The following is a 922,746-nucleotide window of genomic DNA, read 5'->3' as shown; positions in this document are numbered from 1 at the left end:
ATACAAAAGCAGAAGGGGCAGCAACTGGAGCGCTTACCGGAGGTACGTTAGGGAGCTTGACCGGCATATTAGCAGGTGCCGGTGCTCTTGCAATCCCGGGAATAGGCCCAATTGTAGCGGCTGGTCCGATTGTAGCTACATTAACAGGTGCAGCAGCTGGTGCGAGTGTAGGAGGTCTGTCTGGTATTTTAGTCGGTATGGGAATTCCAAAACAGCAGGCCGAGCACTATAATGATTCAGTCAAAGAAGGCAGCCTGCTTGTTTTAGTAGACAAAGAAGACTCAGATCATGATGGAAACCCGAAAGCGCCTTTAACCGGAATGATTTTATAGAACTTATTATGTATAGGAGAAAGCTGTCGCAGTGCGGCAGCTTTTTTTATGCGCTGGTTTTATTTAAGAGAACTACATGCACAATAATATTCCATAATAGTTAAAAATATCAAAGTATTTGAGGGTAACCTGAAAGATAATATGCCTTAAATTATAATGTAATATTATTGTAACAATAATGTATTTATTGTTTTATTTTGGAATTTGAGTTTCGATAAAAGCTTTAACAACGGGATTTACGCGCAAAATACATCCATAAATTAACTGTAAACTATTATACGAAGTAGAATAATTTTCTAATTATTTTTCAAGAATTAATTTTTAGCAAATTATTCATGTTTGAAAGAGGACTAAAAAGTATATTTCAAAAGTATGTTTACTAAAAAAGTTAAGCAGGTTGTTTAGTAGCATCATTCATTTAGTTAAATCTCGAAAGGAGCTGCTAAAAAATGAGTATTCAAAAAAGTACAGACAGTTCAAGTTTAGCAGAAGTAATTGATCGAATTCTAGACAAAGGAATTGTCATCGATGCTTTTGCTCGAGTATCACTCGTAGGAATTGAAATTTTAACGATTGAAGCACGAGTCGTTATTGCAAGTGTCGATACGTGGCTTCGCTACGCAGAAGCGGTCGGGTTATTAACCGACAAAGTAGAGGAAGAAGGGCTGCCTGGCCGAACAGAGGAGCGAGGAGCAGGGCTTAGTTTTTAAGTCTTTTAATCGTAAGAAAATTCATTAAATAAATAATAATAAGAGAAAAGAGGATGAAACATGTCAACAACTGATAAGAATGTACAAAGTGAAAAACAAGAAAATCAGCAGCAGGAAGAAAAAACGCAAAACTCTTTGAATCTTGCCATTTTAGGAGGCGTAGTAGGAGCGGGAATTGGACTTCTTTCAAGTCCGCAAACGAGTAAAAAAGTACTCAGTCGCTTAGGACAATCAGAAATTGTACGTGCGACGGGACAAGAGTTAAGAAAAAACGCACAGGATATTTTAACGCAGCAAGCGATGGGAGCGTTAAGACAGACAGCTACAGGCTATCTTGAAAAAGACAATTTAAGCAAGCTGCTGGCATCTAAAAAGAAAAAAGAAGAAACATCAAATGAACAGGGAGATTCGCAGGAAGAAGTCAGCGCAAGCGCAGAAATGGAAACGTCTCAGTACGAAGAGTTAAAAGAAGAAAATAAAAATATGAACGATCAGCTGCAGCGCATTGAAGAGATGCTAAACAAACTCATGGACGCGAAGAAGTAAGATATCCGTCCTGAAGGGGAATTTCATGGATAAAAAAGATGTGGAGAAAGCAGCCTTAAAAGCAGGAAAAAAAATAGTGGAGCACACGCCTGAACCTGTTAAGGAAAAAGTAGAAGAAAAGGTTAAAGAAAAAGCGAAAGAAAAGTTTGTCGAAAAAACCGAAGGGAAACTGCAGGAAAAAGCGGATGAAGCGTCAGAAAAACTGCAGGAAACGAAAGAAAAAAATGCCCAAAAGGTACACGGCAAAGGAGAAGACGCAAAAGAAAAGCTTCAAGACGTCTTATTATCAGTAAAAGATAAGCTTAGCGATGTGAAAGAAGCTGGAGAAGACTTTCAAGAAAAAGTTTCTTCTTCAGACGATAAAGATAAGTCAAAAAACAAGCGGAAAATAAAAGGCGTAAATCAGATTAAAAAAGCAACGGATATTAAAAGCTCTACTAAGATTAAAAGTTCCAATGATATTAAATCATCTACAGATTTAAAAACAATGGGATCATAAGCGAAAGGAGAAATGGGATATGTCTATTCAAAAAAGTACTAATAGTTCAAGTTTAGCAGAAGTAATTGACCGTATTTTAGATAAAGGAATTGTTATTGATGCTTTTGCAAGAGTGTCTGTTGTAGGGATTGAAATTTTAACAATTGAAGCGCGAGTGGTTATTGCCAGTGTTGATACATGGTTACGCTATGCAGAAGCAGTAGGGCTTCTTCGTGACGACGTAGAAGAAAACGGCCTTCCTGAACGTTCAAATTCAAGTGAAGGACAGCCGCGTTTTAGTATTTAATATGAAGTGGTATGGAACCTTCCTTTTTGAGGGTGGTTCCAGCTTTTAGATCTAACTATTGGAGGCTACTAAAGATGGAAATTAAAAAAATTATGCAAGCCGTGAACGACTTTTTTGCTGAAAACGTAGCTCCTCCTCATAAAATTACCTCGGTGGAAGCTACTGAAGATGAAGGCTGGAGAGTTATTGTTGAAGTCATTGAAGAACGAGAATATATGAAAAAATACGCCAAAGATGAAATGCTTGGAACATACGAGTGCTTTTTAAATAAAGAAAAAGAAGTCATTTCATTCAAACGACTCGACGTCAGATATAGAAGCGCCATTGGCATTGAAGCATAAACGATAAGATGGCAGGAGGAACGTAAAAATGACCGTCTTAACAGACAAAAGGAAAAAAGGCAGTGGCGCTTTTATACAAGATGACGAGACAAAAGAGGTTCTTTCAAGAGCGCTGAGCTATTTAAAATCCGGCTATTCCATTCATTTTACAGGCCCTGCCGGCGGAGGCAAAACCTCTTTAGCACGAGCGCTTGCTAAAAAGAGAAAGCGTCCTGTAATGCTGATGCACGGGAATCACGAGCTCAACAACAAAGATTTAATTGGCGATTTTACGGGCTATACGAGCAAAAAAGTAATCGACCAGTATGTTCGTTCTGTTTATAAAAAAGATGAACAAGTAAGTGAAAACTGGCAGGATGGACGGTTGCTTGAAGCCGTAAAAAACGGCTATACGCTGATTTACGACGAATTTACTCGGTCTAAGCCTGCGACGAATAATATCTTTCTATCAATATTAGAAGAAGGCGTGCTGCCGCTGTATGGAGTGAAAATGACCGATCCTTTTGTACGCGTGCACCCCGATTTCCGCGTCATCTTCACAAGCAACCCAGCTGAGTATGCTGGCGTGTATGATACGCAAGATGCGCTTCTTGACAGGTTAATTACTATGTTTATTGATTATAAAGACATCGACAGAGAGACAGCGATTTTAACGGAGAAAACGGACGTAGAAGAAGACGAAGCGCGCACAATTGTAACGCTCGTAGCAAACGTGCGAAACCGCTCTGGAGACGAAAACAGCAGCGGACTTAGCCTGCGGGCTTCGCTTATGATCGCTACCCTTGCTACGCAGCAAGACATTGCTATCGATGGAGATGATGAAGATTTTCAAACGTTATGTATGGATATTCTGCATCATTCGCTTACCAAATGTTTAGACGAGAAAAATGCAAAAAGCAAAGCCGAAAAAATCATTTTAGAAGAGTGTAAGAATATAGACACTGAAGAAAAGTAAAGGAGCTTGAAAACATGAGTGAAACAAACGAAACGGGCATTTATATTTTTAGCGCCATTCAAACGGATAAAGACGAAGATTTTGGATCGGTAGAAGTAGAAGGAACAAAAGCTGAAACGTTTTTGATTCGCTACAAAGACGCGGCTATGGTAGCAGCTGAAGTGCCGATGAAAATTTATCATCCTAATCGCCAAAATTTATTAATGCATCAACACGCAGTAGCAGCGATTATGGACAAGAACGATACGGTTATTCCAATCAGCTTTGGGAATGTATTCAAATCAAAAGAAGACGTAAAAGTTCTTTTAGAAAACCTTTATCCGCAGTTTGAAAAGCTGTTTCCAGCGATCAAAGGAAAAATTGAAGTCGGCTTAAAAGTAATTGGGAAAAAAGAATGGCTTGAGAAAAAAGTGAACGAAAATCCTGAACTTGAAAAAGTATCAGCATCCGTAAAAGGAAAATCAGAAGCAGCCGGTTATTATGAGCGTATTCAGCTTGGAGGAATGGCTCAAAAGATGTTTACTTCCCTGCAAAAAGAAGTCAAGACAGATGTGTTTTCTCCGCTTGAAGAAGCAGCGGAAGCAGCAAAAGCAAATGAGCCGACGGGCGAAACGATGCTTTTAAACGCTTCTTTCTTAATTAACCGAGAAGATGAAGCGAAGTTTGATGAAAAAGTGAATGAAGCGCATGAAAACTGGAAAGACAAAGCCGATTTTCATTACAGCGGTCCTTGGCCTGCTTATAACTTTGTGAACATTCGCCTAAAAGTAGAAGAGAAATAACGTGCTTCACAAATTAGTAACCGCACCTATTAACCTTGTAGTGAAAATCGGCGAGAAAGTACAGGAAGAAGCTGATAAACAGCTATATGACCTTCCGACGATTCAGCAAAAACTCATTCAGCTTCAAATGATGTTTGAGCTTGGTGAAATTCCGGAAGAAGCGTTTCAAGAAAAAGAAGATGAATTGTTAATGAGGTACGAAATCGCGAAACGCAGAGAAATTGAACAATGGGAAGAGCTGACAAAAAAAAGAAATGAGGAATCCTAGATGGGAGAATTACTGTATTTATACGGTTTAATTCCAACAAAAGAAGCAGCAGCCAGAGAGCCGTTTCCATCTTATAAAGGGTTTGACGGAGAACATTCACTGTACCCAATAACGATTGATCAGGTGACGGCTGTCGTTTCTAAGCTGGATGCTGACGCCTATTCAGAAGAAGTGATTAAAGAAAAAATGGAGCAGGATATGAGCTGGCTGCAGGAAAAAGCATTTCATCATCACGAAACGGTAGCCGCTTTGTACGAAGAATTTACGATCATTCCATTAAAATTTTGCACCATTTATAAAAGTAAAGAAAGTCTGCAAGCAGCTATTGAGCTTAACAAAGAAAAGCTAGAGAATTCACTGACGCTGCTTCAAGGAAATGAAGAGTGGAACGTGAAGATTTACTGTGATGATAAAGAGCTTAAAAAAGGAATCAGCGAAACGAATGAAAGCGTGAAAGCGAAAAAAGAAGAAATTAGTCACTTATCACCAGGAAGACAGTTTTTTGAAAAGAAAAAAATAGATCAGCTGATTGAAAGAGAATTAGAACTTCACAAAAACAAAGTGTGTGAAGAGATACATGACAAGCTCAAAGAACTGTCGCTTTATGACTCTGTTAAAAAGAATTGGAGCAAGGACGTAACGGGCGCGGCTGAACAAATGGCGTGGAACAGCGTGTTTCTTCTTCCGTCTCTGCAGATCACTAAGTTTGTAAACGAAATAGAAGAGCTTCAGCAAAAGCTTGAAAATAAAGGCTGGAAATTTGAAGTGACGGGACCATGGCCGCCCTATCATTTCTCGAGCTTTGCGTAAAGTGAGGAATTAACATTATGTCTCTTAAACAATCTATGGAGAATAAAGATATTGCTCTTATTGATATTTTAGATGTCATTTTAGATAAAGGAGTCGCCATTAAAGGAGACTTAATCATTTCCATAGCCGGCGTCGATTTAGTGTATTTGGATTTGCGGGTGCTTATTTCTTCGGTTGAAACGCTGGTGCAAGCAAAAGAAGGAAATCGCAAACCCATCACTTCTGAACAATTTGATAAACAAAAGGAGGAATTACTGGATGCAACCGGTCAGCCAAGCAAATGGACGAATCCACTTGGATCCCGATAAAGCTGAACAAGGCTTAGCGCAGCTTGTGATGACAGTTATTGAGCTATTGAGGCAAATCGTTGAACGTCATGCCATGAGGCGGGTGGAGGGTGGAACGTTGACGGACGAACAAATTGAAAACTTAGGAATTGCACTAATGAACTTGGAAGAAAAAATGGACGAGTTGAAAGAGGTGTTCGGTCTGGACGCAGAAGATTTAAATATTGATCTTGGACCGCTAGGCAGCCTGCTTTAAGCGGTCAGTGGGAGGAACAGTATGGCAGTCGAACATAATATGCAGTCAAGTACGATTGTAGATGTGCTCGAAAAGATTTTGGATAAAGGAGTCGTCATAGCGGGGGACATCACCGTAGGAATTGCAGATGTCGAGCTATTAACGATAAAGATCCGCTTGATTGTGGCTTCGGTTGATAAAGCAAAAGAAATCGGCATGGACTGGTGGGAAAATGATCCCTATCTCAGTTCAAAAGGAGCCAATAGTAAAGCGCTCGAAGAAGAAAATAAAATGCTGCATGAGCGGTTAAAAACGCTTGAAGAAAAAATAGAAACAGAACGTTAAAAACTGTACGCTACTTAAAAAATGGAGGGATTTACAATGGCAACTGAAACAAAATTAGATAACACACAGGCAGAAAACAAGGGAAATAAAAATACGGAAAACGGTTCAAAAGAAAAGAACGATTCAAAAGCAAGCAAAGCAACAAGCAGCGGGCCAATCAAACGAGCGGTCGCAGGAGGCATCATCGGTGCAACGATTGGATATGTATCGACTCCTGAAAATCGAAAAAGTCTCCTTGACCGCATTGATACAGACGAATTAAAAAGCAAAGCATCTGATTTAGGAACAAAGGTGAAAGAAAAATCAAAAAGCAGCGTGGCCAGCCTGAAAACATCTGCGGGAAGCTTGTTTAAAAAAGATAAAGATAAATCAAAAGATGATGAAGAAAACGTAAATTCTTCTAGTAGCGAAACAGAAGACGATAACGTTCAAGAGTACGACGAGTTAAAAGAAGAAAACCAAACGCTTCAAGACCGTTTATCACAGCTTGAAGAAAAAATGAACATGCTTGTTGAGCTTAGCCTCAATAAAAATCAAAATGAAGAAGCGGAAGATACAGATTCCGACGAAGAAGAGAACGATGAGAACGAGGAAAACGAGCAGGACGATGAAAACGAAGAAGAAACATCTAAGCCTCGTAAAAAGAACAAAAAAGAAGAGGAGCAAGAAGAGGAAGAAGAAAGTGAAAGTGACGAAGACAGCGAGGAAGAAGAGGAAGATTCTCGTTCAAACAAAAAAAATAAAAAAGTAAAAACAGAAGAAGAAGACGAAGAAGAGGAAAGTGAAGAAGAAAAAAAGGAAGCGAAACCAAAAAAGTCAACAGCTAAAAAATCAAAAAATACAAAAGCAAAGAAAAACACGGATGAAGAAGATGATGACGCAACATCTCTTTCTAGTGAAGACGATACAACAGCCTAAGACGTAAAGGAGGAAAGAAATACATGAGTACAGGCCCTTCTTTTTCAACTAAAGACAATACGCTTGAATACTTTGTGAAAGCTTCTAATAAACACGGCTTTTCACTTGATATTTCATTAAATGTAAACGGCGCTGTGATTTCCGGTACCATGATTTCAGCAAAAGAATACTTTGATTACTTAAGCGAAACGTTTGAAGAAGGCAGTGAAGTGGCTCAGGCGCTAAGCGAACAATTCTCTTTAGCAAGCGAAGCGAGCGAATCAAACGGAGAAGCAGAAGCCCATTTTATTCATTTGAAAAATACAAAGATCTACTGTGGAGACAGTAAGTCTACTCCTTCAAAAGGAAAGATCTTTTGGAGAGGAAAAATAGCAGAAGTAGACGGATTCTTCTTAGGGAAGATTTCTGATGCAAAATCAACGAGTAAAAAGAGTTCATAAAAAACGGCGGGGTGATTGCCCCGCCGTTTTTTAGTGATGTGATGAGATGTGCAGCTTCTTTTTTCGATACATGAGCGGAGTCATCTTCATTTCTTTTCGAAACTGATTAATAAAATAGCTTGTACTATTAAATCCTACTTGATAGGCGACGTCCGTCACATTTGCTTCTGCTTGCTGCAGCATAACTAAGCTTTGCTGAATTCGATAGTTTAATACATAGGTCAAAGGCGATTTTTTTAACATTTTCTTGAAATATCGACAGCATTCAGAACGGCTTAATTGTCCCGCTTTGGCAATATCATCGAGCGTAATCTTTTCAGCAAAGTGCAAATGAATCCAATTCAGCATTTGCTTCATCCGCTGATTTTTGATCATTTCTTTTTCGTTGTATTTTAGCTGCAACCCGTTAAGAATTACATTTTTCCAAAGTATGCTGAGTTCAGAGGCAATCTCTATTTCATAGTGGAGCGGCTGCTTATGGATCCATGTGTATATCTTATGTATAGAATCTAACACGTTATTCCCCCAGGCTTGCTTTGGACTGATGAATAAATGTGATAGATTCGTTGCATGAATGTAGGGATAAACGTAATTTGTGAAAAGTTCTTGCGGCACAAGAAAATGAGGAGAAACATTTAAGCAAATGTACACGCAGCCAGATTTGTTTATGTCTTCAGCCATATGAAGACATTCGCTGTTAATAAACAGTCCGTAGCCTTGTTTTACAGTCACTGTTTTTTCATTTATTTGAAAAGACGCATTACCTTTTATAACCAATACAAATTGAAGCTCATCATGCCAGTGAAGAGGGATGTAGCCGTTTATGTGATCACTGATTGTTGTTTGATAACATGCTACTGGCAGCTCAACGGTGCGATGGGTCGTTAGCTCTTTTAAGTTTTCATCAATTTTAAAATGGGCTGCTGGCATACATGGTCACCTCAATATATTTATATTTTTTAATGCAATATGCGTATTTCCTGCCCCGTTTTTCACTTATTATAACACTATTCTTATAATAAAAGTGAGGGATGAAAGATGAACGATCTCAGCAGAAAAAAAGGGTTCTTTTTTGTAACAACGGGAGCTATATGTTGGGGGATGGGAGGAACGGTTGCTCAAAAGCTTTTTCAAGAATTTGAAATCAGTGTAGACTGGCTTGTTTCAGTACGGCTGCTCACTGCGGGTTTTTTGCTGTTAATGATTTCATGTATAAAAAGGAATCGTTCTCACGTACTTGGAGTATGGAAGAACCGAAAGTCAGCTTTTCAGCTCGTCGTTTTTGCCATAGTTGGTATGCTTGCCGTTCAGTATACGTATATGGCTTCTATTAAGCACGGAAATGCAGCAGTAGCTACGCTGCTGCAGTATTTATCACCGGTGATGATTATCATTTATTTGCTTTTGCGCAAGCAGTCTATATTTACGCGACAAGACGTCATCACTGTTCTGCTGGCACTGGGGGGCTGCTTTTTTTTATTAACAAACGGCTCTATTTCTCAGCTGTCTGTTCCTGTATCTGCCGTTGTTTGGGGAGTGCTGTCAGGCGTAGCGGCTGCTTTTTATACGCTGTATGCAGTTCCGCTGATCAAAAAGTACAGTTCGCTTGTCATCGTTGGCTGGTCAATGGTAATTGGGGGAAGCGTAATGAGCTTTATTCATCCTCCTTGGGAAGCGTCAAGCTTATCACCAATAACCTGGGGATATATTTTATTTGTCATTATTTTTGGCACGATGCTTGCTTTTTGGTTTTATGTAGAAAGTCTGCAAAGTCTTTTACCTAAAGAAACGAGTTTGCTTGGAAGTTTAGAGCCTTTAGCCGCTGTTATCACAACCGTTGTTTGGCTGAAAGAGCCTTTTGGTTTTTATCAATGGATGGGCACAGCTTGTATTATTGGATTAGTTTTATTACTCACACGAACGAAACAAGTATCTTCTGAGACGACACTTTCAGCATAAATGGGGGCTTGCTAAAAGAAGAAGCAAACCAATGTCACTTTGCCGCCGAATCTGTAGAAACTCGTTTGACTTTTAAAATCTTTACATATTGAATAAACACTCTTTCTTTTGTAGAGACATTTAATTTAGCAAGTCTTGATGCGTCATCTCGGTTTTTAGCAGCTTCTACTACAAAAGTTCCTTTGATTTTGGCTTCATCTTTTAGAACGGAATAATGTATTTCAAATTGTTTTGTTTTCGTTTTCTCCATGGTGATAAACTCCTTTGCCTGATAAATTAATGTATTGCTATGAAATAAGCTTTGATAAAAAGGAAGAAAAGAACGTAACATATACTACTAAATCAAATGCAAAGCGGCAGTGACTTTTATCACACCACAACCTAGTATTTCATCTTTTTACCAAAAAAGATAGGGTGTTTTACCGCCGCTGCTTGCAAAATCTTTTATTCTTTCTGCTTGACCTAGAGTTAACTCTATGGTTTATCTTGTAGTAGTATCATTTCAAGGAGGGGCTTTACATGAAGTATCATACAATTGCTAATACTGACTTACACGTATCAAATTTAATTATGGGAAACATGCGTTTAACAGAGCTTTCTTTACAAGAAGCAGAGAAGCTAATCCGCACAGCGATGGAAGAAGAAATTAACTTTTTTGATCATGCTGATATTTACGGTCCTGATTATGTAGGGCAATGCGAAGAATATTTTGCAAACGCTATACAAATGAACCCAAGTCTTCGTGAAAAAATGGTGATTCAAAGCAAATGCGGCATTAACGCAGCGGAAAATTACTATGACTTTTCAAAGAAGCATATCATAGACTCTGTTAACGGCAGCTTAGAGCGTTTAAAAACAGATTACTTAGATCTTTTATTACTGCATCGTCCAGATCCACTAATGGACCCTGAAGAAGTAGCAGAAGCATTTAACGAACTGCAAAACAGCGGAAAGGTACGTCACTTTGGTGTATCGAATCACAACCCAGCGCAAATTCAGCTGCTTGAAAAATATATTAACCAAAAGCTTGTCGTAAACCAAGTGCAGTTCAGCATCGCACATACGCCAATCATTGATTCTGGTATTTCGTTAAACATGGGAATTGATCAAGCTGTTAACCGCGACAGCAGCGTGCTTGAATATTGCCGTTTGAACGATATCACGCTTCAAGCATGGTCGCCGTTCCAAAACGGATTTTTTGAAGGTCCTTTCCTAGGTGATAAAGAGAAATTTGGAAAGCTAAACGAAGTAATTGATCGCATCGCAAGTAAATATAGCGTGACGAATACAGCGATTGCCGTTGCGTGGATTACAACGCATCCTGCAAATATTCAAGTAGTACTTGGTACGACAAATATTCAGCGTATGAAAGATGCAAGCAAAGGTTCAGAAATCAAGTTAACACGCCAAGAATGGTACGATATTTATAAAGCCGCTGGCAACATGGTGCCTTAACCGCTTTAGTCTCTAAAATAAAACAGGTAACTCCGTTCGAACATAGAACGGAGTTACCTGCGTTTTACGATAAGAACTACTGGTTAAGCTAGAAAAAGATTTAGCAGCAGCTCAATTATTTTTGTGACGCCAAAACCTAATAAAAAAGGCAATAAAACCGCCGATTACAATGGTAAGCATCATGTGAGCAGTATTCATCGTATCATCCTTTCTGAGTTGAATGTATGTTGCTGCTTGTACAAAAAGTCTGCAGCATAAAAAGCGCAATGAAGAAGACTCTAAAAGAATAAATCCTCGAGATAACTAGAGGTCAAGGCAAAATCATGATGTTTTTCTGAGAAGGTTAAGATGTAGGAGGAAGCAGTATGACGTATACCATTTCACAAGTTGCGAAGAAATTGAACGTGACAATTTATACCATTCGCTATTATGATAAAGAAGGGCTTTTTCCATTTTTAGATCGTACAGCGTCAGGAAATCGTATTTTTAAAGAACAAGATATTGAATGGATTGATTTAATTTGCTGTTTAAAAAGCACGGGTATGCAAATCAAGGATATTCGAACGCTTATTGAAAACTGTACGCTTGAAAATGCCGTGCTTGATAAAAGTCTGCAAATGCTGATGGACCATAAAAAAGCGGTGCAAAAAGAAATCGAAGAAATCCATCACAAGCTTGAGACGATTGATTATAAAATTAAGCACCTGCCGGAAATGTACGAGCGAATTGTTAACAAGCCTTCAAACTAAACAAAAAAGGAAGCGTAAAAATGATCGAAAAAGTAGTACCTCTCACTGCAGAGAATATACAGCAGTGCATTGACTTGTATCTAGATGTATTTACAAAAAAGCCTTGGAATGAACCATGGACGGAAGAATCAGCTAAAGAAAGGCTGACTGATCTACTGAACACGCCTAAATTTATAGGCTATTTATTTTATGACCAAGGAGAGTTGATTGGAATGATTGCAGGTCACGCGAAAAAATCATACAGCGGTATGACCTTTTACGTGGCCGAGCTTTGCGTCAGTGCAAGCGTGCAAGGAAAAGGATATGGTTCAGCTATCTTAAGCCGGTTTGAGAACGAACTTCAAAGACACGATATCAACAGCTTGTATCTCTTAACGGCGACTGGAGGAGCTGCACAGGCTTTTTATGAAAGAAACGGCTATACTGTAAATGATCAGCGGGTCGTCTTGAAAAAATCGTTTGTATAATTTTTTACATAAAGCGGGAAGAGAGCTGCAGAGTGGCTCTCTTTTTAATTACTCTTTTTACCTATTAATATGTAGAAGAAAGGGAAGTATGAACAAGAAAAATAAGGTAATGAGAAGGCGTAAACAAGGAACGGTAGATTAAAAAGCCCGTGGTTTTTTCTCAGTGGTGAGTCTCATTGTGAGCACACCTAAAAACAGTGCCCATTATGTGGACACTGCTTTTTCATAATAAAGTGGAAAGCTAGCTTTTGGTAAAAAAATTAGTGAAAATGAAGCTGTTCATCATTATTTCTAATGATTAGCAACCGCCAAATCCTCCCCAGCAAGCACAGCCGATGATGATTAATAAAATGAATAATACGATGATTAAAGCAAAGCCACTGCCAAATCCGCAGCCGCCACCGCCGTAACCGTAACCGCCATAACCACAGCCACCATAGAAGCCCATATAGTTCACCTCCAAGTTCTGAGTACATTTTTAACATATGCCTGAAATGCAAAAGTGCTCCAAAAATATCCAATGATTTCAATGAAAATAAAAAAAGATAAGAAAATAAGATGGACACGGTACTTTTTTTCACTTTCTACATAGGATGAATCATCCCAAGATCTCATATATGAGCCCCCATGTTATAACGAAGCAGGCTAATACCACTTCCTCCTTAGCCTGCGTACATAATGAAGTAGAAGCCGAAGAATTTTTTCTTCGGCTTCTTGTTTTTTACTATGAAGTAAACATGTTAGTACTTTCCGTATACCCTTCTAAGTCAGGATCCGCTTCTTTTGTATGTATTAGGTACTAAAGAGAAATCAAGCTCATTTTCATATAAACTTAGTCATTTGCTTTTTTTTGTAATTCTTTTCCCTTATTTTCAGCATAACCAAGATATTTGCCCAAGACAGCGAATAGGTAAATGCATATTCTTGGGTGAAAGTAAAAAATAAAAAAACGGAGGTTTCTCTTATGGATTCAGAAATGCATTTTTTACCTACTATGTATGCTCAAGATCATCAACTTCAACACGCAGATGAAAGGTTTATTGGCAGGCCGTTTGGCTTTGGCAGACCGTTTGGTTTTGGACGCCCGTTTGGCTTTGGCTTTGGCTTTGGCAGACCATTCGGCTATGGCTTTGGAGGTCCATTTTTAGGAGGATTAACAGGTGGGCTAGTAGCAGGCTCACTGCTATCACCATATGGCTATGGCGGTTACGGATACGGTTACGGTGGTTATCCGTATGGCGGCTACGGCGGTTACGGCGGTTACGGCGGTTATGGCTTTGGCTGCGGCTGTTAAATATAAATAAAAGAAAAATCTCAGAAGAAGTATTTTTTATATCATTCTTTTCTATAAGGAAGTCTGTTTGGAAACGTAAGGCATTATATCCATCCACAGTGAATCAGAACGTACACCCCATCTCATATATAAAACCACCTGGTCATTTTTCCAGGTGGTTTTTGATTTTACATAGTGAAGAAATAAAAAATAGTGGCAGGAAGAGATAAAGAAAAGATGTTAGAATCGTGCTTTTGGTTCTTTACATTACAGTAAGAAACGCTTACTATGTGAGAAAATGGAAGATATTAACGAAGCATTCTTTTTACACAACTTTCTGTGAGAAGTAAAAGAGGGAGAGACATAACATGATTGAAAGCCACACTATTTATTTGTGCCCGTTGACTGCCAGCGATGCGCACGACAGCCTCCGATTGCAAAAGGACAATCGAGACTTTTTTAAGCAGTTTTCTATGAGTCGAGAGCATTCTTTTTATACATTAGAGAGCCAAGTAGAAAAAATTCAGCGTCACGAAGAGAATAGGAAAAACGATCAAGAATACTATTTTGGTCTTTTTCAAAAAGAGAATAATAAATTAATTGGCACCATTAGTCTTTTTCAAGTGATGCGGGGATCTTTACAAAGCGCAGTTATCGGCTATTTTTTAGATCACCATCATAATGGGAAAGGGTACGCAACAGAAGCCATAAAAGCACTTGTTGACTATGCGTTTGAAGAGCTGCATCTTCACCGCATTGAAGCCGGCGTCATGCCACGTAATGTGCCTTCTCAGCGCGTACTCGAAAAAGCTGGGTTTCATAGAGAAGGAATCGCTAGAAAAAATGTAAATATTAATGGCATATGGGAAGATCATCAAGTCTTAGCTATCCTTAACCCTAATGACAAAATAGAAGAAATAAACGAGTTCTTAAAATTTTGATATACGTTTGTACATTTAAAATTTATAATGAGAATAAGAGAATAGAACAGTCTATATTTAAATAGTAGGTGACTAAGGTAATGGAAGAGAGGAACATCAATGAAAAAGCCGTTTGGGATGTATTGCAGATGGCCAGCGAAGTAGTCGGAAGCAGGACGCTGTTTGTAGGGATTTTCGACGAACAATTTTCAGTTATGAAAGCCTTTAATAAAGAAGGGGGAAGCCTTGTAGAGGATGGACTGACGCTGCCGTTAGAGCTTGCGGTATGCAACTTAGTCACGTGTGATGAACCCCTTGTTATTCCCAATACAAAACGCGATGTTAGAACGTCTAATTTAGCCATCATTGATGGTGCCCGGGTAGGTTCTTATTTAGGAACACCTATTGTGCTAGAAGATGGGAGAATGTTTGGTACCTTATGTGCGGTCGATCCGGATCCTTATCCGTTTAGCGAAAGTGAAATTCAAGGGTTAAACCGGCTGGCTGGTATTTTGTCTCATATTATTTATAAAAATCAAGCGGCTGTTTTGCCGAAAATTGAAGAGAAAATTCTGCAGCTTGATAAGCTGGCACTCGTAGGGCAGCTAGCAGCAGGGTTAGCGCATGAGATTCGAAACCCGATGCAGTCGGTGCGCGGCTTTATTCAATTTTTATTTAATGAAAATGAGCAGGCAGAGCCTTTTCAAAAAATTGTTCTTGATGAACTGGATCGTATGAATGAACTTATTAACAACTTCTTGCTTGTCACGCAGCCAACAGCGCCTAAAAAAGAAATCGTATCGATTGTAGAAGTTATTCATGATACCGTTGCTTTCTTGAAAAGTGAAGCTGCGCTGTATAATGTCGAAATGAACGTAAGAATAGAAGGAGCCATTCCACTTGTATCAGTCGATCCTGCTCAAATGAGACAAGTGTTTATGAATCTTTTGAAAAATGCCATTGAAGCAATGGAGAAAAAGAAACACGGGGAAGTAAATCTTATTATCAAAGAATGGGAAGATTGGGCTCTTATTGACATTCAAGATACCGGTTCTGGGATTCCGCTATCCATTATTAATAAAGTAGGAAATCCGTTTTTCTCAACAAAAGATGGAACAGGCATGGGGTTAGGGCTTTCTATTTGTAAAACGATCATCAACGAGCATAACGGTACGCTTGCGATTGAAAGTGATGAGAACGGGACAATAGTGACGGTGAAGCTGCCTTTGACGCTTTAAGATAAAACAAAAAAGAAAGGAGAGTACGCACTCATCCTTTCTTTTTTGGCTGACTTTTTTAATATGCTGAACTGTCTTCAATCCAGTATTCATAGTCTTCCGCATCTTTTTTGTTTAACTTTTTGCCGTTGATGTAAATTTTGTCCCATTCGTAAATTTGTTTATCCAAATAAACGTTAAACACAATGCGCACATGCTCTTTTTCTGTATAATCGTAGCCGGTAAATTGTACAACGTGATGACGGCCTTCTTTTTTAATATAGGTCCATTTTGGATGATCGTTGTACGTTTCAAGCGTAATTGCTTCGTCGCCGTAGCGAACCACATCTTTAATATTTGTTTTTGTTGGTAAATATGATAATCCCGCTCCGACTCCAAACGTAATCACAAGCGCTAAGATACTTAAACCAATAGCAATTCCGATGTGAGTGCCGCCTTTTATTTGCAAATAAGCTTCTTTCCGCTGCTCCGGCTGAGCTTCGGCTCGAGCTAACACGTTTTTAACGTGCTTATAGTACCAGCGGTTGGCACATAGCCCTGTAATAAGTGAAGCACCGCCGAATACAATTGCATCGGACCACTCTGGTATGTCTACAAAGCACAAAAGGGAAAACCAAACTACTTCAATAAGCGTTAAAATAAAAAAGTGCTTATACATTTTTCGGTATGCAAACCAAGCGCTTGTCAGAAAAAAGGCTGCCCAGTTCCACGTGTTGTTTTTAGCTGGATTGGCTGTTTTTCCCCATTTCAAATCATAATACGACGTATTTGTTCGAACTACTTTATGCTCTTCTTCAAAAGACAGGAGTTCATTTACTGCTTGTTCTTCCATTTAAAACACCTTTCATTGGTTATAATCTATCATCTAAAATGACTCTATTATTATACATTATTTCTAGTATTTTTCTATTCTTCCTTAAATTATTTTTAAAGTAAGAATATTTGCGCTGTCAATTTTTTAATGAGAACTTTCATAAAAAAGAAGAATATGGTAGATTTGAAGAAAAAGGAGCTGCTTGAGCGTGAATCGTTTAAAGAAAGCCCTGTATCAATCGTGGTCAATTCATTCAAGCACGAAGTGGACGGCTGACAATCCTGCCAAAGGACAGTGCGGCGTGACAGCTCTTGTCGTTCAAGATATCAAAGGAGGAGATATTTTAAAAACTCCGTGTAAAGAAGGCTGGCATTTCTATAATCAGCTCAACGAACAGCGCTATGATTTTACACAAGAACAATTTCGTGAGCCTCTCCATTACGCAGATATTTTATCCAGTCGGGAAGAAGCGTTTATGGATACGAATGAGGAGCAATATGAGGCTTTAAAGAAAAAAGTAATGACCCATTTTGTACATAAAAATTTGCGTTAGAAAGGAACACAGGAATGAAAACTATTCAGTATTCCATTGTTGATGTATTTGCACAGAGAAAATATACGGGAAATCAGCTAGCCGTTTTTAAAGACGCAGGAAGCCTTTCAGACAAAGAGATGCAGCAAATGGCTAAAGAAATTAATTTCTCTGAAACGACGTTCATTACGTCGGCTTCTCCGCAAAAAGGAGAATATGACGTGCGGATTTTTACACCTAATGAAGAAGTACCATTTGCAGGCCATCCGACGCTCGGTACCGCTTGTGTTATCCGAGAAGAACTAGAAGAAAAAGATACAGAGGAGCTTATTCTTCATTATAAAGCAGGTCCTACGCCCGTTACATATGATGAACAAAAAGATGTACTGTGGATGATACAAGGTCAGCCGACGTTTGGGAAAGTGTTAGATAAAAAGCAGGTGGCGGACGTGTTAAACCTTGATGAAACTTATATCGATATGCGTTTTCCCGTTCAAGAAGTATCCACGGGTCTGCCGGTCATTCTTGTCCCGTTAACATCATTAGAAGCAGCTAAAGAGATAAACGTAGACAAAGAAAAATATTTCAAGCTGATAGAAAACACGGAAGCAAAAGCAATTATGGTCTTTTCACCGGAAACCTATCACCAAGATCATCACGTAAATGTGCGAGATTTTGCTGATTATTACGGCGTTCCAGAAGATGCGGCAACTGGCAGCGCCAACGGCTGTTTAGCAGCATATTTAGTCAAATACGGTTATTTTAATCAGCAAGCTATTGACATATGTGTAGAACAAGGATACGAAATAGGAAGACCTTCACTGCTGTATGTAAAAGCTAGTTATGACGGAGACACTTTTCACATTAAAGTAGGCGGAAAAGTAGAGATGATTGCGCGCGGTGAATGGATTTTGTAACAAGCTGTTCATCTGCTGTTCACAATAAGTCTCTACCCTAATAAAAACGCAATATGAACACGGCGTTTGGTTACACTAGTAAACAGATAGAAAGTGAAAGAATAAATGATGGCGGCCAAAAGGCCGCCATTTTAAATGGTTCATAAAAGGAGTGGTAGAAAAAATGATTCACATTTTACTGGCGGATGACGATGAGCATATGCGGCAATTAGTTCGTCACTATTTGCAGCTTGAAGGCTATATGGTTCATGAAGCAAAAGACGGAGAGGAAGCTTCGGGTCTGCTTGCTAAGCAGCACATTCATTTAGCGGTTGTCGATATTATGATGCCTCATAAAGATGGATATGAAGTTTGCGAAGAAATACGCAGCTACTATGATTTTCCCATTATTTTATTAACAGCAAAAGATCAGCTCGAAGACAAAGAAAAAGGCTTTTTAGCGGGAACGGATGACTATGTGACAAAGCCGTTTGAACCAAAAGAATTGATTTTCCGAATCAAAGCACTGCTTCGCCGATACGAAGTGGTAAATGAAAAGATGATCGTACTGAACAGCACCTCTATTGACCGAAAAAGCTATGAAGTGCACTGCAGCGGACGACTGTTCATTCTTCCAATGAAAGAATTTGAATTATTAGCTCAGCTCGCGAGCTATCCAGGAAGAATTTTCACAAGAGAAGAATTAATTCATCTGATATGGGGAGCGGATTTTAACGGAGATAACCGCACAATTGATGTACACGTAAAAAGGCTGCGCGAGCGGTTTGAACATACCGATGATTTTGTCATTACGACGGTTCGAGGCGTCGGCTATAAGCTTGAGGTGACGGCAAAATGAAGACGCTCTATTTGCGGATTGTCCTGACAACGATTGCTGTGATGGTATTTAGCAGTCTCCTCGCGTTTATTGTGGCGAACGTTTATTATCAGTACAGCTTAAAACCTTATAACGATCAAAAGCTTACGCGTATGGCAAAAGACATTGTGAGCTTTTACGAAAGCAATAGAGGCGTAGATCAACAGTCTTATTTACAGCATATTAGTAAACTTGGCTATCAAATATATGTAGTGGACAGCACTGGACATGAGACGTTTTACGGACGAGAGTTTAGAAACCAGCGCTTAGAAAAGAGTGCTGTCAAACAAGTGTTAGAAGGCAAAATGTATCACGGAATTGCAAACTTTCCTTCACAGGTGTTTGTGACGGGGTTTTTTGATAATGTGTTAGCTAATACCATCGGCGTGCCGTTAAAAGGAGAGGGTAACAAGCAGCAAGCGCTGTTTATTCGCCCTGATATTCAGCTGCAGTTCGGGGAAATGCGCATTTTTTTCTCGGTCATTTTACTGCTGATGATTGTATTAAGTATTTTATTTGTACTTATTAGCACGCGTTATTTAGTAAAACCAATCGTCAAGCTGACGGAAGCAACAAAGCAAGTGGCAAAAGGAAAATACAACGTTGAGCTGTACGTAAAGCGCCGAGACGAAATCGGCGCGCTTGCTTCACATTTTTCCGAAATGGCTAAAAATTTAGAACAGCTTGAAGAGATGCGCCAGGAATTTGTATCGAACGTGTCACATGAAATTCAGTCTCCGCTGGCGTCCATTCAAGGGTTTTCGAAAACGCTCCGTTCTGCTGACCTTTCAGATGAACAAAGAAATGAGTATCTGTCTATTATTGAAGAAGAAAGCCGGCGCATGTCGTCCCTCAGCAAACAGCTGCTTACGCTTGCTTCACTTGATAAAGAAAGTGAGCATATTGAAAAAAGCACGTTTGACGTTGCAACTCAAATCAAGCAAGTGCTGTTCATGACGGAGTGGAGCTGGCGTGAAAAAGAATTGGCCATTGAAATGGATCTTCCTTCAACGATGATTTCAGGCGATCAAAAACTGCTTCATCAAGTGTGGACAAATTTGATTACTAACAGCGTAAAGTTCACGGAAGAAGGAGGAACGCTGTCTCTTCGCGTTGGTATGGAAGATACGTATTGCCACGTGGAGTTTCAAGATACGGGAATCGGTATGTCAAAAGAAAGCCTCCCGCATATTTTTAATCGTTTTTATAAGGAAGATAAAGCAAGAAGCCGGACGGAAGGAAGCAGCGGTCTTGGTTTAGCGATTGTGAAGCAAATTGTCGACATGCACGGAGGTTCCATTCACGTTGAAAGCGAAAAAGGAAAAGGCAGCACTTTTCACGTCTATCTTCCGAAAATGTAATGAGCCGTTCATCTTCCATTCATTTTCTGTTTTTATACTTTAAATAGAATGAAAAAAGGAGATGAAAGAAAGATGTTTTTGGCTTTACGTGAATTAAAACATGCGAAGCTGCGCTACTTACTCATTGGCGTGATTATGGTGTTAATTGTATGGCTTGTGCTTTTTGTATCAGGCTTAGCAAAAGGGCTTTCCTCTGACAATGCTTCAGCTGTTCAAGAAATGAAAGGAAATTACGTTGCGCTTCAAAAAGAAGCGGATCAGCGCCTGACGCGCTCTGTTTTATCAACAAACAAAACAGAAGATATTCAACAACTAAGCGGAAAGAAAAAAGCTGAGCCGCTTGGTGTGATGATGACAGCCGTTATAAATGAAGGAAAAGAGAAAAAAATAGACGCCTCGTTTTTTGCCATAAGCACAAGCGGCTTTTTAGCTCCGAACATAACGGAAGGGAAGATGATTACGGACGATGCGAAACATGAAGCCGTGGCGGACTCTTCGCTAAAAGAAGAAGGAGTAAAGCTAGGTGATACGATAAAAGATACGGCTTCAGGAAAAAGCTTTACAATTGTTGGTTTTACAAAAAATCAGTCGTTTAGTCACGCGCCTGTTATTCATATTAATCTCACAGAGTGGAAGACAATTGAAAGCACAGGTGCTTTTAATGCAGTCGTATTGAATATGAACAGCCAGCAAGCACAGACTCTTCAAAAAAAAGAAGCTGAAATCGATGTAATCAGTAAGGATGAAGCGTTAAAAGGAATTCCGGGTTATCAAGAAGAACAGGGCTCACTTTTAATGATGGTCGCGTTTCTGTTTATCATTGGAGCTTTTGTCTTAGCCGTTTTCTTCTACGTGATGACGCTTCAAAAAATGAATCAGTTTGGCGTGTTAAAAGCGATAGGAGCAAAAACAAGCTATTTAGCGCGAACGATTTTATCTCAAGTGGTTGTGTTAACTTTATGCAGTCTCGCTATTAGTATTGGATTGACATACGGAGTAGCTGCTATATTGCCTGATTCAATGCCATTTCACTTGGATTTATCGCTAATCGCAGGCTGCTCCGCGCTGTTTATAGCCGTTTCTGTACTGAGTTCATTATTGTCGCTGTATCGCGTAGCAAAAGTAGATGCGGTTGAAGCGATTGGGAGGGCTGTATAATGAGTGAAGAAAAATTAGTTTTAGAGAGTGTTAGCAAGTCGTTTGGAGACGGAGAAAACGCTGTAGTCGTGTTAAATGATCTATCGCTGCGTGTGAAAGCTGGAGAGCTTGTGGCTATAGTCGGGCCTTCTGGTTCTGGGAAAAGTACCTTTTTATCCATTGCTGGCGCGCTGCTTTCACCGTCTAGCGGACGTGTAATTATTGACGGAGACGAGATTAATAAAATGTCTCCATCACAAATGAACAGCATTCGTCTCAAGAAAATCGGCTTTATCTTTCAATCAGCTAATTTAATCCCGTATTTAACGGTTCGCGATCAGCTTCTTCTTGTCACGGAACTAGAAGGAAATCGAAATCAAGAAGCAAAAAAAAGAGCGGATGATTTGCTTGAAAAGCTCGGGCTTGCCCATCGAAAACATCACTATCCTGAAAGTCTATCCGGCGGAGAGCGCCAGCGGGTAGCGATTGCAAGAGCGTGGATGAATAACCCTGAAATTATCTTCGCAGACGAGCCGACGGCAAGCTTGGATTCAGAGCGAGGAAGAGCGGTCGTTCAAATGCTTGCAGATGAAGTGAAGCTAAGGGGAAAAGCGGCTGTAATGGTTACCCATGACCAAAGAATGCTGGATTTATGCGATCGCGTTGTGTGGATGGAAGATGGGAAATTAGTAGAATCAAATAGCGTGCAAGTCTAAAAAAGTGCTGCTCTTGACAAGAGCAGCACTTTTTTGCGTTCTTCATCATGTGCATATTTGTCGTCTCGGTTTGGCGCCTTCATACGTTCACTCCTTTATTAGTAAATCAGTTAGGTATTCATATTCCATTTTATTAAAAAGCGTGTATTGAAAATAAAGCAATGCTATTTAGAAAGTAAGAAACAGGAGATAACAGAACAATGAAGAAATAGTAAAAAGGTGATGAAATGATGAAGAAATGGAAGACAGCTGCAGGTGGACTTATCATAGCAAGCTTTACAGGATGTTCAAGCAGTGGATTTCTTGAAGAATTCCCGCCAAAAGCGTATCTCGAAGCAAGCAACCATCTTTATGAAACAAAAGTTGGCACTTACTGCTGGAAAAACACGTGTGTGGATAAAGCAGGCCCTTTAGAATTGTTAAAAACAGAACAGCCGATTAAAGTAAAAGCAAATGAATCGCTATCGCTTGTTATCAAGTATAAGCGGCAGCCCAACGAAAAGCATATGGCACAAATACAAAACAGCCATGAAGTGGAAATACCACTGAAGAAAAATAAGCTGAAAGCACCTTCTGAATCAGGCACGTACTACTACTCATATTCAGTGTGGTGGATGGATGAAAGTCAAAAAAATGTATCTAATGGAGATGCATCGTACGCGTTTGTATTGGAAGTGAAATAAGGAGAGAGCCTATGCAACCCCCTATTATTCTCATTGGACCTATATGCGCGGGTAAAACGACGGTTGGTGAAAAAGTAGCGCAAAAACTAAGTATTCCTCAGTGCTCAATGGACGAAGTGCGATTTTCTTACTACGAGGAAATAGGTTTCAGCAAAGAAACACAGCAGGACATTCGAGAAAAACAAGGGTTTCAGGGTATGTACGCCTATTGGAAGCCGTTTGAAGCCTATGCCGTTAAAAGAATACTAGAAGAGTACAAACATGCGGTCATTGATTTTGGCGCCGGTCACTCGGTCTACGAAGACATGGGACTGTTTCAGCAAGTAGAAAAGATATTAAAACCTTATCAGTCTCTATTTTTATTGCTTCCCAGTGCTGATAAAGAAGAGTCCATACAACTATTACATCAAAGACTGCAGCAAATAACGGATGATGAAGATGTTTTTAAGCTTAACAAACATTTTGTAACGCATCCGTCAAATGAGCTGCTGGCAAAGCAAACAATTTACACAAAGGAAAAGTCGGCAGATACAGTAGCAAAAGAAATTATTTCATCTATATCGAAGGAGTGAAAGCAATGATTAAAAAAATCGGTCAAATTATGGTGTATGTAAACGATCAAGATCAAGCGGTAAAGTTTTGGACAGAAAAAATGGGATTTCAGGTTATGTCCGAACAAAATAATGAACAAGGCATGAAGTGGATTGAGCTAGCGCCGGTAGCGGGTGCTGAAACAACCATTATCCTTCATAACAAACAGCTAATAGCAAAAATGCAGCCGGAATTAAATGTCGGGACACCTTCGCTTCTGTTTTTTACGGAGAATGTGGATGAATTATATAGAGATTTAACTGCTAAAGGCGTAACGGTGGGAGAAATTGTATCGATGCCTTCAGGAAAAGTCTTTAATTTTTCAGACAGTGAAGGTAACTATTTTGCAGTTATGGAAAACGCGAATAATAAATAGAGCAAAAACAAAAAACACCGGGAGCATATATATTGTCTCGGTGTTTTACAGGCAAAGCAGGATAAGTTACTTTTCATTTTCATCTGCTGATTGGCAGTAGCAATACTATTCTTTATAAATTTACTCCTTTTCTTCATTATTTAACGCTATGATTGTATAAACGTGTATTAAGAGTCGCTTTAAGTTTCTAAAATTTAATAAGCCATTTCATAAATCAAGGAGTAATGCCTCTCATGATAAAATTAATAGGAGAAAAAGTGTTATTAAGAGAAGCGACACAGGAAGATGTTAATACGCTCTATTACTGGAAATACGAAGAGAAAAAACAAGAAGCGAAAAAATGGAATGCTCCGTACATACCAGATCGAAAGCTGACGAAAGAAAAGTATATGAATTCATGGGAAGAAGAGTATGAGATTTATCCATCAGTTCCCCGAATGCTTGCGGTTATTATTGATGAAATAGCTGTAGGAACGGTGAACTGTTACTGGGTGGACAAACGTACAAACTGGATGGAAACTGGAATTGTCATTTACGATTCAGACTATTGGAGCGGAGGATATGGATCAGAAGCTTATGGAATGTGGATCGACTTTTTATTTGAGTTTACACCTTTGCATAGACTCGGCATGTCTACGTGGTCAGGCAATATCAGAATGATCAAAACAGCGGCAAAAATAGGTATGAAAGAAGAAGCAAGAATCAGAGAAGCACGTATCGTAAACGGTGAATATTTTGATAGCGTCAAAATGGGAATTCTGCGAAGAGAATGGAACAAAAAGATGAAGCAGGAGCTCTAATACCCTTTGTGCTATGTTGTCATTGAACTAGGCAGTTTAGTTTGATATATCCTAATATGGGGAATAGAGGGAAAATGGGGACGTGTGAGATTTTTATATAATTTAAAACTTCTTCCTTCATGAACGGAAGAAGTTTTTCTTATGTGAAATCATGTCATATGTCAAATCTGGTATGTATAAGATAGAAAATAGGCAATATAGCTGTCCTCTCTCATACTACAAAAAAGTTATAGCCAAGCTGTGCGTATCTTTATGAAAGAATGCACTTATGGCAGAGAGAATGATAGTTGCGATGGAGGTAACTAAATGAACGTTGATGGAGAAAATAAAGTTCCTCATTTTTATTCACTGCGGTCTGTTTCGCAAAAATTATTTGAGGTTATTACCAAACAGCTGAATGTCAGCACAACGTACGTAACTAGAAGAGGAGAAACAGCGATGACGGTCCTCAGCTCATATAACGAGAAGGAAGAGATTATTCCTGAAGGATACAGCGTTGAATACGGAGGTACATACTGCCGCTTAATTATTATGAATGACGGAGACGTTATGCATACGGCAAATCTGATGAAGGATGCCGTTACAAGACAGCTAGAAGTAACGGATCAATTGCAGGTAAAAGGTTTTTTAGGTGTTACATTAAAAGATTTAAAAGGAAATGTATTTGGAACACTCTGTGTAATGGACAAGGAAGAAAAAGAATTTTCAGGAGAAGATATTGCTTTTTTACAATCAATGGCAGGTATCTTATCCCATATGATCGATCTGGATGAAACACGATATCAGATGGGATTTTTAAGCGTCCCAATTATTCCGATTACAGAGGGGGTTTCGATTCTTTCTCTTCAAGGTATTATTGATAAAGAGCGTGCGGATCAGATTATGACAGATGTGCTTCACGATGCAGCTCATAATGAAATAGATTACTTTATCATTGATTTATCGAAGCTGCTTCTGAGAGAAAAAGAGTTTCCGAATTTCTTCTTGAAAATGATTACAGCACTTCAGCTCATGGGTGCTCAAGCAGTTATAACAGGTGTAACCCCCACATTTGCGAAAGAGCAAACTAAAAATCATGATTTGAGAAACTTACAGTTAAAAGTCGTGAAAAATATTCAACAAGCTCTTCAATGTGTGGGGTATAACTTAATCAAAACATGAACCAAGCCTTGGCTCTATCAGCCAGGGCTTATTTTTGTGTATGTATATAATTCAATACGAAACGAAAAACAAGCTGGTATGCTCAGAAGCTGTGAAAGCATCAAATGCAGCATAAAGTGAATATAGATAAAGAATGTAGCTTCATTGAAGCCTTGCGTGATGATCATTACGCACCTTTTGGTGGTGTAAGAAATAGCCGGGGGAGAGACCTGTGTATGGCTGATGACCCTTTTTGCTGTATGCAAAAACATCATGGGGGGAAATACATGCGAACAAACTTTAAAAGGTCCGCACAAACGGATGTGGATATGAGAAAGAAACAGCGGAGAACACTTCAGTCCACTTTAAACACAATAGGGATACTTATGTTTATTGGAATTTTGATCAGGTGGTGGACCGTGCCGTTCGCTATTAGTAAAGATCTCCGAATTTACTATAATCCAGATTTTCAAATGAAGCCGAGTGAGTGCAAGGAATTTCTTGCATTTACGCTATGCGCAGCAGGCGTGTATTTTATGTTAGTCAACGTCTACTTTTTAGGTAAGATAGGTAAAAAACTAGTCTATATCGTTCTTGTTTTACTTGCTGTTTTTAACCTCTATATGATGCTTATGCTTCTTGTCGCAGTGACGCATTAAAGTTAAAGTGTGAGTGTAGCTCAAAAAAAGAGGTCAACTTCCGGTGACTCTTTTGGATTGAGCTACGATTTTTCTATGTGAAAAACAGATAGATCTTCAGGCATCTTGATTAGCTGAGCTTTCATATTACTTCCACCTTTTGATATTTTCCCTTGGTAAATATGCAAACATTATGTATGCTTTTACTTTCATACAATTCTATCAAATCCATTAAAGCAGATTTATTTTCTAAATTCAACTAAAAAGTATTTTCATTATTTTTCCATAAATTATCTAAGATAAGCGGCTATAGGGTTTAAAGAACAAAAGAAAATTGAAATGATTTTTTATGAGTTTTATATCTTGACGAAAAAATATTTCAGGAATAAGATAGGTTACATAAAGTAACGAATGAAAGAAAAGTTACTTTTTAAAGATTATATTTTTCCTAACAGGAGGAAGAGATATGGAAGCGATGACTTTTGTTTTATTCGGTTCAACAGGTGATTTAGCGAAACGCAAAATTTATCCTGCACTCTATAATTTATTTGTAGACGGGAAAATCCCTAAATCAATTTCTGTTGTAGGACTAGGCAGAAGGGAGATGTCCGACGCTGACTTTCAGGAAAAAGTAAAAGAGTCTATTCATACTTTTTCACGTCGCGTCGAAAAAGATTCATCTCTTATGCAGCATTTTCTTTCAGCTTTTCGCTACAGCCCATTGGATGCAACGAATGCTGAAGATTATAAAAAGTTGTTAAATCTAGTAGAAGCACGCGAAGAGGAACGAAACATTCCAAGCAACCGAATGTTTTATCTATCCGTTGCACCAGAATTTTTTGGTACGATTGCCGAGCATATTAAAGACAGTGGCTTAGGTGCTACAAAAGGTTGGAAACGGTTAATTATTGAAAAACCGTTTGGCCATGATCTACAGTCAGCTCGTCAATTAAACGAAAACTTAAGCAAAGCGTTTAAAGAAGAAGAGATTTACCGCATTGACCACTATCTTGGCAAGTCGATGGTACAAAATTTAGAAGCGCTGGAATTCGCTAATCCTATTCTTCAATCATTATGGAATAACGAACATATTGCGAATATACAAATTACAGCAAGTGAAACGGTCGGCGTAGAGGAAAGAGCAAGCTATTATGACCATTCAGGAGCCATTCGAGATATGGTTCAAAATCATATGCTGCAAATGCTGATGATGGCGGCTATGCACTTACCGGCCCGCATTAGCGCTGATGATATTCGAAACGAAAAAATAAATGTGTTAAAAGCGCTTCGTCCGCTTGTAAAAGAAGATATGGATCTAGACGTTGTTCGCGGTCAATATGAGGCTGGAAAAATAAACGGGGCTTCAGTGCCGAGCTACATAAATGAGCCCGGTGTATCACCATCTTCTCAGACGGACACGTTTTTAGCAGCCAGACTATATATCGATAATTCGCTTTGGAACGGCGTTCCTTTCTACATTCGTACAGGGAAAAGAATGGCGGAAAAAGCGACGCGAATTGTTATTGAATTCAAAGACTCGCTAAAAGAGTTGTACTTAGACAAAGGAGAAACAACATCTCCAAATCTGTTGATCATTGAAATTAACCCGCACGAAAATATTACGCTGCAGTTAAACAGCAAAAATCCATTTAATCATGGTCATATTGAGCCTGTACAAATTAATTTTTCAGGTCAGCAAGAAGGAGCACCGGAAGCATATGAACGCCTTATTGCAGATGCATGCGCCGGAGATTCTACATTTTTTGCTCATTGGAAAGAAGTAGAGCTAGCTTGGGAATGGGTTCAGCCGCTTCTTGAAGCATTTCAGGAAAATACAGTGCCGCTTCACAAATATGCTGCTGGTTCATACGGCCCTGATGCATCACATGCACTGGTAGAAAAAGACGGCTTTAAATGGTGGTTGGATGAAGAAACAGCAAGTCAATCACGCGAAGTGCAGCCAGTTTAATACAAACAAAGCGAAAGAAGGATGACACATGAGTACCAACATAGATACACTCGCAGTTAATACGATTCGCACCCTGTCAATTGACGCGGTGAACGCAGCTAATTCAGGACACCCGGGACTTCCGATGGGAGCGGCTCCGATGACCTATGCGCTGTGGGCGAATCACTTACAGCATAATCCGGCAAATTCAAGCTGGTTTAACCGAGATCGTTTTATCTTATCAGCCGGTCATGGCTCAAGCTTGCTGTATAGCATGCTGCATCTAAGCGGATACAATGTATCAGTAGAAGATTTAAAAGGCTTCCGCAAGCTAAATAGTAAAACACCGGGTCATCCTGAATTTGGCCATACGGACGGCGTAGAAGCAACAACAGGTCCTTTAGGTCAAGGAATTGCAAATGCAGTCGGAATGGCAATGGCAGAAGCTCATTTAGCGGCAAAATTTAATAAACCAAATTTCTCTGTTATTGATCACTATACGTATACGTTAGTAGGCGATGGTGACTTAATGGAAGGCATTTCTTATGAAGCGATGTCAATGGCTGGCCATATGAAGCTTGGTAAACTTATTGCTTTATATGACTCCAACGATATTTCGTTAGACGGGGAATTAAATCTTTCATTTAGCGAAAATATCCAAAAAAGAGCGGAATCTGCAAACTGGCAGTATTTACGTGTAGAAGATGGAAATGACGTGGATGAAATCACAAGCGCCATCGAAAAAGCGAAACAGAACACGGAACAGCCAACGCTCATTGAAGTGAGAACAATTATTGGCTACGGAAGTCCAAAAGTAGCGGGAACAAATAAAGCACACGGCAATCCGCTTGGAGAAGAAGAAGCAAAAGCAACAAAACAAGCCTACGGCTGGGACGCTGAAGAAAACTTCTATGTTCCAGAAGAAGTAAAAGCTCATTTTGAAAAGCTAGAAGAAAAAGGGATGAAAGCAGAAGCAGAGTGGAACGAACTGTTTGCTTCTTACCAAAAAGAATACCCTATGCTGGCAGATGAATTAGAACGTGCCATTACTGGTGAGGCACTAATTGAAGTGAATGATATTTTAACATTCTCATCGGAAAAAGCGATTTCGACGCGTGTTGCAAGCGGAGAAGCTATTAATTATTTCACTAAATCTGTGCCATCTATTTTTGGAGGCAGTGCTGATTTATCACATTCCACGATGACGGACATTAAAGAAGAAGGCCCTTACGCACCCGGATATTTCGGTAATCGAAATATTTATTTCGGCGTACGTGAACATGCAATGGGAGCGGCCGGTAATGGAATGGCCCTTCACGGCGGTGTGAAGCCGTTTGTCAGCACATTCTTTGTTTTTAATGATTACTTGCGTCCAGCGATTCGTTTAGCTGCACTGCAAAAGCTGCCGGTCACGTATGTGTTTACTCATGATTCCATAGCAGTAGGAGAAGATGGACCAACTCATGAGCCGGTTGAACACCTTGCTTCTCTTCGTGCAATTCCAGGGCTTACCGTAATCCGTCCGTCTGATGCAAACGAAACAGCAAGCGCTTGGGCTTATGCGCTTCAGCAAGCGGAAGGTCCTGTAGCCCTAGTGCTTAGCCGTCAAAACTTGCCTGTGTTTGAAGAAACAAAACAAAATATCAATGACCTAGCTAAAGGTGCTTACGTATTAACTGAAACAGACGATAACCCGGAGATGATTTTCATCGCTACAGGTTCTGAAGTAGCACTAGCTGTCAGTGCAAAAGCTCAGCTAGAGCGTGAAGGTACATCTGTTCGAGTTGTAGCAATGCCTAGCTGGGAGCTGTTTGGCAAACAGTCAAAAGAGTATCAAGAGCGCATCTTGCCTGAATCTGTTTCAAAACGAATCTCTCTAGAAATGGGAATTTCACTTGGCTGGGAACGTTTTGTAGGACAAAAAGGAAAAGTGTTAGCTATTGACACATTCGGTGCTTCAGGAACCGGAGCTGATGTGATGAAGCTGTTTGGATTTACAGAAGAAAACGTAGTGGCACAAGCAAAAGAATTGCTAAAGGCTTAAACAATTAGACAAATAGAAGGAGCTGTTCACATGAAAGTAGGATTAGTTGGTTTAGGGAAAATGGGGATTAACTTAGGACAAAACTTACTGGATCAGCGTCATGACGTTGTAGCATTTGACGTAAATTCAAACGCAGTGGAACAAATGAAAGGGTACGGTGCGTCAGGAGTATCAAGCTTACAGGAGCTTGTTCAGTCATTAGAAACGCCAAGAGTCGTATGGCTGATGGTTCCTCATACGGTTGTTGATTCTGTTATTAGTGAAATATCTCCTCTTTTAGCTGAAGGAGATATCGTAATTGAAGCCGGAAACTCTCATTACAAAGAGTCTATTCGACGCTATAACGAGTTAAAAGAAAACAAAATTCGCTTTATGGACGTTGGAACATCTGGCGGAATGGAAGGCGCTCGTAGCGGAGCTTGCTATATGATTGGCGGAGATCGTGAAGCGTGGGAAATTGTTGAACCTATCTTCCGCGATACAGCAGTAGAAAACGGATATCTATATGCTGGAGAAGCAGGGAGCGGCCACTTTTTAAAAATGGTTCATAACGGCATTGAATACGGCATGATGGCAGCAATCGGAGAAGGATTTGAAGTTCTTGAAAAAAGCCAGTTCGACTATGATTACGAAAAAGTGGCGAGAGTATGGAATAACGGGTCAGTTATTCGTTCATGGCTCATGGAATTAACGGAAAATGCATTCTCTAAAGATGCTAAGCTAGATGACATCAAAGGAGTTATGAACTCTTCTGGTGAAGGGAAGTGGACGGTCGAAACGGCTCTAGACCTTCAAACAGCTACGCCGGTTATTGCGATGTCTTTACTGATGCGCTATCGCTCGCTTGAAGATGATACCTTTACAGGAAAGGTAGTTTCCGCGCTTCGAAACGAGTTTGGCGGTCATGCTGTGGAAAAGAAATAACAAGTGAAATAGTGGGTATAGTAAAAAAAACTAATGGAGGAATGAAAAAATGAAATTTTTTATTGATACTGCAAACCTTGACGATATTAAAAAAGCATACAAAGTGGGCGTTTTATCTGGCGTCACAACAAACCCTTCTCTTGTTGCAAAAGAAGGCGTAAAGTTTGAAGATCGTATTGAAGAAATTTTAAAAACCGTTCCAGAAGTAGAATCCGTTTCAGCAGAAGTGACGCCGGATGCCGAAACAGCAGAAGACATGATTGCGCAAGCAGAAGAACTAATCAAAATTAACGGCGGGGACCAAAATATTACGATTAAGCTTCCAATGACAATCGCTGGATTAGAAGCGACTCGCTACCTTGCTAAAAAAGGTGTAAAAACAAACGTAACGCTTATTTTCACTGTAAACCAAGCGCTTTTAGCAGCTCGTGCAGGTGCAACATATGTATCTCCGTTCCTTGGTCGCCTTGATGATATTTCTGAAGACGGCGTGCAGCTTGTGGCTAAAATTGCCGAGCTGTTCCGCATTCAAAATATCGACTCTCAAATCATTGCGGCTTCTGTAAGACATCCGGATCACGTTACACGCGTAGCCCTTGCCGGAGCTCATATTGCAACTATTCCATATTCAGTAATCGAGCAGCTTGTCAAACATCCTTTAACCGAACAAGGAATTGAAAAGTTTGCGGCTGATTGGAAAAACGCTGTTCAAAACTAAGTAAAAGATAAAGAACGTGCGCATTCTAGAAAAAGAATGCACGCGTTCTCTCATAATATCCTTAAAGAGGTAAACATCATGAATACAGTAGACGCTAAAATTATTAAAACCCAATACGGTTCAGAAGTTTATGTAGATGATGCAGAGCATATTAACTTTAAAAGCCTTCATGCGCCGAAAATTAATCAGCCGCTCTATCGCATTGAATTTGAAATTGGCTACTTTTTATTAAAAGAACACAGATATTACGAATACGAAAAGAACTATTTTTGGCTTGCAGTAAGGGAAGATTTTAGTAAACTAACTATTCAAGAACCTGATATGGAGAGCTTATTTGGAGCTAAAAGCGAAGACGAAAGAAAGGCGACAAAAGCGCTTTTAAGTCAGTGGCTCATTCATACCGAGGCTTATAAAAAGCAATTAAACCAGCATATTAATGACTGTAAAAAAACTAATGAAACAAATGAGGGCATAACGGCTGTTTTAGAAAAGTTGCTGCATATTTCAGCAGCAGACATTGAACAAGCCCCAATCGAGAAATTAGCTGCTTCACGAGCAGTTTAACTTGAAAAATAGGTAACTATTCATAGCTCTAATAGGTAAAAGATGCTTCGTTTAAAACCCGAAGCATCTTTTTTTCATTCTTTATAAAGAGGGGGTTATCTTTAGAATACTCTTTCAGGAGGCGCTTTCTCAATGATTAAAGACATCTATGTTACGTTTTTGGACTTAAGACAAGCAAATTCAACTATTTAACTTTACGAAAAGAGCCTTAGGAAAATAAAGGATAGCAATAAAAATGACAATATTGTCGTTTTTATTGACGAATTAATCGGAGAAGGGTACATTATATTAAAACGACATAGTTGTCGTTTTAATATAAGGAGGCTGAAATGATGCTTATTACGATGTTAACAACAGGAACTCGAGGAGACACCCAGCCTTTTATGGCTTTAGGATTAGAGTTAAAAAAGAAAGGATACCGTGTACGAATTGCCGCTTCAGAAGCTTACCAAAACTTCATAGAATCGTACGGGTTTGAATATGCCATGCTTCGAGGAGATGTTTCTAAAATTATAGAGAGCGGAGCAGCAGACGACGCAATTAATGCAGACAATCCTCTCAAATTTTTTTCAAGCTTAAAAAATGAAAAGATGATGGGTATGATGATTAATATACAAGAAGATTTGCACAAAGCATGCAAAGGAGCCGATGCAATTGTATATCATCCAGGTGCGGCAATTGGTTACTTTGCTGCTAAAGAGATGAATATACCAAGTATCTTAGCCAGCCCTTTTCCAATGACACCAACAAAAGACTATCCAGCTTTAATTTTTTATGATCGACCACGATTTGGAAAAATATACAATAAGCTGACGCATCGCATTTTTGAATGGGGATTTTGGAAAGTAGTAAGTGGTCCTTTAAAAAAATATTGGGTTCAGCAGCATGGAGAAGGACCTGAAGATTTTTTATGTCCGTACCCAAAGCAGCGTACAGCAGCTAACCCAACTATTATTTCATCAAGTCCCGCCGTATTTTCCGTATCTAAAGATTGGCCTGAACACGTTCATTCCTACGGAAATTGGTTTATGGACAGTGACCATAGCTATGAGCCGGAAGAGAAGCTGGAAAGATTTTTAAAGAATGGAGAACCGCCGGTTTATATTGGATTTGGAAGTATTGGGGATAAAAAAAACGCAGGCGAAACGACTGCTTTAGTGATTAAAGCCTTAAAACTTGCCGGGAAACGAGGTATCATCAATATAGGAGGAAGTGGAATGAATCATACGAGGGAGATAATAGAAGACATTTTATTTGTAAGAGATATCCCTCATGAGTGGCTGTTTCCTAAAATGTCTGCCGTTGTTCATCATGGAGGAGCGGGAACAACAGCCGAAGGCCTTCGAGCTGGCGTTCCAAGTGTTATTATTCCTTATGGAAATGACCAATTCGCTTGGGGAAGAAAAATTTATGAGCTGGGAGCTGGAGCAAAAGCCATTCCTAGAAAAGAATTGACGGCTGAAAAATTATCCGCAGCTATTTCCTATACGCAAGTTAATGAAATTCAATCCAAAGCACAAGAAATCGGAAAACAAATCCGAGCTGAACAAGGAGCCGAAAAAGCAGCTCAGGTGATTATTAATACACTCGAGACATTCGGGAATAAATAAACAGTAAGCGAGCGTGAAAAAAATGCCAAAAGTAAGGGAAGGATACGCTGAAAAAAAGAAGCAAGAGATTTTAGAAGCAGCCAAAAGAGTATGCAAGAGCAAACCGGTGCATGATGTAGCCATGCGAGATATCGTTTTGGAAGCTGGAATGAGTCAAGGAGGCGTGTACAAATATTTTTCAAACCTTGATGAAGTATTTGTCGGACTTCTTAATCAAGAAAGCGTCAGCTATAAAGTAAAAGATAAAATTGAAGCCCTGCTTCAGACAAAGAAAGACTCCTTTGAAATGCTGCATGATTTCATTATGTATATTGGAGAGCATATCCAGGAATCAATGACAGCAGGAGGAGAAATTTACTTTGAACTAGTAGCATTGTATTCAAAAGACCCTCAGCGTTTTATGAAAATTGAAAATCAGCTAGTTGAAGTATCAAACCTTAAATATATTCAAAAAAAGCTTCACGACTTTATTACGGAACAAATAGAAGTAAAGAATTTCTCTCCGGCTGTACCAACAGATGATCTGCTAGCTTTTATGGCTACAACGATTAATGGAATTACACAAAATCCAGCGCCGGTTTACAACGTCGATGAACAGAAACAAGTTGCAGAAGAGGCAAACGTAGAACGTCATATCAATACGCTGTCAGTAGCTGTCCGAAAGCTGTTAGGTGAATAAGTACAGCTGCAATCTTGAAATGTTCCTTATCGTATGGCTAGCAGCGGTAAGTATAGTGAGAAAAAAGGTACTCACTTCTTCGTCTCCTTTGAATAGTTTTGCAAAAATTAAGCATAATACGACTGCAAACTATATTTAAGGAGATGGAAAAAATGAAAAAAGGGCTTATCATTGCTTCTTCAGTTCTTTTTCTTTCAGGCTTAGCTGCATGTGGAGGAAATAAAGACAACAACGCAATGGACAATACTCAAAATGACTTACGCAACACTTCTACAAACGACGGGGTTGATAACAATATTCCAATGGATAATACTGATCAGCCGACCAAGTCAGTTGAAGCAGCGCAAAATGTAGAAGATATGAAGGAAGTTGACGATGCGTATGTGCTTCGCGATAATAATAATGCCTATGTAACGGTAGACTTAGCGGGAAATGACGCAGCGGACAACAACGATAACGGCAAGGTGAACACCGTAACGTATAACGGCGATACTTATCATGAAGTTTCAACTGATTTTGAACAAAAAATTGCGGACCGCGTGAGAGAAGCAGATAGTAAAATTGACAAAGTATACGTGGCGTTTGTCAACACGGGTTTAGACAATATGAATAACAACAATAACGTACCTGGTGTAGATAAAAATGACAACATCTATAAAGATGATGAAAAAGACAACAACCGTGATCCAGAAGATATTGTAGAAGATCCAAAAGATATGATGGACCGTAACAACAAAGATCAATAACATCAAAAAGGCCTCTGAATCACCAGAGGCCTTTGGTTCATTAACTAAGTTCAAGTAAAGAAATAAAAATCGGAAGAACACAGCAAGAAACGGCTGAAATAAAATCAAGCTCGTTCTGTTTTTTTGCAGAAAGCGTGAACTCCATCAAAATAATTGTCAGGATACTCATGAAAAGCGTTGCATAAAAAAGAAAATCGCGCTGACTTTCCACTAAAAACAACACCGCATTTAAAATCAAAATAACGGCATAAAGAAACTTAAGCAGCACGTGAAGCTGCATGCTGAATTTATTCTCTTGTTTGTAGCGCAAGATATAGACAAAAAAGAAAATAAATAAAGTTAATTGCCATGAGGCAGGAAGTAACTGCTGCCATAGATTGTCCAAGAAACTCATTCCTCCTATAAAACGATGATGCATATATGTATAACATACATTTTTATTTTAAAAGTGAATAGTATCTTTAGGCAAGAACAATTCTTCCTTTTTTATTCTTTTTCTTATACAGGCTCTCAACATAAAAAAAGAACGGTCGCAATGACCATTCTTTTTACTTCACTTCAATTAAAACCTTCGTACCGTCTGGAAACTCATCTACTTGATGTGAAATCCAAGACCCGGCGCCTCGGTTGTCTGAAGGCTTTACATATTCAATATCTGCACCGCTTCCGCCTTCTTCACAAAAGGCCATCGGAAACTCATCTCGGTCATAGCCGCTTTTAGTCGGAATGCCTTTTAAAGACTCACGGCGGTTTTCTTCAGCACCGTCTCGATCGATTGTACAAACAGCCGATTTTCCTTTATCGATTGCATGTTGAATGTGCGCTGCAGTTTCAGGGTAACGATCAGCAGGGAAGGTAATGACTTCATCGTAGGAGGTATTCGTTGAAGAGTTCTGCTCTAACGGATTTCCTTCAATCATAACAATAACGGCTATTACTAAAATTAAAATACCAGAAACAATTTTTTTCAACCTGTAAAACTCCTTTATAAAACGTTTATCACTCTTATTGTAAAGTAATAAGAAAAAAATGTAAAAACATATAATGGAACTAGCTAGAATTCATAAGACAAACATAAGCTCACGTTCAGCTGATGAACGTGAGCTTATGTCTAATGATGAGAGTGGTGATGATGCGTTTCGTTTTCAGCTGGCTGCAGTGAATGTAACTCTTCTTTTGATAATTTGCCTACTGCGACTTGCTGAGTAGGCAGGATGTGCTCACCGCGGGCATTAATTTCGGTTTTAATATAGTAAATACCATCCTCTTTAAAGGACGCTTTTGCTTTATACATACTGCCGTCATAATGTGCCTTTGCTGTTTCAACTTTACCGGGAGCATCTTTTTTCCACACGTTAAACTGAACGATTTTGGCATCATCTACCGTTTTATTTTCTTGCATTACGTGCACTTTTAGTACCTGTGTGCTCTGTGGCTCTATATTTTCAGGAAGCATCACATGCGCAGACAGAGGCTTTGGCTGCTTGTAAAGCTGGTCTGCGTTACTGTTTACAGAGCACGCGGAAAGTACAAGCGTACTGAGTATGACCAATCCGGGTATTTTCCATTTGTTCATTGTTACTGCACCTCACATCGTTTCATAAATCATGCGTTTAAAAATCGCTTCAATGCTGGAATTCGTTTGATAACAAAGAAATCTAAAAGCCACACGATAACTAAGGACAGTCCGACTAAAGGAAAGAGGATACCAAACACGACGATTATACACGTCACGATTCGCATTGCACTTCCTTCAGGAACTTTAGGAGCCCCCATGTTTTTAGCTGGTTTTCGTTTCCACCACAGTAAGGCTCCGCTGATAGCGATACCAGCAATTCCGATACAAATAATAAGGCCTATAAGCTGATTGATAAATCCAAACTGTGTGCCTTTATGAAGCGTAATACCAAGCGCAATCAATTTGCCCATAAATCCATAGTTGTCGTACCGATAATCGGCTAGCACAGCTCCGGTATATTGATCAAGGTGAATGGTTGCTTCATCTTGAGCTCTTGGTGAAAAAACGGAGAGCGTATACACACCTTGAGCGTCTTGCGGAATAGAAATGGTGTAGCCGTCGTGCATATGCTGTTCTCTTGCAATCGTGACAATGTCATCAAGCGATACTTTTGTATATTGCGAAGCTGTGGAGCTTGGCACTTCTAACGTTTCAGCTCCCCAAGGCACGTCCGCAACATCTTTTGTTTGCACGGTTGAAGTAGGAGCACTGCCTACCCAAATAGACGGAGGGTACCCAACACCTGCGTTTGTGGCGACTTGCTGAAACGCATTGCCCCACAGTCCTGACCATGGAAGTCCTGTTAGTACAAGAAAAAGCATCCCCGCTGAAATCCAAAAGGCCGGTACTGCATGAAGGTCACGTATCAGTACGTTTTTACCTTTTGAAAAACGAGGAATCAGCACGCCTTTTATTTTGTCTTTTTTGCGCGGCCACCATAAAAAAGCGCCGGTTGCAATTAAGACAATTGCCCAGCAGGCCGCAAGTTCTACGATACGATCACCTGCTGTTCCCGCCATCAGCTCTCCGTGAAATTCTTCAATTTGATTCATCAAGCGACTGGAATCATCTACTTTTCCTATGATGTGACCATTGTGAGGGTTAACAAACATCGTATATGTATGGTCTTTTAATGAAATTCCTACTTCTGACGAACGAGTAGAGCGCTCACTGGGCTTATACGTCAACACATCAGCGTCTGGATACTTTTCCTTTACAGCCTGTACTTGTGTTGAAGGGGATACGGACTGTGACTGAGCTTGTACATGATAGAAGTCGTGATACAGTTTTTCTTCAATTTGAGGCTTGAATAAATACATCCCGCCAGTAACAGCTAATATAAGAAGAAACGGAGTAAACATTAAACCTGCATAAAAATGCCAGCGCCATATGGCTTTGTATAGACCTTGAGAACGCGCCGTGCTTTTTTTCGTTGTACTCGCTGATTCTTCGCGCTTTTCCTGCATCGTTTTTTCCTCCTTTTTACTAACTAACGTGCTTTTATTATAGAAGGAAAGGGAGAATTAGCCATCACCCCTGAGAGTGATTGTTGGGACTTATAAGAGAAAGGTGCTGATAAAAAAACAGCTCGTAAAAGCTGTTAGTTCATTAAGCCATTTTGAAACGCATAGCTTGTCAGCTGCACGCGGTTTTCTAAATGAAGCTTGCTTAAAATATTTTTCAAATGGCTTTTTACCGTGTGTTCAGAAATAAATAACTGCGCCGAGATATCGCGGTTTGACAGTCCTTTAGCCACTAATTGAAGCACTTCAAGCTCCCGTGCAGACAGGGGAGTGTCTGGCTTTGTAATCGATGTTTCCTGCGGAAACTCTTTTAAAATTTGAAACGCAATTTCTTTTGACATAGGAACTTCATCTAAAGCGAACGCACGCAAATAGTCGTACCACACTTCAGACTGCAGGTTTTTTAACAAATAGCCCTGGGCTCCTTTTTTCAACGCATCAAACAAATCCGTAATATCGTCTGAAACCGTGATGACCACAATTTTAACATACGGAAACTGAAGCTTAATTTGTTTTGTCGCTTCTAATCCATTCATCACGGGCATTTTAATATCCATTAGCACAATGTCAGGCATTAATTTTTCGGTTAGTTCGATTGCTTCCTGCCCGTTGGTTCCTTCGCCAACAATCATAAAATCTTCATATTCTTCTAAAATATCGCGAATGCCTTCTCTTGCGTGAGCGTGATCATCTACAATCAAAATACGAAACGGCTGCATTTACGTAACCTCCTTTTTAATACTAACAATGGTCTGGTTCTGTTTTCGTTGAATGGAAAAGTCCCAGTTCATATCTTTGGCACGATCTTTCATAATTTGCAGACCAAGACCGGCCTTAAGAGATTCAGAGGTGAAACCTATACCGAAATCTGTAATTTCACAAATCCATCCGCCTGCCGTTTCACCGGCTGTAATCCAGATTTTATTTGTTTTTGCATGTTTAATGACGTTCATAGCAGCTTCTTTCACACAGGCAAACAGCTCATTTTTTTCTTTTCTCGAAAGCGTTGTTTCTGACAGTCTCCAATCTAAATTGATATCTAGTAAATGAGTATGTGTTAAATCATCGACGTATTGATGAATGCTTTCAGTCCAGCTTTCTGAAGAGTCTGAAGGAGAGTGCTTTAAATTTGTAATCGCTTGGCGCGTATCGTCATGAACATGCTGCAGAGTTTGCTTCATTCGGATAAAATCAGGATCCTGCTCTAAGTTGTTTTTTCTTCCGAACTTGTTCATTTTAACAGATAGGAGAAACAGCGACTGCGCAATGCCGTCATGCAGTTCACGAGCTAATTTTTCACGCTCAATAAGCGCAGCTTTCTTTTCTTTTTCTTGCCTTAGTTCTTCTTGTATTTTTTCTAAAATAGAAAATAAATAGCGGACAAACACAAGCGTTACAAAAAAGACAAGCAGCGGAGAAAGAACATTTCCCATGTCCATTGAGATGTAAGGAAGCAAAAAGGCATGGCGAACATACTCCCAAAGTGCGATGGTCAGAGTTGGAAGAAGCAAAATCAGCCATTTAATTTGTCTATATTTCACGGTATCCCTTCTTTCATCCATAAAATGTGTCTATATTTTATCATTTGAGCGGAAAATTACTAGAGGAAAGAAGAGAAATCACTCTTAGGGGTGAGTGGATAAAGTTAATAAAGAAAATCTTATCTGCAATATCATACAAGAAAAATTCTCGAGTCAATGGTATGGTTAAAAAGCTTAAGATGTGACAAGGAGTGATTTATTAATGGCAAAAGAAATTCGGACAGCGCACGTTGACGCTGATTTACATATTGAAGCTTATCGTTTTAAAGGAATTATGCAAAAGTTTCCTGCTCATTTTCACGAGTATTATGTGATTGGATTTATTGAAGAAGGTCAGCGTCATTTAATTTGCCAAGGCAAAGAATACATCATTAATCCAGGCGATTTGCTGCTGTTTAATCCGTATGATGTCCATAGCTGTGAACAAATAGACGGCAAAACGCTTGATTATCGCTGTATTAACGTGACGCCAGACGCGATGAAAAAAGCTGTTTTTGACATTAACGGAAGTGAAAGTCTTCCGCGTTTTAACAGCAATGTGGTACAAAGAAGTGAGGCTGTCTCTAGTTTAAAAGAGCTTCATTTACAAATTTTAAATGGTGAACATGAGTTTAAGAAAGAAGAGTTATTTTTATGTTTGCTAGAAGAGCTCATGCACGATCATTCAAACCTTTCCTTTTTTTCGTCAGCTGCTGACACGTCTGATGAAATCAAAACAATCTGCAGCTATTTGGAAGACAACTATACAAACAAGATCACGCTGGATGAATTAAGTAAGCTAATTGGATGGAGCAAATACCGGCTGCTGCGCTCTTTTATAAAGCAAAAAGGAATCTCTCCATACAGCTACTTAGAAACAGTTCGAATCAATCAGGCTAAAAAGCTGCTAGAACAGGGACAAAAACCGATTGACGTCTCCTTTTTAACTGGATTCAGTGATCAAAGTCATTTGACTCGATTTTTTAAAAGTCAGGTGGGGCTAACACCAAAACAATACATGAAAATCTTTGAAAGTGAAAAGAAAACAGAATGCTAGTAATAGCTTAAAAAGGAGAGAAGAGCTGTGGATCATTTAGCTGCTTATATGCTGATGGCGCTGGTTATGTCAATGATACCTGGTGCTGATACGATTCTTATCATGAAAAATACGCTTCATCACGGAGCAAAAGCAGGACGTTTTACCATACTCGGCATGGCTACAGGCCTCACGTTTTGGACGTTAATTGCTGTGCTTGGCTTGTCTGTTGCTATCGCGCAGTCGGTGTATCTGTTCAACACCATTAAATATATAGGTGCCGCGTATTTATTTTACTTAGGTATCAGGGTATTTCTGACAAAAAATACGCTCTCATTGGAGCACATTTCAGAAGAAGAAAAAGCTGTTAAGCCTTCATCTAATCACGCCTATAAAGAATCATACATACAGGGAGCTCTTAGTAATTTTCTTAACCCTAAAACGGTATTGGTTTATATCACATTCATGCCACAGTTTATCAACTTGGATGCTCACACGAATCAGCAGCTGCTTATGCTTGGTTTTATTCTTACACTCATAGCGGTAGGTTGGTTTTTAATCTTAGTGTATGTAGTAGATTACGTGAAAAAATGGCTTAAAAAACCGATGTTTCAAAAAGCTTTTCAGAGATGCAGCGGAGTGCTGCTGATTGGTTTTGGAATAAGAACAATCGTGTAATAGTAGCTAGTAAGCAAAAAAGAGGCTGGGATAAAAATATGTTAGTTGAAGGAAGATCCGAATGAGTTTGATTCTTGATGGAGAATCAAACTCGTTCGGATTTTTTTATTAGTATGGTGAACATAGCCTTCATATATTTATTCAGTTATTTCTAGCTGTTGATTGGAGGGCAAGGCGAAGACTCCTGCGGGAAAAGCGGAACAGGTGAGACCCCGCAGAAGCGCAAGCGACGAGGAGGCTCACCGGCCGCCCGCGGAAAGCGAAGCCATGCACGGAAATCAACAGCAGTGTAACAAGCCACCGATACTAGTTCATGTATTCAATTTTATCGTCTTTAATTGTATTGATTTAGCTATGTCTCAATCTCTTTTCTTAACGTTTAAAAACACGTAAACGAAACAATTTGTCGTGTATCGACACCGAAAATGGTCCAAAAACGTCCGTTCCATCTAAATCCTGCAACCGATCGCGGTCCTACAAAAATAGGGAAATACCAGAAGCTAGAGCCGTTTCTAAGCCATATGAACGTATTGCGGAATAGACAAAGAGAAATGGCTCCTGGGTCAACAGCAAATGGAGTTGCCGTTTGCTGAGCTGGAATAAATGCCGGCGGAGGGGAAGTTGGAGCTTGCTGCGGGTCAGGTGTAGGTAAACCGCCTGGTGGTCTAGGTGGACCGGGCGGGAGTTGAGGTCCAGGAAATCGTGCTGGGTAAAAATAAAAATCCATGTAATTAATGTCCATTTTTTAAGCACCTCTATTTTCTTAATCACTATTTTATAAAGTATGAGAAAGCTGCCTAAAGGGATTGGGCAACTATAGCGTTTTTTACATAGGTCTTTTTTATGAAGAAAAGTTTGGTTCTTAAGTCGGGAATGAATTCCTTCATGAACACGATAAAAACTGAATAGGATAAAACAGAGTGTGTTTTTAGAGGAGGACTTTTCATGGATAACAATCCAAAAAAGATGTTTACACCGGTTAAGACCTATCAACCTTTCCACAGTATCTATGATCCGTGCCGGCCGATAGGAGTTAAATATTATTCTACGCCGCCTCAGTTATACATGGGATTTCAGCCCGCGAATCTGCAGCAGTTTTCACCGAAAGAAGCGCTAAAAAAAGGAACGCTGTGGCCGGCTTTTTGGGACTACTATGAAAATCCATACAAAGATAAGAAGAGGGATGAAGAATGAAAAAACTACCTCCGGAGTACTATCAGGATTTAGAAGAAATACAGGCGATTGATTTTGCACTTGTAGAATTAACGCTGTATTTAGATACCCATCCAAATGACCAGCAGGCTATGCAGCAGTTTAACGAATACGCGCAGCAGGCTATGCAGTTAAAAAGAAACTTTGAAACAAAGTACGGGCCGCTCCAGCAGTATGGAAACAGCTATACCGACGGGAAGTGGAGCTGGGGAACAAGCCCTTGGCCATGGCAAATATAAGAAGATAAAGGCGGGAACTATATGTGGGTGTATGAAAAGAAATTGCAGTATCCAGTGAAAGTAAGTACATGTAATCCAACGCTGGCCAAATATTTAATGGAACAGTACGGGGGAGCGGACGGAGAGCTTGCAGCAGCACTGCGTTATTTAAATCAGCGCTATACCATTCCCGATAAAGTTGTTGGACTGCTAAACGATATCGGGACAGAAGAGTTTGCTCATCTTGAAATGATTGCGACGATGATTTATAAGCTAACAAAAGATGCAACGCCGGAGCAGCTGAAGGCAGCTGGATTGACAGAACACTATGTAAACCATGATAGTGCACTTTATTACAATAATGCTGCTGGCGTTCCGTTTACCGCTACGTATATACAGGCAAAAGGAGATCCGATTGCAGATCTTTATGAAGACATAGCGGCAGAAGAAAAAGCAAGAGCTACATATCAATGGTTAATTGATATATCAGATGATCCTGATTTAAACGACAGCTTACGATTTTTACGAGAAAGAGAGATTGTTCATTCACAGCGTTTCCGTGAGGCCGTGGAGATTTTAAAAGATGACAGAGACAGGAAGAAAATCTTTTAACTAGCAAAAAACATCCCTCTTTGCGAATGCAAATGAAAGAAGGGATGTTTTTTATTATGGCAGCGTTGATTATGCGCTAGAACTGCAGTGACAAGAAACAACCTTTAATTTCCCTCCAACATCTTTCCAAATTCGCGTATAGCTGTATTCTCCTCCAACAGCTTCACCGGTTACCAGCGACCCATTTAACGCTACTTTTGTAACGGTAACGGCAAGTTCTTGAAACAGTTTAATTTCTTGTTCCAACACTTCGATGCCCGCTATATCAAGACTTTTTGAACGATGAGCATTTATATCTTGCTCTTTTGACAACCATTGCCCAAAGTGATTCACAAAAATAAGCTCATCTGAAAGTAATTCTTCTAATAACTCTACGTTATTAGAAAGCATGGCTGAGCGAAGCATTTCTTCGTATTCTATCACTCTTGCTTGGTTCATTTTTAATCCTCCTTTACGCCTTGTGTAACTCTTTTCTATTTCCACCTTACTTTTCCTTTAAACTTCTTCCTTTAATAGATTGTGTTAAATTATGTTAATCAAGGGGATAAGTGGACTAATTTTCTGTAAGCATAAAATATTCTGAAAGACTCCATTATTTACCTTTAAATGGTATAAAATTAGAGTGAAAGAACCTTTTCTTTCCACTTGTCTAGTTATCTTTTTACTATTAAGAAGCAGTTTTTTATACTTGTAATTGTAACGGAATGAACGTTCATTCCGTTTTTGGAAAGAGGTGATAAAGTGGAATCTACTCCAACAAAACAAAAAGCGATTTTTTCTGCTTCGCTTCTGCTGTTTGCAGAAAGAGGATTTGATGCAACCACGATGCCAATGATTGCAGAAAATGCCAAAGTAGGAGCAGGAACAATTTATCGCTACTTTAAAAATAAAGAAAGCCTTGTAAACGAACTGTTTCAGCAGCATGTAAACGAGTTTTTACAGTGTATTGAAAGCGGCCTGGCTAACGAAAGAGAAGGATATCGAGATGGATTTCATCATATCTTTGAAGGTATGGTGACATTCACTAAAAATCATCCTCGTGCGCTTGGCTTTATTAAAACTCATAGTCAAGGAGCTTTTTTAACAGAAGAGAGTCGCTTAGCCTATCAAAAGCTGGTGGAATTTGTTTGCACGTTCTTCAGAGAAGGACAAAAGCAAGGCATTATTAGAAACCTTCCTGAAAATGCGCTCATTGCTATTTTATTTGGAAGCTTTATGGAAGTATATGAAATGATTGAAAATGACTATTTATCTTTAACTGATGAACTTCTTGCCGGCGTAGAAGAGAGTCTGTGGGCAGCACTTAGCAGACAATCATGAAACTTAACAAGTGAAAGAGGGATAACATGACAATTAAAGAAATGCCTCAGCCAAAAACATTTGGAGAGCTTAAAAACTTACCGTTATTAAACACAGATAAACCGATTCAAACGCTGATGAAAATTGCAGATGAATTAGGGGAAATCTTTAAATTTGAAGCGCCTGGACGTGTGACGCGCTACTTATCAAGTCAGCGTCTAATTAAAGAAGCATGCGATGAATCCCGCTTTGATAAAAACTTAAGTCAAGCGCTTAAATTTGTGCGTGATTTTGCAGGAGACGGTTTATTTACAAGCTGGACGCACGAAAAAAACTGGAAAAAAGCGCATAATATCTTACTTCCAAGCTTCAGTCAGCAAGCGATGAAAGGCTATCACGCAATGATGGTCGATATCGCCGTGCAGCTTATTCAAAAGTGGGAGCGTCTAAATGCAGATGAGCATATTGAAGTACCAGAAGATATGACGCGCTTAACGCTTGATACAATCGGTCTTTGCGGCTTTAATTACCGCTTTAACAGCTTTTATCGCGATCAGCCGCACCCGTTTATTACGAGTATGGTCCGTGCACTGGACGAAGCGATGAACAAGCTGCAGCGAGCAAATCCGGATGACCCTGCCTACGATGAAAATAAGCGTCAGTTTCAAGACGACATTAAAGTGATGAACGATCTAGTAGATAAAATTATCGCAGATCGCAAGGCAAGCGGTGAACAAAGCGATGATTTATTAACGCATATGCTAAACGGAAAAGACCCAGAAACAGGTGAGCCGCTTGATGATGAGAACATTCGCTATCAAATTATTACGTTCTTAATTGCGGGACACGAAACAACAAGTGGTCTTTTATCATTTGCGCTGTATTTCTTAGTGAAAAATCCACATGTATTACAAAAAGCAGCAGCAGAAGCAGCACGAGTTTTAGTAGATCCTGTTCCAAGCTATAAACAAGTGAAACAGCTTAAATACGTCGGGATGGTCTTAAACGAAGCGCTTCGCCTATGGCCAACGGCTCCTGCATTTTCTCTATATGCAAAAGAGGATACGGTGCTTGGAGGAGAATATCCGTTAGAAAAAGGCGATGAACTGATGGTTCTGATTCCTCAGCTTCACCGTGATAAAACGATTTGGGGAGACGATGTGGAAGAGTTCCGCCCAGAGCGTTTTGAAAATCCAAGCGCGATTCCGCAGCATGCGTTTAAACCGTTTGGAAACGGTCAGCGTGCGTGTATCGGTCAGCAGTTCGCTCTTCATGAAGCAACGCTTGTACTTGGTATGATGCTAAAACATTTTGATTTTGAAGATCATACAAACTACGAGATGGATATTAAAGAAACTTTAACGTTAAAACCTGAAGGCTTTGTTGTAAAAGCAAAATCAAAAAAAATTCCGCTTGGTGGCATTCCTTCACCTAGCACGGAACAGCCTGCTAAAAAAGCACGCAAAAAGGTAGAGAACGCTCATAATACGCCGCTGCTTGTGTTATACGGTTCAAATATGGGAACAGCTGAAGGAACGGCGAGGGATTTAGCAGATATTGCGATGAGCAAAGGATTCGCACCTCAGGTTGCAACGCTGGATTCCCATGCAGGAAATCTTCCGCGTGAAGGAGCTGTTTTAATTGTAACGGCTTCTTATAACGGACATCCGCCTGATAACGCAAAGCAGTTTGTCGACTGGTTAGACCAAGCGTCTGCTGATGAAGTCAAAGGCGTTCGCTACTCCGTATTTGGATGCGGCGATAAAAACTGGGCTACTACGTATCAAAAGGTGCCTGCTTTTATCGATGAAACGCTTGCAGCTAAAGGGGCAGAAAACATAGCTGAACGCGGCGAAGCAGATGCAAGCGACGACTTTGAAGGCACATACGAAGAATGGCGTGAACATATGTGGAGTGACGTAGCAGCTTACTTTAACCTCGACATAGAAAACAGTGAAGATAATAAATCTACGCTTTCACTTCAATTTGTCGACAGCGCTGCGGACATGCCGCTTGCGAAAATGCACGGTGCTTTTTCGGCGAACGTTGTAGCAAGCAAAGAACTACAAAAACCAGGCAGTGAACGAAGCACGCGTCATCTTGAAATTGAGCTTCCAAAAGAAGTTTCTTATCAAGAAGGAGATCATTTAGGTATTATTCCTCGCAACTATGAAGGAATAGTAAATCGTGTAACGACAAGGTTCGGTCTAGATGCATCACAGCAAATCCGTTTGGAAGCTGAAGAAGAAAAATTAGCGCATTTGCCACTCGGTAAAACCGTATCAGTAGAAGAGCTTCTGCAATATGTGGAGATTCAAGATCCTGTTACGCGCACACAGCTTCGCGCAATGGCTGCTAAAACGGTCTGCCCGCCGCATAAAGTGGAGCTTGAAGCCTTGCTTGAAAAGCAAGCGTATAAAGAAAAGGTGCTGGCAAAACGCTTAACAATGCTTGAACTGCTTGAAAAATATCCGGCGTGTGAAATGGAATTCAGCGAATTTATCGCTCTTCTTCCAAGCATGCGTCCGCGCTATTACTCCATTTCTTCATCACCTCGTGTCGATGAAAAACAAGCAAGCATCACGGTTAGCGTCGTCTCAGGAGAGGCGTGGAGCGGATATGGAGAATATAAAGGAATTGCGTCGAACTATCTTGCTGAGCTGCAAGAAGGAGATACAATTACGTGCTTTGTTTCCACACCGCAGTCAGGCTTTACGCTGCCAAAAGATCCTGAAACACCGATTATCATGGTCGGACCAGGAACAGGCGTCGCGCCGTTTAGAGGCTTTGTGCAGGCTCGCAAGCAGTTAAAAGAACAAGGACAGTCGCTTGGAGAAGCGCATTTATACTTTGGCTGCCGTTCACCTCATGAAGACTATCTGTATCAAGAAGAGCTTGAAAACGCACAAAATGAAGATGTCATTACGCTTCATACCGCTTTTTCACGCGTACCAAATCAGCCGAAAACATACGTTCAGCACGTTATGGAACAAGACGGCACGAAATTGATTGAACTTCTTGATCAAGGAGCGCACTTCTATATTTGCGGAGACGGAAGCCAAATGGCACCTGACGTTGAAGCAACGCTTATTAAAAGCTATGCTGATGTTCATGAAGTAAGTGAAGCAGATGCTCGCTTATGGCTGCAGCAGCTAGAAGAAAAGGGCCGATACGCAAAAGACGTGTGGGCTGGGTAAATAAAAAATAACCTCCGCTAAATAGCGGAGGTTATTTTTTATAGCCAGATTGAGACATGACTAAACCCACCTCATTTATAGCGCCTTAGCGTTTCTTCTGCGTGACAGCAAATTTTTTCAATTAGCTCCTTAGGTTCTTCAATTAAAGCATGAGCACCTAAGGTATAGAAAAAAGAAGCCATGTAGTTTAATTCATTTCCATCAGTTATCGTACCGATATAGCCGCACCCGTCTTCCGTTACCTTCACGTGATTTTCAAGCCACGGAACGCCTTTACACTGACGAACGCCTTCGTGCGTCAAGGTTACTTTTAACGAAATCGGCTGTGAGTTTACCGGTTCTGTTTCAAGCCATTCTTTTAACGTAAGAGACATCTTTTCGTCTTTTTCTAAAACTTTTAACGAGTGAATACGATCTGCTCGAAACAATAATACTTTTTGCTTATCGCAGGAATAAGCGGGGCAGTACCACAAGCCGTTATGAGCATAAATGCCAAGGGGTTTGACTTCTTTTCTTGTTTGACCCGTCTTTGAATCATAAAGAAATTCAATATATTTTCCTGTAAGGCTTGCTTCTAGCAGCTCTTTTAAATAAGGAGTGTCTAAGTTTCTTTTAGGATTCCAAAACGCAATATGAGCACTTATTTTATCTACTTTTTTCTTCGTTTCTTCAGACAGGTACACATAAAATTTTTGAAGAGCCGCATGAATTTCTGCATCAAACGGAAGGTCATGATAATACTGCAGAGCTTGATAAGCAAAAAAGATCGAAATAGCTTCTTCTTCCGTAAACAAGATAGGAGGGAGAATACGGTTTTTTAACACTCTGTAACCACCGCTCCGTCCTTTTTCACTGTAAAGAGGCAGTCCTAATTCACTTAAGTCCAGCAAATAGCGCTGAACGGTCCGTACAGAAAGGCCAAATTCCTCCGCTAGTTCTTTTGCCGTAAACGTTCTTTTTGTATTAATAAACATAAGCATATCAACAAGCCGTCTAGACTTAGCCATTTATTTTCACCTTTTTCTTTTAATATGACAAAAAGTGTCGTATTAAGATGATATCATACAGAAACAGTAAAGTTGAAAGGAGAAAAGGGAATGAAGAAAAAAATCGTCGTATATATTGCCGCAAGCTTAGACGGGTATATCGCAAGAGAAAACGGAGAGATTGACTGGCTAGAAAGCGTAGAAGGAGAGGGGGACAACGGCTACGAAGCGTTTTATCAAACGTGTGATGCGGTCGTTATGGGAAAGGCTACGTACGATCACGTGCTGAAGCTCACACCCGAGTTTCCGTATCTCGATAAAAAGTGCTACGTGTTTAGCCGCTCAGCTCAAGGAAAAGATCAGTATGTTGAGTTTATAAACGAAAGCGTGGCGTCATTTCTCAACAATCTCAATCAAGATACGAAAAAAATATGGCTGGTGGGAGGTGCTGATATTCTCGCTGATTTCTTAAAAGCAAACAGGGTGGATGAATTTATTATATCGGTTATTCCCGTTTTGCTTGGAGCTGGTATTCCATTGTTTAAGCCAGGAATTCCAGAAATGAACTTCAAGCTCACTAATATGAAGCAGTACGGACAAATTGCTCAGCTGTATTACAAAAGAGGATAAGCCTTTTGCGGAGCATTCAATTACTGTTATTTTAGGGACAGTGACATCAAGACCGGCTTTTTTTCATAGTATATTTTTGGGGTGAAAAAATGCCAAGAGTAAATTATCGAGATTCAGACGTTGCTTTAATGGCAAGGATGATGAGAGCAGAAGCTGAAGGCGAAGGAAAACAAGGCATGCTGTATGTTGGAAATGTCATTGTAAATCGCCTTAAAGCAAACTGTTTAGATTTCAAGAATTTAAGATCTGTTCCGCAAGTTATTTATCAGGTGCAGGGAGGCAACTATTCGTTCGAGGCTGTTCAAAAAGGAAATGTATTTTATCAACGAGCAAGAGGTGTTGAAAAAAGGTTAGCCAAAAAGAATTTGGATTATTGGAGAGAACACCCGGGGAAATATGCACTGTGGTACTTTAATCCATCCGCTCCATGCCCTCCAACATGGTACGGTCAACCCGCTTCTGGTCAATACAAAAATCATTGCTACTATGAGCCAAAGCCTGGAACATGCGCTAGCGTTTATAACGGGTAGATAGCTTAGAAGATATGCTGCGCTTTGAAAGTCTGGCCTCAAATCCAAACCGTTAGCTGCAGGTGACAAGGTAATTCTTCTTCATATAATAAGAGAAAGCCCTCTTTTCATAAAGAGGGCTTTTGCTAATTGGTGCATGTCTCATTTTGCTTCAAATTTTATGTTTTTACCAGCAGCAAATTCGGATTGATCCTTCGCTTTTGTATCCTTTACCACCCAGGACGTCTTTACCTTAGCTGCTGCTAAAATATCTTTGATTTGCTTATCGGTTAAGCCTTTCGTATAAAGGACAAATTCCCTTGTATAGATGTTTTTGTTTTCTTGCTCTTCATCTGCACCGCTGCCAAACCAATATCTTGTTTGCTGATCGTCTTTCATGTTATTAAAAGCTTCTTTATAGTTAGGTAGCTTAACTTGAATATCCGACAGGTAGTTCGTACCGCGTAAAGTAAGAGTCATATGTACTTTGTGAAAATCTTTTTTAGAAGGGCCTGTTAACCCTGATGTTCCAACTTCACTAAATTCTTTTTTCGTCAGCGGTTTAACTGTAGTAGAAACAGAAACTTTTGGATCTGAATTATTTGTCACAACGTCTTCGGTACTGCAGGCACTTAAAATGAACAGCGTTAAAAGAGCATAAATTGCTCCCATCACTTTTTTCTTCATGCTCGTTCTCCTTTGTCATTAATAGATAATGGTATTCATTCGCCATGTTCATTATCTTTACCTTTATTTGTCACAACGTCATGATTAATGCAGAAAAGTATAGAAACATTAAAAAGAGAAATGCCGAGGCATTTCTCTTTTTGTTCTATGAGTCTGGATTAAGCGAAGTATGCGTATACTCCGGCATACGCTCTTCTTTTTCCGTTAGTTGAGTATCGGGGCTTTGCTGCTCTTGTGAAACAGGAGACAGCGTGGATTTTTGTTCATGATTCATGTTTGTCATTCCTCCTTCTATGAAGTGAGCTGTTAATCAAGTTTATACGTTTACTAATCTTGCTATTAATTTACGTTACATTGTAAAAAATATACAAATAAAACGTGCATAAATGTAAAAATAGTATAAAATACCATGATTATTTTTGTTTAGATACGGGTAGAGTTAAGTACATTACTTTTATCCATTGATGATTGAAAACACATACATAAAAAACAAAGGGAGTGGAGAAAGATGAGAAAAGAAGAGCAGCCTGTATTATCTGATTTTATTGAAAAGGACCAATTTGAGTTAAATTCATATTTAACCTCTTTACTTGAAACGACAAGTGAAAAGAAAGAAAATCAAAGTTGATGAGTTGAAAACATAAAGGGCTACTTTCCACGTGGGAAGTAGTTTTTTCATTTGTGAACTTGATATACTTATTGGACAAAGAGGTGAGAAAGATGAACCAAAAAGACGTGGTTTCGAAAAGTATTTTAACAAAAGCGACCGGCTTTTTGGCATCCGGTTATACTCATAGTTTAAATCCGTATGCTGGATGTACATTCTCCTGCAAATTTTGCTACGTGCGAGAACTACCAATTCAGCGTTTTAAAGAAATGGAGTGGGGAACGTGGTTAGAGCTGAAATTCAACGCAGCTGAAGTCTATCAAAAAGAAATACAAAAACTGCGAAAAAAAGAGCAGCCGGTGTGCATTTTTATGTCTTCAGCGACAGATCCCTATCAGCCGGCTGAGCGTAAAGCAGGCATCACTCGGGCTCTTTTAGAAACAATGATCAATCATCCGCCTGATTTTTTACTGATTCAAACAAGATCGCCGCTTGTGACGAGAGATATTGATTTGCTTTTACAGCTTCAAAAAGTATGTGACCTTCGCGTATCGATGACTATTGAAACAGACCGAGAAGATGTAAAACAAATTTTTTCTCCTTATGCTCCGGGGATGAAACTTCGTATGAATGCGTTAAAAAAAGTAAAAGAAAGCGGAATTTTAACGCAAGTAGCCATTGCTCCAATGCTTCCTTTCACGCCTGAATTTCCTAAGAAAATAGAAGGAATGATGGACCGGATTTGCATTGATACCTTGTACTTAGGAGACGGTTCCTTAGGGAAAACGTCTAAAAGGCTAGGGATGCCGGAACTATTTGATCAGCACGGTTTCCTAGACTGGTATGACAAAGACATTCATATCAAAGCCATTCGTTATTTTGAAAAATTTTATCCTTCTTCGATGATTTATCTTTCTCAAGAAGGGTTTGCGCCGTAAAAAAAGAAGGGCCTATATAGCCCTTCTTTTCTCCATATTAATTTTTATACGTATCAAACATGTTTGTGTCATCAGGTACGTTTTCTAAATAACTGATCTTCCCGTTTTTATCTAGCTTAGCAATATCTTTTCCTGTTTGAGTAAATACGCTGCCAGATGCACGTTTTCCGCATACTGCCCAAGGCGTTTCAAACATGTCCGTACCTTCAACTGCTTTCCAGCCTTCGAACATATGCTTAATATCAGCATTTTCTTTAAAAACCATTTTCACAAACAGCTTCCAGTTTTCAATGCCTTGCTTTTCGTGGCCGTTTAAGACAAATACGATATCGTCTGAAAAAAGGCTCACCAATTCTTCAAATGCTTGTTCGCTTGTACGTGATTGATCGAATAAATCAAAATATCTATTTAAGTTTTCCATGATAATCTCCTTTGGGTGCTACAGCACCATTTTTTCTTCTACAGTTGCTTTTAGCATGTCCAGGTTTTCTTTTGGACATTTTTTATGAATTTCATTTGTAAGCGTGGCAATGGTTTGCCGTTTTAAAATGGACTGCCATGAAGATTCGGCTTCTTCCATTAAATCGGATAATAAGCAAATATCTTTGTCTTTTAAATTAAGCATATCGTGAAAAATACCGCTTGATGAATAAAGAGACTGCTTGCCTTCAATGGCTACGTATACGTCATAGATTCGAATTTCTTCCGGCGTTTTCTTTAAGCGAAATCCACCTTTGCTACCAGGAACGGAAGCAAGTAAATCAGCGCTAACCAGCTTGCGAAGAAGCTTTTGAAAATACGTAGGCGAGCCCCCAAGCTGAGTGCTGATAACATCTCCTGGCAGCACAGCTTTTTCAGGTAAAAACGTAAGCAGCAAAATGGCATACACCGATTGCTCAACGCCTGTTTTCATGTGCAAAAACATCATCTCCTGCTATATGTGTACAACGTGGATAATATTTATCCACGTTTAGGTTATCATACCGCTTATGAAGCAAAAAGTAAAGCAGTTACTTAATATACACGCGATATTCGTGTATACTGTGAAAGAAGCAGCAACAAAATACGGAGATGAGAGAATGACAACTATTGCAGATATCGCTCGGCTTGCAGGAGTAGCAAAAAGCACTGTATCCCGCTACCTTAACGGAGGGTCTGTGAGCGATGCGACGAAACGAAAAATTGAAGGAATTATTAAAGAAACAAACTATAGCCCAAATGCTTTTGCTCAAAGCTTAAAAGCAAAAAAAACAAATATCATCGGTGTCATTGTTCCGCGCATGGGTTCTTTTGCGACTTCCCGCACATTAGATGGCATTGACCAAGAACTTAGAGACCACCACTATCAAATGATTGTTTCCAATTCTAATCAAGATTTAGAAAGAGAAATTGAAAATATTTATACGCTGGCTAAGCAGAAGGTAGCCGGTATTATTTTGCTTGCCGTTCAGATTACAAAAGCTCATTTGGAAGCGTTCCGTACGATTTCAATTCCCGTTTTGCTAATTGGACAGGAGCATAAAGAAGTTCACAGTTTAATTCACCAAGATTACGAGGCTGCATGCGACATTGGAAGGTACATAGGGGAAAAAGGGCATAAAAAAATCGCTTTTTTAGGCGTAACTGAAAAGGACATAGCTGTAGGTGTAAAGAGAAAAGAAGGGGTAAAGCAAGGTCTTAAAGACAGCGACTGCGAGATCCGCTGTTATGAAACAAGCTTTAACATGAGCGATGCAATCGGAGCAGCTACGGCAGTGATGAAAGAATTTAACCCGTCCATGATTGTATGTGCGACCGATAACATTGCGCTTGGTACGTTAAAGGCCGCTTATTTAAACGGACTGCGCGTTCCTGAAGATGTATCCATTACCGGCTTTGGAGGCTATGAAATTACAGGTGTGATTCATCCGAGCTTAACAACCGTAAAATATTACTATAAAGAAGCGGGCCAAATGGGAGCACAGCGAATTATCAAGCTAGTTAACGGCGAAGAAGTCGAAAAGCTTACACTTTCGAACTATGAATTGATTGAAAGAGAAAGCGTTGACAATCGTTTTACATAAAAAATGATTGACAGAATGTAGGAGGTGCTATAGTATAAATGGTGTAAATACAAACAAATAATTGAACGTATCTCCTAAAGGGGAGTAGCTTTAACAGCAAAGTCGTCATTACAGAGATTATCTCTCGGCTTTGTTGGCGACATTATGTTGTTAGCAAGACCTTTACCGCTTATTTGGTAAGGGTCTTTTTTGTATTCAATTATAAAAAAGGAGGAAAAGGCTCGGACATTTAGAGGAGAAACGTTACATAAAAAGAGAAGGTGGAGGTAACTATGGAGGAACTAATTGGCGTATCAGTGCAAGGTTTGCTGCAAATTATTTTTCTTGATTTAATTTTAAGCGGAGATAACGCGATTGTGATTGCAATGGCGGCTCGTAACGTACCAAAAGACTTACAAAAAAGAGCGATTTTAATTGGAACAGGCGGCGCGATTGGTCTTCGATTATTATTTGCGGCTATTATTGTCCCATTATTAAAGATTCCATTAATCGGAGCGGTCGGCGGCTTGATGCTAGTCTGGATCGCGTATAAATTATTAGCCGATAATCACGAACACGGCGATAACCCTCAAGGTGGAGCAACGGTATGGAGTGCGGTTAAAACGATTATTATCGCAGATGCGGTCATGTCATTAGATAACGTATTAGCTCTAGCTGGTGTAGCTCATGAATTTGTTCCAATTATGATTGGTGTATTAATTTCAATTCCGATTATTATTTGGGGAAGCAGCTTTATTATGAAAGCAATGGAAAAATTTCCGATTATCATTTACGCTGGAGCGGCGATGCTCGCATGGTCTGCTGGAAAAATGATTGTTGAAGATAAAATTATTGGTGGATTTGTTCCAAGTACAGCTTTACATCTTGCTGTTCAAGTTATCTTAACGATTGCAGTTGTAAGTATTGGATACATGAAAAACAAAAAAATGAAAAAAGAACAAGCCCACGCAGCTTAATAAAAAAAGAGCGTACGGATGATCCGTACGCTCTTTTTTTATGATTCGGGATAGTGCATAAGTAAAAAAAAACTTGCTTCTTCTTCAGATGAATTGATATAGCTGTGAGAGGTATTTCCTGAAAAATGCAGAGCGTCTCCTGAGACTAATTCATGTTCTTCACTTTCAAAACGAACCGTTAATTCTCCTTCTTTAATAAGTAAGTATTCATCTCCTAAGTGAGTTTTCGCTTCGTGCACGCATCCGGGCTTTAATGTGACAATGTAAATTTCAAACTTTTTTTCCGGGTGATAAGGAAAAAAAGAATACACTAAGTAATCACCTTTGTTGTCCGTGATGGGATCTAGCTGTTTTATGCTTACTTTCTGCACATCCGGAGTGTCTTCTTTTATAAATACAGAAAAAGAGACTTGAAGGCCGTTCGCAATCTTCCAAAGCGTAGTAACTGTCGGACTGGATTTACCTTTTTCAATTTGTGCAAGCATTGCTTTGCTCACACCTGTTAATTCAGAAACTTGATCAAGCGTCAAATTTCGATTTTTTCGTAGTTTAACAAGATTTTTAGCAATAATATCTTGAATCGCGTCCATTGTTGTACTCCTTTAATGATTATAAAGATAGTATAACATACCGTTGTTTAATATAACGTATAGATGTATAATATAGCAGAAAAGGAGGGAGTACGGTGATCGCAGAAAAAGCAGTACAGCAGAGAGAAAAAGTGGATCTAACGTTCAGACAAGGGGCCAAGGACTGTGTCCCTACGCTACTCGGTTACATAAGCATAGGGCTTGCCGCCGGGATTGTCGGCGTGTCCTCGCATCTTTCCGTTATGGAAGTTACTTTATTATCAGCGCTCGTGTATGCCGGGGCTGCTCAGTTTATTATTTGTGCACTGATGGTTGCGAACAGTTCGATTTCAGCTATTATTCTCACAACATTCATCGTTAACTTACGACATTTTCTTTTGAGTGCTACGGTCGCGCCTAAATTCACAAAATATTCGTTATTAAAAAACGTCGGAATTGGAGCACTTCTGACGGATGAATCATTTGGAGTGTCTTCAAATAAAATTGCAAAAGGGGAGCCAATTAATGACCGCTGGATGAACGGATTAAATATAACGGCTTACGTCAGCTGGATTATCGCCTGTACGATGGGAGCCATTTTTGGGCATTTGCTATCTGACCCGGAAGCCTTTGGATTTGATTTTGCCTTAACGGCTATGTTTTTAGCTCTGCTTGTTTTACAAATCGAAAGCGTGTTACCTTCAAAACTTAATCATTATTTACGTTTAATTCTTTATATGGCGATTATTATGATTGTGCTGTCTTTTTTGGTACCTTCACATGTAGCTGTCTTAATTTCAACGATTATTGTAGCGACGATTGGGGTGGTGACGGATAAATGAGTATCCACTATTCAACACTTATCATTATTTTAGGGTGTGCCCTTGTTACCGTAGTTCCTCGTATTGTTCCGTTTTTAGTTGTGCGTAACATTGCGCTGCCAGAACCCGTATTAAAATGGCTGTCCTATATTCCTATTTGTATTTTAACAGCACTTGTTGTACAGAACTTTATCATTCAAACAAATGACAGTGTGAAAATTAACTGGCCCGTCATCATCGTAGTTATTCCAACCTTACTGATTGCGCTGAAAACAAAAAGTTTATCCATCACCGTTATTAGCGGAGTTGGAATGATGGCGCTGCTTCGTTTGTTTTTATTTTCATAAAAGAGGCTTTTCGTTTAGTTGAAGATAAAATTGAGTCTACTCATAATATGTTCATTCATAAAAAAAGAAGCATCTTTTATAGCTCTACCATGCTTTTAAAAGGTGCTTCTTTTTTATTATACGTTTGTTGAAACAGGCAAGCTGCTTAGCGTTGTAAAACAAAAAGCCATTTTTTTCGCAAAATGTAAAGGAGGCTCTACAGATTGAATATGAAGATACATAAGGACGGGTTCTGTAAAAAGCCAATGGTTATGCAAAGCGCTTACGATAAGACCTTGCCGCGCAGCAGCTTCTGTAAAACGAGGGATTTCTTCTTGTAAAATAGCAATCTCAGCCAAGTTTAACGCGTTTCCCTGCGCGTCTATCGCCTCAAATGATACGCCAACAGGAACGACAGAGCTGCTTTTCCGCCCTTGAACAGAAGCCTGAAAGCTTCTTTTAAGCGACACTGAGCATCCTGTTGGACTAACTTTGCTTTTAGCGTTTAAAATCTGGCCAAACTGCTGACATATCTCACTTGTAGTATACATATAAGCCCCTGCCTTTCTTCTATACTCTTAGTAAGCTTTATGACATAAGAGCTTCACTTATGCAAACCGTGTTCTTATAAAAAAATCCTCTTCACGATGAAGAGGATTTTTTTATTATTCAGCATGCGATGAACGTTCGTTTAACAAATTTTCATAAAAACGAGCAAGTGAAGCAGAAAGGTATGGAATAGACCATAAAAAGCCGATTCCTACTGTAATAATACTTAATAAAAACCAGCCAAGAAAGCTTAGCAGCAGCAGGAAGTACTGTCCTTTATAACCATTCATCAACCTACGGCTTTCTGTAATCGCTTGATTCATCGAGTAAGTAGGATTGTCTTTACAAATATAGTACGTTTGTGAATATGCCAGTGCTTTAATAATTCCAGGAATCAGTAAAAGCAGTGACCACAGCATCACATAAAGAGTCATAAGTACATAAATTCCTAATGACTTTACATAAAGGCCAAAGTCTTGGAATGTTTTAAACAAGTGCCCCAATCGAACAGATTCACCTCGTGCTAGACCTAAAAATGCCCAGTAGTTCGCCATCAGAAGAGGCGAGAAGACAATAGCAAAGGCAGTTGAAATCCATGAAGCGGAATCAGATTCATCTTTCATCCAATTGTCATAGCCGCCGCTTGCCACAATTTCAAATGGAATAGGCAGAAGCGTATATACTCCGTACGTCACCACTGTCAGTAGAATCGCAAGTCCCCAGCGATTCTTTAAAGAAGCTTTAGCTTCTCTTTTAATCGTACCGATGTTCATGTTGTTCCTCCTTTAATGTTGCAAAACAGTATCTTTTTTGCTCGTATTAACATGTAAACCATGCACAATTGTTAATTTTGTATGAAATGAAAATAATAGTCAATAGGTTCTGAGATGAAAAGAGCGCTCTTACAAAAATTTTTACTAGACAGATAGAAATCTCTAAGTAGGTACAATCTGCTTTTGAAGAAGGAGGAGGTGCAAAAGCACTGTGTGCGATGTTTTATTTTAGTATGAAGTGAAACCCTCATGGAAAGACTTTCTAAGATAGGAGGGATTTCTATGTTTGAAATGATTAAAATGATGCAACAAGTCTTAAACAAAAAGGAATTTTCTTATTGGGTTCATCAAGATCTTTTTAGTTTTCAATGGTGGCTCATAGTAGTGATAAACGCTCTTTTTCTGCTGCTTTTTTACTTTTTTATTGATAGACAGCGCCTCTTTTTTATGCTTCTCGTTTTTTTTATCAGCTTTGACATAGTCGGTTTAGTAGATGAATTCGGGAAATTTTTTAACCTGTGGTGCTATCCTCACCAGATGCTGCCGTTTACAGATCGCTTCAATACGGTTGACTTTGCTATTATTCCGGTAAGTATTGCACTCGTCTACCAATTTTTCAGCAAATGGAAATTTTTCTTTATCGCACATATTATTACGTCTGCCGTTATTGCTTTTATAGGCATTCCAATATTCAAAGCGCTGTATTTGTACAAATTGCTGAACTGGTCGATGTTTTATTCATTTCTTACAGTATTCATCATGGGAATTGTCGTGAAAATGATTAGCGATTGGATGGCAGGTAAAAAGAGAGGTTATAGGGTTAGCTAAACAAATAATACTCCTGTCTATTTGAGATAGGAGTATTATTTGTTTAAAGGAAAACGGCAGTATTCCTTTATAATAAATGTAAGAAAGAATGAGAGGAGACCGTGAAAGTGGAAAAAGCGAATATCACCCGAACATTTTATGAGTTGGAATGCAGCCACTTAAAATCAGAGATATGAACCTCTGCTAAAGAGCTTTCAAACATTCTTGCAGATGGTTACGTGGAGTTTGGCAGCTCGGGCAGGGTATGGAAACGAAAAGATTACAATCACAATCATGTACTTTCGCCAGATGTATTTGAGATCTCTCATTTTCATGTAGACGTATTGTCTCCTGACTGCGTATTAACTACCTATCATCTTATGAACCATACGCCAGAAAAAAAGACGCTTCGCAGTTCTATTTGGCGAAAAAGAGAAGAAAAGTGGCGCTTGTTTTTCCATCAGGGCACAGTGACAAACGGTGAGTAATAAATAAGATTATTCGGTTATTATTATACTTTCCCTCTATTTGATGCTATGATGAAAGTATATTTTGACGTAAGGGATGTTTTGAAATGAGCAAAAATAACGTAAAAAAAGAAGTGTTTTCATGGATTAAGTCCATTGTTATTGCATTGGTTATTGTAGTGGGAGTTCGCCATTTTTTATTTGCGCCAACTACGGTTCACGGTGAATCGATGTATCCAACGTTTGAAGATTCAAACCGCGTTATTTTAAATAAAATCAGTGATGTTGATCGCTTTGATATGATTGTATTTCATGCACCGGATGCAGATGAAAATTATATTAAACGTGTAATTGGACTGCCAGGAGATACGGTAGAAATGAAAAACGACGTTCTGTATATCAACGGCAAAGCTTATAAAGAGCCGTATTTAAAAGACTCTAAAAAATCTCTTGCACCTAATGAAAAATTCACGGAAGATTTTACGCTTCAAACGCTGCCTGCAACTGATGGCAAAGTGAAGGTACCGAAAAATTCACTATTTGTCATGGGTGACAACCGTCCTGTAAGCCATGATGGACGAGCATTTGGCTTTATTTCACAAAAATCAGTGATCGGAAAAGTGCAGTTTCGCTACTATCCGTTAAATGAAGTAGGCGAACCGAAATAAAAAAGACAGAAAGACTGACGAAATTTAATTCGTCAGTCTTTTTTTGTTGGGTGAAAAGAACTGATTTTTAAAAAAACGACTTGCTTTATGCAAGTTAAACATCTTCTAAAGAATTAGTAAATTAGACCTTATGTTACTTCAAAGTAAGAGTAGGTACTGATAGGTAAGTGATTTTTATGGGTATACAGATATATGAAGATAAAGAAGCAAGGATTTTGGAAAGGAGCAGGTCAGCATGAAAAACGTATTAATCATTAACGGACACGAGTATTATAAAAAGTCAAAAGGAGAGTTAAATCAGACGATTTTTAATGAAATGCAGCATTTACTCGCTGATCAATTTGACATTAAAACAACGGTGGTTGATAAAGGCTACGAAGTAGAAGAAGAAATTGAAAAGTGGCTATGGGCTGATGTTGTGATTATGCAGACGCCTATTTACTGGTTCAGCATTCCCGGAAAGTTTAAGCAATATATTGATCGCGTGTATATGGATAACATTTTCTTTAAAGGTTCCAATCAATACGGGTGAGGCGGCTTATTAACGGGGAAACAATACATGTTTTCTCTTACATGGAATGCGCCGGAAGCGATTTTTAACAATGACGAAGCTTTCTATGAAGGAAAAAGTTTAGACGAAGCCATTATGCATTTGCATAAAATGAATCAGTACGTCGGTATGAGTCCACTTCCAACATACTCTATTCACGATGTAGTTAAACATCCAAACATTGATCACTACAAGCATAAATTAGAAAATCACGTAGCAGAAGTATTTGGAATAGGTGAGGGACATTAAAAATCAATCTCTACAAAAAAACCGACTAAACAGTCGGTTTTTTTTATTCATTATGATGCAAAAATCGTATCTCTTAATTATTGGAGCTGAGGATTCAAAGCCGATTTATATGGCAACGGTTGTAAAGAGGAACTTCCCTATATTAACGTCAAAATTGTGCGCGTAGAATGTCATGAATGCAATCGCACAATGGTATTTCAAGTTGATGTTTTGAAAGAGTTTTATAAAGAGGTTTATAAGCGTGTCTCTACGAAACCTAACCGAGTATCAAAAAAATATAAAAAAGATATAAATAAATTTTTAATTGGAGTTCCTATAAGGTTAGTGAGCAAGCCTTATCGTCTCATAAAAGATTTTAACGAATCCATGCGTACTATTCACCGATACAAAAAATGAACTGCTGCTCTTAAAATTTTTATATAAATGATTTCCTTGAAAATCATGTTTTGGATGTTTAAGGAAAGGGTATAGTAAATAGTTCTCCGATATGAAATGAATTATGAAGCAGTACTTACACGTATCTTTACTTTAAAGTCTAAGAAGGTGAAGGTATGGGATGGATGAACGACTAGAAAATAAACGTTGGGTTGCCTATTGCCCTGTGACGGATCGGCTCGTAAATCTAGAACTTTCTTCTATTAAAAAAGAAGGAAAGAAAGACATCATCACCAGTTGTACAGGCATTGAAGATATTTGTCATACTTGCTTTATAACAAATACCGGGGATGTATCAAAAACATAGCGCGATGTTTGTAAAAGAGATGTGAGTTAGCGCTGCCTGTTATTATGACTCATGCACAAACACCTGTAGTATTTATCTTTTTTTAAATGCTACAGGTGTTTTTTGTTTAACTGGAATCTTTTGAAAATAAGCTTGCTGAGCACTTACAGGATCTGCACATCAAGCAGCAATTTTAATTGTGAGAATGCTTTTTTAGATGTTATATAAATTTTATCAGGTATGGAGCTAGGAAAAGTAAAAACATAAAAAAGCTGCTTTATATAAAGCAGCTTTCTTACGTGACAGTTTCAAACTTCAGGGTGTGAGGTGGGATAGTTTTTGTTTACCCCCCTATATGTAAATAAAACAATCTAAATGATAATGAAGTAGAAGTTATTTATTCCATTTGTTTATAAATTGTTTAAATCCAACATGAAGCAGTTTAGCGTTGGAAAATAAGGGAAAAAGCATACTAACTTGCCTGTGTATATTTAGAAAAGGAGGGATAAAGATGTCGTTAGCTCATTTTGATGATATTTCAGAAATTTGCTATGCATGTGAAAAACAGCCTCTTGGGAAAAGACAAAAACGCATTGGCGTATGGACGGAAAAAGAAATGAGAAAGCCTGTTGAAGAGAGAGTAGAAAATCAGAAGGTGGTCGCACTTTCTCGTTAATGTAAAAAAGCCTTTAGCTCATCTAAAGGCTTTTTTACGTATTGGCGTTTGGACATGTGTGAAGGGTCATAGAAGCAATCGTTATAAATCTTCTAGTCTTTGAACTTTTTTGCCTTCTATTTTATGCTGTTCCATCGTTTCTTTTAACTCTTTGTTCGCCGTTGTCATCGTTGTTTCATTTGTTACGCCCATAAATGACCAGCCGTGAGATTCAAGCCAGTACTTGAATTCCCGCAAAAACTCTTCCTGCGTTCCTCCCGTATGATAAAAAGCTCCTTGAATTGTAATAGCCGGTTTTTCCGTGTTATACGTCACATACATTTTATTTGCACACATCCAAATAGACCTCCTTTATTAATAAACAAACGTAAATTGACAAAGAAGCGCTGAATCATTCCTCAATAGTTACACTATTTCTCTATTTGACTGCTGTTTTCCTTTTTATCTCTGCGATTAATCATAATTAAATCAAGTTTTTTACAGAAAGAGGAATGTAAGTAAACAGATAAAAAGCTCGTTTCGCAATGAAATCGTCATATTTCTACATATTCTTTAAGGGGCATGTAAAAGTTGTAACATAATGAATGGCACTGTAAGAAACTTAATCCAATTAGAACAAATGTTACTGTTTTTTTTAATGAAAAGGCGAATCTATGTGCTAAGGTAATAACAGGTTCAAATTTTAGGAGGTAGTTTTTGTGAGTAAAAAACGTGTAAAAAAATGGGCAGTTGCTTCTGCAGCGTCTGTAGCATTTCTAGCAAGTCAAGGAACAGCATCAGCAGCAGCTTCGCACAAAGTCGTAAAAGGAGATACCTTGTGGGGGCTTGGCCAACAAAATGGGGTTACGGTAGATGAGCTGAAAGGTGCTAATAACCGCCAAAACGACATGATTTACGTTGGAGAAACATTAACGATTCCTGACCAGGGACAAGCACAACCTGCCGCTAGTCCGGCAACATCTGTACATACAGTAGCACAAGGCGAAACGTTATATCATATTGCAACACAAAACGGCATGACTGTGGATCAGTTAAAAGCTGTTAACGGTTTACAAAGTGATATCATTACCATCGGACAAACATTAAAACTTCAAGGAGAAGCACCGGCGCCGGCACAAACTGCTCCGTCTACATCGGTTTCTGCACAAGATCAAGATTTACTAGCTAGATTAGTAGAGGCAGAAGCAAAAGGTGAGCCGTACCAAGGAAAAGTAGCGGTAGCAATTGTGGTATTAAACCGTGTAGCTTCACCGGAATTCCCAAATAACATTCACGACGTTATTTATCAGCAGCTAGGAAACGGCGTCTATCAATTTTCACCAGTAGCAAACGGAGCAATTAATCAGCCTGCATCAGAAGAATCAAAACGAGCGGTAAGTGAAGCATTATCAAACCCGCATGAAAACGATGCGCTGTTTTTCTATAATCCGAAAATCGCTGAAAGTCAATGGGTTGCAACGCAGCAAGTAACGGCAGTTATCGGAAACCATGTATTTGCAAAATAAGTAGATTTCTTTCAAATATAAACATATATTTCATATATATGTAATTGCGATACAAAGAGGCTGCGACAAAAGTATTTTGCTTAAAGTTAAATCCGAACCATTAATAATTATTAATGGTTCGGATTTTTTGTTGTTATGGTGAACGTAGATTTCATGTATGTAGTTATTTCTAGCTGGTGGTTAGAGGCGAAGACTCCTGCGAAAAAAGCGTAAGGGATGAGACCTCACGGAGCGCGAAGCCTTGCACGGAAATCAACAGCGGTGAAACAAGCAGTCCAGATCATTTATTCCTATTGTTCGTCTTTAAATGAGGGCGAGTTAGGTATGTTTTAATCTCTTATGTATGAAGAGAGAAATAGCTCTTTTTAAGTTTAATTGAACCTTAAAATGCCTTAACAGATCCATCTGTTAAGGCATTTTTTTGCTTTAATTTTAAGAAAACCATTGATTATTTAGAGAATAATGGTATTATAGGGGTAGTCAATTGATAATGATAATCATTTACATATGATATAGAGGAGGAGATAACTAGACTTCTAGATGAAAGAAAGGAGCAAGGAAAGTTGAAGTTTTATCAGTTAATTCTTGTGTTTGCTGTACTAGCGGTTTCGTCTCTTTTTGTAGGAGTACAAGACCTGTCAGCGATGGATCTGTTTCATTTAACAAAAGAAGAAAGCCAAACGCTGTTTTTTAGTCGTTTTCCTAGGCTTTTGAGTATTATTATGGCGGGAATGAGCCTTAGTATTTGCGGGTTAATTATGCAGCAAATTACGCGAAATAAGTTTGTCTCTCCAACAACTGCAGGAACGATGGACTGGGCAAGACTTGGTGTGTTGATTTCTCTACTAGTATTTGCTTCAGCAAGTCCTCTATTAAAAATGAGCATTGCTTTCATTTTCTCACTTGCGGGCAATCTATTGTTTATGAGAATACTAGACAGAATTAAATTTAACGATACGATTTATATTCCACTAGTTGGTTTAATGCTCGGCAGTATCGTAAGTTCCCTAGCTACCTTCATCGCTTACAAATACGATTTGATTCAAAACCTTTCTTCATGGCTGCAAGGCGACTTTTCGCTAGTAGTCAAAGGGCGATATGAACTTTTATACCTGAGTATACCGCTCTTAATAATTGCTTATCTTTACGCAGATAAGTTCACGGTTGCTGGTATGGGAGAAAGCTTTTCAATCAATTTAGGCGTGAAATACAAACAAATCGTAAACATTGGATTAGTCATTGTTTCGCTTATTACGTCGATTACGATTTTGACCGTTGGCATGCTGCCTTTTTTAGGATTAATCATCCCCAATATCGTATCGATTTACCGTGGAGATCATTTGCGAAAAAGCCTGCCTCATACAGCGGTGCTTGGAGCTGTATTCGTACTTGCGTGCGATATTTTAGGCAGAGTCATTATTTTCCCTTATGAAGTTTCTATTGGGTTAATGGTCGGTGTAATAGGAAGTGCGATCTTTCTTTTTATGCTGATAAGGAGAGGTCGTTATGCATAACAAATATAAAATTATTATTCTGGCCGCGCTGGCTATTTTGTCGGCTGCGCTGTTTATCAGCTATGATTTAGGCTACTGGCAGTACACGCTGCCGCGAAGAATTGAAAAAGTCGCTGCGATTGTTTTAACCGGAGGAGCAATTGCGTTTTCATCCGTTATCTTTCAAACGATTACCAATAATCGAATTCTAACTCCTAGTATTCTAGGACTGGATTCACTGTATTTATTTCTGCAAACGTTTATTGTGTACATCTTTGGCTCGACGAATATTGTCATCATGAACAAAAATCTTAACTTTCTTCTTTGCGTTTCGCTGATGATTATCTTTTCGGTCTTGCTTTACATACTGATGTTCAAAAAAGCCGGTAAGAATATTTTCTTTATTTTACTGGTTGGAATTGTGTTCGGCACGTTATTTAAAAGCATGTCTTCATTTATGGAAATGCTGATTGATCCGAATGAATTTCAAATTGTACAAGATAAATCATTTGCAAGCTTTAACAATGTCAATACTGATTTGCTATACATAGCAGCGGTTATTTTTATCCTGCTTGGCATTTACGTATGGCGTTTTACCTCCATTTTTGATGTTCTGTCGTTAGGAAGAGAACATGCGGTAAATTTAGGTATTGATTATGACAGGCTTGTCAAAAAAATGCTGATTGTGATCGCCATTTTTGTCTCAGTGGCCACAGCTTTAGTTGGGCCGATTACCTTTCTTGGACTGCTTGTTGTGAACCTTGCGAGAGAACTGTTCAAAACTTACAAGCACACCTATCTAATGATGGGATCACTGCTGCTTAGTGTTATAGCCCTCGTCGGAGGAGAATTTATTGTTGAAAAAGTGTTCACCTTCAGCACCACGCTGAGCGTCATCATTGACTTTGCCGGCGGAATTTACTTTATTTATTTGCTGCTAAAGGAGAATAGATCATGGTAGAAGTAACAAATGTCAGTAAAAAATACGGAGAAAAAACCGTTTTAGAAAAAACATCTGTGGTGATTCCAAAAGGGAAAATCACATCATTTATCGGCCCAAACGGAGCGGGGAAAAGTACGCTGCTTTCCATTATGAGCCGTCTTATTAAAGCCGACTCAGGATCAATATCAATAGAAGGAAAAAATATAGAGAATATTGACAGCTCGGATTTAGCCAAAAAAATGAGCATTTTAAAACAGTCCAATCAGCTGAATATCAGACTTAGCGTACGTGAACTCGTAAATTTTGGCCGGTTTCCTTATTCAAAAGGCCGGTTAACAAAAAGCGATGAACAAGCGGTTGATCAGGCGCTGAGTTATATGAAGCTTGAAAGTATTCAAGATAAATACTTAGATGAACTGAGCGGAGGACAGTGTCAGCGAGCTTTTATCGCTATGGTCATCGCACAGGACACGGAGTATATCTTCTTAGATGAACCGCTCAATAACTTAGATATGAAGCATTCTGTTGAAATTATGAAGCTGTTGAAACGTCTCGTAGAAGACTTAGGCAAAACCATTGTGATTGTCATTCACGATATTAATTTTGCGTCTGTCTATTCGGATTACATCGTGGCGCTTAAAAACGGTGAAGTGATCCGTGAAGGCCCAACAGAAACCATCATTCAAACATCTGTATTAAAGGATATATACGATATGGATATTCCAATCGAAACGGTTGGCGGACAGCGTATTTGCGTTTATTTTTCATAAAATTTATTCATGAGGTGACAAAAGTGAAAAAAGTGTTAGTAATGTTTGTAGCAGTCTTAACGGCGATTGTTGTGGCCGCTTGCGGTAATCAAGGAGCAAAAGAAACAACAGGTGGAGAAAGTAAGCAAAAAGAAACGGTAACGGTAACCGATCAGTTCAATAAAGACGGAATTAAAATTGAGAAAAATCCTAAAAAAGTTGTAGTATTCAGCATGGGTGCACTTGATACGCTAGATAAACTAGGCGTTGAAGTAGCGGGCTTGCCAAAACAAGCGATTCCTGAGTATTTATCAAAGTATCAAGATGATAAGTATGCGAATGTAGGTGGCTTAAAAGAACCTGATTTCGAAAAGATTGCAGAACTAAAGCCAGACTTAATTATTATTCAAGGCCGCCAAGCAGATTCATTTGATGAATTTTCAAAAATTGCGCCGACGATCTATATCGATACGGACAACCAGCACTATATGAAGTCATTTAAAGAAAACACAAAAGTACTAGGACAAATTTTTGATAAAGAAGATCAAGCGAAAAAAGATCTAGCAGCAATTGATAAGCAAATTGCAGATTTGAAAAAACAAGCGGACAAACTAGATAAAAAAGCGCTTGTAATGATGGCAAATGACAGCAAAATGACAGCATTTGGTCCAGGGTCTAAATACGGATTAATTCATGATGTATTTGGTATCAAAGCAGCAGACGACAGCCTAGATCCATCGGCTAAGCACGGTCAAAGCATTGCATATGAATATTTAGTTAAGCAAAACCCGGACTACTTATTCGTGGTTGACCGCGGCGCAGCAATTGGTGAAAAATCATCTGCTAAACAAATTGTTGAAAATGAGTATGTAAAAGAAGTCAATGCAGTGAAAAACAATCACGTTGTGTATCTTGATCCAGGTCTTTGGTATTTATCTGGAGGAGGCCTTGAGTCAATGGCAGGCATGATTAAAGAAATCAAAGCAGGGATAGAGAAATAATAGAGAAAAAGGAGCTGGTTTTAACCAGCTCCTTTTTTTGTGCATGGACTGGGGCAAGCTTTTCCCTGTACCAAATTATGATATTAATAAATACCCTGAATGAAGAAAATTTGTCGAGATGGGCTATCATAACACGCAATTTGATTTTAGGTTAGATCTGCACAGAATGGAAGAAATATTCCAAGGGCAGACGCCAAGCAGAAATGGCGGAGACTTGAGCGTAACGCCTCCACCGGAAGCTTTTCCCGTTCCTCACTTATCTGAAATGCCAAATGAGCACGCTCCAGGTTCAGGAGACATGAATGCATAAAAGTATGCCAATTAGCTTTAATGAATTAGAGCTAAAGTAAATAAAAAAACATTGACTGAGAGCTAGTAGTCAATGTTTTTTTATATTTTCTCAGCTAAATGATGTCATTCCTCTAAAGGTAAGAACACCTCGTCGTTTGCATAAGCTCCGGATGAAATGTTTGTTCTACATCTATTTGTTAATTTAATTGTTTTTTACAAGAAGAAAAGGGAATACTTTCTTTAATCGCTTGTAATAGAAAGCTAATAAGGGGCATGCTGCTATGAGTAGTCAACAAGATGAATTTTTATTTAAAAGAGAGCTCTATCGCTTAGTACAAGAATATAAACGTTGTAAAGTTGAAGAAATTAGACGGGCCATTCAAAAGGATATTCTGCTTTTGAAAAAGGTTATAAATAACTAAAATAGATAGACACAGACAAAAAAGCTCATGTCAGTTAATAAATGAACTTTTTTGTCTGTTTTAAACTTGCTCAAACGAATTAATATGTCTATTAATGGTCTTAGGAAGATTATGGATCATATTAAACAAAGCTAACGCAGCTGTTTCCAGTTCTTCATAACGATAAATGATATCGTTCTCAATGTCGCAGATTTGAAAACTGTTTAATTGTTCTGAATAACTCAGTGTAAACCTATTAGCAAGAGTATGAGTAATGTCACTATCTTTATAATTTACTAAATTTGTTATCATATGCTTAATTTCAGTGAGGTTCATTCACCAAGTCACCCTTTCATGTTATTGAGGTTATCATATCATGTACAGGTAATTTGAATGCTGTTTTTTACAATTTGTAACACCAATTTTCAAAATGAAACATAAAGGTAATAAAAAGTTAAAACGAGCAGCTTAACGCAAGCTGAACATCTCCTAAGAGGGTGTAGGATTTTCTTTAGAGTAGGTCAACTCCAACTTTTTATCCGCGATTTCTTTTAGACCAATACGGATCATACTGAATACTAAAATCCATAAGACAACCGTCAAAATCGTATGTCCTGCTGGGACAACACCTAGTATAGGTGAGTCCCAAAGAGCGTGCATAAAAACGACAAGCAAAAATACACCGAGAAATTTCAGTTTTACCAGCATGTTCCACTGAAATTTCTTATCTTCTTGTACGATGCATATGGCAGCTCCTGTCAAGGCAGCCCAAGCCACATGCCCCCCAGGAGCGAAAATACTGCGCCAGAGTAATGTGGAATAAAGCATGTGAAAGCTGCCGGAAAGAAGTGCCCGTAGAGCATAGCCAGCGGTTTCAAAAGCAGCAAAACCAGCTCCTATTGCAGCTCCTAAGAGAAGTCCGTTAAGGATATATCTATATTTAAGATTGCGTACAAAATAAATAACAGCGATAACTTTAGCCAGTTCCTCACATATTCCAATCACGATCACGTTTGTGTTATTTCCAAGAATATCATAAAACACAAGTGCTAATAAAAGTGAGAGGATTCCGCCAATAAAAACGACATAAACAATTTTGTAAATAGCAATATTCTGCGGAGCGTTCATTTCCCAAAAGAAAATGAGCGTAGTAAATGGCACTGCAAAAGCACCGACTACAATAAGACCGGGTATAAAGTTGATGTTTTCGAACAAGCTTACGCCTAGATATAGTCCTAAGTATGCGACAAGCGCAATAAGAAAGACCCTTGCAAAAAGCCAAGGCTTTGGCCATGTATTTACAACTTCTTCTATTTTAGGAGTCGTAAGCCCTGTTCCTACAATAAAAAGCCGTTCAGCTTCCATTTCACTGTGCTGTCGGAAGACTCGAGAGAATATATTTCGAAATTTAGGTTCAACCGAACGTTCATTTCTTGGAATTTTATCAACACGATGGGCAAACAAGTAGAATATGCTGTAGTTTTCATCGTGGTCCACGATTTCATGGCCGCAATTTAAGCAGAATTTTACCCCTTCCGGATTAGAATAAGCGCAATGGGGGCATTTCATTTATCTTCCTCCTCTTTCTTTTGACGCTTGTCTTACGATATCTTCTACATATATTATGTGAGTTGATGAAAAAAGCATAAGAGGGTTTGGCAGGTAATTTGCTTAAATAATGGAATGGTACAGAAGCTATTGCTGAAAGAGACCTCATGAAAGCTAAAAAAGGCTGCGTCATAAGGCGAATATTCGACTTACAGCACAGCCCTTTATATGATTAAAAATGTGGATGTTTATAATGCTACTACGCAATAAAAAAGCTTCCTGAAATAAAAATGATGACACCAATGACCATCATTAATGTTTCGCGGTCTTTTTTTCCTGTTTTTTTATTAGCAGGAAGCAGCGATTTTGAAAGAGGCTTGGCAAAAATGATGACAAGCATGCAAACAGCAGCAAAGATGCCAAGCGCCACTTGGAAATTACCTTCAATAAAGACGCATGCCATTAAAAGTACAAGACTTATTTTTAGAAAAATTTTTGATAGGTTCACTATCAACACTCCTTTAGAACACTTAATACGAAAGACTTAGTGATTTTTTTATGTGCCTGTTGTTTTCTACGGCTTGAAGGAGAAAATGAGCGACATCAGAACGGCTGATGTTGCGTCCGTTTTCTGGTATGCTAGCTTCTCCTATACGATAATACGTGGTTAACGGACCGCTCGTTAGACCCATTGGCCGAGCAACGGTCCAGTCGAGTCCGCTTACCTTCAAGAGCTTCACGGCTTCGTGATGGTCGCGAAGCACATTTTTTAAAATACGCTGAGCAAGCCAGCCCGTCATGCCTGGAATTTCTCCGTCGATTCCGGCTGAAGCCGTGTAGGCGATACGCTGAATTCCGTTTTCGTTCATACATTGAATCAGCAGATTTGTCGTTTCTACTAAAAGGGTAGAATGCCCTAGATTTTCGGTTCCCAGACAAGAAATGACTGCATCACACCCTCGCATAGCCTGACACACTTCATAATAATCAAGCACGTCGCCTTGTATGATGTGTACGTTCGCATGCGTTACCTTAAGCTTAGATGGATTTCGCACAAAAGCTTTTACATAATGTCCGTTTTTAATCGCTTGCTTGATTACTTCCTGTCCGGTCCTGCCGCTTGCGCCAATCAAAAAAATGTTCATACGATCAACCCTTTCGTTTCAATGTAGGTAGTAAAAACGAAATTTTCTTTTACCATAACACATTTTTCTCGATTTAGCTTGTCAAAACATAAAAGCTACTTACGAGATTCACCAAAGTAAGAGGTATCCTCTGTTCTTTTTTAAAACTTATGTCATAGACTGTCTAGAAAACAAAGAAATGTACGAACGGTTTATAAAGGTGTTTAATGCTAGAGAAGCGAAAGGGTATTATAAGAATAAGGGACGAACAGAAGGGGCGATGCACGATGAAAAAATCGGTAAGCCGAGCACGTGTTATCATAGTACTAATAGGTTTTCCGCTCATCTTTCTCATTATGGCGCTTGTGACCGGTGAGTGGCGATATATGACTTGGATGATCCCGCCTGCACTGATGTCATGTTGGACGGCACTCTTCGTATTAAGAAAGCAAGAAGAAAGATAACAGGAAATTTGAACTATTGCATCGAATTTATAGAAAAAGTATAAAATGATAGAAAGCTATAGTAAGAAAATTTAATGAAGGACGGTGTGAAGATGAACGGACAACAGTTATTGTATGGGTTGCTTACGTCTAAAGGCGATATCCTAAGAGCTGCTTATGTGTTATGTGACCACCGCATTTATACGGAAATGTCAGCACAGTATCAGCAAACGGAGCATACGGATTTTCAAGCATCATTGGTAGAAGAAATGAAATTGCTTGAAAAACAGCCTGAAGTAGACATGCATCTGCATATTTTGCTTGAAATGGCGAAGTTTTTTGAACTTCCCGTTTCTCATGCTACAACAAACGGCGAGCTGTACGAGTTAAGCGATAACATTGGAAATTTGCTTGTATCTAAATACAATGAGCTGTTTTCAATTGCACGCTGTCATACGCTAGAAGACGTAATGCGCCATCAAATCCGACTGTTCTTTCATCTAATTGATTCGCAATACATGATTGCTACAAATCGTCAGCAAGCTGTGTTTCAGCAGCAGCTGATGAATTGGATTGAGCAGCTTCCTCCCATGTATCAGGAAAGAATGATTGATGTATTAGGAGAATATCAGCAGGCAGCGCTTGTGAAACTGCTGCAAAAAAAAGGGACAATCGAGCTATACAAACAGCTTCCTCCGCACGCATACCCTGCTATTTCAGGCCTTATGGCAACCGTAATGAGTATCTTTATTCCCGTTAATTACCCGCCAGCACTGCTATTTAGTATGAATGCGCCGCTTTTTTTAATGGCGAGCTTTGAAAGTCATGAAATTATTGCAAAACGCAAAGAAGCTGGAACGTTTTTACCGCTGTTATTAGTAGTTGTTCAGCTGATGTGGACGTACAAGCTTGAGCATCAGGATGAGCTGTTGAATTATCAGTCTCTATTGATCAAGTGGTCATCTGTACACACAACGTATCAAGATTATGTAAAAAAGAAAGAGCAGTCACTGTTTGATCGTGAACGGTTAGACAACTTTATTTATAAAACAGAGCAGTATGTTAAGCAGCTCCGCGCTACGGAGAAAAAGACGGTGAAACAAATTGAAACGCTCAAAACAGCCATTCGCCATCAGCTTGATGAAATGGAGCTCACATCGTTAAACGGAGGGCTTGTGCTTCAAAAAATGATTGAAGAGCATGAATCATTAAAACAGGATGTAGAAGAACTGCAGCGCAAGCTTTCGATTAAAGGTGACTTCTTCTCTAAAGTAAGGCTGACGTTCCGTTCTGCAGAACGAGCTGTCAAAAGCAAAGTGAAAGAAGTAGAGCGTAAAAAAGTGCTTATGCAAATGACGGACTTTATTTTAGCAAATCGCTTGCCCGTATGCGTGGATATTCAAAATGAAATTTATGATTATCAAGACGAGCTGACGACGACTATTTTTCAAATTAATCAGCAGGTCGAGCTGCTTGAAGAAACAAAACAAAGCCGCCAGCTAGCCGATGCAAAAGTACGCCGCTATGATCAAGAAATAAAGCGATTTGAGCGGAACTATTATGGCTTAAAAGAAGGAACAGTTGAAGAAATGGCACAGTAAAACTGGGACAAACGTATTTTATCCGAACGAGTTTGATTCTTTATGAAGAATCAAACTCGTTTAGTTATGTCTCAACCTTATTCTCTGTCTGTAGGAGCGGACAGCTGATCTTTATACTCATCTACATAGAGCATGCCGTTTGTTGACACAACTGCATACAGCACTTGGTTCAACTGAAGCTGACGATTTGAAAGCTTAAGGTTGATCCATTGTTCGGTATATTGAGATGTTAAATTTTTATGAATAATTTCTCCGTCCATGATGAGTTCTACCGGTAAATTCATTTCTTTAAACGGCTTAGACAAAACGTCCTGTTTGGCAATGTTTTGATAAGCAGTTTTCTTTAATACCGACAGTTTTCCGCTTACTTCTAAAACAGCAAATTCTACTTCAGCAATGTTGAACGTTCCTAGTTCTCGTAAATGCTGATTCAAGTCGTCAATGGAATATTTGACTTTTTTCATATTTGCTTCAAGAAGCTTTCCTTTTTCCATAATAACCGTCGGGCGGCCTGTAATCCATTTTCGTAAGCGCCTGCTTTTTAGAGCTGTTGATGCTAAAAGAAAATGAATGGCCACAAGAAAAGCAAAAGAAGCGAACATCGGCAGAAATTTTAATTTTAAATCAAATCCCATATTTGCGATGAACGATCCAATAATGATGGACATTGCAAATGTAAAATGATTATTATGCGTGTTAATTTGTTTTCCAATCAGGAAAGTTGTAATGCTTAAGATAATAAAAGAAACAAAGGTTCTAAGAAGGGACAAAAGAATGTCTTCCATCGCTTGTGATGTCACCTGCTTTCTCATAAATAGAAAGAGTATTTATCTCTATAGCGTTATCCATTTAAAGGATCGTTATACAAGAAGAAAAATCAAGAAGAAGTGCGGATAATTCGTTCACATTCGGCTGCTTAAAAAGGGGTAGAAAGGCTGTAGGTAAGGGATAGAAGCGAACAAAAAGAATGTGCAAATTCCTTTGAAATTTTTTGGAGGATTTGTTACAATAAAGGTGCTTATTTTTGTTCGGTAAGGATAGTTCGAAGTGTTCGTCTTGACTTATTGTAAGAGCAGGAATAGAGTAATACACAATGTGTGGATTGTCACACAAGGAGGAAAAGAGATATGTTACAAGGTAAAGTAAAATGGTTCAACGCTGAAAAAGGTTTCGGTTTCATCGAAGTAGAAGGACAAGACGATGTATTCGTACACTTCTCTGCTATCCAAGGCGAAGGTTTCAAAACTTTAGAAGAAGGTCAAGAAGTTACATTTGAAATCGTTGAAGGCAACCGTGGACCACAAGCTGCTAACGTTCAAAAGTAATTTTTTTTATAAAGTTTAAGCCGATCAGCAGAACGTTTCTCTGGTCGTTCGTTAAACTAAACTGGGAGAAGGCCCCTTTTATAAAAGGGGTCTTTTCTTGTTCGCTTTTTACACCTTGTTGACGATTTCTTTGATTTTGCAGAAGTATTCAAATATGAAAAAAACTAGTCACGCAGTATAAAAAAAGCGTATAATGAAATGATGAAAATAGGAATTGTAGAGCAGAAAGGATTTTAAAACGTATGAGCAACCAACTTCAAGAAACGATGGTCGATTCACGTCGTACATTCGCCATTATTTCTCACCCGGATGCCGGGAAAACAACGTTAACAGAAAAAATGCTGTTACTGGGTGGAATGATTCGTTCAGCCGGAACGGTTAAAGGAAAAAAATCAGGCAAGTTTGCTACATCTGACTGGATGGAAATCGAAAAACAACGTGGAATTTCGGTTACATCAAGTGTTATGCAGTTTGAGTATAAAGATCACTTTATTAACATCTTGGATACACCAGGACACGAAGACTTCAGTGAGGATACGTATCGTACCTTAACGGCTGTAGACAGTGCGGTCATGGTTATTGACGGAACAAAAGGGATTGAAGCACAAACGCTTAAACTTTTTAAAGTTTGTCGTATGCGCGGTATTCCCATCCTAACATTTATCAATAAATTAGACCGTGAAGGAAAAGAGCCGCTTGAGCTGCTTGAAGAAATTGAAGATGTACTCGGTATTGAATCATACCCTGTAACGTGGCCAATTGGCATGGGGAAACGATTCCAAGGAACGTATGACCGTTTTTCAAAACAAATTGAAGTATACCAAGGAAACAAAGAGTCATATTTTGCAGACTTTGACGGTGAAAATATCGACGATGAAATTAAAAAGCACGTCGATGAAATGTATTTACCAGGCTTAGTGGATGATTTATCTCTATTAGACGAAGCAGGTAATGATTTTTCAATTGAAAAAGTAAAGCAAGGTCTATTAACACCTGTTTTCTTCGGAAGTGCGATTGCAAACTTTGGTGTACAGTCTTTCTTTAATTCATTTTTACAATTAACATCACCGCCGCAGCCTCGTGAATCAACGAATGGCACCGTTCAGCCTACGGATGAAAACTTCTCAGGTTTCATCTTTAAAATTCAAGCGAACATGAACCCAGCTCACCGCGACCGCATTGCGTTCGTACGCGTATGTTCAGGGAAATTCGAGCGTGGAATGAACGTGACGTTAGCAAGAACAAACCGTAAAATGAAGCTAGCGCAGTCTCATCAGTTCTTGGCATCAAGCCGTGAAACAGTAGACACAGCGTATCCTGGAGATATCATTGGTTTATATGATTCAGGCACGTATCAAATCGGGGACACAATTGTAGGAGAAGGAAAAGTATTCGAATTTGATGCTCTTCCAAAGTTCCCGCCTGAACTGTTTGTAAAAGTTCGTGCGAAAAACGCAATGAAATCCAAGCACTTTGAAAAAGGGATTAATCAGCTTGTACAAGAAGGAGCCGTACAGCTCTATCGTACGCCGTTCTTTGGAGATTATATTTTAGGAGCAGTTGGTGAACTTCAGTTCCAAGTGTTTGAACACCGCATGAAAGGTGAATACAATGTCGATCTTGAATTCACACGCATGTCTCACAACATTGCAAAATGGGTAGACAAAGCAACAATCGAAGATCGCATGCTAGATTCTCGCGTGATGCTAGTAGAAGACCGTGATAAGCATTCCGTTCTTATGTTTGAAAACGACTTTGTATGGCGTTTGTTCCAGGACAAATACCCATCTGTTAAATTCCTAGATCCGTTTAATCTATAAAAGAGTATAAAAAAAGGAAAACGATACATACTACTTTCATAAGTAGACAGTCGATTTTCCTCCTTTGCTTAAGAGTCAGTATTTACTGGCTCTTTTTTTAATGAGCCACTGATTTTAAATTTAAAAGAATGACTCCTGCAATGATTAATACGATGCCAAATACCATCGTAAGACTGCCGCTTTCTTTCCAAATGACTACGCCAATTACAGCTGTCACAGCAGTTCCTACACCAGACCAAATGGCGTATGCAACGCTGAGTGGAATGTGCTGAAGTGATGTGGAAAGCGCATAGAAAGCAAGACCAAATCCTAATAAAACACCAAGACTAGGCCAAAATTTTGTAAATCCGTTTGATGCTTTTAACATAGATGTACCAAATAATTCTGAACTAATTGCAATTGCTAAAAATAAATAGGCTTTCATCGAAAACCCTCCTCTGTTAATTTCCGAAGTTGTTGTTGAATCTGTTTTTGCATGTCTGGATCCACGGGTGCGAGCCCAAACATTTGGCTGAACCATAATCCATCGGCTGCTAAGCGCACGATGGTAGCAAGGACAGGGTCAATGCCGTCTTGTTCAATATGCTGCTGCCACTTTTCATAGTGTGTTTGAAGGTGCTGCAGAAGTTCAGGATTCGTTGCAATACCTGCAAGCAACCCTGCGCTCATCGCTTGTTCACGCTGAAGGTCATGAAGCGTCTCAGCGAGATAAGCCCGGCTCCATTTGCCAGGAGCATCATCATGTTCAATTTGCACGTGTAGCCCGTCATCATATTGCTTTGTGACTGAGTACAGCATTTGCTGAATCAATTCATCTTTTGATGAGAAGTGGTACAACAAGCCGCCTTTACTAACACCGGCTTCTTTTGCTACTTTTTCGAGCGTTAAATTTCCAACGCCGTCACGCTGTACAACCTGAGTGGCCGCAAGCAATATATCATCATATGTAGACACATGAATTTCCTCCTTTTTGATTTTCCCTAGAATACTTTACCGTCTGGACGGTTTGTTTGGCAATACTTTTATTTCGAATTTCAAAAAAAATTTTTGTGCACACTAAAATATAAAGTATAAAAACAAAAATGAACGCGTAAACAAAGGGTTAATCCCTTTACTACTTTTACTATATGAAGAAAAAGGAAAATTAAAGCCTGGGTATATTAAAGATAAAAGAAAGGTGTGAAGAAACGGATGAGGGATGTGTATCAAAGTTTTCAAGAATTATCTCAGTGTGAACGAGCGGGAATTGATTACGAAATAGAGTGTGTCATTCGCCGGAGAGAAATTGTCGTGCTTGCGATTCACGGAGGAACGATGGAAATTGGGACAGAAGAAGTAGCGGAAAAAATAGCAGAAAAGCTGAACGCAACGGTGTACGTATTTAAAACGCTGAAAACAGAAAATCCGTTTGAATTGCACGTTACGTCTGCAAACTACGATGAAGAAATGGCCCGTCATCTTGTGAAAAAATCAGAGGTCACCATTTCTCTTCACGGTGCCTATAGCGATGTCTGCACAACTTATATTGGAGGAAGAGACGAAAAGTTAGAAAAAGCGGTGCGTCATGCACTCTCAGGTTTTCCAATCAGTGAAACGCCCGTACATTTAAAAGGCGTTTCACCTCGAAATATCGCCAACGACAATCAGCGGCATAAAGGACTGCAGCTTGAAATCACCACTCCGCAGTATGAACAATTATTACAGGATGAGCAACTGTTCAACGAGTATGTGAATGCGATAGTATCGGCTGTGAACTCAGTGATGTAAAGATAAATTCAACAGCTTCCTGTATATTGGCTGCAATAAAGGCTGGTTGTACATCAGCCCATTTTCCTCGTTCATGTAACGTGTCATGCCCGGCTCCTGTTAACACTAAAATGCAGTGAGCGCCTGCTGCACTGGCCGCTACTAGGTCTTTCCACCGGTCGCCAATCACGATGCAGTTAGCCAAATTTAAGCTGTGCTCCTCCGCTGCTTTTAACAGCATGCCGGGGTTTGGTTTGCGGCACGAACAGGCGTCTGAATCTTCATGAGGACAAAGGTAAACATCATCAAATCCAAAAGCTAAAAGTTCAGAGATAAACTGTGATTTATTTACCTTTCCTTTTGCAACATCGGGCTGATTCGTAAAGGAAAACAGCGGAATGTTTTGTTTTTTTATGTCTTTAATCGCTTGCTTTGCTTGGGGGAACAGCTGAAAATCACCTGGATATTGAATGTCATTACTGCCTCCAATCGTTCCGTCTCGGTCTAAAAATATTGCTTCAATCATGTTATTCACCTCGTTTTCTATCATAATATAAAACAGGATGAATTTGGTAAAAATTTTGTTTTTTGAAAAAAATCAAAGAAATATGACTGTCTTTTTACTTCTCATCATATGGATAAGTTAAATAGAAGTGGTGAGGAGGGGGAAGACAAGTGAACGAAGAATCGTTTTATTCACCATTTATAAGCGAAGAAGGAAAGAAAAAAACAATTGGAGAAATTGAGTTTTCAGATGTGCAGCGCATGATGGAAAAACATTTAGAAGAAGGCTATCAGCTTGAGTTCAAGCGCGAAGTAAGCTCAACGGTCAAACGGAAAATCCCAAATATCATCGCTTCGTTTGCCAATGAAAAAGGAGGGTGGCTTATTTTTGGCGTAGATGAAGACGACCATTCCATTAACCTGCTCGAGCGCAAGGAATATGAGCTGTTTATTAATAATATGCTGAAAGATGTCACCAATCCCATTCCTCGTATCGTTACGCGCTTTTTATCACCTGAAGATCACCCCGGGCAAGGTGTTTTTGTTATTTGGATTCCCGAAGGTCCGAACCCTCCGTACATGTCTTACGGGAAAATTTACAGAAGAATTGGAAGCGGCACATCTCCGGTTACGGAAATCGATGATCGCTATCATTTAGATCGTCTTTATCAAAAATCGGAGGATCAAACGCAGCGAATAGAGGAATTTTGCACAAAAGAACTGTCTATCTATAACAGAAAGTGGCCGATGCACGGGAAAAGCTATATTCATTACGGGATGTGTAATATGTACGTGCTGCCACTATATGATTTGCATTTAATCGAACAAATGGAAGAAGAACGGTTAAAGCAATATATTTTAAGCAAGTCTAGCGAACCAAAACACTATCGTTTGGACGATGAGAGTACGGTGATGCTGCATACACCGTTTGTCAAAGCTTCTTATTCAGCGGAATCCATCATTTTTCGAAGCACAGATGTAATTGATGCATATGATAAAACAATTGCGTGGGAGCAGTTTTATAACGGATCAGCTAAGTTTCACATTCCTATTCCGTATATGGAAGAACCAAAACAAATTCATGACGTGCTGAAATCCAGCATTTCAAGCTACATTGATGAGACGATTTTTGAGCAGTTTCAATATATAAACGGACCCTTTTTTCTTACATCTTTAATCAGCTGCATCGGCGGATACATCGATTGTATGATGGAATTAAAAACTGAGCTTGAAGACATGATTATTGTAATTGATTTAGAGAACGTTCGAAATGATGTGCTTTACTTTCCGCATCAGCAGTTTCAAACATTTCTAGAAGAAGAAGGGCTCGTCTTTTCAGATAAAAAGCAGTATCGGTTTAATCAATCATTTAAAACAACAAAACTAGGGGGAAACGTCGAGCTTCTTGCCTACGTTGATTATATCGTAACGGCGTTTGGCCTTTCAAAAAACCAGTCCATGGACTTTCTTAAACATTCGTTAAACCGAGTATAAAATATACAATTTTTTGACAATAGCTAAAAAAATGACAAAAATGAAAAAAAGTATGATAATATCTTTCGTAAGTAATGAGCAAGTAAAGAAGAGAAAGGGGACTCTTTTTTACAGCTGCCGTTGCTAGGTAGGGTTAAACATAAGGGGAGAAAAAGTAATGAAAAAAGCGACATCCATACTTCTAATTGTCCTAGCACTTGCTGGTCTAGGAGGAGTATGCGCTGCTTATTATCATTTGGAGCAGCAAAAGCAAACGGAAGAAATGACGTATGAACAGAACTACATAACCGTAAGAAATGCATGAAAAAACCAGCCAATCGGCTGGTTTTTTTTTTGGTTTCAAGTCATAGTAAGTAAAATAAAGATTTTGCTTGTTCAGTTTTTTTAAATAACTCCAATGATGTATAGACGCAAAATAGAAAGCCAACGCTTGAAAAAATAAAAAACAAGCGGAGAAAAGGGCGTTTTTTTTGAATGCGAAAGTACGTAAAAACAACGAGTGAACATACAAGCAGTACGCTCATAGCAGCAAATCGAATCGCGAGCTCTGCTAAATCATCAACCGTGCTTTGAAACAGTTTTAGCGTTTCATCGTTCAAATCAGTCTCAGGAATGTTCGTTTTGTCTTGCTGATTTAACACCCCTACATCCCATTTTTCTCGACTATAATCATGAGAAACCGTGTAGTAAAACGGACCAAGCTTTTTTTCATCTGCACCGTCATCAGCAAGTGCTGAAGCTGGATGCATGAATGCTAGAACAAAAAATAAAAAGCTCCACTTTCTCATTACCAAAGCCTCTTTCTAACTCAGACTATCTCCCATTATAAACCAAAAATTTTTATGTTTCCATCATCCCTCTTTCCTATTTCCATTTCTATATATAAAGTGAAAGGGGGAATAAAAGATGGCAGAAAAAATTCAGCATTCAAGCCAGCTTCGCTTAGTATTAGAACAAGGAATAAAAGAGGATGGAAAACCCGATTTAAAGACAAAATCCTATATGAACATTCAGCCCGGAAGTTCTGCAGATGCGCTCATTACAGCAAGCGAAACCATCGCCAGCCTGCAGTCGCTGCCGCTTGTTGAAATCAACGAAGTTGTCACGTTTTCACTTTTAAAATAAGAAAAGAGGTAGAGTATGAAAACTTTAACGATGCAGTTTTTGAATGAGTCACAAAAAGCAGTAAGCCTATCGATTGAATCACCAAAAGATACGTTAGACGCAGCAGCCATCACAGCAGCAATGAACGCGCTGATCGCAAGCGATGTCTTTACTTCAAGCGGCGGAGCGCTCGTTGCCAGAAAAGGCGCCCAAATTGTCGAGCGAAATGTAACCGAATTTACGATTTAAAAATGAAAGTCCTTCCACTTCGGTGCGAAGGGCTTTTTTAAAAGGAGAGAGGAAGATGGCAGAGTGGTTTACGCTTGTTTCAGACGTTGGGTTTCCTATTGTGGTGACGCTTTATTTACTTCACCGAATCGAAGCCAAGCTCGATACAGTTGTGCTGTCCATTCAGCATTTAACCGATGAAGTAAAAAAGTGATTATGACAATTGTAAGGCGGTTGTCATGGAAAAGTTGACGGATTCGACACCTCACACTACAATTAGTAGTGTGAGGTGTCGAATATGAAAATTGAAAAATTCAAATTTAACGAAACCGGCCTTAATCGCTTTTTTGGCCCGCTTGAAGCAAAAATTATGACGGCTTTATGGAACGGAAGTGAAATGTCCATTAAAGACGTGCAGCACGTGCTTGAGAAAGAAAAAACAGTTAACTTCAACACCGTTATGACCGTTATGAATCGATTGGTGGAAAAAGGCGTGTTGCAAAAGCGTTTAAAAGGACGTACGTCGATGTATCAGCCGATTCTTTCTAAAGAGGAATTTATCGACGCTCAGTCGAAAGAGTTAACGCACGAATTGATCGATGAATTTGGCTCGCTTGCTGTTACTCATATGCTTGATGCGCTAGAAGAAGTCGATGATTCACTGTTAAGTATGCTCGAATCAAAAGTCAAACAGTTAAAAAAGGATGAATAATCAATGAATCAAGGAATACTAAAGCGTTCTAAGCTTATTTTTAACCTGTGCTTTTTTATTGCCGTGACGTTGCTTATGCAAATGGGGATGTATGTGCTGCATTTGCTGTTTGGATGGAATTTATCGTTTAACTTAATTTTACTTTGTAACAAAGTAGCCCACTTTTTCGGCTTGTTTTTTATTGAATACATGCTGAATGCCGTTATTTTTCACACGATGTTTGTACTGTTCATTAAAGCTGTAAAGCAAGTGATTCAAATGCGGAAAGTCCGTAAAATGATTACGAAGCTGCGAGATGAAACAACAACGGCTGACCTGCAAAAAGCGTACGGAAAGGATTTAACGGTCTTAACAACAGATCAGCCCATTGCCTTAACGATGGGGCTGTTTACACCGCATATCGTCCTGTCTACAGGGTTGCTGTCGGTGCTTGATGAAAATGAACTCGAAGCCGTTATTTATCACGAGCAGTCGCACGTTGCAAACAAAGACCCGCTCAAAACGTTTTTACTAAGTACGCTTGCTTCTGCATTATGGTATATTCCATTTATTAAATGGAGCCATAAACGCTTCAAAGTTATGCGTGAAGTGCTGGCTGATCAAGATGCCATTGTGAAAAATGGCACGCCTGCTCACATCGGCAGCGCGCTTTTAAAAATGGTGAAAACGGGACAGACAAGTCTCTCGTGTGCGCACGTATCGTTTGCTGATACGTCGGTTAATTATCGCATTCAATATATTTTAAATCCGGAAACGAAAATGCCGATGCAGCCTCCTGTTATTTTAACGCTGACGTCGCTATACGTGTTTTTTATTTTGTGTGCGCTGATTTTTACAGCTCTAACAGCTTTGTAAGTTTGTAAGAGAGAAAGAAAAGAAGGAGATGAGATTGTGTCAAAAGCAAAGAAAAAGAAAAAAGTAACGCCCAATCAGCAAACATCCTCAAGCAAGTGGATTTTTTGGGTGATTGGAATTATTGCGGTCTGTATTTTAGGGTTAATCGTCCTTTCGAATATGTCAAAGGGCGGAGGAGATGAAAAGGCCTCTCTTACATATGATAATCAGCCGTATCTTGGAAAAGAGTCAGCTCCGGTAGAAGTGGTAGAGTTTGGAGATTACAAATGCCCGGCTTGCAAAAACTTCACGGAATCCTTTTTCCCGCTGATTCAAAAAGATTATGTGGATACAGGTAAAGTGAAATTCTACTTTATGAACTATGCATTTATCAACAACGACTCCTCTCGTGCAGCAGAATTCGCCGAAACGGTATACAAAGAGCTTGGAAACGATACATTTTGGAAATTCCATGAACTTCTTTATAAAAAGCAAAACGCAGCGGACGAAAAGAAAGATGTCTTAACGGAATCTTACTTAGAAGATACGCTGAAAGAAGTGTCAAGCGATGCCGATGCGAAAAAAGTAGCGAGTGCATTTAAAGACGGAAAAGGAAAAGATGCGTTTAATCAAGATATGAAGACAGCCGATGACTTAGGCATCACAGGTACACCAACCATTTATGTAGGCGGCAAAAAATTCGAAGGAAAAACAATCGATGACTTTGATCAAATGGTCAAAGATGCGGCTAAGGAGAACAAATAATGAACAAGTCTTTAGTTTTCGGGTGGATTACAGCGCTTATCGCGATGCTTGGAAGCTTGACGTTTAGTGAAGTTCTTCACTTTATCCCGTGCGAACTTTGCTGGTATCAGCGAATTTTGATGTATCCGCTCGCGATTGTGCTAGGTGTAGCCGTGTACCGGAATGATACGTTCATCTACAAATACGTCCTGCCGTTTTCGGTGATTGGTATGGCGCTTTCAGGCTATCATTATTGCCTGCAGAAGATACCGGCTCTTAAAGCATTTGAAACGTGTACAAGCGGTGTTCCTTGCTCAGGTCAATATATTAACTGGCTTGGATTTATCACCATTCCTTTTTTAGCGTTTATTGCGTTTACCATTATTACGATTATGATGCTTGTTCTTCGCAAGCAGATGAAAAAAGCTTAACCTCCGGGTTAAGCTTTTTTTATCTGAAAACAAAAAAAGTCCCGCTTACAAGAAGCGGGTGCAAATAGGGTACATCTATGAAAAATGATGAAATTGTTTTGACAAGAACAGTATATAAAAGAAAAGTGAAAAAACGGTGAAAAGAGAAAAGCTTTTTTAAAAAATATGCTTTTCTTATAAAAAAAGCCCCGCTCACAAAAAACGGGGAATAAATAGGGGTCATTTATGAAAAATGATGAAATTGCTTTGACAAACTTAGTATACAAAAGAAAAGTGAAAAAACGGTGAAAAGATGGAAGCTTTTAGAAAAAATAAAAAAAGACCTGTTTTGGGGAAACAGGTCACTAGAAAGGGAGTAAAACTATGAAAAAATATGCTAATTGGCTTCGCAAGTACTATCTTATACCTTTATGGTGAAAAAATGATGAAAAAAGAAACTGGATATAAAAAAGACCTGCTTTGGGGAAACAGGTCATTAGAAAGGGAGTAAAACTATGAAAAAATATGCTAATTGGCTTTACATATACTATCTTACCGCCCAATAGTGAAAAAACAGTGAAAAGAAACATCAAACAAAAAAAGACCTGCTCTGGGGAAGCAGGTCTTCACAAAGGAGTAAAACTATGAAAAAAATATGCTAATTGGCTTCGCAAGTACTATCCTATACCTTTATGGTGAAAAAACGATGAAAAGAGAAGCAGGATATAAAAAAGACCTGTTTTGGGGAAACAGGTCATTAGAAAGGGAGTAAAACTATGAAAAAATATGCTAATTGGCTTCGCAAATACTATCCTATACCTTTATGGTGAAAAGATAGTGAAAACGAGATTAGGATATAGCTCCTATTTTTCCATATTATAGATTCATTTCTCTTTAATAGGGTATACGTTCATTAGAATCGATATAAACTTAAAGAACTGGCAGGGAGGGATATATATGGAAAAGAAGCACGAAGCAACTGCAAATCAGCGCGTGGTTCACCGCGCTCGAAATAGCTGGTCAGGCTTTTTGTTTGGCGTAGGGTTAGTTGCTTTTATTGATGAAGCAGTGTTTCATCAGCTGCTTCATTGGCATCATTTTTATGATAAGTCCACAACGGCCGCTGGTTTAGTGTCAGACGGTTTGTTTCACGCCTTCAGCTGGTTTGCTACAATCGCATCACTTTTTATGGTGGCAGATCTCAGGCGCCGGCACGGCTGGTGGGTGAAAAGGTGGATAGGAGGAGTATTGCTTGGAGCCGGGGCGTTTCAGCTTTATGACGGGACCGTGCAACATAAGCTTATGGGCCTTCACCAAATTCGGTACGGAGTGAAGATTGCACCTTACGACATTACGTGGAATGTACTTGCATGTTTGATGCTGCTTATTGGCATCATGTTAACATGGTTTACACGTAAACAAGGTGCACATCATGATTAAATATAAAGTAATATCTCAGCTTTTATTAGCCCTGCCTTTTGTCGCTGCCTTTTTTTTATACGTGTGGGCTGTAACGTCTTCAAATGCAACGTATAGAAAATGGTCATTATATAGGACGTCCAGCTGGACACTTGGTATTTTATGCGCCATATCTTCTGTAGCAGGACCGCTCGCAGCTCGTGCTCATATGGACTTTACCGCGCATATGACGGGGCATTTGCTTTTAGGTATGTTAGCTCCGCTTTTAATGGCGTTAGGAGCACCTTTTACACTGCTGCTTCGCACGCTTCCGGTTCATGCAGCCAGAAAGGTGTCAAAACTTTTAAAAGGACGGTTTGTTCGGTTCATCAGCAGTCCGGTGACAGCTTCTGTTCTTAACGTAGGAGGACTTTGGATTCTTTATACAACAAGTCTGTATGGCATGATGCATCACTCTTTTTTCGTGCATGTCGCTGTACATATTCACGTATTTTTAGCCGGCTATTTATTCACCGTATCGATGATTTCAATTGATCCTTCGCCGCATCAAAAAACTTTTACGTACCGAGCGTTCGTATTGGTTCTTGCTCTTGCCGCCCACGGTATTTTATCAAAATATGTGTACGCTCACCCGCCTATGCACGTCTCGGCAGAAGAGGCGCAGCAAGGGGCTATGCTGATGTATTACGGAGGCGATTTAATCGACTTATGTTTAATTGTACTTCTTTGTTATGAATGGTTTAAGCGGGTTCAAAAAGTCTCTTTTACATAAAAACGCGCAGAAAGCATCATGCTTTCTGCGCGTTTTTTTTAGTGAATGTTTCGTTTTTTAAAGCGTCCGCCGCGGACTTCGGTAATATCTGCAACGGCTAAAAAGGCAGTAGGGTCAAAATCTTCAACAATGGTTTTTAGCTTTGATTCTTCAAGGCGCGTAATGATGCAGAAAATCACTTTTTTATCATCGCCCGTATAAGCACCTTCACCGTGCAAATAGGTAACGCCTCTACCTAGACGCGCATTAATCGCATCGCCGATGTCATCAGAATGATCACTAATAATCCAAGCTGATTTTGATTCTTCCAATCCTTCTACAACTGTATCAATGGCTTTAGCCGCAATGATGTACGCAAGGATAGAATACATGGCGCGGTCCCAGGTGAACACAAATCCCGCTGCTCCTAAAATGAAGAAGTTGAAAAACATTACAATTTCTCCTACAGAAAACGGAATTTTTTTACTGATTAAAATAGCAAGTATCTCCGTACCGTCAAGCGCTCCGCCGTAGCGAATTACGAGTCCAATTCCAATTCCGAGAATAATCCCTCCAAAAACGGTAGCAAGGAGAACGTCTGCGGTAAACGCGGGGACATCATGAAACATAGAAGTTAAGATGGATACAACCAGTATGCCAAAAATAGTGGAAAGGGCAAATGTTTTTCCCATTTGCTTGTACCCGATAAATACAAACGGAAGATTTAGTACAAAAAGAAAGATTCCTAGATTTACGCCGGTAATATGCGAAAGCATGATGGAAATACCGGTAATTCCTCCGTCGACAACGTGGTTTGGAACAAGGAAGATTTCAAGTCCTGTGGCCATGAGCAGGGCACCGATCGCAATGGCGATAGCCCTACCAAATACCTGTCCCTTGGACAGCTTTCGGTGCTGAATTTTCGCTTTTTCGAGTTCTGTCATTTGCATGTCTCCTTTGATGTCTCCTATGTATTTCTCACTTTAGAAAAGTGAAACTATCTTTAATTATACCTTACTATGCACAATTAGTGGGGATAGACGGCTTAATTACTTATTTCACTCTATAAAAAAAGCCTGCTTTAGAGTCATAAGCAGGCTTTTTAAAGAGTAAAACGATGAAAAAAGATAATTGGCTTCACGGCTTTAACTATATAGAGGCTTGATGAAAAAATGATGAAAATGCCGGCATGTGCGGCAAGAAAATCGGGGATACTAGTTAAAAAAGGCCAAAAGGAGATGACGAAATGAGCGTGTGGATGATGTATAATCACTTGATGCACTCGCAAATCTTTTTAAGCAGCGTATTAATTAGCGGTATTCTTCTTGTTAGCGGAGGATTTGTGTACGGCAGAATAATGAGTAAAAAGTGAACCTAATATTGCCGCGGATAGGTTGTTAATGGAAGATGCTCAATAGTAGCTTGGTTAATGTTATACTTGCTCCATAAGCTTAGCGTGGAGGTGTCAGCATGAGCAAGCATCATGATCTAACAACATCATACGGAGAATCGCTAGTGACGTGTGAACATCAGTTTGAAGCTAGCTATTACTATCATCAAGTGCGCGAACAGTGCATGAATCATATTCATGAAATAAGCAAAGCGGTAGCTGAATTCACCGTTGATTTTACAGATGAAAGTTTGAAAATATTAGAGCTTCTTTACTATGATCTAGAAGACAGCAATTGTTTTGACTATTTTTCGATGACAAAAGAAGAATTCGAAGAGTGTATGGGCGTATACTTTGGTGAAGTGGTTACGTCTACGATTGATGAAGCGCGCTGGGTTGTGAAAGAATATCCGCTTATGGAAAACAAGTATGTAACCGGAATTGAAAAAGGGAATCTTTCACTCATGTTTCCCCATGGCTTTTTTAACCATAAAGAGCGGCATCCAGAGTGCGTTTTTACTCTTTATCATTTATATAAACAGCTGCAAAAATAGGAAAAAGGTGAACGTAAGTTCACCTTTTTTAATGTCCAAGCTTTATGGGAATATAAATATCCATTTCATATGTATCACTATATAAATTGCCGTGTATAGCTGTATTTACAATTTCAAGAGCAGGACCTTCAATCATGCTGTAAGAAGAGTTCGGCAGCCATTCATTCCAGATGCTGTTATACGTCGACCCAAGCGATGTAATGGGACCTCTGTGTTTAAACTGCAGGTATGTAAACGAAGGAAACGTATGAACGCTCATACCGTTTGGAATACAAGCCGTATCAGCCACTTCTGTCCCTGCAATATAAAAATAATTTTCTTTTTTCGGAGCCATGCAAATGCCTGTAACCATATAAGGTTCTTTTGAAGAGCTAATCATTTCTTTTTCTTTAAGTATTTGCTTCAAAAGATTCTCTTTTTGATACTCTCCGTTTTTTGCTATGCCTATCACTGAAAATCCTTCTTTATATACAACTTTACCTTGCATAATCCACCTCGAATTTTTCAAGCTCTAGCTTTTATTCTATCAATCATAAATTACTTTACCGTGATTGTAACATAATCTTAAGTAGATATCGATGCAGAAAATGGAACATTACAGTAGCCAGCTTTTGTGAATTAAGAAATAGTTTTAGCAAGCTGGTTGACGGAGGTCTTTGAACTCTTAGTCATGTAAATCAAAAGGTAAGTATATACTTTATTACCATATATTTCATATAACTAAGAGGAGGGAAAGTAATGGGAGACGTAATTCAAAGCCAGCTGAATATATTTTCATCGCAGTCTCAAAACGTGCAGTCGTTGACTTACGGTTCTGAAACGAGCATTTTAACAGTAAATGCTGAGACGAAAAAAAACAATCAGAAGATGAAAATAGATGGGTTTGCTACAATTGAAGCAAACATTCCTCTTGGATTAACTAGCTATCAATACGGGGTAACACTTAGAGTATATAGAAATTCTCAGCTTTTGTTTTCACAGAATTTACAGCAAGGAGCTGCAGCCGTTCTAACACTATCATTTACTCAGCAAAATGCTCTTTCTTTTACATGGGTAGATACAGTAGCATCAATTGGTACATACACGTACTCAGTCAGAATGGAATTTTTTGTCCGGTCTTCAACTGGGGTGACCGTTCAAACGACTACCCGTGCAATTGCGATTACTACATAAAAACAGCGCCAGAATTCTGGCGCTGTTTTTTTACTGATGCAACACTTTATTTATATAACGTTTACGAAGAGTAAATCCGGGAAACTCCTTAATATAAGTCAAAATGGTAGCTAAACCAGTAGTCGTCCTGCACATTCTTTGTGTTTGAAGCGACAATATGCTCATGACCTTGTTCATCCGTGGCAATCCAGTTATAGTTGATATCCATTTTAATCGGATACATATTGCCTTTTTTAAACAAAATAACGGGGGGAGTTACTTGAACAAACTCGTTTAGTTTTTTAACAACATTTTCTTTACAGCGAATTAGCTCCATGTCTTTTTCTCCTTCGGTGTTATTGCACAATCATATTTTTTGCGTTGTGCACAATATATAATTTAAAATAACAAAGGTAAGTTTAGCACATTTTACAAAAAACAGAGAAATAAAAAGGAGCGATATCGATGAATGAACAAATTTTATTAGTAGAACGCCCAAAGGGAATGCCAACAAAAGATACGTTTAAATACGAAAAAATTGAAATGCCTACAGCGAAAGAAGGCGAGGTACTTGTTCAAACACTTTACCTTTCTGTTGATCCGTATATGAGAGGACGCATGAACGATACAAAATCATATGTTCCTCCATTTGAGCTAAACGCACCGCTTGCAGGCGGCATTGTAGCACGCGTAACGGAATCAAAATCAGATCGCTTTAAAGAAGGCGATATCGTGACAGGTATGCTTCCTTGGAAACGCTATTCAGCCGCAGAAGCAAAAAACTTACAGAAAGTTGATCCAGAGCTAGCGCCAATTACAACGGCTATCGGCGTTCTTGGTATGCCTGGTCTCACAGCTTATTTTGGACTGCTTGAAATCGGTCAGCCAAAAGAAGGCGAAACAGTAGTCGTTTCCGGTGCAGCAGGTGCTGTTGGATCTGTTGTTGGTCAAATCGCTAAAATTAAAGGCGCACGTGTTGTCGGCATCGCAGGTTCTGAAGATAAAATTGCTTATTTAAAAGATGAGCTCGGATTTGATGAAGTGATTAATTATAAAAAAGGAAATGTGAAAGAAGCGTTAGAAGAAGCGTGTCCTAATGGTGTTGACGTTTACTTTGAAAACGTCGGCGGAGAGATTTCAGATGCAGTTGTTAGCTTATTAAATAAATTTGCGCGCATTCCACTTTGCGGCCAAATTTCACTGTATAACTTAGAAAAACAAGATGTTGGACCACGTGTTCAAACACCTTTATTAATTAACAGTGCGCTAATGAAAGGGTTTATCGTAGCCGACTATGCTGACAAATTCCCTGAAGGCATTAAGCAGTTAGGCGAATGGGTGCAGCAAGGGAAAATCAAGTACAGCGAAAACGTTGTAGAAGGTTTTGAAAATGTACCTGAAGCGTTCCTTGGGTTATTCGAAGGAGCAAACTTAGGAAAACAGCTTGTAAAAGTAGCAGAATAAGCGTAAAAAAACCGTGCGGGATCATTTCCGCACGGTTTTTTTACATAGTTGAAGCCGTTTGTTGCTTGGCTTCTTCTTCAATATGTTCACCAGTTCGTTCGATTGGCGAGCGTTTGTGATAGCGTCCAAGCAGTCCTGTCATGATAAAAATACCAATTAACGAATAAAGAACTTGAACTACGCCGAATACCACTGTTGCAGAGCCTACAATCAACACATCTGTCAAAAGCATTGTTTTACCTGGATTAATGCCAAATCGTTTATCAAGAAACACGCATAGCATGTTGATTCCGCCAAGAGAAGAGCCGTGACGAAACAAAAAGATTAGTCCAATGCCGACGATAATGCCGCCCATAACCGCGGCTACAAGCGGATGCGGAAGTGCAAATGAAAAGTTGGCAGCTAATAAATCGGACATCACTGACATCAAGCTAACGCTGATGAAGCTTTTTATCGTAAACTGCAGTCCAATTTGTGTAAGAGCCATAAAATAAAACGGTAGATTGATGATAAAGAACAATACCCCAAATGAAATACCGGTTAAATGCTGCAGCACAATGCCAAGTCCTGCCGTTCCGCCAATAACGAGGTTAGAAGCGGTTAAAAATTGAATTCCGATGGCAACGCATAAGCAGCCAAAGGTAATCCATCCCCATTGTTTTACGTGATTCATATCTCCATCCCCTTTTGTATATTTATACAATACTTTCGATAGAAAACACCGTCTTTTAATTCACAAAATCTATTTTACTATATATCTTTTCAAAAAAAAGCACTTTTGTGAGAGAATCTAACACAAGATAAAAAGTTAGATAATTCAGATTTATTGAGTTCTTCTGGAGCAAATGAGTGATAAGCCGATATGTTTCTAAAAAAAGATTAAAAAGAAAGAATGAGAAAAACGGATTTTGGAAAATGTATAAACAAATATTTGGATAATGGTCAAAAAAAGGGAAGGAATATCAGTTAAAACGAACTATTTTAATTATTAATTAAAATATTATTCGTATTTGTGTTGATTTTTTGTTTGATTGAGGTAATATATAACATTATTAACATGAAAATATGTAGAGATGGAAGTGGATGCAAAATGAATAAGAAATTATCAGCGCTGACAGGTGTGGCTGTACTTGCTTTTTCGCTTACAGCATGTGCCCCTCAGCAGGAAAAAGAGGTTTCTGCTGAGAAAAAAGAACCCGTTCAAAATCTAGCTGATCAGCAAATTATGGCGGACGCTTGGTACCAGACATCCGGCGAAATGAAAGCTTTGTATTACCAAGGCTATAATACAGGGAAGCTTCGTTTAGATGAGGCGCTTGCAAAAAGTACCGATAAAAAGCCTGCCATTATTTTGGATTTAGATGAGACCGTGCTTGATAATAGCCCATTTCAAGCTTCAGCCATCAAAACGGGTAAAGGATTCCCTTATAAGTGGGATGAATGGGTGCAAGCAGCAAAAGCGAAAGCAGTGCCAGGTGCTGTCGATTTCTTGACGTATGCAGATCAAAAAGGTGTAGATATTTACTACATTTCAGGCCGTACAACTTCTCAGCTTGAGGCAACAATTAAAAACCTAAAGAATTTACATATTCCTCAAGCAACCAAAGACCATGTGCTGTTGACGGGTCCAAAAGACGAAGGAAAAGAAACGCGCCGTCAAAAAGTAGCGACGAATCATAATGTAGTCCTGCTGTTTGGTGATAACTTATCTGATTTTAGCGGCTTTGATAAAAAGTCGATGAACGATCGAAATAAGCTTGTAGAAGAACAAAAAGAAGCATTTGGTCAAAAGCTAATTGTGTTTCCAAATCCAATGTATGGAGATTGGGAAGGAGCTATTTATAACTACGACTACTCAATTTCGGACAAACAAAAAGATAAGCTTCGCCGCGAACAGCTTCAATATTTTAATTAAAAAATAGGTTGAAACATAACGAAATCGCTCCAATCAAAAGGCGAACAAATTGGATACATGAGCTGAACCGCTTGTTACACCGCTGTTGATTTCCGTACAAGACTTCGCTTTCCGCGGGCGGCCGATGAGCCTCCTCGTCGCTTCTCTCCTGCGGGGTCTCATCTATTCCGCTTTTTCCGCAGGAGTCTTCGTCTTGCCCTCCAATCAACAGCTGGTATCACCTGCATTGAATGAAACCTGTGTTCAGCATCACAATAAAAAATCCGAACGAGGTTGATTCTTCATCAAGAATCAACCTCGTTCGGATTTCTCTTCAACTCACATATTGTTGTCCCAGCTTCTTTTAATCTTTTTACTATACCCTATTTAAACGATAGCTTGTCCAAATGATTCTACTTTTTAAGAAAGAAGCCACGGAGCATAAGGAGCTTGCTTCCACTCGTGTTTTAACATGCCATAAATTACAAGATCGTGGTAGTGATCATATAGATATTCACCTTCTCTGCAAATGCCTTCTTCCGTAAAACCTAGACGCGTAGGGATGGCTTTGCTTTTTTCATTATTAACGCCGCAGCGTATTTCGACTCGATGAAGGTTTAACGTATTAAATGCATAATTCAGGCATCCGTGTACGGCTCTTGTCATAATGCCTTTTCCTTGGAAATCATGTCCAATCCAATAGCCGAGACTTGTACTTTTATTTCCCCAATTAATTCCGTGGAAACCAATCATTCCGGCGATTTCTCCGTAGTACCGAATGATCGCCTGGAACCCTTGGTTATTATAGTATTGAGCTCTCCATTCAGGGATGAGTTCATCATAGTCAGCAATACTTTGCATGCTATCTACCCATGGGAGCCATTCTTTTAGGTAAGGTCTTGACTCGTTAATAAGAGAAAGCAAGGGGAAAGCGTCAGTTGATTCAATTAAATGCAAACTAACTTCGTCATCAATTTTGTATTCAAACATACGAAAGCCTCCTGTGATGATGGGCCTGCTGAGATAAGCGTAGCATGTAGGCAGTTCTAACATCTAGTTTTTCTTTATTCTACCACAAGTAGCAGAGCGGAGAACGAGGAAGTTTGAGCTAAACGTAAATAACGCATAAAGTCGATAGGATTTTAATGATTAAAAAAATTAATAATTGAAAGCACTTTTATCAATATTTTTACAGAAAAGAAGCATATACAGTGATACAATGGAAGAAGAGATAAGGCGTTGTATGTATACATACTTTCTAACAAACATGATATTGGATTGATAAAAGCAGGTGGTAAAAACATGGATGTACAACTATTAATAACGGTATTTGCACTCGGGTTTTTCGGGTCATTTTTAGCAGGTATGCTTGGAATTGGAGGGTCAGTTGTTTTGTACCCGCTGTTGCTATTTGTTCCGCCTCTTGTAGGAGTGGGAATATTCAGCGCGCACGAAGTAGCTGGTATAGGAGCCGTGCAGTCGCTGTTTGCCTCCGTTTCAGGAGCTCTTGCTTATAAAAAGGGCGGCTATTTGAATAAACCGTTAATTTTATATATGGGCGTCAGTGTCTTAGTTGGTAGTCTCATTGGTTCAACGCTATCAAACTCGTTTTCAGAAGGAATGATCAATTTCATTTACGGCGTGATGGCAACAATTGCTGCAGGATTAATGTTTATGCCCAAAAAAAATAATCCAGCGGCCGATTCATTCGAAGTGACGTTTTCAAAACCTTTGGCAGCAGCCCTGGCGTTTTTAGTTGGGATTTGCGGGGGAATTGTCGGAGCAGGAGGCGCATTTTTACTTGTTCCTATTATGATTACCGTGTTAAAAATTCCTGTGCGCGTAACGATTGCAAGCTCATTAGCCGTGACGTTTATTTCGTCTATGGGAACAACATTCGGTAAAGTAATGACGCATCAAGTCCTTTTGCTTCCGGCGCTTATGATTATTGGAGCAAGCTTACTAGCAGCTCCGATTGGCGCTTTTGTCGGGCAAAAGACGAAGGTAGCGTCGCTGCAAGTGATCTTAGCAGTCGTTATTACGGCGACTTCGTTGAAAATATGGTTTGATTTACTAATGAAATCTATTCATTAAAAAAAGCTGCCTCTTTAAGGGCAGCTTTTTTATTTTGTTGTTGATGCAACAAGGTGAGCGACTAAAATATAGCGTTCAGGTGCTGAACCAACGTAGTTAAATGGATAACAGGTGCTGACGGTTAAAGTGGCTCTAGGTTTTGGCACAATAACGGTCCGGTCATCCGCATCCACAATTCGTACTTTGTTTACTTTGTATGTGAAGGTGCCTGCTGCTGTACTTACCACAAGCGAATCGCCTTCACCCACGTCGCCAAGCTTACGAAAAACCGTATCGCGATGTCCTGATAGAACAGAATTGTCGTTTTGACCAGGCAGCACGCTTCCCGCAAAATGACCGACGCCTTTTTCTAATTCATCTTCGTTCGTACCGTGATAAATTGGCAGCTTCGCGTTTAATTTAGGAATATATAGTTCTCCCATTAAATCACCGATTTTTGGCTGTTTCGGATAAGACACATTTGACACTTTTGGCTTTTTTTCTGAGCTAGCAGTACGAGAGTGTACCGCTTTTTTGGGTTCAACAGAAGAAGCTTCAGCAGAAGAGTCTGCTGTTGATGAGTCCTTGCTTTTAGAGACTGAAGCTGCGGCTGGTTCTTCTGTATCCATTGTTTTAAATGCCAAATAGCCTCTTGCAAATTTATAGGCGTTTGTTGTTGTAAACCAAAGACCAAAGCAGATGACAGCGGCTAAAAGGGAAAGAACAATCAACCGCTTTTTACGATTGATTGTTCTTCTTGTTTTTCTTGGTTCCATTTTATGCGCGTCTCACTTTGCGGAAAAGAACAAAGCCAGCTGCTACAAGCACTAATCCAATTAATGTATTTGTTACATAATTAGAAGCCGTTTCCGGAAGTTTTCCGCCTTTAACGGTTTTTTGTACAGCGCTGTTCGTTTGTTGCTTCTCCGGTTCTTGTTTCTTTTCCACTGCTGGTTTTTGCGCTTGAGCTGGTTTTGCTACAGCTTCAGCAGATTTTTCTACTTCTTTTCCTGTGTCTGTGATGATATCAGAATTAAACATATCGCCTGTGATCACCATGTCTGCTAAAAATTTACCGTCTGTTGTATAAAGAGAAATTTTTAGACTTGCATTTTTTAATTCTTCTAAGTTGATTAAATCAGTAAGAGAAAGCGATCTTTCATTTCCACCTTGTACAAGTGAAAATTTAGCGTCTAAATGGAAGATTGTTAGCATTTCTTTATAAATAGACATTAATTCAGCGATTTGATCAGCAGATAATTCTGTTGCTGTATCAAAATCTTCGAATGCCGCTAAGCGCTCGCCTAATTGATCTAAGCGGTTAAGCGTTGCTTCATTTGAAAGCTCATCTTCTAACGATGTAAAATGTGCTTCAATTCGATTTAACTCTTCTGAAGTTAAGCCTAATTCAGACTGCATAAATGATAGTAAGCCGCTTAAATCTTCTTCACTTAATTCATCATCGTAAGAAGTGTCTTCTTCGTCATATGACTCATCATCTTCATACCAGTCATCGCCTTCTAGATAGAAGCCGACATCATCGTATAAATCATCTAGGTACACATAATCGTCTAAGCTTTGGCCGTTCTCTTTTAATAACGCATTTAAGCTTGTTTTGTCTAAGTCAAAATCTGCATACAAATCTTGCACGTTATGTAAGTCAGCTGCAATCGGTTCACCTAACAAATCTTCTAAATCTGCGATTGTATCGTAGTTTTCAAGACTATCGTCATACAGTGAAAGTGAATATTCAACGTCGTCTTTGGTTACTTCAAAACCTCGCGTTTGGCTTACCGATTTTAAATATTTGTTGAAGTCTGCGTCAAATGTTGACGCGGCTGCGAATGAAGACGTTGGAAATACGCCAACAAACAGCAGAAATGATAATAAAATTGTCCCCAGTTTTTTCATCAATTTTCTCCTTTTTTTTACGTTTTCTACAAGATTATATAGTAAGAGTTATAAATTTACAATATATACTTATATTATATATACCTTGAATATAGTGGTAATTTAAGGTATTTATAGAACTATATATTTTGAGAATACCATATGGAAGGGAGCGGAAAGACCTAGGTAGAAAAAAGGGGAAAATAAAGAAAAAGGTTTATAATTTTTTTGACAAAGCAGAAATATAAAGAAACATCAAAAAAGAACAGCACTTAGAAGCTGTTCTTTTTGAAATGATATGTAAGCATTAGCATAGATAGTTGAAATTCGATACCGTTCCGCTTTAGAAAAAGGTGGCTACGAGTTATGATTTTAGTAAGGATAGTGAAGAAAAGTGAGAGCGCGGTTTTGTCAGCTCTATTTTGATTCCTTTTAGTCTTAAACGTTCTACAAACTGTTTGCGTTTTTTTCGCTTTTCATGCGGGGATTGATTCATATTCGCCTCATCCTCCATATTTAGTCAAGTAGCTAACATATCATTATCATAATCAAAAGATGACGGTTACACAATAAACATTCTCAAATATTCACAAAGATTTAAAATTTGTTACATTGATAGTGTACATGTACCCCATTCTCTTTTTTTATAACATCTCAATGTGCTGTTTTTAAATTGAAGTTTTATGAATTCCGTCGCAGAATAAAAAAACATGATCAAAATGAGCACGCAGACTTTTATATTTTGATTCATGGTGCTTAAAAGCTATACTAGTAGTGCGTATAGAAAAGACGAAAACGAGATTGGATATCTAATCTATTCGTATACAAAAAAGAAAGAGGGATCTTGATGAAAACAGAACAGCAGTATTTTGAAGAAGGAAAATCAATTCAAACATATATGAACGACATGAGTACATTAAAAGAGGAAAGTTTAGCTGTTTATGAACAATTTCAGCTTCCTAAAGATGGACTGGCTGACAAATTAAAAGCTCACAAGCTTCACTTCTTAGCGATTACTGAAGATTGGTGCGGAGATGCGATGATGATTAACCCAATCATTCGTAAAGTAGCTGAAGCTGCCGGTATCGATGTGCGTGTTGCACTGCGCGATGCGGACACCGAATTAATTGATCGTCACTTAACAAACGGCGGCCGTGCTATTCCGATTATTTTAATTTTTAATAATGAAGGAAATTTACTAGGTAAATGGGGTCCTCGTGCTCCTGAAGTTCAGCAAATCGTGGATGAGCTTCGCGCCGAACTTCCTTCAAAAGAAGATCCTTCGTTTGAAGAAAAGCAAAAAGAAGTCTTTTCTGCGTTACGAACAAGATATAAAGAAGAACCGGCTCTTTGGTCGTATGTTTATAACAGCTTCAAAGAAACAGTGTTAGCTGTTGTAAAATAATTTAAAAAAGCAGGGTAAAATGAGCGCTTCATTTTACCCTGCTTTTTTTCTGGTTATTGCAGCAAAATCGTTTGTATATCACTTTAATGAAAAGGCTGTTTTTATAAATGTTAGTGTTCAAAACGCGCACTTTTAATTGGTAAAACGCACAAAATTCTAAAAATAAAAATATTTTTTATTCAAAACGCGTACTTTTTTAACTTGATGATGATATAATAGCAAATAATAAATGAAGAAGGGGGACGCGTGAATGAATGTAAAAGCTTTTGGTTAGTACTTTTAAGCAGCATTTTTAGAGATCAAAATGAATTTTATTTTTTAAATTTAATGAAAGCGCTTAATAACTCACTTCTCAGAATATATAGAAGAAAGGTGTTAGATACATGAATAACTTACATAGAAAAATGGGAACGTTTTCTCTCATGATGGTCGGCCTTGGATCTATTATTGGATCAGGATGGCTGTTTGGGGCATGGAGAGCTGCTCAAATTGCAGGCCCTGCAGCAATTGCTTCTTGGATTATTGGAATGGTTGTTATTTTATTTATAGCTCTTTCTTACAGTGAACTAGGATCGATGTTTCCAGAAGCAGGAGGTATGGTTAAGTATACGCAGTACTCACACGGCTCATTTCTTGGCTTTATTGCGGCTTGGGCAAACTGGATTGCCATTGTATCCGTTATTCCTGTTGAAGCGGTTGCCTCTGTTCAGTACATGAGTTCATGGCCGTGGGAGTGGGCGAAATGGACAGGCAGTTTAGTAGAAAACGGAATTCTTACTGGAAAAGGCTTGGCTATTGCTACAGGGCTATTAATCATTTATTTTCTTTTAAATTATTGGACGGTAGGCTTATTTTCGAAAGCTAACTCACTTATTACCGTTTTTAAAATTGTGATTCCAGGGCTTACAATTGGTGCTCTTTTATTTGCAGGATTTCACGGCGGAAACTTTTCCTCTGCAGGAGGCGTTGCTCCAAATGGATGGGCAAGCGTGTTGACAGCTGTTGCTACGTCTGGGATTGTGTTTGCTTTTAACGGTTTTCAAAGCCCTATTAACATGGCGGGAGAAGCGAAAAATCCGGGACGCTCTATTCCAATTGCCGTGGTAGGATCCATTTTGATTGCAACCGTGATCTATGTATTGCTTCAAATTGCGTTTATTGGAGCGGTAAATCCTTCAGAAATCGTAAAAGGATGGAGTCATCTGAACTTTAATTCGCCGTTTGCCGATTTAGCGATTGCACTAAATATTAACTGGCTTGTTATTGTTTTATATGCCGATGCGTTTGTATCGCCATCAGGAACAGGTATTACGTATACAGCTACCACGTCACGCATGATTTATGGTATGGAAAAAAATAAATACTTGCCGAATATACTAGGACGAGTTCATCCGCTTTACGGCGTTCCTCGTCAAGCCATGTTTTTTAATCTATTTGTCTCATTCATCTTTTTATTTTTATTTAGAGGCTGGGGAATTTTAGCCGAAATTATTTCTGTAGCTACGTTAATTTCATATCTTACTGGTCCTATCACAGCTATGACGTTAAGAAAAACGGGGACCGATCTTTATAGACCTTTACGTATAAAAGGGTTAAATGTAATAGCGCCTCTTGGCTTTATTTTTGCTTCACTTACTCTTTACTGGGCGAGATGGCCGTTAACTGGACAGGTATTATTTATTATTTTAATTGGTTTGCCAATTTATTTTTATTATCAAGCAAAATCAAAATGGAAAGGCTTTGGTCAAAACTTCCGAGCTGGCGTTTGGATGATTGTCTACTTATTATGTATGATGACAATCTCCTGGATAGGAAGTGAAAAATTCGGGGGACTCAATATTATTAAATACGGCTGGGATATGGGACTTATTGCAATTGTTGCACTTTTCTTTTATGCTTGGGCACTTAAAAGCGGGTACAAAACAGAGTATTTAAAAGAAGCAATTCATGTTAATAATGAAATGAAAGCAGCGGAAGCACAGTCTGCCTCGGCTAAAGAACAAATCATGGAAAAACAAATTAAATAAGTAGTAAAAATAAGGCTGGGACAAAAGTATTTCAGTTAAAGTCAAATGCGAACTATTAATTATTTTTTAATTGGTAGTTCGTGTTTTTTGTTGAAGATAGATTTCATGTTTTCAATTGCTTCTAGCAGTTGATTGGAGGACAAGGCGAAGACTCCTGCGGGAAAAGCGGAACAGATGAGACCCCGCAGGAGCGTAAGCGACGAGGAGGCTCAGCGGCCGCCCGCGGAAAGCGAAGCCTTGCACGGAAATCAACAGCGGTGTAACAAGCAGCTCAGCTCATGTATACAATTTATTCGTCTTTAGATTAGATTGATTTAGTTATGTCCCAGCCTTTTTTATGGATAAATTTTCTTTTTTTGAATACTAGATAGTAAAAAATGCTATAATGGTTGGCAAAATCATGCAGGGGGAGAACGACTTATGGATATCGTATCAATCACTTCTTTTTTAAGTGTCGCCGCTTTGCTTACGGTTATGCCTGGTCCTGATAACTTATTTGTTTTAGCACAAAGCATATCAAACGGTAAACACGCAGGGATTTCGACTTCATTAGGTCTTTGCACGGGCTTGCTTGGTCATATAGCAGCGGCAACGTTGGGTCTGTCGGCTATTATTTATCAATCAGCTTTAGCATTTGCTATTGTCAAATACACTGGGGCAGCTTATTTATTATATCTGGCTTATAAGACGTTTACAGCCAAAGATTCCGCTCTCGCTGTTGAAAATAAAGAAGCCATTGAGTACAAGGTGCTATATAAAAAAGGAGTGATTATGAACCTGCTAAATCCAAAAGTTTCGCTTTTTTTTCTTGCTCTTTTACCTCAGTTTGTTAATCATTCAACCGGACACACCACGCAGCAAATGCTTGTTTATGGAGCTGTGTTTTTAGTTCAAGCGCTGATTATCTTTACGTTAATTAGTCTATTTGCAGGGAAAGTAGGGGAGTTTTTGCGAAAATCTCCGGCGCTGTCTAAGCGGCTTAATCTCGTGCAAGGCTCTATCTTTACGCTTATTGGCTTAAAAATTGCTTTTAGTGAGAAATAGCAGAAGATAAGGTGGCGAACCTGCTTTTTATCTCTATTAAGAGGCGTGGACATAGGTTAGTTAAAGGGAGATCCGAACGATAAATCCAATTCGTTCGGATTTTTTATGTTTATGGTAAAATCCAGTTTTTTAAGTTATTGTTCTCTAACCTTTAAGAGGACGAACCCTTCTTGTCCACTTACATATATATATAAAATGAGAGATAAAACATCGGACAAAGCCGGTGTTAACCCCAAGTTCTTTCATATTATGGCTGAAAGGAAAGGTTCACATGAAAAAAGTATGGCTAGATGCAGGGCACGGCGGTACAGATTCAGGCGCTTTAGGAAATAATTTGCGTGAAAAAGATATTACGCTGCAGCTTGTACTACACGCGCGGGCGTATTTAGAGCATAACTATTTAGTAGATGTTCAAGTAACTCGTTCAACCGATGTGTTCGTTTCATTATCAGATCGAGCGAACCGAGCTAATGCATGGGGAGCAGATATATTTGTTTCGATGCACATTAATGCCGGCGGAGGTACTGGATTTGAAACGTATCGCTATCCATCACAAGAGGGAAGTCAATCTTCTCTTTTACAAAAAGAGCTTCATGCAGAGATTTTACCAACCATGCGCAAATTTGGAACGATTGCAGATCGCGGTTTAAAAACAGCTAATTATGCTGTCCTGCGTGAAACAAATATGCCTGCTGTTTTAACTGAAAACTTGTTTATCGATACAACAGCCGACGCTGAAAAATTAAAAAACGCGACGTTTCTTCGTGAAGTGGGAGAAGCACACGCGCGTGGAATTGCTGCGTATTTAAACTTACCTTCTACTAGCGTTACATTCTATATCATTCAATCTGGAGATACGTTTTATAGCATTGCAAAGAAGTATAATATCACCGTTCAGCAGCTGCAGGATGCAAATCCCGGCGTAGATCCTACCAAACTGCAAATTGGGCAGCAGATTGTTCTTCCTGTCACTACGTATACTGTACAAGCAGGAGATACGTTCTATAGCATTGCAAAGAAGTATAATATGACTGTTCAGCAGCTGCAGGATGCAAATCCCAGCGTAGATCCTACCAAACTGCAAATTGGGCAGCAAATCATCATTCCCGCTGTTTAATATCTGTAAATAAAAAAGATGACACGGAAGCGTGTCATCTTTTTTATTATTGAACTAATCTTACAAGCATATGGGCAAGGTGATGCTGTTGCTCTTCGTTTCCAACCTTCCACAGTTCGTGAAGCAGGTTTTCCTCTCGGTTGCGCGGCTCTTCATGCTTAGCGAGATAATCAGCTACTTTCTGAGCTGTTTTAGCAAGCTGTTCCTCATTCATCCCTAACTTTTCACCTTTTGAGACCTTGTCCCCTAGATAACTTTTAAATCCTTCGAAGCTAGAGAGAATATCCTCTTTTTTCTCCTCGCTCATAGAATTAATGGCTCCTTCAACTTTTGCTGAATGATTTGTTTCTACAGAATTACTCATAGTTTTTTTCTCCTCTCATGGTTATATTTGGGTGTTAGAAAGCATATTCCCCGAGCATTCAGTAAATAAACGTCCAAATGTGTTATTTTTACATTATGGCGTTTTACAAGGACTTGAAAAGGTGAGGTCAAACGAGATTTTACCAACAAATAATAAAATGACAAAAAGACTTTGGATGAAGAGACCAAAGTCTTTTACTAATTTTTATGCTGAAGCATCATACCTCGGGCGTAGGAGTAGGCTTGGCATAGCCTTCCTTATATTTATGATCAATTTCTTGACGAATGTCTTCGATGCTTTTGCCTTTGCTGTAGTCTACTACAGCTTGAGCCGCTATTTCTAAGCAGACACCGCATTTTGTTCCGTGATCATCCCACGTTACTGCGCCGTTTTCTTTGTTTTCAAAGATAAAACAGTCGTAGTTGTTTTGATGATTAGCTTCTTCTCCACATCCGCAGTAGCAAGGAATGTTTTCTAGTAAGGTTTGATGCTTAGCAGCGGCTGCATAAATAAGCTGCATATCTTCGGGCTTGTCACTCAGAAAGGAAGGGAGAGTTTCACTATTTTTTGTTTCTTCTCGTTTATCCCCTAATGTGTGCGGCTGATGTTCTTCATGTTGTGTTGTTTCTGTCTGTTTGTTAGCTGAACTTTCTTTACTTTCGTTTCCACAGCCGGACACCATGCCTGCTGCAAGGACAACTGGTATGACCTTTGATTTCATCATCAAAATGTTCATCCTTTCTTCAATTAAAGCTAGACAATGATATGTACATCCATCATGTTAAAGTGACATAACTAGTCTTTGAAGTCATTCATCAACTTTTTGCAAAATAATTTTCCGATACATACCTTTCAACATGACGCTTGAATTTTCCTTCAAGATAAGCTGATCCCGGCTTGCTTCAAGCATATGTTCAAAAGAGAGGCCAATATCTGTTCCTAGTAATTTTACGAAGAGGCGGAATATTTTTTTAGGAAAAGCCGCGGATTTCTTTTTGGTTTCAAATTTATCAAAAATCAGGATCGTTCCCTTAGGCTTTACTACTCTTGTCATTTCTTTTAAAGCTTGCTTTGCATCAGGCACTACGCTAAGAATCAAGCTTGCTACAACAACATCAAACGAAAAAGAGTCGAATGTTAGCTGCTGAGCGTCCATTTGGTGGAAAGTTATAGACGGGTTTTTGTATTTATCTTTTGCTTTTTGAAGCATTTCACTGGAATAGTCGATGGCTGTTACATTTACTTGATGAGGAATAAAAGCTAAATCGGCACCCGTTCCAACACCTACAAATAAAATGCGCTGCTCAGACGAAAAGGGGACATCTTGAAAGACTTTTTTTCTGGCTCGATAAAACATCCCGTTATTAAAAAAGACATCATAAAAAGGGGCCCAGCACTTATAAATAAATTGGTTCCAGCGGTTATTCACGTAAACCCTCCTAAAAAATAAGCTTTCCAACGCATGCTGGAAAGCTTATAGATTCCATTTATTTTTTCATTTTGAGTAAGCGAAGGCTGTTTAAAATAACAAGTAGCGCTGCTCCTGTATCGCTTAAGACGGCAATCCACAGAGTAAGCCACCCTGGGAAGATAAAGGCTAAGGCAATGACTTTAACAATAATAGAAAACCAAATGTTTTGTTTGATAACAGCTAACGCTTTGCGACTTAGCTTCATTGTATGAGGAAGCTTTTCTAAATTGTCTGCCATCAGGACAATATCAGCTGTTTCCATGGCTGTATCAGTACCAGCACCGCCCATTGCAATGCCAAGATCAGCAGTAGCAAGGGCAGGGGCATCGTTAATTCCATCTCCAACCATAGCCGTTTGATACCCTTCATGTTGAAGCTGCTGTATGGCCTTTACTTTGTCTTCAGGCAGCAAATCAGCGAAATAGCGGTCTACCCGAGACTGAGAAGCAATCATTTTAGCTGTTCCTTCGTTATCACCGGTTAACATCACAATTTGCTGCATTCCGTTTTGCTTAAGGCTTTCTAAAGCAGATACGGTTGTATGTCTGATGGTATCAGCTACGCTAATAATGCCTAGAACACTTTTAGCTGTTCCGACAATAATAATCGTTTTACCTTCGTTTTGAAGCTTTTCAATCTGAGACCAGCAGTGTGTTAGAGGTGTTCCTAAATCTGAGAATAATTTTGCGTTACCTGCGTAATAAACCGTGTCTTGAATTGTTGCTTGCACGCCTTTTCCTGTAAGGATTTTAAAATTTGATCCTTGTAAAGAAACAACTTTTTTCTCCGCTGTATAATCCACGATAGCGCGGGCGATGGGATGATTCGAATAATCTTCAAGCGTTTTGGTTATCGCTAAAAGCTGATTTTCTTCAGCAGCAAGGGAAACAACTTCTGAAACGGCTGGTTTGCCTTCTGTTAGCGTTCCTGTTTTATCAAAAGCAATCGCATTGATTGCACCGGCTTTTTCTAAAAACGTCCCGCCTTTAATGAGCACGCCATTTTTCGCCGCGTTTCCAATCGCAGATACAATGGCGACGGGAGTCGAAATGACTAGCGCGCATGGACAAGCGACAACTAATAATTCAAGCCCTTTGTAAAACCACTCGCTCCATGCACCATCAAACAGGGGAGGGATGACCATAATGAATAAAGCTAAAATAAAGACAATAGGTGTGTAAATGGTTGCAAATTTATCAACAAATGCTTGAGTCGGCGCTTTTTTCTCCTGTGCTTCTTCCACTAAATGAATGATTTTAGAAATGGTCGTATCTTCGACTAGCTTTGTTACTTTAATTTCTAAAGATCCGCTTTCGTTAATCGTGCCGGCATAGACAGCATCGCCCATTACTTTATCAACGGGAATAGATTCACCTGTAATAGGAGCTTGGTTGATACTGGATTCCCCGTTTATAATTTCACCATCGAGCGGAATTCGGTCTCCTGGCTTTACGACAATCGTGCTGCCAATTGAAATATCTTCCGCAGCTTTTTTAATCAGCTGCCCGTTTTCCTTTACCCATGCTTCAGAAGGAGCTAAATCCATCAAACCTCGTATCGAGTTTCTTGTTTGTTCAATTGATCTTGTTTGCAGAGCTACACCTAAAGCAAACAGCCAAACGACCGTAGCGCCTTCAAGCCATTCACCAATAACAGCTGCTCCAAGTGCTGCAACGGTCATTAAAACATTCATGTCTAAAGAACGGCTTTTGATTCCGTAATAAGCACTTTTAGCCGGCTTATATCCACTAACAATCATAGCAATAGCGTACAGTACAGTTGTCATATAAGAAGCAATTCCTGTATGAGAACCGATAAAACCTAGTGCGATGAGAATACCTGAAAAAATAATCGGACCATTTTTGCCTTTATGGTGCCGAGATTCAGCGGGCTGCCTGCTGCTGGTCACTAAAGTAGCGGTATACCCAGCTTTAGATACTTCTTTAATAATGTCATCAGCTTCATTATCATGTTCAATTTGTGCTTTTCCCGTTGAAAAGTTAACGCGTACGTCTTTGACAGCAGGAACTGTTTTTAAATGATTCACAATCGTGTTTGCACAAGCTGCACAGTCCATTCCTTCAATCAAATACGTTTTCATTTTCTTATTTGATTGAATAGGCTCAATACTAAAGCCCAGTCTTTCCACTGAGTTTGGAATGAGTGACAGAGCTGATTCACTTGCCGCCGCCACTTGAAGCTTTCCTGTATTGTAGTTGATTGCTACGTGTTGAATATCGTTTAACGTTTTTAAACTTTTTTCAATCGTAGCAGCACAAGAAGGACAATCCATTCCATACACGCGGTATTCAGCCGTTTCTTCTATGTCACTGCCTGTTGCTATATCGTGATCACTGCAGCAAGAATGCTGGCTTTTATCGGTCGTTAACGCACTTGTATCTGAACAGCAGCTGTGACTGTGTGCGTGACTCTTTGTACTACAGGAAGAAGGTTCTTCAGTAGGTGCGGCTTCTGAAGAAGAGGAGCAGCAGGGGCTGTTCTCAATTTCTGATGAAGAAGGGCCGCTGCAGCAGCTTCCGGTATGGTGATGATGTTTTTTATCTTCGTGTTTCATTGTGTCCCACTCCCTATACGGTAAGAAAAACTTAAATGGTTACATCTTCTTTTTTAGCAAACATAATATCAATTACTTGTTTAATATGTGCATCCCTTAAAGAATAAAAAGCTAACTTTCCTTCTTTGCGATAATTGGCAATTCCTATATTTCGCAGCAGTCTTAAGTGATGAGAAGCAGTAGCAACCGTAGAGCCTACAATGTTGGCTACGTCACATACACATAATTCCTCACCTTTATAAAGGGCTAATACGATTTTCAGCCGCGTTTCATCTCCCAACGCTTTGAACATCGTAGAAATATCCTGAACAGCTTCAACATCGATAGAAGGCTTAATACGATTCACCTTTTCTTCGTTAAAACAATAAATATCACAGCGGTCTTTTGGCATGATTTCCTCCTTCATTCAAACATTCAAATGATTGTTTGTTTATAATATATGTCAATTTTAAAAAATGTTCAAACATTTATTGATTATTCGGATTTTTTTTCTGAGCAAAACATAAATATAGAAAGAATAAATATGAAAAGTATGCCTATTAGTGTATGTACTGTGGACTAAATGGTGCGGACAAAAAGAGAATGACTTTACGTGTAGAACAAAACAAAAAGCCACCCCTATAGGTAGCCTTTCAATGACTTTTAAAAATGAGAGAAATAACCGAATACAGCGCAAATTATGTTCATTTGGTTATCGTTTTAATCGATTAAATAATAAATCTGCTGCATTATTTAACACCTTGTCCGATTCTTTTAATCGCTTGTCTGAGTTTTCTAAATAGGATTGAGCAGATAATACAACATCTAATGGATCCTTGACATTTTTCTTTTCGGTGCATACTAAATGACCTACATTATTTTTCCAATGAATCGTGCATTTAAAATTCACAAATGTATCATCGCTCGTTCTCAAACGCAAATGCCTGATGATGGGGTTAGATGAAGAGTGCTGTGACAGCATCCACATTGCTTGTTTCCGGTCGTCTTTATGAATAATGCTCCACAGACTGGAGACTGAAGAAAAATAAGAATGTGCTTGACTAGAAAAATGCAGGATTTTACCTTCTTGATTTAATTGAAAGTAAGGAACGGGGATCCATTTAAGTATGTTACTTTCCATCATGCACCTCTCCCAACTTAAGTAATCTCTTTTACCATATCACAATTACCTAATATTTGTATGATTTTTATCATTTTTCCCACTCTTTTCTCCATTTTAAGCTGTAAAAGCTACCGAATTATTCAGTTTACAACACTTGAAAAAGGAACGTGTGTTCGTAAATTAAAAATTAAAGGAGCGAATTCTATGGAACGGCTACTTCAAGAAAGCTACTCTTCGAAACGACCTGTTGAAATTATTTATATGGATGATAAAGGATGTTTGACACAGCGATTTATCATTGTGTATAAAATTGATCCTCAGAGCGTAAAAGCTTGGTGCTTACTAAGGAACGAGAAACGAACGTTTAAAATAGAGAATATCTTTTCATGCGGATTCAGCAATAAAAGGAAAAGCAGTTTTAGGCAGAAAGCTCACTCAATTTAAGAGGGGCTTTTTCATATCATTTCCTCTTATGGCGTGTGAGTTATTTTCATACACTATATCCACCAGAAAGGGGAATGAACATGACATTAAACCAAGGAAAGAAAACTAAACATATTGCTAAAGGGAGCAAGGACGGAGAAAATATGACAATGCAGGGTGAGAAAAAACAGCATGAAGCACAAAGTACCTCTTTGTCTCATAATAATTGTCGTGCAAACCTTGACGGAGATTAATCTAGAAAAGGAAAGCTTTCGTCTCCGAAGCTTTCCTTTTTTTGTGTATATCGCATTTCTAAGTTAACTCGTATTTTCCTGAGCCAATCACAATATAGTCTTTCGCTTCACGTGTTCATACTATCCTATCTCGCATCCTTCGTTTTTAGAATCATTTTTCTGACGTTCTTGCAACACTGGGTCTACTATATTACTCATAAGCGAACCTCAGCCTTAACGGGAAAGAAAAGGGGAAATGAAGATAAAAATTCTGCGTTTCTTCATTATAATAAGAAAAAACGATCTGTTTACTAGTATTTAAATCTTTCGAAAAATCAAAATAAATAATGATTGATTTCGTCACTTTATTGTGGTTTCATAATAAAGTGTAAAAAGACCATTTTTCTTTCAGAGAGAAATGAGATAGAGTACTTCTGTGTTGATTCTTTCTTTTGAATATAGTATACATACAGGGGTATAGAAATTAATTGGGAGGAAAACATGGCGATATTATATATGAGCATAGGTATTTTACTTTTATTAATTTGTTACAGTTTTTATAAACGCTATGTGCCGGTGCAAGGAATAAAGAAAGTGACGACCGCCGACTGTGCTTCTACAACGATTTCGTATGTAGATGTTCGTCATTTTCATGAAATGAAACAAAACCCCTGTCAAAAAGCAATCCATATTCCGCTTCCTTATTTAGAGAGACAGCATGAGGAAATTCCATATAAAGAAGTGGTCGTAATTGTTCCTGACAGCATTTCCCGAAATTTAAGCATTCGGCAGCTAAAAAAACATGGATATCAGGTCAAAGGATACATGTGTGCGGAAAGATGTGTATAATAAAAAAACGGCAAATAAGCCTTAAACGACTTTGATATAGAAGGATATAATAGATAAGCTAAGCGATACTCATTTCAAAATGGGTATCTTTTTTTGCTTTAAGGATTAAGAAGGGGAGTGGAGATCGGTTTCTTTTGGTTCAACAGCTACTGAGTCTTTTAGCGTATTTTTATGACAAAAGGTTTGAAAAATCCCTTTTGTGGTAAAAAAAAACGTAGTTCTACTAGTGCATAGACAGAGGTTTAATAGGAAGTTATAATTTAGGCAATTACATAAAAGGGGAGTAAGCTAAGGAAGGTGAATAGATGTGCGAAAGATAAAGCGGTTGCTATTTCTGTTCATTTGTATAGCGGTTGTAATTGTTGCGTATGAGATGATTCGATATCCGATTGAAAACAATGCTGCAAGTGTGCAGCAGCATTTGCGAAATTGGGAGCATAAAGAAAGTATTGATGGTTCTGCAAGGATTACGCTGCAAGATTTTAAACGGGTTGATCACTCTAATACATACATAGCCTTATTCTCCATACCTGGTGATAAAGAAGGAATGGCCGTATTGAAGCAAGGATGGAACAAACGCCTGCGTATTGAAGTCAGTACCAAAATGAGCAATTTAGTGGATTATGATGATATCCATACAAATAAAGGTACATATGCGCTGTTTACAGGAACAAATAGAAGTAAACAAATTGAGCGCGTAAAGGCGGCTTTGGTGCACGATACATATACAATTGATGCCGCGGTTCCAAAAAGTGATTATTTTGTGCTGTATGAAAAAATACCGAGTCATATTAAACATCCGTTTCCAGCAACGACAACGCTGCTAGATAAAGCAGGGGATGATATCACGGTTAAAGAATTTATGGACCAAGAGCTGCGTGAATAACACGTGGCTTTTTTCTATAATAAAAAGCTTTTTAAAAAAATTCACGTTTTGTTCATATTTTCGAAAGAAAGAATTTTAAGCAAAAAAATCAAATATTTGCTACAAAACAAAGGGGAATTAACGGGCAAAATAAGTTTCATACAGGGCGTCACATTTTCTTTGAAAATTTGTCACAAAATATTCAATTATGTCGATGTGTATTGATATATCAATGTTGAAGCAAACATGCAAAGCTAATTTTGCAGTTATTCCTAAAGAAATAGTTAAGAAATGGGAGCTGAATCCTTTTATTTACATTTATTCATACCAAATTATGTGATAGAATATCGCAAGGTTGAAGCACTCTAACCCCATTGGTACAGTCACTATATTAGAATATTTTTAATATAAAAAAATAAAGCAAAAGGGACGAAAAAAATGTCATTTTGTATTACAATAGTAGTGGCCTACAAATAAGGGGGAAGAGAGTCTGTATAAAAATGTCGTTATCTAGCGAAAGATAGCGCATTTTGAATGTTCATCAATATAGGCTTCGCATCATGTGTTGTTAGAAAGGAGAGTTTTAAGTGAAACCAAAAAAAGGATTTTGGAAGCTAGTAGGTTTACTATCTGCGCTTTCACTAGTATTTTTGAGCGGTTGTTCAAAACTTGCTGTATTGAACCCGCAAGGTCCTGTTGCAAAAACGCAATCTGATTTAATCATTTGGTCTATGTGGATGATGTTGATCGTGGTTGTTGTCGTATTTGCTATTTTTATATTTGTTCTTGTCAAATATCGTGAAAAACCTGAAAACATGGACTATGAGCCACCTGAGCAAGAAGGTAACTTAAAGATGGAGGTTATTTGGACAGCATTCCCAATCATCATCTTAATTCTATTAGCAGTGCCAACTGTTAAAGCGATCTACTCTGCAGAAGAAGTACCGGCAGAATCAAAGGATAAAGATCCAATCGTGATTCACGTTACATCTGCAAACTGGAAATGGATTTTCAGTTATCCGGAACAAAATATCGAGACGGTTAACTACGTAAACATTCCAGCAGATACGCCAGTGAAATTTGAGTTAACGGCTCAAGGACCTATGAACTCATTCTGGGTACCAGAACTTGGCGGACAAAAATATTCGATGAACAATATGTCAATGCCATTATACTTAGAAGCTGATAAGCCTGGTTCTTATATGGGACGTAGTGCTAACTTCTCGGGTGAACATTTCACTCAAATGCAGTTCGAAGTTCAAGCTCAAACGGACAAAGACTTCAAAGAGTGGGTTAGTGACGTAAAAGGTACAGCTGGTAAATTGACTGAAAAGAAATATGATCAAATCCTAAGCCCAGGCGTTGTTGGTCGTCAAACTTACAACGGTACACATTTAAAATGGATTGACCATGCAAAAGATGTATACATTCCTGGCAAAGAGCTAGAACGTGGTACAGGACATGATCACAGCAAGATGAAAGAAGACGAAAAAACGAGTAATGAAGAAATGGAAAACATGGATCACTCAAATCATGAATAACATTCATTTATTACACTAAATAACGTAATGATTGGGGGAAGACATAATGAAGCTAGATGAATTTTTCGTCACTGGCGAACCTATGATTTACGCTGCTGACGCAGCAATCGCTATGACGGTCATCGGTATCGTTTTTGTCTTAACATATTTCAAGAAATGGAAATGGTTATGGACAGAATGGTTAACAACAGTTGACCATAAAAGACTCGGTGTCATGTACATCCTTTCAGCTGTATTAATGCTTTTCCGCGGCGGAATTGATGGAATCATGATGCGTATGCAGCTTGCATTCCCGGGTATGAACATTTTAGATGAACATCACTACAACGGAGTCTTCACGGCTCACGGTGTTATCATGATCTTATTCATGGCAATGCCATTTATTATCGGACTAATGAACGTAATCGTTCCATTACAAATTGGTGCGCGTGACGTAGCATATCCGTTCTTAAACGCAATCAGTTTCTGGACATTCTTTATGGGAGCAATGCTATTTAACCTTTCTTTCGTAATCGGAGGAGCTCCTGATGCAGGTTGGACAAGTTACTTCCCGCTTGCAGGTAAAGAATTCAGTGAGGGTATCGGAAATAACTTCTATGCCGTTTCACTACAGATTGCTGGTGCTGGTACATTAATGACTGGTATCAACTTCTTTGTAACAATTTTAAAAATGCGTGCCCCTGGCATGACAATGATGAAAATGCCAATGTTTACTTGGTCAATCTTCATCACATCAATTATTATCATTTTCGCGTTCCCTGTATTAACAGTAGCGCTTGCACTTATGACACTTGACCGTGTATTCGGAACAGCCTTCTTTACAATGGCTAACGGCGGTCTTCCAATGATGTGGGCTAACTTATTCTGGATTTGGGGTCACCCTGAAGTATATATCGTTATTTTACCGGTATTCGGTGTCTTCTCAGAAGTTATCAGTACACATTCTCGTAAGAACTTATTCGGTTATAAAGCAATGGTAGTATCAATGGTCGGTATCGCATTCTTAAGTTACCTTGTATGGGTGCATCACTTCTTTACAATGGGTAACTCACCGTCAGTTAACTCGTTCTTCTCAATCACAACGATGTTAATTGCAGTACCAACCGGAGTTAAAATCTTTAACTGGCTCTTTACAATGTATAAAGGACGTATCAAATTTACGACTGCGATGCTTTGGTCATTAGCGTTTATTCCAAACTTCGTAATCGGTGGGGTAACAGGGGTTATGCTTGCGATGGCATCAGCCGATTATCAATATCATAACAGTTACTTCCTAATCGCTCACTTCCACTATGTATTAATCTCTGGTACAGTGTTTGGCTGTTTCGCAGGTTTATACTTCTGGTATCCGAAAATTTTCGGTCACACGTTGAACGAAAAATTAGGAAAAATTTCATTCTGGATTTTTGTTGTTGGATTTAACGTATGTTTCTTCCCACAATTCTTCCTAGGTTTAGACGGTATGACTCGTCGTATGCAAACTTATGCAGACAACCTTGGCTGGAACGGATTAAACTTAGTTTCAACAATCGGTGCATTCTTAATGGGTCTTGGCTTCTTCGTATTAGTAGTTAACTTATTATACAGTGCATGGAAAAACAAACGCGACACTGCAAACGATCCTTGGGATGGTCGTACACTTGAGTGGTGGACTAAATCACCAGTTCAAGCTTACAACTTTGCAGTAATTCCTCATGTGAAAGAAATGGATGCATTCTGGCACATGAAAAAACGTAATGAAACAGAAATTAAAGCAGAAGACTTAAAACCAATTCACTTACCAAGCAACTCTGGTGTGCCGTTTATCTCAGGTATTTTCTGGTTTATCGGTGGATTTGGCTTAGTATTTGAATGGATTCCAATGGCAATCGTTGGATTAGCAGGTATTTTTGCTTGTATGCTTGCTCGTTCATTTGATTATGATCCGGGCTTCTATGTAAAAGTAGATGAAATCAAGAAGGTTGAAGGAATTACAGGGGGTGACAAATAATGGCAGGACATTTAGATAAATCATTGCCGTTAGAATACCAAGAAGAACAAAGTCGCCTGAATATCCTTGGATTCTGGATTTTCTTAGGTGCCGAGATCGCGTTGTTCTCTACGCTGTTCGTAACGTACTTAACGTACCATACACGTACAGCGGGTGGCCCTACTGCAGAAGAACTGTTCGTTGTTAAAGATTTTATGATCGAAACGCTGTTACTACTATTCAGTAGTTTCACGATGGGAATTGCCATCTTTAAAATGCGTAATAATGATTTAAAAGGACTTTTAGTTTGGTTTGTTATTACACTTGTTCTTGGTGGAGGATTCCTTTTCTACGAAATTCGTGAGTTTTACATGTACGCAGTTCACGAAGGTGCAACAATGCAAACAAGTGCCTTCTTATCAGGGTTCTTTACACTACTTGGAACGCACGGTCTTCACGTAACAGTCGGTGTATTCTGGGCAATCAGTATTATTATTCAATTAGTAAGACGAGGATTAACACCAGTTACTGCTCGTAAAGTATTTATTATCGGTTTATACTGGCATTTCCTTGATGTTGTATGGATCTTCATCTTCACGCTTGTATACTTGAACGGATTGGTGGGATAAGACATGGAAAATAAACAAGGCCAAAAAGCAGGTTTTCCGCTTAGTCATGTATTTGGGCTTATCCTTTCACTAGCCTTAACATTCGCAGCGCTTGGTTTAGTAGTGCTAGCTGATCTATCAAGAAGCATTACGATGACTCTTATCATGATCCTAGCGTTATTACAAGCAGCAATGCAGCTAGTAATGTTCATGCACATGACTGAAAGTGAAAATGGTAAAGTACAGGTTGCAAATATTCTTTACAGTTTCTTTATTGCACTTTGTATCGTTGTTGGTACACTGTGGATTCTTGCAGCTCACTTTAACCATTAAAAATAAAACCACTTACTTCGGTAAGTGGTTTATTTTTTTTCATTCAGTTTATATTTCAACGTTTGATATTCTCCCGTAGCCACTTTTTTTACTACTTTTCCTTTATCATCTCTATAAACATTTACTTGTTCGTATACTTCAATTCGGTATCCGCCTCTTTTTTCTGTTTTAACATGAACTTCTTTGACCGACATATTTAATTGTTCCGCAGCGTCTTCATCAGCAGAAGTTTCAACAGCTCCTCCATCAAGTGAAAGGTGAGATAAGCTGTCAAACGACTGCTGGGAATTGTTATCAACATAGCTTGTCACGACTAAAATGCCGGCAAAAAACAATACTAAAAAAAGCGTCCGGACTTTTATCTTCATCTTAAAACACCCCCGTAAACTGACAAACAAGCACGACTGCACCTAATATCCAAACGTAAATCGCAAACGTTTTTAACGAATGATGCTTTAAATAATTGACCATCCATTTTACCGCTACATAACCGAATAAAGCAGATGAAAGGGTAGCGACGAATAAAAAGAAAACGGAGAGCTGCTCGACTTCACCTGTGACTACATCTTTTAACTGAAGTAACACTGCTCCGCAAATGGCCGGAGTCGACAATAAAAAGGAAAAATAAGCGGCTGTTTCACGGTCTAATTTTCGCATTAACGCAGCTACCATCGTTAAGCCAGACCTGGATACAGCAGGGAATATCGCAGCTGCTTGAAACGAGCCGATAAAAAAAGCATCTCCGTATGAAATATGAGCCATTTTTTTATAGCCATTTTTTACGGAATCACCAAACCATAACAGCAGTCCCGTCGCAAGAAATTCCCAGCCGATCGTTAAGCCTGATTTAGAAATGCTGTCAAAATAGTCTTTAAACAAAAGACCAATCGCAACTGCAGGGATCGTTCCTATCACTAAAAGCCCTGTAAGCTTGCTAAACGGATGCCGAATAATATGCCATAGCTCACGCTTATAAAAGACAAACACAGCAAGCAGAGTGCCCATGTGCAGCATCGTATCTAAATACAATCCTGCATCGTCTAAGCCAAATAAGTGGCGCCCTAAATACAAATGCCCCGTGCTGCTTATCGGTAAAAACTCTGTAAGCCCCTGAATGATTCCCAAAATAAATGCTTCAAACCACGACATCTTATCACCTCATACAGCGTGTCCTTATTAGTAGTGTATAGAGGAAGTTCTGAGAACATGACAAAAACATGGAAGTATAGGCATTCATTTAGTGAAATAAATACGTAAAAATAGGTCATAGTATAAGAAGAGACGACCATTCTTATCTCCATCTCATCCACTATGGAAAGAGGTGCTTAAAATGATACGAAAATGGGTTGCTGTATGCGTCGTATTCGCTGCTTTTATTTTTCCACAAGCAGTAAGTGCTGAACAGCCAAAAGTAGAGGTGTTTCAAATTGAAACGGGCAGAGTCGTTCGTTCAACGCCCAAACCTCCAAATGTTCAAAAAGAAGCCGAAAAAAGTATTGCGTCCATTACTGGTTTATATAAAAAGGCAAGTCCGCTTCCTAAAAAAGGCTATCTTGTTAAAGTACCTCTTGATCCAGCCGTGAAAATTGAAAATAGTGCGGTCAACACGCTGGCAAGTGAAGTTATTTTTGTTCTTGAACCGAACCAAAAACCAATCATGATGGTATTTGACAATGAAAATAGAACCTATTTTTTTGAATTTACTCATGATTTAACTCTTCTCAGAAAAGCATTACAGCTATAAGTCATCGAAATGATGGCTTTTTTTTACATAGACAGTTGACAGTTTATTATGATAAATGTAATATATTTAGAAAAGTCAGAAATAATAAGGGGGAGAATTATGTGATAGCTCTACGACCGTTCTCCAAAAAAGACTTTAAACAGCTAATGGATTGGATTCCCTCCGAGTCATTTATGGTGCAATGGAGCGGCTCTAGCTTTTCTTTTCCGCTTACTCCTAGACAGTTAAAACACTACATTCGATATGCAAATGAAGATGGTGCCTCTACCTATGCTTTTTCTGTAATAGATGACAATGAACAGCTTATTGGGCATATTTCCCTGGCTCATATTGATTATTATCATAAAACAGGAAGAATTGGCCGAGTGCTGCTTGGTGAAAAGTATAGAGGAAAAGGGTTTTGCGCGCACATGTTTGAAAAAGTGTTAGCTTTCGGTTTTGAAGAACTGGGCCTTCACCGAATTTCGCTCGGCGTCTTTGATTTTAACGAGCGGGCGATTCAGTCTTATGAACGAATTGGCTTTACACGCGAAGGCCTTCTTCGAGATGTCCGGCTTGTAGATGGACAGTACTGGAGCTTAATTGAAATGAGTATGCTAGAAAGTGAATGGGCACAGCGTGATGTGCATCAAAAATCAAGCTAACATCTACTAGTGAAAAGCCAGCTTCCCAACAAGCGGGCTTTTTTGACGTGTGCTTAAATTTCCTCAAGAAGGTATAAATTTTCATTCATTAAGGCATATAGAGAGTAAGTGATGTGTAAAGGAGGCCGTATGAATGAAAAAATACAAAGTAGGCGTCTTAGCGGCATGTATGTTGCTTTTAGGAACCGCTGGGTTTGGAATTGTCTATCAGCATCAAACATCTGCTAAAGAGCAGCCTCATTCGTTTAATGTACTCGTTATGGGCGTAGATGAAAGGCCAGGCGATACGGGCCGCTCAGATGTATTAATGGTGGTCAATTTAGATAAAAGCCATAATAAAGCAAAGGTTATGCCGATCCCTAGAGATACGCGCGTGCACATTGATGGAAAAGGGACGGATGAGAAAATTAACCATGCTTATCGATACGGAGGCATTCCTTTAACCGTGCGCACGGTTGAGAATTTTTTAAATATTGACGTTGACTACTATGTGAAAGTAAATATGGAGGGGTTCAAAGATGTAGTCGATGAACTTGGCGGCGTGAACGTGAATAACCCGTTTCCTTTTGTCTTTGATTCATTTATCTTTCCTGAAGGAGAAAATGCGTTGAACGGTGAAAAAGCTCTTGCCTATGTACGGATGAGACATGAAGACCCAAAAGGTGATTTAGGAAGAAACAATCGCCAGCGTCAAGTGGTGGAAGCTCTATTAGATAAAGGAATGAACATGTCAACGGTGAAAAATATCCCAAGTCTTCTCACGCTCGCAAAAAAGCATATCCAAACGAATATTGATGTCAGCGATGCATTTACGATGTATAACGTCATTAAGAATGGACGGCCTGATTTCGAAACGGTAACGGTAAAAGGAGAAGGACAAATGGTAGATGGTACATGGTATTATGTTGTAAAACCATCTGAAAAAAAGCAGCTGAGCGCTATGTTTCAACAAACCCATTAATAAAAAAGAGGGCTGAATTTTTTCAGCCCTCTTTTTATTCACCAATTTCTTCTTGACGCTGCAAGCAGGAAATTTGTTTTTTCTCTGGATGGACACCAAATGTATAGCCCCACGTTTGCAATTTATCTAGAATGATTTCGTCTTTTTTAAAGCCAAAGATCATCACTACATCTTGGTTTTCATCTAAAAGCAAATACTTTTCATCTTTGCGCCACATCGTTAAGTTTGACGCATAGAAAAGATTCCAGCCGTTATTCATGCGATGGCCGGTTGCTTGGTTTTTATAGTTGACAATCATATTTCTTCCTCCATTAGTGAATCTTTCTAAAAGTAAAACTTCAAAGAATATTATAAACGTTCTCTTCCTAGAAATCTATTATTTATCCTATTGAGGGGACCTCGCCGTGATGTTTATAAAATACATGTGATAAAAGATTTAGTATATAAGGATATATCTGTATAAAACAACAGTCAATAAGTAAGAAAACGGAGAAAAAAAGGGTCTAAAAGCGTATATAATTGAAAAAAATATAAGTTATCTAGCTTTAAAGACTTAAAAACACGCTTTTCAGACCATGGACATGCTTTTTCGAATTTCTACCTACAAGAAAGAAGGCAGAGGTGCGAAATGTGTAGGTGAATCTAAATGAGTTTACGGTAAACATGGAGCCCCAAAACGTGGTACACGCTAGAAAAGGGGGAAATTCAACGATGTCCAAAAAAGCGCTATGGATTAAAAATGCTTCGCAAGTTGTAACGGCCAAAGAAAATAAAGGTCCTTTAGCTGGAAAAGAAATGAGAAACTTGACGGTGATTGAAAATGGCTCAGTCTGGATAGAAGGAGATCAAATTGTGACCGTAGGTACAACAAAAGAGCTAGAACAAAAATATGAAAGGGAAAGGAATGACGCAACCATTATTGATGCTTCTCATAAAATTGTGACTCCGGGTCTGATTGATCCTCATACACACGCTGTGTACGCTGGCTCTCGTGAAGAAGAATTTTATAGGCGATTTGAAAGACCAACTTCTTACTTGGATTTATTAGAAGAAGGTGGAGGTATTCACTCCACTGTCGTTCAAACACAGGAAGAATATGCGTACCGGATTTATCAGCAGAGCTATGAGCGTCTTACGTCTTTTCTAGCTCACGGAGTCACGACTGTAGAAGTCAAAAGCGGGTACGGCTTAGAACTAGAAACAGAACTGAAGCAGCTGCAAATCGCTAAAATGCTGAATGATACACACCCAGTTGATGTCATAAGCACCTTCTTAGGAGCACACGTCGTACCTTTAGCATATAAAAGAGATACGCAGAAATACGTCAATTTACTTATTCACGAAATGATTCCTCAAATTTCTTCTTATAAGCTCGCAGCATTTAATGATGCTGTATGTCTTCCAAATGCTTTTTCATTCCAACAATGTCAAGAAATACTCGAAGCCGGGAAAAGCCATGGCATGCTTCCTAAAATACATGCCGACCCCTTTGAATACTGCAGAGGAGCAGAGCTCGCAGCAGAGGTAGGAGCGATATCAGCAGATTATCTTTTGTATGCTTCTGATGAAGGGTTAAAGAAACTGGCTGAAAAACGGATCGTAGCCACACTTTTACCGGGGAATTCCTTATTTGTTGGAATGAAATGGCCAGATGCTAGAAAAATGATCGATTTAGGCGTTCCGGTTACTCTTTCTACAGACTGCAATCCAGGTTCATCTCCAACGACTTCACAGCAATTTGTGATGAATCTGGCATGTATGAATATGAACATGAGTCCTGAAGAAGTGCTTGTAGCCACAACTATTAACGCAGCTCATGCTATTAATCAAGGAGATAAGATTGGGAGTATTGAAGCCGGAAAACAAGCTGACTTAGCGATTTTTAATGTCTCTAGTTATCGAACCCTTCAATATCAGTATGGCTTGAATCATATTGATAGCGTAGTGAAAAAAGGAGAAGTAGTTGTAGAAAACGGTAAAGTTTTGTAAAACAAGTTTATAGAAAAAGAGAAAAGGGTAAAGAATAGAGAATTTGTCACACATGCAAAGGCAGGGAATTTAGATATGATTACAAAACAAAATGTTATTCCATTACTAAAAGAAGCTTGCCCATCTTTTGAGCCAAGCGAAGAAATCAACTTCAACGATAAAGAAGAGCTGCAGCATGAATTAAGCCGAGTAGCGGGTCATTTGATCTCTCTTGAATATAACGGCCAGCTCGAACGTGAACCGGATGTGTTTGAAGCGATTGAACAGCTGTATATAGAAGGTGAATCTGATGTGAAAGAAGCTGTTACAACGGGACTCTTTCAAGCAATGCATGAAATGATTATAGATCAGCAAATTAGTCCAGAAGAAATTGGAATGCTATTAAAACCTCACTCACTGAAGTGGTGGAAAACGATTGACCACTTTAGCGAAAATAGTGCGGAACAGTAAGGAAAAAGAACGTCATGGAAACATGATGTCCGTGACGTTCTTTTCTTTTACTGTTCTTTTTTCAGCTGGCGCTCTAAAATAAAAGGACCAAACGGAATAACCGACATAAGAAATGCAAATAAAGAGCGGCCGATTGACCATTTATGAGCGAATTTTACATGAACGACTGCAAGAGCATACAGCACAAAAAGTGCACCGTGTGCTGCGCCTACAACTGATACAGCTTCGGGTATGCCTGCTGCATATTTTAGCGGCATAGCAATGCCCAGCAGCAGTAAAAATGAAATTCCTTCTAAAATTCCTACTAAGCGCAGGCGACCGATTGGTGATGTAAGAACCATGTTTTCTCCTCCCGTAACGACGGAATAAATTTCTGTATCGATGACAAAAATGTACCATAGCAAGCTCTTCATATACAAGCATCATTTGTATCTGTCACAAAAAAGTCGAAAACGCTTTAATTTGCGCTATAGAAGTGTTGTGTTTAAAAAACTGACATACTCTTGTGATGCAATGTATAAAGAAGCACACTACGTGTTGACAAGTTATTTTAATTATTTTATATGTATAGTATCGAAAACGTATGAGAGGATTTTTATCATGACAAACCGAAAACAGCAGCGGGAGAAAATTTTAGATGCTGCTTTTGAAGTGTTCGGATCCAAAGGTTACTATGAAGCAAAAATGATTGATATTGCTAAACTAGCGGGTGTATCTAAAGGAACGCTTTACTTGTACTTTTCGTCTAAAGAGTCGCTTTATATCGCTGTTAATAATCGTTCGTTTGATGAGTTTTTGTATCATGCAAAGCGAAGAACAGATAAATGCCAAACGTTTCACGAAAAGCTCTATTCAGTTGCGAAACATCACCTGCTCTTTTTTTACGAAACTAAAAAATATCCGGACTCTTTTTGGCAAGCCCCTCACCAAATGCCAGAAATGATGGGTCGTCTTCATCAATTTTTTGAGGATTATCACGGGCTTGTTGCTAAATTGATTGAAGAGCAAAAAATAAAAAACGCTTTTTTACACTCAAAAGCGTTTTGCAGCATGTTAAATGGGTATAGGATGGATATCGTTTCCGATGATGATATAACAGAAGAAGATATCATGAACTATGCGGAGTTCATTGTGAACTTATACATTGAAGGTTGCTATTTTGAGACCCAAAAATGACTCGTCGGTACTGGTTGATAATGGAGGGATATGATGAATAACAGCAGCACAGTAATTAATTTTTCATATTTTCAAGAACAAACCGTTACCAAGGTAAACACAGACAACACCCTGCCGTTTTCTCTTGGATTTAGTAAAGGCGGACTTGTGGCAGAATGTCCATGGAGACTAAAAAACAAACGCAGCATCTTGCTTGGTCAAGCAGACTGGAAATCGCTACATTCCGCTGAGCAGCGTCAGCAAGTCGAAGCGCTGCTGCTTGGCCAGCGCATTCTCTCTATACAGTGGTATGAAGATATCGGTATACTTCGAATTGCGTTTTCTAACGGGTATGCGCTAGATATGTTTCATGACAGCTCGTTTTTTGAAGGCTGGGATTTATATGGTCAAGACGGCTTTTCCTTTATCTCGCTTCCAGGGGGAGCGTGCGACCATCAAATTTCAGTTTGTATAGACAGTTCATCAGCACATGAAAGGAGGTGAGTTTTTTTTACGAAAAACTGACCCATGGGTACTCTAAAATTGTTTAAAAAAATAAAACGGGTCTGCAGCTATTAAAGGATGAAGGCTTCTCAAATAACTTAGTTACGTAACGGAGGAAAAAGATGAATTTTTTGACGAGATTTAGTTTAAAAAATGCGGTAGCTGTGTTTATCGTTTCATTTTTACTTATTTTAGCGGGGCTATATTCATTTTCAAAACTAAAAATTGATTTACTGCCGAATATCGAATTTCCGCAGCTGTCTATTGAAGCAACGTATCCTGGGGCTTCTCCTGATGACGTAAATGAAAGTGTCACGTCGAAAATCGAAGACCAAGTAAAAGGAATTGAAGGCGTTAAAAGCGTACAAAGCGTATCATATGAAAACGTCGGTATTATTAATTTAGAATTCCCGTTTAATACGGATTTAGATAAAGTTGAACAACAAATTAACTCGTCGATAAAAGAATTAGATTTGCCAGAGTCATCAAATGTAGACGTAAACCGTTTTTCATTTGGTTCCTTCCCTATTTTCAACATTTCACTGTTTGCAAAAGATGATGCAAATCTTGAAAAAGTATTAAACGATGAAGTGATTCCTGAATTGAATAAAATTCAAGGTATTAACTCCGTCTCAGTTGGCGGTGTGAAAGAGGACCTTTTACAAATTACGGTCGATAAAGAAAAAGCAGCTCAAGCTGGTTTAACGCTTGATGGGATGAAAGAACAAATTAATCAAAAAGCCGTTTCCTTCCCAGCAGGAACATTAAACGGAAAAGAGCTTCAAATTCCAGTGCGAGTAGAAGAAAAAGTTGCCACGATCGATGCATTAAAGAAAATCCAGCTGAAATCCACGATGAACCCTGAAGCACAGCCTGTGAAACTTGGCGATATTGCCAAAGTCGAAGCCGTAACAGAACAAGGCGAATATACACGCTATGACGGCAAAGATGCGCTGTCGATGGCCATCACAAAAAAGCAAGACGCTAATACGGTTGAAGTGGCCAACGAAACGATGAAGATTTTGAAAAAATATGACGATCAGTTAGACTACGCAATTGGCTTTGACTCAGCTGACGGCATTGAAAAGTCTGTTGAAACATTAGTACGCGAAGGATTGCTCGGGGCATTATTTGCGTCACTCGCCGTGCTGATTTTCTTGCGTAACTTCCGTGCGACAATCATTGCGATTATATCGATTCCATTATCGCTGTTAGTATCAGCTATTTTCTTAAACCAGCTTGATATTTCGCTTAATATTATGACACTAGGTGGAATGGCTGTAGCCGTTGGGCGCGTAGTAGATGACAGTATTGTTGTGATTGAGAACATTTTCAGACGCGTTCGCCGTTCAGAAGAAGGCATGAGCAATGAGCTTGTCGAATCGTCCACAAAAGAGATTTTAAAAGCGATTACCTCGTCTACGATTACAACGGTTGTCGTATTCTTGCCAATCGGCTTTGTAGGAGGAATTACAGGAGAGTTCTTCTTGCCGTTTGCCTTAACAGTTGTTTTTTCACTGTTAGCATCTCTTCTTGTAGCGATTACAATCGTGCCGATTCTCGCAAAGTTTGCATTTAAAAAAGTACCGCCTGAAGAAAAAGAAGGAAAGCTGCAGCGCGGGTATGCAAAAGCGATTGCATGGTCGCTTAATCATAAAATCAAAATTTTGATTTTATCCTTTATTTTACTGTTTGGATCATTTGCGCTTGTTCCTTCACTTGGCTTTACGTTTATTCCAAATGAAGAACAAAAAATGCTTCAAGCCAACGTTCAATTACCGGCATCTACGTCCCTTGAAAAAACAAACGATGTATCCTTAAAAATTGAAAAGATGTTTGCGGACCAAAACGAAATTTCAGACGTGACAACGGAAGTTGGATCACGTGACTTTTCAACAGGTGTAAAACGTCCGAACCAAGTTGGCTATTTCTTGAATGTAAAAGAAGGCGTGAATGTCGATACGTTTATTGATAAAGTTCAAAAGAAAATGGAAAGCATCACGAAAGAAGAATCACCGAAAGCAACAGTTAATGTGCAAGAAGCATCAACAGGAGGGCCGCCTACAAATAATAACGTGACGGTTGATTTATATTCTTCTAATTTAGATGACTTGCAAAAGGCAGCTAAGCAAGTGGAAAACCACTTAAACAAAGACAAACGTCTTAAATATGTAACAAATAACTTCTCAGATAAGCAAAAGCAGCTTGTAGTAGAAGTAGATCCTGATAAAGCCGCAGAGTACGGGGTATCTGGATTTCAGCTGCTCGGTACAATCTCTGATCAAACCAAACCGGTATCGGTTGGAGACTTAAAATTGGATAATACAAAACGAGCGGTTCAGCTTTCGTACGATAAAGACCTTGCCTCAGTAAAAGAAATTAAAGACCTGCAAGTGTTTACAGAGAGAGGGCCTGTGTTAGTAAAAGATATCGCTGACGTTCGTACAATTGATACGTTCACTTCTATTCAAAAGCTCGACGGTAAAGTATTTGCGCGAGTAGAAGCAGACATCAAAGGCGATGATGTTCAAGCTGTGACCAAAGATGTTGTAGATGGAGTGAAAAAGCTAGACTTGCCGAAAGATGTGAGCTTGGATGGAGGAGGCGGAAGCGACGAGACAGTAGAAGTCTTCCAATCTCTAGGTCTAGCCATTTTAACAGCAATCGGCCTTGTGTATTTAACAATGCTCGTTACGTTTGGAAAAGCGCGTATTCCATTTATCATTTTATCGTCACTCATTTTTGTGCCAATCGGTTCGTTAGTTGGTCTTGTCATTGCAAAAGAACCGCTGTCTGTCAGCGTCATGATTGGATTCTTAATGCTGATTGGAATCGTTACAACAAACGCGATTGTGCTTGTAGATCGAATTACCCAAAATCGTGAACAAAAAGGCATGACAATCCGCGAAGCCCTTATTGAAGCTGGGAAAACGCGATTGCGTCCAATTTTAATGACGGCGTTTGCTACCATTGCTGCTTTAATCCCGCTGGCGCTTACTACGTCAAGCGGAACGCTGATTTCAAAAGGCTTAGCCATCACGGTAATTGGAGGACTTACGTCATCTACTCTTCTTACTTTAATTATTATTCCAGTTGTATACGAACTCTTCTTCGCAAGACAAGTAAAAAGAGAAAAACAGCTGGAAAAAGAAACGACATAAGAACTATTTTCTAATAGAGGAAAATATGACCATAGACTATATGTTATAATAAAAGTACGTTTTAACCCCTTATATTATAGAAAAAGAAGCGGCGCTTTCGAGCGCCGCTTCTTTTTTATGTAAAATCATTATTTACAAAAAATGATTAAATGTCTTGTATGGAGGGAAAGAGTGTTAACAGGAAGCTTTACTATATCATCGTAGAGTTATCTAAAAACCATACAAAGTACAGGAGTGTCGTTTTCGTGAGTTCAACAAAGAAAGTTGTATTTATCAGTTCCATTATTTTAAATGTCCTTTTCATAGGTGTTTTTGCTTTTTATGCAACAAGCAGCAGCGCGATGAAAAATCCGCTGTCATCTAAGGGTTCGTCTAAGCAAAGCTATAGAGACAATCCTTATTACATTGAACGGAGTACTTTGTTCAAGCAATTAAGTATTCCTAAAGAGTCCATCGTATTTCTCGGTGATAGCATTACCCAGCGCTCTGAGTGGAGCGAACTTTTTCATAATAAGCAGATTGTCAATCGAGGCGTAGCCGATGATACAACTGAAGGGGTATTGCATCGTTTAAAAAGCATTACAGATGCTAAACCAAAAAAGATTTTCTTAATGATTGGCATTAACGATTTAAATGAGCAAAAATCTGTAAAAAAAACCAAAGCCAATTACGCTGAAATTCTTGAGCGTATTCATAAAGAATCACCGGATACAAAAGTCTATATTCAAAGTGTACTGCCCGTCAACAATAAAAAATGCGGCGACGCAGTGGACAATAAAGATGTTATCGCATTAAACAACTATGTAGAGCGTCTCGCTAAGAAACATAATGCTTCTTACATTGACCTGTATTCGAAAGTATCCAAAAACAATCAGTTAAAAAGTAGTTTCACGGTGGATGGTCTTCATTTAAAAGGCCAAGGCTATGCTGTTTGGAAACAAGAAGTTCAGTCATACGTTAATGAATAAAAAAGAGGTTGAGACGTAGCGTAACGAAACAGATGAAACTACATTCACCATAACAAAAAAACGAACCACTGATTAAACATGCTGATCAGTGGTTCGTTTTTCATTTGAGCTAAAATATTTTTGTTTCAGCTTTTTTTAGATAAGCTCTGGTAAATGTTTTTTAGCATCGTATTCGACAAGAGCATCATCGTTTTTAATGCGGTGTAAATAATCAGGATTTGAAATTAGCGGGCGGCCAATAGCAGCTACGTCGATCCAGCCGGCTTGAAGCGCTTTTTCAGCTGATTCAGGCGTTAAATCACCCACGCCGATAATCGGTCCATCCCAGTACTTACGCGTGATTTCATAAAGGTTTTGGCCGTTTTGGACATCTTCGTAAAAATCAAGCATAGACGGGTGAATAATCTCAATGCCTGTTTCTTTAAAAGCTTCTGTATACGTTTGAATGGCTTTTTCGGTATCATCCCAGCGATAGTCTGGTTTATCAAGCTTATGAGGAGAGAAGCGAATCACAACTCGTTCTTTTCCGATAGCGTCAATAACAGCAGAAATCACTTCTTTCATAAACGTTAATCGTTGTGCAAGGTCGCCTCCGTATTCATCCGTGCGTTTGTTAGACCAGTCTGAATTAAATTGATCAATTAAATAGCCGTGAGCACCGTGAATTTCAACGCCGTCAAAGCCTGCTTCAATGGCATTTTTAGCTGCTTGAGCGTACTGTCCTACAACTTCTTTAATATCTTCTTTTGACATTTCTTCAGGCTCTTCGTACGGCTTGCGGAAACGAGGCACTTGACCTTGTGCTGCAATAGCAGAAGGTGCCTGAGGTTTATGTCCATTGATTAACTCAGGATGACTCAAGCGGCCAACGTGCCAAATTTGAGCAATAATCGTGCCGCCTTCTTCATGAACAGCTTCTGTTACAGGCTTCCATGAATCAATTTGTTCCTGTGTATAGATACCGGGAACGCCAGGATTTCCTTTTGCGCGTTCGCTAATAACAATTCCTTCACTAATAATTAAGCCAATACCATCCTTTGCGCGGCGGCGGTAGTAGTCTACAACGTCTTGACCGACTACGCCTGTCTCTGGATCAGCAAAGCATCGTGTCATCGGTGCCATTGCTGTACGAGTGTGTAAATCAAATGCTTCAATGTTTGTTGGTTGGAATAATTTTTCAAATTTACTCATTTTATATTCAGCTCCTTAAGAGGAAAGTATAGCTGCGAACGTTTTTGCAGCGGGTTCAGTTTATTGTAACAGGGGATTTGTTTTATCTTCAAACATTTCGACTTCCGAAAAATGATCACAAAAAAAGCCGGCTGTTTTGACAGCCAGCTTTTACAATATTAATGCTGTTTGTTAGGAAGTTTTTTCTCCGGGTGGCCAGTAGCTTGACCCTGCTTATTTTTACGCTGCTTTTCTTGATTGTCGTTCAGCTTTTGAACAAATTGATTTGTGTTTTCCATTATCCATACCTCCTTTATGAGCTTTCCCTGTTACTATAACCCATTGCACTCAAAAACATGACGCCAATCCGCTAAAAGCAGCTCCGTATATACACCGGTATATAGAAATTAACAGGAAAATCGTGTATACTGTTGTAAAAATAACGTTAATGTTTCGTGAGTTTATAATTTCTTATTCATTCATGAACAAGAAAAGGTGTTACGCAATGAGTGATTTTTTTAGCGGGAAAGAAATGTCGTTTATTTTAATTTTGACATTCAGCGTGTACATATTTGTCTGGAATGTGCCCCTTCAGGCGACCAATGCCATGATGATTTACTTTATCCTGCTGTTTTTGTATACAGTCAGTAAGCTGCTTTTTTCTCCTCAGTTCCGACAATTTCCGCTTGTTAAGGTGCTATTGGCCATTTTGTTTGTTCTTATGCTGGCTGAAATAATCGTTGCTTACAGCACTCATAGCATAAAGATTACAGATTTACATCATATTTTCGATTATTTCAGTCATATGGATTTGTATTCATAGTATGTACAGCAAAAAAATGATTTACGACGAAATCTTCTCTGAGTTCTGGCTGTGCTTTTTTATATTTTTTACACACTGCTTGCACAAGGAAAGAGAAAGAGTACGTTCTTTGACCAAAAGATCAGGGGAATGCCAAATTTCTTTGAATAGCTCTGTTAAGATGCTTTCGCAAGCATGTGGATCTTTTACTGCTGAATAGACAAGACGATACAAAAGCGTTTCATATCGATTGTAAAGCTGATGAAGTGCTTCTTTCTTTCGGTTTTTTATCTCTTGAATGAGTAAAAGATCATTGTTCATAAACGAGCCCCTTCGAAAATCAATTATAGTTCATTGTACCCTTGTTAAGATGAGCATAAACACCTAAAAAGGAGAGGCTTATGAGCTATGTAGTATCAAAAAAACAAGCCAAAATACTCAACGAGATATCAAAGAAGAGAACTTGGGGAAGTGAGAGACAACCTGCACGCTTTGCTCGTTACGTATCCAAATGAGCTGATAAACTTATTGTAGCTGGATGTGCAATGATTTTCCTTACAGTCGTCAGTTTACTAATCATCGGCATATATACAGTTTGTACATGGCTGTTTTTATAAAGAAAAGGTGCACATCAGTGCACCTTTTCTTTATGAATGTTGCTTCACTACGTGATTGATAATTTGCTCGGCTGCTGCAACCGGTCCAGATGCCTGCTGGAAACTTACGTTGATTTCTTTAATTCCTTTTTTATAGGAATCGTCGCGGACAACTTCGTCAACGGCACTTCTTAAAAGAGAGGCATTTACCGTTTCTTTTGCTAAGCGATAACCAGCGTTTAGTTCCACGAGCCTTTGAGCAACGATCGGCTGATCTTTGCCATGAGGTAAAACGACTAACGGTACGTTAAAATGAATAGCTTCGTTTACGCTGTTCATGCCTCCGTGCGTGATAAAAACGTCCGCTTCTTTTAACACGTCAAGCTGAGGAACATAGGGCAAAATAATAAAATGCTCTGGCGCTTTTTTAATTCTTTTAAAATCGGCCCGGTCTCCTGCTGCAATCACAACTTTTCCATCAAAATCGCTAAATGCGTCGATGCAAAGGTTGAAAAAGCCTTCTACGTCATGAAGTACCGTTCCCATTGAAATATAAAGAACTTTTTCGTCTTTCAGCTTTTCTAACGGAAAATCATGAGAGCGGTGACGCTTTGGAAAGCTTGGCCCAATAAATAAACACGAGTCATCAAAATGTTCATGAAGCGGCTGGAAAAAGCGGCTTGTGTACACGACCGTTAATTCGCCTTCATTGTTCATAAATTGAAGCAGATTTTTAGGCTCTATGCCAAACTGATTTTTAAGCAGGCTGAGCCCGTACTGAGCTTGTTCATCCGGCTGAAATGGAACGTCTGAATCAGGATGAAGAGGCATCATTGCTAAGCGGTCTTTCGGCATTAAAAAAGAAGCAGATGATACAATGCCAGGGATCCGCAAATAATCACGCACTAATTCGCCTGCTCCAAACTTGTCGTAAAACACAAAATCAAATTCAATTTTTTTTGATAATATATGAACAAGCTTCAGCGTATCTAAAGACGTTTGGATGTGGATGTTTAAAAAAGCGTTGATTCCTTGAGGAGTTTCAGGCTTGATGGATACACCGCTTAATAAGTCTGGGTGAATGTGTACGATAGCCCCGGCGTTTTCAAGGCGCTCTTTAAAACGCTCGGCCGTAATGTAATGAACTGTATCACCTCGGTCTGAAAAAGCTTTTACCATTCCAAGCGTTGGGTTTACGTGACCTTCAGCGGGAAAGTTGATCATTAAAATGTTTGCCATTTTTTCACTTCACTTTCGGTAAGATTTCTTCAAGCGTAATCAAATATAAGGAAGTTGACAACTAATTTGGTTAGCGCATTTATTTTTTGAAGCCCTGCCTTTGTGTATAAAATGTGAAAAAATATAACTTTTTTCCTAAAAAATAACATAATTAAACTGAGTTTATGATAGAATTTTGAGAGCACTAGAGAGAAAGAATCATTTTTGGAGGTTGCTATTTTGAGTACGTTATCAACAAATTCAGAACCGGTTTTAAAGCCTAAAAAGAAAAAAGAGTTTACTTACTTCACATTGCTTCTATTTATCGTGTTGGGCTTTGGACTGCAAATCATAGCCGGAATTGGAGTAGCTATTTACGATGAAGTTATGGGTTCAAATATGACAGGAATTTTATTAGAAGGCCCATATGCTCTGCTTGTAGACGCGGCATTTTTTCTAGGGGTTGCGGTGCTTTATAGACCTGTGCGCAGATTTTTAAAACCTATGTGGAACGTCTCGGTATTAAAAGAAGGGAAAACGTATGTATATATTGTGGTAGGCTTTTTAATTGTAGCCGCGGTGCAGTACGTGATGCTTTCATTTTTAAACGTAGAAAGCGCAGATCAGCAGCAAAAAGATTTAAATCAAGGCAGTTTTAATCAAACGCTGCTTTCAAGCTGGATATTTTTTATAAGTGTAGCAGTTATCACGCCTATTAAAGAAGAGCTGCTTTATAGAGGTGTTTTATGTGGTTTCTTAACCAAACGCCATCACGTGCTTGTGGGCATTTTCGTTTCCGCTCTTGTATTCGGTCTTTTACATATTGGCTTTCCGATTACAGCTACCGTCATGGGACTTGTTTTCGCCATTATTTATTATCGAACAAAATCTATTTTCCCATCTATGATTTTACATATGCTGTGGAATGGATTAGTGAGTATAACCGTGTTCTTTTAAAAGAGGGTAAAACAAAGTAGTTTCGTTGAGGGAAAATCCGAACAATTCATCGTTCGGATTTTTTTATTGATAGGATGAATCTAAGTTTCATGCATGTAGCTTCCTTCTAGCTGTTGATTGGATGGATTTCGTTATGTCTCAATTTCTTTTTATTTCGATAAAGACGCCGAATGCTTTACGCGAATTTTCCCAACTATTAATAATCCAAGAGGGTAAAATAGTCCAAATAACAGACTGTATGGAATCCACGTATCTCTGTCCCACGTTTGTTCATAGGGAATGCTTGGATACACGATAAGTGAAAATGTAACGGCAATAATGCCTAGCGGAAGAGTTAAAATTCGGTAGTTTTTTAATTCAAGAATTTGAGCGAGTCCGGAAACGGTCGCATAATAGTAGAGAGACGTTTTGAAATAAAGAGATAAAAACCACATAATGGCCATGATTACTTCAATATTTTTCAGAAAATCGGCAACTTCGATACGCCTTGCAAGCTCATAGCTTGGATATAAAGCGATACGTGTATACGTATTTCCAAGTACAAGAATGCCAAGTAATAAAATAATAATCATAATGCCTCCGCCGATTAAGCTTCCTGTAAAAAAAGCGCGGTTCCGCTGATCAGGTTCCCCTACGTGAGCAGGGAAAACGGTCAGCAATACAATAAAAGTGAGAGACGTAATACTTGTAAAGACCAGAATAGATCTAATAATAGGCTTAACGCCTACCTCTAACAAAGGCTGTAAATTCTCATAATGAATTTGAGGGAAGATCGAAAAAACTAAGATTAAAAACGGAATAACAAACCAAGGAAAGAGAATTTCAGCACAGCGGGCAATCGTTTCAATGCCAAGACGAACGCCGACAATCACAATTCCCATAAACAAAATATGAACAGCAAGCATAGGCGTTTGAATAATAATGCGAGTTGTTAGAAATGAGCCCACGTAAAACAAAACTTGACTGCAAAAAAGAAGAGTAGAAGCGACAAATAAAAGAGAGACAAACTTTCCTAGCCACTTGCCTAAAATGGCTTCGTTTAGTTCTACAAGGGTTTTATTCGGATAAAGGCTAGAAAGTTTGATATACATCCATACAAGAAAAACGCCTACACCTACGCCTAAAATGGCTGGAATCCATGCCTCTTGTTTAGAATCAGCCGTTAAGCTTCCAGGTACGACTAAAATAGTGTCGCCTAAACTATAAAAAATCACGAGTATTCGAAACTGTGCTGCGGATAATTTTATCTGACTATGCACGTTGTTCACTTCCTTTTACTTCAACAGACTGAACAAAAAATCACTAAAAGGTTTTAATAAAAAAGCAATGCCGTCTCCAGGGTTAGGGATTTCCACACCGCCATATTTTAAACTAACAATTAAAATACTTACTGTGAACAAACTCCAAAAAATTCGCTTTTCTCTTTGACTGTTCACTTTTTTTAAATAAGGTATTTCTACTAAACAAACAGCTGCACAAAGTAAAAAAATCCCTAAAAATATAAGCATGTATCAACCTCAATTAGTAACCCTTCAAAAATAATGAAGGGATGTTAAAGACGCCTGTGTTTCAAAAATAGTATCACCCAAAATGGCTTCATTTATGAAAAGTAAGACTAAAGGCAGTGCAAAACCGTGTTATAATGACCAAGTTGAGCGTTATAATAGAGAAAAAACAGCATGATTACAAACAAGTAGATACATAACAAGGTAAGGGTGGGAGAGAGATAGATGGCAGACGAATTCAAAAAAATGCTAGATGACAAAGAAAAGGTACAGCTTATGATCGCCGCCGTTGTCATGCTCGGAGGCCTGGTCGTTTTGTTAAAAAGCGTTGCAACGGGTCAGGCAATGGGCCAAAAATGGCTAGAAAGTAAAGGGAATGTAGACACAGATCTGTATGTTGAAACGGTAAAAAGCTACATACACCTGTATCAAATTGTGGGTGGCGTGATGTTTGGAGGAGGCCTTCTCACGTTACTTCGTGCTAAGCTAAAGAAATAAAGCGGCAGCAAAATAAAAGATCATAGTCCAAAAGAAGTGTCATATCTTTTTAATAACTTAAAAAATAGTGAAAAGGAGTTATGTATGAATAATGAAGAAAATACACCGGCTTATCATCTGTTTATGATGATAGGAGCGCTTGCTATGCTGATTTTTGGTGTTGTCGGTTTCTTTATTCAGTATCCTGCTACGTTAAGTTTTGTGATGTGCATTGGCGGAAGCATCATATTTTTGCTGCATTTAGTTGAATATATGAAACCTAAAAATGAACTATAGCATCTTCAAACGAGGAAATCTAGAAGCAAAGGAAGATGAGAAATGCAGAAACATCGTACGTACGAAACGCTAGTTGATCTTTATCAAAAAAGCGCAAAAATTCATTATGAAATCGATTATCGAGATAAACAATCTGTAAAAAAAGGAAACCGAGCTGCAGAAGATATGAAAAAAATTGCGCAGCTCATTCATTTATACTATCCAGGCATGCTCTTTGAATTTTCAACACTGCTGACGAATCCTACTTATCGAATTGACCTATGGGCTGCACATCATATTTTAGAAATTATGAGCTATTCACCAATGCTTGAGGACAACGCGCTTTCCGTCATTGAACGCTACGCCGACGAAAATGATTTTACGGCTTTAGGGAATCGCATGTGGTTAGGTCAGTGGAGAGAAAAACAGCGCTAAAACCCATATAGGCAAACAAGAATAACTAAAAGGAAGATAGATATATGAGTTTACGTACATTAAAGAATGGTATAGGCGTCACCATTCGAGAAGCAGAATCAAAAGACGCAGAGAAAATGATTGCTTTTTACAATCGAGTGGGAGGAGAAAGTGATTTTCTTTCATTTGGAGAAGGGGAGTTTCTTAGACCAGTTTCAGAGTATGAAGTGTTTTTAGCTTCTGTAAAACAAGAGCAAAACTCTCTTATAGTCGTGACTGAAAAAGAAGAAGAAATCATTAGTATTGCATCCATCACCTCGTCTCAAAACCCGCGTAATAAGCATGTGGGTACCCTTGGTATCGTGGTAGAGAATGCTTATAGCGGGCTAGGGCTAGGAAGACAGCTAATGATTGAGCTGATTGAATGGGCACGTATGAATAAACAAACAAAAAAAATCGAACTTGTAACGCGAGAAGATAATCAAAGAGCTATTTCTTTATACAAACAGCTAGGGTTTCAAACAGAAGGATTAAAAGAAAAAGACACCTATATAAATGGCGTCTACTATAATACAATGCTTATGGGTCTTCACTTATAAAAAGAGGCTGAGACAAAAGTATGTTAAGTGAATGCAAATCCGAACGATGAATCGTTCGGATTTTTCCATTGTGGTGATGAACGTAGGCTTCATATAATTGATGTAGTTATATCTCAATCTCTTTTGATTTATTGTTTTTTAGCATCAGCAAATGTACTCATCGCCTCGTTCATGAATTTCGCTAATCCTTTTCCGTAGCGATCGATGTTGGCTGTAAACCGCTCATCTTGTACATACATCTCTCCAAGACCTTTAAAGGCTTCTAACGAATACGTTCCAAAGTTCTTATTTAAAAATTGATACCATTGGTCAATGGCTTTTTGAGCTTCTGTAGAGGATGGTGACAGATCACGCAGAGAAGCTAAGTGAGTGTAGATACTTTCCCATTCGTTTGACATGCGCTGCTGTTCTTCATGTGAAAAGCTTTGTACTTTTTCATTCGCTTCATCTACGCGCTGATTTCCCCAGCGCTTCCGGGCTTCTTCTTCGTATGGGTTATGCGAAAAATCCAGCCCTTTAAACCGCTCTTTTTCGTTCATTTCAATCGCTCCTTTTTCATATTGAATCGTTTTATTAATGGTTGCAATCATTTGATCGAGCCGACTGCGTTTTTCAATCAGCATGTTTTTTTGCAGTATCAACGCTTCTGTGCGATTAAATGTTGGGTCTGTTATAATCTCCTGAATTTGTTTTAAAGGGAAGCCAAGTTCTTTAAAAAATAATATTTGCTGAAGCATATCAAGATTAGCCGGTGAATAAAGCCGGTAGCCGGATTCACTGACAGCATCAGGTTTTAATAGCCCGATTTCATCATAGTGATGCAGCGTGCGGACGCTGATTCCTACTAAGTCAGCCACTTCTTTTACTTTTCTGTTCATTCTTTCATCTCCCTTCTGAAATCTACTATAAAATATAACGCAGCGTAAGGGTCAACACTAAAAAAGAAATAATTGACTTTTAGTTTATATGCATTTATAGTTAATTAGCATTAACTATTTATAACATGAAATAAATAAGCAAGCCTGGAGGAATAGATGTGACAAAAAGCAATCAGTATCTTGGGGAGATTCGTTCATCGCTTCAAGTGCTATTTGAAAAAATGCAGCCCGAAATGATGGAGAGCCTTAATGAGCATGAGATGACTCCTACGCAATTATTTGTTCTTTCTTATTTAAAGAAAGTAGGGAGCAGTAAGGTTTCTCAAATTGCAGAGCTAATGGATGTAAAACCGAGCGCCGTGACTCTTTTAGTGGATCGTCTTGAACAGCACAATTTTGTTGTAAGAGAACACAATAAAGAAGACAGAAGAGTTGTTGACATTACCTTAACGGAGTTTGGGCATCGCAAACTTGAAGACGTGCTAAATGGTCGAAAAGCCATTATGGACCGCTACCTTTTGCATCTAACAGAAGAAGAGCTTTCCATGATGGCTTCTATTACGAAAAAGCTTGCAACATCAGCTGCTTCTTATAAAGATAAGCAGCAGTAACAAAAAAGAGGAGAGACACACGATGGAAAATCAAAAAAATTCAAAGCGCACGCTTTTATTAATTGGGTTAATTATTGCGATGTTCTTTTCTGCACTTGATGGAACCATTGTCGGAACAGCTATGCCAAGAATCGTAGGAGATCTTGGTGGTTTAAGCATGATGACATGGCTGACAACAGCCTATTTATTAACGTCAACAACGGTTGTTCCGATTGCAGGAAAGCTCGCTGATTTAGTAGGACGCAGAGTAATTTATGTTACAGGACTTATTATTTTTATGGTGGCTTCTGCTTTATGCGGGATGGCAAATAACATGACAGAGCTTATTTTATTCCGTGCATTACAAGGAATTGGCGGCGGCGTTATGATGCCGATGGCAATGATTGTAATCGGCGATTTATTTACAGGAAAAGCACGAGCAAAGTTTCAAGGAGTATTCGGAGGAATTTACGGTCTTGCTTCTGTCATCGGTCCGCAAATTGGCGGATGGATTGTTGATTCACTGAACTGGAAATGGGTGTTTTACATTAACTTGCCGGTAGGGATACTCGCTACCGTTTTTATTGCGCTCGGACTTCAAGGAAAAAAACATACAGGACCTGTTAAATTCGATGTAGCTGGTATGTTCACAATGGTTATCGGAGTAGTAAGCTTGCTTCTTGCCCTGAGTTTTGGAGGAAAAGACTACGACTGGAACTCTTGGCAGATTATTAGTTTGTTTGCACTTGCTATTGCTGGGATTATAAGCTTTATTATTGTGGAAACGAAAGCTAAAGAACCAATTCTTCCGATGTATTTATTTAAGAACCGAACGTTTACGCTTTTAAACATCATAGGCTTTTTTATGAGCATTGGCATGTTCGGAGCTATTACATTTGTTCCGTTCTTTATGCAAGGAATCGTTGGAGTAAGCGCCTCAGAATCAGGTACCATTATGACACCGATGATGATTTCAATGATTGTAACAAGTATTATTGGAGGACAGCTTGTTTATAAAGTTGGAATCAAACCTCAAATCGTTACGGGTATGCTCATTATGGCAGGAGGGTTCTTCTTGTTAACAACATTAGACCTTCATACTAGCAAGCTTGTTGCCACTTCTTATATGGCCATAATCGGTTTAGGAATGGGGCTTGTGATGCCAATTTTAACGCTTGCTCTTCAAGAAAGCTTTTCAAAAGAAGAGCTCGGTGTTGTTACATCATCAAGTCAATTTTTCCGTTCAATTGGAGGAACGTTCGGTATTACCATTTTAGGAGCGATAATGAACGCCAAATCAGGTACGCTTCTTACTGACAAACTCGTTCCATATTTAAACTCATTGCCTGCTCAAGCAAGCGCTTTTGCCGACGGGTTCAAAAAAGCGATTGATACGAATCCTGAAAGTGTGCTGCAGATGCTGTTTAGTCCTGAGGCGCTAAAGAGTATTCCAGCTGCGCTTTCAGACAGCATTGTGCCTATTTTGAAGACCTCGCTAATGAGCGCATTGCACAGCGTCTTTTTCATGGGCTTAGCTTTTATTATTTTAGGAGCGGTATGCACATTGTTCTTAAGACAGATCAAGCTTTCAAATAAAAAAGCCGAAGAAAAACCAGAAGAAGGCATTGCTGAAGTAGAGCCATCACATTAAAAAAAGCGCACAAATTTGTGCGCTTTTTTTCTATATTAACTAGTTGTTTCATTAGGCTTGCGAAGAAAAGGGGATTGTTTAGACGTGTCATACGAAATTTGATCAAGCAAATACGATAAATATAAGTTCAGTTCAAACCGATCTTCCGTCACAAAATCTGTAAGCGCTTGCTTATTATCTTTCCACATAGTAATTCCTCCTTAATTTTACATACTAATGAATGGATTTAATATCAGAAAGCAAAAGGGAAACAACGGCTTCATTTTCGTCTTTTACGGATAGAATTTGCTGATGGAGATTTAAGTTGTGCACGCGGCCTTTGCACGTTTGCAACGTTCCATCTTTATAGTAAGAAACAGTTATCGTCCCACTTTTCGTTAATTCTCGTAAAAACATTCAAGAAGCCTCCTTAAAAAAGATTACCTGATTAAAAGCCAGTCCTTTCATTTGAGATGAGCAAAAGGGAACGGTATGTACTGCAGGCTTCCCTTTATATTCTTCAATGTGTATGAATAGATCGAATAAAAGGTTGCTAGCTCACCTATAAACTGTCCTAAATTTCAGAATATACTGTCTTTTACGTATAGTGTTTTTTAAAAGGATTAATGTTACATTTATTATGTAACATTCTGATGAGAAAGAAAACCTTTTCTACAAAACTTCTCTAAAAATTACAAAATATTCATATTCGTGTGAAGGATGTAGAATGAGCAGATATGGAAGTAACTGCATTTACAAAAAGACGTAACGACAGCTTCAATTATTAATGATCTTAATACTATCTATCAATTATATGTATTTTACTAATTTATTCTTCTCCGATAAAATGCAGGTAGACGAATTTGATAAGAATTTTCTAATGATTTATATAATTAAATTTGATATAATCTATAGGAATAATAATGTATGAAGGGAAACATCATTGATTAATTAGACACAGGTATTACATGTTGTTGAAGATGATTCGTAAAAGCATACATATTTAAATTATATATTTTTGTGAGGTGGACAGTGTTGCAACTTAAGGTAGTAAACAGCCCTTTTAATCAAGAACAAGCAGATTTGCTTAATCGCCTTCTGCCGACATTAACAGAAGCACAAAAAATGTGGTTGAGTGGTTATTTAACAGCATCTCAATCTACGTCTGCCGAAGGAACGCCAGACGTTTCTACAGCAGCGCCTGCTCAAGCGGAGCAGACGATTTCAAAAGACGTAACGATTCTTTACGGATCACAGACAGGAAATGCTCAAGGTCTTGCTGAAAATACAGGCAAAACGCTTGAAGCAAAAGGTTTTAATGTAACTGTATCTTCTATGAATGATTTCAAACCAAATACTTTAAAGAAACTTGAAAATTTATTAATTGTTGTAAGTACACATGGAGAAGGAGAGCCGCCTGATAACGCGCTATCTTTCCACGAATTTCTTCACGGCCGTCGAGCGCCAAAGCTTGAAAATTTCCGTTTTTCTGTCTTGTCGCTTGGAGACAGCTCATACGAATTTTTCTGTCAAACAGGGAAAGAATTTGATGTGCGCTTAGCAGAACTTGGCGGTGAAAGACTGTATCCGCGCGTTGACTGTGATTTAGATTTTGAAGAGCCCGCAAATAAATGGCTTAAAGGTGTTATTGACGGATTAAGCGAAGCGAAAGGACACAGCGCTTCGGCAGCTGTTCCGGCGGAAGCTCCTGCAGGAACTTCGCCGTACTCAAGAACAAATCCTTTTAAAGCAGAAGTGCTTGAGAACTTAAACTTGAACGGCCGCGGATCAAATAAAGAAACGCGACACTTAGAACTATCTCTAGAAGGTTCAGGTTTGACGTATGAACCAGGAGACAGTTTAGGTATTTATCCTGAAAATGATCCTGAGCTTGTTGATCTTCTTCTTAACGAATTCAAGTGGGATGCAAGTGAAAGTGTAACGGTTAATAAAGAAGGAGAAACGCGTCCTCTTAGAGAAGCGCTAACCTCTAATTTTGAAATTACCGTGTTAACAAAACCGCTTTTAAAGCAAGCAGCTGAGCTTACTGGAAATGATAAATTAAAAGCGCTTGTAGAAAATCGCGAGGAATTAAAAGCATACACACAAGGCCGTGATGTAATTGACTTAGTTCGTGACTTCGGCCCATGGAACGTATCAGCACAAGAGTTTGTAGCTATTTTACGCAAAATGCCAGCGCGCCTTTATTCAATTGCAAGCAGCTTGTCAGCAAATCCTGACGAAGTTCATCTAACAATTGGAGCAGTACGTTACGAAGCGCATGGACGCGAGCGTAAAGGTGTTTGTTCAGTCCTATGTTCAGAACGTTTGCAGCCAGGTGATACGATTCCTGTATACCTTCAAAGCAATAAAAACTTTAAGCTTCCTCAAAACCAAGAAACGCCGATTATTATGGTGGGACCTGGTACAGGTGTGGCTCCGTTCCGCTCATTTATGCAAGAGCGTGAAGAAACAGGAGCAAAAGGTAAGTCATGGATGTTCTTTGGAGATCAGCACTTTGTAACAGACTTCCTTTACCAAACAGAGTGGCAAAAGTGGTTAAAAGACGGCGTGCTAACGAAAATGGACGTGGCGTTTTCACGCGATACTGAAGAAAAAGTATACGTACAAAACCGTATGCTTGAACATAGTAAAGAATTATTCCAGTGGTTAGAAGAAGGCGCATTTTTTTATGTGTGCGGAGATAAAACAAATATGGCACGCGACGTGCACAACACGCTAGTTGAAATTGTTGAAACAGAAGGCAAGATGAGCCGCGAAGAGGCGGAAGCTTACCTTGCTGAAATGAAGAAACAAAAACGTTATCAGCGTGATGTATACTGAGGATTGAAAGGAGATTTTCAACATGGTAAACAAAATTTTAAAAGCGCCCGAAGGTCCTCCAAGTGACGTTGAGCGCATAAAAGATGAAAGTAATTATTTACGCGGTACATTAGGAGAAACAATGCTAGACCGCATCAGCTCAGGTATTTCTGAAGACGATAATCGTTTGATGAAGTTCCACGGAAGCTACTTACAAGATGATCGAGATCTTCGTAATGAACGTCAAAAACAAAAGCTAGAGCCAGCTTACCAATTCATGCTTCGCGTTCGTACGCCAGGCGGTGTTTCAACACCAGAACAGTGGCTAGTGATGGATGATTTAGCACAAAAATACGGAAATGGAACGTTAAAGCTGACAACTCGTCAGGCGTTCCAAATGCACGGAATTTTAAAGTGGAACATGAAGAAAACGATTCAAGAAATTCATGCTTCTTTATTAGACACAATTGCAGCTTGCGGAGATGTAAACCGTAACGTAATGTGCAATCCGAATCCATATCAGTCAGAAGTGCACGCTGAAGTATTCGAATGGTCAAAAAAATTAAGTGATTATTTATTGCCTCGTACAAGAGCGTACCACGAACTTTGGCTAGATGAAGAGAAAGTAATTAGCACACCGGAAGTGGAAGAAGAAGTGGAACCAATGTATGGTCCGCTCTATTTGCCAAGAAAGTTCAAAATTGGCGTAGCTGTGCCACCTTCTAACGATATTGACGTGTATTCACAAGACCTTGGCTTTATTGCCATTTTAGAAGACGAAAAACTTGTTGGATTTAACGTAGCAATCGGCGGCGGTATGGGTATGACGCACGGGGATAAAGCAACTTACCCTCAGCTTGCAAAAGTGATTGGCTTCTGCCGACCTGACCAAATTCTAGAAGTAGCGGAAAAAATCATTACGATTCAACGTGATTACGGAAACCGCTCTGTGCGTAAAAACGCGCGTTTTAAATACACGGTTGATCGTCTTGGATTAGAAACGGTAAAAGAAGAGCTTGAAAACCGTCTGGGCTGGAGCTTAGACGAAGCAAAATCTTATCACTTTGATCATAACGGAGACCGCTACGGCTGGGAAAAAGGTGTGAAAGGAAAATGGCACTTTACTCTTTTTGTTCAAGGTGGACGTATTGCTGACTTTGAAGACTATAAGCTTATGACGGGTCTTCGTGAAATTGCAAAAGTTCATAGCGGTGATTTCCGTTTAACGGCCAATCAAAATTTAATTATCGCGAACGTATCCACTCAAAAGAAAAAGCAAATTAGTGACTTGATTGAACAGTATGGATTAACAGACGGCAAGCATTATTCGGCTCTTCGCCGCAGCTCATTAGCTTGCGTATCGCTTCCGACTTGCGGGCTTGCGATGGCAGAAGCTGAGCGTTATCTTCCAGTTCTTCTTGAGAAAATTGAAGCAATTGTAGATGAAAACGGTCTTCGTGATAAAGAAATCACGATTCGTATGACGGGCTGTCCTAACGGCTGTGCACGTCCTGCTTTAGGTGAAATTGCTTTTATTGGTAAAGCACCGGGTAAATACAATATGTATCTTGGAGCAGCATTTGATGGCAGCCGCTTAAGCAAAATGTATCGTGAAAATATCAGTGAAGAAGAAATTTTAAATGAACTGCGCGTCTTACTTCCTCGCTATGCAAAAGAAAGAGAAGAAGGCGAGCACTTTGGTGACTTTGTCATCCGCGCTGGAGTAATTGAAGCTGTAACAGACGGCACGAATTTCCACGCATAATACGTATGACGGGACTTTTCTAACTTACAGAAAAGTCCCTTTTTCTATTTTAGTATTCTCTAATAAATACAGCTACTCCAAATACCCCTAATCTTTCAGCAGTAATTTGTTCAAAGCCGTTGTCAAGTAAACAATGAGCTGCAGTGCGGTAGCGCTGACCTTGAGCTAATGAGCCTCCGCAAGGATTTGCGCGGCCAATTACCGTTGCTTCTACGATGGTACGAGGAGCTTGTCTATCCAAAGGATTTCGCTCCCACAGAATTGTCACCACATCCGGAGGACGCGGAATAGATACATTACCCGTGTGTTCATGCATAGCCATCACCTCCTTACCCTATAGTAAATGCAAAAAATCACAGACTGCTTGTACACACGCTGATTTTTAGTAAAAAAGGCGTTTGGCCATGCCTAACTTAACCAATTTCATAGCAATGAGGTGATGAATAGAAACGGCTGGTAGAAAAAAAGAATGCTATAATGTAAAAGAAAGGAATTTTTATCAAGGAGGGAGAAACATGCAGCAAAAACGAGTAGCGGTTATTACAGGGGGAGCAAGCGGAATTGGCAAAGAAACTGCCTTAAAGTTTGCGCAAAAAGGAGACGCCGTGGTCATTGGTGATTATGATGAAGGGAAAGGCAAAGAGACTCTTCAAAAAATTGAAGAAGCGGGAGGCCACGCTTTATTTGTGCAAACGGACGTCACCAAGTTTGAAGAAGTGGAAGCACTGATTGAGAAAACGGTGAATACATTTGGACGAATTGATGTGATGTTTAACAATGCAGGGATAGGACGTCCTACATCTATTTTAGATCAAGACTTAGAAGAATATCACCGTATTATTAATGTGAATCAGCACGGCGTTACATATGGGATTATGGCAGCAGGCAGGAAAATGAGAGAGTTAGGTATTAAAGGTGTCATTATCAATACGGCCTCTATTTTTAGCTTCTTAGCCTCACCCGGAACGTATGCTTATCATGCAACAAAAGGAGCTGTTGTGATGATGACAAAATCAGCTGCGCTAGATCTCGCTAAATACGGTATTCGCGTCGTCGCCGTTGCGCCAGGATTTGTTGATACGCCTATTATTCAAGGCTATAAAGACAACGGTATGATTGAAGGAATGAAAGCGAAAACAATGAGCAGAGAGCTCACTAATCCAAAACAAATTGCAGATATGGTTTATTTGCTGTCCTTAGAAGAAGCGGGAGCTGTAAACGGCAGTGTCATAATGGCTGATGATGGGTATGCGGCGTTTAAATAAAACGAAAAAGGATTCTTTTCTTAAAAAGAATCCTTTTTTTATTATGTAGGAGGCAGGGAGCTATAAACAAGCGTATCGTAAGCTTTTCCGTTTTGATACATATAGTTTTTTAACACTCCTTCTTGTTGAAACCCGAGCTTTTCAAGCACGTGCTGAGATGCCTTGTTTTCAAGAAACACAACAGCTCCAATCCGCACTAGCTGAAGGGTATCAAATCCATAAGCCATAACAGCCGAAGCAGCTTCCGAAGCATAGCCGTGACTCCAGTGCTGAGGGTGTAGCTCATAGCCAATTTCCGCGCGCTTATGCTTTTGGTTCCACTGATTCAATCCAACTGTCCCGATTAGTTCCCCCGTATCGAGCCGTTCGATTCCCCAGCGCAAACCTTTTTGATTTCTGTAGTTTTCAGCAAAAATATCAATCAGCACCAAAGCTTCTTGGAAAGTTGTGAATTTTTCTTGCCCGTAATATTTGATAACTTCTTCCTGAGAAAAGCAGTCGAAAATAGTATCTGCATCCGCTTCTGTTATTTCACGCAGTTTAGTGCGAGGTGTAGAAAGAATAGGAAACATATTTTTCTCCTTTCTATTTTATATAGAAAGATTTCGGCAGCTTGGAAAAAATCCCTTTTATTTTATTTTTCTGTTATAAATTAAGTAGAGATATGAGCTAAATGACTAGGAAAAAGATAGGAACAGCTTCTAAATAACGCAAACATTTGTTACGTGCTAGCACTAAAAACAGTATACTAAAAAAACAAAAAGAGCTAGCTGTACGTAGAGCAGCTAGCTTTCCTGTAGCAAAGAACCTATTTCTTGGTTAACTGATTGCGATCTTCAATTTGAGGAGGCTCTTCAAGCCATCCGTTTTGAATCATAATTTTTCCGCCTTCTTTTGCAAAAAAGTAAATGTCTTTAGCCAGCTGCAGCATTTTGAGCGGCAAATCACTTCTTAAGCTAAAAGCACCCCCTAAAGCATTGCTTCCTAGGCCAAAGGTGCTTAGAAGACTGGTGTTGTACATCATTAATTTATCTGAAAAAGGAGAAACAGTTGAGCTTGTTGCTTTTCCGGCATGGGTAGCAGGAGGCTCTATATAGCTATGACGTAAAATATCTCCGAGTTCTGTTTCAATTTTTTTTGATAGCTTCATCCCGCTGACAAAATGCTGCTGTGCCTCTTTGTTGCCAGCTGCTTGAGCAAAGCCAATCATCAGCTGCATTCCGACAAGGTTTGTATCAACGGCATGTTGAATAAGCGACACTTCAATTGTATTAAGAGATCTTTTTTCACTAAGCCAACTTAGCCCGCCGATATAATTTTGTTCGTGGACAAACCGAACTTCTTTTGGCATCGAAACGTAAGGAGGCTTTGCAATGACGCCGGTTTCTAATAATATCTGAGTGGATTGATTGTATATGTTCTGCGATTCTGATGTTGCATTTACAAAAAAACTCCGTATATCTTCCCGGTAGGACATCGTTGAATGCAAAGCAAATAGGCCTGTTTCAATCTGAGACATTAAGCGTACGTACATGATTTCAAACATGGAGTCGAATAGTTTCGGCACTCCTAGGTTTACATCATGTTTAGTAAATCCTAAAGGAATAACCGCACCTTCGTTCTCTAAAATTTCTTTGATTTGCTCTGTAATATTTAATGAGCGGCTATAATACAGCTCAAAAAGCTCTTTATGATCTTCTTTACCTTCAAGACAATATTCTAAAAACCTCGAAATCATCGTTTTTTCTTGATAAGTCATCCATAAGTTAGCGAGCTCCGAGGACGTGAGCGGCGGAAGTTTTGATGTGCTCATTGTACACATTCCTCCTGAAAATAGTGATATGTAAATATGTATAGCTTCCTTAGTATTTCTTTTATTTATAGGAATATTCTTCTTTTTACTTTACTGAAAAAGATTCATTAGCTGTTATTATAGTAAGATAGTTGAAGGAAATAAAACTTACCAACAAGTCAGTTGTATGATAACTGATATGAATAAAACTAAGTTTTTCTATTACTTTAAATAATTTGACAATTGGTGTTATTCTTACTATTATGGAAACATAAGTTTTACATATATTTCTAGAGTTCAGCAACACATTCTAGCAGCACTATAAGTAAGGAGCTTACGATGAAGCACATTGTCCAAGCAACAGATCATCCTAGAACGAAAGAGACGTTAAAAGAAGATTTATGCAGGTTAGGCATCACACAAGGGATGACTATCATGGTTCATTCTTCACTATCTTCATTAGGGTGGGTAAACGGAGGTTCAGTAGCCGTTGTTCAAGCTTTAATGGAGACAGTGACAGAGGAAGGAACGATCGTTATGCCGTCACAGTCGGTCGATCTTTCGGATCCATCAGAATGGGGCAATCCGGCTGTGCCAAAAGAGTGGTGGGAAAATATTCGGGAAACGATGCCTGCATATGATCCAGCCCACACGCCAACAAGCGGGATGGGACAAATCGTGGAAACTTTTCGAACATATCCTGGCGTAAGAAGAAGCAGCCATCCAATGTATTCATTCGCCGCTTGGGGAAAGGACAGCGAAGACATCTTAAGAGATCATCCCCTTGAATTTAGTTTAGGCGAAAATTCTCCTCTTGAAAGGCTTTACAAAAAACATGCCTTTGTTTTATTATTAGGTGTCGGGTTTGGGAATAATACTTCTTTTCATCTAGCAGAATATCGGATTCCATATCGAAATGTGATTCAAAAAGGATCTCCAGTTATAGATTCAGGAAAGCGAGTATGGAAGACGTATAAAGAATTAGAGTTTCGAGAAGGGCTGTTTGAAGAGATAGGTGAAGCGTTTATTGAAGCAAAAGGAATAAAAGCTGAAAAAATTGGTTCAGCACGTGCATACTTCTTTTCAATGCCTAAAGCCGTCGATTTTGCTGAAACGTATTTGAAAGCGCTATAGTGAACGGTTGTATATTTTCTAAGTTGTCTGTATATCAGACAACTTGAAGTGAGACAAACAAGAGTTGCCGACACGTCTAGACTTTATATTAACAAAGCGCAGCAGTGGTTTAAGCAAGATAGTTTACTTTTTATGTTTCTTGTTTCATAATGGCACTTGTCTGTGAATTTATTCAGTCAGGTTGTCTTACAATTATGGAGATAAAAAGCAAGTGTTAAATAAATTCATTAAAAAATTTAAATGTATAGAAAAAAAGGAGAGAATACAATTATGTCACTACGTGATCAAGCACTACATATGCATCAAGAAAAACAAGGTAAGTTAGAAGTTAAATCAAAAGTTGAAGTTCAAAACGCTCAAGATTTAAGCTTAGCTTACTCTCCGGGAGTAGCAGAACCTTGTAAAGAAATTCATGAACATCCAGAAACGGTGTATGATTACACAATGAAAGGAAACATGGTCGGCGTTGTGACAAATGGTACTGCTGTTCTTGGTCTTGGAAACATCGGACCTGCGGCTTCACTTCCCGTTATGGAAGGAAAAGCAATTTTATTTAAAAGCTTTGCAGGCGTAGATGCATTCCCAATTGCACTTGATACAACAGATACAGATAAAATTGTTGAAACTGTGAAATTAATGGCTCATACATTCGGAGGCATTAACTTAGAAGATATCGCAGCTCCACAGTGCTTTGAAATTGAAGAGCGCCTGAAAAAAGAAGTAGATATTCCTGTGTTCCATGATGATCAGCACGGTACAGCAATCGTAACGGTAGCAGGACTTGTAAATGCATTAAAAATTGTAAACAAATCAATGGAAGACTTAAAAATCGTCTTAAACGGAGCAGGAGCTGCCGGCATTGCTATTACAAAACTTCTTTATTCTTACGGCGTACGTGACATGATCATGTGTGATACAAGAGGTGCTATTTATGAAGGCCGCCCTCAAGGTATGAACAAAGTGAAAGCTGAAGTGGCTTCTTATACAAATGTAAACAAAGAAAGCGGTACGCTAAGCGATGTAATTAAAGGCGCAGATGTATTTATCGGCGTATCTGCAGCAGATGCATTATCTCAAGAGATGGTTAAATCAATGAATGAAGATGCAATTATCTTTGCGATGGCAAATCCTAATCCCGAAATCAAGCCAGACGCTGCAAAAGAAGCAGGAGCGGCTGTTATTGGAACAGGTCGTTCAGACTTCCCTAACCAAGTAAATAACGTTCTTGCATTCCCTGGAATTTTCCGCGGTGCGTTAGACGTTCGCGCTACTCATATTAACGAAGAAATGAAAAAAGCTGCTGTTGAAGCAATTGCAGCCCTTATTACAGAAGAAGAGCTAAACGCAGATTACGTGATCCCTGGACCATTTGATCCTCGCGTAGCACCAGCTGTAGCGGAGTCTGTAGCAAAAGCAGCAATGGATTCAGGCGTTGCCCGTATTACAATTGATCCAGCACGTGTAAAAACACATACAGAACAATTAACAAAAATCGAAAACTAATAACGGATAAAAAAGCCCTTTGAAACAGCGTTTCAAAGGGCTTTTAGGTTAAAGACCTGCTGTAACCCCAGTGAAATCTAAACGTAACACCATTTCATCTCCTATATGATGTACAATAAAGAGAAAAGAACCCAGGTTTTGTATCATAAAGGGAGGAACCAAGATGTACACCGTATTTTCAACATTTAATGTACCGGATGAAAAAGCTGAAGAAGTGATTGGAATTTATAAAAATCGTTCAAAATCAGTCGACGAGGCTCCAGGATTTGTAGACTTTCTACTTCTTCAAAACGATAAGCGAGCAGGGGAGCTCACCGTTCAGCTTACATTTGATACGAAAGAGAATTATTTAAGCTGGGTACGAAGCGAAGATTTCAAGCGTATTCATGATTTAGAGAAAAAGTACCCTGATCAAGAACTGGCAGCCGTCATCCCAAAAGTTTCTCAGTACAAAGTGGTGGCACGATGAGTTCACTTCCCGTTAATAAGATCGTCGAAAGAGTAACGGAGAAAATCTACGAGTTAGAACCTTCTTTGCTCGAAAAATTCGGAGAGCGCGGCAAAGAAAGATGCCATGAAGATAATCATTATCATATGAAGTATCTCGAGACAACATATAAGTTAGACAACCTGCAAATTTTTACGGACTATGCCTTATGGTTAAACAATTTACTCACAAGCCGAGGCATGAAAACACAGCATATTATTGATAATTTTAATTTTATACAAGAAGCGCTGTTTGAACTAGATAATTACGGTGATAAACAAGTACAGGCGTATGTGACTTACTTAGAAGAAGCGAATCATATATTGAAGCAACAGCAGCTTTAAAAAGAAGCTAGGACCAAAGTGTTTTAGTTGAAAGAAAATCCGAACGCGTTTGATTCTTGATAAAGAATTCAACCCGTTCGGATTTTTTCATTGGTAGGGTGAACGTAGGTTTCCTGGATGTCGTTATGTTTCATTTTTTGTTTTACATATGTATAAAGGTGGAAATAAAAAAGAAAAAGGAGAATACATATGCAAAAACAGCTAACAAAAGGAATCCTGTCCTTAGTCACTCTCTGTATGATTGGAAGTGCGGCAGCCTGTTCAGGTGAACCGGCTAACAAGACAAAATCAGACAATCATAAAGCAGAGGAAAAACCAATTGAAGACCGTCAAGAATTGATAAAGCTACAGCAGTATTCCAATGACCCAGACATTAAAAAGGGGAAAGAAGAAGATTTTGACTTGATCGGTACGTTAAAAAAAGACGCTAAAAAAGAAATGACGCTGAGTATTGATGATCAACTTGTTAAAGTACCAAAGAGCTCTGGGATGGAAGTGGAAGGCTCACAGCTAAAAGATATGCTTAATAAAGAAGTAGAAGCTGAGATTGACGCAGCTACACAAGAAGCAATTAGTATTGAATTAACTCCAAAAGCAAAAGCAGATAAAGATGGCGTGTACGAACAAGATGGAAACGAACGTAAAGTTGTGGGTATTTTTATAGAAGAAAGTAACAAACATATAACGGTAAAAGTTCCAAACGGCAAAAAAACGTATCAAAAAAGCACTGACTTTGAAAAAGAAGAAAAAGGCAGTTTAAAAGAAAAGACAGTATACCTTGAAATCAACTCAGCTAACGAAGTAGAAAGTATAGAAAAAGAAGACCGTGAATAAATAAAGCTACAGTTCTTCTTTCCTTCCTTGCTCTCTTGACTTTTTGAACTGTGTCACTTAACGTTACAGTAGAGAAAGAAAAAAGGTGGTTTATGGAAGATGAACAGTGAATTTACCATTGCCGTGCACAGCTTAGTGTTCCTAGCAAATTTACCAGATCACCGGGCAAGCAGTGAATCGATTGCTTATAACATCTGTACCAATCCTGCACGGGTTCGGAAAACAATGAGTACACTCAGAAAAAACAACTTGGTTCGGACAAAAGAAGGGCTAGGCGGCGGTTATACTTTAGGCTGCAGCCCTGCTGAAATAAGTCTTGGGCTGATTTACCGAGTTGTATCGACAGGAACGTTGAAGCCTCACTGGTGCAGCGGCGACCCTGACGCTGACTGTATTGTGAAATCAAACATTCAAACAGTTATGGACGACATTTTCACGGAAAGTGAGCAAAGCGTAATCAGGCATCTAGATCAAATTACGATCGAAGACGTGCTGAAAAAAGTTAGAACTGCTCACTAAGAAGCACCTTGCTTATGCAAGGTGCTTTTGTTATGACTCTTTAGAAGCTGCTGTTTCATTCACTGCTGCTTTTAAGTCGTCATTTACTTTTCTTCCATTCTCTAAATACTCTGTTTTGAAGCCGCTTTTTAAAGCCCATGTGTAGAAGAGAAGAGAAACAACAACAATAATTCCCATATCCCATCCATATTTAATAACATTAAGGCCTCCAAACTTTTCGCTTCCAAGCCATGAAATAGTCATCATACAAAGTAAGTATACAACCATCCATACGCCGCCTTTGAAGTTCTGTCGAGAGCCTTTCCATTTAGCCTTTGCTTGATAATAAAAATAAATAGGAAGGCCGATTAAAATAATAAACAAAACTTGTCCAGTTAGCGGCCAGCGCGCCCAATATAGCGTTAAAGAAGCAAAAATAAAACCAAGCGGCGCAATGATGCTTAATCCTTTTAAACGAAGGGGACGATATAAATCGCTGCCAGTTCGTCTTAGCGTCATAACCGTAACAGGACCTGTAATGTAAGAGATAAGCGTAGCGACTGAAATAATTTCAGCAAGCACGCCCCAGCCCCGAAATAAAAACAAAAAGACAAGAGCAACAGCTAAGTTAAAAAACATGGCCTGACGCGGAACACCATAAATCGGATGAAGGCGTCCTAGGACACTTGGCAAATATTTATTTTGTTCCATACCATAAATCATTCGAGCAGTAGTAGCTGTATACGTAATACCTGTTCCAGATGGTGAAACAAACGCATCTGCATACAGGACAATGACAAGCCAGTTAATGTTAAGGGCAATGGCTAAATCTGCAAACGGAGAGTTAAAGTTTAAATGACTCCATCCCTTCGCAATATCAGAAGGATTTACAGCCCCGATAAAAGCAATTTGTAGAAGCAAATAAATGACTGTAGCAACTAAAATTGAGCCTACTACCGCAATCGGAATAGAGCGGCCCGGATTTTTCGCTTCTCCCGCCATATTAATAGGGCTTTGAAAACCGTTAAAAGCAAACACAATCCCAGACGTAGCAACTGCTGTAAGCACGCTAGCCCAGCCGTTTGGTGCGATGCTGCTTCCAGAAGTGAAGTTCTCGCCGTGAAAGCCTACAAATAAAAGTGCTCCGATTGTAAGTCCCGGTATAACAATTTTAAAAATAGTAATTAACGAGTTGGCTTTGGAAAATAGTCCAACTGTCCAATAATTCAGTAAAAAGTAAATAATCAATAGCACAGTAGCGATAGCTAATCCTTCGCCAGTTAACGTTCCTTTTTCTACGAGGTGGCTTGTCCACTGTGCCCACTTCCAAGGCCACGAACTCATATACTGTACAGAAGCTACTGCTTCGACTGGAATAACGGATACAATCGCAATCCAGTTTGCCCAAGCAGCAATAAAACCAATAAACGAACCGTGTGAGTACTGCGTATACTTGACCATCCCGCCGGCTTCGGGAAACATGGATCCTAATTCACTGTAAGAAAGTGCAATAAATAAAATAACGACCATTCCAATGACCCATGATAAAATAGCAGCCGGCCCTGCAATTTGAGCTGCTCGCCACGCTCCAAATAACCAGCCGGAACCAATAATTGATCCAAGTCCCGTCATGGTTAACGCGAATGTTCCCATTCTTCGATGTAAATTGTTCATCTGACTAACACCTTTCATGTAAAATAAGTCTTTCGTTTAAACGTTGTTGCTTTATTATTATTATTCTGAAATCTTTAGCTGTCAACTTTTGTCGTTACATGCAGTTCTTAATACCTATTGATTTCCAGTTATGCAGGACAGCTATCCTCAACCTTTCTGTCATAGCAATTAAAGCGCTTTACTTTCTTTTTCATCCTACAAGAAACCCTACAGAAATAGATAAAAACCGACAAAAAGTTATCAAGTTCGTATCTTATGCACTAGCAATATGAAAAAATTAGGGGATAAGTGGTAGTTATATTCCCTAAAATTGTGAAGAGAAAACACACTTCATAATAAAGCCCCTTTTGAATAGCGGAATAAATACCTTCAAAAGGGGTAAGAATTGGCTTTTTGAGCCTTTATCTTTCTTGATGTTTATACTCGAGTAATTTTACGACGTTTTCTACATCATTTTCAGCAGAAAGATCGTTGATATTCACTTTGTAAATAAGCGTATCCGTTGCAAAGAATTCATCTTCTCCCTCAGGTTTTACTTTCAAGTTTAAGATTTTTACCCGCACAATATGAGTGAACTTACCGCCTTTACCTGGCTGTATTTCACCCATTTGTATTCCGATATCATCTTTTTTAATCGGGCGAACTTTTACTTTTTTATGCTGTTTACCGTACACCTTCTCATAATGAGAAGTAATATCTTGATGTACCCAAGGTTCAAGAGATTGATAAATAAAATCTTTTACAACAGGCTGACTTACGTGTGATTCTATATTTTCTTCTGGTATATTTTCTTCTGCGGAAATGGAAAGCGTAAAACAAAAAAAGACAAATGCTGCTAAAAACAAAAATTTTCCCACGAAAAAACCCACCTTACCTGTTCGTTTATGTAGCTGATTTTCTAGATCTGCATCTTTATCTTTTGAACAAAGGCATGAAGGTATGCACAGTTTTTTGTGAAATTCACCTGATTAAAAACCAATTTCGTTTAAATAAAATATGTTCTAAATAATTGATTGAAAATTCAAACGTGGTTTACGTACAAAAATAGCCAAGTGCGCCTTTACATAGGGACACTTGGCTATTTTCATGAATATTTTATGCTGCTGTTTTCTTATTGCCTTTGAAAATAAAATAAAGAGCTAATAACATAAATGCTACACCAATCCAGCGGGATAGATCAAAGGGTACTTCTTTGCTTCCAAACCAGCCAAAATGGTCGATAATCATACTTGCAAATAACTGACCGATAACAGTTGAAATATTAGCTGCTGTTACGCCAATTTTAGGAACGGCTAAAACGGTTAGAAACAAATAAGATGCTCCGAATAAAGCGCAAGTAAGCTGCCATTTAGGGACATCAAAAACAGAGAGAATGTTTCCTTGTCCAAAGAAGACCACGACAATCGTTAAAATCATGGCACCTGTTGCAAAGGTTAAAAAAGCTGTTTCAAACGTACCTGTTTTTTTACTTAAAGTACCGTTAATAGAAGACTGAGCGCTTAGCGTTAATCCTCCTATTAAGGTAAGTATCACCATCAATAAACTCATTGTAAAACCCTCCTAGAAAATAAGTACAAGCGCAATTCCCATACATACAATAGCCATTACGCGTTCTTTGTTAATTTTAATTTTGCTGCTGCCAAGCCAACCAAAATGCTCAATGATCATGCTTGTAATCATTTGGCCCACAATAACCGCAACCATTGAAACGCCAATTCCGATAAAGGGGATACTAATCACTAGAATCGTTAAATAAACCGTACCTAATAATCCACCGGTTAAATTCCACTTAGGCGCTTTTAAGACGTAAGGTAAATCTCCCTTTCCAGCAAATAAAGTGGTCAGACCTAAAATGAGCGTTCCCATGATAAAAATATAATAACTGCTTTCAAGTTTTCCAACTGTTTTTCCGAGTTCTCCGGCAATGGCGCCTTCCATACTTAAAGCAGCGCCGCCTAAAACCGCAACTAAATAAACCAACAACTTCACGTTTATCACTCCAATATTTCTTTATATTTGTATATCTAGAAAAATAGATATAATGAGTGAAAAAAACTCGTTAAAGTTTTTTTCGTAAGAATGAAGAAAGCTCTTGAAGCGTCTCTTCGTTTCGGCGATAGTATGTCCATTGACCGTGCCGAATTGACTCTAACAAACCTGCTTTTTGCATCATGGAAAGATAGCTGGATACTGTTGACTGAGACAGCTGAGCTTTTTCTTGAATATCTCCCACGCAAACACCGCCTCTGCTGCTGACCTCCTTAGGCAAATGTGCTTGTTTGTCTTTAAAATGCTTTTCAGGTTCTTTTAACCACTCTAATATATTTAATCGAGTTTCATTAGATAATGCTTTAAAGATATCAATAGGTTTCATACTTATTATTTTATTCGTCACAGCTCAGATGTCAAATGTTCAAGTTTGCATTTTATAGCTAAATAACTAGCAATGGGTTGAATTATAACAGCTGTGAACAAAAAGTCAACTTATAATAGGGTATAAAGAAGAACGTTTTATCCAGCTGCTTTTCTATTTATATAAGTAGAAAGTATCTTATTTTTGTGAGTAGAACAGATGACATATCCCTTATTTTTTAAGGGATAGTTTAGTAAAATAGAAAAAAGTGAATAACAAAAGAAGCTAGTCTATTTACTCAGGGGGAGGGCTGCATATGCAAGGGAAAACAAAACAAGTGCGCTTTCGTAATATGGTAGCGTATGGATTTGGGGATTTATTTGGCGGAGGATCCTTTTTTATTATCGGCACATTATTTATGGTTTTTTTAACGGATGTAGTCGGGCTTTCTCCTGTAGAAGCAGGAACGATTGTAGCTCTTGGAAAAGTGTGGGATGCTTTGTTAGATCCAACCATTGGGTACATATCTGATCATCTTCAGACAAAAAAAGGACGAAGAAGAGTCTTTTTTCTTTTTGGAATCATTCCAGTTGCCATCACGTTCAGTATGCTGTGGATTCCTATTGAAGGCTCACATATGTTTAAATACTCCTATTTTATCTTAGCCTATCTTTTATTCAACACGGCGTTTGGTATGGTGATGGTTCCTTACAACACGCTAGCAGCAGAAATGACGACAGATTATAGTATTCGTTCGAAAATGACGGGAATACGCATGGTCTTTTCACAAGGGGCTTCATTTTTAGGTGCTTTTTTCCCGAAACGAATCATTGATGCGTTTCCAGGTGGACAAGGATATTTAATCATGGGCATTATCTTTGGTCTTCTTTTTGCTCTTCCATGGATTTTTGTCTACAAGGGAACATGGGATAGCGGAGAAGTAGTGGAACGAAAAAAGAAAAACGGATTTTGGTTAGAATTTAAGCAGCTGTTTATCAGTTTTGGAAGTGCATTTAAAAACAAGTCGTTTAACGTGTACCTTGCCATGTATTTAGCATCTTACATTGCAATGGATGTATTTAATGCTCTTTTCTTTTATTTTATTGCCTATTACATGCTGCGCGAAGCGATCTATGCAGATACCCTGAGCTTTGTGCAAATTACACAAGTGCTATTTATTCCTCTTGTTACGTACATAGCCATTAAGTTAGGAAATAAATTAACCTATAACTTCAGCATGGTCATTTGGGGAACGGGCATTATTTTATTCAGTTTCCTAACAACAGATAGCTCGTTAGTTCTTATTTACTTAGCGGCATTTTTTTTAGGAAGCGGTCATTCGGGAGCGATCATGATTCCATGGAATGTACTGCCATTTGTATCAGATGTAGATGAGATGATTACGACAAAAAGACGAGAAGGCGTGTATGCAGGGCTGATGTCATTTATTCGAAAATCGTCTCAGGCGCTTGCGATTTTTCTTGTTGGTATTGCCTTAAAGAATATTGGCTATGTACCAAATGCCGAGCAGTCAGCGTCTACGCTAGCCGGCTTACAAAAGCTGTTCATGATTGTACCTGCTATTTTAATTCTCATGGGAATTATAGCAACCATATGGTTTAAAATAAGTCCGAAAAATCACAAAATTTTATTAGCTGAAATTGAAAGAAGAAAAAAGGGGGGGCCGGCGACCGCCGTTACTCCTGAAGCGAAAGCGGTTTGTGAAAGTTTAACGGGCTATAAATACGAACAGCTTTGGAAAGACGTAACCATTTCAAAAGAAATTCGAGATAAAACGGTTGTTTAGCCTTTAGATTCACGAAAAAAAGTAAAATTTTTAGCGCGAGGATTCGCTAATTATATCCAATAAGAAACTTCCTCTGACGTATTGCCTTTTAACAACAATAGAAATTCTCCTGCCTATCGACTCATTTTTTAGGTGAATTTTAGAAAGGAAGAATTTCTTGCCATCAAAGATGTGCAATTTGGCACGTCTTGATAGGGTGGATTGTACAATTTATAATGAAACTATAAACTAACCACAGGCGCTTTCAAGGCGCAGGTATAAATTAGAAAAAAGGAAGGTACAGTTTATGCCAATTCGATATGTTTGTCCACAATGCCAAGGAGCCGGTAAGAAATTTGGATTGATAAAGTGCAAAGTGTGCAACGGCGAAGGAAACATCATCATGTCTTCTAATGAGCCAGATCCAACTAAAAATAAAAAATTAAAATCATCTTCTAAACAAGATAAAGCAATGTAGGCTATTGCTAATAAAGGTATGTATGAACCCCGCTTTTCTACAAAAAAGCGGGGTTTTCTGCTAGACAGACGAACGCTTTTCTTATGATACAATAAAATAATAGATAGGGAACCGAAAGAAGGGGGAAATAGATGGAATACACCGCAAAACAATTTACGCCGCAGTTAGAAAAGCATATACATAAGGTTGAAAGGTCTATGCAAGAACTTCTTAAATCCATATATGAACAATATAAAGAAGCTTTTGAAAAAAAGGGGATGGAGATCTCTGTAGATGTGATCCGTGAAGGGGAAAATCCTTTTCACCCTGGTTATCACGCCACTATTCAAGTGGGTATTTTAGAAAAAGATGAGTTTTTAGATGGTCTTTTTATTCCTATCTGGCACTGTGTACGCACATTTTTGGGCATTCGTTCTTCGAAGAAGCTCCCAGGCAGCAAGATAACCGGAGAGCTGATGGAAGAAACAGAAGAGGAAATAACAAAAGAAGTAGTAGCCTATTTAGACATGCAGCTAGAAGATTAGAAGCAACCTGCTTCTAATCTTCTTTAAATTGAAGAAGGTGCAGTTTCTTTTTCAATTTGTCTTTTAGCACGAATAAAGGCCGTCAGCTGCTGAATTTCTTCTTGAGATAGTTCCGCACCGTCGACCGTAATTCTATGAGTCTGAGGCGATGTTAATTCGATGGGTGCATCTGAAGGAGAATGAGGTTCCTTTTCCTTACCTAGCAAGTAGTCTGTTGATGTATCAAATAGTTCTGCGATTGTAACGAGTGCTTCAAGAGAAGGACGACGATAACCAGATTCGTATCCTGCGTAGGTGCTTTTAGCAATTTCAAGCTGGTCAGCTGTATATTGAAGAGACCATTTTTTTTCTTTCCTGAGTTGAGCTAATCTGCTTAACATTCATGACGCTCCTTTGTAGGTGTAGTATGTAAAAAACCGAGGCATTCAGCTCGCGCGCAGATCTTTGGAATCAAACCGTGAGCTAATTTACATTTTTATTCATTATATCATTGCCGTAGAGAAAAGTGTACGCGAAACGAATAATTTTTCTCTTGATTTATTGAATTTGGGTTACTATAATTACAGGTGAAGTACGCGAAATGAATATAATTTATTTGATAGATTGTCAGGTTTTTTTACAGAAATTAAGCAAAGGGGATGTCGGTTTTGAAAAAACTATTATTGTTATCAACTGGCGGAACGGTCGCTTCACTTGAAGGTGAAAATGGACTTGTTCCTGGAATGGAGCCAGATCAATTACTAAGCTACATACCTGATTTAAATGAACATTGTCAAATTGACAGCAAATCTCTTATGAATCTTGATAGTACAAATATGCAGCCTGAATGTTGGATAGAGATGGCAAAAGCGATTGAAGAGCATTATAATGAATACGATGGTTTTGTTATTACCCATGGAACAGATACAATGGCCTACACATCGGCAGCTCTTTCTTACATGCTTCAGCATTCTAAAAAACCAATTGCGATTACAGGATCTCAAATTCCTATTTCATTTAGTAAAACGGACGCGAAGCGCAATATTGCAGATGCGATTCGCTTTGCATGTGAGGAAACAGGCGGAGTCTATGTAGTCTTTGACGGTCGTGTGATTCAAGGCACAAGAGCAATTAAGCTTCGTACAAAAAGTTATGATGCATTTGAAAGCATTAACTATCCATACGTGGCGTCTATCCATGATAATACGGTGGAATATACAAAATCGGTTGGCTCTAGTAAAGAAGAGTTGACGGTTAATACATCTCTTTGTACGGATGTGGCAGTTGTCAAACTGTTTCCCGGAATTAAGCCTGAATTTTTCGATGGATTAAAAGATGTATATCAAGGCGTTGTTGTTGAAAGCTATGGAAGTGGAGGAATTCCATTTCAAGTTCGCAATATTTTAGCCAAGCTTGTTGAATTGACAAATCACGGTGTATCCGTTGTCATTACTACTCAGTGCCTTGAAGAAGGAGAAGACATGGGCATTTATGAAGTAGGCCGAATGATTAATCATGACAGCGTCGTTCGCTCAAAAAACATGAACACAGAAGCCATTGTTCCTAAATTAATGTGGGTGCTCGGACAAACCAAAGACCCTCACCAAGTGAAAAAGATGATGGAAACGTCGATTGCAGAAGATATTAATTAAAAAAGAAAGCAGGTACAGCTATGAAACAAGAAACAGCAGGATATCGTACAGAAGCTGATTTTCTAGGAGAAAAACAAATTCCAGCAGACGTATACTACGGTGTACAAACCGCACGTGCCGTAGAAAATTTCCCGATTACGGGTTATAAAGTACATGAAGAAATGATTAAAGCGCTTGCTATCGTAAAAAAAGCGGCAGCGCTTGCAAATATGGATACAAAGCGCTTATATGAAGGTATTGGAAATGCGATTGTGCAAGCAGCTGATGAAATCTTAGCAGGTCAGTGGCATGAATACTTTATTGTGGATCCTATTCAAGGCGGAGCAGGAACGTCAATGAATATGAATGCTAATGAAGTGATTGCAAACCGTGCCCTTGAAATTATGGGAGACAATAAAGGCGAATACGGTAAATTAAGTCCTAACAGCCATGTGAATATGTCTCAATCAACAAATGATGTATTTCCAACGGCTATCCATATTTCAACGCTGAACTTATTAAATAAACTTCTTGTTACAATGAATGATATGCATGATGTATTTAAACGAAAAGCGCAAGAATTTGATCATGTAATTAAAATGGGCCGTACGCATCTTCAAGATGCTGTACCCGTTCGTCTTGGTCAAGAGTTTGAAGCATACAGCCGCGTGTTAGCGCGCGACATTAAGCGTATTAGCGCGACGCGTGACCACTTGCATGAAGTAAATATGGGAGCGACAGCTGTTGGAACAGGCTTAAATGCAGATCCTCGCTATATTGAAAATGTAGTCAAACACTTAGCCGATATCAGCGGTCTGCCGCTTGTACATGCAGAGCATTTAGTGGACGCTACTCAAAATACAGATGCTTATACAGAAGTATCTGCAGCGCTTAAAATCTGTATGACGAATATGTCTAAAATTGCAAATGACCTGCGTTTAATGGCATCAGGTCCTCGTGCAGGTCTAGGAGAAATCAGCCTTCCTGCTCGTCAGCCTGGTTCTTCAATCATGCCAGGAAAAGTAAACCCGGTTATGGCTGAATTAATCAATCAAATTGCGTTTCAAGTAATGGGAAATGACCAAACGATCTCTCTTGCTTCAGAAGCAGGTCAGATGGAGCTTAACGTCATGGAACCTGTGCTTGTATTTAATTTACTTCAATCAATCAGCATCATGAACAACGGTTTCAGAAGCTTTACAGATCACTGTCTAGCAGGAATTGAAGCAAACGAAACGCGGATGAAAGAATATGTAGAAAAAAGCGTAGGGATTATTACAGCTGTTAACCCTCACTTAGGCTATGAAGTCGTATCGCGTATTGCGCGTGAAGCGATTTTAACAGGAAAACCAATTCGTGAGCTTTGCCTTCAATACGATGTGTTAACAGAAGAGGAATTAGATCTCATTTTAAATCCATTTGAAATGACGAACCCTGGTATTGCAGGAAGTTCATTATTTGATCGTCAATAAAGAGAACGGCTTCCATAAGGAGGCCGTTTTTTTTTATAAAGACATTTGCTGAATGACGCGGCGCATTTTCTGAGCTGTTGTAGCCAAGACGTCATCATTTTCAGCATATTCGGGAATTTGCGTATAAAAATCTCCGAAACACTCCTCTTTATATCTCGGAACGATGTGCATGTGAAAATGAGTTAACTCGTTAAACATACCCCCGTTTTGAGAGAGAGTAACTCCGTCTGGAATAAAAAGCGTCTTAACTGCTTTTGTCATTAGCTTCGCTGCATTCATCACGGCCAATATGTGTTCAGTATCGAATTCGTCGATTTCCACTATATGTGCTTTAGGAAGAATTAAGAGGTGTCCTTCGTTAAACGGCTTGTGGTCTAGCAGGCATGTCACAAACGAATCTTCAAATATCATATGCGATTTTTCTTGGTTATTTGCTAATCGACACCCTAAGCAATCTATACTTGGATTCCCCATCATATGTTCTCTCCTTTTTTAAGATAACTAAAGTGTAGCATGAGAGGTGTCAGGAGGAATAGATTGAAATATACACAGTTGTTTTTTCGCTTAGTAAAGAGAGCACTGGTATATGACCTGGGCTCTTTGGTTCGTTCTTTTTACTTATAGGCTTTGCTGCTTTATCTAAAATTTACCATGGTTTTAATTGTAAAATAAATATCTTTACAGTATAATGACAGTGTAACAGTTAACTGTAACTGAAAAGGGCGGGATTGTTTGAAAACATATACAGGCAAGCAAATTACGGAATTATTAAACAATGAAGGTACGGACTTGAACCTGCGTACGGTGCGGTATTACACGCAAATAGAAATTGTTCCTCCGCTGGAGCTAGTGGGAAATAAGCGCGTCTATACAGATCAGCATGTTCATTACTTTCGAGCCGCTTTAACATTATCAAAAGCAGGGGAGTCACTAGCTTCCATTCAAGAAACGCTGCGTTCAATGAGTGTGGAAGAAGTGAAAAGTATAGGTGCGCAGCTCCCTCTTTACCAAAGCAAACAAATTCAAAATCAAGAAATGCATCAAGTCAATGAAGATGTGTTTGTCGCTATGAATCGGAAGTTATCAGCAGACGTACGGCAAAAAGTAATTGAGTCTGTTACTCAGATTTTAAAGGAGCATTCATCGCATGATTAAATTAGCGGTGGCAAAATCAGTAATGGAAAAAGAAGAAGGAATGAACCACCTATGTATTACATTTGAACGATCGCAAATAAAAGTTAAAAACATCACGATTGATATTCAGCTGCCCCAAGGTTTGTTCAAAACAAGAAACTTAAATGGGTACTGTGAAAACCCACAAGGACAAATCGAAGTAAAACATATTGACGATGAACCTTTATTAATAGAGCTCTACACGGAAGAGACCGTTTTATATCCACAGGCAGAGATTGCAGTTGCGGTGACTTACCGCGATGAACACTTGCATATACAGCAAGAAAGACGTTCTCTAATGATTAAATTTACCGATGAAGATTTGATAGGGGATTCATTTTTAAATCAAGAAGTCAGTGCAAAAGTAAAAAAATTTGCTCGTATTAATTCAGTGGAAAGAGGCGGTCACATGAACTTAACTCCCTATGTAGTAGAACAAACAAGTAAAGGAGAGCGTGCCTATGACATTTATTCAAGGCTGTTGCTCGACCGAGTGATTATGCTCACAGGTGAAGTTACGGATGAGGTGGCTACTAGCATTATCGCTCAGCTTTTATTTTTAGATGCAGAAAACCCAGAAAAAGATATTAGCATTTATATTAATTCACCGGGAGGGTCCATTACAGCGGGCATGGCTATTTTTGATACGATGTAGCTTATACGTGCAGATGTAAGTACATTGTGTATAGGGCTAGCAGCATCTATGGGTTCAGTTTTACTAGCGGGCGGTCAAAAAGGGAAACGTTTTGCTCTTCCTAACAGCGAAGTGATGATTCATCAGCCGCTAGGAGGAGCAAAAGGACAAGCAGCTGAAATTGAAATTCGAGCGAAGCGTATTTTGCGCTTAAAAGACCACCTAAATGAACTTCTGTCTGAACGAACAGGACAATCGCTGTCAACGATTAATAAAGACACTGATCGAGATACATTCTTTACAGCGGATGAAGCAAAAGAATATGGCTTGATTGATCAAATTTTAGTTCATCAATAAGGAGGATACCATGTGGAAAAGTCAAATCGTTACTCAGTAGAATATGAATGGGGAAACGTGATTTATTACCAAGAAGTAGAAGCAATGACGATACACGAAGCAAAAGAATACGTTCAACATACAAAAGTAAACGCCGCTATTCGCGCTGTTCATGTCATAGAAGATGTCGAATCGTAACGAAAAACTGGATCCTTTCGGGGATTCAGTTTTTTTGAGCAAATGAAGCAGGGATTTATAGGAAGAAAAGAGAATGCAAAAAGAGATTTAAAAACGAGCAGCTGGTAGCATCATTCAGCAAGAACATCTCATTTCAATTACAAAAAGAAAGGTAGATGTAAATGAAAAAAGTATGGTCTGGATTAGTAGTTCTCATTGCTATTTGTTGGGTGATAACAGGATGTCAGCAAAGCAGTGCTTCAAGCGGTACTGTTGAACAAAAGCTCGTAATCGAAAAATACATAGCCGATAATCAATATGGCCATGCGGTTAAAATGAAAGACCAAAATCAAGTGCAGAAAGTGCAGCAGTGGTTAAAAGATGTATCCTGGAGAGAAGAAAAAGCTGAAATGATTCGAAAACCTAACTACATTCTTCACTTTGAACCGGTAGAAACCAAAAAGGATATAAAGGTACAATCTTATCGGATGTGGGTCAACTTAGACAACGAAACCGTTGAATTAGCTACAGATACACACTACGCACAGTTAAAGGGCAAACAAGCAAGGTCATTTATTGAACTAGTAGAACCGAAATAGAAAGCAGCTATAAAACAATGTCCAATGAAAGCTGAAATTTGTTCATATTGAAGCTATCTTCACCGATATGCTTGAGGATCTCGAAGGGACAGAGCTACTCATTACTAACGCGCTTGATATGAGGATGTAGAAATATTAAATGTCAGAGGTGACAAGCAGCAATTATTAAATGTAGCCATAAAGAATTACACTTACAGGTAGGTCCATTATTAAAACATTTTGCTATAAGAAGTAAGGGAAAAAGAGAAATCAAGACGCTGATTTCTCTTTTTTATTTAGGCGTGTCGATGATTATTATTTCCGCGCATTTTGCGTAAAACAAAACTCACAATTAAAACTAAAATAACAGCACCAATAATTGCAGGAACAATTGCGAATCCGCCGATCTCTGGACCGAAATCTCCAAAAATTAGAGAGCCTAACCATGCTCCAATGAAACCAGCGATGATGTTTCCGATAATTCCACCTGGAACATCTCGTCCTGTTAACACACCAGCAAGCCAGCCGATAAGTCCTCCAACAATAAGCGTCCAAATAAATGACATATACCTAACCTCCTTTTTATAGGGAATTCCTTTTCAGTCTTTCCTAAAACACATTTTGTCATGCGACATGCTTGCTGCAAACCCTTTTGCATTTTTTCATCTATTTATCATATATGCTAAAATAGTCTAACTTCAAATTGAAATGTTATGTATGAGAATTCACTGTGAAAGTAACGATAAAACGAAAGAGAGAAGTTCAGCTTATGTACGTTTTAGACTCAATTTAGCTCATTCTATTCGCAAAAAAGGACATCCGGTTTATTTTTAAAAGCTTTTTCCCTTAGTTTTACTTTTTTCAACAGTATTTGTGATATCATTTTAAGTAAACAAATTCTTAACGGGAGAACAATATGGAGTCATTATTATTAGATAAAAAGCTTAAACACATTACGAATTTAATTCTAGAAAAAAAAGAAGAGTTCTCAAAACAAAAACAAGATGAAGACAAAGATATTCAACAACAGTTAGAACCGTGGCGCGTTCATTTAATTAAAATATACGCTGATTCTGTATCAACAAATGATACGAAAAACTTTGAAGTGCTTGAGGAATGGGGAAGAGAAGTAGCGAATTTACTCGTTACTCTTCAGCTTCCGTTAGATGTAGCATTAGAAGAAATCAGCTATTACCGAAATATTATCGGGGAAATTATTAAAGAAGAAGCAAAAGCTGAAACGTTTACGTTTGATGCCTTCTATCAAGTTATTTCTCGTTTCAACTTAGTAGTGGACAAGGCTGTGCACTGGGTTAGTAAATCGTATATGACCGACTTTGCAAACAAAATTCAATCGGCTCGCTATGCAATTGATGAACTTTCAATTCCTGTGGTACGCATTACGAAAGAAATTGGCGTGATTCCTCTTGTTGGCGATTTAGATACAAATCGTGCTCAAATTTTAATGGAAAATGCCCTTCAGCACGGCAGCGAGTACAAGCTAAATTGGCTGATTATTGATTTATACGCAGTTCCAATTATTGATACGATGGTAGCGGACCAAATTTTCAAAGTAATCGGTGCTTTAAAATTATTAGGAATTCAAGTAGTTTTAAGCGGTATCCGTGCTGAAATTGCTCAGACGATGGTGAACTTAGGGTTAGATTTGGCTGATATTACAACTTTCAGTAGCCTTCACCAAGCAGTGGAATATGTTAATCAAGCGGACTAATATAAAACAAAAGCCCATGAGTATGTAACCATATCATGGGCTTCTATTGATAGAAGAAAATTTGAAGTTTATTTAATAAAGCATCTAATGATTGACTAACTTGAAGTGTGTTAGGACTTGTCATTCCTTCACGGACAGCCGTTTGAATCATCAACGTTCGTGTCTGTTCGATCTCTTCTATTAGTATTTGGTACATAGATTTGTCTTTTTGATGGGTTGAAAGCAGCATGTTAATTCCTCTTTTTTATAGTGATTATGGTTAAATTAACATTAATAGGTTTATTTTTCAATATTATGAAATTAAAAATAGTAAATTTTAAGAATTTTTCATATTAGAAAAAGAACCTCTTTTTCAGCAGAGGTTCTTTTTCTAATATAATAATTTATTATGCATGTTTATGACTACCACGCATTTTTCTCATAATGAAACTTACGATTAATACTAAAATGATTGATCCGATAATGGCAGGAATAATAGCAAATCCACCTACAACTGGTCCGAAGCTTCCAAAGATAGCTGAACCTAACCAAGAACCTATAAAACCAGCAATAATGTTACCAATAATACCTCCTGGAACGTCTCTTCCCGTAATTAATCCGGCAAGCCACCCAATAATACCACCTACAATAAGTGCCCATAAAAATGACATAAATATCATCCTCCTTTTTAATGATGTATTGCTTATATAGGTTAGTACCCCACTTAAAATAAAACTATTCATAGAATAACAAAAAAAATAAAAAAACTTGGAAAAGGACTTAAGAACTGGGATAGAGTCATAGAAAATAGACTAACTAGTATATAATAGAAAAAGGAACATAATTTAGAAGAGAAAGGAGACATGAAGTGAAAATAAAAAATCAAAGCGATATAGTAGAACAACACTTGATTCAGCACTGGATGTATTTTCAGCATACGAAGAAATCTGTGAAGGTGGATACACCAGAAATGAAATGGATTTCTGCATCTCCTTATAATCGCGGTATATATGCAGGAACCCGTCATATTGAGCCTGCGTTAGAGATATGTTCTTCGGAAGGGGAAGAACCTCTATGGATTGTTGGTCCATCTTCATATGATAACCTTGGGCCAGTTCTTCATAAAAATGGATTTGTTCCTTATGAAAAATGGATCGGAATGATTCAGCACATTCAAGAAAAAGAATACGTACACACAGGAGTAGAAGAGTTTCAATGTAAGCGAGTGCACACAGAAGCTGAATTGAAAGAATGGATTACGGTATACATAGATGGCTATCAAAAACCAAAAGAATATCAAGCTGACTTTCTTGAAAGGTTTAGGGAGCTTATGCAGAACACTGACCAATATCACTTATATTTGGGTCTTTATCATAACCGGCCAGCTGTAGCTGGGTCTCTCTTTTTTTATGACGGTACAGCGGGTTTGTACTGTATCACTACAGCTAGACATATGAGGAGAAAAGGCCTGGCTACCGCCTATTTGAAGGAAGTTCTTACTGAAGCAAAAAAACAGGCAGATACGTGTATTTTGCATGCTACAAGTTCAGGAAAGCCAGCCTATGAAAAACTTGGTTTTACAGCGGTTAACGAATTTGATGTATACAGATGGAGAAATAGAGATAGAAAATAATGTGCTGAAGCTTGTGAAACAAGAGACAAAATTCGACAAAATTTTAAAAAAGTGTAGCTTCCACTTCGTTTTTGGTGTATCCTAGGAAAAAGCAGCAGTATGAGCTAGTGTTGTACATAGAACACAGATAAAAGGAGTCATTATGAAACATTTTTTTAAAACGAGCACGTTTTGGATAGGTTTAGTTGTCGGAATCGCGCTCACATTTGGGGGATATTTTACTGTTACTAGTATTTATGATTATTATTTAGGACGAGAACAGCTGAAAGTATTGACTGCCTCTCAGAAAAACCTTCAAACTGCTTTTAAAGAGTATAATCAGCTTATGGCCGAAAAAAAAACTAAAAAGCAATTTATCAATGAACTCGATGATATTTCAAATACGATAAACTATGAATATAATGAATTAGCTTCCCTTGATCCTACGATGAAAACGATGTATAAGCATACGGGCGTCATCGATGATATGGAACTGATGATTGATAATATTGATAGCATTTATGAATTAACGATGAATGATCATAAAGACGCAACAAAACCGCTTCAAACCTACGTATCTGATTTAATGGAATATGTAGAAAAAGATATGAAAAAAGAAATAAGCATGCTAAGTAAATAGAAAAAAACAGCTGTCTAAACAAATAGGCAGCTGTTTTTTTGTTGATTATAAAAGGAATCTTTTGCTTGCAGGCGAAAAATTATACTATGCACCCACTCACTTACGTGCACCACGTTCACAAAAAAGGGAGGACATAGTATGAAAAAAGTGGTGATTATCCTATTTAGTTTATTTTCATTAGCCGCATGTCAGGTTCCTACAGCTGAAACGCTTGAAGATCCTTATCCACCCGCTATAAAAATAATAGCCGAAGGCAAAGAATCCATCATCAAGCCTTTATTTTTTTGCTGGACCGAATGTGAAGCTGATTTTGGCGAACGAAAAAATTTTAGACAAATTGTTATGAAAGATAGTATTCCCGTCTCTCAAGATGGCCAAGTGTCCATTGAAATAGATGGTAAAAAACCTAATGCGCTTTATTACAAACAAATTCGCAATCAGTCTATTTATGAAAACACAGTAGAAAAAAAGGACATAAAAAAAACAGCTGCTATTACAGTAGATTCTACCTCTCGCAGTGATCGGTATATACTCGTAGCGGACTGGAAAGATAACAACGGTGAAAAGTTAATCGGGCGCGTCTACTATACTCCAGTAAAATTTGAAACGCCATAGATAGGGCTCTCTATGCTGTAATAGAGAGCCATATGTTTAACTAATAGAATTAAGCGCCTGTGCAAGAGAAGAAGTAGTCTTGACCTGTTCAAATGAAAGCCCTAAGCGAATTGCAGTTTGAGAAATTTCCGGTCGAATTCCAGATAAAATGGTTTCCACCCCAATTAAACGAAGAGCTTTTACCAAATTAAAAATCTCTTGTGCCATCATCGTGTCAATCGTAGCTACACCGAGCAGGTCAATACATAAATGTTCAACGCCTTTTTCCGAGCATTGCTGAAGCGTGTTTTCTAAAATAAACTGACTTTTGACCGTTCCAATATCCCCCACAAGAGGCAGAAGGGCAACTTTGTTTTGAAGCATGATAACAGGAGAACTTAATTCATTAATTAACTCTTTCTGAGCGTTCAGCTGTTCTTGCGTATTCTTATGATATTCTTGAATAAAGATATAAATAGATAGATCAAAGGCTTTAACAATAATGTCATACCACATAAATATCTTATCCACGCTTACCTCTTCTGGGTGCAAAGAGATAAACTTCTTTAAGTAATTAACGACAATTTTTTGTGAATTAAAATATTCTCGAACGATAAAGTGAAGAGGCGTACTTAAATGCTTTGGATCACGTGCAAGTTCGACCGACCACTGCTGGAAATCGGAAAAAAAGTATTCCTCATCTTTTATAAATACGTCAAATAAATGCTGAAAATAATCTTGATTTTGCTGCTTCAGTTCTTTCACAATTACTGGATTTTTACTCGAATACACGGAGAACTCGTTTTCATCGTCGAGCTGATTGTACCAGTCTTCAGTTAATTGAAGAGAATGTTCTTTAAAAAAATGATATAGGTCCTGATTTCTATGCATGAAGACTCTCCTTACATATGTATAGTCTAATTGTTTTATAAATAAAGGCATAAAAGCATCCACTGACATAGAGTGCGGATGCTTATAAATAAATCCATTATGAAGCGCATTTATTTTCCTATACGCCTTGTTTTCCCCAACTGTAAACTCTCAAACCCAATTTATTAAAAAATAAACATTTTTTAACTAACATCTTCATGCATTTTAACTCTTTTTCATAAGGCATCACTTCTTGCGCTTATAGCTTTAGCTTCGGTAAGGCATCTTTAATGCTTTGATAGACTAAAATAAAGGACATATCATCTTCTATAGTGCTCATATGTATGGCCATGTTAGGGGAAATTCCGGTTAAAACGAGCTGAGTTCCCATTAGCTTCAGCCAATTGTAAATATTAAGAATATCACGGCCGAATGAATCGTTAAATCCAGCTAACCCTGAGACGTCTACGATTAAGTAACGATCTTTGCTGCTTGTGTTACGCGAGGTGAAGCTATTAAATAGCATTTCTATACGCCGCTCGTTTAAAGTTCCGATTAATGGAAGAACAGAGATTCCTTCTTCTATTGGCACGATAGGAGTGGATAGCCTTTCCACTTCTTCTAAAGCTTGCTGAAGCTGTTCCTGGGCTGTAATCTCTATTGTTACGTCTTTTTGAACACCAATAAAGTAGTATTTATCTTCTTCCTCTACATATGTCGGGTCAATCGTTAGCTGATTATGAAAGAAAGAGCCGTCTTTTCGATAATTCACAAGCGTAACAGAAACTGACTGATTGCGGCTGATAGCGCTGCGAATTTCATCAACGTGGTGCGGGCTTGTAAGAGGCCCTTGTAGAAAACGGCAATTTTCCCCTAATACTTCTTCTTCCTTATAGCCGGTCATAAGGGAAAACCCTTGGTTGAGGTAAATAATTGGATTATCAGGTAAAGAAGGATCCGTCACGATAATACCAGATTGCGAACTATGAAGGGCTTTATTTAAAATGGACCATTTTGAATCTTGAGCTTCAGGTGGAGTCAATGCATTCCCTCATTCCTTGGAATTTTTATAAAAATATTGTGACATAAATACGTTTAAAAAACAATTTTCGACGCGTTTGCTTCTAGAGAAAGAATGAAGATAAGGAAAAATATGTTATAATAGTTTTGGGGGGCAAAGGGAGTGTGAACAAATGTGATAACTATCAATTTATTTAACGTTAGTTTCTTTGTGATGGCGCTAGTAGGCTTTATTCTCATTTTTTGTTTGCGTATAAAGTTTAAGCGGCCACTGTCATTCTTTAAATGGTCTTTTTTGTTCGGAACGGTGCTGCTGTTGCTAAGTTTATACTTGTTTATGGCGACCAGCCAATATATTCATTTGATATGCAATACAATCGGCTCAGTTATGACAGCGCTCTATCTTATCAGTATTATGGTGGGAACAGAAGAGTCATAAATACATATGTTTGAAAGTCTATTGAAAGTGGAAGATAAGTAGAAATGCTTAAAAGAGAACGAGACGAACTTACATTCTTTGAGCCGAAATGATGACAACTGGAAAAACACCTCGGTAAAAAATGCCGAGGTGTTTTTCGCAAATAAAAGGGAAAGGAGAATATTTAAAGAAATACTAGTCATGTTTTACTGAGTGTAGTAAAATAAAAAGTTATTATTCTATTTTTATATTGTTGCTATTGGCAACATGTGTTAGTCTAAAAGTGGTATACATTTTAGGCGATCTTGAAAAAGAGAGACGAGAAGCTTTTATTCAAGTTTCTTAAAAGCTTTACGTTTACTGAGGTGAAACAATGAAATCTCAAGTACAAAAATTTGTAGGCTATTTATTAGCTGGTGATCAAGACAGCGCTTGGGAAGTTGTGCTGGAAGAAATCCAACAGGGAAAGAACAGCCTAGATATTTATGAAAATTTAATTACAACCGCAATGCGAGTAACTGGAGATATGTGGGAAGAAAATATCATTTCTGTAGCTGATGAGCATGTTGCAACTACGACGTGTGATTATGTGCTAACTCGCTATCGCTTTTATAAAAAAATTCAGGGACACGCTTCAGACACTGCTCCAAGGGCACTGCTTCTATGCTTGGAACAAGAACAGCACTTCATTGGTTTAAAGATGGTGGCTTTATTGTTTGAGGAACATGGTTGGAATACTCGCTTTTTAGGGGCCAATCTACCTCTGGAATACGCTGAGAAAATGGCTATAGAATGGAAGCCGCACATGGTAGGATTATCTGTCAGCATTCCTTATCATATTGAGAGGCTTGCTGAATATACCAAAACTTTGGACAAATTAGAATCAAGACCAACAGTAATGGTAGGAGGGCGTTTAGTTTCTCAAATTGATTTCCGTTCTTACTGTTCTGAGCATACACGCCTAATTCCGGATCTTTACCAACTAAATAACTGGTTAATCAGTTATCACAAAGGAGTGGAAGTTAATGTCGATGCTTGAATATGTTCCAATTCCTTACTTTCTAGTGGATACTGAATTTAATATTTTGGAATGGTCGCAACAATCAGGTCATTTATTTAAGCCTTCAGCTAATTTTTTAGATCTTGTAGACGTATTTAGTCAAGAAAAGGCGAGAAAGTTTTTAAGCTTGCGCCAAAAAGATTCTCGAGAATTGTCTGTAGACGAACCCCATGATGAGCAAACGCTTGTCCAAAGCCGAGGCCAGGCTATTCAGAAAGTAGAGCTTGTGATGCAAACCAATGATTCGCCGTATTCACTGTTTGAATGCTTAATTCAATGGGATAGTGATATAGGTCATTTAGTTTGTATTCGCCAAGATGAACGTATACAAGAGCTAACGAATCTTGTTCAAGACCATCGGAAACGATTAGCAGATACAGATTTTGAACTGCTTGAACAAAAAGAACGTCTCGAAAAATCATTACAAAAAATTAAGCAATTGTCCGCTTCTTTTATTAAATTATCCTCTAAAGTAGGGCTTATACCTCTTTTTGGAGACTTAGACACAGCTCTTGTAGCTGAAAATACGTCCATTTTGCAAAACTTTGCACATGAAGGAAATTACACCACGCTTCTATTTGACTTTGGCGGCCTAGATATATTAACAACCGAAGGAATTCAAGCTTTTGCAGGCTTTATGCAGTCCTTCTATCTTATGGGGATCACATGCTATATTATTGGCATGAAACCGCACCATACGGCTGCTTTGAAAAATAGAACCTTTGGTGATCAAATTATTTATATGAATAACCTAAGTGAAATTATTGCTGTGAATAAAAATGTGAGTTAAAAGGGTGGAGGAGAAGAAAGTTATTCTTCTCCTCTTTCTGTATACACTTCTTTTGTTACAATTAAACATTTATTAAATCACATACTTGAAGGGTTTAGTGAGTTTTGAAGAATTGAGTCCGTCATCTTGCATTTAATAATTGATTTATTTCCACATCACATGACAAAAAAATTGAAGAAAATAGCAAAGATGACTAAAAGCCTCTTCCTAATGAAAGAAGAGGCTTTTTTGTTAAGAGTTTGCTGACATCGTATGAGACGGCAAAATGATGTCTTGGTCTACTAGGAAGGATAAAAGTTCCCGTGTAGCATATGACATATAGCGATCTTTTTTCAAAACGATGCCGAGCTCCCACATTGGAGTAGGTGCGGCAATTGGAATACTTTTAATAAAAGGGTTATTGATCTTCGGAAACACGGACTTTGGTAAAATGGCAATACCTAATTCAGAAGCGACTAATTCAATAATTAAATCCCATTGAGAACTTTCGTACGCTATTTTTGGATGAAAACCAGCTTGAATGCACTCATGAATAATGCGATCATGAAGAGAGAAATCTTTGCTGAACAGGACAAACGGCTCTTCTCTCAGCTCGCTCAAAGCAACGATTGATTTGTCTGCCAGCGGATGCTCATGATGAATGTATAAATTAAACTCTTCTTCAATAAACGGATAGACGTGAAAAAGAGGGTTTTGAATAGGCAATACGATAATGCCAAGGTCTACTTGTTCGTTTTCTACAAGTTCGACAATTCGCTTTGCGCCAAGCTCCACAAGCTCTAATTTCACCTGAGGATGTTTTGATGTAAAGTTTTTTGCAATCATTGGGAAAACGACAGTCCCTACTAAAGGAGGAATTCCTACTTTAATATCTCCTGTAGGCAGATTTCGTAAATCATCTAACAGAGCATGCAGCTCGTGAAGAGTGGATACCAGCTTTTGGCTTTGCCCGTACACAATCTGTCCTGCATCGGTTAATGTCAGCTTTCGAGTAGAGCGATCAAAAAGGTCTACGCCGAGTTCTTCTTCTAGTTTTTTTACAATTTTACTTAATGCTGGCTGAGACAAGTGAATTGCAGCTGCTGCTTTCGTGAAACTTTTTTGATTAACTACTTCCATGAAATGTTGCAGTTCTCGAATATCCATAAATTCTCCTCACTAGTATTCTTAGTTTTCATACTATTTATTCTATTTATCTATTTTACTTATGATTCAAATAAATGTAAACTCTTACATAAGGAAGTGAATAGTGATTCATCTAAAAATAGCACATCAAATTCCTCTAAATACGTTAGAAACCCGCATATTTGTAAGCGTTAACAAAAAAGTACCCTCGAAGAAAATCCTAAAAAATATTTTTTTCTCCCGTAAAACAAAGCCGCGAGCGCAGAAATAACACGTGTTGAAATGTTCATTTTGTATACTGTTCTGACAATTAAGAAAGAGGAATAAAATGGTATAGTGCACCACTAAGGTGAGTCTATTCATTCTGCAAACGAGCCGTACATAAAAAAAAGGGCCGGTTTGTTAAAAATAATTGGGGGAGTGGTTGAGATGACATATGTTAAAGGACTAGAAGGAATCGTTGCAGCTGAAACAAAAGTAGGGCATGTTGATGGAGAGAAAGGTCAGCTGATTTATCGCGGATATTGGGCAAAAGATTTGGCCATCAATTATTCTTTTGAAGAAGTTTCTTATTTAATTTGGAACGGTACGCTGCCAAATCATGATGAGTTAAAAGCATTTAAACAAGAGATGGTGACTCATCGTACGCTTCCGGCTAATATTGTTGCGTTAATGGACTGTTTGCCAAAAGATACAGAAGTGATGAGCGCGCTTCGCACATGTATCTCGGCGTTAGGAGACCCTTCATACAGCTGGCCTCCGACAAAAGAGCAGGCGCTTGCGATTACAGCGGTAACACCTACCATTATTGCCTATTGGTATCGTAAAATGAATGATTTAGAAGTAGTAGAGCCTAACGAGCATTTGGATCATGTAGCAAACTATTTATACATGATTAACGGAGAAATTCCAGATCAAAGTTTGGTTACGGCGCTAAACGCCTATTTTGTTTTGACAATTGAGCATGGAATGAATGCCTCAACCTTCTCATCACGCGTTATTTCATCTACCGAATCTGACATGGTTTCAGCTATATGCGGAGCAATTGGCGCGATGAAAGGTCCGCTTCATGGAGGAGCTCCTTCTGGTGTTATTACCATGTTTGATGAAATTGGGAGTGAAGAGAATATTGAGCCTTGGGTTCGTAAAAAATTAGATAATAAAGAGAAAATCATGGGATTTGGTCATCGCGTTTATCGCACACATGACCCAAGAGCAGAAGCATTAAAAGAAGTATCGAAACAAATTTCAGGAGACAATGGGCTATTTGATTTAATTGTTAAAATTGAAGATAAAACCATTGAGTTACTCAATGAATACAAGCCGGGTAGAGGCATTTATACCAATGTAGAATATTTCGCTGCAGCAGTTATGAAAGCGGTTGAGCTTCCGTCTGAACTATTCACCCCAACCTTCACAGCAAGCCGTGTAGTTGGCTGGACAGCTCATGTCGTAGAGCAGTCAGAAAATAATCGTATTTACCGACCGCAGTCTGCGTATATAGGTTATACGCCAGTTGAACAAAATCAATAAATAAACTCGGTTTCACCTAAAAAACGTCGGTAGATCCGACGTTTTTTTCATATGGTTAAATATATTCTTTTTGAGAATAAAATCGCTTTAATAAATAGAATAATCCGACTGCTAAGCATAAACTTGCTGCAGCTAAGCTAGAGGTAATCATGGCGTGTTCACCTTCGGTCGGGGTATGTGAAAGTTTATAGCTGCTGTAGCATAAGAGAGCTGTGATACATAAACAGCAGGAGCTAATCAATCCATACCGCTTTTTGAACCCAATAATAGATAGTAATACAATCAAATAAATCCCGCTCACCATCATCATAATTGGAAACTGAGGGTGGAATTTAATTGTATATAACAAATAATCGATGTGAGAATAGTGATGAACCGCCGAGGACTTTGTTAGCCCTCCGGTCAAACTAGCTGATAAAGGTCCTTCAAGCATCGAAGAGCCGTTGTACCAAGTAGCGACTGAGGAAAGTAAAAAAACAAAACAACTTGCAAATAGCTGCGTCATACATTTTATTGACACGTATAGAAAGCTCCTCTCAATAACCATCTTTTGTTAATACAAGTCCGAAAATTATTATAGCAGGTTTTGAAAGTAAAAAAAGCACTATTGGAATGGTTTCATAAAACGTTCATATTTCAAAAGGTTTGTTTTTTCAAAAGAAAGGGAAAAAAGGTGAAACGGAAGATATGAATAGAGGAGAGAGAAAGATGAAGGCAGCAGTGATTTTGAATCCAAACGCAGGAAACAAAAAATTAGTAAATGAAATTGACTTTATATGTGATCGGTTAAACACAGCATTTGAGGCGGTTACTTTATATAAAACAGAGCAGCCTGGAGATGGTGCCGAGCTGGTAAGAAAATTGGAAGGCGAAGCGGATGTCATTATTGGAGCAGGAGGAGACGGGACGATTTATGAGTTGATCAACGCTCTTGCTCCGCTGAAGCAACGCCCTGTATTTGCTATTTTACCCGGAGGAACGTGCAACGACTTTTCGCGTGCAATCGGAATGAATCAAAATCCTTTAAAAGCAGTGGAGCAAATTATTGAAAAGCAGACGGAAGCAGTGGATGTTGGAAAACATGGCGAAGATTATTTTTTAAACTTTTGGGGAATCGGTCTCGTAGCTGATGTATCTGAAAATATTTTAGAAGAAAATAAAGAGAAATTTGGTAAGCTCTCTTACTACATGAGCGTAGGTAGAACGTTAAATCAAGCAGAGCCTTTTCAATTAAAAATGACGAGCGAAAAAGCTTCCTATGAAGGAGAAGCAGTTATGGTGTTAATTGGGAACGGTCCTTTTTTAGGAGGAACTCGCGCTATGCTAGGAAACAGCTCATTTCAAGACGGATTATTAGATGTATTCGTTATTAAAGAAATGGGAATCGAGCCGGTTATGGCATGGTTACAAACAACTCCTGATGAGGAACAGCTTGACCCTGAAAGCAACCTTATGCATTTTCGGACAAAAGAAGTCCATATTGAAACCACTCCTGAAAAAACGGTAGATTGTGATGGAGAAAAAGAAACGACAACACCTTCAACGATTACGGTTCTCCACAATCACATAAATATGATAGTAGGAAACAAATAAAAAAAACGCTGAAACTTCAAGCGTTTTTTTTATGAAGACAGCCATCGCGGAGAAGTGAAGAGCATAATCATTATGCTGCTCATCGTAATAACAAGCATGGAGTAGCAAAAAGCTGTAAATCCGATAATATGTAAGCCCACTATCATAATCGTACTGTCTAAGATAAAAATGGTTATTCCTATATTGATTTTCCATTTTTTTGATACAATAATAGCGATTAAATCCAGACCGTCCGAACTGATGCCGTAGCGAAGCATCAGTCCTATTCCCATTCCTACGAGTGTGCCTCCAAGCAATGAGCTAAAGATCAAAGGAAGCTCCAGCGTGCCTTCGAGAATAGACAGCCATTCTGTCATAAAAAAAGAAACAAACAAACCTATACTTCCATAAAAAAAGTTTTGGCGATGACGAAAAAAAGCATATAAATAGACAGGTACGTTCAAAAAGAAAATGGACATTCCGATAGGAGTTCCAAACACATAATATACGATAAGCCCAAATCCTATAAGTCCACCGTCTAGTAAGTGATACGGAGCAATAAACCCGTTTAGCCCTAGTCCAATTAATAAGCTGCCACAGCAAATCGAAACCACTCTCGAAAAAATATTCCTCACCCTATACGTTAAATTTTAATGGGAGTACTCGTCCATCTATGTATATGACAAGCTTAGGTTATTTAGAAGTAAAGAAGAAGAAAAAAGAAAATTATGTAAAAAGTATTGATTCTATAACTCTGATATTCTATAGTTAATCTAACTTCGTTTTCACGACAATTTCTTGATTTTTTACCATACTGTTTAACTGTTTGTATTTTTTAATATATAAAAAAGTTGTGTTCTGTAAAAAGCATACGATTGTAATAAGTCGATAAAAGCAAGCCGTTATATAAAGGGGTTGATTACGTGTAGGATTCTCTTTCTTTTCAGTCATACTAAAAAGAAAGAGGGATTGTCGTGAAAAATCGTTCCGTACTTTTTTTATGGTTTGGTCAAAGCCAAGCTAATTTAGCAGATGTATTATATATTGTTGCGTTAATAAGCATTCTTTACGCTCAAAATAGTTCTCCTGTGCTGCTTTCATGCATTCCGTTTACCATTACGGCTGCTAAGTTTTTGAGCAGTTTTACGGTGCCTTTTCTTATAGATCGCTACAGAGCTAAGCGTATTCTTGTGGTGTCTCAGCTGTTAAAAACCAGTGTTTTGTCTATGTTTTTCTTGTGGCATATGTCGCTTATCAGCATGCTGTGCTGCGTGGCGCTTATTGCTTTTTTCGATGGGTGGGCAGCTCCGGTTCAAAGCTCTATGCTTCCTCATTTAGTAGATAAAGAGAAGCTGTTAAAATGGAACAGTATGTTTAATGTCACGGATCAAACGATTCAAATTGCAGCCTATCCGCTTGGAAGCTTTCTGATTATTAGCTGGGATGCTACCGGCCTTTTATGGCTGTCATTTTCGTTATTTAGTTTGTCACTCATATTCATGCAGGCCATTCGCATGAACGTTCATTCTTCTAAAACAAAGCAAAAACAAGGGTTAAAAGAGGGATGGAAGCTAATTTGGCATTATCCGCGCCTGCGGGTTTTATTAGTCATGGAGGTTTTAGAAGGGATGGCTGCCGGCGTTTGGGCATCAGCTATTGTCTACGTGTTTGTGAAAGAAATATTAAATAAAAATGAAGCTTGGTGGGGATATATTAACAGCAGTTTTTTTGTTGGAACGGTTCTTGGTGGTTTCGTTTTGCTGAAGATTTCAGTTGAGCAAGAGAGAAGTCTTTATCATATCGTAATACTAGGCAGTCTTTTTTCAGGTTTCTTTACATTATTGTTCGGAGTGATATCTGTGCCGTTTCTTTCCCTTTTACTTAGTTTTACTATTGGCATTGCCCTTCAAATAAGCGCTACGTGTTCTTACACGCTTACACAAACGGCCGTTCCTTTAGAAAAGCTTCCTAAGGTGCTTTCCGCTACGCTGAGCGTTTCATATGTGACGTTTGGGCTTTCGGTGCTGCTGCTTGGCGCTGTTGCTTCGCTAAATGTGACGGCGGCGTTTCTAACGGCAGGAGGACTGATTGTAATCAGCGGCTGCGTAGGTTTATTCTTACGAAATTATGCGCTTGCTAACTAAAAAAGGTTGCTGTTTGCAACCTTTTTTTAAAACAGCGTATTTTCTCTCCTCAACCATAAGCCGTATAAGGTTGTTTGCTTTAAATATCCCCTTGTGTAAAAGTAGGGAGCTTTTCACGAAAACGAAAGGAAAAAAAGTATAGCTATCGAATTATGTTAAGAGCGTTGAGCTAAAAGGAGTGATTAAATGGTTGTCATTCGACAGGCGGTTGAAACTGATCGAGAGCGACTGGCTACGTTAATGCAAGAATATATAGTGAAATTCTGCGAGCAGCCTGACCCTTCCCGGAAAGCTTTAACTTTACATATTAAGCGTCTATTGAATAATCCTTCCTACGGTATCCAGTTTGTTGCTGAATTGGAAGGGAAACTAGTAGGTTTTGCGACGGTGTACGTATCGTGGAGCACCCATTATTTTAAAGAAACAGGCGTCTTAAAAGATTTGTACGTATCTCCTTTAAACAGAGGAAATAAAATTGGTGAACGTTTGTTTAAGATTTGCCTTGCCTATTCTCAAAAGTATGAGTTTGCAGGAATGACCGCTGAGTGCAGCAGTGAAAATAAAGTTGCTCAAAACCTTTATCAAAAAATGAACGGTAAAGAAAATGAAGGGGTTCAATACCGTTTTTTTTAAGAGAAGTACAGCTTTTACTTTTAAGACTTCTACTAAATGGCAAAAATATGTTATAGTATGAAAAGTGAAATTGATGAAAATGTCGGTGGGCTATATGTTAGATGATGGTATGAATAGTAGGGGGAAGTTGGACTAGCTGTTTGAAAGGCGGCCATCCTATTTTTAGTATAGCCGCAAGGAAGGAGCAGGACCTTGAAAAAAAATCCAATCTTAAACGCGTGGAAAATAGTAACTGCGACGAGCGGTTTTTTACTTGCGCTGTTTATCTTTAAAGTCCGAAAAGGAAGATAACCATATAAAAAAAGCTCCTCGATTGAGGAGCTTTTTATTATTTAGTAATAGGAAACGTCAAGGGAGTCACTGTTGATAAAGAATCTCTGTAAGAATGATAGGTGAAATAATGACGTGTTGGACTATAAATAGTCATGTAAAGTAAATAATCATATTTCGTTTCCATATAGAAAAAAACGCCGTCTGCGTGGAGTGTATAGAAAGAGTACGAAATCCCGAGCAGCGTTTGCTTTTGTACGCTTGTGCTTGGATTTTCTTTAATCCATTCATACAGTTCAAAAACACTGACTCCTGGTGATGATTGCAGCGTATGTACTTTGTCATATAACTTATCAGATACATCGGAAACCGACTGTTTTAATTGATGAAATAAGTTGGACATTTGTTCTTTCATTGTGGTGAGCTCCTTTACAGGTAGTCAGCTATTAGCATGCTCAGAGAAATCCACGCTTATGTATAGTTAGTGAATGGCTGATTTGAATTTGCCGCCCTGCGCTTCCTGGGTATCCATAATGGTTGTAAATGCATGTGGATCAATTTCAGAAATAATAGTTTTAAGCTTGGTAATTTCTAAACGCGTCACAACTACGTATATGACTTCTTTTTCTGTACCTTCAAATCCGCCTTTACCATACAGTTTCGTCACGCCGCGGCCTAGACGATGCGTAATAGCGTCTGATAGCTCTTCATAGTGATTTGAAACAATAAAAGCTGCTTTTGTTTCATCAAGCCCTTGAATAATCGCATCGATTGTTTTAGAAGCAATATAGTACGTAAGGATCGAGTACATGGCTTGTTCCCAACCTAGCACGAACCCTGCCCAAGCGAAAATAAAGATATTTAAAAACATCACAAATTCGCCTACAGAAAACGGGATTTTTTTTGTTAATAAAATACCTAAAATCTCAGTTCCGTCTAATGCTCCACCGTGACGAATGACCGTTCCTACACCTGCTCCTAACAGCAGCCCGCCAAATACAGTAGCAAGAAGCGGTTCAGATGTTACAGCTGGAACATGGTGCAATTGAGATTCTACAATGGATAAAGCAACAACTGCAAACATAGATGAAAAGCAGAAGCTACGACCAATTTGTTTGTATCCACTATATAAAAAAGGGAGATTAAAGATGATGATAAGAAGACTGAACGGCAATTTTGTTAAGTAAACTAAAATTAGAGAAATACCGATAATACCGCCGTCAATGACGGAATTTGGGACTAAAAATAATTCGATAGAAACGGCAGCCAAGGAAGCTCCAATTAACATCATAATGTAGCGATAAATGAGCCGACCTGCCTTTTCCTTTTTGTGCTGTTTCGTTGTCATAAAATCTTTCCTTTCAACATACTGCCTATACGCAACTCTTACTAGTATAACTAAGTCTTGGGAACTCTATCCAATTATCTACTTTAAAAAAGACTAGCCAGAATAAACAAAATCCTGTTAAATTAAACGGTAGACATTTGCTGAAATAAAGGAGCTGTACATATGATAAACGTTTATATTCCACCGCTTCAAACAAGCGCTGGCGAAAAAGCGGCACGCTATATTGATACATTAACCAAACCGATAGGAAGCCTTGGAAGGCTCGAAGAAATAGCAGTTGAATTAGCGGCCATGACTGGGGAAACCTTTCCGACAGTCACGCCGCCAGGAGTCCTCGTTTTTGCAGGCGATCATGGAATTGTAAAAGAAGGAGTTTCAGCTTATCCTCAAGACGTAACGGCACAAATGGCGCTGAATTTTTTGCAGGGAGGAGCAGCTATTAACGTGTTTAGCGGGCAAATAGATGCCCAGTTCAAACTGATTGACATCGGCATTGCTTCTGACCTTTCCCACAAGGACCTTGTACAACGCAAAGTGAAGCTGGGCACAGCAAGTTTTTATAAAGAAGACGCGATGACGCGCAGTGAGGCAGAATTGGCTGTTCAAGTCGGATATGAAGAAGCTGAAGAGCTTATTGCCCAAGGAATTAAATGTTTGATTGTGGGAGAAATGGGCATCGGAAACACTACGTCAAGCACGGCTATTTTAGCTGTATTGACAGGAGAAAAAGTCTCTAAGCTTGCAGGAATGGGCACAGGGATTTCTGACGAACAACTGCGCCACAAAGTGAAGGTAATTGAAGAAGCGCTGCAAAACAGGCACATCAACCCTCAGGATCCGATTGATATTATTAGTAAAATAGGGGGGCTTGAAATTGCAGGGATGACAGGTGCTATGCTGGCGGCAGCTGCTCACCGTATTCCTATTTTAGTAGATGGTTTTATTTGTACAGTTGCAGCTCTTCTGGCGACAGAAATCAATACACAAGCAAGAGACTATATGTTTGCTAGTCACGAATCTGTTGAACAAGGTCATGCGTGTGCAATGAAGCTTCTTGGCAAGAAACCGCTTCTCAACCTCAATCTTCGGTTAGGTGAAGGAAGTGGAGCTGCTGTTACATTTCCGCTGCTGCACTCGGCTTCGCTGATGATTGCTAATATGGCTACGTTTCAATCTGCGGGAGTGTCTGAGAAAGAATAAACCTAAAAAAGACATGGGAACAAAACCATGTCTTTTTTCTTTATTTTATAAAAAAATCTTATATTTTTAACATCATAAACCAATAAACGCTAAAGCTAGCACCTGTTAAAATAAATGATCCAATAATTAACAATACCAGTGCAACGCGTCGTTTAATCGCTTGAATTTCTCTATCTTTTGGCAAACGTCCCATTGGTCTTCCTCCATTATGTAAATATTTCACGTATTTTCCTATTTTACTCCGCTTTAAAAAGAGAGAACATATGTCAAAGTTACTAAAAAACAAATTATTTTACAAAAAAATTGTATCCACGTTACAGCAGGGCAAAGAATACGTATTTTTTCAGTTAGAAAAGGACTGCTCTAAAGGTTTACTTACATGGCAACAACCTTTATCATATAACTGACTATACTATGATGTTATCCAAAGTTGGAAGAAATCTCAATAAATGTGAGTGTTATAATTACATGATAAGAGTCAGAAAATTTTAAAAAAGAGTGTGAGCAAACAATGAACGGTATGTTGATTATTCGGAACGGTGCTCCTTTTGATGAAGGAGCTTCCGTGCCTATTCCAAAAGATAAAGCTTGTATTATCGGACGAAGCAGTGAAGAATGGGAGCCTTATCTGGCCTTTCAAAGTGCTTACATTTCACGCAAGCATTTTGAAGTAACGTACGAAAGCAACGCATTCTTCATTACAGACTTGTTTAGTAAACACGGGACAAAAGTAAACGGAGAAGAGTTACAGCCTGGAACCCCTCGTTTCTTGAAAGAGCAGGATGTCATTACCTTAGCAAATGAGGAGGCAGCTTTAGTATTTAGAAATGATGATATGGATGCAACCCTCGATTTAGGACCTTTGCTAAAACAAATAAATAAGCCATTTTACACATTAGATCCAATTTTGCAGAAAGTAAAAGTAAAAGAGGAAACGTATATTCTGTCAGATAAAGAATACGCGTGCTTAGCTTACCTTCTAGAATATAACAATCAATTTGTTTCAAAAGAAGCATTAAAAAAAAGCGTTTGGCCTGAACGAGTAGAGTCAAATGGAGAAATTCTGGTAGCAGCGGAAGAGCTGAATGCGCTGATTTACCGGGTTCGCAAAAAAATAGGAACATATTTAGAAATCGAAGTGATTCGAGGAAAAGGATATTGGCTGCACTTTAACGAAAATGGACGTGAATAGAATCACGTCCATTTTTTAATCTCGTTTTACAGCATGTACACGTATATGTTTAGCTTCTGCTAGCCAAGATCCGTTTTGAAATAGTTTGTCTTGCATTCGATTTTCTAAGCGCGTAATGAGGACATTTTTAGTTTCTGTCGTCACGTGAGCAAAAAGAGGGGCTGCATTTGTTTCGAGCCAATTACGCAAGCCGTTTTCCCCTTTTAACAAGAGGGGCCGGCTGTAGTGTATGGCCGTGGTGACTTGAAAATTCTGTGATTCCAAAAGAGAAGAATATTCAGCTACAGAAGGGAAGTACCATGGGAAATCTACATCGTTATAAGGGATATCAAACGTTTTAAATTGACGAATGATTTCTGTGAAAATTTCGTCCATGTTTCCTTTTCCCCAAAATTCTGCTACAAATCGGCCATTTGGTTTTAAAGCATTGTAAATGTTTTTAATGACAAGGTGAGGGGGACGGATATCGTGTAAAGTTGCATTGGAAAAAACTGCGTCAAATTGTTCGTAATAAGGAAGGTTAAGGGCGTTTAACTGTTCAAAGGATAGAGTCGGGTACTGATGACGAGCCTGTTCAATCATATTTTCAGAGCAATCGATACCCGTTGCACGGACATGAAGCTTATTGAGCTGCGAAATAAATTCGCCAGTGCCACAGCCAATATCTAAAATATGTTCGCCAGCTTGAGGAGAAAGAAGGTTCATAGCACTTCCTCCAAATGAAGAAACAAACGGAAGATGATACACTTGAGCAATTTTTTGTTGATTAACAGTTTGACTCATGAAGTGATTCCTCCTTTGTAAAAGATGATGACGATCGTTTTATAAGAAGAAACAAGCTTTGAATAGTAGATATGAAGTTATTGATAGAATTATACCATATATCTTACTTATTATGCCGAAAACTCCAAAGAAAAAGCGCACCAAACTTCTAGCTTGGGCGCTTACAAGTCGAACTATTTTATAACCATTAACCGAACTGAACAAATAGAGGAAGATCTGTATGACCCATCTCACGTACGTAGACGTATAAATTTCCTTTATGATGAATTTCATGGTCAATGGCCATTTGTAAAAGCTGTCTTCCAGGAAGCTTTCTTCCAAACGCTGCAGTTGCGTCAATGGTCTTGTTTAAGTCATCTTCGCTAAGTGAGCGTAATACGTCTACTGTTTTGTTCGTATATTCAGCTGCAAGGTCCGATAATGACTTACCGCCAAAATCAGCTTTTTGACCAAGTGGAGATAAATCACCGGATTTTACCACTGATGCAAATGCATAAAAGGATGTTAAAATATGCGTAGATAAGTCAAAAGCTGACATAGATGTCGGGGCAGGCTTGTATTCGTAGTGACCTGCTTCAATTTTGTTGATTAATTCATTAGTTACGTTTCGATGTGCTAAAAAGTGATGAGTCATTTGTTCAACTGTCATGATAAAAGGCTCCTTTATTATGTATTCGCTTCTGAGTATAGCATCTGAAAATCAGAAAGCGAAGAAAAAACTTTAATAAAAAGAAAAACAGCTGCTTACATGCAACTGTTTTTCTTTTTATTAGAAATTACGTTGTTTTAACTCTTCAAGTAATAACTCCATACCTTCGCGGCTTAAAGTTAATTTGCCATCTGCGATTGTTACGTTGTCAGAAGATACTTCACCAGTAATCGCACAAGCACCGTTCGGCTCATATTTCTTTAAAATAATTCGATCTGTTTCGACAAAAATTTCAACAGGATCTTTTACATCTATTTCAAGAACACGTCTTAACTCTTTAGGAATTACGATACGACCTAAATCATCTACTTTTCTTACAATACCAGTCGATTTCATTTTTTAATCACCTTTACTTTTATATTTTATTGAGTACACAAAATATTATTTTTGGAATTTCTAAGATGATTATATACTAGATAACCGCTAAATTTGTCGAAGTTATTAATATGTAAATGAACTGTAATATTATTGAAATATTATCTGTAAATACAAATCCTCCTACAAAATGGAATATGTAGGGCTCTTTGTATGATATAGGAGATGAAGGAATTAATTACATTTGACATACAATTTTATTTATGTTTATACAGCAGTTTAGGAGAGAGGATACATGTAAGCGTGGAAGCAAACAAGTTGAAAAAATGAAGAAAATATGATTAAATTTAAAAAGTAACTTGCTCAAAACGATTAAATCGTAATGATTACGTATTTCAAATAAAAATTGATAAAGCGAAAGGATGACAAAGAGTTTGGCTAAAAAATCAAAAGTTGTAAAAGAACAAAAGCGCCAAGAGATAGTAGCGAAATATGCGCAATTGCGCCAAGAGTTGAAGGAAAAAGGAGATTACGAAGCGTTAAAAAAATTGCCTAGAGATTCTTCACCAACGCGCTTAAATAATCGCTGCCGCGTTACCGGTCGCCCTCGAGGCTATCTTAGAAAATTTGAAATGTCACGCATTGCTTTTAGGGAATTGGCCTACAAAGGACAAATCCCAGGTGTTAAAAAAGCAAGCTGGTAGTATAAAAGCCCTCATTATGAGGGCTTTTATTATTTATTAGCTGCAAAGTATCGAGCAATTCCTTGATAAATACCTGTAGATATTTGCTGCTGATACGCATTAGAAGAAACAATTTGCTCATCGTGAGCATTTGATAAAAAGCCTAATTCAAGAAGTACAGCACGCTGGTTGTTTTCTCGAGTAACATAATAATCTCCAAAACGAACCCCCATATCCTTCATAGAAGGCGCATTTTCAGCCATGCTTTCTTGAATGTATTTTGCTAATTCTTTATCTTTAGCTTCACTGTAATAAAATGATGCGATGCCGTTTGCAGAAGATGAAGTAGAAGCGTTATAGTGAACGCTGATAAATGCATCTGCATGCTTTGCTTCACTAACGTTCACACGTCCGCTCAGTGAAATAAAAGTATCGTTTGAACGCGTCATAAATACATTTGCTCCGGCATTAGCTAAGCGGCTTGCCACAAGTTTTGCGGTTGTTAACGCTAGGTTTTTCTCAATCGATGACTTGCCTGAAGTGCCAGGGTCATATCCGCCGTGCCCAGCGTCTACCACAATAATTTTATCTTTTAAAGCAGCAGATGGGGAAGGCAAACTAGCTGAAGTTGTAGAACCAGCCGCAGCTGTTAACCCTTTTGACACCCATGCTGTTTGACTTGCAGAGTACTGAATTTGCACCCAGTCATTCGTTTCGCCTACTTTTTTGAATCGTTCGCCTGCTTTTGCTACACGGATAATGCCCGCGCTTAAGCTCGGCTGACTGCGTAAATTTGAAGCTTTTGTAATTTGAATCGACTGGGCTGTTTGTGAAGACTGTCCGGAATCAGCTTGTAAATACTGACTTGCTACCCAGCCCGTTTGACCTGATGCTGTTTTAATCTGTGACCAGGATCCGCTTTCTTTTACCACCGTTACTTTGGAACCCCGGGATAAGTTCGTCACGACCGATGCGCTTGTGCTCGCAGAAGAGCGAACGTTTAATGAGCTAGCGTTAACAACAGCTGACTTGGATGTTGTAGAACCCGAGTTACTAGTCGGTGTAGAAGAACCGGAGCCTGCTTGTAGGTACTGACTCGCTACCCAGCCCGTTTGACCTGATGCTGTTTTAATCTGTGACCAGGATCCGCTTTCTTTTACCACCGTTACTTTGGAACCCCGGGATAAGTTCGTCACGACCGATGCGCTTGTGCTCGCAGAAGAGCGAACGTTTAATGAGCTAGCGTTAACAACAGCTGACTTGGATGTTGTAGAACCCGAGTTACTAGTCGGTGTAGAAGAACCGGAGCCTGCTTGTAGGTACTGACTCGCTACCCAGCCCGTTTGACCTGATGCTGTTTTAATCTGTGACCAGGATCCGCTTTCTTTTACCACCGTTACTTTGGAACCCCGGGATAAGTTCGTCACGACCGATGCGCTTGTGCTCGCAGAAGAGCGAACGTTTAATGAGCTAGCGTTAACAACAGCTGACTTGGATGTTGTAGAACCCGAGTTACTAGTCGGTGTAGAAGAACCGGAGCCTGCTTGTAGGTACTGACTCGCTACCCAGCCCGTTTGACCTGATGCTGTTTTAATCTGTGACCAGGATCCGCTTTCTTTTACCACCGTTACTTTGGAACCCCGGGATAAGTTCGTCACGACCGATGCGCTTGTGCTCGCAGAAGAGCGAACGTTTAATGAGCTAGCGTTAACAACAGCTGACTTGGATGTTGTAGAACCCGAGTTACTAGTCGGTGTAGAAGAACCGGAGCCTGCTTGTAGGTACTGACTCGCTACCCAGCCCGTTTGACCTGATGCTGTTTTAATCTGTGACCAGGATCCGCTTTCTTTTACCACCGTTACTTTGGAACCCCGGGATAAGTTCGTCACGACCGATGCGCTTGTGCTCGCAGAAGAGCGAACGTTTAATGAGCTAGCGTTAACAACAGCTGACTTGGATGTTGTAGAACCCGAGTTACTAGTCGGTGTAGAAGAACCGGAGCCTGCTTGTAGGTACTGACTCGCTACCCAGCCCGTTTGACCTGATGCTGTTTTAATCTGTGACCAGGATCCGCTTTCTTTTACCACCGTTACTTTGGAACCTCGGGATAAGTTCGTCACGATAGACGCGCTTGTGCTCGCAGAAGAGCGAACATTTAATGAACTGGCGTTAACAACGGCTGACTTGGATGTCGAATTTGCCGTAGACGTACTGTTTGTTTGTGTTTTGTTTATGTATTGAGATGAAATCCAAGCTTCTTTACCGTTATACGTAATTTTAGCCCATCCCTTGCTTTCATCTACTATATTAACGGTGTTTCCCTTCGTTACTTTTCCAACGATAGCGCCGCTTGTACTAGGCGTTGCACGTACATTTAACGATGTAGCAGTTACTTTGGCCGATTCAGCTGCATCTGCGTCAATCGAATGCAAAAGCAATGAAGAGCTTAAAAGAACAGAAGAAACGGCTGTGTACATGACATGTTTTTTATTCATTTTTTCCTCCTTGCAAATTACAAATTTCAACATAAGTTAATTAGTATACAAAGCATATATCGGCAAATAGCCCAAAATTTTGAGTTAAATCTACTATTATCTCATAATGCCGATATTATCCATCATACTATATGTCGAATTTCAATTGTATAATGAATTTGAACTATCTGCCATCCTTAACGATAAAATTTTACATTAATGTAAAATATAATTATATCAAAGGTGAAATGTAGGGATATTAAGGGCATTTAAAGGTCTATAGTCCTTTGTTCACCGATGTTTTGAGGACATGTTTTATACTAGAAAAAATGTAAAATAGTATAAAGCAGCTGAATGTGAATATGATAGAGGAGAGATAGCACATAAAAGAGTATCTATCTTTTGGAGGAGGAAACATCCACAATTATGAAACATTCAGAATAAAAACAACAAAAACATATAAAATAATACAAAGCCTGTCTATATCGATGGAAAAGTTCATAGCATAAACAAAAAGTAAATAGTTAGAAAATTCTTTCTTTTTATTTTAAAACATGGTACAGTATAAAAAAGTGAAAGGGTGGAAACTGATATGCGAAAGATTGTTCAGTATGAAACAAAGTGGTCGCTTTTGTATCAAATGGAAAAAGAAGCGTTACTTAATACACTAAAAGATTTTTCAGTAGACATCGAACATATTGGAAGCACGTCCGTTCCAGGATTGGCAGGTTCACCAATCGTTGATATTTTAATCGGCGTCAAACGCGAAGAAGACATAAATGAAGTGCGCGCTATATTAAAAAATAAATCTCACGTATACGTAGCGGAAAAAGAGATGTTCGTCTTATTAAAAGAAGGCGTTCCAGCTGCACATTACCCTCCAATTATGACCGCTAAGAATGCTCGTAAGCTCATTCCACATGATGCTAGAAGAAGTCATGTGTACGTAACGGTCAGTGAATCACCTTACTGGAATGAACGAATTAATTTCAGGGAGCAGTTACGCTCGAGCGAACGTGCTAGAAAAAAATATGAAGGTATGAAATACGAGCTTTCAAAACGATTGTGGAACGATATTTCTACCTATGAGTACAAAAAAGAAGAATTCATTCAGCGCAGTCTATAAAAAACGTCATTTCAATTGAAATGACGTTTTTTTAATTAATTATCTTGTAAAACAATGGTCTCAAGCTTATCAGCAGTATTTACTGCGAGAACCGTATAGTTTTTACCGCTTTGAAGATTTGTTCCAGGAAGACTTAGTATTTCTTTTCCGTCTGCTGTGGAAACAGATAAATCATACGAACCCGGATTTACTACTTGATAACCTGAAATGCTTTTAAAAGACAGATCTTTAAATAAAGGAGCAGCCCCTTTAGGACCTACGTTTACCGCAGGAGCATCAGGAGATAAATGAGCAACACGTAAGCTTGCTTTTCCATCCATCCCTTGCTTATTATTCGTGAAAGCCTGCAGTTCAAGATTTTCGGCTTTATTTACAGCGGCTACTGTATACGATTTTCCACCGTCTACAACAAGGGTAGCTTCGATGATGGAATCTTTTGTTCCTTTTGTCTTCGCTTCGTATACTTCTACTTTATGAGAACCAGCTGACAAAGGCAGAGAGTTGGAGACATCTTTAAACTTTGCTCCTTCTACTAAAGCTTTGTCATCCACAAAAATGTCTACAGCTGGAGCATCCGGTGAAGCATGAACGATACGAACTTCTGCATTTTGAGCTGGTCGCTCATCTGCAGCAGGAGGTGTTTCAGCGGCAAATACTAACATGCGGCTAAGTGCCAAGAAGGCAATCACTGCTACCATTACGAATAGTCGTTTCATCAAGTATCACTCCTTTTTTAGTATACACAGCTTTATGTAAAGAGAAGGACTGTGCAGTTGTTAGCGTATACTAAATAAAATCAACTATTCGTTTGTTTGTTAACTTTTAACGTGTTTACTGAGATTTCTGACGGAAAAATCGAAGAATAGCCAAAATATTGTACAAGGTTGTTAAGAGCCACGTCAATAAAAAGCCTAGGCCAAGTCCGATATTGGCATCTATATACGTATGCGTGAAGTCATCATATACGACGTAGGCAAGAGGAGCAATTGACAGTAAAAGGAGAAGAAAAAACAAAAGTGTTTTCCATCTGCTTAAAGTGAAGGTTAGATAAAAGAAAAGGAAAGCGGAAAACAATAGAAGACCGTCTCGAATAGCCCAAGGTAAAACGCCGATATGTGGATTAGCGAGAAGAAAGGTTGGAACAATTGAAAGGAGGAAAAGGAGAGACAGCAAAGTCACGTGAAGGGTGTTCTTTTTTGTAAAAGCCGGTATCAATAAAAGCGCTGCCGTTGCACCTAAAAGAAAATTACAAATTAAAATAAACTCCATCCAAACACCTCATTTATCGAGTATTACTTTTAGTCTATTCAAGACGCTGTTAAAGTAGATAAAAAAAGCTGCGATGTTTATCGCAGCTTTTGATCATTCGAATTTAAATCCTTGTTTTTCAAGCATCGCTCGAACTTCTGGATAATAAATGGTTTTGTAAATAGCGGATACAGTTTGTGACCAGTTGCGGTCATCTGCACCGTTTGTTCTCTTTTTCATATACTCTGCCATTTCAGCATCATAGTCTTGAATCAATGACTTTAAGTCATGATTATAGCTTTCACGATGGTGCACAGCAGCTTGTGGTAATCGAGGCTTTTTCGCAGAATGATCTGCCGGATGTCCAATGACAAGACCGCTTACTGGGAATACGTATTCCGGTAAATCTAGGAGTTCAATGACTTCTAGTGGCTTTCTGCGAATTCCGCCGATTGGTACTGTACCTAAACCGAGTGACTCTGCTGCAACTGTTGCTGCTTCTAAAGAAATTCCAGCATCGGTTGCCCCCACTAAAATTGACTCAAGCCCATCGGTTACGCCAAGAGGCGCATCGTTAAGCTCAGCTGCAATCTTAGCACGATTAAAATCTGCACAAAAGATTAAAAATAGAGGAGCTTGGTCAATCCACGCTTGGTTGCCCGCAAGCTCTGAAAGCTTTTTCTTCTTTTCTTTATCTTGGACGCTAATAATAGTTACTTGCTGTCCGTTAATAGAAGAAGCGGCTGACTGAGCAGATTGAATAATTGTATCTAAATGCTCGTCGCTTACTGCTTCGTCTGTATATTGACGGATAGAACGATGATCTTGAATTGTACGAATTGCTTCATTCATGATGCGTCATCCTTTCAAAGAAGTTATTTTTAGCCTTGTAATGTTTTTACATCTAAAGGTGCTACAAGTACGCCAGTTTGAGCAAATGCTACAAAACTTTGGAAATGAGCTGATTTATTGTGTGCTTGAATTGCTTCTTCGCTTTTCCACTCTTCAATCATCATAAATGTGTTAGGTGTAAAAGCATCTTCAAATAGTTGATAGTTGCTGTTTCCTTCTTCTTGTAAAGAATGCTTAATTAGTTCTTGTACGTTTTCTAAAAATTCTTCTCTTTTTGCTGGGTTAACTTTCATTGAAGCTTGTAAATGAATCATGGATGATTCCTCCTTTAATAATGATGGTGCTTTATATTATTTGTTTTGTTTTTAATCTTTCATTCAATTTACGATTAAAATGAAGATAAGTTCGAATATCATCGAACAATGAAACTATAACACCGATTAAATAACAGTGCAAGGAATTTAGTTCGAAAGTTATCGAACATTGATACACAAAAGAAGCTGTGTTATATTTTAAGCATGAGAAAACCTTATCAACCACCGAAATCTGAAATTAAATTAACGCCTATTTTACATGCGTTGAGTGATCCTAACCGGCTGCGAATTGTACAGTGTTTAGCGACAAGAAAGGAGCAGACCTGTTCGTATTATCAAAAATTAAATGTATCAAAATCAACGCTATCACATCATATTAAAGTACTTCGCGAAGCTGGAATTATCAAACTACGTATAGAAGGTACGCAGCACTATTATTCCTTGCGTTTAGAAGAACTTGAGGAACTGTTCCCAGGTCTGCTTCCTTCCATTATCAATATAGATGAGCAATTATTTTAAAAGCTGAACGATATTTTGTTCAGCTTTTTTGTTCAAAATAAATGTGTCCATGCAGGCTGCATCCGGGATTAAAAGAAGAACGACAGTGAGGGCAAGTCGAGTTACAGGTTAAATATTCATTAATTGAGAGCTCATGTTTACATACTCCGCAAAGAATAGCTTTTTCATTAAACATAGATGTTGGCCATCTTTTAATGTCGTGATCCGCATGTGCGTTATGACATTGATAGCATGGATAATATGTATGACAGCAATAAAATTTTATTGCGATAATATCTTTATCCGTATGATAGTGCGTACAGCGCGTTTCGGAATCCACTGTGTCACCTTTTACTGCAGGTACAGATTTGTTCATTATCATCACTCCTTATGAAAAGTATAGCATGCTTTTATACGCCTTATCATACATATGTAAAAAGAAAAATGCTATAATAAAACCATCGTTTTACATGTCAGATTGCATGCTAAAAAGATTAGATAAAAATTGATGTCAAAACAGATCGATTAAGTGATGCAAAGAGAGGAAGAAAAAATGAGTAAGCAAGTTATCGTTTTTACCGGAGGCGGAACAGCGGGGCACGTAACGCCAAACATTGCCATCATGAAAGAATTAGACAGTGAAAAATGGGATATCCATTATGTCGGTTCTCACAATGGTATTGAGAAAGAATTAATTACAAAATTAAACGTTCCATATCATGCGATTTCAAGCGGGAAGCTGCGTCGATATGTAGATATGGAAAATGTAAAAGATGTATTTCGAGTAGCAAAAGGGGTTGGCGATGCACGTCGCGTGCTGAAAAAACTAAAGCCTTCTCTTGTTTTTTCAAAAGGCGGTTTCGTCACAGTTCCTGTGGTAATGGCTGCTAAATCTTTAAACATTCCCGTGTTCATTCATGAAAGTGATTTAACACCGGGACTGGCAAATAAAATTGCGCAGAAATTTGCCACTAAAATTTTTACTTCTTTTGATGAAGCCGCAAACTACTTTCCAAAAGAAAAAGTGCAGGTTGTTGGTTCACCTATTCGAAAAGAGCTATTTAGCGGAAGCGCAGCGAACGGGGAAAGCTGGCTACGCTTTTATGATAAGCGCCCCATTTTAACGATTATGGGCGGAAGTTTAGGAGCACGCCGTATTAATGAAATCGTTCGAGAGTCTTTGCCTGAACTGCAAAAGAAATTCCAAATTGTACACCTTTGCGGAAAAGGCAATATTGATACAAGCCTTGAAAAAGAGTCAGGATACCGTCAGTTAGAATACGTAAACGAACAGCTTCCTGATGTTCTAGCGGCAACTGATTATGTGATTACACGCGGTGGATCCAATGCCATTTTTGAGTTTTTAGCTCTTCATAAACCGATGATGATTATTCCTTTATCAAAAGCACAGAGTCGCGGAGATCAAATTTTAAATGCACAATCTTTTAAGAAAAAAGGCTACTGTATGGTTGTAGAAGAAGAACAGTTAACAAAAGAATTGTTTTTACGTGAAGTAAGTGAGCTTCAGCAGCAGGCAAGTACAATGAAGCGTACAATGCGTGAAGCAACAAAAACGGATGCTATTTCAATTCTTGTAAATGAAATTGAGAAAATGAGCTAAAAAAAGCGTTCTTATCTCCTCGATAAGAACGCTTTTTTTCTTCTGGAATTATTATTTTAAAATAATGAATAAATATAGAAAAATAAAGCTTTTAAAATTTCAAAAAATGTTGTTGACAGTAAATTTTAACAGGAGTAAGATTACTCTCATGAAACGTTCCACTGTGAAACGCTGAGTCTTTTCTGAAAGAGAAGGAAAGAGCGGAGGACCCAATTATCAGGGGTGAATCTCTTAATTGAGTAGGGTTACTTTCTTGACCCGAACCCGTCAGCTAACTTCGTAAGCGTTAAGAGAGAGGATGGTGTAATCGTGGTCGTTTTCTATAACAGCGGATAGTACGCTCCTTTCAAAATATAGGTGAAAGGAGCGTCAGGATGCATTTATCTAAGCAAATGATTCAAATGATTGAATATCGGGCAATGTGCGACCAGCAATCTTTTGATCTAGCAAACCGCTATTTGTCTACGTTAGCTAATCAAAGTTTTAAACGCAGCAGTAAAAGTCATCATTAAGTCTAAAAATTAAATAACAAATATACGCTTAATCAATTATGAGCGGGGGACCCAATATTTTGTACGTATGTACTAGGGGTGAATCTCTTAACTGAGTAGGGTTACTTCCATAACCCGAATCCGACAGCTAACTCCGTAAGCGTTTTGGGAGTAAAAAATTCGTGTCAATCACGGCTTATTTGTCGTGCATTAAACCGCGGAAGAGAACTCTCTTCTGCGGTTTTTTAGTGGAAAAAAATAGCATCACGTCTCGCGGTTAGCTTTTTTGGACGTGATGCTTTATGAAAAGAAACCGTCACTAAACTTAGAAGCTATCATTTTTGTCAGGAAACAGTTAGGAGGAAGCAACTTGGATATGATGATGCTTGGAACGCTTGCCTTATTAGCGACTGCTATGTACGGAATTATTCGCTGGTCGTCTCATGTAGTAGACGACAGAGAGGAGAAGTGAACATGTCGTTCATTTTGTCAGGTATTTCAGTTCTCGTTTTAATTTATTTAGTATATGTACTGTTAAATCCAGAACAATTTTAATAAGCGGAGGAATAAAAAGTGGGGATTTTTCTACTATCAGTTGCGCTGCTGCTTGTTTTTGTAGCGCTTATTGCAAAGCCCGTAGGTATTTATATAGCGAATGTGTTTTCAAACGATAAAAACACTAGCTTGATAGGAAAGATAGAAACGGTGATGTTTAAAGCAGCAGGAATTAAAGGGCTTAATCAGACGTGGAAGCAATATGCATTTGCTCTTGTTTTGGCGAATACGTTTATGATTTTTGTGGTGTACCTTATCTTCCGGTTTCAAGGGGTACTGCCGTTTAACCCAAGCCACATCAAAGGAATGGATCCGGCACTTGCTTTTAACACGGCCATTAGTTTTATGACAAATACGAACTTGCAGCACTACAGCGGCGAATCAGGATTGTCCTATTTCTCGCAGATGGCCGCCATTGTATTTATGATGTTTGCTGCACCAGCAACGGCACTTGCAGTAGCAATCGCTTTTATTCGTGGGCTGGCAGGGAAAGAAATGGGAAACTTTTTTGTTGATTTTGTAAAGTCAATTACGCGTATTTTACTTCCTATCGCTTTTATAACAGGCATTTTATTTATGTTTTTAGGTGTCCCTCAAACGTTAAGCGGAACGGTTACTGCCCATACAATAGAAGGGGCAACACAGCAAATAGCAAGGGGACCAGTTGCTTCTTTTCTTTCAATTAAAGAGCTAGGAAACAACGGAGGGGGATTTTTTGGTGTCAATTCAGCTCATCCATTTGAAAATCCTAACGCGTTGAGCAATGTATTACAAATCGTCCTTATGCTTTTATTGCCAACAGCACTTCCTTTCACATACGGAAAAATGATCGGAAAGCGTAAGCAAGGCCGCATTTTGTTTGTAGCGATGAGTATGCTGTTTATCGTTATTTTAAGCACAGCGTTCGTAACAGAGTGGGGTGGCAATCCAAGACTTGATGCTTTTCATTTGAACGAAGCGAACGGTTATATGGAAGGGAAAGAAGTCCGTTTTGGTGTCGGCATGTCGACGCTTTACGCCATCGTGACGACAGCAAGTGAAACAGGTGCAGTCAACACCATGCACGATACTCTTACGCCTCTTACCGGGTTGTTAACGCTTGGAAATATGATGTTAAATACCGTATTCGGCGGTGTCGGAGCAGGATTTATGAATGTCATGATGTACGTCATTATCGCCGTATTTTTATCAGGTTTAATGGTTGGAAGAACACCAGAATACGTAGGTAAAAAAATTGAAGGAAAAGAAATGAAGCTAATCGCCGTGACGCTTATTTTGCAACCGCTGCTAATTTTAGGAGGAACAGCTGTAGCACTTACCACTCATTTAGGAATAGAAGGTATATCAAATCCAGGCTTTCACGGGTTAAGTCAGGCACTGTATGAATTTACGTCGTCAGCAGCAAACAATGGATCCGGCTTTGAAGGACTCGGTGATGCAACGCCGTTTTGGAACATTTCAACGGGAATCGTTATGTATATTGGACGCTACTTCGGACTAATTACGATGCTGGCGGTATCGAGCTCACTAGCATCCAAACAGCTTGTTCCCGAAACACCTGGGACATTTAAAACAGATACGTCTTTATTTAGCGGCATTTTAATTGGAACTACCGTTATTGTAGGAGCACTTACGTTTTTCCCAGTGCTTGTGCTTGGGCCGGTTGCTGAGTATTTAACACTGTAATCAAGAAAGCGGAGGATCATAATGAATAAACGGAATTTTGCAAATAATATTGAATTGGATCGCAACAGTCATATTCAAGGTTCTGTGGATACACAAGCTTCATCGATTTTTATTCAATCAGTAAAGCAGGCTTTTATCAAGCTCAGCCCAAGAACGATGATAAAAAACCCTATCATGTTCGTAGTAGAAATCGGGTTTATAATTACGCTTTTTTTAGCCGTTGTTCCGGACCTTTTCGGAGAAAGTACAGTAAGCACAGGATTTAATGTTGCCGTATCTCTCGTGTTATTTTTTACCATTGTTTTTGCTAATTTTGCAGAAGCATTAGCAGAAGGTCGAGGAAAAGCACAGGCAAACTCATTAAAGAAATCTAAAGGCGATATTACAGCTAATCAGCTTCAAAACGGGCAAATGATACAAGTTTCGGCATCGCAACTAAAAAAAGGAGATATCGTCGTCGTTTCACAAGGCGAAATGATTCCTGGAGATGGAGAAATTATTAAAGGACTGGCGTCTGTTGATGAATCGGCTATTACGGGTGAATCGGCACCTGTTATGAAAGAAGCAGGCGGGGATTTTAACTCTGTAACTGGAGGTACAAGAGTTGTCAGCGATGAAATTACAATTAAAATTACGTGTGAGCAAGGTGAATCGTTTTTAGATAAAATGATTTCGCTTGTTGAAGGAGCAGAGCGTCAAAAAACGCCAAATGAAATTGCGCTAAACACGGTTTTGACAAGTTTGACGATTATTTTTTTACTAGTTGTTGTGACGCTTCCTGTCTTTACAAACTATTTACATTTTCAACTCGACACGGCTATTTTAATTTCACTGCTCGTCTGCCTTATTCCTACGACGATTGGAGGATTATTATCGGCCATTGGAATTGCTGGAATGGATCGAGTCACGCAGTTTAACGTGATTGCTATGTCAGGAAAAGCAGTAGAAGCAGCTGGTGACATCAATACAATTATTTTAGATAAAACCGGCACCATTACGTTTGGAAACCGAATGGCTCATCAGTTAACGACTGTAGAAGGCGTAGACGAACGTGAACTGTACAAATGGGCGTTTGTTTCTTCTCTTTACGACGAAACACCAGAAGGACGCTCGGTGGTTGATTTTATCCAAACTCGCATGGGAGTAGAAGACCTTAGAAAAACGCAGGGAACGTTTGTAGAATTCAAAGCTGAAACGCGAATGAGCGGCATTGACTTACAGAATGTATCTGTACGAAAAGGAGCAGTGGACGCCGTCACGGCATGGGTAGAGTCAAATGGCGGGAAGGTTCCCTCTGATTTACAGCAAAAAGCGAACGAAATTGCAGGAGCTGGTGGCACGCCGCTTGCCGTCGCCGCCGATGATAAAATTTATGGCTTGATTTATTTAAAAGACACGGTAAAACCAGGAATGAAAGAACGCTTTGATGAACTTCGTAAAATGGGCATTAAAACAGTCATGTGCACAGGAGATAATCCGCTAACCGCAGCAACTATTGCAAAAGAAGCTGGAGTAGATGAATTTATTGCGGAATGCAAGCCAGAAGACAAGATTCAAGTGATTAAATACGAACAGCAGCAAGGCAAGCTAGTTGCGATGACAGGTGACGGAACAAACGATGCCCCTGCACTTGCTCAAGCTGACGTTGGTTTAGCAATGAACAGCGGAACCTCAGCTGCTAAAGAAGCAGCAAATATGGTGGACTTGGATTCGGATCCCACTAAAATCATTGAAGTCGTTTCAATCGGAAAACAGCTATTAATGACAAGGGGTGCCTTAACTACATTCAGCATCGCAAACGATATTGCTAAGTATTTCGCGATTATTCCAGCGATGTTTACCTTGGCGATTCCGCAAATGGAGGCTCTTAACGTAATGAAGCTGAATTCACCTCTATCTGCTGTATTGTCAGCGCTTATTTTTAATGCGGTCATTATCCCGCTGTTAATTCCCTTAGCCATGAAGGGAATTGCCTATAAGCCGATGAGTTCTAACGCACTGCTGCGAAAAAATTTGTTCATTTACGGATTAGGTGGGGTATTAGTTCCATTCATTGGGATTAAAGCGATTGACTTATTACTTTCATTTGTGATGTAGAGGAGAAGAAACGATGATACAAACAGAACGAACGGGAAGCATTATTGTTCGCTTAACGATTATGATGATGATACTTTGTGGTCTTATTTATCCTGTTGTGATGACAGGTATTGCTCAAACAGCTGTTCCAAGTAAAGCAAACGGCAGCCTAATCTATTCAAACAATCATCAAGTTATCGGTTCTAAGCTGATTGGGCAGCAGTTTACAAGCAATGCATTTTTTCACGGCAGAGTTTCTAGTATTGATTATAACGGGGCAGGGTCTGGCTCGTTGAATTTAGCACCTTCAAATAAAGACCTTACGAATCGTATCGAGAAATCCGTAGCGGCGTGGAAAAAAGAAAACGAGGTACCAAAAGAAGGGATTCCGATTGATGCCGTCACGAATTCGGCTTCTGGACTCGATCCGGATATTACGCCACAAGCTGCATATGCACAAGTAGAGCGCGTGGCAAAAGCAGCCCATATTAAAACCCAGACGCTAAAAGAGTTAATCAAAGAACATACTCAGCAAGGGGCTTTTGGTGAAAAACGAGTAAATGTAGTAGAGCTAAATTTAGCTGTTCAACGAGAACGCTAATTACACGCACTCGCTTCATGCACTGAAGCGAGTGTGATAAAGGAGCACGAACAATGAAAGAAAAAGAAGCTCATCCATACTTTCGAAGAAAAACTCCGGAAGAACTATTGCGTGAACTTCATGATCAGAAGCGCGGAAAGCTTAAACTCTACATCGGTGCCGCACCGGGAGTAGGGAAGACTTATAAAATGCTTCAAGATGCGCATGACTTAGTCAAAGAAGGCGTAGATGTCGTAGTTGGATATGTAGAAACACACGGCAGGAATGAGACTAAGGCGATGATTGGAAATCTAGAAGTAATCCAAAGAGAAACCGTTTTTTATAAAGGAAAAGAATTACAAGAACTTGATTTACTGGCGATTGTAAGAAGGCGGCCAAAAGTTGTCCTTATCGATGAACTCGCTCATACAAATGTACCGACAAGCCGCCATAAAAAACGTTTTGAAGATGTTTCTTACCTGCTCAACCAAGGTATTTCAGTTATGTCAGCAATGAACATTCAGCATATGGAAAGCGTACATGACCTCGTATATGCTGTTACCCAAGTAAAAGTTCGTGAAACGGTGCCAGATTTATTTATTCAGCAAGCAGATGAAATTCAACTTGTCGACGTTACACCGGAACAGCTGCAAAAGCGTCTTCGTGAAGGCAAAATATACGAAGTCCATAAAATTGAACAAAGCCTGCAGTCTTTTTTTAAGCTCGCAAATCTCCATGCCCTTCGTGAATTAACGCTCAGAGAAATAGCGGATGAAGTGGACGGTAAGCTCATTCATTCCCATGAAATTGGTGTAACAGGTATTTGCGAACGCATTTTAGTGTGCATTCAATACAGTGAAACAGCTGAAAAATTGATTCGAAGAGGCTGGAGAATGGCGAACCGATTGAAAGCAGATTTGCTGCTGCTCCATGTTTTTAAAGGCGATCAGACTGAGAGGGAGAAAACACAAATCAAACAGTGGCAGGCATTCGCTGACCGTTTCCACGCATCGCTAATTGTTGAAGAAGCTAAAAAGCAAAAACCAGCTGCAGTGATTGTGAACGTAGCCAAGCAGTATCGCGTTACTCAAATCTTACTAGGGCAATCAGCGAGGACAAGATGGGAAGAGATTCGAAAAGGCTCTATTGTGAATACAATTATGCGACAGACTCATAACATCGATATTCATATTGTTTCAGATTCAGCAAAACAACAAAAATAAAATGCATATATAACAAAAGGAGAATATGAGTGAATATTGCGTTCTTTTTACTTCCTAAAAAAGAAGTGGTTACCCTATCGACACGGTCAACAATCCGTCAAGCATTGGAGAAAATGGAGTATCATCGCTACTCTTCTGTGCCGCTTATTAATCAAAAAGGAGAATATGTAGGGACTTTGACAGAAGGAGACTTGTTATGGAAGCTAAAAAGCTTAGAACATATAGAACTCCATGAGTTAGAACACCTACGAATTGAGGAGGTTCCAAGACATCGCGATTACGAAGCTATCACCATTAACGACGAAATGGAAAGTATTTTGTCACGCGCGTCTGAACAAAATTTTGTGCCAGTTGTAGATGATCAAAACATTTTTATTGGACTCGTGCGGCGAAGAGAGATTATAGAGTATTGTATCTCCCAACTTTTTATACATGGAGAAACGCCTTTAAATGTGAAGATTTAGTTAAGTTTGCGTAAAAAACATAATTTTTACATAAAAGGTAGTCTTTTTTTATATAATTAATGTTATAATAAGAGATGTAAAGACGAAACTTGCGTAATGTAAGCCTCTAACATTTGTTAGAGGTTCTTTTTTTACATAACATAAAACATTTGATTTCAGTTCTTTCTATGGTTAAGTTAGAATAAGTGTTAAAGTAAGAGGTTTCTTGCTTTTTTACATAAGAAAAGTGAGCTGTACAAAGGAGACAAAGCATATTGACTACGGAAAAAACAAAAAGCGATCAATTACGCAGCATATTCAAAACTATTATCTTCGCTATCGCTCTAGTATTTATGATTCGCGCATTTTTATTTTCTCCGTATATTGTAGAAGGCGCTTCAATGAACCCAACGCTGCATAACGGAGAGCGGTTGTTCGTGAATAAACTGTCGTATTCGCTCCATGATATTCGCCGCGGAGATATTGTGATTATTAAAGATGAGGCTAAGAATAAGCATTATGTAAAAAGAGTAATCGGTCTGCCAGGTGAAAAAATCGAAATGAAAAAAGATCAGCTTTATATTGATGATAAAAAAGTAAGTGAACCTTATTTAAAAACGAATCGTCAAATTGCCAACAACATGGATATGGAGCTTACGGGAGATTTTGAACCCGTACAAATACCTAAAAACGAAGTATTTGTAATGGGTGACAACCGTCTGTACAGTATGGATAGCCGCAACGGTCTAGGTCTTATTGATGAAAAACGAATTGTCGGAAAAAGCGAATTTGTATTTTATCCGGTCAAAAAAATAAGAAAAACAACGTAAAAAGAAATGCCGATAAAGGTATTTCTTTTTTTATGCCTATGTCTACTCCGCTTATAGATGGGCAAGCTAAGGGAAAAAAGGTGTGAATCAATTGAAGACGGCCTATGAAAAGTTATTTAAACATTTTAAATTTGTTGATGCTCTTGAGATGAAAAACCGATTAGCAATGGGACCTATACTCACATACGCTTCACGAGAAAACGGGGAAATATCCGATATCGATCTGACTTTTTACGAAAAACGAGTAGGGGGCGTCAGTACGGTAATTATCGGCCCCGCGTTTATCACAGAAAATGGCCAAGTAGCACATGGTCAAATCGGAATTCATCGTGATCAGGTCATACGAAAGCTTCATCAACTAACCCAAATGATTCATAGAAGAGGAGCTAAAGCGATTCTTCAACTATCGCACGGGGGAAGAAAGTGCGTAGAAATGGAAAGTAAGTGGCAAGCAATTAGCCCTAGTGAAAAGCCTCACAAACGTAAAGGAAAAAAGCCTGTTCAAATGACCGAGCGCGATATAACTTATATTGTTCAAGCGTTTGGCGAAGCTACCACAAGAGCTATGGAAGCAGGGTTTGATGGAGTGGAAATTGACGGAGGAAATGAATGTTTACTGCAGCAGTTTACGTCAAGGCAAGCCAATGAACGAAGTGATTCTTATGGAGGAAGCGCAGAAAACCGCTTCACTTTTGCACTTGAAGTTATTCGTGAAGTGACGCGTCGAGCAGCACATGCGGGCAAACCATTTATTGTGGGATATACATTAGCGCCCAAAGAAAAAGGCTATTTAGGAAATAAAGTGGAAGATACATTTGAGTGGATTGATCGTCTTGTTCATACAGAAATTGATTATTTACATATCAGTGCTTTGCATGAACCTACCTCAAAAAGGGAAGAAAATCATTCACTGCTTTCTTCGATCATTAAGCACGTCAATTACCGGGTCCCTCTTGTGGGTACAGGAGGACTTACGGCAACGGAAGTCGCAGAAGCTTTTGAGCAAGGTCTGGCTTTAATTACGATTGAACAAGCGTTAGTTGTACAGCCAGATTGGGTAGAAAAAGTGATAAATAGCGATGAGCCTACTTCTATGGATGTGACGTCATTAGATAAAGATGTGAGTTTACCACCTGAAGTGCTAGCTCACTGGCAAGACATGCATAAAAATGACCGCCCTTATTAAGTGAGCGGTCGTTTTTATGTTGTTGACTTAACAAGAAGAATTTTATTTTACTGATACTATAACCAAGCAGCATACATAGACTAAAAGAAAAACTAAAAACACAGTTGACTTCTAGGAATAGTTAGGATTACAATATAAACAACTTATTTATAAAACGGACAGCTGATCGGACATACCGAAGGCTTCTAGCAAACAACTGTTGGAGGCCTTTTTGTGCTCTCTAACAGAAGATTAAAGTGGAGGGACAACATGAAAAAGTTAATTACGTTTGCACTTATTGGCTTTTTAGCTCAGTTAATTGACGGATCACTTGGAATGGCGTACGGGGTGACATCAACTACCCTACTTTTAACGTTTGGAATTGCACCAGCTGTGGCTTCGGCATCTGTTCACTTGGCAGAAGTTGTAACAACAGCAGCGTCTGGTGTTTCACATATTAAATTTGGCAACGTAGATAAATCGATGGTTTTAAAACTGATTATTCCTGGTTCCATCGGGGCTTTTGTAGGAGCCTGCTTTCTAAGTAATTTACCTGGAGATGCAGTAAGACCTTACGTTTCAACATTCTTATTGCTCCTAGGAGTTTATGTGTTATTTCGCTTTTTATTTACGTTGAAAACAAACGAAGAAAAGAGCACCAAACCTTTATCGACGAAGCAGTCCATTCCGTTAGGATTAATTGCTGGATTTGCTGATGCTACAGGAGGAGGCGGCTGGGGGCCGATTGCAACGCCTGTATTGCTAGCTAAAAAAGGCACAACAGCACGGAAAGTCGTTGGAACCGTTGATACAAGTGAATTTGCTATTGCCGTCTCGGCTACACTTGGCTTTTTAATTTCTCTTGGCTGGGAGCAGGTAAACTGGTTCTGGGTAGGCGCTCTTATGATTGGCGGAATTATCGCGGCTCCGATTGCTGCATGGTTTGTTCGTATTATCCCGGCTCACTTGCTTGGTTCGCTTGTTGGTGGGTTTATCATTTTAACAAATGCTCGAACACTCTTAAATACATGGGTATCAAGCAGCTCAACGCAGATAGCTGTATACGCATTTATCCTTATTGTATGGGCAGCAGCAATCGTTTACTCATTTTTACAAGGGAAAAAATATAATCAAAATCGAAACGTAGAAGTTTCGTAATAAAAGGATGGAATAAAAATAGCTTAGTTAAAGAAAGATCTGAACGTGTTTGATTCTGTATAGAGAATCAAATGTGTTCAGATTTTTTTATGGTTAGAGTGAAGGCAGTTTCATGTATGTAGTGGCCTCTAGCTGTTGGCCGGAGGGCAAGGCGAGGACTTACGCGTAAAAAGCGGAACATGTGAGACACGGCAAAAGTGGTCGCCCTCGGAAAACGAAGCCTTGCACGGAAGTCAACAACGGTGTAACAAGGGAGCATACTAGCGTATTTATCTCATGCTCGTCTTTAGATTGGGATGATTTTGTTATGTCTCAATCTCTTTTAGTATCTGAATACCGTAAAATAGACGAGCGTAGATATTTTTTTTGCGTCTTATGATACAATAGACGAGTTCATTCATGAGTGGGAATACTTTCTAACACATATAAAATTCATTGAATCGTCGAGGTGTGAAGAGTAAGTGGTCTATTTTATTTTAGTATTAGTAGCAGCTATCGAAGTAATTGTCTTGTTGATTAATCGACCTGTATTTGCAAACATTCCGTATGTGCAAGTATATATTGTTCCTTTGTTAATAGTAATTGTCATAACGATGTTACTTTCGCGAAATCCAAAGAGGTTTATGCGGTGGTTTAAACAAGGGCTTATTACGATTTCAGTCGTTGTACTTGTATTCGTACCGGTTCTCTATGCCAAAAATCTCCCGCTGTATGGTTATAATGAAGCAAAAAAAATGCTTGCGCAAAGAGAACAGCTCTTGCTAAGTCAGTTCCAAAAAGGAAAATACGTATATCCAGCAAAAGACAGCCCTAAAAAATACAGGTATCTATTCAAAGTTAATCGTGGAAACGGCATGCTTGAATATGTATTCGACCCATACACAGGCGGTTATGAAGTTGTGACAGATGTGATAAAAAAATAAAGGTTTAGCTTATTTAAAGCTAAGCCTTTTAATATGAGAAAAATTGAAACTTTTTGAAAATCTGTGCGTATTTATTAAAGAACGTTCACAAAAAAGTCACAAAAGGAGTTGCACAATGGCAAAGTTAGAATACCGACTGCTAAAGCCTGACGATACGTTTGTATCTATTTATCACTATCAGTCTATTGAACTTGAACAAATTTTAGCAAGAAGAGAATGCGAATTTTTTGTTAAAGAAGGAGTAACGTATAAACAAACTTCATCTGCAGTCGAAGATGATATCCATATTGTTTATGTAAAAGAACATGAAAATGGACCGAAAGAGCAAGCAGAAGATGATCACAGAGAGATTACGTTAGAAGTCCGCGAATTAAATTCTCTTCGAGGACATCCAGTTTTATTCGTCTCTTCATTTTATACGCATTTGGACGTATTAAGCTATATCGGAACAGTTTATACATACTATAATGGATGGGAATGGGAAAGAGACTCTGCGGAAATTGATGAAGATCGCAGCGTATACAGTTTATATGTAACAAAAACAGGCGTAACGTATGAAAGGGGAAAGGCGTAATGTCCAAAACAAAAAAAATGATGGCGGGGGTTTTGACCACTGCTTTAATGACATCGCTCGTTGCCTGTGGTTCAACTGATCAGGCAAGACCGGCTAAACCGAAAGATAAATCGTGCGACAAGTGGAAATGGGATGAAGATACGAAAACGTACTACTGTTCAGATTCTTCTTCTTCGCACAGCGGTTCATATTATCACGGAGGGCGCTACTACGGGTCTAAAAAACAGCTGACCTCATCGTCGTCCTATAAGTCATTTAAATCAAGCAGCTCGTATAAATCTGGAATTGGGAGCGGCTCTAAAGGCGGTTTTGGCGGGTAATGCATAAAGAAAAGCGAGAAATGTTTTATAAAGAAATTCAAGATTTTTGGTACGACTTATATGGAACAGAGTATGCTCTTTATGACGTACATATGGAGTCTTCTCACATCATTCATTCTATTAAAGAAGCAGCAAATCAAATCGGGGAACTATTTTTTAAAACGGCACCTTTACTTCGTTCATTAGATGATCAGACGCTTCTTTCTTTAGGATTTCCAAAAGCCAGTTTACCGTACCTGCGACTGAAAACGATGGAAACAGAAAGTGTTATTTCACGCCTTGATTTTGCTGTTACGGCTGATCAAATCAAGCTTTTAGAACTAAATGCGGATACGCCTACATTCATCAAAGAATTATTTCATGTAAATGAGTTAGTCTGTCGGCATTTTCAGGTTCAAAACCCTAATAAGCTTGAAGAAAAAAAGCTTGCTTTAGCATTAAAACACGCCATTTTTGAAGCTTATAACGAGCTCGATAGAACGAACTATCCAAACGTCGTTTTTTCTTCTCATGATACACATGAAGAAGATAAGCTAACCACTCTTTATTTAATGAAGCTAGCCCGTGTAGATGCTACATACGTTCCGTTATCGCAGCTTCGAATTGTCCCTGCCTCTACAGTTGAAGAAGGTGAACATATAGAAGCGGGCGTGTATGATCAACATGGACAAAAAATAGACGTACTCTATCGCCAAACTTATCCGTTTGAACATTTAATTGAAGATGAAGATCCGAGTACGCATGAAAAAGTCGGACACATGCTTTTAACATTGGCACAGCAAAAACAAGTAGCCATAATCAATCCGCCTTCTGCATTTTTACTGCAGTCTAAAGCCGTGCAAGCACTCATTTGGGCTTTGTATGAACAACATCATCCTTTCTTCACTAAAGAAGAGCATCACATTATTGAAACATACTTTTTACCAACGTATTTAGAAGAAGATCCATTTATTGAAAGAAAACAAGCATTTGTGAAGAAACCATCGTTTGGTCGTGAGGGAGATACCGTTGAAATTTATAATGAAGACGGAATCAAAATAGACGAAGATCAGCATAAGACATATCAAGAATACACGGCTGTATATCAACAGTTTATTCCTTTGCCAACTGCAAAAATGAAGACGCAAACGAAAACAGTAGAGGCTCATATCATGTACGGGTGCTTTTTATTAAATGGAAAAGCAAGTGCAGTAGGAATTCGAGCTGGAAATCAAATTACAGATAACGAATCGTATTATTTGCCGATTGGATTAAAATGAAAAGGGGAACTAAAAATGACACAATGGATTGATTGGGCTAGTATAGGGAGTTTTTTATCTCACGTAGCGGTAGGATTAGTGCTATTATTTATCGGAGTAATCGTATTTGAATTAACAACAAAATTTAATGATCGTGAACTCATAAAAAAAGGAAATGTCGCAGTCGCTTTGAAGTTATGGGGAAAAGGAATTGGGCTTGCTATTGTCATTTTCACTGTGTGGAGCAACAGCTTAAATTTGGTAGATGCAACTCTTTGGGGAGTAGTAGGTATCATTACTCAAGTAGTGACATATTGGATTATTGAATTTATTATGACGCCTAAAACGAGCCTAGCCAAAAAAGTAGAAGAAGGAAATGTAGCGGTTGGAGTAACTCTTTTTGCAGCATCGATAGCCGTTGGCCTTATTGTCGCTGGAAGCTTAACATATTAAAAGGAGGCGATTCCTGTTTTACGGGGAATCGCTTTTTTTATGTCCAGATTGCTCGTGTTCACTTAGTAATAATATACGTGTATTTTCACGGTCGGCACGAACAATTTTTTGCTGTGTGTAAAGCGGAATGACAAAGAGCAAAATAAATAAAAAAACATAGCTCATTTTTGTTATCCTCCCATATAAATTGTAAACGCCTGCTAATAGTGTGTGACAAACAATACGTAAATATAGCATATTTGACTGGATAAACTGGGAAAAATTGAGGGGTGCAAAAAGAATATAATCTTACCTTCAACAAAAACTAAAAGCAGTATAGAGACACGTCTTTTATTAAGAAAGGAGTTGGGAAAAGTGAAAAGGTGGCTCATTTTGTTTTTATTGATCGTAATCGCATCTGGATGTGGACGTCCAGATGAAACGTCTCAACCGAGCATTTTCCTTATACCAGAAGGGTACAAAGGATGGGTTATGGTCGAATATGATAAAGATAACGGAAATCCTAGCAAGACAGAAGGAGACTACACTGTATTTAAAGTAAACGAGCAGGGAGTCGGGAAAACCAAAACGCTTTTAAGCGGCGGCGGCTGGGCAAGAAATAAATATTTCTATGTAAATAAAAATGGAGAGCGAAAGCAATTGAAGCAAGGGAAGATGATTCATGGCACGACTCAAGGTAACAAAAATCATACGGTAACCTACTTTTTCGTCGGCACCGCAAAAGAGTTCGACAAGGCCGGGGACTATCGAAGAAAACTTACCGAAGAAAGTTCTTCGTAAAAAAGAAACGCTGCCTCTTTGGCAACGTTTCTTTTCTATCTTCATTTGAATGTGCAAAAGACGGTGTCTTTTAAACGTTGAATTTCGTTTAGTGCTTCTTCCTGCTTATGAATTACCCAATCTGGCAATGAGTGTTCAACCGACAGCTCGTCGAAACAAGCCCCGCATGTTTTAACTTCAATATAAGATTCAATATATTGAAGGTGATCTAAGTTATAAGCCCAAAGTCGACGTTCAGGGCAGATTGTTTCCAAGTAAAGCGGAAGCTGAAAAAAAGGATCTACTGCTTCAGAAAGTTCTAACGGTCCTTGGCCCTCAGCGCTGATGACGTCTAGATAACCACAGTGAGGACACGTGCATGAGTGCGTTGACCCGCTCAATTTTTTATCCAGTTTTACAACTCGCGCACATAGTTCGCAGTTTGGACATTTTACTAAGATAAAGTCAAGGAACTTATCTAAAAATTGCTGCTGTATTACTTGTTGATTTGTCATTTTTTGTACCTCTAACTGTCAAACTTTTTTTAGTTACGAAAATAAATCATGAAACCTACATATTATTCATAACACATGATGGGGGTTAAAACAACAAAAACCCTTTTCGACAGCAGGGTTGTGTGATATAGTATGACAAATCAGAATAAATAAAGAAAAATGGTGAGAAAACATGAGTCAAAACGAACAATGGACATCAAAACTCGGCTTTATCTTGGCATCCGCCGGTTCAGCAATTGGAATCGGAGCCATTTGGAAACTTCCTTATGTAGCCGGAACAAGCGGAGGAGGGGCCTTTTTTTTACTGTTTATCTTGTTTACAGCAATTATTGGTTTGCCGCTTTTGCTTGCTGAATTTGTACTAGGTAGACATACACAAAAAGAAGCAATTCGTGCTTATGATGCAGTTGCTCCCGGTTCTCTTTGGAAAGGAATCGGGTATTTAGGCGTGATTACATGCTTCATTTTATTATCTTTCTATAGTGTAGTAGGAGGATGGATTTTACAATATATTTTTGCAAGCGTCACGGGTCAGCTCAATGGAGTAAGTGACTACGGGAGTTTATTTAACTCGACCATTGCTAATCCAACAAATGCTGTTATCTCTCAATTTGTTTTTCTTCTTTTAACAATTGTTGTAGTAGCAAGAGGTATTCAAAATGGTATTGAAAAAGCAAACAAAATTTTAATGCCTGCTCTCTTTATTTTATTTATTATTATTATTATTCGTTCTTTAACATTAGACGGAGCGATGGAAGGCGTATCTTTCTTTTTGTATCCAGATTTTTCAAAGCTTACCTCCCAAACCATTTTGTTTGCAATGGGACAAGCATTCTTTTCGCTTAGCGTAGGCGTTTCGGTTATGGTTACGTACAGTTCGTATCTGTCCAAACAGCAAAACTTGCCAAAATCGGCTATTTCAATTTCAGCGTTAAATATTTTGATTTCTTTACTAGCAGGTTTGGCAATTTTCCCTGCAGTCTTTTCAATGGGCGTAAAGCCGACGGAAGGACCAGGTCTTTTATTTATTGTATTGCCTTCTATTTTTGAACAGCTTCCGTTCGGAATTGTGTTTCAAACTTTCTTTTTGGCGCTGTTTTTATTTGCTACTTTAACATCTGCGTTTTCGATGTTAGAAATTATTGTTGCTTCATTAGCCAAAGGAGAGCAGCATAAGCGCATAAAGCTATCTTGGATTTCGGGCTTACTAATCTTTGTGGTAGGAATACCTTCAGCACTATCGTATGGTTTATTAAGTGACGTATCGATCTTTGGAAAAAGCATCTTTGACGCTTTTGATTTTCTTGTAAGTAATATCCTTATGCCTCTCGGTGCTCTTTTAATTGCCATCTTTGTTCCTTGGAAGATGAAAAAAGATGTGTTAATTGAAGAGTTTAAGCATGGTTCGACGAATGTGAAGCGCTGGTTCTCTTTATGGCTTCTTGCTATTCGATACATCGCACCTGTTTTAATTATCATTGTATTTATTAATATGCTAGGCTTTATCTAACGAAAAAACGCTGTTAAAACGCTTGGTTTTAACAGCGTTTTTTTTGGAGGAAAAGGAGGAGTATGATGCTGGATTTCTTGTACGATATGTTTGTAGGAGCAGGGGTATTTATTTTATTATTCGTTCTTTTGCTAGTAGCGAGAACGTCGGGGAAACGCAAGAAATAGGCGGGTATAATTCCCAGTGTAAAAACCCCAAAAAAGACTAACACCACAGAATTAAACTATGATAATATATTATCCTATGAGCATAACCAATGCTCACATATGTTGTGATGAAGCGTTTTTTAGAAAGAGGGATCATCTTGAGTGGAGAAGTTCTTGTCAAGATTTTATCTCAAGCGTATGAACAAAAAAAGACATTACCAATCGTCTCATTCTCGTCTTTTTTTGAACAAAAAAAGGTGGGCTTTCGTTTAAATAACGATGTGTCCGCTGATATCATCTACCATACGCTTACATGTATTCAGAGAAAAACGTGTGTCCAAGATGTGTTAGTGGAAGTACTAAAAGTTGATAGTCCAAACAATGACGGGGCATTTTCTGATTGTGTATATATTTTAGCAAATGGTACAAACCAGCAAGTGAAAGAATGGGTTCAACCCTTACATCCTAAAAGAGTTACACAAGGATATCAGCACGGGACACCCATTGATGCGCCACAGTTAAAAAATGACTACCACGTGTTTGCCGTTACTTGGTCATAAGCGTTTAACCCAAAAAACATCCTGCTGTCGCTGCAGGATGTTTTTTGTTAATAAGGATGGGCGTCTTTTCCTTTTTCATTAGCTTCTTCTACCGCATCAGCAGCTTTGTTGCTTCCTAACGGTGAACCGCCTTCTTTTGGCAATTTCCCATATGTAGGAGTCATTTCTGCTCCCATTTCAATTTCTAAAGAACCATCATCATGCATGAGAAGACCGATACCATTAGCTACTCGATTGCCGTAGTCAAAATCACATTGAGTTAAAAGCTCAATCATCTTTGTTTGAACGGTATGGTGACAGCACTTTAAACCGTCTACTAAGTTTTGAATAAGCTCATCACGTTCCCAGTCTTCTAATAAACGATAGCGTTCACCAGCTTGCTTAAAGTCATTTGTACGGTCAATTTTTTCTTTTTTTACATTCCCTTCAACATAAGGCTGATGAGGTTTTGGATGATCATGCGCTTCTTGAAGACCTCCAAGAGAAGATGGCTCATAATTCACATGCGGGTTCTGACCAGGAGCTGCATCTACATGATAGGCCATTTGACCATCTCGTTGATTTGTTGCTACATGTTTTTTCGGCGCGTTAATAGGCAGTTGCAAGTAGTTTGTTCCCACGCGGTGACGCTGCGTGTCGGAATAAGAAAACGTTCTTCCTTGCAGCATTTTATCATCAGAAAAATCTAGCCCATCCACAAGCACACCCGTACCAAATGCGACTTGCTCCGTTTCAGCAAATACGTTGCTTGGATTTTTATCTAGGACCATTTTACCTACTGGAAGAAATGGAAATTGGTCTTCCGGCCAAATTTTCGTGTCATCAAGCGGATCAAAATCCAGTTCAGGATGCTCTCCATCTTCCATGATTTGTATACAAAGTTCCCACTCGGGGTAGTTACCGCTCTCAATCGCTTCATACAAGTCTTGAGTGGCGTGACTGATATTTTTAGCTTGAATTTCTTCTGCTTGTTTTTGGGTCAAATTTTTAATTCCTTGTTTTGGTTCCCAATGGTATTTAACAAGAAAGGCATCGCCATCTTTGTTTACCCACTTATATGTATTAACACCGGAACCTTGCATTTGCCGATAGTTAGCAGGTATTCCCCAAGGTGAAAATAAAAAAGTAATCATATGCATAGCCTCAGGTGTATGAGAAATAAAATCAAAAATACGCTCGGTATCTTGACGGTTTGTCACAGGATCGGGCTTAAAAGCATGAATCAAATCAGGGAATTTAATAGCATCGCGAATAAAAAATATTTTAAGGTTATTTCCTACTAAGTCCCAGTTCCCGTCTTCTGTATAGAACTTTACAGCAAATCCCCTTGGGTCTCGCATCGTTTCTGGAGAGTCCTTTCCATGAGTTACGGTAGAAAATCTGACAAAAACGGGCGTCTGTTTGCCTGCTCCTGAAAAAATTTTTGCGCGGGTGTATTTTTCAACGGGCTCGTCCCCAAGTTTTCCGTACGTTTCAAAATATCCATGAGCTCCCGTTCCTCGGGCATGAACAACACGTTCCGGTATACGTTCACGATCAAAATGCGAAAGTTTTTCAATCAGCTGGTAATTTTCAAGAGTAGCAGGTCCTCTGTTGCCTACCGTTCGAGAATTTTGGTTATCACGAATGGGGTGACCTTGACGCGTCGTAAGCGTCTGCTCGTTCTCTCCGTTTGCATAGCGTTTGTCTTCCGAGTCACCTGATCCGCTAACATTTGTACCATGAATGCCTTTATGGCTCATAAAATAATCCTCCTTATTTAAAACATAACCAAGACTATTTTTTTCAGCACGCGCTTTTTTATTCATTAATATGGAAATAATATAAATTTTTAGAAGAAAAGCTGTTTTGCTGAAGAGGGGAACAAATCCACTAAACGAATAATTTTAAAAAAAGTTTCACATTTCAAAAAAAAATAAATTGTTTTTTTTGAAATATAAAGATAATGTTACGGGTGATTTTTTACCTATTATTAGTGTAGGAAAAGGAATAATATTGGAATATATTAGCTTTTTTGTCGAACTTATTAAGTGTTAAACGACAATAAACTACGACAATATACACCATACGGCTGCGCTACTGTCGTTTCCTGTAACATAAATGTAATATTAGTGATGTTATTTTGTAATAATGTGTTGTTACAATGTAAACGTCTTATAGATTAGTAGATTATGGCATTGGAGGAACCTTTTTTTATGAAAAAGTTGATATATTCGTTAGCGTTATGTGGATCTTTAACAGTAGTACCTACAATTAGTGAAGCTGCTTTAGGAGATGCTACGCTGCACCCAGGAACAAGTAATTCAGATGTGAAAGAATTACAGCAAAAATTAAAAAACAAAGGTTATTTTACATATGGTACAACAACAAACTATTACGGTTCAATCACGACTAGCGCAGTAAAATCGTTTCAGCGCGCAAATGGTTTATCAGCAGATGGTATTGCAGGTCAAGCTACATTTAATAAACTGCTAGGAAGCGGAAGCTCATCAAGTTCATCAGTTAGCTCAAGCTCATTGCTGCGCGTTGGTTCAACAGGACCAAACGTACAATCTTTACAGCAACAGCTAAAGAATAAAGGCTATTTTAAAGGAACTACAACTCAATACTTCGGTTCAATTACAAAGAATGCAGTAATGGCATTTCAACGTGCAAATGGACTGTCTGTGGATGGAATTGCGGGTCCAGCTACGTTAAGTAAATTAAAAAATGGGGGTTCTAGCGCTTCAACTGGCGGTTCTAGCTCTAGCAGCTCAACTATTTTACGTCAAGGTATGAAAGGTTCAGCAGTAAGCAGCCTTCAGCAAAAACTAAAAAATAAAGGTTACTTCTCAGCTGGTGTAACAGGATACTTTGGCTCAATTACAACAAGTGCAGTAAAATCATTTCAACGTGCAAATGGTTTATTAGTAGACGGAGAAGCGGGTCCGGATACGCTAAATAAATTAAACTCAAGCAGCTCAAGCAGCTCAAAACCTTCAACATCAACAGGAAGCAGCACAAGCTCAAGCTCAGCTTCAAAAGTTATTTCATACGGTAAACGTTTTATGGGAACACCTTATGTTTGGGGCGGAGCTGCGCCTGGAGGATTTGATTGCAGTGGTTACCTTAACTATGTATATCGCAATGCAGTAGGTGTAAGTCTTCCTCGTACAGTTGCTAGTATCTATCAAACTGGTACGCGTGTAAGTTCACCTCAGCCTGGAGATATCGTTTTCTTTGAAACGTACCAACCAGGAGCTAGCCATGCTGGAATTTATATCGGAAACGGTCAATTCATGCATGCAGGTTCTTCAACAGGCGTAACAATCACATCATTAAGCAACTCTTACTGGTCAAAACGTTACTTAGGAGCAAAGCGTTACCTATAAGAGTGTAACAAAAAGGAGTAGTTGCATAACTATTCCTTTTTTCTATGCACCGTAAACGTAAAAGTAGGAAATTTTTGTGTCGTTTGGTATGATAATTGGAGAATAAACAAAAGGAGTGTATAACATGGCTATTGTAGATGTAACCATTATTCCGGTAGGTACGGAAACGCCAAGCGTGAGTCAGTACGTAGCTGATATTCAAAAAGTGCTGGCCAAGCATGAAGATGAAATTACATATCAATTAACCCCTATGAATACATTGATTGAAGGGGAATTAAGCACGCTGCTAAAAATTGTTCAAGAGATGCATGAAGTACCTTTTGAAAATGGTATTCAGCGCGTGTGTACAAATTTACGAATTGATGATCGCCGTGATAAAGAAAATCATACGATGGCTGGGAAATTACAATCAGTACAGTCTAAATTAAAAGCGAAATAAATAATATGCACTACAATAAAAAACGCTTGAGTATCTACTCAGGCGTTTTTTATTGTAGTTATACTTAATTGGCATGCACAAGAGAAAAAATTTGAAAAGCTACGCGCAGCCGAAGGGTTTCCTCTGACGTGTGAATAGGTCTTTTTAGTAACTCTTCGCATTTTTCGATTCGATAGATTACCGTGTTCCGGTGAACGAATAACTGCTTAGCAGTCTCTGAGATTTGGCAATTGGAATTTAGATATGTTTCAAGCGTGTCAAGTAAGATGGAGCGATCTTTCTTATCGTACTGCAGCAAACCTTCTAATGTTTGAGAATAGTAATCCTGTAAATCGTTTGCTGGAAGCAACCTCAGCAGCTCTTTGAACTGTTTTGGCTGATAAAATTGAATAAGCTTTGACTGATCTTTAAAATGGATGGTTTCAAGAGCTTCAACAGCTTCTTTATATGAGTCAGCGATTGTAAGTAGGGATTGGCTTTGGTTTCCAATTCCAAATGACATTCGCTTATCATAGTGACGGTAAACAGCTTCCTGCAAGCGATGCAAGCATTCTATAATCATAGGTTGAGAATGAGGTGTAAACAAGAGAATGTAAAGATTGTCATAGAAAAACAAAACGGCCTCTGTAGGACCTGCTGATAACTCATATTGAAGGAGCTCATAGATCATATCATCATCGCTGTAAGGCGTGAATGTAGAATGAATTTTCCCAACGGCGCAAATATAGCTGTTTCCTGCTGATAAGCCCATCATCTGTGCTTGAAAGGAAGCATCCTCAGGCGTTTTATAATAATTGTTAACAAGCTGATTGAAAAAATCGTTTTTTCGTCGCCTTTCAGCTTCATACAAAGCCTGCTGTCTCATCATTTCGAAGGATAAAACGTTTGTCGCTTGTTCGATCGTTAGGAGCGCTGAATCGGATAAAGAAACTTGGTGTTCAATAAATAAATAACTGTACTTTCTCGTATGAGTAGCAATCGGAAAAAGCGTAACGGTTTTTTTTGTGTTCAAAAAGGAAAAGGTTGTATATTTTGACGTTCGTAAAAACAGCTGCTTAGCGCCCGCTACCGCTTCTTCCATTGGGAGCGAAAAAGGTTCGCGTTTGTTTGTGTAAAAGAGTTCATGGCCATGGGTATCAAAAAGGGCAACGTGAGCATTGCATAACGTTTGAATGGATTGCATAATTTTCTCAATGCCTTTTCCTTGTAAGATGTATGAGGAAAATAGCTGATGTGTGACCATCGCTTGCTGAAGCTCGGCTGTTTTTTTATCTAAAATAAAGCTGAGAGATTCATTAATAACCGCGCCTAACGTTTCGTCCGTTTGGAAATCAATGATTGGAAAGTGAAGTTCATCAGCTAGCTGACAAATAGAAACAGGCACGTGTTCGAAAAAACGCTTCGTTTTTATGGCCAATCCTGCACATTTCTTTTTAGCCATTCCTTCTACAAGTTTTGCTAAGCTTTCTTCATGTTCTTTGAAGTGATAACCCGTTGTAATTAAAAATTCTCCTTCTTTTAAAAAAGATAAAATATCGGGTGCGTCCATCATATTGACGTTATGTACTTTGCGGGTGACCCCTTTTTGTCCGGCTACTACAGATGCTTTCTCATAAATCGGAATGCGTAAAAGAGTTTGTAGTTCCATTATTCATTACTCCTTTTGTTAAAAATTCTCACATTTCCCTGCGCGTATTTTTATCTACCTTCTATTTTATAAGAAAGTTTAGTTAAAATAAATAAAATTTTCAGAAAAAAATGTATAAATTGTTAATGAAGAAGTTTATTTAATTCTGTAAGATAAAATAAATAACATATAACGTTAGAAAAAGTAACGTATATAAGACTTTGTGTATTTAGTGATAATAGCCAAAAAAACACTAAATCATTGTAGGAAGTGTTAATGAAAACAATCAGTCATTTTCTTAAAATGAAGATAGCAGGAGGGATAGCAATGGTTGCAGATATGACGGGAAAATCTAAGCTTTGTCAGCAAATCGAAGAAAACATTAGCTGGTTGTCACAGTTTGGGTTAGATGAAAAAGAAGGTGTCACGAGGCTTTTATATACGGAACAGTGGAATGCAGCTCAAAAGGCATTGGAAGAAAAAATGAAGGGACTTCACCTCAAAACGTATTACGATGATGTAGGAAATTTATTTGGACGGTTGCAAGGAACGGGTCCAGAACAACAAGTTATTTTAACAGGATCCCATATCGACACCGTGATAAACGGAGGAAAATATGACGGGGCTTTTGGTGTTGTGGCAGGTATCATTGCTCTGCAGTACCTATATGCGCATTATGGCTCCCCTACAAAAACCTTAGAGGTCGTATCACTTTGTGAAGAAGAAGGTAGCAGATTTCCTCTTACGTATTGGGGATCAGGTAATATGAATGGATTACACAGCAAAAGTGATGCAAAACATGTTATAAATAAAGAAGGGGTTAAGCTGGATGACGCAATGAAACAACTCAATTTCGGAGAAGGCCTCCACAGCGAGCCATACCGCACGGACATCGCTTCTTTTATTGAACTGCATATCGAGCAAGGAAAGCAGCTTGAAATGTCTCATTGCGATATCGGAATTGTTTCTAGTATCGTCGGGCAGAAACGATTTACAGTATCTGTTAAAGGTGAAAGTAACCATGCGGGCACAACCCCGATGAACATCCGGAAAGATGCATTTTATGTGAGCTGCAAACTCGCTAAGGCATTTATTGAATTGAGCGAAAAATATCATAACGCTTTATACGTAACGGTTGGAAAAATTACACTTTCTCCAAATGCACCGAATGTAATACCAGGATATGTAGAATTCACGGTCGATATAAGACATCATGAGTATAAGGTTTTACAAGAAGCAGAACGAGAAATGAAGGAAATTATCAAGCGAACAGCAGGGGATTTAGAAGTGAATCTCAACTGCTGGATGGATGAAAAACCTGTTGCCATGAGCGAACAATTATCTGAACTTTCCAAAATTATTTCCTCGGAAAAGAATATCTCCTCCCGAGAATTAGTAAGCGGTGCAGGACACGACTCGCAGGTATTCGGGCGAAGAGTTCCCACATGTTTGTTATTCGTCCCGAGCCAAGATGGAATCAGCCATTCCCCAAAGGAATTCACCAAAGGAGAACAGTTAGAAAAAGGAGTAAAGGTATTAATAGAACTATTATATAAACTTGCCTACTAGGAGGAATTTGACATGACTATAACAAAACAGCTTCATACACCGCCGCGTACGATTATGACACCAGGCCCCGTAGAAGCAGATCCACGCGTATTAAGAGCATTAGGAACACCTATTTTAGGTCAGTTCGACCCCGCATTTACGCGCATTATGAACGAAACGATGGAAATGCTTCGTGAGCTATTTCAAACCAAAAACAAATGGGCTTTTCCCGTTGATGGAACGTCTAGAGCTGGGATTGAAGCAGTTCTTGCAAGTGTAGTTGAACCGGGCGATAAAGTATTCGTCCCGATTTTCGGCCGCTTCGGCTATTTATTAACGGAAATTGCCGAGCGCTACGGAGCTGAGGTACACAATATTGAATGCGAATGGGGAGAAGTGTTTGACCCTGAGACCGTAATCCAGGAAATAAAAAAAGTAAACCCAAAAATCGTTGCAATGGTTCATGGCGAAACGTCTACAGGAAGAATGCAGCCTCTTAAAGAAATTGGTGCTGCATGTCGCGACCAAGATGTTTTATTTATTGTCGACGCAGTAGCTACTATCGGCGGTACGGATGTAAAAGTAGACGAGTGGAACATTGACGCATTGATTGCAGGTACACAAAAGTGTTTATCTGTTCCGTCGGGTATGGCACCTATTACGTACAATGATCGTATTGAAAAAATTATCATGGAACGTAAAAAAGTTGAAAAAGGAATTGCGACAAAAGCAGATGCTCAAACTGTTCGTCTGCGTCCAAATATTATCAGCAACTATTTTGATTTGAGTCAGCTTCAAGACTATTGGAGTGAGCGCAGGCTAAATCATCACACGGAAGCAACGTCCATGCTCTATGCTTTAAGAGAAGGACTGCGCGTTATTTTAGAAGAAGGGTTAGAAGAAAGATTTGCAAGGCATCGTCTCCACGAAAAAGCACTCGTAGCCGGAATTAAAGCAATGGGATTATCTTTATTTGGCGATGAGCACTCAAAAGTTCCAACCGTTACGTGCGTCTTAATTCCATTAGGAATTGACGGGGAAGCAGTTCGTTCTACGCTTCTTGAACAATTTGGAATTGAAATCGCAAGTTCTTTTGGGCCGATGCACGGAAAAATATGGCGTATCGGCACCATGGGATACAGCTGCCGTAAAGACAACGTTCTCTTTACATTAGCCGGTCTTGAAGCAGTGCTTATTCGAAACGGGGCAAGCGTAAATGCAGGTTCTGCTCTGCAAGCAGCTTTAGAAGTTTATGAGGAAGAAGTAGCGTTGTCTAGTCTGTAAAGATTCGTTATTCACCATATAAAGAAAAGAGGAGATTTTCTATGAGCGAATACTTTTTCACACACCCATATGCATCGCAGCGTACGTGCACGTTTGGAAAAAACGGAATGGTAGCAACTAGTCAGCCTCTTGCCGCTCAGGCGGGTCTTGAAATGTTGAAAAAAGGAGGCAATGCAGTAGATGCTGCTATTGCCTCCGCAGCTTGTTTAACGGTGGTAGAACCTACTTCAAATGGAATTGGCGGAGATGCATTTGCTCTTGTGTGGATAAATGAAGAACTATATGGACTCAACGCGAGCGGTCCTGCTCCTGCTTCTATCTCTATTGAGACTCTGCGCGCCATGGGGATAAAAGAGATGCCGGCTCGCGGTTTTGTTCCTGTTACGGTCCCAGGTGCCCCGAGTGCGTGGGTGGAGCTGTCAAAACGCTTTGGCCGGCTACCGTTAAAAGAAGTGCTGCAGCCGGCTATTTCTTATGCGCAAGAAGGGTTCCCAATCTCCCCAATTTTAGGGTACAATTGGGAACGAGCGTTTGAACGATTTACACACGCGTTAAAAGGTGACGAATATAAACACTGGTTTGAGACATTTACTAACAATGGATCTGCTCCTAAGGTAGGGGAAATGTGGCGATCACCAGACCATGCTGCTACGCTGCTTGAAATTGCCGAAACGAATGGAGAATCTTTTTACAGAGGGGATTTAGCTGATAAAATAGCAGCTTTTTCGAAAAAACACGGCGGATTTTTAGCAAAAGAGGATTTAGCAGCTTTTAAAGCAGAGTGGGTAAAGCCGATTTCAACTTCTTACCGAGGATACGATGTGTGGGAAATACCCCCTAACGGCCAAGGTCTTATTGCGCTTTTAGCTTTAAATACGCTAAAAGGTTTTTCTTTTGATGCCAAAGATTCTGTCGATACATACCACAAGCAAATTGAAGCTATGAAGCTAGCGTTTGCAGATGGACAAAAATTTATTACAGATGCTGATAAAATGACAGTAGCAGTTGAAGATTTGTTGAATGATTCTTATGCAAACAAGCGCAGAGGGCTGATTGGTGAAAAAGCGCTTATTCCCGAAGCCGGACAGCCGTCTCATAGCGGCACGATCTATTTGGCTACAGCTGATGGAGAAGGAAACATGGTATCATTCATTCAAAGTAATTACATGGATTTTGGCTCAGGACTTGTCGTACCTAATACGGGCATATGCCTGCAAAACCGCGGGCACAATTTTTCGTTAGACCCACAGCACCATAACCGGTTAGAGCCTGGAAAACGAACCTATCATACCATTATTCCTGGATTTTTAACAAAGAATAAAAGTGCTGTAGGTTCATTTGGTGTAATGGGTAAATTTATGCAGCCGCAAGGACATGTGCAAGTCATCATGAATATGATTGATTTTCATCTAAATCCTCAGGCAGCTTTAGATGCACCAAGATGGCAGTGGATTGAACATAAAAAGGTTCTTGTGGAAAAAGAAATGCCTTCACATATTGTAGAAGCATTAGAACGCAAAGGGCATGATATTCATGTGGCTACGAGCAGACATACGTTTGGAAGAGGGCAGATTATTTTAAGAGATGAACAAACCGGTGTATTATACGGCGGCACAGAAGCGCGAACAGACGGAGCCGTCGTTGCTTATTAAATCACAGAGAAAGGAGCGCGAGAAATGCGACAATTGGATATTTTTATAGCGTTTTTTCGCTCAGGTATGCTCGGCTACGGAGGAGGACCTTCAGCTATTCCACTTGTAAAAAAAGAAGTAGTCGATACGTACAAGTGGATGGATGACGATGAATTTGGCGATTTGTTAGCAATTGCCAATACGCTGCCTGGGCCTATTGCGACAAAGCTGGCTGGATACATCGGCTATCGAGTCGGCGGTATCTTAGGTCTCGGTACAGCTTTATTTGCAGCCGTTATTCCAACCGTTTTTTTAATGGTATTACTGTTGACCACTTTAACGCAATTTAAAGATCAGCCCTGGGTTATGGGGATGACCAAAGCAGTCGTTCCTGTAGTGGGAGTGATGCTCGCGGTTATGACATGGGATTTTTTTAAAAAATCAACGTCTGGTTTAGGCTGGACGCCAGCTATTATCTTACTCATTATTAGTTTAGGACTAATGGAATTTGCCCATATTCATCCAGCAGTTATTATTATTGTACTTATGGCAGCAGCTTGGATTCCGCTAAAACGAAAAGGAAAAAAAGGCGAAAGTGATGAGCACAAGCAAAAGAGGGAATCGGTATGATTTATATTCAGCTATTTATGGCGTTTTTTGTTTCAAATATTTTAGGCTATGGAGGCGGACCTGCGTCGATTCCGCTCATTCAAAAAGAAGTTGTAGACCGCTACCATTGGCTTACCGTTAAAGAGTTTAGTGAAATGCTGGCAATTGGAAATGCGCTTCCAGGTCCAATTGCGACAAAAATGGCGGGATTTATCGGATATCAGCAGGCAGGGATTTTAGGCTCGGTGATTGCTCTTTTTGCAACGATTGCTCCGTCGGTTTTGCTTTTAGTCATTTTACTTCGAATATTATTTAAGTATAAAGATTCACCAAATGTTAAGAAAATGACCAACTACATTCGTCCCGTAATCGCTATTTTACTTGGCTTAATGGCGTATGAATTTTTTATGAATTCATACGGTGATTCAGGTATATGGCAAACTCTATTTTTAGTAGCAGCCAGCTTTCTTTTATTGGAAAAATTACGTGTGCATCCAGCGTTCGTTATTGTCGGAGCACTCGTATACGGAGCTGTTTTTCTTGCTTAAATGAAGCTCTCAAATGCTGAGAGTTTTTTTTTGTAAAAGAGACGAAAATAGGGAGAACAATGGTTGAAAAAGCACTATTAGAAGACGTGCAGGACCTGGTTAACCTGCGAATGCTGCTCATGAAAGAACTGGGAGAACTAAATGGGAGTGAGAAGCTGTTTCGAAAAGCGACAGAAGAATATTTTACTGCGAATATAAATAGCCCAAATAATTATACGGCTATTTTAAAAGTCGATGGAAAAATTGTATCAGCAGGAAGCCTCGTCTTTTTTATACGTCCGCCTTCACCGGGTAACCTTCAAGGAAAAGAAGCATATGTTATGAACATGTATACAGCTTTTGATCACCGAAAGCACGGCTATTCTTCCGCTATTTTAAAGCACTTGATGCAGTACGGCCAAAAAAGTGGTGTAAATCGAATATGGTTAAATGCTTCTGCCGCTGGAAAAAGCTTGTATCAAAAACATGGATTTATTGAATATGACTCTGAAATGGAATACGTGGTTGAAAAAAATTAAAGTGACAAAACTCTTGATAGAGATAGGTTTGAAGAGGCATTGGTTTTTAAAAAATAAAAAAAATTACTAAAAAGTGTTGACGAAGATAAAAAAACCATTCATAATACAAATCAACATCACACAACATTACACACAACTTGGAAGCGACAAACAGTTTCAAACGATCGGAACTGATTATCCAAGTACGCATACATAGTCAATACTGAGCGTTGATAGGAGCACGAGTAGAAAAAATTTCCCTGTATCAGAGAGCTGACGGTTGCTGCGAGTCAGAACAAAAATTTTTTCGAAGTACATTCCTTGAGCATCTTTTCCGAGCAGGAAAAGACGGCCTGGCCGTTATTTTAATGAAGAGGCAAGCAAAATGCTTGCAACTAGGGTGGTACCGCGAATTTTCGTCCCTACTGACTCTTAAGAACAATCTTAAGGGTGAGTAGGGACTTTTTGTATTTCGGTCCATTATAATTTTATATCCATTACAAGCGATGAAAAGAGCATAGTAGCAAAATCTTCCCTGTATTCAGAGAGCTGATGGTTGGTGCGAATCAGTACAAAAGAGATTGCGAATTACATTCTTGGAGCTTTCTTTTGGCAATAGTCAAAAGCGGCAATAGCCGTTATCTTAATGAAGAGGCAAGCAATGCTTGCAATTAGGGTGGTACCGCGATCAATTCGTCCCTACTGATACAATCAGTAGGGACTTTTTGTATATCCGCATAAGCGGCTGTGTAGGTGTAAAACGGATTTTTAAATACAAACTAAACGAAAAGATCCGTTCAAGGTTGTAAAATCAAAGGAGGATTTTTAAAATGACAAAATCACTAGAACAATTACGAGGACAAATCGACGAAATAAATTTAGAAATTTTAGAATTATTAAATAAACGCGGTGAAATCGCACAAGAAATTGGAAAAGTAAAAGGTACACAAGGTGTGAATCGCTTTGATCCAGTTCGTGAACGTAAATCATTAGATCAAATCTTAGCTAACCATAATGGTCCATTCGAAGCTTCAACAATTCAGCATATTTTCAAAGAAATTTTCAAAGCAAGCTTAGAACTTCAAGAAGACGATCACCGTAAAGCACTTCTTGTATCTCGTAAAAAGAAATCAGAAGATACAATCGTTGACATCAACGGCACAAAAGTAGGACCTGGAAACTTAGAATTCGTAATGGGACCATGTGCAGTAGAAAGCTACGAACAAGTAAAAGAAGTGGGCTTAGCGCTTAAAGAACAAGGCATTACATTAATGCGCGGCGGAGCGTTCAAACCACGTACATCACCTTACGATTTCCAAGGTCTTGGAGTGGAAGGATTAAAAATCTTACGTCAAGTAGGAGATGAGCTAGGTCTATCAATTATCAGTGAAATTGTTTCTCCTCAAGATATTGAAACGGCTCTAGACTACGTAGATGTGATTCAAATTGGTGCACGTAACATGCAAAACTTCGAGCTATTAAAAGCTGCAGGTTCTGTAGACAAACCAATTCTTTTAAAACGTGGATTGGCAGCAACAATTGAAGAATTCATTAACGCTGCTGAATACATTATGTCTCGCGGAAATGGAAACATTATTCTTTGTGAACGCGGTATCCGCACATACGAGCGTGCAACACGCAACACATTAGATATCTCAGCTGTTCCAATCTTGAAAAAAGAAACGCATTTACCAGTTGTAGTAGACGTAACGCATTCGACAGGACGCAAAGACTTACTATTACCATGTGCAAAAGCAGCGATTGCTATCGGCGCAGATGCTGTAATGGCAGAAGTTCATCCAGACCCAGCAGTAGCACTATCAGATTCAGCACAGCAAATGAACATTCCTGAATTCCACAAATTCATGGAAGAATTAAAAGGTGCAGCAGTAAAATTATCTTAATTTCATAGTGATACAGTGATAAGAAACTAGTAGCAAACATTTCCCTGTCTCAGAGAGCTGACGGTTGGTGGAAGTCAGTACAAAAATGTGAGCGAATTACACTCTTTGAGTACTCTTTTACAGAGCGGTCAGCGGATCGTTAACAATTCGAGGTGGCAAGTAATGTTTGCAACTAGGGTGGTATCGCGAGAAAAACTCGTCCCTATGACGTAGGGGCGAGTTTTTTATTTTTTATAACAGAAAGGAATCGATAATATGAGATATTTAACAGCAGGAGAATCGCACGGACCTCAATTAACAGCGATTATTGAAGGAGTACCAGCAGGACTTGAGTTAACAGCCGAACATATTAATGAAGACTTAGCAAGAAGACAAAAGGGACATGGGCGCGGACGCCGCATGCAGATTGAAAAAGACCAAGTTCAGATTAAAGGCGGTGTTCGCCACGGTGAGACGCTTGGTTCACCAATTGCTTTAGTCGTTGAAAACAAAGATTTTACGCACTGGAGAAATATTATGGGTGCTGATCCAGTTGATCATGATGAAGAAGTAAAGAGACAAATTACAAAACCTCGTCCAGGTCACGCGGATTTAAATGGAGCGATTAAATACGGCCACAGAGATATGCGAAACGTATTAGAACGTTCATCTGCTCGTGAAACGACGGTACGAGTAGCCACAGGCGCAGTTGCCAAACAAGTATTAAAAGCTGTAGGTGTAAATATTGCATGTCACGTACTTGAAATCGGCGGTGTGAAAGCTGAAAAAACGGCATATGAGTCGCTAACAGAACTTCAGGAAAAAACTGAAGCGTCACCTGTTCGCTGCTTAGATGAAGAAGCGGGACAGAAAATGATGAAAGCAATCGATGATGCAAAAGAAAATGGAGACAGCATTGGTGGCGTAGTGGAAGTAGTAGTAGAAGGAATGCCTACTGCAGTAGGCAGTTACGTGCACTATGATCGTAAGTTAGATTCAAAGCTAGCTGCTGCTATTATGAGCATTAACGCGTTTAAAGGCGTTGAAATCGGCGTAGGCTTTGAAGCAGCTCGCAGACCGGGAAGTGAAGTCCATGATGAAATTCTATGGGATGAACAAAACGGCTATACGCGTAAAACGAATAATGCAGGAGGTTTAGAAGGAGGCATGACAACAGGGATGCCGATTGTGGTGCGAGGCGTCATGAAACCTATTCCTACCTTATACAAGCCGCTGCAAAGTATAGATATTGATACAAAAGAGGCGTTTGCTGCAAGTATTGAACGATCAGACAGCTGTGCAGTACCGGCGGCGGCGGTTGTAGCAGAATCAGTGATTGCTTGGGAACTAGCATCTGCTATTATCGATCAATTTGGGGCAGATCGAATTCAGTTAATTCAAGAAAATGTAAAAAAACACGAAGAATACGCAAAGCAATTTTAAAGAATAGAGGAGAATGAAAGGTGAAAACACGTGTATTACTTATTGGCGTTGGCCTTATTGGAGGATCATTAGCGCTAGCTATGAAGAAGCATCGTCACGTAACAGTCGTTGGAGCTGATATCAACACAAATGAAGTACAAGTAGCCAACCAGCTAGGTATCATTGATTATGTAGCTGAAGATATAAAAACAGAAGCAGCCCAAGCAGATTATATCGTGCTTGCTACTCCAGTAGAGTATACGACAGCATGGATACACGACCTTTCTACTTGGAAGCTTAAAGAAACGGTTATCGTAACGGATGTCGGAAGTACAAAAGGTGAAATTATGAAAGCAGCCCAAGCGCTGAATAAAAAACGTATTTCATTTATTGGGGGGCATCCGATGGCTGGTTCTCATACGAGCGGTGCAGTCAATGCACGAGCGGATTTATTTTGTTCGGCGCGCTATATTTTAACGCCGTTTGAAAATGAGCAAAAAGAAAAAATAGATGCGCTTATGCATTTGCTAGAGCCTACAAGTGCACAATTTGTACCGCTTGATGCAGCTACTCATGACCAAATCACCGGAGTTGTCAGTCATTTACCACATGTGATTGCAACCAGTCTAGTAAGACAAGTCAAAGGCTATTCAGCAAATAATCATCTTGTTACAGAAATGGCGGCAGGCGGTTTTCGAGATATTACGAGAATTGCTTCAAGCAACCCTCATATGTGGAGAGACATATTAAAGCAAAACCGTTCTATGCTTTTAACATTGCTAGATGACTGGATGAAAGAAATGGAACAAGTAAAACTATTAGTAGAAAAAGGTGACGGACACGAGTTATTTGATTACTTTTCAGATGCTAAAGAATTTCGTGATTCGCTTCACGCATAAAAGGAGAGACAGATTGTGACAGTAAAAGCTTTACGAGGAACGATTCAAATTCCAGGAGATAAATCCATTTCTCACCGTTCCGTCATGTTTGGTTCAATTGCAGAAGGAACAACAACAATTAACGGATTTTTGCCGGGAGATGATTGCCTTAGCACCATTTCCTGCTTTCAAAAACTAGGTGTAGATATTCAAATGATTGATGAACAAAGCGTCGTGGTAAAAGGAAAAGGTATACAAGCGCTAAAAGAGCCATCTGATATTTTAGATGTCGGAAATTCGGGCACCACGATTCGCCTCATGATGGGGATTTTAGCAAATACACCCTTTCATTCAACGTTAATTGGAGACGAATCTATTGCCAAACGCCCTATGAAGCGTGTGACTGGTCCGCTTCGTGATATGAATATTCATTTAGACGGCCGAAAAGACGCTAATTTTACACCGCTTGTTATTCGAGGTGGGAAAGCAAAAGGTATACACTATACATCTCCTGTTGCAAGCGCACAAGTAAAATCAGCTATTTTACTTGCTGGACTGCAGGCGGAAGGAACAACTTCTGTAACGGAACCGGCGAAATCGCGTGATCATACAGAACGTATGCTAGAGGCGTTTGGAGTTAAAGTGAAAGAAGAAGGATTAACCGTTTCAATTGAAGGCGGTCAAACGTTAAGAGGAACGCATGTAGAAGTGCCTGGTGATATTTCGTCAGCTGCATTCTTTTTAGTAGCGGGGGCTATTATTGCAAACAGTCGCATTAAAATTCAAAAAGTTGGGATGAATCCGACTCGAACGGGTATTTTAGAGGTGCTTTCAAATATGGGGGCTTCGATCGAGACAGTCAAAGAAACAAAAGAAACGGCGGAACCCTATGCAGATTTAGTTGTAGAAGCTTCTCACTTAAAAGGTACGGAAGTAGGCGGAGACTTAATTCCGCGTCTAATTGACGAAATCCCAATTATTGCACTAGCTGCCACACAGGCAGAAGGGATTACCGTTATTAAAGATGCTGCAGAGTTAAAAGTCAAAGAAACAAACCGTATTGATACGGTAGTGAATGAGTTAACCAAAATGGGAGCTAACATTGAAGCAACGGAAGATGGAATGATTATTCACGGAGGTACAAAACTTCATGGAGCAAATGTAAACAGCCACGGAGATCACCGTATCGGTATGATGCTTGCTGTTGCCTCTTGTATTGCAGAAGGGGAAACAATTATTGAAAATCGTGACGCGGTATCCGTTTCGTACCCGCAGTTTTTTGCTCACTTAGAGTCTTTACAGCAGTAAATTCCCTTATTATGTTAAAATAGCAGTTTGAAAGTTGTAAGGAATTTATAAAATTAAAACCAATGACTCTATATTTCGCCGGAGAAATCCGATATAATCATTACAACACCTCTAGTATTAAATAGAATTTGGTGAATGATTATGTTTTTGATGATTGTCTACATCGGGGCCATTTTATTTTTTATAAAAATGTTTATGGATCGAGATTTTATTTGGTTTTTGTTTCTATTGCCATTTTTGATGTTTGTTATGTTTTTTGAAACAGACTATCTTGATCATGTCCCTGAATCTGGAAGGTTAATTATCTTTACGTTTTCTTTTTTAGTCATTTATGCAATGGTTTTAGTGTATAATCGATACTTTAGAAAAGAAGGATGTAAAGAGTAAATTCAAATGTGAATCCATTGATAATGATAAAAAAAGCATGCCCTACGGCGTGCTTTTTTTATCGCTTGAATTGACATCCACTGGTGTAAGCGGCTTTTTAGCAGGGCCTTCTACCACAGATCCGTCGTAAGAAAAACGAGAACCGTGACAAGGACAGTCCCACGTGCGGTCACCGGCGTTCCAATTTACTTCACATCCTAAGTGCGTGCATGTAGTATCGACGCAGTGAAGCTTCCCTTGAGGATCTTTATACGCCCCCGTACGTTTGCTGTTTACATATACGACCGACCCTTCATCATTTTGAAGCTGATCGAGTCCTTTTTCAGGCATTGAAAACTTACCGGTAATAAAGTGTTCAGCCACATCAAGATTTTGACGAAAGAAATGCTTAAGGCTAGGGTCCGCATAAAAACGAGACGGATTATACAACTCTGCATATGGGTTGTCTTTCCCGGTTATTGCATCTCGGATAATATGTGCTGCAATGGTGCTATGAGTCATGCCCCATTTTTTAAATCCGGTAGCAATAAAGATATTTGGCTTGCTTTCTTTAAGGGGCCCGATATATGGAATTTTATCAAGCGTAAATAAATCTTGTGCAGACCATTTATAACGAAAATGTTGGACAGTAAAATTTTCTTCGGCGAACCTCTGAAGGGACTCATAGTGAAACATAGTATTAATTCCTTGTCCAGCTTTGTGGCCTTCTCCGCCAATTAAGATGAGTTCTTCTCCGTCAACTTTTGTTGAACGCAGCGAATGAGTAGGCTGATCAGCACTTAAATACATGCCTCCAGGGTAAGCTTGTTCAACTTTTGCTGCTAACACATACGAACGTTTGGCATACATACGCGTATAGTAAAAGCCCGCTCCATCATAAAATGGAAAGTGTGAACACGCCACTACATATTTGCAAGAAATGCGATGTCCGTCTCTTGTGACAACGGTGGGCGATGTGCTTTCTTCTACATCCGTTGCTACGGTGTTTTCAAAAATCAATCCGCCGCTTTCTGTGAATTTTTTTACTAAATGAAGCAGATATTTTAACGGATGAAACTGAGCTTGATCTTTCATAATAGCTGCTGCTCTAATATCAAAACTAAAAGGAAGCTCTGTTGCAAATTCACATGGAATATGTAATCGCTGATAGGCTCGAAATTCTTTACGAACTCGATGGTCAAACTCCAGCGTTTCTCCGTATAAGTAAGCATCTTGTACTGAAAAATCACAGTCAATGTTTTCCGTTTGAATTAAGTTTTTCATAAACTGCAGAGCTTGTTCGTTTGCTTTATAATACAGCAGCGTTTTTTCTTCGCCAATGTGTGAAAGCAGTTCATCGTAGATAACGTCATGCTGAGCTGTAATCTTTGCTGTTGTGTGACCGGTTGTACCATTTAAAATATTATCAGCTTCAATTAACGCCACGTTCAGTCCTTCTTTTTGTAATAAATAAGCCGTTGTAATACCGCTAATACCGCCTCCTACTACTACAACATCAACTTTTCGATTTTCTGAAAGAGATGGGTATGTTGGAAACTTTAAATGATCGCGCCAGTAGGGCTCAGTATCCTTTGGGATATTTGCCAATTTATTCACCTCCATATGATAAGTCTTATTTTTACCATAGTTTTCTAAAAAAATGTATGCAAAATAAAGGAATCTACTCTAATAGCACCTCTTGGCTATACCTATTTAAAGAAAAGGAGGGGAAAAGAGTGATTACAATCAGCCTTTGTATGAATGTTGCGAACAAAGAAGAGGTTAAACGAAAATATTTGGTCTTCAAGATTCTTCTTTTTCAACGTGGCTTCCGCACCTGCACCTTGCCGTCTGCTACGAAAGAATTGGTGAATAAAAAGCAAAGTATGAAATAGTAAAGGTTACAGATTTAAACATGAAGAGCAATAAATTCATATAAATGATAGGGAGTATCATATAATAAAAGTATAGAGGCTGAATTCGGCAAAGGGCATTGAAACATCAAGGTCCAAATAAAAGGGCAAACGGCATGTTTGTCCTTTTTTCATGATTATAGTGACAATTTTCATATATAGTAATAAAGTATATATATAGCAAAAAAATCCCAAATTTCAAGAATATAAAAAACGGCTTAAAACCAAAACAAGTTGTACTCTCAGAGTATGTAGAACGTGCAAAAAAACGAAATAATATGTAGTATTGTAATACAGGACGTAATTGGGAAGAAAAATGAAAACGTTGACAAAAAGAGGAGGGGTACCATGTTGGGTTCACTACCTAATGTTATAAATACGTCAACGCTTGTGTCTTCAAGTGAACAACAAGAAGCGTCATCTGAATCATTTAAAACATATACTCATAAAGGAAAAAAATTCAAGGTCTATTTACCTAAATCTTATCATATTTTAAAATCTTACCCACTAATGGTTATGCTGCATGGATGTACACAAAATGCAGATGATTTTGCGATAGGCACGCAAATGAATGAGCTCGCCGATGAAAAGGAATTTATTGTCGTATACCCACAGCAGTCTTCTAACTCAAATATGAATAAATGCTGGAACTGGTTTGAACCGCTCCATCAAATTAGAGGGTTTGGCGAACCAGCTATTATCGCAGGAATTGTAAAAAAAGTCCAAAACATGCACTTTATTCAGAAAAATAAAGTGTTTATTGCCGGTCTGTCGGCAGGAGGAGCAATGAGCATCGTTATGGGGGTAACGTATCCAGAACTATTTGCTGGAATAGGTGTGTCAGCAGGTATCGAATATCAGGCGGCTCTTAACGTATTTAATGCGTATTCTGTCATGGCCAGTAAAGGTCCTTCCCCCGTTAAACAAGGGAGAATTGCTTATCAACAAATGGGAAAACGGGCAAAGCCACTGCCGCTCATTGTATTTCATGGTAACGCTGATTCTACGGTAAATGTAGCCAATGCAGATCAAGTGGTTCACCAGTGGATTACAACGAATAATCTTGCTTATAACGGAAGAATAGATGGATGGATTCAAGATAGCCCGGTTAAAACGAGAGAAGAAAAAATTCTCTTTGGACGTGATTATACCACATATCGCTACGAAAGCAGTAAGGGAGAATTGGCTATTGATAAATATATTATCAATGGAATGGGGCATGCATGGTCCGGAGGGAATTCAGCGGGCAGCTATACAGACCCTAAAGGCCCCAACGCTAGCCGAATCATGTGGGACTTTTTCATGAGTCAAAAAGTATAAACAGAGCATATAATGAGGTTCAGTTGCGTTCTTATCGCAGAGAAGAAGAGCTGAAAGTAGCTCTTCCGGCCCTTATTAGTATAAAAAAGCAGCTGTAGGAACCATCATTTTAACTAGACGTGTTTTTCTAAAAATTAGGATTTGATTATTTAGAAAACGGGTACTGTAATAAAGAAAATAAGAAGCCGAAATTACATAGCTTAGGATTGACAGCTTATAGTTGTAAATGTAAGATAACTGCGAGCTGCATTTTGTATGATTAAAACATTAAAATAAGCCGAAAACTGAAAAAATAAATAGAAATCGTAAGATGAGCGGGTAAGGAAAAGGAGATTAAAAAATGAATATTGCATTTTTCTTAGTACCAAAAAGTGATGTTGTAACACTAAATATTCAATCCACATTAAGACAGGCTCTTGAAAAAATGGAGTATCATCGCTATTCTACAGTTCCGCTGGTTGACGATGATGGTAAATATGTAGGCGTTCTTACTGAAGGAGATCTTCTTTGGAAGTTAAAAAGCCTAGGAGACTATCGCTTTCAAGATACGGAAAATATTAAATTAACAGAGATTGACCGCTATCAAGATTATAACCCAGTTGCTATATATGATGAAGTTCAAAACATCCTTTCAAAAGCAATTGACCAAAATTTTGTTCCTGTAACGGATGATCAAGGTGTATTTATTGGAATTGTGAGAAGAAGAGAAATTCTGGAGTTTTATGCAGAAAGCGCAAGTAAAGTGAAAAATCAAATATAAAAAAGGCCATCTTTAGATGGCTTTTTTTCTTGTCTTAGCTGCCCCGCATATACTCCTAAAAACAGGCTTAGGTCATGGCCCACAGCAATGCACTTCCTTGTACTAGTTTACATAATCTATTTATATATAGGTATAAAATTGCCTATATAAATCTTATTTATAGATAAGGATGGTTTATGTGAGTTACAACAACAAAAAGAACTGTTGCTGGTGTTCTAATCAGTATTATTACAAAACTTCTGGTTATGATCCAAGAAGTAGCCATGAAGGAAAATGCTGTCATAACGATTATAAGCATAACGATCATTGTCCTAAACATGATGATGATCATCGTTCAGGTCATAAAAAATGTCATCATGGCGGGGGTCACGGTGGCGATCACGGCGGTCACCACGGTGGGGGTCATGGCGACAATCATGGTGGACATCACGGCGGTAACCACGATGGAGGGCATCACGATGGTAACCACAGTGGCTGTCATCACGGCGGTTGTAGAAAACGTCATTGCTGCAAAAGACGTAACTGCTGCTGGGGCTGGGTTTTTTAATACAGGAGCTTTAAAGCAACAGAAAGAACTCAAGAAATTGAGTTCTTTTTTTGTAAGTTGAAACTTATAAACGGTATACTTCGTATATATAGTAAGAGCATTTTGGAGGAGGAAAAAAATGTTTAAAAAAATGTTTGCTAAAATGGGAGTTGGAGCTGCCAAAGTAGATTTACGATTAAATGAAACAGCCTATACGCTCGGTCATGTCATTGAAGGAGCTATTTTCATCCAAGGCGGAAACGTTCAGCAACATATTAATTTAATTGATGTTGAATTTTGGCTTGAAGTTCAAATGAAAAGCGGTCAAATGCATACACATCGTGTGGAAAGCCTGCGCGCAGCTTCTGCATTTACAATTAATGAAGGTGAGAAAAAGGAAATTCCATTTACATATCATTTACCTTTGGATCTTCCAATCTCTGCGAGCAACGTTAGCTATTTCTTTAAGACACACTTAGATATTGAAGGGGGAGTTGACTCAACAGACCGGGACCCTGTGCGCATTAAAGCTCCAGAAAGCTTATATCAGCTAGTAGAGGGCTTTGAAACACTTGGGTTTAGAGAAAAACGTCATTCAGGAAAATTTAACGGATACAAACAAGAATTTGCATTTTTTCCTACAGACTTCTTAAAGGGATATGTAAATGAAGTTGAGTTTGAGGTAGCCATTGAACGAGAAGGTATCCGAATGCTATTGGAGCTAGATTTGCCTTCTTTCGGCCGGGAGAGGGAAATAAAAAACGAACTCTTTTTTACAAATGATGAACTAAGCCATCCATCCACTATCGCTCGTTTGCTGGAAGAAGCGATGGAAGAGATGATGGAAAATCCTCGAGACTATGAATACTATAAGCCTTCTCACTATGATCAGCATTCACATCATCCACGTATGAGCGGGTTAGGAGGAGCAATGGGAGGCTTTGCAGCCGGTATGTTAGGCGGGCTGCTCATTGAGAATTTGATCGATGATATGTTTGAAGACTCGGCGCTTGGTGAAATTGGAGAAGATATTGAAGAAGCCGGGGAGGATCTGTTGGATGGAGACTTTTTTGATGGAGGAGACGATTGGTAAAAGGGATTTTAAATAACTAAAAAGGATGATTAATGATGATCATCCTTTTTTTCTTTCTTCTTTCTTTTTTTTACTTCTATATACTTAATGTGAAAATCTTCTATAATCAAAACTTTAAAGTAAAATTGCTCATGCTGAATGATATCATTTTTGGTCACATCAAACTTTTCGGTTAACACCCATCCGGCAATGGTATCTACTTCTTCGTCGCTAATATCCGTACCAAGTAAATCATTTACTTGACTAATGAGCATTTTTCCGTCAAGAATGTAATGATCGTCTTTAATTTTTTGTACATAAGGAATTTCGTCCGTGTCAAACTCATCTCGAATTTCTCCCACAATTTCTTCAATAATGTCTTCTACTGTCACAAGCCCCGCCGTTCCACCATACTCATCAAAAAGAATAGCCATTTGAATGCGTTCTTTTTGCATCTTTACAAGCAAGTCATGAATAGGTACGGTTTCAATCACTTTAAAAATAGGCTTGACATATGATTCTAACGTATTAGTTCCGTCTTTTTCGTTAAATACAATATCATTATAAATTTCTTTAATATTAACGAGACCAATTATCTTATCTTTATCCCCATCTTCAACAATTGGATAGCGGGTATATTTTTCGACATTTGCAATTTGCAAAAAAACCTCTACCACGTCATCTTTAGAAGCACTTACAATTTCCGTTCGTGGGACCATTACTTCTTTAGCTAAACGGTCATCAAAATCAAAAATTTTGCTCATATATCGATATTCGGACTGATTAATTTCACCGCCTTCAAAGCTTTCAGATAACAAAATGCGAAGTTCTTCTTCACTATGAGCAGCTTCATTTTCCGAAATCATCGTTATACCAAATATCTTGGTCAACATACGAGCTGAGCCGTTTAATATTTTAATGAACGGATACATAAGTTTGTAAAACACGATAATCGGTTTTGCAAAGTTCAGCGTAATTTGTTCAGCCATTTGAATAGCAAACGTTTTAGGAGCTAATTCTCCTAAGACAACATGTAAAAAGGTAATAACAACAAATGCAATGACAAAAGATAAAATACCAGCAAGCGGCTCGTTCGTATGGAAGGTAGTAAAAAGAGGATGAAGCAACCGATCTAGCGTCGGTTCACCAAGCCAACCAAGCCCGAGAGCCGTGATGGTGATACCAAGCTGACAAGCCGATAGATATTCATCTAGATGCGTAATAACGTGTTTGGCAGATACGGCTTTTTTGTTTCCTTCTTCTAGAAGCTGGTTGATTTTTGAACTCCTTACTTTTACAATAGCGAATTCTGTCGCTACAAAAAAAGCAGTTAATGCAATCAAAACTGCGACTAATAGTAATTTTACGGCGATCATCAAAGTCACCACCTTGTACGTAAATGTATATCTTAAGTGTTAGCCAAAGTGGAGAAAACATGTATTAAATCGGGAAAAGAAAAACGCACATAAAAAAACTGCTTCTATCTTTAAAAAGAAAAAGAAGCAGTTTATTATGTTACATGTTCATTTAGGGGAATTAATCTTAACTTTACCATCATGGTCTATCACATATCGGTTCTACAGTTCAACTGACTTTTAGCAAACGTATTGCGAGCGTGTTATGACACCTCCTTTAACTGTAATCCGAGTATATATGATGCATCTCTCACTCCTCTCTATTAGTTAACTGTATTATAATACATAATTAATCAAAATACTACAAATATTCAGAAAATAATCCAAAATGCATAGTTTTTTGTCATTTTCTGAAATATATGCGCAAAAGAGATTGAGACACAACTATATCAATCGAATCTAAAGGGGAACAAATTGGATAAATGGTCGAGTATGGATCGCTTGTTCCACCGCTGTTGATTTCCGTGCATGACTTCACTTCCCGCAGAAGTCTTCGCCTTTCCCTCCAATCAACAGCTAGAATCAACTCTAAACATAACCTATATTCATCATACTAATGAAAAGATCCGAACGATGAATCGTTCGGATCTTCCTTTAATTAAAATACGTTTGCCCCAGCCTCTTTGTAATTAATGCAGCTTATGGTTATTAGGCATCTGAGGAGAGGCAGTAGCTTTTGCGAAACTTGTGATCATTTGCTGCATATCTTCTTTTGCAAGCTGCGGCACTTGATAATAATGATGTTTGTTTTGATAAAGAGAAATTTCATAAGCCATTTCAATCCAATTAGGAACACTGTCTCCGAATATTCGGCGAACAACAGGATTAGTTATTTCTAAAGCTGTCATAGTTAAAAGAGATGCTTGAGACTTGACTAGACCCAGCATATGACCTGAAATTCCTTTTTCATTAATTTCCTCAACGGACTGATTCGGCTTTTTAGGCTGCGAAGGCTTTAAGCCATAAACAAAGGTATGAGACTGCTTCATGTTATATACATGTGTAGAACCGGCCGGCTTTTGGCCAGTAGAAAAAGCTTCTACGATTAAATTATATTCATTTAAAATAAACTGATATTGCCGATCAATAATATCAAGCAGCTCTTGTTCTTTTACATATTGCCTAAACATCATAAACTGATCCATTACATTGATCGAGCCGGCAAGTGTTTCATGAACGTCAAATAGCTCATGCCCTCCATGGTTCAATTGAGGGGGGACAGCTCCAGTTTGCATGTTTGTAGGAAGTTCGTGATTATTCATACTAAGTCCTCCTTAAAATCGGTATCGACTATAGTCTTTAAACTTCTTTAAGTTTTATACTCAAACTTGATTTATTCATAAAATGTTGCTCTACATAACTTAATTTACCTCTAGTTAGTTAATTAAAGGGTAAAAGTGAAAGGGTTTTATAAAAAAAAAGCGAATATCAATAACAATTCACGATCTATAGATAGGGGAATCAAAAAACATGAATGAGCTGCTGTCATACTCAAGTGAATTAAAACATGAAGCAAATCAACTGGTGGTATCCAACCGTTTATTTAATTTGTTAAGAGAGTACGGTTGCCCGCTCTCAGGGGAGAGTTTTGAGTTAAATGTCATGACAAATCGCATCATTAATTTTTACGTAGGAAATGATGAAATGGATGAAGAATCTATTTTTCACATGGGGTATCAGCTTACAAAGCGTTTTCAACCTTATAAGATGATATTTGCTAATGAAAAAGGTAAGTATCAGTGGAGTGTGTATATGATTCAGAAGGGTGAAGAGTGGAAGCTTGATATTTCCGTGCTTCCAGAAAATATCGTGAAGGGCAAAGTTGAGAAACAAGTATTATTAAAATCACTTCTCACTGAAAAGAAGCGGGAATGTATTTTATTTTTCAAGCAGCAAAGCGGATATAATCGCTACTATACGAGTGATCATGTCTATAAGGCTGTGCTAGAAGATGACATTTACGATGATATGTCTTTTTTTATGTGGCTGCAAAAACAAAAAAAAGGAAATCAACAAACGTAAAAAAAGAGCCGATTGGGCTCTTTTTATGCATGTACGGATGTTTTTACAGGTAAAGCAGCTTTTAGCATCCAAATATGTTTTTCAATGTTGCCAATTGTTCCAATGAATAAGTCAGCTGTTACGTGATCATGTGCTGCTTCAGCTTTTTCAACTGCATTTTTTAGGTTTTTAACAAGTAGCGTATAGTCATTAATTAAGGTTTCTACCATTTCTTCACTCGTTTGCTCATTCCCATCTTCAGAAAGAGTAGCTGCTTGTAAAAATTGCTTCATCGTAGCAATTGGGCTTCCTCCAATGGCTAGTAATCGTTCTGCATATTCATCTATATAGTCCGCCGTCTCATTATAGAATTCTTCAAATTTTTCATGAAGCGTAAAAAATTGAGGCCCTTTTACATACCAGTGAAAGCGATGTAGCTTTGTATATAATACGTTAAAATCGGCAATTTGTTGGTTCAATACGTTTTCTAAATTCATAGTTAATAGCCTCCTAATGAGTTGTTGTTATCTTATGTTTATATTATATCAAATATCAAATTAAAATCAATACTTATTTATAATTATTATTAAATAATAATCAGAATGCTTTTAAATTGCAGTTATTCTCTTTAAAAACTCTAAAGATATGATAGGATAGAGCAAGAGTATTGAAAGGAAGAAGGGGTAGTCATGCATATTACACCAGAAGCAAAACAATTAATTAACAATATACTTGAAGAGCAGGAGATAACAGGAATTCGCTTGTATTTCAAAGGAATTAGCTGTGAAATCCCTAACATTGGGTTAGCTTTTGAAGAGCCTTTTGAAAATGATGAAATGTATGAAGTCGACGGAGTACAAGTAGCAATGGAAGCTTCTATTGTGCCTTATACAAATGAATTAATGTTAGATGTCCATACAACGCCGTACGGCCCAGGTTTAGCGTTAGTTGGAGCTAAAGAAGCTGAGTAAAAAATTTATGTAAGAGAAGCTAACAGGTTTGTTGTTTGTTTTGGTAAACCTTGGTTTACTTAATTCAAACGTTAGTGAAATGGAGGGGGACCTATGCTTCTTTCTCATCATGTAACGGTTGAACAAAGACAGCAAATCAAACGCTTTAAACAGCAAATACAAGACGCAAAAACGCTAGATGAGCGCCGTTTGTATCAAGCCCAGCTAAATAAATTTGTTGAGCGCCTATTTATTGAGAATCGCTTGCAGCGCAGCGGCGAACAATAAAAAACACCTAGAAAAGAAGCCTTCAAAGAAGGTTTCTTTTTTTTTTAGTAGATTATTATACTTTTACACCTTGTAATTATTCATTTTCTTATATATCGCCCTTTATCTATTTGAAATTCGGTTTTCTGTATGAATATAGCACTAAAAACGTGTAAGTGACTGTTAAATGAAAGCGCTTTCTGTTATAGTAAAGGTATAGAATTGTACTTGTTCACCTACAATGTTCATAAGGAGTGGTTTGTATGATTGAAAGAGGAAACTTCTTAATTGGTTTAGCGTGGGGAACATCTTTGAGCATACCTTTATGGATCGCCTTCTTTGGCTGGATAAAATTAGTTTGGCGCTTGCTTTAAATAAATAAAAACAAAAAAGTAAAAAACTTCAGTGGATATGCGCTGAAGTTTTTTTAAATAGTATAAATAGGTATTAAGAACTATTGAATAAATTGTATTTTCAAACGATAAGTAAATAAGACTACTAAAATATTATTTTTGGATTTTTTAGGATTCTAATGTTTTAGGTCTTATTACATAATAGAAAGCGGGAGTACAAATTGAAAAGCTATCGTTTAGTAAGTTTCTCTACCTTATGTATCTGTCTATTCGTTTTATTCATTTCACCTTTTCAAGACACATCTAGTGCATCAACTGATAAATATCAAAATTTCAAGCAGCTCTCACAGCACGAGTCTTCAGCTAGCTATAAAGTGACGACTAAAGAAGCGAAAAGCCCTGTCCTTATCTTTGCTCCACACGGTGGAGGAATTGAAGGCGGGACAAGCGAAATTGCCAAAGAGCTTAGCAAACAAAATGCTCTTTACCTATTCGAATCGTTAAAATCGAAAGGCTCGCGAGATCTGCACCTCACAAGCACTCATTTTGATGAGCCCACAGCGCGTAAGATGGTAAGCATGTATGATAATGTTTTATCTCTTCACGGATATTCCGGGAATAAAAAACATATTTTTGTGGGGGGAACTGATCGGGAACGTGCAAAAAAATTAACGCAATTATTAAATCAAAATGGATTTCCCGCGGAACTGATTACAAAAGGGCACGATGAGATTGCAGGCATTAACTCTAAAAATATTGCAAATAAAAATCGTACCGGCAAAAGTATTCAATTAGAGATTAGCCAACCGCTGCGAAGTGCTATGTTTCATTCATTCACTTCACAAGGAAGAGATTCGTCTAAAACTCAAACTTTTTATAAGTTTACAAATGTGCTTTCTACATTTGTTTCCACTTCTTACTGAATCCAAAAAAGAATGCTTTCGCAAGCATTCTTTTTTTATAAACTAGTTTTGCTATTCGTGACTTATAATAGGTTTCCAGTTAAAATCTTTTACATCTTGAACAGAAGGCTTTCTCACGTGCTGTAAGCTTTCTTTATTACATGCTCCATAAACTGTAAAATTTTGCTGAGCTTCTATTAAAGAAATAGAGTTAGCTCCTAGTTCATTGGCATTCAGCTTTTGATACGGATCGTCTTCCCAAAAACATATCTCACAAATATCATAGTCACCATCACTGTCTAACGATTGATAACCGCAGCAAGGGCACGTATACTTTTTCATTGTTCCTATCCTTTCTGTATGGGATTTTAAGCTAGAAAAAAGTCAGCCATCTTATTTAACTATTTTACTATATTCAAGGATAGTCTGAAAGAATATTCAAAAAATTACAGCAGCACCTTACCTAGGATTTGTGAACATTTTATAACGAATTGGTGATAGTTCTTGTGAGATTGAGTGAAAAAGGAGTACACTTACTAGGAAAATAGATCGTGTTCGGAAACGTCTACATAAAAACATTTTTGGATATGATGAATGAAAAAAGAAAAAAGAGATAGGGAGTCATAAATATGAAAAAAATAATAGGTTTACTTTTAGCATGCTTTTTAGCTGTCCCGACAGTTAGTTTTGCTCATACACATGTGCAAACAACAGTACCGGAAAATGGTGCAACTGTTACAGCTCCTCTAAAAGAAATTAAATTAACCTTTGAAACACCGATTGAGAAAATTAGTACAATGACCGTTGCAAAAGATGGACAAAACATTTCACTTGCATCGCAAAAAGTAGAGGGTCATGATTTAATAGCTTCTGTTGATCAGCCTCTTGAAAACGGATCTTACGCAGTAAACTGGGAAATTGTAGGGGAAGATGGGCACGTAATAAAAGATTCGATTGCTTTTAAAGTAGATGTGAAAGATGAAGCAAAAGAAGAGAATACTCAAGCAGCCGGAAAAGATAGTGAAAAAAAGCAGGGCGCCACGCAATCCGAACAGCACCAAAAAAGTGCAGCAGCAAATGATGAAAAAACGGAGAACAATGATTCTTCATCGTTTTTTGTTATCGTGATTATTGCTATTGTAGTGGTGGTTGGAGCATTACTCTTAATCTTCAGAAAGAAAAAGGCTTAAAAAGATGAGTGTTTTGTTGCCTGTTTTTGAGTGGTTCACATACGTAGCTCTTTCCTTATTATTAGGATTTGCCGTACTGCAATATGTACCCCTTACAAAAAAGCCAACAATTTTATTATCAAAGCGATGGCTACTTGCAAGTGCAGCGGCTGTCGCTCTTTTTTCGGTTGGAAATTCGCTTGAGATTATTTTATCTTTTTCAAAAATAAGAGGGTTAGGTGAAACAGTTCGTCTTGTATTATTGGAAACACGAACGGGACACGCCTGGATCTTTGTTGTACTGATTGCTATTTTATGTATGGTTGCTGTTTCAATAGAGAGCCACCCCCATATGTATACATTACTGACTGTAGCCTTAGTGGGAGGAATCGCCTACGCAAGTCACGCAGCATCCGCTTCTGTGCTTAGCGGCATGTTGTCTCATTCCCTTCATATTTTAGCAGTTGGACTGTGGGGAGGAGTGGTTCTGATTGTTGCCGCTTTTTCAAAAGAAACCTCCAATTGGAAAAGTTTCTTAAGCTGGTTTACTCCTTTTGCGATCGCTTGTTTTGTGCTTCTTTCATTAAGTGGGTTCATTTCGATGGTTATTATCATGGGGCTGTCCAACTATGTAAATTCATGGGCTACAGATTACGGGCAATCTCTTTTGTTAAAGCATATTACGATTATTCCGCTGCTTGCATTTGCCGTCATCAATGGCTTTCTTATGAAAAAAGCGATAAAACATCCAGAATATAAGCCCGTGATGTGGATTCGAGCAGAAAGCATTGTTTTGCTGATCATTTTTTTATTTACAGCTATCATGGTAACGCAATCGCCGCCAACTAATATAAGTCATATGGCAATGGATTCATCGATTCTTCCGTTTATCTATGGGAAACAAGTGACGCTGCCTCTAACGTTTCACGTAACGATTGTAGGAATCCTATTCTTATTTGTTGCACTGCTGTTTTTTGTGTATTTACTTGTTTGTTTTTACAAAAAGACAGTATGGCTCAGCGTATTAAGTGCGGGTTTGTTTGTGTTTGCTTTTTATATTGCGATGATGACAAGTATTCAAGTCTAAAAACAGTGAGAAATATCTCACTGTTTTTTTATTAGCCATTAAAAGTAGTGTTATCTCTCGGGCCATTTCTCGGAGAAGGGGGCATCGGCATTTGGGAACTAGAACCGGAGCCGGATGTAGAGCCGCTTGGAGGCGATATATTTCCTGCGTTTCCAAAAATAACGATCCCGCCAGAAATTGTGCCAATAGAAATAGATTTAATATAAACAGACATCCTTATTCAACCTCTCATCTAGTAAAAGAATTCAGTGTACCATAGTATATGACCAGCTTGTCATTTTTGTATAGACGAGTTTAAAAAATAGGTAAAAGCTTAGAAGTTCAGGTTGAGAAAGGAAATGGTGTAAAATAAGATAGAACTTTGAAGGTAAAGTGTTGATATCACCTATTAAAAGAAGTAGAAAGGAACTAAGATGAATACGCAAAAAGGAATTCATTTTTCATTTAAAAAATTATGGTTGCTAACGAACCCTCCGACAGGAAAGCTACTCATTTCGTTCATACTGGCCTTAATTAATACCGGAGCGTCGCTTTCTATTCCTCTTGTCATTAAAGAAGTGATGGAGAAAATTGCAGTAGGCGTCTCACCGCAGCTTATAGCAGGACTCCTTGGTTTATTTGCTGCTCAAATGGCAACAAGCGCAGTATCTCTTTATCTCCTTGCTCAAGTAGGCCAAGGTGTTGTAAAAGAACTCAGACATAAAGTGTGGAACAAGCTCATAAAGCTTCCGGTTTCATTTTACGACCAAAATCGTTCCGGTGAAATGGTAAGCCGCATTACAAATGATACAACCATTGTGATGAACTTATTGTCAACAGAAATGATTGACTTTGTTAAAAATATTTTATCTATTATCGTTGCCATTGTTATTTTATTTACGCTTGATGTACCCATGACGCTCATTTTATTAGCGGTTATTCCCGTTATGTTTGTACTGGTTATGCCGCTAGCGAGAAAAATACATAAAATTTCACGTGAGCAGCAGGATAAAATGTCCAAGCTTACAGCTTTTTTAGCTCAAATGCTGAGTGAAATCCGCTTGATTAAAGTATCCGGTTCAGAGAAAAAAGAAGTTGATTCCGGCTTACAATCGTTTCAGTCACTCTACCTCTTCGGTGTAAAGAGAGCTAAAATTGAAGCTATCATTACACCGATTATTAGCACGGTGATGACCGCTGTTATGATTGCCATCGTCGGGTTTGGCGCATACCGGGTGAGTGAGGGATTTATCACTGCAGGAGAGCTGGTGGCTTTTGTTCTTTACCTTTTTCAAATTATGGTTCCGGTTGGTTCACTTACCCGATTTGTTACGAGCTTTCAGCAAACTAAAGGAGCTTCAGAAAGAATCTTTGATATATTAGCTGAGAAAGAAGAGAACTATGAAAATGGAGAAGTGCTTGAACAGGTAGGGAGTTTAAGGTTCGATAAAGTTGCTTTTCAATATGAAGATAAACCCGTATTGCAGGAAGTTTCATTTTCTGCTAAAAAAGGAGAAGTTACCGCTTTTGTTGGACCTAGCGGAGCTGGAAAATCTACTGTTTTTTCTCTTATCGAACGCTTTTATGAGCCTTCATCGGGTCACATATTCTTGGATGGAACAGACAGTCAAAACGTCAACTTACGTTCGTGGCGTCACCTATTTAGCTATGTTCAGCAAGATTCTCCGATTTTAGCAGGAACAATTCGAGAAAATCTCATTTACGGATTAGAGCGGCATGTGACGGATGAAGAAATAGAAGAAGCAGCAAAGTTAGCGAATGCTCATCATTTCATTCAGTCCTTTGAAGCTCAATATGAAACAATGATTGGAGAAAGAGGTATTAATCTCTCAGGAGGACAGCGACAGCGTATTGCAATTGCCCGGGCGCTGTTACGCAATCCTCAGTTTTTATTACTGGACGAAGCGACAGCTAGCTTGGACTCCGAATCAGAAAAGCTTGTGCAAGAGTCATTGGAGACAGTAATGAAAGAACGCACATCACTCGTCATTGCCCATCGTCTATCTACGGTCATTAATGCGGACCAAATTGTTGTAATAGAAGAAGGGCAAGTTACAGGAAGCGGAACGCATAAAGAGCTGTTAGCCTCTCATTCTTTTTACCGGCGTTTGGTAGAGCAGCAGTTTCAAACATCCCTATAGAACAAACAAAAAAAGACTGCTTTCGAGCAGTCTTTTTTTAGTTTATTTATTTAGCTTTTTAACTAATTCATCACCCATTAACTCAGAAGAAAAAGGATCTCGGCTTGTGACAATTTGATCATTTGCCCAAACAGCATATGCTTTTTTATCCATCTCAGGGATGTAATTAGCCACTTCACGAAGTTCTTGTTCTAAACTGTATGGTAAAAAGGGAAGTACTTCTTCCGGTTCAATTTCATCAGGATAACCGGTTACGTCTAGTCCTTTAATTAACAGTTCATCATCGGATCCTTTCAAGAAAGCAAACACAGAAGGTCCGTGACACTCAGCTGCTAAAATACCTCCGTTGTCGTACACTTTGTTCATAAGTGCATGCAAGTCCACATTTTTTGCTAAGTCAAACATAGCGCCGTGGCCGCCTACTACTAAGATAACGTCATAGTTCTCAGCATCTACTTCTTCAAGTTTCATTGTCTGATCCGCTCTTCCTGACTCATATAATTTCTTATACGTTCCGTCTGGATCAAAGTCTTCTGAAATACTTCGAACGTCTAGTTCCGGCTTACCTCCAAAAGGTGAGGCTAAGTCAACGGTGTGTCCTGCGTTCTCAAGCTTTTGCAGCGGAGCAAATAATTCTTCTGCCCACCAACCTGTGTGATAATCTTTCTCTTCGTATCCGCTTGATAATACAGCTAACACTCTTGCCATGTTTATACCTCCTAAATGATGTAAAACGTATAGTGATACATATCATGTATTCATTGTGTATTCATTGTGAACTGTACCCTATATAAAAAAACTTTAAACAATGGCAGGTTATGAAAAGGTAGCGTGAATCATAAACAAAACCAAAAAAGAGATAGCAAATTTAAGATGCCACTTTTTATCTGTACGCTTATAGCGCTTCACGCCCATCACGAGCAGACAAGCTAGAACAGCCATTGTGATAATTCCTGAAAAGTACGTAAAATTTGCTTGAAATCCTTTTATCAAAGCCATATAACCATGTAAAATAATCAAAGCAGTTGATATAAGGGCAACGGGAACGTGCCACTGACGAACGTACTTGGCTAAAAACTGAATAAGCGGTTTTAACTCAAACTTTCCTTTTTTAATTTGCGATATCGGTTTCCATTTTAATAATAAAAAGATAGGATAAATAGCTAAAGCTGCAAAGAAACCAATTCGTGCGATAGAACCAAGCTCTTTAAAATTCCCTTCGTATATTTTAGAATCAAGCGGAAGGGAATGTTTATAAATAGGGACGTAAATAAGCCCTGCTACAACTAGTAAAAAAGATATAGTAAAGATAAAGATCACTTTTTTACGCTCACTTTTATTTTTGATTAACGTCTGTAGCCATGATTTTTTAGCTGGAGATTTAGCGGAATTCATTTTCTTCCTCCTTGGAAAAAACTAGTTAGTATCAGTATGAACTTTTTTTCTTAAAAAATCTTTAAAAATCCTTCTTTTTTAAAAAAATTCATTTTTTTCTTTGCAATACGCGTTATAGTTAAACAAAGGGTTTAAAAAGGAGATGAATACATGAAAAAAAGAATAAGTATATCTATAATCAGTCTTTGTTTACTTTTAACAGCCTGTGGTCAGGAACCTGCTCAAAGCACAAATGCTGAGCAGCCAAAACCGTTGGACGTAAACCTTCAAGGCCCAGAGGCGTTACAGAAAAATGAAAGCGGTATCTACAAAGCCGAAGTTACATATGGAGACGAAAAAGTAAAAAATGATGACGTTGAGATGATTGAATTTGAAATAGAGAAAAAAGATGGCGAAGGGAAAGGGAAGATGTTAAAGCCGAAACAAATAGGAAAAGGTGTATATGAGATACAAACATCTTTCTCTGAGCCTGGCACATATACCGTGCAGTCACATGTTTCTGCAAAAGGGACGCATAACATGCCTCTTATAACCGTTACGGTTAAATAAAAGAAGTCAAGGATGCTAATTCCTTGGCTTCTTTTCGCTTAGTATGTCCGTTAAATTCCCATTCTACAAGGGGAAAAGGTTATTTGGAATAGGATGATGTTTTCTATCATCAATTAAAGTAATACACTGAGCCAGCTGTTCAATCCCTCGTTTGATCGTATTCTTATTTACTTGTGAGATGCTTAATCGGATAAGAGTGTCTCGTTTATATTCTGGTAAAAAAAATCTAGAAGCATCATCAACATATATGTGCTGCTCGTTTAGCATGTGGACAATCTGTTTTGCTTTCACATGCTCAGGCAAACTAATGGATAAATAGAATCCTGAAGGTGGCTTAGAAAAATGTGTATGAGCGGGCAGCAGTGAATCACATGCTTCTACAAGAGTTTGCATTTTGGTATGGTATACCTCTTTTATCTTTTTAAGATGACTAGTAAACATGCCGCTTTTTAAATAAATTTCAAGAGCACCTTGGGAAAGCGCTGAACTATTAAAATCTGAACTGAATTTATAGCGTAAAAAGTTGCTATTCATTAACGAAGGAAGCACGATAGCAGCAATGCGTAACCCAGGAAGAAAAATTTTCGAAAAGCTTTTAATATAAATGACTCGTCCAGAAGGATTAAAAGAAAATAAAGGATCTGATTTTGCATCGGGATCAAGGTCGCCCAAAAAGTCATCCTCGACTATATATACATCGTATTTTTCGGCCAGCTCCACGATTTTTTTCTTCTCGAAATTTGTATAACAATGTCCAAGAGGATTATGGAATCTTGGAATAATATAGAAAAATTTTATGTCATTATTTCGAAAAATGTACTCCAAACGTTCAAGATCAATCCCTTCCATCGATAGCTCGATCCCAAAAGTAGTAGTTTGGTGCAGGGTAAGAGACTCGATAAAACCGAAATAAGTGGGCTGTTCAATCAGGATATTATTTTTTCCATTTGGAAATGGCATAGAAACTAATAAGTGAAGAGCTTGCTGAGACCCAGATACAACAACTAACCTTTCAGCTTGAGTGAACACCTGTAGGCTCTGCAAGTGTTTCACTAACTGTACCCGCAATGAGTAAGAGCCTTGTTGATCAGAGTATGTAAAAAGCTCTTCTTTGTAGTGTTCAATTGCTTGGTTTATACAATGCTGAAATTCAAGATAAGGCATAACGTTTTTATCTGGACCAGCAGACAAGAAATCAATCACTTCGTTTTCATTCGTCCTATGTTGAAATTCTGCCACAACGTAGTAGCCGCTTTTAGGAACAGAATAAATTAAATGCTCTTTTTCTAATTCGCTGTACGCTTTAATAACGGTATTCTTGCTGCACGAAAAATGGTGGGAGAGTCGGCGAACAGAAGGGAGTTTACCACCTGCAATAAGCGATCCATTTGCTAGGCCAAGCTTAATTTCTTCCATGATTTTTAGATATTTCAAACTCATAGGTCCTACTCCTTTAATTTGTACCCGTACAGTTAGGTAAAAGAATGATTTATTTTACTAGTTGTCCTGCGCTATCCTTTTAATTATATCAGAACTTTTTTTAGAAAAATGGTACAGTTCTGAAAAATAAAAAGACAGGGGTAGGGTAAGATGCAAAAAGAAACGAGAGAGAAAATCGGCTTATTGTTAGGGGTAGTAGGCGTTATCTGTTTTAGCTTAACCCTTCCTTCTACAAGTGTTGCAGTCGAGTATTTCGGAACGACAGTCGCCGGTTTAGGAAGAACAGCTATAGCTGCTATCTTAGTAGCTGTGATATTGATTGTACGAAAAGAAAAATTTCCTTCTCTTCGCCAATTTAAAAGTCTGCTGATCGTTGCTTTAGGCGCAGTTTTAGGGTTTCCTCTGCTCACTTCCTGGGCAATGAAATCATTGCCTGTTTCTCACGGAGCGGTTGAACTCGCTCTTTTACCATTAGCCACAGCCGGTTTTGCGATGTTTAGAGGAGGTGAACGTCCTTCTTTCAAATTCTGGATATCAAGCATGATTGGTTCTGCAGCTGTTATCGTGTATGCTCTTCACCTCGGATTTGGTCAACTGCAGTTTGCCGATGCCGCTCTACTAGCAGCGGTGCTGATACTTGGACTGAGCTACGCAGAAGGAGGGGTGTTAGCAAGAGAATTAGGCAGCTGGCAGGTAATTGCTTGGGCCATTATCATCGGTGCGCCATTTTTTATGATTCCAGTGGGACTAAGCATTACAGCTGAAATGCTTCATGCGCCTTTAAAAGCGTGGGTTAGTTTGATTTATCTATCAGTCGTGAGTCAATTTTTAGCATACGTTGCTTGGTACAGCGGGATGGCTATGGGGGGAATAGCCAGAGTTAGCCAGGTTCAATATTTGCAGCCGTTTTTAATGATTCTGTTTGCAGCTCTATTTCTAGGCGAATCAATTACACTTTTTACTCTTGCTATAGCAATAATTGTTGTCTTTTCGGTTGTACTAGGCAAAAACGCCTCGGTATCAAAAAAAGAAGTGCATCCCCAGAAAATGATGAATAAAGACGCTTAACTAATATGTAAATTTGTTACATTAAAACAGCATGCTCTATTTCCGTTAGTAATCGGCAGGTTCATTCAGTCTCCTGTTTTTCTATGTAAGTTTCAAGAGCCAAAAGATAAGAAATGAATGAATTTCCTATGTAAAAAAGGTATATAACGGTTTTTTTTCACATAGGTTGAACATTATACAAGAACTTGTACACCGAAAAAATACAATTAGACAAATAATTCGTATTGGGCTTGTCATATACATAGAGAGAAGAGGTAGTGATGAAAAAGGACGGGAGATAGAGGAGATAACGAGATGAACACTTTTTTAAAAGGAACGTTTATTCTAGCAGGTGCTGCCTTTGCAGGAGAGTTAATTGAATTTCTTGTAAATATGGTACTTGCTAGAGAATTAGGAAGGGAAGGCATGGGCATGTACATGACTGTTCTTCCTATCATTTTTCTTATTGCCACCGTAGCCAACTTAGAACTGCCTATTTCTATTTCTAAATTTCTTGCTGAACATCATCGCAAAGAACATCAGCATATGATGAAGCATGCCACCATTTTTGCGACTGCTGTGAGCTTGGGGATCTTTTTTATTACACTGGCCGTATTAGCAGCCTTTCCATTTTTCAGTCACTATCATCCTTACTTGAAATGGGTTGTACTATGTTTCATTCCGGTTGTTTCATTTTCAGCGGTGCTTCGTGGATATTTTACGGGTAAAAATAATATGACGACCATCGCTGTGTCTAATTTTATTCGCAAAGCCTTTCAGCTAACTATTTTATTTGTTGTTTTTCAAATGTTCGCTTTCACAGATGTTAAAATGTCTCTGTTTATTGCGATTTGTACACTGATTGGAACCGAAGCTGTTATTTTGCTTTATTTTTTTATCACGTATGTTACTCAGTTAAGTGTTTTATCAAGAGGGCACAGGCCTCTGCTTTCTCCAAGTGAGATTCGGAAAAAGCTGTTAGGCGTCTCACTTCCGACCACGGGACTGCGTTTATTTAATGCGGTATGTAATGCTATTCAGCCGTTTTTAATCAAACACGCGCTCGTTTTATCGGGCATGACGTTAACCGGGGCAACGCAGCATTTTGGTATGCTAACAGGGGTAGCGATGTCGATCGGCTTTTTTCCGGCTTTCTTTGCTCACTCTCTTTTAGTAGCACTCATACCTGCTGTATCTGAAGCTCATGCGAAAAATCAGGAAGAACAGCTTCAAAGACTTTTGACTCAAAGTATGCAAATGACATTTTTATATGGGATTCCGTCTATAGTGGCGATGTATTTCTTTGCTGAGCCGCTTACTAACTTGTTTTTTCATTCTACAGAAGCCGTGTACTATCTAAAGGCTTTATGGCCGTATTTTCTTTTTCACTTCTTTGCCGTCCCGCTTCAAGCTTATTTAATTGGACTCGGCTATGTAAAAGATGCTTTTTATCATACGATTTGGTCTCATATTGTCTCTTTTTCCCTGATGTTTTTCTTAGGATCACAAACAAATATTGGCATGCAGGGAATTATTATCGGGATGAACTGTGGCGTGGTTGTTTTGACCGTTCTGCATTATGTAACGATTTGCAAAGTCATTAACGTTTCCTTTTTTTCACTTAAGCATAAAACGCATTTATCTTAAAAAAAACCTCCAACAGTGAAGTTGGAGGTTTTTTGGTTACCAGTTATTCATAATTGAGCTAAACAGTGTAGCAGGGTCTTGTCCGCCGCCGCCTGATAAGTATTTCGTTGTTTGCGTAGAATTAGCATTATCAAAGCCAGCGTGGATAGAAACGACTGCATCATCGGTATACCCGACAAACCAAGCATCTTTGACGTCGTTGGTTGTACCGGTTTTACCTGCAGCATCTCGTGAAGAACGAGCGTTAACACCTGTTCCATAGCTTTTTTCAATTACGTCTTGCAGCATGGATGTCATTGTATCCGCATTTTCTTCACTCATTACTCGCTCTGTCTGAATGTCTGGCTTTTTCACTTCACCGTCGCGCATCTCAATTTTTCGAATTGCGTACGGCTTAGTCATGACGCCTTTGTTAGCGAAGGTTGTATATCCTTGTGCTAACTGAAGGGGAGAGAACGTTGTCGTCGTTCCTCCAAGAGCAAGCCCTAATTTTGACTTATCGTCATCTTCAAGAGGAAGTCCAGCTTTTTCCATGAATTTTGCGCTTGTATCAATACCAATTTGTTTTAAAAGCCAAACAGCTGGAACGTTAAGTGAACGAGTAAGTGCTTCACGCATTGTCACATGCTTTTGATATTCACCTTCTGCGTTTTTAGGGCTATATCCACCGCCAAAGTCTTGTCGTTCGTCACTTAAGAGTGAAGTTGGTGTATAATCTCCAGTTTCTAAGGCTGGACCATATACGGCTAAAGGCTTAATAGCTGAACCAAGCTGATAGCCGCTTGTAGCACGGTTTAAGCCGTTTCGCTCATAGCTGCGTCCTCCATACATCGCTGAAATCCCACCTGTTTTAGGGTTGACAGCTGAAATCCCAACCTCTACTTTACTGTTGATGGCATCATCTCGGAACGTATGATTTGCTACAGAGTTATTAATCGATTCCTGTAAATTAGGATCTAAATCTGTATAGATGGCATAACCACCCTTATAAAGGTCATCAGCAGATACGCCATATTGTTGAGCAGCTTCTTTAATTACATAATCAATAAATGCTTGATTTGAGTTCGGTTTTTTAACCGGAATACTAGGCTCGACTACACGTTCATTTAACGCTTGCTGATACTGAGTATCGCTAATAACGTTTTGGTCATGCATCAGTTTCAATACAACGTTTCGTCGGGCTGTTGCTTTTTCTGTACTATTGCTTGGTGAATACGTACTCGGCGCTTTTGGGAGTCCTGCTAAAAGCGCAGCTTCGCCTACGGTTAAATCTGATACAGGCTTATTAAAATAAATCTGAGAAGCTGCACCAATACCGTATACACCGCTTCCGAAATAAATTTGATTTAAATATAATTCCAAAATTTGATCTTTTGTAAATTGTCTTTCTAAGCCTAGTGATAGAAACATTTCATCTACTTTACGTTTAATGGTCTTATCACTAGATAAGTAAAGATTTCTTGCTAACTGCTGTGTAATGGTACTTGCGCCTTCAGCTTTACTCATTGTTACAATGTTCTTAAAAAGGGCGCGGCCAATACCTTGTAAATCAATCCCAAAATGCTTGTAAAAGCGACGGTCTTCCGTTGCAACAAACGCCATTTTTACATAATCGGGAATTTCATTGCTCGAAACATTTTGACGGGGAACGGTTTTATACAATTCGTCAATCTTACGGTCATTTTTGTCATAGACTACCGTACTTTGAACCGACTGCAGTTTCGAGTAAGATAAATCAGCCGTTTGCTGAAATTGCTTTAATACATAGGTAACTCCTAGCATTACAATTAAAACAACGACTAAAAAGGCTAAAATAAATTTCCTCATGTTGGTTCACTCCACTAAGTAATAATTCCATGTTCACACATAGCTACATTCTTCGTCTTTACAAGGTCGTTATGTAAAGAATGCTGAAGTTTGTTGACCCATTCAATTTTTTAACAAAGAGATGGGTGATAAAGTATTAACGTTTACAAGCTGACGCGCTAAGTTTAATAAAGGCTATTATTCAAGTGCAGGTAAGTTTTTAGGGTATAAGACGATTGACATAAATAGCTCTTTACGCAGTTATTTTTTGCTTACTCGCAGATGCTTCGTTTTTTTATTAAACTGAAACAAAGTGAAATACAATCATCTGAACTTAGTTTACCCATAAATTTGTGTTTGTCAAATAAAGTCGTATAAAGCACCATTCGGGGCTTTGTTCCCCTTTATGAAAAACCAAGGGGGTATTTTACGTTCTGTTTCTCATAGAAAAAAGTTGTTATAACACGTATAAGAAATACGATTTAGTACGCTCGGGTATAAATGCTGATATCTGTTGAAAGTAACGAAATAAAGAAAAAATTAACTAATTTATCAGACTAGGGCACTTTTTATACGAAGGAGGACGGGCGAGTTTTAATTATTATCCACCTTTTGACGGGAGCACTTAGATAAAAGTGGAATATTTCTTTACCCGCTGTAAGTCAAACGAATTAAATACCTAGCTGCATATGAGCAATGGCCATATGAAGTTATTCAGTATTATGTGATACTGCCAGCAAAACATACAGGTATTTCTTTGACAGTAGTTCCTTTACAAATGCTTCGAAAGTTCTTATAATAAAATTATCTTTAATTCGAGATATTTAAAAGGAGTGGATATACGTGAAACATATTTTTAAAAAAGGAACGGACGAGACGAAACCGACTTTATTGCTGTTGCATGGTACAGGAGGTACAGAACAAGATCTGCTCCCTGTTGCAGATATGATTGATTCCTCTTGCTCCGTATTATCTGTAAGAGGAAATGTACTAGAAAACGGAATGCCCCGTTTCTTTAGACGTTTACAAGAAGGAATATTTGATATAGAAGATTTAATTGAACGTACAAAAGAACTTCATCAATTTTTAGATGAAGCGGCTGAAACATATTCATTCGACCGACACAACATCGTAGCTGTAGGCTACTCAAATGGTGCCAATATTGCAGGAAGTTTGCTGTTTCATTATGAGAATTCTTTAAAAGGGGCGGCTCTTCTTCATCCGATGGTTCCAAGAAGAGGAATTGAAGTGCCTAAGACCGACGCCTCTATCTTTATCGGCGCAGGTACAAACGATCCTATTTGCCCAGCATCAGAAACGGAAGAACTTTCTGCTCTTTTAGAAAAAGCCGGAGCGGACGTACAGGTCCATTGGGAATCATTTGGACATCAGTTAACACGAACAGAAATTGAAGCAGCTGAAAAATGGTATCGGTCAAAATTTTAATTTCAAAACTTTCCGCACTCGTGCGGGAAGTTTTTTTATTTTCAAAAAACAAGGACAGTTATCATACAAAAGATAGATATAAATGGTAAAAAGTACTTTTTTTTACTGAATGAAGGGAAATTTTATGATATCATTTTATTTCCGGTATATCCTTGCAGAACAGCTATTTTTAGGTAAAGTATCAAATTATTTTAAAATTCCTGGCTTCTATCACAAAAAAATGAAACCAAAGTCTGAGTAAACCGTTATAATAAATGCAGGATTTAAATTCAAAAGGATGGTTAAAAGCATATGACTCGTTTTTTTATTGTTTTACTTTTCGTTCTAATGGTTATATGTGTATATACCATTACTTCGCAAACCCTTTACCGTCGCTATCATTCATCAGTCATAATAAAAGGGGCAAAAAAGCATAAAATAGCTATAACATTTGACGATGGGCCTCATCCTGTTTATACGCCAAAAATTTTGGACTTGTTCAAACTGCATGAAATGAAAGCTACTTTTTTTATTGTGGGAGAACTAGGGGAAAAACACCCGTCTATTTTAAACAGGATGATTGATGAAGGACATGAAGTAGCTATACATCATCATCGTCACGTGAGTGCATGGACGCAAACACCTTGGCAATTAAAAAGACAAATTCATCAATGTGCACAGGTTATAGAGAAAGTAACAAATCAAAAGCCGCTTTTTTATCGTCCGCCGTGGGGACATTTAAATATGAGCAGTTTATTAATGGCCAAGCCATATCACCTCGTGATCTGGACAGGAATCTTTCAGGATTGGACACTAAAAACAACGAAAACGGCATTAGTTCAAAAACTAATGAGTAAAGTAGAAGATGGAGCCATTTTTGTTTTACACGATAATGGAGATACCCCGGGAGCAGATGAAAAAGCACCTGAAATGACGATTGCGGCGTTAGAAGAATTTTTACCTTACTTAAAACAGCAAGGGTATGAAAGTATAACCATGCAGCAATTGATGAATCAATCGTAAATAGAGGAGCGAGCAGTGGACTTAACAATTATTTCTCAGTATATACATTCCTATGGTTATATTGTTATTTTACTTGTACTTTTTTGTGGGATCGTTGGAATTCCAGCGCCTGAAGAATCATTTTTAATATTATTAGGCATGTTTATTGCCAAACATCAGCTGAACTTATACGAATCATCTCTTTTTGCTTTTTTAGGTGTTATAACTGGAATGCTTACTGCTTACGGGCTAGGAAGGTATGCGGGAACCCCATTTTTTGATAAATACGGAAAATACGTAGGGTTAACCAAAGAGAAAATTGAAGCGGCAAGCGGCAGCTACCATAAATATGGGATATGGACCATTTTATTTGGTTTATATATTCCAGGCTTACGTCAAATTAGCCCATATATGGCAGGAATAAGTCGCTATCCGTTTTTGCTTTATTTGCTGTTATCGGTGGTAGGCAGTCTAGTATGGGTCCTTTCTTTTCTCGTTCTAGGTTACTATGTAGGAGACCGGATTCATATTTCGTATATCATTATGGGAGCTGTAGCTTTTTTTGTTATTTATTTACTTATAAAAAGAAAAAGAAACCGAAAACGTCTTGAGAGGAGGGATGGTCAATGAGGAAGGTTCTGTTCTTGCCGCTTTTTCAGATGCCATCTGGTCATCACCAAGTAGCAGACGCCGTTATGGATGCCATCATGGAACGTTTTTCCCACGTTATTTGTCAAAAAATTGATTGTTTAAGCTATTGGAGCAAACCGCTTGAACAAATGATTTCATCGATATACATGAAATGGATTTCTGTTTTTCCAAAGCAGTTTGAAAAATTTTATTACGGGCATGTATACAAAAAAAACGACCATACGATGGATGATTTTGTCGTGAAAAAGTGGCCGATTATCGAATATCATATGAAGAAATTAATTGATGCAGAGCAGCCCGACGTCATTGTTTGCACACACAGCTTTCCTTCCTGTGTATTAAGCGGCTTAAAAGAAAAAGGAATCATTGATCTTCCTATTATAAACGTATACACCGACTTCTTAGTAAGCGACGTATGGGGTAAAAATGGAATCGAGCTTCACTGCGTGCCTGATCAGGATACGAAAGCATTTCTACAAAACGTTCACGGTGTAAAAGAGTCTTCTATTTATGTAACGGGCATTCCCGTTCATAAAGCGTTTTTAAAAAGACGGATTGACCATCTCATGCCACAGAAGCATATCCTGATTGCCGGCGGAAATTCGGGCCTTGGGAATGTACGCAAAATGCTTCAGCAGCTTCCGCAAAACTGTACGTATATGTATTATGTGCTGTGTGGAAAAAATAAAAAGTTGTATCAAGAACTAGTGAAACTAAACCACCCGAAAGTTAAAGCGGTCCCGTATGTAAAATCAAGAGAGAAAATGAATGATTTATATGAAGGAGCAGATGCCATTGTCACAAAAGCAGGAGGCGTTACAATTAGCGAAGCCCTTCATAAGAGACTACCTATTTTTATTCATTCATCTCTTCCCGGTCAAGAACAAATTAACATTGAATATCTAAAAGAAAAAGAGCTGCTGATACCGCTTAATGATGCTGAAGCCTTTGAACAGCAGCTTAAGAACATTTTAGAAAATGATGTGAAACGAAACCGGTTGATAAAACGAATGGACGAATATGTAGACAGCTTAGAAGTAAAAGTAGATCGCGTGCTTGCAGATCACTTTAAGCTGTATCGATATGAGACAAGTCAAAATCAATTTTAAGCAGAACATTGGTTATTTCTTTTTACATTCGATAAACTAACTGTAGATATAACATCTGTAGAAGGTTAAATGAAGTAAAAGGAGATTACAATATGAACTCAGTTATTGAAACGATTTTAAATCATCGTTCTATTCGCAAATATGAAGACAAACCATTGTCGGAAGAGCAAATTCAGACGATTGTAGAAAGCGCACAGGCAGCTTCCACATCAAGCTATATTCAAGCGTACTCCATTATTGGAGTAAAAGATAAAGAAACGAAGCGAAAGCTTGCCCAATTAGCAGGAAATCAGCCTTACGTAGAAACAAATGGACACTTCTTTGTATTTTGCGCTGACTTTCATCGTCATGATGTCATTGCAGAAATGGAGAAAAAAGATTTATCGACAGCGCTCGAAAGCACAGAGCAGTTCATGGTAGCTATTATTGACGTTGCCCTTGCTGCGCAAAATGCAACGCTTGCTGCTGAATCAATGGGACTTGGAGCTTGTTATATTGGCGGTTTGCGTAACGAATTAGAAGAAGTAAGCAAATTGTTAAAACTGCCTCATCATGTAATCCCGTTATTTGGTCTAACGGTTGGACATCCAGCGGGTATGACGGATAAAAAGCCGCGCTTACCATTTAAACATGTGTATCATGAAGAAACATATGAGCCAAACCATGAGCAGACGAAAAAAGAATTAACGACGTATAACGAAGAAATTTCTGCTTATTACAACGAACGAACAAATGGCAAACGTCAAGACACATGGACTGGTCAAATGGCTGAAATGCTTTCCAATCCTAAGCGTATGTACATGAAAGAATTTGTTGAAAAGCAAGGATTTAATAAGAAATAAAAAGGCTGGGACAAAAGTAGTTTAGCCGAATTGAAAAGCGAACCGCTCATCAGAATCTTTGATGAGCGGTTCGCTTTTTTTGTTATGGTGAACATAGGTTTCATTTATGTAGTTCCTTCTAGCAGTTGACTGGATTCATTTCCAACCTCTTTTTTGTTACGAAAAAAACTTAATATACCCGTTAAATGGTCAATAAAAAAGAAGAGGCATAGCCAGCAATGATAGAGAAATTTAACTATTTTGGTTAAAACAACAATAAAAAGCAGTAAAAAGTAGAAACGTTTCATCATATAGCCAAATTATCAGAAATATTACGTTTAAACGTTCCTTTTTGTTAAGTTTTGTAATAAAAGTAGCATGGCTCTGTAACGGCTGTGAAATGTGAGGATGATATCATTCAATCATTGAGTAAATAAGGAGGTATTCGTAATGAAAAAATTTATATTTACTCTAGGAACAACAGCAATCCTTTCAGCGGGATTTGTAGGTGCAGCTTCTGCTTCTACAAGCGGAACGTATCACGTAGAAAAAGGTGATACGTTATGGAAAGTCGCTCAAAAGCACAGCGTGAGCGTAGACGAGCTAAAAGATGCAAATAACTTAACATCTAATATTATTTATCCAAATCAAGAATTAAACGTAGCTACTATAAAAGAAATGACGCACAAAGTTCAGCAAGGAAATACATTATGGTCCATCAGTCAGCAATACGGCGTGACGGTAGATCAAATTAAAGAATGGAACGGACTGAAGTCAGATTTAATTTATCCTGGCGAACAACTAAAAATTCAGTCTCCAAACGGCCAAGCTCAGCAATCAAGCCCTTCAGTAGCCCAAGCTGCTCCAGAAACTCAGCAAGCTCAAGCGCCGGCTGAACAAACTCAAGAAGAACAGCAGCAAGCTCAAGCTGAACAAGCTCAAAAAGAGCAGCAGCAAGCTCAAGCTGAACAAGCTCAAAAAGAACAGCAGCAAGCTCAAGCTGAACAAGCTCAAAAAGAGCAGCAGCAAGCTCAGGCTGAACAAGCTCAAAAAGAGCAGCAGCAAGCTCAAGCTGAACAAGCTCAAAAAGAGCAGCAGCAAGCTCAAGCTGAACAAGCTCAAAAACAACAACAACCTGCTGAATCGTCACAACAAGCCAGCGGCAAATCAATGACAGTTGAAGCAACTGCCTATACGGCTAATTGTGCTGGATGTAGCGGTACAACTGCTACAGGAGTGGATTTAAAAGCAAATCCAAACCAAAAAGTAATCGCTGTTGATCCTAGTGTTATTCCGTTAGGTTCGAAAGTTTATGTAGAAGGCTATGGTGAAGCTGTAGCTGCCGATACAGGTGGAGCAATTAAAGGCAATCGAATCGATGTATTCGTTCCTTCTGAAGGTGATGCTCAACAGTTCGGAAGAAAATCTGTTAAAATCACGGTTATGAACTAAGAAGTTCTTTATAAAATTGCTAGTCTAGTATAGAAATACATAGCTAGTAAAACAAAAGAGGTGCCTTATGGCACCTCTTTTTACTTTATAATACGCTTTGCGCCCGCATAGCTGTTTTTCCAGTACGCTGTTGAAAGTGATTGCGTTTTAACGCCTTTGCTGCTGACATAAATGAATTCTTGTTTGTCTAGGTAAATTCCTACGACTGAAACGGATTTGCCGTTTTTAAAGAAAACTAAATCTCCAGCCTGCAGACTGTTTTGCTTTACGTCCGTTCCGCTTTTATACTGATCTGCTACTGTACGGGGGATAGAAATAGTTGAACCCGCGTTTTTATATACATACTGTGTGTACCCTGATACATCAAAACCTTTTGGTGTCGTTCCTCCATATTTATATGGCTTTCCAATTAGCGTTTTGGCATACGATACGATTTGCTGCTGTTTTGCACTAACAGAAGTTTGGGGTGCTGGAGCCGGCGCAGGTGCGCTTGTACTTTTCACTTTCAGCACTTGTCCAACTTTTAGCGCATCTGTTTTTAAATTGTTTAATTTTTTTAATTCAGCTACCGTCATGCCGTACTTTTTAGCGACTGCTGTCAGCGTGTCTCCCTTTTTCACCGTGTAGGTGCCATTGTTATCAGCCGGTGTAGATGGAGCTGTTGGTGAAGGTTGAATATCTTCATCAAGCAAATAACTCATATTTGCGCTAAACGTTACTTTTCGCTTCGTTTTATAGCTCTTCGCTTTTTGCTGAAATTGCGTATTGTATGCGTTGATTTCTTTTTCAAAATTTGCAGAGATCTTATTAAATTCCGCGTCACTTACATCTCCATACGCATAGTCTTCAAGATCTACAATGTAATTGTAAAGAGCAATTAAGCTGTCATATAAATACCCTTGAAGCTGATCAGCTTCTGAATTAAGATGATTCATCGCGTAATTTTTATCAGTCTTTGTTAGAAACTGGTCAATTTGATCCGCAAGCTGATCATATGCCGCTAACGCTTTTTCGTCATCTTTTATTCCTTCAATTTCTTTTAGCTTTTTTTCTACGGTTTTATAAAATGGTGCGTAATAATCTGCTAGCGAATTAACGTCTTTTTGATAAACGCTCACAGAAGAAGCAGCATAAGCAGAGTGGCTAAAAACAGGCGTTGTCACCGATGCTCCTACTAAAACGGATGCTGCTATAAATGGTACAAGTAGTTTCTCTTTTTTCATTTGTAAAGTCCCCCAAATATCCAAATAATAGTATAGCAGATAGATTATACTATATTAGGTTATAAAAGAACTAGTACTTTTCCTTTAATTTCATATTTTTTAGCAGTTTGCGTACCTGATAGAAGATAATCTAAGGAGCAAAGGAAATATGTGATACAATGTACAAATATTCAGTTAAAAAGGAAGTGTACGATATGCAACAATTTATCAAAGAAATAGCGCGCGGAAAAAGAGGATCAACTGACTTAACGTATGAACAAGCAAAAGAAGCAGCTCGCTTAATCGCTTCTGGACAAGCTACGGATGCTCAGGTCGCTGCTTTTTTTATTGCGGAACGTATTAAAACCGAAAATGCAGATGAACTATTGGGATTCGTTCATGCTTTTCGTGAAAAAACAAAAGAGATACCGCTGTCTCAGCCGTTAAAAGATAAATCAATTGATTTTGCAAGCCCTTATGCAGGGAGAAATTCATTTTTTGCGACCATTCCTGTATCGATTTTATTAGCTGAAAGAGGTGTGCCAGCTTTTTTACACTGTACAGAAGCGCTTCCTCCAAAGTTTGGAACAACGATTGAAGATGTACTTCATTCATTACAGATCCCTCAAGCTCAAACGATTGAAGACATCGGTCATACGTTAGAAACATTAAAAATTGGCTTTGTAAATGCTGAAACAATCTCTTATCCTCTTAGTCGCATCAAACAAATTCGTCATGAAATTGGCGTAAGAACACTAATTAATACGGTTGAAAAACTATTAAATTTATCAAATGCTTCTTCTTTAATGATGGGCGCTTTTCACCGCACGGCCATTAACAAAATTGTGCCCATTTTTGCTTCGCTCCCGTTTAAACATGTATACGTGGTGCAAGGTATAGAAGGATCTGAAGATGTACCTGTACATAGAAGCAGCTTTGTTTTTACTATCTCAGAAGGAGAGATGGAGTCGTTTATTGTCAATCCAAAAGAATACGGACTGTTTGTGGAAGAAGAACACTTTGAAAAGAAAATAAGTGTTGAAAAACAAGCGGCATATGTGACGCGCATTTTGGAGGGTGAATCTTCTTCCGAACTGACTTATGTCTATAATCAAGTAGTATTAAACGCCGGCTTGCGCTATTATTTATTTGGCTATGAAACTTCTATTGAAGAAGGAGTAGACTATGCAAAACGTCAGCTAGCTGAAGGTCTAGGTTGGAAACACCTGCAGAAATGGAAAACACAAGTGATTTCAGAAGAGTAAAAGGTGAGCAAATATGCTCATCTTTTTTTATCGAAAGATATAAATCCTTTGTTTTTTATCAGAAAATTTAATATAATTAGTTGTGTATTTGTGTTAGAAAATATCACATTTGATGTTAACAAGAAAATAGATTAGCAGAAAGGAAGCTTTCATTGAAACTTACGTCGAGAGAACAAGAAAAATTAATGATTGTCGTAGCTGCAGACTTAGCAAGACGCCGTCAGACAAGAGGATTAAAACTTAACTATCCCGAGGCAGTAGCGATCATTACATATGAAATTATGGAAGGAGCTCGCGATGGCAAGACGGTAGCACAGCTAATGCGAGAAGGTACCAAGATTTTAAAACGAGAAGATGTAATGGAAGGTATTCCTGAAATGATTCATGATATTCAAGTAGAAGCTACCTTTCCAGACGGAACCAAGCTCGTCACTGTTCACGATCCAATTCGTTAAGAGGAGGGAAAAATATGATTCCAGGGGAATACGTCTTAAAAAAAGAACCCATCACATGTAATAACAGAAAGCAATCGATTAGCGTGACTGTAATCAATAGAGGCGACCGCCCCGTTCAAGTAGGTTCACATTTTCATTTTTTTGAAGTGAATGCCGCGCTCGAATTCCCCCGCGAAGCTGCGCTTGGCTATCATTTAAATATTCCAGCCGGTACAGCCGTTCGCTTTGAGCCAGGTGATGCAAAAGAAGTAGAGCTGGTTGCTTTTTCCGGAACAAGAGAAATTTACGGTCTGAACAATAAAACAAACAGATCGCTTTCTGATAGAAAGGAAGATGCATAAGATGAGTTTTCAAATGTCGCGACGTCAGTATGCAGATATGTTTGGACCAACCGTTGGAGATGCTGTTCGTTTAGCAGACACAGAGCTATTTATTGAAATTGAAAAAGATTTCACAACCTACGGAGATGAAGTAAAGTTTGGCGGAGGAAAAGTGATTCGTGACGGAATGGGGCAGCATCCTCTTGCAACGCGAAGTGAAGCAGCGGACTTAGTGTTGACAAATGCCATTATCGTTGATTATACAGGCATATATAAAGCAGATATTGGAATAAAAGATGGACTCATTCAAACTATTGGAAAAGCGGGTAATCCGCTGTTGATGGATGAAGTAGACATCATCATTGGTGCGAGTACGGAAGTAATTGCAGCTGAAGGGAAAATTGTAACCGCGGGCGGTATTGATGCGCATATTCATTTCATTTGTCCGCAGCAAATTGAAACCGCCCTTGCCTCTGGCGTGACAACGATGATTGGAGGAGGAACAGGACCTGCTACAGGAACAAAGGCTACCACTTGTACACCCGGAGCGTGGCATATCGAACGAATGCTTGAAGCCGCTGAAGCATTTCCGATGAATATTGGCTTTTTAGGAAAAGGAAATGCAAGTGCGAAAGAGCCTTTAATTGAACAAATTAAAGCAGGAGCAATTGGACTAAAGCTTCACGAAGACTGGGGAACCACGGCATCTGCCATCGACACAAGCCTGCAAGTAGCAGACGAGTACGATGTTCAAATTGCGATTCATACAGATACTTTAAATGAAGGCGGCTTTGTTGAAGATACGATTGCAGCAATTGGTGATCGAGTCATTCATACCTACCATACTGAAGGAGCTGGAGGCGGGCATGCACCTGATATTATGGAAATGGCAAGCTTTCCAAACGTGCTTCCATCATCAACTAATCCAACAAGACCCTATACGGTCAACACGCTTGAAGAGCATTTAGATATGCTCATGGTATGTCATCATCTTGATCCTGCTGTACCAGAAGACATCGCTTTTGCTGATTCCCGCATTCGCAAAGAAACGATTGCAGCTGAAGATATTTTACACGATTTAGGTGTATTCAGTATGATTTCTTCAGATTCTCAAGCAATGGGACGTGTAGGAGAAGTGATTACACGAACGTGGCAAACAGCTGATAAGATGAAAAAGCAGCGAGGAAAAATTGATGGTGACAGCGAAGTCGGCGATAACGCACGTGTCAAACGCTATGTAGCTAAATATACGATTAATCCAGCTATCGCTCATGGAATTTCCGAATACGTAGGATCGGTAGAAACAGGGAAAATAGCTGACTTAGTCCTATGGGAGCCAGCGTTTTTTGGAATAAAGCCTGACTTGATTGTAAAAGGCGGTTTAATTGCTCACAGCTTAATGGGAGACCCTAACGCTTCAATTCCAACCCCACAGCCGGTCTTATATCGTCCGATGTTTGCTTCTTATGGAAAAGCAAGAGCTAAAACCTCCGTTACGTTTGTGTCAAAAGCAGCGTATGAGAACAAAGTGGGCGAAAAACTAGGGTTACAAAAGCTGCTTAAACCAGTAAAAGATATTCGTCAGTTAAAAAAAACAGATATGAAGTTAAATGGAGAAATGCCTAAGATTGAAGTTGATCCCCAAACGTACGAAGTAAAAATAGATGGACAAATGATTACATGTGAAGCGGCAGAAGTTGTGCCTATGGCGCAGCGATACTTTTTATTTTGAGGTGAAAAAATGGTAATCGAAAAAATTATCGGAAATATAGCAACATTAGAAAAACGAGCTCCACATATAGAAAAGGTATATATCGAAAGTGATCACTTAGTAAAACGCGTTCAGCGCGTTGTAACAGATCACGGTAAGGAACTCGGAATTCGTCTGAAAGAAAACCGCGAGTTAGTTGATGGCGATGTACTATTTATGGATGAAAGCAATATGATTGTTGTGCAAGTTCTGGCAGACGATATTTTGACCATTCAGCCGATTGATATTCAGCAGATGGGAGAAATTGCTCATCAGCTTGGGAACCGCCATTTGCCGGCGCAGTTTGAAGGTGGAGACATGCTTGTACAGTACGATTATTTAGTCGAAGAATTGCTTCAGCAGCTCAACATTCCCTATAAGCGCGAAAAAAGAAAAGTAAAACAAGCTTTTAAGCATATCGGACATAGTCATGACTAATTCATTGCTTTCGCTGATTCAACTATGTGATTCAAATTTCCCATCGGGTGCATTTTCGCATTCGTTTGGTTTTGAAACGTATATTCAGCGAAATCAAATTTACGACACAGAAACCTTTCAAGAAGCGCTTCGTACATACCTTGATGTTCAGCTGACGTATACGGACGGCTTAGCATGCAGGCTGGCTTATGAGTATGCTGTTCGTGACCAGTTTAACGAAATTATGAGAATTGATCATGAACTATACGCTCTTGCTTTGTCAAAAGAAACAAGAGAAGGGACAAGACGGGTGGGCCAGCGCATGTTAAAGCTTTGCTTAGAGTTATTTCAAGGCTCTTATTTAGAAAAGTATATGAGTGAAGTAAAAGCAAAGAAGGCGTACGGACATCCTGCTGTTGTATTTGCATTAGCCAGCCTGCAGTTAAACATTACAAAAGAAGAGGCAATTTTAAGTCATTTGTACGCTAGCATCTCTTCATTAATTCAAAATGCTGTTCGCGGCATACCAATCGGCCAAACCGATGGGCAAAAAACGCTCGTTCTTTTTCAGCCGCTGCTGCAGCAAGCGCTTCAGCATATTTTGCAAGCAGATCAAGAGGAATTTGGTGCCGTGACACCAGGGTTAGAAATTGCTCAAATGCAGCATGAACAACTGCATGTTCGATTGTTCATGTCATAAAAAAGGAGGGAAGGCCTTCGAATGATGAAGGCATAAAAAATGGATGCAATTAAAATTGGAATTGGTGGACCTGTTGGTGCAGGAAAAACAATGTTAGTAGAACGATTAACGCGTGCGCTAGAAGGGCAGCTCAGTATGGCAGTCATTACAAACGATATTTATACAAAAGAAGATGCACAGTTTCTAGTAAAAAACAGTATTTTGCCAGAAAATCGTATCGTAGGAGTAGAAACAGGAGGATGTCCTCATACAGCTATTCGAGAAGATGCATCCATGAACTTTGCTGCAATTGATGAGTTAGTGGAACGTCACCCCGATGTTGAACTTATTTTTGTAGAAAGCGGAGGAGATAATTTAGCCGCAACGTTTAGCCCAGAGCTCGTTGATTTTTCAATTTATATCATCGATGTAGCACAAGGAGAAAAAATCCCGCGTAAAGGCGGTCAAGGAATGATTAAATCTGATTTATTCATTATCAACAAAACAGATTTAGCCCCATATGTAGGAGCGAGTTTAGAAGTAATGGAAAAAGATACAATCCAAGCGAGAGGGCACAAGCCTTTTGTTTTCACCAATTTAAAAGAAGATAAAGGGCTCAATCAAGTGATAGAATGGATCAAAAAAGAGGCCTTTTTAATCGGCCTTGAATCATGAGCTACACGGGTTATTTAGAGCTTCGTGCAGAAAGAAACAGTGAGCGAACGGTTATTAAAGATACTTATCATTACGGGGCTTTCAAAGTTGCCAGACCTATTTACATGACTCCTGAATCACCTTTTGTTTATATGCTTCACGTAGGCGGGGGATACGTGAGTGGAGACAAATACAAAACGATGATAACGGTCGAGAAAAATGCTCAGCTGACTGCTACTACTCAATCTGCGACAAAGGTGTACAAAACACCGAACGCAGCTGTTTTACAAGAAACGTGCATAACCCTTGAAGAACAATCCATCATGGAATATATACCAGACCCGCTTATTTTGTATGAAAATGCTGCATTTGTCCAAGAAATAACGGTTCATATGGCAGAAAACGCTGCTTTGTTTATGTGTGACAGCATCACCCCGGGGTGGTCGCCGGATGGGCAGCTGTTTCAATATACCTCTATGCGTTCCAAGCTGAAACTGTATGTAAAAAAGCAGCTGAAGGTATACGATCACTTATACTTGAAGCCAGAAAACCATCTGCGCGGCATGATGAAAATGGAAGGGTATACTCATTTTGGATCGATTATTATTGTTCATCCAAACGCCGACGACGCATTTATAGCGAAAGTACATCAGCTGTGCGAAGAGGCAGGCTGTAAAGCAGGAGCTTCCGCACTTCCGATTTCCGGATGTGCTATTCGAATACTAGCTGCTAGTACACAAGAAGTGGAAGAGATAATCGTCAAAGTATACGGATTGTTCCGGCAGGAGTTATTAAAAGCTGAAGTATCACTTTTGCGTAAGTATTAAAGTGCCTGTACAAAAGTATAGTAGTTAAAGAAAAATCCGAACGAGCTGAACTCTTGATAGAGAATCAAATTCGTTCGGATTTTTTATTGGTAGGGTGAACGTAGGTTTCCTGTATGTAGTTCGTTCTAGCCGTTGATTAGAGGACAAAGCGAAGTCTTGCACAGAAATCAACAGCTGTGGAACAAGCAGTCCAGATCATTTATCCTACTTATTCGTCTTTAGATTGAATTATTTTCATTATGTTTTATGCTCTGTTAGAACCACAGACTAAATAATCCGTCGCTTACACCTAAATTATACATATAATAGAGGCCAAATATAATGCTGACAGCACCTGTTACCTGCATCAACCAGCGGTTTAACGTCACTTGCTTTTTAGTTGTAACGAATGGAATTCCAATAACCGTCGTAAATAACAGCATGCCAAGACAAGTGCCGATTCCAAAAATGATAATGTACAGCGCACCTTGCCATACGTGAGTAACGGTGCTCATCGTTACTACAACCATCGCTGCGCTTCCGGCCAGTCCATGAACAAAGCCAATGCCTAATGACTTTAAGTAAGACGTTTTTTCGTGATGCGTATGCACTTGTTTTTTGTAAGACAGAAACGATGTAAAACCGAGATAAACGAGCATAATGCCCACTAAAAATTCAAGTGACATGCTCATACGTTCAGAAATACTGCTTTTTAACACTATTAAAATCATGCCAAAAATAAACAGCGTAAGCGTATGACCAATCCCCCAGTATACTCCTGCAAGCGAAGAGCGCCACAGCTTTTTACTTTTTGAAGCAATGGTTGATACAGCGATAATGTGATCTGGTTCTAGAGCATGCTTGATTCCTAAAAAAAATCCTAGTATTAAAATTGAAAAAAAACTTGTTTCCATGTCAGCTTTCTCATCCTTTCGTACGTATAAAACTAGTATATCGCACGCTTTTGTTTTAATAAACAGAAAATTCTAAACGAAAATGTCTGGTTGAATAGCTAAAACATTTATCAATTTACAATAAGTTACAAATATTAAAGGAGATGTAGTATAAAAATTTTACATTTACAAAAACTATAAGTAAATTATTGTGAGGTTGATAACTATGGACAAAATTTCTACTGATATCATGCTGTGGAGTTCTTTTATACGCCAAAATGTTGGGATAGAACGTGACTAGACTAGAAGCTCTTTTATGGAGCATTGCGTTGCCAGGCTTTGGACAATTACTAAACAAAAAACATATAAAAGGAATTTTGTTTATTGTACTTGAATTTCTCATTAATATGGGCGCAAATTTTAATGAAGGCATTCGCTTAAGCTTTTTGGGGGAAACAAAGCAATCCCTCGAGGTAATGAACATGCAGTGGTTAATGTTTTATCCATGTTTATATTTTTTTGCAATTTGGGATGCTGTTAAAGAAGCAGAAAACGGCGCATCGAGATTTACATTTATTCCTTTTGTCTCCTGTGCTTATTTTGTTACAGTAGGCATTATGTATTCCTCAGTGACAACCATCAACGGTGTTTTTATAGGCCCAATTTGGCTCCCTATGCTGTCTGTTGTACCGGGACTGGTTATTGGACTCATTGCCAAAAAGCTATTAGAAGTGTATATACATAAGAAAAAATAAACGTCATTTCAATCTATACATCCGTAGATTTTAATGGACGTTTATTTTATTTTTGTTTATAAATAAGTAATAAAGTCTCTTATTTAGGGAACGTACTAACAGTGGCTATTTTCACATAATCTTAAGAGAGTGTGTTCTACTCATAGAAAAGAGCACATTGAAAATGGAGAGAATGTGTACAAGCTTATATAATAGCAATTTGATAAAAAGAAGCTGGAGAGAAGGTGAATCGATGATCACAAATGGTATTTATCGTTTTTTTCTTATTTGGTACGTATGCGGAGTCGTTTTGCTTTCATTTGATTTGCTGCCTTCATGGTTAGAATGGGCAAATGCTGTTTTTTTACACTTGAGCAGTCTTCTTGCTCTTATTTATCTAGCTAAAGCCTATGGAGTAAGGCGGGCACTGGTCGTTGCCGTATTTGTGACAGGCGCATCTATTTATGTCGAAAGTCTAGGTGTTAAACATGGGTTTTTGTTTGGATCCTACGATTATGAAAAAGATTTTGGCGCCAAAATTTTAGGAGTTCCTCTGACCATTGGATCGGCTTGGTTTATGGTCGTAATCACAAGCAGAATATTAGCTCTCGGAATTATGAAGCGCATGGAGCTGCCGTTTATTGTCCATGGAATTGCCTATGCGGTCATTAGTTCGCTATTTGCTGTTATTATGGATTTGGCTATTGATCCCGTTGCCTATATTGTTAAACAATATTGGGTGTGGGAAGGGGACAGCTTTTATTATAATATTCCTTTATCCAATTTCTCCGGCTGGTTTTTACTGTCTTTCTTCATTCAGCTGGTCGTATATTTCTTTTTAGCTAAGGTTCCTAAAGAAGAAGAGCCGGTATGGGAAAGAAGAATGGTGTTTTTGTATAGTGCAGTCGTCATGATGTTTGTAATTGTAGCATTAGTAAATGGCCTGTGGCTTGTGGTATGGCTGACGATGATTCCTTTTCTTATTCTTTATATTGTGTATAAAAAGGAGACTCGCTTATGATTTATCCGAAGAAAAACTCACTATTTGAGCGCTTTTTTCAACTGTTTGTCACATATCAGCTCAAAAAACAGTTTTATCGTATTCATTTACATATAGAAGAGCTCCCAAAAGATAAAAAAATTTTATTAATTGCTAATCATTCCAGCTGGTGGGACGGTTTAGTGACATTTTATTTAAATAACGCGGTATTAAAAACAGATCTATACGCTATGATGTCTGAACAAGGAATGAAGGATTTTCCTTTTTTTCAACGAATCGGGGCTTTTTCAGTAAATGCAGCGTCTCCGAAGCATACGGTGGAATCGTTAAGGTTTGCCAGTAGGCTGTTAGCGGATAAAAAAGCGGTGCTTATTTTTCCTCAAGGAAAAGAAGAACATCTTGAGAAAAGACCGTTAGCTTTTTCTGAAGGACCTGCTTTTCTTCTAAAAAAGCAATCTGACGTTGAAGTTATTCCCATTACATATTATTATACGTTTCGCCATGATCAGCGACCGGAGCTTTTTATCTGGGTAGGGCAAGCTGTTTTTTACGACTTAGCCAATGCAAGAGAAGATATAACCAAAACGCTAGCCGGTGCAGTCACTGCTCAGCTCGATCATCAAAAACAAAAAATCATTCAAGAAAACGATGAGGAATTTACGGTTTTATTAAAAGGACGAAAGACGCTTAGCGAGTGGTTAACGTGGTGGAAAGCGAAGGTGAAAGAATGATTTACTATATGCTTTTATTTATTTTGATGCTGCTTCTGACCATTGTAAATATTCAAGCAATGCCTAAATTAAATAGATACAAGTTGAATTCAAAAACACCTCAGCCTCTCATTTCTATTTTGATTCCAATGCGAAACGAAGAACGAAATGTAAAGCGAATCATTTCTTCTGTTAAAGGATTAACGTACAGCAATCTAGAATGTGTCATACTAGACGATCAGTCCACAGATGAAACACGAACAAAGCTTTTGAAAGAAATTCACGGAGATTCAAGGTTTACCATCATAGAAGGAAAAGAGCTGAAAGAAGGGTGGGTAGGAAAAGTTCATGCCTGTCACCAGCTGTCGCAAGCTGCAAATGGAGACTATTTATTGTTTGTAGATGCCGATGTACAGCTCAAAGAACGCACGCTAGAACATACTTTAGCCACCGCACAAGCGACAAAAGCCGCTCTTTTAACAGGATTTCCACGTTTTCCCGTAAAAACGTGGTTAGAAGCATTGGTTGTTCCGCTTCAGCATGTTGTTGTTTTTAGCTATTTACCGGTTGTGGTAGCGAACCGTAACAAGGTGAGCAAAGCTTCAGCAGCTCACGGTGCTTTTATGTTTATAAAAAAAGAAGCTTATGAGATCGCAGGAGGACATGAAGCTGTTAAAACTTCACTAGTAGAAGATGTGCATCTAGCTCAGCTTTTTAAGAAAAAGAAACAGCGCGTTATTTTAGCCAATATTACGTCTCACGTTAGCTGTTATATGTATGAAACAACTGAAGAAGTATGGAATGGGTTTGCTAAAAATATCTTTGTTGGTCTAGGCCGATCCGCTAAAGCAGTTTGGATACTGAGCGTTTTTTTTGCCTGTTACTATGTGCTGCCGCTTCCTTTGTTTATAGCAGGAATTCTTACAGGCAACATACTTTGGATTCTTCCTTTTTGCATTATGCTTTTTCAGCGGTTTTTAATTGACCGGTCGGCTCAGCAAAAAGGGCTTTTGTTTCTTACTATGCCGGCGTCGGCAATTGTGCTGATGCTGCTCATGAACCATTCTATGAAGCGTGAACGAAAAAAGCAGGGATATGAATGGAAAGGAAGGCATTATCAATGAAAAAAGTACTAATTGTCGGGGCAGGATTAGGCGGATTAGCTGCAGGAGTTCTTCTTCAAACAAAAGGGTTCGATGTCACAATCGTTGAAAAAAACGAGCACGTAGGCGGAAAAATGATGCCTGTGCAGCTAGGAGAATATTCTTTTGATTTCGGGCCTAATACCATTACAATGCCAGAAGTTTTTCAGTGGTTATTTGAGCAAGCGGGCGAACGTGCAGAAGACTATATGCCTCTTGTCAAACTAACGCATCATACGAATAATTTCTTCACCGACGGTTCACAATTTTCCATGTCTATCGACGAACGAAAAATGATTGAGCAGTTTGAACGTCTCGACCCCTTTGCTGCTAAACAATACCCGGCCTATTTAAAAGAAGTAAAAAGAATATATGACATTGCAAAAAGTCAATTTTTCTACCGGACATTTTCGTCATGGAAAGATTACACAAACCCTTCTCTATTAAAAGCACTGCTGCAAGTAAGGCCGTTTGAAACAGTAGATACGTTTCATCAGCGCTTTTTTCGAAATGAAAACATTCGAAATGCATTTAATCGATACGCAACCTATATTGGATCTTCACCTTATACATCGCCCGCTACCTTTTCACTGATTGGACACTTAGAAATGAATGACGGGGTGTACTATGTAAAAGGAGGAAATACTAGAATTGCAAAAGGGCTGGGGCATGTGTTCCAAAAAGCCGGCGGAAAGCTGTACACAAACTGCAGCGTGACTGAAATAGTAGTAAAAAGTAAGCGGGCTGTCGGAGTGGAAGTGAATGGAGAAGAAAAGATAGACGCGGATATCGTTATTGTAAACGGGGACTTGCTAAATGCCTATCCGGCACTCGTAAAAGAGCAGGATAGACCTCATTTTAAAAACAAAAAAGCAGCTGAATTTGAGCCTTCCATATCAGCCTATGTAATTATGGCAGCAGTTAAAAAGCGCTTTTCTCAGCTGATTCATCATCAAGTGTACTTTTCTCAGGATTACAAGCAGGAATTCTATGAACTATTTCAGCAAAAAACGCTTCCAACCGACCCTACCATTTACGTTTGTAATTCTTCGTATACCGATAACACGGTAGCTCCGGGTGATAATTTATTTATTTTAGTGAATGCCCCTGCTGTAAAAGAAGCGAATCAAGAAAAAATGAAATCTTACAGAGAGGTTGTCTATCGCAAGCTTTCTCAGTTTGGTTTAGATATTGAGCCCTCGCTTGTACATGAACGAATTGTTACTCCATGTGAAATTGAACAAACCTTTGGTGCATTTAAAGGCGCTTTGTATGGAGTGAGTTCAAATCGGAAAATGGATAGTTTTCTTCGTCCAAGCAACGTCTCAAAAGATGTTAAAAACTTATATTTTGTAGGAGGAACGACTCACCCAGGCGGGGGATCTCCTATGGTCACAATTAGCGGTATTAATGTAGCTACGCTTATTTCATCTTCCTAATTGATAAATCAGGATTGTCAAAAAGTTTAGTTTTTTGGTACTATAAGAAAGGACAGAGGCTGTTAACCACCTGTTCTCACGGATGGAAAAAAATGTTACATAATGAAGTTGAAAAGGTGATTACATAACTATATGATTGTATTTACGTGTCTTATTATTATCATAAGCATTATTCGTCCGTACTTGGAGAGCGTGACTGTTAAGCGAATTGCTTCAGAAGGCAAAAAAATTCGCTACTACAAAGAACAGTTCTTTTTTTATGTGCTAATTTTACTATTTTATATTGCGGTGATGGTATACCATGCGGTTCCACTTTCTATGTTAGGATTGCAGGGAGTATATCTAGATACGATTCACCGGACGGCTCCGTATCCAGCGTGGATTGAATATCTGCTGCTTTTAATCTTTGCAGGTTTTATTATTATTTCCATTATGATCCAATGGATGAAAGATCATGGAGAAACGGTTTTTGTGGAACAGGAGATGCCCACGTCAATTGAGGCAACCGTTCCTAAAACAGAAAGAGAGCAAAAGTGGTGGCTTGCATACAGCGGTATTTCCAGCTTCGTAGAAAGCACCGTCTATTTTCCTAGCTTTTATTTATATAGTCACTATGTATTAGCCATTCAAAATACATGGGTGTTGGCTATTTTAATTGGTATTGGTTATTTCCTATCACAGCTAGCTTTTCAGCGTGACCGTTTGAGTGTCCAGACGCTGTTAGTTGGTATCGGGCTAGGCGCTTTATTTATCATGACAAAGTCAGTTGTAATCATGGTCTTGTACTATGGTTTTAGTTTCTTAATCTATGATATTTATCAACAAGATCGCAATTTAGTAAAAAGCACAGAAGATCACTAAGAAACAACACGGCATAACGCCGTGTTGTTTCTTTTTTTTTATAATTTATAAAAAAAGCTTGAAAAGCGCTTTCAATAGTCTTATAATTTAGATAAATCGATTTACTAAACCGGTTTAGTAAGTGGTTAGCTAGTATAATAAGAAAGGTAGGTCGATTTATGAATCATATCATTATTCCTTTAAATGCATTTGAAACGACAAACTCTCAGCACACCATGATTGGGAGAATATATGAACAGCAAGTACATGGAGTGGAAATTCGAAGAGAGTTAATGAAAAAAGTAGATCAAGAGATTGAGCTTATTGCCGAAGAATTAAAAAGATATCCGCTTTTTACAGTATATTCGGCTCCAATCGAACTGTGGAAAGAAAGTGGAGAGTTAAACAAACAAGAATTAAAATCTATTCTTGAAGAAGCCGTATCACTTGGCGCTCAGTGGGTAAAAGTTTCTCTTGGTTTTTATCAGCCACAATCACCTATAGGGGAATTGCAGGAGCTATTGCAGGCATTTCCAGCTTTACATCTATTTGTGGAAAACGATCAAACCAGTTATGGAGGCAACATAGCATCTTTGCACGCATTTTTTGATAACGCTTACGAAATTCCTGTTTCCATGACGTTTGATATTGGTAACTGGCTTTATGTACAGGAACGCCCCCAGGAAGCAATCAAAAAGCTAAGGTCCTTTGTAGGCTATATTCATATTAAACACGTAATAAAAAATAGCGGAAAGCTAGTAACAACCTCTATATCAAACGATTCAAATGAAATGTGGAAAGATATTTTGAAAGGGTTTTCTCATTCGATTTTTAAAGCTTTAGAGTTTCCAATCGATGAACCGGAACAAATCCCCCGCTTCATTTCATTGGTGCAAGCAGCAGAACAGGAGGAAGTGCAATGAATTCATTAGACGTTATTACCTTCGGAGAAGCAATGGCGATGTTCATGGCAGAACAACCAGGACCGCTGTATGAGATTAAGCATTATACAAAAGAGCTAGCCGGAGCAGAAACAAATGTAGCAATTGGTCTCGCTCGTCTCGGTCTGCGCGCAGGGTGGGTGAGCAAAGTCGGCAATGATCCTTTCGGTACGTTTATTATGAAACGGCTACAAGAGGAGTCGGTCAACACCGATTGTGTACTAGTAGATAGCGAACATTCAACAGGCTTTCAAATTAAATCAAAAGTGGAAGTGGGAGATCCGGAAGTTTGTTACTTCCGAAAAAATTCGGCAGCCAGTCACTTGCACCCACGCGATTTTAATCGAAACTATTTTTTAGCGACAAAACACATGCATATGACAGGAATACCGCTTGCTGTGTCAGCAAGCATGCGTGAATTTGCTCTACACGCGCTTACCTCGATGAAAGCAGCTGGAAGAACGGTTTCCTTTGACCCGAACCTGCGACCGACTCTTTGGACATCAAAAGAGGAAATGATTTTTACAATCAACGAAGCTGCTAAACAAGCAAACTACGTTCTGCCAGGCATTGAAGAAGGGAAAATTTTAACCGGATACGAAAACCCAGAAGACATCGCTTCTTACTATTTAGATGCAGGCGTAGAGCTTGTCGTTATTAAACTAGGTGAACAAGGAGCCTTTTTTAAGACGGCTAAAGAGCAAGGAATGGTTGAAGGAATAAAAGTCAAACAAATAGTGGATACAGTCGGTGCAGGAGACGGCTTTGCAGTAGGGCTGTTAAGCGGACTTCTTCAACATGATTCTCTTACTCAATCTGTCATGAGAGCAAATGCTATTGGGTCATTAGCTGTACAAAGCCCTGGAGATAACGACGGATATCCAACTGAACAGCAGTTGCAAAAATATATGGAATCCCAAAAACAAGGAGTGAAGTGATAATGAAACAGCAGCTAGCAAAAAAAAGATGGCTTCGGTTAATTCCTATCGTATTTATTACGTATAGCCTTGCATATTTAGACCGTGCAAACTACGGGTTTGGAGCAGCGGCAGGGCTGGCAGAAGATCTTCATATTACGCCAGGTATTTCGTCTTTATTAGGATCGCTCTTTTTCTTAGGTTATTTCTTTTTCCAAATTCCAGGCGCTCACTATGCTGAAAATAAAAGCGCCAAAAAGCTGATTTTTTGGTCTCTGATTTTATGGGGAGCACTTGCTACAGCTACGGGTATGGTAAGCCACGTCGGATTTTTGTTTGTTATTCGATTTGCTTTAGGAGTAGTGGAAAGTGCCGTCATGCCCGCTATGCTCGTTTTTTTAAGCCACTGGTTTACAAAAGCAGAACGTTCTAGAGCCAACACGTTCTTAATTTTAGGAAACCCGGCAACCGTTCTTTGGATGTCAATTGTTTCTGGATATTTACTAGAATCATTTGGCTGGAGATGGATGTTTATTTTAGAAGGTTTTCCAGCTGTTATTTGGGCGTTTTTATGGTGGAAACTAGTAAACGACGAGCCAAAAGATGCAGGCTGGCTGTCGAAAAAAGAAAAAGCAGATTTACACGATGCGCTGCAAAAAGAACAAGAAGGAATCAAACCTGTTAAAGGCTATAAAGAAGCTTTCAAAAATCGTACTGTCATTTTATTAAGCATTCAATATGCTTTATGGAGTATTGGTGTCTACGGATTTGTTATGTGGCTGCCGTCTATTATTAAAGCAGCGCCTAACATGAGTATAGTGAAGACAGGGTGGTTAGCGTCCGTTCCTTACGTATTAGCAGTCGTACTAATGTTAACGGTTTCATATCTATCAGATAAGTTTTTAAAACGAAGCGCATTTGTATGGCCGTTCTTATTAGTAGGAGCTCTTGCCTTTTACGGATCTTATTTAGTTGGCACAAGCAACTTCTGGCTTTCTTTTACTTTACTCGTTATCGCCGGAGGAACGATGTATGCTCCGTACGGACCGTTCTTTGCGATTATTCCTGAAATTTTACCGCGTAATGTTGCCGGAGGAGCGATGGCTTTAATCAATAGCATGGGGGCACTTGGTTCATTTGCCGGTTCTTATATTGTAGGATTTTTAAATGGATCAACAGGAGGGTTTGGCGCTTCCTATATCTTTATGGCTGGATCGTTATTCCTTGCGGCAGTTTTAACCATTGTCGCAACGAAAAAGCCAAGAGAAGTTCAGAGTGTGAAGCCAGTTGAAACAACGGCTTAATGTAATGATAGAAAAGGAGAATTGAGATGCATATTGAGAAAATTACAAGTAGCGGTATTGTAGCGGTCATTCGAGGAGCAAGCGCTGAGCGAATTATTCCGCTTGCCTACGCGTTAAAAGAAGGCGGAGTAACAAATCTAGAAATCACAATGGAAAACCCTGCTGCCGTAGAGGTTATTAAAGAATTGAAAAATGAATTTGACGATTCAATGTTTATTGGAGCAGGAACTGTTCTAGACGAAGAAACAGCACGAATTGCCATTATGGCAGGAGCGTCATTTATTTTTTCCCCTACGGTAAACGAACGAACAATTAAAACGGCTAAAAGATACGGAGTCATTAGCGTTCCGGGCGCTTTTACACCTACTGAAATACTAACAGCGTATGAATGCGGCGCAGATATCATTAAAGTCTTCCCGGCAAGCGTAGTAGGCCCCGCTTATTTTAAAAATATAGCAGGACCGCTTCCTCATATTCCGTTAATGCCAACGGGCGGCGTTACGGCTGAGAATGCGGGAGCTTATATTAAAGCTGGAGCAGCTGCTATTGGAGCAGGAAGCACATTAGTAGATGGCAAGCAGCTTCCAACTCCTGAATACTTACTTCAAGTAACAAGGGAAGCGAAACGTTTTACTCATGAAATTCAAGAAGCTAGGCTTGCGTACGCTTAATAAATAAAGTCTTCTGCTAGCAAGAAGGCTTTTCCTTTTTCGTTTTTTTCGTTTACACTAGGAGTAGCATAATTTTAGGGATTGAATGAAAAGGACGGATCATGATGCAAAAAGTTACTATGCTGGACGTTGCAAAAGCAGCAAATGTCTCCAAAAGCACCGTATCACAATACATTAACAAGCGATACGAATATATGGGCGAAGAAACGCGAAAGAAAATTAAAGAAGCGATTGATACACTGGGCTATCAGCCCAACTATCTAGCACGAAGCTTAAAACAAAAGCGAACGTCGATGATTGGGATTATTGTCGCCAATATTATGCACAGATTTTCTACGGAAGTCATTCGTGCCATTGAAGACTATTGCCATTCGCAAGATATACATGCCATCATTTGCAACGCAGATGATGACCCTGATAAAGAAAAGAAATATATTAATATGTTAAAAGCAAAGCAAGTAGATGGCCTTATTTTATTTCCAACGGGTGCGAATACTTCTCTTTATGAGCAGATGATCAAAGAAGAATATCCGGTTGTTATTATGGACCGTAAAATTCATGATGTAAAAGGGAAAATTCCATCCGTAGTGGCAAACAATCAAGAAGCCACAAAACAGGCTATTTTGCATCTCCTCGAGCTTGGACATAAGCATATAGCGATCATTACAGAACCCTTAACTATTACACCCCGGATTGAACGTGTAGAAGGTTACAAAGAAGCGTTAACATCAGCCAATATGCCTGTAAATGAATCCATGATTATCAACTGCAAAAAAGCGGACATGCAAAAAGCGCTGGAGAAACTATTTGCAGCCGAAAATCCGCCGACAGCGCTGCTGGCTGGAAACGATTTAGTGTTCATTGAAGTGCAGAAATTTATTAAACAACACGGATTTAATATCCCGAATGATTTATCTTTAATTGTTTATGATAATATTCCTTACGCAGATGTAGCAACGCCTGCCGTTACCACGATTTCGCAGCCTGCTTTTGACATGGGAACAAAAGCAGCAGATTTACTTATTAAACAAATTTTGAAAGAAAAGATAGCTTATGAAGAGTACCAGTATGAATGTGAATTAATTATTCGAGAAACAACGTTGTCGCATTAAGCTAAAAAGAGCGCCTATGGCGTGCTCTTTTTAGCTCATCAAAATATTCGTTTTTTTTACGTTGTTACTAAACCGGTTTAGTAGAAAGTGAGGAGAAGAAAGATGAAGATACAATTAGCATTAGATCGCGTCACAATTGAAGAAGCTATTATCCTTGCCAAGCTGGCAGAACCCTCTGTTGATTGGATTGAAGTAGGTACATCTCTTATAAAAGAGTATGGAATTGAAAGCATTTATAAAATCAAACAGGCATTTCCGCACAAAACGATTGTAGCAGATATCAAAACGATCGATAACGCAGAGTATGAGTTTACCATGTGCTATCAAGCAGGAGCAGATATAGCAACAGTAATGGGCGTATCACCTTTACCCACGATAGAGACGTGTGCAAATGTCAGCGAAAAATGGAATAAAAAAATGATGATTGATTTATTAAACACGTCAAGCAGCTCGCAAAAGCAAGTAAGTATTTATAGAAGCGCTATTTTTTGCCATCATATCAGCAAAGACGAGCAAGAAAAAGAAGGAAAATCGCTGAGTCAAATAAATTTGCGGCAGTATTTTCATTCAGATGCGCAAATAGCAGTAGCAGGAGGAATTAATCCAGCCTCATCAGCATCATTACTTCAAATGAAAGCGGACGTCGCGATTATTGGATCAGCAATTACAAAAAGTGCGGATGTGGCAAAGGCATCTGCTGAATTTCAAGGCTTATTTATGAGCAGGGGGAACGTATAATGACAAAAACACAAACGATTTTACATGAAATTACAGCCGTAATGAATCACATAAAAGAACCGCAAATAGAAGAAGTAGCGTTTTCACTTTACCAAGCGAAACGAATTTTTGTTATAGGCGAAGGTCGCTCCGGGTTAATGGGCAAATCATTTGCGATGAGACTGATGCATTTAGGTGCAACAGTATACGTTGTAGGAGAGACTATTACTCCTTCGATTGCAGCAGGTGACGTATTGGTGGCTGTATCAGGCTCAGGAAAAACACAGCAAGTGGTGAGCGTAGCTAAAAAAGCCAAAGAAGTAGGATGTTCAGTTATCGGCATTTCAGCTAGTACAGAATCACCATTAACTGCTCATACTGATGAGCTGCTGCACATTCCCGCTGCAACCAAATACCGAAGCGAAAATGAAGCCGCTTCTATTCAGCCGCTTGGTTCATTGTTTGATCAATGTGCTCATGTTGTGTTTGATACGATTTGCTTAGAATACGGGAATTTGAACCAAACGGATCATGAACAGGCGTTTAAACAGCACAGCAATTTAGAGTAAGTGGAAATAGGCTGAAACAAAAGTAGGTTGGTTAAAAGAAAATCCGAACGATGAGTCGAGATTCTTGATGGAGAATCACATTCGTTCGGATTTTTTTATTGGTATTGGTGAGCGTAGGTTTCATGTGTGTAGTTGCTTCTAGCTGTTGATTGGATCGATGTAGTTATGTCTCACTCTCTTTTGATACAGGTAAGTCTAAACGTTTACTTCACTTTTGTTTATTGCGAAGATATTCCTTCTCTTCAAAGTAAATAACAGCATTTTTATGTTGAAATTGCTATAATATACAAGCCGGTACATATACTAAGGCGACTGAAAATAAAGGAGTTTTGATTGATGACAAAAATAAAATTAATTTCACATAACGATTTAGACGGGGTAAGTCCAGCACTGTTGGGTCGGTTAGCGTTTGGCGACGACAACTTTGATTACAGCACGGTAAGCATTGGCCGCATCAATGACACAGTGACGCATTTTATTGAAGAAGAAAACGATGGAGACACAGCTTTATACATAACGGATATTAGCGTAAACGATGAAGTAGCGGAAAAATTAAATGAACTGGTAAAAAAAGGACAAAAAATCACTCTTATTGACCATCATATCTCTGCTCTTCCACTAGCTGAGAAATACGATTGGGTTCATGTTATTGCAGAAGACGAAAACGGTAAAAAGACAGCAGCTACATCTCTTTTCTACGACTACTTAGTGCGCAACAACATGCTTCAAAAAACGGAGTTGCTTGATGAATATGTAGAACTTGTGCGCTTATTTGATACGTGGGACTGGTTTCATGAAAATAATTTGAAAGCAAAGCGCCTCAATCACCTATATTATCTAATCCCGCATGAAGAATTTAAAGAGACCATTCTAGAAACGCTTCGTGAATCGTACCATACTGAAAATCAAGAATTTACGTTTACGGACAAACACGAAATTTTACTAGAAGCAGAAGAAAAAAAGATTGAAAAATATATTTACGACAAGCAAAAACAAATCATAAAAGAAAGTGTTGAAATTGCTAAAACAGCGTACAACGTAGGCATTGTATTTGCAGATACATATCAGTCTGAGCTAGGAAATGCACTGTGTCTAGAAAACGAAGATATCGACTTTTCCGTTATGGTGGACATGGGACGCCAAAAGATTGGCTTCCGTGCAGTAAAAGACGAAATCAACTTAGCCGAAATTGTTGGGCACCTTGGAGGAGGGGGTCATCCAAAAGCTTCTGGATGCAAGTTAACGGCTGAAACATTTGCTCTTTTCGTCACGGATCACTTGTTTAAAGACGAAGAAAAAAGTGAATAAAGCGTATAAGGAGGAGATGATATGTCATTTAAAGATTTAGTTGTTGTTGTTACGGGAGCTGCGAATGGAATAGGAAAAGATGTATCACGCGCATACGCAAAACAAGGAGCAAAAGTGGTATTGGCAGATGTGGACGAAACCGAAGGCGAGCGTCACGCAGAAGCTATTCAAAGACAAGGCGGAGAAGCCATTTTTGTAAAAACAGACGTCCGAAAAGAAAGCGACATTTTACATCTCGTTGAAAAAACGGTCAGTACGTATGGAACGATACATATTTTGATTAATAATGCAGGCGTTTCTCGCTGGAAATCACCGTATGAGCTAACCATTGATGAATGGGATGACATTATCAATACGAACCTGCGCAGCGTGTTTCTATGTTCTCGCGAAGCAGCTAAAGTGATGAGGAAAAACGAAAGCGGAGGCTCCATTGTAAACTTAGCTTCTACAAGAGCTTCAATGTCTGAACCAGATACAGAAGCCTATGCTGCTACAAAAGGAGGAATCGTTGCTTTAACTCATGCACTTGCCATTTCGCTTGGTGATGACAACATCACGGTAAATGCTATTTCTCCAGGATGGATTGAGACATCTGACTACGATGGCCTTCGTGAAATCGATCATACGCAGCATCCGTCTAATCGGGTAGGAACGCCAGCGGATATCTCAAGAGCGTGTATGTACTTAACAAACGTCGAAAATGATTTTGTAACAGGAGCTAACCTCGTAGTAGACGGGGGAATGACGCGAAAGATGATTTATGAACATTAAGTATCTATAAAAAAGGCTGAGATAAAAATATTTTAGACGAAGTGAAAAAATGAACCCTTGATCAAAATTTTTGATTAGCGGTTCGTTTTTTTATTACGGTGAACGTAGGTTTCACCTGTTTCGTTCCTTCTAGCAGTTGATTGAAGGGCACGACGAAGACTCCTGCGGAAAAAGCGGAACAGATGAGACCCCGCAGGAACGCAAGTGACGAGGAGGCTCAGCGGCCGCCCGCGGAAAGCGAAGTCGTGCACGGAAATCAACTGCGGTATCAAAAGCGGTTCAGCTCATATATCCCATTTGTTTATTTTAGATTGGATTCATTTCGTTATGTCTCAACCTCTTTTGATGATCAACAAAAAAAAATAATTTTTCTGTTGACAGGTAATAATAATCATTGTAAAGTAAGTTACATAAAGTAATTAAATTTCAATTAATATTTTTTTAGTTTAATATCTCGAATTAGAGATATAAGAATTCATTATATCTTGTTTATCTCCTTTTATCAGGGGGAAGGGTATAAACATGCAATTTAAGCTTAAAAAAACAAACAATTAGGAGTGTGGAAAATGGGTTTTTTAGATAAATTATTTGATAAATCAAGTGATCAACAACAGGTTGGAAAAGATTTTTATGAAGCAATTAAAAACCGACGTTCTATTTATGCAATTGATAAAAATGTAAAAATGTCAGAAGAAAAAATTGAAGAAATTATTAACTTTGCGGTGAAACATACTCCTTCAGCATTTAATTCCCAAAGCGCACGCGTAGTCGTTTTATTTGGCGAACAGCATGATAAAGTGTGGAATATTACGAGAGAAACGCTTCGTAAAATTGTTCCAGCTGAAAATTTTTCAGATACGGATCAAAAAATGAACTTATTCGGAAGCGGCTATGGAACAGTTCTTTTCTTTGAAGATCAAGAAGTAGTTGAAGGGCTGCAAAAGCAGTTCGCATCTTATAGCGAAAACTTCCCGGTTTGGTCTAACCAATCATCAGGCATGCTGCAGCATGTGATCTGGACAGCACTTGAGCTAGAAGGCCTAGGAGCAACTTTACAACATTACAATCCATTGATTGACGATGAAGTAAAAGCAACTTGGAATATTCCAAGCTCATGGAAATTAATTGCTCAAATGCCATTTGGTAATCCTGTGTCACCTGCGGGAGAAAAAGAATTTCAACCGCTAACTGAACGTGTAAAAGTATTTAAATAAGCAAAAAAAGGCACGGACAAAATTATTTTATTTGAAGCAAGATCCGAACGATTCATCGTTCGGGTTTTTTTATTGGGATGGCAAGCGTAGGTTTTGCGTATGTAGCTGCTTCTAGCGGTTGATCTCGTTATGCCTCAGCCCTTTTGTTATGATAAATAGTTTGAATATTCTTTTATGTTTAATCTAAGAAAAATGCGGTTAAATAGGAGGAGTAGTCCTCAAATCTTCGGTGGAATTTATGCGCTATACATAAGCAATTCAATGATGTTTTGTAAAAAAATAAAGTTTTTAACTTGGTTTTTTAGAGAATATTTGTTAACATATCCACTTGTGAGGTCTTAGTAAGAGGAGGATGATGTAAAGAATCCCATATCGGACGCAAGGGCGTAGATATGTGGAGTGGGAATTTTAAAGGAGGATTTTATGTCTGATCAAGGAAATCAAGGAAAATTTAAAAAATCAATATCGTTACTTGACCTAACGTTAATTGGGATGGGAGCTATTTTTGGTTCCGCCTGGTTATTTGCGGTTAGTAACGTGGCGTCAAAGGCTGGTCCAGCCGGAAGTTTTTCGTGGCTGATTGGCGGAGTCATTATTTTACTTATCGGCTTAGTGTATGCTGAACTTGGAGCAGCGCTGCCGCGTACCGGTGGAATTATCCGTTATCCGGTTTATTCACATGGTCATTTAGTAGGTTACTTAATTTCATTCATTACCATTATTGCTTATACAAGTTTAATTGCCATTGAGGTAACAGCTGTACGTCAGTATGTTGCTGTATGGATTCCTGGTCTAACTAAACATGGTTCTGAATCGCCTACAACGATTGGATGGCTATTCCAGTTCGCGTTATTAACACTATTTTTCATTATTAACTACGTAAGTGTAAAAGCATTTGCTAAGTCAAATGTCATTATATCTGTGTTTAAATATGCGGTTCCTCTTACAATTATCGTCGTGTTAGCTTATCACTTCAAATCAGCTAACTTTACAACTGGCGATTTTGCTCCGTTTGGTTTTAATGGTATTCAAGCAGCCATTTCAACAGGTGGCGTTATGTTTGCTTACTTAGGACTTCACCCTATTGTTTCGGTAGCCAGTGAAGTTAAAAATCCGCAGCGTAATATTCCAATCGCGCTAATTATCTGTATTGTACTTTCAGCGATTATTTACACAGCACTGCAAGTATTGTTCATCGGTAACATCCCGGCTGATATGCTATCAGGAGGATGGGGAACAATTCAAGAGCAATTCTCTTTACCATTTAAAGATATTGCACTTATTTTAGGCCTTGGCTGGTTAGTAACGCTTGTTATTTTTGATGCTATTTTATCACCAGGCGGTAACGGAAACATCTTTATGAATACAACTTCTCGTCTAGTTTATGCTTGGTCTCGTAATGGAACACTATTTAAACGTTTCTCAAAAGTAGATAAGAAAACAGGAATTCCACGTGCGTCACTATGGCTATCATTTGGAATGTCCGTATTCTGGACACTGCCATTTCCTTCTTGGGAAGCGCTAGTAAACGTATGTTCAGTAGCACTTATTCTGTCTTATGCTATCGCACCAATTTCAGCTGCAGCATTCAGAGTAAATGCAAAAGATCTTAAAAAACCTTTCAAATTAAAAGGCATGAGCATTATTGCTCCTGTTTCATTTATCTTCTGTTCATACATCGTATACTGGTCAGGATGGACAACAATTTCTTGGCTGCTAGGATCACAGCTTCTAATGGTTGTTATCTACGTAGCGTTTAAGAAATACGTACCAACTGACGTTGTGAAATTTGCACAGCAGCTTAAATCTGCTTGGTGGCTAGTTGCTTATTATATTATTATGCTTGTTATCTCTTATCTAGGTTCATTTGGTGGAGGACAAGGTGTGTTAAGCAACCCACTTGACTTAATTTTAATTGCTCTTGTTTCACTCGGTATTTTCTACTGGGCGAAATACACAGGTTTACCAAAAGCAGTTATCGATACAGATGATTAATAAAAAACACGGCATGAATTCATGCCGTGTTTTTCGTTTGTATAGGCGTGTACTCTATTTATTTATCAAACAGCCATGTTTTTAATATAGCAGCATACTCACGAAAGTAGGCTTGAAGTTTAATTGAATTTGGTGTCTTTGCGCCTAAAGGATAAACATCAAAACCTTGGCGCTTTGCAATAATAGAAGCGCGAAACAGATGAAAATCACTGCTAACAAGCACGATTCGTTTATCTTGAATATCAACTTTCTTTTTGGTGAAAGTAAAATTCTCAAAAGTAGAAGTTGACTGACCCTCTTTTATAATTCGATTCTTTTTAATTCCTGCTTTTCGTAGAAAACGGTAGGCTGCCTCTGCTTCAGAAATTTCTTCATCAGATCCTTTTCCACCCGTTACGATAACTTTTGTTTGTTTATGAGTCTTTAAATAAGATAAAGCTGTTTTTGCTCGCTCTTTTAAACTAGGAGACATTTGATCACCATCTACTTTAGAACCTAAAACGAGGACATAATCTGCGTTTTGTGGAACAGACTTGTGAGCAGTTTGATACATACAAAAAGATATAATTACTATATAAAGAACAAGCGAACCAATAAAGGTATAAATCATTTTTTTCTTCAACTGTGAGCACCTTCCTAGCTATTTCATAAGATGTTTGGAAAATAATTGTTATTATAGCATACGAGACCCAAATAAGTATAAACACAGTAATATATAATAATAGAAGAAAATCGTTATTGTGAATGGCTATAAAATTCGTTACAATAAAGAATAAATGATTTTAAAAGTGCCTCTAAGGAGGATAATAGGGAAATCGGTGAGAATCCGGTGCAGCCCCCGCTACTGTAAATGTGGATGAACCTGCAAAGACCCACTAGTCAAACTAGGAAGGGTGCAGAAGTAAAATGAAGCATAAGCCAGGAGACCTGCTTTTAAAAACCCCTTATTTTTCGGTGGGAGAAATAAGTCAAGACAATGTGTTAATGAGCGCATGACCAAACCTTGACTTTTACAGTTAAGGTTTTTTTATGTGGTAGGGAGTGGATAAAGTGAAAAAAGGAAAACCTCTTATGATTCAAGGAACGCATTCAGACGCTGGAAAAAGCATGATTGCTACAGCATTTTGCCGTATTTTTAAAGAAGACGGCTATCAAACTGCACCGTTTAAATCGCAAAACATGGCGCTCAATTCATACATTACAATGGATGGAAAAGAAATTGGCAGAGCGCAGGGAATTCAAGCAGAAGCTGCTGGAGTAGAAGCAACAACTAATATGAACCCTATTTTAATTAAACCAACTCGTGATCATGAATCTCAAATTGTCGTTCATGGAAAGCCGCTTCGTAATATGTTTGCTTTTCAGTATCGGCAAGAATTTTTTAATGAAGGTTTGAACGTTATCACTGAGTCTTATAAAGAGCTTGCCAGTCATTATGATCGAATTGTGATTGAAGGTGCTGGAAGTCCTGCTGAAGTCAATTTGAACGATCGGGAACTGGTAAATATGCGCGTAGCAAAGATAGCCCAAGCGCCTGTTGTGTTAGTAGGAGATATTGATAAAGGAGGGGTTTTTGCGAGTCTGGTGGGTACTCTTCAATTGCTTCCAGATGAACATAAACCTAGAGTAATTGGAGTGTTAATCAATAAATTCCGAGGAGACTTAGAGCTTTTAAAACCGGGGTTGAAGTGGTTTGAAGAATACACGGGAGTTCCGGTACTAGGAGTGATTCCTTATATGCACGACGTGGAAATTGACGCTGAAGATTCGCTATCACTCAGAAATTACTCAACGCTTGTGAATCCGTTAAAAGAAATCGATATTGCGGTTATCTCGTATCCTCGCATCTCAAATTTTACGGACATTGATCCTCTAAGCTTAGAAGAAGACTGTCATGTGAGACTTGTAACCAAGCCATCACAACTAGGTACGCCTGATTTAATTGTTTTACCAGGAAGCAAAAATACGATTGAAGATGCGCAGTTTTTACAAGAAAGCGGCCTGGATCTAGCCATTAATCAAGTCTTGAACGCAACGAACGCTCACGTTATTGGCATCTGCGGGGGATATCAAATGTTAGGCGAGACAATTACGGACCCCGATGCAGTAGAGTCCCGGATTGAATCTATTAAAGGGCTGTGTTTGCTTCCAGTGGAAACCGTTATGACAACCAGCAAAAAAACAGAAAGAGTTTCTGGATATGTTCAGTTAGAGAGTGAGAAGGTTTCAATTGAAGGCTATGAAATTCATATGGGAAAGACGATTTCTAAAAGCATGACGGAAGCCTTTGCGGTGGTAGATGATCAAAAAGAAGGAACGGTTAAAGACAACATCATTGGCACGTATGTTCATGATGTGTTTCATAACGATGCTTTGCGCAGAGCTTTGCTTAATCAAATTCGTAAACATAAAAAATTGCCGCCTATTACGGATACATTCAACAGTCGCCTGCAAAAAGAGGAGTCTTTTTCAAAAGCAGCAGCATATGTGAGAGAAGCTGTAGATATGGAAAAGCTGTATCATTTAATAGACAACTATAAAAGCCCGGAGCAAGCACAAAAAGTGTAGCTTGTAGAGGTTTTCGCTTGTTTTTTCACCGAGAACTTTAGTACGCTATTCTACGTTGCCTAGTTCAACAGTCTAGCACTCGTAACAAATAAAAGATGATTGTTTCCAATACTATGTAGGATGGAAACATGGTTTATGGACAGGAAAATGAATGGTTAATGTAATGTAAAACATCACGCCTCGTTTCCTAGAGGAGCTGAAAGTATTGATTTTTAAACGTATTTTTTTAAACAAAGCATCTATTTTATACATAGTCAGTTTATTTATTGTATGTACTTCGGTGATTATGGGAGTATTTATTGGTACAGTTTCGTTAACCGTAGGAGATACAATCAAAATTATTATTGGCCACCTTACCGGACTATCCTTATATCATGGTCCGGAAAACATGGATTTAATCATTTGGCAAATTCGTTTTCCAAGAGTACTGGTGGCATTTTTAGTAGGAGCTTCGCTTTCAATAGCAGGGGCTGCCTTTCAAGGGCTATTAAGAAACTCTCTTGCGGATCCTTACACGATCGGAGTTTCCTCAGGTGCAACCCTTGGCTCTGTCATGGCAATTTATTTTCACTGGAGTATTTTTGGTTTGTCTATCTTCACGCTGCCTGTAGTCGGCATCGTATCTGGTTTTATTACTCTTCTTTTAGTTTTTGGTATTACGAAACTCGCAAGCGGCAATTTGGCCAATGAAACCATCATCTTAGCGGGGATTATTTTATCATCCTTTATGAGCGCGCTTATTTCATTAATTGTAGCTCTTTCTCCTGAAGAAGATGTAAGGCAGGTTTTATATTGGCTAATGGGAAGCGTATCAATGAGAGGATGGTCGCATATTCAAATTTTAGGGCCGTTCTTTTTAGTCGGTACGATTATGCTGCTGTTACATGTGAAAGAGCTGAACGGCTTAGCATTTGGCGATCAATCCGCTCAATTTATGGGGATAGACGTAAAGAAGAAAAAAAGAATGATTTTAATAGGTGCATCCGTATTAACCGGGGCTGCGGTATCAGTATCTGGGGCAATTGGATTTGTTGGCTTAGTTATTCCCCACGTAGTGCGTCTCGTAGCGGGAGCTAATCATAAGCATGTACTGCCGCTTTCTATTTTAATCGGAGGAAGTTATTTGGTTTTAGCCGATTTATTAGCAAGAACGATATTAGAACCTCGTGAACTGCCGATTGGAGTCGTAACCGCCTTAATTGGTTCGCCAATTTTTACGCTGCTGCTTGTAAAAGAACGTATGCGGAAAAGAGGAATATCATGATTGAACTATATAATGTGACGGGAGGATACGATAAACAGAAACCGACCGTTCGTGACATCACGTTCACCGTAGACAAAGGTTCTTTTGTTGCTTTACTAGGACCAAATGGAAGCGGAAAAACAACGCTTATTCGCTTAATTATGAATGTATTAACCACTCAATCAGGAGAAGTGAAGGTAGAAGGGAAGTCAGTGAAGGCTTATTCACCAAAACAACTGGCGCAAAAAGTTGCAGTCATGACGCAAGAAAATCAAATTGGATTAGAATTTACGGTTCAAGAAATTGTTTCACTGGGACGTTATCCTTATCAGGCAAAAGGTTTGTTTAGCACTGTATCAGCACAGGATGAAGAAGTGGTAGAAAGCGTGATGAAATTAACAAACGTCTGGCACTATCGAAATCATACCTTTCAATCGCTGAGCGGTGGAGAAAAACAGCGGGTTTTACTTGCTAAAGCACTGGCGCAAGAACCTGACTACTTACTTCTTGATGAACCAACGAATCACTTAGATGTAAAACATACGATGGAACTGCTTCAGCTGTTAAAAACGTTACAGCAGGAAATGAGCTTGACGGTTCTGGCCATTTTGCATGATCTCAACATTGCCTCGCTGTTTGCAGATAATGCCGTATTATTGAAAGATGGAAGAGTAGAAGAAACGGGGATGGATGCCATTTTTCAGGATGCAGCTACGTTAAAAAGAGTATATGGCGTTGATTTGCATGTATTTCACCATCCCGCTGTGAACAAGCGGCAAATTGCTTTTGTGCCGCCGTATCAATATCCAGAGACGGACTTCCATGAGTTGTATCAGTTGCAAAAGGAACCGGGCAAGCTATGTTTATCCTTTGCTCGTCCTTTGAGAACTGTTTCACTGGGTTCCAATGAAACAGGTCTAGACTGGTGTCAAGAAATTGTTCAACAGCAAAGCAGTTCTAACACGGCGTGGAAATCTGCGTCTTTATCTAGTCATGAAGTTCGCTTAAAAGACGATAAAGGTTACTCGTGGCTGACTGTACTGACACATGGACAAAAAGAGAATGAAATGAATATTGTTCTACTAACAAATACACCGCTTTCGGACGCGAACTTACTTCATGCTGCGATGAAGGTAATTGAATACCGGGCTTTCTTAGGAAAAACAGGCCGTATTGTTGTAGCATCATCTCATCATAAAGAAGAAAATCAAGAAGAAATTTCAGCGTTCTTAATGGAACGCCTACAGAAAGAATTACAACTATTTATGGAAACAAAAATGACCGACAATTGCTTTAAATAAGCAGTAGCGGTCATTTTTTATTCTTCGGAGTGATCAGGCTTTTCTGTTTCACCTCCTGAACTCATCGTTGTCTCAGTTGTATGTTCATCAATCTTTTTTTCTTTTAGCTTAACAGAAAATAAGTCTTTGACTTCTTCATCCACTTGATCGGAGTCAGCGCTGTAAGTTGTACCAATGTTTAAGTGGCCGGTCAAATCTTTAATGCCTAGCTGGCCAAAATTATTACTAAGGTCAATTTTGTCTAACAATACTTTTTCCACCATAATTTTTTCAACAACAATGGACTGCTTTGGCTGAGTTACTTCATCAATCTTTTTGTCAAGAGTTTTCACCATCTCATATAAAGCTGTATTGGACGATTCTTCCTTTAACGCAGAGAGCTGATTCTGAATGTCTTCGAAATTAGGAGCTGACTGCATAGCCGAAAGTAAATGAGCTGTTTGCTCGTGCAGTTGAGACAATGATTGAATAAGAAGAGCTGATTCATGTAATTGCTGATGAAGCTCTTCTATTTTAGGAATCGCGTCGGTTAAACGCGTCACTTGATCAATAATTCCCTGCAGGTTCAGCGCTGAATCTGACGAATGAACAGGTTTTGTGAATTCAACTTCATCAGATGTCTTAGGCTCCGTTTGGCTCGGCAACTTCTTTGGCTGCTGAGGGGGTTTCTTTAGATTAGACTGTTTTTTAGTTTTCATCTTTTCGGGTAATTCTTTCCGCTTTTGATTAGAGCTTTGGTCTATGGGACTTACTTTTTTTTTGGTTGGAAGGGAAGACGGATTTATTTTGCGGACTGTTTCAATTTTAGGCGATTGTTTAAACCACTTAGAAAACATGAAATTCCCTGCCTTTCATGCTACGTATAGTTCTGCACAATAAATTACAAATCAAATTTCACGTGCAATAGACCATCTTTAAATGATGCGTGACACGGCGCTTCCCCTACAGCAGGTGGAAGGATGATTGATCGTTGAAACGTTCCTTCACGTCTTTCTTTGTGAAGAACATTTGCATCCTTCATCGTTAAAAGAGATGAACCGGATATGTGTAAAGTATTTTCATGCATGGTCAATTCGACGTCCGTTCGTTTAGCACCGGGTATTTCAATCACAACTAACAGTTGATTTGCCCATTCGTATACATCAATTAAAGGATAATCTCGATACTCATTTACAATTTGAGGAGAAGCATCTGCTTCCGTATCATTCTTTTCTTCAGGATCATCATCAAAAATCTTTTCCCAAAATTTTGTATGGTTTTCTTCTTGTAACGTTTCTGCCCACTTTTTAAACTTTCCATGATTCATATTTGTCACCTTCTTTAAAAAAATAAAACAAGGCCTTTTGCCGCTTTCTATTTTATATGTATGCATGAAAACAGAAAAAAACGTCCACTTTAATCTAAATCGTGGACGTCTATTTGAGACATAGGAATATTAACATGTTTAGGCATCCGGATTTCCAACACCCCGGAACGATATACGGCGCGTGTACCTTTTTTGCGAACCGAACAAGGAAGCTGAATTTCTTCTTTGAAGGATTCTTCTCCATCTATTCCTTCAATCGTACACACGTATGGAGTATGATAGACTTTAATGCTTGATACAATATCGCGGTTAGGAATTTTTAACTGAACAATGCATTCGTCTAATGTATTAATGACGTTTGAATCAAATCTTCTTAGCTGTTGTCCATGACCTTCATTTCCCACATCCTGCTGTTCTTTCATCATGTCTTGGGCTTGCTTAAAGAATTCATTTCCTTGCATAAAATCCGGAAAAGAATGGGACATCGTAGAAGAAATCATTTGCTGAATATATTTATTCATGTCTTTAGATGCCATTCCTTTTGGGATATTTTCCATCATTCCTTTAAACGGAGACTTTCCAAATGGAAACATATTTACACACCTCCTTGTAATGTGCCAAGTAAAACGACAAAATCGTTAAATCTAAATTTGATTTCCAATTGGAGCTGAAGGGTTTGCAATTTGATCTTGATCACTTACGTCAGGATCTAACACGCCCGTATTCATTTGAGAGCAAGTAGGAGAGAAGTTACCTAAAGAGAAATTTGCGCCGTTAAACTTTGAGTTCGCCGTGTGACTGTTTTGAATGGTGGAACCGAAATCGATATTTGCATTTTGCGTGACACCGTTTGTTACGATATTAAAAACGTTAATTTGAAGAGGCATAAAGAGACTCCTTACTGTTTTTATTCATTCTACTCCAACGGCCTATTGCGTTCAGAGAGAATGTATTCACCGTTTGTCGTCATGCTATTGACAAGCATTGCCCTATATCACTGCTGATAACCATTGACATGATCAACGTTTGCAATATCTGTTTGGTCATTTGTATCAGGATCGATATAAATGTTTCGCATTTTCGAGGAAGCAGGTGAGACATCGCCATAAGAAGAGTTCGTACCAGTGGATTTTGAATGAGCCGTGTGACTGTTATGGAGTGCTTCGCCAATGTTGACAGAACCGTTGCTTGAGATACTGTTGATCTTTAAATTATAAATGTTAATAACACTTGGCATAGGCTCTCACCCTTTTCTATGGTTGATTAATGTATCCTATGATGATAAGTGCCTAAACGTTCACAATTCCTCATAACTAAAATCGCCTTTTCCGATTGAAGGAAAAAGCGATTGAGAGAGGATTACTTAATGATATGATGGGCTTATGAAATGGGTGCAATACGACAATTCTTTTTTTCTAAAATGTAAGAGATGCTTTGTTGGACAGTGGAAAATGTTCGCCAATTAAACTGAGAATCTACAAGCGACAGAGCCATTTTTGAAGAAAGACCAACAATAAGGCAAGTGGTACCAATCAAACGCAAAGCATCGTGGAGCGTGTTAATATAATAACCGTGTTCTTCATCTAATGAATGAAGGGAAGATAAATCAATAAGCAAATAGCGCGCCTGTTCTTTTACAACTGCCTCCAATACCGTTTCAGTTAGCTTCTTTCCACGTTCTATATCCATCTTACCGGTAATGGGCACAGCTAAAACCTCGTCCCATATCTTTAATAAAGGAGTGGACAAATCCTCGATTAACCGTTCTTTTTCAAGCTCTGCTTCGGCTTGATCTGTAAAGTCTAATAGCATAAGCAAGTAGCCATAACGCTCGCCGTCTTTTGTATCAATGGGGTGAATCACAGCTTCTGCTACGTATTGACTGCCAATCGTTATACGCGTTCTGTAGGTTGTATGAAGAGAGGTGAGTAAATTTTCCGCTTCTTCAGAATTGGAATGAAAGAAGTCCATATGCTTTCCAATTAACTCTTCGATATGAGATAACTGGTAGATTGGGAGTACTGGCTGAAGTGTTTCAATTGCTCTTGCATTCATCCACTGCACACGATAGTCTTGATCTGCAATGATCATGGTTTCTTGAATATTTTCTAAAATCAAATGTCCATTAAGCTTTTGTGGAAGTCGTCCAATTCCATTCATTCTCCATCTCTCCTTATGCGTGTAGTAAGTTTATGTACATCTACTTTATATTTTACAGTGAAAAGAATGAAGAAGGCTATAAAAAATTTATTAACGTATGTAGGGATCATGGTATGTAAAAAAACGTAGGAGTAAGCACTCGCTTCAATCAAAAAACTCCCCTGGGTAAAGGGGAGTTCACTTTATTCATATGATTTAATAAAATCAACGTTATATTTTTCAACGCTTGATAAGTAGGAGTCTCTAAATGATGAATCAGGCGTATACCATGACTTTTCATAAAAATAGGCTTGAAGATCTTTCGATTTAAATACATACCCATGCCGCGCATAGATTTCATTTCGAGCTAGCCTTCGTTCACTCGAGCTCAAACTGCTAATATCACCATAACTTAATTTGTAAGAATCCGAACCCGGAAGAATATAAGAGCTTGAAGTAGCATAAGAGCGCGGCCCAGGCACGATTACTTCTCGTTCTTTTATGACGGTTTTTTCCTTTTCAACGGGCGGCGTTTGTATATTTAATATAATACTTTCTTCATTTTGAATGGTGTAAGGACTGCTTTTGAACGTGGTGCCGCCTTTTTGCACTTCTGCATGAACAGTGACGCTTCCATCCGTGGCAACAGGCCCTATTTGTGATGAGCTATTCACCTGAAGCCCCGTGCTTTTTCCGTTTACGAATAAAATAGCGTCATCTCTATTCGATGAGATTGTAACATAAGCCCCTTTAAATACAACAGATATATTTTCTTCTTTTTGACGGTAAAAATTTACAGTGGTTTGGTCTGTAAGCTTTCCGTAAGAGCTTTCATAAGAAGCTGTAAGCGGGTAATTTCCAATCATAAAAGGCCCTATTTTTTGCGTTTGATTTTTGGATATGGATTGTTTTGTATCATTGACTGTAACTGTTGCATCCTCTGGCGTGGTGAGGGAGATATAATATGATGACGGCACAACCACGTACTGTTTTTTGAAGAGTGGTGAATGTTTCTGTTCTTTTATTGTAAAGTAGATACTCGATTTATTTTTCAAATCATTTTCAACGTCTCGTAAAATAGAACCATCGGAAGTTGCATCCAACAGAGCTTGAATAGATGTGTCATTAATAACTATAGTAGACTGCGAAGAGTCTAATAACTCTCTTAACACAGCTGTATCTTTCGATTCCAATGCCTCAATAAAGCGGTCAGCCGTTTTTTCTTCTGAACCAGAGAAAAAGAAATAAAATACAAAAGTTAAAAGAAGTATAAGCACAATACCCCCGCCAATATACCAGCTCTTTTTATGCTTAGCTGCAGCTGGCGACACGGTGAAAGAAAAGCCGCAGTTATTGCAAAATAATTGATCTGTGCTTGCACTGGCACCGCATTTTGGACATTGATTCATTCACACCATTCCCTTCTTTTTGTTCCATTAAATGTATGGAACGTATAGGTAAAACAGACCATTAAATTGGAAAAAGAATAGATTTAACGAGAAAGATAAACACACCAAACATGCACAGAAAAGATGAGGTATGCTATGATAAGAACTATATATTAATCCGATAGGGACACTCTGTCATATAAAAAGGAGATGAAGCAAATGAGTGTTTCATTTGTAAATAAAAATCAAAAGTCTACGTACGAAAAACTGCTACCTCTAGTCGAAAAATTTAAGAAACGAGCTTTTAAAATAGATGAAGAAGGTACGTTTCCGTTTGAAAATATTCAAGAGTTAAAAGAAGCTGGCTATACACGTCTTTCTCTAGAAAGCAACTATGGAGGAGATGAATTACGCCTTTATGATTTTTTATTATTTCAAGAATTAATTGCTCAAGGGGACGCTTCTACGGCTCTTAGTATTGGATGGCATATGGGGATTACAATGGACTTGCGTGAAAAACAGCCTTGGAGTCAGCAAATGCTCGATTTTATTTTTAAAGAAATAGAAAAAGGTGCACTTATTAATACCGCCGCTACTGAACCGAAGACAGGAAGTCCTACTCGAGGAGGCAAACCGGAAACGCTAGCTGTAAAAACAAAAAAAGGCTGGCGAATCAATGGCCGAAAAACATTCACCACGATGTCTCCAGTGTTAAATTACTTCTTAGTAAAAGCAAGCATTGAAGGTGAAGAAGAGATCGGCTTATTTTTAATTCCTCGTGAAACAAGCGGACTTTCAATAGAAGAAACATGGGATATGATTGCAATGCGCGGGACAGGAAGTCACGATCTTGTGCTAGAAAATGTCGATATTGAGCAAGACTTTCTTGTTGAACGCCTAGGTGGCTTTAAAAAGAATGAGCCAAGCGGCTGGTTGCTTCATATACCAGCTTGCTACATGGGTACAGCCATCGCAGCAAGAGATTATGCTGTCGCATTTGCTACAGAATATTCGCCTAATAGTATTGAAGGAACGATTAGCGAGTTGCCAAATGTGCAGCGTTTAGTCGGAGAGATGGAACTTGAACTCATGCAGGCGCGTCACTTTATGTACAGCGTGGCAAATAAATGGGATGAAACAAGCGACCGAGCAGCATTAGCGGGAGAATTAGCAGCTGTCAAACACGTAGTGACCAATAGTGCCTGTACGGTTGTTGACAAAGCCATGCGCATAGTAGGAGCGCGTAGCTTGCAGCGCAGTAATCCGCTGCAGCGCTATTATAGAGACGTGCGTGCTGGGCTCCACAACCCTCCAATGGATGATATGACGGTTGTTAATTTAGCGAAGCAGGCGTTTGCTAGATAAAACTTAATAACATGTTAAATGATGAAAAACTGCTTATTATAGGCTATTCTATAGTAAGCAGTTTTTTCGTTACAAAAGGAGGAATTGAAGATGAAGTCCGTAAGAGAAATTCAGCTGACACCTCATAATATCGCGTGGGAAAAGGAATTTTCAAAAGAAGCTGCCACCTTAACAACTATAATGTCAGCTCAAGTTTTAGAGGTTCATCATATCGGAAGCACTGCTGTTCCCGGCTTAAGCGCAAAACCGATTATTGATTTACTTATTGAAGTAAAAGATATAAAAAAAGTAGATACATATAATCAGAAGATGGAACAGCTTGGTTACGAAGCGAGAGGTGAAAACGGCATAAAAGGAAGACGATACTTCCAAAAAGGCGGAAATGAAAGAACCCATCATGTTCATATTTATGAAAAAGGCCATCCAGAAATTAATCGGCATATATGGTTTCGAGATTATCTGCGTGCTAACCTTGATGCAGCGAAAGAATACGAAGCGTTGAAAACAGAACTAGCGCATCGCTATCGCTTTGAACCGGAAAAATATGTGGAAAATAAAACGAATTTTATTCATAAAATAGATGGGCTAGCTTTAAAATGGAGAAAGGGAAGCAGCAATAAGAATAGGAAAGATGATCTTAGATAAAAAGGAGGAACGAGCTTGACTCCAGTTCTAAATCGACAGACAAATACAGGTAAAAAGAAAAAAACAATATGGATCAGCCTGATATCCTTTGTTATTCTTTGTTTTGTACTTTGTACGGCCATTTCTCTTTATGTAGGCATAAGCCTGACAAAACTAGATAAAAATCCTGCTGTGAAAAATCCTAGTGATTACGGCATGCACTATAGCAATCAAGTATTTTTGAGCAAAGACGGAATAACCCATTTAAAAGGATGGATGATTGAACCAACGGAACAGCCAAAAGCGACCGTTATTATGTCACATGGATACGGAAATAACCGTGAAGCACAAGGAGCTGGCTTTCTGCCGCTGAGTAAAGAATTTGTAAAAGCGGGATATCGAGTAGTCATGTTTGACTTTAGAGATTCAGGAGACTCAGAAGGAAATCAAACGACGATTGGTGTAAAAGAACAGCTCGATTTATTAGGCGTTATTCAGAAAATGAAAGAAACAACAAAAGAGCCAATTGTGCTCTACGGCATTTCAATGGGAGCAGCCACTTCTTTATTAGCAGCCTCTCAAGATGACGACGTAAAAGCAGTGGTAGCCGATAGTCCTTTTAGTGATTTAACCTCTTATTTAAAAGAAAATCTATCTGTATGGTCTCATTTACCAAATTTTCCATTTACACCGCTAACCATTGCTATTCTTCCTGTTATTGCAGATGTAAATCCTGCTGAAGCTAGTCCTATTAAAGCAGTCGAGCATATTTACCCTCGACCAATTTTATTTATACACAGCACAGGAGATACAAAAATCCCTTACACTGAAAGTGAAAAAATGGCTAAAACACACCCGGATGCTTTTTCCTTCTGGAAAACTGATAAAGCAGAACACGTTCAAAATTATCATGTATACAAAAAAGAATATGTAAAGCGCGTATTATCTTTTATTGAGCAATCGCTGTAAAAAAAGTGGATGGGACAAAAATATTTTAGACGAAATGAAAAACGAACCATTAATCAAGACTTTTGATTAGTGGTTCGTTTTTTTATTAGGACAAACGTAGGTTTCATTTCGTTATGTCTCAACCTCTTTTAGCCGTTGGTTTTACCTTGTTCTATAAGCTCAGCATGTAAATTACGAAGAATGTAGGTTTTATAACTTTCTAGCTTTCTTCCATCGATTTTAGATATATTGGCCGCTTTTAACTGCTGAACAAACCAGCCCTTTGAATAGATATGAGCCATTGTTAATCACTCCTTCAAAAAAATCCACTCTAAATAATTAACTATATTCATAAAAAGAACTAAAAAGAAGTGAACGAAGCAAATGAATTGACGTTCATTTTTTACAGCGTTATACTGCTCTACAGCTACATAAAAGGAGGAAATGAACAATGAGCAAACAGTATATAAACGTAAATGGCGTTAATTTGCACTACATAAGCAAGGGACAAGGAGAGCTTATGCTATTTCTTCATGGGTTTCCTGACTTTTCGCATATTTGGCGACACCAGATAGATGAATTTTCTAGTGATTTTCACACAGTTGCTCTGGACTTAAGAGGATATAACTTATCTGAAAAGCCAAGCGGACTAAAATCATACGAGATTGATGTATTAGTAGAAGATATTCGCCAAGTGATTGAAGGCCTAGGATATAGCTCCTGCACGCTAGTTGTACACGACTGGGGAGCAGGAATCGGATGGACATTCGCTTATCGCTACCCGGAATATGTACAAAAATTAATTGCTTTTAACGGTCCGCACCCTTATACATTTATGCGTGAGCTTAGAACAAATAAAAATCAGCAAAAAGCAAGCGAGTATATGAAATGGTTTCAAAAACAAGAAGCACAGGACTATATGGAACGAGACAACTTCTCAGGTTTGCGTAAGCTTGTGATCGACCCAGGTGTAAAAAAAGGATACCTAACAGCTGATGATGTTCAAGCATACATGAACTCTTGGGAAAATGGCTCTGTGCTGTCCATGCTAAGTTATTACCGCAATTTAAAGATTTTCACGGAAGAAGACCTTCGAAGAAAATCTTTGTTTCCGTTAGAAGAAGAAGTGTTAAACATCCCGGTACAAATTATTTGGGGAAATCAAGATCCTACTTTTATGCCTGAAAACTTAGATGGTATTGAAGAATATGTGCCAAACATATCTGTTCACCGATTAGCTGAAGCATCTCATGCCCCTCAGCATGAAAAGCCTCAAGAAGTAAACAACGTGATGTGGAATTTTTTAAATAAGTAAAGAGAAAAAGAAAGGTTTCCTTTAGAAACCTTTCTTTTTCTTTTGAATTTAAAATAATTTTAAAAAAAGTGATCCAACAGAATAAGGTGATCGTTAGGTAAGTAGAAAAGGAAGTACTTCTTGAAAAAAGCGGTTAAAAACTTTTTCAAAAAAAGTGATCTAGCTGAACAAAGCGTTCGTTAGATAAGTAGAAAGGGAAGGAATTCTTGACGAAAATGACATCTTAAAAAAGTTTTAAAAAAGTGATCCAAGGTCATTCGCCAATCGTTTAGTAGATAGAAAGAGAATACTTCCTAAAAAGAGTCATTAAATACGGGAGAACATGAAGGTAAAATATAAAGAATATTCAAAATGTTCAATCTGTTTAATGATTTAAGATGTAGTAAGAATGAAAAAAGTAGCGTACATCAACTAAAAATGAGGAGAGTGGAAAATGATGAAATTAAGCAAAAAGTTAATGATCCCTGTACTAGGAGCTTCACTATTGATGCCCACAATTGCAAACGCAGAGGAAGCACAACCAACGGCAGTAACAAAAGCTGCAGATTTACGAGCGAACTTAGACTACTTATTATCTGAACACTTTACGCTTGCCGTTGCCGCTATGACAACAGCCTATGACGGTTCTAAAGACGCTGACGCTGCGTTTAAAGCATTGGACCAAAATGCCGTTGACATGGAGCCTGCTATTGCGTCTGTCTATGGTGATAAAGGAGCAGCTGAATTTGAAAGAATTTTCAGAGAACATAATAGTTACACAGATGATTTTGTAAAAGCAACAAAAGAAAATGACAAAGAAGCCATGGCTGAAGTAGATAAAGAAGTAAATCAATTCGTAAATGAATTTGCTAAGTTCTTAAGTACTGCTACGGAAGGCAAACTACCTGAAGATGCAGCAAAAGAAGCGCTTCGCGTACATGAAGACCAAGTAAAAGAAACATTTGAAGATTATGTAGCAGGTGACTACGAAGCGGCCGCTAAAACATACCGCGAAGGATATCAGCAAATGTTTGCCATTAGTAAAGCGTTATCAAATGCAATCGTAACGCAAATGCCCGATAAATTCGATAATACCAAAGTAGATACACCAGCAGCAGATTTACGTTCTTCATTAAACAGCTTAGCAGCAGAACATTTTGCTTTAGCAACAATGGGAATGGAAAAAGGGTTCAACGGTTCAAAAGATTACGACTATGTTAGCTGGTTAGAAAATGCTAACACAGCAGATTTTAAAGCTGCAATCGGTTCAGTATATGGCGATGAAGGGGCTGCACAATTCGAAAAAATTTGGCAAGGAGATCACATCAATGCCCAAGCTGAACTAGTAAGTGCACAAGTAAAAGGCGATGAAGCAGGAGAAAAAGCTGCTAAAGACAAGCTCCATAAATTCGCGCAAGAATTTGGTACATTCTTAGGAACAGCAACAGATGGAAACCTTCCAACTGCAGACGCACAGGCAGCTATAAAAGCACATGAAGATACGGTTATTAAAACATTTGAGCAATATGCATCCGGCGACTACGCTGGAAGTTATGATACGTACCGTGAAGGGTATAAATTAATGTTTGGTGTCGGCCAAGCTTTAGGTGAAGCGATTGTAAAACAAAATCCCGATAAGTTTGCTGAGACAGCTATGCCAACAGATATGCCGAAAACAGGTATGGGCGGGGCATCTGAATCAACGATGAACCCACTAACAGCGATCTATATTGCACTAGGTTCGTTAGCTGTATTAACAGCTGGAGTTATTTTACGCAAGAAACCAGTAAGCAAATAATATTTTTTCTCCTTTTCCTTATGAATTACAAGTCAAGAGTCCTAAAAAAAGAAGAGAGGTTGTTCTCTCTTCTTTTTTATAAACAGCTGTGAAACGAGGTGACGATGTGAAAAAAGCGATTGTTCTCGCCTACTGTATATTAAGTTTAGTCCTGCTTGTTAGCGGCGGACTATATTTTAAAGAACAAATGGTAGAAGCAAAAGAAATGAAGCAACAGAATGCAGCTAAGCAAAAAGAAAAAGAATCACAATCAAAGGATTTAAAAAGCCGGGTAACGCTTGAAGAGGAATTTGCTGTATTAAAACAGCATAAAACAGAAGCCAAACAGTTAAACAAAGAATTCAAAGGAATCATTCCTGCAAAAGTGTCCATTCCAGCTATTCATGTGGAGGCTTCAATTGAACAAGTAGGGTTATTAGACAGCGGTGAAATGGCAGCGCCATCTACAGAAAATGGAGTTGCTTGGTTTGAACCAGGAGCTAAACCTGGCGTAAAAGGAAATGCTGTACTAGCAGGACACGTAGACAGTAAAACCGGTCCTGCCGTCTTTTACAATCTAAAAAACTTAAAAAAAGACGATGAAATTACCGTAAGAGATGCACAGGGGACCACGCTTACCTTTGTTGTTAAACGTACAAAAAGCTATCCGCGAGATAAGGCACCTTTAAACGAAATTTTTGGGTACAGCAACAAACGTAATTTAAATCTAATTACGTGTACAGGCACGTTTGACCGTGCAGAAGGAACCCATCAAGAGAGGTTAGTTGTATATACAGAACTAAAAGCTGACCAAGCAAAAGAATTGGAGCGTGAAGCAACTGCACCACAACCTCCTACACATGTAAAGATGAGCGGTAATTTGCTTACGTGGTACGCGGTACGAGAAGGCAATATTATCGGTTACCGAATTTATAAAAAGAACCCAGGCGGAACATTTGTCCATATTGGCAGCGTTTCGGAATTTGAGCGAAAAAGCTTTGCCGACTCCGACGCATCTCAGTCTCGTTATTATGTAACAGCTGTTAACGAGTCAGGAAAAGAGTCTGCCCCATCTAGTATAGCGAAATAACAAAAAGCTCTCTTCAAACGGAGAGCTTTTTGTTATTTTTGATTGTCGATTCAAAAGATCTCTTCTGGCTTTCTATTTATCTAAATGCTATTAGTTTTAATAGATAAATAAAAATTCCTTAAAAATAATACTTGAATAATATAAATATTCAGATTATTATGTACTAATAGTCTTTTTGGTAATTAAAAGGAAAAAAAACAAAAAGAATCTAAAAGAAAAGGGAGAGAAAGTATGGCACAACCTAATTTGCAAACAGAGCAAAAACCACATCTAACAACCTTTCTAGACAAACTATTAGGAAGAGTAGAAGCATTCGGAAACAAACTACCTGATCCTTTTATTTTGTTTGTATGCTTAGCGCTTATTATCGTATTAGCGTCTGTTGCTATTAATAGTATGGGAGTAACAGTGGTCCATCCTGGTACTAATAAGACTCTTCCAATTAAAAGTTTGTTGTCGCATGAAGGCATTCAGTATATCTTAACATCGATGCTGACCAATTTCACTGAATTTAAGCCCCTAGGACTTGTACTTGCTATGATGCTTGGAGTCGGACTTGCAGAAAAAGTAGGTCTGCTTGAAGTGGCCATAAAGAAAACGATTTTAAATGCTCCAAAAGCTCTTATTACATACGCCATCATTTTTACAGGAATTATGGCCAACTTAGCGGCAGATGCTGCTTTTGTCATCGTTCCTCCGCTTGCAGCAATGATATTTTATACAGTAGGAAGGCACCCGCTTGCTGGATTAGCGGCAGGATTTGCTGGGGTGGGATCAGGCTTTACAGCGAATCTTATTATATCCGGAACCGATGGATTGTTATCGGGCATTTCTACTGAAGCTGCTAAAACAATTGACACAAGCGCTGCTGTCAGTCCTGCAGCGAACTGGTACTTCATGGCGGCTTCTGTATTTGTTTTAACTATTATAGGAGCGATCGTCACTGAAAAGATTGTAGAACCTAGACTGGGTAATTATAAAGGAAAAAAACGCAATGATTTTGGTGAAATTAGTGAGGCAGAAGCAAGAGGCTTAAAAAACAGTATCGTTGCTGCATGTATTTATGTCGTTGTACTAGCTGTTTTCTTATTTTGGCCCAACTCTCCTCTACGAAATGAAGACGGCGGAATTGTTCCATCTCCTTTTTTAGATGGTATCATTCCGATTACGCTGCTGTTTTTTGTGGTAGTTGGCTCTGTTTATGGAATAACAGTAGGGAAAATCAAAAGTTCTAGAGATATACCTGCTTATATGACTGATTCGATGAAAGATATGGCAAGCTACATCGTCCTTATTTTTGCGGCTGCTCAATTTATTGCCTACTTTAATTGGACGAATCTTGGAACGTGGATCGCAGTAGAAGGAGCGGATATATTGAATGCATTACATCTAACAGGCTTTCCCGTTGTAATTGGTTTTGTATTTTTAACAGCTCTGCTGAATCTTCTTATTTTCAGCGGCTCTGCTCAATGGGCACTAGAAGCACCTATTTTTATTCCATTGTTCATGCTGTTAGGGTACAACCCTGGATTTATTCAAGCAGCTTACCGAATAGCAGATTCGTCTACCAATGTAATCACTCCTTTAAATCCTTACATGATTGTCATTTTAGCCTTTATGAAAGAATACGAGCCAAAAGCAGGGCTTGGAACCATCATTTCACTTATGCTTCCTTATACTTTAGCCTTCTTAGGAATTTGGATTATAATGTTGATTGTTTTTGCTGTATTCGGTATTCCTCTAGGACCAGGTGTATATATGTATTTGTAAAGAAAAATCCTCTTCTACTCCAAGAAGAGGATTTTTTATGTTAGAAATTCTAACACTTATAAATGATATTTCAGCTTATGTGTACATAGGAGAATAAATAACAAAAAGAAAAGAGGATAAAAAAACAAAAATTTTCTGAATAAATTTGCAAAAAGTAGTTGCTAAATACATATAAATCAAATATGATAGTAAACATAACAAAACATGTTATATAATCTAACATTAAATTTAGGGGTTATTTATTCGTACTTAAGGGGGAAATCATCATGCAAATGGGCGATTCAGTATTTATGTTTTTTTCAGCATTATTGGTTTGGATTATGACACCAGCTATTGCATTGTTTTACGGAGGCATGGTTCGAAGTAAAAACATGTTAAGTACCGCGATGTATAGCGTAGGTTCATTAGCTGTCATATCTGTTCTTTGGATAGTAGCTGGCTATTCGTTAGCATTTTCGACCGGTGGCAATGCTTTTATTGGAAACTTGGACTGGGTGGGATTAAAAGGCGTTGGATTCACTCCAAACGGGGACTACAGCGCAACGATCCCGCATAACATGTTTATGATGTTTCAACTAACATTTGCTGTGTTAACAGTAGCTATTATCTCGGGTGCTTTTGCAGAGCGCATGAAGTTTTCAGCATTTATCTTATTTGCTATCCTATGGTCATTATTTGTATATGCACCCGTTGCACACTGGGTTTGGGGAGTTGGCGGATGGCTTCGTGAACTAGGAGCTATTGACTTTGCTGGCGGAAACGTCGTTCACATTTCATCAGGTGTAGCAGGATTAATTCTAGCTCTTGTTGTTGGAAAACGAAAAAATGCCGATGCTGCAGCACCTCACAATTTACCGCTAACTCTTTTAGGCGGAATGCTGATTTGGTTCGGGTGGTTTGGATTTAACGTTGGAAGTTCCTTAACTATTAACAGCGTTGCAATGACGGCTTTCATTAACACGAATACAGCGGCAGCAACAGGAATTATCGGCTGGCTTGTAGTAGAGTGGATTATTAATAAAAAGCCTACGCTGCTTGGAGCCGTTTCGGGAGCGATTGCTGGACTTGTAGCTATTACACCAGCTTGTGGATTCGTTACACCGTTTGCTTCTATTGTAATTGGTTTTATCGGCGGAGCAGTTTGTTTCTGGGGTATCTTCTCACTTAAAAAGAAAATCGGTTACGACGATGCGTTAGATGCATTTGGTCTTCACGGTATTGGGGGAACATGGGGAGGTATCGCAACGGGTTTATTTGCCACAACTTCTGTAAATGATGCCGGCGCGAATGGTTTATTCTACGGAGACCCAAGTCTACTATGGAAACAGCTGGTGGCTATCGTAGCAACGTATCTGTTTGTCGGCATCGCTACCTTCATTATTGTTAAAGTGGTTGGGTTGGTAGTATCTCTACGCGCAACACAAGAAGAAGAAACGCTCGGGCTTGATATTACGCTGCACGGTGAAAGAGCGTATCACGAATCGAATATGTAAAAGGGGTGGGCACAGTGAGTGATGTTTTAACAAAAATTGAAATTATTACGCGCCCTTCAAAGTTTGAAGAGCTTAAGCAAGAACTAGCAAAAATTGGCGTGAGCGGTATTACGGTTACAGATGCGTTAGGATGCGGATTGCAAAAAGGCATTACGGAACTTTACAGGGGGGTCAAAAAACAAGACAATATGCACGCCCGAATTAAAGTGGAAATTGTGGTCTGCGAAGTTCCCGTATCCGACGTTGTTGATAAAGCAAGAAAAGTACTAAATACAGGTCAGCCTGGAGATGGGAAAATATTTATCTATGAATTAAAAAATGCGATTAAGATCCGAACAGGGGAAGAGGGATCACAGGCATTACGAAACAATAGTTAAACTCGGGGAGAAGCGGAAAACAAAGGGTCATAAAAAGGTGCATAATATGCACCTTTTTTTAGGTTGAATAGTTACAAGGCATGTTTCTTTATGGTGACATGCTTTTTTGTTATATATACAGCCAAAGAGTATATTGTAGAAAATAACTATATTTTTATTTTTCCAGCTTCTCTTTGTATATGAGATTGAATCTATTATGAAAGATTGCGAGAAAAAAGGGGTACATAAACAGTAATCTTTTTCATCGTTTCCAGAAATAACATTTTTTACAAAGATATTCGAGATTATTATGGAATTAAATAAAAGCGGAATGACCATTTTGCTCGTTGAACAAAACGCTTATCAAGCACTGCAAATCGCGCACCGAGGCTACGTGATTCAAACGGGAGGAATTATTTTGCAAGGAAAAGGACCGGAATTAATTCACAATGAAAAAATAAAAGAAGCTTATTTAGCTTAAAAAACAAACCGCATCGCGTTTTAACGCTGCGGTTTATTTTTGTTCACAGGGGATGATTTGGATAAAGCAGGTAAGCATTGCTATTATCTGGTTTAGTTTCTTAATTAAGTAGGGAACGTTTAAAATAAGATTATTGAATAAGTGAGTAATTAGATAACCTCCTAGATGAAAGGAATGCTTCAATTTAAAGCTTTTTCATAAAAAACAAAAAAAGTTGAAACTTTTTTCATCAAAAAACGTTTATAAAGTAATAGAAAAAAATGGGTACGGTTATTTACACTCAAAAAGGAAGTGAGAGCGTGGCGACGCTGAAAACTAATTATTTGACTGACTTATGCTTAATCTATAGAGAAAGTCAATTTTATGTAATGCAAATACCTAGTTTCTACAAAAAAATGGCTAGCAAATACTTTCAGTTTCAGCCCCAAGAAAAAATAATTGCGTATTTACACAGCTCTTTTATAGCGGGCCTAGATAAAAGGGGAATTTGCTTTACAAATAAGGGGATTTACTGGAAAAGCAGAGGGATGAAAAAAGGAAAAATGTTATGGGAAGATTTCGCTAACATTCAATCCATTACCATTCGAAAAGAAGAAATGATTTGTTTTAATGACGTGGAGAAATTTCAAGTCAATCAAAACGATTACTCAGCTAGAAAGCTAGTATCTCTATTAAAAAAAATCAAGAAATTTATTCGCACTCATTCCCATGAATATATGTGTCAAGACTATATATATCCATGTGTATCCTCAAAAGAATTAACTTCTATTTGTTCATCTTTTCAAATTCATCAAACACCTGATCCAAAAGATGTGTTGTCGGTAGCAGGACAACTATGTGAAGAAGTTGAAAAAGAGATGCGAAACAGGCTCTATTTACCTGCAAAAGAAAAAATTGTAGCTCATTTAAATACATATCCTCTTCAAAAAACCGAGGGGATTACCGTTTGTTCTAAAGGAATTTATTTCTCAAAATCTTTTAAAACAGTTTATTACCCTTGGCACTTATTTCGCCACGTGAGTATTTCAGTGGAAACAGAGGAATTAAAAATTGCTAAAAAACATTCGTTATCTCTCAACTCAGCTGCCGTATCAAGCGGAGAAGTAATGCTGTTTCTCAAACAAATTAAACAGCATGTGCAGGCTTTGCATGAAAAAGAAATCGATATTAAACAAGATAATAAGTTTGCATGGAAAATGTTAATTTAAAAAACAGGTTACCGGTAATCTGTTTTTTTGTTTTGTAGTTCTTTAGAATCATTTATTTGGAATATTGAAAGACATCATACAAGTAAACAAGACTAGAATATTGGAAGTTAAGAAAATTTTTCCATGACTATAAGGTTAATTTTACCAAAATGTCTTTTTCGTTTGGATAATTATGCTAAAATAGAGCTCGAGTTTATTTTAAGGAGCTGACAACAAGATGGAACGTAATTATTCAATTGATTTTATTAAGTTTTTTGCTACAGTGTTTGTGGTTTGTATTCATGTTAATCCATCACATGACGATTTCTTTTTAGGGAACCAGGAAAATGTGCTAGATGTCATTGTTGACACATTTGCACGATTCGCGGTTCCTTTTTTCTTTATTGTATCAGGGTATTTGTTTATGAATAAAATTCAAAAACATCCAAAACCTTCTGCATACTTAAAAAAATACACGTGGAATATTTCAAAGCTTTATGCATGTTGGTTCATCTTTTATTTATTGTTTGGTGTAGTTCTGCGCTTATTTCAAAACCACGGAACATTAGCAGAGCGAAAAGATGCAGTAGCTGATTATTTAACATCATCCATCACATTCAAAGATATCTTTTATTATGGAAGTGACACAAGCGGATTTCAGCTTTGGTACTTGATTGCGTTAATTTGGGCTGTTGTTATCGTTTTCTTATTTCAAAGATGGAAAAAGATCGGTTTATTAATGATTATCAGCACCGTATTATATGTAACTGGGTTATTTGGACAGTCTTATTCTTTATTTTTTCCACTTTCTTTTCAAACGAGAGATGCCCTGTTCTTTGGTTTATTCTATACAGTATTAGGAGCTATGTTTGCCCTTTATGGTAAGCAAATTCTGTCAGTATTAAACGTAAGGCCCATGATTTATTTAGCCAGCTTTTTTGTGTTTTCAGCGTTAGAGATCGCCGAGCGCTACTGGTTGGTCAATATCCAGCACAGCAAGCCCGGAGACTATTTTATTTCTACGATTTTTTTATCGGCATCATTGTTTTTATTCGTATTAAGCAGTCCAAGTCTTGGCAAAAACTCGTTTTTTTCAAAGGTTGGGAAAAATTCAGTTGGCATTTATGTCGTGCATATATGTATATTAAATGAGACCTATCGATTGCTTCGTTCCATAGATTCTTCTTTCTTTACAAATAGTATCGTCGCATATGTACTTATCGTCCCAGCAGTTTTTTGGTGCTCGTACTATTTATACAGAGGGATTCAATGGACAAAGGGAAAGTTACATGCAAAGCCGCACAAACATTCGTTTACAAAGCTACAGCATAAATAAGAAAAGCACCGGAGCAAGGGACTGACCCCAAAGCTTCCGGTGTTTTTTTGATAAAAAATGAGTAATTTAAAACCTAATTGGCTTGAGCTTCGTCTAATGTATTGAAAAAGAGGTGGTTAACTAAGCCAGCTCTTTTATGATGCAATAGCATACAAAAGCTGCTTTTGCATTTTAGGAGATAAAGGAATATTTTGATACAATTCGTAAATATGATGTTCGTTCCGGTGATAACAAATCCAATCCTTGTATGTTCCTTTTAAGAAGATGCGAAAAAACACGATTCGCTTATTCGTGCCGCCTGTTTTTAATTCAATTTTCAAATCATCTGTTTCTAATGTATACTGTACTGTAGAAGAGGAGAGAGCAAGTTTAGTTGTTTTTTTACTTGTTTTAATGAATTCGGCAAGTTCAATGATCTTCATTTTTTTACCTCACTCTATTGTAAATTAGGGGTATCTTATACGTATGATGTGTACAAAGAAAATAGAATCGTTTTTTTATAGTTTAGAAGAAGGATCTTCAGCCCCTTCGTTAAGGGATTTGCATAAAAGGTTGACGTTTTCTTTGAATACAAATAAAATGCATATTAAGAAGTATTTCCCTCATTGTAACTACAGAAAAAGAAGAATTAAGGGGGCTCAATATGTTGACTGACTTAGTCGTAAGTCAAAAAGTAGTCAAGGTAAATGAATTCACTGTTGTAGGAGTGCCTATTCGAACAGATGAACCTGTGGAAGAAACGGGCACAGGTCTTATTCCTGAGCACTGGCAGACTTTTTATAAACAACAGTTAGCTAATAAAATCGCCAATAAAGTAAATGGTAATACATTTGCTCTTTATACAGAATTTGAATATAATCAAAAAATGGATTTTACATTTGCTCTCGGCTACGAAGTTTTACCCGGCGGCGAACTGAAAGAGGATATGAGAGAGTTCATCATCCCAGAAGGTGAATATATGGTGTTTACAACAGCTGTTGGGCCAGCTAGACAGGTAGTCGTAGAGGCTTGGGCTTATATTCGCGAGTGGGCTAAAAAAAATCATCGTGCCTATAAAATAGATTTTGAACTATATGATGAACGCTGTATTGATCCTGAGTACAGTCAAGTTGATATTTATGTTTCGATTTAATAGCTAGTTTTGCTAAGTAGTTAAGATGCAGATAAGCGTTTTTTTGCTGCGTTCTTACTTTTGACGATAGGAATACAAAAGGGGTTTAGCGAGAGTGATCAGCAACGATTTATTACAAGCTTTAAAAGACGGATATAAACAGAGAATTAAATGGGTACTTATAAGTCAAATAGCACTGTTCATCACCGTAGCAGTCATACTTGTATCAAATTTTGTCACTAAATTTTCGTTTAACCAATTGAGCTTTATTTTTGTTTTGGTTAGTATAAGTTCGCTGTTATCAGGGGTAGAGCACGTATTGCTAAAACGTGAGAAGTGGCAATGGATTTTTGATTTTATTTTAGCTGCTTTTTTTATTGGTTTATCTATTTTTTTACACCGTTAAAGCGCCTGGTTCAGCGCTTTTTTATTTTGAACAGCTCAGCACACAAATTCCAGACCTTTCTAGTATAAACAAAACAAAAATAGGTATTTATGACGAAAATAGTCAGAAAATTTAGTAAAAAAGTCTTGTATCTTGTCTTTATTTCGATTATGATAAGTTTACACCCTTCGTATTCACTTCTTTGGATGTCAGTACCTCTATTTTTACACTACAGAAAAGAGGTGAAGCCATTTCTTCAGTTTTCCTGCTAGCCTGCATATTAACCCTTTTAGCTATTTTATTTAGTAGCAACTACCCTCAAAATTAAAGGAGAGATCCGCGCTTATGTCAAAAGCTCCTGTAAAAAACGATATTGAACTTCAACTATCTGAATCGCACTTTTTTCAACTGCTTGATTTAATTTATTTAGGTAACTGGATGGTCACAGCATGTTCTGGAGTGGAAGATGAGCATGCACAGGAATATACGGATGTAGAAAAACAAATGTTTTCACACGCAGAGCCTTTCCTTGAAAAAGGACCTTTTCACACGCTAAACAGTGAGGTTATGTTTACAGAAGAACATGAAGATTCTCTTCAAGATATTATTGGAGAATACGATAACGAAGTGTTTTGGGAAGCGCTAGCCTATCGCATGGCTAAACGAGATGTGATAGAGCAAATAGGACCCACTAAAGAAATAAAAAATGAAGTTTTTATGCAAATTTTTCATCGAGAAATGGATTATATACGAGAGTTTGAGACAAATGGAATTAAACGAATAACTATACCGCCTTTGCAGTAAAGGAGACAAATCGGCTTTCAACCTTGAAGGCCGATTTGCTGTTAAGCTGAAGCTTTTCTATTCCGCCTAAGAGGCGGGAGAGATCGGTATGTAAAGCTCCGCCATAACCATTCACACGGACCGTAATAGAAATAATAAAGCCACCACTTATTAAGAAAAAGCTGGAGTGTATAGATGATGAGGCACATAACCGTGCTTTCCGTTAAGGTAAGAGTTCCGTATAAACCAAAGACTCGAACCATCCACAGGCAAATTAAAGTTTGGCTAAGGTAAGTTGTTAATGCCATTGTTCCACTATACTTAAAAAGACCCAGCATTGAAGCGTAAGGAGAAAATTGCAGGAATAACAGTAAGGTGGTAAGATAAAAAAAACATAGAAAAATGCCGCTCAAACTTGTAAAAAGGTGAATGGCCGCCTGCTGATAGAGTTCGTATCTTAAAATCTCTGTTTTTAGCATGGCCAGAATAATAGTTAAAGTGAAACCTGCTGCGCCTGTTATTGACTGAATTTTCTTTAAAAAAGAACGATTTTGTTCGATATTATGTACCAACCCTTTTTTAGCAGTATATAAGCCAAATAACAACATAGAAAATACGGGAAAGATAGAAAACGGTAGATTTAATAGCATAGGCACCACTTCAACATTCAAACGATAAAACAGCCAAGATAAATAGTCTGCTTGCCTGTAGGTGGATAAATATTGGGTTAAGACATGTTCATGTAAAGCTTTATACTCCCACTGAGCCTCCTGCAAGACGTGTGCTGGAATAAAAAACTGCATACAAGCCAAAAGATAAAAAAAGCATAGCAAGCCTATTGCCCACAGCAAAATCGTCTTAGCTTTTCGATTGTAAAAAAAGAATAATAAAAAACCGCCAATAGCATACACATGCAAAATGTCTCCATACCAGAAAAAGACAAGATGAAAAAGCCCGATTAATAGCAAAGCAGCCATTCTTCTTGACCATAAAGCAGCGGCAAAGTACTGCTTTTCTTCAGCTCTATGCAAAAAAATTCCGCATCCAAGTCCAAACAAAAAAGAAAAAATGGTAAAAAACTTCCCTTGCACAAACAGCTGCAAGAACAAATCAATATAAGCATCTATTCCTTCATACTTATAAGAAACATTGTACAGCTGAAAAATAAATATCGGAGAAGTAAAAGCCGGTATATTCACTAAAAAAATGCCCAGCAAAGCAATGCCCCGAATAATATCAAGAACAACAAGACGTTCGTTAAGGGGAAGTGGAGAAGAATTCATCGCTGTCGCTCCTTTTGGTTAGATATGTACATCTTAACACGGCAGTGGCGAAAAAATAGGTGGAAGTACAAAAAAATAAGCGGAAAGATTCATAGCTTTATGGATGAAAAAGTTGGATAATAATGGTATGGTCACCCATATCAAATATGAAAGGTGGAGAAAAAGATGAAAACAGCACTTGTGTTAGGTGGAACGCGTTTTTTCGGAAAAAATTTAGTTCAGACATTGCTTTCTAAAGGAGTACAGGTTACGTTAGCAACGCGAGGTAAAACACCGGATGATTTCGGCGACCGAGTTGAGCGAATTTTTCTTGATCGTGTAGAAAAAGATTCTGTAATCGAAACAACAAGAGGAAGAAAATGGGATGTTATCTTCGATCAAATATGCTATTCTTCACACGGCGCAGCTGTTGCTGTTGAAGCTTTTCGTCATAGTACGAGTCACTATGTACTTACCTCGACTCTTTCAGTATATGGTTCTTTAGAAAAAACGTGTTATGAAGAAGATTTTGATCCATACAAGTATCCTATTTCATATACACGCCGTGAAAATATTTCCTATCAAGAAGGAAAACGCCAAGCCGAGGCAGTATTCTTTCAAAAAGCACCGTTTTCGGTAACAGCTGTCCGTTTTCCAATTGTTATGGGAAAAGATGATTATACGGACCGCTTGCGTTTTCACATAGAAAAAATTATGCATGGAGAAGAAATTGGTGTACCGGCTATTGAAGCAGAAATGAACTTCATTTCACAGGAAGAAGCAGGTGAATTTTTAGTTTGGTGTGCAGAACAGAAGCTAAAAGGGCCGATTAACGCTTGTTCAAATGGTACCATTTCACTCAAAAATTTATTTTCATATATTGAACAAGCAGCGGATAAAACAGCAAGAACAACCTCTCGTTTAACGGATGAAAATAGTTCTCCGTACGGAGTAGATCATTCTTGGACGATGAGCAATGAAAAAGCTAGCTTTTGGGGATATTCATTTACGAACCTGCAGGACTGGCTGCCTTCATTAATCAAAACTGTCGTTGAAAGCGAAAAGAAAGTACCTTTAAGTTAGAGAACAACAAAGACTGCACGTTTAGCAGTCTTTTTGCTGTTACAAGCAGAACATTTTTATTTTATGAGCAAAAAAGGTACGCTAAGTATACATCATTATATAGAAGAAAGAAGGATACACTATGGCAAAACATCACTTTCATTTGCAAGCGAATTGGCCAGGAGGCCGAAATGAAGTGGGAACAATTGAAGCAGGGCAATTAAAAACAAGCATTTCTATTCCACCAGAAATGGACGGGCCAGGAGCCGGGACAAATCCAGATGAAATGCTGCTAGGAGCAGCAGCCACCTGCTACATTATCACGCTTGCAGCGATGCTAGAAAGAAGTGGAATCCATCAGGAGGCTTTAACGATGGAATCAGAAGCTATCGTGGACGTAACGAATGGTGTGTTTACGTACGAAAAAATCATTCATAAACCTCACGTGATCGTCACACCTAAATTTGCGGCCCAAGAAGAGAAAATCAATCGACTTATAAAAAAAGCAGAAACGTCCTGTATGATTTCAAGAGCCATTCAAGGAAATGTAGAGATCGAATTAGAACCTCAGCTCACAGTAAAAGCGTAATGAATCCATTACGCTTTTGTTATGTTTATTTCTAAAAAATAGCACATTTAAGATTGTAAAATACTCAAATTTGAATATAATAATTTAAGTAGCTATCATTTCTGTTCATCAAAAAGATGACGCGAAAGGAGGAACTGAAATGGTTTCATCAGAAAAACATATTCGTTTTATCGTAGCAGGATTGCTGCTCGGTATTTTTATGTCAGCCATGGATAATACCATCGTAGCGACGGCTATGGGGAAAATCATTTCTGATCTAGGCGGATTAGATAAGTTTGTTTGGGTTACGTCCGCTTATATGGTTGCCGTGATGGCAGGTATGCCGATATTTGGTAAACTATCTGATATGTACGGCCGTAAACGGTTTTTTATTTTTGGGTTAACCGTATTCTTACTTGGATCCGCATTGTGTGGTTTAGCACAAAGCATTGTGCAGCTAAGTATTTACCGAGCGATTCAAGGAATTGGAGGAGGAGCGCTTCTTCCGATTGCTTTTACCATCGTATTTGATATTTTCCCTCCTGAAAAACGCGGGAAAATGACGGGATTATTAGGTGCCGTTTTTGGCTCAGCAAGCGTATTTGGTCCACTTCTCGGTGCTTACATTACGGAATACATCAGCTGGCACTGGGTGTTTTACGTGAACGTGCCAATTGGACTTTTATCGTTATTTTTTATTATGCGCTTTTATAAAGAGTCAAAAAGTCATAAAAAGCAAAAAATTGACTGGGCTGGTGCAGCCACTCTTGTCATTTCAGTAGTAAGTTTAATGTTTGCTCTTGAACTTGGAGGAAAAGAGTATGAGTGGTCTTCTCCGCAAATTTTATCTCTTTTTGCTATCTTTGCTGTGGCGCTGTCACTCTTCTTTTTTGTGGAAAAGCGCGCGCAAGAGCCGATTATTTCATTTTGGATGTTCAAGCGCCGTTTATTTGCAACATCACAGATTCTCGCTTTCTTATACGGAGCAACGTTTATTATTTTAACGGTATTTATTCCTATTTTCGTTCAAGCTGTCTACGGAGGTTCTGCTACAAATGCAGGTTTAATTTTAACTCCGATGATGTTAGGCTCAGTAGCAGGAAGTGCGATCGGCGGGATTTTTCTCACAAAAACAAGCTTCCGAAACTTGATGATTATGTCCGTTTTTTCATTTGCAGTAGGAATGTTCTTGTTAGGAACAATGGAACCTGATACACCTCGTTGGATGCTCACGGTATTTATGATTTTGACTGGATTTGGCGTAGGGTTTAGCTTTTCTCTTTTACCAACGTCGTCAACTCATAAGCTAGATCCACAGTTTAGAGGTTCTGCCAACTCAACAAACTCATTTGCTCGTTCTTTAGGAATGACGCTGGGAGTTACGATTTTTGGAACGATTCAAAGCAATACATTTACAAATGAGCTGCAGCGCAATTTTCAAGGTATGGGAAATGGATCACAAGGAGCATTTTCTCAAATAGGAGATCCGAGTGCAGTTTTTCAATCAAGTGCCCGAAACAGCATTCCGCCTCAAATATTAGATAAGATTGTTGATGCTATGTCTACATCGATCACGTATGCATTTATGCTTGCTCTTATTCCAATTGCAGTAGCTATTATTACTGTCTTTTTAATGGGAAATGAACGAGTGGAAGTTCCCCCTAAAAAGCGGGTAGAAGCTAAGGAACCGGCAGCTCAAAAATAGAAAAGGCACGAATTTATTCGTGCTTTTTTTACTAAATAAGATGCATGTCAAGAGGTGAAAGGTGTTATGAGTGTTAAATTAGTCATACTGGGCTTATTAATGGAAGGAAATAAGCACCCTTATGAAATTCAGCAAACCATTAATGAAAGACAAATGAAGCACTATATTAAACTTGCAAGCGGTTCTTTATATTACGCTTTTGATACGCTCGAAAAAGATCAGTTGGTGAAAGTAGTCGATGTGATTCGAGAGACGAACAGACCTGAAAAGACCGTTTATTCTATCACGGATGCAGGAAGAGAAGAATTTGAACGCCTTTATTTTGAACAGCTGTTAAAAAAAGAGCATATGCATAGACCTGTTTATGCTGCTCTTTCATTTACTTCTTACGTGGATCAAAAAAAAGTGGCTTCTGCTTTAGAAAAAAAGATTGAGGAAACGGCAGCTTATTTAGAAAAAATGCAAAATTTGTACCAAGTTAAAAAGGTCGATCATTCCATTGCAAATCTGTCGATCATTATGCGCACGATTATGCATTTGAAAGTAGAACTAACTTGGTTCACTCATTTACTCGAAGCGGCGAAAAGCAGCAAGCTTACAGAAGTAGATGATGGTTATTTTAAAGACGTTGAAAAAATCGTAGATGAGTTTTAAAAAAAGAAGCAAAACACTGCTTCTTTTTTTAAATAGTCATAAAATATATTTTAAGCAATTTAATTTTGCCAAAAGCTAGGTCAATAACAATTAATTAACACCTGATTCGACCTTTAATCAGCTTTACTTATAAAACGCTTTCAAAAAGTAGTAAGACTATTAAAAAAGTAAAAAAAATTAAAGAAATATAGCGATTTCATTTTGATTGACGAGTAAAAGAGTGGTAAAATATAAGCAGATATCAGATACACACGCAGTGAGATTTATCACTCGTTGTAAAGATGTCAGACGATAAGGTAATCGACATTCAAAATGGAAAGATTGTTGAGTACGACAATTATTATAACTCGTTGGGGGTTTTATCATGGGTAACGAAACGTCGAATAGAGGGGAGCCTTGGCAAGGATTTTTGGGTCCGAACTACGGCTATGTATTAGAACAGTATGAGTTATATGAAGAGCAGTCAGATCTAGTAGATCCAGACTTAAAAGAATTATTTGATTATTGGGGTGCTCCTCCATTAAACGAAAGTGAGCAGGTTCAGCAAGCTGAATACGCACAGACTGCACCTTCAGCTAACACATCTAAAATTGCATCGGCTATTAAGCTAGCGGAAAACATCCGTGCTTATGGTCATCTATACGCGTCAATTAAGCCTCTTGAAAGCGAGAAGAAAGATCCTGTCTTGCTTCACTTGGAAGATTACAATTTAACGCAAGAAGATTTAAAATCAATTCCGGTTGATATTTTATGTACGAATGCGCCATCACACGTCAAAAATGGTTTAGACGCAATTAACTATTTAACAGATGTCTACACAAAAACCATTGCGTTTGAATTCCATCACGTACATAACATGGAAGAGAATAAGTGGCTGACTGATATGGTCGAGTCAGGTGCTATTTTCCAACCTCTTTCAAATGAGAAAAGAACTTCTGTATTAAAGCGTTTAACAGAAGTAGAAGGCTTTGAACAATTTTTACATCGTACATTTGTCGGACAAAAACGCTTTTCTATTGAAGGCGTAGATATGTTAATTCCACTTGTAGATGAACTGATTGCACGCTCAGTGGAAACAAGCCCAAAAACGGTTAATATCGGTATGGCTCACCGTGGACGTTTAAATGTATTAGCACACGTATTAGGCAAGCCGTATGAAATGATTTTTGCGGAATTCCAGCATGCGCCTAACAAGGAATTAGTTCCTTCAGAAGGTTCAATCGGTATCAACTACGGCTGGACGGGAGACGTAAAATATCACCTGGGTGCCGACAAACAAATTAAAGCAGAGAACACAGTTCGAGCTCGTTTGACATTGGCTAGTAACCCTAGTCACTTGGAGTTTGTTAATCCGGTTGTGGAAGGGTTTACAAGAGCGGCTCAAGATGAGCGTGATGTGAATGGATACCCGAAACAAGATGTAAAAAAATCGTTCGCGATTTTAATTCACGGAGATGCTGCGTTCCCTGGTGAAGGTATTGTACAAGAAACGCTGAACTTAAATCAATTGACTGGTTATCAAACAGGTGGAACAATCCACATTATTGCTAACAACATGATTGGATTTACAACAGAAAGCGTCGATTCTCGTTCAACAAAATATGCAAGTGACTTAGCAAAAGGGTTTGAAATTCCAATCGTTCACGTAAACGCGGATGATCCGGAAGCCTGTTTAGCGGCTGCTTATTTTGCTTATGAGTATCGCAGACGTTTTAACAAAGATTTCTTGATTGATTTAATTGGATACCGTCGATTTGGCCACAATGAAATGGATGAACCGTCTGTAACGCAGCCGAAGATGTATGAAATTGTGACAAAACGTCCAACCGTTCGTGCTATGTATGCAAAGCAGCTCGAAGAACAAAACGTTATTCAAAGCGGTCAAGCAGATCAAATTAATGAAGAGTTACAAGCGAAGTTAAAAGCAGCTTATGAGAAAGTACCGCCAAAAGCTGAAAAACAACATAGAATTATGGAAATGCCACAAGCAGTCTTCAAAGGAATTTCAGATATTGATACATCTGTTACAAAAGAAGAGCTGTTTGAAGTGAATCAAGAGCTAGTGAAATACCCTGAAGGATTTAACGTATTTCCAAAACTTGATCGCATCTTATCTAAACGTGCCAAAGCGTTTGAAGAAAATGAAAGCGTGGATTGGTCATTGGGTGAGGCATTTGCATTTGCTACGATTTTAAGAGACGGCACGCCAATTCGTATTACAGGCCAAGATTCTGAACGTGGTACGTTTGCACATAGACATCTTGTTCTTCATGATCATAAGACAGGGGATGTTTACTCACCACTACACGCAATGAAGAACGTAAGCGCTTCCTTTGATATTCGTAACAGTCCATTATCTGAAGGTTCAGTGCTTGGATTTGAATACGGCTATAATGTATTTGCTCCTGAAACGCTTGTTCTTTGGGAAGCACAATTCGGTGATTTTGCCAATGCAGGTCAAGTTATTATTGACCAGTTTATTGCAGCAGGTCGTGCTAAGTGGGGACAAAAATCTGGAATGGTCTTATTGCTGCCACATGGCCATGAAGGTCAAGGGCCAGAACACTCAAGCGCTCGTCTAGAACGTTATTTACAGCTAGCTGGAGAAAACAACTGGACAATCGCAAACGTAACAAGCGCTGCGCAATATTTCCACTTACTTCGACGACAAGCTGCCATTTTACAGCGCGAAGAAGTAAGACCGCTAGTAGTTATGACACCAAAAAGTTTGCTTCGTAATGCTTTTAGTGTGTCAAACCTTGAAGAGTTTACAAAAGGCTCTTTCCGCTTAGTAGTAGAACAGCCTGGATTAGGCAAAAAAGAAGATGCAGTTGAACGAATCGTTCTGTGCAGCGGAAAAATCAGCAGTGAGTTAACGGAACGCTTAAACAAAGCAGAAGATGATAAAGATTGGCTACACGTTCTTCGTCTAGAACAAATTTATCCGTTCCCAAGACGCGTAATTGCTGAAATCTTTGCTCGCTATAAAAATTTAAAAGAGATTGTCTGGTTACAAGAAGAGCCTGAAAACATGGGCGCATGGAACTATGTAGAAGATCGACTGCGTGAAGTAGCACCAGAAGGAGCTACTGTTGACTACATCGGCCGCACAAGACGCTCAAGTCCAGCTGAAGGAGATCCAACAGTTCACAGACAAGAACAAGAACGTATTTTACAAGATGCATTAACTAAAAATGAAATTGCTAACGACGTTGTTACACGATAAGGAAGGGGAATGAATCATGGGAGAGATTAAAGTACCGGAATTAGCAGAATCAATTTCTGAAGGAACAGTTGCACAGTGGCTAAAACAAGTAGGAGATTTCGTTGAAAAAGGCGATTATATCGTTGAACTTGAAACAGATAAAGTTAACGTTGAAATTACAGCTGAAGACTCTGGTGTGCTAACAGAACTTCTTGCTGGCGAAGGCGACACAGTGCAAGTTGGTGAAACAATTGCACGTCTTGAAGCGAAAGAAGGAGCTTCAGCACCAGCAGCACCAAAAGCTGAAGAAAAACCAGCAGAAGAAGCACCAAAACAAGAAGCTGCTCCAGCTCAGCAAAAAACAGTTGAAGAAGTAGCGCCAGCAGCTGAAGCGCCTCAACAAGGAAATCAAAAACAATGGCTGATTGCTTCTCCTGCAGCTCGCAAAGCAGCAAGAGAACGTGGAATCAAGCTAGATCAAGTACCAACTACTGATCCTCTTGGCCGTGTGCGTAAACATGATATTGATTCATATGCAGATCAAAAATCAAATGAGCAAAAACAGCAGGCACAAGCAAGTAAGCCAGCTAACCCGGTATCTCCGTCTCCAGCGGCAAGTGAAAATAGCGACAAACCTGTTGAACGCGAACGTATGTCACGTCGTCGTCAAACAATTGCCAAACGTCTCGTTGAAGTTCAGCAAACAGCGGCTATGTTGACAACGTTTAACGAAGTAGACATGACGGCTGTTATGGCTCTTCGTAAACGACGCAAAGACAAATTCTTTGAACAGCACGACGTAAGACTTGGCTTTATGTCATTCTTCACAAAAGCAGTAGTAGCAGCACTTAAAAAATACCCATTATTAAATGCTGAAATTCAAGGCAACGAGTTATTAATTAAAAAATTCTACGATATTGGTATTGCTGTGTCAGCTCCAGACGGTCTTGTTGTTCCAGTTGTACGTGATGCTGACCGTAAAACATTCGCTGGTATCGAAGGATCTATCGTTGATTTAGCGAAAAAAGCGCGCGACAACAAATTAGCATTAAAAGATTTACAAGGTGGAACGTTCACAATTACAAACGGCGGTGTATTCGGTTCATTAATGTCTACACCAATTTTAAACGGGCCTCAAGTTGGTATTTTAGGAATGCACAAAGTTCAGCTTCGTCCGGTAGCAATTGATGAAGAGCGTATCGAAAATCGTCCGATGATGTACATTGCACTTTCTTACGATCACCGTATCGTTGACGGCAAAGAAGCCGTAAGCTTCCTAGCTACTGTTAAAGAACTATTAGAAGATCCAGAATCTTTATTACTAGAAGGTTAATAAAAAGAACCTGCTATTCTCCGAGAGAATAGCAGGTTCTTTTATGTTCGCTTAATGCCTGCAACATAAGCAGGACCCAAAAAAGTCATGCTAGCGAGTGTCAGAGCCATTTCTCTAGGTGACTGCTTCATATCTTGTTCTAGCCAGTGCTGAATGACGCCAAGATGGGCTGACGTTACATAAGACATTAAATGTTCAAGTGGAACAAGCGGAGGCGTTTTACTATCCATGAGCTCTAATTTTTCCAGTATATTGGTTTTCATAACTTCTTTAATTTTAAGATGAAAGCCAGGGTTGCCTTTTGGACCAAGCATAACCTGCATAAAACGCGCATTCTCTTGAATATATTCAAAAAGCGCAATAATAAACGGCAAAGGCTGTTCTTTCAAATTAGCAGATACAATCTCATTTGGATTTGCTTTTTTGATAAATTCTTTTATTTCTTGAATGACTTCATTTTCACTTTTTTCAAGCAAATCGTATTTGTCTTGGTAGTGTAAATAAAAAGTTCCTCGATTAATATCGGCTTTTTTCGTCAGATCTCTGACCGTTACGCCTTCAAATCCTTTCTCTTCCATTAATTCTGTTAAAGCATCTCGGATAAATTTCTTCGTTCGAATAATTCTACGATCTGTTTTTGAATTCCCCACAGTTTTTAAACACCTACTTTTTTCTTTAATAATGAACAGTTATGTGTTTTGTGTTAAGTAAGCGACATTCCCATGATTATTGCATATTGAGAATGCAGGTAAATTTATTATAATTTACATAGTGATCACTAATCAACAGCATGTACATTATCTTTCCGTCAACGTGTATATGCTTAAAGAAGGGAATATCTATATGAAATTAAGTAACCAAAAGCTTATATATCTTTCACCAATTATAGTGGTAGCAGTTATTTTCATTTTTACCCTAACGTTAATTCCTTCAGTAAGCCAAGCACCTAAGAATTTGCCAATCGCATTTGTAAATGCCGACGAAGGAATGACAGTTCCAGCAAAGGGTAAGGTAAATATAGGAGATCATATAAAACAAAATATGAAGAGTTCAAGCGCTGAACAGTCTTCGGTTAAATGGATTTTTGTATCAACTACTAAAGAAGTTGAAAAAGGGTTAAATAATCAAAAATACTACGGAGCGCTTATCATTCCAAAAGATTTCACCAAAAAACAGGTGACTCTTCAGACGGCTCAGCCTGAGGCACCTGCTATTAGATTGTTAGTGAATCAAGGAATGAATACAGCTGCTTCAACACTAGCCAGTCAGGTGCTAAACGGAGCAGTTGATCAGATGAATGAAAATATGCGCTTGCAGCTAGTGAAAAGATTTGAACAAAGCGGAACGCAACTAAGTGCAAACCAAGCATTAGCACTCGCTGTACCGATTCAAAAGACAGTGATAAACGTCAATAAAACAGGGACTCATAGTGTCAACGGAAATGCCCCCGTTTCATTATTTCAGCCGCTGTGGATGGCAAGCATAGCAGGGGCAGCAGTTGTCTTCCTCAGCATCCACAAAATCACGTTTTCTTCTCGCAAAGAGAAAATTGTTAACCAAGTAGGGTTCGTAATCATTGGTGCTACACTTGCTTTAGCTGCAGGTTTCGGGCTAGCGTGGCTAGCTGAAGTAGTTGGAATAAGCGTTCCTTCATTTTTGGATACAGCACTATTCTTAGCTATTGCTTACTTCAGTTTTTTCACCTTGATATCAGCCGCACTTTCATGGTTAGGACTAAAGGGACTTCCGATTTTCGTTATTATTCTATTTTTTGGCGCACCGCTGCTTCCAATGGCCCCAGAAATTATGCCTGATTTTTATCGAGAGTGGATTTATCCATGGCTGCCAATGAGGTTTATGGTAGATGGCGTAAGAGAACTATTTTTCTTTGGAGAACATCTGACATGGAATCATTCTGTATCTGCTCTAGCTCTTATCTCTTTAATAAGTTTGTGTGCTCTGTTTGCTTCTGCTTTACCTGCATCTTCTGTAAAAAAAGAGAAGTCTCGCTCAATATAAAAGATACTGCAACTGAATGAGAAGGAGAGATAATGATGAAGCCACAAATCCTAATCGTTGGTGCCGGACCTACTGGCCTTGTGATGGCCTATAATTTAGCAAGACATAACATTTCTTTTCGAATTATTGATAGAAACGAAGGGCCTGGGCAAGCCTCCCGGGCAATGGCTATTTTACCGCGAACCCTTGAATTTTATCAGCAGTTCGGTTTTGCAGATGAAGTCATAGACCGAGGGATTAAGATGGAAGATGTATACGTCCGAGTAAAGAATAAAATAAAAGCAAAAGTTCATCTAGGATCTTTAGGAGAAGGATTAAGTCCTTTTCCTTTTGTTCTTACATTTCCACAGGACGACCACGAGCGGTTTCTGCTTGAAAAATTAAAAAATCTTGGGATTGAAGTAGAATGGAAGACGGAGTTACTATCTCTAGCTGAACACGGAGAAGGGATAAAAACTTTATTAAAAGCCCAGCAAGAGGAAACCGCTTATTTTAAGTATATTTGTGGATGTGACGGAGCACACAGTACAGTTCGTAAACAAATGAATATAGAGTTTAAAGGAGAAAAATATAAACAGCATTTTTATGTGATGGATGTTCACGGCTCTGGTGAAGTGATGAAGGATCAAAAAATCAGTATTTCATTTAGCAATGAAGAATTTTTGATTTGTATGCCTGTTAGAAGTAAAGGAACGTATCGAATGATCGGCATTATTCCTTCAGCTCTTTTGGATCAAAACGATATAAAAGCTGAAAATATTCAAACTTTTCTTCAACAAACATTTGGTGCTGAGATTGAAAATATAAATTGGTTCTCAACATACAATATCCATCACAGAGTAGCAAGTCGTTTCCGACAAGGGCGTATTTTTCTAAGTGGAGATGCAGCCCATATTCATAGTCCTGCAGGCGGCCAAGGAATGAACACAGGAATTGGAGATGCAATCAACCTTTCATGGAAATTAGCAGCTGTCCTTCAACACAAAGCGGCACTTTCCATATTAGATACATACGAAGAAGAAAGGTTACCTTTTGCAGAGCTGCTTGTAAATACAACTGATCGCGCTTTCAAGCGAATGGTGGCAAGAGATAAAACGAGTCAATTTTTTAGAAAGCATATCTTTCCGCCTGTACTATCCTTTTTATTTCGCTTTCCTTATCCCCGTCACAAAGCATTTACAATTTTATCTCAAATCCGCATTAAATATCGAAATAGTAACCTAAGCAGCGGACAAGGGACAAATGTGCAAAGTGGTGATCGGTTACCTTATGTGGAAGGGAATTTTGAATCTTTACGGTCCTTAAACTGGCAAATACACGTCTATGGAACAGCAGCACAGAAGCTAAAAAAGAGCATGAGAGAAAAAGGCTTCTCTTTGCATGAGTTTTCTTGGAACCCCTATATGAAGAAAGCAGGGCTTCAAAAAGATGCACTGTATGTTATTAGACCGGACGGGTATATCGGTTTTATTAGCAGCGAACAGCGTATAGAGCTTCTTTATCAATATTTGAATACTCATAAAATCCTTCCTTTTACAAATGAATAATAACTAACGCTAATAAAAAGCTAAGACAACATGATTTTAGCTGAAAGAAAATTGGATCGATGAATCGAGACTCTTCAAGGAAAATCAACTTTATTCGGATTTTTTTATGGTCATGTAAACGTAGATTTCATCTGTTTAGTTTACTCAAGCGGTTGATTGGAGGGCAAGGCGCAGACTCCTGCAGGAAAAGCAGAACAGGTGAGACCCCGCAGGAGCGCAAGCGACGAGGAGGCTCAGCGGCCGCCCGCGGAAAGCGAAGCCTTGCACGGAAATCAACCGCGGTGTCAAAAGCGCTCCATACTAAGCCTCCTTTATCTCATTTGTGCGTCTTTAGATTGAATTGATTTTGTTATGTCTCAATCTCTTTATTTTTGTTTACAATTTCGAAACAACTTGGAGATGTTTTTGCTAAAGCTGTTTGATAAGATAGACGAAGAGAAATATCAAATGAAAGTACGTGATACATTGAATAAAAGGATTTTAGTAGTAGATGATGAAAAAAGTATTGCCACAGCGGTATCTTACGCTTTCAAGCGCGAAGGATATATTGTAGACACAGCATCTGACGGTGAAGAAGCACTTGAAAAAGTAAAAAGCTTTCGACCTGACGTGATGATATTAGATGTGATGATGCCAAAACTAACCGGCTATGAAGTATGCCGAAAACTTGAGAATCGAAGAGGAATGGGGATTATCTTGTTAACGGTTAAAAATGATATCGTCGATAAAGTTCTAGGTTTAGAGTTAGGCGCTGATGATTACATGACCAAGCCATTTGATGTAAGAGAACTTGTAGCTAGAGCTAAAGCACTTGTTCGGCGAATAGAAAAAAATGAAGCTCCTGAAGCTGTGGGAGAAATCACGGTGGGAAAAGTGAAAGTGAACTTAATTCAGCGCACGTTACATGTTGCCAATGAGTTAGTTAAGCTTACACCAAAGGAGTTTGATCTTATTGCTTTATTGCTTGCCAATTTAGAGAGAGTGTACACACGAGAAGATTTACTAGATCTTGTCTGGGGAATGGATTATGCAGGCGGTACACGTACGGTAGATATTCACATGCAGCGCCTTCGAAAAAAAGTAGGAGAAGCAGAGCCTTATTTGCTTCAAACGGTATACGGGGTTGGATATAAAGCGACTGCAGGAATCAATGAATGAAAATCAGCCTAAAAGCTAAGATGGGACTCGTTCTTGCTTTTTTAATTATTTTAACAGTAACCGTACTGAGCGTACTTGTATTAAAAGGAATTGAGACCAATCAGCGTGATCAGCTAGAAAGTGAACTTATTCAAAAAAGCAAAGCAGCGGAGCAAACGATTCATCAAAGTTATGTAACAGGTGACCCGTCTCTGAATACAGATTCCTTTCTTCAGCAAAAAGGACAGCGCCTTGCATCTTCAATTGCATCACAAAGCGGAATGCAAACAGTCCTATATAATCAAAAAGGACAGGAAGCAGGAAGCTCTATTCCCATCGGCCAAAAAGATGTGGATGTTTCTGATACGCTTAGCTATGCTTTGAAAGGAAAAATAGCCTATCAAATCTCGGGTTCTTCCCTTATTTACTTTGCACCTGTGTCAATCGAGAATCAATTTATTGGAGTCCTTCGTTTTGACCATTCCCTAAAAAATAATCAGCAGTTTATAGCTGACATTAGGCACTTATTTCGTATGGGGGGAACGATTGCAGCGGCAGCAGCTTTTTTAATTGGCTATGCTTATTTTTATCGCATTGCTTCTCTCATCGCTACGCTTCAAAAAACTTCACAGCAGATTCGAAAAGGCCATTATTTAACTGATGTGCCCTTCAAACGGCGCGATGAACTCGGAGAGCTCAGTCAAGGCTTGTTTTTTATGAGTACGTCGATTGAAAAAAACATCGATCAAATGAATAAAGAAAAAAGAAAGCTTGAGTTCGCCATTTCGAAACTGCAGTCTCTCGAACAGCAGCAAAAGCAGTTTATCGGTAACATCAGCCACGAATTTAAGACGCCTTTAACATCGATCAAAGCTTATGTTGACTTACTTGATATGTATCGAGATGATCCTCAGCTTATGGAAGACGGTGTGCAAAACATTCGTAAAGAAACGAATCGCCTCCATGAAATGGTGGATAAAATCTTAAAGCTTTCAGCACTTGAGAAATATGATTTCGAGCAGCGACCAGAGCAAGTTGAATTGAAACGGCTTCTAGAAGACATATGCGATCGTATGAAAGGAAAAGCTGCTAAATTTGATTTGACTCTTCATACAAATATAAAAGAAGCGGTTGTTTGGGCTGATCGCGAAAGCTTAATACACATTTTTATTAATTTAATTGACAATGCTATTAAATATAATGAACCCGGAGGAAAAGTGGAAGTAGCATCTTATACTTTAGAGAATTCTATCATTGTAGATGTAGCCAACACCGGAATAGGAATTCCACCCGAAGCAGAAGAGAAATTATTCCAACCATTTTTCACCGTAAATAAAGATCGGTCGCGTTTATCCGGAGGAACAGGTCTTGGCTTAGCATTAGCCAAAGATTTAACTGAAAAACAAAACGGTGTTATCAAGCTGCATCATTCTGACTCTACATGGACAACTTTTAAAGTGTCGTTTCCTTTAAAAAACGAGAACTGAGTTAGCTAAAAGGAGTGAACCGTTATTGAAACGGTATAGATTAATGATATATATCGCAAGCACTTTTCTTATTTTAGCATCATGCGGCCAAGGAGAAGGTCATAGAGAAACGGTTGAAAAACCAGACAAGAAAATTACTGTATTGGACCACGTAGATCAAGATGGAAAAATAGAAGTGAAAGACGTTCAAGATATTAACGGAGTAAGAGCGTTTCAATTTTTGAATGAAAACACAGTGATTGTTAGTCAAGAAAATAAACAATTTCGGTCGCACGATTTCGGTCCCAAAGAGGTATATGCGCAGAATTTAGCTACTTATAATCTAAAAAACAAGTCTACTTTTGTGTTGCATCCAAGCAATGAAATTCAACATGCGGCGAAGCTTTCTCCAAATGGCAAATATCTTTTTTATAAAGTTGCAAAAGGCGAAGATACATTTGGTTATATAATGAACGTTCAAACAAAAAAAACAGTTGAAATCAAGAATGTTCTTCTCTACCCATCAAGCGGAGAGTGGCTTAATAATTCAGAAGTAATGTTTATTACAATGGAAGGAAAGCTTTCTAAAGCAAATGTAAAAGGAAAAGCAGAACCTCTATTGCACAGAGACGATCGAATCTTAGATGCAGTTAAAGGGATAGGTGGCATTTATTATATTGGTGTAAACAACCAGCTTTTTTTTCTTCATAACGAACAGACGGACCCTGAAAAAATCCGAGATAATGTGGTTTCTATTATCCCGTCTCCAAATGGAAAGCAATTAGCGCTCGTTCAGCAAAAAGATGCTCAAACGAGAACGCTGTCTATCACAGATTTAAAAGGATCAGAGGCCTTTCAGCTTGCTCTGTCCACTCAAATTTTTGGTGTCAGCTGGTCTCCCGACGGTTCGAAATTAGCTTATAATTTTATTTCTGAAAAAGAGGGAGATAAAGGGATATTCATAGCAGATGGATTAACAGGAGATGTTACACACTTAAACGTAAATTTAGACTATGCCGCTGATCAGCTTGCCTGGAGTCAATCAGGAAATAAACTAGTTGCATCGAGCTTTACGCAAAATCAAGTTCATACGTATATTATCTTTTTGAAATAGACTGCTTAGGCAGTCTTTTTTTTACGCATACTAAACTTCTTTAAGAGTGTTTACAAGTTTGAAACAACTGAATAAAAGACAGAAACATTTATGTTTTATTCTTTCTTTACAGGCTTTTATAGCGTATCAAAAGCCATGTGAAAGGAGTAAGACATCATGAAATACTTTTTATTTATTTGTTCTTTAGCTTTTGCGCTGATGATAGCAGGGTGCGGCACAAGCAATTCTTCATCAAAGCCTGCCGGAGAATTCACAAAAAATGGACAGGCTCAAAAACTAGAAAGCTCATCAGCTTCTTCATCTTTAATGAAATCTAATGTAGACGAAACAGTGGTAATAGCCAATCCAGAATCGGTTACGGCTTTAGTTAATAAAAAGCATCAGCTTCCTGAATCTTACCAGCCTTCCGATTTAGTCTATGCCGACGTTCCGTTTATCTTTAACGAAAAAATAGAAAAACGAATGCTTAGAAAGCCTGCGGCACAAGCGCTTGAAGAACTTTTTCGAGACGCGGAAAAAGAGGGGATCAGCTTACTTGGTGTATCTGGTTATCGATCTCACGAGCGGCAAAAAGAGCTTTTTGCATTTTACGCAAAGCGAGACGGTGAAGAACAAGCACGCACTTATAGCGCCTACCCAGGAACGAGTGAACACGAAACGGGACTAGCAATCGATGTCACAGGAGGAAAGGGAATATGTGCTGCGGCAGACTGCTTTGCTGATACACTAGAAGCTCATTGGCTTTCAAAACATGCGTATCAATACGGATTCGTTATTCGATATCCTCAAGGTGAAGAAGAAGTTACCGGTTATAAATACGAACCATGGCACCTTAGATATGTAGGAAAAAAAGCAGCCGCATCCATTTTTAATCAATATATAACGTTAGAAACCTATGCAAGTAAGACAAAAGCTTAATCAAAAGTTCTATAGTTGGAAAACGAAGGAAAGAAAAATGAAAAGTCAGGTTTATCACTCTCACATATGATACAAACTGATACTATAACATGCTTGCTATAGAGGAAGGGTATCGATGTATAAAGATATTGCGATTGAACTGATATGTGGATTTTTAGCGCTATTTATTATGCTGAAGCTTTTAGGTAAGACACAGTTTGCTCAAATTACTCCGTTTGACTTTATTACAACGCTTGTCCTGGGAAATATTGTGGGGGATGCAGCTCTTGAAAAAGGAGTAGAATTAACTGAAATTCTTTATAGTGTTTTGATTTGGGGGCTTCTGATTTACGCAGTGACAAAGCTATCTCAAACCTTTACAGGATTTAGGGGAGTTCTTGAAGGCAAGCCTTCAATGATTATTTATAAAGGGAAAATTCATTATAAAGAGCTTAAGAAAAACAACTTGGATTTGAATCAGCTTCAGCATCTAATGAGACAGCAAGGGTATTTTTCACTGTATGAAGCAGAATATGTCATTTTAGAAACGAATGGAGAGGTGAGCGTCGCTCCTAAACATGAATTCGGCCCTCCGACGAAAAATGATTTAAACATCCCTTATTCTCAAACTAATTTACCTATTGCTTTAATCATGGATGGAAAAGTAGTGCCTGGCAATTTGAAAGAAGCAAACGTAGATGAAAAGTGGTTAAAAAAACAGCTGGCAATCAAGAAAATAAAGGAATACAGCGAAGTTTTTTATGCTGAATGGCAGCAAGAGCGAGGACTAGAAATAACAAAATTCTAAAAACCCTTTCCTTTTAAGGAAAGGGTTTTTAGCTTTCTTTTAATAGCTTAGCAAAATCTTCAATCGTTGTAGAATACGTGACGTACAGACGGGGAATAAGATAGTTTTCATTTTTTTGTCCACTTTCAGTAAAAAATTTTGGAATCGTTGAAAGACCAAATGTATAATTCTTTTTTGTTTCTTCGACTACGCGGCTATTGACCTTTCCGTAAGGGTAAGCAAGAGCAATAACGGGCTGGCTCGTGATGGCTTCAATTTTCAGCTTTGATTCAGCTAGCTCATAGGATAAATTTTTCGTCTTAGTTAAATCCGGATGAGTAGCGGTATGAGACTGAATAGAAAAAAATCCTGAATCAACAAATTTTTTTAGATCCGCTGGAGACAAACGGTTGGGACGGCCAATAAAATCTGAAATCACAAAAATTGTAGCCGCTGGATGAAACTGAGGGCTGGCTGCTCTTTGAAAAATAGGCAAGATAGTAAGATTATTTTTATATCCATCGTCAAATGTGATAAATATAGGCTTTTTTACGCGCTTCAGCTCCTGCCATTTTTCAAATGTTAGCGGCGTATATCCTTGCTTTTTAAGATAAAGAAGCTGTTTCTCAAAATTTTCAGGTGTCACATACAGTTCTTTTTCCCCGTGGCCTGTGTAGGAATCAATAGAGTGGTAAATCAGTATAGGTACTTTCACTTGGCTAAAAGCGGGGGAAGGGAAAATAACAGTTAGCAATAAGATAACAAAAACCGAAATTTTTCTCATAACAATCCTTTCTAACGCGCAGTGATGACGAGACTATCTTAGTATGTCAAAAGAAAAGGAATGTATAAGCCAAGCTTTCTTTTTTACAAATATAAGCCTTCTTTTTTAAATATTTTATGCAGAACCAAGTGCTCAGCAGAGTTCACAATGGCAAACTGTCTTTTAGAAAGAGAATGAGGAGAAAAACGCATTAACTTAGTAAAGTCTGATGGCAGCGTAGTAGATGAAACATCAGTAGAGAGTATAGGGGCAGACAAAGATGTTTTCGAGCCGATGTGAAAACCCCAATCTCCAAAAGAGGGAATAATGGTGTGGTAGCTCAACGTATAAAACTGAGAAGCTTTCATCGTCTTATTAATGCTCCAAAAAACGATAGGTGTGTCTCTAGGAGAATTTGACTGACACACGACCAAGCCGCTGCGCGATAGTGAACGTTGGAGAAGTTCGTAAAATTCTTTTGTATAAAGAGCACTTATTTTTTTGTTAGTAGGATCTGGAAAGTCGACAATGATAATATCATAAAACGCTGAATTCAAAGAGAGGTAGTCAACAGCATCTTGAATATGAACGGTGACACGAGAATCTTCAAATGAGCGTTGATTTAACTTCTTTAATTCTTTTATATTCATCGCAGCATTTACAACGTCAGCATCTATTTCCACAAGGTCTATTTCTTTAACTTTCTTATATTTAAGGACTTCTCGTAAAGCTAAACCATCTCCACCGCCCAGAATAAGAATGCGACGAGGACTTAAGGAAGCTGCAAAGATAGGGTGTACAAGAGCTTCATGGTACGCATGTTCATCCAATGAACTAAATTGCAGCTGTTCATCCAAATACATTCGAATATCAGATGCTTTAATCAGCTGAATATCTTGAATACTGTTTTTCTGATGAAACAAAATGTCATGCTGGCCTGATAAGATCTGCTGTAGACTAACGTGATCTGAGTCATCTCCACGATCGAGAAGACGAGTGCTTTCAGCATGCTGACGATTTTTTGTTAGAGTTTCGACGTGTTGAATTCCGCGAGAAATTGAATATACAACAGCTTTTTTTGAAGCTAATTGCTTCAGCAACGCATAACCAATTTCAATTATTTCTTTGTCTCCGCACGTATAAAAATCTAATGAAGCGTAGTTTTCCTCCGGCCAAGTATGAATAGACAAGTGAGAGGTAGCTAATACGAGAATGCCTGTAATGCCGTGGGGCGTAAACTGGTGAAAATAACAGTGCAAAACTTCCATCTCTGCATCTAGTGCAGCTTCAATAAGAATTTGCCTTAAAAGTGAGGGATCATTTAATATCACTTCATCGCATTCGAACGCATCCATTAGCAAGTGTTCGCCTTTAATATCCACTACTTCAGCCTCCTTTCTGAGCATTATTTTCACTATCTTATGAAATTTTTTAGAAAAAGGAAACGCAAGCACGTTAGTTTATAAATATTTTTGGGAAATAACTAGTTATCATCGCATAGAAAGGCGGTTGAGGCAAACATATTTTCGTTGAAGGAAGAGCCGAACAATGAATCCATACTCTTAGTAGAAATCGAAACCTTTCGAATTTTTTCATTGATAGGATGAACGTAGGCTTCATGTAGGCAGGATTTCTAGCGGTTGATGGGAGAGCAAGGCGAAGACTCCTGCAGGAAAAGCGGAACAGGGGAGACCCCACAGGAGCGTAAGCGACGAGGAGACTCATCGGCCGCCCGCGGAAATTGATAGCACTAGCTCACTTATCCAATTTATTCATCTTTACATTGGATTGATTTCGGTATGTCTCAATCTTTCTACTCTTTATCAGCATTAAACCAGCCTTTTCGCTTGAACCATAGAATTAAACCAAGCGTTATCAATCCCATGAAGCCAAGCACAAAGAAATAGCCATAGTGCCACTTTAGCTCAGGCATATTTTCAAAATTCATTCCGTATACGCCAACGATAAAGGTAAGGGGAATAAAGATAGATGAAATAACAGTCAGCGTCATCATAATTGAATTCATCCGGTTTGAATTAAGAGAAAGATAATTATCGCGCATATCAGACGTCATTTCCCGGTTTGATTCAATCATATCGGCTAATTTTAATAAGTGGTCATAGACATCTTTAAAATACCTTTTTTGTTCAGGATGAACATCTAAGCGTTCAGAATTTATAACACGGTACAATAAATCGCGCATAGGCAAAATGGTTCTTCTGATTTTTAGCAAATCACTTCGAAGTTTAAATACATCTTCCATTAAAACAGAGATGGATTTTTTTGCGTCTATGTTTTCTATATCATTCAGCTCATCTTCAATTTGATATACAGTGGGAAAATATTCATCTACCACTTTATCCATCACAGAATACGCAAGGTAGCTTATTCCTTTTTCTTGAATCGAAGGTGTATGAAGCAGCTTTTCCCATACTTTATCAATTGCAGCTGACGGGTGAAAATGAAAAGTAACCATATAATTATCGCCGATAAAAAGATCAACTTCTTCAGCTTCTAACGTTTGCCGATTTAACGAATGAAGGACAAAAAAACTGTATCCTTCATAATAATCGAGTTTTGGACGCTGCAGAAAATGAAAGCAATCTTCAATCGCTAACGGATGAAAGTGAAAGGATGATTGAAGCAGCAGCGCTTCTTCTTCAGAAGGGCAGTTAAAGTCAATCCAATAGTACTGAATAGAGGGGTCGTGAATCTGATCTAATTGTATATGTTTCACAAGTTTGTTATCGTTCATAAGAGCTAACGTTCGTATCATTTGAAAACTCCTTCGTGTTTTTATAGCCATTTTCAATGTAGCATAAAATCAATAAACTAAATGTATTTTTTTAAAAATTTTCTTTCTCCTCTTTTTATAAAACTAGTAAGGGGGAAAAAGTTGAATTATAATGATAGTAGTAGCTCGTATGGAAAGGGGAATTGTTTTGAATAAAAACGAAGCACTTCGAATGTTTTTCTTAAAACATGCAGATCAACTAACGGAAGAATGGTATGAAAGCCTTGAAGACAATGACCCAGAATCGGTTTATGCATCTACTCATCCGGAAGTCATTTCAGTATTAAAAGGTCAAAATAATGAATTTCATTTATACATAGCCGATGTATTTATAAAAAGTGAAAAAGAATTTTTTGATTCATTTGAAACGTGGATTTTAAAGATTGCGGAAGACGGAGAGCATGTAAGAACGCCTATTCATTATATTATTCGAGAATTTTTCCGAGTTAGAAAACAGTATTTAACATATTTAAATCAATTTGTAGAAGCGTATGACCAAGATATTACGCAAGAAGAACTAGACGAATGGAACGAATTGATTGTACGCGTGTTTGATATCACCGTTTATAAATTTGTTGAAGAGCACCATCAGCATTCAAGACGGTTGCTTGAAGCACACAAAGAGCTGATTAACGAACTGAGTTCCCCAGTTATTCCATTGAGCGATCATATTGCGATTCTTCCGCTTGTTGGGGATATCGACACAGCAAGAGCGCGACGAATTTTAGAGAATACGTTAACTCGCTGTGCTGAACAGCAAGTGAATCACCTTTATATTGATATTTCAGGAGTAGTTATTGTTGATACGATGGTTGCTCATCAGATTTTCCAGCTGATTGATGCCTTAAAATTAATAGGCGTAGAATCAACGATCTCTGGGGTACGTCCTGAAATCGCAATTACCGCTTCTCATTTAGGTTTATCGTTTGAAAATATATCAACAAAATCAACTCTTGCTAATGCGATGGCTTCACGTATGAGGAAATAAAAAAACAAGAATTATTTTTAATTCTTGTTTTTTTATTTCAATTCATACTTGACATATAGGTTAAACAGGTATTATGATTTTACTAATTTAATAAATAAAAAGAGTCGTATTACATACGCTAATATACAAATGCATCTCTGTAATTAGCGGACAAGAATTGAACAAATAATATGAAAACGCTTTATATAGAATACGAGAATATTTAGGAGGAAATGGAAATGAACATCTTATGGTTTTTCCCTACAGCAGGCGACGGACATTATCTAGGCACAACCGAAGGAAGTAGAACAAGTGATATTCACTACTTAAAGCAAATCGCACACGGGCTGGATTATCTAGGATATGACGGTGCTTTGTTGCCTACTGGTTCAAATTGTGAAGATTCGTGGGTGATTGCATCGGCACTTGCTTCCGTTACAAACCGACTGAAGTTTTTGATTGCACTTCGCCCGGGTATCATGTCTCCCACACTTTCAGCACGGATGGCTTCGACATTCGATCAAATATCAAACGGCCGACTTATGTTAAATATTGTGACGGGAGGAGATCCCGTGGAGCAAGCAACGTACGGTAACTATTTAAGCCATGATAAACGCTACGAGTTAACAGATGAATTTTTAACGATTTGGCGAGATGTAATGGAAGGAAAAAAAGTGGACTATAAAGGAGAACATCTTGATGTAACAGGTGCGTACATTCCGTCGCCTCCTGTCCAAAAACCGTATCCTCCGCTGTACTTTGGCGGGTCTTCTCCAGCGGGCAAAGAAGTAGGCGCAAAGCATGCAGATGTATATTTGTTATGGGGAGAACCTCCTGCAGTGATCAAGACGAAAATTGATGAGATGAAAGAAAAAGCTGCAAATGAAGGCAGGGACATTCGCTTTGGTATTCGACTGCACGTTATTGTAAGAGAATCGGAAGACGAAGCGTGGGAATCTGCAGATAAATTAATTAAACATGTTAATGATGATACGATCAAAGCGTTTCAAGATAAGTTTGCGTCATTTGACTCCACTGCCCAAAAAACACAGTCAAGTTTGCACAGCGGCACAAAAGATCGAGGTGCGCTGGAGATTGCTCCGAATCTATGGGCTGGAATCGGCTTAGCACGAGAAGGAGCTGGAACCGCTCTTGTTGGAAGTCCTGAAATTGTAGCGGATCGTTTAAAAGAGTACAAAGAGCTAGGAATTGATACGTTTATTTTATCAGGATACCCGCATCTAGAAGAAGCATATACGTTTGCTGAGCTAGTATTTCCACATATTCAAAAAGAACGAAGCAAGAGATAATTCTTGCTTCGTTCTTTTTGAATCGTAAAAAAATAAATAACCCAGTTGACTTATAGGAATTATAGGTGTATTATAAAGGTAGTTCATTTAGTCAGAAAATTTGTGATAAAGGGTGAAGAAAATGGAACGTTATGACGTAATTCAAGGCGCAGAATCTTTTTATTATAAAGGCAACGACATTGGTATACTTGTTTCTCATGGATTTATGGGGACTCCTCAAAGTATGGAATATATCGGAAAAGAATTAGCTAAAAAAGGTTTTACTGTGTACGGTTTGCGACTAACGGGACATGGTACTCACTACTATGATATTGAACAAACAACGTACGAGGAATGGAAGCAAGACTTTTTAAATGGGTATCAGCGTTTGAAGCAAGAATGCCGTCATGTATTTATCTTAGGTCAGTCCATGGGAGGCACTCTCACCTTTCATACAGCAAGCCAAGGATTAGATCTTGACGGAGTTATTGCAATCAATCCGGCTATGACGTCCATTCCTTCAATGGAGCCTTACCGCTCTCGTCATACGCCTCGTTATTTAAAAGAAGACCATCCTGATATTAAGGATCCAAACGTACATGAAATTACGTACGACAAAGTACCAGTGCGCTCTATGCGTGAGCTGCTTTCTTTAATGGACGAAACAAAAGAACGCTTATCTTATGTAACATGCCCGGCTTTAGTACTAACATCAACCGTTGATAACGTAGTACCGCCTGAGAATTCAGCTTATATCTTAAAGCATATTCAATCAGCAGAAAAAAGACAGCACATGCTTCGAAACTCTTACCATGTTGCGTCGATGGATTTTGATAAAGACACAATTGTTGCACAAACGGCACAGTTTGTACAAGCAACAGTTGCCAAAAAAAAAGTGCATGAGCGAATTTTTTAATTTTTAAATTCGCTCCGTTTCTTTTTTACTTCAAGTAAGATAAAATGAATCTTGAATGAAAACAAAGGAGTGTACATACATGATTCATTTAGAATGGAACGATCGTCCAACAATTAAACAAGTAAAATGCATACATACAGATGCAAAAAAATTCGTGGTTGAAAATGTTTTAACAGCAGGAAAAACATATGATGTAAAAAACGAAACAGAAGAATTTTATTTTGTTGTTGATAACACTGGCCAAGTCGGCGGCTTTTATAAAGAATACTTTGAAGGCTAAACAAAAAAATCATCGTCTCGGCGATGATTTTTTTATTGCAATAATTAAATGGAGCTTTTCTTAATGAAAACGAATGAACATACTTTTAAAGAGAAATTCCATATATCTCATCATTTCGAAAAAAAGCTTTATGATAAAAATAGGATGTAAGACCTAAATTCTTCCGTTTCTTGTTCTGATTAAAAGGGTAACTGACTATAAATACCCATGACAACAATTATTTTACAATGTAAAATGAAAGCGACGCTTAACAGAAAAAGGAAAAGAGGAGGTCATACGATGAAAAAGCGTAATACAGCAGCTTTTACATTTTTAGCATGGACAGCTTTTATTACAGCACTATTAGCTATGTTTATAGGAATTTATACCTTAGATGCATCATTACCGGTAAAAGGTTATTATGCTGTTGGAACATTATACTTAACGATGTCCGCTTTTGTGCTCCAAAAAACCATTCGTGATAACGAAGAAGATACGGCGCACGAACGCAAATATGACAAAGCAGAAGAAGAATTGTAGAGCTAAAAAAAGCATTTTTCTAGCTCTTTGAAAAACATCCCCATTTTTGGGAGATGTTTTTTTATATAAAAAAACAGGGAACTTGTCACTCCATGTCGTATTAATAAAGAAGGAGGCGATTGAATTGACACAACTAATGATTAATAACGTAAATTTTCACGTTGATATGTTTGAAGAAAAAATGATTACTGATGCGAATACAGGTGAAGAGTTGAAAAGGCTAAACTTTTCTTTTTCGGTTGTAGGCAAAGCAGCTTATGATAAATATGATGCATTTTTTGAGGATCCGTACTTTGAAGTAACAAATATGGAGACAAAAGAAACGCTAACACTAAAAAACATTTCGCATAGCACATTTTATCAGTCACCTGAAATTACAGATCATACAAATATTGTTTTCAGAGTGAAGCTGCAGCAAGAACCTGTTAAAGAAAAAGAACAAGTGAAAAATGAACGTCCAACAGAGAGCACGGTCAACGAAATGCTTTTATCTAGAATAAAGTTTAAGGCTCTTGTCGAAATACTTGAAGAAAAAGGACTTCTAACAGAGAATGAGTTGTATACTAAAATTGAAGAAGTAGCAGAACGAGATTTTGATATTCTTCGAGATGAATTAAGTCATTCTAAAAAAGAGGTAAAAGCGTAAAAATACCCCACTCTGCAGGGGGATTTTTTATTTATATCCATTAATTTATAACCCTTTTGATAAATTATTCATATATTACATCACGATGAAAATAAAAAGGGTGAGGATAATGCCGATTGTTATTAATCATGTAGTGATTCCAAATGTTACAGGAGGAGTCGTTACATTTGGCGACACGTACTATGTTTCTCCAAAAAGTAACAGTAAAACTGCGCAAGGTTCAGGGTCTTCAAATACAGGAATTTGTGTAAATACAAATTCGGGACTTTCTAATACAAATACGCTCGATCCGGATGGTTCTGACCAAAACGGCTTCGGAAACGGATAAGGAAAGAGATGTTTTACTCTTCTTTCTACACGCCTTTTCAGTATTCGTTTTATCCGTATTTTATGCCTTCTTTTGCACGTCCAATTGGATTTGTCGTGTCACCTGATGGAGCGATGGATAACTGGTGGGGCAAAAAACCATCTTGGTGGGGGAAAATCACGCCTTCAGCCGGCGTTTTCCCTCCTGTTACCCAGTATTATACGGGCAGTTTAGTTCCTTATAGTTTAAGGGGCTATTACTAATATAAAAAAGAAGTTCAGATTAAGCCAACTTGTTAGCGCCTATTTCCTAAAAATAGGCGTTTTTTTCCGTTTTACTTGATTCAAAGTTATTTTTGCTGAATAATAAGGAAAAGAGAATTTTTAGAAGTAAGCTGTAAGTAAGGAGATGTTCAATCATGACAGATAAATGGAGAGTTCATAAAATAAAAAGTGATTGTGAACCTTGGCTTTTTTTAGAAGGCTGGGAAAAAGATATTATTGAAACCATTGAATTTGAAAAAAAAGAAGAAGCGCTTCGCTACTACGCGATGATGATTTATGAATTTCATCAAAAATACGCAAGCGTGCGAAGTGATGAACTAGCGCTCTTTAGCTTTTGGAACGAAGGCGAAAAGGAATTTTGTGAAGCCTGTGATGATGATCTTCAAATCTTCCACGGTGTTTTATTCGCTAAAAACGATGAAGTCTATTCATTAGAAGAAGATGAAGAAGGATTAAAAATGCTTCGTACTAAATAAAAACGTCCTGCGGGGCGTTTTTTTTATATAAAAAATGAACGATTTCAATCGCTCAAGCGTCATATAGGTGATGAAACAAAAAGGAGGGGTGACCGCTTTGGAACAAGATGATTTCATCCTTGTCCAAAAAGCATTACAAGGTGATGATGATGCCTTTTCATTATTATTTCAGCGCTATCATTCATTTTTATATAAATACCTTTTAAAGCTGACATTAGATGAGGACTTATGCAGTGAATTGTGTCAGGAAGCAATGATGAAGTGTTACGTGAATCTTTCTTCATACAAAAATGAAGCAAAGTTTTCGACTTGGATGATATCCATTGCTTCAAGACTGTACATGGATTATTTGCGTAAGCAAAAACGTGAAAAAAGCAGTCTTCAGCGAATAAAGAAGGCTTTATCGCATCAGCTTCAGTGGAAAGCTAAATACAAAGGAGTGGAGTGGAGCGAGATGTTTTCCGATTTTAATGAACTCGATTCACGCTTTCGAATTCCTGTCTTGCTTCGACATTATTACGGATATACATACGATGAGATTGCCCATATGCTGAATATGCGAGCAGGAACGGTCAAATCAAGAGTAAATAAAGGAGTAAATATACTGAGAAAGGAGTGGAAAGAATGAGGGAAGAAAATGACAATCAGTCCTTACATTCTTTAAAAAAAGATTGGGAGCAGCTAGAGAGTTTAGCAAGTCATGAACGTATTTCTCTTCATACAATTCAAGAACAGCTTCTCATTCAAAAACAAAAGCAGAAAAAAGCTTTCGGGAAAGAGTTATGCTTATTTACATTAACAGCACTTGTTATTTTAACGGTAATGGCAACGGCTATTTTACAAATACCTGCCTTATTTATCGCCATTGAGGTAATTGGCATCATTGTTGCGCCTCTTTCTTTTATCGTTTTTCACTATAAACGAAAAAAGGAGATGTTTTTATAATGAATGAAAAATGGATTATTGTGCTGTTTATTTCACCATTTCTCCTTCTTCAAAGCTTTCTACTTTTTATCAATGCAAAAAAACGCGGCGCCCATCCATGGTTTTGGGGAATATGGGGACTGATTCAAATTCCAATGCCAACGCTTTTTTATTGGTTTTTTATTATTTGGCTTCCAGCACGAAAAAAAGGGGGATGTAAATGAAGGACATTAACTGGTTGTTAATTGCTCCAATTCTATTCTTACAATTGCTTTTAATGATTCCAGCGTTAATAAGCTGCATAAAGCAAGAAGAGACAAACGGACCAAAATGGTTATGGGGACTCATCATTTTATGTGTAAGTACAGTCGGTCCCGTTTTATATTTTGTTTTAGGACGTAAAAAACAGTGAGGTGGAGCGAAGATGTTTATGCAAGTAGAAGGACTGACAAAAACGTACCGTAATATAACCGTTGTAGATAACCTTTCATTTAATCTCGATAAAGGAAAATGTGCAGCATTGTTAGGCCCTAATGGTGCAGGTAAGACGACTACTTTGCATATGATTGCAGGTCTTACTGCACCTAATAAAGGGAAAATTTCTTTTGAAGATAAACAGCATCAAGACGTACGATCATTTATTGGCTTTCTGCCGCAGCATCCTACGTTTTTTAATTGGATGACGCCTCAGCAGTATTTAACTTTTTTAGGCCTTTTATCTAACATTTCAAAAAATGTGCTTTCTCAACGAATAGATGAAGTACTTGAAACGGTAGGTTTAAAAGGAAAGGAAAAGCAGAAAATTGCAGGCTTTTCTGGAGGAATGAAACAACGTTTGGGCTTAGCACAAGCCTTGTTACATAAACCTGAACTGCTAATTTTAGATGAACCCGTTTCGGCTTTGGATCCTGAAGGCAGAAAAGATGTCCTAATGATTATCGAAACATTAAAAAAAGATACGACCATCCTTTTTTCAACTCACATTTTGCATGATGCGGAACAAATATGCGATAACATGATTATGATTAAAAACGGACGCATGAAATGGAATGGAACAAAGAGTTCGCTGCGCCAAGAGTTTGCGGATCCTGCTTTTACGATTGAAACAGAAGAAAGGCTCCCTGCATCATTTAGCAGTCTGCCAAGTGAACAGGTGCTGTTTCATTCTCCTTATAAAGCCACTGTAAGTGTAAAAGATACATCTCAGCAGCAGCTGCTGCTTCAACTGCTTGTTGATCAACAAGCAAATCTTGTTTTATTTGAACGAAAACAGCATTCTCTCGAAGATGTGTATCTAGAGGTGATGAATAAATGAATATATTTGGAGTCTTATTTAAAAAGGAGCTGCATGAATTATTTGCGAACGGCAAAGCAATTTGGCTGCCCATCTCTCTAATTTTGCTAGGCATCACACAGCCTTTAACGAATTATTATATGCCACAAATCATTAACATGGCAGGAAATTTGCCAAAAGGAGCCATTATTCAACTTCCTACGCCCACCGGTCAAGAAGTATTGCAAGGTGTCCTTTCACAATATAGCACAATAGGAATCTTATTGATTGTACTAGCAAGCATGAATATGATTTCAAATGAACGACAAAATCATGCGGCTGTACTTGTTATGATGAGACCGGTGAGCGTCATTCAATACATTATGAGTAAATGGGCTGCGCAAATCGTACTGGTTATTGGCTCAATGTTTATAAGCTATATAGCAGCGTGGTATTATACAAACCTTTTATTTTCACATGTGGATTGGACTCATATGATAGTTAGCTTTCTTTTATACAGCCTGTGGCTGATTTTTATCTTGTCCGTGCTAGTGGCAGCTGGAACCTTTCTTTTACAAAGCGGAGGAATTGCTGGAGTAAGCATTTTGATTATTGCGTCACTTTCATTTTTAAGTACTTTGTTTACGAATCAATTAAAGTGGAGTCCTGCGGCGCTGTCACAATACGCCAGTCGTATACTTGAACAATTGCACTGGTCACAAAGTGTCACCTATACCGTAGTTGTTACATTAGTGAGCTGTTTTCTTCTTTTAATTGCTGCTGTTTATAGATACAAAAAAGTAGAATATGTATAAAAAGACTTCTGAAACGAAGTCTTTTTTCTAAGGAATTAATTTACAAATCCACGCAATATAAAGAGCAGCGGGGACTAAGAGAATCTGGGCACATACTGTCCCGCATAAACGAGAGATGACGAGTGTACCAACCATTTTATTCATAGATTGCTTAGTCGATTCACCTTTCATTACCTTTTCAGTTAGAATGGCTACTTGCGGATCTACAAACACTGCAAGGGTAATCATCGCTAGTCCGTTAATAAGACCAGAAGACATCAGAATCGATTTAGAAAGAGTAGGCTCGAGCGTAGAAGCATAAAGAGTGGAAAGAACACCTACTGTATAAATGGTCGTAGCCATTAAATTTAAAAGAAGCAATCGCTTGGGCACTCCGCCTATTCGCAGCTGAGACAGCATAATCCACCTAGGACGCTTCACGTGTTTTTTTGCTTTCTCAAGGGTATGTATGGAAGTAATGTTTTTCATCATTTTGGGTACAGATCCTGCTACTTCTAAGTGTGAAATCATGCGAGAGAAGATTGATACAAAGCTAGGAATTAAAAGAGCACCTGCGATTGTCCCAATAGAGGCCGCGAGCAAGATAGTTTGAAGCTGATGAAGTAGAAGGGACAAATCTTCTTTAGACTGGACCGCATCTCCTAATTTGCCGGTCAGCGGAGCTTGCACCATATTAGCTGTTCTTGAAACGATGACAATAATATTAAAAAGAGATAGGGCCACGACTAGTTTTCCAGTTTTCAAGCCCGCGAGTCTCACAGAGTAGGCTAGTGTTTCAATCATGTGAATAATTCCTACAAATACACAAATAATCAGTAATTTTTCCATCATAATAAGTAAGTTCCTTTCTTTGATACACGCACTTCCTTATTATGTATAATTTTGGTTCATTTGTAAATAAAAAGCCGCTTGCTACCAAGAGTAGCAAGCGGCTTTTTATTATCGATGCTGGTTAATATCACGAAGTATATCTTTGCTAGCCTGATAATCTTTTTCCCGTTCTTTTTCCACCTGTAGACGTTTGTCTAGTTTACGGCTATATTCAGCATACCCCACGCCGTGAGAAAGCTGCATGGCCTTTTCCATTTCTGACGTGTACGTTAGGTGAAGTGCGATAATGAATCAATCCTTTCAGCATTTTTCACTTGTGGCACATGTATTGCTGCTCAAGTGTTTCGATGTTTATAATTCTTGAAGTCTTTCTAGAAATCGTTTTCCCTGTCGCTTTGGATCTAAACATAAATGATTAAAATTTCATAACATTCCAGGTAAAAGCCTTTTTTTCTTGCGTAGTATCCCATATAATAGCAGGAACAACGTTTTTAAAGGAGTTATATATGAACAATACAAAACGAGTATGGTTTGATTTACTTTTTTATATCGCTATTCCTTACCTAATATGGAATCAGGGAAAAGACATTATTGGTGATTACTATGCCATTTTGCTTTCAACAGCACCAGCGTTTGTGTATACCATTTATACATTTATTAAAGATCGCCAGTTTAACGTAACAGGATTGTTTATTGTCATTACGCTGCTGGCACGTACCATTATTGATTTAATTTCAGGAAACGCAGCGACGATGTTAAACAATCAAGTATACTTTATGATTGGACTGGCTGTAGTTGTCCTTTTTACCATTGTGATAAAAAAGCCAATTGGTTTGTACTTTTTTGTAGATACGGCGTACTTAATGGGCTATAAGCGAGAAGATTCTCTTAAGCTCTTCCACCAGCCTGATTTATTCAAAATGATGAACTGGCTTACAGTACTGTTCGCAGGTCGCTATGTATTTTTAGCAATTGTAAAATACGTATTGATTCAAAAGTACGGAGTAGAAGGGTACGGGAACATGATTGTATTCCGTCAAGCCGTTACGTGGGCATTCTCCATTTTAATTGCCGTCTACACGTATTTTATCTATAAAAAAATTCAAGATAAAACAGGGATGGATAATCCAATGAATCCAAATGTAAATGAATAAAAGGAGAAGCGTGCGTTTAGCTAACGTACCCTTTTTTTGTTACAAAACAGTGAACAGTGCCCGAAACACTAACATCTCATTTAAAATTAATAGTAAAATAACGCTATTGGAAACGGGATGAAAGTAGGTCAAGAAATGAAACTATTATTAGCATGTCAAAAGCAGCCTTATCGGATCTTAGAAATGATTATGGTGTTTTTCACTTTAATTTTTGTCGTACTGTCGTTTTTTGATTACCGTCAGCTGTTTTTTCTCGTGTTTACCCTTGGAATTGTATTTGCTATTCGAGCGTTTGAAATGCAAGAAGGAGAGAAAAAGACGCAAGGAAACATCTGGCTGCTTGTCGGTGTTGTCATGATTTTGCTAGACATAGTTTTATTTGTTGTATATGCCATTAATCGATCTTAACTAAAAGAAAAAGGCTTCCGTGCAGAGGTTCACCTCTAGCTGCGGAAGCTTTTTTGATTAAGGAATCATCCACGATAATACATTGGATTGTAAAAATGTTAGTAGGCAGACAATCAGCAGTAAAAATAAGCTGTGCTTCACCGTAAAACGAAGCAAATCGGATTCTTTTCCTGCCAGCCCAACCGCAGCACAGGCGACGGCGATGGACTGCGGTGAAATCATTTTACCGGTTACTCCGCCCGAAGAGTTTGCTGCAAGCGCAAGAAGTGGATCCATTCCAATAGACGTAGCCGTGATTTTTTGCAAGTTGCCGAACAATAAGTTGGCTGATGTATCTGATCCTGTAATAAAAACACCAAGCCAGCCGAGTACAGGAGAGAAAAAGGGAAATAACGCGCCTGTTTTAGCTAAAAGCAGACCTAAGGTTGTACTCATTCCAGAAGCATTTGTCACGTAAGCAAATGCAACTACGGACATAATGGTAAGAAGCGGCAGCGCTAATTCTTTGCACGTCTCGTTAAACGTAATAAACCAGTCTTTCCAAGAGATGTTGACGATAAATTTTGTGACAACAGCAGACAACAGGATAGCTGTGCCCGCAGCGCCTAGTAATTCTAACTTATACACTGCAGCAATTAGTTCTCCATTTCCATTTAAAATTAAATTATTTAACCAAGGTACTTCTGGCATAAACGTTAAATAATGTCCGACGGAATTGATAGCGCTCAAAAAAGCGTTAGCTCCTTCATAGTGACCCGTCAAAGCGGTTTTAATTTGAGGGATTCCCCATATAGAAATAAAGATCGTTAAAATTAAAAAAGGTGACCACGCCTTTGCAATTTGAGCCCCCGTGAATGCGGGCTGACCTTGAGTTTCTCTTGGCTCAGCCGAAGCGGAAGCTACTTCATGTGCTGCTTTTTCAGATTGAAAGCGAAACGTTGTTTTCGGTTTCCAGAATTTTAAGAAAATAGCGAGCGCAAAAAGTGAAACGAGTGCCGATAAAATATCGGGAAGTTCAGGTCCTAAAAAGTTAGAGCTGACAAACTGTGTAAGAGCAAAAGAGACGCCGGATACTAAAATAGCAGGGAGTACTTCTACTGTTTTCTTAAATCCAGCCATTACAAAAACCAAATATAGCGGAATAAATACAGAAATAAAAGGAAGCTGGCGGCCTACCATTTTAGAGATTTCCATTGCCGCTACTCCAGTAGGACCCTCCATAGCCGTGATAGGAATACCGATTGCACCAAAAGCAACGGGTGCTGTGTTTGCTAATAAACATAAGCCAGCGGCATACAGCGGATTAAAACCTAGTCCTACAAGCAAAGCTGCTGAAATCGCAACAGGTGCACCAAAACCAGCGGCACCTTCAAGAAAAGCCCCAAACGAAAAAGCAACTAACAAAGCTTGAAGTCTGCGATCTTCTGTAATAGATACGACAGAGGTACGAATAATATCAAACTGACCGGTTTTGACGGTTAGTTTGTAAAGAAAAACGGACGTAATGATAATCCATCCAATCGGCAGTATACCGTATACGGCTCCTTGACTAGCTGACATAAAAGCCATGCTAGCCGGCATTTTATAGGCAAGCATCGCAACGGCAAGTGCGACCAGTAAGGTTGTAATCCCAGCCATATAACCTTTCATTCGTTTAATAGCCAGAGCCCAAAAGAAGTAAAGAATAGGAATCAAAGCGATTAATGAAGACCAAATGACGCTGTTTCCTACAGGAGTGAACTGCTGTGTCCATGTCATAACTAACACCTCATTTTCAAATTAGTGAACTACGAATTTAGTAAAACGAAACCATTAAAACTACGATGATAAGGTCATCTGATGACTTATATAAAAATGAATTCGCTTACATTATATTCTAATACTTTCGTGATAGGCAAGTACTAAAAGAAACTTTTTTTCTAAAGAACGGACATTTTTTTGTTGATAAGAAGAAAATACTGGTTGAAAATCCCAAGAATAGGTGATTAAATGATTGTAAGCGCTTAAAATATATCTTTTCATCTATTCTACTAATTATTCTTCTTATTAATCTACTACTTTCAGTCGTATTATACATGGCACTTCTGTATGTTATTAGTGAAACGTTGTTTGCTATTACAAAACGAGAGGAGTCAATTTATTGAGTACGTTAGAACTTCCAGGTCATTTAAAATCCATTTTATCTCATCCTTCCACACTTGAAGAACAGCATATGAATCACTTCCTTGGAAATAACGGGTCCGTGCATGTTAAGCCAACTTCAGAACAAGAAATAGCAGCCGTTTTAAGGTATGCGGCGGAACACGGAAAAAAAGTCGTCATTGAAGGGAACGGTACCAAAAAAGGCTTTGGCGGGCTTATAGACACAGCAGATCTTTTGCTTTCGCTGACTGAATACAGCGGAATTGTTGAACATACAGTAGGCGATATGACGGTTACTGTAAAAGCTGGTACGCCGTTTGGAGAGCTGCAAACGTATTTAAAAACGTACAATCAGCAAGTTTCACTTGATCCAGCTCTAGGAGACTACGCTACAATCGGCGGAGTTATTGCAGCGAATGAAAGTGGCCCAAAGCGCTTGTCTTATGGATCAGCTCGAGATGCAGTAATCGGTATGAGAGTCGTATATTCAGATGGAACCATTGTTCGTTCAGGGGGAAAAGTCGTCAAGAACGTGGCTGGCTATGATATGAATAAGCTGTTTATTGGTTCAATGGGAACGCTCGGCGTTATATCCGAAATAACGTTAAAGCTGCGTCCGCTGCCCAAGTATCAAAGCGTTCTTTTTCTTTCTTTTTCAACAGGCAATATCGAAGAAATTCATGCGTTTGTTAGCAAAGTCTTAGACTCCATGATAGAGCCCGTTTCCTTGGAATTATTAAATCCTTCTCTAGCTGAAGATGTAATAGGGCAGCATCTGTTTACGCTTGTAATCAGCTTTGAAGATGTGGAAAGTTCCGTTCATTATCAAGAGAATTACATCAAAAGCATTCAGCCGTCTGATACGATTTTAAAAGTGCTTCATGAAAAAGAAGCCGAAGTATTTTGGGGATTTTTTAGTAACATTAGTCCAAATGGTGCATGCTGTTCTTCCGAAGAGGAAACGGAAGCCACTTTAAAAGTCGGTGTACCAAATATGAATGTACTTGACGTGATAAACAAAAGTACTGCTTTAAAAACATCCCTTCCAATGCTGGTAAAAGCACATGGAGGAGTTGGACACGGTCTTTGCTCAGTCTACATAAAGGGCTCAGAAGAAGCCATTCTTTCCGTTATCACTTCATTTACTGAAACGGCTAAAACGTACGGAGGATATGTGGTCGTTAAACATTTGCCTTTTATACTGCGTCAAAAAGTCAATGTATGGGGAGAAAAACCTTCTCATTTTCCGTTACTAGCAGGAATTAAAGCAAAGGTGGACGCTAAAAATGTGCTTAACTATAAACGATTTATAGGAGGAATCTAAGTGAATTCAGCGAAAGCGGATATCAAAGATGCTCCATGTCAAAGCGTTAGCAATTATTTGTGGAAAGACGCGCCAGACGAAAAAAAATGGGCGGATTGTGTACACTGCGGAATGTGCTTGGAGTCTTGTCCTACTTACGAAATAACGGGGCAAGAACAGCATTCACCAAGAGGACGCGTGCACCTTATCAAATCGGTAGCAGAAGGAAAGATAAGCGTGAATGAGCAGTTTACAGATCCTGTATTTGCTTGTTTGGACTGCCGTGCCTGTACAACTGCTTGTCCTGCAAATGTAGACGTTGGCGGACTCATTGAAGAAGCTCGCGGCCAAATTCGTCAGGCGATGCCTTTGACGGGATGGAAAGGAATGATCAGCAAGTTTTTTCTAAAGGAACTTTTTCCTCATTCCCATCGCTTAGAAGCTGCAGGAAGTCTATTAAAGTTGTATCAAAAAAGCGGGATGCAAAAAATGGTTCGCACAACAGGCATGTTAAATATGATGCCAACACATCTAGCAGAAATGGAACATGTAATGCCTAAAATTACCCGTTCTGTTCGAAAAAAATATAAAAAAGAACGCGTTCTAAAAGCAAAAGCCGAAAGAAAAGCCGAAGTTGCTTTTTTAACGGGCTGCATTATGGACGTCATGTTCAGTGATATTAACGAAGCGACTCTTAATGTATTAAGAAGAAACGGAAACGACGTTGTTATTCCTCATTCTCAGACGTGCTGTGGTGCTTTGCACGTTCATGCAGGAGACCGAGACATGGGAAGGCAGCTTGCCAAAAAAAATATAGAAGCGTTTCAGCATGCCGATACCATTATTGTAAACGCTGCGGGATGCGGCTGCATGTTAAAAGAGTATCCTGAACTATTTAGAGAAGAAGAGCAAGAGTGGCTTGAAAAAGCCGAAGTCTTTGCTAAAAAAGTCCAGGATATTTCAAAATACCTTCACGATACGGGATATCGCCCTCCGCAGGCGAAGCTGCATACGCGCATTACGTATCACGACGCTTGTCATTTAGCTCATGGTCAAGGAGTTAGAGAAGAACCAAGAGATATTTTGCTTTCTATTCCGGGAGTTGAAATGGTTCATATGGCTAACGCAGACAGATGCTGTGGAAGCGCAGGAATTTATAATTTAACAAACCCTGACATGGCGGGAGCCGTGCTTCAAAATAAAATGGAAAATGTGCCCCCTGACGTAGAAATGATTTCAATGGGAAACCCAGGATGTATGCTGCAGATGGCAGTAGGAGTGAAAAAATATGGACGAAGTCAGCAAATTGTTCACACGGTACAGCTTTTGGAGTGGGCCTATCAAAAAGAAGAGGAGGAAGCGCATCGTGTTGAAGAAAAATAGAATAAAAGATCTTCACGTGAAAAATCTTTCTCAACTAGTAGATGCTCATTCTATTTTGTATCACAAAGAAGATTTACTTGCGTACGACTGCGATGGGTTTACTATTCACAGACACTTGCCTAAAGCGGTGTTATTTCCTAAAAATACGAAAGAAGTTTCTAGCATTGTTAAATACTGCAATGAACATGACTTGCCTTTTCTTGCAAGAGGAGCAGGCACAGGACTGAGCGGAGGAGCGATTCCGCTTAATAACGAAGTGATTATTAGTTTAGTAAAAATGAAGCGGCTGCTTAGCGTCGACTATGAAAACAGACGTGCCGTTGTAGAGCCCGGATTTATTAATCTTAAGTTAACTAATTCAATCTCTGAAAAAGGATATTATTATGCACCCGATCCTTCGAGTCAGTATTGCTGCACCATTGGTGGAAATGTAGCGGAAAACGCGGGAGGGGCACACTGTCTAAAATATGGCGTAACTACCAACCATATTTTAGGGCTAGAGGTGGTGCTTCCAAATGGAGATGTGATTGAACTTGGCAAGCAAGGTATTCCAGATGAACCGGGATATGATTTATTAGGACTTTTAACAGGATCAGAAGGGACGTTAGGAATCGTTACAAAAATTACGGTGCGCATTTTGAAAAACCCCGAAGCCAAACAAACGGTACTTGCCTATTTCGACCGCGTAGAAGACGGCAGTCAAGCGGTATCCGACATTATATCAGCCGGCATTGTGCCGGCTGCGCTTGAAATGATGGATAAAACCGCCATTGAAGGAGTGGAAGCTGCTGCGTTTCCAGTCGGACACCCTAGAGATATTGAAGCTCTTTTATTAATTGAAGTAGACGGCATTTCAGCCGGTATCGAAGAGCAAATTCTACGTATTTTAGACGTATGCAAAAAACAGAACGTACGGGAAGTGAAAGTAGCTGAAAGTGAAGAAGAGCGCGCCAGGTGGTGGGCAAATCGCAAAACAGGATTTGGAGCGATGGGAGCTATATCCCCTGACTACCTCGTACAAGACGGCGTTATTCCAAGAAGTAAACTGCCTCAAGTGCTGAAGCGAATCAACAAAATTAGCGAAGAATCTGGCCTTCGCATTGCCAATATTTTTCACGCTGGAGACGGGAACTTGCATCCGCTTGTATTATTTGATGCTAGAAAGCCAGGGGAAACTGAAAAAGCACTCGACGCCGGAAGCGCATGTTTGCAAGTATGTGCAGAAGTAGGAGGAACGATTACCGGCGAACACGGCGTGGGCATTGAAAAAAAAGAAGAAATGCGATTTGTTTTTAATGAAGATGAAATTCAAGCACAAACGAATATACGAGAAGTATTTAATCCTAAAAATCTATTAAATGCAGGAAAGCTTTTTCCAAGTCCGAGCCGCTGCGCTGAAGTCAAAAAAGAAAAGAAAAAAGTGGGTTATTTTTAGAAAATTCTTGAAAATACATTCGCTCGATGATATGATTTTTTTAACAAAAATAAAACGCTGTTTTGTAATAAGAAACAGTACCGCATATGTTCGTCTTAACCATTTTGGCAAAAAGAATTGAAAGCGCGTCCAAATTTAAAAATGTAAAGAAGTAAGAGGAGGAAACAGACGGTGACAAACTACAAACAAGTTGGAAATCTGAAAGTAGCTCCAGTTCTCTATCAATTTATTAATGAGGAAGCTCTCCCGGGCAGCGGCCTAAGTACAGAAAATTTTTGGTCTGATTTTGAAGCGTTAGTAACTGAGTTAACACCCGTAAATAAACGTTTGTTAGAAAAGCGTGATCAGCTTCAAGCTCAAATTAATGCATGGCATCAAGAAAATCCTGACGGTGACTTTAACGAATACAAATCGTTTTTAACGAGAATTGGCTATTTAGAAGACAAGGCAGAAGATTTTCTTATTGGTACAGAAGGAGTAGACAGCGAAATTGCCTATCAAGCGGGACCACAGCTTGTGGTACCAGTGAATAACGCTCGGTATGCTATTAACGCTGCTAATGCACGCTGGGGTAGTCTCTATGATGCACTTTACGGCACTGATGCAATCAGTGAAGAAAATGGAGCTTCGCGCACGAGTTCTTATAATCCAATTCGAGGAGAAAAAGTTATTGCGTTTGCAAAGAATTTTCTTGATGAAGTTATTCCGCTCGTTCAGTCTTCTCATGCAGAAGTGGTTCAGTACAGTCTTGAAAATGGAAAGCTTGTTGCTCAATTAAACGATGGCAGTTTAACAGAGTTACAGGAAGAAGATAAATTTGTAGGGTATCAAGGAGAAGAAGAAAGCCCTGATGCTCTTTTATTCAAAAACAACGGCCTGCATTTTGAAGTTCAAATTGATCGTACGGATTCGATTGGTAAAACAGACGATGCGGGTGTAAAAGATATTTTAATGGAAGCAGCTCTTACGACGATTATGGACTGTGAAGATTCAGTAGCGGCAGTAGACGCAGAAGACAAAGTAGACGTTTACCGCAACTGGCTGGGATTAATGAAAGGTGATTTGACGTCTACTTTTAAAAAAGGAAGTCAAAACATGACAAGGCGTTTAAATCCAGACCGTATCTATATTTCTCCTGACAAGGAAAAGATTTCACTGTCTGGCCGTTCGCTTATGTTTGTTCGAAACGTCGGGCATTTAATGACAAACAGCGCTGTTTTGGATCAAAATGGCAACGAAATCTATGAAGGTATTTTAGACAGCGTGATTACTAGTTTAATTGCCAAACACACCTTGCTTAAAAACGGTACGTATCAAAATTCTAAAAAGAGCTCTATCTATATCGTTAAACCGAAAATGCACGGCTCCAAAGAAGTGGCTTTTGCCAACACGTTATTTAATTCAATTGAAGATATGCTAGGGCTTGAGCGTCATACGATTAAAATTGGCGTAATGGACGAAGAGCGCCGCACAACGCTTAATTTAAAAGCGTGCATCAAAGAAGTAAAAGACCGAGTGGCGTTTATTAATACTGGATTTTTGGATCGAACAGGTGACGAAATTCACACTTCTATGGAAGCAGGCGCTGTTATTCGTAAAAATGATATGAAGGCGTCTAAATGGCTTCAAGGCTACGAGCAGTCTAATGTAAATGTAGGGTTAGCAAGCGGATTCCAAGGCCGCGCTCAAATCGGAAAAGGAATGTGGGCAATGCCGGATATGATGGCCGAAATGCTGAAACAAAAAGTGGGGCATTTAAAAGCAGGAGCGAATACGGCATGGGTGCCTTCACCAACCGCAGCAACGCTTCATGCTCTTCACTATCATCAAATTGATGTAAGAGATGTTCAAAACGAATTGCTTACTAAGTCCACTGATTTACAAGATGACATTTTGCAAATTCCTGTGGCCGAAAAACCAAATTGGAGCAAAGATGAAATCCAGCAGGAGCTAGACAACAACGCTCAAGGAATACTCGGCTATGTAGTAAGATGGGTCGACCAAGGAGTAGGGTGCTCAAAAGTACCAGATATTAATAATGTAGGGCTAATGGAAGACCGGGCAACGCTTCGTATTTCCAGTCAGCACGTAGCCAACTGGCTTCATCATGGAATTTGTACAAAAGAACAAGTAACGGAAACGCTAAAGCGAATGGCAAAAGTAGTGGATCAACAAAATGAAAATGATCCTCTGTATCAGCCAATGTCATCGAACTACAGCGCATCCATTGCTTTTCAGGCAGCCTGCGATTTAGTATTTCAAGGCTATGATCAGCCAAACGGCTATACGGAGCCCATTTTACACCGCCGTCGTATCGAAGCAAAGGCAAAAGCAGCTATAAAACAGTAAAAAAAACGGCCTGTCAGCATAGAGATGGCAGGCTGTACTTACATCTTAAGAACCTGACTACCTACGATCCTTATTAAAACAAAGCAAATGGGAAAAGGAGCTATGTCATGAAATTTGTAAGGTTCGCTGTACAAGATAGCCGTCATACAGGTGTACTAAAAGAAGATACGATCAGCGTTATTGAAGGAAATATATTTGAGAAATGGAACTATACAGGACAGACTTTTTTAGTAAATGAAGTAAAGCTTTTGGCTCCTTTAGAGCCGAATCAAATTATTGGAATAGGCGCAAATTATGCAGCTGCAAAATCGGAGCTTCCAAAGGAAATGCCTTCTATTCCTGTCTTCTTTTTTAAGCCCACATCTTCTGTGATTGGCCCAAACGAAGACATTGTTATTCCAACTGCTATTAAGCACGTTAAGTTTGAATCTGAGCTTGCAGTTGTTATTGGAAAAGAAGCAAAGAACATCGCAAAAGAAGACGTACTGGATTATATATTTGGGTATACAATTGGAAACGATGTGACGGCGCCGGATTATTTTCATGAAGACGGGCACTGGACCATTGGAAAATCCTTTGATTCATTTACGCCTCTTGGACCCGTAATCGAAACAGAGCTTGATTTTAAGTCGATTCACGTAAAAGCGTTTTTAAATGGCGTTGAAAAACAAAACAGCTCGACAGATTTAATGATTATTTCTGTTGGAGAAATGATCGCTTACCTATCTACTGTTATGACCCTTAAGCCGGGAGATGTGGTTTTAACAGGAAGTCCGGTCGGCGCGGAACTTGTGAGCGCAAACGGTGTTATTGCATGCACCATCCGAGAAATTGGAACTCTCCAAAATCCATTTGTTGCAGAGAAAGAACGTGTAAACGTATAAAAGTGATAAAAAAATGCCCGGCAGTAAAATGACACATAGAGGAGAGAGGAAAAATGGAGAGAGAAAATATGGTTAAGTCTGTAAGCCGGGCATTGGATATTGTCACAATCGTCAGCATGGAAAGAGAAGGGGTAGGAGTTACAGAAATTGCAAAGCAAATGGATATTAATAAAAGCTCCGTATACCGTATTCTAACTACTCTTGCTCAGTATGGCTATATTGAACAAGATCAAGAAAGCGGTCGGTACAAGCTTGGGTATAAGTTTTTAGAAGTAAGTTCAAAGCTTTTAGATTCGATTGATTTACGGACAGAAGCAAAGCCGTTTTTGCAAGAACTTGAAAGTGAAACAAATGAAGTTATTCATCTTGTTGTCTACGATCAAGGTGAAGTAGTGTATATTGAAAAGCTAGAAGGAAATCAGACGCTGCGCATGCACTCAAAAGTGGGGAAAAGAGCGCCTATGCACTGTACGTCTGTCGGTAAAGCTATCCTAGCTTTTTTACCGCTTAATACGGTAACAAGCATTCTTGAAAGAAAAGGCTTACTAGCGCATACCGATCACACTATTACAGATGAAGAAAGCTTTCTTCGAGAACTTTCAGAAGTAAAACGAAAAGGATATGCGCTGGATTTAGAAGAAAATGAATACGGAATTACTTGCATCGCAGCCCCTATTTTTGATCACCTTGGTCAAGTCGTTGCTGCAGTCAGCATTTCTGGTGCCACGATGCGTATGACCAATGAGCGATTAACGTACCTTCAAGAACGCATGGTTGATATAGGCAAGAACATTTCGGAGCGGCTCGGCTACAAAACCGAATCTGTAAAAGACAAAAGTTTGTTCTGATTCTTAAAGAACAAACTTTTTCTATATAATAATCTGTAAAATAACGTAATTATATTATGTAAACTATAGGCTAGGATTTTTAATTGATGTTTTATTCATGATACAATAAAGTTGTTAGAATATATACGTAAAGGAGATAAATTATGGAACAGTTTGAGCGCAATATTGAAAAGTACGCCGAGCTAGCTGTAAAAGTCGGTGTAAACATTCAAAAAGGGCAAGTATTAAACATTAATGCCGATATTTCTTCCGCTGATTTTGTTCGTGAAATTGCGAAAAAAGCGTACGAAGCCGGAGCAAAGTCTGTTGATGTAGACTGGCATGACGATCATTTAGTTCGTTTGAAATATGAAAAAGCGGATGAATCTGTATTTAATGAATTTCCTGCTTGGAAAGCTCAGGCAAGAGAAGAGCTTGTGAAAAACGGAGGCGCTGTTTTATCTGTAATTTCAAGCGGTCCTGACTTACTAAAAGGAGTAGACGGCAAACGTATTGCTGCGTTCCAAAAAGTAAGCGGAAAAGCAATGAAAAAATTCCGTGAAGCGATCCAATCTGATAAAATCAGCTGGTCCATCGTAGCTGTTCCTTCGAAAGACTGGGCAGCTAAAGTATTTCCTGACGTTCCAGAAGAACAGCAGCAAGAAAAACTATGGGAAGCTATTTTTAAATCTGTGCGCGTAGACCAAGAAGATCCAGTGGCCGCATGGGAAGAGCATAATGCTTCATTACATACAAAAGTAGATATTTTAAATGAAAAGAGATTTTCTAAGCTTCACTATAAAGCGCCAGGAACAGATTTAACAATTGAACTTCCTGACAAACATATTTGGGTGGGCGCAGGCAGTGTTAATGAAGACGGCAACTCGTTCATGGCCAATATGCCAACAGAAGAAGTATTTACACTTCCAAAAAAAGACGGCGTAAATGGTCAAGTAACAAGCACAAAACCGCTTAGCTACGCAGGAAACTTAATTGAAAACTTCACGCTAACATTTGAAAACGGAAAAATTGTGGATGTAAAAGCAGAAGAAGGCGAAGAAACGTTAAAGCACTTAATTGAAACAGATGAAGGTGCCAAATACTTAGGAGAAGTAGCCTTAGTACCGCATCAATCGCCAATTTCTCAGTCAAACATCATTTTCTACAACACGCTGTTTGACGAAAATGCATCCAACCATTTAGCCATCGGCAGCTCGTATTCCTTCTGTTTAGAAGGCGGAAAAACGATGTCTAAAGAAGAGCTATCACAAAACGGAGCAAACGACAGCATCACCCACGTTGACTTCATGATTGGCTCAGCTGAAATGGACATCGACGGCATTAAAGCTGACGGTACAAGCGAGCCTGTGTTTAGAAAAGGGAACTGGGCGTTTTGAATTAAACCTTGATGTAATAGGTTTTTAATCACCTTAACCTTTTGATTGGTCACAAGCTGGTCACATATTAACGAATAAGGTATTCAATTTATCAGCCACTTCTTGTTGCATACTCGGCAAGACGTGGCTGTATTGGTTTAATGTGATTTGAATAGAAGAGTGTCCAACACGTTCAGAGATAACCTTCACATTCACATTTTGCTGAATCAACATGGTTACATGCGTATGACGTAAATCATGAAACCGTATCACAGGTAGTCCAAGTTTTTTAGCATGGTTCTTAAATCTCTTTGATAAAGTAGATGAATCTAAAGGGTTACCGAACTTTGTACAGTTTACTAAGTCATAATCGTTATAAGCCGTACCTTGTTTAAGTTTGTTAGCTAATACTTTCTTACGCTCTTTTTTCAATTGATTAATGAGCATATCAGGAATATGAATAGAACGCACACCAGACGCTGTTTTAGCCCCTACCTTAAGTTCTTTTGCATACCCGTCATAGATTTGTCTAATATAGATAACCTGTTTTTCAAAATCAATATCTCTCCATCGTAGCCCCAGGATTTCTCCCTTTCGCATTCCAGTAAGCAGAGCCATGAGAACAATAGTATAATATCGATTTTGTTTAGCATGAGCAATGTAGTAATTTACTTGCTTCAAATCCCAAATGCTCATTTCAGACTTTACTTCTCTTGGTATATTCACATGTATTAATGGATTCTCAGAGATGAGCTTTAAACCATGTGCCTTCTTCATAAGCTGATTCATTAAGAATAAAAGCTTCCGAATAGAATTGTGACTAAGAGAAGAATCTGCTACTAAACTGTTAGTGAACTTTTGAAGAACGATTGGATTTAAATCTTGTAGCTTATAATGACCTAACTTAGGTTTAAGGTGATTTCTATATAAGCACTGATGGTTCTTTAGTGTACTTTTAGCTAACTGTGTCTGTCTTTCTATAAACCATTCCTTTATAAAACTGTCTAAATCAATTAGCTGTGGTTCTATAAAAGTACCTAAGTTTAACTCATTTAGCACAACTGCTAAAGCTTTTTCCGCTTCTTTCTTCGTTGTAAAGCCACGTTTTTTCTTTTGTCTTCGTTTACCTGTTAGTTCGTCTCTACCAATATCTACTATGAAATAATATTTACCTGTTGTTTTATCTTTTTTAATACTTCCTTGCATCTTAAGAGCCTCCTATATTGCTCTTAAGCATGTAATCATTAAAGGTTTTCTACTTATATTTTATCATATATATATTGGAAATAGATGAAGAGAAGCAGTTGGTTAATCAATTATTTATGCGCTACAAGAAAGCAAAAGGGGACATATAAAAATAATAAAATACGCTTTAGAAAATACTAGATGTTAAGAAATTTATCAATGTAACTATTTATTTTGCTGTAAATAAGGACAGGGGGGGATTTTCGACATTTTCAAGCTGTTTTCTAGAGGTAAACAGGTATAGTACCTATATCCACACAGTATGATATAAAAGCATAATCTGACACGATAAATGATCTTAAAGCATTGATGTATATAATATTTATTTTGTCCATAACATCTTGAACAGCAATTCTAAATAGATAACTAGTTTAAGGAATTTTACTATTGTTTTATTAGAAAACGATAAAAATTAGAGTAATATCCAGAGTTAGAAATAAAAAGAAGTTTTACGACTCTTAATAATATATTTGAATAACTTTGTCTAACAGAGATATTTTTTTGTAAATTAGATAAATTAAACAAAAATATTGATATTAAAGAAATTGCAATAATTTTGTTTAATGGTAAAATTTTGAAATTATATATTTTTATGTTATGATGATATATGAATTTAAATTTAATTTTCACTACAAGGAGTGATAGTTTATCAATGAATATTGTAAATTGTATAAAGCTTGTTCAATTTGTAAAAGAGTAAGGTATCATTCTAGGTTTGTTTCCAACGGTCGTGATAAAAGCCATAGAAAACCTTATTGTCATGATTGTAGATACTTTAAAAGATTTGGCTCTAAGGATATCTTTAATACTAAAAAATTAAAAAAATCCAAAATAAAAGTCACAATGAAAATTAGATCAAACAGAAAAGTATTTTATAAGGTTTCTTATGAAGAAGCTGTAAACATGGTAAAAGAGAAAAGGGCTGGAATTGTAAACGACTCATGCATTCACCAATTTGATTTTAGAGATGTAGTACTAAATAAATATAAAAATACTTGCTGTTATTGTGGCTCAAAAGGAAATACGATAGATCATGTAATTCCTCGTTCTAAAGGTGGCAAGACTAACCTAGACAACTTGGTGTGCGCCTGTGAACAATGCAATACAGAAAAAGCAAATCTCTATTTTGATGAATTTCTAAACATTAAAACAACTACTAATAACTATTAAGGTTAAGCTATATTAAGAGCCTTTAGTTAGGAGAAAAGTTAATGATACTTACAAAAATAATACAGGTAAGGTGGCACAGTAAAACAAAATCACATTACGATAAGATATTAAATTCCGAGGGATGCCAAAAATATATATTTACAAGGTTTGGAAAGGAATTTGAAGTAAAGTTTAAAGATATTCATCCAAATTGCACAGCTGAAATAGAGTTAAGATGCGATTATTGTTTAATAGAACATACAAAAATTTATCGTAATTGGAAGATTCATTTCGATAAATCAGGCATAAAAAAAGATGCATGCAATAAATGCCGTGGAAAGAAAATAGCGGAAAGTAATTTACTTGTATACGGAACTACAAATGTGATGCACCTTGGAGAAACGAAGAATAAGCTTATTCAGACCAATATGAAAAGGTATGGTGTTTCTAATGCTTCTCAAAATAAGGAAATAATAGAGAAAATAAAAGAAACATCATTAAAGAAATACGGTACTGAATATTATTTTCAAACAGATGATTTCAAAGAAAAGTATAGAAAATCCATGCAGAAAAGATATGGTGTCAATAATTCATTTCAGGCAAAAGAAGTTAAAGAAAAATCAAAACAGACTATGCTTAAAAATTATGGTGTTGAGTACAATATGCAAAATGCTAACATACGCAAAAAAGCTGTTACATCCATGTATAAGAAGGGAACTACTCCCACATCAAAGCCTCAGTTATATTTACATGGAATTTTAGGTGGGTTATTAAATTACCCTTTTGAAAGATACAACTTAGATATTGCTTTTCCTGAAAATAAAATAGCTATTGAATACGATGGTGGTGCGCACGATTTGAAAGTTAAATTAGGGGGTATTACCCAAGAAGAATTTAAAAGAAGAGAAATCATAAGAGGAACATATTTAAAAAGAGAGGGATGGAAGTTAATTAAGATAATCTCAAAATACGATATATTACCTTCTAAGGTGGATTTACTGAAGATGGTTAAAGATTCACAAATAGTATTTTCTCGAGGGAATACTTGGGTTAAATTCAACATTGATAATTCAACGATTTCCTATAATAACCATAAAGAAGAGTATAAAATTACAAAGGTTCAACAATATAAACAATATATAAAGAAAATAGAAAGTGATTGAGCCTCAAAACGAACTAATAAAATTTTTTCTTTATAAAGGAGGAGTAATAATAAATATAGTAGAAATGATCGTAAGTTCCAAACAATCCTTTGATTTATAAGAGGTTTGTAATAACTTTAGAGAGCAGTCATACGGTAGGTGTGCTGCTCTTCTAAATATGATTAAAACTTGCCTATATTTGTTCTTTGTTTTGATTAAGCTTTCTTACTTCTTCTTTCACAGCTTTTAGTATCTTTTCCTTACTCTCCTCACTAAGTACACTTAAATCATCCTTAAATATTCCTACAAAAAAATTAAAATTTTCTCTATTTTTTCTCATTGATGTTATTAAAGAATGCAGGTTCTCGATGACGCTCTCAAAAGTTTGTGCATTTTTTTCAATATTAAATGTAAGCTCCCTTTTAATTTCTTCGTTTTTCTCATCTAATTTTTGTATTAATTCTATCATCCATTTACTTGTAATATCAAGCCTATCTGCTTCAAACTTACATGCTTGATGATCCTGATTTGTTTCTATGTTTTGTGATTTCTTGCATAACATTTCTTCGATTTCTGCAGCTCTCTTTTTCTCCCAGTTTTCAATCTCTTCTTCATCAAATTTCATCCTTTGTGGTGATTTAATTTGATAAAAATTATATAAAAAATCTTCAATAGTATCATCTGTAAATTCTAAATGCTTCATTATATCGTAAGCTGTATTATAATCTGGTTTTTTAATTAATCCTCTTTCCAATTGAGAAATATATGTTTCCGCTTTTCCAATCAAGCGAGATAACTCTCTAGAACCAATGTTTTTCTTTGTTCTCAATGCTTTAATATCTCTACCAAAATTATTAATATTCATATCTATAGCTCCTCAAATAAACAAATTGAATTGTAGTATACGTAAATTATAACAAAGAATGTAATATAAAGCTGCCTTTTGTAAATTAAATCAAAATAAAAATAAATTAATTATTTACACTGTAGCATAAATATGCTACACTTCTCAAGTGAAGAAATTAAGCAACCCTATCTACACCTATACAGTATTAAAAATTCCGATACGATAAGAATAAAAGCCGCATTACTTATAGGTGAAAATAGTTATTACCCTTACTTTATATATATTTTGTCGATAAGTAAAAGTCATTAATCGAAATAAGCAAAGAGTCTTAAAAATGTATAAAGCACATTTTAAACTACAAAAATCCCTTTAAAATGTATTGTGAATTCAAAATAAAATGTGAAAAAACATGCATGCTATAAAATAAAACTAATAAAAGCTCATAGGCATGAATGAGTAAAAGGAGATTATATGAAACTATTAGAAGAACTTACTACTATGGAAGAAATGGTACAGGCATTAAAAGAGAACAGTATTAAGTATAACTGTAAAATAATAGGCTTTGAAGTTCACAAAGATACCTATATAAAGAACGATGTTTCTGTAACGTGGTGGGACTACCGTGGTCGTCAAAAGCCAGCAGATATAGTGATAACATGTTCTAGTCAAGAAGAGCAAGAACATGTTTATGCTAATTGGTGGTTAGCGATTGAGAAAGCTGGTGGTAAGACAAGAAAGACTTATGAAGAAGAGAAAGAGGAAGCGGCTAAACGTAGACATGAATCACGATTAGAAGAAGCTCCTGATTGGATGAAGAAGTTAGGAATCTATTAGAAGCAAAAACATTAATGTGTACAAAAATGTGTATATTTTTGTACACATATTTTTGAAACACAAGAATTCAATGTACAATTTTATACTTTTAATTCAAAATCTCAAAATTCAATGTACAAAATTGTACACATAGTGGGGGTGTTAAATAGATAAACCTATTATATTGAAAAACAATTAAAAAGAGACATATAGCCGCCCTACGCAGGGGGGATATAACTTTAGCTTTTTAAATTTAAAATTGAAGTGAGGGATACCAATATGACTACTATTATTAATAGTGAAACTTAGTCATAAGAAAGTAGAATTTATTTTGTCAACAAAAAATACTGATAAGCCATACATTATAATTCCAAATGCAATCGTTCGTAATAATAGTATCCCAAATATAAGTAAAATGATTTACACCTCTTTGACAATGAGCCTCAATATAAATCAAACTCGATTATTTCAGCAAACAAGCATCAACGGATTATTAGGCGTAGTAGGTTATAACCAGCGTAGTGAAAATCAAACACTAGTGAGAAAAGGATTAGTAGAACTTGAAAAATTAAGTATTATTAATATTTACTCAGACTTTTCATTAACAAAACAGATAAAACCAGTTGTTTTAAAAGGAAATACAATGTTCTTTGTTCAATTCAATAGAGATTATGTGATGAGCAAAGAGTTTACAGACAACTTTAGTCATGAAGAAGTAGATAAAGAGTTAATTAATAATTATGGATTAACCTATACAACTGTATACATGGATGATGCTGTTAAGCTATTCGCCTTTCAATCAAAACATAATAAAGCTAACTTGCTATCCTGCTATCTAATGGCTATTTCAAGAGCTTTAATTGGGAACGTGGGAGATTTTTATTCAACAGAAACTATTGAAAGCATAAGCAAATACGCAAATGTACATGAAAAAACAGCTTTTACTTATATTAGAGCTTTGTTTGAAGCAGAACTGTTATTCAAATTGACTTTGCGTGAAACCGTACGAAAAACAGGAGAAATACGTGATCACAATGTATATTCAAGGTGGTGTGATAATAAAGCAATAATTGCTGCAATCGAAGGTAACGATTGGTTTCTAGATAAGACATTACTGAAAGTTGGTAATAAGATTCTATCCGAAGAACAAAGAAATTTATTAAAGAATCAATCAAGAAAAATACTAGGCTTATGAGAGGTGTACTAATTAATCAATAACAATCAAAGGAGTGTCTCAAAGCCTCTCCTTTTTATGTGCCAGAAAAAGAAAATAAATATATTTAGAAATTGAAAGAAAATTATGTTAAAGGAATACCGAATAGCGTTGTGGAAATTAAAAGGTTGTTACCTATTATACTAATGACTACTAGAATTATAAGGTTTATTATAATAATAAGATAATAGAACTTTATAAAGGAGAATGTTAATGAGTCAATTGAATCAATATATTAAAACTAATGAATTTACAATAAGACCAAAGGTAGATGAAACACAGGAATTTATTGAAATTGCAAATGATTTCTCTAATCCACTTGAATTAGTTAGAGAGGCAATTAGTAACTCTTTTGATGCAAAGAGCAATAAAATTTGGATATCCTTTCAAGTGATTCGAGAATATGGAGAGAGTATTTTAGAAATTAAAATAAAGGATAACGGAAAAGGAATGGATAAGGAAGGGTTACACTCTTTTTTTGATTTGGGTAACTCTTTAAGAAGAGGAGATAGCACAACCATTGGAGAAAAAGGACACGGAACGAAAGTTTATTTAAATAGTAGAAGCATCGAAGTAATTACGAAAAGGGGGAAAGAAAAGCACACTGCTAAAGTAATTGAGCCTTACAGAACGTTGTATGATAGGAAGATTCCAATCATTCATGTGATAAAAGAAACTCTTGATGTTAGTGATTACGGAACAGAGATTATCATTAAAGGGTATAATAACAACCGAAGGGATAAGTTCACACATGAAATTTTAAAAGATTATATTAATTGGTTCACAAAATTTGGATCGGTTGAACTTCATTTTGACCAGGATGAGCTTAAAAATTCCAAATTGTATTTAAAAGGTTTAAATGTTACTGAATATGAAGAGGTATCTTTCGGTCATGTTTTCCCGATAGAAAACTACGACGTAAGTAAATTATTTGATGAATATATGGTCAAAGCTCCAGATTATTACTGTAAAAAAATTATTAAAGTGGGACAGCTTAAAAATTTCCCTGAAATTAAATATGAAGCTGTTTTTTATATCGAAGGAAATAAGGTTAAACAGAGTTACAACAACATGCTCAGACGAAAAGGCTATTCAGCGCCAACTGGTGCATATACCGTACAAGAAAGATACGGAATTTGGTTATGTAAAGATTACATTCCAATTCAAAAGAAGAACGAATGGGTTACATACAAAGGATCTGAATACACAAAATTTCACGCATTCTTTAATTGCCAGGATCTTAGGCTCACTGCAAATAGAGGGTCAGTAGACAACACACCTCAGGAAATATTAGACGACATTAGACAAGTGGTTTATGAAGAGATATATTCAAAAATTATTGAAGGTGATGATTGGAGACAGCTTGAATGGTTAGAAGAAGAGGCGAATGGTTATCGAACAACGGAAAAAGAGAATAAGGACTTTGAGTGGCGAAAAACTCGGATTAACAAATCAAATATTGCAATATATGAAGGACTAACGCTTGTTCAGCCTCAAAGAGAAAGTGGTGTTTTCGCCTTAGCTATCCAACTTACTACGGTGAAGCCAAGCATATTCCCTTTTCAAATTTTAGATTATGATACACATGCAGGAATAGATGTAATTGTAAAAGGGGATCACACAACACCAATTTATCACTCTAAACTTTATTATGTTGAATTCAAACAGTATCTACAGAATAGCTTCAATCATTCTTTTGTCAATTTGCATAGCATTATTTGTTGGGATACAGACATTAAGCATGGAGATATCATTGAAGATATTAATAAAGAAAAAAGAAAAATGATAATTTCACCTCCAACTCAAAGAGGAGAACACACAAAATATTTTCTAGATGAACCAAGAAACCCACATAAAATTGAAGTGTTTGTTTTAAAACATTACCTGAAAGAAAAATTGAACATTGAATTTAGACCAAGAACTTCAACCGAAGTTCATAATTAAATCAATAATAACGAAACGGTCATCTAAGAGATTAGAGGTTCTAGATGCAAAAATGAAAGAGGGGTTTATTAGCAGTAGATTAATTCTAACCATTCTTTTTTAATAGAATTTATTATCTGAAGTTCTAACATACCCCAATTTACTTATTGTCTCCAGAACATGCAATCGAACTTCAAAACTTACAAAACTTTGGTAATAGCCAAACGCAAATTAAACTAGATTAAAATGATATCGAAGAAGAGCAATTTACTAAACCTACAACAGGTTAACCTGCTCTTAGAAAGGACCTTTTAGCAATTGAAAAGAAACGTAATTATGTTGTGTTTCTAATAAACGTTTTTTAGTGAAGATCCATATTAAGAGGAAGAATCAATCTGCGTTTAGATGTTAATAACAGTTTTTATTACGTCTTAATCAATATGCTTTGTTTGACAAGGCTTATATTAGTTTTTAAAAGAATAAGGACACAAAAAAGAACTAGAAAGTAGAAGGTCTGTTCTGTTGTTTGAGGTTGAGCGAGTAAAGATTATTTCTCGTAAAAGAAAGATATCCTTTACAAGGGGGATAGATGATGCATGTGAATAATGAGAAAGAACTATATGAAACGTGTGTTGATTTTTTTCATTTTTCTTTACAATTAATAAGAGAAATTAGTCCTAGCAATAGAAACTTAAAATTTGCGGTCGTTAATATACAAATAACACTTGAGTTATTTATTAAATATTACTTAGTTCGCCAAGGTCATCTAGAAAATATCGCAGATATTAAGAATGGAAAGTTAAAAAATTATAAGAAATTCGATACTATTATGAATTATTACTTTAGCAATACTAAATGGTCATATGGTGAAAAGAAAGAACTAAAGAAAATCCTAGATGCTAGAAATCTTATAGTTCACAAAGGGTTAAGATCGGGTTGGGATAATGATTTGGCAATATATATAATAAAGTGCGTTCTATTTATACATGGGACAATGCTTAATAGTTTTGGCATATCTTTGCTAAAAGGTTACCCACAGCCTAATCCCATTTCAACCAACTTAACATGGAGAGAAGGAATTGAACAATCTATAGATAAGCTGAATACGAAACATAATTTTTCAGTTTTTCACTGTCCAGAATGTGGTGCATACTCACTTATTCCTTCAAATATAATTGGACTTGATTCGAACCCAGATGAATCACTGGAATGCTTATGCTGTTTTTATTTTTATAATATTGAAGCGGAAGCTGCAGTAATTAATTGTTATAAATGTTCAGAGTCAAAAAGTTATTTAATTGATAGACTAAATAGTGATGAACGTCAACAACACCTAGGTAAATGCTTAGAGTGCGGTATCAACACCCCAGTAAGGAAATGTTATGAGTGCGAACGCTTTTATCACCCTAATGACGGGGAATTTACATTTGATAATAACTATTTTTGTTCCAGTGATTGTAAAGAAATTTATGAAGAGTGTATGTAGAATATCTACAAAGAAGTTGATAGAAGATTCCAATGGAGTAAGTAAAGTTTTAATTAGAATGGGAGAGAGTATCCCCCTCCCATTCTAATTAAAAAAGATTTAATTGTTCAGGTATGTTTCTATTAAAAGAACGATTGAATAGCTTCTCAAACTCTTCCCAAGTGTCACTTGCACGCATTAAAGTAGTGGTCGATGTAATTTGCTTTTCTAAATGGCTTAATCCAACTTCAGAAGTTAACCATTGATGTAGCTTTTCATTGCCCGTTTTTCGTTCACGAACTTCTTTCATTACATCATCAGGGAGAAAATTATAAATGAATTCATTTGTGATCTTTGCTACAGTATGTGGTCTTTGGCTGCTACCTGTGTATTTCCAACTCTTTAAACGGAAAATTTCTATATAAAATTCCTCTGGAAACCTTCGCTCCCATGGTTGAAATAGCCCCTCTACGTAAAGGTTTAAGAGTTTTTGTAAAGCATCCTTCTCACGAAATTCTTGGTAACCAGTAATCTCATCGATAAAAGCATTTATTCCGACTTTTGAGAATGCTAAAGTAATATTATAGAGCCTTTCCGCTAAATCTTTCTGATATGACATGTTTGGCTTGTCAAAGATACTATCATTTTTCGCTTTATAAAACGCATCTGCTAAGTCAACTAGTAAGGTTGCCTTAAAAGCATGGAAAGGGTTTCCGCCTTCTGGTGGACGGATTTTTTGTACTTTTCCTTCGCTAGTTTCCTGCATCCATCTCTTTAAATCTTTACTGAGATAATCTTGAATGTAATTTGCACTTAGCATTCGTGGCAATGCCAATGCGCCACCGCCTTTTAAACCCATAGTTCTAGCCGTTCCTCTAAGAGAAAAGACCCGCTCTCCATTTTCTAGAACATAGCACTCTATGTTAATATCTGTTCCAGAAGGATTCCATTCCCCTTTATGAGTTGCTTGAATTATCTGTACATCAGTTTCAACAAAATCCTCCGAAGTTAAACCTCTTTTCTCTCCCATACAATAAACCTCCAAAACATTTCTAATTATTTACAAATCAATTATACACTATAACTACTATATTTTAGGCAATTAATTAGCTAGCTTTACATGATCTCAACTTCTAGTGGAAAAACTTAGTAGTACTGTGACAAGTTTTGAGATGAAACAATATCAAATCAAAAGGTGGAGAAACATATTGGCATAAATATCTAATAAAATTGTGATTTTATTGTTTTCTACAGATAAATTGGATATAGAATAGGTTAGAAGAACAAGTTTTAATACCCGCTCCTCTATTATAATATTTATGTAAAAGTATATGGTATAATAATCCTAAGTGACTATAAAAATACAGGTTATCTATTTAAAGTAATTAGTTCAGACTTCGTTTAAGAAAATTGTAAATTGGATGGGGGATCATGCTTTGACGAGTTATCTAATTCAATATATAGACCCAAAAGATAATGAGGGGGAAGAAGACCCACTTTTCTCGGAGTACACTTATGGAGATAAAGAGAACAGAGGAAACACTTTAAAAACTGAAGTTTTAAAAGGCGACTTTCTTTTTTTTAACAGAAGTATAGAAGATAAGGTCTGTATCACTGCATTTTACGAAGTCGTAGAGGTTTTGGAAATTCAAAAAGCAAAAATGGATAATTTAATCATGAGGAATTATAGAAATCCTCACTTGTTAAGGAGTAACATCCAGGAGAATGAAGTAATTGTTTTTGGCCATCCAGATAAATCAATGATATTAGATACTCCCTTAGAAGTTAACATGGCATTACTAGAGGAATTATCGATTAAATTAGAGCCTTCTCCAAATCAAACAGAAAAAGCAGCCATTTCATCAAGATTGAAAAATTATGGAAGGTTTATTCCGCTAGACGATTCACAAGTAAACATATTACTCGGGAAAGTGAATCCACTGCATACTACAAGTTTTCTAAAACTTCAGAAAGACTTAGAAATATCGATTGTCTTAGATAAAACTGAAAAAGATTTGGTTGTTAAAGCACGTATAGGACAGTCAATTTTTAAAAGGACTCTTTTAGCTGTAGAAAAGAAATGTCGGTTATGTGGTGTATCAGACGAACGATTTCTAGTAGCAAGCCATATTAAACCTTGGAGTCAATCAAATAATCAAGAAAGGTTAGATGTTGATAATGGTTTGCTACTATGTCCAAACCATGATGCTTTATTCGATAAAGGACATATTAGTTTTGATGAAGATGGTTTAATTTTGATTTCCGATAGCCTGGATAAGCATTCTAAGATTTTTCTTAATATCAATGAAACTATGAATATTAGAATGAAAGAAAGACAGAAGCAGTATATGAGATGGCATAGGGAGAATATATTTCATATCAAACAATATGAATAAATTCAAGAGATTATTTATAATGAGTCTCTTAACATAATTTAAAGTTGATCGAGGGAGAAAGATGAAAAAAAAACTATCTTTTAACATGAACAAGTTTGCCAACATTCCAGTCACTCTTCAAAAGACAGGTCACCCCAGTATACCAGTGGATTACATAACAATAGATGTTCGAGAGATTTGTCATTTCTTATATGTAGATGCATATGGTAGCTCCCCTCCTTTTTCACGTTCTCAACATTTGTTTGAACATTACAAACCCTTTATTACTAGAGATGAATATTTTAGGTTCGTAAGACGAGGGTTAGGTTCACATAAGGAGGTAAGAATAGGAGAAAGTAATAGATGGGGAAAAGCTTTTTGTAGGTGGTTTCTACACGAACATCTAGGAATCGATTATTTTGTACATATGGATGAAGTGCTTGATAAATCAATTTTAATAGAAGGAGGATATAAGATTGAAAGAAGTATCGTAGCTGGTAAGTCCGTTAACGGAGATACACCAGATTATATATGTGCTAAATCTGCAAGAGAAATATATATGGCAGAAGCAAAAGGGAGAAAAGACTCAATTAGTTTTGGAAATAAAGAATTTGTTAAGTGGCGAAATCAATTTAAAAGGGTAACTATTCGTGACAGTAGTGGATTAGCTCATTCTGTTAAGGGGTATATTGTAGCTACTAGGTTATTAACTAAGAACGAATACAAGACAGTAAAACCCAATTTACTAGCCGAAGACCCTTATACACCTGGTTTAGAAGATTTTAGAGAGTTAGATAATTGGCCTGAAGAAATAGGACAAATGATTATAGCAGGTCATTATGCTAATTTTCTTGAAATTTTAGGGATGTTTGAGTTAGGAGATGCTTTGAGGTTTAATTACACACTGCCAAGTGAGATTAAGATACCCGTTGGGGTGTGGAGGTCAATATTACCTAGTTTAAGAAATAAAAGGTTTGTTGGCATGTTTGTCCCTTGTTTTTCAAATTTCACATTAAATTATTTATATCCTGAGCTTAGACATGAATCTGCGGTTTTTATAGGAATTGATTTAGATATATTTCAAACAGTGCGTGATGCAACTATTGTGGGAAGAAGGATTTTAAGTCAAATTGAGAAGTTTCCTTTAAATGATGAACATAGGGCTGCTAATATTAGTATACTGAGAGACGGAACTATCATGACTCCATTACAAACAATGGAATTTGATGAACTGATATATATGTAAAGAATGGAAATATAAACTGACTAAATCTAAGGTTTTATCGAATCATTTATTGATAAAATTCTAGATTAATCATTTTTTTAAGAAATTAAATTTCTATATAACAAGACTATTAAGGAGGATTAATATTGAGGGTTAGCTATTCTTAATTTTAATCCTTCTTTCTTACGTTATAGGATTGAATGAACTTTTGATTTTACAGGGGTATGTTTTCTTTTACATAAAATATGGGGCGATATTTTCTACAATATTAATGGGTTCATTAGCAGCAAATCAACATCGGGGGTTCGTCTACATAACATGTATTGTTTTCACTTTAGTTAGACTACTATATCACATTTTTACAAAAATTGTTATATAATAGTTTAAAGGTAAAGTATGTTCATTATGGATTATAGGGTGGCGATAACATGAATCTCAATTATAAAATAAAAAAAAGAAAAAAGGCTCTTGAGACTATTAATGAACTTGTGAACAATGCTTCACATTTGTTATTAGTTCATTATTCATGTGAAAGTTTTTATAATGTTCCGAGTGGTTATACACCGAGGGTTACTACAATAGCAGTAAGGTATTATAATACAGCACAAACGAAATCTTTTGGTATTCATAAGATAGCCGAAATAAAAAAAATACCATTTGAAGATATTGAAAATAATTATGATGAACTTGAAAGAGAAATGTTAAAGGAATTTTTTCAATTTGTTAAGAAGCATAAGTCCTATACTTGGACTCACTGGAATATGAGAGATTTGAATTTTGGATTTGAAGCAATTGAAAATAGGTATAGGGTTTTAGGAGGAAGACCCGAAACAATAGACGATGAAAAAAAGTATGACTTAGCAAGATTGCTTATTGATATTTATGGTGTGGGCTATATTGGTCATCCGAGGTTAGAAAAACTCATTGAAAAAAATAAAATTTCATATAGAGATTTTTTAGATGGACAATCCGAAGCCACAGCATTTACTAATAAAGAATATGTAAAACTGCACATGTCAACTCTAAAGAAAGTTGATGTTTTTCATTCCATTCTAGATAAAGTAGCATCAGGAAATCTGAAAACAAATGTTAAATGGCATGAACCCTACGGATTATCTCCCCAAGGCGTTTATGAAGCTATTAAGGACCACTGGCTTTACGCTATCATTATGCTACTTTTGGGAGCAATTGTAGGAGCAGTTGTATCTAATATAATGGGCTGAACAAGGATTATAAGAAACAATATGAATATGATTAAAGAATTATATAAAGAGAATGATTACGAAAGGAGAGCGTATGTTAGGAATTAAATTCTATTCTGATCATGACATGGCTTTTGGTGAAGAAGTGAAAAAAATAGTGAAAAAAATTAATGATGAAGATATTTATTCTGAATGGGGTATTGTTGATTTATTAGAATTTCACAATATTTTGAAATACATAAATATTAAAAATGTTAGTGACCATATTGTACAAGAGACAAATGTTGATATAAAAGATTATGAGAAAAGAATAAGACAAAAAATTGGTAAATTCATAGGGTGTCACAAACATGGATTCATCAATTTATATGATGAAATTGACTTTGATGCCACAGATGATTTCTTTGAAGTGCTTCAAGATTACAAAATATATCAAAGAATTGAAATTAATGATTTTAAAAGGTTTCTTGAAAAGGAAAATGTACATATCTATACAATACTCAAGTTTAATAAATTGGTTGAGTATTTTGATGAAACGGTTAAAGACGTGTTACTATCTGACTCTATGAATGCAGAGGCAATTCTCTCAAAGTATTTAAAAGAAAATGTTTTATTCTTACCCCAATCTTTAAATAAGACAGATATATTCAGCTTGATTAATGAGTATATTGATTCACCACAAGTCAACATAAATGTATTGAGGGAAATCATTACTTTTCCAGCGAGTAAAGGTTTAAGTATACCTGATAAAATCAAGTTGCATGCTAAGAGGAAAGCAAAAATAGAGGAGGAAAAAATATTTAATAATGGAACAGGTATTGAAAGAGGGGTACAGGTTTCTTATCCAAATGACCAAAATGAAGCTATATTGGTGACTATGGATGGTAGAACAGCGGATATTAAGGTAAGTAGAAAATGGCTAGAAGAAAATACTGATTATCCCACACTTTGGAATAATTTTATTCATCTATTCGAATTTGTTGATGAACAAATGAGATTAGAACTTGACTCTAAAAAAAGTGAAAGTAGTGCTTTAGAGTCAGTACTTAGTACACAAGCAGAATACCTATATTACCAGTCATCCTCTTTTCGTTTTAAAGAAATGCTGGCTAATGCTGAGATATACAGCTATGTCAAAGTTTTAAATGTTCTTAATGTAAGATTGGAAGAAATGATTGAATGGTTTTTTGATGTGTATCTAAAAGAAGAATTTCAAATCAGCAATTTCATGGTTAAAATGCCTTCGAATAAAGCATCATATTTTGAAAAGTGTAGAACTATTCTCCCTGAAATCGATAGAATTTTTAAACAGTATAATACCCTAATTGAAGATGGAATAATAGATCAGGAATTAATTCAAATGTCATCTTCTAGTTTTAAGAATAAAGATATTAAATCGTTTAATGAAAAGAAATACGTATACTCTTCTAGTGACTGGTATAAAACAGCATCATTCTTATTGTTTTCTGACCAGAGCGGCATATTTTATTTGCCACACAAAGAAGAGAGATATAAGAATTTTTTCAACTTGATAATTTCTGAAAAATTAAACAGAAGTGATTTTCAAAAACATCAACAGTTAAGAATGCAATGGTTATTTGATAATAACTTAATTTATGAAAGCAGCATGGGCTACTTAGAATTTGTAGACCAAAGAGTAATATATGTTCTTAAGCAACTATATTATGGAGAAGTAATTAGTTATTGGCATTGTCCTGAGAGTATACAAGTATTGATAGATGAGTTAGATACTCACAACCTTATTAATTTTGAAAACAGTCTATTTTCAAGAAATGAACAAGATTATCTTGATTATTATCTCAATAAATCAAAGTTTACTAACGGTCATGATATCCGAAATAAATACTTACATGGAACAAATGTTAACGATGAGGCACAATACGAGTTAGATTACTACTTAATTCTTAAACTATTTGTCATAATAATTATTAAAATCAACGATGATTTGTGTATCAAAAGCAACAGAGGTGAATAAATTAAAAAGCAAAGACCTGCCTGATTAATAGGTAGGTCTTGTTTTATTGCTTACTACTATCAGTATGCTGTAGTATCGGATTAAATTTGTCTATAGAAAAGGTTAAGGATTCTGTTACAGTTGAAATTGGTGAACTTAAATTTAAAGTTCCTAAAGAATTAAAAAAGAAGTTGTGACAAGAGAGTCCTATAATGAAACTTTCTTTTTATGTTAGAACGAATATAGATTTAGAATTAACAATACTTTTATGCACACAGAACAACTGTAAGTTATATCATGGAACTATAATAAAAAGGCGATATTACGTACCTTGATGATGAGCTAGATAAATTTTCTCACTGTTTTATACAATAATGACCTAGGCTAATTTATTTAATATTAAACCAATACTATATAACTATTAAGAGACTTTAGTGGTATAATTTTGATATAAATGTAGATTTATGTATTTTTTAGTTATTAACTATTAAGTATAACAAGGAGATATTGTTAATGGGAAATTTTGTAGAAATTGTTGTGTCTGATAATACCACTAATACTCAAAAGGGGAGACTTCTAGAGGAGTTAGGGAAAGAGTTATTATCTATCCTGCAGTATGAGGTAGTAGAAGAAGTGAGAGTTACAGCTATGGAAGTTGATTTGCTAGCAAAACATCTCATTAGTGGAGAAACAATCTTTGTAGAATGTAAAGCTCACCAAAATAATTTATCTGCGGATGTACTTACTAAATTATTAGGAAATGTTTTTTTTAAAGGTGTTTCTTCAGGGTGGCTGTTCACAACTGGACCGCTGGGGAAAGATGCAAAAGGTTTTAGAGAGGAATGGTCCCAAAAAATCCCAGACGAAAGAAGAAAATTGAATATTTATACATCTGATAAGTTAGTAGACTTATTAATTAGTTCAGGTAAGATATGCAATCCTATAGCGTTACCAAAAGATAAAAAATACACTTATGCGGAGGAAAATACTCTTATAATTTCTGAGTACGGAAGGTTTTGGGCTATTAAAGTGTTACATGTTTCTGCGGGTATACCATATGGAGTGATTTTATATGATGCTGAGAATTCTAAGTTAATAATTGATAAAGATGTGATTAATTCTGTCTCAAAATTGCAGACTTCATTAAACGACCTTGAATTTATCATGACTGAACTGAACGATGAAAACAAAGTACTTACAGAGGAGCTTACAGAAGAACTTAGCAATATTGCAATAGTTACAGGTGGAGACCAATGGGCGGATTATAGACCTTCTAGACCTAGAGATTTCATAGGGAGAGAGGATTTACTTCGTGATATATTTAAATATTTTAATTCTGTAGTAGAAAATGAAACTAATACAAGACTTTTGGCTATTAAAGCTCCTTCAGGATGGGGAAAGAGTTCAGCATTACTAAAATTAGTTTCAAAATCAAAAAGTAAGAGATACAAAACTAAGTTCTTTGTTCATGCAGTAGATGTGCGGGCAGCAACTTCACGTAGGTATGGAGAGTTATCACTATTATCATGTATTAATTCTGCAGTGGAAAAAGGATTCATCACTAAACCTTCAGAAGAAATCATTATAAACAGTGTCACTAATCCCTTGTCTAGTAAAGGTTTGGCTGAAATATTACAGTCGCTGAGAGACGAAAATAAAGTATTAATTTTATGTTTTGACCAATTTGAAGAGATATTTTCTAAAAATGAATTAGCTGATTTATTCGAAAGTATTAGAAAGTTAGCAATTGCTATAGATTCAGCTAGAGAGAACATTATCCTTGGATTTGCTTGGAAAACGGATGGAACTACACCTACAGACCATCCAGCTTATTATATGTGGCAGAGTCTATCTGATAGAAGGAGGGAATTTCAACTCTCTACATTCACACCCAAAGAAATAAACAAAGCTCTAAGTATATTTTCAAAGGAATTGGGACAATCTTTAAATCCTAGCTTGAAGAAATATCTTATAGACCACTGTCAAGGTTATCCATGGTTATTAAAGAAACTTTGTATTCATGTTCATTCTTTAATCAAGAATGGTATCGAACAAAATGAAATAATGGGGAAAGGACTAGATATCGAATCTTTATTTGAAAGGGATTTAAGTGAATTATCTTCATCTGAGCAGGCATGTTTAAAGAAAATTGCTAATGAATCTCCTGCAGATTTCTTTAAAGTTGACCAGGATTTTGGAAGCGAAACTGTTCATGCTTTACTTAATAGAAGGTTGATAATTCGTAAAGCACATAAACTAATATTGTATTGGGATATTTTTAAAGATTATGTTTTAACAGGTTCTGTACCTCGAATAACCATAACATACATCCCTCAGGGGAATCTAAATAAATATAGTAACCTTTTACAATTGCTGCTAAACCAAAAAGAAATGAATTTATCGGACATAGCAAAGAATTTGAAGATTAGTATAAAAGCCTCAGACAACCTTATTCGGGATATGGTTATGTTCGGAAATGTCACCAGGCAGGGAGAGAGAATAATACTTCTTCAAGAGACAGAAAATGAGGCAATAAATAAAGTCTATTCCTTTTTTAATAGCCACATTTTATTAAAAACTTTAGTAACACAATATGGTGACGGTTTTGGAGTAACTTTTCAAGAGTTTGAAAAGACATTTATTAATTTGTATAAAGAATCTCAATTTTCACAAAAGACATTTGGCGTATATATAAATAGAGTTATAAACTGGTTTTTAGGATTGAATATTATAAGAGTTAGCCATGGACAAATCACTTACTTGTCAGAGAAGACTCCTGTGCCTAAACAAATATTAATACCTAATGGTAGGATAGCTGTCAACGCTCGAATACACCCATTTTTAGGATCTGCTCCTGCGGAAAGGGTTCTAGAGTTAATTACAAAAATTGAACATGGTATAGATAATGAAGAAGAATTAAAAAAGTTGGGCTTAAGAAATGCAGTTACTGTTCTAAAGTCACTTGGACTAGCAATAAAACAAATTGACACAATAAAATTAGTTAACTTAGACGATGACTATAAATTAACTATAGCGGAAAAGATAATTGAAACTCAAACGATACAACTAATTGTACACTATATTAAGGAACAGGGGACTGCACCTAACTCAAATGCAGTAGGAACAATGGTAGCAAAACTCTTAAATAAAGAGTGGAAAGACGCTTCTAAAACTCGTACTGGACTAGCTTTATTGAAGTGGCATAAGTGGGCTACAGAAGTTATTAAGGAAAAAAATTCTGCAACTATAATTTAAAAATTAGAAATACTATAATTGGAACTTTAGGTTGGGGAAGCTATGCTGATAAATATAAGTAAGGAAACCTTTAACAACAAGCTTAAGAGCCTAAATTTTTTGGTCACACAGTGGTCACGGATTGGTCACAGAACCCTAATTTTCCACTCTACAACGACAGCATCACCCACGTTGACTTCATGATTGGCTCAGCTGAAATGGACATCGACGGCATTAAAGCTGACGGTACAAGCGAGCCTGTGTTTAGAAAAGGGAACTGGGCGTTTTAATAAACAGTTTAATCTATGAAGTCTCTACAATAATCAAGGTAATAAACTTATAGCCACTTCTCGATTTATAGAAGTGGCTATAAGTTTTTTTTAATGTAAAGAGGAGAGTAATACGTTAAATGAATGAATTAGTAAAAATTGTTTTAAATAGCGTAGACCAATTATTTGGCAAAAATTATGTGCAATTGATTACTTATTTATTAATAGCATTAATTGGAACATGGTTGTAAAAAGAGTTCAGAACTCAATTACTAAATAGTGAAAACTATAAAAGAGAAAAGTACAGTGAGGTATTAACAATTTTATTAGAATTGGAGTATGCACTAAATAGATTCTTAATAAATGAAGTAGAGTTTACTCAATTAGAAGAGAATTTAAAGGCTGCTTATCCGTATTTATCTTATGATCTAAGTAAGGAGGTTGGAAGCTTCAGTACTGGAATAGAAAAGAAAAAAGTCGAGGAATTCGTCGAAAGATTGAGTGCAGAGAGAAATAACCTTAAATATAACCAACCTAATGCTTTCTCTTATTTAAGTGAAAGAAGTATATCTCGGTCATTTGGTCACTTATTTAGAACAATGCTTTCACCTGTGCTTATACCTTTCCTGTTGACTTTATTAACTGTAGTGGTTTCATTTATGCTATTATATCTCACGTCTGCTATGTCAACTGTTGAATCTGTTGTCAAACAATATTATTTGATACAAGGTGTAATAGATTACATATGTTTCTTAATGATATTAGTTGGTATCGCTGATATTATTAATAACCAAAAGGTGTCTAGCATGAAACACTTAGTTATTTTTCTTATTATTTTTATAACTTTGTCTATTACTGCATTTTTACTTTTTTCAAAATTCATTATTATTCCTACAATTCTATTTGTATGCTACGGAATATTATTAAAAATGTACTTACCAAAAATTATTGTTGGGCTAAAAATAAATAATATATAAATAAAAAGAAGAATCACGGCAGGCGAACTTCACTCAGTTCCACCTTGCTGTGATTCTTCTTTTTTTACCGGAGCGTCACGCTTGAACATGTGATAGTAGGTAAACCCCAAGCATAGAGCGCCGGTAATCGAACAAAAATATTGCAAAAAACGGACGAAATCCATTGGAATGACCTCCCATTTTCAGTTTCGCTTCTAGTATGTACAGGGAAGTGAAATAATATGTGAAAAAAGGGAGGTTTTCTCTTATAGTTCGTATGGTTCTTGGAGAGTAAGGTAAGGCTGCTGATCTTCAAGACCAAGACGCTTATTTAATTGTCTTTTCATTAAATCGTACTGGTAGATGAGGTGAAATTGATTTTTTTTCGGTGTTTCACAGCGAATGTATGTTTCTTGCCCGTTCTTGTCTGTGAAATGAATGGTTAACTCACCGAAATAGCGTTGAACAGGAGCTCCGTGAAGGCCTTTTTCATTTTTGACAACCTTTGAAAATTCTGCTCGTTGAATACGGTTAAATGGAATAATAGCTACTTGATTGATAACAAGACGCTGATCGTACATGTCAATTTTAGATATGGAAATTTGATTAATTCCTTCTGCAAATTTAACATGCCCGTTTACAGAAACAAGCGGTTTGCGATCCTCAGGATCAACAGCGCCTTGAGGTCGCTTAATGACGTAGAAGCTAGCTACGCCAAGTGCTACGATACCAACCACAACAATAAGTGCAAACATCATTTTGCATTCCACCTCCTGAGTATAAATGTGTAATCTGAATTTAACAGCAAGCTGTTTCAGTTGCCATATTGCCTCAACAATGAGGATAGAGAAAAGCAGTTCGGCAGTTCATTATAAGTATATACATACGTTCGACAATATGGTGTGATATTCCTTCTTATTATGACTTTTTTACGACAAAATGGGCAAAACTCTTTCCGAAAATGAAGTGAATCAGTTACAATTTAAGGATAAGGTACCAAATTTCTTTTCTATCTCAAAAAAGTGCAGAAAAGCGTAAAAAATTCTAGGTACTTTCTCATATTTTTACTATTTTTATAGAATTTATTCCAATTTCTAATCCTTTATCGTGTATAATCTCTTGTGTGCAGCATGATATACATAAAGGTGTAAGGAGGCACAGTTCATTGTCTTTATCAGCAAAAAAGATATTATTATTAGTTTTAGTAGTTATATGTTTAGTGTTAGTTGTGATGCAATTCATAAATCGATCAGCAGAGCCGACTTCTGGACAGGCCCAAGAAACACTGAGTAAGCTTCCTGAACAAGAAACCGTTAAAGAAAAAGCGAAAGGCGACGAGGAAGCGCACAAATATCGAGTGTATTATATTACTATTGAAAAAATCGAAAATGGTACATACAGCGGAACAACAAAAGAAGGAACGGGCATTAAATTTTCCGATAAAAATTTAAATGAACCGATTCCAAGCAATTTGAAAAAAGGGGATATCGTCAAAGCATACTTTGATCTTGAATATAGCACGAAAGGTCTAGTCAAAGTAGAAAAGGTAGACGAGATACCAGATGATGACGAGAGCTCAAGTTAATTGAGCTCTTTTTTTGTGTTTTACGAATGTGGTAAAATATTGAATATATAGATACGATACAGGGGGAAGAAGATGATAGCAGCCATTATAGTAGGAGCGGTAATTCTTTTAGCTTTGATTATTAAAGGGATTGTAAAATCGAGAAGATTTCGCTTGTATAAAGAGGAGCTTCCAGATGATCTCGGAATACATAAAAATCAAGGGTTTGAAGATATTGTTCATTCACTAGAAGATTCTTTACCGGCAGCCTATGTTCAGCAAGTGAAACAGCGCATGAAAGGAAAAAATACAAAAGACGATGAAGTGGAATGGACGTTTTTTGAGATGAAGCGCTACTTTTTATTAAATGCAGTCATCAAAGACGTACCGATGTTTAGTGCAAAAGTGGATGAAGTATGGCATGAAATGATTATGTTTACAGTAGATTATGAGCGTTTTACAGAACACTTTTTCAACCGCTTTTTGCATCACCAGCCAAATGTAGAAACAGCTCCATCCCCACAGCCGGATAAGCGAGCGTTCTTCGATTGGATGTATGCTCATTTGTTTGACATAACGGGTAACAGCCGACTGCTTTGGGGGAAATTTTTTCAGCATCCGCTTGATAAAAGTACGCTTCAAGATTTTCAAAGGTTATCAGAAGATGAATTACTAGATCGCTATTTCTTAAGAAACGGCAAATGGGAAACACAACAGAGGCATTTGATTCAAACATTAAAAGAAGAAGTCACTGCTGCACGAAAAAGAAAAAAAACGGGCGGATCAACTTATTTTAAAAAAGCGGCTAAAAAAGGAAATGTATCAAACGAACTTCTTCTTCAAGGCTTTGTTTTTTATTCTCTCTACAAAGCCACCAACTTTTCAAGCCATATGAATGAACTGCTGCTATACAAAAAGACAATCTATGCGGGAGATACAGCCTCGTACAGCGGCTATAGCTGTTCAAGTCCATGGGAAGACAACCGTCATCATCACCACGACGGAGGTCACCACCATCATGACAGCGGCAGCAGCTGTTCGAGTTCAAACTGCAGCAGCTCAAGCTGTTCAAGCTCTAGCTGCGGGAGCGGGTGCAGCAGCAGCTAATAAAGTAAAAAAACTCGTTTTATACGAGTTTTTTTACTTTAAATGCAACGACGACCAAATGATTCACTGACAAGCAGTGAATCATTTGGTATAATCGTTACGTTTTTAAAAAGGAGAGACAGCGAAAATGAATATTTTATGGGACTTTGATGGAACCATCTTTGATACCTATCCGACTATCGTGAAAGCATTCAAAGAATTACTAACAGATCAAACGATTTCAGAAGATGATATTTTAAAACAAATGAAAATATCTTCTGACGTAGCAATCAAACATTTTGATATTGAAAAGTCTTTGTTTGATAAACACTTCCATGTGCTCGAACAAAAAATCAATCCTAAAGATAAGCCTGCTTTTTCTCACGTAGAAGACGTACTGAGCTTTGCGGATACAAATGTAATTGTTACGCACAAGTCTAGACAATCTACGCTTGATATCCTGGCATTTTTTAATATGAAGCACTACTTCACGGAGATTATTACAAAGGATGATGGCTACAAACGAAAGCCTGATAGCGGAGCTTATGCCTATCTTCACGATAAGTATCAGCTCGATTTAGTAATTGGGGATCGCGAACTCGACTTAAAACCTGCCCGTGAACTGGGAATTAAAACATGTGCATTTCAAAATAACGATATTGAAGCAGATTATCACCTTACATCATATGATCAATTCTTTACAACGGTCGTAAATAAAAACTCGTGAAGCTATTCTTCACGAGTTTTTATTTGTTCAGGTGTATGTATTTCGGGGATTTCACCGAGCGTGTAGTTCGCTACTTTTGTAATGTTACTATTAGCAAAAAAATAAAACTCTCCGTCGACTCCGCGAATTTTTGTCGTGCGCAATCCAATTTCTTCAACAGTTCCTTTCGTATCATTTATAGATACGTGATCTCCTACTGAGAATTGATCTTCAAATAGAATAAAAAACCCATTTAAAATATCTTTAATCAAATTCTGTGCACCTAAGCCTGTAATAAACCCTGCTACGCTAATACCAGCTAAAAGTGCTTTCATATTAATTCCGATTGCCTCTAAAGACGTAATAAGTGCAATAAAATACACAACGTACATGACAATGCTCAGACAAAGTTTTTTCAGCGTTATTTCTTTTCGTTCGTTGTACCTCAGCAGTTTAGTTTTAAATCTGAAATCAAAGATTTTATTAATGACACTGCGAGCAAACCGGATGACAATTTGAGCAATGATAAAAATGAGGATAATCTTTATGATTACTTCACTAATGTCAATCCACCTACCGGTATTAAATAAAGTTTGCTGTACCCACTGTATGTATTTCATGACTAAGTCCCTTTCTTGCTTTATAAATTTTTCTCTACTGAATAGTATAATTTATTTTAAAAAATATACTACTAGAATTTATTAAGAGGCGTTTGAACTATTGTTTTATTTTAATTTATTTGTATTTGGTATATGTAATGAAAACTCCTTAATTTAGAAAAAGTGAAAATCCTCAGGTATAGATATTTTTAAAACATTTCTTTATACAAATATTAAATAAAATCTTATAGCAGAGATTAGTATAGATCTTATTAGCAAACATTATATACAGATATTAAAGAAAGAAAAATCCTCTAAAAACCTAATGATATCAAGGGTTAGAAAGAAAATAGCTTTTCAATAAATAACTGTGTGGAAAATAGCCCTTTTTTGTGAACAGCATCCTTTGGCTAAAGGATGTTTTTTATCGTAGTAGATATGGAATCTAGTTTATTTACTATGTTTTTTCTTCTACAATAGATGGATTTTAAAATCAATAGAATGAAGATTGCTGTTAAAAGTATGAATTATTTCCACTGTGGATAAAAGTAGTTATGTTAAAGAGTAAATAACCTGGAAATTATCGTTAATAAAAAAATAAAAGGGATGTTTTTATTAATAAAGAGGATGATATAACAGTCATTGAATATGTTTTCTTTCTTTTGTGGATAAGTATGAAGATGTTTTTTTAGTAATATTCCATAGTTATACACAAGAAATATCATTTATTTAAACTCATTACGTTTATATGGATAGGATAATGGAATTGGAGAGCTGAAAAAATGGGTGTTTGTTTGTACTATTTGTATCAAAAAGAGAGGAGAAGGGATAGAAAATAAAAAAAGGCATGCCAAAGAAGCCCCTTATGAAGCTGTAAGTTCGGCAGGGACTTGATCTTGAAGATTTTTTGAAAGCTCTTTTCGAATGAGCGTACGGATTTTCCCACCGTAATTTTCAACGACTTGAGCATCATGGCTGAAGAAGGCCTGTTCAATCAATGTATAAAGGGCAGACTTCACTCGTTCAATACCATATTCAAAAGAAAGCTGAACCAAATCAGCGATGTCTTCGTTTTGGAATGAAGACATAACAATTCCTGTAGAATCTGTGCTGTGTCCAGATAATTTTACAAAAGTCTCTTCAATAGTACGTCGAATCGCCGCATCGTATTGATCTCTCTTTTCTTGTTTTGACATCTTGCCATTTTTAGCTCCGTCTTTTAAAACAAAGAAAATAGTAGATCCTTGGACAACGGTTTTAAATGCGCTCGCCTGCGTTTCAGCTATTTTTTGCATCATACCCTTGTAGTGAGTATATTTCGGCGTAAAAATTTTATAGTCATTAAAGCTAATTTTTGAAGTGTTTTCTCCAGGATTAAACTGACGCTTAATCGTATCGTTGTCATAAACCAATTCTTTGCGCAGCTCTAAGCGAAGGGCATTTACGTTTTCAATTAGAATAAGTTCTTCAAAGCGAGTATATTCTAATTCCATAAACCCAAAGCCGTGTTCTTCAAAATATTGAGGGTAGGGAACAATACAAATATTGATTCCTTTGCCGCTGCGAGAATAGGAAATTAATTCTGTTTCTGCTAATACTACATTGTTGTTGCGAACTGTTCGAACTGTACAATTCAAAGCGGCTGCAATCTCTTTTTCAGAAACATCACAAATAATACCTCTTTCATCAACGTGAAGGAAGTGATAAAAAATTAATTGTGAAATTTGAGATTTAGATAAACGGTGATGTTCTGCCACTGTTTTGATTGTAGGGTTCCCATGAGCGTCTAGGTCCATGTGATCTTCAATATCTTTATATTTTTCTACGGTGCTAGACAATTGGCGAATAATTTGTTTTCCAATTTTCGCAAATTCTTTTTTTATCATGAGAATCCCTCCAATCTATTTCATATCAACAATAATTTATTAGGGTAAAATAACAAAGAATACCTTGTGAAAATTATATCAATAAGAAACAGAATCGCAAACGAACGAGTAGTACGCGAAAAACGGCAAAAGGCTCAAAGAATGCTGTCATAGCAAGGGATTCAGCGTATAGGTTTTTTAGTACGACAAAAACGGCAAAAGCAAGCAAGCGCCGGTAGAACAGTGTTTGTTACGATCAGTAAAAATCAAAAAAAACTTTATGCGTTTTAGTACGTAAAAAACGGCAAAAGGCTCAATATAGTACGCCGAAAATAGCAAAAGTGAAGAGTGGTACGCCAAAAACAGCAAAAGTGATCTCGATTCACCTAAAAAAAGGGAAAAAAATCACTTCTCTGATCGCTGTAAATAACACAATGAATTTCAATAGTACGTCAAAAATGGCAAAAGCTATTTTTAGTACGTGAAAAACGTCAAAAACGACCTGGTAGTACGCTAAAAACAGCAAAAGATATCGTTTGGTACGTCAAAAATGGCCAAAGCTTTATATATGCTGCGAAAAAAATAAAAAATAGGGTTTGAAAAGGACATAACAAAGGGAAAAGCAATGTTTAGTACGCAGAAAACGGCAAAAGTAGTGAAGGAGTACGTCAAAAATGGCAAAAGGTAGGATTGTTTTACGAAAAAAAGAGAATAATTAACAATTAATAAGTGATGACGAGTAAATAAAATGAATTTAGTACGTCAAAAACAGCAAAAGAAGCAAAGTAGTACGTCAAAAACAGCAAAAGACAGTAATTAATACGCAGAAAACGGCAAAAGAAGCGGAGTAGTACGTCAAAAACGGCAAAAGCTTTTGTGTAGTACGTTAAAAATGACAAAACTTCCAAACTATGAAATGAAAATAGAGGGAGATTTTGTATCAAAAAGACGAAAATGGCAAAATGTCAAATAAAAAAGGAAGGGAATGATTTACCCTTCCAATGTTTCTCTATGTTCTCCTCCAAAATAGTCTTGAATTTCATAATTTTGAAGAGGAATAAAAGAGATTTCAAATCCTTGAAGTTTTTGCTGATAACTTTGGATCAGTACTTGATTGCTAACAAATTCTGCTAGAGATTCATTAATTAATTTTAGGTTTACATCAATTTTCTTTGAACGAAAACGAACTTTTGAAGCAAAATATTGATACGGGTAAAAATGAGTGTAAGACTTTTCTTGTAAATAACAGTCTAAACGCTCTTTTTGAAATGCATAAAGCAGTAAAGAAGACAGCGAGTTATCTTTAAACTTTTTAATAACATCACTGTATATTTGTACAAACTGCTGATTTAAAAAGCCTTGATGCGTATCATCGCTAAATACAATCGTTGCATATCGTCTGCCCGTTACTTCATCGGTTTCAATAACAGCCTTTTGAAAGAAGTTGATCGCAAATTTTGTATCTCTGGAATTTTTCTTCTTTGCTACACCTTCTACGTGATACCTGGCAATTTTCATAATGCGGGCTTCAACGGCTTCATAGTTTTTTACACCTTTTGAATTATAAATTTCTTTCACGATATCCGCTAAATCAAGAGTCACCGTTTTTTCTTTATAAAACATCTCGTCGCGCTGTGAAAGAGCAAACTGGATAATTTGGGAATCTTTTGGGTCTAAAACCATATTTCGTTTGGAAAGAACCGTTTGATTATCATTCACAGGGATAATGGTGCGAATGAAATATTCTTCATCAACTTTATAGTCATTATATAAAACGACTTCTTGGGAGTTTGTTTTAACTTCCATATTGGTTTTAAGAGAATGACTTTCGTTTGAGAAGATAGGCGCCTCTACCCACGAATTTAATCGTTTATCAATCCAGTTGCTTAAATTTCCATTGTATTTTTCTAAGATGATTTCCGCAATTAAAAAAGTAAAGTCCGTGTGAAATGCTTTCTCTATTTGATAATTCATTTTTGAATCTAAATAAGGAAAATCGGTAATGTTTGTTTTTTTGCTTTTAGCCCATGCCTCTACTTCTTTTAACTTTATCTTTAAAATATCTTCAGGTTTTTCCACGCCAAACAGCTTTTTTAAGTGTTCGGTATCTACTTTTTTATCCATCACTTTTTTGGCTAATTCAATGTCTTCAAAAATAGGATTAGGCTTTTCTGCTTTAATATCTTTTTTTAATGTTTGCAGCCAGTTTTTCTTATTTGATTGTCTTCTTTTGTAGGCTGGGTTTCGTATTTCCTTAGGATTTATTAATTTATTCTCTAAAACAAACGTATCTTGCAATATATTTAAAATGTAGTCTTCTATAAAATCTTTTTCATTCGAAAAAAACGAATGAGAATCATATAAAAAGTCTATACACTTTGCTTTGATATTGTCATCGATCGCATCGCTGATTTGTTTAATAAGGTAAGGAGAAAAATTGGATGGTTCGTTCATGTTGACCTCCTCTGCATGTATTTAATCTGTAACACTCTTATTATATCTTTTTTGAACGATACTCTAAAGGCTAAAAGGAAAATTCGTTTTTGTGAATGCTGTTTTATATCAAATTAGCCTAACCAGCTATTAGTATATAAAGGCTTATTGCAAATATAAAATTCTTTCTTTATAGCGCTTGTACAATTTTAGATGTAAGGAGAGTATTATAGTAGCTTTATAAAAGAGAAAAGCAAAGTACATTCATTGAGTTTGAAAATGGAAAAGTTTATACTTGCCAAGTACACTCTTTTTACAAATAGGGGGAATAAATATGTTGTTAAAACCTAAAGCAATTTTTTTAGATATGGACGGTACGATATTAAATCGCTCCAACAAAGTAAGTATTCAAACAAAAGAAACCATTGACGAATTACGAAAACAGGGAATTTTTGTTTTTATTGCTACGGGAAGAGCGTTTGATGAAATAGAAGAGTTAGTTCCTGAAGGCTTTCAAGTAGATGGATTTATCACATCAAATGGTATGGCAGGATACGTAGGAAAAGAATCAGTCTTTCAGCATTCGCTTTCACTTCAATTGGTGGAAACTATTATTGAAAAAGCAAGAGCGAACAAGGTATACTACGAGCTTTTCCCGTATGGCACACCTCGCGTGACGTTAAAACAAGATCAGCCGTATGTTGAAAATGAAATTAAAGAGCCAAAGCCAGACAGCGTGGAAATTAACGAATGGCTTTCTCGTAAACAAGCAATTAAAGAAGAAATTGACTGGAAAGATTCCGTAGAAGGAAGTGAATTTTCAAAGTTCTATTTCTTTGCAAGAACGCACGAGCATATCGATAAATGGAAAGAAGAGCTTGAAAAACTCAAGCAAGAAACAGACTTTACAACTTCTACTTCATCTAAACACAATGTCGAAGTGATGGTGGCAAACGTAAATAAAGCAACGGGAATTCAGCAAATGTTAAAACATTTTAATTTGCCCGAGCAAGACATTCTAGCAATTGGCGACAGCAACAATGATTTACCAATGTTTCAGTTTGCCAGCTATGCTGTAGCGATGAAAAACGCGCCGGATCATATTAAAGAAATTGTCGATGACGTAACGGAATTTAACTGTGACGAAAACGGCGTCTCCCATTACCTTTCTAAATTTTTATTACAAAAATCTACTAGAAGTAATCCCGTTTTATAAAAATGAATCTATTTTACGACATATAACCAACTATTCAAAACATCGTCTTTTAGGCGGTGTTTTTAGTATGCATAAGGTAAAAAGTAAACCGTTCATTATTTTTAGTTATAGCACTCTTGGCTAAAAAGAATAGATAAGAATAAATCTTCTATAATTTAAAAATCATGTTATAAACAACATAACTATCCTCGTGCCTATTCCTGCAAAACGCCTCTCAGCCCTGATGAGTGCACCATGCCAAAGCATAAAACATTTTAAAATCTAAACTTTTTCTTTCTTCAAACTTTTTATAAAATGCGCAGAAAAGGGATTGTATCTCCGTATGTTTAATGCTAATATAACATTTAACGAAAATAGTATAACATATTTAGCTTTATTTCGTAATTAGTATGGCACAAATTCTTAATTTAATTGTTTTGTTAAAGTGTTTATAATCACAGTGACCAGCATATTTATCTATTCATTACTATTAAATTGTGTATCTTGTAAGCTGCTAAATAAAAAATATTAGCGTTATTAAACTATTAAAATCAAAGAATAGGAAGATTTAATGTGAATAAAAGAAAAATTGTCTATATAGTTTCCGACTCAGTAGGTGAAACGGCTGAGCTGATGGTAAAAGCAGTTTTAACTCAATTTAGTGGAGAAGATATTGAAATTCAAAATACTTCTTACGTAGAAAATGAGGAAAATATTGATAATATCATTGCCGAAGCAAGGTGTAACGAGGCCATCATTGCGTATACTATCGTCATCCCACCTTTAAAACAGTATCTTGACCAAACGGCACAAGACGAAGGAATTGTAGCCATTGATTTGATGACCCCTCTTATGAGTGCCTTTAGCCAAACCTTTAATAAAGAACCTAATCTTCAACCGAGATTAACAAGAAAATTAGACGATAACTATTTTCGAAGAGTAGAAGCAGTTGAATTCGCTGTTAAATATGATGATGGACAAGACTTCAGAGGCATCAAGCGAGCTGATCTAGTGTTGATTGGTGTTTCGAGAACATCTAAGACGCCACTTTCTATGTATTTAGCTCATAAAAGTCTTAAAGTAGCGAATATACCGTTAGTTCCAGAAGTGACGCCTCCTGACGAACTTTTTACTATTCCAAAAAATAAATGTATTGGTTTAGTTATTACACCGGATAAGCTCAATGAAATCCGAAAAGAACGATTAAAAAATTTAGGTTTAGCGTCTCAAGCCAATTATGCCAATGTAGATCGAATCCTTGAAGAGCTGGACTATGCTGAGAAAATTATGAAGCGCATTGGCTGTCCTATTGTTAATGTCTCAGGTAAAGCAGTTGAAGAAACCGCTGAAGTGATATTGAGCATGTTAAAAAAGGACAAGATGAAAGGGTATGTATAAAAACTCCCATTATGTAAGACAGACAACTTGTCAGACATACTTAATCTATAGAGAGTCAGGTAGAACAGGCGTGTTGCTAAAAGGTGCTTTTTTAAAATATAAAAGATAAGGAAGATTGTGATGAGCAATGTATATAAAAAAACAGACGTTATCTTAATTGGGGCCGGAGTGATGAGCGCAACGTTGGGATCTTTACTAAAAGAGTTAGCGCCGGAATGGGAAATCAAAGTATTTGAGAAACTCGCAGATGCAGGAGAAGAAAGCTCCAATGAATGGAATAATGCAGGGACGGGCCATGCTGCACTGTGCGAGTTGAACTATACATCTGAACAAGCTGACGGATCCATAGATATTACGAAAGCCGTGCGAATTAATGAACAGTTTCAGCTTTCAAGACAGTTTTGGTCGTACCTTGTAAGCAGTAATTTAATTCATCATCCGCAAGAGTTTATTATGCCAATCCCTCACATGAGTTTCGTACAAGGAGAAAAGAACGTATCCTTTTTGAAAAAACGTTTTGAAGCGCTATCAAATAATCCGTTGTTTCAAGGGATGGAGTATTCGGATCGTCCTGAAAAGTTAAAAGAATGGATGCCGCTTGTTATGAAAGGGCGTACATCGACTGAAGCAATTGCGGCAACCAAAATTGACTCAGGGACGGACGTGAACTTTGGAGCTTTAACTCGTATGTTGTTTACACATTTAAAAAGTAAAAGCGTAGAAATAAACTATAACCACAGCGTTGAAAATCTGACACGTAACGCAGACGGCTCGTGGGAAGTAAAAGTACATGATATTCATAGCGGCAAACAGGAATATCACACGGCGAACTTTGTTTTTATCGGAGGAGGAGGCGGAAGTCTGTCTTTACTCCAAAAAACGGGTATTCCTGAGTCCAAACATATTGGAGGGTTCCCGGTAAGCGGATTATTTATGGTATGCACTAATCCCGAAGTTGTGGCGCAGCATCACGGGAAAGTGTACGGAAAAGCAAAGGTTGGCGCTCCACCGATGTCGGTTCCACACCTTGATACACGCTATATCGACCGCAAAAAAACACTGCTGTTTGGACCTTTTGCCGGATTTTCACCAAAGTTCTTAAAAACGGGTTCAAATTTGGACTTAATCAATTCTGTAAAACCGAATAATATCTTAACGATGTTAGCAGCAGGCGTCAAAGAGATGGGCTTAACGAAATACTTGATTCAGCAGGTGCTGTTGTCCAATGAAAAGCGTATGGAAGAACTTCGCGAGTTTATTACAAACGCAAAAAGCGAAGACTGGGATATCGTCGTAGCGGGTCAGCGTGTACAAGTAATCAAAGATACGGAAGCCGGAGGTAAAGGAACTCTTCAATTTGGTACAGAAGTTGTGAGTTCAGCGGATGGTTCCGTTGCTGCATTGCTCGGGGCTTCGCCAGGCGCTTCGACTGCCGTTCATGTTATGCTTGAAGTGCTAGAAAAGTGTTTCCCCCAGCATATGAAGAAATGGGAACCAAAAATAAAAGAAATGATTCCTTCTTACGGCTTGTCACTGGTAGAAAATCCAGCGCTTTTTAACGAAATTCATGTTTCTACAGCACAAACGCTGAATTTAAGTAAAAAAGAACTTGCGTACCGCTGATTTTAGGCGGCCTTTGGCACGTATGCTTTAGATTAAAAGAATTTTTTTAGGCTGCTTTATAAAGTGTTTAAAATATAAGTGAAATCTATAAGAAAAAATGAAGGAGCTCCGTTATATTGCGGGCTTCTTTTTATTTATTTCCTTTGCTAGCAGAATTTACTTCGTATACATGATATAATTCTTATTAGTAAGCGTTTACATATAATGGAGTGAAGAATTGGAAAATAGCTATTTTGAGGAGCCGATAAAAGATGATTACAACTAATACATCTTTACTAACGAAAGAACAAACGATTTTTAGCCATTCAGGGAATAAAATTAAATTAGAAGACAGAGAGATTAATATTGTTGCTCGATTTGAAGAGCCTCTTGTTCTAGTTTTAGGAAATGTCCTAAGTACCGAAGAATGTGACGAACTTGTACAGCTATCCAAAGATAAAATGCAGCGATCAAAAATTGGAGCTGAACGTGAAGTAAACAGTATTCGAACGAGCAGCGGCATGTTTTTTGAAGAAAGTGAAAACGAGCTTGTACATCAAATTGAAAAGAGACTTTCTAAGATAATGGGACCGTCTATTGAATATGCTGAAGGCCTTCAAGTTTTAAAATACTTGCCTGATCAAGAATACAAAGCGCATCACGACTATTTCACTTCTGCAAGTAAAGCATCTAAAAATAACCGTATTAGTACATTGGTTATGTACTTAAATGATGTGGAAGAAGGAGGAGAAACTTATTTTCCTAAGCTGGGTCTTTCCGTATCTCCGACAAAGGGAATGGCCGTGTACTTTGAATATTTTTATAGTGATGCTGAACTTAATGACCGTACTCTCCACGGGGGAGCTCCTGTTATAAAAGGAGAAAAGTGGGTCGCTACCCAGTGGATGCGCAAACAAAAAATTCGATCGTAAAAACAAAGGTTTGAAGATCCCTATTAGCTATTGTTAGTAAGGGCTCTTATTTATGTTACAAAAAAATAGTCATTATGGTAGTCAGTTATGATATTGAAATATTCACACTTATTCTATTTGTGCGGCTATTCCTTATTTTTATAAGCCGGTAGACGATAAATGTATTTATAGTGTAAAATATCCTCATGATTAAAAATCTGGATACACAAAAACGAAAAATGTGTTTGTGAAATAAAAATAAAATAAATGCTATTTAAAATAATGACTTTAAAACAAGCTGCGCGAAAAACTCGTGAAAGGTATTTTCACGAGTTTTTGTTTTTAGGTGATTTACACTATTTATAAAATCATTTTACTTTTATATAGTAGATAGGGAATGTGTTAAAGGAGGACCCGGGTTTTGAAAGAAATAAAAGCAATTATTTACATCATGATCGCGATGTTTATGCTGCTTCTTACTGGATGCAGTGATGAGCAGGCAAGTCATTCAAGCACACCTTCTACGGATACAAAACAAGAAGTTCAAGTAGAAGGTTCATCAGATCAAGAAGAAGACCATAGTCCTTCTAAAGCAAGTCGTGAAGACGTAGTAGGTGAGGCAGCTACGGTAGAAAGAGTGGTGGATGGCGATACGCTTAAAGTAAAAATGCTGAACGGAAAGACGGATCGCGTACGACTACTTCTTGTCGATACCCCAGAAACAAAGCATCCCAAACTAGGCGTACAGCCCTTTGGTCCAGAAGCATCTGCTTACACGAAAAAAAGGCTAGAAGGGCAGGAAATCACTCTTGAATTTGATGTGCAAGAACGTGATCAATATGGACGGTTACTTGCGTATATATGGATAGACAATGAGCTATACAATGAAGAGCTGCTAGCAAAAGGGCTAGCCCGCGTAGCGGTATTTCCTCCTAACACAAAGTACGTAGACGAATTTAAGAAAATACAGGAGCAGGCTCGAAAAAGCGAAAAAGGCATCTGGAGTATTGAAAACTATGCCCAAGAAAAAGGATATAATACGGATGCTGTAAAAAATCAGTCCTCTTCTAATCAAAAAGATACTCAATCTGCCACAAGCTGCGAAGGTAAAATAAAAGGAAATCAAAACTCTAAAATTTATCACGTGCCAACAGGGGCACACTACAATCAAACAATGAACAACGTCATTTGGTTCTGTACTGAAAAAGATGCACAAGAAGCAGGATACAAAAAAGCAAAAAACTAACAAAGAAATTCAGTAGCTGCTGAGTTTCTTTTTTTGTGAGTTCCGTAAGTATGTGTATAGGATTGGCTAAATACCGTCCAACAAAGAACGACCAATTCGTATAAGAAGACGCAGGGGCCATATGAGCAGCTGAGGCACTTGTAAAAGAACCTCCGCTATAAGTTCTCTCCCGCTCATCGTATTATCTTTCTGCTGACAGCGTTTTTTCATAGTCATCATCCATTCATTTGAAAATATACATTAATTATACAATGAAAGGAAGATTAGGAGTTAATTTTTTCTTTCTTTTCTTTTTCGTGTTAAAGTAGATAGGTAAGAAGTTTTGCTACAAATAACGCAAGCGAAGAGAATAAAGGGAGTTTGAAAATCGTGAAAATAAGGAAAGCAAGAAAAGAAGATGCTTCTGCTGTAACGGAATTACTTTATGACATGCTTGGGAGTATTGCACGCTCTCATACGGCGGCTACAACGAATGAAGAAGCGCTTTTAAGACTTAAAGCGTTTATTCTGTCTGAGAAGAATCGCTATAGCTATCATCATATTACAGTCGCAGAAGTCGATGAGAAGGTAGTTGGACTTATGCTTTGCTACGAAGGAAGTATGTTACAAACGCTTTATGAACCAGTTAAGCGTTTTGTGCGTGCGAAACTTAATAATCCAGCGTGGGAAATTGATATAGAAACTGAACATGGAGATTATTATATTGATTCTCTGTGTGTAGACGAAGATTACCGCGGAAAAGGGATAGGAACGGCTCTTTTAAATGTAGCCAAGCAAGAAGCCAAAAAGCGTAAGATGTTTTTATCGTTAAACGTTGAATACAATAATATAGAAGCCAAAAAATTGTATCAGCGTATAGGCTTTCAAGAGCATAAAACCATTTTTATTGATAAAAAACCATTTTTTTATATGAAGACTGCCTGATCATCTTTACGGTAGTATTTTTTGTGATAAAATGGATATATAAGTAAAATAATAAGAACCAACAGCTCAGCACTTTTGCTGAGCTTTCCTGTAAATCGCGTAAACGTATCAAAATGGAAAGAATCCTACATCCAATGGACCATAAGCAAGCGGTCATGAAAGTATGTTTGCTGATGTGCCACATGAAAGGAGCGTGCATGAACATCAGAGATCTTCCGTTTAATATGAGTTATCGATTTAATGAACAGCTTCGAGAAGTTCCGGTTAACCCACACCAAATGAAGCAGGGAATCATCTATTTAAAGAAACGAGCTCTTGAAGAAGAGGATGAGTGTGCCGCTGCTAAAACATATGGACATATTGGTGTATATGAGCGCATACTTGGAGAATTAACGAGCAGTGAAAGACACTTGCAGCTGGCCATTTATCTATATGACCGACATGCTGATACAATAGGTGAATTTTTGAATACGATCCGACTTGGACATACATATCACTGGCAAGAACAGTGGGATAAGGCGAATGAAACGTTTCAGCTACTCATTGAACAATTAAAAGCAGATGAAGACCTTCACATATATGAAGACTTTGTCTATCAGCATTATGGAAAATGTTTACTTGATCAGCGGGTTGTTTCCAGAGCACATCACTATTTTCAACGCGCGTTAGAAATTCGATTGAAAAAAGGCGATAAAGAATTAATTGAGTCGACTAATTCCTGCATCCGTCTTTGCTTAAATAAATTAAAACATTCCTAGTATACATAAAAGATAAATGACTCATAGCCTTGGTTACACATAATGCATAAACTTTCCGTTTGACAAACGTATGTGAACATATTATAGTCATACATGGCAATTTAAGAATACGTAATATAAAAACTAAACATAAGCGTCTCTTCTCTTTTGGAGAAGGGGCTTTTTTATGTGAATTTTTATGCCGAGGAGGGTTTAATTGATGAGTAAAACAGTAAAAGATGTCATCTTTTTATTAATAGGTTCGTTTGTATTTTCACTTGCAGTTAACATGTTCGTCATTCCAATAGGACTGGGTGAAGGCGGCGTTACGGGTATATCCATTATTTTATATTATACAACGCATCTTTCAACAGGCGTCACTAACTTTATTCTAAACGGTATCTTGCTTATCGTAGGGTATAAATTTTTAGAGAAAAAAACCATCGTCTATACAATGATTACGATTATCACTACATCTATTTTTCTTCACGTAACTGAAGGCTGGGGTCTTCATCTTCGCGAAGAGCTCATTGGCATGGTTTTTGCCGGTGTACTGCTAGGCGTTGGAATTGGGATGATTTTGCGAGTTGGTGGAACAACAGCAGGGTCAGCCATTATTGCTCGAATTCTAAATAAGTTTTTAAACTGGAAAGTCAGTCATGCACTTTTAATTGTTGATTTACTAGTGGTATTGGCTTCTTATTTTATTATTGGAATCGAAAAGTTACTATTTACGATCGTCATGCTTTACATTACAACAAAAGTAATTGACTTCGTTATTGAAGGATTTGATGCCAAAAAGGCCGTTACCGTTATTTCAAGCAACAAAAACGAGGTAGCGGACCAAATCAATGAACAGCTTGATCGCGGGGTAACGATTCTAAACGGTCGAGGGAACTATACAAAAGAATCAAAAGAAATTTTGTACGTTGTCATTAATAAACAAGAGCTTCTTAAACTTAAAAAGTTAATTAAAAAAATTGATGATGAAGCATTTGTGATTGTACACGATGTACGAGACGTAATTGGAAAAGGCTTTTTAAGCGCATAAAGCTGTGGTTCTTGGCAATTTTTTCTGACGTTGGTGTTTTCCGAAAAAGTATGATATAAGTGTGTCTAAAGACAATTCAATATACGAAAGGAAGAACCCATATGCGTAATAAAAGGCATGTAAAACGTCTTCTTCAACGTCGAATCCGTTCTTTACGATACGTTGTCTTGATTTTATTTACGATACTGATCTTAAAGTACGTTAGTGAAATTATGTAACTTTTTTATATAAGTCTTATCGCTCATTTGGAGTGCTTTTTCTTTTAAATTAGTAAACCAATTTGTATAATAGGTTTTAAGAAGGAGGAGTTCCATGAGCATTCCCAAACCATTAGTTCAGCTTAATCAACTCTTTATCGTTATAACGGTTTTGATCGCTTTACTTGCGGCAAAGTGGCTTTTACTTTTGCCTTTTCTCGTTGGAGTAGTCACACTTGTAACAAAGCGTAATCCTGTAATTATGGCAGGTAAAAAGCTTCTCAAGAAACCTATTTCTTCGTATCAGATGGAAGACCGGGCTCAGCAGCTTTTTAACCAATGGATTGCAACGATATGCATTGGGATTGCTTTCATTTCATTTTTACTTAGTTATACGTTTGTTGGCTATGTATTTAGTATAATGGTGATTCTTGCTGCGGGTGTAGCGCTGATGGGATATTGTATAGACTGCACGATTCGTTATCGATATATGATGTGGAAATATAAAAGAAAAAAACATGCTGTATAAACAAAGCCTCGAGAAGGCTTTGTTTTTTTATGCTCATTTGTATACGTTATCAATAAATTCAATCATCACAACGAGTGAAAGCAGGTGCTAGAGCACCTGTATCCTTTAAAAACCTTTGTTGACAAAGTAAGGTAAACAAATTAAACTTTTTATGATAATAATAATCGTTACGATTTAAAGGAGGATTATATTTAGAGGCAGTACATAAAAGAAGGATAGTTTTTAATAAAGGAAGGGTTTATATGAGAAAAAAGATAAGTCTGCTATGCTCAATGCTTGTTACGATAGGTCTGCTGGCTGCATGTTCGGATAACTCCGCGAGTACCGAACAAAAGAGTGGAAAGAAATCACTTACTTTTGTATCAAATTTTCCAAGCGACACGCTCGATCCGCAGCTAAATTATACAACTGTAAGAGCGGGAATTGCTGAGACGCTAGTCAAAGTGAATGAGCAATTACAGATTGAACCGTGGCTCGCAAAGAAATGGAAAACAGAAGATAATGGGACGACCTGGATATTTGAGATTAGAGACGGAATTACGTTTCAAAATGGCAAGGATTTGAATGCTGAAGCCGTGAAACATTCGTTAGAAAGAACGATAAAAGAAAGTGAAGCAATGAAAAGTGCACTTAAAATTAAAGAAATGAAAGCCAGTGGCCAAATCTTGACCATTACAACAACAGAGCCGCTTGCTACGCTGCCTTCTGAACTTGTTCATCCAAACACGGCAATTATTGATGTAGATACTTCAGATATAAAAAGTAAACCAGTGGGAACGGGACCATTTAAAGTAGCTTCGTTTAAACCGGATAGTGAAATGAAAGTAAAAAAATATAAAGAATACTGGGACGGGGAACCAAAATTGGATGAAGTTGTGTTAACATTTAATGATGATGAAAATGCACGCACGTCTGCTTTACAATCAGGTGAAGCTGATATTGTATATCGTCCGGCAATTGAAAGCTTAAATACTTTAAAACAAGATTCATCTATTGTAGTAGATATACAGCCGAGCCTCAGAAATCAAATGCTTTTCTATAATTCAAGGCAAGAAGCGTTTAAAGATAAAAATGTGAGAAAAGCGTTTGATGTATTATTAAATCCCACGGATGTTGTCAACACAGCGCTCGCAGGTCAAGGTTCACCAGCAGCAGGTCCATTTTTAGATAGTTTGGATTTTTCGAACGATCAAAAAACGAAAACCTACGGACCAAGTGAGGCTCAAAAACATTTAGAAAAAGCCGGTTATATACTCAAGGATGGAAAAGCAATAAAAAATGGAAAACAACTTTCTTTTAAGCTTGTTACATACCCTTATCGTCCAGAACTGCCTTTAATGTCACAAATGCTTCAGTCAGAAGCCAAAAAGATTGGTGTGAAAATAGACATTCAACAAGTGGAAAATATGGATGAGTATATGACAACAAAAGATGATTGGGGAATCGTTACATACAGCCTAGTAACCGCGCCGCGAGGAGATGCAGGATATTTCTTTAATGCTCTTTATACGGAGGGAGGGGCATTTAATGTTGGACATTTTCATGAACCAGCATTAGCTTCCATTATTGATGAGCTTAATAAAACCGTTGATCAAAAACAGCGCAATAAGTTAGCAAGACAAGCCGGAGAAATAGCAGAAAAGGAAACGCTGCATTCTTCGATTGTTCACCCGAACAATTTTGTAGCCTATAGAGACAATGTGAAAAATTGGGTTACAGCCAAAAGTGAATACTATGTGATAACAAAGGATTTAGATGTGAAGTAGATATGAAATTAATTGGTAAAAGAATAATAGAATTACTCATCTTTTTAGTTATACTATCGTTTCTCAGCTTTGTTTTAATGAAGCTAGCTCCAGGAGATCCGGTTAAGCAAATGCTTCGCGTAGATGACGTGGCAGTGTCTGAGGAACAAATAAATAGTTTGAGAACAGAGCTAGGGTTTAACGAACCTGTATATATTCAATATGGAAAATGGCTGACGCGTTTTTTTCAGTTTGATTTAGGATCTTCGTATATGACAAAAGAGCCCGTCATTGATGAATTGGTAGAGAAGTTTCCGGCTACGCTGCGCTTGACGGTTGCATCTTTGGTTGTGATGCTGTTAATAGCTGTGCCACTCGGAACGCTGTCAGCACTATATCCAAATAAGTGGATTGATTATCTCAGCAGAAGTATTTCTTTAATTGGAGCGTCTATTCCAAGCTTTTGGCTCGGTCTTTTGTTTATACAGCTGTTCTCTGTACGTCTTCAATGGCTTCCTTCAATGGGTACAGGCACAGCAGCCCATCTTGTGCTGCCTTCTTTAACACTTGGTTTTGCCATGTCCGCTGTGTATATGCGAATGATTAGAGCTAGTCTGCTAGAAGGATTGAAACAAGATTTTGTACGATCTGCTCGAGCAAGAGGAATAAGTGAAAGCCGCATTTTTATTTTCCATGCGTTTCGGTATAGCTTAACACCCATTCTTACCATTTTAGGGACAAGCTTAGGGAGTTTACTTGGAGGAACGGTTATTATTGAAGTGCTTTTTGCTTATCCTGGAATTGGAAAATTAGTTATTGATGCGATTATGAATCGTGATTATCCTGTGATTCAAGGGTATATTTTGTGGATGGGCCTGTTTGTTGTTTTAATCAATTCACTTGTGGATTTGAGCTACAAATATGTAAATCCCCAGCTCTATGTAAAGGGAGGGGATAAAACGTGAAAAAGCCGCAGCTTCTTTTTGTAGTAATAAGCATGTGTGGTATTGTGCTTATTTTATTTTGTCTGTTTGGAAGTCAGCTAATACCAATGGACCCCACACAAGTCAATATGCAAGACCGGCTTCAAAAAGCCAACAGTGATCACTGGCTAGGGACTGATCACTTAGGCAGAGATCTTTTTTCACGAATCATAGCTGGAGCTCAGACTACAATTGGAACTAGTTTTCTTGTCTTAGTGCTCTCTCTTTTGATTGGAGTCCCGGTTGGTTTAGTTGCAGGGTATATTGGAGGAAAGATAGATCGCTTTTTAATGAGAATTGTAGATGCTTTTTTAGCTTTTCCTGATTATATTGCAGCCATTGTCTTAAGCGGACTGTTAGGGCCTGGATTATTGAACTTAATTGCTGCGATGGTTATTGTAAAGTGGGTTAGTTATGCAAGGGTAGTGCGGAGTATTGTGCTTCAAGAAAAGTCAAAAGAATATGTGCTGATCGCTAAATTAAACGGAGTGGGAACACTACCTTTAATCTTTCGCCACTTTCTTCCTCACGTCGGGGGACATATTCTTGTTCTTGCTACGCTGGATATAGGGAAAATCATTTTAATGATGGCCTCATTATCCTATATTGGACTAGGGACTCAGCCGCCTACTCCGGAATGGGGAACGATGCTAAATGAAGGCAGGGCTTACTTTTACAATGCTCCGCAGCTAATGTTGATACCAGGTGTGACCATTATTTTATTTGTGCTGACGTTTACAGCTTTAGGTGAATATATTCGAGGAAAATATCAAGTTAATCGATAAAAGAGGTGATCGTCATCGTTTTAGAAGTAAAGCATCTAGCCATTCATAATAAAACAAAACAAATCATAAAAGACGTTTCTTTTACAATCGAGCAAGGACAGTGGATGGCGCTCATTGGAGAAAGCGGAAGCGGGAAAAGCATCACTGCTGCTTCGATAGGAGGACTGCTGCCTTCAGATGTAACGCTTAAAGGAGGATCTATTATCTTTAAGCAGAAAGGAGAGGCGCCTATCCTTGGAAAAGATATTTCGTATATCTTTCAAGATTATCGAAGCGCTTTTACGCCTTTTTTAACAATTGGAAAGCAGTTTGAGGAAACGGTTCGTACACATAGTGAACTGTCTAAAAAAGACAGGAAAGCCGCCATTTTTCAGGTTTTAAAAGCGGTGAATTTACCTAATGAACGCGTGTATAAAAGCTATGCTTCTCAGCTGAGCGGAGGACAGCTTCAGCGAGCAGCGATTGCTTTAGCGCTGGTGATGAAGCCTGCCTTGATTATCGCAGATGAACCAACTACGGCTTTAGATAGCGTGGCAGCAGCTGAAGTTCTTCAGCTGCTGTATAAGCTGAAAGAAGAAGCAGGCTGTGCTATTCTGTTTATTACTCATGATTTGCGTCATGTGCGGAAATATGCGGACCGCGCAGCCATTATGCTAGCAGGAGAAATCGTGGAAGAAAACAGTATCGAATCTCTGCTTCACACTCCGCGTCATTTTTACACAAAAAAACTGTTTAACGCCATTCCTTCTTTACGGAAAACGCCTGACCGATTGTTAGATACGCAGAAAAAAGTGTTGATATAGGAGTGAGATATGAAAGAAAAAAGTATATTACGCGTCACGCAGCTTGTGAAACAGTACAAAGACGTTAAAGCGCTAAATAATGTTTCCTTGCATATCGATAAAGGAGAATGTGTAGGCATTGTCGGAGAAAGTGGAAGCGGAAAAAGTACGCTTGTCAAAAGCGTGCTAAGGTTAATAGAGATTCAGCAGGGAGAAGTATGGTTTGCAGAGAAACCTCTTCACCGGTTAAAAGGGAAAAAACTGCAGCAAGCTCGTTTGGGCCTGCAAGTTGTCTTTCAAAATCCCGCGGCTTCTTTTAATCCGAAAGTGAAAATCATCGATTCTTTGCTCGAGCCTTTGCGACAGCAGCGAACCGTTCCTTCATTTTTATCTCATGTGAGCAGAAATGAAAAAGAAATCGCTTTTTATTTGTTAGAAAAAGTCGGACTCAGCTCGGAATATGCCCTGAGTTATCCTCATGAACTCAGCGGAGGACAGCTTCAGCGTGTAGCGATTGCGCGTGCCATTAGTGTAGGTCCGTCTCTGATACTGTTAGACGAACCAACAGCGAGCCTTGATGTTACGGTACAAGCAAAGATTTTAAATTTATTAAAAGATTTGCAGGAGACTTTTCAGCTGTCTTATCTTTTCATTTCGCATGATTTAGCAGCAGTAAAATTTATGAGCAGTCGCATGATGGTTATGCAGCAAGGCGAGGTTATCGATCAATTTGACCGTGCAAAGCTATTTGATAAAAACAGGCATCCCTATACAAAAAAGCTTGTGCATTTATTTGAATAGAAAATAAAGCTCTTCGTTTAATATACTAAACGAAGAGCTTTTTTATAAATGAGAATGAGACAAAGTCAGGGACGCGGCGGTGGAGTATGCATATGGATAAAGTGATAGCCTGCTTGGCAGAGCATGATAAAACTAATGGTGAGTACAACGAGAGGAATTAGCTTGTTTTTTCCTCGTTCTTCATATAGTCCGGCTGCGCTTAAAAGAAAGCCAATAGTAGCTAAAGGAGGAGAGGCGCGAAAGAATAAATCTGCAGCTGTAAACCCTTGGTTTGTATATTTATAATAAAAAAATAGACCTGTAATTAATAAAAATAGTCCAATCCAAAACAGCGTAAGTTTTCCAAAAAGGGTTTTAGGCACTGTGTTTTCACTCCTTTTGTCAGTCAAGTACCATAAAATACTAGCATAAAACGTTTTGGTTTGCATTAGAGAAAAAGAACTTGAATGATACAATATGTGTAAAAGAACAGGTTTGAAGTAGGAGGAGATGAAGTATTCAAAGCGCTTCATGTAAAAAAATACATATCGTTGGATCCGTTGGAAGTGGAAAAACGACTCTAGCCCGTTTGTTATCCCATAGATTAGAAGTTCCTCACTACGAACTTGATAATATTATGTGGGAACGAACACATGAAGGAGATAAAAGAAGAAGTGAAGCGGATAGAAAAAAGTGTTTACATCATATTGCAGCTTCACAAGGATGAATCATAGAAGGCGTACACTATACGTGGGTGAATGAAAGCTTTAATGAAGCTGACCTTATTATTTTTCTCGACACCCATTACCTAAAAAGAATATGGTTGATTATCAAAAGGTATGTTCTGCAAAAAGCTAAAATCGAAAAAGCGAATTATGCACCCACGTTTTCTATTTTTATTAAAATGTTTCAGTGGAATTCAGATTTCAAAAAGCAAAGTAAACCTGAAATTTTGCATATCCTTCGTACGTCATATAACGATAAACTTATAATAGTGAAAAAGAGAGAAGAGATAGAGCACTTTATATCGTAAGAAAACGCCGCTCAGTTGATGAGCGGCGTTTTTTGGTTTTTATTCTATCAACATAGACTCGCATTTTTTTTCACAAGCTTTTGCAAGGTTTTTGAGAAGCTGATTAAGAAACTCTTTGTCCATTTTAAGCCACTCTTCCTTTTGCAGTCCTTCTACGATATAGGAAGAAAAAACCCACACGTCGTTTTTGATGGCAGAGCGATTTGTTTCAGCGATTACAGTTAATGCCTTAATGACAGCAGACATCACGGAAACATCTTCTTTTCCATAATGGCGAATTTGATAGAACGCTTTGTACAAATAATCCGTAAAAGAAGGTTTTTCTAGCAGCACTCGAATACGTCCTTCTTCATCGCAATAATAAGGAGAGGAAGAATAGCTTTGTCCGAGTTTGATAAACACTTGCGTGAGCTGTTCAATGCAGTTAATAGCTGTTTCAGGGTCATTAATAGCTGGTGAAATAGCTCTTAATGCAATTTCACTTAGTTTTTGAATACCTAATTTTACGTCTTGGATTGATTCTTGGTCATTTGTAATAAACAAGCAATGAAGAAATTTTTCACGTTCTAACGATTGATTGTGAGTGATTACAGTTAATAACGGTGTGTCTGCTTCTACATACTCTCCGGGTGCTTTTTCGAGTTTAACAATGACATTTAATTTAGATGCTAGTGCTGTTAAATGGTTGAGTTCGATATATTGAATATATCCTTGTCTGTTACTTTTAATTTGCAGTGTGTTTTCACTATCAAAATCAACCTGTATTTCATTCTTTGATTCGGGGTGCTTTTGTTGTTCTAGCCGTCTCTCTTCAATGGTAAGCATCGTTTTTTTGGCAATGTTTGAAATTAAATTTCCGACTTTAATCCAGTTGATGACGTGGTGAATCAAAAACACAAACATCCCTAAGCAAATGAATGCTACCACGATGGCTAATGAAGGAACAATAAAAGTATTGCTGACTTGGTTGCTGCGAACTTGAATGAGCACTACAAGCACGTATACGTATCCACCGATAAAAGTGCCAAGCACGCGCTGAGTTTTGGCATCTGTATTAAAGTTCTGAATCGTTCTAGGAGAAAACTGACCTACAAACGTAGTCAGTACCACTAACACAGAAGAAAACGTAATTGTCGTCATCGTTAATAAGGAATTTGATACTGAACTTAAAATAGTATGAGCAAGCTCTTTATCCGTTAGAAACACGGAAGGAACTAACTTTAACCACTGTTTGTGAGCTGTCAAATATCGATCTAAAAATGTACTAATAGTGGCTAAAACAAAAGCAACAATTCCGTACATAGAAGGAGTAATCCAAAAATTAGCTTTTATTCGATTTTGCTGTAGCTTTATTGACATAACGAAATCTCCCATATCATGATTTAATAAGTTCGGACTTCTTTTAGTATGAAGAAAAAAGTTAACCATACTTATCCACCTATTATTACCCTCACCTGCATGTGAAAAACTTCTTTAAGAAAAGTTTTATCATTCATTTGTAAAGGGTAGAGATCAAAAAGGAGGGAAGAGCCGTGGCATTTGATTATTCACTTGACTTTGAACATATCGATTTTAGAAAACATCCTGAAAAGTATAGAGTAGGAAAAGGAGAACAAGGAGTTCTCCTTGTTGAGCCATATAAAAGTGAAATTCTTCCTCACTGGCGTTTTCGTACACCTGACATTGCTGAGGAATCCGCCGACGCCATCTATCAGCTTTTTTTAACCTACAAAGAAAAAAGCGATTTTGTTGGAATGGACATGGCCCGGAAATTTCTCCAAATGGGATACACGCGATCGAGGCGCTACGCGAACTACAAAGGCGGAAAGAAATACAACAAAGACGGCGAGCGTAACGAACGGCAAATTGATGAACAAAAAGCAGAATCGGCATCAATTTTTATGGAAAAATGGAAAGAGGTACGAGAGAATAAAGAGTACTTGCAAATGAAAAAAGAGCATCAAAAAAAGTACGGATAATCAGCTGGGATCCGTACTTTTTTCCTTTGTTATTTCGATTCGTTTAATATGGTGATGTTCAATATCAATGACTTTAAATGAAAAACCTTCGTTTTTGATGCTATCACCTTTAGCAAGATCAAACTTTTCGGTCAGCATCCAGCCGCCAATGGTATCAACGTCTTCTTGTTCAATAGTTGTTCCGAGTAAATCATTTACTTCTTCAATCAACACCTTCGCATCTAGTACGTAGTGATTTTCATTAATTTTGTGTACGTCCGGTATTTCATCATCATCAAATTCATCACGAATTTCTCCAACAATTTCTTCTAAAATGTCTTCAACCGTTACAAGCCCCGTTGTTCCTCCATACTCGTCTATTAAGATGGCCATGTGAATTCTGTCCCTTTGAATTTTAAGCAATAAGTCGTAAATGGCGATGGAATCAATGACTTGAATGATGGGTTTCATATACGTTTGCACGGGACGTGGTTTGATATCATCTTCTTTTATGTAATCCGCTAATATTTCTTTAATATTAACTAATCCCACCACTTGATCTTTGTTTCCATCTATAACTACTGGATAGCGAGTATATTGCTCTACTCTAGCCATTTTTAAGAATTCTTCTATCGTTTCATCTGCTGATACGCTAACAATTTCTGTACGAGGCACCATGATTTCTTTAGCCGTACGATTATCAAATTCAAAGATATTATTCATGAACTTAAATTCCGATTGATTAATTTCACCGCTCTGATAGCTTTCAGATAAAATAATTCTAAGTTCTTCTTCACTATGAGCTACTTCATTTTCAGAAGCTGGCTTCAGGCCGAATAATCCGACAACGCCTCTTGCTGAGTGGTTTAAAAGCCAAATAAACGGATAAAGTAACTTAGAAAAAAGAATAAGAGGACGGGAAAATAACAGCGTCACTTGTTCGGCTTTTTGAATCGCCACCGTTTTGGGCGCAAGTTCTCCAGCTACCACATTTAAAAATGTGACAATCGAAAAAGCAAGAACAAAAGATATGACATGCGAAAGTGATGTAGCAAAAGGCAGCATGTCAATAAGCGGCTCTAATAAATGACCTACAGTAGGTTCACCTATCCAGCCTAGACCCAATGCGGTAACCGTAATGCCCAGCTGTGTGGCTGAAAGATAACCATCTAAATTTGATACTACTTTTTTTGCTGCTAAAGCGTTCCGGTTTCCTTCTTCAATTAACTGATCGATTCTAGTCGACCGTACCCTAATGACGGCAAATTCCGTTGCAACAAAAAAGGCTGTTAATATGATTAATACGATGAATAAGATGACATTTACTGTTTCCAAATTTATCTCCTTACCCCGTTGAAACGGATAAGGGAACACCTCCTTTATAAAAGTTTGATGAGCTGATTTATATGGTAAATAAAGAATATCATGTATACTGTTCCCTTAATCTCCGTAGAAATAAACTTATCGAAAAGAAAGAACACTTTTTAATAACCCGCAACATTTTTTGGCAGAAAAAGCGTAAACTAAACATTATAAAATGAACGAAAAGAGACAACGTGATACCTTTAAAGAGATGTAAATAGAAGTAGGAGTCGATTGTTTTTATGGAATTTTTTCTGACGATATTAGTCTTATTGGCTTTGATTGGTCTATCTAATATCATTAATCATTTTGTGCCATTTATTCCTGTTCCGTTAGTTCAAATAGCTTTGGGAGCAGGGCTTGCTATATTGCCATTTGGCGGAGATGTCCATTTGGAACCTGAATTATTTTTTATTTTATTTATTGCCCCGCTATTATTTAATGATGGGAAAAACGTGTCAAGAGCTGCTCTTTGGAAGCTTCGTACACCTATTTTATTACTAGCGCTGGGACTGGTTTTTGTAACGGTGGCAGTAGGGGGATATCTAATCAATTGGCTTATCCCTTCCATTCCGTTACCGGCGGCATTTGCACTAGCCGCTATTTTGTCCCCAACAGATGTAGTGGCAGTTGGAGCTATGGCGAGCCGAGTAAAGCTGCCTAAGCGAATTATGCATTTGCTTGAAGGGGAAGGACTGATGAATGATGCCTCTGGTCTTGTAGCGTTTCAAGTAGCAGTAGCTGCTACCGTAACGGGCGTTTTTTCAATCGTAGATGCTACATTTCAGTTCCTTTGGGTAGCGTTGGGCGGTTTGTTTGTAGGAGCATTTATCGCTTTTCTGATTATCAGACTGCGTGTACTTGTTCGACGTTTAGGAATGGAAGATATTACGATTCATATGTTAATACAAATTCTAACTCCATTTGTTGTCTTCTACATTGCTGAACACTTTCATTTATCGGGAATCTTGGCAGTTGTAGCAGGCGGCATTGTGCATGCGATTGAGCGCGACCGAGAGGAATCACCTAACCAGCAGCTTAAAGTGGTATCAAAAAGTACTTGGACGGTGATTTTATATTTGTTAAATGGCTTGGTTTTTGTGCTGCTTGGTCTGCAAATACCAAAAGTGGCGAAAGCAATTATTCAAGATCCAAACTTTAATAATGGACAAGTGCTTCTTTATATTTTGATTATTACTGTCTTTTTGCTTGTACTACGATTTATTTGGGTGATGGTATCATGGTCAGTAGGCTGGTATTACAAAAACAACAAGCATCTAAAACCTGAGCCTCGGTCTATTGGTATTATTACGGTTTCAGGTGTACGAGGAGCTGTTACGTTAGCCGGAGCGTTTTCGATTCCTTATACGCTTGATAACGGCAGTGATTTCCCGGAACGCTCTCTGATTATTTTTCTAGCAGCAGGCGTTATATTGTTAACCTTAGTTGCGGCAAGCATTCTTTTACCTGTTATTGCGAAAACAGAAAAGGCGCCGAAGAAGCCTGAGCGCAATACAAAAGAGGTTAAAGCACGCATTAAAGTGCACAAAGCTGCTATTCAGCGGTTAAAAAGAGAAATGACCGAGGAAAATCGTGGAGCAGCGCTTTCGTTAATTTCAACGTATAATACAACGATTAATAACATCATTGTTAAAACGCATCCTTTAGAAGCCTCTGAAAACAAACAGTATGAAGAAGAAATTCGATTGCTGGCTCTTCAGGCCAAGGGGAAATTGGTGGAAAAGCTATTAAAAGAGGAAAAAATAGACCGTGAGACAGCGTATATTTGTTTGGAACATACGCACAAGCTTGAAATGGCTGTAACCAATCGTGTAAGGTACAAATTATTGGTGAGCTGGATGAGGTTTAAAAAAGTTTTGCTATTACTAGTCCGAATTTTTTCACCGAATAAGCAGGCTTTAAGAAAACAAAGCCTGCGCAGAAGAAGTAAAGTGAACAAAGTACGTATTCAAATGATTGAAGAAGCGATAAAGGTCATTAAAGAAAACATGAACGAAGAAAATCGAATGATTTCACTTGCTATCATTAGTGAATACCATAGATCCATGGCAAGACTTAGAAAAGAGAGTACGGAGTATAATTCAGGCAAACGTAAAAAAGCAACGAGAGATTTATGTTATAAAGCGTTTCATACCGAGCGGGAAACGGTGCAAGAACTTTATGAAAAAGGAGAAATCACGCGTGAAATCGCTCATAATATCCGAAAAGATATCGCTTTGCGTGAAGCATTAACAATTGAAGAAAATGGTTATTAAAAAGTCGCAGAGAGTAGTCTCTGCGACTTTTTCTAATAAGCTTCATTCTATTGCTTTTCAAAAAGATAAAGCTTTCCGTTAACAGCAATATCAAACCGAGGCCCTTTAAAGCCGCGTTTTATAAGTTCTTTACGCATAAACTTCATAATGCCTCCGTGGCTGACAATCAGCAAATCATCTTCTGACTCGGAAATAGCGCGATCTAGCACTGCTGCTACTTTTCTCTTAGTCTCAGCCATATCTTTACGAGCTTGTTTGTTGATGAGTCCGGACATGCGAAACAGTAATGCCCAGAGAATAAAAGGAAGTTTGAATTTTACTGGAATAATAGGCATAGGTATTTCTCTAAGTTCCGGAAGGAGAGTGATCTCTTGTTTATAAATATGCTTTGCCGTTTTGTGTGCTCGCGGCATATCGCTTGAAAAACAGCGTTTCCATTCAATATTATTTAAATCAGTCTCCCCATACGTAATATCTGATTCATCATATTCCTGAAACCAAGCCACTAGTTCATCGGTGGATAAACGGTGGTTTTCTGGAAGCCCTTTGTTTACTTTGTAATGACGTACTAATGCTACTTTCATTGTGAAATCTCCTTAAAATTTAAGCGCCAAAAATACTTACTCGGCGCAGCTTGATTTTTTTATTTAACGTTATTTTCATCATGCTGCACCCCCTTTCAAATATTTGTAAAATAAGTATAAAATGGATTGAGAAAATTGTAAATACGGCATAGAAGAAGATTTTTAGATAGAATAATTGGAAAATGAAACCTTTTTATAAGATAAAACGTATTACTTATAGATAATTCAAACAAATTGAAATACATATAAAAGGGTGGATTACAATGATGGAGACAGAGAGAAAAGTAAATATCAGAGAAAAGTTTGGAACTTTATTTGCACAAGGGGATTTTCAGAAGCTTTATGATTGTGTAAGCGAAGAATTTAAACGTCAAGTTTCGCTTCAGCAATTTTTGGAGCAGAGCAAATTGTTTAATCAAGGAGAACAGTTCTACAGACTAGAAACAAATCTTTATTTAACTCCTCAAATTGAGCAGTTTATTTGGATAAATTCTACCCAGACAAAAGCCATCAGCGTTATATTTGATGAACATAACATTATACAAGCACTTGTGCTTGCTCCTATAGAATCATTTTCAGAGAGAGAGCGATGGAGTGCAAACAAATATACGATGCCGATTCAAAGTGAATGGTTTGTCTATTGGGGAGGAAAGCATGAGGTGTTAAACTATCACCATCCAGTCGAAAGCCAAAGGTATGCATATGATTTAGTCGTGCGAAAAGGAAAGAAAAGCTATAAAAATGATGGAATGAAAAACGAAGATTACTATGCCTATGGAAAAAAGGTTGTAGCACCGCTAAAAGGAGTTGTCGTTTCAGCAGCTGACGGCCAAGAAGACAATGAAATTGGGCACACGAATAAAGAAAATTCCTTAGGAAACTACGTTATTATTGAGCATGAAGGGAAAGAATACAGTGTGCTTGCACATTTGAAGAAAGGGTCGGTTTCTGTGAAAAAAGGAGACGTGGTTCGTAAAGGAACGCTGCTTGGAAGATGTGGAAATTCCGGGAATTCATCCGAACCTCACATTCATTTTCACGTCATGGATGCCTCTGACATCGAAACGTCAAAAAGTTTACGAATTCAGTTTCATGCGGCTATTGAACCGATTCGCGGAGATACAGTTATTCCATTTTTCTATTGATTAAAAGCCATAGCGTTTGCTGTGGCTTTTTATGCAGGGATTTCCTCAAATATAAAGTCAAGCAGCCGTTGAAACAAGTAAAGGATAATAGCTACGGTAGTCATGACAAGGAAAAGTCCAAAATGACTGATATCATACAAATTATAAAGTCCGATTTTAGCGAGAAAAGGAACAATAACATAACCATGAATCAAATCCAAAATAATGTTAACCATTATGTACAAGATAAACCCGGGATACGTAAGGTAAAAGACAAAGATCGTAATCACAATATGAAGGCAATAAATCGTTGCTCCCATGCTAGTAAGAAAAAATACGTTTTCTTGAACCGTCCACCAGTGCATTTTTTCCGCTACTTGATAGGCGATTGTCATCATTAATGCAGCAAACAACCCTACAGTAAAAAATCGTTTAACCCGCTGTTTATCAAGCAGCAGCAGTAAAAACCATGGAATAACAAGAATTCCCCATAATATAATTTGATTCATCCATCTTCCCACCTTTTATTTATCAGTAGTTCTTAGTGTAAGAAAGAATTGTAAAAATATACATTTCGCAAAGAAAACGTTTACAGTCAGGTTTCTTATCTATATACTAAATCTTGAATACTTGTATACAAGTTGGTTGAGGAAGTGATGACACATTAAAAGAGTAACCTACCCGGAAAGATGGCTTCGCGGAGCCTCGCTGGGAGAACAAGTGGTAAACAAATTAAGAATTCAAATTATGAGCGGCGAGCTGAAAAAAGGAACCATACTATCAGAAAATCAGCTCTCGTCAGAGTTTGGAATGAGTCGATCTCCTATCAGAGAAGCGCTGCGGATCCTTTCAAACGAAGGGCTCATTGATTTACAGCGAATGGGAGCAGTTGTTATTGGTTTAACAACTAGGGATTTAAACGAGCTGTACGATGTTCGTCTGCTTTTAGAACACTTTGTCTTAGAACGTTTATCTGAAGTCAACCATGATTCGCTTATTAAAAAGCTGGAGCAAAGCATTGATCAAATGAAGATGGCAGCTAAATACGATGACTATGTAGAGTTTGCTTATCAAGATTTGCGGTTTCATGAGCTCGTGATTATCGAAGCAGACCACAAGCGGATATTAAAATTGTGGGAAAGCATCCGTGAAATTATTTTAGCTGCTCTTTTAATTACGACTGAAAAAAGATTTCGAGATGATAAAGCAGCTGTGCTCCCACTGATTAAGCAGCATCATGAAATGATTAAGGCATTAAAGTCTCAAAATACAGAACGCATTCAAGATGAAGTGAAGCGTCACTTTGAAGACACGCGAAATACCATAACAGCTTCACTTTTGAATGAAGCATAAAAAAAGGGATGAAATATTCGAAATATTTTTGAATATTTTTCTCTTCAACTTGTCGACAAGTATACAAAAGGGGATGGAGAAATGAAAGCAGGTGTCTACGTTTCAGAAACAAAAGCCGTTATGCAGCAAAAAGCGAAACTGGTTATAAAAAAAGGAGAAGCGCTTGTAAAGGTATCTCATGCTGGAATTTGCGGAACGGATATGATGATTTATTTTGGAAAACACCCTAGAGCACAGGCGCCACTCACTATGGGACATGAATTCAGCGGAGTGATAGAGGAGATCCGAGGAGAAACGGAATTTTCTTTAGGTGACCGCGTAGCAGTTGAGCCTACGCTTAGCTGCGGAACGTGCGAAGCTTGTGTAAAAGGACAGTTTCACGTTTGTAAAAAGTTAAAACTAATCGGCATTGATCAAGATGGAGGTTTTGCGCAGTACGTGGCTGTTCCTGTGAACCGCCTTCACCTCTTGCCAGAGAAACTGTCTAGCGAGCATGCAGCCCTTGCAGAACCTGTAGCGGTTGCCGTACATACAGTGCGACGCTCGCGTTTGAAAGTAGGAGACCAAGCTGTCATTTTAGGGGCAGGACCTATTGGACTGCTAATCGGGATGATTGCGAAACGAGCAGGAGCAAAAAAAGTAATGATCTCAGATATTAGTTCTTATCGCTTAACTAAAGCGAAAGAACTTGGCTTTATACCAATTGATGCAGCGAAAAGAGACGTAGTAAAAGAAGTGCGTTTGCTTACGAATGAAGTCGGTGCAGACGTTGTATTTGAAGTAGCCGGAAATCAAATTACAGCAAAACAAATGGTTGAAACAAGCCGTATTCAAGGAGAGATTGTAGTGGTGAGCGTATACAAAAGCGCTCCAGAAGTAGATTTAGCAGCGATGCACTTTAAAGAAATTTCATTAACTACAACGAGATGTTATACAAGGGAAGATTTTCAGACGGCTATTGATTTACTGGCAAACGGTGAAATAGAAGCAGATTCTTTAATTTCTCATAAACTGCAGCTTGAAGATATTCAAGCGGGGTTTGAGTTTATGCAGCGGCCTGATGAATCACTTAAGGTTTTATTTGCACCAAACGGAGAGGAGAATGAACAATGACAGTAGATTTGTTTTCTTTAGATGGTAAAGTGGCAGCGATTACAGGAGCAACAAGAGGAATTGGAAGATCAATGGCGATTGCTTTGGCAGAAGCAGGTTCGGATATCGCTCTGCTGCAGAGATCAAAGGAATTTCTTGGAGTAAAAGAAGAAATTGAACGTCTGGGAAGAAAATGTTTTATTGTTAATTGTGATCTAGAAAACGCTTCTGAAGTAAGCGAAGCGATCTCATCGGTTGTTGCTTATTTTGGCAAGCTCGATATTTTAGTGAACAACGCGGGCATTCAAAGACGTTCACCCGCTGTAGACTTTGCAGAAGAAGATTGGGACGCTGTTATGAACGTTAATTTAAAAACCGTATGGTTGTTATGTCAGCAGGCGGGCCGCCAAATGCTTAAACAAGGAAGCGGAAAAATCATTAATATGGCATCTTTGCTTTCTTACCAAGGAGGTATTACCGTTCCAGCTTATGCCGCAGCAAAAGGCGGAGTTGCTCAGCTTACAAAGGCTTTATCTAATGAATGGGCAGCAAAAGGCGTAAATGTTAATGGAATTGTACCAGGGTACATTGCTACTGATATGAATGAAGCACTTATTAACGATGAAACGCGCAGCAGACAAATTATTGAACGTATTCCCGCAGGAAGATGGGGACAAGCAGATGATTTTAAGGGAGCGGTCGTCTTTTTAGCATCTGATGCGTCTGCTTATATTCACGGGCACTTGCTTGCCGTAGACGGAGGATGGCTAGGAAGATAACGCATGAACCAATAAATTTTTTCATATCATGAACAAACTCGATTAAAAGGGGCGTTCATGGTATGAAAGTGTGGGTATTGAATGTTGGTATTGCTGTCACAGTGCTGACAACTGCTTGGGCGGTGTATACAAAGCCTGAAGAGAAAGAGGTTTCGCTAGTTTCTTACAATCGGTTCTCCATAGCCGTCCCAAAAGAAAGCAGCGACTTTGAAAAAGAGTTAAAATCAGCTTTGACGCAGTATGGTTTTCAAGAGGTTAGAGTGCTGAATGACTATGCGGAAGCTCAAGTTCTCGTTCTTCTGCCCGCCGAACAACTTTCTTTCTATAAAAAGAAGGAGATTCAGCAAGTCGTAAATCAACTTGCCAAGCAGTATCACGTTAATCCTGATGTAGTTAATGTTCAGTTATATGAAAAAAAGTAAAAGCCTTTTAGAAAGGGGAATCCCCTCTATAAAAGGCTTTTTTTACTCTTTTTTCTTCTCTTGTTCAGCGAGCTCTTCTTGTCTTGTAAAATGTGATTTTCCTAACGCATACACAAAACTAAAAAACAAAGGAAGTAAAATAGTCAACAGCACAAGGCGAGTAAGCATATCGCCCAAGTCATTTCTCGTTAAGTAAATATTAATAGCTGCGATGACAATATAAATAAAAATCCCGAGGTTTCGTAAAAATCTCTTTAGCATAGATGCATTCATTTTTTTCACCTTACTTTTATATACTCACATTTAAGGTAAAGGAAACGATTAATAAAAGCAACCTATTTACTACAAAGCAAGAAGGAATACAGAAATTTATGATGAATGTTTATATGTTATCTGAAAATTATGTGAATAAAATTGCTAACATGAAGCTTCTTTATACAGCAGTCTGCTTTTAGTACACCGAGTCAGTATAAACAGTTGCCTTCTCTTCAATTAGCTTTATTTTCTAAAAAGGTAAGGTGATGAGATGAAAAGAGTGCTGGTAATGGGCGTTTCTCCAGGAGTAGGAAAGTCCACATTTGCCAAGAAATTAGGGAAAAAGCTTGATCTAGAAGTACATCATTTAGACAGCCTGTATTGGCAGCCGGGCTGGACGGAAAGAGACAATGATAGTTTTAGAGAATTGCAGGAGCACATTGTAAAAAAAGACAGCTGGATTATCGACGGGAACTACAGCAATTCGTATGACCTGCGAGTGAAGCGTGCAGATACCATTATTTATTTAGAGCTTCCGCTAATCGTTTGTGTGTACCGAGTGATAAAGCGGAGGATTGTATATGCAAGAAAAACGCGTGAAGATATGGCAAAAGGATGTCCTGAAAAAGTAGATTGGTCATTTTTTACATTTATTCTTACGACGTACAGAGAGCGGCAAAAAAAGATGAGAAAACGGTTTGAAAAGCTTAGAAACGATGAGGATTGCAAGGTTTTTATGCTGATGAACAGAAAGGACATCGAGAACTATATACAAAACCTATAGGTGGAGTAGAGCTGAATTTTGAACAAAAACAGCCACGTAACAAGTTCGCTTGTTACATGGCTTTATTGAAAAAACAATCATTCTTGCGTAATCTTCAGCATTCCTTTTTTATCTAACGCAACTGCTAGAGAATGATTAACCTTCACCGTTAATGGATGAACTTCAGAGTCTCGGTCCGAAAAAAACCACCGTCTTTTAGGCGCCCCTACAAGAAAAAACGCACTGCCGCTTCCTAAAAAGTTAAAGTTCTCGTTTAATGGCCTGTTGTTGCGCACGTTGATACCCGAGTTAATAAGCTGTGTCCCTACAGAGCGGACATGAGGCGTTGTCAAGTTGATTTCTCCTATGCTTAAAAGCGACTTAGAAGAAAAGGGGTCGTTGGATGGCGGGCAGTCTGAATGTCTTGAAATGTATTCAACAATATTATGAGCAGGATCTTTAAAATAAAACGAATGAGCATCAAATGCTTCAAAATAAATCTCATCTTTCTTCTCTTCTGTATTGAGGAAGACTCTTTGAGTAGCCCATTGTTTCGCTTCCATAAAGCGGTTTGCTGGAACATTAAAAGCAAAATGGTAAAAGGGCTTTGTATGTAGAGCACTTTCTTTAAAAATGAGCTCACTTTCACCAACTTTAATGGAAAAAGAACGCGGTGAAGCGGCGGTTAATGGGAAATTGAGGGAATTCACATAAAAAGCCTTCATTTCGTCCAGTAGATGAGTGTACAGGACAGCTTGATTAATCATCATAAACCATTCCTCCTCGTTTAAACGTTGTCTAAATCACATGGCATTAAACAGATGTTTCATTATCATCCCTTTGAACGCTGCTTTTCCAGTGAAGCTGAAAAGATCCTTTATGCTCAGAGCCTATAAAGTTAATACGATATCTTCTCGTTCTTTCGGGTGTTAGATAAAGAGAGTTATTAGTCATCTCAAAGAAACGTGTACGTCTTGGATCTTCTACATATAGAGAAAGGTCTCCACTTTTAGTGTTTTTAGATAGCCTGAAAACGTAGGTTACGCCTTTTTTGAGTTTAATGCTCCGAGAGTAGCGGCCTGTAAAGCTGTCATATTCTCCAAAGAAAACCTCACTTCGCTCTTTTTTTATTCTCCCGCCTACAATTTGATTTTCCTGGCCGTTAAAGTTAATAAGTAAAAAAGCAATAAGAACAATAAGAAAACTATATTTAAACATAAAAACCTCCATCTACTAAATTATAGATAGTTTTGGATTTCGTCAAATAGTGTTATAGTTTAAAAAAGGGAAAAATTAACAAAAAATATTATCCCTTTGTATGTTACGTCTAACGGAAAGGAGAAAAAATTGACTCAGCGTTTTTATTTTTTAGCAGCAAGTCAAGTAACCACAAATTTAGGTTTTGTTCTTTATACAATGGCCCTGACTTCCTATATAAATCAAAACACCGGTTCAACAGCTCTTGCATCAATGATTACGATGACGAGCTTACTTGCTCGCCTCCTTAGTGGTCTTAGCGTACCTTTACTAGCCGATACATATAAATCTATTCATATTATGCGGGCTGTACAGGTTATGCAAATAGGAATGCTCGCTGGATTGTATATGCTACTCACACAAGAATTTACAGTCACAGTACTAGCGATGTGTTTTGTCATTGTTGGGATCATTTCTTTTTTTAACGGTTTTTTTACTATTTTTAAAACGTCGGTTGTCCGTAGCTTAGTAAGTGATAGTCAAAGAATGCAGGCCAATAGTTTGCTTTCAACAATTGACCAAACCTTTCTATTTGCAGGGTGGTCCCTTGGTGGTTTCGTTTTGTCTTTAACAGGATTCACTTATTCTTTATGTATAACGGCAGGTCTTTTATTGTTCTCGTTTGTTTGCTTGCTGTTTATAAAAGAAGCTCATAGATACAAGCAGCCAGAAAAGCGAAGCGTGGCAAAGCTAATGGAAGGATGGCGCTTTTTATGGGTACATAAACGCATCAGAGCACTCGTTATAATGGACATAACTGAATCACTCGTTGGAACCATTTGGATTGGGGCTATTACTCTTTCTTTTGTGAAAGAAGTGCTTGGAAAAGGAGAAGTATGGTGGGGATATATAAACGGTGCGTATTATTTTGGAAGCATAGTCGGAGGAATTATTGTGTACCGAATGTCTTCTATGGTAAAAGGAAGGCTTTTGCTTCTTATGTTCGCAGGCTCAATTGGTTATGCTGTTTTAACCGGTTTTTACGGCTTAGTAACGAACCCGTATTTAGCTTTAGCACTTTTGGTAATGATGGGTCCTGCCTATCAGCTTCGAGACGCAGCGCAGGAAACCATTTATCAAAATGCCTGCAGCAGTTCGGTATTTCCTAAAGTAATAGCGGCAAAATCAACTCTTGTACAGGGTGCGTTTATTCTTTCTATCGCGTTTGTAGGGACAGTAGCGGACTTCTTTGGGGTGAGGTTTGTATATCTATTTTCAAGCTTCATATTGCTGTTAACGGCTCTAACAGGTATCGCCGTATTAGTGCATAATAAGCATTCTATCGAAACAAAATCATCTGCTGAACGGAGAGGGAATATATGAAAATCATCAGGCTAACGTATCTTATGGAGCAGGATATAAAAGAACTGCTAATGGAAAGTCAGCAGGAAGGTTTTGTCTTTCTTACAAAGCTAATAGCAGAATATAAAAATGCTCAAAACGTATTTAACAAAACAGGAGAAAGGCTGTGGGGAGTTTACGGTGAACAAAACGAATTAATAGCCGTAGCGGCCCTTAATCAAGACCCTTACAGTAAGTGTGCTAACGTTGGAAGAGTAAGAAGATTTTATGTTTCAGCTCAGTTTCGCAGAAAGGGTATAGGTAAACGACTTTTAAAAGAAATTATTCACTATGCAGAGAACTACTACGACAGCCTCGTTCTTTATACAGATACTGAGGAAGCGAAGTTATTTTATGAACGAACCGGTTTTAAACGCGTATATAATCAATATAAAATTACTCATGAATACAGTTTAAAAAGAGTCTAGCTGCTTTTTATACAGGTTTGGATATAAAACGAAAATATTGTCATTCGCTTAAATTAACAAATAAACGAAAGGAATGATTTGACGAATGAAAAAACGAACCGAGCGTGTTTATTTTCATGCTGCTATATTTATGCTGGTGGGAACGTTAGTAGGGTGTGCTGGAAACAAGGACGAAAAATCCATAGAAGAAACCACAAGTGAAATGAATATAAATTCCTCAGTAAAAGAAGCTACAGGCAAAACGGATGGAAGCCCCTCAACAAAAGAAGCTGCGAGTAAAACAGATGAAAGTTCCTCAAGCAGTGAGTCGAAGCAATCAGACAAAGCTGATAAAAATGACGCCTCTTCAGAAAAAGCTGTTGATGAAAATTCCGATAGCATTTCGTCTGGAAATAGTAATTCAAAGGTTAGTAAGAAGGAAGACAAAAAAACACTATCTAATTATTCGAGCAAACAAATTGAATATGCTCGAATTTGGTTACAGCTAGGACCAAATCAAGAGATAGATGAGCTAAATGTTCGCCACATTTCAGCCGGAGAATTAGTCAATATTTATGACGATACTAGTGCTAGCTATCCAAAAGACGTTGTTACATTAGAGGGTTCTCGTTCTGTTGATGGTTCAGTGACTTATAGTAGTAACGGAAATGGTACAATTAACGTGTACAACGTTCCTTCACATTGGTCCAGTTCTGCTCAGGTAGATAAGGGTTTTATGAAAAATTACACAGAGGATATTATTCAAAATACAAAGCTGGTTCACGTTGACCCAGGTGAGGATAAAAAAATCATAGAATTAATTAATATAATGAAGGTTCATTAATGAAACTAACAATCGTTTTATTCAATTAGATCAGTAAAATTTCATACGACTAACGCTCAGGTTTTTCCTGAGCGTTAGTCGTTGTCATCTATAGTGTGGATTTACTAGTAAAATAGCTTTTAGCAATTTCTCCGCATCCGTTACTCTTGTTAGTTTGCTTTTTTAAGTTTGAGAGCTGTTTTAGGAGCAGGGCTTTTTTTAACAATATACAAACCGCTAAAAATAATAAGTCCTCCAAGCAGCTGCATGGAATTGATGGTTTCTCCAATGGCTACAGCAGCAAAAACAACGGCAAATAAAGGAATAACATACATGTAAACCATTACTTTTGTAGATCCAATTTTTCCAATTCCTACATACCACATTACTAGTCCGTACACCGTCACGAACAAAACAGAGTATGCCAAAGAGCTCCAGCTGCCTACATCTGTTGGCCAGATAAGCGTTTGATAGGTGAAAAGACAGTAGACAGTAAGAGGAATAGCTCCGATCAAAGCAGACCAGGCAGTCACGCGCAAAGCAGAATATTTTACGACTAAAGGTTTTGCTAAAATCGGATACCAGCCCCACGCAACGGCCGCTACAATCCCCATGATATTTCCGAACCATGCAAGCTGCGACAGCGCATGACTAGAGTGACCAAACAGCAGTACAAACGCAGCCCCGAAAAAAGCAAGCACAGAGCCTAGCTGTGTTTTTAATGAAAAAGCTTCATGCTTATATAAGATAGCTAAGATTCCTGTGAAAATAGGAGACATCGAAATAAGTAAAGAAGCATTTGTAGCTGTCGTATACTTAACGGATACCATAAACAGCGTTTGATAGAGTGTAACGCCTACTATGCTGACCGCTATTAAACGTCCCCAGTCTTTTTTTTCGATCCGAATGCCTCGCTCTACTATTCCTGTAATAAGTAAAAGAATAGGAGCAACCATTATAAAACGCAGCGCGCTAAATTGAATGGAAGACATATGAGCAACTCCAAATTTTCCGATTGTATAATTGGCTCCCCAAATTAACGCAACGGATAATAATATCCATTCCAGCCAGCCTTTTTTCATGTCATCACCTCGTGTAAGTATAAAAAGTAAATAAGTGCGGATATCCTTAGTTACAAAGTATACAGGAAGAAATTATGTAAAAGGCCAGCCAATTCAGGTATTTTTATCTCATCCACTTGTTTATAATACAAACAAAAACGCAGCTGCAATGGCTGCGTTCATGACTGTTATCCACATTGTTCTATCTCATCTAATCGCACAAGTTCGACTTTAAAAGCATGATCAATCGGTCGAATTTCACAGTATCCTGAATCATATACGTGAATCAGTACAAAGCGTTTTCCTTTATATAGCACTTCTTTGTAGGCTGTCACGAGATACACCCTTTCTTTTCATAAGTTTGTTTTTCATTCTATGAACAAAAAACGACGTAATTGCCTAATATAAAAAGAATTTTTAAGGTTGATAAAATTGCTTGGCAAAACAAGTTCGCTTATACTGTACTGTGATTCTATTTACGTATAGGTTCTGATTAAGAACAGCTTTAGCATATGGATAACGAAACAAAACAGCAGTACATAAGGAGCAGCACATGGATATTAACTATTTATATACATTTAAAGAAGTAGCGAAGTGGGGGAGCTATACACGAACGGGCGAGGAATTAGGGTATGCTCAGTCAAGCGTTACCACTCATATAAAAAAATTAGAGGATCATTACGGTCAAAAACTATTTGAACGAACAGGACAAAAAATGAAGCTGACTCAGCCTGGTGAAGAATTGCTTTATTATGTGAATCAAGTAACCGAGTTATTAAATGAAGCAAAAGAGCGCCTTACTACGAATGAAGATGCTAGAGGAACAGTTTCAATAGGAACCGTGGAGTCGCTGGCCGCTTATTTTATTACACCGTATATTCGTGAATTAAAAAAGCAGCACCCTTCTCTAAAGATTATGCTAGAAGCGGGTTTATGTCCAAATTTAACACAAGGGATTATTGACGGAAAGTATGACGTAGCCGTTTTGCTTGATCGCCTTCAAACATCTTCAAGCTTACAAGTGATTCCTATTCGAAAAGAAAACATGGTTATGATTGCTTCGCCTTCTCATTTTTTTAGTGAAAAAAACAACGTTGTAATGGAAGAGTTTGAAGGAGAAACCATCATTTTAACCGAGAGCGGCTGCCCTTATCGTACGCTTTTAGAAGAGATGATGCGCAGCAGGGGTATTCATATGCAATCGGTGATTTCATTTAGCAGTCTTGAAGCAATTAAACAGTGCGTAGCGGATAATTTAGGTATTGCTCTTGTGCCAGAAATAGCGGTAAAACAAGAGATTGAAAATGGAAAACTGATTAAAATCCCGTTTGACCATGAAGAATTTTATCTTTATTCACAGCTCATATTCAAAAAGAAAAAATGGCTGACGGCACCCATTCAACACTTCATTTCACTTGTACAAGAAGGTTATCAAAAATATTGATAATAGATATAGAGAATCTTCAATAATGATGAAGCTGCTTTCGTGATACACTTTTTACAAGAAAAGAAAACTAGAGGTGTAGAACATGAATATATTTTTGCAGCACAATCCTACCAAATTATACTTTGGAAAAAATCAAATTACGAAGCTATCGCAAGAGCTTGCTTCTTACACTAAACAAGTAAACGTTCTGTTAGTATACGGAGGAGGAAGCATCAAACAAAATGGCGTATACGACGAAGTGAAAGCTGAACTTCAGTCTATTGACGCGGTTGTTCACGAGCTGTCTGGTGTAGAACCGAACCCTCGTTTGACTACGGTAGCTAAAGGCGTTGACATATGTAAAAAAGAAAACATTGATTTTCTCTTAGCCGTTGGGGGGGGAAGCGTGATCGATTGTACAAAAGCTATCGCAGCTGGAGCCGTGTATGAAGGGAATACATGGGACTTAATTACACGCAAAGTAGAGATTACAGGTGCTCTTCCTTTTGGAACGGTCTTAACACTTGCGGCAACAGGATCTGAAATGAATTCAACTTCTGTTATTACAAATTGGGAAACAAAAGAAAAGCTAGGTTGGACGTCTTCTCATGTATTTCCCGTCTTTTCTATCTTAGATCCGGCGTACACGTTTTCAGTGCCGCGCGACCAAACAGTCTATGGAATTGTTGATAGTATGTCGCATGCGCTTGAACACTATTTTCACCGCACAGAAAATACGCCAATGATCGACGGCTTTATTGAATCATTGCTAAGAACAGCTGTACAAGAAGGTCCTAAGCTTCTTACAAACCTGACTTCTTATCAGTATCGTGAAACAATGATGTATATCAGCACGACGGCTTTTAACGGAAGCTTAGCAAACGGAACGGATGGAGGAGACTGGGCTACTCATCGTATTGAACATGCTCTGTCGGCCGTGTATGATATTCCCCACGGAGGCGGCCTTGCTATCTTGTTCCCTAATTGGCTGGAGCATGTGCTAAAAGAAGATCCTTCTCGTGTAAAACAACTGGCTGTAAACGTATTTGGCATCAACCCAGAAGGAAAAAGCGATGAAGAAACAGCAATGGAAGGTGCAAAAGCGCTTCGCACTTTCTGGAATGACTTAGGAGCCCCGAACAGCTTGCGTGACTATGATATTGATGACTCTGAATTTGATGCGATTGTTGAAAAGACCTTTGTAAAACCAGGTGTTGGTACTTATAAAGAGCTTGATTATGCAACCGTTCGAGATATTCTAGAAAGATCCAAATAAAAAGACGAGCTGCCTGCTCGTCTTTTTTATATGTACTTAATAATCCATTAGAAAATAAAGAAAGAGAAAAAAGCACAGCAAGATGCAGCCTGCTCCTACCGTTATTTCGGAAAAACCTTGAATAAACGTATTTTTGGAAATGCCTCCTTCATTTTGTAGCTGAAATACGCGTTTTCTTTTGCGCTCATGAACGATTACCAACGAACCAAAAGCAACCGATAATAATGTAAAGAGCGGCACCACAATTAAAAACAGTTTAATAGAATACGCCCAGTACGATATATAGAGCGTATAATACATTGCTCCAGTACTTAAGGCAAAGAGTAGTAAAGAAAATAAAAACCACTTCGTAAAACGGTTTTTGCTCATGTATAGTTCACTTCCTTTTATCAAGTGCGTCTTATGATGTAGACAATAAAACACGTCTATCATTTTACCAAAACTTTTTGGTACATTCTATTTTAGCGGAAAAATAGGGTTTGCAAGTTTCTTAAAAGTGGTATAGTTCCTAAGAACTATCCGTGTATACATACAAAAAACTGATGATAAATGAGGGAGAAGATGAGCTATGGGGTGCGACGCGTGTCTGCCAATTAGGACAGGATATACGGTTTCTTTTCAGCAATCAAGGGATGTGAAGAAATTGGAAAAATACTTTAAAGATATTTCTCAAAACCAATGGAAGACTCTTGGAGAAGATATGATCTGGATGAGGGAAGATATCTTTTGGAGTTTTATGGATTATGTTCATCAGCATCTAGACCCTCGGCATGTGTGGGCTGTAGAAGCCAAGCAGCGGAGCCCGTTTGAAAACCTGCGGCGTATGGAGCCAATCACCGCTTTCCAAAAAATGAAAGATGCCTTGTGGATTGATGAGCTGATTGAAGACAAGCGAATTTGCTCGTATTATCAGCCGATTGTATCGGTTAATCATGAACGCGTGCATATCGTTGGCCACGAAATTTTATCAAGAGGATTAGAAGAAGACGGAAGTATTATACCTCCTTTTAAAATGTTTGAAGCTGCTCAAATAAGAAATAAAACCTTCGCTCTTGACCGAGCCTGCCGCTTAGAAGCTGTAAAAAATGCTAGTATTATTGATCATCAGCTGATTTTTATTAACTTTATTCCTACAGCAATATATAATCCTGAGCATTGCTTAGCATCTACATTTACATTAATTAAAGAATTGAATATAAAGCCCGAGCAAATTGTGTTTGAAGTGATTGAAACGGAGGATGTTCAAGATATTGAGCATTTAAAAAACATTTTGAATTATTATCGCTCCCACGGATTTAAATATGCTTTAGATGACGTAGGAGTTGGCTATAATACGCTGAATCGGCTTTTAGAAGTGGAGCCTGACGTCGTGAAATTGGCATTTGAATTCACAAACGGAGTCAGTAAGAATGAGAAACAGAAAAAAGTGGCCCAAGAGATGTTAGCTATCACCCATAAAATGGGGGCACAGGCTCTTGCAGAAGGGGTAGAAACAGAAGAAGATTTAAAATGCCTGATAGAGATGGGTTATGATTTGTTTCAAGGGTATTATTTTGCAAAGCCTAATCCTAAACCGTTAAAAGAGATTCATTCTATTTACGTTTAGCAGCCAAAAGCAGAAGAACAGAAACTTCTGCTTTTTGTATGAACGAAAGTAAGAATACTCAAAAAATAAACAATTCACTTTCATTTTGCTAAATAGTTTACAGAGAAAGGGAAGTGCTATAAGATGATAAATATTAATTCTTAGTATTTCTATCAGAAAAGGAGTGGATGATTTGGCACAAACGTTGCACTCATCATATAAATCAAAGCCAACTACTGTTGTAACAGAATTAAGCCCTATGCAAAAGCCGTTATTTGCAGGAGGGGTTATAGCAGCGGTTATTTTACTTCTAGCGATTGTGCTAATGACTGATTGGACGCAAGGTGTGTTATTTATTATCGGTCTAGCACTAGGAATGACGCTTCTGTACGCACGTTTTGGCTTTACATCAGCATTTCGCCGACTCGTATCTGTCGGCAACGTTCAAGGCTTGCAAGCGCATATGCTTATGCTAGCGATTGCGTCAACGCTGTTTGCTATTATTTTAAGTACAGGCTTTAGCTTTACAGGGGTAACGCCAAAAGGATATGTTTCACCTGTAGGAGTCAGCGTGATAGTTGGTTCATTTATGTTTGGAATTGGCATGCAGCTAGGAAATGGATGTGCCTCAGGAACGCTGTATTCGTTAGGCGGTGGCTCTTCTTCCATGATTTTAACGCTTTTAGCCTTTATTGTAGGCTCTATGTTCGGGGCGTATCATTTGCCATTTTGGCAAAAACAACCTTCGCTTCCTCCTATTTCATTAGCTGAATCGACAGGCCTTGGTTATTTTGGTGCTTGGATTGTACAGCTTATCGCGTTTGCAGCGATTTACTGGATTACGATTCAAATTGCCAAAAAGAAAAATCCGCCTATGATGAAGCAGCTTCCTACGACAAAAGGGTGGAAAAAGATCATTCGCGGCTCTTGGCCTCTATTCACTGCAGCGATTGTGCTGGCTGTATTAAATGCATTAACGCTGGCTGTAAGAGGAAATCCTTGGGGTATTACTTCTGCCTTTGCTTTATGGGGCGGAAAAGCAATGATGGCAGCTGGAATAGATGTATCAAGCTGGGGATTTTTCCAAGGTGCAAATGGAGAAGCGCTAACGCAAAGTGTGCTAGCAGACTCTACCAGCGTATTGAATTTTGGGATCATACTAGGCGCTTTCATTTCAGCGACGGCGCAAGGAACGTTCAAACCAGGAAAGATTAAACCCGGGGTTGCAGGAGCAGCTGTTGTGGGGGGCCTTTTAATGGGATATGGTGCGCGACTTGCCTTTGGCTGTAACATTGGCGCTTACTTTGGAGGCATTGCTTCATTTAGTCTTCATGGATGGGTATGGATGGTTATGGCAATGCTTGGCACAGGCTTAGCACTATTTATCCGCCCGTTATTTGGACTCAAAAACCCTAAATCTAATGATTCGATTTGTTAAGTTTAAATAAAACCTTCTTTGCATGAGCAAAGGAGGTTTTTATTTTAGGTGATGTTTGGAATCGCTCTGCTATTTTGTGAATCACTTGAAGTTTAGTACAGCTCATCAGTTTTCTCCGCAGCGTTTGCGCGACTTTTCTCTTAGCCAAATCCTCTTGTCCTAACCCAAAAAGAATATAAAAACTTCCTTTTTTTATAAAAATTTCACTTATTTTGCCGATATAACAGGAGAATTGTATGTATTTGGCGAAATAAGCAGTAAACACCAAGTCCAGACACAGTTATCAAAACGTAAAAAGGGGTTTTAACGTTACATGAACAAGTATTTAAAAAAAGCTGTTATTTATGGAAGTTTGTGTTTTTTACTGGGAGCGTGCGGAGGAGCAGGAGAACAAACCTCTTCTGAGCCGCAGAAAAAAGAAGAAACAGTAAAGTCTAAAGAAGAAGCGAGTAAAAAAGAGAAAAAAGACGCAATCAATACAACCATTAAAGTTAGCGCAGCAGGAGATTTTACCTTAGGAAACGATGAAAGCTTTGGGTACGATTCTACTTTTAACGACGTAGCAGCAAGAAATGGCCTGCCGTATTTTACGCAAAATGTAAAATCGATCTTTGAGCAAGATGACTTAACAACGGTTAATTTAGAAACAACGCTGACAACTGCGACGGAAAAAGCAAGTAAAACATTTCGTTTTAAAGGTGATCCTTCGTTTGTAAATATTTTAAAACAGGGAAGTATTGAAACCGTTAACTTGGCTAATAATCATACGCATGATTATTTACAGCAAGGATATGATGATACACGAGAAAACTTAAAGAAAAGCGGAATAGGCTATTTTGGCTATGAAGATACATATATCACAACGGTAAAAGGAGTCAAAGTAGGATTGCTTGGATATCCGGGCTGGGATGACACAAAAGAAGTAAGAAGTCAGATTAAAGACGGAATTAAGTCTTTAAAAGAAAAAGGCGCCAAAATTATCATTGTGCATTTCCACTGGGGATCTGAACGACACTATGTTCCTGATACAGCGCAGCAGGCACTGGCGAAGTATACAATTGATAACGGAGCAGATTTGATTTTAGGTCATCACCCTCACGTTGTTCAAGGAATTGAAGAATACAAAAATAAATTTATTGTCTACAGCTTAGGAAACTTTATGTTTGGCGGAAATAAAAACCCAAGTGATAAGGACACATTTGTATTTCAGCAGACGTTTACGATTAAAGATGGAAAGCTAACGACTAATAAAGACATCAACGTCATTCCATTCCGTATTTCTTCCACAACGGCGCGAAACGACTACCGACCTACGCCTTTAACAGGAGCAGAAAAGGACCGGGTAAAAAATAAACTGATTGATGTTTCCAATCAAATCAAACAGGAAAAGTGGACGGTTTACGATGAAGATAGTAAATGAAGCTCTCAGCACTGAGAGCTTTTTTTTATAAAATAAAGCAGAAATAACTAAAAAAATGATATAATGTAAAAAAATAGATAAAAGGTGGAACTATGGTTAATATAGGTGATATTATTTTCCAAATTCTTATGCTGCTTATCCTGATAGGAATAGCAGGAGTAATAATTGCATTTATTATAGGCTTAAAAAGGTTGATTCAAAAGCAGGGGGCAAATGAAAAAAGGCTTCAGAGAATGGAACAAAAATTAGATGATATGCTGAAAAATAAAGAGTCATGACTATACAGAAGCACTGTTAACACATCAGTGCTTCTGAACTTGACATTTTATAAAAAAGCAGTAAGATATGTATACATCGTTTATATAGGGAGGAAGTTACATGGCAAAGTCAAAAGCAAAAAAAATGCGTGATAAAATGACGCGTGAAGGAAAGCGAAATCCAGAATTAAACCGCAGCCTGTTTATATTTGCAGACATGGAAACGCGCAAAACCAAAACAAAGAAGGAAAAACTTCAGCATCAGCACACAAAACATAAAAAACGATTATCAGACGGAGCGTACAGTACCGGAGATGATCGTTTTTTTATTGCGTTTCATACATCTACAAAATGAAAAAAGAGCTTTTTGACTATCCGTCTTCACTTTGCCTCAAACATTTTTACTGTAAACTTTCACAAAAAACCCTTATGATAGGAAAAGAAGGAGATGAACTAAGAATGCTTACGATTGAAAAAGTACCTAAAAGCCAAGCGGGCGTTTTGCAAAATTTGTATTCTCTTTATCTCCATGATTTATCTGCGTATACACCTTCTTTAGATATTCGCGAAGATGGAGCTTTTCATTTTGAAGAGCTGCCCTTGTTTTGGAAAGTAGAAGGCCTCTCGCCATACTTTATTAAAGTAGATGATAAGCTGACGGGCTTTTTTTTACTTCTTGAACAGCCCGCACTTCAGCAAGAAGCAGATTACTGCATCAATGATTTTTTTATCTTAAACAAATACCGAAAGCAGGGCATTGCTTCTGAAACGGTAAAAGACATTTTCTCTCATCGAAAAGGAACGTATATGATTATTGAGCTTGCAGGCAATAAGCGGGCTATTTCATTTTGGAAACATATTTATGAAAGCTTACATATTTCCTTTCAAGAAAAGAAAATTGAACTTGACGGAGAGCCAACTCTTATTCAAACGTTTAGTGTGTAAACCCCTTCTGGAAAGCAGAAGGGGTTTTTTATTAAACTAAATATTAACAATTTTCAACAAATTATGTATAATTAAAGATGCTTGTCGACATTTATTCACAGGAGCATTCCTGTAAAGGAGGAGTAAAATGAAAGCGTTATCTAATTTCTTCACGGCGCTTGTTCAGCGTTTTTTACCTGATCCGTTTGTATTTGCTTTAATCCTGACGCTGATTTTATTTGTATCAGGTATTGTTTTTACTCCTCACGGGCCGATTGAGATGGTTCAGTTTTGGGGAAGCGGCTTTTGGAACCTTCTTGCATTTGCGATGCAAATGAGCTTGGTGCTTGTCACAGGGCATGCGCTTGCTAGCTCGCCGCTTGTAAAGAAGTGGCTTGTGAACATAGCGCTGTTAGCCAAAACTCCGGCGCAAGGGGTAATTCTGGTCACGCTCGGCGCAGCTATGGCCTGTATGATTAACTGGGGGTTTGGCTTAATTGTAGGTGCGCTGTTTGCGAAAGAAGTAGCGAAACGCGTGCCGGGATCTGATTACCGGTTTTTAATTGCCTGTGCTTACATAGGGTTTTTAACATGGCACGGAGGTTTGTCGGGTTCGATTCCTCTTGTTGCTGCTACACCTGGAAACCCAATGGAAAAAACGGCTGGACTTATTCCGCTGTCAGACACGATTTTTACAGGCTACAACTTATTTATTACCCTCGGATTATTAATTGTCCTTCCTATTATGACAAGACTGATGATGCCGACGGGAAAAGAAGTGGTAGAAATTGATCCAAGACTGTTGGCGGAAGATGAAATGGCTCCGGCTACAGTTGTTGAGACAACTTCTTCTAAGCCAACATTTGCTGTACGCATGGAAAACAGCAGGTTTTTAAGTCTAACAATTGCACTTCTTGGGTATTCATATTTAATTTATTATTTTGCTACAAACGGTTTTAAAATGGATATCAACACAGTGAATTTATTGTTTTTTACGACGGGTATTTTACTTCACCGCACGCCTTTATCCTATATGAATGCCGTTTCCAATGCTGCGAAAGGAACCGCTGGGATTGTGATTCAGTTTCCATTCTACGCAGGTATTCAAGGCATGATGGAGCTATCAGGCTTAGGCGGGAAGCTAACGAACGCATTTATCTCGATTTCAAATGAAACGACATTTCCGTTTCTTGCGTTTTTAAGTTCTGGCGTTGTGAACTTTTTTGTTCCGTCAGGAGGAGGACACTGGGTTGTACAAGGACCTTTTATTATGCCGGCAGCTGAACAGCTCGGCGTAGATCCGGGAGTCGCTGCAATGGCCATTGCTTACGGAGAAGCATGGATGAATATGGCGCAGCCGTTTTGGGCACTACCTGCACTAGCTATCGCAGGGCTCGGAGCACGCGATATAATGGGCTACTGCGTGACGACCTTAATTGTATCAGGCTTTATTTTTGCTATAGGACTAACGTTTTTTTAATACGAAAAGGTCAGCTGAAAAGCTGACCTTTTTTCATTACTTTTTTCTTTCCCAAGCGTATCTATCTACTTTATAAACCAACTTCGCGCGCACTCCAGTCCCAAAATTCTTCTGCAAGCCGTTCATTTTTTGCTCTTGAAGAAGGAGGAGTCACGCGTTTTTTATAAAAATAAGCGCCGCTAATATGCGTCACCTCAGGACTGTCTGCTAAATAAATAGCTGTTTCGGCACCTTGAAGAGGTGTTAAAAAGAAAGGGCGAAGCACGGCGTGAACGCTTTTTCCAAAACCCGTTTGACGATTAACGCCGATAGCGGTAGAAACGGCTCCGGGGTGAAGGCAATTTACGGTTACAGAGGTGTCTTTTAACTTTTTACTTAAGTGAACCGTAAATAAGTTATTTGCTAATTTAGACTGAGAGTATCCTCGCCATATTCCGAATCCTGTTGTTAAGTGAGGGTTGTTAAGGTCTATTTTTCCCGCTTTATGAGCACCGGATCCAACGTTTATAATGCGTCCCTGTTGAGATTTTTTCAGCGGATCTAAAAGTAAATTAGTTAATAAAAAGTGACCCAAATGATTGACACCAAGCATCATTTCAAATCCGTCTTGTGTCGTTTCCCGCTTAATTGTCACGACGCCCGCGTTATTAATCAGCACATCAAGTACACTGTAGCGAGACGTAAAGTCTTCACTGAAAGCCCGGATACTGTCAAGAGAACCTAGGTCACAGGTCATAAGAGATATGGAATCCGATCCGCTTTGGCGTTTCGCTTCTTCTAAAGCGGCATTTCCTCTTTCTTCATTTCGGCATACCATAATGACTTCGAATCCTTTTTTGGCTAGTTCAATCGTTGTGGCCAGCCCCATTCCTGAATTGGCACCTGTAATTAGCGCTCGTTTTGCTGTCATGAGTATGTTCCTCCCAACTACATCTTTTTTCTAGTGTATAAGATAAGAAGATATGTCGTCCACTTCTAGCTTTTTCTTTTATTTCTTTCATGCTTTAGAAAAGTATGTAAAATGTGCACAGGGGAGAAAATGTTGCACAAAGGTCAATATTTTACACCCTACTCGTCAATTAAAGCGGTTTCATAAATAACGGATTTCGCTAAAATAAGACATAGGGAGGTGCTAGTAAGATGAATAGCCAAAGTAAATTACAGGAGACAGAATATGTTCCTTTAAAGCAAGAACTTAAAAGAGAACCATCCATTAATACGAAAAAACGTAAAAATTTGAAAAATGTAGGTTTATTTGCACTATTTGTAGGGCCCGCACTTTTAGCGTTTTGTGTGATTGTACTTATACCATTTTTTACAGGGATTTATTACTCATTTACAGACTGGAACGGAGTAAATGGCACGATTAACTGGGTGGGGCTTGATAACTTTAAGTACTTGTTCACCGAAGATAAGCAGTTTCAGCAGTCGTTTTGGATCACAACAAAATATACGGTCGTTGCGATTATCTTAACGAATGTGGTTGGGTTCGTGTTAGCAATCCTTGTTACTCAAATGTTAAAAACACGAAACATTTTACGTACGGTTTTCTTTATGCCGAATTTAATTGGCGGACTTTTACTAGGATTTGTATGGCAGTTCATTTTCGTAAAAGGATTTGCATCTATCGGACAAATCACGGGAATCTCACTTTTTGAACTTCCTTGGTTAGGAGACGCAAAAACAGCATTTTGGGGCATCGTGATTGTAAGTGTATGGCAAGGAGCAGGTTATATCATGCTTATTTACACAGCAGCACTGCAAAACGTACCGCAAGAGCTGATTGAAGCAGCAAAAATTGACGGAGCAAGCAGATGGCAAATTCTTCGTCACATTACAATTCCAATGGTAGCGCCGGCAGTAACGGTTTGTTTATTCTTAACGATTTCATGGTCGTTTAAAGTATTTGATGTCAACTTATCATTAACAAACGGTGGTCCATTCAAATCAACAGAAATGTTAGCGCTTAACATTTATACAGAAGCATTTGTGAATAACAGATACGGTCTAGGTGAAGCAAAAGCCTTAATTTTCTTTATCGTCGTAGCAGCAATTACAATTATTCAAGTAACATACACCAAGAAGAAGGAGGTTGAATCGTGATGGGAAACAAATATACGAGCAAAACCTTTATTGTTGAAATTTTGGCAGTCCTGCTTGGACTGGTGTTCTTGGTTCCATTTTATTACGTGCTTTCAAACTCGTTGAAGTCATTTGCAGAAATTTTATCAAACACATCGGCACTGCCGACGACGATTCAGTTTCAAAACTTTGTTAATGCATTCAACCAAATGAATTACTTAAAGGTGCTTAGCAACTCGCTAATCATTACTGTTATCAGTAACGCAGTTCTAGTCATCTTCTGTTCAATGGCAGCTTACATGCTGGTTCGAACAAAGAAAAAAATCAGCAGCATTATCTTTATGGCATTCGTAGCGGCAATGGTTATTCCGTTTCAATCCATCATGATTCCACTTGTAAAAGTAGCAGGAAACTTAAATCTGTTAAACAGCATTTGGGGTATTGTGATCATGTACTTAGGCTTCGGTTCAGGTATGACGATTTTCTTATACCACGGATTTATTAAAGGAATTCCAGTTGAGCTAGAAGAAGCGGCAATCATCGACGGATGCTCACGTCTAGGCGTATTCTGGAGAATTGTATTCCCGTTATTAAAGCCAATTACAGTAACCGTCGTTATCTTAAACAGCCTATGGATTTGGAATGACTTCTTACTTCCGTCTCTTGTTCTGCAAGATCCTGAGCTAAGAACGATTCCGCTTGCGACATTCTTCTTCTTTGGTCAGTATACAAAGCAGTGGGATTTAGCACTAGCAGCACTTGTAATCAGTATTATCCCGCTATTAATCTTCTTCTTTGCAATGCAAAAACACATTGTTAAAGGAATTACAAGCGGTTCAATTAAATAATAGAAGCGGCAACAGGGCTGGTTTTGAGGCTGAGGCATCAAAACCAGCAGCAAATAGGGAGGAACAGAAAATGGCATTCAAAATGAAAAAATGGCCTTTAGCAGTAGGTGTTTTATCGGCTACGCTTTTATTTTCAACCGCATGTTCAAACGAAAGCGCATCTGGTAATAAAAAAAGCGGCGGAGATCAAGTAGTAGTAGACGTATTTCAAGGAAAAGTAGAAATTGCAGATCAGCTAAAAGCTCTAACTGATCAATATACAAAAGAACATCCAAACGTGAAGTTCAATATCCAAACGGTTGGTGGAGGAGCTGACGGTGCAGCAGCCTTAAAAGCGCAGTTTGCGTCGGGCAATGCACCCGACCTTTTCACAAACGGCGGATATCAAGAGGCAAAAACGTGGAAAAATAAATTAGAAGATTTATCGGATCAGCCTTGGATTGATGACGCGTACGAAAACACACTTACTCCAATGACGATGGACGGTAAAGTATATGGACAGCCGATCAGTCTTGAAGGCTATGGATTTACATATAACAAAAAACTGTTCAAAAAAGCAGGCATTAAAGAACTTCCAAAAACATATTCGGAATTAGAAGCAGCGGCTAAAAAGCTAAAAGCTGCCGGTATTACGCCATTTTCTATCGGCTACGGCGAGTGGTGGGTGCTTGGAAACCACGGCTTAAACATTCCATTTGCCAGTCAAAAAGATCCGGATGCATTTATTAAAGGATTAAATGACGGCAGTACGAAAATTGCAGGAAACGAGCAGTTCAAACAGTATGTAAAGCTGCTTGATTTAACAGTGAAATATGGAAACAAAAATCCGTTAACGACGGACTACAACACGCAAGTAACGAAATTTGCGAACGGTGAAGCAGCGATGATTCAGCAAGGAAACTGGATTCAGCCAATGCTTGATAAAATTACGCCGAACATGGATGTAGGGATTCTACCTATGCCGCTAAGCGACGATGCAGCTGCATCTGACAAGCTTGCAATTGACGTTCCAAGCAACTGGGTTATTCACAAACAAGCACCAGCGGCAGATAAAAAAGCAGCAAAAGACTTCTTAAACTGGATGGTCACATCTAAAGAAGGTCAAAAAGCGCTAGTAGAAGACTTCAAGTACATTCCAGCCTTTAAGTCAATCGAAGCAAAAGACATCGGACCTTTAGGTGAAGAACTTCTTAAATATTCTAAGGAGCAAAAAACGCTTCCTTGGGAATGGACAAAATTCCCTGAAGGCGTAACGCAAAAATTTGGAGCAGATGTACAAGAATACATCGGCGGCCAAACATCTGAAGATGAGCTGTTAAAATCATTAGATAAAAGATGGGCTGAGTTGAAGTAATGGAAAAGACAACCTTTGGGTTGTCTTTTTTGTGGAATCAAAGATATGATATTTTTGTATCTTTATCCTTTTTATAGAAATTAATTGTGTATAAAAGGTTAGATATTCCTATTTAGATAGGTTAGCTGAAACTTTATAATGGATAATATAGGGAAAAGTTAGATTAAATACAAAAAGTTTGATGGTTTTCTAATTAAAGTGATAAAAGAGGGAATTTAATGGGTAAAGTGTATGAAGCAAGTTCGCTGCTTGCTCATGCAAAAGAGCGTGTAAGTACATATAAAAAGCTTAATGAAGAACTAGGTGATCTGATGAAAATATGGCAAATGTATTGCACCGAAGAAGCTGTTCAACTGACAGTAAAGAATAAACAAAAGAATGAAGATCTTTTCGATAGGGGACTTATGGGAGAGTCACTTCAGCACAGCTGGGAATCTATTGCGATGGAAACTTTTCAAGAAGGAGAGTATAAGGACTACATAACATATAAAGGGCGTTCGAATCCCCCTATTTTCTCAGAAAAGGCTACTCAGCATTTAGGCAGTTATTTAACAGACAGTGCTGAAATACTACGGTTAGTTCACAATGACGAGAACTATTATGCAATTAATATTACAAATATTTTAGAATGTATTGATTATGACAATTCAATACCTAATAAGTTTGGCGGTTTTGAACAAATAGCATTTATAGAAAACGAATTGAAAAAGAGTCATATTTTCCGTACAAAATCAACCAAGCATCGCTTCGGAGATTTTCCAATAATCTCTCAAGAAATTTATGTATCAGATGACGTACGCGATTATATTCTTCGAAGTGATTTAACCGGTTTTACTTTCTATGAAGTATGGTCATCACAGGAAGCAGAAGCTTCAGTTGAAGAGTTAAATCCATTTGTTCGCGAATCGCTCGATGAGGATGTGGAAGCTCACTTACAAGCATATTATGGGCCGATTATCCGCCGTGTTGAAGCAGAGTCAGCTGAGGTGACAGAGGCAGCTTTTTATGAAATGGCTCCTACAGAATCAGTGCCGTTTTATACGGTAGCAACACATGGTTATAGTACGCTTCGCCTGCCGGCACCCCCTGGATTAGACAGCGCGTACGTTGAACTGGTGATGCATGCAGATCAAGATCCGTTTGAAGATAAACGGTACAGCTGGATTCCACAAGTCATGCATCAAGTAGGAAGCTTTGCGGTAAACCATATGAATTGGATTGGTCAGTGGATGGTGTTTCCAAATCAAGAGCTGGATCGCTACGTGGATACCTATGAACGAACGTTAATAGGTGAAAAAGTGAAGCTGCCATTACAGGTTCAACCGTATTCACCAGAAAGCGGCTTTTGTGGTGTTATGGTCGTGCCTCCTTTGCCGCAGTGCCAAGAGGCATTTATGATGCCGTATCTTGAAAACGGAAAAGAAACCCACGGAGAGTGGCCAGTCTATTTCCATACGCTTCTCCCTTTGTATGAAGAAGAAATGGAGTACTATTTCCAGCATGGACAAGAAGCTTTGCTAGAAAAGATGATGGAAAATGGCATCGAACACTTATTTAATTTACATAGACCTAATACGTTTAAGGAAAAAAGAAAAGGCTTTTTCGGCAGATTCAACAAGTGATAAATAAAAAGTAGCCAATATATAGGCTACTTTTTATTTTGGTTCCTCTGAACAAAAGGGGAAAAAGCGCGCTCTTTCCTGTGTGATTACTTAACTTCTTGGCCAAAGCATAACCGCTACGCCAATCAGACACACAAGTCCGCCAATCCAATCGTATGTATCGGGCATTTTTTTATCAACCCACCATGCCCAAAACAGGCTTAAAACAATAAAAATACCGCCGTAAGCTGCATATACACGTCCAAAGTCGGGGAACGACTGCCACGTAGCAATGACGCCGTACAGCACCAAAGCAATACCGCCCAGAAGTCCTAACCAGCTTGATGCTCCTTCGCGCAGCCACTGCCAAATCAAATAGCCTCCGCCAATTTCAGCAAGACCTGCTAAGATAAAAAGAAAAATCGCTTTAATCATAACCTATACTCCTTATATCATCATTTCGTCTCTTTATTCTATCTTACTTTTTTCGTTTGATGAACCATTCGTTTGCTTTAAATAAGTACACTGGAAAGCATTCCTTTATCAATTTGTCTTCAAACCTGCTAAACTATTAATAGTATGAGTTTATGTGACTGTTTGTACGAGTGCAAAGAGCTATGTAATGACTGCTCCTCAGAGTACTTTTACAGGTAGACGTTAGCAGGAAATTGACTAATTAAAAGAATAAGACGTTTAACAGTATAAAAAAGTAAAAAGAATGCAGATATAGGGGTTTGGTAAAATGAGTTTAGATCATAAAGTGATACGCATTGAACTGCCTACGCCATTTCCAATTGGACCAGTGAATGTGTTTTTATTAAAAGCAGACAAGTTAACGTTAATTGATGCAGGTATGAAAACCAAAGAAGCGTGGAGCGTTTTTGAAGAGGCGCTTCGTAAAGAAGGATATAAAGTAACAGATATTGAACAAGTTATTCTTACTCATCAGCATCCGGATCACACTGGATTTTTAGAATGGCTGCCGAGTGATATACCGGTTTACGGCCATAAGCTTGTGGAGCCTTGGATTTTCCAAGATGAAGAGTTTGTTCAGCAGCATAATGAGCTATATCGTAATTTCCTTATGGAGTTTGGAGTCAGTGATGATGTAATGGAAGAATGGCTTCGTAAAGCAACGGCTGCGATTCAAGTTTATTCACCTAAAGGGCAGAAGCTGGCAGGCTATTTAAAAGAAGGAGATACACTTCCGTATGCGAGTGAGTGGGAAGTAATTGAAGCACCGGGACATTCGTTAAGTCAGCTGATGTTTTACAATCGCAAAGAAAAAGTTGCGTTTGGCGGAGATCATATTTTGCCAAAAGTACCGTCAAACCCGTATTTAGAGCCAACCATTCAAAATCCCAAGCCAACGCCGCTACTGGACTACTTAGCGTCTCTAGAAAAAACGTTGAACTACGACATTGATTTGATTTATAGCGGACATGGTGAACCGCTTAGTGACATTCACTCTTTAATTATGGAACGCATTCAAAAGCAGCATAAATGGGCGCTGCGCGTGTTACAAGCGATGGGGGAAGGAAAGAAAACAACGCTTGAAGTCAGCGCTGCATTTTTCCCGGATATGTATCAAAAAGCACCTGACTTTATTTTCTCAGAGGTGTACGGCCAGCTTACGTATCTTGAAAAAGAAGGCTACGTGGAATTAACAAAAAATAAAGACGGCGTCTTACTGTGGGAAGCTGCACGCGTACTTGCTCCTCAGTCATAACATAAAAAAACCAGCTTCCATAAAGAAGCTGGTTTCTTTTGCTTATAGTGAATGCAAGCGCTCAATGCGTTTTTCAAGCGGTGGATGAGTAGAAAATAAGCGTGAGAATTTTTCTTTACCGCTAATTTTAAAAGCGGCAATTGATTTTTGACGGTCATCTACTAATGAAGTAGTATGACGAAGCGATTCTAATGCATAAATCATTTTTTCCTTGCCGCCGAGTTTAGCTGCAAGCTCATCAGCTTTGAATTCACGTCTTCTTGAATGCCAGAAAATAATTGGGCTGCTTAAAATACTAAAGAGAATCTCAAATACAATCGATGTAAGGAAATAAACAACCATCGCAAACTCTTCTCGCACAAAGTTTGACACCGCTTTGGCTACTAAACGAGAGAAGAAAATAACGAATGTATTTAATACTCCTTGCAGAAGCGTAGTTGTGACCATATCACCGCTTTTAATATGCGCTATTTCGTGAGCGATAACGCCGCTGATCGCATCGCGGTCCATTCGTTCCAGCATTCCGCTTGAAACGGCAACAAGCGAGCGTCTTTTACTTGGCCCTGTTGCAAAAGCATTAACTTCCGCCGAGTGATAAATTCCGACCTGAGGCATTTTTCTTAATCCTGCCACAGATGCAAGTCGGTGAGTTTCTTCTAAAACAAATCGTTCATATTCACCTTGAGGGGAACGTTCATCAATAACTTGAACACCCATCATCCACTTTGCCATTAAGCGTGACATCATAAGAGAAATAATCGCGCCGCTGAAGCCGGCAATGACGCTAAATGCCAGCAGGCCGCCGTAACCGCCGCTTCCCATATAGCTTTGAACACCTAATAAAGATGTAATCGTTGTGATTGTAATTAATACTAAAATATTAACGAAAATAAACAGTGAAATTCGTTTTAGCACAAGTCTTCCTCCTTTAACTAATACGTGCATGATAGGTATACGGTTAGTGGAGAGGAAAGGTTTCATTTATTTATTCAAATTTACTAAAAAGATTACTATGTTAAGTGGTTTAATAAAAAAAGTAAATAAATTGTTGATACTTTACCATAAATAGGTTATTATGAATGATATAAAGCTATCTTGTCTTGCAAGGTAGCTTTGCTTTAAAAATGTATCTTGTATAACAAGATAGTGAAAAGGAAGAAATCGATATGTCTTTGAGAAGTCAATTGTTAAAAGGAATTTTAGAAGGGTGTATCTTATCAATCATTCAAAAAGAAACGGTTTATGGCTATGAGCTATCCCAGAAGCTTCAACAATATGGATTAAATGATGTGAGTGAAGGTTCGATTTACCCCATTTTACTACGTCTTCAAAAGGAGGGATTAATAAAGGGAGAAATGAAAGCATCGCCTTCGGGTCCTAAACGAAAGTACTATCATCTTACGGCATCTGGCGAGAGCGCATTATGTGAAATCCAAGAGGAATGGATCAACATTCAAAACCCTGTAAATAAATTGTTGAATAGGAGTTTTTACGATGAACGCTAAGGAGTTAATTAAATTAAATAATAAGAAGCGAAAAGAGCTGACCAAGGAAAATGAAGAGTACTATGATAATATGCTTGTTTACATTCGAACGAGTGTGTCAGTTTCTGAACAGCAGGCTGAAGAGTTATTGATGGAGCTTTTAGATCACCTTATTGACGCACAAGCGGAAGGGAAGCGTGCTGAAGAGGTGTTTGGAGAGAACCTTAAGACGTACTGTGATGAAATGATTAAACAGTTACCTAAAGAACCCTTAAAAAGCACTGCTTTTTTTATAAGCTTTTTATTGTTACAGCTTGCAAGCTTGATGGCTATAGTAAGCGGGATAGGAAATATTGTTGTACATTATGTTAAGGATAGCAGCCAGACTGTTTATATCGGAACGGCAATCGTCACTTTTGTTATTGTTGCAGCTATTATTTCTCTTGATGTTTTTCTGCTTTTAAAATGGATACAAAAATCTGTTTACAAAATTACGAATAAGATTAAGGACTTTTTTCTACTCTTTGTCTTAATTTTTATTTCTCTTGCAGGGATGGTTTTTTTACCAAAGCTTATTCCACCTTTTGGCTATGTAATAGAAGTTGGAGGCTTCTTATATTTAGCTGCTGGTGCCTTAACACTCATCGTTTTAAGGTGGTTAAATAGTAAATATCAAATTACAAAATGAGATATAGGAAGCAGTAAAGTGTATTGTTTACTCTATAATCAAGAGCATTTTTAAAGAAATTTCATAATTTACGTCTATCTTGGGACAAGACGTACTAAAATAATAAAAAAGGTGTTCAACTCATGAACACCTTTTTGGCAACATCATTTAAAGATTACTAACTTTAGTACGTTTAAAAATTAACCTTAGGCTCTGTACCCAATTTAATTCGTTTGAAGTTTTTAATATGCTTCCATGTAATGAAAACAAAAATAACGGCTGCAAATACGATTAGTACAACATCACCTACATAAATTGATGCTAAAAAGGCAACCAATGCGCCAATAGGTGAAGATAAGGATACGTATTTAGAAATTTTGAGAGAAATTAAAAAAGCAAGAATCCCTAGAATGAAAGCTAATGGTGAAAATGCAAGGAATACACCAGCGGCAGTCGCTACAGATTTTCCTCCTTTAAACTTTGCAAAAATCGGATAGCTATGTCCAAGAATAGCAATAAATCCAGGGACAAGCATATGCAAGTGACTATTCATCATAAGCGGCAAACAGACGGCTAGCGAGCCTTTTGCTATATCGCCGATCAATACTATAATACCTGCTTTCTTTCCTAAAGTGCGAAAGGTATTAGTAGCTCCTAAGTTACCGCTTCCGAGCTTGCGAACATCGGTTTTGTAAAAGCCCTTTCCAATCACTAAAGCAAAAGGAATTGACCCAATTAAATAAGCTAATAAGATAATTATAGCGTTTGTCAATACGTTCATTGTTGGCACCTCAAATTGTGTTGTTAGTATTCATTAAAATATAAATGCAGTAAAAGTAGTCTTTTGTATGGCTAAAGGCTTCTAGTTTTTTCGGTGGAGTTTTTGTAAATTCGATTGGCTTTCTAGTGGGACAAGCCAATGCTTTTTAGTATGTTAAGATATTTTTGAACTTTTAAACCTTGATACGTATTAGTATAGATTGATATGTCTATTATGAATATGTAAAAAGAAGAAAAGAGGAGAAACGAAAAGGCAAAAACAAAAAACTTGTAATACAATTTTAAAAATATACCATAAATATTTAAAGGTTAAAAGATATTTTGGGTATATTGTAGTGGAAAAAAGCGTTTCGATCATTTTTTTATGAAAAACAAGACAAAAAAATTAACAAATCCAAAAAAATATAATAAAATGTAAAACAGTGTTTCGAAATATTAACTTCTTAAAATTGAAAGGGGTTCTGCACTTGTTGTGGACAGATATCAAAGAACGAGAAGTAGTTATGTACAAAAACTGCCAGGCGAAAATTTTAGAAAAAAAAGGGCCGAATAAAATAGTCGTTCGAAATCTAGAATTCCCGGAAAAAGGCGATTGGATATCAGCCGAGCTTGATTTTGAGGCTGTTGAAAAATTTGAGAAGAGTCGAGAACACTAATACAAAAAACATTTTATAATACTTCTATTTATCATATAAGAAAAAGCCGAGCTTACATTTTGAGTTCGGCTTCTTTGTTGATGTTTACTTCATTCTCTCGACGAAGAGCTCCTCGTTATTACATGTAAAACAAAGCCTTTTCCTCTCATTCATTTTCCACTACTACACTAGTCCCGTATAAAAACGTATCTTTATATGGGACTATCGATTTATTTTTAGTACACGTATTTTTACCACTTTTTTCATATACAACCGTTCAGAAACAAAACTTCTGTGCATACATTGAAGACAAAGGGGGAGGATACATTGGGAAAAACAAGTCGTATATTGAAATGGGTCAGCGGAGGATTAGAGGCTCTTTGGGGGATTCCAATTCTAGGCGGGACCTTGGTTATTGGCCTAGCCTACACGCCGCTTATTTTAATGCTCGCATTGCATATTGTAGGTTTAGTATTTGCGATTAAAACAAACAAAGTTCGGACAGGGCATATCATGGGAATTGTCTGTTCTGCTATTGCGTGGATTCCAATTGTCGGCATGATCATGCACATCTTAACGGCTATTTTCTTACTTATAGAAGCAGCCAAAGATAATGAACCATCTGAAGACGCAGCATAAAAGAAGAGCCGCCTGATTTTAGGTGGTTTTTTTATATTTCCAAATAAAGACTGGTAGGCTCTTTTGCTTTGAAAAATCCTTTTTATGTTAGAATATTAGAAGTATTTTCTAAAAAAGGGGGTAAACACAATAGATAAAGAAAATCAAAAGAAGAACAGATTTCTTGCCGTAGGAGTTATATTAGCCGCTCTTGTAAGTTTTATATTTCTACTATGGAGTATAGGCTGGGTAATTCCAAATGCAATGAGTGCCAGCGGCTATAAAGGTAAAGAAACGTTTATTGATTTAAATGTGTTTAACGGAAACCAAGCAGAATTTGAAAAATACTAGTTTACTAGAAAGGTAAGAGAGGGAGGAAAAAATAATGCCTACTTATAACAAGCTAGTGCGAGATAAAATTCCCACAATTATTGAAAAAAGTGGAAACACCTTCAAACCACGCGTGCTGCAGCGAGATGAGTATCAAAATGAGCTGAAGGAAAAGGCAAAAGAAGAGCTTCAAGAATACATAGAAGCCCAAACGCATCAAGATGCCATTGAAGAACTCGCAGATTTACTGGAAGTTATGCACGCGCTAGCAGCTGTGCACGGGGCCACGCCAGAACAGCTTGAGAAAGTGCGTGAGGAGAAGGCGGAGGAGCGCGGGAAGTTTGATGGTCGAATTTATTTAGTGGAAACAGAAGAAGCGTAGTTTGGTGGTGCAATAGTGGAAGGAGCGAGCGGTGGCAGGTGAGTTTCAATTTAAAAGTAGGAGAAATAAAAAAAACTTATTTAACAGAACAAGAAATTTGGAAGATCATTAATCAATTTTTCGCTAATGGTCACTTTACCACAACATATAAATATGGATTGATGAAAGCTTTAATTGAAAACCTATATAATGTTGACAATCGGTTAGTCCTCACGTTTGATCAAGTGTATTTTTCATTTGCTAAAATATATTGGAACTTGGTTATTCATCATGATTTAAATCAATTAAATACGTCCAACAGACAAGCTGGAATTCAAAAAGAGTTAAAGGAATTTCAGTTAATGCATGGTGTCCCCAATAAAGTAGTATTTGATCGTTTACCAAGTAATCTTCAATTGCAGTTAGTAGAAAGAACTAAAAAAGTGGGGGCAAGGTATGTAGTAGGGGCGTTATATGGAGATATGGAAGGTTCTGTTTATGAGTTTGATAAAAGAACAGAATACATAAAGTTTAATAGCAGTATATATTTTTTTTACAAAAATATAGACAAATTGTTACTCATTTAACCAATTATCATTTGGCGAAATTTTTAGAAAAGCATAATGACAAAAATAAGTTGGAAGATGTCTTGTTGAAAGTGGAAAATATATCAAAACGCGAATCGCTGCATGCATTCTATAACATCCTTTGGAAATATGAAACAAAAGAATGTTTTTATTGTGGGAAAGTTCTTTCTGATAAACGCATCGCTACTCATGTAGATTATTTTATTCCATGGAGTTATATCCAATCAGATAATATGTGGAATTTGGTGCTAAGCTGTCAAAGCTGCAACACAAAAAAGAGCAATAAACTTGCTAAGAGCTTATATCTTGAGAAGATGTTTGTTCGTAATGAGAATCTTAAATTAACAGCAGTTCACAATGATTTTAACTATTATTCGGAGCGTAAGTTAGAAGCTCTTTATGAGTATGCTGGAATGAATGGATACGTAGAAAACTGGTCTCCTTAAACCCGAGTATTTCTCTTTTCATCTCAGTTACAAAATCCCCTCTTGAAATTTTGTTCACCAAACAAGTAAACTAAAGACATAAGTTTGGTAAAATTGGGATAAGAAATTCATGAGGTAAGGGAGAACAAGTCGATGGAGATGGATCAAGAGAAATTTAATAAGGTGATTGAAGCGGCAAGGATGTATTATATTCTTGATTATAATCAAAGTGAAATTGCAAAAAAACTTGGTGTATCGAGGCCTACGGTTTCTCGATTGCTGCAGACAGCAAAAGAAGAAGGCATTGTTCAAATTAAAATTGTGGATTCATCTATCAATAGTGAAAAATTGTCTTCTCAGCTTGAACAAAAATTCAATCTAAAAAAAGCAATCGTCACACCGGTGCCTCAATATGAAAATCACATTATTAAAAGTCATCTAGGCGTGGCAGCAGCTGACTATCTCTATGACATCGTAAAAGATGGAGATATTATTGGGGTGACGTGGGGAACAACTCTTTATCAAGTGGCCATCGATTTAAAACAAAAGTATGTGAATGACGTGCAGGTTGTGCAGTTAAAAGGCGGCGTAAGCCATTCGGAAACGAGCACGTATGCTTCTGAAATTATGTACTTATTTGGAAAGGCATACAATACGCCTCCTATGCATCTTCCTCTGCCTGTGATTGTCGATCACGTGGTAGTCAAAAAAGCAATGGAAACGGATCGTCATATTAAGCGCATTTTAGATTTAGGCAAGCAAGCCAACATTGCCGTGTTTACTACGGGACCCATTAAAACGGATTCGCTGCTTTTTCAGCTTGGCTACTTTTCTGAGCAAGATGTAGAGATGATTTCTTCGCGAGCCGTAGGAGACATTTGTTCACGCTTTTTTGATAAAGATGGACAAATTTGCAATGAAAGCCTGGATGAACGGACGCTTGGACTTGATTTGGAGGAGCTGAAGAAGAAAGAGTACGCCATTTTAGTAGCTGGCGGGGATCAGAAAATCGACAGCATTTACGGAGCGCTGCAAGGGAAATTTGCAAATGTACTCGTTACTGATCAGTTCACGGCGCGCTTTTTATTAGATAAACAAGAGTAAAGGAGATGAAGACGCTGTTTTTTCAAGAGCAAAAGCTTCATCGAATTGAAATAGTAGAAGATATTGTATCTTATTCCGTGTCGTCTCTGCAGGCACAGCGAAACCGGTATCCTTTTCAAGGGGACGTTTCAAAAGACGGAGTGATTGCCAAAGGAACCACGGGCTATATCATTAAACGGTGGGGAAGAATGTATTTTTCTCCTGATGCTAATCAAAAAGGAATTGAACAATTTACACCCCCTGATCAGCCATATGTATTAATTCCTTATAAAAAGGTAAAGAATAAGTACAGAATCGTATTGTCATTTGTGATAAAAGCTGAAAAATAAGGGAAGACTTCCGAGTGCGGAAGTCTTTTTTTATTCACTAAAACAGCGGCTATAAATATTTTTGAACAAATGTAAATATATCTGTTTACAATTGTTCAAAGCTATTATATAGTAAGGGTGTAAGTTGTTGAAAACGTTTTAGTGGATGCACAATATGCAGATACTTTTAGGGGGAAAACGTCATGAGAATGGTTGACTTAATTGAAAAAAAACGTAATGGACATGAATTAAATAAAGCAGAAATCGATTTTATTATCGAAGGTTATACAAAAGGGGATTTACCTGATTATCAGCTATCGGCATTTGCGATGGCGATTTACTTTCAAGGAATGACGCAGGAAGAACGCGTAAATTTAACGCAAGCAATGGTTGAATCAGGCGATCAAATTGACTTATCAAAAATTGAAGGTATTAAAGTAGACAAACACAGCACAGGCGGCGTAGGTGATACAACAACACTTGTATTAGGACCTTTAGTAGCTGCGGTTGATGTACCGGTTGCCAAAATGTCTGGCCGCGGCTTAGGACACACTGGCGGTACGATTGATAAACTAGAAGCAGTGCCTGGCTTCCACGTTGAAATTACAAACGAAGAATTCATTCGTTTAGTAAATACAAATAAAATTGCCGTTATCGGTCAAAGCGGAGACTTAACGCCAGCGGATAAAAAACTTTATGCGCTTCGTGATGTAACAGCAACGGTTGATTCGATTCCGTTAATTGCAAGCTCAATTATGAGTAAGAAAATTGCGGCTGGAGCAGATGCCATTTGCTTGGACGTGAAAACGGGGAACGGCGCATTCATGAAGAAGCTTGAAGACGCTGAAGAATTAGCAAAAGCAATGGTTGAAATCGGAAAAGGCGTAGGCCGAAACACAAAAGCAATCATTTCAGATATGAGCCAGCCTCTAGGTTTTGCGGTTGGTAATGCGCTTGAAGTGAAAGAAGCAATCGACACGTTAAAAGGCGAAGGCCCTGAAGATTTAACGGAGCTTTGCTTAACATTAGGAAGTCATATGGTTGTACTTGCTGAAAAAGCAAGCAGCTTAGACGAAGCGCGTGCAATGCTTCAAGAAGTAATTAAGAACGGAAAAGCATTAGAATCATTTAAAACATTCTTAAGCGCACAGGGCGGAGACGCTTCTGTGGCAGACGATCCGTCTAAATTACCGGATGCAGCGCACAAAATTGAAGTGCCAGCAAAAGAAGATGGCTACATTTCAGAAATCGTTGCAGAAAAAATTGGCGTAGCAGCAATGAAGCTAGGTGCAGGACGTGCAACAAAAGAATCTGAAATCGACTTAGCAGTTGGTATCATGCTTAATAAAAAAGTTGGAGACCAAGTGAAAAAAGGCGACTCTCTTGTTACAATCCACAGCAACAGCGAAGATGTACAAGAAGTGATGGATATCGTTTATGATTCTTACAGCACGGTCGCTGAAAAAGTAGAAGCTCCAACGTTAATTTATAAAGAAATTCATTAAGAAAGAGAGAGGAAGAACAAAATGAGTCAAAACATTACGGGTATTATTGATCATACATTATTAAAAGCAGATGCAACAGAAGAGCAAGTTACGGTTTTAGCACAAGAAGCAAAAGAATATTCATTCGCTTCAGTTTGCGTAAATCCAACGTGGGTAAAAAAAGCAGCTGAGTTATTAAAAGATGCTCCAGAAGTAAAAGTGTGTACGGTAATCGGTTTCCCTCTTGGAGCTACGACTTCAGCAGTAAAAGCATTCGAAACAACAAATGCAATCGAAAACGGTGCAGATGAAGTAGATATGGTGATCAACATCGGCGCATTAAAAGATAAAAACTATGACTTAGTGCAAAGCGACATTCAAGCAGTAGTAGATGCTGCAAAAGGAAAAGCGCTAGTAAAAGTAATTATTGAAACAGCTCTTTTAACTGACGAAGAAAAAGCAAAAGTTTCTGAGCTAGCTGTAAAAGCTGGAGCTGATTTTGTTAAAACGTCAACGGGCTTCTCAACAGGAGGCGCAACGGTAGAAGACGTAGCGCTTATGAGAAAAACGGTTGGACCGGATGTAGGTGTAAAAGCTTCTGGCGGCGTTCGCGGCTTAGAAGATGCAAAAGCAATGATTGAAGCAGGTGCAACACGTATTGGTGCAAGCTCTGGCGTATCAATTGCAAAAGGTCAATTAAGCAACTCTGATTATTAATAAATGACAGCAGGTTAGTACTAGCTAACCTGCTGTAAACTAAGCAAAGGATGATGACGGTGGAGCCAAAACAATTAATAGATGAAGCAATCGCAGCAAGCAAACAAGCACATGTACCGTATTCTCACTTCCATGTTGGTGCAGCTCTTTTAACAACCGATGGGAAGATTTATCGTGGATGCAATATTGAAAACGCTTCCTATGGATTGACGAACTGTGCTGAGCGAACGGCTATTTTTAAAGCTGTTTCAGAAGGGGACAAGCAGTTTTCAGCTATTGCAGTTGTAGGAGATACGGACGGCCCAATTTCTCCTTGCGGCGCATGCAGACAAGTATTAGCTGAGTTCTGTGATGATCACACACAAATTATCTTAGCAAACCTAAAAGGAGATTTTGTGATTACAAACATTAACGAAATCTTACCAGGCTATTTTTCATCAAAAGACTTACAAAAATAAGTAAGCAGTGGAGGATACTATGAAATATTTAATTGGCATCTTAGGATTACTCGTTGTCTTTGGATTAGCGTATCTTGCAAGTAATAACCGTAAAGAAATCAAATATAGACCAATCGTTATTATGGTTGTGATTCAGCTTCTTTTATCAGCTTTACTTCTAAACACAAAGTTTGGCTTGATTATTATTAATGCGATTGCCAGCGTTTTTGGAAAGCTGCTTTCATACGCAAATGAAGGCGTAGAGTTCGTATTTGGCGGAATCGCGAATAAAGGATCAATGCCGTTTTTCTTAAACGTGCTGCTTCCAATCGTTTTTATCTCTGTCTTAATCGGGATTTTGCAGCACTTTAAAATTCTTCCGTTCATTATGAAATGGATTGGGTTGGTTCTCAGTAAGATTAACGGAATGGGAAAATTAGAGTCTTATAACGCAGTAGCTTCTGCAATTGTAGGTCAGTCAGAAGTATTTATTACCGTTAAAAAGCAACTAGACAAACTGCCGCCAAACCGTTTATATACGCTTTGTGCATCAGCTATGTCGACTGTTTCAATGTCTATTGTCGGTGCTTATATGACAATGATTGAACCAAAATACGTGGTAACAGCAATTGTGATTAACTTATTTGGCGGATTTATTATTTCTTCTATCATTAACCCTTACACAGTAACGGATCAAGAAGATATTTTAGAAGTACAAACTGGTCATAAGCAAACGTTCTTCGAAATGCTTGGCGAATATATTATGGATGGATTTAAAGTAGCAATTATCGTAGGTGCGATGCTAATTGGTTTCGTTGCGCTGATGGCTGCGATTGATAACGTGTTTGAAATGTTATTTGGTCTGTCGTTCCAGCATCTGCTTGGCTATGTGTTTGCACCGTTTGCATTCATCATGGGTGTTCCTGCTTCAGAAGTTGTGGCAGCGGGTGGAATTATGGCAACAAAGCTTGTAACAAATGAATTTGTGGCAATGATGAGTCTTTCAGATATGGCTTCAACATTCAGTGCTAAAACACTTGGAATTGTATCCGTATTCTTAGTATCATTTGCTAACTTCTCATCAATTGGAATCGTGTCAGGAGCGGTTAAAGGCTTAAGTGAAAAGCAAGGAAATACAGTAGCGCGCTTTGGTCTTCGTTTACTGTATGGAGCTACGCTTGTAAGCGTATTGTCAGCGATTGTTGTCAGCTTCATTTTATAAGTGTAATAGAAACAGAAAGAAAAGCAGTTTCCTTTTCAAAAGGAATTGCTTTTTCTTTTTTACATGTAAACCGTAACTCCGCACATCCTAAAGAAAAACATCGACACAGAGGAGGACAAGAAAAGCTGGGGGCTTTTCTTACTGAAAAATGGATCAAATTGGACTATTGCTGTCAGGTGCAGCTTTATTTTTAAACGGACTGATGCTGCTTGGAAAAGCAGATGAAAAAAATGTAGGCGTATTTAACCTATTTGTTGGAGCTTTTCAAGTTATTGCTCCGTTTTATTTAATTATTACGTCAGACCAAAGCAACTGGATTTTATATGAAAGAACGGCAATCTTTTTATTTGGCCTCACGTATTTATATGTAGGCGTGACGGTATTAAAAGGAATGCAGGGAACGGGGCTGGGCTATTATTCACTTTGGGTATCGATTATCGCTTTAGTGTACGTTACGGTTTCTCTTGTTCACTATCATGACGTAGTGAATGCCATTACATGGATTCTTTGGTCGTTTTTATGGTTTTTATTTTATGTGCTTAATACGAGCAAAAAAGATGTATCTGCATATGTAGGGAAAGTGGCGATTGTACAGTCTTGGGTGACCTTAACAATCCCAGCGCTGTTTTCGCTAACGGGCGTATGGGGAAATAAAGATATGTACAATATGTGGGGAATTGTGTTGGTAGCTTCCATCATTTATTTTGTATACGTAGGATATCGACTATTCTTTTCTCAGCCGAAAAAAATGATTTTGAAATAAAGTATTTACAAAAAATAGATAATAATGGTAAGATGTTAGAAATTAAATGCCGTGAAGAGAAAAGTAGACAGCGCGTATTCTTAGCAGAGAGCTCCGGAAGCTGAAAAGGAGCAAGAAAAACGCTGTTGAAACAAGCCTCTGAGCAGCGCATTGGATCTAACGTGATAGTGCGACGGCTGCTTCCGTTACAAAGCTAGAGTATAAGCGAAAGCCGTACTCGATAAGGTTTATATGGCGACATATGAACAAACTAGGGTGGCACCGCGATTTATAATCTCGCCCCTAAGACAGATGTCTTGGGGGTGGGATTTTTTTATTGGCAAAAATCAATAATGAAGCGGAGGCCTTTCTTTTATGAAAAATAAGCTGTTGTCTTGGAAATACCCGTGTTTATTGCTGTTTGGAATTGGCACTAGCAATATCGGCGACTGGATTTATTTAATTGCTTTAAATGTCATGATGCTTGATATGACGAATTCGCCGCTTGCGGTTTCAGGACTATACATGATAAAGCCGCTTGCTGCGCTATGTACAAATATATGGTCTGGAAGCTTAATTGACCGCATGAACAAACGGAAGCTGATGCTGTTTTTAGATTGGATGCGCGCCGGAATTATTGTTTGCCTTCCGTTTTTCTCATCCATCCTTATCATTTATGCGCTGGTATTTATCATCAGTATGGCAAGTTCGATGTTTCGCCCGACATCGATGGTCTATATCACAAAGCTTATTCCAACTGAAAAGCGAAAAAGATTTAATTCACTGCGCAGTTTGATTGACTCAGGAGGCTTTCTTCTTGGTCCGGCCGCAGCAGGTGCGTTATTTATGATTGGAACGCCTGTGTTTGCTATCTATGCCAATGCTGCAGCGCTCGTGGTGTCTGGAATGGTTACTTTATTAATGCCGAACTTAGATACAAAAACAGAAACTAAAGAAAATAAACTCTCTGTAAACACCATTCGAGAAGATTGGAAAGCGGTGATTCGCTTCAGTAGAGCCAACAGATACATTATCACCATTTATGTATTGTTCAGTTTCTTAATGGTCATGGCCACGGCAATTGATTCTCTTGAAGTTTCATTTGCAACAAGAGTCATTCATTTATCCGAAAGCGAATACGGATTTTTAGTAAGCGTAGCAGGCGCTGGCATTATGATTGGCGCAGTTGTGAATACACTGTTGGCTCAGAAGCTGTCGGCGAACTTTCTCATAGGCGCCGGCAGTGTAGGAGTATCGCTTGGCTATTTGCTGTACGCGTGTTCGTCTTCTTTTCAAACCATGGGAACAGGATTTTTTAGCTTATCTTTTGCGTTAGCTTTTGCAAGTGCTGGTTTTCAAACCTTTTATCAAAACAGCATTCCCGTTGACATGATGGGAAGAGTAGGAAGTATCTATGGACTGCTTGAGTCACTCCTGATTATTATGATGACCTTTCTATGCGGAATGGCTGCACACATTGTTTCAATTCAAGGAGCTGTAGTTGGTGGAAGCCTGATTATGCTTTTAAGTACGATTGTGTTGTTTTTGTACACGTTAAAGCCGGCGTTTTATAAAATAAGTTTAGTCAAAAAACAAGGAATCTAACGCATAGGTACTAATGTACAAATAAGCTAAGAAGCCGATAAAAAGAAATGAATACAGAATAAAGGGTGAGAAAGCACAGTGAAAATGAAAGATGCGTTAAAGAAAAAAGGAATGTTTGTTAAAAAATTATCGAATCAAGGTGAATTCTTCCGGAAGCGGTGGGAAAATGAATTTGCAGATGCTTTAAGCGCATCGCAAAAAAAGAAAATTTATATGGACCAATTTTTATGGCATGCGTTTAGCTATGAAAAGCTACCTTGTTTACAAGGAGAACAAGCGGTTCAAGCGTTTGAGCACCAAGTTAAGAACGACTGTTATTTGTTGTTTGAGCATGATGAACGAGTGCTGCAGCTATCTAAATGTAAGCATTTAACAACTGATGATTTAAGTGAAAATACAAATATGTATTTAGAAGATTTATACGTGGTGGATAAAGATTTTACGTGGACTTATGTGATCACGCATGAAAGTTCATGTGGACCTTACTTTTACCGAACATAAGTAAAGATAGCGTTTGCCGTGTTTATTGACACGGCAGTTTTTTTTTTTTTTTGTTATAAAAGAACATTTTATTAATTAAAAGTAATTATAGGTATAAAATGGTTTTTATTGTGGGATTTTTGGGTATTTAATACTAAATATTATCCATCTCTCTCCTATATCTATATTACTATTTGGAATGTTTTCAAAAAATAGGATATGAAAATAATTTTTTGTATGCTAAGGTAATTACTGCTAGTAAGCTTGTCTTACAATATTCGGTTTAAAAAGGAGGTTTTTGTATGAAATGGTATTTACATGTGCTAAAAAATTATGCAACGTTTCAAGGAAGAGCAACACGTACAGAGTATTGGATGTTTGTCTTATTTAATTTTATTATTTCTTGCGTGCTTTCAGCTATTGAATTCATGACAGAGAAGCCTACATTTTTGTTTACAATTTACGCTGTGGCAGTCCTAATCCCATCACTTGCTGTGACAGCGCGCCGCCTGCATGACACGGGAAAAAGCGGTTGGTGGCAACTCATTAGCATTATTCCAATTATCGGGGGTATTTGGCTGCTCATTCTTCTATGTCTAGAAAGTGAGGAGCAGGTAAATCGCTTTGATGTACCAAATAAAGTTGCGTAGGTTTTAACCGTTAGATAATTTAATAAATAAAGAGAGGGTTTAAAAATGCACTGGTATATAAAAGCGTTAAAAAATTATGCAACGTTTCGAGGGAGAGCAACGCGTACGGAGTATTGGATGTTTACATTATTTAGTTATATCTTTGCGCTTGTTCCATTTATATTTATTTTCATTGATTCACTTACAGTCTTTGCACCTATTTTAATATGGTTATACGCAGCAGCAATGATTCTGCCTTCACTTGCCGTTACTGTTCGCCGACTGCATGATACAGGAAGAAGCGGCTGGTGGTATTTAATTAACTTTGTTCCAGTTATCGGAGGCATTTGGCTGCTCATCTTACTTTGTCAAAGAAGCGAAGTAACGGCCAATATTTACGACACAGACACGCAGGCTTCTTAACCAGAGTGGTTTATTAGTTTAAAAGTGAGTAAACTAAACGTGTGAATTGTATCTAAATTAAAAAGTGGTTGGGACAAAAGTAATTTAGTTGAAGAAAATCCGAACTAATTGAGATTCTTGATGGAGAATCCAATTAGTTCGGATTTTTTCATAGTGTGATGGTGAACGTGAATTTTATGTGTATAGGTTCTTCTAGCGCCCGCGGAAAGCGAAGCCTCGCACGGAAATCAACGGCGGTGTCATAAGCGGTCCAGCTCATGTATCTGATTTGTTCGTCTTTAGGTTGGATTCATTTCGTTATATCTTGGCCTTGGCCTCTTTTTTCATTTTCCCACACGCTGCCGGGAATTTCTTTTCGAAGAACAGGTGCAATATCACTTGCAAAGCGCTCTAGCTGTTCGCGCTGCTCTGCTTCGCTTAGACCGTCTACGCTGATGCTCAGCACTTCGTTTCCATAAGCATAGTGATAGTCTATTATTTTTTCAATGATTTGCTCTGGGCTTCCTACTAAAGCAGGGCCGTGTTGAACGATGTCTTCTAGTGATGTGAATGGCGATTGATTAAGCTTGGCTGCTTCTGTATTGCTAAATGCGTTATAGTATGGACGATAGCGGCGAATCGCTTCTTCCGTTGTATCAGAGATATATAGGCTGCTAGCCCCCGAACCGACGATGGCCTTGCGTGGGTCATGGCCATAATAAGCAAAACGTTCCCGGTAGTGGTCAATCAGCGCTTTATATTTAGCCTGAGGGTGAAAGGAATTGGATGAAAATAGCGGCTCTCCGTATTTAGCTGCAAGTTCTGTAGACAGCGGGCTTGACGCGCTTCCATGCCAAACGGGAATAGAAGGCTGAAACGGCCGAGGCTGAGTCGTAACGTTAGTTAAAGGCGGACGATAACGGCCGCTCCACGTGACATTTTCTTCTGTCCAAAGCTGTTTTAAAAGAGCGTATCTTTCAGCAAGAGACTCCCATTGTTCTTCTTCTGTAATGCCAAAAAGCGGATAATGACGGGGATCATTGCCTTTTCCAATAATCAGTTCAAGGCGTCCACCCGACAGGTGATCAAGCGTTGCGTAATCTTCAGCTACTCGTACAGGATCTAAAATGCTTAGAACGGTAACGGTAGTAAGAAGACGAATGTGCGACGTTTTAGCAGCGATTGCACTTAGAACAACGGGAGGAGAAGAAGACAAAAAAGGAGCTCCGTGTCTTTCGCCGACTCCGTAAGCATCAAAACCTAATTTTTCTGCCAGCACTGCTTGATTTAACACATGCTGAAACTTTTCTTGAGCAGTTAATGTTTCTCCAGTAACCGGGTTCTGGATATTTTGAATAAGACTAAATAAAGCAAATTTCATACGTTTTACCTCCAAAAGATAAAATGCTGGACGACAATAAAAAAAGCAAACGTACACGTATTGTCGTGTCCATTTGCCTCCAGTTGACTGGTAGATATGTAGTTTTATTGTTTTATTAGTTGTATCTTAAGCGGTAGACACTGAGCTGTCAAGATAATCTTTTTTCTAAAACCTACTTGATTTATCGGTTAACTAGTATTATGATGTGAATAATCTTACACGAAGTAAGCCCACTGGTTAACCAGAGGCTCTTGATGAAGCAGATGCTTTATCAAGAGCCTCTTTTTATTACATAATAGAGGGATTCAGGGGAGGAACGTATGAAAAAATATTGGCTGTTTTTACTTTCAATTGTAGTAGCTGTGAGCGTGGCAGGATGCGGAACAAACGCATCTCCAAGTGCGGGAGAAAAGAAAGAAAAAGATGTTCAAACGATTGTTGTTGGAACAGGCACTCAGTTTCCTAACATTTGCTTTATTGATGATAAAGGCAAACTGACCGGTTATGATGTAGAAGTAGTAAGAGCGATCGACAAAGAGTTAAAGGATTATAAATTTGAATTTAAAACGATGGAATTTTCAAATCTGCTTCTTAGCTTAGAAAGTAATAAAATTGATATGATTGCTCATAACATGGCTCAGAACGCTGAGCGAAAGAAAAAGTTTTTATTTAATGATGAAACATATAATTATTCTCCGCTTTATGTAACGGTCCCTAAAACTCGAGATGATATTCATTCCTTAAAAGATTTAGAAGGTAAAAAAATGATTGTAGGAGCTACAAGCAATGCGGCTGTCTATCTAGACAAATACAATCAAAAACATGGTAATAAAATCGATGTAGTTTACGCTGGTCAAGGTGCTGATGATGCCACAACTCAATTAAAAACAGGCCGGGCAGATGCTACGCTTGCGACACCATTTTCCATCGACTTTAGTAATCAAGCGCTGAAATTTCAGCAAAAAACAGTTGGAGATATTGTGATTAATTCAAAAGTGTATTTTATGTTTAACAAAAAAGACGAAAAGTTAAAGTCGGAAGTCGACCAATCGATTAAAAAGCTGAAAAAAGACGGGACGTTAAAAAAACTCAGCACAAAATGGCTAGGAGAAGACTATACCGTGCAAAATTGACTATAGCAAAAAAGCAGCTGCCCATACAGCTGCTTTTTTGTATGATATAAATCCAATAGATAGAAGAAACGATCTGCAAAGAAAACAAAAATTAGTGTATAGTAGAGCTATAAGTACTATAAAAGCAGGACCGCAGTAGGAGGCCATTCATTGATTACGGATTTACAGCGCGGAGATTTCTTTCAAAAAGGACATCGTTATCGCAGAAAACAAATTCATAAGCTTTATAAAGGACAGGAACAAAGCGAAATATCAACGCCAAAAGCGCATCCATATATTTTTATTTTTACAAAAGAAAGCGGAAGTGAATACGGAACGGGACACGGATGGAACAAAGATAAAACCGCTTTTTTCTATACGGGGGAAGGCCAAAGAGGATCGATGCAGCTCATTAAAGGCAATAAAGCGCTTCGTGAACATTTTTTATCAGGAAAAGCCGTTTATTTGTTTCACTACGTGGAGCCGGGAGTGGTCGAGTTTGTTGATGAAGTGACGTATATCAATCATCAATTAGAAATTATGTGGGATTCAGACGGAAAGCTGCGTGAAGCCATTATTTTTGAACTTGAACGAAATTCCGTGATTGAGGAAAAAGCAGCACAGCTGGATGTTTCAGCTTATTCAACTGAACAGCTTCGTCATATGGCGTTAGGGAAAGAAAAAAAGACAAGTATTTATGAACAAACGGCAGCTCTTGGACAATATGTTCACAAACGCGCAGCGGGTATTTGTGAAGCCTGCGGAGAAAGCGCGCCGTTTATCGCAAAAGATGGAAGCTCCTTTTTGCAAATGTACTATCTTTCAAAGCTGTCAGAGGGCGGACTTGCTAAGCCAAAGGACGCTGCTGCACTGTGTCCCAACTGTCATAGCCGTCTACGCTACGGGAAAGATAGTGAGGTATATAAAAAAGAGCTTATCATTAAAATTAACAAAAAAGAAGCAGGGGAGAAAAATGAGTAATATCACTTCTCCTATTTTCTAAAAAACCGTCTCTAGACAGTACAACTGCCGAGGCGGTTTTTTGTATGTAGAATGACTTCAAAAAATAAAGACAGTAAAGCGTATAAAAATAATAGAAAAACAGATAATGAAAAACTGAAGCTTTCGTTTAGAAAATAGTAAAAGCTGGGGTGATGTGCTGTGGCAGACAAGTATGACTGCGTCATTATAGGTGGAGGAATTGCAGGACTTCAAGCCGCTATTCAGCTTGGAAGATATAAGCGCAGTGTATTGGTTATTGATTCAAACGATGGACGTTCCAATATCTGCAAGAATTATCAAAATATATTGGGATGGCCTGAGGGAATAAGCGGGCAAACTCTAAGAGAAACGGGAAGGCAGCAAGCAAAAAGCTACGGCATTCAATTTGCAGAAGATCGTGTCATACAGTGTCAAAAAGAAATAGAAGGGTTTAACGTCATCACAAAATCTGCTAATTACGAAGCAGCTACTTTATTGTTTGCGACCGGAGTCGTAGACCGGATTCCTTCTGAACTTCAGCAAGAGCTACATCACTGTATGGGAAAAACGGTATATGTATGTCCCGACTGCGATGGGTACGAAGTAAATAATAGAAGGGTATTAGTACTAGGCTCGGGAAAAGCAGGAGCCAATTTATCTCTTACGTTAACATATTGGACCAGCGACATTACATACATTAATCATGACAAAAAAGAGATTGGACCTTTAGTACATACCTTGATGAAAAAGGGAATTACCTATAAAAAAGAGGCAATAAAAAAAGTCATAGCCGAGGCAGGAATGTTAAAAGGAGTAATCCTTCAAAATAATGAAATCGTCTATGGAGAAAGAGGTTTTTTAGCATTCGGAAGAAATAAAGTTCGAACAGAATTAGCGCATGAGCTCGGAGTAGAACTTTTAGAAAATCAGCATATTATCGTAAATCCGCGTACAAAAGAAACAAATGTTTCAAACGTGTGGGCAGCAGGAGATATTGTGGCTCACTCTGAACAAGTTACAGTAGCGATGGGAGAAGGTTTACAAGCAGCTATCTGGATACACAAACGTCTGTTAGAACTATATGAAAAATAATTATTTTTATAAAAAAAGTAAGATTGCATGTTTTGTTTCCTTTCTGTTAGGGAACTGGAAATAAAAGAGAGATAAAACATGATTAAAAATGAGGAGAAGGAGTGGCAAAAAAGTGGTATATAGTCAAGCAGTAAGAAAACCTGAGTTTCAACAAGCAGAATCGGAAGGGTTAAATGAAGCCATTCACGAGTACATAACTCGTCGTACACGTCACAATGCACCGGTTGTGGATGCGCTTCGATATATTATGACCATTGAACATAAACACGAACGTATGCAGATAGCGGCAGAATTGTTCGGATCAGCTATTCAGCGTGTAAAAGATCAAGATATCGTTCAATATCTAAAAAAATGCGGAAGCTACAGAAGAATTTCTGATACGATGGAATAAAAACGTTTTCTTCGAAAAAGTCCTTTAATAGAAAGGGGCTTTTTTTGCTTCCTCCATTTAAAAGCGAGGGTAAATACATAGAATTCTTCCAGTTTGTGCATAGTAAATGAAGCAGATTTAATTGAGGCAGCGACAGATTTTTGTGTCTGATCATATGAACGAATGTTAAAGCAGAATACAGTCTTCATTTGTACAGATACCTACTCTTGAATAAGTAGAGCCCTATGTATCCCTAGCAGGAGGTTTAGTGTATGAGTCAAGAAATACCCTTAAGTTCAAGTGAAATTGCTACTCTTTGGATGACCTATCAGCAAAAGACAATGGTCCGAAGAATCTTAGAATATTTTATTGCACACGCAGAAGATGACCGAGCAAAAGAAATTATGCAAGATACGCATATGCAAGTGGTGAACTACATTGAAGATATCAAAAAAATTTTACAGAATGAAGGGGCAGCCATACCGGTAGGATACACAGAAAAAGACGTAAATGTCGGTGTTCCTAAGCTTTATGATAAGATGTTTGATATTATGTTTCTTCGCCTTTTAAAAGAAATTAGCATGGGGCTACATACGCTTCATTTAACCATGTCCTACAGAAAAGACATGATTTCACTATATAAAGAGCTTACCGCTTTCACGCAAAGTGGCTATGACAAATGTGTAGATTATCTTCAGGAAAAAAACGTGCTTCCAAGACCTCCAGCTGTTTCAGTACCTAAAACAGCGAAGTTTGCTGAAGGCACAGATTACATGGATGGAATCCATCTATTTTCGAGTAAACGGGTATTAAATACTGTAGAGGTAGCACATATTTATTACGCTATCGAAAGCAACATTCTTGGCATGCAAATGATTACAGGGTTCGCTCAAGTAGCAAATGAACCTGAAGTGAAGAAGTACTTTGTAAAAGGAAAAGAGCTGGCTAAAAAAGTTGTAAGTGATTATAGCAAGATTCTTTTGGAGAGCGATATTCAGACGCCTGCTACTTGGGGAGCGAAAGCGACAGAATCAAAAGTAGCACCTTTTTCAGATAAACTGATGATGTACTGCGTAAGTTTATTCTGCAGTTTCGGGCTGGGGAGCAACGCTTTAGGCACTGCGTTTAGTTTGCGTGGAGATCTTCCTCTTACACTTGTCAGTACGGCCAAAGACATTTTAACATACGGGCAAGACGGGGGGAAAATCATGGCCAAAAACGGATGGCTTGAGGAACCGCCCAGTATGGAAGACCGAAATGATTTGATTAAATAGAAAAAGCATAATACATCAAGAAAACTTCTTTTTTTAAAGAAGTTTTTTCTTTTGGATAAAAAATGTCGTTATTTGTTTATTTAACGGTTTGTTTTTTGAATAAAAAGGATATATAAACTATAAATTTACAATTATATGATAAAAAAGGAGGATTTTGCAGATGAGATGGTACATAAAGGTGTTAAAAAATTACGGGGTATTTTCTGGTCGAGCAAGCCGAACTGAATACTGGATGTTTGTGTTAGTTAACTTTGTTATTTCATTTATTCTTTCGTTCCTTCAGTTCGTTATTGATAAGCCTCTTTTTCTTCCGGTTATCTATTCGTTATTGGTTGCAGTCCCTTCGTTAGCGGTAGGAGCAAGAAGGCTCCACGATACGGGAAAAAGCGGATGGTGGCAGCTCATTACATTGGTTCCACTTATCGGCGGTATTTGGCTAATTGTGTTATTCTGCCAGCCTAGCGATCCAAAAGAAAATCGTTTTGGTACAACAGCCAAAGCAGCATAAATAGAACTCCCCCTTATATAAGGGGGAGTTTTTTAGTGCATAGGTTCCACTATAGCTCCATCATAAGCCGACTGGTAAATAGCTCGTATGTCTTTTTCATGAAGAGGCAAAGGACTGCGAGCGAGAATTCGTTTTTGCTGGACGCCATCTTCTGTCAGCTTTTGAAGGGCACTTTCTGGAATATCAAATCGGCGAAGAGTCTGAGGAATTCCGACGTCTTTGATAAGTGACTGCAGGTGTTTTACACACTGGTAAGAAGCTTCTTCTGTTGATAAAGAGGTAGCGTTTCCACCTAGTGCTTCAAAAATATCCCGCATTTTTGTCACGCAGCTGCTGCGGATATAGCCCATAACGTATGGAAGCAGTACGGCGTTTGATTCACCGTGAGAAATATGAAACTGTCCACCTAACGGATATGCAAGTGCATGAACCCCAGCAACACCGGCGTTAAAAAAAGCGAGACCTGCTAAATAGCTTCCGTAGCTCATCTGAGTTCGCGCTTCTTTATCTTTGCCATCTTCTACAGCTGCTCTTAAAGAAGAGCTGATCATGCGTATAGCCTTTAGGGCTAAGGCGTCTGTTGCTGGATTTGCATTTACTGATATATAAGCTTCAACGGCATGAGTTAATGCATCAACCCCTGTAGCCGCCGTTACTTTAGGAGGCACGCTCAGCGTAAGCTCGGGATCTACAATCGCGGCGTCCGCAAGCAAGTAGTCGTGGGTCACAACGTCTTTTGTGCTTTCAAGAGACAGCACAGAAATATTCGTTACTTCTGAGCCCGTGCCGGAAGTTGTGGGAATTAAAATTTTAGGAAGACCTTTTTTTGAAATTTGTTTTCTACCAGTTAAGTTCAAGTATTCTTCTACAGCTCCGTCATGAACGGCTAAAACGGCCGTAAGTTTTGCTAAATCTAATGCGCTTCCGCCGCCCACTCCAATGACTAAATCAAATTTTCGGCTTTTTGCGTAAGATACGAGTTTTTCACCAAGCGCTAAAGGCGGCTCTGGTGTCGTATCTGCGTATACATCTACTTCGTATCCATTTTGGATAAGAGGAGCACTCACTTTATCTACAAGTCCAATGTCTTTTAACACGGGATCTGTGACGATTAAAATATGAGCAGGGTCATATTTTTTTACTTCCGGAAGCAGTTGCTGAAGTGATCCCCATCCTGTGTAGCTGAGAGGGGTGAAAACTAGTTTTGACACAGTCATTCTTTTATCCTCCTATAGGCACTGTATTGTTGGCGGTTTCAAAGATGTGGTTTTGCTTCTACGTATATTATAATGAAGTATCGTAAATTTTTCATTGAATGCAAATTAGCCGTCACGAAAAAAATGAGCTTTACTTCATAGAGGCAAAGGATGGGGAAATGTTGAGATACGTAACAAAAGAATTAGCTCAGAAAATTGTGTGTAGAACAATGGAGATTATTGATTGCAACATTAACGTAATGAACGAAAAAGGAGTGATTATTGGGTCTGGTGACAAAAATCGAATGGATCAAATCCACGAAGGAGCGTTGATGGTATTAAAAAACGGCAGTTCCTACGAAATTACTCAGAAGCAGGCTGACACGCTGCGCGGAGCCAAACCGGGCGTGAATTTGCCTATTTTCTTTAACGGAGAAATTGTTGGAGTCGTGGGATTAACAGGACTGCCAGAACAGATTCGTAATTACGGAGAGCTTGTGCGTATGGCTGCTGAAATGATTTTTCAAGAAATGATTTTAATAGAGGAAATTCAGTGGGATGAACGATTAAAAGAAGAGGTGGTTCATCAGCTTCTTCAACAAGAAGAGCCGCTGGATTCCTTATTTTTTGAACGAGCGAATCGGTTTAATATTAACTTATACCTTCCAAGAATGGCACTAATTATTAAAGCTGAAAATCGCCATGAAGTTATGAAGGTTGTAAAGAAATACATCATAGCTAATAATGATCTATACGCTATGCTTCCAGACGGAGTAGTCATATTAAAATCTATAGAAGCGGGCAGCGCTAGCAGCTATGCTGAACAGCTGGAAAAGCAGCTTCGTGCGTCTGGTTGTCCTTATAAATTATCTGCAGGATCTGTTCAAGCTGACTTTAAAGGCCTTCATGTATCGTATCAGCAGGCAAAAGATACGCTTTCGGTTGGTTCAAAGCTTCATCCAGAAGCTGATTTCTACTGCTATTCGGATTATCAAATTCCCGTACTGTTACGTCAACGCGCCGGTTTTCAAGAAAATCATGATCTGTTGCAATACTATGAAAAGCTTAAGGAATATGATAAGAAAAAAGAGCTTATCGAAACGTTAACGATCTACATAGAAGAAAATGGCGAAGGAAGCACGGCAGCTAAAAAGCTTTTTATTCATCGAAATACGCTAAGCTACCGTTTAGATAAAATTCAAGATATTACGGGAAAAGATCCAAGGAAAGTAAAAGACCTTCTTGAACTATATGTAGCCATGCTGCTATCTAAAATTTCATAATTGTGCACGTGCATAAAAGATCTTGCGATAGCAAGGTCTCTTTTTGTTGAAATGACTAATGAAAGAATTAAAGGTAGCGCTTACAATTAGCACTGGGGATAGAAGAAATAAGAAAGGGGATGCTTTATGGACGTTCAAGTAAGCGCATTAGGCGCGATTTGTGCATTAGTAATTGCCATTATATTAATCTTAAAGAAAGTGGCTCCTGCATACGGAATGATAGCCGGAGCTTTAATAGGAGGACTGATAGGCGGAGTTAATATTGCTGATACCGTTACTTTAATGATTGAAGGAGCGCAAGGCATCATTCCTGCAGTGCTGCGGATTCTTGCAGCTGGGGTATTAGCCGGCGTATTAATAGAATCAGGTGCTGCAGCGGTTATAGCAGAAACCATTGTAAAAAAACTCGGGGAAACAAAAGCACTTTTAGCTCTAGCGCTAGCCACACTTATTCTTACGACAGTAGGCGTGTTTGTTGATGTTGCTGTGATCACAGTAGCCCCTATTGCTTTAGCTATTGCGAAACGTACGGGTATGTCAAAGCCTGCTATTTTACTAGCAATGATCGGAGGAGGAAAGGCAGGGAATTTAATGTCTCCTAATCCTAACGCCATTGCTGCTTCAGATGCATTTAATATTCCGCTTACATCCGTTATGGCCGCAGGGATTATTCCCGCTATATTCGGCGTAGCAGCTACTTATGTAGTAGCCAAACGATTAGTGAAAAAAGGAACAATGGTTCAAGCTGAAGAAATAGATACAGTGGATGCAAGCAGCTTGCCGCTGTTTTTAACAGCCATCATAGCGCCAATCGTTACCATCGTCCTGCTGGCGCTGCGTCCGCTTTTTGATATTAATGTTGATCCGATGGTTGCTCTTCCCGCAGGAGGGATTGTTGGTGCCATTGTGATGAAAAAAGGAAAACAGCTTAATACATACGCTATTTCAGGGTTAGGGAAAATGTCAGGTGTAGCCATTATGCTGCTTGGAACGGGGACATTAGCAGGAATCATTGCTAACTCTCAGCTAAAAGACGTGATCATTCAAGGCTTGTCTGCCATTGGGTTGCCTGCTTATGTTTTAGCACCGGTTTCAGGTATTTTTATGTCAGCCGCAACGGCTTCGACAACGGCAGGAACAGCAGTCGCAAGCCAAGTTTTTGGATCGACGATTTTAGAGCTAGGCGTTTCTGCTTTAGCCGGGGCTGCTATGGTTCATGCTGGAGCAACCGTACTTGATCACCTTCCGCACGGAAGCTTTTTCCACGCAACGGGCGGAAGTGTAAATATGAAAATAAAAGAACGTTTAAAATTAATCCCTTATGAATCGCTGATTGGACTCATTATGGCAATTGTATCCACGCTTATATTTGGTGTATTAAAGCTATACGGGTAAAAACAAAAAGGAGTGTTTCTATGAAAATTGTGATTGCACCGGATTCATTTAAAGAAAGCTTAACGGCTTTGCATGTTTGTGAAGCGGTTGAAAAAGGAATAAAAGCCCATTTTCCAGACGCGGAGATTAGTAAAGTACCTATGGCAGATGGAGGAGAAGGAACTGTTCAGTCGCTTGTAGACGCAACGGGTGGAGATATTATACAAGCGCGAGTAACCGGACCTTTAGGTAAAGAGGTGGAAGCTTTTTACGGAATTCTTGGAGACGGCAACACGGCTGTTATTGAAATGGCAGCCGCTTCAGGTCTTCATCATGTCCCTGTCGATAAACGAAACCCGCTTATCACAACAACGCGAGGAACCGGCGAGCTCATTCTTAAAGCGTTAGATCACAAAGTAAAGCATATCATCATTGGCATCGGAGGAAGTGCTACAAATGATGGAGGAACTGGTATGGCAAAAGCTTTAGGGGCAAAGCTTCTTGATGCTAACGGAGCAGAAATTAAAGAAGGAGGAGGCAGTTTAGATCAGTTAGCCTCTATCGATCTGACAAACTTGGATTCTCGGCTTGCTGAAGTCAAAGTAGAAGTGGCGTGCGACGTAGACAATCCGTTAACGGGTGAAACCGGAGCATCCGCTGTGTTTGGTCCTCAAAAAGGTGCGACTCCTGATATGGTTAAACAGCTTGACCGTAATTTAGCTCATTACGCAGCGATTGTTGGAAAAGAAATGGGTATTCATATTCAAAGTATTCCTGGTGCCGGAGCGGCAGGAGGACTAGGAGGCGGCCTGCTGGCATTTTTATCTGCGGGGTTAAAGCCAGGTGTAGACATCGTCATTAAAGCAACTCAGCTAGAAAGCTATATTAAAAATGCCGATCTTGTCATTACCGGTGAAGGAAGAATAGATGGACAAACCATTTACGGAAAAACACCCATTGGCGTAGCCAAAACAGCAAAAAAGCATAGCGTTCCGGTGATAGCGATAGCAGGGAGCATTGGAACGGGAAGCGAAGCTGTATATGAACATGGTATTTCTGCGTTATTCAGCGTCGTGCCCGGAGCGGTCGATCTGTCAGAAGCGCTGGAAAAAGCGAGTGAAAACATTGAAAGAACGGCTAAAAACGTAGCGTCAGTTATACGCTTAGGCATCAAGTGAAGAAGTTACAGTTTTTATTGTTCTTTTTTTAATAAATAGTAAAAGGTCTCTTCCATAAGAAGAGGCCTTTTTTTCGTTTAGTGCTGAAGTAAGCTGCTATCATTCTTTTAAATTTTATATAGGAAATAGAACTAAACGTTTTCTGAAGCGTCATAGTAAGTAAGCAGTTCCAAAGATTCTCTAGCATTCTCGTCGGCTTACTAACTGCTACTTACGGAAAGGAGAGGTAAACGTGCAAAAAAAGTTTAGGTTCTTGAGAATTTTACGAAACATGATAGTAGCTATTTTAGGGATATGCATCATTTGGGTTGTAACGAATCAAGTAATGACGGCAGTAGAAAAGAAAAAGTACCCGCCTATTGGTCAATTAGTAGAGGTTGATGGCAGAGATATTCATGTATATACAAAAGGTAAAGGGGAAAATACGATTGTACTACTAACCGGCCTAGGAACGACTGCGCCTGCACTGGATTTTGAACCTTTAGTAAATGAACTGTCGAAGGATAATAAAGTTGTGGTAGTAGAACCATTTGGATACGGATGGAGTGACACTACGAATAAAAAACGTACGGTAGAAAATAGTGTAAGCGAAATGAGAGAAGCTTTGCAAAAATCGAATATAAAGGGTCCGTATATATTAATGCCGCATTCAGTTTCTGGCGTGTACAGCATGTATTACGCTAATAAATATCCAGATGAAGTAAAAGCAATTATTGGAATAGACCCTACGTTGCCAAAAGCGCTGGATTATTTTAAAGAAGAAACGCCGAATATACCAAGTTTGATGAGTGTTTTAGCGCCAAGTGGACTTGCGCGCTTAGCCCTGCTTACTAGTCCTAATCAGTATCTACCGCTAGCCGAAGAAGGAACGTATACAGCAAAAAATTTAAAAATGACAAAAGCAATCTCCAGCTGGAAAGGCTACAACAAAAACGTCATTGATGAAGCAAAAGAGCTGAACAACAATATAAATAAAACTCTCGATATGTCGTTTCCTTCAAAAATGCCCGTAATGATTTTTACTAGAAAAATAGATAAAGAAGCAAAAGAAGGAAAATCAAATATTACGTTTTACCAAAATCAATTAAGTCACGTATCGTCGCAAAAACTAGTTGTTTTACAAGGTCATCACTATTTACACTGGACGAAGTACAGAGAAATAAGCAAATATGTAAATGATTTTATAGATACATCTATTAATTCAAGTACAAGGAAATAAAGGATATAAGAAAAAGGAGTCCAAACAAGAGGTCTCCTTTTTTATAGGAAAGAATTAAATCTAGTTAGCTGTCTAGCTATAAATGTTATAATTAACCAATCGCTGGAATGATTTATATATAAAGGAGGAAAATCATGATTAAAGCCGTCATTTTTGATTTAGATGGGACACTATTAGACCGAGACAGTTCACTAAAGCTTTTTATTCAAGATCAGTACGAGAGATATAGTGAAGAACTAGCACTCATACCGAAGCAAGAGTACACATCTAGATTTATTGAGTTAGATCAAAAAGGCTACGTATGGAAAGATAAAGTATATGAGCAGCTTTTGAACGAATATGATCTTTCGAATCTGACGTGGGAGGAGATGCTAGATGATTACCTTCACTATTTTCCAGCTCACTGCGTTCCGTTTTTACATATGGAGGATGTACTAAAAGAGCTAAAGAAAAAAGGGTTGTTACTAGGCATGATCACAAATGGTTTTACGGACTTTCAGTGGATGAATATTAAGGCGCTTGGAATTGATCACTATTTTGATACCATACTTGTTTCCGAACAAGAAGGCATTAAAAAACCGCATAAAGATATCTTTTTGCGAGCATTAAAAGCGCTTGATGTGTCGGCTGAAGAAAGTGTATACATCGGGGATCATCCAGAAAATGATGTGCTTGGCGCAAGAGGCGCGGGCATGCATGCTGTATGGAAAAAAGGCGCTTTCTTTGACGGAAGTTTTACAGATTCATATATAATAGAGGATTTAAAAGAACTATTGAACGTTATGAATGAGTTTCAAGAGACCTGTTGAGAAAAGGGGAGCAATGATGAAAAGTCAAGTTCGTTTACTAACCGATAAAGAATTAGAAGAAGCAGCAATCATCTATACAAATGTTTTTAGTGGGTCACCGTGGAATGAGCCTTGGAGTATAAACACTGCTTATGCTCGTTTATACGATATCAGTAAAACTCCAGGTTACATAGGGATAGGTTACTCTCACAGTGAAAATAATAAACTCATAGGATTTATAGTAGGAAATGAAGAACAGTGGGCGAACTATAAGACGTTTTATGTAAATGAAATTTGTGTGTTAAGCAGCACTCAGCAAACTGGCATAGGAACGAGTCTTTTATCTTTCCTTAACGAGTTACTTATACAAAAAGAAGTGAAAGAAGTCTATGTGTCTACTGAAAGAGGCAAAGGCAAACCAGAACGTTTTTTTAAAAAGAACGGTTTTGTTACTCATGAATCTCGTATACTGATGACAGTAAATGTAGATTGAATATAAGTGAATGGGTGTAGGGTATCCGTTTTGTTGTTCCAGGAGGAACGGTTTATAAAGCAGGAGGAAATAATTTATGATTTTTTCGCTACTAGTTTTAGCAGCTATTCTAATAGTGAGTATTCCGTTGATGATTATTATTGTTAAAACAGTTTGGCATCGAAAGCTTCCCCGTAATTACTATACGCCGTTTGATTATCTTGCTGCACAAACAGAAGAAGAGTTTCACGAAGAACAAAATGAACGAGAACTAGAAGAAAAAGAAGGAGATGTTGTAAACAGAAAGAGCTAAAGGTTGTTTTCAACTCTTTCTGTTTACAGCCCACCCCTCAACAATTTCCATAAATTCACTTAGGTGTTCTTCAAATATCCGTTTTCGATGTCCGTTTGCTCCGGATGGATGAGGAAAGCCAAATAAATACGTATGCCGAGAAAACGAAGGTTCACGCGAAAGTTTTCTTAAAACATTTTCAACTGCTTTTCCTAGCGGAACGATTAAGCACGGATTCTTTATTTCGTTCAATTCCTGTGGAAACACTTCAAAAGCATAGTGTGAAAGAAGCGCTGATCGTTTAATTGGCGGCTGATGACCCGTATAGTTTTTCCCTTTGTAAAACACAGGATACTTTAATACGGACGTTGTATGCAGCATATCTCGCTGTGAAGCAAATAACTCAGCGGCACTGTCCATACCGATCGCTTTTTGAACGCCGCACCTGTCTAACATGTCTATTAAATTGACTCTCATCGTTCCGCTAAAGCTAGCAGCTTTTTTTGTTTCGTACAGTACTTGTTTAAGCGGCTGATGATGGGACAGGCTGGAAACACATTGTTTAAAAGCAGTTTTCATTTGAAACCACCCTGGTGTGATGCCGGCAATAATAATATGAGCGTCTGGATTTATGTAATCGTTATGGGGTGAGTAGTACATGCTTAGTTCCTTTTCTTGACCGATTAAAAAGTCTTTTTGCAACAGCTGTTCTTTCGTGAAATTCATGTTATGCAATTGTTGAAGGGCAGGCAGACATTGTTGAAAATAAGAATGTTTGCTAATCATATGCGCTCTCTTTCCTTATCAGTATTTCTTCTTTTATTTTCCCCAACAAACCGTTTTATATCAAATATGAACAAATTCTTATAAAAATTAATATTTACTAAAAGTTTACTTAAGTTTTAGTGCGGTTTGATAAAAACAAGGCAGTGGTAGCGGCTTTTTTGTCACTTTAACGGCGAAACTAACAAAAGAAATGAAGAATTTTGGAGAATATTTTAATAAATTTACTGAAATTTTAAAATTATTTATTGAAAGCGTTTTATTAATGTGCTATTCTTCCAATATAAGAGATAAATATTTAGTAAAAATAGAAGATTATAATAGAGAGGTAAAAAGATGGCAACTTTAAAAGATATAGCGGCGTACGCTAATGTTTCCAGTTCAACCGTATCCAGAGTACTAAATAATGATCATACGCTTTCTGTATCTGAGGTTACCCGTGAGCGCATTCTTCATGCAGCCAAGGAGCTGCAATATACGCCTGTGAAGATACGAAAAGGAACGGCAAACGGAAAAGACATAGAAGCTCCAAGGATAGGTATTATTTTTGCTCAATCCCTTGAAGAAGAGTTAGTAGACCCTTTTTTCTCTTCTATTCGCCATGGAATAGAGAGTGAATGCGCAGAAAAAGAAATTTTTACAGTAAAGTCATTTAGACTAAAAGGCATGAAGCAAGAAGAGCTGCTGCAGGATCTTGATGGAGTAATTGTAGTGGGAAGAGTTAGTCCAGAAACGGTTCAAGAAGTGAGCAATCATTTAGATACTATTGTTTTTATCAATCACAAAGCGGATGAGGATTTGTACGATTCGGTCATGATTGATTTTGAGAAAGCTACTAAACATGCATTAAATCATTTATTTGACCTCGGTTATAAAAGAATTGGCTATATCGGAGGGACAGAAAGAGAACACTATATAAATGGAAGTTCTATTATTGAAGATCAGCGTCAAACAGTTTTTGAACGCGTTATGCATGAAAAAGGCCTGCTTGATTCCGAGAAAGTTTATATAGGGGAGTACTCAATGACTGAAGGCTACGAGCTGATGGCACAAGCGATTAAGCAAGGAAATCTTCCTCAGGCATTTTTTATCGCAAGTGATGCAATGGCGATAGGGGCGATGCGTGCCTTGCAGCAATCAACTATAAAGGTTCCTGAAGACGTAGCGATTGTAAGCTTTGATGATGTGGATGTCGCAGCATTTGCGAGCACGCCGCTCACCACAGTTAAAGTATATACCGAAGAAATGGGAAGGCAGGCTGTTAAACTGCTAGTAGATCGGTTAAGCGGCAGATCCGTTCCTTTAAAAGTCATGGTGCCGACTAAATTAATTTATCGTGAAAGCTGCGGAGCTTTACTCAAGAAGCAGTAACCTAAAAGCTATAACTCGAAAGGGGGTGATAGAAAAGAAGAATTCATACATAAAGAGTGATAAGGGGGAAGAAAAATAGAAAAAAACATAAAAAAGGCAGGTTAAAAAGCCCTAGAAACTACATACTTATTGGCAGATAAGTATGTAAATGAAAAAGCTTTTTCATCTCTAGGACTCTTTGAACCTTTGTAAAAGTATAGGATTAAATTATAAGTGACTTTATTTCGTTGTGCAATGAATTTGTCTATGTGTAAATAACTGAATATTCAGTTATTTATGTCTTGATAGAGTATAAGGGGGAAAAAAGATAAATGAAAAAGCTTACGTATCTTTTCGTTCTATTACTAGTCTTTTCTGTTGTGGCAGCAGGCTGCGGAAATAAAGAAGCAGCAACAGGCGGAAATGGGAAAACAACGTTAACGCTTTTTTCTACGATGAGTAATAAAGGCGAGAGAAAAGCGCTTCAAAACGCGATTGCAGAATTTGAAAAACAAAATCCAGATATTAAAATTGATGCAAATTTTCCGGGTAACGGCTATGAAGATATGCTTCGTGTGAAAATGGGTGCAAATGATATGCCGGATTTATTTGATACGCACGGCTGGTCTCAGCTTCGCTACGGGGAGTATGTAGCAGATTTAAAAGATATGGATTGGGTTCAGCATTTGGATCCGGCGCTAAATCAAATTTTAAAAGATAAAAGCGGCAAAGTGTATGCGTATCCTTTAAATCAAGCAAAAGACGGAATTAGCTATAATGCGACGCTGTTAGAAAAATACGGAATAAAGCCTCCTAACACAATGGATGAATTTATAACAGCGTTAGAAACAGTAAAAAAGAAAAGCAAAGGAGAAGTAGCGCCTCTATGGATTCCAGGAGGGGAAAATGGCAATATTGCTCAAGTGTTTGATCAGCTGGCTACACCTCAGCTTATTACAGCAAAAAATAAGAACTATGCTAAGCAGTTAGAAAAAGGAACATTCAATTGGTCAAACTATACGCCTCTAGCGGAAACAATGGCAGAAATGAAGAAAAAAGGGCTGCTGAATGAAGATGTATTAACCGCAAAAGTATCTCAAGCAACGGAATTAATGGCTCAAAATAAAATTGCTTTTACATTTGTGGGCGGATCTCTTGGACCGGATGCAACAGAATTAAATCCCGAAGTAAAAGTAGGAACGGTACCGGTGCCTGCTATTCATAAAGGGGGCACGCAAAGCTGGATTGGCGGAGAGCGCTTTACCCTTGCTGCGTGGAAGGATTCTAAGCACCTTAAAGAAGCGAAAAAATTTATTGAATTTGTGTCACAGCCGGAAGTTGCCAAAAAGATTGCCGAAGGAACGTCTTCAGCATCGGCTCTGACAAACAATAAAACCCAAAACTACTACTCTGAATACTACGATAAGTATAGCGATATTAAAGTTGAGCCATACTTCGACCGAAAGTATTTACCGAGCGGTATGTGGGCAGTGATGTCTTCTACAGGTCAAGAATTGCTAGCGGGAAGTTTAACGCCAAAGCAATTATCAAAAGAGATGGAAAAAGAGTACAAGCGTCTCAGTAAACAATAAAATAGTGTGCAAAAGTTCCTTGTTCGCTAAGAAGCAGGGAGATAGTCTTCTGCTTCTTTTCAACACAAGCTGAAATAGGAGTGAACACGATGAATGAAATAGTCAGGAAAGAGTCGGTTTCCGTAGTAAGAGATACGGAAAAACGAAAGAAAAAATTAAAAACAGAGTCTTCTTTATGGTGGATGTACCTTCCCGGCTTAGTAATTATCACCGTTTTTATTATCTATCCTTTTATTAACGGAATTAGACTTTCCTTTACTAATTGGAATGGATTTTCACAAACATACGATTGGATTGGGCTCCAGCAGTATAAACGTTTGCTTGCAGACCCAACGACTTGGCTTGTGATAAAAAATACGCTGCTCTACGGAATAGGCAGTACAATTTTCCAAAACATTATTGGCTTGTTGTATGCTTTGCTTCTCAATCAAAGCATTAAAATGAAAGCTGTAACAAGAACAATTGTCTACCTTCCAGTTATTATCAGCCCAATTATTATGGGGTATATCTGGTACTTCTTTTTTGCCTACCAAGGAGGCGCTTTAAATGACCTTCTTGTATTTTTAGGCTTTGAGAAGATTAATGCTTTGGGGACTCCGGAGCTTAACTCTTGGATTATTGTGTTCGTCAATACGTATCAATTCGTTGGAATTGCGATGATTATTTATTTAGCGGGGCTGCAAAGTATTTCAAAAGATTATTACGAGGCGGCACAGCTTGACGGAGCATCGGCTCTTCAGCAGTTTAAAAACATCACGCTTCCACTGCTTATGCCTTCGATTACAATTAACGTCGTTTTAAATATTATCGGAGGTTTAAAACTGTTTGACGTCATTGTTGCGCTGACAGGAGGAGGGCCTGGAGATGCATCGCAGTCAATGTCTACTTTTATGTATGATTTATATTTTAGAAGACAAGACGCCGGCTATGCTGCAACTCAAGGTGTGTGCATGGCGCTCATTATCTTAGTCATTAGCTTATCAGCACTTGTGTACTTTAAGCGAAAGGAGACAGAAGCGTGATGGACTATACAAATAAACGGAAAAAACGATTTTTTACCTTTCTAGCGCTTTGTATAACGCTCGTTCATATTGTCCCTTTTTATATTCTAGTTACGACTTCTTTAAAGGCAACCGGGGATTTTAGTTCAAAATGGGTATTTCCAAAAAGTATACACCTTGAAAATTTCACAGCGGCTTGGGAGCAAGCGAACTTAGGAAATTCTTTTGTTAATACATTTATCATTACATTCGTTTCGGCGATTCTGCTTATTTTTTTAGGATCAATGGCTGCGTATCCTTTAGCGCGACGCCAAACGAAACTAAATAAGTACGTCTATTTTATCTTTATCGCCGTGATGGTAATACCGCCTTTAACAGCACTAGTTCCGCTGTACAAAATGGTTGTGAATATGGGGATGATGAACACGTATCAAATTGCTATTTTAAATAATGTCGCAGCATTTTTGCCGCTAACGATCTTTTTATATGCGAGCTTCATTCGCTCCACTATTTCTAAAGAGCTCGAGGAAGCAGCAAGAATCGACGGGGCCGGCACGTTAACGATTTTCTTTAAAATCGTATTTCCGCTGCTAAAGCCTGTCACTGCGTCTATTTTAATTATTGCAAGCGTCTATATTTGGAACGACTATCAGTTTGCAATTTTCTTCCTTCAAGATAAGGAAATGCATACATTAACCGTTACGTTAGCGAGCTTTTTTGCCGAAAATCAAAATAATCTTAGCTTAGTAGGAGCAGCTGCAATCATTGCGATGCTTCCAATGACCATTTTATTTTTAGTGCTACAAAAATACTTTATTGCAGGGCTTTCATCAGGATCTGTAAAAGGATAAAACCAATACGAGGAAGGAAGATGACGATGTCTAAAATCACATTTATCGGAGCGGGAAGTACAGTTTTTGCAAAAAATATTTTAGGAGACTGCATGTTTGTGCCTGCTTTAGCTGGCTTTGAGTTTGCACTTTACGATATAGATGCTGAGCGTTTAAGAGATTCGGAAAATATGCTAAACAATCTAAAAGAAAACTACAAAGTGAATATTACGGTTAAAGCCTATTTGAACCGCAGAGAAGCTTTAACAGGAGCAAAGTATGTGATTAACGCGATTCAAGTAGGCGGATACAAACCAAGCACCGTCATTGATTTTGAAATTCCTAAAAAATACGGCTTGCGTCAGACGATTGGAGATACAGTAGGAATTGGAGGAATCTTCAGATCACTGCGCACGATTCCAGTGCTGTTTGATTTTGCAAAAGATATTGAAGAAGTATGTCCGGATGCGCTGTTTTTAAATTACACCAATCCAATGGCAACACTAACGGGTGCAATGCTGCGCTATACAAATGTAAAGACGGTAGGCCTTTGTCACAGTGTTCAAGTATGTACAAAAGATTTATTTGATTCTCTCGGAATGGATCATGAAGGAATACAAGAGAAAATCGCAGGCATTAACCATATGGCATGGCTGCTAGAAGTAAAAAGAGATGGACAAGACTTATACCCAGAAATCAAGCGTCTGGCAAAAGAAAAACAAAGAACAAAGCATCATGATATGGTGCGTTTTGAGCTAATGGATAAGTTCGGTTATTATATTACCGAATCGTCTGAGCATAACGCAGAATATCATCCATACTTTATTAAACATAAATATCCAAATCTTGTTGATCAGTTTAACATCCCTCTTGATGAATATCCGCGCCGATGCGAAGAGCAAATCAGCAATTGGGAATCCATGAGAGAAGAAATGGTTAACAACAGTCAGTTAACTCATACACGTTCACATGAGTACGGCTCTAGAATCATTGAAGCAATGGAGACAAACGTGCCGTTTAAATTTGCGGGTAACGTATTAAATACCGGAGGCTTAATTAGTAACCTGCCGACAAAAGCGTGCGTAGAAGTTCCATGTGTTGTAGACCGAAGCGGTATTATGCCGACTTATGTAGGAGACTTACCAGAGCAGCTTGCGGCGTTAAATCGCACGAATATTAATACGCAATTATTAACTATTGAAGCAGCTGTCACTAGAAAAAGAGAGCACATCTATCAAGCAGCGATGCTAGATCCTCATACAAATGCGGAATTATCCATGGATGACATCATTCGTATGTGCGATGATTTAATTGAAGCACACGGTGAGTGGCTGCCTGATTTTACAGGGAAAGTGAATCAATACGTGTAAGAAAAGAATCCTCGGCTGAGATCAGCTGAGGATTTTTTGTACTTAGGAAAAGAAGGGAATATCATCCAAATGGATATTGACATTTAAAAATGTTCATCATACACTGTAAGAAGTAAGTCATTTTATACTAAGAAAGGAAAGGTACCGTAGACAATGGATAAGTAATCCTATTTTTTTAGACATTCTTTTAAAACTTTATTTTAAATGAACATTTGTCTAGATAGGATTAGTCTGTACATTTTTAGGTGCCATTTCTATATGTCTTATATGAAGTGATTTCTCCCTTTTTTTACTCTATAAAAGGGTGCATATTTGCGTATGCCTAATTATGACCTCTAATCCTCTCTAGAAATCCTAGGGAGGTTTTTTTATGTTATTGTTAGAAGCTATAAATATTGAAAAAAGCTATGGAGATCGCCTGCTGTTTCAAGCGGAGAAGCTTCAAGTACATCGCGGAGAGCGAATTGGAATTGTTGGGAAAAACGGAGAAGGCAAATCGACGTTGCTTCATATTTTAATGAAGAAAATGAGTCCAGATCAAGGGATTGTGCAAACATATGGCCGTTCCTCACTGATTCCACAGCTTGATATTCAACCTACAGGAGACGTTTCTCCTGAGATGAAAAGTCAGTGGAGTGTGCCAACTGAAGCGGACTTTCTTAGCGGAGGAGAAGAAACAAGAAAGAAAATTGCATCTGCTCTTTCATCCGGCGCGGAACTGCTTGCAGCCGATGAGCCAACGAGCCACTTAGATGTAAAAGGCGTAGAAAAATTTGAAGAAGAAATGAAGTCTTTTACAGGCAGTCTGCTGCTGATTTCACATGACCGAGAATTATTAAACCGCCTTTGTACGTCTATTTGGGAAGTAGAAGGCGGCAAAATTCACTGTTATGAAGGCAATTATCAAGAATATGTGACGCAAAAAAAACACGCGGTTGAAAGACAGCAGTTTGAATATGAACAGTATGTAAAAGAAAAGCAGCGTCTTGAACTGGCGTCTGAAGAAAAAAGCCAAAAATCAAAGTCGCTTAAAAAAGCGCCGAGCCGCATGGGCAACTCTGAAGCGAGACTTCATAAGCGAGCGGTCGGAAAACAAAAAGCGAAGCTAGACAGAAGCGCAAAAGCGATTGAAACAAGAATTGAAAAGCTGGAGAAAAAAGAAAAGCCAAAAGAAATGGAAGAAATTCATTTTGACCTATCGCAGTTTCACCAAGTGCACAGCAAGCAGGTACTAAGCTTTGACAAAGTCTCAGCATCAGCTGGTAATCATATCTTGTTTCAAAACCTAAAAGGCGGTGTGAAGCCAGGAGCGAAAGTAGCGATTGTCGGCAAAAACGGCGCCGGAAAATCTACGCTGCTGAATATGATTGAGCAGCGAACAGAAGGGATTACGGTTGCGAAGCCTGTAAAACTCGGCTTTTTCCATCAGCGCCTTGAAAATCTAGATCCCGCTAAAACCATTTTAGAAAACATTAAAGAAGACAGCCCGTACACTGAACAGTTTATTCGTACGGTGCTATCGCGCTTACTTTTTAAACGTGAAGACGTGTATAAAAAAGTAGAGATGCTAAGCGGAGGAGAACGAGTCAAAACGGCATTAGCAAAAGTCTTTTTAGGAAACTATAACGTTCTTCTTTTAGATGAACCGACCAACTATCTTGATCTTCATACAAAAGAAGCGCTTCAAGAAGTGTTAAAAGCTTATCCAGGGACGATTTTATTTGTGACGCACGACCGCTATTTTGTTAAAAAGCTTGCGACGCATGTTTTGACGTTAAAACAGTCCAAAGCGGAGCTCGCGGCGATTGAAGACACGGGTAAAAGCAAAAAAGCGTCACAGCAGCAAAATGAAGCCGAGAAACTTGCGCTTCAACTAGAATTAACAAAAGTGATTAGCGAGCTTTCTATCACGCCAGAAGGAAAAGACAAGCAGCGTCTTGAAAAAAGATACGAAGAGCTTTTAGAAGAAAGAAAACGATTAAATAGAAAGGAAGGGTAATATCACTTCACCTAACAATGAATACAATGATGTTACTGAACATCAAAAGCGTATTGAAGGAAAATTAACGGATATGAATGTAAAAGGAACGCCCAAAAGAATAAAATGGATTGGCTATGGAATCATTATTTTCTTTGTGATTCTTATTCTAACGATGACCATCGGCGTATTTATCAATTAAAACAAAAAGCAGCCGCTTCAATGTTGAAGCGGCTGCTTTTTTATTTTCCTACTTTGGTAACGATCGCATCTCCATTTTTTCCAACTCGTACAGTAGCAAAACGAGCTTCGCTTTCCACTTTGCTGCCGGTTCCTTCTGGAATAAAATAATGTTCAATTCCGTACTGAATTCCCCAGTCGTGATAGCTGCCCGTAATGACAACGTCTTTTTCTTTAGAAGTATACGGCTTATTCCAGTCATCATCCGCTTGGTAGATTTTTGCGTATTTATACACGCCTTGTTTGTCAGGGCGAAGAACGAGCTTCACTTTTTCACCGTCTTTTACATGAGGTAAGGTAACGTGCGCAATGTCGTAATTCAGCTCAACGTAATCGCCTTGCAGCAGCGAGCGCGGATCGATCGGCTGTAAAGCGAGCTTAATTTCTTTTCCGTTTTGAAGAAGCACTTCGTTTTTAGTGAAAATGCCGCCCAGCATAATAAGCTGAACAAGAATGATGATCCATACAGCGGTTCGGCTGCGATCAAGAAACGACGGCTGCGGCTGATCAGGCGTTGACAGGTCCCATTTCCTGCTTAGGAAAAGAAAGATAAGACCTAAAATAACGAGCACAAGTGATTTATTAAATAAATCCCACACAAAGTCGTAATATTTCATCGCTAAAAAAACAAACCAGAAAATCATGCCAACAATAAAATCATACTTTGGCTCTTTTCGTACCGTCACAAATAAAAAGACGGTCGAAATCACAAAAAACACCGTGCAGTAAATGATATTTAAAAAAGACGGTTCGCTTAATTCAGTCAGCGACAGTAAAAAGATAAAAGCAAGAAGCAGCGCTGCTTTTTTAAACGCGTGGTGCACGTTTATCGCGTACACAGCGGCATTTAATAGAAACAAAGCGAGCAGCACATAATCTATTTTGATAGTGTCATAGTAAGCAGTCGGAACCTTTATTAACAGAAGCCCTTGCACTAGCACAAAAAGCAGCAGGCGAACGGGCGTATGCTTTGTGAATACTAAAAGCGCTACAAGTGCGATGACGTAGATAAAAAACAGAATGTCGTTCACAAAAAAAGAAGCGCCGCCGCTAATTAATACGCCCATCATTAAAAGCGTATATTTCACGGTTGGAATATCTGCTTTAATCAAATAACATGCCACAATCAGCAAAACGCCAATCACAAGCATTCCGTTTGTTGGGTACGTTCCTGTAATAAGTGTGACAAGTCCTCCTAAAGAGCTGCTGCCGATGACCGATGCAATGGCCGTAATCCCAATCACCGCTATTCGTTTGATTACGCGGAGCGAGGTTTTTTGTGCTGACGTGTTAGCAGTGAGCCATTTGACAAACCATACGCTTGCACCAATAAACAAAATCACGAACCCTAAAGCTAAAAACAGCGACCATTCAGCGTAGTGTTTAAAAATAAAAGAGAAAAACTGTTCAATAACAAATAAAGCAAATGCCACAATGGAAATCCCTAAAAACGACCTTTGCGGCTTCACTTTTGAAAAATAAAAAAAGGAGCTTAGTAGAAACAGCAAATAAAAAACAATAAGACCAATCCGTAAGCTAGAGCTGCCTGTGAAATCCGGCAGGGAAACAGTTAAAAAAATGTAGTGAAACAAACAAAACGCTGCATATATGATCACAGGAGACGAGCGCTGTTTCTTTTTTATGATCCAAAAGATGAGTAAGTTCACAAGCGCCATTCCTGCGTAAAGTAAGAGCGTCTCGTGTTCACCTCGCTGTGAAACTGCGCCTGTTGGTGAAATAAAAAAAGCCATGGTGAATTGAAATAAAACAAACGATAACACATAAAACGGCTGATACTTTGTAAAAAAGCTAAACAAAATAACCGGCACAAGCCAAATTAAAAACAGCCAGTACGATTCAGCGTGCGTGTTGTAAATTTGAGAAAGAAGCGCGATGCTTAATCCAAATGAAAGAGCGCCGGCCAAAAGCGTCCAGTGACTTAAAAACGCCTGCTGAGGAAGCAGCTTTCGCACTACAAACGCACTTCCGTAAAACAGCAGCATCAGCCCCACGCTCAGCGCAATTTTAATGTAGCGGTCAAAGCCTTGCCAGTTCGATGCGAAAAAATATAAAATGCCGGACAAAACAAGAGCCAATCCCAGTAAATAACCGAGTCTTACGAGCTTTTCTCTCATACTCAACCTCCTCTTTATATTATGTATATACTAGCGCATGTTTAAATATTTGGAAATAGAAAGAATGAATGCGTTTTAACAAAAAAATTGTGTAAAAAGGCCTTTTAGTGGCGCGGAAATAACAAGCAAAGTAGTCCGAAAATCTTGATAAATTGTCAATAGTAAGATAGTTTTGGTTATTTTATCCTGAAGAGTGGGTATTGAACTAAAAACCTACATTATTCCCAAAAAATATAAGAAAACATGCCGATGTGCTCTCTTTCTTTATTTGATAAGCTATAAAAGGGAATTACTGTTAGAGAAACCAAGAGATAGATATAAAGGAAGTGTCATCATATGAATGAGATGTTTGTTGCTCATCTGTATACCCAAGTGAAGCAGGCACATGAAGATATCCAGCAGCTTACCGCTAGTAAAAACACGTTAACGGAAGTCAAAGGAGAGCTTGAACGTGCAAAGGAAAAGGTAAAAGAACCAGAGCTTACTTCCGCCACTTGGTCAGGCAGCCTTGCTGTTGGGTTTGAAGACATCCGCACCGCTATGTTAGACGAATACGATGATTTGCTGACCCGTCAGCTGACGGACGCCATCACGACAATTGATGCAAAAATTACGGCGCTTCAATCAGATATACAAGGGATGGAACGCGCCATTAAAATGCAAGAAGACGAAGCAAAAGATAAGGTGTGATGCAATATGGCAGACGAAATTAAAGTAATAGATGGTGAAATTAATAGAACGCTTAGTGACCTAAGCGCTGCTGCGCAGCAGTTTCAGCCGCTTTTTCCGTTTCACGTCGGAAGCGGACAAGAACTAGAGGTGCTCGATGAATTAAACCAGCTGAACCAGCAGCTGCAAACGTTAATTGTGGACTACAAGCAAACGCTCCTCGATGATTTGAACGCCACCAAAAAATCCGTGCAGTCCATAAAAGAAGCAGATGAAAAAGCTGCAAACGCCGCTAAATAATGTTCATATTTTATATAAAGCTATCAAAAACAACCTTTCAACCAGCATAGATGTGGCATTCAAATAAAAAGGTTTTATCTAGCGGATGATGCAAGCCTTGTAAAGAGGAGCGTCCGCTTAGGTTTAGAAAAATGACGGGCGGTTGTTCGTTAACCGTTCGTTGTTTTTCTACATCGATACAGCTAGGAGGTTACAGATTATTGAAAACACTTGATGTCGATGCTTTTCACGAAAATATTCAAGCTATCTTAGACTCTATTAAAAGTCAAAAAGAACAAATTCAGGGCCTGGTTTCACAGGTTCAGGCATTTTCAAGCTTAGATGATGCGTTTAAAGGAAAAGGAGGAGAAGCGATTCGGTCTTTTTACGAAACGGGACATGCTTCTTTTTTAACGCTGTATCATTCATTACTCACTTCCTATGAAGCTCGACTAACTCAAATCACACATGCGCTGCGCTCATTTGAACCGAGCGAAGACGGCTACATCACGCAGCCGTTTCTGCAAGACACTATTCCCGCGCATTTAAATCAAACAAGAAATACAACAGTTTCGCTTGTCGATCAAGCGAATGCAGCAATTCAAAAAGTCAGTCATCTTGCTTCTGTTTCAGCGCTTAACGATCAAGGTTTTTTAACAGAAGTAGAACAAGCAAAAAACAAAGCGGACAAAACGATGAATGATTTAGTCCGTTTTGACGAACAGCAAACGCAAAGCCTTTCAGCCATTCAAGATCAGCTGACGTCTTTAAATTCGCTGCTTTCTAAAGTGAAAGCTGGGTTTCAAAATGGTTCCATTCAGCCGGGCAATGTAAGTGAGCTGAGCGCGTTGGCGAAAAAAGCGATGACCGATTCAGGAGGCGTGTCGGTTTTTGAAGAAGGTATTCCAACAACCTTGACAAGAAAAGAAAAACAAGAGAAAGTGATAAAGGAAGTAGGCCTTAAAAAACTGATTCAACTTCAGGCAATGACGCCTGCTGAACAGTTAAAAGAAATTCACAAGCTTGAAAAAACCTCGCCTTACATAAGAGAAGTGCTAACGCAAATTCAGCAGGATACGGCACCTGCTAACATGAAAAAACTAGCGGAACTGTCACCTGCAGAGCAAGCAGTGGAACTTGAAAAAAGCCCATACCTGCAGGCACTCAACGATTCTTCAACTGTAGGCATGCTAGCGTCTCAACAGGTTCTTCAAAACGCTACGGGCGTTGAGGGAATGCTTATGCAGTCGGTGATGAGTCAGGGGCAGATTAGGAGTGTCGGGACTAAAAAAACAGCTGAATCCTTTGACTTTACAGAAATCTGTGAAAATCCTAAAGCTAAAAAAGAAGAAACTGGTATAAAAGCTGTAGTCAAGGACGTAGGAGAAGGTGCTATAACTTTAGCAAAAGGTACAGTTACGGGTACTAAAGGCGTAGTACAAGACGTTTGGGCCGGTATGGGAGAGAGAGCAGATAAACGGTACAACTCCTTGTATGACTTTGGAAACTATATAACGATGGGCGGATTTGATGGCGCTGTTTCCTTCAAAGAAGGCTTAATTGAGCGAGGAGAAAAATCGTTTGATTCACCGTATGACTTCGTCAATCACGCAACGATGGGACTTTTAGATGTAGGGCAGCAGGCACTTAATCCGGACAAACCTCTTTCAAAAGAGCACTGGGAAAACAGCATGTTTCTGTTTGCGAGCGTAATTGGAGGAGCGAAACCCGCAGGAGCCGTAAAATCCGTTCCAAAAGTAACAAACGTTCCGCGTGTACCTGCACATAAAGCAACCAAAACATTAAGCAATATGCGAAATGTCGTCAGCCCAAAAGCAGCAAGCAATTGGTCGAAGAAGGTATATGAACCTGTTCAGAAGAAGCTTCAACCTTTATTAGATGCTGAGATACCTACTTTACGTCCTCGACCTCAACTGGTAGGAATAGGAGAGGCGTTACCTGGAAAGACCGTTGGTGAAGCGTTAAATGGATTAACGACGTATAAGATGGGGAATGTTTCGAAAGGTCAGTCCAAAGCGTTGGAGAAAGTGGAAAAACCTGGTGGTAAAGCGGATGTTGAAGGGGTTTATGATCAGGATGCGGTGGTTAAGGGGAATATAAGATATAAAGAAGGCTACTATATTGAGCATTTAACTGGGAAAGTAGAAAAGTGTACAAAACGTCACGGTGTAAGTGGCGGACATAACTATGATGAATTTAAAAAATACTTTGATAATAGTGATCAATATAAATTAGATGAAGTTAAGAAGGATGAGCATCCAGATGTTAAAGGGGTATACGATATAGAGTATAGATTAAAAGTTGAGATAAAAGATTATAGAGGACAAGGAACCGGAGAATTTAAATTTGTACCAAAGGAAGATAAACCTCCTCATAAGAAAACGGTTTATGACCCTGCTTTAATATCCAGTGACGAAATTGTTCGATTGGGGAATGAAGCAATGGAGGAAGGTATTGAATCGTCAAGAGTTAAACAATTAAAAGGCCAGACAAATAAACAAATGATTCGGGGAGTTTCAAGTAATGGATTGAAGTTTGAAGGATTTAAAAATACTGATACCGGGGAAATAGAAAATTTTTATCCAGTATTGAAATTTGGACAGAACTAAGGAGATAATACAATGAGTACTGTTTTTGATGATAAAAATAAGTTGATTCGAATGTATGAGGAGCAAGGGCTCCATAAAGGTTCAGTTATTGATGTGCTTGGTGATTTTGTAATGGAGTATGACTTTGTTAGGATACTAGAAGGCTTTTTGGAGGAATATGTCGAAAGACGGGATTATATGGGTGTAGTATATTCAGATGAATTTGATAGAGATGATGAAGAATTTTTTGGAGAAAATAGAGTTCTATTCTACTATGGTGTAGATGAAGAAATAGAAAATATTGTAGATTATGAAGAGTTATGTAAATATCTTCAAACTGCATGCCAATTTTACATTAAAAAACATCCTGAGCGTACTGAAAACGTGAAAGAACTTCTTTTTAAGATAAAAGATAAATATAATATAAAAGGTTAATTGATTCCTCTCTTTAAAAAAGAGATTATTGAAGAGTTGTTGATGAAAACTAAAGGCAAATATGCTTATTAAATAAGGGATAGTAAAAGCACTTCTGAATAAATCCAGAAGTGCTTTTTTCTTGAAAACTATAAAAACCATTAGACAAATTACAAAAAAATTTTGAAAAACTCAAAGAAGAATCTATGCATGCTATTCAAATTAAGCGAATTGAGCTATTTTTGAAGAACAGCTAGCAATAAATTAATTTATTATAAGTGGGTGAGAGCGTGGAAAATAATCCGAAAATTATTTTGGGAATACCGGGCACATGGAAAGATAGACAAGCATTTAAAGACAAATTTAACGAAAGTCAACAAGAGTTTGTATACCTAGGGGAACATATAGGCAAATTACAGACGCCTGAATATTTTTATCAAGTGGAATTTGTTAATGAACATATTCCTCATGTAGCTGAAGCGTTTGAGCTTTGTGGAAATGGGACATTTACTAAAGATGATATTGAAACCCTTCAAAATCACCGTAGTATGGCATATATTATTGCAGAAGGTGATCACTTGAGCAAGTTTTTGAAATTATAAGTGTCGGGAAGGCAGTCCTTCAATCGGGCGGTTTAGCAGTGAACGTTGAGTCATCTGGAAAGGCCACTACCAAAGATAATTGGTTAGAATACGTTAACAATGGTACAGAGAACAGAGCATTTGCTGCTTTCGTTCAAATGTCTAGAGAAGAAGATGTGTTTTACACCTGTGGTATGCATAATTTTTGGCTATAAAGATTTACTAACATCTACATCTAATACCAATCCAGCTGAAACAGTAGAGTTGTTTCAAACCCTTTGCCTATATACGTTGATCGAAAATCCTGTATTTAATAGTGGAGAAACATTTAGTGTTGATCCTAAAGCTCCGGTTTTTCAATTAAGGGAAGAATCGTGTGTGCTGTTTGAAAGTGATGACCCTTTTTATAACCCTTATGGGGTTTGGCGTTTAAATAAAATAAGCTAGTCATTTAAAGAACAAGGTTGAAAAACTTTGTCCTTTAAGCGTTAATCGGAGATGTAGAGTGTACTACTAATGGTTCAGTGGTATTACCATATCAATTTGAGGTGGATGGTAAATAATTATTGGGAGGGATTTGTATTGGCACTCAATGATCAAGTGTATGACCAAATTGTAAAGTTATGTAGTGAAGGAAATGCTTTTGTTGAAAAAGGAAAAGATAATAAAGCAATAGAGAGCTATATAGCTGCTCTAGATTTAGTTTCGTTACCGAAGAACAATTTGGAAACAAGTACATGGATTTATACAGCATTAGGAGATACTTATTTTTCTAAGTATGAGTGACTGGTTTACAGTTAAAGATATCCTTGAATTTGAATTAATAGCTCATTAAGGAAAGCCATTAAGAGATGCTATTTTAATACTAATGTAATAAGAGCAAGAATAGGAGAGGTGACGTTTTGTATTTTTACAAGAGACAGTTTTATAATACTTGCTATTTGTTTAAAGTACGTTGTGGAAATGACAATTAGTGGTGGAGTAGGAGAGATAAGATGAAAATAAATGATGCGGTTTTTGGTGAGCTTGAATATAATTATGGATGGGTTAAGTACACTACCATTGAATTTTGTGGAAAAGAAGCTGGAATAGCATTAAGGGTTAAAGGTGAAGAAGACGGTAAGTTTGATGAAGAACAATATAGTGCTTATAACTCATTAGTGCAAAATTGGGAACAATTACAGCAAGGTTTTTTACAAGCAATATTAGACTATTACAAACTAGAGCGCCAAGAACTAGGGTATGACATTGAAGTTAATGAAAATTATCCGCAAATCGAAACGACTAATCAATTACTTGAGATGATAACTTTAGTTGGAATTGTTGTTCCGTATGGAGATATTAATGAAGATCGAGATATTGGGATAACCTTCGATTGTACATGGGACACAGAAAATGGACTAGGGCTTCGTCTATTAAATGAAAAAGTAACTGAAGTGGGTTACCAGGATGTTGCAATTTGAAATAGGCTGTTAAAAAGTAAAAACTCATGATGGTTGTACCGTCAGGGAGTACTGAGCGTAATGATAGAATAGAAAAACGGAGTACGAGCTTAGGCGAGATGACATTTTACTGGGTGATGAATATAGACACATGGCCGATATACAAAAGGTGCCATCCTGTTTTTATAACGTTACGAAATTTATATCCTATATTGTATGTAATCTAATAATAAAAGCATGTGTTGCCTACCGTAGACAATCAAGTGCTTTAAGTACATATGTTTTCTAAATTTCTATGTTAGCTTTAAATTTATAGGTAAGGTTGCTGATTTTTGAAGAAAATAGAAGAAAATGATAAGTATTACCTTGATTTATTAGTAGATTGGAAATTTAACGAATATATTATTTATTCCTTGATTGGCTAAATGCCTTTCAAGGGTTTTTTATAAAGTTGCATGTGATGAGAAGGTATTCAAGGAAGAGTAGAGATAGTAATCAAGAATTAATGACAGTAGGTAATGAGGGGTAAGGCTATATTTGAAAAGTCTTGACACGAAAAGAAAAACAAGAGAACGTGATAAAGGAAGTAGGTCTTGAAAAACTGATTCAACTTCAGGCAATGACGCCTACTGAACAGTTAAAAGAAATTCATAGGCTTGAAAAAACCTCGCCTTACATAAGAGAAGTGCTAACGCAAGTTCAGCAGGATACGGCACCTGCTAACATGAAAAAACTAGCGGAACTGTCACCTGCAGAGCAAGCAGTGGAACTTGAAAAAAGCCCATACCTGCAGGCACTCAACGATTCTTCAACTGTAGGCATGCTAACGTCTCAACAGATTCTTCAAAACGCTACGGGCGTTGAGGGAATGCTTATGCAATCAGTGATGCGTCAGTTGCAGGTTAGGAGTGTTGGGACTAAAAAAGAAACTACAAGTCCTAAAAAGCTGACTATTCAACAAAAAGAAAAGCAAGTTATTAAAACAGTTGGACTAAAACAGCTAAAAGAGCTGGAAATGATGCATCCACTGGATCAAAAAAAGAAGCTCGAACAGCTTGAAAAAAAAGCTCCCCATGTTAAAGAAGTTTTTAAACATATTCAAAAGGAAAACAGTCCAAAGGTTCAGAGGGATCTTGCGGCGCTTGCTCATTCTAAAGCAAAATTAGAAAAAGAGTTGAAAAAGTATCCGTATCTATATGAGAATTACAAAAAGCCTGAAATCGCAAGAAGTGTATATGAGGAAGAAGCCAAAAAGCAACAACAGGATGGTCTAGCAGCTGTTTCTTTTGTAGCGGATATGGTGCCTGTAGTTTCCAATGTAAAAGGTGGATGGGAAGCAAGTGTAGGATACGATCCTATTACGGGGAATGAACTATCTAGTTTTGACCGTTCTGTTTCTGGAGCAGGAATTGTTTTTGGCGGCTTTACGAGAGTGCCAGGGAAAGTGGTGAAATACGGAAGCGAAGGAGCAGAATACGTACTTCGCGTAAACAAAGCAGAAAAGACCGTAACCAAGCATAAGGTTAAAGATGTTTCCAAGGGTACGGGTAATAATAGTAAGCCGGTCAGCGGAGCCAAATCAATTATCACACCTGAAATGGAGGGAAAAATCCTTTTGGGACAGAGAAAGAACCCTAATAAAAATGAAATTATTGGAGGGCATTCATCAAACATTAATAATAGCCATTCTAACTATGTTACGGAAGCTATTAAAATCAACCCTGATGGTACAAAAGATATTAAATATATAACTCAATTTCCGGATGGGAATCTTTCAAAAATAAAAAATAGTACAATATTTCCCGAAGGTTGGAGTGATATTAAAATCTTAGATAGTATAACTGATATTGGTAATTCTCCTCCAATAAGTATTAGAGGTAGAGATGGAGCAACTTTCCATAGGGGAATTGTTGAGGGTGTAGAAATTGATGTTATTAAAATAGGTGATACGGTAGTTAGCGGCTATCCAACAGGACAAATTAATGCTCCATTACCAGGTGGTTTTAGTAAATAGAGGAGGAAAGTGAATGTACGAAAAAGTAGATGCAGTATTATCTGAAAATAGCGCAGATAATTATTTTTATGACGATGAATTTATGTATGTGCAAGAATTGATGAGTGAGTTTACTAATATTGATTGGGAGAATTTAATTCGAGGATTAAAAGATAAAGATGATAAATATAAAATTAGATTGGCCTACTGTATAGATGAAGATAACGGAGTATATGGATTTAATTTATTATTAGATTTACTTAATGAGAGTGATGAAGTGGCTGAATATGCAATAGATTCTTTACGTTCTTTTTATGGAGAAGAGTATAAAAAAATAATTGCTTCTAATAAGCAAATAAAGGACAAAGTAGAGAAATTATTAAAAAATGCTCGTTTACCTATTGAAAGGATTTTAGGAGCATTTTTACAACAAAACAAATTATAAAAATTTGCAAATAATATTAAACATTAAAAAATGTACGAAATCACTTGATTCCCTAAAATTTGGACTGAGTTGATATAGTAAACTTATGGTGAAATGTCTCAAATCTTGTGAAAGCTAAAAAGTCAAAGTATAGTATTGAAAAATTAGATGATTATTTAGTGAAATTAATTGATAAGCATTATGAAAAAATAGACTTAGGTGACTAGTATATTAGTCAATAAATCTTAATACCATTCTTCATTCTTAAACCTTGATTGGATAAATGCCTTTCAGGGTTTTTTTATAAAGTTGGATGTGATGAGAAGGTATTCGTTTATAATGTGGTGAGACAATAAGAAAATGGTTAGTTTGAGAATCGAGAGCTCATGAGTAATACCATTAAGGAGTTTTAATTTAATACTTGCTATTCGTTTAAAGTACGTTGTGGAAATCACAATTAGTGGTGGAGTAGGAGAGATAAATGTGGCAGCGTTTAAGCCGGGAGGATTTGCTAATAAATAAAAAGGAGAAATAAGATGAAAATAAATGATGCGGTTTTTGGTGAGCTTGAATATGATTTGGTGTGGTCTAAGGATACTAGCATTGTCTTTTTAGGCCATGAAGTTGAGATAGCGTTAATGGTAAAAGGTGCTGAGGATAGCAAGTTTGATAAGGGACAATATGCAGCATATACTTCACTTATGCAAAATTGGGAGCAGTTACAACAAAGCCTTTTGCAATCAATATTAGACTACTACAAACAAGAGCGTCAGGATCTAGGTTATGATATTGAAGTAAATGAACACTATCCATTCGTTGAAACAACTGATGAAATAGCAGAGATGATACGTTTAGATGGAATAGTTGTTCCCTATGTAGGTTCTTTTGACGGTCGGGATATTGGACTTACATTTAATTGTACATGGGATATAGAAAATGGGCTAGGGATTCGTTTATTAAATGAAAAAGTAGCTGAAGTAGGTTACCAGGATGTTGCAATTTGAAATAGGGTGTTAAAAAGTAAAAACTCATGATGGTTGTACGGTCAGGGAGTACTGTGTGTAATGATAAAATAGAAAAACGGAGTACGAGCTTAGGTGAGATGACATTTTACTGGGTGATGAATAGACACAATGAAGATGGTGATAATTTGTAAAGGAAGAAGACGAACGATTACAAAAAACTTGATATACTCTTTTCAAAGTTTTTTTGAAAAGTGAATATATAGAAATTCTAGAATGGAATGTTCCCTGTCCAGCCCTTATTGAATCAATTTTTGTTAATGAAGAAGATTTATGACCAGAAGACATAGTGGAGATTGTCTCACCCTATGAAGAAGAATTCCCTATTATTAATTAAAGATATAATGTTACGGGAGGGCGAAAATGAGTAGAGAATATCAAGTAAATGAAAGTAAAGAAGAGATTGATAAATTGATGGTAATCTATTTTAATTTCATAAATGGAAAATATCTAGAAAAAGCATTAAAAAGCTTTGCTGAAAGAAAAGGTTATGGACAAGAGATTGTCTTTGCTCTTTTTCAGTCTGATTTAGATGAATATGATATGGCGCAACTGCCTAGACTACTAGATGAAAAACATGTTTTGATAGAGTTGGGGTATCCAGCTGTTAAAATTGAACAAATAGCTTTTTTAGATTTTAAAACATTTTATGATTATTTAGATATAAATGTACATAAGGAAATGGAGAAAAAACCAGAGAAAACTGAGCTGATAGATTTATTGGCAGAAGTGAAACGTAGTTTATGTATATAATTTTTTTATCATTACCTAAAAAGGCACTCTATCACCTGAATGGGGAATTAAGTGACAAAGCGTTGTAAACTCACTACTGAGTTTTGGATATATGATAAAAATCTAGCTTTTATAAACTGGTAACGATCCCCTGAATATATAGTAAAGCAATTGAAGCACAGCGATCAAGCACCATATTTTGAAAACATAAATCGTAGTAGTGTCTGTTAAAGGAAACAGGTCTTGAAAAACTAATGCGACTTCAGATAATGACGCCTGTTGAACAGTTACAAGCCATTCACATGCTTGAACAAACATCACCTTACATAAGAGGTAAAGAATATATTTATTCCTATAAATAGTATGGGCATAATGGTTTGAAGATATTTGGCAAGTTAAATTACCAATGGATAGAAAGGGAGAAAAGCACCATGAAATTTCAAGAGGATATTTCTATTTTATACAAAATGCGTTTTCTAGATAATGAAGGAGATAACATTGAAGAGTTTGAAAATATTCTTAATGAATTATCGCACAGAGGAACAAATGATATAATCCCTGACCTTTGTACAGTTTTTGAGGAAGATATTGCTGAGCCATCAGCTGGCGATTACCTTATTGAAACGATATTTTATATTGCTGACCGTTCTGGGACGGAGGAAGGACTATACAACTTGGCTATTGGTATTCCTAAAATGTTACCTCATGCAGAATTCTGGGCGGAAAGAATTCATCGGAGACTTTTAAATTCGGAAGGTTTAGTAGCATCTTATATTAACGCGTTAGAAGATGTAGATAGCTCAACAAAACAAATAATTAAAGGAATTCTTCTTGAGATAAGAGAGGACAATCCAGATGTATATTCAGAAAAAGTTAATTCAATCTTAGAGAAATTAAATGAAAATCAATAAAACAGAATCTGTACATAAAGCAACTAAAATATTACTTGATATCGGACCTGTCATCAGCACAAAAGCAGCAAGATCTTGAAGATGTTAAGGTAGCGGGGTTATATGTAGGAGTAGATTTACATAAGGAGCATCATACGGCTGTTATGATTAATTGGTGTTAAGAGAAACTAGGAGAAATACAACTTGAGAATAAATCATCTGCATTCTTTTTGATACTAAGGGGGATTTAAATGAAACCTCATTATTTTACAATCGGTGTTTACGGAAGAAATGTTTACAGAAAGTATAATTAATAGATGATTATATTCCATGTGGATGAACTGGAGAATATCCTAAAAGAGATATAAAAATTATATGATAAGGAGTGAAATTTTTGGAAGAAAATAAAGATTTCCTCAATGAATGTATAAGTATTACAAACACTACTATAGATAAGGTTTTTAAAATAGACAGCAATGATGAACAAGAAAAGCAAATCTTGGGTGCGTACCTTTTTGGAATGTTTAATGGGTTGGGGCATGAAAAAAATAGTACACCTGTTGAGATACAGGGTGCTATGATTCAGGTTGCAAATGAAAAACTAAAGTGTTCTTTAGAGTCTGATAATGCTAAACTTTGTTACAAGAAATAATAGTCAACGTAAAAAGCTGTTCGTACGCTTTGTTGAAGTTAAATTTCAGGCTGCATTATTAAAAGAGAAGGGCGTACAGTCTTGCTGTTCGGTAGTGGACTTGTGAAACTTTTTCCCCTTTATCAAAAATAAAAATATGAGACGGAAATGAAAATGGGATATGCTTTTAAATTTAGTGAAGATGGCTATTATATGCCAAGGCTAGGTGCCGAGCTTAGACTAATGAGCAAACAGTGGTGATGATTATGATTATTGAAATTGACGGTTTCTTTCATCAAGTTCTACTTACGGGTAAAAAGTGTTCAAAACAACAATTGAAGCAAATGTATCTTCAAGCCAAAGAGATAACCATTGAGTCAAAAGACTTTTCTAACGTATTTTGCAGGCTCCACAACTTTGAGCAAATCCCCTATTCGAAGGATATTAAGGTTGACTTCGTGTTAGATACTAATACCGATAGAATTTACGCTCTGTCATATTAACAAATGGTAGTGCTTTTAGGTGGGCTTTTAAAAACAAGGGCTCCCTAAGGTGTATACAAGAATCAACGTTTTATATTATTTAATATCTCATAAGAAAAGAATTAGAACGTTTTTATCCTGTTTCCAACAAAGGAGAAAGATACGGAATACAAATTGGTGGAAGAGTATGAAGGAATAGAAGTTTTGTTAGAAGCTATTTTTACAGAAATAAATATAAGATAAAACGAATTTATATATTAAAGAATTAAAAGCGTTAAATCATGAAAATAATAAAGATATTTTGAAATTGGAACCTTTGATACTAGAAATAGAAAAATAAATTAACACAGTATGAGTCAGATAAGGTAGTTACTACGCAATTTGTGTCAACAGAAAGAAATGCCAGGGGTTTTTGTGAAAAATGGGGGGATTATAAAATGACAATAAACGATAAAGTTTTTGGAGAACTTGACTACCAGTATAAATGGGTAGGGTATAGAACTATAAAATTTTTAGGAAAGGATACGAAGGTAGCATTATTAATAGGTGGAGAAGATGATGGAAGCTTCGATGAAGGTCAATACGTGGCATACAGCTCGTTAATGGATAATTGGAACAATGTCCAACATAATATATTGCAGCGAATTCTAAAGTACTATAAGCAAAAAAGGCATGAGCTCGGTTAAGATGTTTCATTTAGCCAAGACTATCCATTAATTGAAACCGTTGATCAATTAATAGAACATATAACACTAGTAGGCATTTCGGTTCCCTATGAATTCCTTCGCGATGGACGTGATATAGGAATCTCATTTGATTGTTCATGGAATCAGGAAAATGGTTTAGGAATTCGTCTTATAGATGAAAAAGTAGAAGAAGTAGGTTATCAAGATGTTGCCATCTAAAGTAGGCTCTTGAAAGTATAGATGATAAGGTTATTAAATCAAGCTTTGATGCAACATTAAAAATTTGATACATCCAAAACAAAAACAACACAATAGTATCCTTTTGTGACTTAAAGGAGTGTATGCATGATTAATTCAAGTAGGATAATGAATGCTCAAGCCATTACTGGCATTTTTGGAAGGATGCTAACGTTTAATGGTTCTGAATTATTAAATGTCCAAATAAAAAGAGATGGTCCAACACTATTCATTGAATTATCTACTAAAGAGATGGTCAAAAATAAGCCTAAACGATGGAATGAATGGGACATAGTATATGTTGAGATGTCGTTTTTTGGTGTAAGAGACTTAGAAATCAATTCATTTGGAACTATGAATGAAATAAAACAGTTCGCAATGGAAGACATTGGGGAAGAGGGATCTATAAAAATTCAGTGTAGTAATAAAATGTCTATTGCGTGTTTATTTGACTGGGCAAGGGTTGAGAAAATAAATCCTGGTTTAATAGGTACACCATAAGAACGATGGTAGAGTGGGTGGATTGGTATGAATGTATATGAAGAATTTATTGAGGTTATGAAACAGAATAACTTGAATAAAGAAGCAGTTATTGATGTTTTGAATAGATATGTAAATGGACATGATTTTTTACAACGCTTAGAAGATTTTAAAAATAAAGAAGGAGAGCGTCGGGAGTATAGTGGAGTAATTTATTCCGATGAATATGAACAAGATGATGATGGGTATTTTGGACAACATCACGTTTTATTTTATTCAGGAAATGGTGATGAAGACTATGATATTGTGAATGATGAGGAGTTGTATCCGTATATCAGTGCTGCATGTGAATTTTACATAAGGAAACACCTTGAAAAGGAAAAGATTATTAAAGAATTATTATTGCAAATAAAAGACAAATATAATCATAGTAACAGCCCTTTAGAATAATTCGAAAAGGCTTTTTTACGGGCCATTATAAGCAGAGGGAGGAATTTTTATTCTTGCTTTGTAACTTTAAAATAATAAGTTGTTTCGTGATAAATTATGCTAACGATAGAAAAAATGAGTTGCGGAGCTTATATTATAAAACCACTCAATATCCCTGTTTCTTGTATCCCCCAAAGGAGGAGAAAAATTGGCTTGATGTGTACTTTCCTGCTCTTGGATTAGAACCACTTCAGTGGCTCTATGAAGTAGTTGAGCAAATAAAAGAAGCTGTTAAAACAAAATAGAGTCATGGTGATGAAAACGGTAATTTGGTCTACAGCTTTTATGGGTTATTGATTGGGTTAATAAAGGTATGAATAATCGTACAAACATTGAGGTGGATGGAAAGGTAGCGATGATTAAATATAACTATAGATTTAAGTATATAGAGGAATTTAATGTGGTGGTAATGGATTTTGATGAAGAAAAGTCTCTAGAATTTGCTAATATGATAAATGATCCTTTAGGATCTGATATACCTTGGAGGTTAAGCGAGTTAAAAAATGATATTGAACATTTTATTGATTTATTAAAAGGGAACATACCTCACTATAAACACGGAGGAAATGCTTCTAGCATAGTAGCCTATAAAGATTTCACTATCATTGAAGATCCATTTTACGACGAAGAGGAAGATGAGGTTGAACCAGTATGTAAATTAGAAACAGTTGAGTTTGTTAAAATCATATTGGTTTGGGCTTATGAAACATATAAGTATAAAAGCCAAAAAAGAGTCATTTCTCAAGAAGATGCAGAAATAGCTATGAATTGGATTGAGGAAAAAATGGAATCCATCACTTAGCCATAAGAAGTGTGAAGTGTACTAAAGCCTGAAACCACAATGGGTGAATGCTACTCAAACTCAGCAAATCAAGCTATTGTTGAAAAACTGTTAGTGCTGGTTTTAAGGCTCCGGTTTTTCTAAATTACTAGTTTAATAAAATAAATCAGTAATCAAAGGACAAGGTTAAAAACGTTGTCCTTTAAACGTTCAGTTACCTATTAGTAAATGTTATTTTAAACTATCTATATAGTAGAAATAGCAATGAAATGGTGAAGAAGCTAATCAATAAGGAGTGAGTTTTAGTGAAAATGGAAAGAATGCATGAAAGTTTATCCATTGAAGATTTAGAACGATTTGAGCATAGTCATTCTATTACAATTCCAAGAGAGTATAGAGATTTTTTACTGGAATATAACGGTGGTTATCCAAATCCAAGTGTTTATAAGATATCTGAAAAGCTGGGTGAAAGTATAGTAAACATTTTTTATGGAATTGGAACCATGTATGACAATTTAGAGAAAAAGTTTGATCTTTTCGACGAGATTGTAGAAGCGGGGTTTATGCCAATAGCAGATGACCCAAGCGGGAATCAAATATGTATTGGGATCAGCAACCAGTATTTCGGACAAGTCTATCATTGGGCTCATGGTGAGGAAACTGAAGAAATGGAAAATATATATTTTTTGTCAAATAGCTTCAACGATTTTCTTAATTGTTTATATGAGGACTGATCATTTTACATATAAAAAAAGAACGGTTGTAACAGGTGACACGAAAGGAGAAGTAACATGAAAAAAGAAAAAAACATAGAGGTTACAAACGAATATAATGATTCTGTCTTTTTGACTGATGGAGTCAGTATTGATGAAATAAAAAAGAGAGAAGATACGATCAACGTAAACTTGCCAGATAGTTATCAAATGAATGTAAATGCTTTTGGTCAAGCAACGGAAGAATCAATTGGCAAATTAGAAGAACTTTTGGGGTTTTTACTTCCCGAAGATTATAAAAAATTTTTAGGTGAATATAACGGAGGAACTTCGAAAGTAAGATATAGTAAATTTTTTGTTGAAGAATTAAAGCAAGAAATTCCTTTAGATGTTTTGTATGGGATAGGTGTAACTTGGTAATAGGAGATGATCCTGGTTCGGGACTTATTGTACTTATTACTGATACGGAAAGGCACGGTGTGTATTACTGGGACCACTCTCTTTCTTTCCCCCAATCTCGTGAAGAAGAAAATACATATAAAGTAGCCCATAGTTTTAAGGATTTTTTAAACGAATTAATTCATCCGAGATAACAGGGCGTGAAGAAACAGAACTAACATATGCTGAACGATTAGAAAAAGTCTTAAGTGAAGGTGATGTTATTGGTAATGAAAGATGCTATGAGCAACTATTTTAAGGTAAGAAGAGAATATTTTGAAAAAGGTTTGGATTTCCTATTTAAAACATCCTACAACGAAAATGTTCAATCAATGATTTATCAAGGGGAAGTGGATGAAGACGAAGAAATTTTATGGAACCCTGTTCAAAAAAATAATCATAGCGATATAAAACCACTTGAAGAAAGGTTTCATATTGAATTTCATTCTTCAATTGACTGCTATTTTAATTCCTACTGGTTTGCGGAGTTAGATGGTTTTCTGGATAGCCATTACATCACGTTAGAAGCTGTATTACCAAATATTGAATTGGATACGTTTGAAAGGAACTTAAAGGGATATAAAAAAAATCGCGATAAGCTTGATAAGGTTCCTATAGGTATAGAAGGCAATGGTTTGGTAGTTGTGATTGATAACCTCAGCGGCAGAGTAGAATTAGAAGATTTTGAACGAGGTTGCTTTAAAGAAATTGCAAACTCCTTAGAAGATTTAATTTCTAGCCTGCGTTTACAAAGATAACAAAAGATACTTTTATGGATTTTTTAAGTAAATTACATGATTGAAAAGCTTTTTGTAAGTGCACGTTGATTTGCTAAAGTCTCCAAGGGGTATTTTTGTGGAAATGCTTCATCGAAAAAATGCTCGAGCGTATAACAATATGTCACTCGTCCAAATTTGGAGGGTTTTCTTTTAAATATTCAAATATAGTCTATGTAAAAGTCAACATACATGTTAGGTTTTATAACATAAATTTCTGAATAATCATTTACTTATTCACTTATTTCATGGTATGTTATATGACATAGATATTGTAACTTGCAATATGGGCTGGAAATTAGCCATTGCAATATATACTTATTTTTCTAAAAATGCACCTGGATAAGCTGGTGCTCTATACATATATGAATACATCTACGTATAACTAGTCAAAAGAATGAAGGCATTTCTAATTATAGTGCTGTTTGTTCTTTCAAATGAGTATAGTTATAGTAGGTGAAACTTTCAAGGCAGTTATTTTGGTTTTTAAGCTGAATTTTTGGAATAGTTTGTTATTTTATTGATCGATGCTTTGCCACTTAGAAGTAGGTATAAAAGTTTACTAATAAAAGAAAATGCAGACGGAATTTAATAAGTTTTTTGGAATTTGTGGGCGATTTTCTCACTTTTTTATCATTTTTGAATAGTTTATAATCATCAGACAATTATACTGTGATATAGTTATAAGTGAGACAGAAAAAGGTGTGTTCTTAGGTCGCACCTGAATTTTTTTACTACGTAAGCAGGAGCGCCTACATCTTTTTACAAATATAGGGGATGAGGAAGGTTATAATGAGCAACGTACAGAAAAAAACAGACGTTATCTTAATTGGTGCCGGAGTCATGAGCGCAACTTTGGGATCATTACTCAAAGAGTTAGCACCTGAATGGGACATTAAAGTATTTGAAAAACTCGCAGACGCAGGGGAAGAAAGCTCGAACGAATGGAATAATGCAGGGACGGGCCATTCTGCGCTGTGCGAACTAAACTATACATCAGAAAAAGCTGATGGATCTATAGATATAACAAAAGCGATCCGAATTAACGAGCAGTTTCAGCTATCAAGACAGTTTTGGTCTTATCTGGTAAGCAGCAAGTTGATTCGCAATCCGCAAGATTTTATCATGCCAATTCCGCATATGAGTTTGGTACAAGGGGAAAAAAATGTATCGTTTCTGAAAAAGCGTTTTGAAGCGCTGTCAAACAATCCGTTGTTTCAAGGAATGGAGTATTCCGACAGTCCTGACAAACTAAAAGAATGGATTCCGCTAATCATGAAGGGGCGCACGTCAAATGAACCAATTGCCGCAACTAAAATTGATTCGGGGACAGACGTAAACTTCGGTGCTTTAACACGCATGTTGTTTGATCATCTGAAGAATAAAGGGGTTCACGTTCATTACAAACGAAGTGTAAAAGATATTAAACGTAAAAGTGACGGTATGTGGGAAGTAAAAGTCGCAGATGTAGACAGCGGCAAAGTTGAGTACCACACGGCAAAGTTCATCTTTATCGGTGGTGGAGGCGGAAGCTTGCCTTTACTTCAAAAAACAGGTATTCCTGAATCCAAGCATATTGGAGGCTTCCCGGTAAGCGGATTATTTATGGTATGCAATAACCCTGAAGTGATTGCGCAGCACCACGGGAAAGTATACGGAAAAGCCAAAGTCGGAGCTCCGCCAATGTCAGTTCCGCACCTTGATACACGCTATATTGACAACAAAAAGACGCTGTTGTTTGGTCCGTTTGCCGGCTTTTCACCGAAGTTCTTAAAAACAGGTTCAAACCTGGACTTAATCAGTTCTGTAAAGCCGAATAATATTTTAACCATGCTAGCAGCAGGCGTCAAAGAAATGGCGTTAACAAAATATTTAATTCAGCAAGTGCTGTTATCAAATGAAAAACGTGTCGAAGAACTGCGTGAGTTTATCCCGAACGCGAAAAGCGAAGACTGGGATATCGTTGTAGCAGGCCAGCGTGTGCAGGTAATCAAAGACACGGAAGCCGGAGGAAAAGGAACGCTTCAGTTTGGTACAGAAGTTGTAAGTGCCGGTGATGGTTCTGTTGCTGCACTTCTTGGCGCTTCGCCTGGTGCATCAACGGCGGTTCACGTTATGCTTGAAGTATTGGAAAAATGCTTCCCAGAAAACATGAACAAGTGGGAGCCAAAAATAAAAGAAATGATTCCTTCCTATGGCATGTCGTTAGTTGATCATCCAGACTTCTTTAACGAAATTCATGCGTCTACTTCACAGACGCTTGGTTTAATTAAAAAAGAGTCTGTTTATAGCTAAACATTTTACGCCGCAACAAACAGTACATGTGTATGTGAAGAAATCTACAGGCGTGCACAAACACCACCTTTTCTTGAGGTGGTGTTTTAATGGTCTTTATATGTAGAGTTTGATTTAAGAGCGGTATTGATTGCTTCCAGGCTGAAGTTTCAAATGCTTCCATGCCGCAATTGCATCATCGCGGCTTTTTCCATTGTTTTTCGAATCGTTAAAAAAATCGCGAATAAAGCGGTTGTACTCAAACTGAGGCGCAATTTCTTTTTGATAAGAAGGCTGCTTTTTTCGTTCTTTTTCCTCATACCACGCTTCTGCCACATCTCGATAGGTTTTCCCTACATTTTCTTTAAAGTAGTTTTGAATATACGTGGAAAAATGAAACGTGGAATGAATGGCTTCTTTAAAAAAGCCCGTACTTCTTGACTGCAGCGGTGATTTTCCCCAATGACGGTATCTAATGTTAGCGGCGCTTTCGTTTTAGAGAATGAGCGTCTTTTAGAAGGTAATTTTGATTGTTGAGTGTCACCGGTTGTTAAAAACACTTCAATTCTTTTTGAAAGTTCCATTTTAGATCCAGACGGGCTCATGTTGTTTTCACGGCAAAGTTGCTGCAACTCGGTTTTAAGCCAATATAAATCGGTAAAGTCTTTTGTAAGTTCAGGTCTCATTGTTTTCACCTCCATATATTCGTTATAGAACGTTTGTTCTTATTGGTCGATTGTTTTTAGAGAAGTACGAAGGAATGTCTTTTATGTTTCTTCCTACATAGTGAGAAGAAATAGGCCGTTTATTCACTTCTCTTGCCCAAATAGAAAGCTGGCCGATGTGATGGATTTCATGAATGATGATGTGATGCAAAATGTCAGCTTCCGTGTAAGAAGTAGAATCCCAAGGGACTGTTACGTACCTTTTGTTGGAAAAATTCAAATGACTTAGAAAGTCGGCAATTTCGGGTCTATGTGCGGAAGAGAGTGCTTGAAGCTTTTCGAGCGTATCGTGTTCTTCAAAAGAAAGAACGATATCTGGTTTACCTTGGATGGCGCGTATCCAACTGTCTTCCACATCAATAATATGAAACAGAGTTTGTAAAATGCTGCCCGTTCCTCCAGTCCGCTTCTTCAACAGTTCTTCTCTAGAAAGTTGATAACACCAGCTAAACCATTCATCTCTCACTTGCCAATTATATTCAAAAAAATGAATCATCTACCACACCTCACATGTTTTTTTACCTCTTACTAAATTAGATTAAGGCTTGTAAATTCCTTTGTAAAAAGAAGAAAAAACGTCTAGGCAAGAGATCTCTTGCAAATTCCAAAATCAAACAATTACAATAATAGAAAGGAGTTGATCACATGACGCTACATAAAAAAGTCCTTTCTACGATTCTAGGAGGAGCTGTCGGAGACGCTTTAGGCGTTCCAGTTGAGTTTAAAAAGCGCGATTCATTTCGAATTACAACTATGACCGGCTACGGTACATACAACCAGCCTAAAGGAACGTGGTCCGATGATACGTCTTTAACGATGTGCTTGATTGATAATTTAATAGACAAACAAGATGAATATGATTTGATGCAAAAGTTTGCGAACTATTGGTCGAATGGCTACTGGACGCCGTACGGAGAAATGTTTGATATTGGCATCGCAACAAGCGAAGCGATTCGCCGCTATAAAAGCGGGCTTCCTAAAGAAGAGTGGGGAGGAAAAGGTGAGTATGACAACGGAAACGGAGCGCTTATGCGTATTGCTCCGCTTGCGTTTACACTATGTGATGAACCTAGCTTTACAAAAAGAAAAGAAGAAATAGAAAGAATTGCTCACGTCACGCACCGCCATGTGCGCTCTACGCTTGGTTGCATTATATACGTGGAGCTGCTTATTCGTCTTCTTGACGGCAACGAGCCTTTTGAAGCATATGAAAACGCGGTAAATCTCTGTCAAAAGCAGTTAACAGGTACGGAGTATGAAGCAGAGTTTTCTGCGTATGAACGAGTGTTAAACCTAAGCTTGCCGAACGCAGCGAGAAATGAAATCGGGTCAACCGGATACGTCGTCAGCTCGCTAGAAGCATCGCTTTGGTCTTTTCTGCAAAGTGATGACTACGAAGAAGCTGTACTTACTGCTGTGAATTTAGGAGAAGACACGGACACAATAGGCTTTATTACGGGTACTATGGCAGGAGTATATTATGAGCTGGATGGCATTCCTAAAGAGTGGATTTGTCAGCTTGCTAAAAAAGAAGAGTTAGAGAAAGCGTGTAAGAAGTTTGCGGATATATGTTAATGGATAATAAAAATTACTTTAAAGAGCAGAGGAGATAAAATGAAATTTTCTATGGATTTTGGCGATACCAATTTTATCGGAGTGGCCAATGCAAAAGAATATCAATCATTTGTCGATGAGGATTGGGAGCTAGATCAGCTTTTGAACCATTTTGGCAGTGAAATGAAAAAGAGAAATATCCTAGTATGTCAAATGACAGAAGAAGGAATTGAACACTCCTGGAACGTAGAAGTGAAGATTGGAACAGAGTCGGATATAGGTACATACTTTAGAAAAGCAACAGGTTATATAAATGTAACCAATCATCAGCTTTATCTCGTAGATTATGACTGCCTTACGATGGCCGCCCAGTTTGAAGATCAGTCTGTGCCTGATCAAAACTGTTCTAAGTATAGAATTGATATTAAAAACGGTATGTACAAGGTCGAGCTTATTCAATTTTATAATGTTGATCAAGATGAGTATACAGGAAATGACCAAACGGATCTTTTATTGAACTTTATTAAGATGGAGCATGTTGAAGAAACAGCCGATAAGGTATTTTGGTGTACGTATTAAGTAGTAAACGTACCGTAGGCTACTAACTTAGAGGCGTAGTGTGCCGTTCTAAGGCATCCTATCTTATTTATATATTTACTGAAACCCTCTGGCTTTGCGTCAGAGGGTTTTTATGGTCAAAATCATTTATAATATACTTTTACATAACATACAAACTAAACGTTAAAGAAAGGTGATCACAGTGCCAAATGCATGGGATGCAGAACAAATCGTATCATCAGCGCTTGCCAAAACGCTAATCGAGACGCAGTTTCCAGAACTTGCGCCCGCTACAATTTCGCTGCTTGGCTACGGCTTTGACAATACGGTTTATCAAGTAAACGACCGCTTTGTGTTTCGGTTTCCAAGAAGAGAACTCGCAGTGAGACTATTAAAAACAGAAAATCAGCTTTTACCAAGTCTTGCTTCTCAGCTGCCTCTATCGATTGCAGAGCCCATTTTTTTCGGTAAGCCGAATGCAGGCTATCCTTGGCCGTTTACGGGCTATCACTACGTGCAAGGAACTCCGCCTGCAAGATTAACAGAAGAAGAGCGTGTACAATCGGCTTCTGTATTAGCAAGGTTTCTTCGTGCGCTACATCACTATCCTCATCTAAAAGCGCAAGAGCTTGGCGTGCCGTTTGATGAGCTAAATCGGCTTGATATGATGAAGCGAAAGCCTGCGCTAGAGAAGTATGTCAAGCAAATGAAAGAGCGTAATCTTTATTCAAAACAAGAGATTCTTGAAGACTATGTAAATGACATACAAGAAATTAAGTATCAAGAAAAACATGTACTAGTTCACGGAGATCTTCATATTAAGAACATGATTGTTGATCAAAACAATATGGTTTCAGGCATTATTGACTGGGGGGATGTTCATATTGGTCATCCGGCAGTTGACCTAGCGATTGCCTATAGCTTCTTACCATCTAAAGGAAGAGCTCGTTTTTTCAAAGAATACGGAGAAGTAGATGAAGAAACGCACAGGCTTGCAAAATGGAAAGCCGTATTTACAACCGTAGTGCTTGTGGCACATAGCTACGATCAAGGAGATAAACAAACGTTAGAAGCGGCTCTAGAAAGCTTGAAGCTGATTTTTCAAGAGTAATAAAACTGTAATAGAATTTCTGTTCAATTCCTGTATAGTTAAGAAAGGATAAAAATAAAAACAACAGGTGAAGCAAACGATGAATACAAGCCACTGGAATGAATCAGCAGCACATTTACTAGAAAGGTGGATACAGCTATATAAAGAAAAGGAATCTCTTATTGGAGAAAAGGAATCTTTAAACATGCTAAAAGAAGAAGTAGACGGGATGGATAAAGAAAAATTTCTCTCCATAGTAGAACGTCAACTGCAGAAACTGTATGACGAACTGGAAAAAGAACGGACAGAGTACAATATGAACAACAGTGAATATACAATGGTGACGTTTCTTTCAAGCGACTATCCGGAGTACATAAACAAGCGTCAAAGCAATATGAGACAGATTGAACAGTTAACAAGCATACATAGAAGTGTTACAGAGCTTTTCGGAAAAGAACTTTCTTCCGAAGCGGATATGGTGGCGTTTAGAAATGACTTTTTTCAACTAACAGAAAAACATGCTAACACGTCATCGTTAAAAGAAATGAAGGAAAACTGGAATACGTATTTGTCAGCGTTCGTTGACTTTCAAAAAAAGCATGAACATGTAAAACAAGCGACAGCCACAGTACTCGAAGAAGACAAGAGTTTAAAGCAAGAATGGCATCAGCTAAGCAAAAATAAAGTAGTGACCAAACAAAAAACGACCGCCTTTCGCACAAAGCAGCATGAGCTAAATGAAAGCATTCGAAAAGCCACGACTGCACAAAAACAGTTACTCGAACTGCACTGGCCGGATGTTCGCAGTCAGTTTGATGCGCTACAAGAAAAAATGAGCGGAAGTCTTTCTACCGTGCTGAAAGAAACGGAACGCAGTATGGAAGTGATTAGCCAAAACGATGCAAATGAACATGCCAAGTTAAAGCAATCACTTACCGACCTACATGCAGTCCACAAAGTCGACGCTCATCAAACGTGGTTAGCGGCTTTTATTAAAAAATCACGACCATTTTTTAACGAACTGAGTGAAGATATAAAGGCTACTCGATGTCGAGAACTGTGGAACCGAATTTACGGCATGTATAAAGGAATAGCAGTAAACGAGTTTATTGTTACCTACGAAGAATTTTTAGCACTTCAGCCGCTTAATAGTATAAAAAGCACGGAGATGCCAAAGCCGTTAGCTCGGTTAAAGGTAGATATAGAACCTGTTACACTGCCATCCTACGCAGACTTTCCCGTGCTCAAAAAGCAGCAATCATCACGGCGCACTTTTCCTATTTTAATAGGAGGAGCTATCGTCCTTGTCTTGTTACTGACGATTGTATATATGAATCGTGACAATCAAACGGCAGAAACAAGCTCAGATATAAAAGAAACGACCAGCACGACGTCGTTAAAAAATGAACAGACTAAACCAGCTGCTGTAAGTAAAACGGATCTTGAAAACTTTTTTATCTCCTATAAAGCTGCTTACTTTTCAAGTTTAAACAGTGGAGACTTTAGTGGGATGGCGCCTTATATTGACTCGAATCAGCCAGTGTATAAACAGTTAAAAAGCTATATCACATCACTTGCCGGCAAAAACGTATCGTTTGCTAACGATCAGTTTCTTGTGACAAAAACAGAGTCACATGATGACGGAACCTACGACATTTATACAAACGAAGTGTACACGTTCACCGACTCATATGATGCAAGCACGCAGTTTAAAAAAGAACGAATTTATCATGTGAAAGCTGCTGGCAAAGACAAACTTCAAATTACTAAAATTGATACACTAACAGATGAACAGAAGCCGGTGGAAGAGTGAACGGTTTCTGAGAGATTATGAACAACCGCTAGTTCCTTTTGGGGGCTAGCGGTTGTTGTGGTTGGGTGGTGTGATTGAGGTTAGGGTGATTTCTACGCTGCCAGCGTGGATATCTTGTTATATAAACTTTTAAATCTTTCCATATAGAAGCAAGAAATTAGTCTAAAGTACAGTCATATTAATTCCAGTTTTTTTCAATGAAATGAAATGCAGGCCGTAAATTTGTTTTATTAGCAATTGAAATAAGAGCGGGCACCACCGAAGGATCTGTTTTAGAGAAATTAGGAATCCGTGGATTCAACCTGAAAAACTGATCGCCTAAAAGTTCAGAGCTAACCATTGATTCATAGTAGCTCGATCCACCAGAGATAATCTGAAGAAACGGCAGCAACGGTTCATTTGGAGATCGGTCTAAAAGCACCCCCCAATTCGGCGGAAGGTCCTCTATATCTTCGGGGCGTATGTTATCGGCACTCACCATTCCCCATCCCTTTGTATCTCTTCTTAATTGAGTTGGCTGTTCACCTGTTCCAATAGATAATACGGCAATTTGATCTAACGGCTGCTTTGCTTTTCCGACTGCAAACGCGATACTAGCTGTACTGGTGTTAGTTGCTACTGTATACCCATCCACATAGTTTTGATAAGCTCTTTGCGTTGCAGGTGCAGCGCTGCTCCTAAGTATTACGTCACTTGCTTTTTCATTAAGATAGGGAGAACCAGGAAAATTATGAAATAACACAGGATTCCAACGATTCAGCTCCGGTGAAAATAAGTGAAAGGATGGCACAACAATTCGTTTCTTTAAGTCTCTAAGGCGAAGGTCTCGGGGGAAAAATGTTCGTATGGCTTTAATAAAACCAGAATAGGGTACTTGTTGGTTAAAAACAGGTCCGCCCGGTCGGGAAACGCTGAATGCCGGTAAGATTTGATCTTTAAAAAAATCAAACGTTTCTTCTGGTGATCTTCCGCTTGCTAACGCAAGAGCAGTAAATGAACCAATCGAATTTCCTGAAAAAACATTGGTTTCACTAATTAACTTAGGGTTTTGATAAGCCAATCTATTCAAAAGTTGTAAACTTAAAGCACCTAAAGTGCCGCCTCCATCAAAGGTCATAATCCGATATTTTGTCAAAGGTGATTTCTCCTTTCGAATCCCATCAGAGGTATCATTCTGTATATGTTTATTTGATGTGTTGCAGAGGTATGAGTATCTCTTTTACCCCTCCTTTAGAAGCCAGGTTATGCAGATGAACATTCTTAGAAATAAATAAAGACTCTAACGAACCAAACCATCGGCTAAATCTTAGCCGATGGTTTTATTTGAGTAGATGTTGTTAATAAGGAACATTTCCTTGCTTAATTACAAAAATAAGAACAAGAAAGAGTATGAAAATGGAGATGAAGCTGAAAATATTATACTCATAACATTTCGTTCCTTCTTTTAATCTTTTCGCTCCCTTTATAAGTGCAGGCCAAATCTAAAATAGCCCTTTTAAAGAAATTAAAGGAAATATAGTGCCCGTTTATACAACATTTTATTGTAAGATAGATTAGTTGCATATGAATCGAGTATTAGTAGGTTCACACTAACTTACCTATTATTAGTGTAAGGAATCAAGAAAGAGTGAGGGAAAGGTCAAAATGTCTAAGACAAGGTATAAGAACCAAAAAGAATCCAATGAAGCAATTGCAAAAGCTTATATAGAGAACGATTATACAAATAGTCAAAATAAGCTGTTGCTAGTATCAAAAGCTAATTACAGGAAAAAAAGTTCAAATCTATGCTACTCGTCAGTAGACGATAAAGGTATGAATTTTTATGAATTTAACAACAACGCTGAACAGAATTTAATGTTAATTGAGCGGTATGAATGGGCTGATTTCTCTAGCGTTACAATTGACCATAGCATTGCAAAATCAGTATTTACATTTGTAGGTCATGGTGAAAATAGGGATATTACAATAGAGGTAAAAGGAAAGGAAGTAGAGCAAGTTATTCGTAACCACTCTTCTATGGAAGTTAACGTAGTAAAAAGACCTGTCTGGACTAAGGTATTAGGATATCGTTCACAGACAACTTGGAAAATGTTTATGGCTTCGACTGTTTATACATTAATTCTTTTATTTATTTTAAATGCTTTGTTACCAGCATCTACTCATAATTTTATTACGGGACTATCTTTATTCCTTTTCCTTCTAAGCATCATAGGTTTCCTTGTTGGATTAATAAAGCCAAAATGGGTATTGCCTAAATTTAAAGTCAAAACAAGAAAACGTGTATTATTTTCTTATCTATATTTAATTCTTAGTTGTTTATTTATTGTTGGAATCTTTAGTGATGAAGAATCAACATCTACTCCTGCTTCAACTCAAGTAAGTTCTTCGCAAAACAGCGTCACTGTTGCATCTAAAAAAGATGTTGCTGATAGCAGCAAGCAAAAAGTTGAAAAGAATGATAGTGATAAAGCAGTAAAAGAAGAGAAAAGACAAAAAGCTGAGGAGCAAGCGGCAAAAGAAGAAGCAAAACGAAAAGCTGAGGAGCAAGCGGCAAAAGAAGAAGCAAAACAAAAAGCTGAAGAGCAAGCAGCAAAAGAAAAGGCAGAACAAAAAGCTCAGGAGCAAGCAGCAAAAGAAGAAGCAAAACAAAAAGCTGAAGAACAAGCAGCAAAAGAAAAGGCAGAACAAAAAGCTCAGGAGCAAGCGGCAAAAGAAGAAGCAGAGCGTAAAGCTCAACAACAAGCAGCTAGTCAACAGGCTACAACAAGCAGTTCTACTAGCAGCAGTGGAAATTATAAGCCATTTGAAAATGATCCGAGTGATGATCAACAGTCTAATATGTCTTGTTCGGGTCAAATCAAAGGTAACAAAAACTCGAAAATTTACCACGTACCTGGCGGAGCTTATTATGACAGAACTCAAGATAACATTGTTTGGTTTTGTTCAGAAGCGGATGCACAAGCAGCTGGATATAGAGAATCCCAACGATAAAAAATGTATGCAACCTTTAAAAGCTCTCCTATATGTTTCTTGGAGAGCTTTTTTCTTTATGAGAGGATTAATATAACGTATGTATTAAAGGCACAGGACGAGTAAGTTTTAAAAGCAGAAAAGATATGAAAAAAGAATACTTTGAACAAAATAATTTGGGTAAGAAAGCTTAAAGTAGAGTTTTGTAAACGCGTCTGTAAATAAAGTTCACTGGCCCATCTAATGCTGTCATATAATAGAATTAGCTATTATACTTACATTTATTAATACTTTTTCAAAAACGGTCTTAGCTCTAAGGTTTTAAATAGTTTTATAGATGGGAGTTAAAGCAAGCTTATGAACAGAGAAGAAGTACTACAAAAAATAAAGAACTTAAACATCTGGAAAAAAAGGGATCAACGAGCTCCGCACAAACCATTGTTGATACTGTATGCCCTAGGTCAGCTACAGGCCAAGCAACGAATGCACCTGCCGTATAGGGAGGTGAAAATCCCTTTAAAAGAGCTGCTTATGGAGTTTGGACCTTCTCGGAGTTCCTACCATCCAGAGCATCCTTTTGTTCGTTTGACAGGAGATGGAATATGGGAGCTAAGCGAAGCAGTGGATAAGCGTAGCTTTACAGATAAATATTTACTAAGTACAAATATAGTAGGCGGTTTTAGACAGGATGTTTATAACCTTTTTGCAAATGATCCTACGCTGCTTCAAGACGTCGCGCAATTTTTATTAAATGAACATTTTCCGGATACGATCCATGAAGATATATTAAGAGCCGTAGGCTTGGATTTTGAAACACAGTTAAAGCGAAGAAGAGATCCAAAGTTTCGAGAGAAAATTCTGCAAGCTTACGGATATAGCTGCGCTGTTTGTGGGTTTAACGTTCGTCTTGGACATAATTTAGTTGGTGTAGAGGCCGCTCATATTAAGTGGCATCAAGCGGGAGGGCCAGATATTGAAAGTAACGGAATCGCGTTATGTTCAATGCATCATAAATTATTTGATCGAGGAGTTTTTACTTTTTCAGATCATAATGAGCTGTTAGTGGCAACTCAAGCGCACGGGACGAATGGATTTGAAGAATGGCTTATGAAGTTTCACGGGCAAAAGCTTAGAGATCCTATTCATCCGGCGTATCAGCCGAGTGAAGATTTTCTTGGGTGGCATGTTAGAGAAGTATTTAGGGGACCTGCTAGATATCAAGCAGGTGATATAAATTAATTTTTGTGAATGATAGATTGCTGCGTCTATAATTAGGAAGTGATTTACATATTGTAATGTCAGTTAAAATACGTTCAAGAAGATATAGACGGAGGAAGAAAGATGCTACGAAAAAGCGGTGCGAAACGAATACAGACTTGGTTTTACGATGAAGATCCAAATGGGATTAAAGTATTTGAGGTGCCGAATACAACGATACAGGCTGTATTCATTCCCAGAAATAGTTTGAAAGATTTAAAGGGTGAAAGCGAAGTAGAAAAGCCCGGCATTTATTTTTTATTTGGAGAAGATAAAGAGGCATATATTGGAGAGGCAGAAGTGGGATATGAACGTTTAAGACAGCATGCTAGTCCATCAACAGGTAAAAGTTTTTGGGATGTGGCCGTGTTAATTGTCTCTAATGCTTCTCAAGATCAATTAGATAAAGTTGATGTAAAATACTTAGAACATATTTCTTATCTAGCAGCCATGCGCTCTGGTACATATGATATTAATCAAACCGTTCCCACAAAACCGTTTGTGCGTGAATTTAGACGAGACGACCTGACAGATATTTTTAATGTTATTAAAGTTTTACTTGGTGGGTTAGGCTTTTCCATTTTTGCGGATGCTTCAAATGGAATAGAATATGAAAGCGAAGCTGTACAGTCTGGTGACATACCAAAGATTGAAGCAGAGCAAGCGATAGAAGAGGTTGTTCAAGTTGAGACACATTTGTCAAAAGATATAAAATCAGTAATAGTAGAGGACGTTCTATATTGTAAGCGCCGAGATGCGTATGCGACCGGGAAATATGTTAGCGATGGATTTCTTGTCTATAAAGGAGCTTTGCTTGCGAGCGAACAACAGCTAGAAGGAGCTAAACTTAAAAGGCAGCAAGACCATATTAATACTTTTCTAGAAAACGGTGTACTAGAAATAAAAGATGGTAGATACATGCTGGTACAAGATCAAATTTTTTCTTCTATCTCAGCTGCGGCAGTGTTTGTGACACAGCGAAGAAGCAGTGGAACTTCTGAATGGAAAGATAAGAACGGGATAACAGCGCGTAATAAAATCGATCAAATGTTAAGTGCAGAAACAAAATAACTTAGATCTAAACCTTTGGATTTCAATAAGGATTTTAAAACATTGACATTCCCTTCCAAAGCGCATAAAATAACTACTAATAAAAGCACACAAATTCGTTGAAGAGAATCAGTACGCTGCAAGTTTGTTCCACAGAGAGCTGGTGATAGCTGAAAGCCAGTGTTCAAGCTGCAGGGGAATATCCTCTCTGAGAAGTCAAACTGAACGATAAGTAAGTTTGAACGGTAGTCTACCGTTAAAAAGAACGCGTATGATTGTACGTTGCTGAGTGCTATTGATGAACGGATCAATAGAAGCCAGGGTGGTACCGCGGTTAAAACCCGTCCCTAGTCATAGGGACGGGTTTCTTTGTGTGCTTTTAACTTTAAAAGGAGTGGTATCACATGAAAGAAGTGAATGTAAGGGAGTCTTCGCAAGAGCGCGAACAGCGTATCCAGCAGCAGTGGCAAAAAGGAAATGTGTTTCAGCAGTCGGTTCAAAATCGAGAAGGGCATCCTTCGTTTGTATTTTATGAAGGGCCTCCAACAGCCAACGGTTTGCCTCACGTGGGGCATGCGCTAGGCCGGACGATTAAAGACGTGGTGGCTCGTTATAAAACGATGACAGGGCATCAAGTGATCCGAAAAGCAGGCTGGGATACGCACGGACTGCCGGTAGAGCTCGGTGTCGAAAAGCAGCTCGGGATATCGGGGAAGCATGACATTGAAAAATACGGCGTAGAAGCTTTTATCAACAAGTGTAAGGAAAGTGTGTTTGTGTATGAAAAACAATGGCGCACGTTCACGGAGCAGCTTGGCTATTGGGTTGATATGGAAGACCCTTACATCACCTTAGAGAATTCCTACATTGAAAGCGTATGGAACGTGCTTGGCACGATTCATCACAAAGGACTTCTTTATAAAGGCCACCGCGTATCACCTTACTGCCCGAGCTGTCAAACGTCGCTAAGTTCGCATGAAGTAGCGCAAGGGTATAAAGATGTAAAAGATTTAACGGTAACGGTGAAATTTAAAGTGAAAAACCGCGATAATGAGTATTTTTTAGGGTGGACGACAACGCCTTGGACGCTTCCGTCAAACGTGGCGCTTGCGGTGCATGAAGAGATGAACTACGTTCGCGCTGAGCAAGGCGACAGCGTGTATATAGTGGCAGAAGCACTTGCAGACAAAGTGTTAAAAGGAGAGTATACGGTTTTATCTCATCATAAAGGAAATGAGTTAAAAGGGATGTCATATGAGCCGCCGTTTGATTTTGTGAAAGTGGAAAAAGGGCATGAAGTCGTAACGGCTGATTACGTAACGGATCAAAGCGGAACGGGTGTTGTTCATTTAGCACCTGCATATGGTGAAGATGATTACAGAGTCGTAAAAGAAAACGGCTTTTCGTTTGTGAACGTAGTGGATGAAAAAGGACAGTACACGTCTGAAGTGCCGCCTTTTCAAGGACGTTTCGTGAAAGACTGCGACGTTGATATCGTTCGTCATTTAGCAAATGAAGGCGTGCTGTATCATAAAGAAAAGCATGAGCACAGCTATCCGTTTTGCTGGCGATGCGACTCGCCGCTTCTTTATTACGCAAATGAAAGCTGGTTTATCCAAACGACGGCGTTGAAGGAACAGTTTTTGAAAAACAATGAAAGCGTGACGTGGTACCCGAATCATATCAAGCACGGTCGCTTTGGCAACTTTTTAGAAAATATGGTGGACTGGAACATCAGCAGAAAGCGCTACTGGGGAACGCCGCTGAACGTATGGGAATGCGGGGAATGTGCGCATCAAGTAGCTCCGAAAAGTATCAAAGAGCTTCAAAATCATGCGTCTCATTCCGTTGATGACAGCATTGAACTTCATAAGCCTTATGTAGATGACGTGCGGCTGACGTGTCCGGTCTGCAGCGGAGAAATGAAGCGAACGCCGGAAGTGATTGACGTTTGGTTTGACAGCGGATCGATGCCGTTTGCGCAGTATCACTATCCGTTTGAAAACAGCGAACTGTTTCAAAAGCAGTTCCCGGCAGACGTTATCGCAGAAGGAATTGATCAAACGCGCGGCTGGTTTTACAGCTTGATGGCAGTTTCAACGCTGTTTACTGGAAAAGCGCCTTATAAGCGCGTTTTGTCTCTTGGCCACGTGTTAGATGAAAACGGTCAAAAGATGTCTAAAAGTAAAGGAAATGCGCTAGACCCTGTTGATCTTATTCATACATTTGGTGCGGATGCGCTTAGATGGGCGCTTTTAGCAGACAGTGCACCTTGGAATCCGAAGAAGTTTTCAGAGCGGGTCGTGCAAGAAGCGAAATCAAAAGTTATTGATACGCTTGTGAACGTGTACGGCTTTTACGTTCTGTACGCCAAGCTTGACGGCTATGACCCTGAGCAAACGTATGAATTGAAAAAAACAAAATTGGATGAATGGATTCTTTCGCGTTTGCATAGTACGGTTAAGCGAGCAACAGCACATCTTGAAGATTACGGATTTACAAATGCCGCTCGTGAAATCGCAGCATTCATTGAAGAGCTAAGCAACTGGTATGTACGACGTTCTCGCGATCGTTTTTGGTCAGAAGGGATGGACGGCGAAAAAGCAGCGGCTTACGATACGCTTCATAAAGTGTTAGTCACGCTTAGTCAGCTGTTAGCGCCGTTTACGCCGTTTGTTGCGGATGATATTCATGAAAATCTGACAGGAAAAAGCGTTCATTTGGCAGACTATCCTGTGTGTGATCAAACCAAAGTGAATGAAAAGCTGGAAAAAGAAATGGCAGCGGTGCTTCAAGTGGTGGAACTAGGCCGAAGCATCCGAAATACGCATTCGTTAAAAGTAAAGCAGCCTCTGCAAAGTCTTTCGCTTGTGGTAACGGAAGAAGATGTAGAGTGGAAAGCATATCGTGATGTCATCAAAGATGAGCTTAATGTAAAGAACTTTAACGTGGAGCAAGACGACGACAAACTTGTTTCATACGTATTAAAACTTGATTTTAAACAGGCTGGACCAAAGTTCGGGAAACAAGTTAATGAGGTCAACCAAGCGCTGAAAAACCTTTCAGAAGAGAAAGGAAAAGAGTTTGTTGAACAAGGCAAGCTAAGTGTTACGCTTGCTTCAGGAGAAAACCTAACGCTTGAAACGGCAGACGTACTTGTTGAAAAAGTGCCAAAAGAAGGTTTTGCGGTTGCTTCAAACGGCATGTATACTGCGGTGTTGGATACGGCGTTAACCGAAGAACTTGTGCAGGAAGGAGTCGCTCGTGAAGTAATTCGAGCGGTTCAAGACTATCGTAAAAAGCTGGATTTACCCGTGAATTTACGTATCGATTTGGAGCTTAGCGGAGACGAAGAAGTGCAGAAAGCTGTCGAGAAGTTTGAAACGCTGCTTCAAGAAAATCTTTTGCTACACAGTCTTCATGTGACAGAAGCTACCGAAAACGGAGAGACGGTAAAAGTCGGAACAAAGCAAGTTACGCTTAGCGTTTTAAATCAGAGCTGATAAAAAGCACTTACCTCATAGCAGGTAAGTGCTTTTTTACCTTTAATCAAACTGTCCGAGAACATTTTTAAGACTCGGCCAAACGATTTCAAAAGGAGCCGCTAGTACATACTCTTTTCCGTTTTCATCTTTAAAGTGTTGAACAAAACGATATTTTCCTACTTTGTAGTTAGGAGTTGCGATATCTAATTTGAGTGATTTCCCTGGCTTCAGCGTGACAGTTTTATCAGGAAACTCCAATCCGTTTAGCACAACTTCGTACCACTTTCCGTCTTTTAAGTGATCCGCCGTATTTTCATAAGGAATCGTTAAGGTATGCGTCGAATTGTTTTGAATAACAAAAAAGCCAAACTGCGTTTTATCGTACTTTTCGCTTACAGCAGATAGCGTAATAGTTCTCCCGTCAATGCTTATGGAAGATGGGATGTTTTTTTCTTGTTTGGCTCCTAAATCCATTTTTTGACCGTTATAATCGATATAGCCAAAGATACAAAACAAGATAATAAAAATACCTAGTATTAGTAAAAGTGTTCGTACTATTTTCAAAAGCTTTGCACCACCTTTTTTACTCTTCCATTATACGGAAAACTTCTTGTTTGAAATAGTATGAATTTACATTTTCTATATCACTTTTTTGAAAGGAAGAATTGAAATGAGACAAATTATAGCCATGGGCGGCGGAGGTTTTTCGATGGAGCCGGATAACTTGCTTCTGGATCAATACATACTTTCACAAGCTCATATAGATGTGCCGAAAATCTGTTTTATCCCTACAGCCAGCGGAGATGCCGATAATTATATAGAAAGGTTTTATGAAGCGTTTGAGAAGTTGGTATGTACACCGTCTCATTTATCGCTGTTTTCACCAAACTTTATAGATTTAAAAGCATATGTGCTGCAGCACGATATTTTGTATGTAGGCGGCGTTAATACAAGGAATATGCTTTCTTTATGGAAAGAATGGGAACTGGATACGATTTTAAAAGAGGCTTATGAAAAAGGAGTGATCTTAGCGGGAATAAGCGCAGGTTCGATTTGCTGGTTTGAAGAAGGCGTCACCGATTCAATGAACAATAAACTGTCTAAAATCGACTGTTTAGGATTTTTAACGGGAAGCAACTGTCCTCACTACGACGGAGAAAGCAATCGAAGACCTTCGTATCATGAGTTAATGGCAAGCGGGGAAATGAAAGAAGGCTACGCTGTAGATGACGGAGTCGCGCTGCATTTTAAAGATGAGAAGCTATCCACGTCAGTTAGCTCAAGGGCAACAGCAAAAGCGTACGCTGTTGATCGAAAAGAGGAAGAAGTAATTGAACGTGAACTCCCGGTGACCAATTTGGGTAATCACAAGCAATAAATGGCCGCTTTTCATGTTTCTCTGTATAAAATGGAGCTTATTCGTACATACATAAGCAGAGATTCTATATAGGAGGGTGCTTCAGTGAGTTATAAACAATACTGGGGAAACATACATGAACAAAGCGATAAGCTCCAGGAGTTATTATCGTCGTATTGGCATCAGTACTCAGATTTCGGAAACTGGCAGTTTTGGGTGGTGGTTGCTTCGCTCGTTCTTCCTCTTGTGTTGTTGTATTTTACCGTAGATCGGACGAGGATCTTTGAGGTGTTTTTCTTCGGTTACACAGTGCACATGCTCTGGGCATATATTGATATTGCACTTGGGAGAAGCGGTCATTTAACGCACACGTTTTTTTTAACGCCGCTGCTTCCAAACGCAACGAATATTACCGCTTCTATTTTGCCGGTAGGCTTTCTGCTGCTTTATCAATATTGTACGAATCACCAAAAGAATTTTTATCTGTATACGATTCTGCTGAGCGCTGTTTTTTCATTTGGACTGGCGCCCCTTGAACACCATTTTAAATTTATTGATTCAGGAAAAGGAATGAGCTTGTTCTATATTTTTCTGATTGATATAGGGATAACGTTAGTAGCGTATTGGTTTACAAGGCTGCTTGTAAAAGCAAAAGCCGCAGCCTATCGTAAAGCGGAAAAAGAACGTTGAAAAAATGTTTGAATGTTATTAGTTAGGGGTATACATGTATTTAAGATAAATTGAGGTGAAAAAATTGTATTATTACCGCATTTCAGAAGGACAAAATGAAACGTACTCTGAGACAATTGTTATTCATGAAGAACAATTTGATCAAGGTACATTTGAAAAAATGGTGAAAGAAGCGATGGTCGATAAGCCTGGCAAAATCGATCAAGTGGATATTGTGAAATATTTAATTGGACATTATCATTTCCAAGTTGCATATATTGAAGCCGCTTTTCACAGTACATATACAGATTAATAACGTTATGTATTCGTTAAAAAACCCCGTTGCACTGGCAGCGGGGTTTTTTTGTCTCTACCAATATCGATAGTGATAGGGATTTTGAGGAGAGTAATAAGGATTTTGAGGCGGAGGATACGTATAAGTAGGCTGCTGGTGGTGTACAGGGCCTACTTGTTTTTTCTTTTTATAGTGTTCTTTTTCTCCGCATTCGTCCGTTGGTCCAATCACGATGGTTTGATTTTTTAGCGGAGCCAGCGTTTTCTTTAGCTGCTCCGGATCTAAGCAGTACGTGTGAGCAAGCACTTCAATAGGCGTTTTATTTAAAATATCAGATCCAAAAATGTATTCCGGGTAAGGGGCGTCAAAAATGGCAAGTAAATGCGTATTGTCTTCAGACGCAATTTCCCAGTGCCACCAGCCTTGAGGGATATTGGCTACTTGACCGGGAGTAATCGGAATATTTGTGACTTCGTTGTTAAACGGATTGATTAATGAAACGACGGCTGAGCCTGAAATGCAGTAGACAAGCTCAGCGGCATTTTGGTGATAGTGCGGTTCGACTACACGGCTTTTGCTTAAGTAAATATCAAGTAATGATACATTTCCTAATGTGTTGAGCACATCCCGGCCCAATCGGTTAATGTAATTTTGATCGTTTCGCGTATTAAGTCTGTTTTTGTTCACATCAGAAAAGTATTGTACGTTTGGATTATTGTAATCCATATAGGGCGTTGACAAGGGTCTCCAGCTCCTATCCTTGAATTTTTTATGATGCTGTATCGTATGTAGAGAGTTTTATTTCGTGACAGAAGCCTAGGAGGATATGTAGGTAAGGCCTATTTTTGATAACGTGTACAAACATTTGTCCACTGATTTTCATACACTGTAACAGGTTCTTTTTTTACAGAGCCATGATCAATGTCAGACGCATAAGACGGATCATTTTAAGGAAAGTGAGTTGCAGAGCTGTTGCTTGATCAATATGAAAAGATAAATAGTACGTATGAAAAGCTGGATGAACTTCAGCTGCCGTTTGATAAGCCCATTTTAGTAGGAGTCGAGTGGAACGGAGTGCTGTTTGAGTTTTTGGTGAGATTAAAAAAAGAGTCTTCTCATTTGCTTGTGTTTGGTTCAGGAGGAGGAGCAAGTCAAGAAATGCCGGCAGGTCCTCCATATTTTCAGCGCCATTCGTGGATGAATGAATTCCAAGATTCAATTATTTATTATAACGATCCTACGCTTTATTTAGGAAAGGTGTCGCTTGCGTGGGGGCAAGGGACAAGCGACCGTTTTTATTTAAAAGACATTGCGGTTTTAATTGAAAAGTTCATGAAAAAAGTACAGGTGAGTTCGTCTAATGTGCTATTTTACGGATCTTCGGGCGGCGGCTTTATGTCAATGTTTTTAGCGGGGTACGTAAAAGGAGCAAAAGCGCTTGTCAATAATCCGCAGACTTGCTTGACCAAGTGGCTGAAAACGCCGGTTCGGCAAGTGTTTAATTTATCTTATCCGAACTTGACAGAAGATGAAGTGATCGCCTCATACGGTGAGCGAATTAACGTAGTGAAGTTTTTTCGCCATATTAACTATGTGCCAAAGGTGTATTACTTGCAAAACGGGGCGTTTGAATACGATATGAACAATCACTTGCTGCCGTTTTTAACGGATTTGCAGGACATGCCAGACGACTGTGAAATCAATAATATAAAAGTGGAGCTCTATTATGACCCAAAGCTGAAGCACGCAGCTGTTAGTAAGCAAGAAACGATTGATTATGTGAATATGGCGAAGAAGATATAAGAAAAAAGGCAAGAGTTTATCCTTTAAGGAGCTCTTGCTTTTTTATGTCGAATTTTCTAACTCAATAGATACAAGTAGGAAGTTATGTTGCTTTTTCTTTTGAATATGATAGTGAAGATGAGGTGTAAGGAGGGGAAGTATGGCCGATCAAGATGAGAGAAAAAGATACTTGATGGAAGTTCAGACCTGGCTTGAACAAGTATGTGATCCTGTATTTGAAGAAGCCTTTACAGAAGTAGATATAACGTCATATATCACGCGCACGCAAGAAGACGTTCTTGAATATTTAAGTGAAGAAGATGTGAACGAATATACGTTAGAAGAAATCAATAATGCGGTACGGCACATTGATAAAATCTTAAAAGAGCGGCTTGGAGACGACGGCAGGGAGAGGGAATCGATAGCGCCGGGGCAGCATGAGCTGCCGCCACTTGGTTATAGTTACTCAGCTCTTGAGCCGTATATTAACCGGGAAATTATGCGCCTTCATCACAGCAAGCATCACCAAAGCTATGTCGATGGATTAAATAAAGCAGAGCTCATGCTGCAGCAAGCCCGTAACACAAACAATTTTGACCTCATAAAACATTGGGAACGGGAAGCTTCTTTTCATGGCTCCGGTCATTATCTGCATACAATCTTTTGGGAAATCATGAGTCCAGAAGGAGGAGGAAGGCCGAGGCGCCAGCTGCTGCAGCAGCTTCAAAAAGACTTTGGCAGCTATGAGAAATTTGTGATGCACTTTTCTCAAGCCGCAAAAAAAGTAGAAGGTGTGGGCTGGGCTATCTTAGTATGGTCGCCGCGTTCGCGAAAGCTTGAAGTCTTGCAAGCGGAGCGCCATCAGCTTCTTACGCAGTGGGATACCATTCCGCTTCTTGTATTAGACGTATGGGAACACGCTTATTATTTGCAGTACAAAAATGAACGTGATCCGTACGTTGATAATTGGTGGAAAATCGTTTACTGGCCAAATGTAGAAAAAAGGTTTGAGGCAGCTAAAATGCTTCAGTGGCAGCCGTATTAACAAGTATTGCAGGTATTTTAATTTCAAATAAAAAGGCTATGATAAAAGCATTTTAGTTGAAGAGAAATCCGAACGATGAATTGAGATTCTTGATGGAGAATCCAACGCGTTCGGATTTTTTATTGTTATGGCGGTTGATATATGTATACGCTTCTAGCAGTTGATTGGAGAGCAAGACGAAGACTCCTGTAGAAATAGTGGAATAGATGAGACCCCGCAGGAGCGCAAGCGACGTGGAGGCTCATCGGCCATCCGCGGAAAGCGACGTCTTGCACGGAAATCAACTGCGGTGTAAAAAGTGATTTATATTAAGATCCTTTAACGCATTTATTAATTTTAAATAAACTATGTTCTAAATAACCAATTTAAAATAAAGTATAAGCCTCTAGAACCAGTTAAATGTTACAAATGAAATAATCTAATATCAATGTGTGTAAAAGCACCGTTATATGCCTAAATATGTATGTTTTTAAAATGTTAAGGTGATTAATTTACTAGTTTAAAAGGAAGAATATTTATTTTTACTGTAACTAAACTATCAAACTATTGACATGTTATTGAAATATAACTGTAATATTCATGTGTTATTTTTTATGTATTGGTAGATAAAGGGGAAATCAATTACATGAAAAAGACAATGATTACGTTCAGTTTAGTTCTAATGTCACTGTTCGGAGTGGCAAGTGGTGCATCAGCTGCAACAAATACATATACAGTAAAAAGCGGAGATTCGCTATACAAAATTGCAAAGACATACAAAGTATCGGTTAGTCAGCTGAAACAGTGGAATAACTTAAAGTCAGACAGCATTCATCCGAAACAAGTATTAAAAGTATCACAAGTAAAATCAAGCACGCCTGCTAAAGCAGCGCCTGCGAAGTCTTCAAACGTTGTGAAAGAATTTAAAGTAACAGCAACAGCGTACACAGCGAACTGCAAAGGCTGCAGCGGAAAAACGGCGATTGGAATCGATTTGAAAAAGAATCCAAATCAAAAAGTGATTTCTGTCGATCCAAAAGTGATTAAGCTTGGTTCAAAAGTATACGTAGAAGGTTATGGCACGGCAATCGCAGCTGATACAGGCGGTGCGATTAAAGGAAATAAAATTGATGTTCTTCTTCCTTCTCAAAAAGAAGCGTTAAAATGGGGAAGAAAAACAGTGAAAGTTCAAATCTTAAAATAAGTATTCCTTAAAGAAATGAGAGCCTTCGTTGAAAGGCTCTCATTTTTTTCTTCATTAAAGGGCATCCTACTTTATATATACTGATGGAAAAGTTTTACGAAAATGATCATATTTGTTGACAAATATTTCGGAAACGGATATATTTATCCGGTATATAATTAAGTTCATTAAATATTCGTGACATAAATTAATAGAATGAACACATAAACTATATTCTTAACCTGTTTGTCATCTGAAGATTTACATACAGATAATTTTAAAAGGGAAAGGTCTTGTTAAAATGAATACACAAACACAACAGTCCGATCAAGCCCGAACTCGGTCTATTTTTGGCGTAATGATAATGGGAGCGCTCGTCGCTTTTTTAAATCAAACGCTGATTAACATTGCGCTTCCGCAAATGATGGATCATTTCCATGTAACGGCGGCTACGGGGAACTGGTTAACAACTATCTTTATGTTAGTAAACGGAATTGTTATTCCAATTACAGCATTTTTAATGAATCGATTTACGACAAGGCAGCTGTATATTACAGCAATGGGTCTGTTTACAGTAGGAACACTCCTTTGCGGTATCGCACCGACATTTTCTGTTATTTTAGTGGGACGCGTCGTGCAAGCAGCAGGAGCAGGAATTTTATTTCCGTTAATTACAAACGTTATTTTTACGTTATTCCCGCCTGACCGACGCGGTTTTGCGATGGGGATTTTTGGAGTAGCGATGAACTTCGCACCGGCAGTAGGTCCGACGCTTTCTGGTTTAATCGTTGAGCACTACTCATGGCGCGTTTTATTTTTTATGATGTTTCCAATTGCACTTATTAACGTAATTGCGGCAATTATTTTAGTGAAAAACGTTACGGAAACAAGCCGACCTAAGCTAGACGTGCTTGGCGTTATTTTATCAACAATTGGATTTGGCGGCTTACTGTATGCGTTCGCTACGGGCGGTACAAAGGGGTGGACCAGCACCGAAGTGTTAGCCATGTTTATTGTAGGCGGTATTTCGATTCTGTTCTTTATTTTCCGTCAGTTAAAAATTGATCAGCCGCTTCTTGAATTCCGTATTTTCCGTTACCGCATGTTCACGCTGACAACAATTATTAACGTAATTGTGACGATGGCAATGTTTTCAGGTATGATTTTAATGCCGATTTATATGCAAAACGTACGCGGCTTTTCACCGTTTCTTTCAGGCTTGCTGTTACTGCCAGGGGGAATTGTAATGGGGATTATGTCTCCTATTACAGGAAGACTGTTTGATAAGTTCGGCGCAAGATGGCTTGCTGTTATTGGTTTAGCGATTACCGTTGTGACAACATATGAATTAACAAAACTTGAAACAACCACAACATTTATGTATGTGATGATTGTCTATACTGTTCGTATGTTTGGGATGTCACTGCTCATGATGCCGATCTTTACAGCAGGATTAAATGAGCTTGCGCTTAGTCTAAATAAATACGGCACGGCAATGGTTAATACGCTTCGAATGGTTGCTGGAGCTGTAGGAATGGCGTTCTTTGTATCCATTATGATGAATCAAGGTGAAAAACACGTGAAAAACATCGTAACGAATCAGCAAATTTTGCCGACAGATAAAGGCAGTATGGCTGAAGCTGTGAATCAAGGTACAGCAATGGGTATTAACGATGCGTTTATGATCGCAACGATTTTAAGTGTGATCGCGTTTGTTTTAGCCTTCTTTATTCGCAAAACATCACCAAAAGAAGATACCATTACAAATCGTGTAAAAAAAGCAAGCTAATAAAAAATCCGTGCCTTATATGGTACGGATTTTTTTTATGAGTTAAATTTATCTTTTTTATAGTCAATATAAAGCGATCCGTCCGACTGAACCTCAGCATAAAAGACGTCATCAACTGAGTTGACTCCCGCTTTTTCGAGCTGCTTATGCAGCCAGTTGTTATCTACATGCAGGTCCTTCAACGCATCTTCATTCGCTTTTCCGTCGTAAATAACGCCGGTTGAAGTGGGAAATAAAAGCGTTTTTGACCACGCGTTTGGCTTTTTATCTTGTTTTTGCATAACGGAAAGATTTCCATTGATTTCTAATATGGCGTATTCGACATCTTTTATGGAAAATACGTTTTGCTGCCTCAGCATGCCTAAAAGAGATTCAATATCTAGCCGCACTTGTTTTAACGCCTTTTCCATCACTTTTCCTTGCTTAATCACAATTTTAGGCTCACCGGTAATAAGATGCCGTGCTTTTTTCGATTTCATTCCAATATAGCCCATAGCGATTGTTAAAAATGTCCAACCTAGCAGTGAATAAACCCCTTTATCAATCTCCACTCGCTCATCGGTGGAGAGGGAAGAAGCGATATTACCAATCGTAATTGCCGTAATAAATGTAAATACATTTAACTGGCTGATTTCTGTTTTTCCCATGAGCCGCGTTAAAAGAAGCAGCACAAAAAATGAACAGGCGATTCGAAACGTCGATTCAGCATAGCCCATACATTTCACCCTTCCTTCATTTCATTGTTTTATGTTGTGAAAAAATAGAAATTTTATGCAGTTAAAAGGATAAATTCCATGCTTGTCTCCCAATCGCTTTTGCTTTTGCGCTACAATAAAGAAGCAACGTGTTTAACTAGACAAAAGAAGGTGAAAAGATGAAACCATTTAAAGCCTCAGCCCTACTAGATGTTATCAGTGAATTGTTCTCCGATGAAGCGTCGATTGCCGTTTCAGATCTAGAAACGTACGTGTATTACCGAGCAAGCAAACGAATTAATTTGAAAATCAGCCCTGGAGATCAAATAAAAAAAGGAACGATTACATATAAAGCATTAGAACGAAAGCAAAAAGTATCGGAATTTATTCACCGAGACGTGTTCGGCACACCTTACTACGGCATGGCCGTGCCTTTTTTAGATGAAGGAGATGTTCAAGGATGCGTAACGGCGATTTTTCCTGCGTTAACGAGCGGAAAGTCAGTTGTGACGTTAAAGGTGAACGAAGGATGGATACCGGTTCCTTTCTCAAAAATCATCTACGTAGAAGCGCGTGACCGAAAAACCTATGTGTACGCACAGAAGTATACGGGTACGCATAAATACACGTTAAATGAATTTGATTATGTGCTTCCAAAAGAAGAGTTTGTGCGCTGTCATCGTTCCTTTATCGTCAATGTGACACAAATTCAAGAAATTTACCCTGATACACATTCGACTTTTTTATTAGTGATGAACAATGGAGAAAAAATTCCGGTCAGTCAGTCGTACGCCAGTTATTTTCGAAAGCTGCTTGGGTTTTAACCGTCATTTAGCTTCATTATCATCAAATATGCTGTTTTGTCGCTATTTTTGTCCATTTCATTCCAAAAACTCTTGTGGACGCTTTCTTTACAGTAAAATGGTAAAAAGAGCAAAAACAAGGAGTGAAGAGAATGGAAAACGTACGTAATCGAATTAAGCATGAAGCATTACAGAATCGCGTTGTCTCTGCTGAAGAAGCAGCGTCTTGGATTCAAGATGGAATGACGCTTGGTCTAAGCGGTTTTACACGCGCGGGCGATGTCAAAGCTGTGCCGTTTGCGCTAGCGAAACGAGCGGAAACTGAGGCAATAAAAGTCAGCGTGTATACCGGTGCTTCACTTGGGTCAGATGTGGATAAGCTATTTGCAGAAAAAGGCATGTTAAACAAACGCCTGCCGTTTCAAGCGGATCCGACGATGCGTAAAAAAATTAATGAAGGTGAATTTCAGTTTATTGACCAGCATTTATCGCATACTTCTGAATGGGTGCGTTCAGGCGTGTTAGATTCAATAGATTTCGCTATTTTGGAAGCGGTTTCTATCACAGATGACGGAATGATGATTCCAACAACGTCAATCGGCAATTCAATGGTGTTTGCCGAGCATGCAAAATCAATTATTATTGAAATAAACACAGCGCAGCCAGAGCTGTTAGAAGGTATTCACGATCTGTATGATCCGGGCGCTCAAGGAAAGCGAGATGCAATTCCTTTGAAAAAATCCGATGATCGTATTGGTTCGTTAGGCATACCAATTGATTTAGATAAAGTAAAGGGTATTGTATTTACAAATCAGCTAGATTCACCGTCTACAATTGTAGCACCTGACGAAGAAACGGTTGTGATGGCTCAAAATTTGATTTCATTTTTACGTCAAGAAATTAAAGAAGGGCGATTAACTGAATCGCTTGCCCCTTTACAATCTGGAATTGGATCCGTGGCAAATGCCGTTTTCCACGGTTTGTTAGATTCGGAGTTTCATGATTTAGAAGTGTATTCAGAAGTATTGCAAGACGCCGTGTTTGATTTATTTGATGCAGGAAAAGTTACGTTTGCTTCTTGCTGCTCAATTACGCTTTCAGCGGATAAAATGAAACAAGTTTTCTCTAATTTTGAAGCCTATCGAGATAAACTTATTCTTCGTCCGCAGGAAATTTCCAACCATCCCGAGATCATTCGTCGTTTAGGGCTGATTTCTATTAACACTGCACTAGAGCTAGACATTTACGGAAACGTCAATTCCACGCATGTGATGGGAACAAAAATGATGAACGGAATCGGAGGCTCAGGGGATTTTGCCCGAAATGCGCGCCTTGGTATTTTTGTAACAAAATCCATTGCTAAAAACGGTGATATTTCAAGCATAGTGCCGTTTGTTTCGCACGTTGATCATTCGGAACACGATGTGGATGTCATTGTAACAGAGCAAGGATATGCAGACTTACGCGGACTTGCTCCAAGAGAACGAGCAAAGCGCATTATTGAAAATTGTGCACATCCAATGTACCGCGACCAGCTTATGGCGTATTACGAAGAAGCGCTCACGCGAGGCGGCCAAACACCGCACGTTCTTGAAAAAGCCTTTTCTTTTCATACGTCTTATCAAAAAAATGGAACGATGAGAGAAACCGTAGCACAAACAAATTAAAAAAACGCTTTGTCTCATGAGGAGACAAAGCGTTTTTTCCCTGAGTCAGAAACTTGTGTTTGGTATCTCTTTGAATTACGATGAAAGGGAATACATAAAGAAAACGAGGTAACTTATCTATGAAAGCATTAGTATTTGAAAGATTTGGAGGACCTGACGTTCTTCACTATCAAGATATACCGAATCCCTCTATTGGTCCAACAGACGTACTAGTAAGAACAAAAGCAATTGGACTTAATTTTGCGGATGTGTACCGAAGAAAAGGGAACTACCACTTAACGGGTACACCTCCGTATATTTTAGGATATGAAGGAGCAGGTGTGGTAGAAGAAGTAGGAGCAGAAGTAAGTCACGTTAACGTAGGAGACCGCATTGCTTTTGCTGACGTTCCTTTTGCAAATGCAGAGCTTGTTGCCGTGCCACAGGATAAAATAATTGCTGTACCTGACGATATTTCCTTTGATGCAGCTGCTTCTGTGCTTTTGCAAGGGTTAACGGCCCACTATTTAACACAAGACAGCTACAGCATTCAGCCGGGCGATTATGTGCTTGTTCACGCAGCTGCTGGAGGCGTAGGGCAGCTTTTAGTTCAAATTGCCAAGCTATTAGGCGGACAGGTTATTGGCTTAACGTCATCTTCTGAAAAAGCAAAAGCAGCGGCTCAAGCAGGGGCTGACTATGTCTTTTTATACGAAGATAACTGGGTGGAACAAGTGAAAGAAGTAACGAAGCGAGGCGCAGATGTTGCCTACGAATCTGTAGGAGTTACGCTAGAAAAAAGCTTTGAAGCCGTAAAAACAGGCGGAACCGTGGTATTTTACGGAATGGCAGGAGGCGATCCGGCTCCGGTCGACCCACGTATGCTGATGGATACCTCTAAAACGCTTACAGGCGGAGATCTGTGGAACGTGCTTGTATCTTATGAAGAACGCAAAGTACGCTCACAGCAGCTGTTTGAGTGGATCAGTAAAGGTCAGCTTGTGCTAACCGATCCTGTGGTATTTGACTTAAAAGACGGAGCGAAAGCACATGAGCTTCTTGAAAGCCGAAAAAGTACAGGTAAAATTTTGTTAAGACCGTAAAAGAAAAGCCCTTTCGTCAAGGGCTTTTTTCCGTTAGTAAAGGAGAAATCAAGAAGCTGTCTAATATATATAGTAGAGAAGTAGAGTAAAAGAGGTGAAGGTCGATGAAACATGCATTAATTACAGCAGGTCATAAAGGTATCGGCAAAAAAGTAACAGAACAGTTTCTAAAAAAGCAGTATTCCGTTACCGTCCATTTTCGCAGTGATAAAAATAAAGTGCGAGAACTGCAAGAAGAATGGCATCAATATAGTGATAACGTACAGTTTATAGAAGGAGACATAACAAATAAAGAAGATATTGAACATGTCGTTGCGCAGGCTATGGAGCGGTTTGGACGTATTGATGTTTTAATTAATAATGCAGGTCCGTATGTATTTGAAAGAAAGAAATTAATAGAGTACACAGACAGTGAATGGTATGAAATGGTGGAAGGGAATTTAAGCTCTGTTTTTCACTTTGTCAAAGCTGTTGTTCCTATTATGAAAAACCAGCAGTTTGGACGGATTATTACATACGGCTTTCAAGATGTAGAGCATACCCCTGGATGGATGTACCGCGCGGCTTTTAGTGCCGCTAAGTCAGGGCTAGCTTCTCTGACCAAATCGCTTGCTCTAGAAGTAGCGGAATACGGGATTACGGCCAATATGGTCTGCCCCGGAGATATTGTAGGAGACATGAAAGAAAGTGATATTATAAAAGCAAGATTACTAGAAGACAAAGCAACGCCTGTCGGTCGATCAGGGACAGGAGAAGACATTGCGCGTATTATTGAGTTTCTTTGTGATGAAAACTCAGATATGATTACAGGCAGTATTATATCCGCTTCGGGTGGAGTAGACGTTGTTCATAAAAGCAAAAAACAAGCCCCTGGCAGATAATGCAGGGGCTTGTACGTTACAGCAGCGATTCTCCGCCGTCAATAAACATTTCACTTCCGGTAATATGTTTGGACGCGTCAGAAGCTAAAAAGGAAATTAAATCTGCTACTTCTTCGGGCTTAGCCGAGCGTTTAGCAAGCGGTTGATTGCCATTTGGATATTCAATTGGAATCGCGACTTCTTTTAATTTGTCTTCTTGACGGAATGTATTGCTTTCAATATTTGTATCAACTGCTCCTGGACAAATGACGTTAACCCGTATTCCGTATGTAGAAAGTTCAAGAGCTGCCATTTTGCCGAAGGCCATTTGGCCAGCCTTTGAGGAACTGTATGCGCTCATGCCGATGTTTGAAAATGTACGGTTGCCATTAATGGAGCTAGTAATAATAACGCTTCCTCCCTGAGCTTTCAAATAAGGAATAGAATGCTTCACGGTTAAAAAAGTACTCGTTAAATTTGTATCAATTGTTTTTGTCCAATCTTCTGGTGATAGTTCTTCAATAGAAGAAAACGTACCGTTGATGCCTGCGTTAATAGAAACAATATGTAATTGACTCCATAAGCTGCTAATCGTTTCGATACTCTCTTTTATACTTTCAGAGTCAGATACGTCTGTTTTAATGGCTATACACTCTCCGCCGCTCGCCATGATGGTCTCTTTTACTTCTTGTAATTTTTCTTCCTCTAAGTCTAAAAGAGCAACGCGCGCTCCTTGTTCAGCTAAGGTAATGGCTGAAGCGCGTCCAATTCCAGATGCCGCTCCCGTCACAAGCGCAACTTTTCCAGTTAATGCAATCATTTGTAACCCCTCCATATAAAAATGTTGTTTCCTTTCTTTAACCTATAAGAAGGAAATAAAAACCTCTTTTAAACTATTTGTGTTTAAATTTGCTAAAAGATGCCAAAAGGAAAAGAGAAAACAGCGGCGAATTATTAATATGACGCCAGAACACGAAAAAGGCTAAGGTCAAATGAGCTTACTTGAGTAGCTAAAGATATACTCTGTCTTTTCAGAAGAATGTTTATATAAAATTTTACATCAGAGGGACTTGCAAATCGTTCCTTGAAAGCTTACACTAGTAAAGCACAGAAAAAGGACGGTGTTTTATGAAGAAGAAAGATAATGTGATTCCATTCCCGCAAAGAAGGGAAGCAGCTGCTTATGTTCCTGCTGCTATTAGCTTAGATAAGGATATTGTGGAGTTTTTAGAAATTATGAATTTTGAAGATCGAAATGATTTTTTAAATGAAATGATTGATTCATTTTTTAAATATGTAAAAGGTGAAGAAGACGAAGTAAGATAAAAAGTAACGTAAAGACATCCAAAGAGATGTTTTTTATTTTGTGACCAATTGCTTAAAATGCATGCTTAAGCCTCGTATAGTTATTTATGGTATAGTATACATTAGATACTATCTAGCAGGTGCAAATGCGAGGAGTGATAAGATGAGTGGATTTAAAAAAGACATTCGTGCCGGATTAGAAGAACCACACTCACTAGAACAATTAAAGCATGAAATGGAGCAAAGCCTGTGGAATTTAAGAAAAGATTTGCGAAATGAAAATCGTTCGGAAACGGAAATGGAAATGATTAAAATTTCGCTGCTGTCACTATTTGAGGAGCAGGCCAATAATTTGAGCAAAACGGAGCTCTCTGATTACCTTGCGGACTATCACAAAAGAGTCGAGCAATTATTCGACAGGTATAGCTATAAATAAGACAAGCATCCTTGCGGGGATGCTTGTTTTTATTTGAGCAAAATTCGCTTGTATTCGCTGCGCTTCAGAGGTTTGGATACATATCCGTCAGCTTCTAGCTGATAAATAATGGTGGCAGCTGCATACACGCTAAAGGCATGATCAAGACCAAAGTAGTCTTGCAAGGCGGCGACGCTCACTTCCTCTTGAAAGATTTTACTGCGATTCGATAAGACAATAGGGTAGACGTTTTTAACGATTTGCTTTGAAATTTCGAGTGTTAACATATTGAATCCCTCCTGTGTGAGTGTACATAACTAAAGGTATTCAGCGGGGTGTACATTCATGAAAAAGGGAGCGATTACATTTTTAAAAGGTACAGAAAAGAGGAGTAAATGCCCATAAAATCAGATATTTTATCACTTTGTGGAACTTGTTTGAGAAGCTCAGTATTTTAGTGTATGACAAACATTTTCAAAAGTTCTATGGAATTATTAGGAGCAATTTAACTAAATCCACATATCTTAAAGTATAGCAAATGGAGGTGAAACACATGGGATACTACGGAGGTTACGGATACGGTTGTGGTTATAGCGGCGGTGGCTGCGGCGGCGGTTTCGCTTTAATCATTGTACTTTTCATCTTATTAATCATCATCGGCGCTTCTTGCTTCGGCGGCGGCTGGTGCTAATTATTAAAAAATGAGGACGACGCAACATCCACACTTTATTTCTTCAACTATTTCTTCCACAAAAGGTCTCTTCGGAATGAAGAGACTCTTTTAGTTTACTATTTATAATAACGTGTACAAACTACATGTTAAAAAAATTTATGCGTAGCTCTACATAAAAAAAAGACTCTGACTGAAATCAGAGTCTTTTTACTACTTATGCTTTTTGAACGTTAGCAGCTTGAGGTCCGCGTTGACCTTCTTCAACGTCGAATGTTACAGCTTGACCTTCGTCTAAAGATTTGAATCCTTCGCTTTGGATTGCTGAGAAATGTACGAATACATCGTCGCCGTTTTCGCGCTCGATAAATCCGAAACCTTTTTCTGCGTTAAACCATTTTACTGTACCTTTTTCCATGAATGTTGCCTCCTCGTGTGCTATGCACACATTGTATTACTATCCTTGCTCATGATCAAAATCTTTAAGACGAAAGTATTCACCTATCGATTGTTGCCGAACAAAAATAATTCTTCTTATAGAATAGCAAAAGATAATGATAATTGCAAGGAATGAAGAAAATTTAACGAAGATGTTGTCTTCCTTTAACGAAAGAAAACGAAAATTATACGACTGAAAATAAGTAAGAAAGAGCGTATCAGGTCACACTATCTCTATATATAAGAAGAAAGGGGTAGTCATATGTTTAAACAAAAAGCTGGAGAAAAACTGATTGAACTGCTAATTGAATGGGGCGTTGATCATATTTACGGCATGCCGGGAGACTCCATTAATTCAATTATTGAACCGCTTCGCAAAGCCCAAGATAAAATTAAGTTTATTCAAGTGAGGCATGAAGAAGCAGGAGCTCTCGCAGCGGCTGCATATGCAAAGCTAACGGGGAAAATTGGAGTATGCACGGCTATTGCCGGACCGGGAGCAATTCATTTACTAAATGGTTTATATGATGCCAAATTAGACAAGGCGCCCGTTTTAGCACTTACAGGGCAAGTAGAGTCAGATCTCATCGGCAGCGATGCGTTTCAAGAAATTAATTTAGAGAGAATGTTCGATGACGTGGCTGTATATAACCAGCGAGTCATGTCCGCTGAGCAGCTTCCGACTGTTGTCAATCAAGCGATTCGAACAGCTTATGCTAAAAAAGGTGTGGCTGTGTTAACCATTCCCGATGATATTCCTCGTTTTGAAGTTGGATCGGAAGCACGAGAAACATCAAGCATCATTGTCAAGCAAGACATTTTCCCCCATAGAGAAGATCTTGAAAAAGCAAAAGATTTGATTGGTAAAGCGGAAAGTCCGGTTATTCTAGCCGGTCGAGGCACACATGAAATGAGAGAAGAGCTGCTTGCATTTGCAGAAAAAATCGCAGCACCTATTGTCCTTACGCTTCCTGGAAAAGGCGCAATACCGGATGAGCATCCATATTGCCTCGGAGGACTTGGATTAATCGGGACAAAGCCAGCGTATGAAGCGATGCAAGAAGCGGATACGCTCATCATGATTGGGACGTCCTATCCGTTTACAGGCTTTTTGCCAGACCATGCAAAAACGATTCATATTGATATTGATCCTGCACAAATTGGCAAAAGATATCCTGTAGATGCAGGGCTTGCAGGAGAAGCGAAAGCAACGGTTCAGTGGTTTTTAGAAAACGTTGGCCGCTCAGAGCATCGCCAGTTTTTAGAGCAAAGTCAAGAACGTATGAAAAAGTGGTGGAATCAGCTTGATACCCAAGAAGCCAAAGAAAGTGTACCTATCAAGCCTCAGCGAGTGATTCGAGCGCTTCAGCACGTAGCGGATGATAACGCGGTCTTGTCTGTAGATGTAGGAAACGTCACTGTATGGATGGCGCGTCATTTTCGTATGACAAATCAGCAGTTTGTGATTTCAAGCTGGCTAGCAACTCTCGGCTGCGGGCTACCGGGCGCAATTGCTGGAAAAGTTGCTTATCCCGAGAAGCAGGTGTTTGCGATATGTGGAGACGGCGGCTTTGCGATGACGATGGCAGATTTTATTACAGCCGTTAAATACAATCTTCCGCTAGTCGTAGTGCTATTTAATAATCATAAAATCGGCATGATTAAATTTGAACAAGAAGTAATGGGAAATGCTGAATTTGGGACGGATTTAACAAACCCGAATTTTGCTAGGTATGCAGATATCTGCGGAGGTGTTGGCTACCGAGTAGAAAAGGAAGACGAGCTGCTTCCGGCTTTTGAAAGTGCAGTTAGACAGAATAAACCGTGCATTATCGATGTAATCGTCGATGCAAATGAAGCGCCTATGCCAGCAAAGATTACGCTAGGGCAAGCAACAGGGTATGCCAAGCACATGGTGAAAGAATTGTTTCAAGAAGGCAAGCTAGATTTACCGCCTTTATAAAAAAATAGGCTGTGACGAAAGTAGTTTAGTTGAAGAAAGATCCGAACGATGAATCGAGATTCTTGATGGAGAATCAACTTCGTTTGGGTTTTTTTTTATTGGCATGGTGAATGTAGTTTTCATGTATTTCGTTGCTTCTAGCAGTTGATTGGAGAGCAAGGCGAAGACTCCTGCGGGAAAAGCGGAATAGGTGAGACCCCGCAGGAGCGTATGCGACGAGGAGGCTCAGCGGCCGCCCGCGGAAAGCGAAGTCTTGCACGGAAATCAAATGTGGTGTACCAAGCAACCCATATGAGCTCATGTATCCCATTTGTTCGTCTTCAGATTGGACTGGTGTGGTTATGTCTCAATCTCTTTTTCATGGTGAAATTCATTCAATATGATTAACTATAAAATTATTATGTAAACTAAAATACCTAAAAATGAAAAATAGCTACTATTATAATTTTTGATAAAGTGGATGAGCAAAAAAACACCGAATTGGATGGTCTTTTTTTATAAAACTGCTTTAAGATAAGAGAGATAAAGGATAAACTACTAATTAAGAAAGTTTAAATGTAAGGACTGACGCCGCATGAACTGGAGACCAGATCGCGCTAGCAAAAAAGCGATTTATAAACAAATTGCAGAATATATTGAAAGCTGTATTTCATCGGGAGCGTTTCCGCCGGATTCTATGCTGCCATCAGAACGAACGCTTGCCGCTGAGCTCAACGTGAACAGGAGCACGGTAGTAGCTGCTTATGAAGAGCTGCAGGCACTTGGAATCGTAGAACGTAAAAAAGGAAGCGGCACGCGAGTTAGTTCGAGCATCTGGGGAATTTCCCGAAAACGTATTCCAAACTGGGGGAGATATGTAGAAGACGGTTCATTTCTGCCTAATTTGCCGCTCGTACAGCGAATCAGAAGCGAGGCTTTGCGAACAGATTTTGTGAACTTAGCCAGCGGAGAATTAGCGCCTAGCTTATTTCCAAGTGAAGATTTTCAGCGAATATTAGCGGGCATGCCGTTTAATGAGCATTTAGGCTATGATCATCCTCACGGTAATGAACGTCTGCGTGACGCTATTGCTGCTCATGTTCATGAGTACCGGAAAATCTCCACCGATGCTAATTCCATTTTAATCACATCAGGTGCACAGCAAGCACTTCATTTGATTGTTCAGTGTTTGTTAAAACCAGGAGATGCAGTAGCGATTGAAGATCCGTCCTATAGCTATTCATTGCCGCTTTTTCAATCAGCAGGTTTACGAACGTTTTTGCTGCCTGTAGATAAAAATGGAGCCAACCCGGAGGACTTAGTAGAATTACATAAAAAGCATCGCATTCGAATGGTTTTTTTAAATCCGTATTATCAAAACCCGACCGGTATTGTGTTATCAGAAGCGCGCCGAAAGCGGTTTTTAGAGCTTTCTTCAGAATACGGCATTCCGCTTATTGAAGATGATCCTTATTCACTCACGGCATTTGACGGAAATGTACATCAAACGCTGAAATCGATGGACGAGAACGGAAATGTCCTCTATATCAGCTCGCTTTCTAAAATTGTTGCATCAGGCCTTCGAATTGGCTGGATAGTGGGGCCAGAGCAAGTGATTCAGCGTCTGGCAGACGCTAAGCAGCAAATTGACTTTGGCCACAGCATCTTTCCGCAGTGGATTGCTTATCAATTCTTAGATTCTCCTACGTTTTCTTCGCATATTGAAAAGCTCAGACAAGAGCTCAAAAAGCAAGAGTATGCCCTGTCGTCGAGTCTGAACGAATTGCTCGGATCAAAAGTATCTTTCGATTCACCTCAAGGCGGGATTCACTTATGGTGCAAAGTGAATCAGCCGGTCGATGACTATCGTCTATTGGAAGAATCGCTTAAAAGAGGAGTAGCCTTTGTCCCAGGAAGCGTGCTGAGTTCTCAAAGCGGAGCTATTCGCTTTACGTTTGGCAGAGGGGAAGAAGAGGTCATTCGAGAAGGAATTAAACGATTTGCGAGCGCCCTAGAGAGTCTGGAATAGCTATAAACATAGGTAAACGTACCGGATGAAAGTTTTATTTTATTATTTCGTATAGATTGTTATGATCTTGTGCTATACTAAGAGTACCATTAACTTTACTTCTGTATTTGTACCGACTGGCCCTGTTGAAAAACAGGGCTTTTTTATGTTTGTACACAAAAAAACAGATCCTTTAAAGGATCTGTTTCTGATATGTTGTGTTTCTTATGCTTTTTGAACGTTAGCAGCTTGAGGTCCGCGTTGACCTTGTTCTACGTCAAATGTTACAGCTTGACCTTCGTCTAAAGATTTGAAGCCTTCGCTTTGGATTGCTGAGAAGTGTACGAATACATCGTCTCCACCTTCGCGCTCGATGAATCCAAAACCTTTTTCTGCGTTAAACCATTTTACTTTACCTTGTTCCATAATTGTTGCCTCCTCGTGCGGACTCGCACATTGTGGTACTATTCTTGCTCAAATCTAAAGACGAAAAGTGACAATACTCATACATCCCCACCGAACAAAAATAATTCTCTTATATCTTAGCAGAAATTTCCTATGCTTGCAAGCGCTTTATTTAAAAACTATCCGTATTTTTTTGACAAGTTTTTCATAAGACACGTCTAAAAAATGTCACATTTTGAACATTTTAGAAAGGCTATTCTTTGTATTCGCTTTTACTGTAGTTATATAATAATGAAAATATGGTTTTTCTAAAGGTAGAAAACAAGTATAAATGTACATACTGAGCGCTGAAATGGAGTGGTAAGGATGAAAGTGGGTTTAATTGGTTTAGGAAATATGGGATTACCGATGGCGGAAAATATGATAAAAGCGGGTCATGAACTTGTGATTTATAACCGAACTGCTTCAAAGGCGGAAAGTCTTGTGAAAAAAGGAGCAAAGGTTGTAGAGACACCTGCCCAAGCAGCACAAGAAGCGAATCTTGTCTTTACGATTCTTTCCAATGACGAGGCTTTAGAAGAAGTAACGATGTCACAAGAAGGTATACTTGCAGGCCTCCAAGAAGGCGGTATTCACGTTTCTGTGAGTACTATTAGCGTAGATTTGTCCGAAAAATTAACAAGCGCACATGCTGCATCAGGACAGCATTTTGTTGCAGCGACCGTTTTAGGGCGCCCCGACGCAGCAGCTGCTGCGGCTCTCAAAGTAATAGTTGCAGGTAATAAAGAACCAAGAGAGCACGTTTGGCCGCTGTTTGAAGCGATTGGTCAAACTATTTTTACTGTAGGAGACGAGCCTTACTTATCAAATGTAGCTAAGCTTGGCAATAATTTTTTACTAGTATCGATGTTAGAAGCTGTTTCTGAAGCAGTAGTCATGGTAGAGCAGTACGGGATGCAAGCGGAGCAGTTTCTTGAAGTGGTTAACAGCTTATTTGCATCTCCTGTGTATAAAAATTACGGCAATTTAATTGCTAAAAGAGACTTTGATCCAGCCGGATTCAAGCTGGAGCTTGGACTAAAAGATGTAAACTTGGCTATTGATGCAGCCAAAAAAGTGTCCGCTCCGCTTCCGTTAGGAGATCTTGTGAAAGGTCACTATGAACAAGGGGTCGAAAATGGCTGGGGTCATTTAGACTGGTCCGCTTTACTAAAAACAGTTGAAGCTCTAAAAAAAGATAACTAAAAAGACGAAAAGGAGTGCAGCCAGTGAAAGCGAAAGGAAAGTGGGTATGGATTGTATCCTTTATTTCGATTATTTCGTGTCTGCTGTTTGCAGCAGGGCTTGGAATGTCTATTTATGATTATGTTAGCGCCTCAAAAGCTATTGTAAAAGAAATGCCAAAGCCGAAGCAAGAAACAAGCAGCAGTAACAAAAGCACCAAAAATTATACGATTGTCGCTTTAGGAGATTCACTGACAAGAGGAACAGGAGACGCAGCGGGAAAAGGATACGTTGGGTATTTAAAAGATAATCTTGAAGAAAAAACGAAGAAAAAAATTCTCTTAAGTAACTTTGGAATAAAAGGTCAAACGTCTTCGCAGCTGGCAAGTCAAGTAAAGCAGCAGCAAATTCAGCGGCAGATTAAGTCTGCAGATACCGTGTTGATTACGATTGGCGGAAATGACTTATTTCAAGGCGGACAAACGCTGCAGAACTTAAATAAAAACAATATTCAAAAGCTAGAAAATGACTATTTAAAAAACGTAGACAGCGTCTTAAAAAGCATCCGTTCGGCAAATAAAGACGCAACGATTTTTTTAATTGGTTTATATAATCCGTTTAGTAACCTGCAGGATGCAGAAACGACAACGGCTATTGTACGAGAATGGAATTATAAAAGCAGTGAATTAAGCGCTAATTATAAGCAAACTGTTTTTGTTCCGACCTTTGATTTGTTTCAGCTAAAGGTAGATGACTACTTATATACTGATAAGTTTCATCCGAATGCAAAAGGCTATAAGCTGATCGCCGAGCGTGTAGCATCGCTTATTACGTGGTAAGGGAGGGAATGATATGAGTGAAGTAACACTTTCAGTAAAAGGACTGAGAAAAGTAATAGGAAAACGTGAAATCATCAAAAATATTGATTTTGAACTAAAAAGAGGCGAAGTATTTGGTTTTTTAGGGCCAAATGGAGCTGGTAAAACAACAACGATCCGAATGCTTGTAGGCTTGATTCGCCCGACGGCTGGTTCGATTTCTATCTGTGGATACAGCGTATCGAAGCAGTTTACAAAAGCGATGGAGCATATCGGCTGTATTGTTGAAAATCCTGAGCTGTATCCATACTTAAGCGGCTGGGAAAATCTGCAGCACTTTTCACGTATGATTCCTTCTATGACGGAAGAACGCATTCATGAAGTTGTGGCATTAGTTGGCTTACAAGAGCGTATCCACGACTTAGTTCGCACGTATTCGTTAGGTATGAGGCAGCGTTTAGGAATTGCGCAAGCGCTTCTCGGAAAACCCAAAGTGCTCATTTTAGATGAGCCAACGAACGGACTCGATCCATCTGGGATTCGGGATATGCGTAAATTTATTCGCTTTTTAGCTGAAAGTGAAGGCCTAAGCGTCTTAGTATCGAGTCATTTGCTGAGTGAGATTCAGCTGATGTGTGACCGAGTAGCGATTATTGCAAAAGGCGAAGTTATTCACACAGAATCGGTGAAGACCCTGTTAACTCAGCAAGAGCGATTACTGTGGAAGCTAGATCCGCAGCCTGCGGGAATAGACGTCTTAAAACAAGTGACGGACTTTGTGCAAGTGCAGGGAGAATATGTTACGACGTTTTATGAAGAAGCGGAAGTGGGAGAGTGGAACAAACAGCTCATTCAAGCAGGAGTAACGGTAAAAGAAATGAATCGAAAGCTTCCAACTCTTGAAGATTTATTTATCGAAATGACAGGAGGCGAATCGATTGATTAGTTTGGTTCAAAATGAAATGATCAAGCTCGTTCGAAAAAAGCGCCTGTTAATCGTTACCCTTATTATGGGTGTTTTGATTTCCATGTTCACCTATGCTCAGCTTCGTGAAACGCAGCGCCTTCAAGAAAAGCTAGGAACGACCGATTGGCGCAGTACGCTACAGCAAGAAATTATCGATACGCAAAACCGGCTGAGCGGAAGCCAAATTTCAGATGATTGGCGCAAGCAGCTTGAAATTCGCGTGGCGCAGCAGCAGTATTACTTAGATAACGATATCAATCCTTCAGAACCAGGAGCGCCAACGTTTGTGCGAGGGTTCATTGAAAACGCCATTCAGCTTCTGTTGCCCCTGATGATTATGATTATTGCAGCGGATTTAGTGTCTTCAGAATACAGCTTGGGATCCATCAAGGTACTGTTGACGAGGCCTGTGAAGCGGTGGAAAATCCTGCTTAGTAAATACATCACGCTCGTCATGTCCGTCTCGTTTTTAATTTTAATGTTTGGCGTTTTGTCGTATCTCATTTCTGGCGTTGTATTTGGATTTAAAGGCTGGACAGCGCCTATTCTTACGGGATTTAGCGTGCAGGGTAATGATTTGAATACAGCGGACGTTCATTTGATTTCGCAGTGGAGATATATTTTAATGGAGTTTGGCCTTGCTTGGTTTGTATCACTGGTGGTTGGAACGCTTGCTTTTATGCTGTCCGTTTTAATTAAAAGTACGGCTGCTGGTATGGGGGTGATGCTTGCTTGTTTGATTGCAGGTACGATTTTAAGCAGTATGGTTTCTTCGTGGAATTCAGCTAAGTACTTGTTTATGGTCAATTTAAATTTAACTTCTTACCTGCAAGGCACAGCTCCTCCGACTGAAGGAATGACACTAGGATTTTCCTTAGGTGTTTTAACCATCTGGGGACTTGCCGGGCTGCTCGTGTCGTTTCTGGTATTTACCAAAAAAGATGTGTATTAATTCCATATAAGTTGACGATAATCAGGAACATACGTTATGATTGTGTTAACAAAAAACGCTGTTTTGCTCAAAGGGGAGTAGCTCTTGCAGTAAAGTCGTCATTTCGAGATTATTATCTCCGGCTTTATTGACAATGCAAATTGTTAGCGAGACCTTTGCCAATGTTGCCATTGGTAAAGGTCTGGATACAAACACCTTTACCACATATGGTAAAGGTGTTTTTTGTTATTTCAAAAGAAGAGAGGAGCTTAAAAATGTCAAAACTATCGAGACTGTTAAAAAGCCCCGCTGTAAAAAAAGGAATAAAAAAAGCTGTACCCATTATTATGAAAGAGTTAAAGAAACGAAAATCGAAAAGAAGATAGCAGAAAAGAAATAAGAAAGGTTGAGTGCTAAGTGAAAAAGTGGATGCTAGTCATATCAACTGCTGTTCTTTTGATGGTCAGCGGCTGTTCTTTTCTTGAAGATACAAGCAGTACGTTGAACTACGCAAACGATGCGAAAGATTACGTGAGTGAAGCCCAAAAGTTTGCTGAAGAAATACCGCCTCTAGCAGAAAAAGCTGTTAATGACGACGAGGCAATAAAAAAGCTCGAGCAAAAGCTGCAGGAAATGAAAGGGAAAGCCGAAGAATTTAATCAAACCAAAGCTCCTGACATCGCTTCTGATGTGCACGATCAGCTTGTTCAGCAAAACGAAAAAATCATTAGTGGAATTGAAGCGTATGAAGCCAATATAAAGGATGGCAGCTTCAATCCAGAAGCGCTAAAAAACAGTGAATTGTTTCAATCAATTCAAGATGTATCAAGTATTATGAAACAAATTAAAGAATTAGGTCAGTAAAAAAACGAACCTGGGACAAAAGTGTGTTAGCTGAAGAAAATCCGAACGATGAATCACGATTCTTGATGGAGAATCAACTTCGTTCGGATTTTTTTATTTGTAGGGTGAATGTAGGTTTCATGTGTATAGATGATTTAGATTGGATTGATGTAGCTATGTCTTATGACTCAACCTCGTTTTCCTATTATAAATGTAAAATTATATAAATATATCTATTTATTAGAAGGAAAAAACCTTCTCTTTCTTTTTTATATCTACGAAATTTTGTTAGAAGCTGTGACAAACTTAATGTCTGCTTTTCATATCCTATGTATAGTACATATATACACACCGCTTGAAATAAATTTTTTTTGAATGAAAAGAGAACGTGTGAACGTTTATGCACTAGGTAATAAGGCTCATTTAAAAAGGAGGGTTCATCCAATTAATAAAAACTATAGTCCTTTGTTTTAAAAAGAGAAACTAAAAAAAATTTTTCAGTTTACAAAAAGTTAATAAAACGCATACAAATGGTTTACTAAAAAATCAAAAAATTTACATCCTTTATAAATCTTTTCTGCTATACTATTTTTGAACAGTTGCTAGATTTATAGCGATGATAACTTACTTGAAAGGTGAATGGTAGATGAAAAAGAACAAACGCAGCAAAACGAAGAAAATACTAACTACATCACTGGCACTTTCTTTATTATCAATGCCGCTTCTAACTACACAGGCAGGAGCAGAAGAACGTCACCCTGGACAAAGCTCACAGCAAAGCAAGCATCAAGGCCACAATAAAAAAGATGCGCTTGTGAATATACGCCTGATGGAAACAACTGATGTTCATACGAATCTATTAAACTATGATTATTTCAAAGACGCCCCTTATGAAAAAGTGGGTTTAGCTAAAACCGCTACCTTAATCAAAAATGCTCGAAAAGAAGTAAAAAACAGCTTATTAGTAGATAACGGAGACCTCATTCAAGGAACGCCTCTAGGAACGTATAAAGCCAAGATTAATCCGCTGAAAAAAGGCGAAGTTCATCCTGTATTTAAAGCGATGAATCAGCTAGATTATGATATTGCAACGCTTGGAAATCATGAGTTCAACTACGGATTAGACTTTCTAAAAGAAGCGTACAACGATGCGAACTTCCCTTACATAAATGCCAATGTCTATGTTGACGATCATGACAGCAACCCGAAAAATGACAAAAATAAATTTACGCCTTATAAAATTATGAATAAAAAAGTCGTTGATGAAAACGGTAAAAAACGAACGATTAAAGTCGGTTTCATTGGCTTTGTGCCGCCTCAAATTAACGATTGGGACAAAGCAAACCTTGATGGAAAAGTCATTACAAAAGGCATTGTGGAAACAGCCAATAAGTACATTCCAGAAATGAAGAAAAAAGGCGCGGACGTAGTTGTCGCGATGGCTCACTCCGGGTTTAGCAGCAACAAGCAAAACACGGAAGATGTCATTTACTCATTAAGTGAAGTAAAAGGCATTGATGCTATTACGTTTTCGCATACGCATAAAGTCTTCCCTGCTAAAACGGAAGCTTCGCTAGACGGTTTGTTCCTCGGAGCAGATAAAAAGCCTCTTCCTGGCATTGATAATGCAAAAGGAACAATCAACGGCGTTCCCGCTGTTCAAGCAGGTTACGGCGGAGGATCACTTGGCTTAATTGACTTAACCTTAAAAGAAGAAAAAGGAAAATGGAAAGTGGTAAGCTCTCAATCGTCTACGCGTGAAACGTATAAAGACGTAAAAGATGCGTCAGGGAAAACGGTTACGCAAAGTACGGTAGAACCGGATAAAGGTGTTGTTAAAGCAGTTCAAAAAGATCACGATGCAACGGTTAAATATGTGAACACACCAATCGGTAAAACGACGGATGATATTCACAGCTATTTTTCTCTTGTAAAAGATGATCCATCTATTCAAGTAGTAACAAATGCACAAAAAGATTACGTAGAAAAGTACGTTTCTCAAAACAAGCCGGAATATAAAGACCTTCCGATTTTATCAGTGGGAGCGCCTTTTAAAGCAGGAAGAAACGGCGTTGATGAATATACGGAAATTAAAAAAGGTGACTTAACGATCCGAAGCGCTGGCGACCTGTATCTATATGACAACACGTTAAAAGCGGTTAAAGTAAAAGGTTCTGTTGTAAAAGACTGGATTGATATGTCTGCCGGTAAATTTAATCAAATTACACCGAACAAAACAGAAGAGCAGGAATTATTAAACCCAAGCTTCCCTGTTTATAACTTCGACGTTATTGATGGCGTTCAATACCAAATCGACGTGACAAAACCAGCAAAATACGATGTGAATGGAAACGTGATTCACGCAGATTCAAGCCGAGTTGTTAACTTAACGTATAACGGTAAACCAGTTGACCCGAATCAAGAGTTTATCGTTGTGACAAATAACTACCGAGCTGGCGGAGGCGGAAACTTTCCTGGTCTAAAAGGAAGCGAGCTTGTAGTGGATTCAGCGGATGAAAACCGTCAAATTCTAATGGACTACATCACCGAACAAAAAGAAATTACGCCTACAGCTGACGATAACTGGTCCATTGCACCAATTAACGGAACGGCTAACGTGACGTTCACAAGCTCACCGCGCGGAGAAAGCTATTTAACTGAAGGAAGTAACATTACGTATACAAATAAAACGGACGACAAAGGATTCGGCATTTACAAAATTAATTTAAACGGCGAATCAAAAGATAATACAAAGATTCAGCTGTTAGGCATGAACGACCTTCACGGTCAGCTCGATACAGATACAAAAATCAATTCAAATGGCCAATCGCTGTTAGCTGGAAATATGAAATATACAGCAGCAGCTATTCGTAAACAAGAAGCTGAAAATCCGAATACGCTTTTAGTTCATGCAGGAGACATGATTGGCGGAAGTCCGCTAGTTTCAGCGCTGTTTCAAGACGAGCCAACGGTTGAAGTGATGGAATCGCTTGGGTTTGATGTAGGCACGCTTGGAAACCATGAGTTTGATGAAGGTATTGCTGAGCTTCACCGCATGATTGAAGGCGGAGACCATCCAAAAGGAACAAAAGGATACGACGGCATGAATTTCCCAGTAGTAGCGGCAAATGCTTATGATACGTCAACGAATAAATTAATTACAGAACCTTATGCGATAAAAGAAGTAGGCGGCAAGAAAATCGGCTTCATCGGCGTTGTAACACAAGAAACGCCAAGCATGATTGTTCGTAAAGGAAATGAAAACTTAAAAATTACGGACGAAGCAGAAGCAATTGATAAATATACGGCAGAGCTGAAAAATAAGGGTATTAAAGCAATCGTTGTACTTGCTCATAATCCATCTAATCAAAATGGAGCGTCTACCGAGTTTGATGCAGCAGATATCGCTAAAAAAGTTGATGATGAAGTTGACGTGATCTTTTCAGCTCACAATCACGTATACAACAACAAAGTAGTAGATAACAAACTAATCGTTCAAGCTTATTCATACGGCTCAGCGTTTTCTGACGTAGACGTTGAAATCGATAACACGGGTGACATCGTGAAAAAAGATGCAAAAATTGTGACCGTATACCAAAAAGACTATACGCCAGATCCTGAAGTTTCAAGCATTATGAAAAAGTACGAAGATTTAGCAGCGCCTATTAAAGCACAAGTGGTTGGGAATTCATCTACAGATTTGGCAAAAGGCTATCCGTCTAGCGGGCCAACAGGTGATATCGCGCTTGGAAACTTAATTGCTGACGGTATGAAAGCAGAAATGAACGCTGACTTTGCTTTAATGAATGGCGGAGGCGTTCGTTCACAGCTTGATGCTGGTGATGTGACATACGGTGATTTGTTTGCGATTCAGCCGTTTGGCAACGTCTTAAATAAAGTAAAGCTAAGCGGAGCGGATTTAGAAACGGTGTTAAATAATCAAATTACATCATCTGGACTAGATTTCCATATTGCAGGCTTTAACTATACGTGGGATGGAAGCACAAATAAAGTAGTCGATATTACGCTACCAGATGGAAGTAAAATCGACAAAGAAAAAGAATATACGGTAGTAGTGAATAACTACATGTACGGAAATGAAAAGTATGGTATTGGTGCACTTTCGTCAGATATGGAAGTGGGACCAGAAGATTTACAAGCAACGGTAAACTATATTAAAACACTTAAGAGCCCGTTTGAATACAAAGCTGAAGGTCGTATTCAAAACGTGGCAGCTGCTAAAACAGCTGAACAGCAAGAACCGACTTTAAAAATAGCTCAATAAGCCAAAAAAGGCTGTCTCATAACTCGGATTTCCGGTTTAGAGACAGCCTTTTTTTAATAGTTTAACTTAAATTTTAAACTCTCAGTCAATGAATTTACGTTATAAAACATAGCTTAATTTTTGAAACAATCACCAAATTGTGGTATTCTCTCCATAAGAAGACTTACGTAAACGTTAAAAATAGTATCAAAGATTTCACTATTTTTTCATTTATCTACGCTATTATGTAAAGTTATATAGAACCTGTAAAAAAATGTGTTCGCTATAGTAAAGGAGTAAATAAACGTGGCTATTAATCTACAAAAAGGGCAGAAAATTGATTTAACAAAAGGAAGAGAAGGGTTATCTTCTATTACGGTTGGATTAGGATGGGATCCTGTAAAAAAACGCAGCTTTTTTGGTTTTGGAGGAAGCGGCCCAGAGATTGACTGCGATGCATCTGTTCTTATGCTCAATTCGAACGATAAACTTGTAAGTAACTCAGCCGTTGTGTATTTTGGAAATCGTCATAGTAACTGTGGAAGCGTCAAGCATTCAGGCGATAATCTTACCGGAGCAGGTGAAGGGGACGATGAACAAATTTTTGTTAATTTAAAAAATGTTCCTGGAAACGTACATAAACTTGTGTTTGTAGTCAACATCTATCAGTGTGTTGAGCGAAACCAAGATTTCGGTATGATTAAAAATGCTTTTATCCGTGTTGTGGACAGTGCTAAAAACGAAGAGCTTGTACACTTTAATCTATCTGAAGATCATTCAGGAGCAACAGCTTTATTTGCAGGTGAAATTTATCGAGACGGAAAAGAGTGGAAGTTTTCAGCAACTGGAGATGCAACGAGAGATACTGGATTGGCTGAAATTGCAAACAAATATACAAAATAAACAACTAGAAAAGAGGGAAACGAAATGGCTATTAATCTTTCAAAAGGACAAAAAGTAGATTTAACAAAAACGAATCCAGGATTAACAAACGTAGTAGTAGGTCTTGGATGGGATGTAAATAAGTATGACGGTGGAAACGATTTTGATTTAGATTCATCTGTCTTTTTATTAAACGGAGCGGGAAAATGCGCTTCAGAATCTGATTTTATTTTTTACAATAATACGACGGGTGCAAACGGAGCGGTTGAGCATACCGGAGATAACCGTACAGGCGTAGGTGAAGGAGACGATGAGCAGGTTCAAGTAGATTTGAAAAATGTGCCTCAATCTATTGAACGTATTGCGTTTACCATTACGATCCATGAAGGGGAAGCACGCGGTCAAAACTTTGGCCAAGTAAGCAACGCCTACGTTCGTATTTTAAATGCAACAAACGACGAAGAGTTAATTCGTTATGATTTAGGTGAAGACTTCTCGATCGAAACAGCGGTCGTGGTAGGCGAGCTGTATCGACACGGTGGAGAATGGAAGTTCAATGCCATTGGCAGCGGCTATCAAGGCGGCTTGGCGGCACTTGTAAACGACTTTGGTTTAAACGCCTAATCATTAAAGTAAGAAAATGTACGGAGGATGTTTTTATGTCAATTTCTTTATCAAAAGGTCAGCGCATTGACCTAACCAAAACGAACCCAGGCTTAACAAAAGTAATAGTAGGTCTTGGGTGGGATACAAATAAATATGCTGGGTCTCAGGACTTCGATTTAGATGCATGTGCATTTTTAGCCAATAAATCAAGCCAAGTTGTAAATGACGAAGAGTTTGTTTTTTACAACAATTTAAAAAGTCCAAACGGAGCTGTGGAGCATACCGGTGACAACCGTACAGGTGCAGGAGATGGAGACGATGAGCAAATCGCCGTTGATTTTTCTCTTCTTCCTGACCACGTTGAAAAAATCGGAATTAGCGTCACGATTCACGACGCAGATGCTCGCGGACAAAACTTTGGACAAGTATCCAACGCGTTTGTTCGTCTCATTGACGCCCAAACAAATGAAGAAGTTCTTCGTTATGATTTAGGCGAAGATTTTTCAATCGAAACAGCTGTTGTGGTATGTGAGCTATACAAGCACGGAAACGACTGGAAATTTAATGCCATTGGCAGCGGTTTTTCTGGCGGATTGGCCGATCTTTGCCGCAACTACGGATTATCCGTATAAAAAAGGCATGCGATAAATGAAAAAGAAAGGGTGCTTTAACGAGTACCCTTTCTTTTTAGCATGTATATGTCTGAAAAGAAAGGAGCTGTAAGGTGTGAGTAAATTAATTGATCCTCATATGATTAATCTTAACGAGGAGGATGGAACTTCTCTTTTTTCTAAAGATGTTTCTCTGCGAGGTGACTTTATACAAAATGAGCAGCAAACTACCTATAAACAAGTGGCAGGCAGATATTTAGGCACTCATCTTGATGAGGACGAGTACGCAGATTTTCTTTATGAACTTGCGCATTCATCACCATCAATTATTGTCTTGCAAGATAAGCTTGATAAGTCCATTTCTAATGATAGATTAAAAGAAGTACAAACGATCCTTAAAATTAATCAAGAAGAGCACGGCCTTTCTGTCAATCGGCTATTTGCTTTTTTAGAAGGAAAAAAGCTGATCGTGAAGTCAGAAAATCCCGCTATACATAGAAGAGTACGTGAAAAATTTATTGAAACGTTAACGTGTTTTAAAGAACAGCACGCAGAAGGCTTTATGGACGGGCATTTTCAACGCGTATTAATCGATTTAATAAAGTGGCAGTGGAATCATGTAAAACCTTGGATGGTCGATAAAGCATTTCCTGAGCACGCGCCTCGCATCATGTGGTATGGGGATGCGAATAAAAGCGAGCAGTATTTTCTCCATTATTTAATTTTACTAGGTTTTGACGTCCTTACCTTTCATCCAGAAGGAAAGGATAATTTAAAAGAAGTAGATAAGAATCAGCATTTAACAACGGTTTATACGTTTCCTTCTACTAGCTCGCTTGTACCTTTTCCAACGGATAAACCGGTTCGAAAAGGTACGGTAGCATTTAGAGCGTCTCAAGAAATTGAGCAAGTGCTTCATTCAGAGGAGTCCATGCTGTATAAACCTTGGCAATTTCGTTCGTATTTTCCAACTTCAGTCACTCTCAAAACGACGTATGATGAAATCTTTTTATTAATGAGAGAACGGGCGTTTATTCGTCCTAATTTTCAAGTGTCCAAGCCATATGTACACGTGCCGGTCTTGTTTTCAAAAGTACTGGGTATCTCTAAAAACCGAAAAGAGTACTGGAGTAAAGTGCATGAGCTCATGCAAACGGAAAATGAGTTAGCTCTGACGATTGATTCTGTTCCTTTTGCTGAAAAAATAGAAGGAAATAATCACTTTCACTATCAAGGAGCTCTCGGAAGTGATGGCACGCTCAGTCCTGATAAAATGATTGAAAGCAACTGGTGGCGCTATAAAGAGCTGCCTATCGGGCTTCAGAAAGGGCTCGCTGCAGCTATTTCTAGGTATTGTGCACATTCAAAGCTCCTTCGCTTGGATCATGAAGATGCGTATCAGCATCAAATGTATTTGTTTAATCAGTCTTTGAAGCTTCCAAACAACGTGCTTCGCATGCTTCAAAAGTTTGATTATACGCAGCATGTACCCCGTCTCATTATTTATCATGGAAATGAACGAGAAGCGTTTACGCGTGAAGATGCAGCTTTACTGCTTCTATTAAATGAATTCGGCGTTGATATTGTTCTCTTTAATCCAACCGGTCAACTGGATATAGAAGCGTTCGTCGAAGAAAAGTATTTCGATATGCACTGGCTAGAAGATATTAGCTTTAATGAAGAATTCAAAGAGCCGTCGCTCATTCAAAAATGGTTAAAACGAATCTTTTAAAGAAAGAAGGGTTTTTAAATGGCAACAAACGAATTACAGCCTTTAGATGTAAACGAAGCCGAAGAAGTTTTAGAAACAAAGCCTAACGAAGTAAAAGCAAAACTGCGAGAAGAGCCGGAAGTACGTCGCTTAGCAGAACAAATTGATTATAAAAATCAGCTGGCTTTACTTGAGTATGGGAAAGAAACAGCCAATGAAATTTCCTCTTTTTCCGGAAAAGTGCTTAGTACAATTAAATCGTCTAGCATGGAAGAGTCAAGTCAATTATTAAAGCAGCTTGGAAAGATTATGGACAAATTTGATGCAAAGGATTTTGTTGAAGATAAAGGGTTTTTCTCTAAGCTTTTTAAACGCGGTCAAAAAATAGTGGACAAGCTCTTTCAAAAATATGAGACGATGGGCTCTGAAATTGATAAAGTATATGTTGAAATCACAAAATATGAAACCGAAATGAAGCATTCAACCACAACGCTTGAACAGCTTTACGAGCAAAACTATCAGTATTATATGGAGCTTGAAAAATACATTGTAGCGGGCGAAGTGAAAGTAGAAGAGTTAAAACAAGAGCTAAAGGTGCTTGAAGAAAGAGCGTCGAGTGGAAATCAGCTGGCGGCAATGGAGCTTCAAACCTTAAAAAATGCAGTTGAGCTGATGGAGCAGCGATTATATGATTTAGAAATGGCAAAACAAGTATCTTATCAATCCGCTCCTCAAATCCGTATGCTGCAGCGAGGAAATACAAAGCTGATCGGGAAAATCAATTCGGCGTTTATTACAACGATTCCTATTTTTAAAAATGGACTCATTAACGCAATCGCAGCAAAGCGTCAAAATTTAGTAGCGGAGTCTATGAACGAATTAGACAAACGCACAAATGAACTGCTCATTCGAAATGCAGAAAATATTTCACAGCAAAGCGTTAAAATCGCCAAAATGTCCGGTGCCCCTAGCGTAAAAGTAGAAACGATGGAACAAACGTGGAATATTATTATGAAAGGAATGCAGGAAACAAAAGCAATTGAAGAAGAAAATAAACGCCTTCGTGAAGAAGGACTTGTTCGATTGGAGCAATTTCAAGAAAACTTCAAAGCGCTTGAACATAAGATGTAACGAAAAAGCGGGAATCTTTACGATTCTCGCTTTTTTTGCATATACGTTTGCTAGAAGCCTAAACCATAAGCGATTAGTGAAAAGCGTGAAAGGGTATCAGATATAAAAGAAGTATTATCCAAAATAAGATAGTTATTTCCAGAAGACGTTTGTGTACTTTTATAATTTAAGTTAAAAATGCAAAAAACTTAATTATTTTAAGTTTTTTTGCTGGTTTTTAACTTTTCTTTGCGCTACAATTAGCTCATATCAAAGTAAAAAAGGAGGGTATTCGGGTGTATCAAGAGCAGCGCATGAGTGCGATTATTGAATACCTTCACACACACTGCACGATTACATTAGACGAAATTTGCGATATGTTCACCGTTTCAAAAGATACGGCGAGACGCGATTTAGTCAAGCTTGAAGAACACGGTGAGGTTATGAGAATCAAAGGCGGAGCGACGCTATCGTCAAGTCATATCATCGATTACAGTGAGCGAACGCCTACCAAAGCGAAAGAACAAATTGCTAAAGAAGCAGCTTCGTTAATGTCGGAGGGGTATGACGTGCTTTTAGATACGTCTTCTACCATCGCACTGATGGCGAAGTATATGGATGTAAAGCATGTAACCGTTATTACGAATTCCATCGATAATGTGGATTTGCTCGATCAATATACCCCGTGTGATACGTTTTTGCTGCCGGGCAAGTTTAACGGGAAAAACCGTAACGTCACCGGACCAAGAACGATTTCTACGTTGCAGGAATACAAAGTAGATCAGCTGTTTTTAGGGACGTGCGGCGTTGGTGCAGATGGCATTACATCTCCAAGTGAAGAAGAAGCGTTTTTAAAAAGACAGATGATTCAATGTGCAAGACAAGTGATTATGCTTGCAGATCATACGAAGTTTGAACGTGAATTTTTACATCGAGTATGTGATATGAGCGACATTGATATCTTAATCACAAACAAAGAACCAGAAGCGGATGTAAAAGAAAAAATAGAGCAAAATCAAGTGCGGCTTATCGTCACAGATTTTGATAAAGGAGAGGAAACACAATGAAGAAAATAAAAGTAGGATTAGTAGGGTACGGATTTTCAGCAACGGTCTTTCACACGCCGCTTTTAAGCGTGTTAGACGAATTTCATATTTCAAAAGTAATGAGTTCAAATCCTGAAAAGGTGACGAGCGACTTAGAAGACGTTGAAGTAGTGAGTACTTTATCTGAACTTCTAGAAGATGACAGCATTGATTTAGTTATTATTACAACGCCTAGCGGCATGCACTATGAAATGGTGAAAGACGCACTACGCGCAGGTAAGCACGTAATTGTTGAAAAGCCGATGGTCGTATCAGAAAAAGAAGCAAATGAATTAATTCAATTAGCAAAAGAACAAGGTGTTCAACTAAGCGTCTATCATAACCGCAGATGGGATAATGATTATTTGACGGTGAAACAGCTGATTGAAGAAGGGAAATTAGGCGACGTTAAAATGTATGAAGCGCATTTTGACCGCTATCGTCCAGCTGTTCGAGACCGCTGGAGAGAAAATGAAGGACCTGGTTCAGGAGCGCTTTACGATTTAGGATCTCATTTAATTGACCAGGCCTTACACCTTTTTGGAATGCCTGACTTTGTTCAAGCTGATGTGTTTGGGCAGCGAGATCATGCACGCACGGATGATTACGTCCACTTAGTGCTTGGATACGGTTCTCTTCGTGTTATTTTACATTCAAGCGCCATTGTGCCAAGCAACGGGCCTCGCTTTCAAGTTCATGGAACAAAAGCAAGCTATATCAAATACGGAATTGACGGCCAAGAAGATATGCTAAGAGCCGGCAAGAAGCCTGTGGATGATACGTGGGGAGCCGACAGCCCTGAACACTACGGTAAGCTGACAACGGGCGAAGGCGAAACAACAGAAATTGAAACGCTGCACGGTTCTTATGTGACGTATTATCAAAAAATCGCCGACAGCCTGCTTCGAGGAGAAGAGCTTCCGGTTTCAGCAGAAGAAGCTCGTGACGTGGTTAAAGTTATCGAAGCGGCATTTGAAAGCAGCAAAGAAAAACGAGCGGTTTATTTTAACTAAGGAGCGAGAAACAGTGAGTAATCATTCGGTAGAGACGCTGCTTGAAAAAGTAGTTCAACAGGAAAAAGAACTGATCTTTCATCAATTTACAAATGACCAGGCTTTACAGATCGGAACGGCCATTATTAATGAAGCGAAAAGCAAAGGTAAGGCAGTAACTGTCAGTATTAAACGAAATGGTCAAACTCTCTTTCAACATGCGATGGAAGGGGCTATTCCCGATCATGAAGAATGGATTAAACGAAAATCAAACACCGTTCTTCGTCACCATCACAGCTCGTACTATATGAAGCTGTACTGCGAGTTAAAAGATCGTTCTTACGCGCAGTTTTACGCAGCGAATCCTCAGGAATTCGAAGCAGTAGGAGGGTCATTTCCAATTTCGGTTAAAAACGTCGGCGTAATTGGAACCATTACCGTATCAGGCATGTCGCAAGAAGAAGATCATGCACTTGTGGCAGATACGATTCGCAGCTTTATTTCGTAAAGAAAGAACTTAGGGTAGGAATAGTTTAAGGAAGATCCGAACGATGAATCGTTCGGATCTTTTTATTGGTTTGGTAAACGAAGGTTGCGCCTACTTAACTATGTCTCAAGCTCTATTTTTGCGGAGCCACTATCTGCTGAAGTGCTTAATGGCAGAATCATTTAAAGAAAAATCTTCTTTAGTAAGCGCCGTTTGATTCTGTGTTTCGCATTCTTTAGTAGGATGCTCTTCTTTTTTAGAAACAGTAGAAACTTCTTCGTTATTTTCATACGTGTAGTTTGTTGACATTATGTTTCACCTCTTGTATCTAGTGTTTGAGGTACAGAAAATAAAATAAGAAGAAATATCAGGAATACCTTAAAAAGAAGGGTACCCTTTAAATTATTTGAACTTATGCAAAAAATTGTCTACACTAAACACTGATACATAAATCAAGTGAGGAGAACGTGGACAGTTTATGAAGTTGATTTCCTGGAACGTAAATGGCATTCGTGCGTGTGTGCGAAAAGGATTTTTAGATTATTTTCAAGAAGTGAATGCGGATGTATTTTGTATTCAAGAAACGAAGCTGCAGGAAGGCCAAATTGATTTGCAGCTAGAAGGGTATTATCAGTATTGGAATTACGCCGTGAAAAAAGGCTATTCCGGAACGGCTGTTTTTACAAAGCAAAAGCCTTTATCCGTTTCATACGGTGTAGATAAAGAATCGGAAGACGAAGGGCGTATTATCACGCTTGAGTTTGAACAATGCTATGTAGTAAATGTGTATACGCCAAATTCTAAAAGAGATTTAGCAAGGCTTGAAGAAAGGCTTCAATGGGAAGACGATCTGCTCGTGTACTTAAACAAATTAAATAGCCGTAAAGCGGTGATTTTGTGCGGAGACTTAAACGTAGCACACGCAGAAATTGACTTGCGTAATCCGAAGCCAAACCGAGGAAATTCTGGTTTTACAATAGAAGAGCGAGGAAAAATGACGACGCTTCTTGCTAGCGGATTTCTTGATACATTTCGTTATTTGTATCCGAATCAAGAAGAAGCCTATACGTGGTGGTCGTATATGAACAAAGTGAGAGAACGAAATATCGGGTGGCGCATTGATTATTTTATCGTATCCGAGAGAATCAAAGACGTTATTCAAGAAGCTACTATTCATCCGCATGTAATGGGAAGCGATCACTGTCCTGTGATGCTAGAATTAAATGTACCTCATCTATGATATCTTTCTATATAATAGAAGAAAAACGGAAAAAAGGTTGGTTCACGCGAACGGTTGCGGTATAGTAAACATATTAAAAAGTACAGAATGTTTCATGAGATAAAGGGGGAGACAGAGGTGAAGCGAGACTCGCTGCAAACCATTGAGCACGAAATTGCGCTGCTTGTTCGTCTAACAACGACGCACAGTCCGAAGCTTGGAAGCTTGGACCGTTCTGAATATTTACTGTTAAGCGAGCTAGATCAGCGCAGTCCGCTCGGGATTAATGCATTAGCTGAAAATTTAAAGCTGAGCTTATCTACAGCTAGCCGGCAAGTATCTGCGCTTGAGACTAAACAGTTTGTTCGTCGCTTTCCAAGTCCGGAAAATGGACGGATTAGTTTAATTGAAATGACGGATGCAGGGAAAGATATTTTGCAGCATGTACAAAGCAAGCGTAAACAAGCCTATGCTGAAGTGTTAGAAAATTGGTCGGAAGAAGAGGTTTTGGCACTGGAAAAAAGTTTATCACGCTTGAATCTCGATTTTAAAAGATGGCGCAGTAATGGATGTTAAAGCGAATACATATAGATGAACAAAAAGGCTATTGAAAAATAGTCTTTTTAAGTTGAAACAAAGAAGTTGATTTCTTCTTTAAAAGATGTATAATATGTAGTGCTGCTATAACTTGCATGATACAACTTGTACAATAAAATATGTAAGGAATTGTTAGTCTTATGAAAAGAATTTAATAAAAGGAGGAATAAATATGAGTCAGAATAATCCAGCAGTAGCCTCCGACAAACAAGGTTTAAGCGTACCTAAATACTTAATTATGGCGATTTTAACGCTATTTTCAATTGGCCCTCAGTATTTTTTGAATTTATCTTACACGGTCAATCAAGTATTAATTCAAAATCGATTTGATGCGAGTACACAAAGCTTACTATTGCCATCTATTATTTCTAACTTGGCATTTGGACTTGGGGTACCAATTGGTCCGATGCTTGCGAAAAAATATGGCGTACGTAAAGCATACTTAACGTTCGTTTTAGTCTTTTTAGCAGGTTCGATTATCAACGTTTTTTCTGAAAATGTGGCGTTTTTATCCCTTGGTCGTCTGATTCAAGGCTTAAGCTCAGGAATGCTGTTTTTAACCATTATTCCAGCCGCGCTGATTTCGTTTCCGAATAAAATCCGAAACTTCTTTTTAGTGTTAGCAATCGGTGGACTCTTCGGTTCAACGGCGATTGGAGCCTTTTTAGGTGCTGTATCTCTTAGCATGGATAATTGGCGCTGGGTTTTTGTTTTAGGAATACTTGCTTCTCTTGTCTCTCTGTTTATCGGATATAAGGTATTACCTGCTCATGATCCAACTCAGCAAGAAGATCGACCAGTGGATAAGAAAAGTATCTTTATTCTTAGTCTTATTATGATTTTATTAGTGTATCCACTGTATGAACTAAGATACGAAGGATTTGCTTCTATTCAAGTGTGGCCGTTCTTACTGGCTGCAGCAGGATTAGTTGTCATTTTTGTCTTAGTTGATTTAGCGGCTGAAAATCCGCTAGTACCATTAAAATCGCTGCTAGCCGTAAAACCAGTTGCGGGTACAATTATGGCAATTGGAGGTCATATGGCTTATATTCTAGCCATTGCAGGTATTAATGGCGTCATGCAAAATGTGCAAAATGCATCGTACACCACGCTTTCTTATTTTTATTTATACTTTTTTGTTGGGGTACTGATTTCAGCATTTGCAACGACATTCTTATATGACAAATTTGGTCCAGGTTACCTTGGAGCAATTGGATCACTTCTTATTGTCATTGTAGGATTTAGCTGGGTGAATGTATCAGCTGATACATCACTAGTAAGTTTATATGTTCACATCATGCTCTTTGGTATGGGTGTTAGTATGGCACTGGTATCCGGTGCGCTAGGAGCGGCACTAGCCGGAGATTTACATCAAGCTTCGATGCGTTCCATTTCACTGCACTCCATTCGAAATTTATTAGGAGCCATCGTGGCACCTGTGATTGGGTGGTTTGTTGTTCGACAAAACGCGATTTATTATGAAGATTTCCGAGGACAAATTAGCTCAGTAGATCCTCAGGTGAAGATGCAGCTGTCTGAAATGATTAAACGCTATATGGGTATGGGAATGAGTCAAGCAGATGCAAAAACATCGGCTGTGACGGCTGTTGTAGCAGGCGCTAAAAAAGCGTCAATTTTACATGCGTATCACAACTTATTTTTCATGCTTGGTATTTTAGGCGTAATTATGCTCATTGCTTCACTAAGTAAAGCGTGGAGCGGTGAAAATAGAATTCTTGTTCAAAAAGAAGAGGTTCAAGAAGAAGCTGATCCGCAAGAAGAAAGAAAAATGCTGCCGGCACCTCAAACAGAAGAAACCTCTGTATAATATACTAACTATAGAAAGAAGGAATTCCGATGAGTAAAAGTCGTTTATTGGTTACTAACATTGTTGGAATCATTGTGATTTTATTACTAGTAGGCTTTGGTGGATATTATTTCTACGAAAAAGCAAATTACGTTAAAACAGATGAAGCGCAGGTAGAAGCACCGCTTTCACAAGTCATCGCTTCAGCTAACGGTCAGTTAAGCGAATGGAATGTAAAAGAAGGAGATAGCGTTTCACAAGGTGATTCTGTTGGAAGCTTAAAAGAAGGCGAAAAATCAACAGACGTAACGTCTATGATTGACGGAACAATTATTAAAAACAACGCATCTCAAAATCAATTAGTAAAAGCTGGCGATGTGTTAGCACAAACAGCTGATTTATCTAAAATCTACATCAATGCAAACATTAAAGAAACAGACCTAGGTGACTTAGAAGAAGGAGACAGCGTCGACATTACAGTGGACGGAGATTCAGGTAAAGTCTTTAAAGGCCATGTTGAAGCAATCGGTCGCGCAACAAACTCAGTGTCTTCTATGCTTCCTGCTCAAAATACAGGAAACTATACAAAAGTAACGCAAAAAGTACCGGTGAAAATTTCAATTGATGATGCATCAGATAAAGTTCTTCCAGGTATGAACGCAGAAGTGAAAATTTCAATTTAATAACGGAAAAAAAGCTGCTTCCTCTAAGGGAGCGGCTTTTTTTATGCCTAAACAAATAAAATAAAAAATGTGCTAAAAAGAGGATGTATACAAAGGAAATGTGTGGTAAGATACTTCTTGTTTGAAATTGGATATCGGTAAAGAAGGTGATGGGATGACCGCGGTCGAAACAAAAAAAGGGCCAAAAGAAAAGCTGAATTTGTTTTTCTTAACGTGGCCGATCTTTTTAGAAGTGTTTCTTTTTATGTTAATGGGGATTGCTGATACCTTTATGCTAAGCGCGCTGTCGGATGATGCCGTATCAGGAGTCGGAGCAGCCAATCAATACCTTCACATTGCGATTTTGGTGTTAGAGGTCATTGGTAACGGAGCGGCAATTGTTGTCTCTCAGTATTTAGGATCAAAACGGTATATGGAAGCGTCAAAGATTTCTGCTTTGGCCGTTACGTTAAATTTAGGAGTCGGGCTAGTCATTAGCGCGGGTTTTCTTTTGTTTTCAAGACATATGATGGAAGCGATGAACTTACAAGGTGACGTGCTGTTGTATGCACAAAGCTATTTATCCATCGTTGGAGGAGCTATTTTTCTTCAAGCGATTATTAACTCTCTTGCAGCGATTATTCGCGTACATGGCTTTACGAAGCAGGCAATGTTTGTTTCACTTGGAATGAACATTTTTCATATTGCAGGAAACTATGCTTTAATCTTCGGGAAGTTCGGCTTTCCGGAAATGGGCGTACAAGGAGCAGCAATTTCATCTGCGTTCAGCCGATTCGTTGCCCTTATTGTGTTCTTTTGGCTGCTGTATCAAGTGATGGAATATAGAGTGAAATTTCAATACTACATTACGCTTTCAAAAGAATATATCGGTAAAATTTTAAAAATTGGTATTCCGTCGGCTTTTGAACAAGTGATGTATCAAGGCTGTCAAATTGTCTTTTTATACTATGCAACCTACCTAGGAGCAGAATCACTTGCTGCGAGACAGTACGCAATGAATATTTCAATGTTCATTTACTTATTTGCCATTGCAATTGGAATGGGTACAGCGATTATTGTCGGCCGTTTAGTAGGCGGAAACGAAAAAGATGAAGCGTACCATCGCGTATGGAAAAGCGTCAAATGGGCCAGTGCCGTAACGATGATGATGGTTGTTCTTGTGATGACATTCAGAACACAGCTGATCAGCGTGTTTACAGACAATCCGCATATCATTGAGCTTGGGGCGACGGTGCTGCTTCTGAGCATTGTGCTTGAAACGGGAAGAACGATGAACATTGTGCTGATTAACTCGCTGCGGGCAGCGGGAGATGCCAAATATCCGGTGTTAATTGGTGCGATGTCGATGGTCATGATGAGCTTGCCGCTCGGTTATTTCTTCGTTTTCCATTTAGACATGGGGCTCGCTGGCATTTGGCTTGCCATCGCAGCCGATGAATGGACGCGCGCAGTTATTATGTTTTTTCGCTGGAAAAGCCGAGCATGGGAAAACTACGGACTTATACAGCACGAACAAACAGCTGAAGAACCAACGCCGGTTCAAGTATAAAACAAAACCTCTGCAGAATGTGCAGAGGTTTTTTGCTGTGTAAAAAAACGAAGTAAAGTTGGTCTTTTTACGCAAAAAGCTTTAATTTGTGGGAAAAAACGGGTATGGGTACAAAGAAATGGTTTTATTCTACTTATTCTTTGTTTTAGATAACGGTATATGGTTGGATGACGTATTTAGACATGAGTCTTTTTTCTCTGATTTTCCATTTTTATCTCAATTCATGAAACTAGAAGCATAAAAAAGAGAGTTTTTTCCTATTTAGCTATAATGAGACAAATTTTATACTTATAATTATTGGATTAAACTCGAAATGTGCGGAACAGGAGGAACGATATGGGGTTAGGAAGCGTATTAGACGGACTGCTGGGTGAAGTATCTGGAAGAGTCTCAGATGTAGAAGGGAAAATTTCTAAGCTAAGAACGGCTAAAAGTAAAATTGAGCATGAACAAGCTGTTTCATTAAAAGAAATTGAACACATCAAAAAGCCTGAGCTGGGAGACAAATGGACGGGTACGTTATCGGATGATTTTGACGAAAAACGTACGGCAGCCTACGACAACATAAAAGGCATTTTAGACGGTGATTACGATGGATACATTCGTGAAATTGAAACAAAGATATGGGCGCTAGAAGCTGAAAAAGGAGCTTTGAGTGGCTTGAACGCCGTTATTGGAGAAGCGGATTCTTTATTAGCTAAAGGTGAAGAAGCCTATGACGCAGTAGAAAACAAGATTAGTGAAATTAGAAGGGGGCTGTTTTCATGACAATTAAGCTTGATCACGCTGACGTTATCAAAAAGCTTGAAGCAGTCAGCACAGCGATTGGAAATTTATCCATTAGCAAAATGCCTGACCTTGGAAAAAACAGCCTTGATACTACAGAGAAATGGGAAGCGCGCGAAGAAGAAATTCAAACGCTTATTTCTACTTATATAAAAGCACTAAACAAAAACGTAAAAGATACAAAATCTAATGTAGACTTACTAAAAGAACAAGACGAATCTATTATCCATTCGTAGCAGCAAAGGGGGATGACTGTGGGAAAGGTATACGATGCAAAAGCGCTGTTTGATGTAGCAAAAGACAGGGAAAAAGCCTACGATGAGTTACTAAGCCAGCTGGGTGAACTGAAAAAAGCGCTGCAGGGCGTAGCGGACTTAGATGGCAGCTTAGAAGGAAAAGGCGCTGACAATATAAAATCTTTTTATAAGCAGCACGCCGATACGGCCGGACAGTGGGAAAACTTAATTAAAATGCAGCAAAGCTATTTTTCAACGCTTCACGTTAAAGCTGAAAAAGCAAAGCTATCAGGAAGCACGATTGTAACTGAATCATTTTTAGAAACAGAGCTAAAAAACGCCAATAGCAATGCTAAAGAAATGGTTGCGCAGCAGCACGACGATCTGCAGAGTATTTTAAACGGCATCGATGATATCGTCTCTATTTCAGCGTTTTCAACGAGTGAGTTTAACGATAAAATAGAAGAAGCAGAGAAAAAACGCACCGATACAATTGAAGCAGTGAACCAGCTTGACGCTGAATGGTCAAAAGAATACAGCGAAATGGATGACTTCTATGCGGTAGTGGATACGCTAGTAAGCGGCTTAGAGCTTGCTACGAGTCAAGGAGGAAGTGTCTATCAGCTTGCCTTTGACGAAAAAGCCTATCACGACAGCGAACTGTATAAAGTTCAAACAAAGCTAAACGACTATGCAACTTCATATGTTGACTACAACAAGCAGCAAGAAGAAGTATACGAGCTGGAAAAAAAGCAAGAAGAAGAAGCAAACAAGCCGTGGTACGAAAAAACGTGGGACGCGGTTTCTACCTTTACAGGAGAGGTCAGCGGATATTATGATTATAAACGAGCAGCAGAAGGCGTGGACCCTGTTACGGGTGAAAAACTTTCTACCTCACAGCGCGTCGCAGCAGGAGCCATGGCAGCAGCCGGCTTCATTCCGGTTGTCGGCTGGGTAGGAAGAGCCGCAAAAGGTGGAAAAGCCATCTACAAAACGGCTAAAGGCCTAAGCGCAGCGGATCACGCCCTAGACGCCTACAAATCCGCCAAATCCTTCAAAGTCCTGGAGCAAACCGAAAAAGGCCTCTACGGTCTTGTGGCTGCAAACGGACTAGGAGAATACATGACCGGACGCGACATGTTCGGGAATAAAATCAGTGAAGAGCAGCGTAAAGCAAGTCTTCTGCAAGCATTAGGAATTGCTGGAGCTGGAGCGCTTTCTACGAAGGTAGCGGGGAAAATGGGACAAAGCCTTGCGACCAAAGGAACCGAAAAGCTCAACAACATGCGCAACACGCTTCGCACAAGCGCTGTTGCCAACGTCACAAAGCAAGCCTACCAAAGCGTCAAAAATGCACCGGCCTCTTGGACACAGTCGCTACATAAAACGTATAACAACATCCTAGACAGCAGTATGCCAAGACTGGGGCCGGAGCTAGCACCTGCAGGTCCAGCACTTGCCCAGCAGACGGTGAGAGAGACCTTGCAGAATGTGAAGCAGCAGACGATGCAGATGATTGGTAAGGTAACCTACGATCCTGTTCATAATCGCTATCGCAGAGCTGATGGAAGGTTTATGTCCAAGCGTGATGTGGAGAAGCTGGGTGATTCGGTTAAGGTAGAGACGGTCAAAAAGGTTGATGAGCCTGTAAAAGTAGAGCATGTGAGTGAACGTTCAATTCAAAAGGATACTGAGGGTACTGGTAATGGTAATATCCACTTTGGTAAGACAGATTTGGACGCTTTAAGAAAAAAGTGGAATGTTCCAGAAACTGATACAATAGCGGTAGGTAAAACTGATGTAAAGGAACTTGAAGGGTTGATTTTTGAAGGAGGGTCACCGAAAGTTAGGAAAGAAGCTGGGCTTCCAGACCTTGATGTATCAAATCCAAACAGACCAATAAAATCTTCGGGGAAAATACCATCTGCTACAAGACATGCTGAAGAGGGAGTAGCGAATCAATTTGTTGAGGCAGTCGAGAAAGCAGGTATACAACCTCAGGATGTAGTTGGGATTTTTAAGCTACATCAATCTAACCCCTCTGGGGTATGTCCAACTTGTCTTAGTGGGTTAGGAAATCCTAAAAAAGATCCAGGTATAATAAAACAATTAAGTTTAAAATATCCTAACTTAATTGTTGAGGTAACCTCACAGGCGGTAGAAGGTACTAAAGTCACTGGAAGGTTAAATTTTAGAGTGAAAAATGGTGTATATATTGATTAGGAGTGGGTTAAATGAATCGATTTAATAATTTGAGTGAGGATGCCAAAGTAGTTTATCTATTGTCGCTATCGGACTTGATTATTGACAAGATTTCTAAATCTGAAGGATTTGAAGTAGCTGTTGAGTCATTAGAAAAAGCTTGGGAATGGTTAAAATTTAAGAATATTGACGCATCTAACCTTTATTTATATTTAGAAAACATGGATGAAACAGATATCATGACTTATATGCAACTCGATAATGATGAAGATAATGAAAAAGTATGGATATGTATAGGAAATGCTTTGGCATATACAATTTGGGAGGCGTATCAATATGAACAAGGTAAATATCTCCCACAGACTATTGAAAGTGTTGATTACGAGACTGTCGAAAGTTTCATAACAAACTTTGAGAAGGTTTATGAGAATAATAGCTTGTCAGATGGATTATTACACTTTCTGGAAGAAAATTATCCGAAAGATACTGATAAAAAGGTGGATTTAACTTCAGTAAAGATTTTTATTAATGAATCTATTGAGAAATAAATAACTAAACAACCCCAAAAAATTCATAATTATTTAGTAATCTAAGCACACTTGTTATACTTTTAAAGACTGATTTTACCTTAAATGATAAGAGAGAATCAGCCTTTTAGGTAACAAGTGTTTTTGTTTTTTTGAGATAGTCATACTTTGTGTACTTAAATGATGATTTATTGAAGTTCATAACCCATTAAGGTAGTACCATCAAGGAGTATCGATTTAACTTCATAATGGTGGTACTCCTATAATGGTAAATACTCTTAGAACCCCATAAATTGAATGATGCTTGGGAAGAGGGGGATGAGAGCTACGATACATCCGCACCACGAATTTTTATGGTATTAGATATTTTAAATGAGGATATTGGGAAAATTAAAGTATTGTATCAAGAGCATCAAAGAGATATGCTTACTAAGATGAAATTAATCTATGATGTAAGGATCAGCAATTTTAAAGCTGAATACAAGTATGACTTATATACGCATGATGATATTAAAACAACAAGTCATATTGCTGTTGAATGGTTTGAAAACGTGAAAGATAATAAGTTTTAATTTCGTATTGATATGTGAGCTTAGTAGAATTCAGCTTGGTTTGAATCAATAGATCATCATATTTGATATTCTTTTGAAGTTTTTTGGTATATAACGACTATAAAAGTGCAAGTATCTCTGTGAAAATACGGATGGTGCTTGCATTTTTTATATGAGTATGAAATTGTGAAACAAATTAATTCAATCTATGGAAACCGAAAAAGGAATCTACGATATTGTTACCATAAATGGCTTGAAAGAATACATAACCAGACGCGACATGTTGAGGAACAACATTAGTGCAGGTAAAATAGATAACAATCGTTCTAATGGAATTTGTTTTATTATGGAGAAAGATAAAGGTTGGGCAAATGCTTTGAAGAAAGCTTTTCTAAAAAAGTATTGGTAAAAATATTTTTCTGTTAAAAATGGCATTCAATACGCCCTATTAAATTTAGAATATAGTATCAAATTGAAGGTGAAGAATTAGAAAGAGTAACAATTAAAAATCAGGCGGGAGGATAAATTTTATGCAAATGGAAAGCCAGTTACAGGAATTGTATCAAGAAATAGCAGAAACGGTTAATAATATGATTCCAGAAGAATGGGGGGAATTTTATTTTTATGCACAGATTGATGAATCAGAGGGGCGAGTTTACTTTTTTTATAAATCAATTAGAGATAATAGCTACACGTATAGTCTAGATATACCAAAACAATTTAACATATCGGAACTAGAATTTAATAATGAAGAAGATAAGCTTTTTGATCTTAGTGAACAGCTCAGGGAAATCTTTAAAGAAAATAACCAGGAACTATGGTATTCTTTTACGCTAATGTTAGAGCAAACAGGGAAGTTCTCTGTATCATTTGATTATACAGATTGGTTGAATACAGATTACGGATTTGTAGCACAGAAAAAGATTTGGAAGTACAAATATTTAGATGAAGTACCAACAGATGAAAAAACTAAGAATTTAATAGATCAATATTTAAAAGAGTATCCCAGTAATCCCATTTAAATAATTATTAAAGTTATAAGTAAACACACTGTATTTTATGAAAATCAGTGTGTTTTTATATTATAGAAAAACTAAGACTTTTAATTTAAGCCTTTCTCACTGATGTAAAACTCTTCAAATCTCAACTCACTATAGCAACCGCCTTGATAAGGAATAAGGAAGAGCTGCAAACGGGCTAGGAGAATACATGACCGAACGCGACATGTTCGGGAATAAATCAGTGAAGAGCAGCGTAAAGCAAGTCTTCTGCAAGCATTAGGAATTGCTGGAGCTGGAGCGCTTTCTACGAAGGTAGCGGGTAAAACAGCGAAAGCAGGCGCTAATGCCGTGGCAAACGGAGCGAAGAAGCTTAGTGATATGCGGAATGTACTTAGCAAACAAGCGACTCAACGTATTATGCCGCCGCTGCAAAGCGCTCAAAAAGCTTATCGTTCTTCTTCGAATTACGTCAAAAAGAAAATTAGTCAAGCCGGAGATATTAAGCTGGCTCCTAAGAAGGTCCGAGTAGTAGAAGAGCCGATCACTGGAACGCGTATGCCAGTGGTAGATGAGTGGATTACTGGAAAAGATGTTGGGCGGATGTTTTCGGTAGGAAGTAAGCAAACTAGTAAATCTGATGCTAAAATAATTACGCCTAAATATAAACCAGGATTTGATGAGCATCTCATAAAAGTGGAAGGATTCTCTCAAAAAAAAGGAATCATTGGGGGGCATAACCTAGAAGAATTTCATTCCTTTTTGAAAAAAGAGGGGATAAATATTAATATAGTATCTAAGACACCCCATGAAAATATCAAAGGAGTTTATCAAATAGAGTACCAAATTCCTGCGCGTGACAGCGCAGGAAATGCAATAGATGGGGAATGGAAGAAAAAGGTGTTCACCAAAACTGTATTTAACCCATCTGAAATTTCAAATGAAGAAATTATAAAGCATGGGCAGGAAGCTATGATTGAGGGGATCGCGTCGGGCAAAATAAAACCTCAAGTTAACAGTAATGATATTATAAATGGAAAAGCAGGAAATGGATTGAGTTATACAGGTTATAGAGATCCAACGAGTGAAGAAATATTAAATTTTCATCCAGTAATAGATGAATAGAAAGAGGAATATAAATGGAGAAAATAGTAGAAGTATTTAATGGTATAGATAGTTCTTTGTCTCCCATGGTAAGTTTTTATAGTGCTCTATCAGATAAAAAATTTTTAAGAGTATTAAACTATTTTTCAGAAGAGATTGGTTACGGCAATGAATACTACATTTGTACATTCCCAGGTGATTTAGAACCATGGGAAGAAGGTTATTTTGAAAATGGCATTGAATTTTTGGACAGTACGGGTGGTATTGACAAAAGTGTTAATGTTGATTATCAAACTTTTTTCAAGTGTTTAAAAAAAGTTTGTCATGTATATATTGAGAATAATGCAGATGATGAAGAAAAGGTAATGGCTCTTTTAAACAAAATTAAACAGAATTATAATGTTGAAGAATAACATACGATAGCTAATTACTAGAGTATGTGAATAAATAAAAAAGATGCTTAGCGTACTAGTTAAGCATCTTTTTTATTATCTAATTGATTTTAATTTAGAATAAATCTACGCATTTGTCTGTAATATGTACTTCAAAATTGGCAATGAGTAAAGTCTTTGTTTTAAATATTTATTGTTGATAAAGAACTTTCTACATCATGGGGCGTCGCAACAGGAACCCCAGAGCCATGGAAGCAACTGGCTTCATTCTGTTTGGCGGATGGTGAGGAAGAGCAGCGTAAAGCAAGTCTTCTGCAAGCATTAGGAATTGCTGGAGCTGGAGCGCTTTCTACGAAGGTAGCGGGGAAAATGGGACAAAGCCTTGCGACCAAAGGAACCGAAAAGCTCAACAACATGCGCAACACGCTTCGCACAAGCGCCGTTGCCAACGTCACAAAGCAAGCCTACCAAAGCGTCAAAAATGCACCGGCCTCTTGGACACAGTCGCTACATAAAACGTATAACAACATCCTAGACAGTAGTATGCCAAGACTGGGTCCAGAACTTGTGCCGGCAGGTCCAGCACTTGCCCAGCAGACGGTGAGGGAGACCTTGCAGAATGTGAAGAAACAGACGCTGCAGATGATTGAAAAGCCTGTAAAAGTAGAGCGTGTGAGTGAACGTCAAATTCAAACGGGTACTAAGGGTACAGGTGAAGGTAGTAGGATTATTTCTGGTACTCCGGGTATTGTAACAGGAGGGAATTCTACTAAATTAGGAAAAAATATGATGACAGAAATGGGACTTAAACGTTCAACTAAATGGAGTGGATATCAAGCACAGCATATTATTCCTTCTGAAATGGCAGATAATCCTGTAATTAAAAAGATAGGTATGAATTTCGATGACTCATCAAACGGTATTTTCCTAAGAGTACCAGATGATAATATAAGTACAATGGCTAGACACAGAGGATATCATTCTGTCTACAATGAAGTAGTTGCAAGAGCATTAAATAAAATGGATATTAGCCAAAGTATTAATAGTTTACAAAATCAGGTATATGATTTACAAAAAAATTTAAGAAAACTACAGGGAAATGGTTTACCATTGTATCCAAGCCAAGGTGCAACAGTAGAACTTTGGGAAAGAAAGCTAAAACAATTGGAAATACAAAATAAGTAAATATTAATAAGGTGGTAAGGTGTAATGGAAAATAAAGATATTAGTTTGCTTGAAGAATTACTTTATAATACAAATAAAGAGGATACAATTAACCGAATAAAGAATATAGATAATCCAATAATCCTTCATTGTTTTGCAGCAAATTATAATTGGAATAGTGGATTTGATATACCAAATGCAATTCTTGAAAATGAAAATTGTGACTTAGGAACGGGATTACTAATGTTTCATTATGCGGATGGATATCGACTATTAGGAAGTCCGGAGGAAGTTTCGGATTCTCCATTGCAAGAATGGAAGGTTTTTATATTAAAACTTCAGAATAAAATTATGAATTTAGAGTTTAAAACACAAAATATATCATTTAACCCTGAATTGACAAAAATTCAAATATTCAAGTTGAAAAAAAGTAACCCAAATATTTCAGATATTCTCATTAGTGAGTCACCAGGAAATACAATTGATATTCCTAAAATATAAATAAACATTAAAAACTCATTACAGTGAATAAATGAGTTTGGTTATAGTAATTTTATAAAGCTTACTATATTATATTTTGTGTACGGATATCATAAAGTTTGTGGTGCTAAATTTAAATACCCACAAGTATGTATGAATAAAAAATAAGTAGGAAGTAGATAGAAAAAACAAAAGGGTATTTGAAAATATATACTTCATGATGGTTGTACCATCATGGAGTACTGTGTGCAATGATAGGATAGAAAAATGAAGTACGAGCTTAGGCGAGATGACATTTTACTAGGTGATAAATATAAAACCATAGAATGCATATCAACCTAACGAACTCGTACAAACTCGTAAGTTTTAACGTAGTTGTTGTCACGACATATAAAATGGGTTATACCGTCACTACAAAACTTACAAATTTATGCTACTTAAAAAAAGATGAACTTAAAGCACTTGATTGTCACTTATGGCAACGAGTGCTTTTTTACGTTTTAACCCAAAAATATGCTGGTACGCGTATAATTTTATAAGTGTGCTAAGTGTTAAATTTATAGATTATAATTGGTTTTGTACAATGTGTGACACTACTAGAGAAAAAAACGATATAAAAAATTAAGTGGTGTATTCTTTTTTGAAGTCACTAAATAATTATTCAGGTCACAAGTAAACACACTTTTTTGTGAAAAATCAGTGTGTTTACTTGTAATGAAGCAGCGGATCACTTCTTAGACTCCTACAAATCCGCCAAATCCTTCAAAGTCCTGGAGCAAACGGAAAAAGGCCTCTACGGTCTTGTGGCTGCAAACGGCTTAGTAGAATACATGACCGGACGCGACATGTTCGGGAATAAAATCAGTGAAGAGCAGCGTAAAGCAGCGTAAAGCAAGTCTTCTGCAAGCATTAGGAATTGCTGGAGCTGGAGCGCTTTCTACGAAGGTAGCGGGGAAAATGGGACAAAGCCTTGCGACCAAAGGAACCGAAAAGCTCAACAACATGCGCAACACGCTTCGCACAAGCGCCGTTGCCAACGTCACAAAGCAAGCCTACCAAAGCGTCAAAAACGCACCGGCCTCCTGGACACAGTCGCTACATAAAACGTATAACAACACCTTAGACAGCAGTATGCCAAGACTCATGCCAGATCTTGTGCCGGCAGGTCCAGCACTTGCCCAGCAGACGGTGAGGGAGACCTTGCAGAATGTGAAGCAGCAGACGATGCAGATGGCGCAAGCTCTCTATAACCCAACTGCCAAGCGATACCAAGATCCAGAAACCGGACGATTTGTGGCTAACCCGAATGTGGAGAGAGTGGAGAAACCGGTTGTTAAAGAAGTTGAGAAGGTTCAAGAAGTTACTAAGGGTACGAGTGAAGTTTCGAAGAAGAGTGCAACTAGAACCTTTAACAGCACTTATGAAGAAAGACTTGCACAAACACCAGTAAATAATGGAAAATGGACTGGAGAACGTGGTGAATCTACATTTATTCATGAGAATGAGAAAGTCAATGAAATCCTAAGTCAAGTTGATAAGAAAGGCATTGATTACTCAGATGCTGTCCCTGATTTTTCTCCTGTCTCGAAAGGAAGAGTTGAGATAGAAGGTATGTCTATTGATAGAGATATTAATTTTAAAAAAGCTGATGAACGGTTAGCTGAAAAATGTGGGGTAACCCCTAAGGAAGTAAGGAAATGGCGTAAGCAAAATAAATATACTTGGCACGAGGATAATGATTTGAAGACTATGGACCTAGTGCCTTCTGTAATAAATAGTAAGTTTGGTCATTTAGGTGGAGTTTCCGAGGCAGGTAAAGCCGAAAAAAAACTATAATAGAGGGTGGAATCAATGGAGACAATTAAACATGAAACGTTTGGAGAATTAGCCTACAACTATGGTTGGAAGAGGAATAATAACATTACTTTGTTTGGACATGAAAAGACTGTAATATTAAATATTGAAGCAGAAGATGATGCAGAATTTGAAGATGCACAGGTCAATGCTTATCATAAATTTTTTAATGACAAAGAACGTCTTTTGAACTTGGCTGAGGATGCTATATTGAACTATTATTTAGAAGTTTACGAAGATTACAGACAGCGACTCGGTGAGAAATTCGCTGATAAGATGGCTCCTGTCATATCCACAAAGGACGAGATAGCTACTATTGTTGAACCTAAGCAACTGATATTTCCTATGGTCTTTGATGAAGATGTAAGACAAGTTGGTTTGTTACTTGAATGCACGTGGGAACCTGAGCATGGTCTTGCGGTAAAATTTGAGGATGAAGAAATAGTCGAGGTTGGTTTTCAAGATATTGTTTTATAATTTGGGGACTACCCAGTGCCGAATGGACCCAACGGTTTTTATGAGATAAAACTAATAAATAAGGTAGTGGTTAAAGAGTTCATTAATTATTTAAAGGATAGTAATACTTCGCTAAAAAAAGATGATATTATGAACTTTTTAAAAGGGTTACAGTAGAATTTAAAGCACTTGATTGTCTACTTTAGGCAACAAGTGCTTTTTGTGAGAAATTTATGCTTTGGACTACATAAAAAATGCTAATGAAAATCAATAGCTTATGATGGTTGTACCATCAAGGCATTATGTTTTAATACTTGGTTTGTGAAAATAATATAATAATTAGGCGATAAACAATGGATAAAGTAAAAGGATGTTCGAACTCTGCTTTGGCTTAATAAATTATGAGTTGTATTTTTATTAGATACGGCCGTATAATACTCGCTATTCGTTAAAAAAGCGTTACATAAATTTTAATTTCGTAATGGGGGCTGAAAAATTAAACGTTGTTGGGTATACAGAATTCTCAACTTAAGGACAGGTAAGTTGAAATATCAAAAAGACGAAATCAAAGTATACTGTAAGGAACAAGGCTTGAACTTGATACATATTGTTAGAGATTGAAGTGATAGAAGAGATGGCTAAAGATATGACGCCTGAACAACTCAAAAACACGTATTTAAATGTAAAGCTTATACACTAGGGAGGAGTAGGAATTGAATATATACAATGATTTTCGGCAAATTGGAACAGTAGAAGAAGAAACAATCAATAAATATAAAGAGTATCTTCCAAAAGAATTGATTGAAGCGTGGAAAACATATGGATATGGAACTCTTCTGAATGGTTATTTAAAAGTAATTAACCCTGATGATTTTAGGGAGTTGATAACTGACACATATTTAAGAAATGAAGGGACCATTCCAATTTTTGCTACATCCATGGGTGATATTATATTATTTGAGATGGATGAAAATAATGAGTCTTATGTAGTGATGGTTAACTATCGTAAGGCTAAAACGAAAGTGCTAGCTTCAAAATATTCTTTATTTATTAGATTTTTAGAGGAAGAACCATTTAGACAGAGATCATTAGAATGGTCACCTTATACTGAAGCAGTAGACCACTATGAGTTGCCAGCTTATGATGAGTGTTTTGGTTATACTCCATTATTAGGGCTTGGTGGAGCAGAAAAAGTAGAGAATCTAAAAAAAGTCAAATTGAAGGAACATATTCTTATTATTACTGAATTCATGGGACCAGTTCAGTAATGTTCAAAGCTATATTACAAAATGAACTATAAGCACTTGACTGCCTTTTAGGCAACAAGTGTTTTTTTGTGAACAATTTTTTGTTTTTAAATTATCCGATGTGAATGTGAAAAACATCAGAAAGTTAAAGAGAAATGAGGTTGAATTTTGAAAAAAACATTTCAAAAAAACAGGTGTTGATGTTAAAAACATTTATACTGAGAGTAATATGCAAACAAAGAAATTTATAGTTAAAAACATTATTGATGGCAAGCATGGCCTTACAGCATTTTATTAGTGTTAAAGAAGTAAAAGTAGTATGAAAGAATTTGAAGATTTATTAAGGAATTGCAGGCTGATATGACATCTAGTATGGAAGGAGGATATAAATGAAACCTAATTATTTTTCAATTTCAATGTACCCCACAGTAGCTTTTAACGAAGAGGAGCTATTAGGTCGTCTTTTGGATGTGTTTGAGTCAAATGAAAAATTTGCTCCTACTCATTGGGGGAACGCTGAAACGGTACGGGTGGAATATAATCGTGAGGAAATTCTAGAAGAAGTAATTTCGGGACGTAAAGTATCTGAAGTTCACCTGTATCGTGATAAATCTGTGCACTATAGAGGACGCTTTGAAGTTAACTTGAACTATGGTTCATTTCTGAAATTTGAATTTCAAAAATCTATTCCTCAAAAATTTTGGTCAGATTTTTTTGTGCTATCTGATCAAATCGCAGAAGTTACAAAACCTTGTTTTGGAGTAGCTCAAATTTGTTGGCCAGTACCTAATCCTTGGAATACTGAACGTGAACGTTTACAAAAGTGGATGAATATCTCATCTCTACCTATACCGGTTAGATTTCTTCCTAACGGTCCTTTGGGGGTAGGAGCTAGAACATATTTTAGTGGTCAGGTTTTGGAAATGTTTGGTAAAGAATTCTTACTAAATACTCCCGCTGTCGTATCAGAATTAGAATGGGGCGGGGTTTGTATGGATCTTTTACAAAATCCATTAGAAGCTGATAGTGATACATGGCTAGATCGTTGGTTACATGTAATGAAATACTTAGAACCAGCTCAAGTAATAGCTGTGCCAAGTTTTCATGAAAGTCGAATGGTTGTCACGTATTCGCCCAATGTTGCTTGGAAGAAGTATCTAGAAAATTAAAGGAAAGGAATTTGTAATCATGGATGAGAAAAGTAATGATCGAATAAGGGTTATGGAAATAGTAAATAGATCTCAATATAATGATGAGGTTATAGATCAGGTAGATATGAGTGATTTAGACCTTAGTTTTTCAGACCTGTCAGAAGTAATGGCAAGGCGTATTATGGCAAAACGTGTTGTGTTGAGAGCCTCTTCACTAATGAGAGCAGCTTTTCATGACTGCGATTTTGAGTTAGCTGATTTCAGAAGTTGTAATTTAGAGGAAATTAACATGGCAGATTGTAGGTTTGGCGAAGCGGATTTTTCTAAAGCAAATATGAAATATGCAAAGATAAATATAAGTAGTTGCTTTGAAACTCGTTTTGATGAGGCTGATTTTTCACATGGAGAATTAGTTGGAACAATTTTAAATCATGCTACATTTCGCCATGCAAATTTGTCAGGAATTGATGCGGAACAGGCCGACTGTACGGGAACGGATTTCAGCGGTGCCAATCTGACAAATAGTAAATTTGAAAAAGCGCATTTGGAAAATGTAAATTTATCAGCGGTAGATGCTAGAAATGCTAATTTCACAGAAGCGGATTTTACCGGAGCAATCCTTTTAAATGGGGATTTCACAGAAGCGGATTTTACCGGTGCTAAACTCGACAATGTAGTTTGGACAGGAGCAAATGTAGAAGGAGCTAAGTTTGACGAAAATGTGAAAGAACAAGTGTTGAAAATGATATAGAAGTTGATTTTAAATTGTATGTAAAATTGGCACCTACGTTTTAATGTATGATTTGTCACAGCATGTAAAGGGTGTCACACTCTCACTATGAAACTTGAAACTAAAAGAAAGAATCTCTAGGGATGATATGGGTTGCAAAGTTATGGACTGAGATAATTTATAGAGGGAGGTTAATATTTATTTATGAATATAGAGATTAAAAATAATAGTATGCCTGCAAATTTGCAAGAGATTCAATCATTTGAAGAAGAGTGGAATATTGAATTGCCCGATGACTATAAAGAGTTTTTACTTAAAACCAATGGCGGCAACCCTACTATACGAAGGTTTCAAACCTTAGACAAAAAAATCACGTCATCTTTAACATCCATACTTCCATTCACTAAAGAAGTGCATAAAAATGTACAGAATGTATTTTTGGCTTTTCATAGTAACCATGTAATACCTGATAATTTTCTAATTATTGGCGAAGATCCAATTGATAACAAAATTTGCTTGTCATTATCAGGAGAAAATTCTGGAGCGGTTTATTATTGGAGCTTAGACATGGAAGACATCTACGAAGAAGAATATGAACCTTCTAACACGCACTTTAGCCTTATTTCTTATAGCTTTGAAGCTTTTATAAAAAGCCTCAAAGACAAATAACCCTAGAGGGCTGCTAAACTTATTTGTTTGTTAATTTTATTGGGAAACTTATAAAGCCTAAGTTCGTAAATAGGTATAAATTCTTTTATTCCTGAATTAATGAGATTAATTTGTGAATAAAAAATTTGCAAGAGTAAGTGGGAGAACCGATTGCATTTTCTAGGCAATCGGTGCTTTTATTAAACGCATTTGCGCATTTCAGTATTTATTTTCTATTTTATAAAAGTTACGGCTTATAAAATAGAATAGCGCCAAAATAGCTTATCGCAATCGCTAGTCATTGCAAGTATCTAAACAAATAAGGTGGGTCACTCTATGATGACTAAAGGAACGAAAAGATTTTTTAGGTAAGGTTAACTGGAATTCTTGAGAGTTAATCTAAGGAGTGAAAACAGCAAAATGAAAGAATATGAAGATAAGTTCAGTGAATTACAAGCTGATATGATATCTATATGTATGGAGTACGTTGAAGATAGAGCTGATAAAGTATATGTTTATGCTTCACGTGAAGGAGGAATTGTTTCAGGCAGTTTCTTTTATTGTATCAATAATAAGTATGTAGAATGTCATAAAGTGAATGATGCATTGGAGAATGGAGACGAAAGATATGATGTGTCTCAAAAAAGAATCCTTATGGTGTTGCGAATAATATGTGAAGATATCGAAAAGATTGAAGAATTATGCAAAGAATATGAAAGAGATATGCCAACGGAGATGAAGTTAATCTATGATGTTAAAAGTGGCAATTTTAAAGCTGAATACAAGTATGACTTAGTATATACTAATGATGATAGTAAAACAGCCGATTATGTTGCTGATGAGTGGTTTGAAGAAGTGAAAAATAATAAGCTTTAATTTCGTATTGATATGTGAGCTTAGTAGAATTCACTTTGGTTTGAATCAATAGATCATCATATTTGATATTCTTTTGAAGTTTTTTGGTATATAACGACTATAAAAGTGCAAGTATCTCTGTAAAAATACGGATGGTGCTTGCATTTTTTATATGAGTATGAAATTGTGAAACAAATTAACTCAATCTATGGAAACCGAAAAAGGAATCTACGATATTGTTACCATAAATGGCTTGAAAGAATACATAACCAGACGCGACATGTTGAGGAACAACATTAGTGCAGGTAAAATAGATAACAATCGTTCTAATGGAATTTGGTTTATTATGGAGAAAGATAAAGGTTGGGCAAATGCTTTGAAGGAAGCTTTTCTAAAAAAATATCGGTAAAAATATTTTCCTGTTAAAAATGGCATTCAATACGCCCTATCAAATTTAGAATAGAGTATCAAATTGAAGGTGAAGAACTAGGGATAGTAACACTTAAAAACCAGAAAGGAGGATAAAACTTATGCAATTGGAAAGCCAGTTACAGGAATTGTATCAAGAAATAGCAGAAACGGTTAATAATATGATTCCCGAAGAATGGGAAAGATTTTATTTTTATGCACAGGTATCAGAAGATGGAGGAGGAACGTATTTCTTTTATAATCAGCCTTCGAATAAAAAAACGTATCATTATAGCTTAGATATTACAGAAAGATTTGTTGTTTCTGAATTAGAATTCTAAGAAAAAGAAGATAAACTTTTGGACCTTAGCAGTAAAGTGAGAGAAGTGTTTGAAGAACATAATCAGGATTTGTGGTATTCCTTTACAATGAGCCTTGATCGAGAAGGAGAATTCTCAGTATCTTTTGATTATACAAATTGGTTTCAAACAGATTATGTTTTTTTAGCGCAGCTCAAACTTTGGAAGTGCAAATATTTAAATGAAGTACCAATAGATGAAAAAACTAAAGATTTAATAGAGCAATATTTAAAAGAGTATCCACATAATCCTATTTAAATCATTAGATGAATTCTGGAAGTGATTTGAGAGAACTAAAGGGATCTCTCTGATACTATGAACTAATGAAGAAGCTGTATAAACAAAGATATCTTAGGAGGTTTCTATGGATAATAAGGAAAGAGCAGTTAAAACTTATGATTTAATTAAGAATGGTGATACAGAACAAGCAAAAGAGATTCTGATTACAGATAAAAGGCTGCTTGAGTTTATAACTCCTTTTGGAACGTGGCTACACGTGGCTGCTAGAGCTGGTAGCCTTGATATGATAAAGTTCCTAGTTGAATATGGGATGGATATTAACACAAATGAAGGTGTACCAAAGTCAGCGCCAATTGCACATGCAGCGAGTGTAGGTGAATTTAGCATAGTTCAGTACTTATACGATAGAGGTGCAATATTAGATGTAAGCGATTCGAGTAGAAATCCTTTATTTTCAGCGATTTATGGTGGTCATCTTGATATTGTAAAATACCTTGTTCAGAGTGGTATTGATATTACTGTAAAGTATACGGGGGATACGATGAAAAATATGGATGCCTGTGAATTTGCGATTGAACGAGGACAAATAGAAATTGCTGAATATTTAAAGCAGAAGGTGGACAGTAGATGGAATTAAAGCTTAATAATATTTATCAAAAGGTGGCCGATAATTTAAAGGAAATGATACAAGAAGACTGGCGAGAAATCTATTTGTATGCAGAAGTAGGAGAAGGTTCTCAAACAACGTATTTCTTTTATTATCCAAAAGGAAGCGATGAACCTATATATAGTCATGATATACCTGAACTATTTGAGGTGTCAGAACAGAGCTACTTAGTGTTATTAGATAAACAGTTAGAGTGCTTTCGTGAGTTGTTAGATGTATTTATAGAAAACAAGCAGGAGATATGGACAAGTTTAACTTTGCATTTAGATCATGATGGGAAATTTGAGATAGACTACGGGTATGAAGATATTCTTACTGTTGACCCGTATGAACAACAGGTGATTTGGGAGTATAAGTACTTAGGGATTATTTCAGAAGATGAATATGATAAAAAGATCATAAAAAAATTTCTTTCCTAATCATAGAAAAGCAAAAGATATATAGACGGAGGAGTTAAGCTCATCATAGTGAGAGAAGTGGAAACGGAGTTTAAGAATGACTAATGCTAATTTCAATAGTTTAACAGAACATGATAAAGTGATATTTTTTCTGGCACTTTCAGAAAAAGTAGTACCGGTACTTTCTCGTAAGGAAGATCAAATTTCAGCCCGGAAAGTTATATGTAAATGCTGGGAATGGTTAAAAGACAAAGAAAATAGTGGAGATACTCTTTATGAATTATTAGATCACGAGGAAAATGGTATCACAATAATTCAAGAGATGTCAGATAATAAAACAGATGTTATAGCCTGGGACTGTATTATTTATGCAGTTGCTTATACTAGTAGAAAAGCATTTGAAAGAAAAGGCGTCGAATATTATCCCGAACCCATTGCTTTAGTTGATGATACATTAGTAGAGCATTTTGTAAATGGTTTTGAAAGATGTATAGAGAATGCGGATAGTTACATAGAAAGACTAACTTCTTTATTAAATGATGATACGAATAGAAAAATCGTGAATGATCTGCGAACAAAAGTGTTAAAAGAACTACGAGTATGACAGTGAAGTTCACTGACCACAACTATTTAAAAATAAAAACGGTAGAAACAGCTAAATTATTGAGGAAGATGTCTATATTAAAAACGACAATAATGGGCAACTAAATTAAGGGGGATATGCTTTGGAGAAAAACAGCGTCAACAAAGCAATAAGAAATGCAATTAAACTTGGTGACATTAACTCAGTCAAAGAATTAATAGGTAGTAATAAAGCAATTCTACACACCATGACTCCATTTGGTAGTTGGTTACACGTAGCAGCAAAAAAAGGACAGATGGAAATAGTAGAGTATCTAGTGCATAAAGGAATCGATGTAAATATAAAAGGTGATATATTTGATGCTTCTCCCTTACGAGTGGCAGCAGGTGAGGGGTATGTAGAAATAGTACAGTATTTAATCCAATCTGGAGTAAAATTAGATGTAAGTTCGGCAAAAAGAAATCCATTGTTCGCAGCAATTTACGGTGGTCATAAAGAGGTAGTTGAACATCTAGTTGGTCAGGGTATAGATATTTCCGTTCAATATACCGGTGAGAATATTAAAGAGATGGATGCGTACCGATATGCTAAGGAATTTGGACAAATAGAAATTGCTGAATATTTAAAACGAAAGCTGAATGAAAAAGTACAAAAGAGAGTGCTTAAAGATTAATTAAATCGTATATAACAGGCCACAAAGCTAATAAAAGCAAGGAGGTCCATCTCATGCTAGAACCCATATATGCTGAAAACGTAATTGTCGGAGTAGTACATAAAAAGCAGTTTCAATGGTATGTAACCGATCGAGAGCTATGGTATTTGGATTATGTAAAGTTTGCACAAGCTTTTGAAAATGAAGGTGATTCAGCGGTTAATGAATACATCGAACCTGAACGAAAAGGGATCGAAGTTCTCAGCAATGAAAATGCTGAGCTTTTTTTAAAACGTATAGAGTCGTATCAAGCAGATACAACTACTCTTTTAAAGCTGTTTGAAGATAAAATAGAAAGCGTAGATGAAGAAGACGTATTAGATTTTAGCCCTTCGTTTTTGGTGGATTTTGATCAAAAGACGTTTTACTCACTGTTTCCTGAGCCGGCTTCATTTGAAGAATATGTTCCAAGCGATTGGAAAGGAACGTATAAAGACTTTACAGGTTTGATTCCAAAAATAGAAAAGTATTGGGTAAATAAGGACGGAGAAAATTTATTTGAGCTGTGAAAGCAAACAGGGCATGGAGGGATAATGTTGTTTCGTGTTCAAACATTCATTAAGCGTCCAGGTATTTTGATTACGGATTTATCATCTCTATATGAAAAGGAATCGCACTATTTTATCGATATATCGAACGAAGAAGAACTCATTCGTTACGGTAATCAGTTTGATTTTACTTGCCTTGAAGGAGCTATTAAGCTTGAATACTACGGTGAGCCGCTTCTTGATGCATCTGCATGGGATGTTATAGATGGGATGTGGCTTTATTTGTTGGATGCAATGGAGAGTTTAAAAGAGACCGGATATGGAGAGATGAATTTTCCAGATCAACCGTTAGTATTAACCTTAAAATCGGCTTCTGAACAGTTTGTACTGTATACCTTGCATACATCTCCTCCCGTAAAAGCAGTGCTTCCAAAACAAGACTTTTTTATGGTGGTGTTAGGAGGAGCGGAGCAGTTTTTTAAAACGATGGAGAGATGTTTTAAAGGGAACTTTCGGTATTTCAGTGAAATCAAACGTATTGAAGCGTTAAAAAGGCAGTAAGGAAGACGAGGTTACTAGTAAAAGATTACAGGAACTATGGCCACATTGTGACGGCAAGTGTAATTACTCGGCGTGCGCTTCCTTTTTCGAGCTGTTGTCCGATAGCACTTGATGTTTGCACCCAATTCACTTCATCAGGATAATTTGTAATCACTCCGTCACTTTTTGTTTTCCACAAAAATGAAGCGGGAAGCCGCTTGGTTCCAGACCACGGTGATATTTTCATTCCGGCAGAATGGACTTGGTGGATAAGAGCAGGCGTTAGGATGTCATAAGACGGGTTAAAGTAAGTGGCAAAAGCGGCGAATTGCTGGATTGAATTTGGGCTTGCGTCTCGCTGTGAAGAAGTTAGTATCCCTATAGGAACGTTTGGGAGAAGCTCATGCATTTTTTTCATGGATGAAACGTTAAAAGACTGAATGATAACGTGATCGAGCTGTCGCTTGTTGATTTCAAAAGCTACTTTTTTTTCAATTCCAGGATAAAGTTCCGGCGCTTTTAACTCTATTAATATACCGATTTTTCCTTGAAATTCATCTAATACTTGCGAAAGAGTTGGAATTTTTTCATTCGTAAAAGAATCCCCTTTCCAGCTTCCTGCGTCCAAGCGCTGAAGCTCCGCGTACGTTAACTCTCGAATGTGTCCGCTTCCGTTTGTCGTTCGGTCTACGGTACGGTCATGCATAATAACGAGTACACCGTCTTTGCTTTGCTGCACGTCAAGTTCAATGTAATCCGCATTCATTTCTAACGCTTGGTGAAAAGCAGCCATTGTATTTTCAGGTGCGTAGGCAGAGGCTCCTCGGTGCGCGATATTTGTGAGTTTTTCTTCCGTGCGTGCAAAAGCAGAAGAGGCGATTGAACAGCATAATAAGGCGACGGCGCTTAAACCAGCTAAATATTTTTTCATCACATTTCTCTCCTATGCGTTGGTATAGAAATAGCGTAACGAAAAAATGTGATGCTGATATAGAGGAAGTGTGTAGAAAACGTTGACATTTCGTAAAGAAAAATAGGGATTTTTTCATGATGATGTTTACAAAAAATGCGTAAACGAATAGCGATTTTAATCAAACGTTAAGGAAACAGCGCTATAATAGAAGGTGTGAAAAAAAGAATAGGAATTTCTTAGAAAATAGTTGTATAATAGGTGAGTCAGTCAATGAAAGGAATGGAACATGGATATTCAGTACATACATGCGTTTACGATGCAAACGAAAGAGGAGTGCCGGACGCTTCAGCAAAAGCTAAAAGCACAAATTGATTTAACATCACGCGTCAAAATGACGCATATACATAACTGTGCTGGTGTTGATGTTGCGTACTGGGAAGAAAACGGCATATCTCACGGAGCGTGCAGCATTGTAGTGGTTGATTATCAGACGAAAAACGTTGTGGAAAAAGTGCACAGTGTAGGAGAAGTAACGGTTCCTTATCTTCCTGGATTTCTAGCTTTTCGAGAGCTTCCTTTAATTCTTGAAGCGGTTAAAAAACTTCAGGTAGAGCCCGACGTGTTTTTATTTGATGGCAACGGATATTTGCACTATGAGCACATGGGAGTAGCCACACATGCTTCGTTTTTTCTCAATAAACCTACCGTTGGAATATGGAAAAGCTATTTAAAGATCAAGGGACATGATTACATTATGCCTGAAGATACAGAGGGCGCTTATGAAGATATCGTGATTGATGGCGAAGTTTATGGTAGAGTAGTAAGGACAGCCAAAGGGGTAAAGCCTATTTTTCTGTCGTGCGGAAACTATATTGATTTGGACATGTCATATCAGCTTATGATGCATTTTATTTCAAAAGAAAGTAAGCTTCCGATTCCGGTCCGCCTAGCGGATCTGCATACGCATGAGCTGCGGAAAAGGTACCGGCAGTCAACGGGGAAGTAAGCTGTTCATAATGAGTTCATAGTTTCCTTTTATACTGATGGTTGGAATATAGTAGTAGTGTAAAATTATTAAAGAATGAGTAAGGTGATTAAAGGTGAGTTCATTTATTACGAGTATTTTGGATTTTTTAACGAGCCTTGGCTATTTAGGTATTGCGCTCGGCTTAATGATTGAAATCATTCCAAGTGAAATTGTACTAGCCTACGGGGGGTATATGATTTCTCAAGGCATGATTAGTTTTCCAGGAGCAGTCATTGCCGGAATTATTGGCGGAACGATTGCACAGTGGTTTTTATATTGGATTGGAGCCTACGGAGGACGTCCGTTTCTTCAAAAATACGGCAAGTACTTATTTATTCATGATAAGCATATCGACCTTGCGGAAAACTGGTTTAATAAATACGGCGCGGGCGTGGTTTTCTCCGCTCGTTTTGTCCCGGTTGTTCGACACGCGATTTCGATCCCTGCAGGTATTGCTAAAATGCCGTTTTGGAAGTTTACGTCTTTAACCGTGTTAGCGATGATTCCTTGGTCGATTTTATTTATTTACTTAGGCGGAAAGCTAGGCGAGAACTGGGCGAACATTGAAGACGTAGCAAGCAAATATACGCTTCCGTTTGTAGTTGCGGCATTTGTGATTATTGTTCTTTATTTCGTATTCAAACGCACGCGTACAAAGCGCGTATAAGATCGTTTTTGGACTACAAGCATGGCGAAAAGCCATGCTTTTTTTGCATGCGCAACCAGAAGCTCTTTTATTTGCTCATGACTTCTTCAAGTGCTATTATTTTTCATACGCACTAAAAAAGGAGACGATTTAACGTGGTACAAGAAATTGTATTAAATGATACGCCTATTCAAATTTACAGCTATGAACAAGAAATTGTAAAAGGCAAAACAAAAGTTTCAGTTGATTTTAAGGTAACAAGTGAGGAATATCATGATATTACTACACTTTTATATAAAGGTACTTTTCATGTAAATGTCCCAGAAGAAGATCTGGATTTCCAAGGAACGATTCATCAGTACTCTACGTCTTTTACAAATTTATATGAAAAAGGCCAGGTAGGGGATTTTTCATTAAGTTTAATTGAAGTGAACGAATAAGGAGCAGATGCGTGATGAAAGTAAGTATACTTGACCAATCGCCCGTTTCATCCCATCAGACCCCAGCGGAAGCGTTAGAAGCATCGATGCAGCTGGCCAAGGCTGGTGACAAGCTTGGCTATGAGCGCTACTGGATTGCAGAGCACCATGATTTGTCTGGACTTGCCTGTTCGGCTCCTGAAGTGATGCTTGGCTATATCGGCGCACAAACTAATAGAATTCGAATTGGATCCGGAGCGGTGCTGCTGCCTCACTACAAGCCGTATAAAGTAGCGGAAACGTATAACATGCTCGCAACGCTGTTTCCAGGGCGCGTTGATTTAGGGATTGGGCGCGCGCCGGGTGGATCGGCTGAAGCAACAAATGCGCTGTCGGATAACTTCTTGCAGCAAGTATTTAAAATGCCTGAACTTGTTGAAGAGCTTCTGCAGTTTTTAGACGATAAATTTCCGGCTGAACATGAATACGCCAAGCTTTCAGCTTCGCCGCTTCCGCCTGTCTCTCCAGAACCGTGGCTGCTTGGCACAAGTAAAAAAAGTGCCGAGCTCGCTGCTAGAAATGGAATGGCCTATACGTTTGGACAGTTTATGAGTGAACAAGACGGTTCAGCTATTATTGATCAGTACAAGCAGGCTTTTCAGCCAAGACAGAGCGGGAATCAGCCCTATGCGATTGTCACTGTATCGGTCATTTGCGCTGAAACAACTGAGCAAGCGCATCGCATCGCAACGAGCTCACTCGTATGGAAAATTCAACAGGATAAAATGGAAGCAAAAGGTGTGCCTTCTATTAAAGAAGCGGCCAGCTATCCGCTTACAGAAGAAGAAGAGAAAAAAATGAAGAAGATGAAAGAAGCTATGATTATCGGAAACCCGGAAGAAGTACACGTCCGTCTTCAAGAAGTTCAAGCACGCTACGGAGCGGATGAACTCATGCTTGTCACCATTACGCACGATCCGGCTGACCGATTAAAATCATATGAGCTTGTCGCAGAGAAATGCAAAAAATAAGAGCCAAATGTCGGCTCTTATTTTTTATGCCCGTAATAGTACTCAAATAAGTGCTGAAATGCTTCTATAGCACGTAAAAAAGAAGCGGCGTCTTGGCGGTCTTCTATTAACCAGCACGTGGCTAATACAGAATGAGCGTATCCCCACAGTAAAATGCGTTTTTTACTTACGTTCAGTTCTTTTACAAATATATTGATTCGATGGTCAATTGCCTCTGCTACGTTTGTCTTAGGCAGATGATTTAAAAGAAAAGGGATAATTTCGTACTCTTTTTCTCCAATCAACCCTTTTGGATCAATTATTTTCCACGCTTCACCAGACTGTAAGATGTTATCATGATGCAAGTCTCCGTGAAGCAAAAAAAGCTGCTGAGAAGTCCGGTTTAATTCAGAGAAAACGGCTAGCGCGTGTTGAAGCGTTTCGGAAGAAAGAAAATCAATGCCGCTTGGATACATTTGTGTATACTCTCGAAGCTGCTTCTCTCTTTTAACGGCTGTTTCTTCGATAGTGGAGTCTGATTGAGGCATGCGCCACAGAGATTTCATGAGCCGAGCAGCGATTAACGCAGCCTCTTCTTTAGTTGATAAAGAGGAAAGCGGGCATCCGGGAGACAGCTTTTCAAGCAGTAGAATGCCTTTTTCAGCATCGCTGTCCACTATTTTTACCGTGTTCTCACCAGCTATTGCTGTCAGTGCTTCTTGCTCATGAAGCAGCTCTGAAGGCTCTACAAAGAGTTTTACAACTAGTTCGCTTCCATCTGCTTTGCGCGCAGGAGCAACAAAGTGGTAAGAAAGAGGGAAGTGACTGTGAATGGTGATATGCCATCGCTGTTCGCAGTAGCGAATCAGCTGAGGAAAGTCAGTTAGCCACTTTTGGCCTTTATGAGAGTGAAGGTGAGTAATTGTATCACAAAATGTTTGAGGCAACGTATGCATGCGTTTATCTCCTTTGTCGTTTCCAATTTTTTCTGATAAACTCATCATATACAGCCTACATAGAATCTGTAAAGAAGGAGGAGATCCTATATATGAAGACAAAGAAGGTGAAATCCCCTTGGGCTCTCGTTGGGTTTCCGGTTTATATCATTGGATTTTCACTTTTACTTGCTGAAGGTGCACCGGAATGGGTAGAAACAGTGAGTAAAATCATGATCGCTCTTGGAATCATTTTGCTTATTATTGCAGGAATTGATCTTAAAAAACGAAAAAAATCAGCACAAGCCTAAAAAACTGCCGTTTGGCAGTTTTTTTATTTGGAGAAAGGGTAACAAGATAACTAGATAAAAATGTTGAATTATTATTCTTTTTGATGTATAAATATAATATAGAAAGCAACGGTATTGAGAGGAGAATGAACGTGTCTTACGTAATAAAAAAAGAGGTTCCGTTATTTGAGCAGTTTGCTGCTTTGCATGAAGCGAGCGGATTACATAAAAGTAAAAAAGGCAATTATACAAAAGAACAGCTGTTTGAAGCGGCAGCCAACAGCTGGTTTAGAGTCGGTATTTATGATAATGAACAATTGATTGCATTCGGTCGTATGATTTCAGACGGAATTTACCAAGCGCTTATTTGCGACGTGATGGTTGATCCCTCGTACCAAAACAAAGGACTTGGAAAGCAAATTATTCAAGAGCTGTTGACGAAATGCCAAGAAAGCGGAATTGAATCGATTCAGCTGTTTGCAGCAAAAGGAAAGCATCATTTTTATAAAAAATTAGGATTTCAAGAAAGAGAAGAAGACGCGCCAGGCATGTCGCTTGTTATGTAAAAAAGCTCAGTGATCAATCATACTCACTGAGCTTTTTGTATTATGCCGTTTTTAAAACCGTACTTTTTTGGACTAAATTCCAAGCAACTTTTACTAAATAAACAACAAGCAAGACGTTTAGCATCGACGTAGCAAACATAGAAAACGGGTATGACGTGCTGTTTTGCATATTACTGTCGCCGTATAAAACAAAAAAAGTGTTCATAAAAATACTGATGCTAAATCCAAGGGATAAGTAAAGCAAGTTTTTGTCTTTTAAATAAATATAAGCCACTAAAGCAAGCGCTGCTGCTGGAAATAAGTAGCGTTCATGCATGCTTGAAGAAAACGTAAATACCCCTGAAATTTGAATAAGCGCTGCAAGAGCGGCGTATTTAAAGCTCCGTCCTTTTATATAAATAAGCCAAGAAAAAATAGTTGTCGCGACGATAAAAATAAGTCCCCACGTATGATAGCTGAAAAACAGCAGCGTTGCAGAGCTGTCTTTATAGTTTGCGCCTATTAAACTATAAAAGTTGTAGGCGTTAACAGAAGCATACGGGTACTCTCCAATGGTGGATGAAAATAAATCAATAATCCACGTTGGACTTTTTCCGACTGAAAAAGGCAATAAAATCACCCCAGCAGTGAAAGCCGCCGTTAAAGCAATGCCGAAGAAATGCTTCACTTGCTTCAGGCGAATGAGCTCGAAAAACAAAATAGGCAGGATAATAATCGCCTGCGGCTTCATTAAGACCGCTGCTGTAAAAATAACGGCCGACGCGTAAATTCGTTTTTCCGTAATCATTACAATGGCTAGGACAATAAGTAAAGTGAAAAATGAATCCACTTGTCCCCAAAACGTTGAATTAACTAAAATGGCCGGATTAAATAAATACCCAATTGCTAACAGGTATGCAAAAGAAGGTGCCAAGTATTTACGAGCTAAACGATAGAGTAAATAAGATGTGACAACATCTGCTAAAATAGGCGGAATTTTAATCAACAGCGAAAAATACTGCTGAAAATCCGGTAAACTGCCAACTTTCCCAACGATAAACAAGATATAAATATAAAACGGCGGATAATCGCTTCCGCTTTTAGCGTAGAAATTTGAAAAATGATTAGCCGCAACCGATGCCCAGTTTTTGAAAAGCGACGCATCCATATGAGAGCCTACCCACGGAATCAGCGCAATCCGAATAAATAAACCAGTGCCAAGTAATGACCATAAAATAACGCGAGAATGCCCTATCGAATGATGCCATTTCTTTTTCTTTACTAATCCGTAAACGAAAGCTGCTGCTATAAAAAAGCCCGCCGTATAAAGAGCTAGCGGCGTTTCATAATCTTTATTAGCTCCTTGACTTCCGGCACCGTTATCCATAGATAGATTATGAAAAGGCGTTACGTGTTCTCCGGAATTGCTGGGTGAAGCAGGACCGTTTCCTGAAGGAAGACGATGATCTCTTGAGTTATTATCAAGAGCAGATATACCATTCGTAATCTTTTTTAACTGATGACTTTCTTGAATTGAAAATAAATGTTCTTCTCCTTTATAGTGTGATAGTGAAACGATACTGAAAACAAATGCTAAAAGAAAAGCTGCCGTTACGATAAAAGCCGTTCTTTTTTGTAGTATGTTCATATAAAATCCTCCGATGACAATGTATCGAATAAGTAGTAGTGTGTCTCCATACTATAAGGGGAGTTGGTGAAAATAAAGTGAAACTTCTTTAATAAAGAGCGGAAGAGAGAGCATAAAAAAACAAGGCCTTAGAAGACCTTGTTTTTTATATTGCTTATAGTACAGCATCAAACTTATTTACTTTCCACTGTGAACCAGATTTATAAAATGTAACGGTGCGTTTTACACTTCCTCCGTCAACTGTTGGAACCGTAAATTGATAAGAGCGAACATCGGCGCGCTGATAAGTTAGTTTTGCTTTTGCTTTGTTCCACTCTAGCATGCTGAATCCGTCACCGACAGGACGAGCAAGCTTTCCGTTATATGTGATGTAGCGATAATTTGTTAATCCTTTTTGAATAGCACTGTTTGTAAACGTTTCAGATAAGTAGCTTACTAGTTTGCTTTTTGTATTAAAATCTTGACAAAGATATGAGTACTGAGTGCCTTTATAATTAAATGTTTTTTGAGTACATAAATTACCTTTAGATCCATGAAGTGCATTCCAGAAATGGTTGCTTGCGTTTGCTGCAATTTTTACCGCATTAGTCGTTGATAGATTTTGTGATGCTGCTTGAGCTGTAACTCCTGTGCTTAGTGAAAAGAAAAGAGCAAGTGATGCTAAGATTATTCCAAATTTTTTCATTTCCATTTCCCTCCTACTCATTCATTGAAATATATGTAACATTCATGCTGTTAATATTACAATTGTTACATTTATATTACAATACTTCTTTAAAGAAATAAAGAGTATTTCTTATATATGTTTGAATTATTCCCGTATTTTCTTAAATAAAACGTAGAATTAAAAGAAAACATATAAACAGTATGTCAATTATGTGTCACATATTTCGTCGCTTTACAAGTTCGTATATAATAGGAATAAACCGACCAGTATGCTGATGCAGGTAAATAGGTCAGGCACAAAAGGAGAACGTAGACTAATGGGTGTTTCAGAAGTAACATCAGGAATTATTATTACCACTGCTGTAATTGCTATTGTGATTATTACAGTCGGTGTTTTAGCTACAATGATTGCGATTGCGAAGAAAGCAAATAAAAAGTAAGTGTGTAGAGGAGAGTTAGTATAATAACTAATTCTCTTTTTTTTGGAAAAAACCTATCGCTATTTTTATAATAAAAATGCATAAATAACGCGTGCATTATTCATAGAAAAAAGCAGGAAATTTACGTTTTGAAGCTAATAGATACATAAGGCAAGCTGCGCACTTTCATTACAAAAACAATGGAAGGGGTTCTAACAGACTTCAAGTGATATCGCCTATTTTATGTCATAATGAATGATATTCATTAACACAGCATCTTAGACGCACTTTATAACCAAATAATGAGGAGAGTGGTTGAGTTGCAACGACAAAAAGTAGCAGTGAATGGAGAAAGGTTAAAAAATACGCTTGAACGATTTGCCGATTATGGACGAACACCTAATAACGGTGTAACCCGCCTAGCGCTGTCAGAAGAAGATCGCCTAGCACGAGATTATTTTTGCTCATGCTGCCGGGATCTTGGAATGGATATTAAAATCGATGACCTTGGATGTATTTACGCCACGCTTGAAGGACTAGAAGATAAGCCGCCTGTTGTGATTGGCTCACACATGGACAGCGTAAAAAAAGGCGGAAGGTTTGATGGAATCCTCGGTGTAGTTGCAGGGTTAGAGTTAGTAAGGACGCTGGTTGAACATAATATTAAGCCGAAGGTGCCGATTATGATTGTTAACTTTACGAATGAAGAAGGAGCGCGTTTTGAGCCTTCTATGATGGCTTCAGGTATTTTATCGGGCAAGTTTCAAAAAGACGTTATGATGAAGAAGACAGATGTTGACGGCGTGACGTTTAAGCAAGCCCTTCAATCATGCGGATATGAAGGCGATAGAAGTAACCGTCTTACTGAAGCATCGGCATTTGTAGAATTACATATTGAGCAAGGGCCTATTTTAGAAAGAGAAGCCAAATCAATTGGTGTAGTCGAGTGCGTGCTCGGAATGGTATGCTATGAAATTGAAGTTACGGGGGAGTCAGATCACGCCGGTACGACGCCGATGGATATGCGGAAAGATGCGCTATTTGCAACTAATAACCTGATTGCTGAAGCTCGTCATGAGCTCGGCAGATTGGATTCAAATTTAGTCTATACAATGGGGCGTATGAACGTACTGCCTAATATTCATACCGTTATTCCAAATAAAGTGATTTTTTCGCTTGAAGCGAGACATACGGATGAAGATGTCATTGCATCCGTGGAAAAAATTATTCAATCACTGCCTGATCAAGCGGAGCTGTTAGAAGGGTGCGAAGTGCGGGTGACCAAGCTTTGGGGACGCGATACCGTGTGGTTTGATAAAACGGTTTGTGATGAAGTGGAAGAGTCGGTTCGTTCGCTAGGGTATTCCTACAAGCGAATGGTCAGCGGAGCTGGACATGACGCACAGTTTTTAGCTAGCTATATTCCGACGGCTATGATTTTTATTCCGAGCGTAAACGGAAAAAGTCATTGTGAAGAAGAGTTCACTCCTTGGGAAGAATGCGAAAAAGGTGTAAACGTACTTTTAGAGACGGTGATTAAGTTAGCTCAGAAGTAACAGGACGAAAGAGTAAACCTGCGGAGGTTTGCTCTTTTTTAGTGCTTAGAAAGACTGCAAACTATCGCATTGAACTTTTGGTTTATTATGGCTACAATAAATGAGAAGCATCCAGATGGATGTGAAAAAAGGATGTGAAAAAAAGTGAGATCTTCTCACTTGCAGAAATGAAAATTACTATTATTATTGCAGATGATAATTCGTTTATTCGAGAAGGAATGAAAATTATATTAAATACATACGAGGAATTCGACGTTGTCGCTACTTTAAAAGATGGTCAAGAAGCCGTTCAATATTGCAAGAATCACTCCGTCGATATTGCATTGTTAGATGTAAGAATGCCTGTTATGGACGGTGTAGAGGCTACAAAGCTTATTTCAGAGTCAACGAAAGCAAAGCCGCTTATTTTAACTACGTTTGATGACGATGAATATATTATTGATGCTGTAAAAAACGGAGCTAAAGGCTACTTGTTAAAAAATACAGAGCCAGAGCGCATTCGAGACGCAATCAAAAGCGTGTTCAACGGACATACGGTGCTGCAAGATGTTGTGCTTGATAAAATCAAATCGAGTTTAAACGCTGCAACTGAGCGCGAGTCAAAAGCGGATATGACACAGTTTACCGAGCGTGAAACAAGCATTATGACACTGATTGCCAAGGGGCTTTCAAATAAAGAAATCTCTAAAACCCTTTTTATTTCAGAAGGTACCGTAGCAAACTATATTAGTTCGATTTTAAGTAAAACGGGACTTGAGCACCGTACTCAAATTGCTATTTACTATTTAACCGGTAAAGGGAAGTAGGACTATGGAAGTCGGATTAATGATGACCAAGCTCATCCTCATGCTGTTTTTGGCTATTACGTACATTCAGTTTAATTATGTACACTCGATTTCAGCTATTGTGTTAGCACTGCTTCTTTACAGCTGTGTTAATATCGCCGCGTCTATTGTGAAAAAGAGCGCGTTCAAGCGCATGCTTATTGCTTTTTCAATTGTCCTTATTCTATATTGTGCGTATCAACTTCATCCTTTGTTTTTTCTTCTTTTGCCGCTAAACCTTTGTGAGCTTATTGGAGAATCAATCGTAAAAAAATGGATGGTGCTGCTTGTATTGCTTCCAGTGCTGCTAGTTCCCTCTGATATTAGAGCTCTGTATGTGTTAGTCGCTGCGTTTACTTTTTTTATTTACACAGGAGCAGCTATCTATCAAAAGCGGACAAACAATTATGAACAAAAGCTTGATGAAATGAGAGTAAGTATGCAAAAGCTGCAAAAGCACGTGAATGAAAATAAAGAGTATGTGAGACAGTCTCAATATGCTTCAAAATTAGAAGAGCGAAATCGACTATCGCAGGAAATTCATGATAAGATTGGTCATTCAATGACAGGAGCACTTATTCAAATGGAGGCAGCAAAGCACGTAATGAAGCAAGACGAGGAAAAAGCGCTGTCTCTTCTTCAAAATGCGATTACGATTTCGAAAGAAGGCATTGAAGAAATTAGGTTAACGTTAAAAAGTATAAAGCCTCCCGCTGAGCAAATAGGAATCAGCCGTCTTAAATTATTTATTGGTGAATTTGAGGCTAAGCATAGTATCGCAATGCCTCTTGTATACAAAGGGAATTTAGATCTTATCACGCCTCTTCAGTGGAAAATTATCCATGAAAATATAACAGAAGCTATTACGAACGCTTTGAAATATGCAGAAGCAACGATGATTGCCATTGAGCTTCACGTACTAAATAAAATGGTTAAAGTAGAAGTCAAAGACAATGGAAAAGGCGCTCACTTGTTTCAAAAAGGACTTGGCATAGCAGGAATGGAAGAGCGCGCTGCTTCCATTAACGGAACGGTGATTGTCGACGGAGCAAACGGATTTTCTGTTACCACACTGCTGCCGATAGGTGAGAAACTTCATACGTAAATAATGAGATTTCTCATGGGGAAAAGGTGAACTTATGCACTGACGTAAGTTTGCCTTTTTTTCATAAAATAAGGATATACCAACATACTAGAGGTGAAATGATGAACGTATTATCCATTCAAAAATTAACAAAGAAATTTGGAGATTTTATTGCGGTAGATAATTTATCTTTACAAGTAGAAGAAGGAGATATATTTGGGTTTTTAGGAACAAACGGAGCAGGAAAAAGCACAACGATTCATATGGTAGCTAGTCTTCTTCAAAGCAACAGCGGCGATATTGAAGTACTTGGGAAAAATATAAAGAAACACCGAAATTTCGCAAAGATGAACATCGGAATTGTTCCGCAGGACTTAGCGATTTATGAAGATTTGACAGCCTATGAAAATGTGAAGTTTTTTGCAGGACTCTACGGATTAAGAGGATCACTTCTTAGCGAACGAGTCGAAGAAGCTTTAGCGTTTGTAGGGCTTTTAGATAAACAAAAGGCGTATCCGAAAAGCTTTTCAGGAGGAATGAAAAGAAGGTTAAATATCGCATGCGCAATTGCTCATCGCCCTAAGCTGATCATTATGGATGAACCGACGGTTGGCATTGATCCTCAGTCGCGAAATTATATTTTAACATCTGTAAAAAAGCTAAATGAAATGGGAAGCACAATCATTTATACGAGTCACTATATGGAAGAAGTAGAAGAGGTATGTACAAAAATTGCAATTATTGATCACGGCAAAATTATTGCTGAAGGAACAAAAGAGCAGCTGAAAGCGATTATCACCGATACAAAAGATATTTGGATTGAAGTAAAAGAAGCAGACGATATAGATTGCAGCGGTCTAAAGGAAATTCCAGGCGTAACAGCCGTTACGTATGAAGATGGAATCATTAAAATTAATTCAAGCGCCGAAGTGAATAACTTAAACAAGGTCATTCATTATTTAATGACGCATCATATCGAAATTAAAGCAGTTAAAGAACAAGCACCAAATTTAGAGACGGTCTTTCTGACGCTCACAGGACGCAGTCTAAGAGATTTATAAAAGAAAGGAGGAATAACGAATGAATATTATTGCAATTGCTTTGAAAGAAATGAAAAGTGATCTGCGAGATAAGCGTGCATTTATCTTTATGATTCTTTTTCCGCTAGCTCTTGTCCTTATTTTAGGAACAGCTTTGTCCCAAGCCTTTAATAACGACATGACGATAGACGATAGCTATGTTCTCTATAAAATCGATACGAGTAATGAACAATCTGCCGCATTTAAGCAGTTTGCTGCACATGCAGAAAAATCGGGCATTCACTTTAAAGCGCTGAAAAAAGATCAAGATGGAAAAAAAGAAGTAAAAGAGCAGCATTATACAGCTTATGTAGAAGTGAAAGACGGAGGCATTAATCTCTACGGAAATGAAGAAAACAGCATTGAATTTAACGTGGTGCAAGGTATGTTAAGTACATTTGTTGATAAGTATAACGTGGCTATGGAAGTGGCCAAAGTAAATCCTCAGCAAGTCGAGAACCTGCTGCGTGCGTCTAAGCATGACTATATTCAAGAAACATCCCTTCATTCTCAAAAACAGCCAAATTCAATAGACTACTACGCTATTTCAATGACAACCATGATTGTTTTGTACGGATCTATCTCAGCGAGTTATTTAATTAGAGGAGAGCGTATGCGAAATACGGCCAATCGATTAGTAGCCGCACCGATTAAAACCGCTGAAATTTTTGTCGGGAAAATTTTAGGCACTGTTTTGGTTCACGCTATTTGTGTATTAGTGGTCATTATGTCGACTAAATATTTTTTTGATGCGAATTGGGGAGATCATTTACTCTTAGTACTCGTAATGTTAGTATCTCAGATTCTTTTTGCCATTAGCTTTGGATTAGGAGTTAGCTACCTTACGAAGACGGAAGCGGCGTCAAGAGCAATTATTATGGTTGTGATTCAAGTGTCGTGTATTGTGGGAGGAACCTATTTTCAAAATGGATCTGGAGAAGGCTTCGTCAATGTATCACCTTTAACCTGGATGAATAATGGACTTATTAAATTGATTTATACAAATGATATCGGCGCTTCTCTTTCAGTTATCGGGTTGAATGTAGGCTTCTCTATTTTATTCTTGGGCACAGCCATTGTGCTTTTGAGAAAAAGAGAGGGGTTATAACATGAAAAATATCATGTGGCTTGTCACAAATATGCTGAGAAATATGCTGCTTAGAAACAAAAGGACGCTTGTACTTGTTATTGGTTTGCCTATTGCAGGTATTTTGATGTCCGTTCTTATTTATGGAAATACAGCAGGGACTTCGGTGAATATCGGAGTTGTCAATCACGACTCAACGGATATCTCAAAAGACACCGTTCAGTTTTTAAAAGGTCTGCATAAAACAAATGTTAAAATGCTCACTGACAAAGAAGTGGATCATGAGATTACGTCAAAGAAAGTTGATGCTGTTATTACTTTTGAAAAAGGGTTTTTTGAAAGCGTCAAAGCGAACAAACCAGATCATATTACGATTACTTCGATAAAAGGAGCAGAAGTAACGAGCTTTATTAAGTCTTATTTGTATCAATATATTGATAATATTTCTGCACTGAATCAAGCTGCTGAAGGCGACGATGCTGCGTTTAAACAAATGTATGAGAATTATCAAAAAGCGCCATTCCACGTCTCTACGCACGCCCTTGAAGACAAAGGAACCGATCAAAATATTGTCAAGCAGACAATTGGGTATTTAATTATGTTTATGCTTTTTTCTGCCGTAAATCTATCGGCTCTTATCACAAAAGAAAAAGAGCAGCGCACGTATTTTAGACTGCTAGCTTCGCCAGTTAGCGCAAGGCAATACGTGATATCTAATGTTATGACAAATATGATTTTATTAACTTTGCAAGTAATGATTACACTTGTTTGTATTACAACTCTTTTTCACGTAGATATGAACATTCCCGTGTGGCAGCTGTTTTTCATTTTAGTTTTGTTTGGTCTAGTAGCCATCGGCTTGTCTCTTGTAATTATCGCTTTTACAGAAAGTTCAAAAGCAGCGAATGGTCTTCAGACGCTTATCATCACGCCAACTTGTTTACTGTCCGGCTGCTTTTTCCCGCCTGAATTTATGCCGGATGTGATGCAGAAAATAGCCGACTTTCTTCCTCAAACGTGGGTATTAAGTACGTTAAAAAGTGTTCAACAAGGAGCTGATTTAAGCAGCCTATGGTTAAATATTAGCATTTTACTAGCTTTTGCACTTGTTTTTTTCCTGCTATCGATTTATAAATTAAATCGAAATAATACTGTTCAAAAGTTTATTTAAATGGTAAAGTCAGAGAATACCTCTGGCTTTTTTTGTAATTTTTAAAAAGTTACAAAAAAAGATTGAAAAATATAAGATGAAATTTTAGAATGAAAGAGGAAAGGGGTATACAAAAAGAGAATAAATAGGGGAGAAAAACGAAGTTCATGTTGGTTTTTTGCACAAATAAATGAAATCGCTTACATAAGTCAGCATGAAAAGACGGAAGGAGAGATTGTCAGCGAGATAACAAAGGGGGAAAAAACAGTGGCAATTTATGAATTACTTGTACCACGCACGGTTTTATATGGAGAAGGATCATTTTCTAAAATTGGAGAACAGGCTGCACTGCTTGGGACAAAGGCATTGCTTATAAGTGATGACGTTATGGCGAAAGCAGGCAATGTAGAAGCTTGCCGTCGTTACTTAGCAGAAGCTGGCATGGACTGTGCCGTGTATACAGGCGTAAATTCAGAGCCAACGGATATTCATCTAGATGAAGCGCTTGCCGTATGCAAAATGGAGCAGTGCGATGTGGTTATTGCTTTAGGGGGAGGCAGCTGTATCGATACTGGGAAAGCGGTTGCCGTGATGATGACTAATGAAGGGCATTTACGAACGTATTTTCAAAATCAACAAGATTTTCAAGGTAGCCCTCTTCCTTTGGTTGCCGTGCCTACGACTGCCGGAACGGGCTCAGAAGTGACGAAAGCGACGGTTATTACAGACACGGCGTACGATGTAAAAATGATGCTCGCAAGGCCTCAATTATTGCCTGATACAGCCATTGTTGATCCGTTATTAACTCTATCATGTCCAAAACACGTAACGGCAGCTACAGGAATTGATGCACTCAGTCATGCGGTCGAAGCGTATTTATCTAAAAAAGCGCATCCTTTTACGGATTCACTTGCGCTTCAAGCAATTGAGTTAATCATGAAAAATATTCGTCTAGTGTACAGAAATGGAGAAAACGTTCAAGCAAGAAACGAAATGGCCTATGCTTCTATGCTTGCGGGGATGGCGTTTTCAAATTCATCCGTTGCGCTAGTGCACGGTATGTCAAGACCTATTGGCGCGTTATTCCATGTGCCGCACGGTATTTCTAACGCGATGCTCCTGCCTGCGGTTTTGGACTATACAAAAGAGGCTTCAATCGATCGTTTAGGTGAAATAGGACAAGCTCTTTTTCCGAACGTATCATATACAAAAAAAGAAGGAGCAGATGTGTTAATTGAAGCCATCAAGCAGCTTTGTATCGACTTAGAGATTCCTAATCTTCAATCGTGGGGCATTGATCGCCAGCTATTTTACGCGGCGGTTGAGAAAATGGCAGCGGATGCGATTCAAAGCGGAAGTCCTGCTAATCATCCGATCGTACCGACGGCAGAAGAAGTTATTCAGCTTTATTACACGTGCTATGAATATGAGTTTGAGTCTGCACTTTATAAAAAATAAGACAAATTGAATAAGGGATGAAAGGGGAAACGTTATGGATTTGCTGATTATTTTGCTGTCTCTGGGGCTTTTGATGCTGGTTGCTTACCGCGGATTTTCAGTTATTTTGTTTGCTCCACTTTGTGCGCTGCTAGCCGTTATTTTAACGGAACCAAGCTATGCACTCCCATTTTTCTCAAACGTTTTTATGGAGAAAATGGTTGGATTTATTAAAAACTACTTCCCTGTCTTTCTATTAGGAGCAGTCTTCGGGAAGATGGTTGAAATGTCTGGAGTCGCTGAATCGATTGCGAAAACAATTGTTAAAGTCGTGGGGGCTAAACGTGCGATCTTGGCGATTGTTTTAATGGGAGCAATCTTAACCTACAGCGGCGTAAGTTTATTCGTTGTTGCGTTTGCAGTTTATCCGTTTGCGGCTAACTTATTCCGCGAAGCGAATATTCCAAAACGATTAGTACCGGGAACGATTGCATTAGGAGCTATTTCGTTTACCATGGATGCACTTCCGGGTACACCGCAAATTCAAAATGTTATTCCAACGACTTTTTTTAAAACAGACATCTATGCTGCTCCGACACTGGGGATTATCGGATCAGTTATTGTTTTTAGCTTAGGTCTTTGGTATTTAGAAAGCCGAAGTAAAAAAGCAAGAAAAGCTGGAGAAGGCTACTACGGATTTAATAATGAACTAGCAGCTGCTGCAGAGCTAGAAAAAGAGTCTGTACCTTCTACAGAACCTAAATATGAACCTAGCGTAGCAAGACAGATTTTAGCGTTTGTTCCGCTCGTGCTTGTAGGGGTTGCAAACAAATTTTTTACTGTTTCTATTCCAAAGTGGTACCCAGACGGTTTTGATTTTGCCAAAATTGGCCTTGAAGCGTTCGGAAAAGTAGATTTAACCGCAGTTGTTGGTATTTGGTCAGTGGAGTTAGCACTTGTTATTGGAATTATTACGACGATTGCGTATGACTGGAAGAGAGTGACCACCGGTTTCCAAGCGGGTCTTAACGCAAGTATTGGCGGAGCGCTTCTCGCTGCGATGAACACGGGAGCTGAGTATGGCTTTGGAGGCGTTATTTCATCTCTTCCTGGCTTTGCAACCGTTCGCGATGGTATTTCACATACCTTTACAAATCCGCTTGTCAATGGAGCCGTTACGACAAACATTTTAGCCGGTATTACAGGATCCGCTTCTGGAGGTATGGGAATTGCGCTTAGTGCGATGGGAGATAAGTATGTAGAAGCTATTAATCAATACAATATTCCTCCTGAAGTTATGCACAGAGTTGTAGCGATGGCATCAGGCGGTATGGATACGCTTCCTCATAACGGAGCCGTTATTACCCTGCTTGCTATTACCGGGTTAACCCACAAGCAGTCTTACCGAGATATTTTTGCCATCACTGTTATAAAAACGCTTGCATGTTTCTTAATCATTGGAATCTACAGCTTAACTGGACTCGTATAACAAATAAAGAGGCTGAGTGTAGTTGAAGAAAGATCCGAACGATAAATCGTTCGGATTTTTTTATTGTTGCAGTGATTTTGTATATCGAGCCTTTTGCTCTAAAACAGATTCTTTGACTTTCTAAACTGTAAGTATTATGATTACACTACTTTCTAGAATACTATATGCCGTTACATTAATTCTTAGCATGTTTATGAAGAAAGGAGAATGACTGTGAAGCTATTTGAAGGAAATTTAAAAGTAGGCGACTGGGTCAAAGGAAAGTCTCGCGACGGTGAACTTATATACGGATATATAAAAACGATTAATCCATCTAAAAAAGCCGCACTAATCAATGTAGTGAAAAGTGATGATGAAAAAATGGTCGGCACAACCATTGGCATGATGGATGAAAAAATAGAGAAGCTGCCCCTTCAAAAAACGGCGCACGAAGAGCAGATTCTTTCATTGATTGATCTTGCGCTGCTAACAAAAGACGAAGCTTGGTTTATTGAATTAACAGCTGAATTAAAAAGAGTACAAGATAAAAAGCAAGGCTGACATTCCTAGTAAAGGAATGAAGGCCCTGCTTTTTTTATTATTCCTAGGGGAAAAGCAGGAATGGAAAGCAGCTTGCGAGAAGAAGTAAATGACGACATTAAAAGAAAAGGTGATAAAAGATGAGTAAACGTATCTTGATTTTAACAGGAGATGCCGTGGAGGCTTTAGAAGTTTTTTATCCGTATTATCGCTGTTTAGAAGAAGATATTCAGTGTACCATTGCCTCTCCCGTGAAAAAGAAGCTCCAAACGGTTGTTCATGATTTTCTTCCAGAAATGGAAACATTCACAGAAAAAACGGGATATAAAATTGATTCTCATGCTTCTGTAGATGAAGTGGATCCCGCTGATTTTGACGGACTTATTATCCCTGGAGGACGAGCGCCTGAATATATTCGAATGAACACAAAAGTTCAGGAAATTGCCGCTCATTTTTTAAAAGAAAACAAACCTTTAGGCGTTATTTGTCATGGTCAGCTCGTGTTAACGACGGTTAGAGAGTATCTGCAAGACAGAGAAGTGACAGCGTATCCTGCTTGCCGTCCGGAAGTAGAAGCGGCGGGTGCTATATTTGTTGAACAGACGCTCCACGTAGACAGAAACTTAGTAACCGGACAAGCTTGGCCGGATTTACCTAAATTTATGAAAGAGTTTTTTAACGTGCTAAAAAAAGCTGAAAAAGTGAACGCATAATCAAAAAAGCGGGCTGAGAGAAAACCATTCTTTCAGCTCTTTTAATTGATGATAGGTGAGGTGTAAACAACGTGCAGCTAGTGTCTGAACTGTCGAAGAAAATTATAAAAGAAGTACAGCTGGTGATGAAAGAACATGTAATTGTAACGGATACACGCGGAATTATTATTGCGTCTACAGAAGAAAAGCGGGTTGGTTTTTTTCATGAAGGCGCGTGGAACGTGATGCAAAAAAAGCAAAAACTATATATTTCCAAAAAAGAAGCAGCAGATTTAAAAGGAGTTAAGCCAGGAATTAATTTGCCTATCAGTTATCAAGGAGACATTATTGGCGTTATTGGCATTACAGGTACCCCAGAAGCTGTTGAGCCTTTTGCAGATATTATTCGAAGATTAACAGAGTTAATTATTCGCGAAGCATACTACATAGAAACAAAGGAATGGGAAAATAAAGGAGTAGAAGCTTTTTTTCGTGAATGGATTTATAGCCAGCAGGTAGATGCAGAATTTATTGAACGAGGTCATATTTTAGGAGTACAAGTAGACAGTCCTTATTGCTGCACGCTGTTTCAAATTGACTCATCTCTTTCGAAAAAGAAGCAGCAGCAGGTACAAGAAACAATTCGCTACTGGTTTGAAAGTCATAAAGGTGAAGGAGATTATATCGCAAATTGGGGATACGATCGCTTGCTTTTACTGAAAGAAGCTGTAGATGAAAAGGCAAGACAAGGATTTAAAGAAGAACTAAAAAAATGTCAGCAGTACATTCAAGCAAATAATCAAGTTATGATTACTATTGGCGTAGGGAAGCCAGCGGAGCAATTTGATTTGCATGCTTCATATGAAGAAGCAAAAAAAGCGCTTAAAGTAGCTTCAAAACGTCAAGCCGTTGTTTTTTATGAGGAACTGCTGATGGACATGATTTTAGAAGACGTTTCTGAACCTGTAAAAAAGGAATTCTTAAGTCGAGTGCTTTCCGCTCTTTTAAAAGAAAAAGAGCTTCTCGAAACGCTGAAATGCTATTTAGCCAATGATCAATCGTTAAAAAAAACGGCGTTTGATTTACATATTCATATCAATACGCTTCATTACCGCTTGAAGCAAATGAAAGAACTAACAGACATTGATCCTAAAAGTGTAAAGGGTCTCACGCTTTTTTACCTTGCGCTGTCTCTACTAGAATAAGTGCGCTATTCATTAGATAAACATACAAAAAATGAGTTTTTAAAGCGCTTTTTTTTAGTTTTTTATCTATAGTCCCTCGTGGCTTCTGCAACTATAATAAGATTAAGAGATATATAAGGAGGAACGTTATGCTTAATGAACGAACAAAAGCAAAGCTCATTGAAGTTGTAGGATCGGCCAACTTTCAAGATAGCAGTGAAGCAAGACTCGTATATTCTTATGACGCAACCCCTAACTTTCAGTCGCTTCCTGATGCAGTTATTATGCCTGAAAACAAAGATCAAGTGAAAAGAATTTTAACGATATGCAACGAAGATCACGTTCCTATTGTGCCAAGAGGCTCAGGCACAAATCTAAGCGCAGGAACGTGTCCAACGCAAGGCGGAATTGTTCTTACCTTTAACCGAATGAATAAAATTTTGGAAATTGATGAAGAAAATTTAACCGCTACCGTGCAGCCGGGTGTTATTACGTTAGACTTAATTAATGCCGTAGAGGCAAAAGGTTTATTTTATCCTCCTGATCCAAGCTCTATGAAAATATCAACCATTGGAGGAAACATCAATGAATGCTCAGGAGGATTACGAGGCTTAAAATACGGAGTAACAAAAGATTACGTTCTTGGTCTTGAAGTAATTCTTGCAAACGGCGATTGTATTAAGACAGGAGGCAAGCTGGCTAAAGATGTAGCTGGCTACGATTTAACGAACTTGTTTGTCGGGTCTGAGGGAACGCTTGGCGTCGTGACAGAAGCCATTTTAAAGCTCATTCCAATACCTGAAACAAAACAAACTCTGCTTGCGCTGTTTGAAGACATGGACGCAGCTGCTAAGACGGTTTCAGCAATTATCGCCAATAAGATTATTCCGGCTACGCTTGAATTTTTAGATCAGCCGACGTGTGAAGTAGTAGAAGATTTTGCCCAAGTTGGGCTTCCAACTGATGTAAACGCTGTCTTATTGATTGAACAAGATGGCCCGCCAGAAGTGGTGAAGCGCGATATTGAAATGATTTCACGCATCTGCAGTGAAGGAAAGGCTGTATCGGTGAAAGTAGCGGCTTCGCAAGCAGAAGCAGAAGCGTTAAGTACAGCAAGAAGATCAGCTCTTTCTGCTTTAGCACGAATGAAGCCAACGACGATTTTAGAAGACGCAACCGTCCCGCGGTCTAAAATTAGTGAAATGGTCAAAGCGATTAATGAAATTGCTGTAAAATACAACGTTAAAATCTGTACGTTTGGTCATGCAGGAGACGGAAATCTGCATCCGACTTGTTTAACAGATGCGCGTGACGAAGAGGAGCTTCACCGAGTCGAACAAGCTTTTGAAGCGATTTTTCATAAAGCCATTGAGCTTGGAGGGACGATTACAGGTGAACACGGAGTCGGAGAAATGAAAGCACCGTATTTAGCATTGAAGATGGGCGGAGAAGGAGTAGCTGCGATGAAAGCAATTAAGTATGCTTTGGACCCGCAAGGAATTATGAATCCAGGGAAAATTTTTGCTAAAGACACGAGAAAAAGAGTGGTGGTTCGTTCATGACGGCAACAAAAGACATTCAGCAAGCGTTTAAAGAACGGTTAGATTATGACGAGTTAATGAATTGTATGAGATGCGGTTTTTGTTTGCCGAGCTGTCCGACGTATGGCCAAACCAATCAATATGAAGCAGCGTCACCGCGCGGAAGAATTGCTTTGATGAAAGGAGTTGTAGATGGGCTTATTGAACCGGATGAATCCGTTGAAAAACAATTGAACCTTTGCCTTGGCTGCCGAGCGTGTGAGCCTGTTTGTCCTTCGGGTGTGAAGTACGGACACTTATTAGAAGAAGCGCGTGATATTATTCAGCAGAAAAAACGACATAAATGGCCGGTAAAAGCGCTCAGGCATATGGTGTTTGAACAGCTTTTTCCGCATAAAGAACGATTAAAAAATGTACATTCTCTGCTTGCTTTCTATCAAAGAAGCGGCTTGCAAAAAGCTGTTCAAAAAACAAATATATTAAACGTCCTGCCCGGTAATTTAGCACAAATGGAAAAAACGCTTCCGCCTGTGCCAACAAAAAAAGAAATGAAGAAACGTCCTTTTTTATTTGAAGCAGAAGGAACAAGAGAGCGTACGGTTGCTTTTTTTACAGGGTGTTTAATGGACACGATGTTTATGGAAACAAACAACGCGACGATTGCACTTTTACAAAAAGCGGGGTGTAAGGTCGTTATACCAGAAGTGCAGACGTGCTGTGGCGCCCTGCATGCGCACGGCGGAGAAAAAGATCAGGCAAAAAAGTTAGCAAAACAAAATATTATGGCGTTTGAATCCATTCAAGCGGATGATATTGTTCTTAATGCAGGCGGCTGCGGTGCGCTGTTGGTGGAATACGATCATCTATTAAAAGATGAGCCGGAATGGAAAGAAAGAGCAGCGGTCTTTTCTGCAAAAGTCAAAGATTTTTCAGAGATTTTATTGCAGCAGCAGTTTGTGGAAAAACAAAAGTTATCGCTTCCAAGTCAAATTATTACGTATCAAGACTCGTGTCATTTAAGAAACGTGATGAAAACGTCCAGCGCACCGAGAAAACTGATCCAAGCAATTAACGGCACGGTGTTTAATGAAATGGAAAATGCGGATCATTGCTGCGGCTCAGCTGGTATTTATAACTTAACGGAACAAGAGATGTCTATGCAAATTTTAGATTATAAAATGGAAAAAGTGAAAGAAGCCCATGCCCATACAATTGTAACAGCAAACCCGGGCTGTCTCATTCAAATGAAGCTAGGCGTAGTCAGAGAAGGAGTAGAAGAAAGTGTAAGGGCCGTTCATCTTGCAGATTTACTTCTTGAAGCAGTAGAAAGCAAATAAAAAGGCCGGACGTGTCCGGCCTTTTTATTATTTGAACAGCTGAGAAACAATTTCGTACGAACGAAGGCGAGCTTTGTGATCGTAAATTTGAGCGTTAATCATCAGTTCATCTGCTTCTGTTTCTTCAATAAACTGTTCAAGCTTGACTTTAATCGTCTCAGGACTTCCGACAATAGAAGAGCCCAGCTGCTGTTGAAGAGAAGCTTTTTCAAAGTCAGTCCATAGTTCATCCATATTATCCACGGGAGCTTTTAGTTTACCCGGTGTGTTTCGAATTAAATTTAGAAACTGCTGTTGCATAGAAGTAGCCAAGCGTTCAGCTTCTCTATCTGTATCAGCAGCGATTACGTTTACACCTAACATTGCATATGGTTTCTCTAACACGTCGGACGGCTTAAAATAACGACGGTACATGTTAAGAGCTGTCATTGTATTATTAGGCGAAAAGTGACTTGCAAATGAAAATGGCAAGCCTAGCTGTGCAGAAAGCTGTGCGCTAAAACCGCTTGAGCCAAGGAGCCAAATCGGAATATTTAAACCTTGACCGGGAACAGCTTTAACACGCATCTGACTTTCTGAAGCAGGTTTAAAGTATTCTTGCAGTTCGGCCAGCTGTTCTGGGAAGTCACTGCCGTCGCTTCTGCGGTCGCGTCGCAGCGCCTGCGCTGTCAGCTGATCTGTCCCTGGCGCTCTTCCTAAGCCTAAATCAATACGTCCTGGAAATAGTGATTCAAGCGTACCAAAATGCTCAGCAATAACAAGCGGAGAATGGTTAGGAAGCATAATGCCGCCAGAGCCTACGCGAATGCGTGACGTGCCTCCGGCGACATGACCAATTACAACAGATGTAGCGGAGCTTGCGATACCTGTCATATTATGATGTTCAGCTAGCCAATAGCGGTTATACCCCCATTTTTCAGCGTGCTGAGCTAAATCTAATGTATTTCTAAGTGAGTCAGATACAGTTCCTCCTTCAACTACAGGAGAAAGATCTAACACGGAAATCGGAATATCTTTTAATGCTTTACTCATCAATTTCATCTTCTTTCTTTAAAGACTTCATAGGCCTTGTTATTTCAATGGAATACAAGTATTTTAACAAGAATCTTTCGAGTTCCAAAATATTTTGCTTCGGTTGTTTTTTTAATTCCTTACTCTTTTATTACACAAGCTCCTAAAACGCAAAAAGCTTGTACGGTATAAGGCAGAAGCCGCCTCTTTCTATAAAAGACTGTCATATTTTATAGAAGAAGGGAGGATGAATATGGTTACTTTAAATGAACTAAAAAGCAAGCAGTACGATATGATATACAGTTTAGGCTATAACTGTTTTCCAGGGATATATATGAAAAAATATTCTTTGCGAAAACAAGCCGGGGTGATTGATTGGTGTATTAGCATTTCTCTTTCTCATGTCAATCAGCTGTTGAAAAATCGCTGTAAAGACTTATTTGTATATGAACACTTAACCTATATCAGTTCTTTCGGAGATGGTTCCACGCTTAGACTGCGTGATAAGGTGTATCAAATTGATTCTGCTCATGATTTTCCGTCGTCTATTAATACGGAGACTAACTGGCTTTCATATAATGAAGTCAAAGAAAAATATGAACGGAGAACGGAGCGATTTTTAACGTCAATGGAGACCAGTTCTTGTATATTGTTTATTCGTATGGGCGGAACGTATGAAGAAGCGAAAGAATTAGAGCATGTTTTAAAGGGAATGGTCAAAAACGATTTCTATATACTGCTGCTGACAAACAGTGAAAAAGAACTTTTATCCGAAGCTAACTGGGACTTGCCTTATACATGTGTTTTACATGCACCTATTTTTTCAATGGACGTGCTGCGCGATGATAAAGTATGGGAAGAGCTCTTAAGCGGGCTTGTTATAAAATAAAAAAACACTTTTTGTATAATACGGGAATGAAAAAGCTCGTTTTTTTCATAGACTTTGTTATATCTGTGTATCAAAGGAGATGAAAAGATGGAGTCCAATGTGCGGAAGGCGATAAAAGAAATTGTATGGCTGCTGCTAGAACAAGATCAGCGCTGGAATGAGTATCTAGTACAGCTGGAGGATTTGAAAATACAAGTGGATTTGAATAGTTCCGCATATGAAGTCCTGAGAAAGATGACGGGTAATTACGAAGTGCTGCTTGAACATATGGATCTCATTCAGCAGTTTGAAAATCATTCTAAAAGTGAAACGGCGCTGAATGACTTAGTTACTATCGTTATGAAGCATTACTCATTAAAAAATTCATAAGCCTGCTTTGTGCAGGTTTATGGAGTTTAAGCTCTCAATGGAATTCGGTAGAGATAATCGTTTATAATAAGTACATATGGTGATGAAAGGGTGATCGATATGGAAGAGAAACAAGAAATTGTACCCGTTCGTACAGAGGAAACAGCCAAATATTATTCGGAAGAAAAATTTTGGGACAAGCTTAAAAAGTTTGGCAAAAAAGCGGGAGCAAACGTTGTTTATGCCGTACTGCTTTTATACTACACGCTGCAAAAGCCTGATATTCCTCCAAAAGCAAAAGCAGTGATTATAGGAGCGTTAGGTTATTTTATTCTTCCTTTAGATTTAATTCCGGACTTTGCAGCAGGAGTTGGATTTACAGATGATTTAGGAGCTCTGGGGCTTGCATTGATTCAAGTTGCCATGTACATTGATGAAGATGTTAAACTGAAAGCAAAAGAAAAAATCAAAACGTGGTTTTCAGAAGAACACAATTTTTCCATTATTGATGCTAAAATAAAGTAACATTATGATCTACATGTAATTATTAAATAAAGTAAGCAAAAGAAGGTGATAGATGAATCATCTTCTTTTTAACCGATAATATATAGGTCTTTATGACTATTTTAATCCGTTTTATGTAAAAAAAACAGGATTAAAATATTTTTTTCACTAAAAGTTTAAGCAATGTAATTGAATAATTCCCCTACAAATGTTAAGTTAAAACATGTTCATAAATTCGTCACAGAAAGCAATATACAAATAAGTAAGATAGTTTGTAAAAACTTTGTGAAATTATGGAACTTTTTAACTGAGAGTTTCAAACTCTTAGAGATTCTTCCTCATCAATCAGAAGTAGCTTTCTTTCGTCACAAGATTAAGCATCTTTCATTTGAAGGTGTTTTTTTTCAGCCTAAGTAAGCCAACAACATGATTGTATGACAAGTTTTTGCTAAGGTTGTAGAGTTACTGTATTGTATGACAAGTTTTGTGTGATTTGATTTAACTAAATGAACAGCTTCGAAGTAAATAAATGATTGTAGAAAAACAAAGTCCATGCGTTTTCATGAACCATTATACGTTACTTCATATTTGTAGAGATGTTTAGCAAAAAGGGAGATGAATGGCCTGACGTAAACAATATCCATAGACAAGCCTTAGAAGATAATTATCTTTCTAAGAAAGCAAATTTATATGATTGATTCTAATCTAAACAATGGAGTGTTCAAAAATGGAAATTAGTCAAATCTTTATTATTTTAACCCCAATCTTTTTCGTTATTTTGCTAGGTTATTTAGCAGGGTATTTTAAAAAGTTTGATGCAACAACATCTAAAGGGTTAAATACGCTTGTAACAAAATTTGCGTTACCTGCACATTTATTCGTTGGTATTACAACAACATCAAAACAAACGCTTATTGAAAAATGGCCGTTTTTATTAGCATTAGTTCTTGGTATTATTGGATTTTATGTTCTTTTCTTACTCGTTGCAAAATATGTATTCAAATACTCACTAACAGGCGCGTCTATGTTCTCTTTAAACTCTACGCAGCCAACGTTTGCGTTTATGGGTATTCCCGTTTTAGGTAGCTTGTTTGGCGCGGATGTAGTAGCAATTCCAATCGCTATTACGGGTATCGTAGTAAATGCGATGCTTGATCCTTTAGCAACTATTATTGGTACGGTTGGACAGCGCGAAAGAAGTGAAGGGGATTCTGAAGAAAGCTTATTTAAAGTAACGATTAAATCAATCTTACACGGTCTTTCTGAACCGTTAGCGTGTGTTCCATTAATCGCAGTAGTATTAGTACTATGTGGGTTCCAATCTCCAGATTTATTGTCAAGCAGTTTAAATCAAATTGGCTCAATTACGTCAGGTGCAGCGCTATTCGCAGTTGGGGTAACAATTGGTATTCGTAAAATTCAATTTAGCCCATCAGCATTTGGTATTGCGATTTTAAAAGTGGCTATTCAGCCGCTTGTAATGTTAGGAATTGCAACAGCAATGGGTCTATCATCAGCTGACATCGTAAAATTAGTGTTATTAGTAGCGTTCCCAGGTTCAGCTGTAGCAGCGATGATTTCAGTGCGCTTTGATAGCCTAGCTGGTGAAACAGCTTCAGCATTCGTACTTAGTGCCATTATGTCACTTGTTACATTACCGCTATTAATTTCTTGGTTAATGTAGTCAAATATATCAATATAAAATAAAAAAGGCTTTGCTATTTTAGCAAAGCCTTTTTTGTGCATCTATACTTAAAAAAGCTTTAAAAATTCTTGAGCGATTTTGGGGAGATAACTATCGGTACGCCACGTAACTAAAGGCTCAATTACAAATGGATTATCTTCTATGCTTAAAATTTTAATATGTTCTAGTGAAAAAGAAGATAGCATCGAATAAGGAACAATAGCAGCACCAAGGCCACGACATACTAAATTAAGAAGCATCGCTGAGTCATGGCATTCGCATAAAATGGTAGGTGTTATATCCATCTTTTTAAATTCCTTTATAATGCGATTGTATATGCTTATTTCCCGATTTGAACGAAGAAGAATAAGAGGGAGAGAAGCGATTTCAGCGACTGAAATCTTTTCTGTTGCATAACTACTTTCTTTGGGAACTGCTACAACAAAGACATCTGGTGCAAGTGTTTTTGTTTTTACCTGTTGACAAGGTAAGTCTGTAGTGGTGACTGCTACATCAATCTTTCCATCCGTCAACAACTCGTTTAAATGAGCTGGTTCGTTTTCATAGATATTAAAAGTACTGTTTGGATACTGTTTTTGAATAAGAGCTAGCTTATCGAGAACCGTTGATGCACAGTAGATTGTACATCCGACTTCAAGCTTTTCATTTGTTACGTTTTTACATTCCTGTACTTCCAATACTGATTTTTCGACCCTTTGCACAATTTCTTTCGCTCGTTTTAAAAAAAGCTCTCCTTCTGCCGTTAACAATAAGCGCTTGTTATTGTTTCGTTCAAAAAGCAAAAGGCCCAGCTCATTTTCGAGCTGCTTTAGCTGTCTGCTTAAAGGAGGCTGAGCCATGTGCAGACGCTTGGCTGCTTTAGTTACATTTAATTCTTCAGCTATGACAATAAAATAATGCAGCTGTCTTAATTCCACTATATTCAACTCCATACTTTAAAGGTATTATTATATACTTTATCAATATTTTAATTGTATGGAAAATAAGTGTAAAGTTAAATGTGTAACCAAAGCAGAGAGGAGGAAAAGAAATGAAAATAGCTGTAGGAATAACAGGAGCCACAGGAGCTATTCTAGGTATTCGAATTTTAGAGCTTTTGAAGAAGGCTTCTGTTGAAACGCATTTAGTCATGTCGTCTTGGGCTCATGCCACAATTAAGCTGGAAACACCGTATAGCGTTAGGCAAGTAGAAGCGCTAGCAGATTATTGTTATTCATATCAAGACCAAGCAGCAAAAATTTCGAGCGGTTCATTTCGTATAGACGGAATGATTGTAAGTCCTTGCAGCATGAAAACATTAGCATCTATTCGAATGGGACTAGCAGATAACTTAATAGCAAGAACGGCAGATGTGATGTTAAAAGAAAGAAAGCCACTGGTGCTACTTCCTCGCGAAACGCCTTTGAATACGATTCATTTAGAAAACATGCTGGATCTCTCAAAAATGGGAGCTATCCTCGTGCCTCCTATGCCAGCTTTTTATAACAAACCTGAGACAATTGATGATATTGTCACGCATATTGCTGTTCGAACGTTAGATCAATTAGGAATTGAGCTTCCTGAGGCAAAAAGATGGAATGGAATTAAACATTTATCACAAGGAGGAAAATAAACATGGCTTATAAAGACTTTAGAGATTTCCTTGATACGCTACATAAAGAAGGGCAGCTGCTGACGATTACAGATGAAGTGCAGCCAGATCCGGATTTAGGTTCAGCAGGTCAAGCCATCAGTAATTTAGGAGATCAAACGCCGGGATTATTATTTACAAATATTTATGGATATAACAACGCAAAGGTAGCTCTAAACGTAATGGGTTCCTGGTCAAATCACGCGTTAATGATGGGACTGCCTAAATCAACTCCTGTAAAAGAACAGTTCTTTGAATTTGCTCGGAGATATGAAAAATTTCCTGTTAAAGTGAAAAGAGAAGAAACAGCGCCATTTCATGAGTGTGAAATTAAAGATGATATTAACTTATTCGACCTTTTGCCATTGTTCCGCTTGAATCAAGGAGACGGAGGCTATTATCTAGATAAAGCGTGCGTTATTTCTCGTGATCAGCATGATAAGGCGCATTTCGGCAAACAAAACGTAGGTATATATCGTATGCAGGTCAAAGGGAAAGACCGTCTAGGCATTCAGCCCGTGCCACAGCATGATATTGCCATTCACTTGAAACAAGCCGAAGAAAAAGGTGAAAACCTCCCTGTATCAATTGCTTTAGGATGTGAACCCGCGATTGTCACAGCAGCTGCTACGCCGCTTCATTACGATCAATCAGAGTATGAAATGGCAGGAGCTATTCAAGGTGAGCCGTACAGAATTGTGAAGTCTCAGCTTTCTGATTTAGATGTACCTTGGGGAGCAGAAGTGATTTTAGAGGGAGAAATCTTAGCTGGTGAACGTGAGTATGAGGGTCCTTTTGGTGAATTTACAGGTCATTACTCCGGTGGCAGAAGCATGCCTGTTATCAAAATCAATCGCGTATACCATCGCAAAGATCCTATTTTTGAAAGTCTATATATCGGTATGCCTTGGACAGAAACAGATTATTTAATTGGAATCAATACAAGCGTTCCTTTATATCAGCAGCTAAAAGAAGCATATCCTGAAGAGATTGAAGCGGTGAACGCGATGTATACTCATGGTCTTGTTGCTATCATTTCAACGAAAAGCCGATACGGAGGATTTGCTAAGGCGGTTGGTATGAGGGCATTGACTACGCCGCATGGATTAGGATATTGCAAGCTAGTTATTTTAGTAGACGAAGATGTGGATCCGTTTAATTTACCGCAAGTCATGTGGGCGCTATCGACAAAAATGCACCCAAAACATGATGTTATAACAGTGCCTAATCTCTCAGTTCTGCCACTTGATCCAGGATCTGATCCGGCTGGTATTACAGATAAAATGATTTTGGATGCTACAACACCGGTTGCACCAGAAACAAGAGGCCACTACTCGCAGCCTTTAGATACACCACTTGAAACTGAAAAATGGGAAAAAATCTTAACGAATATGATGCAAAAATAAACAAGGAGGAATCGACATGCATACTTGTCCAAGATGTGAAGCCAAACAAGCGAACTTAGTATCTAAATCACCAGTTGAAGGAGCCTGGGAGATTTACTTATGCAACGTGTGTTTGTTTACCTGGCGTTCTTCTGAACCCGAGACGATCACCAATCCTGAAAAATACCCTCGACCATTTAAAATCAATCCAAAAGACGTACCGCTGGCAACGCACGTGCCTCCTGTGCCACCCCGGTCTTAATCAGCAAAGGTGGCAAGTAAAATGAATAAAGCAGAGCTGCCAAAAGCCGTGCGCGTATTTTTAAATGGAAAAGACTTAGAAAGAAAACAGCGTGATGCGATGTTGCTATCTACAGTGACATCCGAGGGTTTTCCTCATGTAGCAATGATTAGCGCAGGAGAGCTGGTAGCTATTAGCTCTTCACGCGTCAAGCTGTTAGTATGGAAGGGTACAACTTCTGCAAAAAACATGATACAGAATCATAAGGCAACCGTTACATTAGTTGTTGAAGGGAAAGCTTATTACATTAAATTTTGGCTGAAAAAAGAAGCTCCTGTGTTATCAGGCTATGAGTTATTTACAGGAGAAGTAGCCGCTGTTAAAGAAGATTACGCAAAATATGCCGTTCTAACATCAGGAATTCAATTTCAGCTTCATGATTCCAAACAGGTACTAAGCCGCTGGAAGCAATCAATTGCAGCTGTTCTTTCTACTGAAAAAACCGATTCTTAAAAATAAGAATCGGTTTTTTAGCTGTAGTGAAATTTTTTCAAATAGCACGCTAGCTGCACTTTTAATAGATGTTCACTATTTGTAAATGATATGTTCATTTTATCTTCGATTTTCTTCAACCGCTGATAGAGTGTATTAACGTGAATATGAAGCTGCTTAGCTGTAAGTGAAGCAGAACGGTTGTTATCAAAATACGCTTCTAGCGTTTGCTCTAAAGGTTCATCATTCAAATGATTGTTTTTAAGAGGGACAAATACTTCATCAATAAAGGTTTTGACTTCTTCTTTCGATTGATTAATAAATAACCGGTTAATTCCTATTTCCTCATACAACATGCATCCATCTTGCTGCTGAGACAGAAGGTAAGAGACAGCTTTTTCAGCTTCACTATAACTTTTTTCTATTTGGGTAAAGTGAGAATAACGACTTCCAATCCCTATTTTTACATGACATTCATTGTAGTAACGCCATTTTGAGAGTGAATCTTCTAATTGTTTGATAATAGCATGATGGTCTTCATAAGAATCAAGCGTGAATACAATGGTTACTTTCGTGTCGAATCCGTATACGACCGGCGCTTTTGAACTGAAAACCGATTTGATGTCAGAGACAAGGCGATGAAGATGTAAGTTTAAGAGCTGCAGGTCCTCGTGTGAACGAATGGTAATAAGAGCGACTAGAATATGCTTTTTTGTATCAATGTTTAGCTCATTTGCTTTTTGATACAGTAAAGTGGTGTCATAACATGATAAGTATTCACTAAATAGTTCATGCGTTCGCTTGTAAAATAAATCGACTAACGTTTGTTTTTTCAGCATTTCTAGTGCAATAACAGAGCTGCTTTGTTCGAGTGCCACTTGATCTAGAGAGGAAAGATCTCCTTGATTTGTCTGCAAAATAACTAAACCTAAGAGCGTGTCAATACCGTGTATCGGTTGAATGTAGACGCTGTGCTTCTGGTTGTGTGACTCAATAGTATAAAAGCAAGCTTTTGTATGTAAAAGAAAATGCGTGTGAAATTCAGCTGTTTTTGTGTCTACATCAAGAAATTTTAAAAAGCCATAGGTCTTATTATCAACAAAATCTACAATGGTGACGGGAGATGTAACCATTCGGCGTAATTCGGTAAGTATCGGTTCAATTCCTTTACTTTGAAGTGAAACGTTCATGAATGTGCGATGAATTTGATCGCGGCGTATTAAAAGTTCATTTTGTTTTTTTACATCTTCAAAAAGCGCTGAGTTTAAGAGAGCAATCGAAACTTGATCGGAAAAGCTTTCTAACAATTCTTTATCCTCTTCATTTAAAAGAGGAGTTGTACCGTTTTGATAAATAATGAGTACGCATACCGTTTGTTCGTCCATACAAATGGGGACAGAAATAATAGATTGAATGTGTGTAAATGTATAGGACTGATTAAGATAGTGAATATTATCGTCAGTCATAGTAGAAGAATCGCGTACTATATCCTCTAAGTTCGTATACATATAGCTTTTATTATGCTGAAATGTCTTTCCGATAATTCCTTCGCCAACTTTCATTTTCATGTTTTGAATTTCATTGTTTGGCCCCCCTGACCAGGCGCGAGGCAAAAGAAATTCAGTGGAAGAATCAAACATCCACAGCACGCCCATATCCGCAACAGAAATAACTGAAAGAGCATTTTCTAGAATTCTTGTTAATAGATAGTCAGAGTCTTGTAAAAGCGAGATTTCCTTAATGCTTTTCATAAGTACGTTCAAAATGTGCTCACGCCGCTCTAACTTTTTTTGCAGCACATAAGGAGAAAAGTTAGCGGATAGCTTCTTTATTTGTTGTGGTGTCCAGTCATGCTTAGCAAATATGCGAACAACAAACGCATACCGGTTTGGAAAGGATAAGTAAATTTCTTCGAACTCTTCATATGCGATATGCTTTTGAAAGGAATCACTGCCGTTATGTAGGCTAGTGGGAGGAGTGTAAGTCAGGGATGAGCATAAAGAACTGGAAAAAAACATGTTAAAATTTGCAGAATCAATACTTGTCCAAATTTGATAAGAACTGTTTTTAATAATAGATGTAAGATAACCTTTCATATTAGCTAATAAATCACTCATATTAACAACCCCTTATAGACTACTTAATGTAAAAACATACATAGTTATAGTTCTTATTATATAGAAATACACATTGAAAAAATAGTCAGAATTTTTTAATATTTATGTAACGAATTGATTTGTTATAAAACATTACATTAAATGGAATAAAAAGGAGATGAGCGCATTTATGCTAGCAAGGTCGAACTGGAAATACATCATTTTATTTTTATTATTTTTAGGCTGGTCGCTTGGAAACTTAGATCGTTTTATTATTAATTACGCTATTTTAGATATCTCGAAAGATCTACACCTTAATGCTTCTTCTACAGGTATCATCTTAAGCAGTTTTTTTGCAGGATACGCACTGATGCAAATACCTGGTGGGTGGCTGGCAGACCGCTTTGGGTTTAAAAAAGTCATTACAATTGCCGTGCTTTTATGGTCTTTGTTTACGGTTTTTACCGGAATGGCCTGGTCTTTTGCTTCTATTATTATCATTCGCTTTTTATTTGGATTAGGGGAAGGGAGCTATTTTCCATCTGCGTCAAAAGGAATCGCAGGGTGGTTTCCTCAGCAAGAACGCAGTAGAGCCATGTCCTTTTTGTTATCGTCAGGTACGATCATGGGCGTGGTGACACCGATTCTAGCGACGCAGCTGATGCAAACGATAAGCTGGAGAAGTATCTTTTATATCATAGGAGCCATCGGGCTTGTTATTACAGTTCTGTTTGTTTTTTTACTAAAAGAAAAGCAGCAGGGGGAAAAAAGAGAGGCTTCTGCTATTCCTGCTAAGCAGATGACATTAAAAGAAATTATCAAAACCCCGATGATTTGGAATTTATTTATTGCCTATTTCAGTATTTACGCTATTAACTGGGGGCTCATGTCGTGGATGCCTACATATTTAGCCGAAGTAAGACATTTGAATTTAACAGACATCGGTTTTCTTTCCGCTATCCCAGCATTTGTAGGCATTATAGGAATGTTTGTTAGCGGCTTTATTTTAGATAAGCTTCCAGATGGAAAAGACAAGATGATAGCGGCGGTTTTTGGTTTACTGATGGGCGTTTTTCTTTGCTTAATGGCTATTTCACCTAGCGTAGGCATGTTTATCGTTTTTCAAAGCGCAGTAACTTTACTGTTTTCATTTAATGTGATTTTAATCGCTTCAGCTCCTTTAAAAATGTTGCCTGAATCAGTGGTCGGTTCAGCAAATGGTTTTATTAATACAGGGGCTCAAGCAGCCGGCGTATTAACACCAATGCTTATTGGTTTTTTAGTACAATCGTTTGGCGGGTCGTATAATGCAGCGTTTGCTTTATTAATTATCTGCGCTCTTGTCTGTGCTATTTCGTTGTTTTCGATTCGACCTGCAAAAGTGGTAGTGAACGCACAAAATGCTGTTAAATAATGAGGGAAAAAGGAGAGTGTCTCATGGGTATTGTCAAAAAAGTCGAACAACTTATTGAACAAAAGCGACACGAGCTAACTCAAATCAGTGATCAAATATGGGAATATGCAGAAACGAGGTTTGAAGAGTATAAGTCGGCACAGCTAATTTGCGACATGTTAGAAAAAGAAGAGTTTACGCTTCGTACACATATTGCTAACCTTGAAACAGGTTTTATTGGAAGTTATGGGCACGGTTATCCGATTATCGCTATTCTTGGTGAATATGATGCGCTTACCGGGCTGAGTCAAAAAGATAAGTGTGCAGTAGCAGATCCAGTCAAAAAAAATGGAAATGGCCATGGGTGTGGACATAACCTACTTGGCGTAGGCTCACTAGCAGCTGCGCTTGCAGTCAAAGAATACTTAAAAGAAAAAAATGTTCCGGGAACCGTTCAATACTATGGATGTCCAGCTGAAGAAAGTGGCTACGGAAAGACGTATATGGTACGAGAAGGATTTTTCCAAGATGTAGACATCGCGTTTTCGTGGCATCCGGCTACCGTTAATGGTGTCATGCATACGTCATCGAATGCGGTTATGCAAGCAACTTTTAAATTTAAAGGAAGAAGCAGTCATGCAGCTGCTAGTCCTCACCTTGGCAGAAGCGCTTTAGACGCTGTAGAGTTGATGAATATTGGTGTGAATTATATGCGTGAACATATGATAGATGAAGCGCGCGTACACTATGCCATTACAAACAGCGGAGGCATTTCTCCTAATGTTGTTCAAGCAGAAGCGGAAGTCATGTACTTAATTCGTGCTCCGAAGCCATCTCAAGTAAAAGAACTTTATGAACGGGTTGTGAAAATTGCAAAGGGAGCGGCTTTAATGACTGAAACACAAGTGGAACAGGAAATTCAAGGAGCCTGCGCTAATCTAATTCCAAATCAAACAATGGAGCAGCTGATGCATAAGCAAATGATGCAGATAAATTTGGCTGAAGTGAAACAAGAAGACATGGCTTTCGCCAAAGCTATTTACGAGTCTACATCCGCTGAAGACAAAGAAGCAGCAAAAAAACAAGTCGGTTCACTGCTAGACAGAGCTTTAGCAAATCATCCAGTCTTCAACCAAATTGCTCCTATGTCTAAAAATGTTTCCTTCATGACGGGATCAACCGATGTCGCAGACGTTAGCTGGAATGTTCCAACTGCACAGTGCGTGACCGCAACGTGGGCTTATGCTACGCCGTTTCATACATGGCAAGCTGTTGCTCAAGGGAAAACAGAGTATGCTCACGATGCGATGTTGTTAGCTGGAAAAGCCATTGCGGCTACGGCGATTGAAATGATAGAAAATCAAGAGCTGATTAGTCAAGCGAAACAAGAGCTAGAGGATAGGCTAGAAGGGGAAAGCTATGAATGTCTTGTGCCTTCCCATATACAGCCGCCTAATTACTCAGAAAGTGAGCACGAAGACTATAGCATGGTGTAAAAAACGTATTTTCGTGTAAGGAAAATCCGAACGATGAATCGTTCGGATTTTTTTATTGTTAGGTTGAACGTAGATTTCATTTATACCGTTTGGTCGTCTTTAGATTGGATTGATGTAGTTATGGCTCAATCTCTTTTTTGTTTTCATTAAAAATAAATGGTTAAAAATATATCTCTTTGCTGAACCTAACCCTATCTAATTGTTCAAGAAAAGAGGTAAAAACATGAGAGCGTATAAAGTAGAAAGAGATGGGTCAATTTCAACTTCACTAAAAGGAAAATCAGTTTTATCCACTTCTTATTTAAATAAAGGTTCTGCTTTTACTGAAGAAGAAAGAAAAGAGCTTCATCTGCAGGGACTTCTTCCTCCAACGGTCTTAACGTTAGAAGAGCAGGCAAAAAGAGCATATGAGCAGTTCAAAAAAGCACCGAATGATCTTCAAAAAAATAATTCGTTAAATGATCTGCATAACCGGAACGTTGTGTTGTTTTATCGTTTATTAACCGATCATTTAAGTGAAATGCTTCCCATTATTTACACGCCTACTGTAGGTCAATCTATTCAAGAATACAGCCATGAATACCATCGTCCTGACGGCTTATATTTATCCGTAAATGAAGCGGACAGATTAAGTGAGGCGATTGAAAACTTAGGGCTCGACAGCGAAGATATTGATTTGCTTGTAGTCACGGATTCAGAAAGTATTTTAGGAATTGGGGACTGGGGAGTAGGAGGGATCAATATCGCAGTTGGAAAGTTAGCGGTCTACACAGCTGCAGCAGGAATTGACCCAAGCCGCGTACTGCCTGTTGTTCTTGACATGGGGACCAATAATAAAAAGCTTCTTGAAGATCCTTTGTATTTAGGAAATCGTCATGAACGAGTAAAAGGAGAAGACTATAATCGTTTTATCGCTCAATTTGTAAAAGAAATAACGGCCAAGTTTCCTAAAGCGCTTCTTCATTGGGAGGATCTTGGGAATATTAATGCGCGTCACATTATGAAAGAATACGGAGATAAAATTTTAACATTTAATGATGATATTCAAGGAACGGGAGTAATTACTCTTGCAGCCGTTTTAACAGCCGTCCGTATTACAGGTACGCCTTTAAAAGATCAGCGGGTTGTTGTATTTGGACCGGGATCTGCTGGAATTGGGAATGCTGATCGTATTCATAGTGCGATGATGCTTGAAGGGTTATCTGAAGAAGAAGCATATGATCGTTTTTGGGCATATGATTACAGAGGTCTGTTAACGGAAGATATGGAAGATTTAGCTCCTTTTCAACAGCCATATGTTCGCCAAAATGAAGAGATTAAAGAATGGGAAAAGGGCGATGAAAATAAAATTTCACTGTTGGAGCTTGTCAAGCAAGTGAAGCCAACGATTTTAATTGGAACATCAGGCGTCACGGATGCTTTTACCGAAGAAATTATTAAAGAAATGGCAAAGCATGTAGAGCGCCCGGTGATTATGCCGCTTTCAAACCCAACTAAACTTGCTGAAGCTGTTCCAGAAAATATTATAAAATGGACGGAAGGAAAAGCCCTTATTGCAACGGGAAGTCCATTTGAACCCGTTGAATATAACGGGCACACTTACGAAATCGGACAGGCTAATAATGCATTTGTGTTTCCAGGTCTTGGTTTAGGTGCAATTGTGGTTCGCGCTCAAAAGTTTACTGAATCTATGTTTGCAGAAGCAGCCAATGCAGTAGCGCGTATAGCAGAAACAGATACAAAAGGAGATACGCTTCTTCCAAATATTAAAGATCTTCAAAAAGTATCAAAGGCGGTTGCTGTGGCAGTTGCCGATGCTGCTGTAAAAGATAACGTAGCAACTGTTACCGAAAAAAATGTAGCTGAACTTGTAGAAGAAGCGGTATGGCAGCCTGTTTATAAACCTGTTAAGGCAAGAAATGAATGAGGTGAATGATAAATGAGCATAGGTCAAATTTTTCTCATTCTCGCGCCTATCTTTTTTGCCATTTTGCTTGGTTATTTAGCAGGGCATTTTAAAAAATTTGACAAGCAAACGTCTAAGGGGCTTAACACATTAGTAACGAAGTTTGCGCTTCCTGCACACTTATTTGTAGGTGTGACGACAACGCCAAGAAAAACACTCATAGATGAATGGCCGTTTTTAGTTGCGCTGATTTTAGGCATCGTCGGGTTTTATCTCATTATATTGCTCATCGTGAAGTATGCAGGGAAGCATACGCTAACTTCTTCTTCTATGTTTGCTCTAAACTCAGCTCAGCCAACGTTTGCTTTTATGGGCATTCCGGTACTTGGAGGCTTGTTTGGTGCAGGTGCAGTAGCGATTCCAATTGCCATCACAGGAATCGTGGTGAACGCGATTTTAGATCCGTTGGCAACGATTTTGGGAACCGTTGGCCAAAGGGGACGAAAAGAAGGGGAAGAGAAAACAAGTTTATTCAAAGTAACGGTTCATTCTATTTTGCATGGTCTATCTGAGCCTTTGGCATGCGTCCCGTTAATTGGAGTGATTTTAACGCTTTGCGGCTTTCAGTCACCTAAACTGTTACAGGATATGCTTGATCAAATTGGAAGTATCACATCCGGAGCAGCTTTGTTTGCGGTAGGAGTAACGATTGGAATTGGAAAAATTAACTTCAGTAAAGGCGCGCTCGGGATCGCTGTCTTAAAAGTAGCAGTTCAACCGATCGTTATGCTTGGAATTGCAGTATGGATAGGGTTGTCTTCAGATGAAGTGACAAAAGCTATTTTACTGGTAGCTTTTCCTGGATCTGCTGTAGCTGCGATGATTGCTTTGCGGTTTGAAAGCATGGAAAACGAAACGGCCTCTGCTTTTGTTATTAGTGCTATTTTATCGCTGGTTACGCTGCCGCTTCTTATTTCTTGGCTTATGTAAATAAAAAAAAACGAAAGAGGAATTTCCCTCTTTCGTTTTAAGACGGATTAATAAGCTAATGCGAATAATCCTTTGATATGAGATAAGTAACGAACGTTACTTGCTTCTTTCATAAGTGATGCTGGTAAACCTTTTAATTGCGTTTTGTTTCCGCCGATTGTACCAATTGCATCTTTGCGTCCAAGACTTCCTAGTGTACCAGAGAAGACAGGAACGAATGATTCCATTGCTCCGCCGCGAATAGCTACTGCTAAGTTCACGCCTACAACTTCACCCATTTGCCAAGCTAATTGAGCAGTAGGTGGGTAAGGGCGACCTTCTGGACCCATTACAACCGCTGAGTCACCAGCAAGGAATACATCTTTATGAGATGTAGATTGTAAGAATTCATTTACAAGTGCACGACCGCGGTTTACTTCGATACCTGAGTTAGCAACTACAGAGTTACCTTGAACTCCGCCAGTCCATACCATTGTTTTTGTTTCAATTTTGCTGCCGTCTTTAAGTTCAACAGTTGTAGCATCCATTTTTGTTACAGGTGTACCAGTAACAAATGTAACGCCACGTTTTGTTAAGCTTGATTGAGCACGCTCTACTAATTCAGCAGGGAAGCCTGGAAGAACTGTAGGAGCTGCTTCTACACAGTATAGAGAAATTTCTTTTGGATCCACACCGTGTTTTAGGCATAGGCTTGGCATTAAGTCAGCGTATTCACCAACAAGTTCGATACCTGTTAATCCGCCACCGCCAACTACGATTGTACCGTCAGCTTTATTTTTTGTTTTGCTGTATTCAGCGATACAAGCTTCTACGTGTGCACGTAAACGGTTTGCATCATTTACTGATTTAAGAACGAAGCTGTGCTCTTCTAAACCAGGGATACCGAAGTAAGCAGTTTCACTACCTAAAGCTGTAACAAGGTAGTCGTAGCTTAATTTTGTACCATCTTCAAGAGATACTTCACGTTGATCTGGTGAAATTTCTTTTACCGTTGCAATTTTTAAATCAACGTTGTAGTTTTTAAGTAATTTATCAAGTGGTAAAGCTACCGCTTGTTCAGAAACGCCGCCTACAGCTAGACGGTGTAATTCTGTAATGATTTGGTGAGTAGCAAAACGGTTCACTACTGTAATTTTTGCTTCATCCGCACTTAGGTGTTGGCGAGCTGTCATTGCAGTTAATAAACCACCGTAACCGCCGCCTAAAATTAAAATATGTTTTGACATAGTCGATCCTCCGTCCACACTTTTTAATGAAAATTATTTTTGTTTTTCGTTTGTAATGTCTAAATACGCTTGTGCAAAGCGGAATAGTTTTTGAGCTTGTGGATCTTTAAGCATGCGTAATAAACCGAATAAACCGATTGAATTAGAAGCATTTGCTTCTGCACGATCGTTTGCTTCGATTGCAGTAGCTGCAAGACCTTTTACTGTTCCTTCTACTGGCTCGATAAATTCTTTTACTCCACCAAGTAGATCTTCTTTTAATACGTCGTCAGTTAATAATGATTGCGCAACGTCGTAAGTTTTTGTAAGCACCGTTACCATTTCAGATAATTTTGGTAAATTATCTACAAGAACAGTAAGAGCTTCTTGTACTTCAGGCTTTAACAATTGATCTAACACATCCGCTTGACCTTTGTTAACCGCCGCTTCTGTTTGTACAGCAGCATTTTCCTCTGCAGCTGATTTTTGAATAGTTGATTGAGACATGAAAAGTCCTCCTTTGCTGGATACTGTTGCATATGTAGTTCCTAGTTATCTGCTAGACTTTCAAACTACATTGTGAAGTTGTGAAATCTTGCACATAATTCTATTTTAATTTTAATACGAGATAAAATCAACTCATTTCGTTGAAAAAATAAGTGAAGAACCTCGTAACCCTTTGTTTAATAAAAGTTTATAAAAAATAAAGCGAATAATTGCCTAGGTAAATAAAATTAAAATAGGGAACTAACATAATTCCTCTTCCTACGATAAAACAAATAACGTCATATTTCAACACATACGAACTTAATATTCTATAAGTAGTAAAAAGATAGGGCGCATTTACTATTTAAAGAGTTTTCAAAAAATTACATTGACTTACTATAGTGTTCTACATATAATCTAAATATAACATCTTATGTAAGGAGATATAACATGGTTATAGTGGATGAACTTTATCATAATGTGGTCATTACATTGCCTCAATTAAAATTAATTGAATTTATAATGAAGTTAAAAGAAGCTAAAGCACAAGAAATAGAAGATATAAAAGCGAAAATTAGTAAATACGAAGAGAAGAAACGTGCTGAAGAAGCTTGGTACCAATCACTATCACCGTTTCGTAAATTTTTTACCGGGCGTCCTTTAAGTCAGCATCAAGCGGTCGAGTATATGGTATACGTAAAGGAACGCTTTAAAAAAATTGATCACCTTAAAGCACAAATGCGAGAACTTCATGAAGTTCTTGAATTAATAAAAGCGGAAAATGAAGAAACAAGTGAAATTACGCTTTCGCCTGCTATTGTACAAGAAATAAAACGACTAAAAAGCAGTGGAGGCGTTGGGATATGAGTGTTAATGAACTAAGTTTAGGTATAAATACGACGTGGGTTGTATTAACAGCGGCGATGATTTTGCTAATGGAAGGCGGCTTTGCCTTGCTAGAGGCAGGTTTTGTCCGATATAAAAATAGCGTCAATATTATTATGAAAGTATTCGCTGATATTACAATAGGAACGCTTTGTTTCTATTTAATTGGGTTTGGATTAATGTACGGAGATGATTTAGGCGGAATCGTCGGTAAAAGCGGTTTTGCGCTCTCAGGTAATTTATCGCACCTTGACATTCCAATTGGGCTTGAAACATTTTGGCTGTTTCAATGTGCGTTTGTTATTGCGGTCATTTCTATCGTTTCTGGAGCGGTGGCAGAACGAATTAATTTCCGCGCATACCTTTTATATGCGATTTTAATGACTACATTTATTTATCCTATAGCCGGCCACTGGATTTGGGGAGGCGGATGGATTAGTAAGCTAGGAATGCTTGATTTTGCCGGTTCGGCAGTTATCCATGCTCTTGGCGGTTTTTCAGCTTTAGCAGCTGCAATAATGATTGGACCGAGAAAAGGGAAGTTCACGAAAAATGGAATTAGTTCTGTTTCTCTTCCAAGCAATTTGCCGCTTGCATCAGTTGGTGCTTTTTTATTATGGTTTGGATGGTTCGGGTTTAATGCAGGAAGTACGCTAAGTGCCACTGACGTTAGAATTGGTCACATTGCTATTGTCACAATGTTATCAGCAGCAGCAGGCGGAGCAGCTACTTTATTTTATACTTTATTTCGCTACAACCGTTCAGATGCACCTTCTGTAATAAATGGATCGCTTGCCGGACTGGTTGGCATTACGGCCGGGTGCGCTTTTGTTAACACACCATCTGCTATTTTTATTGGAGCTGTATCTGGCTTATTAATGATGGCAGCTACAAACTGGCTCGAAGCACGTCAAATCGACGATCCTGTAGGAGCTTTTCCTGTACACGCTGCTTCGGGAATATGGGGCACGTTGGCTGTGGGCTTGTTTTCTACAGACGGCGGTGTGTTTACAGGAGGGGGCTGGACGTTATTAGGTGTTCAACTTCTCGGATTAATTGCTCTATGCGCTTGGGGATTTGTTACGACGTGGATAGGGTTAAAGGTTATTTCCTTGGTGGTTCCGCTTCGATCTACGGAAGAAGAAGAAGAAGTGGGCTTAGACATCAGTTACCACGGTATCATGGCAGCTCATCAAGCTCCTGAATTTATTGAATATGAAAACTACTATGCGGAAGTAAAAGAAAAAGCCGCAGATTCGTAATAAAAGGCCGCGCCTTATAACAAAAGGGCGGCCTTTTTATGTGGAAAAAAATAGATGTAAAATACTTGGTTTAAATGATTGAAAAGTCAGAATATTTGTGTTATATTATAAAAAAGCCAAGGAGTTGATTTCTTATGAAAAAGAATTTACTTAATTCACCGCAAAAATCCAACGGAAAGGTGCTTGATGCATTATTCGCTGAGATGATTTTAGACAAGGCGATTGCAGAATTTCGTAAAGCACAGCTAAAAGAAGAAATCGACCGCACGCTATTGATGAAAAATAAAGAAGAGTTTTTAAAACTCTCATCAGAACTTAAACAAATTTCTTAATTACTTACTATACTTCACACACCATCTATTTTAGATGGTGTGTTTTATTTTTGAGACCTACTAAAAGGGATTAATTAGTAATAATTATGGACTTCCATGTACGCTTAATGGGTTTACAGGATCTCGAAACGGGGAAACCGTTCCAGAGTTCAAATTTGATAACTATTATCCACCAGCAAACGGAGCGGAACTATATCAAGTGGTAAATGAGGAAGAAGTACTTTTAGCTACCTACGTGGCAGAAGAAAAACGATTTGTACCAGCGGTTGCTAAACCAATGTAAAGGAATGTTTTTTATGATTCGAAAAGGTTTGTATGCAGCATATAATGAACGAGACTACGAATGTTATGAAACGGAAAACGGGTGTGTAAAGCTGATTAGCTATGATAAAGGCGATGTAGCAAATGGATTCATTCCATACAATGACACGACTTTTACAAAAGAAGTTCCTCGTGATGCTGTTGAAGAAGTGTTTTTTGTAGCTCCGTATGCTACTTATCAAAATGAAACGTTTGGTGTGTCAGCTGCTTCTGATGGTCAAGTGCTTTTGACCACATCTGAAAAAGAAAAAGCTGATAAATATCATTTTCAACGAACGGATAAATATCTATATGAAAAACGTGTGTTAAAGGAAGAAGTGAAGTTAACGGAGAAAAAAACTCCTTATTCATAAGACGCCAAAATAAAAAGAGGATGCACTCGCATCCTCTTTTTATTTAATCAATTTTCTTGAAGTGTTTCTGTTCGTATTATCATTTGTACGAAGGAAGGTAATGCCAAGACCGATTAATCCTCCTACAATAGCAGGAACTACCCAGCCGAGACCCACTCCATACATAGGTAGAATCGATGTAAACAGATCGTTTACTGCGGCAATTTTGAATCCAGCAGCATTTAAGCCATCAAATAAACTAACGATAAACGTGAACAGAAGGCTTACTTGGTAAACTTCAGAACGTCCTTTAAATAAAGGATGTAAGAATGTTAAAGCAATTAACACAATAGCTAACGGATAAATAGCTGTTAAGACTGGAACCGAAATAGCGATTAATTCCGTTAGGCCAAAATTTGCTACAACGGCACTGAAAGCTGATAAAATGACAGCAATCAACTTATAAGAGACCTTTGGAAACAGCTTATGGAAAAAAGATGAACAAGATGTTACAAGACCTACACTTGTTGTTAAACAAGCAACGGTAATCATCAGACCTAAAAGAATTCCTCCGTAAGAGCCAAAGTAGTAATTTGATACTTCAGCCAAAACCGTACCTCCGTTATCAAGACGTCCAAGCTCTGATACGCTTGAAGCACCCATATAGGACAATGCGCTATAAATAAGAGCTAAAATAACGGCAGCGATAGCCGTAGCTTTTGCACAAATTGTAATAATTTGTCGGTTGGTTTTTGCCCCTTTTTCTTTAATTGCATTAATAATAATAATTCCAAAAACAAATGATGCTAATGTATCCATTGTTAAGTAGCCTTCTTGGAAGCCTTTGAAAAATGAGTGTGTTGTATAAGCTTCGCTTGGTGCTTCGAACTTTCCAATTGGGTTCACAACGGCTACAACTACCAATATTCCAATAAACGTTAATTTAATAGGTGTTAAAACTTTTCCTACTAAATCGACAATTTTCGCAGGATTTAGCGAAAAAAAGCACGTAATCGTAAAGAAAATTACCGTGAAAATGATAAGGGGAAGGTGACCTGAATTTTCTGATAAAAAAGGCTTAACGCCAATTTCAAACGAAACACTTCCCGTTCTTGGCATTGCAAAAAGCGGTCCGATTGCCAAGTATAAAATCGTAGTAAAGATAATACCGAAAGCTGGGTGTACGCGACTAGCTAAAGACTGCAGATCCTCTTTTCCGGAAAAACCAAATGCGAGAACGCCTAGCAGAGGCAGACCTACACCCGTTACTAAAAATCCAGCATTTGCTGACCAAATATTGCTTCCAGCAGACTGACCTAACATTGCAGGGAAAATTAAATTACCTGCGCCGAAGAATAGGGCAAAAAGCATAAAGCCAATAACCACTATAAATGAAAAAGGAACTTTGTTTGACACATTAAAACCTCCAAAATTATAAATGCTTTTTATTATCGTGTTGAATAATTAAAATTTTCAGAATTTTATATTCGAATAATAAAAATAAACATGTATCGTATTATACTAACCTAAAATGCATATTTCAATATAAAATTTTATTTTTTTTATTTATTCGCTGAAATAGCAAAAATAGAAAAATACTTAGCAAAAAAATCTCAGTGTACAACAATTATTTGATATGATAAAACAGAACCGTGGCTTTTAAAAATTTGCATGTGCGGCCTTACATCCTTATTAGTAAAGAACTGTTTACATAAGGTGCTGTAAGGATGTATATTTATACACGGTTCGTTGAACCGCATATGCTCGATGGGTGAAAGTCAACTGTGCGAAAGGAGCAAGAAAGTGAAAAGGTTAGGTCTAGCAACTCAGATTCTAATTGGACTGATCTTAGGCGTAGCTGTAGGTGCTATCTTTTACGGAAGCGATACGGCCATTTCTATTTTACAGCCAATTGGAGACATATTTATTCATTTAATTAAGATGATTGTCGTACCGATCGTGATTTCAGCATTAATCGTAGCGGTCGCAGGAGTAGGCGATATCAAAAAATTAGGTAAGCTTGGCGGAAAAACAATTCTTTATTTTGAAATTGTTACAACCATTGCGATTGTAGTGGGGATTATTGCCGCGAACTTATTCCACCCTGGTGCAGGGGTTGATATGGGACATATTGAAAAAAGCGATATTTCTCAATATGAGGCAACGGCAAAAACGTCTGAAAGTACAGGGATTGCTCAGGAGCTTCTTCATATTGTTCCGACAAACGTCTTTCAGTCGGTAGCAGAAGGCGATCTTTTACCAATCATTTTATTTTCCGTACTGTTTGGTGTAGGCGTAGCTTCGATTGGACAGAGAGGAAAACCTGTTTTAGCCTTTTTTGAAGGCGTCTTGGATGCAATGTTTTGGGTAACTAATTTGGTGATGAAATTTGCTCCAGTAGGTGTATTTGCACTTATTGGTGTTAATATTATAAAGTTTGGTGTCGGATCACTTATTCCATTAGGGAAATTAGTGTTCGCCGTTTACTTCACCATGATTTTCTTTGTGCTTGTGGTTCTTGGAATTATTGCTAAAATGGCTGGAACAAGCATGTTTACGCTCATAAAAGTGTTAAAAGACGAGCTGCTTCTTGCTTTTACAACAGCAAGTTCAGAAGCCGTTTTACCATCTCTTATCAAAAAGATGGAAGACTTCGGTTGTTCTAAATCGGTTACATCGTTTGTTATTCCAACAGGCTACACGTTTAATTTAGATGGTTCAACCATTTATCAGGCGCTGGCATCGCTGTTTATTGCTCAAATGTACGGCATTGACCTTTCCATTATGGATCAAATTCAGCTCCTTCTTGTGCTAATGTTAACCTCAAAAGGGATGGCTGGTGTACCAGGGGCATCGTTTGTAGTTGTACTTGCTACGCTTGAATCTATGGGCTTCCCTCTTGAAGGCATGGCATTTATTGCAGGAATTGACCGCATTCTTGATATGATGCGTACCACAGTTAACGTAGTAGGAAATGCTTTAGCTGCAATTGTAATGTCCAAGTCTGAAGGCGAGTTTGATAAGCAAAAATCATTAAATTACACAAATGAATTAAAGAAATCAAACATAGCTTAAAACAAAAAAGCCGGGCAGCTGCCTGGCTTTTTTGTTTGGAGCTGCCTGTTATCTTTTTTGAAACATATGGTAAAATAAAAGAAATGAGAGACAAAGGAAGTGTCATAATGACGGAAACTGTTCAGTTAATTAAAAAGCTTGTTTCGATTCCCAGTCCTTCTGGAAATACAGAAAAGGTGATTTCATTTGTCGAAGACTATGTAAAAGAGCTAAATATTCAAACGTATCGCAATCGAAAAGGAGGCTTAGTCGCTACTATTCCCGGTAAAGATACGGATCATCACCGCATGCTGACGGCTCATGTCGATACATTAGGTGCTATGGTAAAAGAAATCAAACCGAGTGGACGTCTGAAAATCGACTTGATTGGAGGGTTCCGCTACAATTCCATTGAAGGAGAATATTGTGAAATCGAAACGTCAGCAGGAGAAGTATTTACAGGGACCATCCTTATGCATCAAACATCTGTTCATGTGTATAAAGATGCAGGTAAAGCTGAGCGAAATCAAGATAATATAGAAATTCGATTGGATGAAAAAGTACATAGCGCAGAAGATGTTCGCAGTCTTGGAATTGAAGTCGGCGACTTTGTTTCGTTTGATCCTCGTGTAGAAATAACAAAAAGCGGTTTTATTAAATCTCGTCATCTCGATGATAAAGCAAGCGTAGCTTTATTGCTTCAGCTCATGAAAACAATTCAAGAAGAGCAGATCGAACTGCCATACACTACGCACTTTCTTATTTCAAATAATGAAGAAATTGGATACGGAGGAAATTCTAATATTACGCCTCAAACGGTAGAATACTTAGCGGTTGATATGGGTGCCATGGGAGATGGACAATCTACTGATGAATACACCGTGTCTATTTGTGTAAAAGATTCAAGCGGCCCATATCATTACGGTTTGAGAAAGCATTTGGTGGAGCTAGCTAAGCAGCATGATATTCAGTACAAATTAGATATTTATCCGTTTTACGGATCAGATGCTTCTGCTGCTATTCGTGCCGGGCATGACATCGTACACGGCTTAATTGGTCCAGGAATTGATTCTTCTCATGCGTTTGAGAGAACGCATCAAGATTCATTAAACCATACGTACAAGCTTCTTTACCACTATGTGCAATCGAACATGGTTCTGCTTTAAGAAAGGAATATTTAATTAGTGTATTTTTATGCAAAACAAAGAGCAGTACGGGACTGTGATGTCTGTACTTTCCTTTCCTAAAAAAGAAGCCGGCTGTCCGGCTTCTTTTTTTAATAAATACTATATATTTTTTTACTGGTGAAGCAACAGTTGGTAAAAAAAGCACCTTTTTTAAAGAGGTATAATACGGCTTAAACCTTTTGTACATTTTGTTCATTTACAGAAGTTAAAATGTTTTTAAATTTTTAAAAGTTTCTTGTGACAAGTTTTGTAGAATGGGTTTTCAAAAGGATATGGTTTCGTCATAATGTGGATATAGCGATCACTACAATAATCGGAGGCGAATCTTTTCATGTGGGTACTGACGGTATATGCTGGAAAAGAAATGAAAATGTTTGAATTTGAAACTGAAACGCAGGCGAGAGAAGCTTTTGCAAAAACAAATGGCTGTAAAGTTCTTTCAGAAGTCGTGTATTATAATGATCCTCATTTAACATTAGTAGCTATATAATGAAAAAACAAGAGCTGACTTTATGCTCTTGTTTTTTCATAGCTTCTTGTATCTTACGAAAAGAATAGAGTTGAAATAAAAAAAAATGTACGCTATGATATGGTAGTTACTTCTATTATTCTGATAGTTTAAAAGGTTCATATATATCAAACAGCAACAGTAAAGATGCCAAGAAGGCTTAATAGGGAAACTGGTGAAAGACCAGTACTGCCCCCGCAACTGTAAGTGTGGACGAACGAGTATAACCACTGTGGAAAAATCACGGGAAGGTTCTCAAGTAGAATGATACACAAGTCAGGAGACCTGTCTTTATTGTGAAGTTTCTATTTCTCCGGGGAGCGGGAAGGGAAACGTTGGCTTAAAGTGGCATTCGTGTACACTTTTATTCTGACGTTTTACCCGCTCGCATATTAGCGAAGCGGGTTTTTCTCGTAGCACAAAACTACATATCGTGCAAAAAAGGTGCGCAATGTTCACATTGCGTTAAATGGGAAGTCTGGTGTGAAGCCAGCGCGGTACCCGCCACTGTGAAGAGGAGCTGATTGCATATGCCACTGTATTCGGGAAGGCGCAATCAAGTGATGAATCGAAGTCAGGAAACCAGCCTTTTTCTAATGCGAAGCTTACCCTACGGGATATAGGTGGAAGTGCAAAAACTTAGTTTGAATTTTTCTGCGCCTCTATCATTGATAGAGGCGTTTTTTTAGTAAAGGAGCGAATAAGTGTGACGACGTGGAACTTAAATGGAACAAAACATCACGTATTGATTTGTAATGGAAGCAGCTGTATGAGAAAAGGTGGAGAAGAAGCCACTCAAGCTATTCGAAATAAAGTGACTGAACTGAATCTAGATGAAGCGGTTCACACAACCCGTACGCGCTGTAACGGAAGATGCAAAGATGCTCCTGTAGCTATCGTGTACCCTTCAGGAGATTGGTACAAGCAGGTCACTGAAAACGTAGCTCATCGAATTGTTGAAGAACATTTAGCAGGAGGCTGCAGTATAAAGGAATCACTTATTTATGAATATGATCAAAACGGTTTTGTTTCTCCGGAAAAGAGTGACTCCATAGAAGGAATTGACAAAGTAAAAAGTAACGCATAAAGGAGGAGCTAGCATGAAAGGTAAACTGTTAGTTATTGGATTCGGCCCAGGAAGCTTTGAACATATTACACAGCGAGCAAGAGAAGCCATTCAAGAAAGTGATATGATCATTGGTTATAAAACCTATGTGGAATTAATTCAAGGACTATTAACGAATCAGCAAATTATTAGTACAGGAATGACCGAAGAAGTAAGCCGTGCACAAGAAGCCGTAAAGCAAGCTGAAGCGGGAAAAACCGTGGCGGTCATTTCAAGCGGAGATGCAGGAGTATACGGAATGGCCGGCCTTGTGTATGAAGTGTTGATTGAAAAAGGATGGAAAAAAGAAACGGGCGTAGAGCTGGAAGTGATTCCTGGCATTTCGGCTATTAATTCATGCGCATCCCTCCTTGGGGCGCCCGTGATGCATGATGCCTGTACGATTAGTTTAAGTGACCACCTTACGCCTTGGGAGTTAATCGAAAAACGAATCGAAGCAGCTGCACAAGCAGATTTTGTAGTAGCTTTTTATAATCCGAAAAGCGGAAGACGCACAAGACAAATTGTGGAAGCGCAAAGGATTTTATTAAAATACCGTTCCCCCGATACGCCTGTTGGTCTTGTGAAAAGCGCTTATCGTGACCGTGAAGAAGTGGTAATGACCAATTTAAAAGACATGTTAAATCATGAAATAGGCATGCTGACTACCGTTGTTGTCGGAAATTCATCTACGTTCTTTTACGATGACTTAATGATTACACCGCGCGGGTATCAGCGTAAATATACCCTCAACCAAACAGAGCAGCCGCTAAGACCGCATCAGCGACTTCGAAAAGAAGCAGAACCATGGGCTCTTGATCAAGAGGAGACTGTAAAGCAAACGGCTTCAGCTATTGAAGATGTTCAGAACACAAAAGAAGAAAAAGCAGCTTCACGAGCTCTGGCAGAAGAAGCGCTTCAAGCAATTTTAGGTGAAACTACTTCACCGGTCGTACACCAGCCAATTGAGTCTATTTTTGAAGTGGCAGTTAGTCCAGGGCTTGCAAATAAGAAGTTTACGCCCGTTCAAATGACAACACTAGCAGAAGTTGTTGGTGAAAAAGGTACGATGGAGTATACGCCTGACCATCAAATCAAACTGCAAATTCCAACGGCTCAGCCAGATGTGATTATTAAAAAGCTCCAATCAGCTTCCTTTTTACTATCTCCAGTCGGAGACGTGTTTACAATTAAAGCGTGTGATTTTTGTGATGGAGAAAAAAGTGACGCCATCCCGCATACGGAACAATTACAAAAGCGTCTCGGTGGAATGGACATGCCAAAAGAGCTGAAGCTTGGTATTAATGGATGCGGTATGGCCTGTTACGGTGCTGTTCAAGAAGATATCGGCATTGTCTACAGAAAAGGTGCGTTTGACTTATTTTTAGGGGCTAAAACGGTTGGACGAAACGCCCATTCAGGTCAAATTGTGGCGGAAGGCATAGCGCCCGATGACATTGTTGAAATAGTGGAGAACATTGTCCATGAATATAAAGAAAAAGGTCATCCAAATGAGCGGTTTCATAAATTCTTTAAGCGTGTGAAGAATGTTTATGGATTCGACTATCAAGATATAACACCAAAAATAAAAGTAGAACCAGCTCCGTGTGGAGATTAAAAATGGGAGGGCATTATATGAAATCAGTTTTATTTGTCGGTCATGGAAGTAGAGATCCTGAAGGGAACGATCAAATTCGCGAGTTTATCTCGACTATGAAGCATGATTGGGACCCATCTATTTTAGTAGAAACGTGTTTTCTAGAGTTTGAACGTCCGAATGTAAGTCAAGGCATTGATACATGTGTGGCAAAAGGAGCGACAGATGTAGTTGTAGTTCCAATTATGCTCTTGCCAGCTGGCCACTCAAAAATACATATTCCGGCGGCTATAGATGAAGCTAAGGAAAAATATCCACACGTAAACTTCGTGTACGGACGTCCCATTGGCGTTCATGAAGAAGCCCTTGAAATTTTAAAAACGAGATTACAAGAATCAGGAGAAAATTTAGAAACTCCAGCTGAAGACACGGCTGTTATTGTCTTAGGGCGAGGAGGAAGCGATCCTGATGCAAACAGTGATTTATATAAAATTACGCGCCTTCTTTGGGAAAAAACAAACTACAAAATCGTCGAAACTTCTTTTATGGGCGTGACCGCTCCATTGATTGATGAAGGAGTGGAACGATGTTTAAAACTGGGCGCTAAAAAAGTGGTTATTCTCCCGTATTTCTTATTTACAGGAGTACTAATTAAGCGTTTGGAAGAAATGGTGAAGCAGTATAAAATGCAGCATGAAAACATTGAGTTTAAGCTAGCCGGCTATTTCGGTTTTCATCCAAAACTGCAGACAATTTTAAAAGAACGTGCTGAAGAAGGATTAGAAGGCGAAGTGAAAATGAACTGCGATACATGTCAATATCGCCTCGGCATTATGGAGCATATTGATCACCATCATCATCACGATCATGATCACGGGCACCATCACCACGATCACCATCACCACGATCACCATCATGACCATCACCACCATGAAGATAAGGTCGGCGAGTTAAAATGATTTTATTGTTAGCGGGAACTAGCGATGCACGTGCATTAGCTGTTCAAGTGAAAAAAGAAGGTTACGACGTTACGGCGACGGTTGTAACCGACAATGCAGCAATCGAATTACAGCGAGCAGAAGTGAAAGTGAAAATTGGACGTCTCACACAAGAAGATATGATGACTTTTATAAACGAACATGGTGTAAAAGCTATTGTGGATGCAAGTCACCCCTTTGCCGAAGAAGCATCTAAAAACGCCATCGGTGCGGCTGCTGAAACATCGATTCCTTACATACGCTATGAGCGGGCTTCGCAGGCTTTTACCTACGACAATATGACGATGGTTTCTACGTATGAAGAAGCAGCTGAAGTAGCAGCTGAGAAAAAAGGAGTTATTATGCTGACAACAGGCAGCAAGACGCTGCAGGTTTTTACAGAAAAGCTCCTTCCTCTTTCAGATGTACGGCTTGTTGCTCGTATGCTTCCAAGGCTGGATAATATGGAAAAGTGTCAGCAGTTAGGATTGCCGCAAAAAAATATTATTGCTATTCAAGGTCCGTTTACAAAAGAGTTTGATCAAGCACTGTATAAGCAATACGGAGTGACGGTCATGGTCACAAAAGAAAGCGGAAAAGTTGGATCTGTGGATGAAAAAGTGGAAGCAGCTAAAGAGTTAGGCTTAGATATCATTATGATTGGGCGACCGAAAATTGAGTATGGGACCGTGTATTCCACGTTTGAAGAAGTGGTTCATGCTTTAGTAAACCAAACTAGGAGTTGATTGAGATGGATTTTCGTACAGAATTTAAACCGTTAACTGTTCAGCCTCAGCAAATTGAAGGAAAAAGTTTTGAAATGATTACAGAAGAGCTTGGACCTCATCCGTTTACAGATGAACAGTACCCAATTGTTCAGCGGGTAATTCACGCGTCTGCAGACTTTGAGCTTGGACGCAGCATGCTGTTTCATCCAGATGCGATTCAAGCAGGAATTAAAGCCATTCGCAGCGGCAAGCAAGTGGTTGCAGATGTACAAATGGTGCAAGTAGGAACAAACAAGCAGCGAATTGAAAAACACGGCGGTGAAATCAAAGTTTATATTTCAGATCCGGACGTAATGGAAGAAGCAAAGCGCTTAAATACAACGCGTGCAATTATTTCTATGCGAAAAGCAATTAAAGAAGCAGACGGCGGGATTTTTGCAATTGGGAACGCACCGACAGCGTTACTTGAGTTAATTCGTTTGATTAAAGAAGGAGAAGCGAAGCCTGGACTTGTTATTGGTCTGCCGGTAGGGTTTGTTTCAGCGGCTGAATCGAAAGAAGAACTTGCCAAACTTGACGTGCCGTTTATTACAAACATCGGGCGAAAAGGCGGCAGTACGGTAACGGTTGCTGCATTAAATGCAATTTCAATTCTTGCAGATCAGGTGTAACGCATGAAGGAAGTACCAAAAGAACCTAAGAAACTCAGAGAAGGCTATACGACGGGCGCTTGTGCAACGGCAGCTACGAGAGCAGCTCTGCTTACGCTAATTTCAGGAGAAGTGCAAGAGGAGTCAACGATTTACTTACCTGTTGGTCGCTTTGCTACGTTTCATCTTGAAGAATGCGAGTATCGCACAAGCAGCGCTGTAGCCAGCATCATTAAAGATGCTGGAGATGATCCCGATGCCACGCACGGAGCGCTGATTATTTCTGAAGTTTCGTGGTGTAATGGTGCAGACATTATCATTGATGGAGGAGTGGGAGTAGGGCGTGTGACAAAGCCCGGTCTCCCAGTTCCTGTCGGTGAAGCAGCCATTAACCCTGTGCCAAGAAAGATGCTGAAAGAAACGGCTGAACAGCTTCTAGCCCAATACAACATACAAAAAGGCGTTAAGATTGTCATCTCGGTTCCTGAAGGAGAAGAAATGGCGAAAAAGACATTAAATGCGCGTCTAGGTATTTTAGGAGGCATTTCGATACTGGGGACGCGGGGAATTGTTGTTCCGTTCTCAACAGCTGCTTATAAAGCAAGTATCGTGCAGGCCATTAGCGTTGCTAAAGCGAGTAATTGTGAGCACGTTGTCATTACGACAGGGGGACGAAGCGAAAAATATGGAATGAAACAGTTCCCAGAACTTCCGGAAGAAGCATTTATCGAAATGGGAGATTTTGTTGGATTTACGTTAAAACAATGTAAAAAGCAAGGAATGAAAAAAGTGTCGCTCGTAGGCATGATGGGAAAGTTTTCAAAAGTCGCGCAAGGCGTTATGATGGTTCATTCAAAAAGTGCACCTATTGATTTTAATTTTTTAGCAAAAGCAGCTTCTGAGTCAGGCGCTTCTGCTGAACTGGTAGAGGAAATAAAAGGCGCAAACACAGCTTCTCAAGTGGGAGATTTAATGACGCAAAGCGGTCATCATCAGTTTTTCGAAAAACTGTGCGAGTACTGCTGTTTATCAGCATTAAAGGAAGTAGGGGACGGAATCGATGTCGATACGTCTCTTTACACATTAAAAGGAGATTTTTTAGGACAGGCGGTGCAACATGGCAATTAAAATTATTGGAATTGGTGACGACGGGAAGTTAAGTCTACTTCCTATGTATGAACAGTGGGTGTATGAAAGTGATGTGCTAATTGGAGGAAAGCGTCACCTTGACTTTTTTCAAGATTTCGAAGGAGAAAAAGTAGCCATTGAAGGAGGTCTTTCTTCCCTTGTTGAACGTTTAAAAAACGAAGAAGGAAATGCGGTTGTGTTAGCCTCAGGCGATCCGTTATTTTACGGAATTGGAAGCTATCTTTCTGCGAAGCTAGACGTTGAAATATATCCTTATTTAAGTTCTATTCAGCTTGCATTCTCACGTCTAAAAGAGCGATGGCAAGACGCTTATTTTACAAGCGTGCACGGCAGAAGTATAAAAGGGCTGGCTCAGCGCATTGACGGTTATAAAAAAGTGGCGATTTTAACCGATGAGCAAAATTCTCCTAGTGCTCTGGCAAACTACTTGTTATCATTCGGCATGACAGAATACAAGATGTTTGTGGCAGAGAATCTAGGTGGAGAGGCGGAGCGCTGTCAGCTGCTTTCGCTGGAAGAGGCGGCGAATCAACTCTTTTCTCCGCTTAATGTCGTGATATTAAAACAGGTAGAAAAAAGTCCAGTCTGGCCTCTCGGAATAGAGGACGATGAATTTATTCAACGCAAGCCGGACAAGGGACTTATTACTAAAAAAGAAGTTCGTACACTTAGTATTAGTGCCCTGCAGCTAAAGAGAGACAGCGTCGTATGGGATATCGGAACATGTACAGGTTCAGTCGCGATTGAAGCAGCTAAAATTGCGCGTGAAGGACAAATTTTTGCTGTGGAAAAAAACGAAGCAGACTTGGAAAACTGCAGGGGAAATCTAGCGAAATTTCGAGTAGATGCCCATACTGTGCACGGAAAAGCACCGGAAGGGTTAGGTGAGTTTGCTGATCCTGATGCGGTGTTTATTGGAGGGACAGCAGGAGGCATGGAAACCATTTTAGACGTGTGCTGCAGCCGATTAAATTCAGGAGGGCGCATCGTATTAAATGCCGTAACGATTGAAAATTTGGCAGAAGCGATGAAAGCTTTTAAAGAGCGAGGATTTGAGACTGCTGTTACCCTTGCACAAGTTTCAAGAAGCAAGCCCATTTTACACTTAACACGATTTGACGCTTTAAACCCCATTTATATTATTACAGCCAAAAGAGGAGAATGAACATGATTGGAACATTGTACGGACTTGGAGTTGGACCAGGAGATCCAGAATTGATTACAGTAAAAGCATTTCGTAAATTAAAAGAATCACCCGTTATTGCGTACCCAAAAAAGCAAAAAGGAAGCAAAAGCTATGCCCAAAAAATTATTGATGTCTATTTCAGTGCAAATGAAAAAGATATGCTGGGCCTTGTGTTTCCAATGACAAAAGATCCTGCTATTTTAGAGAAAAAATGGACCGAAACAGTGGAACGAGTATGGGAAAAGCTCCAGGAGGGAAAAGATGTAGCATTTGTGACAGAGGGAGATCCTATGCTTTATAGCACGTTTATTCACATGATGCGCCTGATGCAAGAACGTCACCCTCAAGCTCCTATTCAAGTAATTCCTGGTATTTCATCTATTAACGGGGCTGCGTCTCGCTTAGGCATTCCATTAGCAGACGGTGATGAACATGTGGCCATTGTTCCTGCTCGTGAAGATTATGAAACAATGAAAAAAGTATTGGTGGAAAACGACTGCGTTATTTTTATTAAAGTGGCTAAAGTCATCGATTTTATGGTCGGTCTTTTAAAAGAGCTTGATCTGCTTGAAAAAGCATCGGTGGTAACAAAAGTAACGTCAGATGAAGAAATTATTTGGAAAGCTTCAGAACTAGAAGGAGCCGATTTACAATACTTAACGCTAATGGTGGTGCGAAAATGAAGTTATACATAATCGGAGCTGGACCCGGAGATCCAGATTTAATTACCGTAAAAGGCTTAAAATTACTTCAGCAGGCAGATGTTGTTTTATACGCTGACTCACTAGTAAGTGAAGAGCTAGTTGCTAAGTCTAAACCAGGAGCTGAAGTGTTAAAAACAGCTGGTATGCATTTAGAAGAAATGGTCAGTACGATGCTTGATCGCATGCGTGAAGGAAAAATGGTTGTAAGAGTTCATACCGGAGATCCGGCTATGTACGGAGCCATTATGGAACAAATGGTGCTTTTAAAAAGAGAAGGCGTTGATATTGAAATTGTTCCGGGAGTCAGCTCCGTATTTGCTGCAGCAGCAGCGGCTGAAGCAGAATTAACCATTCCAGATTTGACTCAAACGGTTATTTTAACTCGTGCTGAAGGAAGAACGCCTGTACCTGAGTTTGAAAAATTAACTGATTTAGCAAAACATAAATGTACCATTGCTTTATTTTTAAGTGCGACGCTCACAAAAAAAGTAATGAAAGAATTTATAAGCGCCGGTTGGAGTGAGGACACGCCGGTTGTAGTAGTCTATAAAGCAACGTGGCCAGATGAAAAAATTGTTCGCACGACGGTAAAAGACCTGGATGATGCTATGCGAACAAACGGCATTCGTAAGCAGGCGATGATTTTGGCAGGCTGGGCCCTTGACCCCCACATTCATGACAAAGATTATCGATCAAAACTTTATGATAAAACATTTACCCATGGCTTTCGAAGAGGAGTGAAGTCGGAATGATTCAACTCCAAGAAGGAAAAAAAGCTCTCATTACACAGCGCGGGGATTATGCTGTCGTGGCCATCACGAAGCATGGCGTAGAAATTGCAAGAAATCTAGGCCGCACTTTTCAGCAGTCCGATGTGTATTACATGAGCAAGTTTGAAAAAGGAGACGAAAGAGAACAGAACATTCAGCTGTTTTCAGGAAGCGTGCGGATGCTCTTGCCTTCTCTTTTTGAATCGTATAAAGGACTTATTATTATTATTTCACTGGGAGCAGTTGTACGTATGATTGCCCCTATTTTAAAAGATAAGAAAACGGATCCTGCGGTTGTTGTGATTGATGATAAAGGCGAAAATGTGATCAGCGTGCTTTCAGGTCATATCGGAGGAGCAAATGAGCTTACGCGTGAAGTTGCGGCAGCTCTTGAGGCCCATCCTGTTATTACAACAGCATCTGATGTTCAAAAAACGATTCCCGTTGATTTATTTGGAAAGCGTTTTGGCTGGGTATGGGAATCCGCAGAAAAGCTAACGCCTGTCAGCGCTTCTGTGGTAAATGAAGAAGAAATAGCAGTGGTTCAAGAATCAGGTGAAAAGGGCTGGTGGCACTATGATCATCCTGTTCCAGCTAACATTAAAACGTACTCATCGATTCAGACAGCTCTCGAAGCATCGCCACATGCAGCCTTGGTCGTAACGCATCGCAATTTAAAAAAAGAAGAAGAAGCGATCTTAGAAAACGGTGTTCTTTACCGTCCAAAAGTACTGGCGATTGGGATGGGGTGCAACAGAGGAACAAGCGCAGCGGAAATTGAAACCGTTATTGAAAAAACGCTTGCTGAACTTCAGTTTTCAATGAAAAGTGTAAAAGCATTATGTACAATAGAGTTAAAGAAAGATGAAGAAGGGCTGCTAGAAGTGGCGTTTAAGTACGGCTGGGAGTTTGTCTATTATTCGCCCCAAGAGCTAAACAGCATAAGTATAGAACAGCCTTCCGATACAGTCTTTAAATATACAGGTGCATATGGCGTCAGTGAACCTGCTGCTATGTTATACAGCGGTGCTGATACGCTTGAACTTGTGAAGAAAAAGTCAGGGAATGTCACCATTTCAGTGGCGCTTATTCCATATGACTAAAGGAGAGAACAACATGTCAAACAGAAGACTCGTCATTGCCGGTACCGGAAGTGGCGTAGGGAAAACAACACTTACAATTGGGCTGATGGCGGCATTAAAACAAGCTGGTTATAGAGTTCAAGGGTTTAAATGCGGACCCGATTATATTGATCCAACGTATCATACGGCTGTTACAGAACGAGCGTCTCGTAATATAGACAGCTGGATGCTTGAACACGATATGGTTAGGGAAATTGTAGCTCGAGCTAGTGAAGACGCTGATATTTCCATCATGGAAGGAGTTATGGGATTTTTTGATGGGAAAAATCCGTTAACGAACGAAGGGACAACAGCAGAAATCAGCTTAATCACCAATAGTCCTGTCCTTTTAGTTGTCAATTGTGCTAGTATGGCTAGAAGTGCAGCGGCAATTGTAAAAGGGTTTCAGCAATTTTTACCGGAAGCGAACATTGTCGGTGTAATTGCTAACCGAGTTGGAAGTGAAGGGCATTATAAACTTGTTAAGGCAGCGATTGAGCAGGAATGTCATATCCCTGTAGTAGGCTACTTGAAAAGAAACGATGATCTTACGATTCCTGAACGTCACCTCGGGCTGATCCCGTCGATTGAACGAGGAGAATTAACACCGTTTTTTGAACAGTTAGGGCAGCTTGTTCATGATACAATTGATATTGAAAAAGTATATGAACTGGCTTTAGCTCCTAAAATAGAAATTAATGATCCTATCTTTACAAAGCCGTCCGTACCTCAAGTGAAAATTGCTGTGGCAAGAGATGCCGCTTTTAACTTTTATTATGAAGAAAATTTCGAATTGTTAAAAGCTTACGGAGCAGAGCTTGTAGAATTTTCGCCTTTAAAAGGAGAGACGGTTCCGCAAGATGCTGATGGCCTTTACATAGGAGGCGGATTTCCAGAAGAATTTGCTGAAACGCTGGCTCAGCAAATTGACGTTAAAAATTCTGTTCGAGCAGCCATCGAAAAAGGGATTCCTACACTTGCTGAGTGCGGAGGCTTTATGTTTTTAACAGATGCTATTGTCACAACAGATGATACATGCCATGAAATGGTGGGGCTTATTCCCGGACAAGTAAGAATGCAGACAAAATTGGCTGCTTTAGGGTACCGAGAAGTGACGGGAAAGCCAGGGAATTTTTTATTTAAAGGCGATATACAAGCTAAAGGCCATGAATTTCATTATTCAACCTTTCATTCAGAGAAAGAGTTTTCGCCTGCCTATGATACAAAAGGGATGCGAGGAATGAAAGAAGAAGGCTATATGAACAATAATTTAATTGCCGGCTATACGCACTTTCATTTCGGCTCTTCTACGAAGATGGTAGAAAACTGGGTGGAACAGTGTAAAGCGGTAAAAAAAGAAAGAAGAGATGCCGTGTGACAGTTGGAAAAGTATATTTAGTAGGAGCCGGACCAGGAGATCCGAAGCTAATAACCGTATATGGAATGGAGTGTATTCAAGAGGCGGATGTCATTTTATATGATCGCTTAGCTAATGAACAGTTATTAAACTATGCTAAAAAAGACGCGGAGCTTATTTTTTGCGGGAAATTACCGGGCAAGCACGGAGTCATCCAAGATCGTATTCACGAACTGCTTGTTGAAAAAGCACTTCAAGGAAAAGTAGTGACGCGCTTAAAAGGAGGCGATCCTTTTGTGTTTGGCCGCGGAGCAGAGGAAGCTGAAGTACTTGCTACTCAAGGAATTCCTTACGAAGTCGTGCCTGGTATCACGTCAGGAATTGCAGCTCCAGCTTATGCAGGAATTCCTGTTACCCACAGAGATCATGCCACTTCTTTTGCGATTGTAACGGGGCATGGAAGAGAAGAAAAAGGAAAAGATTATTTAAACTGGTCAGCGCTTGCTCAAGGAATAGATACAATTGCGTTTTATATGGGCGTTGGAAATTTACCTCATATATGCAAGCAGTTGATGGACCATGGACGAGATAAACATACGCCAGTAGCGCTTGTTCAATGGGGAACGACGAAGTATCAGCGCACCGTAACGGGAACGCTTGCCACAATCGAAGAAATAGCAAAAAAAGCAGAAATTGCTCATCCTGCCATCGTGCTTGTAGGTGAAGTAGTGACAATTAGAGAAAAAATAAAATGGTTTGAAGAAAGAGCGGAAAATATTCTGCTTTAACGTTAAAAGGAGGAGACAATATGACGATTATTTCACAGCTAAAAGAACGAAGAGCGGTACGAGATCATGAACCGCGTGAAGTCGAACAAGAGAAAATCGAACAGCTGCTTGAAGCAGCGACGTGGGCTCCAAATGACAGAATGAGAGAGCCCTGGAGCTTTTATGTGATTCAAGGAGAAGCAAAAAAGAAGTATGAAGAACTGGCTGAAGCGTATCTAAAGGAGCGCTTTCCGACAAAGCCTCATTTAGTAGAAAGTTCGTTAAAAGCAGTGAAAAATACACCTGTACATATTGTTGTAACAGCTGATACAGTTGAAGGAGACGAAGAAGCCACGGAAGATAACAAATATGCGGTTTCGTGCGCGATTCATTCCATGTGGCTAGCAGCTAAAGAATTAGGGCTTGGATTCGTTTGGAGAACAAGAGGAGTTGGTCTTGTTCGAGACGAGCGACTGTATGAGTTTATCGGAAAGCCTGCAGGTAAAGTCGTGGTAGGAAACGTATTTTTAGGCTACCCAAATGAAGAGTCTCTTACAAAAATGAAAGAGCCTGCTAGAACATCGTTTACAGAAAAAACAACATGGCTGTAAACTGAAATTCGAAGAAAAAGAGGTTTTTAGATTGAAAGACAAACGGGGTCTTACGTTAATTTATACCGGAGACGGTAAAGGAAAAACAACCGCTGCTTTAGGTCTCGCTCTGCGCGCTACGGGACGCGGACAAAAAGTATTAATGATTCAATTTATTAAATCTCCTCAGCGTACATATGGCGAAAAGCTGATGTTTGACAGAATAGGAATTGAAATGATTCAAACAGGAGTCGGCTTTACGTGGACAAAAACACCGCCTGAACATCGTGAAGCTTTGCAAAAAGCCTGGGCGCTAACGAAGGAAAAAGTCTTCTCAAACGAATATGATGTGGTTATTTTAGACGAGTTAAATAACGCACTGGCTATCGAGAAATTTCCTATTGATGATGTGCTACCGCTACACGAAGTAATTGACCTTATTCAAAAGCGCCCTGAGCATATGCATTTGGTCATTACGGGGCGTTCTGCCAAAAAAGAAGTGATGGATGCAGCAGATCTTGTGACGGAAATGAAGCCTCATAAACATTATTATGATGAAGGAATTCCTGCTGTAAAAGGAATTGAATTTTAAAAAGCCCTCAGTTAAGAGGGCTTTTTTTATGGAGCAGGGGCATCTACTTTTTCAGCTTGCCAGTAAAATTGGCTAATGACATCAGACAGTGCTTTTGCTGTGTTGGTTAATTCGTCAAAGTTATTATCAACTCCGCCCACTTCAATTAAAATCGCATTTTTAGAAACATCTTGGTTATATACACCGTTACCGCTGGATTTGTTTTTACCAATAACTCCGCGGCTTAACCCAGGATATTTCTTTTCAAGACCTTCATGAAGCGCTTTTGCCATCTTTAAGTTTTGTTCAAAGTTTTGATTTGCTTTCCCTAAAACAAACACAACTTTTGCATACGATTTATTGTTAATCTTAATGGTTGTATTATCTTTTCGAAGCGAATCTCGGTGCAAATCGATAAAGTAAGTTAAATCTCTATTCTCAGTCATCGCCGTTTCAATGACTGTACGAGACATGGCGTACGATTGATTGGTGTTCCAACCTTTTTCTTTTAATTTCTGTCCAATATTGGTTTGATCTACTTCTGTTCCAATTCCCTGAGCCTCTAAATCTTTTCCTAGCATATTTGCGACTATATTAATATTGGTTTTGCTATCTACAGCTTTATTAGCATCTGGATCACCTTCAAGTCCTAACAGAGGCAAGTAAGATTCCCAGCTGTGCGTATGATAAATATAAAATACCTTTTTTCCGCCAGTTGTATTATTTGGAGCATTCGTACCATTGTTTTCTTTAGGTTGCTGAACTTTTGTAGTAGAATTTCTTTCTTTTAGCGTTTCATCTAACGGCGGTGCAGATTCTCTAGGGAAGTTTGTGAAATTTGTGCCTTCACCGGCGATGATAATATTGGAGTCATAAATACTGAATCCAGGAAGTTCTGAACCAAACAAGCTTCTCGCGTCTTCTGCTCGAATACTTGTTGATAACTCTAGCAGTGTAGAAGAAAGACCTGGAGGCGAGTAATTTTTATCAAAAGCCGTTGAAAAATGATGATTTTCCTGGCTCATCAAATAATAAAGGCTTTCTGCTTTATGCCTCGATAACGTTTGATAGACAATAGAAGAATTGAACTGTTCTTTAAATGCTGAGTAGCTCACTAGAACAATGATAGATGATGTCATTAAAACAATGGATAAAATAACAAGAACCATCTTATATGTTAACACTACAAAATTGGCGCGATTACTAGATTTCAATGGCGAAATCTCCTCTCTATGTCAGCATCAGGCTAATAGGTATGAAGGACTTTGCTAATCTAGTAATGATTATATGAATGGAGACTTCTAATTATGATAAGCATTTAATAGAGAAAGTAGTCTTCAAAATCAAAAAAGAAGAATCACGCGAGATATAATCTCATATTCTCCGTGATTCTTCTTCAAATAGACGTCGGATGGCTTCGCCTTTTGGAGTGAGGCTGAATCCTTTTTTCTCTTTTTTTAGCAGCTGATAGTTTTGTAATTCTTGTAAATACGTAACGATGCGCTTGCGCTTTACGGAACTTAACAATCCAAATGCGGGTATTTTATCGAGCTCTTTTTGACGAATGCTGTTAGTAGAAACACCTTCTAAAATTTGTACGTAACTCTGCTGAGTTTCCGTGTTCTTTAAGGTATCTATAAGTGTTAGTAACCGTAGCATTTGGTTTGAATCAAAAGTTATTTGACCGATTTTTAGCGGAGTCGAAAGCAGATCCTGACGCTGCTTATGAAGTTCATTTTCTATCTTAGCGCTTATTTCTGTCAGTTTCTTTTCTATTTCGTTTGGATCCATACAACATGTAAATTTGTTTGTTTCCTGCAGCAGGGTGACATCTGGAAAATTCCATTGTGAAAACCATTGAATGGAACCAACTTCGAGCTTTGCATTCGGTGTTTTTACTTGTAATACCTTTTGAATGAAGGAAAGAAAGGGATCGTTTACCTGTAAAACTTGTCTTTGATTAAGTTGATAAGTGGTTAGGCTGCACAATTTGTCTTGGATTTCTTTGATGTGCACTTCATGATGCTTTAAAAGACTTTTCCATTTAAAAAAGACAAGAAGTTTTTGAATCACTTCTTCATTTTCATCTATAATCTCTTCGAACTGCCGCTGAGTTGTAGCTAAGCGTTTCGCTGCTAGCACTACATTATACTCATCATCGAGTGAAATAGCATCATTTGCAACATCATATGTTACGGCGAGACCTCTGTTTTCTGAAGTTAAGCGAATGATCTCGTTTTCTCCGTGAACAGTTAATACCGTATCTTCCGTATCTGAAAATCCTCTCTCAAAGGCGGTGTAAGGAAGAGATCGAAAAGGTCTCATAATGATTTCAATCCGATTGCGCCAAAAAGCAATTTGCTCAGGGTTTTTCATAATAAAAAGCAAAGGTGATTTTTTTGATTGTTCAATTGCTTCAATCACATCTGCATTTCGGTGATAAAGGGAAATGAGCGGATGTTTGAAGAAACACTTATTAATATGTTGAATCCATTCTTCTTTGGAAGAATCATGTATCCTAGCGCAAAACATGTAATCTTTCATAATACTTCCGAGGTAGTTTTCCAACTCGTTTTTAGTTAAAACCGTAAAATCTTGAGAATAAAACTCATCATGATGAATAGGAATGCCGCGATTCTTATTATATTCTTTCCATAGAAATGAAGTTGGTTTCCAAAAGTGAGGATAAACGTCTTCATTTTTATCAATTGCGACGGGAAAACCGCCCCTATGACTTCCATATAAGAACGTTTGAAAAAGGACTATATCTTCTTGAGATAACTCATTCATTGCTCGCTCAAAGTAGTCATTTAAACGTCCAAGTAGCCCTTTAGTATGTTTACTTCCTACGGACCGAATCGATTTATTTTTGCGTCCGAGCGGAAGGAATGTTAAGTGGTTGTAAGCTGTAAAATCAACAGGCAAATTTTCTGGTAAAGTCATTTGTCTAACTCCTTTCATTTATTGAGTATTCTACCTATTAAAGAAGAGAAGAAAAAGTTTTAGTGTGTCTTGAATATAAGAGTTATTTTTTAAAATTTTCTGTTAATTAATCTGTAGAAATCAAGAAAAGGGATTCAAAGTAATTTTGAATGGGTATAGTAATAAAAATTTTGACACATATTATCGAATATATATGAATGTTGTCAAAAAAAACAACAAAAGTGATGATTCATCCAAAGGAGGAAGCTTATGGAGAATAAAGGTCCGTTTAAAAAGACGATATCCCTATTAGATTTAACATTGATTGGATTAGGGGCTATTTTTGGCTCCGCTTGGCTGTTTGCCGTTAGTAATGTCGCTACGCAAGCCGGTCCTGCAGGAAGTTTTTCTTGGATTATTGGTGGAGTTATTATTTTATTGATAGGCCTTGTATACGCTGAGCTAGGGGCTGCCTTGCCTCGTACAGGAGGAATTATTCGATATCCTGTTTATTCACACGGTCATCTTGTAGGCTATATGATTTCGTTTATTACGATCGTAGCTTACACTAGTTTAATCGCTATCGAAGTAACAGCAGTGAGACAGTATGTGGCTTACTGGTTTCCAGGTTTAACAAAATCCGGATCTGACTCACCAACGATATCTGGATGGATTCTACAATTTGTGTTGCTTTGCTTATTCTTTTTACTCAATTACTGGAGTGTAAAAGCATTTGCGAAATCGAATATTATCATTTCTATTTTCAAATATTTTGTACCGCTTACGGTAATTGTAACGTTGGCATTTTATTTTAAGTCAGGAAACTTTACGATGGGAGAGTTTGCTCCCGGGGGATTTGATGGTATCCAGGCCGCCATTGCTACAGGCGGGGTTATGTTTGCTTACTTAGGCCTTCATCCGATTGTATCGGTAGCTGGAGAGGTGAAAAATCCTCAGCGCAATATTCCAATTGCTCTTGTGATTTGTATCATTCTAGCAGCTCTCATTTATACTGCTCTACAAGTATTGTTTATCGGAGCTATTCCATCTGACATGATTAAAGGCGGTTGGTCCGGCATTCAAGATAAATTCTCACTGCCGTTTAAAGATATCGCTGTTGTTCTTGGCCTTGGCTGGCTAGCAACACTTGTTATTTTAGACGCTATTTTATCACCGGGTGGTAACGGTAATATTTTTATGAATACAACATCTAGACTTATCTATGCTTGGTCCCGTAACGGTACGTTATTTAAAACGTTTGCTCATGTGGATAAAAAAACAGGGATTCCACGATCATCTTTATGGCTTTCATTAGGACTTTCGATTTTTTGGACACTGCCATTTCCTTCGTGGAATGCACTCGTAAACGTATGCTCTGTTGCGCTTATTCTATCTTACGCGATTGCACCAATTTCATCAGCGGCCTTTATGGTGAACGCAAAAGATTTGGAAAAGCCTTTTAAATTAAGAGGAATGAGTATAATTGGTCCATTATCCTTTATTTTTGCTTCCTTTATTGTGTACTGGTCAGGATGGAAGACTATTTCGTGGCTACTAACTTCTCAACTGGTCATGTTTGTTATATATTTGATTTTTGCTAAATATGTGCCTAAAAATGAAGTAAGTCTTCGTCAGCAGATTAAATCAACATGGTGGCTAGTTGCTTATTATATCATCATGCTCTTTATTTCTTATATCGGTTCGTTCGGCGGAGGGAAAGGTTTAATCGATACGCCTGTAGACTTAATTATCATAGCCGTCGTATCTATTGGGATTTATTATTGGGCTAAATATACCGGTCTTCCAAAAGCGCTTATTGATTACGATCACCATCCTGAACAGGAAGAAAAAGCACCTGTATAACCTGTAAAGCAGCGATATTCGCTGCTTTTTTCTATGTTATGCAAACATGAATTTCTAAAGTTTATCGTATAATTGAGTAGGAAAGAAGGAATTAGCACATTATTGTTTAATTAATGTAATGTAACCGTTTTAAATCCAACGCTTGGAGGAAGAGTATGATTGAAAAAATAATAAATTCACTTCGAAAGCGGCTGTGGGAAAACAATAATGTTATAGAAGTGTGTAAAAATGAAGGAGAAGTATACAGAACCACTTGTACTTTTTTTGATGGAGTAAGCAAGAACCAACTGAATGTTTTTGAAGAAGAAATGCATGTATCACTTCCTGAAGACTATAAGCAGTTTTTGCAGCTAACAAATGGGTGTAATTTGTTCATTGATGCTGACAAACAAATAACAGGGAATCTTTATAGCTTAGAAGATGTAAGAGAAACAACTTATAGAAGTCAGAGTCTCTATATGACAATTGGGTCTGTTGGAGAAGAAGAGATTATCATTGACTCCAAAAAATCAGCGCATCCTGCATATATAATAGTAAAAAAGCGGAACGCATCGTTTCAAGATGCACATGTATTACATATGAATTTTCAGAAATGGCTGGATTGTTTTATAGTGAGTCAAGGGAATTGTTTTTGGCACTGGAATGGGCTTTGTAATAAAGTTCATTCAACGGATAAAAAGACGACGGCTCAATAATATTATCTTCTAATAAATAAACGAGCACACTAGTGTGCTCGTTTATTTATTAGAAGGAAGACGTTCCCAACCGTATGCTTCGTCTTCAACTTTAGTTTCTCCAAATTGACTTGTGCGATTCAAGATTTTTTTGCCGCCTAATTTTTTATAAAACTGAACGGCTTTCTTATTTTTCTTCATAGCCCAAATAATCATAGACGTATAGTGCTGATCAGTAAATTCTTTTACTGAATGAAAAAACAGAAGATGACCAACTCCTTGGTTTTGCACTTCCTTGCAAACGTATAGCGCGTATATTTCAGCACCGGACAAATGAGGCTTACCTGCTGAAAAGCCGACAATCTTTTCTCGTTCATCGATAGCGAGCAAAATAAAATGAGAAGGATCGGTAAGAAAAAAGGACCATTTTTCTGCACTTTGTTTATAAGACAAGCTGTTTAAATAAGCATCAGGTACTAACCCTTTGTATGTAATGCGCCAGCTGTCTACGTATAAACGGGCAACAGAAGGGATGTGAGAGGAAGTAGCTTTGATAATCTTCATTAAAAAGTCTCCTTTTTTTAAATATTAAGACAGATAGTATAACTTTCAGCCTAAGAATATTATGAAAAATAGATCATAATTTTCCAGTAATTCATAAAATGGTAAAAAAGGTGGTGTTCATTCTCACTCTATCACGGTAAAGTGAGAATATACATTTGTTTTGTTGTTTTAATTTTTGCTATATGTATAATGTCTAACGATCTATTTGTTATTCACCTTTACTAGTCTATCAAATAGTTTTGTTAAAGCCAAAGGGGCATAGGGTAAGTCATGTCAATTCAGCTGCGTTTTGTTTTAACGTATATCAGTATTGTGTTTGTCTTTATTATTTTGCTTTTTTTATCGGGCTTTCTCATTTTCTTCTCTATTACTGGAGACGCCGATTTTGTAAGAAAACTGTACAGTCACTCCTATGAGTATAAATTGTTAACGCCAGAAGAAGAAAATGCATTCTTAGATTTAAAGTTATTGAGTGAAAAAAAACCAGAACAGCTGCTGCGGCCGGAGACGGTTAAAAAATATGAATTTGAAAATATTGATATTGTGATTCAAAAAAACACAGAGGTTGTATATGCTTCAGAATCCATTAAAGGAGAAAACCTTCGTAAATACTTGCCAAAGCATCAAAAAAGTAAAGGAAATCATTCGTATCAGCAGGACATGCTGCGAATAGGCAAGCAGTACTTTACATATATCAACCTTGATTTTCCTTTCTCAAATCAAGAAAAAGGAAGCATTTACGTTTTGCGAAAAATCAGCCCTTATGTAGGCATTATTAATCGAATTTTCCCTTTTTTAATCTTTCTACTATTAATTTTAGTGATTGTGATTATTGGATTTTTAAACTATCTTGTTTCAAGAAGCATTATTAAACCCATTCGTGAATTAAAAGAAGCGGCTGAAAAAATAAAACAAGGTGATCTTCACTTTGAGATCTCTGCTAATTCAAAAGATGAAATTGGCGAATTAACGCAAGCTTTTGAAGAAATGAGGCAAAAACTAAAATCTTCTGTTGAACTGCAAATTCAATATGAAGATAACAGAAAGCAGCTACTTTCAAGTATTTCACACGATTTACGAACTCCTATTACTTCCATTGTAGGATATGTAGAAGGAATTCAAGATGGCGTAGCTAATACGCCAGATAAGCTTTCTAAATATTTGTTAACGATTTCAACGAAAGCAAAAGACATGAATGCGTTAATCGATGAGCTGTTTTTATTTTCTAAATTGGATTTGCACGAAATTCCATTTGTATTTAAAAAACTTAATCTTTCTGCTTTTATGAAAAGTTATGTGCAAGAGCTTCAGTTTGAAATGAGCGAACATGATATTGATGTTTTATTTTCCGATAATTCTCTAACCACACTGTATGCAAAAGCAGATGCTGAGCAGCTGCGAAGAGTTTTAATAAATTTAACAACCAACAGTATTAAATTTATGGATAAAGAAAGAAAAAGAATCGATATCGTTCTTTCCGCTACCGAAAGCGAACTCATTATTGAAGTGAAAGATAACGGCTCTGGTATTTCACCGGAAGCATTAGCGCATATTTTTGACCGGTTTTATCGAGCAGAACAGTCCCGCAATAGCAATACTGGAGGAAGTGGACTTGGACTAGCCATTGCAAAACAAATTGTTGAACGCCACGGGGGAGACATCTGGGCACTAAGTAAGCTTGGCGAAGGAACAAGTATTTTCTTTTCTTTGCAAAAAATGAATGAAAATGGTGATACACATGAAGAAGATATTGTTGATTGAAGATGAAGTAAGTATTGCTGAATTGCAAAGAGATTATTTAGAAATTAACGATTTTGAAATAGACGTTCAATATAGTGGTGATAAGGGATTAGAAAAAGCGTTAAATGAACATTTTGATTTGGTTATTTTGGATATTATGCTCCCTAAAGTGAGTGGATTTGAAGTGTGCAAGCAAATTCGAGCTGCAAAAGATATTCCAATCATTTTAGTTTCAGCTAAAAAAGAAGAAATCGATAAAATTAGAGGGCTCGGGCTAGGTGCAGATGACTATATTACCAAGCCATTCAGCCCTGGGGAGCTGGTCGCAAGAGTCAAAGCGCATTTAGCGAGATATGAAAGACTCTCTGATAAGCAGGAAAAGCGTATGATTCGTATTCATGGCTTAGCGATTGACACGCTGGCTAGAAGAGTATTTGTGAATGACAAAGAAGTGTTTTTTACAGCGAAGGAATTCGATTTGCTGAAGTTTATCGTTTCTCATCCAAATCAAGTATTAAGTAAAGAACATCTATTTGAAAAAATTTGGGGGTTTGATTCTTCAGGAGACATTTCAACCGTAACAGTTCACATTCGAAAACTAAGAGAAAAGTTAGAAGAAAACCCAGCAGATCCTCAGTACCTAGAAACGGTTTGGGGAGCGGGGTACCGGTTTAATATTTAAAAAAGAGATCCGAACGATTAATCGTTCGGATCTCTTTTTTATTACGTAGTAACGATTCTATGACGAGCTTTAATCTTACTGACGGGAGGTTCGGAGGAAAATATATTTTTTTCACCGATCTTATCGTATAGACCGGTTGACTTTAACATTTCTTTCGGCTGGTGCTGTAAGCCAGAAATAACGACTTGGCTATGCGAATCTTTCAACCGTTCGACCACCTTTGATAGTAAAGCTTCTCCAGATGTATCAATAAAGGATACTTGGCTCATTCGAAGCAATAAAACTTTCGGTTTCGCTTCGACGATGTTATCAAAAGAATCTTCCAGTACTTCAGCCGATCCAAAGAAAAGAGATCCTTGCATGGTATATTCCATCAGCTCAGATTTGTGAGCGTTTTCAGATGTTTCCGCTAAAACCTTTGAAATCTTCAGTGATCCGCTCATTCGTTTCACGAACATAACAATAGCTAAAAGTAGACCTACGCCTACACCTGTTGTTAAATCGATTGAAACTGTTAATAAAAACGTAGCTACAAGTACAAATGAATCAGCTGACTTGGTTTTTAAAATATGTGCAAATTCTTTACGTTCACTCATATTCCAAGCCACAAACATTAAAATAGGTGCCATACTTGCCAGCGGAATGTTTGATGCATAAGGAGCCAGCATCACAAGGACCAATAAAACAACTAAGCCGTGTATAACTCCTGATAACGGAGAAGCCGCCCCGTTTTTAATATTAGTAGCTGTTCTGGCAATGGCACCAGTTGCAGGAATTCCGCCAAATAGCGAGGTAGCGATATTAGCAATTCCTTGACCCACAAGCTCTTTATTGCTATTATGCTTGGTTTTGGCCATATTATCAGCAACAACAGCTGATAGTAAAGATTCAATACCTCCAAGCATCGCAATTACGCAGGCAGCAGGAAATAGCATCACGATGTTATCCCATGTTAAATCTGGGAAGCTAAAAGATGGTAGTTTACTCGGAATGGCACCGTAAGTAGAGCCAATCGTTGCAACTTTTCCTGGGAACAGTGTAATGGCTACAAGTGTGGAGACAAGAAGACCTAGAAGGGCACCGGGAATTTTAGGTAAAAACTTTGGCGTTATAATCACGATAGCTAAACAAATAGCGGCTATGATGACGCTGTAAATGTTAATCGTTGCAATTTTTCGTAGGATTTCAATCATATTTAAATGAAATTCCTCATGTTTTGCAATTCCCTTTAGGCCTAAAAAGTTAGCGATCTGACCTGAGAAAATAATAATCGCAATTCCTGCTGTAAATCCAATCGTCACAGGGCGCGGAATAAACTTTATAAGTTTCCCTAGTTTAAATATTCCGAGAAGCGTAATCATAATTCCAGCCATAAAGCCGGCAATAATGAGGTTCTCATAACCATATTGCATGACAACTCCAAGCAGCACCGGAACAAATGCACCTGTTGGGCCTGCAATTTGAAATTTCGATCCGCCTAATATTGAAACCATAATCCCTGCGATAATGGTTGTATAAATTCCGTATTCAGGTCTTACACCAGAAGCGATGGCAAAGGCCATTGCTAAAGGAATAGCAACGACCCCAACAACCAAACCGGCGATAATGTCTTTTTGTAAATGCCCTGCTGAATAGCCTTGAAATCGGTTATCTTTTAGCATTCGATAAAACCCTCCTTCATGAGCTTACGGTTTCAGCTCGGTCTTGGGAATAGCCGTTTACAACGACGTCAAGTTTTCCTGTTGAAGGATGAATAACCATTCCAGAAACAAGCACGTCTTTTGGTAATAAAGGGTGATTTCGAATCATATCCACACTGTTTTCGACACTATCCTCTACACATTCAAACCCAGTCAGCCATGATTCTAAATCAATACCAGCATATTTTAGATTACGAATCTGTTCCGTGCTAATCCCTCTTTGTTCAGCAGAGGCTAAAATAGCTTCAGCTTTCATGCCCGTCATTCCACATTCATGATGACCGATGACACATACTTCATCAGCTTGCAAAGCGTAGACGGCAACTAAGATACTTCTCATGACGCTACCAAAGGGATGGGAGATAACAGCTCCGGCATTTTTCACTATTTTTGCATCTCCATTTTTTAGCCCCATAGCTTTAGGAAGTAATTCTAACAAACGTGTATCCATACAAGTTAAAATGACTATTTTTTTGTTAGGAAATTTGGATGTTTGAAAAGCCTCAAATTGATTATTGGTTACAAATTTTTCATTAAACTTTAAAACTTCAGATAGACAAGTCATTGTTTTCCTCCTGCGTTATTTATTTTTAACTTATTTTTTAGTCTAAAGATAAAGTTTAAAAACGAACTAAATAAAATATTAAAATTTTCTTAAAATATTCAGAAAAAACTTATAAATAAACAGAAATTATATGCGTGAAATTATGTAAGCGTATTCTTTGTTTGTTTTCGCGAAAAATAGGAATTATATGTTAAAATGGTACAAAGTTGGAATTTTATAAAAGAATGGTAGAGAGGAGGAAGGCAAAAGTGAAGGTTCTTATAGTAATAGGCATTATTTTCTGTTGTTTAGTAGGGTGCAGTTCTAATGCCCAAGTCACCAACGACAAAGAAATGGGAGAGAATATTCAGCAATCATTTGAAAAAAAAGGTGTAAGCTCAGTGGATGTATCGAAGTTAAGTGATTTTAAATGGGAAAAAGGATATTTATTCACAAACAAAAGCAAGAAAGCCGACGTAGAAAAACTTGTAAACGCACCGGTTAGTGAAGAAGTGATGAAAAAAATATCTGCTGCTGATCAAATGCTTGTGTTTGTACACGAAGGAGAGGTTGTCCGCTATGTAGAACTACCCCAAGATTTCATAGCGCATGATAAAAACCAACTTGAATTTTCATCTTCTCATTCGGAACTAAAATTTAATAAAAACAGGGAGGGCAAGCCTATAAAAGCAGGAGATAAAACGTTAAGTTCAGAAGATGCTTTAACTGTAGAATCAATTATGAAACAAATTCAATGGAAAAAAGCTGATTACAGCGTCGCTCTTGACCCAGATGTACAGCTTACTTATGAGGGCGCTGTATACAATGTACGATTCACCTCCGATAGTGCGGAACTTACTTCTAAAAAAAGAGGAGTGTACGGTAAAGTAACAGGAGAAACAGCACAGCAGCTATATGACATATTGATGTAACCTATTGATTTTTCAATAGGTTTTTTTGTGCACATATTTTTAAGATTTACATAAAATACCTTAATATTGTTGACATTAACGTTAACGTTAATCTATAATGAGTATATAAATGATTAACGTTAACGTTAACGTTAATGTTAATGAGAGGTGAGGTGAAACATATGTATTTAATCGATGACGTGACGAAAATGACCGGTTTGACCAAGCGAGCTCTTCGGTATTATGAAGAGATTGGACTCATTTTACCCCCGCAGCGCACAAAAGGAAATGCACGAATTTATTCCGAAGAAGAGGTAAAAGAACTAAGAAAAGTAGCAGAAGCAAAAGAAGTTCTCGGTTTTTCTCTACAGGAGCTGCAGCAGTTTATGTCGCTTAAAAGAATGATTGAAGAAAGAAGTGAGCGGCAAGGATTGTCAGTGAAAGAGATCACGCAAATAGAAGATTTGCTAGAAAATCAAATCAAGATGATTGATTTTAAAGTTGTAAAAATGCAGGCATTTAAAACAGAATTAAAAGAAATGCGAGAATCTGCTATGGCAATACATGAAAAAACAAAAACAAAAGGAGAGATGAAAGAGTGGAAGGACAGCATTCAAATAACCGATTAGGTCAAATTATTACGGTAGTAGCTACTTTTTTAGCATTTATGGGAATTGGAGTAGTAGATCCGATTTTACCGGAAATTGCTAAGCAAATTGGAGCTTCTCATTGGCAAGTAGAAATGTTATTTACTTCCTATTTGTTGATGATGGCTATTATGATGATTCCAGCAGGCATTCTAGCGTCACGTGTAGGAGACAAGCGCTTAATGGTAACAGGACTTATCATTGTGACGATTTTTGCAGCCCTATGCGGGTTTTCTAACAACATTCCTCAGCTTTCCATTTTCCGAGCAGGTTGGGGACTTGGTAATTCGTTTTTCTTTGCAACAGCTATGACGCTGCTTATTGCATTATCAGGTGAAGTGAAAAAAGCAGTAGGATTATATGAAGCTGCAATTGGTTTGGGGATGGCCGGAGGACCGCTTGTAGGAGGCGTGTTAGGAAATGCTTCTTGGAGATTGCCGTTTTTCGGTACAAGTGCTTTAATTTTTATCGCCTTTATTTTAGTATTAACGATTGTTAAACAGCCTACAAGCACTAAATCTCGTAAAGCAGCAGGTTTTAAAGACATGGTTAAACTTTATAAATTAAAACCATTTACTCAAGGCGCTGTATCAGGCATGCTTTATTACTACGGATTTTTTACAGTGTTAGCTTATACGCCGCTTATTCTATCGATCGGAGCTCTTCAAATTGGCTTTGTTTTCTTTGGATGGGGATTATGTTTAGCTTATGGCTCAGCGGTTTTAGCACATCAGTTAGAAAAAAGATATCAGCCAAAACAAGTGTTACATGTTAGCTTAATTGTTTTTTCACTTATTTTAATTTGTTTATTTGCCTTTGATGCAACATGGTTGCGCATTGTTTTAATTATGGCAGCAGGTCTTGTATCAGGACTTAATAATGCATTATTTACGAGTCATGTAATGGAAGTATCTCCTTATGAACGAGGAATTACATCTGGAGGATATAATTTCTTAAGATGGTTAGGCGCAGCGTTTGCTCCTTTATTATCAGGAGTTATCGGCAATGCCGTAGCGCCTCAAGCTCCTTTTCTTGTAGCAGCGATTCTTGGATTGCTCGCTTTTGTTATTATGGTTATAAAAGTAAAAACAACTTCTCAAACGAATGAAGCTGTTTCTAAATAAACGTTGAAATAAAAGGCTTTTTCCTGTAAAAAGCCTTTTATTTTGTTTTATGTTATAATAGTAAAAACGTTTTTAATCATAAAAATGAAACTCTTTACCAACTTGTACGTATACTTTATATGTACATAAATTCTTTTTAGGAGCGTGATGCCCATGGCCACCTGTCAAAATTGTAATCATAAATGGAACTGGAGGACAACCTTTAAACAACTGTTAACATTTAGAAACGTTTTAGAATGCCCACACTGTGACAAACAACAGTATATCTCTGCAAAATCCCAAAAGCGATTATCAATCTACTCATTTGCACCCCTTATTATTTGGCTTATTCTCTCACTATTTGACTTTTCCTTTCCATCCATTGTTGTCGCGGAGCTTATTTTCTTCATAGCAGCGGTTATTATGATGCCACTTTCTTATGAAGTAAGCAGCGAAGAAGAACCCTTGTGGTAATAAAAAAACCTTCCGTTAAAACGGAAGGTTTTTTTATGCGGCTTTACCGTCTAGCTGTTGTCCGTGATGACGCTGATAATATACCCACCCAGCATTCAACAGTAGAAGAACACTCGTTGTTAAGAATACGTAAGGAATTCCTTTAGCTCCGGCAATTTGTCCGCCAATGACTGGACCGGCTAAATTCCCAAAGTATTGCGCTGTTTGATTATATCCAAACATTTTACCTGTAATCGAGTCCGGCACAATTTTCTTTAAATAAGAATTAATAGAAGGTAATAATCCTCCCATTGCAAAACCGAGTAAAAAACGCAGTAAGAATAGCTGCCAAGTACTATGCACAAAGGCCTGCAAGCCGCAAATAACCGCTACGATAAGCAAGCATATTTGAAGCACATTTTGAGGACCCACGCGATCGCTGACTTTGCCAAGTTTGGATGCAGCTAAAATATTTGAAATTCCTGTTGCCGCTACGACAAAGCCTGAAATAAGGGCAAGATGGTCGGTATGAGTAGACAGTTGTTTTACATACAGTGTAACAATTGGCTGAATAGCCATAACCGCAAGCTGCAGTAAAAAAGTTGTAACAAATACACCAATCACGGCCTTTGAATTCTTAAGAGAAAGTAACCCAATGTTAGACTCTTTCGTCGTTTTCGCCGTCTCTTTTTTGTCTTCTTGAATTAAATTTACAATTAAAAAAGACAAAAACATAAATGCGCCTGTTACGAAAAAGACGTGACGCAATCCAATTGTATCTCCTAAGTAGCCGCCTACTAGCGGTCCTAATAAAGATCCTGATACAGCCCCTGTAGACAACGTCCCTAATGCTTTACCGCTGTGCTCTTTAGGTGTTTGAGTCGCTACTAACGTAATGGCTGCAGAGATGAAGCCGGAAACGGCCCCCATTAAAAAGCGCAGCCCGACAAGCTGATAGACATTTTGCACAAAACCAATAGAAGTCATAACAATTGCCATACCCAAGCTTGCGCGAAGGAGCATAAGCTTTCGCCCGTATTTATCGGCCAAACTCCCCCATAAAGGAGAAACAATAGCCGCCATTAAAAAGGTAGCTCCAAACGCAATACCAGCCCATCTGCTGATGGAGCTTGTATCGTGAACTCCCAGCTTTTCAATATAAAGCGGTAAAAACGGAATAACTAAACTCATCCCGGCTGTGGTGCAAAAAGAACCGAACCAGCAAATGTACAAGTTTCGTTTCCATAATTCCATTCTATTTCCTTCTTTCGTCGTGCCGCATAGCGTAAAAACAACAAAAGAGCGAAACCATACGGCCTGCTCTTTTAGCATACATGCAGCATCTTTTTATCAGCTTAAATTATACCACATATCAGAAATATTTAAAAATAAAATGATTCACTTAGTGAACTATTAACATGAAATGAAAACAGAAAGATGTGCTGCGGTTACACTCCGCCTAGAACATAAAGTGACCCTTAGTTCACTCATTACCTTATGCTGTAACAGTAGGGGATATGTAAAGAACTTATGCTTCACTGAAAAAAGCGTCAGATAATCTGTCTAAAATATACGTTATATCCACAAATTTTGTCTATTTATCAAATAATGTGTAAAACAACCTGACAAAAAGAGTGAATTTTCTGTTTTTTAACTCTATATTAAAACTATGTTCTCATTATTCATAATGCGGAAACGACCTTAGCTTACGTAATGAAAGGCAAACAAAATAAAATAGTATCCATGATCCTTAAGGCAGCTCTTTTAGCCACTACTTTGTACGGGTCTATCCGAACAGCTGAAACTGCATGGGCATTAGCAGACATCGGAGTTGGAATAATGGTTTGGTTCAATTTAATTGCAATTTTGATTTTAGCTAAGCCTGCTTTAATAACCTTAAAAGATTATCGCGAGCAGAGAAAACAAGGGATAGATCCTGTCTTTTTTCCTGGGAAATTAGGAATTCAAAACGCTGATTATTGGGACGAGGAATATCAGCATAATCAAGATAAAGAAAATGTTTCATAAACTAAAAAAAGCCAACTGGGGTTGGCTTTTTTTAGTTTGTGAAGCAGCTTTTTCGACCGCTTGAAAATGGTAATGATTCGTTTTTTTTGGGTATAATGTGGCATGAAGCGTCCTCAATTTATTTTCGTTTGAGCATTTATTTATAATAGAAGACATATAAAAGGACGGTGGTATGTGCATGACTAAAAAAGAAAATGAATCTATTTATATTCAGCAGCATTTAGCAAATGAACGAACGTATTTAGCGTGGATTCGAACGTCTATTGCTACACTCGGCATTGGTTTTGTTGCAGGTGGTTTGCATTTTAATTCGGGGAAAAATTTAAGTGAAGCAGCCGATACTCTTATTATTGCTGTTATCATCTTTTCTTTAGCTGCAAGTGCAGGGTTGCTTCTTTTCTCAACTTATCATTATTTTTCAACCCGCAAAAAAATTAACAGCCAAACGTATCAATCATCTCACGCTTTGGTTATTTTTGTTTTAATGATTATGCTGATGCTGATCGGCGCTCTTATGTTTTATTTTTTTAACATAGCGTAAAAAAGTTTAAGATATAAGAAAAAAGGGAATCAGTCCCAAAGAATTTACGGTTTTATAAAAGAAAAAGAAGATCTATTAATATGGTGGTAATGGCAGAGGCAATGATAATAATATCTTCTTTTACAAACCGGCTGTGTGATTTTACAGGTTAAATTCTTTGTTATCCGCGGATAATGGAAAAGGAAAGCTGTATAAGCCAAAACTTATCCAATACATGTTGAACATAAAAATTGAATATGAATTTCACTACACGGTGAATCGAAAGTAAAGGAGAACGCTGTATGATTCAAACATCCAAGACCGTTGCCGCTCGTTTTTTTACGGAGCGTTTCTTTGATCAGGCTGCTCAAACAGCCTACTATTTTTTGTTATCTTTTGTACCGTTTATTATTTTTCTTTTTTCACTGCTGAGTTTCTTTCCAATTGACACAAACAATTTGCTCGTCTTTATTGAACCATTTACCCCTAAAAGCGCCTACGACGTAATTGAAAGATCAATTGAAACAGTTAACAATAGCGGGAAAAAAGTTTTGTCTTTTAGTTTATTAGCAACTTTTTGGCTCGCATCTATGGCTATACAATCTTTGGTTCGCTCGTTAAATGATGCGTATCATATTCAAAGAAAACAAACGTTTTTGCGCGGTTTAATCAATGATTTAATTTTGACCTTTGGCTTTATGGTTGTGGTAGCTATTTCATTGTTTGTGCCAATTATTGAAGAAGTCATTCGACATTTGGTGTTAACAAAAGTCCATGTTCCTGACATATGGTTTCAAAGCTGGACGACAATTAGATGGGGAATTGGGACATTATTTTTATTAGGCTTTTTTATTCTTTTTTACAAACTGATGCCAAGCGCAAGAGTAACGTGGAAAGATGTACTTCCAGGAGCTGTTTTCTCCACACTAGGATGGCAAGTTGTATCTACCGGATTTGGATACTATGTCCAGTTTGGAAGCTACTCGCAAATCTATGGTCAGCTTGGAAGTATTATTATTTTAATGGTCTGGTTTTATTTAACGGCCGCTATTTTATTAATTGGCGGTTTAATAAACGGTAATAAGTTCATCAAAGCTCACAAGACAACGTATAGAGACGTGGAAAACGACTAGGGAAACCTAGTCGTTTTTTTATATTCAGTTTTACAGTTAAAAGGTTTATTAAAAAAATATCGCGGGTAACTATTGAATATCTCGTTGCCTTTCCTATACACATAACTAAAAAACAGTAGGAGTTCACGTTGAGATGAGGTGGAAAATTGAATAATTTTAATCGGTTTTTAATCGCAGTTATTGGAATTGCAGGACTGATTTGTTCCGGTATGTTAGCACTGATGGTTTATAAGGTTCCTCACCTTTCGAACTGGGTAGAAAAGTGGCAGCATCAGGAGTGGTTTTACTACACAATATTGTCAATAAGCGCATTTTTAGCTGTTATTTTTATTATTTTTCTTTTAACAGGCATATTTAGCAGGCCGCCTAAAAAGAATTTAGCAATTGTAACAGGCGAAGGCAAAATAACCATTTCTAAAGCCACGATTGAATCTACAGCTTTGCGAGCAATTAGAGGCTTTCAGGGAATACGCTCTCCTGAAGTCCAAGCATCTATTCATTCTCGTAAAGAAAGAGTTAGTCTATATATTAACTGTTCGCTGTTTGGACGAGATGGACTACCAACACTAGGAAAAGAGATGCAGCTTGAAACGAAACGTGCCGTAGAGGCTTTACTTGAGCTTCCCGTTCACTCCGTCCGCATCGATTTAACAGATACACAAACGCGAAAGAAAGAGCGTGTTGTGTGATGAAGGAGGGACATAATGGGTACTCCAGATAAATTGATTCCATACCGTGGCCGAGTACTTGGTATTTTGGCAGGTTTAGTGTTGGCAATTTTACTATTAACAATTGGTTTTGGCCCCACGCTGCTAATTGTAGCTTTTATGGGAATTGGTTATGTAATCGGGAAGTGGCGAGATGGTCATTTAGACTTAAATAATTGGGTAGGATTTTTTACTAAAGGAAGATAGAAAATCACTTTAAGGGAGATGTTCGTTATGGCAGTTAATGAAACAAATACAGCAGTAAAATCTCAGGAAAATACAAATCAAAATACATTAACATTTGAAGATCAAGTCATTAAAAAAATTGCTGGAATTGCAGCTAACGAAATTAAAGGGATTTTATCAATGAGCGGCGGATTTATGAGCGGGTTAACAGATCGCTTCCGCAGCACGGAAGATATCACAAAAGGGATTAACGCTGAAGTAGGAGAAAAGCAAGTGGCCCTTGATTTAAAAGTAATTGTCGAATACGGAAAAAATGTTCCATCCATTTTCTCTGAAACTGTTAATAACGTAAAAAAATCAGTTCACGATATGACGGGATTAGAGGTAGTAGAAGTAAATATGCATGTAGAGGACGTAATGACTCGATCTGAATTTGAAGCGAAAACGGATCGAGACAAAGAGCAGGAGTCAAAGCGTGATCTTGAATAAAATATAAAAGGTAAACACTTCCATTCGTCATATATTCTTTGTATGATGAATGAGAAGTGTTTTTTTATGGGAGGGAGAATTCTGTGATATTGGTTAGTTCTTGCTTAGCAGGTCAAGCTTGCAGATATAATGGAAGTAGTGCCTTAGTTAAGGAAATGGAAGCGCTCGTTAAAAATAAAGAAGCGGTGATGATATGTCCGGAACTGTTAGGTGGATTTCACACGCCTAGAGAACCGGCAGAAATTATAAAAGGAACGGGAATAGACGTAATAAACGGAAATGCGCGAGTTATTGAACGATCGGGAAAAGACGTGACAGATATATACATAGACGGGGCCTATAAGGCACTGAACATCGCAAAAGAAATAAAAGCTACTGTTATTGTACTAAAAGAAAACAGTCCTTCATGCGGAAGTGAACATATATATAACGGAGCATTTCTAGGTGTTAAAATAGCCGGTGAAGGGGTAACGACTGCGTTGTTAAGAAAGCATGGTTTTATCGTTATATCCGAATCTCAATTTGCAGCTAAAATGTATTAAGAGCAATCACAATGACAAGAGGATGGGACAGAACGAAATGAATCCAACTCAAAGACAAACAATTTGGATGCATGATCTGGACTGCTTGCTCGACCGCTGTTGATTTCCGTGCAAGGCTTCGCTTTCCGCGGGCGGCCGATGAGCCTCCTCGTCGCTTCGCTCCTGCGGGGTCTCATCTGTTTCGCTGTTCCCGCAGGAGTCTTCACCTTGTCCTCCAACCAACAGCTATAAGTACCTGCGTTCACCATGATTATAAAAAAACACGAACTATTTATCCATTTTTGATAGATAGTTCGTGTTTCACTTTTATGAAATTATTTTTATCCAATCTCTTTTTGTAAAAGCTTATTTACTGTGAAGCGTATCTGCTGTGCTTTCTGTTCGTGTTACCGCATAAAGAGAGAAGCAAAGACCAAGCAATACAAAAATAGACCCGACCCAGCCGTTATAAATAACAGAGTATTGATTAACGACAATTCCTCCGACATAGGAGCCGATCGCAATTCCTACGTGTGAAATCGCTGCATTGGTGCTGATTAAAATGTCCGACGTGTCGCGTGCACTATGAATAATTAAATTGCTTTGAGCCGGTGAGACCGCCCAGCTGAGCGCACTCCAAATAATCATAAGAAGCAAGAACACAACGAATGGCAAATGAACGCCAAACGGCATAGCAATCATGCTAACAAAAAAGAGAGCAATCATGGTGATAACAGACGAAGAAGGGTTCCATCTATCAGAAACAGCTCCTCCAAGTCCTCCTCCTGCCACTGCAGCAAGACCGAAAATACCATAAATAATGGTTACCATCGTTGTATTTAATCCTAGCGTTTCTTGTAAAAATGGCGTGAAGTACGCATAAAGCGTTAAATGGCCCGCCAGTACAAACAATGTTGCTAGGTGAATAGCAAGCATTTTTTTATTGCGTAAAGCTTTTATCTGAGTCTTTAACGGTACAATTGGAGCGGGAGCTAGACGCTCCATTGTAAACCAAACGGTAATCATAATAATAGCAGTTAAGATTGCAATCATAACAAATACTTGACGCCAGCCAAGCGCATTTCCAATCAAAATACCAAGAGGAATACCCAAAACAAGTGAGCCGCTGATTCCCATAAACACAACGCCAATTGCTCTGCCTTGATATTCAGGCTTTACCATTCTAGAGGCCATTGTGGTAGATAGGACAATAATAAAAGAGCCGCTCGCAGCAGCGAGGATACGCCCGATTAATAGCATATAATAGCCCGAACTGTAGGCTGAAAATACATTGCTCAATAAGAAAATAAATAATGTCCACATATAAACTTTTTTACGCTCTATCTTAGCCGTCACATTTAGTAAAATCGGCGCAGACAAGGCATAAACAAACGAATAAATAGAGATTAAATAACCTGCTTTTGCTAGTGATACATGAAATGCATCGGCAATTAAGTCTAAGATGCCTCCTAGAATTAATTCGACTGTTCCAACAACAAAAGAAGCAATCGCAAGTATGTAAACTTTTTTATTCATCAAAAAACCCCCTCTTTAAAAAGTTACAACTAGAATAGTAACCTTTTTTAGAGTGGATTTCAATAGGTAATATTAAAAAGGTTACTAATTCATTAGTAACCTTTTTAATATCGCAGTCGAGTAAGCAGCTCCATGATCTCAGAATCCTGAAGAAGCTGCTCTTGATATTTCTTTGTAATATGGGTAAGTGCAACGTCATGGTAAAAGAAATCAGCAAAAACTTTTACAAGCGGCTGCGACATGGTTTTTATTGCTTTCCATGTCTCATGTTCAATGCCCGCAAATAAAAGGTAAGCATCGTCAACAATAATCAACTGCGACGGCTCAAGGTTTTTATGATCATCTATTGGATTTAATGTATGTAAATGTTTGAGGGCAGTCTGCAAGTTTCCTATGGTTAAGACCTCGACGTTTACGCCTTGTTTCTCTTTTTCTTCTAGCAATGAGCGGTAATGTTCCAACTCATCATTCCAAGCCGATAAAATAATAGAAGATTCCGCTTCGTGAATCAATTGTTCAATGTGAGCAGAAATAGAGGATTTATCTTTTAAACTCCAAACATGATCATCTGTAAACGTTCTTTTAATTTTATATGTTTTTAATTCATTAATGTCATTTTCAAAATCAGCAGTAAGTTTTTGAATGACGGTTTGAAGGGCTACCGCTGAATAAAGTTTCTTTTTCCCGGACAATGTATTTACTACAATGCCTTTATCAATTAAACGATTAAGTACTTCATAAATCTTTGCTTTTGGAACATGCGAATACGTGACAATCGAACTAGCATCCAGCGGACCTTCATTCGCAAGCAGCGCTTCATATACTTGACTTTCATACTGAGAAAAACCAAATTTTTGCAGCATAATTCTCTATTCATCATCCTTTCTTTTTTTTTAGTATATCACGGTTTGTAAAAGTATTACTAATTGTAAATATATCTTATTAAACTATGTTCTAAATAATCAACAAAGATAAAAAATAGGCTATTAAAGGGTCTTTACTACAATAAAACTATTTTTAATCACGTGCTTTTCATACTAAAACACTCATCATCGGGTAAAGAAAAGAAAGAGGTGAAAAAAATGAAGAAAAATGAAAAACTACTGTTGAAAAAAATGAACATGAAACAGCAAAGAGAAGTTGCTGCTCAACTTGAAGACGTACTGGATTCCTTACTGTCTCTTGAAGAAAAATTATGCTCAGCACCTGATAATAAGGAGTGGCTTTCTTTACAAGCTCAGCTTGAAAAAAGAGAACATGAGCTGAGATTTAAGCATAAAATGCTGTGTGAGGAATGGACAGCGCTATAAAAGACAGGCATTTTGTCTGTCTTTTATGGCATCTAAATTTTCATGATCCGGATAGGACTCACCATCAAAATGGCTAAAATAATCATAAGATAAGGATTCACATAATAAAACATGCCGAGCAGTGCGATAATTAGAGCTGGAAAAGGAATAGGCAGTCCTATAAAGTAACCTACAGTTGGATTTGCGCTAAATTTAGCTAACCTTAATGCACCCATGCTTGGATAAATCATAAAAGCGAGTACGGTTAGCCAAGAGTGGGGAGAAAGAGTATGAAATAGCATTGCAGGCGCTACGCCAAAGCTTATAATATCAGCCAAAGAATCTAGCTCTACACCAAACTCACTGTTAACTTTTAGCTTTCTGGCAATTTTTCCGTCAAATAAATCGAAAAAAGCGGCTAAAAAAATAAAAAGAGCAGCTAAGCGTTCGTAGCTGTTCATATTAAAGGCTATGGAAAATACGCCGCTTAGCAAATTTCCAATCGTAAAGAGATTCGGAACCCATTTTAACAGTCGAAGCATCAATGTCATACAACCGCCTTTCACAGTGTGTACGATTAGTGTAACTGTTAAATCGTATTATTATGTGAGATGCAAGATAAAAAGAAGGTAGTATTGAAAACTGGCTGTCGTTTCTGTAATATATATCGTATAATACGATAATAACTAAAAATACGATATAAAGGAGCATGATCATGAAAGTAGAGGAGTTAAACGGCTATTGGACGTCTATTTATTATCATTTGCACTATACGCATCAAGAGAAAATTACGCACCAAACCATACGTCTTTTGCAGCATATCGACAAATCATCTTCGGTTGGAATAAGAGAAATCGCAGATTATTTAACTATTTCACATAATACGGCATCTGAACATGTAAAGAGAAGCATCGAGAAAGGATATGTGTATAAAAATAGAGATATACAGGATGAAAGAAAAGTAATTCTGCATTTAACAGAAGCAGGAAAAGACATCTTAAAACGGAATTCAAGCTTGGATGAAGAAAAAGTATCAGCTATTTTACGCGAAATGACAGCATCTGAAAAACAGCTGATTCAACAGGCTTTTCAGTTATTGAGCGAGCGTGCAGAACATGTATAGTATCATCAAAATTTTAATGTCGGCTCTTATTATTGCAGGGGTAACAGAAATGGCCAAAAGATTTCCGGCATACGGTGGAATCGTGGCTGCTCTTCCAATTGTGAGCTTACTAAGTATTATATGGTTGTCAGTGCAAGGAGAAAAAAAGGAAGTGGTCAGTCAGTTTACACTTGGCGTTCTTTATGGACTCCCAGGCACTATTTTATTACTTGCTGTCGTCTATATTTGTGTAAAAAACTCCCTTCATTTGTTTGTGAGTTTATCCATAGGAGTTATGTGTTGGGCCTTGTTTTTAGTGCTTCAAAAGATGGTGATTAACCTAATTACTACATAAACTATTGGAATTTAATCCAATTTTCTGTAAAATAAAGGTCTGAGTAAAAGATAGGAGCTGAGTAGAGTTGAGTTTAGCAGAGAAAAAGTTAGGAATTGACCGAGTTGTTTTTATCGGCAGAACGTTTGAAGAGTATAGAGCTATGTTTAATTTGAATGACAAGCGTTTAAAAGGAAAAAAAGTGTTAGATTGTGCTAGCGGAGCCTGTTCTTTTACTGCTTATGCCTTGCAGCAAGGTGCGGCGGCTACTAGCTGTGATATTGCCTATAAATTTACGGCAGAAGAGCTTGAAAAGAAGGGAAGCCTGGATTTAATTCATACGATGAATCAAATGCAGCACGTACAGGAGCAATATGTGTGGAAATATTTTTCATCTATTGATAATTTAACTGAACATCGAAAAAGAGCATTAAAAGATTGTATTGCTCATATGAAAAAGAGCCCCGAAGCCTATCAGTACGGAGCGCTTCCTAATTTGCCGTTTCAAAAGAACGAATTTGATTTAACGCTTTGTGCAAACTTTTTATTTATGTACAGCGACCGGTTAGATTATCCGTTTCATTTAGAGGCTTTAAAAGAACTGATACGCGTTACAAAAGAGGAAGTGCGCTTGTTTCCTTTAACGGACCTGAGCGGCAAGATTTCTACCTATTTGCCGCAGCTTTTAGAAGAGATTGCGCCTCTAGTAAAAGGAACAGAAATAGCAGATGTCCCGTATGAATTTCAAAAAGGTGCCAATCAAATGCTGAAAATATATGTATAACAAATGTAATGAAGAGGCTGAGGAAAAAGTATTTTAGCCCAAGTGAAAAACGAACCCTTGATCAAACATGTTAATCAAGGGTTCGTTTTTTTCTTTTGTTAGGGTGAACGTATGTTTCATCTGTGTCATTCCTTTTAGCAGTTGATTGGAGGGCAAGGCGAAGACTCCTGCGGGAAAAGCGGAACAGGTGAGACCCCGCAGGAGCGGAAGCGACGAGGAGGCTCAGCGGCCGCCCGCGGAAAGCGAAGCCTTGCATGGAAATCAACTGCGGCGTCACAAGCGGTTCAGCTCATGCATCCCATTTGTTCGTCTTTAGATTGGATTCATTTCGTCATGTCTTAACCTCTTTTAACATTCAAACGTTTTTTAGCAGTTTGAGTATGCTTCGTTATGGTTTCAGATCCAAGCGCTTTAGCTAAGCCGAACGAAGGCATATTCACATATACTGATTCATAATTTCCTGCAGGAATGACGTACGTTTCATGATAAATGCCAACTGCATTCGTTTTTGAAGCCTGTTTATAAAAAGAATTCCAAGCTTTTAAGTGCTGAGGACCTTTGGCATAGGAGGTCAATTGATCAACTGACTCCCAATATTGAATCAGCGTAATGGTTCTTAAATTAAAAGATCCTTGCAAAGATAAAAAGCCAAGATTTTTGTTTGCATACAATTCGCGAATCATAGGAGGCATTGCTTTAAATACAGGGAGCCATTTGTGTACGGCTGTCCATTTATTAATACGCATTCCTATAACAAAGACGACCAGATCCTGACCGGGCTTAGCCATTACACGATTGGAATGAATCATAAATTCTGCGCCTCCTCATCATATAATTTATTAATCGTATCTTTGCACCATTCCATCGAAGCACGAGTTGTTCGTTTACCGTAGTCTAGGGTAATAAGCCAATACGTTCTGTCAGGAGAAGGGCTTTTAGAAATGCTGTCTTCGATTCCGCAATACATGTGATAGCGTTCAGTTAGTTTCTGCTGAGCGTTTTTTAACTGCGAAATTGTGAGCTGCTTTTCTTGGTGACTACTAAAAAATAGTTTTAACAAAAGTTCATTTCGTTCTGAGGGGAGCTGCTTAATAGGTTCACGCAGCCAATCTTGCAGAACTTCTTTTCCTTTAGTTGTTATTGCGTACACTTTTTTATCCGGTTTATCAGTTTGAGTAACGGAATTTACCGTTGCTAGTTCTTCATTCACAAGCTTTTGTAAAGTGGGATAAATTTGACCATAGCTAATTTTCCAAAAATGATTTAAACTTCGATCCATTAACCGCTTAATTTCATAACCAGTTCTGCATTCAGTGGTAAGCAGTCCTAAAATCGCATATGTTGTTTGATTTTCCTTCATTTACTTTCCTCACCTATATCTTTTTGATATATATTACCATAAACAGGATATTATTCAATAAAAAAACGCGAGAGTTATGCACTCTCGCGTCTAAAAAAAGGTTTGTATTGCTGAACCATCATTTGCGAAGCAGCAATAAATAAAAAGATAAAGCCTCCACACATTAGCAACATGACAGCACCTATTCTCCATAAAAGCTTTGGCATCAGCATATCTCCTTTTTTGAAGTTATTACCTATAGTGTAAAGAATAGCTTGCAAAAATTCTAGTCATAACTAAATATAATTTTATAACTTTTTTAGACTGACTCTTCCTTTGGATCATCTTCATCAAAAATAGGAACTTCTGTATACGCTTCTTCTTTTTCGAAAGCGGAAGAAGAATTCTCTTTATCCTCTTGTGCAGGCTTCGGTTTACCAGAAGAAATATCTGATTTAGCGTTTTTTAACTCTTCCATATCTTTTTGGATTTGGTCCGTGAAATCCTTTGGTATAGCTCCGCTTCCGTATGTAGCTCCGATGTTTAAAGCACCTCCGAGCTCCTTAATGCCCACTTGGCCAATATTGTTGTTTTGTTCGTATTTATCAAGAAAAAATTTATCAATATGAATAGGAGGGGGAGCATTTTCTAAAAGTGCCGCTTTTTGATGAATCAATTTTACTTCTTCTTGAAGGGAAGACGTTCGTTTTAGCATGTCCACCTGTACTTCAGTTAAAAGCGACATACTTCGCTCTAATGCTGAAACTCTGTTATCTAGTTCGTTCATTTTTTCGAGATAAGGAGCCATTTGTTTCTCTACATATTGTTCTACTAAGCTAGCTATATCCGGATAAGGCACAGCTTCTTTCTTTTTATCGCGAGGGTTTTGCGTGGAGATGATTTGTTCCAATTGTGCTACTTTTTCTTTTAAAAAATGAAGCTGCCTAGCAGTATCCTGCATGTCTTTTGTATATGATTGTTCAGTGTTTTTGTGAGCACTTCTTTGTGAAGATGAAGAATCGTTGGAAAGCGCTGGCTGAGACTCCAGCTTTTTTTTGAGCATTATGAGAGAACCCATTTGCGGTTCGAGTTTTAAAAAACGGTTCATGTGAACTTCAAGCGTGTTAATACGCTTGATTTGATGTTTGAAGTCCGCTAGCTCAGTTTGAAGATGTTGGTTAGTCTGTTTGGGGTTAAAAAATCCTTTCATAGACATTTCGCTTCTCCTCATCTTGGGCTTATTTCCTCTGTAATCACAGTTAGATAAATACATATTGATTCAGTTTGGGAGTTAATATTAAATTTTTTGCATTTATAAATGCTTATGTGCAGCATTACGTTTCATTCGTAAAACTACTAAACCTTATTCAATATGAATACGCTCTTCTTGAAAAAACTTCCTGTGATAAGAAAGAATAAGCAGTCCATTTTCAAATTTTGCACGCAGATGATGCGCATCTGTAGGCTCAGGCAATTCGATAATTCGGTTGAAATCTCCAGAAGGTCGTTCTTGTACAACAGGCTGCCCTGTAATGAGAGGGTGGGGCGAGCCTTTTAATAGAAGCCGGCTGCCTGAAACAGAAACGTGCAAGTTTTCTTTTAGATAACCAGGCAGGTCAGCGATAACAATGATCTCGTGAGGAGTAACATAAATGTCGATAGGTGGAAAATTACTTCTAGGAGGTTGAGGAGCCTGATGCGAATCCTGAGCAGTCATATCCATATTTTCTTTCATAAATTCGTTAAAAGCAGTTTGATCAAAAACACCGTTCCAAAAGTCGTTTGTTTGATATTTTTTAGCGAATTCCATCCACTGCATAAGTTTATCAAAGTCCATATGGTTTCCTCCTTACCACACATCATAAAAAGATGGAATTTGAATATAGTTTGAAAAGGGGGTGGTTTAAATGTCAGGTGCATCTATAAATATTAATATTTTAATGCTAAAGATAAATTCCTTTGAAAATGCGTCTGCGGTAAATATCGGACAGAATTTACTAGCAGACTGGAATAATTCAGATAAAAAAACACAGGGGTTTGGGCAAAATTTCGGTGATGATAGCGGGTTTATAGGAACGAGAAGCTGTGTTGATGATCGTGATCAAATTGATAGCCCATCGTCTTTTCAAAAAGTACCCATTTCATAGAAAGAGCCTAATAAATATAGCCAGTTCAGACGCAGGTTATATTTATTAGGCATCAGGTTGAATACTAGTAGACGAATAGATGAAGGTATGCTGCTAGTCATGCTCGTTAGAGGCGGTGTAGAAGCTTAAATTACGCTGTTTTTAACTGAGTTTGAATCGTTTACATCTGAATCTATAATCCATGAGAACGGAGTTACGTTTGGAGAAAAATCTCCGTTTGATTCTCCTAGTCCTTGATTACGTTTATAAGATACGAACACGTCAAGCTGCTGATTAGGTCCTATGCTTAAAACGGATGAATTATCCAGAACGTTCACTTTGAAGGCTTGTAAGTTAATGACCATAGGTGAAAAAATCATATGGTTTCCTCCTTATTTATCATTTTTTGTTGCAAATGCATCCACATAATCATTATCTACAGTTTTGTAAGCAGATTCTGCTGAAAAACATTGATCAGCGAGCTGCTGTCCGAAGGCCTGATTTTTCTTTGCTGTTACATACCTTGTAACTTTTAACGTATTTCCAATAGAAATACTGCTTGCTTGATCAGCACTGCGAACGTTCAATTTTCCTAGGTTGATTTTTGTTGAGTCAAATAGCATACTATTCTCCTTTCAAACGACAGTTCTTCTAAGTCTTTAAAAGCTTATTGTAACTTCGGTGAAAATATGAATAATACATGGATTCATTCCAAGAGCAGAAGTAGTCTACTGTAGCGTATTTTAGTTCTCCACAAAACGTGAAAAGATTTTAAAAAATCAGTAGTAAAAGGAGGAGATAATAAAAATGCATGACATTTTACATGCTGTAGAAAGATTAACAGTAAAAAGCGTGTTGGCAACGATTATTCATGTAGAAGGATCCTCTTATTTAAAGGAAGGAACGTCCATGCTGTTTCAAGAAAACGGGGAGAATATTGGGATGTTAAGCGCTGGTTGTGTAGAAGCAGATCTTGCTGAGCGCGTAAAAGAGTTGTTCCACACAGAACATGTATTAACCGTTACGTATAATTTAAAAGAAGAAGGTGATGCAGGGTGGGGACAAGGAGCAGGCTGCAATGGAATCCTCTATATTCTCCTAGAGCCCGTAACTGCGAGGATGAAGCAAAACCTTTTGCGGGTAAAACGTCAGTTAGATAACCGAAATCCTGTTTTACATATTAAAAAATTAGAAAAAGACTTTATTCAAACAACTTCTTTTTATGTAGAAAAGACGGGCGAAACATTTGGTGCAAATAGCGACCAATCATCTTTTGCAACAGATGATTGGAATGGGAAAAAGAGCGGTATTCAACTTTCAAATTGCTCTCTGCTCACATATGCTCATCTATATAAACCGAAGCCTCGTCTAATTATATGGGGGGCAGGTACCGATGCAAAATATTTAGTATCACTTGCTGCCAATACGGGTTTTCTTGTTACCTTATGCGACTGGAGACCAGCTTTATGTAATAAGGAACATTTTCCGCTAGCAGAGGAAATACATATTGGATTCCCAGAGGAAGTAGACAAACAATTGTCCGTGCAGAGCGATAATTTTGTTGTGATCATGACGCATAATTTTTATCGCGATCAAGAAATTCTCTCCCTATTAAAATCAAAACCTGTAAAGTATATAGGAGTTTTAGGATCTAAAAAGCGAACGCTTCGATTATTGAATACTGATATTCCTTCCCATATTCATTCCCCGGTGGGACTTTCTATAGGAGCGGTAGGACCGCAGGAAATTGCCGTTAGTATTCTTGCTGAATTAATTCAAAACCTCCGAATGTATGATGAAAAAAAGGTGTGAAAATATCCGGATTAAATATTGTTGCTGTTTATCTTGCCGCGGGAGCTAGTAAAAGGATGGGCACCAATAAGCTGCTGCTGCCTTTAGGGAATGGATGTTTAGGGAGTAAAGCTTTACGAAAAGCGGTTTGTTCAAAAGTAAATCATACGATAGTAGTCACAAAGAAAGGAGATTCTCTTGAGTGGATTGACCCTATTCTTTTTTCAAAAGCATATCAGCAGAAGTGGAGTCATACTTCTTGTAGTAGCGCCTTAAAAGGTCAGTCTGCGTCTTTAAAGTGCGGATTAAAAAAAGCAAAAGAATTAAGCGCTGATGCTATTATTGTGCTGCTGGCAGATCAGCCTCTTATAAGTATCGTTCTGATAGATACATTTGTTTCTCTGTTTGAAAAACATTTTTCCGTTCCGTTTATTTCATCTTTTTATCAAGGAATTGCCAGAGCGCCGGTTTTATTTTCAAAACAAATGTTTTCAAGCTTGGATAAGCTCCAAGGAGATCAAGGAGCAAGAAAAATTATAAGGCAAAACGGACCTGGAAATGGAATGTTTTATGAATGTACCGACGCTTCCTTTTTTATGGATGTTGATACAAAACAAGCGTATGAAAGCATTAAAAAGATATATAAAGAGAAATGTAGACGGGTTTGATTGATGGAGGTGAAAAGAGTGGATGTTATTGGGAAAAGCGTGATTCGAAAAGATGCGTTAGAAAAAGTGACGGGAACAGCTCGGTACACGAATGATTACAGTTTTAAAGGTTCCCTTCACGCCAAAATAGTAGTCAGTCCTTACGCTCATGCAAGAATTCAAGCAATAGACATTCAAGCAGCGATCGCTACTCCCGGTGTTCATGCAGTTGTGACGGGTGAGCATTTGCCGTTAACCGGAGAGGGAGTTCGTGACCGGCGACCGCTTGCGTTTGAAAAAGTGCGGTATCACGGAGAAGCCGTAGTCCTTATAGTAGCAGAGACTCCTGCACTCGCTGAGCGTGCGGCGAGTGCTGTCCATATTCAATATGAGCCGTTACCTGTCGTTCATTCTCCTAGCGCCGCTATTGAGCCGGATTCTCCTTTAGTGCATGAACATATGCACATCTACAAGCATGATGAAACGGTGTATCCAGAGCCCGGCACCAACGTAGCAAACAGAGTCAAAATACGAAAAGGCAATATGGAAGAAGGTTGGCAAAAAAGTGAGTTAATAGTTGAAGAAACGTTTTCTCTATCTCCTTCAGATCACGCGGCAATGGAAACAAGAAGTGCCGCTGCTGAAATTCTTCCGAATGGATTAGTTAAAATTATCACTTCTTCTCAAGCTCCTTTTATGGTGAAAAAATTAATCAGTGAGTACTTTGAAATTGAAGCGGGAAAAGTGATCGTTGAAACACCGCTAGTAGGAGGAGGCTACGGAGGAAAAGCAGCTGTCCAGCTGGAGTTGCTTGCATATATAGCTTCAAAAGCTGTTGGTGGAAGACTGGTTAAAATATTAAATACAAGAGAAGAAGATATGCTCACTTCGCCTGCTCACATAGGTCTAGATGCCAAAATCAAGTTAGGTTGTTCTAAAGAGGGACTCTTGCAGGCTGCTGACATTCTTTATTTGTTTGACAGCGGTGCTTATGCAGATAAAGGAACGGACCTGAGTAAAGCTGCAGCAGCTGACTGTACAGGACCTTATCGTCTTGAACATATTTTTTGTGATTCATTATGTGTATATACAAATCACCCTTACGCTTCTCCTTTTCGAGGATTCAGCCACTCAGAACTATTATTTGCGTTCGAGCGCACGATGGACATCCTTGCTAAAAAAGCAGGTATAGATCCTTTGGAGTTTAGAGAAAAAAATGCTATTTTGCCGGGCGATACTACGCCTACGCAAGTACGTTTAACGTCTAGCAGCGTGGGTAACTTACCAGAATGTATTCGTCGCTTGAAGCAGCTGATCAAATGGGAGGAAGGACAGAGAACGGTGCATGAAAACGGCCTTATTACTGCTAAGGGGATTAGCTGCGTCTGGAAAACCTCTACCATTGAAACAAACGCAGGTTCCGGTGTTATTCTAACATTCAATCCGGATGGAAGCGTGAATTTAATGTCTGGCGTTATTGAATTAGGCACGGGAACGAAAACCGTGCTCGCGCAAATACTGGCTGAAAAATTGCAGATGCGCGTGGAACGCATTCATGTGCGAATGGAAGTAGATACTCAAACGACTCCTGAACATTGGAAAACGGTGGCTAGCAGAGGCACTTTTATGGCAGGAAGAGCGGTTTTAGAAGCCGCTGAAGATGTGATTAATCAATTAAAAAAGATAGCTTCTTGTATATTTCGAGCTTCTGAGGAAGATATCGAAATAAAAAATGAAAAAGTTTTTTTACGGGATGAGCCTGAAACATCCTTGGCCTTTAAAGAAATTGTATATGGCTATAAATATCCGAACGGAAATGCAATTGGAGGGCAAATTATAGGGAGAGGCAACTATATTTTAAGAGGGATGACCTACTTGGATAAAGAAACGGGAGCTGGGCGTCCGGGGCCTGAATGGACGGTAGCAGCTGAAGGAGTTGAAGTGGAATATAATCCTAGAACGTATAGGTATCGTATTGTAAAAGCTGTCTCTGTTATTGATATAGGAACCGTGCTAAACGAGAAAATGGCACGCGGGCAAGTCATGGGTGCGATGAGTATGGGGCTATCGTTTGCAGGCAGAGAAACATTTTGGTTTGATTCAAATGGCCGTATTTTAAATCCTCAGCTTCGGAAATATCGTCCTCTTCGCTACGGAGAGCATCCGGAGTACGTAGTAGATTTTATTCATACGCCTCAATTAGATGCGGCGTACGGAGCTAGAGGAGTCGGAGAACACGGGCTGCTTGGTATGCCGGCTTCTTTAGGAAACAGCTTAACGGTGGCGGCAGAAACAGAATTAAACCAACTTCCGCTTATTCCAGAATTGATTTGGAGAATGAAAGAAGGGAATGCTGATGATTTCATTTGACTTTGAATATCACAAACCTGGAACTGTTTCAGAAGCAGTTGCCTTGTTTCAAGAGTTAGAGAATCAAGGCAAACAGCCGCGGTATTATGCTGGCGGTACCGAAATTCTGACATTAGGCAGATTGGGTTTGTTTGTTACCCATGCTGTTATTGATATAAAAAATATACCTGAATTTCAACAAACCGAAGCTAATGAAGATTGGATGATTTTTGGTGCAGGAGTAACGTTAACTGAACTGGAAGATAAAAATTTGTTTCCTTTATTAAGTAAGTCTGCTAGCGAAGTGGCTGATCACACGGCTCGAAATAAAATAACGCTAGGAGGAAATATTTGTGGGCATATTTTTTATCGAGAAGCGGTATTGCCGCTGCTTTTAACAGATAGTCAACTTGCAGTGGCAGGTCCGGCTGGAACCAATATCTATTCGATTCACGCCCTTTTTAACCGGCGTTTGCAGCTGGAAAACGGAGAACTTCTTGTTCAGGTGTTTGTTGAAAAGAAGTACGCTGCCCTGCCATATATGAGTATAAAAGAACGCCAGCAGTGGGATACAGGATATCCATTAGTGACAATAGCAGCGTTAAAAATAGAAGGAGCCATTCGAGTAGCTTTCAGCGGAGTCTGTTCGTTTCCTTTTCGCTCAGCAGAAATAGAAGAAATGCTAAATCATAAAGAAACGCCATTAGAAGCTCGAATTCAAAATGCTCTTGATTATATACCGGCTCCAATTTTAAATGATGGGGAAGGGTCGAATCGCTATCGCAAATTTGTGATTAAAAATTTATTGTTTGATATTTTCACAGAGCTGGGGGGAACGTAACATGCTAAAAGATGAACGGTATAGAATAACAATTAAGCTAAAGGTTAATGGTGAAGAAAAAATGGTTGATATCCGAACAGCAGATACGTTGCTTTACGTATTAAGAGAAAAGCTGGGCCTTACCGGAGCAAAACCAGGCTGCTTAAACGGGGACTGCGGAGCTTGTACAGTAGGGATAAATCAGCGGCCAATGAAATCTTGCCTCATGTTAGCGGCAGAAACAGAAGAGAAAGAAATAATGACTATAGAAGGGCTGAAGAGTTCACCTATGCAAAAAGCTTTTATTGAACACTTTGCTTTTCAGTGCGGTTATTGCACATCGGGTTTTATCATGAATGCTCATTTGCTTTCCAAACACCATCCTTCAGGCAGTGACGATATTATAAAGGAGTGGCTTGCTTCCAATATATGCAGATGTACAGGGTATAAAGAAATTGAAGACGCAGTAAAATCTGTTTTACACTTTTCGGAGCGGGAGTGAGACGGGAAAAAGAAAAAATAGAATAACATTTACACGTGTTTAGAATAGTATGTGCTAAGGGTGTGGAGAATGTGGAATGGAAAAGCGGCTTTGACAAAGAAAGGGAACTGATCTTTGCCATTCAACGAAATCTGGATGTAGTAACAGCTATATTATTATTAACTGGCCAAATAACAATTATAGGCGTATTTGTGACACCCGGAGCTTTTCGTATTTCAGTAGGGGGACCTATTACAGGAACTAGCCGAATAGAAGGAAAGGACGGAGATGCGGGAATTAATATCATTATTGATATGATTGATGTGATTCTTGCGGCGTTGCTGCTTAATAACCAGATCAATGTGTCGGGCGCCTTTATTTCTTCTGGAAGGTTTACCATTAATGTAAGTGGACCTATTTTTGGCGTTCCTAAAACAGAACCTGCATTAAGTGAACTAAATCAATCCTCTCAGTTTTTTCATCGTACCGTATCAAAACATTTTTATGTAAATCCTGACTTAGTTGAAAAATTTACAAAGGACTGATTAAGATGTCATTAACGGATATACCTACAGTAAGACCTTCAGAGACGAGTATTTTTCTTATCGCGCTGCCGCTTATTATTTTTATTTTTTTCTTTACTCAGCCAAAAGCATCAGACATCAAATAATCATGTAGCATAATGGCGATTGTATCACTTTGTACAGAAGCTGCCTATTTTTCTGTTCGTATCATTACCTCTTCATTCATTAAGCCCCTAACGCTTTTCTTTTCGGTCATGTTTCATTAAAATGAACATAAACATATATGTAGAGAAAAGAATAATGTAGTGTTTTCTAACGTTATAAAATAGCTTACGATACGAAGAAAGCGTCTATAATAAAAGAAACGAAACTTTTGCGTGGTCAGCTGACGATGCTTTTTATTTTTACAAACTGCAGTGAAGGCAGAAAGGAGAGAATTCGATGAGTTTGCGCGATCGGCTGCTTTATGTAGCGGAACATTATAAACAAATGGGTGGAGACGTACTTGTAAAACATGAAATAGAAAATATGCTTACACGCCGGCTTCCGATTTCTCTTTATCGATTGGAGCATATAAATCGAGAAGAAATGCGTATATCGGGCCACCACGCTGAAACATTTCCTTACGTGACTCTTGCCAATAAGAATATAGAGAGTGATGTGATAGTAGCATATTTATTCAGTGAAGACGGTCAGCGCATTTACTTAGTCATGATGAAAGGAGATGCAGGGGAAGGAACTGATCTGAAAGACATTCGTTTTTTTACTCCTGAACATGCCCGCGTATTGAAAGATAATCATATTGTCATTGGTACAAGCATGGAAGCGAAAAGCTTTGAGGATAGAGTAGCTCTTTACCTTCCTTACAATATAGCAGACTTACCTAATAATGATCAGCTTCAAGATGATTTGCATTTACTGCTGAGTATGCATGAACAGTATATAAAAACATACGGAATGAGCAAAGAGATGATTGGCGATAAAGACGCCATCGTCCACATTCATGAGTATATTAAGAAATCTGGATTTACATACGAACGACAAGATATAGCCAACGCCTACTTTGCTTTAAAGACCAAGCCTTTTATTGTTTTATCAGGAATGAGCGGGACGGGAAAAACAAAGCTTGCGCAGCTCTTAGCAGATAGTATCGGTGCCACGATTGAAAATGGCAGACAAGTGCTTATTCCAGTTCGGCCCGATTGGCACGATAGTTCAGATTTATTAGGGTATATTGATTTAAGAGGAGATTTTCGCAGAGGATCGTTTCTGTCGATTATGCAGCAAGCCATTCAGCATCCAGCTTACACATATGTTGCCATATTGGATGAAATGAACTTAGCTCGAGTTGAACATTATTTTAGCGATATTTTAAGCGTGATGGAAAGCAGAAGCTGGTCAAAAGGGAAAATCAAAACAGCTCCGTTATTTCCTGGACATAAGATGTTCCGAGATATTTATTTGCCATCTAACCTTCTCATTATCGGTACCATTAATATGGATGAAACAACTCATGGGTTTAGTCAAAAGTTGTTAGATCGTACCAACACCATTGAGCTGAATAAGATTCAGCTAGATTCTTTTGATTTTTTAGATGAGAGAGATCCACCTCGGCACAGTATTGAAAATGTACAAATTCAAAGTCAATACGTTCACTTAAAAGATGCGTATGTTGAACATGCTGAGCTCATTCACGAAGTAACAAATGAACTGCTAACCGTCAACGAGATGCTTACAGAAGTCGATTTGCAAATAGGTTACCGCGTACGCGACGAAATATGCTTTTATCTAATTTACGCAGTGAAAAGCGGAGTGTTTACATTTGATCAGGCGTTTGATTTTCAGATATTGCAAAAAGTTTTGCCTCGTATTTCAGGAAGCGATGCTTACACATTTGACCTATTAAAAAATCTTTATTATTACTGTACAAATACGCTGCTCGATGATGAATTTGAGACAGCTGTTGTCAACGCAGACGGGATGAGATTTCCTAAAAGTGCACGCAAAATAATGGAGATGATGAGACGTTTTGAAGTATACGGATACACGTCATTTTGGATTAATACCGTACGTTGAAATTGAAACCGATACGTGTACGGTGGTTATAAAAGGAAAGAATAAGAAAAAAATAAAATCTGCAGAAGAAGTGATGTTTTTTTCTTGTACGGGAAAAGGAATCACACATGTAAAAGTACTAAATCAAACAAAAGGCATGATGACTTCCAAACCGCCGCTTGAGCCTTTATTTTTTGAAAATGAAACCTATCAAATTACAGTTGTTTCAAAAAATGAAACAAGTCTGTTTGTTAATCACGACTCAAAAGCAGTTGAACAAAGTTTTCAAACCGTAGGATTTCCCTACATTTTAACAGGAAATATAAGCTTTCAAAATGAGGTAGGGTATTCTACGTTTCATGTCTACAGTGAAATAGAAAAAGAGCTGTCTTTTACTCTTGAAATTTTCCCGTCAAAGATGAGCTACAAGACAGATTATGTACGCATGGTTGATGAAGTGAACGGATACATTCATGATTTGGCATACGATATGCTCCGTAAAACGTATATTGAAGCAAAATCGGTTTGGTCTAAACAAGCAACATGGACGGAATTTTATCATGTGCTCTCTCACTATATGAAACCCTTTCTTCATTCTGTTCGTCAGATTGAGAATCAGCCGTTTCAATCGGTAAAAGTTGAACATGAGCTCATGAGAGGAGATCAAATAAAAAAACAAGATAGCCAGGCTATATCATTTGTCCGAACACACCCTACCTATCTTGCATCTTCAAGCAGAGGAATTAAAATTAATCGGCATATAAAAGTAGTACCCACAAAAGCAATTGGCACAAGACATGTAGCTATCTATGATAATTTGGAAAATCAAAGTGTTAAATGGATGATGACGCAGCTGTATCACAAGCTAACTACACTAATTGACAAATTGATAGAAGATAGATATGTAAAAAAAGAAGCGGTGTCGGCTCTAGAAACCAATCATACCGAATTAAAAAGGCTGCTAAACAATGTGTTCTGGCAAAGAGTGAAGACCATACAAGTTTCAACTCTTCCTTCTACACTCCGTACGGCACCCCGCTACCGGGAAGCAAGCAGATACTTTATGTTCTTAACGCGAGGGTTGGCTCTTAACGGAGAGTTTTACCACCTTTCATTAAAAGATATCGCAACTCTCTATGAATACTGGACGTATGTTAGTCTTTTAAAGAAGTTGCAAATTTACGGCAAACGAATAGAACAAAACATCATGACAACGACAGAACAAGGGTTGAATGTCAGAGTGCAGGCCTCTTACCATCGTTTTCAGGTGGGAAAAGCAGAAGTAACGCTATGGTATCAAAAAGAATACCATCATACTCATACTGTTATCCAAAAGCCGGACTTGCTGCTTGAAGTAAAGCAAGGGGAGAAAAAAAGTGTATATCTTTTTGACGCTAAGTATCGTATCAAACCAAATCACGATACGCCCTCTCCTAGAGAAGAAGATATTAATACCATGCACCGTTACCGAGACGCTATTGTAGAGGAAAATGGAATAAAACCGGTACAAACAGCGGTTGTGCTGTTTCCAGGGAAAGCAGAAGGCTATAAGCAGCATCATTTTTATAAAAGTATTGAACGCGTTGGAGTGGGTGCGCTGCCTTTTTTGCCGGGAGAGGAAGGGCTAGTAGAAGAATTTATTAAAACTATTTGTACGGAAGAACCAAATCTTTTCAGCGCTGATTAGGTAAATAGGTAGAACGTGAACAAGCCCTTTTTTTATGCGTTGACATAGTGTTAAGTTTTTTATGTTTTGATGACATTTCGAGATTTTAGTTGTATTTTCCTGTTGAATTTTCTAGAATAGTAGAGAATAAAACCGTATCGAAAAGAAGTCGTATCATGTGCAGAGAACGTATCAGGAGGACAACGAAGTGAAAAAGATTCTACTATTCACGTTAGTAGCGCTATTGGCAACTTTTTTTATTGACAGGGTATACAGCGAACGCAACCAAGCGCAACTTCAGCAAACCGTAATTAATGAAATTAAAAAAACAAATCAAAGTAAAGAAGAAGCTTCCATCCTTGATTTTAATGAATTATGTGATTTTAGATGGGATAAAGTATATGTTTTTGGACCGGAAATGACCCGCAGTGAGGTAAATGAAAAGCTGGGCTTCAATTGGTCTGAAGCAAAAGCAAAAGGTATTGGAAAAGATAAAAAAGATAACTTTATTGTTTTTGTGGAAAATGATCAAGTAACGCAATATTTAAAAATACCGGCGTCATATGGAGCTATTGTTCCTAAGACTTCTGTTGCAAATGAAAGCTAACGAACTTCTTCGTTAGCTTTTTTTATGCTTTCTTTTTTAAGGATGACGTTTTTTTCTCTGCTGTTGATTTTGTCGGCTGTAAAGTAGAAGGATCTATGCTCACCTTTAAAATTTCCATTAAATGTCGAATATCTCGTTCTTCGCTTCCGCTTACTTTTGTAACTTCGCCTTGATTTATTTTTTGTTGAATGACGCTTTGTAAGGCATCTCGGTAGTTGTTTTTGTAAATAGATGGATTAAAAGAAGTAGATAGCTTATCAATTAATTCCACCGTCACTTGTGTATCACTTTCATTAACAGAAGAAGTAGTAGATAAGTTAGGCACATCTGTGACTGAACGAAGTTCTTCTTCAAAATGCATCGTGTGAAGAACGAGAGAGCCGCCCACGGAACGAATAATGGCGATTTGCTGTTTGGAATATAAAAATACATTGGCAATACCGACTTTATTCGTTATTTCAAGTGCATTTAATAACGTATAATAAGCTTTTAGGCTCGTTTCTTCAGGAGAAATATAGTAGGGCTTATCAAAAAACAGGGGATCAATGTCATCTAACGAAACAAAGTGCAACAATTCAACAGCTTTGTTTGCTGCAAAGGGCTCTTTGACAAGGTCAATTTCCTGTTGTGAAAGTACAACAAACTGACCGGTCGCGGTTTCGTATCCTTTAACCAGTTCATCGGATTCTACTTCTCGTCCACACGTTTGGCAATGTTTTTCTTGATGAATGGGTGTATGGCAAACGGAGTGCAGTGTGCGCAGCTTTACATCTTTTTCTTCAATTGCTCCGTGCAGTTTAATAGGGATGTCAATTAATCCAAAGCTGATTTTACCTTTCCAAGCAGTATGAAGCATAAATGTTCTCCTTTTACTCTTTTTTAGTAGTGTGCCGTAAAACAAATGAGATATCCAATTGTTTTGAAAAGGAAAACTTTCTAAAAAAACTATGTGCTAAATAAACAATTAAATAGTTCCAATAAAGCTGCAGAGACAACATCTGCAGCTTTATTGGAACTCAATAGGAACTATTTGCTGATTAGATTCATTTGTCTCATGTTTGGAAATCGTAATTTCAAGGATTTCGTTACTAAATGTAGCGGTAATCTTTTTATTCAACAATGAAAATGGAAAGTCAATTGTACGTTCAACGCTTTCTTCCATTTGTTCTCTTGCAAGCGTTCCTTGCTTTTCATCATGAAATTCTCTAAGGCAGTATTTCTTGGCTGTCAGCTGTAAGTGGTCAGCTTGTATCTGAACGATAATATCCTTAGGGTGATACCCTAATAATTCAGCTTCGACAATAAATGATTGTTCTGTTTCAAATAAATCTATACGAACGGAATCATAATCTAAATAACTCATAAAGGGATTTGAAAGCATGACTTCTAACAAATCTTGAAAGCCTTTTACAAACATTTGGTCTGCTGGCAGACGCTTGTTTTTCATTTCTGCGTTCCTCCATTATTTAAACTGTTCACTTTACTATCATATGCGCGTTTATGTACTTAGTGAACTCCTGTGCAAAGAATAAGCTTGAAGTACTAGCTGCCTTTTCTATGCATAAAAAAGCAAGCTCTGTAGAGAGCTTGCCGCTGTTTTACATATCATGTCCGCTATTGTGTTTTTGGCGAGAATGCTTACGGTTCTTTACTTTATGAGATCCGCTTAGCGGTTCGGGCTGTCCAGAATTGCTTTTTGGCGCATTTCTTCTGATGTCTTTGCTGCTGTTTTTGTTCATAGTTAAACCCTCCCTTTCATTTATTAGGGTGGGATAGTGACAGGGGATTTATCCGATGAAAAATTCCCCTTTCTAAAAATAGGTTTAGCAAAAACAGGAAATGGGAACAGAAAAAAAGCGCCATATATAATGACGCCTTCTCGTTAGATTTCATGGAGTTAAACGATTTTGCTTTTCTAACTAGTGATTAGTATATCCAATAAGAGAGTGTTTTATTGATTTTTTTTGCGTTTTTTATTATTTTGTTTCTGTTGTTCGGTTAATGGTTCATTTGAAAATTCTTCATTATAACCCGCTCCTTTTCCTTGAGCGCTAGCCGCGTTAGCTCCAGGAATGACGTGGTTTGACTTGCGTTTAGCCATGTTGAATCACCTCCGTTTCTAGCATGCGTAAAAATCAATGAAATATGAATTATTAGAAAAATAAAAGGCAGATGGAAAAAGGTTATAAGTGAAACTTATGTTAATTAATAACATTCTTTTTATTTACTTATGTATAATATTATATTAAGATAGATGGTGAAGGGAATAGAGGATGGGGTAAGTAAATCCTTTATACATAGAATTTTAAGGGGGTAAAAGCAATGACTAAAAAAGACGTTTTTAACGCTCGTTCGTCATTCGATCTTAATGGCAGCACATATAATTATTACCGCTTACAAGCTTTAGAGGAAGCAGGTTTAGGTAACGTATCTAAGCTGCCGTATTCAATTAAAGTATTATTAGAATCTGTTCTTCGTCAGGTAGATGGCCGTGTTATTACAAAAGAACACGTCGAAAACCTTGCAAAATGGGGAACAAAAGATATCAAAGATATCGATGTTCCTTTCAAACCATCTCGTGTTATTCTTCAAGATTTCACTGGAGTTCCAGCGGTTGTAGACTTAGCGTCACTTCGTAAAGCAATGGCTGATTTAGGAGGAGATCCTGACAAAATCAATCCAGAAATTCCAGTAGACCTCGTTGTCGACCACTCCGTACAAGTTGATAAAGCAGGTACAGCTGACTCATTACGAATTAATATGGACCTTGAGTTTCAACGTAATACAGAGCGCTATAATTTCTTAAGCTGGGCTCAAAAATCATTTAATAACTATCGTGCAGTTCCGCCAGCTACTGGTATCGTGCATCAAGTAAATTTAGAATATTTAGCAAACGTTGTTCATGCTGTTGAAGAAGATGGCGAATTCGTAGCTTTCCCTGATTCTCTAGTAGGTACTGACTCTCATACAACGATGATTAATGGTATCGGTGTTTTAGGATGGGGTGTTGGCGGTATTGAAGCGGAAGCAGGCATGCTTGGTCAACCTTCTTATTTCCCAGTTCCTGAAGTAATCGGTGTTAAACTTGTTGGTGAATTACCAAACGGTACTACAGCTACAGACTTAGCGTTAAAAGTTACGCAAGTGCTTCGTCAAAAAGGAGTAGTCGGAAAATTCGTTGAATTCTTCGGTCCTGGCGTAGCAGAACTTCCATTAGCTGACCGTGCAACAATTGCTAATATGGCTCCTGAATACGGTGCAACATGCGGGTTCTTCCCAGTTGACGCAGAGGCATTAGCATACATGCGTTTAACAGGAAGAGATGAAAAAGACATTCAGGTTGTCGAACAATATACAAAAGCAAACGGTTTATTCTTTACACCAGAAAATGAAGATCCAATTTTCACTGATGTTGTTGAGATTAATCTTGCTGAGATTGAAGCAAATCTTTCAGGTCCAAAGCGTCCGCAAGATTTAATTCCACTTTCTCAAATGCAAACAGAATTCAAGAAAGCTTTAACAGCTCCTGTTAGCAATCAAAGCTTCGGACTTGATGCTAAAGACGTGGATAAAGAAGTTACGTTTAAGCTTGCAGACGGTTCAGAAACAACAATGAAAACAGGTGCCATCGCTATTGCGGCTATCACAAGCTGTACGAACACATCAAATCCTTACGTATTGGTAGCAGCTGGTTTAGTTGCGAAAAAAGCGGTAGAAAAAGGATTGGATGTTCCAGCTTACGTGAAAACTTCTTTAGCACCAGGTTCAAAAGTAGTAACGGCTTACCTTCAAAATTCAGGATTGCTTCCATACTTAGATAAAATCGGCTTTAACATCGTAGGCTATGGCTGTACGACTTGTATCGGTAACTCTGGTCCATTAGAAGCTGAAATTGAAGAAGCGATTGCAGACAACGACTTGCTTGTAACGTCTGTTCTTTCAGGAAACCGTAACTTTGAAGGACGTATTCATCAATTAGTAAAAGGTAACTATCTTGCTTCTCCGCCGCTTGTTGTAGCATATGCACTGGCTGGAACAGTAGATGTAGATTTACAAAAAGATCCAATCGGTATTGATACAGACGGAAACGAAGTATTCTTTAGTGACATTTGGCCTTCACAAGATGAAATTAAAGAAGTTGTTAGCCGTACGGTAACGCCTGAATTATTCCGTAACGAGTATGAGCGCGTATTCGATGATAACGAGCGCTGGAATGAAATTAAAACAAGCGAAGATGCTCTTTATACGTGGGAGAATGATTCAACGTACATTCAAAACCCACCTTTCTTTGAAGGGTTATCAGAAGAGCCAGGTGAAGTAGAAGCGTTAAATGATCTTCGCGTAGTAGCGAAATTTGGTGACTCAGTGACAACGGATCACATTTCACCAGCGGGTTCAATTGCAAAAACATCACCTGCAGGTCTTTACCTTCAAGAAAACGGTGTAGAACCAAAAGACTTTAACTCATACGGTTCTCGTCGTGGTAACCATGAAGTGATGATGCGCGGTACATTTGCAAACATCCGCATTAAAAACCAAGTAGCTCCTGGTACAGAAGGCGGCTGGACAACGTACTGGCCAACAAATGACGTAATGAGCATTTATGATGCTTGTATGAAATACAAAGAGCAAGGTACAGGTCTTGTTGTACTTGCAGGTAAAGATTACGGCATGGGAAGTTCTCGTGACTGGGCAGCAAAAGGCACAAATCTTTTAGGTATTAAAACAGTAATCGCTGAAAGCTTTGAGCGTATTCACCGTTCAAACCTAGTATTAATGGGTGTTTTACCTCTTCAATTTAAAGATGGTGAAAGCGCGGATACATTAGGTTTAACTGGAAAAGAAACAATTGCAGTAGCAGTTGATGAAACAGTAAAACCACGTGATCTTGTAAAAGTAACAGCAACTGATGAAGCTGGAAACAAAAAAGAATTTGAAGTACTGGTTCGCTTCGATAGTGAAGTTGAAATTGATTACTATCGTCACGGTGGTATCCTTCAAATGGTGCTTCGTGATAAATTACAGTCTAAAACACATGCGTAAGGTATAAAGAAAAAGAGCGGTTCTCGTGAGCCGCTCTTTTTTTATGCAAACGCACCGTTTTCGACAAAAAGTGAGAGGGAAATATGCTATATTATAAAAGAAAATGCCCTGTAAAAGGATTATTTTAGTAGATATTGCACATATCTATTAGTACATAGATTATCACTTTTTAGAAGAAATAAAGGAGCCGATCATATGGTTAAAAAAATAATTGCGGTCTTGCTTCTAGTAGGCTTTCTTAGCTACGCACTTTGGGAAGGGCTTTCTCCAAATGAAGCATCCGATAATTCTAACTTAAGCGAATACAAGGATTTAAATATTAAAAAAGGCGATAGTGCTCGTCAGGCTTCTGGTCAAGCTTATGGGTTAGAACCGAAAGATACAGCACCTCCGTTTACACTTTCAGATACGAACGGAAAAACTGTTCAATTATCGGACTTTAAAGGAAAAAAAGTTATTTTAAACTTTTGGGCCACATGGTGTCCGCCGTGTCAAAAAGAAATGCCCGATATGCAAGCGTTTTATAAGAAATATGGAAACGACGTACAGCTGCTTGCGGTTAATTTAACTTCATCAGAAGGTAGTAAACAGGCAGTATCTAAGTTTCTGAAAGAAAAACAGTTTACGTTTCATGTATTATTGGACGACCAAGATACTGTGGGAAGTAAAAAATACCGGGTGTCCACCATTCCGACATCTTACTTTATAGATGAAGAAGGGAAAATTGTTCAGCGAGTGAATGGTCCAATGACGCTTAAACAAATGGAAAACTTTGCTCAACAAGCAGCGAATTAACTTCGCTGCTTGTTTTATTAAAAATGAAACTTATTTACTTTACCATCGTATATATAGATAAGTCAGTAAATATGTCAAACTTTCTTACAACTTTTCAAAAAGTATGTTTACTTATCTGACAAATTGGTTACAATATAGATAGCTATATGATATCAGTTTCTTTTGATTTTTCAGATTTTTCATAAAAATTACATAAAGTAGGTGTTGGAATCATGAGAAAATTACGCAAACGTTCATTTGAAGAGTTAGTGCAAGAAAATAAAACGCAGCTGTTAAAAGATCAGTCAGAAATTGAACGCATTGAATTGGAAATTGAAAAGCGGTTAGAAGATCGTATGCTTGAAAGAGCTGAATAACTTTAAAGTAAGTTGGTTAGAGTAACGGTGAGGAGGGGATAAGCATGGGAAATCCTAAAAAACAAAGCAAAAGTTTTGTTCCGAATCACATCGGCACTCAACCGAGAGAAGCTGGTGGAAATAACGGAAAACAAATGCAAGATACATCCGGCAAGCATCCTCAAGTTATTCAAACCAAAGGTGAATGAATAAAAAGTCGCTGAATTCAGCGACTTTTTATTATTTGAATTCTACTGTGAATAAATAAACGTAAGGGTTGCTCGAAATAAGCTCTTTAACAACTTCTCCGTCATCGGTTGAAAGCGGAGCAACTCGTATGCCACTGCCATCGTCACCAAATAAAGCAGCAACTGGATATGGTTTATTCATTTTCACTTTTTGTTTTTTCTCTAATCCAGTAAAGGAATAGCCGTTCATTTTCTTTGGCTTTTCCGCTTCTATCCCTAGGTTTGTATCGTTGCTTCCCACATTAAACATTACTTTGTGAGTATCATCATCGATTTTATATGTAATAGCAAACATGTCAAATTCTTTTGAAACAGTCAACCCTCCTGAGAATAAAGGTTGTTTGGCTTTTCCCTTTTCATAATAAGTAGCTTTTACATAAGCTTCTTTTGCTCCATTAGGAGCTTTAACATCGTATGCCATGATATTACTTTTGTAGTCTAAGTTTGTCACGGCTAACATTTTTTCTTCATGTTTTGAGTAATGGTGAGGCTTGATAGAGGCACTTATTGTCAATTTGGATGCCAATGAAGTTTGCGACATAAAAAATACGGCAAGCACTGCAATAAAGATGACGCTTAGTAATGTTATCATTCGTTTGGTCATAGCGATTCCCCCTTTGTATGTATATATTACCATATTATGTATGTTTTATATATACATTTTAACTTAATTATAATTATATTATGTAAACTAAAATCATTTTTTTCCACTTATAGAGATGAACAAATCCGGCATACTACAATTGTAACAAAGTTATTTTGAGGAGGAAGATACAATGGCATGGAATAAACCGAATCCAGACGATCGCAGTGATAACGTTGAAAAATTACAAACAATGGTACAAAATACAATGAAAAACATTGAAGAAGCAGAAGAAGCTGCTGTATGCAGCACTGAAGAAGAACGTCAGCGCATTCAGCAAAAAAATCACAATCGCGAAGTAAGCATTGAAGCAATGCGCAGCGAAATAAAAGATGAATCAGAAGCTCGTCAAAATGGTTACGAAGGTACGATTTAATAAGTAAAACAGCGACAATAAGCAGCTAAAAATAAACGGTTTTAGCTGCTTTCTTTCTATATTTTTTTAGTAAGGTGAATAATAATATAAACTAGCGAAGAGGTTTATGTAGGTGAAAAAGCACGTGAAAAAGAAAATAGTAAGGATTTTGGTCAGTTTACTTGTCGTTTTGATTATTGTGGGCTCTTATCACACGCATAAGCCCTTGCCTAAAGGAGTTTCATACGAAAGTAAGCCTCACAAAGTAGAAGATGTATTTCTTTTATCGGACCTAACGTATCAAGACCAACAGACGTCGGTTTCCGAACAACATATTTTTCAAGCAGTTACGAATGCGATTGATGACGCAAAAGCTTTTATTATTATGGATATGTTTCTATTTAATGGCTACTATAACCAAGGTGAAACGTTTCCTCACCTTAGTGATACACTTGCAAGTAAGCTGATTGAAAAGAAACGAAAACATCCTACTATCGAAATCGTCTTTATTACAGATGAAATCAATACAACCTACGGCTCACATGATTCAAAGTGGTTAGATTCACTGCGGCTAAACGGAATCAAAGTGGTGCAAACCAATTTATCTAAGCTCAGAGACTCCATTCCACTATATTCTTCAGTGTGGAGAACTTTTGTTCAGTGGTTTGGTGAAAAAGGAACTGGATGGATCACGAATCCTTTCGGAAATAATGCGCCTAACGTGACGGCCCGTGCTTATTTTAAGTTGTTAAATGTAAAAGCTAATCACAGAAAAGTAGTAGCAACCGATCAAAGCGTTATTATCTCCTCTGCCAATCCTCATGATGCAAGCTTTTATAATTCCAACATGGCCTTTGAAGTAAAAGGGAATATCATTGGAGATGTTGTAAAAAGCGAACAAGCCGTGTCTGATTTTTCTTACGGAGGAGATTTACCTCGGTATAAGAAGAAAGAAAAAGAAAAGGGAGACCTCTATGTTCAGCTGTTAACAGAAGGCAAAATTTATAAGCACGTATTACATGATTTACGTCATGCTAAAAAAGGCGACGATGTGTGGCTTGGCATGTTTTATCTTGGAGATCGAGACGTAATAAAGGCGCTTTTGAAAGCTTCCGAACAAGGGGCAAACGTACGATTAATTTTAGACCCTAATGAAAATGCGTTCGGAAGAAAAAAGTTCGGACTGCCTAACCGTCCAGTCGCAGCAGAACTTGTGAAAAAATCTAAAGGCGATATTAAAGTTCGCTGGTATCATACGGGAAAAGAGCAGTATCATCCCAAAACTTTATTTATTCGAAACAAAAGAAAGGCAATGATTATTGCAGGAGCAGCAAATTTCACAAAACGAAATTTGGATGATTTGAACTTAGAAACGGATATTAAAGTATCAGGACCTCCTAACAAAAAGGTTATGACGGAACTAAACGCTTATTTTGACCGCCTATGGACAAATAAAGACTACACATACACACTTCCTTATAAAAGGTATGAAAATAAGATGACGAGGCTGGAAACACTGATATATCGTATTCAAGATGCGCTTAGTCTTACAACATATTGAGTAATAACCAAACTAGTAGGAGTATATTCTCCTTATATGGTAAGATAAAACAGGAACAGTGCAAGAGGAGGTAGAATCATGCTAGTATCGAAGAAAGAAATCGAAGTGCGCTATGCAGAAACCGATCAGATGGGCGTTGTGTATCATGCTAACTATTTAGTATGGATGGAAATAGGCCGAACACAGTTTATCAGTGATTTAGGTTTTAGCTATGCACAAATGGAAAGAGACGGTGTGCTGTCGCCAGTTATTGATATACAGGCATCATATAAAAAGCCGCTTCATTATGGCGAGACAGCTGTGGTACATACTTGGGTTGAGAACTATGACGGTCTACGCGTTGTGTACGGATACGAAATTTTTAATTCAGATGAAGAACTTGCGTTAACAGGAACATCGTCACACGTATGTGTAAAAAAAGAAAACTTTAAGCCTATTTCGATTCGCCGTAATTATCCGGAATGGCATAAAGCCTATGAAGACGCCAAAAAGCAGGGTTAAGCGTAAGAATAAAAAGCATCGATAAATCGATGCTTTTTATTCTTACGCTTCGTAATGAAAGTCAGGTTCTTTTGTTTCTTCATTATAATTTACGGTCAAATCATGACCATCAAAGTACCAAAGGTCTTCATCTTCTACGAAAAATGTTAAACCGTTAACTTTTGTTTCAACGCCAACGTTTTTAGGAGAATCTGTGTTTACACCTAAAGAAAAACCTTTTTGAACGTTGCTGCATCCGCCGTAGCGAACAAAAAAGCGAATTGTTTCGTTTCCTTCTAGCATCATTTCGTCTTTGTACCATGTAGCTGCTGCTTCTGTTACTGTTAATTTCATTAATTATGCTCCTTCCAATACTGCGGATACATTTATTATAGTAGAAAGATAGATAAATTACCAATATATACGAATCCAGCTAGGAAGGAATAAGATAAAATAAAATAAAACGATTTAATATAGAGGCGAATGCTTCATTTCTATATTAAATCGTTTCATTCTTTCATTTAAAATCATATTGTTTTCCAATGGTTTCCCAGCAGTGAACGCAGTAGCGGCTTCCTTCTAGCTGTGAATCCATTTTCTTATTACGTTTGCAAATGGGGCATTTTTTCTTCACATTATTCACCTCCTTATTTTAGTATCAGTATAACTAATAAACAAGAAATGTATTCGCTTACAAAGCGGTTATAAAAAAAGAAATAAGAGGCTCTTCCTCTTATTTCTTTTTACCTGATAAAAATGTGACTTTCGGTTCTGTTTTGTTAAGAATTCGCGTAATGTTTGCGCGGTGTCTGTAAATGACAAAGGCTACAATTACACCAATAATCATAATAAGCATGTAGTCTTGTTTAAATAGCGTGTAGATAAAGGTTAATACCCCAGTAACCATTGATGACAGTGATACATACTTCGTTATGTATAAGCAGATAAAAAAACATAATAGCACGAAAACAAATAAAAGAGGTTCATAACATAAAATCACTCCGGCGGATGTGGCAACAGCTTTCCCGCCTTTAAATTTCGCGAAAATAGGAAAAATATGACCAATGACAGCAAATAAACCAATGAAGAGAATGTTTTGATTTGTATCAAATAAAAGCGGTAAAGAAGCTGCTAGGGTGCCTTTTAGAATGTCTCCAAGTGTAACGATAATTCCGGCTTTTACACCCAATGTACGAAATGAGTTGGTGCCGCCTAAATTGCCACTTCCATGCTCTCGTATATCGATGCCGTATCCTAGTTTTCCAACAACTAGTCCAAAAGGAATAGAGCCCAAGATATAGGCAAGAATAGGTAATAAATAATTCATGTTTGAAAGCTCCTTTATTTCTATATCGTTTCTATTTTACCATGAGATACTTAAAAAAACATAGTTAGTTTTGGGTGAGAGCCAATTATTTTTAAAAAAGAAGACGTTTACAAAAATAGAGAAAACGGGTACTATATGCAGGAAATCAACTGTAAATCGCGAATGTTGTTCAGTACATATTATATAGCTAAGAGAGGTAATAGACATGTCCATTAAAATTCCTTCCCGTCAAGAGCTTGGTAAAATATTAAAAAAAAGCAAGCGCATTGCTGTAGTAGGTTTATCAGATAATCCTCATCGAACGTCTTATATGGTTTCAGAAGCCATGCAGCAGCAAGGTTACGAGATAATTCCGGTGAACCCAACAATCAACTCAGCGCTCGGCGTAAAAGCCGTATCTTCATTAAAAGAAATTGAAGGGCATATTGATATCGTTAATGTATTTCGTCGCTCTGAGCATTTGCTTGAAGTTGCAGAAGAGTTTTTAGAAGTAGATGCAGACGTATTTTGGGCACAATCTGGTTTAATTAATGAAGAAGCATATGACCTGCTCGCTAAAAAAGGGTATACTGTAGTTATGGATCGTTGTATAAAAGTCGAGCATGCTTTAACAAAGTAAGATCTATAAGCAGAACAACCAACCCATGCACACTGCTTGCATGGGTTTCACCATGCGTTGAAATAGTAAGAGAGTTTCCGCTACAATAGACGTTAGACAGCTAGCTTTATAAGGCTTATAATCCATGAATACACAAGATATTGCTTTTATAATACGGAAATTTGTGCTAAAATCTTGTAAGTACGCAAAAATAGAAACATACGTTCTGTTGATGCGAACACTATAAAATTAAAAGATAGGATACATGATCATTTATTCTTAGACACGAAGCGCAAACGTTTGTGTTTCATACATAATGTAGTAATGTTCGTTGTGATGAAAGGGGTAGTATGAATGGCTCGGAAACAACAATTTAATTATAATGAAGATGCAATTCAAGTACTAGAAGGATTAGATGCCGTTCGTAAACGTCCTGGTATGTATATTGGAAGTACGGATACACGAGGTCTGCATCATTTAGTATATGAAATCGTCGACAACTCTGTCGATGAAGCTCTAGCAGGCTACGGAGAAGAAATTATTGTAACCATTCACAAAGATAATTCAATTTCTGTACAAGATAAAGGTCGAGGTATGCCAACTGGCATGCATAAACTAGGAAAACCAACGCCTGAAGTTATTTTAACCATCTTGCATGCAGGAGGTAAATTCGGACAGGGTGGATATAAAACAAGCGGAGGCTTACACGGAGTAGGTGCATCTGTTGTAAATGCGCTGTCTGAATGGTTGACTGTAACTATTCATAGAGATGGATTTATTTATGAACAGCGTTTTGAAAATGGAGGAAAGCCGGTTACGACGCTAGAAAAAATAGGGAAAACAAAAAAAACGGGAACAACGATTCATTTCAAACCGGATGCCACGATTTTTTCAACAACCGTGTACAATTATGATACGCTTTGTGAACGGCTCCGCGAATCGGCTTTTCTGTTAAAAGGATTCAAAATAGAGTTAATCGATAAAAGGCATGATCGTCAAGATATCTTTCATTATGAAACAGGTATTCAAGCCTTCGTTTCATATTTAAATGAAGAAAAAGATTCACTTCATCCAGTCGTCTTTTTTGAAGGGATTCATCATAATATTGAAGTTGAATTTGCGTTTCAATTTAACGATGGTTATTCTGAAACCATTTTATCATTTGTTAATAATGTTCGTACCAAAGACGGGGGAACGCATGAGTCCGGTGCAAAAAGCGCTATGACGCGTGCGTTTAATGAATACGCCCGTAAAGTAAGCCTGCTAAAAGAAAAAGACAAAAACTTAGAAGGAACGGATATACGAGAAGGATTAGGAGCCATCGTTTCCGTTAGAATACCTGAAGAGTTGCTTCAGTTTGAAGGACAAACCAAAGGAAAGTTAGGTACAAGTGAAGCTCGTTCGTCGGTAGATGCAGTTATTTCTGAAAAACTTGCCTATTTCCTAGAAGAAAATCCAGACGTAAGCTCTCTTCTTGTAAAAAAAGCAATCAAAGCTGCTCAAGCGCGTGAAGCGGCACGTAAGGCGAGAGAAGACGCAAGAAACGGGAAAAAACGAAAGCGTCAAGAAACCGTTCTAAGCGGGAAGTTGACGCCTGCGCAATCAAGAAATCCTCAGCGAAACGAACTGTACCTAGTCGAAGGGGATTCCGCCGGAGGTTCAGCAAAACAAGGAAGGGATCGCCGCTTTCAAGCTGTGCTGCCGCTGCGAGGGAAAGTTATCAATACCGAAAAAGCCAAGCTTCAAGATATTTTTAAAAACGAAGAAATTAGTACGATCATTCACGCGATAGGCGGAGGAGTAGGCGCAGATTTTACAATCGATGATATTAACTACGATAAAATAGTCATCATGACCGATGCGGATACGGATGGGGCTCATATTCAAGTGCTTCTTCTAACGTTTTTCTACCGCTATATGAAACCGCTTGTGGAAGCAGGAAAAGTATTTATTGCTCTTCCACCGCTCTACAAAGTAAGTAAAGGGTCAGGTAAAAAAGAAGTGGTTGAATATTCATGGAGTGACGAAGAGTTGCAAGGTGCTATCGATAAGGTAGGAAGAGGGTATATGATTCAACGCTATAAAGGTCTCGGTGAAATGAACGCAGATCAGCTTTGGGAAACAACAATGAACCCAGAGACGCGTACGCTGATTCGTGTTCGTATTGATGATGCTGCTCGCGCTGATCGTCGTGTGACCACTTTGATGGGCGATAAAGTAGAACCACGCAGAAAATGGATTGAAAGCAACGTAGCGTTTGGATTAGAAGAAGATCCAAATATTTTAGATAATGAAAATGTATTAACGGTCGCAGAGGAGGACGTACAATGACACAAACAGAACGCTTTTTAGATTTACCTCTTGAGGATGTACTAGGCGACCGTTTTGGTCGATACAGTAAATATATTATTCAAGAGCGTGCACTGCCGGATGCAAGAGACGGGTTAAAACCCGTTCAGCGTCGTATTTTATATGCAATGCACGTAGATGGAAATACAGCAGAAAAAGGGTTTCGTAAGTCAGCCAAAACTGTAGGAAACGTAATTGGTAACTATCACCCTCATGGTGATTCATCTGTATATGATGCCATGGTTCGAATGAGTCAAGAATGGAAAGTTAGAAATGTATTAATCGAAATGCACGGAAACAACGGAAGTATTGATGGAGATCCCCCAGCAGCAATGCGTTATACAGAAGCTCGCCTTTCATCGATTGCTGCAGAACTTCTACGAGATATTGACAAACAAACGGTTGAGTTTGTGTCTAACTTCGATGATACAAGCAGCGAACCAACTGTGTTACCAGCTATGTTTCCTAACTTGCTAGTGAATGGATCCACGGGTATTTCAGCTGGTTATGCTACAGAACTTCCTCCTCATCATTTAGGTGAAGTAATTGACGCAACGATCATGCGAATTGATAAACCAACGTGTACAATTGAAGAATTAATGACGGCTATCCAAGGTCCTGATTTTCCTACAGGGGGAATCATTCAAGGTGTAGACGGGATTAAGAAAGCCTACGAGACAGGTAAAGGGAAAATTATTATTCGCGGAAAAACGGAAGTGGAGTCCATTCGCGGCGGAAAACAGCAAATTGTCATTACGGAAATTCCGTTTGAAGTAAACAAAGCCAACCTTGTGAAGAAAATGGATGAGCTTCGTTTAGATAAAAAAGTGGAAGGTATTGCTGAAGTTCGCGATGAAACGGATCGTACGGGTCTGCGCATCGTAGTAGAATTAAAAAAAGACGCAAATGCTCAAGGAGTACTTCACTTCCTTTATAAAAATACGGATCTGCAAGTACCGTATAATTTTAACATGGTTGCCATTGCTAAAAAGCGACCAAAGCTTATGAGTTTGGCTAACATTCTTGATGCTTATATTGATCATCAAAAAGAAGTAGTAACAAATCGTTCTAAATACGAACTGCAAAAAGCACGTGAACGTGAACATATTGTAGCGGGATTGATTAAGGCACTGTCGATTTTAGATGAAGTTATTGCGACGATTAGAGCTTCTAAAGATAAGCGCGACGCTAAAAATAATTTAATTGGCAAATATGAATTTACAGAACCTCAAGCAGAAGCGATTGTGTCGCTTCAATTATACCGTTTGACAAACACGGACATTACAGCTCTACAAGCAGAAGCTGAAGAGCTAGGTGCTAAAATTAACGAGTTAGAAGAAATCTTACATAGCGAGAAAAAACTTTTTAATGTAATCAAAAAAGAATTACGCCGTGTAAAAAAGCAATACAGTACAGAACGCCGCTCAAAAATTGAAGCGGAAATCGAAGAGATTAAAATTAATCTAGAAGTGATGGTTCCATCTGAAGAAGTGATGGTAACAGTCACAAAAGACGGATATGTAAAACGAACAAGTCTTCGTTCTTACGCCGCGTCTAACGGGCAAGACTTCGGTATGAAAGATACGGACCGAATTTTAGCCAAGTATGAAATTAATACAACCGAAACGCTGCTCATCTTCACAAACAAAGGGAATTATTTATATATGCCAGTGCACGAACTTCCTGATATCAGGTGGAAAGACATGGGTCAGCATATCATGAACATTGTTCCAATTGATAAAGAAGAGCAGATTGTACGAGCGATACCGGTAAAAGAATTTAAAGAAAATCAGTATCTGCTTTTCTTTACGAAAAATGGTATGGTCAAAAAATCAGAATTACTTCAATATAAAGCACAGCGCTACTCCAAAGCTCTTGTCGCCGTTAATTTAAAAGGCGATGATGAAGTAGTGGACGTATATCAAACGGATGGTAAAAAACAAGTGTTTATTGCCACTCGCTCTGGCTACGGACTGCGTTTCCGGGAAGAAGAAATTAATATTGTAGGAACTCGCGCTTCTGGTGTAAAAGGAATTAACTTAAAAGACGATGATTATGTTGTAAGCGGCGTTATCTTCGATGAAGATGAAGCTCTATCAACTGAATTATTTATCGCCACGCAGCGAGGAGCTGTGAAAAAGACAAAAATTGCTGAGTTTGAAGAATCAGCACGAGCAAAACGAGGGCTAGTGATGGTCCGAGAACTAAAATCTAATCCGCATCAAATTGCAAAAGTAAAAGTAATCTCTAAAGAACATTACATGATAGTGGAATCATCTAAAGGTCAAATCGAGCAGGTTGATCCATCTACAATGCGAGCTAGTGACCGATATAGCAACGGTTCATTCGTATTGGACCAAAGCGAAGCTGGCAATTTAGTTGATATGTGGCTGGAAGAAAAATAACAAAAAAAGTAGTAAAGTTTTTAAAGCTTTACTACTTTTTCTACCCAATATTTTTAAAATAAACTATGTTCTAAATAAACAATGTAAAATGATTTTCCTACTCCTCATTCCAAATGAACATCATGCATCTCCTACACAAGCCTATAAGAAACTTTTGAATGTTCAAATTGTCCAAAACATATATATATAAGAACATCTAGGAGGTGTTATATATGAACTATTTTATTCACGTAACTCCTAAGACTAAACTTTTTGTTCGGGATATTGGAAAAGGGGAACCCGTTCTTTTCCTTCACGGGTGGCCTGTTAATGCTAAAATGTACGAATACCAATTTACAACGCTGCCGGCCTGCGGTATTCGGTGTATTGCTCCTGATCTTCGAGGATTTGGAAAATCAGATGCGCCTTTCACCGGCTATTCTTACAATCAATTAGCGGATGATATTCGTATGTTAGTAGAAAAATTAGGACTTAAAAATTATACTCTAGTAGGCTTTTCTATGGGGGGAGCCATTGCCATTCGATATATGAGTAGACACTTAGGATATGGTGTGAAGAAGTTAATTTTATTAGGGGCAGCGGCTCCAAGCTTTATTCAAAAAACTGATTTTCCATACGGACTTCCTTCTGAAGAAGTAAATACAATTATTCAAAATACGTATAGAGATCGTCCTAACATGCTTGAAGACTTTGGGAAAAAATTTTTTAATCAGCCTGCCAGCGCAGCTTTTAGAGGATGGTTTCAAGATTTAGGTTTAGAGGCATCTGGCCATGGAACGATTAAAACTGCGGTGTCTTTACGAGACGAAGACTTACGGGAAGATTTGAGTCAAATTTTCGCTGAGACATATATATTACACGGAAAAAAAGATCAAATTTGTCCATTTGATCTTGCAAAAGTAATGAATCGCCACATTTCATTTTCTACACTGATCCCATTTGAAAATAGTGGACACGGTCTTTTTTATGATGAACGTGAGAAAGTAAACGACACCCTTATTGAACTCATCAATAAAAGCTCAGCCGATAAGTAAGGATACACATTTAAAACCGAATTGGCAGCCAAATAAAAAAAGTAAAAAACCAGCACCTAATGTAATGAGGCGAAAAAGCTTAGGCGTGATAAATTTTCTTGTAAAATGAATGCTGCCCGCAATATTTAAATTCCAAAGAATTATGCCAAAAATAATAAAGAAGCTATGAAAAAAGACGGATAGCCACGTTTGACTTTGAAGACTTTCGCTTAAGCTTGATCCAAATACACCGAACCAAAACACAATATTTAAAGGGTTCATAAGAGCAATAAAAAAACCTGTAAAAAACGACTTATCTTTTTTAGCAGAGGGGTTATTTACATCTACTGAAAAGGAACGAGAGACAGCTTGTTTCATACTTTGAAAGCCAACAAATGTGAGCATGACAAAACCCGTTGCATACAGGACAACCGTAACAGCCTGCATCTGAACAAAAGGGGTTAACCCTATTAAAATGAGAAGCATAAATAAGATATCGGCTGTCATTCCTCCTAAACCAACTAGCCAAGAAGCCCAAAATCCTTTTGTCAGACCTCTTTTAATCATCTCTATATTAATTGGGCCTACCGGTGCTGCGAGACTAATACCTAGAATTATTTGTTTTATAGCAATCAAAAACCACTCCACAAACACAGCCTCCTTTCTAACTTGTCCAATAGTAGCTTATATATATATAGATTAGAATTTTATAATTTAGAAGCGAGATTTAGTTAAAAATACTCATAAACTTTCTTTTTTTTAATACACATGTAACGTTGAGTTCCATAAGGAGGGTTTTAATGGTATCAAAAATGCTTTTTCGAGCTAATGAGATTTTAGAGTCAACGCACGTCCCGTTCTGGGGGAAAGATGCTTTTCAATATTTCCAAAGCGATATATTATCAGAAGAAAATCCATTTCCCTGTATATTAGGGGTAGAAGGCTTTAAAAAAGATTTACTGCGTTTTTCATTTGTGACGACTCCTTATAACTATCAAGATATTAAACATGCAGCGGCGGCACTTAGAGAATACATAGATACATTTAAGACCATAGGTCGCTATACATCCTTTGTGTTATTCTTTAAGCCTGAACATAAAGAACGGTCAATGGAAGAGTACGAAACGATGTTTTGGGATACGCTGACGTTTCTTCATCAAATTGATCAAAAGAAATGGCCGCAAGATATTCCGAAAGACCCAAAAGATGCATTATGGGAATTTTGTTTTCACGGAGAACCTATTTTTGTCGTCTGTAATACGCCTGCTCATTCTCTACGTAAAAGCCGTAAGAGCAGAGGATTTATGATTACATTTCAGCCGCGGTGGGTGTTTGAAGGTATGACAGGAGATTCAAAAATAGGGAAGCATGTACAAAAAGTCGTCCGCGATCGGTTAAAAACATATGATGACGTATCAGCTCACCCTGAGTTAGGCTGGTATGGACAGCAGGAAAACAGAGAGTGGAAGCAATATTTTTTACACGATGATAATAACCATACTACCGGACAGTGTCCATTTAAATTAAAAAGGAGTGAGCAGCATGGACGTAAAAAAAGCCTCTATTAAAAAAGGAGTTGGCGGAAAGTTTGAAGAAGTAATTAAAGAGCTGCTTCCGGCGTATACTGGATACGTTGAAGTACAGCACGATATTGCTTTTCAAACACATCCGTCTCATACGCATCCAACTGATGAAATTCTTCATATCCTTGATGGATCTATTTACTTTACAGTTGAACGTGATACGGTTCTATGTCAGGCCGGAGATCGGATACATTTACCGAAACAAACGGTTCATTCTTCAAAAGCCGGTCCTGATGGATGCACATACGTTATTTCCATTTTAAAATAAAGATGAAAGAAGATGATGCTTATGCTACGTTCCCGACCAGTGCTGCTGCTTATCGATGTACAAGAAGGGTTTTATTCACCCCAGTGGGGAGAAAGAAACAATTTAGATGCAGAAAAGAATATGCTGACGCTACTGCAAGCATGGAGACGCCAAGATTATCCTGTCATTCACGTGCAGCATGCATCAGAAAATCCAGATTCTCCTTTACACCCAAGCTCGAAGGGGTTTCAGTTTAAAGAAGGATTTGGTCCACAAGAAGATGAATACTTAATTCGCAAGCACGTGAACAGCTGCTTCATTGGAACAGAGCTAGATAGCTATTTAAAAGCAAATGGCTATGATACGCTCATTTTAATAGGACTAACTACTAATCACTGCGTCTCTACGACTGCCCGCATGGCTGGGAATTTAGGGTACAGGACGTACGTTGTAAACGATGCAACGGCTTGCTTTGATTGTATGTCCTACGATGGAAAAACCAGACTTCCTGCAGAAGATGTACATACATTCGCACTGTCTTCTTTGCACGGAGAGTTTGCAACGGTCATTTCTACAAAAGAGACTCTTCAAGTCCTTCAAACCTTTCAATATGCCCAAAACCAATAACCGATGTGCATGCGCACATCGTTTTTTTATGTAGATTATGTTTATTAAAAGAAGTAAAATAAAGATAATTCTATACTATAAGGAGTTTGTACATATGATCATTCGTTATGCTAAAGAAGAAGATTTACCTATGCTTGTTGAAATTTATAATCAGTCCGTTCAAACAAGTGCTGCTACTTTTGACTTAACGCCTGTAACAGTAGAACAAAGAAGGGGCTGGTTTAATAATCATATTAGCAATGAACTCTTTCCGCTTATTGTCGCGGAAAAAGATGGAGTAGTAGCGGGCTATGCTTCGCTTTCTTCTTATCGAGATAAAGAAGCGTACATTCAAACGGTAGAGCTATCGATTTATATTGATAAAAATCAGCAGGGGTATGGCATTGGAAAACAGCTTATGAAGCGGATTTTGGAATTGGCTAAAGAACTCAACCATCACGTTGTCATTTCAGGGATTACAAAAGGGAATGATATCAGTATCAAAATGCATGAGCAATTTAATTTTACATTTTGCGGAGAATTTAAAGAAGTAGGCTGGAAATTCGATCAGTGGCAAGATGTGCTTTTTTATCAGCTTATTTTATAAGATGTATGACACCTTTACACATTGTAACGTTTTAGTTTCATGTGTAAAGGTTATTAAAATAATAAGTCATTTTATTATTTTAATACGAAAGGTGTTAGCTATCATGAATACAGCATATAAGAGCTATTCCAAAAAGATGGTCCAAAAAAGAACTGCATATCCAGCTGAATAGAATCAAACACAATTCTGAACTATCTACTATAACAGCAGATCCGCTTTTTCACCTGTTACAATGTACTCGTTCGGGCCTTCAAACTAAGCAAGAAATCATAGACTACATCCAAACCATTCCTAATCACCAACTTCCATCTTTTGCAACTCGTTTAAGCAGGTTAATTCAGCGTATTTATTATATCGAAGCTGCTGATTACTATAACCGTCCCCTCAAAGGTTATATGCTTGTTATGAAAAACCAACCCGCTTATATATCTCTTCATTTTGCCGATCAGCTCATATAAAAAAAGCTCTCTATTCTTTTGAATAGAGAGCTTTTTTTATTCGTATTTTTTCACTGTTACTTGACATTCTTTTAACGGGATAAGCTTCGACTTTTTCGTCCATTTGTATCCTAACCAAACAATTAAGAATAAAGGAAGTCCGATATAAGAAACAAGTACACCGTACCAGTCAATCGAGTCACCCATAAACGCCGAATAGTTTTGGCCTAAAATAACAACGGCACATAAAATAAAGGCAAAGATAGGGCCAAATGGGAAAAGTTTTGCATGATATGGAAGTTCACTCAAATCATGACCTTGAGCAACAAATGCTCTTCTAAAACGATAGTGGCTGATCGCAATTCCTAACCAAGCAATAAAACCAGACATACCAGAAGCATTAAGTAACCACGTATATACCGCACCGTCTCCAAAAAATGAAGCACCAAATGCAAGTGTACCGACAAGTGCCGTTGCGATTAAGGCATTAACTGGAACGCCTCGTTTATTCACTTTTGCTAAGAACCTTGGTGCTTTTCCATCTTTCGCTAAGTTCCACAGCATACGCGTAGAAGCATACATACCTGAGTTACCAGCAGATAAAACAGCTGTTAAAATAACGGCATTAATCGCTGATGCTGCAAACGCCAGACCTGCTCGTTCGAATATTAAAGTAAACGGACTTACTCTCACGTCATCACTTGCTAATGAATTCGCTGTGTATGGAATAAGCATTCCAATAACAAAAATAGCTAAAATATAAAATAACAAGATGCGCCAGAAGACTTGTTTAACTGCGCGAGGAACCGTTTTTTCCGGATCTTCACTTTCTCCAGCTGCGACTCCAAGCAACTCTGTTCCTTGGAATGAAAAACCAGCTGCCATAAATATACCTAGTACAGTGAAGAATCCACCGTGAATCGGTCCATCACCAAGCGTGAAGTTTTTGAAACCTGGTGCTTCATTGTTAAAGATACCAAAAATCATCATAATACCAATAACTAAAAAGATAATAACCGTTACTACTTTAATTAACGAAAACCAAAATTCAGATTCACCAAATCCTTTTACAGAAAGGTAGTTAAGCCCAAACATAATTAATAAAAACAGGGCACTCCATAAAATAGAAGAAGAGTTCGGGAACCAAAATTTCATAATAAGGGCTCCAGCGGATAATTCAGCTGCAATCGTAATAGCCCAGTTATACCAGTAGTTCCAGCCGAGAGCGAAACCAAAGGATGGATCTACAAAACGAGACGCATACGTACTAAATGAACCAGCTTCAGGCATATAAGCTGCGAGCTCTGCTAGGCTGGTCATCAAAAAGTAAACCATTACGCCAATAATAGCGTAAGCTAAAAGCGCTCCCCCAGGTCCTGCTGTGTGAATTGCTCCACCACTTGCTAGGAATAAGCCGGTTCCGATGGCTCCTCCTAATGAAATCATCGTTAAGTGGCGAGATTTCAACCCACGTTTTAATTCTTGCTGCTCTTGCATAGATAAATACTCCTTTCGAATGTACGGAAAGAGACGGGATAACATAAAAAAAGCCCGCAGTATATGTGCGCGCTTTTAAATCTGAAAACCGCGTCAACCTTCCGTGAAGATAGCTCTTCACATCACTCGCATGATGTGACAGTTCTGTTCCTGTTCGGAGACAGCCCCAGCTTAAATCAACCGAGAAGTGATTTAAACTTCGGCAATTTTTCCTTTCAAGCAACATCCTCAATGTTCTCTGCATTTCCGTTACTTTACTATTAAAAACTGCGACCTCTACCTCATCGATTAGGATGAGGGTTTTTTATATTCAATTGACATAAAAGAAGTATAACAAATACTAAAACGATTGTCATTATAAAAAATAGATTCAGAAAATAGAAACATCTTTGAAATCTCTCGAATCTATTTTGTTACGTATGGTATAATAAACATTGTCTTTATACTACATAAATATCCAAACGTACCACAGGGGGAGCCGCCGTGCTGAGAGTGAACGAAATGTTCAGACCCTTAGAACCTGTTAGTTAACGCTAGCGTAGGAATGTGGGAATAGTAGCATATAGTTGCTTACTCCTGTGTAAACCGTTTGATATGAATGATTCAAAAACAGGAGTGAGAAACGTGAATAAAGCATTACCTTTACAGGCTAAAATTGAAATAGCTATTTTTGCAGCATTGGCACTTCTACTTGACCTTTTGCCTTCCATTAAGATTGCAACGGCTGTAAGTATTTCGTTCTCCATGGTGCCCATTTTTATTATGTGCTTTCGCTGGGGAGTAAAAGGCGGGGCTCTATCTGGTCTATTATGGGGGCTTTTGCAGTTAGCGACAGGAACGGCTTATATTTTAACAGCGCTACAAACATTTATTGAATATATTGTGGCTTTTGCTTTTATAGGTTTTGGAGGTATTTTTTCACAATCTATTAAAACAAATTTAGCTACCAATAACAGATCAAAAGCTTTTGTTTTGATTGTTTTATCCCTTATTATCGGAAGCTTCGCACGTTATTTCTGGCACTTTATTGCTGGTATTATTTTCTGGGGATCGTACGCACCAAAAGGTATGTCCGCTCTGTGGTATTCTTTTTCAATGAACGGTGTTTCAATGGTAGGGTCACTAATAGCCTGCTTAGTCATTCTTTCATTGTTAATTCCATCGGCATCAAGAATGATTGTAACTAAATCACATTCATCATAAGAAAAAAGACTAAATCTACCAAGATTTAGTCTTTTTTTTCATTTGTCACCTTTGTTTACACAAAAGTGTGTCAGGTTTGATAACATAGTTAGTGAAATATTCAAAAAACTGTTTTATGATAGTCAACATATTCAAACGAGATAAGGGATTGATAGCATGCTACAGAAATGGATCACGAGCATAGGTTTAGATATTGGAACAAGCACAACAAAACTGATTGTAAGCAAGCTGTTAATAGCAAATCAACAAAATCAGTTTACGCTGCCAGGCTGTCAAATTATTGATCGTCGCGTAACGTATGCAAGTTCTATCTATACCACACCTATGGTAAACGAGGTTGAAATCGATGTTCAACGATTAACGGTACTACTAGAACAAGAGTACAAGAATGCAGAAATCTCCTTAGATCAAGTGGAGGCGGGCGCTGTGATCATCACAGGAGAAACTGCTAGAAAGCAAAATGCAGAGAGTATCGTTCACTATCTAGCCGAACATGCTGGAGATTTCGTTGTTGCAACAGCCGGTGCTGATTTGGAAGGAATATTGGCGGCAAAAGGATCAGGAGCAATCCAACATTCCGCTGAAACAAATGCAGTAATTGCCAATATTGATGTAGGAGGAGGCACTGCTAACATCGCCTTATGTCAAAATGGAAAAGTGATAGAAACATTTACCCTGCATGTAGGCGGGAGATTAATTCGGCTGAATTCAGACGGTTTTGTAACCTACATTTCACCTTATTTAACTGAATTTTTAAAAAATAATTCTTTAATACTGCGAGAAGGTGAAAAAGCAACATTTGAAAAACTCTCGTCTATCTGTCAATTACTAGCTGAAGAAACCGTGAATTATGTAAAAGCGCTGAAGCAAAATTCCACGCTGCTCGTTTCTCCTCATACAAGATCTTCTATCCAACCAGAAACAATCATGATTTCAGGAGGAGTAGGGGCAATGATGGAGAAGCAGAAGCCAAAAACAGTGAGGAAAGTCGCTGTACATGGAGACATTGGTCCTCTGCTAGCGTATCAGTTTCAATCCATACACGTATCTCAAGCCGCTGAAACAACGCGCGCTACTGTCATTGGGGCCGGCATGCAAAATACAGAAGTTAGCGGATCAACCGTATACATTAAATCAAAGCGGCTGCCGCTAAAAAATATTCCGATTATAGAGATACCCGTACAGCAAGAGGAGGAGTGGAATCCGCAGCTGTTTCAAGAAAGAGCTCGAACGGCATGTATGCAGGCTTCAACTGTTTTCAGCGCAGAAGATCCTCCCGTTGCTATTGCTTTATCTCATTTCCCTTACTGCAGCTATATAATGCTGCAAGAATTAGCAAAAGTAATAAGCGCTGAATTTGGTGCTTGTTTTAAAGGAGCTAAGTGCCTCGTTGTTTTATGCGAGCAGGATATTGCTAAAGCTTTAGGACAAGCACTAGCCAAACAGGAGAAAGAATTAGAAATTATTTGTTTAGATCAAATTGACTTTACCCACGGAGATTATATCGATCTAGGGTTACCCGTAGCTGGAGAGGCAATCTCTGTTTCGATTAAAACACTCGCTTTTTCATCATAATCAACTGAACATACAAGGAGGAAAAGATGTTTAAAACTACCCGGTTGTTAGGAGAAACATTTTCATTTTATAGCTTGAAAGAAATTATGGCCAAAGCAAACGAAGAACGTTCTGGAGATCAGCTCGCACGAGTTAGCGCTGAGTCAATGAAAGAACGAATGGCAGCCAAACAAGTGCTAGCTGATATCACACTTGCTGATATTCGAAATTACCCGCTGCTAAGCGCAGATGAAGACAACGTCTCGGCATTAATCGAAAGTCAGGTTGATTCATCGGTTTACGACATTATTAAAAATTGGACAGTAGGGGAGTTAAGAGAATACATCTTATCTGATGAGCATACCGGAGAAGACCTTCTTGCGCTTAGCAAAGGATTAAACAGCGAAATGATTGCGGCAGCTACTAAAATTATGTCCAATTTAGATTTAATTCAAGGAGCTGCCAAGATAGAAGTGCAAACTACTTGTCAAACGACTATCGGTCAAAAAGGCGTATTGGCTTCAAGAGCCCAGCCTAATCATCCTTCAGATAACTTAAAAGGAATGAGAGCATCTCTCTACGAAGCGTTAAGCTATGGAATTGGAGATGCGGTTATCGGAATTAACCCTGTTATTGATACAACGGATAATATCTACGCGCTTTTAAATGAAACAAAAAATATAATCAACGAATGGTCGATTCCTACTCAAAACTGTGTATTATCACATGTGACGAGCCAAATGAGAGCAATCGAAAAAGGAGCAGCTGCTGACTTGATTTTCCAAAGTTTAGCAGGCACAGAAGCCGGTAATGATTCATTTGGGATTTCACTGTCTATGCTCGATGAAGCGACAGCGTTAATTCATGAAAAAGGGACAGCAAAAGGTCCGAACCGCTGGTATTTTGAAACAGGACAAGGTTCTGAACTGTCAGCAGAAGCCCACTATAATATTGATCAAGTAACGCTCGAAGCTAGATGCTATGGCTTAGCTCGCCACTACAAGCCTTTCTTAGTTAACACGGTTGTTGGATTTATTGGACCTGAATATTTATATAACAGCAAACAAGTCCTGCGAGCTGGGTTAGAAGATCACTTTATGGGCAAAATGCACGGCTTGCCTATGGGAGTAGACGTATGTTACACCAATCACATGGATGCTGATCAAAACGATATGGATAATTTAAGTATGCTTCTAGGAACAGCTGGGGTGAACTTTGTAATAGGAGTGCCCATGGCTGATGACTGCATGCTAAACTATCAGTCTCTTAGTTATCATGATATCGCAACCGTGCGCAATGTACTCGGCCGTACCCCAACTCCGTTATTTCAAAAATGGCTTGAAGATCAGCGTATTATGGAAAACGGACGCTTCACATCAAGAGCTGGAGACCCAACTATTTTTATGAATTTGATTTAAGGAAGGTGCTTACTATGATACCAAAGTCAAATCGCGATCCGCTTGAAACACTGAAACGATTTACCCCTGCCCGCATAGGTGTTGGCCGTACGGGAACAAGGCCGCTAACAAAAGACGTTTTATCTTTTCGCACAGATCATGCCGCAGCCGTAGACTCTGTATACGGCTCAGTTTCAGAAGATATTCTATCTGAGTTTAACCTTTTTTCTGTGAATACACGCGCGGAGTCAAAAGAACATTATTTAAAACGGCCGGATCAAGGGAGGTTATTAGCAGATGGCGCTAAGAAAGAGATTTTAAAAAACTGCGTGCCACAGCCTGATGTACAAGTAGTGGTATCAGATGGACTGAGCGCTAAGGCAATTGAAGAAAACATGAGCGACGTGTATCCTGCTTTAATTGATTCACTGGAGTCATATGGACTTCGTATCGGGACTTCGTTTTTTGTAAAAGGAGGGCGAGTTGCATGTATGGATGAAATTGGTGAAATCATAAAGCCAAAAGCACTTGTGCTATTGATTGGAGAGCGACCTGGGCTGGTCAGTGCTGAATCCATGAGTGCTTACATGTGCTATGAACCTAGCAAAGGCAAAAAAGAGTCTGATCGTATGGTTATTTCTAATATTCATAAAAGAGGAACGCCTCCTATTGAGGCAGCCGCACATATCGGTACCATGATTGACAAAATGATTAAGCAGCAAACAAGCGGTGTACATCTTATTGTCTAAACATCAAAAGGAGGAGAACGTATGGCGTTACAAAAACAATTAAAACCTATTCATTTATGGGCTATTTCAGTTGGTATGGTTATTTCAGGACAATACTTTGGGTGGAACTACGGGTTTGAACAAGGCGGGATTATCGGGCTTGCAATTGCAACCTTAATTGTAACGGTGTTTTACACAACGTTTATGTTCAGCTATGCAGAGCTTTCAACATCTATCCCGCAAGCTGGTGGACCTTCAGCTTATGCAAGAAGAGCACTTGGACCTTTTGGCGGATATATCGCCGGAATTGCATGCTTGCTTGAATTTATTTTTGCTCCTCCTGCTATTGCGGTATCAACAGGAGCATACCTGCACTTTCTTGTCCCAGCCGTTAACCCTGTATATGCAACGGTAGGTGCCTTTATTTTCTTTGTTTTACTAAATTTAATCGGGGTAAAAGAAGTAGCGGTGATTGAGCTTACAGCTACCATTGTTGCACTAATTGGTTTATCTATTTTTTATGTAGCTGGTTTGCCTCATGTACAAACATCAAATATTTTCAACGCTCATTCATTTATTAACGGGCCAACAGGGGTACTAGCGGCTATTCCATTCGCTGTTTGGTTCTATCTTGCAATAGAAGGCGGAGCAATGGCAGCGGAAGAAGTGGAAAACCCTAAGAAAAACATTCCTAAAGGATTTATTGGAGCGATTATTACTCTTGCAACCGCAACGTTGTTTACGCTATTTGTAACAGCAGGACTTGGCGGAGGAAGCGGGAAGCTAGCCGATTATCCACTTCCGCAGGCACTGTCTTCTGTATATGGAAACGGCATTTCAACCGTTGTTGCTATTATCGGGCTATTCGGATTGATTGCTAGTTTAAATGGAATCATCATGGGATTTTCAAGACAAACCTATGCGCTTGCACGAGATGGTTACTTCCCTAAATTTCTTGCTAAAACGAATAAAAAAGGAGTTCCTGTCGGCGGTTTGTTGATTCCGGGAGCAATCGGTGTGATTTGTGCTGGATCTGCCACGTTTGCCAATGCCCTTATTATCTTATCTGTATTCGGAGCAATGATGATGTACTGCATCAGTTTAGTTTCTCTTTTTATTTTACGCAAAAAAGAACCTAACTTGTCTCGTCCTTTTAAAGTAAATTACCCGGTAGTGCCAAGCGTTGCTTTAGTATTAGGGATTCTGTGCTTATACAGCATTATAAAATACAGTGTGCTTACAACAAGTTTAATGCTGTTTGGTGTTTCTCTACCTTTAATGTATGTGATTCTTGGCATTTTCCTTCTTTCAATTATTTACTATGTTTTTTATGGTTCAAGACAGCTTAAAAAAGAGGCATCCAATTCATATCAAGAAGCATCTATTAAATAAGAAGAAAAACGGCTGCTGTAAAGGCAAGCCGTTTTTCTTGTGAAATTAAAGGGTTGAGCGTTTTTTTGTAGAATGATATACTAGGTCTGTTTGTTGGAAGAATATACATACATTTATATTAGATAAAGAAGGGGCAATTATGATGAACAAACGTAATACAATCATTATCACGGTTGTTTCATCTATTCTGTTATCAGCCTGTCAGCAAGAAGAGACAATAAAAGACGGAAATACAATGATAGTAGAAAAAGATGCAAAAAAAGTACTAAATGAACCAAAAACACAGGTAGAAAGCATTCAATCAATTGATTTGAATAAAGAAGCAATGAGCGGAAAATTTATCACAGCCTGGATGACTGATTACTTTTCAGCGTTTGGAAAAGCAGTTGATGACAACTCTTTTAATGATCTAAAAGCTTTTTTGAAAGCGGACAGTTCTTTTTATAAAGAACAGAACCTTCTTGTTGAAAATTTCACACGACAAGGCATCGAGCAGAAGAAGCAAACGTTTCATATTGTCAATTGGTATGAAGAACCTAACCATGTGTTCAAAATACAAACCCACGAGGAAAGCTTATTAAAACAGCCCGGCAAAGATCCTTACAGCAAAGTTTGCGACCGCCTTTATACAGCTGTTTACCAAAACGATACGTTAAAGCTATCGAGTGTAGAACCATTCGACTTTTCATCTAAACCAAATACACACACTGAAACTCCCACTACACAAACAACAGATTTACACGACTACGATGGAAAATGGACCACTGGCAATGATAACGGATCTCCTATCATTCAATTTCTTGCTACATCCAACTCGGAAGCGACGATTAAAATAAATTCGTACCAGCCACCTAGCAAAATCCGCGTGTCAACCGTTGAACAAAAAAATATTCGCTTTGAAAATAACCAAGCCGCCATTGAATATGAAAATGATGGGCAAGGAAATAAAGGAACCATTGTCATTACGCTTAAAGAAAACTCCATTTCGTTACTTGCTAAAACAGTTCAACATAAAAAGGCAAAATGGGGAATTCCAAGCGGTGATTACGTACTCGATACGTTCGAAAATTAAAGATCCTTTTAAGAATAGACTAAATTCGGCATTGAGGAGGACACCTTATGCATAAAAAATGGACGATTGCATTCGTTCTACTGCTGCTAATGGTTTTGACGGCCTGTGAAGAAAAAGAAACAGTTAAGTTATCCAAACCAACCGAACCTTCCTCAGATGAAGTGATTCCAAAAAATCAAGCTAAGTCATCTATCAAGCCTGATCTTGTATCAGAAAAAAAAGCAGAAAAAACTGCAGTTGAGACGATGAATAAAATTTCAAGCACCTATAAAGAATTAGGTGAAGAGTATGAATGGGATAATGAATCTAACCCTGCTGATTATGAAACGTTAAAAAAAGCGCTAACGCCATATGCAACATCATCTTTAATTGCAACAAAGTTAAAAAGTATCTCCACTAACTATTACTGTAAAGAATGTAATATGAGCTTTTTCCCTGATGTTAATCATCTTATTCGATTTGAACTTATTAACAATCACGCCGGGCAATTTTCGGTGTCAGCCATTGAACCAATTAGTAAAGAAGGAAGCGGCGGACTGACCATTTACATGAATTTTAAATACGTTAATAAGCAATGGAAGTTAAATGAATGGGATGAAGTTACCTATCATCAAAAATACCTCAACATTACGGCTGATGAATATATGGAATACGTGAAGTCAATTAATCCTTCTAGTGATATTTCATACCAAGGCGAAACAACCCGCACAAATGAAAAAGGGGAAAAGGAAGAAATCATGGTTTTCAAAGAGAACCATACAAAGTATGCCATCAGCAAAAACAGCTCTCAGCGAATCGACGACTTTAAAGAAGATGAAAAAGAAAAAGAAGAGAAGGAAGAAAAAGAGTTTAATTTAAAAAATATCCCAAAAGTTGATCAAGAAACGGCAGATATTTTTATTGAACATTATTTGCGAGATTTAACAAAGTCCATTAACACAAATAAATTCGAACACGTACAGCCTTATATCCAGCGTGACAGTGTTTTGTGGAATGATCAAAAGCAGCTTGTGAAAATGCTGTATGAAAGAGACATTCGAGAAGAACTTGTTGATTATTCGGTATTAGAGGTTGAACCCGTGAGTGAAGAAGAAGATGATGATGAAACGGTCTATACAATCCAAACAAAAGAAGTTATTTCCATTACAACGAACGGTCAAAGTCAAGAAAAAGAGTATTACCGAACGTATACCGTTTCTTACAGCAACAAACAGCTGCACCTGACTAAAATTGAATCACTTTAAAAAACATCACGCCAAGCGTGATGTTTTTATTTGTAAAGAGGCTCCTTTGAGGACGTCAATCTAATTTACTGATTATCCAAAGTCAGTACCGCTTAAACTTCTAATAGTGTTCTACTGTATAACACAAATAGAATCCTTTAGTTAACTAACGCAAGATAACTCTTCCTTATCAAGCGTTCATATGATAAAGTAGAGTAATAAGCAGAAAATAGAATTTATTTTACATATAATGGATGTTTTTATTAAAATCTTAAAAAAACGGCTTTCTAAATTGAGTTTTGAGAGGTTTTTGAAAAATTTTAATGGTATTTGTTGCGAATGAATAAAAACTCGTTATATTTAATTCTGGTTCGTTTAAAAAGTATATCTTCGTTTTTTATAATTAGGAGGGGTAAAATGGAAGAATTTGAATTGTCGCCTGCGAAAAATTCGTTTCGCCAGCTAAAAGAGCAGTGGGAAGAGGCAGAGCTGTTAGATGAAGATAACAACTTGAATTTAAAGCACGTTTCAGATGAAGAATTTATTCAGCTCTTTTTTTCAATGCGTATTATTAAAAAATCACTTTCTCCTCATACGATCAGATCTTACAATCAAGACATGAAAACGATTCTGTCTTTTTTCTACGAACGAGAGATTACATTAAAATCGATTGGATTTATGGAAGTCAAATTATTTAATGAAGAAATGATAAATCAATATGCCAATCGCACTGCTGCAAGAAAACTAGAATTTTTTAGAAGAATGCTAGAGTTTGGACACGCTACTCATTTTTATCCTTCGCTGTATACGACGTGGATTGAAAAACCATCTATCTCAAAAGGACATTACAGTGATAAGGAAAAACAAAATCGTACCGAATACCGAGAGCTAACCGATCGCGAAGCACAGGTGATTGTAAATGCGTTAGAATCCGTCGTGCGCATTCGCCAGCATGAAAAGGAATTCAAAGCGCGCAATCGCTTAATAGGAATGCTTTTGTATATGAGTGGAATGCGTTCAAGTGAGCTGCTAAGTTTAAATTGGGGAAGCTTCCGCGAAGACCGCCGCGGAAATTTGGTTGTAGATGTGATTGGTAAAGGAAAAAAAGAACGCACTATTCCTGTGTTTGATGATGTGAAAGAAACGCTTTTCACTTATCGGCAAGCGTTAAATGAAAGCACCGAACTAAGTCCTTTTGACACTGAACCGCTTTTTTATTCTATTAAAGAGTATTATCGTACCGGCGAAAAGAAGCGATTATCCTATACAACGTTGTATCGAACGATTAAGTCAGCTGTTTATAAAGTAAAAGGAAACGCGTCTATTTCTCCTCATTGGTTTCGTCATACCTTTATTACAAACAGTTTAGCTAATGACGTTCCGCTTGCGGTTGTGAAACAAGTAGTAGGGCATTCTTCTATTGCTACAACGAACGTTTATCTTGAAAAACTTCAAGAGGATACGGTATACGACGCGTTTCGAAAGTCGGGCTATCGCTAATTACTTATAATATTTTTATGTAAACTAAAAAATATATATTTTCATTTTTACTGCTTATGCGTATGAAATAAGTTGTATAAATGAATAAGTTACTTTTCCTACAATATAATGGTAGAAAGTCGATAAAGGAGGGAGCTACCTATGACGGCTAAACATCCGCTTCACTACCATTTCGGAGAAGTAACGGAGCTTTTTCATTACATATACGAAGTTTGTGAAACAGCAGGTATTTATATTGACTGGAGCGGAACAGCCCAAACCGTTCAGCTATATCGAAGTAAAGAATCTTTTTTATCCGGAGAACGCTACATCGGAGCGATTCAATATGAAGGGAGCAATCAGTTTCAAAAAAGATGGCCTTCTACCGTCAGTTTGAGATTTCGACGTGCAAACTTGTCGTTTATTTTAAAATATTGTTTAGAACAAATTGAAGACTACCGCAAAGACACAAATAAAGAACCCTTCATTAATCCAAATGCAGAATCCATCGCGTTTAAATTCACCTCTTTAACAGATGAAACCAAACAAGTGATTTCAAAAATTAAAGAAGTATTATGTATTGCCAACTACGTATAAAACCCCGCAGAATGTTACCTGTGGGGTTTTGGGTATTTAACGCAGGTTTTCTGCGTCTTGAAGCAATTGTTCGGCGCGGAGTTCAAGTTTTTGTAAAGTGTCGGTATAAATCTTTACCTGCTGCTCGTTTAGCTGGGACGTTAATTCGGAAAATACCTGTTCTACAGCAGGCGTCACTTCTGTTTTTAAACGCAGGCCGTCTTCTGTTATTTGAATAAAAAACGAGCGGCGATCTTCTGGATTTCTAACACGCTGAATCCAATTTTGTTTTTCTAGTAAATCTAAAATTTTAGTCAGCGTCGCTTGATCTTTATCTGCTCGCTCAGCTAATTGCTTCTGTGTACTATATTCAGCTTCTGATACGCGCTTTAAAACGGTCCACTGTTCTGGCGTAATCCCAAAAGGACGTAAGTGTGCGGCAACGACTCTGCTTAAGCGCTTACTTGTACGAACGGTGGGAATGCCGAATATTTCTTCTAACGATTCCATATAAAACCTCCTGCATATATACCTGCTGTGATTATATCAGCTGTTTTTATTTCTGTAAATTTGTTTGTAAAGGTGATCCTTTATAAAAATAAATTTACACAATAAATCGCAAATACACTAGACTTATTGTGTGTATCCTTGTAATCTAGTGTAAGAATAGTTAAACTTTTTCAAAAACAGTAGGGGGTACACACATCCATGATTAAAGCGGTTTTTTTCGACCTAGATGACACGCTACTTTGGGATCAAAAAAGCGTAAAAGAAGCATTCGTTGCAACATGTACATATGCAAGTGAAAAATATAATCTAAAACCTGAAGAACTAGAAGAAGCGGTGCGTAAGGAAGCAAGAGAATTATATGCTTCGTATGAAACCTATGAATTTACGCAAATGATTGGCATTAATCCATTTGAAGGGTTATGGGGAAATTTTTTAGACGATCATGATGAATTCCGCAAAATGAAAGATATTGTTCCTACTTATCGCAAAGAAGCTTGGACTCGAGGCCTTCGTGCTCTAGGAATTCACGACGATGCTTTTGGAGCGGAATTAGCTGAACGTTTTCCTTTAGAGCGCCGCAAAACACCGTTTGTATACGAAGAAACGTTTGAAGTGCTTGATCAATTAAAAGGAAAGTACAAGCTGCTGCTGTTAACAAACGGTTCACCTGACTTACAAAATACCAAATTAGATATTACATCAGAACTAGTTCCATATTTTGATGAGATTGTGATTTCAGGGGCATTTGGCCGGGGTAAGCCTGATCCATCTATTTTCGACCATGCTTTATCACTTATGGATTTAAAGAAAGATGAAGCGATCATGGTTGGAGATAATTTAATGACAGATATACTGGGTTCTTCTCGCGTTGGAATGAAATCTGTATGGATTAATCGTCACGATAAAGAGCGAAATGAAGTCATTCCTACTTATGAAATTACCCATTTAAGTGAACTGCATTCAATTTTAGATGAACTAAATTCGTAATACGAACAAACAAAAAGAGGCGTAAATCGTCTCTTTTTTTGTTGTAAAAACAAGAACAAAAGTCTCTGAAAGTCCTATATCCGTTCCAAATCTCACTGACTTCAGTCACTTTTTCTTCTTCCTGCATAATAAACCAATCTTATCCTCGATTCCCAGATAAATACCATGTAGCATAGTATATAGACTAGTCATTGGAGGAATAACATGAAGAAAATAGTTACCAGAAGCCTTGTAGCGGCTGTTTTGTTCACAAGTCTCGCCGCTTGTGAAGACAAACAAGGCGATACGCACGTCACTTACAAAAACCCTCAACCTAAACATGCCCCTGGAGCAGACACCATTTCAGCAACAGATGAAACGATGGCGCCTGTAAGCAGGGTAGCGACAGAAGATGAAACCGATGATCGATTAGCATTTGGCGAACAATCAAAACACGGTCAATATTATGTTTCACAACGGATGCACAATTTTATCCTGTTAAAGGAGCTAAACAAGAGTATTAATTACATATAGAAAAAACGCCTTTCTTTTGTTTTATAGAAAAAGAAAGTAGACATTAAACGTGTTAATGTAGTCAATTTTAAAAAGAACGTGTATCATTGTAAGTGCTGGTAACAAAAGTTGGACATAAAATGTGGATAAAAAGTTACGAGAAAGGAAAAGGTGCGTACATCACGTTAAAGACATATGAATCATAAACATACAAAAACAAATACTGAATTCAGTAATAAAAAAATAAACATGCATTTAAATAGAAAACTATCAGCGGCTATCATAGCTGCCTTTCTTTTTGCTTTGCTTTTTTGTTTTATACCAGGGATAAAAGAGTCAATTCCCAATTTTACTATAAAGAAAAACAGTTCGCATTTCAGCGAATTATTTCCTTTATACCTTTTATTTTTTACACCCTTCTTTTTAATAATGGGGACGTTAGGCACGGTTATCGTTGATTTATTAGTCAGTGCTTTTGTAAAAGACCGTAGTAAAAAAATTGATTTTATCATGTCATTCATATTTCACGCCATTTTTGGGTTATTAATGTTTGAATTCGGAATGTTGGGCGTCATTCTTATTTTTATTGTGGATCGCCTTCTTTCAATCCGTAAAGAAAACTATTCTTATTTATATCCACTGGGTTGCTTAGTACTGTCGGCCATTATTGGAACTCTCGTCTACTTCATTTTTACTATCGTTTAATAAAAAAATAATAAAAAAGAGACCCAATTGTTAGACTATATCTAACTTTTCAGGGTCTCTTTTTTGTTTTTTCTTGAAAGTTTGATTTATTTACTATGCTAACGTTTGATAAATCAAAAAGATATTTAAACAAATGACTAATGCAGCTATCACCCAAGCTACAGTAGTTGTTGCTTTATGATTAACCAACCCGCCCATGATTTTTTTATTACTTGTAAACATGATAAGAGGTACAAGCGCAAATGCAATTCCGAACGATAAAATAACTTGACTGACAACTAGTGCACTTGTTGGATTTACGCCAAGTCCGATAATCAAAAGCGGCGGAATAATTGTAATGAAACGACGAAGATATAAAGGAATTCTGCGTTTAATAAATCCTTGCATGATGACATCTCCAGACATTGTTCCGACCGAAGAACTTGAAAGTCCTGAAGATAATAATCCAACACCGAACGCAATAGCTGCAAAAGGACCAATTAAATGTTCAAATTGTGTAAAAGCCACGTCCAAATCTTGCACGTTTAGTCCGTTTTTAAAGAATAGAGCGGCTGCGACAATCAGCATGCTTGCATTAATTGCACCAGCGATAATCATGGCAATCACAATATCGATAAATTCAAAGCGGAAAATCGCTTTTTTCTCCGATTCTGTAGTTCCTACCACGCGGCGCTGCGTAAGAGCTGAGTGCAAATAAATCGCGTGCGGCATAACTGTAGCACCTAAAATCCCAGAAGCTAACAGCACGCTGTCTGTCCCGTGAAACTGAGGGACAAATAAGCCCTGGACAACACTTGCGCCGTCTGGATGCGCAAGAAACATTTGAGTCCCAAAAGCTAATACCACAATAAAAACCATTGCCGCAATCGCTGCTTCTAGCAGTCGAACACCTCGTCTTTGTAACTCTAAAATAGCAAAAGAACCTACCGCTGCGATGAGTGCAGCTGGGAACAAAGGAATATGAAATAATAAATAAATTCCAAGAGCAGCCCCAATAAATTCTGCTAAATCCGTCGCCATAATGACTAATTCCCCTTGGATCCAAAGCCCAAAAGAAACGAAGGACGGGAAGTGTTCCTGTGCTATCTCGGGTAAATTCAAGCCTGTTGCAATACCTAATTTAGCTGATAACGATTGAATTAAGACAGCCATTAAGTTAGAAATTAATACAACCCAAAGCAACATGTATCCGTATTGAGAGCCTGCTGCGATGTTAGTAGCAAAATTACCTGGGTCAATATAAGCAACCGCTGCGATAAAGGCAGGCCCTAAGAAAGGTAATAATCGCTTAATTCCTTTTGTTTTACCCGACAATACGTCTTGAGCACTTAGCTGCATAGCTGATAATGCTTTACTGCCGTTTTGATCTTTCATGTCTAGTGCTCCTTTCTTTGATGAACAATAAATAGCCCAAGCTAATTTTTTTATATGAAGTATAAAATGTTTCCTTAATGCAAATTATATGCTAGTAAAGGTTCTTTTGACAATAAAAAAGTTTAGCAAAAAATATAAATCATCTTCAGCTGTTTTTTATCCCGTTTGGCACAATTCTTTAAATGCACACCCGTGACAGGAGGAAGGCGTATCTGCTTGAGGGAAATGCTCAAGCGGAAGAGGTTGATTTACCTCTGAGTGTTCCAAAAAAGTTTTCATATAGTCAATGCTTGTATCGACTTGCCGAAGAACAGCTTCAATTTCGTGAAGAGTAAGCTGATACGTACGCGCACTGCCTGAAAGCAAGTATTCGTTTCGGACTTTTATCTGATCAACGGAAATATTATATTCAGCTAGCACGTAGAGAGCGTAAATTGCCAGTTGAAACAAATCATCTTTTGTTTGTTTACTTGTTTTCCAATCAACAATCGTAAATTCGTCTGTGACTGGATTTTTAAAAAGGGAATGAAAAGGCGCATATACTTTATGGTCATACACATTTATAGAACGAAACGACTGAGGAGAATCTACTTCTAAAGAAGGTGAAGACACCACGTCGCAAAACGATTTACTTTGTAAAAAGTTATGTACACAAATGTGTACCCGCTTTTGCATGTCTTTAAGATCTTTTTTAGAAATATAGCCGTTTTCGTAGAATTCTAAAAGCATCTTATACTGAGCAGGCTTATGATACCAAAGCTCTCCATAGTCAGTAGAATCACGCAGTGCGTTATTTAGTAGCTGCTGTACTTTCTTCACTAAATTTTGTTCACCCGGGACAATCTGTGTAGATGTATAGTCAGAAATGGATTCTGTAATCACCTGACGGACGGCTTGTCCTGCGTACATAGATAAAGTAGAAACCTTTTTTAAACGATAAGCGCTTTGAGACTGTGCAGAAGCGCTGTCAAGCCATCCGTTGTGTGAGACATAATAATGATATGCATACTTTCGTTTGCACTGTGTGATCATTTTATGCCTGGAATAGGACCATGAAAATTCAGGGAAATCAGTGATTTGAAACAAGCTATTCACATCCTTTTTCAAAAACTGCGCATAGGTTGGTCTATTAGTGTATTCGTATATGAGTTAAAATAGACTAAAAATGTAGAGAGTGAATAGCTACGCATGCATATTATTTTGTGGATTCTTGCGAAATATGTATAAATAGAAAAAACTATTTAAAAATGGGTTGCTTTTTTCTATGGCAGATGTTACATTAATAAAGCGATGAGCTAATTTGTGTAAGTCGAAGGACATGCTTTCGAGCTAAACGTGTGAATGTGGTCACACGGTCCCCGCCACAAACGCATCAAAGACGTCCTGCGTGGACGTCTTTTTCATTTTATAAAAAAGGGAGCATATTGCTCTCTTTTTTTGTAATAACTTTTTGATCCCTTCTATAATTTCTGCCCCTTTTATTTACTGCAGCTAAACTTACTGTATTTGCACATTTGCCGCATATTGCATTGTTCCTCTTGTAGAGTTAATCACGATATCTACAACGTAAAAACCTTGATTTTCAGGAATCTTAAATTCATTATTTTTGACAAACAGCTTGGTTTTTTCACCGTTATTTTTCCATATATGCACGCTCACGCCGCGAATATAAGCGCCGTCTAGGTTGGAAAAATGGAGCTTAACCAATTGTTGCTGCTTTAAAGGGATACTTTTTTGCTGCGATATGTATGTATATAAATCATATACATTTATTTCTTTTTTTGTTGTTGAACGGCCGTTTGACCAGTTAATAGAACCTTTGTGAAGGTGATAGGTATGTTCGTTGACCGCAAGCGCAGCTTCAGGTTTGTTTTGATCGTATTCTTCCTCTAGAAAGAAAGCACTGTTCTTAAGTAAAAGTAAGAAGAACACCGTAACAGCTCCTAGACCGCTTAAGACATATACACCACATTTTGCGGGTTGTACTTTCATAATAATTTCCTTTCACAGACCAATAATTAAGGAGGATAGGTACATAAAATTTCCACTTTTTCTATTCTAAACGATTACAAGTGAAATTACATTTATTGCTTTCTTTCTTCACAAAAAACAGGATAATAGTCATGTGTTTTCTATAAAAGATCCCCTTAGATCAAAATCAACCCCGCAGAAAAGGAAAATAAATGGAAATTAAAAGAGGGAATCTAAAAAATTTACAGAAGTTGATAAGTGATTTAAAATTATACAGAGGAAAAAAGCATTTCAAAAAAAGGGAGATTAGTAGGTTTTTTGTTCTACTTCCACTTCTTAAAAAGTCGTATTTTTCGTAAGAAACTGTAAAGTTATATTTTATAAAGGTGAACCAATACATATACAAACAAAAGGGACACAAAAAAGGGGGATCAGCATGGAAATTAGAGAACTAGAATTACATGATGCTGCAAACTTTGTAGATTTGCTTAAACAGATTGAAGAAGAAAGTAAGTTTATGCTGTTCGAAAGCGGAGAGCGAAAGCTGAGTACGGATCAGCAGGAGAAAAACATCGAAATCTTTAAGCAACAGCCAAACTCTACGATTATTGTAGCAGAAGAAAGCGAGATGCTTGTGGGATATATAGCTGCAACAGGGGGTGAAGCTAACCGAAACGCTCACATCGCTGCTCTGACATTAGGTATTCGAAAAACGTTTCAAAATCAAGGGATTGGTACGGCTTTATTCGCTGCGCTTGAGGAATGGGCAAGAGAACACCATATTCACCGTCTTGAGCTCACAGTCGCTGTACAGCATGAAAAGGCTCTTTCTTTATATGATAAAGTAGGATTCGAAATTGAAGGAACGAAAAAACATTCCCTGCGAATTGGCGGTTTGTTTATTGATGAGTACTATATGTCTAAATTGCTGAATTAAAAAGAAACGACGTTTAAAGACGCCGTTTCTTTTTTTAGCTTCCTCTATAAATTTGGTATCCCCACGGTGATACAAGCAAAGGGATGTGATAATGTTCTTGTTCAGAAGACAATCCGACTCGAACAGAAACTTGATTTAAAAAGGGCGGATTTGTTGTTTGGACTTCTTGTTTTTTATAGTATTCCCCAATATGGAACAAAAGTTCATAATCTCCTGATTCAAACGCTTCAGAAGAGAAGAGCGGGTTTGCTAATCTTCCGTCTTCATTTGTAGTACCATGAGAAAGCTTTATTCGTTTACTTTCTGACTGGATGTGATAGAAATCAACTTTGACGAAAGCAGCCGGACATCCGTGAGTGAGGTCTAAAATATGCGTTGTAATTTTAGTCATGCTCGTTTCTTTGTCTCCTTATCTTCAGTAATTTTATCAGTTAAACGAAAGAAAGCAATTTTATATACTTCTTCTAACGCTGTAGCAAACTCCGTTTGTTTGGTATTCTGTAAGCGACTTTGCATTGCCTCGTAAATATCTTCTTTTTGTTTACCTCGTACTGCCAAAATAAAAGGGAAAGGAAACTTTTCCATATACATTCCATTAAGAGAAGAAAACTGTTCATACTCATTTTGTGTTAAGTTTTGTAAGCCTGCTTTTGTTTGTTCTTCAGTAGAAGCAGATGTCATAGCGATATTTTCACCTAGATTTGGATGAGCTTTCAGCAACTTAAGCTGTTTTTCTACAGATGCTTGCGCTACAATTTCTTTCATCTTTCCGTGAAGTTGTTCAACGGACGAGAAAGGGCGCTTAGAATAAGCCTCTTCTGCAACCCAAGGTGAATGTTCAAATATATCACCAACTAATGAGACAAAATGCTGCTTGCTAAGCTGATTTACATACTGCACAGATACATTATTCATACTAAATAAACCACCTTTGCTTTACTTCTGAATAATCTGTCTTCTCTAAAGAGACAGAAGGTACTTTTCGTTCAGCCGATGCGTTAAAAAAGAGATTTAATAAAATGGCAGCTAAACTTCCAGTAATAACTCCATCGCTTACAATCACACGCAAAGCATTTGGGAGCTGGGCGAATAAATCGGGTACCACCGTTACACCAAGACCCAGTGAAAGAGAGCACGCAATAATCAGCAAATTTTCTTGTTTAGCCAAATCAACAGCGCTTAGCATTTTGATGCCTGATGAAATAACTAAACCAAACAACACGACCATTGCTCCTCCTAAAACAGGAGTAGGAATAATGGTTGTAAAAGCAGCTATTTTAGGAACAAGTCCCAATAATACGAGAATAAAGCCGGCTACTACCACTACATTTTTTGTTTTTACTTTCGATAATTGAACCAGTCCTACATTCTGAGCGAATGTATTGTAAGGAAAAGCATTAAATAGCCCTCCAAGAACAATGGCGATTCCTTCGGCGCGGTAGCCTTTTGTAAAATCTTTTTCAATTAATTCCCGATCACACAGTTTTCCTAACGCTAAAAATACGCCTGTAGACTCAATAATAATGACCAAGCATACGAGAATCATCGTTAAAATCGGTCCAATTTCAAAAGTGGGCATCCCAAAATAAAAAGGAGTGGGAATGTGCAGCCAAGAAGCTTCATTAAAGTTAGTGAAATTAACTTTTCCCATTAATACAGCGGCTATTGTTCCGGCTACAATTCCAATCAACACAGAAAGAGAACGAAGGAAACCGCTGAAAAATCGATTTAAAATTAAAATAAGCGCTAGAACACCAAAAGATAGAAGAAGATTAGAAAGAGAACCAAAATCTTTGCTTCCTACTCCTCCTGCCATATTTCGGACAGCGGATGGTACAAGTGATAAACCAATCATCGTCACAACCGTTCCTGTGACAACTGGAGGAAAAAATTTAATAATTTTGCCTAAAAAACTTGCTGCCAGTACGATGAAAATACCACCGGCAATAATCGCTCCGTAAACAGCGCTAATTCCATATTGAGTTCCAATCGCAATCATAGGAGTCACCGCTACAAATGAACTTCCAAGTACAACAGGAAGACCAATCCCAAACCACCTGTTCGTCCAAGCCTGCAGCAGCGTAGCTAGTCCGCAGGTCAGTAAATCAATGGCTACGAGATAGGCTAAGTCATGTGGATTTAAATTTAATGCGCGTCCTACCATCAGCGGAACGAGAATGGCACCCGCATACATAGCGAGTACGTGCTGTAATCCTAATGAAGCTAGTCGAAACGGCCGATTTTGGTTATTCACCTAAAAACCTCCTTTAATTATATCACATGTAATGTTAATAAATATTACATTTAGAATGATACATTAATAGTAAAATGTTTTTTAAGGGATGTCATTAGTCAAGTTGACCAAAAACAGAGGTTTCAATATCTACTTTTTTACAATATATAGAGAAGTAGGTAAGCTATCGTGTAAAAAGATGTTACATTTAGTTTTCAGTACCAGATATTAATATCAAGTGATATAATTTTGTATATATTTTCAAATAATAGAGGGAAGAGGAAATGTTTATGTATAATCTTGCGGCTCACGCATGTAAATTTTTATTAAAAAGAAGAGGCAAGCTTTACATAAGGAATAAAGAGTCTTTACCAACAGACACAGGTTTTGTGATCGCTTGTTCGCATAAGGGATGGGTAGACGTTGTAGCGCTTGGTGCGGCTATTTTGCCTCACCAAATTCATTTTATGGCAAAAAAGGAGCTTTTTAATCATATACTCACTAGTAATGTATTAAAAAAACTTAACGCATTCCCAGTAGATCGTAACAACCCGGGACCCAGCAGCATTAAAACACCTATTAAATTAGCAAAAGAAGGACATATCGTCGGGATTTTCCCTAGCGGCACGCGAACAGAGGAAGACGTTCCCTTAAAAAGAGGAGCAGTCACTATAGCGAGCATGGCAAAGGTTCCTATTGTACCCGCAGTTTACAAAGGACCCGCAAATGTAAAAGAGATATTTTCAAAGGAGCCCGTTGTCATTTCCTTTGGGAAGCCCATCTACCTTGCTGAAGGAAAGCTGACAAAAGATCGGCTCGCCGACGTGTCAAATCACTTAATAGCTTCAATTCGTACGTTAGAGGAAACAGAAACATAACTTCATAGCGGAGGTGCATCATGAAGGATTGGGTACAGAGAAAGCTAAACGATGTGATTAGTGATGATGTGCAGGCAAAAATGAAAGAAAAGATGGCTGAAAGCGGTGTAACCGTTCCTATATCCGCTTCTATGCTCATGCGGATTTTTCAAAAGCAAATGACAAAGCAAGATCAAATTCAGCAATTTTCTATTTCATTTCAAGACTCCTATATTCACGTGAATGGAATTATTAAAAAATTTCTGGTGAGAATTCCATTTTCTATTGTGCTAGAACCTCTTGAAGCCAAAGAACGTACGCTTGTATTCAAAATCCATGAAATGAAACCTCTTAATCAAAATTGGATCAACTATCGAATTTTTCATAAGCCGCCTGTTACTACGTATGAAGAAAAACAAATTCATATCAACCTCAATGAAATTGATAAAGTGAAAGTCATTCCAGTAGGGAAAATCAAACATTTTTCAATACAGGATGAAAAGCTTCGAGTGAAAATTGGTTTATAAATGGTTGTAAATAAAATGTAGAAATAATTTTTTTAGAAAGAAAACCTTTTCAATTCAGCACTTAATTCGATTAGGTGCTATTTCTTTATAATTTTTATAAAATTTTTAGAATTTTTCGTCTCTAACTATTGTGACACGCTTCCCTAAAGTTGTACAATGTAACTTATATAGAGGTTTAAGCGAAAAACCCGTAAATATAAAGAGCAAGGAGAAACAACTATGACAACTTATTCAATCGATGTAACACTAAGTCAAACAAAAAAAGAAAAGCCGCAATCTGATCAATTGCAATTCGGGAAAATCTTCACGGACCATATGTTCATTATGGATTATACAGAAGGCCAAGGATGGCACGATGCTCGTATTGTACCTTATCAACCTATCACATTAGATCCGGCATCCATGATCTTTCATTACGGGCAGTCTGTTTTTGAAGGACTAAAAGCATATGTAACAAAAAAAGAGCAAGTATTATTATTTAGACCAGATGAGAATTTCAAACGTTTAAATAAATCAAACGATCGTCTTTGTATTCCTCATGTTGACGAAGACTTAGCGCTAGAAGCGTTAAAACAGCTGATTAAAATTGACCGCGAATGGATTCCTACTGCTGAAGGTACATCACTATACATTCGTCCATTTGTCATCGCGACAGAGCCTTACTTAGGAGTAGCGCCATCTGACCGCTACCAATTTATCATTATTCTATCTCCAGTTGGCTCATATTATAAAGAAGGGATTGCTCCTGTAAAAATTGCGGTTGAAAGCGAATTTGTTCGTGCTGTAGCCGGAGGGACAGGGACAGCTAAAACAGGCGGAAACTATGCTTCAAGCTTAAAAGCTCAGCAGCTTTCTGACTCAAAAGGCTATTCACAAGTACTGTGGTTAGACGGCGTTGAACGCAAGTACATTGAAGAAGTAGGAAGCATGAATATTTTCTTCAAAATCGATGGAGAAGTAGTAACGCCATCTGTGAACGGAAGCATTTTGGAAGGAATTACGCGTAAATCCATCATTGAACTGCTAAAACACTGGAATATGCCTGTAACTGAGCGCCGTATTTCTATGGAAGAAATTAAGCAAGCTTATTCAGAAGGCAAACTAGAAGAGGCATTTGGAACAGGTACAGCTGCAGTTATTTCTCCAATTGGCGAACTATTTTGGAATAACGAGAAAATGGTCATCAACGGTGGAAACACGGGAGAAGTATCACAAAAACTGTATGACACTCTAACAGGTATTCAAAATGGTACAGTGGAAGATCCATTCGGCTGGGCAGTGGAAGTGGAATAAATTTCGATAATCGAACATCTTTTTACGTAAAAGAAGCGGGAGCTGTCCCGCTTCTTTTTTTTGTTTGTTGCCGAATAGTCCAAAAGAAACAAATTATATTTTGAATATTTAGAACTATTTATATACTTTTATTGTAAAATAAAATATAATTATCCTTATAAAAGCAAGACTTTGTCTTTATTAGAATTGGCCGCGTTACTTATTCGTTATAAGGGGGAGAACAAAATGCTTTTTTTATCACATGATGAAAAAATTAAACAGCTGGCTTCACATTTAGCTGAACGACTCGAAAGAGAATTAAACCAAGAAACTTCAGATGAACAAATGCACGTGCTCATCGGCTACTTATTTGCTTCTCATTTAATCGAGCACCGTCCTACGGGTTATTACGTAAGGTCTCAATACCCTGAGCAGCTAAAAGATTTATATGAAACTTTACACGTCCACCAATAAATTATCTCTTCCTCTTTTGTCCTATATCGTGTAGAATTTTAGAAAATATATGATTTTCTAGTTGATGGCAGAGCTAGGACATAGCGTGGTGTGGCATTTACCTTTAAATGATTAAGTAATGGCTTTAGAGGTGAATAATGTTAGCGCAGATCAAAGAAATGAGTTTAGATAAAAATCGTCGTAATCCACATTACCGCGTATTGTTGCAGTGTCCAGACGGGAGTGAACTATTCATTCACTTTAATTATACATACCGATCAAAAACATATTGGTCAAGAGATGTATATCACAACAATGTTCATAAAAAATCTCAGCTTGCTTGGTATACCCAAAGCGTAGAGGAAATGACTGCTCAGCAGTTTCTTGAAGAGCTAGGAGCTATAGTAAATGAACATTTCAACTTTACACTGCGACGATAACCAAGAAAAGCACCCTTTAACAAGGGTGCTTTTCTTGGTTATTTTACATAAATAAGGACAGAATAATATATATTCTCTTTTTGAAAGTGAAAGGTGGAAAGCTCATGGCGCAAATCGTAATGTGGGTGCTTTTTATCGGTCCTTGGCTATTGCTTTTTGCAGTTGATAAAGAGCGAGTAAAGCGGTATATGGCTGTATCGCTATTCGGAGTGGTATTGTTAACGGTGGTTTTTCAAATTGCAGATCGCTTTAACTGGTGGGAAGTCAATGAAACTCTTTTTTTCTTTGTTAATATGACGCCTTTTCCTTTTGGCATATTTATAATAGGAACGCTTTTTATTTTTTATTTTACCTATCCTGGCTTTTGGATGTTTATGATTATCAATGCAGCGTTCGATTTATTTCAGGCATTTATCATGAGTCCTATCTTTGAAAAACTAGACATTTATACACTGAAGGGAATGAATCATTTTTTATTATTTGTACTAATGATGGTTATTGCTGTTCTACTTTTTCTTTATCAAAAGTGGCAAGATACTGCGTTTAAGTTATCTATCAAGTGATAGAGAGACAGGTTGTGTTTTATCGTTAACTTTTATATAATGAACGTATAAAACCCTCTATTTATATCGGAAATAGAGGTGTTTTTACTGTGAAAAAGATACAAAATGGCAAAATATCTGCGGATGAACATCATTTTTCGCAAAAAAATTAAAATAATGTAAAAGTTTATGTTAAAATGGCAATGTTGCGTGAACGAATTAACTAACTTTACGCAAGAATGCTATTTACATACGTAAGAAGGAGAGAGATTTAAGATGGCAAAGACGTTAATTTTTGGACATAAAAATCCTGACACAGATACAATCTGTTCTGCAATTGCATACGCTGATTTAAAGAATAAATTAGGTGTAGACGCTGAACCAATTCGATTAGGCGATATTAACGGTGAAACGCAATTCGCTCTTGAAAAGTTCAACGCTGAACTACCACGTTTCGTTGATGAAGTATCTAAAGAAACAAATGAAGTTATTTTAGTGGACCACAACGAACGCCAGCAAAGTGCAAACGATATTGATCAAGTTCGTGTGCTTGAAGTAATTGATCATCACCGTATTGCTAACTTCGAAACAGCAGATCCTTTATACTATCGTGCAGAGCCAGTTGGATGTACGGCAACGATCTTAAACAAGATGTATAAAGAAAACGGCGTAGAAATCGAACCTAACATCGCAGGTCTTATGCTATCAGCTATCATTTCTGATTCTTTATTATTCAAATCACCAACTTGCACAGACCAAGACGTTGCAGCTGCTAAAGAATTAGCGGAAATTGCAGGCGTAGATGCAGAAGAGTACGGATTAGCAATGCTAAAAGCTGGAGCTGACTTAGGTGATAAAACAGCTTCACAATTAATTTCATTAGATGCTAAAGAATTCAGCATGGGCACAAGCAAAGTTGAAATTGCACAAGTGAATGCAATTGACGTAAACGACGTTTTAGTGCGCAAAGTTGAATTGGAAGAAGCGATTACTAAAACAATCGAAGAAAAAGGATTACAATTATTCCTTTTAGTTGTTACAGATATTTTAAACAGCAACTCTACTGCATTAGCATTAGGTTCTGCTGCTTCAAAAGTAGAAGAAGCATACAACGTAACGCTTGAAAACAATACAGCTGTCTTAGAAGGCGTTGTATCACGTAAAAAACAAGTAGTACCTGTATTAACATCTGTATTTGCTTAATAAAAAAACGGTTCGTGTCTACACACGAACCGTTTTTTTGTCTATTTGCACGTTAAGCCAATTTAGTATATCTTCTATCACTTCATCTTTATTTAATTCATTCAGCAACTCATGACGGCACTCTTTAAAAAAACGGTAACTTACATCCTGTAATCCTGCCTTTTTAAAGTCGTTATATACTTTGACTACGCCTTTTGTATAGCTGCCTACTGGATCATGTTCTCCAGATACCAAATAAATAGGCAGGCTTGATGGAACTAGCTTTATATTAGCTAAGTTAGAGATTTGTTTGATTCCTGTTAGTAAGTCATAGAAAAACCCCGCTGTGAAAACCCCACCGCAATAAGGGTCATTTACATATAAATCTACAGCTTCATTATCTTGACTTAACCAATCAAAAGGTGTCCGAGCAGGATGAAATGATTTATTGTATTGTCCAAAAGAGAGTTTATCAAGCAAAGGGCTAGGAGATCGTAACCCTTTTCTCTTTATCTCTATTTGCGCAGCTAATATACCGCCCTGCAGTGAAAGGGAAGGAATGCTGCCAGTACCTGAGAGTATCACACCATGAATGTGCTCTGTATCCAATTGAATATATCTTCTCGTTAGAAAAGACCCCATGCTGTGACCGAAAAGAAAGATCGGTAGGTCGGAGTGTTCCGTCGAAATGTGCTTAGTCAGAGCAATCATGTCGTAGACTACTGTATCAAAACCATTTTCTTCAGCAAAAAAACGCTTGTCTTCATCTTTTAAAGCTGTTTGACCGTGACCTCGGTGATCATTCCCATATACGATATATCCATGTTGCGTTAATACATTAGCAAAGTACTCGTAGCGTCCAATATGTTCGGCCATCCCATGGGCTATTTGGACAACGCCTTTTGCAGAATGGTTTTCAACATTCCATTTTTGTGCAAATATTTCTTTTTCTTGATGACCTCTGTAATAAAAGGATTGTTTCATGCTCAGCATCCACCTTCTGTTTTCCTGTAAAATAAGGGATATATGTATATATTATACTAATTTATGCAGGTGATTTTACTATTTTAAAATAAAAAATGATTATTTTGTCATAAACCTTTACAAACCTTTGTGTGATTTGTTAAATTAGTATTTATATTAAAAATTATTAAACAATTTAAAAAGATTTAGTTTTTAATAGGTTAGATGAATACGGAGGGAATTATTGTGGCAGAATTAAGAAGTAACATGATCAAAAAAGGATTCGACAGAGCACCACACCGCAGCCTACTGCGTGCAGCTGGTGTAAAAGAAGAGGATTTCGGCAAACCGTTTATTGCGGTTGTCAATTCATATATTGATATTGTACCAGGTCATGTTCACTTACAGGAGTTTGGTAAAATCGTAAAAGATGCGATTCGCGAAGCTGGTGGCGTACCTTTTGAAATGAACACTATCGGTGTAGATGACGGTATTGCGATGGGACATATCGGTATGCGTTATTCATTACCAAGTCGTGAAATCATTGCTGACTCAGTTGAAACGGTAGTATCTGCTCACTGGTTTGATGGAATGGTATGTATTCCAAACTGTGATAAAATCACGCCTGGGATGTTAATGGCTTCATTACGTCTGAATATTCCGACAGTTTTTGTTAGCGGCGGACCAATGAAGGCTGGCGTAACGAGCGACGGCCGTAAGATTTCTCTTTCTTCAGTATTTGAAGGCGTAGGAGCTCATCAAGCTGGTAAACTTGATGATAAAGGATTACTTGAATTAGAACAATTTGGCTGTCCGACATGCGGATCTTGTTCAGGAATGTTTACAGCGAACTCAATGAACTGCTTAGCTGAAGCGTTAGGACTTGCTTTACCTGGAAATGGTACAATCTTAGCAGTTGCTCCTGAACGTAGAGAATTTGTTAAAAAATCAGCTAAACAGCTTATGGAATTAATTAAATTAGATTTAAAACCACGTGATATCGTAACAGAAAAAGCAATCGACAACGCATTTGCTTTAGACATGGCGTTAGGTGGTTCTACAAATACAGTTCTTCATACGCTAGCTCTTGCAAATGAAGCTGAAATTGATTATCCGTTAGAACGCATTAATGAAGTAGCGGAACGCGTGCCTCACTTGGCAAAACTCGCTCCGGCTTCGGATGTATTTATTGAAGACTTACATGAAGCAGGAGGCGTATCTGCTGCTTTAAACGAGCTATCTAAAAAAGAAGGAGCTCTTCATTTAGATACGATGACGGTTACTGGAAAAACGCTAGGCGAAAACATTGCAGGATGCGATGTAAAAGATTATAACGTTATTCATCCAATCGATAAGCCGTTCACAGAAAAAGGCGGACTTGCTGTATTGTTTGGTAACTTAGCTCCAGACGGCGCGATCATTAAAACAGGCGGTGTTCAAGACGGCATTACTCGCCACGAAGGACCAGCAATTGTATTTGAGTCTCAAGACGAGGCGCTGCATGGTATTGCTAACGGAAAAGTAAAAGAAGGACATGTCGTAGTCATTCGTTATGAAGGACCAAAAGGCGGACCGGGAATGCCTGAAATGTTAGCTCCAACTTCTCAAATTATGGGAATGGGACTAGGTGCAAAAGTAGCACTATTAACAGACGGACGCTTCTCTGGCGCTTCACGTGGATTATCAATCGGCCACGCATCTCCAGAAGCTGCTGAAGGCGGACCGCTAGCATTTGTCGAAGATGGCGACCACATCGTGATTGACATTGAAGATCGTTCAATGAATGTTCAAGTTTCTCCAGATGTTTGGGCAGAACGAAAAGCAAACTGGAAAGGCTTTGAGCCAAAAGTGAAAAAAGGCTATCTTGCAAGATATTCTAAACTTGTAACTTCTGCAAGCACAGGCGGAATTATGAAAATCTAATAGCACAAAAAAGGCTCTCTACGGAGAGCCTTTTTCTTTACTAAAGCAACTGTGCAAAGAAGCCTTTTTAACACGTAAACTCTTTTTTCATAATAACGTGTGGAATACCGTCTTCCATAAAGACATCAGAAGCAGTCTTATACCCTAATTTATGATAAAAAGGTTCAGCTTGAACTTGACCGTGAAGCTTAGATTGAGTTAAGCCTTCTTTTTTCGCTGCTTCTTCTAAGCTGGTCACCACTTCTTTTCCGAGCCCGTATTTTCTAAATTCCTTTAATACGCATATTCGCTCTATTTTGGCGTAATCGTCTACTATGCGGAATCTGCCAGAAGCAGCTGGTTCGTTGTTATAATAAATTAACATATGTTTTGCCGTTTCCTCATGTTCATCAAATTCGTCTTCTAACGGCACTCCTTGTTCTTCAACAAACACTGTTTTACGTATATGGAATACTTCTTCAAGCTGCTCTTTTGTTGTAACATGCTTAATTTTCATTAAAATCCTTCCTTTTCTACGAATTTAGGCTTCTTTTTTGTATAATAAAAATACGTGATATAAAAAGAGTATAAAGGAAAAATAAAATGTTGTAAATGCAACAAAAAGCAACCAATGAACATTTTACACAAATTTGTGGTCATTACTCACTGTTTAAACGACCTCAGCAATAGTAAGATCAACTGAAACATGTTAAAAAAGCAAAGAAAATGGATTATGAAGCGCTGTGAATCTACATAAATTGTAAAAAGAGAACTATTCACAATAGTAGTGGGATGAAAAAGGGGAATGTATCATGCAAATAACCTTAGTGTATAAAGATGAGCAATCGAATAAATTTTGGAAAGTTGAAAGAAGAGACAGCAAGTTAATCATTCACTTTGGAAAAGTTGATACAGCCGGTCGCATGCAAGTGAAAGAGTTTGCTTCCGCAGAGGCTTGTGAAGCAGAAGCTGAAAAGCTGATTCGTGCAAAATTGAAGAAAGGATATAAGCCTTTAACTTGTTCGATGCAAGTAATGAAAGACAGCACGATGTCAGAGTCTCTCTTTTGGGAACTGATAAAAAAGGCGAAGACAAAATTAGATGTCGATGAGCAAATGGAATGGCTCCGCTCCACGCTAGCGAAGCGTTCTGAAAAGGACATTTTTCGCTTTGATCAGCTACTAAATCAGCATTTTGATCAATCCTATACTTCTTCATTGTGGGCAGCAGCTTATATTGTAATGGGCGGTTGTTCAGATGATTGTTTTGATTATTTTAGAGCGTGGCTTTTATATCAGGGAAAAGACATATATTATAAAGCGGTTGAATCTCCTGAGACGATGATTTCTGTACTTAAACCATTAGAAGCAGAAGGCTATGCTCCTCAATTAGAAGAATTACTTTCTGTAGCGTGTGAAGCTTACGAAGAAAAGACAGGTTTAGATAACGACTATTATTATGATAAATATGACCAGTTTGATCCAGTGTGGTACGATGAGCAAGAATTGGATCTTGATTGGGATGAAGATGATGAGGATGGTTTACAGATGCGATTCCCTGTGCTTTGGAGCCGCTATTGGAACAATCATCTCGAATATTAAAAAGAGGAGATGAAAACCTTTAAACAGATTTTCATCTCCTCTTTTTTTATTTTGATAGAGTACGTGACGGGGCGGCCGAAGACAGTTTTGTTTTTTTGTTTAGCATACTGTTCATAATCATTCCAATTACGATTATCGTCATACCAGCTAACGCAATCCCTGTTGGCATACGTCCATTTAATAAAAACACTTCGCCAAGCACGGTAAAAATCATGCTGCCTGATTGAGTTGCTTCAACCGCTCCAAGCAAACCTAAATTTTCTTTTGCCAAGTCTGTTGCGTAAAAGAACGTCATCGTAGCAATTACACCTGAACTCATTGCCAAGATGAAGGCTTGAGAAAATTGGGGAGAACTTGGGATACCTGTAGTAAAGAAGCCGTATATGGCGTAAATAATACTTAACGGAATACTTGCTAATGCCATTCCTAAAACGCGTTGAAACGTATCGAGCTTCCCGCTGCATATTTCCATCATTTTACGATTTCCAAGCGGGTATAAAAAAGCAGCGACAACCACAGGTAGAAACCCTAAGATAAACTGCATAGGCGTAATATTTTCTGCTTCTTTCACCTGCATAAGAATAACGCCTACTAAAATAAACGCTGAAACACTAAGCGTTTTTAGCGGGATTTTCCCTCTCACTTTTTTATATCCTTCCGCAGTTTGAACCTTTATAAAAAACAAGGGCGAAAGAAGAGCTCCTGCTAGAATGGTCACTTGCCACGTTCCCGCCACCAGCCACGATGGTCCGAAAAGCGAGGAAAAACTTAAGAGAGAATAAAAACCTACTCCTGCAAGTGTTCCCCAGCCAAGCCAAGCCCAAGGGTGTTTTTTCATTTCCTGCCATAGAGGCATAAATTTCTTTTGCAGCAGCACTAAAATGAGTAAAATAGGAATAGCGAATAAAAAGCGGAGGGATGCAGTCCATGCCCAACTCGTTCCAGATACATTCATTGCTCGGTTAACAATAAACGTAGCCGAAAAGAACATGGAAGATAATAGTCCCCATATTATTGCTTTCATTGTTTACCCTCCTTATTAAATATATTATAATATGTTAATCACTTAAAAAAGTTTATCATAATATACAAAAGAAAGGAAGGAAGAAATGCACACAGAAGAGATGATTAGAAAAGTAGGCAGTGAATTACGAAAAATCAGGGTGCAAAATCATTTGACTCTGGATGAACTAGCTGAAAAGACAGGAGTCAGTAAACTTACATTAGGAAAAATTGAAAGAGGAGAGACCAATCCCACTTTAGGGGTGATGTGGAAAATAACCACAGGTTTAAATATTCCTTTAACCAAATTAGTATCAGTGGAGCCTTCAGTATCCCTATCTAAGTGCGGAGAAGGATTTTCTCTCAAAGGGCCAGATGAAGCTTGGAAAATTGAATTTATGTTTCAAAACCAAATGGATTCGACGATTGAAATGTACCGAGCCTTTCTTGCGCCTCTCGCTACATACCGTCCTGAACCGCATCACAAAGGATTAATTGAAGTAGCAACGGTAATGGAAGGAAGAATCGAAATGAAAATAGAAGAAGAGCTATACGAGCTAAAACAATTTGACTCTATAAAATTTGAAGGAAGTCATGTACACTCATACAAAAATCTTGAAGAACGTCCCGCTGTTCTGCATTTACTGCTAAAATATGAGGAGTAAAACGGCAGAGCCGCAGTAAAACGAACCATAAAAAATGATTCGTTTTACTGCGGCTCTAATAGCTGTTTATTCATCAGCTTGTTTTGATAGCTAATATATTTTTTTACTCTAATGATAATTAAGGAATATTCTTCAATCAAACGGTGGATGGATTGAACCATACACTCTGGATAATGATGTTTCTTCTGTAAGTACCCTTTATACTTTCGAATTTGTCTTTCGAAATATAAAATAACTTGCTCAGGCGTTTTCACCAGTAAAGATTGCATGTATTCATCTACTTGCTTTTCGAGAAACGAATAGCGATTTGTGATAAAAAATGTCTTCATCTTATTTTCCTCCCTATATGTTAGTGGTACAAAAAAGAAACCCTTGTGCTAGGATTTCTTTTTTGCTTTTTATTTGAATCAGCTGTGCGCACCTTTTAGGCGCTGATACTTGAAATCGAAGACTGTCTATATTTTTTTATTTTGCATTTTATATATGTAGGCGTTTCGCCGAAGAGATTTGCTACATGTGCAATAGCTCCGTAATACGTTTTAGCATCCATCATTTCTTTATTTACAATATAGTCATACAGGGATGATTCGATATCATCAACAAAAGCTAAAATGTGACGCTTTTCGAATAGGAGTTGATAAAGTTCATTAATTAAGTATGGGCTTTGATCAAATTTGTCTTGAAGCTGCTCTACTCGGTACTTTGTCATAGGCACTTCACACAAGATAATGTATCGTAACTCTTCTAAAAATAATTTATTCATCTTTCTCACATCCCTATTCTGTTAATAATTATATAATAGCACTATGCCTTCATATTTGGAAGCGTTTTCAATGGATTAATTTTAATATTTTTTTCTTCTCATTTCCCTTCATTTTTTCTGTTCTTACTTGAATTATCTGTAGTATAGTTCGTTTTACGTAAAGACTCTAGCTAATTGTTAAACTACCTGACATACTTTTTGAAAATTTTATTATTGATGTTAAAAGGTCTTACATATCTAAGCGGAAATGCTTTAAAAATAACGTTCTGTGAGTCGGAACCAGCTTTAATTGTGATAAAATAAAAAATGGAAAATACATCATATAATATAGGAGAGAGGCTATGGAAAAAGATCATATTTCAGAGCTGAAGATTTTAAAAGACATTGCCGAGATTTTAAATGAAGGCACTAATTTACATACCATGCTTCACGATGCTCTTTTAAAACTGCTGCAAATCACAGATTTACAAACAGGATGGATCTTTTTTATTGATGAAAATGGAAAGCATGAGATGATTGCCGCTCAGCATTTGCCGCCAGCTTTATTAAATAAAACCGCTCAGCCTATGTGTAATGGAAGCTGCTGGTGTGTTGACCGGTATATGGATGGCCGGCTTCAAAAAGCGTCTAATATTATGGAGTGTAAGAGACTTGAAGATTCCGTCATTCATGAGTGGGGAGATACACATGACATTACTCATCATGCAACGGTTCCTTTACAAGCAGGGGATGAACGCTTTGGATTATTAAATGTAGCTGCCCCTCATAAAATTCATTTTGAACAGCGAGAGCTTGATTTATTAGGATCCGTCGCTCTTCAAATTGGCACGGCTATCAAGCGGATTAAGCTGACTCAATCTCAGCAGGAAGTAAAACTTATTGAAGAAAGAAACAGGCTGGCAAAAGATCTTCACGATTCTGTTAATCAGCTGTTGTTTTCAATTAATGTCACAGCCAAAGCCGGAAGCAGCTTAGCAAAAGATGTGCAGTTAAAAGAGACTTTTTCCTTAATCCAAGAAACCGCTCAGCATGCTCAAGTGGAAATGAAAGCTTTAATTTGGCAGCTTCGTCCTCAAGGATTAGAAAACGGCATTGTCAGTGCGTTAAAAAGCTATGGTCAAATGCTAGGGCTTAACGTAAAAGAACAAATTAAAGGAGTGTCCGTTTTGCCTGCTGTGATTGAAGAGACACTGTGGAGAGTCGGACAAGAAGCTTTTAATAATTGCCGAAAGCATGCGGGTACGGCAGAGGTACATCTAAACGTAAATATAAGCAAAGACCAAGTAATTATGAAAGTCCGGGATAGCGGCAATGGATTTATGTATAGCCCTTCAGCAGAATTGCCGACGCTTGGGCTAAAAACTATGCACGAGCGAATAAAAAGATTAAATGGAAAACTATCTGTTACAAGCAGCATAGGAAACGGAACGATTGTGGAAGTATCTATTCCTCTTTCATAACGGAAAGGAGCGCACATGAAAATAAAGATTTTAATTGCAGATGATCACCACGTTGTCCGAAAAGGACTTGTCTTTTTCTTACAAACGCAGCCTGATTTAGAAGTTGTAGGAGAAGCTTCTAACGGGGAAGAAGCTATAAAGTTAGCGACATCTCTAGAGCCTCATATTGTGTTAATGGATTTATCGATGCCGGTTCTCGATGGAATCGAAGCAACAAAAGAACTAAAAAAACAAGCACCGCATATACAAGTCATGATTCTAACAAGCTTTTCAGATCAAGATCACGTGATACCGGCATTAGAAGCAGGAGCTTCAGGCTATCAGCTAAAAGAAAGCGATCCAGATGAACTTGTAACGGCTATTCGAAAGCTAATGAATGGAGAAAATCAGCTTCATCCCAAAGTCACTACGCACTTGCTAACACGGTTAACCAAAAGCAGAGAAAAGAAAGTCAATTTTATTGATCACTTAACAAAACGAGAAAAAGACGTATTAAAAGAAATTGCAAAAGGCAAAAGCAACAAAGAAATTGGTGCTGCCTTACATATTACAGAAAAAACAGTAAAAACACATGTGTCTAATATTTTATCGAAGCTTGGGGTTCAAGACCGCACGCAAGCTGCTCTATATGCTGTTCAGCATGGAATTTCCTAACCTACGACTTTAGTTGTAGGTTTTTCTCTGTTCACCTCAGTCTATATTGGTAGCTTTCTTTCTATCAATAGCATGACGAAAAAAAGTTCAATCATCCCTATACTATACATATAACCAAACGACAGAGGGGTAGATAAATATGAATATACTTATTATTAACGGAAGTCCTAGAGAAACAGGCCGAACAACACAAGTAACGAGAGAACTTCACAAAAGCTATCAAAGTTCTTTTCTAGATTTAAGTCAATTATCACTTCCTATATTCACCGGTGAACCTCATCAGTATGAAATAGAAGAAGTGAAAGTGCTGACTGAAGCAATAGAAAAAGCGGATGGTATCTTACTTGCGACGCCTGAGTACCACGGCGCTATGAGCGGAGCATTAAAAAACGCGTTTGACTTTTTAAACAGTGCGTATTTTGCACATAAGCCCGTCGCACTTGTAGCCGTATCAGGAGGAGGAAAAGGAGGTATCAATGCTTTAAACAACCTTAGAACCGTTACACGCGCTTTGTATGCGAATGTTCTATCTAAGCAATTGGTATTAGACCCTGCAGACATCGTGGAAAAAGGAACTTTACGAAAAAACGCCGTTGACGGAATTCATGAATTAGTTAATGAGCTGACTCTGTATACACAAGTGTCTAAGCAAATTTTAGAAGCTAAGCAAAATGTTTGATGAAGGCGCTTTATAAGGACCGTCGCTTTCAAGCCGTAGTTGCTGCGAATGTTTTATCCTCTATTGGTTCCGGTATTACGATGCTTGCCATTCCTTTACTATTAGTTGCATCTCCAAACGGAAATAGACTATTTGGCACGATTATGCTGATTATGACGGTGATTAGCTTTGTTGCTACTCCGTATATCGGCGTTCTTATTGATCGAATGTCACGAAAAAAAATATTGCTAACAGTAGAACTTATCGGTTTTACCACGGTTATACTATTTGTGGTCCTTGGTTTTATGACAGACTATTCAACGATTCACTACATCATTTTGTACGGAACCGGAAACCTTTACTACACGTTTTTTTATCCAACGATTTTTGCGTTAAATCAAGAAGTTTTTTCAAAAGATGTGTTTCAATCATTAAACAGTATTATGGAAATACAAGGCCAGCTATCGAGTATGCTGGCAGGGGCTGCAGCGAGTCTAGTCATTACCCGGTGGTCGCTTCAATGGATTTTAACAGTAGATGCAGCTACGTATATAGCTGCATTCCTTTTTCTATTGAGTATTCCATATAAACGAAGTAGTGAAAGAAGCGATAAAAAACACACTGCGATGAAAGAGGGATTAGCATTCATAAAAGAAAATCGCTCGGTATCTCTTTTTTTACTGCTTTTTTACTGCTTTCTTTTATGCCTTTCATTGCTGTGATGATGACGAACTATTTGTTTCCTATTTATCTGACTCAAGAATTGAACGCAAGTCCAGCAGCATACGGGATTGAAAGTGCTGTATATGGTTTCGGGGCGTTAACGGCAGGGATATTGATTGTATCTATTATGAAAAGAACAGGCACTGAACTAGCCATTATGCTTAATATAAGCCTTTTTGCACTTGGAATATCGATCATCTTCTTTATGAAGCTTCTGCCCGTTTACTTTTCTATTGTGTTTCTTCTTGCTTTTGCAAATGCAGGTACAAGAGTAGCTCGAAATACGTTTATGATGCAAAAAATACCGAATATTATCGTGGGAAGAGTCGACAGCTGTTTTCGCTTTATCACGTTAGGGATTCGTATTTTATTGATTTTTTTCTTTACGTACGTTACGGCTAATGATCGTATAGGACTTGCTTTTTTAGGACTTAGCCTGCTTTTATTATCAACCGCCGGAGCAGGCTGGATACTTTACAAAAGAAAACAGCGAAAACAGTCTGCACTGCTTAAGAGTGTTTTATAATGTCTGTTGCATGTTATAATAGAAGAATTGACAAATAATGTTCAACGTTTATGACGTTGGACATTATTTGTTCTGAATAGAAATTAAACAGCAACAGCATTGACTGTTATGCGATTGGAAGATTGTGAAGCGATGATAAATAAAACATTAAACAAAGAACAATTAAAAGATTCGTACTCAAGCAGAACGTACTATAGAGGACACACGTATTACAAGCAGGGGCGTGTGCTTGATTTGGAATACAATGAACAGACCACTACGTGGACAGCATCCGTTCGAGGTGCAGAAATGTATACGGTAATGGTTGAACAAAAAGGAAATTCTTTTTATTCATTCTGCGATTGTCCTGCTTATCACGAGTTTTCAGAATGCAAACACGAAGTAGCTGTTTTATTAACCATTTGCGATGAGCGCGCAAAGCCGCAGCCAATTAAAACAAAGCCTTTTCGCCAAAGCAAAGAATACGAAAATGTAAATCATTTTATCGACTTATTTTCGAGCTATCAGCAAACCATAAGCGACCATAAGAAATATGCAGATAAAGATCCGTTGAAAGTAGAATTTATTTGCAAGTCTTACTCAGAAGAATTTTTACGTTCAGAAGGAATGTACGTAGCGCTTGAAATGAAAGTAGGCGTCGACCGGACGTATGTAGTAAAAAACATTCAAGAATTTTTAACAGACGCTAAAGAATTCCAAACTCACGAATTTACCAAGCGCTTCGAATATGATCCTGCAGAACATTTTTTTATAGAAGAAGATAAGAAAATCATTGAGCTGCTGATGGATATTATGACGAATGAATCGTTTTATAAAAATTCCTATTCTATGTATCGTTCGTCCGCAAATAACAGAGAACTAATCGTTCCATCTATCGTAGCCAAAGAGTTATTTCAACTCCTTAAAGATCGGAACTTTACATTTATTCATGAAGAGCATTCATATAAAAATATTATCTTTGCTGAAAGTTCAGCTCCTTTTTCATTTCAAATAAATAAGCACTCGGCAGCTGGATTTGAGCTAGACTTTACGGAACTTCATCAAGCTTCATTTTTTGATCGATACGGTTGGCTATTTTTAAAAGGGACGTTTTATGAGCTATCTCAAGATCAGCGTATGCTTCTTGAAGGCCTTCGGAAAACGGCTCCTTTGAAGCCAGTCGTACCTATAGCAGAAGAGCAGATGGGCAATTTTTTATCTCACGTCGTTCCGGGACTGAAAAAAGTGGGGAAAGTGGATATCGCAAAAGAAGTATCCCATCAAATTATTGCACCTGAACTAAAAGCAAAAGTATTTATTGACCGTGAGGATGAACAGCTGTTTGTGACGCTTCGGTACAACTACGGAGAGATTTCGATTAATCCATTTTCACCCCAGTCTGAAAAACACGATAAAATCTTGATACGAGATTTAGAAAAAGAAGACCGCGTTATGGACTTAATTGAAACGGCTCCTTTAAATATTTATAAAAACCAGCTGTACTTAAATCAAGACGAATACTCTCTATATGAATTTTTGTTTCATATTGTTCCAAATCTTGATGAAATAGCGGATGTGTATATTACGGATGAGATGAAAGATTATGCTTATACGGATTTTTCTGCGCCAGTAACAACGGTTGACATTCAAAATAGCAATGGGCTATTAGAAATTAATTTTGATTTAGGAGACATTGATCATCAGACCGTTCAAGATGTTTTAAAATCTGTCTTAGAAAAGAAAAGCTATCATCGTCTAGATAACGGTGCGTTTATCCCCCTTGAAAATGAGGGCTTTGAACATATTCAAAATCTGTTTCGGGAGCTGAACGTAACGGAAAAAGATTTAAAGGATAACTCATTGCAAGTACCTTTATACAGAGGAATGCAAGTGGAAGAAATTATGAGTGCAGGTGATAAATCAGCGGCTAAGTTTGGCTCAGCATTTAAAACATTACTTACACAGCTCAAATCTCCAGAGGAAATGGATTGGGAAGTACCGGAATCCTTACAGGCATCCCTGCGTGATTATCAGCGTAATGGATTTAAGTGGTTTAAATCTCTGTCTCACTACTCTTTAGGAGGCGTACTGGCTGATGATATGGGGCTTGGAAAAACGCTTCAAAGCATTGCCTATATCTTATCTGAAAAAGAGCTTGATGAAGACAGCAATGCCTTTTTAATTGTTGTGCCGGCTTCCTTGATTTATAACTGGCGCAACGAATTGGAGAGATTTGCACCGAATTTAACGGTTCAAACCATTACAGGAACGCCGAGTGAGCGTGAGGAGAAGCTAAAACGCACAGCTGACGTATGGATTACATCTTATCCAACGCTGCGTCAAGATATTGATTTGTATCAGCACCTTCATTTTCATGCTTTAATTCTAGATGAGGCTCAGAGTATTAAAAATCATACAACAAAGACAGCAGTAGCTGTTAGGACTATTTCAGCTAAAAAACGTTTTGCGCTGAGCGGTACGCCTATTGAAAACTCACTTGACGAGCTTTGGTCAATTTTCCAGACTATTCTTCCGGGTTTATTTCCAGGGCTTCGCCAATTTAAAAACATGTCATCGGAGCAGGTCAGCCGAATTGTAAGACCATTTTTACTGCGACGAGTAAAAAAAGATGTGTTAAAAGAACTGCCTGATAAAATTGAAACCACTCATTTATCTGAGCTAACTAAAGAACAAAAAGAGTTGTATGTAGGCTATTTAGAGCAGTTAAAATCATCTTTAGCCGGTGAAGATTTTAATAAAAACCGAATGAAGATCTTGGCGGGATTAACAAGACTTCGCCAGATTTGCTGTCATCCGTCTTTATTCGTTGAAAATTACGAAGGGTATTCAAGCAAATTAGAGCAGCTGCTTGAGATTACAAGAAATGCGGTTGCCAACGGAAAACGCTTGTTAATCTTTTCTCAGTTTACAAGCATGCTTCATATTATTCGAGAAGAGCTTCAAAAAGAAAATCTCTCATACTTTTATTTAGACGGTCAAACGCCATCAAAAGAACGAGTGGAAATGGCGGATCGGTTTAATAATGGAGAACAAGACATTTTCTTAATTTCATTAAAAGCCGGAGGCACGGGTTTAAATTTAACGGGAGCCGATACGGTTATTTTATACGACTTATGGTGGAACCCCGCGATTGAAGAACAAGCGGCAGGCCGTGCACACCGCATTGGACAAAAAAATGTTGTGCAGGTCATCAAGCTTATTTCTCAAGGAACCATCGAAGAAAAAATTTACGCCTTGCAGCAAAAGAAAAAAGAACTCATCGAACAGGTTATTCAACCGGGAGAAACAATGCTTTCTAGTTTGACAGAAGAAGAGCTCCGAGAACTGCTTAGTATGTAGCAAAGGATGTGTGAGGAATGAAAAAATGGGCGTTTGTATCAGATTTTGATGGAACGATTTCAAAAAAAGATTTTTACTGGATTGTGATTGAAAAGTATTTTCCAGAAGGTGAAGAGCTTTTCCGCCGGTGGAAAGCAGGAGAAATGAAAGATATTGATTTTTTATCTACTGTTTTTCAATCCATTCACCAAGAAGAACCGAAAATTTTAGAAGAAGTAGCGAATATTCCAATTGATAAATACGTGCCCGCTTTTATTAAAGCTGTTCAGAAAAACGGCGGGGATTTTTATATTTTAAGCGCTGGAACAACGTACTATATTAAACCGCTGTTAGATAAATACGGTGTTGAAAAAGTGGAAGTTTATTCGAATGAAGGATATTTCCATCAAAACAACGTTCACTTGCGTCTAGATCCTGCTCACAGATGGCATTCAGAACGCTACGGCATTGATAAATCTGTTGTTATTCAAGAACTAAAAGAGGCATACGAAACGATTTATTTTGCTGGAGACAGCGAACCGGATTCACATCCCGCAAAACATGCAGATGTTACCTTTGCGAAAGATTCTTTGCAAGATTTACTGCGCGAACAAAACGTTTCATTTGTTCCGGTTGAGACATTTAAAGATATTGAGCAATATTTGATGCAACATAATGTAATAAAAAAGGCATAAAAACAGCGGTATTATTTGATGACTTCAAATAATACCGCTGTTCCTATTCCGCCTCCGCTTCCTAAAGCTGCTATGACATATCGCACGTCACGGCGCTTGCTCTCATAAAAAAGACGCGTAGCTAAAATAGCTCCTGATGCTCCGTAAGGGTGTCCTAGGGTCAATGCTCCTCCGTGAATATTCACTTTTTCTTCTGATATTCCCAGTTCTTGCATGCAAGCGACAACTTTAACAGCAAATGCTTCATTGATTTCAAATAAATCAATATCATCTACCGTAAGAGAATTTCGCTTCAAGATATTTTTAATCGCAGAAACTGGTGCAATAGCAGGGTAAAGAGGTGACACTCCTGAAATATCAGCGTCAATAAAACGCAAAACGGGCTGAAAGCCTAAAGCGCGTGCTTTTTGCTCTTCCATCACAAGCGCAATGCAGGCTCCGTCGTTAATTCCACAGCTGTTGGCTGCGGTGACGGTGCCTTCATTTTTTAAAAAGACGGGGCTGGCTTTTTGCAGCAGCTTTGTTAGGTTTCGTTTTTTCATAAATGCTTCATCGTGCATCACGTTTGGAAGAGGAAGCGTTTCTTCTTCAAACCATCTTTTTTCAAAAGCCTCCCAGCTTCTTTTATGACTTAAAAGAGCATATCTGTCCTGCTGATCTTTAGATATATTGTATCGCTGAGCTACGTTTTCTGCTGCAATTCCCATGTCAGGGTCACCAATTTTATCAGGAGAAAAACGTGCTCTTTTTTCAAATGGAGAAGTACTTGTACTTTCAACGCCTCCAGCTAAATAGCACGTTCCTGCACCTGCTTTTATCAAATAGCTGGCCATTCGAATCGCCTCTAAGCCAGCTCCGCACTGACGATCAATGGTCATTCCCGGGATAGAAAAAGGGAGGTCCGCTTCTAAAGCGGATAACCTGGCTACATTTCCTCCTGGACCTACAACATTTCCTAAAATAACGTCATCAATTTCATGTTCAATTCCAGCGCTAAGCTGTTTTAATAAAGGAGCTGCTAGCTCTTGAACATGAAAATCTTTCAGTAGACCGTTTTCTTTTCCAATGACCGTACGCTTCGCTTTTACAATTGCTGCTTGATAGATAAGTCATCACTTCCTTACATAGAATCCGTGTTCGAACGGCCAGGTACCGCTACTGCTTTTCGAACTTTTGTAATTAAATACGCCGCGACCACTGCTTTTATACAGTCACCTGGAAGGTAAACGAAGCTTAGCTGAAGGGATTTTAGAAATGGAATGTGAAGCTGCATTGCCTGTATAGGAATGCCACATGCGTATACTAACACAATCCCAAATATCACATTTACGGCAAATGCCTTTGCAACCGTTACATTTCTTAACCTTGATAGTGTCCAGCCAATAAAGAAAGCTGCAAACACATAGCCAATGATATACCCAGCACTCGGACTCAAAAATACGCCAATTCCTCCGCGCCCTCCAGCAAGTAAAGGAACGCCAGCTGCTAGCAAACATAAAAAAAGAAATTGACTTAAAGCTCCTAATCTAGCGCCAAGAATTCCTCCCGACAGCATAACACCCATAGGCTGAAGAGTAATTGGAACAGGTGTAAAAGATAAAAAAATAGGAGGGACGAGTCCTAGAGCTCCCATTATAGCCGTGAATAAAGCAACGTACGTCATATCTTTTGTTTTCATCGTAAACCTCCGCTATGTAGGATAAAACATGACTATCGTATCTTATTAAACTTAAATTAGTCAACTTAATTTTTATTAAAGTTTACATTTTTCTTTTCTCAAACCCGTATTTACGGTACACTAAAAGTAAAATAAAAAGGAGCTTACGGAGTAATGAATCGAATTGAAGAACTAGTTTTTAATCAGTGTCAACAAACGCCGGACAGACTCGCACTATCGGATTCTGTTAATAAACTAAGCTACGGTCAAATGTGGGATCATGTATGCAAAGCCGAAAATCAGCTGAAAGAAAAAGGGATGGAAAAAGGAGAGCTCGTTGCGTTAAGTATGCCAAACAATGCAGAAGCTGTTGTGTCATTTTTAGCGATTTTAAAAGCTGGTGGAATTGTGATGCTTTTACATAATGAGCTAACAGAGGCTGAAGTGGATACCTATTTTTCTATTCAGTCCCCGAATTGGCTATGGAAAACGTCTTCTTTAACTAACATAACAAAAGAAAAACCAATCCTGCCTATACGGCAAGTGAATGCACTGTCCGATCTATTTTTATTTGGATTTACCTCTGGGTCAACAGGGAGACCGAAAGGATTTGTAAAATCGCATCATTCTTGGTCTTCATCATTTCAAGAATGGTCGGACGTATTTTCTTTACAGAAACATGAAAAAGTACTTATCCCCTTACATATTTCGTATTCCGCCCAGCTTTATCCGGTTTTGCACGCGCTTTGCACCGGCATGCATGCTATCATGCTAGAAGCGTTTACACCTTCTGCTGTTTTTAACAAGGAAGCTAGCTGTATGTCTATTACACCCGCGTTAATTTCTCCTTTGCTTCGATACATACAAAGCAGACCGAAAGAAAAACGACTTCTTCCACAGACCGTGATTTCAGTAGGCAATAAATTATCGCCTTCCGTTCGAAAGAAATTTTCACAAGTGTTTCCTAACTCCTCTCTTTATGAATATTACGGATCTTCTGAAATGGGATTTGTTACGGTACTTTCACCAGATACAGCTGAAACGTTGCCTCATACAGTAGGCTATCCTGTTGACAGTGTAGACGTTTTAATCCTGAACGAACGTGGAAAAGAAGTAGAAAAAGGAGACAAAGGAATACTGTTTGTAAAAACAACTCAAGCATTCGAAGGATTTGTTAAGGACAGCGAAGAAACGAACCGCTCATTTTTTAACGGATATGTTACATCGCATGATATTGCGGTTCAGCTTCCAGACGGAAACATTACCATCGTAGGAAGAGACAAAAATGTAATCAAAAGCAGCGGAAGCTTAGTATATGCTGAAGAAATTGAAGAGCTGCTACTACAAATACCGGGCGTTAGCGAAGCAGCTGTCTTTAGCATAGTAGATGCTGAACGTTCAGAAGTCGTAGGTGCAGCAATTGTCTTAGAGAACATTTCTCTTTCTGATGTGAGACAAGCACTGTCAAAACGAGTATCCCCTTATAAAATCCCGCGTGTATGGAGAATTTTAACGTCCTTTCCGCGAATGAAAAATGGTAAAATTGACAAAGCAACGATATACAGCTACTTTGCAGAGAAAGAAGGGAAGACATATGATTTCATTTGAACCCGTTACAGCTGACACGATGTATATTGTGTCAGAGATTATCAATTCAAACGAAGCTTATAACGTGTTAGAAAACGGCAAGAAAGAGCGGAGGGAAGAAGAGCTTTTTAAAGAATATATGAATGAAAAAACAGACAGTTATTTTATAAAAGCCGACGATACATACGTAGGGGTTATTGATTACATGAAACAAAATCCTAACGATGATCATCCGTGGATTGGAGCTTTCATTATTCATAGCGCCTATCACAATTTCAGTTTCGGAACGCAGGCATATTTAGCATTCGAAGACAAGCTAAAAGAAGAAGGAATTTCTGTTCTACGCCTTGGTGTCCTGTCTCAAAATCCTAGAGCCAAGCTGTTTTGGGAGCGCCTTGGTTTTACACAGTATGCCACTAAGCCGCTGCATCATAATCAAGTTAACTGCTTGGAAAAAGAACTGTAAGAAAATCCGTGGATTATATCCGCGGATTTTTTACTGTACTGGAATGCAAATGGAAGAGGTCCGCATTTTCACGTGGTAGATGGGTTAAATCCTTATAAAAAAGGTAGATATGATCAAAGAAGCACCCATTACCCAGAAAATCGTTCAGGATACAAAAAGCGAGGGAAGAACAATAGATAACTATTTAAGAAAAGAATAAAAGTTGAATTAGAAGAATTTCAAAACAAAATAAAGGGTTATCTCAATCAAAAAGTTGTAATTTACAATGGTAGAAAACATGAACAATTGCCTAATTTAATAATTAAATTAAAAGATTTTTATGAAAACTTAGAAAGTGTATTATATTATACAGAAGCTAATAATTCTGAAGCTTATTTCTGGTTCATACTTATAAATGTTGATGAGAAATTTGGCATTTTCATCAGTGAAGATGAGTATGGAATGCACTCAATTTTCTATCAATTTTCTATTGGGGAATTGAATAAAGAAGATTAAATTACAATGTTTAATAAAAACTGTACCTTCGATTATTTTAAATCTAGGTGCAGTTTTTTTGCACTTATTGGTTTCCACATGATTAAGGGTGTTTTGTTCTAACGCACTATCAAGATTCGATTTGAATCCATCATTTTTTTCTAACAAGAACGTTCGCAAAGTTTTATGTGTTTTAGAGAACGTTCGTATAATATCTCAAAACTTAAACGAACGGTGAAAATGATAGATTTTCTATATAAATCAAAAGTTCGCAAAAGTATACTTTTACGGACTCTCTAATGTTTAATATTATAAATTATTGAGGATAGTTAAAAACATAAGCGTTAAAGTCTCATATTCCTTTGCTATTCACTTCAATTAATATAAGAAAAAAGCGTCAGAAACGCTTCTAACGCTTTTTATTTATCCATTATCCTTCAACCTTTAGAATCTTAACTTCAGTGCTCACCGAAAATGTGATAACCACTGGGCCTTCAGGTGGGTTATGTGGGCCTGTAAACGTATCGTATTTCACCTTCACCACGAAATCATAGTTTGAAAACCCACCCGAGACACGCTTCACACTTAAAATATCTGCATTCCACAAACTGTAACTACGATCAGGGTATCTCGTTCGAATCGCTTTCTCCGCATAGGGATTCAGAAGCATCAAAAAGGCATCATAGAAATCCGTATGCTTCTGCTTGATGGACAATTGGGGCGCAGCTTCTGTATAGGTGCCCATTCCTCCTGTTAAGCATAGGACAAGAGTTGTGACGGCCATGAATCGTTTCATCCGTTGTCCTCCAAATACTTGTTTTAGTTAGTTTCCCCATTAAGAATGCGAACGATGCAAAATGGTAACAAGCAACTGGTGAGGGGGTAATTTTATGCAAAGATACGCACGTTCATTGTCACCAAAAATCTTGCTATATCAACGATGTATAAAATTCTGCATAAACAGTAAAACGAAAAGGCAAACGAGCCCTTATGCACCAAGGCATCGTTTTTGAGTGTCTTCCGGAAAGAGGTATTATGTAAACTTAATTTGTATACGATATGCATATTATAATAGGTCAATTAATGCAAAGATAATACCTAATATGAGTGAAAGGGTGAGTATGAATATCCATTTAGTTTTCTTCTCTAACTGAAAGACATTCAGTTTTTCAAATGCAAATAAAACAAGCCACCCATAAATTATTGTTTTAATAAATTCAACTATAAAATTAAAAATAAAGTCCATTTGTTCTCACTTTCTTATTTTGGAATATTTACATTTTCTATTAAACCAATTATAGATAAACATTAAAATACTTTTGTTCCTAGAATTTGTTTTATGGTAACTAGGTTTGTATATGGTGTACATAGAAATCTACGTTTTCAGATGTACGTGTATCTTTTTTCTTAATAAACTAACGCTGCAGGATAACCCAATGAATTTGTTGTATAGATATGTAGTGAGAGTTATGACTAAATCAAACGTGAGTTCTTTTTTCATCTAACTGTGATTTAGTAAAGTCTAACTAAAATTTTAAAAGAGGTGTTTTTAATGGTTTTAGGAATTTATCCTTATTTAGTTATGAACGGTAATGGACAAGAAGCTGTTAAATTTTACGAAAAAGCATTGGATGCAAAAGTTATTGGAGTTCAAACGTTCGGAGAAATGCCTGGAAATCCAGAATTCCCTACTCCTATAGAAGCAATAGACCGTGTAATGAATGCGCACTTAAAAGTTGGTGATAATGATTTGATGCTTTCTGATACATTCCCGGGTCAACCATACCAAATTGGATCACAAATAACGGTAGCTATCACTATAGACAGTGTAGAAAAATCAAAAGAAGTATTTGAAAAACTGAAAGAAGGTGGTCAAGTAGGAATGCCACTTCAAGAAACTTTTTGGAGCCCATCATATGGCCAAGTAACAGATAAATTCGGTGTTACTTGGCAAATTTCCACACAACCTGCTGATAATGAGTAATCAATGAAAAGCTGTTATTCTTATTATCTCAAGAATTCTTCTCCTGCAAGCTTTTCTTGGTTGGGTTCCTGAATGTGTTTTATATTAACTAAGGATGTGCATCACATACATTTAAAGAAGAAAAACCCACCTAATTTGAGAGGTGGATTTTTCTTTTAGTTAAATATTAAGGGTGTAATTGCTTGTTACTTACATATCATTTAATATTTTTGTAGGCATTTATTATAACCTATCAAATCATTTTGAGAAAGCAAAAAATGAAAACGATTACTTTTATATTTCCTACCGATAAAATCCATTATGAGAACTTAACATGTATAAAATAGAAGGACACAGACAGTAAGATAATACAGAATAGAACACATGTATAAAGTCAGGAAGTGTTTGTTGTTTCCATTAACATTAGTGAATATTCTTTTAAAAGTTATAGAAAAAAACGCCCCTTATTTGGGGCGTACTCTATTATCATTATAAAACATAACCTAAAAACAGTCTACAATTTCATTTTTTTTAGGTTATAGTTTGATTACTGAATTCAGTAAGACCCATGGGTACATTTAAATTTGAAAGGAAAATTTCTATGATACACAAACATGTTCCTGTTTTAATAGTAGGTGGTGGTCTTAGTGGACTTACCTCTGCTCTCTTTTTGGCACGTCATAACGTTGATTATTTACTGATTGAAAAACACACTGGTACAGCTATCCATCCAAAAGCTGGAGGGATTACATTTCGTACGATGGAAATATTTCGACAACTTGGATTGGAGGCAGCTATCCGGACTGCTAGCAAACCATTAGATAATATTCGTGGAAGGATTGCTGTAGAGACAATCAAAAGCATAGACCCTGAGAAATTAGAAACTGCGGAGAATTCCCAAAAATCTCTTGAAAAAGAGAGAATAGAAAATTTTGAAAAGGTGAGCCCTTCAAAGCCAGCATCTTGTTATCAAATTGAACTAGAACCTATCCTTCTTCAAGCTGCTAAAGAGGGAAAAGGGCATATACGCTATAATACTGAACTTATAGAGTATCAACAAGACGATTTAGGAGTTACAGCAACTATAATAAATAGAGAGACAGGAACGAAAGAAAAAATTCGAAGTGATTATTTAATTGCGGCAGATGGTGCTAAAAGCACAATTCGTCAACATACAAAAATTCCAACTACAGGAAGAGGAGTGATCGGCGGACATTATATCAACATCTATTTTCAGGCTGATCTAAGTCGCTTTCTGAAACCTAGCCAGTTTGGCTGGATTCAAATCCTAAATCCAGAAGTATTTGGTGCGCTCATCACTGTTAACAATCGTGATGAATGGATTTATCATGTGGCCTATAATCCCTCAACTGGAGAAAGTCCAGAAGATTTTTCTGAAGAGCGATGCTGTGAGATTTTAAAAAAAGCTATAGGAGTTTCAAATCTTGATATTGTCATCTTCAGTATTTTACCTTGGGCAGCTGCAGAACAGACAGCCACTCGTTTTCAAGATAGTCGAGTCTTTCTAATTGGAGACGCAGCTCATCTTATGCCACCTACCGGAGGATTTGGTTCGAATACAGGTATTCAAGATGCTCATAATTTAGCTTGGAAACTTGCTGCAGTGATACACAAACAAGCTCATCCACGATTGCTCCAAACTTATCATAATGAAAGACACTATGCTGCAGAAGTAACAACGAAATATGCCAGTGATTTGTTATTTAATGTTATAAAGAAAGGTGTAAGCACCCTCAATAGTATGGACCATACTGCAGTTACTGTAGGGTATAAATATAACTCAACAGCAATTATCAAGGAAAACTCCGATACACTGCATAGAATGGATCAATTAGAACTAAACGGAAGGCCAGGTACTCGTGCTCCACATATGTGGTTGAAGTACCAAGGTAAGCGTATATCTACCTTAGATCTAATAGGTGAAAATTTCGTCTTATTCACGGGAAAAGATAATAGCCTTTGGCGCACTGCTACCCGGAATGTATCTTCTCACTTAGGTGTTCCTATTAATGTTTATGGGATCGGTTTACAAGGAGATTGTGTTGAGTGTGAGGATGAGGATAGCTGGGAAGCAGTGTACGATGTTACCTCTCAAGGAGCTGTATTAATAAGACCAGATGGTTTTGTAGCATGGCGTACAAAAGAGGGCGAATCAAATCCTCATCTAACTCTTAAGCAGGTCATGACTAGCGTACTATGGTAAATAAACTAATACGCATGCTCCTGACTTAAGATTAGTTAAAAATTAAAGAATATAACACCTCAAAAGGCATACGTGTTAAAACGTATGCCCTGTGAGTGAGCTTTCATAAAAATTACAAAATATCAATATCAGATATTGCAGACAGATAATACATTGTATCTCTTATCTTTTGATCAACTGTTATATTAACTAGATATTAAATTTAAAAGTATTTACCTTTATTATTTACTCTTATCGACGGCAAATTAGCAATTTTTCTATAAAGTATTACACTTCTAAATTAAAGAATATGAAAGTTTATTCAACTACAGCTAGTGCAAAGTACACGTTTTTATGCGCCTTTAAGTTCACATTTAATCCTGTCATATATCGTTTCTCAATATCCGTCGGGCTTAAATTCTCAAGCAAATTCAATCCGAGTTCTGCCATTTCTTGCTTCATACTAGCTGGATCAAAACCTGTTTTCATTGGCTCTCCTATCTTATTCATCATTTTTTCTTTCTTTTTCAAATCAGTGGAAGTAGTTTCCTCATCAAATTCATCTACACTGAAGTAATCAAATACAATCATGCTCCCAGAGGGAGTTACTTTAGGTATATTAGCTAGTGTTTTATATACTTCTTTTTTGGATAAATACATTGTAACTCCTTGCCAGCTAAAAAAACTTTTGGATAAGGCAGAATAGTTTAGTGATGAATTGAGTTTATTTACTATATCCTCCCGAGTGAAGTCAATAGAAATGTAATGTAGGTTTTCTGGATGACCCCAACCCACCTTATCGACACGTTGACGTTTAAAGCTTTGCGTCGCAGGATGATCTAGTTCAAATACATTAAGACTCTTTAACAAATCAGGATATCTAAATGCAAAAGTATCTAAGCCAGCACCCAAGATTACATACTGTTCTACACCAGTTTCAATCGCCTTCATAAAACAATCTTCTGTGTATCGAGAACGGGTGATAGAGGCTGTAGAATTCATTAAGGCTTCTTTTGGCATAATCTTCTCTATTAATTTTTTTTGTTCTTCAGGAACTAGTTCATATGCCAAAAAGTCATTGAAAATTTTGTGGTTTGCATATTTTGAGTGAATATCTCGAATATAAGCTGTCATCATCGCGGTAAAACTGATTTGGTTTTCTTTCATCTATGAATCTCCTTTTGCAATTACATTTGATTTTAACATTCAAATACTGTTTTACCTTTAAAGGGTTATTCCAGAAAATGGACCGTTTGTGGCATAATCTTATATTACTTTTACTATAGGAAACCCCTTCAGATGTAGGATTTAATACAATCTGGTCACCAAGTGCTTCAATTTTTAATTCTATAACTTCTACTTCACTAGCTACCTTTAAATTCTTCCCCAATTTCTTTTATATGAATACCAATCCTAATCTGTATTTTATTGAAAAAAGATTTAAATACTAGACTGAAAAAAAGTACAAAAATATGGTATTATAGAGGTAGGAAATGAATGATTTTTAATAAAAATAATAAGTTTTAAATAGATATTTTGAAGAGAAATATGAAAAAACCCGTATTTTAAAATACAGGTTTTTTTTCTTCTTATAAAACCTATTATGTTAACTCGCTTTCCATATAATATGCCTAACTTTGATTATTGGATTGTTTCTACCGATAGCTTATAACACATATGCTTGTTCTGATAAAAATCCTTAGTTATCCAATTTTTATGGAAATTACATATTATAAAAAAGAGCAAAGCGTCATTTGATTTTAGACTTTGTTCTTCTTGTTTATCATTTAAAGTATAGAAGGTAGACAGTTCAGACAGATTAAAAAGTCAAAAAGAGCATCTAATTAACTTTTAGCAAGTCTAAAAAGCTTTGATAGCAAGTCTCTTTGTAATATTGATGGGAATTTATATCTTCGTTCATTAGCCATTGAATGAGCAATCCATCTATAATAGCGCGCATGGTTTTTGAAGTGTTTTCTATATTAATATTCTGTTCAAACACTCCTGTTTTCTGACCAGAAGCAATAATGTCAGATGTAATGCCCCAACAGTTTTGATAAAAATGATGATTAATTTTTCTATATGTTTCATTTTGACCTGCCTGAGACAAGAAATCTAAATAAACTCTATAAAATTTTGCATTTTTCTCAGGGGCGACAAACACTGAGTTTACATAAGCTTTTAATTTACCCAAGGGAGTAGACTCTGAATTCACTGATGCAAGCTCATAGTTATAGATTTTATTTGTAAGCCACTCAAGGAGTTGAGATAAGGTATCTTCCTTATTCTCAAAATAATAATGGACGACTCCTTTACTAACTTCTGCATGATCAGCAATACTCTGTAAGGTAACCGAATTATAACCTTGTACTGACATAGATTGGAAAGCTGCTCTTAATATTTGATTCTTTCTCTCTTCTGCTTTTTTCTTCATAATAAACCTCCAGCAAACTAAACGTACAAATTAGTATACAACATTTTATAAAATTTGAACAAAAAATTATTCTGACCGGCCAAAAAAAGTTTGACCGGTCAGAATAATAATGTATACTAGAAGTAGTTTCACAAAGGAGGAATGACAAAATGAAAGATCAATTCAAAGCGCTAGTAGTAGACAAAGTTAATGATGAATTTTCAATGAATGTAAAAAATATTTCTCTAGAATTTTTGCCTAAGAGTGATGTCTTAATCAAGGTACATTATTCAGGGATTAACTATAAAGATGGGCTAGCAGGTACTCCTGATGGTAAAATCGTAAGAAATTATCCATTTATACCAGGAGTAGATTTAGTAGGTGTAGTCGTTTCTTCTAATGACCCTCGCTTTCATGAAGGAGATGAAGTCATTGCAACAAGTTACGATATAGGTGTTTCCCACTTTGGTGGATACAGCGAATATGCCAGTATTCCAGGTGATTGGATTGTACCTTTACCTGAAAATTTGACTCTTAAAGAAGCCATTGTAGTAGGAACAGCAGGCTTTACGGCAGCCCTATCTATACAACGTCTAGAGGAGAATGGGGTGTCACCAGACAAAGGAAAAGTTCTTGTGACAGGTGCAACCGGTGGCGTTGGCAGTTTTGCGGTCTCATTTTTAAACTCTCTGGGTTATAAAGTAGAAGCTAGCACAGGGAAAGAATCGGAGTATGAGTATTTACGAAAACTCGGAGCTCATACCATTATTTCAAGGGATATGACGTATGGAGGAAAGGTTAAAGCTTTAGGGGCACAAAAATGGGCTGCAGCCGTTGACCCTGTTGGTGGAGATCCTCTGTCCTCTGTTTTAAGTCAGATTCAATATGGTGGTTCAGTTGCTGTTAGTGGGTTAACAGCTGGGACAAAACTGGCCTCTACTGTTTTTCCATTTATTTTAAGGGGCGTCAACTTACTTGGCATTGACTCTGTATACTGCCCAATGGAAACACGTTTGAAAATATGGAAACGTATAGCAACAGATTTCAAACCATCAAATTTTGAAGATTTTATCTCACAAGAAATTAATTTAAATCAGCTTCCTACTGTTCTTCCTAACATATTAAAAGGGCATGTAAGAGGAAGAACGATTGTAAAATTAGTCTGATAAGAAATTTATATTGAGATTTCTTAATGTCAAAAATCACGCACTATAAAAGATTTTTAAAATATTTGAGAAATACATCCAAAAAAATACATTATGTTAATAAGTATACAATCAAAGAAATGGGGTGCTATCAGTTCTTAAAGGATAAGAACTAATAGCACCCCTTTCTTACTTGCTAAAAAGGTTGTTTTCTCTGAATGACTGAAGGTTTAGATTAAGTTAATACCCTCCTTTTTTAAGACCAGCAAATAACGTTTGCTTTCAGATTCTTTATAAAAGTTATCTTTTCATAAGTATTTCTTAAGAATTGTTAAGGTTTTTCCTCGTATCTTATTAAGGTTTTGGCATTAAACTACTGCTTATAACCTATCATCTGAAGAAACGAGGAGAAATACATGAATGCCATGCATTTCATTCAAGAATATATGAGACACCCGCGTGCAGTTGGAGCGATTATGCCGAGCTCTAAATCATTAGCTAAGAAAATGATGAAGTCTATACCATTTAAGGAAATAACGTGTATCATTGAATATGGTCCAGGAACAGGCGTATTTACAGAAGAAATTGTTCAAAATAAACGGAAAGACACCATTTTCTTAGCGATAGAAGCCAATGAAACATTCTATAACATATTAAAGAAGAAATATGGACATATCGAGAATGTGCACATTATTCATGACTCTGCTGAGAATATAAGTGACTATTTAAAACAATATGACATTGAAAAAGTAGACTATATCGTATCTGGATTGCCTTTTACAAGCTTACCAGGAACTATTTCTACACAGATCTTACATGAGACAGGATCTTTGCTGGGACCAGAAGGCAAATTCATTACATTCCAGTATTCGAAAGTAAAACGCTCTTTCTTTAAATCCTTTTTTACTACGATTCAGTATGAAAAAGTGTATAGAAATGTTCCACCAGCTTATGTATTCGTATGTAATAACTAATCCTACTCCTGTTCTCTAGTTTATATTGAATTTAAGAATAGAAAGCGTGAAGAAACATGTCAGAAAGAACCATCCTTATTGTCGACGATGAAGACGAAATCAGAAATCTTATGTCCATTTATTTAAAAAATGAAGGATATCAAGTAGTAGATGTACCGGATGCTGCAACAGCTATGGATATGTTAAAAAAACAAAAAATTGACCTGATTATTCTAGATGTGATGATGCCAGGGATGAATGGGATAGATACTTGCTTAAAAATCAGAGAAGAATATACCATGCCCATTATTTTTTTATCAGCTAAATCAGAAGATATGGATAAAATTCACGGTCTGGCCAGTGGAGCAGAAGACTATGTTACAAAGCCCTTTAACCCATTAGAACTGATGGCGCGTGTAAAATCTCAACTTCGTCGATACTATATGGCGCCTGAAAGAGAGGTTTCTTCCCACTTCTTAGAAAAGGGAGACTTAAAAGTGGACGGAAGGACAAATGAAGTGTTTGTAAGAGATCAAGAGGTTCGTTTAACTCCTAAAGAATTTCAAATTCTCTCTTTGTTACTTCAGCATCAAGGACAAGTATTTAGTATTCAACAGATTTATGAAACTGTATGGAAAGAACCTTTTTATAAGTCGGATAATACGATTATGGTCCATATGACAAAAATTAGAGACAAAATAGAAGAGAACCCTAAAAAGCCAATCTATATTCAGACTGTATGGGGCGTAGGCTATAAAGCATGAAAACGAGAAATAATGCAGACAAAATTGGACGACCATCAGTTAATTTGAACACAAAATTATTCCTTATTTTTATTATCTCCTTGATTGTATCTATCCTTAGCTTTTTTCTTTTTATCTTCATAAATCCCCAATTTGGGGATATCCGTAACCAACAAATAGAGCAACAAAAAGAGGAAGAGACGATTAGAAAGCTCCTTGTTCAGCTCACTCATTCAATCGAAGAGAAGAACATGAGCTTAGATGATATAGATAACATTGCTTCAACGCTAAATCCTATAACGGATGCTCATCCTAATTTAGGGTTCTTAGTAGCAAATGCCAAAGGAGACGTTCTTTTTCATTCAAATAACAAAAAAATAAAAAGTACCAATATAAAGTATTTACTCAAACAAAAGCTTGCAGCTGAATCTACGGGTAATCAATCATTTAATGCACATTATTCTTCTTTTATATCGCTCCTTTCCCTTCAAGATGATATCGGATACCTCGTTATTGAAGGACCTTCTTTTGATCCTATTTTCAGTCCGAATAGATATATTTATCAAGTCTATATGGGACTTGGAGGTAGTGTGCTCATCTTTTTTGTCTTGTTTTTATTATGGACAAGGCCTATTACACGGTACATTAAGCAGATTGAAGAGGGAATCAACAGGATTGTGAACAAGGACTGGACGTATTCCATTCCGGTGAAAGGAAAAAATGAACTGTCATTCTTAGCTAAAAACATCAATTGGATGACCGAACAAATGAGGCAACGTTTTGAAAAAGAACGTAAAGTGGAACAAGCCAAAAATGAATTAATTACAAATCTCTCGCATGATTTACGAACTCCATTGACCTCTATTATTGGATATCTAACACTCTTGAAAGATAAACAGTATAAAAATAGTGAAGAGCTGGAGCAATATATTCAAACCACCTACGGTATTTCATTCAAATTGAAAAATTTATTGGATGAACTATTCGAATATACGAAGTTGTCCCTACCTGACGTAGACATGCAATTTCAAGAAGTCGATTTAAGTGGGGTGTTATATCAGCTTGTAGGAGAGTATACCCCTATGTTTGAAAATCGTGGGCTCTCTGTAAAAGTAGATATTCCCAATGATGCTGTCTTTATCTCCATAGATATTGAGAAAATGATTCGCGTTTTCGATAATTTACTTTCGAATGCTGAAAAATACAGTCATGAAAGTGGAGATATTGAGATAGTCCTCTATACTAACGAAAAACAAGTCATTGCACGTATTTCTAATACAACTGATCAAATTGCTTCTGAGGAATTAAACCATCTGTTTGATAAGTTTTATCGAATGGATAAAGCACGCTCTAGCAAAGTCGTAGGGTCGGGAATTGGCCTTTCCATTGCCAAACGAATTGTTGAACTTCATCAAGGCGAAATATGGGCAGAAAGCGAGCAAAACAAGACAACGATGTATGTTGCATTGCCTTTGCACCAAGATATAAAGGAGAAAGAGACCATTTATGAAGATTTATGAACTAATTAGACTATCAGTAGAAATTATGTTTACGCCTATTTCTGATGATGTTCTAATGCTAACTCAAGTCGGTATCTGGGCTTCTAAGGGCATCAACCCTTATGTAGTGTGGATATCGTCTTGGATTACACTCTTTATAGCTTTTCTATGGTTCTTTCTAGTAGGAAGATTCTTTAGACAGGTGCCTCTAATTGAAAAATGGATGGCGAAGAAATGGTTACAAAAAGCCGAAAAGCTACTTGATCGTTTTGGGGCTGGGGCGATTATGTTAGCTTTTTTTGTACCTGGAGTTCGACACCCTATTCATTATATAGCCGGAATTTTAAAGTTTCCGATAAAAAAATACTTGCTAGCTAACTTTTTAGCATCTTCCTTATATTCGGGCGGTTGGACTTTTATGGTTTATAAGTTTAACCAAAAAATTGGAATCAAATTAGTGTTAATTTGGTTACATCAACACTTGTCTATCGTACTACCATTAGTCGCTATTCCCCTTTTATGCTTCATTTTCTACAAGGTGAAAAGAAATAAAAATGAGTCGTGATATTATTTCTACTTCATACTGCTCATGAAAAAACTTGTTTTATAAAAGACCTAAGTGATACGGGACTTATCTAATTAAAGGAGCAAAGTGATGTGAAATTGATACAACAACTTTTCTCTTCAATTTGTTTATTTTTGTTGATATTAGGCGTGGTATTAGCGATTTGGGAATTTATAAATTTATTATTACATGTTAAAAGTAACTTACAATAACCATTAATTAGGCTTAAGTAGCTATATGGTTGTAAAAGACTGCATACCACAAATAATAAATCTTAATCAGAACCCTAATTTTACAAGGGTTCTTTTTTTATTCCTAAAAGTCACATTATGGTAACTCCACTTGTAGAAGATATACAGTTAAAATAAAGATCTTATGATTGTATTGCTTCAGTCAAATTTAACTTTTTGATCAATTCTTCAGTTGTTAAAACTTTGGCAAACTCATTATCTAAAGTTGCTAATGACACAGTATGTATTTGTTCAGCTGGATAATATGCATTATCTTCTCCTTTTATTGCAAATGTAGCTGTGGCATCTGATACGAGCTACGTTTCAAATCCTAAATTATCACTCATTGGAGTAGTAGTTGATACATAATGTGGAGTTGTTAATCCTACTATTAAGACTTTTTCTATTTTGTTTTCTTTCAAATGATTCTCAATCCTTTTAATTATTTTCTGAATATTTTAATTTTTTATAAATATATGTCTTTGAAATGGTATAATATAGAGAACGTCAGTTCTGGAGGCTTAGTATGCAAACTAAAAAAGTTTATATTTATGTATTTAACACAATGTCAGATTGGGAGTATGGATATTTAATTGCTGAACTAAATTCAGGAAGATATTTCAGACAAGGTTTAGCCCCTTTAAAAGTAATGACGGTAGGAGTTAATAAAGAAATTATTAAAACAATGGGGGGGCTGAGTATACAGCCGGATATTTCTCTTGATGAGTGCACTCTTTTGGATAAAGATCTTTTAATTCTACCGGGAGGAAATACATGGAGTGAGGAGATTCATCAACCTATATTGAAAAAAGTTGGGGAAGTTTTAGAGCTTGGTACTATTGTAGCTGCAATTTGTGGTGCTACTGATGCCCTTGCAAATAGTGGATACTTAGATTCTAGAAAGCATACGCTTAATAACTTAGAATATACAAAAATGGTCTGTCCCAACTATAAAGGGGAGAAGTTGTATGAGGGTGGACCTGTAGTATCCGATAATAACATGATTACTGCTTCAGGAATAGCACCTCTAGAATTCGCGAGGGACGTATTAAAAAAATTAGATGTATTCGCATCAAATACATTAGATTCATGGTATATCTTAAATAAAACTCAGAAGTCTGAATACTTTTTTCAGTTAATGAGCTCAATATAGATCCCTAATTATATACAAGGTCGATTACAATAATCTTCTTTTTTATTTTTGTAGATACCTATATTCTGTTTTATATTAACTAAATTGATTGTTTGTTTAAGAAAGTAATTGCCTAAAAAGCAATTACTTTTCTTTTTTTATAGAAAAATATGAAATAATTGTATACTTTTTCACTGTTCAGACGTTATAAGACAGGAAGGAGGAAAAACATTTGAAAAATCGGTTATCAAACGATCAACTAAAAATTGTCATGAATCAACTTTACTCATATTTAATTAAACAAGGTGCAAACCAAGAAACAGCTAAAGATATTTTTCAAGAAGCTGTTTGTAAACTACTTCTTCATCTTGAATCGATTGATACCGATAAATATAAATCATGGCTTTTTAAAGTAGCTATAAACTTATATTACGATCACTGTCGAAAGAACAAAAAATCTCAGTACGTGGTAGTAGAAGATTACCTTATTACCAATGAACGATTAATTGAAGAGATAATGATTGTACAAGAAAATCAGCTTCTAGTAAGAAGTATACTTCAAAAGTTGTCTCCCACCTTTAAGCAACTGCTTCTTTTAAAATACGAGCTAGAGTGGTCATATAAACAAATTGCGGAATATGTAGATATGAAACCTGAGGCTGTGAAAACATATTTAGCTCGTGCTAGAAAAACATTTAAAGAGATGTATAGGAGAGAATGTAATGAAGAAAACGAATGATGAGTTAGATTCTATTTTTGATGGAAAGTCTTTACATAGAACACTTAGAAAAGCAAAGTATAGAGCAATTTCACGAACAATTTTTATCTCCGCACTCGTAGTCAGCTTTATTATTGGTATATTTGTAAAAGGGAATAATTACTTTATTAACACACAAGGAGAAAAAATTGCTGATCGGTTAATCACAGAAAATTATGTGAGGATGTCTCCAAATACATTTACTAGTACAGATACAATTTCAATTGGAGTTTTAAAGGGGACTATTAAGAGTGAAGTATTTAAAGTTATTGAAAACAAAGTGATACCTTGGGATACAGAAGAAATAACGTATGATTTACTCGGAAACTTGAATGCATCATTCTCCATGAGTAGTACAATTGTCAATGAAACGACAGTTTATCATATTCCTAATGGGCAACGTGAGATGTTATTTTACGTACCCAAATACAAATATAAGTTGTATGCGAATGACTTTGACATGATTAAAAAATATCCAAATGATAAATACATGGAGATGGCCATATCTCTCAATAAAAATTACACATTGAAAGAAGTACAAAAGATGCTGCCTACATCTACTCACCAAACGTGGTATTGGGTAGATAACTATGGAAAGTCTACTGGTTACAGAAACAATCCAGAAAATGGGCGATGGCTATTAGGTATTTCTAAACCATCACCACAACTAGGAGCAAAACTAACGACTACTAAAATTAAAACAGAAGCAGACTTTTTAAATGAGCTCCAAAAAACAGATCCAGGAGAAGTGAAAAATTTAAAAAACAGACAGAAAAATGGATTGATTATAGGCGTAGTTGTTACAGGAACAAAAGAAGAACTGCTTTCTTTGAAAAACAAACTATATGTTAAAGCAGCTAGTTTGGGAGCAGTGGTAGATAAATATTGAATTTTAGGGACTTGAAATGAAGGAAACCCGTTGTATATTAACTGATAGATAAATAAAAAGAATCTTTTTTTTATTGCTTCTAGGTAAAAAAACCTCTAAGTGACTACCTGGTAATTACTTAGAGGTTTTTTGAATTATTTTACTAAAACCGTTGTATTCGCCGGAATCAAAAGCTGATTTTTGACCTTTTTAGCACCTTTTTCACTAGCAAAAATTAATTTACCTTTCGCTGCTACAGATACTTTTACAGGTTGATTTGAAATATTATGATACACACTAATGGAGTTGCCTTTATACGTACGGCTATAAGCAACAACTTCTTTACTGTCTACTGAAATAGATTGAAGCGTTCCTTTTACTAACTCTTCGTGCTGCTGACGCACGCGAATCATTTCACGGTAATGATTTAACAAAGAGTCCTTTTGTTTGGTTTGTGCTTCTACAGACACGCCGTTGCCACCTGTATTGTATACAGGTGTTTCCCAACTAGTTTGTCCAAGTCCGTTTCCTTCGTACCAGCGGAACGGTTCACGGATTAACTCATCAGGCTTTTCACCAGTCATGCCGATTTCTTCACCGTAATAAATATACGGGTTGCCAGGAAGCGTAAGTAAGATAGAAGCAGCTGATTTTGCTTTATTGACATCGCCGCTCAGCTCACTCATGACGCGATTTTGGTCATGGTTGGTTAAGAAAATGCCGTCAATTTTATTTGGATTGTATGATTTGAACAGCTCATCCGTTGCCGCTGCTGCAGTAGCGATTCCTTGATCATTTCCTGCTTTTACAGAGCTGACAATTTTTCCTGCTAAATCAAAGTTAAATAGGGAATCAAGCGACTGATAATAAGGAGCTACTACTTCCGGCTGATCCCATACTTCACCCGTTAGATATACGTTAGGTTTTTCTTTTTTCATTGCATCTCTAAACTCATTCCACCACAGGAGATTTTTCTTAGCGCCTTCAGGTGTTTGACCTTTAAAGATATGAAGCGCAGCATCTAAGCGGAAGCCGTCAACGCCTTGCTTTAGCCAAAACTTTCCGACATTAATCATTTCTTTTCTTACTTCAGGGTTATCGTAATTTAAGTCAGGCATTCCTTCCCAGAACGTTCCATAAAAAAACTCTCCGTTTGGAGCTTTATGCCATACTTGCTGCCCCCAAGATCCTTTTTCATTCAAGTCGGTATCTTTATCAGCCCAAATATAGTAATCTCTGTACTTGCTGTTTTTATCTTTTAACGCAGCTTGAAACCAAGGGTGTTCGCTGCTCGTATGATTCACAACGAGGTCCATAATAACTTTTACATCTCGTTTATCTGCTTCTTTCATCAGTTTGCGAAAATCTTGCAGATTTCCGTACTGAGGATCAATGTTATAATAGTCCGTTACATCATATTTATGATAGCTAGGAGAAGGGTTGACCGGCATCATCCAAATCCCGTTTACTTGAAGATCATTCTTTGTATGAGAATTGCCATCATTTAAATAGTCCAGCTTTTGTGTAAGACCTTTTAAATCACCATGTCCATCTTTATTTGCATCGTAAAAAGAGTTTACATACACCTCATAAAATACACCGTTTTTATCTGCAGCTGGAGATTTACCTTTATGTACGGTTTCGGCGTGAACGCCTGTTGATAAGCTAGCAGCCAGCGGCAGTGTTAGAGCTAAAGCTGTCCATTTTTTCCCTTTCATCGTTTCATCCCCTTTTTTTGCAATCGTTTGCATAAATTGACTACAATTGAAATATAGCACCTCTTTGAAAACGATTACAACGAAAATTTTATTTTGATTATTTTGAACTAGTAATTATTCTGACAACCTAGTTATTTACTGTGTCCAATGGCATTAAGAAGCTGCATTATATTAAGGCTATAGATAGAAAACATCAATAAAATAAGGGAGTATTATCCAAATGAAAATAATGACTATGTCAAATATTCTGACAATGTTGTTGTTCAATTCATCATCTCGTGCTAAAATCCAAATATAACTGAAAAACGGTACTACAGTTCCGAAAAACGGAACTTGAAGTATTGATGCAGATAATTCAGCTTGGATTTTATTTACTATCTGCAAATGATTACGCTTACAATGAAGTTTTTAAGGGGGAAGAACGCATTGAGTAGAGTGGATTTAAACTGTGATTTAGGGGAAAGCTTTGGTGCTTATCGCATTGGCAATGATGAAGCCATTTTAGAACACGTGACGTCTGTAAACGTAGCCTGTGGATTTCATGCAGGGGATCCAAGCGTCATGAGAAAAACGGTAAAATTGGCCGCTGAAAAAAAAGTGCAAATTGGTGCTCATCCTGGTCTACAGGACCTTATCGGTTTCGGACGCAGAAACATCAATATTTCACCTCAGGAAGCCTACGATATCGTAGTCTATCAAATTGGTGCATTAAACGGTTTTTTGCAAGCAGAAGGGTTATCAATGCAGCATGTAAAACCTCACGGTGCACTATATAACATGGCTGCTAAAAATAAAGCGTTGTCTGAAGCAATAGCAAAAGCTGTTTACAACGTAAATCCTGAGCTGATTTTGTTTGGATTATCTGGAAGTGAGCTGATTCAAGCAGGTAACAGAATTGGTTTGAAAACGGCCAACGAAGTATTTGCAGACCGTACCTATCAGTTAGACGGTTCTCTTACGCCTCGTACAGAACCAAATGCTTTAATTGAAAATGACGACGAAGCTGTTTCTCAAGTTATTACAATGGTGAAAGAAGGGAAAGTCAAATCTCAGCAAGGCAAGGATGTAGAATTGCAGGCAGACACGATTTGTATTCACGGAGACGGGGCTCACGCACTTGAATTTGCTCGTCATGTCAACCGTTCTTTACAAGCATCAGAAGTGGTAGTTAAGGCTATTTCACAATAAAAACTACATACAATCAGGAGGAAGATGATATTGGAGCCAATAAAAAAATCAACACCTCAGCAAAAGCTTTCGGCTGCACCTAAAGTAAACTGGACGTTAATGCTTGGAGCCGCTTTTTTAATGGCCACATCGGCTATTGGACCAGGCTTTTTAACTCAAACTACCGTATTTACACAAAATTTAGCCGCAAGCTTTGGATTCGTTATTTTAATTTCAATTATTCTTGATATCTTTGCTCAAACCAACGTATGGAGGATTATTGCCGTTTCTGAAAAACGCGGACAAGAAATCGCCAATATGGTATTTCCCGGATTAGGATACGTGCTCGCTATTTTAATTGTAATTGGAGGACTTGCATTTAATATTGGAAATATTGCCGGTGCCGGTCTTGGATTAAATGCGATTACAGGTATTTCTCCAACAGCCGGAGCTGCAATTAGTGCAGTTATTGCCGTGCTAATCTTCGTTGTAAAAGAAGCTGGAAAAGCAATGGATCGCTTCACGCAAATTGCAGGTTTTGTCATGATTGGGCTAATGCTATATGTAGCAGCTACTACTTCACCTCCCGTTGGAGAAGCTGTAGTGAAATCTTTTAAACCTGATCAAATCGACATCATTGCGATCGTTACGCTTGTTGGAGGTACTGTTGGTGGTTATATTACCTTTGCAGGCGGACATCGTCTTTTAGATGCCGGGGTAAAAGGCATCGATTCTTTACCTCAAGTAACTAAAAGTTCTGTAACAGGAATTCTTATCACTTCCGTTATGCGAATCGCTTTGTTTTTAGCTGTACTTGGCGTTGTATCTAAAGGGTTACAAATTGATCCGGCCAATCCTCCAGCATCCGTGTTTCAGCTCGCAGCAGGAAACGTCGGTTATAAAATCTTTGGTATTGTCATGTGGTCTGCCGCTATTACGTCTGTAGTGGGAGCTGCTTATACATCCGTTTCGTTTATTCAAACGTTTAGTGAAAAACTTAATAAAAACTCAAACTGGATTATTATTGGATTTATTATTATTTCAACTCTGTCGTTTGTCTTAATTGGAAAACCTGTAAAAGTTCTTCTGTTAGTTGGAGCAATTAATGGATTAATTCTTCCGATCGCCCTTGGAACATTACTAGTTGCTGCGTACAAAAAAAGTATCGTTGGCGAATATAAGCATCCTTTATGGCTTACCATTTCTGGTGTACTTGTCGTTATTGTGATGGCTTTAATGGGTGGCTATACGTTAATGGATCAACTTCCTCAATTATTTAAATAAAACAAGGTGCCCGCACGTAAGTTGCGTGCGGGCAATGATGGGAGATAGAAATATGACAAACCTTTCACAACTAACTCCAGCTGAACTTCGTCAGCAAATCCGTAACAACCAGCTTATTCACCCAACGGCAGGCATGGCAAACGGCTATGCTCAAGCTAATTTAGCTATTTTACCAAAGAAACAAGCCTTTGACTTTCTATTGTTCTGTCAGCGTAATCCTAAATCTTGTCCTCTTTTAGATGTAACGGACGTTGGATCTCCTGTTTCAAAGTTTGCGGCTCCGTCCGGAGATATTCGTACAGACCTTCCAAAGTATCGAATCTATGAAAATGGGGAACTGGTAAAAGAAGTAACCGATATCACAGACTATTGGACAGAAGATATGGTAGCTTTTCTCATCGGCTGCAGTTTTACATTCGAACACGCACTTTTAAACAACGGCATACCTGTTCGTCACATTGAAGAAAACTGTAATGTTCCTATGTATAAAACAAATATTTCATGCGCTGAAGCGGGAATATTCCACGGCTCGACGGTCGTTAGTATGCGCCCAATTCCTCAGCAAGACGTAGTGCGGGCAGCGCAAGTAACTTCACGTTTTCCAGCTGTGCACGGAGGACCTGTTCACATTGGAAACCCCGCTGCAATAGGCATTGAAGACCTTCACTCTCCGGATTTTGGCGATGCTGTTTCCGTCAAAGAAGGCGAAGTTCCCGTGTTCTGGGCTTGTGGCGTAACTCCTCAAGCTGTAGCAATGGAAACAAAACCTTCTATTATGATTACACATGCTCCTGGACATATGTTTATCACAGATATTCGAGATGAAAAACTAGGTGTTTTATAAAAGAAAGAGGTGTAGATATGAATCAAACCATAACAAAAGCGCCAGCTGTTATTTCTCCGCTTGGCGACTCAGCGCTTGTTATAACGTTTGGAGATAGTATTCAGTACGATATTCATAAACAAATCAAAACGTGTAAAGATTCAATAGAATTAAATCCTTTCCCTGGGTTTATTGAATGCGTGCCGGCATTTACGAACCTTACGATCTTTTATAACCCTCTTGAAGTGGTAGCAGCCGTGAAAAAGAAGGAGAAAAAAGAATTTGTGTCTCCTTTTGAAGTAGTGTCTTCTATCCTTCAAAGTAAATTAGAGAACGAACAGACAGAAAAAGAGTTAGACCATCGTACGGTTTCCATTCCAGTTTGCTACGGAGGAGAGTATGGACCTGATCTTGAATATGTCGCTCGTCACCATAACTTAACACCTGAAGAGGTAATAAGTATTCATTCTGAAGGCGAATACTTAGCGTACATGATTGGATTTGCTCCTGGATTTCCGTTTCTCGGAGGACTATCTGAAAAAATTGCTACGCCTCGCCGCTCGTCTCCTCGCACCTCTATTCCTGCAGGTTCGGTTGGTATTGCAGGAATGCAAACAGGAGTGTATCCTATTTCCACTCCCGGAGGATGGCAGCTAATTGGTCAAACGCCGATTAAACTGTTTTTGCCGGAGCAAAATCCTCCAAGTTTGCTGCAGGCTGGAGATATTGTAAAATTTGAGCCTATCTCTAAAGAAGAGTATCAAGAACTACAGGCAAAGGAGGGAGAAAAATGAGTATAAGAGTTAGTAAAGCCGGGTTATTAACAAGCATTCAAGATTTAGGAAGAAAAGGATTTCAGCAGCACGGTGTAATTGTAAGCGGTGCAATGGATTCTTATTCTCTCCGAATTGCTAATTTACTAGTTGGTAACGATGAAAAAGAAGCGGGACTTGAAGTTACGCTAATGGGGCCTACCCTTGAAATAGAAAGTGATTGTTTAGTAGCGATCACAGGTGGAGATTTAACTCCTTCGGTCAACGGAAAGCCAGTCCCGATGTGGAAACCTTTATTTATTCCAAAAGGAGGCACTTTATCATTTGGGCCTTGTAGAACTGGTTGTCGTTCCTATCTATCTGTAGCTGGAGGATTTTCTATTAATGAAGTGTTAAATAGTAAAAGCACGTATTTGAGGGGCGAAATTGGTGGCTATAAAGGAAGAGCATTACAAACAGACGACGTTTTACCTCTATCTGTTCCTGCTGCTTCAAAGCCTGCTTTTCTTTCCAATGAACTGATAAACGGAGTATATACTTCTTCATGGTCCGTAAATTATAAAGAATTTGTCCATTTTACAAAGAAACCAAGTGTCCGTGTTATAAATGGGGGTCAATTTGATTTATTTACAGCTGAAAGCCAAAGTCATTTTACTCAAGAACCCTTTAAAGTATCAAATCAATCAGATCGAATGGGTTATCGAATGGATGGACCTTCTCTTCAGCTTCAAGAAAAAAAAGAGCTATTGTCTGAAGCCGTCTCACAAGGTTCTGTTCAAGTCCCGCCAGATGGAAATCCCATTATCCTGTTAGCAGACCGTCAAACTACAGGAGGATATCCTAAAATCGCTCAAGTCATCACAGCGGATTTACCGCTTTTAGCTCAAGTAAAGCCCGGAGAATCCATCTATTTTTCTCACATTTCGCTTCATGAAGCAGAAAAAATCTATTTAGAAAAAGAACAGCTGCTTCAAGAATTGAAGATTGCTATTAACCTTGCGTCAACTAAATAACATAAAACGGGAGTGACAAGAAATGATAAACGTACGTGAATTGCAAGAAGTTGTTTCATTAATGAATGAATCTGGTATTCAAAAGCTCCATATTGAACATGAAGGAACAAAAGTTGTCATTGATAAAGCGGGAATTCCTTTAGAAGACACAGCTGTTACAGAAGTAAAAACAGAGGAAGTAAAAGCCGCTGTTGCTGAGCAAACGCCTCAAGATTCTATGTCTGTAAACGCAACAGAGAATAATGAAAAACAAATCTTATCACCAATGGTTGGAACCTTTTACGCCAAGCCAGAAACAGACGCTGATCCGTTTGTTCAAGTAGGACAAACTATTGAACGTAAAGATGTTGTATGTGTAATTGAAGCGATGAAGCTGTTTAACGAAGTAGATGCAGGAATGGAAGGAGAAGTGCTTGAAATTCTTGTGAAAGACGGAGATGTTGTTGAGTTTGGACAGCCTCTATTTACCGTAAAATCATATTAAAGTATACATATTGTCAGGAGGAGCCACTATGTTCAAAAAAGTGTTAATCGCAAACCGCGGTGAGATTGCAGTTCGTATCATTCGAGCTTGTAAAGAGATGGGAATTTCAACCGTGGCCGTGTATTCAGAAGCAGACAAAGATGCACTTCACGTAAAGCTAGCAGATGAGTCATTTTGTATTGGTAAAACGTCTTCTAAAGAAAGCTACTTAAATATTCGGAATTTGCTTACCGTAGCACAAGTAACCAAGGCAGACGCTGTTCATCCCGGCTACGGATTTTTAGCTGAAAATGCTGATTTTGCTGAGATGTGTGAATCCTATGATATTACCTTTATTGGTCCAAAAGCAGAAGCCATCCGTAAAATGGGAGCAAAAGCTGTAGCAAGAGAAACAATGAAACAAGCCGGTGTGCCTATTGTACCTGGCACGGAAGGACTGATTGAAGATAGCAGCACCGCTATTCCAGTAGCAAGAGAAATAGGCTATCCAATCATTGTAAAAGCTACAGCGGGCGGCGGCGGAAAAGGAATGCGGCTAGCTCATAGCGAAGAGGAGCTAGAAAAAGCGATTCGTCAAGCTCAGCACGAAGCAGAAACAGCTTTTGGAAACGGCGGAGTATACCTTGAAAAATATTTAGAAGAACCGAAACATATCGAAATTCAAATTATTGCTGATGAAGAAGGTAATGTAGTTCATTTAGGTGAACGAGATTGTTCGATTCAGCGGCGTCATCAAAAATTAGTAGAAGAAGCTCCGTCTCCTGCAGTAGATGAAAATCTTCGTGCGAAAATGGGCAAGGCGGCAGTCTCGGCAGCTAAAGCAGTCGATTATACAGGTGTGGGAACGGTGGAGTTTCTGTTAGATAAACACGGACATTTTTACTTTATGGAAATGAACACACGGATTCAAGTTGAACACCCTGTTACAGAACTTGTAACAAATATCGACTTAATTAAAGAACAAATTTCAGTAGCAGCAGGCTACCCGCTATCATTTGCTCAGCGGGATGTTCAGTTAAAGGGATGGGCAATTGAATGTCGAATCAACGCAGAAAATCCGGCTAAAAACTTTATGCCTTCTCCTGGAAAAGTCGAGATGTATTTACCTCCTGGCGGCTACGGCGTTCGTGTAGACAGCGCGGTTTACCCAGGCTATGAAATTTCTCCATTTTATGATTCAATGGTGGCGAAATTAATTGTAACAGGGAAAGACCGAAATGAAGCGATTCAACGAATGAAACGTGCGCTCGAAGAATTTATCATTATAGGTATTCACACAACTATTCCTTTTCATTTAGAATTACTGAATCATCCTTCTTTTAAAGAAGGGGATTTTACAACCAAATTTCTAGAAAGTAACCCTATTTCAATTAAAGAACTAGAAACGGTGTAAGAAAGGAAAGTGCTCTTATAAGGGAGTGCTTTCCTTTTTTTCTTCATGTATAATAAAAAGAACATATGATTAGCTAGTAAGCTATACTTCTATCAAATACATGTATTCGTACAAATAAGGGAGAAGGTTTTATGCAAGCTAACAATAAAACAGTCGTTAAATCCATGCAGATTCTCACGCTTTTTATCAACCACCCTAAGCTGACCTTCACAGAAATGATGGAATATTCAGGCGTTCCGAAAACTTCTTTGCATCGAATGGTTGGTTCGCTTGAAGAGATGGGATTTTTAACAAAAGACGCGCAAGGATACTATTCGCTAGGACTTTTATTCTTGCAATTTGGTCAGCTAGTGGCTAATCGCTTAGATATTAGAAATATCGCAAAGCCCGTAATGGAAACGCTCCGAGACGAAGTAGAAGAAGCGGTTAATCTAATTGTACGAGATGGGGATCAAGCCATGTATATTGAAAAAGTAGATACGCTTCATCCCGTGCGTCTCTATACATCAATTGGAAGGCGTTCACCTCTTTATGCAGGAGCTTGTTCACGCATTATTTTGGCGCATTTACCCGAAAAAGAACAAGAGGCATATATTACTCAAACGGAGCTAACTCCAATAGGTATTGGAACCATTACAGATCAAAAGAAACTAAGAAATGTATTAAAAGAAGCAAAAGAAAAAGGGTATACCATTAGCACCTCTGAATTAGAAAACTTTACAACATCCGTGAGCGCGCCGATTGTAAATCATCAAAATGAAGTGGTTGCAGGCATTAGCGTAGCGGGAATTGAAGCGAGATTTCAAGGAGACAGACTGCCGTTCATTATTCAAAAAGTAACAGAAGCGGCGAGCCTAATTTCTGAAAAACTCGGTTATCAAGGTTCATTAAAGTAGCATACATAGAAAAATGGAGGTAAACCATTGAAACGATTAGAAGGTAAAACAGTCGCACTCGTAGGTCAGCGTAAAGTAGAAGAAATCAGCAAAATTGTTGAAAACCTTGGCGGGACACCGCTTGTACGACCTGCACAAGGAACCATCTTTTTAGATGACACACACTTAGAAGCAGATATTAAAGAACTGGTAAAAGGAAATTATGATTGGTTTATTTTTACGACAGGCGTCGGGACGGAAATTTTATATAAAACAGCAGATAAGCTAGGACTAGCTGATGAATTCCTTTCTTCTTTACAAGCAGCTAATATTGCTGCACGTGGGTATAAAACCGTAAATATGTTAAAAAAGCTCGGTGTTACTCCAACCGTTCGAGATGATGATGGAAGTACAGCGGGCCTAGTCAGAGCGCTTCATTCGTTTTCTTTTGAAGGAAAGCATGTAGCGCTTCAGCTTCACGGAGATCCTGCACCAAAATTGATTGATTTTCTTTCGAATCAAAAAGCCCAATTTAAAGAGATTTTACCGTATCAGCATATTCCTCCAAAAGCAGAAGTCATGGAACAGCTTATAAACGAATTAACAAGCGGGAAAGTCGATGCTGTTAATTTCACAAGCGCTCCCCAAGCCCGCTTTTTATTTTCGTTTGCAAAAGAACACGGACAAGCTGATCACATTCGAGAACTCTTTGAAAGCTCTGTAGTAGCTGTGGCCGTTGGGAAAGTAACCGCTGCTGCTTTAAAAGAAGAAGGAGTAGATCGTATTGTTATTCCTGACCAAGAAAGAATGGGAAGCGCAATTGTAGCTTTAGAACACTATTATCAGCAGCGTGATTAAAAAAACCTTCTCGCCTCATGGCGAGAAGGTTTTTTGTATGGCTTCATCCAAGCGTTGTCGAATATTGTTTGAAAATTGCCTATTGTCCTCTTTTTGAACTTCTTCAAACATCGAATAGAAATAAATTCATTGTTATTCCAGAAAATCATTTTCAAATATTGTAAAAATGGTAGATAAAGGGTAAAAATAGACGAATATGTTAAAGAGTTGTTACGTTTCTTTTAGAAATATCTTAAATCTAAACAGCTTAAACAATAATAATTATCTACTTTATAACGCTAAAAGCACTGCTGTTTGAAGCTTGATAGATTTTTCGCTTGTATGGGGAAATAAAGGTATATTTTTGCAGGCAAGAAGGGAATGTATACACAAGCGTTAAATGTTACATTACTGAAATACAATTGTAATATTGTTATTCTTTTTTTGAACGTTTATCGTGGTATAATTTTCGTAGATTTTCATTAGCATATTTAGCTATTTATCGACAAATACAGTGAACTTTACATAAATTGTCAGACTTTTATACATATTGATACATAATTAGAAATTACTAGTTTAACAGAGCGAGAAAGCGGAGGAATTCATATTGAAAAAGAAAATGCTTTTACTTAACACAACGGTTTTATTAGGCCTAGGAGGAGTTTTATCAACTCCAGCGTATGCCTCTACCATTCAGGATATGGAATCACAAAAATCTCAAATTCAAAATCAACGCCAAGATGTGCAATCTAACATCAAAGCAGCTTCTGATGAATTAACACGCCTTCAAGCAGAACAAGATCAAATGAAAGCACAGCTTGAGCGATTAACATTAGCAGAAGAAGAAAATAATAAAAAAGCCCAAAAAACAGAAGCGGATATTAAAGAAACGTCTAAACAAGTAGACCAGCTTGAAAAAGAAATTAAGCTGCTTCAAGAAAAACTTGAAAAGCGAAATGATATTTTAAAAGATCGTGCACGTTCCATGCAAGAAAGCGGCGGTAACGTAGAGTATTTACAAGTTTTACTCGGTTCTTCAAGTTTTGGTGATTTTGTAGACCGCGCGCTAGCTGTTTCGACTATTGTAGATGCAGACCGCGGTATTTTAAAAGAAACTAAAAATATGCAAGACGAACTAAAAACAAAACAAGCAGATGTTAAATCTAAGCTTGCCAGCTTAGAAGATATGAAGGCAGAACTGGATGAAATGACTGTCCAGCTAGCAGCTCAAAAGAAACAAAAAGATGCGTTGGCAAAAGAACTAAAAGATAAAGAAGCAAAAAATGAAGAACTAAAAGCTTCTCTACAATCAAAAGACAGCTCTCTTGCGAATGAACAGTCTACGCTTGAACAAAATATTAAAGATCAAAAAGCGGCGGAAGAAGCAGCAAGAAAAGCAGCTGAACAAGCAGCTAAAGAGGCAGCTAAGAAAGCAGCCGAACAAGCTCAAAAAGCAGCGGCGGAACCAGCTGAAAAAGCTGATTCGCCTTCTCCTAAAGCAGCACCAAAAGCAAGCAGCAATGATGTTGCACCTACAAGCGCTCCGGCTCCAAAAGCTAGCAATGTTGTAACGGTAGGAAACCGCTGGATTGGAAACTCTGCTTACGTATTTGGCGGAGGACGCAGCCAGTCTGATATTAACCACGGTTTATTTGACTGCTCGTCATTTGTACACTGGGCATATTCTCAAGTTGGTGTTAACCTTGGGCCTCTTGGATCTGTAAGTACAGAAACGTTAAAGCATGCTGGAACGCAAGTGTCTTCTAGTCAAATGCAGCCTGGAGATCTTGTTTTCTTCGATACATATAAAAAAGACGGACACGTTGGTATTTATGTAGGCGGCGGCAAGTTCATCGGTGCTCAAAGCTCAACAGGTGTTGCAATTGCAAACATGAGCAGCGGCTACTGGAAACAAAAATTCAACGGACGCGTAGTTCGTATTTAATAGGGTATAGTAAAAAGAAAACATCCAATTTGGATGTTTTCTTTTTACATTGTAAGGAGCGTATGACTATGAACTCTATTTTTGATCATATACAGCCCAACTTAGATATTTTATTTGTCGGTTTTAACCCAAGCATCCGTTCCGGTGAAACGGGTCATCATTTTGCTAATCCAACCAATCGTTTCTGGACGATTCTTCATAAAGCAGGTTTAACAGATCGTAAATACCATCCCGAGGAAGATCACTCGCTGTTACAGCTAGGATACGGTTTAACAAATATTGTGGAGCGTCCTACAAAGGCAGCTGATGAGATTACAAAAGAAGAATATGCGGAAGGCAGAGAAATCCTAAAGAAAAAAATCGCTACATACACGCCTAAAATCGTTTGTTTTGTTGGAAAAGGTGTCTATCAGCAGTACAGCGGACGCAAGCAAGTAAAGTGGGGCAAACAAGAAGAATCGATGGTATCAGGAATAATGGATTTTGTTGCCCCGTCTTCAAGCGGGCTCGTTCGAATGAAAATAGATGAAGTAGTGGCTATTTACGCAGAACTTCCGAATCTGCTGCGTACATTAAAATAGAGAAAGCCTTAGGGCTTTCTCTATTTTGTAAATGAAATATCAATTTGAATAATTTCTGATCGGCTTCCGATTCGAAGAGGAGGACCCCAAAAGCCAAATCCTGAAGAGACAATGGTATGCAGCTGATTTGTTTGTTTGTAGCCCCAATCAATTTCAAATAACCGCTTTGTGATCAAATGATTAGGTGCCATTTGTCCTCTGTGAGTATGACCGCATAGAAGTAAATCTACGCCTGCTTGTTCCGCTTCTTTTAAAGAAAGCGGCTGATGATCCATCGCAATGACCGGAAGAGAACGATCCGTTTCACTCGCTAAATCGAAAAAGCTGTCTCGATTTTTATCCGTCTTATCTTTTCTTCCAATTAAGTACAAGCTATCGCCTATGTTTAACACTTCATCCATTAAAATAGGAATGTTCATTTCTTTCATTCTTTCCACAAACTGAGGGATCTTCCCGCCGTAATACTCATGGTTTCCCAAGATTCCATATGTGCCTAAAGGCGCTTTGAGCTGCTTCATCATATAATCCATTTCTTTTTTAAAGAATACGTGGGGGTCATCGTCAATAATATCTCCAGGAAGTAAAATAAGATCTGGCTGTATCTTTTGTACATGAGTGATTAGCCGCTGTAAATGTTTTTTGCCGGACAATGTGCCAAAGTGCATATCAGATGCTACGGCAATGCGAAGGCTTTTCCGATTCGTCTTTTTAGGAAGCGAAATTGTATATTTTCTTACTACAGGACTGTAAGCATTATACGTACCGTAAGCAAAAATGAATAAAAAAGCAGCAATCATGAAAAGTCCGATTGAATCGATAGCTGTAGAAAGCGAAGCGCCTAGAAAAGTGAGAATATATACAGCTAGATTACTTATAGGAAGCAAAAGGACTGAATATTGAATAAATCCTAACCAATACGATCCTACAACCTTAAACATGCTCACTTGTTGAAACGCGCGACTGATGATAAAGGAATAAGCAAAAAACACAACGATCACCGTAAGAATCCATTTGTTTTCCACTTCAAACATTGTGTGAAGCCACACCCAAGCGTTCCATCCGATGTACAGAACGAATAAATTATATAAAATAACAACTAAAATAGACCTTACTAACACACTTACTTTCATACGCTAACCTCTTTTCTTTCATCCGTAATTCCACTATAGCTCATTTTTATTGCTTCAACAAAATTTTATCTCTTCTTTCATCAATAAAATTTTTGCCTGTCGCACAAACGAAAAAACACACCTATAAAACAAGGTGTGTTTTTTGTATTAATGATGGTGATGCGCGTGGTGAAGGCTGCTAATCACAAATTCAGGCTCTGGAACGTGGAAATATTGAATCCATACGCCTTCTAAAAATTTCTCGCGTTTATCTAAAACGATATCGATATCTTTATCTGTTTTTACGATTTCATCATGTTCAGTCGGCGTATCGAATTTCCAATCATAATGCGCATGATCACCGTGGTCGATAGTTACATATACACGGATCATTTTTCCTTGACCTTCTGGGCTAGCCAAGGCATTTCTTAATACTTTTGCTGCGTTTCGATTAATTTTTACTTCCATTTCGAAAACTCCATTCTGTAACTTAGTATGTAAAGTATTTTCACAAACTTAAACGAAAAAGAGAAATTTTTTGCCTGACGCTCCGTATAGAGTTGCTTCATTCCAACGTAATACGCTACACTACACCATATTGAATGAAAAAGGAGCGTATCATAAATGAAGATCGTTATTTTAGGTGACACTCATATTCCCAAAAGAGCGAAACATTTTCCAAAAAGACTCCTAGCTGAACTGAAAACAGCTGATGCGATTATTCATACCGGAGATTTTCAAACGATAGATGTCTACCATGAACTGCGCGTTTTTGCTCCTGTACACGGTGTGATTGGAAATGTAGACAGTGAAGAGCTTCAGCAAGTACTTCCAACTTCATTACTTCTTCCGTTTGATGATGTTATGATTGGCGTAGTCCACGGTCATGGAAAAGAAAAGACGACTGAAAAACGTGCACTTTTGGCATTTGAACATCAACAAGTCGATGCAGTAATTTTTGGTCATTCTCATATTCCTGTTCATAAACAAATTGGTGATATTACATTGTTTAATCCAGGTTCTGCTACTGACAAGCGGCGTCAAAAGCAATTTTCGTTTGGACTGCTGTACATAAAAAAAGACACGCTGCACTTTGAACATGTTTTTTATGATTCTAAAGACTAAAACAAGAGGGGACTCTTGTTTTAGCACTTTTACGTTTACGTTGTGTGGTCTAAATGAGCGATATATTCGTGAAGCTTATTTTCTTCATAGTCGTTTAAGTCATGCATCGGAATAACCTGCTGAGTTTGAGGATCCGTTCCTCTTACTTCCGCAATTTTTACTCCTTCTTTATAGATATTAAAAATATCTTTTTCTTCTCCGCGCTGAACCTTTTCTGTTTCAAACATTGAAAAAGACTTGCTGTTTTTACTTTCTTCCATTAAAATCACCTACTTTTTTTATCGTACTCTTATCTTTTCACTCCCATTGTTAATTATGTATACACTCGATGACTAAAGGAATATGAAGTCTTGCCGATAGAAAGGAAGTGCACGATTACTTTTAACTACGGAGAGAGAGGCTACATAGCATGGAGAGAGTAAGAAAAAAAAGGTCCCTTAATAACTTCAAGATAAAGCTAGGGCTAGCATTTGCAGCGATCTTATTAGTGCCATCTGTTACGATAGGTGTATCAGCTTACATAACAGCGAAACATGAAATTGAAAACCAAATTATTAACACAGCACAGCAAAATGTACAGTCCATTAATTCAGTGATTGACGATACCATTGGACCCAAAATTCATGATGTAGAGTTTTTTGCATCAGTGGTAAACAACGAGCGCTACAATGAAAAAGATATGGCTACTTTAAGCAAAGATTTTAACTTATATGCTTCGCTTCATCCAGAAGCCGTCAGCATTTTTACAGGAAATCAGCAGGGGAAGTTTATTCAAGCGCCTAAAAAAGTGACACAAGCAGGCTATGATCCCAGAGAACGAGATTGGTACAAGCTAGCCATGCAGAACAAAGGGAAAACAGTTGTCACTGAACCTTATCCCTCAGCCTCTACAGGTCAAACCGTTATTACTGTAGCAAAAACAACGGCGGATGGCACAGGGGTTATTGCTTTAAATTTAGATATAAGCCGCATCAATAAAGCTGTCAGCAAAGTGAAAATCGGAGAAAAAGGATATCCATTTCTTTTAGATGGAGAAAGAAAATATATTGTTCACCCTACGGAAAAAGCAGGTACAAAAGCAACAGATTCTCTTTTTGACAAGCTTTATGCAAAGAGCTCCGGATTCTTTGAATATACCTTTAACGGTGATGAAAAAAAGATGGTCTTTACGACAAATAAAACAACAAGCTGGAAAGTTGCAGGCACTATGTATTCATCAGAAGTGAGTGAAGCAGCACAGCCTATTTTTTACAAAACACTATTTATTATTGTAGCTTGTCTGATAATAGGTAGTCTTACCATTTTTGTGGTGTTACAATCAATTATTAAACCGCTCAAACAGCTTAAGAATCAGGCTCTAAGCGTTAGTGAAGGAGATCTGACAACAGCGATTACCGTCAATTCAAAGGATGAAATCGGCGAGTTAGGGTATGCTTTTAGTCAGATGCAAAACAACCTTCGTACATTAATTCAAAATGTTGAAATGAGTGCAGAACAAGTGGCTGCTTCTTCAGAAGAGCTAACGGCCAGCTCACAGCAAACGAGCGCTGCGACTGAACAAGTATCGGTTGCGATACAAGAAGTGGCTTCCAGTGCAGAAAAACAAACGTCTGTTATTGACCAAAATGCAGCTTCTTTAGATGAGATTGTACAAGGAGTTTATACCATTGCCAAGCGTACAGAAACTGTTTCTCAGCTATCAAATCACACAACGTCTGAAGCGGTAGAAGGTGGAAAAGCCGTGAGAGAAACGGTCGAACAAATGGAATCCATTTCTCAGTCCGTCGAGCTATCTAATACAACGATTCGTACTTTGTTTCAACGTTCAAAAGAAGTTGGAACCATTTTAGAAGTAATCAGCGGCATTGCTGCTCAAACAAATTTACTAGCCTTAAATGCTGCAATCGAAGCGGCACGAGCTGGAGAACATGGAAAAGGGTTTTCCGTTGTAGCAGCAGAAGTAAGAAAGCTGGCAGAACAATCACAAGTGTCCGCGTCTCAAATTTCTGAGCTTATTCAAGCTATTCAACAAGACACTCAGGAATCTGTACATACAATGGAGCAAGTTACAAACAAAGTTGAAGAAGGACGAACGATATCACAAACGGCTATTCAAAAATTCGAACAAATTCTAAGCAGCATGAATGAAACGACTCCGCAAGTAGAAGAAGTGGCTGCGACTGCTCAGCAAATTTCAGCAGCGGTTGAAGAAGTGGCTCGTACAGCGGGTGAAATGGCAATCCTTGCTAAAGGAAATGCAGCTACATCTGAAGAAGTGGCTGCATCAACTGAAGAGCAGCTGGCTTCAATGGAGGAAATTGCTGTTTCCGCACAATCTCTGTCTCAAATGGCAGAACAATTAACAGCACTCATTAGCAAATTTAATTTGTAAACTTTCGTCAAATCGTCATAGACCTCTTTTATATTGGAAAAAGTAGAACATACACACACGAAAGAGGTGAAAGTATCTGATGGAGCAAACAAAAATGACCTTTGAGCCAGCTTCAATTAACGATGATATGCATGCGAAGCTTAAACAACTAGAAGAGCAGTTTCAACAAACGTTGGGAAAAAGAGTAGCTTTAGTTGCATACGAAGCTGAAAAATAAAAAAACAAAAAAAGAAAAGACCTAGTGTCTTTTCTTTTTTTGTTTCAATAAGGTTAACATACATTAAATTACAAGATTTTTTCATATACTTTCTCAAAATAAGTTATAATATAGTGTAAAAATACACTATATTAGTGTTATTTCACTTTTTGTATGGTATAATTTCACAGAAATAAAGAAAGGAGCTTACAGTTTGTGATGAAGAAAAACCTGTTGTTAGGATCTTTTTTATCTTTTTATCTAGTAGGTTCGTATACCTCATATCATATCTATAAACAGCAGCAAACCCGTCCTGTAACGGAGGATGTTGCGCAGCTTCTTCCTACAAAAGTCAAAGAAATAAAGCATGGAACCACTGAAAAACAGCTGAAAAATTGGGTGAAAACGGCTTCACAGCATCATGAAAAAATAGCGATTTCAGGCATGCAGCACAGCCAAGGAGGGCAGACATACTATCCTAATGCTATTTTACTTGATATGAAGCAGTACAATAAAATTATAGATTACAAGCCCCGTCAAAAAGAAATTACGGTTCAAAGCGGGACAACGTGGAATGATATTCAGCAATATATACATAAAGACGGTCTTGCTCTTAAAGTTATGCAATCACAAAATATTTTTACCGTTGGAGGTTCTATTAGCGTGAACGTACACGGCAGAGATATTCGATACGGTTCTTTAATGGATACGGTCAAATCTATGCGTCTCCTGCAGGCGGACGGATCTATTATCGAAATTAGCCGGACGAAACACCCCGAGCTGTTTTCTTTAGTAAACGGAGGCTACGGGTTATTTGGGGTCATTTTAGATGTGACGCTTCGTTTAACGGATGATGAATGGTACGAAGATGAAATTATTCGCTTAGATTATAGGCAGTATACAGCGTATTTTAAAAACTACGTACAGCATAATCCTGACGTTCGTATGCATATGGCGCGTATTTCTGTTTCTCCTAATCAATTGCTAACAGATATGTACGTCACAAACTACCGTTTATCTTCTCAAAATACTTCTACTGTAAACGAACCGCTCAAAACAGAAAAAATAGTGGCGCTTCCTAAATTTATGCTAGGACTGTCTCGATACAGCGACTGGGGAAAAGATATGCTGTGGGAAACACAAAAGGCTTATTTCTTAAAGCAAAATGGACGGCTTGAAACAAGAAATAATGTTATGCGTTCTGAAAGTGATTTTATGGAATACGAAAGTGCTAGCCGGACGGAAATTTTACAAGAATACTTTGTTCCAGTTGATGAATTTGCTTCTTACATCGAGGATTTACGTCAAGTGTTATCAACTGAGGAATTAAATTTATTGAACATTACCGTTCGCTATGTAGAGAAGGATAATAAAGCCGTCATGTCTTATGCAAAAGACGATATGTTTGCTCTTGTTTTACTTATTAACCAGAAAAGAGACAATAAAGGCATCTCTGATACACAAAAAGTTGCCCGAAAAATGGTGGATGTGACGCTGCAGCATCAGGGAAGCTATTACTTGCCTTACTACGGCTACCCAAGCAAGAAGCAGTTAGAAGAGGCTTACCCTCATACAACCGCCTTTTTTAATTTGAAAAGAAAATATGACCGGAACGAAACGTTCGTTAATTTATTTTATAAGGAGTATGGAAAATGACGTACAAACAACTCTTACATTCACAAAGCCTGATGATTACCGCAAGCAGTATTGTGTTTCCTTTTTACCTTTTACTGCTTCGAAATCTTGGCGATAGCTATTCACAATTTGGCTTAGCTTACGGAATTTTTGCTTCAACCGCAGCTTTGAGTCATCCGTTGATCGGTTCATGGAGTGACAGAGTAGGAGAAAAGCGCTTGCTTCTTTTATATACGTTTGGGATGGCCGTTGTTATGATTGTGATTCCCGTTTTAACAACGATCACGCAGGTGTATATCATTCAAATTATAATGGGTCTGCTTGGAGCTCTTCAAAAAACAGCAGAAAAAATAGCGTTATCTAGGCAGACAGATCGTGCTCACACAGGAAAACAAGTAGGACACTATCATTTATGGACCTCTATATGGGCAGCCTTAGCCGTTATTGCAACAGGGTATATCATTGATTTTCTGACAATCGGAAGCCTTTTTTACATCACTTCGTTTATGTACGTAGCGGCAGGGGTATTAATATGGCAAAAACCAAAAACAATCGAGCTTGAACGCCACCATTCGCTGTAAAAGCATATATGGACAGGTCACCTGAATTTTTTAGTTCGTACAGTAAGATACTATAAAAAATTTATGTTCTCCCGATATAAGTACTGAAAGGAGAAACGTTTATGCAAGGTATAAGTATATCAGGGCAAGATGCATGGTCTTCTATTATAGTATCGTTCGCTATTTTCATCATTATATGGGGTCTGATTCCAGGCTTAACTATAAAGTATGTATGTAAAAGTCAAACACTAGGTATAGCAAGTTTTTTTATCGGTATTGTCTATGGAGTTAAAGCGGGTCATTTTCTTATTTAAATACCGTTTAGGTTAAATAAGGAAGCTTGGACCGCTATTAGCTAAGTCGGAGTCCCTTTTGTTTCCTGTTATTTTTTTAGAGCAATTCTCCATAATAACAGTTAAAGAGGTGAATCCGATGACAGATAACAATGTCGGGTTTGGAGTTAGCGGAAGCGAAGAGACTAGAAAAAAATCTACTGTTTCTAGTAAAACTCCTATATCTAATGATGTACAACAAAATCAAAAACAAGATAACTACGAAAAGCTTAGCCATCAACTAAATTCATTATCTGATGATGAATTTAGAGCAGATCGTGATGAAGATTAAGGGCTACCTATCAAAAAAGAATATTTAAATTAAATAAAGTATTATGAAAGTAAACTAAGTGGATTCCATGACTTTAACGTGATAGCATTAAGTACTGGTACAAACATACCACTTGACTATTTTGACATGCTATCTTGTCAAAGTTCTTGGTTATTTCTTTGATAACTGAGAATTCATTTGTAACCTTTAAGTAGAGATATAAAGGTAATCCTTCACTTTAATAAGTGAAGGATTTTTTTTCATTCCGTAAAAGTTTTGCAATTGTTTGGATTAATAAGAATAAAACAGATACATTGTATACAATGTAAACGTCGTCATGTATAATGTAACTTATTCTTAGTTGAAAACTTGAATGAGCAGGACAGACATACTCGAGATAAGCGGAGGCATACACCGGTGTCTAAAAAAATACATGATTTTAATGATATTATCCGAAAGCTGCGCAAAAAACTTTTTGGAAAAGGTCCAGAACGAATTCATACTGTATTCGTTCAAAACATGGCTATTTCAACTTTGTACGGCAACTTAACGCCAGCTGAACAATTTATCGCGAGAACAACCGAAGGTAAAGAGACGGTACATATGGCAAGAACGAAGCTTATTCAAAACCTTTATGCTTCATCTCCTCCAGAGGGGCTTGAAGACTTGTTAGGAGCTAAGCTGGAGTACTTATTTTCTGATATCAAAGTGGAAGAAGATATTGCTGTTTCTGTGTTTGTGTTTGAAACTAATATTCAGTAGAACAACGCAAAATACATAATTTAATTAAATGAAAGAGAAGTAGGATCTGCTTGTTTTTTATTTAGTTTTATTATAGATAATGATGACTGATATACTGTAAAGAAAGTGCAGGATTATTAGGCAGCATTCAAAAACCTTGTGTAAAAGGTGTTTTTGAGTGCTGCCTTTTTTAATTAAGGAGGAGTTTTATGGCATTTCACAAGCCGGATAAAATGTTAAACATCGCTTTAGAAGCGGGGGTTTCAAAGACGAAGTTATCCCTTTCTTCTATTCTTATGCTTGGGTTTCTAGGAGGCGCATTTATTGCGCTTGGTTTTTTACTAGATGTGCGCGTCATTGGTAATTTACCAGCTGAATGGGGAAGTTTATCAAATCTTTTAGGAGGGGCCGTCTTTCCTGTAGGTCTTATGCTGGTAGTACTTGGGGGAGCAGAGCTCATTACGGGGAATATGATGTCTGTCTCCATTGCCCTGTATGCAAGAAAAATTTCGCTTCGTCACTTGCTTCATAACTGGTTTTGGGTTACGCTTGCTAACTTTTTAGGTGCCGTATTTATTGCGTATTTCTTTGGACATATTGTCGGGTTAACAGAAACGGGGCCTTTTTTAGATAAAACGGTAGCAATTGCTCAAGCTAAAATTGACGACTCATTTTTTAAAACGCTTATTTCTGCCGTGGGCTGCAACTGGCTTGTATGTTTAGCTATTTGGCTTTCATACGGCGCTGACGACGTTACGGGGAAAATTCTTGGTATTTGGTTTCCGATTATGGCATTTGTTGCGATTGGCTTTCAGCACGTTGTAGCCAATATGTTTATTATTCCCGCTGCTATTCTTGCAGGTCATTTTACATGGATTGATTTTATGACAAATATTATCCCTACCTTTATTGGAAATATGATAGGTGGAGCTGTATTTGTAGGCCTTATTTATTTTTCTTCTTATCAACAGAAACAAAAAGAACGATTAAAAAAAGCTTCTTAATCAGGATTTATCAGTTGTCATTAAAAAAGCAGTCTCTTAGTAAAGAGGCTGCTTTTTTGATAGTGAAAGGTGAAAAAATGTACTTTTAACAATTTATGTATGATAACATATAAATCGATTAGAATATGGTACCATGAGCGTTTGAATCCACACTATTATTTTCATAATAATATTATGGTTAACTAGATGTTGATTAATACATTCGCAATTGAATATCTAGTACTACTTACTGTTTTATATGATTCATATGCAAATCATATTTAATAACTTACTAACGCTAACGGAGAGTGAAAAAATGAAGTTCATGCTTGCTGTTTTATTGATTATACTTGGTAGTATTTTAGTTGGTTTGACCAGTAACAGTCTAGGCGCAACAGGTAATAACATCATGCATTTATCTGGAATTGGGTGCCTTATAGCAGCTATTTTTATAGCCAAAGGCAAAAAAGATACTAAACGCCGTACAAAAAGGGAATGCGATGTTTAATCACGCATTCTTTTTTGATGTAAGCAGCTCTAGGCCTTTGTCATCCACTTTTTCTTACGATTATTATAAAATAGAAAGTAACAGCTATACATACAGCAGTAAGGTGGTATTTAACAATGAAACAATTCAACAAAACAATCGGTATTGCAGCGCATGTGGATGCAGGGAAGACTACGTTTTCCGAGCAGCTTCTTTACCACACAAAAAGTATTAAACAGCGAGGAAGAGTTGACCACAAAGATTCGTTTCTTGATACTCATACGATTGAGAAAGAACGGGGCATTACGGTATTTGCTGACCAAGGAACTTTTTCATATAACGGTTCTACTTATTATTTAATTGATACACCTGGCCACGTCGATTTTTCACCTGAAATGGAACGTTCTATTCAAGTGATGGACTATGCGATTGTTATCTTAAGCGCAGTCGAGGGAGTGGAAGGGCATACAGAAACGGTTTGGCAGCTGCTTCAAAAACATCGTGTGCCCGTATTCTTTTTCATCAATAAAATCGATCGTGTAGGAGCAGATCCTGAACGTGTTATAAATGATATTAAACATAACTTAACCCCTGATGTTTTTGACATAACTTCAGAGCTTATAGACGGCTCGTTAAGTGAGGAACTTATTGAATTTACAGCTGAAAAAGATGAAGAGCTTTTAGATGCATTTATGGAAGGCAAGAATGATCAAGCTTATTGGAAAGCGGCTATGCAAAAGCTTTTTCAAGCCAATCAGATTTTCCCGTGTGCTTGTGGCTCAGCTTTGCAAGACATCGGTATTGAAAGTTTTTTAGAAAAGCTCGATTTGCTAACAGAAACTCACTACTCGCAGGAAGAAGCATTTTCAGGGCGTGTATATAAAATTCGGCACGATGAAAACGGCATGCGCATCACGTTTATCAAAGCTCTAAGCGGGACACTGCAAGTGCGTGATGAAGTGGCTTATGAAAAAAACGGAGAGCTATACGAAGAAAAAATCACTCAAATTCGTGCTTATAACGGAAGCACATTCAAAAACGTAAATGAAGGTTCAGCCGGCGAACTTTTTGCAGTTACAGGATTGACTTCCGCATCCGTTGGAGACGGTCTTGGAACGTTAAAAGAAAGCCGCTCCTATGAACTTTTGCCTACGTTAAAATCAAAAGTTGTTTTTGAGCCTTCTGTTCATCCAAAAGAAGGAATTAAACTTTTTCAACTATTAGATGCCGAAGATCCTTCTTTACATGTGACGTGGGAAGAAAGGACTCAAGAGCTTCATATTCATGTGATGGGAGCCATTCAGCTTGAAGTTCTCGAAAAACTGATAAAAGAACGCTTTAATATAAACGTACAGTTTGAAGAACCAGAAATTTTGTACAAAGAATCTATTGAAAATACAGTGATGGGCTACGGGCATTTTGAACCGTTGAAACACTATGCAGAAGTTCACTTGAGAATAGAAGCAGCGGAACGAAACAGCGGAATTACCTTTGAAAATGCTTGTCACGCCGATGATTTATCCGTTGGGTATCAAAATCTGGTCCGTCAGCATATATTTGAAAAGCCGCATCACGGTTTGCTAACGGGGTCGCCTACTACTGATCTAAAAGTGACGTTGTGTACCGGACGAGCTCACAACAAGCATACAAGCGGAGGAGATTTTAGAGAAGCAACGTACCGAGCATTACGACAAGGGTTAGAAAAAGCCAAAAATATTGTGCTAGAACCGTATTATGACTTTAAAATTAAAGTGGATATTGATCAAATGGGGAGGGTATTAGCTGATGTTCAAAGCGCACACGGCCGCTTTGATTCTCCTGTAACAACCGAAAACAAAGCGATTATTACAGGGAAAGTTCCTGTTGCTACTTTTATGAACTACGGTTCGACGCTAGCATCTTTTACGCACGGAAAAGGAGCGATGTCTCTATTATTCGGAGGGTATGAACGTTGTCATAATGAAGAAGAAGTTATTGAACGAATCCGCTACAATAAAGAGGCAGATCCGGAATACAGCTCATCCTCTGTCTTTTGCGCCAAAGGACAGGGATATACGGTTCCTTGGAAAGAAGCAGAAGAAAAAATGCACTGTTTATAAAAAAACACTGTAGCAATTGCTACAGTGTTTTTTCTCCATACCTTACCTTTACAATAAAAACCACATTATAGTATAGTTTACTTATATTTCTAAAAAATGAGGTGATAGAAACGTGGATGCTACTGTTAAAACAACTAAAAGCGGGATAATAGGTGGGGTTCTTGGAGGAATTTCACTTTTATATGTTATTATTAATACTTTATTGATCCTTAACTTTTTTACAGGACTTGTTGCGGCTGAAAAGCTTCAAGGCCTTCCTATTATCGCACCTATCTTTTTAGTTCCGCTCATGGTTGTTCCTGCAATTATTGGTTTTTTTATAAAAAAAGACAAGCTCTGTCTATGGGCGATTATTTTAAATATCATCTTGTTTCTTGTACCAATTGGCTACCATGTCATCGGTACGTTAGTATTTGGCCCTTAATTTAAAAAAACGAACAAACTTTATATTGAAGTTTGTTCGTTTTTTTATATCATATAACCTTCTATAACCACTATTGAGCCGGAGCAGTAGCTGTACTGCTGTTTTCGTCTTTTACCATCATCCTTACACCTTGTACAACCGCAATTCCTTCCCACTTATCAAGATCAGGTTCGAGAAATTCTAAAGCAAACGTGTGTGGACGTAATGACAGAAACGAAGAAAGTGTGCGGACTTGAATGACAGGAACGCCGGAACGCAAAACGTCAAATTTACGATCTGTTATATTCCCCGTAATTTCATATGTATCGCCGTCGTTTCTAATATAAAGATACTTCTTTTTAAAAAAAGTGAATTTCCGTTGAATCATTCCAACTTCATTTCCGTGGTGATCTGAAATAATCATCTTTGGCATAAGGGCAAACATTTTAGATTTACCTGTAAACACGATCTCTTCGTTTTTTAAAATCTCAAATTTATTAGCAATAGATAACTTATATGCGACATTTCCAACAATGTCTTGTGATTCATTATAGATAGGAGATTCACCTAATTCGAAAAACTTGTCTTGCAAAATAATTCCTTGTTTCTTCATCTAAAAACCTCCTTTAGAATATATTACCATATCTTACACCTTTTGAGTTTGGCAAGACTATTTTCATGGGTATTATTAAATAAAGTTCGTCCTTACGTGCTACGAATAATGAAAAGAATGAAAATAGGTTTCAAAGCTCATAATGTGTAAAGGAGACCTGCTTGTTACAACACCAGGTGGAACGTAAAGCAATTTGTTAGATATACATAAGGAGATGATACTTTATGCCTCAATGGCATCCGCATCGTGAACAAAAAAATTTACCTGATGAATTTCCTGTTAATCCGCTTTTTTCTCGACAAGGAGAAGTGACGATTCCAAGGCTGCGTATTGGTGATCAAGGTATGCTTCCCGAAACAGCTTATCAAATCATTCATGATGAAATTGCTTTAGACGGGAATGCCCGCTTAAATTTAGCTACGTTTGTTACTACGTGGATGGAGCCTGATGCAAAGCGTTTGTATGGAGAGTCTTTTGATAAAAATATGATTGATAAAGACGAGTATCCGCAGACAGCGGCTATTGAAGAGAGATGTGTACGTATTTTAGCGGATTTGTGGAATTCACCTAATCCTGATACAACGATGGGTGTTTCTACTACAGGTTCATCTGAAGCTTGTATGCTTGGTGGACTGGCGTTAAAAAGACGGTGGCAGAAACTGCGTAAAAGTAAAGGGCTATCAACAGACCGGCCGAACATTGTATTTAGTTCATCCGTTCAAGTGGTGTGGGAGAAGTTCGCAAACTATTGGGACGTAGAGCCTCGTTATGTGAACATTAATGCAGATCATCCTTATTTAGATCCAGAAGGCGTCATTAATGCGGTTGACGAAAATACAATTGGTGTCGTACCGATTCTTGGAGTGACGTATACAGGAGTTTACGAACCAATTGCTGCTATTGCAAAAGCATTGGATGAGTTACAAGAAAAGACAGGATTAGATATTCCTATCCACGTAGACGCTGCTTCTGGAGGTTTTATCGCTCCGTTTCTTCAACCAGACCTTATCTGGGATTTCCGCTTGCCGCGAGTAAAGTCCATTAACGTATCGGGACACAAGTACGGTTTAGTCTATCCTGGTTTAGGGTGGGTGATTTGGAGAGAAAAAGAAGACTTGCCTGAAGATCTTATTTTCCGCGTTTCTTACTTAGGAGGCAACATGCCAACTTTTGCACTTAACTTCTCTAGACCAGGAGCACAAGTCCTTTTACAGTACTACAATTTCTTACGTTTAGGTAAAGAGGGCTATTATGCCGTGCAAAAAACCTCCCAAGAAAACGCGCTGTTTCTCAGCAAAGAAATTGGAGAAATGGAAGCATTCGAAATTATCGCAGATGGTTCAGATATCCCGGTTCTTGCTTGGAAACTAAAAGAAGGATACACGCCAAACTGGACTCTTTATGACCTGTCTAGACAATTGCGCACGTATGGATGGCAAGTGCCTGCTTATCCACTCCCAGCAGACATGGAAGAAATCACAATCATGCGCATTGTTGTTAGAAATGGATTTTCAAGAGACCTTGCTCATTTATTTATGGTTAATTTCAAACAAGCCGTTGAATTTCTTAACTCATTGGATAGACCTGTTCTTAAAGACACGAAATACGACAATGGATTTCATCATTAACATCGATTACGAACACACAAAGCCGTGTTATGAAAAGTACATGGCTTTGTGTTTTTTTATGCATAAAAAGATAATCTTTTCAAAAAAATACCATAAATCAAACAAGAAAATATTCTTATATTTTCTTAATTTTGGTATAATAACCCCTAAGGTTTTATAGTTCTTTAGAATTATATAAAACCTAAAAAAAGATAAAAAAAGGGGATAATAGTCTATGAAAATGTTGAAAGTTGCTTTTGGTATTCCGTTGTTAGCCGTATTGCTAGCAGGGTGTAGTGATGAGTCCAGTGAAACGGTATCGCAAAAAGAAGAGTCTGCAGAGAAATCAACAGCGGTTCATACGAAAGAAAACGGCAACAAAACGGCTGTAAAAGAATCATCGCCAAATACATTACAAACAAAAGCATCAACCATTAAAAAAGCCGTTAATTCTAAAGAAGCTGATCGCGATTACTTATTAAACGTAATGAATGGTTATCAGTATATCCAAGTAGGTGACAATCAGTATATTTACTACGGGATTAATCAAGAGCAAAATGTTTTTTGTATGATGGAAGTTAATTTTGACGCCAGTGGTGATTATGTAGAAAACATCAATTTTGTTGATAATGCTTCAGAAGAACAAATTGCTTTGCTTCAAAACCAAATACAAGAACAACAAAAGCAATTATCAGACCTTGAGCAGCAGCAAATGGAAAAAGAATTAGATGATTACTACGCGCAGCTAGAAGAAGACAAACAAAAAGAAGAAGAGGCGCAGGCCAAGGCTGATGCAGAAGCTGAAGCTCAGGCAGAAGCAGATCGCAAAGCGGAGGAAGAGGAAACTCAGGCAAAAGCGGATGAGGAAGAAGCTCAGGCTGATTCGGAAGATGAGGCGCAAACAGAATCAGAGCAAGAAGAAGATACAGAAACCCTTGAGGAAGAGGAACCAGCCGAACAAACAGTTTCCCAAGAGCAAGCTATCCAGCTAGTTCGTGACCAACAAGGCATATCTGAAGATTCACCTCTTCTTGTAGAATACGATCACCTTGACGACTCAGGAAACTATATTATCCATGTTTATGAAAATGTTGTGGATAATGAAGATACAGGAGAGGAACATACAGCTACACAAGGTTGGTATCAAGTAAGTCCTAGTGATGGGTCAATTACTGATGTTACGGTAGATGGTTACTAATAAAAAGAAAAAAGGTTTATTAAAAGAAGCGTTCCTAACTAAAAGGGAGTTGCTTCTTTTTTAAGGTATAATTTCATAGAATATATTTCTAAATTATGCACAAAAGGAGAAATCAGATGAAAAAACGTTATATATTCGCACTGCTTGCTCTCTTTCTACTCACGACCGCTTGCCAAAATCCCTCTCCACCTGTGGATAAAACGAGCAGACTAAGTAAAAAAGAGGCTCACGAGTTAGGAAATCACCTTGAACTTGTGAAAGTGGATGTATCGATTGTTACGGATAAACGTTTAGTTGGTTCAACCATTATCACAGAAGGAAAAGACAAAGGAAAAGAGCTCGTGCCTACTAGTTTATATTACGAAATCGACTTAAAAAACACAGGTAAAAAACGCGTTGGGAAAGAACATCCGGACAAAGGAATTGAAATGGAAATTCAGCCTCATATACCATTAAAAAATGCACTAGAAGAGAGCGTTGGCTTCAATGTATTTAATCCTGATGATAATCAAGATAGGTCTGGACTGGGATATGGTTTTTCGTCTCCTAGCATTCTCAAATATAATGAACAAGGAAATTTTACTTTGAATTATGATTTAGGGTTTAAAGGTTCAACTAATAAAGAGCAAGCTTCTCCTTTGAAAGCATCTGACCAACAGTTAAAAAAGCTAGAACTACAACTTTTAGATGGAGTTTTAGTTGTCAAGCAACAAAAACAGGTGTTAGCCAAATTTGATATGAAAACTAAAAAGAGAATTGAAAAATAATAAACAACGGTAACATGGTAAAAGCCTACTTGACTAAGTAGGCTTTTTTAGAACCACATTTTTTTACATACGTTTTTACGATGAATGTCATATATTTGGCTGATGCCGTGTTTATCAAATTTATCAAGTAGCTTATCAGTTCCACGCTTCATTTTATAGTTCATTTCACTTTCGTAAAGAGGAAGTACATTATAGAACTCAACATCTTTTCCTTCACGGATATGAACGCTCCAGGCTTCTTCTTCAGTTAGTGGAGGGAGCAAAAGAGAAGCACAAAGCTTTGTATTAGAGCTAAATGGTTTAATTGGGTTGTCATTTTGAATCGTGTGACCAAACCCTACCCATGTATCTAATTCATGGGGGAAGCGAGCTGAAAATTTTAAATTTTCAATTGGCCAATATATTTCTTCTTGCTTAAATCCTTCTTCTGAAAGGTCCCATTCTGGTGGTAAAAAACAAAGGAGTTCAGTATAACGACCACCTTCGACTTCTGGCGGAGTATTTAAAGTTATCAGGGATATTTTATTGCTTAAAAAAACATAACAAGGAAACGAGGAGATTAGCAATGGAACTTGATCTAACTGTAAATTCGAAGAGACGCTACGCAAATTTTGTTAAAAGAGTTTCAGAAAGCACTGTGGTCTGGGGATTAAAAAGTGAAGATGGCTGGTGCGTATGTGAATCGAATAAATATGAACAGACAGTCGTTATGCTTTTTTGGTCGGATGAAGCATATGCAAAGCAATGTGCAGTAGAAGGATGGTCACATTATAAATCAGCATCTATACCGTTGGAGGAATTTATGGATAATTGGCTATACGGAATGAATGACGACGATTTGTTAGTTGGTGTTAACTGGAATGCCAAGTTAATTGGGTTAGAAGTCGAGCCGTATGATTTATTGACAGAATTAGAAGACTTGTTAGAAAAACAGTAGATTTACTTTTCTTTTTTATAATATAAGGAGTGACCAAGTTTGAACATTGAAGCGGCGACTATTTTTAGTATTGAACCTGATGACACTTATTTAACTATTATTGATGCAGATTATAGAGATGAATATGGACTAGTCTTAGTTCAAAAACGTCATAATAAATTCGAACTGTCTGTAAACGGTACTACACTTTATCCACGTTTAAAAATAAACTATCCTTTTGTCAGATGGATTGATTATAAGCATTTTTTGATAATGAATGCCAGAACCAAGGGAGAAGAGCACAATCTTTTTATTATGAATATTGATGGAGAAGTCATTCGGTCATTTTATTGTGGAGATGCTGTACAAGACATAGCTGTTAGTAAAGATGGAATATGGTGCAGCTATTTTGACGAAGGCGTTTTTGGTGAAGGGATATCAACAGAAGGGTTAGTATTTTCCATGGAACAAAATTACTTTTCTAACTATCCGTTTGCAGAATTGTCTGCACAGGATGGACTTTCTTGTCTTAAGATTTGTACTTATGCATACGCGTACCCAGAAGCAGATAACATCCATGATGCAGATTGGCATAAAAATTATCTTACATTTAATATTCCTGCATTTAAAGCTGAAATTGACGAGGTTATTTTAGAAGGGCGTACAATAAAGTACTATCTTAACGAGTTAAAGAAATTCTCAGCTTTAAAGCAGAAGAAAGTACTTTTTGAACCCACTGAACCCTATTTTGGTTTCACATTGACTATGAATGGAAGAAAAAATGTTAGTGTAGATGGGTTTATACAGTATCCCGCTGGCTGGGGAACAGAACTAAAGTTTGAATTTGAAACAGATTTAACTTACATAGATGCGTTTATTCAAGGGTTAGAATCCATTTTAATTCAGTATCCAATTAAAGAAATTTAAATTATATAAATCAAAGAGGTAATGTATTATATGAAAAATTGGTTCAAAAAACATGCTAACAATAAAAAAATTGAGGATAATACACCTTGGCAATTAGATAACGTTTACAAAAGAAACAAAGAATCTCCTTATACATTTTACAAGCCAAGCAAAGCGGTGACGGATAAATTAAAAGCGGGAGACCTGGTGAAGTTAGTTTTCTTTAGTGATTCAGATACAGATGGTTACAAAGGAGAAAGAATGTGGGTGCAAATTACGGATAGAAACAAAGAGAACTTTGTTGGAAAGCTTGATAATGAACCTTATCATTTAAAGAGCTTAAAACTTGGTCAAATCCTGCATTTTGGCACTGAACATATTTGTGATACTGAATATGAAAACGATGACGCTGAAAAGATGGACTATTACTTTAATGCTCTCGTAACAGTTAGCAATGATGTTTTAGAAAGAAACGAGTTTAATTTTCTGTTAAAGGATAAACCAAATGAACCGAATGATTCAGGATGGGTTATCTTTAGCGGATACGAAGAAGATGAGTTCAACAGTAATCCAGATAATTTTCAAATTGTAGCTCTAGGAGTTGTTTTAAATGTTGATGACTCAATTTTAGCTTTTATAAATGAAACACCGCTATGTGCTTACGAAAGAAATGAGTTTGGGCAATTTAACAAAATTCATGACTACGATTGGGAAACATACCTTAGTGAGTGAAGCCTTGAAACTAGTAACTTGAAAAGTTTGTATGACAAGCGGATGGAGGGGAAGAAGTTGTTCTTTTTCCTTTTTTTTCGCTTCTACATTAAATCAACTACTATCACACTGATTCATAGCTACCTTAAACTTGGGATGCAAAATTGTAAAGTTCTAGGATAAACCATAGGGCATTACTTAATTACATATAAAATGATACGTACTGGCGTATTCAGGAGATTGCGATTAAGTGAGCGGCTATTTTAACGATTTTTAAGATACAATCTATCCATAGCTTGTACATAATTTAATTCATTTGACCTTAAGCGCGTCATTCAGTCGATCTTTGAGAGTTCTGTTCACAACCCGAAAATTAAAATCCCGAAAGCAAAAACAGCTGATTTAAAAGGAACCTACACACTTTAAAGGAAAAGCAAAGTATTCCAAGGATCTAAGAGTAAGGGAGACCTCAATGATTTTATTTCTTTTTCTAGTTTACATAATATATATTCTAGGAACCAATTGATAAAACACAAATCATGTCTCATTATAAAAGTATACTTATGATAGTGAGACATGATTTAAAAATGAGATAGGGTTCGTATTTATATGATCTAACTCACTAAACTAATTAGCATCAAGATTTGTTCTAATTGAACAATTGCAGATATGATTTTATAGAAATACATATGAATTTCACCAGTTTATTTTTAGGATTGATCAGTTCGATTGATTTTTAGATTATAATTAGAGAGTTTGAAAAATGAATGAGTTTACTTATAGAAATTAAGTTTTACACTCATTCATTTTTTCTCATCGTATTCTCAATGAACATTTTGCAAAAAGTTGAAATCTGTTTGCGTTTAATATCTTAAGGATTTATTTGCTACTGAACGTATATTTTTCATTTAGTACATATGTTTGCATTAAATGGATTTTTATTCATTTATAAAAGTCAAAACCTCGTATTTTCTGCAATAAAATACATTATTTAGTATTTTTATTCTATAAAATTCTGTGTTAAAATTACAGCAAACCCCTTTCCTATCAGCTTTTTAGTGATTTTAGTTGTAGTTTCCTTTTTCATCGGGTATAATATTAAACAAATAGATGACGGTATAAATTGGATGTCATTATCCAGTTTTAAAGGAGCGATACTCATGAACATTACAATTTATTATGGAAATCATGAAGATAAAACAATTCATACAATGGATTGTCACGTAGATATCGATTTAGATGATGAAGATATGGTAGCTTTAACAGAAGCTCGTTAATGAATATATAAAAGGCTGTGGATGCTTTTCATCTGCAGCCTTTTATTTTTTTTGCTCCCCCTCTTCTTTTCCATCTTTTAATGACCGCTACGTTTTAAGATCATTAGCTACTTTTATTATAAAATTTCAAATTCTCCGTTAACTCCTCTTTACTTTTCGACACATTTTTTGTATCATTAGATAAGAACATATGTTCGTTTTATTTTTTATCGTATTGATGATCACAAGGAGTGTTTTTGAATGACGGTACGAAAAAGAAAAAGAAAGAAGCTTCCTCCTACCCTATCCAACACAGGCTTTATTGGAGCAACGTTTGCTGATACAGATGAATTAGCACGCAACGAATATCACTTTCCTCGTAAACAAATGAAAATTACCCATCATGTCTTAGATGCTTTGCTTCAAGGGGCAACGCACTTATTTCAACAGCATAAAGTTGAAGCCGCTATCTCATGCGTGTATCTGCCTAAGTACAAAAAGATCGGTTTGGTTCTTTCTAAACAACCTTTTGGCCGCGATGAAGGCATTGGGTATTTTATTAATTACTTAAAGGAAATCGGACATATTGAATGGGATGAAAAAACGAAAGACTACGAAATACATAATACGAGTTTTATCGGCGTGGTATTTGCAGATCTAGAAAAAATTGCTAAGTTCACCTTCGACTTTGAGTTAGAATTACTGTCGAAGTTTGTCAAGGACTTAATTATTCCCGCTAAAGAGCTATTCTTGCAGCATAATGTAAAAGCGTATCTCTCAGGCGTTGAAAATGAAGATCAGCATAAAGTAGGGTTTGTTTTATCGATTAAGCCTTATGATGAACGTAAGGAAGCAGACTTATATTTTGTGGAATACTTAAAAGAACGTGGTTTATACGAAGAGGACGAGTCTGAAGAAGAGCTAGTACCTATTCATACAAAATGGAGCTTATTTAAATAACATATGTTATACCCGCTGTCGTAATAAGACAAGCGGGTCTTTTTTTGCTTTTTTACTAAAACCCAAAACAAATTAGTAGCAAGTACTAATAGTTAGTAATATAATAATAGTAATGATAAAAAATCATTGATATCTATAATATAAGGAGTCGTTTTTATGATTCAACTAAAAGATTTAGTTCCAAGTGAACATTACAACTTAACAGAGGAAATTGAAAAACATGCATCCGATCAACTTGCGCTAAAGTGGCAGGACGCTGACGGTGTGCGTGAGGAAATTACATATAACCAGCTGTTAGCAAAAGCAAATAAGGTGGCAAACGGGCTAACGGAGCTAGGATTAACAAAAGGCGATCACGTGTTGGTTATCGCACCTCGCCTTATTGAATCGTATGCTATTTACTTAGCATGCTTAAAAGCAGGTATTATTGTAATTCCTTCTTCAGAACTATTACGCGCAAAAGATATCCAATATCGTTTACATCACGCTGAAGCAAAAGCGATTATTTCTTACCATCCTTTCTGCAATGAGATCGATAAGATTGAAAACTTCCCTACTTCTCTACAACATAAAATTACATTTGGTGCTGATGTTACGTCGTGGACGCGCTTAGAGTCACTTACAGCGGATGCATCAGAACAGTTCCAAGCAGCTAACACAACTAAGGATGATACGGCATTCCTTCCTTATACATCTGGTACAACAGGACAGCCAAAAGGCGTTGTTCATACTCATGGATGGGCTTATGCTCACCTTCGTATCGCTGCTGCTGAATGGTTAGATATTAAAAAAGGCGATACGGTCTGGGCAACAGCAGGTCCTGGTTGGCAAAAATGGATTTGGACTCCGTTTTTATCTGTACTTGGACAAGGTGCAACAGGCATTATTTATAACGGACGTTTTGAACCTAAAAAGTTTTTAGAAATTTTACAGGATGAACAAGTAAACGTACTGTGCTGCACGCCAACAGAGTATCGCTTTATGGCTAAAATTGATGAGCTTGAACGTTTTGACCTGTCTCACCTTCATAGCGCTGTATCTGCCGGAGAACCGCTAAATGAAGAAGTAATTAATGTGTTTAAAAAATATTTTAATATCCAAGTACGTGATGGATACGGCCAAACGGAAAATACCCTTTTGATTGGTACCTTAAAAGGTGTAAAAACGAAGATTGGTTCAATGGGTAAACCGATGCTTGAAGGGTTTGTAGAAATCATTAATGAAGACGGCGAGCCTTGTAAGCCTGGAGAAGTTGGAGACATTGCCGTTCGTAGAGACCTCCCTTCTCTTTTCAAGCACTACTATAAAGACATGGAGCGCACTGAGAAAACGTATAAAGGAAACTACTATTTAACAGGCGACCGCGCTTCTAAAGATGAAGATAACTATTACTGGTTCCAAGGACGCGGAGATGATATCATTATCAGTTCCGGCTATACAATTGGGCCATTTGAAGTTGAAGATGCATTAATTAAGCATCCAGCGGTGAAAGAATGTGCCGTTATAGCTAGCCCAGATGCTGATCGCGGCCATGTTGTAAAAGCGTATGTGGTTCTTGTCGATCATGCAAAAACAACAGATGCAGGGTTTATTAAAGAGCTGCAAAATCACGTAAAAACTCTTACTGCACCTTACAAGTATCCTCGCGTAATTGAATTTATTGATGAATTACCAAAAACTAATTCAGGTAAAATTCGACGTGTGGAACTTCGTGAACGCGAGCAACAAAAAGCATAATAAATGAAAAAAAGACGTATCTGTTGGGATACGTCTTTTTTTATTAGATAGCACGCTGTGAAGTACGAACATCTACAGTTAAAACACCTGTATTTACGTTTGCATATGCTTTAATGATGACAGGATAATCTTTGTTGTTTGTGAACTTAAAATCAGGTCCTCCCCACGATACGGTCGCATCTCTTCCCGCAGGTACATAACCTACATGTTTTGAATGGTGAGACCTAGCTGTCACTTGAAGACCAGCGCCGTCAATCGCATTAAATAACGTAGAAGATGTTTGACAAATACCTCCGCCAATTCCCATCACCAGCTGTTTATTGATAATTTCAGGAGCAGGCTGATAGCCTCTTTCTGCTGTGCGCTCCCCAACTGTTTGATTATAAGAAAATGAATCTCCTGGTCCTAACACAACGTTATTAATTGCTTCTGCTGATAGTTGAACATTTCTGTTTCTGCTTGTATCACTTGGACGAAAACGTGTAGAATACGAAGCTAATGATACATCGGCAATCCCTTGAGCAGATGCTGCCGTGACATTTGGAGCGGTTTCGTATATTGGAACCTTTACCTCCAATTGTTTCGTATTTAAGTTCTGCAGATTTTTAACAAGTTCTGCTTCTTTTAAGATGATTTGCTTGGATCCGCCAGTCAACGATCCATTTTCATCTATTTTTATGTTTTGCATAGGTGTATCGATCCCTTTTGCCAGCTCAGACGCTAACTGTTTAATTTCTTGATCATATACACCTTTATCCTTGTAATGAACCGGCTTGAATTCTTTCATTACTTCTCCTGTACGGGAATCTTTTAACTGATACGTCAGTTCTTCGACTTTAAGGACTGGCTTTTTCTTTTTCTCAGCCTTTTTTTCTGGTTTTTTAGCCGCTTGTTTTTGTTCTATCGCAGCTGTTTGCTTTGCGGAATGATTTGTATACATGCCGTACGCAATAAACGCACTAACAATTGTCGCGCCAAGCAAGAGCGCCCCTAAGACTTTCTTCATGTAATTGAATCCCCCCATATCTCGGCTTTACCTCAATATGTTTTTTCTATAAAAATATGTATACATTCATTTTATACAAACATCTTATAAAAGACGATCTGCCAAAGTGAATACTCACCATTTTTTATATTTTTTTCTTTATTCAACACATGAGGTAAAGCGGAATGATGTTCATAGACCCCATTTTTTCTTATGAACTCAATAGAAAACAAATGTTGTATGCGTTTCCTGTTATTACTATTCTTATATATAATAGCACGAAAACAAGGATTTTTTAACGAATTATGGTAATTATTTTAAAATTTTTCTGACAATTTTCGCGGTGTTGTTCATTTTTCTATGGGCATTATACATGGTATAATGGTAAAAATGGAATTTGTTTTATGAGGAGGATTTACGCTTGACTGAACGTTATAGCAAAGAAGAGATTAGTCATCAGCTAGAAAGTATAGATCATGTAAAAGAAGCTCTTTTAAAATATAAAAACACCGTAATCGGTGAGAAATATGATTTGCTTCCCTACCATTTAACTTCAACAAAAGAGGCAATCTTAAAGACGATTCACGATAAAAAAAGCTGTATTGTTAGCGATATCACAAAAGTACTTGGGCTCTCACCCGGTGCTATCACCATTGTATTAAATCAATTAGAAGATGATGAGCTTGTGAATCGTATATATAAAAAGCAAAACCGCCGAAGCGTGTGGGTAGAGTTGACGGAAAAAGGCGAAAAAGTTGTCGAAATATTGCAAGCTACTCGTGTCGATTTTTGGTCAGATTTACTTTCACACTTATCAGAAGAAGAAAGAGATCAATACTTTCACATTATGAAAAAAATATCTCAAAAATTACAGCAATAAATATAAAAAAAGCGGCTATAAAGGCCGCTTTTTTTATTATGCGTGTGCTAAGGCTTGTTTTTTCACTTCGTTTTTCAACACTTTTCCTACGCTGTTTTTAGGAAGTGATGAAACAAATACAACAGTTGGCACTTTATATGGTGCTAATCGTTCTTTACAGAAATTCACTACGTCTTCTTCAGTTAGAGCTGACGCTGCTTGTTTAACAACAAATGCATATGGAACTTCGCCGTACACATCATCAGGCATGCCGACAACTGTCGCTTCTAACACACCGTCTGCTGCTAGGACAACTTCTTCTACTTGATCTGGGTAGATGTTGTCTCCTCCATATACAATTACATCTTTATAGCGTCCTTCAATATAAAGAAATCCGTCTTCATCTAATCGACCTGCATCGCCCATCGCTAACCAGCCATCTTGTAAGACAGCGTTTGTTGCTTCTTCGTTTTGCCAGTAGCCTTTAAATAGATAAGGGCTTCGTACAAGCACTTCACCTTTTTCTCCAGTTGGAACTTCTTGACGTGTTTCTGGGTCTACAATTTTAACTTCCACATGTGGAGCCGGTTTCCCAGCTGAGCTTACTTTCTTCCATCCCATTTGAGGATGCCATGAACTGATAATCCAAGCTTCTGTGCTTCCGTATCCTTGAGCTAAAATCATACCGTTACGGTCATATTGTTCGATTAAAGACTCTGATACTTTTGTTCCGCCTGACACAGCAAGTTTTAGAGGGAAATCATAGTGATTTCCTTTTTCAAGCTCTTCTACGATGTATTTTAATGCTGGTGGTAGTGCAAACAACATTTTAATGTTTTCTTTTTCGATTACCTCAATTACTTTAGCTGGATCTGTTTCTTCAGAACATACCATTGTGTTTCCTGTGTTAATGCACATAAATAAAATGCTCATCGAACTCATGTGGAAGAATGGATGAACAAATAAATAGCGCATGCTTTTATCAATATTTGCACGTTCTTCCTGTCCGCCAGAGTTTAAAAAGGCACTTACCGATCCGTGTGCAATCATACATCCTTTTGATTTACCTGTTGTACCTGATGTAAACATCATTAATGCTAAATCTTCAGGAAGTACTTCAGGAAGTGCTTCTGGTGTGTTTGTGTTATACGCTGAGAATTGAGTTGTAAATTCTTTTGCATCCTCAATTTTTAACGTAAAGCTAAGTCCAGCCGTTTGTTCCGCTTTTTCTAATACAGACGTAAATTCATTGTGGTGGATAATCGCTTTTAACTGTCCGCTTGTAATAATGCTATCAAGCTCATAAGGTGTCATGCTCTTACTTAATGGAACAACGACTGCTCCCACTTGTAAAATCCCCATTGTAACAACTGGGTAAGCAATGCTTGTATGAGCTAAAATACCAATACGATCTCCTTTTTGAATTCCTTTCTCTAAGAAGTAATGAGACAATTGATTTACTTTTTCATGAAATTCATTAAATGTATAACGTTCATTATGTTCGACTAGTGCTTCATGTTGAGGAGAAATCTCTGCACGTTCTGCGACTAAGTATTGTAATGTGTTCATTTTATCCTCTCCTTTGTCCGCTCGGACTAAATATTTCGTTCATGAATATTTTAATGACTAAAACATAATAACAAAAAATTTTTCCGAAGTAAAAGTTTAAAATTATCAAAATGTGTTTATATAGGTTGTATCGGGAAATGTTAAAAGAGATGCTGTTTTTAAGAAGTGTTGTATTACCAAGGGTTTGAGAAAAATTTACAAAATTTAAACAGTTCAGACACTGGGTTTAATGAACTATTTTTTTCCTTTTTTTGTTTGTAAATTAGTTTTTATTTCTTGTTTTTCATTTTTTTAATATATTTTCTTACTTTCCCCTTATTCACCGGATTTTGAGCTCATTCATTGAATGAAAACCGTGAATATGAAACAATAATATATAAGTATTTGGATTTGAAAGGAGCAAATTTAGACATGAAAGTTCTTGTAATTGGTGCGAATGGTCAAGTAGGCAAACATATTGTAAACATTTTGAATGAAAGTGATGTGCACACTGTACGTGCGATGGTTCGTAAAGAAGAACAAGCAAAAGAGCTTGAAGCAAGAGGTGTAGAAACGGCTTTTGCAAGCTTAGAAGGCACTGTGCATGAAATTAAGGAAGTGATGAAAGGTTGTGACGCCGTTATCTTTAGCGCAGGATCAGGCGGCAGCACAGGTCATGATAAGACACTTTTAATTGATTTAGATGGATCAGTAAAAGCGATGGAAGCTGCAGAAGATTTAGGAATTAAACGATTTGTGATGGTAAGCGCCCTTCAAGCACATCACCGTGAAAACTGGAATACTTCACTAATTCCTTACTATGTAGCCAAACATTATGCAGATAAAATCTTAGAAGCAAGCGGATTAACATATACAATTGTTCGCCCAGGCGGATTGTTAAACGAACCAGGAACAGGACGGGTAGATGCTGGGGAGAACAAAGAGCGCGGATCCATTCCTCGTGAAGATGTCGCGCGTGTGGTAGTAGAAACGTTAAGTGAAGATCATACATTCGGACGTTCTTTTGATTTAGTTTCAGGCGATACGCCTATCACAGAAGCTATTCAGTCTATTTAATATAAAAAGCAGCGAATACGTATTCGCTGCTTTTTATTTATTATTTAGTACATGTACTAAATGATAAATTACTTTTGCTGTCAGTCCCCATATGACTCGATCTTCATAGTAATAAAAATGTTCTTCCATCTCTCTTGTTTGCCAATTATAATTTTCACCACCAATAATCGCGTCATAAGGAAAATTATGTTCGGGTTCTACTCTGAAATTAATATTGTGTATATCAGGTTCGGTACGCTGAAAAAAAGAAAGAGGCACGGTAAATACTTCTGCTACTTCCGAAGGATTCGGTCGAAGTTCAAGCGACTCATCAATGAAACCTACATAAGGATAAATGATTGTTCCGAATTGAGAAACAATATAATCTAAAGCTTGTACGTGCTGAATAGATTGGGGTGTAATTCCTAACTCTTCAGAGGTTTCACGGATAGCCGTTTCTTTTTCATCTGCATCCGTCTTTTCAACACGCCCTCCTGGAAAACAAATTTCTCCGGGCTGTCTACGTAAATCGAGCGCTCTTACTTCAAATAAAACATGTAGTTCCCCTTGTTTTTCAATAAGCGGAACAAGAATGCCGAAGCGGGAGAACTGCTCCATCCCAAGGATTGTCGGCATCCGGTTTTCTAACTTAGCTATAATGCGGGATGCATCCATACGTCCACTTCCTTTCACAAAATGAATTATCAAAAGAATAGCGAGTTATAAGCTGCGATGTCAACTAACCTGCAAAAGAAAGCTGTTATCTTTATTATATGAAGAGATGTATTGAATTGACACTACAATTGATAAAAATATATAACATAAATATAAATAAAAACAGATAGCACCGGCTACCTGTCTTTTTGTCTTGTTTTTAACAAACCATAAATAAGTAAAAAGAATGCCACCACACTGATAAGCAATCCTCCTACTTGCTTATCAGTGAGTCCAAAACGAAGCTGAAGCCAAAAGATAACCAAGCAAATCAAAATGACGCTGGTAGCTAAATAAAAGTAAATGCTGTAGAAAAACGGATTCGTTCTTTTCCGTTTGTAGACAAGTAGTGAGATGCCTATATACGTACCCAATAGTGTGAGTAATACAACAACTTCCGTTAATGTTCTCACTGCATTCTCCCCTCTCCCTTTTTTCTTCTATACCCCGTTTCTTCTTTTATCAAAAGGTAAAAAGGTATTCATAAAAAACCGCTTTTACGACATAAGGCGGTTTTCTCGCTACGCTTTATCCTGAATTATTTCCTTTTTTACATCGGTCGTTTTCATCTTACTAACATCAGCTGCTTTTTTACAAAGGCGTTTGTATTATACATCAAGAGCAAAGGTAATGACCGCTTCACAAGCTAATTCGCTGCCTACAAATGCTTTTCCTTTTCCTTTTACAATCTTTCCGCGCTGCTTAAGAATCTCAAATTCTAAGCGTAGTGTATCTCCTGGCCTTACTTGACGCTTAAAGCGACATTCATCTATTCCTGCTAAAAAAGCAAGTCTTCCTTTTTGGTGGTCATCCGTAGCCATGGCAAATCCGCCGAGCTGAGCAAGAGCCTCCACAATAAGTACACCAGGCATTACCATGTAGTCCGGGAAGTGACCTTGAAAAAAAGGTTCATTTGCTGTTACTTGTTTAATTCCTACAGCAAGCTTTCCTTCTTCTTGCTCTAAGATGCGATCAACAAGTAAAAAAGGATAGCGGTGTTGAAGGGTATGTTTTATTTGTTCAATATCTTTCATATGTATCGCTCCTTTTTCTTATAATAAAGGGTCCTTACCGTCAAATGCAGGGAACGTATCTGGATGAAGAAGCGGCGCGAGTTTTTTTAACCCTAACAGCAATCGAGGTGAAGGACGACAATACAGCCATTCTTCTAGTACATATACACGATGTTCTTTTATGGCCGGCATGTCAGACCAGTTCGGTCTCTTGTGTAAAATCGTTGGATTTACTTTGTTTGTCTGTACGCCTACCCAAGCCAAACACACGTGATGTGGATTTCGTTTGAGCACTTCTTCCCAATCACTCTGTACATTTGCTTCTTTGTGATCAGCAAATATATTTTCTCCTCCCGCTAACGCGCTAATTTCGGTCAGCCAGTTTGCTTTTCCAGGAGTAAAAACGGGTTTTGGCCACCATTCCCAGTATACAGTGGTTTTTTCGATTTGACTTGCCATTCCTTTATATGTAGAAAGAAACTGATCATACCGCTCTAACAGTTCAGCTGCTTTTGTTTCAATATTTAATCGCTGGCCTAAATCCTGTAGATTTTGACGGATATCTTCTAGCGAATTAGGATTATATACGACGTAAGGTATCTTTCGTTTTTTAAGTTCTTCAATATTTCGCTCCATTCCAGGAACGCTTAGTGAAGCTAGGACTAAATCTGGCTTGGCTTTTTCCACCGCATCCATATTAATAGATAAATCGGGACCTAAACGCGGCAGACCTCCAATAGACTGCGGCCAATCGGAATAATCATCAATTGCTACGAGCAAATGCTCACATTTTAAATACGCTATTAGTTCTGTATTGCTTGGACAAAGCGAAACAATTCGCATATTTCCCCTCCTGCATCCATTTCTTTTTTTCTATTATACAATAGATTTCTATATAAAAAGCAGAGACTTTCACTGAAGTCTCTGCTTTTGGTGCTCTTTCTTATCCACCCATCGCACGATAAAAGAAATAAAAGAAACCCAAACAGCCAAGTGAACTAATGCTTGTAGTTAAAATACCGATTGAAAGCAGCACCTGTCCGTCTCTTTTTTGTTTGTATCGCAGCATATAATAAAAAGCTAAAAGGGTGCCAATAAGTAAATAAATAGCCCATATGTAAGGTAGATTCTTTAGCTGAAAGATGTATTCTTGATTAAATAATAAACAGTAAATAAAAAAAAGATTTACGATAAAAAAGCTAGGAAGTACACTTTTATTCATCTATTAAACCCTCTTCTATTCTTTATTTTCTGCTATAGTTATCTTGTTTTGATTTCTCAGTTCATCCCGTATTTCACGTAAATATTGATTTCTCTCTTTCATTCGCTTTAACACTATAACAATAACAGCTATCATACCAGCAATGATTCCTATATAAAGAACTCCAAACACTAAGATAGGTACTACACCCCAAAGCTCCATCTCATCCCTCCTACTTTTTGGTTATTACCTTATTTTACCTTATTTTGTAAAGATGTCACGTCTTTTATCCATGAAAAAGGGGGTTTGAATATACATTCAAACCCCCTAAAAAGATAATAAAAAATAATATTTATTATAGCGCTTTGCTTTTGACACTTGCTCCCGTTCCGAAGAACTTATCAAAAATTTGATAAAGAGCAGACAGGCCAACTAACCAATAAATCGTTGTTACTAACCAATCCCAAGAGCCAAATAGCTCTTCTACTACATTCACGCCTAATGCTACAGCTAACCAATTTAAACCGCCTAAAATCACAAGAAGAGTCGTTAAACCTGAAAGAAATTTCACGTTGTCACCTCCTTGCGAACTGCATTAGGAAAAGCAGCTCATGTTACATCTTATGCGCTGTATAGATCAGTATATGCATAGGCGCTATGTAAAATAGTTATAAAGAATATGTGATTTATTCTTTTTTATTTCCTTATTGTGCAGCTGCTGCTTTCCCAATTTGCTTAATCGTTTCTACATGCATCGCTTCGTGATAGAAACTGAATAAAAACGTTTCGCCAACTGTTGTAAAGTTGATACCCGCTTTATTTGTAAAAGGTGTGATTAACTGCTTATCAAACTGCCCCGGCATGAACTCTTTAATACGGCGTGCTTGGTCTTTCAACACATTCGTAATTTCCTCAAGAGATGGAGCAGCCTCGTTCCAATCAGCAGGTTTTGTTCCGGCACCAAAAAAGCTTTCATAACTCTCTGGCGTTTGCATCGGTTCACCAGCTAAGCCAAACACAAGCTTTTCTTGAATAAAGGCAATGTGTCCAAGATTCCAGCGAATATTGTTATTGAACCCTTTTGGTGTGATGTCCGCTGCCTCTTCTGTTGTTTTTTCGAGGATACTAATCGTAATCCCTCTTACAACGTCCATATGTTTTAAAATCATGTTTTCCATCGTCTAATCTCTCCTTACGTTGTCGTATTAGATAAACTATTCAATGTCTATTGTGCACAAATTACCCCTTAAATGCCACTCATAACATTTAAACCTTAAAATAAAAGAAAATTCAAAAGAAAATCCCCCTATATAAAAACTAGGGGGATTTTTTAAGCAGAAGACTTTAAATTTGAGACAGGTCCTTTGTTTGGCTTCGGTTTTAGCTGACCAAGCTTATTTTTCAGATAATCTTTTAATGCGCCGCGTTTTCTCTTGCGTCTTTTATCACGATTTTTAATAGTAATCTCCTCCTTTCCTTTTAGTTTTAAGACCTGCGTATTAAATGGATTCTTCTTTTATACATAAAATCCTTTTGAATTCTCAAATTTACCTTCATGTAATTCTTTCCTTTTTACAAAAAAAGACCAAAGTATCAAAACTTTGATCATTCAAGCTACATACGTAATCGATCCAATAGTGGAAATAATAGCGCTGTTTCTGTCATACCAAACAACAGGTTCGTATCTAACCGCCAAATAACTGAGGTGAGCGGTGTGAAGCCTGACAATTTCATCTGACAGGTAAGCTGATTGCTTTGCGTTGTCTTTTCTCTTTAAATTTAACACTTCAATAATTCTTTCCCGCGTCGTAATTCCAATTCCATGACCAAAATATAGAGTTTCATCTAATACAATGGTGTTTTCACCTTTCCACTGGGGAGTATCAGGGTTATAATCAGGGTTTTTAAAATACGCACAGTCTCCGGGCAAGTAGTCAGATCCTTTATAACCATGAAGCTCAAGATCTTCATCGTATTGCCAATCGTGTAAGTAAAGATCAGCAAAAAGCCTGTTAAAATTTGCTTTTCCAATATTATTTAATACAGCTTTGTAAAAGATGATGATAACAGCCGTCGCGCACTCAAACGCGTATTCGTGTCCGTTGTAAAAAATATCATCGATGGCCTGATGAGGAGAAACGGTAGGTAGTAGCTGAAACCCTCCGTTATCGGTTCGTTTCCAATACTTTTCGTTGCACCTAGAACGGGCGAATGTAGCAAACCTAGCGCCGCTTTTGCGCAGCAACACAGACGATTCAATAATTTGTAATTTAACAGATACATCAAAATCAAGCTGGTCAAATGTAGCATACTCATACACTTCCCTATAGGCATCCATTTGTTTTAAAATGTCTGCTTTTTCTTTTGTTAACGAACTATTATTTAAATCGCTTATTTTCACAATTTGTTGATTAACTTTAATCATAGACGTTCTCTCCTTTACAGAAAATGATATCAATCACCTTCTCTAACAGGATATTGATAAAAAATTATTTTGTGTATCTTCATTTATTTAAAATCGTGAAGATTAGGAAAAACGATAAAAAAAGTAAGTTAACCGCTAATTTTTTCATTTGTTCCTTTTTGTCCTTTTGTCACCTTTTTAAATATAAAGCGAGCAACTAACACGTACAGTGGTAACACAATAATGACGGCAATAACATTTAAAATCCAAGGTATTGTCCCCATAAAAACGTTTGAAGATGCTTTATCATACCAGCTCACAATAATTATTAAAAAGACAACACTGGATATAAAAGTACTTACATATCCCTTCTTATAGTTTGTACTTCTCACAGCAACAACAAAGCCAATTACCAATGAAATGCCTGCTGAAATTAAGACAAAAATCAAAAATAAATTTGCTACCTTTTGAACGTCCATTACTTCCCTCTTTCTTATAAGATTTTCACTCCAGAATTTTCGTTGCGTCACTTATAAAAAAAGTAAATTTATATAGATTTGTTCACGCTCGGTCTTATTGTTGTAGCATCCTTAGGGACAGTAAGCCAATATGTATTAGAAAATATAAAAGTTAAGTCTGGCAATAGAATCAATCCTAAAATGTATAAATGTAGTCTATTCGTCTTTAAAGATTAATTAAGAAGTGTTATGGGCAATAGAAAAAAGGATGTTCAGGACTCTCTTGACAGTTTGAGAAACAGTTAACTTTACATAGGTTCAATGGCAAAGAATATTATAGCGCCGATACTTTAAGACAGACTATTAATGCTACTAAATAAGCACATAAGCAAAAAAGGACTTGATGTCTAATCAAGTCCTTTTTTATTATAACTGTATTAAAAAACTTGATCATTTCATGTAAAAGTTGCTGCTATAAAGGTTTCCAGCGAAAGTTCCATCATAATTGGTTAGCGGTTTGGTTATATGATATACAGCAAGCTTATAACGGTATGTGCCATTAGTATCAACTTTAAAACTCGTTCCAAATTTCTCTCCAGGGACTGCATACCATTGGGATGCAGATTGCACGTTTACCCATTTACCATTCTCTAAATGCTGCAATTGACCGACAAGTCGTACTTCAAATGAATTATGATTAATAAACTTCATAATAATTGATTCTTCTTTTGTCCAATTTGTCTTAGTTGAGTTAACCGATACACCGTATGATGAAGCGGCATCAGCTTCTTGAATATGCCCATTTGGAACCAATGGGAGACTTGCTACAGATCCTAATCCTAAACCACCTAATGTAATTACTCCGGCTAATGCTACTCGCGTTACTCTTTTCATATCATTTCTCCGTTTCATTATAAGATTATAGGCTTTATATCCTCTATAACACCTATTAATTTATCATTATAGCACAAAAAATAGCATATTATGGGTTATTTTGTAATGTAACTCATTAAATTAAGGGTTTTAAATAACACTATTGAAGCTTCTAAACACTAGATGCAAAAGATATTTTACCTCACATACGCCTAAAATGAGGGGATTAAGCTGGGATACTAGCCTTATTGGTCTTATAACAATAATGAAACCCTAACTTGTGGTCTGTAGAATTGCTGCTTGCAAAGAGCAATCTTCATACTGAATATTGTTATCTGTTTTTTTCTCCCACAAGTAATTTTTTTACTTAAAAAAACAGACAAAACAAGCTGGCATTTTAAATGCGCAGCTTGTTTTGTTTTTTAGAGTGTAAGATATTTATAAAAAAATTGGGGATAAGAACAGTCATCCTTACTACTATTGTGTTCTTGATTGTAAATTTATTTCTAACCATTATAAAAAGCTAAATAAATATATCTTTAATCTTAAAAATGTATTCATCCGGTAATTTGTCAGCTCTCCTTGAAATCTCTGCTCTGTGGCTCTTTCTCCCTTTAATAACAACTGAATCTTTTTTTATATTTATGCTTCCGAAGCTATACGGGCACCAAAATAAATTAATATCATCTATTTTTGTAGTTTTAACAGCGTTAGAATTACGGTCCGTAACACGCAGTTTAAATGGAGCATTTGTAAGATGAGATTTGGGCACTGTATAAATGACCTCGGCTAAATACTTATCATTTTGTTTCGAGAAGTATGTGAGCTCAATGTCGGTGCCTTCTTCTTTTATTTTTCCAATAACAGATTCTATTTTATTCTCTTCTAAGTGATCAAACTTTGTAATGCTTCTTAATGCTGAAACTATACTATTAAACATCATATTTGATTTAGTTTCGTTGTCACTCGCCATATATTTTTTAGTATCTATTATCGAAAATGCATCTTTTATCCGGTGATTTGGAGCAAATTCTTGTTTTGCTTCCACTAGTGTGTCCGCTAAATGTATAAAGATGTGACTATAACCCGGCAGCATCACTTCTGCTTTCCTTAGCAGGTTGCTGAAAACTTCGGTGTAGATAAAAGAGTGGTTTGGTTCTGTTTCTTCGATAGGAGCAGAAATACTAATTGTTATTAATGGCTTTGTTAGAGGTTTTGGATTAGACAAAGATCTTTTCATTGAAAGGTCAGCTAGTTTTGCCCAGTTACTTTGAACTGTTTGCTTTTGCTTCTTGAAGTATGCCTTTAGTTCTTCGAGTGTACGTGGTGCATTTTTTATCGACTGTTGAAACTTTAATAGAAGTTTGTCTTCACTAAAGTCGAGTTCTGACTTTAGTTCTATAGTTTTAACCAACATAATAGCCTCTTCAACTCTATGTAGACCTGTTAAGAAATCCTCTACATTAAGAGTTTTGTTATTGATAAAATTTCCGGGCAGCTCAATTTCGGCTATATCTTCATAGAGAACACGTAATTTGTACTTCTTCTTAGAGCTAGGATTATTTATAAAACGGATCAAAATGCACTCAAATGTGCTTCCGTGAAACTCTCCTATTAAATGTTCATTTAAAAAAGTATCTAATAATTGCAAAGAAAAGTTAGTTTCTTCTTTCGTTTTAAAATCCTTATACTCAATCAAAAATCTCATTGGAATCACCTTGGAATATATAGTATATTTTTACTATACATTATATTTGAAAAAGCAGTCAACGCAAAGCATACAGCCAGTAAAGGGCAGGTTTATACAGAATCAAGCAAACACATTATACAGCTAGGCGTGAAGGTTATCTAGAAGAACTTTAAGAAGGTGAAAAAGTTAGGAGAAGGACGATAAGTTCATTTCTAGAGAGAGGTTATTCACCTGCACACATTGAGATAGAATTGGACTATGATTCCGTTCCATATATTAAGGAGTTATACTATAATGTTGAAGAAAAAAAGCAGCCTCCCCTTTTCACCCCATAAAACATAGCCCCTACCTAAGTCTAGGCAGGGGCTATGTTTAGATTATGGATTTTATTATAAAATAATCATTTGATGTTCATTTTAAGTTTCCTTCTGCCACTTCTTAAAAACAATAAAAGGCAGCAGCTCAACTGATGAGCTGCTGCCTTTTATTTATAGAAACACAGAAATAACCTTTTAACGATACCAAATTGTTTTATCTTGATACGGAATACGTTTTGATGAAGCTTCTTTATTAGGATGACCGACGTAAATTAAGCCTAAGAGCTTGTCGTCTTCTTCTAGAGATAAAAAGTCATTCAGTTCTGTCTGATAGACAATTTCACCTGTTCTCCAAATTGTAGCCAAACCTTGTTCTTCCGCTACTAATAGCATATTTTGTATGCTTGCCGCTACGGCAGAGATTTCTTCAATTTCAGGCACTTTTCCTGAAGGACTTACTGCTACAGCAATAATGACAGGAGCGCGAAGCGGTCCTTTTTTTGCTTTTGTTGTTTTTTTCAACGCTTCTTCTTCACTTAAGTGAGCAGTTTTTTGCTTCATAATACGTTCCATTTCGTCTCCTAAACGAACGCGTGAATCCCCTGTAAACACTCGGAATTTCCAAGGCTCTGTCTTTTTATGGTTAGGAGCCCAAGTGCCTGCTTCTAACATAAGGTTGATAGCATCTTCTGATACGTCTTTGTCTTGCATAGCCCCAATCGTTCTTCTGGCTTTAATAATATCTAATACGCTCATGCTTTCTGTCTCCTTTTCTACATTCAATTTATTAGTATAGGTATGTATATATCTTATATATAGAATAATTGAAAATCATTCTCACTGTCAATTGTTTTGCCATCATTCGGGTTGCGATAAATAAATATGCCAATTTTTTAAGCGTGTTTGTTTTTTTAGCAGTTTTTCTTTTAATTATTTGGCAGTTCCGGCAAATAAAAAACGATTTGGAACATGTAATCCAAATCGTTTTTTTTTATCTTATACCCAGCCGCGGAAGCGAGAAGCTTCAGCTGATTTTTTGATTCCTGCCATGTAAGCAGCGAGTCTCATGTCTACGTCATTTTCTTGAGCGATTTGATAGATCGTTTCAAATGAATCCACCATTACCTTGCGTAATTTGTAAGCTACTTCCTCTTCAGACCAGTAGTAGCCTTGATTATTTTGCACCCATTCGAAGTATGAAACCGTTACGCCTCCAGCACTTGCTAAAATATCTGGCACTAAAAGCACGCCTTTTTCATCTAAAATGTGCGTGGCTTCAAGCGTAGTCGGTCCGTTCGCCGCTTCGACTACAATAGAGGCTTTAATGTGATGAGCGTTACGAACCGTAATTTGATTCGAAATGGCTGCGGGTACTAAAATATCACATTCTTTTTCTAATAGTTCTTCGTTTGTTATCACATTTGTAAATAAATTCGTTACGGTACCAAAACTGTCGCGTCGATCAAGCAGGTAATCAATATCAAGACCAAGCGGATCATAAAGAGCTCCGTACGCGTCTGAAATGCCAATTACTTTTGCTCCTGCGTCATGCATGAACTTAGCAAGAAAACTGCCGGCATTTCCGAAGCCTTGAATAATAATCCGTGCTTCTTGCAAGTTAAGGTTTTTCTTTTTAACAGCTTCTTCTATACAAATGGTTACTCCTTTAGCCGTTGCAGTTTCGCGTCCTTGAGATCCTCCGAGTACGATAGGTTTTCCGGTAATAAAACCAGGAGAATCGAACTCACGCAGTCGGCTATATTCGTCCATCATCCACGCCATGATTTGAGAATTTGTATAGACATCCGGTGCAGGAATATCTTTAGTAGGCCCAACTATTTGACTGATGGCTCTTACATAGCCGCGGCTGAGTCGCTCTAGTTCACCAAACGACATGTTTCTTGGGTCACATACAATTCCGCCTTTACCTCCGCCGTACGGAAGGTCGACAATCCCGCATTTTAAACTCATCCAAATGGATAATGCCTTCACTTCTTCTTCATTTACTTCAGGATGAAAGCGTACGCCTCCTTTAGTAGGCCCGACAGCATCATTATGCTGAGAGCGGTAGCCCGTAAATACTTTTACCGATCCGTTATCCATTTTAACTGGAATACGAACCGTCATCATGCGCAGCGGTTCTTTCAACAAATGATACATTTCTTCACCATACCCTAGTTTTTGAAGCGCTTCTTGAATAACAGTTTGAGTAGATAAAAATAAATTAAGTGATTCCTGTTCTTGCTGCTGTTCTTTTTTTAATTCACTAGCTGTTTTTGTAATGGACATTCTGTTCACCCCATATTAATCATTGAAATTTCTCAATGATTTAATATGCAATTCCTGTGCCAATTTCAGCGGTTTTACAACGCTTTTATTTTATAAATAATCTGCATTAGCACCCCTTATATTCCCTGCATAGGCTGATATTAGTATATACTTAAAGAAATAAGACAAACTATTTATACTGAAAAGGAGGAAAGTGCTATGTTACATGAAAGAAAAGAACAAGAGCGAAACAATCACTATATAGAATGCTGTTCCATCTGTGGAGAAAGGCTAACATCTTTTCAAGAAAAAGAAATCTTCACATGCGACAGCTGTTTTGAACAAAAAGTCAACGATGTGCTTTCTGAGTTGTAATCAGGTACTCTATTTTTTAGAAACAGGTGTCACAATATTAAAGTTTGGATCAATAGAATCCTGACAAGACAAAAAGAAATCCCATTTTGATTTATCTCCTTGAACAAATATGACCGAGCTATAAGAGTGATCATTTGTAGTTGTTAGCCGGTATAAGGTATCTTGCCACACCGTTACCGTCACCTCAGCTTTCTTTCGCGTATCTCCAAGATACCTAAAGATTCCATGCTTAAGTTCTGTGAGAGCTACTTCATTACGATCGGGTATCACAAACAATATACGATAGTTACATGCGCCCGCCTTTAATCCATCTACGCGAATGCTAAATAGTTCTAAAATATTTTTTAATGGAAGTGTATCCCATACTTCTTTTGTAATAATGTTGACTGGCAGCGGTATATTACCTAAACGAAGTTCTTTGGCTCCTGTTAAATATTCATTTCGCCAAGGACCAGATTCAGCTATATACCCTAATTGTTCAAGCGCGTCTGCGCATAAAAGTTTTGCCTTCACATGGTGAGGATCAGCGTAAATAACTTGTTTGGTCACTTCAGCTACCCATTGATAGTCGCCTTGTTGAAAACAGCGCTGTGCTTTTTGGACAATGTTGTCCGCTCCGCCCATATACTCTACATATTTCTTAGCTGACTCTTCAGGAAACAGTTTATTTAAATCTACAGGATTGCTGTTATACCAGCCCATATAGCGCTGATAAACCGCTTTTGCGTTATGGTTAACCGTTCCATAAAAGCCGTTTGTATACCACTCGTGAGATAGGGTTTCCGGTAGCTTCATCATTCGGCCGACGTGGTCGATGGTATAACCTTGATTCATCAGCCTTAATGTTTGGTCATGAATATATTGATAAACATCTCGTTGATTTTCGATATAGGTAATACACGACTCGTTTCCGAACCTTGGCCAATTATGTACCCCAAATACAGTTGTTAGTTCTTGGCCAAATAAATCGATTGCTTGCTGCAAGTATTTTGCCCACGCTGCTGCGTCTCTTACTTTTGCTCCTCTAAGGGTATAGAGGTTGTGCTGAGTGGCCGTACAGTTTTCTGCAATACAAAGAGCCTTTTCACTAGGAATATAGATGTTCATTTCAGCAGGCGCCTCCGTCCCTGGCGTAAGCTGAAACTGAAATGAGGCGCCGTCAATTTTCTTACTTACATAAGAATGATGTTCGGAAGGATGAATTTCTTCTATTCCTTTAATAAGCGTGATTGTTCCAAATGAAATTTCTTTTCCGATGCCGTTGTCAATTAGGCCTTTTTCATCGCGTCGCAGTCGAATACCGTACATGTATTGACTTCTTCGTGTCATTGCTGTTGCCGCCGTGACGTTTTCATCAATAACCGCATCCATAAATCCAGCAGGAGCATAAACTTTACTAGTTTTATTTTGTGTTGAGTCAGGTAATATCCCTAGAACTCCGCCGTAATGATCTATATGCGAATGAGAGAAGATAACAGCTCTAACAGGACGCTTACCGCACTGCTGGTTTACTAGTTCAATCGCTTTTTCTGCCGTTTCTTTGGATGTTAAGCAATCAATAACAATCCACCCCGTTTTCCCTTTAACAAATGTAATATTAGCCATATCAAAGCCTCTTACTTGAAAGATGTTTTCAGTTACTTGATATAAACCGGCTTGTACATTTAATTTTCCTTGTTCCCACAGTTTAGGGTGGACAGTAGCAGGTGTAGATTGTTCAAATAAAAAAGCGTACTTTCTTAAATCCCATACAGGATACAGCTGATTTTTTTTGAAAATCAGCGGAAAAGGTACGCGTACAAGGGCTTGGTCATCCGCAAGATTTTGTTCTGATTTCACTTGTTCCCAGTCTATTTTTTTATAAGTCTCAGCATTAGTGACTGCAGTCTTTTGAGTAGCATCTTTTCGGTCAATCGTTAACTCCCGTTCATAATCAAACAGCATAACCCCCTCCTTTTTATTATTTTATGCGTAAAAATAAGACGAAGTACAAAAGAGAGAGAAAATAGAGTCAACAAAAAAGAAGATGCGCTTAGCACGCATCTTCTTTTTTATACTGAATGTTATGTTTGAATAGAATAGTCGAGTATTCTGTCTGAATTAGACAGCCTAGCACTTAGTATAACGATTGTTTACCAATGTTCCTTTTGTAATTAAAGCAAATCTTCCTTCTAAGGTGCTCAATACGTTTCTTGAAGTCGCTGTAAAACAATGCATGTGTACAGTCTCTCCTTTCCTGTATTGGCCTTACATAGAATATATACCCGGGGAAAAATAATTAAAACTTGATTTGGGTATTTTTTCAAAAATAATAATAAATCCATTCCGGTGTTTTTTTAAGAGAACGTTCCCATTTAGGGATTTCATCTATTACTGTTTTGGTTAATCTGCGGCTGTTTGTTTTATCTTCATTAATTTCTCGTTCTATGTGTGCAATCATCTCGCGATCGTAAATAATACAGCTTGCTTCATCATTTAAATAAAAACTTCTGGGATCCCAGTTGGCTGTGCTAATATTGGCAATCGTATGATCGATGACCATTACTTTTCCGTGAAAAAATCCCTTTTTATATAAGAAAATTCGAATACCTTTGTTTAATAGTTTCTCTGTTTTAGGGTAACTAGGCGGTTTAGTGAACCACGCATCGGTATTGTCTGGAAGTATAATATCAATTAAAACGCCTTTTTCTTTTGCTGAAATAAGTGCATTCATTAAATGTTCACTTGGAATAAAATAAGGGGTAGCAATGGTAAGCTTTACTTTGGCACGGTTGATTAGATCAATCATCTTTTGCTCAAGTTCTTCTCCAGTTGAAAACAGTAGCTGATAGTTTGCTCCGTTAGAGCGAGCGATAGGAACTCGCTGAGGAGATATATGTTGTCCCGTGTCTTCTTCCCAATCTTTCAAAAATTGCTTTTCAATTTCAAAAATACCTTCTCCTTTGATTCGCAAGTGGTAATCACGCCAATAGCCCAATTTTTTATGCTTCCCTAAGTATTCTTCTCCTATATTAAAACCTCCGAGATAGGCTTCTTGGCCATCTATTACGACAAACTTTCGGTGATTTCGATGATTAATGCTATAGAAAAAGTGCTGCCTGCTTGCTTTTCGGCTAAAAGTAAACTCAACTCCATTTTTCTTAAGATCATCTATGAGTGTTCGGGAGAGATCGTTTCCTCCAAAACGATCTACAGAAAGTTTAACCTTTACCCCTTCAGCTGCTTTCTCTTTCAATAGCTTAAATAGCTTCATGCTAATGTTGTCCGCTCGAATAATAAAAAATTGAATGTACACGTACTTTTTTGCTTTTTTAATGTCCTCAAATAAAGCAGGATATAAACTACTTCCTTGTGCATACAGCGCTATCTCGCCTTGGTAAACAGGCGTTTCGATAAGCGGATGTACGCGAACATAAGCGTTATAGCCTTTTTTTACGTCCCATTGAAAAAACAAACACAAACAAAGCCCGCATACTAAAATAAACAGCATTTTTTTAACCATACTGTACTCCTGATTTATCTAATATGTATACATAGGCTTTGGAGGTTTGTTTTATTTTATATGAGGAAATGTATGGAAATATAAAACGTGTAACACGAAAAGCTTAATCATTTTTGATTAAGCCTTTGTGTACTTCGCTAGCATTTAGTAAATATAGTCCTTATACAAGTCAGACTGAATAACCTTTTTATAAGCGAGACCGTGTTTCTTAGTAAGAGCTTTTACCTCATCTACACAGCTTTGAGCGCTTCTTGGCGATACGTAAATATCGTTGATAAGCTGATGTAAATTACATGTAAGGAGGTTGCCATGCTCATGAGAAAACTCATACGATCTTTTTTCAAGGATATCCATTCGTTTTTGCCATTGATTTGCGGAAATACCTTGAATTTCGAATAGCTTTTGCAGCTTCCAAGCGTGTATACGACTTGCCACAATAACAAGCCTCAATTCATTTTCATGCTGATAGGATTTGCGCTTGTAAAATAACGTGTCATATACAGAGTGACTGATCATTTCTTTTTGGAAGTCTATGTACTGCACTTTGCCAGAGAAGATTTTATAGCGCAAATCTTTAATACTGCACAATAAATTTTCATAGGTGGTTTTAATAGCTACGCCATCATTCCCCTTTAAATATAGATCCCACATTCCAGCGGCTTCGTAGTCATTGATATGCCAGGATGAAACAGCAGAAAATTCATGGATTTTTCTTATATAGGTTCTAGAGGTACGGTTATGACGTTCGCCTTTTTTTCTTAACTCTTCTATGTTCCACATTGAAGAGCATCCTTCAAGAGGGTCTGAAAATGCATCAGGTTTCGCGAAAAAAAGCGCATTGGTTTCTAGTAAATCTTGAAAATCAGACAGCGGCATAAATCGCCACACCGTCGGATTATTGTGCACCTTATAGCGTTCATCATAATCGTCATAGCTAGATTCGAATCTTTTAGCATATTCGTACGCTTTCTCTCTATAAGCTAAATCCATTGGTTTTCCTCCTCTGAATGCATATTCATACTTGAATTATAGCACTTAATTGTTGTAATTTTCAAAATTATCCACCTGCATTAACTTCTATTATCAGAAAAGAAGACACGCCTCAAAATCTACAGCGTGTCTTCTTATTTAATGAAATGAATGTTTTGCTTAATACTTTCACTTTCTGGCTGATTTAATTCTAATAAATAAATTTCATCCGCTCGAAAATCAGTATTCTTCATTTCTTTTTTTAAGGTACGAATAAAGGCAGCTGAACTTTTTCCATAGGCTTCAAAATAATGAAACGTGTGTACAACAAATAGAATGGATGCTCCACTGTAATCTTTTTTGCTCTTTTTTTGGATGTTTTCTAGCACTTTTTCTATATACTCTTCCACAGAACCTTCCGTCTGGATACGGGGTAGAGCAAAATTTCCTGAATTGACCCTCTGTGCATCTTCAAATTCCAGTTTCCCATCTTTATAAGAAGTAATTTCAATTCGTTTTTCAGTACCATCCGGCTGAAGAATTAATCCGTCGTATCCTTGACTTCCAATAATAAGCTTCAATTTTGAATTCCTCGGACAATAAGAAGATTGGCTGAAACAATAAAGCGGATAAAACTCTTCAAAAAACTTTTTGAAACGCCCTTTTTTGAGTCGAGCTAATTTTATATACTCTTTGTTTTGATGAATCATTTGCTGCGTATGTTCAAAATACTGTTTCATTTCTTCTTGCGTTCTGTACAGATCAAGATCTTTAAATAATTCATCCATCTTTTTCACCTTCAATCCCACCAACTAAAAAAGTCTTCTTACTTAGTAGATACATATTCATAAATGTGTGTGACAATTTTCTTTTTTTAAAGATATAGCTTTTTTAAAACAAAACGTGCACACTTTTCATTTTTTTGCATATCCTGTTATTCGTGCGTTCAATCATGAGCGTACGTTTCAGCCTTTAGTTGTAAAAGATAAACCGTAAAGTTACAGCTGATGGCCGATGATATGCGTCTGCTGATTTCATAAACTATAACAAACAGGAAACTTAACAATAATTGAGGTGTTGGAAATGTTTGATAATGATTACGTAGTTAAAACCATTCACGATTTACATGTAAAACGTACAGAAAGTCAATTAAAAGTTTTATTAACTTATTTTTTCCATAAAAAATAACACGTATTTATAGATGGTAATATATAGTCAGTTGTTACTTGATGTTTTTTATAAGAAGAATAGTTTGATACAAATAAAAAGGAATAGTGGGTAATCCACTATTCCTTTTTTTACTATACTTGCAATTCCCGAATCAGTTCAGCAAGAATTTCAATGCTTCTATCGATATCTGGTAAAGAGGCATAGGCGTAAGAAAGCCGAAGATAACTGCCGGTTTCTTGTGCATAAATACTTCCAGAGTTAAGCAATATCCCTCTTTTTAAAGCACGAGAGTATAAAGATTTCATTGAAATAGAAGGTTGAATATGCACCCATATAAAAAAGCCTCCTTCAGGATTCGTCCATGTTGCTATATCTCCTGCGTATGTTTCCAAAGCATTCAGCATCACTTTTCTTCTTGTTCGCAATTCCGTTCGTACAGTTTCCATATGCTGTTGATATAAGCCATTTTTAAACCATTCTGCTGCTACTCTTTGAGATAATGAGCTAGATCCATAATCTGTTTGCATTTTAATATCCGCCAAACGCTCAATGACTGGTTCTGGGCCGACTATCCATCCGATCCGTAATCCCGGGCTTAGTGTTTTAGAAAGACTGCTAACATATAACACGTGTCCATTTTTATCTAAAGCTTTTAATGGCAGCGGAGGCTGTTTATCTAGCCATAATTCGCGGTATAAATCATCTTCAATAATAGGAAGCTGATGTTCCTCACATTCTTTCAACAAATCGTAACGCCTATTTTGTGACATTAATGTTCCCGTTGGGTTATGGAAACATGGATTTGTATATAAAATAGCTTGCCCTTCTTGAGGGTCGGCGCGTTTTATAGCTGTTACTTTTATTCCTTCCTCATCCATAGCAAGGCCTTTGAGTTTCATTCCGGCTGATTGAAATACATGTAAGGAATATAGATAAGAAGGTTTTTCGAGCAAAACCGAAGAGTTTCTTTGCAGCAGTCCAATTGAAATAAGCTGAAGAGCTTGAAGAGCGCCGGAAACAATTAAAATAGAATCTGGAGAAGATTCAATCCCTATTGTTTTCATATATGCACTTAATTCTTTTCGTAAAGGAAAATACCCCTTTGGTTCTTCGTATCCTAGAACCTCCATATTTTCTGCTACTTTTTCTACGGCGTATTTCATTTTGTTTTTAGGAAATATGTCAGGTGAAAGCTCTCCTTTGCTTAATTGAATAAGGTTTGAGTTAAATTCGGATTCATTAATATCTTGTACCATTGCTTGACTCGGATGATGCATGCCTGATTTCACATGAACATCCCAATCGGGCGGAGTTGTAGCCAAAAGTGTCCACGTATTATTTATAACGATGGTTCCCTTTCCCATCTTACCTTCAATTAAACCGTCCGCTGTTAATTCCTCTAATGCGGTGATGACCGTACTTCGGTTAACATCAAACATAGCAGCAAGCTTTCGCTGACTAGGAATTTTACTTCCAATCGGCCATTCTCCACGCGCAATTTTCTCTTTCATAAAATCAATGATTTGCTTGTATTTTGGATAACTCGAACTGTTCTCTTGATTCATACACGTACTCCTGTTTTTAAAGTGGTTGGGTTAATTGCTTTTAAACTGGTTGAAGACATTTTATCAAATGTTTATTAACATGGGAACCACAATAGATACTGGTTGGATTCAAAATGAAAAATGGAGATGAATAGGTATGAAATTAACGTTTAGTCTGGTGTTCTTACATATACTGATGATTAGCTTATGGGCTTCAGCATTTCCAGTTATTCAAATAGGGCTGGAATCGTTTTCTCCTCAGCACCTCGCTTTTGTTCGGTTAAGTATTGCTTCTGTAGTGCTGTTAGTTATTGCAATAGCCACACGCATGTCCTTGCCTGATATAAAAGATATTCCACTTCTTTTAGCGCTCGGTTTTTTAGGCTTTACCGTCTATCACACGGCCTTAAACATTGGAGAAAAAACGGTAAGTGCGGGTATTGCGAGTTTACTGATCTCGACTACTCCTATTTTTTCTTCGCTTTTAGCTATTTTTCTTTTTCAGGAGGAGTTCGGAAAAAGAAAATGGATTGGATCTGCAGTAAGCTTTGCTGGTATTGTACTTTTAACCTTCAGCAAAGAGAATTTTGTACACTCAGTTAATGGAATCTTACTGGTTCTGCTAGCTGCCCTTGCAGAAAGCGTCTATATAGTATGTCAAAAAAATTTATTAAAAAAATATGGTTTCCTTTCTTTTGTGACGTACAGTATTTGGGGGGCTACAATTTCTATGCTTGTTTTTTTACCTGGGTTAGAAACAGAACTTGCGTATATCTCTGTCAGATCAGCAATAAGCGTGATATATTTAGGATTATTTCCAACCGTTATTCCCTATATGGTACTCGCTTATCTGACATCGCGTATAGGTTCTGCTGAGGCTGCCATCTCTCTTTACTTAACTCCTGCGCTGTCCTTTTTCTTAGCGTGGCTGCTTTTAAAAGATATCCCGAGTGCAGCTTCCATTGTTGGAAGCATCATTACGTTATGCGGCGTGTTGCTTACACATAGTAAAAGAGAGAAAGTTCACAATGCAAAGGTAATGCGTAGGGCTTAGGGAATTCTCTTAAATGCTATGTTTTTTATTTATATATTTTATTTAGAACATACTTTAATTTCTTCTTTTTGCAGTTTAATTAATAATTAATATAAAAAAGCGCCTTTCTTTAAATTTCAAACATTAAAGAAAGGCGCTTTTTTATGTAGTTTCTAATTCTGCTTTTATTTTCCCAGCCACTGCGTGAGTCAGCTGCTGAAGATCGTAAATCTCTTCTCCTGAAAGTACTACGTGTCCGTTTAAAACGTGGTTATGTTTATATGCTCGATACGTCACTTCAATACTTTTTATCGCACGCTCTACTTCATCATTCACCATAATGCTTTCATAGTGATAGGATAGTGTTTCAATTCGAATCTGCGTATTTTTCATATTCATTCACCCTCCATGAGCCGTTGACTAAAAATATGACTGTTAGAGGTCGACTATACATAAAAACTTTTTTGTTATCACTTAATTTGTTATTTAGAACATATTTTAATTACTTAATTGATGTCTGCTCTTCTTTTTTTATAAAATCTCAAAATAAACCCCTACTCTTCAGAGCGGGGGTTTATTGCTTGTAGTACCAGCCTTTTTTATCTAAAAATTGTTTAACTTTTACAAAATCCAGTCCAGCTGCTGTGAGTTCAGCTGACGGATTACCTATTGCATGTACGTTTAATTCACTGTCAATTCCTTCATTTTTTAAGAAAGCACGAAACTCTGTTTCCATGTCTTTACTTAATCCGCCTGTTTTAATTGTAACTGGGATAGGTTCTACGTCTTTCATTTGCACGAATCCGCCTGGAACAGCCCATGCTGCACTCGTATAGCCATATACGCTAAATACCGTGCCTTTTTTTATAGTTCTGAAATTCTCTGTTACATTCGCATATTTGTAGACTCCAATATCCTTCTTCGCTTTTACTTGAAAAGAATATTTATCTCCGAGTGAAGTAACCTTTGGTAATGATTCTTCTATAGGAGTACTTACACCCTTAAGCAATTCCATCATTTTAGCTAATGTTTTCTCATCAGCTTTTCCAGTTGACGTTAATCCATACTTTTCTTGAAAAGCTTTAACAGCTGCAACGGTTTCATTTCCGTATTGGCCATCGGTTCCTTGCTGGGAAAGCTCAAATCCTAATTTAATTAAGTTTTGCTGCAGTTCTTTTACAGCTAGTCCGCTATCACCTTGCTGCAATTGTGCTGATGGCTGATTATTTTCCACCACCGCCACCCCTGTGTTAATACTATTAAAGAAATCCAGATCCATTTCATTGATATCAACATTGCCTTTAATCCCGTTTACTTTTCCTTGATCTGTATATTGAAACATAGACCATCTATCCCAAATGGCCGTATCACCTGGATTAGTAAATCCCTTGGAACGGTTACTTCCACTGTAACGAGCTATCCATAGCGGATATCTTGCCACGGCGCTTGTAAAATTGGATTTAATAAAACTATACCCGGTGTAAAGAATAGGCGTAATGCTTGTTTTCCTTTCAATATATTCCATCCATCTAACTGCAAAGGCTGTGACCTGCGCTTTTGTTTTCCCTTTATTTTCTTCCAAATCTAAGCAATGAGGCAAATCAACCTTCATGCTGCCTAATTTATTTAAAAAGAAATTAACTTCTGCAATAGGATCATTATCAGCATGAGCAAAGTGATAAAAGCCTACACGTAGACCTGCATTTTTTGCTCCTATATAATTATCATATGATTTTTTATCTAAGAAGGTTGTACCTTCTGTTAATTTAATATACGCGCCTTTTACCCCATCCGACGCCACTTTTGCCCAATTAATTGTTCCGTTGTGATGAGAAACATCAATGACCTTAATATTTTGATTATTACGGTTTTGCATTGCTATCACTCCTTCATACAAACTATGAATAAAAAAGGAAATGGCAACTGATACAGGCCTATTAAATAGATATTAGGCTTTATAAAAAACCGTACAATAAGAAGGGCTTTTGGTAGCCTTACCTTATTATAAGAAATGAATTTGTGCAATTTCATAACGTTAGAAGAGCTATATTCGTTTATACTAATAATATGAAGATATACTGTATAAAAAATGGAGGAATATGATGTCTTTAATAAAAGAAGCACGTAGGTATGCAGAACACGCTCATACCGGCCAAATGCGCAAGCTTTCCGATACACCTTATATTGTTCATCCTATTAACGTAGGTAATATTTTAGAAAAAGCAGGTTTTAGTGAAGAAGTAATTGCAGCAGCTTATCTGCATGATGCTGTAGAAGATACAAGTGTAACACTCGAAGAAATTGTACGAAGATTTGGTTTAGAGGTAGCAGGGATTGTTGAAGCTCATACAGAAAACAAATCAAAAAGCTGGGAAGAACGTAAACAGCATACAATTCAAATTGTGAAAACTGGTTCTCTTGAAGTGAAATCTTTAATTGTAGCAGATAAATTAGACAATTTACGGTCTTTAAAAGAAAGCTACGATCAGCAAGGAGATACGATTTGGAATAGTTTTAAAAGAGGATTCGAAAAACAGAAATGGTACTACGAGTCCATCAGCAAATACGCTGAAAAAGGATTGGAACCAAGCCAAATTCCAAGTTTTTTTAATACGTACAAACAAGAAGTAAATGATTTTTTTAGAAGTTAATATTCATATGAAGAAATTAGAAAACACTGAAAATAACTATTGCGAACGTGCGTCATACGTATTAAAATATAGTAGAGTCAACAGGCAATAAAGACTCTACATAAGCGGGACTGTAGTTCAGTGGGAGAATACTTGTCTGGCAGACAAGGGGTCGTGGGTTCGAATCCCATCAGTTCCATAAAACCAGTCGCATCAAGAGTTTAAAACACTTTAAAACTCTGCCGGATGGAATGGGTGTAATACTATTTCATCTGACCTCTTCATGATTTTCATGAAGAGGTTTTTTATTTTCTTTTTACGATTGATCCTCATGATTTTTATAATTATTCTTTTCACTGCTCCTGCTTACAATTTCTCTAAGTTCGCCCTCGTCGCCTTTTGCATTGATGATTTCAAAAAGCTGATTCAGCCCTTCACTTGTTTCATCGTTTGGTTCTTTGCTCATTCTATCCCCTCCTTTTGCTTTTAGGGTGCCCATCTTTTTCGCATTGTTTCATGTAAAAAGCAATTTATCAATATTAATCGGCCATAAAAGTATACCTTTACGATCCTTGTACGATTACTGGTTGTACAGATATACTCAATCAATCCTTGAAATTTTGCAGCGTTTTATAGGGTTTCTAATACTCATCTATAATGAAATAATCATCACAAACTTCGTTAAAATCGTTCTCTTCTTGGAGATCTCCTTCTTTATCTTTAGATATCTCGGTTTCTTGTGTAAATAGTCTAAAAAGCTTGTTTAACATTGTTTCACCTCGTATCTTTCATTAATACATTCAGTATGATTCATTTATATGAAGCCAGTATGAATTGAAACTTAAGATAATGTGAATGTAGACATGAACGTGAGATGTTAAGCATGCTTATATCCTGGACAAAAAAGTTACTTCATTCTACTTATGTATTATCGCTTTGCTTCTTGAGTCCTCAACTTCTTTAAATGCCGTTCAAATCGCTTGCGTAATCGGAATTATACGTTTGCTTGTTTTTCTTTAGTTATATCTACAATCAAACGAAAAAACGCAAGCTATAAAAAAGAACTTTGGATGCTACTGTAAAGTTCTTTTCATAAACACTTACCGTTTGTTAAGAACTGTATTAAATATGAAATAGCTCATACACTTCTCATACAATCGCTAAGACCTATTCAGTTAACAGTCCTTCTTACGTTTTTTCTCGAACCATCCATATGCAATTTCAGCTTCAATTTCTTTATTTCCTGGAGAAACTAAGAAAATAACGTATGAACCGTTGTTTGGAAAGATAAATTTGCCGTCTTCATCACTTACTAATGTACTTTTCGGCGGAACAACACGGTTAAATACGTTTACCCCTTTAGCAGGAACGCCTTTTACCATTTCTGCAAATTTAATTTTCCCTTTTGGCTTTGAACGTATTGTAGTATTTGCTGGACTCACATTATCTGAAGTTGTTCCTTTTCCAGGGGGATAGAATTAAACCAAATTTCAGCAGTAAAAGGTTCGTTTGAATAGTTAGTGATAGTAAAAGCATTCACAAATAAATCTACTCCGGAGCCGGAAGGGTTCACTAATCCGCCCGAAGCGTTTCTATTTCCACCAAAACGAATAGGCTCAGTTTGTCCAACAAAATAGTCTCCTTTTAACGATTGATATAAAGGATTAGGTATATTAACGGATTTAATATACGGTTTGCTCGACTCGTAATTTGACATACAATCGTCTCCTTTCTGGACTATATTTTAGGAGTTTTTTCTGTAAATGCTTGGACACATGCATATATAAATATATTTAATCTTTATATAAACGCAAAAAGATAGACCCGGTACTGAGCCTATCTTTTTCTATCGTTTTTACAAAAAATTTCCCCTTGGCCCTTTCCTTACTAATGCCCTCGTCGACTGCTGGTGTATAAACGGATTGTTTTTTGACTTTATATTCCGATGCTTTTTTTATCCGTCTACTATCCCTTCTTAAAGTAGTAATCACCTATTCTTTTGTAGTCATAAAATGAAGAATCTTTACCTTTTTTTCACAATACTCAATAATTTCATAACAGGTTGTGAGGATATCATGTCTAGACAGTTCTATTTCATCCAATACAAACTTTGAAAGCTGCTTTTGCAGAACCTCCAGCTTTTTGCTGTCTTCTTCATCGATCCACAGTCCTTCCGTAATACATACATCTGCTAGTTTGTTAATAGATTGAGCCGTCCAGTTTAAGCCGGCTGAAGAAACGGTTATTGTCAGTAAATCATTTTTTATAGCTAAAATAACCTGACACACATGGGTATAGGCATCAACTTTCTTTTGGATAAATGCTTTGCGAAGCTCTTGCTTGTATTGCTCTTTCGACATCGCTATAGCTACGACAGACGTAATGAAAGTTCCTGCCAGCGCGATGAGCGACCCTATCAAAATTCCTATCATTTCTCCTGACAAAACGTTCACCTCTTTAAAGGTATTTCTATATGCTATGGGAATGAAGGAAATGATATGAGGATAAGCACCATGTAAAAACAGCCCTAACTTAGAAAAGTTAGGGCTGAAACACTAAAATAGGATGATAACCAAATTAGATAATACGACTTGTAATAATTCCTTCAATTTGACCAATTTTTTCTTCTAGCTCAGGCACAATCTCGTCACTTACTTGATTGTCAATATCGATCATTGTATACGCATATTCACCGCGGCTTCTGTTCACCATATCTGCGATGTTTAAATTGTAGTTTGAGAATACTTGCGTAAGTTGTCCTACCATATTCGGTACGTTGTGATGGAAAGCAGCTACGCGTTTTTTCCCAGTGTAAGGAAGAGATGCATTCGGGAAGTTCACTGAATTTTTAACGTTTCCTGTTTCTAAGAAATTTTTCACTTGACGTGCTGCCATTACCGCACAGTTTTCTTCTGATTCTTGAGTTGATGCCCCTAAATGAGGAATTGGCACAACATTTTTCATGTTCAAGACATTTTGATTTGGGAAATCTGTAATATATCGACCAACTTTTCCACTTTCAAGAGCAGCTTTCATATCTTCTTCGTTTACAAGCTCACCGCGTGAGAAGTTCAAAATATGAACATCTGGTTTCATGATGCTAAACGTCTCTTTATTGAAAACACCTTTTGTATCGTCCGTTAATGGAACGTGAACCGTAATATAGTCAGATGCTGCAAATAGTTCTTCTAGAGACATTGCACGCTGTACGTTGCGAGACAAATTCCAAGCTGTATTAACAGAAATGAATGGATCAAAACCAATTACGTCCATATCTAAATCAAGCGCGTCGTTTGCTACAAGAGCACCAATTGCACCTAAACCAATAACGCCTAATGTTTTACCTTTGATTTCTTTTCCAACAAACTGTTTTTTACCTGCTTCAACTAACTTAGGAATTTGATCACCTTGGCCGTCTAATCCTTTTGTCCATTCAACTCCAGCAAATAAGTTACGAGAAGAAGCCATAATTGTAGTTAAAACCATTTCTTTTACTGCGTTTGCATTAGCTCCTGGCGTATTAAATACAACGATACCTTGCTCCGTGCAAGCGTCCACCGGTATATTGTTAACCCCTGCTCCAGCTCGTGCAATAGCTTTTAAATTTTGGTCAAATGCCATGCTGTGCATGTTAAAGCTACGCACGACAATCGCATCTGGATTTTCGCTGTCGTTGTCAATTTGATAACCTTCTTGATTAAAAACATTTAGACCTTTTTGTGCAATGTTGTTTAATGTTTTGATTGTTTGTACTTTTTCTAATGTTAATGTGCTCATTTTGTACTCTCCTCTGATTATCATCGTAGTTTTACATGTTTTTACCTTTGGATAAAGGAACTTCATTTTTAATTTTTTTAAAAGTCTGGTTTTTTAGCCTACATGTCTGATAACTTCTATATCCTCTCCCCCTAAACAGAAAGAGGTAAGAGATATGTATTAATCCCTTACCTCTGCCCAGGCGAACGGCTACGTCACTATATGCTTCCTCACGGTTATCCGCGTTTCGCCAGTCACATATAGTCTTTGAAATTAAGTATATTCTAGCAAACTCTTTCAGAACGTTCAACCTTTTTTTAAAAGTTTGCTTTTTTCAGTCTAATTTTTAATCTCTTTGGTGAATCTCCTAATATATTGACAAATACCCTAATACATGTTAAATAAAAAGAGTGATTAGCACTCTATCTATTCAAGTGCTAATTATTTTGTAAGCCCTATTTGGAAAGGAGAACTTCTTATGTCAAAAAAAGAATTTAAAGCCGAATCAAAGCGATTATTAGAGATGATGATTAATTCCATCTATTCTCAAAAAGAAGTATTTTTGAGAGAACTTCTATCAAATTCAAGCGATGCAATCGATAAAATTTATTACAAAGCTTTAACAGACGACTCCTTGCGTTTTAACAAAGAAAGCTATTACATAAAAGTAACACCCGATAAAACTAACCGTACCTTAACCATTACGGATACTGGAATTGGCATGACGCAAGAAGAGCTTGAAAGTAGCTTGGGCACAATTGCGCGAAGCGGTTCCCTTGCGTTTAAAAATGAAAATGAAACAAAGGACGGACACACGATTATTGGCCAATTCGGCGTTGGGTTTTACGCAGCGTTTATGGTGGCAGATGTCGTAACGGTGATTAGTAAAGCGTTAGGCAGCGATGAAGCCTATAAATGGGAATCTACTGGTGCTGATGGTTATACAATCGAACCTTGCGACAAAGAAACGGTTGGGACTCAAATCATTTTAAAAATTAAAGAAAATACAGAAGATGAAACGTATGATGAGTATCTAGAAGAGTATCGTTTAAAAGAAATCATTAAAAAGTATTCAGACTTTATCCGCTACCCGATTAAAATGGACATAACGGAAAAACGGCCTAAAGAAGGTTCTGATAACGAGCTAGAAGATTATACAGAAGAACAAGTTATCAACAGTATGGTACCGATCTGGAAGAAAAATAAAAATGAATTGACTTCAGAAGACTATGAGCAGTTTTATTCAGAAAAGCGCTACGGATTTGATAAACCGCTCACTCACCTTCATATTAATGTGGATGGAACGATTCGCTACAATGCTGTTTTATTTATTCCAGAAAATAGTCCGTTTGATTACTACTCAAAAGAATTTGAAAAAGGGCTTGAACTGTATTCAAACGGAGTCTTAATTATGAATAAATGTGCAGATCTTCTTCCAGACTACTTTAGCTTTGTAAAAGGTATGGTAGATTCTGAAGATTTATCTCTTAATATTTCACGTGAAATTTTGCAGCAAGACCGCCAGCTTCAGCTGATTGCCAAAAACATCGGCAAGAAAATCAAAAACGAATTAAAAAGCTTGCTTAAAAACGAACGTGAAAAGTACGAGAAGTTTTATGAATCATTTGGCCGCCAGCTAAAATACGGCGTTTACAGTGACTTTGGCAGCAACAAAGATGTATTAAAAGACCTGCTTTTATTCTATTCTTCTACAGAGAAAAAGCTCGTAACACTAAACGAGTATGTATCGCGCATGCCTGAGGATCAAAAGTATATCTATTATGCATCAGGCGAATCGTACGACCGAATTGAAAAGCTTCCTCAAGCAGAATTGGTTGCAGATAAAGGATACGAAATTCTGTATTTTACAGAAGATATCGATGAATTTGCGATTAAAATGTTAATGACGTACGAAGAAAAAGAATTTAAATCTGTTTCAAGCAGTGACTTAGGGATTGAAGCAGAAGAAGAACAGCTCAATGAGTCTGAGGAAAAAGAAAATAAAGAGCTATTTGACTATATGAAAAAAGCTTTGGCGGGAAAAGTAGGAGATGTGCGCGCGTCTAAACGTTTAAAAACACACCCCGTTTGCTTATCAGCTGATGGTGAAGTAACGATTGAAATGGAGAAAATTTTAAGTGCTATGCCTGACAATCAGCATGTAAAAGCAGAAAAAGTGTTAGAAATTAACGTAAATCATGATGTATTCGCTTCTTTAAAAGATGCATTTGAAAATGACAAAGAGAAACTAGACCTTTATACAAATTTATTATATAACCAAGCTCTTCTAATTGAAGGCTTATCTATTAGTGATCCCGTTGAATTCACAAATGATATTTGTAAAATCATGATATAAAAATCAGGCGCAGAATCATTCTGCGCCTGATTATATGCATGGCATAATAAAAGTAGTTATATAGTAAGAAGCGATAAAAATGGGTACGGGCAGTTCTTCTGTTACTCTTATTGAGTGTTTTCCTTGTTTAAAATGAAAAAGGTCTGATTTAAACTCCGCGACTTTTTCTCTTTTTTGATTAAAAATACATGCTTCCTCTACAGCTTCATGACTACTTAACATGTAGACGTTATTTCCCCATCTAATTTCTTGTGCTCCTTCGTTTTTGATTATTCCTTTACCTAATAGATCCCCCACTGTTTTTCCACTTTCTTTTATCACCCACCGGTGTTTCTTCACGTGATCAATAAACACCGTTCTTCCTTCCCATTGAACTTGTACATGTACCTTTAAGCCGCAGGAAAAGATAGGAAACCAAGAAATAGAATCTAAAACTGGAAGTCCATCACGAGTTACAAAATCAATACTTTTAGTCCACATATTTTTATGCACTCTCTTAAGCTGTCCGACGTTTTCTCCATTTTCATTTGTAACTGCTACGGTCTTCCCCGCTGATTTAAAATAGGGAAGATAAAAGATATATTCTTGCATATAATCCTCCAAAGCTTCTGTACCTCATATTAACAGCGTGTACATAGTTATGTTTCTATCTTTCATATATTTCGTTTGTTTCTTTGGATTTCTTCCTTTGTTTAAATTGGCTTTGATTTTCTTTTAAATGCTTTAGTAAAGCAACAATCAAGAAACTAACAATCACAAGAAGAAGCCAAGAGCTAATTTTACTTATATGAACCATTGTCCATTGCTGCTGTTGATCTGGATACTGCCATGCTCCGAAAAATGTTGCGATATTTTCAGCGATCCAAATGAAAAAGCCAATCAGTACAAAAGACAATACTAAAGGCATGCGATATGTACGTTTGTTAACCGTAAAATATACAAAAGTTCGATAAAAAATAAGTAAAGTAAAAAGTTTTAAAAACCAGCGGAAGTCGTAAATGAAATGATGCGTGAAAAAGTTAAGGTAAATAGTCATACTTAGTATACTGACAATCCACGTAGAAGGCCAATTCGCAAGCTTTAATTCAAGCCTTCTCCACACTTGGCACATGTAGCTGGCTACACTAGCATACATAAATCCGCTGTACAGCGGAACTCCCCAGACTTTAGTGAAAGCTTTTTCCGGATAGCTCCATGAGCCCATATGAACTTTGTAGAGTTCTAACGCTAGTCCAATTAAATGAAATACTGCAATGACTTTTACTTCATCAAGCGTTTCTCGTTTAAACGCCACCATTAAAACTTGAGTTCCTAGACAGACTAATAAAATAAGGTCATATCTAGAAATAAACGGTACTTCAATTATTTTTGTCATGGCCAATGTAAGAAAAATAATAACAGGAAAAACACAAGATTTTGCTTGTTCTAAACCAAAATAGATTAATTGCTTCATTGTAACATCCTATCTTTATAGTATTCCTTAGTATTTTCACAGAAATGATTCCCTGAAAATTATTGCAGATTTTTCAAATTTATTCAATAAGCATCTCCGCTGTTTTTGCAACTAAATTATCATACCCAGCGGAGATCAGTTTTCTCCATTAACTTTTCAAAAAATCGGTGACTCTCTGTACATAGCGCTCTTTATCGTAAGATAAGTACAGATAACTGGTTAACTGTACAGGCTCTCCAAAGAAAAAACGTTCATACAGCGTTTCTCTTGTGCCAAACGGACTCATCGTTAAATCCCATGCAAGTCGAAAAAGCTTAATTCGATCTTCTGCTCCTCTCGATTTAGCTTGCAAATAACGCGTAATATCTTCCTTAACCAATGAGCGGCACGTATTTTCTGTTGGTATTGCCATTAGTCCGCTTGCACCTAAAAGCTGGATAATCTCTGTAAAGGTAGGATATGTTTTTGAAAATATATTTGCGGCAATACGAAGTGTAGTTTCATTCGGACGCATGTATCCCCATGTATCAATCTCCGCTTCTTCTTCTGCTTTCATCACGAGAGCTTTCATCGTTTCTAACGCAATAATAAGCTCCGTGGCTTTTTCTCGCACATGCGGATAGTCCGTAATGTTAATGGTTTCAATCAGAGATTGTACAATTCCTAATACAAACTCTGTTTTGACAATTCTCCTTGAAGTTACTTGATGCAGAGCAAAAGCTGAGAAGGAACTAGAAGCAAGGAATGTATTTGATACGTCTACATTTTCATAGAAAAACACGCGGTTCCACGGTACTAATACATGGTCAAAGACAACAATTGTATCCATTTCTTCAAATCTAGAACTTAATGGATAATCAAACGTCGAATCTTTTCCTGCAAATGATTCTCTACAAATAAATTTAATTCCTTTTGTATTACTTGGAATTGAAAAAGCAAATCCTTTTTCTTTTCCTTGAATGCCCGCTGAAGACAGTACGAGCAGTTCATCTGTCATTCCGCCCTGTGTAGCAAGCAGTTTCGCGCCTTGGATAACGATTCCCTCATTGTTTTTATCAACTATTCTTGCTGCTATCGGTTCATCGTTTTGCTCGTAATAAAATTGGATTCGATTGACTTGAGGATCGATGAATGTATGAGTGAGCGATAAGTCGTGCTCTCTCACATATTCATAATAAGAAATGATGTTTTCAGGAAAGCAATTTTCTGCTCCTCTCAGGAGTTCTGCAGAGGATGCAAAAGCCATCAATACGGTATTCATATAATCTGGACTTCTCCCCATCATACCGTGAGTTAAGCGAGCCCACTGCTGAGTCATCTCTCGCCTCTTTTTTAACTCCTCTTTTGTTTTAGGCTGTAAATAAGATGTACCGACAAATTCCTTAGAAGCCGGAGATTGGTATGTCATGATATCTTTGATTTTTTTATCATGCTGAAGATCATAAAGCTTAGCTTGACTGTTAATGGCTCCTTTAAAAGCCGGATGTTCTGATATATCGCCTGTTACGAGCTTGCCATCAACCCATACATTTGCTTTTAATTGGTTAATTCTCTCTACGTATTGCTTCCCATTAATTGCTGACATACTCCCACTCCCAGACTTTCGATAAATATTTTCACCTATTGCATTTTTATCATATTACGATGTCTTTTCCATGTTTCCTTCATACATCACAGCTTTGAGCATAAAAAAAGAAGGTTACAGTAACCTTCTTTTTTTATGATTTATTTATATTGAATATCATTTCTTAGGGATTCAACTTTACTTAATGCTTGGTCAATATCAGGCTCTTCAACATTAAAGTGAGCAAGTGCATCATGAAGATGCTTAGCAATTGCATTAAAATGTTCGGGCTGAATATTCATATTTGCATGCGCTTTGGCCATCGACTTTCCTGAATATTGATTCGGTCCACCTAAGGCAAAGCTTATAAACTTGGCTTGATGTCGACGTTGTTTATCCATATCCGTGTGCTCGAAAAAGTGACTAACTGTTTCGTCTTTTAAAACAAGTTCAGAATAAAAATAGTCTACTACTTTTTCAATCGCTTCTTGTCCGCCCACTTTTTCATACAATGTTTGTTCCAAAACAATTCCTCCTTTTGTACCTTTAACCATTGTTACCCAATACAAGTATTCATATTCTTTGAAAGGCTTCTTTATGGGAATTCGTTATCGTCATGTTTTATTCCTCTTCCTCATAATGAATAAAATGTAAAGGGAATGAACGCAGTGCAAAGGAGTTGTAGAAACTGCATTTAATATCTATCGTTACTGGTCTGAATCATTACATTTTGATAAGTGCTGGTCTAATATACGTAAGTATAAGCCGGTAAGCCTTTTACTCCTACTCGGCATGAAAAAAGAGAGCCGGCAGCTTCTTCGTATTTTTCTTCTTCCTTAGCTGTGGTGATAAATAAAGTTTGTAAATCGTCTCCTCCAAATGTACAGCAGGTTACATTGGAAACAGGAAGATGAATAGATTCTATAATTTCTCCTTTCTCTGGATCTACACAAATAACTTTCGAACCTCCCCAAAGCGCTACCCACAGTCGGTCGTGCTCATCAATTGTCATTCCATCAGGAAACCCGTCTATATCTGAAAGGTCAATCAACACTTTTTCATCTTCGAGCCTTGTTGTTTCTTTAGAAAATGAATAAGACATAATTTTATTTTTCGGGGAATCAACCAGAAAGAATTTGTCTCCTCTTCGATTCCAAGCTAGCCCGTTTGACACGCTTAATCCTTCTTTAGCACTCTTAATTACACCTTTTTCATCTACTACGTACAGCTGGGCTTTTCCTTCTTCATCTTCTTCACTCATCGTGCCAATCCAAAAGCGATTATATGGATCACATTTCCCGTCATTAAAACGCATGTTTTTTTCAAGAGTATCTAAACGGATATACTCTTCATGATTCTTTTTGTTTTTATCCACTAAAAGCAGCTGATTACGAGTGGAGACGACCAATTTTGAATGATTGGTTGTAGAAACGCTTGTAACAACTGAAGGAAGATCCATATCTTCTAATGTTGTCGTTTTTGGATCGTACGTAAGAAGTTTTTTATCTAAAATGTCTACTAGCACTAATCTTTGATTTTCTTCATCCCATAGGGGTCCTTCCAGTAAACGTCCATCGTACTTTTTTTCAATTTTCGCTTCCATTTTCAAGCTCCTTTGTTGTTTTTATGTACAACCGTTTTTTAATCGCTTTCTAAAAAATATTCCTTTAAGTATGCAAAACAAAAAAACAGGAATATGTTTCCTTTTTATAAATACCCGTTGCATAACCTTCTCTAAACACTAGGTTATTCTCTAAACACTAGGTTACAAGAGAATCTTTTCATAAAAAAACAGCACGCTGTATATAGCGTGCTGTTTTTTTATTATAAAGTTACGTGTTCGTTTTCTAACTCTTTAACACGTGCTGCAAATTCTTCTTCTGTTAAACCATGTTCTTTTACATAGCGGTTACGGGGACTTACTCGGCATTCATGTGAACAAGCGCGTAAATATTTGTGTTCGTTTTCTTCAGAAGCTAAGATTTTCTTATTGCATTCTGGGTTTGAGCAGTTAACATAACGTTCGCAAGGCTCGCCGGTAAAGTGATCCTTCCCGACAATCACATGCTCTTTTTGGTTAACTGGTACGCTGATGCGCTCATCAAATACATAGCACTGACCATCCCATAGTTCACCTTGTACTTCTGGATCTTTTCCGTATGTTACAATACCTCCGTGAAGCTGGCTTACATCTTCAAAACCTTCTTCAAGAAGCCATCCAGAGAATTTTTCACAGCGAATACCGCCTGTGCAGTACGTTAAGATTTTTTTATCTTCAAACTGATCTTTGTGGTCGCGAATCCATTCAGGAAGCTCACGGAAGTTTTGAATATCCGGACGAACAGCTCCTCGGAAGTGGCCTAAATCGTATTCATAATCGTTTCGTGCATCGATTACGACCGTATTTTCATCTTGCATCGCTTGATAAAATTCTTTTGGGCTTAAGTAATTACCCGTTACGCGAAGAGGATTCACATCTTCTTCTAATCGAAGAGTTACTAATTCTTTGCGGTGACGCACGTGCATTTTTTTGAACGCATGTTCATCTGCTTCGTCTATTTTAAATACAATACCTTCAAAACGAGGATCATTTTTCATCGTTTCCATGTATTTATCTGTTTGTTCAACTGTTCCTGATACTGTTCCATTGATCCCTTCAGCCGCAATTAAAATGCGTCCTTTTAGTTCAAGCTCTTTACAAAATGCCAAGTGCTGAGCTGTGAACTCTTCAGGATTTTCAATTGGAGTGTACAAATAATATAGTAGTACTTGATATGGTTTTCTTTCAGTCATGTTGCTTCTTCCACCTATCTGTTTATATTTGCAAGATATAATGCATGTAGGTCGGTTATTGTGAACCGAATTGATGGTAACAATTCATTACTTAAAGGTACATTACGACAAAAACAACATCCTTTTTATGAGGATGCTTCTATCTAAAAAGTATTACAGTGAATGATTGTTTCAAAAACATACAGTATTTAAGCCTGTAATAGTATAACATATCAAGGCGAACACTTCTAGGATTTGTTTTTTTATGAACATTTTCTTGCGGAGATACGTTCTACCTGAGCTTTTCTGCGCATACATGATGAGATATGAACCTTTGAGATTGGAGACGGAAATGATGCCTTTTTATACATTAAAAGACGGTGCAACTTTATACTATGAAAAACAAGGGGAAGGAACACCTATTATTTTCATTCACGGAGTTTGGATGAGCAGTCGTTTTTTTCACAACCAGCTTTCTTTTTTTTCGAAACAGTATCAAACTATTCTTTTGGATTTAAGAGGACATGGAAATTCAAGTCATACTCCATATGGTCACACAATTTCCACTTATGCTCGCGATGTGCATGAGTTTATAAATAATAATCGATTAAAAGACGTCATATTAGTAGGCTGGTCGATGGGTGCTTTTGTTGTGTGGGAATATTTGAAACAATTTGGTGAAGAAAATGTAAAAGGGAATATTATTGTAGATGAAATGGCTTCAGACTTTAAATGGTCAGACTTTCCAATCGGTGCATTTGATTTACCTGCCCTTATTTCGCTTATGCAAGGTATTCAGCTTGATCGAACAAGTACATTAGAAAGTTTTATTCCGCTTATGTTTAAGGATGAATTAACTGAAAAAGATAAACATTGGATTATGAAAGAAGTAACGAAAATGCCCGAGTCGATAGCTAGTGCTATTTTGTTTGATCAATCCATTGTGGATTATCGAGAATTCCTCCCGTTTATTACAATTCCTACTTTACTGTGCTTTGGAAAAGAAGAAAAACTCATTCCTGTAGCGGCTGGAAGGCATATTCAAAAGCTGGTTTCAGGTTCTGTACTTGAAGTTTTTGAGAACAGCTGTCACTGCCCTTTTCTCGAAGAAAGCGATCGGTTTAACAAAGTTGTGAGTGATTTTATCGAGCGCATCTAATTTACAACAAAAAAAGAATTGCCTTGTTTCTAACGGATTCGGTTGATAGAAAGAAGCATAAGTTAGAACTACAAATCAGCAATATAAATGGTAAGTAAAAGCGCTCGAAAAAAATCCGAGCGCTTTTACACTTAATGTTCTCCGCCCTCATTGAACTTAACTCTTTTACAGTTTGAGGCGATAACTTATAAGAATATCTTTTGGTTCAAAACCAACTTTCATATATACTCGATTTGCTTGACTATTTGCTCTATCAACGGTTAGTTTAATTTCATTAATTTGTGGAAATGAAAACATCTCTGTTAAAACTTCCTTTAACAACCTCGTTCCTAGACCTTGACTCTGAGCATTCTTTGAAACACCAATATACTCCAATGAAGCCTCTCGCATTTCAGTATCGACTTCAAAGTACGCATAGCCTTGCAACTCATTAGACATATTTTTAAGTATCTTTAACATATTTCTATCGTTAAGTCTCTCAATAATTGTTTTTCCATCATAATAAGTATTTTGAAACATTGCGTTATGCAGCATTTCAAATGCTTGAAAATCACTATGTTTAAATGGCTCGCTTTTCATTTCAATAACTTTATCAAAATTTTGTTCTTTAATTTCTAAGATCAAGTGTTCACCAGTCTTTTTTGCTTTTATTTCATTCATAAATACTTGTTGCAGCTCATTTTCTTCATTGATAAAAAAATGAAATTCTTGGATCAAAGGATTTTCATTAACTAACTGTTTCCATAATTGAGATTGCAAATCAATAGAAGATGTTTTATTAAAAGGTCCCCACACTTCTGCTACCATTTCTTCGATATCAAATCCAATAGCCGCTAAAATTTCTCCTGTCCTATTTCTAGCGATTAAAAATTTAATATCACCCTCGTCACTAATAAAATCTTCTTTTAATGTCTGGTAGATTTCTTCTTCTTTTTCACCACAATAACCAATATGTGATGTTTTCTGACTATTTTTTTCTAATAGAAATCGAGATAATTCACCGAGGTTATTTGGTTTTTCTATAATAGCATCCATAACACTATCCCCTTCTTTAGCTCCAATTTAGTGTCGTGTTCGTTCCTACTTCAAGCTATCCCTGCTTATTAACCCCTTTTACCTTCCTAGTTTGAAATTATTATTCTATAAGATATTAATTAATCTCAACACAAATAAGGTAATGAAATCTCGCGTCCGTCATAGGCAAAGCTTACGTTTTTATCTAAAAGCATCTCAGCGTGCTTTGGGATATCAATATTGTGTGATAAATGAGTGAACACCATGTTTTTTGCTTGTAGCTTCACTTTAATCTCCATTGCCTCTGTCACATCATATACGGATCTTTTTTCTTTTTGAAGATATTCTTTCCAAAAAGATGTACCGAATATCAGTAAATCTAAGTGGTAAAAAGGCTCCCACTGTTCTTTTGTCACATTAAAAGAATCGGATACATACGCCCAGCGTACGCCTTGTTTTTGATGAACCACAATGCCGTAGGAATGACCGTTAAATCCGTGATTCACTTTATGAAACGTAATGGCCGTTTCTCCGCTTTCCCACTTTAACGTGCCATTAAAAGTAAGCCCTTTTCTTTTTGCGAGATAAGGAAATCTTTTGATTAACTCGCTGATGACTTCAGGGGCTGCTACGACTTCTGTACTTACATTATTCCAGTAGCATAAGTCGGCTAAATCCCCTAAACCAGCAACATGATCATTGTGAGGATGAGTAATAAACACGGTAGAAGGGATTTTTTTGTTATTATATAAATGAAATTGATGTTTAAAATCAGGTGATACATCAATCAAACACACGTTACCGTCCAGTGTGAACTGTGCACTAGGTCTTGTGCGCTGATTTAATGGATCTTTTTGCGTGCATACTTTACAGTCACATAATAATCGAGGCACTCCTTGAGCATCGCTCGTCCCATAAAATAAAAGCTTGTTCATTGCTCTGTTTCCCCCTTTTTTTCTTCTAAAGGTCTATCTTTTTATTTTAAGAAATGCCCTATGGTGTTCTGCATCTTTCTTTTATTTGTCCTTCTAGAATAAAACCAGCTTTTATGTAAAACAGCCAGTCTTTTTAACGACTGGCTTTGCTATATTCCTTATAAAAAACGTTTTTATGCTTTTTCTATTGATTTCTTTCTTCGTCTCTTTCAACAATATGCTGAAGAATAGATAATTTGTTTGTCCAAAATTGTTCGTAGTAAGAAAGCCAATCTTTTATTTCTTTCAAAGGCTCTGGCTGAAGATGATACACTTTTTCTCTGCCTTTTTTTTGTCCATGGACTAGGTCTGCTTCTGAAAGTATATGAAGATGCTTGACAACAGCGGTACGGCTTATTGAAAAATGGGACGTTATTTCTGAAATAGGCAATTCTTTTTCAGAAAGCAGCTCAAGTACTTTTCTTCGAGTAGGATCAGCAATGGCTTGAAAGATATCATGCTTGGCAGCTGATGAAGTCATTTAGTTTTCAACAACCTTTCGAAGTTTTTCATTCACGAGACTAGTCCACCCGTAGCTCATTCTATCTCGTACCACTGAACTCTTTTCGTTTGCTTTTTCAAGAAGTGTTTCAGCTTCTTTCCAGCCGCTATGAATAAACGTAAATTCAGTTTGATTACCCATTTCTTTTAAGGTAAACGAAACGACCCATCCATCCGTATCCCAAGAGAAAGAAAGATAGTTTGGTGCATCTATTTCTAATACTTTGCACGGAGATGGTCCAAAAGGCGATTGCAAATGAAATTCATATCCTACCAGAGGCTGAAAATCATTAGGCATGAACCATTGTTGGAGCCCTTCTGCGGTTGCTACTTTATCCCAAACTTTTTGAATCGGCGCGTTAAATATTATCGTCTGTTTTACATCTTCTACTACACTTTTATCATTCATCGTTGTCTTCATTCTCCTTTTCCAAATATAACACCAAAAGGTGTTATATAAAAATAATATAACACCTTTTGGTTTCGTGTCAATTCTTCTTTTAAAAAATGAAATCCTTCAATACATTTCCGTTCTTCGATAAAGAGATTTGTTATGATGTTGAATGAGTGCATTTTGTTATATTTAAAATATATCTTTTAAACGATGCTTCGTCCGCTTTGTGCCAATGCATAATGAATGCCGTGCTGCAGTGTTTGAAAACAATCATATTTTGATAAATCAATATGAGTCTCTGATATAACTAAGCCTAAGTCAGCAGAAATTCCTACTAAAATGGTTTTTGTACCAATCAGGGACGCTGCTGCACCTAATTTTTCGATAAGACTTGCCGTATATTCAGTAAGTTCTTTATCCAATCCGGTTAAATCCAGCACAAGATAATTAGCCTGATGTTTTGGGAGGTTATTTAATGTATTGACAATCAAATCTTCCGTTCGATCCTCGTCGTATTTGCCAATCAAAGGAACGACGACTATGCCTTCCAAAACGGGAATAATAGGAGAAGACAGCTTTTTAATAAGATCTTTTAACTCTGCTGTTTTTTCCGCTACAATGTTTTGCAAATGTTCTATTTTCTGCGCTTCTTTTCTTCTCGCTAATTGATGAATATTTTGAGTGATATCAATGTTGGAAGGGAAGTATTCTACTGTGGTGCATTCATGCCCTTCTATTTGATGTTGAATCACCTTGTACCAAATATTTGTTCCGAATAGTCCTGTAAAAATCCCTGCATAATGGGCCGGAAGAAAATTTCCTCCCATTGTTTTCTTTTGCGCCACGTTAATTTTATGTTCCCAACTGTCTTTTAATTCAGCAGATAGAGTTTTACTTTCAGGATTTAAATATTTGATAGTTGTTTTTCCCCATCCAGCCGAAGCGTATGTATTTGTAATTAACTCAGCCGCTTCAAAAACCGTTACGCCCTTCATGTTTTGAAAGTACTCTCCTACTACTAATCCTTGTCGAAAACCAGTAGTTTCCAGTACTACCGAAGCTGCCTCTTCTCCAGATATTTCTTCGATTGTGTCAAACAATGTTTTCATCGCCGAAGAAATCCAAAAAAGAATCGCATCTTCTCCTTCAAAGCTAAATTTTCCTTTTTCTAAATCCCAAGCAAAACTAAGACCACCTATATCAATATTCTTTTTTTCACCCATGCCGGAATCTCCTTTTTATATAATCTCTCTACTATAGTGGTTTTTACGTAAAAGTGAGTATGAATTACCTTGGATGCTGCTTTTTTTAATCTTATCATTATTAGCTCTAAAGGAACAATTCTTTTCAATCTACTGAGCTTGTAATAGTGGTGAAATAAAAAAAGCTTCTATTTTATGAAGAAGCTTTTCGGCTGAATTATTTAGTTTTCCTCATTCCCCTGACAGCTCGGACATTCATAAACGTGAACAAAATAAAGCCCAACATGGTGAAAACGTTTTCCTAAGCAGTCTGGACATGTGCCTGCTTCACGCATTTGTTCGCGTCGTTTTTCTCGCTGATTAGCTAAAAGATTTACAAATTTCATTAAAAAGACCTCCGCATGTTTTTGACTATAGGTTTTCCTAGTAGGAAGCCTTTTATTCGACCCGGTATATTTATCACAGCGCCTGCTTGAGTTTACTTTTAATCATGCTCAAGTTTTCTAATAGCACAAAAAAAAGGATAGATAAAGCAGTCTCATGACGCTCATCTATCCTTCATTTTTACTCTATCTAATGCTTAACGTTATATCTGATTGTTGATAAAATCCAGCATATATAAGTTATTCTTCTACTTTGTATTTTTCTTTTTTTCGAAGAAACGGCCACCAGTTTCCTTCTCCAAGCGTCACGACAATCGCTGGCATAAGAAGCGGAAGAATAACAAGACCATAAAGTAAAAGACCGATGATAACAACTGTTGCTACATGAACAAGCGTTAATACACCTGATGGCATCATAGCCCCAAACGTTCCGGCTAGGATAATAGCGGCAGTAATAATAACCGACCCCATCTTACTCATAGACGTAACCATGCCTTCTGCTACGCCGCTTTTCACTTCTTCGTTAAAACGGTCTAACAAGAAAATAGAATAGTCAATTCCAAGAGCAACTAAAATAACAAAACTAAAGAATGGCACGGCCCAGCTGATTCCGTCATTCCCCATTATATCCACGAATAGAAGCTCTGAGATTCCCATTGCTGTATAATACGTAAGCAACAGTGAAGCAATCATGTATACAGGCATGATCATTGAACGGAATAAAATGGTCAAAACAATAAACAATCCAATCATCATAATAACCATTGTGCGTGAAAGATCCGTTGTAGATAAATCTTTTAAATCCGCATTTGAGCTCGATACCCCTCCGTACACAATTTCTGTATGCTCAAACGGCGTATCAACGACTTCGCTTGCCACCGCTTTTTCAATATTTTTTACGGTTGAAATGGCTTCTTCAGAATATGGATTTTGATCGAGCACTACGCTGAGCTTAACTCCTTTTCCATCTGCAAAAGAATAGTTGTCGATGGATTGTTTAAACCCTTTATCTTTCATCACTTCTGCTGGAAGATAAATACCCGTATCTCTAACTGTTGAGCTGTCACTCATGTTATCAAGCATACCTGTTGCTTTTGTTAAGCCATCTGAGATTTTCGTTAGCCCATCATTTGCACTATCAACACCTTCTGCTAATTGATTGATACTGTCTGATAGGGTTCCGACTTGGCCTTGCTGAGCTGAAAGATTCTCATTTGCTTGTTGAAGACCGGTTTGAATGGTAGTAAGCTGTTTGCTGATTGCTGCAAGCTGAGGAACCGCTTGCTGCACATTTCCTGTTGTAGAGAGCTGAGTGCTGACAAGCTGCAGCTGTTGATTAACTTGAGCTAATCCGTCTGCGGCAGGTGCAAGTGACCCGCCAGATTCTTTAGAAGCAGAACCCGTTTGGTCGGCTATTTGATTTAGCCCTTTTTCAATATCACTTAATCCTTTTTGTACATCTCCGATTCCTTTAACAGCATCTTTGATTCCGTCTGATACAGAGCCCAGCTGTGAATTAACATATAAATCATCAATCTTTTCTCCCGTAGGCTGTGTGATCGTCATAACAGAATCCACGTGATCCACTTTTTCAATTGCTTTGCTTATATTTCCTAAATACGGAATAACATCCGCCTTTGTTAACTCTTTATCTCCTTTAATAATAACATTGACAGGAAATGCTTTTCCTTCTCCCAGTGCGTCACTGATAGCATTTAGTCCTTTTATAGATTTATAATCACTGCTTATTTCAGCAGTAGAATCAAACGATACTTTTGAGTCATACGTTACAATAAAAGGCACGGTAATAATCGCTGTAATGACTAAAAATACGAACGGTCGCGCTACTGCCTTTCTTCCTAAAAACCCCCACAGCTTATTATCGCTATGAGAAGCCACTTTTTTAGACGGCCAAAATAATTTTTCTCCAAGCGTAACCATAAAAAGTGGCAGCAAGGTAAATAAAATCACTAGCAGCACACCAACTCCCACTGCTACGCCAACGGCCGATTGGAAAATAGCAAACTTGGCAAATCCGATGGCTGCAAAACCAATAAATACGGCAATTCCGCTGATGAATAACGTTCTTCCTGCTGTACGGTAAGCCGTGATCGTGGCTTCTACTTTATCATGTCCGTTAGCCAATTCTTCACGGAAACGGTTAAGTAAAAGAATGCAGTAATCCGTACCTATTCCAAACAAAATAGCTACTAAGAACGTTTGCGTGAACGTTGAGATTGGAAAATCGACATTTTTAACTAAAATACCTAGTAACGATTGACTGATTAAGTATGTGATTCCCACAATTAAAATAGGAATAAACGGCGTCACGACTGAACGGAAAACGAGTAGAAGCAAACCTAAAATCAAGAAGATAGTAATAAACTCGGTTTTCTTTAACCCTTCTTCTGAACTGTGTGCAAAATCCTGATTAATAAGAGATGCACCTGTTACATATGCCGTAACGTCTTTTGGCACGCTGTCATAAATCTGATTCGCTATTTTTTCAACTTTTTCATCCGATCCACTGACAGTAACCGGAACTAAAACGGTTTTTTTGTCTTTAGACATTAATTGGTTACGAACATCTTGATCATCTGTTAAAGGCGTTGTAACATCTTTTACACCTTTAATTTTCTCTGTCTTATCAATGATTTTCTGTATCTGTTTCTCACTATCTTTATCTAATGCGTTATCTAGCTTGATCACCATGCTGATGGTGTTACTGTCTTCCCCGGCATTTTTGAGAATTTGGCTGGCCCTAGATGAAACGGCATCATCAGGAAGCTGAGACTGCCCTTTTTCACTTGCGAGCTTTGTTAAATTGGGTGCCGTTAGCATCAATATGACCGTTAAAGCTAAAATAAAGGCCGCAATCACCCATTTAAATTTCACAATAAATTTCATTTTTTGCTTTCCCCTTTTATAGTTAACTTTTCTTTTGCCATTGTAAGAATTTCAATAAATGTATCTATTTTTTCTTCTTCTACATCATCAAACAAATTCTCAATGATACTAAAACACGCGGCATTTCCGTCATGTATTACCTTTTCTCCTTCAGCCGTAATCTTAATAAGCTTAGAACGTTTATCGCTCTCTAGTTCATTAGTGTCCCACTCCACAAGCCCTTTTTCGAGCAGTTTTTTAATTCGATTCGAAATGGCACTTTTATGAACACCTTGCAAGACAGCGAGACTGCCAGGTGAAGATGGACCTTTAATCATTAAACTATTTAACAAATCAAACTGCTGCCTTGAGACATGTTCGAAGAGGTTATGGCTCAGCTCTCTGTGAATGACTTCTGTTCCTACAAACAGCACTTCTTCAAAAAGTTCTACAGCTTGATATAACTTGCTTTTCGTCACTTCTTTCCCTCCTTTGCTCATTTAGTTTATAGGTATAAACTATTCAACTTTAAAAATAGTTTATAGGACTAAACTTTATTCTGTCAATAAATTTATGTCTGACTGTCTTCATATATGATAAAGATAAACGGAATCCCAAAAGATACCGCTTACATCAGCTTTTTTGGTTGTCAAAGCTCAATCACTTAAGTATTATTAGTAATTGACTTCTTTTCAAGGAGATATAAATTTTATACACAGAAAGGGTGATCACACATGAATACAATGCATGCTAATGAGCAGGTCAGTAAGAAAGATTCCTTTCCAATTGCTCTTATCTCGTTGACTCTTGGAGCTTTTGCTATTGGAATGACGGAATTCGTTATTATGGGGATACTGCCTAACGTTGCAGAAGACCTTCATGTTAGCATTTCGACTGCTGGTCAGCTAATTACGGGCTATGCTTTAGGAGTAGCGATTGGCGCGCCAATTTTAACCATTTTTACTCATCGACTTCCTCAAAAGCTTCTGCTTTGTTTACTCATGCTTTTATTTATTCTCGGAAATGCGATTGCTATTATTGCACCTAACTATGGAATTTTGATGGGAGCTCGTTTAGTTACGGCGTTATGTCACGGTACTTTCTTTGGAGTAGGCGCTGTTATTGCTTCACGGCTCGTACAACCGCATAAGCGAGCAAGTGCTGTTGCAACGATGATGGCAGGTTTAACCATTGCAAATATTATCGGCGTTCCTGTAGGAACATTTATTGGCCAACACTTAGGTTGGAGAGCTTCGTTTGGGGCTATTACCATTATGGGAATCATTGCATTTATCGGTATTATTCTGTTTATCCCAAAGCTTGGTCAAGAAAAATTAACGGGTCTAAAACAGCAGTTTGCTGCTTTTAGCCAACCAAAACTTCTTGTGATGCTTCTTTTAAGTGCAATAGGGTGCGGTAGTTTATTTACTGTATTTACGTACATTACACCGCTTCTTGAAGACGTTACGGGAGTAAGTGAACACAGCGTTACGTGGATACTTGTATTGTACGGATGCGGCGTTACGCTTGGAAATGTTGTTGGAGGAAAGCTTGCAGATTGGAAGTTAATGCCTTCGGTTGTAGGTATATTTGCTTTTCTTTGTATTGTGCTGACTATTTTTACGTTTACTGTCAAAAGCCCAACAGCCGCGATTATCACGCTGTTTTTCTGGGGAGCAGCAGCATTTGCTGTAATGCCTGGTATTCAAGTGAAAATTATGAACTTAGCACAGGAAGCACCTGCTTTAGCTTCTACTTCGAATCACTCATTTGCTAACTTAGGAAATGCTTTTGGCGCCTTTTTCGGAGGCGTAATTATTAACCATATGGGACTTACTTCACTTCCTTGGGTTGGCGCCATTTTTGTAGGAACGGCTTTTGTTATTAGCACTTGTCTGTTTATTGTGGAAACACGCAAAAAACATAGTGAACAATCGTCCTAACTGTCTAACAACTGAACAAAAAGCAAAAAAAGAGCCTTTCTTGGATGAAAGGCTCTTTTTCTGCTTCTAACTCGCTTTTTTCATTTCTTTACTTGTTAATCGACTGTGTTTACGAGAATAACCTATATACACAAATATACCAAGCACAATCCATATGCTAAAATATAGCCATGTTGTTTTAGGAAGATTAATCATTAAAAATAAACAAGATAATACAGATAAAATTGGTAAAACCGGGACAAACGGCATTGTAAATCCACGTTTTAAAGTTGGGTGCGTTTTGCGTAAGATGATAATGCTGACGCCCACCATACCGAAAGTTAAAAGGGCTCCGATATTTGCTAAATTCGCAAGTTCTTTTAAATCGATAAATCCTGAAATTAACGCTCCGATAATTCCTACTAGCCAAGTGGAGAGAGTCGGAACTCCCGTTTTCTCATTTGTTTTAGCAAATGCTTTTGGTAGCAAGCCGTCGCGGCTCATTGAGAATAAAATTCGTGTTGCTGCATAAATGTAGGCGAAAATAACAGCCATAATCCCAATGACAGCTCCTGCAGCAATAACTCCTGCCACTGCATTTTGTCCTACTGAATGAAGAACATAGGCCATTGCTTCTGGAACATTCAGTTCCTTGTAAGAAACAACCCCTGTCATAACAAGGCATACCGCTACATAAATAATCGTGCAGATCACGAGTGAACTAATAATTCCAATTGGCAAATTGCGCTGCGGGTTCTTTACTTCTTCTGCTGATGTAGATAAAGCATCAAAACCTAAGAAAGCAAAAAATACGGCCGCTCCCCCTGTCACAACCCCTTCAATTCCATAAGGCATAAAAGGAGTCCAATTAGACGGCTTCACATAAAAAGCCCCTACAATAATAAAGAGAAGGATAATAAATAATTTAACAAGCACCATAAAATTATTCACTTTTTTACTTTCTTTAGTTCCCCTTGAAAGCAGCCATGTAATAAGAAGGGTAATACAAATAGCAGGAAGGTTCACCAGGCCTCCATTTGCAGGGATCGTAATCAATTCTTTTGGGAGTGAAAAACCAAAGCCTTCTAAAAAATTATTAAAATAAGAAGACCATCCATTTGCTACTGCTGACATCGTTAATAAATAGACGGAAAGCAATGTCCATCCCATTAAGTGTGCTACCACTTCGCCGATGGTTGCATATGTATAGGTGTAAACGCTCCCAGATACAGGTATAGTTGAAGCAAATTCCGCATAGCACAGCGCTGCAAAACCGCATACAATAGAAGCCAGTATAAAAGAAAAAATAACGGCTGGCCCCGCATCGTTAGCAGCTACTAAGCCTGTTAAAACTAAAACCCCCGTTCCTATTACGGCTCCAATACCAAGAAGAGTCAAATCGAATGCCCCTAATGTTTTGACTAGAGATTTGTTTTGACTTTGTTCTAATAATTGCTCGATTGACTTCTTTTTAAATAGTTTTCCCATTGCACTCTCTCCTCTCTGTTGCCACTCATCCATTAAAAAACTTAAAAATGACGTCTTTTCCTATTTGACTACGCGTTTTTACTTCAGATACAGAAGTAATTATATAGAAATAATTACTAACTTGTCTATTAGTATACTAATATCATTATATATATTTCAAGAGTTTTTGTAAGCGATTTCTTAATCTCTATCTATTTTGGCTTTATCAACTAAATAAAGAAATCATCATTGTGATTATGTATAATAAGTTTGAATAAAATTAATATTCTAAAAAATAAATTGGTTCATTTTCAGATAGTTTTTTCGCCGCCTATCTTCAAATATAAATTCCTGACATAGGGATTATTTACAGAACGATGAATGTTTTACCTTAACGGGTGTTATAATGATGAAAACTGAAGTGTATGAAGGGCGGAGAGAGATGCTTAACTTACTTATTGGCTGTATTTTACTAGCATTAGGAGTGTACTTTATGTTTAAATTTCTTTTTTATTCTCCTTCTAAAAAGAAGCGAGGTCAGCAACCTATGAACAAATTGTCAAATGAAGATTCAGCTTCCCCCCGTACAAACGATTCGAATGGAACAAGATAATTTTTTTTATAAAATACCGGCGTTTGTCTAAGGCAAAAGTTATACTGCTGATATATATTATCTTATACCCTTCTAGTTCAATATTCCCTTCATTTTGGTGTAAGACAAGATGAAGGGAATCACTATCCGACTTAAAAAATCGGATTTTTCTATTTAGCAAGGTAAATGGCTTCAATAAACTCTGTTTGAATCCATTTCTTTATTCAAGTGTACAGCTGCCTCTTCAACACTTACTGTTCCAATGTTTTTCTTCCCATGCTTTCGCATAGCAAGCGATTTATTTTCTACTTCTTTATCTCCTATTACGGCCATATAAGGAACTTTGAGCATTTCGGCTTCTCTAATTTTCAGACCTATTTTTTCAATACGATCATCCACTTCAACACGATACCCTTGTGACTCCAGCTCGTGTTTCACCTTGTATGCATATTCCACATGCGGCGGTGCAATAGGCAAAAGCTTAAATTGAACAGGAGCCAGCCAAAGAGGAAATTGACCTTCATAATGTTCAATCAAGATGGCCATAAATCGTTCAACGGAACCGTATATAGCGCGGTGAATCATTACGGGACGGTGCGGTTTATTGTCCTCTCCAATATACATACAGTCAAACTTCTCTGGCATTAGAAAATCAAGCTGAACTGTTCCGCACTGCCAGCTGCGGCCTAGGGAATCTAAAATATGAAAATCGATTTTCGGCCCGTAAAAAGCTCCGTCTCCTTCATTTACCTGATAGTCTAAGCCTTTTTCATTTAGCACCGATTGAAGCGACTTTTCTGCTTGATTCCATGTTTCAATATCTCCCATAAATTTTTCAGGACGTGTGGATAGCTCCACTTTGTAATCAAAGCCAAAATGTGAATAAAAGTCATGGATAAACGCTAGAATGCGGCTAATCTCAGCTTCGATCTGACTGGGTTCTACGAATAAATGAGCGTCGTCCTGTGTGAATGACCGAACTCTTAGTAATCCGTTTAAAGAGCCAGAAAGCTCGTGGCGATGAACTAACCCGAGCTCCGCGTATCGAACTGGAAGTTCTCGGTAGCTTCTTCGCTTGCTGTTAAACAATAAAATGGCTCCCGGACAATTCATCGGTTTAATCGCATAGTTTTGTTTGTCAACATTTGAAAAATACATATTTTCATGATAGTGCTCCCAATGCCCTGATTGTTCCCATAGCTCCTGTTTCATCATGATGGGTGTTTTTATCTCTTGATAGCCTGCTTTGTAATGCTTTTGTTTCCAGTAGTTTTCTAACTCATTTCGAACAATCATTCCGTTAGGTAAGAAAAACGGCATACCAGGAGCTTCTTCCATCGACATAAACAGCTCCAGTTCTTGACCTAATTTTTGATGATTTCGTTTTTCTGCTTCCATTTGTTTTGACATGTTCATTCCTCCAATATGTTTTTATTCAACAAAAAAACCGCACTCATCCCTAATAAAGGGACGAATGCGGCCGTGGTACCACCCTAATTCCGTAAAATACCTATACGTATTTTACGCTTAAAAAGATAACGGTTTTACCGGTTGCAGTTTCAGTGTATACACATTCCCCGCCGCAGCTCCAAGGTGGTAAATTCATTTCGTTTTCTAAGGGTTCTCAGCCAGTGACCCTACTCTCTGTAAAGAAAATCCAAAAATGATTCATGTCCTTTTCAATGCTTGTATATTCATTTTTTCTACATAAAAAACCGCACTCATCCCTAGTGAAGGGACGAATGCGGTCGTGGTACCACCCTAATTCCGTAAAATACCTGTACGCATTTTACGCTCAAAAAAAGATAACGGTTTTACCGATTGCAGTTTCAGTTATGCACATTCCCTGCAATAGCTCTAAGGTGGTAAATTAGATGATTTCTTAAGGGCTCCCAGCCGCTGACCCTATTCTCTGCGAAGAAAACAGCACCTAATTCATGTCCTTTTCGTTGCCAAATAATGTTTGTTAGTTGTTAAAAGTGATTATAGTGTATAAATTTTACAGAAGTCAAGAAGTAATTTTTATTTCTTAATGTTATAGAATTAATTTATGCTTAAATTCCCGAAAAGTTACTTAAGAATATATGGGCTTAAAAAGTTTTTTATTATAATATTAACACCTACATTTTATTTTTGTTTTTACCTTTATTGTGTAAGAATAAAGGCAAAAAAGAAAGATGTTACAAGCATTTATTTGCTTTATCTAAGTATTATTAACGAATTAAAATCCAGTACTGCTCAAATCAGAATAAGTAACATAGCACAAGTATCATCAGTTTTTTATTTATATACTAAAATATTAAATATACCTTTTTCTACTTACACCAATATTTGGCTTGAACTCGTCGAAACTATTTTTTATCTATCTTTAGACGGAAGCTCCTGGTACATGCTTCCACTTTGCGGAAAAATCCGTTTTTTCCTGAGTTGTTCTTTAAGAATAACATCAAGCTGCCGCTGAATTTTCCTTGTTTCATTTGTTGAAAAATACGGGTAAGCCAAATTTACTGTTTCTAACGGATCCTTGGTCAAATTGTACATTTCAATTTGATCCGGAACCGATGTTTCTTTAAGGTTAGTAAGATCTACCGGGTAACTTTCATATTGCTCTCGGTGGATGACTTCATCTTTTTCGTTAGGTGCTGACCGAAATTGCGGATTATCATGGTATCGAGCGTATTTCCAGATTTCCTTTCCTGCGGCTGATTGAAACTCGACAATGATCGCTTGAATGTGATTAGGCTGAACGACTGACGGATAGCTTTCTCCTAAAAAATTTGTTTGGTGAAGTCCTTTTGTCGGGTCATCATCCGTCATAAAGAAAATCGGTGCTTTTTCTTTATGGAGCGATGTTTCTCCTCGCAACGTTCCTGAGAGGTCTCGCCCAACAAATGGATGTACTTCCGTATGACTTTTTTGCAATTGCTTTTGAACAGCGGAAGCATCGATATTAGCCAAGCTAAGCATTGTCGGGATCAAGTCAACATGACTAGTCAGCACGTCTGTACGTTGATAACTAGGAAACAAATGCTTGTTATGAATGAGAAGCGGCACGTGAATCGACTCTTCATACATGTTGTACCATTTTTGATGTAGTCCTCCGTGAGCCCCAAGCAAATCACCGTGATCCGACGTGAAAATAATAATGGTATTGTCATAGAACGAAGATTGTTCTATAGTCCGAAGGACTTTCAAAATTTGTTTATCAACATTTTTTTGAAGCTGATAATATAAGCGCCGGTAGAAACTAGAATTTGGCGTCGGCTGCAGCGCTTTTGGGTAGATGTATTTATAGCTGCTTTGAGCGCTAGGCTTCGTTTGTAAAGATTCTCTAATAGTAGGTGGCGGCTCGATGTTCGGAATTGTCTCATCAATAGAAAACTGAAACATAGCAAGGTGTTTGGTGATTGCTCCGAACAGCGCAATGTCATGCGGGTTCACAAACGAAGCTACCATGAGCCAAGGCTGCGCAGTCTTTTGATATTCTAATTGTTGAATAAGCTCTATGATTTCCTCTGCATATATTTCGTCTCGTCCACTCACTCCAATGGCCGCAGATGAACCAGAATTGTGCGGGTTTCTCCCTTCCGGCTCTGGACCAATCCACCCTGAAAAACTAAACTTTTCAAGCTTATTAGCCCGTTGATAGAGGCGCTCTTTTTCTGGATCCGGTATTCCTGTTTGCATCTGGTAGCTAGAAAAAACGTTATGTGTTCCTGGAATTAAGATGTTCTCATCAGAAATATGCCATTTTCCTTTATAAAAGGTTTGATACCCAGCCTGCTTAAAATAATCTCCCATCGTTGGGACGGTATTAGGCTGCAGCCAAAACATATCAGGATCTTGTGACTTCTTTGCGATACCTTGCGTTTGGGTCACTCCGTGCAAGGAAGGGTACTGCCCTGTAAACAATGTAGCTCGACTCGGTGAACAGGCTGTAGAACCGACGTAGTGACGAGTAAACCCCATTCCATGCTGTTTTAAAAATTCATGTGCTTTTAAATGTTTTTTTCGCCACTTTTTTACTTCTTTACTTTCATATACGGGTGGAAATCGTTCTTCGTCCACCATAATCAACAAAAAATTAGGCTGCTCCTTCATGTTTACTCCTCCGCGTGTTTATCAAATGTTCTGTATTGATAAACTATGTAAAAAGTACTTTTTTTAGAAGAACGGAGTACGGTTCATGTCTTTTTATACCCAAACAAAAAAAGACTTAGAGGATTTCTCTAAGTCTTTCATAACGCGTTTCAATACGATATTCCTTATTTTTTGTATGCTTTTAGCTGCTGATTTCGTTTATAGGTACCCATTATACTAGGTATACCTACAATTATGCTTATCATAAAACTCCACATCATGTAGCGCCAATCCCCTGTAAAAAGCGCTACTCCCATAAAAAAAATGAGCTGACCAACAAGAGCTAACCATGAAGCTATCCAAGCAAACATCATATTCTCTTTCAAGTTATCACCTCATATTTTTAATTACAAATGACCTCTTTTATTTTACCATAAAATTCTAATTTTGAAGGTTGTTCTACTGTTTATGTTATGTACATAACTAAAAAAGCTAATGACAGCACGTAGCTAGCCATTAGCTTTTTTATTATTTTGCAAATACATGATGCCCTATTTTAATTGTTTCTTGTTTTTGGCGCAGCCATTGATCTCCCGTTTTATCAGGATTAAAGAAGAATAATGAACCTTTTCCTTGACCTTGGAAGTTAATTGCTTCTTCTACAGCTTTTTTTGAACCTTTGTCTGCAGGTTTATTGATTTGACCGTTGCTGACCGGGCTGTACTGACCTTTTTGATAAATAACGCCTTTTACAGTGTCCGGGAATTTGCTGCTGTCGACTCTATTTAATACAACTGTTGCCACGGCTACTTTGCCTGCGTACGGCTCTCCTTTGGCTTCAGCTGATACAAGACGAGCTAATAGTTCTTTATCATTTTTATTTACTTGAATGTGCTGTTCATGAGCGGGTGCTGCAGCAAATGCTGAGTAACCTGCACCAAAACTCGGGATAAGCATTGCGATAGCAATTACTAGTTTTTTCATCATAAAAATAAAAGCCTCCTTGCTATTTCTTGACGTGGTTCATATGCTAGCAGAAATATAAGAGTCTTTCATTGCAAAAAATTATCCAGTTCCAAAAGAAATTGTATATTATCGTATTTTTTTAACTATTTTTCAGCATATAAAAATATAACTTTACTCATTAAATATGAGTTGCATTTCATTCTTTAGTGGTTTATGATATAAAAATATAAATAGTAATGATTACGATTTTCAAGAAGGACTTTAAGAAAGGATTGATTATTTGGCTAAAAAATCAAAAATAGCAAAAGAAAAGCACCGACAAGCACTTGTCGAAAAATATGCTGAGTTAAGAAAACAGTTAAAGGAACAAGGAAATTATAATGAACTACGAAAGCTTCCTAGAGACTCTTCTTCTACTCGCTTGCATAATCGCTGTGAAGTAACGGGAAGACCTCGTGGATATTTACGTAAATTTAAGCTTTCGCGAATTGCATTTAGAGAACTTGCTCACAAGGGACAGCTTCCTGGGGTGAAAAAATCAAGCTGGTAAAATTCTAATGAGGTAAAGGGCCCTCTTTGCTAAAAAAGGAATCATTATACGTCATAAATCGTAATCATTACTTTTAATAGGAGGGATCAACATGGCTACATGGAACTTAGGTACAACGAAACATCACGTTCTCATTTGCAATGGAAGCAGCTGCAATCGAGTTGGAGCCGAAGAAGTTACACAAGCGATTCGAACTGAGATAGCTAATCAAGAGATGGACGAATACATACATACGACTCGCACTCGATGTAATGGAAGATGTCATGATAAATGCGTCGTCATTTCCTACCCAGACGGTATTTGGTATAAAGATATGAAGCCTGATGATGCACGAGAGCTTATTAACTCTTTAAAGACAGATCAACCTTTTGTCCAAAAAACAAGTCATACTTTTTGCGGAGAAGGTTTCCAGCGAACAGAAGGTACTGTTAAAGGTATCTCAAAACAAAAAGAAACCGTCATCAAAGTATCTAAAAAACTTTAATTTACAACGGTGAAATCCTGGTCTTTATAAAGTTAACCAATTAAAAGAGAAACATTATTAAAAATGTCTGTTTGTTTTCTTTAATGCGCCTATTGCTTAATCTAAACAAAAAAGCCGACCCTAGCAACCAGGTCGGCTTTTTTCACCTCTAAACCTTTAAGAAATTAGATTTTTTCTGTTTCACATATAAAATCTGAACTGTATACTTTCTTGACTACTGACGAAAGAATATCAATTCCTTTCTTTAACTCCTCATCTGTAGCAGTAAGACTTATGCGAATGCACTCCTGGTTGTGAGGACAAGACCGGTTGCCGTGAAAGAATGATCCGCCTGGTACTACAATCAAGTTTTCTGCTTTTAATTTATTGTATAGATCGTTATCACTGAAAGTCAAACCTTCTAACCAAAGCCAACCAAACAACGAACCTTCCGCTTTATGTAAATACCAAGGAATATCATCCGGCATATGTGTAGTTAAAAGATTTTTTAAATAGTCATGTTTTTGTTTATAATGAGTTCTTATATAGTTAGCTGAAATTCCAGGTAACTTTCCGTTCTTTAAGGTGTTAACCACCATCCGCTGACCTAACCTAGAAGAGTGAATCAAAATATTTGATTGAAATGCTTCCATTACTTTTATGAAGTCACTTTTTCCTATAGCAATTCCTATTCTCTCTCCAGGCAATCCGGCTTTAGAAAGACTCATGCAGTGAATGATGTTGTCATGTATAATTGGATTCATTTCAACAAAGTTCATAGCCGGAAAAGGAGGTGCGTACGCTGAATCAATTAGCAATGGAATGTTATAGTCCTTGCATACTTGGGATATAAAGTGTACGGCTTCTTTTGAAAGAATGTTGCCGCTTGGATTATTAGGTCTTGATAATACGACAGCTCCGATATCTGGGTCCTGTGCTATTTTATCTTTGAATGCCTGTTTGTTAAATTCATAACGAAACGTATGATGATCAAGCTTTGAGACGATAGGAGGAATTCCTTCTATTATAGCTTCCTCTAGTGCCACTCCGCTGTACCCAGCGTAATCCGGCAGCATAGGTATTAATGCTTTTTTAACTCTTCCTTCTTTACTTGTACCGCAAAATGAATTTATAGCTAAAAAAAACAGATTTTGACTTCCTGAAGTGATCAAGACTTGTTCTCTGTCCAGCTCAATACGATAATTCCTAAAGAAGTATTCTCTTATGCAATCAATTAATTCATACGTACCGTAACTAGACCCATATTGGCTAATCAAATTCTTTAGTTGTTTGTCGTTCACAATATCTTTTAAAGCTTCTTCCCACATTTCATAAACTTGAGGGAGTATGGCAGGATTTCCAGCGCTTAAATTCACATATTGATTGAGATCAGAATTGAGCACTTCTTGAATGTCATGCATAATAGCACGAACGCCTACTTTATTAGTCATTTTGTTTCCTATTTTACTTAAATGCAAAGCATTCATTAGTGCATCTTCTCCTTAGAGATTATGGTCATCGAATAGTAAGTATGGAACTTCAATCTTTTTATTTTGCTGATTAATAAAATAATTGTCCGGAATAGTAAATTTATCACCGTTCTCACTAGGCAATAAGTATTTTCGAACATAGCGTTCGGCTTCTTCTTTATAGCCAAGGTCACTTTGAATTGTTTCAAGTTGTTCAATTTCTTTTACTAAAAGGTCTAGTTCCTTCAAACACATGTCTAAATCTAAATAAGCATGGTCTTCTTTTCGGGATATTGAATGCCCATTTGCAACTAACCAGCTAAAAAGAAAAAATCCTGTGCCAGAATCAAAGTTTCGAGGTGCATTATGCTGACTAGGATACCTTAACAGACGTTCAAAGAGAACAAATTCTGTTATCTCTTCCCAAAAAGGGTATTTTCTTTTATGAAGAGTCAGCACCGTCTGACAGTCTACTTTAACTTCTTCCAGTATGCCTGCAAAAAAATTCATTTTTGCCTGTATATGTTGATCGAAAGGTTTATTTCCACAGTGATGATAATAGTCATGTAGATATCCCCAGATTACCCTTGCCTGATAGGTGTCTTCTCTATTCATAGTATGAGATTTAAAGTTAAAATCAGGAAAGATAGAATACGCTCTTTTTAATGTATCATCATTGTATATGCTGTGAAATTTATTAAAGAAAAATATCGCGAAGTTTTGAGTTGTTACCTTTTCTTTTGTTTGTACATTCTCAGGGAAAAATACAATACACTTCCCTTCCATAAATCCTTGAGTACCAGCCAACAGCTTTAACGATTCACATCCATTTTTAGGATGAGGAAGGTCTGCTTCAATGGAGTTCATGATTTCAGGTTCATCACGAACGGCGATAAAGGCTTCTAAATAAAACCCTCTTTTGGTAGGGCCATTAGGCGTTACAATCGGTCCTAAAAAGAACGTCGCCTCTCCGTTTGCAGGCGGGCTATAAGCAATTAACGTTTGATCAAAATAAGGAGATTGATCGAGTCCTCTTTCGATCCAATCACATACGTCATTTTTTAATGCATTCCACACTTTAGGTAAATTTAGAGAGTTATATATTGTTTCAGTTTCAGCAACTACTTTTAATAAGAGTTCTCTAGCTTTTTCGTAATTTCTTTTGACCTCTCCATTTGGGCCCTGATATTTTCTTATCTCATATAGAGCAGGTACTATTTTATCGTTTAATAACTCCACTAAACTTTGAGTATGATTTTTTGTTAACATGATTAAAACCCTCCTTTTTTTAGGGCAGCTACTTAGCAGAAATATTTTTAGATGATGTAAGAGTAGAGTTATTTGTGTTTTTCTCTACTTGCTTTTTCAAGTTAATAAATATAACCCCTGCTATTACAAATGCTGTACCTATATAGACCTGTTTGTTTAATGTTTCACCTAAAAAGACAAATCCTACATATAAGGCGATAACCGGTGAAATAAATAGATGCGCCGTTGCTTTTGATATATGCCATTTTTTTAATAAATAAATATTAATAGAAAACCCCAAGACCGATCCTATAATAGCCAAGTATAATAATGAGATAAGACTAACCCCAGAGAAAGTGCGGTTTCCATTTTCTATAAATAAACTAACAATCAGTAAACAAGCGCCTCCACTTAGCATCGAAAAGGAATTAAAGGTCATAATAGGCAAGGATTTTATGCGAGATTGAACTTGAACAGTTATAAAAGCAGAACCTAGCATAGCCATTAAAATGACAATCATGGCTACTATTTGAATCACATTTCCCTGTATAAACAGCTGATTTCCAAATACAACGCTCATACCAATTAAGCACATGACTACACCTATCTTTTGTCCTTTTGTAGCTGGTGTTCCTTTAAATAAGCGATTAAATAAAAGAGCAAACACTGAAATGCTGGCAGCTAAAACGGAAACAAGCCCGCTTGGCAAATAGACGGATGCCCAATAAACAGAACCAAACGGTAGAGCAAAGTACAAAATTCCGTTTAATGCTGAAATAATTACTACTTCTTTTGAAATGGCCATTTTTTTTGTGAGTAAGAGGTAGAGGGCAATTATTAAACTAGCAATTAAAAACCTCATACCTGCTGACCATAGAGGCAAGCTATCCTTTAAGCCAGTCTTTTGAAAAGCCCATGTCGTTCCCCCGATGACGGCTAACAGACAAAACAAAAGATGTACATGAATACGGGTTAATTTAGAAATCACTGTTTCACCTTATTTCTTTTTTAAAGTTGAGCCTATTTTCTTCCGTGAAGCGTAAAACACATCGGCACTTCTCCAAAATCTTTTACAACTGTTAAACCCTGCTCGTTAGCAGCTTTACTTGTTGTAATACATGCGTCTACCTTTCCTTCTAAGCAATCAATCGCGGCTTGAGCATTACTATTTACTAACTGAACATTGGAACTGATGGAATGAGCTAAATCAACAGGGGCAGGATGTGAAGAAATTAACAGGTTGTTGTTTGTTATCACCTCTTCTTTTGAGGCAAGCACCATGTTATACGTTGGCATAATAAAGCTATCTACTAGCTCTAAACTAGTTAAATTTTTGAACACAATATCATGTAAGTAAGGATATACCGCACAGCCTAGTAGAGCAGAACTCTCTGTTTCTTTCACATGAACTAAAGCTTCTTCCAACGTTTGATGTAAAAAGACCTGACCTTGTATGCTTTGGCGTTCAAACCACAGATAGCCTGCTTTTTCACAATTTGTTCCTTCAGGCCCTAAGGTATGGATAATGCTAATCTTTTGAAGCTGCTTATTTTTCTTACTAGACGACTCTGCAACTATCATAGCCTTTGATACCCCCTATGCATTTACTTTATTTTGATAAACGATTTTTACTTTGTTATCCAAATAGCTGTAATACTGCTCACAGTCGGAATAAGAGTCATGAGTGGTTAAAATAAATCCAGGGTAACCTGAAAAGTGCGGATATGGTAAAATGTCTGTCCCTTCAGTTATAAATTGAATAACCCTTTTTACTTCAGTGTCTCTACGCACGTCTTCCAAGCCTCGAATTTCTTTAAAAATCCCATGGCCTTGCACAGGGATAATGTAGTTGCCCACCACTTTCTTTCGTTTTCTTTCATTTTTTAATACAGGAGGTTTTAATCCTAATACATAGTGAAAAACTAGCTCGATATAGTTAATACCTGTACTTTCTTTTACGATATAATGAGAAATCCCAGACCCTCCAATGCGCGCTCCTATTTCAATCACATAAGGTTTTCCTGCTGGGTCCAAACGTAATTCAATATGAGCGGGGCCATTCTCAATCCCTAAAGCGGTTGCTGCTTTAGCTGCTTCTTGCGAAATAGATTCCCAAACGTTTTCTTCTAGGTGAGCTGGCGCTATATAAACACCTTCTTCAAAAAAAGGCCCTTTGGAATTTCCTTTGTATCCTATAGAGAGTACACAAACCTCTCCTTCTACAGAAAACGTCTCAATAGCAAACTCTGGTCCGTCTACAAATTGTTCAATTACCATGCCCGTTTTATTTTTTGTGAATTTACTTAGGTCTTCTTCATTTACGCGTCTCACTTTTTCTATGCTGTCAATCAGTTCTTTTTTATTATTCGCTCGTGATACACCTTGACTGGAAAATCCGTTAGAAGGTTTTACTACGACAGGATAAGGCAGTGAAAGATTCTTTAATTCCTCCGTATTTTCAACCTCTTTAAAATACGGAGTGTTAAGATCATTATCTTTTAAAACCTCTCTCATTTTCTGTTTGTTGCGACAGTTACTAATCACAAACGGTGATAAGCCCGGTAAGTTTAATTTTTCTGTCAGCTGAGCTACAAACTCTAACGCAGGCTCATATAATGTCATAATGCCGTCAAAAGGATTTTTGTGATGCTCTGCTTTAATAATCTCAAGAGCTTTGTCTGAGGTGTGAAATAAATCAATGGGTATGAAATTTTGTACGTTTTTAAGATGCTTAGGTTCTACTTCTTCTTGGTTATAAAAAAACGTCACTTTAATTCCGAGAGCTTCTGCTTCTTCAAAAATAAACGGTAAATATGTATTTTGTAACACAACTGCTAGATGCTTGTTTTGTAACGGCATTTACTTCCCCCCTACTTTTAAACAGCTCTTCACTGTTCGATGACTAAATTCTAATGATCGCTTCATATATTTGTCAATTTAATTTTATATAACATTAGGAATATATAGAATATTTGATATATTAGTAAAAAGTAAAGAAAAGAATGGTTTGTAGGGTTAATACTAAAGCGAAATTAAAAGCAGGAATTTTGCTATTTGATTATAAAGATATTGTGAGAAAAAATTTAACAAGAATTTTTCTGAAAAAAAGAAAGGTCGACATAGATTCAACCTTTCTTTTTTTATTTTTTTATTAAAATAGATATTAACCATTTATAAAGTTACATCTTTTTCAGCCATCTCATTTAGTATTCTTTTTAATGCCACGTCGAGGTTTAATGCGGGATCCTTTATATTCACTTCTTTCATATTGCTCTCCTTTTTCATAGATATATCCATTTTTCACTTTCTTGTTTGAATTTATGTGAACCCTTTTTGTTTACTATAACGAAAGAGAAAATAAAAAGAAAAAGAAGTGAACTTATAAGTTCACTTCTTTTTTTGACGTAACATTTATTTCATAGGCTGCAAATGATTATTAGCTTTTTGTTTTGCATCACGCTGAACGAAAAAAATGATGCAAAGCGCCAGAAGATATAAACATGCAAAAGCTGTTATGTACCAAAGCGCTGAGGTAATGCCGCTTGCGTCCATAGTAAAGCCAATAAGCGCAGGGAAAACAGCACCTCCAAGCCCTGAAAAACCAGTAATTAAACTAGTGACAATACGAGCAGATCCGGTAAACGTATGATTAGCATATACCATCGTTATCGAATAGATACCTGACATTGCAAGCCCTAAAAACCCTAATAAAATATAGCCTGCTACTGCTTCTTTTAACACAATAAACAGCACTAAACTCACAATTGTCCCTCCAATGCTGCCAAAAAGATAACGTTCGTATGTAACAATTCGAATAATCCATCCAGTAGCCACTCGTCCTATGAGCATAGCTACCCAAAAAACGCTTATGCTTAAAGTAGCCTGTGAGGGAATTACGTCTAGATATGTGATAAAAATAGACGAAAGAAAATTATTCATACTGCTTTCTACTCCGGCATACATAAAAATCATCACACTAAAAAGAGTAAGTATTTTCCACCTTTGATTTTTAGTAAGCACAGGCGCAGGTTCTGAGCTGGCATCTGAAGCATCGCTTTCTGAAGTTGAAATAGTCTCTTTTTTAAAAGGAATTATTTTACAGATCACAACCATTAGTAAAGCTAGTACACTTGTTATAAAAAATGAAAACCTCCAGCTGTTCTGTGAAATCAATAAGCTAGCTACTAACGGCATCAACAGCGCACCTAGACCGAATGATACTTCTAAATAACTCATAACAATAGCTCTTCTACCGATAAATACTTCCATCATTAAAGTAGCTACAACTACTTCCAATGCGGCTACACCAATACCGTTTAAAAAATTGAATGCAATAATCCACTCAAATGGAGGCAATAAAAGCATACCTATTTGTGATAACGCTATCATTAGTGCGGAAATTGTAAGTAAATTCATTTCTCTGAAGCGTCCTAATAAAAAAGAAGATAGCGGAACTCCTATCAAAAATCCTAAAGAACCTACTAATACAAGCTGCCCGCCAACTGTATAGGAAACATGATAATGTGTTAACAATTGCGGTAAGACGGATCCTACGGCTGTAATGACTAATCCGCCCAACAAATAAAGTGCATATGAAGCTAGCGCAAACTTTTTCATCTTCCCACTCCCTTAAATTCTCTAAAACTTTCTTTCTGTACTTAATTATAAAGCTTTTCCTTTAGTTATTAACTGAAATTTGAGAAAAAAAACCATTCTTCCTACTCTACTTAATTTCCAGTCATTTATAAGATAAAACAAAAAGAAGAAGACAGGTGTCTCCTTCTTTTTTATTTTTCACTTTACAGTGATGCTTTTAACTTTTTTATTTTTCACTTTACAGTGATGCTTTTAAAATAGCTAAAATATCATCTTTATTTAGTTTCTTAAAGTTACCGAAACCTCCGTGCTCCATTTCACGAGCAGCAATTCCAGCAATTTCGTCTAGTCGCTCTTCTCCGATATCGTAATCTGCTAAGCGAGAAGGTGCACCAAGGCTTGACCAAAAAGCGCTTAGCTTATCGATTCCTTCTAACGCAATTTCTTTGTCACTTTTACCTGCAGTTTCAATATCAAACATGCTTGTCATGACGCGTTTCATACGAGTTACATCTTGATCTACAACGTGTCGCATCCAATTTGGAAATAGGATTGCTAAACCGCCCGCATGAGGAATGTCATATACTGCTGATACCGCGTGTTCAATTGTATGTGAAGCCCAATCTCCAAAGTATCCCATTTGAAGTGTTCCATTTAATGCGATTGTTCCGGAATATAAAATCGTTTCGCGATGTTCGTAGCTTTGCAGATCTTCTAGCAATTTCGGTGCTGTTTCAATTACTGTTTGTAATACGGAATAGCACATACGATCTTGTAAAGGCGTGTTTTTCACGTTATGGAAATATTGTTCGAACACATGACTCATCATGTCTACCATGCCGTAGATAGTTTGATCTCTAGGAACAGACATCGTGTTCACAGGATCTAGTATAGAAAATACAGGGTGCGTAACGGTGCTTCCCCAAACGTATTTTTCATTTGTTTCCCAATTCGTAATAACAGAATCAGGATTCATTTCAGAACCTGTTGCTGCCAACGTTAATACCGTTCCAAACGGCAGTGCTTTTGTAGCCGTTACTTTTTTGTTAATAATATCCCAAACGTCGCCTTCATACTCAGCTCCGGCAGCGATTGCTTTTGTGCAGTCAATAACGCTTCCTCCGCCGACTGCTAACATGAAGTCAATGTTTTCATTTCGGCAAATTTCAATTCCTTTTCGTACCGTAGATAGTCGAGGATTTGGCTCTACGCCCGCTAACTCATGTATATTTACGTTTAACTCTTTTAACAGCGTAAGAACTTGATCGTATAAACCGTTTTTCTTAATGCTTCCTCCGCCATATACAAGCAAAATATTTTTTCCGTATTTCGGGAGTTCTTCTGATAATGCTTGAAGCTGATCTTTTCCGAAGATTAATTTTGTGGGATTATGATAAATGAAATTTTCCATACTATCTGTATACCTCCTAGTTGAATATAAAGTAAGTTGTCGCATTACGCGAACAAGAATGTAAGTATAAATGTAAAACAAAAATTTTTCAAGAGTTAAGTTCTCAAATCGCGTACTTTGTTTTGTTGAGTGATTAAAATGAAGAAAATGGCTTCCTAGACATAAAAAAGAGCGCAAGTAAATGCTCTCTTTAAAGCTCTTTATAAACCATTTTTCTATACGTAACAAAGCCTTCTTTTTCGTAAAAGCTCTCCGCAACCGTATTGTCACTCCAGTAATCCAACTCAATTGTATTTATGTCTTGAGTACGGGCAATGCTATAAATTTCTTTCATCAAACTTGAACCAAACCCTTTGTTTTTGTGGAGTTCTGCGATACTTATTTGATGAACATAAATTGACTTGTAAGCTTTTTTAAACACTGTTTCTGGATACTGCTTTATTTCAACCCAAGCGAATCCTACATGCTGTCCTTCATCTTCTGCTAAAAGAAAGATAAACCTATCGTTTTCCATCACTTTCTTAAAAAATTCATGTATCTTCTGAAAATCATATGTTTGAAAGCGCTCGGGGGATAATTCTACATGCAGTTGATGAACAGACTGATTAAGCTTGGCAATTGTATCAGCATCGAAAGTACGGCTAATCTTCAATTTTTTCTCTCCTATATATCTCGTATTTAGTAGTGGTCGTTATGAATTTATTTCGTTTAATATAGCCGGTGCGTTTGAGGTAAATAACAGATAGTTTTTATTGGTCGTTTTTATAAAGATGCGGTCAGTCGTTCCGTACGGAGGGCCGATTCGAATGGCGTTTGCTTCTTTGCCTCCGTACGTGTCATCTTCCGTTACTTCAAGAATGTCTTCTAACGGAATCGTAAAGTGTGCAAGCTGCCATTTTATAATGAGGCTATCATTTATTTTTTGAACGCTAATAGCTGGTGTAAACATTTTATCCATCCCCTTTGGTTTCTATTAATCTTAACTTTGTCTCTCTGCAACGTGTTCTTTTATCCTTAAAATCGCTTCTTTCGGACAGCCTTGAAAATAGCCTCCGTGATAACAAATAACATGCTCGATCTCATAGTTTAAAAACTTTTCAAGTGATTGAACTGCTTGGTCCATATTTAAGGTCGTTTGTTTAACAGGTTCCATTAGCTGTCCATTTGCCAATACTAGAGCATCTCCGGCAACCAGCGTTTTTGATTTTCTTAAATAAAAACTAACGTGCCCAGGCGTATGTCCGGGAGTAAAAATAACTTCAATGCCTCCGCAGTATGGAAGCAGTTGACTTCCTTTTAATACTATATCCACGTCAACTTTTGGAGGGGTTTTATATAAATATTTTATTTCATCAGGTATAGCTGATAGTTCTTCTTTACTCATTTGACTAGCATTCGTTTTAATAAGCGGAAGTTTCCCTTCAATATACGGCTTATCAAATTCATGAGCATATACGATGATATTTTCATTTGATTTTTTTCGTATATCAGTCGCACACCCTATATGATCTAGATCTTGATGCGTTAGAAGAATTACTTTTAGCTGTTCAATAGATATATTCAATTCACCCAAGATCTCTTTCAGTTGATCGGTTTGCCCAGGCATTCCTGTATCAATTAGAATAGCTTCATCGTTATTCCAAACTAACGTAGGATTTAATATTATATCTTGGTCAAAAGCTCTGGCAGTCAACTGTAGCATCTCAACACCTGCAGAAATTCTCATTACGAACCCCTTTTCTTATTAAAGTACAAAGATTTCCAACCTCCACAATTGCTTAGCATGCAGTGGTATTCTTGAATTTTATCAATAAACAAAATAAAAACCAGACTGGAAAAAAATCACTTTTTATGATATGATATTTGTATAACAGAGTGTAAAATAATCGATTTTTATAAATGAAAAGGTGAACCCCACTGTCCGGGGTTCACCTTTTTTCTTTGTCGTTAGCCACTATGGCTTTTTTATTTCTTATCCTCTTTTTGAATGCACTCATGTAAAGGTACAACCTTGGTTTTCTTTGCTATTTTATATCCCCACCACGTCGCTAAAAAGAGAGGCAGGCCAATGTATGAGACCGTCAAGCCGTACCAATCAATTTTGTCGGAAAGTACCGCTTGATAGTTTTGTCCTAAAATAACAATGAGGCACATTCCAAATGCAAGAACAGGACCTAGAGGGAACCATTTTGCTTTATAGGCTAGATCATTTAGATCTTGTCCTGAAGCAACATATGCTTTTCGGAAACGATAGTGGCTGACGGCAATACCAATCCACGCAATAAATCCGCTCATACCTGAAGCGTTTAAAAGCCACATATACATTTGATCACCAAAAACTGATGTTAAAAAGGCAAGACCGCCAATAATAGTGGTTAAAACAAGCGCATTTACTGGAATTCCTCGACGATTAATTTTCCGAAGCGCTTTAGGCGCTTGCCCTTCATTGGCCATTGACCATAACATTCGCGTAGAAGCATATAAACCAGATGTTCCGGCTGATAAAACGGATGTAAGAATAACAGCATTCATCACCGAAGCAGCTGCAGCAATTCCTGCTTTTTCAAAAACAAGCGTAAATGGACTAACCGCAATGTTATCCACATCTCCTCCTAGAAGAGATGGACTGGTGTAAGGAATGATAAGCCCGATTACAGCAATGGCTGCAATATAAAATAGAAGGATGCGCCAAAAGACTTGGCGAATGGCTTTTGGTATATTTTTTTGAGGGTTTTCACTTTCCCCTGCCGCAATACCGACTAGCTCTGTACCTTGAAAAGAAAATCCCGCGATAAAGAAAATGCTTAGTACGGACAGAAATCCGCCGTTGACCGGCGCTTCTTCTAATGTAAAGTTTTTAAAGCCGATATATTCACCGCCGAAGATGCCAAAGATCGTCAGAAGGCCCACTCCGATAAATACAATGATGGTTACTACTTTTACGAGAGCAAACCAATATTCAGATTCTCCATAGCTTTTTACAGATAGGAAATTAAGTAAAAAAATTAAGCCTAAAAACAAAGCGCTCCAGATAATACTTGGCACATCAGGGAACCAAAACTTCATGATAATAGCAGAAGCAGCTATTTCTACAGCGAGCGTAACAGCCCAGTTAAACCAGTAGTTCCAGCCGAGCGCAAACCCGAGAGCTGGGTCTACATAGTGACTGGCGTATGTTGAAAAAGAACCTGATACCGGCATAAACGTGGCCATTTCTCCAAGGCTAGTCATGAGAAAATAAACCATAATTCCAATAGCCCCGTAAGCAATCAGCGCTCCTCCCGGTCCAGCAGTTTGGATGGAAGATCCCGTGGCTAGAAATAAGCCAGTTCCTATTGAACCTCCAATGGCAATCATGGTCATATGACGAGCTTTTAAATGGCGTTTTACATGCTTATCGTCCTGTTTTTTTTCTTCTTCATTACGATTTATATCGACTGCTTCCATACTTATCCCACCTTCATAAAAGAACTATGCGAACATGTTTAACGTAAAGCGTATAAGAATATCCATCTCCTATAAAAAGTAGGAGATGGATCCTTTATTGCTCACTTTGAAAAATCAAAGTAGTTTCGTTTTAATAGACGAGGCAGGCTCATAAGCTGTTCGTACGTTACACTTTTTTCTAAGGCAGAGGTGTTGATTAAAAACAGTTGATCTTCAATGTGTCCAACTGTTTCGTCTGTTTGATACGTAATTCCACATTCTGAACATGTAATGGAAGGCGTCTCTTTAATTTCTATAGCTTTTGTACCGTCAGGAAGCTCCCAATAAACCGTTGCATCCGTCTCCTTGGCTTCATATGATTCGCACCATTGGCACTTCAATATTATTCCTCCTTCGCTCCCGCTGTTTCGTATTTTTTCATTTGCGTTTCAAATTTTTTCTCTTTTAATTGATCGCGCTTTTCACGCTTGTCTTTTAAAGAGCTATGCTCTGGATTTTGATCATACGTTTTCCGGCGGTCAAGACGGTTTAGACCTTCTGGCGTTAAGTTGAACTTTGTATCATCGATAATCGAAAGAACACCATTGCTTTCAAATTTTTCAAACACTTCAGGATATACTTTTTTATAAAATTCTTCTGCGCTTCCACTTTGGTAATTTTGCGGCTCTGGATAAGACGTAATAACACCTTCAAAGTTTCGAAGCACCACTTTATTGGAGCTTTGAGAAATAATATAGTTTGGCTGCAGCGGAATTTTACCGCCTCCTCCAGGAGCATCCACGATAAACGTAGGAACTGCATAGCCGGACGTATGGCCGCGAAGTCCTTCCATAATTTCTAGCCCTTTGCTGATTGGCGCACGGAAATGGCCGATTCCTTCTGATAAATCACATTGATAAATGTAGTAAGGACGCACGCGGATCTTTACTAAATCATGCATAAGCTGCTTCATGATTGGCACGCTGTCGTTAATTCCGGCTAAAATAACCGCTTGGTTTCCAACTGGAACTCCTACGTTCGCAAGCATTTCACATGCACGCTTTGATTCTTCTGTAATTTCAATTGATGTGTTAAAGTGCGTATTTAGCCAAACCGGATGATATTTCTTTAAGATGTTGCACAGATTTTCTGTAATGCGCTGAGGGAACACGACCGGCGCTCTTGTACCGATACGAATAATTTCTACGTGCGGAATATCGCGCAAATTTTTCAAAATATATTCTAAAATATTGTCATTGATTAATAGGCCGTCTCCTCCGGAAATTAATACATCACGAATTTGAGGGTTGGCTGCAATGTAATTAATCGCTGTATCCAGCTGTTTTTTTGGAACGCCCATTCCGATTTGTCCTGAAAAACGTCTTCTTGTACAATAGCGGCAGTACATGGAGCACTGATTTGTAACTAAAAACAGGACGCGGTCGGGATAACGGTGCGTTAAGCCAGGAACCGGTGAATCTTCATCTTCATGAAGCGGATCTTCTAAATCATACCTTGTTTTATGCAGTTCTTCTGAAATAGGAACGGACTGCATTCTGATTGGACATTTCGGATCATTCTCATCCATTAACCATGCGTAGTAAGGAGTGATGTTTAACGGAATCGTTTTAGTTGCAATTTTAACGCCTTCTTCTTCTTGAGGTGTTAAATTGATCACTTTCTTTAAATCTTCCAATGTTTTAATCGTGTTTGTCAGCTGCCATACCCAGTCGTTCCACTGCTCGTCCGTTACATCTTTCCAAAGCTCGATTTCTTTCCAATGTCTGCTTGCTTTATATAATGTATTTTTCATTTTATATTCCCTCCAAGGTTCATTTTTTGAATAGATGTTCTACTAAGAAATTGACCGCACCATATAATAGCGATCTTCTCCTTCGCCAAACTCTCCTGCTCGCGTTTCTTTAATCGTAAAGTCCATTTTTTTATACAGCTTAACAGCGCCTTCATTTTTTACATTCACAGTCAAACAAACACTTTCAAAATTATCTTTTTGTAGAATCGAAAATATCTCTTCTAAGAACAGCTGTCCAATTCCGCTTCCTTGTTTATCAGAGCGGACGTAGAACCCAAAGATATAAGCTTTTGTGACATCTTTGTAATCTCTAAGCAGCTCGCAAATGGCAATTGGCCTTGCGTCATTTTCCTGGAAATATTGAATGAGCTTTCCGTAGCGCGCTAAAGGTACAAGCGTCTGTTCATCAACGGCTCCCATGCCCGGAAACGCATCTTTTTCAAGTTCAATCATCATTTTTTGCTGCGCGGGACTTAACGACTCTGGGACTTCGATATAATACTGCTCTTTTAATGCATCCATTTTTCTTTCCTCCTTTTTTCACTTTCATATTTTGCATCTTGCAGCGGCCATATTGGACTTGGAAGGTGCTGATAATTAAAGGTCGTTAAGCGATTTGACGCTACGCCTGGAGCATCCACATAGACGATAGACCCTACAAGCGGTTCAAAAGCGGCTCTGAAATGATTTTTAGCTTTTAAACCAATTATTTTTTTCCTTGCTGGCTCGATACCGATATGGCGAAAAAGTTCAGGATCGTTTGCTGATACCGGCCTTCCAATCAACAAAATATCCAATTCTCCTACTCGAATATGAGCTGCGCCTTTTACATTTACTTTTAAATGCTGATTAAACGGTCCCGAATTGTAAAACTCACCTTCTGATAAGCCAATGACCTTTGCTTCAACTTCAACGGGCTTTCCAAACTCAGGAGAAACTTTTCCTCCTAAGGAAAGAGAGACGTAGCTTCCAACTCCTGCTTGCACGCATTGTTTAATAGATTCAGGGTCATAAAGACCTCCAAACAGTGTCCCCGGCATATTTAGCTTCAGCATGTATTCTAAAAGCTCTGTTGTATCACCGCTTCCACAGCTTAAAGGATTGTCCGCTATATCAGCGAGCACAATTGGCTGTTCGTTTGATCGTTTTAACGCTGTTTGCAGACCTTCTTCAACGGTAGGCAAATCCATGATAAAATCTTCTTTTATACTCCAAAACTGAGAAGCTAGTCTATTTGCTGTTTTTTCTGCTGTTTCAGGATTCAAAGCTGTTACGAGCACGCTTGCTCCCGCAATTGGAATATCAGAATACGGAAAGCCTCCAAAAATGGAAACATTGTATACGTCTTCTTCTTGCTCGGCTTGCTTAGCAAGATCAATCATTTTTTTCATCGGCCCTTCTGCTGTTCGCATATTAATCGACGGCAAAAGCATGGGCAGTTTTTTTAAAGACGCATAATAGATAGCGCTTTCTTTTACTTGTGTTAAAAGCGCTCGCGCAGCGTTAACTCCTTGTTCATACATATCAACGTGAGGATATGTTTTAAAACCAAAGTGAAGCGACGTGTACGTAAGCATATCTTCACTGACATTTGCATGCATATCGAGCGTAGTGGCAATAGGAACGTTATTTCCTATACAGCTTCTTATTTGACCTAACAAATGAGCTTCCGGATCGAAAAGATGCTCTGCTACCATTGCGCCGTGCAAGGCGATTAATAAGCCATCTAGCGGGCCGGCGTGAGTAAGCATATGCAGCATTTGCTTTTCAATTGTGTAATAAGCTGCCGAAGATACAACCCCAGACGGAATTGCAGCTGCACAAACAAGGGGAACGATTTCTACTTGCTTCTCTTGCTTTAATACATCCAAAAATCCCCCTACTTCTGTTTTGGTTCCTGAGTATGCTTTATATATTTCCGTTCCAACAAAATATCCTTCTTGTACAAACTGTTCTATTTCTGTTTTTAATGGACTAAAGCTGTGAGATTCATGATAAAAAAAGGCAATGCCAATGCGATATGAAGACATGTGCTCCTCCTTTTCGCTAAGGTGCGAGATTAATAGTTGGTGTAGACAGACTTCCATTCTGTCATCACATCAAATGCATGATGAGAAACTTCCCTGTGGCCGTTGCCAGACATTTTCATTCCACCGAATGCTACCCCCATTTCAGCATTAGATGTTCCGTTATTGATATAGACTAATCCGCTAACAGCGTCTTTGGCAGCTCGGCTGGCATAGTGCAAGCTGCTTGTATAAATAGAAGTGGAAAGTCCGTACACCGTTCCATTATTGACGCTCATTGCTTCTTCGTAGCCATCTACTTCAATAAAAGCAAGCACGGGACCAAAAATCTCTTCTTGAGCAATTGTGTGATTTGAATAGACGTTATCGATGATTGTAGGCATGTAATAACAAGTTCCTAACTCTGATAAAGCACGACCTCCGAGCGCAATATTCCCACCTTCTTCTACCGCTTTTTGTACGTAATCTTCTACTAAACGGCACTGCTGTTCATTAACAAGCGGTCCTATTGCAACCCCTTCATCAAGACCATTTCCAATCTTCATTTCTTCTGTAAGAGCTATTACTTTTTTCAACAGCTCTTCTTTTACTGAACGCTCCACGATGACTCTGCTAGCTGCGGTACAGCGCTGACCCGTTGTCGTGAATGCTGATTTAACGATTCCCTCTGCTGCTTTATCCAGATTGGCATCTTTTAATACGATAACCGCGTTTTTTCCTCCTAGCTCTAAAGAAATACGCTTTAAGGTTTTGCTGCTCATTTCTGCTAATTGCTGACCAACTTCCGTAGAACCTGTAAATGAGATGATTTTCACTTCAGAGTGCGTAGCAAGCTTTTGTCCAACGATTCTGCCCGATCCTGTAAGCAAGTTAATCGTTCCTTTTGGAAGCCCCGCAGCGTGCAATACTTCCATAAAAATCTTCGCTGAGAGCGCCACTTCTGAAGCCGGCTTCCAAACAACCGTGTTGCCAGCAATTAAAGCAGCAAACATTTTATAAGAAGCGAGAGAAACAGGAAAGTTCCAAGGTGTAATACATGCCACAACTCCAAGCGGTTCGCGCACCATTTTTATATCTCGGTCAGGAAAGCCAGCGGGCACTATTTCGCCAAACAAACGTCTTCCTTCTCCCGCCATATACTGAGCTGTTGCAATGACGACACCAACTTCCCCTATGGATTCTGATAGCGGTTTTCCCATTTCTTTTGTCATCACTTGAGCTAGCTCTTCTTTTCTGTCTTCAAAAAGCAAAGCTGCTTTTGTTAAAAATGCTGCACGTTCAGGAATAGATGTATTTTTCCAGTGGCTGTAGGCTTTACTAGCCGCGTTTACGGCAGCATCGACTTGACTAGCCGTAGCGGCTGCGCACATTCCGACGAGCTCTTGTGTTGCAGGGTTTATACTTTTAAAATAGGTTTGCTCCTCTTCACTTACCCACTCGCCGTTAATATATAAATCTCCTTGCAGCAGTTCGGTTTTAGTTTGACTCATATCGTTACCCTCCTTTTCATTTAAAAAGCTAGTTAATTGAAACTGCTTCTGTGATGACTTCTTCTAATAAAGACAGCCCTTGATTCAGCACGTCTTTATCAATATTCAGCGGCAGCATTAAGCGAATGGTTTGCCCTTTGACTCCACAGTTCATGATAAGCAGTCTTCTTTCCAGCGCTTTTGATTTAATGGCAGGAACATAAGCAGCTGCTGTTTCAACATGAAATTCAATGCCAATCATCATGCCAATTCCTCTAACCTCTTTAATAGCCGGTAAATGTCCGATAGAATGCTGAAGACGTTTCACAATATCGGCACCTACTTTTTTACTGCGCTCTACAAGCTTTTCTTCTTCAATGATTGAAATGTTAGCTAAAGCAGCTGCGCACGATACTGGATTTCCACCAAAAGTAGAACCATGTCCGGCTGTTGGCCATTTCTCATGCAGTTCTCGGCTTGCTACAATCGCTCCTAGTGGCATACCACCGGAAAGAGCTTTTGCTAAAACTAAAATATCTGGTGTGACTCCAGCATGTTCCGCGGCAAACATTTTTCCAGTGCGCCCGAATCCCGTTTGCACTTCATCAAAGATAAGCAGAATGCCATAATCATTCGCTATGTCTCTCAGTGCGCGTAAAAAGCTAGAAGGAGCAGGGTAATAGCCTCCTTCGCCCATGACTGGCTCAATAACAATCGCCGCTACGCGTGAAGGATCCACCCGCAGTTCAAACAGCTTTTGCAGTTGATTTAAGCAATATGCTTCCGCTTCTTCCTCGTCAATATTAGGAAGCTGACTTGGATACGGATAAGGCGCGTGATACACTTCTCCCAAAATCGGCTCGTAGTAGCTTCGGTACTTGGAGCTTGAAGCCGTAATAGCTGTAGCTCCGAGTGTACGGCCATGAAAAGAACCTTCAAAAGCGATAATCCCTGGTCTGCCAGTGGCCGCTTTTGCTAACTTAAGCGCTCCATCAATAGCTTCTGCGCCTGAGTTTGAAAAGAAAACCGTATCTAAGTTTCCTGGCGTAATTTGCGCAAGTTTTTCTGCCAAATTCACAGCTGTTTCGTAGTATCCGTAATTTAAACCGAGGTGAAGCAGCTGATCTGCTTGTTTTTTAATTGCTTCTACCATCTTTTCATGTGTATGACCTACTGCATTGACAGCTACTCCTGATACAAAATCAATATATTCCGTGCCATCAGCTGTCCAAAATTTCGCACCGTGCGCTTTTTCAATAACAAGCTCTGTTACTCTTGTCATCACGGGTGATAAATGTTTTTTGCCTTTGATTTGAAGCTCTTCTGTTTTATTTTGCACTTTCATATGACTCATCCTTTCTTATGTGCTGATGAAAAATAGAAAACGCATGATCTAGCAATCTCACTATTTCATCAACTTCTGATTTCGTTATATTTAAAGGAGGACTAATAATGATATGTTCTCCTTTATGTCCATCTATAGATCCGGACCCTGGATAAAATACGCCTCCAAGCTCCATACAAATTTCATTGAGCTTTTCGCTGGCTGCTTCACCTGGCTCGAAAAATATCTGTTGATTGGCGTCTTTCATTAGTTCTAATCCAATTAAAAGTCCGCGGCCGCGAATATCTGAAATATACGGATGCTTGCGCTGCAGCGCTACTAAACATTCCATTAAATACGCACCTTGAGTTTCTACATTTTGAAGGATATTTACTTCTTCATACATGTCCAAAGCAGCAAGTCCTGCCGCTATCGAAACAGGATGTCCACTGTACGTATAGCCGTGAAGGAATTTTCCGCCGCTATTTTCTAACAGTCCTTGAATCAGACGGTCATGGACAACCATTCCTCCTAAAGGAGCGTACCCTGCTGAAACTCCTTTACCAAACGTTAGAATATCCGGTTCGATTCCGAATTGTTCCACTGCAAAATCAGTTCCCGTTCTCCCAAAGCCTGTCATCACTTCATCAACAATCAAAAGAATGTCATAACGGCTGCAGAGCTCACGTACTTTTTTGAAATAGTCAAGCGGAGGTACAACAGCTCCTTGCTGACTTCCTACGATGGGCTCTGCGATAAAAGCTGAAATATTTTCTGGACCAAGCTCTAAAATGGTGCGTTCAATATCGGTGATGCAGCTCCAGTTTTGATTTGCCACGCAGTCTTCTTGATTGCGATTATACGGACAGCGATGACAATACGGCGAATAGACGTGCGCAAAATGTAAAAGATTAGGTGTATAAGGATATCGTCTTTTTACGTCTCCTCCAGCTGATAGTGCCCCTATCGTGTTTCCATGGTAAGACTGCCACCTTCCGATTACGATGTGTTTTTGCATCTTTCCGGCATCTCTGTGATATTGCCTTGCTAATTTTATTGCACTTTCATTGGCTTCTGATCCTCCTGATGTAAAATAGACTTTGTTTAAATGGAGTGGAGCCATTTTACCGATTTTTCCTGCAAGTTTATGCAAAACATCTGTTTCAAAACGTAATGTATGAACAAACGCCGCTTTTTTAGCCTGATCAGCCATCGCCTCGGCTATTTTTACAATGCCGTGCCCTAAGTTTGCCGCTACGGCCCCGGAGCAGCCGTCTAAATACTTTTTTCCTTGTTCATCTATTAAGTAGCTTCCTTGACCGTGCGTAATCATAGGGTACTTTTTTGTTAAATCTCTATGAAAAACATAATCTCTTTTTATTTCGTCCATCTTTCCACCACCATCGCCATTCCTAACCCTCCTGCAACGCAAATAGTAGCAAGGCCGTATCGTCTTTTTTGCTTGTGGAGCTCATGACACAGAGTTGTGATGATTCTTGCCCCGGAGCAGCCTAAAGGATGTCCAAGCGCAATTGCTCCTCCGTTTACATTCACTTTCTCTGATGTGATGTCCCATTCTCTTAAGCAAGCAATACTTTGGGCGGCAAATGCTTCGTTTAATTCAATTAAGTCCATATCATTTAAGCTTAAACCGGCTTTAGTTAAAGCAATTTGCGAAGCAGAAACGGGGCCAATTCCCATTTCCTTTGGAGAGACGCCGGCTGCGGCAAACGACACAATCTTTGCCATAGGTGTTAATCCGAGATGCTCAGCTTTTTCTTCCGACATCATCAGCAGCATCGAAGCGCCATCGTTTCTTCCGGATGAATTTCCGGCTGTCACCGTTCCATTTCTTTGAAAAACGGGCTTAAGCGTACCAAGCTTTTCTTTGCTAGTAAGACGAGGAAATTCATCTGTTGCAAAATGCCTCATTCCTTCTTTTACAGGAACCGGTATAATTTCTTCTTCGAACAAATCAAGTTCTATAGCCCGCCTAGCTTTTTCCTGACTATAAAAAGCAAACTCGTCCTGCTCCGTACGGCTAATGCTATACTTTTCAGCAAGCCACTCCGCCGTCTGTCCCATTGTAAACGTTCCGTATAGCGTTTCAGGCTGTGATTTTGGCTGACTTTCTGTATTAGAGTCATAGAGTGTTAAATCACCAACGTGAAAACCAAAACGAGTGCCTACCGTATAGTGCGGTGCTTGAGACATGCTTTCCGCTCCTCCGGCTAATACCACTTCGGCTTGACCTGATAAAATGGACATAGCTCCATTCATTACAGCCTGCATGCCTGAACCGCACTGGCGGTGCACGGTATAAGCTGGAATACGTTCAGAGAATTGAGCTCTCAGCCCGGCTACTCTCGCTATATTAGGAGCATGAGCGCTTTGTTTCGTCTGTCCGACAATGATTTCATCAACAATCTCTGAAGTATATCCCGCTGAAGACAAATTGTTTTTCATCACAAGAGAGACTAGTTCTTCTGGAAGCGTATCTGCAAGCGAACCGCCAAACTTTCCAATAGGGGTTCGAAATGCATTTACAATCACTGCCATTATGCCGTCACCTCATTGTTTTTATTAAATAATTTAGAAACATGAAAAGAAGCCTCTGTTTTTTGTTTTACTTCCTCTAAAGAAACACCCGGAGCTGTTTCAAGAAGTTCAAGACCAAGATGGGTTACCGAAAAGACAGCTAATTCCGTAATAATCATATCGACTCGTCGCTCTGAAGTAAGCGGATAGGTTAAATTCCTAACTAGCTTTGACTCTCCTTGACTATTCGTATGAAGAGTCGTCACAATCACTTTTTTCGATCCTTCTAATAAATCCATTGCTCCTCCTACGCCAAGAACACTTTTCCCAGGGACAGCCCAGTTCGCAATTCGCCCTGCTTCATCTACTTGAAGCACTCCAAGAATGGATACATTCACATGACCTCCGCGTATCATCGCAAAAGAATCAGCGCTGTTAAAAAATGAGGCACCTTCCAAGACCGTGACGGGAAGCTTCCCAGCATTCACAAGCTCTGGATCTATATAGGTTTCTTCAGGAGTAGGGCCAACGCCGAGAATTCCGTTTTCTGAATGTAAAAACACGTGAACATCGGGTGAAATATAATTAGCAACCAAAGTAGGAATCCCTATCCCTAAGTTCACTACATCTCCTTGACAAAGCTCTTTTGCAGCGCGCCCAGCAATATATTGTTTGACGTTCATCTTATTTTTCTCCTTTCACTACGATATAAGTAACGTATAAATGAGGAGTGATAATTTCTTCAGGAGAAATTTGTCCAACTTCAACCACTTCTTCTACTTCAGCAATCACGATATCAGCGGCCGTTGCCATCATTGGATTAAAGTTTCTTGCTGATTTGCTGTAAATAAGATTTCCGAGTCGGTCTGCTTTTTTAGCTTTTATAAGCGCTACATCTGCGTGCAGCGATTCTTGCAAAACATATTTCTTTCCTTTTAATACTCGTTCTTCTTTTCCTTCAGCGAGCTGAGTCCCTACGCTCACAGGCGTGTAAAATCCTCCAATGCCCGCACCTCCTGCTCTAATAGCCTCGGACATTGTTCCTTGCGGGATAAGCTCCACTTGAAGTTCTTGTTGTTGATAGGCATGCACAACTTCAGGATTGGAAGTGAAATACGAACCTATAGCTTTTTTTACTTGTTTTCTTTGAACCAATATACCCAATCCTTTTCCAGGTTCACCGAGGTTATTACTAATAATCTCTAAATCTTTAAGGTTTGATTTGGCAATCGCCTCAATTAGACTAAGCGGGCTTCCTACAAGACCAAATCCACCTACCATAATGCGTGCGCCATCAGTTATTTTTCCTACTGCTTCTTCGCGCGTGATGATTTTGTTCATTTTGTTTCCTCCTTTTCTTTTTATATTTCACAGCGCTTTACACGAAAAAAACCAAGCAGGACACAATGACTCCCCAAAGAAACAGGAACGTCCCCCATTCTTTGTAAAGCGTGTGTGTCTGCTTGGTTTTAATAAGACCATGAAAAGAGGTTGTCTTCTCACTTTATTCTAACCAAACGCTATGTAATTTTTTGATTCACATTATCCCAGTAACGTTGGATTGCAGCCTGAAGCGCTACGATAATCGCCTGTTGAGATGGAGCAAAATAATAATTTTGAATACGTTCAATAAGAGGTTCAATTCCATCTGCAAGGCAGTAACCAATAAGCAGCTTCCGGAAAAAATTTTGCGTCAGCTCCGTAATAAACGTAAACTCAGCATTTACAATTTTATGCTCTGTCAGATCCACTTCTAGTACAATTCCCGCATGCTTATACATTTCATACATGGAAGTTCCCTGTGGAGCTTTTGCATATCCTGTCACAATGACTGTATTCAGTATTTGCATGCCCCTTAATCTCCTTTTAAAAACTATTTAATTACTCCGCACATTTACACTAATAATTCTGAAAGGTCAAATGAGACTAACTCATATGCTTTTAGTTATGTAAGTGCTTTCATTTTTAAAAAGATATGTTCTTACACAACTAACATTTCGCCTTTTCTAGACAAAATCCTTCTTTTCTTTTAAAAAAACTTTCTATTTTTTTATTTATTCGGCTTTATTGAAATTTATTCGAATCTCCATCAAACTTTTCATCTGCTATACGGATGGACTCTGTTGGACAGCCTTCAAACGCATCTATTAAATCGTCTTCTAACTCTTGGGGCACTTCAACAGTGCCTTGATTATCATCAAGGATAACGAACGCAATTCCTTCATCATCATAATCATAAATATCAGGTGCCGCAGCTCCGCATGCGCCGCACGCAATACACGTTTCTTTATCGACTATTGTATATTTCCCCATGATCATTCTCCTAACTAAGTTTAAAAGTTATTACTTATTACCAGCCGCGTTCTTGCATACGATTTTCTGGTAATAATGATGAAATTTCAATTCCTTTCATTGCACTTCCTAGCCCTTTTGACAAGCTTGCAATGAGTTCATAATCTTGATAATGCGTTGTTGCCTCAACGATTGCTCGAGCAAATTTTTCAGGGTTGTCGGATTTAAAGATTCCTGAACCAACGAACACACCGTCTGCTCCAAGCTGCATCATTAACGCTGCGTCCGCGGGTGTTGCTACGCCGCCTGCTGCAAAGTTTACAACCGGTAAGCGGCCTTCACGTTTAATTTGCAGTAATAGCTCATAAGGGGCACCTAATAGTTTGGCTTCTGTCATTAACTCGTCTTCATCCATGCCTACCACTTTACGTACTTGAGCGTTGACTTGGCGCATATGACGCACTGCTTCCACGATATTTCCTGTTCCTGGTTCGCCTTTTGTACGAAGCATCGAAGCACCTTCACCAATTCGTCTTGCTGCTTCCCCTAAATCACGGCATCCGCATACAAATGGAACCGTAAATGTACTTTTGTTAAGGTGATATTCCTCATCAGCTGGAGTAAGCACTTCACTTTCATCAATGTAGTCTACACCCATCGCTTCTAGCACGCGTGCTTCAACAATATGGCCGATTCGGGCTTTTGCCATAACTGGAATGGATACAGCGTTCATCACTTCTTCAACAATTGTTGGGTCTGCCATACGAGACACGCCGCCTGCTGCACGAATATCAGCTGGAACACGCTCTAACGCCATAACAGCAACAGCGCCTGCTACCTCTGCAATTTTTGCCTGTTCTGCATTGATCACGTCCATGATAACGCCGCCTTTTTGCATTTCTGCCATTCCCCGCTTCACGCGGTCCGTTCCATTTCTCACCATATTCAATTCCTCCTTTATATGTTCAAACACTTATTATGCAACTTCCATGCCAGTGTTAAAATATAGAAGAAATTAGTAAAAAGTACTGATTTTTATGCCAAATTATTAAGCGGTTTTTAAAAATTTGGCAGGCGAAAGCCAATTTTTTAAACTAAAACAGCTTCCATCCCTATTAGAGACGGAAGCTGTTTTGTTAAGGAACTAACACTAATTTTCCGGTCGTTTTTCTTCCTTGAAGCAGACGATGTACATCTGCTGCTTCTTCAAGTGAAAATGTACCGCCCAGCATTAATTTTAACTGACCGGAATTCACGTAGTTTAATAGCTCATGCAGGCTTTGCTGATAAAGTGCTGGTTTTGCCATCATTTGAGGTAAGAAAAAGCCGAGAACCGACTGATTTTTTTCCATCAGGCGAGCAGGGTTAAACTTTACAGATTTTCCGCTAGCCATTCCGTAAAAAACGAGGCGTCCAAATGGTGCAAGACATTGAAGAGATTCATAGAATATATGCCCTCCTACCATTTCTAAAATAATATCGGCTCCTTTTCCTTCTGTTACTTCTAAAATCCGTTTTTCCCAGCCTGTTTCTGTATAGTTAATCACTTCGTCGGCTCCAAGATTTTTTGCAAGCTCAAGCTTTTCTTTAGAGCTCGCTGTAGCAATAACTTTTCCAGCTCCAAAAATTTTCGCAAGCTGAACAGCTAAGGTTCCGACGCCGCCTGCTGCTGCATGAACGATGACGATTTCTCCTTTTTCAAGGCGACCCATTGTTTTTAAAATATGATAAGCCGTTAGTCCTTGAAGAGGCAAAGCAACGGCCTGTGTTAAATCCACATTCTCCGGCAACGGAATAAGGCCTCTTGAATCTGCCAGCGTGTACTCAGCGTATCCTGTTGCTCGATTAGATCCCAGCAGTGTCACGACTTTTGTACCTACTTTTATCCCTTGTACATCCTCGCCTACTTCAACCACTTCGCCTGCTACTTCAGAGCCTGGAATAAAAGGCAGCGGCGTTTCGACTACATATGCTCCTTCGCGCCGCGCAGCGTCGGCATAATTAACGCCAATTGCCGCAACTTTAATGAGCACATCTTTCTTTTTAGGTACAGGGCGTGCAATATCGATAACTTGCAGAACATCAGGCCCTCCATACTGCGTGAATTGAATAGCTTTCATCTTTTATATCCCCCTCTTATTTCCCTTGAAATAGTGGCTTTCTTTTTTCTTTAAATGCAGATATTCCTTCTTGATGATCCCTCGTTTCTACCATAAGAACTTGCGTTAGCCTTTCTTGTTCAAGCACTTGTTCTAGCGTTAAATGGAATGAATCGTTGACGATTTTTTTCATTTTTCCGTACGCTTTCGTTGGCCCTTGTGATAAACGGCTTGCAAAAGACGTAACCTCATCTTTCAACTGATCTAACGGCACTACACGGTTCAAAAAACCGGCTTTGTAAGCCGTATCGGCATCCAGAGGCTCTGCTAAAAATAGCAGTTCTTTAGCTTTGTGGGGGCCAACGACCTTTGTGAGAAAGTAAAGACCTCCTCCATCTGAAATCAATCCCACTTGAGAAAAGCTTAATACAAATCGGCTTTCTTGTGATGCGATGATAAAGTCAGAAGCGAGAGCTAAATTAAAAGCAGCTCCTGCTGCAAACCCATGAACTGCTGAAATAATTGGCTTCTCTAGATTTTGCATCGCTAAAATACATTCATTTAAACGGCCGATATGTTCATAAACATCAGCTCCCGATGCTTGGCCCATCGTTTTCACATCGCCTCCGGCAGAAAACGAGCGCCCCGCTCCATTTAATATAACCACTTTAATAGACTCATCGCTTTGTGCCTGTTTTATTTCAGCTGTTAACTTTTCAATCATTTCCTCACTGAATGCATTTAAACGATCCGGTCGATTTAACGTTAAAGATAAAATAGTCCCCTGCTTTTCTACTACTAAATCACTCATAATTTCGACTTCCTCCTCTTTGCTTTGTATTAAACGATAAGCCACCCGCCGTCTACTAATAAATCACTTCCCGTCATATACGATGCCTCTTTAGACGCTACAAAAGCAATAACATTTGCAATTTCATCTGGTTTACCTACACGTTTTAAAGCCGTATTTTTTTCGATTGCCTTAGTGAAGCGCTCATTTTCAAGTCCAGGCTGTGTTAAAGGTGTTTCTACGAATCCAGGAGACACAGAGTTTACTCTGATTCCGTGAGGTGCTAATTCAAATGCCATTGCTTTTGTAAAGTTGATTAAAGCAGCTTTAGCAGCGCTATAGTGGGGAATTTGCGCACCTGCTTTATGTCCTGAAAGAGAAGCGATGTTAACAATAGAGCGATTTTCTGCTATTTCTTCAGTTAAAAAAGGAATCAAATGTTTTGTTACAAGAAATACGCTTGTTAAATTGACGTCCTGCACCTGTTTCCACTGTTCAAGCGTTGTTTCTTTGATTGTGGAATTAACAGATCCGCCTGCGTTATTAATTAATAAATGAATTTGTCCGTACTTTTCTTTTATAAACTCAGCAAGCTCTTTGACGTCTTCTTCTTTCGTTACGTCAGCTGGGAAAATATCTGTACATTTTCGTTCACACCGTGTGTCAATAGCGGATGCAGCCTGTATTAGTTTTTCTTTCGTTCGCCCCACAAGAATGACGCGAGCGCCTTCTTTCGCCATTCTTTGAGCGGTCGCTTCTCCAATGCCGCTTCCAGCTCCTGTAATAACAGCTATTTGCCCTTCAAAACGCATCATAATATCCCTCCTTATACAACATATCGTTCGCTGTCGATAAATTCACGGGCGATGTCTCGATTGCGCATGAACTCTCCTTCACTTTGCAAATCATTCATCCATTTTCCAAGAATTGTGCGGTACTGTCGGTGTTTTTCACCCGTTAACATCCCGTTTATTAATTGTCGAGCCTGCTTTTCAATTTCAAAGAGCGTTTCACTAACAACTGTTGCTGTGAGTTTGCTTTTTAACGTTTCTTTTTCTTCTCCATTTCTGGTTACAGCTTTTTCCACGCGCAGCACAGATGACTCCATAGCGAATAGCCCAATAGCAATTTCTGCTAATTTCATCAGCGTTTCTTGTTCTTGCGCTAGATTTGTCTGAAACGTTTGGAATGCTGTTCCTAGCAATGCAAGAAATAAATGCCTTGTTGTAATAACAGCCTGCTTTTCTCGTGCTAGAAGTTCATTTGAAGATATTTCCCACTGACCGCTCATCAATTCACTAACGGCATGTTCTACTCGTTTGTTCAGCTCTATTTCTCCTTTGCCTGCTTTTTTTAGAAGCTGAGTTGGAAGCAAAAGGCGGTTGATTTCATTTGTACCTTCAAAAATACGATTGATGCGTGAGTCACGGTATACTTGTTCGATTTTATATTCTTGAATAAATCCTGCTCCGCCATGAAGCTGCAGCGATTCATCGGCAATTAAATCAAGAGTTTCCGATCCATACACTTTACACACTGAACATTCCATTGCAAATTCAGCCAGCTGTTTAGCTACTAACTTATGATTTTCACTTTCATATAGTCCACCAAGCGCCTCTTCTAGTAAACCAGCTGTACGGTACTGGATAGATTCAGATGCAAAAATACGAGCCGCCATTTTTGCTATTTTTTCTTTTGAAGCGTTAAATTCCGCAATAGCTGTTTTAAACTGCTTGCGTTCTTTTGTATAACCTAAAGCAAGTTCAAACGCATATTTCGCTGCGCCCATACATGCAGAACCTAAGTTAAAACGTCCAAGGTTTAAGACGTTCAGCGCAATCAAGTGACCTCTTCCTACTTGTCCAAGTACGTTTTCTACGGGTACTAAACAATCTTCATAAATAACCGGGCGAGTAGACGACCCTTTAATCCCCATTTTCTTTTCTTCTGGCCCGAGAGACAGTCCTTCAAAATCTTTTTCTACAATAAAAGCGGTAAAATGTTCTCCGTCTACTTTTGCATATGTGATGAACGTATCTGAAAAGGCAGCATTGGTAATGTACTGCTTCGTTCCATTTAATACATAATGCGTTTTTTCAGGATTTAATACGGCTTTTGTTTGGGCTGCAAGAGCATCAGAACCAGCTTCTGGCTCTGTCAAACAGTAGGCGCCAATATATTCACCGCTTGCCAATTTGGGCAAGTATTTTTCTTTTTGCTTTTTGGTACCAAAATACGTAATAGGAAGTGTCGCAATGCATGTATGATTAGAATGAGCGACTCCATATCCGCTTGTCCGGCCGATGATTTCACTGACGAGTCCTTTGCTTACTTTATCAAGACCTAGTCCTCCATATGCTTCTGGAATACTGTGAGCAAGAAGTCCAAGCTCGCCTGCTTTATGCATCAATTCTACTACTTTATTAAAATCCTGCTGCTCAATGTCACTGTGGTAAGGGTCGACTTCTTTTTCAATAAACTGCTTTGCTGTCTGAGCGATCATACGATGCTCATCCGTTAAGTCTTCAGATGTATAGACGTGCTGCGCAGATGTTTTTTTAAGTAAAAATGATCCGCCTTTTGCTTCGGTTTTCATTTCAGACATATCATTTCCTCCCCGTTTACTAGCTTTTTCTTCACTACCTTAGGAACTACAGAGTAGACGTTTTTCCGGCTTACAAAGCCAATTTCGTCTAGAAAGCCATACTGAGTGAGCATTTCTCCTACGGCTGAGTGTTTCAATATTTCAAGAGATGAATGCTCATAAGCCTTATACAAAAGCAGTGCGGCTTTTGCAGCATCCGTTAAATAAAATGTTTTTAGTTGCAGAAGACAGCTTATAAAGTACCCCGCTCCATATAAATCTTCTAGACAGAAGCGATCGGATGAACCTGAACAAACCAATAAAACAGTTTCATCTTGACTTGGTTGACAAACAGCACTGGCAACCGCTTCTCCGTTTAACAGTGAAGCTGCATAGACATGTTTTGCTTTTTCAGCGTTATGAATGGCCACCGTTCCATTAGTGGTGGACAAAATAACCGTTTTATCTTGAACATGCTGCTTTATCGTGCTGGGGCTTGGATCAAAAAAGCCTTCAATCGTTTTCCCTCTATATTCGCCTACAAGCGCAATTTCATCAGGCTTATACGTTTTTGCTTTATTGCGCGCTTCTTCTTCGTTTTTTACGGGAATAACCTCTATTGCTCCTTGTTGTAAAGCAGCCGCAATTGTTGAAGTAGCCAATAAGATGTCAAATATAACGACCGTTTTTCCTTCTAGCTTTTTGGCAAGAAGCTCTTCTTTTTTGAGTATTACGTGAACTTTTCTTTTCATATATGCCTGCGTTCTGTATGCAGAGCATGAATAATCAGCGTTTTTACATACTCTCCAAATTGTGAAAACCGTTTGTCATTTGTTTGGCCTTTTTTATAACGGTAATAAATTTGCTGACAAATGACAGCAAGTTTGAAGTACGCAAACTTCAGGTAAAAGTCAATGTGTGACACATCTCGTCCGCTTTTTTTAGCATACGCTTCCACAAAATCTCGACGGGAATAAAAGCTTTTTTGCACAGTAACAGGTGGGTTCCCCAATCCTCTTTTTAAAAGTTCAGGGTCGCTGTCTTCCATCCAATAGCTCATCGCCACTCCCAAATCAGCAAGCGGGTCTCCAACGGTTGTCATTTCCCAGTCAAATAATCCTACAATTTTATTTCCATCCGGTGAAAATAACGTATTGTTAAGCTTATAATCATAGTGAATAATGGTTGGATGCTGTGAAGTGGGGATGTGTGTGGTCAACCATTTCTTTAGTGCTTCTACTTCCGGTATGTCACTTGTTTTTGATTTTTCATAACGATGAATCCAGCCGTGTACTTGACGTTCTAAAAAACCTTCAGGCTTGCTGATTTCTTCAAGGAGCGTGCCTTTATAAGGAACATCATGAAGCTGAACAAGGACATCCACCATTTGTTCTGAAATACGACGGCAAAGTTGGCTCGTTTCTTTCACTTCTTTTGGAAACGCTGTGTCGATGAGAACACCGTGCTTTCGCTCCATTAAAAAAAAGGATTTTCCGACCACCGTCTCATCTTCACAAAACACATACGGCCTAGGAGCGAGAGGGAACGACTTCGATAAAACAGATAAAATCTTGTATTCTCTTTCCATGTCATGCGCTTTTGGCGCAACTGGCCCAAATGGCGGGCGTCTCAACACCGCCTCCCACTCTCCGACTGAAAGAGCGTAGGTTAAATTGGACGCACCTGATCCAAATTGCTTGATTACAAGAGGCTCTTTAGGTAAATCAAGAATCGAAACACGGAGAAACTGATGCAGTTTTTCCGTGTTTAATTCCTCTCCTTTTCGTACGGGAATGATTTGTGACATTCTTTTACCACCTGCTTTTTTATAGTTAAACAGCTACTTTATAATTCATCAAAAACTGCTTAATATCCGCTGGAATAGAAACGCTTTTTTGTGCATCAAAATCAAAGTACACGATGACAGCTTCTCCTTTGGCAATCAGCGATCCCGTCTTGCTGTCGGTAATTTCATGACCAATTGTAAAGCTTTTATTGCCGACATTAGATACAAAGGTTTTAATCATTAACACTTGATTAAAATATCCTTGCGCAACAAAATCACATTTAGTAGACGCTAAAATATACTCCCACTTTTCTGTATGCATGGATGCTCCCATTTCTTCAAAAAAAGCAATGCGTGCCTCTTCTAAATAAATGAAATAGCTCGTATTGTTAATGTGACCGAGTGCGTCTGTTTCGCAAAAACGCACTTTGACCTGTGTTTCATACATGGTTTTCTCCTCCTTTACTTATGTGAAAAAACAGCGGGACGCTTTTCAAAAAATGCTGATACTCCTTCTTTAATATCTTCTGTTTGAAAGACTTCTTCAAACAGCTCTGCCTCAAGTTCAAGACCTTCAGATAGTGTACGATTCATTCCTTCGTTTACCGCTGCCTTAATTCGAGAAAGTGACGGAAGAGAGTGACGGTTAAATTTCTTAGCCAGCTCTTTTGCTTTTTCGAGCCCTTTTCCTTTAGGCGTTACATGATTGGCAAAGCCTGCATGAAGTGCTTCTTCCGCCGAAACAGGACTGCCGGCAAACATCCATTCTTTAGCTTTAGATGCGCCGATTACGCGCGGAAGACGCTGAGTTCCGCCGCCTCCGGGAAACAATCCGAGCTTCACTTCCGGAAGACCGATTTGAGCATGTTCTTCGGCAATGCGTATATCAGCGGTTAGTGAAAGTTCGCACCCTCCCCCAAACGTTAAACCGTTTAACACGACAATTGTTGGTTTTTCAATGTTTTCAAGTTTTTGCAAAACACGATGGGTTTTCATAAACTCTTCTTTAATACCGCTTTGTCCCATTAGCTGTGGAAATTCTTTAATATCAGCTCCAGCCATAAACGCCCGGTCGCCCGCTCCCGTTAAAATGATTGTAATGACATCAGGATCTTTACTAAGCTCTTCATACGTTTCTTCAAGCTGCTGCACAACAGCCTGGCTCATTACATTTAAAGGCGGATTATCAATGGTTACAATAGCTGTTTTCTCTTCTTTTTCAATACGTACAAATTTTTTCATCATTGCTTCACTCCCTGTGTGTGGTATGTGTAAAAACCTTTTCCTGTTTTGCGTCCAAGCTCGCCTTTTTGAACTTTTTCTTCTATGCACGCAGCTGGCTTGTCCTCAGGGTCCCCTGTTTCGCTATAGCGCTGCTGCATCACAAAATATCCGACGTCAATTCCTGAGAGATCCATCAATTCAAAAGGACCGATCGGGTGATTGAGCGCTTTTTTGCAAATCGTATCAATGTCTTCAAAATCTGCGTATCCATTTTCGTAAAGGAAAACGGCTTCTTTTTGCAGCGCTCCTAAAATTCGATTGGCAATAAAACCTGAGATTTCTTTTTTCAGAAGGACTGCTGTGCGATTAATTTGCTTGCAAACTTCCATTGTCGTTTGAGCTGTTTGTTCACTTGTCTTTTCACTCATCACAACTTCTACGCAGTCCATTACAAGAGGAGGAAAAAAGAAATGCATGTTAACGATTTGCTCTGGACGGTTTGTTGCACTTGCAATAAGCGAGTTAACAATTGTTGAACTATTCGATGCTAAAATGGCGTGACTTGGTGCGTACTCATCTATTTCTTTAAAGACGCTTTGTTTTACATCTAACTTTTCTACAACAGCTTCAATCACAAAATCAGCACTTGAAACCGCTTCCTTTAATGTGCTTGTAAAAGACAACCTTTGAAATGCGGCTTCTTTAGCATCAGAGGAAATTTTGCCTTTGTGAACCCACTTGTCTATAATTGCTTCCAGCTTATTTTTTGCCTCTATGAGTGATTGTTCATTCATATCTTGAATAATTGTTTCATATCCTCCAAGTGCACAAAGCATACCAATTTGATGTCCCATTTGTCCTGCGCCAATGACAGCAATACGCTGTATATCTTTACTATTCATGTTATAGCCTCCTTTTAATATAAAAGGAGAGAAAGAGCTTATACTTTCCCACCTTTTACGAGCACTGTCCAGCCTAGCAGCTACTGTGACTGAATACCTTTCATTAACATCTTATAAAAAATAGCCGCAACTTCTCGATCTGACTTTTCACCATCCGGCTGAAACCAAAAATAGCTCCAATTTGTCATTCCTAATATGCCTAGCGTCACGATATCTGAAGGCAAATCTGAACGGAACTGCCCTGCTTCCATTCCTTTTTCAATAATTTCCTGTACGTTTTCTTTAAAACGATCGCGCTTTGGAATGATTTGTTCTAAGTGTTCTTCACTCAAATGACGCATCTCTCGAAAAAACACTTTAGCTCGAAGACCTTCTTTCTCAATATCATGAACAAGTTTAAAAATAATGCTGTGCAGCTTTTCAGGATAAGATATTGTCTTATCTGCAAGAATCGTCTCTTGGTTTTCTATTAATCTTTCAATATATTGAAGGTGAATATCCATTAAAAGCTCTTGCTTGCTTTTAAAATAATAATAAAACGTTCCTTTTGTGACGTTTAATTCATTTACAATATCTTGAATAGACGTTTCTTTGAAACCTTTTTGAGCAAAAAGCTGAATGCTTCGTTCCATCATCAAATCTTTCATCGTCAAACCCTCTCTGTCTTTTCTCATTTTCACAAATTATACCATGGCTTAGAGGGAGCTTTTGAAAAAGTTTGTTTATGTTCAGCTTCTTTACATCGTTTCTTTCACCACTTCTTCTCGCAGTGCTCTTCGTAAAATTTTCCCTACATTGGTCTTAGGAAGCTCAGCGCGAAACTCAAAGATTCGCGGAATTTTGTAAGCTGCAAGATGATGTCGACAATAAGAAGTAAGCTCTTCTTCAGAAAGAGATTTTCCTTCTTTCACTACTAAAATCGCTTTAATTGTTTCTCCTCTGTAAGGATGCGGAACGCCAATGACAACGGCTTCTTTAATGTGGCTGTGCTCATATAAAACTTCTTCAATATCTCGAGGATACACATTAAAACCACTCGCAATAATCATATCTTTTTTGCGATCAACAATGGATAAATACCCATCTTCGTCTATCTGTCCAATATCTCCTGTGTACAGCCAGCCGTTTCTAAGCGCGTGAGCTGTTTCTTCAGGCTGATTCCAATAGCCCTTCATAACTTGAGGGCCTTTAATCACTATTTCTCCGAGCTCTCCTCTTGGCAGTTCTTTTGTTCCTGTAGCCACGTCTACAATTTTATAAGCAGTTTGCGGAACGCCAAGTCCGACTGTGCCTGGCTTTCGTTCACAAAACGGCAGGTTGCAATGCGTCACGGGGGACGCTTCTGATAAGCCGTACCCTTCTAACACTTTAGCACCCGTTTTTCGTTCGAACTCTTTCATCAGCTCAACAGGCATTGGCGCACTGCCGCTGTTGCAGATGCGAATACTTTCGATATTGTATTCTTCTGCCCGCGGATGATTGGTAATCGCGACATACATAGTTGGCACTCCAGGAAAAATACTAGGCTGCTCTTTTTTGATTGTATTTAGTACTTCTTCTAAATCAAAACGCGGCAATAGCAATATTTCATTTCCGCAAAGAATTGATAAATGCATACAGGAAGTCATGCCAAATACGTGAAACAATGGAATAACGGTTAAGCATTTTTCTTTTCCTAATTCAATATCATGCTTAAATATTTCGTATGATTGAACTGCGTTTGTGTAAATGTTTGTATGTGTAAGCATCGCACCTTTAGATGGTCCGGTCGTTCCTCCCGTATACTGAAGAACAGCAATATCGTGTGCTGGATGGATGACCGGCTGATGAAATTCATGCTTAATGGTTAGAAAATCTAAGAAGGAAAGGTCTGGTGATGTAGGAACAAAAGGTTTTTGCAAGCTGACGGTTATCGCTTCTTCTATCTCAACACGATTCCTTATCTCTTGAAGTCTCGTATAAAAATCATCGAGTAGAATTATTTTTTTTGCGCCGGAATCGTGTAAAATATGCTTTAGTTCTTGTTCGACAAGCATGGGGTTGACCTGAGTGACAATGCCGCCCGCTGCTATAATGCCAAAATAGCTTATTATATATTGCGGACAATTTGGCAGCATAATTGCTACACGATCTCCTTTTTTAATCCCTTTTTTCTGCAGTGCTCCTGCAAATACGCGAACTGAGTGGTACAGCTCCTGGTACGTTAACGTATGCTGATACATGCGCGTGGCTGTGTGAGCAGGATAACGTTCGGCTGTTTCTTTCAGCATATCAAATAGTGAAATATCTTCGATGTGAATGTCATGAGTGTAGGCTTCTGGATAAGGTGTAAACCATTTTTTAACGTCTTCCATTGAGTAACTCCTTTCTTATTCACATAGCATGAACTCCACCGTCTACTGTCAGAATATCGCCCGTAATATAATTAGACGCTGCAGAAGCAAGAAAAACAGCCGCTCCTTTTAAATCAGCTTCGGAGCCAAAGCGTTTTAAAGGGGTTTGACTTAGAAAATAATCTTTTCCTTGTTCCATAATCGCACCTGACATTTTAGTAGGAAAAAATCCCGGCGCAATTGCATTAACTTGAATATTATGCTGTCCCCATTTGACAGCTAAATCTTTCGTGAACGTAATGACCGCTCCTTTACTCGTGTTGTACCCGATTGTATCCATATACTGAGGGTCCGTTCCTCCAAGACCCGCAATTGAAGCAATGTTAATAATCTTACCAGCTTTTTGTTTAATCATTTCTTTTCCAGCTTCTTGTGACATTAAAAACGTGCCCGTCACATTAATATTCATCACTTTTTGCCATGCTTCAAGAGGCATTTCTTCAGCCGAAGCTCCCCACGTAGCTCCGCTGTTGTTAATTAAGATATCGATGCGTCCAAATGTTTCAATCGTTTGATCCACGACATTTTTAATATCTTCAGGCTGACTGATGTCACATGCTAAAGCGAGGGTTTTTACGCCCACGGTGGCCAATCGATCAGCCACTTGCTGACATGCTTCTTTTTTTCTTGAGCATAGAACAATATTTGCCCCTGCCTCTGCAAGCCCTTCTGCCATTTGCTCTCCTAATCCTCTGCCTCCTCCGGTAATAATAGCTGTTTTTCCAGTTAAATCAAACAGATCCTTTATGTGCATAGGTTGCCTCCTGTTCTTGATAGGATTTTAGCTCAAGTCTTGCAAGCTGTGCTTTGTGCACTTCGTCTGGACCATCAGCGAGGCGAAGAGTGCGGGCATTTGCCCAAAGTGCCGCAAGCGGCGTGTCTTCTGAAACACCTGCTGCTCCAAATGCTTGAATGGCACGATCAATGACTTTTAAAGCCATAGCAGGAGCTATTACTTTAATCATGGCAATTTCTTTCCGCGCTTTTTTATTTCCAACTGTGTCCATCATATAAGCAGCTTTTAATGTTAATAAGCGAGCTTGCTCAATTTCAATACGCGATTCTGCCACCCATTCTTGAATAACCCCTTGCTGAGAAAGCAACTTATTAAATGTAGAACGACTTTGAATACGCTTACATAATTCTTCGAGCGCTCTTTCAGCTGCTCCTATTAGACGCATGCAGTGATGAATACGTCCAGGCCCTAATCTACCTTGAGCAATAGCAAACCCTTTTCCTTCGCCTAAAAGCATATTGGATGCTGGCACACGCACATTGTCATAATGAATTTCAGCATGTCCATGAGGAGCGTGATCGTATCCAAAGACTGGCAGCATTCGTTCAATTTTAACTCCCGGAGTATTTAATGGAACTAGAATCATAGACTGCTGTTCATATTTAGATGCGTTAAAATCGCTTTTTCCCATGACAATAGCAATTTTGCAGCGAGGATCTCCCGCACCTGAAGACCACCATTTTCTTCCGTTGATTACATATTCATCGCCTTCTCTTACAATACTGCACTGAATGTTTGTGGCATCAGAAGAACCTATATCCGGTTCTGTCATAGAAAAGCAGGAGCGAATGTCTCCATTTAACAGAGGCTTTAGCCATTTTTCTTTCTGTTCAGGCGTTCCGTATCGAACCAGCACTTCCATATTGCCAGTGTCAGGAGCTCCGCAGTTAAAAGCTTCTGGTCCAATAATAGAACGGCCCATAATTTCGCAAAGAGGAGCGTATTCTACATTTGTTAGACCTGCTCCGTATTCGCTTTCTGGCAAAAATAAGTTCCATAGCCCAGCTCGCTTTGCTTTTTCTTTTAACTCTTCCATGATTGGAGGAACAGCTGACCATCTAGATGGCTGTTCATTCAGCTGTTGTTCGTATAGCTGTTCATTTGGATAAATATGCTCTTCCATAAAAGAGCTCAATTCTTTTTGCAGCTTCACTACTTTGTCAGAGTAAGAAAAATACACGGTAGTCCCTCGCTTTCATTTACTTACTAACCGGTTGGTATGTTACATATTCATCATAAATGAAGGGAAATAATTCAGCAAGATATTTTTAGAAAAATTCTAAATATTATATTATTTATAAATAAAAAAAGAGAGGTTGTAACCTCTCTTTTTACGCGGATGTCATTTCCTCAAATACGGCTGATACTTTTTCAAACTCATCATCATCTTCAATTGAAGACCATTCACCATCATCTTCAATTTTTAAAAAGAAAACATCAATTTCTTCTTCTGTTTCAATTAAAACTTCTTCCACAAACGCAACGGCAATATAATCGTGGCCTTCAATCGTCATTTTTCCAAGCACTTCAATATCTTGCTCTTGATCATTTTCATCTAAAATTGTAAAAATCTCTCCCGTTTCAATACGTTCCATCGTATTCCCTCCTATTTTAACCTCATTATTCGTTCACTAACATGTATTCCCCTTTAGAAAAGGTTTCATGCTTATAAAAGTAGAATCTACTTTTTAAAAGGCAAAAGAATGTCTACGGTAGTTCCTTTTCCAAGTTCACTTACAAAGTTAATTTCTCCTCTATGTTCTCGAATGATCTTATAGCACACCATCAGTCCAAGCCCCGTTCCTTTCTCTTTCGTACTATAAAAAGGTTTTCCTAAATGCTGCATTCGTTCCTGCGTGATGCCTGGCCCCTCGTCGCTAAACCGGACAACAAGGTTCTCCTGATTAAATCTTTTTAGTTGAATCGTTACGGTTCCTCCACTTGGCATGGATTCGACGGCATTTTTAAATATATTGCTAAAGACCTGTTTTAACTGGTTTTCTTCGCATAATACGAGAGGAAGATGAAGATCAATCTCTTTTTTTACGTGAATTTTCTCTGTAATCCCCTGCACCTCAGCTAGCTTTAACGTGTTCTCTAAGATATCTTGGACGTGTTTGTCTTTGTAGGTTTTCGCCTGAGGCTTTGCAAGACTCAAGAACTCGTCGGCAATCAATTCGATTCTATCTAACTCATGATTTATCATTTCTACATAGTAAGGCTGACCGCTCGTTTCTTCTAATAACTGCATAAATCCTTTTACCGCTGTTAGAGGGTTTCTGATTTCGTGAGCGATACCCGCTGCTAACTGTCCGACTAAGGAAAGCTGAGCGGATTCACGCAGCAATTTTTCAGTTTTTTTACGTTCTGTAATATCACGAAACAAAACTTGAATGGCCTGCTTTCCCATATACGGAATAGGAAAGGCAATGGTTTCGGCATCAATCGTATGACCGTCTTTATGAATAAACTTTTCTTCCTGCAGATCCACAGATTTATTTTCTGTTTTCATTCGATAAATTCGCTGTTTTACAACATCATAGTAATCAGGGTGAACAAACTGATAAACACAAGCTCCTAATACATCTTGAGGATTCTTGTATCCTAGTGCTTTAGCTCCTGCAGGGTTGATATAATCAATTTTACCTTCACTATGAACGATAATTGCTTCCGGGGATAACTCAATCAAACTTCGGTAGCGCTGTTCGCTTTCTTTTAAAGCCGTCTCATCCTGCTTGCGCGATGTTATATCTCGATAGACAAACGCAATGCATAACGGCCAATCATTCATATTTTCAACGCGAAATAGTGTGACGCTTACATTAATTAAATGCCCGTCTTTATGCTGTCTGACCGTCTCGAATTCCGTTTTCGATTCCCCTGATTGAATAGTCTTATGAAGTTCGCACACGGGCTCCTTTAAAAACGAAGGTATAATCGGAAGAGGCTTTTGATGAATTTCTTCAAACGTCCAGCCAAATGTATTCTCAAACGCAGGGTTCACTTGAAGCGTTTTACCCTCTAAGTCAACGATAGCAACAGCATCTGCGTTATGATAAATAAAAGGCTGAATCTGTTCTTTTTTCTCCTGATAACTAGTTATATTCACGCAATGTCCCATAATTTCAGGTTTTTCTGTGTAAGATAAAGGGGTTAAGTTTACTACATAGCGTTTATCATTTATTTGAAGCTCGTACATAAGCTTTTTCTTTTTATTTAGCGCTTCGAAAAAATGCTCATACGAGACCCATTCTTCTAGAGGTATTTTTTGCTCAGAAACGCTTTCTCCTTGATACATACTGTAAACAAGGTGGTCACCTTTTTGTTTGTAAGCAAATATGATTCCTAGAGCCTCAGCTGAATGATTTTCTGCATGTAATCGGACTATTTTTTTATTTTCGTTCATCGTTCATATTTACCTACCCCTCACTAGCATCTTTCCTAATCGTTCTCATTCTCTTAATTTTACATGAGGCGTTTAAAATTTACTAGATAAAGAAGCAGATATTTTCCATTCATTCACATAAAAAAAGCGCCTGTATAGGCGCTTTTTTATGTGAATAGGAATTACTTTGAATGATGCATTTTATGACAGTGCCGCTTCGGAACAAACCCATTTTTCTCCATATGCTGATAGCGATTTTCCATATGTGAAGAAATGTTTTGACTCTCCGTTTTGCTTAGCACGCCGTACTCCACATATTTTGAAAGTATTTCTTTCTTTTTTTCGAACATTTCTTTGTACAGAACGGATAATTCCTGCTTTTGCTGAGACGTCAGCTGCACGTCTTTTGTTTCTGGCTGAGGATTGTTTTCCGCTAATACAGGCGTGCCGCTCATAAATAAAAAAGCTGCTGCTGCACTTATCATAACCTTTCGCAAACAATCTACTTCCTTTCATCATATAGTAGTTATAGTTTGCGAACTTCTATTTGTTTTCATTCATTCCATTTGCTTAGGACTCAATAGCTCCTCTTACATCATAATCGCTAAGATCAATTTCCATTTCCATTTCAAGTGCTAATTTAGCAAGCTCTGAACCAAGATAAGGACCCGACGTTAAGCCTGAAGCTCCGAGACCATTCGCTACTAGTATTCCTTCGTAAGCTGGAAGAGCCCCAATGACTGGCAAGAAGCCTGGAGTAAATGGTCGAAACCCTACCCTTGTTTCTAAGACTGTGCTTTCTGTTAAGCCAGGAGCAATTAATAAGGCCTTTGAAAAAATTTCATGAAGCCCCCCAGCCGTTACTCTCAAGTCATAACCCGTGTCGTTTTCATGTGTTGCTCCTATGACAATTTGACCTTGTTCAAACGAAAGAATATATTGGTCGCTTGGAGGCATTACAACGGGCCAGTCTTTTGTATCTAAATCAGGAAGATGCAAGTGGACAATTTGCGCTTTTTGAAAGCTTGCTAAAAATTTCACTCCAAGAGGCTCTAGTAATTGATTTGCCCACGCTCCTGCTGTCACGATTGTTGTACTTGCTAGAAGGGTTTGTCCATTTACGGCAACGCCCGTTACTTGATTATTTTCATAAAGTAGTTCTGCGTTTCCTTCTATTATTTTTGCACCGTTTTTCTTCGCTGCATTCACAAGTGCGTTTCGAAGAGCTCTTCCGTTAACGCGAGCGGCTCCACTAATATGAACTGAACTGTATTCTTCCGAAAGAGCCGGAAACAAAGCCTGTGTTTCTTTAGCGGATAAACGTGTAATCTCGCCTATTTCGGGGGCTTCTTCCCGACGCTTATATGCTCGTTCTTCCATTTTTTTAAGCTTTTGTTCATCAGTGTGTAAACTAATTGCTCCTACTCGCTTATATCCCGTATCCGTTTCTCCATCTTCTTCTAATTGCTGAATTAATGTTTGATAGTACTTGGCGCCGCCTTTTGCTAAGCGGTACCATGCTTTATTTCGACGCTGCGAAAGCCATGGACAAACAATTCCTGCTGCTGCATCAGTAGCTTGACCAGCATCCTTGCGATCTATCAATGTCACATCTGCTCCTGCTTTTGCTAAATGATATGCCGTAGAAGCTCCAAGTACCCCAGCTCCAACTACGATGTATGTTTTCATACCAAAACACCCTTTTCTTTCTTCTAGTATTCTCATGCTATATGTATGCAATTTTAGCATAGCAAAAAAAGAAGTCACATACTAGGCGAAGCTATTTTAAGCTTATTTTTAAGCCTTGCTGACTTTGACATATAGCTCCTTTCGTCTCGTAAACAAAAGCGGTAGAAGTTCTTTTACCAAGATTATAACAGGGTGAAGAAAGCCATAAATAGTGGTAGTACGTCTTTAACGCTGTGGCTTACGGCTTTTTTATTATAGGTGCTGAATAAAAAAATGAAAGAATAAAACCACTATAATATGTAAATAAAAAGAAATAACCATTATTTTAAGGAGAGCGTATGCAATCTTCATTTGTATTATTTTTTATCATTCTTGGTTTACTATTTGGCAAGTGGCGAAGGTATCAAGAATACTACCCTACTTTGCTGTTTTGGGTCACGGGGAATTTGCTTTATGAAGTGCTGCTGTTTCATCACCGCGTATGGGTATTTCACCCTGTTGGTATTGATCATCTTTTTCTACCCGATCACCTAATGGTTTCTCTTGGAATAACCTTAATTATTTATCCGTTTGTTATACCGGTTTTTTTAGGAAGGCTGCCGCTGCATGTAAGCGGCCGGCTGTGGTGGATTCTTTTATGGGCGCTTTTATTTACTGTGATTGAGTTCATTGCTTATGTTAATCACAGTATCACTCATCATTATGGATGGTCGCTGCTATGTTCTTTTCTCTTCAATATTGTCACGTTCTCACTTTTAATCATTCATCAGAAGACAGCGCTGGCTGCTTGGATTCTATCTGGAAGCTTCATAGCTTTTTTATTTATCTTCTTTGATATTCCTATGCCTTAACTTTTCATTGACTAGACAGAGGAAAAGGAAATATAATAGGAGTTACATTTAAATATAATTTTCCTCTCTGAGAATAGAGGTGCATGAAATCAAGAGTCACTTATTGGAGACTAATGGAGTCTGTGAAGATAAGTAAAAGGGATTTCGTGCCGAAGTATATAAACATCCATTGTGTTCATATACTGGTTCAGTATTGAATAAATGCTGAGCTGTCACAAACCACTTGGTTTGTGGAGAGCTATTGAAGAGATGTTGATGCCTAGAATGTAATAATACTTTATTATTATGAAACCAAGACGCGTGAACATCACTTCACGGGTCTTTTTTGTGTTTTTCTACTGACCATCAAAGTTATAGTTGAATGATTTAAATGGAGGGATACGGATTATGTACTTACATGGAACGAGTAAAATTAACAGCAGCAATCATTTAGAAATTGGGCAGTGCGATACGGTCGAACTGAAAAAACAATACGGCACTCCCCTATACATCTACGATCAAGAATTAATTGAGACGAAATGCAAGGCCTTCCATTCAGCCTTTCAAAGAAGCGGATTTTCATATCAAATCGCCTATGCAGGGAAAGCGTTTCTTTGTATGGAAATGGCTAGCCTTTTAACGAAGCTTGATATGTCATTAGATGTGGTCTCAGGAGGCGAATTATTTACAGCTCTTGAAGCGGGATATCCAGCTGAACGCATTCATTTTCACGGAAATAACAAAACGATTGAAGAAATTGAAATGGCTCTTGATGCGAATATTGGCTGTTTTGTTGTGGATAACTTTACCGAACTTGAAGTTTTACATGCCTTAGCAGCTGAGCGCAAACAGAAAGCATCTATTCTTCTGCGTGTTACTCCAGGGATTGAAGCCCACACACATGAGTATATTATGACCGGACAGGAAGACTCCAAGTTTGGATTTGGTCTTTCCAATGACCAGGCTATGAAAGCGGTAAGTTCTGCATTAGAAAAGCCTTACTACGATCTTTTAGGCATTCATTGTCATATTGGTTCGCAAATTTTTGAAGTAGATGGTTTTTCTCGCGCCATTGATATTTTAACTGATTTCTTATTCAGTATTCGTGATAAAATGGAATTTGAAGTAAAAGTTTTAAACGTAGGTGGTGGTTTTGGTATTCGTTATACCGAAAGCGACTCTCCACTTCCAGTTGAGTATTATGTAGATGCACTGACAGAAAAGCTAAGCCGCACGTTAACTGAACAGAATTATACCCTTCCGGAAGTCTGGATTGAGCCTGGAAGAAGCATCGTAGGAGAAGCAGGTACAACGCTTTATACAATCGGCTCAACGAAGGAGATTCCAGGTGTACGCAAATACGTAGGAATTGATGGCGGTATGACCGATAATATCCGTCCTGCTCTTTACGATGCAAAACATGAAGCTGTCTTGGCTAATAGAGTGACGGATAAAAAAGATGAAACAGTATCAATTGCGGGGAAATGCTGTGAATCAGGAGATATGCTTATTTGGGATATCGATTTACCGCGCGTTAATCAAGGAGATTTACTAGCAGTATCCTCTACAGGTGCCTACAACTATTCAATGGCTAGCAATTACAACCGTATTCCGCGCCCTGCTGTTGTATTTGTGAAAAATGGAGAAGCTCGTCTTGCTGTAGAGCGAGAAACATACGAAGATTTGGTGCGTAAAGATGTAAAGCCAGTCGTTACTACGTATGCAATGAGCAAATGATAGCTGTTCTTGCGTAGTAAAGAAGCTATTGTTGTTTGGAGGAAATCTATATGGTTTTAAGTGTATTTAAAACGTACAGATCATCGCTTATTCTGCTTCTCGCTATTTTAATTGGCGGGATAGCAGGATATGCTATCGGGCCCGATGTGGCAGTCGTAAAGCCCTTTGGTGATTTGTTTCTTAATTTAATGTTCATGATTATCGTTCCCCTTGTCTTTTTTAGTGTGGCTTCGGCGATCGCAAACATGAACGAAATGAAACGTCTTGGTAAAATTATGCTAGGTATCGCCGTTGTGTTTGTCGCCACTGCTGCTGTTTCAGCCGTTCTAGGCTTTTTAGGCGCATCACTTTACAATCCGCTGCACAACGTAGATACTTCTGCCATTAAAGAATTAATGGGTGACAGTGAAAATACAGCTGAAAAAATGACGCTTTTAAATCAGCTTGTTAGTACATTTACTGTACCTGATTTTGTTCAGTTATTTTCGAAAGAGCATATTTTACAATTAATTGTCTTTGCCGTTATCTTCGGTATTGCTACCACGATGGCTGGTGAAAAAGGACAGCCTATGGCGAAATTTCTGACTTCGGGTCAAGAAGTATCGATGAAAGTCGTTAAAATTGTCATGTACTATGCTCCAATTGGTTTAGGGTGCTATTTTGCTACTGTAGTAGGAGAACTTGGACCAAAGATCTTGCAAGGGTATGCTAGAGCATTTATTCTTTATTTATTAATTGCAATCGTTTACTATTTTGGCTTCTTTACGCTCTACGCATGGATTGCTGGCGGTAAAGCAGGAATTAAGCTGTTTTGGAAAAATGCAGCTGCTCCTTCTATCACTGCTATTGCTACCTGTTCTTCCGCGGCATCTATTCCAGTCAATTTAGACGCAACAAAGAAAATGGGTGTGCCGCTGGATATTGCTGAAACAGTGATTCCATTAGGAGCAAACACCCATAAAGATGGTTCTGTTATCGGTGGTATTCTAAAAATTGTTTTCTTATTCAGTTTGTTCGGCAAAGATATGACGTCTGCTACGAGTATTTTGAGCATATTAGGCGTAGCCTTTTTAGTTGGAGCCGTAATGGGAGCAATTCCTGGAGGCGGTATGATTGGCGAAATGTTAATCATTACAATTTACGGATTTTCGCCAGAAGTTCTGCCCATCATTGCGGTCATTTCCACAATTATTGACGCCCCTGCTACGCTCTTAAACAGTACGGGAAATACAGTAACAGCGATGCTTGTTACAAGGTTTACAGAAGGAAAAGACTGGATTAACAAAATTATCACCACCGATAAAGTCGCCTAGTAAAAAAGCAAAGGGAACAGTCTTAGTGACTCTCCCTTTGCTTTTTTCGTGTGCAGTAATATCGATAGCCGTGTATAAAGTTTGTAAATACGCACATTCTATAGGTATGTTTCATAACCGGACTGGAGGTGTCGTCTAATGAGTAACGCTGCAGGAGGTTCAAAGAAGAATCAACCGAATGATGCGAATCACGTAAGTGCAGAAACAAAAGCTCATCAAAAACGTCTCACTGAGCAAAACAAACAAGAGCATCAAGCTGAAGAGCGAAAATAAAATGACGTCAAAGAACGTTTGGCACAGGCCCTGCGTTCTTTGACGTCATTTTATTTTGAGAGAGCTTAATGACGACGCTCTTTATAGGTCTATCGTACAACCTCCTTTCAAACTTTTACATATTCTATTAATAGGTTTGTAAAAGGAGGAATGATATGGTGTTTTCTTGGATAGAGATTACAGCTGCAGCCTTTGGGCTTTCAGTTATTTTGATAAGTTTTGCATTTTTGCCCGAACGTACAGGCAAAAATCTTTATATTCCTCATCAGCTAGTAGCAAAATCTATGTTTCTCTATAAAAAGATTATTGGTTTTATAAATCAATTTCGACAGAAACTTTAGTTCATTTCCTTTCCTCGTTTTTATTCATTGGATAGCTCCCTTTTTTAATCAGCGCATTTACAGTAAATAATTTAATGGTTAAAATAAAGAGTAAAAAAAAAGGATAAGCAGTTTGCAGAAATGGAGTTTCACATGGAAATCAGAGACTTAGAATACTTTATAGAGGTAGCGAATCATAAAAATTTTACAAAGGCAGCGCTGCAAGTTCATTTGTCACAAACGGCTTTAAGTAAAGCCGTCAAAAAAGTAGAAAATGAACTAGGATTTGAGCTTCTTGACCGTTCAACAAGAGAATTAAAGCTAACCGATGCAGGAGAAGTCGTGTATCATCAGGCAACTAAAGCGCTGTCGGTGTTAAAAGACATGCCTCACTTGTTGGGCGATTTAATGAACTTGCAAACAGGGCAAATCAAGATGGGAATCCCTCCGCTCATCGGGACCTTGTTTTTCCCGAAGATTGCAAAAGCATTTAATGAACAATACCCTAAAGTATCTCTAGAGCTTATTGAATTTGGAGCAAAAAAAATTGAAGCCCTTGTGGAAGAGGCTGGTGTAGATATGGGGATTGTTATGCTTCCTCTCACAAGCGGTCATGATGAGCATTTTCACGTATACCCGTTCGTTAAGGAGAGATTCCTTTTATACGCCCATAAAAACCATCCTTTAGCGAAACGTTCTTCCGTCTGGATGAAAGAATTGGAGCATGAAAAATTCATTATGTTCAGTGAAGAATTTACGCTGCACGACCGGTTAATTCAAGATGCTTTAAAATCAGGATTTGTGCCTTCTATCGCATATAAAAGTTCTCAATGGGATTTAATTATTGAATTAACAGCAGCAGAACTAGGTATTGCTATTTTACCCGAATCGCTTTATGCCAAAGTGAAAGATTCCAATATTATTACGGTACCTATTGCAGATCCTGAAATGATGTGGGAACTTGGAATTATTCTGTTAAAAGAACGCTACAGTTCATTCGCTGTAAGAGAGTTGATTAATTTTCTGACAGCAAAACAAATAACAAATAAGTTGGACGCAAATTAAATAGAGGCTGGGAGATAACGAAATCAATCCACAGCTAGAAGCACCTACGCCTACACACATGAAATTTACGTTCACTATCACCATGAAAAAATCCGACCGAGGAATCGAGATTCTCCATCAAGAATTTGAATTCATCGGTCGGATTTCCCTTCAACAAAACTACTTTTGTCCCAGCCTCTTTATATGTAACACGAGTTCTATCATTCAACAATCCCTACAATGAATCCATCATAGCCTTTGCTTCCAACGGTTTGTATAGCCGTGGCGCTGATTCGTTTTTCTTGAGCCAGAGCATCCATAAATTGTCGAATTCCCTTTACATTTTCATCTTCACTTTCTGAGTTCACCACATGCCCTTGACGAACAACATTATCACAAATAATCGTACTTCCTCGTTTTGATAATTCTAGAGCCCACTTTAAGTAATTTGGGTTATTCGGCTTGTCAGCATCAATAAAGATAAGATCAAACGGCTCTGTTCCCTTATCCTTTAATACAGCTAATGTATCAAGCCCGGGGCCGACAATGACTTCTACTAAGTGGCTTACTCCCGCTCTTTTTAAATTAGCTCGTGCTACTTCTGCATGCTGAGCGCTTAATTCGAGCGTAATCAGCTGTCCATCTTTCGGAAGAGCTCTGGCTAGCCAAATCGTGCTGTACCCTCCAAGAGTACCAATTTCCAAAATGCGTTTAGCCCCTTTTAATGAAGCTAACAAATGCAGAAACTTTCCTTGACTAGGCGATACGTCGATGGCAGGTAATCCAGCCTCTTGATTTGCCTTCAATACCTCATCAAGAATAGGGTCAGGTTGTATGAGCTTATGATTCATATAAAGATCCACTTCATTCCAAATTTCATATATAGACATTTCCATACTCCTCCACATAAGTGATAAAAGCTTTATTATTCAAAGATACGAATATGTTTTTCTCATATTCAGCTTGTTGCCGTAATCGTTCGTATTATGAATGTGTTCTAGCTCTCTAATAAACTATCCTGCTCGCTCTTAAAAAGAATTGTTATATGTCCATAAAAAAAGACCTTCAGAGAGGTCTTTTTTTATCTTTAAATAATCGTAGCTCAATCCGTAAAAAATATCCGGTACCTTTCTACCGGCTATTTTCTAGAAGACATCTTATTATCCGTTATGACTGAACTTAAATACTATCGGTGTACGTTCTGTTTCTATTTTCCAAATCATGTGATGATATCCTTTGCTCCAGTAATCTTTTACTAAGTAATCGGGAATTCCAAATATGTTTTTCCATACTTTCTGAGCATTCTTGTATCCGCTATCCAAACAAATTTTTTTAATTTCTCTGCTTTGAAGCGTAAGCAGCATAATATGTATAAGCAGTGTTCCTACCCCTTTTCTTTGGTACTTTGGATGAACAAAAACTGTGCCGATTTCAATCCATCCTTGCAGCTCCCCTTTTGTACATGCCATAATTAATTCACTAACAGGGCCATATTCAATGCAGCCAATAATCTTATTGGTGCACGTATCTATTCCGAGCCAAAAGAATCGACATTTCCCATCGCTATCAAGGTCACTTTTTAAATATTGTTCTTTACTTTCAATTTCTATTTGTATATCGTTCACCATGTCAGATAGACCCTCTCTATGAAAGGTATCTGTGATCACTTCATTAAAAAGCTCGTGGAGTTCTGCGCTGTCCTCTATTTTTGGTCTTCTTATTTCAATATGATTCAATGTTCATCCCTCCTGATTATTTCACTGCCAAATATGAAGTTTTACTTTTATTATTTATCAATATATGTTGATAATCCTTTTCTTTTTCTACAGTTTTCCCAACAAAAAAAGCACGAGAAGCTTTAAGTTCTCGTACTTTTTTATAATATGGATTCTGCTTTTCTATTGGGAACTGTTAATACTGATTCACAAAGCTCTGGATTTTACATACGAATTCAGAAAGATTCTCCTTTATCTCTTTATCTTCTGTTTTCGTTACTTGCTCTTGTATGGCATCAATCATTAAACGTGCTCTTTTAGGATCTATAGAGGCCGGCTGGCTGCTATTATTTGATAAACTCTTCAAAATTTGATTAGTCATTTTGTTTTTATCATGAATATAAAATAATATTTGAGGAACTTGATTAATTAACAAATTTACATACCTGCGAAACTCCTCTATCTCATATAATTCTCTTGAAGTACCTTTAAAGCCATCAACGGAAAGCATAAGACTCTGGTAGCCTTTATCACTGCGTTGATTAAGTGCTTTAATGACTTTTAAAAATCGATCGAACTTTAGATAACGTATTTCGTCTTTCTTTAATTCTAAAAATTCAATTTCTCCTTTTTCTAAAAAAGGATCTTTGATAAGACTATTATCATTCATATACATTCTCTCCCTACTAATTTATTAGTTGCAGAGCTTGTTTTGAATTCATTTGTCTATCGTTTTAGTAATTGTTTACCTCTTTTAGGACCGTTTTAAAACCTTTATTTGTAAAACGCTTACATAAATGTTCTCAATTGCCTGACGCGTTGATGGAACCCTATTTATTATCTGATAAATGACGAATGAAAAAGAGCTCCTTTACAGAAGCTCTCTTTTTAAGATTATAGGAATGCTGATAACTTTATATCTTATTTGCCTCTTTTAATACTGCTAATAAGTATTCCCATGTCTTAATAGTAGACGGAATGCTCAGGTGTTCATCAGGTGTATGAACGTCGTACATATCGGGTCCGAGCGAAATGGCATCTAATCCAGGGATTTTTTCTAAGAAAATACCGCATTCAATTCCAGCATGGATGGCGATGATCTCCGCCTCTTCACCATACTTTTCTTTGTAAACCTTTTTACATAATTCGCGAATTTTTGAATCTCCATTGTACGCCCATTCAGGATAATTACCTTTTGTTTCAACTCTTCCCCCGACTACCTGAGCAAGTATGCGCACTTGACTTACTATTTTTTCTTTTAAGCTTTTTACTGAGCTGCGAATTTCATTTTGAAAAACAACCTCAGATTCTGTCGTCGTGATCACACCTAAGTTGGTAGAAGATTCTACTAATCCTTCAATATTCATACTCATGCTTTGAACGCCGTTTGGTGTTAGCATAATAGCTTGTACAATTCGTTCTGTCGTTTCTCTTGTAAAACATTTCTCAACGGAAGAAAATTTGTTTATTTTTACATATACGCTCGGATCAGCCGCTTGTAATTCATTTTTTACTATTTCGTTCCACTCACGAATCTTATTTTCTAGCTTTCCTACCTCAGAAGGCTCAACTGATAGAATTGCTTCTGATTCACGGGGAATTGCATTTGATTTTAATCCTCCGCTAATGCTGCTTAAAGAATAGGGAAGTTCTTGTTGTAAATCATATAAAACTCTCCCTAGCAGTTTATTCGCATTTCCTCTTTCTTTGTCAATTTCCATTCCGGAATGTCCGCCGCGCAGTCCTCCGATGCTTAAGCTATATGTTTCTGAGTTATTGGAAGACGACTCCCAGTTTATAGGAATACGAAGCACGCCTTTTACCCCGCCTACGCTGCTGACAAGGAGCTTTCCGTCCTCTTCTGTATCAAGGTTAATAAAGATTTTCCCTTCAAAATAAGCTGGATTTACAGCAATGGCTCCGCCCATAGTCGTTTCTTCTTCAGTGGTAATGACTACTTCAAGAGAGGGGTGCGCTATATTTTGAGCATCTAGTAAAGCCAGTGCATATGCAACGGCAATCCCGTTATCAGCTCCTAGCGTAGTACCATTTGCATAAAGCATATCTTCAACAATTCGCAGTTGAAGCGGATCTTTTTCAAAGTCATGGACAGTTCCTTTATTTAACTCGCATACCATGTCCATATGTCCTTGCAAAATGATAGCTGAAGCATGTTCATATCCTTTAGTTGCCGGCTTTTTAATGATTACATTTAAAGCTTCGTCTTGAATAACCTCAAGGCTTCTTTCTTTTGCAAAAGAAACTAAATAGTTACTAATTTCTTTTTCATTTCCAGATTCTCTAGGAATAGCTGAGATTTCGTTAAAGAAATAGAAAACCGGATGTTTAATTAATTCATTTACTGTTTGCACCATATGTATCATCCTTTCTAATCTGTACGCTTTTTTATCCTACTATTTATCTTGACAGTAGAAATAGCATATGAGGCTTTTTTTATGTATCGCCTAGTTATATTTTAACGTTGATTAACTCAATAGAATAGAACAAATCATTAAAAGCATAAATGAGCCCGTTGGACTCATTTATGCTTTTAATGATTTGTTCTATTTTTATTGAGCTGTATATCCGCCGTCCATTACTACCGCTTGACCAGTTACACCTTTTGCTTTATCACTCGCTAAGAAGATAGCGTAGTCAGCAATTTCGCTCACGTCTAGTAATCTTTTTTGAGGGACTAAAGGATAAATAACTTCTTCAAGAACGCTTTCTAATGGTACGTTTCTTGTTTTAGCTAAACCATCTAACTGACCTCTCACTAGTGGTGTATCCACATAACCAGGACAAAGTGCATTAACCGTAATACCGTGTGCTGCACCTTCAAGAGCAGCTACTTTTGTTAGCCCAATTACACCGTGTTTGGCACTGTTATAAGCCGCTTTGCCTGCAAAACCGATTAAACCATTGATAGAAGAAACGTTAATAATACGTCCGAACCCTTGTTTTTTCATGATTGGAAACGCGTGCTTAATCGCCATAAATGGAGCTGTCAGCATAATTTTAATCATTAACTCATACTTTTCAGTTGGAAACTCTTCGATTGGAGAAACATGCTGCAAACCAGCGTTGTTAATGAACGTATGAACCGCTCCAAAATGTGCGTTTGCTGTTTCAATTAAATGTTTGATTTCTTCTTCTTTTGTTACATCCGCTTTGACACCAAGTGCTTCGAATCCAGCTTCACGAAGATTTTGTGCTGCAGCTTCTACGGCAGTTTGATCAATATCAGATAACACAATTTTCCCGCCGTTTTCAGCGAATCGTTTACCTATTTCAAATCCAATTCCTCTTGCTGCTCCTGTGATTACAATTACTTGATTTTCAACCATGTGTATTCTCCTCCTGTTTTTAAATAATGCCGGCTGCCGCTAATGCGACTCCTGCAAATAAAGCGATTGTCGGGATGATAAATGCAACAACAAATACGTCTTTATACGTTTCTTTATGCCGAAGACCAGTTACAGCTAATAGCGTTAACAACGCGCCGTTATGCGGTAAAATAGATGCACCTGACGCAACGCTTGCAATACGGTGAAGCGCATCGGCGCTTAAATTCGTCGTTTGAGACAAGTGATACCACGTATCTCCTAATGCTTGAAGCGCAATACCCATACCACCGGATGCTGAACCCGTGATCATCGCTAGCACTTGAACGCTTAACGCTTCTGAAACGAGCGGATTACTCGAAATGTTTAGTAGTACGTGCGTGACATCTTTAAACTCTGGAACTGCTGTAATAACCGAGCCAAAGCCTACTGCTGCACTCGTGTTAATAACAGCCATTACGGATCCTTTTGCTCCTTCATTTATAGAAGAAATAAACGTCTTATAGTGTTTGAAATTAATAAGTAAAATAGAAAAAATACCAATTAATAATGATACGATAGGCTCCCATTTTAAAACGTTTAATGTCACGACAACGATAATCAGCGGTAAAATAGCTAACATTACATTCATCGAGTCCTGCTCTTCACTTGCGGCAACCGATGATTCATTAGGCTCAGTAAACCCTTGATTTTTAGCTTTTAATTTTTTATCGCGATAAGCTAACCATAAATAGCCTCCCACTGCCATAATAAGACCTGAGACAATTCCAATAATCGAACCGGACATTGCATTGGTTTTAAATGTAGCAGTCGGAATCAGATTTTGAATTTGAGGCGTACCTGGAATCGCTGTCATTGTAAATGTAAATGCTCCGAGTGCAATGGTTGCTGGCAGTAAATTTCGCGATACGTTAGCTTCTCGAAATAATGCGATTGCTAAAGGATAAATCGCAAAGACAACAACGAATAAACTGACTCCGCCGTATGTCAAAATGGCTGAAGCAATCAGCACCCCTAAAATGGCTCTTTTACTTCCAAACAATTTAGCAATGCGCTGCGCTAGCGACTTAGCTGCGCCTGTATCTTCCATTAGCTTTCCAAAGACGGCTCCTAATAAAAAGATGGGGAACCATTTTGCAGCGAAATCTACAAACCCTCCCATATACACATCTGTATAAGTAGGCAGTACTTTTAAACCGCTAAAATAAGCAACAAACGTAGCGACAACAGGTGCCACCCAGATAATAGACCATCCTAGATAAGCAAAAAACATCAACAATAACAATCCTACAATAATAACCACACGGTAACCTCCTTTCCTTTTAATACATATACATAATGGATTATTTCACAACACAACAAGTTTACACCCGTTAGTTTTATAAGTAAAATGAATAAAAGGAATCAAAACTATGAATAAAAGTCGTAGTTTATTTAAAAATTCACACTCAATTATTTTTTTCCTATAATTTCACTTTGAGTAGAAGCTATAAAATATACTTCCTTCTTTTTTCCTTGTACAAGCTAAGTTTTTTTCTGTTATATCCCGCGCTCTTCCTTTATTTTCTTTTCTCTTATAAGTTTTTCCGAACATATAGATGGGTATTTGAATGTTATGACACAGAAAAAGAGGCGATCTTATGCTACACTTCATAACAGACTTACTGAAACAATTTGGAATTTGGGGACTTTTAAGCGGACTGGCCATTGAGGCTTCATCCCTGCCGTTTCCTGGTTCTCTTCTCACCCTTACCTACGGATACTTATTAAACATGCACATAGTAAAATTATTATTAATCGCTCTTGCAGGAAGCGCCGTTTATACAGCTTTTAGCTTTATACCGTATGGGATAGGCTATAAATTAGAAGATAAGGTAAAGAAAAAATTATCAAAAAAGAAAAAAGCATTTGAGAAATCACAAAAATGGTTTAAAAAATGCGGATTATGGAGCATTGCGATTGCTCGTCCTTTAGGGCTCGGAAACTACATTTCCTACCTTTCAGGGCTATCTAAAGTGAAACCTATGCCGTTTGCTCTGCTCACATTTCTTGGTATCTTTCCTTTGAATATTGCCATGCTTTGGCTAGGACAAATCGGAAACTTTAAGTCCATTCAGTCTTTTATCTCAGATGCACAAACGTATATTCTAATTGCAGCGGTAGTGGCTGTATGCGGATTTTTAATTTATAAGTTCTATTTTAAAAAGAGTAGTTGCAGCGAACAGTCTAGTTCAACTTAAGATTAAGAGTATAAAAAAAGACCCTTCGGGGTCTTTTTTTATTAAATGGAAATAACACCTAAGATTAATGCTGCTATTGTCATCACTGCCGTAGTGCCTAGAGCCCACTTAATTAAAAATCGTTGCAAATCACTGAAGTTTAGCACCCAACTTCAAATGTTTACAAACAGACTTCTAAAGGGAAAAATAAATCGAATAAACGCTTGACTTAAAGTGTACTTTAACAATTATAATCAATTTGAAAACATCGAAAATGGAGGAATCAACATGAAATATACAGTAATTACTGGCGCAAGTTCAGGAATTGGATATGAAACAGCTTTAGCTTTCGCAGCGCGCGGAAAAAACCTTATATTAGCTGCACGTAGAGAGGACAAGCTGGATGAATTAAAAGGAAAGATTGAAGAACTGAACCAAGATGTAAATGTTATTATCCAGTCGGTTGATTTATCCGTGGCAGAAAATGCTCATACGTTTTATGAGTCACTCAAAGAGTATGAATTAGAAACTTGGATTAACAATGCTGGATTCGGAAACTTTGCTTCTGTCGGTGAACAAAAATTAACTAAAATTGAAACAATGCTTCACTTAAATATCGAAGCTTTAACCATTCTTTCTTCTCTATTTGTAAGAGATTATGAAAACGTTGAAGGTACACAGCTTATTAATGTCTCTTCTGGAGGCGGCTACACGATTGTTGCTGATGCAGTCACTTATTGCGCAACAAAATTCTACGTAAGTGCATTTACAGAAGGTCTTTCTCAAGAATTAAAGGGAAAAGGAGCAAAAATGCAGGCTAAAGTTCTTGCTCCAGCTGCTACTGAAACAGAATTTGCACAGCGTTCGATGGATATGAGTGATTTTGAATACGAAGGACGAGTACCTAAGTTCCATACGTCAAAAGAAATGGCTGCTTTTATGCTGGATCTTTATGATAGCAATAAAACGGTAGGACTTGTAGATGGAGTGACTTACGAATTTCACTTAAAAGATCCTATCTATCCATATGCAGACAGAGCAACCAGTTCAAATTCTTAAACGAAAAACACCCTTCCGAGGGTGTTTTTTTATGGCCGTTTAAATGAGTAACTATCTTGTTTATGTAATGAAGATGCTTAAAGATAATCTTTTCATATTTATCTTTCCACTCTTTACTTCCTGATTTTTGTTTCACTTTTTTGCACATACTAACCGAACGGAGGTGACAAAAATGGGTACAAAAAAATCTGCTAACCGAGGTCAAGTAGCCCCTGGTGTTAACCCTCAAGGACACGGAAAAGATGTTGAATTTTCAACAGAACCGAAAAGTGAACTTGAAAACAAAGCGAAGAAATCGAATACAAAAATTTAATTAAAAAGGAGAAGATTACGCTTCTCCTTTCTACCCCTCTTAACTACTTTTTCGAAGACGAAACTCCACAGATTGTTTACTCCTTTCTGCTTCTTATAAAACTGCATCAATAGTATAAAAAAGTATACTATACAACAAAAATGTGCGTACTTGTTAGAATGATTTATATGATTTATGATAAATCTGCAAACGGATTTTATGACAAATTGTATGTTAACTGACTGTTAGTTGTAAGCTATACAGGGTATAGATTACTCTGAACAGTTCATCATTAAATATTTTTACAGAAAGGTTGTTTACACATGAACAATACAGATAAGAAACAAGAAATTTTAGACGCATTTAACTTTCGTCATGCTACAAAAGAGTTTGATCCAACGAAGAAAATTTCCGATGAAGATTTCCAATTCATTTTAGAAACAGGGCGCTTATCTCCAAGCTCAGTAGGTTACGAGCCTTGGAAGTTTTTAGTCGTTGAAAATAAAGATTTAAAAGAAAAATTAAAAGCTGTTTCTTGGGGAGCACAAGGTCAAATTCCTACAGCAAGTCATTTTGTTATCATTCTTTCTCGCACAGACGCAAGATATGACTCTGAATATGTATTGGATCTTCAAAAAAACGTAAAAGAAATGCCGGATGATGTATTAGAGACATTAATGCCTCGTTATAAAGATTTCCAAGAAAATGATTTTCACTTGTTCGAAAGCAAGCGAGCGCTATTTGATTGGGCTAGTAAACAATCTTATATTGCACTAGCTAATATGATGACATCAGCTGCTCAAATTGGCATTGATTCTTGCCCAATTGAAGGGTTTAACTATGACCAAGTACATGAAATTCTAAAAGAAGAAGGATTACTAGAAGACGGCAAGTTTGATGTTTCCGTTATGGTTGCATTCGGCTACCGAATTCATGAACCTAAGCGCGGCAAGACAAGAAGAAGTATGGATCAAGTTGTACAGTGGATAAAATAATAACAAAAAAGAAGGGATGACAGCAATGTTATCCCTTCTTTTTTATATCTTTATATGCTGCTATAAAATCAGCAGGATCGGTGTGTATGGTATAAGCGAACATCCCTTGATTTGTATGTAAGTATAAAAAGCCGCTTTCTTTTGAGACGCATTTGTAAGAGATATCAAACACGCTGTTAACGTGGAAGCAATTTTTCTCTGTTTGAATACTATCAGCGTATAAGCATATGTCTTTTGAATGCTGAATCGTCACCTTTTGTGTTCGTTTCACTTTTCTTTCAATGTATGTATAAGGAATCATCGAAATAATGCTCATAGCGCAGCTCACCTTCCCCATGGATATTTGTCTTTGAAAAATCCAACATCTTATTAACAAAACTCTATCACTTACCAAAAAACAATTCCAGAAAGAGTATTTCTGGAATTGTTTTCAAGATTGTTGCTCTTTATTTTCTTCATCTTTGCAAAAGTCGATATTACTGTTTGTCATAGAGGCAATAGCAGGAGAACCATTTCCAAACGAAAAACAAGCTCCTACCGATTTTGTATTTGCTGTGTGGCTATTTTGTACAACACAGCCTACGCTTACATTCGAATTGTCTTTTAACCCGTTAGTCACGATATTCTCAATGTTAATAATACAGCCCATTTTAACACCTCTTTCGTTTCTATTAACGTATGTCATCTCTATGTATATGTATAGGATGTTCGCCTATTAATGATAAGTTGTTTTCTGCAAAATACAAAAAAAGAATCTTCGTGTACTCTTTAAGCAGAGAAGACACTAAAATGATGTCTTCTCCTTAAGTCAATTTAACTTTTTACGGCTTTTTCCCAGTCTGATGCAAACTTTTCAATTCCTTGTTCTGTTAACGGGTGTTTTACTAATTGTTCAATTACAGCATACGGAATGGTCGCAATATGAGCCCCAGCAAGAGCTACTCGTGTGACGTGATCTGGGTGTCTGACTGACGCTGCTATAATTTGTGAGTCAATGTGTTGAATTCGAAATAGCTCGGCAATTCGAGATACCAGATACACACCGTCTTCTGAAATATCATCTAAGCGTCCTAAAAATGGCGATACGTATGTGGCACCGGCACGGGCTGCTAGAAGCGCTTGATTCACTGTAAAAATTAACGTTACGTTTGTTTTCACGCCTTTTTTAGCTAGATAACGGGTTGCTTCCAATCCAGCAATGGTCATAGGAAGTTTAATTGTTATATTTTTGTCTCCTCCGTTAATTTTTATAAGCTTTTCTGCTTGCGCAATCATGTCTTCTGCTGTTACTGTGTCGGGTGTGACTTCTGCTGAAACGGATTCTACTTCCGGGACGGTTTTTAAAATTTCTTCGATGCGATCTTCAAACTTTACGCCTTCTTTAGCTACTAGCGAAGGGTTTGTGGTAACACCTGATAATACCCCGATTTTATATGCTTTTTTAATATCTTCCAGGTTAGCTGTATCAATAAAAAATTTCATCATGTATTCCTCCACTCGTTATGTTAAAACCAGCTTTTCAGGGGCATTTTTGCATAACTTTATGTTCAAATGGAATTGCCCTCTTCATATTGTCTTCATAAAATAAAATTTATTTCCTTTCAAATGCTGTATGTTTTTCTCCAAGTTTTCCCTTCTTTAAACTCACCTGAATAACTTCTATTTGTATGTATCATACTAATGATGTTGAAAAACCTCTCATTTACTCAACTAAAAAACCTCCAGCATTTATGCTGAAGGTTAAGATACATTCTACTCTTAATTTTTTAGTCCTCTATAGCGAGCTGTTTTTAATTCTTGAACGTAGGGTTCAAAGTCCGGCATCTCTACAGCTCTCGCCAATTCGATTGCTTTTTCAATATCGTATGGAATACGCACAAATTGAATAGAAAATGCTGAAGGACTTTCGCCTTGATCCTTTCCTTCTAAGATAAGATAGGAAGCTTGTGGTAAATCAAGCGGGTTTCCTACACTTCCTACATTACACAGCGTTTTCCCTTTAATATGTTGAATAAATGCATTATGTACATCTCCGTAACAGATGACATCCGGTTCTCTTGATCCTTTTATATTTTCCGTATATTCCGTATTAGCAAATAGACTAAGGCGCTTTTCAAGTGAATCCCAGGGTTGAATTCGGTCATAAAGACTTCTAGGTGAAGCGTGAAACATTCTAATTAATTTCCCGCTCATCATAAACTCAACAGAAAAAGGAAGTTCCTTTAAGTATGCTTCTTGGTTTGAACTTAACTTCTCTTGATGCCATTTTAACGCTTCAAATTCCGCAGGCTTTGTAATGAAGTCATCCCAGTTCCCCATTACTGTTACTTCGCACTTTTCTTTTATGATATCAATTGCTTTACTTGAATCCGGTCCTTTTCCTACTAAATCACCTAGACAAATGATGCGATGGATATCTCGTTGTTGTATGTCAGCTAAAACTGCTTCTAATGCAGGGAGATTTCCGTGGATATCTGAAATAACAGCAATTTTATCCATTGATTCCTCCACTCCTTTTTCATATGTATGTATTCAATTCTTTTCTTTATTATAACATTTTATAATAAGACCGTTTACTAAAACGGGTCCTCTTCATTTAACAAACAACGGTATAATTCGAATGGATATAAAAGGGAGGAATAAGAAGCGGATTTTTATGAATTGAGAAGAAATCTATCTTCCTGATTTATTAACATAAAATAAAGGAGTACTGTAATATATTTATACGAGTACTCCTTTATTGGTAGTAAGGTAGTATAGAAAGTCGTAAGATACCTCATTTATCTTGCGACTTTTGGTTTATAACTTATTGAACACCAACTGCGTCAAATGACTTGCCTACTGAAATTACTTCTTGAGATCCTGAACCGTATAGATCAGCAGCAGCTTGTACTAAACCTGCACGCGCTTGGCTAAACGTTGTAGATTGAGTGAAGTATAGCGTATTAGCACGGTAATAAATTTTTCCTAGCTTATCGCCGCCGATGCCTGTTACAGTAACGCCGTAATGCGTTCCTCCGTTAGCTAGCAAGTAAGCAGCTTTGTTGATAATACCACTGTTTGTATGAACTCCGCCGTTGTCACTAGAACCTGTATAGCGCTTTGAATAATGATCCGGATCTCCGTATTTCGCTGGGTTGCTCATTGAACGAAGGGCATCACCGCTTGTTCCAGGCGTATAAATATCTTCTCCAATTTCCCAATCTGGATTGCGGTTGTCATAGTATTCTACCAATGTTCCGAAAATATCGGAAATTGCTTCGTTTAATGCACCTGATTCATATTGATAGATTAAATTAGAACTTCTTTCTGTGACCGCATGCGTCAATTCATGTCCGATAACATCTAATCCTCCTGATAGCGGAACAAAAGTAGTTCCATCTCCATCTCCATATACCATTTGAGAGCCATTCCAAAACGCATTGTTGTAGCCGCTGCTATAATGAACAGTCGATTTTAGCGGAGCTCCTGCATTGTCATAGGAGTTGCGGTTAAACTTGTTTTTATAATAATCATATGTCACGCCTGCATAATAGTGAGCATCTACTGCAGCTGCATCGCGGGTTGCATTGTACGTATTATCGGTATCTGCCCATAGCGTACCCGGAAGAGATGTACGATTTTTTGCATCGTACGTATAGATTGTAGCGCCTCTTGTATTATCTTGTAAGTAGTACGTAGAACCAGATAACGTTGTCTTTAAGGATTTAGTATCTCCAAGCACTCCTTTCCCTGAGCCAATGGCATTTGTGCCTGTTACAGGTTTCGCTGCCGGTTTTGCCGCTTGCTTCACGTCGGCTTTTGAACCAGCTACGGAATCAATTGTATTGTACTTATCCAGTACTTTACCGCTAGTAGCATCAACAAAGTAATAATAGTTGCCTGGTTCAGGATTTAAGAAATTTAAATTTACTACATAAGCATATGTAGTGTCTGAACCATTTTGATAAATATACAGTTCAGATGAAGGAGATTTTTCATACGTCGGCTTAAATCCTAAGTCTTTTTCAGCTGCTTGAATCGCCTTTTTGCTGTCAACTTGCTTCTGTCCTTTTAATTTTTCCTTTTTATCTAAATCAGGAGCTACTGTACCTGATACAACTTTTAAGGTTCCATCTGTCGCTACGTGTGCTAATTGAGTAGATCCCCAAACAGGAATATTATTATATACTTGCTGCAAGCGTACCACGGTTGCTTGTTCCACAGGATCTTTCACCACTTCTGTTACTTTAAATGAGTTTTGAGCATTTTCATTTCCTAATTTATATTTGTCTTTATTTGTATTCATATAGTGAAATACAACGTCTTGAGCCTTCTGTGATGACGGTCCTGAAAGCTTTCCGGAAATAAACTCAGGAGATTTGATTTCTTTGTTATACTTTTCAGTTGAAAGTACATTATTTGGCGCAGCACTGCTCGTATGTGCAAAAGCAAATGATGAAGAAAGAATACCAACTGATAATAATACCTTTAAAGCCTGTTTTTTCTTTTTCATAGTTTTTTCTCCCTATCCCTAGTAAATTTAATTACCTCAATTTTTCTGTTAATTGTGATAATTAGCAACATTATAGCAACTAAAAATTACTACGTCTATATATTATTTTAATATTCCTATTATTATGAAAATTAAAAATAAAAACTCTACAATAAGTCTTTTTTACCTATTTAAACTATATGAAAATCATTTACGTTGATTTTCATACAAGTAAAATAATTCTTCTAGTCAGCTGATAAAAACTAGCGGTCTAGGTAGTGTTATTCGGTCTTACTATCAGTTCTATTAAGCATTTTACAAAAATTACTTATAAGGAAAATTATAAATTTCAGACCCTTTTTGCAGCTTAAATCTACTCTTCCTCTTCATTTTTTTATTTTTTTAATCTATTAATTAAATTTTTTATATGTTTTTTATGTATGTGCACAACATTATTTTATTATAGTACTGCCCTTCTTATGAACATAAAAAAGCACGAATCTACTAAAATCTTTGCAGATTCGTGCTTTTTTTTATTTGAAACATGTACAACCAACGATAACTAATAAAACAAATAGTACAACGATTAATGCAAAACCGCCACCGTAATTACCGTAGCCGCCGTAACCGCCGTAGCCATAACCACCGCCGTAACCCCAGTTACAAAATCCCATTTCACTTCACCTCCGTAGCCTGTTTACTCTATAGCATATGTACAGGCTAGGAAAAATGCTCGCCCATTTATCGCCCTTTTATGACGATAAAAAGAGATTGAGACATAACGAAATCACTCCAATCAACCGCTAGAAGCAACCAGCTAAATTAAACCCATGTTCACCATAGCAAAAAAATCCGAACGATGAATCGTTCGGATCTTCCTTCAACTAAAATACTTTTGTCCCATCCTCTTTTAAGATAACAAATATTAACTTATTTACTTTTAGAAGCTTGTTCTTTAAAGCGAAGTATGTAATACGGAACAATACAAATAACCGCCAAAACGAGAGCCGTTAAACTGACTATGCGGGGATTATTCAGCCCAAAAGAATAGTCTCCAAAAGATGCTCCAATCGCAATAATAGCAAAAATAATATACAGAATACGAAATATGTTAATCCACTTTTTCTGTTTAATCGTAACCACTCCTTTGCTTATTTTGCTCCAACATAGAATATTATAACTTTACTAAACAACTTGTTGCAAAATTTCTTCTGCCTTTAACTGATTACCTTTTATTTTAACGGTAAACAAATTTCCACATTCGTCCCTTTGTTTACTTCACTTTCAATACTAAGAGTTCCTTTATGCTGCTGGATAATATTAAAGCAGATCATTAACCCTAACCCAATACCGTCTTCTTTAATACTGTAAAATGGTTCACCTAAATGTTTAATGCGATCTTTTGAAATTCCTACACCTTCATCAATAATTTGAATATGAAGGTGATTGTTGTCTTTTTGTCTCAGCTCAACTTTAATTTCGCCTCCGGAAGGCATTGCTTCAATCGCATTTTTAAGAATATTTATAAACACCTGTTTCATTTGATTGCTTTCACAATATACAAGAGGCAATTCTCCATATGAGTGAAGTTCAATAAAAATGTTTTTCATGGTTGCTTGAGGCTGCAGCAATAAAATCACTTGTTGAATTAACAGCCGCAAATCAATTGACTGAAATGTTACGGCCTGTGGTTTTGCCACTGACATGAATTCATCTGTAATCATTTCAATACGCTCAATTTCAGAGGATATAATATTCATATAGGTTAACTCTTCTTTACTCGCTTTTTCAGTTAATAGCTGCATAAACCCTTTGATGGCCGTTAAAGGATTTCTAATTTCATGAGCAATAGCTGTAGCAAGCTGCCCGACCGCTGCTAATTTCTCAGATTTCTGCAGCAGCTCTTCTGTTTTTAAGTACTCTGTTCTGTCTCTTGAAACAATAAGAAGCACTTTTTTGTTTTCTATATTGAACAGCTTTCCACTATATTCTAGTTTTTTTATTTCGCCAGACTTAAATGTAAACTGTGATTGCAGCGTAAAAGAAAGATTTCCTTGGCGAATTTCTTCGACTGTTTTTTGAACAATGTCAGAATCTCTAGGTATAATATGGTGGCAAGGCATGGATAAAAGCTCTTCTCTCGTATATCCAAAGCGCTTACAGCCGGCTTCATTTACTTCAATAAAACGAGAAGGAAAATGATTCGAACCTATTTCAAGTAAGTAAATTGCGTCGTTTGCATATTCAAATAACGTGCGGTACTTTAACTCACTTTCCTTAAGCTTACGATGTAACAAGTCAAGCTCTTGTTTAGCTTTTTTAGCTTCAGATATATCCACACATACTCCAGACAAACCTACCAACTCATCTTTGCCATTAAAAATCGGCGAAATAGTGATGCGAAGGTCTACTAAACTTCCATCTTTACGAGCTCTTACTACTTCTACTCGATTGATTGCCTCTTTTTCAGCAACCGTCTTTTTTATATTCTCATGTACGTCCTCACTAAAAGCTCCTGCTATATCGTAATATTTTTTCCCAATGACTTCGTGGGCTTTCCAACCATATACTTTTTCGTAGGCTTCATTAACTCGCAAGATCCGCCCTTCTAAATCAGTTATGATCACCGCATCCATGTGATGATTAATAAAAGACTCCAGCTGTTCTTTCGTATATTCTAATTCTTTTTTCATTATTCTGATAAAAAAAGAATCTTCTTCATCCTTACATGAATCTGATCCAGCATAAGCAGCTTCTTCTGCTACAGCGTAAAATTTACGATAAAATTCTATCGTCGCTACGGCTATTCCCAGTCCGAGAATTCCGAACACTAAATATTCTACTTCGCTATAAAACGGCGACTGAATAGGTGTATTCCAGAAGTAATTTGTCAGTAAGACATGAACGATAAAATGAATAAAAAAACAAAGAAGAGATTGTTTTAATAAAGAAAACTGCTTTCTATATCGAATAAGAGGAAGGGAAAACAAAAAGGTAAAAATTAAAATTAAGATAGTCAGTAACCAATGACTTTCTAAATAGATACTGCACACGGCCATAGTAATACCTGCAACTGCACCGGCTCTATAACCAAAGTATAAAACGGTCAAAATAAGAGGAAGAAAACGTAAATCATATGTAATCTGTTGATACGTAACGCTATATACCATAAGAATAGCAGAAACAATACTTGCATAAATACCACTCATCCACTTGTATTTATGGGCTAGACGCTGTAACAAAAATATTCGTATCGCAATCATAATACTGACAAAAAACGAAAAAATACATAAGTTAACAAATAGTCCGCTACTAACCACTCCTTCTATTCCTCCTTTACTTGTAAATATGCGTGAAATAATTCCCTTATATAGAGAGTGTAACATGAATAAGCGCTGCTATTTATAAAATTAATAAAAAAACTAGTCTTGCCCGAGGCAAGACTAGTTTTTTTATTATCTATGCTGATCTTGATACATAGGTCCTTCTGAAATCATATTGCTTTCAGAAACGTACGTAGGATCTGAATGCACATCTTTATTTAGGCTAGCATTTACCTGCTGTTTTTTAGATAAACTTGAAAGTTTTACTTTGGCACTTCGAACAAGTCCTTTTACTTTTCGTCGTTTCGCAGCATCGCTTAGTATATAAGACGTAATGCCGACTCCTACAGTTGATAGGGTAATACCTGATATCAATGCTTTTTGTTTTCGTTTTCTCATAATAGCTCCTTCCTTGTACCTTTTTGAATCTTACAGTGACTTTTCCCTATCAGGTAATCTCTCAAACCAGATTATTCAGATTATTCACTTCTTTAACAAGACGCGGCAGTGTGTCCGCTCCTGCTATCCCATCTGAAAAAAGGCCATATCGATTCTGGAATTTTTTCACCGCAGCAATTAATTCATCTCCATAGAAACCGTCTGCTCCAAACTTCGGAAGAGAAAAACCTAGTGCAAGTAAGTTTTGCTGAATTTGTTTGACTCCTAACCCTCTATCACCTTTAGAATACACAAAGGGTCCTTTTGTATTATTCGTCATAGAGAGATTTGTTGTGACTTCTTTAAAAAATGAGGAGTCCATTTCATTTATATCCACGTTTGTAGAAATTCCTTTTACTCTGCCAGAATCCGTATACTGAAACATTGCCCATCGCTGCCACTGACTTAGCTCACCAGGGTGCTGCATACCGCCTTGTCTGTTGGCTGCACTATATCTTGCTACCCACAAAGGATACTTACTTATTTCGTTTGTAAAAAAAGTTTTAGCAAAATGATAGTTCGTATATACGATAGGCTTAATCCCTGTTGTTTTGTGAACATGCTCGAGCCAGCTTACGGCAAAGCGAGAAATAAACTCTTTGGACTTTTTCTTATCTTCTTCTAGATCCAAACATGGAGGAAGGTCTAGTTTCATTTGTCCGAGCTGAGTAATAAAAAAAGCAGCTTCTTTTTCCGGACTATTTGTACAGTGAGCATAATGATAAAATCCTACTCTCAAGCCCGCATTTTTGGCACCTATATAATTTTCATAGGATCTAGGGTCTACAAAAGTTCCGCCTTCTGTTAACTTTATATACACCCCTTTTACTGAGGTGTTTTTTATTTCTTTCCAATTAATGATTCCTTGATGATGAGAAACGTCGAGAATAATAGGATTATTTGAGTGTCGCCTTTGCATAGTTTTCACCTCTTTTGCTAGCTTCCTTATGTATACGACGAATACTTTAAAACCCCTGTTTTTCCGGATCCTGATATTCTTTTATAACAATGTGTAAAACGTTGCTCATTTGAATAGCTAAATAAGCTTCGTGTTTTTTATCATAATAACGATACCATCCTTGCGTATGAATAATAGATTCCTCAAGCTCTTTTACATTTTCTGATTCAACCAATGTACTGATTGATTTTTCATTTCCAAAATAAAACTTCACTTCGTACGTCACGTGAATCCCTCCTTTATAAATATGTAAGTACCCTAATCTTATGTACTTGAATCTAGTATAAGGACGTGTAAAATTTCTTTTAATCCGCAGTTTCTTTTATATGTTTATTTAGAACAATGTTTATTTTATTAAAAAAAGAAGCCAAGCAGCTCGGAATGCTTGGCTTCTTTTTTTATTCTGATGGATGAATCATATTCGCAGGATTTACCCATCGCTCAAATTGTTCTTCTGTCAGGAGTCCTGTTTTGACCGCTGCTTCTTTTAATGTGGTTCCTTCTTGATGAGCCAGTTTGGCGATTTTAGCCGCGTTTTCATAACCTATGTGCGGATTTAATGCTGTTACAAGCATAAGAGAATTTTCTAGATTATGCTGAATTTTTTCTTTGTTGGGTTCAATTCCTACTGCGCATTTATCGTTAAAAGCCTGCATGGAATCTGTCAGCAGTCTGACTGATTGTAAAAAATTATAAATAATAACCGGCTTAAATACATTTAATTCAAAGTTTCCTTGACTAGCCGCAATGCCAATCGTCACGTCATTCCCAAGCACTTGTGCAGAAACCATTGTTAGAGCTTCACTTTGAGTTGGATTTACTTTTCCAGGCATAATAGAACTTCCTGGTTCGTTAGCAGGAATTGTAATTTCGCCTAGTCCGCTCCGAGGACCGCTTGCCAGCCAGCGTACGTCATTGGCGATTTTCATTAAGTCAGCTGCTAAGGCTTTGAGTGCACCGTGGGCATAAACCACTTGATCATGACTTGTTAATGCATGAAATTTATTAGGTGCTGAGATAAATGTTTTTCCAAGCGTGCTGCTGATTTCTTTCGCTACTTCAGCACCGAAGTCAGGATGTGCATTTATCCCCGTCCCAACAGCTGTACCGCCAATAGCTAATTCCTTCATATACTCTACGCTTTGTTTAATCATTTCTTCGTTCTTTTCGAGCATATGATGCCATCCGCTAATTTCTTGTCCTAGTGTTAGCGGTGTAGCATCCTGCAAATGGGTTCTTCCTATTTTAATAATATCTTTAAACTGCTCTTGCTTCGCAGCGAACGTTTCTTTTAATGTTTTTAGAGCAGGCAATAATTGATCTTCGACTTCTAGTACAGCTGCAATATGAAGAGCTGTAGGGAAAGTATCGTTAGAGCTTTGTGACATATTGACATCATCATTTGGATGGAGCGTTTCGTCGCCATTTATTAGCTGGTTTCCACGGTGGGAAATCACTTCATTTACATTCATGTTTGATTGCGTTCCGCTTCCTGTCTGCCATACCACTAAAGGAAAATGTTCATTCCATTTCCCTTCAATAATTTCGTTAGCAGCTTGTACGATGGCTTCCGATTTCCCTGCTGATAGTTTGCCTAGTTTATGATTACTAATAGCCGCACTTTTCTTTAAAACCGCAAAAGCGCGTATTACTTCAATCGGCATTTTTTCAATTCCTATCGGAAAGTTTTCTTTACTTCTTTGCGTCTGCGCTCCCCATAGTTTATCTTCTGCCACTTTGATTTCTCCAATTGAATCTCTTTCGATACGATAGCTCATAGTTAGAACTCCTTTTCAATATTTTCTTTACCTATTAGTATTGATTATATGGATGAATTTCATGACATAATAACAATTATTCACTGTTGAAAATTCCCTTTTTTCTATTTTTTAAACGGGCTTAGCGTCTTTGATTATTTAGCTCATAGTTTATTTTGATTTTATGATACACAAAAAGATCCGAAGAATACGCTCTTCAGATCTTTTTAATACGTTCAATTTTACTTATGAATCCATACAGCACCAGCTGAATTGTCTTTCGCTTCACCAATTACGTCTAATTTTAATCCGTTTTGAGGAAGCAAGCGGCCTGCATCTTTAATTCTTTCATCTAAATACGATTTTTTGTCGTTAAAGCTTGTAACGCCGTTTGATTCTTTAGATGAAATCGTTCCCCACGTTTTATGAGAATATGACCAAGCAGGTGATTTATCAAATGAGAACGCCGCGTCTGCAATTTGATATCGGCTTGAATTTGCTGTAGTGCTAATACCATTCACATTAAAGTAAAGAACTTTATGAGCATGTGAATCAACTACACCAAGGAATCCTTCACCCGGATGTTGTCCTACCCAGTTATCAAGATAGCTTTCATCTGCGTACCAAAGCAGCATGCCTGTATTATATTTTGCACCGCGCGCGAATTGAAGTGCTTTATCACTGCCTGCATAGTTTCTCCACTCAAGGTAATAATAGTTATCTTTATAGCTGATGCCGTTTGTCTTTTCAAATCCATCTAACGTTACTTTTGGAGCTCCTTCAGCATCGTCCGTGAATACCGTTTTTCCATCTACTACTAAACTAGCATTATCAAGAGCGAATCCTTGAAGAGCAAGTCCGCCGTCCGTGACGTATTCAAATTGAAGCTTGATTTTTTTACCTTTAAACTGCGTTAAGTCATAACTTTTATCTTCCCATTTTCCGTTAGATGTTTCAGCAGAACCATCTGCATTATTCGCTTTATCACCAATTGTATCTAACAGAACTTTTGAACCGTCAGGAAGAATCGCATTTACATATAAGTAATCGTATTCTGCCTCTACTTCATAGAACGCTTTGTAATTAAATTTAGCTGTGTTGGCTGTTGTTAAATCAAACTCTGGCGTTGTCATCGTCGTATGCAGATCGTCTCCGCGTTTACTGTAATAATAGTTGCTTCCAAACTCAGGCTTAATCCCTTGAACAGCTTTTTTAGGTAAATTAATCTTTACAATACCTGGTCGGTTAGATTTTGTGACACTTTGATCAACCACGCTCACAGAGCCCGATTTTGTAATGTTTTTGCTGTCGATTTGTTGAATATTTGCCCAGTTTCCACCCATATTTGCTTGGAAAAATTCTTTATTTTGCGGGGAGAAACTTGTCGGTTCTGTTCCAGCTACTTCACCAGCCCAGCTCCCTCCGCTCATAATTGACCAAACGCCTACCGGCTCACCTTGACCCGTATACTGTGTATCATACTCATCCGGCAAACCTAAATCATGGCCAAATTCATGAGCAAAAACCCCAACTGCTCCGTCTTCTGGTTCGATTGTATAATCATAAGCAGCCATGTTTGTTCCAGGAACTTTATATACTTGTCCCAAAGTAGAGCGGTGAGACCAGATAGCATCGTTTCCTAGTTTACCTCCACCTGCTTCTTGCCCAGTTCCAGCATGAATGACCATTAAGTGATCCACTATGCCGTCAGGCTCATTGCGGTTGCCATCTCCATCGATATCATATTGATCGAACTGATCATAATCTGAAAGGTTAATGCCGCTTTTTGCTGCTGCAGCAAGCGCTTCTTTTACAAGGTTACGAGGCCCTTTAGATCCAGGCGCATTATCGTTTCCTCCCGCTGGATTGTCTGCTCCGTATTCTTTTGCGTTTCCAGGTACGGTTAACCAGTCAGAAACCGTTCCATCTACTGTGTAACTACCTCCAGACTGTTCTTCATAATATTGTTTAAACGTTTTAATTTTCTTTCCGTTGAATAGCGTAAAGTCTTTCTTTCCAAACATTAATTGCTGATAGTGATTTCGGTTAAAGTCTTTTGCATACATGTAACCAGGTTCTTGAACGACATTATTGTGCTTAAAGTCTGCGTATTCGACTAAAAGTACAAGAACTTTATCTTTTCTCACTTGTCCGTTATATTTTGCCTGAGCTGCAGGTTTAACGTTTACCCCGTTCCCCGAATTGTTTCCTTGAGACTTAATGTTAGCAAATTCGCCTCGTTGAAACTTTTCTTTTTGTTTTGTTTGCATTTCTTTCGCTTTCAAATCAATTTTGCTAGCTTTATGTCCTTTCATGCTCTCTTTATGTGCATCTTTTTTGTTTATGTAAGAAGTAACGGCTTTCTTCACTTCTTGCGGTGTTGCACTTTGAGAAATAACTCCTTGGTTTTTCAGTGCGTTAGCCAATCTTTCTTCCGGTACTGTATTCATATCAATTGGTGAACTCGGAAGTTCCTCCGATTGTGCGGTTTTAGCTGAAGCAGTACTTCCATTCATAAGTACTGGTCCCACTCCGCTTAATGTAACAGTTGTGGCAAGAAAAGATGTCCCCAAAATCTTTTTCCAGCTTTTCAAGTAAACCCCTCCATTTTAGAATTTTCAAACTATTAGCAAGATTTATTTTATATTCTAAAACTAGGAAGGTCAACTACATTTTACTATATTATTAAAATTTTTTGATTCTAGTAGATAATGTAAAATAGTTTTATAGTATGTAACTAGTTTTCTTTGCCTGACAATTAAAATGTCTGATAAACCCTTCTTGCGTATGCAAATTCCATGCCAAATCGATAACCACAACTAAAACTGTATGAAGCGTATTTTTTTAGGGAATTAGAACCACCTTTTCCGTATTACTATTATATAAAAACAAAAAATTCCCCATTATGGATACAGAAAGATAAAAAAATCACTTCTCGATAGACGAGAAGTGATAACCTTTGTATGCAAGTAAATTTAAGAATGTTCTTTTTGACGATGCAGCAAGATATGATAGAGCGACGTGCTCCAAATAGACATATTGCGCGCTGCGATTTCATAAGGTTTTTCATCAATTTTAAACAAGAAATCCCCTTCATAACTCACGGATTTCCCTTGCTTTTCCAGCTCTTGTTTAACAGCTTCAATCCATTCTACTGCATTCGTATAATGTTTGTTCAAACGAACTTTAATAGTTTGATTCCTGTAATGAATAAAAGATGTAATTCCCCAAAAAATTAAGACAAGAAAAAGTACCATATACAGCAATTGCATGATAACGATCCCCTTCTTCCTTCATTTCATTATTTTCAATGAAGACTTAATTTAGATGAGTAAATATTACTATTCTCCTTTGCTATCGTCATCTCCTTTAAAAAAGTAAATTCCTTTTCCACGTGGGCGTATAAAATAAACCCGTGTACATGCTTGCTCATCTTTTTTACTAACGTTTTCTGTTAAAAAATGATAAGCTAATAGAATGATAAATAGAAAGGGAGGGCGACGAGTTGTCAACTGAACAAGTGAAATTAGCAGCCGTTTTAGATGTTGAAACAACGGGATTAAGTGCTCAAACATGCGATATTATCGAACTGGCAATTGCTGTTGTTTCTTATGATTCTTCTACCGGAGAAATAATCGACATTGTAGAAGAATATGAAGAATTTAATATGCCTTCAACTCCCATTTTCCCGTACATTACAAACTTAACGGGAATTACAAATGAGATGGTCAAAAATAAAACATTAGACGATAAAAAAGTGGAATCATTGTTAACTAGCGTTTCGGCTATCATCGCTCATAATGCTTCTTTCGATCGCAGTTTTCTTTTAAAACGGTATCCATCTTTATTTAACCAAAAATGGCACTGCTCTATGCGTGCTGTCAAATGGAAAGAGTACGGCTTTCCTAACAAAAAACTAACAACACTTCTTGACCATCATAAGATTGAGAGAGAGAACGCTCACAGAGCTATGGATGACGTGAAAGGAACTATTGACTTGCTAAGACAGCAAAATCCTAGCGGAGAGCCCTATTTTTCTGAAGTATTAAAAAAAGCAATGAGCAAACCTAAAAAAACAGCGGCTTCCACTCGTTTTTAACTTAATAAAAAAAGCGCAGCTTCTGCGCTTTTTTTGTTTTTATTTGCCTATTTCTTAAGTGTTGAGTTATATGTTTGAGGAATATGGTTGTAAACAGCGAGGTTGTAAACGCACCGGAAGAAAAAGAAAAGTGCCTGCTTTCAAACCAAAAAATCGCGGAGGAACAAACTGAACAGCTGGTGTTTACAGACATATACGAAATCAGCTGAATTGCTAATAATCTAGAAGATTCAAATTATACTTCTCTTACCTTTTGGCTTTGAAGGTCGTGATGCGTTTGTTCTAGTTCACTTAAATTCAATTCGTACAAATGTCTCCCGTCTTCTGCTTTAAAGTAACCCGATTCAATAATTTGATTCATTAAAAGATCTTTCTTTTGCTCAAATGCTTTTTCAGATGTCATGTTATCATCTCCTTTTTTAGGTGAATATCTTTCATAGAAAAGACGTACACCGCTTGTGGCATACGTCTTGTTGCTTTTCACACTCGTTACCTATGTTTAAAAACAACGCAATCGTTACATTTTATCGAGAAGGCTGCTTACGTCTTGCAGCCATATTGAACATTTTGGTGATGCACTACTTTTATACCCTTCATGATGTTCTTAAAACGCAATTGGAAAAAGATTTTCATAAAATCTGTTTGCCATCTACTGCCCCGCTTTCAAAATGCGGCTGTGAGGCGATTTTTTTTGTTGCTAAACTAACCACCATTAATACAACTAAATTAATAAATAAAGAAATGACGCCGACATTTGTATCTTTAATGATTTGTGGCAACGCAGGAAACAACGTGCCAAGCGTTGTTTCAGTAATCGTTATATACATCACAGACGCAATGCCGGCAACAATACCTGCACACGCCCCGTATTTAGTCACGATATTGTTTTTCATTAAACTAAAAATAAAAGCAGGAAACAGCTGCGTCACAATGCTGTAGCCCATTAGTAAAAGCGTTACAATTGTATTCCCTCCATGAATTGTAAAATAGACTGAAACAAGCGCAATGACTGGTACGAAGCATTTAGCCAGTATCGAAATTTGTTTGCCCGTCGCTGAGGGAACAAGCACGCCGTAAACGTTTTTAGATAGTGACGTAGAAGCTGCCATCAAGAGCATCGATCCAGGCACAAGCGCTGTTAATAAACCAGCTGCGCCGATAAAGCCGACAATCCACGGGTCAAATGTTTGAATGGAAAGACGAAGCAGTGACAAGTCCGCTTCTGCGCCTTGTAGTCCAGGTACCTGCATAAGAGCAGTAAACCCTACAAAAAAGACAAAAAGCAGCATTAACGTATAAATAGGACTTATAATAGAATTCTTTCTAAATACATTCTCGTTTTCAGCTGAATACGTTGCATTAAACGTATGCGGCCACATGTAAAATCCTAATACGGTCAGCATGACTGTAGAAATAAACCACGAAATACTGAGACCTGTCTTGGGAAGAGTAAGAAACGTTGGATTTGCTTGATGCACAGCCTCAAACATTGGCTGTAAGCCTCCGTAGTAATGAAACGGCATATATATTCCTAAAAATAAGACAACAATAAAAATCATAATATCTTTCACAATAGCCGTCCAAGCAGAACCATGTATGCCTGATATCATTAAGTAAACCGTTAATGATATGGCTCCAATCCAAATGGCTGCAGTTGAAGAGATAGAGCCATAAGAAGCTTCAGATACAATAATACCTAGGCCTTTGAATTGTAAAATAATATAAGGAACAATTGCCAGCACCCCTGCACATGAAACAACGATACCAAGAAACGGACTTTTGTATTTTGAAACAAAAAAATCCGGCTGAGACATAAGCTTATGCTGCTTCGCATATCGCCATATTTGCGGACCAATCCAATACCCTAACACGTACGCTAAAGAAATATAGGCTAAAATATAAAACGCCGGCCCTCCTTTCCCATATGCCCAAGCGCTTCCACCTAGAAACGTAAAAGTAGTATAGATTTCACCCGCCATCAAAAAGAAGACAAAAATAGTTCCAAAACCTCTGCCCCCTACGCTCCACTGTTCTAAATCCATTTTTTTGCCCCGCGTAGCTCGAATTCCAAGATAAATAGCTAAAAGTAAAAAACCGAAAATAATAATCAGTGCGGTATTCATTGTTTATCTCCTCCTTTAACAGCAGGATCGAGCTTGTACACAATACCCATAATAAAAGATGTAAGGATTACCCACATAACAATCCAAAAAAGAAAAAAAGGCATCCCTAAAATAAACGGCGTCACTTTGTTAACAAAAGGCAATGAACCTAATATTCCTACAAACGGAAGCAGGCAAAGAAGATAAATTTTTTTCATAGAACTCCTCCTTAATCACACGGCTTATCAGTACTTATCTAAGGCTTTAACTATCTCATTATGTACTTCTCTTATTCTTCTCTTTACACCTCCATTCTTGAGCTAAACGAGACGTTTGTCATAGAAAACCGCCGTTTGTTTGCTCCTTAGTATCTTCCATTTGTCCCCATATGAAAAGGAGTTTGTAAGACATGCTTACAAAATTTTGAATGCAGCAGAATATTATTTCATATTTTCATATACAGAATATAGACAAACAAAAAAACGGAACTGAAAGTAAAGGTCTCAAACAGTTCCGTTTCGATCTAGCATTTCTATACTTTATTCCTCTTCTTTTTTCTTTACACCAAGCGAAGAGAGCGCTTGTTTTAAATGTCCGAACGTTTCAATTTTATTAAAACTGATTCCTACATTAACAGCCGTCTGAGCCATGTCAGGACTCACTCCTGACATAATCGCATGGATGCCTAGCAGCTGCAAAATGTTAATCAAATCAAAAAATTTGTGAGCGACATACGTATCTACATAATTTACACCCGATAAGTCAATGACTAAATGCCTTATATGTTTTTCTGCACACCTTTTTGGAACAACCTCGATAATGGAATCACCTTTGATTTCATCAATAAGCCCTACCAAAGGCAAGACCGCGATGTGGTCTACAATTGGAATAACAGGAAAACTCGTTTCGTCGATTAGCTCTTGCTGAAGACTTATTTTTTGCCTTGTGATTTTATAATACTGTTCGGAAAATTCATTAATGAGTTTATCAAATGTTGTATGATAAACTTCACTCCAAGACAGTATATCTTCTTTTGTAATAGATGAATGTATCAGGCTATATGTTTTGACATATGTCCAAATAATTTTTCTTGTTTTGCTTAGCGCTTCTACCACTTCGTAAATCGGCGTATCAAATTTAATTCTGCTGTTTACTACTTCCGTCGTCCATTTCATCATACGTTGTTTAAAAATCTCTTGATCGTCAAGAAAGCCGCTCGCAATTGTTTCGATCGTATAACGATGCTGCTCGCGCAGCTTTTTCTCAACTGATGCGTCTGCGTCCTTTGAGTAAATCGATCCTTTAATATTACTTCTTTGGTGCAGCCATTCTTCACTGATAGAGGCTGAATTCTCTAAAATATATTCAAAAAGACGTTGATTTTGTTCACTCACTACTGTTTAACCTCCGTTCACTTTCTCCTTCTGTACAATCACTTACAAAACGCACCTTATGAGAAATTCATGCTTCATGTTTTTTCCTCGTCCATCTCTATCATACACGATAACCGCTCTGCATACTTATAGAGAATTAGATATAAACAAGCAGGTATTTGATTATCTACATAGATAAACTGCCGTGTATGATGAAACTATCATTTATTTTGACATGAAAGGATGTTAATTGTATTGAAAAAATCAATTATTTTGTTGGGGCTTCTCGCTACAAGTATTGGATTATCAGCTTGCTCAAACAATACAACAACTTCTTCTGCTACAAACTCTTCTGCACATTCAGGTCATGAACATCATAAAGCTGCAGTTGCTGATATTCGCGAAGAGACTCCAGGAGCAGATGTTTTACCACAGTTTTTGAAGAACCAGCCTAAAGACATGAAGCTAGTTTATCTATCCGTTGCTAAAAATCGTGAACTACTTGAAAAAATCCCTTGCTACTGTGGATGTGGCATGGAAGCGAATCACAAAAATAGCTATGACTGCTTTATTTTTAAAAACAAAAGAAATGGAGCAGTTGTCTGGGATGATCATGGAACAAAATGCGGATTGTGTATAGAAATTGCAGCTAAAGCTATGCTCGACTATAACCGAGGCAAATCAATAAAAGATATTCGCAAAGACATCGATGAAAAATATAAGGAAGGCTATGCACAACCCACTCCTACTCCTTCCTTGTAGAACATTGGCATTGTTCAAGTAAACATTCGCGACAGATATATGTAAAAGTAGAAAACATCAAAAAACACTCAAATAGCTATTTGAGCGTTTTTTGTGTACTATTCTTTCACAAACTCTTTTGTACTTCTTACTGTATCAATCGGA

Annotated in this window: 983 protein-coding genes, 1 tRNA gene, 18 pseudogenes, 9 riboswitches and 6 other annotated features (2 of these 1017 cut by a window edge); of the genes and pseudogenes, 671 read left to right on the top strand and 331 right to left on the bottom strand. The window is 38.0% G+C overall.

Going from position 1 to position 922,746, the window contains the following annotated elements:
• From CEQ83_RS16190 to gvpU, 15 genes are all read left to right on the top strand, one after another.
• Window positions 1-332, top strand: partial view of a general stress protein gene (locus tag CEQ83_RS16190; protein ID WP_154973796.1) — the 3' portion only. The gene continues 154 nt to the left of window position 1, outside the view; only the last 332 of its 486 coding nucleotides appear in the window; the start codon falls outside the window, past its left edge; it ends in the stop codon at window positions 330-332.
• 449 nt (window positions 333-781) lie between these two features.
• The gene (gene gvpA, locus CEQ83_RS16185) at window positions 782-1,042 is read left to right on the top strand and encodes a gas vesicle structural protein GvpA (protein ID WP_013058000.1); all 261 of its coding nucleotides are present in this window, start codon (window positions 782-784) and stop codon (window positions 1,040-1,042) included.
• A gap of 60 nt (window positions 1,043-1,102) precedes the next feature.
• Complete coding sequence (gvpT, locus tag CEQ83_RS16180; RefSeq protein WP_155017397.1) at window positions 1,103-1,588, top strand: GvpT/GvpP family gas vesicle accessory protein; 486 nt, start codon at window positions 1,103-1,105, stop codon at window positions 1,586-1,588.
• A gap of 25 nt (window positions 1,589-1,613) precedes the next feature.
• Window positions 1,614-2,087 (top strand): gas vesicle protein GvpQ, encoded by a 474-nt coding sequence (gvpQ, locus tag CEQ83_RS16175; protein ID WP_033580316.1) that lies wholly within the window; start codon window positions 1,614-1,616, stop codon window positions 2,085-2,087.
• A gap of 19 nt (window positions 2,088-2,106) precedes the next feature.
• Window positions 2,107-2,373, top strand: coding sequence for a gas vesicle structural protein GvpA (gene gvpJ, locus CEQ83_RS16170; protein ID WP_013057997.1), 267 nt, complete (start codon window positions 2,107-2,109; stop codon window positions 2,371-2,373).
• Window positions 2,374-2,447: 74 nt separating this feature from the next.
• Entirely contained in the window at window positions 2,448-2,714 is a 267-nt protein-coding gene (gene gvpO / locus CEQ83_RS16165; RefSeq protein WP_028414534.1) for a gas vesicle protein GvpO, read from the top strand.
• Window positions 2,715-2,742: 28 nt separating this feature from the next.
• Window positions 2,743-3,669 carry a gas vesicle protein GvpN gene (gvpN, locus tag CEQ83_RS16160; protein WP_028414533.1) on the top strand — a complete coding sequence of 309 codons (927 nt, stop codon included), beginning with the start codon at window positions 2,743-2,745 and terminating at the stop codon, window positions 3,667-3,669.
• Window positions 3,670-3,683: 14 nt separating this feature from the next.
• The gene (locus CEQ83_RS16155; RefSeq protein WP_028414532.1) at window positions 3,684-4,451 is read left to right on the top strand and encodes a GvpL/GvpF family gas vesicle protein; all 768 of its coding nucleotides are present in this window, start codon (window positions 3,684-3,686) and stop codon (window positions 4,449-4,451) included.
• Between the two features lies 1 nt (window position 4,452).
• Window positions 4,453-4,719, top strand: a complete 267-nt coding sequence (locus CEQ83_RS16150; protein ID WP_013084016.1) for a gas vesicle protein GvpG — start codon at window positions 4,453-4,455, stop codon at window positions 4,717-4,719.
• Window positions 4,720-5,529, top strand: a complete 810-nt coding sequence (locus tag CEQ83_RS16145) for a GvpL/GvpF family gas vesicle protein (protein ID WP_028414531.1) — start codon at window positions 4,720-4,722, stop codon at window positions 5,527-5,529. It abuts the gene before it with no gap.
• A 17-nt stretch (window positions 5,530-5,546) separates the two neighbouring features.
• Window positions 5,547-5,837, top strand: a complete 291-nt coding sequence (locus tag CEQ83_RS16140) for a gas vesicle protein (RefSeq protein ID WP_028414530.1) — start codon at window positions 5,547-5,549, stop codon at window positions 5,835-5,837.
• The gene (locus CEQ83_RS16135) at window positions 5,788-6,072 is read left to right on the top strand and encodes a gas vesicle protein K (RefSeq protein WP_028414529.1); all 285 of its coding nucleotides are present in this window, start codon (window positions 5,788-5,790) and stop codon (window positions 6,070-6,072) included. Before CEQ83_RS16140 ends, CEQ83_RS16135 begins: the two co-directional genes overlap by 50 nt.
• 21 nt (window positions 6,073-6,093) lie before the next feature.
• Window positions 6,094-6,396 carry a gas vesicle protein gene (gene gvpJ, locus CEQ83_RS16130; RefSeq protein WP_028414528.1) on the top strand — a complete coding sequence of 101 codons (303 nt, stop codon included), beginning with the start codon at window positions 6,094-6,096 and terminating at the stop codon, window positions 6,394-6,396.
• A gap of 36 nt (window positions 6,397-6,432) precedes the next feature.
• Complete coding sequence (gene gvpT / locus CEQ83_RS16125; protein ID WP_028414527.1) at window positions 6,433-7,314, top strand: YtxH domain-containing protein; 882 nt, start codon at window positions 6,433-6,435, stop codon at window positions 7,312-7,314.
• A gap of 23 nt (window positions 7,315-7,337) precedes the next feature.
• Complete coding sequence (gene gvpU / locus CEQ83_RS16120) at window positions 7,338-7,754, top strand: gas vesicle accessory protein GvpU (RefSeq protein ID WP_013057987.1); 417 nt, start codon at window positions 7,338-7,340, stop codon at window positions 7,752-7,754.
• Window positions 7,755-7,784: 30 nt separating this feature from the next.
• Here the strand turns inward: gvpU and CEQ83_RS16115 are convergent, their stop codons facing one another.
• A complete protein-coding gene (locus CEQ83_RS16115) occupies window positions 7,785-8,684 on the bottom strand; it encodes an AraC family transcriptional regulator (protein WP_155017396.1) in 900 nt (299 codons plus the stop codon).
• A 108-nt stretch (window positions 8,685-8,792) separates the two neighbouring features.
• Here CEQ83_RS16115 and CEQ83_RS16110 point away from each other — a divergent pair, with 108 nt between their 5' ends.
• Window positions 8,793-9,713 carry a DMT family transporter gene (locus CEQ83_RS16110; RefSeq protein ID WP_099000387.1) on the top strand — a complete coding sequence of 307 codons (921 nt, stop codon included), beginning with the start codon at window positions 8,793-8,795 and terminating at the stop codon, window positions 9,711-9,713.
• A gap of 34 nt (window positions 9,714-9,747) precedes the next feature.
• Here CEQ83_RS16110 and CEQ83_RS16105 read toward each other — a convergent pair whose 3' ends face one another.
• Complete coding sequence (locus CEQ83_RS16105) at window positions 9,748-9,963, bottom strand: hypothetical protein (protein ID WP_028414524.1); 216 nt, start codon at window positions 9,961-9,963, stop codon at window positions 9,748-9,750.
• Between the two features lie 269 nt (window positions 9,964-10,232).
• Between CEQ83_RS16105 and CEQ83_RS16100 the strand changes: the two genes are divergently transcribed.
• The 3 genes from CEQ83_RS16100 (at window position 10,233) to CEQ83_RS16090 (ending at window position 12,384) form a co-directional block, all read left to right on the top strand.
• Complete coding sequence (locus tag CEQ83_RS16100; protein ID WP_028414523.1) at window positions 10,233-11,168, top strand: aldo/keto reductase; 936 nt, start codon at window positions 10,233-10,235, stop codon at window positions 11,166-11,168.
• Between the two features lie 365 nt (window positions 11,169-11,533).
• Window positions 11,534-11,917 (top strand): MerR family transcriptional regulator, encoded by a 384-nt coding sequence (locus CEQ83_RS16095; protein WP_025751010.1) that lies wholly within the window; start codon window positions 11,534-11,536, stop codon window positions 11,915-11,917.
• 20 nt (window positions 11,918-11,937) lie between these two features.
• Window positions 11,938-12,384: a GNAT family N-acetyltransferase gene (locus CEQ83_RS16090; RefSeq protein WP_098112370.1), complete on the top strand. Its 447-nt coding sequence runs from the start codon at window positions 11,938-11,940 to the stop codon at window positions 12,382-12,384.
• Window positions 12,385-12,682: 298 nt separating this feature from the next.
• On the opposite strand, the gene yjcZ is transcribed toward CEQ83_RS16090, so the two are convergent.
• A complete protein-coding gene (gene yjcZ / locus CEQ83_RS16085; RefSeq protein WP_014459214.1) occupies window positions 12,683-12,832 on the bottom strand; it encodes a sporulation protein YjcZ in 150 nt (49 codons plus the stop codon).
• A 516-nt stretch (window positions 12,833-13,348) separates the two neighbouring features.
• On the opposite strand from yjcZ, the gene CEQ83_RS16080 reads away from it, so the two are divergent.
• The 3 genes from CEQ83_RS16080 to CEQ83_RS16070 all read left to right on the top strand — a co-directional run bounded on the left by CEQ83_RS16080 (window position 13,349) and on the right by CEQ83_RS16070 (window position 15,815).
• Window positions 13,349-13,678, top strand: a complete 330-nt coding sequence (locus CEQ83_RS16080) for a hypothetical protein (RefSeq protein WP_155017395.1) — start codon at window positions 13,349-13,351, stop codon at window positions 13,676-13,678.
• Between the two features lie 347 nt (window positions 13,679-14,025).
• Window positions 14,026-14,598 (top strand): GNAT family N-acetyltransferase, encoded by a 573-nt coding sequence (locus tag CEQ83_RS16075; protein ID WP_155017394.1) that lies wholly within the window; start codon window positions 14,026-14,028, stop codon window positions 14,596-14,598.
• Between the two features lie 80 nt (window positions 14,599-14,678).
• The gene (locus CEQ83_RS16070; RefSeq protein WP_155017393.1) at window positions 14,679-15,815 is read left to right on the top strand and encodes a GAF domain-containing sensor histidine kinase; all 1,137 of its coding nucleotides are present in this window, start codon (window positions 14,679-14,681) and stop codon (window positions 15,813-15,815) included.
• Between the two features lie 58 nt (window positions 15,816-15,873).
• On the opposite strand, the gene CEQ83_RS16065 is transcribed toward CEQ83_RS16070, so the two are convergent.
• Window positions 15,874-16,647, bottom strand: coding sequence for a DUF2628 domain-containing protein (locus tag CEQ83_RS16065; protein ID WP_098112367.1), 774 nt, complete (start codon window positions 16,645-16,647; stop codon window positions 15,874-15,876).
• A gap of 190 nt (window positions 16,648-16,837) precedes the next feature.
• Between CEQ83_RS16065 and CEQ83_RS16060 the strand changes: the two genes are divergently transcribed.
• The 20 genes from CEQ83_RS16060 to CEQ83_RS15965 all read left to right on the top strand — a co-directional run bounded on the left by CEQ83_RS16060 (window position 16,838) and on the right by CEQ83_RS15965 (window position 35,609).
• Window positions 16,838-17,182, top strand: a complete 345-nt coding sequence (locus CEQ83_RS16060) for a YunG family protein (RefSeq protein WP_155017392.1) — start codon at window positions 16,838-16,840, stop codon at window positions 17,180-17,182.
• A gap of 14 nt (window positions 17,183-17,196) precedes the next feature.
• Window positions 17,197-18,078, top strand: a complete 882-nt coding sequence (locus CEQ83_RS16055; protein WP_155017391.1) for a PhzF family phenazine biosynthesis protein — start codon at window positions 17,197-17,199, stop codon at window positions 18,076-18,078.
• Window positions 18,079-18,241: 163 nt separating this feature from the next.
• Complete coding sequence (locus CEQ83_RS16050; RefSeq protein ID WP_028414515.1) at window positions 18,242-18,916, top strand: response regulator transcription factor; 675 nt, start codon at window positions 18,242-18,244, stop codon at window positions 18,914-18,916.
• Window positions 18,913-20,295: a sensor histidine kinase gene (locus CEQ83_RS16045; RefSeq protein ID WP_155017390.1), complete on the top strand. Its 1,383-nt coding sequence runs from the start codon at window positions 18,913-18,915 to the stop codon at window positions 20,293-20,295. The genes CEQ83_RS16050 and CEQ83_RS16045 overlap by 4 nt, the downstream gene beginning before the upstream one ends.
• A gap of 72 nt (window positions 20,296-20,367) precedes the next feature.
• Window positions 20,368-21,453 (top strand): ABC transporter permease, encoded by a 1,086-nt coding sequence (locus tag CEQ83_RS16040; protein ID WP_098112365.1) that lies wholly within the window; start codon window positions 20,368-20,370, stop codon window positions 21,451-21,453.
• Window positions 21,453-22,148, top strand: coding sequence for an ABC transporter ATP-binding protein (locus tag CEQ83_RS16035; RefSeq protein WP_028414512.1), 696 nt, complete (start codon window positions 21,453-21,455; stop codon window positions 22,146-22,148). Before CEQ83_RS16040 ends, CEQ83_RS16035 begins: the two co-directional genes overlap by 1 nt.
• 230 nt (window positions 22,149-22,378) lie before the next feature.
• Entirely contained in the window at window positions 22,379-22,831 is a 453-nt protein-coding gene (locus CEQ83_RS16030) for a hypothetical protein (RefSeq protein ID WP_226313302.1), read from the top strand.
• 11 nt (window positions 22,832-22,842) lie between these two features.
• On the top strand, window positions 22,843-23,403 hold the full coding sequence (locus tag CEQ83_RS16025; protein ID WP_028414510.1) for a shikimate kinase: 561 nt from the start codon (window positions 22,843-22,845) through the stop codon (window positions 23,401-23,403).
• Window positions 23,404-23,408: 5 nt separating this feature from the next.
• Window positions 23,409-23,798, top strand: coding sequence for a VOC family protein (locus tag CEQ83_RS16020; protein ID WP_028414509.1), 390 nt, complete (start codon window positions 23,409-23,411; stop codon window positions 23,796-23,798).
• 233 nt (window positions 23,799-24,031) lie between these two features.
• On the top strand, window positions 24,032-24,598 hold the full coding sequence (locus CEQ83_RS16015) for a GNAT family N-acetyltransferase (RefSeq protein WP_028414508.1): 567 nt from the start codon (window positions 24,032-24,034) through the stop codon (window positions 24,596-24,598).
• Window positions 24,599-24,904: 306 nt separating this feature from the next.
• Window positions 24,905-25,759, top strand: a complete 855-nt coding sequence (locus CEQ83_RS16010; RefSeq protein WP_028414507.1) for a GAF domain-containing protein — start codon at window positions 24,905-24,907, stop codon at window positions 25,757-25,759.
• 266 nt (window positions 25,760-26,025) lie between these two features.
• Window positions 26,026-26,397 (top strand): hypothetical protein, encoded by a 372-nt coding sequence (locus CEQ83_RS16005; RefSeq protein WP_155017389.1) that lies wholly within the window; start codon window positions 26,026-26,028, stop codon window positions 26,395-26,397.
• A gap of 445 nt (window positions 26,398-26,842) precedes the next feature.
• On the top strand, window positions 26,843-28,345 hold the full coding sequence (zwf, locus tag CEQ83_RS16000) for a glucose-6-phosphate dehydrogenase (RefSeq protein ID WP_098112362.1): 1,503 nt from the start codon (window positions 26,843-26,845) through the stop codon (window positions 28,343-28,345).
• Window positions 28,346-28,373: 28 nt separating this feature from the next.
• Window positions 28,374-30,368 carry a transketolase gene (gene tkt / locus CEQ83_RS15995; RefSeq protein ID WP_098112361.1) on the top strand — a complete coding sequence of 665 codons (1,995 nt, stop codon included), beginning with the start codon at window positions 28,374-28,376 and terminating at the stop codon, window positions 30,366-30,368.
• 30 nt (window positions 30,369-30,398) lie between these two features.
• Window positions 30,399-31,292 (top strand): phosphogluconate dehydrogenase (NAD(+)-dependent, decarboxylating), encoded by an 894-nt coding sequence (gnd, locus tag CEQ83_RS15990; protein ID WP_098112360.1) that lies wholly within the window; start codon window positions 30,399-30,401, stop codon window positions 31,290-31,292.
• Window positions 31,293-31,341: 49 nt separating this feature from the next.
• The gene (gene fsa, locus CEQ83_RS15985) at window positions 31,342-32,010 is read left to right on the top strand and encodes a fructose-6-phosphate aldolase (protein WP_014459236.1); all 669 of its coding nucleotides are present in this window, start codon (window positions 31,342-31,344) and stop codon (window positions 32,008-32,010) included.
• 78 nt (window positions 32,011-32,088) lie between these two features.
• Window positions 32,089-32,574, top strand: coding sequence for a hypothetical protein (locus tag CEQ83_RS15980; RefSeq protein WP_155017388.1), 486 nt, complete (start codon window positions 32,089-32,091; stop codon window positions 32,572-32,574).
• A gap of 332 nt (window positions 32,575-32,906) precedes the next feature.
• Entirely contained in the window at window positions 32,907-34,184 is a 1,278-nt protein-coding gene (locus CEQ83_RS15975; RefSeq protein WP_098112358.1) for a glycosyltransferase, read from the top strand.
• Between the two features lie 22 nt (window positions 34,185-34,206).
• Window positions 34,207-34,863: a TetR/AcrR family transcriptional regulator gene (locus CEQ83_RS15970; protein WP_028414499.1), complete on the top strand. Its 657-nt coding sequence runs from the start codon at window positions 34,207-34,209 to the stop codon at window positions 34,861-34,863.
• 152 nt (window positions 34,864-35,015) lie between these two features.
• Window positions 35,016-35,609 (top strand): hypothetical protein, encoded by a 594-nt coding sequence (locus tag CEQ83_RS15965; protein ID WP_028414498.1) that lies wholly within the window; start codon window positions 35,016-35,018, stop codon window positions 35,607-35,609.
• A gap of 40 nt (window positions 35,610-35,649) precedes the next feature.
• On the opposite strand, the gene CEQ83_RS15960 is transcribed toward CEQ83_RS15965, so the two are convergent.
• The 6 genes from CEQ83_RS15960 to CEQ83_RS15935 all read right to left on the bottom strand — a co-directional run bounded on the left by CEQ83_RS15960 (window position 35,650) and on the right by CEQ83_RS15935 (window position 40,192).
• Window positions 35,650-36,003 (bottom strand): DUF1516 family protein, encoded by a 354-nt coding sequence (locus CEQ83_RS15960; RefSeq protein WP_223272376.1) that lies wholly within the window; start codon window positions 36,001-36,003, stop codon window positions 35,650-35,652.
• 154 nt (window positions 36,004-36,157) lie between these two features.
• Window positions 36,158-36,580: a NucA/NucB deoxyribonuclease domain-containing protein gene (locus CEQ83_RS15955; RefSeq protein WP_098112357.1), complete on the bottom strand. Its 423-nt coding sequence runs from the start codon at window positions 36,578-36,580 to the stop codon at window positions 36,158-36,160.
• Window positions 36,581-36,720: 140 nt separating this feature from the next.
• Window positions 36,721-37,185 (bottom strand): FixH family protein, encoded by a 465-nt coding sequence (locus CEQ83_RS15950; RefSeq protein ID WP_098112356.1) that lies wholly within the window; start codon window positions 37,183-37,185, stop codon window positions 36,721-36,723.
• Between the two features lie 29 nt (window positions 37,186-37,214).
• Window positions 37,215-38,594, bottom strand: a complete 1,380-nt coding sequence (locus CEQ83_RS15945) for a PepSY-associated TM helix domain-containing protein (protein WP_155017387.1) — start codon at window positions 38,592-38,594, stop codon at window positions 37,215-37,217.
• 134 nt (window positions 38,595-38,728) lie between these two features.
• Window positions 38,729-39,370 carry a response regulator gene (locus tag CEQ83_RS15940; RefSeq protein ID WP_033580507.1) on the bottom strand — a complete coding sequence of 214 codons (642 nt, stop codon included), beginning with the start codon at window positions 39,368-39,370 and terminating at the stop codon, window positions 38,729-38,731.
• Window positions 39,371-40,192: a sensor histidine kinase gene (locus CEQ83_RS15935; RefSeq protein WP_098112354.1), complete on the bottom strand. Its 822-nt coding sequence runs from the start codon at window positions 40,190-40,192 to the stop codon at window positions 39,371-39,373.
• Between the two features lie 202 nt (window positions 40,193-40,394).
• On the opposite strand from CEQ83_RS15935, the gene CEQ83_RS15930 reads away from it, so the two are divergent.
• The 3 genes from CEQ83_RS15930 (at window position 40,395) to CEQ83_RS27640 (ending at window position 42,178) form a co-directional block, all read left to right on the top strand.
• On the top strand, window positions 40,395-41,228 hold the full coding sequence (locus CEQ83_RS15930) for an AraC family ligand binding domain-containing protein (RefSeq protein ID WP_098112353.1): 834 nt from the start codon (window positions 40,395-40,397) through the stop codon (window positions 41,226-41,228).
• A gap of 27 nt (window positions 41,229-41,255) precedes the next feature.
• The gene (locus CEQ83_RS15925; RefSeq protein ID WP_098112352.1) at window positions 41,256-41,885 is read left to right on the top strand and encodes a LysE family translocator; all 630 of its coding nucleotides are present in this window, start codon (window positions 41,256-41,258) and stop codon (window positions 41,883-41,885) included.
• A gap of 158 nt (window positions 41,886-42,043) precedes the next feature.
• Window positions 42,044-42,178: a hypothetical protein gene (locus CEQ83_RS27640; protein ID WP_260503752.1), complete on the top strand. Its 135-nt coding sequence runs from the start codon at window positions 42,044-42,046 to the stop codon at window positions 42,176-42,178.
• An 86-nt stretch (window positions 42,179-42,264) separates the two neighbouring features.
• On the opposite strand, the gene CEQ83_RS15920 is transcribed toward CEQ83_RS27640, so the two are convergent.
• Window positions 42,265-42,627 carry a hypothetical protein gene (locus CEQ83_RS15920; protein ID WP_033580509.1) on the bottom strand — a complete coding sequence of 121 codons (363 nt, stop codon included), beginning with the start codon at window positions 42,625-42,627 and terminating at the stop codon, window positions 42,265-42,267.
• 203 nt (window positions 42,628-42,830) lie between these two features.
• Between CEQ83_RS15920 and CEQ83_RS15915 the strand changes: the two genes are divergently transcribed.
• Genes CEQ83_RS15915 through cotJC form a run of 3 tightly spaced genes read left to right on the top strand, consistent with a single transcriptional unit; the run spans window position 42,831 to window position 43,927 of the window.
• The gene (locus tag CEQ83_RS15915) at window positions 42,831-43,079 is read left to right on the top strand and encodes a spore coat associated protein CotJA (RefSeq protein ID WP_033580510.1); all 249 of its coding nucleotides are present in this window, start codon (window positions 42,831-42,833) and stop codon (window positions 43,077-43,079) included.
• Complete coding sequence (locus tag CEQ83_RS15910) at window positions 43,076-43,336, top strand: spore coat protein CotJB (RefSeq protein ID WP_025751042.1); 261 nt, start codon at window positions 43,076-43,078, stop codon at window positions 43,334-43,336. Before CEQ83_RS15915 ends, CEQ83_RS15910 begins: the two co-directional genes overlap by 4 nt.
• 21 nt (window positions 43,337-43,357) lie before the next feature.
• Window positions 43,358-43,927: a spore coat protein CotJC gene (gene cotJC / locus CEQ83_RS15905; RefSeq protein WP_025751043.1), complete on the top strand. Its 570-nt coding sequence runs from the start codon at window positions 43,358-43,360 to the stop codon at window positions 43,925-43,927.
• Between the two features lie 69 nt (window positions 43,928-43,996).
• On the opposite strand, the gene CEQ83_RS15900 is transcribed toward cotJC, so the two are convergent.
• Window positions 43,997-44,365, bottom strand: coding sequence for a nuclear transport factor 2 family protein (locus tag CEQ83_RS15900; RefSeq protein WP_028414487.1), 369 nt, complete (start codon window positions 44,363-44,365; stop codon window positions 43,997-43,999).
• A gap of 303 nt (window positions 44,366-44,668) precedes the next feature.
• Here CEQ83_RS15900 and CEQ83_RS15895 point away from each other — a divergent pair, with 303 nt between their 5' ends.
• Both CEQ83_RS15895 and CEQ83_RS15890 read left to right on the top strand, forming a co-directional pair.
• Complete coding sequence (locus CEQ83_RS15895; protein ID WP_028414486.1) at window positions 44,669-45,247, top strand: TetR/AcrR family transcriptional regulator; 579 nt, start codon at window positions 44,669-44,671, stop codon at window positions 45,245-45,247.
• 26 nt (window positions 45,248-45,273) lie between these two features.
• The gene (locus CEQ83_RS15890) at window positions 45,274-48,423 is read left to right on the top strand and encodes a bifunctional cytochrome P450/NADPH--P450 reductase (RefSeq protein WP_099000374.1); all 3,150 of its coding nucleotides are present in this window, start codon (window positions 45,274-45,276) and stop codon (window positions 48,421-48,423) included.
• Window positions 48,424-48,494: 71 nt separating this feature from the next.
• Here CEQ83_RS15890 and CEQ83_RS15885 read toward each other — a convergent pair whose 3' ends face one another.
• Window positions 48,495-49,430 (bottom strand): helix-turn-helix transcriptional regulator, encoded by a 936-nt coding sequence (locus CEQ83_RS15885; protein ID WP_155017386.1) that lies wholly within the window; start codon window positions 49,428-49,430, stop codon window positions 48,495-48,497.
• A 90-nt stretch (window positions 49,431-49,520) separates the two neighbouring features.
• Between CEQ83_RS15885 and CEQ83_RS15880 the strand changes: the two genes are divergently transcribed.
• Together CEQ83_RS15880 and CEQ83_RS15875 are read left to right on the top strand one after the other, a co-directional pair.
• Window positions 49,521-50,039, top strand: a complete 519-nt coding sequence (locus CEQ83_RS15880) for a dihydrofolate reductase family protein (RefSeq protein ID WP_028414483.1) — start codon at window positions 49,521-49,523, stop codon at window positions 50,037-50,039.
• An 89-nt stretch (window positions 50,040-50,128) separates the two neighbouring features.
• Window positions 50,129-50,569 (top strand): cell wall hydrolase, encoded by a 441-nt coding sequence (locus CEQ83_RS15875; protein ID WP_013083968.1) that lies wholly within the window; start codon window positions 50,129-50,131, stop codon window positions 50,567-50,569.
• Window positions 50,570-50,710: 141 nt separating this feature from the next.
• Here the strand turns inward: CEQ83_RS15875 and CEQ83_RS15870 are convergent, their stop codons facing one another.
• Window positions 50,711-51,235 (bottom strand): hypothetical protein, encoded by a 525-nt coding sequence (locus tag CEQ83_RS15870; RefSeq protein WP_028414482.1) that lies wholly within the window; start codon window positions 51,233-51,235, stop codon window positions 50,711-50,713.
• Between the two features lie 145 nt (window positions 51,236-51,380).
• On the bottom strand, window positions 51,381-51,509 hold the full coding sequence (locus tag CEQ83_RS27635) for a hypothetical protein (RefSeq protein ID WP_255219776.1): 129 nt from the start codon (window positions 51,507-51,509) through the stop codon (window positions 51,381-51,383).
• A 446-nt stretch (window positions 51,510-51,955) separates the two neighbouring features.
• Between CEQ83_RS27635 and CEQ83_RS15865 the strand changes: the two genes are divergently transcribed.
• The gene (locus tag CEQ83_RS15865) at window positions 51,956-52,780 is read left to right on the top strand and encodes an SPL family radical SAM protein (RefSeq protein WP_155017385.1); all 825 of its coding nucleotides are present in this window, start codon (window positions 51,956-51,958) and stop codon (window positions 52,778-52,780) included.
• Window positions 52,781-52,817: 37 nt separating this feature from the next.
• Here CEQ83_RS15865 and CEQ83_RS15860 read toward each other — a convergent pair whose 3' ends face one another.
• A complete protein-coding gene (locus tag CEQ83_RS15860; protein WP_028414480.1) occupies window positions 52,818-53,201 on the bottom strand; it encodes a nuclear transport factor 2 family protein in 384 nt (127 codons plus the stop codon).
• Between the two features lie 18 nt (window positions 53,202-53,219).
• The gene (locus tag CEQ83_RS15855; RefSeq protein WP_013057917.1) at window positions 53,220-53,699 is read right to left on the bottom strand and encodes an RrF2 family transcriptional regulator; all 480 of its coding nucleotides are present in this window, start codon (window positions 53,697-53,699) and stop codon (window positions 53,220-53,222) included.
• A gap of 160 nt (window positions 53,700-53,859) precedes the next feature.
• Between CEQ83_RS15855 and CEQ83_RS15850 the strand changes: the two genes are divergently transcribed.
• Window positions 53,860-54,843: a LacI family DNA-binding transcriptional regulator gene (locus CEQ83_RS15850; protein WP_028414479.1), complete on the top strand. Its 984-nt coding sequence runs from the start codon at window positions 53,860-53,862 to the stop codon at window positions 54,841-54,843.
• Between the two features lie 272 nt (window positions 54,844-55,115).
• Entirely contained in the window at window positions 55,116-55,799 is a 684-nt protein-coding gene (locus CEQ83_RS15845) for a TerC family protein (protein ID WP_028414478.1), read from the top strand.
• Between the two features lie 38 nt (window positions 55,800-55,837).
• Here CEQ83_RS15845 and CEQ83_RS15840 read toward each other — a convergent pair whose 3' ends face one another.
• Window positions 55,838-56,389: a helix-turn-helix domain-containing protein gene (locus CEQ83_RS15840; protein WP_028414477.1), complete on the bottom strand. Its 552-nt coding sequence runs from the start codon at window positions 56,387-56,389 to the stop codon at window positions 55,838-55,840.
• 95 nt (window positions 56,390-56,484) lie between these two features.
• On the opposite strand from CEQ83_RS15840, the gene CEQ83_RS15835 reads away from it, so the two are divergent.
• Window positions 56,485-57,210 carry an AzlC family ABC transporter permease gene (locus CEQ83_RS15835; RefSeq protein WP_033580524.1) on the top strand — a complete coding sequence of 242 codons (726 nt, stop codon included), beginning with the start codon at window positions 56,485-56,487 and terminating at the stop codon, window positions 57,208-57,210.
• Entirely contained in the window at window positions 57,207-57,536 is a 330-nt protein-coding gene (locus CEQ83_RS15830) for an AzlD domain-containing protein (protein WP_033580525.1), read from the top strand. The genes CEQ83_RS15835 and CEQ83_RS15830 overlap by 4 nt, the downstream gene beginning before the upstream one ends.
• A 116-nt stretch (window positions 57,537-57,652) precedes the next feature.
• Here the strand turns inward: CEQ83_RS15830 and CEQ83_RS15825 are convergent, their stop codons facing one another.
• Complete coding sequence (locus CEQ83_RS15825; protein ID WP_028414474.1) at window positions 57,653-58,066, bottom strand: DUF1259 domain-containing protein; 414 nt, start codon at window positions 58,064-58,066, stop codon at window positions 57,653-57,655.
• Window positions 58,067-58,180: 114 nt separating this feature from the next.
• Window positions 58,181-58,837 carry a DUF975 family protein gene (locus tag CEQ83_RS15820; RefSeq protein ID WP_028414473.1) on the bottom strand — a complete coding sequence of 219 codons (657 nt, stop codon included), beginning with the start codon at window positions 58,835-58,837 and terminating at the stop codon, window positions 58,181-58,183.
• 282 nt (window positions 58,838-59,119) lie between these two features.
• Between CEQ83_RS15820 and CEQ83_RS15815 the strand changes: the two genes are divergently transcribed.
• The 6 genes and pseudogenes from CEQ83_RS15815 (at window position 59,120) to CEQ83_RS27140 (ending at window position 62,975) form a co-directional block, all read left to right on the top strand.
• On the top strand, window positions 59,120-59,665 hold the full coding sequence (locus tag CEQ83_RS15815; RefSeq protein ID WP_098112349.1) for a CBO0543 family protein: 546 nt from the start codon (window positions 59,120-59,122) through the stop codon (window positions 59,663-59,665).
• Window positions 59,666-59,859: 194 nt separating this feature from the next.
• Window positions 59,860-60,132 (top strand): annotated as a pseudogene (locus CEQ83_RS15810) (nuclear transport factor 2 family protein); the annotation flags it as partial.
• A gap of 86 nt (window positions 60,133-60,218) precedes the next feature.
• Complete coding sequence (lepB, locus tag CEQ83_RS15805) at window positions 60,219-60,779, top strand: signal peptidase I (protein WP_098112348.1); 561 nt, start codon at window positions 60,219-60,221, stop codon at window positions 60,777-60,779.
• 235 nt (window positions 60,780-61,014) lie between these two features.
• Window positions 61,015-61,578: pseudogene (locus CEQ83_RS15800) on the top strand (NAD(P)H-dependent oxidoreductase).
• A 556-nt stretch (window positions 61,579-62,134) separates the two neighbouring features.
• A complete protein-coding gene (locus tag CEQ83_RS15795) occupies window positions 62,135-62,320 on the top strand; it encodes a hypothetical protein (RefSeq protein WP_014459286.1) in 186 nt (61 codons plus the stop codon).
• Between the two features lie 490 nt (window positions 62,321-62,810).
• Window positions 62,811-62,975 carry a hypothetical protein gene (locus tag CEQ83_RS27140; RefSeq protein ID WP_013057894.1) on the top strand — a complete coding sequence of 55 codons (165 nt, stop codon included), beginning with the start codon at window positions 62,811-62,813 and terminating at the stop codon, window positions 62,973-62,975.
• 81 nt (window positions 62,976-63,056) lie between these two features.
• On the opposite strand, the gene CEQ83_RS15790 is transcribed toward CEQ83_RS27140, so the two are convergent.
• Window positions 63,057-63,311 (bottom strand): hypothetical protein, encoded by a 255-nt coding sequence (locus CEQ83_RS15790; RefSeq protein WP_013057893.1) that lies wholly within the window; start codon window positions 63,309-63,311, stop codon window positions 63,057-63,059.
• A 362-nt stretch (window positions 63,312-63,673) separates the two neighbouring features.
• Here CEQ83_RS15790 and CEQ83_RS15785 point away from each other — a divergent pair, with 362 nt between their 5' ends.
• From CEQ83_RS15785 to CEQ83_RS27135, 7 genes and pseudogenes are all read left to right on the top strand, one after another.
• Window positions 63,674-64,480, top strand: coding sequence for a cell wall hydrolase (locus CEQ83_RS15785; RefSeq protein ID WP_013057892.1), 807 nt, complete (start codon window positions 63,674-63,676; stop codon window positions 64,478-64,480).
• A 563-nt stretch (window positions 64,481-65,043) separates the two neighbouring features.
• Window positions 65,044-65,994, top strand: coding sequence for an ABC transporter permease (locus tag CEQ83_RS15780; protein WP_028414467.1), 951 nt, complete (start codon window positions 65,044-65,046; stop codon window positions 65,992-65,994).
• The gene (locus CEQ83_RS15775) at window positions 65,987-66,934 is read left to right on the top strand and encodes an iron chelate uptake ABC transporter family permease subunit (RefSeq protein WP_034267834.1); all 948 of its coding nucleotides are present in this window, start codon (window positions 65,987-65,989) and stop codon (window positions 66,932-66,934) included. Before CEQ83_RS15780 ends, CEQ83_RS15775 begins: the two co-directional genes overlap by 8 nt.
• Window positions 66,928-67,686, top strand: a complete 759-nt coding sequence (locus CEQ83_RS15770) for an iron ABC transporter ATP-binding protein (protein WP_028414465.1) — start codon at window positions 66,928-66,930, stop codon at window positions 67,684-67,686. The genes CEQ83_RS15775 and CEQ83_RS15770 overlap by 7 nt, the downstream gene beginning before the upstream one ends.
• 23 nt (window positions 67,687-67,709) lie before the next feature.
• Window positions 67,710-68,666 (top strand): siderophore ABC transporter substrate-binding protein, encoded by a 957-nt coding sequence (locus CEQ83_RS15765; RefSeq protein ID WP_028414464.1) that lies wholly within the window; start codon window positions 67,710-67,712, stop codon window positions 68,664-68,666.
• Window positions 68,667-68,709: 43 nt separating this feature from the next.
• Window positions 68,710-68,976, top strand: a pseudogene (locus CEQ83_RS15760) (manganese catalase family protein); the annotation flags it as partial.
• Between the two features lie 262 nt (window positions 68,977-69,238).
• On the top strand, window positions 69,239-69,379 hold the full coding sequence (locus CEQ83_RS27135) for a hypothetical protein (RefSeq protein WP_014459290.1): 141 nt from the start codon (window positions 69,239-69,241) through the stop codon (window positions 69,377-69,379).
• Window positions 69,380-69,847: 468 nt separating this feature from the next.
• On the opposite strand, the gene CEQ83_RS15755 is transcribed toward CEQ83_RS27135, so the two are convergent.
• The 3 genes from CEQ83_RS15755 to CEQ83_RS15745 form a co-directional block, all read right to left on the bottom strand.
• The gene (locus CEQ83_RS15755) at window positions 69,848-70,927 is read right to left on the bottom strand and encodes a PrsW family intramembrane metalloprotease (RefSeq protein WP_099331135.1); all 1,080 of its coding nucleotides are present in this window, start codon (window positions 70,925-70,927) and stop codon (window positions 69,848-69,850) included.
• Between the two features lie 238 nt (window positions 70,928-71,165).
• Window positions 71,166-71,414 carry a hypothetical protein gene (locus CEQ83_RS15750; protein WP_033580533.1) on the bottom strand — a complete coding sequence of 83 codons (249 nt, stop codon included), beginning with the start codon at window positions 71,412-71,414 and terminating at the stop codon, window positions 71,166-71,168.
• A gap of 22 nt (window positions 71,415-71,436) precedes the next feature.
• On the bottom strand, window positions 71,437-72,051 hold the full coding sequence (locus CEQ83_RS15745) for an NAD(P)-dependent oxidoreductase (RefSeq protein ID WP_034267848.1): 615 nt from the start codon (window positions 72,049-72,051) through the stop codon (window positions 71,437-71,439).
• A gap of 535 nt (window positions 72,052-72,586) precedes the next feature.
• Here CEQ83_RS15745 and CEQ83_RS15740 point away from each other — a divergent pair.
• Window positions 72,587-74,074, top strand: a complete 1,488-nt coding sequence (locus CEQ83_RS15740) for a hypothetical protein (protein ID WP_033580536.1) — start codon at window positions 72,587-72,589, stop codon at window positions 74,072-74,074.
• Window positions 74,075-74,151: 77 nt separating this feature from the next.
• On the opposite strand, the gene CEQ83_RS15735 is transcribed toward CEQ83_RS15740, so the two are convergent.
• On the bottom strand, window positions 74,152-74,874 hold the full coding sequence (locus CEQ83_RS15735) for a DUF421 domain-containing protein (RefSeq protein ID WP_226313301.1): 723 nt from the start codon (window positions 74,872-74,874) through the stop codon (window positions 74,152-74,154).
• 327 nt (window positions 74,875-75,201) lie between these two features.
• Here CEQ83_RS15735 and cspD point away from each other — a divergent pair, with 327 nt between their 5' ends.
• Window positions 75,202-75,399, top strand: a complete 198-nt coding sequence (gene cspD / locus CEQ83_RS15730) for a cold-shock protein CspD (RefSeq protein ID WP_013057877.1) — start codon at window positions 75,202-75,204, stop codon at window positions 75,397-75,399.
• 242 nt (window positions 75,400-75,641) lie between these two features.
• A complete protein-coding gene (locus CEQ83_RS15725) occupies window positions 75,642-77,219 on the top strand; it encodes a peptide chain release factor 3 (protein WP_014459298.1) in 1,578 nt (525 codons plus the stop codon).
• A gap of 97 nt (window positions 77,220-77,316) precedes the next feature.
• On the opposite strand, the gene CEQ83_RS15720 is transcribed toward CEQ83_RS15725, so the two are convergent.
• The gene (locus CEQ83_RS15720) at window positions 77,317-77,643 is read right to left on the bottom strand and encodes a DMT family transporter (RefSeq protein ID WP_013057875.1); all 327 of its coding nucleotides are present in this window, start codon (window positions 77,641-77,643) and stop codon (window positions 77,317-77,319) included.
• Window positions 77,640-78,173 (bottom strand): TetR/AcrR family transcriptional regulator, encoded by a 534-nt coding sequence (locus CEQ83_RS15715; protein WP_034328103.1) that lies wholly within the window; start codon window positions 78,171-78,173, stop codon window positions 77,640-77,642. Before CEQ83_RS15715 ends, CEQ83_RS15720 begins: the two co-directional genes overlap by 4 nt.
• A 237-nt stretch (window positions 78,174-78,410) precedes the next feature.
• On the opposite strand from CEQ83_RS15715, the gene CEQ83_RS15710 reads away from it, so the two are divergent.
• Window positions 78,411-78,986: a poly-gamma-glutamate hydrolase family protein gene (locus CEQ83_RS15710; RefSeq protein ID WP_028414454.1), complete on the top strand. Its 576-nt coding sequence runs from the start codon at window positions 78,411-78,413 to the stop codon at window positions 78,984-78,986.
• Here CEQ83_RS15710 and CEQ83_RS15705 read toward each other — a convergent pair.
• Entirely contained in the window at window positions 78,937-79,491 is a 555-nt protein-coding gene (locus CEQ83_RS15705; protein WP_028414453.1) for an HAD-IIIA family hydrolase, read from the bottom strand. The genes CEQ83_RS15710 and CEQ83_RS15705 overlap by 50 nt on opposite strands.
• A 149-nt stretch (window positions 79,492-79,640) precedes the next feature.
• Between CEQ83_RS15705 and CEQ83_RS15700 the strand changes: the two genes are divergently transcribed.
• Together CEQ83_RS15700 and CEQ83_RS27130 are read left to right on the top strand one after the other, a co-directional pair.
• Window positions 79,641-80,963, top strand: coding sequence for an AlbA family DNA-binding domain-containing protein (locus CEQ83_RS15700; RefSeq protein ID WP_028414452.1), 1,323 nt, complete (start codon window positions 79,641-79,643; stop codon window positions 80,961-80,963).
• Between the two features lie 157 nt (window positions 80,964-81,120).
• On the top strand, window positions 81,121-81,267 hold the full coding sequence (locus CEQ83_RS27130) for a hypothetical protein (protein WP_165351766.1): 147 nt from the start codon (window positions 81,121-81,123) through the stop codon (window positions 81,265-81,267).
• A 40-nt stretch (window positions 81,268-81,307) separates the two neighbouring features.
• Here CEQ83_RS27130 and CEQ83_RS15695 read toward each other — a convergent pair whose 3' ends face one another.
• A complete protein-coding gene (locus CEQ83_RS15695) occupies window positions 81,308-81,751 on the bottom strand; it encodes a hypothetical protein (RefSeq protein WP_028414451.1) in 444 nt (147 codons plus the stop codon).
• Window positions 81,752-81,869: 118 nt separating this feature from the next.
• Here CEQ83_RS15695 and CEQ83_RS15690 point away from each other — a divergent pair, with 118 nt between their 5' ends.
• The 9 genes from CEQ83_RS15690 to CEQ83_RS15650 all read left to right on the top strand — a co-directional run bounded on the left by CEQ83_RS15690 (window position 81,870) and on the right by CEQ83_RS15650 (window position 87,186).
• Window positions 81,870-82,088: a DUF1659 domain-containing protein gene (locus CEQ83_RS15690; RefSeq protein WP_013057868.1), complete on the top strand. Its 219-nt coding sequence runs from the start codon at window positions 81,870-81,872 to the stop codon at window positions 82,086-82,088.
• Between the two features lie 15 nt (window positions 82,089-82,103).
• Window positions 82,104-82,316, top strand: a complete 213-nt coding sequence (locus CEQ83_RS15685) for a DUF2922 domain-containing protein (protein WP_013057867.1) — start codon at window positions 82,104-82,106, stop codon at window positions 82,314-82,316.
• A gap of 55 nt (window positions 82,317-82,371) precedes the next feature.
• The gene (locus CEQ83_RS15680) at window positions 82,372-82,509 is read left to right on the top strand and encodes a YvrJ family protein (RefSeq protein ID WP_028414450.1); all 138 of its coding nucleotides are present in this window, start codon (window positions 82,372-82,374) and stop codon (window positions 82,507-82,509) included.
• 84 nt (window positions 82,510-82,593) lie between these two features.
• A complete protein-coding gene (locus CEQ83_RS15675; protein ID WP_028414449.1) occupies window positions 82,594-83,007 on the top strand; it encodes a BlaI/MecI/CopY family transcriptional regulator in 414 nt (137 codons plus the stop codon).
• A 3-nt stretch (window positions 83,008-83,010) separates the two neighbouring features.
• The gene (locus tag CEQ83_RS15670) at window positions 83,011-83,862 is read left to right on the top strand and encodes a M56 family metallopeptidase (protein ID WP_028414448.1); all 852 of its coding nucleotides are present in this window, start codon (window positions 83,011-83,013) and stop codon (window positions 83,860-83,862) included.
• A 36-nt stretch (window positions 83,863-83,898) separates the two neighbouring features.
• Window positions 83,899-84,606 (top strand): DsbA family protein, encoded by a 708-nt coding sequence (locus CEQ83_RS15665; RefSeq protein ID WP_099000368.1) that lies wholly within the window; start codon window positions 83,899-83,901, stop codon window positions 84,604-84,606.
• Window positions 84,606-85,016 carry a disulfide oxidoreductase gene (locus CEQ83_RS15660; RefSeq protein ID WP_028414446.1) on the top strand — a complete coding sequence of 137 codons (411 nt, stop codon included), beginning with the start codon at window positions 84,606-84,608 and terminating at the stop codon, window positions 85,014-85,016. The genes CEQ83_RS15665 and CEQ83_RS15660 overlap by 1 nt, the downstream gene beginning before the upstream one ends.
• 936 nt (window positions 85,017-85,952) lie before the next feature.
• Window positions 85,953-86,435: a DUF2243 domain-containing protein gene (locus tag CEQ83_RS15655; protein ID WP_099000367.1), complete on the top strand. Its 483-nt coding sequence runs from the start codon at window positions 85,953-85,955 to the stop codon at window positions 86,433-86,435.
• Window positions 86,428-87,186, top strand: coding sequence for a cytochrome c oxidase assembly protein (locus tag CEQ83_RS15650; protein ID WP_028414444.1), 759 nt, complete (start codon window positions 86,428-86,430; stop codon window positions 87,184-87,186). Before CEQ83_RS15655 ends, CEQ83_RS15650 begins: the two co-directional genes overlap by 8 nt.
• A gap of 38 nt (window positions 87,187-87,224) precedes the next feature.
• Here the strand turns inward: CEQ83_RS15650 and CEQ83_RS15645 are convergent, their stop codons facing one another.
• Window positions 87,225-88,109: a YitT family protein gene (locus CEQ83_RS15645; protein WP_016764809.1), complete on the bottom strand. Its 885-nt coding sequence runs from the start codon at window positions 88,107-88,109 to the stop codon at window positions 87,225-87,227.
• A gap of 302 nt (window positions 88,110-88,411) precedes the next feature.
• Between CEQ83_RS15645 and CEQ83_RS27630 the strand changes: the two genes are divergently transcribed.
• Together CEQ83_RS27630 and CEQ83_RS15640 are read left to right on the top strand one after the other, a co-directional pair.
• Complete coding sequence (locus tag CEQ83_RS27630; RefSeq protein ID WP_016764808.1) at window positions 88,412-88,537, top strand: hypothetical protein; 126 nt, start codon at window positions 88,412-88,414, stop codon at window positions 88,535-88,537.
• A gap of 98 nt (window positions 88,538-88,635) precedes the next feature.
• Window positions 88,636-89,109, top strand: a complete 474-nt coding sequence (locus tag CEQ83_RS15640) for a hypothetical protein (RefSeq protein WP_028414443.1) — start codon at window positions 88,636-88,638, stop codon at window positions 89,107-89,109.
• Between the two features lie 28 nt (window positions 89,110-89,137).
• Here CEQ83_RS15640 and CEQ83_RS15635 read toward each other — a convergent pair whose 3' ends face one another.
• On the bottom strand, window positions 89,138-89,596 hold the full coding sequence (locus CEQ83_RS15635; protein WP_028414442.1) for a GyrI-like domain-containing protein: 459 nt from the start codon (window positions 89,594-89,596) through the stop codon (window positions 89,138-89,140).
• A gap of 251 nt (window positions 89,597-89,847) precedes the next feature.
• Between CEQ83_RS15635 and CEQ83_RS15630 the strand changes: the two genes are divergently transcribed.
• Entirely contained in the window at window positions 89,848-90,282 is a 435-nt protein-coding gene (locus CEQ83_RS15630) for a hypothetical protein (RefSeq protein WP_099000366.1), read from the top strand.
• 88 nt (window positions 90,283-90,370) lie between these two features.
• Here CEQ83_RS15630 and CEQ83_RS15625 read toward each other — a convergent pair whose 3' ends face one another.
• Window positions 90,371-90,598 (bottom strand): hypothetical protein, encoded by a 228-nt coding sequence (locus CEQ83_RS15625; protein WP_028414440.1) that lies wholly within the window; start codon window positions 90,596-90,598, stop codon window positions 90,371-90,373.
• Between the two features lie 128 nt (window positions 90,599-90,726).
• Here CEQ83_RS15625 and CEQ83_RS15620 point away from each other — a divergent pair, with 128 nt between their 5' ends.
• Window positions 90,727-91,725 carry an NADP-dependent oxidoreductase gene (locus CEQ83_RS15620; RefSeq protein WP_099000365.1) on the top strand — a complete coding sequence of 333 codons (999 nt, stop codon included), beginning with the start codon at window positions 90,727-90,729 and terminating at the stop codon, window positions 91,723-91,725.
• A gap of 40 nt (window positions 91,726-91,765) precedes the next feature.
• On the opposite strand, the gene CEQ83_RS15615 is transcribed toward CEQ83_RS15620, so the two are convergent.
• A complete protein-coding gene (locus CEQ83_RS15615; protein ID WP_028414439.1) occupies window positions 91,766-92,398 on the bottom strand; it encodes a YitT family protein in 633 nt (210 codons plus the stop codon).
• Window positions 92,399-92,815: 417 nt separating this feature from the next.
• On the opposite strand from CEQ83_RS15615, the gene CEQ83_RS15610 reads away from it, so the two are divergent.
• Window positions 92,816-93,640 (top strand): 5'-nucleotidase, lipoprotein e(P4) family, encoded by an 825-nt coding sequence (locus CEQ83_RS15610; RefSeq protein WP_028414438.1) that lies wholly within the window; start codon window positions 92,816-92,818, stop codon window positions 93,638-93,640.
• Here the strand turns inward: CEQ83_RS15610 and CEQ83_RS27125 are convergent.
• Both CEQ83_RS27125 and CEQ83_RS15605 read right to left on the bottom strand, forming a co-directional pair.
• A complete protein-coding gene (locus CEQ83_RS27125) occupies window positions 93,633-93,848 on the bottom strand; it encodes a hypothetical protein (RefSeq protein ID WP_165573214.1) in 216 nt (71 codons plus the stop codon). The genes CEQ83_RS15610 and CEQ83_RS27125 overlap by 8 nt on opposite strands.
• Window positions 93,849-94,039: 191 nt before the next feature.
• Complete coding sequence (locus CEQ83_RS15605) at window positions 94,040-94,609, bottom strand: GNAT family N-acetyltransferase (RefSeq protein WP_013083913.1); 570 nt, start codon at window positions 94,607-94,609, stop codon at window positions 94,040-94,042.
• 312 nt (window positions 94,610-94,921) lie between these two features.
• Here CEQ83_RS15605 and CEQ83_RS15600 point away from each other — a divergent pair, with 312 nt between their 5' ends.
• Entirely contained in the window at window positions 94,922-95,713 is a 792-nt protein-coding gene (locus CEQ83_RS15600) for a sulfite exporter TauE/SafE family protein (protein ID WP_033580552.1), read from the top strand.
• Between the two features lie 29 nt (window positions 95,714-95,742).
• Here CEQ83_RS15600 and CEQ83_RS15595 read toward each other — a convergent pair whose 3' ends face one another.
• The 3 genes from CEQ83_RS15595 to CEQ83_RS27625 all read right to left on the bottom strand — a co-directional run bounded on the left by CEQ83_RS15595 (window position 95,743) and on the right by CEQ83_RS27625 (window position 98,078).
• The gene (locus tag CEQ83_RS15595) at window positions 95,743-96,468 is read right to left on the bottom strand and encodes a class D sortase (RefSeq protein ID WP_028414436.1); all 726 of its coding nucleotides are present in this window, start codon (window positions 96,466-96,468) and stop codon (window positions 95,743-95,745) included.
• Window position 96,469: 1 nt separating this feature from the next.
• Window positions 96,470-97,603: a processed acidic surface protein gene (locus CEQ83_RS15590; protein ID WP_033580553.1), complete on the bottom strand. Its 1,134-nt coding sequence runs from the start codon at window positions 97,601-97,603 to the stop codon at window positions 96,470-96,472.
• Between the two features lie 343 nt (window positions 97,604-97,946).
• Window positions 97,947-98,078: a hypothetical protein gene (locus tag CEQ83_RS27625; protein ID WP_013057845.1), complete on the bottom strand. Its 132-nt coding sequence runs from the start codon at window positions 98,076-98,078 to the stop codon at window positions 97,947-97,949.
• A 351-nt stretch (window positions 98,079-98,429) separates the two neighbouring features.
• Here CEQ83_RS27625 and CEQ83_RS15585 point away from each other — a divergent pair, with 351 nt between their 5' ends.
• The 5 genes from CEQ83_RS15585 to CEQ83_RS15570 all read left to right on the top strand — a co-directional run bounded on the left by CEQ83_RS15585 (window position 98,430) and on the right by CEQ83_RS15570 (window position 103,175).
• On the top strand, window positions 98,430-98,987 hold the full coding sequence (locus CEQ83_RS15585; RefSeq protein ID WP_028414434.1) for a thioredoxin family protein: 558 nt from the start codon (window positions 98,430-98,432) through the stop codon (window positions 98,985-98,987).
• A 383-nt stretch (window positions 98,988-99,370) separates the two neighbouring features.
• Entirely contained in the window at window positions 99,371-101,014 is a 1,644-nt protein-coding gene (locus tag CEQ83_RS15580) for a glutamate/serine transporter AimA (protein ID WP_099000364.1), read from the top strand.
• Between the two features lie 128 nt (window positions 101,015-101,142).
• Window positions 101,143-101,277: a hypothetical protein gene (locus CEQ83_RS27620; RefSeq protein ID WP_255219779.1), complete on the top strand. Its 135-nt coding sequence runs from the start codon at window positions 101,143-101,145 to the stop codon at window positions 101,275-101,277.
• A gap of 157 nt (window positions 101,278-101,434) precedes the next feature.
• Window positions 101,435-102,058, top strand: a complete 624-nt coding sequence (locus tag CEQ83_RS15575; RefSeq protein ID WP_099000342.1) for a LysE family translocator — start codon at window positions 101,435-101,437, stop codon at window positions 102,056-102,058.
• Window positions 102,059-102,329: 271 nt separating this feature from the next.
• Complete coding sequence (locus CEQ83_RS15570) at window positions 102,330-103,175, top strand: N-acetylmuramoyl-L-alanine amidase (RefSeq protein WP_099000341.1); 846 nt, start codon at window positions 102,330-102,332, stop codon at window positions 103,173-103,175.
• 46 nt (window positions 103,176-103,221) lie between these two features.
• Here the strand turns inward: CEQ83_RS15570 and CEQ83_RS15565 are convergent, their stop codons facing one another.
• The 6 genes from CEQ83_RS15565 to CEQ83_RS15540 all read right to left on the bottom strand — a co-directional run bounded on the left by CEQ83_RS15565 (window position 103,222) and on the right by CEQ83_RS15540 (window position 108,705).
• Entirely contained in the window at window positions 103,222-103,539 is a 318-nt protein-coding gene (locus CEQ83_RS15565) for a DUF3243 domain-containing protein (RefSeq protein WP_014459329.1), read from the bottom strand.
• Window positions 103,540-103,756: 217 nt separating this feature from the next.
• A complete protein-coding gene (locus CEQ83_RS15560; protein ID WP_028414430.1) occupies window positions 103,757-104,263 on the bottom strand; it encodes a PCYCGC motif-containing (lipo)protein in 507 nt (168 codons plus the stop codon).
• An 84-nt stretch (window positions 104,264-104,347) separates the two neighbouring features.
• Complete coding sequence (locus tag CEQ83_RS15555) at window positions 104,348-104,968, bottom strand: class I SAM-dependent methyltransferase (RefSeq protein ID WP_028414429.1); 621 nt, start codon at window positions 104,966-104,968, stop codon at window positions 104,348-104,350.
• Window positions 104,969-105,026: 58 nt separating this feature from the next.
• Window positions 105,027-107,585 carry a heavy metal translocating P-type ATPase gene (locus tag CEQ83_RS15550; protein ID WP_098113276.1) on the bottom strand — a complete coding sequence of 853 codons (2,559 nt, stop codon included), beginning with the start codon at window positions 107,583-107,585 and terminating at the stop codon, window positions 105,027-105,029.
• A gap of 31 nt (window positions 107,586-107,616) precedes the next feature.
• Window positions 107,617-107,976, bottom strand: a complete 360-nt coding sequence (locus CEQ83_RS15545) for an ArsR/SmtB family transcription factor (protein WP_028414427.1) — start codon at window positions 107,974-107,976, stop codon at window positions 107,617-107,619.
• A gap of 300 nt (window positions 107,977-108,276) precedes the next feature.
• Window positions 108,277-108,705: a PAS domain-containing protein gene (locus tag CEQ83_RS15540; RefSeq protein WP_223546161.1), complete on the bottom strand. Its 429-nt coding sequence runs from the start codon at window positions 108,703-108,705 to the stop codon at window positions 108,277-108,279.
• 186 nt (window positions 108,706-108,891) lie between these two features.
• Here CEQ83_RS15540 and CEQ83_RS15535 point away from each other — a divergent pair, with 186 nt between their 5' ends.
• From CEQ83_RS15535 to qoxD, 8 genes are all read left to right on the top strand, one after another.
• Window positions 108,892-109,131 (top strand): hypothetical protein, encoded by a 240-nt coding sequence (locus tag CEQ83_RS15535; protein ID WP_098113277.1) that lies wholly within the window; start codon window positions 108,892-108,894, stop codon window positions 109,129-109,131.
• An 80-nt stretch (window positions 109,132-109,211) separates the two neighbouring features.
• Window positions 109,212-109,364 carry a hypothetical protein gene (locus CEQ83_RS27120; protein ID WP_165573530.1) on the top strand — a complete coding sequence of 51 codons (153 nt, stop codon included), beginning with the start codon at window positions 109,212-109,214 and terminating at the stop codon, window positions 109,362-109,364.
• Between the two features lie 480 nt (window positions 109,365-109,844).
• Complete coding sequence (locus CEQ83_RS15530) at window positions 109,845-110,192, top strand: rhodanese-like domain-containing protein (protein ID WP_028409228.1); 348 nt, start codon at window positions 109,845-109,847, stop codon at window positions 110,190-110,192.
• 307 nt (window positions 110,193-110,499) lie between these two features.
• The gene (locus CEQ83_RS15525) at window positions 110,500-111,078 is read left to right on the top strand and encodes a hypothetical protein (protein WP_013057828.1); all 579 of its coding nucleotides are present in this window, start codon (window positions 110,500-110,502) and stop codon (window positions 111,076-111,078) included.
• 566 nt (window positions 111,079-111,644) lie between these two features.
• Window positions 111,645-112,598 (top strand): cytochrome aa3 quinol oxidase subunit II, encoded by a 954-nt coding sequence (qoxA, locus tag CEQ83_RS15520; RefSeq protein ID WP_013057827.1) that lies wholly within the window; start codon window positions 111,645-111,647, stop codon window positions 112,596-112,598.
• Window positions 112,599-112,644: 46 nt separating this feature from the next.
• Window positions 112,645-114,588, top strand: a complete 1,944-nt coding sequence (gene qoxB, locus CEQ83_RS15515) for a cytochrome aa3 quinol oxidase subunit I (protein WP_013083896.1) — start codon at window positions 112,645-112,647, stop codon at window positions 114,586-114,588.
• Window positions 114,588-115,196 carry a cytochrome aa3 quinol oxidase subunit III gene (qoxC, locus tag CEQ83_RS15510; protein WP_013057825.1) on the top strand — a complete coding sequence of 203 codons (609 nt, stop codon included), beginning with the start codon at window positions 114,588-114,590 and terminating at the stop codon, window positions 115,194-115,196. The genes qoxB and qoxC overlap by 1 nt, the downstream gene beginning before the upstream one ends.
• Before the next feature lie 3 nt (window positions 115,197-115,199).
• Window positions 115,200-115,508, top strand: coding sequence for a cytochrome aa3 quinol oxidase subunit IV (qoxD, locus tag CEQ83_RS15505; protein WP_013057824.1), 309 nt, complete (start codon window positions 115,200-115,202; stop codon window positions 115,506-115,508).
• Between the two features lie 29 nt (window positions 115,509-115,537).
• Here the strand turns inward: qoxD and CEQ83_RS15500 are convergent, their stop codons facing one another.
• Together CEQ83_RS15500 and CEQ83_RS15495 are read right to left on the bottom strand one after the other, a co-directional pair.
• Entirely contained in the window at window positions 115,538-115,876 is a 339-nt protein-coding gene (locus CEQ83_RS15500) for a hypothetical protein (RefSeq protein WP_028414424.1), read from the bottom strand.
• A 1-nt stretch (window position 115,877) separates the two neighbouring features.
• Window positions 115,878-116,657, bottom strand: a complete 780-nt coding sequence (locus CEQ83_RS15495) for an undecaprenyl-diphosphate phosphatase (RefSeq protein WP_155017384.1) — start codon at window positions 116,655-116,657, stop codon at window positions 115,878-115,880.
• A 181-nt stretch (window positions 116,658-116,838) separates the two neighbouring features.
• Between CEQ83_RS15495 and CEQ83_RS15490 the strand changes: the two genes are divergently transcribed.
• The 3 genes from CEQ83_RS15490 (at window position 116,839) to CEQ83_RS15480 (ending at window position 118,857) form a co-directional block, all read left to right on the top strand.
• A complete protein-coding gene (locus tag CEQ83_RS15490; RefSeq protein WP_033580565.1) occupies window positions 116,839-117,252 on the top strand; it encodes a hypothetical protein in 414 nt (137 codons plus the stop codon).
• Window positions 117,253-117,353: 101 nt separating this feature from the next.
• Window positions 117,354-117,896, top strand: coding sequence for a GNAT family N-acetyltransferase (locus tag CEQ83_RS15485; protein ID WP_028414422.1), 543 nt, complete (start codon window positions 117,354-117,356; stop codon window positions 117,894-117,896).
• A 133-nt stretch (window positions 117,897-118,029) separates the two neighbouring features.
• Window positions 118,030-118,857: an LCP family protein gene (locus CEQ83_RS15480; RefSeq protein ID WP_028414421.1), complete on the top strand. Its 828-nt coding sequence runs from the start codon at window positions 118,030-118,032 to the stop codon at window positions 118,855-118,857.
• A 34-nt stretch (window positions 118,858-118,891) separates the two neighbouring features.
• On the opposite strand, the gene CEQ83_RS15475 is transcribed toward CEQ83_RS15480, so the two are convergent.
• The gene (locus CEQ83_RS15475; protein ID WP_013057818.1) at window positions 118,892-119,155 is read right to left on the bottom strand and encodes a hypothetical protein; all 264 of its coding nucleotides are present in this window, start codon (window positions 119,153-119,155) and stop codon (window positions 118,892-118,894) included.
• Between the two features lie 413 nt (window positions 119,156-119,568).
• Between CEQ83_RS15475 and hutI the strand changes: the two genes are divergently transcribed.
• Together hutI and CEQ83_RS15465 are read left to right on the top strand one after the other, a co-directional pair.
• Window positions 119,569-120,846: an imidazolonepropionase gene (gene hutI / locus CEQ83_RS15470; RefSeq protein ID WP_028414420.1), complete on the top strand. Its 1,278-nt coding sequence runs from the start codon at window positions 119,569-119,571 to the stop codon at window positions 120,844-120,846.
• Window positions 120,847-120,921: 75 nt separating this feature from the next.
• Window positions 120,922-121,296, top strand: a complete 375-nt coding sequence (locus CEQ83_RS15465) for a DUF7674 family protein (protein ID WP_028414419.1) — start codon at window positions 120,922-120,924, stop codon at window positions 121,294-121,296.
• 47 nt (window positions 121,297-121,343) lie between these two features.
• Here CEQ83_RS15465 and CEQ83_RS15460 read toward each other — a convergent pair whose 3' ends face one another.
• Window positions 121,344-121,637 carry a DUF3817 domain-containing protein gene (locus CEQ83_RS15460; protein ID WP_013083888.1) on the bottom strand — a complete coding sequence of 98 codons (294 nt, stop codon included), beginning with the start codon at window positions 121,635-121,637 and terminating at the stop codon, window positions 121,344-121,346.
• Window positions 121,638-121,896: 259 nt separating this feature from the next.
• Here CEQ83_RS15460 and CEQ83_RS15455 point away from each other — a divergent pair, with 259 nt between their 5' ends.
• The 4 genes from CEQ83_RS15455 (at window position 121,897) to CEQ83_RS15440 (ending at window position 127,084) form a co-directional block, all read left to right on the top strand.
• Window positions 121,897-122,472 (top strand): TetR/AcrR family transcriptional regulator, encoded by a 576-nt coding sequence (locus tag CEQ83_RS15455; RefSeq protein WP_028414418.1) that lies wholly within the window; start codon window positions 121,897-121,899, stop codon window positions 122,470-122,472.
• Between the two features lie 33 nt (window positions 122,473-122,505).
• Window positions 122,506-122,955: a DUF6188 family protein gene (locus CEQ83_RS15450; protein WP_028414417.1), complete on the top strand. Its 450-nt coding sequence runs from the start codon at window positions 122,506-122,508 to the stop codon at window positions 122,953-122,955.
• 122 nt (window positions 122,956-123,077) lie between these two features.
• A complete protein-coding gene (locus tag CEQ83_RS15445; RefSeq protein ID WP_028414416.1) occupies window positions 123,078-126,116 on the top strand; it encodes an efflux RND transporter permease subunit in 3,039 nt (1,012 codons plus the stop codon).
• Between the two features lie 245 nt (window positions 126,117-126,361).
• A complete protein-coding gene (locus CEQ83_RS15440) occupies window positions 126,362-127,084 on the top strand; it encodes a GDSL-type esterase/lipase family protein (protein ID WP_155017383.1) in 723 nt (240 codons plus the stop codon).
• Between the two features lie 135 nt (window positions 127,085-127,219).
• Here CEQ83_RS15440 and CEQ83_RS15435 read toward each other — a convergent pair.
• Window positions 127,220-128,260 (bottom strand): annotated as a pseudogene (locus tag CEQ83_RS15435) (alkene reductase); the annotation flags it as partial.
• Between the two features lie 173 nt (window positions 128,261-128,433).
• Window positions 128,434-128,553, bottom strand: coding sequence for a DUF4023 domain-containing protein (locus CEQ83_RS15430; protein ID WP_080754499.1), 120 nt, complete (start codon window positions 128,551-128,553; stop codon window positions 128,434-128,436).
• A gap of 206 nt (window positions 128,554-128,759) precedes the next feature.
• On the opposite strand from CEQ83_RS15430, the gene CEQ83_RS15425 reads away from it, so the two are divergent.
• Window positions 128,760-129,077 (top strand): hypothetical protein, encoded by a 318-nt coding sequence (locus tag CEQ83_RS15425; protein WP_028414413.1) that lies wholly within the window; start codon window positions 128,760-128,762, stop codon window positions 129,075-129,077.
• A 21-nt stretch (window positions 129,078-129,098) separates the two neighbouring features.
• Here the strand turns inward: CEQ83_RS15425 and CEQ83_RS15420 are convergent, their stop codons facing one another.
• Both CEQ83_RS15420 and CEQ83_RS15415 read right to left on the bottom strand, forming a co-directional pair.
• Window positions 129,099-129,377, bottom strand: coding sequence for an RNA polymerase sigma factor (locus CEQ83_RS15420; RefSeq protein WP_028414412.1), 279 nt, complete (start codon window positions 129,375-129,377; stop codon window positions 129,099-129,101).
• 326 nt (window positions 129,378-129,703) lie between these two features.
• Entirely contained in the window at window positions 129,704-130,891 is a 1,188-nt protein-coding gene (locus CEQ83_RS15415) for a macrolide family glycosyltransferase (RefSeq protein ID WP_155017381.1), read from the bottom strand.
• A gap of 219 nt (window positions 130,892-131,110) precedes the next feature.
• Here CEQ83_RS15415 and CEQ83_RS15410 point away from each other — a divergent pair, with 219 nt between their 5' ends.
• A complete protein-coding gene (locus CEQ83_RS15410) occupies window positions 131,111-131,827 on the top strand; it encodes a CPBP family intramembrane glutamic endopeptidase (protein WP_047750514.1) in 717 nt (238 codons plus the stop codon).
• 149 nt (window positions 131,828-131,976) lie between these two features.
• On the opposite strand, the gene CEQ83_RS15405 is transcribed toward CEQ83_RS15410, so the two are convergent.
• The gene (locus CEQ83_RS15405; protein ID WP_028414409.1) at window positions 131,977-133,086 is read right to left on the bottom strand and encodes a GerAB/ArcD/ProY family transporter; all 1,110 of its coding nucleotides are present in this window, start codon (window positions 133,084-133,086) and stop codon (window positions 131,977-131,979) included.
• Window positions 133,087-133,101: 15 nt separating this feature from the next.
• Window positions 133,102-133,335: a hypothetical protein gene (locus tag CEQ83_RS15400; RefSeq protein ID WP_028414408.1), complete on the bottom strand. Its 234-nt coding sequence runs from the start codon at window positions 133,333-133,335 to the stop codon at window positions 133,102-133,104.
• A gap of 222 nt (window positions 133,336-133,557) precedes the next feature.
• On the opposite strand from CEQ83_RS15400, the gene CEQ83_RS15395 reads away from it, so the two are divergent.
• The 4 genes from CEQ83_RS15395 (at window position 133,558) to CEQ83_RS15380 (ending at window position 135,098) form a co-directional block, all read left to right on the top strand.
• Entirely contained in the window at window positions 133,558-133,830 is a 273-nt protein-coding gene (locus CEQ83_RS15395) for a hypothetical protein (RefSeq protein WP_028414407.1), read from the top strand.
• Between the two features lie 84 nt (window positions 133,831-133,914).
• Window positions 133,915-134,106: a hypothetical protein gene (locus CEQ83_RS15390; RefSeq protein WP_099000336.1), complete on the top strand. Its 192-nt coding sequence runs from the start codon at window positions 133,915-133,917 to the stop codon at window positions 134,104-134,106.
• 42 nt (window positions 134,107-134,148) lie between these two features.
• Complete coding sequence (locus CEQ83_RS15385) at window positions 134,149-134,520, top strand: hypothetical protein (RefSeq protein ID WP_028414406.1); 372 nt, start codon at window positions 134,149-134,151, stop codon at window positions 134,518-134,520.
• 44 nt (window positions 134,521-134,564) lie between these two features.
• Complete coding sequence (locus CEQ83_RS15380) at window positions 134,565-135,098, top strand: GNAT family N-acetyltransferase (protein ID WP_033580571.1); 534 nt, start codon at window positions 134,565-134,567, stop codon at window positions 135,096-135,098.
• Between the two features lie 128 nt (window positions 135,099-135,226).
• Here CEQ83_RS15380 and CEQ83_RS15375 read toward each other — a convergent pair whose 3' ends face one another.
• Window positions 135,227-135,976 carry a MerR family transcriptional regulator gene (locus CEQ83_RS15375; protein ID WP_028414404.1) on the bottom strand — a complete coding sequence of 250 codons (750 nt, stop codon included), beginning with the start codon at window positions 135,974-135,976 and terminating at the stop codon, window positions 135,227-135,229.
• A gap of 158 nt (window positions 135,977-136,134) precedes the next feature.
• Between CEQ83_RS15375 and CEQ83_RS15370 the strand changes: the two genes are divergently transcribed.
• Both CEQ83_RS15370 and CEQ83_RS15365 read left to right on the top strand, forming a co-directional pair.
• Complete coding sequence (locus tag CEQ83_RS15370) at window positions 136,135-136,587, top strand: MarR family winged helix-turn-helix transcriptional regulator (RefSeq protein WP_013057798.1); 453 nt, start codon at window positions 136,135-136,137, stop codon at window positions 136,585-136,587.
• 22 nt (window positions 136,588-136,609) lie between these two features.
• Window positions 136,610-138,217: an MDR family MFS transporter gene (locus CEQ83_RS15365; RefSeq protein WP_028414403.1), complete on the top strand. Its 1,608-nt coding sequence runs from the start codon at window positions 136,610-136,612 to the stop codon at window positions 138,215-138,217.
• A 35-nt stretch (window positions 138,218-138,252) separates the two neighbouring features.
• On the opposite strand, the gene CEQ83_RS27115 is transcribed toward CEQ83_RS15365, so the two are convergent.
• Both CEQ83_RS27115 and CEQ83_RS15360 read right to left on the bottom strand, forming a co-directional pair.
• The gene (locus CEQ83_RS27115) at window positions 138,253-138,405 is read right to left on the bottom strand and encodes a hypothetical protein (RefSeq protein WP_165573525.1); all 153 of its coding nucleotides are present in this window, start codon (window positions 138,403-138,405) and stop codon (window positions 138,253-138,255) included.
• Between the two features lie 25 nt (window positions 138,406-138,430).
• On the bottom strand, window positions 138,431-138,613 hold the full coding sequence (locus tag CEQ83_RS15360) for a YolD-like family protein (protein WP_013083869.1): 183 nt from the start codon (window positions 138,611-138,613) through the stop codon (window positions 138,431-138,433).
• Window positions 138,614-139,231: 618 nt separating this feature from the next.
• Here CEQ83_RS15360 and CEQ83_RS15355 point away from each other — a divergent pair.
• Together CEQ83_RS15355 and cysI are read left to right on the top strand one after the other, a co-directional pair.
• Complete coding sequence (locus CEQ83_RS15355) at window positions 139,232-141,040, top strand: assimilatory sulfite reductase (NADPH) flavoprotein subunit (protein ID WP_099331124.1); 1,809 nt, start codon at window positions 139,232-139,234, stop codon at window positions 141,038-141,040.
• Window positions 141,041-141,062: 22 nt separating this feature from the next.
• On the top strand, window positions 141,063-142,784 hold the full coding sequence (gene cysI / locus CEQ83_RS15350) for an assimilatory sulfite reductase (NADPH) hemoprotein subunit (RefSeq protein WP_099000333.1): 1,722 nt from the start codon (window positions 141,063-141,065) through the stop codon (window positions 142,782-142,784).
• 49 nt (window positions 142,785-142,833) lie between these two features.
• Here cysI and CEQ83_RS15345 read toward each other — a convergent pair whose 3' ends face one another.
• A complete protein-coding gene (locus CEQ83_RS15345) occupies window positions 142,834-143,100 on the bottom strand; it encodes a hypothetical protein (protein ID WP_028414399.1) in 267 nt (88 codons plus the stop codon).
• Window positions 143,101-143,299: 199 nt separating this feature from the next.
• Here CEQ83_RS15345 and CEQ83_RS15340 point away from each other — a divergent pair, with 199 nt between their 5' ends.
• Entirely contained in the window at window positions 143,300-144,049 is a 750-nt protein-coding gene (locus tag CEQ83_RS15340) for an SDR family NAD(P)-dependent oxidoreductase (protein WP_028414398.1), read from the top strand.
• Window positions 144,050-144,090: 41 nt separating this feature from the next.
• On the opposite strand, the gene CEQ83_RS15335 is transcribed toward CEQ83_RS15340, so the two are convergent.
• Window positions 144,091-144,621: a GNAT family N-acetyltransferase gene (locus CEQ83_RS15335; protein ID WP_028414397.1), complete on the bottom strand. Its 531-nt coding sequence runs from the start codon at window positions 144,619-144,621 to the stop codon at window positions 144,091-144,093.
• Between the two features lie 236 nt (window positions 144,622-144,857).
• Window positions 144,858-145,862, bottom strand: coding sequence for a DUF3231 family protein (locus tag CEQ83_RS15330; RefSeq protein WP_034270240.1), 1,005 nt, complete (start codon window positions 145,860-145,862; stop codon window positions 144,858-144,860).
• A 318-nt stretch (window positions 145,863-146,180) separates the two neighbouring features.
• On the opposite strand from CEQ83_RS15330, the gene CEQ83_RS15325 reads away from it, so the two are divergent.
• From CEQ83_RS15325 to CEQ83_RS15300, 6 genes are all read left to right on the top strand, one after another.
• On the top strand, window positions 146,181-146,975 hold the full coding sequence (locus CEQ83_RS15325; protein ID WP_028414395.1) for an AAC(3) family N-acetyltransferase: 795 nt from the start codon (window positions 146,181-146,183) through the stop codon (window positions 146,973-146,975).
• Window positions 146,976-147,245: 270 nt separating this feature from the next.
• Window positions 147,246-148,478 (top strand): NADP-dependent malic enzyme, encoded by a 1,233-nt coding sequence (locus tag CEQ83_RS15320; protein WP_014459372.1) that lies wholly within the window; start codon window positions 147,246-147,248, stop codon window positions 148,476-148,478.
• Between the two features lie 163 nt (window positions 148,479-148,641).
• Window positions 148,642-148,947, top strand: coding sequence for an antibiotic biosynthesis monooxygenase family protein (locus tag CEQ83_RS15315; RefSeq protein ID WP_013057785.1), 306 nt, complete (start codon window positions 148,642-148,644; stop codon window positions 148,945-148,947).
• Window positions 148,944-149,309, top strand: coding sequence for a hypothetical protein (locus CEQ83_RS15310; protein ID WP_025751140.1), 366 nt, complete (start codon window positions 148,944-148,946; stop codon window positions 149,307-149,309). The genes CEQ83_RS15315 and CEQ83_RS15310 overlap by 4 nt, the downstream gene beginning before the upstream one ends.
• A 189-nt stretch (window positions 149,310-149,498) precedes the next feature.
• The gene (locus CEQ83_RS15305; RefSeq protein WP_155017380.1) at window positions 149,499-150,143 is read left to right on the top strand and encodes a hypothetical protein; all 645 of its coding nucleotides are present in this window, start codon (window positions 149,499-149,501) and stop codon (window positions 150,141-150,143) included.
• A gap of 99 nt (window positions 150,144-150,242) precedes the next feature.
• The gene (locus CEQ83_RS15300) at window positions 150,243-150,662 is read left to right on the top strand and encodes an Rrf2 family transcriptional regulator (protein ID WP_155017379.1); all 420 of its coding nucleotides are present in this window, start codon (window positions 150,243-150,245) and stop codon (window positions 150,660-150,662) included.
• 30 nt (window positions 150,663-150,692) lie between these two features.
• On the opposite strand, the gene CEQ83_RS15295 is transcribed toward CEQ83_RS15300, so the two are convergent.
• From CEQ83_RS15295 to CEQ83_RS15275, 5 genes are all read right to left on the bottom strand, one after another.
• Window positions 150,693-152,315: a glutamate/serine transporter AimA gene (locus CEQ83_RS15295; RefSeq protein ID WP_155017378.1), complete on the bottom strand. Its 1,623-nt coding sequence runs from the start codon at window positions 152,313-152,315 to the stop codon at window positions 150,693-150,695.
• Between the two features lie 401 nt (window positions 152,316-152,716).
• On the bottom strand, window positions 152,717-153,172 hold the full coding sequence (locus CEQ83_RS15290) for a hypothetical protein (protein WP_028414391.1): 456 nt from the start codon (window positions 153,170-153,172) through the stop codon (window positions 152,717-152,719).
• 238 nt (window positions 153,173-153,410) lie between these two features.
• Complete coding sequence (locus tag CEQ83_RS15285) at window positions 153,411-153,863, bottom strand: DMT family transporter (protein WP_013057779.1); 453 nt, start codon at window positions 153,861-153,863, stop codon at window positions 153,411-153,413.
• Window positions 153,864-153,875: 12 nt separating this feature from the next.
• The gene (locus CEQ83_RS15280; RefSeq protein WP_028409192.1) at window positions 153,876-154,304 is read right to left on the bottom strand and encodes a DMT family transporter; all 429 of its coding nucleotides are present in this window, start codon (window positions 154,302-154,304) and stop codon (window positions 153,876-153,878) included.
• Between the two features lie 70 nt (window positions 154,305-154,374).
• Entirely contained in the window at window positions 154,375-154,689 is a 315-nt protein-coding gene (locus CEQ83_RS15275; protein WP_013083854.1) for an ArsR/SmtB family transcription factor, read from the bottom strand.
• A 295-nt stretch (window positions 154,690-154,984) separates the two neighbouring features.
• Here CEQ83_RS15275 and CEQ83_RS15270 point away from each other — a divergent pair, with 295 nt between their 5' ends.
• From CEQ83_RS15270 to CEQ83_RS15265, 3 genes are all read left to right on the top strand, one after another.
• Window positions 154,985-156,475: an MFS transporter gene (locus CEQ83_RS15270; RefSeq protein ID WP_028414389.1), complete on the top strand. Its 1,491-nt coding sequence runs from the start codon at window positions 154,985-154,987 to the stop codon at window positions 156,473-156,475.
• A gap of 286 nt (window positions 156,476-156,761) precedes the next feature.
• Entirely contained in the window at window positions 156,762-156,932 is a 171-nt protein-coding gene (locus CEQ83_RS27110; protein ID WP_013083852.1) for a hypothetical protein, read from the top strand.
• Window positions 156,933-157,063: 131 nt separating this feature from the next.
• A complete protein-coding gene (locus CEQ83_RS15265) occupies window positions 157,064-157,456 on the top strand; it encodes a hypothetical protein (RefSeq protein WP_028414388.1) in 393 nt (130 codons plus the stop codon).
• A 23-nt stretch (window positions 157,457-157,479) separates the two neighbouring features.
• Here CEQ83_RS15265 and CEQ83_RS15260 read toward each other — a convergent pair whose 3' ends face one another.
• Window positions 157,480-157,836: a helix-turn-helix domain-containing protein gene (locus CEQ83_RS15260; RefSeq protein WP_028414387.1), complete on the bottom strand. Its 357-nt coding sequence runs from the start codon at window positions 157,834-157,836 to the stop codon at window positions 157,480-157,482.
• Between the two features lie 267 nt (window positions 157,837-158,103).
• Between CEQ83_RS15260 and CEQ83_RS15255 the strand changes: the two genes are divergently transcribed.
• Both CEQ83_RS15255 and aspA read left to right on the top strand, forming a co-directional pair.
• Entirely contained in the window at window positions 158,104-159,087 is a 984-nt protein-coding gene (locus CEQ83_RS15255; RefSeq protein WP_028414386.1) for an asparaginase, read from the top strand.
• A gap of 20 nt (window positions 159,088-159,107) precedes the next feature.
• Entirely contained in the window at window positions 159,108-160,538 is a 1,431-nt protein-coding gene (gene aspA / locus CEQ83_RS15250; RefSeq protein ID WP_014459383.1) for an aspartate ammonia-lyase, read from the top strand.
• Between the two features lie 33 nt (window positions 160,539-160,571).
• Here aspA and CEQ83_RS15245 read toward each other — a convergent pair whose 3' ends face one another.
• A complete protein-coding gene (locus CEQ83_RS15245) occupies window positions 160,572-161,015 on the bottom strand; it encodes an HIT family protein (protein WP_154973719.1) in 444 nt (147 codons plus the stop codon).
• A 255-nt stretch (window positions 161,016-161,270) separates the two neighbouring features.
• Between CEQ83_RS15245 and CEQ83_RS15240 the strand changes: the two genes are divergently transcribed.
• The 4 genes and pseudogenes from CEQ83_RS15240 to CEQ83_RS15230 all read left to right on the top strand — a co-directional run bounded on the left by CEQ83_RS15240 (window position 161,271) and on the right by CEQ83_RS15230 (window position 163,457).
• The gene (locus CEQ83_RS15240; RefSeq protein ID WP_154973717.1) at window positions 161,271-161,693 is read left to right on the top strand and encodes a MerR family transcriptional regulator; all 423 of its coding nucleotides are present in this window, start codon (window positions 161,271-161,273) and stop codon (window positions 161,691-161,693) included.
• A gap of 427 nt (window positions 161,694-162,120) precedes the next feature.
• A pseudogene (gene clpP / locus CEQ83_RS15235) lies at window positions 162,121-162,702 on the top strand (ATP-dependent Clp endopeptidase proteolytic subunit ClpP).
• A 12-nt stretch (window positions 162,703-162,714) separates the two neighbouring features.
• Entirely contained in the window at window positions 162,715-162,879 is a 165-nt protein-coding gene (locus CEQ83_RS27105) for a hypothetical protein (protein WP_165573521.1), read from the top strand.
• 161 nt (window positions 162,880-163,040) lie between these two features.
• A complete protein-coding gene (locus CEQ83_RS15230) occupies window positions 163,041-163,457 on the top strand; it encodes a YhfM domain-containing protein (RefSeq protein WP_028414382.1) in 417 nt (138 codons plus the stop codon).
• A gap of 275 nt (window positions 163,458-163,732) precedes the next feature.
• Here the strand turns inward: CEQ83_RS15230 and CEQ83_RS15225 are convergent, their stop codons facing one another.
• Entirely contained in the window at window positions 163,733-164,002 is a 270-nt protein-coding gene (locus tag CEQ83_RS15225) for a GlsB/YeaQ/YmgE family stress response membrane protein (RefSeq protein WP_013083843.1), read from the bottom strand.
• Window positions 164,003-164,352: 350 nt separating this feature from the next.
• On the opposite strand from CEQ83_RS15225, the gene CEQ83_RS15220 reads away from it, so the two are divergent.
• The gene (locus tag CEQ83_RS15220; RefSeq protein ID WP_028414381.1) at window positions 164,353-165,168 is read left to right on the top strand and encodes an STAS domain-containing protein; all 816 of its coding nucleotides are present in this window, start codon (window positions 164,353-164,355) and stop codon (window positions 165,166-165,168) included.
• Between the two features lie 43 nt (window positions 165,169-165,211).
• Here the strand turns inward: CEQ83_RS15220 and CEQ83_RS15215 are convergent, their stop codons facing one another.
• Window positions 165,212-165,397, bottom strand: a complete 186-nt coding sequence (locus tag CEQ83_RS15215) for an aspartyl-phosphate phosphatase Spo0E family protein (protein WP_028414380.1) — start codon at window positions 165,395-165,397, stop codon at window positions 165,212-165,214.
• Window positions 165,398-165,554: 157 nt separating this feature from the next.
• Window positions 165,555-165,818 (bottom strand): GlsB/YeaQ/YmgE family stress response membrane protein, encoded by a 264-nt coding sequence (locus CEQ83_RS15210; protein WP_013083841.1) that lies wholly within the window; start codon window positions 165,816-165,818, stop codon window positions 165,555-165,557.
• A 197-nt stretch (window positions 165,819-166,015) separates the two neighbouring features.
• On the opposite strand from CEQ83_RS15210, the gene CEQ83_RS15205 reads away from it, so the two are divergent.
• The 3 genes from CEQ83_RS15205 (at window position 166,016) to CEQ83_RS15195 (ending at window position 168,014) form a co-directional block, all read left to right on the top strand.
• Window positions 166,016-166,780, top strand: a complete 765-nt coding sequence (locus CEQ83_RS15205) for a GNAT family N-acetyltransferase (protein ID WP_155010025.1) — start codon at window positions 166,016-166,018, stop codon at window positions 166,778-166,780.
• A 142-nt stretch (window positions 166,781-166,922) separates the two neighbouring features.
• A complete protein-coding gene (locus tag CEQ83_RS15200; protein WP_014459392.1) occupies window positions 166,923-167,399 on the top strand; it encodes a hypothetical protein in 477 nt (158 codons plus the stop codon).
• A gap of 138 nt (window positions 167,400-167,537) precedes the next feature.
• A complete protein-coding gene (locus CEQ83_RS15195; RefSeq protein WP_154973714.1) occupies window positions 167,538-168,014 on the top strand; it encodes a hypothetical protein in 477 nt (158 codons plus the stop codon).
• Window positions 168,015-168,050: 36 nt separating this feature from the next.
• On the opposite strand, the gene CEQ83_RS15190 is transcribed toward CEQ83_RS15195, so the two are convergent.
• Both CEQ83_RS15190 and CEQ83_RS15185 read right to left on the bottom strand, forming a co-directional pair.
• Window positions 168,051-168,884: an STAS domain-containing protein gene (locus CEQ83_RS15190; RefSeq protein ID WP_154973712.1), complete on the bottom strand. Its 834-nt coding sequence runs from the start codon at window positions 168,882-168,884 to the stop codon at window positions 168,051-168,053.
• Window positions 168,885-169,122: 238 nt separating this feature from the next.
• The gene (locus tag CEQ83_RS15185; protein WP_154973710.1) at window positions 169,123-169,905 is read right to left on the bottom strand and encodes a YtvA family blue-light photoreceptor; all 783 of its coding nucleotides are present in this window, start codon (window positions 169,903-169,905) and stop codon (window positions 169,123-169,125) included.
• Window positions 169,906-170,058: 153 nt separating this feature from the next.
• On the opposite strand from CEQ83_RS15185, the gene CEQ83_RS15180 reads away from it, so the two are divergent.
• From CEQ83_RS15180 to CEQ83_RS15170, 3 genes are all read left to right on the top strand, one after another.
• Entirely contained in the window at window positions 170,059-170,322 is a 264-nt protein-coding gene (locus tag CEQ83_RS15180) for a hypothetical protein (RefSeq protein ID WP_081732902.1), read from the top strand.
• A 352-nt stretch (window positions 170,323-170,674) separates the two neighbouring features.
• On the top strand, window positions 170,675-171,340 hold the full coding sequence (locus CEQ83_RS15175) for a cobalamin B12-binding domain-containing protein (protein WP_028414375.1): 666 nt from the start codon (window positions 170,675-170,677) through the stop codon (window positions 171,338-171,340).
• Window positions 171,327-172,151 carry an STAS domain-containing protein gene (locus CEQ83_RS15170; RefSeq protein WP_014459398.1) on the top strand — a complete coding sequence of 275 codons (825 nt, stop codon included), beginning with the start codon at window positions 171,327-171,329 and terminating at the stop codon, window positions 172,149-172,151. Before CEQ83_RS15175 ends, CEQ83_RS15170 begins: the two co-directional genes overlap by 14 nt.
• Before the next feature lie 231 nt (window positions 172,152-172,382).
• Here CEQ83_RS15170 and CEQ83_RS15165 read toward each other — a convergent pair whose 3' ends face one another.
• Window positions 172,383-173,297: a LysR family transcriptional regulator gene (locus CEQ83_RS15165; RefSeq protein WP_155017377.1), complete on the bottom strand. Its 915-nt coding sequence runs from the start codon at window positions 173,295-173,297 to the stop codon at window positions 172,383-172,385.
• Between the two features lie 408 nt (window positions 173,298-173,705).
• Between CEQ83_RS15165 and CEQ83_RS15160 the strand changes: the two genes are divergently transcribed.
• The gene (locus CEQ83_RS15160; protein ID WP_028414374.1) at window positions 173,706-174,809 is read left to right on the top strand and encodes a citrate synthase/methylcitrate synthase; all 1,104 of its coding nucleotides are present in this window, start codon (window positions 173,706-173,708) and stop codon (window positions 174,807-174,809) included.
• Between the two features lie 55 nt (window positions 174,810-174,864).
• On the opposite strand, the gene CEQ83_RS15155 is transcribed toward CEQ83_RS15160, so the two are convergent.
• Window positions 174,865-175,329: a DUF4306 domain-containing protein gene (locus tag CEQ83_RS15155; RefSeq protein ID WP_223260182.1), complete on the bottom strand. Its 465-nt coding sequence runs from the start codon at window positions 175,327-175,329 to the stop codon at window positions 174,865-174,867.
• 188 nt (window positions 175,330-175,517) lie between these two features.
• Between CEQ83_RS15155 and CEQ83_RS15150 the strand changes: the two genes are divergently transcribed.
• On the top strand, window positions 175,518-176,402 hold the full coding sequence (locus CEQ83_RS15150; protein ID WP_028414373.1) for a diacylglycerol/lipid kinase family protein: 885 nt from the start codon (window positions 175,518-175,520) through the stop codon (window positions 176,400-176,402).
• Between the two features lie 29 nt (window positions 176,403-176,431).
• Here CEQ83_RS15150 and CEQ83_RS15145 read toward each other — a convergent pair whose 3' ends face one another.
• Window positions 176,432-176,995, bottom strand: a complete 564-nt coding sequence (locus CEQ83_RS15145; RefSeq protein WP_028414372.1) for a YitT family protein — start codon at window positions 176,993-176,995, stop codon at window positions 176,432-176,434.
• A 360-nt stretch (window positions 176,996-177,355) separates the two neighbouring features.
• Between CEQ83_RS15145 and CEQ83_RS15140 the strand changes: the two genes are divergently transcribed.
• Window positions 177,356-178,525, top strand: coding sequence for an MFS transporter (locus CEQ83_RS15140; protein WP_028414371.1), 1,170 nt, complete (start codon window positions 177,356-177,358; stop codon window positions 178,523-178,525).
• 186 nt (window positions 178,526-178,711) lie between these two features.
• On the top strand, window positions 178,712-179,158 hold the full coding sequence (locus CEQ83_RS15135) for a GNAT family N-acetyltransferase (protein ID WP_028414370.1): 447 nt from the start codon (window positions 178,712-178,714) through the stop codon (window positions 179,156-179,158).
• A 328-nt stretch (window positions 179,159-179,486) separates the two neighbouring features.
• Here the strand turns inward: CEQ83_RS15135 and CEQ83_RS15130 are convergent, their stop codons facing one another.
• Window positions 179,487-179,843: a hypothetical protein gene (locus tag CEQ83_RS15130; RefSeq protein ID WP_013083823.1), complete on the bottom strand. Its 357-nt coding sequence runs from the start codon at window positions 179,841-179,843 to the stop codon at window positions 179,487-179,489.
• Between the two features lie 66 nt (window positions 179,844-179,909).
• Window positions 179,910-180,776, bottom strand: a complete 867-nt coding sequence (locus tag CEQ83_RS15125) for a YitT family protein (RefSeq protein ID WP_014459409.1) — start codon at window positions 180,774-180,776, stop codon at window positions 179,910-179,912.
• A gap of 162 nt (window positions 180,777-180,938) precedes the next feature.
• Here CEQ83_RS15125 and cobT point away from each other — a divergent pair, with 162 nt between their 5' ends.
• The gene (gene cobT, locus CEQ83_RS15120) at window positions 180,939-181,976 is read left to right on the top strand and encodes a nicotinate-nucleotide--dimethylbenzimidazole phosphoribosyltransferase (protein WP_028414368.1); all 1,038 of its coding nucleotides are present in this window, start codon (window positions 180,939-180,941) and stop codon (window positions 181,974-181,976) included.
• Between the two features lie 58 nt (window positions 181,977-182,034).
• On the opposite strand, the gene CEQ83_RS15115 is transcribed toward cobT, so the two are convergent.
• Window positions 182,035-182,199: a hypothetical protein gene (locus tag CEQ83_RS15115; protein ID WP_155017376.1), complete on the bottom strand. Its 165-nt coding sequence runs from the start codon at window positions 182,197-182,199 to the stop codon at window positions 182,035-182,037.
• Window positions 182,200-182,487: 288 nt separating this feature from the next.
• Here CEQ83_RS15115 and CEQ83_RS15110 point away from each other — a divergent pair, with 288 nt between their 5' ends.
• Window positions 182,488-183,168, top strand: a complete 681-nt coding sequence (locus tag CEQ83_RS15110; protein WP_028414367.1) for an FHA domain-containing protein — start codon at window positions 182,488-182,490, stop codon at window positions 183,166-183,168.
• 15 nt (window positions 183,169-183,183) lie between these two features.
• Here the strand turns inward: CEQ83_RS15110 and CEQ83_RS15105 are convergent, their stop codons facing one another.
• The 3 genes from CEQ83_RS15105 to CEQ83_RS15095 form a co-directional block, all read right to left on the bottom strand.
• On the bottom strand, window positions 183,184-183,951 hold the full coding sequence (locus CEQ83_RS15105) for a class I SAM-dependent methyltransferase (RefSeq protein ID WP_028414366.1): 768 nt from the start codon (window positions 183,949-183,951) through the stop codon (window positions 183,184-183,186).
• A 187-nt stretch (window positions 183,952-184,138) separates the two neighbouring features.
• Window positions 184,139-184,600, bottom strand: a complete 462-nt coding sequence (locus tag CEQ83_RS15100) for a DinB family protein (RefSeq protein ID WP_028414365.1) — start codon at window positions 184,598-184,600, stop codon at window positions 184,139-184,141.
• 120 nt (window positions 184,601-184,720) lie between these two features.
• The gene (locus tag CEQ83_RS15095) at window positions 184,721-184,996 is read right to left on the bottom strand and encodes an AbrB/MazE/SpoVT family DNA-binding domain-containing protein (protein WP_013057736.1); all 276 of its coding nucleotides are present in this window, start codon (window positions 184,994-184,996) and stop codon (window positions 184,721-184,723) included.
• Between the two features lie 413 nt (window positions 184,997-185,409).
• On the opposite strand from CEQ83_RS15095, the gene rpsN (CEQ83_RS15090) reads away from it, so the two are divergent.
• Window positions 185,410-185,679, top strand: a complete 270-nt coding sequence (gene rpsN / locus CEQ83_RS15090; protein ID WP_028414364.1) for a 30S ribosomal protein S14 — start codon at window positions 185,410-185,412, stop codon at window positions 185,677-185,679.
• A 29-nt stretch (window positions 185,680-185,708) separates the two neighbouring features.
• On the opposite strand, the gene CEQ83_RS15085 is transcribed toward rpsN (CEQ83_RS15090), so the two are convergent.
• A complete protein-coding gene (locus CEQ83_RS15085) occupies window positions 185,709-188,153 on the bottom strand; it encodes an N-acetylmuramoyl-L-alanine amidase family protein (protein ID WP_194273195.1) in 2,445 nt (814 codons plus the stop codon).
• Between the two features lie 571 nt (window positions 188,154-188,724).
• Here CEQ83_RS15085 and CEQ83_RS15080 point away from each other — a divergent pair.
• On the top strand, window positions 188,725-189,258 hold the full coding sequence (locus CEQ83_RS15080; RefSeq protein ID WP_028412757.1) for a GrpB family protein: 534 nt from the start codon (window positions 188,725-188,727) through the stop codon (window positions 189,256-189,258).
• Window positions 189,259-189,293: 35 nt separating this feature from the next.
• Here the strand turns inward: CEQ83_RS15080 and CEQ83_RS15075 are convergent, their stop codons facing one another.
• The 4 genes from CEQ83_RS15075 to CEQ83_RS15060 form a co-directional block, all read right to left on the bottom strand.
• Window positions 189,294-189,974, bottom strand: coding sequence for a DUF4397 domain-containing protein (locus CEQ83_RS15075; protein WP_033580604.1), 681 nt, complete (start codon window positions 189,972-189,974; stop codon window positions 189,294-189,296).
• Window positions 189,975-190,089: 115 nt separating this feature from the next.
• Window positions 190,090-190,527: a hypothetical protein gene (locus CEQ83_RS15070; RefSeq protein WP_028412759.1), complete on the bottom strand. Its 438-nt coding sequence runs from the start codon at window positions 190,525-190,527 to the stop codon at window positions 190,090-190,092.
• A 93-nt stretch (window positions 190,528-190,620) separates the two neighbouring features.
• Window positions 190,621-191,358 (bottom strand): oxygen-insensitive NADPH nitroreductase, encoded by a 738-nt coding sequence (nfsA, locus tag CEQ83_RS15065; protein ID WP_028412760.1) that lies wholly within the window; start codon window positions 191,356-191,358, stop codon window positions 190,621-190,623.
• Window positions 191,359-191,387: 29 nt separating this feature from the next.
• Entirely contained in the window at window positions 191,388-191,672 is a 285-nt protein-coding gene (locus CEQ83_RS15060; RefSeq protein ID WP_013057729.1) for a putative quinol monooxygenase, read from the bottom strand.
• A gap of 204 nt (window positions 191,673-191,876) precedes the next feature.
• Here CEQ83_RS15060 and CEQ83_RS15055 point away from each other — a divergent pair, with 204 nt between their 5' ends.
• Window positions 191,877-192,191, top strand: coding sequence for an ArsR/SmtB family transcription factor (locus tag CEQ83_RS15055; RefSeq protein ID WP_013083811.1), 315 nt, complete (start codon window positions 191,877-191,879; stop codon window positions 192,189-192,191).
• 19 nt (window positions 192,192-192,210) lie between these two features.
• On the opposite strand, the gene CEQ83_RS15050 is transcribed toward CEQ83_RS15055, so the two are convergent.
• A complete protein-coding gene (locus tag CEQ83_RS15050; RefSeq protein WP_028412761.1) occupies window positions 192,211-192,546 on the bottom strand; it encodes a CHY zinc finger protein in 336 nt (111 codons plus the stop codon).
• Window positions 192,547-192,723: 177 nt separating this feature from the next.
• Here CEQ83_RS15050 and CEQ83_RS15045 point away from each other — a divergent pair, with 177 nt between their 5' ends.
• From CEQ83_RS15045 to CEQ83_RS14970, 16 genes are all read left to right on the top strand, one after another.
• Window positions 192,724-193,791, top strand: a complete 1,068-nt coding sequence (locus CEQ83_RS15045; protein WP_028412762.1) for an undecaprenyldiphospho-muramoylpentapeptide beta-N-acetylglucosaminyltransferase — start codon at window positions 192,724-192,726, stop codon at window positions 193,789-193,791.
• A gap of 159 nt (window positions 193,792-193,950) precedes the next feature.
• Window positions 193,951-194,093: riboswitch (cyclic di-AMP (ydaO/yuaA leader) on the top strand.
• 72 nt (window positions 194,094-194,165) lie between these two features.
• Window positions 194,166-194,303 carry a hypothetical protein gene (locus CEQ83_RS15040; RefSeq protein WP_014459426.1) on the top strand — a complete coding sequence of 46 codons (138 nt, stop codon included), beginning with the start codon at window positions 194,166-194,168 and terminating at the stop codon, window positions 194,301-194,303.
• Between the two features lie 15 nt (window positions 194,304-194,318).
• Window positions 194,319-194,459, top strand: a riboswitch (cyclic di-AMP (ydaO/yuaA leader).
• A 297-nt stretch (window positions 194,460-194,756) separates the two neighbouring features.
• Entirely contained in the window at window positions 194,757-194,837 is an 81-nt protein-coding gene (gene kdpF / locus CEQ83_RS27820; RefSeq protein ID WP_099000324.1) for a K(+)-transporting ATPase subunit F, read from the top strand.
• Between the two features lie 24 nt (window positions 194,838-194,861).
• Entirely contained in the window at window positions 194,862-196,523 is a 1,662-nt protein-coding gene (gene kdpA, locus CEQ83_RS15030) for a potassium-transporting ATPase subunit KdpA (RefSeq protein ID WP_167387334.1), read from the top strand.
• A gap of 21 nt (window positions 196,524-196,544) precedes the next feature.
• A complete protein-coding gene (kdpB, locus tag CEQ83_RS15025; protein WP_099000322.1) occupies window positions 196,545-198,620 on the top strand; it encodes a potassium-transporting ATPase subunit KdpB in 2,076 nt (691 codons plus the stop codon).
• 13 nt (window positions 198,621-198,633) lie between these two features.
• Window positions 198,634-199,200 carry a potassium-transporting ATPase subunit KdpC gene (kdpC, locus tag CEQ83_RS15020; protein ID WP_028412765.1) on the top strand — a complete coding sequence of 189 codons (567 nt, stop codon included), beginning with the start codon at window positions 198,634-198,636 and terminating at the stop codon, window positions 199,198-199,200.
• Between the two features lie 53 nt (window positions 199,201-199,253).
• On the top strand, window positions 199,254-200,402 hold the full coding sequence (kdpDN, locus tag CEQ83_RS15015; RefSeq protein ID WP_099000321.1) for a KdpD-like non-kinase potassium sensor: 1,149 nt from the start codon (window positions 199,254-199,256) through the stop codon (window positions 200,400-200,402).
• 29 nt (window positions 200,403-200,431) lie between these two features.
• On the top strand, window positions 200,432-200,866 hold the full coding sequence (locus CEQ83_RS15010) for a CBS domain-containing protein (protein ID WP_098113293.1): 435 nt from the start codon (window positions 200,432-200,434) through the stop codon (window positions 200,864-200,866).
• A 254-nt stretch (window positions 200,867-201,120) separates the two neighbouring features.
• A complete protein-coding gene (lepB, locus tag CEQ83_RS15005) occupies window positions 201,121-201,675 on the top strand; it encodes a signal peptidase I (protein WP_028412768.1) in 555 nt (184 codons plus the stop codon).
• An 82-nt stretch (window positions 201,676-201,757) separates the two neighbouring features.
• Window positions 201,758-202,861 carry an oxidoreductase gene (locus CEQ83_RS15000; protein ID WP_223546159.1) on the top strand — a complete coding sequence of 368 codons (1,104 nt, stop codon included), beginning with the start codon at window positions 201,758-201,760 and terminating at the stop codon, window positions 202,859-202,861.
• A 249-nt stretch (window positions 202,862-203,110) separates the two neighbouring features.
• Window positions 203,111-203,998, top strand: a complete 888-nt coding sequence (locus CEQ83_RS14995) for a sulfite exporter TauE/SafE family protein (RefSeq protein ID WP_028412770.1) — start codon at window positions 203,111-203,113, stop codon at window positions 203,996-203,998.
• A 461-nt stretch (window positions 203,999-204,459) separates the two neighbouring features.
• Window positions 204,460-204,921 (top strand): hypothetical protein, encoded by a 462-nt coding sequence (locus CEQ83_RS14990; protein ID WP_013083806.1) that lies wholly within the window; start codon window positions 204,460-204,462, stop codon window positions 204,919-204,921.
• A gap of 115 nt (window positions 204,922-205,036) precedes the next feature.
• A complete protein-coding gene (locus tag CEQ83_RS14985) occupies window positions 205,037-205,495 on the top strand; it encodes a hypothetical protein (protein WP_028412771.1) in 459 nt (152 codons plus the stop codon).
• Window positions 205,495-205,815 (top strand): hypothetical protein, encoded by a 321-nt coding sequence (locus CEQ83_RS14980; protein ID WP_028412772.1) that lies wholly within the window; start codon window positions 205,495-205,497, stop codon window positions 205,813-205,815. The genes CEQ83_RS14985 and CEQ83_RS14980 overlap by 1 nt, the downstream gene beginning before the upstream one ends.
• Window positions 205,815-207,074 (top strand): glutathionylspermidine synthase family protein, encoded by a 1,260-nt coding sequence (locus tag CEQ83_RS14975; protein WP_098113294.1) that lies wholly within the window; start codon window positions 205,815-205,817, stop codon window positions 207,072-207,074. The genes CEQ83_RS14980 and CEQ83_RS14975 overlap by 1 nt, the downstream gene beginning before the upstream one ends.
• 15 nt (window positions 207,075-207,089) lie before the next feature.
• On the top strand, window positions 207,090-207,506 hold the full coding sequence (locus tag CEQ83_RS14970; protein ID WP_034327662.1) for a DUF350 domain-containing protein: 417 nt from the start codon (window positions 207,090-207,092) through the stop codon (window positions 207,504-207,506).
• Window positions 207,507-207,524: 18 nt separating this feature from the next.
• Here the strand turns inward: CEQ83_RS14970 and CEQ83_RS27100 are convergent, their stop codons facing one another.
• The gene (locus CEQ83_RS27100; RefSeq protein WP_165351762.1) at window positions 207,525-207,671 is read right to left on the bottom strand and encodes a hypothetical protein; all 147 of its coding nucleotides are present in this window, start codon (window positions 207,669-207,671) and stop codon (window positions 207,525-207,527) included.
• A 189-nt stretch (window positions 207,672-207,860) separates the two neighbouring features.
• Here CEQ83_RS27100 and CEQ83_RS14965 point away from each other — a divergent pair, with 189 nt between their 5' ends.
• Window positions 207,861-208,286, top strand: a complete 426-nt coding sequence (locus tag CEQ83_RS14965; RefSeq protein ID WP_033580617.1) for a DUF6843 domain-containing protein — start codon at window positions 207,861-207,863, stop codon at window positions 208,284-208,286.
• A gap of 41 nt (window positions 208,287-208,327) precedes the next feature.
• Here CEQ83_RS14965 and CEQ83_RS14960 read toward each other — a convergent pair whose 3' ends face one another.
• Window positions 208,328-208,780, bottom strand: coding sequence for a hypothetical protein (locus tag CEQ83_RS14960; protein WP_028412776.1), 453 nt, complete (start codon window positions 208,778-208,780; stop codon window positions 208,328-208,330).
• 172 nt (window positions 208,781-208,952) lie between these two features.
• Here CEQ83_RS14960 and CEQ83_RS14955 point away from each other — a divergent pair, with 172 nt between their 5' ends.
• Window positions 208,953-210,290: a sodium-dependent transporter gene (locus CEQ83_RS14955; RefSeq protein WP_028412777.1), complete on the top strand. Its 1,338-nt coding sequence runs from the start codon at window positions 208,953-208,955 to the stop codon at window positions 210,288-210,290.
• Window positions 210,291-210,594: 304 nt separating this feature from the next.
• On the top strand, window positions 210,595-210,996 hold the full coding sequence (locus tag CEQ83_RS14950) for a hypothetical protein (RefSeq protein WP_224980258.1): 402 nt from the start codon (window positions 210,595-210,597) through the stop codon (window positions 210,994-210,996).
• A gap of 217 nt (window positions 210,997-211,213) precedes the next feature.
• Here CEQ83_RS14950 and CEQ83_RS14945 read toward each other — a convergent pair.
• Window positions 211,214-212,738 (bottom strand): annotated as a pseudogene (locus CEQ83_RS14945) (catalase); the annotation flags it as partial.
• A gap of 453 nt (window positions 212,739-213,191) precedes the next feature.
• Between CEQ83_RS14945 and CEQ83_RS14940 the strand changes: the two are divergent.
• Window positions 213,192-214,367, top strand: coding sequence for a C40 family peptidase (locus CEQ83_RS14940; protein WP_028412780.1), 1,176 nt, complete (start codon window positions 213,192-213,194; stop codon window positions 214,365-214,367).
• Window positions 214,368-214,491: 124 nt separating this feature from the next.
• The gene (locus tag CEQ83_RS14935) at window positions 214,492-214,806 is read left to right on the top strand and encodes an MTH1187 family thiamine-binding protein (protein WP_013057706.1); all 315 of its coding nucleotides are present in this window, start codon (window positions 214,492-214,494) and stop codon (window positions 214,804-214,806) included.
• A gap of 64 nt (window positions 214,807-214,870) precedes the next feature.
• Here CEQ83_RS14935 and CEQ83_RS14930 read toward each other — a convergent pair whose 3' ends face one another.
• Window positions 214,871-216,454 (bottom strand): PucR family transcriptional regulator, encoded by a 1,584-nt coding sequence (locus CEQ83_RS14930; RefSeq protein WP_028412781.1) that lies wholly within the window; start codon window positions 216,452-216,454, stop codon window positions 214,871-214,873.
• A 306-nt stretch (window positions 216,455-216,760) separates the two neighbouring features.
• Between CEQ83_RS14930 and allC the strand changes: the two genes are divergently transcribed.
• The 11 genes from allC to CEQ83_RS14875 all read left to right on the top strand — a co-directional run bounded on the left by allC (window position 216,761) and on the right by CEQ83_RS14875 (window position 228,428).
• Window positions 216,761-218,002 carry an allantoate deiminase gene (allC, locus tag CEQ83_RS14925; RefSeq protein WP_224980593.1) on the top strand — a complete coding sequence of 414 codons (1,242 nt, stop codon included), beginning with the start codon at window positions 216,761-216,763 and terminating at the stop codon, window positions 218,000-218,002.
• A gap of 12 nt (window positions 218,003-218,014) precedes the next feature.
• A complete protein-coding gene (locus CEQ83_RS14920) occupies window positions 218,015-219,265 on the top strand; it encodes a pyridoxal-phosphate-dependent aminotransferase family protein (protein ID WP_028412783.1) in 1,251 nt (416 codons plus the stop codon).
• A 41-nt stretch (window positions 219,266-219,306) separates the two neighbouring features.
• Entirely contained in the window at window positions 219,307-220,917 is a 1,611-nt protein-coding gene (ggt, locus tag CEQ83_RS14915) for a gamma-glutamyltransferase (protein ID WP_028412784.1), read from the top strand.
• 24 nt (window positions 220,918-220,941) lie between these two features.
• Window positions 220,942-221,526: a chromate transporter gene (locus CEQ83_RS14910; RefSeq protein ID WP_028412785.1), complete on the top strand. Its 585-nt coding sequence runs from the start codon at window positions 220,942-220,944 to the stop codon at window positions 221,524-221,526.
• Window positions 221,523-222,053 carry a chromate transporter gene (locus CEQ83_RS14905; RefSeq protein WP_014459451.1) on the top strand — a complete coding sequence of 177 codons (531 nt, stop codon included), beginning with the start codon at window positions 221,523-221,525 and terminating at the stop codon, window positions 222,051-222,053. The genes CEQ83_RS14910 and CEQ83_RS14905 overlap by 4 nt, the downstream gene beginning before the upstream one ends.
• 59 nt (window positions 222,054-222,112) lie before the next feature.
• Window positions 222,113-222,571, top strand: coding sequence for a GNAT family N-acetyltransferase (locus tag CEQ83_RS14900; RefSeq protein WP_155017374.1), 459 nt, complete (start codon window positions 222,113-222,115; stop codon window positions 222,569-222,571).
• 200 nt (window positions 222,572-222,771) lie between these two features.
• Window positions 222,772-222,977 (top strand) — a binding site (T-box leader).
• Between the two features lie 70 nt (window positions 222,978-223,047).
• Window positions 223,048-223,254 (top strand) — a binding site (T-box leader).
• A gap of 126 nt (window positions 223,255-223,380) precedes the next feature.
• On the top strand, window positions 223,381-224,454 hold the full coding sequence (locus CEQ83_RS14895) for a bifunctional 3-deoxy-7-phosphoheptulonate synthase/chorismate mutase (protein ID WP_013057698.1): 1,074 nt from the start codon (window positions 223,381-223,383) through the stop codon (window positions 224,452-224,454).
• A gap of 6 nt (window positions 224,455-224,460) precedes the next feature.
• Window positions 224,461-224,661: a binding site (T-box leader), on the top strand.
• 48 nt (window positions 224,662-224,709) lie between these two features.
• On the top strand, window positions 224,710-225,876 hold the full coding sequence (gene aroC, locus CEQ83_RS14890) for a chorismate synthase (RefSeq protein ID WP_028412787.1): 1,167 nt from the start codon (window positions 224,710-224,712) through the stop codon (window positions 225,874-225,876).
• Between the two features lie 20 nt (window positions 225,877-225,896).
• Window positions 225,897-226,754 (top strand): prephenate dehydrogenase, encoded by an 858-nt coding sequence (locus CEQ83_RS14885; protein ID WP_028412788.1) that lies wholly within the window; start codon window positions 225,897-225,899, stop codon window positions 226,752-226,754.
• A 15-nt stretch (window positions 226,755-226,769) separates the two neighbouring features.
• Window positions 226,770-228,041, top strand: a complete 1,272-nt coding sequence (aroA, locus tag CEQ83_RS14880; RefSeq protein ID WP_028412789.1) for a 3-phosphoshikimate 1-carboxyvinyltransferase — start codon at window positions 226,770-226,772, stop codon at window positions 228,039-228,041.
• Between the two features lie 141 nt (window positions 228,042-228,182).
• Entirely contained in the window at window positions 228,183-228,428 is a 246-nt protein-coding gene (locus CEQ83_RS14875) for a hypothetical protein (RefSeq protein WP_013057694.1), read from the top strand.
• A gap of 42 nt (window positions 228,429-228,470) precedes the next feature.
• On the opposite strand, the gene CEQ83_RS14870 is transcribed toward CEQ83_RS14875, so the two are convergent.
• On the bottom strand, window positions 228,471-230,015 hold the full coding sequence (locus CEQ83_RS14870) for an FAD-dependent oxidoreductase (protein WP_028412790.1): 1,545 nt from the start codon (window positions 230,013-230,015) through the stop codon (window positions 228,471-228,473).
• 128 nt (window positions 230,016-230,143) lie between these two features.
• Here CEQ83_RS14870 and CEQ83_RS14865 point away from each other — a divergent pair, with 128 nt between their 5' ends.
• The 5 genes from CEQ83_RS14865 to CEQ83_RS14845 all read left to right on the top strand — a co-directional run bounded on the left by CEQ83_RS14865 (window position 230,144) and on the right by CEQ83_RS14845 (window position 234,019).
• Window positions 230,144-230,302, top strand: coding sequence for a hypothetical protein (locus CEQ83_RS14865; RefSeq protein WP_155017373.1), 159 nt, complete (start codon window positions 230,144-230,146; stop codon window positions 230,300-230,302).
• 366 nt (window positions 230,303-230,668) lie between these two features.
• A complete protein-coding gene (locus tag CEQ83_RS14860) occupies window positions 230,669-231,640 on the top strand; it encodes an extracellular catalytic domain type 1 short-chain-length polyhydroxyalkanoate depolymerase (RefSeq protein ID WP_016764703.1) in 972 nt (323 codons plus the stop codon).
• Between the two features lie 340 nt (window positions 231,641-231,980).
• Window positions 231,981-232,400: a CBS domain-containing protein gene (locus tag CEQ83_RS14855; protein ID WP_013057690.1), complete on the top strand. Its 420-nt coding sequence runs from the start codon at window positions 231,981-231,983 to the stop codon at window positions 232,398-232,400.
• A 263-nt stretch (window positions 232,401-232,663) separates the two neighbouring features.
• Window positions 232,664-233,008: a hypothetical protein gene (locus CEQ83_RS14850; protein WP_155017372.1), complete on the top strand. Its 345-nt coding sequence runs from the start codon at window positions 232,664-232,666 to the stop codon at window positions 233,006-233,008.
• A gap of 57 nt (window positions 233,009-233,065) precedes the next feature.
• Window positions 233,066-234,019 carry a sporulation protein gene (locus CEQ83_RS14845; RefSeq protein ID WP_155017371.1) on the top strand — a complete coding sequence of 318 codons (954 nt, stop codon included), beginning with the start codon at window positions 233,066-233,068 and terminating at the stop codon, window positions 234,017-234,019.
• A gap of 29 nt (window positions 234,020-234,048) precedes the next feature.
• Here the strand turns inward: CEQ83_RS14845 and CEQ83_RS14840 are convergent, their stop codons facing one another.
• A complete protein-coding gene (locus CEQ83_RS14840; RefSeq protein WP_033579462.1) occupies window positions 234,049-235,374 on the bottom strand; it encodes a hemolysin family protein in 1,326 nt (441 codons plus the stop codon).
• 668 nt (window positions 235,375-236,042) lie between these two features.
• Window positions 236,043-236,675: a spore coat protein gene (locus CEQ83_RS14835; RefSeq protein ID WP_028412794.1), complete on the bottom strand. Its 633-nt coding sequence runs from the start codon at window positions 236,673-236,675 to the stop codon at window positions 236,043-236,045.
• 208 nt (window positions 236,676-236,883) lie between these two features.
• On the opposite strand from CEQ83_RS14835, the gene CEQ83_RS14830 reads away from it, so the two are divergent.
• On the top strand, window positions 236,884-237,435 hold the full coding sequence (locus tag CEQ83_RS14830) for a hypothetical protein (protein WP_033579460.1): 552 nt from the start codon (window positions 236,884-236,886) through the stop codon (window positions 237,433-237,435).
• Between the two features lie 23 nt (window positions 237,436-237,458).
• Here CEQ83_RS14830 and CEQ83_RS14825 read toward each other — a convergent pair whose 3' ends face one another.
• A complete protein-coding gene (locus CEQ83_RS14825; protein WP_028412796.1) occupies window positions 237,459-237,911 on the bottom strand; it encodes a Dps family protein in 453 nt (150 codons plus the stop codon).
• 192 nt (window positions 237,912-238,103) lie between these two features.
• On the opposite strand from CEQ83_RS14825, the gene CEQ83_RS14820 reads away from it, so the two are divergent.
• The 3 genes from CEQ83_RS14820 (at window position 238,104) to CEQ83_RS14815 (ending at window position 239,907) form a co-directional block, all read left to right on the top strand.
• Window positions 238,104-238,385, top strand: a complete 282-nt coding sequence (locus CEQ83_RS14820) for a hypothetical protein (protein ID WP_013057684.1) — start codon at window positions 238,104-238,106, stop codon at window positions 238,383-238,385.
• 93 nt (window positions 238,386-238,478) lie between these two features.
• On the top strand, window positions 238,479-238,652 hold the full coding sequence (locus tag CEQ83_RS27095; RefSeq protein WP_013057683.1) for a hypothetical protein: 174 nt from the start codon (window positions 238,479-238,481) through the stop codon (window positions 238,650-238,652).
• A gap of 553 nt (window positions 238,653-239,205) precedes the next feature.
• Window positions 239,206-239,907 carry a poly-gamma-glutamate hydrolase family protein gene (locus CEQ83_RS14815; protein ID WP_098113300.1) on the top strand — a complete coding sequence of 234 codons (702 nt, stop codon included), beginning with the start codon at window positions 239,206-239,208 and terminating at the stop codon, window positions 239,905-239,907.
• Window positions 239,908-239,958: 51 nt separating this feature from the next.
• Here the strand turns inward: CEQ83_RS14815 and CEQ83_RS14810 are convergent, their stop codons facing one another.
• On the bottom strand, window positions 239,959-240,228 hold the full coding sequence (locus tag CEQ83_RS14810; protein WP_098113301.1) for a CPCC family cysteine-rich protein: 270 nt from the start codon (window positions 240,226-240,228) through the stop codon (window positions 239,959-239,961).
• A gap of 287 nt (window positions 240,229-240,515) precedes the next feature.
• On the opposite strand from CEQ83_RS14810, the gene CEQ83_RS14805 reads away from it, so the two are divergent.
• The 3 genes from CEQ83_RS14805 to CEQ83_RS14790 all read left to right on the top strand — a co-directional run bounded on the left by CEQ83_RS14805 (window position 240,516) and on the right by CEQ83_RS14790 (window position 244,283).
• Window positions 240,516-241,076: a copper resistance CopC family protein gene (locus CEQ83_RS14805; RefSeq protein ID WP_049165347.1), complete on the top strand. Its 561-nt coding sequence runs from the start codon at window positions 240,516-240,518 to the stop codon at window positions 241,074-241,076.
• A 4-nt stretch (window positions 241,077-241,080) separates the two neighbouring features.
• Window positions 241,081-242,142: a copper resistance D family protein gene (locus CEQ83_RS14800; protein WP_228123011.1), complete on the top strand. Its 1,062-nt coding sequence runs from the start codon at window positions 241,081-241,083 to the stop codon at window positions 242,140-242,142.
• 413 nt (window positions 242,143-242,555) lie between these two features.
• Window positions 242,556-244,283: an ABC transporter ATP-binding protein gene (locus tag CEQ83_RS14790; RefSeq protein WP_034270099.1), complete on the top strand. Its 1,728-nt coding sequence runs from the start codon at window positions 242,556-242,558 to the stop codon at window positions 244,281-244,283.
• A 42-nt stretch (window positions 244,284-244,325) separates the two neighbouring features.
• Here CEQ83_RS14790 and CEQ83_RS14785 read toward each other — a convergent pair whose 3' ends face one another.
• Both CEQ83_RS14785 and CEQ83_RS14780 read right to left on the bottom strand, forming a co-directional pair.
• Window positions 244,326-244,991, bottom strand: a complete 666-nt coding sequence (locus CEQ83_RS14785; RefSeq protein WP_028412803.1) for a type 1 glutamine amidotransferase domain-containing protein — start codon at window positions 244,989-244,991, stop codon at window positions 244,326-244,328.
• Between the two features lie 108 nt (window positions 244,992-245,099).
• Window positions 245,100-245,678: a hypothetical protein gene (locus CEQ83_RS14780; protein ID WP_028412804.1), complete on the bottom strand. Its 579-nt coding sequence runs from the start codon at window positions 245,676-245,678 to the stop codon at window positions 245,100-245,102.
• Window positions 245,679-245,828: 150 nt separating this feature from the next.
• Here CEQ83_RS14780 and CEQ83_RS14775 point away from each other — a divergent pair, with 150 nt between their 5' ends.
• On the top strand, window positions 245,829-246,227 hold the full coding sequence (locus CEQ83_RS14775) for a FixH family protein (RefSeq protein ID WP_028412805.1): 399 nt from the start codon (window positions 245,829-245,831) through the stop codon (window positions 246,225-246,227).
• A gap of 63 nt (window positions 246,228-246,290) precedes the next feature.
• On the opposite strand, the gene CEQ83_RS14770 is transcribed toward CEQ83_RS14775, so the two are convergent.
• Entirely contained in the window at window positions 246,291-247,667 is a 1,377-nt protein-coding gene (locus CEQ83_RS14770; RefSeq protein ID WP_155017370.1) for an aminotransferase-like domain-containing protein, read from the bottom strand.
• A gap of 150 nt (window positions 247,668-247,817) precedes the next feature.
• Here CEQ83_RS14770 and CEQ83_RS14765 point away from each other — a divergent pair, with 150 nt between their 5' ends.
• Complete coding sequence (locus CEQ83_RS14765) at window positions 247,818-248,735, top strand: DMT family transporter (RefSeq protein ID WP_028412807.1); 918 nt, start codon at window positions 247,818-247,820, stop codon at window positions 248,733-248,735.
• A gap of 294 nt (window positions 248,736-249,029) precedes the next feature.
• Window positions 249,030-250,361 (top strand): polysaccharide biosynthesis protein, encoded by a 1,332-nt coding sequence (locus tag CEQ83_RS14760; RefSeq protein WP_013057669.1) that lies wholly within the window; start codon window positions 249,030-249,032, stop codon window positions 250,359-250,361.
• Between the two features lie 36 nt (window positions 250,362-250,397).
• Here CEQ83_RS14760 and CEQ83_RS14755 read toward each other — a convergent pair whose 3' ends face one another.
• Window positions 250,398-252,188 (bottom strand): transglycosylase domain-containing protein, encoded by a 1,791-nt coding sequence (locus CEQ83_RS14755; protein WP_028412808.1) that lies wholly within the window; start codon window positions 252,186-252,188, stop codon window positions 250,398-250,400.
• Window positions 252,189-253,010: 822 nt separating this feature from the next.
• Here CEQ83_RS14755 and CEQ83_RS14750 point away from each other — a divergent pair.
• The 6 genes from CEQ83_RS14750 (at window position 253,011) to CEQ83_RS14725 (ending at window position 258,627) form a co-directional block, all read left to right on the top strand.
• Window positions 253,011-253,613: an alpha/beta hydrolase gene (locus CEQ83_RS14750; RefSeq protein ID WP_033579450.1), complete on the top strand. Its 603-nt coding sequence runs from the start codon at window positions 253,011-253,013 to the stop codon at window positions 253,611-253,613.
• Between the two features lie 291 nt (window positions 253,614-253,904).
• A complete protein-coding gene (locus CEQ83_RS14745) occupies window positions 253,905-254,615 on the top strand; it encodes a polysaccharide deacetylase family protein (RefSeq protein WP_155017369.1) in 711 nt (236 codons plus the stop codon).
• 15 nt (window positions 254,616-254,630) lie between these two features.
• Window positions 254,631-255,224, top strand: a complete 594-nt coding sequence (locus CEQ83_RS14740; protein ID WP_028412811.1) for a DedA family protein — start codon at window positions 254,631-254,633, stop codon at window positions 255,222-255,224.
• Window positions 255,221-256,354: an MGDG synthase family glycosyltransferase gene (locus CEQ83_RS14735; RefSeq protein WP_028412812.1), complete on the top strand. Its 1,134-nt coding sequence runs from the start codon at window positions 255,221-255,223 to the stop codon at window positions 256,352-256,354. Before CEQ83_RS14740 ends, CEQ83_RS14735 begins: the two co-directional genes overlap by 4 nt.
• A gap of 92 nt (window positions 256,355-256,446) precedes the next feature.
• Entirely contained in the window at window positions 256,447-257,196 is a 750-nt protein-coding gene (nfsA, locus tag CEQ83_RS14730) for an oxygen-insensitive NADPH nitroreductase (protein WP_028412813.1), read from the top strand.
• Window positions 257,197-257,625: 429 nt separating this feature from the next.
• The gene (locus tag CEQ83_RS14725; protein WP_028412814.1) at window positions 257,626-258,627 is read left to right on the top strand and encodes a 3D domain-containing protein; all 1,002 of its coding nucleotides are present in this window, start codon (window positions 257,626-257,628) and stop codon (window positions 258,625-258,627) included.
• Window positions 258,628-258,707: 80 nt separating this feature from the next.
• Here the strand turns inward: CEQ83_RS14725 and CEQ83_RS14720 are convergent, their stop codons facing one another.
• On the bottom strand, window positions 258,708-259,850 hold the full coding sequence (locus tag CEQ83_RS14720) for a C40 family peptidase (protein ID WP_028412815.1): 1,143 nt from the start codon (window positions 259,848-259,850) through the stop codon (window positions 258,708-258,710).
• 194 nt (window positions 259,851-260,044) lie between these two features.
• On the opposite strand from CEQ83_RS14720, the gene CEQ83_RS14715 reads away from it, so the two are divergent.
• The 8 genes from CEQ83_RS14715 to CEQ83_RS14680 all read left to right on the top strand — a co-directional run bounded on the left by CEQ83_RS14715 (window position 260,045) and on the right by CEQ83_RS14680 (window position 266,196).
• Window positions 260,045-261,094: an anthranilate phosphoribosyltransferase gene (locus CEQ83_RS14715; protein WP_028412816.1), complete on the top strand. Its 1,050-nt coding sequence runs from the start codon at window positions 260,045-260,047 to the stop codon at window positions 261,092-261,094.
• A gap of 152 nt (window positions 261,095-261,246) precedes the next feature.
• Window positions 261,247-261,549: an urease subunit gamma gene (locus CEQ83_RS14710; protein WP_013057659.1), complete on the top strand. Its 303-nt coding sequence runs from the start codon at window positions 261,247-261,249 to the stop codon at window positions 261,547-261,549.
• Window positions 261,550-261,563: 14 nt separating this feature from the next.
• On the top strand, window positions 261,564-261,890 hold the full coding sequence (locus tag CEQ83_RS14705; RefSeq protein ID WP_028412817.1) for an urease subunit beta: 327 nt from the start codon (window positions 261,564-261,566) through the stop codon (window positions 261,888-261,890).
• Window position 261,891: 1 nt separating this feature from the next.
• On the top strand, window positions 261,892-263,601 hold the full coding sequence (gene ureC / locus CEQ83_RS14700) for an urease subunit alpha (protein ID WP_028412818.1): 1,710 nt from the start codon (window positions 261,892-261,894) through the stop codon (window positions 263,599-263,601).
• 9 nt (window positions 263,602-263,610) lie between these two features.
• On the top strand, window positions 263,611-264,057 hold the full coding sequence (gene ureE / locus CEQ83_RS14695; RefSeq protein ID WP_028412819.1) for an urease accessory protein UreE: 447 nt from the start codon (window positions 263,611-263,613) through the stop codon (window positions 264,055-264,057).
• Window positions 264,050-264,736 carry an urease accessory protein UreF gene (locus tag CEQ83_RS14690; RefSeq protein WP_028412820.1) on the top strand — a complete coding sequence of 229 codons (687 nt, stop codon included), beginning with the start codon at window positions 264,050-264,052 and terminating at the stop codon, window positions 264,734-264,736. The genes ureE and CEQ83_RS14690 overlap by 8 nt, the downstream gene beginning before the upstream one ends.
• A 39-nt stretch (window positions 264,737-264,775) precedes the next feature.
• The gene (gene ureG, locus CEQ83_RS14685) at window positions 264,776-265,390 is read left to right on the top strand and encodes an urease accessory protein UreG (protein WP_028412821.1); all 615 of its coding nucleotides are present in this window, start codon (window positions 264,776-264,778) and stop codon (window positions 265,388-265,390) included.
• A complete protein-coding gene (locus CEQ83_RS14680) occupies window positions 265,387-266,196 on the top strand; it encodes an urease accessory protein UreD (RefSeq protein WP_098113311.1) in 810 nt (269 codons plus the stop codon). The genes ureG and CEQ83_RS14680 overlap by 4 nt, the downstream gene beginning before the upstream one ends.
• A gap of 254 nt (window positions 266,197-266,450) precedes the next feature.
• Here the strand turns inward: CEQ83_RS14680 and CEQ83_RS14675 are convergent, their stop codons facing one another.
• Window positions 266,451-267,089 carry a HoxN/HupN/NixA family nickel/cobalt transporter gene (locus tag CEQ83_RS14675; protein ID WP_098113312.1) on the bottom strand — a complete coding sequence of 213 codons (639 nt, stop codon included), beginning with the start codon at window positions 267,087-267,089 and terminating at the stop codon, window positions 266,451-266,453.
• A gap of 272 nt (window positions 267,090-267,361) precedes the next feature.
• On the opposite strand from CEQ83_RS14675, the gene CEQ83_RS14670 reads away from it, so the two are divergent.
• From CEQ83_RS14670 to CEQ83_RS14590, 17 genes are all read left to right on the top strand, one after another.
• A complete protein-coding gene (locus CEQ83_RS14670) occupies window positions 267,362-267,823 on the top strand; it encodes a hypothetical protein (RefSeq protein WP_033579442.1) in 462 nt (153 codons plus the stop codon).
• 232 nt (window positions 267,824-268,055) lie between these two features.
• The gene (locus tag CEQ83_RS14665; RefSeq protein ID WP_028412825.1) at window positions 268,056-268,823 is read left to right on the top strand and encodes a carotenoid biosynthesis protein; all 768 of its coding nucleotides are present in this window, start codon (window positions 268,056-268,058) and stop codon (window positions 268,821-268,823) included.
• Entirely contained in the window at window positions 268,820-269,533 is a 714-nt protein-coding gene (locus CEQ83_RS14660) for a lysophospholipid acyltransferase family protein (RefSeq protein ID WP_028412826.1), read from the top strand. Before CEQ83_RS14665 ends, CEQ83_RS14660 begins: the two co-directional genes overlap by 4 nt.
• Window positions 269,530-270,636: a glycosyltransferase family 2 protein gene (locus CEQ83_RS14655; protein ID WP_098113313.1), complete on the top strand. Its 1,107-nt coding sequence runs from the start codon at window positions 269,530-269,532 to the stop codon at window positions 270,634-270,636. The genes CEQ83_RS14660 and CEQ83_RS14655 overlap by 4 nt, the downstream gene beginning before the upstream one ends.
• Complete coding sequence (locus CEQ83_RS14650) at window positions 270,633-272,093, top strand: phytoene desaturase family protein (protein WP_155017368.1); 1,461 nt, start codon at window positions 270,633-270,635, stop codon at window positions 272,091-272,093. The genes CEQ83_RS14655 and CEQ83_RS14650 overlap by 4 nt, the downstream gene beginning before the upstream one ends.
• A gap of 132 nt (window positions 272,094-272,225) precedes the next feature.
• Window positions 272,226-272,954, top strand: coding sequence for a hypothetical protein (locus tag CEQ83_RS14645; RefSeq protein WP_028412829.1), 729 nt, complete (start codon window positions 272,226-272,228; stop codon window positions 272,952-272,954).
• 158 nt (window positions 272,955-273,112) lie between these two features.
• A complete protein-coding gene (locus CEQ83_RS14640) occupies window positions 273,113-273,856 on the top strand; it encodes a sugar phosphate isomerase/epimerase family protein (protein ID WP_098113315.1) in 744 nt (247 codons plus the stop codon).
• Window positions 273,853-274,812 (top strand): sugar kinase, encoded by a 960-nt coding sequence (locus CEQ83_RS14635; protein WP_028412831.1) that lies wholly within the window; start codon window positions 273,853-273,855, stop codon window positions 274,810-274,812. The genes CEQ83_RS14640 and CEQ83_RS14635 overlap by 4 nt, the downstream gene beginning before the upstream one ends.
• A 2-nt stretch (window positions 274,813-274,814) precedes the next feature.
• Complete coding sequence (locus CEQ83_RS14630) at window positions 274,815-276,095, top strand: MFS transporter (RefSeq protein WP_013083743.1); 1,281 nt, start codon at window positions 274,815-274,817, stop codon at window positions 276,093-276,095.
• A gap of 26 nt (window positions 276,096-276,121) precedes the next feature.
• The gene (locus CEQ83_RS14625; protein ID WP_155017367.1) at window positions 276,122-276,766 is read left to right on the top strand and encodes a bifunctional 4-hydroxy-2-oxoglutarate aldolase/2-dehydro-3-deoxy-phosphogluconate aldolase; all 645 of its coding nucleotides are present in this window, start codon (window positions 276,122-276,124) and stop codon (window positions 276,764-276,766) included.
• 101 nt (window positions 276,767-276,867) lie between these two features.
• Window positions 276,868-277,878 carry a LacI family DNA-binding transcriptional regulator gene (locus CEQ83_RS14620; RefSeq protein WP_154973695.1) on the top strand — a complete coding sequence of 337 codons (1,011 nt, stop codon included), beginning with the start codon at window positions 276,868-276,870 and terminating at the stop codon, window positions 277,876-277,878.
• A gap of 102 nt (window positions 277,879-277,980) precedes the next feature.
• Window positions 277,981-278,616 carry a 3-hexulose-6-phosphate synthase gene (hxlA, locus tag CEQ83_RS14615; protein WP_155017366.1) on the top strand — a complete coding sequence of 212 codons (636 nt, stop codon included), beginning with the start codon at window positions 277,981-277,983 and terminating at the stop codon, window positions 278,614-278,616.
• On the top strand, window positions 278,616-279,164 hold the full coding sequence (hxlB, locus tag CEQ83_RS14610; RefSeq protein WP_154973691.1) for a 6-phospho-3-hexuloisomerase: 549 nt from the start codon (window positions 278,616-278,618) through the stop codon (window positions 279,162-279,164). Before hxlA ends, hxlB begins: the two co-directional genes overlap by 1 nt.
• A gap of 336 nt (window positions 279,165-279,500) precedes the next feature.
• Window positions 279,501-280,472, top strand: a complete 972-nt coding sequence (locus CEQ83_RS14605; protein ID WP_098113318.1) for a DHH family phosphoesterase — start codon at window positions 279,501-279,503, stop codon at window positions 280,470-280,472.
• A gap of 21 nt (window positions 280,473-280,493) precedes the next feature.
• Window positions 280,494-281,243 (top strand): SDR family oxidoreductase, encoded by a 750-nt coding sequence (locus CEQ83_RS14600; RefSeq protein ID WP_028412836.1) that lies wholly within the window; start codon window positions 280,494-280,496, stop codon window positions 281,241-281,243.
• Between the two features lie 566 nt (window positions 281,244-281,809).
• Window positions 281,810-282,457 (top strand): nitroreductase family protein, encoded by a 648-nt coding sequence (locus CEQ83_RS14595; RefSeq protein ID WP_155017365.1) that lies wholly within the window; start codon window positions 281,810-281,812, stop codon window positions 282,455-282,457.
• 423 nt (window positions 282,458-282,880) lie between these two features.
• Window positions 282,881-284,452 carry an APC family permease gene (locus tag CEQ83_RS14590; RefSeq protein ID WP_014459507.1) on the top strand — a complete coding sequence of 524 codons (1,572 nt, stop codon included), beginning with the start codon at window positions 282,881-282,883 and terminating at the stop codon, window positions 284,450-284,452.
• A 58-nt stretch (window positions 284,453-284,510) separates the two neighbouring features.
• Here the strand turns inward: CEQ83_RS14590 and CEQ83_RS14585 are convergent, their stop codons facing one another.
• Window positions 284,511-285,074, bottom strand: coding sequence for a YdcF family protein (locus CEQ83_RS14585; RefSeq protein ID WP_099000307.1), 564 nt, complete (start codon window positions 285,072-285,074; stop codon window positions 284,511-284,513).
• A 147-nt stretch (window positions 285,075-285,221) separates the two neighbouring features.
• A riboswitch (cobalamin riboswitch) is annotated at window positions 285,222-285,401 on the top strand.
• Between the two features lie 92 nt (window positions 285,402-285,493).
• On the opposite strand from CEQ83_RS14585, the gene CEQ83_RS14580 reads away from it, so the two are divergent.
• The 3 genes from CEQ83_RS14580 to CEQ83_RS14570 all read left to right on the top strand — a co-directional run bounded on the left by CEQ83_RS14580 (window position 285,494) and on the right by CEQ83_RS14570 (window position 289,564).
• Window positions 285,494-287,020 carry a cobyric acid synthase gene (locus tag CEQ83_RS14580; protein ID WP_098113847.1) on the top strand — a complete coding sequence of 509 codons (1,527 nt, stop codon included), beginning with the start codon at window positions 285,494-285,496 and terminating at the stop codon, window positions 287,018-287,020.
• 205 nt (window positions 287,021-287,225) lie between these two features.
• A complete protein-coding gene (locus tag CEQ83_RS14575; protein WP_028412841.1) occupies window positions 287,226-288,284 on the top strand; it encodes a FecCD family ABC transporter permease in 1,059 nt (352 codons plus the stop codon).
• Window positions 288,281-289,564, top strand: a complete 1,284-nt coding sequence (locus tag CEQ83_RS14570) for an ABC transporter ATP-binding protein (protein WP_099000306.1) — start codon at window positions 288,281-288,283, stop codon at window positions 289,562-289,564. The genes CEQ83_RS14575 and CEQ83_RS14570 overlap by 4 nt, the downstream gene beginning before the upstream one ends.
• Before the next feature lie 17 nt (window positions 289,565-289,581).
• On the opposite strand, the gene CEQ83_RS14565 is transcribed toward CEQ83_RS14570, so the two are convergent.
• From CEQ83_RS14565 to CEQ83_RS14535, 7 genes are all read right to left on the bottom strand, one after another.
• Window positions 289,582-290,400: a hypothetical protein gene (locus CEQ83_RS14565; RefSeq protein WP_155017364.1), complete on the bottom strand. Its 819-nt coding sequence runs from the start codon at window positions 290,398-290,400 to the stop codon at window positions 289,582-289,584.
• A 44-nt stretch (window positions 290,401-290,444) separates the two neighbouring features.
• On the bottom strand, window positions 290,445-290,870 hold the full coding sequence (locus CEQ83_RS14560) for an Hsp20/alpha crystallin family protein (RefSeq protein WP_028412844.1): 426 nt from the start codon (window positions 290,868-290,870) through the stop codon (window positions 290,445-290,447).
• An 89-nt stretch (window positions 290,871-290,959) separates the two neighbouring features.
• Window positions 290,960-291,463, bottom strand: coding sequence for an Hsp20/alpha crystallin family protein (locus tag CEQ83_RS14555; protein ID WP_028412845.1), 504 nt, complete (start codon window positions 291,461-291,463; stop codon window positions 290,960-290,962).
• A gap of 51 nt (window positions 291,464-291,514) precedes the next feature.
• Window positions 291,515-291,757 (bottom strand): spore germination protein, encoded by a 243-nt coding sequence (locus tag CEQ83_RS14550; RefSeq protein ID WP_013057626.1) that lies wholly within the window; start codon window positions 291,755-291,757, stop codon window positions 291,515-291,517.
• A 107-nt stretch (window positions 291,758-291,864) separates the two neighbouring features.
• Window positions 291,865-292,107, bottom strand: coding sequence for a spore germination protein (locus CEQ83_RS14545; RefSeq protein ID WP_013057625.1), 243 nt, complete (start codon window positions 292,105-292,107; stop codon window positions 291,865-291,867).
• Window positions 292,108-292,250: 143 nt separating this feature from the next.
• Window positions 292,251-293,030, bottom strand: coding sequence for an STAS domain-containing protein (locus tag CEQ83_RS14540; RefSeq protein ID WP_028412846.1), 780 nt, complete (start codon window positions 293,028-293,030; stop codon window positions 292,251-292,253).
• Window positions 293,031-293,212: 182 nt separating this feature from the next.
• Window positions 293,213-294,418 (bottom strand): TcaA 3rd/4th domain-containing protein, encoded by a 1,206-nt coding sequence (locus CEQ83_RS14535; protein ID WP_028412847.1) that lies wholly within the window; start codon window positions 294,416-294,418, stop codon window positions 293,213-293,215.
• Between the two features lie 198 nt (window positions 294,419-294,616).
• Between CEQ83_RS14535 and CEQ83_RS14530 the strand changes: the two genes are divergently transcribed.
• From CEQ83_RS14530 to CEQ83_RS14520, 3 genes are all read left to right on the top strand, one after another.
• Complete coding sequence (locus CEQ83_RS14530; protein ID WP_033579423.1) at window positions 294,617-295,762, top strand: acyl-CoA dehydrogenase family protein; 1,146 nt, start codon at window positions 294,617-294,619, stop codon at window positions 295,760-295,762.
• A gap of 90 nt (window positions 295,763-295,852) precedes the next feature.
• Window positions 295,853-296,407 carry a GrpB family protein gene (locus tag CEQ83_RS14525; RefSeq protein ID WP_099000305.1) on the top strand — a complete coding sequence of 185 codons (555 nt, stop codon included), beginning with the start codon at window positions 295,853-295,855 and terminating at the stop codon, window positions 296,405-296,407.
• A gap of 15 nt (window positions 296,408-296,422) precedes the next feature.
• Window positions 296,423-297,355, top strand: coding sequence for an alpha/beta hydrolase (locus tag CEQ83_RS14520; protein WP_099000304.1), 933 nt, complete (start codon window positions 296,423-296,425; stop codon window positions 297,353-297,355).
• A gap of 128 nt (window positions 297,356-297,483) precedes the next feature.
• Here CEQ83_RS14520 and CEQ83_RS14515 read toward each other — a convergent pair whose 3' ends face one another.
• Window positions 297,484-297,636: a YflJ family protein gene (locus CEQ83_RS14515; protein ID WP_081732856.1), complete on the bottom strand. Its 153-nt coding sequence runs from the start codon at window positions 297,634-297,636 to the stop codon at window positions 297,484-297,486.
• Between the two features lie 149 nt (window positions 297,637-297,785).
• Between CEQ83_RS14515 and CEQ83_RS14510 the strand changes: the two genes are divergently transcribed.
• The 9 genes and pseudogenes from CEQ83_RS14510 to CEQ83_RS14470 all read left to right on the top strand — a co-directional run bounded on the left by CEQ83_RS14510 (window position 297,786) and on the right by CEQ83_RS14470 (window position 308,118).
• The gene (locus CEQ83_RS14510; RefSeq protein WP_099000303.1) at window positions 297,786-298,649 is read left to right on the top strand and encodes an alpha/beta fold hydrolase; all 864 of its coding nucleotides are present in this window, start codon (window positions 297,786-297,788) and stop codon (window positions 298,647-298,649) included.
• A 433-nt stretch (window positions 298,650-299,082) separates the two neighbouring features.
• A complete protein-coding gene (locus tag CEQ83_RS14505; protein ID WP_099000302.1) occupies window positions 299,083-300,426 on the top strand; it encodes a copper amine oxidase in 1,344 nt (447 codons plus the stop codon).
• Window positions 300,427-300,532: 106 nt separating this feature from the next.
• Window positions 300,533-301,495, top strand: coding sequence for a class F sortase (locus tag CEQ83_RS14500; RefSeq protein WP_099000301.1), 963 nt, complete (start codon window positions 300,533-300,535; stop codon window positions 301,493-301,495).
• Window positions 301,496-301,726: 231 nt separating this feature from the next.
• Complete coding sequence (locus CEQ83_RS14495) at window positions 301,727-303,265, top strand: AbgT family transporter (protein WP_194273194.1); 1,539 nt, start codon at window positions 301,727-301,729, stop codon at window positions 303,263-303,265.
• 266 nt (window positions 303,266-303,531) lie between these two features.
• Window positions 303,532-304,758 carry an ammonium transporter gene (locus CEQ83_RS14490; RefSeq protein WP_028412855.1) on the top strand — a complete coding sequence of 409 codons (1,227 nt, stop codon included), beginning with the start codon at window positions 303,532-303,534 and terminating at the stop codon, window positions 304,756-304,758.
• Between the two features lie 14 nt (window positions 304,759-304,772).
• The gene (locus CEQ83_RS14485) at window positions 304,773-305,135 is read left to right on the top strand and encodes a P-II family nitrogen regulator (protein ID WP_013057611.1); all 363 of its coding nucleotides are present in this window, start codon (window positions 304,773-304,775) and stop codon (window positions 305,133-305,135) included.
• Window positions 305,136-305,406: 271 nt separating this feature from the next.
• Window positions 305,407-305,595 (top strand): annotated as a pseudogene (locus tag CEQ83_RS14480) (ABC transporter ATP-binding protein); the annotation flags it as partial.
• 527 nt (window positions 305,596-306,122) lie between these two features.
• Window positions 306,123-306,803, top strand: a complete 681-nt coding sequence (locus CEQ83_RS14475) for a hypothetical protein (protein WP_223546143.1) — start codon at window positions 306,123-306,125, stop codon at window positions 306,801-306,803.
• 217 nt (window positions 306,804-307,020) lie between these two features.
• Window positions 307,021-308,118 carry an acyltransferase gene (locus CEQ83_RS14470; protein ID WP_099000300.1) on the top strand — a complete coding sequence of 366 codons (1,098 nt, stop codon included), beginning with the start codon at window positions 307,021-307,023 and terminating at the stop codon, window positions 308,116-308,118.
• A 134-nt stretch (window positions 308,119-308,252) separates the two neighbouring features.
• Here CEQ83_RS14470 and CEQ83_RS14465 read toward each other — a convergent pair whose 3' ends face one another.
• Complete coding sequence (locus CEQ83_RS14465) at window positions 308,253-308,540, bottom strand: hypothetical protein (protein ID WP_028412858.1); 288 nt, start codon at window positions 308,538-308,540, stop codon at window positions 308,253-308,255.
• A 221-nt stretch (window positions 308,541-308,761) separates the two neighbouring features.
• Here CEQ83_RS14465 and CEQ83_RS14460 point away from each other — a divergent pair, with 221 nt between their 5' ends.
• The 3 genes from CEQ83_RS14460 (at window position 308,762) to CEQ83_RS14450 (ending at window position 310,418) form a co-directional block, all read left to right on the top strand.
• A complete protein-coding gene (locus CEQ83_RS14460; protein WP_028412859.1) occupies window positions 308,762-309,250 on the top strand; it encodes a GyrI-like domain-containing protein in 489 nt (162 codons plus the stop codon).
• A gap of 94 nt (window positions 309,251-309,344) precedes the next feature.
• Complete coding sequence (locus CEQ83_RS14455; RefSeq protein WP_028412860.1) at window positions 309,345-309,635, top strand: hypothetical protein; 291 nt, start codon at window positions 309,345-309,347, stop codon at window positions 309,633-309,635.
• 324 nt (window positions 309,636-309,959) lie between these two features.
• Window positions 309,960-310,418 carry a hypothetical protein gene (locus tag CEQ83_RS14450; RefSeq protein WP_028412861.1) on the top strand — a complete coding sequence of 153 codons (459 nt, stop codon included), beginning with the start codon at window positions 309,960-309,962 and terminating at the stop codon, window positions 310,416-310,418.
• 41 nt (window positions 310,419-310,459) lie between these two features.
• Here the strand turns inward: CEQ83_RS14450 and CEQ83_RS14445 are convergent, their stop codons facing one another.
• Entirely contained in the window at window positions 310,460-311,680 is a 1,221-nt protein-coding gene (locus tag CEQ83_RS14445) for a DUF418 domain-containing protein (RefSeq protein WP_155017363.1), read from the bottom strand.
• Window positions 311,681-311,845: 165 nt separating this feature from the next.
• On the opposite strand from CEQ83_RS14445, the gene CEQ83_RS14440 reads away from it, so the two are divergent.
• From CEQ83_RS14440 to odhB, 6 genes are all read left to right on the top strand, one after another.
• The gene (locus CEQ83_RS14440) at window positions 311,846-312,742 is read left to right on the top strand and encodes an NAD-dependent epimerase/dehydratase family protein (protein WP_028412863.1); all 897 of its coding nucleotides are present in this window, start codon (window positions 311,846-311,848) and stop codon (window positions 312,740-312,742) included.
• A 121-nt stretch (window positions 312,743-312,863) separates the two neighbouring features.
• Window positions 312,864-313,310 (top strand): OsmC family protein, encoded by a 447-nt coding sequence (locus CEQ83_RS14435; protein WP_099000296.1) that lies wholly within the window; start codon window positions 312,864-312,866, stop codon window positions 313,308-313,310.
• Between the two features lie 139 nt (window positions 313,311-313,449).
• On the top strand, window positions 313,450-314,994 hold the full coding sequence (locus tag CEQ83_RS14430) for an MDR family MFS transporter (RefSeq protein ID WP_028412865.1): 1,545 nt from the start codon (window positions 313,450-313,452) through the stop codon (window positions 314,992-314,994).
• A 66-nt stretch (window positions 314,995-315,060) separates the two neighbouring features.
• Window positions 315,061-315,648: a PadR family transcriptional regulator gene (locus tag CEQ83_RS14425; RefSeq protein ID WP_028412866.1), complete on the top strand. Its 588-nt coding sequence runs from the start codon at window positions 315,061-315,063 to the stop codon at window positions 315,646-315,648.
• Window positions 315,649-316,012: 364 nt separating this feature from the next.
• The gene (gene sucA, locus CEQ83_RS14420; RefSeq protein WP_028412867.1) at window positions 316,013-318,874 is read left to right on the top strand and encodes a 2-oxoglutarate dehydrogenase E1 component; all 2,862 of its coding nucleotides are present in this window, start codon (window positions 316,013-316,015) and stop codon (window positions 318,872-318,874) included.
• Window positions 318,875-318,890: 16 nt separating this feature from the next.
• Window positions 318,891-320,186 carry a 2-oxoglutarate dehydrogenase complex dihydrolipoyllysine-residue succinyltransferase gene (odhB, locus tag CEQ83_RS14415; protein WP_014459542.1) on the top strand — a complete coding sequence of 432 codons (1,296 nt, stop codon included), beginning with the start codon at window positions 318,891-318,893 and terminating at the stop codon, window positions 320,184-320,186.
• A gap of 41 nt (window positions 320,187-320,227) precedes the next feature.
• Here the strand turns inward: odhB and CEQ83_RS14410 are convergent, their stop codons facing one another.
• Entirely contained in the window at window positions 320,228-320,836 is a 609-nt protein-coding gene (locus CEQ83_RS14410) for a TetR/AcrR family transcriptional regulator (protein ID WP_028412868.1), read from the bottom strand.
• A gap of 193 nt (window positions 320,837-321,029) precedes the next feature.
• On the opposite strand from CEQ83_RS14410, the gene CEQ83_RS14405 reads away from it, so the two are divergent.
• From CEQ83_RS14405 to CEQ83_RS14370, 8 genes are all read left to right on the top strand, one after another.
• Window positions 321,030-322,205, top strand: a complete 1,176-nt coding sequence (locus tag CEQ83_RS14405) for a YhgE/Pip domain-containing protein (protein ID WP_028412869.1) — start codon at window positions 321,030-321,032, stop codon at window positions 322,203-322,205.
• Window positions 322,206-322,240: 35 nt separating this feature from the next.
• Window positions 322,241-323,752, top strand: a complete 1,512-nt coding sequence (locus tag CEQ83_RS14400; protein WP_228123010.1) for an FAD-dependent monooxygenase — start codon at window positions 322,241-322,243, stop codon at window positions 323,750-323,752.
• A gap of 152 nt (window positions 323,753-323,904) precedes the next feature.
• On the top strand, window positions 323,905-324,096 hold the full coding sequence (locus CEQ83_RS14395) for a hypothetical protein (RefSeq protein ID WP_165573212.1): 192 nt from the start codon (window positions 323,905-323,907) through the stop codon (window positions 324,094-324,096).
• Between the two features lie 121 nt (window positions 324,097-324,217).
• The gene (locus CEQ83_RS14390; RefSeq protein WP_028412871.1) at window positions 324,218-324,910 is read left to right on the top strand and encodes a response regulator transcription factor; all 693 of its coding nucleotides are present in this window, start codon (window positions 324,218-324,220) and stop codon (window positions 324,908-324,910) included.
• Entirely contained in the window at window positions 324,907-326,376 is a 1,470-nt protein-coding gene (locus tag CEQ83_RS14385; RefSeq protein WP_028412872.1) for a sensor histidine kinase, read from the top strand. Before CEQ83_RS14390 ends, CEQ83_RS14385 begins: the two co-directional genes overlap by 4 nt.
• Window positions 326,377-326,401: 25 nt before the next feature.
• Window positions 326,402-327,469 (top strand): TolB family protein, encoded by a 1,068-nt coding sequence (locus CEQ83_RS14380; RefSeq protein ID WP_028412873.1) that lies wholly within the window; start codon window positions 326,402-326,404, stop codon window positions 327,467-327,469.
• Between the two features lie 156 nt (window positions 327,470-327,625).
• A complete protein-coding gene (locus CEQ83_RS14375; protein WP_155017362.1) occupies window positions 327,626-328,387 on the top strand; it encodes a M15 family metallopeptidase in 762 nt (253 codons plus the stop codon).
• A gap of 115 nt (window positions 328,388-328,502) precedes the next feature.
• Complete coding sequence (locus CEQ83_RS14370; protein ID WP_028412875.1) at window positions 328,503-329,174, top strand: DUF421 domain-containing protein; 672 nt, start codon at window positions 328,503-328,505, stop codon at window positions 329,172-329,174.
• A 28-nt stretch (window positions 329,175-329,202) separates the two neighbouring features.
• Here the strand turns inward: CEQ83_RS14370 and CEQ83_RS14365 are convergent, their stop codons facing one another.
• From CEQ83_RS14365 to corA, 3 genes are all read right to left on the bottom strand, one after another.
• Window positions 329,203-329,937 carry a polysaccharide deacetylase family protein gene (locus tag CEQ83_RS14365; protein WP_099000462.1) on the bottom strand — a complete coding sequence of 245 codons (735 nt, stop codon included), beginning with the start codon at window positions 329,935-329,937 and terminating at the stop codon, window positions 329,203-329,205.
• Between the two features lie 83 nt (window positions 329,938-330,020).
• Window positions 330,021-331,298: a polyamine aminopropyltransferase gene (locus tag CEQ83_RS14360; protein WP_155017361.1), complete on the bottom strand. Its 1,278-nt coding sequence runs from the start codon at window positions 331,296-331,298 to the stop codon at window positions 330,021-330,023.
• Window positions 331,299-331,729: 431 nt separating this feature from the next.
• A complete protein-coding gene (corA, locus tag CEQ83_RS14355; RefSeq protein WP_028412877.1) occupies window positions 331,730-332,692 on the bottom strand; it encodes a magnesium/cobalt transporter CorA in 963 nt (320 codons plus the stop codon).
• A 130-nt stretch (window positions 332,693-332,822) separates the two neighbouring features.
• On the opposite strand from corA, the gene CEQ83_RS14350 reads away from it, so the two are divergent.
• From CEQ83_RS14350 to CEQ83_RS14280, 15 genes are all read left to right on the top strand, one after another.
• Window positions 332,823-333,698 carry an STAS domain-containing protein gene (locus CEQ83_RS14350; RefSeq protein WP_049165233.1) on the top strand — a complete coding sequence of 292 codons (876 nt, stop codon included), beginning with the start codon at window positions 332,823-332,825 and terminating at the stop codon, window positions 333,696-333,698.
• 218 nt (window positions 333,699-333,916) lie between these two features.
• A complete protein-coding gene (gene ssuD, locus CEQ83_RS14345; protein WP_155017360.1) occupies window positions 333,917-334,987 on the top strand; it encodes an FMNH2-dependent alkanesulfonate monooxygenase in 1,071 nt (356 codons plus the stop codon).
• Window positions 334,988-335,108: 121 nt separating this feature from the next.
• A complete protein-coding gene (locus tag CEQ83_RS14340) occupies window positions 335,109-335,882 on the top strand; it encodes an alpha/beta hydrolase (RefSeq protein ID WP_155017359.1) in 774 nt (257 codons plus the stop codon).
• A 79-nt stretch (window positions 335,883-335,961) separates the two neighbouring features.
• Complete coding sequence (locus CEQ83_RS14335) at window positions 335,962-336,162, top strand: DUF6501 family protein (protein WP_013057578.1); 201 nt, start codon at window positions 335,962-335,964, stop codon at window positions 336,160-336,162.
• 279 nt (window positions 336,163-336,441) lie between these two features.
• Complete coding sequence (locus tag CEQ83_RS14330; protein WP_013057577.1) at window positions 336,442-336,681, top strand: YiaA/YiaB family inner membrane protein; 240 nt, start codon at window positions 336,442-336,444, stop codon at window positions 336,679-336,681.
• A gap of 124 nt (window positions 336,682-336,805) precedes the next feature.
• A complete protein-coding gene (locus tag CEQ83_RS14325; protein WP_028412881.1) occupies window positions 336,806-337,327 on the top strand; it encodes a hypothetical protein in 522 nt (173 codons plus the stop codon).
• A gap of 109 nt (window positions 337,328-337,436) precedes the next feature.
• The gene (locus CEQ83_RS14320; RefSeq protein ID WP_013083687.1) at window positions 337,437-337,655 is read left to right on the top strand and encodes a spore germination protein; all 219 of its coding nucleotides are present in this window, start codon (window positions 337,437-337,439) and stop codon (window positions 337,653-337,655) included.
• An 8-nt stretch (window positions 337,656-337,663) separates the two neighbouring features.
• The gene (locus CEQ83_RS14315; protein ID WP_028412882.1) at window positions 337,664-337,897 is read left to right on the top strand and encodes a hypothetical protein; all 234 of its coding nucleotides are present in this window, start codon (window positions 337,664-337,666) and stop codon (window positions 337,895-337,897) included.
• Between the two features lie 155 nt (window positions 337,898-338,052).
• Window positions 338,053-338,394: a DUF1033 family protein gene (locus tag CEQ83_RS14310; protein WP_013057574.1), complete on the top strand. Its 342-nt coding sequence runs from the start codon at window positions 338,053-338,055 to the stop codon at window positions 338,392-338,394.
• Window positions 338,395-338,491: 97 nt separating this feature from the next.
• Window positions 338,492-339,022: an RNA polymerase sigma factor SigY gene (gene sigY / locus CEQ83_RS14305; protein ID WP_028412883.1), complete on the top strand. Its 531-nt coding sequence runs from the start codon at window positions 338,492-338,494 to the stop codon at window positions 339,020-339,022.
• The gene (locus CEQ83_RS14300; protein ID WP_155017358.1) at window positions 339,019-339,339 is read left to right on the top strand and encodes a YxlC family protein; all 321 of its coding nucleotides are present in this window, start codon (window positions 339,019-339,021) and stop codon (window positions 339,337-339,339) included. Before sigY ends, CEQ83_RS14300 begins: the two co-directional genes overlap by 4 nt.
• Window positions 339,339-339,542, top strand: a complete 204-nt coding sequence (locus tag CEQ83_RS14295) for a transcriptional regulator (RefSeq protein WP_098625794.1) — start codon at window positions 339,339-339,341, stop codon at window positions 339,540-339,542. The genes CEQ83_RS14300 and CEQ83_RS14295 overlap by 1 nt, the downstream gene beginning before the upstream one ends.
• Window positions 339,539-339,730, top strand: coding sequence for a PLD nuclease N-terminal domain-containing protein (locus CEQ83_RS14290; protein ID WP_013057569.1), 192 nt, complete (start codon window positions 339,539-339,541; stop codon window positions 339,728-339,730). The genes CEQ83_RS14295 and CEQ83_RS14290 overlap by 4 nt, the downstream gene beginning before the upstream one ends.
• 12 nt (window positions 339,731-339,742) lie before the next feature.
• Complete coding sequence (locus tag CEQ83_RS14285; RefSeq protein WP_048019062.1) at window positions 339,743-340,633, top strand: ABC transporter ATP-binding protein; 891 nt, start codon at window positions 339,743-339,745, stop codon at window positions 340,631-340,633.
• Window positions 340,630-341,406, top strand: coding sequence for an ABC transporter permease (locus CEQ83_RS14280; RefSeq protein ID WP_155017357.1), 777 nt, complete (start codon window positions 340,630-340,632; stop codon window positions 341,404-341,406). Before CEQ83_RS14285 ends, CEQ83_RS14280 begins: the two co-directional genes overlap by 4 nt.
• 27 nt (window positions 341,407-341,433) lie before the next feature.
• Here the strand turns inward: CEQ83_RS14280 and CEQ83_RS14275 are convergent, their stop codons facing one another.
• Window positions 341,434-342,237: a lipid II flippase Amj family protein gene (locus CEQ83_RS14275; protein WP_049165218.1), complete on the bottom strand. Its 804-nt coding sequence runs from the start codon at window positions 342,235-342,237 to the stop codon at window positions 341,434-341,436.
• 506 nt (window positions 342,238-342,743) lie between these two features.
• On the opposite strand from CEQ83_RS14275, the gene CEQ83_RS14265 reads away from it, so the two are divergent.
• Window positions 342,744-343,391 (top strand): VC0807 family protein, encoded by a 648-nt coding sequence (locus tag CEQ83_RS14265; RefSeq protein WP_013057564.1) that lies wholly within the window; start codon window positions 342,744-342,746, stop codon window positions 343,389-343,391.
• 135 nt (window positions 343,392-343,526) lie between these two features.
• Entirely contained in the window at window positions 343,527-343,799 is a 273-nt protein-coding gene (locus tag CEQ83_RS14260; RefSeq protein ID WP_223260190.1) for a hypothetical protein, read from the top strand.
• A 57-nt stretch (window positions 343,800-343,856) separates the two neighbouring features.
• Here the strand turns inward: CEQ83_RS14260 and CEQ83_RS14255 are convergent, their stop codons facing one another.
• On the bottom strand, window positions 343,857-345,557 hold the full coding sequence (locus CEQ83_RS14255; RefSeq protein ID WP_028412893.1) for an L-lactate permease: 1,701 nt from the start codon (window positions 345,555-345,557) through the stop codon (window positions 343,857-343,859).
• A gap of 382 nt (window positions 345,558-345,939) precedes the next feature.
• On the opposite strand from CEQ83_RS14255, the gene CEQ83_RS14250 reads away from it, so the two are divergent.
• The 7 genes from CEQ83_RS14250 to CEQ83_RS14220 all read left to right on the top strand — a co-directional run bounded on the left by CEQ83_RS14250 (window position 345,940) and on the right by CEQ83_RS14220 (window position 355,519).
• Window positions 345,940-347,265, top strand: coding sequence for an FAD-binding oxidoreductase (locus CEQ83_RS14250; protein ID WP_028412894.1), 1,326 nt, complete (start codon window positions 345,940-345,942; stop codon window positions 347,263-347,265).
• Window positions 347,266-348,627 carry a (Fe-S)-binding protein gene (locus CEQ83_RS14245; protein ID WP_154990394.1) on the top strand — a complete coding sequence of 454 codons (1,362 nt, stop codon included), beginning with the start codon at window positions 347,266-347,268 and terminating at the stop codon, window positions 348,625-348,627.
• Window positions 348,611-350,062, top strand: coding sequence for an FAD-linked oxidase C-terminal domain-containing protein (locus CEQ83_RS14240; RefSeq protein WP_033579382.1), 1,452 nt, complete (start codon window positions 348,611-348,613; stop codon window positions 350,060-350,062). The genes CEQ83_RS14245 and CEQ83_RS14240 overlap by 17 nt, the downstream gene beginning before the upstream one ends.
• 171 nt (window positions 350,063-350,233) lie before the next feature.
• A complete protein-coding gene (locus CEQ83_RS14235; RefSeq protein ID WP_155017356.1) occupies window positions 350,234-352,411 on the top strand; it encodes a malate synthase G in 2,178 nt (725 codons plus the stop codon).
• Between the two features lie 107 nt (window positions 352,412-352,518).
• Window positions 352,519-353,295, top strand: a complete 777-nt coding sequence (locus tag CEQ83_RS14230) for a fumarylacetoacetate hydrolase family protein (RefSeq protein WP_155017355.1) — start codon at window positions 352,519-352,521, stop codon at window positions 353,293-353,295.
• Between the two features lie 53 nt (window positions 353,296-353,348).
• Window positions 353,349-354,143, top strand: a complete 795-nt coding sequence (locus CEQ83_RS14225) for an IclR family transcriptional regulator (RefSeq protein ID WP_155017354.1) — start codon at window positions 353,349-353,351, stop codon at window positions 354,141-354,143.
• 143 nt (window positions 354,144-354,286) lie between these two features.
• Window positions 354,287-355,519: an aminopeptidase gene (locus CEQ83_RS14220; protein WP_033579379.1), complete on the top strand. Its 1,233-nt coding sequence runs from the start codon at window positions 354,287-354,289 to the stop codon at window positions 355,517-355,519.
• Between the two features lie 60 nt (window positions 355,520-355,579).
• Here the strand turns inward: CEQ83_RS14220 and CEQ83_RS14215 are convergent, their stop codons facing one another.
• Complete coding sequence (locus tag CEQ83_RS14215) at window positions 355,580-356,704, bottom strand: site-specific integrase (protein WP_155017353.1); 1,125 nt, start codon at window positions 356,702-356,704, stop codon at window positions 355,580-355,582.
• Between the two features lie 882 nt (window positions 356,705-357,586).
• Between CEQ83_RS14215 and CEQ83_RS27815 the strand changes: the two genes are divergently transcribed.
• The gene (locus tag CEQ83_RS27815) at window positions 357,587-357,913 is read left to right on the top strand and encodes an HNH endonuclease (protein ID WP_409339060.1); all 327 of its coding nucleotides are present in this window, start codon (window positions 357,587-357,589) and stop codon (window positions 357,911-357,913) included.
• Between the two features lie 41 nt (window positions 357,914-357,954).
• Complete coding sequence (locus CEQ83_RS14205) at window positions 357,955-359,055, top strand: DUF7487 domain-containing protein (RefSeq protein WP_155017351.1); 1,101 nt, start codon at window positions 357,955-357,957, stop codon at window positions 359,053-359,055.
• A gap of 172 nt (window positions 359,056-359,227) precedes the next feature.
• On the opposite strand, the gene CEQ83_RS14200 is transcribed toward CEQ83_RS14205, so the two are convergent.
• On the bottom strand, window positions 359,228-359,899 hold the full coding sequence (locus tag CEQ83_RS14200; protein WP_155017350.1) for a helix-turn-helix domain-containing protein: 672 nt from the start codon (window positions 359,897-359,899) through the stop codon (window positions 359,228-359,230).
• 453 nt (window positions 359,900-360,352) lie between these two features.
• Between CEQ83_RS14200 and CEQ83_RS14195 the strand changes: the two genes are divergently transcribed.
• The 4 genes from CEQ83_RS14195 to CEQ83_RS14180 all read left to right on the top strand — a co-directional run bounded on the left by CEQ83_RS14195 (window position 360,353) and on the right by CEQ83_RS14180 (window position 365,316).
• A complete protein-coding gene (locus tag CEQ83_RS14195; protein WP_155017349.1) occupies window positions 360,353-360,715 on the top strand; it encodes a hypothetical protein in 363 nt (120 codons plus the stop codon).
• 310 nt (window positions 360,716-361,025) lie between these two features.
• Window positions 361,026-361,889, top strand: a complete 864-nt coding sequence (locus tag CEQ83_RS14190) for a hypothetical protein (protein WP_155017348.1) — start codon at window positions 361,026-361,028, stop codon at window positions 361,887-361,889.
• Window positions 361,890-362,120: 231 nt separating this feature from the next.
• The gene (locus CEQ83_RS14185; RefSeq protein ID WP_155017347.1) at window positions 362,121-363,851 is read left to right on the top strand and encodes an ATP-binding protein; all 1,731 of its coding nucleotides are present in this window, start codon (window positions 362,121-362,123) and stop codon (window positions 363,849-363,851) included.
• Between the two features lie 571 nt (window positions 363,852-364,422).
• A complete protein-coding gene (locus tag CEQ83_RS14180; RefSeq protein ID WP_194273192.1) occupies window positions 364,423-365,316 on the top strand; it encodes a hypothetical protein in 894 nt (297 codons plus the stop codon).
• A gap of 88 nt (window positions 365,317-365,404) precedes the next feature.
• Here CEQ83_RS14180 and CEQ83_RS14175 read toward each other — a convergent pair whose 3' ends face one another.
• Complete coding sequence (locus tag CEQ83_RS14175) at window positions 365,405-366,325, bottom strand: P63C domain-containing protein (RefSeq protein WP_155017345.1); 921 nt, start codon at window positions 366,323-366,325, stop codon at window positions 365,405-365,407.
• Between the two features lie 406 nt (window positions 366,326-366,731).
• Here CEQ83_RS14175 and CEQ83_RS14170 point away from each other — a divergent pair, with 406 nt between their 5' ends.
• The 6 genes and pseudogenes from CEQ83_RS14170 to CEQ83_RS14145 form a co-directional block, all read left to right on the top strand.
• Window positions 366,732-367,691 (top strand): HNH endonuclease, encoded by a 960-nt coding sequence (locus tag CEQ83_RS14170; protein WP_228123009.1) that lies wholly within the window; start codon window positions 366,732-366,734, stop codon window positions 367,689-367,691.
• Between the two features lie 61 nt (window positions 367,692-367,752).
• Complete coding sequence (locus CEQ83_RS14165; protein ID WP_155017343.1) at window positions 367,753-368,916, top strand: hypothetical protein; 1,164 nt, start codon at window positions 367,753-367,755, stop codon at window positions 368,914-368,916.
• A gap of 407 nt (window positions 368,917-369,323) precedes the next feature.
• Complete coding sequence (locus CEQ83_RS14160) at window positions 369,324-370,118, top strand: hypothetical protein (RefSeq protein WP_155017342.1); 795 nt, start codon at window positions 369,324-369,326, stop codon at window positions 370,116-370,118.
• 73 nt (window positions 370,119-370,191) lie between these two features.
• A complete protein-coding gene (locus tag CEQ83_RS14155; protein ID WP_194273191.1) occupies window positions 370,192-372,093 on the top strand; it encodes a hypothetical protein in 1,902 nt (633 codons plus the stop codon).
• Window positions 372,094-372,585: 492 nt separating this feature from the next.
• On the top strand, window positions 372,586-375,327 hold the full coding sequence (locus tag CEQ83_RS14150) for a restriction endonuclease (protein WP_155017340.1): 2,742 nt from the start codon (window positions 372,586-372,588) through the stop codon (window positions 375,325-375,327).
• A 152-nt stretch (window positions 375,328-375,479) separates the two neighbouring features.
• Window positions 375,480-375,596 (top strand): annotated as a pseudogene (locus CEQ83_RS14145) (aminopeptidase); the annotation flags it as partial.
• Between the two features lie 985 nt (window positions 375,597-376,581).
• Here CEQ83_RS14145 and CEQ83_RS27615 read toward each other — a convergent pair.
• Window positions 376,582-376,716 carry a hypothetical protein gene (locus tag CEQ83_RS27615; RefSeq protein WP_260503681.1) on the bottom strand — a complete coding sequence of 45 codons (135 nt, stop codon included), beginning with the start codon at window positions 376,714-376,716 and terminating at the stop codon, window positions 376,582-376,584.
• Window positions 376,717-376,797: 81 nt separating this feature from the next.
• Window positions 376,798-377,289, bottom strand: a complete 492-nt coding sequence (locus tag CEQ83_RS14140) for a hypothetical protein (protein WP_028409022.1) — start codon at window positions 377,287-377,289, stop codon at window positions 376,798-376,800.
• 407 nt (window positions 377,290-377,696) lie between these two features.
• Here CEQ83_RS14140 and CEQ83_RS14135 point away from each other — a divergent pair, with 407 nt between their 5' ends.
• From CEQ83_RS14135 to CEQ83_RS14125, 3 genes are all read left to right on the top strand, one after another.
• Window positions 377,697-378,116 carry a hypothetical protein gene (locus tag CEQ83_RS14135; RefSeq protein ID WP_028412901.1) on the top strand — a complete coding sequence of 140 codons (420 nt, stop codon included), beginning with the start codon at window positions 377,697-377,699 and terminating at the stop codon, window positions 378,114-378,116.
• A gap of 72 nt (window positions 378,117-378,188) precedes the next feature.
• Complete coding sequence (locus CEQ83_RS14130; protein ID WP_155017339.1) at window positions 378,189-379,202, top strand: glycine-rich domain-containing protein; 1,014 nt, start codon at window positions 378,189-378,191, stop codon at window positions 379,200-379,202.
• Window positions 379,203-379,329: 127 nt separating this feature from the next.
• Window positions 379,330-379,908, top strand: a complete 579-nt coding sequence (locus CEQ83_RS14125) for an HAD-IA family hydrolase (RefSeq protein WP_028412903.1) — start codon at window positions 379,330-379,332, stop codon at window positions 379,906-379,908.
• 2 nt (window positions 379,909-379,910) lie between these two features.
• Here CEQ83_RS14125 and CEQ83_RS14120 read toward each other — a convergent pair whose 3' ends face one another.
• The 3 genes from CEQ83_RS14120 to CEQ83_RS14110 all read right to left on the bottom strand — a co-directional run bounded on the left by CEQ83_RS14120 (window position 379,911) and on the right by CEQ83_RS14110 (window position 384,805).
• The gene (locus CEQ83_RS14120) at window positions 379,911-380,507 is read right to left on the bottom strand and encodes a mechanosensitive ion channel family protein (RefSeq protein WP_028412904.1); all 597 of its coding nucleotides are present in this window, start codon (window positions 380,505-380,507) and stop codon (window positions 379,911-379,913) included.
• Between the two features lie 842 nt (window positions 380,508-381,349).
• Window positions 381,350-382,372: a hypothetical protein gene (locus CEQ83_RS14115; RefSeq protein WP_033579375.1), complete on the bottom strand. Its 1,023-nt coding sequence runs from the start codon at window positions 382,370-382,372 to the stop codon at window positions 381,350-381,352.
• Window positions 382,373-383,341: 969 nt separating this feature from the next.
• Window positions 383,342-384,805, bottom strand: a complete 1,464-nt coding sequence (locus CEQ83_RS14110; protein ID WP_013083667.1) for a hypothetical protein — start codon at window positions 384,803-384,805, stop codon at window positions 383,342-383,344.
• A gap of 313 nt (window positions 384,806-385,118) precedes the next feature.
• On the opposite strand from CEQ83_RS14110, the gene CEQ83_RS14105 reads away from it, so the two are divergent.
• The 5 genes from CEQ83_RS14105 to CEQ83_RS14085 all read left to right on the top strand — a co-directional run bounded on the left by CEQ83_RS14105 (window position 385,119) and on the right by CEQ83_RS14085 (window position 391,136).
• Entirely contained in the window at window positions 385,119-386,000 is an 882-nt protein-coding gene (locus CEQ83_RS14105; RefSeq protein WP_028412906.1) for an HAD family hydrolase, read from the top strand.
• A gap of 552 nt (window positions 386,001-386,552) precedes the next feature.
• Window positions 386,553-387,377, top strand: a complete 825-nt coding sequence (locus CEQ83_RS14100) for a pyruvate, water dikinase regulatory protein (protein WP_028412907.1) — start codon at window positions 386,553-386,555, stop codon at window positions 387,375-387,377.
• A 120-nt stretch (window positions 387,378-387,497) separates the two neighbouring features.
• Entirely contained in the window at window positions 387,498-389,000 is a 1,503-nt protein-coding gene (locus tag CEQ83_RS14095; protein ID WP_155017338.1) for a malate:quinone oxidoreductase, read from the top strand.
• A gap of 251 nt (window positions 389,001-389,251) precedes the next feature.
• Window positions 389,252-389,911 carry a 2OG-Fe(II) oxygenase gene (locus CEQ83_RS14090; RefSeq protein WP_028412909.1) on the top strand — a complete coding sequence of 220 codons (660 nt, stop codon included), beginning with the start codon at window positions 389,252-389,254 and terminating at the stop codon, window positions 389,909-389,911.
• A 400-nt stretch (window positions 389,912-390,311) separates the two neighbouring features.
• Entirely contained in the window at window positions 390,312-391,136 is an 825-nt protein-coding gene (locus CEQ83_RS14085; protein WP_028412910.1) for a thermonuclease family protein, read from the top strand.
• 66 nt (window positions 391,137-391,202) lie between these two features.
• Here CEQ83_RS14085 and CEQ83_RS14080 read toward each other — a convergent pair whose 3' ends face one another.
• Window positions 391,203-391,346 (bottom strand): hypothetical protein, encoded by a 144-nt coding sequence (locus CEQ83_RS14080; RefSeq protein WP_155017337.1) that lies wholly within the window; start codon window positions 391,344-391,346, stop codon window positions 391,203-391,205.
• Window positions 391,347-391,505: 159 nt separating this feature from the next.
• Here CEQ83_RS14080 and CEQ83_RS14075 point away from each other — a divergent pair, with 159 nt between their 5' ends.
• The 9 genes from CEQ83_RS14075 (at window position 391,506) to CEQ83_RS14035 (ending at window position 399,670) form a co-directional block, all read left to right on the top strand.
• Window positions 391,506-392,060 carry a GNAT family N-acetyltransferase gene (locus CEQ83_RS14075; RefSeq protein ID WP_047750646.1) on the top strand — a complete coding sequence of 185 codons (555 nt, stop codon included), beginning with the start codon at window positions 391,506-391,508 and terminating at the stop codon, window positions 392,058-392,060.
• 197 nt (window positions 392,061-392,257) lie between these two features.
• Window positions 392,258-392,818, top strand: a complete 561-nt coding sequence (locus CEQ83_RS14070) for a hypothetical protein (RefSeq protein WP_028412912.1) — start codon at window positions 392,258-392,260, stop codon at window positions 392,816-392,818.
• A 199-nt stretch (window positions 392,819-393,017) separates the two neighbouring features.
• On the top strand, window positions 393,018-393,848 hold the full coding sequence (locus CEQ83_RS14065; protein WP_028412913.1) for a YitT family protein: 831 nt from the start codon (window positions 393,018-393,020) through the stop codon (window positions 393,846-393,848).
• 312 nt (window positions 393,849-394,160) lie between these two features.
• Window positions 394,161-394,574: a DUF4395 domain-containing protein gene (locus CEQ83_RS14060; protein ID WP_155017336.1), complete on the top strand. Its 414-nt coding sequence runs from the start codon at window positions 394,161-394,163 to the stop codon at window positions 394,572-394,574.
• 242 nt (window positions 394,575-394,816) lie between these two features.
• Window positions 394,817-396,340 (top strand): nickel ABC transporter substrate-binding protein, encoded by a 1,524-nt coding sequence (gene nikA / locus CEQ83_RS14055; RefSeq protein ID WP_154973665.1) that lies wholly within the window; start codon window positions 394,817-394,819, stop codon window positions 396,338-396,340.
• Window positions 396,341-396,342: 2 nt separating this feature from the next.
• The gene (nikB, locus tag CEQ83_RS14050) at window positions 396,343-397,284 is read left to right on the top strand and encodes a nickel ABC transporter permease (RefSeq protein ID WP_028412916.1); all 942 of its coding nucleotides are present in this window, start codon (window positions 396,343-396,345) and stop codon (window positions 397,282-397,284) included.
• Entirely contained in the window at window positions 397,281-398,087 is an 807-nt protein-coding gene (nikC, locus tag CEQ83_RS14045; protein WP_028412917.1) for a nickel transporter permease, read from the top strand. The genes nikB and nikC overlap by 4 nt, the downstream gene beginning before the upstream one ends.
• Before the next feature lie 5 nt (window positions 398,088-398,092).
• Window positions 398,093-398,890, top strand: coding sequence for an ABC transporter ATP-binding protein (locus CEQ83_RS14040; protein ID WP_155017335.1), 798 nt, complete (start codon window positions 398,093-398,095; stop codon window positions 398,888-398,890).
• Window positions 398,891-398,899: 9 nt separating this feature from the next.
• A complete protein-coding gene (locus CEQ83_RS14035) occupies window positions 398,900-399,670 on the top strand; it encodes an ABC transporter ATP-binding protein (RefSeq protein ID WP_154990436.1) in 771 nt (256 codons plus the stop codon).
• A 65-nt stretch (window positions 399,671-399,735) separates the two neighbouring features.
• Here CEQ83_RS14035 and CEQ83_RS14030 read toward each other — a convergent pair whose 3' ends face one another.
• Window positions 399,736-400,032: a hypothetical protein gene (locus CEQ83_RS14030; RefSeq protein WP_028412920.1), complete on the bottom strand. Its 297-nt coding sequence runs from the start codon at window positions 400,030-400,032 to the stop codon at window positions 399,736-399,738.
• 134 nt (window positions 400,033-400,166) lie between these two features.
• On the opposite strand from CEQ83_RS14030, the gene CEQ83_RS27740 reads away from it, so the two are divergent.
• Entirely contained in the window at window positions 400,167-400,376 is a 210-nt protein-coding gene (locus CEQ83_RS27740; RefSeq protein ID WP_308012706.1) for a shikimate kinase, read from the top strand.
• Between the two features lie 345 nt (window positions 400,377-400,721).
• Here the strand turns inward: CEQ83_RS27740 and CEQ83_RS14020 are convergent, their stop codons facing one another.
• Entirely contained in the window at window positions 400,722-402,041 is a 1,320-nt protein-coding gene (locus tag CEQ83_RS14020) for a DUF2254 domain-containing protein (protein WP_228123007.1), read from the bottom strand.
• A 173-nt stretch (window positions 402,042-402,214) separates the two neighbouring features.
• On the opposite strand from CEQ83_RS14020, the gene CEQ83_RS14015 reads away from it, so the two are divergent.
• Window positions 402,215-402,661, top strand: coding sequence for a DUF4385 domain-containing protein (locus tag CEQ83_RS14015; RefSeq protein ID WP_034268877.1), 447 nt, complete (start codon window positions 402,215-402,217; stop codon window positions 402,659-402,661).
• Here the strand turns inward: CEQ83_RS14015 and CEQ83_RS14010 are convergent, their stop codons facing one another.
• Complete coding sequence (locus CEQ83_RS14010) at window positions 402,662-403,975, bottom strand: hemolysin family protein (protein ID WP_028412924.1); 1,314 nt, start codon at window positions 403,973-403,975, stop codon at window positions 402,662-402,664.
• A gap of 269 nt (window positions 403,976-404,244) precedes the next feature.
• Between CEQ83_RS14010 and CEQ83_RS14005 the strand changes: the two genes are divergently transcribed.
• Window positions 404,245-406,278, top strand: a complete 2,034-nt coding sequence (locus tag CEQ83_RS14005; protein WP_028412925.1) for a Na+/H+ antiporter — start codon at window positions 404,245-404,247, stop codon at window positions 406,276-406,278.
• Window positions 406,279-406,325: 47 nt separating this feature from the next.
• Here CEQ83_RS14005 and CEQ83_RS14000 read toward each other — a convergent pair whose 3' ends face one another.
• Entirely contained in the window at window positions 406,326-406,862 is a 537-nt protein-coding gene (locus tag CEQ83_RS14000) for a histidine phosphatase family protein (RefSeq protein WP_153254067.1), read from the bottom strand.
• A gap of 263 nt (window positions 406,863-407,125) precedes the next feature.
• Between CEQ83_RS14000 and CEQ83_RS13995 the strand changes: the two genes are divergently transcribed.
• Window positions 407,126-408,007 carry a M23 family metallopeptidase gene (locus CEQ83_RS13995; protein WP_155010056.1) on the top strand — a complete coding sequence of 294 codons (882 nt, stop codon included), beginning with the start codon at window positions 407,126-407,128 and terminating at the stop codon, window positions 408,005-408,007.
• A gap of 29 nt (window positions 408,008-408,036) precedes the next feature.
• Here CEQ83_RS13995 and CEQ83_RS13990 read toward each other — a convergent pair whose 3' ends face one another.
• Complete coding sequence (locus tag CEQ83_RS13990; protein WP_098113156.1) at window positions 408,037-408,495, bottom strand: hypothetical protein; 459 nt, start codon at window positions 408,493-408,495, stop codon at window positions 408,037-408,039.
• Window positions 408,496-408,706: 211 nt separating this feature from the next.
• On the opposite strand from CEQ83_RS13990, the gene CEQ83_RS13985 reads away from it, so the two are divergent.
• From CEQ83_RS13985 to CEQ83_RS13970, 4 genes are all read left to right on the top strand, one after another.
• Window positions 408,707-409,339 carry a GntR family transcriptional regulator gene (locus tag CEQ83_RS13985; RefSeq protein ID WP_223546119.1) on the top strand — a complete coding sequence of 211 codons (633 nt, stop codon included), beginning with the start codon at window positions 408,707-408,709 and terminating at the stop codon, window positions 409,337-409,339.
• An 81-nt stretch (window positions 409,340-409,420) separates the two neighbouring features.
• Window positions 409,421-410,452, top strand: a complete 1,032-nt coding sequence (locus CEQ83_RS13980) for a zinc-dependent alcohol dehydrogenase (RefSeq protein WP_155010058.1) — start codon at window positions 409,421-409,423, stop codon at window positions 410,450-410,452.
• Entirely contained in the window at window positions 410,449-411,210 is a 762-nt protein-coding gene (locus CEQ83_RS13975) for a glucose 1-dehydrogenase (protein WP_013083640.1), read from the top strand. Before CEQ83_RS13980 ends, CEQ83_RS13975 begins: the two co-directional genes overlap by 4 nt.
• Before the next feature lie 62 nt (window positions 411,211-411,272).
• The gene (locus tag CEQ83_RS13970; protein WP_155017333.1) at window positions 411,273-411,632 is read left to right on the top strand and encodes a hypothetical protein; all 360 of its coding nucleotides are present in this window, start codon (window positions 411,273-411,275) and stop codon (window positions 411,630-411,632) included.
• Between the two features lie 42 nt (window positions 411,633-411,674).
• Here CEQ83_RS13970 and CEQ83_RS13965 read toward each other — a convergent pair whose 3' ends face one another.
• Window positions 411,675-411,905, bottom strand: a complete 231-nt coding sequence (locus CEQ83_RS13965) for a hypothetical protein (RefSeq protein ID WP_155017332.1) — start codon at window positions 411,903-411,905, stop codon at window positions 411,675-411,677.
• Between the two features lie 253 nt (window positions 411,906-412,158).
• Between CEQ83_RS13965 and CEQ83_RS13960 the strand changes: the two genes are divergently transcribed.
• The gene (locus tag CEQ83_RS13960) at window positions 412,159-412,671 is read left to right on the top strand and encodes a P-loop NTPase family protein (RefSeq protein ID WP_028412932.1); all 513 of its coding nucleotides are present in this window, start codon (window positions 412,159-412,161) and stop codon (window positions 412,669-412,671) included.
• Between the two features lie 77 nt (window positions 412,672-412,748).
• On the opposite strand, the gene CEQ83_RS13955 is transcribed toward CEQ83_RS13960, so the two are convergent.
• Window positions 412,749-413,420, bottom strand: a complete 672-nt coding sequence (locus CEQ83_RS13955; RefSeq protein ID WP_155017331.1) for a glyoxalase — start codon at window positions 413,418-413,420, stop codon at window positions 412,749-412,751.
• Between the two features lie 43 nt (window positions 413,421-413,463).
• Window positions 413,464-413,868 carry a hypothetical protein gene (locus CEQ83_RS13950; protein WP_028412934.1) on the bottom strand — a complete coding sequence of 135 codons (405 nt, stop codon included), beginning with the start codon at window positions 413,866-413,868 and terminating at the stop codon, window positions 413,464-413,466.
• A 129-nt stretch (window positions 413,869-413,997) separates the two neighbouring features.
• Here CEQ83_RS13950 and CEQ83_RS13945 point away from each other — a divergent pair, with 129 nt between their 5' ends.
• From CEQ83_RS13945 to CEQ83_RS13935, 3 genes are all read left to right on the top strand, one after another.
• The gene (locus CEQ83_RS13945; protein WP_028412935.1) at window positions 413,998-415,230 is read left to right on the top strand and encodes an MFS transporter; all 1,233 of its coding nucleotides are present in this window, start codon (window positions 413,998-414,000) and stop codon (window positions 415,228-415,230) included.
• On the top strand, window positions 415,227-415,676 hold the full coding sequence (locus tag CEQ83_RS13940; RefSeq protein ID WP_034327686.1) for a GNAT family N-acetyltransferase: 450 nt from the start codon (window positions 415,227-415,229) through the stop codon (window positions 415,674-415,676). Before CEQ83_RS13945 ends, CEQ83_RS13940 begins: the two co-directional genes overlap by 4 nt.
• An 85-nt stretch (window positions 415,677-415,761) precedes the next feature.
• Window positions 415,762-416,499: a hypothetical protein gene (locus CEQ83_RS13935; protein ID WP_028412936.1), complete on the top strand. Its 738-nt coding sequence runs from the start codon at window positions 415,762-415,764 to the stop codon at window positions 416,497-416,499.
• Window positions 416,500-416,648: 149 nt separating this feature from the next.
• On the opposite strand, the gene CEQ83_RS13930 is transcribed toward CEQ83_RS13935, so the two are convergent.
• Window positions 416,649-417,560 carry a DMT family transporter gene (locus tag CEQ83_RS13930; protein ID WP_028412937.1) on the bottom strand — a complete coding sequence of 304 codons (912 nt, stop codon included), beginning with the start codon at window positions 417,558-417,560 and terminating at the stop codon, window positions 416,649-416,651.
• A 167-nt stretch (window positions 417,561-417,727) separates the two neighbouring features.
• Window positions 417,728-417,874 carry a hypothetical protein gene (locus tag CEQ83_RS27085; RefSeq protein ID WP_013057506.1) on the bottom strand — a complete coding sequence of 49 codons (147 nt, stop codon included), beginning with the start codon at window positions 417,872-417,874 and terminating at the stop codon, window positions 417,728-417,730.
• 218 nt (window positions 417,875-418,092) lie between these two features.
• On the opposite strand from CEQ83_RS27085, the gene CEQ83_RS13925 reads away from it, so the two are divergent.
• Together CEQ83_RS13925 and CEQ83_RS13920 are read left to right on the top strand one after the other, a co-directional pair.
• Window positions 418,093-418,983, top strand: coding sequence for a LysR family transcriptional regulator (locus CEQ83_RS13925; protein WP_098999488.1), 891 nt, complete (start codon window positions 418,093-418,095; stop codon window positions 418,981-418,983).
• An 85-nt stretch (window positions 418,984-419,068) separates the two neighbouring features.
• Window positions 419,069-420,241: an iron-containing alcohol dehydrogenase gene (locus CEQ83_RS13920; RefSeq protein ID WP_155017330.1), complete on the top strand. Its 1,173-nt coding sequence runs from the start codon at window positions 419,069-419,071 to the stop codon at window positions 420,239-420,241.
• A 36-nt stretch (window positions 420,242-420,277) separates the two neighbouring features.
• Here the strand turns inward: CEQ83_RS13920 and CEQ83_RS13915 are convergent, their stop codons facing one another.
• Window positions 420,278-420,610, bottom strand: coding sequence for a hypothetical protein (locus tag CEQ83_RS13915; protein ID WP_028412940.1), 333 nt, complete (start codon window positions 420,608-420,610; stop codon window positions 420,278-420,280).
• A gap of 199 nt (window positions 420,611-420,809) precedes the next feature.
• On the opposite strand from CEQ83_RS13915, the gene CEQ83_RS13910 reads away from it, so the two are divergent.
• From CEQ83_RS13910 to CEQ83_RS13880, 7 genes are all read left to right on the top strand, one after another.
• A complete protein-coding gene (locus tag CEQ83_RS13910) occupies window positions 420,810-421,847 on the top strand; it encodes an EAL domain-containing protein (RefSeq protein WP_155010066.1) in 1,038 nt (345 codons plus the stop codon).
• Window positions 421,848-422,019: 172 nt separating this feature from the next.
• Window positions 422,020-423,264 carry a YeeE/YedE family protein gene (locus CEQ83_RS13905; protein WP_099331099.1) on the top strand — a complete coding sequence of 415 codons (1,245 nt, stop codon included), beginning with the start codon at window positions 422,020-422,022 and terminating at the stop codon, window positions 423,262-423,264.
• Between the two features lie 313 nt (window positions 423,265-423,577).
• Window positions 423,578-424,684 (top strand): CapA family protein, encoded by a 1,107-nt coding sequence (locus CEQ83_RS13900; RefSeq protein WP_014459640.1) that lies wholly within the window; start codon window positions 423,578-423,580, stop codon window positions 424,682-424,684.
• A 92-nt stretch (window positions 424,685-424,776) separates the two neighbouring features.
• A complete protein-coding gene (locus tag CEQ83_RS13895; protein WP_013057499.1) occupies window positions 424,777-424,962 on the top strand; it encodes a DUF4083 family protein in 186 nt (61 codons plus the stop codon).
• Window positions 424,963-425,062: 100 nt separating this feature from the next.
• Window positions 425,063-425,296, top strand: coding sequence for a hypothetical protein (locus tag CEQ83_RS13890; protein ID WP_063247778.1), 234 nt, complete (start codon window positions 425,063-425,065; stop codon window positions 425,294-425,296).
• Between the two features lie 104 nt (window positions 425,297-425,400).
• Window positions 425,401-425,886 (top strand): GNAT family N-acetyltransferase, encoded by a 486-nt coding sequence (locus CEQ83_RS13885; protein ID WP_028412945.1) that lies wholly within the window; start codon window positions 425,401-425,403, stop codon window positions 425,884-425,886.
• Window positions 425,887-426,013: 127 nt separating this feature from the next.
• Window positions 426,014-427,345, top strand: coding sequence for a TIGR00366 family protein (locus tag CEQ83_RS13880; RefSeq protein WP_014459643.1), 1,332 nt, complete (start codon window positions 426,014-426,016; stop codon window positions 427,343-427,345).
• A 70-nt stretch (window positions 427,346-427,415) separates the two neighbouring features.
• Here CEQ83_RS13880 and CEQ83_RS13875 read toward each other — a convergent pair whose 3' ends face one another.
• Window positions 427,416-428,255: an SDR family oxidoreductase gene (locus CEQ83_RS13875; protein WP_155017329.1), complete on the bottom strand. Its 840-nt coding sequence runs from the start codon at window positions 428,253-428,255 to the stop codon at window positions 427,416-427,418.
• Between the two features lie 230 nt (window positions 428,256-428,485).
• Between CEQ83_RS13875 and CEQ83_RS13870 the strand changes: the two genes are divergently transcribed.
• From CEQ83_RS13870 to CEQ83_RS13855, 4 genes are all read left to right on the top strand, one after another.
• Entirely contained in the window at window positions 428,486-429,448 is a 963-nt protein-coding gene (locus CEQ83_RS13870; protein ID WP_057244664.1) for a carbohydrate ABC transporter permease, read from the top strand.
• Complete coding sequence (locus CEQ83_RS13865; RefSeq protein WP_013057493.1) at window positions 429,448-430,275, top strand: carbohydrate ABC transporter permease; 828 nt, start codon at window positions 429,448-429,450, stop codon at window positions 430,273-430,275. The genes CEQ83_RS13870 and CEQ83_RS13865 overlap by 1 nt, the downstream gene beginning before the upstream one ends.
• Window positions 430,276-430,345: 70 nt before the next feature.
• Window positions 430,346-431,629: an ABC transporter substrate-binding protein gene (locus CEQ83_RS13860; RefSeq protein WP_014459645.1), complete on the top strand. Its 1,284-nt coding sequence runs from the start codon at window positions 430,346-430,348 to the stop codon at window positions 431,627-431,629.
• 218 nt (window positions 431,630-431,847) lie between these two features.
• Window positions 431,848-433,251, top strand: a complete 1,404-nt coding sequence (locus CEQ83_RS13855; RefSeq protein WP_155017328.1) for a suppressor of fused domain protein — start codon at window positions 431,848-431,850, stop codon at window positions 433,249-433,251.
• Between the two features lie 90 nt (window positions 433,252-433,341).
• Here CEQ83_RS13855 and CEQ83_RS13850 read toward each other — a convergent pair whose 3' ends face one another.
• The gene (locus CEQ83_RS13850; protein ID WP_014459650.1) at window positions 433,342-433,665 is read right to left on the bottom strand and encodes a YnfA family protein; all 324 of its coding nucleotides are present in this window, start codon (window positions 433,663-433,665) and stop codon (window positions 433,342-433,344) included.
• A 307-nt stretch (window positions 433,666-433,972) separates the two neighbouring features.
• Between CEQ83_RS13850 and CEQ83_RS13845 the strand changes: the two genes are divergently transcribed.
• The gene (locus CEQ83_RS13845; RefSeq protein ID WP_155017327.1) at window positions 433,973-434,959 is read left to right on the top strand and encodes an MBL fold metallo-hydrolase; all 987 of its coding nucleotides are present in this window, start codon (window positions 433,973-433,975) and stop codon (window positions 434,957-434,959) included.
• A 42-nt stretch (window positions 434,960-435,001) separates the two neighbouring features.
• Here the strand turns inward: CEQ83_RS13845 and htpX are convergent, their stop codons facing one another.
• Entirely contained in the window at window positions 435,002-435,874 is an 873-nt protein-coding gene (gene htpX / locus CEQ83_RS13840) for a protease HtpX (RefSeq protein ID WP_014459652.1), read from the bottom strand.
• Window positions 435,875-436,125: 251 nt separating this feature from the next.
• Between htpX and CEQ83_RS13835 the strand changes: the two genes are divergently transcribed.
• Window positions 436,126-436,464 carry a PadR family transcriptional regulator gene (locus CEQ83_RS13835; protein WP_028408974.1) on the top strand — a complete coding sequence of 113 codons (339 nt, stop codon included), beginning with the start codon at window positions 436,126-436,128 and terminating at the stop codon, window positions 436,462-436,464.
• Window positions 436,454-437,131, top strand: coding sequence for a DUF1129 family protein (locus CEQ83_RS13830; RefSeq protein WP_014459654.1), 678 nt, complete (start codon window positions 436,454-436,456; stop codon window positions 437,129-437,131). The genes CEQ83_RS13835 and CEQ83_RS13830 overlap by 11 nt, the downstream gene beginning before the upstream one ends.
• A 172-nt stretch (window positions 437,132-437,303) precedes the next feature.
• On the opposite strand, the gene plsY (CEQ83_RS13825) is transcribed toward CEQ83_RS13830, so the two are convergent.
• Window positions 437,304-437,891, bottom strand: coding sequence for a glycerol-3-phosphate 1-O-acyltransferase PlsY (gene plsY / locus CEQ83_RS13825; RefSeq protein WP_155017326.1), 588 nt, complete (start codon window positions 437,889-437,891; stop codon window positions 437,304-437,306).
• 466 nt (window positions 437,892-438,357) lie between these two features.
• Between plsY (CEQ83_RS13825) and CEQ83_RS13820 the strand changes: the two genes are divergently transcribed.
• The 16 genes from CEQ83_RS13820 to CEQ83_RS13750 all read left to right on the top strand — a co-directional run bounded on the left by CEQ83_RS13820 (window position 438,358) and on the right by CEQ83_RS13750 (window position 449,997).
• A complete protein-coding gene (locus CEQ83_RS13820) occupies window positions 438,358-438,546 on the top strand; it encodes a hypothetical protein (protein ID WP_016764545.1) in 189 nt (62 codons plus the stop codon).
• A gap of 306 nt (window positions 438,547-438,852) precedes the next feature.
• Window positions 438,853-439,164: a hypothetical protein gene (locus CEQ83_RS13815; protein WP_028412954.1), complete on the top strand. Its 312-nt coding sequence runs from the start codon at window positions 438,853-438,855 to the stop codon at window positions 439,162-439,164.
• 364 nt (window positions 439,165-439,528) lie between these two features.
• Window positions 439,529-439,855: a nucleoside triphosphate pyrophosphohydrolase gene (locus tag CEQ83_RS13810; RefSeq protein WP_155017325.1), complete on the top strand. Its 327-nt coding sequence runs from the start codon at window positions 439,529-439,531 to the stop codon at window positions 439,853-439,855.
• 38 nt (window positions 439,856-439,893) lie between these two features.
• The gene (locus CEQ83_RS27470) at window positions 439,894-440,421 is read left to right on the top strand and encodes a hypothetical protein (RefSeq protein WP_223546103.1); all 528 of its coding nucleotides are present in this window, start codon (window positions 439,894-439,896) and stop codon (window positions 440,419-440,421) included.
• Window positions 440,422-440,492: 71 nt separating this feature from the next.
• A complete protein-coding gene (locus tag CEQ83_RS27465) occupies window positions 440,493-440,867 on the top strand; it encodes an HNH endonuclease domain-containing protein (RefSeq protein ID WP_223546674.1) in 375 nt (124 codons plus the stop codon).
• A 138-nt stretch (window positions 440,868-441,005) separates the two neighbouring features.
• Window positions 441,006-441,950 (top strand): DNA-binding transcriptional repressor DeoR, encoded by a 945-nt coding sequence (locus CEQ83_RS13800; RefSeq protein ID WP_026106623.1) that lies wholly within the window; start codon window positions 441,006-441,008, stop codon window positions 441,948-441,950.
• Window positions 441,951-441,955: 5 nt separating this feature from the next.
• The gene (locus CEQ83_RS13795; protein ID WP_140451470.1) at window positions 441,956-442,279 is read left to right on the top strand and encodes a hypothetical protein; all 324 of its coding nucleotides are present in this window, start codon (window positions 441,956-441,958) and stop codon (window positions 442,277-442,279) included.
• Window positions 442,280-442,461: 182 nt separating this feature from the next.
• On the top strand, window positions 442,462-443,763 hold the full coding sequence (locus CEQ83_RS13790; RefSeq protein ID WP_016764541.1) for a pyrimidine-nucleoside phosphorylase: 1,302 nt from the start codon (window positions 442,462-442,464) through the stop codon (window positions 443,761-443,763).
• Window positions 443,764-443,784: 21 nt separating this feature from the next.
• The gene (deoC, locus tag CEQ83_RS13785) at window positions 443,785-444,459 is read left to right on the top strand and encodes a deoxyribose-phosphate aldolase (protein WP_014459662.1); all 675 of its coding nucleotides are present in this window, start codon (window positions 443,785-443,787) and stop codon (window positions 444,457-444,459) included.
• A gap of 59 nt (window positions 444,460-444,518) precedes the next feature.
• Complete coding sequence (locus tag CEQ83_RS13780) at window positions 444,519-444,917, top strand: cytidine deaminase (RefSeq protein WP_013057475.1); 399 nt, start codon at window positions 444,519-444,521, stop codon at window positions 444,915-444,917.
• A gap of 19 nt (window positions 444,918-444,936) precedes the next feature.
• A complete protein-coding gene (locus CEQ83_RS13775; protein ID WP_028412960.1) occupies window positions 444,937-446,118 on the top strand; it encodes a NupC/NupG family nucleoside CNT transporter in 1,182 nt (393 codons plus the stop codon).
• A gap of 148 nt (window positions 446,119-446,266) precedes the next feature.
• Window positions 446,267-446,881 (top strand): AmiS/UreI family transporter, encoded by a 615-nt coding sequence (locus CEQ83_RS13770; RefSeq protein WP_098196627.1) that lies wholly within the window; start codon window positions 446,267-446,269, stop codon window positions 446,879-446,881.
• Between the two features lie 42 nt (window positions 446,882-446,923).
• Window positions 446,924-447,168 (top strand) — a binding site (T-box leader).
• A gap of 67 nt (window positions 447,169-447,235) precedes the next feature.
• Complete coding sequence (locus tag CEQ83_RS13765; RefSeq protein ID WP_155017324.1) at window positions 447,236-448,465, top strand: MFS transporter; 1,230 nt, start codon at window positions 447,236-447,238, stop codon at window positions 448,463-448,465.
• 78 nt (window positions 448,466-448,543) lie between these two features.
• The gene (locus CEQ83_RS13760) at window positions 448,544-448,966 is read left to right on the top strand and encodes a DUF4275 family protein (protein ID WP_115654163.1); all 423 of its coding nucleotides are present in this window, start codon (window positions 448,544-448,546) and stop codon (window positions 448,964-448,966) included.
• Window positions 448,967-449,247: 281 nt separating this feature from the next.
• Complete coding sequence (locus tag CEQ83_RS13755; RefSeq protein ID WP_155017323.1) at window positions 449,248-449,595, top strand: DUF805 domain-containing protein; 348 nt, start codon at window positions 449,248-449,250, stop codon at window positions 449,593-449,595.
• Window positions 449,596-449,640: 45 nt separating this feature from the next.
• Window positions 449,641-449,997, top strand: a complete 357-nt coding sequence (locus CEQ83_RS13750; RefSeq protein WP_025751374.1) for a DUF805 domain-containing protein — start codon at window positions 449,641-449,643, stop codon at window positions 449,995-449,997.
• 289 nt (window positions 449,998-450,286) lie between these two features.
• Here CEQ83_RS13750 and CEQ83_RS13745 read toward each other — a convergent pair whose 3' ends face one another.
• A complete protein-coding gene (locus CEQ83_RS13745; protein WP_155017322.1) occupies window positions 450,287-451,357 on the bottom strand; it encodes an LLM class flavin-dependent oxidoreductase in 1,071 nt (356 codons plus the stop codon).
• Between the two features lie 320 nt (window positions 451,358-451,677).
• Between CEQ83_RS13745 and CEQ83_RS13740 the strand changes: the two genes are divergently transcribed.
• The 6 genes from CEQ83_RS13740 to CEQ83_RS13710 all read left to right on the top strand — a co-directional run bounded on the left by CEQ83_RS13740 (window position 451,678) and on the right by CEQ83_RS13710 (window position 456,694).
• Window positions 451,678-452,490 carry an amino acid ABC transporter substrate-binding protein gene (locus tag CEQ83_RS13740; protein ID WP_155017321.1) on the top strand — a complete coding sequence of 271 codons (813 nt, stop codon included), beginning with the start codon at window positions 451,678-451,680 and terminating at the stop codon, window positions 452,488-452,490.
• A gap of 150 nt (window positions 452,491-452,640) precedes the next feature.
• Window positions 452,641-453,450: an SRA domain-containing endonuclease gene (locus CEQ83_RS13730; RefSeq protein ID WP_155017320.1), complete on the top strand. Its 810-nt coding sequence runs from the start codon at window positions 452,641-452,643 to the stop codon at window positions 453,448-453,450.
• A gap of 180 nt (window positions 453,451-453,630) precedes the next feature.
• Entirely contained in the window at window positions 453,631-454,542 is a 912-nt protein-coding gene (locus CEQ83_RS13725; protein WP_155017319.1) for an NAD(P)/FAD-dependent oxidoreductase, read from the top strand.
• 112 nt (window positions 454,543-454,654) lie between these two features.
• Complete coding sequence (locus CEQ83_RS13720) at window positions 454,655-454,933, top strand: hypothetical protein (RefSeq protein ID WP_155017318.1); 279 nt, start codon at window positions 454,655-454,657, stop codon at window positions 454,931-454,933.
• 251 nt (window positions 454,934-455,184) lie between these two features.
• Window positions 455,185-456,186 (top strand): DUF3231 family protein, encoded by a 1,002-nt coding sequence (locus tag CEQ83_RS13715; protein WP_155017317.1) that lies wholly within the window; start codon window positions 455,185-455,187, stop codon window positions 456,184-456,186.
• Window positions 456,187-456,346: 160 nt separating this feature from the next.
• Window positions 456,347-456,694: a DUF805 domain-containing protein gene (locus CEQ83_RS13710; RefSeq protein ID WP_155017316.1), complete on the top strand. Its 348-nt coding sequence runs from the start codon at window positions 456,347-456,349 to the stop codon at window positions 456,692-456,694.
• 32 nt (window positions 456,695-456,726) lie between these two features.
• Here CEQ83_RS13710 and CEQ83_RS13705 read toward each other — a convergent pair whose 3' ends face one another.
• Window positions 456,727-457,911: an iron-containing alcohol dehydrogenase gene (locus CEQ83_RS13705; RefSeq protein ID WP_155017315.1), complete on the bottom strand. Its 1,185-nt coding sequence runs from the start codon at window positions 457,909-457,911 to the stop codon at window positions 456,727-456,729.
• Window positions 457,912-458,069: 158 nt separating this feature from the next.
• On the opposite strand from CEQ83_RS13705, the gene CEQ83_RS13700 reads away from it, so the two are divergent.
• The 7 genes from CEQ83_RS13700 to CEQ83_RS13670 all read left to right on the top strand — a co-directional run bounded on the left by CEQ83_RS13700 (window position 458,070) and on the right by CEQ83_RS13670 (window position 464,517).
• Window positions 458,070-459,173 (top strand): sugar diacid recognition domain-containing protein, encoded by a 1,104-nt coding sequence (locus tag CEQ83_RS13700; protein WP_228123006.1) that lies wholly within the window; start codon window positions 458,070-458,072, stop codon window positions 459,171-459,173.
• Window positions 459,174-459,299: 126 nt separating this feature from the next.
• Complete coding sequence (locus tag CEQ83_RS13695) at window positions 459,300-460,568, top strand: GntP family permease (protein ID WP_047750704.1); 1,269 nt, start codon at window positions 459,300-459,302, stop codon at window positions 460,566-460,568.
• Between the two features lie 20 nt (window positions 460,569-460,588).
• Window positions 460,589-461,725, top strand: coding sequence for a glycerate kinase (locus CEQ83_RS13690; protein WP_155017313.1), 1,137 nt, complete (start codon window positions 460,589-460,591; stop codon window positions 461,723-461,725).
• 325 nt (window positions 461,726-462,050) lie between these two features.
• Window positions 462,051-462,944 (top strand): alpha/beta fold hydrolase, encoded by an 894-nt coding sequence (locus CEQ83_RS13685; RefSeq protein ID WP_155017577.1) that lies wholly within the window; start codon window positions 462,051-462,053, stop codon window positions 462,942-462,944.
• 134 nt (window positions 462,945-463,078) lie between these two features.
• On the top strand, window positions 463,079-463,753 hold the full coding sequence (locus CEQ83_RS13680; RefSeq protein WP_028412976.1) for an HAD family hydrolase: 675 nt from the start codon (window positions 463,079-463,081) through the stop codon (window positions 463,751-463,753).
• A gap of 16 nt (window positions 463,754-463,769) precedes the next feature.
• On the top strand, window positions 463,770-464,225 hold the full coding sequence (locus CEQ83_RS13675; RefSeq protein WP_155017312.1) for a GNAT family N-acetyltransferase: 456 nt from the start codon (window positions 463,770-463,772) through the stop codon (window positions 464,223-464,225).
• A 76-nt stretch (window positions 464,226-464,301) separates the two neighbouring features.
• Entirely contained in the window at window positions 464,302-464,517 is a 216-nt protein-coding gene (locus CEQ83_RS13670) for a DUF3951 domain-containing protein (protein ID WP_047750713.1), read from the top strand.
• Window positions 464,518-464,526: 9 nt separating this feature from the next.
• Here the strand turns inward: CEQ83_RS13670 and CEQ83_RS13665 are convergent, their stop codons facing one another.
• The gene (locus tag CEQ83_RS13665; protein WP_155017311.1) at window positions 464,527-465,282 is read right to left on the bottom strand and encodes a hypothetical protein; all 756 of its coding nucleotides are present in this window, start codon (window positions 465,280-465,282) and stop codon (window positions 464,527-464,529) included.
• 333 nt (window positions 465,283-465,615) lie between these two features.
• Between CEQ83_RS13665 and CEQ83_RS13660 the strand changes: the two genes are divergently transcribed.
• The 6 genes from CEQ83_RS13660 (at window position 465,616) to abc-f (ending at window position 473,421) form a co-directional block, all read left to right on the top strand.
• Window positions 465,616-466,650, top strand: a complete 1,035-nt coding sequence (locus CEQ83_RS13660) for a LacI family DNA-binding transcriptional regulator (protein ID WP_098999511.1) — start codon at window positions 465,616-465,618, stop codon at window positions 466,648-466,650.
• 311 nt (window positions 466,651-466,961) lie between these two features.
• Window positions 466,962-468,221, top strand: a complete 1,260-nt coding sequence (locus tag CEQ83_RS13655) for an ABC transporter substrate-binding protein (protein WP_025751562.1) — start codon at window positions 466,962-466,964, stop codon at window positions 468,219-468,221.
• Window positions 468,222-468,310: 89 nt separating this feature from the next.
• The gene (locus CEQ83_RS13650; protein ID WP_033579310.1) at window positions 468,311-469,243 is read left to right on the top strand and encodes a carbohydrate ABC transporter permease; all 933 of its coding nucleotides are present in this window, start codon (window positions 468,311-468,313) and stop codon (window positions 469,241-469,243) included.
• On the top strand, window positions 469,243-470,073 hold the full coding sequence (locus CEQ83_RS13645; RefSeq protein ID WP_028412981.1) for a carbohydrate ABC transporter permease: 831 nt from the start codon (window positions 469,243-469,245) through the stop codon (window positions 470,071-470,073). Before CEQ83_RS13650 ends, CEQ83_RS13645 begins: the two co-directional genes overlap by 1 nt.
• Window positions 470,074-470,099: 26 nt before the next feature.
• On the top strand, window positions 470,100-471,422 hold the full coding sequence (gene melA / locus CEQ83_RS13640; protein WP_014459694.1) for an alpha-glucosidase/alpha-galactosidase: 1,323 nt from the start codon (window positions 470,100-470,102) through the stop codon (window positions 471,420-471,422).
• 370 nt (window positions 471,423-471,792) lie between these two features.
• Complete coding sequence (gene abc-f, locus CEQ83_RS13635; RefSeq protein ID WP_098999512.1) at window positions 471,793-473,421, top strand: ribosomal protection-like ABC-F family protein; 1,629 nt, start codon at window positions 471,793-471,795, stop codon at window positions 473,419-473,421.
• A 221-nt stretch (window positions 473,422-473,642) separates the two neighbouring features.
• Here the strand turns inward: abc-f and CEQ83_RS13630 are convergent, their stop codons facing one another.
• Window positions 473,643-475,775, bottom strand: coding sequence for a GDYXXLXY domain-containing protein (locus CEQ83_RS13630; protein ID WP_155017310.1), 2,133 nt, complete (start codon window positions 475,773-475,775; stop codon window positions 473,643-473,645).
• Window positions 475,776-476,111: 336 nt separating this feature from the next.
• On the opposite strand from CEQ83_RS13630, the gene CEQ83_RS13625 reads away from it, so the two are divergent.
• The 22 genes and pseudogenes from CEQ83_RS13625 (at window position 476,112) to CEQ83_RS13520 (ending at window position 494,838) form a co-directional block, all read left to right on the top strand.
• Complete coding sequence (locus CEQ83_RS13625) at window positions 476,112-476,465, top strand: YwqH-like family protein (protein ID WP_014459697.1); 354 nt, start codon at window positions 476,112-476,114, stop codon at window positions 476,463-476,465.
• 6 nt (window positions 476,466-476,471) lie between these two features.
• Complete coding sequence (locus CEQ83_RS13620) at window positions 476,472-476,744, top strand: DUF5344 family protein (protein WP_028412986.1); 273 nt, start codon at window positions 476,472-476,474, stop codon at window positions 476,742-476,744.
• Window positions 476,745-476,944: 200 nt separating this feature from the next.
• Entirely contained in the window at window positions 476,945-479,353 is a 2,409-nt protein-coding gene (locus CEQ83_RS13615; protein WP_167387323.1) for a T7SS effector LXG polymorphic toxin, read from the top strand.
• 12 nt (window positions 479,354-479,365) lie between these two features.
• Entirely contained in the window at window positions 479,366-479,767 is a 402-nt protein-coding gene (gene cdiI / locus CEQ83_RS13610; protein ID WP_098999515.1) for a ribonuclease toxin immunity protein CdiI, read from the top strand.
• Between the two features lie 269 nt (window positions 479,768-480,036).
• A complete protein-coding gene (locus CEQ83_RS13605; RefSeq protein ID WP_098999516.1) occupies window positions 480,037-480,348 on the top strand; it encodes a hypothetical protein in 312 nt (103 codons plus the stop codon).
• A 99-nt stretch (window positions 480,349-480,447) separates the two neighbouring features.
• A complete protein-coding gene (locus CEQ83_RS27810; RefSeq protein ID WP_155017309.1) occupies window positions 480,448-480,774 on the top strand; it encodes a DUF4261 domain-containing protein in 327 nt (108 codons plus the stop codon).
• Between the two features lie 135 nt (window positions 480,775-480,909).
• A pseudogene (locus tag CEQ83_RS13595) lies at window positions 480,910-481,110 on the top strand (tetratricopeptide repeat protein); the annotation flags it as partial.
• A 212-nt stretch (window positions 481,111-481,322) separates the two neighbouring features.
• On the top strand, window positions 481,323-481,790 hold the full coding sequence (locus CEQ83_RS13590) for a DUF2004 domain-containing protein (protein WP_098999518.1): 468 nt from the start codon (window positions 481,323-481,325) through the stop codon (window positions 481,788-481,790).
• A 553-nt stretch (window positions 481,791-482,343) separates the two neighbouring features.
• On the top strand, window positions 482,344-483,783 hold the full coding sequence (locus CEQ83_RS13585) for an EndoU domain-containing protein (protein WP_141558875.1): 1,440 nt from the start codon (window positions 482,344-482,346) through the stop codon (window positions 483,781-483,783).
• 13 nt (window positions 483,784-483,796) lie between these two features.
• Window positions 483,797-484,207, top strand: a complete 411-nt coding sequence (locus tag CEQ83_RS13580; protein ID WP_098999520.1) for a hypothetical protein — start codon at window positions 483,797-483,799, stop codon at window positions 484,205-484,207.
• A 515-nt stretch (window positions 484,208-484,722) separates the two neighbouring features.
• Window positions 484,723-485,190 carry a DUF6985 domain-containing protein gene (locus CEQ83_RS13575; protein WP_098999521.1) on the top strand — a complete coding sequence of 156 codons (468 nt, stop codon included), beginning with the start codon at window positions 484,723-484,725 and terminating at the stop codon, window positions 485,188-485,190.
• 381 nt (window positions 485,191-485,571) lie between these two features.
• A complete protein-coding gene (locus tag CEQ83_RS13570) occupies window positions 485,572-485,961 on the top strand; it encodes a hypothetical protein (RefSeq protein WP_098113107.1) in 390 nt (129 codons plus the stop codon).
• 410 nt (window positions 485,962-486,371) lie between these two features.
• Window positions 486,372-486,851, top strand: a complete 480-nt coding sequence (locus CEQ83_RS13565) for an Imm30 family immunity protein (RefSeq protein WP_098999522.1) — start codon at window positions 486,372-486,374, stop codon at window positions 486,849-486,851.
• Between the two features lie 373 nt (window positions 486,852-487,224).
• On the top strand, window positions 487,225-487,482 hold the full coding sequence (imm48, locus tag CEQ83_RS13560) for an Imm48 family immunity protein (RefSeq protein ID WP_108674781.1): 258 nt from the start codon (window positions 487,225-487,227) through the stop codon (window positions 487,480-487,482).
• Between the two features lie 898 nt (window positions 487,483-488,380).
• A pseudogene (locus CEQ83_RS13555) lies at window positions 488,381-488,848 on the top strand (DUF6985 domain-containing protein).
• A gap of 126 nt (window positions 488,849-488,974) precedes the next feature.
• Window positions 488,975-489,367 carry an immunity 50 family protein gene (locus CEQ83_RS13550; RefSeq protein WP_098999524.1) on the top strand — a complete coding sequence of 131 codons (393 nt, stop codon included), beginning with the start codon at window positions 488,975-488,977 and terminating at the stop codon, window positions 489,365-489,367.
• A 27-nt stretch (window positions 489,368-489,394) separates the two neighbouring features.
• Window positions 489,395-489,796: a ribonuclease toxin immunity protein CdiI gene (cdiI, locus tag CEQ83_RS13545; RefSeq protein ID WP_098999525.1), complete on the top strand. Its 402-nt coding sequence runs from the start codon at window positions 489,395-489,397 to the stop codon at window positions 489,794-489,796.
• Window positions 489,797-490,190: 394 nt separating this feature from the next.
• On the top strand, window positions 490,191-490,637 hold the full coding sequence (locus tag CEQ83_RS13540; RefSeq protein WP_098999526.1) for a hypothetical protein: 447 nt from the start codon (window positions 490,191-490,193) through the stop codon (window positions 490,635-490,637).
• 290 nt (window positions 490,638-490,927) lie between these two features.
• A complete protein-coding gene (locus CEQ83_RS13535; RefSeq protein WP_260506539.1) occupies window positions 490,928-491,350 on the top strand; it encodes an SMI1/KNR4 family protein in 423 nt (140 codons plus the stop codon).
• A gap of 189 nt (window positions 491,351-491,539) precedes the next feature.
• Window positions 491,540-491,922 (top strand): annotated as a pseudogene (locus CEQ83_RS13530) (SMI1/KNR4 family protein).
• Between the two features lie 87 nt (window positions 491,923-492,009).
• Window positions 492,010-492,525, top strand: coding sequence for a SecY-interacting protein Syd (locus CEQ83_RS13525; protein ID WP_176551726.1), 516 nt, complete (start codon window positions 492,010-492,012; stop codon window positions 492,523-492,525).
• A gap of 810 nt (window positions 492,526-493,335) precedes the next feature.
• The gene (locus tag CEQ83_RS13520) at window positions 493,336-494,838 is read left to right on the top strand and encodes a malate:quinone oxidoreductase (protein ID WP_098999529.1); all 1,503 of its coding nucleotides are present in this window, start codon (window positions 493,336-493,338) and stop codon (window positions 494,836-494,838) included.
• A gap of 114 nt (window positions 494,839-494,952) precedes the next feature.
• Here CEQ83_RS13520 and CEQ83_RS27805 read toward each other — a convergent pair.
• Together CEQ83_RS27805 and CEQ83_RS13510 are read right to left on the bottom strand one after the other, a co-directional pair.
• A pseudogene (locus CEQ83_RS27805) lies at window positions 494,953-495,503 on the bottom strand (DUF6434 domain-containing protein).
• A gap of 22 nt (window positions 495,504-495,525) precedes the next feature.
• Window positions 495,526-496,038, bottom strand: coding sequence for a DinB family protein (locus CEQ83_RS13510; protein ID WP_098999530.1), 513 nt, complete (start codon window positions 496,036-496,038; stop codon window positions 495,526-495,528).
• 149 nt (window positions 496,039-496,187) lie between these two features.
• On the opposite strand from CEQ83_RS13510, the gene CEQ83_RS13505 reads away from it, so the two are divergent.
• The 4 genes from CEQ83_RS13505 to CEQ83_RS13490 all read left to right on the top strand — a co-directional run bounded on the left by CEQ83_RS13505 (window position 496,188) and on the right by CEQ83_RS13490 (window position 500,557).
• The gene (locus tag CEQ83_RS13505) at window positions 496,188-497,117 is read left to right on the top strand and encodes an ADP-ribosylglycohydrolase family protein (protein ID WP_099331093.1); all 930 of its coding nucleotides are present in this window, start codon (window positions 496,188-496,190) and stop codon (window positions 497,115-497,117) included.
• A gap of 51 nt (window positions 497,118-497,168) precedes the next feature.
• Entirely contained in the window at window positions 497,169-497,675 is a 507-nt protein-coding gene (locus CEQ83_RS13500; protein WP_194273210.1) for a hypothetical protein, read from the top strand.
• A gap of 181 nt (window positions 497,676-497,856) precedes the next feature.
• Window positions 497,857-498,765, top strand: coding sequence for a phosphotransferase (locus tag CEQ83_RS13495; RefSeq protein ID WP_155017307.1), 909 nt, complete (start codon window positions 497,857-497,859; stop codon window positions 498,763-498,765).
• A gap of 79 nt (window positions 498,766-498,844) precedes the next feature.
• Window positions 498,845-500,557, top strand: coding sequence for a TcaA NTF2-like domain-containing protein (locus tag CEQ83_RS13490; protein WP_155017306.1), 1,713 nt, complete (start codon window positions 498,845-498,847; stop codon window positions 500,555-500,557).
• Between the two features lie 178 nt (window positions 500,558-500,735).
• Here CEQ83_RS13490 and CEQ83_RS13485 read toward each other — a convergent pair whose 3' ends face one another.
• Window positions 500,736-501,692, bottom strand: coding sequence for a patatin-like phospholipase family protein (locus tag CEQ83_RS13485; protein WP_098999534.1), 957 nt, complete (start codon window positions 501,690-501,692; stop codon window positions 500,736-500,738).
• 509 nt (window positions 501,693-502,201) lie between these two features.
• Between CEQ83_RS13485 and CEQ83_RS13480 the strand changes: the two genes are divergently transcribed.
• From CEQ83_RS13480 to ileS, 4 genes are all read left to right on the top strand, one after another.
• On the top strand, window positions 502,202-503,548 hold the full coding sequence (locus CEQ83_RS13480) for a sunset domain-containing protein (RefSeq protein ID WP_226313299.1): 1,347 nt from the start codon (window positions 502,202-502,204) through the stop codon (window positions 503,546-503,548).
• Window positions 503,549-503,884: 336 nt separating this feature from the next.
• Window positions 503,885-504,766: a phosphorothioated DNA-binding restriction endonuclease gene (locus CEQ83_RS13475; RefSeq protein WP_014459724.1), complete on the top strand. Its 882-nt coding sequence runs from the start codon at window positions 503,885-503,887 to the stop codon at window positions 504,764-504,766.
• Window positions 504,767-504,868: 102 nt separating this feature from the next.
• Entirely contained in the window at window positions 504,869-505,855 is a 987-nt protein-coding gene (locus CEQ83_RS13470) for a GIY-YIG nuclease family protein (protein WP_155017305.1), read from the top strand.
• Between the two features lie 89 nt (window positions 505,856-505,944).
• Window positions 505,945-506,186 (top strand) — a binding site (T-box leader).
• 52 nt (window positions 506,187-506,238) lie between these two features.
• The gene (ileS, locus tag CEQ83_RS13465; protein WP_155017304.1) at window positions 506,239-509,337 is read left to right on the top strand and encodes an isoleucine--tRNA ligase; all 3,099 of its coding nucleotides are present in this window, start codon (window positions 506,239-506,241) and stop codon (window positions 509,335-509,337) included.
• Between the two features lie 42 nt (window positions 509,338-509,379).
• Here the strand turns inward: ileS and CEQ83_RS13460 are convergent, their stop codons facing one another.
• Complete coding sequence (locus tag CEQ83_RS13460) at window positions 509,380-509,883, bottom strand: immunoglobulin-like domain-containing protein (RefSeq protein WP_098999537.1); 504 nt, start codon at window positions 509,881-509,883, stop codon at window positions 509,380-509,382.
• A gap of 106 nt (window positions 509,884-509,989) precedes the next feature.
• Between CEQ83_RS13460 and CEQ83_RS13455 the strand changes: the two genes are divergently transcribed.
• The 3 genes from CEQ83_RS13455 (at window position 509,990) to CEQ83_RS13445 (ending at window position 511,658) form a co-directional block, all read left to right on the top strand.
• Window positions 509,990-510,697 (top strand): Type 1 glutamine amidotransferase-like domain-containing protein, encoded by a 708-nt coding sequence (locus CEQ83_RS13455; protein ID WP_155017303.1) that lies wholly within the window; start codon window positions 509,990-509,992, stop codon window positions 510,695-510,697.
• An 84-nt stretch (window positions 510,698-510,781) separates the two neighbouring features.
• Window positions 510,782-511,366, top strand: a complete 585-nt coding sequence (locus CEQ83_RS13450; protein WP_154990540.1) for a hypothetical protein — start codon at window positions 510,782-510,784, stop codon at window positions 511,364-511,366.
• 55 nt (window positions 511,367-511,421) lie between these two features.
• Window positions 511,422-511,658, top strand: a complete 237-nt coding sequence (locus CEQ83_RS13445) for a hypothetical protein (RefSeq protein ID WP_228123005.1) — start codon at window positions 511,422-511,424, stop codon at window positions 511,656-511,658.
• Between the two features lie 57 nt (window positions 511,659-511,715).
• Here the strand turns inward: CEQ83_RS13445 and CEQ83_RS13440 are convergent, their stop codons facing one another.
• Window positions 511,716-512,381 (bottom strand): cupin domain-containing protein, encoded by a 666-nt coding sequence (locus tag CEQ83_RS13440; protein ID WP_098999540.1) that lies wholly within the window; start codon window positions 512,379-512,381, stop codon window positions 511,716-511,718.
• A 231-nt stretch (window positions 512,382-512,612) separates the two neighbouring features.
• Between CEQ83_RS13440 and CEQ83_RS13435 the strand changes: the two genes are divergently transcribed.
• From CEQ83_RS13435 to CEQ83_RS13420, 5 genes are all read left to right on the top strand, one after another.
• Entirely contained in the window at window positions 512,613-513,443 is an 831-nt protein-coding gene (locus tag CEQ83_RS13435; RefSeq protein WP_154990542.1) for a glycosyl transferase family 2, read from the top strand.
• Between the two features lie 139 nt (window positions 513,444-513,582).
• Window positions 513,583-514,467: a superoxide dismutase gene (locus CEQ83_RS13430; protein WP_099331087.1), complete on the top strand. Its 885-nt coding sequence runs from the start codon at window positions 513,583-513,585 to the stop codon at window positions 514,465-514,467.
• Between the two features lie 160 nt (window positions 514,468-514,627).
• Window positions 514,628-514,762 (top strand): hypothetical protein, encoded by a 135-nt coding sequence (locus CEQ83_RS27600; protein WP_265589651.1) that lies wholly within the window; start codon window positions 514,628-514,630, stop codon window positions 514,760-514,762.
• A 330-nt stretch (window positions 514,763-515,092) separates the two neighbouring features.
• Window positions 515,093-515,650 carry a 3D domain-containing protein gene (locus CEQ83_RS13425; RefSeq protein ID WP_014459735.1) on the top strand — a complete coding sequence of 186 codons (558 nt, stop codon included), beginning with the start codon at window positions 515,093-515,095 and terminating at the stop codon, window positions 515,648-515,650.
• A 280-nt stretch (window positions 515,651-515,930) separates the two neighbouring features.
• Window positions 515,931-517,418, top strand: coding sequence for a DHA2 family efflux MFS transporter permease subunit (locus CEQ83_RS13420; protein WP_028413037.1), 1,488 nt, complete (start codon window positions 515,931-515,933; stop codon window positions 517,416-517,418).
• A 35-nt stretch (window positions 517,419-517,453) separates the two neighbouring features.
• On the opposite strand, the gene CEQ83_RS13415 is transcribed toward CEQ83_RS13420, so the two are convergent.
• Window positions 517,454-518,134, bottom strand: a complete 681-nt coding sequence (locus CEQ83_RS13415; protein WP_028413038.1) for a YetF domain-containing protein — start codon at window positions 518,132-518,134, stop codon at window positions 517,454-517,456.
• A 158-nt stretch (window positions 518,135-518,292) separates the two neighbouring features.
• Between CEQ83_RS13415 and CEQ83_RS13410 the strand changes: the two genes are divergently transcribed.
• From CEQ83_RS13410 to CEQ83_RS13395, 4 genes are all read left to right on the top strand, one after another.
• Window positions 518,293-518,937 (top strand): LytTR family DNA-binding domain-containing protein, encoded by a 645-nt coding sequence (locus CEQ83_RS13410; RefSeq protein WP_014459738.1) that lies wholly within the window; start codon window positions 518,293-518,295, stop codon window positions 518,935-518,937.
• A 131-nt stretch (window positions 518,938-519,068) separates the two neighbouring features.
• On the top strand, window positions 519,069-520,583 hold the full coding sequence (locus CEQ83_RS13405) for a succinyl-CoA:acetate CoA-transferase ScpC (RefSeq protein WP_154990546.1): 1,515 nt from the start codon (window positions 519,069-519,071) through the stop codon (window positions 520,581-520,583).
• Between the two features lie 119 nt (window positions 520,584-520,702).
• The gene (locus CEQ83_RS13400) at window positions 520,703-521,665 is read left to right on the top strand and encodes a quinone oxidoreductase family protein (protein WP_014459740.1); all 963 of its coding nucleotides are present in this window, start codon (window positions 520,703-520,705) and stop codon (window positions 521,663-521,665) included.
• A 104-nt stretch (window positions 521,666-521,769) separates the two neighbouring features.
• Window positions 521,770-522,546 (top strand): SDR family oxidoreductase, encoded by a 777-nt coding sequence (locus tag CEQ83_RS13395; RefSeq protein ID WP_014459741.1) that lies wholly within the window; start codon window positions 521,770-521,772, stop codon window positions 522,544-522,546.
• Between the two features lie 16 nt (window positions 522,547-522,562).
• On the opposite strand, the gene CEQ83_RS13390 is transcribed toward CEQ83_RS13395, so the two are convergent.
• On the bottom strand, window positions 522,563-523,345 hold the full coding sequence (locus CEQ83_RS13390) for an SDR family oxidoreductase (protein WP_048019146.1): 783 nt from the start codon (window positions 523,343-523,345) through the stop codon (window positions 522,563-522,565).
• 308 nt (window positions 523,346-523,653) lie between these two features.
• Between CEQ83_RS13390 and CEQ83_RS13385 the strand changes: the two genes are divergently transcribed.
• Window positions 523,654-523,851: a hypothetical protein gene (locus CEQ83_RS13385; RefSeq protein WP_048019147.1), complete on the top strand. Its 198-nt coding sequence runs from the start codon at window positions 523,654-523,656 to the stop codon at window positions 523,849-523,851.
• Between the two features lie 142 nt (window positions 523,852-523,993).
• On the top strand, window positions 523,994-524,266 hold the full coding sequence (locus CEQ83_RS13380; RefSeq protein ID WP_155017302.1) for a hypothetical protein: 273 nt from the start codon (window positions 523,994-523,996) through the stop codon (window positions 524,264-524,266).
• 29 nt (window positions 524,267-524,295) lie between these two features.
• Here the strand turns inward: CEQ83_RS13380 and CEQ83_RS13375 are convergent, their stop codons facing one another.
• Window positions 524,296-524,532 carry a hypothetical protein gene (locus tag CEQ83_RS13375; RefSeq protein ID WP_014459745.1) on the bottom strand — a complete coding sequence of 79 codons (237 nt, stop codon included), beginning with the start codon at window positions 524,530-524,532 and terminating at the stop codon, window positions 524,296-524,298.
• Window positions 524,533-524,798: 266 nt separating this feature from the next.
• On the opposite strand from CEQ83_RS13375, the gene CEQ83_RS13370 reads away from it, so the two are divergent.
• A complete protein-coding gene (locus CEQ83_RS13370; RefSeq protein WP_098113090.1) occupies window positions 524,799-524,936 on the top strand; it encodes a YjcZ family sporulation protein in 138 nt (45 codons plus the stop codon).
• A gap of 196 nt (window positions 524,937-525,132) precedes the next feature.
• On the opposite strand, the gene CEQ83_RS13365 is transcribed toward CEQ83_RS13370, so the two are convergent.
• The gene (locus tag CEQ83_RS13365) at window positions 525,133-525,333 is read right to left on the bottom strand and encodes a cold-shock protein (protein ID WP_013057408.1); all 201 of its coding nucleotides are present in this window, start codon (window positions 525,331-525,333) and stop codon (window positions 525,133-525,135) included.
• Window positions 525,334-525,615: 282 nt separating this feature from the next.
• Here CEQ83_RS13365 and CEQ83_RS13360 point away from each other — a divergent pair, with 282 nt between their 5' ends.
• The 3 genes from CEQ83_RS13360 (at window position 525,616) to pdxR (CEQ83_RS13350) (ending at window position 529,324) form a co-directional block, all read left to right on the top strand.
• On the top strand, window positions 525,616-527,316 hold the full coding sequence (locus CEQ83_RS13360) for a pyruvate oxidase (RefSeq protein ID WP_155017301.1): 1,701 nt from the start codon (window positions 525,616-525,618) through the stop codon (window positions 527,314-527,316).
• Window positions 527,317-527,460: 144 nt separating this feature from the next.
• Complete coding sequence (locus CEQ83_RS13355) at window positions 527,461-527,703, top strand: hypothetical protein (protein ID WP_155017300.1); 243 nt, start codon at window positions 527,461-527,463, stop codon at window positions 527,701-527,703.
• Between the two features lie 187 nt (window positions 527,704-527,890).
• Window positions 527,891-529,324, top strand: coding sequence for a MocR-like pyridoxine biosynthesis transcription factor PdxR (gene pdxR / locus CEQ83_RS13350; protein WP_034651371.1), 1,434 nt, complete (start codon window positions 527,891-527,893; stop codon window positions 529,322-529,324).
• A 204-nt stretch (window positions 529,325-529,528) separates the two neighbouring features.
• Here the strand turns inward: pdxR (CEQ83_RS13350) and CEQ83_RS13345 are convergent, their stop codons facing one another.
• The gene (locus CEQ83_RS13345; RefSeq protein ID WP_013057405.1) at window positions 529,529-529,729 is read right to left on the bottom strand and encodes a cold-shock protein; all 201 of its coding nucleotides are present in this window, start codon (window positions 529,727-529,729) and stop codon (window positions 529,529-529,531) included.
• Between the two features lie 345 nt (window positions 529,730-530,074).
• Between CEQ83_RS13345 and CEQ83_RS13340 the strand changes: the two genes are divergently transcribed.
• The 14 genes from CEQ83_RS13340 (at window position 530,075) to CEQ83_RS13270 (ending at window position 546,260) form a co-directional block, all read left to right on the top strand.
• Window positions 530,075-530,953, top strand: a complete 879-nt coding sequence (locus tag CEQ83_RS13340; RefSeq protein ID WP_155017299.1) for an NAD(P)-dependent oxidoreductase — start codon at window positions 530,075-530,077, stop codon at window positions 530,951-530,953.
• Window positions 530,954-530,976: 23 nt separating this feature from the next.
• Entirely contained in the window at window positions 530,977-531,771 is a 795-nt protein-coding gene (locus CEQ83_RS13335) for a GDSL-type esterase/lipase family protein (protein ID WP_155017298.1), read from the top strand.
• A gap of 13 nt (window positions 531,772-531,784) precedes the next feature.
• Window positions 531,785-532,696 (top strand): ABC transporter ATP-binding protein, encoded by a 912-nt coding sequence (locus tag CEQ83_RS13330; protein ID WP_014459750.1) that lies wholly within the window; start codon window positions 531,785-531,787, stop codon window positions 532,694-532,696.
• A complete protein-coding gene (locus CEQ83_RS13325) occupies window positions 532,689-533,669 on the top strand; it encodes an ABC transporter permease (RefSeq protein WP_014459751.1) in 981 nt (326 codons plus the stop codon). Before CEQ83_RS13330 ends, CEQ83_RS13325 begins: the two co-directional genes overlap by 8 nt.
• Before the next feature lie 396 nt (window positions 533,670-534,065).
• Window positions 534,066-534,512, top strand: a complete 447-nt coding sequence (locus tag CEQ83_RS13315; RefSeq protein ID WP_098999551.1) for a DUF6376 family protein — start codon at window positions 534,066-534,068, stop codon at window positions 534,510-534,512.
• Between the two features lie 625 nt (window positions 534,513-535,137).
• Window positions 535,138-538,776, top strand: coding sequence for a multifunctional 2',3'-cyclic-nucleotide 2'-phosphodiesterase/3'-nucleotidase/5'-nucleotidase (locus tag CEQ83_RS13310; protein WP_098999553.1), 3,639 nt, complete (start codon window positions 535,138-535,140; stop codon window positions 538,774-538,776).
• Between the two features lie 285 nt (window positions 538,777-539,061).
• A complete protein-coding gene (locus CEQ83_RS13305) occupies window positions 539,062-539,658 on the top strand; it encodes a TerD family protein (protein WP_028408239.1) in 597 nt (198 codons plus the stop codon).
• 24 nt (window positions 539,659-539,682) lie between these two features.
• Window positions 539,683-540,261, top strand: a complete 579-nt coding sequence (locus CEQ83_RS13300) for a TerD family protein (RefSeq protein ID WP_025751616.1) — start codon at window positions 539,683-539,685, stop codon at window positions 540,259-540,261.
• Window positions 540,262-540,296: 35 nt separating this feature from the next.
• On the top strand, window positions 540,297-540,875 hold the full coding sequence (locus CEQ83_RS13295) for a TerD family protein (RefSeq protein WP_028408240.1): 579 nt from the start codon (window positions 540,297-540,299) through the stop codon (window positions 540,873-540,875).
• 94 nt (window positions 540,876-540,969) lie between these two features.
• Window positions 540,970-542,586: a YceG family protein gene (locus CEQ83_RS13290; protein ID WP_098999554.1), complete on the top strand. Its 1,617-nt coding sequence runs from the start codon at window positions 540,970-540,972 to the stop codon at window positions 542,584-542,586.
• A gap of 18 nt (window positions 542,587-542,604) precedes the next feature.
• Window positions 542,605-543,696, top strand: coding sequence for a toxic anion resistance protein (locus tag CEQ83_RS13285; protein WP_028413052.1), 1,092 nt, complete (start codon window positions 542,605-542,607; stop codon window positions 543,694-543,696).
• 275 nt (window positions 543,697-543,971) lie between these two features.
• Window positions 543,972-544,742 (top strand): DeoR/GlpR family DNA-binding transcription regulator, encoded by a 771-nt coding sequence (locus CEQ83_RS13280; protein WP_099331082.1) that lies wholly within the window; start codon window positions 543,972-543,974, stop codon window positions 544,740-544,742.
• Window positions 544,739-545,773: an oxidoreductase gene (locus tag CEQ83_RS13275; protein WP_099331081.1), complete on the top strand. Its 1,035-nt coding sequence runs from the start codon at window positions 544,739-544,741 to the stop codon at window positions 545,771-545,773. The genes CEQ83_RS13280 and CEQ83_RS13275 overlap by 4 nt, the downstream gene beginning before the upstream one ends.
• Before the next feature lie 13 nt (window positions 545,774-545,786).
• A complete protein-coding gene (locus tag CEQ83_RS13270; protein WP_099331080.1) occupies window positions 545,787-546,260 on the top strand; it encodes a heme-degrading domain-containing protein in 474 nt (157 codons plus the stop codon).
• 129 nt (window positions 546,261-546,389) lie between these two features.
• On the opposite strand, the gene CEQ83_RS27080 is transcribed toward CEQ83_RS13270, so the two are convergent.
• Window positions 546,390-546,548: a hypothetical protein gene (locus CEQ83_RS27080; protein WP_014459762.1), complete on the bottom strand. Its 159-nt coding sequence runs from the start codon at window positions 546,546-546,548 to the stop codon at window positions 546,390-546,392.
• A gap of 169 nt (window positions 546,549-546,717) precedes the next feature.
• Here CEQ83_RS27080 and CEQ83_RS13265 point away from each other — a divergent pair, with 169 nt between their 5' ends.
• From CEQ83_RS13265 to CEQ83_RS13120, 31 genes and pseudogenes are all read left to right on the top strand, one after another.
• Entirely contained in the window at window positions 546,718-547,479 is a 762-nt protein-coding gene (locus CEQ83_RS13265; protein WP_014459763.1) for an exodeoxyribonuclease III, read from the top strand.
• 117 nt (window positions 547,480-547,596) lie between these two features.
• Window positions 547,597-548,034 carry a MarR family winged helix-turn-helix transcriptional regulator gene (locus tag CEQ83_RS13260; protein WP_014459764.1) on the top strand — a complete coding sequence of 146 codons (438 nt, stop codon included), beginning with the start codon at window positions 547,597-547,599 and terminating at the stop codon, window positions 548,032-548,034.
• 193 nt (window positions 548,035-548,227) lie between these two features.
• Window positions 548,228-549,883, top strand: a complete 1,656-nt coding sequence (locus tag CEQ83_RS13255) for an MFS transporter (protein ID WP_099331079.1) — start codon at window positions 548,228-548,230, stop codon at window positions 549,881-549,883.
• Between the two features lie 29 nt (window positions 549,884-549,912).
• A complete protein-coding gene (locus tag CEQ83_RS13250; RefSeq protein WP_025751627.1) occupies window positions 549,913-550,545 on the top strand; it encodes an HlyD family secretion protein in 633 nt (210 codons plus the stop codon).
• 154 nt (window positions 550,546-550,699) lie between these two features.
• The gene (locus CEQ83_RS13245) at window positions 550,700-552,094 is read left to right on the top strand and encodes an MATE family efflux transporter (protein WP_099331078.1); all 1,395 of its coding nucleotides are present in this window, start codon (window positions 550,700-550,702) and stop codon (window positions 552,092-552,094) included.
• A gap of 336 nt (window positions 552,095-552,430) precedes the next feature.
• Complete coding sequence (locus CEQ83_RS13240) at window positions 552,431-552,862, top strand: YwqH-like family protein (RefSeq protein ID WP_013057382.1); 432 nt, start codon at window positions 552,431-552,433, stop codon at window positions 552,860-552,862.
• Entirely contained in the window at window positions 552,859-553,116 is a 258-nt protein-coding gene (locus tag CEQ83_RS13235) for a YwqI/YxiC family protein (RefSeq protein ID WP_013083474.1), read from the top strand. The genes CEQ83_RS13240 and CEQ83_RS13235 overlap by 4 nt, the downstream gene beginning before the upstream one ends.
• Before the next feature lie 18 nt (window positions 553,117-553,134).
• Window positions 553,135-555,339, top strand: coding sequence for a ribonuclease YeeF family protein (locus CEQ83_RS27460; protein ID WP_224980216.1), 2,205 nt, complete (start codon window positions 553,135-553,137; stop codon window positions 555,337-555,339).
• An 11-nt stretch (window positions 555,340-555,350) separates the two neighbouring features.
• On the top strand, window positions 555,351-555,866 hold the full coding sequence (locus CEQ83_RS13225; RefSeq protein WP_098999559.1) for an Imm6 family immunity protein: 516 nt from the start codon (window positions 555,351-555,353) through the stop codon (window positions 555,864-555,866).
• A gap of 240 nt (window positions 555,867-556,106) precedes the next feature.
• Window positions 556,107-556,417 (top strand): annotated as a pseudogene (locus CEQ83_RS13220) (DUF600 domain-containing protein); the annotation flags it as partial.
• Between the two features lie 515 nt (window positions 556,418-556,932).
• Window positions 556,933-557,418: an antitoxin YezG family protein gene (locus tag CEQ83_RS13215; RefSeq protein WP_141558918.1), complete on the top strand. Its 486-nt coding sequence runs from the start codon at window positions 556,933-556,935 to the stop codon at window positions 557,416-557,418.
• 327 nt (window positions 557,419-557,745) lie between these two features.
• Window positions 557,746-558,519 (top strand): CdiA family toxin C-terminal domain-containing protein, encoded by a 774-nt coding sequence (locus CEQ83_RS27455; RefSeq protein ID WP_223546046.1) that lies wholly within the window; start codon window positions 557,746-557,748, stop codon window positions 558,517-558,519.
• Window positions 558,520-558,533: 14 nt separating this feature from the next.
• Window positions 558,534-558,911, top strand: coding sequence for a ribonuclease toxin immunity protein CdiI (gene cdiI / locus CEQ83_RS13205; RefSeq protein ID WP_098249535.1), 378 nt, complete (start codon window positions 558,534-558,536; stop codon window positions 558,909-558,911).
• A 252-nt stretch (window positions 558,912-559,163) separates the two neighbouring features.
• Complete coding sequence (locus CEQ83_RS27450) at window positions 559,164-560,075, top strand: AHH domain-containing protein (RefSeq protein ID WP_223546044.1); 912 nt, start codon at window positions 559,164-559,166, stop codon at window positions 560,073-560,075.
• Between the two features lie 24 nt (window positions 560,076-560,099).
• Window positions 560,100-560,555, top strand: a complete 456-nt coding sequence (locus CEQ83_RS13195) for a DUF4274 domain-containing protein (RefSeq protein WP_099000624.1) — start codon at window positions 560,100-560,102, stop codon at window positions 560,553-560,555.
• A 680-nt stretch (window positions 560,556-561,235) separates the two neighbouring features.
• Window positions 561,236-561,424, top strand: a complete 189-nt coding sequence (locus tag CEQ83_RS27445) for a hypothetical protein (RefSeq protein WP_375164318.1) — start codon at window positions 561,236-561,238, stop codon at window positions 561,422-561,424.
• Window positions 561,399-562,370 carry an HNH endonuclease gene (locus CEQ83_RS13185; protein WP_375164317.1) on the top strand — a complete coding sequence of 324 codons (972 nt, stop codon included), beginning with the start codon at window positions 561,399-561,401 and terminating at the stop codon, window positions 562,368-562,370. Before CEQ83_RS27445 ends, CEQ83_RS13185 begins: the two co-directional genes overlap by 26 nt.
• Before the next feature lie 15 nt (window positions 562,371-562,385).
• Window positions 562,386-562,865 carry a DUF6985 domain-containing protein gene (locus CEQ83_RS13180; RefSeq protein WP_099331075.1) on the top strand — a complete coding sequence of 160 codons (480 nt, stop codon included), beginning with the start codon at window positions 562,386-562,388 and terminating at the stop codon, window positions 562,863-562,865.
• 604 nt (window positions 562,866-563,469) lie between these two features.
• Window positions 563,470-563,544: pseudogene (locus CEQ83_RS27850) on the top strand (polymorphic toxin type 15 domain-containing protein); the annotation flags it as partial.
• 13 nt (window positions 563,545-563,557) lie between these two features.
• Entirely contained in the window at window positions 563,558-564,112 is a 555-nt protein-coding gene (locus CEQ83_RS13175) for a T6SS immunity protein Tdi1 domain-containing protein (protein ID WP_099000626.1), read from the top strand.
• Window positions 564,113-564,480: 368 nt separating this feature from the next.
• Window positions 564,481-565,260, top strand: coding sequence for a hypothetical protein (locus CEQ83_RS13170; protein WP_099000627.1), 780 nt, complete (start codon window positions 564,481-564,483; stop codon window positions 565,258-565,260).
• Between the two features lie 19 nt (window positions 565,261-565,279).
• The gene (locus CEQ83_RS13165) at window positions 565,280-565,993 is read left to right on the top strand and encodes a pentapeptide repeat-containing protein (RefSeq protein WP_047750808.1); all 714 of its coding nucleotides are present in this window, start codon (window positions 565,280-565,282) and stop codon (window positions 565,991-565,993) included.
• A 183-nt stretch (window positions 565,994-566,176) separates the two neighbouring features.
• Window positions 566,177-566,641, top strand: coding sequence for an SMI1/KNR4 family protein (locus CEQ83_RS13160; RefSeq protein WP_045291789.1), 465 nt, complete (start codon window positions 566,177-566,179; stop codon window positions 566,639-566,641).
• Window positions 566,642-567,040: 399 nt separating this feature from the next.
• Window positions 567,041-567,496, top strand: a complete 456-nt coding sequence (locus tag CEQ83_RS13155; RefSeq protein ID WP_028408256.1) for an immunity protein YezG family protein — start codon at window positions 567,041-567,043, stop codon at window positions 567,494-567,496.
• Between the two features lie 515 nt (window positions 567,497-568,011).
• Window positions 568,012-568,500 (top strand): annotated as a pseudogene (locus CEQ83_RS13150) (immunity protein YezG family protein).
• Between the two features lie 106 nt (window positions 568,501-568,606).
• Window positions 568,607-569,119, top strand: coding sequence for an ankyrin repeat domain-containing protein (locus tag CEQ83_RS13145; protein ID WP_155017297.1), 513 nt, complete (start codon window positions 568,607-568,609; stop codon window positions 569,117-569,119).
• The gene (locus CEQ83_RS13140) at window positions 569,110-569,568 is read left to right on the top strand and encodes an antitoxin YezG family protein (protein ID WP_048019167.1); all 459 of its coding nucleotides are present in this window, start codon (window positions 569,110-569,112) and stop codon (window positions 569,566-569,568) included. Before CEQ83_RS13145 ends, CEQ83_RS13140 begins: the two co-directional genes overlap by 10 nt.
• A 76-nt stretch (window positions 569,569-569,644) precedes the next feature.
• A complete protein-coding gene (locus tag CEQ83_RS13135) occupies window positions 569,645-570,151 on the top strand; it encodes an Imm6 family immunity protein (RefSeq protein ID WP_098600014.1) in 507 nt (168 codons plus the stop codon).
• A gap of 121 nt (window positions 570,152-570,272) precedes the next feature.
• Window positions 570,273-570,803, top strand: a complete 531-nt coding sequence (locus CEQ83_RS13130) for an ankyrin repeat domain-containing protein (protein ID WP_155017296.1) — start codon at window positions 570,273-570,275, stop codon at window positions 570,801-570,803.
• A 53-nt stretch (window positions 570,804-570,856) separates the two neighbouring features.
• Window positions 570,857-571,351: a hypothetical protein gene (locus CEQ83_RS13125; RefSeq protein WP_029322197.1), complete on the top strand. Its 495-nt coding sequence runs from the start codon at window positions 570,857-570,859 to the stop codon at window positions 571,349-571,351.
• Between the two features lie 27 nt (window positions 571,352-571,378).
• The gene (locus CEQ83_RS13120) at window positions 571,379-571,891 is read left to right on the top strand and encodes a hypothetical protein (protein ID WP_033579200.1); all 513 of its coding nucleotides are present in this window, start codon (window positions 571,379-571,381) and stop codon (window positions 571,889-571,891) included.
• Window positions 571,892-571,925: 34 nt separating this feature from the next.
• On the opposite strand, the gene CEQ83_RS13115 is transcribed toward CEQ83_RS13120, so the two are convergent.
• The gene (locus CEQ83_RS13115; RefSeq protein WP_045291777.1) at window positions 571,926-572,801 is read right to left on the bottom strand and encodes a glycerophosphodiester phosphodiesterase; all 876 of its coding nucleotides are present in this window, start codon (window positions 572,799-572,801) and stop codon (window positions 571,926-571,928) included.
• 268 nt (window positions 572,802-573,069) lie between these two features.
• Between CEQ83_RS13115 and CEQ83_RS13110 the strand changes: the two genes are divergently transcribed.
• The 4 genes from CEQ83_RS13110 to CEQ83_RS13095 all read left to right on the top strand — a co-directional run bounded on the left by CEQ83_RS13110 (window position 573,070) and on the right by CEQ83_RS13095 (window position 575,906).
• On the top strand, window positions 573,070-573,789 hold the full coding sequence (locus CEQ83_RS13110; RefSeq protein ID WP_155017295.1) for an endonuclease V: 720 nt from the start codon (window positions 573,070-573,072) through the stop codon (window positions 573,787-573,789).
• Window positions 573,790-573,883: 94 nt separating this feature from the next.
• Entirely contained in the window at window positions 573,884-574,477 is a 594-nt protein-coding gene (locus CEQ83_RS13105) for an undecaprenyl phosphate transporter UptA (protein WP_014459791.1), read from the top strand.
• Between the two features lie 134 nt (window positions 574,478-574,611).
• On the top strand, window positions 574,612-574,896 hold the full coding sequence (locus tag CEQ83_RS13100; RefSeq protein WP_014459792.1) for a DUF3219 family protein: 285 nt from the start codon (window positions 574,612-574,614) through the stop codon (window positions 574,894-574,896).
• Between the two features lie 14 nt (window positions 574,897-574,910).
• Window positions 574,911-575,906: an LLM class flavin-dependent oxidoreductase gene (locus tag CEQ83_RS13095; protein WP_033579198.1), complete on the top strand. Its 996-nt coding sequence runs from the start codon at window positions 574,911-574,913 to the stop codon at window positions 575,904-575,906.
• Between the two features lie 17 nt (window positions 575,907-575,923).
• Here CEQ83_RS13095 and CEQ83_RS13090 read toward each other — a convergent pair whose 3' ends face one another.
• A complete protein-coding gene (locus tag CEQ83_RS13090) occupies window positions 575,924-576,841 on the bottom strand; it encodes an aminoglycoside phosphotransferase family protein (RefSeq protein WP_033579553.1) in 918 nt (305 codons plus the stop codon).
• Between the two features lie 92 nt (window positions 576,842-576,933).
• On the opposite strand from CEQ83_RS13090, the gene CEQ83_RS13085 reads away from it, so the two are divergent.
• On the top strand, window positions 576,934-577,131 hold the full coding sequence (locus CEQ83_RS13085) for a hypothetical protein (protein ID WP_034269118.1): 198 nt from the start codon (window positions 576,934-576,936) through the stop codon (window positions 577,129-577,131).
• Between the two features lie 131 nt (window positions 577,132-577,262).
• Entirely contained in the window at window positions 577,263-577,676 is a 414-nt protein-coding gene (locus tag CEQ83_RS13080; RefSeq protein WP_033579196.1) for a GNAT family N-acetyltransferase, read from the top strand.
• A gap of 40 nt (window positions 577,677-577,716) precedes the next feature.
• Here the strand turns inward: CEQ83_RS13080 and CEQ83_RS13075 are convergent, their stop codons facing one another.
• Together CEQ83_RS13075 and CEQ83_RS13070 are read right to left on the bottom strand one after the other, a co-directional pair.
• Window positions 577,717-579,303 carry an MptA/MptB family glycosyltransferase gene (locus CEQ83_RS13075; protein ID WP_155017294.1) on the bottom strand — a complete coding sequence of 529 codons (1,587 nt, stop codon included), beginning with the start codon at window positions 579,301-579,303 and terminating at the stop codon, window positions 577,717-577,719.
• A gap of 154 nt (window positions 579,304-579,457) precedes the next feature.
• Window positions 579,458-579,994 carry an IseA DL-endopeptidase inhibitor family protein gene (locus CEQ83_RS13070; protein WP_014459798.1) on the bottom strand — a complete coding sequence of 179 codons (537 nt, stop codon included), beginning with the start codon at window positions 579,992-579,994 and terminating at the stop codon, window positions 579,458-579,460.
• Between the two features lie 292 nt (window positions 579,995-580,286).
• On the opposite strand from CEQ83_RS13070, the gene CEQ83_RS27595 reads away from it, so the two are divergent.
• The 14 genes from CEQ83_RS27595 to CEQ83_RS13005 all read left to right on the top strand — a co-directional run bounded on the left by CEQ83_RS27595 (window position 580,287) and on the right by CEQ83_RS13005 (window position 595,367).
• The gene (locus tag CEQ83_RS27595; RefSeq protein ID WP_013057357.1) at window positions 580,287-580,409 is read left to right on the top strand and encodes a hypothetical protein; all 123 of its coding nucleotides are present in this window, start codon (window positions 580,287-580,289) and stop codon (window positions 580,407-580,409) included.
• A gap of 299 nt (window positions 580,410-580,708) precedes the next feature.
• Entirely contained in the window at window positions 580,709-581,944 is a 1,236-nt protein-coding gene (locus CEQ83_RS13065; protein ID WP_033579195.1) for a Zn-dependent hydrolase, read from the top strand.
• A 167-nt stretch (window positions 581,945-582,111) separates the two neighbouring features.
• Complete coding sequence (locus CEQ83_RS13060) at window positions 582,112-582,750, top strand: response regulator (protein ID WP_028408271.1); 639 nt, start codon at window positions 582,112-582,114, stop codon at window positions 582,748-582,750.
• A 4-nt stretch (window positions 582,751-582,754) separates the two neighbouring features.
• Entirely contained in the window at window positions 582,755-583,873 is a 1,119-nt protein-coding gene (locus tag CEQ83_RS13055; protein ID WP_048019178.1) for a sensor histidine kinase, read from the top strand.
• A 101-nt stretch (window positions 583,874-583,974) separates the two neighbouring features.
• Entirely contained in the window at window positions 583,975-584,913 is a 939-nt protein-coding gene (locus CEQ83_RS13050) for an ABC transporter ATP-binding protein (protein ID WP_028413090.1), read from the top strand.
• A gap of 19 nt (window positions 584,914-584,932) precedes the next feature.
• Window positions 584,933-586,039 carry an ABC transporter permease gene (locus CEQ83_RS13045; protein ID WP_098999406.1) on the top strand — a complete coding sequence of 369 codons (1,107 nt, stop codon included), beginning with the start codon at window positions 584,933-584,935 and terminating at the stop codon, window positions 586,037-586,039.
• 1 nt (window position 586,040) lies between these two features.
• Entirely contained in the window at window positions 586,041-587,189 is a 1,149-nt protein-coding gene (locus tag CEQ83_RS13040; RefSeq protein ID WP_098999405.1) for an ABC transporter permease, read from the top strand.
• Between the two features lie 246 nt (window positions 587,190-587,435).
• Window positions 587,436-588,626, top strand: coding sequence for an iron-containing alcohol dehydrogenase (locus CEQ83_RS13035; protein WP_034327713.1), 1,191 nt, complete (start codon window positions 587,436-587,438; stop codon window positions 588,624-588,626).
• Window positions 588,627-588,660: 34 nt separating this feature from the next.
• Window positions 588,661-590,094, top strand: a complete 1,434-nt coding sequence (locus tag CEQ83_RS13030; protein WP_013083445.1) for a GntP family permease — start codon at window positions 588,661-588,663, stop codon at window positions 590,092-590,094.
• A 213-nt stretch (window positions 590,095-590,307) separates the two neighbouring features.
• The gene (locus tag CEQ83_RS13025; protein ID WP_028413094.1) at window positions 590,308-590,634 is read left to right on the top strand and encodes an IDEAL domain-containing protein; all 327 of its coding nucleotides are present in this window, start codon (window positions 590,308-590,310) and stop codon (window positions 590,632-590,634) included.
• Between the two features lie 119 nt (window positions 590,635-590,753).
• On the top strand, window positions 590,754-591,326 hold the full coding sequence (locus CEQ83_RS13020) for a DJ-1/PfpI family protein (protein WP_028413095.1): 573 nt from the start codon (window positions 590,754-590,756) through the stop codon (window positions 591,324-591,326).
• 71 nt (window positions 591,327-591,397) lie between these two features.
• The gene (locus CEQ83_RS13015; RefSeq protein ID WP_098113060.1) at window positions 591,398-592,510 is read left to right on the top strand and encodes a CdaR family transcriptional regulator; all 1,113 of its coding nucleotides are present in this window, start codon (window positions 591,398-591,400) and stop codon (window positions 592,508-592,510) included.
• A 128-nt stretch (window positions 592,511-592,638) separates the two neighbouring features.
• Window positions 592,639-594,051, top strand: a complete 1,413-nt coding sequence (gene glcD, locus CEQ83_RS13010) for a glycolate oxidase subunit GlcD (protein WP_028413097.1) — start codon at window positions 592,639-592,641, stop codon at window positions 594,049-594,051.
• Window positions 594,048-595,367 (top strand): (Fe-S)-binding protein, encoded by a 1,320-nt coding sequence (locus tag CEQ83_RS13005; protein ID WP_028413098.1) that lies wholly within the window; start codon window positions 594,048-594,050, stop codon window positions 595,365-595,367. Before glcD ends, CEQ83_RS13005 begins: the two co-directional genes overlap by 4 nt.
• A gap of 27 nt (window positions 595,368-595,394) precedes the next feature.
• Here CEQ83_RS13005 and CEQ83_RS13000 read toward each other — a convergent pair whose 3' ends face one another.
• Window positions 595,395-596,399, bottom strand: a complete 1,005-nt coding sequence (locus tag CEQ83_RS13000; protein WP_028413099.1) for an LLM class flavin-dependent oxidoreductase — start codon at window positions 596,397-596,399, stop codon at window positions 595,395-595,397.
• 232 nt (window positions 596,400-596,631) lie between these two features.
• Between CEQ83_RS13000 and CEQ83_RS12995 the strand changes: the two genes are divergently transcribed.
• The 4 genes from CEQ83_RS12995 to CEQ83_RS12980 all read left to right on the top strand — a co-directional run bounded on the left by CEQ83_RS12995 (window position 596,632) and on the right by CEQ83_RS12980 (window position 599,803).
• Window positions 596,632-597,267, top strand: a complete 636-nt coding sequence (locus tag CEQ83_RS12995; RefSeq protein ID WP_033579187.1) for a DUF1796 family putative cysteine peptidase — start codon at window positions 596,632-596,634, stop codon at window positions 597,265-597,267.
• Window positions 597,268-597,354: 87 nt separating this feature from the next.
• Complete coding sequence (locus CEQ83_RS12990) at window positions 597,355-597,636, top strand: hypothetical protein (protein WP_013083437.1); 282 nt, start codon at window positions 597,355-597,357, stop codon at window positions 597,634-597,636.
• Between the two features lie 99 nt (window positions 597,637-597,735).
• Complete coding sequence (locus tag CEQ83_RS12985) at window positions 597,736-598,140, top strand: YkvA family protein (RefSeq protein ID WP_028413100.1); 405 nt, start codon at window positions 597,736-597,738, stop codon at window positions 598,138-598,140.
• Window positions 598,141-598,846: 706 nt separating this feature from the next.
• Window positions 598,847-599,803, top strand: a complete 957-nt coding sequence (locus tag CEQ83_RS12980; protein ID WP_025751675.1) for an AEC family transporter — start codon at window positions 598,847-598,849, stop codon at window positions 599,801-599,803.
• A 68-nt stretch (window positions 599,804-599,871) separates the two neighbouring features.
• Here CEQ83_RS12980 and CEQ83_RS12975 read toward each other — a convergent pair whose 3' ends face one another.
• A complete protein-coding gene (locus tag CEQ83_RS12975) occupies window positions 599,872-600,741 on the bottom strand; it encodes a LysR family transcriptional regulator (RefSeq protein WP_098999403.1) in 870 nt (289 codons plus the stop codon).
• A 113-nt stretch (window positions 600,742-600,854) separates the two neighbouring features.
• Between CEQ83_RS12975 and CEQ83_RS12970 the strand changes: the two genes are divergently transcribed.
• Genes CEQ83_RS12970 through CEQ83_RS12955 form a run of 4 tightly spaced genes read left to right on the top strand, consistent with a single transcriptional unit; the run spans window position 600,855 to window position 603,593 of the window.
• Window positions 600,855-601,436, top strand: a complete 582-nt coding sequence (locus CEQ83_RS12970) for a non-oxidative hydroxyarylic acid decarboxylases subunit B (RefSeq protein WP_028413102.1) — start codon at window positions 600,855-600,857, stop codon at window positions 601,434-601,436.
• Between the two features lie 2 nt (window positions 601,437-601,438).
• Window positions 601,439-602,860, top strand: a complete 1,422-nt coding sequence (locus CEQ83_RS12965) for a non-oxidative hydroxyarylic acid decarboxylases subunit C (protein WP_028413103.1) — start codon at window positions 601,439-601,441, stop codon at window positions 602,858-602,860.
• 16 nt (window positions 602,861-602,876) lie between these two features.
• Window positions 602,877-603,101, top strand: a complete 225-nt coding sequence (locus CEQ83_RS12960; protein ID WP_028413104.1) for a non-oxidative hydroxyarylic acid decarboxylases subunit D — start codon at window positions 602,877-602,879, stop codon at window positions 603,099-603,101.
• 21 nt (window positions 603,102-603,122) lie between these two features.
• Entirely contained in the window at window positions 603,123-603,593 is a 471-nt protein-coding gene (locus CEQ83_RS12955) for a pyridoxamine 5'-phosphate oxidase family protein (RefSeq protein ID WP_028413105.1), read from the top strand.
• Between the two features lie 17 nt (window positions 603,594-603,610).
• On the opposite strand, the gene CEQ83_RS12950 is transcribed toward CEQ83_RS12955, so the two are convergent.
• Window positions 603,611-605,689: a helix-turn-helix domain-containing protein gene (locus CEQ83_RS12950; protein ID WP_155017293.1), complete on the bottom strand. Its 2,079-nt coding sequence runs from the start codon at window positions 605,687-605,689 to the stop codon at window positions 603,611-603,613.
• Window positions 605,690-605,858: 169 nt separating this feature from the next.
• Here CEQ83_RS12950 and CEQ83_RS12945 point away from each other — a divergent pair, with 169 nt between their 5' ends.
• From CEQ83_RS12945 to CEQ83_RS12930, 4 genes are all read left to right on the top strand, one after another.
• Window positions 605,859-607,082 carry an MFS transporter gene (locus CEQ83_RS12945; protein WP_028413107.1) on the top strand — a complete coding sequence of 408 codons (1,224 nt, stop codon included), beginning with the start codon at window positions 605,859-605,861 and terminating at the stop codon, window positions 607,080-607,082.
• Between the two features lie 23 nt (window positions 607,083-607,105).
• Window positions 607,106-608,557 carry a M20 family metallopeptidase gene (locus tag CEQ83_RS12940; protein WP_028413108.1) on the top strand — a complete coding sequence of 484 codons (1,452 nt, stop codon included), beginning with the start codon at window positions 607,106-607,108 and terminating at the stop codon, window positions 608,555-608,557.
• Window positions 608,558-608,780: 223 nt separating this feature from the next.
• The gene (locus CEQ83_RS12935) at window positions 608,781-610,484 is read left to right on the top strand and encodes an NAD-dependent malic enzyme (RefSeq protein ID WP_028413109.1); all 1,704 of its coding nucleotides are present in this window, start codon (window positions 608,781-608,783) and stop codon (window positions 610,482-610,484) included.
• Window positions 610,485-610,496: 12 nt separating this feature from the next.
• A complete protein-coding gene (locus CEQ83_RS12930) occupies window positions 610,497-611,453 on the top strand; it encodes an AEC family transporter (RefSeq protein ID WP_098999401.1) in 957 nt (318 codons plus the stop codon).
• Window positions 611,454-611,500: 47 nt separating this feature from the next.
• Here CEQ83_RS12930 and CEQ83_RS12925 read toward each other — a convergent pair whose 3' ends face one another.
• Both CEQ83_RS12925 and CEQ83_RS12920 read right to left on the bottom strand, forming a co-directional pair.
• A complete protein-coding gene (locus CEQ83_RS12925) occupies window positions 611,501-612,679 on the bottom strand; it encodes an NAD(P)/FAD-dependent oxidoreductase (protein WP_013057328.1) in 1,179 nt (392 codons plus the stop codon).
• 33 nt (window positions 612,680-612,712) lie between these two features.
• Complete coding sequence (locus CEQ83_RS12920; protein WP_013057327.1) at window positions 612,713-613,165, bottom strand: DUF1641 domain-containing protein; 453 nt, start codon at window positions 613,163-613,165, stop codon at window positions 612,713-612,715.
• Window positions 613,166-613,594: 429 nt separating this feature from the next.
• Between CEQ83_RS12920 and CEQ83_RS12915 the strand changes: the two genes are divergently transcribed.
• The 4 genes from CEQ83_RS12915 (at window position 613,595) to CEQ83_RS12895 (ending at window position 616,297) form a co-directional block, all read left to right on the top strand.
• A complete protein-coding gene (locus CEQ83_RS12915) occupies window positions 613,595-614,011 on the top strand; it encodes a hypothetical protein (RefSeq protein WP_028413111.1) in 417 nt (138 codons plus the stop codon).
• The gene (locus CEQ83_RS12910; RefSeq protein WP_098999400.1) at window positions 614,008-615,291 is read left to right on the top strand and encodes an ammonium transporter; all 1,284 of its coding nucleotides are present in this window, start codon (window positions 614,008-614,010) and stop codon (window positions 615,289-615,291) included. The genes CEQ83_RS12915 and CEQ83_RS12910 overlap by 4 nt, the downstream gene beginning before the upstream one ends.
• A gap of 134 nt (window positions 615,292-615,425) precedes the next feature.
• A complete protein-coding gene (locus CEQ83_RS12905) occupies window positions 615,426-615,623 on the top strand; it encodes an IDEAL domain-containing protein (RefSeq protein WP_013057324.1) in 198 nt (65 codons plus the stop codon).
• Between the two features lie 296 nt (window positions 615,624-615,919).
• Window positions 615,920-616,297, top strand: coding sequence for a hypothetical protein (locus tag CEQ83_RS12895; RefSeq protein WP_034269163.1), 378 nt, complete (start codon window positions 615,920-615,922; stop codon window positions 616,295-616,297).
• A gap of 39 nt (window positions 616,298-616,336) precedes the next feature.
• Here CEQ83_RS12895 and brnQ read toward each other — a convergent pair whose 3' ends face one another.
• Entirely contained in the window at window positions 616,337-617,692 is a 1,356-nt protein-coding gene (gene brnQ, locus CEQ83_RS12890; RefSeq protein ID WP_049164898.1) for a branched-chain amino acid transport system II carrier protein, read from the bottom strand.
• A 387-nt stretch (window positions 617,693-618,079) separates the two neighbouring features.
• Here brnQ and CEQ83_RS12885 point away from each other — a divergent pair, with 387 nt between their 5' ends.
• From CEQ83_RS12885 to cobO, 17 genes are all read left to right on the top strand, one after another.
• Window positions 618,080-619,351: a cation:dicarboxylate symporter family transporter gene (locus tag CEQ83_RS12885; protein ID WP_033579176.1), complete on the top strand. Its 1,272-nt coding sequence runs from the start codon at window positions 618,080-618,082 to the stop codon at window positions 619,349-619,351.
• 107 nt (window positions 619,352-619,458) lie between these two features.
• The gene (locus tag CEQ83_RS12880; RefSeq protein ID WP_047750842.1) at window positions 619,459-620,496 is read left to right on the top strand and encodes a M42 family metallopeptidase; all 1,038 of its coding nucleotides are present in this window, start codon (window positions 619,459-619,461) and stop codon (window positions 620,494-620,496) included.
• Between the two features lie 352 nt (window positions 620,497-620,848).
• Window positions 620,849-621,007, top strand: coding sequence for a hypothetical protein (locus tag CEQ83_RS27075; protein ID WP_014459832.1), 159 nt, complete (start codon window positions 620,849-620,851; stop codon window positions 621,005-621,007).
• 146 nt (window positions 621,008-621,153) lie between these two features.
• A riboswitch (cobalamin riboswitch) is annotated at window positions 621,154-621,332 on the top strand.
• Between the two features lie 118 nt (window positions 621,333-621,450).
• A riboswitch (cobalamin riboswitch) is annotated at window positions 621,451-621,630 on the top strand.
• A gap of 101 nt (window positions 621,631-621,731) precedes the next feature.
• Window positions 621,732-622,112, top strand: a complete 381-nt coding sequence (locus CEQ83_RS12875; RefSeq protein ID WP_033579174.1) for a (2Fe-2S) ferredoxin domain-containing protein — start codon at window positions 621,732-621,734, stop codon at window positions 622,110-622,112.
• A 13-nt stretch (window positions 622,113-622,125) separates the two neighbouring features.
• Window positions 622,126-623,748, top strand: coding sequence for a precorrin-3B C(17)-methyltransferase (cobJ, locus tag CEQ83_RS12870; RefSeq protein ID WP_034269175.1), 1,623 nt, complete (start codon window positions 622,126-622,128; stop codon window positions 623,746-623,748).
• A gap of 17 nt (window positions 623,749-623,765) precedes the next feature.
• Entirely contained in the window at window positions 623,766-624,686 is a 921-nt protein-coding gene (locus CEQ83_RS12865) for a sirohydrochlorin chelatase (RefSeq protein ID WP_098999417.1), read from the top strand.
• Entirely contained in the window at window positions 624,683-625,450 is a 768-nt protein-coding gene (cobK, locus tag CEQ83_RS12860; protein WP_033579172.1) for a precorrin-6A reductase, read from the top strand. The genes CEQ83_RS12865 and cobK overlap by 4 nt, the downstream gene beginning before the upstream one ends.
• Window positions 625,451-625,455: 5 nt before the next feature.
• Window positions 625,456-626,103, top strand: a complete 648-nt coding sequence (locus CEQ83_RS12855) for a precorrin-8X methylmutase (RefSeq protein WP_013083415.1) — start codon at window positions 625,456-625,458, stop codon at window positions 626,101-626,103.
• Between the two features lie 3 nt (window positions 626,104-626,106).
• On the top strand, window positions 626,107-627,210 hold the full coding sequence (locus CEQ83_RS12850; protein ID WP_033579170.1) for a cobalt-precorrin-5B (C(1))-methyltransferase: 1,104 nt from the start codon (window positions 626,107-626,109) through the stop codon (window positions 627,208-627,210).
• The gene (locus CEQ83_RS12845; RefSeq protein WP_033579169.1) at window positions 627,200-628,396 is read left to right on the top strand and encodes a bifunctional cobalt-precorrin-7 (C(5))-methyltransferase/cobalt-precorrin-6B (C(15))-methyltransferase; all 1,197 of its coding nucleotides are present in this window, start codon (window positions 627,200-627,202) and stop codon (window positions 628,394-628,396) included. The genes CEQ83_RS12850 and CEQ83_RS12845 overlap by 11 nt, the downstream gene beginning before the upstream one ends.
• Window positions 628,397-628,398: 2 nt before the next feature.
• Complete coding sequence (gene cobI, locus CEQ83_RS12840; RefSeq protein WP_033579168.1) at window positions 628,399-629,100, top strand: precorrin-2 C(20)-methyltransferase; 702 nt, start codon at window positions 628,399-628,401, stop codon at window positions 629,098-629,100.
• Window positions 629,097-629,873, top strand: a complete 777-nt coding sequence (cobM, locus tag CEQ83_RS12835; protein ID WP_033579167.1) for a precorrin-4 C(11)-methyltransferase — start codon at window positions 629,097-629,099, stop codon at window positions 629,871-629,873. Before cobI ends, cobM begins: the two co-directional genes overlap by 4 nt.
• Window positions 629,870-630,994 (top strand): cobalt-precorrin 5A hydrolase, encoded by a 1,125-nt coding sequence (locus CEQ83_RS12830; RefSeq protein WP_155017292.1) that lies wholly within the window; start codon window positions 629,870-629,872, stop codon window positions 630,992-630,994. The genes cobM and CEQ83_RS12830 overlap by 4 nt, the downstream gene beginning before the upstream one ends.
• A 13-nt stretch (window positions 630,995-631,007) precedes the next feature.
• Window positions 631,008-632,390 (top strand): cobyrinic acid a,c-diamide synthase CobB, encoded by a 1,383-nt coding sequence (locus tag CEQ83_RS12825; RefSeq protein WP_033579165.1) that lies wholly within the window; start codon window positions 631,008-631,010, stop codon window positions 632,388-632,390.
• On the top strand, window positions 632,387-633,157 hold the full coding sequence (gene cobA / locus CEQ83_RS12820) for a uroporphyrinogen-III C-methyltransferase (protein ID WP_013057306.1): 771 nt from the start codon (window positions 632,387-632,389) through the stop codon (window positions 633,155-633,157). The genes CEQ83_RS12825 and cobA overlap by 4 nt, the downstream gene beginning before the upstream one ends.
• Window positions 633,158-633,177: 20 nt before the next feature.
• On the top strand, window positions 633,178-633,747 hold the full coding sequence (locus tag CEQ83_RS12815) for a nitroreductase family protein (RefSeq protein WP_033579163.1): 570 nt from the start codon (window positions 633,178-633,180) through the stop codon (window positions 633,745-633,747).
• Between the two features lie 31 nt (window positions 633,748-633,778).
• Window positions 633,779-634,318 (top strand): cob(I)yrinic acid a,c-diamide adenosyltransferase, encoded by a 540-nt coding sequence (gene cobO, locus CEQ83_RS12810; RefSeq protein ID WP_013057304.1) that lies wholly within the window; start codon window positions 633,779-633,781, stop codon window positions 634,316-634,318.
• 26 nt (window positions 634,319-634,344) lie between these two features.
• Here the strand turns inward: cobO and spoIIP are convergent, their stop codons facing one another.
• Entirely contained in the window at window positions 634,345-635,511 is a 1,167-nt protein-coding gene (gene spoIIP / locus CEQ83_RS12805) for a stage II sporulation protein P (RefSeq protein WP_098999397.1), read from the bottom strand.
• Window positions 635,512-635,671: 160 nt separating this feature from the next.
• Window positions 635,672-637,240, bottom strand: coding sequence for an RQC-minor-2 family DNA-binding protein (locus CEQ83_RS12800; protein ID WP_098999396.1), 1,569 nt, complete (start codon window positions 637,238-637,240; stop codon window positions 635,672-635,674).
• A gap of 249 nt (window positions 637,241-637,489) precedes the next feature.
• On the opposite strand from CEQ83_RS12800, the gene CEQ83_RS12795 reads away from it, so the two are divergent.
• Both CEQ83_RS12795 and CEQ83_RS12790 read left to right on the top strand, forming a co-directional pair.
• Window positions 637,490-639,082, top strand: coding sequence for an APC family permease (locus tag CEQ83_RS12795; protein ID WP_098999395.1), 1,593 nt, complete (start codon window positions 637,490-637,492; stop codon window positions 639,080-639,082).
• 155 nt (window positions 639,083-639,237) lie between these two features.
• Window positions 639,238-639,777 carry an SMI1/KNR4 family protein gene (locus CEQ83_RS12790; protein ID WP_014459841.1) on the top strand — a complete coding sequence of 180 codons (540 nt, stop codon included), beginning with the start codon at window positions 639,238-639,240 and terminating at the stop codon, window positions 639,775-639,777.
• Window positions 639,778-639,819: 42 nt separating this feature from the next.
• On the opposite strand, the gene CEQ83_RS12785 is transcribed toward CEQ83_RS12790, so the two are convergent.
• Complete coding sequence (locus CEQ83_RS12785; RefSeq protein ID WP_098999394.1) at window positions 639,820-640,320, bottom strand: GNAT family N-acetyltransferase; 501 nt, start codon at window positions 640,318-640,320, stop codon at window positions 639,820-639,822.
• Between the two features lie 270 nt (window positions 640,321-640,590).
• Here CEQ83_RS12785 and CEQ83_RS12780 point away from each other — a divergent pair, with 270 nt between their 5' ends.
• Together CEQ83_RS12780 and CEQ83_RS12775 are read left to right on the top strand one after the other, a co-directional pair.
• Window positions 640,591-642,081, top strand: coding sequence for a sensor histidine kinase (locus tag CEQ83_RS12780; RefSeq protein ID WP_014459843.1), 1,491 nt, complete (start codon window positions 640,591-640,593; stop codon window positions 642,079-642,081).
• Window positions 642,059-642,742 carry a response regulator transcription factor gene (locus CEQ83_RS12775; RefSeq protein WP_013057296.1) on the top strand — a complete coding sequence of 228 codons (684 nt, stop codon included), beginning with the start codon at window positions 642,059-642,061 and terminating at the stop codon, window positions 642,740-642,742. Before CEQ83_RS12780 ends, CEQ83_RS12775 begins: the two co-directional genes overlap by 23 nt.
• A gap of 41 nt (window positions 642,743-642,783) precedes the next feature.
• Here CEQ83_RS12775 and CEQ83_RS12770 read toward each other — a convergent pair whose 3' ends face one another.
• Together CEQ83_RS12770 and CEQ83_RS12765 are read right to left on the bottom strand one after the other, a co-directional pair.
• A complete protein-coding gene (locus CEQ83_RS12770) occupies window positions 642,784-644,403 on the bottom strand; it encodes a SulP family inorganic anion transporter (RefSeq protein ID WP_098113051.1) in 1,620 nt (539 codons plus the stop codon).
• Window positions 644,404-644,419: 16 nt separating this feature from the next.
• Window positions 644,420-645,007: a beta-class carbonic anhydrase gene (locus CEQ83_RS12765; RefSeq protein WP_013057294.1), complete on the bottom strand. Its 588-nt coding sequence runs from the start codon at window positions 645,005-645,007 to the stop codon at window positions 644,420-644,422.
• A gap of 248 nt (window positions 645,008-645,255) precedes the next feature.
• On the opposite strand from CEQ83_RS12765, the gene CEQ83_RS12760 reads away from it, so the two are divergent.
• The 4 genes from CEQ83_RS12760 to CEQ83_RS12745 all read left to right on the top strand — a co-directional run bounded on the left by CEQ83_RS12760 (window position 645,256) and on the right by CEQ83_RS12745 (window position 648,121).
• Window positions 645,256-645,918, top strand: a complete 663-nt coding sequence (locus CEQ83_RS12760; RefSeq protein WP_034269212.1) for a hypothetical protein — start codon at window positions 645,256-645,258, stop codon at window positions 645,916-645,918.
• A 161-nt stretch (window positions 645,919-646,079) separates the two neighbouring features.
• Window positions 646,080-646,526 (top strand): MerR family transcriptional regulator, encoded by a 447-nt coding sequence (locus CEQ83_RS12755; RefSeq protein WP_074680920.1) that lies wholly within the window; start codon window positions 646,080-646,082, stop codon window positions 646,524-646,526.
• A complete protein-coding gene (locus CEQ83_RS12750; protein ID WP_098113050.1) occupies window positions 646,496-647,668 on the top strand; it encodes an MFS transporter in 1,173 nt (390 codons plus the stop codon). Before CEQ83_RS12755 ends, CEQ83_RS12750 begins: the two co-directional genes overlap by 31 nt.
• Window positions 647,669-647,821: 153 nt before the next feature.
• Window positions 647,822-648,121, top strand: coding sequence for a TIGR04104 family putative zinc finger protein (locus tag CEQ83_RS12745; RefSeq protein ID WP_028413131.1), 300 nt, complete (start codon window positions 647,822-647,824; stop codon window positions 648,119-648,121).
• Between the two features lie 33 nt (window positions 648,122-648,154).
• On the opposite strand, the gene CEQ83_RS12740 is transcribed toward CEQ83_RS12745, so the two are convergent.
• On the bottom strand, window positions 648,155-649,354 hold the full coding sequence (locus tag CEQ83_RS12740; protein WP_028413132.1) for a multidrug efflux MFS transporter: 1,200 nt from the start codon (window positions 649,352-649,354) through the stop codon (window positions 648,155-648,157).
• Window positions 649,355-649,777: 423 nt separating this feature from the next.
• On the opposite strand from CEQ83_RS12740, the gene CEQ83_RS12735 reads away from it, so the two are divergent.
• The 7 genes from CEQ83_RS12735 (at window position 649,778) to CEQ83_RS12705 (ending at window position 653,705) form a co-directional block, all read left to right on the top strand.
• Window positions 649,778-650,128, top strand: a complete 351-nt coding sequence (locus tag CEQ83_RS12735; protein WP_306460851.1) for an alanine:cation symporter family protein — start codon at window positions 649,778-649,780, stop codon at window positions 650,126-650,128.
• A 178-nt stretch (window positions 650,129-650,306) separates the two neighbouring features.
• Window positions 650,307-650,669 carry a YidH family protein gene (locus tag CEQ83_RS12730; protein ID WP_028413134.1) on the top strand — a complete coding sequence of 121 codons (363 nt, stop codon included), beginning with the start codon at window positions 650,307-650,309 and terminating at the stop codon, window positions 650,667-650,669.
• Window positions 650,670-650,950: 281 nt separating this feature from the next.
• Complete coding sequence (locus CEQ83_RS12725; protein WP_098113048.1) at window positions 650,951-651,781, top strand: YihY/virulence factor BrkB family protein; 831 nt, start codon at window positions 650,951-650,953, stop codon at window positions 651,779-651,781.
• Window positions 651,782-651,927: 146 nt separating this feature from the next.
• Window positions 651,928-652,470, top strand: coding sequence for an alkaline shock response membrane anchor protein AmaP (gene amaP, locus CEQ83_RS12720; RefSeq protein WP_033579150.1), 543 nt, complete (start codon window positions 651,928-651,930; stop codon window positions 652,468-652,470).
• 15 nt (window positions 652,471-652,485) lie between these two features.
• Entirely contained in the window at window positions 652,486-652,695 is a 210-nt protein-coding gene (locus CEQ83_RS12715) for a DUF2273 domain-containing protein (protein ID WP_048019213.1), read from the top strand.
• A 27-nt stretch (window positions 652,696-652,722) separates the two neighbouring features.
• Window positions 652,723-653,163: an Asp23/Gls24 family envelope stress response protein gene (locus CEQ83_RS12710; RefSeq protein WP_098113046.1), complete on the top strand. Its 441-nt coding sequence runs from the start codon at window positions 652,723-652,725 to the stop codon at window positions 653,161-653,163.
• An 83-nt stretch (window positions 653,164-653,246) separates the two neighbouring features.
• Window positions 653,247-653,705, top strand: a complete 459-nt coding sequence (locus CEQ83_RS12705; RefSeq protein WP_098113045.1) for a 2-thiouracil desulfurase family protein — start codon at window positions 653,247-653,249, stop codon at window positions 653,703-653,705.
• Between the two features lie 48 nt (window positions 653,706-653,753).
• Here CEQ83_RS12705 and CEQ83_RS12700 read toward each other — a convergent pair whose 3' ends face one another.
• The 3 genes from CEQ83_RS12700 to CEQ83_RS12690 form a co-directional block, all read right to left on the bottom strand.
• Window positions 653,754-653,927 (bottom strand): hypothetical protein, encoded by a 174-nt coding sequence (locus CEQ83_RS12700; RefSeq protein WP_306460852.1) that lies wholly within the window; start codon window positions 653,925-653,927, stop codon window positions 653,754-653,756.
• 123 nt (window positions 653,928-654,050) lie between these two features.
• The gene (locus tag CEQ83_RS12695) at window positions 654,051-655,220 is read right to left on the bottom strand and encodes an MFS transporter (protein WP_048019216.1); all 1,170 of its coding nucleotides are present in this window, start codon (window positions 655,218-655,220) and stop codon (window positions 654,051-654,053) included.
• A 104-nt stretch (window positions 655,221-655,324) separates the two neighbouring features.
• Window positions 655,325-656,083 (bottom strand): TrmB family transcriptional regulator, encoded by a 759-nt coding sequence (locus CEQ83_RS12690; RefSeq protein WP_048019217.1) that lies wholly within the window; start codon window positions 656,081-656,083, stop codon window positions 655,325-655,327.
• Between the two features lie 219 nt (window positions 656,084-656,302).
• Here CEQ83_RS12690 and CEQ83_RS12685 point away from each other — a divergent pair, with 219 nt between their 5' ends.
• A complete protein-coding gene (locus tag CEQ83_RS12685) occupies window positions 656,303-656,530 on the top strand; it encodes a hypothetical protein (RefSeq protein WP_048019218.1) in 228 nt (75 codons plus the stop codon).
• Window positions 656,531-656,562: 32 nt separating this feature from the next.
• On the opposite strand, the gene pssA is transcribed toward CEQ83_RS12685, so the two are convergent.
• Entirely contained in the window at window positions 656,563-657,054 is a 492-nt protein-coding gene (gene pssA / locus CEQ83_RS12680) for a CDP-diacylglycerol--serine O-phosphatidyltransferase (RefSeq protein ID WP_176521421.1), read from the bottom strand.
• Between the two features lie 170 nt (window positions 657,055-657,224).
• Between pssA and CEQ83_RS12675 the strand changes: the two genes are divergently transcribed.
• From CEQ83_RS12675 to CEQ83_RS12660, 4 genes are all read left to right on the top strand, one after another.
• Entirely contained in the window at window positions 657,225-657,632 is a 408-nt protein-coding gene (locus tag CEQ83_RS12675) for a MarR family winged helix-turn-helix transcriptional regulator (RefSeq protein WP_098113042.1), read from the top strand.
• The gene (locus CEQ83_RS12670) at window positions 657,625-657,966 is read left to right on the top strand and encodes a DUF3147 family protein (RefSeq protein WP_047750859.1); all 342 of its coding nucleotides are present in this window, start codon (window positions 657,625-657,627) and stop codon (window positions 657,964-657,966) included. The genes CEQ83_RS12675 and CEQ83_RS12670 overlap by 8 nt, the downstream gene beginning before the upstream one ends.
• Window positions 657,967-658,033: 67 nt before the next feature.
• Window positions 658,034-658,729 carry a class I SAM-dependent methyltransferase gene (locus tag CEQ83_RS12665; RefSeq protein ID WP_098113041.1) on the top strand — a complete coding sequence of 232 codons (696 nt, stop codon included), beginning with the start codon at window positions 658,034-658,036 and terminating at the stop codon, window positions 658,727-658,729.
• Between the two features lie 141 nt (window positions 658,730-658,870).
• Window positions 658,871-659,071 carry a hypothetical protein gene (locus tag CEQ83_RS12660; protein WP_099331063.1) on the top strand — a complete coding sequence of 67 codons (201 nt, stop codon included), beginning with the start codon at window positions 658,871-658,873 and terminating at the stop codon, window positions 659,069-659,071.
• On the opposite strand, the gene CEQ83_RS12655 is transcribed toward CEQ83_RS12660, so the two are convergent.
• The 5 genes from CEQ83_RS12655 to CEQ83_RS12640 all read right to left on the bottom strand — a co-directional run bounded on the left by CEQ83_RS12655 (window position 659,068) and on the right by CEQ83_RS12640 (window position 661,905).
• Window positions 659,068-659,538 carry a DUF4188 domain-containing protein gene (locus tag CEQ83_RS12655; protein ID WP_063247883.1) on the bottom strand — a complete coding sequence of 157 codons (471 nt, stop codon included), beginning with the start codon at window positions 659,536-659,538 and terminating at the stop codon, window positions 659,068-659,070. The genes CEQ83_RS12660 and CEQ83_RS12655 overlap by 4 nt on opposite strands.
• The gene (locus tag CEQ83_RS12650) at window positions 659,535-660,089 is read right to left on the bottom strand and encodes a PadR family transcriptional regulator (protein ID WP_098113039.1); all 555 of its coding nucleotides are present in this window, start codon (window positions 660,087-660,089) and stop codon (window positions 659,535-659,537) included. Before CEQ83_RS12650 ends, CEQ83_RS12655 begins: the two co-directional genes overlap by 4 nt.
• 74 nt (window positions 660,090-660,163) lie before the next feature.
• Entirely contained in the window at window positions 660,164-660,295 is a 132-nt protein-coding gene (locus CEQ83_RS27590) for a hypothetical protein (protein ID WP_013057274.1), read from the bottom strand.
• Window positions 660,296-660,387: 92 nt separating this feature from the next.
• A complete protein-coding gene (locus CEQ83_RS12645; RefSeq protein WP_098113038.1) occupies window positions 660,388-661,284 on the bottom strand; it encodes a dynamitin family protein in 897 nt (298 codons plus the stop codon).
• Window positions 661,285-661,431: 147 nt separating this feature from the next.
• Window positions 661,432-661,905: an Hsp20/alpha crystallin family protein gene (locus tag CEQ83_RS12640; protein ID WP_155017291.1), complete on the bottom strand. Its 474-nt coding sequence runs from the start codon at window positions 661,903-661,905 to the stop codon at window positions 661,432-661,434.
• Window positions 661,906-661,975: 70 nt separating this feature from the next.
• Here CEQ83_RS12640 and CEQ83_RS12635 point away from each other — a divergent pair, with 70 nt between their 5' ends.
• A complete protein-coding gene (locus tag CEQ83_RS12635; protein ID WP_033579134.1) occupies window positions 661,976-662,215 on the top strand; it encodes a hypothetical protein in 240 nt (79 codons plus the stop codon).
• Window positions 662,216-662,340: 125 nt separating this feature from the next.
• Here CEQ83_RS12635 and CEQ83_RS12630 read toward each other — a convergent pair whose 3' ends face one another.
• Both CEQ83_RS12630 and CEQ83_RS12625 read right to left on the bottom strand, forming a co-directional pair.
• Window positions 662,341-662,574 (bottom strand): hypothetical protein, encoded by a 234-nt coding sequence (locus tag CEQ83_RS12630; RefSeq protein WP_013057270.1) that lies wholly within the window; start codon window positions 662,572-662,574, stop codon window positions 662,341-662,343.
• Between the two features lie 12 nt (window positions 662,575-662,586).
• Window positions 662,587-662,817, bottom strand: a complete 231-nt coding sequence (locus tag CEQ83_RS12625; protein WP_098113037.1) for a hypothetical protein — start codon at window positions 662,815-662,817, stop codon at window positions 662,587-662,589.
• 184 nt (window positions 662,818-663,001) lie between these two features.
• Between CEQ83_RS12625 and CEQ83_RS12620 the strand changes: the two genes are divergently transcribed.
• From CEQ83_RS12620 to CEQ83_RS12580, 9 genes are all read left to right on the top strand, one after another.
• On the top strand, window positions 663,002-664,006 hold the full coding sequence (locus CEQ83_RS12620) for an XdhC family protein (protein ID WP_099331062.1): 1,005 nt from the start codon (window positions 663,002-663,004) through the stop codon (window positions 664,004-664,006).
• Window positions 664,003-664,653 (top strand): NTP transferase domain-containing protein, encoded by a 651-nt coding sequence (locus CEQ83_RS12615; RefSeq protein ID WP_228123004.1) that lies wholly within the window; start codon window positions 664,003-664,005, stop codon window positions 664,651-664,653. The genes CEQ83_RS12620 and CEQ83_RS12615 overlap by 4 nt, the downstream gene beginning before the upstream one ends.
• 18 nt (window positions 664,654-664,671) lie before the next feature.
• Window positions 664,672-667,002: a xanthine dehydrogenase family protein molybdopterin-binding subunit gene (locus CEQ83_RS12610; protein ID WP_194273189.1), complete on the top strand. Its 2,331-nt coding sequence runs from the start codon at window positions 664,672-664,674 to the stop codon at window positions 667,000-667,002.
• On the top strand, window positions 666,989-667,822 hold the full coding sequence (locus CEQ83_RS12605; protein ID WP_155017290.1) for an FAD binding domain-containing protein: 834 nt from the start codon (window positions 666,989-666,991) through the stop codon (window positions 667,820-667,822). Before CEQ83_RS12610 ends, CEQ83_RS12605 begins: the two co-directional genes overlap by 14 nt.
• A 1-nt stretch (window position 667,823) precedes the next feature.
• Window positions 667,824-668,303 carry a (2Fe-2S)-binding protein gene (locus CEQ83_RS12600; RefSeq protein WP_063247888.1) on the top strand — a complete coding sequence of 160 codons (480 nt, stop codon included), beginning with the start codon at window positions 667,824-667,826 and terminating at the stop codon, window positions 668,301-668,303.
• Window positions 668,304-668,374: 71 nt separating this feature from the next.
• Window positions 668,375-668,827 carry a hypothetical protein gene (locus tag CEQ83_RS12595; protein ID WP_372454456.1) on the top strand — a complete coding sequence of 151 codons (453 nt, stop codon included), beginning with the start codon at window positions 668,375-668,377 and terminating at the stop codon, window positions 668,825-668,827.
• Between the two features lie 420 nt (window positions 668,828-669,247).
• Entirely contained in the window at window positions 669,248-670,882 is a 1,635-nt protein-coding gene (locus CEQ83_RS12590; protein WP_098999387.1) for an MrcB family domain-containing protein, read from the top strand.
• Window positions 670,836-672,548, top strand: a complete 1,713-nt coding sequence (locus CEQ83_RS12585; RefSeq protein WP_033579125.1) for a DUF2357 domain-containing protein — start codon at window positions 670,836-670,838, stop codon at window positions 672,546-672,548. The genes CEQ83_RS12590 and CEQ83_RS12585 overlap by 47 nt, the downstream gene beginning before the upstream one ends.
• Before the next feature lie 187 nt (window positions 672,549-672,735).
• Window positions 672,736-673,134, top strand: a complete 399-nt coding sequence (locus CEQ83_RS12580; RefSeq protein ID WP_098999385.1) for a hypothetical protein — start codon at window positions 672,736-672,738, stop codon at window positions 673,132-673,134.
• Window positions 673,135-673,156: 22 nt separating this feature from the next.
• On the opposite strand, the gene ku is transcribed toward CEQ83_RS12580, so the two are convergent.
• The 4 genes from ku to sspO all read right to left on the bottom strand — a co-directional run bounded on the left by ku (window position 673,157) and on the right by sspO (window position 675,235).
• Window positions 673,157-673,990 (bottom strand): non-homologous end joining protein Ku, encoded by an 834-nt coding sequence (gene ku / locus CEQ83_RS12575; protein WP_099331059.1) that lies wholly within the window; start codon window positions 673,988-673,990, stop codon window positions 673,157-673,159.
• 150 nt (window positions 673,991-674,140) lie between these two features.
• Complete coding sequence (locus CEQ83_RS12570; RefSeq protein ID WP_098113035.1) at window positions 674,141-674,581, bottom strand: Hsp20/alpha crystallin family protein; 441 nt, start codon at window positions 674,579-674,581, stop codon at window positions 674,141-674,143.
• A 151-nt stretch (window positions 674,582-674,732) separates the two neighbouring features.
• Window positions 674,733-674,873 (bottom strand): small acid-soluble spore protein P, encoded by a 141-nt coding sequence (locus CEQ83_RS12565; RefSeq protein ID WP_013057256.1) that lies wholly within the window; start codon window positions 674,871-674,873, stop codon window positions 674,733-674,735.
• 212 nt (window positions 674,874-675,085) lie between these two features.
• Window positions 675,086-675,235, bottom strand: coding sequence for a small acid-soluble spore protein O (sspO, locus tag CEQ83_RS12560; RefSeq protein ID WP_013083371.1), 150 nt, complete (start codon window positions 675,233-675,235; stop codon window positions 675,086-675,088).
• 221 nt (window positions 675,236-675,456) lie between these two features.
• Between sspO and acnA the strand changes: the two genes are divergently transcribed.
• The 4 genes from acnA to CEQ83_RS12540 all read left to right on the top strand — a co-directional run bounded on the left by acnA (window position 675,457) and on the right by CEQ83_RS12540 (window position 679,516).
• Window positions 675,457-678,177, top strand: a complete 2,721-nt coding sequence (acnA, locus tag CEQ83_RS12555; protein WP_028413158.1) for an aconitate hydratase AcnA — start codon at window positions 675,457-675,459, stop codon at window positions 678,175-678,177.
• A gap of 195 nt (window positions 678,178-678,372) precedes the next feature.
• Window positions 678,373-678,972, top strand: coding sequence for a TlpA disulfide reductase family protein (locus tag CEQ83_RS12550; RefSeq protein WP_028413159.1), 600 nt, complete (start codon window positions 678,373-678,375; stop codon window positions 678,970-678,972).
• 212 nt (window positions 678,973-679,184) lie between these two features.
• Complete coding sequence (locus tag CEQ83_RS12545; protein ID WP_014459884.1) at window positions 679,185-679,328, top strand: FbpB family small basic protein; 144 nt, start codon at window positions 679,185-679,187, stop codon at window positions 679,326-679,328.
• Window positions 679,329-679,372: 44 nt separating this feature from the next.
• The gene (locus CEQ83_RS12540; protein ID WP_014459885.1) at window positions 679,373-679,516 is read left to right on the top strand and encodes an acid-soluble spore protein N; all 144 of its coding nucleotides are present in this window, start codon (window positions 679,373-679,375) and stop codon (window positions 679,514-679,516) included.
• A 31-nt stretch (window positions 679,517-679,547) separates the two neighbouring features.
• Here CEQ83_RS12540 and CEQ83_RS12535 read toward each other — a convergent pair whose 3' ends face one another.
• Window positions 679,548-680,159 carry a hypothetical protein gene (locus CEQ83_RS12535; protein ID WP_034266493.1) on the bottom strand — a complete coding sequence of 204 codons (612 nt, stop codon included), beginning with the start codon at window positions 680,157-680,159 and terminating at the stop codon, window positions 679,548-679,550.
• Between the two features lie 172 nt (window positions 680,160-680,331).
• On the opposite strand from CEQ83_RS12535, the gene tlp reads away from it, so the two are divergent.
• From tlp to CEQ83_RS12520, 3 genes are all read left to right on the top strand, one after another.
• Complete coding sequence (gene tlp / locus CEQ83_RS12530) at window positions 680,332-680,574, top strand: small acid-soluble spore protein Tlp (protein WP_098999383.1); 243 nt, start codon at window positions 680,332-680,334, stop codon at window positions 680,572-680,574.
• Between the two features lie 112 nt (window positions 680,575-680,686).
• The gene (locus tag CEQ83_RS12525; protein ID WP_098113033.1) at window positions 680,687-682,114 is read left to right on the top strand and encodes a phospholipase D family protein; all 1,428 of its coding nucleotides are present in this window, start codon (window positions 680,687-680,689) and stop codon (window positions 682,112-682,114) included.
• Window positions 682,115-682,192: 78 nt separating this feature from the next.
• Window positions 682,193-682,615: an acyl-CoA thioesterase gene (locus tag CEQ83_RS12520; RefSeq protein ID WP_048019239.1), complete on the top strand. Its 423-nt coding sequence runs from the start codon at window positions 682,193-682,195 to the stop codon at window positions 682,613-682,615.
• 42 nt (window positions 682,616-682,657) lie between these two features.
• On the opposite strand, the gene CEQ83_RS12515 is transcribed toward CEQ83_RS12520, so the two are convergent.
• Entirely contained in the window at window positions 682,658-682,948 is a 291-nt protein-coding gene (locus CEQ83_RS12515; protein ID WP_098113032.1) for a HesB/YadR/YfhF family protein, read from the bottom strand.
• Window positions 682,949-683,327: 379 nt separating this feature from the next.
• Complete coding sequence (gene plsY, locus CEQ83_RS12510) at window positions 683,328-683,921, bottom strand: glycerol-3-phosphate 1-O-acyltransferase PlsY (protein WP_014459891.1); 594 nt, start codon at window positions 683,919-683,921, stop codon at window positions 683,328-683,330.
• A 205-nt stretch (window positions 683,922-684,126) separates the two neighbouring features.
• Between plsY (CEQ83_RS12510) and CEQ83_RS12505 the strand changes: the two genes are divergently transcribed.
• The 4 genes from CEQ83_RS12505 to CEQ83_RS12490 all read left to right on the top strand — a co-directional run bounded on the left by CEQ83_RS12505 (window position 684,127) and on the right by CEQ83_RS12490 (window position 690,307).
• On the top strand, window positions 684,127-684,540 hold the full coding sequence (locus CEQ83_RS12505) for a CoA-binding protein (protein WP_013057242.1): 414 nt from the start codon (window positions 684,127-684,129) through the stop codon (window positions 684,538-684,540).
• Between the two features lie 333 nt (window positions 684,541-684,873).
• A complete protein-coding gene (parE, locus tag CEQ83_RS12500; protein WP_028413163.1) occupies window positions 684,874-686,850 on the top strand; it encodes a DNA topoisomerase IV subunit B in 1,977 nt (658 codons plus the stop codon).
• Window positions 686,847-689,273 carry a DNA topoisomerase IV subunit A gene (gene parC / locus CEQ83_RS12495; RefSeq protein ID WP_033579117.1) on the top strand — a complete coding sequence of 809 codons (2,427 nt, stop codon included), beginning with the start codon at window positions 686,847-686,849 and terminating at the stop codon, window positions 689,271-689,273. The genes parE and parC overlap by 4 nt, the downstream gene beginning before the upstream one ends.
• Before the next feature lie 212 nt (window positions 689,274-689,485).
• Window positions 689,486-690,307 carry an alpha/beta fold hydrolase gene (locus tag CEQ83_RS12490; protein WP_098999381.1) on the top strand — a complete coding sequence of 274 codons (822 nt, stop codon included), beginning with the start codon at window positions 689,486-689,488 and terminating at the stop codon, window positions 690,305-690,307.
• Here CEQ83_RS12490 and CEQ83_RS12485 read toward each other — a convergent pair.
• The gene (locus CEQ83_RS12485) at window positions 690,293-690,934 is read right to left on the bottom strand and encodes a LysE family transporter (RefSeq protein ID WP_063247899.1); all 642 of its coding nucleotides are present in this window, start codon (window positions 690,932-690,934) and stop codon (window positions 690,293-690,295) included. The two genes, CEQ83_RS12490 and CEQ83_RS12485, sit on opposite strands and share 15 nt — an antisense overlap.
• 152 nt (window positions 690,935-691,086) lie before the next feature.
• On the opposite strand from CEQ83_RS12485, the gene CEQ83_RS12480 reads away from it, so the two are divergent.
• The 4 genes from CEQ83_RS12480 (at window position 691,087) to CEQ83_RS12465 (ending at window position 693,329) form a co-directional block, all read left to right on the top strand.
• The gene (locus CEQ83_RS12480) at window positions 691,087-691,854 is read left to right on the top strand and encodes a YqcI/YcgG family protein (protein ID WP_099331057.1); all 768 of its coding nucleotides are present in this window, start codon (window positions 691,087-691,089) and stop codon (window positions 691,852-691,854) included.
• Entirely contained in the window at window positions 691,829-692,137 is a 309-nt protein-coding gene (locus CEQ83_RS12475) for a cupin domain-containing protein (protein ID WP_155017289.1), read from the top strand. Before CEQ83_RS12480 ends, CEQ83_RS12475 begins: the two co-directional genes overlap by 26 nt.
• 21 nt (window positions 692,138-692,158) lie before the next feature.
• Window positions 692,159-692,743 carry a cysteine hydrolase family protein gene (locus tag CEQ83_RS12470; RefSeq protein WP_098113185.1) on the top strand — a complete coding sequence of 195 codons (585 nt, stop codon included), beginning with the start codon at window positions 692,159-692,161 and terminating at the stop codon, window positions 692,741-692,743.
• Window positions 692,744-692,837: 94 nt separating this feature from the next.
• On the top strand, window positions 692,838-693,329 hold the full coding sequence (locus tag CEQ83_RS12465) for a GNAT family N-acetyltransferase (RefSeq protein WP_014459898.1): 492 nt from the start codon (window positions 692,838-692,840) through the stop codon (window positions 693,327-693,329).
• 494 nt (window positions 693,330-693,823) lie between these two features.
• Here the strand turns inward: CEQ83_RS12465 and CEQ83_RS12455 are convergent, their stop codons facing one another.
• The gene (locus tag CEQ83_RS12455; RefSeq protein ID WP_047750873.1) at window positions 693,824-695,263 is read right to left on the bottom strand and encodes an amino acid permease; all 1,440 of its coding nucleotides are present in this window, start codon (window positions 695,261-695,263) and stop codon (window positions 693,824-693,826) included.
• A gap of 102 nt (window positions 695,264-695,365) precedes the next feature.
• Window positions 695,366-695,550, bottom strand: a riboswitch (Lysine riboswitch).
• A gap of 174 nt (window positions 695,551-695,724) precedes the next feature.
• A riboswitch (TPP riboswitch) is annotated at window positions 695,725-695,825 on the top strand.
• A 32-nt stretch (window positions 695,826-695,857) separates the two neighbouring features.
• On the opposite strand from CEQ83_RS12455, the gene thiT reads away from it, so the two are divergent.
• The 9 genes from thiT to CEQ83_RS12410 all read left to right on the top strand — a co-directional run bounded on the left by thiT (window position 695,858) and on the right by CEQ83_RS12410 (window position 705,908).
• A complete protein-coding gene (gene thiT, locus CEQ83_RS12450; RefSeq protein WP_098113183.1) occupies window positions 695,858-696,466 on the top strand; it encodes an energy-coupled thiamine transporter ThiT in 609 nt (202 codons plus the stop codon).
• Between the two features lie 156 nt (window positions 696,467-696,622).
• Window positions 696,623-698,041, top strand: a complete 1,419-nt coding sequence (locus tag CEQ83_RS12445; RefSeq protein ID WP_098113029.1) for an ethanolamine ammonia-lyase reactivating factor EutA — start codon at window positions 696,623-696,625, stop codon at window positions 698,039-698,041.
• Between the two features lie 26 nt (window positions 698,042-698,067).
• Complete coding sequence (locus tag CEQ83_RS12440; RefSeq protein WP_098113028.1) at window positions 698,068-699,438, top strand: ethanolamine ammonia-lyase subunit EutB; 1,371 nt, start codon at window positions 698,068-698,070, stop codon at window positions 699,436-699,438.
• 14 nt (window positions 699,439-699,452) lie between these two features.
• Complete coding sequence (gene eutC, locus CEQ83_RS12435) at window positions 699,453-700,166, top strand: ethanolamine ammonia-lyase subunit EutC (protein ID WP_098113027.1); 714 nt, start codon at window positions 699,453-699,455, stop codon at window positions 700,164-700,166.
• Window positions 700,167-700,187: 21 nt separating this feature from the next.
• Entirely contained in the window at window positions 700,188-701,537 is a 1,350-nt protein-coding gene (gene eat, locus CEQ83_RS12430; RefSeq protein ID WP_028413174.1) for an ethanolamine permease, read from the top strand.
• 142 nt (window positions 701,538-701,679) lie between these two features.
• Entirely contained in the window at window positions 701,680-702,609 is a 930-nt protein-coding gene (locus CEQ83_RS12425; RefSeq protein WP_223546630.1) for a TcaA NTF2-like domain-containing protein, read from the top strand.
• A 47-nt stretch (window positions 702,610-702,656) separates the two neighbouring features.
• Window positions 702,657-703,853, top strand: a complete 1,197-nt coding sequence (locus tag CEQ83_RS12420) for a TcaA NTF2-like domain-containing protein (RefSeq protein WP_155017288.1) — start codon at window positions 702,657-702,659, stop codon at window positions 703,851-703,853.
• A 396-nt stretch (window positions 703,854-704,249) separates the two neighbouring features.
• The gene (locus tag CEQ83_RS12415; RefSeq protein WP_028413177.1) at window positions 704,250-705,332 is read left to right on the top strand and encodes a tyrosine-type recombinase/integrase; all 1,083 of its coding nucleotides are present in this window, start codon (window positions 704,250-704,252) and stop codon (window positions 705,330-705,332) included.
• Between the two features lie 141 nt (window positions 705,333-705,473).
• Window positions 705,474-705,908 (top strand): hypothetical protein, encoded by a 435-nt coding sequence (locus tag CEQ83_RS12410; RefSeq protein ID WP_013083346.1) that lies wholly within the window; start codon window positions 705,474-705,476, stop codon window positions 705,906-705,908.
• Between the two features lie 36 nt (window positions 705,909-705,944).
• Here CEQ83_RS12410 and CEQ83_RS12405 read toward each other — a convergent pair whose 3' ends face one another.
• Window positions 705,945-706,397 carry a MarR family winged helix-turn-helix transcriptional regulator gene (locus CEQ83_RS12405; protein ID WP_028413178.1) on the bottom strand — a complete coding sequence of 151 codons (453 nt, stop codon included), beginning with the start codon at window positions 706,395-706,397 and terminating at the stop codon, window positions 705,945-705,947.
• Window positions 706,398-706,595: 198 nt separating this feature from the next.
• Here CEQ83_RS12405 and CEQ83_RS12400 point away from each other — a divergent pair, with 198 nt between their 5' ends.
• The 3 genes from CEQ83_RS12400 (at window position 706,596) to CEQ83_RS12390 (ending at window position 708,581) form a co-directional block, all read left to right on the top strand.
• Window positions 706,596-707,384, top strand: a complete 789-nt coding sequence (locus tag CEQ83_RS12400) for an HAD family hydrolase (RefSeq protein WP_013057222.1) — start codon at window positions 706,596-706,598, stop codon at window positions 707,382-707,384.
• 204 nt (window positions 707,385-707,588) lie between these two features.
• Window positions 707,589-707,897: a hypothetical protein gene (locus CEQ83_RS12395; RefSeq protein ID WP_223546629.1), complete on the top strand. Its 309-nt coding sequence runs from the start codon at window positions 707,589-707,591 to the stop codon at window positions 707,895-707,897.
• 174 nt (window positions 707,898-708,071) lie between these two features.
• Window positions 708,072-708,581: a hypothetical protein gene (locus CEQ83_RS12390; RefSeq protein WP_098999375.1), complete on the top strand. Its 510-nt coding sequence runs from the start codon at window positions 708,072-708,074 to the stop codon at window positions 708,579-708,581.
• A 93-nt stretch (window positions 708,582-708,674) separates the two neighbouring features.
• Here the strand turns inward: CEQ83_RS12390 and CEQ83_RS12385 are convergent, their stop codons facing one another.
• The 3 genes from CEQ83_RS12385 to CEQ83_RS12375 all read right to left on the bottom strand — a co-directional run bounded on the left by CEQ83_RS12385 (window position 708,675) and on the right by CEQ83_RS12375 (window position 711,947).
• Complete coding sequence (locus CEQ83_RS12385; RefSeq protein ID WP_098113024.1) at window positions 708,675-709,955, bottom strand: Nramp family divalent metal transporter; 1,281 nt, start codon at window positions 709,953-709,955, stop codon at window positions 708,675-708,677.
• Between the two features lie 156 nt (window positions 709,956-710,111).
• A complete protein-coding gene (locus tag CEQ83_RS12380; protein WP_228123064.1) occupies window positions 710,112-711,050 on the bottom strand; it encodes a PD-(D/E)XK nuclease family protein in 939 nt (312 codons plus the stop codon).
• Window positions 711,051-711,452: 402 nt separating this feature from the next.
• The gene (locus CEQ83_RS12375) at window positions 711,453-711,947 is read right to left on the bottom strand and encodes a hypothetical protein (RefSeq protein WP_098113022.1); all 495 of its coding nucleotides are present in this window, start codon (window positions 711,945-711,947) and stop codon (window positions 711,453-711,455) included.
• A 415-nt stretch (window positions 711,948-712,362) separates the two neighbouring features.
• Here CEQ83_RS12375 and CEQ83_RS12370 point away from each other — a divergent pair, with 415 nt between their 5' ends.
• On the top strand, window positions 712,363-712,863 hold the full coding sequence (locus CEQ83_RS12370) for a GNAT family N-acetyltransferase (protein WP_028413183.1): 501 nt from the start codon (window positions 712,363-712,365) through the stop codon (window positions 712,861-712,863).
• Between the two features lie 34 nt (window positions 712,864-712,897).
• Here the strand turns inward: CEQ83_RS12370 and uraH are convergent, their stop codons facing one another.
• The 3 genes from uraH to CEQ83_RS12355 are packed head-to-tail and all read right to left on the bottom strand — an operon-like array spanning window position 712,898 to window position 715,117.
• Window positions 712,898-713,254, bottom strand: coding sequence for a hydroxyisourate hydrolase (gene uraH, locus CEQ83_RS12365; RefSeq protein WP_033579098.1), 357 nt, complete (start codon window positions 713,252-713,254; stop codon window positions 712,898-712,900).
• Complete coding sequence (gene uraD, locus CEQ83_RS12360) at window positions 713,251-713,778, bottom strand: 2-oxo-4-hydroxy-4-carboxy-5-ureidoimidazoline decarboxylase (RefSeq protein WP_028413185.1); 528 nt, start codon at window positions 713,776-713,778, stop codon at window positions 713,251-713,253. The genes uraH and uraD overlap by 4 nt, the downstream gene beginning before the upstream one ends.
• Before the next feature lies 1 nt (window position 713,779).
• Complete coding sequence (locus CEQ83_RS12355; RefSeq protein WP_155017287.1) at window positions 713,780-715,117, bottom strand: nucleobase:cation symporter-2 family protein; 1,338 nt, start codon at window positions 715,115-715,117, stop codon at window positions 713,780-713,782.
• A gap of 269 nt (window positions 715,118-715,386) precedes the next feature.
• On the opposite strand from CEQ83_RS12355, the gene CEQ83_RS12350 reads away from it, so the two are divergent.
• From CEQ83_RS12350 to CEQ83_RS12320, 7 genes are all read left to right on the top strand, one after another.
• Window positions 715,387-715,974, top strand: coding sequence for a lysophospholipid acyltransferase family protein (locus CEQ83_RS12350; RefSeq protein WP_098113020.1), 588 nt, complete (start codon window positions 715,387-715,389; stop codon window positions 715,972-715,974).
• A 20-nt stretch (window positions 715,975-715,994) separates the two neighbouring features.
• A complete protein-coding gene (locus CEQ83_RS12345) occupies window positions 715,995-716,480 on the top strand; it encodes a hypothetical protein (protein WP_098113019.1) in 486 nt (161 codons plus the stop codon).
• A 219-nt stretch (window positions 716,481-716,699) separates the two neighbouring features.
• Window positions 716,700-717,773 (top strand): branched-chain amino acid aminotransferase, encoded by a 1,074-nt coding sequence (locus CEQ83_RS12340; RefSeq protein WP_098113018.1) that lies wholly within the window; start codon window positions 716,700-716,702, stop codon window positions 717,771-717,773.
• Between the two features lie 225 nt (window positions 717,774-717,998).
• Window positions 717,999-718,226, top strand: a complete 228-nt coding sequence (locus tag CEQ83_RS12335) for a hypothetical protein (RefSeq protein WP_014459922.1) — start codon at window positions 717,999-718,001, stop codon at window positions 718,224-718,226.
• Window positions 718,227-718,363: 137 nt separating this feature from the next.
• Window positions 718,364-718,645, top strand: coding sequence for a hypothetical protein (locus tag CEQ83_RS12330; protein ID WP_098113017.1), 282 nt, complete (start codon window positions 718,364-718,366; stop codon window positions 718,643-718,645).
• 104 nt (window positions 718,646-718,749) lie between these two features.
• On the top strand, window positions 718,750-719,208 hold the full coding sequence (locus tag CEQ83_RS12325) for a hypothetical protein (protein WP_028413192.1): 459 nt from the start codon (window positions 718,750-718,752) through the stop codon (window positions 719,206-719,208).
• Window positions 719,209-719,463: 255 nt separating this feature from the next.
• Window positions 719,464-720,390: a manganese-dependent inorganic pyrophosphatase gene (locus CEQ83_RS12320; protein WP_014459925.1), complete on the top strand. Its 927-nt coding sequence runs from the start codon at window positions 719,464-719,466 to the stop codon at window positions 720,388-720,390.
• Between the two features lie 18 nt (window positions 720,391-720,408).
• On the opposite strand, the gene CEQ83_RS12315 is transcribed toward CEQ83_RS12320, so the two are convergent.
• Window positions 720,409-721,353, bottom strand: a complete 945-nt coding sequence (locus CEQ83_RS12315) for an alpha/beta hydrolase (protein ID WP_028413193.1) — start codon at window positions 721,351-721,353, stop codon at window positions 720,409-720,411.
• 225 nt (window positions 721,354-721,578) lie between these two features.
• Between CEQ83_RS12315 and ilvD the strand changes: the two genes are divergently transcribed.
• Window positions 721,579-723,255, top strand: a complete 1,677-nt coding sequence (ilvD, locus tag CEQ83_RS12310) for a dihydroxy-acid dehydratase (protein ID WP_013083330.1) — start codon at window positions 721,579-721,581, stop codon at window positions 723,253-723,255.
• Between the two features lie 67 nt (window positions 723,256-723,322).
• On the opposite strand, the gene CEQ83_RS12305 is transcribed toward ilvD, so the two are convergent.
• Window positions 723,323-723,751, bottom strand: coding sequence for a GNAT family N-acetyltransferase (locus tag CEQ83_RS12305; protein WP_028413194.1), 429 nt, complete (start codon window positions 723,749-723,751; stop codon window positions 723,323-723,325).
• A gap of 295 nt (window positions 723,752-724,046) precedes the next feature.
• On the opposite strand from CEQ83_RS12305, the gene CEQ83_RS12300 reads away from it, so the two are divergent.
• A complete protein-coding gene (locus tag CEQ83_RS12300) occupies window positions 724,047-724,835 on the top strand; it encodes a DUF4240 domain-containing protein (RefSeq protein WP_028413195.1) in 789 nt (262 codons plus the stop codon).
• A 46-nt stretch (window positions 724,836-724,881) separates the two neighbouring features.
• Here CEQ83_RS12300 and CEQ83_RS12295 read toward each other — a convergent pair whose 3' ends face one another.
• On the bottom strand, window positions 724,882-725,859 hold the full coding sequence (locus tag CEQ83_RS12295) for a DMT family transporter (protein WP_028413196.1): 978 nt from the start codon (window positions 725,857-725,859) through the stop codon (window positions 724,882-724,884).
• An 85-nt stretch (window positions 725,860-725,944) separates the two neighbouring features.
• Here CEQ83_RS12295 and CEQ83_RS12290 point away from each other — a divergent pair, with 85 nt between their 5' ends.
• The gene (locus tag CEQ83_RS12290) at window positions 725,945-726,502 is read left to right on the top strand and encodes a helix-turn-helix domain-containing protein (protein WP_028413197.1); all 558 of its coding nucleotides are present in this window, start codon (window positions 725,945-725,947) and stop codon (window positions 726,500-726,502) included.
• Between the two features lie 44 nt (window positions 726,503-726,546).
• On the opposite strand, the gene CEQ83_RS12285 is transcribed toward CEQ83_RS12290, so the two are convergent.
• A complete protein-coding gene (locus CEQ83_RS12285) occupies window positions 726,547-726,831 on the bottom strand; it encodes a hypothetical protein (RefSeq protein WP_014459932.1) in 285 nt (94 codons plus the stop codon).
• A 95-nt stretch (window positions 726,832-726,926) separates the two neighbouring features.
• Window positions 726,927-727,265, bottom strand: coding sequence for a hypothetical protein (locus CEQ83_RS12280; RefSeq protein WP_013057201.1), 339 nt, complete (start codon window positions 727,263-727,265; stop codon window positions 726,927-726,929).
• A gap of 341 nt (window positions 727,266-727,606) precedes the next feature.
• Between CEQ83_RS12280 and CEQ83_RS12275 the strand changes: the two genes are divergently transcribed.
• From CEQ83_RS12275 to CEQ83_RS12250, 7 genes are all read left to right on the top strand, one after another.
• Window positions 727,607-728,725, top strand: a complete 1,119-nt coding sequence (locus CEQ83_RS12275) for a GAF domain-containing sensor histidine kinase (RefSeq protein WP_028413198.1) — start codon at window positions 727,607-727,609, stop codon at window positions 728,723-728,725.
• Between the two features lie 15 nt (window positions 728,726-728,740).
• Window positions 728,741-729,379: a response regulator gene (locus tag CEQ83_RS12270; RefSeq protein ID WP_028413199.1), complete on the top strand. Its 639-nt coding sequence runs from the start codon at window positions 728,741-728,743 to the stop codon at window positions 729,377-729,379.
• A gap of 139 nt (window positions 729,380-729,518) precedes the next feature.
• Entirely contained in the window at window positions 729,519-730,058 is a 540-nt protein-coding gene (locus CEQ83_RS12265; RefSeq protein WP_028413200.1) for an NADPH-dependent FMN reductase, read from the top strand.
• The gene (locus CEQ83_RS27440; protein ID WP_228123054.1) at window positions 730,058-730,759 is read left to right on the top strand and encodes an MFS transporter; all 702 of its coding nucleotides are present in this window, start codon (window positions 730,058-730,060) and stop codon (window positions 730,757-730,759) included. The genes CEQ83_RS12265 and CEQ83_RS27440 overlap by 1 nt, the downstream gene beginning before the upstream one ends.
• Before the next feature lie 14 nt (window positions 730,760-730,773).
• Window positions 730,774-731,286 carry an MFS transporter gene (locus CEQ83_RS27435; protein WP_228123053.1) on the top strand — a complete coding sequence of 171 codons (513 nt, stop codon included), beginning with the start codon at window positions 730,774-730,776 and terminating at the stop codon, window positions 731,284-731,286.
• A 132-nt stretch (window positions 731,287-731,418) separates the two neighbouring features.
• Entirely contained in the window at window positions 731,419-734,625 is a 3,207-nt protein-coding gene (locus tag CEQ83_RS12255) for a DEAD/DEAH box helicase (protein ID WP_028413202.1), read from the top strand.
• A 17-nt stretch (window positions 734,626-734,642) separates the two neighbouring features.
• Window positions 734,643-735,299, top strand: coding sequence for an MtnX-like HAD-IB family phosphatase (locus CEQ83_RS12250; protein WP_028413203.1), 657 nt, complete (start codon window positions 734,643-734,645; stop codon window positions 735,297-735,299).
• 11 nt (window positions 735,300-735,310) lie between these two features.
• On the opposite strand, the gene CEQ83_RS12245 is transcribed toward CEQ83_RS12250, so the two are convergent.
• Together CEQ83_RS12245 and CEQ83_RS12240 are read right to left on the bottom strand one after the other, a co-directional pair.
• Window positions 735,311-736,405 (bottom strand): acetyl-CoA C-acyltransferase, encoded by a 1,095-nt coding sequence (locus CEQ83_RS12245; protein WP_155017286.1) that lies wholly within the window; start codon window positions 736,403-736,405, stop codon window positions 735,311-735,313.
• Window positions 736,406-736,419: 14 nt separating this feature from the next.
• Window positions 736,420-736,977: a biotin transporter BioY gene (locus tag CEQ83_RS12240; RefSeq protein WP_028413205.1), complete on the bottom strand. Its 558-nt coding sequence runs from the start codon at window positions 736,975-736,977 to the stop codon at window positions 736,420-736,422.
• A 153-nt stretch (window positions 736,978-737,130) separates the two neighbouring features.
• Between CEQ83_RS12240 and CEQ83_RS12235 the strand changes: the two genes are divergently transcribed.
• Genes CEQ83_RS12235 through CEQ83_RS27845 form a run of 4 tightly spaced genes read left to right on the top strand, consistent with a single transcriptional unit; the run spans window position 737,131 to window position 739,504 of the window.
• Complete coding sequence (locus CEQ83_RS12235) at window positions 737,131-738,564, top strand: class I adenylate-forming enzyme family protein (RefSeq protein ID WP_028413206.1); 1,434 nt, start codon at window positions 737,131-737,133, stop codon at window positions 738,562-738,564.
• Complete coding sequence (locus tag CEQ83_RS12230; protein ID WP_028413207.1) at window positions 738,551-739,009, top strand: GNAT family N-acetyltransferase; 459 nt, start codon at window positions 738,551-738,553, stop codon at window positions 739,007-739,009. Before CEQ83_RS12235 ends, CEQ83_RS12230 begins: the two co-directional genes overlap by 14 nt.
• A gap of 12 nt (window positions 739,010-739,021) precedes the next feature.
• Entirely contained in the window at window positions 739,022-739,189 is a 168-nt protein-coding gene (locus CEQ83_RS27800) for an HNH/endonuclease VII fold putative polymorphic toxin (RefSeq protein WP_165573968.1), read from the top strand.
• 15 nt (window positions 739,190-739,204) lie between these two features.
• Window positions 739,205-739,504, top strand: a complete 300-nt coding sequence (locus CEQ83_RS27845; protein ID WP_419150228.1) for a YxiF family protein — start codon at window positions 739,205-739,207, stop codon at window positions 739,502-739,504.
• 409 nt (window positions 739,505-739,913) lie between these two features.
• Here the strand turns inward: CEQ83_RS27845 and CEQ83_RS12225 are convergent, their stop codons facing one another.
• The gene (locus CEQ83_RS12225; RefSeq protein WP_098999366.1) at window positions 739,914-740,279 is read right to left on the bottom strand and encodes a DUF3888 domain-containing protein; all 366 of its coding nucleotides are present in this window, start codon (window positions 740,277-740,279) and stop codon (window positions 739,914-739,916) included.
• Window positions 740,280-741,035: 756 nt separating this feature from the next.
• On the opposite strand from CEQ83_RS12225, the gene CEQ83_RS12220 reads away from it, so the two are divergent.
• Window positions 741,036-741,467 (top strand): VOC family protein, encoded by a 432-nt coding sequence (locus CEQ83_RS12220; protein WP_028413235.1) that lies wholly within the window; start codon window positions 741,036-741,038, stop codon window positions 741,465-741,467.
• Between the two features lie 580 nt (window positions 741,468-742,047).
• Window positions 742,048-743,670: an FAD-dependent monooxygenase gene (locus CEQ83_RS12215; RefSeq protein ID WP_155017285.1), complete on the top strand. Its 1,623-nt coding sequence runs from the start codon at window positions 742,048-742,050 to the stop codon at window positions 743,668-743,670.
• Between the two features lie 297 nt (window positions 743,671-743,967).
• Here CEQ83_RS12215 and CEQ83_RS12210 read toward each other — a convergent pair whose 3' ends face one another.
• The gene (locus CEQ83_RS12210; RefSeq protein WP_028413237.1) at window positions 743,968-744,816 is read right to left on the bottom strand and encodes a class I SAM-dependent methyltransferase; all 849 of its coding nucleotides are present in this window, start codon (window positions 744,814-744,816) and stop codon (window positions 743,968-743,970) included.
• 673 nt (window positions 744,817-745,489) lie between these two features.
• On the bottom strand, window positions 745,490-746,083 hold the full coding sequence (locus CEQ83_RS12205) for a TetR/AcrR family transcriptional regulator (protein ID WP_155017284.1): 594 nt from the start codon (window positions 746,081-746,083) through the stop codon (window positions 745,490-745,492).
• Window positions 746,084-746,232: 149 nt separating this feature from the next.
• Here CEQ83_RS12205 and CEQ83_RS12200 point away from each other — a divergent pair, with 149 nt between their 5' ends.
• The 5 genes from CEQ83_RS12200 (at window position 746,233) to CEQ83_RS12180 (ending at window position 750,967) form a co-directional block, all read left to right on the top strand.
• A complete protein-coding gene (locus tag CEQ83_RS12200) occupies window positions 746,233-747,228 on the top strand; it encodes an NADPH:quinone oxidoreductase family protein (protein ID WP_028413239.1) in 996 nt (331 codons plus the stop codon).
• A 395-nt stretch (window positions 747,229-747,623) separates the two neighbouring features.
• Window positions 747,624-748,181 carry a class I SAM-dependent methyltransferase gene (locus CEQ83_RS12195; RefSeq protein ID WP_028413240.1) on the top strand — a complete coding sequence of 186 codons (558 nt, stop codon included), beginning with the start codon at window positions 747,624-747,626 and terminating at the stop codon, window positions 748,179-748,181.
• A 56-nt stretch (window positions 748,182-748,237) separates the two neighbouring features.
• Window positions 748,238-748,924 carry a response regulator transcription factor gene (locus tag CEQ83_RS12190; RefSeq protein WP_028413241.1) on the top strand — a complete coding sequence of 229 codons (687 nt, stop codon included), beginning with the start codon at window positions 748,238-748,240 and terminating at the stop codon, window positions 748,922-748,924.
• Entirely contained in the window at window positions 748,921-750,423 is a 1,503-nt protein-coding gene (locus CEQ83_RS12185) for a sensor histidine kinase (protein WP_155017283.1), read from the top strand. The genes CEQ83_RS12190 and CEQ83_RS12185 overlap by 4 nt, the downstream gene beginning before the upstream one ends.
• Window positions 750,410-750,967, top strand: a complete 558-nt coding sequence (locus CEQ83_RS12180; protein ID WP_028413243.1) for a DedA family protein — start codon at window positions 750,410-750,412, stop codon at window positions 750,965-750,967. Before CEQ83_RS12185 ends, CEQ83_RS12180 begins: the two co-directional genes overlap by 14 nt.
• Window positions 750,968-751,340: 373 nt before the next feature.
• Here CEQ83_RS12180 and CEQ83_RS27430 read toward each other — a convergent pair.
• A pseudogene (locus tag CEQ83_RS27430) lies at window positions 751,341-751,631 on the bottom strand (isochorismatase family protein); the annotation flags it as partial.
• A 92-nt stretch (window positions 751,632-751,723) separates the two neighbouring features.
• On the opposite strand from CEQ83_RS27430, the gene CEQ83_RS12175 reads away from it, so the two are divergent.
• The 3 genes from CEQ83_RS12175 (at window position 751,724) to CEQ83_RS12165 (ending at window position 753,975) form a co-directional block, all read left to right on the top strand.
• Window positions 751,724-752,350, top strand: a complete 627-nt coding sequence (locus CEQ83_RS12175; RefSeq protein ID WP_155017282.1) for a type 1 glutamine amidotransferase family protein — start codon at window positions 751,724-751,726, stop codon at window positions 752,348-752,350.
• Between the two features lie 211 nt (window positions 752,351-752,561).
• Window positions 752,562-753,068, top strand: coding sequence for an RNA polymerase sigma factor (locus CEQ83_RS12170; RefSeq protein WP_155017281.1), 507 nt, complete (start codon window positions 752,562-752,564; stop codon window positions 753,066-753,068).
• Window positions 753,052-753,975 (top strand): anti sigma factor C-terminal domain-containing protein, encoded by a 924-nt coding sequence (locus CEQ83_RS12165; RefSeq protein ID WP_155017280.1) that lies wholly within the window; start codon window positions 753,052-753,054, stop codon window positions 753,973-753,975. Before CEQ83_RS12170 ends, CEQ83_RS12165 begins: the two co-directional genes overlap by 17 nt.
• A 134-nt stretch (window positions 753,976-754,109) precedes the next feature.
• Here CEQ83_RS12165 and CEQ83_RS12160 read toward each other — a convergent pair whose 3' ends face one another.
• Window positions 754,110-755,705: an alpha-amylase family glycosyl hydrolase gene (locus tag CEQ83_RS12160; RefSeq protein WP_155017279.1), complete on the bottom strand. Its 1,596-nt coding sequence runs from the start codon at window positions 755,703-755,705 to the stop codon at window positions 754,110-754,112.
• Between the two features lie 393 nt (window positions 755,706-756,098).
• Between CEQ83_RS12160 and pxpA the strand changes: the two genes are divergently transcribed.
• From pxpA to mug, 11 genes are all read left to right on the top strand, one after another.
• Window positions 756,099-756,860 (top strand): 5-oxoprolinase subunit PxpA, encoded by a 762-nt coding sequence (gene pxpA / locus CEQ83_RS12155; RefSeq protein ID WP_098999362.1) that lies wholly within the window; start codon window positions 756,099-756,101, stop codon window positions 756,858-756,860.
• A 99-nt stretch (window positions 756,861-756,959) separates the two neighbouring features.
• A complete protein-coding gene (locus CEQ83_RS12150) occupies window positions 756,960-758,123 on the top strand; it encodes an NRAMP family divalent metal transporter (RefSeq protein WP_165573460.1) in 1,164 nt (387 codons plus the stop codon).
• A gap of 52 nt (window positions 758,124-758,175) precedes the next feature.
• Window positions 758,176-758,967: a putative hydro-lyase gene (locus tag CEQ83_RS12145; RefSeq protein ID WP_155017278.1), complete on the top strand. Its 792-nt coding sequence runs from the start codon at window positions 758,176-758,178 to the stop codon at window positions 758,965-758,967.
• Between the two features lie 17 nt (window positions 758,968-758,984).
• The gene (gene pxpB, locus CEQ83_RS12140) at window positions 758,985-759,740 is read left to right on the top strand and encodes a 5-oxoprolinase subunit PxpB (RefSeq protein WP_033579074.1); all 756 of its coding nucleotides are present in this window, start codon (window positions 758,985-758,987) and stop codon (window positions 759,738-759,740) included.
• On the top strand, window positions 759,737-760,732 hold the full coding sequence (locus CEQ83_RS12135; protein ID WP_028413252.1) for a 5-oxoprolinase subunit C family protein: 996 nt from the start codon (window positions 759,737-759,739) through the stop codon (window positions 760,730-760,732). The genes pxpB and CEQ83_RS12135 overlap by 4 nt, the downstream gene beginning before the upstream one ends.
• Window positions 760,733-760,754: 22 nt before the next feature.
• On the top strand, window positions 760,755-761,216 hold the full coding sequence (gene accB / locus CEQ83_RS12130) for an acetyl-CoA carboxylase biotin carboxyl carrier protein (RefSeq protein WP_098999360.1): 462 nt from the start codon (window positions 760,755-760,757) through the stop codon (window positions 761,214-761,216).
• A 28-nt stretch (window positions 761,217-761,244) separates the two neighbouring features.
• Window positions 761,245-762,609, top strand: a complete 1,365-nt coding sequence (gene accC / locus CEQ83_RS12125; RefSeq protein ID WP_155017277.1) for an acetyl-CoA carboxylase biotin carboxylase subunit — start codon at window positions 761,245-761,247, stop codon at window positions 762,607-762,609.
• 131 nt (window positions 762,610-762,740) lie between these two features.
• A complete protein-coding gene (locus CEQ83_RS12120) occupies window positions 762,741-763,505 on the top strand; it encodes an IclR family transcriptional regulator (protein WP_033579070.1) in 765 nt (254 codons plus the stop codon).
• Window positions 763,506-763,532: 27 nt separating this feature from the next.
• Window positions 763,533-764,342, top strand: coding sequence for a uroporphyrinogen-III synthase (locus CEQ83_RS12115; RefSeq protein ID WP_099331026.1), 810 nt, complete (start codon window positions 763,533-763,535; stop codon window positions 764,340-764,342).
• 586 nt (window positions 764,343-764,928) lie between these two features.
• Window positions 764,929-766,266, top strand: a complete 1,338-nt coding sequence (locus CEQ83_RS12110; protein WP_033579068.1) for a coiled-coil domain-containing protein — start codon at window positions 764,929-764,931, stop codon at window positions 766,264-766,266.
• A 68-nt stretch (window positions 766,267-766,334) separates the two neighbouring features.
• A complete protein-coding gene (gene mug, locus CEQ83_RS12105) occupies window positions 766,335-766,847 on the top strand; it encodes a G/U mismatch-specific DNA glycosylase (RefSeq protein WP_099331024.1) in 513 nt (170 codons plus the stop codon).
• A gap of 20 nt (window positions 766,848-766,867) precedes the next feature.
• Here the strand turns inward: mug and CEQ83_RS12100 are convergent, their stop codons facing one another.
• On the bottom strand, window positions 766,868-767,977 hold the full coding sequence (locus CEQ83_RS12100; RefSeq protein ID WP_155017276.1) for a metallophosphoesterase: 1,110 nt from the start codon (window positions 767,975-767,977) through the stop codon (window positions 766,868-766,870).
• Between the two features lie 147 nt (window positions 767,978-768,124).
• On the bottom strand, window positions 768,125-768,424 hold the full coding sequence (locus tag CEQ83_RS12095) for a hypothetical protein (protein WP_028413258.1): 300 nt from the start codon (window positions 768,422-768,424) through the stop codon (window positions 768,125-768,127).
• 156 nt (window positions 768,425-768,580) lie between these two features.
• On the opposite strand from CEQ83_RS12095, the gene CEQ83_RS12090 reads away from it, so the two are divergent.
• Complete coding sequence (locus CEQ83_RS12090) at window positions 768,581-769,081, top strand: metallophosphoesterase family protein (RefSeq protein ID WP_028413259.1); 501 nt, start codon at window positions 768,581-768,583, stop codon at window positions 769,079-769,081.
• A gap of 35 nt (window positions 769,082-769,116) precedes the next feature.
• Here CEQ83_RS12090 and CEQ83_RS12085 read toward each other — a convergent pair whose 3' ends face one another.
• Window positions 769,117-769,341 (bottom strand): hypothetical protein, encoded by a 225-nt coding sequence (locus CEQ83_RS12085; protein ID WP_014459961.1) that lies wholly within the window; start codon window positions 769,339-769,341, stop codon window positions 769,117-769,119.
• 149 nt (window positions 769,342-769,490) lie between these two features.
• Here CEQ83_RS12085 and CEQ83_RS12080 point away from each other — a divergent pair, with 149 nt between their 5' ends.
• From CEQ83_RS12080 to CEQ83_RS12030, 11 genes are all read left to right on the top strand, one after another.
• Complete coding sequence (locus CEQ83_RS12080; RefSeq protein WP_028413260.1) at window positions 769,491-771,473, top strand: methyl-accepting chemotaxis protein; 1,983 nt, start codon at window positions 769,491-769,493, stop codon at window positions 771,471-771,473.
• A gap of 79 nt (window positions 771,474-771,552) precedes the next feature.
• Window positions 771,553-771,690 (top strand): hypothetical protein, encoded by a 138-nt coding sequence (locus CEQ83_RS12075; protein ID WP_014459963.1) that lies wholly within the window; start codon window positions 771,553-771,555, stop codon window positions 771,688-771,690.
• Window positions 771,691-771,888: 198 nt separating this feature from the next.
• Window positions 771,889-773,325, top strand: coding sequence for an FAD-binding protein (locus tag CEQ83_RS12070; protein WP_194273209.1), 1,437 nt, complete (start codon window positions 771,889-771,891; stop codon window positions 773,323-773,325).
• Window positions 773,322-773,885 (top strand): MFS transporter, encoded by a 564-nt coding sequence (locus tag CEQ83_RS12065; RefSeq protein WP_155017274.1) that lies wholly within the window; start codon window positions 773,322-773,324, stop codon window positions 773,883-773,885. Before CEQ83_RS12070 ends, CEQ83_RS12065 begins: the two co-directional genes overlap by 4 nt.
• Window positions 773,886-773,986: 101 nt before the next feature.
• On the top strand, window positions 773,987-774,178 hold the full coding sequence (locus CEQ83_RS12060) for a hypothetical protein (RefSeq protein ID WP_028413263.1): 192 nt from the start codon (window positions 773,987-773,989) through the stop codon (window positions 774,176-774,178).
• 118 nt (window positions 774,179-774,296) lie between these two features.
• A complete protein-coding gene (locus tag CEQ83_RS12055) occupies window positions 774,297-774,488 on the top strand; it encodes a hypothetical protein (RefSeq protein ID WP_033579060.1) in 192 nt (63 codons plus the stop codon).
• Between the two features lie 396 nt (window positions 774,489-774,884).
• Entirely contained in the window at window positions 774,885-775,229 is a 345-nt protein-coding gene (locus tag CEQ83_RS12050; protein WP_013057171.1) for a Na-translocating system protein MpsC family protein, read from the top strand.
• Window positions 775,230-775,417: 188 nt separating this feature from the next.
• Window positions 775,418-776,212 (top strand): formate/nitrite transporter family protein, encoded by a 795-nt coding sequence (locus tag CEQ83_RS12045; protein WP_155017273.1) that lies wholly within the window; start codon window positions 775,418-775,420, stop codon window positions 776,210-776,212.
• Between the two features lie 295 nt (window positions 776,213-776,507).
• Window positions 776,508-776,699 (top strand): hypothetical protein, encoded by a 192-nt coding sequence (locus tag CEQ83_RS12040; protein ID WP_098626536.1) that lies wholly within the window; start codon window positions 776,508-776,510, stop codon window positions 776,697-776,699.
• A 116-nt stretch (window positions 776,700-776,815) separates the two neighbouring features.
• On the top strand, window positions 776,816-778,777 hold the full coding sequence (locus CEQ83_RS12035; protein WP_155010151.1) for a GTP-binding protein: 1,962 nt from the start codon (window positions 776,816-776,818) through the stop codon (window positions 778,775-778,777).
• A gap of 112 nt (window positions 778,778-778,889) precedes the next feature.
• Window positions 778,890-779,201, top strand: a complete 312-nt coding sequence (locus tag CEQ83_RS12030; RefSeq protein WP_047750914.1) for a hypothetical protein — start codon at window positions 778,890-778,892, stop codon at window positions 779,199-779,201.
• Window positions 779,202-779,271: 70 nt separating this feature from the next.
• Here the strand turns inward: CEQ83_RS12030 and CEQ83_RS12025 are convergent, their stop codons facing one another.
• Complete coding sequence (locus CEQ83_RS12025; protein ID WP_155017272.1) at window positions 779,272-779,793, bottom strand: LURP-one-related family protein; 522 nt, start codon at window positions 779,791-779,793, stop codon at window positions 779,272-779,274.
• Between the two features lie 224 nt (window positions 779,794-780,017).
• On the opposite strand from CEQ83_RS12025, the gene CEQ83_RS12020 reads away from it, so the two are divergent.
• The 3 genes from CEQ83_RS12020 to CEQ83_RS12010 all read left to right on the top strand — a co-directional run bounded on the left by CEQ83_RS12020 (window position 780,018) and on the right by CEQ83_RS12010 (window position 783,365).
• Window positions 780,018-781,421, top strand: a complete 1,404-nt coding sequence (locus CEQ83_RS12020; RefSeq protein WP_155017271.1) for a glutamate decarboxylase — start codon at window positions 780,018-780,020, stop codon at window positions 781,419-781,421.
• Between the two features lie 214 nt (window positions 781,422-781,635).
• Window positions 781,636-782,598 (top strand): hypothetical protein, encoded by a 963-nt coding sequence (locus tag CEQ83_RS12015; RefSeq protein WP_155017270.1) that lies wholly within the window; start codon window positions 781,636-781,638, stop codon window positions 782,596-782,598.
• A 116-nt stretch (window positions 782,599-782,714) separates the two neighbouring features.
• Window positions 782,715-783,365: a hypothetical protein gene (locus CEQ83_RS12010; protein ID WP_155017269.1), complete on the top strand. Its 651-nt coding sequence runs from the start codon at window positions 782,715-782,717 to the stop codon at window positions 783,363-783,365.
• A 47-nt stretch (window positions 783,366-783,412) separates the two neighbouring features.
• Here the strand turns inward: CEQ83_RS12010 and CEQ83_RS12005 are convergent, their stop codons facing one another.
• On the bottom strand, window positions 783,413-783,931 hold the full coding sequence (locus tag CEQ83_RS12005) for a suppressor of fused domain protein (protein ID WP_165573454.1): 519 nt from the start codon (window positions 783,929-783,931) through the stop codon (window positions 783,413-783,415).
• On the opposite strand from CEQ83_RS12005, the gene CEQ83_RS12000 reads away from it, so the two are divergent.
• From CEQ83_RS12000 to mbcS, 5 genes are all read left to right on the top strand, one after another.
• Entirely contained in the window at window positions 783,931-784,302 is a 372-nt protein-coding gene (locus CEQ83_RS12000; protein WP_028413274.1) for a DUF2750 domain-containing protein, read from the top strand. The genes CEQ83_RS12005 and CEQ83_RS12000 overlap by 1 nt on opposite strands.
• A gap of 39 nt (window positions 784,303-784,341) precedes the next feature.
• Window positions 784,342-785,208, top strand: coding sequence for a WapI family immunity protein (locus CEQ83_RS11995; protein WP_155017267.1), 867 nt, complete (start codon window positions 784,342-784,344; stop codon window positions 785,206-785,208).
• Window positions 785,209-785,238: 30 nt separating this feature from the next.
• Window positions 785,239-785,919 (top strand): immunity protein Imm33 domain-containing protein, encoded by a 681-nt coding sequence (locus CEQ83_RS11990; RefSeq protein ID WP_155017266.1) that lies wholly within the window; start codon window positions 785,239-785,241, stop codon window positions 785,917-785,919.
• Window positions 785,920-787,415: 1,496 nt separating this feature from the next.
• Window positions 787,416-788,114, top strand: coding sequence for a hypothetical protein (locus tag CEQ83_RS11985; RefSeq protein ID WP_014459981.1), 699 nt, complete (start codon window positions 787,416-787,418; stop codon window positions 788,112-788,114).
• A 156-nt stretch (window positions 788,115-788,270) separates the two neighbouring features.
• Window positions 788,271-789,851 (top strand): acyl-CoA synthetase MbcS, encoded by a 1,581-nt coding sequence (gene mbcS / locus CEQ83_RS11980; RefSeq protein WP_034327751.1) that lies wholly within the window; start codon window positions 788,271-788,273, stop codon window positions 789,849-789,851.
• A 43-nt stretch (window positions 789,852-789,894) separates the two neighbouring features.
• Here the strand turns inward: mbcS and CEQ83_RS11975 are convergent, their stop codons facing one another.
• Window positions 789,895-790,857, bottom strand: a complete 963-nt coding sequence (locus tag CEQ83_RS11975; RefSeq protein ID WP_033579048.1) for a VanW family protein — start codon at window positions 790,855-790,857, stop codon at window positions 789,895-789,897.
• Between the two features lie 400 nt (window positions 790,858-791,257).
• Here CEQ83_RS11975 and CEQ83_RS11970 point away from each other — a divergent pair, with 400 nt between their 5' ends.
• On the top strand, window positions 791,258-791,716 hold the full coding sequence (locus tag CEQ83_RS11970) for a MarR family winged helix-turn-helix transcriptional regulator (RefSeq protein WP_013057155.1): 459 nt from the start codon (window positions 791,258-791,260) through the stop codon (window positions 791,714-791,716).
• A 36-nt stretch (window positions 791,717-791,752) separates the two neighbouring features.
• Here the strand turns inward: CEQ83_RS11970 and CEQ83_RS11965 are convergent, their stop codons facing one another.
• Entirely contained in the window at window positions 791,753-793,264 is a 1,512-nt protein-coding gene (locus CEQ83_RS11965) for a class I adenylate-forming enzyme family protein (protein WP_028413279.1), read from the bottom strand.
• 411 nt (window positions 793,265-793,675) lie between these two features.
• Between CEQ83_RS11965 and CEQ83_RS11960 the strand changes: the two genes are divergently transcribed.
• Window positions 793,676-794,320, top strand: a complete 645-nt coding sequence (locus CEQ83_RS11960) for an SDR family oxidoreductase (RefSeq protein ID WP_098999348.1) — start codon at window positions 793,676-793,678, stop codon at window positions 794,318-794,320.
• 33 nt (window positions 794,321-794,353) lie between these two features.
• Here the strand turns inward: CEQ83_RS11960 and CEQ83_RS11955 are convergent, their stop codons facing one another.
• From CEQ83_RS11955 to CEQ83_RS11890, 14 genes are all read right to left on the bottom strand, one after another.
• Complete coding sequence (locus CEQ83_RS11955) at window positions 794,354-794,974, bottom strand: NUDIX hydrolase (RefSeq protein WP_028413281.1); 621 nt, start codon at window positions 794,972-794,974, stop codon at window positions 794,354-794,356.
• 176 nt (window positions 794,975-795,150) lie between these two features.
• Window positions 795,151-795,426, bottom strand: coding sequence for a hypothetical protein (locus CEQ83_RS11950; RefSeq protein WP_014459988.1), 276 nt, complete (start codon window positions 795,424-795,426; stop codon window positions 795,151-795,153).
• A 195-nt stretch (window positions 795,427-795,621) separates the two neighbouring features.
• The gene (gene fabZ / locus CEQ83_RS11945) at window positions 795,622-796,047 is read right to left on the bottom strand and encodes a 3-hydroxyacyl-ACP dehydratase FabZ (RefSeq protein ID WP_033579045.1); all 426 of its coding nucleotides are present in this window, start codon (window positions 796,045-796,047) and stop codon (window positions 795,622-795,624) included.
• Between the two features lie 18 nt (window positions 796,048-796,065).
• Window positions 796,066-796,869: a cobalamin-binding protein gene (locus CEQ83_RS11940; RefSeq protein WP_098999347.1), complete on the bottom strand. Its 804-nt coding sequence runs from the start codon at window positions 796,867-796,869 to the stop codon at window positions 796,066-796,068.
• A 100-nt stretch (window positions 796,870-796,969) separates the two neighbouring features.
• Window positions 796,970-797,248 (bottom strand): hypothetical protein, encoded by a 279-nt coding sequence (locus CEQ83_RS11935; protein ID WP_098999346.1) that lies wholly within the window; start codon window positions 797,246-797,248, stop codon window positions 796,970-796,972.
• A 15-nt stretch (window positions 797,249-797,263) separates the two neighbouring features.
• The gene (locus tag CEQ83_RS11930) at window positions 797,264-797,449 is read right to left on the bottom strand and encodes a hypothetical protein (RefSeq protein ID WP_034266296.1); all 186 of its coding nucleotides are present in this window, start codon (window positions 797,447-797,449) and stop codon (window positions 797,264-797,266) included.
• A gap of 133 nt (window positions 797,450-797,582) precedes the next feature.
• The gene (locus CEQ83_RS11925; RefSeq protein ID WP_013057146.1) at window positions 797,583-797,798 is read right to left on the bottom strand and encodes a DUF378 domain-containing protein; all 216 of its coding nucleotides are present in this window, start codon (window positions 797,796-797,798) and stop codon (window positions 797,583-797,585) included.
• Between the two features lie 133 nt (window positions 797,799-797,931).
• Window positions 797,932-798,405: a DinB family protein gene (locus CEQ83_RS11920; protein ID WP_098999345.1), complete on the bottom strand. Its 474-nt coding sequence runs from the start codon at window positions 798,403-798,405 to the stop codon at window positions 797,932-797,934.
• A gap of 431 nt (window positions 798,406-798,836) precedes the next feature.
• On the bottom strand, window positions 798,837-799,652 hold the full coding sequence (locus CEQ83_RS11915; protein WP_033579040.1) for a protein-glutamine gamma-glutamyltransferase: 816 nt from the start codon (window positions 799,650-799,652) through the stop codon (window positions 798,837-798,839).
• A 128-nt stretch (window positions 799,653-799,780) separates the two neighbouring features.
• Window positions 799,781-800,110: a hypothetical protein gene (locus CEQ83_RS11910; RefSeq protein ID WP_155017265.1), complete on the bottom strand. Its 330-nt coding sequence runs from the start codon at window positions 800,108-800,110 to the stop codon at window positions 799,781-799,783.
• 429 nt (window positions 800,111-800,539) lie between these two features.
• On the bottom strand, window positions 800,540-800,983 hold the full coding sequence (locus CEQ83_RS11905) for a hypothetical protein (protein WP_155017264.1): 444 nt from the start codon (window positions 800,981-800,983) through the stop codon (window positions 800,540-800,542).
• Window positions 800,984-801,485: 502 nt separating this feature from the next.
• Window positions 801,486-802,670, bottom strand: a complete 1,185-nt coding sequence (locus CEQ83_RS11900) for a hypothetical protein (RefSeq protein ID WP_099331012.1) — start codon at window positions 802,668-802,670, stop codon at window positions 801,486-801,488.
• Window positions 802,671-803,164: 494 nt separating this feature from the next.
• Window positions 803,165-803,725 carry a nitroreductase family protein gene (locus CEQ83_RS11895; RefSeq protein WP_028413291.1) on the bottom strand — a complete coding sequence of 187 codons (561 nt, stop codon included), beginning with the start codon at window positions 803,723-803,725 and terminating at the stop codon, window positions 803,165-803,167.
• Window positions 803,726-803,965: 240 nt separating this feature from the next.
• Window positions 803,966-805,258: a Glu/Leu/Phe/Val family dehydrogenase gene (locus CEQ83_RS11890; protein WP_028413292.1), complete on the bottom strand. Its 1,293-nt coding sequence runs from the start codon at window positions 805,256-805,258 to the stop codon at window positions 803,966-803,968.
• A 198-nt stretch (window positions 805,259-805,456) separates the two neighbouring features.
• Between CEQ83_RS11890 and CEQ83_RS27065 the strand changes: the two genes are divergently transcribed.
• Window positions 805,457-805,612, top strand: coding sequence for a hypothetical protein (locus CEQ83_RS27065; protein ID WP_162871471.1), 156 nt, complete (start codon window positions 805,457-805,459; stop codon window positions 805,610-805,612).
• 9 nt (window positions 805,613-805,621) lie between these two features.
• Here the strand turns inward: CEQ83_RS27065 and CEQ83_RS11885 are convergent, their stop codons facing one another.
• From CEQ83_RS11885 to pdxR (CEQ83_RS11865), 5 genes are all read right to left on the bottom strand, one after another.
• Complete coding sequence (locus CEQ83_RS11885; RefSeq protein ID WP_155017263.1) at window positions 805,622-807,556, bottom strand: alkyl/aryl-sulfatase; 1,935 nt, start codon at window positions 807,554-807,556, stop codon at window positions 805,622-805,624.
• 358 nt (window positions 807,557-807,914) lie between these two features.
• Window positions 807,915-809,114, bottom strand: coding sequence for a phospholipase D-like domain-containing protein (locus CEQ83_RS11880; protein WP_099331011.1), 1,200 nt, complete (start codon window positions 809,112-809,114; stop codon window positions 807,915-807,917).
• 144 nt (window positions 809,115-809,258) lie between these two features.
• Window positions 809,259-810,104, bottom strand: a complete 846-nt coding sequence (locus tag CEQ83_RS11875; RefSeq protein WP_033579026.1) for a DUF2971 domain-containing protein — start codon at window positions 810,102-810,104, stop codon at window positions 809,259-809,261.
• 134 nt (window positions 810,105-810,238) lie between these two features.
• Window positions 810,239-810,871 carry a hypothetical protein gene (locus CEQ83_RS11870; protein WP_098112634.1) on the bottom strand — a complete coding sequence of 211 codons (633 nt, stop codon included), beginning with the start codon at window positions 810,869-810,871 and terminating at the stop codon, window positions 810,239-810,241.
• A gap of 513 nt (window positions 810,872-811,384) precedes the next feature.
• Window positions 811,385-812,818 carry a MocR-like pyridoxine biosynthesis transcription factor PdxR gene (pdxR, locus tag CEQ83_RS11865; RefSeq protein ID WP_047750930.1) on the bottom strand — a complete coding sequence of 478 codons (1,434 nt, stop codon included), beginning with the start codon at window positions 812,816-812,818 and terminating at the stop codon, window positions 811,385-811,387.
• 136 nt (window positions 812,819-812,954) lie between these two features.
• Between pdxR (CEQ83_RS11865) and CEQ83_RS11860 the strand changes: the two genes are divergently transcribed.
• Entirely contained in the window at window positions 812,955-813,851 is an 897-nt protein-coding gene (locus tag CEQ83_RS11860; protein WP_155017262.1) for a DMT family transporter, read from the top strand.
• 141 nt (window positions 813,852-813,992) lie between these two features.
• Here the strand turns inward: CEQ83_RS11860 and CEQ83_RS11855 are convergent, their stop codons facing one another.
• Entirely contained in the window at window positions 813,993-814,223 is a 231-nt protein-coding gene (locus CEQ83_RS11855; protein WP_016764194.1) for a hypothetical protein, read from the bottom strand.
• Window positions 814,224-814,404: 181 nt separating this feature from the next.
• The gene (locus tag CEQ83_RS11850) at window positions 814,405-815,706 is read right to left on the bottom strand and encodes a GH25 family lysozyme (protein ID WP_098999339.1); all 1,302 of its coding nucleotides are present in this window, start codon (window positions 815,704-815,706) and stop codon (window positions 814,405-814,407) included.
• A 226-nt stretch (window positions 815,707-815,932) separates the two neighbouring features.
• Between CEQ83_RS11850 and CEQ83_RS11845 the strand changes: the two genes are divergently transcribed.
• On the top strand, window positions 815,933-816,481 hold the full coding sequence (locus CEQ83_RS11845; RefSeq protein ID WP_028413300.1) for an HD domain-containing protein: 549 nt from the start codon (window positions 815,933-815,935) through the stop codon (window positions 816,479-816,481).
• 106 nt (window positions 816,482-816,587) lie between these two features.
• Window positions 816,588-816,659: transfer RNA gene (locus CEQ83_RS11840), tRNA-Ala, on the top strand.
• 117 nt (window positions 816,660-816,776) lie between these two features.
• Here the strand turns inward: CEQ83_RS11840 and CEQ83_RS27060 are convergent.
• The 4 genes and pseudogenes from CEQ83_RS27060 to CEQ83_RS11825 all read right to left on the bottom strand — a co-directional run bounded on the left by CEQ83_RS27060 (window position 816,777) and on the right by CEQ83_RS11825 (window position 820,237).
• On the bottom strand, window positions 816,777-816,926 hold the full coding sequence (locus CEQ83_RS27060; protein WP_167387320.1) for a hypothetical protein: 150 nt from the start codon (window positions 816,924-816,926) through the stop codon (window positions 816,777-816,779).
• 709 nt (window positions 816,927-817,635) lie between these two features.
• Window positions 817,636-818,177, bottom strand: a pseudogene (locus CEQ83_RS11835) (DUF6143 family protein).
• 274 nt (window positions 818,178-818,451) lie between these two features.
• Window positions 818,452-818,913: a hypothetical protein gene (locus CEQ83_RS11830; RefSeq protein ID WP_223546607.1), complete on the bottom strand. Its 462-nt coding sequence runs from the start codon at window positions 818,911-818,913 to the stop codon at window positions 818,452-818,454.
• A 124-nt stretch (window positions 818,914-819,037) separates the two neighbouring features.
• A complete protein-coding gene (locus CEQ83_RS11825; RefSeq protein WP_013057119.1) occupies window positions 819,038-820,237 on the bottom strand; it encodes a phosphoglycerate dehydrogenase in 1,200 nt (399 codons plus the stop codon).
• Window positions 820,238-820,405: 168 nt separating this feature from the next.
• A riboswitch (ZMP/ZTP riboswitch) is annotated at window positions 820,406-820,484 on the bottom strand.
• A gap of 210 nt (window positions 820,485-820,694) precedes the next feature.
• On the opposite strand from CEQ83_RS11825, the gene htpG reads away from it, so the two are divergent.
• Window positions 820,695-822,572: a molecular chaperone HtpG gene (gene htpG / locus CEQ83_RS11820; RefSeq protein WP_099331007.1), complete on the top strand. Its 1,878-nt coding sequence runs from the start codon at window positions 820,695-820,697 to the stop codon at window positions 822,570-822,572.
• Window positions 822,573-822,602: 30 nt separating this feature from the next.
• Here the strand turns inward: htpG and CEQ83_RS11815 are convergent, their stop codons facing one another.
• The 6 genes from CEQ83_RS11815 to trhO all read right to left on the bottom strand — a co-directional run bounded on the left by CEQ83_RS11815 (window position 822,603) and on the right by trhO (window position 828,382).
• Window positions 822,603-823,163: a tubby C-terminal domain-like protein gene (locus CEQ83_RS11815; protein ID WP_028413303.1), complete on the bottom strand. Its 561-nt coding sequence runs from the start codon at window positions 823,161-823,163 to the stop codon at window positions 822,603-822,605.
• A 55-nt stretch (window positions 823,164-823,218) separates the two neighbouring features.
• Complete coding sequence (locus CEQ83_RS11810) at window positions 823,219-824,025, bottom strand: DUF817 domain-containing protein (protein WP_028413304.1); 807 nt, start codon at window positions 824,023-824,025, stop codon at window positions 823,219-823,221.
• Window positions 824,026-824,173: 148 nt separating this feature from the next.
• Window positions 824,174-825,610 carry a 4-hydroxyphenylacetate 3-monooxygenase, oxygenase component gene (hpaB, locus tag CEQ83_RS11805; RefSeq protein ID WP_028413305.1) on the bottom strand — a complete coding sequence of 479 codons (1,437 nt, stop codon included), beginning with the start codon at window positions 825,608-825,610 and terminating at the stop codon, window positions 824,174-824,176.
• Between the two features lie 140 nt (window positions 825,611-825,750).
• Window positions 825,751-826,113 carry a group I truncated hemoglobin gene (locus CEQ83_RS11800; protein WP_025751868.1) on the bottom strand — a complete coding sequence of 121 codons (363 nt, stop codon included), beginning with the start codon at window positions 826,111-826,113 and terminating at the stop codon, window positions 825,751-825,753.
• A 221-nt stretch (window positions 826,114-826,334) separates the two neighbouring features.
• Entirely contained in the window at window positions 826,335-827,192 is an 858-nt protein-coding gene (locus CEQ83_RS11795) for an SMP-30/gluconolactonase/LRE family protein (protein WP_028413306.1), read from the bottom strand.
• A gap of 221 nt (window positions 827,193-827,413) precedes the next feature.
• Window positions 827,414-828,382 (bottom strand): oxygen-dependent tRNA uridine(34) hydroxylase TrhO, encoded by a 969-nt coding sequence (trhO, locus tag CEQ83_RS11790; protein ID WP_028413307.1) that lies wholly within the window; start codon window positions 828,380-828,382, stop codon window positions 827,414-827,416.
• Window positions 828,383-828,716: 334 nt separating this feature from the next.
• Here trhO and CEQ83_RS11785 point away from each other — a divergent pair, with 334 nt between their 5' ends.
• On the top strand, window positions 828,717-829,520 hold the full coding sequence (locus CEQ83_RS11785; RefSeq protein ID WP_028413308.1) for an alpha/beta fold hydrolase: 804 nt from the start codon (window positions 828,717-828,719) through the stop codon (window positions 829,518-829,520).
• A 165-nt stretch (window positions 829,521-829,685) separates the two neighbouring features.
• On the opposite strand, the gene CEQ83_RS11780 is transcribed toward CEQ83_RS11785, so the two are convergent.
• The 8 genes from CEQ83_RS11780 to CEQ83_RS11750 form a co-directional block, all read right to left on the bottom strand.
• Window positions 829,686-830,555 (bottom strand): GNAT family N-acetyltransferase, encoded by an 870-nt coding sequence (locus CEQ83_RS11780; RefSeq protein WP_028413309.1) that lies wholly within the window; start codon window positions 830,553-830,555, stop codon window positions 829,686-829,688.
• 125 nt (window positions 830,556-830,680) lie between these two features.
• Window positions 830,681-831,469 (bottom strand): MBL fold metallo-hydrolase, encoded by a 789-nt coding sequence (locus tag CEQ83_RS11775; protein ID WP_028413310.1) that lies wholly within the window; start codon window positions 831,467-831,469, stop codon window positions 830,681-830,683.
• Between the two features lie 184 nt (window positions 831,470-831,653).
• On the bottom strand, window positions 831,654-831,989 hold the full coding sequence (locus tag CEQ83_RS11770; RefSeq protein WP_028413311.1) for an ArsR/SmtB family transcription factor: 336 nt from the start codon (window positions 831,987-831,989) through the stop codon (window positions 831,654-831,656).
• Window positions 831,990-832,418: an SRPBCC family protein gene (locus CEQ83_RS11765; protein WP_155017261.1), complete on the bottom strand. Its 429-nt coding sequence runs from the start codon at window positions 832,416-832,418 to the stop codon at window positions 831,990-831,992.
• Between the two features lie 188 nt (window positions 832,419-832,606).
• A complete protein-coding gene (locus tag CEQ83_RS11760) occupies window positions 832,607-833,626 on the bottom strand; it encodes an STAS domain-containing protein (RefSeq protein ID WP_098112624.1) in 1,020 nt (339 codons plus the stop codon).
• Between the two features lie 200 nt (window positions 833,627-833,826).
• Window positions 833,827-833,991 carry a hypothetical protein gene (locus tag CEQ83_RS27055; protein ID WP_165573448.1) on the bottom strand — a complete coding sequence of 55 codons (165 nt, stop codon included), beginning with the start codon at window positions 833,989-833,991 and terminating at the stop codon, window positions 833,827-833,829.
• Between the two features lie 237 nt (window positions 833,992-834,228).
• Window positions 834,229-836,895, bottom strand: a complete 2,667-nt coding sequence (locus CEQ83_RS11755; protein WP_098112623.1) for an MMPL family transporter — start codon at window positions 836,893-836,895, stop codon at window positions 834,229-834,231.
• Window positions 836,892-837,353, bottom strand: coding sequence for a MarR family winged helix-turn-helix transcriptional regulator (locus tag CEQ83_RS11750; RefSeq protein WP_033579007.1), 462 nt, complete (start codon window positions 837,351-837,353; stop codon window positions 836,892-836,894). Before CEQ83_RS11750 ends, CEQ83_RS11755 begins: the two co-directional genes overlap by 4 nt.
• Window positions 837,354-837,608: 255 nt before the next feature.
• Between CEQ83_RS11750 and CEQ83_RS11745 the strand changes: the two genes are divergently transcribed.
• A complete protein-coding gene (locus CEQ83_RS11745) occupies window positions 837,609-838,817 on the top strand; it encodes an MFS transporter (RefSeq protein WP_098112622.1) in 1,209 nt (402 codons plus the stop codon).
• A 66-nt stretch (window positions 838,818-838,883) separates the two neighbouring features.
• Here CEQ83_RS11745 and CEQ83_RS11740 read toward each other — a convergent pair whose 3' ends face one another.
• Window positions 838,884-840,284 (bottom strand): amino acid permease, encoded by a 1,401-nt coding sequence (locus tag CEQ83_RS11740; RefSeq protein ID WP_048020877.1) that lies wholly within the window; start codon window positions 840,282-840,284, stop codon window positions 838,884-838,886.
• 388 nt (window positions 840,285-840,672) lie between these two features.
• On the opposite strand from CEQ83_RS11740, the gene CEQ83_RS11735 reads away from it, so the two are divergent.
• Window positions 840,673-840,876 carry a hypothetical protein gene (locus CEQ83_RS11735; protein ID WP_223546605.1) on the top strand — a complete coding sequence of 68 codons (204 nt, stop codon included), beginning with the start codon at window positions 840,673-840,675 and terminating at the stop codon, window positions 840,874-840,876.
• Between the two features lie 171 nt (window positions 840,877-841,047).
• On the opposite strand, the gene thrS is transcribed toward CEQ83_RS11735, so the two are convergent.
• The 4 genes from thrS to CEQ83_RS11715 form a co-directional block, all read right to left on the bottom strand.
• Window positions 841,048-842,265: a threonine--tRNA ligase gene (thrS, locus tag CEQ83_RS11730; protein ID WP_099331006.1), complete on the bottom strand. Its 1,218-nt coding sequence runs from the start codon at window positions 842,263-842,265 to the stop codon at window positions 841,048-841,050.
• Window positions 842,266-842,318: 53 nt separating this feature from the next.
• Window positions 842,319-842,547 (bottom strand) — a binding site (T-box leader).
• 666 nt (window positions 842,548-843,213) lie between these two features.
• Window positions 843,214-844,956: a sulfatase family protein gene (locus tag CEQ83_RS11725; protein WP_098112620.1), complete on the bottom strand. Its 1,743-nt coding sequence runs from the start codon at window positions 844,954-844,956 to the stop codon at window positions 843,214-843,216.
• Window positions 844,957-845,120: 164 nt separating this feature from the next.
• Window positions 845,121-845,321 carry a hypothetical protein gene (locus tag CEQ83_RS11720; RefSeq protein ID WP_098112619.1) on the bottom strand — a complete coding sequence of 67 codons (201 nt, stop codon included), beginning with the start codon at window positions 845,319-845,321 and terminating at the stop codon, window positions 845,121-845,123.
• Between the two features lie 142 nt (window positions 845,322-845,463).
• Window positions 845,464-845,922 carry a cell wall hydrolase gene (locus CEQ83_RS11715; protein WP_033579000.1) on the bottom strand — a complete coding sequence of 153 codons (459 nt, stop codon included), beginning with the start codon at window positions 845,920-845,922 and terminating at the stop codon, window positions 845,464-845,466.
• Between the two features lie 259 nt (window positions 845,923-846,181).
• Between CEQ83_RS11715 and rpsN (CEQ83_RS11710) the strand changes: the two genes are divergently transcribed.
• Both rpsN (CEQ83_RS11710) and CEQ83_RS11705 read left to right on the top strand, forming a co-directional pair.
• Window positions 846,182-846,451, top strand: coding sequence for a 30S ribosomal protein S14 (gene rpsN, locus CEQ83_RS11710; RefSeq protein WP_047750950.1), 270 nt, complete (start codon window positions 846,182-846,184; stop codon window positions 846,449-846,451).
• A 91-nt stretch (window positions 846,452-846,542) separates the two neighbouring features.
• Complete coding sequence (locus CEQ83_RS11705) at window positions 846,543-846,935, top strand: (2Fe-2S) ferredoxin domain-containing protein (protein ID WP_014460065.1); 393 nt, start codon at window positions 846,543-846,545, stop codon at window positions 846,933-846,935.
• A 164-nt stretch (window positions 846,936-847,099) separates the two neighbouring features.
• Here CEQ83_RS11705 and CEQ83_RS11700 read toward each other — a convergent pair whose 3' ends face one another.
• The 41 genes from CEQ83_RS11700 to CEQ83_RS11500 all read right to left on the bottom strand — a co-directional run bounded on the left by CEQ83_RS11700 (window position 847,100) and on the right by CEQ83_RS11500 (window position 888,175).
• A complete protein-coding gene (locus CEQ83_RS11700) occupies window positions 847,100-848,401 on the bottom strand; it encodes a valine--pyruvate transaminase (RefSeq protein WP_098112618.1) in 1,302 nt (433 codons plus the stop codon).
• A 15-nt stretch (window positions 848,402-848,416) separates the two neighbouring features.
• Entirely contained in the window at window positions 848,417-849,652 is a 1,236-nt protein-coding gene (locus CEQ83_RS11695) for a DUF6421 family protein (RefSeq protein WP_098112617.1), read from the bottom strand.
• A gap of 28 nt (window positions 849,653-849,680) precedes the next feature.
• Entirely contained in the window at window positions 849,681-850,619 is a 939-nt protein-coding gene (locus CEQ83_RS11690) for a DMT family transporter (RefSeq protein WP_098999332.1), read from the bottom strand.
• A gap of 32 nt (window positions 850,620-850,651) precedes the next feature.
• Window positions 850,652-851,212 carry a hypothetical protein gene (locus CEQ83_RS11685; RefSeq protein ID WP_155017260.1) on the bottom strand — a complete coding sequence of 187 codons (561 nt, stop codon included), beginning with the start codon at window positions 851,210-851,212 and terminating at the stop codon, window positions 850,652-850,654.
• A 15-nt stretch (window positions 851,213-851,227) separates the two neighbouring features.
• Window positions 851,228-852,490, bottom strand: a complete 1,263-nt coding sequence (locus CEQ83_RS11680; RefSeq protein ID WP_098999331.1) for an ATP-grasp domain-containing protein — start codon at window positions 852,488-852,490, stop codon at window positions 851,228-851,230.
• Window positions 852,491-853,042: 552 nt separating this feature from the next.
• Window positions 853,043-854,248 carry an MFS transporter gene (locus CEQ83_RS11675; RefSeq protein WP_155017259.1) on the bottom strand — a complete coding sequence of 402 codons (1,206 nt, stop codon included), beginning with the start codon at window positions 854,246-854,248 and terminating at the stop codon, window positions 853,043-853,045.
• Between the two features lie 217 nt (window positions 854,249-854,465).
• Window positions 854,466-855,638: an iron-containing alcohol dehydrogenase gene (locus CEQ83_RS11670; protein ID WP_028413325.1), complete on the bottom strand. Its 1,173-nt coding sequence runs from the start codon at window positions 855,636-855,638 to the stop codon at window positions 854,466-854,468.
• Window positions 855,639-855,828: 190 nt separating this feature from the next.
• Window positions 855,829-856,290 (bottom strand): GNAT family N-acetyltransferase, encoded by a 462-nt coding sequence (locus CEQ83_RS11665; RefSeq protein WP_028413326.1) that lies wholly within the window; start codon window positions 856,288-856,290, stop codon window positions 855,829-855,831.
• Between the two features lie 39 nt (window positions 856,291-856,329).
• Window positions 856,330-856,587 carry a SunI/YnzG family protein gene (locus CEQ83_RS11660; RefSeq protein WP_098112611.1) on the bottom strand — a complete coding sequence of 86 codons (258 nt, stop codon included), beginning with the start codon at window positions 856,585-856,587 and terminating at the stop codon, window positions 856,330-856,332.
• A gap of 30 nt (window positions 856,588-856,617) precedes the next feature.
• Window positions 856,618-857,364 carry an MBL fold metallo-hydrolase gene (locus CEQ83_RS11655; protein ID WP_034266182.1) on the bottom strand — a complete coding sequence of 249 codons (747 nt, stop codon included), beginning with the start codon at window positions 857,362-857,364 and terminating at the stop codon, window positions 856,618-856,620.
• 239 nt (window positions 857,365-857,603) lie between these two features.
• Entirely contained in the window at window positions 857,604-859,085 is a 1,482-nt protein-coding gene (locus CEQ83_RS11650) for an amino acid permease (protein ID WP_033578992.1), read from the bottom strand.
• Window positions 859,086-859,186: 101 nt separating this feature from the next.
• A complete protein-coding gene (locus tag CEQ83_RS11645) occupies window positions 859,187-859,465 on the bottom strand; it encodes a YokU family protein (protein ID WP_013057076.1) in 279 nt (92 codons plus the stop codon).
• 2 nt (window positions 859,466-859,467) lie between these two features.
• On the bottom strand, window positions 859,468-860,877 hold the full coding sequence (gene kamA, locus CEQ83_RS11640) for a lysine 2,3-aminomutase (protein ID WP_033578990.1): 1,410 nt from the start codon (window positions 860,875-860,877) through the stop codon (window positions 859,468-859,470).
• Between the two features lie 42 nt (window positions 860,878-860,919).
• Complete coding sequence (locus tag CEQ83_RS11635; protein ID WP_028413331.1) at window positions 860,920-861,399, bottom strand: GNAT family N-acetyltransferase; 480 nt, start codon at window positions 861,397-861,399, stop codon at window positions 860,920-860,922.
• Entirely contained in the window at window positions 861,387-862,907 is a 1,521-nt protein-coding gene (locus CEQ83_RS11630; protein WP_155017258.1) for a M81 family metallopeptidase, read from the bottom strand. The genes CEQ83_RS11635 and CEQ83_RS11630 overlap by 13 nt, the downstream gene beginning before the upstream one ends.
• A gap of 29 nt (window positions 862,908-862,936) precedes the next feature.
• A complete protein-coding gene (locus CEQ83_RS11625) occupies window positions 862,937-864,394 on the bottom strand; it encodes an aldehyde dehydrogenase family protein (RefSeq protein WP_155017257.1) in 1,458 nt (485 codons plus the stop codon).
• 28 nt (window positions 864,395-864,422) lie between these two features.
• Window positions 864,423-865,718 carry an aminotransferase class III-fold pyridoxal phosphate-dependent enzyme gene (locus CEQ83_RS11620; RefSeq protein WP_155017256.1) on the bottom strand — a complete coding sequence of 432 codons (1,296 nt, stop codon included), beginning with the start codon at window positions 865,716-865,718 and terminating at the stop codon, window positions 864,423-864,425.
• Entirely contained in the window at window positions 865,702-867,087 is a 1,386-nt protein-coding gene (locus tag CEQ83_RS11615; RefSeq protein WP_155017255.1) for an aminotransferase family protein, read from the bottom strand. The genes CEQ83_RS11620 and CEQ83_RS11615 overlap by 17 nt, the downstream gene beginning before the upstream one ends.
• Window positions 867,075-868,256, bottom strand: a complete 1,182-nt coding sequence (locus CEQ83_RS11610; RefSeq protein WP_155017254.1) for a thiolase family protein — start codon at window positions 868,254-868,256, stop codon at window positions 867,075-867,077. Before CEQ83_RS11610 ends, CEQ83_RS11615 begins: the two co-directional genes overlap by 13 nt.
• A complete protein-coding gene (locus tag CEQ83_RS11605; RefSeq protein ID WP_028413337.1) occupies window positions 868,256-868,918 on the bottom strand; it encodes a 3-oxoacid CoA-transferase subunit B in 663 nt (220 codons plus the stop codon). The genes CEQ83_RS11610 and CEQ83_RS11605 overlap by 1 nt, the downstream gene beginning before the upstream one ends.
• A 1-nt stretch (window position 868,919) precedes the next feature.
• On the bottom strand, window positions 868,920-869,576 hold the full coding sequence (locus tag CEQ83_RS11600) for a CoA transferase subunit A (protein WP_028413338.1): 657 nt from the start codon (window positions 869,574-869,576) through the stop codon (window positions 868,920-868,922).
• Window positions 869,577-869,755: 179 nt separating this feature from the next.
• Window positions 869,756-870,085 carry a DUF3870 domain-containing protein gene (locus CEQ83_RS11595; RefSeq protein ID WP_013057066.1) on the bottom strand — a complete coding sequence of 110 codons (330 nt, stop codon included), beginning with the start codon at window positions 870,083-870,085 and terminating at the stop codon, window positions 869,756-869,758.
• A 214-nt stretch (window positions 870,086-870,299) separates the two neighbouring features.
• Window positions 870,300-870,548 (bottom strand): ferredoxin, encoded by a 249-nt coding sequence (locus tag CEQ83_RS11590; RefSeq protein ID WP_013057065.1) that lies wholly within the window; start codon window positions 870,546-870,548, stop codon window positions 870,300-870,302.
• Between the two features lie 37 nt (window positions 870,549-870,585).
• Entirely contained in the window at window positions 870,586-871,470 is an 885-nt protein-coding gene (gene pdxS, locus CEQ83_RS11585; protein ID WP_028413339.1) for a pyridoxal 5'-phosphate synthase lyase subunit PdxS, read from the bottom strand.
• Between the two features lie 193 nt (window positions 871,471-871,663).
• Complete coding sequence (locus tag CEQ83_RS11580) at window positions 871,664-872,647, bottom strand: quinone oxidoreductase family protein (protein ID WP_028413340.1); 984 nt, start codon at window positions 872,645-872,647, stop codon at window positions 871,664-871,666.
• 16 nt (window positions 872,648-872,663) lie between these two features.
• Window positions 872,664-873,437 carry an enoyl-CoA hydratase/isomerase family protein gene (locus CEQ83_RS11575; RefSeq protein ID WP_028413341.1) on the bottom strand — a complete coding sequence of 258 codons (774 nt, stop codon included), beginning with the start codon at window positions 873,435-873,437 and terminating at the stop codon, window positions 872,664-872,666.
• Between the two features lie 29 nt (window positions 873,438-873,466).
• The gene (locus CEQ83_RS11570) at window positions 873,467-874,228 is read right to left on the bottom strand and encodes an SDR family NAD(P)-dependent oxidoreductase (RefSeq protein ID WP_048021471.1); all 762 of its coding nucleotides are present in this window, start codon (window positions 874,226-874,228) and stop codon (window positions 873,467-873,469) included.
• A gap of 14 nt (window positions 874,229-874,242) precedes the next feature.
• The gene (locus CEQ83_RS11565) at window positions 874,243-876,021 is read right to left on the bottom strand and encodes an acyl-CoA dehydrogenase family protein (protein WP_155017253.1); all 1,779 of its coding nucleotides are present in this window, start codon (window positions 876,019-876,021) and stop codon (window positions 874,243-874,245) included.
• A complete protein-coding gene (locus tag CEQ83_RS11560) occupies window positions 876,009-876,752 on the bottom strand; it encodes a 2-phosphosulfolactate phosphatase (protein WP_098112606.1) in 744 nt (247 codons plus the stop codon). Before CEQ83_RS11560 ends, CEQ83_RS11565 begins: the two co-directional genes overlap by 13 nt.
• A complete protein-coding gene (locus CEQ83_RS11555) occupies window positions 876,749-877,807 on the bottom strand; it encodes a phosphotransferase family protein (protein WP_098112605.1) in 1,059 nt (352 codons plus the stop codon). Before CEQ83_RS11555 ends, CEQ83_RS11560 begins: the two co-directional genes overlap by 4 nt.
• A 25-nt stretch (window positions 877,808-877,832) precedes the next feature.
• Entirely contained in the window at window positions 877,833-878,234 is a 402-nt protein-coding gene (locus CEQ83_RS11550; protein WP_013057057.1) for an acyl-CoA thioesterase, read from the bottom strand.
• A gap of 14 nt (window positions 878,235-878,248) precedes the next feature.
• Window positions 878,249-879,031 carry an enoyl-CoA hydratase gene (locus CEQ83_RS11545; protein ID WP_155017252.1) on the bottom strand — a complete coding sequence of 261 codons (783 nt, stop codon included), beginning with the start codon at window positions 879,029-879,031 and terminating at the stop codon, window positions 878,249-878,251.
• On the bottom strand, window positions 879,028-879,912 hold the full coding sequence (locus CEQ83_RS11540; RefSeq protein WP_033578977.1) for a 3-hydroxyacyl-CoA dehydrogenase family protein: 885 nt from the start codon (window positions 879,910-879,912) through the stop codon (window positions 879,028-879,030). Before CEQ83_RS11540 ends, CEQ83_RS11545 begins: the two co-directional genes overlap by 4 nt.
• An 80-nt stretch (window positions 879,913-879,992) precedes the next feature.
• Window positions 879,993-880,559, bottom strand: a complete 567-nt coding sequence (locus CEQ83_RS11535; RefSeq protein WP_155017251.1) for a TetR/AcrR family transcriptional regulator — start codon at window positions 880,557-880,559, stop codon at window positions 879,993-879,995.
• Window positions 880,560-880,649: 90 nt separating this feature from the next.
• Window positions 880,650-882,266, bottom strand: a complete 1,617-nt coding sequence (locus tag CEQ83_RS11530) for a long-chain-fatty-acid--CoA ligase (RefSeq protein WP_155017250.1) — start codon at window positions 882,264-882,266, stop codon at window positions 880,650-880,652.
• A 19-nt stretch (window positions 882,267-882,285) separates the two neighbouring features.
• Window positions 882,286-883,059: an SDR family oxidoreductase gene (locus CEQ83_RS11525; protein ID WP_155017249.1), complete on the bottom strand. Its 774-nt coding sequence runs from the start codon at window positions 883,057-883,059 to the stop codon at window positions 882,286-882,288.
• Entirely contained in the window at window positions 883,037-884,281 is a 1,245-nt protein-coding gene (locus CEQ83_RS11520) for an acyl-CoA dehydrogenase (RefSeq protein ID WP_028413351.1), read from the bottom strand. Before CEQ83_RS11520 ends, CEQ83_RS11525 begins: the two co-directional genes overlap by 23 nt.
• Before the next feature lie 151 nt (window positions 884,282-884,432).
• Window positions 884,433-884,696: a DUF1292 domain-containing protein gene (locus CEQ83_RS11515; RefSeq protein WP_013057050.1), complete on the bottom strand. Its 264-nt coding sequence runs from the start codon at window positions 884,694-884,696 to the stop codon at window positions 884,433-884,435.
• A gap of 86 nt (window positions 884,697-884,782) precedes the next feature.
• Complete coding sequence (locus tag CEQ83_RS11510) at window positions 884,783-886,507, bottom strand: PAS domain-containing sensor histidine kinase (protein WP_028413352.1); 1,725 nt, start codon at window positions 886,505-886,507, stop codon at window positions 884,783-884,785.
• Window positions 886,508-886,668: 161 nt separating this feature from the next.
• Complete coding sequence (locus tag CEQ83_RS11505) at window positions 886,669-886,983, bottom strand: YckD family protein (RefSeq protein WP_028413353.1); 315 nt, start codon at window positions 886,981-886,983, stop codon at window positions 886,669-886,671.
• 73 nt (window positions 886,984-887,056) lie between these two features.
• Window positions 887,057-888,175 (bottom strand): NAD(P)/FAD-dependent oxidoreductase, encoded by a 1,119-nt coding sequence (locus tag CEQ83_RS11500; RefSeq protein WP_033578972.1) that lies wholly within the window; start codon window positions 888,173-888,175, stop codon window positions 887,057-887,059.
• Between the two features lie 338 nt (window positions 888,176-888,513).
• Between CEQ83_RS11500 and CEQ83_RS11495 the strand changes: the two genes are divergently transcribed.
• From CEQ83_RS11495 to CEQ83_RS11475, 6 genes are all read left to right on the top strand, one after another.
• Window positions 888,514-889,026: a CBO0543 family protein gene (locus CEQ83_RS11495; RefSeq protein WP_028413355.1), complete on the top strand. Its 513-nt coding sequence runs from the start codon at window positions 888,514-888,516 to the stop codon at window positions 889,024-889,026.
• 66 nt (window positions 889,027-889,092) lie between these two features.
• A riboswitch (Lysine riboswitch) is annotated at window positions 889,093-889,275 on the top strand.
• A 138-nt stretch (window positions 889,276-889,413) separates the two neighbouring features.
• Window positions 889,414-890,742 carry a diaminopimelate decarboxylase gene (lysA, locus tag CEQ83_RS11490; RefSeq protein WP_014460106.1) on the top strand — a complete coding sequence of 443 codons (1,329 nt, stop codon included), beginning with the start codon at window positions 889,414-889,416 and terminating at the stop codon, window positions 890,740-890,742.
• 50 nt (window positions 890,743-890,792) lie between these two features.
• Window positions 890,793-892,055, top strand: a complete 1,263-nt coding sequence (locus CEQ83_RS11485; RefSeq protein ID WP_033578970.1) for a dicarboxylate/amino acid:cation symporter — start codon at window positions 890,793-890,795, stop codon at window positions 892,053-892,055.
• Window positions 892,056-892,193: 138 nt separating this feature from the next.
• Complete coding sequence (locus CEQ83_RS27585) at window positions 892,194-892,328, top strand: hypothetical protein (RefSeq protein ID WP_013057043.1); 135 nt, start codon at window positions 892,194-892,196, stop codon at window positions 892,326-892,328.
• Window positions 892,329-892,483: 155 nt separating this feature from the next.
• A complete protein-coding gene (locus tag CEQ83_RS11480; protein ID WP_028413357.1) occupies window positions 892,484-892,669 on the top strand; it encodes a hypothetical protein in 186 nt (61 codons plus the stop codon).
• Between the two features lie 132 nt (window positions 892,670-892,801).
• Window positions 892,802-893,713 carry a LysR family transcriptional regulator gene (locus tag CEQ83_RS11475; protein WP_028413358.1) on the top strand — a complete coding sequence of 304 codons (912 nt, stop codon included), beginning with the start codon at window positions 892,802-892,804 and terminating at the stop codon, window positions 893,711-893,713.
• A 200-nt stretch (window positions 893,714-893,913) separates the two neighbouring features.
• Here CEQ83_RS11475 and CEQ83_RS11470 read toward each other — a convergent pair whose 3' ends face one another.
• The 6 genes from CEQ83_RS11470 to CEQ83_RS11445 all read right to left on the bottom strand — a co-directional run bounded on the left by CEQ83_RS11470 (window position 893,914) and on the right by CEQ83_RS11445 (window position 900,054).
• Window positions 893,914-894,600 carry an O-methyltransferase gene (locus CEQ83_RS11470; protein ID WP_028413359.1) on the bottom strand — a complete coding sequence of 229 codons (687 nt, stop codon included), beginning with the start codon at window positions 894,598-894,600 and terminating at the stop codon, window positions 893,914-893,916.
• A 252-nt stretch (window positions 894,601-894,852) separates the two neighbouring features.
• On the bottom strand, window positions 894,853-895,428 hold the full coding sequence (locus CEQ83_RS11465; protein WP_028413360.1) for a GNAT family N-acetyltransferase: 576 nt from the start codon (window positions 895,426-895,428) through the stop codon (window positions 894,853-894,855).
• Between the two features lie 175 nt (window positions 895,429-895,603).
• Entirely contained in the window at window positions 895,604-896,077 is a 474-nt protein-coding gene (locus CEQ83_RS11460) for a hypothetical protein (protein ID WP_028413361.1), read from the bottom strand.
• Between the two features lie 244 nt (window positions 896,078-896,321).
• Window positions 896,322-897,782, bottom strand: a complete 1,461-nt coding sequence (locus CEQ83_RS11455) for an aminoacyl-histidine dipeptidase (RefSeq protein WP_155017248.1) — start codon at window positions 897,780-897,782, stop codon at window positions 896,322-896,324.
• Window positions 897,783-897,977: 195 nt separating this feature from the next.
• Window positions 897,978-898,754 carry a 3-hydroxybutyrate dehydrogenase gene (locus tag CEQ83_RS11450; protein ID WP_028413363.1) on the bottom strand — a complete coding sequence of 259 codons (777 nt, stop codon included), beginning with the start codon at window positions 898,752-898,754 and terminating at the stop codon, window positions 897,978-897,980.
• A 19-nt stretch (window positions 898,755-898,773) separates the two neighbouring features.
• Window positions 898,774-900,054: a GntP family permease gene (locus tag CEQ83_RS11445; RefSeq protein WP_014460118.1), complete on the bottom strand. Its 1,281-nt coding sequence runs from the start codon at window positions 900,052-900,054 to the stop codon at window positions 898,774-898,776.
• A gap of 337 nt (window positions 900,055-900,391) precedes the next feature.
• Here CEQ83_RS11445 and CEQ83_RS11440 point away from each other — a divergent pair, with 337 nt between their 5' ends.
• Window positions 900,392-900,991: a DedA family protein gene (locus CEQ83_RS11440; protein ID WP_014460120.1), complete on the top strand. Its 600-nt coding sequence runs from the start codon at window positions 900,392-900,394 to the stop codon at window positions 900,989-900,991.
• Window positions 900,992-901,032: 41 nt separating this feature from the next.
• On the opposite strand, the pseudogene CEQ83_RS27795 reads toward CEQ83_RS11440, so the two are convergent.
• Window positions 901,033-901,134: pseudogene (locus CEQ83_RS27795) on the bottom strand (hypothetical protein); the annotation flags it as partial.
• 124 nt (window positions 901,135-901,258) lie between these two features.
• Here CEQ83_RS27795 and CEQ83_RS11435 point away from each other — a divergent pair.
• The 3 genes from CEQ83_RS11435 (at window position 901,259) to CEQ83_RS11425 (ending at window position 903,316) form a co-directional block, all read left to right on the top strand.
• Window positions 901,259-902,029: an SDR family NAD(P)-dependent oxidoreductase gene (locus CEQ83_RS11435; protein WP_099330994.1), complete on the top strand. Its 771-nt coding sequence runs from the start codon at window positions 901,259-901,261 to the stop codon at window positions 902,027-902,029.
• Between the two features lie 172 nt (window positions 902,030-902,201).
• A complete protein-coding gene (gene sspL, locus CEQ83_RS11430; RefSeq protein ID WP_013057030.1) occupies window positions 902,202-902,342 on the top strand; it encodes a small, acid-soluble spore protein L in 141 nt (46 codons plus the stop codon).
• A 302-nt stretch (window positions 902,343-902,644) separates the two neighbouring features.
• Complete coding sequence (locus tag CEQ83_RS11425; RefSeq protein ID WP_099330993.1) at window positions 902,645-903,316, top strand: NAD(P)H-dependent oxidoreductase; 672 nt, start codon at window positions 902,645-902,647, stop codon at window positions 903,314-903,316.
• Window positions 903,317-903,344: 28 nt separating this feature from the next.
• Here the strand turns inward: CEQ83_RS11425 and CEQ83_RS11420 are convergent, their stop codons facing one another.
• From CEQ83_RS11420 to CEQ83_RS11355, 14 genes are all read right to left on the bottom strand, one after another.
• Window positions 903,345-903,632 carry a 3-isopropylmalate dehydratase gene (locus CEQ83_RS11420; protein ID WP_099330992.1) on the bottom strand — a complete coding sequence of 96 codons (288 nt, stop codon included), beginning with the start codon at window positions 903,630-903,632 and terminating at the stop codon, window positions 903,345-903,347.
• Between the two features lie 114 nt (window positions 903,633-903,746).
• Complete coding sequence (locus CEQ83_RS11415; RefSeq protein WP_028413367.1) at window positions 903,747-903,965, bottom strand: spore germination protein; 219 nt, start codon at window positions 903,963-903,965, stop codon at window positions 903,747-903,749.
• Window positions 903,966-904,129: 164 nt separating this feature from the next.
• Window positions 904,130-904,798 (bottom strand): fructose-6-phosphate aldolase, encoded by a 669-nt coding sequence (fsa, locus tag CEQ83_RS11410; RefSeq protein WP_028413368.1) that lies wholly within the window; start codon window positions 904,796-904,798, stop codon window positions 904,130-904,132.
• Between the two features lie 276 nt (window positions 904,799-905,074).
• Window positions 905,075-905,815, bottom strand: coding sequence for a metallophosphoesterase family protein (locus CEQ83_RS11405; RefSeq protein ID WP_028413369.1), 741 nt, complete (start codon window positions 905,813-905,815; stop codon window positions 905,075-905,077).
• A 307-nt stretch (window positions 905,816-906,122) separates the two neighbouring features.
• Window positions 906,123-907,811 carry a M4 family metallopeptidase gene (locus CEQ83_RS11400; protein ID WP_115653873.1) on the bottom strand — a complete coding sequence of 563 codons (1,689 nt, stop codon included), beginning with the start codon at window positions 907,809-907,811 and terminating at the stop codon, window positions 906,123-906,125.
• A gap of 512 nt (window positions 907,812-908,323) precedes the next feature.
• On the bottom strand, window positions 908,324-908,464 hold the full coding sequence (locus CEQ83_RS11395; RefSeq protein WP_013057023.1) for a YjcZ family sporulation protein: 141 nt from the start codon (window positions 908,462-908,464) through the stop codon (window positions 908,324-908,326).
• A gap of 256 nt (window positions 908,465-908,720) precedes the next feature.
• Window positions 908,721-908,933, bottom strand: coding sequence for a hypothetical protein (locus CEQ83_RS11390; RefSeq protein ID WP_013083131.1), 213 nt, complete (start codon window positions 908,931-908,933; stop codon window positions 908,721-908,723).
• Window positions 908,934-909,022: 89 nt separating this feature from the next.
• On the bottom strand, window positions 909,023-911,110 hold the full coding sequence (locus tag CEQ83_RS11385) for a PAS domain S-box protein (RefSeq protein WP_155017247.1): 2,088 nt from the start codon (window positions 911,108-911,110) through the stop codon (window positions 909,023-909,025).
• A 135-nt stretch (window positions 911,111-911,245) separates the two neighbouring features.
• Window positions 911,246-911,512, bottom strand: a complete 267-nt coding sequence (locus CEQ83_RS11380; RefSeq protein ID WP_013083129.1) for a hypothetical protein — start codon at window positions 911,510-911,512, stop codon at window positions 911,246-911,248.
• 61 nt (window positions 911,513-911,573) lie between these two features.
• Window positions 911,574-912,470 carry a GH25 family lysozyme gene (locus CEQ83_RS11375; protein ID WP_155017246.1) on the bottom strand — a complete coding sequence of 299 codons (897 nt, stop codon included), beginning with the start codon at window positions 912,468-912,470 and terminating at the stop codon, window positions 911,574-911,576.
• 46 nt (window positions 912,471-912,516) lie between these two features.
• Complete coding sequence (locus CEQ83_RS11370) at window positions 912,517-912,735, bottom strand: hypothetical protein (protein ID WP_108674720.1); 219 nt, start codon at window positions 912,733-912,735, stop codon at window positions 912,517-912,519.
• Window positions 912,736-912,907: 172 nt separating this feature from the next.
• The gene (fumC, locus tag CEQ83_RS11365; RefSeq protein ID WP_155017245.1) at window positions 912,908-914,287 is read right to left on the bottom strand and encodes a class II fumarate hydratase; all 1,380 of its coding nucleotides are present in this window, start codon (window positions 914,285-914,287) and stop codon (window positions 912,908-912,910) included.
• A 221-nt stretch (window positions 914,288-914,508) separates the two neighbouring features.
• Window positions 914,509-916,860, bottom strand: coding sequence for an immune inhibitor A domain-containing protein (locus CEQ83_RS11360; RefSeq protein WP_099330986.1), 2,352 nt, complete (start codon window positions 916,858-916,860; stop codon window positions 914,509-914,511).
• A gap of 381 nt (window positions 916,861-917,241) precedes the next feature.
• Window positions 917,242-917,538 (bottom strand): hypothetical protein, encoded by a 297-nt coding sequence (locus CEQ83_RS11355; protein ID WP_028413377.1) that lies wholly within the window; start codon window positions 917,536-917,538, stop codon window positions 917,242-917,244.
• A gap of 233 nt (window positions 917,539-917,771) precedes the next feature.
• Between CEQ83_RS11355 and CEQ83_RS11350 the strand changes: the two genes are divergently transcribed.
• Entirely contained in the window at window positions 917,772-918,365 is a 594-nt protein-coding gene (locus tag CEQ83_RS11350; protein ID WP_028413378.1) for an exonuclease domain-containing protein, read from the top strand.
• Between the two features lie 235 nt (window positions 918,366-918,600).
• Here the strand turns inward: CEQ83_RS11350 and CEQ83_RS11345 are convergent, their stop codons facing one another.
• The 4 genes from CEQ83_RS11345 to CEQ83_RS11330 form a co-directional block, all read right to left on the bottom strand.
• Window positions 918,601-918,768 (bottom strand): Fur-regulated basic protein FbpA, encoded by a 168-nt coding sequence (locus tag CEQ83_RS11345; RefSeq protein ID WP_080754423.1) that lies wholly within the window; start codon window positions 918,766-918,768, stop codon window positions 918,601-918,603.
• A 226-nt stretch (window positions 918,769-918,994) separates the two neighbouring features.
• A complete protein-coding gene (locus tag CEQ83_RS11340; RefSeq protein WP_099330985.1) occupies window positions 918,995-920,488 on the bottom strand; it encodes a sodium:solute symporter family protein in 1,494 nt (497 codons plus the stop codon).
• Window positions 920,485-920,685: a DUF3311 domain-containing protein gene (locus CEQ83_RS11335; protein WP_028413380.1), complete on the bottom strand. Its 201-nt coding sequence runs from the start codon at window positions 920,683-920,685 to the stop codon at window positions 920,485-920,487. The genes CEQ83_RS11340 and CEQ83_RS11335 overlap by 4 nt, the downstream gene beginning before the upstream one ends.
• Before the next feature lie 321 nt (window positions 920,686-921,006).
• Entirely contained in the window at window positions 921,007-921,861 is an 855-nt protein-coding gene (locus CEQ83_RS11330; RefSeq protein ID WP_028413381.1) for an STAS domain-containing protein, read from the bottom strand.
• A gap of 234 nt (window positions 921,862-922,095) precedes the next feature.
• Between CEQ83_RS11330 and CEQ83_RS11325 the strand changes: the two genes are divergently transcribed.
• Window positions 922,096-922,602 carry a PCYCGC motif-containing (lipo)protein gene (locus CEQ83_RS11325; RefSeq protein WP_028413382.1) on the top strand — a complete coding sequence of 169 codons (507 nt, stop codon included), beginning with the start codon at window positions 922,096-922,098 and terminating at the stop codon, window positions 922,600-922,602.
• Between the two features lie 98 nt (window positions 922,603-922,700).
• Here CEQ83_RS11325 and CEQ83_RS11320 read toward each other — a convergent pair whose 3' ends face one another.
• Window positions 922,701-922,746: the final stretch of a ring-cleaving dioxygenase gene (locus CEQ83_RS11320; RefSeq protein ID WP_028413383.1), read on the bottom strand. Its footprint extends 932 nt past the window's final position; the window shows 46 of its 978 coding nt (coding positions 933-978); its start codon lies off the right edge, out of view; the stop codon is at window positions 922,701-922,703.

The organism is Priestia megaterium, assembly GCF_009497655.1.
GTDB lineage: Bacteria > Bacillota > Bacilli > Bacillales > Bacillaceae_H > Priestia > Priestia zanthoxyli.
This window is presented reverse-complemented; position numbering and strand designations above follow the sequence as displayed.

Coding starts and splice junctions, on each gene's coding strand:
- gvpA (WP_013058000.1), top strand. CDS start 782: ATGAGTATTCAAAAAAGTACAGACAGTTCAAGTTTAGCAGAAGTAATT.
- gvpT (WP_155017397.1), top strand. CDS start 1,103: ATGTCAACAACTGATAAGAATGTACAAAGTGAAAAACAAGAAAATCAG.
- gvpQ (WP_033580316.1), top strand. CDS start 1,614: ATGGATAAAAAAGATGTGGAGAAAGCAGCCTTAAAAGCAGGAAAAAAA.
- gvpJ (WP_013057997.1), top strand. CDS start 2,107: ATGTCTATTCAAAAAAGTACTAATAGTTCAAGTTTAGCAGAAGTAATT.
- gvpO (WP_028414534.1), top strand. CDS start 2,448: ATGGAAATTAAAAAAATTATGCAAGCCGTGAACGACTTTTTTGCTGAA.
- gvpN (WP_028414533.1), top strand. CDS start 2,743: ATGACCGTCTTAACAGACAAAAGGAAAAAAGGCAGTGGCGCTTTTATA.
- CEQ83_RS16155 (WP_028414532.1), top strand. CDS start 3,684: ATGAGTGAAACAAACGAAACGGGCATTTATATTTTTAGCGCCATTCAA.
- CEQ83_RS16145 (WP_028414531.1), top strand. CDS start 4,720: ATGGGAGAATTACTGTATTTATACGGTTTAATTCCAACAAAAGAAGCA.
- CEQ83_RS16140 (WP_028414530.1), top strand. CDS start 5,547: ATGTCTCTTAAACAATCTATGGAGAATAAAGATATTGCTCTTATTGAT.
- CEQ83_RS16135 (WP_028414529.1), top strand. CDS start 5,788: ATGCAACCGGTCAGCCAAGCAAATGGACGAATCCACTTGGATCCCGAT.
- gvpJ (WP_028414528.1), top strand. CDS start 6,094: ATGGCAGTCGAACATAATATGCAGTCAAGTACGATTGTAGATGTGCTC.
- gvpT (WP_028414527.1), top strand. CDS start 6,433: ATGGCAACTGAAACAAAATTAGATAACACACAGGCAGAAAACAAGGGA.
- gvpU (WP_013057987.1), top strand. CDS start 7,338: ATGAGTACAGGCCCTTCTTTTTCAACTAAAGACAATACGCTTGAATAC.
- CEQ83_RS16115 (WP_155017396.1), bottom strand. CDS start 8,684: ATGCCAGCAGCCCATTTTAAAATTGATGAAAACTTAAAAGAGCTAACG.
- CEQ83_RS16110 (WP_099000387.1), top strand. CDS start 8,793: ATGAACGATCTCAGCAGAAAAAAAGGGTTCTTTTTTGTAACAACGGGA.
- CEQ83_RS16105 (WP_028414524.1), bottom strand. CDS start 9,963: ATGGAGAAAACGAAAACAAAACAATTTGAAATACATTATTCCGTTCTA.
- CEQ83_RS16100 (WP_028414523.1), top strand. CDS start 10,233: ATGAAGTATCATACAATTGCTAATACTGACTTACACGTATCAAATTTA.
- CEQ83_RS16095 (WP_025751010.1), top strand. CDS start 11,534: ATGACGTATACCATTTCACAAGTTGCGAAGAAATTGAACGTGACAATT.
- CEQ83_RS16090 (WP_098112370.1), top strand. CDS start 11,938: ATGATCGAAAAAGTAGTACCTCTCACTGCAGAGAATATACAGCAGTGC.
- yjcZ (WP_014459214.1), bottom strand. CDS start 12,832: ATGGGCTTCTATGGTGGCTGTGGTTATGGCGGTTACGGTTACGGCGGT.
- CEQ83_RS16080 (WP_155017395.1), top strand. CDS start 13,349: ATGGATTCAGAAATGCATTTTTTACCTACTATGTATGCTCAAGATCAT.
- CEQ83_RS16075 (WP_155017394.1), top strand. CDS start 14,026: ATGATTGAAAGCCACACTATTTATTTGTGCCCGTTGACTGCCAGCGAT.
- CEQ83_RS16070 (WP_155017393.1), top strand. CDS start 14,679: ATGGAAGAGAGGAACATCAATGAAAAAGCCGTTTGGGATGTATTGCAG.
- CEQ83_RS16065 (WP_098112367.1), bottom strand. CDS start 16,647: ATGGAAGAACAAGCAGTAAATGAACTCCTGTCTTTTGAAGAAGAGCAT.
- CEQ83_RS16055 (WP_155017391.1), top strand. CDS start 17,197: ATGAAAACTATTCAGTATTCCATTGTTGATGTATTTGCACAGAGAAAA.
- CEQ83_RS16050 (WP_028414515.1), top strand. CDS start 18,242: ATGATTCACATTTTACTGGCGGATGACGATGAGCATATGCGGCAATTA.
- CEQ83_RS16045 (WP_155017390.1), top strand. CDS start 18,913: ATGAAGACGCTCTATTTGCGGATTGTCCTGACAACGATTGCTGTGATG.
- CEQ83_RS16040 (WP_098112365.1), top strand. CDS start 20,368: ATGTTTTTGGCTTTACGTGAATTAAAACATGCGAAGCTGCGCTACTTA.
- CEQ83_RS16035 (WP_028414512.1), top strand. CDS start 21,453: ATGAGTGAAGAAAAATTAGTTTTAGAGAGTGTTAGCAAGTCGTTTGGA.
- CEQ83_RS16030 (WP_226313302.1), top strand. CDS start 22,379: ATGAAGAAATGGAAGACAGCTGCAGGTGGACTTATCATAGCAAGCTTT.
- CEQ83_RS16025 (WP_028414510.1), top strand. CDS start 22,843: ATGCAACCCCCTATTATTCTCATTGGACCTATATGCGCGGGTAAAACG.
- CEQ83_RS16020 (WP_028414509.1), top strand. CDS start 23,409: ATGATTAAAAAAATCGGTCAAATTATGGTGTATGTAAACGATCAAGAT.
- CEQ83_RS16015 (WP_028414508.1), top strand. CDS start 24,032: ATGATAAAATTAATAGGAGAAAAAGTGTTATTAAGAGAAGCGACACAG.
- CEQ83_RS16010 (WP_028414507.1), top strand. CDS start 24,905: ATGAACGTTGATGGAGAAAATAAAGTTCCTCATTTTTATTCACTGCGG.
- CEQ83_RS16005 (WP_155017389.1), top strand. CDS start 26,026: ATGCGAACAAACTTTAAAAGGTCCGCACAAACGGATGTGGATATGAGA.
- zwf (WP_098112362.1), top strand. CDS start 26,843: ATGGAAGCGATGACTTTTGTTTTATTCGGTTCAACAGGTGATTTAGCG.
- tkt (WP_098112361.1), top strand. CDS start 28,374: ATGAGTACCAACATAGATACACTCGCAGTTAATACGATTCGCACCCTG.
- gnd (WP_098112360.1), top strand. CDS start 30,399: ATGAAAGTAGGATTAGTTGGTTTAGGGAAAATGGGGATTAACTTAGGA.
- fsa (WP_014459236.1), top strand. CDS start 31,342: ATGAAATTTTTTATTGATACTGCAAACCTTGACGATATTAAAAAAGCA.
- CEQ83_RS15980 (WP_155017388.1), top strand. CDS start 32,089: ATGAATACAGTAGACGCTAAAATTATTAAAACCCAATACGGTTCAGAA.
- CEQ83_RS15975 (WP_098112358.1), top strand. CDS start 32,907: ATGCTTATTACGATGTTAACAACAGGAACTCGAGGAGACACCCAGCCT.
- CEQ83_RS15970 (WP_028414499.1), top strand. CDS start 34,207: ATGCCAAAAGTAAGGGAAGGATACGCTGAAAAAAAGAAGCAAGAGATT.
- CEQ83_RS15965 (WP_028414498.1), top strand. CDS start 35,016: ATGAAAAAAGGGCTTATCATTGCTTCTTCAGTTCTTTTTCTTTCAGGC.
- CEQ83_RS15960 (WP_223272376.1), bottom strand. CDS start 36,003: ATGAGTTTCTTGGACAATCTATGGCAGCAGTTACTTCCTGCCTCATGG.
- CEQ83_RS15950 (WP_098112356.1), bottom strand. CDS start 37,185: ATGAACAAATGGAAAATACCCGGATTGGTCATACTCAGTACGCTTGTA.
- CEQ83_RS15945 (WP_155017387.1), bottom strand. CDS start 38,594: ATGCAGGAAAAGCGCGAAGAATCAGCGAGTACAACGAAAAAAAGCACG.
- CEQ83_RS15940 (WP_033580507.1), bottom strand. CDS start 39,370: ATGCAGCCGTTTCGTATTTTGATTGTAGATGATCACGCTCACGCAAGA.
- CEQ83_RS15930 (WP_098112353.1), top strand. CDS start 40,395: ATGGCAAAAGAAATTCGGACAGCGCACGTTGACGCTGATTTACATATT.
- CEQ83_RS15920 (WP_033580509.1), bottom strand. CDS start 42,627: ATGGACATTAATTACATGGATTTTTATTTTTACCCAGCACGATTTCCT.
- CEQ83_RS15915 (WP_033580510.1), top strand. CDS start 42,831: ATGGATAACAATCCAAAAAAGATGTTTACACCGGTTAAGACCTATCAA.
- CEQ83_RS15910 (WP_025751042.1), top strand. CDS start 43,076: ATGAAAAAACTACCTCCGGAGTACTATCAGGATTTAGAAGAAATACAG.
- cotJC (WP_025751043.1), top strand. CDS start 43,358: ATGTGGGTGTATGAAAAGAAATTGCAGTATCCAGTGAAAGTAAGTACA.
- CEQ83_RS15900 (WP_028414487.1), bottom strand. CDS start 44,365: ATGAACCAAGCAAGAGTGATAGAATACGAAGAAATGCTTCGCTCAGCC.
- CEQ83_RS15890 (WP_099000374.1), top strand. CDS start 45,274: ATGACAATTAAAGAAATGCCTCAGCCAAAAACATTTGGAGAGCTTAAA.
- CEQ83_RS15885 (WP_155017386.1), bottom strand. CDS start 49,430: ATGGCTAAGTCTAGACGGCTTGTTGATATGCTTATGTTTATTAATACA.
- CEQ83_RS15880 (WP_028414483.1), top strand. CDS start 49,521: ATGAAGAAAAAAATCGTCGTATATATTGCCGCAAGCTTAGACGGGTAT.
- CEQ83_RS15875 (WP_013083968.1), top strand. CDS start 50,129: ATGCCAAGAGTAAATTATCGAGATTCAGACGTTGCTTTAATGGCAAGG.
- CEQ83_RS15870 (WP_028414482.1), bottom strand. CDS start 51,235: ATGAAGAAAAAAGTGATGGGAGCAATTTATGCTCTTTTAACGCTGTTC.
- CEQ83_RS27635 (WP_255219776.1), bottom strand. CDS start 51,509: ATGAATCATGAACAAAAATCCACGCTGTCTCCTGTTTCACAAGAGCAG.
- CEQ83_RS15865 (WP_155017385.1), top strand. CDS start 51,956: ATGAACCAAAAAGACGTGGTTTCGAAAAGTATTTTAACAAAAGCGACC.
- CEQ83_RS15860 (WP_028414480.1), bottom strand. CDS start 53,201: ATGGAAAACTTAAATAGATATTTTGATTTATTCGATCAATCACGTACA.
- CEQ83_RS15850 (WP_028414479.1), top strand. CDS start 53,860: ATGACAACTATTGCAGATATCGCTCGGCTTGCAGGAGTAGCAAAAAGC.
- CEQ83_RS15845 (WP_028414478.1), top strand. CDS start 55,116: ATGGAGGAACTAATTGGCGTATCAGTGCAAGGTTTGCTGCAAATTATT.
- CEQ83_RS15840 (WP_028414477.1), bottom strand. CDS start 56,389: ATGGACGCGATTCAAGATATTATTGCTAAAAATCTTGTTAAACTACGA.
- CEQ83_RS15830 (WP_033580525.1), top strand. CDS start 57,207: ATGAGTATCCACTATTCAACACTTATCATTATTTTAGGGTGTGCCCTT.
- CEQ83_RS15825 (WP_028414474.1), bottom strand. CDS start 58,066: ATGTATACTACAAGTGAGATATGTCAGCAGTTTGGCCAGATTTTAAAC.
- CEQ83_RS15820 (WP_028414473.1), bottom strand. CDS start 58,837: ATGAACATCGGTACGATTAAAAGAGAAGCTAAAGCTTCTTTAAAGAAT.
- CEQ83_RS15815 (WP_098112349.1), top strand. CDS start 59,120: ATGTTTGAAATGATTAAAATGATGCAACAAGTCTTAAACAAAAAGGAA.
- lepB (WP_098112348.1), top strand. CDS start 60,219: ATGAGCAAAAATAACGTAAAAAAAGAAGTGTTTTCATGGATTAAGTCC.
- CEQ83_RS15795 (WP_014459286.1), top strand. CDS start 62,135: ATGGATGAACGACTAGAAAATAAACGTTGGGTTGCCTATTGCCCTGTG.
- CEQ83_RS27140 (WP_013057894.1), top strand. CDS start 62,811: ATGTCGTTAGCTCATTTTGATGATATTTCAGAAATTTGCTATGCATGT.
- CEQ83_RS15790 (WP_013057893.1), bottom strand. CDS start 63,311: ATGTGTGCAAATAAAATGTATGTGACGTATAACACGGAAAAACCGGCT.
- CEQ83_RS15775 (WP_034267834.1), top strand. CDS start 65,987: ATGCATAACAAATATAAAATTATTATTCTGGCCGCGCTGGCTATTTTG.
- CEQ83_RS15770 (WP_028414465.1), top strand. CDS start 66,928: ATGGTAGAAGTAACAAATGTCAGTAAAAAATACGGAGAAAAAACCGTT.
- CEQ83_RS27135 (WP_014459290.1), top strand. CDS start 69,239: ATGAGTAGTCAACAAGATGAATTTTTATTTAAAAGAGAGCTCTATCGC.
- CEQ83_RS15755 (WP_099331135.1), bottom strand. CDS start 70,927: ATGAAATGCCCCCATTGCGCTTATTCTAATCCGGAAGGGGTAAAATTC.
- CEQ83_RS15745 (WP_034267848.1), bottom strand. CDS start 72,051: ATGAACATTTTTTTGATTGGCGCAAGCGGCAGGACCGGACAGGAAGTA.
- CEQ83_RS15740 (WP_033580536.1), top strand. CDS start 72,587: ATGAACGGACAACAGTTATTGTATGGGTTGCTTACGTCTAAAGGCGAT.
- cspD (WP_013057877.1), top strand. CDS start 75,202: ATGTTACAAGGTAAAGTAAAATGGTTCAACGCTGAAAAAGGTTTCGGT.
- CEQ83_RS15725 (WP_014459298.1), top strand. CDS start 75,642: ATGAGCAACCAACTTCAAGAAACGATGGTCGATTCACGTCGTACATTC.
- CEQ83_RS15720 (WP_013057875.1), bottom strand. CDS start 77,643: ATGAAAGCCTATTTATTTTTAGCAATTGCAATTAGTTCAGAATTATTT.
- CEQ83_RS15710 (WP_028414454.1), top strand. CDS start 78,411: ATGAGGGATGTGTATCAAAGTTTTCAAGAATTATCTCAGTGTGAACGA.
- CEQ83_RS15705 (WP_028414453.1), bottom strand. CDS start 79,491: ATGATTGAAGCAATATTTTTAGACCGAGACGGAACGATTGGAGGCAGT.
- CEQ83_RS27130 (WP_165351766.1), top strand. CDS start 81,121: ATGAAAAAAGCGACATCCATACTTCTAATTGTCCTAGCACTTGCTGGT.
- CEQ83_RS15695 (WP_028414451.1), bottom strand. CDS start 81,751: ATGAGAAAGTGGAGCTTTTTATTTTTTGTTCTAGCATTCATGCATCCA.
- CEQ83_RS15690 (WP_013057868.1), top strand. CDS start 81,870: ATGGCAGAAAAAATTCAGCATTCAAGCCAGCTTCGCTTAGTATTAGAA.
- CEQ83_RS15685 (WP_013057867.1), top strand. CDS start 82,104: ATGAAAACTTTAACGATGCAGTTTTTGAATGAGTCACAAAAAGCAGTA.
- CEQ83_RS15680 (WP_028414450.1), top strand. CDS start 82,372: ATGGCAGAGTGGTTTACGCTTGTTTCAGACGTTGGGTTTCCTATTGTG.
- CEQ83_RS15675 (WP_028414449.1), top strand. CDS start 82,594: ATGAAAATTGAAAAATTCAAATTTAACGAAACCGGCCTTAATCGCTTT.
- CEQ83_RS15670 (WP_028414448.1), top strand. CDS start 83,011: ATGAATCAAGGAATACTAAAGCGTTCTAAGCTTATTTTTAACCTGTGC.
- CEQ83_RS15660 (WP_028414446.1), top strand. CDS start 84,606: ATGAACAAGTCTTTAGTTTTCGGGTGGATTACAGCGCTTATCGCGATG.
- CEQ83_RS15655 (WP_099000367.1), top strand. CDS start 85,953: ATGGAAAAGAAGCACGAAGCAACTGCAAATCAGCGCGTGGTTCACCGC.
- CEQ83_RS15650 (WP_028414444.1), top strand. CDS start 86,428: ATGATTAAATATAAAGTAATATCTCAGCTTTTATTAGCCCTGCCTTTT.
- CEQ83_RS15645 (WP_016764809.1), bottom strand. CDS start 88,109: ATGACAGAACTCGAAAAAGCGAAAATTCAGCACCGAAAGCTGTCCAAG.
- CEQ83_RS27630 (WP_016764808.1), top strand. CDS start 88,412: ATGAGCGTGTGGATGATGTATAATCACTTGATGCACTCGCAAATCTTT.
- CEQ83_RS15640 (WP_028414443.1), top strand. CDS start 88,636: ATGAGCAAGCATCATGATCTAACAACATCATACGGAGAATCGCTAGTG.
- CEQ83_RS15635 (WP_028414442.1), bottom strand. CDS start 89,596: ATGCAAGGTAAAGTTGTATATAAAGAAGGATTTTCAGTGATAGGCATA.
- CEQ83_RS15630 (WP_099000366.1), top strand. CDS start 89,848: ATGGGAGACGTAATTCAAAGCCAGCTGAATATATTTTCATCGCAGTCT.
- CEQ83_RS15625 (WP_028414440.1), bottom strand. CDS start 90,598: ATGGAGCTAATTCGCTGTAAAGAAAATGTTGTTAAAAAACTAAACGAG.
- CEQ83_RS15620 (WP_099000365.1), top strand. CDS start 90,727: ATGAATGAACAAATTTTATTAGTAGAACGCCCAAAGGGAATGCCAACA.
- CEQ83_RS15615 (WP_028414439.1), bottom strand. CDS start 92,398: ATGAATCACGTAAAACAATGGGGATGGATTACCTTTGGCTGCTTATGC.
- CEQ83_RS15610 (WP_028414438.1), top strand. CDS start 92,816: ATGAATAAGAAATTATCAGCGCTGACAGGTGTGGCTGTACTTGCTTTT.
- CEQ83_RS15605 (WP_013083913.1), bottom strand. CDS start 94,609: ATGTTTGAATACAAAATTGATGACGAAGTTAGTTTGCATTTAATTGAA.
- CEQ83_RS15600 (WP_033580552.1), top strand. CDS start 94,922: ATGGATGTACAACTATTAATAACGGTATTTGCACTCGGGTTTTTCGGG.
- CEQ83_RS15595 (WP_028414436.1), bottom strand. CDS start 96,468: ATGGAACCAAGAAAAACAAGAAGAACAATCAATCGTAAAAAGCGGTTG.
- CEQ83_RS15590 (WP_033580553.1), bottom strand. CDS start 97,603: ATGAAAAAACTGGGGACAATTTTATTATCATTTCTGCTGTTTGTTGGC.
- CEQ83_RS27625 (WP_013057845.1), bottom strand. CDS start 98,078: ATGAATCAATCCCCGCATGAAAAGCGAAAAAAACGCAAACAGTTTGTA.
- CEQ83_RS15585 (WP_028414434.1), top strand. CDS start 98,430: ATGAAAACAGAACAGCAGTATTTTGAAGAAGGAAAATCAATTCAAACA.
- CEQ83_RS15580 (WP_099000364.1), top strand. CDS start 99,371: ATGAATAACTTACATAGAAAAATGGGAACGTTTTCTCTCATGATGGTC.
- CEQ83_RS15575 (WP_099000342.1), top strand. CDS start 101,435: ATGGATATCGTATCAATCACTTCTTTTTTAAGTGTCGCCGCTTTGCTT.
- CEQ83_RS15570 (WP_099000341.1), top strand. CDS start 102,330: ATGAAAAAAGTATGGCTAGATGCAGGGCACGGCGGTACAGATTCAGGC.
- CEQ83_RS15565 (WP_014459329.1), bottom strand. CDS start 103,539: ATGAGTAATTCTGTAGAAACAAATCATTCAGCAAAAGTTGAAGGAGCC.
- CEQ83_RS15560 (WP_028414430.1), bottom strand. CDS start 104,263: ATGATGAAATCAAAGGTCATACCAGTTGTCCTTGCAGCAGGCATGGTG.
- CEQ83_RS15550 (WP_098113276.1), bottom strand. CDS start 107,585: ATGAAACACGAAGATAAAAAACATCATCACCATACCGGAAGCTGCTGC.
- CEQ83_RS15545 (WP_028414427.1), bottom strand. CDS start 107,976: ATGCCAAAAGACCGCTGTGATATTTATTGTTTTAACGAAGAAAAGGTG.
- CEQ83_RS15540 (WP_223546161.1), bottom strand. CDS start 108,705: ATGGAAAGTAACATACTTAAATGGATCCCCGTTCCTTACTTTCAATTA.
- CEQ83_RS15535 (WP_098113277.1), top strand. CDS start 108,892: ATGGAACGGCTACTTCAAGAAAGCTACTCTTCGAAACGACCTGTTGAA.
- CEQ83_RS27120 (WP_165573530.1), top strand. CDS start 109,212: ATGACATTAAACCAAGGAAAGAAAACTAAACATATTGCTAAAGGGAGC.
- CEQ83_RS15530 (WP_028409228.1), top strand. CDS start 109,845: ATGGCGATATTATATATGAGCATAGGTATTTTACTTTTATTAATTTGT.
- qoxB (WP_013083896.1), top strand. CDS start 112,645: ATGAAGCTAGATGAATTTTTCGTCACTGGCGAACCTATGATTTACGCT.
- qoxC (WP_013057825.1), top strand. CDS start 114,588: ATGGCAGGACATTTAGATAAATCATTGCCGTTAGAATACCAAGAAGAA.
- qoxD (WP_013057824.1), top strand. CDS start 115,200: ATGGAAAATAAACAAGGCCAAAAAGCAGGTTTTCCGCTTAGTCATGTA.
- CEQ83_RS15500 (WP_028414424.1), bottom strand. CDS start 115,876: ATGAAGATAAAAGTCCGGACGCTTTTTTTAGTATTGTTTTTTGCCGGC.
- CEQ83_RS15495 (WP_155017384.1), bottom strand. CDS start 116,657: ATGTCGTGGTTTGAAGCATTTATTTTGGGAATCATTCAGGGGCTTACA.
- CEQ83_RS15490 (WP_033580565.1), top strand. CDS start 116,839: ATGATACGAAAATGGGTTGCTGTATGCGTCGTATTCGCTGCTTTTATT.
- CEQ83_RS15480 (WP_028414421.1), top strand. CDS start 118,030: ATGAAAAAATACAAAGTAGGCGTCTTAGCGGCATGTATGTTGCTTTTA.
- CEQ83_RS15475 (WP_013057818.1), bottom strand. CDS start 119,155: ATGATTGTCAACTATAAAAACCAAGCAACCGGCCATCGCATGAATAAC.
- hutI (WP_028414420.1), top strand. CDS start 119,569: ATGTCCAAAAAAGCGCTATGGATTAAAAATGCTTCGCAAGTTGTAACG.
- CEQ83_RS15465 (WP_028414419.1), top strand. CDS start 120,922: ATGATTACAAAACAAAATGTTATTCCATTACTAAAAGAAGCTTGCCCA.
- CEQ83_RS15460 (WP_013083888.1), bottom strand. CDS start 121,637: ATGGTTCTTACATCACCAATCGGTCGCCTGCGCTTAGTAGGAATTTTA.
- CEQ83_RS15455 (WP_028414418.1), top strand. CDS start 121,897: ATGACAAACCGAAAACAGCAGCGGGAGAAAATTTTAGATGCTGCTTTT.
- CEQ83_RS15450 (WP_028414417.1), top strand. CDS start 122,506: ATGAATAACAGCAGCACAGTAATTAATTTTTCATATTTTCAAGAACAA.
- CEQ83_RS15445 (WP_028414416.1), top strand. CDS start 123,078: ATGAATTTTTTGACGAGATTTAGTTTAAAAAATGCGGTAGCTGTGTTT.
- CEQ83_RS15430 (WP_080754499.1), bottom strand. CDS start 128,553: ATGGAAAACACAAATCAATTTGTTCAAAAGCTGAACGACAATCAAGAA.
- CEQ83_RS15425 (WP_028414413.1), top strand. CDS start 128,760: ATGAGTGATTTTTTTAGCGGGAAAGAAATGTCGTTTATTTTAATTTTG.
- CEQ83_RS15420 (WP_028414412.1), bottom strand. CDS start 129,377: ATGAACAATGATCTTTTACTCATTCAAGAGATAAAAAACCGAAAGAAA.
- CEQ83_RS15415 (WP_155017381.1), bottom strand. CDS start 130,891: ATGGCAAACATTTTAATGATCAACTTTCCCGCTGAAGGTCACGTAAAC.
- CEQ83_RS15400 (WP_028414408.1), bottom strand. CDS start 133,335: ATGCTTATATTTTTAGGGATTTTTTTACTTTGTGCAGCTGTTTGTTTA.
- CEQ83_RS15395 (WP_028414407.1), top strand. CDS start 133,558: ATGGCAGACGAATTCAAAAAAATGCTAGATGACAAAGAAAAGGTACAG.
- CEQ83_RS15390 (WP_099000336.1), top strand. CDS start 133,915: ATGAATAATGAAGAAAATACACCGGCTTATCATCTGTTTATGATGATA.
- CEQ83_RS15385 (WP_028414406.1), top strand. CDS start 134,149: ATGCAGAAACATCGTACGTACGAAACGCTAGTTGATCTTTATCAAAAA.
- CEQ83_RS15380 (WP_033580571.1), top strand. CDS start 134,565: ATGAGTTTACGTACATTAAAGAATGGTATAGGCGTCACCATTCGAGAA.
- CEQ83_RS15375 (WP_028414404.1), bottom strand. CDS start 135,976: ATGAACAGAAAAGTAAAAGAAGTGGCTGACTTAGTAGGAATCAGCGTC.
- CEQ83_RS15365 (WP_028414403.1), top strand. CDS start 136,610: ATGGAAAATCAAAAAAATTCAAAGCGCACGCTTTTATTAATTGGGTTA.
- CEQ83_RS27115 (WP_165573525.1), bottom strand. CDS start 138,405: ATGTGGAAAGATAATAAGCAAGCGCTTACAGATTTTGTGACGGAAGAT.
- CEQ83_RS15360 (WP_013083869.1), bottom strand. CDS start 138,613: ATGTTTTTACGAGAATTAACGAAAAGTGGGACGATAACTGTTTCTTAC.
- cysI (WP_099000333.1), top strand. CDS start 141,063: ATGGTAAACAAAATTTTAAAAGCGCCCGAAGGTCCTCCAAGTGACGTT.
- CEQ83_RS15345 (WP_028414399.1), bottom strand. CDS start 143,100: ATGCATGAACACACGGGTAATGTATCTATTCCGCGTCCTCCGGATGTG.
- CEQ83_RS15340 (WP_028414398.1), top strand. CDS start 143,300: ATGCAGCAAAAACGAGTAGCGGTTATTACAGGGGGAGCAAGCGGAATT.
- CEQ83_RS15335 (WP_028414397.1), bottom strand. CDS start 144,621: ATGTTTCCTATTCTTTCTACACCTCGCACTAAACTGCGTGAAATAACA.
- CEQ83_RS15330 (WP_034270240.1), bottom strand. CDS start 145,862: ATGAGCACATCAAAACTTCCGCCGCTCACGTCCTCGGAGCTCGCTAAC.
- CEQ83_RS15325 (WP_028414395.1), top strand. CDS start 146,181: ATGAAGCACATTGTCCAAGCAACAGATCATCCTAGAACGAAAGAGACG.
- CEQ83_RS15320 (WP_014459372.1), top strand. CDS start 147,246: ATGTCACTACGTGATCAAGCACTACATATGCATCAAGAAAAACAAGGT.
- CEQ83_RS15315 (WP_013057785.1), top strand. CDS start 148,642: ATGTACACCGTATTTTCAACATTTAATGTACCGGATGAAAAAGCTGAA.
- CEQ83_RS15310 (WP_025751140.1), top strand. CDS start 148,944: ATGAGTTCACTTCCCGTTAATAAGATCGTCGAAAGAGTAACGGAGAAA.
- CEQ83_RS15305 (WP_155017380.1), top strand. CDS start 149,499: ATGCAAAAACAGCTAACAAAAGGAATCCTGTCCTTAGTCACTCTCTGT.
- CEQ83_RS15300 (WP_155017379.1), top strand. CDS start 150,243: ATGAACAGTGAATTTACCATTGCCGTGCACAGCTTAGTGTTCCTAGCA.
- CEQ83_RS15295 (WP_155017378.1), bottom strand. CDS start 152,315: ATGAACAATTTACATCGAAGAATGGGAACATTCGCGTTAACCATGACG.
- CEQ83_RS15285 (WP_013057779.1), bottom strand. CDS start 153,863: ATGAGTTTATTGATGGTGATACTTACCTTAATAGGAGGATTAACGCTA.
- CEQ83_RS15275 (WP_013083854.1), bottom strand. CDS start 154,689: ATGAAACCTATTGATATCTTTAAAGCATTATCTAATGAAACTCGATTA.
- CEQ83_RS15270 (WP_028414389.1), top strand. CDS start 154,985: ATGCAAGGGAAAACAAAACAAGTGCGCTTTCGTAATATGGTAGCGTAT.
- CEQ83_RS27110 (WP_013083852.1), top strand. CDS start 156,762: ATGCCAATTCGATATGTTTGTCCACAATGCCAAGGAGCCGGTAAGAAA.
- CEQ83_RS15265 (WP_028414388.1), top strand. CDS start 157,064: ATGGAATACACCGCAAAACAATTTACGCCGCAGTTAGAAAAGCATATA.
- CEQ83_RS15260 (WP_028414387.1), bottom strand. CDS start 157,836: ATGTTAAGCAGATTAGCTCAACTCAGGAAAGAAAAAAAATGGTCTCTT.
- aspA (WP_014459383.1), top strand. CDS start 159,108: ATGAAACAAGAAACAGCAGGATATCGTACAGAAGCTGATTTTCTAGGA.
- CEQ83_RS15245 (WP_154973719.1), bottom strand. CDS start 161,015: ATGATGGGGAATCCAAGTATAGATTGCTTAGGGTGTCGATTAGCAAAT.
- CEQ83_RS15230 (WP_028414382.1), top strand. CDS start 163,041: ATGAAAAAAGTATGGTCTGGATTAGTAGTTCTCATTGCTATTTGTTGG.
- CEQ83_RS15225 (WP_013083843.1), bottom strand. CDS start 164,002: ATGTCATTTATTTGGACGCTTATTGTTGGAGGACTTATCGGCTGGCTT.
- CEQ83_RS15220 (WP_028414381.1), top strand. CDS start 164,353: ATGGAGTCATTATTATTAGATAAAAAGCTTAAACACATTACGAATTTA.
- CEQ83_RS15215 (WP_028414380.1), bottom strand. CDS start 165,397: ATGCTGCTTTCAACCCATCAAAAAGACAAATCTATGTACCAAATACTA.
- CEQ83_RS15210 (WP_013083841.1), bottom strand. CDS start 165,818: ATGTCATTTTTATGGGCACTTATTGTAGGTGGTATTATTGGGTGGCTT.
- CEQ83_RS15200 (WP_014459392.1), top strand. CDS start 166,923: ATGAAACATTTTTTTAAAACGAGCACGTTTTGGATAGGTTTAGTTGTC.
- CEQ83_RS15195 (WP_154973714.1), top strand. CDS start 167,538: ATGAAAAAAGTGGTGATTATCCTATTTAGTTTATTTTCATTAGCCGCA.
- CEQ83_RS15190 (WP_154973712.1), bottom strand. CDS start 168,884: ATGCATAGAAATCAGGACCTATATCATTTTTTTAAAGAACATTCTCTT.
- CEQ83_RS15175 (WP_028414375.1), top strand. CDS start 170,675: ATGAAATCTCAAGTACAAAAATTTGTAGGCTATTTATTAGCTGGTGAT.
- CEQ83_RS15170 (WP_014459398.1), top strand. CDS start 171,327: ATGTCGATGCTTGAATATGTTCCAATTCCTTACTTTCTAGTGGATACT.
- CEQ83_RS15165 (WP_155017377.1), bottom strand. CDS start 173,297: ATGGATATTCGAGAACTGCAACATTTCATGGAAGTAGTTAATCAAAAA.
- CEQ83_RS15160 (WP_028414374.1), top strand. CDS start 173,706: ATGACATATGTTAAAGGACTAGAAGGAATCGTTGCAGCTGAAACAAAA.
- CEQ83_RS15150 (WP_028414373.1), top strand. CDS start 175,518: ATGAAGGCAGCAGTGATTTTGAATCCAAACGCAGGAAACAAAAAATTA.
- CEQ83_RS15135 (WP_028414370.1), top strand. CDS start 178,712: ATGGTTGTCATTCGACAGGCGGTTGAAACTGATCGAGAGCGACTGGCT.
- CEQ83_RS15130 (WP_013083823.1), bottom strand. CDS start 179,843: ATGAAAGAACAAATGTCCAACTTATTTCATCAATTAAAACAGTCGGTT.
- CEQ83_RS15125 (WP_014459409.1), bottom strand. CDS start 180,776: ATGACAACGAAACAGCACAAAAAGGAAAAGGCAGGTCGGCTCATTTAT.
- cobT (WP_028414368.1), top strand. CDS start 180,939: ATGATAAACGTTTATATTCCACCGCTTCAAACAAGCGCTGGCGAAAAA.
- CEQ83_RS15110 (WP_028414367.1), top strand. CDS start 182,488: ATGAACGGTATGTTGATTATTCGGAACGGTGCTCCTTTTGATGAAGGA.
- CEQ83_RS15105 (WP_028414366.1), bottom strand. CDS start 183,951: ATGAGTCAAACTGTTAATCAACAAAAAATTGCTCAAGTGTATCATCTT.
- CEQ83_RS15100 (WP_028414365.1), bottom strand. CDS start 184,600: ATGACAGTTGAACAAATGACTCATCACTTTTTAGCACATCGAAACGTA.
- CEQ83_RS15095 (WP_013057736.1), bottom strand. CDS start 184,996: ATGAAATCGACTGGTATTGTAAGAAAAGTAGATGATTTAGGTCGTATC.
- CEQ83_RS15085 (WP_194273195.1), bottom strand. CDS start 188,153: ATGAATAAAAAACATGTCATGTACACAGCCGTTTCTTCTGTTCTTTTA.
- CEQ83_RS15080 (WP_028412757.1), top strand. CDS start 188,725: ATGCGAAAGATTGTTCAGTATGAAACAAAGTGGTCGCTTTTGTATCAA.
- CEQ83_RS15075 (WP_033580604.1), bottom strand. CDS start 189,974: ATGAAACGACTATTCGTAATGGTAGCAGTGATTGCCTTCTTGGCACTT.
- CEQ83_RS15070 (WP_028412759.1), bottom strand. CDS start 190,527: ATGGAGTTTATTTTAATTTGTAATTTTCTTTTAGGTGCAACGGCAGCG.
- nfsA (WP_028412760.1), bottom strand. CDS start 191,358: ATGAATGAAGCAATTCGTACAATTCAAGATCATCGTTCTATCCGTCAA.
- CEQ83_RS15060 (WP_013057729.1), bottom strand. CDS start 191,672: ATGATTCATTTACAAGCTTCAATGAAAGTTAACCCAGCAAAAAGAGAA.
- CEQ83_RS15055 (WP_013083811.1), top strand. CDS start 191,877: ATGAGAAAACCTTATCAACCACCGAAATCTGAAATTAAATTAACGCCT.
- CEQ83_RS15050 (WP_028412761.1), bottom strand. CDS start 192,546: ATGAACAAATCTGTACCTGCAGTAAAAGGTGACACAGTGGATTCCGAA.
- CEQ83_RS15045 (WP_028412762.1), top strand. CDS start 192,724: ATGAGTAAGCAAGTTATCGTTTTTACCGGAGGCGGAACAGCGGGGCAC.
- CEQ83_RS15040 (WP_014459426.1), top strand. CDS start 194,166: ATGCATTTATCTAAGCAAATGATTCAAATGATTGAATATCGGGCAATG.
- kdpF (WP_099000324.1), top strand. CDS start 194,757: ATGTCGTTCATTTTGTCAGGTATTTCAGTTCTCGTTTTAATTTATTTA.
- kdpB (WP_099000322.1), top strand. CDS start 196,545: ATGAATAAACGGAATTTTGCAAATAATATTGAATTGGATCGCAACAGT.
- kdpC (WP_028412765.1), top strand. CDS start 198,634: ATGATACAAACAGAACGAACGGGAAGCATTATTGTTCGCTTAACGATT.
- kdpDN (WP_099000321.1), top strand. CDS start 199,254: ATGAAAGAAAAAGAAGCTCATCCATACTTTCGAAGAAAAACTCCGGAA.
- CEQ83_RS14995 (WP_028412770.1), top strand. CDS start 203,111: ATGAAAAAGTTAATTACGTTTGCACTTATTGGCTTTTTAGCTCAGTTA.
- CEQ83_RS14985 (WP_028412771.1), top strand. CDS start 205,037: ATGGCAAAGTTAGAATACCGACTGCTAAAGCCTGACGATACGTTTGTA.
- CEQ83_RS14980 (WP_028412772.1), top strand. CDS start 205,495: ATGTCCAAAACAAAAAAAATGATGGCGGGGGTTTTGACCACTGCTTTA.
- CEQ83_RS14975 (WP_098113294.1), top strand. CDS start 205,815: ATGCATAAAGAAAAGCGAGAAATGTTTTATAAAGAAATTCAAGATTTT.
- CEQ83_RS14970 (WP_034327662.1), top strand. CDS start 207,090: ATGACACAATGGATTGATTGGGCTAGTATAGGGAGTTTTTTATCTCAC.
- CEQ83_RS27100 (WP_165351762.1), bottom strand. CDS start 207,671: ATGAGCTATGTTTTTTTATTTATTTTGCTCTTTGTCATTCCGCTTTAC.
- CEQ83_RS14960 (WP_028412776.1), bottom strand. CDS start 208,780: ATGACAAATCAACAAGTAATACAGCAGCAATTTTTAGATAAGTTCCTT.
- CEQ83_RS14955 (WP_028412777.1), top strand. CDS start 208,953: ATGAGTCAAAACGAACAATGGACATCAAAACTCGGCTTTATCTTGGCA.
- CEQ83_RS14940 (WP_028412780.1), top strand. CDS start 213,192: ATGAAAAAGTTGATATATTCGTTAGCGTTATGTGGATCTTTAACAGTA.
- CEQ83_RS14935 (WP_013057706.1), top strand. CDS start 214,492: ATGGCTATTGTAGATGTAACCATTATTCCGGTAGGTACGGAAACGCCA.
- CEQ83_RS14930 (WP_028412781.1), bottom strand. CDS start 216,454: ATGGAACTACAAACTCTTTTACGCATTCCGATTTATGAGAAAGCATCT.
- allC (WP_224980593.1), top strand. CDS start 216,761: ATGGTTGCAGATATGACGGGAAAATCTAAGCTTTGTCAGCAAATCGAA.
- CEQ83_RS14920 (WP_028412783.1), top strand. CDS start 218,015: ATGACTATAACAAAACAGCTTCATACACCGCCGCGTACGATTATGACA.
- ggt (WP_028412784.1), top strand. CDS start 219,307: ATGAGCGAATACTTTTTCACACACCCATATGCATCGCAGCGTACGTGC.
- CEQ83_RS14910 (WP_028412785.1), top strand. CDS start 220,942: ATGCGACAATTGGATATTTTTATAGCGTTTTTTCGCTCAGGTATGCTC.
- CEQ83_RS14905 (WP_014459451.1), top strand. CDS start 221,523: ATGATTTATATTCAGCTATTTATGGCGTTTTTTGTTTCAAATATTTTA.
- CEQ83_RS14900 (WP_155017374.1), top strand. CDS start 222,113: ATGGTTGAAAAAGCACTATTAGAAGACGTGCAGGACCTGGTTAACCTG.
- CEQ83_RS14895 (WP_013057698.1), top strand. CDS start 223,381: ATGACAAAATCACTAGAACAATTACGAGGACAAATCGACGAAATAAAT.
- aroC (WP_028412787.1), top strand. CDS start 224,710: ATGAGATATTTAACAGCAGGAGAATCGCACGGACCTCAATTAACAGCG.
- CEQ83_RS14875 (WP_013057694.1), top strand. CDS start 228,183: ATGTTTTTGATGATTGTCTACATCGGGGCCATTTTATTTTTTATAAAA.
- CEQ83_RS14860 (WP_016764703.1), top strand. CDS start 230,669: ATGTTGGGTTCACTACCTAATGTTATAAATACGTCAACGCTTGTGTCT.
- CEQ83_RS14855 (WP_013057690.1), top strand. CDS start 231,981: ATGAATATTGCATTTTTCTTAGTACCAAAAAGTGATGTTGTAACACTA.
- CEQ83_RS14850 (WP_155017372.1), top strand. CDS start 232,664: ATGAAGGAAAATGCTGTCATAACGATTATAAGCATAACGATCATTGTC.
- CEQ83_RS14845 (WP_155017371.1), top strand. CDS start 233,066: ATGTTTAAAAAAATGTTTGCTAAAATGGGAGTTGGAGCTGCCAAAGTA.
- CEQ83_RS14840 (WP_033579462.1), bottom strand. CDS start 235,374: ATGATCGCCGTAAAATTACTATTAGTCGCAGTTTTGATTGCATTAACT.
- CEQ83_RS14835 (WP_028412794.1), bottom strand. CDS start 236,675: ATGAATAATCACGAACTTCCTACAAACATGCAAACTGGAGCTGTCCCC.
- CEQ83_RS14830 (WP_033579460.1), top strand. CDS start 236,884: ATGAATGAGCTGCTGTCATACTCAAGTGAATTAAAACATGAAGCAAAT.
- CEQ83_RS14825 (WP_028412796.1), bottom strand. CDS start 237,911: ATGAATTTAGAAAACGTATTGAACCAACAAATTGCCGATTTTAACGTA.
- CEQ83_RS14820 (WP_013057684.1), top strand. CDS start 238,104: ATGCATATTACACCAGAAGCAAAACAATTAATTAACAATATACTTGAA.
- CEQ83_RS27095 (WP_013057683.1), top strand. CDS start 238,479: ATGCTTCTTTCTCATCATGTAACGGTTGAACAAAGACAGCAAATCAAA.
- CEQ83_RS14810 (WP_098113301.1), bottom strand. CDS start 240,228: ATGAAAAAGTATACGTGCCCTTGCTGCGGTTATCAATCGTTAGACAGT.
- CEQ83_RS14805 (WP_049165347.1), top strand. CDS start 240,516: ATGAAAAAAATAATAGGTTTACTTTTAGCATGCTTTTTAGCTGTCCCG.
- CEQ83_RS14800 (WP_228123011.1), top strand. CDS start 241,081: ATGAGTGTTTTGTTGCCTGTTTTTGAGTGGTTCACATACGTAGCTCTT.
- CEQ83_RS14790 (WP_034270099.1), top strand. CDS start 242,556: ATGAATACGCAAAAAGGAATTCATTTTTCATTTAAAAAATTATGGTTG.
- CEQ83_RS14785 (WP_028412803.1), bottom strand. CDS start 244,991: ATGGCAAGAGTGTTAGCTGTATTATCAAGCGGATACGAAGAGAAAGAT.
- CEQ83_RS14780 (WP_028412804.1), bottom strand. CDS start 245,678: ATGAATTCCGCTAAATCTCCAGCTAAAAAATCATGGCTACAGACGTTA.
- CEQ83_RS14775 (WP_028412805.1), top strand. CDS start 245,829: ATGAAAAAAAGAATAAGTATATCTATAATCAGTCTTTGTTTACTTTTA.
- CEQ83_RS14770 (WP_155017370.1), bottom strand. CDS start 247,667: ATGAGTTTGAAATATCTAAAAATCATGGAAGAAATTAAGCTTGGCCTA.
- CEQ83_RS14765 (WP_028412807.1), top strand. CDS start 247,818: ATGCAAAAAGAAACGAGAGAGAAAATCGGCTTATTGTTAGGGGTAGTA.
- CEQ83_RS14760 (WP_013057669.1), top strand. CDS start 249,030: ATGAACACTTTTTTAAAAGGAACGTTTATTCTAGCAGGTGCTGCCTTT.
- CEQ83_RS14755 (WP_028412808.1), bottom strand. CDS start 252,188: ATGAGGAAATTTATTTTAGCCTTTTTAGTCGTTGTTTTAATTGTAATG.
- CEQ83_RS14745 (WP_155017369.1), top strand. CDS start 253,905: ATGACTCGTTTTTTTATTGTTTTACTTTTCGTTCTAATGGTTATATGT.
- CEQ83_RS14735 (WP_028412812.1), top strand. CDS start 255,221: ATGAGGAAGGTTCTGTTCTTGCCGCTTTTTCAGATGCCATCTGGTCAT.
- nfsA (WP_028412813.1), top strand. CDS start 256,447: ATGAACTCAGTTATTGAAACGATTTTAAATCATCGTTCTATTCGCAAA.
- CEQ83_RS14725 (WP_028412814.1), top strand. CDS start 257,626: ATGAAAAAATTTATATTTACTCTAGGAACAACAGCAATCCTTTCAGCG.
- CEQ83_RS14720 (WP_028412815.1), bottom strand. CDS start 259,850: ATGAAAAAAGAGAAACTACTTGTACCATTTATAGCAGCATCCGTTTTA.
- CEQ83_RS14715 (WP_028412816.1), top strand. CDS start 260,045: ATGCAACAATTTATCAAAGAAATAGCGCGCGGAAAAAGAGGATCAACT.
- CEQ83_RS14705 (WP_028412817.1), top strand. CDS start 261,564: ATGATTCCAGGGGAATACGTCTTAAAAAAAGAACCCATCACATGTAAT.
- ureC (WP_028412818.1), top strand. CDS start 261,892: ATGAGTTTTCAAATGTCGCGACGTCAGTATGCAGATATGTTTGGACCA.
- ureE (WP_028412819.1), top strand. CDS start 263,611: ATGGTAATCGAAAAAATTATCGGAAATATAGCAACATTAGAAAAACGA.
- CEQ83_RS14690 (WP_028412820.1), top strand. CDS start 264,050: ATGACTAATTCATTGCTTTCGCTGATTCAACTATGTGATTCAAATTTC.
- ureG (WP_028412821.1), top strand. CDS start 264,776: ATGGATGCAATTAAAATTGGAATTGGTGGACCTGTTGGTGCAGGAAAA.
- CEQ83_RS14680 (WP_098113311.1), top strand. CDS start 265,387: ATGAGCTACACGGGTTATTTAGAGCTTCGTGCAGAAAGAAACAGTGAG.
- CEQ83_RS14675 (WP_098113312.1), bottom strand. CDS start 267,089: ATGGAAACAAGTTTTTTTTCAATTTTAATACTAGGATTTTTTTTAGGA.
- CEQ83_RS14665 (WP_028412825.1), top strand. CDS start 268,056: ATGATCACAAATGGTATTTATCGTTTTTTTCTTATTTGGTACGTATGC.
- CEQ83_RS14660 (WP_028412826.1), top strand. CDS start 268,820: ATGATTTATCCGAAGAAAAACTCACTATTTGAGCGCTTTTTTCAACTG.
- CEQ83_RS14655 (WP_098113313.1), top strand. CDS start 269,530: ATGATTTACTATATGCTTTTATTTATTTTGATGCTGCTTCTGACCATT.
- CEQ83_RS14650 (WP_155017368.1), top strand. CDS start 270,633: ATGAAAAAAGTACTAATTGTCGGGGCAGGATTAGGCGGATTAGCTGCA.
- CEQ83_RS14645 (WP_028412829.1), top strand. CDS start 272,226: ATGATTGTATTTACGTGTCTTATTATTATCATAAGCATTATTCGTCCG.
- CEQ83_RS14640 (WP_098113315.1), top strand. CDS start 273,113: ATGAATCATATCATTATTCCTTTAAATGCATTTGAAACGACAAACTCT.
- CEQ83_RS14635 (WP_028412831.1), top strand. CDS start 273,853: ATGAATTCATTAGACGTTATTACCTTCGGAGAAGCAATGGCGATGTTC.
- CEQ83_RS14630 (WP_013083743.1), top strand. CDS start 274,815: ATGAAACAGCAGCTAGCAAAAAAAAGATGGCTTCGGTTAATTCCTATC.
- CEQ83_RS14625 (WP_155017367.1), top strand. CDS start 276,122: ATGCATATTGAGAAAATTACAAGTAGCGGTATTGTAGCGGTCATTCGA.
- CEQ83_RS14620 (WP_154973695.1), top strand. CDS start 276,868: ATGATGCAAAAAGTTACTATGCTGGACGTTGCAAAAGCAGCAAATGTC.
- hxlA (WP_155017366.1), top strand. CDS start 277,981: ATGAAGATACAATTAGCATTAGATCGCGTCACAATTGAAGAAGCTATT.
- hxlB (WP_154973691.1), top strand. CDS start 278,616: ATGACAAAAACACAAACGATTTTACATGAAATTACAGCCGTAATGAAT.
- CEQ83_RS14605 (WP_098113318.1), top strand. CDS start 279,501: ATGACAAAAATAAAATTAATTTCACATAACGATTTAGACGGGGTAAGT.
- CEQ83_RS14600 (WP_028412836.1), top strand. CDS start 280,494: ATGTCATTTAAAGATTTAGTTGTTGTTGTTACGGGAGCTGCGAATGGA.
- CEQ83_RS14595 (WP_155017365.1), top strand. CDS start 281,810: ATGGGTTTTTTAGATAAATTATTTGATAAATCAAGTGATCAACAACAG.
- CEQ83_RS14590 (WP_014459507.1), top strand. CDS start 282,881: ATGTCTGATCAAGGAAATCAAGGAAAATTTAAAAAATCAATATCGTTA.
- CEQ83_RS14570 (WP_099000306.1), top strand. CDS start 288,281: ATGATTGAACTATATAATGTGACGGGAGGATACGATAAACAGAAACCG.
- CEQ83_RS14565 (WP_155017364.1), bottom strand. CDS start 290,400: ATGTTTTCTAAGTGGTTTAAACAATCGCCTAAAATTGAAACAGTCCGC.
- CEQ83_RS14560 (WP_028412844.1), bottom strand. CDS start 290,870: ATGAATCATGGAAAGTTTAAAAAGTGGGCAGAAACGTTACAAGAAGAA.
- CEQ83_RS14555 (WP_028412845.1), bottom strand. CDS start 291,463: ATGTTTCCATTTGGAAAGTCTCCGTTTAAAGGAATGATGGAAAATATC.
- CEQ83_RS14550 (WP_013057626.1), bottom strand. CDS start 291,757: ATGCCTCTTCAAATTAACGTTTTTAATATCGTAACAAACGGTGTCACG.
- CEQ83_RS14545 (WP_013057625.1), bottom strand. CDS start 292,107: ATGCCAAGTGTTATTAACATTTATAATTTAAAGATCAACAGTATCTCA.
- CEQ83_RS14540 (WP_028412846.1), bottom strand. CDS start 293,030: ATGAATGGAATTGGACGACTTCCACAAAAGCTTAATGGACATTTGATT.
- CEQ83_RS14535 (WP_028412847.1), bottom strand. CDS start 294,418: ATGAATCAATGTCCAAAATGCGGTGCCAGTGCAAGCACAGATCAATTA.
- CEQ83_RS14530 (WP_033579423.1), top strand. CDS start 294,617: ATGAGTGTTTCATTTGTAAATAAAAATCAAAAGTCTACGTACGAAAAA.
- CEQ83_RS14525 (WP_099000305.1), top strand. CDS start 295,853: ATGAAGTCCGTAAGAGAAATTCAGCTGACACCTCATAATATCGCGTGG.
- CEQ83_RS14515 (WP_081732856.1), bottom strand. CDS start 297,636: ATGGCTCATATCTATTCAAAGGGCTGGTTTGTTCAGCAGTTAAAAGCG.
- CEQ83_RS14510 (WP_099000303.1), top strand. CDS start 297,786: ATGAGCAAACAGTATATAAACGTAAATGGCGTTAATTTGCACTACATA.
- CEQ83_RS14505 (WP_099000302.1), top strand. CDS start 299,083: ATGATGAAATTAAGCAAAAAGTTAATGATCCCTGTACTAGGAGCTTCA.
- CEQ83_RS14495 (WP_194273194.1), top strand. CDS start 301,727: ATGGCACAACCTAATTTGCAAACAGAGCAAAAACCACATCTAACAACC.
- CEQ83_RS14490 (WP_028412855.1), top strand. CDS start 303,532: ATGCAAATGGGCGATTCAGTATTTATGTTTTTTTCAGCATTATTGGTT.
- CEQ83_RS14475 (WP_223546143.1), top strand. CDS start 306,123: ATGAAAAAAGGAAAAATGTTATGGGAAGATTTCGCTAACATTCAATCC.
- CEQ83_RS14470 (WP_099000300.1), top strand. CDS start 307,021: ATGGAACGTAATTATTCAATTGATTTTATTAAGTTTTTTGCTACAGTG.
- CEQ83_RS14465 (WP_028412858.1), bottom strand. CDS start 308,540: ATGAAGATCATTGAACTTGCCGAATTCATTAAAACAAGTAAAAAAACA.
- CEQ83_RS14460 (WP_028412859.1), top strand. CDS start 308,762: ATGTTGACTGACTTAGTCGTAAGTCAAAAAGTAGTCAAGGTAAATGAA.
- CEQ83_RS14450 (WP_028412861.1), top strand. CDS start 309,960: ATGTCAAAAGCTCCTGTAAAAAACGATATTGAACTTCAACTATCTGAA.
- CEQ83_RS14445 (WP_155017363.1), bottom strand. CDS start 311,680: ATGAATTCTTCTCCACTTCCCCTTAACGAACGTCTTGTTGTTCTTGAT.
- CEQ83_RS14440 (WP_028412863.1), top strand. CDS start 311,846: ATGAAAACAGCACTTGTGTTAGGTGGAACGCGTTTTTTCGGAAAAAAT.
- CEQ83_RS14435 (WP_099000296.1), top strand. CDS start 312,864: ATGGCAAAACATCACTTTCATTTGCAAGCGAATTGGCCAGGAGGCCGA.
- CEQ83_RS14430 (WP_028412865.1), top strand. CDS start 313,450: ATGGTTTCATCAGAAAAACATATTCGTTTTATCGTAGCAGGATTGCTG.
- CEQ83_RS14425 (WP_028412866.1), top strand. CDS start 315,061: ATGAGTGTTAAATTAGTCATACTGGGCTTATTAATGGAAGGAAATAAG.
- sucA (WP_028412867.1), top strand. CDS start 316,013: ATGGGTAACGAAACGTCGAATAGAGGGGAGCCTTGGCAAGGATTTTTG.
- odhB (WP_014459542.1), top strand. CDS start 318,891: ATGGGAGAGATTAAAGTACCGGAATTAGCAGAATCAATTTCTGAAGGA.
- CEQ83_RS14405 (WP_028412869.1), top strand. CDS start 321,030: ATGAAATTAAGTAACCAAAAGCTTATATATCTTTCACCAATTATAGTG.
- CEQ83_RS14400 (WP_228123010.1), top strand. CDS start 322,241: ATGAAGCCACAAATCCTAATCGTTGGTGCCGGACCTACTGGCCTTGTG.
- CEQ83_RS14385 (WP_028412872.1), top strand. CDS start 324,907: ATGAAAATCAGCCTAAAAGCTAAGATGGGACTCGTTCTTGCTTTTTTA.
- CEQ83_RS14375 (WP_155017362.1), top strand. CDS start 327,626: ATGAAATACTTTTTATTTATTTGTTCTTTAGCTTTTGCGCTGATGATA.
- CEQ83_RS14370 (WP_028412875.1), top strand. CDS start 328,503: ATGTATAAAGATATTGCGATTGAACTGATATGTGGATTTTTAGCGCTA.
- CEQ83_RS14365 (WP_099000462.1), bottom strand. CDS start 329,937: ATGAGAAAAATTTCGGTTTTTGTTATCTTATTGCTAACTGTTATTTTC.
- corA (WP_028412877.1), bottom strand. CDS start 332,692: ATGATACGAACGTTAGCTCTTATGAACGATAACAAACTTGTGAAACAT.
- CEQ83_RS14350 (WP_049165233.1), top strand. CDS start 332,823: ATGATAGTAGTAGCTCGTATGGAAAGGGGAATTGTTTTGAATAAAAAC.
- ssuD (WP_155017360.1), top strand. CDS start 333,917: ATGAACATCTTATGGTTTTTCCCTACAGCAGGCGACGGACATTATCTA.
- CEQ83_RS14340 (WP_155017359.1), top strand. CDS start 335,109: ATGGAACGTTATGACGTAATTCAAGGCGCAGAATCTTTTTATTATAAA.
- CEQ83_RS14335 (WP_013057578.1), top strand. CDS start 335,962: ATGATTCATTTAGAATGGAACGATCGTCCAACAATTAAACAAGTAAAA.
- CEQ83_RS14330 (WP_013057577.1), top strand. CDS start 336,442: ATGAAAAAGCGTAATACAGCAGCTTTTACATTTTTAGCATGGACAGCT.
- CEQ83_RS14320 (WP_013083687.1), top strand. CDS start 337,437: ATGCCGATTGTTATTAATCATGTAGTGATTCCAAATGTTACAGGAGGA.
- CEQ83_RS14315 (WP_028412882.1), top strand. CDS start 337,664: ATGTTTTACTCTTCTTTCTACACGCCTTTTCAGTATTCGTTTTATCCG.
- CEQ83_RS14310 (WP_013057574.1), top strand. CDS start 338,053: ATGACAGATAAATGGAGAGTTCATAAAATAAAAAGTGATTGTGAACCT.
- CEQ83_RS14300 (WP_155017358.1), top strand. CDS start 339,019: ATGAGGGAAGAAAATGACAATCAGTCCTTACATTCTTTAAAAAAAGAT.
- CEQ83_RS14295 (WP_098625794.1), top strand. CDS start 339,339: ATGAATGAAAAATGGATTATTGTGCTGTTTATTTCACCATTTCTCCTT.
- CEQ83_RS14290 (WP_013057569.1), top strand. CDS start 339,539: ATGAAGGACATTAACTGGTTGTTAATTGCTCCAATTCTATTCTTACAA.
- CEQ83_RS14285 (WP_048019062.1), top strand. CDS start 339,743: ATGTTTATGCAAGTAGAAGGACTGACAAAAACGTACCGTAATATAACC.
- CEQ83_RS14280 (WP_155017357.1), top strand. CDS start 340,630: ATGAATATATTTGGAGTCTTATTTAAAAAGGAGCTGCATGAATTATTT.
- CEQ83_RS14275 (WP_049165218.1), bottom strand. CDS start 342,237: ATGATGGAAAAATTACTGATTATTTGTGTATTTGTAGGAATTATTCAC.
- CEQ83_RS14265 (WP_013057564.1), top strand. CDS start 342,744: ATGAACAATACAAAACGAGTATGGTTTGATTTACTTTTTTATATCGCT.
- CEQ83_RS14260 (WP_223260190.1), top strand. CDS start 343,527: ATGAAACTATTATTAGCATGTCAAAAGCAGCCTTATCGGATCTTAGAA.
- CEQ83_RS14255 (WP_028412893.1), bottom strand. CDS start 345,557: ATGACATGGACACAGCAGTTCACTCCTGTAGGAAACAGCGTCATTTGG.
- CEQ83_RS14230 (WP_155017355.1), top strand. CDS start 352,519: ATGAAATTTGTAAGGTTCGCTGTACAAGATAGCCGTCATACAGGTGTA.
- CEQ83_RS14225 (WP_155017354.1), top strand. CDS start 353,349: ATGGAGAGAGAAAATATGGTTAAGTCTGTAAGCCGGGCATTGGATATT.
- CEQ83_RS14220 (WP_033579379.1), top strand. CDS start 354,287: ATGGAACAGTTTGAGCGCAATATTGAAAAGTACGCCGAGCTAGCTGTA.
- CEQ83_RS14215 (WP_155017353.1), bottom strand. CDS start 356,704: ATGCAAGGAAGTATTAAAAAAGATAAAACAACAGGTAAATATTATTTC.
- CEQ83_RS27815 (WP_409339060.1), top strand. CDS start 357,587: ATGAAAATTAGATCAAACAGAAAAGTATTTTATAAGGTTTCTTATGAA.
- CEQ83_RS14205 (WP_155017351.1), top strand. CDS start 357,955: ATGATACTTACAAAAATAATACAGGTAAGGTGGCACAGTAAAACAAAA.
- CEQ83_RS14200 (WP_155017350.1), bottom strand. CDS start 359,899: ATGAATATTAATAATTTTGGTAGAGATATTAAAGCATTGAGAACAAAG.
- CEQ83_RS14195 (WP_155017349.1), top strand. CDS start 360,353: ATGAAACTATTAGAAGAACTTACTACTATGGAAGAAATGGTACAGGCA.
- CEQ83_RS14185 (WP_155017347.1), top strand. CDS start 362,121: ATGAGTCAATTGAATCAATATATTAAAACTAATGAATTTACAATAAGA.
- CEQ83_RS14180 (WP_194273192.1), top strand. CDS start 364,423: ATGCATGTGAATAATGAGAAAGAACTATATGAAACGTGTGTTGATTTT.
- CEQ83_RS14175 (WP_155017345.1), bottom strand. CDS start 366,325: ATGGGAGAGAAAAGAGGTTTAACTTCGGAGGATTTTGTTGAAACTGAT.
- CEQ83_RS14165 (WP_155017343.1), top strand. CDS start 367,753: ATGAAAAAAAAACTATCTTTTAACATGAACAAGTTTGCCAACATTCCA.
- CEQ83_RS14160 (WP_155017342.1), top strand. CDS start 369,324: ATGAATCTCAATTATAAAATAAAAAAAAGAAAAAAGGCTCTTGAGACT.
- CEQ83_RS14155 (WP_194273191.1), top strand. CDS start 370,192: ATGTTAGGAATTAAATTCTATTCTGATCATGACATGGCTTTTGGTGAA.
- CEQ83_RS14150 (WP_155017340.1), top strand. CDS start 372,586: ATGGGAAATTTTGTAGAAATTGTTGTGTCTGATAATACCACTAATACT.
- CEQ83_RS27615 (WP_260503681.1), bottom strand. CDS start 376,716: ATGGATTTCGTCCGTTTTTTGCAATATTTTTGTTCGATTACCGGCGCT.
- CEQ83_RS14140 (WP_028409022.1), bottom strand. CDS start 377,289: ATGATGTTTGCACTTATTGTTGTGGTTGGTATCGTAGCACTTGGCGTA.
- CEQ83_RS14130 (WP_155017339.1), top strand. CDS start 378,189: ATGATAGCAGCCATTATAGTAGGAGCGGTAATTCTTTTAGCTTTGATT.
- CEQ83_RS14125 (WP_028412903.1), top strand. CDS start 379,330: ATGAATATTTTATGGGACTTTGATGGAACCATCTTTGATACCTATCCG.
- CEQ83_RS14120 (WP_028412904.1), bottom strand. CDS start 380,507: ATGAAATACATACAGTGGGTACAGCAAACTTTATTTAATACCGGTAGG.
- CEQ83_RS14115 (WP_033579375.1), bottom strand. CDS start 382,372: ATGATAAAAAAAGAATTTGCGAAAATTGGAAAACAAATTATTCGCCAA.
- CEQ83_RS14110 (WP_013083667.1), bottom strand. CDS start 384,805: ATGAACGAACCATCCAATTTTTCTCCTTACCTTATTAAACAAATCAGC.
- CEQ83_RS14105 (WP_028412906.1), top strand. CDS start 385,119: ATGTTGTTAAAACCTAAAGCAATTTTTTTAGATATGGACGGTACGATA.
- CEQ83_RS14095 (WP_155017338.1), top strand. CDS start 387,498: ATGAGCAATGTATATAAAAAAACAGACGTTATCTTAATTGGGGCCGGA.
- CEQ83_RS14090 (WP_028412909.1), top strand. CDS start 389,252: ATGATTACAACTAATACATCTTTACTAACGAAAGAACAAACGATTTTT.
- CEQ83_RS14080 (WP_155017337.1), bottom strand. CDS start 391,346: ATGAAAAAACGCTGTCAGCAGAAAGATAATACGATGAGCGGGAGAGAA.
- CEQ83_RS14070 (WP_028412912.1), top strand. CDS start 392,258: ATGAACATCAGAGATCTTCCGTTTAATATGAGTTATCGATTTAATGAA.
- CEQ83_RS14065 (WP_028412913.1), top strand. CDS start 393,018: ATGAGTAAAACAGTAAAAGATGTCATCTTTTTATTAATAGGTTCGTTT.
- CEQ83_RS14060 (WP_155017336.1), top strand. CDS start 394,161: ATGAGCATTCCCAAACCATTAGTTCAGCTTAATCAACTCTTTATCGTT.
- nikA (WP_154973665.1), top strand. CDS start 394,817: ATGAGAAAAAAGATAAGTCTGCTATGCTCAATGCTTGTTACGATAGGT.
- nikB (WP_028412916.1), top strand. CDS start 396,343: ATGAAATTAATTGGTAAAAGAATAATAGAATTACTCATCTTTTTAGTT.
- CEQ83_RS14035 (WP_154990436.1), top strand. CDS start 398,900: ATGAAAGAAAAAAGTATATTACGCGTCACGCAGCTTGTGAAACAGTAC.
- CEQ83_RS14020 (WP_228123007.1), bottom strand. CDS start 402,041: ATGTCAATAAAGCTACAGCAAAATCGAATAAAAGCTAATTTTTGGATT.
- CEQ83_RS14005 (WP_028412925.1), top strand. CDS start 404,245: ATGGAATTTTTTCTGACGATATTAGTCTTATTGGCTTTGATTGGTCTA.
- CEQ83_RS14000 (WP_153254067.1), bottom strand. CDS start 406,862: ATGAAAGTAGCATTAGTACGTCATTACAAAGTAAACAAAGGGCTTCCA.
- CEQ83_RS13995 (WP_155010056.1), top strand. CDS start 407,126: ATGATGGAGACAGAGAGAAAAGTAAATATCAGAGAAAAGTTTGGAACT.
- CEQ83_RS13990 (WP_098113156.1), bottom strand. CDS start 408,495: ATGAATCAAATTATATTATGGGGAATTCTTGTTATTCCATGGTTTTTA.
- CEQ83_RS13980 (WP_155010058.1), top strand. CDS start 409,421: ATGAAAGCAGGTGTCTACGTTTCAGAAACAAAAGCCGTTATGCAGCAA.
- CEQ83_RS13975 (WP_013083640.1), top strand. CDS start 410,449: ATGACAGTAGATTTGTTTTCTTTAGATGGTAAAGTGGCAGCGATTACA.
- CEQ83_RS13970 (WP_155017333.1), top strand. CDS start 411,273: ATGAAAGTGTGGGTATTGAATGTTGGTATTGCTGTCACAGTGCTGACA.
- CEQ83_RS13965 (WP_155017332.1), bottom strand. CDS start 411,905: ATGAATGCATCTATGCTAAAGAGATTTTTACGAAACCTCGGGATTTTT.
- CEQ83_RS13960 (WP_028412932.1), top strand. CDS start 412,159: ATGAAAAGAGTGCTGGTAATGGGCGTTTCTCCAGGAGTAGGAAAGTCC.
- CEQ83_RS13955 (WP_155017331.1), bottom strand. CDS start 413,420: ATGATGATTAATCAAGCTGTCCTGTACACTCATCTACTGGACGAAATG.
- CEQ83_RS13950 (WP_028412934.1), bottom strand. CDS start 413,868: ATGTTTAAATATAGTTTTCTTATTGTTCTTATTGCTTTTTTACTTATT.
- CEQ83_RS13940 (WP_034327686.1), top strand. CDS start 415,227: ATGAAAATCATCAGGCTAACGTATCTTATGGAGCAGGATATAAAAGAA.
- CEQ83_RS13935 (WP_028412936.1), top strand. CDS start 415,762: ATGAAAAAACGAACCGAGCGTGTTTATTTTCATGCTGCTATATTTATG.
- CEQ83_RS13930 (WP_028412937.1), bottom strand. CDS start 417,560: ATGAAAAAAGGCTGGCTGGAATGGATATTATTATCCGTTGCGTTAATT.
- CEQ83_RS13925 (WP_098999488.1), top strand. CDS start 418,093: ATGGATATTAACTATTTATATACATTTAAAGAAGTAGCGAAGTGGGGG.
- CEQ83_RS13920 (WP_155017330.1), top strand. CDS start 419,069: ATGAATATATTTTTGCAGCACAATCCTACCAAATTATACTTTGGAAAA.
- CEQ83_RS13915 (WP_028412940.1), bottom strand. CDS start 420,610: ATGAGCAAAAACCGTTTTACGAAGTGGTTTTTATTTTCTTTACTACTC.
- CEQ83_RS13910 (WP_155010066.1), top strand. CDS start 420,810: ATGGGGTGCGACGCGTGTCTGCCAATTAGGACAGGATATACGGTTTCT.
- CEQ83_RS13900 (WP_014459640.1), top strand. CDS start 423,578: ATGAACAAGTATTTAAAAAAAGCTGTTATTTATGGAAGTTTGTGTTTT.
- CEQ83_RS13895 (WP_013057499.1), top strand. CDS start 424,777: ATGGTTAATATAGGTGATATTATTTTCCAAATTCTTATGCTGCTTATC.
- CEQ83_RS13890 (WP_063247778.1), top strand. CDS start 425,063: ATGGCAAAGTCAAAAGCAAAAAAAATGCGTGATAAAATGACGCGTGAA.
- CEQ83_RS13885 (WP_028412945.1), top strand. CDS start 425,401: ATGCTTACGATTGAAAAAGTACCTAAAAGCCAAGCGGGCGTTTTGCAA.
- CEQ83_RS13880 (WP_014459643.1), top strand. CDS start 426,014: ATGAAAGCGTTATCTAATTTCTTCACGGCGCTTGTTCAGCGTTTTTTA.
- CEQ83_RS13875 (WP_155017329.1), bottom strand. CDS start 428,255: ATGACAGCAAAACGAGCGCTAATTACAGGTGCCAATTCAGGAATGGGG.
- CEQ83_RS13870 (WP_057244664.1), top strand. CDS start 428,486: ATGAATAGCCAAAGTAAATTACAGGAGACAGAATATGTTCCTTTAAAG.
- CEQ83_RS13865 (WP_013057493.1), top strand. CDS start 429,448: ATGGGAAACAAATATACGAGCAAAACCTTTATTGTTGAAATTTTGGCA.
- CEQ83_RS13860 (WP_014459645.1), top strand. CDS start 430,346: ATGGCATTCAAAATGAAAAAATGGCCTTTAGCAGTAGGTGTTTTATCG.
- CEQ83_RS13855 (WP_155017328.1), top strand. CDS start 431,848: ATGGGTAAAGTGTATGAAGCAAGTTCGCTGCTTGCTCATGCAAAAGAG.
- CEQ83_RS13850 (WP_014459650.1), bottom strand. CDS start 433,665: ATGATTAAAGCGATTTTTCTTTTTATCTTAGCAGGTCTTGCTGAAATT.
- CEQ83_RS13845 (WP_155017327.1), top strand. CDS start 433,973: ATGAGTTTAGATCATAAAGTGATACGCATTGAACTGCCTACGCCATTT.
- CEQ83_RS13835 (WP_028408974.1), top strand. CDS start 436,126: ATGTCTTTGAGAAGTCAATTGTTAAAAGGAATTTTAGAAGGGTGTATC.
- CEQ83_RS13830 (WP_014459654.1), top strand. CDS start 436,454: ATGAACGCTAAGGAGTTAATTAAATTAAATAATAAGAAGCGAAAAGAG.
- plsY (WP_155017326.1), bottom strand. CDS start 437,891: ATGAACGTATTGACAAACGCTATAATTATCTTATTAGCTTATTTAATT.
- CEQ83_RS13810 (WP_155017325.1), top strand. CDS start 439,529: ATGCCTACTTATAACAAGCTAGTGCGAGATAAAATTCCCACAATTATT.
- CEQ83_RS13800 (WP_026106623.1), top strand. CDS start 441,006: ATGGATCAAGAGAAATTTAATAAGGTGATTGAAGCGGCAAGGATGTAT.
- CEQ83_RS13795 (WP_140451470.1), top strand. CDS start 441,956: ATGAAGACGCTGTTTTTTCAAGAGCAAAAGCTTCATCGAATTGAAATA.
- CEQ83_RS13790 (WP_016764541.1), top strand. CDS start 442,462: ATGAGAATGGTTGACTTAATTGAAAAAAAACGTAATGGACATGAATTA.
- deoC (WP_014459662.1), top strand. CDS start 443,785: ATGAGTCAAAACATTACGGGTATTATTGATCATACATTATTAAAAGCA.
- CEQ83_RS13775 (WP_028412960.1), top strand. CDS start 444,937: ATGAAATATTTAATTGGCATCTTAGGATTACTCGTTGTCTTTGGATTA.
- CEQ83_RS13770 (WP_098196627.1), top strand. CDS start 446,267: ATGGATCAAATTGGACTATTGCTGTCAGGTGCAGCTTTATTTTTAAAC.
- CEQ83_RS13765 (WP_155017324.1), top strand. CDS start 447,236: ATGAAAAATAAGCTGTTGTCTTGGAAATACCCGTGTTTATTGCTGTTT.
- CEQ83_RS13755 (WP_155017323.1), top strand. CDS start 449,248: ATGAAATGGTATTTACATGTGCTAAAAAATTATGCAACGTTTCAAGGA.
- CEQ83_RS13750 (WP_025751374.1), top strand. CDS start 449,641: ATGCACTGGTATATAAAAGCGTTAAAAAATTATGCAACGTTTCGAGGG.
- CEQ83_RS13745 (WP_155017322.1), bottom strand. CDS start 451,357: ATGAAATTTGCTTTATTTAGTCTTATTCAAAATATCCAGAACCCGGTT.
- CEQ83_RS13740 (WP_155017321.1), top strand. CDS start 451,678: ATGAAAAAATATTGGCTGTTTTTACTTTCAATTGTAGTAGCTGTGAGC.
- CEQ83_RS13715 (WP_155017317.1), top strand. CDS start 455,185: ATGAGTCAAGAAATACCCTTAAGTTCAAGTGAAATTGCTACTCTTTGG.
- CEQ83_RS13710 (WP_155017316.1), top strand. CDS start 456,347: ATGAGATGGTACATAAAGGTGTTAAAAAATTACGGGGTATTTTCTGGT.
- CEQ83_RS13705 (WP_155017315.1), bottom strand. CDS start 457,911: ATGACTGTGTCAAAACTAGTTTTCACCCCTCTCAGCTACACAGGATGG.
- CEQ83_RS13700 (WP_228123006.1), top strand. CDS start 458,070: ATGTTGAGATACGTAACAAAAGAATTAGCTCAGAAAATTGTGTGTAGA.
- CEQ83_RS13695 (WP_047750704.1), top strand. CDS start 459,300: ATGGACGTTCAAGTAAGCGCATTAGGCGCGATTTGTGCATTAGTAATT.
- CEQ83_RS13690 (WP_155017313.1), top strand. CDS start 460,589: ATGAAAATTGTGATTGCACCGGATTCATTTAAAGAAAGCTTAACGGCT.
- CEQ83_RS13685 (WP_155017577.1), top strand. CDS start 462,051: ATGACGGCAGTAGAAAAGAAAAAGTACCCGCCTATTGGTCAATTAGTA.
- CEQ83_RS13680 (WP_028412976.1), top strand. CDS start 463,079: ATGATTAAAGCCGTCATTTTTGATTTAGATGGGACACTATTAGACCGA.
- CEQ83_RS13675 (WP_155017312.1), top strand. CDS start 463,770: ATGAAAAGTCAAGTTCGTTTACTAACCGATAAAGAATTAGAAGAAGCA.
- CEQ83_RS13670 (WP_047750713.1), top strand. CDS start 464,302: ATGATTTTTTCGCTACTAGTTTTAGCAGCTATTCTAATAGTGAGTATT.
- CEQ83_RS13665 (WP_155017311.1), bottom strand. CDS start 465,282: ATGATTAGCAAACATTCTTATTTTCAACAATGTCTGCCTGCCCTTCAA.
- CEQ83_RS13660 (WP_098999511.1), top strand. CDS start 465,616: ATGGCAACTTTAAAAGATATAGCGGCGTACGCTAATGTTTCCAGTTCA.
- CEQ83_RS13655 (WP_025751562.1), top strand. CDS start 466,962: ATGAAAAAGCTTACGTATCTTTTCGTTCTATTACTAGTCTTTTCTGTT.
- CEQ83_RS13650 (WP_033579310.1), top strand. CDS start 468,311: ATGAATGAAATAGTCAGGAAAGAGTCGGTTTCCGTAGTAAGAGATACG.
- CEQ83_RS13645 (WP_028412981.1), top strand. CDS start 469,243: ATGGACTATACAAATAAACGGAAAAAACGATTTTTTACCTTTCTAGCG.
- melA (WP_014459694.1), top strand. CDS start 470,100: ATGTCTAAAATCACATTTATCGGAGCGGGAAGTACAGTTTTTGCAAAA.
- abc-f (WP_098999512.1), top strand. CDS start 471,793: ATGTTATTGTTAGAAGCTATAAATATTGAAAAAAGCTATGGAGATCGC.
- CEQ83_RS13630 (WP_155017310.1), bottom strand. CDS start 475,775: ATGAGAGAAAAGCTCGTAAGACTCGGTTATTTACTGGGATTGGCTCTT.
- CEQ83_RS13625 (WP_014459697.1), top strand. CDS start 476,112: ATGAATGAGATGTTTGTTGCTCATCTGTATACCCAAGTGAAGCAGGCA.
- CEQ83_RS13620 (WP_028412986.1), top strand. CDS start 476,472: ATGGCAGACGAAATTAAAGTAATAGATGGTGAAATTAATAGAACGCTT.
- cdiI (WP_098999515.1), top strand. CDS start 479,366: ATGAGTACTGTTTTTGATGATAAAAATAAGTTGATTCGAATGTATGAG.
- CEQ83_RS27810 (WP_155017309.1), top strand. CDS start 480,448: ATGGTACAGAGAACAGAGCATTTGCTGCTTTCGTTCAAATGTCTAGAG.
- CEQ83_RS13590 (WP_098999518.1), top strand. CDS start 481,323: ATGAAAATAAATGATGCGGTTTTTGGTGAGCTTGAATATAATTATGGA.
- CEQ83_RS13580 (WP_098999520.1), top strand. CDS start 483,797: ATGTACGAAAAAGTAGATGCAGTATTATCTGAAAATAGCGCAGATAAT.
- CEQ83_RS13575 (WP_098999521.1), top strand. CDS start 484,723: ATGAAAATAAATGATGCGGTTTTTGGTGAGCTTGAATATGATTTGGTG.
- CEQ83_RS13570 (WP_098113107.1), top strand. CDS start 485,572: ATGAGTAGAGAATATCAAGTAAATGAAAGTAAAGAAGAGATTGATAAA.
- CEQ83_RS13565 (WP_098999522.1), top strand. CDS start 486,372: ATGAAATTTCAAGAGGATATTTCTATTTTATACAAAATGCGTTTTCTA.
- CEQ83_RS13550 (WP_098999524.1), top strand. CDS start 488,975: ATGATTAATTCAAGTAGGATAATGAATGCTCAAGCCATTACTGGCATT.
- cdiI (WP_098999525.1), top strand. CDS start 489,395: ATGAATGTATATGAAGAATTTATTGAGGTTATGAAACAGAATAACTTG.
- CEQ83_RS13540 (WP_098999526.1), top strand. CDS start 490,191: ATGATTAAATATAACTATAGATTTAAGTATATAGAGGAATTTAATGTG.
- CEQ83_RS13535 (WP_260506539.1), top strand. CDS start 490,928: ATGGAAAGAATGCATGAAAGTTTATCCATTGAAGATTTAGAACGATTT.
- CEQ83_RS13525 (WP_176551726.1), top strand. CDS start 492,010: ATGAGCAACTATTTTAAGGTAAGAAGAGAATATTTTGAAAAAGGTTTG.
- CEQ83_RS13520 (WP_098999529.1), top strand. CDS start 493,336: ATGAGCAACGTACAGAAAAAAACAGACGTTATCTTAATTGGTGCCGGA.
- CEQ83_RS13510 (WP_098999530.1), bottom strand. CDS start 496,038: ATGATTCATTTTTTTGAATATAATTGGCAAGTGAGAGATGAATGGTTT.
- CEQ83_RS13505 (WP_099331093.1), top strand. CDS start 496,188: ATGACGCTACATAAAAAAGTCCTTTCTACGATTCTAGGAGGAGCTGTC.
- CEQ83_RS13500 (WP_194273210.1), top strand. CDS start 497,169: ATGGATTTTGGCGATACCAATTTTATCGGAGTGGCCAATGCAAAAGAA.
- CEQ83_RS13490 (WP_155017306.1), top strand. CDS start 498,845: ATGAATACAAGCCACTGGAATGAATCAGCAGCACATTTACTAGAAAGG.
- CEQ83_RS13480 (WP_226313299.1), top strand. CDS start 502,202: ATGTCTAAGACAAGGTATAAGAACCAAAAAGAATCCAATGAAGCAATT.
- CEQ83_RS13475 (WP_014459724.1), top strand. CDS start 503,885: ATGAACAGAGAAGAAGTACTACAAAAAATAAAGAACTTAAACATCTGG.
- CEQ83_RS13470 (WP_155017305.1), top strand. CDS start 504,869: ATGCTACGAAAAAGCGGTGCGAAACGAATACAGACTTGGTTTTACGAT.
- ileS (WP_155017304.1), top strand. CDS start 506,239: ATGAAAGAAGTGAATGTAAGGGAGTCTTCGCAAGAGCGCGAACAGCGT.
- CEQ83_RS13455 (WP_155017303.1), top strand. CDS start 509,990: ATGAGACAAATTATAGCCATGGGCGGCGGAGGTTTTTCGATGGAGCCG.
- CEQ83_RS13430 (WP_099331087.1), top strand. CDS start 513,583: ATGGCCGATCAAGATGAGAGAAAAAGATACTTGATGGAAGTTCAGACC.
- CEQ83_RS13425 (WP_014459735.1), top strand. CDS start 515,093: ATGAAAAAGACAATGATTACGTTCAGTTTAGTTCTAATGTCACTGTTC.
- CEQ83_RS13420 (WP_028413037.1), top strand. CDS start 515,931: ATGAATACACAAACACAACAGTCCGATCAAGCCCGAACTCGGTCTATT.
- CEQ83_RS13415 (WP_028413038.1), bottom strand. CDS start 518,134: ATGGGCTATGCTGAATCGACGTTTCGAATCGCCTGTTCATTTTTTGTG.
- CEQ83_RS13410 (WP_014459738.1), top strand. CDS start 518,293: ATGAAACCATTTAAAGCCTCAGCCCTACTAGATGTTATCAGTGAATTG.
- CEQ83_RS13405 (WP_154990546.1), top strand. CDS start 519,069: ATGGAAAACGTACGTAATCGAATTAAGCATGAAGCATTACAGAATCGC.
- CEQ83_RS13400 (WP_014459740.1), top strand. CDS start 520,703: ATGAAAGCATTAGTATTTGAAAGATTTGGAGGACCTGACGTTCTTCAC.
- CEQ83_RS13395 (WP_014459741.1), top strand. CDS start 521,770: ATGAAACATGCATTAATTACAGCAGGTCATAAAGGTATCGGCAAAAAA.
- CEQ83_RS13390 (WP_048019146.1), bottom strand. CDS start 523,345: ATGATTGCATTAACTGGAAAAGTTGCGCTTGTGACGGGAGCGGCATCT.
- CEQ83_RS13385 (WP_048019147.1), top strand. CDS start 523,654: ATGAAGAAGAAAGATAATGTGATTCCATTCCCGCAAAGAAGGGAAGCA.
- CEQ83_RS13380 (WP_155017302.1), top strand. CDS start 523,994: ATGAGTGGATTTAAAAAAGACATTCGTGCCGGATTAGAAGAACCACAC.
- CEQ83_RS13375 (WP_014459745.1), bottom strand. CDS start 524,532: ATGTTAACACTCGAAATTTCAAAGCAAATCGTTAAAAACGTCTACCCT.
- CEQ83_RS13370 (WP_098113090.1), top strand. CDS start 524,799: ATGGGATACTACGGAGGTTACGGATACGGTTGTGGTTATAGCGGCGGT.
- CEQ83_RS13365 (WP_013057408.1), bottom strand. CDS start 525,333: ATGGAAAAAGGTACAGTAAAATGGTTTAACGCAGAAAAAGGTTTCGGA.
- CEQ83_RS13360 (WP_155017301.1), top strand. CDS start 525,616: ATGTTTAAACAAAAAGCTGGAGAAAAACTGATTGAACTGCTAATTGAA.
- pdxR (WP_034651371.1), top strand. CDS start 527,891: ATGAACTGGAGACCAGATCGCGCTAGCAAAAAAGCGATTTATAAACAA.
- CEQ83_RS13345 (WP_013057405.1), bottom strand. CDS start 529,729: ATGGAACAAGGTAAAGTAAAATGGTTTAACGCAGAAAAAGGTTTTGGA.
- CEQ83_RS13340 (WP_155017299.1), top strand. CDS start 530,075: ATGAAAGTGGGTTTAATTGGTTTAGGAAATATGGGATTACCGATGGCG.
- CEQ83_RS13330 (WP_014459750.1), top strand. CDS start 531,785: ATGAGTGAAGTAACACTTTCAGTAAAAGGACTGAGAAAAGTAATAGGA.
- CEQ83_RS13310 (WP_098999553.1), top strand. CDS start 535,138: ATGAAAAAGAACAAACGCAGCAAAACGAAGAAAATACTAACTACATCA.
- CEQ83_RS13300 (WP_025751616.1), top strand. CDS start 539,683: ATGGCTATTAATCTTTCAAAAGGACAAAAAGTAGATTTAACAAAAACG.
- CEQ83_RS13295 (WP_028408240.1), top strand. CDS start 540,297: ATGTCAATTTCTTTATCAAAAGGTCAGCGCATTGACCTAACCAAAACG.
- CEQ83_RS13285 (WP_028413052.1), top strand. CDS start 542,605: ATGGCAACAAACGAATTACAGCCTTTAGATGTAAACGAAGCCGAAGAA.
- CEQ83_RS13275 (WP_099331081.1), top strand. CDS start 544,739: ATGAAGAAAATAAAAGTAGGATTAGTAGGGTACGGATTTTCAGCAACG.
- CEQ83_RS27080 (WP_014459762.1), bottom strand. CDS start 546,548: ATGTCAACAAACTACACGTATGAAAATAACGAAGAAGTTTCTACTGTT.
- CEQ83_RS13265 (WP_014459763.1), top strand. CDS start 546,718: ATGAAGTTGATTTCCTGGAACGTAAATGGCATTCGTGCGTGTGTGCGA.
- CEQ83_RS13255 (WP_099331079.1), top strand. CDS start 548,228: ATGAGTCAGAATAATCCAGCAGTAGCCTCCGACAAACAAGGTTTAAGC.
- CEQ83_RS13250 (WP_025751627.1), top strand. CDS start 549,913: ATGAGTAAAAGTCGTTTATTGGTTACTAACATTGTTGGAATCATTGTG.
- CEQ83_RS13245 (WP_099331078.1), top strand. CDS start 550,700: ATGACCGCGGTCGAAACAAAAAAAGGGCCAAAAGAAAAGCTGAATTTG.
- CEQ83_RS13240 (WP_013057382.1), top strand. CDS start 552,431: ATGGGGTTAGGAAGCGTATTAGACGGACTGCTGGGTGAAGTATCTGGA.
- CEQ83_RS13235 (WP_013083474.1), top strand. CDS start 552,859: ATGACAATTAAGCTTGATCACGCTGACGTTATCAAAAAGCTTGAAGCA.
- CEQ83_RS13225 (WP_098999559.1), top strand. CDS start 555,351: ATGAATCGATTTAATAATTTGAGTGAGGATGCCAAAGTAGTTTATCTA.
- CEQ83_RS13215 (WP_141558918.1), top strand. CDS start 556,933: ATGGAAAGCCAGTTACAGGAATTGTATCAAGAAATAGCAGAAACGGTT.
- cdiI (WP_098249535.1), top strand. CDS start 558,534: ATGGAGAAAATAGTAGAAGTATTTAATGGTATAGATAGTTCTTTGTCT.
- CEQ83_RS13195 (WP_099000624.1), top strand. CDS start 560,100: ATGGAAAATAAAGATATTAGTTTGCTTGAAGAATTACTTTATAATACA.
- CEQ83_RS13180 (WP_099331075.1), top strand. CDS start 562,386: ATGGAGACAATTAAACATGAAACGTTTGGAGAATTAGCCTACAACTAT.
- CEQ83_RS13170 (WP_099000627.1), top strand. CDS start 564,481: ATGAAACCTAATTATTTTTCAATTTCAATGTACCCCACAGTAGCTTTT.
- CEQ83_RS13165 (WP_047750808.1), top strand. CDS start 565,280: ATGGATGAGAAAAGTAATGATCGAATAAGGGTTATGGAAATAGTAAAT.
- CEQ83_RS13160 (WP_045291789.1), top strand. CDS start 566,177: ATGAATATAGAGATTAAAAATAATAGTATGCCTGCAAATTTGCAAGAG.
- CEQ83_RS13155 (WP_028408256.1), top strand. CDS start 567,041: ATGAAAGAATATGAAGATAAGTTCAGTGAATTACAAGCTGATATGATA.
- CEQ83_RS13145 (WP_155017297.1), top strand. CDS start 568,607: ATGGATAATAAGGAAAGAGCAGTTAAAACTTATGATTTAATTAAGAAT.
- CEQ83_RS13140 (WP_048019167.1), top strand. CDS start 569,110: ATGGAATTAAAGCTTAATAATATTTATCAAAAGGTGGCCGATAATTTA.
- CEQ83_RS13135 (WP_098600014.1), top strand. CDS start 569,645: ATGACTAATGCTAATTTCAATAGTTTAACAGAACATGATAAAGTGATA.
- CEQ83_RS13125 (WP_029322197.1), top strand. CDS start 570,857: ATGCTAGAACCCATATATGCTGAAAACGTAATTGTCGGAGTAGTACAT.
- CEQ83_RS13115 (WP_045291777.1), bottom strand. CDS start 572,801: ATGAAAAAATATTTAGCTGGTTTAAGCGCCGTCGCCTTATTATGCTGT.
- CEQ83_RS13110 (WP_155017295.1), top strand. CDS start 573,070: ATGGATATTCAGTACATACATGCGTTTACGATGCAAACGAAAGAGGAG.
- CEQ83_RS13095 (WP_033579198.1), top strand. CDS start 574,911: ATGAAAGTAAGTATACTTGACCAATCGCCCGTTTCATCCCATCAGACC.
- CEQ83_RS13090 (WP_033579553.1), bottom strand. CDS start 576,841: ATGCATACGTTGCCTCAAACATTTTGTGATACAATTACTCACCTTCAC.
- CEQ83_RS13085 (WP_034269118.1), top strand. CDS start 576,934: ATGAAGACAAAGAAGGTGAAATCCCCTTGGGCTCTCGTTGGGTTTCCG.
- CEQ83_RS13075 (WP_155017294.1), bottom strand. CDS start 579,303: ATGAACATACTACAAAAAAGAACGGCTTTTATCGTAACGGCAGCTTTT.
- CEQ83_RS13070 (WP_014459798.1), bottom strand. CDS start 579,994: ATGGAAATGAAAAAATTTGGAATAATCTTAGCATCACTTGCTCTTTTC.
- CEQ83_RS27595 (WP_013057357.1), top strand. CDS start 580,287: ATGGGTGTTTCAGAAGTAACATCAGGAATTATTATTACCACTGCTGTA.
- CEQ83_RS13060 (WP_028408271.1), top strand. CDS start 582,112: ATGAAAATTACTATTATTATTGCAGATGATAATTCGTTTATTCGAGAA.
- CEQ83_RS13055 (WP_048019178.1), top strand. CDS start 582,755: ATGGAAGTCGGATTAATGATGACCAAGCTCATCCTCATGCTGTTTTTG.
- CEQ83_RS13050 (WP_028413090.1), top strand. CDS start 583,975: ATGAACGTATTATCCATTCAAAAATTAACAAAGAAATTTGGAGATTTT.
- CEQ83_RS13045 (WP_098999406.1), top strand. CDS start 584,933: ATGAATATTATTGCAATTGCTTTGAAAGAAATGAAAAGTGATCTGCGA.
- CEQ83_RS13040 (WP_098999405.1), top strand. CDS start 586,041: ATGAAAAATATCATGTGGCTTGTCACAAATATGCTGAGAAATATGCTG.
- CEQ83_RS13030 (WP_013083445.1), top strand. CDS start 588,661: ATGGATTTGCTGATTATTTTGCTGTCTCTGGGGCTTTTGATGCTGGTT.
- CEQ83_RS13020 (WP_028413095.1), top strand. CDS start 590,754: ATGAGTAAACGTATCTTGATTTTAACAGGAGATGCCGTGGAGGCTTTA.
- glcD (WP_028413097.1), top strand. CDS start 592,639: ATGCTTAATGAACGAACAAAAGCAAAGCTCATTGAAGTTGTAGGATCG.
- CEQ83_RS13005 (WP_028413098.1), top strand. CDS start 594,048: ATGACGGCAACAAAAGACATTCAGCAAGCGTTTAAAGAACGGTTAGAT.
- CEQ83_RS13000 (WP_028413099.1), bottom strand. CDS start 596,399: ATGAGTAAAGCATTAAAAGATATTCCGATTTCCGTGTTAGATCTTTCT.
- CEQ83_RS12995 (WP_033579187.1), top strand. CDS start 596,632: ATGGTTACTTTAAATGAACTAAAAAGCAAGCAGTACGATATGATATAC.
- CEQ83_RS12990 (WP_013083437.1), top strand. CDS start 597,355: ATGGAGTCCAATGTGCGGAAGGCGATAAAAGAAATTGTATGGCTGCTG.
- CEQ83_RS12985 (WP_028413100.1), top strand. CDS start 597,736: ATGGAAGAGAAACAAGAAATTGTACCCGTTCGTACAGAGGAAACAGCC.
- CEQ83_RS12980 (WP_025751675.1), top strand. CDS start 598,847: ATGGAAATTAGTCAAATCTTTATTATTTTAACCCCAATCTTTTTCGTT.
- CEQ83_RS12970 (WP_028413102.1), top strand. CDS start 600,855: ATGAAAATAGCTGTAGGAATAACAGGAGCCACAGGAGCTATTCTAGGT.
- CEQ83_RS12965 (WP_028413103.1), top strand. CDS start 601,439: ATGGCTTATAAAGACTTTAGAGATTTCCTTGATACGCTACATAAAGAA.
- CEQ83_RS12960 (WP_028413104.1), top strand. CDS start 602,877: ATGCATACTTGTCCAAGATGTGAAGCCAAACAAGCGAACTTAGTATCT.
- CEQ83_RS12955 (WP_028413105.1), top strand. CDS start 603,123: ATGAATAAAGCAGAGCTGCCAAAAGCCGTGCGCGTATTTTTAAATGGA.
- CEQ83_RS12950 (WP_155017293.1), bottom strand. CDS start 605,689: ATGAGTGATTTATTAGCTAATATGAAAGGTTATCTTACATCTATTATT.
- CEQ83_RS12945 (WP_028413107.1), top strand. CDS start 605,859: ATGCTAGCAAGGTCGAACTGGAAATACATCATTTTATTTTTATTATTT.
- CEQ83_RS12940 (WP_028413108.1), top strand. CDS start 607,106: ATGGGTATTGTCAAAAAAGTCGAACAACTTATTGAACAAAAGCGACAC.
- CEQ83_RS12935 (WP_028413109.1), top strand. CDS start 608,781: ATGAGAGCGTATAAAGTAGAAAGAGATGGGTCAATTTCAACTTCACTA.
- CEQ83_RS12930 (WP_098999401.1), top strand. CDS start 610,497: ATGAGCATAGGTCAAATTTTTCTCATTCTCGCGCCTATCTTTTTTGCC.
- CEQ83_RS12925 (WP_013057328.1), bottom strand. CDS start 612,679: ATGTCAAAACATATTTTAATTTTAGGCGGCGGTTACGGTGGTTTATTA.
- CEQ83_RS12920 (WP_013057327.1), bottom strand. CDS start 613,165: ATGTCTCAATCAACTATTCAAAAATCAGCTGCAGAGGAAAATGCTGCT.
- CEQ83_RS12915 (WP_028413111.1), top strand. CDS start 613,595: ATGGTTATAGTGGATGAACTTTATCATAATGTGGTCATTACATTGCCT.
- CEQ83_RS12910 (WP_098999400.1), top strand. CDS start 614,008: ATGAGTGTTAATGAACTAAGTTTAGGTATAAATACGACGTGGGTTGTA.
- CEQ83_RS12905 (WP_013057324.1), top strand. CDS start 615,426: ATGAAAAAGAATTTACTTAATTCACCGCAAAAATCCAACGGAAAGGTG.
- CEQ83_RS12895 (WP_034269163.1), top strand. CDS start 615,920: ATGATTCGAAAAGGTTTGTATGCAGCATATAATGAACGAGACTACGAA.
- CEQ83_RS12880 (WP_047750842.1), top strand. CDS start 619,459: ATGACGGAAACTGTTCAGTTAATTAAAAAGCTTGTTTCGATTCCCAGT.
- CEQ83_RS27075 (WP_014459832.1), top strand. CDS start 620,849: ATGTGGGTACTGACGGTATATGCTGGAAAAGAAATGAAAATGTTTGAA.
- cobJ (WP_034269175.1), top strand. CDS start 622,126: ATGAAAGGTAAACTGTTAGTTATTGGATTCGGCCCAGGAAGCTTTGAA.
- CEQ83_RS12865 (WP_098999417.1), top strand. CDS start 623,766: ATGAAATCAGTTTTATTTGTCGGTCATGGAAGTAGAGATCCTGAAGGG.
- cobK (WP_033579172.1), top strand. CDS start 624,683: ATGATTTTATTGTTAGCGGGAACTAGCGATGCACGTGCATTAGCTGTT.
- CEQ83_RS12855 (WP_013083415.1), top strand. CDS start 625,456: ATGGATTTTCGTACAGAATTTAAACCGTTAACTGTTCAGCCTCAGCAA.
- CEQ83_RS12850 (WP_033579170.1), top strand. CDS start 626,107: ATGAAGGAAGTACCAAAAGAACCTAAGAAACTCAGAGAAGGCTATACG.
- CEQ83_RS12845 (WP_033579169.1), top strand. CDS start 627,200: ATGGCAATTAAAATTATTGGAATTGGTGACGACGGGAAGTTAAGTCTA.
- cobI (WP_033579168.1), top strand. CDS start 628,399: ATGATTGGAACATTGTACGGACTTGGAGTTGGACCAGGAGATCCAGAA.
- cobM (WP_033579167.1), top strand. CDS start 629,097: ATGAAGTTATACATAATCGGAGCTGGACCCGGAGATCCAGATTTAATT.
- CEQ83_RS12830 (WP_155017292.1), top strand. CDS start 629,870: ATGATTCAACTCCAAGAAGGAAAAAAAGCTCTCATTACACAGCGCGGG.
- CEQ83_RS12825 (WP_033579165.1), top strand. CDS start 631,008: ATGTCAAACAGAAGACTCGTCATTGCCGGTACCGGAAGTGGCGTAGGG.
- CEQ83_RS12815 (WP_033579163.1), top strand. CDS start 633,178: ATGACGATTATTTCACAGCTAAAAGAACGAAGAGCGGTACGAGATCAT.
- CEQ83_RS12800 (WP_098999396.1), bottom strand. CDS start 637,240: ATGACTTTACCAGAAAATTTGCCTGTTGATTTTACAGCTTACAACCAC.
- CEQ83_RS12795 (WP_098999395.1), top strand. CDS start 637,490: ATGGAGAATAAAGGTCCGTTTAAAAAGACGATATCCCTATTAGATTTA.
- CEQ83_RS12790 (WP_014459841.1), top strand. CDS start 639,238: ATGATTGAAAAAATAATAAATTCACTTCGAAAGCGGCTGTGGGAAAAC.
- CEQ83_RS12785 (WP_098999394.1), bottom strand. CDS start 640,320: ATGAAGATTATCAAAGCTACTTCCTCTCACATCCCTTCTGTTGCCCGT.
- CEQ83_RS12780 (WP_014459843.1), top strand. CDS start 640,591: ATGTCAATTCAGCTGCGTTTTGTTTTAACGTATATCAGTATTGTGTTT.
- CEQ83_RS12775 (WP_013057296.1), top strand. CDS start 642,059: ATGAAGAAGATATTGTTGATTGAAGATGAAGTAAGTATTGCTGAATTG.
- CEQ83_RS12770 (WP_098113051.1), bottom strand. CDS start 644,403: ATGCTAAAAGATAACCGATTTCAAGGCTATTCAGCAGGGCATTTACAA.
- CEQ83_RS12765 (WP_013057294.1), bottom strand. CDS start 645,007: ATGACTTGTCTATCTGAAGTTTTAAAGTTTAATGAAAAATTTGTAACC.
- CEQ83_RS12755 (WP_074680920.1), top strand. CDS start 646,080: ATGTATTTAATCGATGACGTGACGAAAATGACCGGTTTGACCAAGCGA.
- CEQ83_RS12745 (WP_028413131.1), top strand. CDS start 647,822: ATGGCCACCTGTCAAAATTGTAATCATAAATGGAACTGGAGGACAACC.
- CEQ83_RS12740 (WP_028413132.1), bottom strand. CDS start 649,354: ATGGAATTATGGAAACGAAACTTGTACATTTGCTGGTTCGGTTCTTTT.
- CEQ83_RS12730 (WP_028413134.1), top strand. CDS start 650,307: ATGACTAAAAAAGAAAATGAATCTATTTATATTCAGCAGCATTTAGCA.
- CEQ83_RS12725 (WP_098113048.1), top strand. CDS start 650,951: ATGATTCAAACATCCAAGACCGTTGCCGCTCGTTTTTTTACGGAGCGT.
- CEQ83_RS12715 (WP_048019213.1), top strand. CDS start 652,486: ATGGGTACTCCAGATAAATTGATTCCATACCGTGGCCGAGTACTTGGT.
- CEQ83_RS12710 (WP_098113046.1), top strand. CDS start 652,723: ATGGCAGTTAATGAAACAAATACAGCAGTAAAATCTCAGGAAAATACA.
- CEQ83_RS12695 (WP_048019216.1), bottom strand. CDS start 655,220: ATGAATAAAAAAGTTTACATACTTGCGATTGCTTCTTTTGTTGTTGGA.
- CEQ83_RS12690 (WP_048019217.1), bottom strand. CDS start 656,083: ATGCTGCAAAAATTTGGTTTTTCTCAGTATGAAAGTCAAGTATATGAA.
- CEQ83_RS12685 (WP_048019218.1), top strand. CDS start 656,303: ATGAAGAAAAATGAAAAACTACTGTTGAAAAAAATGAACATGAAACAG.
- CEQ83_RS12675 (WP_098113042.1), top strand. CDS start 657,225: ATGAAAGTAGAGGAGTTAAACGGCTATTGGACGTCTATTTATTATCAT.
- CEQ83_RS12670 (WP_047750859.1), top strand. CDS start 657,625: ATGTATAGTATCATCAAAATTTTAATGTCGGCTCTTATTATTGCAGGG.
- CEQ83_RS12655 (WP_063247883.1), bottom strand. CDS start 659,538: ATGATTCATTCCAATCGTGTAATGGCTAAGCCCGGTCAGGATCTGGTC.
- CEQ83_RS12650 (WP_098113039.1), bottom strand. CDS start 660,089: ATGAAGGAAAATCAAACAACATATGCGATTTTAGGACTGCTTACCACT.
- CEQ83_RS27590 (WP_013057274.1), bottom strand. CDS start 660,295: ATGCCAAAGCTTTTATGGAGAATAGGTGCTGTCATGTTGCTAATGTGT.
- CEQ83_RS12645 (WP_098113038.1), bottom strand. CDS start 661,284: ATGTCTATGAAAGGATTTTTTAACCCCAAACAGACTAACCAACATCTT.
- CEQ83_RS12640 (WP_155017291.1), bottom strand. CDS start 661,905: ATGGACTTTGATAAACTTATGCAGTGGATGGAATTCGCTAAAAAATAT.
- CEQ83_RS12635 (WP_033579134.1), top strand. CDS start 661,976: ATGTCAGGTGCATCTATAAATATTAATATTTTAATGCTAAAGATAAAT.
- CEQ83_RS12630 (WP_013057270.1), bottom strand. CDS start 662,574: ATGATTTTTTCACCTATGGTCATTAACTTACAAGCCTTCAAAGTGAAC.
- CEQ83_RS12625 (WP_098113037.1), bottom strand. CDS start 662,817: ATGCTATTTGACTCAACAAAAATCAACCTAGGAAAATTGAACGTTCGC.
- CEQ83_RS12620 (WP_099331062.1), top strand. CDS start 663,002: ATGCATGACATTTTACATGCTGTAGAAAGATTAACAGTAAAAAGCGTG.
- CEQ83_RS12605 (WP_155017290.1), top strand. CDS start 666,989: ATGATTTCATTTGACTTTGAATATCACAAACCTGGAACTGTTTCAGAA.
- CEQ83_RS12600 (WP_063247888.1), top strand. CDS start 667,824: ATGCTAAAAGATGAACGGTATAGAATAACAATTAAGCTAAAGGTTAAT.
- CEQ83_RS12590 (WP_098999387.1), top strand. CDS start 669,248: ATGAGTTTGCGCGATCGGCTGCTTTATGTAGCGGAACATTATAAACAA.
- ku (WP_099331059.1), bottom strand. CDS start 673,990: ATGCTTCATACTGCTTGGAAAGGTAAAATCAGCTTTGGATTAATTGAC.
- CEQ83_RS12570 (WP_098113035.1), bottom strand. CDS start 674,581: ATGAAAAACAAGCGTCTGCCAGCAGACCAAATGTTTGTAAAAGGCTTT.
- CEQ83_RS12565 (WP_013057256.1), bottom strand. CDS start 674,873: ATGAACAAAAACAGCAGCAAAGACATCAGAAGAAATGCGCCAAAAAGC.
- sspO (WP_013083371.1), bottom strand. CDS start 675,235: ATGGCTAAACGCAAGTCAAACCACGTCATTCCTGGAGCTAACGCGGCT.
- acnA (WP_028413158.1), top strand. CDS start 675,457: ATGACTAAAAAAGACGTTTTTAACGCTCGTTCGTCATTCGATCTTAAT.
- CEQ83_RS12550 (WP_028413159.1), top strand. CDS start 678,373: ATGGTTAAAAAAATAATTGCGGTCTTGCTTCTAGTAGGCTTTCTTAGC.
- CEQ83_RS12545 (WP_014459884.1), top strand. CDS start 679,185: ATGAGAAAATTACGCAAACGTTCATTTGAAGAGTTAGTGCAAGAAAAT.
- CEQ83_RS12540 (WP_014459885.1), top strand. CDS start 679,373: ATGGGAAATCCTAAAAAACAAAGCAAAAGTTTTGTTCCGAATCACATC.
- CEQ83_RS12535 (WP_034266493.1), bottom strand. CDS start 680,159: ATGACCAAACGAATGATAACATTACTAAGCGTCATCTTTATTGCAGTG.
- tlp (WP_098999383.1), top strand. CDS start 680,332: ATGGCATGGAATAAACCGAATCCAGACGATCGCAGTGATAACGTTGAA.
- CEQ83_RS12520 (WP_048019239.1), top strand. CDS start 682,193: ATGCTAGTATCGAAGAAAGAAATCGAAGTGCGCTATGCAGAAACCGAT.
- CEQ83_RS12515 (WP_098113032.1), bottom strand. CDS start 682,948: ATGAAATTAACAGTAACAGAAGCAGCAGCTACATGGTACAAAGACGAA.
- plsY (WP_014459891.1), bottom strand. CDS start 683,921: ATGAATTATTTATTACCTATTCTTGCCTATATCTTGGGCTCTATTCCT.
- CEQ83_RS12505 (WP_013057242.1), top strand. CDS start 684,127: ATGTCCATTAAAATTCCTTCCCGTCAAGAGCTTGGTAAAATATTAAAA.
- parE (WP_028413163.1), top strand. CDS start 684,874: ATGGCTCGGAAACAACAATTTAATTATAATGAAGATGCAATTCAAGTA.
- parC (WP_033579117.1), top strand. CDS start 686,847: ATGACACAAACAGAACGCTTTTTAGATTTACCTCTTGAGGATGTACTA.
- CEQ83_RS12490 (WP_098999381.1), top strand. CDS start 689,486: ATGAACTATTTTATTCACGTAACTCCTAAGACTAAACTTTTTGTTCGG.
- CEQ83_RS12480 (WP_099331057.1), top strand. CDS start 691,087: ATGGTATCAAAAATGCTTTTTCGAGCTAATGAGATTTTAGAGTCAACG.
- CEQ83_RS12475 (WP_155017289.1), top strand. CDS start 691,829: ATGGACGTAAAAAAAGCCTCTATTAAAAAAGGAGTTGGCGGAAAGTTT.
- CEQ83_RS12470 (WP_098113185.1), top strand. CDS start 692,159: ATGCTACGTTCCCGACCAGTGCTGCTGCTTATCGATGTACAAGAAGGG.
- CEQ83_RS12465 (WP_014459898.1), top strand. CDS start 692,838: ATGATCATTCGTTATGCTAAAGAAGAAGATTTACCTATGCTTGTTGAA.
- CEQ83_RS12455 (WP_047750873.1), bottom strand. CDS start 695,263: ATGCAAGAGCAGCAAGAATTAAAACGTGGGTTGAAATCTCGCCACTTA.
- thiT (WP_098113183.1), top strand. CDS start 695,858: ATGAATGATTCAAAAACAGGAGTGAGAAACGTGAATAAAGCATTACCT.
- CEQ83_RS12445 (WP_098113029.1), top strand. CDS start 696,623: ATGCTACAGAAATGGATCACGAGCATAGGTTTAGATATTGGAACAAGC.
- CEQ83_RS12440 (WP_098113028.1), top strand. CDS start 698,068: ATGTTTAAAACTACCCGGTTGTTAGGAGAAACATTTTCATTTTATAGC.
- eutC (WP_098113027.1), top strand. CDS start 699,453: ATGATACCAAAGTCAAATCGCGATCCGCTTGAAACACTGAAACGATTT.
- eat (WP_028413174.1), top strand. CDS start 700,188: ATGGCGTTACAAAAACAATTAAAACCTATTCATTTATGGGCTATTTCA.
- CEQ83_RS12425 (WP_223546630.1), top strand. CDS start 701,680: ATGAACAAACGTAATACAATCATTATCACGGTTGTTTCATCTATTCTG.
- CEQ83_RS12420 (WP_155017288.1), top strand. CDS start 702,657: ATGCATAAAAAATGGACGATTGCATTCGTTCTACTGCTGCTAATGGTT.
- CEQ83_RS12415 (WP_028413177.1), top strand. CDS start 704,250: ATGGAAGAATTTGAATTGTCGCCTGCGAAAAATTCGTTTCGCCAGCTA.
- CEQ83_RS12410 (WP_013083346.1), top strand. CDS start 705,474: ATGACGGCTAAACATCCGCTTCACTACCATTTCGGAGAAGTAACGGAG.
- CEQ83_RS12405 (WP_028413178.1), bottom strand. CDS start 706,397: ATGGAATCGTTAGAAGAAATATTCGGCATTCCCACCGTTCGTACAAGT.
- CEQ83_RS12400 (WP_013057222.1), top strand. CDS start 706,596: ATGATTAAAGCGGTTTTTTTCGACCTAGATGACACGCTACTTTGGGAT.
- CEQ83_RS12395 (WP_223546629.1), top strand. CDS start 707,589: ATGAAGAAAATAGTTACCAGAAGCCTTGTAGCGGCTGTTTTGTTCACA.
- CEQ83_RS12390 (WP_098999375.1), top strand. CDS start 708,072: ATGAATCATAAACATACAAAAACAAATACTGAATTCAGTAATAAAAAA.
- CEQ83_RS12385 (WP_098113024.1), bottom strand. CDS start 709,955: ATGAAAGATCAAAACGGCAGTAAAGCATTATCAGCTATGCAGCTAAGT.
- CEQ83_RS12375 (WP_098113022.1), bottom strand. CDS start 711,947: ATGAAAGTACAACCCGCAAAATGTGGTGTATATGTCTTAAGCGGTCTA.
- CEQ83_RS12370 (WP_028413183.1), top strand. CDS start 712,363: ATGGAAATTAGAGAACTAGAATTACATGATGCTGCAAACTTTGTAGAT.
- uraH (WP_033579098.1), bottom strand. CDS start 713,254: ATGACTAAAATTACAACGCATATTTTAGACCTCACTCACGGATGTCCG.
- uraD (WP_028413185.1), bottom strand. CDS start 713,778: ATGAATAATGTATCTGTGCAGTATGTAAATCAGCTTAGCAAGCAGCAT.
- CEQ83_RS12350 (WP_098113020.1), top strand. CDS start 715,387: ATGTATAATCTTGCGGCTCACGCATGTAAATTTTTATTAAAAAGAAGA.
- CEQ83_RS12345 (WP_098113019.1), top strand. CDS start 715,995: ATGAAGGATTGGGTACAGAGAAAGCTAAACGATGTGATTAGTGATGAT.
- CEQ83_RS12340 (WP_098113018.1), top strand. CDS start 716,700: ATGACAACTTATTCAATCGATGTAACACTAAGTCAAACAAAAAAAGAA.
- CEQ83_RS12335 (WP_014459922.1), top strand. CDS start 717,999: ATGCTTTTTTTATCACATGATGAAAAAATTAAACAGCTGGCTTCACAT.
- CEQ83_RS12330 (WP_098113017.1), top strand. CDS start 718,364: ATGTTAGCGCAGATCAAAGAAATGAGTTTAGATAAAAATCGTCGTAAT.
- CEQ83_RS12325 (WP_028413192.1), top strand. CDS start 718,750: ATGGCGCAAATCGTAATGTGGGTGCTTTTTATCGGTCCTTGGCTATTG.
- CEQ83_RS12320 (WP_014459925.1), top strand. CDS start 719,464: ATGGCAAAGACGTTAATTTTTGGACATAAAAATCCTGACACAGATACA.
- CEQ83_RS12315 (WP_028413193.1), bottom strand. CDS start 721,353: ATGAAACAATCCTTTTATTACAGAGGTCATCAAGAAAAAGAAATATTT.
- CEQ83_RS12305 (WP_028413194.1), bottom strand. CDS start 723,751: ATGAAAATTAAGCATGTTACAACAAAAGAGCAGCTTGAAGAAGTATTC.
- CEQ83_RS12300 (WP_028413195.1), top strand. CDS start 724,047: ATGCAAATAACCTTAGTGTATAAAGATGAGCAATCGAATAAATTTTGG.
- CEQ83_RS12295 (WP_028413196.1), bottom strand. CDS start 725,859: ATGAAAGCAATAATATGGGGACTATTATCTTCCATGTTCTTTTCGGCT.
- CEQ83_RS12290 (WP_028413197.1), top strand. CDS start 725,945: ATGCACACAGAAGAGATGATTAGAAAAGTAGGCAGTGAATTACGAAAA.
- CEQ83_RS12285 (WP_014459932.1), bottom strand. CDS start 726,831: ATGAAGACATTTTTTATCACAAATCGCTATTCGTTTCTCGAAAAGCAA.
- CEQ83_RS12280 (WP_013057201.1), bottom strand. CDS start 727,265: ATGAATAAATTATTTTTAGAAGAGTTACGATACATTATCTTGTGTGAA.
- CEQ83_RS12275 (WP_028413198.1), top strand. CDS start 727,607: ATGGAAAAAGATCATATTTCAGAGCTGAAGATTTTAAAAGACATTGCC.
- CEQ83_RS12270 (WP_028413199.1), top strand. CDS start 728,741: ATGAAAATAAAGATTTTAATTGCAGATGATCACCACGTTGTCCGAAAA.
- CEQ83_RS12265 (WP_028413200.1), top strand. CDS start 729,519: ATGAATATACTTATTATTAACGGAAGTCCTAGAGAAACAGGCCGAACA.
- CEQ83_RS27440 (WP_228123054.1), top strand. CDS start 730,058: ATGAAGGCGCTTTATAAGGACCGTCGCTTTCAAGCCGTAGTTGCTGCG.
- CEQ83_RS12255 (WP_028413202.1), top strand. CDS start 731,419: ATGATAAATAAAACATTAAACAAAGAACAATTAAAAGATTCGTACTCA.
- CEQ83_RS12250 (WP_028413203.1), top strand. CDS start 734,643: ATGAAAAAATGGGCGTTTGTATCAGATTTTGATGGAACGATTTCAAAA.
- CEQ83_RS12240 (WP_028413205.1), bottom strand. CDS start 736,977: ATGAAAACAAAAGATATGACGTACGTTGCTTTATTCACGGCTATAATG.
- CEQ83_RS12235 (WP_028413206.1), top strand. CDS start 737,131: ATGAATCGAATTGAAGAACTAGTTTTTAATCAGTGTCAACAAACGCCG.
- CEQ83_RS12230 (WP_028413207.1), top strand. CDS start 738,551: ATGATTTCATTTGAACCCGTTACAGCTGACACGATGTATATTGTGTCA.
- CEQ83_RS12225 (WP_098999366.1), bottom strand. CDS start 740,279: ATGAAACGATTCATGGCCGTCACAACTCTTGTCCTATGCTTAACAGGA.
- CEQ83_RS12220 (WP_028413235.1), top strand. CDS start 741,036: ATGGTTTTAGGAATTTATCCTTATTTAGTTATGAACGGTAATGGACAA.
- CEQ83_RS12215 (WP_155017285.1), top strand. CDS start 742,048: ATGATACACAAACATGTTCCTGTTTTAATAGTAGGTGGTGGTCTTAGT.
- CEQ83_RS12210 (WP_028413237.1), bottom strand. CDS start 744,816: ATGAAAGAAAACCAAATCAGTTTTACCGCGATGATGACAGCTTATATT.
- CEQ83_RS12205 (WP_155017284.1), bottom strand. CDS start 746,083: ATGAAGAAAAAAGCAGAAGAGAGAAAGAATCAAATATTAAGAGCAGCT.
- CEQ83_RS12200 (WP_028413239.1), top strand. CDS start 746,233: ATGAAAGATCAATTCAAAGCGCTAGTAGTAGACAAAGTTAATGATGAA.
- CEQ83_RS12195 (WP_028413240.1), top strand. CDS start 747,624: ATGAATGCCATGCATTTCATTCAAGAATATATGAGACACCCGCGTGCA.
- CEQ83_RS12190 (WP_028413241.1), top strand. CDS start 748,238: ATGTCAGAAAGAACCATCCTTATTGTCGACGATGAAGACGAAATCAGA.
- CEQ83_RS12185 (WP_155017283.1), top strand. CDS start 748,921: ATGAAAACGAGAAATAATGCAGACAAAATTGGACGACCATCAGTTAAT.
- CEQ83_RS12180 (WP_028413243.1), top strand. CDS start 750,410: ATGAAGATTTATGAACTAATTAGACTATCAGTAGAAATTATGTTTACG.
- CEQ83_RS12175 (WP_155017282.1), top strand. CDS start 751,724: ATGCAAACTAAAAAAGTTTATATTTATGTATTTAACACAATGTCAGAT.
- CEQ83_RS12165 (WP_155017280.1), top strand. CDS start 753,052: ATGAAGAAAACGAATGATGAGTTAGATTCTATTTTTGATGGAAAGTCT.
- CEQ83_RS12160 (WP_155017279.1), bottom strand. CDS start 755,705: ATGCAAACGATTGCAAAAAAAGGGGATGAAACGATGAAAGGGAAAAAA.
- CEQ83_RS12150 (WP_165573460.1), top strand. CDS start 756,960: ATGCTTGGAGCCGCTTTTTTAATGGCCACATCGGCTATTGGACCAGGC.
- CEQ83_RS12145 (WP_155017278.1), top strand. CDS start 758,176: ATGACAAACCTTTCACAACTAACTCCAGCTGAACTTCGTCAGCAAATC.
- pxpB (WP_033579074.1), top strand. CDS start 758,985: ATGAATCAAACCATAACAAAAGCGCCAGCTGTTATTTCTCCGCTTGGC.
- CEQ83_RS12135 (WP_028413252.1), top strand. CDS start 759,737: ATGAGTATAAGAGTTAGTAAAGCCGGGTTATTAACAAGCATTCAAGAT.
- accB (WP_098999360.1), top strand. CDS start 760,755: ATGATAAACGTACGTGAATTGCAAGAAGTTGTTTCATTAATGAATGAA.
- accC (WP_155017277.1), top strand. CDS start 761,245: ATGTTCAAAAAAGTGTTAATCGCAAACCGCGGTGAGATTGCAGTTCGT.
- CEQ83_RS12120 (WP_033579070.1), top strand. CDS start 762,741: ATGCAAGCTAACAATAAAACAGTCGTTAAATCCATGCAGATTCTCACG.
- mug (WP_099331024.1), top strand. CDS start 766,335: ATGAACTCTATTTTTGATCATATACAGCCCAACTTAGATATTTTATTT.
- CEQ83_RS12100 (WP_155017276.1), bottom strand. CDS start 767,977: ATGAAAGTAAGTGTGTTAGTAAGGTCTATTTTAGTTGTTATTTTATAT.
- CEQ83_RS12095 (WP_028413258.1), bottom strand. CDS start 768,424: ATGGAAGTAAAAATTAATCGAAACGCAGCAAAAGTATTAAGAAATGCC.
- CEQ83_RS12090 (WP_028413259.1), top strand. CDS start 768,581: ATGAAGATCGTTATTTTAGGTGACACTCATATTCCCAAAAGAGCGAAA.
- CEQ83_RS12085 (WP_014459961.1), bottom strand. CDS start 769,341: ATGGAAGAAAGTAAAAACAGCAAGTCTTTTTCAATGTTTGAAACAGAA.
- CEQ83_RS12080 (WP_028413260.1), top strand. CDS start 769,491: ATGGAGAGAGTAAGAAAAAAAAGGTCCCTTAATAACTTCAAGATAAAG.
- CEQ83_RS12075 (WP_014459963.1), top strand. CDS start 771,553: ATGGAGCAAACAAAAATGACCTTTGAGCCAGCTTCAATTAACGATGAT.
- CEQ83_RS12070 (WP_194273209.1), top strand. CDS start 771,889: ATGAAGAAAAACCTGTTGTTAGGATCTTTTTTATCTTTTTATCTAGTA.
- CEQ83_RS12065 (WP_155017274.1), top strand. CDS start 773,322: ATGACGTACAAACAACTCTTACATTCACAAAGCCTGATGATTACCGCA.
- CEQ83_RS12060 (WP_028413263.1), top strand. CDS start 773,987: ATGCAAGGTATAAGTATATCAGGGCAAGATGCATGGTCTTCTATTATA.
- CEQ83_RS12055 (WP_033579060.1), top strand. CDS start 774,297: ATGACAGATAACAATGTCGGGTTTGGAGTTAGCGGAAGCGAAGAGACT.
- CEQ83_RS12045 (WP_155017273.1), top strand. CDS start 775,418: ATGGCATTTCACAAGCCGGATAAAATGTTAAACATCGCTTTAGAAGCG.
- CEQ83_RS12040 (WP_098626536.1), top strand. CDS start 776,508: ATGAAGTTCATGCTTGCTGTTTTATTGATTATACTTGGTAGTATTTTA.
- CEQ83_RS12035 (WP_155010151.1), top strand. CDS start 776,816: ATGAAACAATTCAACAAAACAATCGGTATTGCAGCGCATGTGGATGCA.
- CEQ83_RS12025 (WP_155017272.1), bottom strand. CDS start 779,793: ATGAAGAAACAAGGAATTATTTTGCAAGACAAGTTTTTCGAATTAGGT.
- CEQ83_RS12020 (WP_155017271.1), top strand. CDS start 780,018: ATGCCTCAATGGCATCCGCATCGTGAACAAAAAAATTTACCTGATGAA.
- CEQ83_RS12015 (WP_155017270.1), top strand. CDS start 781,636: ATGAAAATGTTGAAAGTTGCTTTTGGTATTCCGTTGTTAGCCGTATTG.
- CEQ83_RS12010 (WP_155017269.1), top strand. CDS start 782,715: ATGAAAAAACGTTATATATTCGCACTGCTTGCTCTCTTTCTACTCACG.
- CEQ83_RS12000 (WP_028413274.1), top strand. CDS start 783,931: ATGGAACTTGATCTAACTGTAAATTCGAAGAGACGCTACGCAAATTTT.
- CEQ83_RS11990 (WP_155017266.1), top strand. CDS start 785,239: ATGAAAAATTGGTTCAAAAAACATGCTAACAATAAAAAAATTGAGGAT.
- CEQ83_RS11985 (WP_014459981.1), top strand. CDS start 787,416: ATGACGGTACGAAAAAGAAAAAGAAAGAAGCTTCCTCCTACCCTATCC.
- mbcS (WP_034327751.1), top strand. CDS start 788,271: ATGATTCAACTAAAAGATTTAGTTCCAAGTGAACATTACAACTTAACA.
- CEQ83_RS11975 (WP_033579048.1), bottom strand. CDS start 790,857: ATGAAGAAAGTCTTAGGGGCGCTCTTGCTTGGCGCGACAATTGTTAGT.
- CEQ83_RS11965 (WP_028413279.1), bottom strand. CDS start 793,264: ATGAACACATTACAATACTTAGTCGCAGAACGTGCAGAGATTTCTCCT.
- CEQ83_RS11960 (WP_098999348.1), top strand. CDS start 793,676: ATGAAAGTTCTTGTAATTGGTGCGAATGGTCAAGTAGGCAAACATATT.
- CEQ83_RS11955 (WP_028413281.1), bottom strand. CDS start 794,974: ATGGATGCATCCCGCATTATAGCTAAGTTAGAAAACCGGATGCCGACA.
- fabZ (WP_033579045.1), bottom strand. CDS start 796,047: ATGAAAGATATTGAACAAATAAAACATACCCTTCAACACCGCTATCCT.
- CEQ83_RS11940 (WP_098999347.1), bottom strand. CDS start 796,869: ATGCGAATTGTTTCGCTTTGTCCAAGCAATACAGAACTAATAGCGTAT.
- CEQ83_RS11935 (WP_098999346.1), bottom strand. CDS start 797,248: ATGAATAAAAGTGTACTTCCTAGCTTTTTTATCGTAAATCTTTTTTTT.
- CEQ83_RS11930 (WP_034266296.1), bottom strand. CDS start 797,449: ATGGAGCTTTGGGGTGTAGTACCTATCTTAGTGTTTGGAGTTCTTTAT.
- CEQ83_RS11920 (WP_098999345.1), bottom strand. CDS start 798,405: ATGGAAAACATGATTTTAAAACATATGGACGTTGTAAGAGGGATTACG.
- CEQ83_RS11915 (WP_033579040.1), bottom strand. CDS start 799,652: ATGATTAAAGTTAATCAACAAATTGTGAAAATAAGCGATTTAAATAAT.
- CEQ83_RS11910 (WP_155017265.1), bottom strand. CDS start 800,110: ATGGACGTTCAAAAGGTAGCAAATTTATTTTTGATTTTTGTCTTAATT.
- CEQ83_RS11905 (WP_155017264.1), bottom strand. CDS start 800,983: ATGAAAAGAGTAACGCGAGTAGCATTAGCCGGAGTAATTACATTAGGT.
- CEQ83_RS11900 (WP_099331012.1), bottom strand. CDS start 802,670: ATGAGATTTTTGATTGAGTATAAGGATTTTAAAACGAAAGAAGAAACT.
- CEQ83_RS11895 (WP_028413291.1), bottom strand. CDS start 803,725: ATGAGCGTATTAGATATTATTAAAGCCAGAAGAACGATTGGGGCTATG.
- CEQ83_RS11890 (WP_028413292.1), bottom strand. CDS start 805,258: ATGTCCATTACAAAAACAGCTAGTGAATTAAAAAAAGAACAGCAGCAA.
- CEQ83_RS27065 (WP_162871471.1), top strand. CDS start 805,457: ATGTTACATGAAAGAAAAGAACAAGAGCGAAACAATCACTATATAGAA.
- CEQ83_RS11885 (WP_155017263.1), bottom strand. CDS start 807,556: ATGCTGTTTGATTATGAACGGGAGTTAACGATTGACCGAAAAGATGCT.
- CEQ83_RS11880 (WP_099331011.1), bottom strand. CDS start 809,114: ATGGTTAAAAAAATGCTGTTTATTTTAGTATGCGGGCTTTGTTTGTGT.
- CEQ83_RS11875 (WP_033579026.1), bottom strand. CDS start 810,104: ATGGATTTAGCTTATAGAGAGAAAGCGTACGAATATGCTAAAAGATTC.
- CEQ83_RS11870 (WP_098112634.1), bottom strand. CDS start 810,871: ATGGATGAATTATTTAAAGATCTTGATCTGTACAGAACGCAAGAAGAA.
- pdxR (WP_047750930.1), bottom strand. CDS start 812,818: ATGAATCAAGAGAACAGTTCGAGTTATCCAAAATACAAGCAAATCATT.
- CEQ83_RS11860 (WP_155017262.1), top strand. CDS start 812,955: ATGAAATTAACGTTTAGTCTGGTGTTCTTACATATACTGATGATTAGC.
- CEQ83_RS11855 (WP_016764194.1), bottom strand. CDS start 814,223: ATGAAAAATACGCAGATTCGAATTGAAACACTATCCTATCACTATGAA.
- CEQ83_RS11850 (WP_098999339.1), bottom strand. CDS start 815,706: ATGCAAAACCGTAATAATCAAAATATTAAGGTCATTGATGTTTCTCAT.
- CEQ83_RS11845 (WP_028413300.1), top strand. CDS start 815,933: ATGTCTTTAATAAAAGAAGCACGTAGGTATGCAGAACACGCTCATACC.
- CEQ83_RS27060 (WP_167387320.1), bottom strand. CDS start 816,926: ATGAGCAAAGAACCAAACGATGAAACAAGTGAAGGGCTGAATCAGCTT.
- CEQ83_RS11825 (WP_013057119.1), bottom strand. CDS start 820,237: ATGAGCACATTAACATTAGAAAAAGTACAAACAATCAAAACATTAAAC.
- htpG (WP_099331007.1), top strand. CDS start 820,695: ATGTCAAAAAAAGAATTTAAAGCCGAATCAAAGCGATTATTAGAGATG.
- CEQ83_RS11815 (WP_028413303.1), bottom strand. CDS start 823,163: ATGCAAGAATATATCTTTTATCTTCCCTATTTTAAATCAGCGGGGAAG.
- CEQ83_RS11810 (WP_028413304.1), bottom strand. CDS start 824,025: ATGAAGCAATTAATCTATTTTGGTTTAGAACAAGCAAAATCTTGTGTT.
- hpaB (WP_028413305.1), bottom strand. CDS start 825,610: ATGTCAGCAATTAATGGGAAGCAATACGTAGAGAGAATTAACCAATTA.
- CEQ83_RS11795 (WP_028413306.1), bottom strand. CDS start 827,192: ATGGAAGCGAAAATTGAAAAAAAGTACGATGGACGTTTACTGGAAGGA.
- trhO (WP_028413307.1), bottom strand. CDS start 828,382: ATGACTGAAAGAAAACCATATCAAGTACTACTATATTATTTGTACACT.
- CEQ83_RS11785 (WP_028413308.1), top strand. CDS start 828,717: ATGCCTTTTTATACATTAAAAGACGGTGCAACTTTATACTATGAAAAA.
- CEQ83_RS11780 (WP_028413309.1), bottom strand. CDS start 830,555: ATGGATGCTATTATAGAAAAACCAAATAACCTCGGTGAATTATCTCGA.
- CEQ83_RS11775 (WP_028413310.1), bottom strand. CDS start 831,469: ATGAACAAGCTTTTATTTTATGGGACGAGCGATGCTCAAGGAGTGCCT.
- CEQ83_RS11770 (WP_028413311.1), bottom strand. CDS start 831,989: ATGACTTCATCAGCTGCCAAGCATGATATCTTTCAAGCCATTGCTGAT.
- CEQ83_RS11765 (WP_155017261.1), bottom strand. CDS start 832,418: ATGAATGATAAAAGTGTAGTAGAAGATGTAAAACAGACGATAATATTT.
- CEQ83_RS11760 (WP_098112624.1), bottom strand. CDS start 833,626: ATGGGTGAAAAAAAGAATATTGATATAGGTGGTCTTAGTTTTGCTTGG.
- CEQ83_RS27055 (WP_165573448.1), bottom strand. CDS start 833,991: ATGAAATTTGTAAATCTTTTAGCTAATCAGCGAGAAAAACGACGCGAA.
- CEQ83_RS11755 (WP_098112623.1), bottom strand. CDS start 836,895: ATGAAATTTATTGTGAAATTTAAATGGGTGATTGCGGCCTTTATTTTA.
- CEQ83_RS11745 (WP_098112622.1), top strand. CDS start 837,609: ATGAATACAATGCATGCTAATGAGCAGGTCAGTAAGAAAGATTCCTTT.
- CEQ83_RS11740 (WP_048020877.1), bottom strand. CDS start 840,284: ATGGGAAAACTATTTAAAAAGAAGTCAATCGAGCAATTATTAGAACAA.
- CEQ83_RS11735 (WP_223546605.1), top strand. CDS start 840,673: ATGAAAACTGAAGTGTATGAAGGGCGGAGAGAGATGCTTAACTTACTT.
- thrS (WP_099331006.1), bottom strand. CDS start 842,265: ATGTCAAAACAAATGGAAGCAGAAAAACGAAATCATCAAAAATTAGGT.
- CEQ83_RS11725 (WP_098112620.1), bottom strand. CDS start 844,956: ATGAAGGAGCAGCCTAATTTTTTGTTGATTATGGTGGACGAAGAACGA.
- CEQ83_RS11715 (WP_033579000.1), bottom strand. CDS start 845,922: ATGATGAAAAAACTAGTAATTGCTATCGCAATGCTTATCCCGAGTTTT.
- CEQ83_RS11705 (WP_014460065.1), top strand. CDS start 846,543: ATGGCTACATGGAACTTAGGTACAACGAAACATCACGTTCTCATTTGC.
- CEQ83_RS11700 (WP_098112618.1), bottom strand. CDS start 848,401: ATGAATGCTTTGCATTTAAGTAAAATAGGAAACAAAATGACTAATAAA.
- CEQ83_RS11695 (WP_098112617.1), bottom strand. CDS start 849,652: ATGTTAACAAAAAATCATACTCAAAGTTTAGTGGAGTTATTAAACGAT.
- CEQ83_RS11685 (WP_155017260.1), bottom strand. CDS start 851,212: ATGATAGTTGCAGAGTCGTCTAGTAAGAAAAATAAGCAGCTTCAAAAG.
- CEQ83_RS11680 (WP_098999331.1), bottom strand. CDS start 852,490: ATGCCGTTACAAAACAAGCATCTAGCAGTTGTGTTACAAAATACATAT.
- CEQ83_RS11675 (WP_155017259.1), bottom strand. CDS start 854,248: ATGAAAAAGTTTGCGCTAGCTTCATATGCACTTTATTTGTTGGGCGGA.
- CEQ83_RS11670 (WP_028413325.1), bottom strand. CDS start 855,638: ATGGAAAATTTCATTTATCATAATCCCACAAAATTAATCTTCGGAAAA.
- CEQ83_RS11660 (WP_098112611.1), bottom strand. CDS start 856,587: ATGTTTACACCAGCTATTAGCGTTCAAAAAATAAATGATAGCCTCATT.
- CEQ83_RS11655 (WP_034266182.1), bottom strand. CDS start 857,364: ATGAGAATTTCTGCAGGTGTTGAGATGCTACAGTTGACTGCCAGAGCT.
- CEQ83_RS11650 (WP_033578992.1), bottom strand. CDS start 859,085: ATGGAAGCAGTCGATATAAATCGTAATGAAGAAGAAAAAAAACAGGAC.
- kamA (WP_033578990.1), bottom strand. CDS start 860,877: ATGAAAAATACATTATATAAAGCAAGCAGACATTGGAAAGAAATCGAG.
- CEQ83_RS11635 (WP_028413331.1), bottom strand. CDS start 861,399: ATGGATGCATTAAAAGAGCAGTATTATATCGAAGTCCCAGAGTCGTTA.
- CEQ83_RS11630 (WP_155017258.1), bottom strand. CDS start 862,907: ATGTCTTCATATCGCATTGGCATTGCCTTTTTTTATCATGAATCTCAC.
- CEQ83_RS11625 (WP_155017257.1), bottom strand. CDS start 864,394: ATGAGTCAAACTAAAACCGAACTGCTGCAAGGAGATTTATATATTAAC.
- CEQ83_RS11620 (WP_155017256.1), bottom strand. CDS start 865,718: ATGAAAGTGCAAAATAAAACAGAAGAGCTTCAAATCAAAGGCAAAAAA.
- CEQ83_RS11615 (WP_155017255.1), bottom strand. CDS start 867,087: ATGGACGAAATAAAAAGAGATTATGTTTTTCATAGAGATTTAACAAAA.
- CEQ83_RS11610 (WP_155017254.1), bottom strand. CDS start 868,256: ATGGCAGTGATTGTAAATGCATTTCGAACCCCTATTGGAAAGTTTGGC.
- CEQ83_RS11605 (WP_028413337.1), bottom strand. CDS start 868,918: ATGAACGTCAAACAATATATTGCTGGGCGCGCTGCAAAAGAGCTTTGT.
- CEQ83_RS11600 (WP_028413338.1), bottom strand. CDS start 869,576: ATGAACAAAATCATCACGCGCGAAGAAGCAGTAGGAAAAATAACTGAT.
- CEQ83_RS11595 (WP_013057066.1), bottom strand. CDS start 870,085: ATGCAAATACTGAATACAGTCATTGTGACAGGATATGCAAAAGCTCCA.
- CEQ83_RS11590 (WP_013057065.1), bottom strand. CDS start 870,548: ATGGGGAAATATACAATAGTCGATAAAGAAACGTGTATTGCGTGCGGC.
- pdxS (WP_028413339.1), bottom strand. CDS start 871,470: ATGGTGAGAAATGGAACGGACCGCGTGAAGCGGGGAATGGCAGAAATG.
- CEQ83_RS11580 (WP_028413340.1), bottom strand. CDS start 872,647: ATGAAAGCTATTCAATTCACGCAGTATGGAGGGCCTGATGTTCTGCAA.
- CEQ83_RS11575 (WP_028413341.1), bottom strand. CDS start 873,437: ATGAGTGATTTAGTAGTAGAAAAGCAGGGGACTATTTTATCTTTAACG.
- CEQ83_RS11570 (WP_048021471.1), bottom strand. CDS start 874,228: ATGCGTTTTGAAGGGCAAATAGCTGTTATTACAGGAGCTGGAAGCGGC.
- CEQ83_RS11565 (WP_155017253.1), bottom strand. CDS start 876,021: ATGTCTGAAATGAAAACCGAAGCAAAAGGCGGATCATTTTTACTTAAA.
- CEQ83_RS11560 (WP_098112606.1), bottom strand. CDS start 876,752: ATGAAAAGAAAAGTTCACGTAATACTCAAAAAAGAAGAGCTTCTTGCC.
- CEQ83_RS11555 (WP_098112605.1), bottom strand. CDS start 877,807: ATGTCACAAATCATTCCCGTACGAAAAGGAGAGGAATTAAACACGGAA.
- CEQ83_RS11550 (WP_013057057.1), bottom strand. CDS start 878,234: ATGTATGAAACACAGGTCAAAGTGCGTTTTTGCGAAACAGACGCACTC.
- CEQ83_RS11545 (WP_155017252.1), bottom strand. CDS start 879,031: ATGATGAAAAAATTTGTACGTATTGAAAAAGAAGAGAAAACAGCTATT.
- CEQ83_RS11540 (WP_033578977.1), bottom strand. CDS start 879,912: ATGAATAGTAAAGATATACAGCGTATTGCTGTCATTGGCGCAGGACAA.
- CEQ83_RS11535 (WP_155017251.1), bottom strand. CDS start 880,559: ATGAAAGATTTGATGATGGAACGAAGCATTCAGCTTTTTGCTCAAAAA.
- CEQ83_RS11530 (WP_155017250.1), bottom strand. CDS start 882,266: ATGGAAGACGTTAAAAAATGGTTTACACCTTATCCAGAAGCCTACACT.
- CEQ83_RS11525 (WP_155017249.1), bottom strand. CDS start 883,059: ATGCACATAAAGGATCTGTTTGATTTAACTGGAAAAACAGCTATTATT.
- CEQ83_RS11515 (WP_013057050.1), bottom strand. CDS start 884,696: ATGGAACGTATTGAAACGGGAGAGATTTTTACAATTTTAGATGAAAAT.
- CEQ83_RS11510 (WP_028413352.1), bottom strand. CDS start 886,507: ATGAACGAAAATAAAAAAATAGTCCGATTACATGCAGAAAATCATTCA.
- CEQ83_RS11500 (WP_033578972.1), bottom strand. CDS start 888,175: ATGAAAACATACATCGTAGTTGGAGCTGGGGTACTTGGAGCTTCTACG.
- CEQ83_RS11495 (WP_028413355.1), top strand. CDS start 888,514: ATGCAATCTTCATTTGTATTATTTTTTATCATTCTTGGTTTACTATTT.
- lysA (WP_014460106.1), top strand. CDS start 889,414: ATGTACTTACATGGAACGAGTAAAATTAACAGCAGCAATCATTTAGAA.
- CEQ83_RS11485 (WP_033578970.1), top strand. CDS start 890,793: ATGGTTTTAAGTGTATTTAAAACGTACAGATCATCGCTTATTCTGCTT.
- CEQ83_RS27585 (WP_013057043.1), top strand. CDS start 892,194: ATGAGTAACGCTGCAGGAGGTTCAAAGAAGAATCAACCGAATGATGCG.
- CEQ83_RS11480 (WP_028413357.1), top strand. CDS start 892,484: ATGGTGTTTTCTTGGATAGAGATTACAGCTGCAGCCTTTGGGCTTTCA.
- CEQ83_RS11475 (WP_028413358.1), top strand. CDS start 892,802: ATGGAAATCAGAGACTTAGAATACTTTATAGAGGTAGCGAATCATAAA.
- CEQ83_RS11470 (WP_028413359.1), bottom strand. CDS start 894,600: ATGTGGAGGAGTATGGAAATGTCTATATATGAAATTTGGAATGAAGTG.
- CEQ83_RS11460 (WP_028413361.1), bottom strand. CDS start 896,077: ATGAATGATAATAGTCTTATCAAAGATCCTTTTTTAGAAAAAGGAGAA.
- CEQ83_RS11455 (WP_155017248.1), bottom strand. CDS start 897,782: ATGGTGCAAACAGTAAATGAATTAATTAAACATCCGGTTTTCTATTTC.
- CEQ83_RS11450 (WP_028413363.1), bottom strand. CDS start 898,754: ATGGTTGAAAATCAAGTAATTGTAATCACAGGAGCAGCAAGAGGAATT.
- CEQ83_RS11440 (WP_014460120.1), top strand. CDS start 900,392: ATGCTACACTTCATAACAGACTTACTGAAACAATTTGGAATTTGGGGA.
- CEQ83_RS11435 (WP_099330994.1), top strand. CDS start 901,259: ATGAAATATACAGTAATTACTGGCGCAAGTTCAGGAATTGGATATGAA.
- sspL (WP_013057030.1), top strand. CDS start 902,202: ATGGGTACAAAAAAATCTGCTAACCGAGGTCAAGTAGCCCCTGGTGTT.
- CEQ83_RS11425 (WP_099330993.1), top strand. CDS start 902,645: ATGAACAATACAGATAAGAAACAAGAAATTTTAGACGCATTTAACTTT.
- CEQ83_RS11420 (WP_099330992.1), bottom strand. CDS start 903,632: ATGAGCATTATTTCGATGATTCCTTATACATACATTGAAAGAAAAGTG.
- CEQ83_RS11415 (WP_028413367.1), bottom strand. CDS start 903,965: ATGGGCTGTATTATTAACATTGAGAATATCGTGACTAACGGGTTAAAA.
- fsa (WP_028413368.1), bottom strand. CDS start 904,798: ATGAAATTTTTTATTGATACAGCTAACCTGGAAGATATTAAAAAAGCA.
- CEQ83_RS11405 (WP_028413369.1), bottom strand. CDS start 905,815: ATGGATAAAATTGCTGTTATTTCAGATATCCACGGAAATCTCCCTGCA.
- CEQ83_RS11400 (WP_115653873.1), bottom strand. CDS start 907,811: ATGAAAAAGAAAAAACAGGCTTTAAAGGTATTATTATCAGTTGGTATT.
- CEQ83_RS11395 (WP_013057023.1), bottom strand. CDS start 908,464: ATGGGATTTTGTAACTGGGGTTACGGCGGTGGTTATGGCTACGGCGGT.
- CEQ83_RS11380 (WP_013083129.1), bottom strand. CDS start 911,512: ATGAGAAAACGAAAACAAAAAGCATTGATATCAGGTATTACCCTATCA.
- CEQ83_RS11375 (WP_155017246.1), bottom strand. CDS start 912,470: ATGCAAAGGCGACACTCAAATAATCCTATTATTCTCGACGTTTCTCAT.
- fumC (WP_155017245.1), bottom strand. CDS start 914,287: ATGAGCTATCGTATCGAAAGAGATTCAATTGGAGAAATCAAAGTGGCA.
- CEQ83_RS11355 (WP_028413377.1), bottom strand. CDS start 917,538: ATGCAATTGCTGTATATGGTACTTTTTCTTGTCTTAATTTTTTGGGGA.
- CEQ83_RS11345 (WP_080754423.1), bottom strand. CDS start 918,768: ATGACATCTGAAAAAGCATTTGAGCAAAAGAAAGATCTTTTAATGAAT.
- CEQ83_RS11340 (WP_099330985.1), bottom strand. CDS start 920,488: ATGAATACCGCACTGATTATTATTTTCGGTTTTTTACTTTTAGCTATT.
- CEQ83_RS11335 (WP_028413380.1), bottom strand. CDS start 920,685: ATGAAAAAAATTTATCTTCTTTGCCTGCTTCCGTTTGTAGGAATATTA.